842 protein-coding genes, 6 tRNA genes, 2 other RNA genes, 5 pseudogenes and 2 riboswitches (2 of these 857 cut by a window edge) are annotated in these 904,404 nt (G+C 57.5%); of the genes and pseudogenes, 474 read left to right on the top strand and 381 right to left on the bottom strand.

Annotated elements, in window-relative coordinates; translation table 11 throughout:
- From GJU83_RS06870 to GJU83_RS06845, 6 genes are all read right to left on the bottom strand, one after another.
- A protein-coding gene (locus GJU83_RS06870) for a 5-formyltetrahydrofolate cyclo-ligase (protein WP_153633968.1) crosses the window boundary here: on the bottom strand, nt 1–144 show its 5' portion. Its footprint begins 492 nt before the window's first position; the window shows 144 of its 636 coding nt (coding positions 1–144); it begins with the start codon at nt 142–144; the stop codon falls past the left edge of the window.
- 4 nt (nt 145–148) lie between these two features.
- Nucleotides 149–330: non-coding RNA, 6S RNA (gene ssrS, locus GJU83_RS06865), on the bottom strand.
- A 62-nt stretch (nt 331–392) separates the two neighbouring features.
- Nucleotides 393–689: a cell division protein ZapA gene (locus tag GJU83_RS06860; RefSeq protein WP_069182006.1), complete on the bottom strand. Its 297-nt coding sequence runs from the start codon at nt 687–689 to the stop codon at nt 393–395.
- A complete protein-coding gene (locus GJU83_RS06855) occupies nt 689–895 on the bottom strand; it encodes a TIGR02449 family protein (protein WP_008170964.1) in 207 nt (68 codons plus the stop codon). The genes GJU83_RS06860 and GJU83_RS06855 overlap by 1 nt, the downstream gene beginning before the upstream one ends.
- A gap of 103 nt (nt 896–998) precedes the next feature.
- On the bottom strand, nt 999–2,273 hold the full coding sequence (locus GJU83_RS06850; protein WP_069182005.1) for an ABC transporter permease: 1,275 nt from the start codon (nt 2,271–2,273) through the stop codon (nt 999–1,001).
- Nucleotides 2,270–2,986, bottom strand: a complete 717-nt coding sequence (locus tag GJU83_RS06845) for an ABC transporter ATP-binding protein (RefSeq protein WP_069182004.1) — start codon at nt 2,984–2,986, stop codon at nt 2,270–2,272. The genes GJU83_RS06850 and GJU83_RS06845 overlap by 4 nt, the downstream gene beginning before the upstream one ends.
- A gap of 67 nt (nt 2,987–3,053) precedes the next feature.
- Here GJU83_RS06845 and GJU83_RS06840 point away from each other — a divergent pair, with 67 nt between their 5' ends.
- Complete coding sequence (locus tag GJU83_RS06840) at nt 3,054–3,575, top strand: DUF3299 domain-containing protein (RefSeq protein WP_136629832.1); 522 nt, start codon at nt 3,054–3,056, stop codon at nt 3,573–3,575.
- A 14-nt stretch (nt 3,576–3,589) separates the two neighbouring features.
- Here GJU83_RS06840 and GJU83_RS06835 read toward each other — a convergent pair whose 3' ends face one another.
- Nucleotides 3,590–4,183: a ZrgA family zinc uptake protein gene (locus GJU83_RS06835; protein ID WP_153633967.1), complete on the bottom strand. Its 594-nt coding sequence runs from the start codon at nt 4,181–4,183 to the stop codon at nt 3,590–3,592.
- Between the two features lie 136 nt (nt 4,184–4,319).
- Between GJU83_RS06835 and GJU83_RS06830 the strand changes: the two genes are divergently transcribed.
- The 5 genes from GJU83_RS06830 to GJU83_RS06810 are packed head-to-tail and all read left to right on the top strand — an operon-like array spanning nt 4,320 to nt 9,723.
- Nucleotides 4,320–4,919 carry a UPF0149 family protein gene (locus GJU83_RS06830; protein WP_069182002.1) on the top strand — a complete coding sequence of 200 codons (600 nt, stop codon included), beginning with the start codon at nt 4,320–4,322 and terminating at the stop codon, nt 4,917–4,919.
- 26 nt (nt 4,920–4,945) lie between these two features.
- On the top strand, nt 4,946–6,265 hold the full coding sequence (gene pepP, locus GJU83_RS06825) for a Xaa-Pro aminopeptidase (RefSeq protein WP_069182001.1): 1,320 nt from the start codon (nt 4,946–4,948) through the stop codon (nt 6,263–6,265).
- A 6-nt stretch (nt 6,266–6,271) separates the two neighbouring features.
- Nucleotides 6,272–7,555, top strand: a complete 1,284-nt coding sequence (ubiH, locus tag GJU83_RS06820; protein WP_153633966.1) for a 2-octaprenyl-6-methoxyphenyl hydroxylase — start codon at nt 6,272–6,274, stop codon at nt 7,553–7,555.
- Entirely contained in the window at nt 7,548–8,771 is a 1,224-nt protein-coding gene (locus GJU83_RS06815; protein ID WP_153633965.1) for a UbiH/UbiF/VisC/COQ6 family ubiquinone biosynthesis hydroxylase, read from the top strand. Before ubiH ends, GJU83_RS06815 begins: the two co-directional genes overlap by 8 nt.
- A 19-nt stretch (nt 8,772–8,790) precedes the next feature.
- On the top strand, nt 8,791–9,723 hold the full coding sequence (locus tag GJU83_RS06810) for a DUF808 domain-containing protein (RefSeq protein ID WP_153633964.1): 933 nt from the start codon (nt 8,791–8,793) through the stop codon (nt 9,721–9,723).
- On the opposite strand, the gene GJU83_RS06805 is transcribed toward GJU83_RS06810, so the two are convergent.
- The 9 genes from GJU83_RS06805 to ubiE form a co-directional block, all read right to left on the bottom strand.
- A complete protein-coding gene (locus GJU83_RS06805) occupies nt 9,695–10,414 on the bottom strand; it encodes a 16S rRNA (uracil(1498)-N(3))-methyltransferase (RefSeq protein ID WP_153633963.1) in 720 nt (239 codons plus the stop codon). The two genes, GJU83_RS06810 and GJU83_RS06805, sit on opposite strands and share 29 nt — an antisense overlap.
- Complete coding sequence (tatC, locus tag GJU83_RS06800) at nt 10,411–11,196, bottom strand: twin-arginine translocase subunit TatC (protein ID WP_069181996.1); 786 nt, start codon at nt 11,194–11,196, stop codon at nt 10,411–10,413. Before tatC ends, GJU83_RS06805 begins: the two co-directional genes overlap by 4 nt.
- Nucleotides 11,193–11,666 carry a Sec-independent protein translocase protein TatB gene (tatB, locus tag GJU83_RS06795; protein ID WP_153633962.1) on the bottom strand — a complete coding sequence of 158 codons (474 nt, stop codon included), beginning with the start codon at nt 11,664–11,666 and terminating at the stop codon, nt 11,193–11,195. The genes tatC and tatB overlap by 4 nt, the downstream gene beginning before the upstream one ends.
- An 11-nt stretch (nt 11,667–11,677) precedes the next feature.
- Nucleotides 11,678–11,917: a Sec-independent protein translocase subunit TatA gene (tatA, locus tag GJU83_RS06790; RefSeq protein WP_069181994.1), complete on the bottom strand. Its 240-nt coding sequence runs from the start codon at nt 11,915–11,917 to the stop codon at nt 11,678–11,680.
- An 88-nt stretch (nt 11,918–12,005) separates the two neighbouring features.
- Nucleotides 12,006–12,335: a phosphoribosyl-ATP diphosphatase gene (locus tag GJU83_RS06785; protein WP_069181993.1), complete on the bottom strand. Its 330-nt coding sequence runs from the start codon at nt 12,333–12,335 to the stop codon at nt 12,006–12,008.
- A 12-nt stretch (nt 12,336–12,347) separates the two neighbouring features.
- The gene (gene hisI, locus GJU83_RS06780; RefSeq protein ID WP_069181992.1) at nt 12,348–12,764 is read right to left on the bottom strand and encodes a phosphoribosyl-AMP cyclohydrolase; all 417 of its coding nucleotides are present in this window, start codon (nt 12,762–12,764) and stop codon (nt 12,348–12,350) included.
- 27 nt (nt 12,765–12,791) lie between these two features.
- A complete protein-coding gene (gene ubiB, locus GJU83_RS06775) occupies nt 12,792–14,435 on the bottom strand; it encodes a ubiquinone biosynthesis regulatory protein kinase UbiB (RefSeq protein WP_153633961.1) in 1,644 nt (547 codons plus the stop codon).
- The gene (locus GJU83_RS06770) at nt 14,432–15,073 is read right to left on the bottom strand and encodes a ubiquinone biosynthesis accessory factor UbiJ (RefSeq protein ID WP_069181990.1); all 642 of its coding nucleotides are present in this window, start codon (nt 15,071–15,073) and stop codon (nt 14,432–14,434) included. The genes ubiB and GJU83_RS06770 overlap by 4 nt, the downstream gene beginning before the upstream one ends.
- Nucleotides 15,073–15,864 carry a bifunctional demethylmenaquinone methyltransferase/2-methoxy-6-polyprenyl-1,4-benzoquinol methylase UbiE gene (gene ubiE, locus GJU83_RS06765; protein WP_069181989.1) on the bottom strand — a complete coding sequence of 264 codons (792 nt, stop codon included), beginning with the start codon at nt 15,862–15,864 and terminating at the stop codon, nt 15,073–15,075. The genes GJU83_RS06770 and ubiE overlap by 1 nt, the downstream gene beginning before the upstream one ends.
- Nucleotides 15,865–15,989: 125 nt before the next feature.
- Here ubiE and GJU83_RS06760 point away from each other — a divergent pair, with 125 nt between their 5' ends.
- Nucleotides 15,990–16,268 carry a polyhydroxyalkanoic acid system family protein gene (locus GJU83_RS06760; protein ID WP_069181988.1) on the top strand — a complete coding sequence of 93 codons (279 nt, stop codon included), beginning with the start codon at nt 15,990–15,992 and terminating at the stop codon, nt 16,266–16,268.
- Between the two features lie 19 nt (nt 16,269–16,287).
- Here GJU83_RS06760 and GJU83_RS06755 read toward each other — a convergent pair whose 3' ends face one another.
- Complete coding sequence (locus tag GJU83_RS06755) at nt 16,288–17,037, bottom strand: DUF8198 family protein (protein ID WP_069181987.1); 750 nt, start codon at nt 17,035–17,037, stop codon at nt 16,288–16,290.
- Between the two features lie 81 nt (nt 17,038–17,118).
- Nucleotides 17,119–18,042 (bottom strand): alpha/beta hydrolase, encoded by a 924-nt coding sequence (locus tag GJU83_RS06750; RefSeq protein ID WP_069181986.1) that lies wholly within the window; start codon nt 18,040–18,042, stop codon nt 17,119–17,121.
- 324 nt (nt 18,043–18,366) lie between these two features.
- Between GJU83_RS06750 and GJU83_RS06745 the strand changes: the two genes are divergently transcribed.
- From GJU83_RS06745 to GJU83_RS06730, 4 genes are all read left to right on the top strand, one after another.
- Entirely contained in the window at nt 18,367–19,773 is a 1,407-nt protein-coding gene (locus tag GJU83_RS06745) for a WS/DGAT domain-containing protein (protein WP_153633960.1), read from the top strand.
- Between the two features lie 187 nt (nt 19,774–19,960).
- Nucleotides 19,961–21,073 carry a porin gene (locus GJU83_RS06740; RefSeq protein WP_153633959.1) on the top strand — a complete coding sequence of 371 codons (1,113 nt, stop codon included), beginning with the start codon at nt 19,961–19,963 and terminating at the stop codon, nt 21,071–21,073.
- A gap of 239 nt (nt 21,074–21,312) precedes the next feature.
- The gene (gene nosP / locus GJU83_RS06735; RefSeq protein WP_069182789.1) at nt 21,313–22,482 is read left to right on the top strand and encodes a nitric oxide-sensing protein NosP; all 1,170 of its coding nucleotides are present in this window, start codon (nt 21,313–21,315) and stop codon (nt 22,480–22,482) included.
- On the top strand, nt 22,460–24,721 hold the full coding sequence (locus tag GJU83_RS06730) for a hybrid sensor histidine kinase/response regulator (RefSeq protein WP_153634414.1): 2,262 nt from the start codon (nt 22,460–22,462) through the stop codon (nt 24,719–24,721). The genes nosP and GJU83_RS06730 overlap by 23 nt, the downstream gene beginning before the upstream one ends.
- A gap of 54 nt (nt 24,722–24,775) precedes the next feature.
- Here GJU83_RS06730 and GJU83_RS06725 read toward each other — a convergent pair whose 3' ends face one another.
- Nucleotides 24,776–25,453, bottom strand: coding sequence for a response regulator (locus GJU83_RS06725; RefSeq protein ID WP_136629888.1), 678 nt, complete (start codon nt 25,451–25,453; stop codon nt 24,776–24,778).
- 355 nt (nt 25,454–25,808) lie between these two features.
- Here GJU83_RS06725 and GJU83_RS06720 point away from each other — a divergent pair, with 355 nt between their 5' ends.
- From GJU83_RS06720 to GJU83_RS06710, 3 genes are read left to right on the top strand one after another with little or no spacing between them, the layout of a single operon-like run.
- Nucleotides 25,809–26,762, top strand: coding sequence for an ABC transporter substrate-binding protein (locus tag GJU83_RS06720; RefSeq protein WP_083231722.1), 954 nt, complete (start codon nt 25,809–25,811; stop codon nt 26,760–26,762).
- Entirely contained in the window at nt 26,759–27,535 is a 777-nt protein-coding gene (locus GJU83_RS06715) for an ABC transporter permease (RefSeq protein ID WP_069181983.1), read from the top strand. The genes GJU83_RS06720 and GJU83_RS06715 overlap by 4 nt, the downstream gene beginning before the upstream one ends.
- Entirely contained in the window at nt 27,528–28,199 is a 672-nt protein-coding gene (locus GJU83_RS06710; protein WP_069181982.1) for an ATP-binding cassette domain-containing protein, read from the top strand. Before GJU83_RS06715 ends, GJU83_RS06710 begins: the two co-directional genes overlap by 8 nt.
- Before the next feature lie 25 nt (nt 28,200–28,224).
- Here GJU83_RS06710 and GJU83_RS06705 read toward each other — a convergent pair whose 3' ends face one another.
- Genes GJU83_RS06705 through GJU83_RS06690 form a run of 4 tightly spaced genes read right to left on the bottom strand, consistent with a single transcriptional unit; the run spans nt 28,225 to nt 31,937 of the window.
- Nucleotides 28,225–29,028, bottom strand: coding sequence for a lanthanide ABC transporter permease protein PedC (locus tag GJU83_RS06705; RefSeq protein WP_136629843.1), 804 nt, complete (start codon nt 29,026–29,028; stop codon nt 28,225–28,227).
- Between the two features lies 1 nt (nt 29,029).
- Nucleotides 29,030–29,752, bottom strand: a complete 723-nt coding sequence (locus tag GJU83_RS06700; RefSeq protein WP_153633958.1) for a lanthanide ABC transporter ATP-binding protein PedB/LutE — start codon at nt 29,750–29,752, stop codon at nt 29,030–29,032.
- Entirely contained in the window at nt 29,749–30,723 is a 975-nt protein-coding gene (locus GJU83_RS06695; RefSeq protein ID WP_069181979.1) for a YVTN family beta-propeller repeat protein, read from the bottom strand. The genes GJU83_RS06700 and GJU83_RS06695 overlap by 4 nt, the downstream gene beginning before the upstream one ends.
- Nucleotides 30,724–30,764: 41 nt before the next feature.
- Entirely contained in the window at nt 30,765–31,937 is a 1,173-nt protein-coding gene (locus GJU83_RS06690) for a lanthanide ABC transporter ABC transporter substrate-binding protein PedA1 (protein WP_153633957.1), read from the bottom strand.
- Between the two features lie 163 nt (nt 31,938–32,100).
- Here GJU83_RS06690 and GJU83_RS06685 point away from each other — a divergent pair, with 163 nt between their 5' ends.
- Together GJU83_RS06685 and GJU83_RS06680 are read left to right on the top strand one after the other, a co-directional pair.
- On the top strand, nt 32,101–33,324 hold the full coding sequence (locus tag GJU83_RS06685; RefSeq protein WP_069181977.1) for a HAMP domain-containing sensor histidine kinase: 1,224 nt from the start codon (nt 32,101–32,103) through the stop codon (nt 33,322–33,324).
- Nucleotides 33,321–33,977, top strand: coding sequence for a response regulator (locus tag GJU83_RS06680; RefSeq protein WP_069181976.1), 657 nt, complete (start codon nt 33,321–33,323; stop codon nt 33,975–33,977). The genes GJU83_RS06685 and GJU83_RS06680 overlap by 4 nt, the downstream gene beginning before the upstream one ends.
- A gap of 12 nt (nt 33,978–33,989) precedes the next feature.
- Here the strand turns inward: GJU83_RS06680 and GJU83_RS06675 are convergent, their stop codons facing one another.
- Together GJU83_RS06675 and GJU83_RS06670 are read right to left on the bottom strand one after the other, a co-directional pair.
- Nucleotides 33,990–34,643: a pentapeptide repeat-containing protein gene (locus GJU83_RS06675; RefSeq protein ID WP_069181975.1), complete on the bottom strand. Its 654-nt coding sequence runs from the start codon at nt 34,641–34,643 to the stop codon at nt 33,990–33,992.
- Nucleotides 34,644–34,709: 66 nt separating this feature from the next.
- Complete coding sequence (locus GJU83_RS06670) at nt 34,710–36,563, bottom strand: methanol/ethanol family PQQ-dependent dehydrogenase (protein ID WP_083231721.1); 1,854 nt, start codon at nt 36,561–36,563, stop codon at nt 34,710–34,712.
- A 366-nt stretch (nt 36,564–36,929) separates the two neighbouring features.
- On the opposite strand from GJU83_RS06670, the gene pedF reads away from it, so the two are divergent.
- From pedF to GJU83_RS06655, 3 genes are all read left to right on the top strand, one after another.
- Nucleotides 36,930–37,358, top strand: a complete 429-nt coding sequence (gene pedF, locus GJU83_RS06665; protein WP_153633956.1) for a cytochrome c-550 PedF — start codon at nt 36,930–36,932, stop codon at nt 37,356–37,358.
- A 77-nt stretch (nt 37,359–37,435) separates the two neighbouring features.
- Nucleotides 37,436–38,392, top strand: coding sequence for a substrate-binding periplasmic protein (locus GJU83_RS06660; protein ID WP_153633955.1), 957 nt, complete (start codon nt 37,436–37,438; stop codon nt 38,390–38,392).
- Nucleotides 38,393–38,585: 193 nt separating this feature from the next.
- Entirely contained in the window at nt 38,586–40,361 is a 1,776-nt protein-coding gene (locus GJU83_RS06655) for a PQQ-dependent methanol/ethanol family dehydrogenase (protein WP_153633954.1), read from the top strand.
- A gap of 60 nt (nt 40,362–40,421) precedes the next feature.
- Here GJU83_RS06655 and GJU83_RS06650 read toward each other — a convergent pair whose 3' ends face one another.
- From GJU83_RS06650 to GJU83_RS06640, 3 genes are all read right to left on the bottom strand, one after another.
- The gene (locus GJU83_RS06650) at nt 40,422–41,207 is read right to left on the bottom strand and encodes an ABC transporter ATP-binding protein (protein WP_153633953.1); all 786 of its coding nucleotides are present in this window, start codon (nt 41,205–41,207) and stop codon (nt 40,422–40,424) included.
- A complete protein-coding gene (locus GJU83_RS06645) occupies nt 41,207–42,022 on the bottom strand; it encodes an ABC transporter permease (RefSeq protein ID WP_069181970.1) in 816 nt (271 codons plus the stop codon). The genes GJU83_RS06650 and GJU83_RS06645 overlap by 1 nt, the downstream gene beginning before the upstream one ends.
- A 66-nt stretch (nt 42,023–42,088) precedes the next feature.
- Nucleotides 42,089–42,197: riboswitch (guanidine-I (ykkC/yxkD leader) on the bottom strand.
- Between the two features lie 193 nt (nt 42,198–42,390).
- Complete coding sequence (locus GJU83_RS06640) at nt 42,391–43,422, bottom strand: alpha/beta fold hydrolase (RefSeq protein WP_153633952.1); 1,032 nt, start codon at nt 43,420–43,422, stop codon at nt 42,391–42,393.
- Nucleotides 43,423–43,577: 155 nt separating this feature from the next.
- On the opposite strand from GJU83_RS06640, the gene glnT reads away from it, so the two are divergent.
- On the top strand, nt 43,578–44,936 hold the full coding sequence (gene glnT, locus GJU83_RS06635; RefSeq protein WP_153633951.1) for a type III glutamate--ammonia ligase: 1,359 nt from the start codon (nt 43,578–43,580) through the stop codon (nt 44,934–44,936).
- 18 nt (nt 44,937–44,954) lie between these two features.
- On the opposite strand, the gene GJU83_RS06630 is transcribed toward glnT, so the two are convergent.
- Nucleotides 44,955–45,725: a class II aldolase/adducin family protein gene (locus tag GJU83_RS06630; protein ID WP_153633950.1), complete on the bottom strand. Its 771-nt coding sequence runs from the start codon at nt 45,723–45,725 to the stop codon at nt 44,955–44,957.
- Nucleotides 45,726–45,863: 138 nt separating this feature from the next.
- On the opposite strand from GJU83_RS06630, the gene GJU83_RS06625 reads away from it, so the two are divergent.
- Nucleotides 45,864–46,757 (top strand): bifunctional transcriptional activator/DNA repair enzyme AdaA, encoded by an 894-nt coding sequence (locus GJU83_RS06625; RefSeq protein WP_136629852.1) that lies wholly within the window; start codon nt 45,864–45,866, stop codon nt 46,755–46,757.
- A gap of 102 nt (nt 46,758–46,859) precedes the next feature.
- Here the strand turns inward: GJU83_RS06625 and GJU83_RS06620 are convergent, their stop codons facing one another.
- The 7 genes from GJU83_RS06620 to GJU83_RS06590 all read right to left on the bottom strand — a co-directional run bounded on the left by GJU83_RS06620 (nt 46,860) and on the right by GJU83_RS06590 (nt 57,053).
- Nucleotides 46,860–48,560 carry a hypothetical protein gene (locus GJU83_RS06620; protein ID WP_153633949.1) on the bottom strand — a complete coding sequence of 567 codons (1,701 nt, stop codon included), beginning with the start codon at nt 48,558–48,560 and terminating at the stop codon, nt 46,860–46,862.
- A 250-nt stretch (nt 48,561–48,810) separates the two neighbouring features.
- Nucleotides 48,811–49,929, bottom strand: coding sequence for a helix-turn-helix transcriptional regulator (locus GJU83_RS06615; RefSeq protein ID WP_153633948.1), 1,119 nt, complete (start codon nt 49,927–49,929; stop codon nt 48,811–48,813).
- A gap of 176 nt (nt 49,930–50,105) precedes the next feature.
- Nucleotides 50,106–50,720 carry a TetR family transcriptional regulator gene (locus GJU83_RS06610; RefSeq protein WP_153633947.1) on the bottom strand — a complete coding sequence of 205 codons (615 nt, stop codon included), beginning with the start codon at nt 50,718–50,720 and terminating at the stop codon, nt 50,106–50,108.
- Between the two features lie 176 nt (nt 50,721–50,896).
- Entirely contained in the window at nt 50,897–51,973 is a 1,077-nt protein-coding gene (locus tag GJU83_RS06605; RefSeq protein WP_153633946.1) for a putative urea ABC transporter substrate-binding protein, read from the bottom strand.
- Between the two features lie 70 nt (nt 51,974–52,043).
- The gene (gene uca / locus GJU83_RS06600) at nt 52,044–55,670 is read right to left on the bottom strand and encodes an urea carboxylase (protein WP_153633945.1); all 3,627 of its coding nucleotides are present in this window, start codon (nt 55,668–55,670) and stop codon (nt 52,044–52,046) included.
- A complete protein-coding gene (locus tag GJU83_RS06595) occupies nt 55,661–56,299 on the bottom strand; it encodes an urea amidolyase associated protein UAAP2 (protein ID WP_069181961.1) in 639 nt (212 codons plus the stop codon). Before GJU83_RS06595 ends, uca begins: the two co-directional genes overlap by 10 nt.
- Before the next feature lie 13 nt (nt 56,300–56,312).
- Nucleotides 56,313–57,053: an urea amidolyase associated protein UAAP1 gene (locus GJU83_RS06590; protein ID WP_069181960.1), complete on the bottom strand. Its 741-nt coding sequence runs from the start codon at nt 57,051–57,053 to the stop codon at nt 56,313–56,315.
- A gap of 58 nt (nt 57,054–57,111) precedes the next feature.
- Nucleotides 57,112–57,218: riboswitch (guanidine-I (ykkC/yxkD leader) on the bottom strand.
- 375 nt (nt 57,219–57,593) lie between these two features.
- On the opposite strand from GJU83_RS06590, the gene exaC reads away from it, so the two are divergent.
- The 13 genes from exaC to GJU83_RS06525 all read left to right on the top strand — a co-directional run bounded on the left by exaC (nt 57,594) and on the right by GJU83_RS06525 (nt 71,882).
- Nucleotides 57,594–59,114, top strand: a complete 1,521-nt coding sequence (exaC, locus tag GJU83_RS06585) for an acetaldehyde dehydrogenase ExaC (protein WP_069181959.1) — start codon at nt 57,594–57,596, stop codon at nt 59,112–59,114.
- Nucleotides 59,115–59,448: 334 nt separating this feature from the next.
- A complete protein-coding gene (pqqA, locus tag GJU83_RS06580; protein ID WP_007153157.1) occupies nt 59,449–59,520 on the top strand; it encodes a pyrroloquinoline quinone precursor peptide PqqA in 72 nt (23 codons plus the stop codon).
- A gap of 53 nt (nt 59,521–59,573) precedes the next feature.
- Nucleotides 59,574–60,503, top strand: a complete 930-nt coding sequence (gene pqqB, locus GJU83_RS06575; protein ID WP_069181958.1) for a pyrroloquinoline quinone biosynthesis protein PqqB — start codon at nt 59,574–59,576, stop codon at nt 60,501–60,503.
- A complete protein-coding gene (gene pqqC / locus GJU83_RS06570) occupies nt 60,500–61,255 on the top strand; it encodes a pyrroloquinoline-quinone synthase PqqC (RefSeq protein WP_069181957.1) in 756 nt (251 codons plus the stop codon). Before pqqB ends, pqqC begins: the two co-directional genes overlap by 4 nt.
- A complete protein-coding gene (gene pqqD, locus GJU83_RS06565) occupies nt 61,252–61,530 on the top strand; it encodes a pyrroloquinoline quinone biosynthesis peptide chaperone PqqD (RefSeq protein WP_174805016.1) in 279 nt (92 codons plus the stop codon). The genes pqqC and pqqD overlap by 4 nt, the downstream gene beginning before the upstream one ends.
- The gene (gene pqqE / locus GJU83_RS06560; RefSeq protein ID WP_069181955.1) at nt 61,527–62,684 is read left to right on the top strand and encodes a pyrroloquinoline quinone biosynthesis protein PqqE; all 1,158 of its coding nucleotides are present in this window, start codon (nt 61,527–61,529) and stop codon (nt 62,682–62,684) included. The genes pqqD and pqqE overlap by 4 nt, the downstream gene beginning before the upstream one ends.
- 97 nt (nt 62,685–62,781) lie before the next feature.
- Nucleotides 62,782–64,590, top strand: coding sequence for an alpha/beta hydrolase family protein (locus GJU83_RS06555; RefSeq protein ID WP_141697175.1), 1,809 nt, complete (start codon nt 62,782–62,784; stop codon nt 64,588–64,590).
- Nucleotides 64,591–64,634: 44 nt separating this feature from the next.
- On the top strand, nt 64,635–65,798 hold the full coding sequence (gene ercA, locus GJU83_RS06550) for an alcohol dehydrogenase-like regulatory protein ErcA (RefSeq protein ID WP_069181954.1): 1,164 nt from the start codon (nt 64,635–64,637) through the stop codon (nt 65,796–65,798).
- Nucleotides 65,782–67,548, top strand: a complete 1,767-nt coding sequence (locus tag GJU83_RS06545; RefSeq protein ID WP_069181953.1) for a PAS domain-containing hybrid sensor histidine kinase/response regulator — start codon at nt 65,782–65,784, stop codon at nt 67,546–67,548. Before ercA ends, GJU83_RS06545 begins: the two co-directional genes overlap by 17 nt.
- Before the next feature lie 106 nt (nt 67,549–67,654).
- Nucleotides 67,655–69,445, top strand: coding sequence for a CotH kinase family protein (locus GJU83_RS06540; RefSeq protein ID WP_153633944.1), 1,791 nt, complete (start codon nt 67,655–67,657; stop codon nt 69,443–69,445).
- Nucleotides 69,442–70,200: a polyphosphate polymerase domain-containing protein gene (locus tag GJU83_RS06535; protein WP_069181951.1), complete on the top strand. Its 759-nt coding sequence runs from the start codon at nt 69,442–69,444 to the stop codon at nt 70,198–70,200. Before GJU83_RS06540 ends, GJU83_RS06535 begins: the two co-directional genes overlap by 4 nt.
- A complete protein-coding gene (locus GJU83_RS06530) occupies nt 70,184–70,768 on the top strand; it encodes a DUF4956 domain-containing protein (RefSeq protein WP_069181950.1) in 585 nt (194 codons plus the stop codon). Before GJU83_RS06535 ends, GJU83_RS06530 begins: the two co-directional genes overlap by 17 nt.
- Entirely contained in the window at nt 70,758–71,882 is a 1,125-nt protein-coding gene (locus tag GJU83_RS06525) for an OprO/OprP family phosphate-selective porin (RefSeq protein WP_069181949.1), read from the top strand. The genes GJU83_RS06530 and GJU83_RS06525 overlap by 11 nt, the downstream gene beginning before the upstream one ends.
- Here GJU83_RS06525 and GJU83_RS06520 read toward each other — a convergent pair.
- The 3 genes from GJU83_RS06520 to GJU83_RS06510 are packed head-to-tail and all read right to left on the bottom strand — an operon-like array spanning nt 71,854 to nt 75,340.
- A complete protein-coding gene (locus tag GJU83_RS06520; RefSeq protein ID WP_069181948.1) occupies nt 71,854–73,224 on the bottom strand; it encodes a sensor histidine kinase in 1,371 nt (456 codons plus the stop codon). The genes GJU83_RS06525 and GJU83_RS06520 overlap by 29 nt on opposite strands.
- Entirely contained in the window at nt 73,221–73,862 is a 642-nt protein-coding gene (locus GJU83_RS06515; RefSeq protein WP_069181947.1) for a LuxR C-terminal-related transcriptional regulator, read from the bottom strand. Before GJU83_RS06515 ends, GJU83_RS06520 begins: the two co-directional genes overlap by 4 nt.
- Nucleotides 73,862–75,340 (bottom strand): response regulator, encoded by a 1,479-nt coding sequence (locus GJU83_RS06510; protein ID WP_069181946.1) that lies wholly within the window; start codon nt 75,338–75,340, stop codon nt 73,862–73,864. Before GJU83_RS06510 ends, GJU83_RS06515 begins: the two co-directional genes overlap by 1 nt.
- A 192-nt stretch (nt 75,341–75,532) precedes the next feature.
- On the opposite strand from GJU83_RS06510, the gene GJU83_RS06505 reads away from it, so the two are divergent.
- The 3 genes from GJU83_RS06505 (at nt 75,533) to GJU83_RS06495 (ending at nt 77,768) form a co-directional block, all read left to right on the top strand.
- Nucleotides 75,533–75,817, top strand: a complete 285-nt coding sequence (locus GJU83_RS06505; RefSeq protein WP_069182785.1) for a hypothetical protein — start codon at nt 75,533–75,535, stop codon at nt 75,815–75,817.
- A gap of 64 nt (nt 75,818–75,881) precedes the next feature.
- Nucleotides 75,882–77,258: a class II fumarate hydratase gene (locus GJU83_RS06500; protein WP_069181945.1), complete on the top strand. Its 1,377-nt coding sequence runs from the start codon at nt 75,882–75,884 to the stop codon at nt 77,256–77,258.
- 27 nt (nt 77,259–77,285) lie between these two features.
- Nucleotides 77,286–77,768 carry a CDP-archaeol synthase gene (locus GJU83_RS06495; protein WP_069181944.1) on the top strand — a complete coding sequence of 161 codons (483 nt, stop codon included), beginning with the start codon at nt 77,286–77,288 and terminating at the stop codon, nt 77,766–77,768.
- On the opposite strand, the gene GJU83_RS06490 is transcribed toward GJU83_RS06495, so the two are convergent.
- On the bottom strand, nt 77,765–78,739 hold the full coding sequence (locus tag GJU83_RS06490) for a metallophosphoesterase (RefSeq protein WP_069181943.1): 975 nt from the start codon (nt 78,737–78,739) through the stop codon (nt 77,765–77,767). The genes GJU83_RS06495 and GJU83_RS06490 overlap by 4 nt on opposite strands.
- Before the next feature lie 166 nt (nt 78,740–78,905).
- Here GJU83_RS06490 and chrA point away from each other — a divergent pair, with 166 nt between their 5' ends.
- The 3 genes from chrA to msrB all read left to right on the top strand — a co-directional run bounded on the left by chrA (nt 78,906) and on the right by msrB (nt 81,290).
- Nucleotides 78,906–80,087: a chromate efflux transporter gene (chrA, locus tag GJU83_RS06485; RefSeq protein WP_069181942.1), complete on the top strand. Its 1,182-nt coding sequence runs from the start codon at nt 78,906–78,908 to the stop codon at nt 80,085–80,087.
- A gap of 112 nt (nt 80,088–80,199) precedes the next feature.
- Complete coding sequence (gene msrA / locus GJU83_RS06480; protein ID WP_069182784.1) at nt 80,200–80,853, top strand: peptide-methionine (S)-S-oxide reductase MsrA; 654 nt, start codon at nt 80,200–80,202, stop codon at nt 80,851–80,853.
- A gap of 11 nt (nt 80,854–80,864) precedes the next feature.
- Nucleotides 80,865–81,290: a peptide-methionine (R)-S-oxide reductase MsrB gene (gene msrB, locus GJU83_RS06475; RefSeq protein ID WP_069181941.1), complete on the top strand. Its 426-nt coding sequence runs from the start codon at nt 80,865–80,867 to the stop codon at nt 81,288–81,290.
- A gap of 29 nt (nt 81,291–81,319) precedes the next feature.
- On the opposite strand, the gene sorU is transcribed toward msrB, so the two are convergent.
- Together sorU and sorT are read right to left on the bottom strand one after the other, a co-directional pair.
- A complete protein-coding gene (gene sorU, locus GJU83_RS06470; protein ID WP_069181940.1) occupies nt 81,320–81,640 on the bottom strand; it encodes a SorU family sulfite dehydrogenase c-type cytochrome subunit in 321 nt (106 codons plus the stop codon).
- Nucleotides 81,641–81,697: 57 nt separating this feature from the next.
- A complete protein-coding gene (gene sorT / locus GJU83_RS06465; RefSeq protein ID WP_069181939.1) occupies nt 81,698–82,924 on the bottom strand; it encodes a SorT family sulfite dehydrogenase catalytic subunit in 1,227 nt (408 codons plus the stop codon).
- Between the two features lie 211 nt (nt 82,925–83,135).
- On the opposite strand from sorT, the gene GJU83_RS06460 reads away from it, so the two are divergent.
- Nucleotides 83,136–83,900, top strand: a complete 765-nt coding sequence (locus tag GJU83_RS06460) for a lysophospholipid acyltransferase family protein (protein ID WP_069181938.1) — start codon at nt 83,136–83,138, stop codon at nt 83,898–83,900.
- Nucleotides 83,901–83,926: 26 nt separating this feature from the next.
- Here GJU83_RS06460 and GJU83_RS06455 read toward each other — a convergent pair whose 3' ends face one another.
- Nucleotides 83,927–84,910 (bottom strand): calcium/sodium antiporter, encoded by a 984-nt coding sequence (locus GJU83_RS06455; protein ID WP_174805015.1) that lies wholly within the window; start codon nt 84,908–84,910, stop codon nt 83,927–83,929.
- Nucleotides 84,911–84,919: 9 nt separating this feature from the next.
- Complete coding sequence (gene nhaD, locus GJU83_RS06450) at nt 84,920–86,170, bottom strand: sodium:proton antiporter NhaD (RefSeq protein ID WP_153633943.1); 1,251 nt, start codon at nt 86,168–86,170, stop codon at nt 84,920–84,922.
- A 324-nt stretch (nt 86,171–86,494) separates the two neighbouring features.
- Between nhaD and mqo the strand changes: the two genes are divergently transcribed.
- The 5 genes from mqo to GJU83_RS06425 all read left to right on the top strand — a co-directional run bounded on the left by mqo (nt 86,495) and on the right by GJU83_RS06425 (nt 94,074).
- Nucleotides 86,495–87,976 (top strand): malate dehydrogenase (quinone), encoded by a 1,482-nt coding sequence (gene mqo, locus GJU83_RS06445; RefSeq protein ID WP_069181936.1) that lies wholly within the window; start codon nt 86,495–86,497, stop codon nt 87,974–87,976.
- A 156-nt stretch (nt 87,977–88,132) separates the two neighbouring features.
- On the top strand, nt 88,133–89,365 hold the full coding sequence (locus tag GJU83_RS06440) for an ATP-grasp domain-containing protein (protein WP_069181935.1): 1,233 nt from the start codon (nt 88,133–88,135) through the stop codon (nt 89,363–89,365).
- Nucleotides 89,366–89,420: 55 nt separating this feature from the next.
- Complete coding sequence (locus GJU83_RS06435) at nt 89,421–91,445, top strand: hypothetical protein (RefSeq protein WP_069182782.1); 2,025 nt, start codon at nt 89,421–89,423, stop codon at nt 91,443–91,445.
- 48 nt (nt 91,446–91,493) lie between these two features.
- Nucleotides 91,494–93,164 (top strand): acetolactate synthase large subunit, encoded by a 1,671-nt coding sequence (locus tag GJU83_RS06430; protein ID WP_069181934.1) that lies wholly within the window; start codon nt 91,494–91,496, stop codon nt 93,162–93,164.
- Between the two features lie 46 nt (nt 93,165–93,210).
- Nucleotides 93,211–94,074, top strand: coding sequence for a hypothetical protein (locus tag GJU83_RS06425; protein ID WP_069181933.1), 864 nt, complete (start codon nt 93,211–93,213; stop codon nt 94,072–94,074).
- On the opposite strand, the gene GJU83_RS06420 is transcribed toward GJU83_RS06425, so the two are convergent.
- Together GJU83_RS06420 and GJU83_RS06415 are read right to left on the bottom strand one after the other, a co-directional pair.
- Nucleotides 94,071–94,958: a chemotaxis protein gene (locus tag GJU83_RS06420; protein WP_069181932.1), complete on the bottom strand. Its 888-nt coding sequence runs from the start codon at nt 94,956–94,958 to the stop codon at nt 94,071–94,073. The genes GJU83_RS06425 and GJU83_RS06420 overlap by 4 nt on opposite strands.
- Nucleotides 94,959–95,148: 190 nt before the next feature.
- Nucleotides 95,149–95,745, bottom strand: coding sequence for an exopolysaccharide biosynthesis protein (locus GJU83_RS06415; RefSeq protein ID WP_069181931.1), 597 nt, complete (start codon nt 95,743–95,745; stop codon nt 95,149–95,151).
- A 243-nt stretch (nt 95,746–95,988) separates the two neighbouring features.
- On the opposite strand from GJU83_RS06415, the gene GJU83_RS06410 reads away from it, so the two are divergent.
- Entirely contained in the window at nt 95,989–96,813 is an 825-nt protein-coding gene (locus tag GJU83_RS06410) for a substrate-binding periplasmic protein (RefSeq protein ID WP_069181930.1), read from the top strand.
- A gap of 70 nt (nt 96,814–96,883) precedes the next feature.
- On the opposite strand, the gene ssrA is transcribed toward GJU83_RS06410, so the two are convergent.
- From ssrA to smpB, 3 genes are all read right to left on the bottom strand, one after another.
- Nucleotides 96,884–97,248: a transfer-messenger RNA gene (ssrA, locus tag GJU83_RS06405) on the bottom strand.
- Between the two features lie 90 nt (nt 97,249–97,338).
- A complete protein-coding gene (locus tag GJU83_RS06400; protein WP_069181929.1) occupies nt 97,339–98,757 on the bottom strand; it encodes a WS/DGAT/MGAT family O-acyltransferase in 1,419 nt (472 codons plus the stop codon).
- 140 nt (nt 98,758–98,897) lie between these two features.
- Nucleotides 98,898–99,377, bottom strand: a complete 480-nt coding sequence (smpB, locus tag GJU83_RS06395) for an SsrA-binding protein SmpB (RefSeq protein ID WP_064229984.1) — start codon at nt 99,375–99,377, stop codon at nt 98,898–98,900.
- 200 nt (nt 99,378–99,577) lie between these two features.
- Here smpB and GJU83_RS06390 point away from each other — a divergent pair, with 200 nt between their 5' ends.
- The 3 genes from GJU83_RS06390 to GJU83_RS06380 all read left to right on the top strand — a co-directional run bounded on the left by GJU83_RS06390 (nt 99,578) and on the right by GJU83_RS06380 (nt 102,006).
- Complete coding sequence (locus tag GJU83_RS06390) at nt 99,578–101,200, top strand: sodium-dependent transporter (protein ID WP_069181928.1); 1,623 nt, start codon at nt 99,578–99,580, stop codon at nt 101,198–101,200.
- A gap of 72 nt (nt 101,201–101,272) precedes the next feature.
- Nucleotides 101,273–101,719, top strand: a complete 447-nt coding sequence (locus GJU83_RS06385) for a type II toxin-antitoxin system RatA family toxin (protein WP_069181927.1) — start codon at nt 101,273–101,275, stop codon at nt 101,717–101,719.
- Nucleotides 101,716–102,006, top strand: a complete 291-nt coding sequence (locus GJU83_RS06380; protein WP_069181926.1) for an RnfH family protein — start codon at nt 101,716–101,718, stop codon at nt 102,004–102,006. Before GJU83_RS06385 ends, GJU83_RS06380 begins: the two co-directional genes overlap by 4 nt.
- On the opposite strand, the gene GJU83_RS06375 is transcribed toward GJU83_RS06380, so the two are convergent.
- Nucleotides 102,000–102,326 (bottom strand): outer membrane protein assembly factor BamE, encoded by a 327-nt coding sequence (locus GJU83_RS06375; protein ID WP_069181925.1) that lies wholly within the window; start codon nt 102,324–102,326, stop codon nt 102,000–102,002. The two genes, GJU83_RS06380 and GJU83_RS06375, sit on opposite strands and share 7 nt — an antisense overlap.
- A gap of 122 nt (nt 102,327–102,448) precedes the next feature.
- Between GJU83_RS06375 and fur the strand changes: the two genes are divergently transcribed.
- Nucleotides 102,449–102,859, top strand: coding sequence for a ferric iron uptake transcriptional regulator (gene fur / locus GJU83_RS06370; protein WP_069181924.1), 411 nt, complete (start codon nt 102,449–102,451; stop codon nt 102,857–102,859).
- A gap of 94 nt (nt 102,860–102,953) precedes the next feature.
- On the opposite strand, the gene recN is transcribed toward fur, so the two are convergent.
- Nucleotides 102,954–104,633 carry a DNA repair protein RecN gene (recN, locus tag GJU83_RS06365; RefSeq protein ID WP_153633942.1) on the bottom strand — a complete coding sequence of 560 codons (1,680 nt, stop codon included), beginning with the start codon at nt 104,631–104,633 and terminating at the stop codon, nt 102,954–102,956.
- 255 nt (nt 104,634–104,888) lie between these two features.
- Between recN and grpE the strand changes: the two genes are divergently transcribed.
- The 7 genes from grpE (at nt 104,889) to greA (ending at nt 114,653) form a co-directional block, all read left to right on the top strand.
- A complete protein-coding gene (gene grpE / locus GJU83_RS06360; protein WP_069181923.1) occupies nt 104,889–105,491 on the top strand; it encodes a nucleotide exchange factor GrpE in 603 nt (200 codons plus the stop codon).
- Between the two features lie 92 nt (nt 105,492–105,583).
- The gene (gene dnaK, locus GJU83_RS06355; RefSeq protein ID WP_069181922.1) at nt 105,584–107,509 is read left to right on the top strand and encodes a molecular chaperone DnaK; all 1,926 of its coding nucleotides are present in this window, start codon (nt 105,584–105,586) and stop codon (nt 107,507–107,509) included.
- Between the two features lie 78 nt (nt 107,510–107,587).
- Complete coding sequence (gene dnaJ / locus GJU83_RS06350) at nt 107,588–108,718, top strand: molecular chaperone DnaJ (RefSeq protein WP_069181921.1); 1,131 nt, start codon at nt 107,588–107,590, stop codon at nt 108,716–108,718.
- A 26-nt stretch (nt 108,719–108,744) separates the two neighbouring features.
- Nucleotides 108,745–109,545: a 4-hydroxy-tetrahydrodipicolinate reductase gene (dapB, locus tag GJU83_RS06345; RefSeq protein ID WP_069181920.1), complete on the top strand. Its 801-nt coding sequence runs from the start codon at nt 108,745–108,747 to the stop codon at nt 109,543–109,545.
- A 194-nt stretch (nt 109,546–109,739) separates the two neighbouring features.
- Nucleotides 109,740–110,870: a glutamine-hydrolyzing carbamoyl-phosphate synthase small subunit gene (carA, locus tag GJU83_RS06340; RefSeq protein ID WP_174805014.1), complete on the top strand. Its 1,131-nt coding sequence runs from the start codon at nt 109,740–109,742 to the stop codon at nt 110,868–110,870.
- Between the two features lie 80 nt (nt 110,871–110,950).
- Nucleotides 110,951–114,169: a carbamoyl-phosphate synthase large subunit gene (gene carB, locus GJU83_RS06335; protein WP_153633941.1), complete on the top strand. Its 3,219-nt coding sequence runs from the start codon at nt 110,951–110,953 to the stop codon at nt 114,167–114,169.
- 4 nt (nt 114,170–114,173) lie between these two features.
- Nucleotides 114,174–114,653 (top strand): transcription elongation factor GreA, encoded by a 480-nt coding sequence (greA, locus tag GJU83_RS06330; RefSeq protein WP_082905172.1) that lies wholly within the window; start codon nt 114,174–114,176, stop codon nt 114,651–114,653.
- Nucleotides 114,654–114,730: 77 nt separating this feature from the next.
- Here the strand turns inward: greA and yhbY are convergent, their stop codons facing one another.
- Nucleotides 114,731–115,042, bottom strand: coding sequence for a ribosome assembly RNA-binding protein YhbY (yhbY, locus tag GJU83_RS06325; RefSeq protein WP_069181917.1), 312 nt, complete (start codon nt 115,040–115,042; stop codon nt 114,731–114,733).
- A gap of 389 nt (nt 115,043–115,431) precedes the next feature.
- Here yhbY and ftsH point away from each other — a divergent pair, with 389 nt between their 5' ends.
- The 13 genes from ftsH (at nt 115,432) to pnp (ending at nt 130,081) form a co-directional block, all read left to right on the top strand.
- Complete coding sequence (ftsH, locus tag GJU83_RS06320) at nt 115,432–117,375, top strand: ATP-dependent zinc metalloprotease FtsH (protein WP_069181916.1); 1,944 nt, start codon at nt 115,432–115,434, stop codon at nt 117,373–117,375.
- Between the two features lie 92 nt (nt 117,376–117,467).
- The gene (gene folP, locus GJU83_RS06315) at nt 117,468–118,298 is read left to right on the top strand and encodes a dihydropteroate synthase (RefSeq protein ID WP_069181915.1); all 831 of its coding nucleotides are present in this window, start codon (nt 117,468–117,470) and stop codon (nt 118,296–118,298) included.
- Nucleotides 118,298–119,641 (top strand): phosphoglucosamine mutase, encoded by a 1,344-nt coding sequence (gene glmM, locus GJU83_RS06310; RefSeq protein WP_153633940.1) that lies wholly within the window; start codon nt 118,298–118,300, stop codon nt 119,639–119,641. Before folP ends, glmM begins: the two co-directional genes overlap by 1 nt.
- Before the next feature lie 75 nt (nt 119,642–119,716).
- Nucleotides 119,717–120,475: a triose-phosphate isomerase gene (gene tpiA, locus GJU83_RS06305; RefSeq protein WP_083231717.1), complete on the top strand. Its 759-nt coding sequence runs from the start codon at nt 119,717–119,719 to the stop codon at nt 120,473–120,475.
- A gap of 24 nt (nt 120,476–120,499) precedes the next feature.
- The gene (gene secG, locus GJU83_RS06300) at nt 120,500–120,880 is read left to right on the top strand and encodes a preprotein translocase subunit SecG (RefSeq protein ID WP_153633939.1); all 381 of its coding nucleotides are present in this window, start codon (nt 120,500–120,502) and stop codon (nt 120,878–120,880) included.
- A 7-nt stretch (nt 120,881–120,887) separates the two neighbouring features.
- Nucleotides 120,888–120,972: transfer RNA gene (locus GJU83_RS06295), tRNA-Leu, on the top strand.
- A 320-nt stretch (nt 120,973–121,292) separates the two neighbouring features.
- The gene (gene rimP / locus GJU83_RS06290; RefSeq protein WP_069181911.1) at nt 121,293–121,754 is read left to right on the top strand and encodes a ribosome maturation factor RimP; all 462 of its coding nucleotides are present in this window, start codon (nt 121,293–121,295) and stop codon (nt 121,752–121,754) included.
- A gap of 55 nt (nt 121,755–121,809) precedes the next feature.
- Nucleotides 121,810–123,303, top strand: coding sequence for a transcription termination factor NusA (nusA, locus tag GJU83_RS06285; RefSeq protein ID WP_069181910.1), 1,494 nt, complete (start codon nt 121,810–121,812; stop codon nt 123,301–123,303).
- An 18-nt stretch (nt 123,304–123,321) separates the two neighbouring features.
- Complete coding sequence (gene infB, locus GJU83_RS06280) at nt 123,322–125,871, top strand: translation initiation factor IF-2 (RefSeq protein ID WP_069181909.1); 2,550 nt, start codon at nt 123,322–123,324, stop codon at nt 125,869–125,871.
- 25 nt (nt 125,872–125,896) lie between these two features.
- Entirely contained in the window at nt 125,897–126,322 is a 426-nt protein-coding gene (rbfA, locus tag GJU83_RS06275; protein ID WP_069181908.1) for a 30S ribosome-binding factor RbfA, read from the top strand.
- Nucleotides 126,319–127,260 carry a tRNA pseudouridine(55) synthase TruB gene (gene truB / locus GJU83_RS06270; RefSeq protein ID WP_069181907.1) on the top strand — a complete coding sequence of 314 codons (942 nt, stop codon included), beginning with the start codon at nt 126,319–126,321 and terminating at the stop codon, nt 127,258–127,260. Before rbfA ends, truB begins: the two co-directional genes overlap by 4 nt.
- Before the next feature lie 78 nt (nt 127,261–127,338).
- Nucleotides 127,339–127,608, top strand: coding sequence for a 30S ribosomal protein S15 (gene rpsO, locus GJU83_RS06265; RefSeq protein ID WP_008171539.1), 270 nt, complete (start codon nt 127,339–127,341; stop codon nt 127,606–127,608).
- 358 nt (nt 127,609–127,966) lie between these two features.
- Entirely contained in the window at nt 127,967–130,081 is a 2,115-nt protein-coding gene (gene pnp / locus GJU83_RS06260) for a polyribonucleotide nucleotidyltransferase (protein ID WP_227514458.1), read from the top strand.
- A gap of 288 nt (nt 130,082–130,369) precedes the next feature.
- Here pnp and GJU83_RS06255 read toward each other — a convergent pair whose 3' ends face one another.
- The 9 genes from GJU83_RS06255 to GJU83_RS06215 all read right to left on the bottom strand — a co-directional run bounded on the left by GJU83_RS06255 (nt 130,370) and on the right by GJU83_RS06215 (nt 139,877).
- The gene (locus GJU83_RS06255) at nt 130,370–131,248 is read right to left on the bottom strand and encodes an alpha/beta hydrolase (protein ID WP_069181905.1); all 879 of its coding nucleotides are present in this window, start codon (nt 131,246–131,248) and stop codon (nt 130,370–130,372) included.
- Nucleotides 131,218–133,083 carry an Lnb N-terminal periplasmic domain-containing protein gene (locus GJU83_RS06250; protein WP_069181904.1) on the bottom strand — a complete coding sequence of 622 codons (1,866 nt, stop codon included), beginning with the start codon at nt 133,081–133,083 and terminating at the stop codon, nt 131,218–131,220. The genes GJU83_RS06255 and GJU83_RS06250 overlap by 31 nt, the downstream gene beginning before the upstream one ends.
- An 88-nt stretch (nt 133,084–133,171) precedes the next feature.
- A complete protein-coding gene (locus tag GJU83_RS06245) occupies nt 133,172–133,636 on the bottom strand; it encodes a DUF3015 domain-containing protein (protein ID WP_069181903.1) in 465 nt (154 codons plus the stop codon).
- A gap of 238 nt (nt 133,637–133,874) precedes the next feature.
- Complete coding sequence (locus GJU83_RS06240; RefSeq protein ID WP_069181902.1) at nt 133,875–134,576, bottom strand: ABC transporter ATP-binding protein; 702 nt, start codon at nt 134,574–134,576, stop codon at nt 133,875–133,877.
- Between the two features lie 9 nt (nt 134,577–134,585).
- The gene (livG, locus tag GJU83_RS06235) at nt 134,586–135,341 is read right to left on the bottom strand and encodes a high-affinity branched-chain amino acid ABC transporter ATP-binding protein LivG (protein WP_069181901.1); all 756 of its coding nucleotides are present in this window, start codon (nt 135,339–135,341) and stop codon (nt 134,586–134,588) included.
- 6 nt (nt 135,342–135,347) lie between these two features.
- Nucleotides 135,348–136,619, bottom strand: a complete 1,272-nt coding sequence (locus GJU83_RS06230; RefSeq protein WP_069181900.1) for a high-affinity branched-chain amino acid ABC transporter permease LivM — start codon at nt 136,617–136,619, stop codon at nt 135,348–135,350.
- The gene (gene livH, locus GJU83_RS06225) at nt 136,619–137,542 is read right to left on the bottom strand and encodes a high-affinity branched-chain amino acid ABC transporter permease LivH (protein ID WP_069181899.1); all 924 of its coding nucleotides are present in this window, start codon (nt 137,540–137,542) and stop codon (nt 136,619–136,621) included. Before livH ends, GJU83_RS06230 begins: the two co-directional genes overlap by 1 nt.
- Nucleotides 137,543–137,703: 161 nt before the next feature.
- Nucleotides 137,704–138,816 carry a branched-chain amino acid ABC transporter substrate-binding protein gene (locus GJU83_RS06220; protein ID WP_064230016.1) on the bottom strand — a complete coding sequence of 371 codons (1,113 nt, stop codon included), beginning with the start codon at nt 138,814–138,816 and terminating at the stop codon, nt 137,704–137,706.
- Nucleotides 138,817–138,968: 152 nt separating this feature from the next.
- A complete protein-coding gene (locus GJU83_RS06215; RefSeq protein WP_136631386.1) occupies nt 138,969–139,877 on the bottom strand; it encodes a tetratricopeptide repeat protein in 909 nt (302 codons plus the stop codon).
- Nucleotides 139,878–140,042: 165 nt separating this feature from the next.
- Here GJU83_RS06215 and GJU83_RS06210 point away from each other — a divergent pair, with 165 nt between their 5' ends.
- On the top strand, nt 140,043–140,537 hold the full coding sequence (locus GJU83_RS06210; RefSeq protein ID WP_069181897.1) for a MarR family winged helix-turn-helix transcriptional regulator: 495 nt from the start codon (nt 140,043–140,045) through the stop codon (nt 140,535–140,537).
- Nucleotides 140,538–140,565: 28 nt separating this feature from the next.
- Here GJU83_RS06210 and lon read toward each other — a convergent pair whose 3' ends face one another.
- On the bottom strand, nt 140,566–143,016 hold the full coding sequence (lon, locus tag GJU83_RS06205; protein WP_069181896.1) for an endopeptidase La: 2,451 nt from the start codon (nt 143,014–143,016) through the stop codon (nt 140,566–140,568).
- 207 nt (nt 143,017–143,223) lie between these two features.
- On the opposite strand from lon, the gene trxA reads away from it, so the two are divergent.
- From trxA to GJU83_RS06190, 3 genes are all read left to right on the top strand, one after another.
- Nucleotides 143,224–144,087: a thioredoxin gene (gene trxA, locus GJU83_RS06200; RefSeq protein WP_008169221.1), complete on the top strand. Its 864-nt coding sequence runs from the start codon at nt 143,224–143,226 to the stop codon at nt 144,085–144,087.
- Between the two features lie 71 nt (nt 144,088–144,158).
- A complete protein-coding gene (locus GJU83_RS06195; RefSeq protein ID WP_069181895.1) occupies nt 144,159–144,485 on the top strand; it encodes a hypothetical protein in 327 nt (108 codons plus the stop codon).
- Nucleotides 144,486–144,548: 63 nt separating this feature from the next.
- Complete coding sequence (locus GJU83_RS06190) at nt 144,549–144,782, top strand: hypothetical protein (RefSeq protein ID WP_069181894.1); 234 nt, start codon at nt 144,549–144,551, stop codon at nt 144,780–144,782.
- Nucleotides 144,783–144,830: 48 nt separating this feature from the next.
- Here the strand turns inward: GJU83_RS06190 and GJU83_RS06185 are convergent, their stop codons facing one another.
- Entirely contained in the window at nt 144,831–146,195 is a 1,365-nt protein-coding gene (locus GJU83_RS06185) for a KamA family radical SAM protein (protein ID WP_008169234.1), read from the bottom strand.
- Between the two features lie 665 nt (nt 146,196–146,860).
- Between GJU83_RS06185 and aceE the strand changes: the two genes are divergently transcribed.
- Both aceE and aceF read left to right on the top strand, forming a co-directional pair.
- Nucleotides 146,861–149,524, top strand: coding sequence for a pyruvate dehydrogenase (acetyl-transferring), homodimeric type (gene aceE / locus GJU83_RS06180; protein ID WP_069181893.1), 2,664 nt, complete (start codon nt 146,861–146,863; stop codon nt 149,522–149,524).
- Between the two features lie 10 nt (nt 149,525–149,534).
- Nucleotides 149,535–151,196: a dihydrolipoyllysine-residue acetyltransferase gene (gene aceF / locus GJU83_RS06175; RefSeq protein ID WP_069181892.1), complete on the top strand. Its 1,662-nt coding sequence runs from the start codon at nt 149,535–149,537 to the stop codon at nt 151,194–151,196.
- Nucleotides 151,197–151,542: 346 nt separating this feature from the next.
- On the opposite strand, the gene GJU83_RS06170 is transcribed toward aceF, so the two are convergent.
- Nucleotides 151,543–152,679, bottom strand: a complete 1,137-nt coding sequence (locus tag GJU83_RS06170; RefSeq protein WP_069181891.1) for a DcaP family trimeric outer membrane transporter — start codon at nt 152,677–152,679, stop codon at nt 151,543–151,545.
- Nucleotides 152,680–152,841: 162 nt separating this feature from the next.
- On the opposite strand from GJU83_RS06170, the gene GJU83_RS06165 reads away from it, so the two are divergent.
- From GJU83_RS06165 to astB, 6 genes are all read left to right on the top strand, one after another.
- On the top strand, nt 152,842–154,302 hold the full coding sequence (locus GJU83_RS06165) for an exonuclease domain-containing protein (protein ID WP_069181890.1): 1,461 nt from the start codon (nt 152,842–152,844) through the stop codon (nt 154,300–154,302).
- Nucleotides 154,303–154,401: 99 nt separating this feature from the next.
- The gene (locus tag GJU83_RS06160) at nt 154,402–155,616 is read left to right on the top strand and encodes an aspartate aminotransferase family protein (protein ID WP_069181889.1); all 1,215 of its coding nucleotides are present in this window, start codon (nt 154,402–154,404) and stop codon (nt 155,614–155,616) included.
- Between the two features lie 9 nt (nt 155,617–155,625).
- Nucleotides 155,626–156,645, top strand: coding sequence for an arginine N-succinyltransferase (locus tag GJU83_RS06155; protein ID WP_069181888.1), 1,020 nt, complete (start codon nt 155,626–155,628; stop codon nt 156,643–156,645).
- Nucleotides 156,646–156,697: 52 nt separating this feature from the next.
- Complete coding sequence (gene astA / locus GJU83_RS06150) at nt 156,698–157,798, top strand: arginine N-succinyltransferase (protein WP_069181887.1); 1,101 nt, start codon at nt 156,698–156,700, stop codon at nt 157,796–157,798.
- On the top strand, nt 157,786–159,261 hold the full coding sequence (astD, locus tag GJU83_RS06145; RefSeq protein ID WP_069181886.1) for a succinylglutamate-semialdehyde dehydrogenase: 1,476 nt from the start codon (nt 157,786–157,788) through the stop codon (nt 159,259–159,261). The genes astA and astD overlap by 13 nt, the downstream gene beginning before the upstream one ends.
- Before the next feature lie 14 nt (nt 159,262–159,275).
- The gene (gene astB / locus GJU83_RS06140) at nt 159,276–160,616 is read left to right on the top strand and encodes an N-succinylarginine dihydrolase (RefSeq protein ID WP_069181885.1); all 1,341 of its coding nucleotides are present in this window, start codon (nt 159,276–159,278) and stop codon (nt 160,614–160,616) included.
- A gap of 22 nt (nt 160,617–160,638) precedes the next feature.
- Here astB and GJU83_RS06135 read toward each other — a convergent pair whose 3' ends face one another.
- Nucleotides 160,639–161,274 carry a TetR/AcrR family transcriptional regulator gene (locus GJU83_RS06135; RefSeq protein WP_069181884.1) on the bottom strand — a complete coding sequence of 212 codons (636 nt, stop codon included), beginning with the start codon at nt 161,272–161,274 and terminating at the stop codon, nt 160,639–160,641.
- Between the two features lie 166 nt (nt 161,275–161,440).
- On the opposite strand from GJU83_RS06135, the gene GJU83_RS06130 reads away from it, so the two are divergent.
- On the top strand, nt 161,441–162,520 hold the full coding sequence (locus tag GJU83_RS06130) for an efflux RND transporter periplasmic adaptor subunit (RefSeq protein ID WP_153633938.1): 1,080 nt from the start codon (nt 161,441–161,443) through the stop codon (nt 162,518–162,520).
- Nucleotides 162,520–165,546 carry an efflux RND transporter permease subunit gene (locus tag GJU83_RS06125; RefSeq protein ID WP_069181882.1) on the top strand — a complete coding sequence of 1,009 codons (3,027 nt, stop codon included), beginning with the start codon at nt 162,520–162,522 and terminating at the stop codon, nt 165,544–165,546. The genes GJU83_RS06130 and GJU83_RS06125 overlap by 1 nt, the downstream gene beginning before the upstream one ends.
- Nucleotides 165,547–165,562: 16 nt before the next feature.
- Here GJU83_RS06125 and astE read toward each other — a convergent pair whose 3' ends face one another.
- From astE to GJU83_RS06095, 6 genes are all read right to left on the bottom strand, one after another.
- Nucleotides 165,563–166,618 (bottom strand): succinylglutamate desuccinylase, encoded by a 1,056-nt coding sequence (astE, locus tag GJU83_RS06120; protein ID WP_153633937.1) that lies wholly within the window; start codon nt 166,616–166,618, stop codon nt 165,563–165,565.
- A gap of 241 nt (nt 166,619–166,859) precedes the next feature.
- Nucleotides 166,860–167,582 carry an ABC transporter permease gene (locus GJU83_RS06115; protein ID WP_069181880.1) on the bottom strand — a complete coding sequence of 241 codons (723 nt, stop codon included), beginning with the start codon at nt 167,580–167,582 and terminating at the stop codon, nt 166,860–166,862.
- Nucleotides 167,583–167,585: 3 nt separating this feature from the next.
- The gene (locus GJU83_RS06110) at nt 167,586–168,290 is read right to left on the bottom strand and encodes an ABC transporter permease (RefSeq protein WP_069181879.1); all 705 of its coding nucleotides are present in this window, start codon (nt 168,288–168,290) and stop codon (nt 167,586–167,588) included.
- A gap of 51 nt (nt 168,291–168,341) precedes the next feature.
- Entirely contained in the window at nt 168,342–169,094 is a 753-nt protein-coding gene (locus GJU83_RS06105; RefSeq protein WP_069181878.1) for a transporter substrate-binding domain-containing protein, read from the bottom strand.
- A 100-nt stretch (nt 169,095–169,194) separates the two neighbouring features.
- A complete protein-coding gene (locus GJU83_RS06100; RefSeq protein WP_064230039.1) occupies nt 169,195–169,965 on the bottom strand; it encodes an ABC transporter ATP-binding protein in 771 nt (256 codons plus the stop codon).
- A gap of 155 nt (nt 169,966–170,120) precedes the next feature.
- The gene (locus GJU83_RS06095; protein WP_153633936.1) at nt 170,121–170,879 is read right to left on the bottom strand and encodes an FCD domain-containing protein; all 759 of its coding nucleotides are present in this window, start codon (nt 170,877–170,879) and stop codon (nt 170,121–170,123) included.
- 343 nt (nt 170,880–171,222) lie between these two features.
- Between GJU83_RS06095 and dctP (GJU83_RS06090) the strand changes: the two genes are divergently transcribed.
- From dctP (GJU83_RS06090) to GJU83_RS06055, 8 genes are all read left to right on the top strand, one after another.
- Nucleotides 171,223–172,272, top strand: a complete 1,050-nt coding sequence (gene dctP, locus GJU83_RS06090) for a TRAP transporter substrate-binding protein DctP (RefSeq protein ID WP_205632635.1) — start codon at nt 171,223–171,225, stop codon at nt 172,270–172,272.
- Between the two features lie 99 nt (nt 172,273–172,371).
- Nucleotides 172,372–173,076, top strand: coding sequence for a TRAP transporter small permease subunit (locus tag GJU83_RS06085; protein ID WP_069181875.1), 705 nt, complete (start codon nt 172,372–172,374; stop codon nt 173,074–173,076).
- Complete coding sequence (locus tag GJU83_RS06080; RefSeq protein WP_153633935.1) at nt 173,073–174,605, top strand: TRAP transporter large permease; 1,533 nt, start codon at nt 173,073–173,075, stop codon at nt 174,603–174,605. Before GJU83_RS06085 ends, GJU83_RS06080 begins: the two co-directional genes overlap by 4 nt.
- A 22-nt stretch (nt 174,606–174,627) precedes the next feature.
- Nucleotides 174,628–175,053 carry a GlcG/HbpS family heme-binding protein gene (locus GJU83_RS06075; RefSeq protein ID WP_069181873.1) on the top strand — a complete coding sequence of 142 codons (426 nt, stop codon included), beginning with the start codon at nt 174,628–174,630 and terminating at the stop codon, nt 175,051–175,053.
- A gap of 39 nt (nt 175,054–175,092) precedes the next feature.
- A complete protein-coding gene (locus GJU83_RS06070) occupies nt 175,093–176,565 on the top strand; it encodes an FAD-linked oxidase C-terminal domain-containing protein (RefSeq protein ID WP_153633934.1) in 1,473 nt (490 codons plus the stop codon).
- Nucleotides 176,558–177,625, top strand: a complete 1,068-nt coding sequence (gene glcE, locus GJU83_RS06065; RefSeq protein ID WP_153633933.1) for a glycolate oxidase subunit GlcE — start codon at nt 176,558–176,560, stop codon at nt 177,623–177,625. The genes GJU83_RS06070 and glcE overlap by 8 nt, the downstream gene beginning before the upstream one ends.
- Nucleotides 177,626–177,627: 2 nt before the next feature.
- Nucleotides 177,628–178,836, top strand: a complete 1,209-nt coding sequence (glcF, locus tag GJU83_RS06060; RefSeq protein ID WP_153633932.1) for a glycolate oxidase subunit GlcF — start codon at nt 177,628–177,630, stop codon at nt 178,834–178,836.
- 118 nt (nt 178,837–178,954) lie between these two features.
- On the top strand, nt 178,955–179,395 hold the full coding sequence (locus tag GJU83_RS06055) for a DUF4124 domain-containing protein (RefSeq protein WP_069181869.1): 441 nt from the start codon (nt 178,955–178,957) through the stop codon (nt 179,393–179,395).
- Between the two features lie 12 nt (nt 179,396–179,407).
- Here the strand turns inward: GJU83_RS06055 and rhtB are convergent, their stop codons facing one another.
- Nucleotides 179,408–180,028 carry a homoserine/homoserine lactone efflux protein gene (gene rhtB / locus GJU83_RS06050; protein WP_069181868.1) on the bottom strand — a complete coding sequence of 207 codons (621 nt, stop codon included), beginning with the start codon at nt 180,026–180,028 and terminating at the stop codon, nt 179,408–179,410.
- 12 nt (nt 180,029–180,040) lie between these two features.
- Nucleotides 180,041–180,994, bottom strand: a complete 954-nt coding sequence (locus tag GJU83_RS06045; RefSeq protein ID WP_069181867.1) for a calcium/sodium antiporter — start codon at nt 180,992–180,994, stop codon at nt 180,041–180,043.
- A 189-nt stretch (nt 180,995–181,183) separates the two neighbouring features.
- Between GJU83_RS06045 and GJU83_RS06040 the strand changes: the two genes are divergently transcribed.
- Nucleotides 181,184–181,624, top strand: coding sequence for a universal stress protein (locus GJU83_RS06040; RefSeq protein WP_069181866.1), 441 nt, complete (start codon nt 181,184–181,186; stop codon nt 181,622–181,624).
- A gap of 164 nt (nt 181,625–181,788) precedes the next feature.
- The gene (locus GJU83_RS06035; RefSeq protein WP_069181865.1) at nt 181,789–181,974 is read left to right on the top strand and encodes a hypothetical protein; all 186 of its coding nucleotides are present in this window, start codon (nt 181,789–181,791) and stop codon (nt 181,972–181,974) included.
- Nucleotides 181,975–182,039: 65 nt separating this feature from the next.
- Here the strand turns inward: GJU83_RS06035 and GJU83_RS06030 are convergent.
- From GJU83_RS06030 to GJU83_RS06015, 4 genes are all read right to left on the bottom strand, one after another.
- Nucleotides 182,040–182,115 (bottom strand) — tRNA-Phe (locus tag GJU83_RS06030).
- Nucleotides 182,116–182,236: 121 nt separating this feature from the next.
- Nucleotides 182,237–182,509 carry an oxidative damage protection protein gene (locus GJU83_RS06025; protein ID WP_008169302.1) on the bottom strand — a complete coding sequence of 91 codons (273 nt, stop codon included), beginning with the start codon at nt 182,507–182,509 and terminating at the stop codon, nt 182,237–182,239.
- Nucleotides 182,510–182,584: 75 nt separating this feature from the next.
- Entirely contained in the window at nt 182,585–183,652 is a 1,068-nt protein-coding gene (gene mutY / locus GJU83_RS06020) for an A/G-specific adenine glycosylase (protein ID WP_069181864.1), read from the bottom strand.
- A complete protein-coding gene (locus GJU83_RS06015) occupies nt 183,652–185,817 on the bottom strand; it encodes an AsmA family protein (RefSeq protein ID WP_069181863.1) in 2,166 nt (721 codons plus the stop codon). The genes mutY and GJU83_RS06015 overlap by 1 nt, the downstream gene beginning before the upstream one ends.
- 193 nt (nt 185,818–186,010) lie before the next feature.
- Here GJU83_RS06015 and GJU83_RS06010 point away from each other — a divergent pair, with 193 nt between their 5' ends.
- The 5 genes from GJU83_RS06010 (at nt 186,011) to hisF (ending at nt 189,431) form a co-directional block, all read left to right on the top strand.
- Nucleotides 186,011–186,472: an SRPBCC family protein gene (locus tag GJU83_RS06010; RefSeq protein ID WP_069181862.1), complete on the top strand. Its 462-nt coding sequence runs from the start codon at nt 186,011–186,013 to the stop codon at nt 186,470–186,472.
- Nucleotides 186,473–186,610: 138 nt separating this feature from the next.
- Nucleotides 186,611–187,204, top strand: coding sequence for an imidazoleglycerol-phosphate dehydratase HisB (gene hisB / locus GJU83_RS06005; protein ID WP_014578250.1), 594 nt, complete (start codon nt 186,611–186,613; stop codon nt 187,202–187,204).
- 71 nt (nt 187,205–187,275) lie between these two features.
- Nucleotides 187,276–187,917 carry an imidazole glycerol phosphate synthase subunit HisH gene (gene hisH, locus GJU83_RS06000; RefSeq protein ID WP_069181861.1) on the top strand — a complete coding sequence of 214 codons (642 nt, stop codon included), beginning with the start codon at nt 187,276–187,278 and terminating at the stop codon, nt 187,915–187,917.
- A complete protein-coding gene (gene hisA, locus GJU83_RS05995; protein ID WP_014578248.1) occupies nt 187,911–188,648 on the top strand; it encodes a 1-(5-phosphoribosyl)-5-[(5-phosphoribosylamino)methylideneamino]imidazole-4-carboxamide isomerase in 738 nt (245 codons plus the stop codon). Before hisH ends, hisA begins: the two co-directional genes overlap by 7 nt.
- Nucleotides 188,649–188,657: 9 nt before the next feature.
- Nucleotides 188,658–189,431: an imidazole glycerol phosphate synthase subunit HisF gene (gene hisF, locus GJU83_RS05990; RefSeq protein ID WP_069181860.1), complete on the top strand. Its 774-nt coding sequence runs from the start codon at nt 188,658–188,660 to the stop codon at nt 189,429–189,431.
- Here hisF and GJU83_RS05985 read toward each other — a convergent pair.
- The 4 genes from GJU83_RS05985 to gpmM all read right to left on the bottom strand — a co-directional run bounded on the left by GJU83_RS05985 (nt 189,428) and on the right by gpmM (nt 194,445).
- Nucleotides 189,428–190,243, bottom strand: coding sequence for a divergent polysaccharide deacetylase family protein (locus GJU83_RS05985; protein ID WP_069181859.1), 816 nt, complete (start codon nt 190,241–190,243; stop codon nt 189,428–189,430). The two genes, hisF and GJU83_RS05985, sit on opposite strands and share 4 nt — an antisense overlap.
- Nucleotides 190,240–191,646 carry a carboxyl-terminal processing protease CtpA gene (locus GJU83_RS05980; protein WP_069181858.1) on the bottom strand — a complete coding sequence of 469 codons (1,407 nt, stop codon included), beginning with the start codon at nt 191,644–191,646 and terminating at the stop codon, nt 190,240–190,242. The genes GJU83_RS05985 and GJU83_RS05980 overlap by 4 nt, the downstream gene beginning before the upstream one ends.
- A gap of 97 nt (nt 191,647–191,743) precedes the next feature.
- The gene (locus tag GJU83_RS05975; RefSeq protein ID WP_069181857.1) at nt 191,744–192,877 is read right to left on the bottom strand and encodes a murein hydrolase activator EnvC family protein; all 1,134 of its coding nucleotides are present in this window, start codon (nt 192,875–192,877) and stop codon (nt 191,744–191,746) included.
- Nucleotides 192,878–192,897: 20 nt separating this feature from the next.
- Nucleotides 192,898–194,445, bottom strand: a complete 1,548-nt coding sequence (gene gpmM / locus GJU83_RS05970) for a 2,3-bisphosphoglycerate-independent phosphoglycerate mutase (protein WP_153634413.1) — start codon at nt 194,443–194,445, stop codon at nt 192,898–192,900.
- Nucleotides 194,446–194,592: 147 nt separating this feature from the next.
- Between gpmM and GJU83_RS05965 the strand changes: the two genes are divergently transcribed.
- The 8 genes from GJU83_RS05965 to GJU83_RS05930 all read left to right on the top strand — a co-directional run bounded on the left by GJU83_RS05965 (nt 194,593) and on the right by GJU83_RS05930 (nt 202,751).
- On the top strand, nt 194,593–195,009 hold the full coding sequence (locus GJU83_RS05965) for a rhodanese-like domain-containing protein (RefSeq protein ID WP_153633931.1): 417 nt from the start codon (nt 194,593–194,595) through the stop codon (nt 195,007–195,009).
- A gap of 144 nt (nt 195,010–195,153) precedes the next feature.
- On the top strand, nt 195,154–195,657 hold the full coding sequence (gene secB, locus GJU83_RS05960) for a protein-export chaperone SecB (protein ID WP_064227537.1): 504 nt from the start codon (nt 195,154–195,156) through the stop codon (nt 195,655–195,657).
- A 145-nt stretch (nt 195,658–195,802) separates the two neighbouring features.
- Nucleotides 195,803–197,812: a TonB-dependent receptor plug domain-containing protein gene (locus GJU83_RS05955; RefSeq protein ID WP_153633930.1), complete on the top strand. Its 2,010-nt coding sequence runs from the start codon at nt 195,803–195,805 to the stop codon at nt 197,810–197,812.
- A gap of 37 nt (nt 197,813–197,849) precedes the next feature.
- Complete coding sequence (locus GJU83_RS05950; protein ID WP_153633929.1) at nt 197,850–198,974, top strand: HmuY family protein; 1,125 nt, start codon at nt 197,850–197,852, stop codon at nt 198,972–198,974.
- Between the two features lie 4 nt (nt 198,975–198,978).
- Nucleotides 198,979–200,052, top strand: coding sequence for a hemin-degrading factor (locus GJU83_RS05945; protein WP_069181853.1), 1,074 nt, complete (start codon nt 198,979–198,981; stop codon nt 200,050–200,052).
- Nucleotides 200,049–200,903 carry a heme/hemin ABC transporter substrate-binding protein gene (locus GJU83_RS05940; protein ID WP_227514416.1) on the top strand — a complete coding sequence of 285 codons (855 nt, stop codon included), beginning with the start codon at nt 200,049–200,051 and terminating at the stop codon, nt 200,901–200,903. Before GJU83_RS05945 ends, GJU83_RS05940 begins: the two co-directional genes overlap by 4 nt.
- Entirely contained in the window at nt 200,893–201,930 is a 1,038-nt protein-coding gene (locus GJU83_RS05935) for a FecCD family ABC transporter permease (protein WP_069181852.1), read from the top strand. Before GJU83_RS05940 ends, GJU83_RS05935 begins: the two co-directional genes overlap by 11 nt.
- Nucleotides 201,930–202,751 (top strand): heme ABC transporter ATP-binding protein, encoded by an 822-nt coding sequence (locus GJU83_RS05930; RefSeq protein WP_069181851.1) that lies wholly within the window; start codon nt 201,930–201,932, stop codon nt 202,749–202,751. Before GJU83_RS05935 ends, GJU83_RS05930 begins: the two co-directional genes overlap by 1 nt.
- On the opposite strand, the gene trmL is transcribed toward GJU83_RS05930, so the two are convergent.
- The 5 genes from trmL to traF form a co-directional block, all read right to left on the bottom strand.
- Entirely contained in the window at nt 202,709–203,173 is a 465-nt protein-coding gene (trmL, locus tag GJU83_RS05925; RefSeq protein WP_069181850.1) for a tRNA (uridine(34)/cytosine(34)/5-carboxymethylaminomethyluridine(34)-2'-O)-methyltransferase TrmL, read from the bottom strand. The genes GJU83_RS05930 and trmL overlap by 43 nt on opposite strands.
- Nucleotides 203,174–203,178: 5 nt before the next feature.
- Nucleotides 203,179–204,357 (bottom strand): acetyl-CoA C-acetyltransferase, encoded by a 1,179-nt coding sequence (locus tag GJU83_RS05920; protein WP_069181849.1) that lies wholly within the window; start codon nt 204,355–204,357, stop codon nt 203,179–203,181.
- A 127-nt stretch (nt 204,358–204,484) separates the two neighbouring features.
- The gene (locus GJU83_RS05915) at nt 204,485–205,231 is read right to left on the bottom strand and encodes a pteridine reductase (protein ID WP_069181848.1); all 747 of its coding nucleotides are present in this window, start codon (nt 205,229–205,231) and stop codon (nt 204,485–204,487) included.
- Nucleotides 205,232–205,240: 9 nt separating this feature from the next.
- Nucleotides 205,241–206,362, bottom strand: a complete 1,122-nt coding sequence (locus tag GJU83_RS05910) for a tRNA nucleotidyltransferase/poly(A) polymerase-related protein (RefSeq protein ID WP_069181847.1) — start codon at nt 206,360–206,362, stop codon at nt 205,241–205,243.
- Between the two features lie 178 nt (nt 206,363–206,540).
- Nucleotides 206,541–207,842: a conjugal transfer protein TraF gene (traF, locus tag GJU83_RS05905; RefSeq protein WP_069181846.1), complete on the bottom strand. Its 1,302-nt coding sequence runs from the start codon at nt 207,840–207,842 to the stop codon at nt 206,541–206,543.
- Between the two features lie 248 nt (nt 207,843–208,090).
- Between traF and GJU83_RS05900 the strand changes: the two genes are divergently transcribed.
- Both GJU83_RS05900 and GJU83_RS05895 read left to right on the top strand, forming a co-directional pair.
- Complete coding sequence (locus GJU83_RS05900; protein ID WP_069181845.1) at nt 208,091–208,639, top strand: LPP20 family lipoprotein; 549 nt, start codon at nt 208,091–208,093, stop codon at nt 208,637–208,639.
- Nucleotides 208,640–208,657: 18 nt separating this feature from the next.
- On the top strand, nt 208,658–209,863 hold the full coding sequence (locus GJU83_RS05895; protein WP_153633928.1) for a flagellar assembly protein T N-terminal domain-containing protein: 1,206 nt from the start codon (nt 208,658–208,660) through the stop codon (nt 209,861–209,863).
- A gap of 12 nt (nt 209,864–209,875) precedes the next feature.
- On the opposite strand, the gene GJU83_RS05890 is transcribed toward GJU83_RS05895, so the two are convergent.
- From GJU83_RS05890 to trhP, 8 genes are all read right to left on the bottom strand, one after another.
- On the bottom strand, nt 209,876–210,346 hold the full coding sequence (locus GJU83_RS05890) for a SufE family protein (RefSeq protein ID WP_069181843.1): 471 nt from the start codon (nt 210,344–210,346) through the stop codon (nt 209,876–209,878).
- The gene (sufT, locus tag GJU83_RS05885) at nt 210,347–210,889 is read right to left on the bottom strand and encodes a putative Fe-S cluster assembly protein SufT (protein ID WP_069181842.1); all 543 of its coding nucleotides are present in this window, start codon (nt 210,887–210,889) and stop codon (nt 210,347–210,349) included.
- 80 nt (nt 210,890–210,969) lie between these two features.
- Nucleotides 210,970–211,323: a HesB/IscA family protein gene (locus GJU83_RS05880; RefSeq protein ID WP_069181841.1), complete on the bottom strand. Its 354-nt coding sequence runs from the start codon at nt 211,321–211,323 to the stop codon at nt 210,970–210,972.
- A 13-nt stretch (nt 211,324–211,336) separates the two neighbouring features.
- A complete protein-coding gene (locus tag GJU83_RS05875; protein WP_069181840.1) occupies nt 211,337–212,590 on the bottom strand; it encodes an aminotransferase class V-fold PLP-dependent enzyme in 1,254 nt (417 codons plus the stop codon).
- A gap of 6 nt (nt 212,591–212,596) precedes the next feature.
- The gene (sufD, locus tag GJU83_RS05870; RefSeq protein ID WP_069181839.1) at nt 212,597–213,883 is read right to left on the bottom strand and encodes a Fe-S cluster assembly protein SufD; all 1,287 of its coding nucleotides are present in this window, start codon (nt 213,881–213,883) and stop codon (nt 212,597–212,599) included.
- Between the two features lie 12 nt (nt 213,884–213,895).
- Entirely contained in the window at nt 213,896–214,669 is a 774-nt protein-coding gene (gene sufC / locus GJU83_RS05865) for a Fe-S cluster assembly ATPase SufC (protein WP_069181838.1), read from the bottom strand.
- A 206-nt stretch (nt 214,670–214,875) separates the two neighbouring features.
- Nucleotides 214,876–216,324: a Fe-S cluster assembly protein SufB gene (gene sufB / locus GJU83_RS05860; protein WP_069181837.1), complete on the bottom strand. Its 1,449-nt coding sequence runs from the start codon at nt 216,322–216,324 to the stop codon at nt 214,876–214,878.
- Between the two features lie 478 nt (nt 216,325–216,802).
- On the bottom strand, nt 216,803–218,128 hold the full coding sequence (gene trhP / locus GJU83_RS05855) for a prephenate-dependent tRNA uridine(34) hydroxylase TrhP (RefSeq protein ID WP_069181836.1): 1,326 nt from the start codon (nt 218,126–218,128) through the stop codon (nt 216,803–216,805).
- Nucleotides 218,129–218,286: 158 nt separating this feature from the next.
- Here trhP and GJU83_RS05850 point away from each other — a divergent pair, with 158 nt between their 5' ends.
- Nucleotides 218,287–218,643, top strand: a complete 357-nt coding sequence (locus GJU83_RS05850) for a helix-turn-helix transcriptional regulator (RefSeq protein WP_014578227.1) — start codon at nt 218,287–218,289, stop codon at nt 218,641–218,643.
- Between the two features lie 6 nt (nt 218,644–218,649).
- Here the strand turns inward: GJU83_RS05850 and fabB are convergent, their stop codons facing one another.
- On the bottom strand, nt 218,650–219,861 hold the full coding sequence (gene fabB / locus GJU83_RS05845; protein WP_069181835.1) for a beta-ketoacyl-ACP synthase I: 1,212 nt from the start codon (nt 219,859–219,861) through the stop codon (nt 218,650–218,652).
- A gap of 11 nt (nt 219,862–219,872) precedes the next feature.
- Complete coding sequence (fabA, locus tag GJU83_RS05840; protein ID WP_069181834.1) at nt 219,873–220,382, bottom strand: bifunctional 3-hydroxydecanoyl-ACP dehydratase/trans-2-decenoyl-ACP isomerase; 510 nt, start codon at nt 220,380–220,382, stop codon at nt 219,873–219,875.
- 220 nt (nt 220,383–220,602) lie between these two features.
- On the opposite strand from fabA, the gene GJU83_RS05835 reads away from it, so the two are divergent.
- Complete coding sequence (locus GJU83_RS05835) at nt 220,603–221,118, top strand: SRPBCC family protein (RefSeq protein WP_083231716.1); 516 nt, start codon at nt 220,603–220,605, stop codon at nt 221,116–221,118.
- Between the two features lie 13 nt (nt 221,119–221,131).
- On the opposite strand, the gene GJU83_RS05830 is transcribed toward GJU83_RS05835, so the two are convergent.
- Nucleotides 221,132–222,316, bottom strand: a complete 1,185-nt coding sequence (locus tag GJU83_RS05830; RefSeq protein WP_069181833.1) for an NnrS family protein — start codon at nt 222,314–222,316, stop codon at nt 221,132–221,134.
- Nucleotides 222,317–222,439: 123 nt separating this feature from the next.
- Between GJU83_RS05830 and GJU83_RS05825 the strand changes: the two genes are divergently transcribed.
- A complete protein-coding gene (locus tag GJU83_RS05825; RefSeq protein ID WP_069181832.1) occupies nt 222,440–222,811 on the top strand; it encodes a SirB2 family protein in 372 nt (123 codons plus the stop codon).
- Between the two features lies 1 nt (nt 222,812).
- Here the strand turns inward: GJU83_RS05825 and GJU83_RS05820 are convergent, their stop codons facing one another.
- The 3 genes from GJU83_RS05820 to GJU83_RS05810 form a co-directional block, all read right to left on the bottom strand.
- The gene (locus GJU83_RS05820) at nt 222,813–223,634 is read right to left on the bottom strand and encodes an ion transporter (protein ID WP_069181831.1); all 822 of its coding nucleotides are present in this window, start codon (nt 223,632–223,634) and stop codon (nt 222,813–222,815) included.
- Between the two features lie 69 nt (nt 223,635–223,703).
- The gene (locus GJU83_RS05815; RefSeq protein ID WP_069181830.1) at nt 223,704–224,168 is read right to left on the bottom strand and encodes an EVE domain-containing protein; all 465 of its coding nucleotides are present in this window, start codon (nt 224,166–224,168) and stop codon (nt 223,704–223,706) included.
- 87 nt (nt 224,169–224,255) lie between these two features.
- The gene (locus tag GJU83_RS05810) at nt 224,256–225,578 is read right to left on the bottom strand and encodes an MFS transporter (RefSeq protein ID WP_069181829.1); all 1,323 of its coding nucleotides are present in this window, start codon (nt 225,576–225,578) and stop codon (nt 224,256–224,258) included.
- Nucleotides 225,579–225,888: 310 nt separating this feature from the next.
- Between GJU83_RS05810 and GJU83_RS05805 the strand changes: the two genes are divergently transcribed.
- Together GJU83_RS05805 and GJU83_RS05800 are read left to right on the top strand one after the other, a co-directional pair.
- Complete coding sequence (locus tag GJU83_RS05805) at nt 225,889–226,350, top strand: universal stress protein (RefSeq protein WP_069181828.1); 462 nt, start codon at nt 225,889–225,891, stop codon at nt 226,348–226,350.
- A 47-nt stretch (nt 226,351–226,397) separates the two neighbouring features.
- Complete coding sequence (locus GJU83_RS05800) at nt 226,398–227,900, top strand: MFS transporter (RefSeq protein WP_069181827.1); 1,503 nt, start codon at nt 226,398–226,400, stop codon at nt 227,898–227,900.
- A gap of 69 nt (nt 227,901–227,969) precedes the next feature.
- Here GJU83_RS05800 and GJU83_RS05795 read toward each other — a convergent pair whose 3' ends face one another.
- The 3 genes from GJU83_RS05795 to GJU83_RS05785 all read right to left on the bottom strand — a co-directional run bounded on the left by GJU83_RS05795 (nt 227,970) and on the right by GJU83_RS05785 (nt 231,592).
- Entirely contained in the window at nt 227,970–228,386 is a 417-nt protein-coding gene (locus GJU83_RS05795; RefSeq protein WP_069181826.1) for a globin family protein, read from the bottom strand.
- A 162-nt stretch (nt 228,387–228,548) separates the two neighbouring features.
- Nucleotides 228,549–230,180 (bottom strand): MFS transporter, encoded by a 1,632-nt coding sequence (locus GJU83_RS05790; RefSeq protein WP_069181825.1) that lies wholly within the window; start codon nt 230,178–230,180, stop codon nt 228,549–228,551.
- A gap of 254 nt (nt 230,181–230,434) precedes the next feature.
- Nucleotides 230,435–231,592: an NnrS family protein gene (locus tag GJU83_RS05785; protein WP_141697174.1), complete on the bottom strand. Its 1,158-nt coding sequence runs from the start codon at nt 231,590–231,592 to the stop codon at nt 230,435–230,437.
- Between the two features lie 73 nt (nt 231,593–231,665).
- Here GJU83_RS05785 and GJU83_RS05780 point away from each other — a divergent pair, with 73 nt between their 5' ends.
- Nucleotides 231,666–232,229 (top strand): YIP1 family protein, encoded by a 564-nt coding sequence (locus GJU83_RS05780; protein ID WP_069181824.1) that lies wholly within the window; start codon nt 231,666–231,668, stop codon nt 232,227–232,229.
- On the opposite strand, the gene trhA is transcribed toward GJU83_RS05780, so the two are convergent.
- Entirely contained in the window at nt 232,230–232,919 is a 690-nt protein-coding gene (trhA, locus tag GJU83_RS05775; RefSeq protein ID WP_069181823.1) for a PAQR family membrane homeostasis protein TrhA, read from the bottom strand.
- Nucleotides 232,920–233,085: 166 nt separating this feature from the next.
- Here trhA and wrbA point away from each other — a divergent pair, with 166 nt between their 5' ends.
- A complete protein-coding gene (wrbA, locus tag GJU83_RS05770; protein WP_069181822.1) occupies nt 233,086–233,685 on the top strand; it encodes an NAD(P)H:quinone oxidoreductase in 600 nt (199 codons plus the stop codon).
- A 93-nt stretch (nt 233,686–233,778) separates the two neighbouring features.
- Here the strand turns inward: wrbA and GJU83_RS05765 are convergent, their stop codons facing one another.
- A complete protein-coding gene (locus GJU83_RS05765; RefSeq protein WP_069181821.1) occupies nt 233,779–234,486 on the bottom strand; it encodes a Crp/Fnr family transcriptional regulator in 708 nt (235 codons plus the stop codon).
- Nucleotides 234,487–234,660: 174 nt separating this feature from the next.
- On the opposite strand from GJU83_RS05765, the gene GJU83_RS05760 reads away from it, so the two are divergent.
- On the top strand, nt 234,661–235,578 hold the full coding sequence (locus tag GJU83_RS05760; RefSeq protein ID WP_069181820.1) for an AEC family transporter: 918 nt from the start codon (nt 234,661–234,663) through the stop codon (nt 235,576–235,578).
- On the opposite strand, the gene GJU83_RS05755 is transcribed toward GJU83_RS05760, so the two are convergent.
- The 4 genes from GJU83_RS05755 to GJU83_RS05740 form a co-directional block, all read right to left on the bottom strand.
- Nucleotides 235,575–236,228, bottom strand: coding sequence for a cation diffusion facilitator family transporter (locus GJU83_RS05755; RefSeq protein WP_069181819.1), 654 nt, complete (start codon nt 236,226–236,228; stop codon nt 235,575–235,577). The genes GJU83_RS05760 and GJU83_RS05755 overlap by 4 nt on opposite strands.
- Nucleotides 236,229–236,315: 87 nt before the next feature.
- The gene (cadR, locus tag GJU83_RS05750; RefSeq protein WP_069181818.1) at nt 236,316–236,774 is read right to left on the bottom strand and encodes a Cd(II)/Pb(II)-responsive transcriptional regulator; all 459 of its coding nucleotides are present in this window, start codon (nt 236,772–236,774) and stop codon (nt 236,316–236,318) included.
- A complete protein-coding gene (locus GJU83_RS05745; protein WP_069181817.1) occupies nt 236,771–238,126 on the bottom strand; it encodes an ATP-binding protein in 1,356 nt (451 codons plus the stop codon). Before GJU83_RS05745 ends, cadR begins: the two co-directional genes overlap by 4 nt.
- The gene (locus GJU83_RS05740) at nt 238,113–238,778 is read right to left on the bottom strand and encodes a response regulator transcription factor (protein WP_069181816.1); all 666 of its coding nucleotides are present in this window, start codon (nt 238,776–238,778) and stop codon (nt 238,113–238,115) included. Before GJU83_RS05740 ends, GJU83_RS05745 begins: the two co-directional genes overlap by 14 nt.
- Nucleotides 238,779–238,978: 200 nt before the next feature.
- On the opposite strand from GJU83_RS05740, the gene GJU83_RS05735 reads away from it, so the two are divergent.
- From GJU83_RS05735 to GJU83_RS05705, 7 genes are all read left to right on the top strand, one after another.
- Complete coding sequence (locus tag GJU83_RS05735; RefSeq protein WP_069181815.1) at nt 238,979–239,506, top strand: cupredoxin domain-containing protein; 528 nt, start codon at nt 238,979–238,981, stop codon at nt 239,504–239,506.
- A 37-nt stretch (nt 239,507–239,543) separates the two neighbouring features.
- Nucleotides 239,544–241,277 (top strand): copper resistance system multicopper oxidase, encoded by a 1,734-nt coding sequence (locus tag GJU83_RS05730; RefSeq protein WP_069181814.1) that lies wholly within the window; start codon nt 239,544–239,546, stop codon nt 241,275–241,277.
- Complete coding sequence (locus GJU83_RS05725; RefSeq protein ID WP_069181813.1) at nt 241,274–242,020, top strand: copper resistance protein B; 747 nt, start codon at nt 241,274–241,276, stop codon at nt 242,018–242,020. The genes GJU83_RS05730 and GJU83_RS05725 overlap by 4 nt, the downstream gene beginning before the upstream one ends.
- A gap of 156 nt (nt 242,021–242,176) precedes the next feature.
- Nucleotides 242,177–242,533 carry a hypothetical protein gene (locus tag GJU83_RS05720; protein ID WP_069181812.1) on the top strand — a complete coding sequence of 119 codons (357 nt, stop codon included), beginning with the start codon at nt 242,177–242,179 and terminating at the stop codon, nt 242,531–242,533.
- 100 nt (nt 242,534–242,633) lie between these two features.
- Nucleotides 242,634–242,861, top strand: a complete 228-nt coding sequence (locus GJU83_RS05715) for a DUF805 domain-containing protein (RefSeq protein WP_069181811.1) — start codon at nt 242,634–242,636, stop codon at nt 242,859–242,861.
- Nucleotides 242,854–245,220, top strand: a complete 2,367-nt coding sequence (locus GJU83_RS05710) for a heavy metal translocating P-type ATPase (RefSeq protein WP_069181810.1) — start codon at nt 242,854–242,856, stop codon at nt 245,218–245,220. The genes GJU83_RS05715 and GJU83_RS05710 overlap by 8 nt, the downstream gene beginning before the upstream one ends.
- A gap of 158 nt (nt 245,221–245,378) precedes the next feature.
- Entirely contained in the window at nt 245,379–245,891 is a 513-nt protein-coding gene (locus GJU83_RS05705) for a hypothetical protein (protein ID WP_069181809.1), read from the top strand.
- Nucleotides 245,892–245,905: 14 nt separating this feature from the next.
- Here the strand turns inward: GJU83_RS05705 and GJU83_RS05700 are convergent, their stop codons facing one another.
- The 5 genes from GJU83_RS05700 to GJU83_RS05680 all read right to left on the bottom strand — a co-directional run bounded on the left by GJU83_RS05700 (nt 245,906) and on the right by GJU83_RS05680 (nt 250,039).
- Nucleotides 245,906–247,423 carry an FAD-binding domain-containing protein gene (locus GJU83_RS05700; protein ID WP_153633927.1) on the bottom strand — a complete coding sequence of 506 codons (1,518 nt, stop codon included), beginning with the start codon at nt 247,421–247,423 and terminating at the stop codon, nt 245,906–245,908.
- Nucleotides 247,420–247,566, bottom strand: coding sequence for a DUF2256 domain-containing protein (locus tag GJU83_RS05695; protein WP_083231714.1), 147 nt, complete (start codon nt 247,564–247,566; stop codon nt 247,420–247,422). Before GJU83_RS05695 ends, GJU83_RS05700 begins: the two co-directional genes overlap by 4 nt.
- Before the next feature lie 54 nt (nt 247,567–247,620).
- Complete coding sequence (locus GJU83_RS05690; protein WP_069181807.1) at nt 247,621–248,535, bottom strand: cation diffusion facilitator family transporter; 915 nt, start codon at nt 248,533–248,535, stop codon at nt 247,621–247,623.
- Nucleotides 248,536–248,609: 74 nt separating this feature from the next.
- Nucleotides 248,610–249,203 (bottom strand): SCO family protein, encoded by a 594-nt coding sequence (locus GJU83_RS05685; RefSeq protein ID WP_069181806.1) that lies wholly within the window; start codon nt 249,201–249,203, stop codon nt 248,610–248,612.
- Nucleotides 249,200–250,039, bottom strand: a complete 840-nt coding sequence (locus GJU83_RS05680) for a cytochrome c oxidase assembly protein (protein ID WP_153633926.1) — start codon at nt 250,037–250,039, stop codon at nt 249,200–249,202. Before GJU83_RS05680 ends, GJU83_RS05685 begins: the two co-directional genes overlap by 4 nt.
- 126 nt (nt 250,040–250,165) lie before the next feature.
- On the opposite strand from GJU83_RS05680, the gene GJU83_RS05675 reads away from it, so the two are divergent.
- Complete coding sequence (locus tag GJU83_RS05675; protein ID WP_153633925.1) at nt 250,166–251,854, top strand: HAD family hydrolase; 1,689 nt, start codon at nt 250,166–250,168, stop codon at nt 251,852–251,854.
- A 34-nt stretch (nt 251,855–251,888) separates the two neighbouring features.
- Here GJU83_RS05675 and GJU83_RS05670 read toward each other — a convergent pair whose 3' ends face one another.
- On the bottom strand, nt 251,889–253,133 hold the full coding sequence (locus GJU83_RS05670) for a substrate-binding periplasmic protein (protein WP_153633924.1): 1,245 nt from the start codon (nt 253,131–253,133) through the stop codon (nt 251,889–251,891).
- A 126-nt stretch (nt 253,134–253,259) separates the two neighbouring features.
- On the bottom strand, nt 253,260–254,792 hold the full coding sequence (locus GJU83_RS05665) for a cryptochrome/photolyase family protein (RefSeq protein ID WP_153633923.1): 1,533 nt from the start codon (nt 254,790–254,792) through the stop codon (nt 253,260–253,262).
- 206 nt (nt 254,793–254,998) lie between these two features.
- On the opposite strand from GJU83_RS05665, the gene hemN reads away from it, so the two are divergent.
- Nucleotides 254,999–256,417: an oxygen-independent coproporphyrinogen III oxidase gene (hemN, locus tag GJU83_RS05660; protein ID WP_153633922.1), complete on the top strand. Its 1,419-nt coding sequence runs from the start codon at nt 254,999–255,001 to the stop codon at nt 256,415–256,417.
- Between the two features lie 70 nt (nt 256,418–256,487).
- Here the strand turns inward: hemN and GJU83_RS05655 are convergent, their stop codons facing one another.
- Nucleotides 256,488–258,503, bottom strand: a complete 2,016-nt coding sequence (locus GJU83_RS05655; RefSeq protein ID WP_153633921.1) for a methyl-accepting chemotaxis protein — start codon at nt 258,501–258,503, stop codon at nt 256,488–256,490.
- Between the two features lie 292 nt (nt 258,504–258,795).
- On the opposite strand from GJU83_RS05655, the gene ubiU reads away from it, so the two are divergent.
- Together ubiU and GJU83_RS05645 are read left to right on the top strand one after the other, a co-directional pair.
- On the top strand, nt 258,796–259,791 hold the full coding sequence (ubiU, locus tag GJU83_RS05650) for a ubiquinone anaerobic biosynthesis protein UbiU (RefSeq protein WP_136629284.1): 996 nt from the start codon (nt 258,796–258,798) through the stop codon (nt 259,789–259,791).
- Between the two features lie 13 nt (nt 259,792–259,804).
- A complete protein-coding gene (locus GJU83_RS05645; protein WP_153633920.1) occupies nt 259,805–260,698 on the top strand; it encodes a U32 family peptidase in 894 nt (297 codons plus the stop codon).
- Between the two features lie 15 nt (nt 260,699–260,713).
- Here GJU83_RS05645 and GJU83_RS05640 read toward each other — a convergent pair whose 3' ends face one another.
- The 4 genes from GJU83_RS05640 to GJU83_RS05625 all read right to left on the bottom strand — a co-directional run bounded on the left by GJU83_RS05640 (nt 260,714) and on the right by GJU83_RS05625 (nt 264,186).
- A complete protein-coding gene (locus tag GJU83_RS05640) occupies nt 260,714–261,040 on the bottom strand; it encodes a carboxymuconolactone decarboxylase family protein (protein WP_069184483.1) in 327 nt (108 codons plus the stop codon).
- Nucleotides 261,033–261,581: a ubiquinone anaerobic biosynthesis accessory factor UbiT gene (gene ubiT / locus GJU83_RS05635; RefSeq protein WP_227514583.1), complete on the bottom strand. Its 549-nt coding sequence runs from the start codon at nt 261,579–261,581 to the stop codon at nt 261,033–261,035. The genes GJU83_RS05640 and ubiT overlap by 8 nt, the downstream gene beginning before the upstream one ends.
- A 68-nt stretch (nt 261,582–261,649) precedes the next feature.
- Nucleotides 261,650–262,309 carry a two-component system response regulator NarL gene (gene narL, locus GJU83_RS05630; protein ID WP_069184482.1) on the bottom strand — a complete coding sequence of 220 codons (660 nt, stop codon included), beginning with the start codon at nt 262,307–262,309 and terminating at the stop codon, nt 261,650–261,652.
- Between the two features lie 17 nt (nt 262,310–262,326).
- On the bottom strand, nt 262,327–264,186 hold the full coding sequence (locus tag GJU83_RS05625; protein ID WP_069184481.1) for a histidine kinase: 1,860 nt from the start codon (nt 264,184–264,186) through the stop codon (nt 262,327–262,329).
- A 180-nt stretch (nt 264,187–264,366) separates the two neighbouring features.
- Between GJU83_RS05625 and GJU83_RS05620 the strand changes: the two genes are divergently transcribed.
- The 16 genes from GJU83_RS05620 (at nt 264,367) to GJU83_RS05545 (ending at nt 283,374) form a co-directional block, all read left to right on the top strand.
- Nucleotides 264,367–265,635, top strand: a complete 1,269-nt coding sequence (locus tag GJU83_RS05620) for an MFS transporter (protein ID WP_069184480.1) — start codon at nt 264,367–264,369, stop codon at nt 265,633–265,635.
- 122 nt (nt 265,636–265,757) lie between these two features.
- Nucleotides 265,758–269,501, top strand: a complete 3,744-nt coding sequence (locus GJU83_RS05615) for a nitrate reductase subunit alpha (RefSeq protein ID WP_069184479.1) — start codon at nt 265,758–265,760, stop codon at nt 269,499–269,501.
- Nucleotides 269,498–271,072 carry a nitrate reductase subunit beta gene (gene narH, locus GJU83_RS05610; protein WP_069184478.1) on the top strand — a complete coding sequence of 525 codons (1,575 nt, stop codon included), beginning with the start codon at nt 269,498–269,500 and terminating at the stop codon, nt 271,070–271,072. Before GJU83_RS05615 ends, narH begins: the two co-directional genes overlap by 4 nt.
- A gap of 10 nt (nt 271,073–271,082) precedes the next feature.
- Complete coding sequence (gene narJ / locus GJU83_RS05605) at nt 271,083–271,823, top strand: nitrate reductase molybdenum cofactor assembly chaperone (protein WP_069184477.1); 741 nt, start codon at nt 271,083–271,085, stop codon at nt 271,821–271,823.
- Between the two features lie 23 nt (nt 271,824–271,846).
- Nucleotides 271,847–272,524, top strand: coding sequence for a respiratory nitrate reductase subunit gamma (gene narI / locus GJU83_RS05600; protein WP_069184500.1), 678 nt, complete (start codon nt 271,847–271,849; stop codon nt 272,522–272,524).
- Nucleotides 272,525–272,588: 64 nt separating this feature from the next.
- Nucleotides 272,589–273,395 carry a peptidylprolyl isomerase gene (locus GJU83_RS05595; RefSeq protein ID WP_069184476.1) on the top strand — a complete coding sequence of 269 codons (807 nt, stop codon included), beginning with the start codon at nt 272,589–272,591 and terminating at the stop codon, nt 273,393–273,395.
- Nucleotides 273,396–273,460: 65 nt separating this feature from the next.
- Nucleotides 273,461–273,715 carry a hypothetical protein gene (locus tag GJU83_RS05590; RefSeq protein WP_153633919.1) on the top strand — a complete coding sequence of 85 codons (255 nt, stop codon included), beginning with the start codon at nt 273,461–273,463 and terminating at the stop codon, nt 273,713–273,715.
- 21 nt (nt 273,716–273,736) lie between these two features.
- Nucleotides 273,737–274,486 carry a Crp/Fnr family transcriptional regulator gene (locus GJU83_RS05585; RefSeq protein ID WP_069184474.1) on the top strand — a complete coding sequence of 250 codons (750 nt, stop codon included), beginning with the start codon at nt 273,737–273,739 and terminating at the stop codon, nt 274,484–274,486.
- A gap of 43 nt (nt 274,487–274,529) precedes the next feature.
- On the top strand, nt 274,530–274,916 hold the full coding sequence (locus GJU83_RS05580; protein ID WP_069184473.1) for a putative zinc-binding protein: 387 nt from the start codon (nt 274,530–274,532) through the stop codon (nt 274,914–274,916).
- A 36-nt stretch (nt 274,917–274,952) separates the two neighbouring features.
- Nucleotides 274,953–275,354, top strand: a complete 402-nt coding sequence (locus tag GJU83_RS05575) for a ribonucleotide reductase subunit alpha (RefSeq protein ID WP_069184472.1) — start codon at nt 274,953–274,955, stop codon at nt 275,352–275,354.
- A gap of 157 nt (nt 275,355–275,511) precedes the next feature.
- Nucleotides 275,512–277,611 carry a transcriptional regulator NosR gene (gene nosR, locus GJU83_RS05570; RefSeq protein WP_167516398.1) on the top strand — a complete coding sequence of 700 codons (2,100 nt, stop codon included), beginning with the start codon at nt 275,512–275,514 and terminating at the stop codon, nt 277,609–277,611.
- 63 nt (nt 277,612–277,674) lie between these two features.
- Complete coding sequence (gene nosZ, locus GJU83_RS05565) at nt 277,675–279,570, top strand: TAT-dependent nitrous-oxide reductase (RefSeq protein ID WP_069184470.1); 1,896 nt, start codon at nt 277,675–277,677, stop codon at nt 279,568–279,570.
- Between the two features lie 228 nt (nt 279,571–279,798).
- Nucleotides 279,799–281,067: a nitrous oxide reductase family maturation protein NosD gene (locus tag GJU83_RS05560; RefSeq protein ID WP_069184469.1), complete on the top strand. Its 1,269-nt coding sequence runs from the start codon at nt 279,799–279,801 to the stop codon at nt 281,065–281,067.
- Complete coding sequence (locus GJU83_RS05555; RefSeq protein ID WP_069184468.1) at nt 281,064–281,996, top strand: ABC transporter ATP-binding protein; 933 nt, start codon at nt 281,064–281,066, stop codon at nt 281,994–281,996. The genes GJU83_RS05560 and GJU83_RS05555 overlap by 4 nt, the downstream gene beginning before the upstream one ends.
- Nucleotides 281,993–282,823 carry an ABC transporter permease gene (locus tag GJU83_RS05550; RefSeq protein ID WP_069184467.1) on the top strand — a complete coding sequence of 277 codons (831 nt, stop codon included), beginning with the start codon at nt 281,993–281,995 and terminating at the stop codon, nt 282,821–282,823. Before GJU83_RS05555 ends, GJU83_RS05550 begins: the two co-directional genes overlap by 4 nt.
- A 14-nt stretch (nt 282,824–282,837) precedes the next feature.
- On the top strand, nt 282,838–283,374 hold the full coding sequence (locus GJU83_RS05545) for a nitrous oxide reductase accessory protein NosL (RefSeq protein ID WP_069184466.1): 537 nt from the start codon (nt 282,838–282,840) through the stop codon (nt 283,372–283,374).
- A 57-nt stretch (nt 283,375–283,431) separates the two neighbouring features.
- Here GJU83_RS05545 and moaA read toward each other — a convergent pair whose 3' ends face one another.
- Nucleotides 283,432–284,424 (bottom strand): GTP 3',8-cyclase MoaA, encoded by a 993-nt coding sequence (gene moaA, locus GJU83_RS05540; protein WP_069184465.1) that lies wholly within the window; start codon nt 284,422–284,424, stop codon nt 283,432–283,434.
- A gap of 145 nt (nt 284,425–284,569) precedes the next feature.
- A complete protein-coding gene (locus GJU83_RS05535) occupies nt 284,570–286,861 on the bottom strand; it encodes a nitric-oxide reductase large subunit (RefSeq protein ID WP_069184464.1) in 2,292 nt (763 codons plus the stop codon).
- A 262-nt stretch (nt 286,862–287,123) separates the two neighbouring features.
- Here GJU83_RS05535 and GJU83_RS05530 point away from each other — a divergent pair, with 262 nt between their 5' ends.
- From GJU83_RS05530 to GJU83_RS05520, 3 genes are read left to right on the top strand one after another with little or no spacing between them, the layout of a single operon-like run.
- On the top strand, nt 287,124–287,348 hold the full coding sequence (locus GJU83_RS05530; protein WP_069184463.1) for a hypothetical protein: 225 nt from the start codon (nt 287,124–287,126) through the stop codon (nt 287,346–287,348).
- 47 nt (nt 287,349–287,395) lie between these two features.
- On the top strand, nt 287,396–287,764 hold the full coding sequence (locus GJU83_RS05525) for a YbaN family protein (RefSeq protein WP_069184462.1): 369 nt from the start codon (nt 287,396–287,398) through the stop codon (nt 287,762–287,764).
- Between the two features lie 28 nt (nt 287,765–287,792).
- A complete protein-coding gene (locus GJU83_RS05520) occupies nt 287,793–288,230 on the top strand; it encodes an RrF2 family transcriptional regulator (protein ID WP_069184461.1) in 438 nt (145 codons plus the stop codon).
- A 41-nt stretch (nt 288,231–288,271) separates the two neighbouring features.
- Here GJU83_RS05520 and GJU83_RS05515 read toward each other — a convergent pair whose 3' ends face one another.
- Both GJU83_RS05515 and GJU83_RS05510 read right to left on the bottom strand, forming a co-directional pair.
- Nucleotides 288,272–289,345 (bottom strand): fatty acid desaturase family protein, encoded by a 1,074-nt coding sequence (locus GJU83_RS05515; protein WP_069184460.1) that lies wholly within the window; start codon nt 289,343–289,345, stop codon nt 288,272–288,274.
- A 53-nt stretch (nt 289,346–289,398) separates the two neighbouring features.
- The gene (locus GJU83_RS05510; protein ID WP_069184459.1) at nt 289,399–290,502 is read right to left on the bottom strand and encodes a ferredoxin reductase; all 1,104 of its coding nucleotides are present in this window, start codon (nt 290,500–290,502) and stop codon (nt 289,399–289,401) included.
- 196 nt (nt 290,503–290,698) lie between these two features.
- Between GJU83_RS05510 and GJU83_RS05505 the strand changes: the two genes are divergently transcribed.
- Nucleotides 290,699–291,325, top strand: a complete 627-nt coding sequence (locus GJU83_RS05505; RefSeq protein ID WP_069184458.1) for a TetR family transcriptional regulator — start codon at nt 290,699–290,701, stop codon at nt 291,323–291,325.
- Nucleotides 291,326–291,337: 12 nt separating this feature from the next.
- Here GJU83_RS05505 and GJU83_RS05500 read toward each other — a convergent pair whose 3' ends face one another.
- Nucleotides 291,338–292,807, bottom strand: coding sequence for a WS/DGAT/MGAT family O-acyltransferase (locus tag GJU83_RS05500; protein ID WP_069184457.1), 1,470 nt, complete (start codon nt 292,805–292,807; stop codon nt 291,338–291,340).
- Nucleotides 292,808–293,022: 215 nt separating this feature from the next.
- On the opposite strand from GJU83_RS05500, the gene GJU83_RS05495 reads away from it, so the two are divergent.
- From GJU83_RS05495 to GJU83_RS05475, 5 genes are all read left to right on the top strand, one after another.
- A complete protein-coding gene (locus tag GJU83_RS05495) occupies nt 293,023–293,907 on the top strand; it encodes a bile acid:sodium symporter family protein (RefSeq protein ID WP_069184456.1) in 885 nt (294 codons plus the stop codon).
- 15 nt (nt 293,908–293,922) lie between these two features.
- Nucleotides 293,923–294,303 (top strand): CidA/LrgA family protein, encoded by a 381-nt coding sequence (locus GJU83_RS05490; RefSeq protein WP_153633917.1) that lies wholly within the window; start codon nt 293,923–293,925, stop codon nt 294,301–294,303.
- Nucleotides 294,296–295,033 carry an LrgB family protein gene (locus GJU83_RS05485; protein ID WP_153634412.1) on the top strand — a complete coding sequence of 246 codons (738 nt, stop codon included), beginning with the start codon at nt 294,296–294,298 and terminating at the stop codon, nt 295,031–295,033. The genes GJU83_RS05490 and GJU83_RS05485 overlap by 8 nt, the downstream gene beginning before the upstream one ends.
- 161 nt (nt 295,034–295,194) lie before the next feature.
- Nucleotides 295,195–297,273, top strand: coding sequence for a TonB-dependent receptor family protein (locus GJU83_RS05480; protein ID WP_153633916.1), 2,079 nt, complete (start codon nt 295,195–295,197; stop codon nt 297,271–297,273).
- Nucleotides 297,274–297,311: 38 nt separating this feature from the next.
- Nucleotides 297,312–298,670, top strand: a complete 1,359-nt coding sequence (locus GJU83_RS05475) for a TrpB-like pyridoxal phosphate-dependent enzyme (RefSeq protein WP_153633915.1) — start codon at nt 297,312–297,314, stop codon at nt 298,668–298,670.
- On the opposite strand, the gene GJU83_RS05470 is transcribed toward GJU83_RS05475, so the two are convergent.
- The 5 genes from GJU83_RS05470 to tmpT form a co-directional block, all read right to left on the bottom strand.
- Entirely contained in the window at nt 298,671–300,602 is a 1,932-nt protein-coding gene (locus GJU83_RS05470; RefSeq protein ID WP_153633914.1) for an alkaline phosphatase D family protein, read from the bottom strand.
- The gene (locus GJU83_RS05465; protein WP_069184451.1) at nt 300,599–302,158 is read right to left on the bottom strand and encodes a SpoVR family protein; all 1,560 of its coding nucleotides are present in this window, start codon (nt 302,156–302,158) and stop codon (nt 300,599–300,601) included. Before GJU83_RS05465 ends, GJU83_RS05470 begins: the two co-directional genes overlap by 4 nt.
- Nucleotides 302,155–303,450, bottom strand: coding sequence for a YeaH/YhbH family protein (locus GJU83_RS05460; RefSeq protein WP_069184450.1), 1,296 nt, complete (start codon nt 303,448–303,450; stop codon nt 302,155–302,157). The genes GJU83_RS05465 and GJU83_RS05460 overlap by 4 nt, the downstream gene beginning before the upstream one ends.
- 33 nt (nt 303,451–303,483) lie before the next feature.
- Entirely contained in the window at nt 303,484–305,406 is a 1,923-nt protein-coding gene (locus GJU83_RS05455; RefSeq protein WP_069184449.1) for a PrkA family serine protein kinase, read from the bottom strand.
- Nucleotides 305,407–305,807: 401 nt separating this feature from the next.
- Nucleotides 305,808–306,461 carry a thiopurine S-methyltransferase gene (tmpT, locus tag GJU83_RS05450; protein WP_153633913.1) on the bottom strand — a complete coding sequence of 218 codons (654 nt, stop codon included), beginning with the start codon at nt 306,459–306,461 and terminating at the stop codon, nt 305,808–305,810.
- A gap of 93 nt (nt 306,462–306,554) precedes the next feature.
- Between tmpT and GJU83_RS05445 the strand changes: the two genes are divergently transcribed.
- Nucleotides 306,555–307,490, top strand: a complete 936-nt coding sequence (locus GJU83_RS05445; protein ID WP_153633912.1) for a D-2-hydroxyacid dehydrogenase — start codon at nt 306,555–306,557, stop codon at nt 307,488–307,490.
- Between the two features lie 49 nt (nt 307,491–307,539).
- On the opposite strand, the gene GJU83_RS05440 is transcribed toward GJU83_RS05445, so the two are convergent.
- Nucleotides 307,540–308,793 carry an OmpP1/FadL family transporter gene (locus GJU83_RS05440; protein WP_153633911.1) on the bottom strand — a complete coding sequence of 418 codons (1,254 nt, stop codon included), beginning with the start codon at nt 308,791–308,793 and terminating at the stop codon, nt 307,540–307,542.
- Nucleotides 308,794–309,029: 236 nt separating this feature from the next.
- Between GJU83_RS05440 and malE the strand changes: the two genes are divergently transcribed.
- The 3 genes from malE to GJU83_RS05425 all read left to right on the top strand — a co-directional run bounded on the left by malE (nt 309,030) and on the right by GJU83_RS05425 (nt 313,475).
- A complete protein-coding gene (gene malE / locus GJU83_RS05435) occupies nt 309,030–310,259 on the top strand; it encodes a maltose/maltodextrin ABC transporter substrate-binding protein MalE (RefSeq protein WP_069184445.1) in 1,230 nt (409 codons plus the stop codon).
- A 36-nt stretch (nt 310,260–310,295) separates the two neighbouring features.
- Nucleotides 310,296–312,032: a methyl-accepting chemotaxis protein gene (locus tag GJU83_RS05430; RefSeq protein WP_069184444.1), complete on the top strand. Its 1,737-nt coding sequence runs from the start codon at nt 310,296–310,298 to the stop codon at nt 312,030–312,032.
- 81 nt (nt 312,033–312,113) lie between these two features.
- Nucleotides 312,114–313,475, top strand: a complete 1,362-nt coding sequence (locus GJU83_RS05425) for a YihY/virulence factor BrkB family protein (protein WP_153633910.1) — start codon at nt 312,114–312,116, stop codon at nt 313,473–313,475.
- Here GJU83_RS05425 and GJU83_RS05420 read toward each other — a convergent pair.
- From GJU83_RS05420 to GJU83_RS05405, 4 genes are all read right to left on the bottom strand, one after another.
- Entirely contained in the window at nt 313,458–314,507 is a 1,050-nt protein-coding gene (locus GJU83_RS05420) for an HDOD domain-containing protein (RefSeq protein WP_069184442.1), read from the bottom strand. The two genes, GJU83_RS05425 and GJU83_RS05420, sit on opposite strands and share 18 nt — an antisense overlap.
- Before the next feature lie 110 nt (nt 314,508–314,617).
- Nucleotides 314,618–315,847 carry a DUF445 domain-containing protein gene (locus GJU83_RS05415; protein WP_153633909.1) on the bottom strand — a complete coding sequence of 410 codons (1,230 nt, stop codon included), beginning with the start codon at nt 315,845–315,847 and terminating at the stop codon, nt 314,618–314,620.
- A gap of 119 nt (nt 315,848–315,966) precedes the next feature.
- Nucleotides 315,967–316,701: a 16S rRNA (uracil(1498)-N(3))-methyltransferase gene (locus GJU83_RS05410; RefSeq protein WP_153633908.1), complete on the bottom strand. Its 735-nt coding sequence runs from the start codon at nt 316,699–316,701 to the stop codon at nt 315,967–315,969.
- Between the two features lie 28 nt (nt 316,702–316,729).
- Nucleotides 316,730–318,082: an adenosylmethionine--8-amino-7-oxononanoate transaminase gene (locus GJU83_RS05405; protein WP_153633907.1), complete on the bottom strand. Its 1,353-nt coding sequence runs from the start codon at nt 318,080–318,082 to the stop codon at nt 316,730–316,732.
- Nucleotides 318,083–318,330: 248 nt separating this feature from the next.
- Here GJU83_RS05405 and GJU83_RS05400 point away from each other — a divergent pair, with 248 nt between their 5' ends.
- From GJU83_RS05400 to GJU83_RS05385, 4 genes are all read left to right on the top strand, one after another.
- Nucleotides 318,331–318,621, top strand: coding sequence for a type VI secretion system PAAR protein (locus tag GJU83_RS05400; protein WP_153633906.1), 291 nt, complete (start codon nt 318,331–318,333; stop codon nt 318,619–318,621).
- Nucleotides 318,622–318,989: 368 nt separating this feature from the next.
- A complete protein-coding gene (locus GJU83_RS05395; RefSeq protein WP_069184438.1) occupies nt 318,990–319,709 on the top strand; it encodes a hypothetical protein in 720 nt (239 codons plus the stop codon).
- A gap of 62 nt (nt 319,710–319,771) precedes the next feature.
- Complete coding sequence (locus GJU83_RS05390; RefSeq protein ID WP_153633905.1) at nt 319,772–320,659, top strand: hypothetical protein; 888 nt, start codon at nt 319,772–319,774, stop codon at nt 320,657–320,659.
- 106 nt (nt 320,660–320,765) lie between these two features.
- Complete coding sequence (locus tag GJU83_RS05385) at nt 320,766–321,734, top strand: hypothetical protein (RefSeq protein WP_167516389.1); 969 nt, start codon at nt 320,766–320,768, stop codon at nt 321,732–321,734.
- On the opposite strand, the gene GJU83_RS05380 is transcribed toward GJU83_RS05385, so the two are convergent.
- The 8 genes from GJU83_RS05380 to GJU83_RS05345 all read right to left on the bottom strand — a co-directional run bounded on the left by GJU83_RS05380 (nt 321,735) and on the right by GJU83_RS05345 (nt 329,752).
- On the bottom strand, nt 321,735–322,346 hold the full coding sequence (locus tag GJU83_RS05380; RefSeq protein ID WP_069184435.1) for a hypothetical protein: 612 nt from the start codon (nt 322,344–322,346) through the stop codon (nt 321,735–321,737).
- 145 nt (nt 322,347–322,491) lie between these two features.
- A complete protein-coding gene (locus GJU83_RS05375; protein WP_069184434.1) occupies nt 322,492–323,238 on the bottom strand; it encodes an amino acid ABC transporter ATP-binding protein in 747 nt (248 codons plus the stop codon).
- 13 nt (nt 323,239–323,251) lie between these two features.
- Nucleotides 323,252–323,923 (bottom strand): amino acid ABC transporter permease, encoded by a 672-nt coding sequence (locus GJU83_RS05370; RefSeq protein ID WP_069184433.1) that lies wholly within the window; start codon nt 323,921–323,923, stop codon nt 323,252–323,254.
- Nucleotides 323,924–324,014: 91 nt separating this feature from the next.
- Complete coding sequence (locus tag GJU83_RS05365; RefSeq protein ID WP_136630158.1) at nt 324,015–324,773, bottom strand: transporter substrate-binding domain-containing protein; 759 nt, start codon at nt 324,771–324,773, stop codon at nt 324,015–324,017.
- Between the two features lie 297 nt (nt 324,774–325,070).
- A complete protein-coding gene (metF, locus tag GJU83_RS05360) occupies nt 325,071–325,940 on the bottom strand; it encodes a methylenetetrahydrofolate reductase [NAD(P)H] (protein WP_069184431.1) in 870 nt (289 codons plus the stop codon).
- A gap of 12 nt (nt 325,941–325,952) precedes the next feature.
- Nucleotides 325,953–327,347, bottom strand: coding sequence for an adenosylhomocysteinase (gene ahcY, locus GJU83_RS05355; RefSeq protein ID WP_153633903.1), 1,395 nt, complete (start codon nt 327,345–327,347; stop codon nt 325,953–325,955).
- Nucleotides 327,348–327,410: 63 nt separating this feature from the next.
- Entirely contained in the window at nt 327,411–328,601 is a 1,191-nt protein-coding gene (gene metK, locus GJU83_RS05350) for a methionine adenosyltransferase (protein WP_069184429.1), read from the bottom strand.
- 149 nt (nt 328,602–328,750) lie between these two features.
- On the bottom strand, nt 328,751–329,752 hold the full coding sequence (locus tag GJU83_RS05345) for a metalloregulator ArsR/SmtB family transcription factor (RefSeq protein ID WP_153633902.1): 1,002 nt from the start codon (nt 329,750–329,752) through the stop codon (nt 328,751–328,753).
- A gap of 236 nt (nt 329,753–329,988) precedes the next feature.
- Here GJU83_RS05345 and tkt point away from each other — a divergent pair, with 236 nt between their 5' ends.
- The 4 genes from tkt to fba all read left to right on the top strand — a co-directional run bounded on the left by tkt (nt 329,989) and on the right by fba (nt 335,499).
- Nucleotides 329,989–331,989 carry a transketolase gene (gene tkt, locus GJU83_RS05340; protein WP_153633901.1) on the top strand — a complete coding sequence of 667 codons (2,001 nt, stop codon included), beginning with the start codon at nt 329,989–329,991 and terminating at the stop codon, nt 331,987–331,989.
- Nucleotides 331,989–333,020: a type I glyceraldehyde-3-phosphate dehydrogenase gene (gap, locus tag GJU83_RS05335; RefSeq protein ID WP_153633900.1), complete on the top strand. Its 1,032-nt coding sequence runs from the start codon at nt 331,989–331,991 to the stop codon at nt 333,018–333,020. The genes tkt and gap overlap by 1 nt, the downstream gene beginning before the upstream one ends.
- Before the next feature lie 29 nt (nt 333,021–333,049).
- The gene (locus GJU83_RS05330) at nt 333,050–334,210 is read left to right on the top strand and encodes a phosphoglycerate kinase (protein WP_153633899.1); all 1,161 of its coding nucleotides are present in this window, start codon (nt 333,050–333,052) and stop codon (nt 334,208–334,210) included.
- A 224-nt stretch (nt 334,211–334,434) separates the two neighbouring features.
- Nucleotides 334,435–335,499, top strand: coding sequence for a class II fructose-bisphosphate aldolase (gene fba, locus GJU83_RS05325; protein WP_048496096.1), 1,065 nt, complete (start codon nt 334,435–334,437; stop codon nt 335,497–335,499).
- Between the two features lie 2 nt (nt 335,500–335,501).
- Here fba and GJU83_RS05320 read toward each other — a convergent pair whose 3' ends face one another.
- The gene (locus tag GJU83_RS05320) at nt 335,502–336,710 is read right to left on the bottom strand and encodes an MFS transporter (protein ID WP_228715154.1); all 1,209 of its coding nucleotides are present in this window, start codon (nt 336,708–336,710) and stop codon (nt 335,502–335,504) included.
- A gap of 224 nt (nt 336,711–336,934) precedes the next feature.
- Between GJU83_RS05320 and GJU83_RS05315 the strand changes: the two genes are divergently transcribed.
- Complete coding sequence (locus GJU83_RS05315; protein ID WP_153633898.1) at nt 336,935–337,906, top strand: DnaJ C-terminal domain-containing protein; 972 nt, start codon at nt 336,935–336,937, stop codon at nt 337,904–337,906.
- 13 nt (nt 337,907–337,919) lie between these two features.
- Nucleotides 337,920–338,264, top strand: a complete 345-nt coding sequence (locus tag GJU83_RS05310; protein WP_153633897.1) for a chaperone modulator CbpM — start codon at nt 337,920–337,922, stop codon at nt 338,262–338,264.
- 12 nt (nt 338,265–338,276) lie between these two features.
- On the opposite strand, the gene GJU83_RS05305 is transcribed toward GJU83_RS05310, so the two are convergent.
- Complete coding sequence (locus GJU83_RS05305) at nt 338,277–338,450, bottom strand: DUF6435 family protein (RefSeq protein WP_104321698.1); 174 nt, start codon at nt 338,448–338,450, stop codon at nt 338,277–338,279.
- A 205-nt stretch (nt 338,451–338,655) separates the two neighbouring features.
- Here GJU83_RS05305 and GJU83_RS05300 point away from each other — a divergent pair, with 205 nt between their 5' ends.
- The 5 genes from GJU83_RS05300 to GJU83_RS05280 all read left to right on the top strand — a co-directional run bounded on the left by GJU83_RS05300 (nt 338,656) and on the right by GJU83_RS05280 (nt 345,050).
- The gene (locus tag GJU83_RS05300; RefSeq protein WP_153633896.1) at nt 338,656–340,116 is read left to right on the top strand and encodes a DUF5666 domain-containing protein; all 1,461 of its coding nucleotides are present in this window, start codon (nt 338,656–338,658) and stop codon (nt 340,114–340,116) included.
- Nucleotides 340,117–340,198: 82 nt separating this feature from the next.
- Nucleotides 340,199–341,047, top strand: a complete 849-nt coding sequence (locus GJU83_RS05295; protein ID WP_153633895.1) for a DUF6502 family protein — start codon at nt 340,199–340,201, stop codon at nt 341,045–341,047.
- Between the two features lie 5 nt (nt 341,048–341,052).
- Nucleotides 341,053–341,454, top strand: a complete 402-nt coding sequence (locus tag GJU83_RS05290) for a hypothetical protein (RefSeq protein ID WP_153633894.1) — start codon at nt 341,053–341,055, stop codon at nt 341,452–341,454.
- A gap of 40 nt (nt 341,455–341,494) precedes the next feature.
- The gene (locus tag GJU83_RS05285) at nt 341,495–342,982 is read left to right on the top strand and encodes a DUF5666 domain-containing protein (protein WP_228715153.1); all 1,488 of its coding nucleotides are present in this window, start codon (nt 341,495–341,497) and stop codon (nt 342,980–342,982) included.
- Between the two features lie 127 nt (nt 342,983–343,109).
- Nucleotides 343,110–345,050 (top strand): methyl-accepting chemotaxis protein, encoded by a 1,941-nt coding sequence (locus tag GJU83_RS05280; protein WP_153633893.1) that lies wholly within the window; start codon nt 343,110–343,112, stop codon nt 345,048–345,050.
- On the opposite strand, the gene GJU83_RS05275 is transcribed toward GJU83_RS05280, so the two are convergent.
- Complete coding sequence (locus tag GJU83_RS05275; RefSeq protein ID WP_153633892.1) at nt 345,047–346,021, bottom strand: NAD(P)H-dependent flavin oxidoreductase; 975 nt, start codon at nt 346,019–346,021, stop codon at nt 345,047–345,049. The two genes, GJU83_RS05280 and GJU83_RS05275, sit on opposite strands and share 4 nt — an antisense overlap.
- A gap of 126 nt (nt 346,022–346,147) precedes the next feature.
- Here GJU83_RS05275 and GJU83_RS05270 point away from each other — a divergent pair, with 126 nt between their 5' ends.
- The 3 genes from GJU83_RS05270 (at nt 346,148) to GJU83_RS05260 (ending at nt 348,796) form a co-directional block, all read left to right on the top strand.
- The gene (locus GJU83_RS05270; protein ID WP_153633891.1) at nt 346,148–346,879 is read left to right on the top strand and encodes a DsbA family protein; all 732 of its coding nucleotides are present in this window, start codon (nt 346,148–346,150) and stop codon (nt 346,877–346,879) included.
- 144 nt (nt 346,880–347,023) lie between these two features.
- Nucleotides 347,024–348,043, top strand: a complete 1,020-nt coding sequence (gene trhO, locus GJU83_RS05265) for an oxygen-dependent tRNA uridine(34) hydroxylase TrhO (RefSeq protein WP_153633890.1) — start codon at nt 347,024–347,026, stop codon at nt 348,041–348,043.
- Nucleotides 348,044–348,064: 21 nt separating this feature from the next.
- On the top strand, nt 348,065–348,796 hold the full coding sequence (locus GJU83_RS05260; protein WP_153633889.1) for a DUF481 domain-containing protein: 732 nt from the start codon (nt 348,065–348,067) through the stop codon (nt 348,794–348,796).
- A 52-nt stretch (nt 348,797–348,848) separates the two neighbouring features.
- On the opposite strand, the gene GJU83_RS05255 is transcribed toward GJU83_RS05260, so the two are convergent.
- The 5 genes from GJU83_RS05255 to GJU83_RS05235 all read right to left on the bottom strand — a co-directional run bounded on the left by GJU83_RS05255 (nt 348,849) and on the right by GJU83_RS05235 (nt 355,270).
- Complete coding sequence (locus tag GJU83_RS05255) at nt 348,849–349,796, bottom strand: YbgA family protein (RefSeq protein WP_153633888.1); 948 nt, start codon at nt 349,794–349,796, stop codon at nt 348,849–348,851.
- Nucleotides 349,797–349,899: 103 nt separating this feature from the next.
- A complete protein-coding gene (locus GJU83_RS05250; RefSeq protein ID WP_153633887.1) occupies nt 349,900–352,143 on the bottom strand; it encodes a glycosyltransferase in 2,244 nt (747 codons plus the stop codon).
- On the bottom strand, nt 352,140–353,198 hold the full coding sequence (locus tag GJU83_RS05245) for a lysylphosphatidylglycerol synthase transmembrane domain-containing protein (protein ID WP_153633886.1): 1,059 nt from the start codon (nt 353,196–353,198) through the stop codon (nt 352,140–352,142). The genes GJU83_RS05250 and GJU83_RS05245 overlap by 4 nt, the downstream gene beginning before the upstream one ends.
- Nucleotides 353,199–353,263: 65 nt before the next feature.
- Nucleotides 353,264–354,286 carry a DUF6160 family protein gene (locus GJU83_RS05240; protein ID WP_153633885.1) on the bottom strand — a complete coding sequence of 341 codons (1,023 nt, stop codon included), beginning with the start codon at nt 354,284–354,286 and terminating at the stop codon, nt 353,264–353,266.
- A gap of 324 nt (nt 354,287–354,610) precedes the next feature.
- The gene (locus GJU83_RS05235) at nt 354,611–355,270 is read right to left on the bottom strand and encodes a GntR family transcriptional regulator (protein ID WP_153633884.1); all 660 of its coding nucleotides are present in this window, start codon (nt 355,268–355,270) and stop codon (nt 354,611–354,613) included.
- A 251-nt stretch (nt 355,271–355,521) separates the two neighbouring features.
- On the opposite strand from GJU83_RS05235, the gene GJU83_RS05230 reads away from it, so the two are divergent.
- Entirely contained in the window at nt 355,522–356,658 is a 1,137-nt protein-coding gene (locus GJU83_RS05230; protein ID WP_153633883.1) for an alkane 1-monooxygenase, read from the top strand.
- A gap of 137 nt (nt 356,659–356,795) precedes the next feature.
- Nucleotides 356,796–357,344 carry a lactoylglutathione lyase gene (gene gloA / locus GJU83_RS05225; protein WP_153633882.1) on the top strand — a complete coding sequence of 183 codons (549 nt, stop codon included), beginning with the start codon at nt 356,796–356,798 and terminating at the stop codon, nt 357,342–357,344.
- Between the two features lie 6 nt (nt 357,345–357,350).
- Here gloA and GJU83_RS05220 read toward each other — a convergent pair whose 3' ends face one another.
- The 7 genes from GJU83_RS05220 to atzF all read right to left on the bottom strand — a co-directional run bounded on the left by GJU83_RS05220 (nt 357,351) and on the right by atzF (nt 364,610).
- Complete coding sequence (locus GJU83_RS05220) at nt 357,351–358,304, bottom strand: DMT family transporter (protein ID WP_153633881.1); 954 nt, start codon at nt 358,302–358,304, stop codon at nt 357,351–357,353.
- Nucleotides 358,301–358,954, bottom strand: coding sequence for a LutC/YkgG family protein (locus GJU83_RS05215; RefSeq protein WP_153633880.1), 654 nt, complete (start codon nt 358,952–358,954; stop codon nt 358,301–358,303). The genes GJU83_RS05220 and GJU83_RS05215 overlap by 4 nt, the downstream gene beginning before the upstream one ends.
- Nucleotides 358,951–360,390 carry a LutB/LldF family L-lactate oxidation iron-sulfur protein gene (locus GJU83_RS05210; RefSeq protein ID WP_153633879.1) on the bottom strand — a complete coding sequence of 480 codons (1,440 nt, stop codon included), beginning with the start codon at nt 360,388–360,390 and terminating at the stop codon, nt 358,951–358,953. Before GJU83_RS05210 ends, GJU83_RS05215 begins: the two co-directional genes overlap by 4 nt.
- A complete protein-coding gene (locus GJU83_RS05205; RefSeq protein ID WP_153633878.1) occupies nt 360,387–361,166 on the bottom strand; it encodes a (Fe-S)-binding protein in 780 nt (259 codons plus the stop codon). The genes GJU83_RS05210 and GJU83_RS05205 overlap by 4 nt, the downstream gene beginning before the upstream one ends.
- Nucleotides 361,167–361,312: 146 nt before the next feature.
- Complete coding sequence (locus GJU83_RS05200; RefSeq protein ID WP_153633877.1) at nt 361,313–361,582, bottom strand: ComEA family DNA-binding protein; 270 nt, start codon at nt 361,580–361,582, stop codon at nt 361,313–361,315.
- 474 nt (nt 361,583–362,056) lie between these two features.
- Entirely contained in the window at nt 362,057–362,749 is a 693-nt protein-coding gene (locus tag GJU83_RS05195; RefSeq protein ID WP_153633876.1) for a GntR family transcriptional regulator, read from the bottom strand.
- Between the two features lie 46 nt (nt 362,750–362,795).
- A complete protein-coding gene (gene atzF / locus GJU83_RS05190; protein WP_153634409.1) occupies nt 362,796–364,610 on the bottom strand; it encodes an allophanate hydrolase in 1,815 nt (604 codons plus the stop codon).
- Nucleotides 364,611–364,962: 352 nt separating this feature from the next.
- Between atzF and urtA the strand changes: the two genes are divergently transcribed.
- From urtA to GJU83_RS05125, 13 genes are all read left to right on the top strand, one after another.
- On the top strand, nt 364,963–366,270 hold the full coding sequence (urtA, locus tag GJU83_RS05185; RefSeq protein WP_153633875.1) for an urea ABC transporter substrate-binding protein: 1,308 nt from the start codon (nt 364,963–364,965) through the stop codon (nt 366,268–366,270).
- A 94-nt stretch (nt 366,271–366,364) separates the two neighbouring features.
- The gene (gene urtB, locus GJU83_RS05180; protein WP_153633874.1) at nt 366,365–367,963 is read left to right on the top strand and encodes an urea ABC transporter permease subunit UrtB; all 1,599 of its coding nucleotides are present in this window, start codon (nt 366,365–366,367) and stop codon (nt 367,961–367,963) included.
- 3 nt (nt 367,964–367,966) lie between these two features.
- Entirely contained in the window at nt 367,967–369,091 is a 1,125-nt protein-coding gene (gene urtC, locus GJU83_RS05175; RefSeq protein WP_153633873.1) for an urea ABC transporter permease subunit UrtC, read from the top strand.
- Nucleotides 369,088–369,912, top strand: a complete 825-nt coding sequence (gene urtD / locus GJU83_RS05170) for an urea ABC transporter ATP-binding protein UrtD (protein WP_153633872.1) — start codon at nt 369,088–369,090, stop codon at nt 369,910–369,912. The genes urtC and urtD overlap by 4 nt, the downstream gene beginning before the upstream one ends.
- The gene (gene urtE, locus GJU83_RS05165) at nt 369,912–370,610 is read left to right on the top strand and encodes an urea ABC transporter ATP-binding subunit UrtE (RefSeq protein ID WP_153633871.1); all 699 of its coding nucleotides are present in this window, start codon (nt 369,912–369,914) and stop codon (nt 370,608–370,610) included. Before urtD ends, urtE begins: the two co-directional genes overlap by 1 nt.
- Nucleotides 370,607–371,503, top strand: a complete 897-nt coding sequence (locus GJU83_RS05160; RefSeq protein WP_153633870.1) for an urease accessory protein UreD — start codon at nt 370,607–370,609, stop codon at nt 371,501–371,503. Before urtE ends, GJU83_RS05160 begins: the two co-directional genes overlap by 4 nt.
- Nucleotides 371,504–371,539: 36 nt before the next feature.
- Nucleotides 371,540–371,842 (top strand): urease subunit gamma, encoded by a 303-nt coding sequence (ureA, locus tag GJU83_RS05155; RefSeq protein WP_069184394.1) that lies wholly within the window; start codon nt 371,540–371,542, stop codon nt 371,840–371,842.
- 10 nt (nt 371,843–371,852) lie between these two features.
- Complete coding sequence (locus GJU83_RS05150; RefSeq protein ID WP_136631679.1) at nt 371,853–372,170, top strand: urease subunit beta; 318 nt, start codon at nt 371,853–371,855, stop codon at nt 372,168–372,170.
- Complete coding sequence (gene ureC, locus GJU83_RS05145) at nt 372,167–373,870, top strand: urease subunit alpha (RefSeq protein ID WP_153633869.1); 1,704 nt, start codon at nt 372,167–372,169, stop codon at nt 373,868–373,870. The genes GJU83_RS05150 and ureC overlap by 4 nt, the downstream gene beginning before the upstream one ends.
- Nucleotides 373,871–373,907: 37 nt before the next feature.
- A complete protein-coding gene (gene ureE, locus GJU83_RS05140) occupies nt 373,908–374,438 on the top strand; it encodes an urease accessory protein UreE (protein ID WP_153633868.1) in 531 nt (176 codons plus the stop codon).
- The gene (locus tag GJU83_RS05135) at nt 374,410–375,123 is read left to right on the top strand and encodes an urease accessory protein UreF (protein WP_153633867.1); all 714 of its coding nucleotides are present in this window, start codon (nt 374,410–374,412) and stop codon (nt 375,121–375,123) included. The genes ureE and GJU83_RS05135 overlap by 29 nt, the downstream gene beginning before the upstream one ends.
- Nucleotides 375,124–375,145: 22 nt before the next feature.
- Nucleotides 375,146–375,784, top strand: a complete 639-nt coding sequence (gene ureG, locus GJU83_RS05130) for an urease accessory protein UreG (protein ID WP_153633866.1) — start codon at nt 375,146–375,148, stop codon at nt 375,782–375,784.
- A gap of 43 nt (nt 375,785–375,827) precedes the next feature.
- Nucleotides 375,828–376,403 carry a HupE/UreJ family protein gene (locus GJU83_RS05125; protein ID WP_153633865.1) on the top strand — a complete coding sequence of 192 codons (576 nt, stop codon included), beginning with the start codon at nt 375,828–375,830 and terminating at the stop codon, nt 376,401–376,403.
- A 366-nt stretch (nt 376,404–376,769) separates the two neighbouring features.
- On the opposite strand, the gene GJU83_RS05120 is transcribed toward GJU83_RS05125, so the two are convergent.
- The 4 genes from GJU83_RS05120 to GJU83_RS05105 form a co-directional block, all read right to left on the bottom strand.
- Entirely contained in the window at nt 376,770–377,930 is a 1,161-nt protein-coding gene (locus GJU83_RS05120; RefSeq protein ID WP_153633864.1) for a DGQHR domain-containing protein, read from the bottom strand.
- A gap of 570 nt (nt 377,931–378,500) precedes the next feature.
- Complete coding sequence (locus GJU83_RS05115) at nt 378,501–379,325, bottom strand: DNA adenine methylase (RefSeq protein ID WP_217352205.1); 825 nt, start codon at nt 379,323–379,325, stop codon at nt 378,501–378,503.
- A gap of 338 nt (nt 379,326–379,663) precedes the next feature.
- Nucleotides 379,664–380,410 carry an NYN domain-containing protein gene (locus tag GJU83_RS05110; RefSeq protein ID WP_153633863.1) on the bottom strand — a complete coding sequence of 249 codons (747 nt, stop codon included), beginning with the start codon at nt 380,408–380,410 and terminating at the stop codon, nt 379,664–379,666.
- A gap of 92 nt (nt 380,411–380,502) precedes the next feature.
- Nucleotides 380,503–380,934 carry a tautomerase family protein gene (locus GJU83_RS05105; protein WP_153633862.1) on the bottom strand — a complete coding sequence of 144 codons (432 nt, stop codon included), beginning with the start codon at nt 380,932–380,934 and terminating at the stop codon, nt 380,503–380,505.
- A 147-nt stretch (nt 380,935–381,081) separates the two neighbouring features.
- Between GJU83_RS05105 and GJU83_RS05100 the strand changes: the two genes are divergently transcribed.
- Nucleotides 381,082–381,537 carry a metallophosphoesterase family protein gene (locus GJU83_RS05100; protein WP_153633861.1) on the top strand — a complete coding sequence of 152 codons (456 nt, stop codon included), beginning with the start codon at nt 381,082–381,084 and terminating at the stop codon, nt 381,535–381,537.
- Between the two features lie 307 nt (nt 381,538–381,844).
- Here GJU83_RS05100 and GJU83_RS05095 read toward each other — a convergent pair whose 3' ends face one another.
- Nucleotides 381,845–382,018, bottom strand: a complete 174-nt coding sequence (locus GJU83_RS05095; RefSeq protein ID WP_153633860.1) for an RSP_7527 family protein — start codon at nt 382,016–382,018, stop codon at nt 381,845–381,847.
- Between the two features lie 126 nt (nt 382,019–382,144).
- Here GJU83_RS05095 and gcvA point away from each other — a divergent pair, with 126 nt between their 5' ends.
- The 3 genes from gcvA to GJU83_RS05080 are packed head-to-tail and all read left to right on the top strand — an operon-like array spanning nt 382,145 to nt 384,158.
- Nucleotides 382,145–383,023 carry a transcriptional regulator GcvA gene (gene gcvA / locus GJU83_RS05090; RefSeq protein WP_153633859.1) on the top strand — a complete coding sequence of 293 codons (879 nt, stop codon included), beginning with the start codon at nt 382,145–382,147 and terminating at the stop codon, nt 383,021–383,023.
- Nucleotides 383,024–383,068: 45 nt separating this feature from the next.
- Nucleotides 383,069–383,731, top strand: a complete 663-nt coding sequence (locus GJU83_RS05085) for a hypothetical protein (protein ID WP_153633858.1) — start codon at nt 383,069–383,071, stop codon at nt 383,729–383,731.
- Nucleotide 383,732: 1 nt separating this feature from the next.
- A complete protein-coding gene (locus GJU83_RS05080; RefSeq protein ID WP_228715152.1) occupies nt 383,733–384,158 on the top strand; it encodes a DUF4174 domain-containing protein in 426 nt (141 codons plus the stop codon).
- Between the two features lie 84 nt (nt 384,159–384,242).
- Here the strand turns inward: GJU83_RS05080 and GJU83_RS05075 are convergent, their stop codons facing one another.
- On the bottom strand, nt 384,243–384,857 hold the full coding sequence (locus tag GJU83_RS05075; RefSeq protein WP_228715151.1) for a PEGA domain-containing protein: 615 nt from the start codon (nt 384,855–384,857) through the stop codon (nt 384,243–384,245).
- Nucleotides 384,858–385,084: 227 nt separating this feature from the next.
- Between GJU83_RS05075 and GJU83_RS05070 the strand changes: the two genes are divergently transcribed.
- Both GJU83_RS05070 and GJU83_RS05065 read left to right on the top strand, forming a co-directional pair.
- The gene (locus GJU83_RS05070) at nt 385,085–385,720 is read left to right on the top strand and encodes a DUF1294 domain-containing protein (protein ID WP_069184372.1); all 636 of its coding nucleotides are present in this window, start codon (nt 385,085–385,087) and stop codon (nt 385,718–385,720) included.
- Entirely contained in the window at nt 385,720–386,055 is a 336-nt protein-coding gene (locus GJU83_RS05065; protein WP_153633857.1) for a thioredoxin family protein, read from the top strand. Before GJU83_RS05070 ends, GJU83_RS05065 begins: the two co-directional genes overlap by 1 nt.
- 87 nt (nt 386,056–386,142) lie before the next feature.
- Here GJU83_RS05065 and GJU83_RS05060 read toward each other — a convergent pair whose 3' ends face one another.
- The 4 genes from GJU83_RS05060 to GJU83_RS05040 all read right to left on the bottom strand — a co-directional run bounded on the left by GJU83_RS05060 (nt 386,143) and on the right by GJU83_RS05040 (nt 389,188).
- Nucleotides 386,143–386,634, bottom strand: coding sequence for an MOSC domain-containing protein (locus tag GJU83_RS05060; RefSeq protein ID WP_153633856.1), 492 nt, complete (start codon nt 386,632–386,634; stop codon nt 386,143–386,145).
- A 28-nt stretch (nt 386,635–386,662) separates the two neighbouring features.
- On the bottom strand, nt 386,663–387,571 hold the full coding sequence (locus GJU83_RS05055; protein ID WP_167516388.1) for a bestrophin family protein: 909 nt from the start codon (nt 387,569–387,571) through the stop codon (nt 386,663–386,665).
- Between the two features lie 338 nt (nt 387,572–387,909).
- Nucleotides 387,910–388,674: a hypothetical protein gene (locus tag GJU83_RS05050; RefSeq protein WP_153633854.1), complete on the bottom strand. Its 765-nt coding sequence runs from the start codon at nt 388,672–388,674 to the stop codon at nt 387,910–387,912.
- 301 nt (nt 388,675–388,975) lie between these two features.
- Nucleotides 388,976–389,188: a DUF1127 domain-containing protein gene (locus tag GJU83_RS05040; protein WP_069184368.1), complete on the bottom strand. Its 213-nt coding sequence runs from the start codon at nt 389,186–389,188 to the stop codon at nt 388,976–388,978.
- Nucleotides 389,189–389,300: 112 nt separating this feature from the next.
- Here GJU83_RS05040 and GJU83_RS05035 point away from each other — a divergent pair, with 112 nt between their 5' ends.
- Nucleotides 389,301–390,176: a LysR substrate-binding domain-containing protein gene (locus GJU83_RS05035; RefSeq protein ID WP_153633853.1), complete on the top strand. Its 876-nt coding sequence runs from the start codon at nt 389,301–389,303 to the stop codon at nt 390,174–390,176.
- 139 nt (nt 390,177–390,315) lie between these two features.
- On the top strand, nt 390,316–390,816 hold the full coding sequence (locus GJU83_RS19195; protein ID WP_370686071.1) for a helix-turn-helix domain-containing protein: 501 nt from the start codon (nt 390,316–390,318) through the stop codon (nt 390,814–390,816).
- 274 nt (nt 390,817–391,090) lie between these two features.
- Here GJU83_RS19195 and GJU83_RS05025 read toward each other — a convergent pair whose 3' ends face one another.
- Together GJU83_RS05025 and GJU83_RS05020 are read right to left on the bottom strand one after the other, a co-directional pair.
- A complete protein-coding gene (locus tag GJU83_RS05025; protein WP_153633852.1) occupies nt 391,091–391,843 on the bottom strand; it encodes an SDR family NAD(P)-dependent oxidoreductase in 753 nt (250 codons plus the stop codon).
- A gap of 101 nt (nt 391,844–391,944) precedes the next feature.
- On the bottom strand, nt 391,945–392,625 hold the full coding sequence (locus GJU83_RS05020; protein WP_153633851.1) for an arginine N-succinyltransferase: 681 nt from the start codon (nt 392,623–392,625) through the stop codon (nt 391,945–391,947).
- Nucleotides 392,626–392,858: 233 nt separating this feature from the next.
- Here GJU83_RS05020 and GJU83_RS05015 point away from each other — a divergent pair, with 233 nt between their 5' ends.
- Both GJU83_RS05015 and GJU83_RS05010 read left to right on the top strand, forming a co-directional pair.
- Nucleotides 392,859–394,130: a mechanosensitive ion channel family protein gene (locus GJU83_RS05015; protein WP_153633850.1), complete on the top strand. Its 1,272-nt coding sequence runs from the start codon at nt 392,859–392,861 to the stop codon at nt 394,128–394,130.
- Nucleotides 394,131–394,308: 178 nt separating this feature from the next.
- Entirely contained in the window at nt 394,309–395,616 is a 1,308-nt protein-coding gene (locus GJU83_RS05010; RefSeq protein ID WP_167352714.1) for an SEL1-like repeat protein, read from the top strand.
- Between the two features lie 32 nt (nt 395,617–395,648).
- Here GJU83_RS05010 and GJU83_RS05005 read toward each other — a convergent pair whose 3' ends face one another.
- Both GJU83_RS05005 and GJU83_RS05000 read right to left on the bottom strand, forming a co-directional pair.
- A complete protein-coding gene (locus GJU83_RS05005; protein WP_069184359.1) occupies nt 395,649–396,203 on the bottom strand; it encodes a hypothetical protein in 555 nt (184 codons plus the stop codon).
- A complete protein-coding gene (locus tag GJU83_RS05000; RefSeq protein WP_141697227.1) occupies nt 396,203–397,096 on the bottom strand; it encodes a protein nirG in 894 nt (297 codons plus the stop codon). Before GJU83_RS05000 ends, GJU83_RS05005 begins: the two co-directional genes overlap by 1 nt.
- Before the next feature lie 484 nt (nt 397,097–397,580).
- Between GJU83_RS05000 and GJU83_RS04995 the strand changes: the two genes are divergently transcribed.
- From GJU83_RS04995 to GJU83_RS04980, 5 genes and pseudogenes are all read left to right on the top strand, one after another.
- Nucleotides 397,581–398,972: an esterase gene (locus GJU83_RS04995; protein ID WP_069184357.1), complete on the top strand. Its 1,392-nt coding sequence runs from the start codon at nt 397,581–397,583 to the stop codon at nt 398,970–398,972.
- 404 nt (nt 398,973–399,376) lie between these two features.
- Nucleotides 399,377–399,580: pseudogene (locus tag GJU83_RS19125) on the top strand (hypothetical protein); the annotation flags it as partial.
- A gap of 43 nt (nt 399,581–399,623) precedes the next feature.
- Nucleotides 399,624–400,667 (top strand): dicarboxylate/amino acid:cation symporter, encoded by a 1,044-nt coding sequence (locus GJU83_RS04990; protein WP_267313035.1) that lies wholly within the window; start codon nt 399,624–399,626, stop codon nt 400,665–400,667.
- 39 nt (nt 400,668–400,706) lie between these two features.
- Nucleotides 400,707–401,141 carry an SRPBCC family protein gene (locus GJU83_RS04985; protein WP_069184356.1) on the top strand — a complete coding sequence of 145 codons (435 nt, stop codon included), beginning with the start codon at nt 400,707–400,709 and terminating at the stop codon, nt 401,139–401,141.
- 24 nt (nt 401,142–401,165) lie between these two features.
- A complete protein-coding gene (locus tag GJU83_RS04980; protein ID WP_167352713.1) occupies nt 401,166–401,960 on the top strand; it encodes a substrate-binding periplasmic protein in 795 nt (264 codons plus the stop codon).
- A gap of 26 nt (nt 401,961–401,986) precedes the next feature.
- Here the strand turns inward: GJU83_RS04980 and GJU83_RS18955 are convergent, their stop codons facing one another.
- Both GJU83_RS18955 and GJU83_RS04975 read right to left on the bottom strand, forming a co-directional pair.
- Nucleotides 401,987–402,154, bottom strand: a complete 168-nt coding sequence (locus GJU83_RS18955; protein WP_167352712.1) for a hypothetical protein — start codon at nt 402,152–402,154, stop codon at nt 401,987–401,989.
- Nucleotides 402,155–402,249: 95 nt separating this feature from the next.
- Nucleotides 402,250–402,693, bottom strand: coding sequence for a YHS domain-containing (seleno)protein (locus GJU83_RS04975; protein ID WP_069184354.1), 444 nt, complete (start codon nt 402,691–402,693; stop codon nt 402,250–402,252).
- Between the two features lie 210 nt (nt 402,694–402,903).
- Between GJU83_RS04975 and GJU83_RS04970 the strand changes: the two genes are divergently transcribed.
- The 7 genes and pseudogenes from GJU83_RS04970 to GJU83_RS04940 all read left to right on the top strand — a co-directional run bounded on the left by GJU83_RS04970 (nt 402,904) and on the right by GJU83_RS04940 (nt 409,377).
- Nucleotides 402,904–403,188, top strand: coding sequence for a hypothetical protein (locus tag GJU83_RS04970; protein WP_153633849.1), 285 nt, complete (start codon nt 402,904–402,906; stop codon nt 403,186–403,188).
- Between the two features lie 161 nt (nt 403,189–403,349).
- Nucleotides 403,350–403,919, top strand: a complete 570-nt coding sequence (locus tag GJU83_RS04965) for a DJ-1/PfpI family protein (RefSeq protein WP_153633848.1) — start codon at nt 403,350–403,352, stop codon at nt 403,917–403,919.
- Nucleotides 403,920–403,969: 50 nt separating this feature from the next.
- On the top strand, nt 403,970–404,350 hold the full coding sequence (locus GJU83_RS04960) for a ribbon-helix-helix domain-containing protein (RefSeq protein ID WP_153633847.1): 381 nt from the start codon (nt 403,970–403,972) through the stop codon (nt 404,348–404,350).
- Nucleotides 404,351–404,558: 208 nt separating this feature from the next.
- Nucleotides 404,559–405,555 (top strand): annotated as a pseudogene (locus GJU83_RS04955) (DUF1852 domain-containing protein).
- Between the two features lie 27 nt (nt 405,556–405,582).
- Nucleotides 405,583–406,626 carry a methionine synthase gene (locus GJU83_RS04950; RefSeq protein WP_174805012.1) on the top strand — a complete coding sequence of 348 codons (1,044 nt, stop codon included), beginning with the start codon at nt 405,583–405,585 and terminating at the stop codon, nt 406,624–406,626.
- A complete protein-coding gene (locus GJU83_RS04945; protein WP_217352204.1) occupies nt 406,623–407,216 on the top strand; it encodes a flavin reductase family protein in 594 nt (197 codons plus the stop codon). Before GJU83_RS04950 ends, GJU83_RS04945 begins: the two co-directional genes overlap by 4 nt.
- Before the next feature lie 19 nt (nt 407,217–407,235).
- Nucleotides 407,236–409,377, top strand: a complete 2,142-nt coding sequence (locus GJU83_RS04940) for a sensor histidine kinase (protein WP_153633844.1) — start codon at nt 407,236–407,238, stop codon at nt 409,375–409,377.
- Here the strand turns inward: GJU83_RS04940 and GJU83_RS04935 are convergent.
- Nucleotides 409,374–410,021: a response regulator transcription factor gene (locus tag GJU83_RS04935; protein ID WP_153633843.1), complete on the bottom strand. Its 648-nt coding sequence runs from the start codon at nt 410,019–410,021 to the stop codon at nt 409,374–409,376. The two genes, GJU83_RS04940 and GJU83_RS04935, sit on opposite strands and share 4 nt — an antisense overlap.
- Nucleotides 410,022–410,191: 170 nt before the next feature.
- Here GJU83_RS04935 and GJU83_RS04930 point away from each other — a divergent pair, with 170 nt between their 5' ends.
- Nucleotides 410,192–412,288, top strand: coding sequence for a hypothetical protein (locus GJU83_RS04930; RefSeq protein WP_153633842.1), 2,097 nt, complete (start codon nt 410,192–410,194; stop codon nt 412,286–412,288).
- 80 nt (nt 412,289–412,368) lie between these two features.
- Here GJU83_RS04930 and GJU83_RS04925 read toward each other — a convergent pair whose 3' ends face one another.
- The 3 genes from GJU83_RS04925 to GJU83_RS04915 are packed head-to-tail and all read right to left on the bottom strand — an operon-like array spanning nt 412,369 to nt 416,670.
- The gene (locus tag GJU83_RS04925; protein WP_153633841.1) at nt 412,369–412,932 is read right to left on the bottom strand and encodes a nucleoside 2-deoxyribosyltransferase; all 564 of its coding nucleotides are present in this window, start codon (nt 412,930–412,932) and stop codon (nt 412,369–412,371) included.
- Nucleotides 412,933–412,942: 10 nt separating this feature from the next.
- Complete coding sequence (gene ltaE / locus GJU83_RS04920) at nt 412,943–413,953, bottom strand: low-specificity L-threonine aldolase (protein ID WP_153633840.1); 1,011 nt, start codon at nt 413,951–413,953, stop codon at nt 412,943–412,945.
- Nucleotides 413,954–414,009: 56 nt separating this feature from the next.
- On the bottom strand, nt 414,010–416,670 hold the full coding sequence (locus GJU83_RS04915; RefSeq protein ID WP_153633839.1) for a cation-translocating P-type ATPase: 2,661 nt from the start codon (nt 416,668–416,670) through the stop codon (nt 414,010–414,012).
- Nucleotides 416,671–416,790: 120 nt separating this feature from the next.
- Between GJU83_RS04915 and radD the strand changes: the two genes are divergently transcribed.
- A complete protein-coding gene (gene radD, locus GJU83_RS04910; RefSeq protein WP_153633838.1) occupies nt 416,791–418,554 on the top strand; it encodes a DNA repair helicase RadD in 1,764 nt (587 codons plus the stop codon).
- 56 nt (nt 418,555–418,610) lie between these two features.
- Here the strand turns inward: radD and GJU83_RS04905 are convergent, their stop codons facing one another.
- Nucleotides 418,611–419,018 carry a hypothetical protein gene (locus GJU83_RS04905; protein WP_153633837.1) on the bottom strand — a complete coding sequence of 136 codons (408 nt, stop codon included), beginning with the start codon at nt 419,016–419,018 and terminating at the stop codon, nt 418,611–418,613.
- 138 nt (nt 419,019–419,156) lie between these two features.
- Between GJU83_RS04905 and GJU83_RS04900 the strand changes: the two genes are divergently transcribed.
- Both GJU83_RS04900 and GJU83_RS04895 read left to right on the top strand, forming a co-directional pair.
- On the top strand, nt 419,157–419,951 hold the full coding sequence (locus GJU83_RS04900; RefSeq protein ID WP_228715150.1) for a helix-turn-helix domain-containing protein: 795 nt from the start codon (nt 419,157–419,159) through the stop codon (nt 419,949–419,951).
- 73 nt (nt 419,952–420,024) lie between these two features.
- Nucleotides 420,025–420,507: an FKBP-type peptidyl-prolyl cis-trans isomerase gene (locus tag GJU83_RS04895; RefSeq protein WP_069184344.1), complete on the top strand. Its 483-nt coding sequence runs from the start codon at nt 420,025–420,027 to the stop codon at nt 420,505–420,507.
- A 73-nt stretch (nt 420,508–420,580) separates the two neighbouring features.
- Here GJU83_RS04895 and GJU83_RS04890 read toward each other — a convergent pair whose 3' ends face one another.
- The 4 genes from GJU83_RS04890 to GJU83_RS04875 all read right to left on the bottom strand — a co-directional run bounded on the left by GJU83_RS04890 (nt 420,581) and on the right by GJU83_RS04875 (nt 424,543).
- Nucleotides 420,581–421,990: a TRAP transporter large permease gene (locus GJU83_RS04890; protein WP_205632669.1), complete on the bottom strand. Its 1,410-nt coding sequence runs from the start codon at nt 421,988–421,990 to the stop codon at nt 420,581–420,583.
- The gene (locus GJU83_RS04885; protein ID WP_069184343.1) at nt 421,987–422,613 is read right to left on the bottom strand and encodes a TRAP transporter small permease subunit; all 627 of its coding nucleotides are present in this window, start codon (nt 422,611–422,613) and stop codon (nt 421,987–421,989) included. Before GJU83_RS04885 ends, GJU83_RS04890 begins: the two co-directional genes overlap by 4 nt.
- 90 nt (nt 422,614–422,703) lie before the next feature.
- Entirely contained in the window at nt 422,704–423,711 is a 1,008-nt protein-coding gene (gene dctP, locus GJU83_RS04880; RefSeq protein WP_069184342.1) for a TRAP transporter substrate-binding protein DctP, read from the bottom strand.
- Nucleotides 423,712–423,949: 238 nt separating this feature from the next.
- On the bottom strand, nt 423,950–424,543 hold the full coding sequence (locus GJU83_RS04875) for an NUDIX hydrolase (protein ID WP_069184341.1): 594 nt from the start codon (nt 424,541–424,543) through the stop codon (nt 423,950–423,952).
- A gap of 95 nt (nt 424,544–424,638) precedes the next feature.
- Here GJU83_RS04875 and GJU83_RS04870 point away from each other — a divergent pair, with 95 nt between their 5' ends.
- Nucleotides 424,639–425,943: a ferredoxin reductase family protein gene (locus GJU83_RS04870; RefSeq protein WP_069184340.1), complete on the top strand. Its 1,305-nt coding sequence runs from the start codon at nt 424,639–424,641 to the stop codon at nt 425,941–425,943.
- A 403-nt stretch (nt 425,944–426,346) separates the two neighbouring features.
- Here the strand turns inward: GJU83_RS04870 and GJU83_RS19070 are convergent, their stop codons facing one another.
- Complete coding sequence (locus tag GJU83_RS19070) at nt 426,347–427,843, bottom strand: fibronectin type III domain-containing protein (RefSeq protein WP_227514576.1); 1,497 nt, start codon at nt 427,841–427,843, stop codon at nt 426,347–426,349.
- Nucleotides 427,844–428,250: 407 nt separating this feature from the next.
- Between GJU83_RS19070 and GJU83_RS04860 the strand changes: the two genes are divergently transcribed.
- Nucleotides 428,251–428,628: a nuclear transport factor 2 family protein gene (locus GJU83_RS04860; protein ID WP_069184337.1), complete on the top strand. Its 378-nt coding sequence runs from the start codon at nt 428,251–428,253 to the stop codon at nt 428,626–428,628.
- 15 nt (nt 428,629–428,643) lie between these two features.
- Here the strand turns inward: GJU83_RS04860 and GJU83_RS04855 are convergent, their stop codons facing one another.
- Complete coding sequence (locus tag GJU83_RS04855) at nt 428,644–428,847, bottom strand: hypothetical protein (protein WP_069184336.1); 204 nt, start codon at nt 428,845–428,847, stop codon at nt 428,644–428,646.
- Between the two features lie 150 nt (nt 428,848–428,997).
- Here GJU83_RS04855 and GJU83_RS18950 point away from each other — a divergent pair, with 150 nt between their 5' ends.
- On the top strand, nt 428,998–429,156 hold the full coding sequence (locus tag GJU83_RS18950; RefSeq protein WP_167352711.1) for a PFL_1563 family small protein: 159 nt from the start codon (nt 428,998–429,000) through the stop codon (nt 429,154–429,156).
- Nucleotides 429,157–429,236: 80 nt separating this feature from the next.
- Here the strand turns inward: GJU83_RS18950 and GJU83_RS04850 are convergent, their stop codons facing one another.
- Entirely contained in the window at nt 429,237–429,905 is a 669-nt protein-coding gene (locus tag GJU83_RS04850) for a glutathione S-transferase family protein (RefSeq protein WP_069184335.1), read from the bottom strand.
- Nucleotides 429,906–429,995: 90 nt separating this feature from the next.
- Entirely contained in the window at nt 429,996–430,889 is an 894-nt protein-coding gene (locus GJU83_RS04845) for a patatin-like phospholipase family protein (protein ID WP_069184334.1), read from the bottom strand.
- A gap of 144 nt (nt 430,890–431,033) precedes the next feature.
- Between GJU83_RS04845 and GJU83_RS04840 the strand changes: the two genes are divergently transcribed.
- Nucleotides 431,034–431,489 carry a GatB/YqeY domain-containing protein gene (locus GJU83_RS04840; RefSeq protein ID WP_069184333.1) on the top strand — a complete coding sequence of 152 codons (456 nt, stop codon included), beginning with the start codon at nt 431,034–431,036 and terminating at the stop codon, nt 431,487–431,489.
- A gap of 39 nt (nt 431,490–431,528) precedes the next feature.
- On the opposite strand, the gene GJU83_RS04835 is transcribed toward GJU83_RS04840, so the two are convergent.
- Nucleotides 431,529–432,398 (bottom strand): hypothetical protein, encoded by an 870-nt coding sequence (locus GJU83_RS04835; RefSeq protein WP_069184332.1) that lies wholly within the window; start codon nt 432,396–432,398, stop codon nt 431,529–431,531.
- Between the two features lie 94 nt (nt 432,399–432,492).
- Here GJU83_RS04835 and GJU83_RS04830 point away from each other — a divergent pair, with 94 nt between their 5' ends.
- From GJU83_RS04830 to GJU83_RS04820, 3 genes are all read left to right on the top strand, one after another.
- Complete coding sequence (locus GJU83_RS04830) at nt 432,493–433,188, top strand: hypothetical protein (RefSeq protein ID WP_069184331.1); 696 nt, start codon at nt 432,493–432,495, stop codon at nt 433,186–433,188.
- 46 nt (nt 433,189–433,234) lie between these two features.
- A complete protein-coding gene (locus GJU83_RS04825; protein ID WP_069184330.1) occupies nt 433,235–433,954 on the top strand; it encodes a DnaJ domain-containing protein in 720 nt (239 codons plus the stop codon).
- A gap of 108 nt (nt 433,955–434,062) precedes the next feature.
- Nucleotides 434,063–434,857, top strand: coding sequence for a transporter substrate-binding domain-containing protein (locus GJU83_RS04820; protein ID WP_227514575.1), 795 nt, complete (start codon nt 434,063–434,065; stop codon nt 434,855–434,857).
- Between the two features lie 99 nt (nt 434,858–434,956).
- Here the strand turns inward: GJU83_RS04820 and GJU83_RS04815 are convergent, their stop codons facing one another.
- The 4 genes from GJU83_RS04815 to GJU83_RS04800 form a co-directional block, all read right to left on the bottom strand.
- Entirely contained in the window at nt 434,957–436,855 is a 1,899-nt protein-coding gene (locus GJU83_RS04815) for a PHA/PHB synthase family protein (RefSeq protein WP_069184329.1), read from the bottom strand.
- Between the two features lie 25 nt (nt 436,856–436,880).
- Nucleotides 436,881–437,624, bottom strand: a complete 744-nt coding sequence (gene fabG / locus GJU83_RS04810; RefSeq protein ID WP_069184328.1) for a 3-oxoacyl-[acyl-carrier-protein] reductase — start codon at nt 437,622–437,624, stop codon at nt 436,881–436,883.
- Between the two features lie 108 nt (nt 437,625–437,732).
- On the bottom strand, nt 437,733–438,950 hold the full coding sequence (locus GJU83_RS04805; protein ID WP_069184327.1) for a polyhydroxyalkanoate depolymerase: 1,218 nt from the start codon (nt 438,948–438,950) through the stop codon (nt 437,733–437,735).
- Nucleotides 438,947–439,276, bottom strand: coding sequence for a 2OG-Fe(II) oxygenase (locus tag GJU83_RS04800; RefSeq protein ID WP_153633835.1), 330 nt, complete (start codon nt 439,274–439,276; stop codon nt 438,947–438,949). The genes GJU83_RS04805 and GJU83_RS04800 overlap by 4 nt, the downstream gene beginning before the upstream one ends.
- A gap of 110 nt (nt 439,277–439,386) precedes the next feature.
- Here GJU83_RS04800 and mtgA point away from each other — a divergent pair, with 110 nt between their 5' ends.
- The 3 genes from mtgA (at nt 439,387) to GJU83_RS04785 (ending at nt 442,388) form a co-directional block, all read left to right on the top strand.
- Nucleotides 439,387–440,079, top strand: a complete 693-nt coding sequence (gene mtgA, locus GJU83_RS04795) for a monofunctional biosynthetic peptidoglycan transglycosylase (RefSeq protein WP_069184325.1) — start codon at nt 439,387–439,389, stop codon at nt 440,077–440,079.
- A 115-nt stretch (nt 440,080–440,194) separates the two neighbouring features.
- Nucleotides 440,195–440,674 carry a riboflavin biosynthesis intermediates N-glycosidase gene (locus GJU83_RS04790; protein ID WP_069184324.1) on the top strand — a complete coding sequence of 160 codons (480 nt, stop codon included), beginning with the start codon at nt 440,195–440,197 and terminating at the stop codon, nt 440,672–440,674.
- A 193-nt stretch (nt 440,675–440,867) separates the two neighbouring features.
- A complete protein-coding gene (locus GJU83_RS04785) occupies nt 440,868–442,388 on the top strand; it encodes a sensor domain-containing diguanylate cyclase (protein WP_167352710.1) in 1,521 nt (506 codons plus the stop codon).
- Between the two features lie 88 nt (nt 442,389–442,476).
- Here the strand turns inward: GJU83_RS04785 and tenA are convergent, their stop codons facing one another.
- Entirely contained in the window at nt 442,477–443,145 is a 669-nt protein-coding gene (gene tenA, locus GJU83_RS04780; protein WP_069184322.1) for a thiaminase II, read from the bottom strand.
- 24 nt (nt 443,146–443,169) lie between these two features.
- Entirely contained in the window at nt 443,170–443,382 is a 213-nt protein-coding gene (locus tag GJU83_RS04775; protein WP_069184321.1) for a penicillin-binding protein, read from the bottom strand.
- 176 nt (nt 443,383–443,558) lie between these two features.
- On the opposite strand from GJU83_RS04775, the gene GJU83_RS04770 reads away from it, so the two are divergent.
- Both GJU83_RS04770 and GJU83_RS04765 read left to right on the top strand, forming a co-directional pair.
- Nucleotides 443,559–444,206, top strand: coding sequence for a DsbA family oxidoreductase (locus GJU83_RS04770; protein WP_069184320.1), 648 nt, complete (start codon nt 443,559–443,561; stop codon nt 444,204–444,206).
- A 20-nt stretch (nt 444,207–444,226) separates the two neighbouring features.
- Nucleotides 444,227–444,682 (top strand): DUF4112 domain-containing protein, encoded by a 456-nt coding sequence (locus GJU83_RS04765; protein WP_069184319.1) that lies wholly within the window; start codon nt 444,227–444,229, stop codon nt 444,680–444,682.
- Between the two features lie 14 nt (nt 444,683–444,696).
- On the opposite strand, the gene codA is transcribed toward GJU83_RS04765, so the two are convergent.
- From codA to codB, 3 genes are read right to left on the bottom strand one after another with little or no spacing between them, the layout of a single operon-like run.
- Nucleotides 444,697–445,953 (bottom strand): cytosine deaminase, encoded by a 1,257-nt coding sequence (codA, locus tag GJU83_RS04760; protein WP_069184318.1) that lies wholly within the window; start codon nt 445,951–445,953, stop codon nt 444,697–444,699.
- 29 nt (nt 445,954–445,982) lie between these two features.
- Nucleotides 445,983–446,606: a PucR family transcriptional regulator gene (locus GJU83_RS04755; RefSeq protein WP_069184317.1), complete on the bottom strand. Its 624-nt coding sequence runs from the start codon at nt 446,604–446,606 to the stop codon at nt 445,983–445,985.
- Nucleotides 446,607–447,890, bottom strand: coding sequence for a cytosine permease (codB, locus tag GJU83_RS04750; protein WP_069184316.1), 1,284 nt, complete (start codon nt 447,888–447,890; stop codon nt 446,607–446,609).
- A gap of 351 nt (nt 447,891–448,241) precedes the next feature.
- Here codB and GJU83_RS04745 point away from each other — a divergent pair, with 351 nt between their 5' ends.
- Both GJU83_RS04745 and GJU83_RS04740 read left to right on the top strand, forming a co-directional pair.
- On the top strand, nt 448,242–449,321 hold the full coding sequence (locus tag GJU83_RS04745; protein WP_069184315.1) for a GGDEF domain-containing protein: 1,080 nt from the start codon (nt 448,242–448,244) through the stop codon (nt 449,319–449,321).
- Nucleotides 449,322–449,337: 16 nt separating this feature from the next.
- A complete protein-coding gene (locus GJU83_RS04740) occupies nt 449,338–449,730 on the top strand; it encodes a DUF2784 domain-containing protein (RefSeq protein WP_069184314.1) in 393 nt (130 codons plus the stop codon).
- Between the two features lie 13 nt (nt 449,731–449,743).
- On the opposite strand, the gene GJU83_RS04735 is transcribed toward GJU83_RS04740, so the two are convergent.
- Both GJU83_RS04735 and GJU83_RS04730 read right to left on the bottom strand, forming a co-directional pair.
- On the bottom strand, nt 449,744–449,947 hold the full coding sequence (locus tag GJU83_RS04735) for a DUF3185 family protein (protein ID WP_069184313.1): 204 nt from the start codon (nt 449,945–449,947) through the stop codon (nt 449,744–449,746).
- Between the two features lie 116 nt (nt 449,948–450,063).
- Complete coding sequence (locus GJU83_RS04730) at nt 450,064–450,690, bottom strand: class I SAM-dependent methyltransferase (protein WP_069184312.1); 627 nt, start codon at nt 450,688–450,690, stop codon at nt 450,064–450,066.
- 104 nt (nt 450,691–450,794) lie between these two features.
- On the opposite strand from GJU83_RS04730, the gene GJU83_RS04725 reads away from it, so the two are divergent.
- The gene (locus GJU83_RS04725; RefSeq protein ID WP_069184311.1) at nt 450,795–451,697 is read left to right on the top strand and encodes a LysR family transcriptional regulator; all 903 of its coding nucleotides are present in this window, start codon (nt 450,795–450,797) and stop codon (nt 451,695–451,697) included.
- On the opposite strand, the gene GJU83_RS04720 is transcribed toward GJU83_RS04725, so the two are convergent.
- Complete coding sequence (locus tag GJU83_RS04720) at nt 451,618–452,346, bottom strand: class I SAM-dependent methyltransferase (RefSeq protein ID WP_167516387.1); 729 nt, start codon at nt 452,344–452,346, stop codon at nt 451,618–451,620. The genes GJU83_RS04725 and GJU83_RS04720 overlap by 80 nt on opposite strands.
- Nucleotides 452,343–453,776: a MocR-like pyridoxine biosynthesis transcription factor PdxR gene (gene pdxR / locus GJU83_RS04715; protein WP_069184492.1), complete on the bottom strand. Its 1,434-nt coding sequence runs from the start codon at nt 453,774–453,776 to the stop codon at nt 452,343–452,345. Before pdxR ends, GJU83_RS04720 begins: the two co-directional genes overlap by 4 nt.
- A gap of 108 nt (nt 453,777–453,884) precedes the next feature.
- Between pdxR and GJU83_RS04710 the strand changes: the two genes are divergently transcribed.
- Nucleotides 453,885–454,487 carry a pyridoxamine 5'-phosphate oxidase family protein gene (locus tag GJU83_RS04710; protein WP_069184310.1) on the top strand — a complete coding sequence of 201 codons (603 nt, stop codon included), beginning with the start codon at nt 453,885–453,887 and terminating at the stop codon, nt 454,485–454,487.
- Here the strand turns inward: GJU83_RS04710 and GJU83_RS04705 are convergent.
- Nucleotides 454,482–454,958, bottom strand: coding sequence for a hypothetical protein (locus GJU83_RS04705; protein WP_069184309.1), 477 nt, complete (start codon nt 454,956–454,958; stop codon nt 454,482–454,484). The genes GJU83_RS04710 and GJU83_RS04705 overlap by 6 nt on opposite strands.
- A 212-nt stretch (nt 454,959–455,170) precedes the next feature.
- Here GJU83_RS04705 and GJU83_RS04700 point away from each other — a divergent pair, with 212 nt between their 5' ends.
- Entirely contained in the window at nt 455,171–455,494 is a 324-nt protein-coding gene (locus GJU83_RS04700) for a hypothetical protein (RefSeq protein WP_069184308.1), read from the top strand.
- A 36-nt stretch (nt 455,495–455,530) separates the two neighbouring features.
- The gene (locus GJU83_RS04695) at nt 455,531–456,436 is read left to right on the top strand and encodes a homocysteine S-methyltransferase family protein (protein ID WP_069184307.1); all 906 of its coding nucleotides are present in this window, start codon (nt 455,531–455,533) and stop codon (nt 456,434–456,436) included.
- On the opposite strand, the gene GJU83_RS04690 is transcribed toward GJU83_RS04695, so the two are convergent.
- The gene (locus GJU83_RS04690; RefSeq protein WP_227514574.1) at nt 456,433–456,696 is read right to left on the bottom strand and encodes a hypothetical protein; all 264 of its coding nucleotides are present in this window, start codon (nt 456,694–456,696) and stop codon (nt 456,433–456,435) included. The genes GJU83_RS04695 and GJU83_RS04690 overlap by 4 nt on opposite strands.
- Before the next feature lie 191 nt (nt 456,697–456,887).
- Between GJU83_RS04690 and GJU83_RS04685 the strand changes: the two genes are divergently transcribed.
- From GJU83_RS04685 to GJU83_RS04675, 3 genes are all read left to right on the top strand, one after another.
- Complete coding sequence (locus GJU83_RS04685) at nt 456,888–457,748, top strand: LysR family transcriptional regulator (RefSeq protein ID WP_069184306.1); 861 nt, start codon at nt 456,888–456,890, stop codon at nt 457,746–457,748.
- Between the two features lie 66 nt (nt 457,749–457,814).
- Nucleotides 457,815–459,698 (top strand): monovalent cation:proton antiporter-2 (CPA2) family protein, encoded by a 1,884-nt coding sequence (locus GJU83_RS04680; protein ID WP_069184305.1) that lies wholly within the window; start codon nt 457,815–457,817, stop codon nt 459,696–459,698.
- A 55-nt stretch (nt 459,699–459,753) separates the two neighbouring features.
- Nucleotides 459,754–461,451, top strand: a complete 1,698-nt coding sequence (locus tag GJU83_RS04675; protein ID WP_227514573.1) for a BamA/TamA family outer membrane protein — start codon at nt 459,754–459,756, stop codon at nt 461,449–461,451.
- Here the strand turns inward: GJU83_RS04675 and GJU83_RS04670 are convergent.
- Nucleotides 461,448–462,383 carry a DMT family transporter gene (locus GJU83_RS04670; RefSeq protein WP_069184304.1) on the bottom strand — a complete coding sequence of 312 codons (936 nt, stop codon included), beginning with the start codon at nt 462,381–462,383 and terminating at the stop codon, nt 461,448–461,450. The two genes, GJU83_RS04675 and GJU83_RS04670, sit on opposite strands and share 4 nt — an antisense overlap.
- A 122-nt stretch (nt 462,384–462,505) precedes the next feature.
- Here GJU83_RS04670 and GJU83_RS04665 point away from each other — a divergent pair, with 122 nt between their 5' ends.
- The 5 genes from GJU83_RS04665 (at nt 462,506) to GJU83_RS04645 (ending at nt 466,668) form a co-directional block, all read left to right on the top strand.
- Nucleotides 462,506–463,402, top strand: coding sequence for a LysR family transcriptional regulator (locus tag GJU83_RS04665; RefSeq protein ID WP_069184303.1), 897 nt, complete (start codon nt 462,506–462,508; stop codon nt 463,400–463,402).
- Nucleotides 463,403–463,526: 124 nt separating this feature from the next.
- A complete protein-coding gene (locus tag GJU83_RS04660; protein WP_069184302.1) occupies nt 463,527–464,153 on the top strand; it encodes an NAD(P)H-dependent oxidoreductase in 627 nt (208 codons plus the stop codon).
- 116 nt (nt 464,154–464,269) lie between these two features.
- Nucleotides 464,270–465,235: a zinc-binding metallopeptidase family protein gene (locus GJU83_RS04655; RefSeq protein ID WP_069184301.1), complete on the top strand. Its 966-nt coding sequence runs from the start codon at nt 464,270–464,272 to the stop codon at nt 465,233–465,235.
- A gap of 153 nt (nt 465,236–465,388) precedes the next feature.
- Nucleotides 465,389–465,829, top strand: a complete 441-nt coding sequence (locus tag GJU83_RS04650; RefSeq protein ID WP_227514572.1) for a hypothetical protein — start codon at nt 465,389–465,391, stop codon at nt 465,827–465,829.
- Nucleotides 465,802–466,668: a DMT family transporter gene (locus GJU83_RS04645; RefSeq protein WP_069184300.1), complete on the top strand. Its 867-nt coding sequence runs from the start codon at nt 465,802–465,804 to the stop codon at nt 466,666–466,668. The genes GJU83_RS04650 and GJU83_RS04645 overlap by 28 nt, the downstream gene beginning before the upstream one ends.
- Here GJU83_RS04645 and GJU83_RS04640 read toward each other — a convergent pair.
- Together GJU83_RS04640 and GJU83_RS04635 are read right to left on the bottom strand one after the other, a co-directional pair.
- The gene (locus GJU83_RS04640; protein ID WP_227514571.1) at nt 466,638–467,129 is read right to left on the bottom strand and encodes a nucleoside deaminase; all 492 of its coding nucleotides are present in this window, start codon (nt 467,127–467,129) and stop codon (nt 466,638–466,640) included. The two genes, GJU83_RS04645 and GJU83_RS04640, sit on opposite strands and share 31 nt — an antisense overlap.
- A 10-nt stretch (nt 467,130–467,139) precedes the next feature.
- Nucleotides 467,140–467,769 (bottom strand): DNA-3-methyladenine glycosylase family protein, encoded by a 630-nt coding sequence (locus GJU83_RS04635; protein WP_069184299.1) that lies wholly within the window; start codon nt 467,767–467,769, stop codon nt 467,140–467,142.
- A gap of 305 nt (nt 467,770–468,074) precedes the next feature.
- Here GJU83_RS04635 and GJU83_RS04630 point away from each other — a divergent pair, with 305 nt between their 5' ends.
- On the top strand, nt 468,075–468,524 hold the full coding sequence (locus GJU83_RS04630; protein ID WP_069184297.1) for a pseudoazurin: 450 nt from the start codon (nt 468,075–468,077) through the stop codon (nt 468,522–468,524).
- A 48-nt stretch (nt 468,525–468,572) separates the two neighbouring features.
- On the opposite strand, the gene GJU83_RS04625 is transcribed toward GJU83_RS04630, so the two are convergent.
- Nucleotides 468,573–469,511, bottom strand: a complete 939-nt coding sequence (locus tag GJU83_RS04625; protein WP_069184296.1) for a GGDEF domain-containing protein — start codon at nt 469,509–469,511, stop codon at nt 468,573–468,575.
- A 127-nt stretch (nt 469,512–469,638) separates the two neighbouring features.
- On the opposite strand from GJU83_RS04625, the gene GJU83_RS04620 reads away from it, so the two are divergent.
- Complete coding sequence (locus GJU83_RS04620) at nt 469,639–469,809, top strand: hypothetical protein (protein WP_174805011.1); 171 nt, start codon at nt 469,639–469,641, stop codon at nt 469,807–469,809.
- On the opposite strand, the gene ovoA is transcribed toward GJU83_RS04620, so the two are convergent.
- Both ovoA and GJU83_RS04610 read right to left on the bottom strand, forming a co-directional pair.
- Nucleotides 469,784–471,931, bottom strand: a complete 2,148-nt coding sequence (gene ovoA / locus GJU83_RS04615) for a 5-histidylcysteine sulfoxide synthase (protein WP_069184488.1) — start codon at nt 471,929–471,931, stop codon at nt 469,784–469,786. The two genes, GJU83_RS04620 and ovoA, sit on opposite strands and share 26 nt — an antisense overlap.
- Nucleotides 471,932–472,044: 113 nt before the next feature.
- Complete coding sequence (locus GJU83_RS04610) at nt 472,045–473,289, bottom strand: multidrug effflux MFS transporter (RefSeq protein WP_141697225.1); 1,245 nt, start codon at nt 473,287–473,289, stop codon at nt 472,045–472,047.
- An 88-nt stretch (nt 473,290–473,377) separates the two neighbouring features.
- On the opposite strand from GJU83_RS04610, the gene GJU83_RS04605 reads away from it, so the two are divergent.
- The 3 genes from GJU83_RS04605 to GJU83_RS04595 all read left to right on the top strand — a co-directional run bounded on the left by GJU83_RS04605 (nt 473,378) and on the right by GJU83_RS04595 (nt 476,481).
- Nucleotides 473,378–474,934, top strand: a complete 1,557-nt coding sequence (locus tag GJU83_RS04605) for a BCCT family transporter (RefSeq protein WP_069184294.1) — start codon at nt 473,378–473,380, stop codon at nt 474,932–474,934.
- Between the two features lie 73 nt (nt 474,935–475,007).
- Nucleotides 475,008–476,057, top strand: a complete 1,050-nt coding sequence (locus tag GJU83_RS04600; RefSeq protein WP_069184293.1) for a mechanosensitive ion channel family protein — start codon at nt 475,008–475,010, stop codon at nt 476,055–476,057.
- Between the two features lie 40 nt (nt 476,058–476,097).
- Nucleotides 476,098–476,481, top strand: coding sequence for a DUF2750 domain-containing protein (locus GJU83_RS04595; protein WP_069184292.1), 384 nt, complete (start codon nt 476,098–476,100; stop codon nt 476,479–476,481).
- A 9-nt stretch (nt 476,482–476,490) separates the two neighbouring features.
- Here GJU83_RS04595 and GJU83_RS04590 read toward each other — a convergent pair whose 3' ends face one another.
- Nucleotides 476,491–477,132 (bottom strand): SDR family NAD(P)-dependent oxidoreductase, encoded by a 642-nt coding sequence (locus tag GJU83_RS04590; RefSeq protein WP_069184291.1) that lies wholly within the window; start codon nt 477,130–477,132, stop codon nt 476,491–476,493.
- A 154-nt stretch (nt 477,133–477,286) separates the two neighbouring features.
- Between GJU83_RS04590 and trxC the strand changes: the two genes are divergently transcribed.
- A complete protein-coding gene (gene trxC, locus GJU83_RS04585) occupies nt 477,287–477,727 on the top strand; it encodes a thioredoxin TrxC (RefSeq protein ID WP_069184290.1) in 441 nt (146 codons plus the stop codon).
- Nucleotides 477,728–478,075: 348 nt separating this feature from the next.
- Nucleotides 478,076–478,702, top strand: a complete 627-nt coding sequence (locus GJU83_RS04580; RefSeq protein ID WP_227514570.1) for a transporter substrate-binding domain-containing protein — start codon at nt 478,076–478,078, stop codon at nt 478,700–478,702.
- Between the two features lie 247 nt (nt 478,703–478,949).
- Here the strand turns inward: GJU83_RS04580 and GJU83_RS04575 are convergent, their stop codons facing one another.
- Nucleotides 478,950–479,918: an integron integrase gene (locus tag GJU83_RS04575; protein ID WP_069184288.1), complete on the bottom strand. Its 969-nt coding sequence runs from the start codon at nt 479,916–479,918 to the stop codon at nt 478,950–478,952.
- Between the two features lie 363 nt (nt 479,919–480,281).
- On the opposite strand from GJU83_RS04575, the gene GJU83_RS04570 reads away from it, so the two are divergent.
- The 6 genes from GJU83_RS04570 (at nt 480,282) to GJU83_RS04545 (ending at nt 484,148) form a co-directional block, all read left to right on the top strand.
- Nucleotides 480,282–480,662, top strand: a complete 381-nt coding sequence (locus GJU83_RS04570; RefSeq protein WP_083231843.1) for a hypothetical protein — start codon at nt 480,282–480,284, stop codon at nt 480,660–480,662.
- Nucleotides 480,663–480,756: 94 nt separating this feature from the next.
- Nucleotides 480,757–481,374, top strand: a complete 618-nt coding sequence (locus GJU83_RS04565) for a hypothetical protein (RefSeq protein ID WP_069184287.1) — start codon at nt 480,757–480,759, stop codon at nt 481,372–481,374.
- A 103-nt stretch (nt 481,375–481,477) separates the two neighbouring features.
- Nucleotides 481,478–481,867, top strand: a complete 390-nt coding sequence (locus GJU83_RS04560) for a DUF6228 family protein (RefSeq protein ID WP_069184286.1) — start codon at nt 481,478–481,480, stop codon at nt 481,865–481,867.
- A gap of 110 nt (nt 481,868–481,977) precedes the next feature.
- A complete protein-coding gene (locus GJU83_RS04555) occupies nt 481,978–482,616 on the top strand; it encodes a hypothetical protein (RefSeq protein ID WP_044630829.1) in 639 nt (212 codons plus the stop codon).
- A 215-nt stretch (nt 482,617–482,831) separates the two neighbouring features.
- Nucleotides 482,832–483,317 (top strand): DUF3592 domain-containing protein, encoded by a 486-nt coding sequence (locus GJU83_RS04550; protein WP_069184285.1) that lies wholly within the window; start codon nt 482,832–482,834, stop codon nt 483,315–483,317.
- 132 nt (nt 483,318–483,449) lie between these two features.
- The gene (locus GJU83_RS04545; RefSeq protein ID WP_069184284.1) at nt 483,450–484,148 is read left to right on the top strand and encodes a crotonase/enoyl-CoA hydratase family protein; all 699 of its coding nucleotides are present in this window, start codon (nt 483,450–483,452) and stop codon (nt 484,146–484,148) included.
- Nucleotide 484,149: 1 nt separating this feature from the next.
- Here GJU83_RS04545 and GJU83_RS04540 read toward each other — a convergent pair whose 3' ends face one another.
- Entirely contained in the window at nt 484,150–486,351 is a 2,202-nt protein-coding gene (locus GJU83_RS04540) for a LemA family protein (protein ID WP_153633833.1), read from the bottom strand.
- A gap of 160 nt (nt 486,352–486,511) precedes the next feature.
- Here GJU83_RS04540 and GJU83_RS04535 point away from each other — a divergent pair, with 160 nt between their 5' ends.
- The 3 genes from GJU83_RS04535 to GJU83_RS04525 all read left to right on the top strand — a co-directional run bounded on the left by GJU83_RS04535 (nt 486,512) and on the right by GJU83_RS04525 (nt 489,399).
- Nucleotides 486,512–487,543 (top strand): threonine aldolase family protein, encoded by a 1,032-nt coding sequence (locus GJU83_RS04535; RefSeq protein ID WP_069182859.1) that lies wholly within the window; start codon nt 486,512–486,514, stop codon nt 487,541–487,543.
- 74 nt (nt 487,544–487,617) lie between these two features.
- On the top strand, nt 487,618–488,184 hold the full coding sequence (efpL, locus tag GJU83_RS04530) for an elongation factor P-like protein EfpL (RefSeq protein WP_069182860.1): 567 nt from the start codon (nt 487,618–487,620) through the stop codon (nt 488,182–488,184).
- A 30-nt stretch (nt 488,185–488,214) separates the two neighbouring features.
- On the top strand, nt 488,215–489,399 hold the full coding sequence (locus tag GJU83_RS04525) for a YbfB/YjiJ family MFS transporter (RefSeq protein ID WP_083231761.1): 1,185 nt from the start codon (nt 488,215–488,217) through the stop codon (nt 489,397–489,399).
- A 29-nt stretch (nt 489,400–489,428) separates the two neighbouring features.
- Here the strand turns inward: GJU83_RS04525 and GJU83_RS04520 are convergent, their stop codons facing one another.
- A complete protein-coding gene (locus GJU83_RS04520; RefSeq protein ID WP_069182861.1) occupies nt 489,429–490,583 on the bottom strand; it encodes a hypothetical protein in 1,155 nt (384 codons plus the stop codon).
- Nucleotides 490,584–490,795: 212 nt separating this feature from the next.
- Here GJU83_RS04520 and GJU83_RS04515 point away from each other — a divergent pair, with 212 nt between their 5' ends.
- Entirely contained in the window at nt 490,796–491,305 is a 510-nt protein-coding gene (locus GJU83_RS04515) for an acyl-CoA thioesterase (RefSeq protein ID WP_069182862.1), read from the top strand.
- A 7-nt stretch (nt 491,306–491,312) separates the two neighbouring features.
- On the opposite strand, the gene paaX is transcribed toward GJU83_RS04515, so the two are convergent.
- The gene (paaX, locus tag GJU83_RS04510) at nt 491,313–492,281 is read right to left on the bottom strand and encodes a phenylacetic acid degradation operon negative regulatory protein PaaX (protein ID WP_069182863.1); all 969 of its coding nucleotides are present in this window, start codon (nt 492,279–492,281) and stop codon (nt 491,313–491,315) included.
- Nucleotides 492,282–492,585: 304 nt separating this feature from the next.
- Between paaX and GJU83_RS04505 the strand changes: the two genes are divergently transcribed.
- The 6 genes and pseudogenes from GJU83_RS04505 (at nt 492,586) to GJU83_RS19060 (ending at nt 497,845) form a co-directional block, all read left to right on the top strand.
- Complete coding sequence (locus GJU83_RS04505; protein ID WP_069182864.1) at nt 492,586–493,743, top strand: ABC transporter substrate-binding protein; 1,158 nt, start codon at nt 492,586–492,588, stop codon at nt 493,741–493,743.
- A gap of 82 nt (nt 493,744–493,825) precedes the next feature.
- A complete protein-coding gene (locus tag GJU83_RS04500) occupies nt 493,826–494,701 on the top strand; it encodes a branched-chain amino acid ABC transporter permease (protein ID WP_069182865.1) in 876 nt (291 codons plus the stop codon).
- Nucleotides 494,701–495,708: a branched-chain amino acid ABC transporter permease gene (locus GJU83_RS04495; protein WP_069182866.1), complete on the top strand. Its 1,008-nt coding sequence runs from the start codon at nt 494,701–494,703 to the stop codon at nt 495,706–495,708. The genes GJU83_RS04500 and GJU83_RS04495 overlap by 1 nt, the downstream gene beginning before the upstream one ends.
- A complete protein-coding gene (locus GJU83_RS04490) occupies nt 495,705–496,463 on the top strand; it encodes an ABC transporter ATP-binding protein (protein ID WP_069182867.1) in 759 nt (252 codons plus the stop codon). The genes GJU83_RS04495 and GJU83_RS04490 overlap by 4 nt, the downstream gene beginning before the upstream one ends.
- 17 nt (nt 496,464–496,480) lie before the next feature.
- Nucleotides 496,481–496,930: pseudogene (locus GJU83_RS19065) on the top strand (hemerythrin domain-containing protein); the annotation flags it as partial.
- 210 nt (nt 496,931–497,140) lie between these two features.
- Nucleotides 497,141–497,845, top strand: a complete 705-nt coding sequence (locus tag GJU83_RS19060; protein ID WP_069183653.1) for an ABC transporter ATP-binding protein — start codon at nt 497,141–497,143, stop codon at nt 497,843–497,845.
- Between the two features lie 121 nt (nt 497,846–497,966).
- Here the strand turns inward: GJU83_RS19060 and paaZ are convergent, their stop codons facing one another.
- The 11 genes from paaZ to paaG all read right to left on the bottom strand — a co-directional run bounded on the left by paaZ (nt 497,967) and on the right by paaG (nt 509,516).
- Nucleotides 497,967–500,012 carry a phenylacetic acid degradation bifunctional protein PaaZ gene (paaZ, locus tag GJU83_RS04480; RefSeq protein ID WP_153633832.1) on the bottom strand — a complete coding sequence of 682 codons (2,046 nt, stop codon included), beginning with the start codon at nt 500,010–500,012 and terminating at the stop codon, nt 497,967–497,969.
- Between the two features lie 87 nt (nt 500,013–500,099).
- Nucleotides 500,100–501,179, bottom strand: coding sequence for a 1,2-phenylacetyl-CoA epoxidase subunit PaaE (gene paaE / locus GJU83_RS04475; protein WP_153633831.1), 1,080 nt, complete (start codon nt 501,177–501,179; stop codon nt 500,100–500,102).
- 13 nt (nt 501,180–501,192) lie between these two features.
- Complete coding sequence (gene paaD / locus GJU83_RS04470) at nt 501,193–501,762, bottom strand: 1,2-phenylacetyl-CoA epoxidase subunit PaaD (protein ID WP_069182870.1); 570 nt, start codon at nt 501,760–501,762, stop codon at nt 501,193–501,195.
- Entirely contained in the window at nt 501,746–502,510 is a 765-nt protein-coding gene (paaC, locus tag GJU83_RS04465) for a 1,2-phenylacetyl-CoA epoxidase subunit PaaC (protein WP_136632167.1), read from the bottom strand. Before paaC ends, paaD begins: the two co-directional genes overlap by 17 nt.
- 12 nt (nt 502,511–502,522) lie before the next feature.
- Nucleotides 502,523–502,804, bottom strand: coding sequence for a 1,2-phenylacetyl-CoA epoxidase subunit PaaB (gene paaB / locus GJU83_RS04460; RefSeq protein WP_069182872.1), 282 nt, complete (start codon nt 502,802–502,804; stop codon nt 502,523–502,525).
- 17 nt (nt 502,805–502,821) lie between these two features.
- The gene (gene paaA / locus GJU83_RS04455) at nt 502,822–503,814 is read right to left on the bottom strand and encodes a 1,2-phenylacetyl-CoA epoxidase subunit PaaA (RefSeq protein WP_069182873.1); all 993 of its coding nucleotides are present in this window, start codon (nt 503,812–503,814) and stop codon (nt 502,822–502,824) included.
- A 328-nt stretch (nt 503,815–504,142) separates the two neighbouring features.
- The gene (gene paaK, locus GJU83_RS04450) at nt 504,143–505,453 is read right to left on the bottom strand and encodes a phenylacetate--CoA ligase PaaK (RefSeq protein ID WP_153633830.1); all 1,311 of its coding nucleotides are present in this window, start codon (nt 505,451–505,453) and stop codon (nt 504,143–504,145) included.
- A gap of 60 nt (nt 505,454–505,513) precedes the next feature.
- Complete coding sequence (gene pcaF, locus GJU83_RS04445; RefSeq protein WP_174805010.1) at nt 505,514–506,761, bottom strand: 3-oxoadipyl-CoA thiolase; 1,248 nt, start codon at nt 506,759–506,761, stop codon at nt 505,514–505,516.
- The gene (gene paaI / locus GJU83_RS04440) at nt 506,758–507,204 is read right to left on the bottom strand and encodes a hydroxyphenylacetyl-CoA thioesterase PaaI (RefSeq protein WP_153633829.1); all 447 of its coding nucleotides are present in this window, start codon (nt 507,202–507,204) and stop codon (nt 506,758–506,760) included. The genes pcaF and paaI overlap by 4 nt, the downstream gene beginning before the upstream one ends.
- Nucleotides 507,201–508,721, bottom strand: a complete 1,521-nt coding sequence (paaH, locus tag GJU83_RS04435) for a 3-hydroxyacyl-CoA dehydrogenase PaaH (RefSeq protein ID WP_069182876.1) — start codon at nt 508,719–508,721, stop codon at nt 507,201–507,203. The genes paaI and paaH overlap by 4 nt, the downstream gene beginning before the upstream one ends.
- Before the next feature lie 3 nt (nt 508,722–508,724).
- Nucleotides 508,725–509,516 carry a 2-(1,2-epoxy-1,2-dihydrophenyl)acetyl-CoA isomerase PaaG gene (paaG, locus tag GJU83_RS04430; RefSeq protein ID WP_136632088.1) on the bottom strand — a complete coding sequence of 264 codons (792 nt, stop codon included), beginning with the start codon at nt 509,514–509,516 and terminating at the stop codon, nt 508,725–508,727.
- A 385-nt stretch (nt 509,517–509,901) separates the two neighbouring features.
- Here paaG and paaY point away from each other — a divergent pair, with 385 nt between their 5' ends.
- Nucleotides 509,902–510,501: a phenylacetic acid degradation protein PaaY gene (paaY, locus tag GJU83_RS04425; protein WP_069182878.1), complete on the top strand. Its 600-nt coding sequence runs from the start codon at nt 509,902–509,904 to the stop codon at nt 510,499–510,501.
- A 28-nt stretch (nt 510,502–510,529) separates the two neighbouring features.
- Here the strand turns inward: paaY and GJU83_RS04420 are convergent, their stop codons facing one another.
- Nucleotides 510,530–510,982 carry an Lrp/AsnC ligand binding domain-containing protein gene (locus GJU83_RS04420; protein WP_069182879.1) on the bottom strand — a complete coding sequence of 151 codons (453 nt, stop codon included), beginning with the start codon at nt 510,980–510,982 and terminating at the stop codon, nt 510,530–510,532.
- Between the two features lie 159 nt (nt 510,983–511,141).
- Between GJU83_RS04420 and GJU83_RS04415 the strand changes: the two genes are divergently transcribed.
- Nucleotides 511,142–514,636 (top strand): NAD-glutamate dehydrogenase, encoded by a 3,495-nt coding sequence (locus tag GJU83_RS04415; protein WP_153633828.1) that lies wholly within the window; start codon nt 511,142–511,144, stop codon nt 514,634–514,636.
- Nucleotides 514,637–514,805: 169 nt separating this feature from the next.
- Entirely contained in the window at nt 514,806–518,435 is a 3,630-nt protein-coding gene (gene putA, locus GJU83_RS04410; RefSeq protein ID WP_153633827.1) for a bifunctional proline dehydrogenase/L-glutamate gamma-semialdehyde dehydrogenase PutA, read from the top strand.
- 32 nt (nt 518,436–518,467) lie between these two features.
- Here the strand turns inward: putA and GJU83_RS04405 are convergent, their stop codons facing one another.
- From GJU83_RS04405 to GJU83_RS04365, 9 genes are all read right to left on the bottom strand, one after another.
- A complete protein-coding gene (locus GJU83_RS04405; protein WP_153633826.1) occupies nt 518,468–519,412 on the bottom strand; it encodes a 5-oxoprolinase subunit C family protein in 945 nt (314 codons plus the stop codon).
- Complete coding sequence (gene pxpB / locus GJU83_RS04400; RefSeq protein ID WP_153633825.1) at nt 519,402–520,094, bottom strand: 5-oxoprolinase subunit PxpB; 693 nt, start codon at nt 520,092–520,094, stop codon at nt 519,402–519,404. Before pxpB ends, GJU83_RS04405 begins: the two co-directional genes overlap by 11 nt.
- Entirely contained in the window at nt 520,091–520,825 is a 735-nt protein-coding gene (locus GJU83_RS04395; protein WP_069182884.1) for a 5-oxoprolinase subunit PxpA, read from the bottom strand. Before GJU83_RS04395 ends, pxpB begins: the two co-directional genes overlap by 4 nt.
- A gap of 31 nt (nt 520,826–520,856) precedes the next feature.
- Nucleotides 520,857–522,164, bottom strand: a complete 1,308-nt coding sequence (locus GJU83_RS04390; RefSeq protein WP_153633824.1) for a TRAP transporter large permease — start codon at nt 522,162–522,164, stop codon at nt 520,857–520,859.
- Entirely contained in the window at nt 522,164–522,682 is a 519-nt protein-coding gene (locus GJU83_RS04385; RefSeq protein WP_136631435.1) for a TRAP transporter small permease, read from the bottom strand. The genes GJU83_RS04390 and GJU83_RS04385 overlap by 1 nt, the downstream gene beginning before the upstream one ends.
- A gap of 60 nt (nt 522,683–522,742) precedes the next feature.
- A complete protein-coding gene (locus GJU83_RS04380; protein WP_069182887.1) occupies nt 522,743–523,708 on the bottom strand; it encodes a TRAP transporter substrate-binding protein in 966 nt (321 codons plus the stop codon).
- Nucleotides 523,709–523,759: 51 nt separating this feature from the next.
- Complete coding sequence (locus GJU83_RS04375; RefSeq protein ID WP_153633823.1) at nt 523,760–524,575, bottom strand: putative hydro-lyase; 816 nt, start codon at nt 524,573–524,575, stop codon at nt 523,760–523,762.
- A gap of 68 nt (nt 524,576–524,643) precedes the next feature.
- Nucleotides 524,644–525,576, bottom strand: coding sequence for a LysR family transcriptional regulator (locus GJU83_RS04370; protein WP_136631432.1), 933 nt, complete (start codon nt 525,574–525,576; stop codon nt 524,644–524,646).
- Nucleotides 525,577–525,599: 23 nt separating this feature from the next.
- Nucleotides 525,600–526,301 carry a lytic transglycosylase domain-containing protein gene (locus tag GJU83_RS04365; protein ID WP_153633822.1) on the bottom strand — a complete coding sequence of 234 codons (702 nt, stop codon included), beginning with the start codon at nt 526,299–526,301 and terminating at the stop codon, nt 525,600–525,602.
- A gap of 179 nt (nt 526,302–526,480) precedes the next feature.
- Between GJU83_RS04365 and GJU83_RS04360 the strand changes: the two genes are divergently transcribed.
- Both GJU83_RS04360 and GJU83_RS04355 read left to right on the top strand, forming a co-directional pair.
- Nucleotides 526,481–527,005 carry a shikimate kinase gene (locus GJU83_RS04360; protein WP_153633821.1) on the top strand — a complete coding sequence of 175 codons (525 nt, stop codon included), beginning with the start codon at nt 526,481–526,483 and terminating at the stop codon, nt 527,003–527,005.
- An 81-nt stretch (nt 527,006–527,086) separates the two neighbouring features.
- Nucleotides 527,087–527,563 carry a hypothetical protein gene (locus tag GJU83_RS04355; protein WP_153633820.1) on the top strand — a complete coding sequence of 159 codons (477 nt, stop codon included), beginning with the start codon at nt 527,087–527,089 and terminating at the stop codon, nt 527,561–527,563.
- Between the two features lie 35 nt (nt 527,564–527,598).
- Here GJU83_RS04355 and GJU83_RS04350 read toward each other — a convergent pair whose 3' ends face one another.
- Together GJU83_RS04350 and GJU83_RS04345 are read right to left on the bottom strand one after the other, a co-directional pair.
- Nucleotides 527,599–528,948, bottom strand: a complete 1,350-nt coding sequence (locus tag GJU83_RS04350; RefSeq protein ID WP_153633819.1) for a dicarboxylate/amino acid:cation symporter — start codon at nt 528,946–528,948, stop codon at nt 527,599–527,601.
- Between the two features lie 75 nt (nt 528,949–529,023).
- Nucleotides 529,024–529,722: a pseudouridine synthase gene (locus GJU83_RS04345; RefSeq protein ID WP_153633818.1), complete on the bottom strand. Its 699-nt coding sequence runs from the start codon at nt 529,720–529,722 to the stop codon at nt 529,024–529,026.
- A gap of 53 nt (nt 529,723–529,775) precedes the next feature.
- On the opposite strand from GJU83_RS04345, the gene GJU83_RS04340 reads away from it, so the two are divergent.
- From GJU83_RS04340 to rarD, 5 genes are all read left to right on the top strand, one after another.
- Nucleotides 529,776–530,015, top strand: a complete 240-nt coding sequence (locus tag GJU83_RS04340) for a TIGR02647 family protein (protein ID WP_069182895.1) — start codon at nt 529,776–529,778, stop codon at nt 530,013–530,015.
- Nucleotides 530,016–530,075: 60 nt separating this feature from the next.
- The gene (locus GJU83_RS04335) at nt 530,076–530,810 is read left to right on the top strand and encodes a TVP38/TMEM64 family protein (protein WP_153633817.1); all 735 of its coding nucleotides are present in this window, start codon (nt 530,076–530,078) and stop codon (nt 530,808–530,810) included.
- Nucleotides 530,807–533,002: a hypothetical protein gene (locus GJU83_RS04330; protein WP_153633816.1), complete on the top strand. Its 2,196-nt coding sequence runs from the start codon at nt 530,807–530,809 to the stop codon at nt 533,000–533,002. The genes GJU83_RS04335 and GJU83_RS04330 overlap by 4 nt, the downstream gene beginning before the upstream one ends.
- Before the next feature lie 102 nt (nt 533,003–533,104).
- The gene (locus GJU83_RS04325) at nt 533,105–533,992 is read left to right on the top strand and encodes a DMT family transporter (protein ID WP_069182898.1); all 888 of its coding nucleotides are present in this window, start codon (nt 533,105–533,107) and stop codon (nt 533,990–533,992) included.
- Between the two features lie 26 nt (nt 533,993–534,018).
- Entirely contained in the window at nt 534,019–534,909 is an 891-nt protein-coding gene (gene rarD, locus GJU83_RS04320; RefSeq protein ID WP_153633815.1) for an EamA family transporter RarD, read from the top strand.
- Nucleotides 534,910–534,935: 26 nt separating this feature from the next.
- Here rarD and GJU83_RS04315 read toward each other — a convergent pair whose 3' ends face one another.
- On the bottom strand, nt 534,936–535,826 hold the full coding sequence (locus GJU83_RS04315; RefSeq protein ID WP_153633814.1) for a haloalkane dehalogenase: 891 nt from the start codon (nt 535,824–535,826) through the stop codon (nt 534,936–534,938).
- 79 nt (nt 535,827–535,905) lie between these two features.
- Here GJU83_RS04315 and GJU83_RS04310 point away from each other — a divergent pair, with 79 nt between their 5' ends.
- Nucleotides 535,906–536,817 carry a diacylglycerol/lipid kinase family protein gene (locus GJU83_RS04310; RefSeq protein ID WP_153633813.1) on the top strand — a complete coding sequence of 304 codons (912 nt, stop codon included), beginning with the start codon at nt 535,906–535,908 and terminating at the stop codon, nt 536,815–536,817.
- A gap of 211 nt (nt 536,818–537,028) precedes the next feature.
- Entirely contained in the window at nt 537,029–537,811 is a 783-nt protein-coding gene (locus GJU83_RS04305) for a substrate-binding periplasmic protein (protein WP_153633812.1), read from the top strand.
- 23 nt (nt 537,812–537,834) lie between these two features.
- Here the strand turns inward: GJU83_RS04305 and GJU83_RS04300 are convergent, their stop codons facing one another.
- The 4 genes from GJU83_RS04300 to GJU83_RS04285 all read right to left on the bottom strand — a co-directional run bounded on the left by GJU83_RS04300 (nt 537,835) and on the right by GJU83_RS04285 (nt 541,538).
- Nucleotides 537,835–538,347: a DUF2244 domain-containing protein gene (locus tag GJU83_RS04300; protein ID WP_153633811.1), complete on the bottom strand. Its 513-nt coding sequence runs from the start codon at nt 538,345–538,347 to the stop codon at nt 537,835–537,837.
- Between the two features lie 69 nt (nt 538,348–538,416).
- Nucleotides 538,417–539,208, bottom strand: a complete 792-nt coding sequence (locus GJU83_RS04295) for a M48 family metallopeptidase (RefSeq protein ID WP_153633810.1) — start codon at nt 539,206–539,208, stop codon at nt 538,417–538,419.
- On the bottom strand, nt 539,209–539,922 hold the full coding sequence (locus tag GJU83_RS04290; protein WP_153633809.1) for a response regulator: 714 nt from the start codon (nt 539,920–539,922) through the stop codon (nt 539,209–539,211).
- Nucleotides 539,919–541,538 carry an ATP-binding protein gene (locus GJU83_RS04285; protein ID WP_475587840.1) on the bottom strand — a complete coding sequence of 540 codons (1,620 nt, stop codon included), beginning with the start codon at nt 541,536–541,538 and terminating at the stop codon, nt 539,919–539,921. Before GJU83_RS04285 ends, GJU83_RS04290 begins: the two co-directional genes overlap by 4 nt.
- A 247-nt stretch (nt 541,539–541,785) precedes the next feature.
- On the opposite strand from GJU83_RS04285, the gene GJU83_RS04280 reads away from it, so the two are divergent.
- The 4 genes from GJU83_RS04280 (at nt 541,786) to GJU83_RS04265 (ending at nt 545,575) form a co-directional block, all read left to right on the top strand.
- Nucleotides 541,786–542,763, top strand: coding sequence for a Bug family tripartite tricarboxylate transporter substrate binding protein (locus GJU83_RS04280; protein WP_153633807.1), 978 nt, complete (start codon nt 541,786–541,788; stop codon nt 542,761–542,763).
- Nucleotides 542,760–543,206, top strand: a complete 447-nt coding sequence (locus GJU83_RS04275; RefSeq protein WP_153633806.1) for a tripartite tricarboxylate transporter TctB family protein — start codon at nt 542,760–542,762, stop codon at nt 543,204–543,206. The genes GJU83_RS04280 and GJU83_RS04275 overlap by 4 nt, the downstream gene beginning before the upstream one ends.
- Complete coding sequence (locus tag GJU83_RS04270; RefSeq protein WP_069182907.1) at nt 543,206–544,732, top strand: tripartite tricarboxylate transporter permease; 1,527 nt, start codon at nt 543,206–543,208, stop codon at nt 544,730–544,732. The genes GJU83_RS04275 and GJU83_RS04270 overlap by 1 nt, the downstream gene beginning before the upstream one ends.
- A 171-nt stretch (nt 544,733–544,903) precedes the next feature.
- Nucleotides 544,904–545,575: an NAD(P)H-binding protein gene (locus GJU83_RS04265; protein ID WP_153633805.1), complete on the top strand. Its 672-nt coding sequence runs from the start codon at nt 544,904–544,906 to the stop codon at nt 545,573–545,575.
- Between the two features lie 5 nt (nt 545,576–545,580).
- On the opposite strand, the gene GJU83_RS04260 is transcribed toward GJU83_RS04265, so the two are convergent.
- From GJU83_RS04260 to GJU83_RS04250, 3 genes are all read right to left on the bottom strand, one after another.
- Complete coding sequence (locus GJU83_RS04260; RefSeq protein ID WP_153633804.1) at nt 545,581–546,201, bottom strand: LysE family translocator; 621 nt, start codon at nt 546,199–546,201, stop codon at nt 545,581–545,583.
- A gap of 90 nt (nt 546,202–546,291) precedes the next feature.
- Entirely contained in the window at nt 546,292–547,962 is a 1,671-nt protein-coding gene (locus tag GJU83_RS04255; RefSeq protein WP_153633803.1) for a GMC family oxidoreductase, read from the bottom strand.
- Between the two features lie 28 nt (nt 547,963–547,990).
- Nucleotides 547,991–549,502 (bottom strand): CoA-acylating methylmalonate-semialdehyde dehydrogenase, encoded by a 1,512-nt coding sequence (locus tag GJU83_RS04250; RefSeq protein WP_153633802.1) that lies wholly within the window; start codon nt 549,500–549,502, stop codon nt 547,991–547,993.
- A 186-nt stretch (nt 549,503–549,688) separates the two neighbouring features.
- Here GJU83_RS04250 and GJU83_RS04245 point away from each other — a divergent pair, with 186 nt between their 5' ends.
- Nucleotides 549,689–550,597, top strand: coding sequence for a LysR family transcriptional regulator (locus tag GJU83_RS04245; protein WP_153633801.1), 909 nt, complete (start codon nt 549,689–549,691; stop codon nt 550,595–550,597).
- On the opposite strand, the gene GJU83_RS04240 is transcribed toward GJU83_RS04245, so the two are convergent.
- The 7 genes from GJU83_RS04240 to GJU83_RS04210 all read right to left on the bottom strand — a co-directional run bounded on the left by GJU83_RS04240 (nt 550,584) and on the right by GJU83_RS04210 (nt 558,240).
- Nucleotides 550,584–551,369, bottom strand: a complete 786-nt coding sequence (locus GJU83_RS04240) for a ZIP family metal transporter (RefSeq protein ID WP_153633800.1) — start codon at nt 551,367–551,369, stop codon at nt 550,584–550,586. The two genes, GJU83_RS04245 and GJU83_RS04240, sit on opposite strands and share 14 nt — an antisense overlap.
- Before the next feature lie 105 nt (nt 551,370–551,474).
- Complete coding sequence (locus tag GJU83_RS04235) at nt 551,475–552,575, bottom strand: oxidoreductase (protein ID WP_153633799.1); 1,101 nt, start codon at nt 552,573–552,575, stop codon at nt 551,475–551,477.
- Between the two features lie 117 nt (nt 552,576–552,692).
- Entirely contained in the window at nt 552,693–552,971 is a 279-nt protein-coding gene (locus tag GJU83_RS04230) for an Rdx family protein (RefSeq protein WP_069182914.1), read from the bottom strand.
- Nucleotides 552,972–552,977: 6 nt separating this feature from the next.
- The gene (locus tag GJU83_RS04225) at nt 552,978–553,430 is read right to left on the bottom strand and encodes a hypothetical protein (RefSeq protein WP_153633798.1); all 453 of its coding nucleotides are present in this window, start codon (nt 553,428–553,430) and stop codon (nt 552,978–552,980) included.
- 32 nt (nt 553,431–553,462) lie between these two features.
- Entirely contained in the window at nt 553,463–555,151 is a 1,689-nt protein-coding gene (locus GJU83_RS04220; protein ID WP_153633797.1) for a L,D-transpeptidase family protein, read from the bottom strand.
- A gap of 66 nt (nt 555,152–555,217) precedes the next feature.
- Nucleotides 555,218–556,279 (bottom strand): PA0069 family radical SAM protein, encoded by a 1,062-nt coding sequence (locus tag GJU83_RS04215; protein ID WP_153633796.1) that lies wholly within the window; start codon nt 556,277–556,279, stop codon nt 555,218–555,220.
- A gap of 83 nt (nt 556,280–556,362) precedes the next feature.
- Complete coding sequence (locus GJU83_RS04210) at nt 556,363–558,240, bottom strand: methyl-accepting chemotaxis protein (protein ID WP_153633795.1); 1,878 nt, start codon at nt 558,238–558,240, stop codon at nt 556,363–556,365.
- A gap of 96 nt (nt 558,241–558,336) precedes the next feature.
- Here GJU83_RS04210 and GJU83_RS04205 point away from each other — a divergent pair, with 96 nt between their 5' ends.
- A complete protein-coding gene (locus GJU83_RS04205) occupies nt 558,337–559,113 on the top strand; it encodes a TSUP family transporter (RefSeq protein WP_153633794.1) in 777 nt (258 codons plus the stop codon).
- A gap of 15 nt (nt 559,114–559,128) precedes the next feature.
- Here GJU83_RS04205 and GJU83_RS04200 read toward each other — a convergent pair whose 3' ends face one another.
- Nucleotides 559,129–559,794 carry an AbiTii domain-containing protein gene (locus tag GJU83_RS04200; protein ID WP_069182920.1) on the bottom strand — a complete coding sequence of 222 codons (666 nt, stop codon included), beginning with the start codon at nt 559,792–559,794 and terminating at the stop codon, nt 559,129–559,131.
- A gap of 191 nt (nt 559,795–559,985) precedes the next feature.
- Here GJU83_RS04200 and GJU83_RS04195 point away from each other — a divergent pair, with 191 nt between their 5' ends.
- Complete coding sequence (locus GJU83_RS04195) at nt 559,986–560,642, top strand: protein-L-isoaspartate(D-aspartate) O-methyltransferase (protein ID WP_153633793.1); 657 nt, start codon at nt 559,986–559,988, stop codon at nt 560,640–560,642.
- Between the two features lie 22 nt (nt 560,643–560,664).
- On the opposite strand, the gene GJU83_RS04190 is transcribed toward GJU83_RS04195, so the two are convergent.
- Nucleotides 560,665–561,471 carry a DUF1338 domain-containing protein gene (locus GJU83_RS04190; RefSeq protein WP_153633792.1) on the bottom strand — a complete coding sequence of 269 codons (807 nt, stop codon included), beginning with the start codon at nt 561,469–561,471 and terminating at the stop codon, nt 560,665–560,667.
- Entirely contained in the window at nt 561,461–562,576 is a 1,116-nt protein-coding gene (locus GJU83_RS04185) for an arginine N-succinyltransferase (RefSeq protein WP_153633791.1), read from the bottom strand. The genes GJU83_RS04190 and GJU83_RS04185 overlap by 11 nt, the downstream gene beginning before the upstream one ends.
- Nucleotides 562,577–562,693: 117 nt before the next feature.
- Between GJU83_RS04185 and GJU83_RS04180 the strand changes: the two genes are divergently transcribed.
- Nucleotides 562,694–563,122, top strand: a complete 429-nt coding sequence (locus tag GJU83_RS04180; RefSeq protein ID WP_069182924.1) for an Lrp/AsnC family transcriptional regulator — start codon at nt 562,694–562,696, stop codon at nt 563,120–563,122.
- Nucleotides 563,123–563,461: 339 nt separating this feature from the next.
- On the top strand, nt 563,462–565,144 hold the full coding sequence (locus GJU83_RS04175; RefSeq protein WP_153633790.1) for an AMP-binding protein: 1,683 nt from the start codon (nt 563,462–563,464) through the stop codon (nt 565,142–565,144).
- Between the two features lie 116 nt (nt 565,145–565,260).
- Here the strand turns inward: GJU83_RS04175 and GJU83_RS04170 are convergent, their stop codons facing one another.
- Complete coding sequence (locus GJU83_RS04170; protein ID WP_069182926.1) at nt 565,261–565,455, bottom strand: hypothetical protein; 195 nt, start codon at nt 565,453–565,455, stop codon at nt 565,261–565,263.
- Between the two features lie 129 nt (nt 565,456–565,584).
- Here GJU83_RS04170 and GJU83_RS04165 point away from each other — a divergent pair, with 129 nt between their 5' ends.
- On the top strand, nt 565,585–566,484 hold the full coding sequence (locus GJU83_RS04165; RefSeq protein WP_153633789.1) for a LysR family transcriptional regulator: 900 nt from the start codon (nt 565,585–565,587) through the stop codon (nt 566,482–566,484).
- A gap of 6 nt (nt 566,485–566,490) precedes the next feature.
- Here the strand turns inward: GJU83_RS04165 and GJU83_RS04160 are convergent, their stop codons facing one another.
- A complete protein-coding gene (locus GJU83_RS04160; RefSeq protein WP_370686070.1) occupies nt 566,491–567,096 on the bottom strand; it encodes a transglycosylase SLT domain-containing protein in 606 nt (201 codons plus the stop codon).
- 201 nt (nt 567,097–567,297) lie between these two features.
- Here GJU83_RS04160 and GJU83_RS04155 point away from each other — a divergent pair, with 201 nt between their 5' ends.
- Nucleotides 567,298–568,128 carry a DUF2059 domain-containing protein gene (locus GJU83_RS04155; RefSeq protein ID WP_153633788.1) on the top strand — a complete coding sequence of 277 codons (831 nt, stop codon included), beginning with the start codon at nt 567,298–567,300 and terminating at the stop codon, nt 568,126–568,128.
- Here the strand turns inward: GJU83_RS04155 and GJU83_RS04150 are convergent.
- A complete protein-coding gene (locus GJU83_RS04150) occupies nt 568,100–569,179 on the bottom strand; it encodes an MBL fold metallo-hydrolase (RefSeq protein WP_153633787.1) in 1,080 nt (359 codons plus the stop codon). The genes GJU83_RS04155 and GJU83_RS04150 overlap by 29 nt on opposite strands.
- A 97-nt stretch (nt 569,180–569,276) precedes the next feature.
- Here GJU83_RS04150 and GJU83_RS04145 point away from each other — a divergent pair, with 97 nt between their 5' ends.
- Entirely contained in the window at nt 569,277–570,458 is a 1,182-nt protein-coding gene (locus GJU83_RS04145) for a M24 family metallopeptidase (RefSeq protein ID WP_153633786.1), read from the top strand.
- Here GJU83_RS04145 and GJU83_RS04140 read toward each other — a convergent pair.
- Nucleotides 570,455–571,405 carry a succinyl-CoA synthetase subunit beta gene (locus GJU83_RS04140; RefSeq protein ID WP_153633785.1) on the bottom strand — a complete coding sequence of 317 codons (951 nt, stop codon included), beginning with the start codon at nt 571,403–571,405 and terminating at the stop codon, nt 570,455–570,457. The two genes, GJU83_RS04145 and GJU83_RS04140, sit on opposite strands and share 4 nt — an antisense overlap.
- Nucleotides 571,405–571,683, bottom strand: a complete 279-nt coding sequence (locus tag GJU83_RS04135; protein WP_153633784.1) for a peptidylprolyl isomerase — start codon at nt 571,681–571,683, stop codon at nt 571,405–571,407. Before GJU83_RS04135 ends, GJU83_RS04140 begins: the two co-directional genes overlap by 1 nt.
- 182 nt (nt 571,684–571,865) lie before the next feature.
- Between GJU83_RS04135 and GJU83_RS04130 the strand changes: the two genes are divergently transcribed.
- The 4 genes from GJU83_RS04130 to GJU83_RS04115 all read left to right on the top strand — a co-directional run bounded on the left by GJU83_RS04130 (nt 571,866) and on the right by GJU83_RS04115 (nt 576,033).
- Nucleotides 571,866–573,452 carry an ABC-F family ATPase gene (locus GJU83_RS04130; RefSeq protein WP_153633783.1) on the top strand — a complete coding sequence of 529 codons (1,587 nt, stop codon included), beginning with the start codon at nt 571,866–571,868 and terminating at the stop codon, nt 573,450–573,452.
- Nucleotides 573,453–573,619: 167 nt separating this feature from the next.
- Nucleotides 573,620–574,183, top strand: coding sequence for a DUF1415 domain-containing protein (locus tag GJU83_RS04125; protein WP_153633782.1), 564 nt, complete (start codon nt 573,620–573,622; stop codon nt 574,181–574,183).
- Nucleotides 574,184–574,384: 201 nt separating this feature from the next.
- The gene (locus GJU83_RS04120; RefSeq protein WP_153633781.1) at nt 574,385–575,116 is read left to right on the top strand and encodes a polyamine aminopropyltransferase; all 732 of its coding nucleotides are present in this window, start codon (nt 574,385–574,387) and stop codon (nt 575,114–575,116) included.
- A 14-nt stretch (nt 575,117–575,130) separates the two neighbouring features.
- Nucleotides 575,131–576,033 carry an NAD-dependent protein deacetylase gene (locus GJU83_RS04115; protein ID WP_153633780.1) on the top strand — a complete coding sequence of 301 codons (903 nt, stop codon included), beginning with the start codon at nt 575,131–575,133 and terminating at the stop codon, nt 576,031–576,033.
- 6 nt (nt 576,034–576,039) lie between these two features.
- Here GJU83_RS04115 and GJU83_RS04110 read toward each other — a convergent pair.
- Nucleotides 576,040–577,452: pseudogene (locus GJU83_RS04110) on the bottom strand (sodium-dependent transporter).
- Between the two features lie 91 nt (nt 577,453–577,543).
- Nucleotides 577,544–578,641 (bottom strand): Glu/Leu/Phe/Val family dehydrogenase, encoded by a 1,098-nt coding sequence (locus GJU83_RS04105; RefSeq protein ID WP_153633779.1) that lies wholly within the window; start codon nt 578,639–578,641, stop codon nt 577,544–577,546.
- Between the two features lie 368 nt (nt 578,642–579,009).
- Here GJU83_RS04105 and GJU83_RS04100 point away from each other — a divergent pair, with 368 nt between their 5' ends.
- The 3 genes from GJU83_RS04100 (at nt 579,010) to GJU83_RS04090 (ending at nt 581,468) form a co-directional block, all read left to right on the top strand.
- The gene (locus GJU83_RS04100; RefSeq protein WP_069182937.1) at nt 579,010–579,765 is read left to right on the top strand and encodes an AzlC family ABC transporter permease; all 756 of its coding nucleotides are present in this window, start codon (nt 579,010–579,012) and stop codon (nt 579,763–579,765) included.
- Nucleotides 579,755–580,066: a branched-chain amino acid transport AzlD family protein gene (locus tag GJU83_RS04095; protein ID WP_069182938.1), complete on the top strand. Its 312-nt coding sequence runs from the start codon at nt 579,755–579,757 to the stop codon at nt 580,064–580,066. The genes GJU83_RS04100 and GJU83_RS04095 overlap by 11 nt, the downstream gene beginning before the upstream one ends.
- Before the next feature lie 88 nt (nt 580,067–580,154).
- Nucleotides 580,155–581,468 (top strand): SPM autocatalytic domain-containing protein, encoded by a 1,314-nt coding sequence (locus tag GJU83_RS04090; RefSeq protein ID WP_153633778.1) that lies wholly within the window; start codon nt 580,155–580,157, stop codon nt 581,466–581,468.
- Between the two features lie 133 nt (nt 581,469–581,601).
- Here the strand turns inward: GJU83_RS04090 and GJU83_RS04085 are convergent, their stop codons facing one another.
- The gene (locus GJU83_RS04085) at nt 581,602–582,372 is read right to left on the bottom strand and encodes a DUF3750 domain-containing protein (protein WP_153633777.1); all 771 of its coding nucleotides are present in this window, start codon (nt 582,370–582,372) and stop codon (nt 581,602–581,604) included.
- Nucleotides 582,373–582,565: 193 nt separating this feature from the next.
- Between GJU83_RS04085 and GJU83_RS04080 the strand changes: the two genes are divergently transcribed.
- On the top strand, nt 582,566–582,781 hold the full coding sequence (locus GJU83_RS04080) for a dodecin (RefSeq protein WP_069182941.1): 216 nt from the start codon (nt 582,566–582,568) through the stop codon (nt 582,779–582,781).
- Between the two features lie 13 nt (nt 582,782–582,794).
- Here GJU83_RS04080 and GJU83_RS04075 read toward each other — a convergent pair whose 3' ends face one another.
- Nucleotides 582,795–583,460, bottom strand: coding sequence for a hypothetical protein (locus GJU83_RS04075; RefSeq protein WP_069182942.1), 666 nt, complete (start codon nt 583,458–583,460; stop codon nt 582,795–582,797).
- Between the two features lie 48 nt (nt 583,461–583,508).
- Nucleotides 583,509–584,675 carry a GNAT family N-acetyltransferase gene (locus GJU83_RS04070; protein ID WP_069182943.1) on the bottom strand — a complete coding sequence of 389 codons (1,167 nt, stop codon included), beginning with the start codon at nt 584,673–584,675 and terminating at the stop codon, nt 583,509–583,511.
- 197 nt (nt 584,676–584,872) lie between these two features.
- On the opposite strand from GJU83_RS04070, the gene GJU83_RS04065 reads away from it, so the two are divergent.
- Entirely contained in the window at nt 584,873–585,559 is a 687-nt protein-coding gene (locus GJU83_RS04065; protein ID WP_069182944.1) for a response regulator transcription factor, read from the top strand.
- Entirely contained in the window at nt 585,556–586,878 is a 1,323-nt protein-coding gene (locus tag GJU83_RS04060) for a sensor histidine kinase (protein WP_153633776.1), read from the top strand. Before GJU83_RS04065 ends, GJU83_RS04060 begins: the two co-directional genes overlap by 4 nt.
- Here the strand turns inward: GJU83_RS04060 and GJU83_RS04055 are convergent.
- Nucleotides 586,834–587,034, bottom strand: coding sequence for a hypothetical protein (locus tag GJU83_RS04055; protein WP_083231763.1), 201 nt, complete (start codon nt 587,032–587,034; stop codon nt 586,834–586,836). The genes GJU83_RS04060 and GJU83_RS04055 overlap by 45 nt on opposite strands.
- A gap of 12 nt (nt 587,035–587,046) precedes the next feature.
- Here GJU83_RS04055 and GJU83_RS04050 point away from each other — a divergent pair, with 12 nt between their 5' ends.
- The 4 genes from GJU83_RS04050 to GJU83_RS04035 all read left to right on the top strand — a co-directional run bounded on the left by GJU83_RS04050 (nt 587,047) and on the right by GJU83_RS04035 (nt 590,051).
- A complete protein-coding gene (locus GJU83_RS04050; protein WP_153633775.1) occupies nt 587,047–587,652 on the top strand; it encodes a YigZ family protein in 606 nt (201 codons plus the stop codon).
- Nucleotides 587,653–587,733: 81 nt separating this feature from the next.
- Nucleotides 587,734–588,261 carry a DUF4136 domain-containing protein gene (locus GJU83_RS04045; RefSeq protein ID WP_174805033.1) on the top strand — a complete coding sequence of 176 codons (528 nt, stop codon included), beginning with the start codon at nt 587,734–587,736 and terminating at the stop codon, nt 588,259–588,261.
- Nucleotides 588,262–588,296: 35 nt separating this feature from the next.
- On the top strand, nt 588,297–588,653 hold the full coding sequence (locus GJU83_RS04040) for a translation initiation factor Sui1 (RefSeq protein WP_153633774.1): 357 nt from the start codon (nt 588,297–588,299) through the stop codon (nt 588,651–588,653).
- 144 nt (nt 588,654–588,797) lie between these two features.
- Nucleotides 588,798–590,051, top strand: a complete 1,254-nt coding sequence (locus GJU83_RS04035) for a D-amino acid dehydrogenase (protein WP_153633773.1) — start codon at nt 588,798–588,800, stop codon at nt 590,049–590,051.
- Between the two features lie 60 nt (nt 590,052–590,111).
- Here the strand turns inward: GJU83_RS04035 and GJU83_RS04030 are convergent, their stop codons facing one another.
- The 8 genes from GJU83_RS04030 to GJU83_RS03995 all read right to left on the bottom strand — a co-directional run bounded on the left by GJU83_RS04030 (nt 590,112) and on the right by GJU83_RS03995 (nt 598,147).
- Entirely contained in the window at nt 590,112–591,755 is a 1,644-nt protein-coding gene (locus GJU83_RS04030) for a fatty acid--CoA ligase (protein ID WP_153633772.1), read from the bottom strand.
- A 204-nt stretch (nt 591,756–591,959) separates the two neighbouring features.
- Nucleotides 591,960–592,241, bottom strand: a complete 282-nt coding sequence (ppnP, locus tag GJU83_RS04025) for a pyrimidine/purine nucleoside phosphorylase (RefSeq protein ID WP_069182951.1) — start codon at nt 592,239–592,241, stop codon at nt 591,960–591,962.
- A 96-nt stretch (nt 592,242–592,337) separates the two neighbouring features.
- Nucleotides 592,338–592,670 carry a Na+/H+ antiporter subunit G gene (locus GJU83_RS04020; protein WP_069182952.1) on the bottom strand — a complete coding sequence of 111 codons (333 nt, stop codon included), beginning with the start codon at nt 592,668–592,670 and terminating at the stop codon, nt 592,338–592,340.
- Between the two features lie 39 nt (nt 592,671–592,709).
- Nucleotides 592,710–592,979 carry a K+/H+ antiporter subunit F gene (locus tag GJU83_RS04015; protein WP_069182953.1) on the bottom strand — a complete coding sequence of 90 codons (270 nt, stop codon included), beginning with the start codon at nt 592,977–592,979 and terminating at the stop codon, nt 592,710–592,712.
- Nucleotides 592,976–593,464: a Na+/H+ antiporter subunit E gene (locus GJU83_RS04010; protein ID WP_069182954.1), complete on the bottom strand. Its 489-nt coding sequence runs from the start codon at nt 593,462–593,464 to the stop codon at nt 592,976–592,978. The genes GJU83_RS04015 and GJU83_RS04010 overlap by 4 nt, the downstream gene beginning before the upstream one ends.
- Nucleotides 593,464–594,981, bottom strand: coding sequence for a monovalent cation/H+ antiporter subunit D (locus GJU83_RS04005; RefSeq protein ID WP_153633771.1), 1,518 nt, complete (start codon nt 594,979–594,981; stop codon nt 593,464–593,466). The genes GJU83_RS04010 and GJU83_RS04005 overlap by 1 nt, the downstream gene beginning before the upstream one ends.
- Complete coding sequence (locus GJU83_RS04000; protein WP_069182956.1) at nt 594,978–595,346, bottom strand: Na+/H+ antiporter subunit C; 369 nt, start codon at nt 595,344–595,346, stop codon at nt 594,978–594,980. Before GJU83_RS04000 ends, GJU83_RS04005 begins: the two co-directional genes overlap by 4 nt.
- Entirely contained in the window at nt 595,346–598,147 is a 2,802-nt protein-coding gene (locus GJU83_RS03995) for a monovalent cation/H+ antiporter subunit A (protein WP_153633770.1), read from the bottom strand. The genes GJU83_RS04000 and GJU83_RS03995 overlap by 1 nt, the downstream gene beginning before the upstream one ends.
- A gap of 353 nt (nt 598,148–598,500) precedes the next feature.
- On the opposite strand from GJU83_RS03995, the gene GJU83_RS03990 reads away from it, so the two are divergent.
- Nucleotides 598,501–600,555, top strand: a complete 2,055-nt coding sequence (locus GJU83_RS03990; RefSeq protein WP_153633769.1) for an NADPH-dependent 2,4-dienoyl-CoA reductase — start codon at nt 598,501–598,503, stop codon at nt 600,553–600,555.
- Nucleotides 600,552–601,574, top strand: coding sequence for a CNNM domain-containing protein (locus tag GJU83_RS03985; RefSeq protein WP_153633768.1), 1,023 nt, complete (start codon nt 600,552–600,554; stop codon nt 601,572–601,574). The genes GJU83_RS03990 and GJU83_RS03985 overlap by 4 nt, the downstream gene beginning before the upstream one ends.
- Nucleotides 601,575–601,589: 15 nt before the next feature.
- Here GJU83_RS03985 and GJU83_RS18945 read toward each other — a convergent pair whose 3' ends face one another.
- Together GJU83_RS18945 and GJU83_RS03980 are read right to left on the bottom strand one after the other, a co-directional pair.
- Nucleotides 601,590–601,754, bottom strand: coding sequence for a hypothetical protein (locus GJU83_RS18945; RefSeq protein WP_167352690.1), 165 nt, complete (start codon nt 601,752–601,754; stop codon nt 601,590–601,592).
- Between the two features lie 109 nt (nt 601,755–601,863).
- Entirely contained in the window at nt 601,864–602,859 is a 996-nt protein-coding gene (locus GJU83_RS03980; protein WP_153633767.1) for a GlxA family transcriptional regulator, read from the bottom strand.
- Between the two features lie 337 nt (nt 602,860–603,196).
- Between GJU83_RS03980 and GJU83_RS03975 the strand changes: the two genes are divergently transcribed.
- Both GJU83_RS03975 and GJU83_RS03970 read left to right on the top strand, forming a co-directional pair.
- The gene (locus tag GJU83_RS03975; RefSeq protein ID WP_153633766.1) at nt 603,197–604,999 is read left to right on the top strand and encodes an acyl-CoA dehydrogenase; all 1,803 of its coding nucleotides are present in this window, start codon (nt 603,197–603,199) and stop codon (nt 604,997–604,999) included.
- Nucleotides 604,999–605,778 carry a crotonase/enoyl-CoA hydratase family protein gene (locus GJU83_RS03970; protein ID WP_153633765.1) on the top strand — a complete coding sequence of 260 codons (780 nt, stop codon included), beginning with the start codon at nt 604,999–605,001 and terminating at the stop codon, nt 605,776–605,778. The genes GJU83_RS03975 and GJU83_RS03970 overlap by 1 nt, the downstream gene beginning before the upstream one ends.
- Nucleotides 605,779–606,008: 230 nt before the next feature.
- Here the strand turns inward: GJU83_RS03970 and GJU83_RS03965 are convergent, their stop codons facing one another.
- On the bottom strand, nt 606,009–607,277 hold the full coding sequence (locus GJU83_RS03965) for an alkane 1-monooxygenase (protein WP_153633764.1): 1,269 nt from the start codon (nt 607,275–607,277) through the stop codon (nt 606,009–606,011).
- A gap of 183 nt (nt 607,278–607,460) precedes the next feature.
- On the opposite strand from GJU83_RS03965, the gene GJU83_RS03960 reads away from it, so the two are divergent.
- From GJU83_RS03960 to GJU83_RS03940, 5 genes are all read left to right on the top strand, one after another.
- Complete coding sequence (locus GJU83_RS03960) at nt 607,461–607,712, top strand: hypothetical protein (RefSeq protein WP_153633763.1); 252 nt, start codon at nt 607,461–607,463, stop codon at nt 607,710–607,712.
- Between the two features lie 91 nt (nt 607,713–607,803).
- The gene (locus GJU83_RS03955; protein WP_153633762.1) at nt 607,804–608,100 is read left to right on the top strand and encodes a hypothetical protein; all 297 of its coding nucleotides are present in this window, start codon (nt 607,804–607,806) and stop codon (nt 608,098–608,100) included.
- A gap of 179 nt (nt 608,101–608,279) precedes the next feature.
- Nucleotides 608,280–610,283 (top strand): PhoX family protein, encoded by a 2,004-nt coding sequence (locus GJU83_RS03950; RefSeq protein WP_153633761.1) that lies wholly within the window; start codon nt 608,280–608,282, stop codon nt 610,281–610,283.
- A 219-nt stretch (nt 610,284–610,502) separates the two neighbouring features.
- Complete coding sequence (locus GJU83_RS03945; protein ID WP_069182967.1) at nt 610,503–612,143, top strand: methyl-accepting chemotaxis protein; 1,641 nt, start codon at nt 610,503–610,505, stop codon at nt 612,141–612,143.
- Nucleotides 612,144–612,211: 68 nt separating this feature from the next.
- Complete coding sequence (locus GJU83_RS03940) at nt 612,212–612,577, top strand: DUF4870 family protein (RefSeq protein WP_069182968.1); 366 nt, start codon at nt 612,212–612,214, stop codon at nt 612,575–612,577.
- Between the two features lie 15 nt (nt 612,578–612,592).
- Here GJU83_RS03940 and GJU83_RS03935 read toward each other — a convergent pair whose 3' ends face one another.
- The 5 genes from GJU83_RS03935 to GJU83_RS03915 all read right to left on the bottom strand — a co-directional run bounded on the left by GJU83_RS03935 (nt 612,593) and on the right by GJU83_RS03915 (nt 618,849).
- Entirely contained in the window at nt 612,593–613,906 is a 1,314-nt protein-coding gene (locus tag GJU83_RS03935) for an MFS transporter (RefSeq protein ID WP_153633760.1), read from the bottom strand.
- An 83-nt stretch (nt 613,907–613,989) separates the two neighbouring features.
- Nucleotides 613,990–615,084 (bottom strand): DUF1513 domain-containing protein, encoded by a 1,095-nt coding sequence (locus GJU83_RS03930; RefSeq protein ID WP_153633759.1) that lies wholly within the window; start codon nt 615,082–615,084, stop codon nt 613,990–613,992.
- A 16-nt stretch (nt 615,085–615,100) separates the two neighbouring features.
- Nucleotides 615,101–616,135 carry an imelysin family protein gene (locus GJU83_RS03925; RefSeq protein ID WP_153633758.1) on the bottom strand — a complete coding sequence of 345 codons (1,035 nt, stop codon included), beginning with the start codon at nt 616,133–616,135 and terminating at the stop codon, nt 615,101–615,103.
- Between the two features lie 9 nt (nt 616,136–616,144).
- Nucleotides 616,145–617,551 carry a di-heme oxidoreductase family protein gene (locus tag GJU83_RS03920; protein ID WP_153633757.1) on the bottom strand — a complete coding sequence of 469 codons (1,407 nt, stop codon included), beginning with the start codon at nt 617,549–617,551 and terminating at the stop codon, nt 616,145–616,147.
- A gap of 2 nt (nt 617,552–617,553) precedes the next feature.
- The gene (locus GJU83_RS03915) at nt 617,554–618,849 is read right to left on the bottom strand and encodes an imelysin family protein (RefSeq protein ID WP_174805009.1); all 1,296 of its coding nucleotides are present in this window, start codon (nt 618,847–618,849) and stop codon (nt 617,554–617,556) included.
- A gap of 181 nt (nt 618,850–619,030) precedes the next feature.
- On the opposite strand from GJU83_RS03915, the gene GJU83_RS03910 reads away from it, so the two are divergent.
- Nucleotides 619,031–619,870, top strand: coding sequence for a 23S rRNA (adenine(2030)-N(6))-methyltransferase RlmJ (locus GJU83_RS03910; RefSeq protein ID WP_153633756.1), 840 nt, complete (start codon nt 619,031–619,033; stop codon nt 619,868–619,870).
- Between the two features lie 9 nt (nt 619,871–619,879).
- Here the strand turns inward: GJU83_RS03910 and GJU83_RS03905 are convergent, their stop codons facing one another.
- The gene (locus tag GJU83_RS03905) at nt 619,880–620,959 is read right to left on the bottom strand and encodes a TRAP transporter substrate-binding protein (protein WP_153633755.1); all 1,080 of its coding nucleotides are present in this window, start codon (nt 620,957–620,959) and stop codon (nt 619,880–619,882) included.
- Nucleotides 620,960–621,127: 168 nt separating this feature from the next.
- Between GJU83_RS03905 and GJU83_RS03900 the strand changes: the two genes are divergently transcribed.
- Nucleotides 621,128–622,033: a DMT family transporter gene (locus GJU83_RS03900; RefSeq protein WP_136631599.1), complete on the top strand. Its 906-nt coding sequence runs from the start codon at nt 621,128–621,130 to the stop codon at nt 622,031–622,033.
- Nucleotides 622,034–622,046: 13 nt separating this feature from the next.
- Nucleotides 622,047–622,301 carry a GIY-YIG nuclease family protein gene (locus GJU83_RS03895; protein WP_083231791.1) on the top strand — a complete coding sequence of 85 codons (255 nt, stop codon included), beginning with the start codon at nt 622,047–622,049 and terminating at the stop codon, nt 622,299–622,301.
- Here the strand turns inward: GJU83_RS03895 and GJU83_RS03890 are convergent.
- The gene (locus GJU83_RS03890; protein ID WP_153633754.1) at nt 622,279–623,172 is read right to left on the bottom strand and encodes an alpha/beta hydrolase; all 894 of its coding nucleotides are present in this window, start codon (nt 623,170–623,172) and stop codon (nt 622,279–622,281) included. The two genes, GJU83_RS03895 and GJU83_RS03890, sit on opposite strands and share 23 nt — an antisense overlap.
- Before the next feature lie 77 nt (nt 623,173–623,249).
- Between GJU83_RS03890 and GJU83_RS03885 the strand changes: the two genes are divergently transcribed.
- Nucleotides 623,250–624,257 (top strand): alpha/beta hydrolase, encoded by a 1,008-nt coding sequence (locus GJU83_RS03885; protein ID WP_069182978.1) that lies wholly within the window; start codon nt 623,250–623,252, stop codon nt 624,255–624,257.
- Between the two features lie 38 nt (nt 624,258–624,295).
- On the top strand, nt 624,296–624,952 hold the full coding sequence (locus GJU83_RS03880; RefSeq protein ID WP_153633753.1) for a YiaD family glycine zipper/OmpA-like lipoprotein: 657 nt from the start codon (nt 624,296–624,298) through the stop codon (nt 624,950–624,952).
- Between the two features lie 63 nt (nt 624,953–625,015).
- Here GJU83_RS03880 and serA read toward each other — a convergent pair whose 3' ends face one another.
- Entirely contained in the window at nt 625,016–626,245 is a 1,230-nt protein-coding gene (gene serA, locus GJU83_RS03875) for a phosphoglycerate dehydrogenase (protein WP_069182980.1), read from the bottom strand.
- Nucleotides 626,246–626,435: 190 nt separating this feature from the next.
- Here serA and GJU83_RS03870 point away from each other — a divergent pair, with 190 nt between their 5' ends.
- Nucleotides 626,436–627,839 carry a D-2-hydroxyglutarate dehydrogenase gene (locus tag GJU83_RS03870; protein WP_153633752.1) on the top strand — a complete coding sequence of 468 codons (1,404 nt, stop codon included), beginning with the start codon at nt 626,436–626,438 and terminating at the stop codon, nt 627,837–627,839.
- The gene (locus GJU83_RS03865) at nt 627,839–628,516 is read left to right on the top strand and encodes an SIR2 family NAD-dependent protein deacylase (RefSeq protein WP_136631593.1); all 678 of its coding nucleotides are present in this window, start codon (nt 627,839–627,841) and stop codon (nt 628,514–628,516) included. Before GJU83_RS03870 ends, GJU83_RS03865 begins: the two co-directional genes overlap by 1 nt.
- A gap of 18 nt (nt 628,517–628,534) precedes the next feature.
- Here the strand turns inward: GJU83_RS03865 and GJU83_RS03860 are convergent, their stop codons facing one another.
- The 5 genes from GJU83_RS03860 to GJU83_RS03840 form a co-directional block, all read right to left on the bottom strand.
- Nucleotides 628,535–629,863, bottom strand: a complete 1,329-nt coding sequence (locus GJU83_RS03860) for an ABC1 kinase family protein (protein ID WP_153633751.1) — start codon at nt 629,861–629,863, stop codon at nt 628,535–628,537.
- A 49-nt stretch (nt 629,864–629,912) separates the two neighbouring features.
- Nucleotides 629,913–630,575, bottom strand: a complete 663-nt coding sequence (locus tag GJU83_RS03855; RefSeq protein WP_153633750.1) for a fumarylacetoacetate hydrolase family protein — start codon at nt 630,573–630,575, stop codon at nt 629,913–629,915.
- Nucleotides 630,576–630,598: 23 nt separating this feature from the next.
- Nucleotides 630,599–631,141 (bottom strand): adenine phosphoribosyltransferase, encoded by a 543-nt coding sequence (locus tag GJU83_RS03850; RefSeq protein WP_069182984.1) that lies wholly within the window; start codon nt 631,139–631,141, stop codon nt 630,599–630,601.
- A gap of 30 nt (nt 631,142–631,171) precedes the next feature.
- The gene (locus GJU83_RS03845) at nt 631,172–632,470 is read right to left on the bottom strand and encodes an NCS2 family permease (protein ID WP_153633749.1); all 1,299 of its coding nucleotides are present in this window, start codon (nt 632,468–632,470) and stop codon (nt 631,172–631,174) included.
- A 151-nt stretch (nt 632,471–632,621) separates the two neighbouring features.
- Entirely contained in the window at nt 632,622–633,239 is a 618-nt protein-coding gene (locus tag GJU83_RS03840) for a trimeric intracellular cation channel family protein (protein WP_153633748.1), read from the bottom strand.
- Nucleotides 633,240–633,431: 192 nt separating this feature from the next.
- Between GJU83_RS03840 and GJU83_RS03835 the strand changes: the two genes are divergently transcribed.
- Together GJU83_RS03835 and GJU83_RS03830 are read left to right on the top strand one after the other, a co-directional pair.
- Entirely contained in the window at nt 633,432–633,998 is a 567-nt protein-coding gene (locus tag GJU83_RS03835; RefSeq protein ID WP_153633747.1) for a BLUF domain-containing protein, read from the top strand.
- Nucleotides 633,999–634,142: 144 nt separating this feature from the next.
- Nucleotides 634,143–635,123, top strand: a complete 981-nt coding sequence (locus GJU83_RS03830) for an NADPH:quinone oxidoreductase family protein (protein WP_153633746.1) — start codon at nt 634,143–634,145, stop codon at nt 635,121–635,123.
- A 347-nt stretch (nt 635,124–635,470) separates the two neighbouring features.
- On the opposite strand, the gene GJU83_RS03825 is transcribed toward GJU83_RS03830, so the two are convergent.
- From GJU83_RS03825 to GJU83_RS03790, 8 genes are all read right to left on the bottom strand, one after another.
- Nucleotides 635,471–637,297, bottom strand: a complete 1,827-nt coding sequence (locus GJU83_RS03825; RefSeq protein WP_153633745.1) for a long-chain-acyl-CoA synthetase — start codon at nt 637,295–637,297, stop codon at nt 635,471–635,473.
- Between the two features lie 63 nt (nt 637,298–637,360).
- Complete coding sequence (locus tag GJU83_RS03820; protein ID WP_153633744.1) at nt 637,361–638,188, bottom strand: SDR family oxidoreductase; 828 nt, start codon at nt 638,186–638,188, stop codon at nt 637,361–637,363.
- The gene (locus GJU83_RS03815) at nt 638,185–640,155 is read right to left on the bottom strand and encodes an acetyl/propionyl/methylcrotonyl-CoA carboxylase subunit alpha (protein ID WP_153633743.1); all 1,971 of its coding nucleotides are present in this window, start codon (nt 640,153–640,155) and stop codon (nt 638,185–638,187) included. Before GJU83_RS03815 ends, GJU83_RS03820 begins: the two co-directional genes overlap by 4 nt.
- Nucleotides 640,156–640,307: 152 nt before the next feature.
- Nucleotides 640,308–641,129, bottom strand: coding sequence for an enoyl-CoA hydratase/isomerase family protein (locus GJU83_RS03810; RefSeq protein ID WP_153633742.1), 822 nt, complete (start codon nt 641,127–641,129; stop codon nt 640,308–640,310).
- Nucleotides 641,130–641,288: 159 nt separating this feature from the next.
- On the bottom strand, nt 641,289–642,449 hold the full coding sequence (gene atuD, locus GJU83_RS03805) for a citronellyl-CoA dehydrogenase (RefSeq protein WP_153633741.1): 1,161 nt from the start codon (nt 642,447–642,449) through the stop codon (nt 641,289–641,291).
- A 163-nt stretch (nt 642,450–642,612) separates the two neighbouring features.
- Complete coding sequence (locus tag GJU83_RS03800; protein WP_153633740.1) at nt 642,613–644,229, bottom strand: acyl-CoA carboxylase subunit beta; 1,617 nt, start codon at nt 644,227–644,229, stop codon at nt 642,613–642,615.
- 10 nt (nt 644,230–644,239) lie between these two features.
- Nucleotides 644,240–645,106, bottom strand: a complete 867-nt coding sequence (locus GJU83_RS03795; protein WP_153633739.1) for an SDR family oxidoreductase — start codon at nt 645,104–645,106, stop codon at nt 644,240–644,242.
- Nucleotides 645,107–645,255: 149 nt separating this feature from the next.
- Nucleotides 645,256–647,052: an acyclic terpene utilization AtuA family protein gene (locus GJU83_RS03790; RefSeq protein WP_153633738.1), complete on the bottom strand. Its 1,797-nt coding sequence runs from the start codon at nt 647,050–647,052 to the stop codon at nt 645,256–645,258.
- Between the two features lie 165 nt (nt 647,053–647,217).
- Between GJU83_RS03790 and GJU83_RS03785 the strand changes: the two genes are divergently transcribed.
- The 8 genes from GJU83_RS03785 (at nt 647,218) to GJU83_RS03750 (ending at nt 659,324) form a co-directional block, all read left to right on the top strand.
- Nucleotides 647,218–647,829, top strand: coding sequence for a TetR/AcrR family transcriptional regulator (locus tag GJU83_RS03785; protein ID WP_174805008.1), 612 nt, complete (start codon nt 647,218–647,220; stop codon nt 647,827–647,829).
- Nucleotides 647,830–648,032: 203 nt separating this feature from the next.
- Entirely contained in the window at nt 648,033–649,097 is a 1,065-nt protein-coding gene (locus tag GJU83_RS03780) for a hypothetical protein (RefSeq protein ID WP_153633736.1), read from the top strand.
- 58 nt (nt 649,098–649,155) lie between these two features.
- Nucleotides 649,156–650,166, top strand: coding sequence for a putative solute-binding protein (locus GJU83_RS03775; protein ID WP_069182999.1), 1,011 nt, complete (start codon nt 649,156–649,158; stop codon nt 650,164–650,166).
- Between the two features lie 15 nt (nt 650,167–650,181).
- Nucleotides 650,182–652,233 carry a TRAP transporter large permease subunit gene (locus GJU83_RS03770; protein ID WP_153633735.1) on the top strand — a complete coding sequence of 684 codons (2,052 nt, stop codon included), beginning with the start codon at nt 650,182–650,184 and terminating at the stop codon, nt 652,231–652,233.
- Nucleotides 652,234–652,506: 273 nt separating this feature from the next.
- Nucleotides 652,507–655,014 (top strand): S8 family serine peptidase, encoded by a 2,508-nt coding sequence (locus tag GJU83_RS03765; protein WP_167516386.1) that lies wholly within the window; start codon nt 652,507–652,509, stop codon nt 655,012–655,014.
- On the top strand, nt 655,014–655,487 hold the full coding sequence (locus tag GJU83_RS03760) for a protease complex subunit PrcB family protein (protein WP_153633733.1): 474 nt from the start codon (nt 655,014–655,016) through the stop codon (nt 655,485–655,487). Before GJU83_RS03765 ends, GJU83_RS03760 begins: the two co-directional genes overlap by 1 nt.
- A gap of 67 nt (nt 655,488–655,554) precedes the next feature.
- Nucleotides 655,555–657,450, top strand: a complete 1,896-nt coding sequence (parE, locus tag GJU83_RS03755; RefSeq protein WP_153633732.1) for a DNA topoisomerase IV subunit B — start codon at nt 655,555–655,557, stop codon at nt 657,448–657,450.
- A 95-nt stretch (nt 657,451–657,545) separates the two neighbouring features.
- Complete coding sequence (locus GJU83_RS03750) at nt 657,546–659,324, top strand: SLC13 family permease (protein ID WP_069183004.1); 1,779 nt, start codon at nt 657,546–657,548, stop codon at nt 659,322–659,324.
- Here GJU83_RS03750 and GJU83_RS03745 read toward each other — a convergent pair.
- Nucleotides 659,319–660,605, bottom strand: coding sequence for an EAL domain-containing protein (locus tag GJU83_RS03745; protein WP_069183005.1), 1,287 nt, complete (start codon nt 660,603–660,605; stop codon nt 659,319–659,321). The genes GJU83_RS03750 and GJU83_RS03745 overlap by 6 nt on opposite strands.
- A 517-nt stretch (nt 660,606–661,122) precedes the next feature.
- Between GJU83_RS03745 and GJU83_RS03740 the strand changes: the two genes are divergently transcribed.
- Nucleotides 661,123–661,668 (top strand): cytochrome b, encoded by a 546-nt coding sequence (locus GJU83_RS03740; RefSeq protein ID WP_153633731.1) that lies wholly within the window; start codon nt 661,123–661,125, stop codon nt 661,666–661,668.
- 68 nt (nt 661,669–661,736) lie between these two features.
- Nucleotides 661,737–662,318, top strand: coding sequence for a YceI family protein (locus tag GJU83_RS03735; RefSeq protein ID WP_069183007.1), 582 nt, complete (start codon nt 661,737–661,739; stop codon nt 662,316–662,318).
- Between the two features lie 34 nt (nt 662,319–662,352).
- On the opposite strand, the gene GJU83_RS03730 is transcribed toward GJU83_RS03735, so the two are convergent.
- On the bottom strand, nt 662,353–663,990 hold the full coding sequence (locus tag GJU83_RS03730; RefSeq protein WP_069183008.1) for a methyl-accepting chemotaxis protein: 1,638 nt from the start codon (nt 663,988–663,990) through the stop codon (nt 662,353–662,355).
- A gap of 126 nt (nt 663,991–664,116) precedes the next feature.
- Nucleotides 664,117–664,359 (bottom strand): hypothetical protein, encoded by a 243-nt coding sequence (locus GJU83_RS03725; RefSeq protein ID WP_069183009.1) that lies wholly within the window; start codon nt 664,357–664,359, stop codon nt 664,117–664,119.
- A gap of 277 nt (nt 664,360–664,636) precedes the next feature.
- On the opposite strand from GJU83_RS03725, the gene parC reads away from it, so the two are divergent.
- Together parC and serB are read left to right on the top strand one after the other, a co-directional pair.
- Nucleotides 664,637–666,946: a DNA topoisomerase IV subunit A gene (parC, locus tag GJU83_RS03720; protein ID WP_136631658.1), complete on the top strand. Its 2,310-nt coding sequence runs from the start codon at nt 664,637–664,639 to the stop codon at nt 666,944–666,946.
- Complete coding sequence (gene serB / locus GJU83_RS03715; protein ID WP_153633730.1) at nt 666,939–668,171, top strand: phosphoserine phosphatase SerB; 1,233 nt, start codon at nt 666,939–666,941, stop codon at nt 668,169–668,171. Before parC ends, serB begins: the two co-directional genes overlap by 8 nt.
- 11 nt (nt 668,172–668,182) lie before the next feature.
- Here the strand turns inward: serB and GJU83_RS03710 are convergent, their stop codons facing one another.
- From GJU83_RS03710 to epmB, 3 genes are all read right to left on the bottom strand, one after another.
- Nucleotides 668,183–670,267 carry an EAL domain-containing response regulator gene (locus GJU83_RS03710; RefSeq protein WP_069183012.1) on the bottom strand — a complete coding sequence of 695 codons (2,085 nt, stop codon included), beginning with the start codon at nt 670,265–670,267 and terminating at the stop codon, nt 668,183–668,185.
- Between the two features lie 107 nt (nt 670,268–670,374).
- The gene (locus GJU83_RS03705) at nt 670,375–672,180 is read right to left on the bottom strand and encodes a cyclic-di-GMP receptor FimW-related protein (protein WP_153633729.1); all 1,806 of its coding nucleotides are present in this window, start codon (nt 672,178–672,180) and stop codon (nt 670,375–670,377) included.
- Between the two features lie 225 nt (nt 672,181–672,405).
- Nucleotides 672,406–673,446 (bottom strand): EF-P beta-lysylation protein EpmB, encoded by a 1,041-nt coding sequence (gene epmB, locus GJU83_RS03700; RefSeq protein WP_153633728.1) that lies wholly within the window; start codon nt 673,444–673,446, stop codon nt 672,406–672,408.
- Nucleotides 673,447–673,491: 45 nt separating this feature from the next.
- Between epmB and efp the strand changes: the two genes are divergently transcribed.
- Nucleotides 673,492–674,067 carry an elongation factor P gene (gene efp / locus GJU83_RS03695; RefSeq protein WP_069183015.1) on the top strand — a complete coding sequence of 192 codons (576 nt, stop codon included), beginning with the start codon at nt 673,492–673,494 and terminating at the stop codon, nt 674,065–674,067.
- A gap of 7 nt (nt 674,068–674,074) precedes the next feature.
- Complete coding sequence (gene epmA, locus GJU83_RS03690; protein WP_153633727.1) at nt 674,075–675,043, top strand: EF-P lysine aminoacylase EpmA; 969 nt, start codon at nt 674,075–674,077, stop codon at nt 675,041–675,043.
- Between the two features lie 15 nt (nt 675,044–675,058).
- Here epmA and asd read toward each other — a convergent pair whose 3' ends face one another.
- Complete coding sequence (gene asd, locus GJU83_RS03685) at nt 675,059–675,913, bottom strand: archaetidylserine decarboxylase (protein WP_153633726.1); 855 nt, start codon at nt 675,911–675,913, stop codon at nt 675,059–675,061.
- A gap of 174 nt (nt 675,914–676,087) precedes the next feature.
- On the opposite strand from asd, the gene motA reads away from it, so the two are divergent.
- On the top strand, nt 676,088–676,939 hold the full coding sequence (gene motA / locus GJU83_RS03680) for a flagellar motor stator protein MotA (protein ID WP_069183018.1): 852 nt from the start codon (nt 676,088–676,090) through the stop codon (nt 676,937–676,939).
- Nucleotides 676,940–676,970: 31 nt separating this feature from the next.
- Nucleotides 676,971–677,930, top strand: a complete 960-nt coding sequence (gene motB, locus GJU83_RS03675; RefSeq protein WP_136631652.1) for a flagellar motor protein MotB — start codon at nt 676,971–676,973, stop codon at nt 677,928–677,930.
- Between the two features lie 11 nt (nt 677,931–677,941).
- Here the strand turns inward: motB and rsgA are convergent, their stop codons facing one another.
- On the bottom strand, nt 677,942–678,997 hold the full coding sequence (rsgA, locus tag GJU83_RS03670) for a small ribosomal subunit biogenesis GTPase RsgA (protein WP_153633725.1): 1,056 nt from the start codon (nt 678,995–678,997) through the stop codon (nt 677,942–677,944).
- A gap of 284 nt (nt 678,998–679,281) precedes the next feature.
- Between rsgA and orn the strand changes: the two genes are divergently transcribed.
- A complete protein-coding gene (gene orn / locus GJU83_RS03665; RefSeq protein WP_153633724.1) occupies nt 679,282–679,824 on the top strand; it encodes an oligoribonuclease in 543 nt (180 codons plus the stop codon).
- On the opposite strand, the gene queG is transcribed toward orn, so the two are convergent.
- Nucleotides 679,819–680,898 (bottom strand): tRNA epoxyqueuosine(34) reductase QueG, encoded by a 1,080-nt coding sequence (gene queG, locus GJU83_RS03660; RefSeq protein WP_153633723.1) that lies wholly within the window; start codon nt 680,896–680,898, stop codon nt 679,819–679,821. The genes orn and queG overlap by 6 nt on opposite strands.
- Nucleotides 680,899–681,045: 147 nt before the next feature.
- On the opposite strand from queG, the gene GJU83_RS03655 reads away from it, so the two are divergent.
- The 11 genes from GJU83_RS03655 to GJU83_RS03605 all read left to right on the top strand — a co-directional run bounded on the left by GJU83_RS03655 (nt 681,046) and on the right by GJU83_RS03605 (nt 694,042).
- Nucleotides 681,046–682,599, top strand: coding sequence for an NAD(P)H-hydrate dehydratase (locus tag GJU83_RS03655; RefSeq protein ID WP_153633722.1), 1,554 nt, complete (start codon nt 681,046–681,048; stop codon nt 682,597–682,599).
- Nucleotides 682,596–683,093: a tRNA (adenosine(37)-N6)-threonylcarbamoyltransferase complex ATPase subunit type 1 TsaE gene (tsaE, locus tag GJU83_RS03650; protein WP_069183024.1), complete on the top strand. Its 498-nt coding sequence runs from the start codon at nt 682,596–682,598 to the stop codon at nt 683,091–683,093. Before GJU83_RS03655 ends, tsaE begins: the two co-directional genes overlap by 4 nt.
- A gap of 38 nt (nt 683,094–683,131) precedes the next feature.
- Nucleotides 683,132–684,490 carry an N-acetylmuramoyl-L-alanine amidase gene (locus tag GJU83_RS03645; protein ID WP_069183025.1) on the top strand — a complete coding sequence of 453 codons (1,359 nt, stop codon included), beginning with the start codon at nt 683,132–683,134 and terminating at the stop codon, nt 684,488–684,490.
- Between the two features lie 20 nt (nt 684,491–684,510).
- Nucleotides 684,511–686,421 carry a DNA mismatch repair endonuclease MutL gene (mutL, locus tag GJU83_RS03640; protein WP_153633721.1) on the top strand — a complete coding sequence of 637 codons (1,911 nt, stop codon included), beginning with the start codon at nt 684,511–684,513 and terminating at the stop codon, nt 686,419–686,421.
- A 28-nt stretch (nt 686,422–686,449) separates the two neighbouring features.
- On the top strand, nt 686,450–687,454 hold the full coding sequence (miaA, locus tag GJU83_RS03635) for a tRNA (adenosine(37)-N6)-dimethylallyltransferase MiaA (protein ID WP_217352222.1): 1,005 nt from the start codon (nt 686,450–686,452) through the stop codon (nt 687,452–687,454).
- 33 nt (nt 687,455–687,487) lie between these two features.
- Entirely contained in the window at nt 687,488–687,739 is a 252-nt protein-coding gene (gene hfq, locus GJU83_RS03630) for an RNA chaperone Hfq (protein ID WP_008170056.1), read from the top strand.
- 121 nt (nt 687,740–687,860) lie between these two features.
- Nucleotides 687,861–689,159 (top strand): ribosome rescue GTPase HflX, encoded by a 1,299-nt coding sequence (gene hflX / locus GJU83_RS03625; protein ID WP_153633719.1) that lies wholly within the window; start codon nt 687,861–687,863, stop codon nt 689,157–689,159.
- Nucleotides 689,160–689,242: 83 nt separating this feature from the next.
- Entirely contained in the window at nt 689,243–690,430 is a 1,188-nt protein-coding gene (gene hflK, locus GJU83_RS03620) for an FtsH protease activity modulator HflK (RefSeq protein WP_069183028.1), read from the top strand.
- Between the two features lie 2 nt (nt 690,431–690,432).
- Entirely contained in the window at nt 690,433–691,308 is an 876-nt protein-coding gene (hflC, locus tag GJU83_RS03615) for a protease modulator HflC (RefSeq protein WP_153633718.1), read from the top strand.
- Nucleotides 691,309–691,481: 173 nt separating this feature from the next.
- Complete coding sequence (locus GJU83_RS03610; RefSeq protein ID WP_153633717.1) at nt 691,482–692,663, top strand: ATP phosphoribosyltransferase regulatory subunit; 1,182 nt, start codon at nt 691,482–691,484, stop codon at nt 692,661–692,663.
- Nucleotides 692,664–692,746: 83 nt separating this feature from the next.
- Nucleotides 692,747–694,042, top strand: a complete 1,296-nt coding sequence (locus GJU83_RS03605) for an adenylosuccinate synthase (protein ID WP_069183031.1) — start codon at nt 692,747–692,749, stop codon at nt 694,040–694,042.
- Nucleotides 694,043–694,096: 54 nt separating this feature from the next.
- On the opposite strand, the gene cmoB is transcribed toward GJU83_RS03605, so the two are convergent.
- From cmoB to GJU83_RS03580, 5 genes are read right to left on the bottom strand one after another with little or no spacing between them, the layout of a single operon-like run.
- Entirely contained in the window at nt 694,097–695,089 is a 993-nt protein-coding gene (gene cmoB / locus GJU83_RS03600; protein ID WP_174805006.1) for a tRNA 5-methoxyuridine(34)/uridine 5-oxyacetic acid(34) synthase CmoB, read from the bottom strand.
- A gap of 2 nt (nt 695,090–695,091) precedes the next feature.
- A complete protein-coding gene (gene cmoA / locus GJU83_RS03595) occupies nt 695,092–695,868 on the bottom strand; it encodes a carboxy-S-adenosyl-L-methionine synthase CmoA (RefSeq protein WP_069183032.1) in 777 nt (258 codons plus the stop codon).
- Entirely contained in the window at nt 695,861–696,229 is a 369-nt protein-coding gene (locus GJU83_RS03590; RefSeq protein WP_069183033.1) for a PA3694 family proteiin, read from the bottom strand. The genes cmoA and GJU83_RS03590 overlap by 8 nt, the downstream gene beginning before the upstream one ends.
- A 34-nt stretch (nt 696,230–696,263) precedes the next feature.
- Entirely contained in the window at nt 696,264–697,280 is a 1,017-nt protein-coding gene (locus GJU83_RS03585) for a serine/threonine protein kinase (protein ID WP_153633715.1), read from the bottom strand.
- 11 nt (nt 697,281–697,291) lie between these two features.
- Nucleotides 697,292–697,444 carry a hypothetical protein gene (locus GJU83_RS03580; RefSeq protein WP_153633714.1) on the bottom strand — a complete coding sequence of 51 codons (153 nt, stop codon included), beginning with the start codon at nt 697,442–697,444 and terminating at the stop codon, nt 697,292–697,294.
- Nucleotides 697,445–697,517: 73 nt separating this feature from the next.
- Between GJU83_RS03580 and GJU83_RS03575 the strand changes: the two genes are divergently transcribed.
- A complete protein-coding gene (locus GJU83_RS03575; RefSeq protein ID WP_153633713.1) occupies nt 697,518–698,627 on the top strand; it encodes an NAD(P)/FAD-dependent oxidoreductase in 1,110 nt (369 codons plus the stop codon).
- A gap of 157 nt (nt 698,628–698,784) precedes the next feature.
- Here GJU83_RS03575 and GJU83_RS03570 read toward each other — a convergent pair whose 3' ends face one another.
- Entirely contained in the window at nt 698,785–699,519 is a 735-nt protein-coding gene (locus GJU83_RS03570; RefSeq protein ID WP_153633712.1) for a ComFC family protein, read from the bottom strand.
- 50 nt (nt 699,520–699,569) lie between these two features.
- On the opposite strand from GJU83_RS03570, the gene bioB reads away from it, so the two are divergent.
- From bioB to GJU83_RS03525, 9 genes are all read left to right on the top strand, one after another.
- Nucleotides 699,570–700,628 (top strand): biotin synthase BioB, encoded by a 1,059-nt coding sequence (gene bioB, locus GJU83_RS03565; RefSeq protein WP_069183036.1) that lies wholly within the window; start codon nt 699,570–699,572, stop codon nt 700,626–700,628.
- A gap of 120 nt (nt 700,629–700,748) precedes the next feature.
- The gene (gene bioF, locus GJU83_RS03560) at nt 700,749–701,924 is read left to right on the top strand and encodes an 8-amino-7-oxononanoate synthase (RefSeq protein ID WP_153633711.1); all 1,176 of its coding nucleotides are present in this window, start codon (nt 700,749–700,751) and stop codon (nt 701,922–701,924) included.
- Nucleotides 701,921–702,676 carry an alpha/beta fold hydrolase gene (locus GJU83_RS03555; RefSeq protein ID WP_069183037.1) on the top strand — a complete coding sequence of 252 codons (756 nt, stop codon included), beginning with the start codon at nt 701,921–701,923 and terminating at the stop codon, nt 702,674–702,676. Before bioF ends, GJU83_RS03555 begins: the two co-directional genes overlap by 4 nt.
- Entirely contained in the window at nt 702,664–703,515 is an 852-nt protein-coding gene (gene bioC, locus GJU83_RS03550; protein WP_153633710.1) for a malonyl-ACP O-methyltransferase BioC, read from the top strand. The genes GJU83_RS03555 and bioC overlap by 13 nt, the downstream gene beginning before the upstream one ends.
- Nucleotides 703,515–704,207, top strand: coding sequence for a dethiobiotin synthase (gene bioD, locus GJU83_RS03545; protein ID WP_153633709.1), 693 nt, complete (start codon nt 703,515–703,517; stop codon nt 704,205–704,207). Before bioC ends, bioD begins: the two co-directional genes overlap by 1 nt.
- Before the next feature lie 51 nt (nt 704,208–704,258).
- Nucleotides 704,259–704,504 (top strand): flagellar basal body rod C-terminal domain-containing protein, encoded by a 246-nt coding sequence (locus tag GJU83_RS03540; RefSeq protein ID WP_069183040.1) that lies wholly within the window; start codon nt 704,259–704,261, stop codon nt 704,502–704,504.
- Between the two features lie 22 nt (nt 704,505–704,526).
- Complete coding sequence (locus tag GJU83_RS03535; protein WP_153633708.1) at nt 704,527–705,195, top strand: putative metalloprotease CJM1_0395 family protein; 669 nt, start codon at nt 704,527–704,529, stop codon at nt 705,193–705,195.
- A 270-nt stretch (nt 705,196–705,465) separates the two neighbouring features.
- Nucleotides 705,466–707,265: an acyl-CoA dehydrogenase C-terminal domain-containing protein gene (locus GJU83_RS03530; RefSeq protein ID WP_069183042.1), complete on the top strand. Its 1,800-nt coding sequence runs from the start codon at nt 705,466–705,468 to the stop codon at nt 707,263–707,265.
- Between the two features lie 211 nt (nt 707,266–707,476).
- Nucleotides 707,477–709,267, top strand: coding sequence for an acyl-CoA dehydrogenase C-terminal domain-containing protein (locus tag GJU83_RS03525; protein WP_069183043.1), 1,791 nt, complete (start codon nt 707,477–707,479; stop codon nt 709,265–709,267).
- Between the two features lie 91 nt (nt 709,268–709,358).
- Here GJU83_RS03525 and GJU83_RS03520 read toward each other — a convergent pair whose 3' ends face one another.
- The 5 genes from GJU83_RS03520 to leuS form a co-directional block, all read right to left on the bottom strand.
- Nucleotides 709,359–709,994, bottom strand: coding sequence for an endonuclease (locus GJU83_RS03520; RefSeq protein WP_069183044.1), 636 nt, complete (start codon nt 709,992–709,994; stop codon nt 709,359–709,361).
- Between the two features lie 197 nt (nt 709,995–710,191).
- On the bottom strand, nt 710,192–710,455 hold the full coding sequence (locus tag GJU83_RS03515) for a hypothetical protein (protein ID WP_069183045.1): 264 nt from the start codon (nt 710,453–710,455) through the stop codon (nt 710,192–710,194).
- A 111-nt stretch (nt 710,456–710,566) separates the two neighbouring features.
- Nucleotides 710,567–711,574 (bottom strand): DNA polymerase III subunit delta, encoded by a 1,008-nt coding sequence (holA, locus tag GJU83_RS03510; RefSeq protein ID WP_069183046.1) that lies wholly within the window; start codon nt 711,572–711,574, stop codon nt 710,567–710,569.
- On the bottom strand, nt 711,571–712,158 hold the full coding sequence (locus GJU83_RS03505; RefSeq protein WP_069183047.1) for an LPS-assembly lipoprotein LptE: 588 nt from the start codon (nt 712,156–712,158) through the stop codon (nt 711,571–711,573). The genes holA and GJU83_RS03505 overlap by 4 nt, the downstream gene beginning before the upstream one ends.
- A 1-nt stretch (nt 712,159) precedes the next feature.
- Entirely contained in the window at nt 712,160–714,745 is a 2,586-nt protein-coding gene (leuS, locus tag GJU83_RS03500) for a leucine--tRNA ligase (protein ID WP_069183665.1), read from the bottom strand.
- 449 nt (nt 714,746–715,194) lie between these two features.
- Here leuS and GJU83_RS03495 point away from each other — a divergent pair, with 449 nt between their 5' ends.
- A complete protein-coding gene (locus GJU83_RS03495) occupies nt 715,195–715,743 on the top strand; it encodes a zinc ribbon-containing protein (RefSeq protein ID WP_069183048.1) in 549 nt (182 codons plus the stop codon).
- Here GJU83_RS03495 and lnt read toward each other — a convergent pair.
- The 5 genes from lnt to miaB form a co-directional block, all read right to left on the bottom strand.
- Nucleotides 715,712–717,274 carry an apolipoprotein N-acyltransferase gene (gene lnt, locus GJU83_RS03490; protein WP_153633707.1) on the bottom strand — a complete coding sequence of 521 codons (1,563 nt, stop codon included), beginning with the start codon at nt 717,272–717,274 and terminating at the stop codon, nt 715,712–715,714. The two genes, GJU83_RS03495 and lnt, sit on opposite strands and share 32 nt — an antisense overlap.
- A complete protein-coding gene (locus GJU83_RS03485; protein WP_153633706.1) occupies nt 717,264–718,109 on the bottom strand; it encodes a CorC family transporter in 846 nt (281 codons plus the stop codon). The genes lnt and GJU83_RS03485 overlap by 11 nt, the downstream gene beginning before the upstream one ends.
- Nucleotides 718,106–718,579, bottom strand: a complete 474-nt coding sequence (gene ybeY / locus GJU83_RS03480) for an rRNA maturation RNase YbeY (RefSeq protein WP_153633705.1) — start codon at nt 718,577–718,579, stop codon at nt 718,106–718,108. Before ybeY ends, GJU83_RS03485 begins: the two co-directional genes overlap by 4 nt.
- Nucleotides 718,576–719,559 carry a PhoH family protein gene (locus GJU83_RS03475; protein ID WP_153633704.1) on the bottom strand — a complete coding sequence of 328 codons (984 nt, stop codon included), beginning with the start codon at nt 719,557–719,559 and terminating at the stop codon, nt 718,576–718,578. Before GJU83_RS03475 ends, ybeY begins: the two co-directional genes overlap by 4 nt.
- A 490-nt stretch (nt 719,560–720,049) precedes the next feature.
- Nucleotides 720,050–721,396: a tRNA (N6-isopentenyl adenosine(37)-C2)-methylthiotransferase MiaB gene (gene miaB, locus GJU83_RS03470; protein WP_153633703.1), complete on the bottom strand. Its 1,347-nt coding sequence runs from the start codon at nt 721,394–721,396 to the stop codon at nt 720,050–720,052.
- A gap of 198 nt (nt 721,397–721,594) precedes the next feature.
- Here miaB and trmH point away from each other — a divergent pair, with 198 nt between their 5' ends.
- Complete coding sequence (trmH, locus tag GJU83_RS03465) at nt 721,595–722,374, top strand: tRNA (guanosine(18)-2'-O)-methyltransferase TrmH (protein WP_069183054.1); 780 nt, start codon at nt 721,595–721,597, stop codon at nt 722,372–722,374.
- Here trmH and GJU83_RS03460 read toward each other — a convergent pair.
- From GJU83_RS03460 to GJU83_RS03445, 4 genes are all read right to left on the bottom strand, one after another.
- Nucleotides 722,310–723,326, bottom strand: a complete 1,017-nt coding sequence (locus GJU83_RS03460) for a nucleoid-associated protein (protein ID WP_069183055.1) — start codon at nt 723,324–723,326, stop codon at nt 722,310–722,312. The genes trmH and GJU83_RS03460 overlap by 65 nt on opposite strands.
- Nucleotides 723,327–723,516: 190 nt before the next feature.
- Nucleotides 723,517–725,175 carry a sulfate adenylyltransferase subunit CysN gene (gene cysN, locus GJU83_RS03455; RefSeq protein WP_069183056.1) on the bottom strand — a complete coding sequence of 553 codons (1,659 nt, stop codon included), beginning with the start codon at nt 725,173–725,175 and terminating at the stop codon, nt 723,517–723,519.
- Nucleotide 725,176: 1 nt separating this feature from the next.
- The gene (cysD, locus tag GJU83_RS03450; protein ID WP_069183057.1) at nt 725,177–726,085 is read right to left on the bottom strand and encodes a sulfate adenylyltransferase subunit CysD; all 909 of its coding nucleotides are present in this window, start codon (nt 726,083–726,085) and stop codon (nt 725,177–725,179) included.
- Between the two features lie 159 nt (nt 726,086–726,244).
- A complete protein-coding gene (locus GJU83_RS03445) occupies nt 726,245–726,655 on the bottom strand; it encodes a PilZ domain-containing protein (RefSeq protein WP_069183666.1) in 411 nt (136 codons plus the stop codon).
- Nucleotides 726,656–726,961: 306 nt separating this feature from the next.
- Between GJU83_RS03445 and rimO the strand changes: the two genes are divergently transcribed.
- The gene (rimO, locus tag GJU83_RS03440; RefSeq protein WP_069183058.1) at nt 726,962–728,308 is read left to right on the top strand and encodes a 30S ribosomal protein S12 methylthiotransferase RimO; all 1,347 of its coding nucleotides are present in this window, start codon (nt 726,962–726,964) and stop codon (nt 728,306–728,308) included.
- Between the two features lie 196 nt (nt 728,309–728,504).
- Here the strand turns inward: rimO and gatB are convergent, their stop codons facing one another.
- The 3 genes from gatB to gatC are packed head-to-tail and all read right to left on the bottom strand — an operon-like array spanning nt 728,505 to nt 731,734.
- Nucleotides 728,505–729,956 carry an Asp-tRNA(Asn)/Glu-tRNA(Gln) amidotransferase subunit GatB gene (gatB, locus tag GJU83_RS03435; RefSeq protein WP_069183059.1) on the bottom strand — a complete coding sequence of 484 codons (1,452 nt, stop codon included), beginning with the start codon at nt 729,954–729,956 and terminating at the stop codon, nt 728,505–728,507.
- A 21-nt stretch (nt 729,957–729,977) separates the two neighbouring features.
- On the bottom strand, nt 729,978–731,435 hold the full coding sequence (gatA, locus tag GJU83_RS03430) for an Asp-tRNA(Asn)/Glu-tRNA(Gln) amidotransferase subunit GatA (protein ID WP_153633702.1): 1,458 nt from the start codon (nt 731,433–731,435) through the stop codon (nt 729,978–729,980).
- An 11-nt stretch (nt 731,436–731,446) separates the two neighbouring features.
- Nucleotides 731,447–731,734: an Asp-tRNA(Asn)/Glu-tRNA(Gln) amidotransferase subunit GatC gene (gatC, locus tag GJU83_RS03425; RefSeq protein WP_069183061.1), complete on the bottom strand. Its 288-nt coding sequence runs from the start codon at nt 731,732–731,734 to the stop codon at nt 731,447–731,449.
- Nucleotides 731,735–732,100: 366 nt separating this feature from the next.
- Between gatC and GJU83_RS03420 the strand changes: the two genes are divergently transcribed.
- From GJU83_RS03420 to GJU83_RS03390, 7 genes are read left to right on the top strand one after another with little or no spacing between them, the layout of a single operon-like run.
- Nucleotides 732,101–733,141, top strand: coding sequence for a rod shape-determining protein (locus GJU83_RS03420; protein WP_008170134.1), 1,041 nt, complete (start codon nt 732,101–732,103; stop codon nt 733,139–733,141).
- A 29-nt stretch (nt 733,142–733,170) separates the two neighbouring features.
- Nucleotides 733,171–734,067 carry a rod shape-determining protein MreC gene (gene mreC, locus GJU83_RS03415; protein ID WP_083231768.1) on the top strand — a complete coding sequence of 299 codons (897 nt, stop codon included), beginning with the start codon at nt 733,171–733,173 and terminating at the stop codon, nt 734,065–734,067.
- Nucleotides 734,067–734,543 carry a rod shape-determining protein MreD gene (gene mreD, locus GJU83_RS03410; protein ID WP_069183063.1) on the top strand — a complete coding sequence of 159 codons (477 nt, stop codon included), beginning with the start codon at nt 734,067–734,069 and terminating at the stop codon, nt 734,541–734,543. Before mreC ends, mreD begins: the two co-directional genes overlap by 1 nt.
- Nucleotides 734,544–734,545: 2 nt before the next feature.
- Nucleotides 734,546–735,151 (top strand): Maf family protein, encoded by a 606-nt coding sequence (locus GJU83_RS03405; RefSeq protein WP_069183064.1) that lies wholly within the window; start codon nt 734,546–734,548, stop codon nt 735,149–735,151.
- Entirely contained in the window at nt 735,148–736,629 is a 1,482-nt protein-coding gene (gene rng, locus GJU83_RS03400; RefSeq protein WP_069183065.1) for a ribonuclease G, read from the top strand. The genes GJU83_RS03405 and rng overlap by 4 nt, the downstream gene beginning before the upstream one ends.
- Before the next feature lie 40 nt (nt 736,630–736,669).
- Entirely contained in the window at nt 736,670–740,425 is a 3,756-nt protein-coding gene (locus tag GJU83_RS03395; RefSeq protein WP_069183066.1) for a YhdP family phospholipid transporter, read from the top strand.
- A 30-nt stretch (nt 740,426–740,455) separates the two neighbouring features.
- Entirely contained in the window at nt 740,456–741,301 is an 846-nt protein-coding gene (locus GJU83_RS03390) for a carbon-nitrogen hydrolase family protein (protein ID WP_153633701.1), read from the top strand.
- A gap of 43 nt (nt 741,302–741,344) precedes the next feature.
- Here the strand turns inward: GJU83_RS03390 and yjgA are convergent, their stop codons facing one another.
- From yjgA to GJU83_RS03330, 12 genes are all read right to left on the bottom strand, one after another.
- A complete protein-coding gene (gene yjgA, locus GJU83_RS03385; protein WP_069183068.1) occupies nt 741,345–741,872 on the bottom strand; it encodes a ribosome biogenesis factor YjgA in 528 nt (175 codons plus the stop codon).
- 15 nt (nt 741,873–741,887) lie between these two features.
- Complete coding sequence (gene mgtE / locus GJU83_RS03380) at nt 741,888–743,249, bottom strand: magnesium transporter (RefSeq protein WP_069183069.1); 1,362 nt, start codon at nt 743,247–743,249, stop codon at nt 741,888–741,890.
- A 9-nt stretch (nt 743,250–743,258) separates the two neighbouring features.
- Entirely contained in the window at nt 743,259–743,528 is a 270-nt protein-coding gene (locus GJU83_RS03375) for an HPr family phosphocarrier protein (RefSeq protein WP_069183070.1), read from the bottom strand.
- A gap of 7 nt (nt 743,529–743,535) precedes the next feature.
- Nucleotides 743,536–744,420, bottom strand: coding sequence for an RNase adapter RapZ (rapZ, locus tag GJU83_RS03370; protein WP_069183071.1), 885 nt, complete (start codon nt 744,418–744,420; stop codon nt 743,536–743,538).
- Between the two features lie 28 nt (nt 744,421–744,448).
- Nucleotides 744,449–744,919, bottom strand: coding sequence for a PTS IIA-like nitrogen regulatory protein PtsN (ptsN, locus tag GJU83_RS03365; protein ID WP_069183072.1), 471 nt, complete (start codon nt 744,917–744,919; stop codon nt 744,449–744,451).
- Between the two features lie 87 nt (nt 744,920–745,006).
- Nucleotides 745,007–745,315, bottom strand: coding sequence for a ribosome hibernation promoting factor (gene hpf, locus GJU83_RS03360; RefSeq protein WP_008170154.1), 309 nt, complete (start codon nt 745,313–745,315; stop codon nt 745,007–745,009).
- Nucleotides 745,316–745,415: 100 nt separating this feature from the next.
- Nucleotides 745,416–746,936, bottom strand: coding sequence for an RNA polymerase factor sigma-54 (locus GJU83_RS03355; protein ID WP_069183667.1), 1,521 nt, complete (start codon nt 746,934–746,936; stop codon nt 745,416–745,418).
- A 157-nt stretch (nt 746,937–747,093) separates the two neighbouring features.
- Nucleotides 747,094–747,819 carry an LPS export ABC transporter ATP-binding protein gene (gene lptB, locus GJU83_RS03350; RefSeq protein ID WP_069183073.1) on the bottom strand — a complete coding sequence of 242 codons (726 nt, stop codon included), beginning with the start codon at nt 747,817–747,819 and terminating at the stop codon, nt 747,094–747,096.
- Nucleotides 747,797–748,363, bottom strand: coding sequence for a lipopolysaccharide transport periplasmic protein LptA (gene lptA / locus GJU83_RS03345; protein WP_069183074.1), 567 nt, complete (start codon nt 748,361–748,363; stop codon nt 747,797–747,799). The genes lptB and lptA overlap by 23 nt, the downstream gene beginning before the upstream one ends.
- Nucleotides 748,347–748,931 (bottom strand): LPS export ABC transporter periplasmic protein LptC, encoded by a 585-nt coding sequence (gene lptC, locus GJU83_RS03340; protein ID WP_069183075.1) that lies wholly within the window; start codon nt 748,929–748,931, stop codon nt 748,347–748,349. Before lptC ends, lptA begins: the two co-directional genes overlap by 17 nt.
- The gene (locus GJU83_RS03335; RefSeq protein WP_069183076.1) at nt 748,928–749,476 is read right to left on the bottom strand and encodes a KdsC family phosphatase; all 549 of its coding nucleotides are present in this window, start codon (nt 749,474–749,476) and stop codon (nt 748,928–748,930) included. The genes lptC and GJU83_RS03335 overlap by 4 nt, the downstream gene beginning before the upstream one ends.
- Before the next feature lie 22 nt (nt 749,477–749,498).
- Nucleotides 749,499–750,479: a KpsF/GutQ family sugar-phosphate isomerase gene (locus GJU83_RS03330; protein ID WP_069183077.1), complete on the bottom strand. Its 981-nt coding sequence runs from the start codon at nt 750,477–750,479 to the stop codon at nt 749,499–749,501.
- 188 nt (nt 750,480–750,667) lie between these two features.
- Here GJU83_RS03330 and GJU83_RS03325 point away from each other — a divergent pair, with 188 nt between their 5' ends.
- The 11 genes from GJU83_RS03325 (at nt 750,668) to GJU83_RS03275 (ending at nt 759,401) form a co-directional block, all read left to right on the top strand.
- Nucleotides 750,668–751,480 carry an ABC transporter ATP-binding protein gene (locus tag GJU83_RS03325; RefSeq protein ID WP_069183078.1) on the top strand — a complete coding sequence of 271 codons (813 nt, stop codon included), beginning with the start codon at nt 750,668–750,670 and terminating at the stop codon, nt 751,478–751,480.
- Nucleotides 751,477–752,259 (top strand): lipid asymmetry maintenance ABC transporter permease subunit MlaE, encoded by a 783-nt coding sequence (mlaE, locus tag GJU83_RS03320; protein ID WP_069183079.1) that lies wholly within the window; start codon nt 751,477–751,479, stop codon nt 752,257–752,259. Before GJU83_RS03325 ends, mlaE begins: the two co-directional genes overlap by 4 nt.
- Before the next feature lie 34 nt (nt 752,260–752,293).
- Nucleotides 752,294–752,743: an outer membrane lipid asymmetry maintenance protein MlaD gene (gene mlaD, locus GJU83_RS03315; RefSeq protein WP_069183080.1), complete on the top strand. Its 450-nt coding sequence runs from the start codon at nt 752,294–752,296 to the stop codon at nt 752,741–752,743.
- A gap of 32 nt (nt 752,744–752,775) precedes the next feature.
- Nucleotides 752,776–753,429 carry an MlaC/ttg2D family ABC transporter substrate-binding protein gene (locus GJU83_RS03310; protein ID WP_069183081.1) on the top strand — a complete coding sequence of 218 codons (654 nt, stop codon included), beginning with the start codon at nt 752,776–752,778 and terminating at the stop codon, nt 753,427–753,429.
- Nucleotides 753,426–753,758, top strand: coding sequence for an STAS domain-containing protein (locus tag GJU83_RS03305; protein ID WP_069183082.1), 333 nt, complete (start codon nt 753,426–753,428; stop codon nt 753,756–753,758). The genes GJU83_RS03310 and GJU83_RS03305 overlap by 4 nt, the downstream gene beginning before the upstream one ends.
- A gap of 104 nt (nt 753,759–753,862) precedes the next feature.
- Nucleotides 753,863–754,105, top strand: a complete 243-nt coding sequence (locus GJU83_RS03300; RefSeq protein ID WP_064228698.1) for a BolA family protein — start codon at nt 753,863–753,865, stop codon at nt 754,103–754,105.
- A 28-nt stretch (nt 754,106–754,133) separates the two neighbouring features.
- Nucleotides 754,134–755,396: a UDP-N-acetylglucosamine 1-carboxyvinyltransferase gene (gene murA, locus GJU83_RS03295; protein ID WP_069183083.1), complete on the top strand. Its 1,263-nt coding sequence runs from the start codon at nt 754,134–754,136 to the stop codon at nt 755,394–755,396.
- A 40-nt stretch (nt 755,397–755,436) separates the two neighbouring features.
- Nucleotides 755,437–756,078, top strand: coding sequence for an ATP phosphoribosyltransferase (hisG, locus tag GJU83_RS03290; RefSeq protein ID WP_153633700.1), 642 nt, complete (start codon nt 755,437–755,439; stop codon nt 756,076–756,078).
- Between the two features lie 52 nt (nt 756,079–756,130).
- Nucleotides 756,131–757,435: a histidinol dehydrogenase gene (hisD, locus tag GJU83_RS03285; protein ID WP_153633699.1), complete on the top strand. Its 1,305-nt coding sequence runs from the start codon at nt 756,131–756,133 to the stop codon at nt 757,433–757,435.
- 3 nt (nt 757,436–757,438) lie between these two features.
- A complete protein-coding gene (hisC, locus tag GJU83_RS03280; protein WP_153633698.1) occupies nt 757,439–758,491 on the top strand; it encodes a histidinol-phosphate transaminase in 1,053 nt (350 codons plus the stop codon).
- Between the two features lie 166 nt (nt 758,492–758,657).
- The gene (locus GJU83_RS03275) at nt 758,658–759,401 is read left to right on the top strand and encodes a Nif3-like dinuclear metal center hexameric protein (RefSeq protein WP_153633697.1); all 744 of its coding nucleotides are present in this window, start codon (nt 758,658–758,660) and stop codon (nt 759,399–759,401) included.
- A 251-nt stretch (nt 759,402–759,652) separates the two neighbouring features.
- Here the strand turns inward: GJU83_RS03275 and GJU83_RS03270 are convergent, their stop codons facing one another.
- Nucleotides 759,653–760,093, bottom strand: coding sequence for a Z-ring associated ZapG family protein (locus GJU83_RS03270; RefSeq protein ID WP_069183088.1), 441 nt, complete (start codon nt 760,091–760,093; stop codon nt 759,653–759,655).
- 230 nt (nt 760,094–760,323) lie between these two features.
- On the opposite strand from GJU83_RS03270, the gene zapE reads away from it, so the two are divergent.
- The 5 genes from zapE (at nt 760,324) to GJU83_RS03245 (ending at nt 769,480) form a co-directional block, all read left to right on the top strand.
- Nucleotides 760,324–761,421, top strand: coding sequence for a cell division protein ZapE (gene zapE / locus GJU83_RS03265; protein WP_205632655.1), 1,098 nt, complete (start codon nt 760,324–760,326; stop codon nt 761,419–761,421).
- Nucleotides 761,422–761,504: 83 nt separating this feature from the next.
- Nucleotides 761,505–762,689, top strand: coding sequence for a thiolase family protein (locus tag GJU83_RS03260; protein ID WP_069183089.1), 1,185 nt, complete (start codon nt 761,505–761,507; stop codon nt 762,687–762,689).
- Between the two features lie 585 nt (nt 762,690–763,274).
- Complete coding sequence (locus tag GJU83_RS03255) at nt 763,275–765,167, top strand: DUF1302 domain-containing protein (RefSeq protein ID WP_069183090.1); 1,893 nt, start codon at nt 763,275–763,277, stop codon at nt 765,165–765,167.
- A 34-nt stretch (nt 765,168–765,201) separates the two neighbouring features.
- Entirely contained in the window at nt 765,202–766,563 is a 1,362-nt protein-coding gene (locus tag GJU83_RS03250) for a DUF1329 domain-containing protein (protein WP_153633696.1), read from the top strand.
- A 214-nt stretch (nt 766,564–766,777) separates the two neighbouring features.
- The gene (locus GJU83_RS03245) at nt 766,778–769,480 is read left to right on the top strand and encodes a helix-turn-helix transcriptional regulator (RefSeq protein ID WP_153633695.1); all 2,703 of its coding nucleotides are present in this window, start codon (nt 766,778–766,780) and stop codon (nt 769,478–769,480) included.
- Here GJU83_RS03245 and GJU83_RS03240 read toward each other — a convergent pair.
- The 12 genes from GJU83_RS03240 to pilB form a co-directional block, all read right to left on the bottom strand.
- Nucleotides 769,446–770,360, bottom strand: coding sequence for a 1-acylglycerol-3-phosphate O-acyltransferase, YihG family (locus GJU83_RS03240; protein WP_153633694.1), 915 nt, complete (start codon nt 770,358–770,360; stop codon nt 769,446–769,448). The two genes, GJU83_RS03245 and GJU83_RS03240, sit on opposite strands and share 35 nt — an antisense overlap.
- Nucleotides 770,361–770,372: 12 nt before the next feature.
- Nucleotides 770,373–771,308 carry a glucosaminidase domain-containing protein gene (locus GJU83_RS03235; protein WP_153633693.1) on the bottom strand — a complete coding sequence of 312 codons (936 nt, stop codon included), beginning with the start codon at nt 771,306–771,308 and terminating at the stop codon, nt 770,373–770,375.
- 89 nt (nt 771,309–771,397) lie between these two features.
- Nucleotides 771,398–773,569: a hypothetical protein gene (locus tag GJU83_RS03230; protein ID WP_153633692.1), complete on the bottom strand. Its 2,172-nt coding sequence runs from the start codon at nt 773,567–773,569 to the stop codon at nt 771,398–771,400.
- 156 nt (nt 773,570–773,725) lie between these two features.
- Nucleotides 773,726–774,283, bottom strand: a complete 558-nt coding sequence (locus GJU83_RS03225; RefSeq protein WP_153633691.1) for a YfaZ family outer membrane protein — start codon at nt 774,281–774,283, stop codon at nt 773,726–773,728.
- A gap of 112 nt (nt 774,284–774,395) precedes the next feature.
- Complete coding sequence (gene yacG / locus GJU83_RS03220; protein ID WP_153633690.1) at nt 774,396–774,584, bottom strand: DNA gyrase inhibitor YacG; 189 nt, start codon at nt 774,582–774,584, stop codon at nt 774,396–774,398.
- A gap of 62 nt (nt 774,585–774,646) precedes the next feature.
- Entirely contained in the window at nt 774,647–776,998 is a 2,352-nt protein-coding gene (locus GJU83_RS03215) for a response regulator (protein WP_153633689.1), read from the bottom strand.
- 43 nt (nt 776,999–777,041) lie between these two features.
- Nucleotides 777,042–777,785 carry a tRNA (N6-threonylcarbamoyladenosine(37)-N6)-methyltransferase TrmO gene (tsaA, locus tag GJU83_RS03210; RefSeq protein ID WP_153633688.1) on the bottom strand — a complete coding sequence of 248 codons (744 nt, stop codon included), beginning with the start codon at nt 777,783–777,785 and terminating at the stop codon, nt 777,042–777,044.
- Nucleotides 777,785–778,879 carry a hypothetical protein gene (locus tag GJU83_RS03205; RefSeq protein ID WP_153634401.1) on the bottom strand — a complete coding sequence of 365 codons (1,095 nt, stop codon included), beginning with the start codon at nt 778,877–778,879 and terminating at the stop codon, nt 777,785–777,787. Before GJU83_RS03205 ends, tsaA begins: the two co-directional genes overlap by 1 nt.
- Complete coding sequence (gene coaE / locus GJU83_RS03200; RefSeq protein ID WP_153633687.1) at nt 778,872–779,471, bottom strand: dephospho-CoA kinase; 600 nt, start codon at nt 779,469–779,471, stop codon at nt 778,872–778,874. Before coaE ends, GJU83_RS03205 begins: the two co-directional genes overlap by 8 nt.
- A 3-nt stretch (nt 779,472–779,474) precedes the next feature.
- On the bottom strand, nt 779,475–780,350 hold the full coding sequence (locus GJU83_RS03195; RefSeq protein WP_153633686.1) for a prepilin peptidase: 876 nt from the start codon (nt 780,348–780,350) through the stop codon (nt 779,475–779,477).
- A gap of 92 nt (nt 780,351–780,442) precedes the next feature.
- Nucleotides 780,443–781,663, bottom strand: coding sequence for a type II secretion system F family protein (locus GJU83_RS03190; protein ID WP_153633685.1), 1,221 nt, complete (start codon nt 781,661–781,663; stop codon nt 780,443–780,445).
- A gap of 2 nt (nt 781,664–781,665) precedes the next feature.
- Nucleotides 781,666–783,381 (bottom strand): type IV-A pilus assembly ATPase PilB, encoded by a 1,716-nt coding sequence (gene pilB / locus GJU83_RS03185; RefSeq protein WP_153633684.1) that lies wholly within the window; start codon nt 783,379–783,381, stop codon nt 781,666–781,668.
- A 312-nt stretch (nt 783,382–783,693) separates the two neighbouring features.
- Here pilB and GJU83_RS19160 point away from each other — a divergent pair, with 312 nt between their 5' ends.
- From GJU83_RS19160 to GJU83_RS19155, 3 genes are all read left to right on the top strand, one after another.
- Nucleotides 783,694–784,122, top strand: a complete 429-nt coding sequence (locus GJU83_RS19160; protein ID WP_153633683.1) for a pilin — start codon at nt 783,694–783,696, stop codon at nt 784,120–784,122.
- A 102-nt stretch (nt 784,123–784,224) separates the two neighbouring features.
- Nucleotides 784,225–785,667, top strand: a complete 1,443-nt coding sequence (locus GJU83_RS03175; RefSeq protein ID WP_153633682.1) for an O-antigen ligase family protein — start codon at nt 784,225–784,227, stop codon at nt 785,665–785,667.
- A gap of 108 nt (nt 785,668–785,775) precedes the next feature.
- Nucleotides 785,776–786,174, top strand: coding sequence for a pilin (locus GJU83_RS19155; RefSeq protein ID WP_153633681.1), 399 nt, complete (start codon nt 785,776–785,778; stop codon nt 786,172–786,174).
- 21 nt (nt 786,175–786,195) lie between these two features.
- On the opposite strand, the gene GJU83_RS03165 is transcribed toward GJU83_RS19155, so the two are convergent.
- The gene (locus tag GJU83_RS03165; protein ID WP_153633680.1) at nt 786,196–787,557 is read right to left on the bottom strand and encodes an MBL fold metallo-hydrolase; all 1,362 of its coding nucleotides are present in this window, start codon (nt 787,555–787,557) and stop codon (nt 786,196–786,198) included.
- A 90-nt stretch (nt 787,558–787,647) separates the two neighbouring features.
- Between GJU83_RS03165 and cysQ the strand changes: the two genes are divergently transcribed.
- The 29 genes and pseudogenes from cysQ to GJU83_RS03025 all read left to right on the top strand — a co-directional run bounded on the left by cysQ (nt 787,648) and on the right by GJU83_RS03025 (nt 818,750).
- Nucleotides 787,648–788,424: a 3'(2'),5'-bisphosphate nucleotidase CysQ gene (cysQ, locus tag GJU83_RS03160; protein ID WP_153633679.1), complete on the top strand. Its 777-nt coding sequence runs from the start codon at nt 787,648–787,650 to the stop codon at nt 788,422–788,424.
- Nucleotides 788,421–788,900: a transcription/translation regulatory transformer protein RfaH gene (gene rfaH, locus GJU83_RS03155; RefSeq protein WP_153633678.1), complete on the top strand. Its 480-nt coding sequence runs from the start codon at nt 788,421–788,423 to the stop codon at nt 788,898–788,900. Before cysQ ends, rfaH begins: the two co-directional genes overlap by 4 nt.
- 93 nt (nt 788,901–788,993) lie before the next feature.
- Nucleotides 788,994–789,752, top strand: coding sequence for a Wzz/FepE/Etk N-terminal domain-containing protein (locus GJU83_RS03150; protein ID WP_228715149.1), 759 nt, complete (start codon nt 788,994–788,996; stop codon nt 789,750–789,752).
- A gap of 265 nt (nt 789,753–790,017) precedes the next feature.
- A complete protein-coding gene (locus GJU83_RS03145; protein WP_306344399.1) occupies nt 790,018–791,454 on the top strand; it encodes a capsule assembly Wzi family protein in 1,437 nt (478 codons plus the stop codon).
- 33 nt (nt 791,455–791,487) lie between these two features.
- Nucleotides 791,488–793,989 carry an SLBB domain-containing protein gene (locus tag GJU83_RS03140; protein WP_153633676.1) on the top strand — a complete coding sequence of 834 codons (2,502 nt, stop codon included), beginning with the start codon at nt 791,488–791,490 and terminating at the stop codon, nt 793,987–793,989.
- Entirely contained in the window at nt 793,989–794,912 is a 924-nt protein-coding gene (locus GJU83_RS03135; RefSeq protein WP_153633675.1) for a Wzz/FepE/Etk N-terminal domain-containing protein, read from the top strand. The genes GJU83_RS03140 and GJU83_RS03135 overlap by 1 nt, the downstream gene beginning before the upstream one ends.
- Before the next feature lie 112 nt (nt 794,913–795,024).
- Nucleotides 795,025–796,341 (top strand): lipopolysaccharide biosynthesis protein, encoded by a 1,317-nt coding sequence (locus GJU83_RS03130; RefSeq protein WP_153633674.1) that lies wholly within the window; start codon nt 795,025–795,027, stop codon nt 796,339–796,341.
- A pseudogene (locus GJU83_RS19190) lies at nt 796,338–796,592 on the top strand (hypothetical protein); the annotation flags it as partial. The gene GJU83_RS03130 and the pseudogene GJU83_RS19190, both read left to right, overlap by 4 nt.
- 27 nt (nt 796,593–796,619) lie before the next feature.
- Entirely contained in the window at nt 796,620–796,823 is a 204-nt protein-coding gene (locus GJU83_RS19045; protein WP_267313034.1) for a hypothetical protein, read from the top strand.
- 7 nt (nt 796,824–796,830) lie between these two features.
- Nucleotides 796,831–798,087, top strand: a complete 1,257-nt coding sequence (locus tag GJU83_RS03120; RefSeq protein WP_153633672.1) for a UDP-N-acetylglucosamine 1-carboxyvinyltransferase — start codon at nt 796,831–796,833, stop codon at nt 798,085–798,087.
- Nucleotides 798,075–799,040, top strand: a complete 966-nt coding sequence (gene murB / locus GJU83_RS03115) for a UDP-N-acetylmuramate dehydrogenase (protein WP_153633671.1) — start codon at nt 798,075–798,077, stop codon at nt 799,038–799,040. The genes GJU83_RS03120 and murB overlap by 13 nt, the downstream gene beginning before the upstream one ends.
- 85 nt (nt 799,041–799,125) lie before the next feature.
- A complete protein-coding gene (locus GJU83_RS03110; protein WP_153633670.1) occupies nt 799,126–800,136 on the top strand; it encodes a glycosyltransferase in 1,011 nt (336 codons plus the stop codon).
- Nucleotides 800,137–800,360: 224 nt separating this feature from the next.
- Nucleotides 800,361–801,245 (top strand): hypothetical protein, encoded by an 885-nt coding sequence (locus tag GJU83_RS03105; RefSeq protein WP_153633669.1) that lies wholly within the window; start codon nt 800,361–800,363, stop codon nt 801,243–801,245.
- An 85-nt stretch (nt 801,246–801,330) separates the two neighbouring features.
- Complete coding sequence (locus GJU83_RS03100; RefSeq protein WP_153633668.1) at nt 801,331–802,659, top strand: hypothetical protein; 1,329 nt, start codon at nt 801,331–801,333, stop codon at nt 802,657–802,659.
- A gap of 104 nt (nt 802,660–802,763) precedes the next feature.
- A complete protein-coding gene (locus tag GJU83_RS03095; protein ID WP_228715148.1) occupies nt 802,764–803,930 on the top strand; it encodes a glycosyltransferase family 4 protein in 1,167 nt (388 codons plus the stop codon).
- A complete protein-coding gene (locus GJU83_RS03090) occupies nt 803,927–804,859 on the top strand; it encodes a UDP-glucose 4-epimerase family protein (protein ID WP_153633666.1) in 933 nt (310 codons plus the stop codon). The genes GJU83_RS03095 and GJU83_RS03090 overlap by 4 nt, the downstream gene beginning before the upstream one ends.
- A 9-nt stretch (nt 804,860–804,868) precedes the next feature.
- Nucleotides 804,869–805,426: a sugar transferase gene (locus tag GJU83_RS03085; protein WP_153633665.1), complete on the top strand. Its 558-nt coding sequence runs from the start codon at nt 804,869–804,871 to the stop codon at nt 805,424–805,426.
- Nucleotides 805,427–805,473: 47 nt separating this feature from the next.
- Entirely contained in the window at nt 805,474–806,640 is a 1,167-nt protein-coding gene (locus GJU83_RS03080; protein ID WP_153633664.1) for a nucleotide sugar dehydrogenase, read from the top strand.
- Nucleotides 806,641–806,698: 58 nt separating this feature from the next.
- Nucleotides 806,699–808,633, top strand: coding sequence for a polysaccharide biosynthesis protein (locus GJU83_RS03075; protein ID WP_153633663.1), 1,935 nt, complete (start codon nt 806,699–806,701; stop codon nt 808,631–808,633).
- A 74-nt stretch (nt 808,634–808,707) separates the two neighbouring features.
- On the top strand, nt 808,708–809,841 hold the full coding sequence (gene wecB, locus GJU83_RS03070) for a non-hydrolyzing UDP-N-acetylglucosamine 2-epimerase (RefSeq protein ID WP_153633662.1): 1,134 nt from the start codon (nt 808,708–808,710) through the stop codon (nt 809,839–809,841).
- A 13-nt stretch (nt 809,842–809,854) separates the two neighbouring features.
- On the top strand, nt 809,855–811,108 hold the full coding sequence (wecC, locus tag GJU83_RS03065) for a UDP-N-acetyl-D-mannosamine dehydrogenase (RefSeq protein WP_153633661.1): 1,254 nt from the start codon (nt 809,855–809,857) through the stop codon (nt 811,106–811,108).
- A 129-nt stretch (nt 811,109–811,237) separates the two neighbouring features.
- Entirely contained in the window at nt 811,238–812,236 is a 999-nt protein-coding gene (gene pseB, locus GJU83_RS03060; RefSeq protein ID WP_153633660.1) for a UDP-N-acetylglucosamine 4,6-dehydratase (inverting), read from the top strand.
- 3 nt (nt 812,237–812,239) lie between these two features.
- Nucleotides 812,240–813,400, top strand: a complete 1,161-nt coding sequence (gene pseC / locus GJU83_RS03055) for a UDP-4-amino-4,6-dideoxy-N-acetyl-beta-L-altrosamine transaminase (RefSeq protein ID WP_153634399.1) — start codon at nt 812,240–812,242, stop codon at nt 813,398–813,400.
- Complete coding sequence (pseF, locus tag GJU83_RS03050; RefSeq protein WP_153633659.1) at nt 813,397–814,098, top strand: pseudaminic acid cytidylyltransferase; 702 nt, start codon at nt 813,397–813,399, stop codon at nt 814,096–814,098. Before pseC ends, pseF begins: the two co-directional genes overlap by 4 nt.
- On the top strand, nt 814,091–815,206 hold the full coding sequence (pseG, locus tag GJU83_RS03045; protein ID WP_153633658.1) for a UDP-2,4-diacetamido-2,4,6-trideoxy-beta-L-altropyranose hydrolase: 1,116 nt from the start codon (nt 814,091–814,093) through the stop codon (nt 815,204–815,206). The genes pseF and pseG overlap by 8 nt, the downstream gene beginning before the upstream one ends.
- The gene (gene pseH / locus GJU83_RS03040; protein ID WP_153633657.1) at nt 815,199–815,705 is read left to right on the top strand and encodes a UDP-4-amino-4,6-dideoxy-N-acetyl-beta-L-altrosamine N-acetyltransferase; all 507 of its coding nucleotides are present in this window, start codon (nt 815,199–815,201) and stop codon (nt 815,703–815,705) included. The genes pseG and pseH overlap by 8 nt, the downstream gene beginning before the upstream one ends.
- Nucleotides 815,706–815,723: 18 nt before the next feature.
- Nucleotides 815,724–816,776, top strand: a complete 1,053-nt coding sequence (gene pseI / locus GJU83_RS03035) for a pseudaminic acid synthase (RefSeq protein WP_153633656.1) — start codon at nt 815,724–815,726, stop codon at nt 816,774–816,776.
- Nucleotides 816,777–816,846: 70 nt separating this feature from the next.
- Nucleotides 816,847–818,238 carry an MBL fold metallo-hydrolase RNA specificity domain-containing protein gene (locus GJU83_RS03030; protein WP_153633655.1) on the top strand — a complete coding sequence of 464 codons (1,392 nt, stop codon included), beginning with the start codon at nt 816,847–816,849 and terminating at the stop codon, nt 818,236–818,238.
- 143 nt (nt 818,239–818,381) lie between these two features.
- Nucleotides 818,382–818,750, top strand: a complete 369-nt coding sequence (locus tag GJU83_RS03025) for a histone-like nucleoid-structuring protein, MvaT/MvaU family (protein WP_069183136.1) — start codon at nt 818,382–818,384, stop codon at nt 818,748–818,750.
- 37 nt (nt 818,751–818,787) lie between these two features.
- Here GJU83_RS03025 and GJU83_RS03020 read toward each other — a convergent pair whose 3' ends face one another.
- Nucleotides 818,788–819,741 carry a sensor domain-containing diguanylate cyclase gene (locus tag GJU83_RS03020; RefSeq protein ID WP_153633654.1) on the bottom strand — a complete coding sequence of 318 codons (954 nt, stop codon included), beginning with the start codon at nt 819,739–819,741 and terminating at the stop codon, nt 818,788–818,790.
- A gap of 3 nt (nt 819,742–819,744) precedes the next feature.
- Nucleotides 819,745–820,773 (bottom strand): response regulator, encoded by a 1,029-nt coding sequence (locus GJU83_RS03015; RefSeq protein WP_153633653.1) that lies wholly within the window; start codon nt 820,771–820,773, stop codon nt 819,745–819,747.
- Between the two features lie 351 nt (nt 820,774–821,124).
- Between GJU83_RS03015 and GJU83_RS03010 the strand changes: the two genes are divergently transcribed.
- Nucleotides 821,125–822,000 (top strand): hypothetical protein, encoded by an 876-nt coding sequence (locus GJU83_RS03010; RefSeq protein WP_153633652.1) that lies wholly within the window; start codon nt 821,125–821,127, stop codon nt 821,998–822,000.
- A gap of 48 nt (nt 822,001–822,048) precedes the next feature.
- Nucleotides 822,049–823,494 (top strand): exodeoxyribonuclease I, encoded by a 1,446-nt coding sequence (gene sbcB / locus GJU83_RS03005; protein WP_153633651.1) that lies wholly within the window; start codon nt 822,049–822,051, stop codon nt 823,492–823,494.
- 57 nt (nt 823,495–823,551) lie between these two features.
- On the opposite strand, the gene GJU83_RS03000 is transcribed toward sbcB, so the two are convergent.
- Both GJU83_RS03000 and GJU83_RS02995 read right to left on the bottom strand, forming a co-directional pair.
- Complete coding sequence (locus GJU83_RS03000; protein WP_153633650.1) at nt 823,552–825,552, bottom strand: tetratricopeptide repeat protein; 2,001 nt, start codon at nt 825,550–825,552, stop codon at nt 823,552–823,554.
- A gap of 194 nt (nt 825,553–825,746) precedes the next feature.
- Complete coding sequence (locus GJU83_RS02995) at nt 825,747–827,573, bottom strand: flagellin N-terminal helical domain-containing protein (protein WP_153633649.1); 1,827 nt, start codon at nt 827,571–827,573, stop codon at nt 825,747–825,749.
- Nucleotides 827,574–827,960: 387 nt separating this feature from the next.
- Here GJU83_RS02995 and GJU83_RS02990 point away from each other — a divergent pair, with 387 nt between their 5' ends.
- The 5 genes from GJU83_RS02990 to GJU83_RS02970 all read left to right on the top strand — a co-directional run bounded on the left by GJU83_RS02990 (nt 827,961) and on the right by GJU83_RS02970 (nt 834,365).
- Complete coding sequence (locus GJU83_RS02990; protein ID WP_153633648.1) at nt 827,961–829,808, top strand: flagellin N-terminal helical domain-containing protein; 1,848 nt, start codon at nt 827,961–827,963, stop codon at nt 829,806–829,808.
- Between the two features lie 70 nt (nt 829,809–829,878).
- Nucleotides 829,879–830,313: a flagellar protein FlaG gene (locus GJU83_RS02985; RefSeq protein ID WP_153633647.1), complete on the top strand. Its 435-nt coding sequence runs from the start codon at nt 829,879–829,881 to the stop codon at nt 830,311–830,313.
- 247 nt (nt 830,314–830,560) lie between these two features.
- Nucleotides 830,561–832,549 (top strand): flagellar filament capping protein FliD, encoded by a 1,989-nt coding sequence (gene fliD, locus GJU83_RS02980; RefSeq protein ID WP_153633646.1) that lies wholly within the window; start codon nt 830,561–830,563, stop codon nt 832,547–832,549.
- A 36-nt stretch (nt 832,550–832,585) separates the two neighbouring features.
- Nucleotides 832,586–832,984, top strand: coding sequence for a flagellar export chaperone FliS (gene fliS, locus GJU83_RS02975; RefSeq protein ID WP_014577671.1), 399 nt, complete (start codon nt 832,586–832,588; stop codon nt 832,982–832,984).
- A gap of 169 nt (nt 832,985–833,153) precedes the next feature.
- Entirely contained in the window at nt 833,154–834,365 is a 1,212-nt protein-coding gene (locus GJU83_RS02970; protein WP_153633645.1) for an argininosuccinate synthase, read from the top strand.
- Here the strand turns inward: GJU83_RS02970 and GJU83_RS02965 are convergent.
- Together GJU83_RS02965 and GJU83_RS02960 are read right to left on the bottom strand one after the other, a co-directional pair.
- Nucleotides 834,362–835,387: an AraC family transcriptional regulator gene (locus GJU83_RS02965; protein WP_153633644.1), complete on the bottom strand. Its 1,026-nt coding sequence runs from the start codon at nt 835,385–835,387 to the stop codon at nt 834,362–834,364. The two genes, GJU83_RS02970 and GJU83_RS02965, sit on opposite strands and share 4 nt — an antisense overlap.
- Nucleotides 835,388–835,686: 299 nt before the next feature.
- Nucleotides 835,687–836,658 (bottom strand): response regulator, encoded by a 972-nt coding sequence (locus GJU83_RS02960; RefSeq protein ID WP_069183149.1) that lies wholly within the window; start codon nt 836,656–836,658, stop codon nt 835,687–835,689.
- Between the two features lie 111 nt (nt 836,659–836,769).
- Here GJU83_RS02960 and GJU83_RS02955 point away from each other — a divergent pair, with 111 nt between their 5' ends.
- From GJU83_RS02955 to GJU83_RS02945, 3 genes are all read left to right on the top strand, one after another.
- Nucleotides 836,770–837,252: a YajQ family cyclic di-GMP-binding protein gene (locus GJU83_RS02955; RefSeq protein WP_069183150.1), complete on the top strand. Its 483-nt coding sequence runs from the start codon at nt 836,770–836,772 to the stop codon at nt 837,250–837,252.
- A gap of 78 nt (nt 837,253–837,330) precedes the next feature.
- Entirely contained in the window at nt 837,331–838,668 is a 1,338-nt protein-coding gene (locus tag GJU83_RS02950; protein ID WP_174805004.1) for an AmpG family muropeptide MFS transporter, read from the top strand.
- Entirely contained in the window at nt 838,668–838,973 is a 306-nt protein-coding gene (locus GJU83_RS02945) for an MGMT family protein (RefSeq protein ID WP_069183151.1), read from the top strand. The genes GJU83_RS02950 and GJU83_RS02945 overlap by 1 nt, the downstream gene beginning before the upstream one ends.
- 41 nt (nt 838,974–839,014) lie before the next feature.
- On the opposite strand, the gene GJU83_RS02940 is transcribed toward GJU83_RS02945, so the two are convergent.
- Nucleotides 839,015–839,776 (bottom strand): SDR family oxidoreductase, encoded by a 762-nt coding sequence (locus GJU83_RS02940; protein ID WP_153633643.1) that lies wholly within the window; start codon nt 839,774–839,776, stop codon nt 839,015–839,017.
- Nucleotides 839,777–840,058: 282 nt separating this feature from the next.
- Here GJU83_RS02940 and GJU83_RS02935 point away from each other — a divergent pair, with 282 nt between their 5' ends.
- The 6 genes from GJU83_RS02935 (at nt 840,059) to gspD (ending at nt 846,617) form a co-directional block, all read left to right on the top strand.
- Nucleotides 840,059–840,607, top strand: a complete 549-nt coding sequence (locus GJU83_RS02935; RefSeq protein WP_153633642.1) for an FxsA family protein — start codon at nt 840,059–840,061, stop codon at nt 840,605–840,607.
- Between the two features lie 193 nt (nt 840,608–840,800).
- Nucleotides 840,801–841,088, top strand: a complete 288-nt coding sequence (groES, locus tag GJU83_RS02930; RefSeq protein ID WP_008171363.1) for a co-chaperone GroES — start codon at nt 840,801–840,803, stop codon at nt 841,086–841,088.
- Between the two features lie 78 nt (nt 841,089–841,166).
- Nucleotides 841,167–842,819, top strand: a complete 1,653-nt coding sequence (gene groL / locus GJU83_RS02925; RefSeq protein ID WP_153633641.1) for a chaperonin GroEL — start codon at nt 841,167–841,169, stop codon at nt 842,817–842,819.
- A gap of 165 nt (nt 842,820–842,984) precedes the next feature.
- Nucleotides 842,985–843,776, top strand: a complete 792-nt coding sequence (gene gspN, locus GJU83_RS02920) for a type II secretion system protein N (RefSeq protein ID WP_153633640.1) — start codon at nt 842,985–842,987, stop codon at nt 843,774–843,776.
- A 1-nt stretch (nt 843,777) separates the two neighbouring features.
- The gene (locus GJU83_RS02915) at nt 843,778–844,632 is read left to right on the top strand and encodes a type II secretion system protein N (RefSeq protein ID WP_153633639.1); all 855 of its coding nucleotides are present in this window, start codon (nt 843,778–843,780) and stop codon (nt 844,630–844,632) included.
- 32 nt (nt 844,633–844,664) lie between these two features.
- Nucleotides 844,665–846,617 carry a type II secretion system secretin GspD gene (gspD, locus tag GJU83_RS02910; protein ID WP_153633638.1) on the top strand — a complete coding sequence of 651 codons (1,953 nt, stop codon included), beginning with the start codon at nt 844,665–844,667 and terminating at the stop codon, nt 846,615–846,617.
- 4 nt (nt 846,618–846,621) lie between these two features.
- On the opposite strand, the gene GJU83_RS02905 is transcribed toward gspD, so the two are convergent.
- The 6 genes from GJU83_RS02905 to purE form a co-directional block, all read right to left on the bottom strand.
- On the bottom strand, nt 846,622–848,619 hold the full coding sequence (locus GJU83_RS02905; RefSeq protein ID WP_153633637.1) for a M48 family metallopeptidase: 1,998 nt from the start codon (nt 848,617–848,619) through the stop codon (nt 846,622–846,624).
- Nucleotides 848,620–848,630: 11 nt separating this feature from the next.
- A complete protein-coding gene (locus GJU83_RS02900) occupies nt 848,631–849,218 on the bottom strand; it encodes a LemA family protein (protein ID WP_069183158.1) in 588 nt (195 codons plus the stop codon).
- A 22-nt stretch (nt 849,219–849,240) separates the two neighbouring features.
- On the bottom strand, nt 849,241–851,301 hold the full coding sequence (locus GJU83_RS02895) for a putative bifunctional diguanylate cyclase/phosphodiesterase (protein ID WP_153633636.1): 2,061 nt from the start codon (nt 851,299–851,301) through the stop codon (nt 849,241–849,243).
- Between the two features lie 289 nt (nt 851,302–851,590).
- Nucleotides 851,591–852,169, bottom strand: coding sequence for a superoxide dismutase [Fe] (sodB, locus tag GJU83_RS02890; protein ID WP_136631545.1), 579 nt, complete (start codon nt 852,167–852,169; stop codon nt 851,591–851,593).
- Nucleotides 852,170–852,240: 71 nt separating this feature from the next.
- Nucleotides 852,241–853,359 carry a 5-(carboxyamino)imidazole ribonucleotide synthase gene (locus GJU83_RS02885; RefSeq protein WP_153633635.1) on the bottom strand — a complete coding sequence of 373 codons (1,119 nt, stop codon included), beginning with the start codon at nt 853,357–853,359 and terminating at the stop codon, nt 852,241–852,243.
- Nucleotides 853,360–853,527: 168 nt separating this feature from the next.
- The gene (gene purE, locus GJU83_RS02880; protein ID WP_153633634.1) at nt 853,528–854,019 is read right to left on the bottom strand and encodes a 5-(carboxyamino)imidazole ribonucleotide mutase; all 492 of its coding nucleotides are present in this window, start codon (nt 854,017–854,019) and stop codon (nt 853,528–853,530) included.
- A gap of 295 nt (nt 854,020–854,314) precedes the next feature.
- Between purE and GJU83_RS02875 the strand changes: the two genes are divergently transcribed.
- The 6 genes from GJU83_RS02875 (at nt 854,315) to GJU83_RS02850 (ending at nt 857,072) form a co-directional block, all read left to right on the top strand.
- Entirely contained in the window at nt 854,315–855,286 is a 972-nt protein-coding gene (locus tag GJU83_RS02875; RefSeq protein WP_153633633.1) for a hypothetical protein, read from the top strand.
- A gap of 139 nt (nt 855,287–855,425) precedes the next feature.
- Nucleotides 855,426–856,298, top strand: coding sequence for a DUF2846 domain-containing protein (locus tag GJU83_RS02870; RefSeq protein WP_153633632.1), 873 nt, complete (start codon nt 855,426–855,428; stop codon nt 856,296–856,298).
- 49 nt (nt 856,299–856,347) lie between these two features.
- Nucleotides 856,348–856,593 (top strand): hypothetical protein, encoded by a 246-nt coding sequence (locus tag GJU83_RS02865; RefSeq protein WP_136631541.1) that lies wholly within the window; start codon nt 856,348–856,350, stop codon nt 856,591–856,593.
- Between the two features lie 162 nt (nt 856,594–856,755).
- Nucleotides 856,756–856,831 (top strand) — tRNA-Val (locus GJU83_RS02860).
- Between the two features lie 66 nt (nt 856,832–856,897).
- Nucleotides 856,898–856,974, top strand: a tRNA-Asp gene (locus GJU83_RS02855).
- Between the two features lie 22 nt (nt 856,975–856,996).
- Nucleotides 856,997–857,072, top strand: a tRNA-Val gene (locus tag GJU83_RS02850).
- A gap of 41 nt (nt 857,073–857,113) precedes the next feature.
- On the opposite strand, the gene GJU83_RS02845 is transcribed toward GJU83_RS02850, so the two are convergent.
- The gene (locus GJU83_RS02845) at nt 857,114–858,520 is read right to left on the bottom strand and encodes a 3-oxoacyl-ACP reductase (protein ID WP_153633631.1); all 1,407 of its coding nucleotides are present in this window, start codon (nt 858,518–858,520) and stop codon (nt 857,114–857,116) included.
- A 321-nt stretch (nt 858,521–858,841) separates the two neighbouring features.
- On the opposite strand from GJU83_RS02845, the gene GJU83_RS02840 reads away from it, so the two are divergent.
- Together GJU83_RS02840 and GJU83_RS02835 are read left to right on the top strand one after the other, a co-directional pair.
- Entirely contained in the window at nt 858,842–860,179 is a 1,338-nt protein-coding gene (locus GJU83_RS02840) for an acetyl-CoA C-acetyltransferase (protein WP_153633630.1), read from the top strand.
- A 99-nt stretch (nt 860,180–860,278) separates the two neighbouring features.
- Nucleotides 860,279–860,355 (top strand) — tRNA-Met (locus GJU83_RS02835).
- A gap of 54 nt (nt 860,356–860,409) precedes the next feature.
- On the opposite strand, the gene GJU83_RS02830 is transcribed toward GJU83_RS02835, so the two are convergent.
- On the bottom strand, nt 860,410–861,897 hold the full coding sequence (locus GJU83_RS02830; protein WP_153633629.1) for an amidase family protein: 1,488 nt from the start codon (nt 861,895–861,897) through the stop codon (nt 860,410–860,412).
- Between the two features lie 45 nt (nt 861,898–861,942).
- Nucleotides 861,943–862,950: a hypothetical protein gene (locus GJU83_RS02825; protein ID WP_153633628.1), complete on the bottom strand. Its 1,008-nt coding sequence runs from the start codon at nt 862,948–862,950 to the stop codon at nt 861,943–861,945.
- A gap of 186 nt (nt 862,951–863,136) precedes the next feature.
- Between GJU83_RS02825 and GJU83_RS02820 the strand changes: the two genes are divergently transcribed.
- Both GJU83_RS02820 and GJU83_RS02815 read left to right on the top strand, forming a co-directional pair.
- Nucleotides 863,137–864,891, top strand: a complete 1,755-nt coding sequence (locus GJU83_RS02820) for an autotransporter assembly complex protein TamA (protein WP_174805003.1) — start codon at nt 863,137–863,139, stop codon at nt 864,889–864,891.
- Nucleotides 864,888–868,649, top strand: a complete 3,762-nt coding sequence (locus tag GJU83_RS02815) for a translocation/assembly module TamB domain-containing protein (RefSeq protein WP_228715147.1) — start codon at nt 864,888–864,890, stop codon at nt 868,647–868,649. The genes GJU83_RS02820 and GJU83_RS02815 overlap by 4 nt, the downstream gene beginning before the upstream one ends.
- A 2-nt stretch (nt 868,650–868,651) precedes the next feature.
- Here GJU83_RS02815 and GJU83_RS02810 read toward each other — a convergent pair whose 3' ends face one another.
- From GJU83_RS02810 to GJU83_RS02800, 3 genes are read right to left on the bottom strand one after another with little or no spacing between them, the layout of a single operon-like run.
- Nucleotides 868,652–869,356: an SIMPL domain-containing protein gene (locus GJU83_RS02810; RefSeq protein ID WP_153633627.1), complete on the bottom strand. Its 705-nt coding sequence runs from the start codon at nt 869,354–869,356 to the stop codon at nt 868,652–868,654.
- 31 nt (nt 869,357–869,387) lie between these two features.
- Nucleotides 869,388–870,122: a gamma-glutamyl-gamma-aminobutyrate hydrolase family protein gene (locus GJU83_RS02805; RefSeq protein ID WP_069183169.1), complete on the bottom strand. Its 735-nt coding sequence runs from the start codon at nt 870,120–870,122 to the stop codon at nt 869,388–869,390.
- A complete protein-coding gene (locus GJU83_RS02800; RefSeq protein ID WP_153633626.1) occupies nt 870,115–871,116 on the bottom strand; it encodes an amidoligase family protein in 1,002 nt (333 codons plus the stop codon). Before GJU83_RS02800 ends, GJU83_RS02805 begins: the two co-directional genes overlap by 8 nt.
- Nucleotides 871,117–871,341: 225 nt before the next feature.
- Here GJU83_RS02800 and lexA point away from each other — a divergent pair, with 225 nt between their 5' ends.
- Nucleotides 871,342–871,953 (top strand): transcriptional repressor LexA, encoded by a 612-nt coding sequence (gene lexA, locus GJU83_RS02795; RefSeq protein ID WP_174805002.1) that lies wholly within the window; start codon nt 871,342–871,344, stop codon nt 871,951–871,953.
- A gap of 42 nt (nt 871,954–871,995) precedes the next feature.
- Nucleotides 871,996–872,487, top strand: a complete 492-nt coding sequence (locus GJU83_RS02790) for a cell division inhibitor SulA (protein WP_153633625.1) — start codon at nt 871,996–871,998, stop codon at nt 872,485–872,487.
- Nucleotides 872,488–872,491: 4 nt separating this feature from the next.
- On the opposite strand, the gene GJU83_RS02785 is transcribed toward GJU83_RS02790, so the two are convergent.
- The gene (locus GJU83_RS02785) at nt 872,492–872,752 is read right to left on the bottom strand and encodes a hypothetical protein (protein WP_008177453.1); all 261 of its coding nucleotides are present in this window, start codon (nt 872,750–872,752) and stop codon (nt 872,492–872,494) included.
- 51 nt (nt 872,753–872,803) lie between these two features.
- Complete coding sequence (locus tag GJU83_RS02780) at nt 872,804–873,316, bottom strand: DUF6586 family protein (RefSeq protein WP_069183173.1); 513 nt, start codon at nt 873,314–873,316, stop codon at nt 872,804–872,806.
- Nucleotides 873,317–873,540: 224 nt separating this feature from the next.
- On the opposite strand from GJU83_RS02780, the gene GJU83_RS02775 reads away from it, so the two are divergent.
- From GJU83_RS02775 to flhB, 23 genes are all read left to right on the top strand, one after another.
- Nucleotides 873,541–874,899, top strand: a complete 1,359-nt coding sequence (locus tag GJU83_RS02775) for a DUF1329 domain-containing protein (RefSeq protein WP_136631534.1) — start codon at nt 873,541–873,543, stop codon at nt 874,897–874,899.
- A gap of 17 nt (nt 874,900–874,916) precedes the next feature.
- Nucleotides 874,917–875,246: an SOS cell division inhibitor gene (locus tag GJU83_RS02770; RefSeq protein ID WP_153633624.1), complete on the top strand. Its 330-nt coding sequence runs from the start codon at nt 874,917–874,919 to the stop codon at nt 875,244–875,246.
- Between the two features lie 70 nt (nt 875,247–875,316).
- Complete coding sequence (locus GJU83_RS02765) at nt 875,317–876,768, top strand: sigma-54 dependent transcriptional regulator (protein WP_153633623.1); 1,452 nt, start codon at nt 875,317–875,319, stop codon at nt 876,766–876,768.
- A 230-nt stretch (nt 876,769–876,998) separates the two neighbouring features.
- The gene (locus GJU83_RS02760) at nt 876,999–878,237 is read left to right on the top strand and encodes a sensor histidine kinase (RefSeq protein ID WP_153633622.1); all 1,239 of its coding nucleotides are present in this window, start codon (nt 876,999–877,001) and stop codon (nt 878,235–878,237) included.
- Between the two features lie 12 nt (nt 878,238–878,249).
- Nucleotides 878,250–879,713, top strand: a complete 1,464-nt coding sequence (locus GJU83_RS02755; RefSeq protein ID WP_153633621.1) for a sigma-54-dependent transcriptional regulator — start codon at nt 878,250–878,252, stop codon at nt 879,711–879,713.
- Nucleotides 879,714–879,931: 218 nt separating this feature from the next.
- The gene (fliE, locus tag GJU83_RS02750) at nt 879,932–880,300 is read left to right on the top strand and encodes a flagellar hook-basal body complex protein FliE (RefSeq protein WP_069183179.1); all 369 of its coding nucleotides are present in this window, start codon (nt 879,932–879,934) and stop codon (nt 880,298–880,300) included.
- 15 nt (nt 880,301–880,315) lie between these two features.
- A complete protein-coding gene (fliF, locus tag GJU83_RS02745; RefSeq protein WP_136631529.1) occupies nt 880,316–882,019 on the top strand; it encodes a flagellar basal-body MS-ring/collar protein FliF in 1,704 nt (567 codons plus the stop codon).
- Nucleotides 882,012–883,055: a flagellar motor switch protein FliG gene (gene fliG / locus GJU83_RS02740; protein ID WP_153633620.1), complete on the top strand. Its 1,044-nt coding sequence runs from the start codon at nt 882,012–882,014 to the stop codon at nt 883,053–883,055. The genes fliF and fliG overlap by 8 nt, the downstream gene beginning before the upstream one ends.
- Nucleotides 883,055–883,948 carry a flagellar assembly protein FliH gene (locus GJU83_RS02735; protein ID WP_136631527.1) on the top strand — a complete coding sequence of 298 codons (894 nt, stop codon included), beginning with the start codon at nt 883,055–883,057 and terminating at the stop codon, nt 883,946–883,948. The genes fliG and GJU83_RS02735 overlap by 1 nt, the downstream gene beginning before the upstream one ends.
- The gene (gene fliI, locus GJU83_RS02730; RefSeq protein WP_153633619.1) at nt 883,929–885,326 is read left to right on the top strand and encodes a flagellar protein export ATPase FliI; all 1,398 of its coding nucleotides are present in this window, start codon (nt 883,929–883,931) and stop codon (nt 885,324–885,326) included. The genes GJU83_RS02735 and fliI overlap by 20 nt, the downstream gene beginning before the upstream one ends.
- Nucleotides 885,326–885,769, top strand: coding sequence for a flagellar export protein FliJ (gene fliJ, locus GJU83_RS02725; protein ID WP_153633618.1), 444 nt, complete (start codon nt 885,326–885,328; stop codon nt 885,767–885,769). Before fliI ends, fliJ begins: the two co-directional genes overlap by 1 nt.
- A 122-nt stretch (nt 885,770–885,891) precedes the next feature.
- On the top strand, nt 885,892–886,197 hold the full coding sequence (locus tag GJU83_RS02720) for an STAS domain-containing protein (RefSeq protein ID WP_153633617.1): 306 nt from the start codon (nt 885,892–885,894) through the stop codon (nt 886,195–886,197).
- A gap of 24 nt (nt 886,198–886,221) precedes the next feature.
- Nucleotides 886,222–887,979 (top strand): PP2C family protein-serine/threonine phosphatase, encoded by a 1,758-nt coding sequence (locus tag GJU83_RS02715; RefSeq protein ID WP_153633616.1) that lies wholly within the window; start codon nt 886,222–886,224, stop codon nt 887,977–887,979.
- On the top strand, nt 887,972–888,319 hold the full coding sequence (locus GJU83_RS02710) for an Hpt domain-containing protein (RefSeq protein WP_069183187.1): 348 nt from the start codon (nt 887,972–887,974) through the stop codon (nt 888,317–888,319). Before GJU83_RS02715 ends, GJU83_RS02710 begins: the two co-directional genes overlap by 8 nt.
- A 154-nt stretch (nt 888,320–888,473) precedes the next feature.
- Entirely contained in the window at nt 888,474–889,661 is a 1,188-nt protein-coding gene (locus tag GJU83_RS02705) for a flagellar hook-length control protein FliK (protein ID WP_153633615.1), read from the top strand.
- 163 nt (nt 889,662–889,824) lie between these two features.
- On the top strand, nt 889,825–890,334 hold the full coding sequence (locus GJU83_RS02700; RefSeq protein WP_153633614.1) for a flagellar basal body-associated FliL family protein: 510 nt from the start codon (nt 889,825–889,827) through the stop codon (nt 890,332–890,334).
- Between the two features lie 36 nt (nt 890,335–890,370).
- Nucleotides 890,371–891,369, top strand: coding sequence for a flagellar motor switch protein FliM (fliM, locus tag GJU83_RS02695; protein ID WP_069183190.1), 999 nt, complete (start codon nt 890,371–890,373; stop codon nt 891,367–891,369).
- On the top strand, nt 891,362–891,853 hold the full coding sequence (gene fliN, locus GJU83_RS02690) for a flagellar motor switch protein FliN (protein ID WP_153633613.1): 492 nt from the start codon (nt 891,362–891,364) through the stop codon (nt 891,851–891,853). Before fliM ends, fliN begins: the two co-directional genes overlap by 8 nt.
- Before the next feature lies 1 nt (nt 891,854).
- Complete coding sequence (fliO, locus tag GJU83_RS02685) at nt 891,855–892,304, top strand: flagellar biosynthetic protein FliO (RefSeq protein ID WP_153633612.1); 450 nt, start codon at nt 891,855–891,857, stop codon at nt 892,302–892,304.
- A 4-nt stretch (nt 892,305–892,308) separates the two neighbouring features.
- The gene (gene fliP / locus GJU83_RS02680) at nt 892,309–893,085 is read left to right on the top strand and encodes a flagellar type III secretion system pore protein FliP (protein ID WP_136631518.1); all 777 of its coding nucleotides are present in this window, start codon (nt 892,309–892,311) and stop codon (nt 893,083–893,085) included.
- 8 nt (nt 893,086–893,093) lie between these two features.
- Nucleotides 893,094–893,363 carry a flagellar biosynthesis protein FliQ gene (fliQ, locus tag GJU83_RS02675; protein WP_008173075.1) on the top strand — a complete coding sequence of 90 codons (270 nt, stop codon included), beginning with the start codon at nt 893,094–893,096 and terminating at the stop codon, nt 893,361–893,363.
- Nucleotides 893,364–893,366: 3 nt separating this feature from the next.
- Complete coding sequence (gene fliR, locus GJU83_RS02670) at nt 893,367–894,152, top strand: flagellar biosynthetic protein FliR (RefSeq protein ID WP_153633611.1); 786 nt, start codon at nt 893,367–893,369, stop codon at nt 894,150–894,152.
- A 6-nt stretch (nt 894,153–894,158) separates the two neighbouring features.
- Complete coding sequence (gene flhB / locus GJU83_RS02665; protein ID WP_153633610.1) at nt 894,159–895,295, top strand: flagellar biosynthesis protein FlhB; 1,137 nt, start codon at nt 894,159–894,161, stop codon at nt 895,293–895,295.
- A gap of 466 nt (nt 895,296–895,761) precedes the next feature.
- Here flhB and GJU83_RS02660 read toward each other — a convergent pair whose 3' ends face one another.
- Genes GJU83_RS02660 through upp form a run of 3 tightly spaced genes read right to left on the bottom strand, consistent with a single transcriptional unit; the run spans nt 895,762 to nt 898,494 of the window.
- Nucleotides 895,762–896,616: a class I SAM-dependent methyltransferase gene (locus GJU83_RS02660; protein ID WP_153633609.1), complete on the bottom strand. Its 855-nt coding sequence runs from the start codon at nt 896,614–896,616 to the stop codon at nt 895,762–895,764.
- Nucleotides 896,597–897,853: a uracil-xanthine permease family protein gene (locus GJU83_RS02655; protein ID WP_069183197.1), complete on the bottom strand. Its 1,257-nt coding sequence runs from the start codon at nt 897,851–897,853 to the stop codon at nt 896,597–896,599. Before GJU83_RS02655 ends, GJU83_RS02660 begins: the two co-directional genes overlap by 20 nt.
- A gap of 2 nt (nt 897,854–897,855) precedes the next feature.
- Nucleotides 897,856–898,494: a uracil phosphoribosyltransferase gene (gene upp / locus GJU83_RS02650; RefSeq protein WP_069183198.1), complete on the bottom strand. Its 639-nt coding sequence runs from the start codon at nt 898,492–898,494 to the stop codon at nt 897,856–897,858.
- 218 nt (nt 898,495–898,712) lie between these two features.
- Here upp and flhA point away from each other — a divergent pair, with 218 nt between their 5' ends.
- The 5 genes from flhA to cheY all read left to right on the top strand — a co-directional run.
- The gene (gene flhA / locus GJU83_RS02645; protein ID WP_153633608.1) at nt 898,713–900,893 is read left to right on the top strand and encodes a flagellar biosynthesis protein FlhA; all 2,181 of its coding nucleotides are present in this window, start codon (nt 898,713–898,715) and stop codon (nt 900,891–900,893) included.
- A 60-nt stretch (nt 900,894–900,953) separates the two neighbouring features.
- Nucleotides 900,954–902,264 (top strand): flagellar biosynthesis GTPase FlhF, encoded by a 1,311-nt coding sequence (gene flhF / locus GJU83_RS02640; RefSeq protein ID WP_136631997.1) that lies wholly within the window; start codon nt 900,954–900,956, stop codon nt 902,262–902,264.
- Between the two features lie 67 nt (nt 902,265–902,331).
- Entirely contained in the window at nt 902,332–903,144 is an 813-nt protein-coding gene (locus GJU83_RS02635; RefSeq protein ID WP_069183201.1) for a MinD/ParA family protein, read from the top strand.
- A 31-nt stretch (nt 903,145–903,175) separates the two neighbouring features.
- On the top strand, nt 903,176–903,919 hold the full coding sequence (locus GJU83_RS02630; RefSeq protein WP_153633607.1) for an RNA polymerase sigma factor FliA: 744 nt from the start codon (nt 903,176–903,178) through the stop codon (nt 903,917–903,919).
- A 162-nt stretch (nt 903,920–904,081) separates the two neighbouring features.
- Nucleotides 904,082–904,404, top strand: the 5' portion of a protein-coding gene (gene cheY / locus GJU83_RS02625; protein WP_008173086.1) for a chemotaxis response regulator CheY. The gene runs 61 nt beyond the window's last position; only the first 323 of its 384 coding nucleotides appear in the window; the start codon lies at nt 904,082–904,084; its stop codon lies beyond the right edge, outside the window.

The following is a 904,404-nucleotide window of genomic DNA, read 5'->3' as shown; positions in this document are numbered from 1 at the left end:
GTTGAGTGCGAGATACTCGGCGGCCTGCTGCTGTTGCTCGAAGCTCAGCGCACGGCGATGATGTCGCAGGTGCTTGCGAAGTTCACTGCGTGAGAAGGTGTCAGGATGGGTCTGGAACGGTTGAGGCTCGATAAACTGGCTCAAAATAAAGCTTCCCGGGCTGCCGTTATCGGATGTGGCCCTTGAACCCAGAGTTCAAGGTCGGTGGCCGCTGTGACATATTAGGCTTTCCCCTGTCGGGGACGTGCTCACAATGCCCTGAAGTAGCCACCTGGGTAGTGCGCATCGGCTCGAGGACGTATCCGACTATCCCGAACAGCCCAGGAAGTTGATTCCATTATACGGGCAGTGACGGGGCCGATTGCAACACCTGTCTCCGATTCTTTGCCGATTCAACGGCCCGAGCCGTCACCCAGGGCACCGTCGAGTTTACTGTCCATGGCACGCAGCAGCGTGCTGGTGGCGTCCGACATGGTGTCCCGCTCGAGCAGTTCGTGGGTAATGTTCAGAGCCGCCATAACGGCAATGCGCTCGGTGCCGAATACCTTGCCGCTAGCACGGATTTCGCGCATTTTGCTGTCCAGGTGGCGGGCAGCCCGCAGCAGTGCTTCCTGCTCTTCTTCCGGGCACGCGACCAGGTATTCCTTGTCGAGGATCTTCACCTCAACCGTGGTGGATTGCTGTGCCATCAGTGATGCTCCAGGGCCCGAAGGCGGCTGATCATAGCTTCGATCTTGTGCTTTGCGTGATCGTTCTTCTGCACCAGCTGGGCCCGTTCCCGGTTCCAGTCATCTTGCAGCTCCCGCAATGTGGCGTTGTCCCGCTCAAGTTTCTGACAGCGCTCAATCAGCCTGTCCAGCTTGTCCGCTAATGCCTGTACTTCGGACTGTTCCATGACGTGCCCAGCAGTGGTTTGAGGTAATTGCAACTAACTATAAGTGTGGACGCTAAGTCGGTCAATTTACAGGCTTGTCATTGCGTTCCCTGCGTGATGCGCATCACTGATCCGCGGGTTCGCCAAAGCCCAGTCGGCGGCTCTGGCGCCAGGTGCTGAAGGCTGGTACGAGCGCTACGATGAAGGCTGCGATTGGCACCGAGACAAGCAATGCCCATTCCTCGGAAGTCAGCGGACGCAGCGCGACCTGAAGGCCATAGTTGGCCAGCAGCCATGGGCCTGCCAGTGAGACGCCTGCCATGCCAATGGCAAGGGCCAGCACGCAGGCCGCGACCGCAAGGGCGACACATTCAATGATGTACAGGGAGGCGATCAGCGCTGGAGAGGCACCGGTAGCTCTGAGTACTGCAATTTCGTGGGCCCGTTGCGCCTGTATGGTTAACAGAACAGCTATGAGTCCAATCAGGCTGGTAATCACGACAAACACGGTGATGCCCAGCAACGCCCGCTCGAACTGGCCCATCAGCCGCCAGAGCTCGCTCAGCGCAACGCCAGGGAGTATGGCTGACAGCGGCTCACCAGCGAACTGGTTGATTTCCCGTTGTATCCGGAAGGTCAGCACCTGTCTTTCGATGCCGATAAACGCGGCGGTAATGGCGTCGGGGGTGAAATCACGGCCTTCCGCCTGCTCCCGGGTAATTGTCCGGCCCGGAATGGCGACCCCGGATTCCCAGCCCACGTGCATGGCCTCCATGCCATCCAGACCAATGTACACCGCCTGGTCCACCGGCGTCCCGGTGGGTGCCAGTATGCCGGTAACGGTAAACGGTGTGTCTTCATGGTTGGAAAAGCTGGTTCGCCCCCCGCCATGGGACAGAATGATTTCTTCGCCCACCTGATGAGCCAGCGACCGTGCAACGCCTGCGCCCAACACAACATCAAAGACCTCTTCAAACCACTGGCCCTCTGCCAGTTCAAGCGGCAGGTCGCGGCCGTAACGGAAGTGCTTCAGAAAGTTCTCGTCGGTAGCGACCACTCGATTGCCGCGGTAGCTGTCTCCCAGGGAAATCGGAATCAGCCACTCGAGGCGAGAATCCTCTTTCAGGCTCTGGTAGGTAGACCATCGAATGTTGTTGGTGGCATCGCCGATGTGAAACACGGTGTACAGCAGCAGGTTCAGCTGGCCACTGCGGGCACCGACGATCAGGTCGGTGCCACTGATGGTGCTGGTGAAGGATTGCTTGACCTCCGTGCGCAGGTACTGGATGCCCAGCAATAGGGACACGCTCAGTGTCAGGGTCAGGCAGACCAGGGCCAGTACCTTTTTCCGGTGCCACAGGCTGGCCAGGGCCAGTGTCAAAGCAAGGCGTGCTTTCATGTCCGGTTACCCCGCAGTTCCAGCTGATTACCGAAATGGCGGGCCAGGGACTGGTCATGGCTGACAAACAGCACCGAGGTGTTATGCCGGTGGGCAAGATGCAGAAGCAGTTCCAGAAACCGGTCACGGTTGTCAGCATCCAGCGCGGAGGTGGGCTCGTCCGCGAGAATCAGCCCGGGTGCGCCAATCAGTGCCCGGGCGGCTGCGATCCGCTGTTGCTGGCCAATGCTCAGCCTGGTGACTTTTCGCTGCCAGTGATCTTCGGGGATCGACAGGGCGGCAAGCAATCTCTCAGCTTCCTCTGCGACCGTCGGTTCGGTGTGCTGTTTGCGCAGTTCAGACAATCCGCAGGGTAAGGTGACGTTGGCTCGGGTCGTCAGGTAAGGCACCAGATTGAACTGCTGGAAGATAACACCCAGATGGTCGGCGCGGAATTGGTCCCGGGCGCCGGCGCCGAGCCGGTGAATGTCGGTATCCAGAATTCGCACTGAGCCGGCGTGGGGCCGAAGCATGCCCGCCAGGAGGCTCAGGAGTGTGCTTTTGCCGCTGCCGCTGGGGCCGTGTAGAAACAAGTGCTCGCCGCGCTTGAGGTTGATATCCGGAAAACTGAGGGGTGCCTGTGCCGGGTCCCAGGAAAACACAAGCCCGCTGACGTCAATCGCGGTTGACGTACTTCGGGAACTGTTGCTGGTTGAGTCTGTCTTGCTGGTCATGTTGGTTGCTGTCTGCCCGGTGTATGATGGCGGTTTCCCAGTTTCCGTATCAGGAGTTTGTGGTCCAATGATGTTTGCCCCGGCGCGTTCGCGCTTTGCGCTGCCCTCTATCACTGCGCTTGTCCTGGCGCTCTTGCTCCCGGCAGCCAGCCAGGCCGAAACCAGGGAAATCGACTGGCTCGAGCTGATGCCTGCCGAGGACCTGGCGCTGCTGGAGAATATGCCAGAGATTGAACACGAGGGCGATGGCCCGCCGCTGCTGCCGGACGAGATCATGACCGGTCGGGTTGTGCCGGAAATGGGCGACGTGGAGGGGCGCATCCCCGGCTTTGTGGTGCCCCTGAAAACAACCGAGGACATGCGCATCCTGGAGTTCTTCCTGGTGCCTTACTACGGCGCCTGTATTCATGTGCCGCCACCACCGCCGAACCAGATCATTCACGTGAAGTACAAGGAAGGTTTCACCCTTGAGGCCCTGTACGATCCGGTCTGGATCGAAGGCAAGCTGGTGATCGACCGCACCGAAAATGACATTGGCACCTCGTCCTATTCGATGGTTGCAACGAATGTTGAGCCCTATACGGAGTAGGGCTGCAACATTGCTTACTGGCTTTTCAGGCTAAAGCTGCGCTCCTGGTGTTCAAGGCGGGCTGATCCCTGACCTCCTGACCACACCCACTGGACACCGAGATCTTCAATCTCGGGAAAGCGCTCGGTGAGGGGGATCAGCAGCGCTTCTGCGGATGCCAGTCCGGTGCAATTCAGAACCTGGGTCACTTCGAAATCCGAGTGGCCGTATCCTTCCGAATGCTCGTGTTCGTTATGCTCGTGGTGGTCGTGTCCATTACTGCCATGGTCGTGGTGGTCGCCAGACCCATCACCAGCCTCATGATAAACCTCAGCGCTCGCCACCTTGCAGCTGGCATCTGGCGTGTTGATCAGCGGTGTGCGCTCGAGCCATTCTTCGGTTTCCTTGACCAGGGCTTTCTGGTCGTCTGTCCGAGCGCGGTGTTCGAATCCGAGCAGGTTGTAGGCGGGCGACGTGAAAATCAGATCGATCTGATTGCCATCCACTGCTACCTGAAGTTCGGCATGCCCATGTTGGTGAGCTCCCGGATTGTCAATGGCGTTCGCGGAAAAGGCCATCAGAGCACCGCTGGTAGCCAGAAATATGGCGTTGAGTTTTGATCGCTTCATGGCAGGAAGTTCCACGTTGATTGATATGTTATAACATATTGTTCTCTCGCCGGTTAAAAATCAACAGGCAGTGCCTTGAGGGCGCCTGAATGCTAAAGTAGGCGTCTAATCCACCAACACAGGATTCGCCTGTTTCATGTCAGAAACCGACACTTCCGGTGCTGCCCGCGCCGCAGAATTCGAGCGCTGGGCCAACGTTTTTACCGCTCACAAGGCATTCAGCCACCCATCCGAATTGCACGGTGCGCTTTGTGGTCGCCTGGCGGCCGGATCCCGTATCAATGAGCCGGAGTGGCTGGCCATGGTATGTGAGCACATGGGCCTGGCTGAAGACGCAGTCGAGGAGTCTGACGATCTCGCTCCGTTCATGAACAGGGCCTACGAGCAGACCCTGGAGCTCTTGAAATCAGCAGATATGAGTTTCCATCCTTTGTTACCGGATGACGACTACGCCATTGAGCAGCGCCTTGAGGCCCTGGTTTCCTGGGTGCGTGGGTTTCTCGAAGGCATGGCATTGTCAGCGGGTGAATCGCTGGGCCAGGCACCGGATGAGATCCGGGAGCTGATCGAGGATATGGTCGCCATCAGTCAATTGTCCGACGAAGAAGAAGCGGACGACGAAAGCGAGCAGCAGTTGCTGGAGATTACCGAGTACATCCGGCTGGGGGCGCTTGCCGTCTTTACCGAATTCAACGCCCCCGAACCGCCGAAGTCTGATTCGCCGACCCTGCACTGAGCAGGGTCCTGATTGCAGGAGAGACTATGAACTCCATGATTCCCGTGAAGGAGTTTGCCGAGCGCCGTCGAAAGCTGATGGAGCGCATGGCGCCAGACAGCATTGCGATTATTCCGGCCGCCCCGGAGCGCGTTCGCAATCGCGATGTGCTGCACCCGTTCCGCCAGGACAGTGATTTTCATTACCTGTCCGGTTTTGGCGAGCCGGAGGCCGTGCTGGCCCTGATCCCTGGCCGTGAACACGGGGAATCGGTTCTGTTCTGCAAAGAGCGTGATCCTCAGAAGGAACTCTGGGACGGGTTCCTGGTGGGCCCGGAAGGCGCCATTGAACGCTACGGCCTGGACGATGCGTTCCCGATCGCCGACATCGACGACATACTCCCGGGCATGATCGAGGGGCGCAGCCGGGTCTATTATCCCCTGGGCAAGGACGATCATTTTGACGCCCGGGTGATGGACTGGGTAAAGATGATTCGCAGCAAGGTTCGCAGCGGCGCCCATCCGCCTGGCGAATTCGTGGCCCTGGAGCACCTGCTTCATGACCTGCGGCTCTACAAGAGCGCCAACGAGATCAAGATTATGGCCAAGGCGGGCCAGATCAGCGCCGAAGCCCACTGCCGCGCCATGAAGCGGGCCCGCAAGGGTGGCTTCGAGTACAATCTCGAGGCCGAGCTTATCCACACGTTTATGGAGCACGGCGCCCGGTCAACGGCCTACCCGTCGATTGTGGGCGGAGGCGCCAATGGCTGCATCCTGCATTACATCGAGAACAGCGCACCGCTGAAAGACGGCGATCTGGTGCTGATTGATGCCGGCTGTGAATACCAGTGCTACGCCTCCGACATTACCCGCACTTTCCCGGTCAGCGGAAAGTTCAGCAACGAGCAGCGGGCGTTGTATGAGGTGGTGTTGGCGGCCCAGTATCGGGCCATTGAGGCTGTGTCGCCGGAAAACCACTGGAACCGGCCCCATGAAGCGGCACTGGAAGTGCTGACCCAGGGCCTGATCGATCTCGGGTTGTTGTCTGGCACCCTCGAAGACGCCATTGCCAATGAAGCCTACAAACCCTTTTTCATGCACCGCACCGGCCACTGGTTGGGCCTGGATGTGCATGATGTCGGCGATTACAAGGTCGGTGATGCCTGGCGCCAGCTGGAGCCGGGCATGGCCCTGACGGTTGAACCCGGGCTGTATATTGCGCCGGATAACACCGATGTGGATGAGAAGTGGCGTGGCATTGGTATTCGTATCGAAGACGACGTTGTGGTGACCAAAGACGGCTGTCGGGTCCTGACCGAAGCGGTGCCGAAAACCATTGCCGAAATCGAAGCCCTGATGGCGGACTGACACCCTGTGACCAAGCCCGATACCGATCTGATCATTGCCGGTGGTGGCCTTGCCGGAGCAACCCTCGCCCTGGCGCTGGCCCGGATGGTGCCGTCGCTGCACGTGACCGTAGTCGAGGCCTTTCCGCTATCTCCCGATGCCCTGCCGGACAGTTACCAGCCCAGCTACGACGCACGTTCCACTGCTCTGGCGTGGGGCTCCCGGCTGATTTTTGAAGAGCTTGGGCTGTGGCATCGTCTCGCCGAGCATGCCACGCCCATTGAGCATATCCATGTGTCGGATCGGGGGCATTTCGGCGCCACCCGGTTGCATGCCGCCGAGCATGGTCAGCAGGCCCTTGGTTATGTAGCTGACAACCGCTGGATGGGGTTGTGCCTGATGCGTGAGTTGCTGGAGACCAACGTCCAGTGGCGCGCGCCGGCAGAGGTGACTGATATGACGCCCATTCCCGGCGGCGTTCGGGTCCGGCTGTCGGAGGATGGCGAAGATGCCCCGGAACTGACGGTTCGCTGCCTGGTGGTGGCGGATGGCGGTCGCTCCGGACTGCGTGAGAAGCTTGGCTTCAGGCCGGATCGTCACAGCTATGGCCAGAATGCCCTGATCGCCAATGTCTCCACAAGTGACAGCCACGGTTTCACTGCCTTTGAACGATTCACCGATGCCGGCCCCATGGCGCTTTTGCCCCATGGTTCTCCCACGCGTGCAGGGCACCAGTCGGCACTGGTCTGGACCCTGTCCGACGAGGCATTGCAGGAAGTTCTTGAACTTCCCGACCAGGAAAAATGCCGCTGGCTCCAGGACCGGTTTGGCTGGCGTCTTGGCCGGTTTACCCGCATTGGTACCTGTCACCATTACCCGCTGACCCTGACGACGGTAGACGAGCCGGTGCGCCCCGGGGTTGCCCTGGTGGGCAATGCGGCCCATGCCCTGCATCCGGTTGCCGGGCAGGGATTCAATCTGGCCCTGCGAGGGCTGATGACTCTGGTGGAGCAGTTCCGGCTGGCGGAAGAACAGGGCAGATCCATCGGGGATCTCGAGGTCCTCAAACGTTACCACGCTCTGCATCGCCAGGATTGGCAGCAGACGGTACGCTTCTCGGATTCTCTTGTACGCCTGTTCGGACACTCCATGTTGCCGGTAACTGCTGCCCGCGATGCCGGTCTGGTGGGTCTTGATCTGTTGCCCGGGGTCAAGCGCTGGTTTGCGCGCAAGGCGATGGGCCTGGGAGGGCGCCGGGCGGTGATTGACCGGCCTGGAAATCTGAGCCGGGAGGCGCCTGGCCATGAGTGAAGTGAAAACCTTCGATATTCTGGTGGCCGGCGGTGGCATGATCGGATCCGCCCTGGCTCTCGGGCTTTCGCGACAGGGCTGGCAGGTGGCGCTGGTGGAGGGCTCCGATCACGAAACCCTGGTCAGGGCGCCGGAGCCTGCTGCCACCGTTGCCGATTTCGAGCCTCGGGTCAGTGCCGTCTCGGTCGCCAGCCAGCGCTTGCTGGAGCAGCTCGGAGTCTGGTCCGAAGTGACCGCCGGTCGACACTGTCCTTATCAGACCATGACAGTCTGGGATGGTGATGGTACTGGGCGAATACAGTTTGAAGCTGCCGAGCTTCAGGCACGGGCCCTTGGGACGATCGTCGAAAACCGCAGTATTGTGCGGGCATTGTTCGGCGCCCTGGAGCAAAGCCCGGTTGAGCTGATCGAGGGCGCAAGGATTACCGGCTGCAGGAGGTCCTCCGGGAGTTACGCCCTTGAGCTGGAGGATGGCCAATCCCTGTCGGCCGGATTGGTCGTGGGGTGTGACGGTGCCAATTCCCGTTTGCGTCAGTGGGTAGGTTTGCCAACTCGCGAATGGGACTACGACCAACAGGCCATCGTGTGCACGGTGCAAACCAGTCAGAGCCATCGCTTTACCGCCTGGCAACGGTTTTCAATGACTGGGCCGCTGGCGTTCCTGCCTTTGCTGCCCGAATCGGGCAGTGAGCATTTCTGCTCCATTGTCTGGTCCCAGGATACCGACGAAGCCAGGCGCCTGATGACTCTGGAGGACACGGAATTTGTGGCCGAGCTTGAGCAGGCGATCGAGCGCGAGCTTGGAACGGTTCAGGCAGTCTCCAAAAGGTTTGCTTTTCCGCTTCGCCAGCGCCACGCGAAAGACTACATTGCGCCCGGTTTCGCACTGGTCGGCGACGCAGCTCATACCATTCACCCGCTGGCGGGGCAGGGCGCCAATCTGGGCTTTGGCGATGTACGCACTCTGTTGGACGAGCTTTCGCGGGCAAGGAAGGCAGGCCTGGGGCCAGCGGATGAACTGGTTCTGGCGCGCTATCAGCGCCGGAGGAAAGGTGAAAACCTGACCATGATGGCGGCTATGGAGGGGTTCAAACAGCTGTTTGGTCGTGATGAGTTGCCGGTACGCTGGCTGCGCAACACCGGTTTGCGCTGGCTCAATCAGCTGGGCCCGGTGAAAAACCGCATTGCGGCCGAGGCCATGGGTCTTAACGGTTGAACAGAAAAGGAATTTTGTAATGGCAGGAAGCAGTCTTCTGGTTCTGATCGATGACATCGCCACGGTGCTGGACGATGTCGCCCTGATGACCAAGACCGCCACCAAGAAAACGGCGGGTGTTCTGGGTGACGATCTGGCGCTCAACGCCCAACAGGTAACTGGCGTGAAACCTGCGCGGGAGTTACCCGTGGTCTGGGCTGTTGCCAGGGGGTCGATGATCAACAAGGCCATCCTGGTGCCGGCGGCCCTTGCGATCAGTTTTTTCATGCCCTGGCTGGTCACGCCGTTGCTGATGCTTGGCGGTGCCTTCCTGTGTTTCGAGGGTTTCGAGAAACTGGTGCACAAGTTTCTGCATCGGGAGGAAGATCAGAAGCGCAAAGGGCTGCTGCGTGAAGCCCTGAAGAATCCGGAAACCGACCTTCGGGCGATCGAGAAAGACAAGATCAAGGGCGCCATCCGTACCGATTTCATTCTGTCTGCGGAGATTATTGCGATCACGCTGGGCACCGTAACAACCCAGACGATCGGCATGCAGTTCATGGTGCTGGCGGTGGTTGCCATCATGATCACAGTCTTTGTGTACGGCCTGGTGGCAGGGATCGTCAAGCTGGACGACGGCGGTCTCTACCTCAGTCAGCAGGACAACCCCGTGCTCCAGAAGCTGGGCGCAAGCATTCTATGGCTGGCCCCCTATCTGATGAAGGCGCTCTCCATTCTCGGCACCCTGGCGATGTTCCTGGTGGGTGGTGGCATTCTCACCCACGGGTTCACGCCGGTCTACGACGCCATTCATCACTTTGCCGAGGGATTCAGTGGTGTGGTTGGTGCTCTCGTGCCGACGATAGCCAACGGCCTGTTCGGGGTGTTGGCCGGGGCGTTACTGGTGGCCATGATTACGCCACTGGCCCGGTGGTGGCAGGCTGCTAGAGACAGGCGTCGAACAGCCGGCTAACCAGCACTGGTACCGCAGTTTCCACCCTCAGGATGCGGGGGCCGAGGTGGACACCCTGGCAACCGGCGTCTTCGAGTTTGCCTACTTCGTAATCTGTAAAACCACCCTCGGGGCCAATGCAGAGTACCGTCGGCTGATTAAGATGCGTCGGGCAGGGTGTGCTCGCGCCGGGGTGTGCTACCAGGGCTTTTCTGCCTGCCACCAGCGACGGAAGCTCGTCTTCCACAAAGGGTTTGAACAGCTTGCGGATCTGCACCCGGGGCATCAGGGTGTCTTTGGACTGCTCAAGCCCCAGGGTGAGGTTTTCCCGCACTTGCTGGTCTGACAGCCAGGGTGTTTGCCAGAAGCTTTTTTCCACCTTGTAGCTGTTGATCAACCACAGGTCTTTCACGCCAAGTGCGGCGCAGGTCTGCAGTATCCGGCGGAACATCTTCGGTCGGGGCATCGCCAGAACCAGGGTGAGTGGCAGTGGTGCAGGGGGAGGCTGGTCCAGGGTTACCTGGAGTTCCGCCTCGGTATCGGTCAGTCGGACGACTACTCCGGTGCCCATTTGGCCACCCTCGCGGCCTACCGGCACTGTATCGCCAGCAACGACTTTGATCACCGAGTGCAGGTGAGCCAGGCGCCGGCCGCTTAATATGGCCCGGTCGGGTGCTATGAAATCCTCATCAAACAGTAACGCCAGATTCATTCGCCTGCAGGCTCATCGCTGTCCGCGTCTGCCACTTCCCGTTTTGCCAGTCGCCCGAACAGGATGCCGACCTCGAACAGGATCCACATGGGAACAGCCAACAGCGTCTGGGAGATGATGTCAGGCGGGGTCAGCAGCATGCCGATGATAAAGCAGCCAACCACCACATAGGGGCGCTTGGCCGCCAAATCCGCTGGCGTGGTGGCCCCGGTGAGGATTAACAGCACGGTGGCGATCGGAATCTCGAAGGCCACACCGAAGGCGAAGAACATCTTGAGCACGAAATTGAGATAGCTGGTGATGTCCGGCAATTCGACGATGCCTTCCGGACCGATCGCGGTAAAGAAGCCGAACACCAGGGGGAATACAACAAAATAGGCGAATGCCGCGCCGGCATAGAACAGGATTACCGAGGTAAACAGCAGAGGAAAGGCCAGCCGCTTCTCGTGGGCATAGAGGCCCGGTGCAATAAAACTCCAGAGCTGGTAAAGAATGATCGGGATGGCGGCGAACACCGCCAGTACCAGCGCCAGCTTCAACGGCGCGAAGAAGGGCGAGGTCACATCCGTTGCGATCATGGTCTGGCCAACCGGCAACAGGGAGCGGATCGGTTCAGACAGGAACAGGTAGAGCTCGTTGGCAAACGGATAGATGGCCGCGAAGCACACCAGCACCGCTAAAACCATCTTCAGGAGGCGGTTGCGCAGTTCGAGCAGGTGCTCGATCAGAGGCATTTCCTGGTGTTCCGGAGGCATCTGGTTGCCGTCGGGTTTTGCATTCATGAACGGTTATCCGGCGGACTTTGCGGGGTTTCGTTTTTGGGTTGGTCGTTCCCGGCAGAGCCTGTATCCGGCGTCTGCGGAGCGTCGCTGGTGCCAGCCTGATCCCGGTCAGAAGACTCGGAGGCTTTTGTCTGGCCAGACACACGTCGTGTCGCCGGCGCGGGCCTTGGCTTCTGGGTTTCGTTATCGGGCAGGATCATGTGCTCGTACTTTTTAGCCTCGTCGAGGGCGCCACGCACGGTTTTCTGCACATCATCCAGACCAACATCGCCTGCCTTGCGAAGCTCTTCGCGGAGCTCATCGGCTTTCAATTGCCGGTCCAGTTCCGAGGTGAACTGGCTGACCATACGTCGCGCGCCACCCACCCAGCGGCCCGCAGCACGGGCAGCCGTGGGCAGGCGCTCGGGGCCGAGTACCAACAGCGCTATGACGCCGCAGATCAGCAGCTCAAGAAAGCCGATATCGAACATTCAGCCTGGTCTCAGCTGTGGGACTTGTCCCGGGGCTTGTCTTCGGCCGCGGCCTGTTGTTGCGGCTGCTCGTTTTCCTTGCCTTCCAGGGATTCCTGGTTCTCGGCCTTGGAGTCCTCATCGTTCATGGACTTCTTGAAGCCGCGGATGGCGCCACCCAGATCGCTGCCGATGTTGCGCAGTTTCTTGGTTCCGAACAACAGAATGACAATGCCGAGTACGATAAGTAATTGCCAGATGCTGATACCCATTACGGGGTCCTCGTTTTAATGTTTCTGTTCAATGACATTGTACGTTACCAGAACGGTTACGCGGAAACCCCTTTAGAGGTATTACCGCTCACTTTTCCCGTGACGCTTTTTCTTCCAGGCCTGACAGGTCGAACCGGCTGGCCAGCTCATCCAGGATGTCCTTCGGGCCAAGGCCCAGTCGGGACAACATCACCAAGCTGTGGAACCACAGGTCGGCGGTTTCATAAACCACATCCCGGGTTTCACCGGAGTGTTCTGCGTCCTTGGCGGCCAGCAGGGTTTCGGTGCACTCTTCCCCGACTTTCTCCAGAATCTTGTTCAGACCCTTGGCGTGGAGACTGGCTACATAGGAGGTTTCCGGGTCTGCCTCTTTCCTGGCCTCCAGAACCCGCGCCAGGTTTTCCAGTACATCGCTCACTGTCCGTGCTCCTCAGTTGCTGCCGTAAATAGTGCCGGGGTCCTTGATCACCGGGTCAACGCTGACCCACTGACCATCTTCCAGGGTCCGGTAGAAGCAGCTGCGCCTGCCAGTATGGCAAGCGATGCCGCCCTTTTGTTCCACCTTCAGCAGGATGACGTCCTCGTCGCAGTCCAGTCGAATGTCCCGAATGACCTGCTGGTGTCCTGAGGTTTCCCCCTTGCGCCAGAGCTTGCCTCGAGAGCGGGACCAGTAAATGGCCTGGCCTTCTTCGGCGGTCAGCCTGAGCGATTCCCGGTTCATCCAGGCCATCATCAGGATATCGCCGGTTTCGGCATCCTGGGCGATGGCTGGCACCAGGCCGTCCTCTGTCCAGCGAATGGCATCCAGCCAGTCAGGGGTCTCGACGTTATCCGAGCTATTTTGCATTTTTGTGAATCCTGAAATCTTTGTCGGTTATCGGCTGCCGCGGAGCATGAGTCCACCGGCAATTGCAAACAGGGCCCAGCTCCAGGTGGGCACGCTTTCAAGCCATTGCTGGCCCTCAGGCTGGGTGCCCAGAATGCCTCCGGCAACCAGAAGTACCGCCAGTGTAACCCGCCGCCAGCGCCGCTCGGTGCGAACCTGCTGCTCACGGAGCAACTCCAGTGTAGCCTGGTTCTGCGGCTCGGTGGGCCCGGCCTGCCGCAGCTGGAGGAGGGCGTCGTGCACCAGTTGCGGCATTTCTGGCGACTGTTCCAGCCAGGACGGAAGGTGGGACTGCAGCGACTTGATCAACCCCGACGGCCCAATCCGTTTGCGCATCCATGTTTCAAGGTACGGTTGTGCGGTACTCCACAAATCCAGATCCGGATAGAGCTGTCGACCCAGCCCCTCCACGTTCAACAGGGTTTTCTGCAGCAGAACAAGCTGGGGTTGCACCTCCATGTTGAATCGCCTCGCTGTCTGGAACAGGCGCAAAAGGAAGTGACCAAAGGAGATGTCCTTCAACGGCTTCTCGAAAATCGGTTCACAGACAGTACGAATGGCCGCTTCAAACTGGTTCACCGGGGTATCCGGTGGTACCCAGCCAGACTGGATATGCAACTGCGCAACCTGCCGGTAGTCACGACGGAAAAATGCCAGAAGGTTGCGGGCGAGATAGCTCTGGTCGTCCGGTGCCAGGGTGCCAACGATGCCGAAATCGATGGCGATATATCGAGGATCCGAGGGGTTGGAGGTATCCACGAAGATGTTGCCCGGGTGCATGTCGGCGTGAAAGAAGCTGTCCCGGAACACCTGGGTAAAGAAGATCTCCACGCCTTTTTCGGCCAGCACCTTCATATCGACGCCGGCGGCTTTCAGGGCGGCGGTATCGGCAATGGGGATGCCGTGAATCCGCTCCATCACCAGCACGGATTTGCGGGTGTAGTCCCAGTCGATAAACGGGATATAGATCAGGGAGGAGTTCTCGAAATTCCGGCGCAGCTGGCTTGCGTTGGCGGCTTCACGCTGCAGGTCCAGTTCGTCGTGAATGGTGGAATCGTAGTCGGCAACCACTTCCACCGGGTGCAGGCGTTTGCCCTCGGACCAGTATTTTTCCAGCAGGCCGGCCATCAGGTACATCAGGGCAAGGTCCTGGCGAATCACCCTTTCGATACCCGGGCGCAGTACCTTTACCACGACTTTCTGGCCGTTGGGCAGGGTGGCTGCATGCACCTGGGCAACCGATGCGGAGGCCAGCGGGTCCGGGCTGAATTCGGCAAACAGGTCCGACACCGGGGCGCCCAGCGAGGTTTCGATAATGCCCCGGGCCTCATCGCTCGGAAACGGCGGCACACGGTCCTGAAGGTTTTTCAGGGATTCGGCCATGTCATCCGGCAACAGATCCCGTCGGGTCGAGAGTATCTGGCCGAACTTTACAAACACGGGGCCCAGCTCCTCGAGGGCCAGCCGCAGTCGATCACCCCTGTCCAGCTTGGGTTTGGGGAACAGATGCCACGGCGCAAGCAGGAAGAACACCTTCAGGGGCCCTGGCAGTTCCGCGATGGGCAGGAACGTGTCCAGCCGGTAGCGGCAGAATACCCAGGCAATTCGAAACAGGCGTTGCAGGCGGGTCACAGGTTCTCCGGTTCGTCAGTCTTGCCGCGGTTCTCAACCAGGTTCAGTCGGGCTTCCAGTCTTTCGGTGCGCAGATTCAGTTCGTCGATATCCTCGAACGTGGCTTCCAGTTCCCGTCGCCCGGGCAAGGCACGACTTTCCTCATGCACATATTCTTCGATGTTGGCGTTCAGCGACTGAAAGGCCTGCCGGCTCCACCGGATGGCGCTGCGAATGCGTTTGCCCAGAAAGTGCGCGGGGACATCACCGATGTGCTGGGCCATGGCGGCTTCCCAGTCCGGCTCAAGCTGGTTCAGTGCGCGCTGCAGCTGGTGAGCCAGCGCTGTATCGCCCGTCACTTCCAGGCGGCCGTCGGCAAAGACCCGATCATCACCGGTGGCCAGTGCCGCAAAGGCGATGGGTTTGCCGGTGATCTCAAGAGCCGGTTGGTCCACAGGTTGGCTGCCCACCCGGATACGTTCTCCGGCCCTATCCAGCGTGTAGGTCAGGGGAACCGGATCGGTGACATTAAACTGCACCGGGCCCGCCAATGCTTCCATCAGGGCACGATGCCCCGCTGGATCCAGTTCCAGGGCCCGGTTCAGGGCACTTTCCAGGATCGCTGAGACAGCCGAAAGCAGGGTGGGGCCGGGAAACATCAGGGCTTGATTCCCACGTGCAGGGCAACAATGCCGCCGGTCATGTTGTAGTACTTGCAGTTCACCAGGCCGGCATCTTCCATCATGCCTTTCAGGGTGTCCTGGTCGGGGTGCATGCGGATGGATTCGGCCAGGTACTTGTAGCTTTCGCTGTCGCCGGCGATCAGCTGACCCATCAGTGGCAGAGCGGAGAACGAGTAGGTGTCGTAGGCTTTGCTCAGCAACGGATTGGTGGGCTTGGAAAACTCCAGGATCATCAGCTTGCCACCGGGCTTGAGAACCCGGGTCATGTCACGCAGGGCCTGGTCCTTGTCGGTGACATTGCGCAGACCGAACGCGATGGAGACCGCATTGAAGTTGTTGTCCGGGAATGGCAGGTGCTCGGCATCCGCCTGTACGTACTCAATGTTGCCGGCGTAACCACGATCCGTCAGTCGGCTGCGGCCCACCTGGAGCATGGAAGCGTTAATGTCAGCCAGCACCACTTTGCCGGAGGGACCAACCAGGTCTGAAAACTTCATGGTGAGGTCGCCGGTGCCGCCGGCAATATCCAGTACCTGATGGCCGGGCCGTACCCCGGAAAGCTCAATGGTAAAGCGTTTCCAGAGCCGGTGGATCCCCATGGACATCAGGTCGTTCATGAGATCGTATTTGCCCGCCACGCTGTGGAATACTTCGGCCACCTGGCTCGCCTTCTGGCTTTTCGGTACATTGCGAAAGCCAAAGTGGGTGACGTCATCCTGGCCGTTATTGTTTGCGGCCTGGTTGGCTGGCGTTTGCTGCTCGCTCATGGGAGATGTCCTGTCAGAATCTGAACCCCGTATTCTAACCGCTGACGGGGTTGCTACAAGGGTGGCGGTGCGTTAAATAGCGCCCTAAACTGTAAATTCGTCCAAATCCGAGAGAAAACGTTTTCATGTCCGTCATTGATGTACACCGCCCGCATGCCCTGGATAAAGAACACGCCAGAGAGGCTGCCGAATCCCTGGCCAAAGACCTTTCCAGCCAGTTCGACGTGCATTACCAGTGGGAAGGCGATCACCTGAAATTCAAACGAAGCGGCGTCAAGGGGCACCTGAACATTACCCCGACGGATCTGCACATTCATCTGGAACTGGGCTTGATGTTGCGGCCCTTCAAATCCCGCATCGAGCAGGAAATCCACTCGCAGCTGGACCAGATCATCAAGGCCTGATTCGTTGCTGCATGTCGGCTTAAAGGTCGCCCGGCAGGCTGAACGGGTCCGGGTGATGGTTCAGAATGTTGCGCATTACCTGCTGTTCCCGGGACACCAGCCGGTCGATCAGTAGTTCCACATCGTCCATCTTGCGGAAGGCGGAGTAACCCCGGTGCAGGAAGCTGTGCAGATCGGTCAGATCGGCCATTTCCGCCGGGCTCCGGGTCATTGACAGCAGCCACCCCAGAGTGCGGTTGCGGACATAGCGATCAAGCTGCTGTCCTACCTCCGCTACCAGGGAGATCTGTCTTTCCCTCTGACTCAGCATCCGGCTCTGGCGGTAGACGGCACAATAGTCGTCAGTGTTAATTGAGTCGGCCCGGATGCCCTGTTGCTCTAACAGCTCGGCAAGCTCAAGGTCCAGCCGTTGGGTGATCAGGTTCAGCTCCACCAGCCCGGCAAACGTGTCCAGCAGATTATCCGGCAGCCACTTCACCATCTTCGGGAACACTCGATCAATATTGTCGTCCCGGCGGGTCATGCCGGCGGGGGCGTACAGATCGGTCAACAGGAACTCCAGGCCGTGATGGTAGCCGGGGTGGTGGTAAAGGTCTTCATGGGTTGCCTTCAGCCGTTCCGCCTGCCAGTCGGCGAGGTGGAACGCATTCTCCACCAGTGGGTGCTCGGCTTTCAGACGCCTGAAATCATGGTAGTCCAACAGCAGTGTTTGCAGCCGGCGAGCGCTTTCGGTGCGGGCTTCGGTAGCGACAAGGCGCTCACGGTACATGGGCGATGGCTCCACTAAACCTCAGGAAAAGAGCGTAGTCTAGCGGAGCTGCGGCGGTCTTGCAGCAGGGCAATGCCCGGGCTAGCCCTGTGCGGCTGCGGGCAGCGTTTCGAACCCCGGGACCCATTCCTTGCTGTCCAGGGTGATGAAGTGGCTCGGCGCCTCGGTTTCGACGATTCGCATGGTGGTCGGGCTCTGGCGGGCACTGGCGAGCATGGATGAGCGATCCAGGATGCGGTCTACCGCTGGAATCAGGAAGGTGCCGTGGCGCACGTGGCTGTAGACGCTGGTATCCGTTCGCGCCATCCAGTCCATGATGTTTTCGATGTTACGAACAATGGTCAGATGATCCTTGGTGGCAGAGAACAGTTTGCTGAGCAATTGCTTCTTGCGCGGGTTCATCTTGCCAAAGAAGGTCTGTCCGTAAGCAGACGAGGGCGCGCTGTTGATCAGACGAATCAGCCAGGGCCACATGCCATGGCTTACCGGCTCCAGAATGGTGGTCACCAGCGCCGAGAGTCGGCCGTCGGGAAGTACGGGCGCTTCAAGCACCACTTCAACGTCTTCATACAGGTCGGGCCATTGTTTGATGGCCTCGAGGATCACCGCCCCGCCCCGGGAGTGACCATGTACCCGGATGTTGTCAGTCGTGGGCAGGCTGGAAAGCGCCTGGTTGAGAATGCAGGCATCGTATTCGATGGTGCCTTCCAGGTGCTTGATCGGCACTTCCCAGTCCGGGGCCTCCGGCGTAACACCGTTCACCGGAATGTGGTAATTGCTGCAGGTGAGCAGAATTAGCTCAGTGGTGGGTGCTTCGTAGGCCTGGGTAAAGTAGCAGTGGTTTTCCAGAAAGCCGTGCACGCCGATCACGGTTTGTTCGGCCTTGCCACTGTGGTTGCGAACGGACACCGCGCCCTTGCCAACGCGATACACCCGCCCGGAGAACATTTCCGAGTAGGCGCTCTCAATCGGTTTTATCAGCTTGCGAACATGGCTCGCTTTCATAACTGCTCTCCCTTCCAGCACGGCAATGGCCTGTTATTGGAATTAGGGTGTGCTGGTAAGCCTTTTGTACCCCGATCAACTCGCTTTGTTACTGGCTCTGAGTGCAGAGTTTTTGATGTCTCAGGGCCAATCGATCACGGATCGGCAGCGTGTAATAACCATGGCACCAAGGCTTATAACCAGTATAGGACTGAACAGTTACTCACGTGTAATTTTTTGTAACAGCGTGCGCTGGTGCCGCATATGGAGCCGACGGGGCTTGTCTGGCACAATGCGGAGTTCGGTTTTTACTTACCTCCACCACTTTTCCAGGGACGTTCGGGTTTGAGTCACGAACAATCGCATCTCCTGCTACCTGCGGATTCGGCCTGGCTGGCCCTGGAACGCCCGGAAAACCCCATGACCATCACCGTGATGCTGCGGGTTGATGGTCTTACCGCACCCCGTTTCCGGGAGTTCCTCCGTGTGTACTGGATGGCCTGGGAGCGTTTCCGGTACATGCCGGTTAAGCGCTCGCCTGCCTGGTGGTGGGAGCCAGACCCCATGTTTGATGTCCGCCACCATCTTGACGTGGTGGTAGATCGTTTCACTCCAGAAAGCCTGCAGGAATGGGTGTCGGTGCGGTTGAACCAGCCTCTGCCCATGTATCGCCCACGCTGGAAATTCTGGCTGGCGCCCAATGCCGAGGGCGGGGCGGTGCTCCTGTTGCGTATTCATCACTGTTACGCCGATGGCCTGTCCTTGCTGGGGATTTTTGATCGCCTCTGTCCGCCTTCCCCCCAGCAGCATCCGGCCATCTACGGCGCACCCGAGACCGCGGAGCTGTCACGCTGGACCGCTGCGGCAAAGATCTGGCTCGGTCAACTGATGGCCTCCGGGGATTCCCGGGAAGAACTCCATGACGGTGCAGGAGCCGATGAATCCGGTGGTAACCAGTGGCAGGATGCTGGCCGGCTGGTGGAGCGGGTTGCCCAGAACAGTCTCAAGCTGGTCCATGAATTTTCGGAATTTCTGGTGGAGCCGGAGGATTCAGACACCGACCTCCGGCGCCCGTTGCTCGGGCGACGGCATTGTCGCTGGTCGGAACCTGTGCCTCTGGAACGTTTTCGGAGCATTGCCCGAATCACCAACGTGACCATCAACGATGTGTTGCTGAGTTGTGTAGCCGCGGCTGTGCGAACCCGCCTGGGCATTGAAGGCGAGGACCTCGATGAAGCCGTGCTGCATGCCGCCGTTCCGGTTGATATTCGCAGCCGCCTGCCGGAGGAGCTCAAGCCGGCTCCCGGTGCCCTGGGCAACTACTTCGGTACGGTGTTTGTGCCTCTGCCGGTGGATGGCGAAAGTCCCCTTGAGAGACTGTACCGGATCAAGCATGAAACCCGCCGCCTGAAGAAAAGCTGGCAGCCGGGCATTGCCTGGGGGCTGGCAGCAAGTGCGACTGTCGTACCGGAGCCCTGGCGGGAGCCCCTGGCCGAGGTGTTCTACCGCAAGGCCAGTGCCGTGGTGTCCAATGTGCCGGGCACCCCGGAGGCCCGTTACATTGCCGGTTGCCGGATTGCTGAGCAGATGTTCTGGGTGCCCCAGGCCGGCGACATCGGCCTGGGCATCAGCATTGTCAGCTACGCCGGCCAGGTACAGTTTGGTGTCGTTGCCGATGAGGCGGTGATGGCCGATCCCGAAGATTTTCTCAACGACTGCCTGCAGGAACTGGGCCGGTTCCCGGGTGTTTGACTCGGCGGGTCGTACTCCCAAAGTTTCATTTCCATGGCCTCCCAAATGAGCAGAAAACCTGCTCCCTGGAAGCATTTTCCCCCTCCCGTGCATCACCGACCATGGAATTCAGGCGACAGACCGCGCCTGGAGTGTCCGGATAGTCCGGACCTCCGATCCCAGATTTCCAAAAACAACCGGGGGAACCATGAAAAACAACAATCTCAGAAAGTCAGGTTTAGCGATTGCCATGGCCGCGGCCATAGGCGTCAGCACAGGCGCCAGCGCCGCTGTTGAGCTTTACAACCAGGACGGCACCAGCTTTTCCGTTGATGGCTATTTCAATGCGTTTTATGTGAACCGTGACGACAAGCAAAACGACGTTCGCGATACCCGAATCAAAATGGGCTTCCTGCCCAATACCATCGGCTTCAACTTCAGCAGGGAGATGGGTGATCTGACTCTGGGCGGTCGTTCCTCATTCTGGACCACCATCAATGATGCCCTCGGTGCAGACGCCGGAACCGCGACAGATACGCAAATCGACGTGCGCCAGTTCTACGCCACCGTGGATGGCGATTTTGGTCAGGTTCTGATTGGTAAGGACTTTGGCCTGTACGCCCGTTCCAACATCTTTCTTGATGAAATCCTGATGGGTTTCGGCTCGCCGGGACTCGCAGGGGGCGTCTCCTTTGGCAATATCCGGGCCGGATACTCCTACCCGACACCGTCCGCCCAGATTACCTACCGTTCACCCGACATGAGCGGTCTGAAGGTGGCTGCCGGCGTACTTGATCCCGCCGACACAGTCACCGGCGCAAACGATGAGAACTCAGCACCCCGGTTCGAATCCGAAGTGACCTACAACGCCAACCTGAACGATGTGGCGCTTACCGGTTGGGTGAATGGCCGCTACCAGTCGGCCGAGAACGGCACCGCGACCGTCGATAGCACCGGTATTGGTTACGGGATCAAGGCGTCGATGGCGGGACTGACCCTGGCGGCCTCCGGCTTTACCTCCAAGGGTGACAATCCGGTTCTTATCGGCAACGGTGCGGTTACAGAAGACGATGCCGATGGCTTCCTGGTCCAGGGCTCCTACGCCTTCGGAGCGAATCGCGTTGTGCTCTCCTACGGTGAGACGGATGCGGAAATTCTGAACCTGGAGACCGAGAGCACCACGATCGGGTTCTTCCATGATGTGAACAGCAACTTCAAGCTGGTTGCCGAATACAACATGTACGAAGACAACAACCGCACCACAGGGGCAACCACTACCGAGGCGGACACCATCGCCCTGGGCGCCATTGTGATGTTCTGAGCCTTGTCCGGCGTTGCGGGTGGCAGGAGGCCGCCCGCGGCACCGGTTTGTCTAAGACTAAAGTGCCGGTTTGCCTGAAGGGAAACCGGCAGCGCCATCAGACATTGATTCAGGAGGCAGTTTAATCAATGGCTTACGATCATTTTGGCGCGCCCATTAAAAGCACTGAAGTCGCATTGGCTGCGTTTACGGATGCCGTAGAATCGGTGAAAAGTCATCCGTTCTCGGGATCTGCGTTTATGAAGCCAGCGACGACCCTGCCCGCGGTCCGGGTAGCGAGCTCCAGTGTTCGCGATCCGATGTTGGCCGCCACCAATCTCGCCAGCCAGCTCAGCCACGAGCACCTTGGCTGTGTGCTGTTCTTCTGTTCAGCGGAGTACGACCTGGGTCGACTTGGTAGTGCCCTTGAACACAGCTTTCCGGGCGTGCGCGTCTGCGGCTGCACCTCCGCCGGGGAGATCACCCCGGAGGGCTATGGGCGTGGATGCATCACCGCCATCGGATTCGACCGCCGCTATTTCGCCATCGACTGTGAGCTGATCCGCGAACTGGACCGGTTCACCCTGCAGGATGCCCAGGGCGTGATCGACGGCCTGCTTTCGACTTGCCGGGATGCCAGGCTGGCACCGGTCAAGGGCAACACCTTTGCCATCACGCTGCTGGACGGCCTGTCCAGCCGTGAAGAGCTGGTGCTGGCAACGCTCAACTCGGCCCTTGGCAGCATTCCCCAGTTTGGCGGTTCCGCCGGCGACGATGAACGCCTGGCCAACACCCATGTGTTTTTTGATGGCGAGTTCCATACCGGAGCCGCCACGGTATTGCTGGTGAACACGCCATTGGATTTCCGGGTGTTTTCCACACACCACATGGTTGAGCGTCGTGAAAAGCTGGTAGTGACGGACGCCTGCGCGGAAAGCCGCACGGTGTACGAGCTCAATGCCGAGCCGGCGGCCGATGCCTATGCCCGGGCGGTAGGTGTAGATGTTGATGCCCTGGATCGCAAGGTGTTCGCGCTGCGGCCCATGGGGGTAAAAATCGGCGGCCACTATTTTGTCCGCTCGGTGCAGCGGGTGAACCCGGACAAGAGTCTGACCTTCTATTGCGCCGTGGAAACCGGAATTGTGATGACGGCCATGGAGCCGGAATCCCTGCTGGACAGCGTTCGCACGCAGATCGAGGCGGCGGAGAAGGTCGTCGGGCCGCCCCTGGTCACTATCGGCTGCGACTGCTTTCTGAGGCGCCTGGAGGCAGAGCTGACCGGCGAGGTGGAGGCGGTCTCGGAGTTCCTCCGCCACCACAATGTGATTGGCTTTAATACCTACGGCGAGCAATTTGACGGCATGCACATCAACCAGACGTTTACGGGGGTGGTCATTGGCCAGCCTGATGTCCGTTCCGGACAAGATTGAAACACCCGTCGAGGGCGAACGGGACCGGCGGATTGCGGAGCTTGAGGCGGAGAACGAGCGCCTGAAGCGGATTCGTGATGCCCTGATTGTCCGGGTGGAGTCCGGTTCGGCCCATAAGCCGGAACCCTACGCCGCCTTCGAGCACTCGGTGGTGCTTGCCGAGCAGGTTCGCGAGCGTACCGAGGCTTTGAATCAGGCCATGGAACAGCTCAAGGGCAGCAACAAGGCCCTGAATCGCGCCCGGGAAGAAGCCGAAACCACCCGTCAGAGACTGAGCGACGCCATCGAGAGTATTGCGGATGGCTTCGTGCTGTTCGATAACCAGCACTGCCTGATCCAGAGCAACAGCCGGTTCCGCAGTTACTGGCGTCACGCAGGTGTTGATGCGCCAGGCCAGGGTACCCGGATTTCAGACGTGAAGCGGCAGGCGGTGGCTTGCGGTCTGGTATTGGAGGAACACAGCCATCCCGATTCTGAGGGCGTGGTGTTCCTGCTTGCCAACGGCCGCTGGGTGCAGGTGACCGAGAGACCGACCCGGGAAGGCGGGTTGGTCGTACTTTATTCCGACATCACCGATGTGAAGAACAGCGAAATGGCCCGCCGGATAAAGGCGCTCGAAGAGAGCGAGCGCTGGATCCGGGTGGTGACCGACCATGTTCCGGCGCTGATTGCGTATATCGGGGCCGACATGACCATCCAGTTCTGCAACAAAGTCTATGCCTCCTGGTACGGGCGCAAAGGCGAGTCGCCTCTGGGTAAACGGCTCAACGAGGTCCATTCGCCGGAGTTCTATCAGCGCCTGCTTCCCCAGATTCTCGATGTCATGGACGGCCACAACGTGACATTCGAATTCGAGGAGACCGGTGAGCAGGGTGAGGTGCGCCATATGCTGCGCTCCTATGTGCCGAACTTCGATGAGCAGGGCGACATCATCGGTTTCTTTGTACTGATCCGGGACATCACCGACCGCCGGAAGACCGCACTGGCACTGGAGCAGGCCTATGACAACCTTGAAAGACGGGTGAAGGAGCGCACTGCAGCGCTCACGGGGCTGAACAGCCAGTTACGTCAGGAGATCACCGAGCGGGCAGCAGTGGAGGCCCGGCTTCGGGATGCCAAGCTTGAGGCCGAACGGGCCAATCTCTCGAAAACCAAGTTCCTGGCGGCGGTCAGCCACGATTTGTTGCAGCCTTTGAATGCCGCACGGTTATTCACCAGTGCACTGCTGGAACAGTCGTTCGGTCCCAAGGCCGAGGGTCTGGTTCGGTCGGTCAGCACCTCTCTGGACGATGTCGAAAACCTGCTGGGCACCCTGGTGGATATTTCCAAGCTGGATGCTGGCGTGATCAAGCCGGATGTCACCGCCTTTGATCTGCGGGACCTGCTCAACAACATCGCCCGGGAGTTCCGGCAGATGGCCATAGCGGAGGGCCTGCAATTGGACTTTGTTGCCAGCTCGGCGATCGTGGAGTCGGATTCCCAGTTGCTGGCGCGAATTCTCCGGAATTTCCTGACCAACGCCATCCGCTATACCGGCAATGGCCGGGTGCTGCTCGGCGTTCGACGGCAAAAGGATCATGTGCTTTTGCAGGTGTGGGATACCGGCCCCGGTATTCCGGAGGACAAACTCACCGAGATCTTCCAGGAATTCAAACGCATCCGACCGGCAGGCTCACAACCCGATAAGGGACTGGGCCTTGGCCTGGCCATCGTGGACAAAATCTCCCGAATGCTGGGGCATGAGGTGACGGTGAATTCCATCGAGGGCAGGGGGTCAGTCTTCAGTGTTCGGGTCCCGGTGGGCAAACTGAAGCCCCGGCAACCGACGGCCGACCAGAACCGGGCCGTGTCTTTCGATAGCGGTCTGGGTGGAGCCCGGATCTGGGTGATCGATAACGACCAGTCGATCTGCCAGGGCATGCAAACCCTGCTCGAGGGTTGGGACTGCCAGGTGGTGACGGCGGTGTCCCTGGAGGATCTCGAACGCCAGCTCGATCCGGCCAGCAGTGCGGTGGACCTGATCCTGGCTGACTATCACCTGGACAACGATGAAAACGGGGTGGATGTGGTGGCGGAGATCAATGGCCGCCGGAGATGCCCGGCGCCGGTGGTGATGATCACCGCCAACTACACCAACGAACTCAAGCAGCATATCCGGGAACTCGGGCACCTGTTGATGAACAAGCCGGTGAAGCCCCTGAAGTTACGCAGTGCGTTGAGTCATCTGCTGAGAAGTTGAGATTGGAGGTAGGTGTCGGGTTACGGCTGCGCCTAACCCGACAAACACGCCACCCTACCGCTTCAGATACTGACTGAAATCCACATCACTGGCAGACAGAATCGCCTGCACCCGGTTGTGAACCCCCAGCTTGCGCAGTATCGCCGACACATGGGCCTTCACCGTGGTCTCGGCAATGTTCAGGTTATAGGCGATCTGCTTATTGGATTCGCCCTTGGACATGCGCTCGAGCACCAGCAGCTGGCGGCGGGTCAGTGAGTTGAGCAGCTCCGGTGAAATCGGGTTGTCTTCATTGCGACTACGGCGAGTATTGCTTTCCTTGCCGGTTCGGATGATGTCCGAGGGCAGGTAAACGTTGCCGTTCAGAATCTGCTGGATGGCCTCGGTCATCTGGGCCCGGGGCGAGGATTTGGTAATGAAGCCGCAGGCTCCATAGGTAATGGCCTGCAGTACCACCTGCTTGTCTTCCTCGGCAGAAACAATCACCACGGGAATAGTCGGGGCTTCGTTGCGCAGGGTGATCAGGCCGTTCAAACCGTGCATGCCCGGCATGTTCAGATCCAGCAGGATCAGATCCAGATCGTCATTTTCACGGGTAAGATCCAGGGCGCTGTCCAGATCGTCGGTTTCAATGATCTCGCTGCCTTCGAAACCAGAAGCGATAACACTGCTGATGGCCTCACGAAACAGTGGGTGGTCGTCGGCAATCAGAATCTTGTAAGCCGGCTCCATGGATGGGTCTACCTGTTTGTTTTCAGTATCGGGTATCTTTTCCGAATCATGATAGCGGTTTTCGGAAGCATGATGGCAGTTTTCGGTAGAGAGTGCGGCATCGAGCTCGTTCAGCATGGCGGCCTCCTGTGCAGAGAATCGCCGGAATCGGTTCCGATCCTCTGTTTATTATTGTGATGGTTTCATTACACGCCATCTTGGTCTCGGGTTGAATGCGACCATCGCACCAAAAAACAGGCACCAAAGTACTATTCTTGCCGGGCTATGGGCTTCGTATCGTGAAGCCATGTGCCTACAACCAACAAAAACACCAGTCTCCCAACCCTCTTTTGCCGATCGCTGGATCAAAAAGGGAGTGGCCGCCCTGGTGTGCCTTATCTTCAGTCTCGCAGGTGGTGCTCAGGCGGGGGAGAGGGCCTCAGAGCTACCCGTTCTGTCCGTCAGCGTATTGCAGTTCGGCACGGCCCATTGGGAGCTTGACCACATACTGCATCGGGGATTGGATCGGGAGAATGGCTACCGGCTGGACCTGAAACCGGTAGCCAACCTGCCGGCCTCCCGGCTGGCGGTCACCAGCGGCTCGGTGAATGGCGCTGTGGCCGACCTGCTGTGGGCGCAGTCCCGGTTCCAGGCGGGCACGCCCTACCTTTATGTTCCGTTTTCATCCCAGATAGGCGATATCGTCGTTGATGAATCCTCTTTGATCCGCTCAGTGGAAGATCTGCAGGGTAAGCGCATCGGCGTCGCCGGTGGACCGGACAGCAAGGGCTGGATACTCCTCCAGAAAGTCGCGCAGCGGCAGGGCATCGACCTGGAGGAATCCGCAAAGATCCAGTTTGCTGCTCCGCCGCTGCTCAGCCAGGCTCTAAAGCGGGGACAGGTAGACGTAATCGTCACCTACTGGCATTTCGCGGCCCGGCTCCGGGGTGAGGGTGGCTGGCGGTCGGCTTTCAGCATGGCCGATCTGCTCACTGAGCTTGACCTGGATCGCAACCTGCCGGTGCTTGGATATGTGTTTTCAGAACGTTGGGCGCAAGAGCATGGCCCCCTGATTGATGGTTTCGCAGCCTCCCTGCAACAGGCCAAAGCCGAGCTGTCGAACAGTGAATCACCCTGGCAACGCTTGCGTCCCCTGATGGGTAATCCTGAAGATGGCATCTTCACGGCATTGCGCGAGGGCTTCGTCGCCGGGACTCCTGCGCCCCAAACAGACCAGCGAATCGCGGACCTGCAGCGTTTGATGACCCTCACCGGCGCCGACCCGAACAACCTTATGCCGGCTTCTCTGTTTTACCGGAGCCAGCCGTGAAAGGCCGAGTCGGCCGCCCGCCGCTATGGAGCTACTGGATAGTTCTGCCCTCTTTTGTTGTGCTCTGGGCGATAACCGCCTGGCTACTTCAGTCGCCTCTGCTACCAACGCCCCTGAGTGTACTGGACACCCTGGCTCGGGAATCGGCGACAGGCGAGCTCTGGAATCATCTGGGCGCGACCCTCGCCCGTGTGTTGGTCGCCTTTATTCTGGCCATGGTTATTGGCACCGCCATCGGCATCGTGATGGGCCGTTCACAAACCACCAATGCCCTGTTCGATCCCTTGCTGGTGTTGTTACTCAACCTGCCGGCGCTGGTCACCATCATCCTTATGTATGTCTGGTTCGGCCTGGTGGAAGTGGCGGCCGTGATGGCCGTCGTAATCAACAAGGTGCCCAACGTGGCAGTAACCGTTCGCGAAGGCGCCCGCAGCCTCGACTACCGGCTGGAAGAGATGGCTACCGTATATCGTTTCACCCGCTGGCAACGATTACGGGAAGTGTGGGTGCCGCAGCTGTTTCCCTACCTCATGGCCGCCACCCGGGGTGGTCTCGCCCTGATCTGGAAGATTGTTCTTGTAGTGGAACTGTTGGGCCGCTCCAGCGGCGTCGGCTTCCAGCTGCACATGGCGTTTCAGGTATTCGACGTGGCCGCCATTCTGGCCTATAGCCTGGCGTTCATAGCCGTTGTTCAGCTGATCGAACTGGCCATCCTGCAGCCCCTCGAGCGTCGATCCAGCCGCTGGCGTCAGCCGGAGGCGGCCCATGCTTGAACTCAGAATCGCCGGCCGTGATTTCGGCCAGCCGGTGCTTGGCGAGGTGTTTGCAACCATCGACCGAGGCGACCGCATCTGCCTGCTTGGACCTTCGGGTATCGGCAAGACCACACTGCTGAACGCCATTGCCGGTCTCGACAAATCGGTTCCACAGGAGGCGGTTATTGGGCGCGACAAACTTCGGGTGGGCTATCTGTTCCAGGAGCATCGTCTGCTGCCGTGGAGAAGTCTGGATGCGAATCTGAGGCTGGTTGGCGCCAGCGAAGAGGAGGCCAAGGGCTTGTTACAACAGGTGGGATTGTCGGGTTACGGCGATTACCTGCCGGATCAGCTCTCCCTGGGAATGGCCAGAAGGGCGGCACTGGCCCGTTGCCTGGCCGTGAAACCTGACTTGCTGCTGCTGGACGAGCCGTTTGCGTCACTGGATCCGGTCATGGCGGGTGAACTCAAGGCGCTGATAGCCGGGATTCTGGATTCGCATCCGGATATGGCGATGATCTGCGTTACCCATGATGGCGGGGATGCGGAGATCCTGGCGAACCGTCTGTGGTATCTCGACGGCAAGCCCGCTCAGTTACAGTGGGATAGTTCGGTAGGCGAACCCGGGTTGGTCGACGGGCTGCTTGGCAGGCTTCGTGGCCTGGATTTGGCCGGCTCCTGAATCCGTGTAAGTCAGCTTTCGGGCATTATGCGGGCTTCCCGCCCAGTATTTTCGTGCGTTGCGGACGAAAGCCGGCTGTGGCAAAAAACGCCAGGAAAACAGTCACACCTGCGGTAATCCCATAAGCCATCGGATTCCACTCCAGATACAGGGAAAACCGGATCGCCTCCACCGCGTGGGTAAACGGGTTGAACTGGCAGATCCAGTACAGCCAGGGGCTGGCCTCGTTCATGCGCCAGAGCGGATAGAGCGCCGAAGACATGAAGAACATCGGGAAGATGACAAAGTTCATCACCCCGGCAAAGTTCTCCAACTGCTTGATCCACGTGGCGATCAGCAGCCCCAGGGCGCCCAGCATCAGGCTGGTCAGAATCAGCGCCGGCAACACCGCCAGGTAGCCCCACAACGGCGGCTCCACATCTACCAGCAGAGCCAACAGCAAAAACACATACACCTGCCCGATGGACACCACACCCATGGCCAGCAGTTTGGTGACCAGCAGGAAAGGCCGGGGCAGGGGACTCATCAGCAGCACCCGCATGCTGCCCAGTTCCCGGTCGTAAACCATGGACAGGGCACCCTGCATGCTGTTGAACAGGATGATCATTCCGCACAGCCCGGGGGCGATGTAGGTCTCGTAGGTGATGTAGGTTTCATAGGGCGGGATGATGGAAATGCCCAGCACCGCCCGGAAACCGGCGGCAAAGACCACCAGCCAGAGGAGTGGCCGGACCAGAGCGCTGGCAAAGCGGGTGCGCTGCTGCCAGAACCGGAGCCATTCCCGTGTCTGGATACCTACAAAACAGTGCCAGTAGTGAGCTGCTTTCATATCAACCGGCTCCGGTCAGGGCGTGGAAGGTTTCGGCCAGATCGCGGGTGCCTTCGGCGTCGCAGATGGCCTGGCCATTTCCGTCAGCCAGCAGTTGGCCCTGGTGCAGGATCAGTACCCGGTCGTCCGCGCGAACTTCTTCAATCAGGTGGGTGGCCCAGAGTACGGTCAGGCCGTCTTCTTCACACAGCGTTCGAACGTGTTCGTTGAGCGCCTTGCGGCTTGCAACGTCCAGGCCCACCGAGGGTTCGTCGAGCAATAGAAGCGAGGGCTCATGCAGCAGAGCACGGGCAATTTCTACCCGTCGGCGGTGGCCGCCGTTGAGCTGGCGGACGGCATCGTTTGCGCGCTCCAGCAGGTTGAAGCGTTCCAGTTCCCGATCACCCCTGGCTCTGGCTTCTTTGCGGGACAGCCCGTGCAGAGCGGCGTGGTATTGCAGGTTCTGGCGAACGGTCAGGTCCAGGTCCAGCGCGTTCTGCTGGAACACCACGCCGATCTGGCGCATGGCCTCGGCCGGCTGCTTTTTCAGGGATTGGCCGCCCAGCCGAATGTCGCCCTGCTGCAGAGCCAGAAGCCGTGTGAGCAGACCAAACAGGGTAGACTTACCCGCGCCGTTGGGCCCGAGCAGGGCATGAAAACGGCCAGAGGTCAGCGCAAAGCTGACCTCGCGGAGCACCGGCTTGTCGCCGTAACGAAAGCTGAGGTTGCTCGCTTCAATGGTCATGAGGTTGGATCGATCACTACACCCCACGGGTAGCGGCCTACCTTGATGGATTTAATGACCTTCAGGTCTTCCACGTCGATCACAGACACATCGCCGGACACGCCGTTGGTGGTGTAGAGGTGCTTTTCGTCCTTGTCGAGATCCAGCTGCCACACCCGGGCGCCAACCAGCAGATAGTCCAGAACCTCGTAGGTCTGGGCATCCACGACGGCCACGTGGTTGGAGGGGCCGAGCGCCACGAACGCATACTTGCCATCGGAGGTCAGTTCAATGCCCACCGGCTGGACCCGATCCTGGTTTACGCCGGGCACCTTGAACGACATCTCATGGATCTGCTCCAGGTTGTCCACGTCGATGATGTGCACGGTGCCTCCGATTTCGGCAGACGCCCAGGCAATCTTGCTGTCCCTGGTGAACTCCACATGGCGAGGCCGCTGACCTACGACGATGTTCTTCTCGATCTCGAAGGTCTCCGTGTTGATCCAGTGCAGCATGCTGGTGGTCTCGGAGGTGTTCACCGCCCACTTGCCGTCGGGGCTTACGGCCATGCCTTCCGGCTCGATGCCCACGTCGATCTGGGCCAGCACATCCTTGGTGTCGACGTCCACTACGGTCACGATGGCATCGTCTTCATTGGCGATGTACAGGTGCTTGTTGTTCGGATGCAACGCAAACTGCTCCGGATCTTCGCCCGAGGGCAGGGTGTCCACAATCTTGCGGGTGGCCAGGTCCAGTACCTGCACCGTGTCGTCGTCACTGGCGCAGATATAGAGCTTGCTGTAGTCCTTGGAGAGCAGGATGCCCCGGGGGCGCTGGCCAACATCGATGGTTTCGATCACTTCCTGGGTCTCGGTATCAATCACCGAGAGGGTGTTGTCTTTCTCGTTGGAGACATAGGCCACGCTGGCCAGAGCCGGTGTCGACAGGCAGATCATCGCGGCCAGGGCAGTGCGCTTGAACAGGGTTTTCATGGGGTAACTCCTTCTTGTTTTGAAAATGGGCAACCCGCGGGTCAGCCGTTGATCCGACACTCGCTCTCGGGCCGGTCAAAGCCGAGGGTGTCCAGTTCGGTATTCGGGTGCAGAAAGCCTTCGAACGGCGCGGTGGCCACCAGCCCTCTGGGGTGAACCAGGGGAATGGGCTGGCGCATCTGGCCATTCCAGTCCCGGAACGTGACTTTGCGACCCTTGAACGCGGCCAGCTGGAACTTGTCGCTGAACAGGAAGTTCCGGATCTCGCCGGGCTTCGCGGAATTCAGGTCGGTCACGGCAGTACCGATGGCGCGAATGGCCGCCCAGGCGGCGTAGTCTTCGCTGTTCATGTTCCGATCGGCCAGTTCGCGGAACCGGTTCTGCAGTTGCGCTGCGCCCCAGCTCTCCACTACCCGGTGCCAGGTGACCGGCGACATGCCCTGGGTGCCCATCACCGGGCGTGGCAGCCAGGTGTTGAATGGCACGTACTCGCCAAAATCGCCCCGCACATCGGCCACCACCACCGCGTCGTAATCGCTGGCCTGAGTGAACAGCGGCAGCTCTTTGGAGGCCGTGCGGCGGAGATCAGCGTCAAAGGTCCAGGGCTTGTCCTCGACAATCTCGAGTCCGAAGCGCTTGGCAGAGCGGCGGAAGGCATCGGCCCAGCCCTTATCGGCGTCGGTCGGCCCGGTAATCAAAAACACCTCATCCCAGCGTCGCTGATTCAGCCACTGGCCGAGGGCGTCCGTGAGCATGGAATAGCTGGGCATGGTGTGCAGCAGATTGACGTGGCACTGGCCGGTGCGTAGGGCATCGTCTTTGGCCCCGGCGTTGAAGATCAGGGTGTTATCACCGGCTTTTTCGGTAAGGGTTTTCAGGGTTGACGCCGGCGCATTCACCACGAACAACTCCAGGCCGTTCTCGCGCATGGCATCAAAGGCCGCAATAGCTGCTTCTTCCGAGTCCGTCACGTTACTCTGCATCGAGTAAGTCTGGCCCAGAAACCTGCCGGTGGTGCTGTTGTCGTTGATGGCCAGTTCTGCGCCCCTCAGGCCGGCGTCCTCAGGTTCCGAGATCACATTGGACAGCACCGGTCCCTGATCCGGCACCCACTGCAGATAGCCGATCTGCACATCGAGGGATTCCGCCTTCAACGGTGTTGCTGCTACCAGTGCGATCAGTGAAGTGGCCGTTGTCCGGGAAAGAACAGACATGGGTTTCTCCGGTTTGTTGTTGTGCTTCCAGCTTAGAGAAGGGCAAAAGCAGCGAAAATATTCAGAAAGTAGGAAAGTGGCGGTACTAAAGAACTATTCCGGTGAATTCTCCCGCCCTTAGCATGGATGTAGAGACGCTGTTTACTCGCAACGGATAAAAACAATGACCGTATACCGGAAGATTTCCCTGTTGATGCTGGCGGTTTTCCTGCTCGTCTACTTGCTTGGAGCGCTGCTCTATACCCAGCAGGCCCGACATGATGTTCAGCGGGAACTTGATGGCGTTACCGTTCTGGCTCAGAGTCTCGATAGCCCCGAACGTCTTCCCGGATCCGTTGTCAGTGGTCTTCGTCATCTGAGGCCGTCTGATAACGAGGAATCCGGAAAAGGCGGGGACGTGCCGGCCTGGTTTTTCGAGCTGATTGCCGGCGATGCCTCGCGGCCGTTGATTAACGGCTGGCAGGTTGATCCCGCCGATGAGGTGGAGGAAATCTGGGAAGGGTTCCTCCTGATTTCGGGCGCCTATGCCATTGGTATGGGCCTTTGTTTTCTTGCCCTGTTTTTCATCATTCGGCGCGGCGTACGTACTCTTGCCAGTCTGTCAGAGGCCATGGGTGCGGTTTCGACAGGTCAACTGACATCCCGGCTTCCCCGTCAGGGCGAACAGGAACTGGACGCGCTGGTTTGCCGGTTCAATTCCATGGCCGGGGCCCTCGAGTCGGAACAGCAAACGGTGAGCCGACTGCTTAACGAACTCCTGCAATTACAGGATCGGGAGCGCGAACACATCGCCCGGGTGCTGCACGATGATCTCGGCCAGTACCTGACGGGCATTCGGGCCCAGGCCCGCAGTCTGCTCTACGATCCGGACCTCGGTGACCGCCAGAAGCAGCAGGCCAGGGATCTGGCGGAACACTGTGAGACTGTCCAGAAACACTTCCGGCACCTTTTGCAGGAGCTGCATCCCCTGGTGATGGAACAGCTGGGCCTCGGCAGTGCCATTCGCCATCTGACTGAACAATGGCAACAGCTCAGCGGGCTTGAATGTCGCCTGGCGATGGACGAGCGCCTGCCCGATTTCACCGGGGAGCAGCAGACCCACCTGTATCGTTTCCTTCAGGAAGCCCTGAATAATGTTTCCCGTCATGCAAAAGCTTCCTGCGCCACGCTGGCCGTTGCCCGCAATGATAACGAGCTGAGCATCGAGTTGCGCGATGATGGCGTGGGCAATGATCAACTGCCCGGCAATGCCGGCCTGGGCGTGCGTTCCATGTGCGAGCGAGCCCGCTGCCTGGGGGGCGAAGTGAAGTTTCTGAGCCGATTGGGCGAGGGAACCCGAATCCGGCTGGCCGTGCCGCTGACTCCAGGTACCGGAGGTGTTTCATGAAACTGATGATTGTGGATGACCACCAGGTCGTGCGACAGGGCATTGCCAATCTGCTGCGCTCCATGCTGCCGGCAGTGGCCATCACCGAGGTCGACAACGGTCAGGATGCCGTGGCCCGCTATGGCGAGCTGCGGCCCGATGTGGTGCTGCTGGATATGGGGTTGCCGGATATCTCCGGGCTGGAGGTTGGGCGACGATTGCGCCAGCGCTGGCGGGGGGCGGCGATCCTGTTCTTTACCATGCACGATGAATTGCCCATGGTGCGTCAGGCGCTGGATGTGGGAGGGCTCGGTTTTGTCTCCAAGAGCTGCGCGCCCGAGGAACTCGCGGAAGCTGTGAAGCGGGTGGCATCGGGCCAACCGTACATCGAGCATCCGATTGCCACACGTCTGGCGATGAATCAGGAGCGGCCGGTCGATCACCGCCTCCGGGATATGACCCAGCGGGAAATGGAAGTATTGCTGATGTACGCCAGAGGGGAGAGCCTGGGCGGAATCGCCGAACGCCTGTGTGTCAGCAGCAAGACCGTGTCCAACCACCTGGCGGGGCTGAAAAGCAAGCTGCAGGTTTCGTCCTCCGTGGAGTTGATTCACCTGGCGGTCGATGCCGGCCTGATTCGCTATGGCCAACTGGAGGAAGCGAGGCGGGTCTGAGCCCGCCCCGGATCACCAATCAAAGGGGCAGGCGGTACAGCCCTCCATGTAGGTGCCCTCGAAGGTGGCGTAGTGGATCCGGCTTCCGGTCAGGTCCGCGTCCGCCAGGTTCGCCAGCCCCAGCTTGGCTTCCTGAAGGTTTGCCCCCCTGAGGTTGGCCCCCTCCAGATTCGCCTTCGGCATCCAGGAAATCTCGAAACTGCTGAACGGCATGGTGGCGTTGACCAGCGTGGCACCTGAAAAGCGGGAGAAGTCGAAGTTTGCACCGGTCAGATCTGCGCCGCTGAAGTCCGCACCCTGGGCAAACAGGTATTCGCCCTGCATCCCCTGTAACCGGGCATTCCTCAGTGACGCGCCCCGCATGCTGGCCCGGTAGACCTGCAGGCGGTATCCGGTGACGTTGTCGAGGTTCGCCCCGTCGAGGTTGGCACCTCGCAGGCTGGTGTGGCTCAGGTTGGCGCCCGACAGGTTGGCACCGCGGAAGTTGGCGGAGCGCAGATCCATGTTCGACAGGTCCACGCCCTTAAGGTCAGCGCCGGGGCAACGGGTCTCCCTTTCCAGTTTGCAGCCGTTGATGACCGGCGCCTGATCAAGGTCGGCCATGTAATCGCCGGCCAGCGCTGGTGTAAACGCGAGTATCAGTGAGGCTGTTATGATGGGTCTCATGGGTTCACTCCCGAATCGATCTTAAAAAGGGGCCTGGCGAGACGCCAGGCCCGAACCGGAGGAAAATTAGCGGGAGGCCTGTGCCCAGGAGGGCATCTTGAAGACCCAGAAAGACCCGCCCTGAGAAATGGGCTTGGTCAGCTCGGCCATGTCGCCACCCCACAGAGGAACCGCGCCGCCGTAGCCGGAAGCAACCCCGATGTACTGCTCACCGTCCATCTCCCAGGTAATCGGCGAGGAGATGATTCCGGAGCCGGTCTGGAACTTCCAGAGCTCCTCCCCGGTTTCCGCATCGAAGGCTTTCAGGAAACCGTCGCCGGTCCCGGTGAACACCAGGCCACCCTTGGTGGTCAGGACGCCGGCCCAGAGCGGCAGCCGCTCCTTGTGCTCCCACTCGATCTCACCGGTGAGCGGATTCATGGCGCGAAGGATGCCCACATGGTCGTCATACATGCGCTTGATCCGGAAACCCTGGCCCAGGTAGGCGGCGCCTTTCTTGTAGGTGACTTCCTCGGTCCAGTAATCCTCTTTCCAGTGGTTGGCGGGTACATAGAACAGCCCGGTATCCTGGCTGTACGCCATGGGATTCCAGTTCTTACCACCCAGGAATGGAGGAGACACCTCGATGGATTCGCCGCGGGTTTCGCCTTCAGCAACCGGTGGCGGGCGTTGCCCCTTCCGCTCTACAGGACGACCATCCTCTCCAATGCGTTCAGCCCAGGTAATGTTGTCCACAAACGGAAAACCTTTCTTGAATTCACCGTTCTCACGGTCGACCACGTAGAAGAAGCCGTTGCGGTCGGCATGGGCCGTAGCTTTGACTGTTTCGCCGTTCTCGTCGTACTCAAACAGCACCAGCTCGTTGTTGCCGGAAAAGTCCCAGGCATCGTTTGGCGTGTGCTGGTAGAACCACTTCACTTCGCCGGTAGTGGGGTCTACACCCACCTGGCCGGAGGTGTACAAATTGTCGTAGTCGGCAGGGTCACCGCCGGGGGATGTGCGTTTCCAGGTATTCCAGGGCGCTGGGTTGCCGGCACCAATGATGATGGTGTTGGTTTCCGCGTCAAAGCTGGCGCTTTGCCAGGGGGCGCCGCCGCCATGGCTCCAGGCCTCCACCTTGCCGGTTTCGGTGTTGGGATCATCTGGCCAGCTGGGCGCACGAGGGTCGCCGGTCGGCGTGCTCTTTTCGCCATTGAGGCGGCCGTAGTGGCCTTCAACGAATGGTCGCATCCAGACTTCCTTGCCGGTATCCGGGTCCCTGGCAAACAATTTGCCAACAACGCCGAACTCATCCCCCGAGGAGCCGTGAATCAGCAGGACCTTCCCGGTTTTTTGATCTTTTACCAGGGTGGGGGCGCCGGTCATGGTGTAGCCGGCTTCATGATCGGCAAACTTCTCACGCCAGACCACTTTGCCGGTGTCTTTGTTCAGGGCAACGATGCCGGCATCGAGGGTTCCGAAGAACACCTTGTCGCCAAAAATCGCCGCTCCGCGATTCACCACGTCGCAACAGGGGCGGATGCCTTCAGGCAGGCGGTGGGTGTATTCCCAGAGGCGTTCACCGGTTTTCGCGTCCAGCGCGAAGAGACGCGAGTAAGAGCCGGTAATATAGACCACACCATCATGAACCAGGGCCTGGGATTCCTGGCCCCGTTGTTTCTCATCGCCAAACGAAAACGACCAGGCCGGTACCAGGCGCTCGACGTTATCCCGGTTAATGGTGGTCATGGGGCTGTAACGCTGTGCCTTCGGACCAATGCCATAGCCCAGGACGTTTTCCGGCGTCTGCGCGTCATTGGCAATGTCGTCCCAGGTCACGTCTTTGGCGTGAACCTGGCTGGCGAGGCCGGCCGCTGAGCTCAGGGCCAGGGCCATTCCAATCCCGCGAAGCAGCGGATGTTTGCGTGTTTTGATGTTCATAATCTTTCCCCTTGGTTTTTGTTGTAACCATCGTCTTGCTCATGGCATCGACGCTCCGAGTATTGGCGCGTACCTGTGCTGGTGGCGACGGAAAAAGCCACCCGGGTTGCGGGAAAATAGCCTTAAAAATCGGGAAAAGTTCCCGAAACGCAGCCTTCATCATGAAAAGTGGTCAGTTTCCGGATTTTTGGCGGATGCCTCGTGCTTTGGCCTTCGCTCCGACCGTCTACTACCAAGGAACTAAGGCAAAACCCCCAAAGTGGCATTCGGATTGGGTTCCTGGATTCCTAGACTGGGGATCAGCAAGTTGGCATCAGACAAATCCAATAGCCAACCACGGGGAATCCAATAACAGAGGTAAGACCAATGGGAATGTCCTTTTCACTTAAAGCGATCATGGCAGCGGCCATGGCTGGCTTGGCCGGTTTCGCGATTGCGCACGGCAATGTCACACCACAGGAAGTGGATACGGGCAATCTGCCGGAGCTGGGCGACGAAGTGCGCATCGAAAACCCGTTCCGTGAAGGTAATGAGTTCGGCGAATTCAACGCCCAGGCGGCCAAAATCGGCGAAAGCGCTTATGCCGGTAACTGTGCAGCCTGTCATGGCATCCGGGCGATGTCTGGCGGTCTGACGCCGGATCTTCGGGAGCTGACCGAGTGGGACGACGAGTACTACATCGGTCGGGTGATGAATGGCACCGACCGTGGCATGCCGTCCTGGAAGAAAAGCATGGATCAGAATGCCATGTGGGCCATCCGCACCTATGTGGAATCCCTCCCCAAGCCGGAGTGATGAGCGCGGCCCCTGTCAAAATGAATGCCTGAATTCGGGTCGGCCCTGTGCCGGCCCTTCGTCGTTGGGAGAAAACAATGAAAATACTGTCTCGAATTCTTGCCTTGTTGCTGCTTGCCCAGATGGTAGTCGCCCAGGAGGTTGACGACGGCAACGAGCTGCTGAACCGACCGGCGGAGCGCACCTACGACATTATTCTGGATTCCGGGTACCTGAAAGTTGGCGTTTACGAGAATTTTCCGCCTTATTCCTACCAGGTTGATGGTGAACCCCGAGGCATCGACATCGAACTTGGTCGCCGGATTGCCGAGGAAATGGGCGTGGAGTTCAAAGTCCACTGGATCACCCCGGATGAAAACCTCGGAGACGACCTGCGCAACAACGTCTGGAAAGGGCATTACCTGGCCAAGCAACGACTCGCCGATGTGATGCTGCGGGTGCCCTACGATAAGACCTACGCCTATATGCAGGATTCCACCGGTGAGTACATCAACGAACAGGTGGTGCTGTTCGGACCTTATCAGCAGGAAACCTGGCAGATCGCCTACAACCCCGAAAAGCTCGAGAGCGTCGAAACCGTGGCGGTCTTTCAATACAACCCCATCGGCGTCGAGATCGACACCCTTCCCGATTTTTACCTGACTTCCGCGTTTGGCGGTCGCATGCGAGAGAACGTGCGCCATTTCCACAAAGTCGCCGAAGCGTTCGAGGCCATGCGTAGGGGCGAGGTGAGTGCCGTCATGGGTATGCGCTCGGAAATTGACCATGAACTGGCCAAACCCGAGAACGACGGCTTCAAGTCGGCCGGTAACGGCTTCCCTGGTATTGGCAAACAGGTATGGGATGTGGGCATGGCGATCAAACACACCCATCGCCAGCTGGGCTACGCCCTGGAAGCCATCGTCGACAGGTTGGTGAAAACCGGTGAAATGAATGAGCTCATGGTTGAGCAGAATCTCAGGTACAGCGTGCCGGGCTACTATCGGGCGTTTCTGGATGAACAGGCTATAGCAAGGGCGGAAGGGGAGCTCTGATGGTTCGATCGGTGTGCGCCGGCCTCAAGTTCCGGGGTAGTCGTACTACCAAGTGATTAGAAAACCTGTTCGGGCGAGCAATTGTTGGTTTTTTCCACAAAGCCAAGAATCGTATCAGAGGCGGGAAAAGTTCCCGGTTCGGCCTGAAACGAACTCAAGAGAACTGAAAACAAGAGACTTGGAGAGCGCAACCATGAGAACCAACAAGTTCGGGATTCGCATCGCGGCCAGCGCCCTGGCCATGGCAGTATCCTACGGGGCCCATGCGGTAACCGACGAAGACATCATCAACGATCACAAGACCCCTGAGGACATTGTCAGCTACGGCATGGGTACCCAGGGACAGCGCTACAGCATCCTGGAAGATCTGAACACCAAAAACGTCCAGTATCTGCAACCGGCCTGGGCTTTCTCCTTCGGCAGCGAAAAAATGCGCGGCCAGGAATCCCAGCCGCTGGTCAAGGACGGCGTAATGTACGTGACCGCTTCCTACTCCCGCATCTACGCCATCGATGCCAAAACCGGCGAAGAGATCTGGCAGTACGATGCCCGTCTGCCGGACGGCATCATGCCTTGCTGCGACGTTGTTAACCGTGGTGCCGCCATCTACGGCGACAAAATCATTTTCGGAACCCTGGACGCGAAACTGGTGGCCCTGAACAAGGACACCGGCAAGCCGATGTGGATCAAGAAGGTGGCTGACTACCAGGCCGGCTACGCGATCACCGCGGCGCCCCTGGTCGTCAAGGGCAAGGTGATTACCGGCGTTTCCGGTGGTGAATTCGGGATTGTCGGCAAGGTTGAAGCCTACGACGCCAATACCGGCGATCTGGTCTGGACCCGTCCTACCGTTGAAGGTCACATGGGCTACGTCTACAAGGACGGCAAGAAGATCGAAAACGGTATTTCCGGTGGCAAAGCCGGCGTAACTTGGCCCGGCGAAATGTGGAAGAACGGTGGCGCGGCAACCTGGCTGGGTGGCACCTACGATCCGGACACGGATTCCCTGTTCTTCGGTACCGGTAACCCGGCTCCCTGGAACTCACACCTGCGCCCGGGTGACAACCTGTTCTCCTCAAGCCGCCTGGCGATTGATCCGGACGATGGCAGCATCAAGTGGCACTTCCAGACCACGCCGAACGATGGCTGGGATTATGACGGTGTCAACGAGCTGATCTCCTTCGACTACGAAGAAAACGGCAAAACCGTCAAAGCGGCGGCCACGGCGGACCGTAACGGCTTCTTCTATGTTCTGAACCGTGAGAACGGCGACTTTATTCGCGGCTTCCCGTTCGTGGACAAGATCACCTGGGCGAAAGGCCTGGATCCCGAGACCGGTCGTCCCATATACACCGAAGGCGGTCGTCCGGGTAACCCGGCTGATATGGACGGCAAAAAAGGTGAAACCGTTGTAGCGCAGCCCGCGTTCCTGGGCGGAAAGAACTGGATGCCCATGGCCTTCAGTCAGCAGACCGGCCTGTTCTACGTGCCCTCCAATGAGTGGTCCATGGATATCTGGAATGAGCCGGTATCCTACAAGAAAGGCGCTGCGTTCCTCGGTGCAGGCTTTACCATCAAGCCGGCCAACGATGAATACATTGGTGTACTTCGGGCCATGGATCCGAAAACCGGTGAGGAAGTGTGGCGTTACGAGAACACCGCTCCGCTGTGGGGTGGCGTGATGACCACGGCCGGTGGTCTGGTATTCACCGGTACTCCTGAGGGCCATCTGAAGGCATTCGACGCCAAGACGGGCGAAGAACTTTACCGCTTCAACACCGGTTCCGGTGTGGTAGGCACGCCTGTCACCTGGACCATGGACGGCGAACAGTACGTCTCTGTAGCTTCCGGCTGGGGCGGTGCGGTTCCGCTCTGGGGTGGCGAAGTCGCCAAGGTGGTGAAGGACTTCAACCAGGGCGGTATGGTCTGGACTTTCAAACTGCCGAAGGATCGGGTTGCCAGCAACTGATCCGGACAGAAGTAAAAAGGTCGCCTTCGGGCGACCTTTTTTATTTGGCTGGCATCATCATCAGGCCGCCTGATTCCGGGCTGTCTCACTGACCGACTCGTGAATGTCCTCGAACAGTTTTCGGTCTGTCTGGCCGATCGGCAAGTCGTAGGTGATGGTGGCCCCGAACGCCTGTGGGTCGTGAGGGTCGTTTCGCACCTTGTCGAACACCAGCAGCCGGGTACCCAGGTAAAAACCTTCCTTCAGATCGTGGGTCACCATGAAGATGGTGGTGCCGGTTTCCTGCCACAGCTTCAGCAGCAGGTCGTGCATGTCGCCCCGGATGCCGGGATCCAGCGCACCAAAGGGTTCGTCCAGCAGGAGTACCCGTGGCCGCATGATCAGGGACTGGGCGATTGCCAGGCGCTGCTGCATGCCGCCGGAGAGTTCGTGGGGCCACTTATGGGCAGACGGGCTCAGGCCTACGGACTCCAGCATCGCATCTACCTTTTCAAGCGCCTCCTTGCGGGCGCCTCCGAACAGTTTGCCCAGCCAGGGTTTCTGTTCCAGTTCCAGGCCCATCAGCACGTTCTGGCGCACGGTCAGGTGGGGGAATACTGAGTAGCGCTGGAATACGATGCCCCGGTTGCGGTCGGGTTCCCCGGGAAAGGCCTCCCCTTCCAGCAGCAGTTCGCCACGGGTCTGGGTTTCCTGGCCCAGCAGCATTTTCAGAAAGGTGGATTTGCCGCAACCGGAGGCGCCCACCAGGGTGCAGAACTCCCCCTGTTTCACGCTCAGGCTGAGGTTTTCTAGAACCACCTGGTCGCCGTATTCTTTCCAGAGTTTGTTGACGGTAATAAAGCTCATCAGTGGCCTCCTGCGTTGTACCAGGGGAACAGTCTGCGATTGGCAAGGCGCAGACACTGGTCGATGACGATGGCGAGAATGGTGATCCAGATGACATAGGGCAGGATTACGTCCATGGCCAGGTAGCGCCGAACCAGGAAAATCCGGTAACCCAGGCCTTCGGTGGAGGCAATAGCTTCGGCGGCAATCAGGAACAGCCAGGCCGGCCCAAGACTCAGGCGCACGGCGTCAATCAGGCGTGGCAGCACCTGAGGCAAGGCCATCCGGGTGATCACCTGCCAGGAGTTGGCGCCCAGGGTCTGGATCTTGATCAGTTGCTCTCCGGGAAGCTCGCGCACGCGCTGGGCAACATCCCGCATCATGATGGGCGCGGTACCAATCACGATCAGCATGACTTTGGAAAGCTCGCCCAGCCCGAACACAATGAAAAGGATGGGTAATATCGCCAGCGGCGGCACCATGGACAGTGCCGAAACCAGAGGCGCCAGGTTGGCCCTGACCAGTGGCAGTACGCCATTGAGAATGCCGACCACCAACGCCAGCAAGGCGGCGATGCCGACGCCCATCCCGAGGCGTGCCAGGCTGGCAGTGGTGTCCTGTACCATCAGGTAATCACCGCTACGGCGGTCTTCCTGGAACGCCATGCGTTCCACGGCGGCAGTCATCTGCTCAAGGCCGGGAAGGAGTTTGTCGTTGGGGTTCTCCGCCAGGCGCTCCTGGGAGGCGAGGCTGTAGATGAGCATGATCAACAGGAAGGGAAGCAAGCCCAGCAGCGTGGCGGACACTCGCCCGGGGTGATGGTTGATCATTCGCATGAATCGTCTCCTCTGGTTACACAACACGGCAAGGTCATCGCGGGTAACAGCGTCCCTTGCGATTCAGTCTCCCGGGCTTTTGTCCCGCCGTGTAACCTCCCCAGAGGTCGGTAACTCTCGGACCAGCCATCCGGGAATCTTGACTGCCCGGACCGGAACCCTAGTCACCCATTGTTTCCGTCGTGTTCGCCGCTTGGTCTGCGGTGTTGTGAACAGTGCTGTAAACGGATCGGGGTTTTGAAAACCGTTAGTCCGATACAGTGCAGATGGCATGCCATATTCTGGAAGAGGGCGGAAACGGGTCATTCCTGCAAATGCCTCGGCAAAAATGTGCACCGGGTTGGTGCATTGCAGGTTCGGGTGTTCAATCATGATGCCTCTCCCGAAAGTAGGGCACGGGCAGCCGCGAGGACGCGATCATGGCTGGCGGACTCCCGGCCGGCGCCACCTGCGATGTGGCCCCAGTTCGACTTCAACGGCTCCACGGTTGCGCCGGGCATCCGGCTGCCATCCTCGCGGGCGTCGTCTTCGGTAAAGTAGAGATCGGTCGTGCTGGGCATCATCCGGGTGTGCATGACGATGGCAGAAAGGGCCGCTTCGTAATCTCTGCCAAATATGGGGTTGTCGCTGATATCGCCCTTTTGCCAGGTGTCCAGCACGGTGAGCAGATCATTGGCGTCCTGGCCCAGATGATCCTTTTCCCAGAAATCCAGCAGCTCTTCAATCGAGTTGAACCCCTGGTTGCGCCAGAGCTCGTGTCGGAAGAACGTCTGGGAATAGGCCCAGCCGGCGTATACCCGGCCGAAGGCTCGTAGTCCGCGCTCAGGTGGTGTGCGGTAGCGGCCACCCTCATAGGTTTGGTCGCAGGTCAGGGCCGCTTTTACACCCTCCAGAAATACCCGGTTATGGGGATAGCACCTTGCGGTGCAGCAGGTGGCCAGCACCGCGCGGACCTGACCAGGGAACAGGCAGCCCCATTGCAGCGCCTGCATCCCGCTCATGGACCAGCCCATCACCAGTGCAATGCCGGCGTCGTCAAAGGCCTCCTCCACCAATCGCTTTTGTAGCATCACGTTGTCGTATAAGGACACCGCGGGAAAGTCGGGGCCGCCCTGTTCACCGGAAGTATTCGAGGGAGAGGATGATTCACCGGCGCCCAACAGGGAGGGAATGACGATGCAGTAATGCTCCGGATCCAGTGGGCTGTTATTCCCGACCCACGGGTAATTACCCGCCGCTGCACCACCGTAGTACGTCGGCAGTAGAATCAGGTTGTCTTTTGGTGCATTCAGCTCGCCGATCCGGTGGTACCGCAATCTTGCTGAGTAAAGCGTTTCGCCGGAGGTCAGGGGCAGGTCTCCCGCCTCAAAATCCTCTATAAGCCATTGCTTCGACGTCATTTTGTCCTCGCTTTCAGGCTGGCTGGTGGCCTGAAGTTTCTCGCTTTCGCTCTTATATATACACGCTGGCATGTATGTTGAATGGCAAAAACCAAGAAAGAAATGTGCCAGAACCCCAACTGATTGCCCGCATGCCGGGCCGGAGAGAAAGCAGGATGACGGAATTGACCAATACCCAGGCCCTGAAAGAGAAACTCAGCGAGGCGGGCGTGAAATACGCCATTGCCAGCTATGTGGATATCCACGGTGTGACCAAGGGCAAGTTCGTGCCGTTGGCCCATCTGGGGCAAATGATGGAAGGCTCGGAGCTCTACACCGGCGCTGCCCTGGATGGCGTGCCCCAGGATATCTCTGACGACGAGGTTGCCTCCATGCCGGATCCAGAAGGGCTGGCGATTTGCCCCTGGAATCGGCAACTGGCATGGTTCCCCTGCAATTTGTTCCTGAACGGAGAGCCATTTGAGGCCTGTTCCCGGAATATTCTCCGGCGCCAGCTGAGCGCTGCGGCTGATATGGGGTATCGCTTCAACCTGGGCATCGAGACCGAGTTCTTCCTGTTCCGGGATACCGAAGATGGCGGGTTTGCCCCGCTGAGTGACCGTGACAACCTCGGCAAGCCCTGTTACGACCCAAGAACCCTCATGGACAATCTGCCCATTATGGATGAACTGGTGGATGCCATGAACGAGCTGGGCTGGGACGTGTACTCGTTTGATCACGAAGACGCCAACGGCCAGTTCGAGACCGACTTCAAATACGCCGACGCCCTGACCATGTCCGATCGCCTGGTGTTCTTCCGGATGATGGCGAACGAGATTGCCCGCAAACACGGCGCTTTCGCCAGCTTCATGCCCAAGCCCTTTGCCGACCGCACGGGCAGTGGTGCCCACTACAACATGTCGCTGGCGGATCTGAAAACTGGCGAGAACCTGTTTGAGCCAAAAGGCGACGACCTGCACAACTGCGGCATCAGCAAGATCGCCTATCACTTTACCGCAGGTGTGCTGAAACATGGCGCTGCCATCAGTGCCGTGATCGCGCCGACCGTAAACAGTTACAAACGGCTGGTGCGCCAGGGCAGCATGTCCGGTTCCACCTGGGCGCCCGTGTTCATGTGCTATGGCTCCAACAACCGCACCAACATGATCCGCATCCCCGGCATGGGTGGGCGCATCGAGTGCCGTGCGGCCGACATTGCCTGCAACCCTTACCTTGGCAGTGCCCTGATACTGGCCGCAGGCCTGGAAGGCATCCGTGAGGGCCTGGATGCGGGCGCACCCCACCACGAGAATATGTACAACTACAGCGATGCCGAGATCGCCGGGCAGGGCATTGAGTATCTGCCCCGGAACCTGGGCGAGGCGGTGGAGGCATTCGAGGCCGATCCGCTGGCCAAAGAAGTCTTCGGTGACGCCATGTTCGAAAGCTTCGTGGACTTCAAGAAAGCCGAGTGGGAGAGCTATCAGAACCACGTATCTTCCTGGGAGGTGGATCGTTACCTGAAAATGTTCTGATAGCTGTCCGGGAGGGTGTCAGCTCCGGAAGCCAGGATCGATGCGGTCAAGCTTCCGGAGAAGTCCGGGCCAGGCAAGGTTGCCGCCCATGCCCCTGGTGACCTTTTTTGCCTGTTCACGAATGGAACTGAGAATGGTGTCGGGAATACGGACCAGTGGCTGGCCCCCTGACATGGCCTGGATCTGAACTTCGCAGGCGCGCTGCAGGATATACATGTTCAAGAACGCTTCTGCCACGCTGGGCCCTGTGGTAAGCAGCCCGTGGTTGCGCAGGATCATGAACCGGGCATGGCCCAGATCTGCTTGCAGGCGCGCTTTCTCGTCTTCGCGCAGCGCCACGCCTTCGTAATCATGGTACGCAAGCCCCGACAGCGGAAACAGGCTCTGCTGTGACAGTGGCAAGAGTCCCTCTTTCTGTGCTGACACGGCTACACCGGCAGTGGTGTGGGTATGCATCACGCAGGCAGCATCCTCACGAACCGCATGGATAGCGCTGTGAATGGTGAACCCGGCAGGATTGATGTCGAAATCTTCCGGATTGATCTTGTTGCCGTCCTGGTCGATGCGCACCAGGCTGGAAGCCGTAATTTCCTCGAACATCATGCCGTAGGGGTTGATCAGGAAATGATGCTCCTCACCGGGAATCCGCGCGGAGAGGTGGGTGAAGATGAGGTCGTCCCAGCCGTAGAGAGCAATCAGGCGATAGGCGGCGGCCAGGTCAATGCGAAGCTGCCACTCCTCCTCACTTACTTCATCCTTCTTGGATGGAATTGCCAATTGCTCGGACATAATGCTGACTCCTCGAAAACGTCTGGTTTTGTTGTTGATTGACCGTCAATTTAGCGCCCGCAAGAATCGGATGGAAGGGGGCGAGGCAAACGCGCATCATAGGGATGCTGGGTTGTGTGCACATGAAGGAGTCAAAGCATGGCAAGTTCCCGAATCCCGATGCGTGACGAGAGAGATAGCGAGGCGGAATCATCCATCCCTGTTGCCGATCGAATGGTTGCTCTGGCCAGATACATCGAGAGCCGGCCAGATGAATCGTTGAGCCTTGCCGACCTCGGCGCTGTCGCTGGGTTGTCGCCATCGCGGGTGCAGCGGGTGTTCAAGGAAGCCTTCGGTGTCTCGCCAAAGGCCTATCAGGACGCGCTGCGCCTGAACCTCTACAAGCAGGGCCTGAAGCGTGGTCAAACGGTGACTGAGGCAATCTACGATGCCGGTTTTGGTTCGATCAGCCGCGTCTATGGCAAGGCTGACCGACAGGTCGGCATGCCGCCGTCCCGTTACGGCAAGGGGGGAGAGGGTGAAACCATTACCTATGCCTGCCGGCAATCCTCACTTGGTTTGTTGATGATGGCCGCCACTGATCAAGGTGTATGTTTTGCCGAATTCGGGGACGACGAGGTGGCCCTGCGAGAGCAGCTAAAACAGGAATTCCCGAAGGCACGACTCTCCCCCTCCGAGGCAAAGATGTCACCAGAACTGGATGCCTGGATTGTCGCCCTGGACGACCACCTCAGCCAGAACACGCCTCGCCCGGAGGTTCCTCTGGATATCCGTGGCACTGCTTTCCAGACACGGGTCTGGAAGCTTCTTTTGAGCGTTCGCGAGGGCGAGGTCGTGAGTTATACGGAACTGGCAAGGCGACTGGGTGAGCCCAAAGCCGTTCGGGCTGTGGCCTCGGCTTGCGGTCGCAATCGCATCGCCGTGCTGATTCCCTGCCATCGTGTGTTGCGCAGTGACGGCTCCCTGGGCGGTTACCGCTGGGGGCTGGATCGCAAACGGAAATTACTTGAAAGAGAGTGCCAAGGTTCGTAATCGTGAGCGTAACGCCAAACAAAGCGAACCCCGGAAAACCGGGGTTCCTCAGTCATTCGAGAGCCCACGTTACGGGCTCTGATTGGGCAGAAGATTCCTGCTTTACTGGGGGGCCTCGGTCACTTCCGTGATGAACATGAGATCCATGTCGCCCTGGTACACCAGCGTGGTGTAGGGGCTGTCACCTTCAATCGGCAGGTAGGTCCATTCCGCGCCGCCCTCCACGTAGGTGAGGGAGCCGGAAGTCAGGACGGACCAACCGTTGCTGTCGATCTGGTTTTGGTCGCCAGTGACATCAAAGTCCATGTAACCGCTGCCATCCTGGTTCAGCACCAGATCAATGGTCGCGCTATCCGGAGCATCCATGTTGTAGATGCCGGCCTCGGCTGGCGTTCGGCCATCGATATCGGCAAAGCTGAGGGTCTGGGTAACGCCACCGATGAAGTCGTTGCCGCTGGCCTCGACGTAGACCTGCTTGGTGTCGCCGTCGAAGTCCTTCAGCGTGACCGCATAACGGCCCAGGCGACGGAGGGTGAATGGCTCGCCTCCTTCGGCAACAGGAAGGTTGTCGGAAAGGGTCAGTTGTCCTGTCGGGTGGAGTTCTGCCGGACCATCGACGAAACCATTTCCGCCGTCGTCTTTCGCCGGGTCGTCAAACAGGCCTCCCGGGCCGTCCAGTTCCGCCGACACGGAGGTTACCGCAAACGTGGAACCGTCGAAGCTGTAGGTGCCCCACTCTGAGGAAACCGGCTCGACGACGTCGCCGTCGTAGACCTCGCTATTGTCATTGTGGACAACAACATAGTTGCTGTCATCAAGAATGGTGAGCACGTTGTGACGATCGATTTGCTTCTGTTCGTTAAAACCTTCGCCCAGGTACCAGCTACCGATCAGGCTTTGCTGGGCATTACGCACTGCTTCAAACCTGACTTCTTCGCTTTCTCCGACAGACGTCAGCATGAGTGCGCCGTCGCTCAGTTGCATTGTCCAGGCTGCGGGGGAATTGTTGTCGATCAGACCGCCACTGAGGTCTGACTCGTCAATCAGTGTCAGCTCGAGTTGACCGGAGGCACTGTCCCACGTGTAGGTGCCGTACTCCGCACTTGCGGCCCGCTGGTCACCGTCATCAGCCTTGGAATGGGCAATCAGGTATTCGCTGTCATTCAGGAAAGTCAGGACGTTGACGTTGCCATTAGCTTCCTCAAAGACCCAGCTGCCAACCAGGTCGCCGGATTGGGAGCTTTTGAAGTGTTCAACCGCATCTGCTGTTGCAATCAGCGTCTTGCCGGTGGCGTTGATGGCCGTGTTGGCCTGGGTTTCGAAGTCCGCCTCGCTGAGCGAGGGGTCGAGATCCATATCCTGCAAAGCGGTATGCACAGCGTCGGAAATGGTAATGCCATTGCTGGCATCGCCATCGGAATCCAGGGTCTGCAGTAGGCGCAGGATGTTCACGACGGTCTGGTCAGAGCTCCAGTCTGTAGAACCGCTACCCATGTCGGCCGGGGTGATGCGGCCGGTGGCTTCGACGGCCGGCAGGTCGATGCCGCCGATGCTGAAGACCACGGTATCGCCGGTTTCGTAATTGTACTCGCCCAGTGCGTTGGTTTGGCCGGATGTGCCGCTTGGTGAGGTGGTGTAATTGATGCCGGCAACTGCGGCGTCAACGAAGATGCCCGTTTCAGTGGCGGTGGTGCCGCCCGTGTTGCTGTCATTGGAAGAACCGCCGCTGCTACCACCACAACCGGTAAGAACGAACGCAGAGGAAATGGCCGTCGCCAGAGTCAACTTCTTGAACTTTCCCATAACCACACCTTTTTGATGAATATCAGATTGATTGGGTAATCGGGAAACTAGCATCGGGTTTATATCAATACATACCCCATTTGGGTGATACGTCTGGCGCGGCGACGTTCGCAGGAGATTTCATTGCATCAGGAGGCTGGTAACTGCTTTAAGCGAATAGCTTTTTCGGATTTGTAATTGTTTGTTTCGAAGTCGTAAAAACGAAAAAAAACCTGGGAGCTTCTGAAAAATTTGTCGCAAGGATCAGGGATCAGCGTAACAAGGCCGCCAGTAACCGGCTGATCAGCTCCCCCTGCCGCGAACAGCCGGTCTTCTGAAATATCTGTTTTAGCTGCGAACGTACGGTAGCGACGCTGCGTCCAAGCTGGTCCGCACACCCCTGGGGGTCAATCCCTGCAACCAGGTGTTCGCAGACCTGGGCCTCGGCGGGAGTCAGATTGAAATAGGCAGCGATGTGCTCTGCACTCGGTAGGACTCGATTCTCGGGGTCGTACACGGTGACCAGAGCGCCCCCGGCGAGCAATTCACTGCTTTCAATCGGACGTAGCACAAAAAGCAGTGGAGTCCGGCCCTCTCGTTTGAGAAAGAGCGTCTCAGAGGAATAGTTTTCCTTGCCCATGCTTGAGCGAACCACTTGGGCAGACGCCCGGAAGAACGCCGAGTGCAAGTCTTTCTCTGCGAAGCTGAATCGATCATGACGGATGCCCAGGCAGCGTTCCCGTTGAATCAGGTTGCGGGCTGCTTTGTTGGAGTACAGAACGGTAGCAAGACTGTCGAGTACAAAAGTGGCATCGGGCAATACTTCAATCACGGAAGCCAGTGAGGAGGCCGCTTTGCTGTGTGATTCCAGTTGCCGATACAGCAATACGGCCTGTCGGATGTGCGGGACCAAACGGTTGAGGGATTGTAGCTCTGATTCCTGATATGGCCCCTGAGCGACTGTACGCTGGATAGTTAACAGGAAGGTATGTGTCGGGGTGCTATCCACGACCAGCCAGGCTGAGTCCAGCATATCCTGATCATTTTCCCACTTGGAATAGTCTTCGCCAGGCTGGAAATCCGGGAGCAATGGCAGGGCGGACTGAAACAGACCGGGGGGCTGTTTAATGGCCTGATTGGTGACCACATCCTGGGCAATCATGTTGTTTTCAAGGTACCAGCCCAGGAACTCATCGGAGAGGCCGTGGTACCACAGGTGATCCATCTGCAAGGGATGCTTGCGCACAACGAGCAGTTGAGCAGCGCAGCCATTGATCAGGTTTACCAGCTTTTCCAGAAACCCGTGAAAACCTTCCTGGTCGGTCAGGGCGCCGTAAAGCGATTGGATCAGCGAATGCTCACTTTGCAGTTCAAGTGTTGTTGTTTTCATTACCCCAGGGTCCTGACCAGAATGGGCGCTATCTGAGGCCGCAGCTTTTTATCAAAAATAAAAGATGCAGCTCGGCTGGCTTGATCTTAGCCGACCCAGAAACCTTAAAACGTGAAAAAAGGTAAAATTTCCCGATTTCCAAGCCCTTGCACAGCCAAAGCGTCAGGGCTGGTCATCTAACTCGACTTGCCCAGTAGTCGCCAGAACTGGCGTTGAAAAAAGGGTGTTTGCTGTTTCAGCGAAAACAGCTTTGGTGCAAACAGCCAGGTCTGGGTAATGCCCATTAGATAGGTGTAACTCAGCAACCCAAGATCCTCCGGGTTTTCCTGAGTGGAAAGCATACCCCGTTCAGCAGCCTGGCCCACCAGATCCCGGAACATCGCAATAATCGACCTGGTCAACGCGCGCTCCCGCTTCAGAGTCCGGCTCATGGCATCGGTCAGTTCGGTCTTGTTCAGCAGAATCTCGAACGACTGGCGATATTTACGATCATTGGCCAGCAGGCCCAGCCAGCGCTCGATGAAATGGTCCATGGCCTCAATGGGCGTTTCCCGCATCCCAGAACACTCCGCAACCAGTGCTTCCAGAGGTTCCTGGGAGTAGGCAAGTACGGCCTCGTACAGATCGTCCTTGTTCTCGAAATGCCAGTAGATCGGCCCACGGCTGCAGCCGGCCTCTGTGGCAATACGGCTCAAGGTGGTAAGGGAATATCCATCTCGACTGAACAGCTTTAAAGCTGCTTCCAGGACAGTTTGACGAGTTTTCTCAGCATCTTCCTTGGTACGACGCATAAATCTCTTTCTCGAGGCTTTTTTTAGGGTAAGGGGGCGGAGCCCAAGCGCCACATGGATGTGCCGCAAGGAGCGTGTTTTGGATAAGTCATTAGCCCCCAACCATGCTCCCAAGCCCACAAAAAAGGGCACGACTAATCGTGCCCGATCCTAGCAGAGTTTTAGCGGATGATCGTTCAGATCTCCCCGTCTGCCGCCATCTGCATGTAGCTGTCGTTAAACCGAAGCTTCACATTTCCGGTGTCACCCATGATAGAGCCATCGGGAAACTCGATGCCGACGAAGTCCGGACTCATCGCACCCTGCCCAAGCAGTCCCTTCTCGAAAGAGAACTGACGAACGCTGTCCATCGCGTCCAGGGCTTCATTGCTGTTAATAAAGTCCACCGACATCTGTGGTTCCCAGAACATTTTCATGCCCGCGAGCTGTGCTTCGTAGCCGGCCTGGTCGGTACCGGAGAGCTCGCCGAGAAATGCTCGCGCTTCCTGACCTTCTTCACTATCGGAGGCGAGGATGCTCATGGTTTCGTACCAGGCACCCACAAGCGCCTTGCCCAGCTTCGGGTTGTCGGCCAGGGTTTCCGTGTTCACCAAGGTCAGATCCTTGATGTGGCCGGGAATCTGGCTGGAATCGAACAGTTTGGTCGCACCCGGGTAGGCTTCCACTTCGGCCAGCAGCGGGTTCCAGGTAGCCACATGGCGGACATCGTCGGTCTGGAACGCGGAAACCAAGTCGGCATCGGAAATGTTCACCACGCTCAGATCACGCTCTTCGAGACCAACGCTCGCCAGTGCTCGTGCCAGAAGGTAGTGCGATACGGACAGCTCAACCAGGTGAACGGTTTCACCCTCCAGCTCTTCGATGGTCTTCGCATCTTTGGATACGAGGCCGTCGTTGCCGTTGGAGTAGTCGCCCACGATAAGTGCAGTCGTGTCCACGCCGGAAGCGGCCGGTATTGACAGGCCGTCCATGCTGGTGGCGACTACGCCGTCAAACTGGCCGGCGGTGTACTGGTTGATAGACTCGATGTAGTCGTTCACCTGCACGATATCCACTTCGATATCATACTTGTCCGCCCACTTCTTCATGATTCCGTAGTCCTCGGCATACTGCCAGGGCACCCACCCGGCGTAGATGGTCCAGGCGATGCTGAAGGAATCCTTTTCCTGGGCCATTGCTCCCATGGATCCCAGTCCCAGGGAGGCCGTGAACAGACCGGCCGCCAGGCGTTTGGTGATGTCGCGTGTAGTCATGGTGTCTCTCCTCGGGCTTTGCCCGTGTTTGCAGGTTTGGTCTTTCTTCAGTTTTTTTGGGTTGCTGGCATTACTCGGTAATCTCTTCGACGATCACGACCGGGGTTCCGGGCGAGACCGCCTGTCCCGCTTCCCGACGCACGTCCACTACGCGTCCGGTTACGGGGCTCAGTAACTCGATTTCCATCTTCATGGATTCGATAACCGCTACCGGCCGCTGGGCATCGATGGTATCGCCGGGTTGCACCAGGCACTCCCAGAGGTTGCCGGCTACGTGGCTTTCCACCGCGTGCTGGCCTGCTGGCAGGTTGGCAATGTCGTCTTCGCCGGTGTCCTCGATCGGTGCTTCGGAACTGAAATTGATCTGGCCCGACTCAATCCAGCGCTGCAGCTCTTCATCGAAGGCCTGTTTGCGCCTGGCGGTGAAGCTCTGGATTTCGTTGTTGTTGTTCGCCAGAAACTGCTCGTAGTCCTTCAGGTTGAAACGGGTTTCCTCGACTTTTATCGGGTAATCGCCGTTGGGAAAGTCCCGCCGGATCTGCTGCAGTTCTTCGGCACTGACTTCGTAGAAGCGCACCTGATCGAAGAACCGGAGCAGCCAGGGCTTGCCAGCTTCGAACAGCTCGGTGGTGCGGTACCGGTTCCACATCTGCAGGGTGCGGCCAACGAACTGGTAGCCGCCCGGCCCTTCCATGCCGTAGATGCACAGGTAGGCGCCGCCAATGCCCACGGAGTTTTCCGCGGTCCAGGTCCGGGCGGGATTGTATTTGGTGGTCACCAGCCGGTGCCGGGGGTCCAGCGGGGTGGCGACCGGTGCGCCCAGGTAGACGTCGCCCAAACCCATCACCAGGTAGCTCGCCTCGAAAAGCGTCTTTTTCACCTCGTCGATGCTGTCCAGCCCGTTGATGCGTCGGATGAACTCCAGGTTGCTCGGGCACCAGGGAGCATCCTTGCGCACCGACTGCATGTATTTCGCAATGGCGGTCTGGCAGGCCTCGTCGTCCCAGGACAGGGGCAAGTGCACGATGCGTGCGGGCACATCCCACTCGGGCTGTTTTTCCAGTTCCTTTTCGGCGCTGATCAGAAGATCGAGAAGACGGCTCTGGCCGAGTTTCTGGCTGTCGTAGTGCACCTGCAGAGAGCGAATACCGGGTGTCAGCTCCAGAATGGCATCGTGATTCCGCTCGCGCAGCCAGAGCATCAGGGCATGGGCGCGGAAACGCAGACGGATATCCAGCTCCATAGGGCCGTATTCCACCAGCACATAATTGTCGCCGGCGGCCCGGTAGACTACACCGGTCTCGTGTTCGTCGGTGCCGAGCGACGCCAGGATCGGCGTGGTTGGCTTGATGGGTGTGATGTGAGCTGTCGCCGGGGTCAGTGTTGCCACGGATTCGTCCAGCGCTTCGCGCAGGGCCACGGCCTGATCCTGGCTTACGGGAACGAATTGAACTTTGTCCCCGGCCTTCAGTTGGCCCAGCTTCCAGAGATCCGCGCTGATGACGGTTACCGGGCAGACAAAACCGCCCAGACTGGGGCCATCGGGCCCCAGAATAACCGGCATATCGCCGGTGAAGTCCACGCTGCCCACAGCGTAGGCGTTATCGTGGATGTTGGACGGGTGCATGCCGGCTTCGCCACCGTCACTGCGGGCCCACTGGGGTTTCGGGCCAATCAACCGCACGCCGGTGCGGCTGGAGTTGTAGTGGATCTCCCAGTCGCTGGCGAAGAAGGTATTGATGTCTTCGTCGGTAAAGTAATCCGGCGCGCCATGGGGCCCATAGGTGACGTGAAGCTTCCAGGTCTTGCCGATGGTTGGTTTCAGTTCGGCAGGCAGGGCGGTCAGGCCGGTTCGCTCGCAATCCGCCAGGGCCAGCACATCGCCCGCTCGCAGGGCGCGGCCGCAATGGCCGCCGAACTGGCCAAGCGTAAAGGTGCTGCAGGAGGTCAGGTATTCAGGGCAGTCCAGTCCACCGCGGAACAATACGTAGGCCCGGGCGCCGTCCGCCGTGGTGGCGCCCAGCTTCAGGGTAGCGCCGGCGGGCACGTTGATCACCTGCCAGAACGCCACCGGTTCATCGTTCAGGGTCGCGTCCAGTTGGGCGCCCGTCAGCGCAATCTGGGTGGCGCGGTTGAACGTGAGCACGGGTCCCTTAAGGGTGATTTCCAGGCCCGGAGCCCCTTCGGGATTGCCCAGCAGTCGGTTACCCAGACGGAAGGAATAGCTGTCGAAAGGACCCGACGGAGGCACGCCGACTTCCCAGTAGCCGATGCGACCGGGGTAGTCCTGAACGGTGGTCAGAGTGCCGCCGCTGACCACATCCACCGTGGCTGGCTGATAATGGAATTCGTTCAGGGTACGGGTGAACAGTCGCCCCTCGGCGAAGAGTGGGTCGTCTAGAACCTGGCGCACATACTTGAGATTGGTCTCGATACCATAGAGCTGGCTGTTATCCAGGGCTTGCATCAGCCGCTGGCGGGCCGATTCGCGATCGGCCTCATGCACGATCACCTTGGCGAGCATGGGATCGTAGAGCGGCGAGACGTCCGTACCCGGTTGGATCCAGGTGTCTATTCGCAGGCCACCCTCGTTGGGCCAGGCCACATTGGTGAGCAAACCGGCCCCGGGCTGGAAATCCTTGTTGGGGTCTTCCGCATAGATCCGGGCCTGGATAGCGTGGCCGGAAGGCACAAGCTTGCTGCCCAGTTCGGAAAGGTCGGGCAGAGTGCCGGCGCCCAGTTCCACCATCCAGCGAACCAGGTCCACGCCATACACCTGCTCGGTCACACCATGCTCCACCTGTAAGCGGGTGTTTACTTCCAGGAAATAGAATTCGGTGGTGTCCGGGTCATAGATGAATTCAACGGTGCCAGCGCTGCGGTAGGCAATGCTCTCGCCCAGCTGACGGGCAGTTGCGTGCATGCGGGAGCGGACGTCCTCGGTGAGTCCGGGTGCCGGAGCTTCTTCAATCACCTTCTGATTGCGACGTTGGGCGGAGCAATCCCGCTCGCCCAGGGCCAGGACCTGACCTTCGCCATTGCCGAAGAGCTGCACTTCCACATGGCGGGCATGTTCCACGAACTTTTCCAGGAACACGCCGCTGTTGCTGAAGTTGTTCTGGCTCAGGCGCTGGACCGACTCAAAGCTCTTGCTCAGATCGTCCGGTCCGTAGCAGCGGGACATGCCGATACCGCCGCCGCCGGCGGTGCTTTTCAGCATCACCGGGTAGCCGATGGTGTCAGCGGCTTTAAGCGCTTCCTCCAGATTGGTCAGCAACTCGGTGCCTGGTAACAGCGGTACGCCGGCGCTTTGGGCCAGCGACCGGGCCGTATGCTTGAGACCGAACTGCTCCATCTGCTCGGGTGTCGGGCCCAGGAAAACCACGCCCTCGGCGTCGCAGCGCCGGGCAAAATCGGCATTCTCGCTGAGGAAGCCGTAGCCAGGGTGAATGGCGCCGGCACCACTTTTACGGATGACTTCAAACAGCTTGTCCTGATCCAGGTAGGTGGTCGCTGCTGGCCCCTCGCCCAGGGAATAGGCCTCGTCCGCCTGGCGCACGTGAAGCGAATCGGAATCCGCTTCGGCGTAGACGGCAACCGAGGTCAGCCCCATGTCACGCAGCGTGCGAATAACCCGGCAGGCGATGGCGCCGCGGTTGGCGATCAGAACCTTTGAGAATCTGCCGCTCAGCTCCATACCAGCACCTCGATCGGTGTCGGGTTCCAGCCGTTGCACGGATTGTTGAGCTGCGGGCAGTTGGAGATCATCACCAGAACGTCCATCTTTGCTTCCAGTTCCACGTATTTGCCGGCATCGGAAATCCCGTCGGCGAAGGTGAGTCCGCCGTCTGCCGTGACCGGCACATTCATGAAGAAGTTGATGTTGTGGGTAATGTCCCGCTTGGTCATGCCCAGTTCTTCGTGTTCGGTGACGGCCACCAGCCAGCTGTCCCGGCAGGCATGCATGCACTTTTTCTCGAGGGCATAACGCGTGGTGTTGCTCTCGGCAGCACAGGCGCCACCCAGGGTGTCGTGACGGCCGCAGGTGTCGGCGGTGATTTCCAGCATCACGTTGTTTTCCGAGGACATCAGCTTCGAACCGGCGGTCAGGTACACGTTGCCCTGCTCGCGGATGGTGTCGACGGCGCTATAGCGTTCGGTTGGGTTGTGGGCGTTGTAGAACAGGGTGTCGGCGGCCTGGTTGCCTTCCAGGTCCAGAATGCGGACGGTTTCGCCGGTTTTTACCACTTTCAGGAAATACTCGCCCGCCGGGACGGTTTCGCGGAAGGCAGCGTTCTCAGGCTTCAAAGTGCTTTGCTTGATCATATCGGGCCTCCCATTACTGCATCAGGTGATAAAGCGCGGTGTTGGCAAAGGCCCGGGTGGCCTCCGGTGACGAGATCTTGCACGGATCGGCATCGGTCACCGGGGCTGCCTTGAACAACTGGTAGCGCAGCGGATGGCTGGGGTATTCGCTGGCCGGGTTCATCGGGTGCGGGCAGGTGTGCAGTACCACGATGGTGTCCATCTCGAAGCGCAGGTCGACGGTGGCGCCGGCGTGGGAGTGCCCCTCGGCGAAGGTCATATTGCCGTCGTCATCGGTCTTCACCTTGCTGAACCAGTTCAGGTTGGCGGTCAGGTCTTTCTTGCCCAGGCCGTACTTGGCAAGCTCGTTCAGGAAGCTGTTGAACCCGTTTCGGTGGTAGTGGTTGTGGGCTTCCTGGTAGGTCTTTTTGCCCCAGCGCTGTTCCACCAGGTCGGCATTGCAGGTGCCGGCGACCGTATCGTGCCAGCCGAGGTCATCGTGGATGATAGAGGCAAACACCCGACCCATGTCGGATAACAAGACATGGCCTTTGGTGAGCAGAAAGGTGTGCTGGTTCTTCAGGGTATCCGGCATGTTGTACCGTTCGAGCGGGTTCTCGGGGTTGTACATCAACATGCCGACGTTGGCGCCACCGGTTTCGTCAATCAGGCGCAGCACATGGCCGCGGCGCATGATAAAGGACCAGTGGGATCCGCCGGGAATCAGATCGTCGTAGAGGGGTGTTGCATACGGGGAGGCTGCGGTTTGCAACATGGCCTTTTCCTCCTGGTTAGGGCATCCAAAAAAGCGAGAGGCGTCAGTAACTGAACGATCCTCCCGGGCTTTTGTCCCGCCGTGTAACCTTGGAAAAGGTCGTCAACTCTCGGACCAGTCGTCTGCTTTCACTGTTGGCAGACCGGAACCCTAGTTGACCATTGGTCAGATTGTGGCGCTTTGATTGTGGTTTCAGTAACCGACGTCTCGCTGCGTACTCTGTCCATAGCAGAGTCCATGCCAATCGCCAACTGTTTGATTTCATTGAGGTCGTGGTCCGAGCGTGGAGTATAGGTGCTTCCTGCCTGGGCGGGTGCACTTTTTTGGTGCATCAATCAGTGCGCTTTTCGTGCGTTTATTTTCGGAGTTTGATTTCGGAGCCAGGTCACTGGTGGCGTGGCTTTCGAGCCATCTACTACCAAGGGAGGAGTTTTTCGCCTCCATCGCATCATTCAAACCTCGAAGATTGAGGTCTACATTGAATGAGTAAACGCGAAAGGCCGCGTTGCCCTGCGACAAACACAACAAGAGGTCGAGATCATGATCTACGCACAACCAGGAAAGGATGGCTCCGTCGTTTCTTTCAAATCCCGTTACGAGAACTACATCGGTGGCGAGTGGGTTGCCCCGGTAAAAGGCCAGTATTTCGAGAACATCACCCCTGTGACTGGCGAAGTGATATGCGAAATTCCGCGTTCCGGCGCTGAGGACATCGAACTCGCACTCGATGCCGCGCACAAGGCAGCGCCGGCATGGGGCAAGACCTCACCAACCGAGCGTTCCAACATCCTGCTGAAGATTGCCGATCGCATCGAGGCCAACCTCGAGAAGCTCGCGGTTGCCGAAACCTGGGATAACGGCAAAGCGGTTCGTGAAACCCTGAACGCCGACATTCCCCTGGCCGCCGACCACTTCCGGTACTTCGCCGGTTGTATCCGTGCCCAGGAAGGCCATATGGGCGAGATCGACCACAACACCGTGGCGTACCATTTCCACGAGCCCCTGGGCGTTGTTGGTCAGATCATTCCCTGGAACTTCCCGCTGCTGATGGCGGCCTGGAAACTGGGCCCTTGCCTGGCGGCTGGTAACTGCACCGTGCTGAAGCCGGCCGAGCAGACCCCGGCCAGCATCCTGGTACTGATGGAAATTATTGGCGACCTGCTGCCGCCGGGCGTGCTGAACATCGTCAACGGTTACGGCATCGAGGCCGGCCAGGCCCTGGCCACCAGCAAGCGTATTGCCAAAATTGCCTTCACTGGCTCCACGCCGGTTGGCTCCCACATCCTCAAATGCGCGGCAGAAAACATCATCCCGTCCACGGTTGAGCTGGGTGGCAAATCCCCGAACATCTACTTCTCTGATGTGATGAAGGCCGAGCCGGAATTCATCGACAAGTGCGTGGAAGGTCTGGTGTTGGCGTTCTTCAACCAGGGCGAAGTGTGCACCTGTCCGTCACGTGCGCTGGTTCAGGAAGACATGTTCGAAGAGTTCATGCAGAAGGTGGTACAGCGCACCAAGTCGATCAAGCGCGGCAACCCGCTGGACACCGATGTTCAGGTTGGCGCCCAGGCGTCCAAGGAACAGTTCGACAAGATCATGTCCTACCTGGCCATTGGTAAGGAAGAGGGCGCTGTAGTACTGACCGGTGGCGACCGCGAGCATCTGGATGAAGAGTTCAACAATGGCTTCTACATCCAGCCCACACTGTTCAAGGGCGACAACAAGATGCGTGTGTTCCAGGAAGAGATCTTCGGACCGGTGGTGGGTGTGACCACCTTCAAGACCGAGGAAGAAGCCCTGGCCATCGCCAACGACACCGAGTTTGGTCTGGGTGCCGGCGTCTGGACCCGCGACACCAACCTGGCGTATCGGATGGGCCGCAACATCCAGGCCGGTCGTGTATGGATGAACTGCTACCACGCCTACCCGGCCCACGCCGCCTTCGGTGGTTACAAGAAGTCCGGTGTTGGCCGTGAAACCCACAAGATGGCACTCGAGCACTACCAGCAGACCAAGAACATGCTGGTCAGCTACGACACCAACCCGCTGGGTTTCTTCTGAATCTGTGAGCGGTAAGCGGGCCTCCCACACGGGCCCGCCTGTGAGTCAGCACATTGGACGTGCACCTTCATTCCCCGGCGCTTGGCCGGGGCGGCTCTCTGACGAGAGTTCGGGTTTTTCTGTCACTCTCTTTTGGCCCTTCCCAGGGCCTTTTTTCGTTTCAGGCCGGAGTCACTTCCGTCGCCCGGATTTTGCGACCTAGGGAGGCACCAAAACAGTTCCAAAGTACCATATTGGCCCCTTGCCCCGGCCGATAGGATGGGAACTGGGTTATCGGCAATGTCGTTGATTCACCCGCAATGCGCTAACAATCATGACAATAGAGGTGAGCATTATGTGGACCAAACCAGCCTACGAAGATCTCCGCATCGGTTTCGAAGTCACCATGTACTTCGCCAACCGCTGAGTGCTGAAGCGGCCAGCCTTGCGCTGGCCGTTTTGCTTGTGGAGTGACCCACCATGTTTATTCACGTTCTGGGCTCCGCCGCAGGCGGTGGCTTTCCCCAGTGGAACTGTAACTGCGCCAACTGCGACGGCTTCCGCAAGGGCACCCTGAACGCCCGGGCCCGTACCCAGTCCTCCATTGCTGTCAGTGAAGACGGCGAGCACTGGATTCTGTTTAACGCGTCCCCCGACATTCGCGCTCAGTTGGCATCCTTCGAAGCGATGCAGCCGGCCCGTGCTCTGCGGGATACCGGTATTGATGCCATTGTGCTGATGGACAGCCAGGTGGACCACACCACCGGCCTGCTGTCTCTGCGCGAGGGACTGCCGATGGACGTCTGGTGTACCGAACAGGTGCATGAAGACCTCAGCGGCGGTTTTCCGCTGTTCACCATGCTCAGGCACTGGAACGGAGGCCTGAACTGGCAGCGCATAGAGGCGTCCGAGCAGACGCGCTTTACCATTCCCTGCGCACCATCCATCGAGCTGACCGCCATTCCGCTGCTGAGCAACGCACCCCCGTATTCACCGCGCCGGGACAACCCACACCCGGGCGATAACATTGGTCTGTTCCTGAAAGACACCCGTACCGGCCAGACTGTGCTCTACGCCCCCGGACTGGGCGAGCCGGATGACTGTATTCTCGGCTGGATGCGCCAGGCCGACGTGCTGCTGGTAGACGGGACCGTCTGGCACGACGACGAGATGATCCGCCAGGAAGTGGGCACGAAGACCGGCCAGGCCATGGGCCATCTGGCCCAGAGCGGCCCGGGCGGCATGATCGAGGTGCTCGATGCCATGCCGGCCAGCCGCAAGATCCTGATACACATTAACAACACCAACCCGATCCTGGATGAGGATTCCCCGGAACGGGCGGAGCTGACCCGCCATGGTATCGAGGTGTCCTGGGACGGAATGCACATCGACCTGTCGGGGCAGCCATGAACGCCAAAGCCAACACCGCCATGAACCGGACGGATTTCGAGCAGGCCCTGCGCGCCAAGGGCCAGTACTACCACATCCACCACCCGTACCATAAAGCCATGTACGGCGGGCAGTGCACGCCCGAACAGATCCGCGGCTGGGTGGCCAATCGGTACTACTACCAGATCAAGATTCCCCAGAAAGACTCCGCCATCATGGCCAACTGCCCGGACGCTGGTGTGCGCCGGCTCTGGCTGCAGCGGATTCTGGACCACGATGGCCACGACGGCGACGTCGGCGGCATTGAGGCATGGCTATCCCTGGCCGAAGCGGTGGGCCTGAGCCGGGAGGAAGTGATTGACCAGCGCCACGTGTTGCCCGGTGTCCGCTTTGCGGTGGACGCCTACCTGAACTTCGCCCGCCGGGCGACCTGGCAGGAGGCGGCCTGTTCGTCCCTGACCGAACTGTTTGCCCCGGAAATCCACCAGTCCCGACTGGACAGCTGGCCTGCCCACTATCCCTGGATTGAGGAGAGCGGCTACAGCTACTTCCGCAAGCGCCTGTCGGAAGCCAGACGAGACGTGGAGCATGGTCTGACCATCACCCTGGACCACTTCACCACCGAGGCCCAGCAGACCCGGGCCCTGGAGATCCTGCAGTTCAAACTGGACATTCTCTGGACCATGCTGGATGCCATGACCATGGCCTACGGCCACCGTACCCCGCCATACCACACCGTGACCGACGACCAGGTCTGGCACCGGGGTCTGTGATGGAGGTGGGTATGCAGGAGATACCAAGATTTCGCCGGGGATTCCGGTTCCAGTGGGAGCCGGCCCAGGAAAGTTATGTGTTGCTGTACCCCGAGGGCATGGTAAAGCTCAACGGCAGTGCAGGCGCCATTCTCAACGAGGTGGACGGTCAGCGTACCGTGGCCGACATCGTCGCCAGCCTCGAACAGCAGTTCCCGGACGCGGGCCCCCTTGGCCAAGACGTGAGTGAGTTCTTGAAGGACGCCCGGCAACAACACTGGATTGAACTGTCATGAGCTGCTCCCACGCGCACAATCAACCCAATAACCCGCATGATGCCGGGCCGCCTCTGTGGCTGCTGGCAGAACTGACCTACCGCTGCCCGCTGCAATGCCCCTATTGCTCCAACCCGCTGGATTTTGCCCAGACTGAACGGGAACTGACCACCGAGGAGTGGGTAAGTGTGCTTCGACAGGGACGGAAAATGGGCGCGGCGCAGCTGGGCTTCTCCGGGGGCGAACCCCTGGTAAGGCAGGATCTGGTGGAGCTGATCGCCGAAGCGCGGAACCTGGGGTATTACACCAACCTCATTACCTCAGGGTTGGGCCTGACGGAGGCCAAGGTGGATGCTTTTGCCGAGGCCGGATTGGACCATATCCAGGTCAGTTTCCAGGCTTCGGATCCGGAGCTGAACAATGCCGTGGCTGGCTCCCGTAAGGCCTTTGACCAGAAGCTGGCCATGGCCCGGGCAGTGAAGGAAGCGGGCTACCCGATGGTGCTCAACTTCGTGATCCACCGGCACAACATCCACCAGATGAACGACATCATGTCCCTCTGCGAGCGTCTGGGTGCGGACTACGTGGAGCTGGCCACCTGCCAGTATTACGGCTGGGCGTTTGAAAACCGGGAAGGGTTGATGCCCTCGAAAGCCCGGCTGGTGCAGGCGGAACTGGAAGTGAACCAGTACCGGCAGCGGCTTCAGGAATCTGGCTCCGCCATGAAGCTGATCTTTGTGACTCCCGACTATTACGAGGAGCGGCCGAAAGCCTGCATGAACGGCTGGGGCAACCTGTTCCTGACCGTGGCGCCGGATGGCACAGCATTGCCATGCCACAGCGCACGGCTTCTGCCCATCGATTTCCCCAATGTCCGGGACATGGATCTTCAGGGCATCTGGTACGACAGCCCGGGATTCAACCATTACCGCGGCGACAGCTGGATGCCGGAGCCCTGTCGTTCCTGCGATGAGAAGGAAAAAGACTTCGGCGGCTGTCGCTGCCAGGCCTATCTTTTGACCGGTAATGCGGATAATGCAGATCCAGTATGCAACAAATCGTCGTATCATGATCGAATACTGGCAGCCAGGAAAGCTGCGGATCACGCCACGGCCGGCCTGACTGGACTGGTTTACCGAAATGCGGACAATTCACGGTTATTCTTCCGGGGCTGAAGGTTCCCTGGCCGGGCTGGAAAGCTCTATTTCAGCTTCTACTTTTGCAGGCCTTGCTCATAACAAATCAGTGATGAGTGCCTACGAGGCCTGCGCAATGCATATCCAGCGTGGGGAATTGACCGTGTCTTCGGCCGGTCTGTTCTGGTTGCAGACCGACCCGTCGAGGGGCTGCAACACGCTCTGGCATCTCTCTGATCATGGCCCGGTCCGTCTTGGGCCCGATCATCTTGCAATTCGCAGCCGTGTAAATGGCTACGGCGGCGGCGCCGTCGCAGCGTCAGACAAAGGTGTTTTCGTTGTGGGTGAGGACCAGCAGATACGGTTCATCAACCACACCGGAGACCAATGCATCAGCCTGACCGATGACCCGGACGCGGCCTATGGCGGTCTGGTGGCCGACGAATCCCGGGAACGGGTTCTCGCCGTGCGGGAGGCCGATGGCCAGCAGCAACTGGTGGCTGTTTCCATGGCCGGTGAACGAACGGTGCTTCACTCGGGTCAGGACTTTTATAGCGCACCGGCGGTTTCTGCCGATGGGCGAGAGATAGCCTGGACGAGCTGGCAGCTCCCCGATATGCCCTGGGTGCGCACCCGGCTCTGGACAGCAAAAATTGGCAGTGACGGTCTTCTGCACCAGTGCCGGGACTGGCCGACGCCCACCGAAGGTTCTGTTCAGCAGCCAATATTCGATGATGAGCTGTGGGCCCTGTCTGATCATGAAGGCTGGTGGCAACCCTGGCGTATCGAGACCTCGGGCGAGGGCGGTTGGAAGACTATCGCTGCGCCGGCGCGGGATCACGCCAACGCACCCTGGCAACTGGGCGAATCCCACCATTGCCCGATAGGCGAGGGTGGTTGGGCGAGAGTCCGCTACTGCAATGGCACCGGCGAGCTCTGGTTGAGCTCCGGCGATACCGGTGAAGAAATCCGGGTTGCCCGGGACTTTGGTGACTTTCGCTGCCTGCAGTCGGCTGGCGGACAACTCTATTGCATCGGACGAGCTGCCAGCCGTCTGGATGCGGTTCTGATGATTGATGCAAAGACCGGGCAGGTTCGAACCATTGCCGGAGGCGAAGAGGCCATGGCAGGTGCCCGTGCTGCTCTGCCTTTGGATATCGAGGTTCCGGCACTGAAGCCGGGTGAAAGCTCCATCCACGGGTTTTTCTACACCCCGAGACTCGCTTCCGCGGACCTCCCGCCACTGATTCTGATCGCCCATGGCGGCCCGACGTCGGCGGCCTACCCGGTGTTCAATCCCCAGGTTCAATACTGGTGCCAGCGGGGTTTCGCAGTGGCCGAAATCAACTACCGTGGCAGCAGCGGGTTCGGTCGGGCTTTCCGCATGGCTCTGGAAGGCCGATGGGGCGAAGTGGACGTCGAGGACATGGAGCGCGCAGCGGATCACCTGGCCTCTTTTGGCCTGGCGGTCGGCCAGAGGGTGTTTATCCAGGGGCGCAGCTCCGGCGGTTACACGGCCCTGATGGCGATGATACGGAGCCGGCGTTTCACCGCCGGCGCCAGCATGTTCGGTGTCACGGATCCCATGCGTTTACGGGCCATGACCCATCGCTTCGAGTCCGGTTACCTGGATTGGCTACTGGGCTCGCCAGACGAATACCCTGAACGTTGGCGGGATAGAACGCCCTTGTTTCACGCCGAGCGTATCACCGCGCCCATGATCTTTTTCCAGGGCGGGCAGGACAAGGTGGTGGTGCCGGAACAGACCCGGGCCATGTTAGAAGCCATGAAAGCCGCGGGCCGGCAGCCGGAGCTGCACTGGTTCGAAGATGAAGGGCACGGTTTCCGGCGCCAGGGCAACCAGGCCGGTATGCTCGAATGGATGTTCAGCTTCTACCGAAAGCATAGCCAAAAGGCCAATGATCAGGCGGAAAACTTGAGTTAAACTCTCGGCTATTCCTATAAAAATAAGCGGTCGGGTGCAGTCTGATGAGTCACGATATCTCTTCCTTGCGAAAGTTTGTGTCACCGGAAATTGTGTTCGGTGCCGGCTCCCGAAAGTCCGTGGCAAATTTCGCCAGTAATTTCGGTGCCAGACACGTATTCCTGGTGTCCGATCCTGGTGTGGCTGCCGCCGGGTGGGTTGACGAGATAGTGACTCTGCTGACGGATGCAAATATCCGCTCGACCGTTTACACCGGTGTTTCACCCAATCCCAAGGTGGAGGAGGTGATGACCGGGGCCGAACTCTACAGATCCAGTGAATGTGATGTCATTGTCGCCATCGGTGGCGGCAGCCCCATGGACTGCGCCAAGGGGATCGGTATCGTGGCCACCCATGGCCGCAGTATCCTGGAATTCGAGGGCGTCGACACCATAACCAATCCGTCGCCGCCGCTGATCCTGATTCCCACCACGGCGGGCACCTCGGCGGATGTGTCCCAGTTCGCGATCATTTCGGACCCCAACCGCCGGTTCAAATTCTCGATCATCAGCAAGGCCGTGGTGCCGGATGTTTCCCTGATCGACCCGGAAGTCACCGAGACCATGGATGCCTACCTCACCGCCTGCACCGGCGTTGATGCGCTGGTGCATGCCATTGAGGCCTATGTGTCCACAGGCAGTGGCCCGCTGACCGATACCCATGCTCTGGAGGCCATTCGCCTGATCAATCGGAATCTGGAACTGCTGGTGGAGAACACCGCAGATCCTTACCTCCGGGAACAGATCATGCTGGCTTCGATGCAGGCGGGGCTGGCGTTTTCCAATGCCATTCTAGGGGCGGTACACGCCATGTCCCACAGCCTGGGCGGGTTCCTGGATTTGCCCCATGGCCTGTGTAACGCGCTGCTCCTGGAGCACGTGGTGGCTTACAACTTCCAGTCTGCCGAGGACCGTTTCCGGCGGGTCGCAGAGGCTATGGATATTGATACCCGTGGTATGGCCAAACCGGAAATCAAGAAGCGACTAATGAACCGCATTGTGGAACTCAAACGTCGGGTTGGACTTGAAGCACGGCTGGCCCAGCTTGGTGTTTCGGTATCCGACATACCGCATTTGTCCGGATTTGCCCTGCAGGACCCCTGTATTCTCACCAACCCCCGTAAGTCATCGCTGCGGGATGTCCAGGTTGTCTATGAAGAAGCCCTCTGACATCAAGGACGGCGAAAACGACAGCGGCTACGGAATTGGCGATCTTCTGGGGCTGGGCAGCCAGTCTGTCCGTAAGAACTATTACCCCGCTCTGCAGGAACGCATTGACGAGCTGGAGCAGGAACGTAACCGCTACAAGTGGTTGTTCGAGAATGCCCTGCACGGAATCTTCCAGGCCAACCTGCGAGGCGGATTTCTGGCCTGTAATCCAGCCATGGCCAGAATCTGCGGTTATGACAGCCCCGAGGCGTTAACTGAGAAAGTCATCCGGCTTCGTGAACAGTTGTTCTGCAGTTCCAGTGAGTTCGATGCGATACGTCAGGAGCTCCTCGATGAGGGCAGCCTGAGTGCCCGGGAAACCCGCTTCCAGCGTGCTGATCGCACACCGGTCCACGTTGCGGTCACCCTGTTGAGGCGCCCGGATCTTGGTCCGGAAGTGGTGGAAGCTTTCGTCGCGGACATCACGGAGCGAGTGTTGGCCCGGCAGAAACTGGAGCAATTGAACGCCACCCTGGAGCGGCGCGTCGAAGAGCGGACTGAAGAGCTGCAGAATGCCAACGTGGGTCTTCGTTACCAGATTGAGGAGCGCGAGAAGGTTGAGCGCGAGCTCTTTGTTGCCATGGAGGCGGCAAAAGAGGCCAACCGCAGCAAGGACAAGTACCTTGCCGCGGCCAGCCATGACCTGCTCCAGCCCCTGAACGCCGCCCGGCTGATGATCTCCGCGCTGCAGGAGAGTGCGCTTCCGGACCAGGAAACCCGAATGGTTCACCAGGTGCATCGGGCTCTGGAGGGCGCGGAAGACCTGCTTGCAGACCTGCTCGATATTTCCAAGCTTGACCAACAGGCGATGAAGCCGGACCTGGTGTACACCGATGTCGCCGCCCTGGCCAGATCCCTCGGGGAGGAGTTCGAGGCTGTTGCCGCCAATTCCGGCCTCGGCTTCCGGGTGCGCACGATCCCTGCGACGGTACGAACGGATCAGCGCATGCTGACCCGTATCCTCCGTAACCTGCTCAGCAATGCCTTCCGCTACACCCGCAAGGGTGGGGTTGTCATGGCTTTGAGATCCCGGGGCGACCGTCTTCGGATTGAAGTTTGGGACACCGGTGTTGGAATCGAGGAAGACAAGCTTCGGGATATTTTCACCGAGTTTCACCAGCTGTTGCCACAGGGCACCGGCGGCCGTCAGGGTGTCGGTCTTGGTCTGGCCATCGTGGAACGGATGGTCCGAGTACTGGGGTACGATATCGATGTGGCCTCACGGCCCGGTCGTGGTTCCCGGTTCGTACTGACCCTGCCACTGGAACCCGCCCAGGCCAGCCCGGATCTGGCTCGCGCCGATTCGCTGATCAATTTCGCCGATGGATTTGACGGCGTGCCGGTGCTGGTCATCGATAACGAGCCGGCGGTGCTGGAAAGCATGCAGTTGCTGCTTGAGCGGTGGGGCTGTGAGGTACTGACGGCCGCCAGCAAGGCCGAAGCTTTAGAGACTCTCGAGCAAACCGAGCGGATTCCCGCGATCATTCTCGCGGATTACCACCTGAACAATGAGCGAACCGGCTACGATGCCGTGCACGGTGTTCGTCGCCTCCTTGGCAAGGATATTCCTGCCGCCATCATCACCGCAGATCGCAGCGACGACACCCGCAAGATACTGCGCGCCCAGTACCTGCCGATCCTGAACAAGCCGGTGAAGCCGAACCGGCTCAGGGCACTGATGACCAGCCTGCTGACGTCTGCCCCGGCCTGACAGCTCCTGTAAGACGTTCTTACATACAGCCCAAACCCCTTCGCGAAATACTCCCTCAACCGGTTTTCGACACCGGCAGGTTTCAGAACATCTGAGGGAGTAACAGATGAAAATAACAACGTTTGGCCGGAAAACCGGCTATGGACACGGGCTTTGGTCACTGGCGTTTGTCGGCATGGCGCTGCTGGCCGGCTGTGGTGGCGGAGGTGGAGACACCGAGGTTTCGAGCCCTTCCGATTTCGAACCACCTGCGGAGCCCGTGAATATCGGCGGCGATGCCGAACTTTACGATCCTGATCGGCTGATAAACGTGTCGGTCACCATGAGCCCTGCCGATTTCAGCCAACTGAAATCGGAAGCCCGCACCCTGGCCAGCACCGACCGGGAATGTGTCCCCGAGTTCGACTACACGGAATTTACCGCCAGTGTCACCATCGACGGTGACCGCATGGACCGGGTGATTGTGCGCAAGAAAGGCTACATGGGCTCCCTGAGTCCCAGCATTCCCTCTCTGAAGCTGGATTTTGACGATCTCTGGCCAGGTCGCACCTATCAGAACATGACCCGGATGACCCTGAACAATAACCGTCAGGACCCATCCAATGCCCGCCAGTGCCTGGCCTATGACCAGTTCCGCCAGGCCGGGATCGCCGCGCCGAAATGCAACTACGCCAGGGTGTCGGTGAATGGGCAGGATCTGGGTGTGTTTACCAATGTCGAACCCATCAAGAAGCCGTTTCTGGCTCGTGCATTCGGCGACGACGATGGCAACCAGTACGAGGCCCAGACGGCAGATTTCGGAACCTGGCTGAGCCGGCGTTTCGAGAAGAAAACCAACGAAAAAGAGAACGACCGTACTGACCTGCAGGCGGTTACCGATGCTCTGGCTTTGCCCGACGAGCAGATGGTGAATGTATTGCCGCAGCTGGTGGATGTGGATGAATTTATCCGGTTCTGGGCGGTGGAAACCCTGTTGGGCGCCTGGGATTCCGCCACGGGCAACGCCAACAACTTCCACATCTACCGGGACCCCGGAGACGGCCTGTTCCATTTTATTCCTTGGGGTGCCGATACGGCATTCCGTGGCGCGCACCCCCTCAAGCCCCTGACGGGGGTGCTCTATCGCAATTTCTCGCTGGCGGACCGGCTGTTCAATATCCCCGAGTACCGGGCGCGCTATGAGGCCGAGCTCCAAGACCTGCTGGCCACCCAGTGGGACGAAACCGCGTTATTGGCGGAAGTGGCGCGGATTCGCGAACTTACGGGAACCACCGCGGACGCGGCAGCCAGCCTGAAAACCTTCATCAGCGGCCGCGGTGAGGCCGGCGATGGCGACTACCGGCCAGCGCGCAGGGCCGTCATTGAACAGGCCATCGCCGAAGAAACGCCCACCGGGGAAGTCTACCGGCTTTCGGATACAAAGCCTGACTGCGGTGCCCCGGCGACAACCAGCCTGACCGGCAGCATCAAGTCCGAGGGCGGTGCCGACACGGGAGCCTTCCGCTTTACGCTGCCGGGTGGTCAGTCGGTGAATGCGAGCCTGACTTTTGCTGCCTTTGAGGTGGACAGCCTGGTGTACTCGGTCGATCGAGAGTCGAAGCCGGCCGTCATAAGCCTTCTGCTGATTGGCGCGGATGTTAACGACAATTTCACGCCCTATGTCCTGCAACTGTTTATCGAGGCATCCGATTACGTGCCCGGTACCCATCAGTTCCACGGCTTTGCCACCAACGCTCTGCTGTTCGAGGTGGACGAAAGCCAGCTTGGCGATGTGCGCACCCTGGCCCTGGGCGCAGAGGGCGCGATGACCATCACCCGCGCAGGCACCGGCGCCAGTGAGGGAGACGTGGAACTGACCCTGGATGCCACCCTGGAATACGATTCGGGCATCCAATGAACATGGCCGTCACCGGCCCGCGGGAAGGATTCCGCGGGCACAGCCTGGCTGATCAGATGCAGGCCCGTTTGATGAACCGGGTCGACACCAAGTTCCTGGTGCCGGCCCACCGGCTGGATGCTTGCCTGCGTGGATTGGAGCACCACTACTCCATGTTGGAGATCGACGGCAACCGGCGATTCACCTACGACACCCTGTATTTCGACACTCCCGGACGTCAGCTGTACCTCGATCACCATAACGGCAAACTGAACCGGTTCAAGCTCCGCGTCCGCCACTACCGCGAAACCGGGGACAGCTTCCTGGAGGTGAAGAAAAAGAGCAATCGGGAGAGAACCATCAAGAACCGTTTACCGCTCACCTCGCAAACCGTTGCGAGCGGAGAGGTGAACCACTTTCTGGAAGAGCAATTGGGCCTTCCGGTGGCAGGGATGCTGCCGGCTCTTTTTGTCAGCTATCGTCGGATGACCCTGATGAGCCCATTGGGGACTGAGCGCATCACCCTAGATACCGGACTGGCGTTTCATTCGGCCGACCGCCAGAGCGGTATTCGCTTGCCCGACGTTGCGGTTTTCGAGGTCAAGTATGATCGGAAAATCCCCTGCTCCCCCTTGCTTGACCGCCTTGGTCAGCTTGGCTGCCGACCCGTGCAGTTCAGCAAGTACTGCGTTGGCACCAGCCTGTTGTTCGGCCACGAATGCAAAACCAATCGCTTCAAACCGCTGTTGAGGAGACTCCATGGAATCGGCAGTTGATTTCCATTTTGTGATCCGGCTTTTGATCAATACGGCCTCGGTGTTCGTGCTGATCCGTTGCTACTACGCCTTTTCCCGCCATCGGGAGAACGCCGCCTCGTTCATTCTGTTCGGCGTCGGTGTTTTTCTGGTGACTGCCTTGTTGCATTCGGTCACCGTCACCATGGGTTTTGCCTTCGGACTCTTCGCTGTCTTCTCTATGCTTCGGTACCGAACCGAGGCGCTGGGCATCAAGGAAATGACCTATCTGTTTCTGGTGATTGCCATGGCCCTGCTGGCGGCGGTTGGCACGATGCACCACCTGGAGCTGGTGTGTCTCAATCTGCTGGTTATTGTGCTTGCATTGGTACTCGAAACCCGGGTGCTGCTGCCCAGGCATAGCGAGCGAGAGGTGGAGTACGAAAAGATCGAGAACGTCCATCGGGACCGTCGGGAACTGCTCATTGCCGACCTTCGTGATCGCACCGGTCTGGATGTGTTCCGGGTGGATGTGGTGTCGGTCAGTTACCTGCGGGACACCGCCCTGTTGAGAATGCACTTTCGACAGGAGCCCGATCATGTTCGCTGAGCTGAAATGGGCATTGCTGATTATCGGTCTGACCCTGGCGTTTAGCCTGCAGCCCCTGCTTGTTATGGCGTCACCGCTGGAAGCCGAACTGGGTGGTTATGTTGCCGCCGGTGTCGACCATTACGGTGCGTTTTATGACGAGGATGGCGAGCCCAGCACCACCCGGGGCGTACTGCGAAATGCGAAGCTTGAACTGGAACTGAGTTGGGGAAAGCGCTGGGAGGCAGAGCTGGACGGCAGCTACAAGATCGAAGGCGACAAGAAAGAGCTGGATCTTGGTGATGCCTACCTTGTTTACGATGGCCCGAGCCGGTTCGAAGCCCAGGTGGGGCGCTTCAAAGAACCTTTCGGCCTGGAGCGCCTCGCAAGCTACACCAACCTGAACACCAGCGAGCGTTCGCTGGTGAGTTCGGCGTTCGCACCTGGGCGATCCACCGGTATTATGGCGGGGCAGTATCGCAATCGAGGCACCTGGTCACTGGGTCTGTTTACCGATGAACCCGATGGCGGCTCCACTCACGCCGTAACCGCGAGACTGACCCGTGCCCCTGTTCGTTCAGAGACCCAGACCGTGCATCTTGGCACGGCGGTCTCCTACCGTGACCTCGGCGAAAGCCGTTTCCAGATCAAGGATGAGGGGGAGGTGTTCAGCGCCGATAATGTCATCCGCAGCCCGAGATTCGAAGCCCGTGATGCCTGGCTGGCGGGCCTTGAAGCCGCCTGGCTTTATAATCGCCTGACCCTCGTGGCGGAAGCCATGGCCCAGAACGTGCGGCGAACCGACGGGTCACGCTGGCAGTTCGCTGGCGCTTACCTTCAGGCCGGTGTGTTCCTGACTGACGATCAACGCTATTACAGCCGCGGAGAGTTTGACCGGATCGAGCCCCGGCATCGGGCGGGCGCCCTGGAACTGGTCGCCCGGCACAGTGCGGTAGACCTGCGAGACAGGAACCTGGGGGCCGAGGCGAGTGTAACGCTACTGGGTTTTGCCTGGTACCTGGGCGAGGTGTTCCAGCTGCGCCTCAACTACCTGATACCGGATATTAGCGGCAACACCTTGATGGCCGCGCCGGACGGAGACGCCGTTACCCTCCGCGTCGTGCTGCGGTTTTAGGTAGCGTGAGGGTTACCTCTGTCCATTGCCCGGGCTCGCTGGTAATCCACATGCTGCCCTTGTGATGTCGCATGATGGTCTGGCAGATGCTCAGGCCCAGCCCCAGGTTGTCCGGTGTATCGCTGGTGGAATAGAACGGATCAGCGAGGCGCTTGATATCCTCCGGCGCGATGCCCTGGCCATTGTCCCGGATCCAGATGCGATGCGCGGTGTCGGTGCTTTCGGCGGTTATCTCGATTTTGCCGTGCCCGTGGCTGTTGCTGACGGCTGAGGCACCGTTGAGCAGCAGGTTCACGAACACCTGGGTCAGCGCCGATGGATAGCAGGGAAGCAGGGTTCCGTCCGGAATGTTTATGTGAAGTTCCACGCCTCTCAGTTGATGCCGGCAAAACCCGGTTGCGGTGGCCACCAGTTTGCGCAGATCGGCTGTTTCCAGATTGTGTTCCGGCACGGGACGAGAAAATTCGATCAGGTCAGAGACAATATCGGCGATGCGTTTCTGGTGCGTGCTGGCGTCCGTCAGGGCACCTGCCACTTCGGAATCCCGGTTTACCGAACTTGCAAAATCCACCGCCTGGCTGGCGCAGTTCAGCGGGTTCATGATTTCGTGCAAAAGTCCTTTCGCCATATGGCTCAGAGCCTGTTGTTTCTGCTCCTGGGCCAGTCTCTCTTCCGTGATTTTCAGGGTCTCCAGGGTGCGGGACAGCTGGCGGTTCCGGTCGCGCAGCAGGAACTGGAGAGCCAGCAGATTGCGCAGAAACTGCGACAGGAACCACGCCGACAGGGGCGCGACGACAAGGCACATCAGAATCAGCCAGTTGGTCAGAATGCCGATCAGGGTTTCGGCCACCTCGTGGCTGTCTACCGCCAAAAACGTGCAAAGTACCAGCAGGGATAGGTTAATCAGGATAATCAGGCTGGTGTGCAGCAGAGACAGGGTAATGATGCCCACGGAGCTGATAAAAAAGAACAGTCCCACGATGGGAGCGAGAGTCGCACCTGTTGTGATGTACCCCAGGTAACTGAACACGGCCATGTTGAAAAATACCAGGTAGACGATCATCGGCGCGGACCGGCGTAGGCGCGTGAACCGGTGAGCGGCAATCAGGCCGGTCAGGATCGCTGTGTAGATCAGGTAGGTGCCGAAAATATCCGGTGCGTCCGGGTTCAGCGCCAGCCCGCCCAGGAACAGCAGGGTGCCGATGAAGGCAATGACCAGGTAAACGTCAGCGAACAGCGGCAGCACCCGGTAGCGATACTGGGTGTGGTAGAAGCGCTCGAAGCGCCGCTGGCGCCAGGCGGGCAGTTGGCGGATCTGATCGATGCCGGAAAGCAGTTTCACTCGGCGGCTCCGTGTTGGTGTCGTTGCATGAACAGTATCAGCTCGGGCAGGCGTTCGAAGCCGAGCTTCACGAATATCCGATCCTTGTAGGAGTGCACTGTTTTGCAGGACACGCCAAGCCGACCGGCAATGTCCCGTACCGGAAGCCGGCTGGCCATTAGCTGTGCCACTTCCCGTTCCCGTCCGGACAGGGCCTGGTATGCGAGCATGGCCGCCGGTTCGGGCTGCTGCCTCCAATTGCCGATATAAACCTGCCCGTTTCGAATGTAGAACAGGGTCTTGATCAACTCCTGAATTGGCTGGTCCTTGGACACTACGGCCTTGATGCCCGCTTCCAGGTAGATCGCCATTCGCCCGTTGCTGACCGGTGTGTCCGAAATCAACAATACCGAGAGAGAAGGGTTCATCGTCAGTGCATGCTCGGCGATAGTCAGCCCGTCGTTGTCCTGAAGGTTTTCTTCAATCAACAGTACCGTCGGCCTGGCCGCCTGCAGGTGATTGAGGGTTGCAACGCCGGTCTCGGATTCGCCGACCAGTTCGACCTCGCTGTCCAGCAGGATCTGGAACAGCAGGCTGTCACGGAGCAGGCGTTGCCCGATGGTGACGTACAGCCTGAGTCTGCGCTGGCCCGCCACCATCAGTCGGCCCTGGCCGGCAGTCGCAGGCTGACCCAGAGACTCTGGTCGCCCCCGTCGGTATCGATGTCGCCTGCCAGCAGCCGGCTACTTACGAACAGCATCAGCAGGGCGGTTTGCTGTTCCAATAATGGGCGTGAAAGCCGGGTAATGGGCGCCAGCAGGTGGCTGTACATATGAAACGCATTTGGGTTGGTTACAGTTAGGTGGTCCCCGGCCTGAGTGATCTCCAAAGCAGTGGCCTTCAGGCCCGACGCATTCAGAAGCGTTGCCAGTGAATGGCAGAGCATCATAAGTGGTGTTTGTGTTTCGCTCGCGGCGGCGGGGTTGTCCAATGCGTCGGTCAGGGCCCTTGCAAAGGCTCGTCTGGTCAGGGGGTTGGGTGGTGCGTCTGGTTCCAGGTTGTCCAACTGCCGGCCCACCAACCCGACAAAGTCTCTCATCAGATCATGCTCCAGGGCGGTTTCCCGGCTCGCCCGCAGGTGAGGCGGCTGGGCCGGAAGCGTGCGGATGCTTGTCAGGGCGTCCAGAAAATCGGCGGTTGTCGGTTCGCCGGTAACACTGTCCACTCTGTCAGACAGGTGTTCGAGCAGCCGGGCATGTCGTTGTTGGCGCAGTTCCGCAAACTGTTGCTCGGCCATTGAGCGGGAGCTGTCCCGTGTTGCAACCAGGGCACGATGATGGGCCAGTGCCTTGCGGAAAAGGTTCAACAGTTCATCGGCGCGCCAGGGTTTTCTCTGGTACCTGAAAATCCGGCCTTCGTTCACCGCATCCATCGCCACATCCACTTCGCCCCAGGCCGACGTGAGAATACGGACAATGGTCGGATGCGACTGTCGGAGTTCGTCCAGCAGTTCTTTGCCGTGCATCCCGGGCATTCTCTGGTCGGTCATCACCACGGCAACACTGCCGTCACCCCGGAGGGTAAGAAGGGCTTCTTCGGCACTGATGGCGCTCAGCACCCGGAACTCGGTCTGCATGTGCGCCAGCTGCCTCGACAGGTAACGGGTGGCAGTCGGTTCGTCATCGACAATCAGAATCGCCGGGCTAGGGCCCTCCGGGGCCTCTCCGGTATCCGGAGCGAATGATTGCGCTTCCCGGGTTAGGGCGGCGGCCAACACGTGAGACCGGATGACATCCAGATCGACTGGTTGTTCGAAACAGCGATCGATCAACTGATCATCAAGCAGCGTCACCAGGAGGTTCAGGGCAATGGCATCCCCGATCAGTATCTTCAGGATCGAGGGGTAGCGGTCACGGACCTCTGATAGCAGCGACGATTCGAGGTGACCATCAGGCTGGTCAGGCATCAGTACGATGGCGGCCGGTAGTGTGGAAGCGGAGGCGAGGTGATCGAGGGCAGTCTGATCAGAGGCGAATGCCTGAATCGCGAAATCGTCGCCAAACAGGGTTTCGAAATGCTGCCGTTCCTGGTCATCGTCATATCGGAGAAGGATCTCCGCCACTGCGCTGGTAGCCATTGTTGTGCGGGGGCCTGCTGATGGGTTTTGGAAGAGACTAGCAACGGCAGAGAATTAGTGGTGTAGGAAATTCCTACAAATGGGGCCTGTCCAATGTTGGAAGCGTTGTTCTGTGACGGCCTTGGCACTATGGCCTGTTTCAAAGTCAGGAGCGACTACACTTATCACAGGTTTATCGAAAGGGAGATAACCATGACAGTTCCGGAAAATGGTCTGACGAACCACGAAGTGACAGTCTGTCTGGCTGGCGGTGCCGTTCTGGGGCCGTTCAATGCCACCTGGAGCAAGGATTCCGGGGGCGATGTGCGTGAACTGGTCCGCGAATACGACGCCTTCCTGCAGGGTGAAAAGCAGCACCGCTACAAGTTCCATCTGCATGATACCTACACAAACACGGTTCATACCCTGATCCTGAATTTTGAACAGGTTACGGGCATCTGCGACCATGTTCGGCTCAGGTCCCAGGGCGGCGGTTGAGCCAGGGCCGGCCCTGGAGCGTACACGCACAAAGCCACGAGCAAATGGACGGACAGGAGGGAATATGAGCGAATTCAGAACGGAAACGGACAGCCTCGGAGACGTCCAGGTACCTGCAGATGCGCTCTGGGGCGCGCAAACCCAGCGTGCCGTGGAGAATTTCCCGGTCAGTGGTCAGCCAATGCCCCAGGCGTTCATTGCCGCTGTTGCGCAGATCAAGCGGGCAGCCGCAGAAGCCAACACCAGCCTGGGTCTGCTCGATAACGATCTCAGGGATGCCATTGCCCAGGCCTGTGAGGATATTGTGAAAGGCGAGTACGCCGATCAGTTTCCCGTGGACCGCTACCAGACCGGCTCCGGCACCAGCACCAACATGAATGTGAATGAGGTGATCGCCAGCATTGCCCGCAATGCAGGTTTCGAGGTGCACCCGAACGATCATGTGAACATGAGCCAGAGCTCGAACGATGTGATTCCGACGGCCATCCACGTGAGTGCAGTGATTGCGGCCAAGGAGAAGCTGCTGCCGGCGCTGTCGCATCTGTGCGGTGTGATCTACGAACAGGAGGCGGCATTCTCCAGCCAGGTGAAGACTGGTCGAACCCACCTGATGGATGCCATGCCGGTGACGCTGGGCCAGGAGCTGAAGACCTGGCGCGAACAGCTTCTGGCCGTTGAAAAGCGGGTAGAGGCCGCCGCTGATGAACTGTTGGCGGTACCCCAGGGCGGTACGGCAGTGGGTACCGGAATCAATGCGCTGCCGGAATTTTCCGGTCAGTTCGTCAAGTTCCTGCGGGCCAATACCGGTTATCCGTTTACGTCGCTCGATCACAAGTTTATCGGCCAGAGCGCGGTGGACGCCCCGGTGGCGCTGTCGGCGCAGCTGCGCGGTGCAGCCATTGTGCTCACCAAGATCGCCAATGATCTGCGCTGGATGAACAGTGGTCCGATTCACGGTCTGGCTGAAATCAGTCTTCCGGCATTGCAGCCGGGGAGCAGCATCATGCCCGGCAAGGTCAATCCGGTGATCCCGGAATCCGTTGCCATGGTGGGCGCCCAGGTGATGGGGCTGGATAGCGCTGTGGCCATCGCCGGCCAGTCCGGTAATTTCCAGCTCAACGTGATGCTGCCCCTGGTGGGTGGGAACCTGCTGGATATGACCGATTTGCTCTCCAACGCGGCCATCATGCTGGCAGACAAAGCGATCAGGGACTTTACGGTCAATGCCGACAACCTCAATGCAGGGGTGGGCAAGAACCCGGTGCTGGTAACCGCGCTGAACCCGGAAATCGGTTACAGCCTGGCGGCAGACATCGCCAAAGAGGCCTACAAGACGGGGCGTCCGGTCATTGATGTGGCGGAGGAGCGCAGCGGCCTCAGCCGGGAACGGCTTGAGGAGTTGATGGACCCGCTCAAGCTGACCCGGGGCGGGATTGCCTGATCGGCCGTTTCAGAGAGGCGCAAACGCTTGCTGATCGTTCTGGAGCTGTTTTTGATGCTGGTGCTGGCCAACGGTACACCGGTGGTCGCTGCCGGATTGTTGAAAAACTGCTGGTCAGCGCCGGTTGATGGCGGAAGACTCTGGTCCGATGGCCGGCCTGTCTTCGGTGAAAGCAAAACCTGGCGGGGAGTGGTTTCCGGCGCACTCGCCTGTGCGGTGTTTGCGCTGTTTACCGGTCTGGGGTTCCTTTTCGGGCTTCTGTTCGGCCTGCTCGGGCTGGCCGGAGATATGCTGAGCAGTTTTATCAAGCGCCGGCGGGGGCTGGCCTCCAGTGCCCGGGCCATCGGTCTGGATCAGATTCCTGAAGCACTCCTGCCCATGTTGCTGGCCATGGCCTGGCTGCCAGTGAGTTTCTGGGTGGTGTTGATTGTGGTGGTGCTTTTTACCCTGTCCAACATTTTCGGTTCACCGCTGCTGTACCGCCTCGGGATCCGTCGGCAGCCTCATTAATCCGGCCCACGGGTCAGAGTGTGAAGGGTGACTTCCGGTGGGCAGTTGAGCCGAACATTGACAACAGACGTGCCCGAACCGGGTGAGGTATAGCCCTGCATACCGTTCATTCGCCAGTAGCCTCGTCCGAGTGTTCGCGGGCAGTCAGAATCCAGGGTCACCGGTATGCCACCGGGCAGGCAGATCTGCCCGCCGTGGGTGTGACCACAAAGAAAGACGTCATAGCCCGCGTGGGCGGCCTCGCGCCAGATCTCCGGCGTGTGGCTGAGTAGAATGCTGGTGCCCCCTGCCGGGATCTTGTCACCGGCCTGGTGCAGGTTGTGGACTTTGAAGAAGTGGGCATCGTCGACGCCCGCCAGGTACAGGGTCTGGCCGTCGCGCTCAATGGGTGCCATTTCGTTCATTAACAGCTGGTAGCCCATGTCTTCCAGCGCCGGTACCATGCGAACGCTGTCGTGGTTACCCAGCACGGCGTAGGGTTTCCCCTTTATTCCATCCCGCAACCTTGCCATGCCGTCCAGGGCCCCCTCGATCGGGCCCCAGGTCAGTTTCCGGTAATCGCCGGTCAACACGCACAGGTCATAGTCCAGTGGTTCGATCTGGCGCAGCACTGCCTGCAGGTTGGCTTCGTCCATGTCCACGTGAAGATCGGTCAGGTGCAGAATGCGAAAGCCTTCAAAGGCCTCTGGCAGGCCGGGGAGGTGGAAGCGGTTATGCACGGTGTTCAGACGTCGGCTATTGCTCTGGCCGCGGCCCCAGAGACCAACCATGCGCAGACAGGTGCGTATAAACCCGGGCGCCGTGGCCCAGTTTTCCAGATGGAAGGAGCTGTGATCCTGCCCGAATACCTTCGCTTCAGCCTCCCGTTCAATGCCAAGCCTCTGGCGGGCGTGAACAGGGCCGAGCCGCAGGCTCAGGCGGTACTCCAGGAGTTCATCCTGGTTTTCCGGTGTGCGAGCCCTTGCCGTCATTTTTCTTCCTTTGTATGCCGAGCGGAGCATGGCCGATATGCAATGTGGCAAACCCTGACTCTCATTATGGATGGCCCTCGAAGGTATGCAACCAAAACGACATAATGTTCATGTTTGATGACATATTGGCAGGCCGAACCGGCCAACGATCAGAGTCAGGGTATTTATGACTGCATCACCAGGCGAAGAAGAGCTGTCCTCGTGGCAGATTTTTCTGTTGTTCCTCCGGCTCGGGCTGACCTCGTTTGGCGGGCCGGCAGCGCACCTTGGGTTCTTCCATGATGAGTTCGTGAAACGTCGGCGATGGCTCTCGGACAGTGCCTACGGAGAAGTCGTGGCCCTGTGCCAGCTGTTGCCTGGTCCGGCGTCCAGCCAGGTGGGTCTGACCATCGGATTCCTGCGCGGCCATTACCGCGGTGCCTTCGCAGCATGGCTGGGATTTACCCTGCCATCGGCGCTGATCATGATCAGCTTCGCGCTGGGGTTGAGCGCGTGGCCCGAGGCCGGTAGTGGCGGTTGGATACACGGCCTCAAACTGTTTGTTGTGGCGGTGGTGGCCCAGGCTGTCTGGCAGATGGGGCAAAGCCTGTGCCCTGACCGGCCCCGAACCGCGATGGCGCTGCTGGTTGCCGTGAGTTTGCTGGTGATGGGCGAAACCTGGATGCAGATACTGGCCCTGGCCATCGCCGGAGCTGTCGGTTCTGTTATGCAGTTGAGGAGCAGTGCGGCATCCGAACTGCTGTATGTGCCTTTGCAATCCCGGAAGCCCGCGCTTTTTGCCGTGGCTTTTGCGGTCCTGTTGCTGGTTTCTTTCCTGCCACAGGCGACAGGTAGCCTCGGCTGGATCGCTACGGAAATGTACCGGGCCGGCGCGTTGGTGTTTGGTGGCGGGCATGTTGTGCTGCCCTGGTTGCAGGAAGGCTTCGTGGCCTCCGGTGCCATGGCCGCGGACACCTTTCTGGCGGGGTACGGCGTTGCTCAGGCTATGCCGGGGCCGCTGTTTTCTTTCTCTGGATTTCTGGGTTGTTCACAGGCGGGTGCTATCGGTGGTGTTGTCGCCGTTATCGCAGTTTTTCTGCCCGGAACCCTGTTGGTCTTTGCCGGTCTTCCATTGTGGAGCTGGCTTCGCGAGCACCGTCGTGCAAGGTCTGCACTGGCCGGCGTTAACGCTGGCGTGGTCGGCCTGTTGCTGGCAGCGCTTTATGATCCGGTATGGACCTCGGCAGTCCATAGTGCCATGGACCTGGGGTTGGTGCTGGTTCTCTGGTTGTGTCTGGCCGTATGGCGGGTGCCGGTCTGGCTGCTGGCGCCGCTGAGTGCGCTGGGCGGGGTGATCCTGCTGCCTTGAACAGCGTACATATAAGCCGGCTCACGCCGGCGGGTACAAGGGTTGGCAAATCCGCAGGTTTCCAGCCACAATCGGGCCGTTACAGGCAGAAAACGTGAACGCAGAGGTCATCATGACTACATCGTGCAGTATTCCGGGTCTCAACGTTCCGCGCAGCCGCTTTCCCGACCCCGAGCAGGATCTGCCAGCGGCAGAAGGTGAGCAGCGGGTTGTGCTGGCGGGCGGCTGCTTCTGGTGTGTGGAGGCGGTTTTCCTGGCAATGGATGGCGTCACCAGCGTCCAATCCGGTTACGCTGGCGGTCATGCCAGTTCCGCCAATTACGAGGCCGTATGCTCGGGTACTACCGGCCACGCCGAAGTGGTGGATGTCCACTATGATCCTGCCAAGGTCAGTTTTGGCGAGCTGCTCAAGGTATTCTTCTCGGTTGCCCATGATCCCACCCAGTTGAATCGCCAGGGTAATGACCGGGGCACCCAGTACCGCTCGGCGGTATTTTATGAAACGGCGGAACAGCGGCGAGTGGCCGAGGCCTACATCCATCAGCTCAATCAGGCCGGGGTATATCCGGATCCGATAGTAACCACTCTGGAACCGCTCGAAGCGTTTTATCCCGCCGAGGAATATCACCAGAATTTTGCGGCCCGGAACCCCTATCAGCCATACATCATGGCCGTGGCCGCGCCGAAAATGGAAAAGCTCGTAGACAGCTATCCTGACCGCCTGAAGCCGGAATTTACAGACAACGACACAGGCAGTACAGCCTGAGGAGGCAGACCATGGGAGTGTCAAAGGCAGGCTATGACCTGACGCCATTGACTGAGGCGCAGGTTGAGGAAAAGGCCGCAGATCTGACATCGGAAGAGCGACGTGTATTGCTGGACCATGGTACCGAGCACCCGTTCTGCGGGACCTTGCTGGATAACAAGAAAGCCGGAGTTTACCACTGCCGGCTCTGCGATCTGCCTCTGTTCAGTTCGGACTCGAAATTTGACTCGGGAACCGGCTGGCCTAGCTTCTTCCAGCCCTTTGACCCGGAACACATCCGGTACATCGAGGACACCAGTCTGGGCATGACCCGCACCGAAATCCGCTGTCCCAGATGTGACAGTCATCTTGGCCATGTTTTTCCCGACGGCCCGCCGCCAACCGGGCAGCGTTACTGCCTGAACTCGGTTGCCATGGTGTTTGAGGAAAACGCCTGAGAAGTGAGGGGGGCCGCCAGGCCCCCATTCTATTTACTGCCGCCTGTCACAGTGGCTACATAGTGTGCCACCGCCCGGATCTGTTCCTCAGACAGCGACTCGTTAAACGCGGGCATAATACCAACCCCGCCGGTGACGGCATTGGCCACCTGTTCCAGGGTTGGCTTGAGTTCATCCAGGTTCGGGCCGACGGCACCGGCTGAACCTGCGTCGGCGAGTGTGTGGCATATCGTGCAGGAGGGTTGTGCCTCCTGGGTGTAGACCTGCTTTCCTTTCTCCAGCTCACTGGCGACAACCAGTGAAGGTAGCCCGATCAGGGCTACCGCGAAAAATAATGCAGTTTTTCTCATGTTGTTGCTTTCCGCAAAGATCGGGGTCGACCTACTCCCGGCCGACCCGACCAGTCATCAACTGATGGCAACCGTAACTCCGTGGTCGCTCCAGCCATTGTGGCCGTAACCACGTTCATTCTCGACCCGGCCCTCAGGCTGGGTATTGCCCTCCACGTCTGTGGCCCGGCTGACAATCCGATGCTCTCCAGCGGTTAGATCGGCTGCCAGTACAAACGGCCGCCAGGCATAGGGACCCAGATCCGGGCCCAGGAAGCGAGCCTGTTTCCAGGTTTTGCCGCCATCCACGGAAACGTCGACTTTTTCCAGGGCAACGGTGCCACCAAAGGCCACACCGTAAATCATGTTTCGGCCGGCCCGACCGCTTTCCAGGGGAGCAGTCACCCAGGATTTAACATTCATTTCCCACATGGAGGGCTGATCCGGGGCGCCTTTTACACCAACATCACGGATCCGGTAACCGGAGGCCTGGATCTTGGCGTCAGTCTGGTTTTCGGTGAAGGCGACGTTCTTGACGTACTTCACGTTGTTCACGCCGTAGTAACCCGGCACCACCATGCGCAGCGGGCCACCGTGGGTATGGGTCAGAGGCTCGTCGTTCATTTCCCAGGCCAGCAGGGCGCTTTCCATGGCTCGGGTGGGAACGGAGCGCTCAACGATCACGGTTTTCGGGTCCAGACCGTCAGGCAGTGTCTCGCCGCCGGTACTGGTGATGTAGCGTGCCCCTTCGACAGGACCGCCCAGAGCCTCTACAACGTCCTTCAATGGCACCCCGGTCCACATGATGCAACCAGCGGCGCCAACAGACCACTGGGTGCCACCTGCCCCGTGAGGGAAAAACGCCCGGCCGTTACCGGAACACTGCAGTACAGACGCAACGGTGGTTACGCCCATCTGCTTCAGGTCACCGACTGTCAGGGTTCGGGGGTTTTTGACGCCCTCGATCCGCACCTCCCAGACATCCGGGTTGTCGGTCACCGAGGCCGGTGGTGCCGGCAGGTTGTTGCGTACGAACAAACGGTCACTGGCGGTGATGACGCCGTTGCCGATGGCCCCCCGTTGGGTTTCCATGGTGTTGGTGCTGTGAACGATCAGGGCGTTGCGTTCTTTCCAGGCCGCGTAATCCGGCAGTGATTTTGGCTCATCGGCCTTGGCCAGGGGCGTAAATCCCAGCACGGAAACCGCCGCCATGGCGCCGGCGCTGCCAAGCAGCAGGGTGCGCCGGGTAGGGTTCTGGAGGCCCGGGTCATTCGGGCCACGCATCAGAGCTGTTTCCTGCTTCATGATCCGTCTCCTTTTTAGGGTTGTCGTCGGACGGTGGGACTGCTCTTTCGATTCTTTGGAGTTATATCCTTATATCTTATAGATAATGATCAAAAATTAATCAATGCTTTTGTGCGTTATCCAACGGGTTTTTCAGTCGCTATAATTCGCCGCTATTGAAATTCCCGGCAAGGCCGGGAGCGAAACCGGGAAACAGAGAAGGGGCGCTGTGATGATTCGATTGAAGATGAATCCGCTAACGGAGTCGGCAACGCTTCTTCGGCGGGCGGGCGTGGTTCTTGGCAGTGTCGGACTAACCGCACTCTTCTCCCTGTTGGTGTTGCTCCGGGCGCTGTTCGGAAGGCTGAACCGACCCATCGTTGATCAATACTGTCGGGAGTGGTCGGCGTCGCTGTTACGACTGGTTCGTGCCAATCTGACGGTGCGAGGGCAGGTGCCGGATTTCGGTGATGGCCGGCGCTACATCATCATGTGCACCCATGCCAGCCACTACGACATCCCGGTCACCTTCGTGTCGTTGCCGGGCTCGATTCGAATGCTGGCGAAGAAGGAACTGTTCAGTATTCCACTGCTGGGGCAGGCCATGCGTGCAGCTGAATTCCCCTCGGTGGACCGTTCCAACCGACAACGTGCCGTGCGAGACCTGGAAAAGGCCCGTGCCATGATGGAGAGCGGAATCGTGCTCTGGGCCGCACCTGAGGGGACCCGTTCACCGGATGGCAAGCTTCTGCCCTTCAAGAAAGGCTGCTTTCATCTGGCGCTGGATACCGAGGCGGTGATTGTGCCTGTGGCCGTGCGTGGCATTCATCGGGTGTTGCCGGCCCGCACGTGGCAAATCAACCTTGGCCAACCGGTGGACGTCCGGGTGGGTGAGCCTCTGGAGACGGCCGGCAAGACCAAGGCCGACCTGGATGAGGTGATGACCGAGGTGCGCGCAAGGCTGACTGAGTTGCTGGGGGATGGTGAAGCCGGTTAGCACCGGCCTCACACAGTTACGCTAAATCAGGCGGTGCCTGCAGCCACCACCGTGGACAACAGATAACCGGTATAGGCAACGTAGACCAGTACCAGGATGCCGCCATCCACTCGGCTCACCAGTTTGCGCCAGCCAGTCAGGCCGTAGCCCATCAGGAACAGGCCCACCGTAAGTGCCAGCATCAGCGTCCAGTCCCGGTAAAGCACTTCCGGATCCACCGCCAGGGGTTCGATAGCCGCGGCAAGCCCCACCACGGCCAGAGTGTTGAAGATGCCGGATCCCAGAATGTTACCCAGGATGAGGTCGTGCTCGTTCTTCTTGACCGCCGCCAGGGCCGAGGCAAGCTCGGGAAGGGAGGTGCCGATGGCAACAATGGTCAGGCCGATAACCAGGTCGCTGACACCCAGGCTCTGTGCAATCGTGACTGCACCCCACACCAGCAGGCGGGAACTGACAATCAGCAGTACCAGGCCGATCACCAGCCAGATAACAGCGGTTTTGAGGGGCATGGGATGGGCGATGATCTCTGCATCGGCGTCACCGGCCAGGGGGTCGGCCTTGCCTCTCAGGCCCTGGTAGATGGACCAGCCCATGACTGCCGCGAAGACCGCCAGAAGCACCCAGCCATCCAGGCGCGAGAGTTGGCCGTCCAACAATTGGACCCCGGCAATCAGAGTGAGTCCGATGAGTAGCGGCAACTCTTTTCGGATGACCTGTGAGTGCACCGCGATCGGGGCGATAACCGCCGTGAGGCCGACAATCAGGGCAATGTTGGTGATGTTGGAGCCATAGCCGTTACCCAGCGCCAGGCCGGGGTTGCCGTCGGAGGCGGCCATGGCGGAGACCGCCAGTTCCGGTGCCGAGGTGCCGAAACCGATAATCACCATGCCGATCAGAAGGGTGGGCATGCCCAGATGTTTGGCGGTCGCCGCAGCGCCCTCGACAAATTTGTCGGCACTCCAGACCAGCAGTACCAGGCCGGCGATGATTGCGCCAAATGCCATTAGCATAGATAGACCTCAGTTAATGAAACGTCCGAGCATGAAAACCCCGGCATAGCCAAGGGTGTAGGCTGCCAGAAGGTGTGCAAGATACCGCATATAGGCCGCAAAGGTCAGCCCCGGGACCTTGCTCATTGCCACGATGCCGGCGGCTGAACCGATCACCAGCAGCGAGCCGCCCACGCCCACGGCGTAAGTCAGTCCCATCCATTCGCCGGGACTCATGTCGATGCCGGACTTCAGCAGTGCTGCCGTCAACGGCACGTTATCGATCACCGCCGAGAAGATACCCATCAGGTAGTTTGCGTAAAGCGGTGGCAGGACATCGTAGATGGCCACCAGCGAGTCCAGTGCATGAATCTCCTTGAGCATGCCCACCAGCAGCAGGATGCCGAGGAAGAACAGCAGGGTTTCAAACTCGATGATACGGATGTATTCGAGAATGGGGTCCAGGTCCGAGTCGTCACTCATGAATCGCGACACCAGGAACATGATGGACAGGCCGAACAGAAAGGTCAGAACCGGTGGAATTCCGAACAGGGCATTGCCGGCGATGGTGCTCAGGATTGTTAACAAAAACAGCCCGCTGATGACCGCATCGACCCGTCGCACCGGGGTAGTGTTGGAACGAAGTGTCACGGTACCTGTCAGGCCCCTTGAGAGGAAGACAGCAAGGATGAAAACCGTAATCGAGGCCGGGATCGCCAGGGTCAGCAGAGTCAGTATTTCCACCTTTTCCGCGAGGAAAATCATCAGAGTGGTAACGTCGCCGGTGATCAGGGAAACGCCGCCTGAGTTGACCGCAAAAACCACCAGCGTGACGAACTGGATGCGCTTTTTCAGCTCCAGATCCAGCGACAGAATCAGGGAGCATGAGACTAAAGTGGCGGTGATATTGTCTGCCAAAGAGGAGAAAATGAAACAAAAAAGACCGGTCAGGAAAAGTAGCCGCCTCTCGCTTACCTGTCTCGGCATGATCAGGTAAATCACGTTTTCGATCATACCCTTCTTATTCAGGTAGGCGACGAATGTCATGGCTGCGACGAGAAACAGCCACAATCCGGCGATTTCGGCAATGCTCTCGGACAGGCCGGCGGAAATGGTAGACGTTTCATCCGGGCTATCACTGAACAGGAAGAGCAGCATCCAGCTCATGGTGCCAAAGAACAGCGTTACCTTGGCTTTGTTGATGTGGATGACTTCTTCAAATATGACGCCCAACAGCGCCAGAACCGCGAGAACAATCAGAAACGCATCAAGGGCAGACATTGGGGAAATCCCGTCCTGGTTTGTCAGAGTAAAGGCCGAAGCCGGCCAGACAGATCATGCGGGCGGATTTTAGACCTTTGGCCCGAAGCAAACCACTGTTCGCAAGTGCACGTATCGGCAGGTGGAACCAGTAAAAGCCTGATAAGGGCGCAACGATTGACAATCGCAATTTATTATCCCGGCGAAAATCGGGATAATTGCGCGCACATTCAGACCGGAAGCAGACGGCGGCGCCGTTTACCTCGCGCCCGACCGGCTTTCGACAGGCCTTCTTGCTGATCGTGAGGGGGCAAAAAGGCTCAACACTAGCTAGGGTGAAAACCAATGGCCGTTAGACAGGCAGACGTAGTGCTGGTCGGTGGTGGCGTCATGAGCGCCACTCTCGGCATGATGCTCAGGCAGCTTGATCCGTCCCTGGACATCGTCATGGTGGAGCGTCTCGACCACGTTGCCCATGAGAGCACAGACGGATGGAATAACGCAGGTACCGGACACGCCGGATACTGTGAGCTTAACTACACCCCTGAAACCGACGATGGCGACGTGACCATCGATCGTGCCCTGCAGATCAACGCCCAGTTCGAGGTGTCGCTGCAGCTCTGGTCCTATCTGGTGGAGCAGGGCATCCTGCCCGAGCCATCCACCTTTATTAACCGCACGCCACACCAGAGCTTTGTCTGGGGTGAAAAGGACGTGGCCTTCCTCAAGCGCCGCTACGAGCGCCTGAGCGCCCATCATCTGTTCCGTGATATGGAATACACCGAGTCCCCGAAGGATCTCGAAGAATGGATGCCCCTGATCGTCAATAACCGGGACCCGATGCAGCGTGTTGCCGCGACCCGGATCAAGCACGGCTCGGATGTGGATTTCGGTTCTCTCACCCGCAGCATGGTGAGCTGGCTGGAGACCCAGCCGAACTTCGAGCTGATGCTCAGCTCGCCGGTGCACTACATTGACCAGCGGGACAACGGCCGCTGGAAGCTTCGCGTCAAGAACCAGAAGACCGGCGAGCTGACCAAGCTGGAGACCGGCTTCGTGTTCCTCGGGGCCGGTGGTGGTGCGTTGCCGCTGCTGCAGAAGTCCGGTATCGAGGAAGCCCGGGGCTATGGCGGCTTCCCGGTCAGTGGTCAGTGGCTGGTGTGTGGCAAGCCCGACATCGTCCAGCAGCACGATTCCAAGGTGTACGGCAAGGCGCCGATCGGCGCGCCACCCATGTCGGTGCCGCACCTGGACACGCGTATCATCAACGGCGAGCCGGCCCTGTTGTTTGGCCCCTTTGCCGGTTTCACCACCCGCTTCCTCAAGCAGGGCTCCATCTTTGACCTGATCGGCTCGGTGAAATCCACCAACCTCAAGCCGATGCTCTCGGTGAGCAAGAGCAACATGGACCTGACCCGCTACCTGATCGGGGAAGTGTTCCAGTCCCACAGTGACCGGGTGGCCTCGCTGCGCAACTTCTTCCCGGACGCCATGGAAGAAGACTGGCAGCTGCGTATGGCCGGCCAGCGGGTGCAGATCATCAAGCAGGTTGATGGCGGCGGTGGCAAGCTCGAGTTCGGCACCGAAATCGTGGCGGCCAAGGACGGGACCCTGGCAGCACTGCTTGGCGCTTCCCCCGGGGCCTCTACCGCAGCCAACGCCATGATCAATGTGATCGAGCGCTGCTTCCCGGAAAAGATCAAGACGCCGGAGTGGCAGGAGCGCATGAAAGAGCTGGTGCCGTCCTACGGCCACTCCCTGGTTGAAGACGAAGCACTGCTGACTGAAGTCCGCGCGAGGACCCTGTCGACCCTGAAACTGGGCTGATATTCCCAAACGGTCTAAGAAACCGAAAGGCACTGCGAACACTGGGTTTTATCCCGCTGATCGCGGTGCTTTTCGCGTTTTAGAAGGGGGCGAAATTTGCGATTTCACAGCTACCGCGTAGGGTTATAAGGCAACCCTTAGGAAAGGAGAGAGCCTGTGAGTGAGCAAAAGTACAATCCTGAGAAAGGGTACATTGCGCTGTTGGGCTGGAGCCTGAATGCGGTAGAAGCGGCCGACAAATTTGACCGTCGGTATGTTGTCGTGGCACCGGATTGGGCGGAAGCCTACTGCGAAGAGCACGACATCCCCTACGTGCCCTGGAATTTTGAGCGTCTGAACGACCGCTCTGTGGAGATTGCACAGACCCTCAAGGAGATGGGCGTTGACGTTGCCATCCCGTTGTTTGAGGAAACCGTGGAGTGGGCCGGTGCCATCAACTCGGTGTTGATGGACAAGCCGCGTCTGTTCGGTCAGGCCATGTTGTTGCGTGACAAAGCCCTGATGAAGCGCCGGGCCCAGCTCGGTGGCATCCGGGTGGGTATCTTCGAAGAGGCCCACGACAAGGGTGACGTTATCCGGTTCCTCAAGCGGGTAAATCAGACTCTGCTGAAACTGGATGGCGACCCCAACGACCCGATCCACCTCAAGGCGTTCGACAAGGCCGGCTGTCTTGGCCACCGGGTGATCCGCACGCCTGACGAAGTGGACACCATCCCGGAAGAAGAATTTCCGGTTCTGATGGAGTCGCACCTGGATGGCTGGGAATTTGCGGTCGAGGCCTGGATCCACAACGGCAAGATCGCCTTCCTGAATATCTCCGAGTATGTAACGCTGGGCTACTCCGTGTTCGTGCCGGCAACACCCGACCTCGAGAAATACCGGGACCAGATCCGGGGCGAAATCGAGAAGCTGATCAAGACCTTCGACATCGACTTCGGTTTCGTGCATCCGGAATACTTCGTCACCAGTGACAGTACCATGTACTTTGGCGAGGTGGCTTATCGTCCGCCGGGCTTCAAGGTGTTCGAGTTGCTGGAGAAGGCCTATGGCTTCAACGCCTATCAGGGTCTGATCCTGGCCTTCGATCCGAAAACCACCGAAGAAGAAATCAAAGCCTTTTTCCCGAAGGAAGTGGTGGATGCCAAGGGTTATGCCGGCTGCTTCGGGGTCTATCCGCGTCGCCGGGTGGTCAGCAGGCTGGAGATCCCGGAAGAGACCGAAAATCACGAGTATTTCGAGTCTCACGAGCTGACGCCGCCGCTGGAAGAAACCGTTACCAAGCGTACTGCGTTCGGTACCCACTGGGGGCTGGTGTATTTCTTCGGTGAAGATCCTTACGTCATGCGGGACCTCCTGAAACATCAGGAAGACCTCGATTTCTATGTATAATCAGGAGAAGCATTAACAACAAACGGGTTTGGTGCCAGGCCCTGAGGATTATCGTTTGAACGATCACCAACCGGGCAGCGCAACGCCAGCTGTGAATTTCGACAAGCTGGTGCAACGGCTGGATGACGCGATCCAGGCCATGGAAGAGAGCCGGCCCTTCGCAAGGGCCGGCAAGCTTCCGCGCGTACTGGATACTGCCCGACGGGTCCTGCTGCAGCCTGGTGGCTGCCAGGTTATCGAGGAGCGCGCCGAACGCCTCGAACTGGCCGGCGTGTTCGCCGGTACGGACTGGGCCGAACCCGGTATTCTTCTCCCCACACTGACAACCCATTCGCTGCAAAGCCAGAGTGCCGACACCGTGGTCATTGAGGCTTTCAGCGAACTGCGGTTGCTTGCCGTGGCCCGAGGCCACTATCTGCATCCCTCGGTATCGGCCGAACAGGCGCACCACTACCTGACTCAGGTCCTGGCCATCAACCTGGGCCTGTTGTTCGGCATGACCGGTGAAGCCGAGCGGGAGCAGGGCAAGCTCGCGCTGATCAGTCAGGCTGTGGTCCAGTACGTTGCTGATCACATCGGCTACGAGCATGTGATCGACAGTCTGATCGAAGAAATCTGGCGGATTCTTGAGCAACGCCCGATCCAGGTGACCGACGTGCGCCGCATGATCACCCAGATTGCTTTGTGCCGGGCGGATCCGCAGGCCGATCTTGGTGGTGCTGGCCGGGGTGCGGACCGGCTGATTTCCAGCCTCTACGGGCCCACCCGGGCCTGCAGCGAAGATCCCGGAACCGTGGTTTACCAGCAGCGGCTGGAAACCATGGATGCCCAGGCCCTGCAGAACGAAGCCACCGGGTTCGCACGTTCCATGCACGACACCGGATTGGTGTCGCCCTACCACGCCGCGTTCATCCGATTCATTCTTGCAGATCAGGACACCTTGCTGAGCGAGGCGCTGGGTCTGTCCAGTACCGGCCGAGATTGCCTGATGTGTTACCGGGAGCTAGTTCACACCCTGATTAACGAAGGCATCTATCCGGAAACGGCCCAGGGCATTTATGGCCTGGCGCTGCTGCTGGAGCGGGGCATTCTCTATCAACCTCCGGTAGCGCCTGGTCTTTGGCGTCAGGCACGGCTGTCTCTGTGTCCTCATGCCCGGGAGCGACTTGAACTGGCCTATGGCTATCAGCCGCAACCGAATGCCTGGCTGATTCAGGGCGTACTGAATATGTTGGGCCAACCGTTGGGCGTAGGGCAGGGCAACAACCCGACCTGTCAGTCGGCTCGTGCTCTGTCGATGTGGGCCTACAACGATCCGGACTATCTCTTGCAGATGGTGGCCTGGGCTGCCCGGGATAATGAAATAGTCATTCATTTTGAAGGCCAGCCCGTGTCCTCGGCGCAAAGTGCCGGCGGTGTCGCTTCTGAGGTTACCCTGGACCTGGACCCTGTCTCTCTGGTGGTGGTGCCACACCTGGATCGCATTTATGTGGAGATGGGCCGATTGTGTGTCGGGCGCGAGGGTGATCCCCATAAATGGGTAAACCCGGAATTTCACGGCTGGTCCGCCGGGCGTGGGTTTGCCATCAACGTCGATGTGGCTACTGGCAAACTGCACGATCTGGAAGGCTTTATCCGCCATTTCTACGCCAGCTATCACCCCTACTACAACGGCAATCAGCCACTGATTCACCCGCAGCCTGCGGGCATCGCCGTTACCGACAGTGCCGCGAGGTTTATCGGCTGGCACGCCATTACCATTCTCCGGGCCGCGCTGGACCCGGATGGCGAGATGCGGATTTACTTTTTCAATCCCAACAACGACAGTGGCCAGAACTGGGGCGACGGCGTCAAGGTAAGTACCTCCGGCAACGGCGAGCGTTTTGGCGAGTCGTCGCTGCCTTTCGAGCAGTTCACATCGCGGCTGTATATCTTCCATTATGATCCCCTGGAGCGGGGCGAGCCTGCGGAAGTGAACGAAGACGCCCTCCGGCGCGTAACAGAGGGTGTGTATCGCAGCTGGGGTCAGGATCGCGTACCGGCAGAGGCCCTTCAGGCGGAGCCGCCAAGAACCGATTGATCCCGATACCTGTCGATCACCCGGAATCCACCGATCAAGAGGAAGGCCATGGCCAACGAACACTCGCCGGCCCGTAACGGAGCCGAGTTGTTTATCCGGGCGCTGGAAAATGAAGGCGTTGAATACATTTTCGCGGTGCCCGGTGAGGAGAATCTCGCCTTCCTTGAGGCCCTGAGAACCTCCAGTATCAAGCTGGTGCTCAATCGTCATGAACAGGCCGCCGGCTTCATGGCCGCCACCTATGGACGCCTGACGGGCCGGGTAGGTGTCTGCTTGTCCACACTCGGGCCTGGTGCCACCAACTTCGTCACCGCAGCTGCTTATGCCCAGCTTGGCGGTATGCCCATGATGATGATTTCGGGCCAGAAGCCCATCAAATCCTCCAAGCAGGGGCTGTTCCAGATTCTGGATGTGGTGGACCTGATGCGTCCGCTCACCAAGTACACCCGGCAGATCACCAATGCCAACACCATTCCCGCCAAGGTGCGGGAAGCTTTTCGTCTTGCTTCGGAAGAACGTCCCGGTGCGGTACACCTGGAGTTGCCGGAAGACATCGCAGATGAAGTCCCTGAATCCGACACCCATATCTTCAAGCCCAGTGATGCCCGCCGCCCCTCAGCCAGCCCGAAAAGTCTGGAGATGGCCTGCGAAATGCTGCGCGAGGCCCGGCACCCGCTTATCATGATCGGCGCCGGCGCCAACCGGAAACGGGTCTCACAGGCGCTGCTGCATCTGGTGAACGTCACCGGCATCCCTTTCTTCACCACCCAGATGGGCAAGGGCGTGGTGGATGAACGGCACCCCCGTTACCTGGGTAACGCGGCCCTCTCGGCCGGCGACTTTGTGCACTGCGCAATCGACCGCGCCGATCTGGTGATCAACGTCGGGCACGATGTCGTGGAAAAACCGCCCTTCTTCATGACCCCTGGCGGCAAGAAGGTCATCCATGTGAACTTCAGTGCTGCCGATGTCGACCCGGTTTATTTCCCCCAGCACGAAGTGGTGGGAGATATCGCCAACAGCGTGGAATACATGGCCGAAAACTGTGGCCAATGCGCCAACCACGACTTCACTCGCCTGATGGAAGTGAAGGAAGCGGTGGACGCCCACCTGCAGGAACGGGCCGAGGACGACCGCTTCCCGGTGATTCCCCAGCGCATTGTCCACGATGTCCGGCAGGTAATGCCCGAGGACGGGATCATCACGCTGGATAACGGCATGTACAAACTCTGGTTTGCCCGCAATTACCCGGCCTACGACAACAACACCGTGCTGCTCGACAACGCTCTGGCTTCCATGGGGGCTGGCCTGCCAAGCGGGATGATGGCCTCCATGCTGTATCCGAATCTGAAAGTGATGGCGGTGTGTGGCGACGGCGGGTTCATGATGAACAGCCAGGAGCTGGAAACGGCGGTACGCCTGAACCTCAACCTGGTGGTGTTGATTATCAACGACAGCGCCTACGGCATGATCAAGTGGAAGCAGGGGCAGGAGGGGTATACCGATTTCGGGCTGGACTATCGCAATCCGGATTTCGTCACCTATGCCGAGTCCTATGGTGCTAAAGGCCATCGCATAACCCGCACGCAGGATTTGCAGCCAACCCTGGAAAAGGCCCTGGCAGAAGGCGGTGTCCATCTGGTGGAGGTGCCTGTGGATTACAGTGAAAACCGCCGGGTGTTTGATGAGGAACTGGCGGAACTGACCTGCAGGTTGTAAGGGGTGTATCATGCTCTGCGGATGTTGAACCCGAGGTAACGCAGCAATGATCCGTCTCCTTATTCGTGGCCTGATTGCCGCTTTTGCACTTACTATTCTCGCCGGTTGCAGTAGACCTGAGACGCCCCAGGAAGTGGCGGCGGCGTTCTGGCAGGCCATGGCCGAGAATGACGCTGGCGACGTAATGGAATACTCCACCCTGTCGGACACTGCTGCGTTTGACGGTTATAAGCGGAGCTGGACCGATGCCGTGCCCTCGTTCGGGCGGGTCATCATCGAAGATCGGGAAGCCACCATCGTAACCCGCCTGCCCGCCGAGGCGGGTACTGAGGGCGAACGGCTGGAGTTGGTGACCTACCTCGTGCGCCTCCAGGAGCAATGGCTGGTGGATTACGATCGCACCGGAGAGGCCATCCTCAATCCCTCACCGTTCAACAGCATCATGGGTGAGCTCAGCCGGCTTGGCGAGGAGCTCAGTGCCCGTTTCTCCTCATCTTCTGATGAGTTTGAGCAGCAAATGGAGCAGTTGGCTCGCGACCTGGAAGCCTATTCTGACGAAATGGGCCGGCAGGCAGAAAGCGCCATGGATGAATTCGGTCAGAAACTGCAGGAAGCCATGCGGGAACTTGAGCGGTCGGTGGAGGAAGCCCTGAAAGACAGCGAGCCGACACCGGAGGATGACCGGATGATCCTGGAGCAGGCTGCCCGGGACCTGGATCGCCAGGCCGATGAATTGGGCGACCCGACCATAGAATCCCTCGCCAACGCCAGTCGCACCGTGGCGGAAACCGGCGAACGCTTCACCCGCCTGAGTGAGGATACCCAGGAACGTTATCAGGATGAGTGGCAGAGAAAGTTGGCTGAGATGCGCGCCGATGCTGAGGAATTCATCCAGCAGCTCAGGCCCTAGCGGGCCTGTTCGGCGCCTCTGAGCATGGCCTGAAGCAGCTCTTCCGCATCGAACTTCGTCAGGGCTTCGTTGGCACCAACCTGATTGGCGTAGCTCAGGCTCATTTCGCTGTTCAATGATGTATGCAGAATGATGTAGGGCTGCTTCAGTGCTGAATTGTCCCGCACATTGAACGCCAGCTCGTACCCGTCCAGCCCTGGCATCTCGATATCGCTGACCAGAATATCCGTGGGCCGGCCCAGTTCGTGATCGCGCAGCAGGATCTGCAGGGCGTCATCGCCATTGGACGTTACCTGGTAGGGAATGTCCTTGCTGTCCAGCACATCTGAGAGCTGTTTCCGGGCCACCTGGGAATCGTCCACCATGAGTATGTTCAGCGCTTTGAGGGTCTCACTCTGCACATCTGTGAGAACCACCTCCTGGGTATCCAGGGATTCCGGGTAAACCTTGGCCAGCAGCAATTCCACGTCCAGCAGCTGGATGATATCGCCATCCACGTCCAGCAGGCCGGTGATAAAGGCCTTGTTGCCCAGGGCTTTGGGCGGCGGCATCACTTGCTTCCAGTCGGTTTCGATAATCTGCTGAACGCTGCGCACCAGAAAGCCAATTTCCTGGCGCTGGATGTCCGTGATAATAATCGAGGCCTTTTCCTGTTCCTCCCTGCCGAGCGGTGGGTAGCCCACGGCCGCAGCCATATCAATCACCGGAACGGCGGATCCCCGGAAGGTGGCCGTACCGATGACCGCATGATGGCTATGGGGCAGTTTGGTCAGCCGCATGAAGGGCAGGATTTCCCGGATCTTCAGGGTACCGATCCCGAACAGACGTTCGCCGGAAAGCCGGAATAGCAGAAGTTTCTGGGTCTGCTTCGCTTTGCTGGACATAAAACCGGATCCTTTCAACTGCAAAAGCCCCTGAGGCAGGAGCTTTTCAAGAAATGGGTTCAGCAGGCTGAATAACGGGCATTTTGAAGCCCGCAAGCCAAGGGTATGTAGCAATAGTAGCAGCTTTACCGTAAATCGGGATTCAGAAGGATTGTTTCAAATGGTGACAGACCCTCTCATTGCAGGAGTGTCACCAGGGAAGGTTGTTCCAAACGAACCAGGCAGTGCCACCGGTCGCCAGGATCGCCACCAGGGCGAGCAGGCCATCCCGCGCCACAATAGCCAGGCCAAAGGCCATCAGGGCAATGCCGGCACCGTTGGCGCTAAATGGAATTACCTCCATCAGTGGCATGGCAGCGGCAACGGCCATACAAATGATGGCGATAACGTACTGGCCCGGCCCTCGAACCAGCCAGAGCAGCCGCTGTTTCGTCCAGCGATCCATAAAGCGGGCTGGCCTGGCCATCCAGTCCAGGCCCCTGGCAAGCTTTTCTCTTTCAATGTTCCGGCGGGCCAGCTTCGACGGAATCCAGATTGAATGTCGCTGGAACACCAGTTGTCCCAGCGTGAGCAGCACCATCAGCCCTAGCAGGGTGGGTACCCCGGGGATGTCACCGATCAGCGGCGCCAGGGTGATCACGCCAGCAATCAGAACCAGCGGGCCGAATGAGCGCTCACCGACGGCTTCCAGTATATCGGCCACAGACACCTGAACCTGTCCGGCGGTATTCGAGCGGAGGCGTTCCAGAAGCTCTGTGAGGCTGGCTGGGTCGTCTGGCTGGTTCATGGGGTTGGTGAGGGCTCCGTTACCGTGTGCTCCAGACACTACCCTGATTTGATGCTGATTGCATGACCACAGGATGACGGAAGCGTTAGTCCTGGACCAGTCTTGTCGACGGTTTTGAGAGAGGGCCTCATTGGTCTATAGTGAAGCTGACTTTCTTTGTTGGCGGCACCAAAGATGTATCAAGGCAAGAGTAACGGAGTTCCGTTCTCACGGTTTTTGCCCTCGCCCTCGTTCGGACCGTTCATGCGTCAATTTGCTTTGGTCCTGGTGTCTGTTCTCGGTTTTTCAGCCTCAAGCTATGCCGACTGCGACATTTCCTTGCGCTGGGATGATGATCCTCCCTATTTCATGGTCCAGGAGGGTGAGGTGGTTGGCATTGATGTCGATCTGGTTCGTGAAGCCATGGAGCGGCTTGGGTGCGGTCTTTCACTGAAAAAACTGCCATGGGCGAGGGCGCTTCTGGAACTGCGTGACGGGCGTGTGGATATGCTCTCCGGTGCCTATCGGACGCCAGAAAGAGAGCAATATGCCTATTACTCCAACGTGGTGGGCCTGGTATCCCCCAATATCCTGTTTATCCGGCGGTCGGATGAGGCCAGGTTCGACCCGGTCGGATTGAGAGAATTGCTGAAATCGGACTTCCGGCTCGGCGCCCAGATCAACGTGTCCTACAGCGACGAATACAATGCCCTTATCCAGAATCCGGACTACGAAAAAAACATACAGTATGTTTCCCGCCGGGAGTCGCTCTGGAAAATGCTGGCCCGCAATAGGGTGGATGGTGTGGTCGCCAGCAGGCTAACGGGCCTGTACGAAATTCAGGCGTTGGGACTCTCGGGCATTATTACGCCCAGCTCGATGGTCGTGTCCAATAAACCCGCGTTCTTCGTTTCCTCCAAAGCATCGGTCAGTTCCGAGTTTGTGGCGGATTTTGATCGTGTGCTGCAGGCAATGCTGAACGACGGGACCTATGCGGCCATTGTGAATCGGTATATTTGCGGTACCGGCGATTCTTGGCTGGCTGAGGTGCAGATGGGTTCGGGCACATGCCCCTTGGCGTTTCGTTGATGTTCGGCCAGGTTTTGGAGGGCGTATAACGAGAAAAGCCCCTGAAATCAGGGGCTTTCTCTTGGTTGTTTGGTGGAGACGGCGGGAATTGAACCCGCGTCCGCCAGTACTCAGCCTTGAGGTCTACATGTTTAGCGTCTCTCTATTGATTTAAGTTCAAGCGACCCGAGAGCCAGGGTGCAAGAACCGAGTTCTTTAAATCTTAGCCGTTAACCAGTGAACTCTGGGTAACGGAGCATCCCGTAAGCGATGACGTCCTGAGATGTTGCTTCCGGGCTACGGGCGACCCGGTCAGGACGACTAGCAGCTTACGCTGCTAGTGCGTAGTTTTCGTCGTTTGCGACTATTGCGTTGCAGCTTTGGATTAACGAGATTGGCTGCCATCTCGACATGCACTCAAGGGTTCGCCACCGGCGTCGAAGCCATGTCGTCCCCTTATGTTCAGTATATGTGTCCGGTTTGCCGGACTTCAAGGTTTGTTTGTTGCAGTTTTGTGCTCTCAGGGCTGTAGATGTACCTACAGTCCTAGCTTGCCTTGCGTTCAATGGCATCGTGTCGGCCAGCCAGGGCGGCGTGGCTCAGGGCCTCGAAGCTTTCCCGGAAGTAGCTCATCACGGCATCGGGGTCGGCATGAATGGCTTTGTCCACGGTAATGCCGAACTGCACGGTGCCTGCATAACTGAGAATACTCATGCCGATACCAATACTGCCGCTCTGCGGCACCCAGAACATGGGCTGGGTCACCTTGCTGCCTGCCAGGTACAGAGGCTCTCTGGGGCCGGGCACGTTGGTCAGCACGGCGGACGCCTTGTTGCTGAGCAGATCCAGTGCCCGCCGCTCAATAACATCGGGGCCTCGCCCGAAAATATCAAGCAGGCTGTAGGTAACCTGTGCCTGATAGGAACGCTTGAGCCGGTTCATGTTCTCCTGCACCTGGCGGAAGCACATGAGTGGGTCCCGTATTTCCACCGGCAGCGTGACCAGTACCAGGCCAAACCTGTTGCCGAGGGTTTCTATGGGTTGATCCAGAGGCCTCAGGTTGAAGGGCACGGCCACGCGGATTCCGCATTCGGGGATGGTTTCCCTGTGGGCCTTGAAATGTCGCTGAAGAGCCAAGGTGACGGTGCAGAGCAGGGCATCGTTGATGGTGCCGCCCAGGGCCTTGGCGCAGGCTTTCACTTCGGCAAGATCGAGAGGTTCTGCCCAGGCGACCTGCTTGCGTCCGGATAATCGTTCCTTCAAACCGGTTTTGGGCTCTACCGGAGCCAGGCCGAGTTTGAGAAGGTCCAGAGCCACGCCACTGGCGGTCGTCGCCAGTTTCAGCGGGTAGTTGGGCTCTTCCCGAACGGACTGGATAAACAGTTTTGCCTGATTGGTGGCGGCTTCCGCGCTGTCTACAGCACGGTGCAGAAAGTTCTGGACGGTCAATCTCTGGCGGTGTTTCGAGCGACGCTTGCGAGCCACTTTCCCCAGCCTGGGTTCCGGCGTTTTGTCGGTGAGTGACAGCATCACCCGCACCAGCGAAATGCCATCGGCAATGCAATGGTGGATACGGATCAGAAGGGCGCCACCGTCGCCGTAATTGTCAATGTAGTGCATTTGCCAGAGCGGTTGCCGGAAGTCCAGCGAGGTGCTGTTCATGTCACTGACCAGCTTCTGGAGTTCGGCTTTGTCGGCCTTGCCTGGCAGGGCGATGCGGTGCAGGTGGTTGTCCAGATCAAACAGCGGGTCGTCCTGCCAGTAGGCCCGGTCGCCCGTATCTATCACCCGCTGCCTGAACCGGTCGAAGCAGAGAAATCGCTCCTCCAGCGTATGCCGGAAGCGGCTCATTGAAAGCGGGCGCTCCAGAGTCCACACCCCACAGATCATCATGGGGTTCTGGGGTGAGTCCATGCGCAGCCACGCGCGGTCCACGGCAGACATTGGTATCTGTTTGGGTGACATAAGCGGCTCCCTTTGCCCTGCACCAGAGTTCCCGAGTATAGGCCTGTAGGAATTCTGAACAAAGAGAGTGAGTATGCGACATACCCGCCAACGCCGGCCATGACCGGCGTCAGGTATTTGCTAATTCGTGGGGGATGGAATCAAACGTTGGCTTCGCGCAGGATACGCTGCTTCTGGCGGTTCCAGTCGCGCTCTTTCTCGGTGGCGCGCTTATCGAACAGCTTCTTGCCTTTCACCAGGGCAATTTCGCACTTCACCTTGTTGTTTTTCCAGTACAACGCCAGCGGAATGCAGGTGTAACCGGCCTGGTTCACCTTGCCGACGATCTTGGCAATTTCCTTGGCGTGCAGCAGGAGTTTGCGGGTACGCGTCGGGTCCGCGATTACGTGGGTGGATGCTGCGATCAGCGGGGTAATGTGGGAGCCAAGCAGCCAGGCTTCGCCGTCCTTGAGCAGCACATAGGCGTCCACCAGTTGGGCCTTGCCCGCGCGGAGGGATTTCACTTCCCAGCCCAGGAGGGCGAGGCCTGCTTCAAAGCGTTCCTCGATGTGATACTCGTGCTTCGCCTTCTTGTTCAGCGCAATCGTGTTGCTCGGCGTTCCGGGTTTTTTCTTGCTCATGAATCAATGAATCCGGGGTCGGACGAATGAACGGGCCGGCCTTGCTGCAGCCGGCAAAGGGCGCATTGTAGCCCAACACTGCCAGACCGGTCACGAATTCAGCGTTGTGGCGGTTTCTGGCTCGTGCGCGATGGGATCCTTCAGCTACAATACTGGCCCAGACCTTCTCCCCGACCTGTTCAGTGGCCTCAGGGAAGCGAATGCCTACGCCGTATCAGACACATATCGGGTCCTTTACCCGAAAATCAACCTTCTTCTGGGCCGCGGTGGGCGCTACCGTGGGGCTTGCCAATCTGTGGCAGTTCCCCTACCTGGCCAGCCTGCATGGTGGCGGCCTGTTCATCCTGCTTTACCTTGCCTGTCTGCTGCTGGTTACCTTGCCGCTGATGGTGACCGAGGCTGCCATTGGCCGCTATGCCCGTCACGGCATTGTCCTCGCCATGGACGGGCTGATCCGCAGTGCCAAGCAGTCCCGAGCCTGGATGGCGGTGGGCCGGCTCAGCATACTGGCGGCGTTCCTGGTGCTTTCGTTCACCGCTGTGTTCGGCGCCATTGCCTTGGCTTACGTGTTTTTCGGGGCGCTCGGCCGATTTTCCGGTGCCGGCGAGCCGGAGGCAACCGGCATTCTGGCCGGCCTGGTGTCCGACCCCAAGGCATACCGGGTTTTCATGGGTTGGCATGTCTTTTTTCTGTTGCTGGTGTTGTGGGTCTCGGCCCAGGGGGTGGTGAAAGGGTTGGAGCGGGCCCTGCGAGTGGTGGTGCCGGGCGCCCTGATGCTGATGCTTGTGCTCTTTTCCCTGGCAGCCTGGCACGGGCGGGTCGACGGCGCCATTGATTACATCCTGGCAATGCATCCTGAGGATCTGTCCTGGGAGAGCCTCAAGGCGGCGCTGTTCCACGCCTTTTTCACCCTCGGTCTCGGCATGGGCGTCTGGGCCATACTGGGTTCCTACACCACCTCCCACACCCGTCTGAAGCGCTCGATTCTGGCGGTGGTGCTGATGGATACCCTGGTGGCCATCCTGGCAGGCCTGATGATCTTCGCGATTGCGACCGACGGCAACAGCTTTGACGGTGAGCGAGGCTTCAGCCTGTTGTTCGTCTCCATGCCGGTCACTCTGGCCCATTTGCCGGCAAGCCAGTTCGTGATTGCGGCCGTATTTTTGCTGGTAGTGCTGATTGTCTGGACCACATCCCTGAATCTGCTTGAGCCGATTGTTGGCTGGTTCCGGGAGTGGACCGGCGCGCCGAGAAAACTGTCGGTGTTGCTCATTGGCCTGGCAGTGTGGCTGGCGGGGCTTGCCTCTCTGCTCTCATTCAATGTCTGGGCCGAACAGCGCGTTGGCGGCGCTACCCTGTTCCGCTGGCTGGAATTGGTCACCGGTGGTTTGCTGATTCCCCTTGTAGCCATCCTGGTAGCGCTGTTTACAGGCTGGTGCCTGACCAGGCATCTTTCCGGTACCATGCTGGGCGCTGCACCGAAGCTGTTTACCGGCATCTGGTTCTGGGTGATGCGCCTTGTACTGCCTCTGGTCGTCGCCTGGATAGGGGTGCAGTACACGGCCTTTTCACTGGCCAATCTTTGCAGCAATGGCAATGCGGCGGCCTGGTGCGAACGGCCCGCAAGCTTGCTCTCAGAGGTTGAGGAGGCGCCATCGACCGATCGTTCGCCTGCTGGCACATCAGCAGAATCCGATGAGCAGGCGGAAGGAGACAGGGCGACGCCTGCGGCCGACCAGAAGTCGTCCGAAAAGGACGAAGGCGGTGGTAAGCCAGGCGAAAAAGCCCCAAAACAGGACGATATCCTTTATCATAGCGTGTGATTAAGGCTGTCTTCCTTTCCAGAAGTCTGCAACCTTTTCACAGCGTGTTTGCAAGCAGGACAACCGGTTCCAATGCCCCATCAGATTGATAAAACAGCTTTGGTTATGCACTCCGCCGAGCGCATGTTTCACCTGGTCAACGATATTGCCCGTTACCCGGAGTTTCTGCCCTGGTGTGCGGGAGCGGAAATTCACGAGCAGGAGCCAGAGCAGATAACTGCGTCCCTGGAGATCGCCAAGGGTGGAGTTCGCCACAAGTTGACGACCCGAAATCAGCTGCTGATGCCAGAGGCAATCGAGATGAATCTGGTGGACGGCCCTTTTCGCAACCTGACGGGCCGTTGGCACTTCAAATCCCTGGATGAGAACGCCTGCAAAGTGGTCCTTACGCTGGAGTTCGAGTTTTCCGGATCGCTCTCAAGGATGACCTTCGGGCCGGTATTCAGTCAGGCGGCGAATACCATGGTGGATGCATTCTGTCGTCGTGCCGATGAGTTGTACCGGAAGGAGGGTGCATGATTCAGGTGGAAGTGGCCTATGCAAGGCCTGACCGGCAGGAAATTGTTCCGGTGAATGTGCCAGAGGGAACGACTGCTCTTGAGGCCGCCAAGCTGTCCGGAATCACCGATATTTTTCCGGAAATTGATCCTGACACCATCGATATGGGTGTGTTCGGAAAGGTGATCAAAGATCCGGCCGCCCACGAATTGCGTGAAGGCGACCGGGTGGAGCTGTATCGCCCGCTGAAGATCGATCCCAAGCAGGCGCGATTGAACCGGGCGAAAAAGAAAGACCAGGCTCAGTAAGCCGGTGTTTCTTCCAGCAGTTGGGCCTCGTAGTAGGCGTACTGGTCGTCTTCGTAGTACACGATAATTCTTTGTTCCTGGATGTCTCCACCCTCTCTCTGGAACGTATACACGTAGTACTCGCGGGACGGATCCACCGGATTAAGCATAAGGGGCGTTCCCATCACGGCGTGCACCTGGCTGCGGGGCATGCCTTCGGTCAGCTGCGTCAGCTCCTCATCGGTAACGATGTTTCCCTGCTGGACGTTGATCTTGTAAACGCCGGGGAAAACGCAACCGGATAGAACGAGAGTGAGAATCAGAGCTGTGAGCTTTTGCATCGCCGGGGGAAATCCTCTATCTTGAAATCGCCTGCCAGAGGCAGGTGTGACACGGGTTGACCGTTCAATGGCGGCTTCATCATACCGGAAGCCGTGAGGCACACCAAAGAGTGAATAGTAACATGTCATCTGAAAACGCCGAATTACGAAAAGTCGGTCTGAAAGTGACGCTACCACGCGTAAAGATCTTCAACATCCTGGAGACTGCGGAAGAGCATCATCTCAGTGCCGAAGATGTGTACAAGAAGCTTCTGGATCAAGGCGATGACGTGGGGCTGGCAACAGTCTACCGGGTGCTGACCCAGTTTGAGGCGGCGGGTCTGGTTCTCCGCCACAACTTCGAAGGCGGCCACGCCGTGTTCGAGATGGCTGGCGACGATCACCACGACCATATGGTTTGCACCCAGACTGGTGAAGTCGTCGAGTTCGTCGACGAGATCATTGAAGAGCGCCAGAAGAAGATTGCCGAAGAGCACGGTTACGAAATCGTCGATCACAGCCTGATTTTGTACGTAAAGCCCATCAAGTCCTGAACCTGATCCAGTCAGCCTGACGAAAAAAGGGGCGGGTTTTGCCCGCCCCAACAGCTCTCAGGATCGAGAGGGGTAGTGGAAAGTAGCTCGCGGCTCAGTGATGGGTTGCCTGCCCCTTCGAAAACATTTCCCGGGCATGAGCGATCGTGTGTTCGGTCATGTCCACGCCTCCCAGCATTCTCGCCACTTCACTGATTCTGCCGTGATCGTCCAGCGTCTCGATTTTCGAGAAGGTTGCATCCTGCTCGGTAAACTTGCTGACAAACAGGTGCTGATGGCACTGGGCTGCTACCTGCGGCAGGTGGGTAACGCACAATACCTGGCCATTGCTGCCAAGCGTCCGGAGCAGTCGGCCAACCACTTCGGCCGTGCCACCGCCAATGCCTACGTCCACCTCATCAAAGACCAGCGTCGGCGTGGTTGAGGTCTGGGCTACCACCACCTGGATGGCAAGGCTGATTCGCGACAGTTCACCGCCGGAGGCCACTTTGGCCAGTGGCCGCGCCGGTTGCCCCGGGTTGGCACTAACCAGGAATTCAATCTCTTCCAGGCCGTGGGGCATTGGTTCTTCGCCGTTGCTGCGATTCAGGTGGGTAATGAACTGCATGTTGGGCATACTCAGCTGGGCAAGTTCGGCTGCGACCCGCTGATCGAGTTCGGCTGCTGCTTTGGCGCGGGCTTCTGACAGCTTGCAGGCCAGATCGTCGAAACGTGCTCGTTGGCTTTCCAGCTCTGCTTCCAGCTGTTCCAGGCTGCCTTCGCCGCCGTCCAACTCCGCCAGCTCGGCGCTCAGCCGCTGGTGCAATTCCGGTAATTCCTCCGGTGTGATCCGGTGTTTGCGGGCCATCTGGTAAATAGCGCTAAGCCGCTCTTCCACTTCCGCCAGGCGAGCCGGATCGGCCTCATAATCTTCGACAAAATGACGCAGATTGTCGCCGGCTTCGCTGATCTGAATCTGGGCTTCGTTCAACATCTGGATGGTGTCGGCCAGCGCGGGCACGTCCACGGGAAGCTGTTCCAGTTGTTGCAGTGCCTGGCGAACCAGGTCGGCTGCGCTGGTCTCATCTTCGGTGCAAAGCAGCGCAGCCTGGTGGCTGCTGTGCAGAACCGCGTCGGCCTGGCTCAGTTGCGCCTGCTCTTGTTCCAGTTGTTCCTGTTCGCCGTCTTCCAGAGCCAGGCGGTCCAGTTCTTCCACCTGGTAACGCAGCAGTTGCAGCTTGGCCTCCGCTTCGTCGGCGTTCTGCCGACGCTCGGTCAGCCGTTGGCGGATCTGGTTCCAGGTTTTCCAGGCCTCGCGGGTGTCGGCGGCCAGGGCTTCAACGCCGGCAAACTCGTCCACCAGTTTGCGGTGGGTGTCCTTGCGTAACAGCGACTGATGTTGATGCTGGCTGTGAATGTCCATCAACAGCCCGCCAAGTTCCTTCAAATGGTTCAGTGGGCAGGGCTGGCCATTGATGTAGGCCCGGGAGCGGCCATCCTTGCTGATCACCCGGCGCAGGATGCAGTCGTTGTCGTCATCCAGTTCGTGCTGGGCGAGCCAGTCTCCCGCTTCGGGAATGCCGGACACGTCGAAGGTGGCGGTAATATCAGCGCGCTTGGCGCCATGGCGGACTGCTCCGGCATCTGCGCGCCCGCCCATGGCCAGGCCCAGGGCGTCCAGTACGATAGATTTGCCAGCGCCGGTCTCGCCGGTGAACGCCGTCATGCCCTTGTTGAACTGGAGTTCCACCCGTTCGGCGATGGCGTAATTGGAAACCGTAAGTTGAGTCAGCATGCAGATAACCTCCGCGTTTTTCCTGAGACCGGCAAAACACTGTGAATGTATACAGTTGCTGTGAATATATACAGGGTTTTTGTTGTTTGCAAATCGGCGGATGGGATTTTCTTCAGGAATGCAGGCATTGGTGGTTGAAACCTGAAGAGCGGGCCCCATATCCGTTCGCAACGACATTTTCCGGCTCGCTGCGGCCGGAGCCCATGTTTAACCGGCCACTGATAGTGGGCCGCATTCGAACAAGCAGGAGTAGCCATGAGCACTGACGAGAACCGGAACGAGCACGAGGAACTGAACGAAGCCCTCGAGGCTGCCAAAGAGGAAGCCCAATCAGCCGAAGGCGAGGCTGGAGAAAACGGCGAAGTCTCCGAAGTGGAAGCGCTCAAGGCTCAGGTTCAGGAGTTTCAGGAGCAGATGCTGCGCTCCCAGGCGGAGATGCAGAACGTTCGGCGTCGCGCCGAAATTGATGTGGAGAAAGCTCACAAGTTTGCCCTTGAAAAGTTCGTCAAGGAGTTGCTGCCGGTTGCGGACAGTCTTGAGAAGGCGGTCGAGAGCACTGAAGGGCACGAGGAATCGGGCGAGTTGGTTGCGTCCATCCGTGAAGGTGTGGAAATGACACTGAATCTGTTCATGTCCAGTCTGAAGAAGTTCAACGTTGAGCAGCTTAACCCTGTGGGCGAACCGTTCGATCCCCAGCAGCACGAAGCCATGTCCATGGTGCCCGCGCCTGATGCAGAGCCAAACAGTGTGGTTGCCGTGGTTCAGAAAGGCTATCTGCTGAATGGTCGGGTTGTGCGGCCGGCCATGGTGATGGTCGCCAAGGCGGAAGACGCACCAAAAATTGATGAGCAGGCTTGAAAAGCCGATTAAAGCGCCAATATAGCCAGTAAATAGCGAAAGCGGAGGCTAATCCCCTCCGGGAAAGCATTCAGAAGAATTGGAGTGACTCAATGAGCAAAATTATCGGTATCGATCTGGGAACGACCAACTCCTGTGTTGCCATCATGGATGGCGATAAGGTGAAGGTAATTGAAAACGCCGAGGGTGATCGCACCACCCCGTCCATCATCGCCTACACCGATGATGGTGAAACCCTGGTGGGCCAGTCAGCCAAGCGTCAGGCGGTAACCAACCCGAACAATACCCTGTACGCCATCAAGCGTCTGATCGGTCGTCGTTTCGAAGACGATGTTGTTCAGAAAGACATCAAGATGGTGCCTTATAAAATTACCAAGGCGGACAACGGTGACGCCTGGGTAGAAGTGAAAGGCGAAAAGATGGCGCCGCCGCAGGTGTCTGCAGAAGTTCTCAAGAAAATGAAGAAGACTGCAGAAGACTACCTGGGTGAGAAAGTGACCGAAGCGGTTATCACCGTTCCGGCCTACTTCAACGATAGCCAGCGTCAGGCCACCAAGGATGCAGGCAAGATCGCCGGTCTGGAAGTAAAGCGGATCATCAACGAGCCGACCGCGGCTGCCCTGGCCTATGGCCTGGACAAAAAGAGCGGTGACCGCACCGTGGCTGTATACGACCTGGGCGGTGGTACTTTCGACCTGTCCATCATCGAAATCGCCGACGTGGACGGTGAGCACCAGTTCGAGGTTCTGGCCACCAACGGTGATACCTTCCTCGGCGGTGAAGACTTCGACCTGAAAATCATCGAGTACCTGGCAGACCAGTTCAAGAAAGACAGCGGCATCGACCTGCGTGGCGACTCCCTGGCGATGCAGCGTCTGAAAGAAGCTGGCGAGAAAGCGAAAATCGAGCTTTCCAGCAGCCAGCAGACCGACGTGAACCTGCCGTACATCACGGCCGATGCGTCCGGGCCCAAGCACATGAACGTGAAGTTGACCCGTGCCAAGCTGGAATCCCTGGTGGAAGACCTGGTCCAGCGCAGCCTTGAGCCCTGTAAGGTGGCTCTGGAAGACGCAGGCATGAAGGCCGGTGAAATCGACGAGGTTATCCTGGTCGGCGGTCAGACCCGTATGCCGCTGGTTCAGGAGAAGGTTAAAGAGTTCTTCGGCAAAGAAGCCCGTAAGGACGTTAACCCGGACGAAGCCGTGGCCATGGGTGCTGCGATCCAGGCAGCCGTTCTGTCTGGCGACGTGAAAGACGTGCTGCTGCTGGACGTAACCCCGCTGACCCTGGGTATCGAAACCATGGGTGGCGTGGCCACTCCGCTGATCGAGAAGAACACCACGATTCCGACCAAGAAGTCGCAGACCTTCTCCACAGCGGACGACAACCAGACTGCCGTGACCATTCACGTGGTTCAGGGTGAGCGCAAGCAGGCGAACCAGAACAAGTCTCTGGGCCGCTTCGACCTGGCAGACATTCCGCCGGCACCCCGTGGCGTACCGCAGATCGAAGTTACCTTCGACATCGACGCCAACGGTATTCTGAACGTGTCCGCCAAGGACAAGGCTACTGGCAAGGAACAGTCCATCGTGATCAAGGCCTCTTCCGGTCTGAACGATGATGAAATCGAGAAGATGGTTCGCGATGCCGAAGCCAACGCCGAGGAAGATCGCAAGTTCGAAGAGCTTGTTCAGGTGCGCAACCAGGGTGATGCAATGGTTCACGCCGTTCGCAAGACCCTGAAAGATGCCGGTGACAAGGTCAGCGACAGCGAGAAAGAGTCTATCGAGGCTTCCATCAAAGAGCTGGAAGAAGCTCTGGAAGGTTCCGACAAGGAAGACATCGAAGCCAAGACTCAGAAGCTGACTGAAGTCTCTTCCGAGCTGGCCCAGAAGATGTATGCAGATCAGGCTGATCAGGCGCAGCAGGCCGGTGGGCAGGAGCAGGCCCAGGGCCAGCAGTCTGACGACGCCGTCGACGCTGAGTTCGAAGAAGTCAAAGACGACGACAAGCGGTAAATCTGATGTACATCAGGCAGTTGGAAAACGCGGGGAGCTCCCCGCGTTTTCCGCGTTTAAAAACAGGGTTTTAAAAGCATGGCCAAACGCGATTATTACGAGATTCTCGGGATTTCCCGGGACGCGGACGAGAAGGAAATCAAGCGAGCCTACCGAAAGCTCGCCATGAAGTACCACCCCGACCGTAACCCGGACGACACCGAAGCCGAGAACAAGTTCAAAGAGGCCAGCGAAGCCTACGAAGTACTGGCAGAGCCGTCCAAGCGGGCTGCCTATGACCAGTTCGGCCATGCCGGCGTGGACGGCCAGGCCGGCGGTGGCGGATTCGGAGGCGGCGGTGCCAGCTTCTCGGATATTTTCGGCGATGTGTTCGGTGATATCTTCGGTGGTGGCGGTGGTCGTGGCCGCAACACCCGTGGCGCCGACCTGCGCTACACCCTGGAGTTGGATCTGGAGGAAGCTGTAAAAGGCAAGACGGTCCAGATCAAGATTCCGGGGCATCGTGAATGTGAAGTGTGCGACGGCAGCGGTGCCGAGAAAGGCTCCCAGCCGGAAACCTGCGGTACCTGTAAGGGTATGGGTCAGGTGCGCATGCAACAGGGTTTCTTCACGGTGCAGCAGGCATGTCCGACCTGTCGAGGCTCGGGCCAGATCATCAAGAACCCGTGCAAAGCCTGTCATGGCCAGGGTCGGGTTCAGGAAGAGAAAACACTGTCGGTTAAAGTGCCCCCCGGCGTGGACACCGGCGACCGCATTCGCCTTTCTGGCGAAGGCGAGATGGGCGTCGATGGTGGGCCGCCGGGCGACCTGTATGTACAGATCGCAGTGCGCGAACACTCCATCTTTACGCGCGATGGCCGGAACCTGTACTGCGAAGTGCCCATCAGCATCGTTGATGCATCACTGGGTGGGGAGCTCGAAGTGCCGACACTGGATGGCCGGGTGAAGCTGAAGATTCCGGCGGAAACCCAGACCGGCAAACTGTTCCGTCTGCGTAACAAGGGCGTCAGCCCGGTTCGGGGTGGTCCGGCCGGTGATTTGCTGTGTCGCGTGATCGTGGAAACGCCGGTGAACCTCACCAAACGCCAGAAAGAACTGCTGGAAGAGTTCCAGAAAACCCTGGATGGCAGCAACGGCACCGAGCATGGCCCGAAGAAGAGCTCCTGGTTTGAAGGCGTTAAAAGCTTCTTCGACGAAATGAAATTCTGATCGGCCCGACAAAAAGGAACGCGAGCATGAGGGTAGCAATCATCGGCGCCGCCGGGCGCATGGGAAAAGTCCTGATCGAAGCCGTTGACGGCACCGAAGGCCTTGAGTTGGGCGCTGCGGTCGTCGAGCCGGGCAGCAGCCTGATCGGCGCCGATGCGGGCGAGATGACCGGTATTGGCAAAACCGGCGTGAAAATGGCCGGAAGCCTGGCCGATGTGAAGGACGATTTCGATGTTCTCATCGACTTCACCTTTCCGGATCTGACCCTGGAGAATGCTGAATTCTGCAAGGCCAACGGCAAGATGCTCGTCATTGGTACCACCGGCATGTCTGACGCCGAAAAACAGCAGCTGGCTCTGGCCGCCGAAGCAACGCCAGTGGTGTTCGCCCCGAACATGAGTGTGGGTGTCAACGTAGTCCTCAACCTGCTGCGCACCGCCGCGGCAACCCTGGGTGACGACTACGATGTGGAAATCATCGAAGCACATCACCGTCACAAGAAAGACGCGCCCTCCGGAACGGCCCTGCGCATGGGCGAAGTTGTCGCCGACGCACTGGGTCGCGACCTGAAAGAATGCGCCGTCTATGGCCGTGAAGGCTTTACCGGTGAGCGCACCCGCAAGGAAATCGGTTTCGAGACCATTCGTGCCGGTGACGTGGTGGGCGATCACACCGTTCTGTTCGCCACCGAGGGTGAGCGCATCGAAGTGACTCACAAGGCCAGCAGCCGGATGACTTTTGCCAAGGGCGCCATGCGGGCGGCATTGTGGCTGAAGGACAAGTCGGCGGGGCTTTATGATATGCAGGATGTGCTTGATCTGAAGTGAGTCCATTTCTCATGGACACAAACCGCCATATTTTTTACAATAAGGCGGTTTGACTGCACCAAGCGTACCTTTGCACAAAGTTTCTGAAAAAGCGGGACCGAGTTAAGACTCCGTCTCGCTTTTTTGCAACCTGAATTTGCGCTTGCGTTCCTGTTCGTGACGAACCGATACGCCACTCGATGAGGATACAAGCCTTGAGCACACCCGCAATCCTTGCACTCGCAGACGGAAGCCTGTTCTACGGCAGCGCCATTGGCGCCGACGGAGAAACCAGCGGTGAAGTGGTGTTCAACACCGCCATGACCGGCTACCAGGAAATCCTGACCGACCCGTCCTACTCCCGCCAGATCGTAACCCTGACTTACCCGCACATTGGTAACACCGGTGTGAACGAAGAAGACATCGAGTCAGACCGCATCCAGGCCGCCGGCCTGATTATTCGCGATCTGCCGCTGCTGGCCAGCAACTGGCGCAGCAAGGGAAGCCTGGACGACTACCTGCGAAGCAACAACATTGTTGGTATCGCTGACATTGATACCCGTCGCCTTACTCGCATCCTCCGGGACAAAGGTTCCCAGAACGGTGCCATCGTGGCCGGAGAAAACGCCACCGCCGAGCGCGCGCTGGAGCTGGCCAAAGCCTTCCCCGGCCTGAAAGGCATGGATCTGGCGAAAGAAGTTACCTCCGACAAGATCTGGTCCTGGAGCGAGACCGAGTGGACTCTGGGCGAGGGCTACGGTGAACGTAAGGAATCCCGGTTCAAAGTGGTTGCCTGGGATTATGGTGTAAAGCTCAACATCCTGCGCATGCTCGCCTCCCGCGGCTGTGACATTACCGTGGTTCCGGCCCAGACCCCGGCCTCCGAAGTGCTGGCGATGAATCCGGACGGGATCTTCCTTTCCAACGGCCCCGGTGACCCCGAGCCCTGCGATTACGCCATCACCGCCATCAAGGAAGTCCTGGAAACCGAGATCCCGGTGTTTGGCATTTGCCTGGGGCACCAGCTGCTGGCCCTGGCTAGCGGTGCGAAAACCATGAAGATGGGCCATGGCCACCACGGCGCCAACCATCCGGTGCAGGATATCGCCAAGGGAACCGTGATGATCACCAGCCAGAACCACGGGTTTGCCGTGGATGAGGCAACACTGCCGGCCAACGTCGAGGCGACTCACAAGTCCCTGTTTGACGGTACCCTGCAGGGCATCCGCCGGACCGACAAGCCAGCTTACAGCTTCCAGGGGCACCCGGAAGCCAGCCCCGGTCCTCATGATGTGGCCCCGCTGTTTGACGAGTTTATCCGCCTGATGGAAGCGCGATCGGCCTGAGGTCGATCGCCACGGAAAGCTCACGGGCGCCATATGTAGCGCTGCAAGAATTCAAAAGTTGCTGACAGGTTTACCAAGACATGCCAAAACGTACCGACATCCAAAGCATCCTGATCCTGGGCGCCGGCCCCATCGTGATCGGGCAGGCGTGCGAGTTTGATTACTCCGGAGCCCAGGCCTGCAAGGCGCTGCGCGAAGAGGGCTACCGGGTCATCCTGGTGAACTCCAACCCGGCCACCATCATGACCGACCCGGTCATGGCCGATGCCACTTACATCGAGCCGATCACCTGGAAGACTGTCGAGAAGATCATCGAGAAAGAGCAGCCGGATGCGCTGCTGCCGACCATGGGCGGCCAGACCGCACTGAACTGCGCCCTGGATCTTGAGCGCCACGGCATCCTGGAAAAACACGGCGTGGAAATGATCGGCGCCAACGCGGACACCATCGACAAAGCCGAAGACCGGGACCGCTTCGACAAGGCCATGAAGAAGATCGGCCTGGAATGCCCCCGCGCCACCATCGCCCACTCCATGGAAGAAGCCTGGAAAGTGGCCGACGACATCGGCTTCCCGTGCATCATCCGCCCCTCCTTCACCATGGGTGGCTCCGGCGGTGGTATCGCGTACAACCGCGACGAATTCGAAGAAATCTGTACCCGTGGCCTGGACCTGTCGCCCACCAACGAACTGCTGATCGACGAATCCCTGATCGGCTGGAAAGAGTACGAGATGGAAGTTGTCCGCGACAAGAACGACAACTGCATCATCGTCTGCGCCATCGAGAACTTCGACGCCATGGGCGTGCACACCGGGGATTCCATCACCGTGGCCCCGGCCCAGACCCTCACCGACAAGGAATACCAGATCATGCGGAACGCCTCCCTGGCGGTCCTGCGTGAGATCGGTGTGGAAACCGGCGGTTCCAACGTCCAGTTCGGCATCAACCCGGACACCGGCCGTATGGTCGTGATCGAGATGAACCCGCGAGTGTCCCGTTCCTCGGCCCTGGCCTCCAAGGCCACCGGCTTCCCGATCGCCAAGGTCGCCGCCAAACTGGCCGTGGGCTACACCCTGGACGAACTGCGCAACGAAATCACCGGCGGCGTCACCCCGGCCTCGTTCGAGCCGTCCATCGACTACGTGGTCACCAAGATCCCGCGGTTCACCTTCGAGAAGTTCCCCCAGGCTGACGCCCGCCTGACCACCCAGATGAAATCGGTGGGTGAGGTCATGGCCATCGGTCGGACCTTCCAGGAGTCCCTGCAGAAAGCCCTGCGCGGCCTGGAAGTAGGCTCCGAAGGCTTTGATGAAAAGCTGGAAGAACTGACCTCGGAAAACGCCCGGGAAACCCTGACCCGGGAACTGAACGTTCCTGGAGCCGATCGCGTCTGGTACATCGGTGACGCCTTCCGGGCCGGCATGAGTGTCGAGGACGTATTCGCTCACACCAAGGTGGACCCCTGGTACCTGGTGCAGATTGAAGACTTGATCAAAGAAGAGCAGGCCCTGAAGAGTGCCGGCAAGGCCGACATTGACCAAGCCACCCTGTTCCGCCTCAAGCGCAAGGGCTTCTCCGACGCCCGCCTGGCCAAACTGCTGGGCATCTCCGAGGTAAGCCTGCGCAAACTGCGCCACGACCTGGGCATCCGCCCGGTTTACAAGCGCGTGGATACCTGTGCCGCCGAGTTTGCCTCCGACACCGCCTACATGTACTCCACCTATGAGGAAGAGTGCGAGGCCGACGCCAGCGATCGAGAGAAGATCGTAGTGATTGGTGGTGGCCCCAACCGGATCGGGCAGGGCATCGAGTTTGACTACTGTTGTGTTCACGCGGCCCTGGCCATGCGTGAAGACGGCTACGAAACCATCATGATCAACTGCAACCCGGAGACCGTGTCCACTGACTACGACACCTCCGACCGGTTGTACTTCGAGCCGATCACCCTGGAAGACGTGCTGGAAATCATCCACGTCGAGAAGCCCAAGGGCGTGATTGTCCAGTACGGCGGCCAGACCCCGCTGAAACTGGCCCGTGGCCTGGAAGCGGCCGGCGTACCCATCATCGGCACCAGCCCGGACGCCATCGACCGCGCCGAGGACCGGGAACGGTTCCAGCAGATGATCCAGCGCCTGGGGCTGAAACAGCCGGAGAACGCCACCGTGCGCAGCCACGAGGAAGGCATCCTGGCGGCCCGGGAAATCGGTTACCCGCTGGTGGTTCGCCCGTCCTACGTGCTGGGCGGCCGGGCCATGGAAATCGTCTATGACGAGGAAGAGCTGGTGCGCTACATGCGCAACGCGGTGCTGGTCTCCAACGACAGCCCCGTGCTGCTCGACCACTTCCTCAATGCCGCTATCGAGGTGGACATTGACGCCATCTCCGACGGTAAAGATGTGGTGATTGGCGGCATCATGCAGCACATCGAGCAGGCCGGGGTGCACTCCGGCGATTCCGCCTGTTCACTGCCGCCGTACACCCTGTCCCAGCAGGTTCAGGACGAGATGCGCGATGCGGTCAAGAAGATGGCCATCGAGCTGGACGTGATCGGCCTGATGAACGTGCAGCTGGCCTGGCAGGATGGTGAGATCTACGTGATCGAGGTAAACCCGCGGGCCTCCCGGACCGTGCCGTTCGTCTCCAAGGCCATCGGTGTGTCCCTGGCCAAAGTCGCCGCCCGGGTCATGGCCGGCAAGACCCTGGCCGGACTGGGCTTCACCCAGGAAATCATCCCGCGTTACTACGCGGTGAAAGAATCGGTATTCCCGTTCAACAAGTTCCCGGCGGTGGATCCGATCCTGGGGCCGGAAATGAAGTCGACCGGTGAGGTCATGGGCCTGGGTGACAGCTTTGATGAGGCCTTTGCCAAGGCCGCCCTGGCGGTGGGCGAGCGTCTGCCTGCCAAAGGCACCGCCTTCATGTCCGTACGGGATGTGGACAAGCCGGGCGCCGCCAAGGTGGCGCGGGACCTGGTGGAAGCCGGATTCAAGCTGATTGCCACCACCGGCACCGCCAAGGCCCTGAAAGAGGCCGGAATCGAGGTGGATCGGGTGAACAAGGTCCGTGAGGGGCGTCCGCATATTGTGGATGCCATCAAGAACGGTCAGGTTCAGCTGATCATCAATACCACTGAAGGTCGTAAGGCTATTTCCGACTCAGCGCAGATCCGCCAGTCGGCCTTGCAGACCAAGGTGACCTACACAACAACACTGGCGGGCGGCGAAGCCTTCTGCCGGGCCATCAAGTTTGGCCCGGAGCGCACTGTACGCCGCCTCCAGGATCTTCACGCAGGAAAGTGAGACTATGGCTGACAGAGTACCGATGACAAAGGCGGGCGAAACCCGCCTCCGCGAGGAGCTTCAGAAGCTGAAGTCCGAGGACCGTCCGCGGGTTATTGCGGCGATTGCCGATGCCCGTGAACACGGCGACCTGAAAGAGAACGCCGAATACCACGCTGCCCGAGAGCAACAGAGCTTTATTGAAGGCCGGATTCAGGAAATCGAAGGCAAGCTCTCAGCTGCTCAGGTTATCGACGTGACCACCATGGAGAACACCGGCAAGGTGATCTTCGGTACCACGGTGCATCTGCTGAACATGGACACCGACGAGCAGGTAACCTACAAGATCGTTGGTGAGGATGAGGCGGATATCAAGGCGGGTAAGCTGTCGATCTCTTCTCCCATTGCCCGGGCGCTGGTGGGCAAGAGCGAAGGCGATGTGGTTGCCATTCGCGTGCCTTCCGGTACCGTGGAATACGAGATCGAGCAGGTCGAATACGTCTGATCCGATCTGCAGGTAACAAAAAGCCGGCTCGGGTTTCCCCAGCCGGCTTTTTTGTTCCTGCTTCCCCTGGCGTCAGGTCAGTGCTTGTGGCGCAACAGGTTGGAAAGCTTGGGGTTGGGCTGCTTGGCCCGACGCAAAATAACGGCGATCTTTCCGATGGTCTGGACCAACTCGGCGCCGGAGGACTCGCACAGGGCCGTAATAGCTTCCTGCCTCGCTTCACGATCCTGGCTGGCCACCTTGATCTTGATCAGCTCGTGATCGTTCAGTGCGCGCTCCAGTTCTTCCTGGAGTCCTTCGGACAGGCCTTTGTCGCCTACGATGATGACGGGCTTGAGGTTGTGGGCAATGGCCCGGTATTCCCGGCGCTGTTCCGGTGACAGACTCATGATGTAATCTCTTTATCGGTGCAATTAACAAAAGGTCAGCGGCGAAAGTGCTGACTCAAACGTATAATCGCAGAATTGTACCAGATCGCCCTGCTGTAAAAATGGCCGTTAACACGTACCAACGTGGTTGCTGCAGGCTGAAGGAACCAATCCGGGGGCGACGGGTCAAAATGCTCGAACGAACGGAGCCATATTCTGGGTTGCTGTTGTAATTTCAGATATGGCACCCACTATGAGGGTTAAAGGGTACTTTTCATCGAAGTTAGTTGTGCGTGGTTTGTGGCCGATACGGATGGGCCGTTTCTGGTGGACGGGCGTACAATTGGTGTAAGGTGTCGGAAAAGGGTGCTTTGCGAAAGGCATTCCCTTCAATTCACAGGTGATGATCCTTGAACGATATGGCAAAAAATCTGGTTCTCTGGCTAATCATAGCCGCCGTGCTGCTGATGGTGTTTCAGAATTTCTCTCCCACCACCACCGGCCAACAAGTCAACTATTCCCAGTTTGTGGAGATGGTCCAGCAAGGCCAGGTCCGTCAGGTCACAATTGATGGGTTGCAGGTTCAGGGTACCCGTGGTGACGGCTCCCAGTTCCAGACAATCCGTCCTCAGGTGTCTGACAACAAGCTGATGGACGATCTGCTCGCAAACAACGTCGAGGTCATTGGTAAGGAGCCTGAGCGCCAGAGCCTGTGGACTCAGCTGCTGGTGGCTGCGTTCCCGATACTGATCATCATCGCACTGTTTGTGTTCTTCATGCGCCAGATGCAGGGCGGCGGTGGCGGCAAAGGCCCCATGTCGTTCGGCAAGAGCAAGGCGCGCCTGATGAGCGAAGACCAGATCAAGACCACCTTCGCGGACGTGGCCGGTGTTGATGAGGCCAAGGAAGACGTGAAAGAGCTGGTGGACTTCCTCCGGGATCCGAGCAAGTTTCAGCGCCTCGGTGGCAGTATTCCGAAGGGCGTTCTGATGGTCGGCCAGCCTGGTACGGGTAAGACCCTGCTTGCCAAGGCCATTGCCGGCGAGGCGAAGGTGCCGTTCTTCTCCATCTCTGGTTCTGACTTTGTCGAGATGTTCGTGGGTGTGGGCGCGTCCCGGGTTCGCGACATGTTCGAGCAGGCCAAGAAGCAGAGCCCCTGCATTATCTTTATTGACGAGATCGACGCTGTCGGCCGCCATCGTGGTGCCGGCATGGGCGGTGGTCACGACGAGCGTGAGCAGACCCTGAACCAGTTGCTGGTTGAGATGGACGGTTTTGAGGGTAACGAAGGCGTTATCGTCATTGCTGCAACCAACCGTCCGGACGTTCTTGACCCGGCACTGTTGCGTCCGGGCCGTTTTGACCGTCAGGTTGTTGTTGGCCTGCCAGACATCATTGGTCGTGAGCAGATCCTCAAGGTGCACATGAAGAAAGTGCCCCTGGCTGACGGCGTGGAGCCGGTTCTGATTGCTCGCGGCACGCCCGGGTTCTCCGGTGCGGACCTCGCTAACCTGGTCAATGAGGCAGCTCTGTTTGCGGCCCGTCGCAACCAGCGTCTGGTGTCCATGGAAGAATTCGAACTCGCCAAAGACAAAATCATGATGGGTGCCGAGCGTAAGTCCATGGTGATGAGCGAGAAGGAAAAGCGCAACACGGCGTATCACGAGTCCGGGCACGCGATTGTCGGCCGGCTGATGCCGGAACACGATCCGGTCTACAAAGTGAGTATTATCCCTCGCGGTCGTGCTCTGGGTGTCACCATGTTCCTCCCCGAAGAGGACAAGTACAGCCACAGCAAGCGCTTCCTGATCAGCTCCATCTGCAGCTTGTTCGGTGGTCGTATCGCAGAAGAGCTGACACTCGGCTTTGACGGCGTTACCACTGGTGCGTCCAACGACATTGAGCGGGCGACCAGCCTGGCGCGGAACATGGTGACTCGCTGGGGTCTGTCCGAGAAACTTGGGCCTTTGCAGTACGATACCGACAGTGAAGAGCCTTTCCTCGGACGCTCTGCGGGCCAGTCCCAGACGGTGTATTCGCCGGAGACGGCCCAGCGCATTGATGAGGAAGTCCGGAATATCATCGACAGCTGCTACGAGAAAGCCAAGCAGATCCTGATAGACAACCGGGAAAAGCTCGACCTGATGGCCGAAGCCTTGATGAAATACGAGACTATCGACCGTTACCAGATCGACGACATCATGGAAGGTCGCGAACCGCGTCCGCCCAAAGGTTGGGATGGTAGTGGCCCCACTGGAGGCGTGAAGGCCGATGAGCCTGAAGCGGCGCCGGAGCCGAAGTCCACGGATGACGGCCGTCATCCCGGTGTTGGTCGACCGGCTGGAGAGCACTGACAGTCAGTGGCTTCCGGTTAGAAATAGTGTAATTCCCTGCGCCGCCCGGATTCCGGGCGGCGTTTGTTTTTGTCATTGAAAAAAGGTTTGCCATGAAAATGAATTTTGCCGGCCGGGAACTGGATATGTCCCGCTGCCATGTGATGGGCATCTTGAATGTAACACCGGATTCGTTTTCCGATGGCGGGCAATTCAACCGGCCTGATGCGGCCCTCGCCAGAGCAAGGCAGATGGTTGCTGATGGCGCCACTTTCATCGATATCGGCGGCGAATCCACGAGGCCGGGAGCGACGCCGGTCTCCGTCCAGGAGGAGCTGGATCGGGTATGCCCGGTGGTGGAAGCCGCTGCCCGGGAGCTGGATGCGGTGATTTCGGTAGACACCAGTGCACCGGAAGTCATGGCCGAGACAGCAAAACTCGGCGCCGGGCTTATTAATGATGTTCGCGCGCTTCAGCGTGACGGTGCTCCGGAAGTTGCTGCACAGGCGAGTATCCCCGTTTGCATCATGCATATCCAGGGGGAGCCGGATACCATGCAGGATCGCCCCGAATACCGTAACGTGCGGCGCGAGGTGAGTGCCTTTCTCACGGAGCGTATGCGTGTTGCAGAGCTTGCCGGTATTCGCCCCGAAAATATCCTTCTCGATCCCGGCTTCGGTTTCGGCAAGAGCCTTGAGCACAATCTGCAGCTGCTGGCCTGTCTCGAGCAGATGCATATCCTTGGGCATCCGTTACTGGTTGGCGTTTCCAGGAAGTCCATGCTGGGGCATATCACCGGCCGGGACGTGAACGAAAGGTTGCCTGCAAGCGTTGCGGCCGCGACAATAGCGGCCATGAAGGGTGCGAGCATTATTCGCGTGCACGATGTAAGGGAAACAGTAGACGCCGTCCGTGTGGTGGCGGCAGTGAAGGAGGCAGGTTGATGTCCGAGAGAAAGTACTTTGGTACGGACGGTATTCGCGGACGCGTGGGTGAGTTTCCGATAACGCCGGAATTCATGCTCAAACTGGGTTGGGCCGCCGGCCAGGCCTTCAAGCGGGATGGTCAGCGCAACAGCGTGCTGATCGGCAAGGATACCCGGCTTTCCGGTTACATGTTCGAGTCCGCCCTGGAAGCCGGCCTTGCGGCTGCAGGCGTCGATGTAAAGCTTCTCGGCCCGATGCCGACGCCCGCTATTGCCTACCTGACCCGCACTTTTCGTGCCTCGGCGGGTATTGTGATCAGTGCCTCCCACAACCCTCATCATGATAACGGTATCAAGTTCTTCTCGGCGGCCGGTACCAAGCTTGATGACGCCCTGGAGGCAGAGATTGAGCGCTGGCTGGATAAGCCCATTGAAGTCTGCGGGCCAACCGAGCTGGGCAAGGCCTCCCGAGTGGATGATGCCCCCGGCCGTTATGTGGAATTCTGCAAGAGCACCGTGCCCAACGAATTTACCCTCGACGGCATGAACATCGTGTTGGATTGTGCCCATGGTGCCACCTACCACGTGGCGCCAAAGGTGTTTCGTGAGCTTGGCGCCAAAGTGTCGGTGATTGGCGCTGATCCGGATGGCCTTAACATCAATCTGAACGTCGGCTCCACGCATCTGGACGCACTCAAGGCCGCAGTGGTCGAAAAACGCGCTGACCTGGGCATTGCGTTCGATGGTGATGGCGACCGGGTTTTGATGGTGGACCGTGACGGCTCTGAAGTGGACGGCGATGAGCTGCTCTACGTGATCGCCTCCCAGCGGTTTGCGGAAGATCGCCTTAAAGGCGGCGTCGTGGGTACGCTGATGACCAACCTGGGCGTTGAGCTCGCGCTGAATGAAATCGGAATCGAATTCGAGCGTGCGAAAGTTGGCGATCGTTACGTGATGGAGCGGCTGCTAGCAAACAACTGGGTTTTGGGTGGAGAGGGCTCTGGCCACATGGTTATCCGCGACTGCACCAGCACCGGCGACGGTATTGTTTCCGCGCTGCAGGTTCTGCTCTCTGTCTGGAAGTCCGGGAAAACGCTTTCCGAGCTGCGCCAGGGTATGAGCAAGCTGCCCCAGAAAATGATCAATGTCCGGGTAGAGCAGCGCTTCGATCCGTTCAGTCGTGACGATATCGTAGCTGCGGTTCGTAAATTCGAAACAGAGTTGGGCGGCTCCGGCCGAATTCTGCTCAGGGCCTCTGGAACCGAACCGCTGATCAGGGTGATGGCGGAAGGCCAGGATGCCAACGAAATTGTGCGAGTGGTCGAGGAGTTGGCAAAAGTCGTGGAAAAATCCACTGCTTAATTTTGTGTTTTCAGGCGGTTGTCTGCCGGGAGGGAGTGCTGTATAGTTCGCCCTCCCTCACGTTCGGGAACTGTTATGCGTCGAAAGATCGTAGCCGGAAACTGGAAAATGAACGGGTCGAAAGCCCTGGCGCAGACGCTGGTAAGCGATGTGCAATCCCAGACGGCCTCTCTTGATAATGGCGTCGAGGTTGTTATTATTCCTCCCGCAATTTATGTCGGAGACGTAGTCGCGAACGCAGGTGGTAGTCTGTCGGTTGGCGTTCAGAACGTGGGGCAGTGGAGTTCCGGTGCCTACACCGGCGAGATTGCTGCGGAAATGGCGGTGGATCAAGGGTGTCAGTATGCCCTGGTCGGACACTCCGAGCGTCGTCAGCTCTTTGGTGAGTCAGACGATGTGGTTGCGCAAAAGGTTGGCCGCGTCATCGGCGCCGGGCTTCATGCAGTGCTCTGTGTCGGTGAGACTCTGGAAGAGCGCGAGGCGGGAAGAGCCGAGTCTGTGGTCGCTTCCCAGGTGAAGGCCGGGCTGGCAGGCGTTGCAAAAGATCAGTGGCAACGCGTGATTGTTGCTTACGAGCCGGTCTGGGCAATTGGCACAGGCAAAACCGCGACGGCGCAAGATGCCCAGGCAATGCATGCGTCGCTCCGGCAGGTGCTTTCAGAGATGGGCGCGCCGGCGAATGAGATATCCCTGCTTTACGGGGGCAGCGTAAAAGCGGATAATGCAGCCGCTCTTTTTGCCGAGCCGGATATTGACGGCGGTTTAATCGGCGGAGCGTCGCTTGTAGCAGAAGATTTTGTGAGTATTTGCCGGAGTGTTCCGGCGGGTACCTGAATTTAAAGGTTCGCGAGAGTCGTTATGGATTGGGTAGAAACACTGGTAGTCGTTGTGCACGTGGTTATCGCGGTGGCGCTGGTGGGTCTGGTGCTGATCCAGCAGGGCAAAGGCGCCGACGCTGGTGCTGCCTTTGGTGGTGGTGCTTCCCAGACGGTTTTTGGTAGCCAGGGCAGCGGCAGCTTTCTGACCCGCTTTACGACCCTGCTCGCAGTGGTATTTTTTGTAACAAGTTTCTCGCTGGCGATTTTTGCCAAGCAGCGTGCCGAAGTGGCAGGGGAAGCGGGTATTCCTGTTGTTCAGGAGTCCAGCAGTGCCGCCCCGGCTGACACCGCTGCCGATAACGGCGAAGCCGCAGCCAGCGGAGCCGAGGGTGGGGGGTCTGATCTCCCTGAGCTCGAGTAAGAATGTTGCCCGGGTGGTGAAACTGGTAGACACGCTATCTTGAGGGGGTAGTGGCGAAAGCCGTGCCGGTTCGAGTCCGGCCCCGGGCACCATATTAGAAGAAAAACGGCTTGGAGTTTCCAGGCCGTTTTTTTTGGTCAGTCCTTGACCAGTCTGTCCGGCGTCTCTATACTCCGGCGGATATTGGGACCTGCCGCGTGGTGCTGGCGGGTTTCTGGCAGGCCAGGTGTCTGTCAGCAGGAAACGGTACACCGGTTTGTTTCCTGCGAGTTCTTGCAACAAAAGGCCCCATTGTTCGGGGCTTTTTGATTAAGGGGCCTGGCGCAACGGGCCCTGGTGCATAAAAAGGGCTGATAAAACAGCCCTTTTTTTGTTTTTGGGGCCGGTAAATTGATAACGGAGAAGGCAAAACTTGTCAGCCAAGCTTAAGCAACTGGAAGACATTCTTCAGCCCGTCGTGGAAGGTCTGGGGTATGAGTTCTGGGGCATTGAATTCCGCTCTCAGGGCCATCATTCCCTGTTACGGGTGTTTATTGACGATGCCGAGAACGGCATCGGCATCGACGACTGCGAAAAGGTCAGTCGTCAGATCAGCGGTGTGATGGATGTGGAAGATCCCATCCAGACCGAATACACACTGGAGGTCTCATCCCCGGGGATGGATCGCCCGCTGTTTCGTCTTGAGCAATACGAGGCCTTTATTGGTCACCAGGTTCAGATTCGTCTCCGGATGGCGTTTGAGGGTCGCCGGAAGTTTCAGGGGCTGATCAAAGGCGTGGAAGGTGATGATGTGGTTGTGGTCGTTGATGATCACGAGTATCTGCTGCCGTTCGACAGCATTGAAAAAGCCCACATCGTGCCGGTATTTGAATGAACGATCTGAATGAAGTCCGTGGACGCACAGTTGATTTTAAGGGCAGGGCAATCCAATGAGTAAAGAGATCTTGCTGGTGGTTGAATCCGTCTCGAACGAGAAAGGTGTCGAGAAGGATGTGATTTTTGAAGCGATCGAGCTGGCACTGGCCACCGCGGCCAAAAAGCGCTTTGAAGACGAAGAGGCGGATATCCGCGTATCAATCGACCGGAAAACCGGCGAATACGAAACCTTCCGCCGCTGGCTGGTGGTGGATAACGATGCCGTTCCTGCGCTGGGCACCGAGCTCACCCTGCAGGAAGCCGAGGAAATCGACCCGGCCCTGAAGCCTGGCGATATCCACGAGGAGAAAATTGAGTCCGAAGCCTTTGGCCGTATCGGTGCTCAGGCCGCCAAGCAGATTATCTTCCAGAAGGTTCGTGAGGCAGAGCGGACCAAGATCGTGGACAGCTACCGCGACCGGGTTGGTGAGCTGGTCTCTGGTACTGTAAAGAAGGTGACCCGGGACAATGTCATTGTCGATCTGGGTGCCAACGCCGAGGCGCTGTTGCCCCGTGAATACCTGATCCCGCGCGAGACGTTCCGCATGGGCGACCGTGTGCGCTCCCTGCTGCTGGAAATTCGCACCGATCATCGCGGCCCTCAGCTGATTCTGAGCCGCACCTCTCCGCAGATGCTGATCGAACTGTTCCGCATTGAAGTGCCGGAGATTGCTGAAGAGCTGATCGAGATCCGTGGTGCGGCCCGTGACCCCGGTTCCCGGGCCAAGATTGCGGTGAAGACCAACGATCGGCGTATCGATCCCGTTGGTGCCTGCGTTGGTATGCGAGGCTCCCGGGTTCAGGCGGTGTCCAATGAGCTGGGCGGTGAGCGTGTTGATATCGTGCTGTGGGACGACAACCCGGCCCAACTGGTAATCAATGCCATGGCGCCGGCAGAAGTTGCGTCCATCGTTATGGATGAAGACCGGCACACCATGGAAGTGGCTGTGGCGGAGGACAACCTGGCACAGGCAATCGGCCGGAACGGACAGAACGTTCGCCTGGCCACGGACCTGACAGGCTGGACCCTGAACGTGATGACCGAGGAAGAAGCCGGTGAGCGTCAGGAGCAGGAATACAGCCGGCTTGTCGAGCATTTCACTGGCAATCTGGACGTTGATGAAGAATTTGCCGGTGTGCTGATCGAGGAAGGGTTTACCTCCATTGAAGAGGTGGCCTATGTGCCAATGGAAGAGATGCTGGCGATCGAAGGCTTTGACGAAGAGACCGTCACCGAGCTGCGCCGTCGTGCCAAGGACGTTCTGCTGAACCAGGCCCTGGCAAGCGAGGAAGCGCTCGAGGGTGCCGAGCCGGCAGAAGATCTTCTGGGAATGGACGGCATGGACCGTAGCCTGGCCTTTAAACTGGCCGGCATGGGTGTGCGCACCATGGAGGATCTGGCAGAGCAGTCGGTAGACGACTTGCTCGAGATTGAAGGTATGGATGAAGAGCGTGCTGGTCAGCTTATCATGACCGCGCGTGCCCCCTGGTTTGAAGACCAGGCCTAATTCGGGAGGAGGACCAGTATGGCTGAAGTAACGGTAAAACAACTGGCCGAAGATGTAGGCGCTCCCGTGGATCGTTTGCTGAAGCAGATTGTGGAGGCTGGCCTGAAAGCTCGCTCCGAGAATGATTCTGTCTCCAGCGATGAGAAGCAGCAGTTGCTGGCCTATTTGAGAAAAACTCACGGTGAGGCAGACGCCGAGCCGCGCAAGATTACCCTGAAGCGTAAGACCACCACCACGCTCAAGGCCGGCAAGGCAAAGACCGTCAATGTTGAGGTTCGCAAGCGCCGTACCTACATCAAACGGGCTGAATTGCAGCCTGAGGCTGAAGCACCGAAACCGGAAGAGCCGGTAACAGAGCAGCAGCCGGAGCAACCACCGGTTGAAGAAGCGCCAAAGGTAGCAGCCGAGCAGGCGTCGCAGCCTGAGGCAGAGAAGCCGGCCGAGGCAGCAACATCCGAGCAGCCGGAACAGGCAGAAAAACCAGAGCCGAAGAAAGAGCCCGAGCCTGAGCCCGAGCCGGTTCCCGCTCCGGAAGACATGCCGATGCCGCCGCCCGAGGGCGAAGGCAAGGATCGCAAGCCGAAGAAAAAGAAAGAGAAAGTTCGCGAGCGCGGCGACGAGATTGAAGAGGGCAAGCCTAAGAAGAAGCAGGCTGGCCATCGTGGTCCTCGCAGCCGCCCGGTGGAAGAGCCGCTGGTTATCTCCGAGGACGAGGAAGAGACCACGCTGCGTAAGCCGCTGCGTGCGAAAAAGAAACCCAAAGAGAAGCGTCATGGCTTCGAGAGGCCGACCAAACCAATGGTCAGAGAAGTAGAGATTCCAGAAACGATTTCTGTCGGTGACCTTGCCCAGCGTATGGCGGTCAAGTCGGCGGATGTCATCAAGACCCTGATGGGCTTGGGCGTCATGGCCACCATCAACCAGGCATTGGACCAGGAAACTGCGGTTCTGGTGACCGAGGAGCTGGGCCATAAAGCCAAGACGGTCAGTGAAGACGCGTTCGAGGAAGAGGTTCTGAGCGAGTTCTCCTTCGAAGGTGGCGAAAAAACCAAGCGTGCTCCGGTTGTGAGCGTGATGGGTCACGTTGACCACGGTAAGACCTCCCTGCTGGATTACATCCGCCGTACCAAGGTGGCCTCTGGGGAGTCCGGTGGCATTACTCAGCACATCGGTGCCTATCACGTGGAAACCGATCACGGCATGGTGTCCTTCCTGGATACCCCGGGCCACGCGGCCTTTACTGCCATGCGTGCCCGCGGTGCGCAGTGTACTGACATCGTGGTTCTGGTGGTTGCCGCCGATGATGGCGTCATGCCCCAGACCAAGGAAGCGGTTGATCACGCGCGCTCTGCCGGCGTTCCGATCGTCGTCGCCATCAACAAGATGGACAAGGAAGAAGCCGATCCCGATCGCGTCAAGACTGAGCTGGCCGGTATGGAAGTGATTCCGGAAGACTGGGGCGGTGATGTCCAGTTCGTGCCAGTTTCCGCGCACACCGGTGAGGGTATCGAAGACCTGCTTGAAGCACTGTTGCTCCAGGCGGAAGTACTGGAACTTGAGGCAGCCACTGATGCGCCTGCCAAGGGTGTGGTTGTTGAATCCAGTCTCGAGCGTGGACGTGGTTCCGTGGCAACCGTACTGGTTCAGAACGGTACCCTGCGTCAGGGCGACATGGTTGTGGCCGGCTCCTACTTCGGTAAGGTCCGGGCGATGACCGATGAAGCTGGCAAGCAGGTCAAGGAAGCAGGCCCGTCGATTCCGGTCGAGATCCTTGGTTTGAACGGTACACCGGATGCCGGTGACGAGTTCTTCGCCGTTGCCGACGAGAAGAAGGCCAAAGAGCTGGCTGAATTCCGCCAGAGCCGCGAGCGGGAGCAGCGTCTGCAGCGTCAGCAGGCGGCCAAACTCGAGAACCTGTTCGAGAACATGGGCAAAGACGAGGTCAAAACCCTCAATGTGGTGCTCAAGACCGACGTTCGTGGTTCTCTGGAAGCCATCACCAAGGCCCTGCAGGATCTCGGTAACGACGAGGTCCAGGTGAAGATCGTATCGTCCGGTGTGGGTGGCATTGCCGAGACCGACGTCAGCCTGGCCATGGCAACCAACGCGGTTATCTTCGGCTTCAACGTGCGTGCCGACAGTGCTTCCAAGCGCCTGGTGGAGCAGGAAGGTCTGGATCTGCGCTACTACAGCATCATCTACAACCTGATTGATGATGTGAAAGCAGCTCTGACCGGTATGCTGGCTCCGGAATTCCGCGAAGACATCGTTGGTATTGCCGATGTCCGTGACGTGTTCCGTTCGCCGAAGTTCGGTCAGGTGGCCGGTTGTATGGTTACTGAAGGTACCGTTTACCGTAACAAGCCGATCCGGGTTCTGCGGGACAACGTGGTTATCTTTGAAGGCGAGCTGGAATCCCTGCGCCGCTTCAAGGACGACGTGCCTGAAGTCCGTAACGGCATGGAATGCGGTATTGGCGTTAAGGGTTACGACGTAAAAGTCGGCGACCAGATCGAGGTCTTCGATCGCGTCCGGGTCGAGCGCAAGCTTGAGTCCACCGGCGCCTGATGCGCCCGATTTTGAAGGAAACCTGATGCCAAGAGAGTTCAGTCGTATTGATCGCATCGGCGATCAGATGCAACGGGAACTGGCCCAGCTCATCCAGCGGGAGGTCAAAGACCCGCGGGTGGGCATGGTCACGGTAAACGCGGTCAAGGTCAGTCGTGACCTTGGCTACGCCGATATTTATGTGTCCCTGCTTTCCACCGAGGAACTGACGGAGGAGTCTCCGGAGGTCAAGGAATCGATTGCGGTGCTGAACAAGGCCTCGGGCTTTTTGCGGGGCCAGGTAGGTCGCGCGATGAAGCTGAGGGTCGTACCCCAGCTGCGGTTCCACTTCGACACGCTGCAGGGTTACAGCCGCAAGATGGACAGCCTCATTCGCGAAGCAGTTGGCGACAAGCCGGCCGTGCAACGGAATGAAGAGGACGACCAGGATGATCCGGAGCGTAACGCTTGAGCCGCAGACGCAAAGGCCGTGACGTCAACGGTATTCTGGTTATCGACAAGCCGCAGGGTGTGACCTCCAACGGCATTCTGCAGCAGGTCAAGCGCCTGTTCGGGGCGGCCAAGGCCGGCCATACCGGCGCCCTTGACCCCCTGGCGACCGGCGTTCTGCCGCTATGCTTCGGTGAGGCCACCAAGTTCTCCCAGATGATGCTCGACAGCGACAAGGCCTACATTGCCACCGCCCGGCTCGGAATCCGAACCGAAACCGGTGACAGCGCGGGCGCGGTCGTTGCCGAAAAGCCTGTACCAGACGGTCTGACCGCAGACTTGCTTGAGCCGGTACTGGATGGCTTCCGGGGTGATATCCAGCAAGTTCCCTCCATGTATTCGGCGCTCAAGCACAAGGGGCGTCCCCTCTACGAATATGCCCGCGAGGGTATCGAGGTTGAGCGTCCGGCAAGGCCGGTGACCATCTACGAACTGACGCTGCTGGACATTCGTGAGAACGAACTGGATATCGCGGTCAGCTGCACCAAGGGTACGTACATTCGCTCACTGGTTGAGGATATCGGTGAAGCTCTCGGTTGCGGTGCCCATGTGACTGCATTGCGCCGCACCATGGCGTCAGGGTTTACCCTGGCCAATGCCCATGCCGTCAGTGATCTCGAGGCGATGCGTGAACGGGGTGAGAGCCTCGATGGTCTCCTGGTGGCACCGGATGCCGCTCTGTCGATGTTCCCCGAGCACCGTCTGGCGGGGCAGGCGCTGGTATCGATCTTGAACGGACAACCGGTTAGAATACCGGGTCAGGCTTACGAAGGCTTCGTGCGTCTCTATGCAAGCGAGAGCGCAAACGAAGGCTTTGTGGGACTGGCAGAAGCATTCCCGGAAGGCGAGCAGACCAATCTGGTCCCGCGCCGACTGGTGAAGAACAGCGGAAAGCGTTAGGCGCATCGCTGTTTAGCCGGGCTGTAGAGATGCGCGGTTCGGCCGTATTCGAAAGCATCGCAAACAATGAGGTGAGTTATGGCACTTTCTGCCAACGAGAAAGCACAGATCGTTAAGGATTTTCAGCAAGGTGATGGCGATACCGGTTCCCCTGAGGTTCAGGTAGCTCTGCTGAGCGCCAACATCAACAAGCTGCAGGATCACTTCAAGGCCAACAAGCAGGATCACCATTCCCGCCGTGGCCTGATCCGGATGGTTAACCAGCGTCGTAAGCTGCTGGACTACCTCAAGCGCAAGAACGCCGACCGTTACCTGGAGCTCATCCAGCGTCTGGGTCTGCGTCGCTAATCCGGGTCTCTACGACCTGAGGGCTGCGCCGGCTTGTCCGGTGGTAGCCGTCAACCAGCAGGCCCATTGTGGGGTCTGCTGGTTGTGTTTTTCTCCCGCTGCAGTTGGATTGTCTGTGTGTTCGAAGGATTCCCTGTCGTAATGGAAAGCCGAAATTGATAGCAGGTTGTTGAAAAGCCCGGGCCCGGCGGCCTCTGGAACTGCCGCCTCCCAGACCGGGGTTTTGCAACAGCCTGTTAGCTTTCAGACGGGTTGCTCTTCAGACCACAGCACATCATCTGCAGGACTATGGTTTCGAGCGCAGGGGCGCCCGGAACGAATCAATCTGGACCAGATAGACCAGGAGTTTTTTGTGGATCTGAAACCTTTCAAGAAATCATTTGAGCTGGGCGGCAAGACCGTCACTCTGGAAACCGGCCGTATTGCTCGTCAGGCAACCGGTTCCGTACTGGTAACCGTCGATGACATTTCCGTTCTCGGTACCGTTGTCGGCGCGAAAGAAGCCAAGCCAGGCCAGCCGTTCTTCCCGCTGACCGTTAACTACTTCGAGAAGACCTACGCCGTGGGCAAAATCCCGGGTGGTTTCTTCAAGCGCGAAGGTCGTCCTTCCGAGAAGGAAACCCTGACTTCCCGCCTGATCGACCGTCCGATTCGTCCGCTGTTCCCGAACGGCTTCATGAACGAAGTCCAGGTCATCACCACGGTCATGTCCTCCAGCAAGAACCAGGATCCGGATATTGCCGCGATGCTGGCTGCGTCTGCGGCCCTGGCCATTTCAGGTATTCCCTTCGATGGTCCCATCGGCGCATCCCGCGTGGGTTACACCAACGAGCGCGGTTACTTCCTGAACCCGACCTTCGAAGAGTTGGAAACCTCCCTGCTGGACATGGTCGTAGCCGGTACGGAAGACGCGGTGCTGATGGTTGAGTCCGAAGCCAAGGGCCTGACCGAAGACCAGATGCTGGGCGGTGTGCTCTATGGCCACCAGGAAATGCAGACAGCGGTTGCCGCTATCAAGGAATTCGCTGCTGAGATTGGCAAGCCCCGTTGGGACTGGCAGCCGGAGCCGGAAAACACCGAACTGCTGAATGCCATCAAGGCCGAGTTCGCCGGTGCCATTGAGGAAGCCTACGGTATCCGTGACAAGATGGCCCGCTATGAGCGTCTGGGCGAGGTGAAAGCCGCTGCAGTTGAAAAACTGGCCGGTGAAGAGGAAGGTCAGCCTTCCGAAGACGAAGTCAAAAAGTACTTCGGCAAGATCGAGAAGAGCGTGGTTCGCCAGCAGGTTATCGATGGCAAGCCCCGGATCGACGGTCGTGACAACAAGACTGTCCGTCCGATCGAAATCGAAGTGGGCGTTCTGCCCAGCGTTCACGGCTCCGCCCTGTTTACCCGTGGCGAGACCCAGGCCATCGTGACCACCACACTGGGTACGTCCCGCGATGTGCAGATCATCGATGCCCTGGAAGGTGAACGCAAGGATCCGTTCCTGTTCCACTACAACTTCCCTCCGTACTCCGTGGGTGAAGCTGGTCGTGTTGGCTCACCGGGCCGCCGCGAAGTGGGCCACGGTCGTCTGGCCAAGCGTGGTGTTCTGGCGGTCATGCCGACCCTGGAAGAATTCCCGTACGCCATCCGTGCGGTTTCCGAGATCACCGAGTCCAACGGTTCCAGCTCCATGGCCTCGGTCTGTGGTTCCAGCCTGGCACTGATGGACGCGGGCGTACCTATCAAGGCACCGGTTGCCGGTATCGCCATGGGTCTGGTCAAGGAAGGCGACAAGTTTGCGGTTCTGACCGACATCCTGGGTGACGAGGATCACCTGGGTGACATGGACTTCAAGGTTGCCGGTACCCAGGAGGGCGTCACTGCCCTGCAGATGGATATCAAGATCAACGGCATCACTGATGAGATCATGGAGATCGCGCTTGAGCAGGCTCACGCAGCGCGTCTGCACATCCTTGGCGAGATGAACAAGGTTATCGCTACCCCGCGTGCCGAGCTGTCTGCCCGCGCTCCGAGCATCACCACCATCAAGATCAACCCGGAGAAGATCCGCGACGTTATCGGTAAGGGCGGCTCTACTATCCGTGCGATCTGTGACGAGACCGGTGCTTCCATCGATCTGGATGATGACGGCAACGTGAAGATCTACGCCGACAACCAGGAAGCTGCCCAGGCGGCGGTGAACCGGGTCAAGGAAATCACGGCCGAGATCGAAGTGGGTGCTATCTATAAGGGCCGCGTTGAGCGCATTGTGGACTTCGGTGCCTTTGTTAACATCCTTCCTGGCAAGGATGGTCTGGTGCACATTTCCCAGATCTCTGATCGCCGCATCGAGAACGTGACTGACGAGCTGAGCGAAGGTCAGGAAGTTCTGGTGAAGGTGCTGGATGTGGACAACCGTGGTCGCGTGAAGCTGTCCATGAAGGAAATCAAGGAAGGCGATCAGCCGACCGATTTCTCTGCCTAAGGGAACTTTCCCTGAACGGTAGGTCGGATTAGCCGAAGGCGTAATCCGACAAAGAAAAACCCGCCTGTCCTCTGGATTGGCGGGTTTTTTTATCTTCTTGGCTTGGGTGCAAGCGGCTGTTGGGTTTCCCTTTTCAAAAGACGCTACGAGCACATCCATGTGCGCTTGTTTCGGGCCGTCCTTGGCCCTCAACACTTTTGCAAAGGGAAACCCACCACCCGCCCGTGCATTACAGGTAAACGCCGTAGGTCGGATTAGCCGAAGGCGTAATCCGACAAAGCCAGGATCTTATTTGCCGCCCTCCATAAACCGAATCATCTCTTTTCGATACCTGGGAATCACAAACGTCGCCCCATGTGGCGTATCCGTCTGCAAAAACTCCCTGGGCTGCTCCGCAGCTTCATACAGTGCTTCGCCATGATGGAACGGAATAATTCCGTCCCGCACGCTGTGGATTACCATAACCGGAACCGGGCTGATCCTGGGAATATGATCCACACCCTCATAGTCGTCAGGAATAGTCCAGCTCAGCGGAATCTGGAGTGGCCAGGTAAGCCAGAATCCACCCAATTTCTCCCGGGCGATCTTGCGAAAGCCGGAGAAGGTACCGTCCAGGATGACACCGTCCAGCCGGGGCTGTTCCTCCCTCTGGGTCCACTCACTGGCCAGAGCAATACCCAGGCCCCCGCCGAGGCTCTGGCCCAGAATGTACAGTGGCCGTTCACTGACTTGCGGTTGTGCAACCAGCCAGCGCAGGCCGGTTTCCACGTCGTGCAGGGCACCTTCGATATCGGGGTCGCCGGTGGATTGGCCGTAGCCCCGATAGTCGATGGTAAAGACGTTGTAGCCTCTCTCGGGCAACCACGCCACGTTCAGGATATGGCTGCTGATGTTCTGGGCGTTGCCGTGGAGGAAGTAAACGGTGCCCCTGGCGTCATTCTCAGGCGTTTCTGCAGGGAGCCACCAGCCGTGGAGAGTTTCACCGTCGGCGGTGTCCAGGTAGATGTCCTCGTACTCGAGGTTTAACCGGTCCGGGGTGATGTAGGTGACCCGGTCCGGGTAGAAGAAGACGCTGCTGCAGCCGGAAAGCAGAAGAAGTGCAGCCAGGAGCCCAGGCATCCGGGCGTTGGCGACGATCAGAAGTAGGCGTGTAGTCCGGCTTGCCATGTGCTCTGGTACCTGTCGTAGTGGCCTTCCCGGGTGAATTCGGCAAACAGGCTGAATTCCCGGCCAATGTGCCAGTTGGCTTTCGCGTAGAGCTTGTCCTGGCGATGCTGGCTGCTGACGATCCAGGCCTTGGTATTGGCACCGGCTAGCAGGCTGAACTGGTTGTTCTGATGGAGCAGGCCGATGTCAGCGCCCGGGGCAGCATCGTAGCCGCGGCGCAGGTCGTCGTCGATTTCCAGGTCGGCGGTAGCGATGGCAAACGCCTGGGTCTGATGCCCAAGGCTCCAGCTGCCGCCTGCACCGCCTTCGAGATAGGGGGTAAGAACCCGGTCGTTGCCAGTGTCAGTGCGGCGGCCACCAAACCCGACCTGCCATGACAGTGGCGAGAAAAAGGCGTTCCGCGGGCTCAACGAGCGGATTTCCACGCCGGTGAGCTGTTCCAGTTGCAGCTCGTTGTTGTCGGTATACAGGCGTGCGTCGAGTCGCAAGAACTGGAGCTGGGCACCGCTTCGGTAACCGTCAGGCGGGTCGAGCACGTCGTGGTAGGCCGGGCGCAGGGTCAATTGAGTGAATTCCCTGTGTGCCAGTTGGCCTGCCCCGAGGCTCATTCGGAAGGTGTCGTGGCCCTGGTCGTCCCTCACAATCGGCTTGGGCGGTTCTTCCGGCGGCGCGACGTTGTTGATCTGGCTGCGCTCTCGCAAAAGGTCATGGGAGAGTGGCGCCGCGATTTCCCGGGGCCAGCCGTCGGCCTCGCTTTTATAGCGAACATAATCGTAGGTGGCGTCCAGTATATGGGCTCGCTGTTCGGCTGGCAGCGAGCTCACCTCATTGGCTTCGGCGTCTACATAACCGTTGGCAATGGCCGCCGCGAGGGTCTGGTGGTCGTCGGGCAGGGTGGAGAGGCTGTAGGCCACGGAGGTGGCGGCTGACGGCCGGTAATACACATCGCTGACCAGGTCCTTGTCCACTACCCAGCGGACGGTGTCCGAGGGAATGGCGTGAGTGCTTACTTCGCCCAGAAGGTCTGTGCCGGGGCGCGCGATGTCTATCAGTGCCAGCAGGCGGTAGGCACAGTTCTCGTCGAAGAAATAGTAGTCAAAGTTACGATCCCTGATTTCCCAGGCGTGGGCGATCATCAGGTCCACTTCTTCCTGGGTGAGGTTCAGTTTGTACTCCCACAGGTCCCGATGCTCGATGTCCGAGTACAGCCGTATTTTTTCGTAGTAGGGCTGGACGGTGGTTATTCCGGGATAGCCGCCAAAAATACCCTTGTAGGCAAACAGTAGTTCACTGTCGTGAGCGGCAGCATCCGCTGCGTAGGAAATCGTGTTGGCCAGCAGCAGATTGGTTTCCTCGTCGTCCTGGGGCGGGTCCAGGCGCAGGAACGTGTGACCGAACATAGAAGACGGGCTGTTCAGGTAGGAGGCGGCGAACACCAGGGTCACGGTTTCGGTGTTGAGCGTCTCAGACCATTCCTGATACCCGGGACAGCTGACTTCGGGCAGCGCCAGATTCAGCTCTTGCTGCAGCCAGGTGGTTCTTGCCGGAAACTGGCAGCGTGCGTGGTCATCACCCTCGCCGGGTTTCTGTATTGCCTCCAGAGTGGCCTGCAGCTCTGACTTTGGCGAGTGCTTGCCGTCTTCGCTGAGAAAAAAGGCCGGGTCGTCTGCCTGGCTGGTGTAGCCATCGCCGAAGGTGTCGGGCTGGTAATGGATCAGTGTGAGCCAGGCAGGGTCAAGATGGAGCTCGGATGTATCTGCAGGAGTATCGGCCTGGGTTGGCAGGCTGACTGCGAGCCAGATCAGGACTGGCCCAATGCGAAGCATGTTGCCCATGGAATGTGCTGCATCCGGGGTTGAACGGTAGAGAGTGGAGCGATGCGCCGTCCCTGGCGCAAGAGCGCGTCCCTTCAGCGAGCCTGGATCAGGCTGCTACGTATTTGCTGAGTGACTCGTTTTTCTCCAGCAGCGCGACGATGGCATCGACCGCTTCGCCGGAGGTGGTGTCAGAGCTCGGGAAGATGGTGGCAAAGTTGTCCTGCAGCACCTTGCGGAAGGTGTCACGGTCAGCTTCGTCCACGCCCAGCAATACCGCAAGGGTATCGAGGTTTTCACCGGAACCGCGGGACATGTCACGGGCAACCTTGTCGATGTTGCTGTCCATGTACATGGCCATGGATTGAACAGACTGGTTGGTCTGGCAGCCAAGGGTGCCTGTGGTCATACCGAAGGTCTGGTTACCAAAGGTTCCGTTGGTGGTTGCAGCCAGTACGTGGGGGGCAATACCGGACTGTCCTTTCCAGATCATGGCGCCTACACCACAACCCGGTTGGGCAAAGGCCATGGAGGAAGCACCAAGAAGAATTGCACCTGCGATCAGTTTTTTCATTATCCACTCCTTTCTGTGGTTTAAAGCTGTCGTCGCAATACACAATGCTGCCCCAAGCGTGGAGCAGCATTGCGAAAACGGCCCTGACTGGTCTTGTGGAGACAGGTTGACCGTTGGTCTGAGTATAGTTGATATCCAGCCAACGCAAGTTTAAAGATTGGTGAGTATTTGATTTGGCCCAAAAAAACCGGTGCATGTTGCCACGCACCGGTTCCACGCAGCTTGTGGACAGTTTGAATCAACCGCCCAGATAGGCGTTCTGGACATCCGGGTTTTCCAGCAGATTCTTGCCTGTGTCGTGCAGGCGAATCTTGCCGGTTTCCAACACGTAGCCCCGGTCAGCCAGATTCAGCGCCTGGTGGGCATTCTGCTCGACCAGGAAGACGGTGATGCCTTCCTCGCGAAGCTGGCCGATGATCTCGAAAATCTGCTTGATCACCAGCGGTGCCAGGCCCAGGGAGGGCTCGTCGAGGATGATCATGCGCGGCTTGCTCATCAGGGCCCGCCCGATGGCGAGCATTTGCTGCTCACCGCCGGACATGGTGCCGGCACGCTGATGTTCCCGCTCCTGAAGACGCGGAAAGAGCTCATAGACGTGATCGATACTCTTGCGGATTTCCGTCTTGGTGTTGAAAAAACCACCCATATGGAGGTTTTCCTCAACGGTGAGGCCTGAGAATATCCGCCGTCCTTCGGGAACGATGGCAATGCCGGAGCGCATGATCTGGGCGGTGGGTTCGCGGGTGATCTCACGGCCCTCCAGGAAAATGCGACCTGAGCTGGCCTGGGGATTCCCGCAAACGGTCATCAGCAGGGTAGTCTTGCCCGCGCCGTTGGCGCCGATCAGCGAGACGATCTCACCCTTTTTGACCTCGACAGACACGCCGTGCAAGGCCTCGATCTTGCCGTAATGGGTATGGACATCTTCTAGTACTAGCATGTGTTTACCTCAGGCCTCGCCCAGATAGGCTTTGATCACGTCGTCGTTCTGGCGGATTTCTTCCGGAGTGCCACTGGCCAGGGGGCGGCCCTGGTTGATGACGTTGATGCGATCGGAAATATCCATTACCAGGCTCATGTCGTGCTCAATCAGCACCACGGAAACGTTGTAGTCCTCTTTCAGGCTGACGATCAGCTGATTGAGTTCCTTGGTTTCCGCCGGGTTGAGACCGGCTGCCGGCTCGTCGAGCATCAACAGCTTGGGCTCCGTTACCATGCAGCGGGCGATCTCCAGGCGCCGTTGCTGGCCATAGGCCAGGTTTCCGGCTTCCCGGTTGGCCAGATCCAGCAGGCCTACCCGATCCAGCCAGTAGGCGGCCCGATCCAGGGATTTCTGCTCTTTTGCCCGATAACTGGGGGTTTTGATCAAACCGGAAATCAGGTTGGTGTTGAGGTGGCGGTGTTGCGCCACCAGCAGGTTTTCCACCACCGTCATTTGGCTAAACAGCCGAACATGCTGGAAGGTGCGCACCATCCCAAGTCGGGAGATCTTGTAGTCAGGCTTGCCCTGTACCTCCTTCCCCTCGAACAGGATCTTGCCGCCAGTCGGCTTGTAAAAGCCGCTCATGCAGTTGAAAACGGTGGTTTTTCCGGCCCCGTTGGGGCCGATGATGGACACAATCTCGTGTTCCTGGACGTCCAGAGACACTTCGTCTACCGCCAGCAGGCCGCCGAAGCGCATGGACAGATTCTGTACTTCAAGCATCGTCTGTCACTCCTGCTTTTTCAGTTCAATGTGAATGCGGCGCATGGGCATCAGGCCCTGCGGACGCCAGACCATCATCAGCACCATGGCGGCACCGAAGATCAGCATCCGGTACTCGGAGAACTCACGGGCCAGTTCCGGCAGGATGGTGACAGCGATTGCCGCCAGCACCACACCAATCTGGGAGCCCATGCCGCCGAGTACAACGATGGCAAGGATGATGGCCGATTCCAGGAAGACAAACGATTCGGGGCTGATAAAGCCCTGCTTGGAGGCAAACACGGTACCGGCGAAACCGGCGAAGAAGGCGCCGATGGTAAAGGCCGACAGTTTGACCGCGGTGCGGCTGAGGCCCAGGGAGCGGGCAGCGATTTCATCTTCCCGGAGTGCCTCCCAGGCACGACCAACGGGCATGCGCATGAAGCGACGGATGACCAGAGCTGTGAACACTGCCAGTACCAGGGCGATCAGGTACAGGAAGATCACCTTGTGCTCACCGCTGTAGGCGATGCCAAAGGTTTCGTGGAACGAGGTATTGCCTTCCTCCTTCACCCGGCGACCAAACTCCATGCCGAACAGGGTCGGATCGGGAATGCCGCCAATACCGTTGGGGCCACCGGTAAGCGTTGTCCAGTTATTCAGCAGAATCCTGATGATCTCACCGAACCCTAGAGTCACGATCGCCAGATAGTCGCCCCGTAGCCGCAGCACCGGGAAGCCGAGCACAAGACCGAACAGTGCGGCAAGCAGGGCACCGATAGGCAGCGCCAGCCAGAAGGAAATACCAATGTACTGGGAGAGCAGCGCAAAGGTATACGCGCCCACGGCATAGAACGCCACGTAACCCAGATCCAGCAGGCCGGCCAGGCCAACCACCACGTTCAGGCCCAGGGCCAGCATGATGTAGATCAGCACGAGGGTGGCCAGATCCACCGCACCCCGTGACACGAAGAACGGCCAGAACAGGGCAAGAACCACGATGCCTGTCAGCACCCAGGATTCAATCTTGGCCCGGCGGTTCTCTGCCATGGGCTCCTTGCTGGCCTGGGGAAGGGGATGCGGGAGGCTTTTCAGGCCACCCATGATCTGTTCCCGGAACAGCTGGAACAGGAATACGATCACGGCAGCGAGCAACACCATGACAACGGTGCTGGCATCGGCTCCGGTCAGGGTTACATTGATGCCCTGGGCCTCAAGGTTAAAGCCGATGATCGGGTAGGAAATGATCAGTGTAATGATCGCGCAAAACAGCGCGTGTCTGAAGTTATTAGCAGCCATCAGATCTTCTCAACCTCCGGTTTGCCGAGCAGGCCGGTGGGTTTGAACAGCAGAATCAGGATCAGCAGGCTGAACGAGATAACATCCTTGTATTCACCGCTGAGGTAGCCGGAAGTCATACTCTCTGCCACGCCCAGTATCAATCCGCCCAGCATCGCGCCGGGAATGCTGCCAATGCCGCCAAGTACCGCCGCGGTAAAGGCCTTCAAGCCGGCAATGAAGCCAAACAGAGGGTCAACCGAACCGTAGTACATGCCCAGAAGCAGGCCCGCAACCGCTGCCAGAGCCGCACCAATTACAAAGGTTGCGGAAATGATCCGGTTGGTGTCGATGCCAAGCAGGTTGGCCATACCCAGGTCCTGTGATACCGCACGGCAGGCTCGGCCCGTCCGTGAGCGGGATATGAACAGAGACAGGGCGGTCATACAGATCAGCGTGGTGATGAAAATCGTGATCTGCATGTAGGACAGGGACATCTGGAAGCCGTCACCGGAACCGAAGTTGAAACCGCCGTCGATCAGAGCCGGGAAACCGACGTTCCGCGAACCCTGCGCCAGGTGGACGTAGTTCTGGAGGAAGATGGACATGCCGATGGCGGAGATCAGCGGGATCAGGCGATGGCGCCCCCGCACAGGCCGGTAGGCCACCCGTTCCACGGCCCAGCCCATGGAGCTGGAGACGATCATGGCGCAAATCAGCGCAACAATCAGAATCAGTGGTAGCCAGGCAATGCCCAGGGCAGCCAGACCGGTAATGGCAATCAGCGCCGTGTAGGCACCGATCATATAGATTTCACCATGGGCAAAGTTGATCATGCCAATGATGCCGTAAACCATCGTGTAGCCGATGGCGATCAGGGCATAGGTGCTCCCGATCGTCAGCCCGTTGATGAGCTGTTGAAAGAAATACAGGAGGTCTTGCATTGTTATGGGACTCCGAAAGCCTGCTCCCTCCGCTACCACACCCCATGCCCGGGATAACCGTGCAGGAAGTGGGGGAGGATCAACAGGAGCCTAGAAAAACACCTTCTCCCGGATCGCGGTGAGAAGGTGCTCTCATGATTACCGTTTGTTAACGATTTGGCTTAGTTTACCGGAGTTTTGCTTCCATCTGAATGCCATTCGTACACAACAAACTCGAATGACTTCATGTCGCCGGCCTTGTCGTATTCAACGGTGCCGATCGGAGTCTGGAAGGTGCCCTCGCGAAGAGCAGCGGCAACATCGAACGGATCGGTGGAGCCAGCGGCTTCAATGCCTTCTGCAACAAGCTGAACGGCGGTGTAGGAGGTCAGAACGAACGGACCGGAAGGATCCTCGCCCTTGTCTTCAAATGCCTTCACCAGCGCCTGGTTTTCAGCTTTCTGGTCGAATGCAGGTGGCAGGGTTACCAGCAGGCCTTCGGCGGCTTCGCCGGCGATGGTGTTGATGTCCTTGTTACCCACGCCCTCGGGGCCCATGAAGCGGGCATCCAGGCCAGCGGAGTCAGCCTGGCGCAGAATCAGACCCAGCTCCGGGTGGTAACCGCCGTAGTAGACGTAATCCACATCGGCCTGCTTGAGCTTGGTTACCAGCGAGGAGAAGTCCTTGTCGCCGGCAGTGATGCCTTCAAACATGGCGATTTCAACGCCAGCGTCCTTCAGGGTGTCACGAACGGCGGTGGCAATACCTTCACCGTACTGCTGCTTGTCGTGGACGATAGCAACGCGCTCCGGGCTCTGGGAGGCGATGTAGCGGGCCGCAACCGGTCCCTGCATGCTGTCCAGACCGATGGTACGGAATACCAGCTCATAGCCACGCTCGGTGATCTCCGGGCTGGTGGAAGCCGGGGTTACCATCAGGATGCCTTCATCCTCGTAGATGTCAGAGGCGGGCTGGGTGGAGCTGGAGCACAGGTGGCCGATCACGAAGCGCACTCCGTCGTTGACCAGGCTGTTGGCAACGGTCACGGCCTGCTTCGGGTCACACACGTCGTCGTATTCCACGGCAACCAGCTCTTCACCCATCACGCCGCCATTGGCGTTGATCTGCTCAATCGCCATGCGGGCGCCGGAGAATTGCATGTCACCATACTGGGCAACGGGGCCGGTCATGGGGCCGGCAATACCGATCTGGATCTCGGCAGCGGCGTGGCCAGCGCCCATCAGGGCTACGGAAGTGCTAACAGCGGTTACGAGTTTTTTTACTGAAGTTCTCATTGAGTCTGTCCTGTTTTATTTCAGGGTTATTCTTGTGTTCTCAGAGAGTTAAACAAACACCACACCTCGCTGCTTGTCAAGCCGACGGGTGGCGCTTGCTCCGGAACACGGGCCTGTCTGCAAAGGCAAATCCCGTGCCGCTCTGAGCGGTGTCACGCATCCGTGCCGTCTTCTTCATCCTGGGAAACCAGCGCGCGGAAGCTCTCGTGTTCGCGGAGCTGGTCAAAACTGACGTCTACGGATGCATCGTCGCGGTATGCCTCCGAAATTTCAATAGCTTTCTTCAAAGTGCTGACGGCGTCTTCCCAACGGCCGATCTCTGCATAGGCGCATGCTAACTGATAGTGCGCGTGGCCATTATCCGGTGCAAGCTTCAGTGCCCGTTGGCAAAGACTGATGGCCCAGAGCGGTTCCTGCATTTCCAGAACAGCGTCTGCCTTGTAACTCAGCGCTTCCACATCGTCGGGGCGAAGGTCCAGAATCTGATCGTAGGCGGCAATCTTGTTCTGCTGGGAGGTTTCCTGGCTGGCTTTGAGCCACAGCGAGTGCACTTCGTTGGTGCGCTCGATCTCTGCCTGGTTCTGGTGGATGATGTCTGATTTCTGCTTCAGCTGTTCTTCGATGGATTCGAGGCGCTTCTCGTATTCAACCACCAGCTCGTTGACCCGTTTTTCCGCCAGACTGGTAAGCTGGTTGCGCATATCCCGGATGGAGTTCCAGCCGATAACCACGAGAATGGATGTGGCGCCCGCGATCAAGTAAAAGAAGTAGGTAACCGTATCGGTCGCGTAAGACATGGTTTTGTCGGCAACGGACAGTTCCTTGTCGACCACCTTTTCAATGAGTTCTGCGCGGGTGTTCTGCATCTCCTTGCGAAGCGCCTTACTCTCTTCCAGCAGATAAAGTTCCACGAAGGGCGTGTACATGGGCTCTTCCAGCGTCTTGATGCTCTCTTCCAGGTCTTCTGCAGTGAGCTCTTTCTCGGGGCCCAGCTCATCCTGACCGTAGAGGGTGCCGGCGAATGTCATCATGAAAAGAAAAGGCAGGAAAAACTTGATCATCGGGCGTATTCCGTCCGTCTGTCGTAAATGGAATAAAGGCGAAACCTTAGCATAGTGGATGGCCGAAAAAATGCCGGGAAACTCGCCGACTTGCAATTCTCGGTGCAAAGACCTCTAATACTTAGGGGTGTAAATAAATTGCGAGAACCGAATCGGAGCATTGCTGTGAACAGTTATGAAGATGTGCTGGTGGCTTTACGACGTGTCATCCGGGCAACTGACCTTCATTCAAAGCGCCTGAGCAAACATGCCGGGCTGACCGGGCCTCAGCTGCTGATCATGAGAACGATTCGGGATCTTGGTGAAGTGACCATCGGCACGATTGCAGAAAAGGTCAGTCTCAGCCAGGCAACGGTAACCACGATTCTGGACCGTCTGGAGCACCGGAATCTGGTTTATCGCGTGCGCAGCACACAGGACAAGCGAAAAGTGCATGCCCACCTGACCGATGAGGGGGCGGATTTGCTGGCCCGGGCACCGAATCCGTTGCAGGAGGATTTCATCCAGAAATTCCAGAGTCTGGCCGAGTGGGAGCAAACCATGATTCTGGCCTCGCTCCAGCGTGTGGCCAACATGATGGATGCCGACGATATTGATGCGTCGCCGGTGCTGACCGTTGGGTCGGTCTTGAAGGACGACGGTTGGAAAGAGAAAGCCTGACTTCAATGAGCCAGGCTTTCTCCTGATATTAATGCACCGAAGACCCGCTCTTGGGCTTATTGCCAAAACACACCTGAAATACATCGTTATAGTGTTTGGCAAAGTTCACCGACAGCCCTTCCTTGAGATACTCCGGCAGCTCCTCGTAGTCGCCCCGGTTCGCTTCCGGCAGGATCAGGTTACTGATTTTCTGCCGCCGCGCGGCAATAACCTTCTCGCGAATACCGCCCACTGGCAGCACCTGTCCGGTCAGCGTGAGCTCACCGGTCATGGCGATGTTCTGCTGCGGCGCTTCCTTGCGAGCAATGGACAGCAGTGCGGTGGCCATGGTGACGCCGGCGCTGGGGCCGTCCTTGGGCGTGGCACCCTCGGGTACGTGCAGGTGCACGAAGGATTTGTCGAAGAAAGTCGGGTCGCCCTTGAAGCGTCTGAGGTTGGATGACACATAACTGTAGGCGATCTCGGCGGACTCCTTCATCACATCCCCCAGCTGACCGGTCAGTTTGAAGCCGCGCTGAGAGCTGTGGATTCTGGATGCTTCGATGCTCAGTGTGGCCCCGCCCATGGCGGTCCAGGCCAGTCCGGTGACAACGCCGATGCCTTTGAGAGACTTCTCCTTCTTGAACGATGGCTGTCCCAGGTAGCTCTGCAGATCCGATACACCCACCTTCACAGGTTGGTCCGGGCTCTCCAGCAGCTTCACGATGCCCTTGCGAATCACCTTGTGCAGCAGCTTCTCCAGGCTTCGCACACCGGCTTCGCGGGCATAGCCCTCAATAATCTGCTTGATAGCGGCGTCGGTAATGTTGAGCTGTTTCTTCAGCAGCCCGGCCCGTTTAAGCAGCCTCGGCAGCAGGAAGTGCTTGGCGATGGCCAGCTTTTCTTCCGCGATGTATCCGGACAGCCGAATCACGTCCATCCGGTCAAGCAGTGGTCGTGGAATCGTGTCGAGCTGGTTGGCGGTGCAGATGAACAGAACCTTGGACAGGTCCATGCGGACATCCAGGTAGTGGTCCAGGAAGTCGCGGTTCTGTTCCGGATCCAGTGTCTCCAACAGGGCTGACGCGGGGTCGCCCTGGAAGGATGCACCGATCTTGTCGATTTCATCCAGCATGATCACCGGATTGGCCACCTTGGAATCCTTGAGCGCCTGGACAAACTTGCCCGGCATGGCGCCGATGTAGGTGCGGCGGTGGCCTTTGATTTCAGCTTCATCGCGCATGCCGCCCACACTGAAACGGTAGAATTTCCGCCCCAGTGCGTCTGCCACGGAATGACCGATGGAGGTCTTGCCAACACCTGGCGGGCCCACCAAAAGCAGAATGGAACCGCTCACCTCGCCCTTGAAGGTCCCTTCAGCCAGAAACTCGATGATGCGGTCTTTGACATCGTCCAGGCCGTCGTGGTCCCGGTCGAGAATCTGCCGGGCTTTCGCCAGGTCGAAGTGGTCCTCGGAATGGATGCCCCAGGGCACCTGCGTCAGCCAGTCCAGATAATTACGGGTGACACCGTATTCCGGCGAGCCCTGCTCCAGCACCTGCAATTTTTCGACTTCATCGTTGAAGCGCTCTTGCACGGCCTCGGGCGGGTTGAGTTCCGCCATCCGCTGTTGGAAGCGCTCGACATCGGCGGTCTTGTCGTCCTTGGCCATGCCCAGCTCGCGCTGGATCACCTTGAGTTGTTCCTTCAGGAAGAATTCGCGTTGGTGCTTCTGGACTTTCGCGTTCACCTCTTCGCTGATTTCCGACTGCAGCCGGGCAACTTCCTGCTCTTTACGCATCAGCAGAAGAACCTTCTCCATGCGGCGGAGCAGGGGGACGGTGTCGAGCACATCCTGCAACTCATTGCCTGGAGCGCTGGTCATTGAGGCGCCGAAATCGGCCAGAGGTGAGCTATCGTCCGGCCCGAATCGGGACAGGTATTGTTTTACCTCCTCGCCATAGAGTGGGTTGGTACGTAGCAACTCCTTGATGGCGCTGATAATGGCCAGCGTGTAGGCCTTGAGTTCGTCGGCGTCTTCTTCCGGTTCTGCCGGATACTCAACTTCCACCAGATACGGAGGCTTACGACGCAGCCACTGGACGATCCGGAAGCGTTGAAGCCCCTGGGCGATAAACTGGACCTTACCACTGTCATTCTGGGCATGATGCACACGCACCGCGCAGCCAATGGTCTCCAGCTGCTCACTGGCCGGGACGCCTTCTTCAGCGTCCGGTTCTTCCACAAAGCAGATGCCCATGACCTTGTGGTCAGTCTCACCGACCCTTTTCAGGGTTTCCTGCCACGGGTTCTGGTTTACCACTATCGGCTGTACCTGGGCCGGAAAGAAAGGCCGATTCGAAACCGGCAGCACATACATGCGCCGGGGCATCATCTGCTGGGGCAGGGCAAGGCTTTTGCTATGCTCGTCCTTGCCAATGTACTCGGTCACGTCCTCTTCGAATTCCTCAAAAGAATCGTTTTGCGTCTCGTCATTCATGCCGCGAGTGTCCATCCGGAAAGGTTGTGAATCGGCCCGGGACAGGCTGCGTAGTGATTGTCCCGGCGTGGTGCTTACTAGCTATGTAACGGCAGATACGGTGATTTCAAGGACTTGGGTTAGCGCGTTTGGCGCTTGAATTTCGGGTAGTTGGCCCCATGTTTTTGGCAACTCAAAACGAATCATTCGACTTTTCAGGTGCCTTGCATGAGCAACTCTCCCTACATCTTTGATGCCACCATGGAAAACTTTCAGCAGAAGGTGATGGAAGCCTCTGCAAGCACGCCCATCCTGGTGGATGTGTGGGCTGAGTGGTGTGCCCCCTGCAAACAGTTGATGCCCCTGCTGGAAAAACTGGCGGAGGACTACCAGGGTGCTTTCATGCTGGCCAAGGTGAACGCCGACGAGCAGGAACAGCTCACCTCCAGCCTTGGGGTGCGCAGTCTGCCGACCGTAATCCTGGTCAAGAATGGCCAGGCCGTGGATGGCTTCAACGGTGCCCTGCCGGAAAGCGAAATCCGCAAGGTTCTGGACAAACACGTGGAAGCCCCCAAGGAAGATCCCTATGAAAAGGCGCATCGGATCTGGGAAGAAGGCGATGTGGAGGGAGCATTGGCTATCCTGTCCCAGATGAACCAGGAGGACCCGGAAAATCTCAAAGTCCTGATCGACCTGGCCCAGTTGAAGGCGGAAATGGGTGATCTGGAAACGGCCGAGCAGGTCCTTGAAAGTCTGCCTCCAGAAGAAAAAATGCAGCACCAGGCCAAACAGCTGGCAGCACGAATCAAGTTTCTGAAGCAGTCGGCCGAACTGCCTCCGATCAAGGATCTGGAAATGGCGCTGGAGCAGGACCCGAAGGATCCGAACGCACTGCACCAGTTGGCACTTCATCACGTATTACAGGAAAACAACGCCGAGGCCATGGACCTGCTGATCCGCCTGATGCAGGTGGACAGCAAGTACAAAGACGAAGTGGCCAAGACAACGCTGATCGAACTGTTCGACAAGCTGGGTAACAACAACCCGGACGTAAGGACCTATCGCCGGAAGCTCTATACCCTGATGCACTGATTGTTTGGCGCTGGCCAAATACAACATAGGTCGGGTGGAGCCATGGGCGAAACCCGACTGGTATTTCCGCAATGCTCAAGCTCCCACCCCAACCCGACAACTGCGAACTCTGTGAACGCGCGGTTGCCAAGCTCACTCGGCACCACCTTATACCCAAGCACCTGCACCGAAAGAAGCGGTTCCAGAAACTGTTCACCAAGGAAGATTTGATCACCCGAACGCTGTGGGTGTGCCGTCCCTGCCATAACGCCATTCATAAGGCTCGCTCGGAATACGAGCTGGGGCTGTACTTCAATACCCGGGAAAAGCTGCTGGAACTGGAAGAATTGCGGACGTTTGTTGAGTGGTTGAGCGATAAGCCGGAGGGGTTCATGCCCAAGTTTGTCCGGCAGAAATAACGTACCTGATCCAATGGCCGTCTCCGTCGGTAATTATGAGCTCATTCTTTTGGAGAGGGTCCTATGCCTAAGCAAAAAGACAATCATCGAATCAAACGTTTCCTGTCATTGAGCGCGCTGATTCTTCTGACGCCATGGCTCCTGATCGGAGGACTGGTAACAGCAGAAACCCTGAATGAGGGTGCGATGGACAATGGAAGCCTTCAGGTCGCGTTGATCGTAATCATCGGAGTGGTGTTTGGCGCGCTGGTGTTCCGGGTCATCCCCAGCTGGAAGGCGCGTAGATCCAATCGCTGAAGAGGCAAGCGGCCCCAATCCACGGGGCCGCTTCAGAGAGGCTGGCGATTATCCATTCCCTTTCTTCATTTCTTCATACTCATCTTCAAAGAAGAATTTCTCTTCTCCAAAGGCCGGTTCCAGCTCATGCAACCAGGTGGCCGTCTCGCTGTACTTGGCGAAGAATGGGCGCTGAACCCAGTCCGGGTTGCGGCCCTGCAGGAAGCGCAGTACAAACACCTTCTCGCCGTTGATTTCGGTAATCCCCTGGATCTCCACCTTGCCGGGGCCGGCGCTCATGGACGGTCCGCGGGCGGTTCGGGCCAGGCCACTGACTTTCTTCATGGCTTCCCTGTAGATGTGGAAAGCTTCGACCAGAGGCACTTCAAAGTAGTTCTTCGCGCCGGTGTCCCGTTCTACAAACATGTAGTAGGGGATGATGCCCAGCTGCACTTCTTTCTTCCACAGCTTTGCCCAGGCGTCGGCATCGTCGTTGACGTGCTTGATCAGCGGGCCCTGGGCACGGATCTCGGCACCGGTGGCGCGAATACGGCGGATGGCCTCTTCGGCAATCTCGGTGGTGATTTCCTGCCAGTGGTTGTAGTGGGCCATGATGGCGACGTGCTTGCCGGCGTCGACCAGTTTCGCGAAAAGGTCGATCAGTTCATCGGCATCCTTGTCGGTCACGAAGCGGTAGGGCCAGAAAGTGAGGGCCTTGGTGCCGATGCGAATGGTCTGGATATGATCGAACTCCGGCTGTAGCAGCGGTTCCAGATACTGCACCAGGTTCTTGGTTTTCATCACCATGGGGTCGCCACCGGTGACCAGCAGGTCAGTGACCTCGGTGTGCTCCTGCAGGTAGCCATGAAGCTTTTCTGCTTCGGTGCTGGCCATTTTCAGGTCTTTGTCACCCACGAACTGCGCCCAGCGGAAACAGAAGGTGCAGTAGGAGTGGCAGGTCTGGCCCTGGGCCGGGAAGAACAGCACTGTCTCGCGGTACTTGTGCTGAACGCCGTCCAGAACTTCACCGTCGAGCTCAGGCATGTTCATTTCCATCTGGCCGGCCGGGTGCGGGTTGAGTTCGTCCCGGATTTCCTTGGCGACGGCCTGGATCTCTTTCTTGTCGGCACCTTCCCGGTGCAGTTTCGCCATGCGCTCGTAATGCTCGTCCTTCAACATCCCTTTCTGCGGAAAAACAAGCTGATAGATCGGGTCGTTGGGTACCTTGTCCCAGTTGATCAGTTCATTGATCACATACTCGTTGACCCGGAACGGCAGCACGCTGGCTACCACTTTCATTTCAAACAGGGTCTCTTCAGGGAGATTCTGAATGACTTCGATCTTGTCGAGCTGGCGGTCTGTGTAGACCTTGAAACGCCGTTCCTCGAACTCCGTGGTGGGAATCCGGTTCGGAAAGGTGACGATGGAGTTCATAGATCGCCCTCTGTTGATGCCAATGACAAAAAAGTGGTCCGACCACTTTTTCCTGGGTGGTTAAAAATCAGGCAGGCGAGTATACATAAATCCGGAAATATTTTCAGGTCTAATAAAAAAGCTGAAATAGATCAGTGGGGCGCTTCTGAGGAAAGAGTCGAAAATTCAATAAAAAGCGCTAAATATCCTGAATGATCGGCGAATAGCGGCCAGAAGATCGTTTAGCGTGGTAATCAATTTTCGGCCTGATACGAATGCTACGACATTGGTCGCAATCTGGTTGTCTGTTGGTCCAAAAACGGTCATTCTTCCGTAAGTAACCGAAAGAAGCCCGTTACAAAAGGATGTTTGGAGGGCTTTGATTGAACTTGATGGTCAAAATGTAGTAAAAATACTACGAAACCGGGTGTTCTAATTCACGCACTTCGCCGGCACGCCGGTCATCCCCGGGGCCAAAAGCCCGTGAAACCGAGGTGATCAGGCAGGAAAAGTGTGAAAGCTGTTCTATGCTTTGTACAGGTTCTGTGTACTGGTAGCCGGTACACCTGTCAGGCTGAAAATACCCATAACAAAACACTGCATTCCATCGCAGCTTATCGACACCGCAACGCGCCCGGCTGCTGATCGTGGCGGCGCTGCACTTTTGATGCCAAGGGGAGGGTTTGATGTACCAGGACGATGATCCCATTGAAACCAGTGAATGGCTGGATGCGCTGGAATCTCTGATCGAGAACGAAGGCGTAGACCGGGCCAAGTATATTCTTGAGAGGCTTTCCGAGCGGGCGAGCCGCGATGGAACCGAACTGCCATATTCCATAACCACGCCGTTCCGGAACAGTATTCCGGTTTCCCAGCAGGCGCCGATGCCTGGCGATCTTTTTATGGAGCGCCGAATCCGCTCCCTGATCCGCTGGAATGCCATGGCCATGGTTATGCGTGCCAACCAGCGTCCCGGTGATCTCGGCGGACATGTTTCCTCGTTTTCTTCGGCAGCGACCCTCTACGATGTTGGCTTCAACTATTTCTTCCACGGCGGCGACGAAAAGCGCGAGTCCGACCTTGTGTACTTCCAGGGCCACTCTTCCCCGGGCATTTATGCGCGCTCCTTCCTTGAGGGCCGTTTCGACGAGAAAGATCTCGACAAATACCGTGAGGAAGTAGACGGCACTGGCCTCTCTTCCTATCCGCACCCCTGGCTAATGCCGGATTACTGGCAGTTCCCAACAGTTTCTATGGGGCTTGGTCCGATTCAGGCGATTTACCAGGCCCACGTAATGAAGTACCTGGACAGCCGAGAGCTCATCGAGATGGGCGATCGCAAGGTCTGGTGCTTTGTTGGTGACGGCGAGTGCGACGAGCCGGAAACCCTGGGTTCCATCTCCATGGCCGGCCGGGAAAACCTCAGTAACCTGATTTTCGTTGTTAACTGCAACCTCCAGCGTCTGGACGGGCCGGTGCGTGGCAACGGCAAGATCATTCAGGAGCTTGAAGGTGTCTTCCGGGGCGCTGGCTGGAATGTCCTGAAAGTTGTCTGGGGTCGCCACTGGGATCCCCTGTTCGAGCAGGACAAGGACGGCAAGATGCAGCGGGTCATGGACGAGGTCTGTGATGGCGACCTTCAGAACTTCAAGAGCAACGGCCCGGCTTATACCCGGAAGCACTTCTTCGGCAAGTACCCGGAAACGGCCAAACTCGTCGAGGGGCTTTCCGACGAGGAGATCAACAAGCTCAACCGGGGCGGTCACGATCCGTACAAGATCTACGCGGCCTTCCACCATGCCATTCACAAGAATGGCGGCCGGCCGACGGTTATCCTCGCCCACACCATCAAGGGCTACGGCTTTGGTGAGGCCGGTGAAGCGCAGAACACCGCTCACTCCCTGAAAAAGCTTGATATCGAGCAGTTGAAGTCGTTCCGCGACCGTTTTGCGGTGCCGTTGAAAGACGAAGAGCTCGAGGATGTGCCCTACTACCGGCCAGCGCCGGATAGTCCGGAAATCGTCTACATGAAGAAGCGCCGGCAGGAGCTGGGTGGTTTCTATCCCAAGCGTCGGAAGGATTGCCAGCCACTGCAGATTCCCGACCTGGACATCTTCAAGGCGGTCCTGGACGGTTCCGGTGACCGGAAGATCTCTACTACCATGGCCTTCGTCCGTATCCTGACGGCACTGACCAAGGACAAGCGTATTGGTAAGCGCGTGGTGCCGATCGTGCCTGACGAAGCCCGTACCTTCGGGATGGAAGGCATGTTCCGTCAGCTCGGTATCTACACGGCAGAAGGGCAGAAGTACGTTCCTGAAGACCGTGACCAGATCATGTATTACCGGGAAGACAAGAAGGGCCAGATCCTTGAAGAAGGTATCAACGAGGATGGCTCAATGGCCGCCTGGATGGCAGCGGCCACGTCATACAGCACCAACAACTTCCCGTTGATCCCGTTCTACATTTTCTACTCCATGTTCGGCTTCCAGCGGGTTGGCGACCTGGCGTGGGCCTCCGGCGATATTCAGGCCCGTGGCTTCCTGATTGGCGGCACTGCCGGCCGGACCACACTGAACGGCGAGGGTCTGCAGCACCAGGACGGTCACAGCCATGTGCTGGCCAACACCATTCCGAACTGTAAGGCCTATGATCCGGCCTACGGCTACGAAATGGCGGTTGTGCTGCGCAAGGGTATGCAGGAGATGTTCGAAGACAACCAGAACGTCTTCTACTACCTGACCATCGAGAACGAGAACTACGAACAGCCTGCAATGCCCAAGGGATGCGAAGACGGCATCATCAAGGGCATGTACCTGTTCGAGTCTGTTGAAACCAAGGGCCGCAAGAAGACTCCGCGGGTTCAGCTGCTGGGTGCCGGCGCAATCCTTAACGAGGTGCGTGCAGCGGCCCAGATGCTGAAAGACGACTGGGGTGTTGCCTCCGACGTGTGGAGTGTTACCAGCTTCAACGAGCTTGCCCGCGAGGGCCAGCATATTGAGCGCTGGAACCGCCTGCACCCGGACGACAAGCCCAAGAAGGCCTACGTAACCCAGATGCTTGAGAAGCATCAGGGTCCGGTGGTGTCTTCTACCGATTACATCAAGCTGCACTCCGAGCAGCTCCGGGCGTTCATCCCCAAAACCTACCTGACCCTGGGTACCGACGGCTTTGGTCGTAGCGACACCCGGGAAAAGCTGCGCAGCTTCTTTGAGGTGGATCGTTACTACGTAACAGTCACCGCGCTGTCAGCCCTGGCTCAGGATGGCGAGGTGAAGAACGATGTGGTTCTCGAAGCCATGCGCAAGTACGGAATCGATCGCAACAAAACGAACCCGGTGCTGAGCTAAGGAGTCCGCCATGAGTGAACAGGAAATCAAGGTTCCGGATCTCGGCGGTGCGGATGAGGTCGAGGTTATCGAAATCATTGTCAGCGCAGGGGATTCGGTTGAGGAAGAAGATCCGATTCTGACGGTTGAGTCAGACAAAGCCTCGGTGGAACTGCCGTCTCCCGGTGCCGGCAAGATCACCAAGATCACCGTAAAGGTGGGTGACAAGGTAAAAGAAGGTGATGTTGTTGGCATGATGGAAGCCAGCGCCGGTGGCTCTGACGACGCCGGCAGCGACGAGCCCGAGGAGAAGGCCGAGGAAAAGGAAGAAGCAAAGCAGGAAGAGAAGTCCGAAGAGAGCAAGCCAGCGCCGAAGAAGGCTTCTGGTGGCTCCCGCAAGGAGACCGTCAAGGTTCCTGCGCTGGATGGTTTCGACAATGTTCCGGTGATAGAAATCAACGTTGCTGAAGGCGACACCATTGAGGCCGACGATCCATTGGTTACAGTGGAATCGGACAAGGCCACCATGGAGATTCCTTCGCCCTATGCGGGCAAGGTGGGCAAGATCCTGGTATCCGAGGGCGACAAGCTCTCCGAGGGCGATGAACTGCTGGAGATGACGGTTCAGGAAGGTGGTGGCGAAGAGGAAGAAGCCTCGGCGCCCGCGTCTGAGGAACCGGCGAAGGAAGAGAAGCCTGAGCCCAGGTCCGAAGAGAAGCCGAAACAGGAAGCAGAGTCTGCGCCTGAGCCACAGGGTGCCACTTATGAGCCTCCGTCGCCTGGCGCCAAGGTCCACGCTGGCCCGGCCGTGCGCAAGCTGGCCCGGGAACTGGGTGCCGATCTGGCCCGCATCAAGGGCTCTGGCCCCAAGAGCCGGATTATCAAGGACGATGTCCATGCCTACGTGAAGAGCCAGCTCAAGCAGGCTCAGCAGGGTACTGGCGTTGCTACCGGTTCTGGTATTCCGGGTGTCAAGCTGCCGGACTTCAGTCAGTTTGGTGAAGTGAAGCGTGAGGCCATGTCGCGGATGATGTTCGCCACGGCCAATAACATGCAGCGCAGCTGGCTGAACGTGCCTCACGTAACCCAGTTCGAGGATGCGGATATCACCGATATGGAGGATTTCCGCAAGGCCCAGAAAGCGGCCGGCGAGAAGAAGGGCGTGAAGATGACGCCGCTGCCGTTCCTGCTGAAGGCCTGTGCCACGGCACTGGCGGAACTGCCCCAGTTCAATGTGTCTCTGGACATGGAGCGCAAGGAGGTGGTTCGCAAGAGCTACATTCACATCGGAATCGCGGTGGATACGCCTCACGGACTGATGGTGCCGGTGATCAGGGATGTGGACAAGAAGGGCTTGTGGGAGCTGGCGGCGGAAAGCGCCGAGCTTGCCCAGAAGGCCCGGGACAAGCAGCTGAAACCCGCAGAGATGCAGGGTGCCTGTTTTACCATCACCAGTCTGGGTGGTATTGGCGGCACGGCATTCACGCCGATTGTGAATACGCCGGAGGTGGCGATTCTTGGGGTTTCCAAGGCGGCGATGAAACCGGTTTGGGATGGCAAGGAGTTCCAGCCCCGCCTGATGCTGCCGTTGTCGCTGTCTTACGATCACCGTGCGGTGAATGGGGCTGATGCGGCCCGGTTTACTTCGGTGCTCAGTCAGCTTCTTGGGGACATTCGTACCCTCCTGTTGTGATGTTAAGCTAGTTGCCACCTAGCCTGAGGGTTGGGTGGCGCGACAAAGGCCGGTGCGGCTTTTCAGAACACGCTACAAGCACATCCATGTGCGCTTGTTTCGGGCCATCCATGGCCCTCTACAGTTCTGAAAAGCCGCACCGGCCTTTGTCGTTCTGGCTCCTTCCTGATCGCTTTTCCACCCACGCCTATCTCGACGCAAGGTAACAAGTTATTTTCTGGACATTCCTCGTTGCTGGTTCTGGCGGCCGGCAATATGTGTAGCGTTCTGCTCTTAATTCCGCCCAAACAAAAACCCCGGCCGGAGCCGGGGTTTCTGCTGAGTTAACTAACTTCTAACGGAAGGATTAGAAGCTGTACTGCGCTGCGAACAGAACACGGTTTGCGTCGGTAGAATCACCGGCAACAGTTTCCTGATCGAAGTATCCGTACTCAACGCCGAACATGACGTTGGATACCGGAGACCACATGTAGTTCAGGAACGCGTTCTGGTTGGATTCGGCGTCAGCATTGGTGGTTGCACCTGCAGCAATCGCGTCGTCCAGGTCCAGCATAGTAGTGCCGTAGCCCAGGTTGATGCTGCGACCACCGCCGAGAGCTACACTTGTACCGATTGAGAAGCCGTAGCCCTCAATGGTCTCAACGCTGTTGCCGTCGACATAGGCGCTTGGGCCGAAATAGTTGCTGCCAGAGCGCCACAGATAACCGTTGGCACCGTCAGTGTAGTTTGCAGCGCCTTGGATCGAGATCATGTCGCTCAGGGCGAATTTGGCCGCGCCAAATACTGCGAAGCCCATCGCGCTGTCATCATTGGTGCCATCGTCAGCAGTGACTTGGCTAACCAGCGCTGCAGCAGCGTAGGACAGTGAATCGGCAGAATCCTGAATGCGAGCGGTCAGAGCTGGTGCGGAAGTGCGGGTGTTGCCGCCTGCGCCCAGAACACCCTGTGAGCTCGGGTCTTCGAGTGAGAAAGACAGAGCGCCAGTGGTGTAACGAACCTGCTCGGCACGGTCTTGGCTGCCGGCTGTACCAGCCAGGCTGTCAAAGTCCAGAGTCGGGGTGTTACCTACGAAGCTGGTGTAGTTGGACCAGTTACGGCCGGCCATGAATCCGTTGTATTCGCCGTAGGCGTGACGCATACGCAGACTGCCTGCGCCGTTGCCTGAACCACGGAAGTCACCTTCCACGGTAATCGCTACGCCAGAAGCGTGCTTGACTTTGACGCCCAAACGGCTCTGCTGAACGTCGGCGCCGAAGTGACCTTCAACGTCTTCGTTAGCGGATGAAGCGAAAGTACCGGCGCGGGTAGAAACAGCGCGGTTGCCGTCCAGGTCGTAGCTCATATTCAGACGAGCGTAGCCGTACAGGCTCGCTTCGGTGTCGTCACCTACGTTCAGCGTAAGTGCGCTCGCTTGAGAGGCAACCCCCATTACTACTGTTGCTGCCGTCGCACGAATTGCCAATCTCAGTTTGTTGCTTTGCATCGTTGTTGTCTCCACACATTTTTGTTGTTGGACCCAAAAACAAGGTAGTTACCAATTCGTGACAATTCAAATAAATTCATGCAGAAATTAGACGAATGTCTATAACCGCTTTTCGTTCATATACAGACATCTGCAGTTGCCAACAAGGCGTAATGTTGTTCTATGGCATCCGAAAGTACAGTTCTTGAGTCAGCCACGTTCGCGTTTCTTGATATTGAAACCACCGGCGGCAATTCAGCCCGGGACCGGATTACCGAGATTGGTATCCGGTTCTGGAGGGCCGGTGAGGTAGTGGGCGAGTGGCAGACGTTGCTGAATCCGGAGACGCGGATTTCCCCGTTTATCGAGAACTTTACCGGCATCTCCAATGACATGGTGGCGGATGCGCCGCTGTTTGCGGATGTAGCGGACGAGCTGGAGGAACAGCTTAAGGACAAGGTGTTTGTCGCTCACAATGCCCGTTTTGATTACGGTTTTATTAAATCCGAGTTTCGCAGATTGGAGCGTCTTTTCTCGGCGAAGGTGCTCTGTACGGTGAAGCTTTCCCGAAGGCTCTACCCGGAATTCCGGCGTCACAACATGGATGCTCTGATAGCCCGTCATGGTCTTGCCCAGGTTCAGCGGCATCGGGCCATGGGGGATGTCTCGGCCATGCTGTCGTTCTTCGAGCATGCCCGTGCAGAGAAGGGGGATGAGAGATTCGAAAGTGCCCTGCGGGAGCTGCTGCAACGGCCGAGTATTCCCTCCCATCTACCAACGGATATCCTTCAGGGTCTGCCTCGGGGGCCGGGGGTGTATCGCTTCTACGGTGAGAACGATGTGCTTTTATATGTGGGCAAGAGCACGAACATTGCCCAGCGGGTGGCATCGCACTTTTCCGGCGATCATAACTCGTCCCGGGGTGTGCGGATGTCCGAGAGCCTCCGTCGCGTCGAATGCACAGAAACGGCCGGGGAGCTTGGAGCGCTTCTTCTCGAACTCAAACAGATCAAGACGCTGAAGCCCCTGTTCAATCGTCGGTCCCGGGCCGCCAAGAATCTGGTGAGCATCGAGCTTTCGAAAAACGAGGCGGGGTACCTGCAGGCGCGGCTGGTTCGTGAGATCGAGCCGCATCGGTTGGGGGATTATTTCGGTTTGTTCCGCAGCAAACGGGATGCCGAGCGCGCCTTGAGCGGCATCGCGGCCAAGAACGAGCTGTGCAATCGACTGCTCGGGCTGGAGCCTGAAAACGAAGGGCCATGTTTTCAGCGTTCGCTGGGGCGCTGCAAGGGCGCCTGCGAAGAGCTCGAGAATGTCGAGCGCTACAATCTCAGGGTACAGATTGCCTTTCACAGCCTGCGGCTGAAAACCTGGCCCCGGAAAGGCCCGGTTGGGATTGTTGAGCGCAATGCCCGAACCGGCCGCACGGATATCCTGGTGGTTTATAACTGGATGCACGTGGCTACCCTGCATGACGAAAACGAGCTGCAGGATCTTTCTCTCCGCGGCCAGGCGGTCACCTTTGATCTGGACTCCTACAAGCTTTTGATCGGCACGCTGTTGGATAGGACCAAGGCTGGGAGCATGCCGCACAGGGTGATTGAATTGCCGGCCATCGGGGAACCGGATGTTCTTATGCCGTGAGTGGCGTATTATGGTGCAAGAGTCCGCACACCTACTTACTTGTCTGGTGTGGTCACTCAACTAATTTTATGTGCTTAGCCGCTTTCCCGAGAGAGATTTATGAATAAAGACCCCGTCAGCCGCGAACTGTTCGATGAAGTCATGGTGCCCAACTACGCTCCCGGTTCCATTATTCCGGTGCGAGGAGAGGGCTCCCGGATCTGGGATCAGGAAGGCCGCGAGTTCATTGATCTCCAGGGCGGCATTGCAGTGACCTGCCTGGGCCATTCCCATCCGGGACTGGTGGGTGCGTTGCACGATCAGGCCGAGAAAATCTGGCACCTGTCCAACGTGATGACCAACGAGCCGGCCCTGCGCCTGGCAAAGACTTTGTGTGACCTCACCTTCGCCGAGCGCGTGTTTTTCGCCAATTCCGGTGCTGAGGCCAACGAAGCAGCCTTCAAACTGGCCCGGCGCTACGCCTGGGAGCATTTTGGCAAAGACAAGAACGAGATCATCTCGTTCAAGAACTCATTCCACGGGCGAACCCTGTTCACCGTGAGCGTAGGTGGCCAGCCAAAATACCTGGAAGGCTTCGAGCCTGCGCCTGGCGGTATTCATCACGCCGAGTTCAACGATCTGGAATCGGTGAAGAAGCTGATCTCCAAAGAGAAAACCTGCGCCGTGGTGGTGGAGCCGATTCAGGGTGAGGGCGGCGTTATGCCCGGCGACCAGGCGTTCCTCCAGGGGCTTCGCGAGCTTTGTGATGAAAATGACGCGTTGCTGGTGTTTGATGAGGTGCAGTCTGGTGTGGGCAGAAGTGGCCACTTCTACGCTTATCAGATGTACGACGTGGTGCCGGACATTCTCTCCAGTGCCAAGGGGCTTGGTGGTGGCTTCCCGGTAGCGGCCATGCTGACGACGGCCAAGGTTGCCGCCAGTCTGGGTGTTGGGACCCATGGCAGCACCTACGGTGGTAACGCGCTGGCCTGCGCCGTGGCCCAGAGGGTGGTGGACACCGTCAGCCAGCCGGAGATTCTCAAGGGCGTGAAAGCCCGTTCCGACAAACTCCGCAAGGGTATGATGAATATTGGTGAGCGCTACGGTGTGTTCAGTGAGGTTCGTGGCGCCGGTCTGCTGCTCGGTTGTGTGCTGACCGAAAAATGGCAGGGCAAGGCCAAGGATTTTCTGAATGCCGGCCTGGAAGAGGGCGTGATGGTACTTGTGGCCGGTGCGAATGTGATTCGTCTGGCGCCGTCCCTGATTATCCCCGAATCGGACATTGACGAAGCCCTCGAACGTTTCGAAGCGGCGGTGAAAAAACTGGCGGCCTAAGGAGATTTTATGTGGCTGGTACGTCCGGCTCGGCCGGATGATCTGGACCAGATTCTGGCCATGGCGGGCACCCAGTGTGCCCGTCTTTCTTCCACTCTGCCCAAGCAGGGCGACGCCCTGGCTTACAAGATCGAGCAATCCCTGGCGTCTTTTGCCGGCAGGATCAGCGCCGAAGACGATCCGCCCAGGTTTCTGTTCGTGCTGGAAAACACCCAGACCGGAGACATTGCTGGCACCGCCGGCATTGATGCCCGCGCCGGCAATGGCCAGCCCTTCTACAGTTACCGTCGGGATGCCCTGATCCATGCCTCTCATGAGCTGGGGGTGTCGCGCCGGGTAGAAGTGCTCTACCCCTCTCACTCGCTGACGGATGTCTCGCTATTGTGTTCGTTCTCCATACGGCCCGAACTCCAGAATACCGACGCGTTCGAATTACTATCCCGTGCCCGGATTCTGTTTATTGCCGATCATCGGGAATGGTTTACCCCGCGGATGGCGGTGGAAATCCAGGGGGTGCAGTTGGAGGATGGCAGCGTCCCCTTCTGGGACAGTCTTGGCCGGCATTTCTTTGATATGGATTTCGAGACGGCAGACCAGTACTCCGGTCAGTTGAGCAAGACTTTCATTGCCGAGCTCATGCCCCCGAATCCCATTTATGTCACGCTGCTGAGTGAGGCTGCCCAGAAGGCGATGGGGCAGCCGCATCAGATAACCGTCCCTAATTTTGAGCTACTTCAGCGGGAGGGATTCCAGCCGGGCAGTTTTCTGGACATTTTTGATGCCGGCCCGGTTCTGGAGGGGCGCACCGATAGCCTGAAAACCCTGGTGACCAGCCACCCCAAGGAGCTTCATGGCAGTAATGAGGCTGTGGGTGAAACCTGTCTGATCGCTGCTGGCGAGCGGGAGCAGTTTCGCTGCACCCTCACACCGGTCGCTGAAACGCTGGACGACAAACTCAAGGTTCCGGTTTCGACCTGGAAGGCGCTGAACAGTACCGCGGGCGACCGGGTAAGGATTGCGCCGCTATGACAAGCTTGGGAATGGCAAAGTTTGTAGCTGTCGATCTCGGGGAGGCGACCTTATGCTGGTAATTCGCCCGTTACAGGAAAACGATCTGGATGACCTGTACGCCATGGCCCAGGGTGCCGGTAAAGGGCTGACCACCTTGCCGGCGGACCGAGAGCTCCTCCAGAAAAAAATCAATCACGCCCGTGAGACGTTCAATCAGCGCATTGCGCCGGAAGCAGGTTTGTATCTGTTTGCTCTTGAGGATATCGAGCGCAAAAAAACCGTTGGGATCAGTGGCATTCAGGCCCGGGTTGGTCTGGACGAGGTGTTCTACAATTACCGCCTGAGCGTTACGGTGAATGCCTCTAAAGAGCTGGGTGTGCATGTACGGACACCCACGTTGCACCTGTCCAACGACATGACCGACACCAGCGAAATCTGCTCGCTGCTGCTGTCGGATGAATACAAAGGCGGGGGCAGCGGGCTGCTGCTCTCCCGGTGCCGGTTCATGTATCTGGATGAGTTTCGCAAGCATTTTTCGGAAAAAGTGTTCGCGGAAATGCGCGGCGTGTCCGATGCCCAGGGTCGAAGCCCGTTGTGGGACGCGCTGGGGACCAAGTTCTTTGACATGGAATTCAGCGAGGCGGACATGCTGTCTGGCCTGGGCAACAAATCCTTTATTGCCGAGCTGATGCCCAAGTACCCGATCTACCTGCCCATGCTGCCGGATTCGGCCCGGGCGGTCATTGGCCGGGTTCATGACAACACCGCGCCAGCGCTTCGCATGCTTCAATCAGAGGGGTTCAACTTTAACGGGCTGGTGGACATTTTTGACGGTGGCCCCGTGGTTGAAGCCTTCGTGCACAACATCCGCACGGTGAGGGAAGGCATGAACCGGCACGCCATGGTGACTCGCAAGCCAGTGAACCTTAACGTGCCTGCCGATGAGCGGGTGATGGTGTCGAACCGCTCGTTCCGGGACTTCCGGGTGACCACCCTGCCGATAGATTGCATAGGGCCGGATACCGTCAGCCTTCCGCCGGAAGTGGCCGAGGCGTTGCAGATTGAATCGGGTGATCCGGTTCGTCTGGCCCCCTTGAAAGACTCGGGGATGCTGACCAAACATACTTATAGAAGTTCAGTACCGGGAGGTGCATCAAAATGGCAAAGCTGACAGGTGAACTGTTTATCGACGGGCTCTGGCTGCAGGGCCATGGGCCGATATTCGAATCTGTCCAGCCGGTGACCGGTGAGACAATCTGGGATGGTGAAAGCGCCAACCTTGAAGATGTGGATGCGGCCGTTCGCGAGGCCCGGAATGCCTTTGTGAAGTGGCAGCGCAAAAGCTTTGCCGAACGTCAGGCCGTGGTTGAAGCCTTTGGTGAGTTGCTGGAAGCTCACAAGGAAGAGCTGGCTCATCAGATCGGGCTGGAAACCGGCAAACCCCTGTGGGAGTCACGCACCGAAGTGGCGGCAATGATCGGCAAGATCGGCATTTCGGTGAGAGCCTACAACGACCGCACTGGCACATCCGAATCCGATGTTGCGGGTGGGCACGCGGTGCTCAGACACCGGCCCCATGGTGTTGTTGCGGTATTTGGCCCCTATAACTTTCCGGGGCACCTGCCGAACGGCCACATTGTGCCCGCTCTGCTGGCCGGTAACACGGTGGTGTTCAAACCGAGCGAGCTGACCCCCGGTGTCGCCGAACTAACGGTGAAACTCTGGGAGAAGGCTGGCATTCCGGATGGAGTGGTCAACCTCGTGCAGGGTGACTCGTCGACTGGCAAGTCCCTGGCCAATCATCCCGGAATCGATGGCCTGTTTTTTACCGGCAGTTCAACCGTTGGCCATCTTCTGCACAAGCAATTCGGTGGCCAGCCGGAGAAAATCCTGGCCCTGGAAATGGGCGGCAACAACCCGCTGATCGTGCAGGACGTGGCCGATGTGGATGGCGCCGTGCATCACGCCCTGCAGTCGGCATTCCTGTCGGCCGGCCAGCGTTGCACCTGTGCACGGCGACTGCTGGTGCCCAAGGGCAAGAAAGGCGACGCGTTCCTCGACCGGCTGGTGGAAGTCTCCGCACGGATCAAGGTTGGTGAATTCGATGCCGATCCGCAGCCATTCATGGGATCGGTCATTTCCGCGGAAGCCGCTGACAAGCTCCTGGCGGCCCAGGCCAGCCTGCTTGAAAAGGGGGGCAAATCCCTGCTGGAAATGAAATCCCTGAAATCGGGAACCGGCCTGTTGTCCCCGGGTATCATTGATGCCACCGGGCTCGACGTCACCGATGAGGAATTCTTCGGGCCGTTGCTGATGGTGTATCGCTACAAAAGCTTTGACGACGCCCTGGAGCTGGCCAATGACACGAGCTACGGGCTCTCCGCAGGTATCCTGACAGATGACCGGAAACTCTATGAACGGCTGGTGGAGGAAGTGCGTGCCGGCATTGTGAACTGGAACCGGCCACTGACCGGCGCCAGCAGTGCCGCGCCCTTTGGTGGTGTCGGCGCTAGCGGTAACCATCGCCCGAGCGCCTACTATGCCGCCGACTACTGCGCCTGGCCCATGGCGTCTCTGGAGGCCGGCAAGAGTGAGTTGCCAGAGTCTCTGGCACCCGGCCTCAATTTCGATTAACGGGACCCAGTGCCATGGTGAAACACGCGGTTGAAGCAAACTTCGATGGCCTGGTTGGCCCCACCCACAATTACGCAGGACTGTCCTGGGGAAATGTGGCCTCCAAGTCCAATGTCAGTTCCGTCTCCAATCCCAGGGAAGCGGCATTGCAGGGCCTGGCCAAGATGAAGCGCCTGGCGGACCGGGGCTATGTGCAGGGGATTTTGCCGCCCCATGAACGCCCGCACATTCCCACCCTTCGTGCCCTGGGGTTTGAAGGGACGGATGCCCAGGTGCTGGAACAGGCGTCCAAATCCAGTCCATCGATACTGGCGGCGGTCTCGTCGGCGTCACCGATGTGGACGGCCAATGCGGCCACCGTGTCGCCGAGTGCCGACACGTCAGATCACCGCGTGCATTTCACCCCGGCCAACCTGAGCGCCAAGTTTCACCGGTCCATCGAACATACGGTGACTGGGCGTTCCCTGAAGGCCATCTTTGCTGACGAGAGCTACTTTGCCCACCATCCGGCACTGCCATCCGTGAGCCACTTCGGGGATGAGGGCGCCGCCAACCACACCCGCTTGTGCGCCGGTTACGGCGAACCCGGTGTGGAACTCTTCGTGTACGGCCAGATTGCATTCAACGAACAGGCGCCGGCACCGAAGAAATACCCGGCGCGGCAGACGCTGGAAGCCTCCCAGGCGGTGGCGCGACTGCATGGGCTCAAGGATCGTAATGTGGTCTTTGCCCAGCAGAACCCGGAGGCCATTGATGGCGGTGTTTTTCATAACGATGTGATTGCCGTCGGTAACGGCAATACCCTTTTCTACCATGACATGGCGTTCCTCGACGAAGAACAGGTGCTGGCGGATATCCGTGAGCGCCTGACTGGCGCCGAGCTGGAAGCGGTGCGGGTCAGCAGTGCCGATGTGCCACTGGACGATGCGGTGGCGTCCTACCTCTTCAACAGCCAGTTACTGAACACGCCGGATGGCATGCTGCTGGCGGTGCCCGGCGAGTGTCGGGAAGTGGCTTCTGTCAGCCGTTATCTGGATAACCTGGTGAAGTCCGGTGGGCCGATTACCTCGGTCGAAGTTTTTGACGTTAAACAGTCCATGCGCAATGGCGGTGGGCCTGCCTGTCTGCGTTTGCGAGTGGTATTGAATGACGAGGAGCTCAGGGCTATCAACCGGGGCGTGCTGCTCACTGACGAACTTTACGAGCGTCTGATCACCTGGGTTGAAGCCCACTATCGGGATGAGCTCAGCCAGGATGAGCTTGGCGATCCGATGTTGCTGGAAGAGGTTCGCAAAGCCCTGGATGAGTTAACCGGGATCATGGGCCTGGGTTCCATCTATGATTTCCAGCTCTAAAGGTTGTTGAGCCCCGGGGCCGTCAGGCTGAGATCGACGACGTCAGCATATCCATCGTGTGTCGGATCAACTGCTCGGCCGGAAATTCCGGGTTGCCTTCGCCCATTTCCGACTGACATAGCAATATTACCCCGTGCAGGGCACCGCGCAGATACAAAGCGGTTTGAACGGGGTCGGTAATCCGGTCCCGGTTCATGGTGCCGTCCTGAAGCCCCAGCTCTATCGCCCCCACCATCAGTTCCATCAGGTCTGATTTCGAGCACAGCATTTCCTCAGCCTGGCTTTCATCGGCCTCGGCCATGGCTGTGGATGCCTTGGTCAGCGCCGAGAAGTAATCCGGTTCCTCCAGATAGAAGCGATAATAGGATTCCCCCATTGCCCGTATCTGGGCCAGACCATTGTCGGCGGTCTGTCTTGCCTCTTCGAACCGCCGGAACAGGCTGTGTCCCGCCCTTAGCATGATGCCCCGCTGTATCGCTGCCTTGTCCTTGAAGTACACGTACAGCAAGGCCCGGCTGAGACTGGCGGTTCGGGCGATGTCGTCCATGGACGTGCGCTCGTAGCCCTTCTCGGAGAACACCAGTTCGGCAGCATCCAGAATGGTGTCGTAACGGGCCTGTTTCTCTCGCTCACGGCGGGTTTTCAGCGGTTCGCTCATTCAATCATCCGGTTGGTTGGCAACAGCAGGCATAGGATACCTGAAAACGAATCAAACCCGATTATTGACAAAATGTCAAAGAATGACATGATGTCTAAATCAACCATCGGGTTTCTCCAGGGACTGGACCCCGCCAACTACACGAGCATGGATGAAAGGAAGAGTCATGACACCACTTCGAATCCCCGTCGCCATCGTTTCGCTTGCGGTTTTTTCACTGTTTCTGTCGGGCTGCAAAGCCAGTGACGTAACCCCGGAATCCGGGGAGCAGAAGGTTTCAGTGCGTGTGTCAGAGGTTACCGGCGGTGAACGCCAGGATATGCCTCTGCGGTTTTCAGGTATTGTTCGCGCCACCCAGCGCGCGACGCTGACATTCCAGGTCAGTGGCACCCTCAGGGAGCGGGTGGTGGAGCTGGGCCAGAAAGTGCAGGCCGGTGATCTTCTCGCCCGGGTCTACAACCCCGGCCTGGAGCCGGCCCGGGATTCTGCCCGGGCCCGGCTGGAAGAATTGCGGACGCAGTATCAGCAGGCCCAGCGGGAGTGGGAGCGCTCCAGACGGTTGCATGAGCGTGGCGTTGTATCCGAACAGACACTCGAGCAGCTTGCAGCGCGGCGGGATTCCCTGGAAGCCAGCGTGGCAACGGCACGAGCGTCCCTCGCCGAGGCAACCCAACTGCTCGAAGAGAGCACTCTGCGGGCTCCCTTCTCCGGGCGGGTAGAGGCCCTGCTGGTTGAACAGGATGAATTTGTTGCCGCCGGTCAGCCGGTGATGCGGCTGTCCTCTCCAGAAGGGCGCGAAGTGGAGGTGCGGGTACCCGCCTACCTGCTGGATCACGTGGAACTGGAGCAGACGTTGCCCGTCTGGTCGGTGCAGGATCGCAGTCAGCCGCCGCAAACCGGTTCGGTGGTTGAAATCGCCCAGGCAAGCGCCATTCGCGGTGAGTTGCATCCGGTTCTGGTGAGCCTTCCGATTGACACGCTTGAGCCTGGAGCGCCCGTGGAGGTTGGGATTACCCCGGTGCGGGAATCCGCGCTCACGGTTCCGCTGCTTTCGGTGATTCGCAACGCCGAGGGCGTCAGCGTATTCCGGGTTCGGGATAGTGTTGCCAACAGGGTCTCGGTAGAAGTCGACCGGGTTGTCGGGGAACGAGTGGTTGTTACCTCCGATGATCTGTCTCCCGGTGATCAGGTGGTTTATGCCGGAATGACACGGCTGGCGGACGGTGATGCCGTGGAGGTGCGCTGATGACCCGCCGGCTTCTGAATTGCCAGCGCCTGCTGGGCATGGTTGTGACCATGCTCTGCCTGCTTGGTATAGCTGCGTACAGCACCATGCCGCGACAGGAGGATCCGTCTTTTCCATACCGTGCCGGCCTGATCAGCATTAATTATCCGGGAGCCAGTGCCGAGGCTGTCGAACGTCTGGTACTCCGACCCCTGGTGGATGAGCTGCGTCAGGTGGAGGAGGTGGATTATACGCAATCCACAGCCCGTACCGGTGTAGCCATCGTTCGTCTGCGCCTCAATGACGATATCTACGACACCGACCCCGCGTGGGACCGGGTGCGCCAGGCTATGGAGCGTGCAAAGCAGGACTTTCCGGATGATGTGGGGCGGATGGTGCTCGACGATCGACTGATCGATATTCCCGCCATTGTCATGGCCGTGGGTGGTTCACCCTCGGTCACCGAATTGTCCGATGTTGCCGAGCGGCTGAAGCAGAATCTCTCGGATCTACCCGGTGTGTCGCGGATTGAGCTGGAAGGCGATGCCGACGAACAGATTACCCTGGCCCTGGACGATGCCGCGCTCTACCGCCTTGGCATATCCCCGGCGCGGGTGCTGGACACGCTGGCACGCCGAAACCAGACCATTCCCGGTGGCTTCGTCGTGGTGAACGGCCGCCGCCTGTCGGTGCTTCCCAACAGCGAGTTTGCCGATATCGATGCCATCCGGGCTACACCCATCGAACTTCCGGATGGCTCCCAGGTACCGTTGGCTGCGGCGGCGGATGTGTGGCGCGGGCCCGTGGAACCGAGACAGCCGGAAACCTGGTATGACGGCGAGCGGGTTGTTCTGGTCTCCATCATCATGGAAGAGGGCACCACCGATGCGATCCGTTTCGGTGAGCGGGTGCGTGAACGCATGGAGCAGATTCGCGGAGATTTCGAACCCTACGAGATCCGCGAGATGTTCTTCCAGCCAGACAAAGTACAGGAACGACTCGACAACCTGGCCTGGAGCCTGGTGCTCTCGGTGCTGATTATCGTGGCGGTGGTCTTCACCGGCATGGGCATCCGGATGGGGCTGCTGGTGGCCTCGATTCTGCCCATGGTGGCCCTGATCAGTGTCGGGCTCTACGATCTTGGCGGCGGCGTGCTGCACCAGATAGCTGTGATCGGCATGGTAATCTCCCTGGGCATCCTCATCGACAACGCCATCGTGATTGTCGAAAACATCCAGGGGCATCTGGATGAGGGCATGCGCCGGCTGGATGCCCTGCGCAAAGCCGTCAGTGAACTGGCTGGCCCGCTGGGAGCCTCGACGGGCACCACGCTGGCGGCCTTCGCACCCCTGCTTCTGGCCAAGGGCGGTGCCGCTGACTTCACCCGCGGCGTGCCGGTGATGATCATGCTGACACTGTCCGTCAGCTATCTGCTCGCTATTTCCGCCGTTCCGCTGCTGGCGGCCCGATTCCTGAAACCCCGGCGCAAGGCCGGCCAGGACCGATTGATTGGCGTCGCCCGCTTCCTGGGGAGTCTGGTTTCCCGTTATCCCGGGCGACTGATTGCCGCCGGTGCCATCCTGGTGGCTATCAGTGTTGCGATGACCCCCTTTATGGCCCAGCAGTTCTTCCCGAATGCCGATCGTCCCCGGGTGATTGTTGAAGTCTATATGCCCGAGGGCACCGACCAGGCTCGCACGGCAGAGGCAACCGAAGGTCTGGAGCGAATGATCCGCTCACAGCCGGATGCGCTTGAGATTCATCGGTTCGTGGGCTTCACCGGACCGTCTTTTTACTACAACCTGCAGCGCGCGCCCCAGGCACCGAACCGGGCCCGGTTGGTCGTCACCACGCCGACGCTGGAAGACACCACCGGCATGATTCGCTGGATCCGCGCCCACGTGAAAGCCGAGATGCCGGAGCTGGATGTCACCGTGGGTATCCTCGGGCAGGGGCCCCCCAGAGCTGCCCCGGTGGAAATCCGCGTCTACCACGCTGACGACGGCTCGCGAATAGAAGCGGTGGAACAGATTTTCGGCATCCTGCGAGGTGTTGAGGGTACGGTTGACGTCCGCCACGACCTGGACATCGGCGTACCCAGCATTGCCATCAACGTGGACGACGCCACCGCGGCCCGATATGGCCTTACCCGAGCGGATGTGGCCCAGAGCCTGTACGGCCAGAGCTTTGGTGTGGTTGCCGAGCGCTATCGCCAGGAAGATGACCCCATTCCCCTGGTGCTGCGTTCCCGTGAGGGCACGGCCCTGTCACTATCGCGATTGCTGTCTGTGAATATCTACAACGACCGCGGCGACGCCGTACCCCTGTCAGCCGTGGCCACCGTGGACACTACGTGGGAACCGGCGGCCCGATACCTTCGGGATGGCGTGCGTATGAACACCGTCACCGCGAACCTCGAAACCGGCTACAGCTTCAGCCAGGCCCTGGATGGCCTGTACGCCGGCCTTGAGAAAAATCCGTTACCGCCCGGCACCCGCATGGCCATGGGCGGCGATGCCGAAGGCTCCGGTGAAGCCAACACAGCTCTGCTCACCGCAGCCCCTATTGGCATGTTGCTGCTGCTGTTTTTCCTGCTGCTGCAGTTCAACTCCTTCCGCCGGGTCGGCATCATCCTGCTGACGGTGCCACTGGCCACCGTCGGTATCTTCCCGGGGCTTGTGCTGTCCGGCTCACCCTTCGGCTTCCAGTCTCTGCTGGGCGTGATTGCCCTGGTGGGGATCGTGGTGAACAACGCCATCGTTCTGCTGGATGTGATGGACCGGGAACTGGAGAAAGGACGTGACATTCGCGACGCCATGCGCAACGCGGTAGAGCAGCGCACCCGACCGATCCTGCTGACCACCGCAACCACGGTAGCTGGCCTGCTGCCGCTGGCGTTCTCCAGTTCGACACTCTGGCCACCCATGGCCTGGGCCATCATCTCCGGCCTGCTGGCCTCAACAGTGCTTACATTGCTGGTTATACCGGCTGTGTGTACCCAGCTAATCAAAGTCAGCGTGCCGGAACCCGAAAACGCCCCGGCCTGAGTCGCTGAAACTGGGGTCAGCTGAAGCTCTCACCTGACCCCGTTTTTGGCCGGATCAACAGCCCGACTCGATGGCCGACCGGCACCTCCGGATTTGGAAACACAATCGCCTCCGGCGAATGCCCAACCCGATAGCTGGTCTCGTCATCCTCCCAGACCACCGTGCCCGGCGGGTAGTCGGTGAAATTGGCCACATCGTCCGGAATATGAAACCGGAAATTCTTCCCGGTATTCAGAATCTCATGCACCACCTCGAATACCGTCAGGTGATCAAACGGCGGCTGTGGGGCAGATGAGGGTAGCCCCCGGAACCGCCGTCGCAAGGCATCCCGGATACCTGAAAAACGCCCCAGATCATTCTGCCCGAACGGCCGAACCTTACCCAGCTCCACGGTAAAACTCTCGGCCTTCAGCAGCGACGACGAAAACGACGAAAACGTCGTACCCGCTTTGTGCTGCAGCAAAAGCGTCTCCACCTCCGCCTCCAACAGAAATTCGCACTGCTCTGACGGAACGGTCCGCCCCTCAACATACGGATACAAGGCAAACCGCTCACGGTGAGAAGGTCGAATCGCCGTGTGCAGATCATAGTGATAAAGCGCCTGTGGATTCGCCATCGCAAACTGCCGGCACGCCTCCTCAAGCTCCTGCGCCCGCGCAGCCTCGGCCAGCCCCTGATACTCGCTCCGCCCGTGGGCACCATCAAACAGCCGGTTAAGGTTCACCTCCAGAAACCGCTTCCCAGCGACCATCGCGGGTGGGTTCCCAAGAATCAGCAATACCGGACAGGCAAGTTCCCACTCGCCCTCGACCAGCTCGGAAACCAGCCCGTTCAGAACCTCAATCGGCGCCGTTTCATTGCCATGAACACCGGCTGAAACAATGATCGCTTCGGCATTCGGGTTGTTGCGGTCAGCGGGTGGTGCAATGTCCAGAACGCCAACAGCCTTGCGGCTGATACGGGTGCCATCGGGGAGGAAAGTCTTTGTTTCCGGGAGTGAGGCATTGGCGTTGTCGAGCGTCTGGGAGAGCCAGTCTGAATGCGTTCCAAACAGATCGTGTTTTGCTGACATAGGATCCCCGAACCAGGTCTGGGGGCGGGCAGGGTATTGCCTCCCGGGAATGTCTGAAGCCATGGATGGCTTCAGTCAAGCGCACATGGGTGAGGCCGAGCGCTTATGAAGCAAAGCTTCATGCGACAGCCGAACGGCAGCAATCTGTGATTGCTGACTGGACCCGCGTGCGGGTGCTCGTAGCGGTTCCCGGGAGGCAATACCCTGCCTGCCCGGACACTGAAGTATGATTTTTGCAGACTTAGCCGCTAACCGGCCGCTGATGCTTCAGCAGATGGTTTTCCAGTTTGCGGAAAGCGAACACCAGAATAAACGTAAGCGCCATATAGCAAAGCGCCACAAAGATAAACGCATCAAACGGCGCATAGAACCGGGAGTAAATGTTACGGGCCGCCCCGGTCAGATCCACGATGGTTACCACACTGGCAATCGCACTGGCATGCAGCATGAAGATCACCTCGTTGGAATAGGCCTGCACCGCCCGTCGCGCTGCACTCGGCAACACAATCCGCCGCATCCGCATAAACCAGTTCATGCCATAGGCCTTGGCCGCTTCAATCTCGCCATTGGGCGTGGACACAATCGCGCCCCGGATGATCTCCGTGGTATAAGCCGCCGTGTTCAGGGTGAACGCCAGAAGGGCCGGGTAGAAAGGCTCCCGGAAAATCTCCCACCAGAAGGTCTCCTGGATGCCGGGAATCTGCGCAATGCCGTAATAGATGATGTAAAGCTGGATCAGCAACGGCGTACCGCGGAACAGATAGGTGTAAAGCCAGACCGGACCGGACACGAACGGATTGCGAACCGTCCGCAGGATGGCCAGCGGAACCGCCACCAACAAACCGATGACCAGGGACAGGAACACCAGATGCACGGTCGTGACCATGCCATCCCAGTACTCCATGAGGGTCATGGCGGTAAAGATTTCGTTCTGGTTCAGCCACTCGGCAATGAAATCAGGCATCTGTTAACTCCCCTGAACCACGCCGACATTGGCCCGCTTGTCGAGCCACTTGATGAACAATTCCGATCCCGCCGTCAGGGCCAGATACACTGCCGCTACTGGAATAAAGAAGTGGAACGGCATGCGCTCCGCCTTGGCAGCTTCCTCGGCCACACGAACCATATCAGTGAGTCCGATAATTGAAACCAGGGCGGTCGTCTTCAGCAGAACCTGCCAGTTGTTACCCAGGCCGGGCAGGGCATGGCGCAGCATTTGCGGCAGCATGATTCTGCGAAAGGTATGAAGCCGGGTAAAGCCGTAGGCCCGTGCCGCTTCAATCTGGCCCTTTTCAACCGCCAGGAAGGCACCCCGGAAGGTTTCGGTCATGTAGGCGCCAAAGATCAGCCCGATCGTTACAACGCCGGAGATGAACGGGTCGAACTGAAAGAAAAAGTCGATTTCGTAAACTGCCCAGAGGTAATCCGAGAGCATATTCACTGCAACCTGGCCGCCATAATAGAACAGCAGCATCATCACAAGGTCTGGCACGCCACGAATCAGGGTGGTGTAGGTGGTTGCGATACCTTTGGCTACCCGGCTTTGCGACAATTTGGCAGACGCGCCAATGAGTCCCAGGGCAACCGAGAGAGCAAGAGACAGGAAGGCCAGTTCAATGGTGACTACTGCCCCTTCCAACAGGGCCGGGCCATAGCCTTTCAGATCGAGCATGGGAGTGTCCGGTAAGCAGGGGCGGCCCTGATGGGCCACCCCTCGGCAGATTTACATCTTGATGTCGTAAGCGAAGTACTTCTGCATGATGGTGTCGTAGGTGCCATCTTCCTTCAGGGTGCGAAGGGCAGCGTTTACTTCGTCTGCAAGATCGGTGTCGCGCTGGCGCATGGCAACACCCACGCCTTGACCCAGCTTGACCGGCTCACCGACTTCCTTGAAGCCGTCTTTGGAGAGCACGGTTTCTTCACCCACCGGGTAGTCTACGAACACGACATCCAGACGCTGACCTTCCAGGTCCAGAACCATGTCATCAGCAGTGGTGTAGCGTTTGATGGTAACAACGCCGCCCATGTTTTCTGTGACGTAGGTGTCCATGGTGGTGCCACGCTGAACACCAACGGTCTTGCCTTCCATCGCGCTCATGTCAGTGACGTCAGTGTTGAAGCTCTCAGGTCCGAACCAGCCGCCCGGGGTGTTGTAGTACGGCTCGGAGAACAGAACCCGCTCTGCGCGCTCCGGCGTAATGGACATGGAAGACATGATCAGATCGAATTTACGTGCCAGCAGGCCCGGAATCATTCCGTCCCACGCCTGAATTACGAATTCGCAGTTGGCATTCATTTCCTCGCACATGGCTTCAGCCAGCTCTACTTCAAAGCCGGTCAGGTTTCCGTTCTCATCTTTGTATTCAAACGGTGCGTAGGGCACGTCGAATGCGATGCGGAGATCCCGCTCCTGGGCTTGTGCGCTACCAGCAATCAGGGCGAGGGCGCAGCTTGCTGCAAAAATCATTTTCTTCATGTGTCACTTCTCCAGTGGTTTGCCTTTTGGGCTTTATTTTTGATGGAAGTTTTTGGTTCCAACATTTTATTTCTTCACCGGTTCAAGATAGCACCGAGTGTCAGAAGTTGGGAGTCAGGAACTGTTTCATGCGTTCCGAATCCGGGTGATCAAACACTTTCTCGGGGGTACCCTGTTCCTCGATCACGCCCTGATGCAAAAACAGGACCTGACTCGACACATCCCTTGCGAATGCCATCTCGTGGGTGACCACGATCATGGTTCGGCCTTCCTCGGCCAGGCTTTGCATAACCTTCAGTACCTCACCGACCAGCTCCGGGTCCAGAGCCGAGGTGGGTTCGTCAAACAGCATGACTTCCGGTTCCATGGCCAGGGCGCGGGCAATGGCTGCACGTTGCTGCTGGCCACCGGACATCTGGGCCGGGTAGTAGTCCTTGCGTTCGTAGATGCCCACCTTGTTCAGGTAGGCTTCGGCACGCTCTATGGCTTCTTTCTTGGGAACCTTGAGCACGTGAATCGGCGCTTCAATAATGTTCTCCAGCACGGTCATGTGGGACCAGAGATTGAAGCTCTGAAACACCATGGAGAGCTTGGCACGGATCAGTTCAACCTGTTTATTATCCGCCGGGATACGTTCGCCCTTACGGTTGGTTGTGAACCTTATTGGGTCGCCGTGCACGATAATGTCGCCGGAGGTGGGTGTTTCCAGCAGGTTGATGCAACGCAGGAAGGTACTCTTGCCGGAGCCGGAGCTGCCGATCAGGGAAACCACATCGCCTTTGCGGGTCTCCAGTGAAATACCTTTGAGCACTTCAAGCTGGTCAAAGGTCTTGTGAATGTCCCTGCAGATCAAAGGCGCTTGGTCCGCCATGGGTGACTCCTGGGGCTGTAATTCAAAGGCGCATGTTTTACGGACTGTGGATGCGGAAATCAATCCCTTAAAGGGAGCGTTTTACCGAATTTCACTACCGTTCGCTGCATGACATTGTGGTCGAATGATTGTTCAATGCAAGCTTTTTGCCATGCTCAGGTGCCGGCCCGGGAATATTCATTAGCCGCTTCCTGGTTGACTGGTAGGCGGATGAGGGTGCCGCCATCCTTTTCCATGTCGCGCATAGCTTCGCTCACGAAGCGGACATGAGCTGTGGCCGCCTTCTGAGCTGTGGCCGCTTTTCCGGCAATGACGGCTTCATAGAGCTGCCGGTGCTGGCGGACGATTTTCTTGCGCATTTCTTCTCTTGGATTCAGGTTGGCAACCGATGCCTGGACGGTCAACAGCATCATGTTTTTCAGGCTATTGAGTACATGCACCAGAACCGGATTGTGGGAGGCCTCAACAATCGCCAGGTGAAACCCGTGGTCGAGCCGGGCATTGCTGAGGGGGTCCGTGTCTTCCAGGGCGCGGAAGGCCTTGGTGATGCGATGGCGATCAAGCCGGGTCGCCCGTTGTGCGGCGAGGTAAGCGGCCTGACCTTCCAACTGCTCCCGTACTTCCAGGAGATCGAACAGTGTTCGAGGGTGCCCCTCGAAAAGATGCATCAGCGGGCTTTGTTCCCCCAGCTCGTCTGCTCCGGGAACCATGCTCGCAACAAACGAGCCCTTGCCGTGGCGGGTTTCGATCACACCGCGACCCTGAAGCTCGTGCAAGGCCTCCCGAATGACCGCGCGAGACACACCCAGACGCGTTGCCAATTGTCGTTCGGACGGTATCTTCTGCTCGGGAGCCAGCCCACCATCGAGTATGAGGCGCTCAAGCCGGTATGAGATTTCCTGGGAGATTGCCATGTGAGTGCCTGTGTGCGCTCTCTGGTCTGACCAGTGATTGCTTCTGATTAATCATTTTTCCTTTACTGACTACTATGCGTCCGAGCCCGTTAAATATGGCTGATTCAGCGTATTTCGTCCATTTTTAATGCCTCAAAAACTGGTCAGACCAGTGCTGCCCGAACTGGACTAAACACGGATTGCCTACGAATATTCTTCTAATGTCGGCTCGAGCCGGCGTTGCTTCAACGTTGATAACAACAAAGCCAACGGAGACGTTTCGATGAATTCGAAGAATAACATCCGAACCAAATGTGACACCGGCGAGACCCCACCTCGCAGAAGTTTTCTCAAAACCGCCGCCATGGGCGCTGCTTTGGCGGGCGCAATGCTGATGGGCGCAGGCCAGGCCCAGGCTGCAACCACATGGAAGATTCAGTCCGTTTGGGACGCCGGTACTGTGGGCTACTCGTTGTTCGACGAGTGGTGCAAAAGTATTGAGGCCAAGTCTGGCGGCGAGCTGAAGTTCCAGTGCTTCCCAGCCAAGGCTGTCGCCGCCGACAACAACGCACTCTTTGACGCGGTGCGTAACGGTGTTCTTCAGGGCATGAACCCGTTCACGCTGTACTGGTCAGGAAAGATTCCTGCTTCCGTGTTCCTGTCCTCCTACCCTGCAGGTCCCGACCAGCCTCACCATTGGGACACCATGTTCTACTCCATGGGCATGCTCGAAAAGACCCGGGAAATCTACAAGAAGTTCGGCCTGTTCTACGTTGGTCCTATCCAGCACGACGCCAACATCATCCACTCCAAGAAGCCGGTTAACAGCCTTGAAGATCTCAAGGGCATGAAGATCCGTGTGCCGGGTGGCATGGTGGCCGAGGTGTTCCAGCAGTTCGGCGTTTCTACCGTCAGCCTTCCGGGCTCGGATATCTTCCCGGCACTGGAGAAGGGCACCATTGACGCCGCGGACTACGTAGGCCCCGCGGTTAACTACGAACTGGGCTTCTCCCAGGTGACCGACTACATCATCTTCGGACCTCCCGGGGTCATGTCCATCTACCAGCCGGTAGACCTGATGGACCTGACTGTCAGCATGCGTGCCTGGAACTCGATTTCCCCGGAGCTTCAGCAGCTAGTTGAGGACGAAGTGCGCATCTATTCCCAGAAGCACTATCTGGCTATCCAGGAGCGCAACATTGAGGCCATGGAGAAGTTCAAGGCAGAGGGTGACACGGTTACCCGCCTGAGCCAGGAAGATCTGGAAACCTGGCGGAAGGCTGCGATTCCCATCTGGTTTAACTGGGCGAACAAGAACGAGGACGCACGTGCCATCCTCGATATCCAGCTTGACTACATGATGAACGAGACGGTGGGTTACATCACGGAAGAAGACGTTGCGGACTATCAATAAAGTCTGACCATTCAACAATAACGATAAACGGGGAAGGCAGGGTTAGCCGATTCTGGATTAACTCTCCCTTCCCCGCTCTTTGATCTAGGTGGTAACAACATGTCTGATCTGAGTGCATTTGGCTTTGTCATGCCGCACTGGTTCTACTGGGGCTGGCTTGCCGTAATGCCACTGCTCATGATGGCTTGGGACAAGTGGAGCAGCAAGCATGGCGGGGATGAGGCCGAGCCCGAGAAAACGGTTTCCGAGTTACAGTCTGAAGAAGATGATCCGCTTGCTAAGTTTGAATATGAGGGTAACTGGTTTACGAAAATCGTTGACTGGATGTGCGAGAAGTCAGGCCTTTTCGTTGCGTTCTGGACCATCAACGCAGTGCTGTTCTATTTCTTCGAAGTGGTAATGCGTTACCTCTTCAACATGCCAACGATCTGGGTGCACGAGGCCAGCTTCCTGATTTTCGGTATGCAGTACATTCTTGCCGGCGCTTTCGCGCTGTTGCATGGCGCTCACGTGCGGGTGGATGTTGTCTACAACTTCCTGCCGGTTCGCGGGCGAGTGGGCATGGATATTTTCACTTCCATGTTCTTCTTTATTTTCGCGGCGGTTCTGGCCATCACCTCCTGGACCTTCTTCCAGGACTCTCTGATGATGCAGGAGACCACTGTCGAGACCTGGGGCATTCAGTACTACCCCGTGAAAGGTGTGATGTTTGTGGGCGCAATCCTGTTGCTGCTCGCCGGTTTTTCCAAACTGCTTAAAGACATCGTTCTGTTCATTCGTCTCGGTCAGGAGCGCACATCATGAGTTCTACTACTGCAGCGCCCAACAACGGCATGGCCGGGAAGCTGGGCACTTGGTTAATGATCATCGCCACCGTTGTGCTGGCGTTTGTCATCTGTGTTGAGTTGATCAACATTCTGTTTTACGACCCGTGGAGTGACGAGAAATTTCTCTTCAAGCTCTCGGGTAGCCTTTCCGGCGTAGAAATCGGTCCGTTGACCTACCTGATGTTCGGCTCCCTTGCCGTCGCGCTGATGATGGGTTTGCCCCTGGCTTTCGTGACCGGTGGCCTGGGTGTCATGTTCATCTATCTGGTGGGTGACGCCATGATGCTGAATATCGTCCCCGGCCGGATCTTCCCGCTGATGGCCAACCCGGACATCGCGGCGATTCCCCTGTTCATCTTCATGGCATCCATGCTTGAGCGCGCGGGCCTGATCGAAGAGATGTTCAGCGTGGTATACAAGTGGATGGGTGGCATCAGTGGCGGTCTTGCCGCTGCAACGATTGTCGCGTCAACGATTCTGGCGGCGATGGTGGGTGTTATCGGCGCCGCCGTTGTCACCATGGGCATCATCGCGCTGCCGGCCATGCTGAAGCGGCATTACGATCACAAGATTGCCATCGGCTCCATCATGGCAGGCGGCACCCTGGGTATCCTCATTCCGCCTTCGATTCTCGCTATCCTGTACGCAGTAGTGGCGCAGCAGTCTGTGGGCGAGCTTTACCTGGGCTCGCTGTTGCCAGGCTTGCTGCTCTCAGGCCTGTACCTGACCTACGTGCTGGTTCGCAGCTGGATAAACCCGAAGCTTGGGCCGCCGATTCCGCCGGAAGACCGGATCAGTCTGAAAGAGAAGGTTAAGCTTCTCGGCAACCTGATCGCGCCTCTCGCGCTGGTTGGTCTGGTTCTTGGTTTGTTGTTCGGAGGTATTGCCACGCCGGTTGAAGCCGCAGGTATCGGCTCGTTCGGTGCCATCATCGTTGCGATGATGCACAAGAAATTCTCGATCGCGGGTCTGCGTGAAGCATCTGTGACCACCGCAAAAGCATCCGCCATGGTTCTCTGGATCATGTTCGGTGCCTCGGTGTTCGTGGGCTTCTACATCCTCCAGGGTGGTCAGCAGTTCGTAACGGACGCGATTCTTGGCACCGGTATGTCTGCCTACGGCATCCTGTTCCTGTTGATGGTGCTGCTGGTTGTACTGGGTATGTTCCTTGACTGGGTTGGTATCCTGTTGCTCGCGGTACCCATCTTTATTCCGATCGTGAAAGCGCTGGAGTTCCCCGGCCTGTTCGGCTTCCCACCGGTTGCCGGTGACGACGTGGTGCTCTGGTTCGGTGTGTTGTACCTGGTGAACATGCAGATGTCTTTCCTGAGTCCGCCGTTTGGTTACGCACTGTTCTACATCCGTGGCGTTTGTCCCCCGGAAATCTCCATGGGTACCATCTTCAAGTCATCCCTGGTGTTCCTGGCGATTCAGGCGTTCGGACTGTTCATGTGTGTTCTGATTCCCGGCATCGTGACCTGGCTGCCAGGGCTGGTTTACGGCTAATCAAATCAAGGAGTAATGCTTTATGTTGACGATCAAACGACTGGACCTTGCCGACGCGCGCATCCTCATTGAGGGCGCTGCCGAAAAAGCCCGCGAGATCGGTGTGCCCATGTGCATCGCTGTGGTGGACGAGTCCGGCAATCTGGTGGCCTTCGAGCGTATGGACGGCGGCAAGATCACCAGTGTGACCATTGCCCAGGACAAGGCCTTTACCGCGGCTGCGGCCAAGAAGGCCACCCATGACTACAACAAGGTGAACGTGCCCGGCAGTCTGGCCTTCGGTATCCATACCGAAGTGGGCGGGCGTATCAGTTCTGTCGGCGGTGGCCTGCCGGTGATCGTCGACGGCGATGTGGTGGGTGGTATCGGCATCAGTTCCGGTACTCCCCAGCAGGATATGGACTGTGCCCAGGCCGGTCTCGACCACTTTGAAACAAAACGTGGTTGATGACTGTCACACAGACGTAATTCATACCCAGAGAATGCTATGACTACCAAGCCAAAAGTCAGCAAAGCAGAGCTGGCGGAGCAGTTCCGGGCGTTTATCGACCCGGACTACGTCATCACCGATGACGAGACCATGAAGCCCTACGAATGCGATGGCATGTCGATGTATTGCGAGATGCCGTTGCTGGTGGTGCTGCCGGAGACCGTAGAGCAGGTGCAGCGAGTGATGCGCATCTGTAACGAAAACGCAGTGCCGGTCGTGGCCCGCGGTGCGGGAACCGGGCTCAGTGCCGGTGCCATGCCCAACAAGGAGGGCGTGGTGCTGTCGCTGGCCAAGTTCAATCGCATCGTGGAGATCGATCCGCTGGCACGAACGGCAAGGCTGCAGCCGGGGGTTCGGAACCTCGCGATCAGCGAGGAGGCGGCCCAGTATGGCTTGTACTATGGCCCGGATCCTTCGTCGCAGATCGCCTGCACCATTGGCGGCAATGTGGCGGAGAACTCCGGCGGCGTGCATTGCCTCAAGTACGGTTTGACCGTGCACAACATCCTCAGTGTGGAAATGGTCACTGCCGAGGGTGATGTGGTGACTGTGGGCAGTGATGGCCTGGACAGCTGCGGCATGGACCTGCTGGCTTTGATGACCGGCTCGGAAGGTCTTCTGGGCGTTGTTACCGAAGTGAAGGTTAAGCTGCTGCCGAAGCCGGAAGTGGCTCAGGTTGTCATGGCCGGGTTTGATGACGTACAGAAAGGCGGTGACGCCGTGGGTGGGATCATCGCCCACGGTATCATCCCCGGTGGTCTGGAAATGATGGATGGCCACGCCATTATCGCGGCGGACGACTTTGCCCAGGCGGGCTACCCGAGGGATGCCAAGGCGCTGCTGCTGTGTGAAGTGGACGGTACCGAGGAAGAGGTCCACGAGCATATTGCCGAAGCCGAGGAAGTGTTCCGCAAACTGGGTGCCACGTCGGTACGAACCTCGCAGAGTGAGGAAGAACGTGCCCTGTTGTGGAAAGGCCGTAAGTCGGCGTTCCCGGCGGTGGGCCGGATCTCTCCGGACTACTACTGCATGGACGGTACCATTCCCCGCCGCGAGATCGCCTACGTGCTCACGGAAATGGAGAAGATGTCCGAAGAGTTTGGTTTGCGTGTCGCCAACGTGTTCCACGCCGGTGATGGCAACTTGCACCCCCTGATCCTTTTTGATGCCAACGTACCCGGCGAATTCGAGCGCACCGAAGCCTTTGGCTCCCGCATCTTGGAAATGTGTGTGGAAGTGGGGGGCTGCATAACCGGCGAGCACGGTGTGGGCGTGGAGAAAATCCGCCAGATGGCGGTGCAGTTCAACGACGAGGAGCTGCAACAGTTCCACGACGTGAAGGCTGCGTTTGACCCTGCCGGTATCCTGAACCCGGGCAAGGGCGTACCGGCCCTTCGTTTCTGTCAGGAATATCGCTCCCTTGAGCACAAACAACACACGCACGAGCAGACGGAAGCCGCCCATGGCTGATATTTCCCAACAACTGAAGGAGCAGGTGCTCCAGGCCCGGGATAGCGGGCACAAACTCAACATTGTCGGCGGTGGCACCAAGGCCTTCATGGGCCGGAAAGCCGACGCCGATGCCGGCACCCTCAACGTGGGCGAGCATACCGGCATCGTGGATTACCACCCGGTAGAGCTGGTGTTGACGGTTCGCGCCGGCACGCCGCTGAGCGAGATCGAAGCCACTCTGGCCGAAGAAGGCCAGTGCCTGCACTTCGAGCCGCCGCATTTCGGCGAGGCCTCCACCATCGGCGGCACCCTGGCCTGTAACCTCTCTGGCCCGGGACGCCCCTGGGCGGGCTCGGTGAGGGACCAGGTGCTAGGTATCCGGCTGCTGAATGGCAAGGGCGAGCCCCTTCGCTTTGGTGGCCAGGTGATGAAAAACGTGGCGGGTTATGACGTATCCAGGCTCCAGGCCGGCGCCCTTGGCACTCTGGGTGTGATCACCGAAATCAGCATGAAAGTGATGCCGAAACCGGCGGCCTCTCTGACCCTGGTTCAGGAGATGGGCATGGACGAGGTGATTCACTATATGAATAGCCGTGCCGCCGAGCCCAAGCCTATCACGGCCGCCTGCTGGGTAGACGGGAAGGTATATCTGCGCCTGGCCGGTGCCAAATCCGGAGTGGAAGCCACGGCTGAAAAATGGACCGGCGAGGTGATGGAGCAGGGCGACCAGTTCTGGCGCCAGGTGCAGGACATGCACCATGAGTTTTTTGCCGGTAATGACGTGCCGCTCTGGCGTTTTTCGGTGGGTTCGACTGCCGAAACACCGAAGCTAGAAGGTAACTGGTTTATCGACTGGGCTGGTTCCCAGCGCTGGTTCCGGGGCGCCGGGGAACTGAAAGACCTGGAACCTGCCGCCCGTGCTGCCGGTGGCCAGGTGAGCCTGTTCCGTGGTGGCGACCGCAGCGGTGAGGTGATGCACCATCAGCCGGAGGCCCTGAAGGGGATTCAGCGCCGTATCAAGAATGCCTTCGATCCGGACAATATCTTCAATCCCGGACGTTTATATAGCTGGTTGTAATTATGCAGACGAATCTGGTTCAACAATTTGCCAACACCAAGGAAGGCCTGGAAGCCGAGTCCATCCTGCGGGCCTGCGTGCATTGTGGCTTCTGCACCGCTACCTGCCCGACCTATCAGGAGCTGAACGACGAGCGGGATGGCCCTCGGGGCCGGATCTACCTGATGAAAATGTTCCTGGAAGGAGCGGAAGTCACCGAAAAAACCCAGGAGCATCTGGATCGTTGCCTGACCTGTCGGAGCTGCGAGACTACGTGCCCCTCCGGCGTTCAGTATGGCCGCCTGGTGGATATCAGCCGTGGCCTTATGGAAAAGGAACTGCCCCGGAAACCGAAAGACAAATGGCTACGCTGGGCCCTGGCCCGGGTGATTCCGAATCGTCAGTTGTTCGGCGTGCTGCTTCGGATGGGGCAGATCTTCCGGCCTGTGTTGCCGGAGAAGCTTCGCACCAAGGTGCCGCCGAGAAAGCAGGCCAGCCCATGGCCCGCAGCCAGTCACAGCCGGATCGTGCTGGCACTGGCAGGCTGCGTGCAGCCTTCTGCGACGCCCAACACTAATGCGGCAGCAGCACGGGTTCTCGATCGCCTTGGTATTACTATGGTGGAAGCGCCCGAGGCCGGCTGCTGTGGCGCCGTAAACTACCATCTATCCGAGCACGAGAAAGGCCTGGAAAGAATGCGCCAGAATATTGATGCCTGGTGGCCTGCTATTGAAGCGGGTGCAGAAGCCATCATCATGACGGCGTCCGGCTGTGGTGCCATGGTTCAGGATTATGGGCATCTGCTGAAAGACGACCCGGTATATGCCGCCAAGGCGCAAAAGGTCAGCGAGCTGTGCACCGATCTTGGCGCCTTCCTGTTGAAGCAGGATCTGGAAAAGCTGAAGGTTCGCCAGGACCCAGGCAAGGTGGCATTCCATTGCCCCTGCACCCTGCAGCATGCCATGAAGCAGAATGGTGTGGTTGAACAGGTTCTGACCCGGGCCGGTGTCAACCTGGCGGCCACCAAAGACAAACATCTCTGCTGTGGCTCCGCTGGCACCTATTCGGTTACCCAGCCGGAGATGAGCCAGAAGCTGCTGGGCAACAAGCTGAAGGCGCTGACCGTCGACAATCCCGATCGAATTGTAACCGCCAACATCGGCTGCCAGATGCACCTGGAGACCAAATCGCCGGTGCCAGTACAGCACTGGATTGAGCTTCTGGATCAGTAGCCTGAATCCGGGGTCAGATGAGCTTTTCATCTGACCCCGTTTTCGTTTGCCCCCAGGTTAGCGGCTTTTTTCGTTATACTGCCCCACCAAATTACCGAACCACAGGGAGTGGAACCGTATGCCAAGGATGATGGCTGGTCTCGTTTTGTCTTTTTTTCTCACTTCAGCAGTCAGTGCCGAAGTCTACACCTGGATAGACAGCCGGGGCGTCGCGCACTTTTCCGATTACCCGCCTGGAGAAATTCCCCATAAGCAGCTTGACGTGCAGGCGCCTGTCACGGTGCCGATGTCCGAGAATCTCGGGCAAGGCAAGCGCGTTTCAGGAATCCGCAAAGAGGTTGAAGGGCTGCTTGCCTCCGGTCGCCCGACGGGCTCCGGAGCAACGGCAAAAGAAAAGGCCGATGCCGAGCTGGAGAAGACCTGCGCAACCTACAGAAGCAAACTGGAGCGGATCCAGTCCAAGCTGCGGGCAGGCTATAGCAACGACAGGGGGAACAGTCTCCGGCAGCAGCGCAGGACGCTCAGCCAGAAGCTGAGCCGTGAGTGCATCCTGCGTTGATTCAGGCCGATATCAGGCGCGTTTGAAGCTGGCCAGGGCAACCGCGGCGGTAACGAACAGCCCACCAAACACCCGGTTCATCTGCCGCTGGCGGCGGGCGGTGGTCATGAACCGGAACAGTTGGCTGGCGAGCAGGGCATAGCCCAGCATCACCAGGCAATCCACCAGGATCAGGGTAACACCCATGGTGATCAGCTGCGGGCCATGGGGTGCATCTGCAACCAGAAACTGCGGGAACAGGGCCACCAGAAAGACCGTAGCCTTGGGGTTGGTCAGGTTCACGAACACTGCATTCCAGAAACGTTTGTGGCCGCTCACGGGCTGGCGGTCGTCATCCATGGATTCCATAACCGGTTCGCGCCATTTCGAGATGCCCAACCAGATCAGGTAGGCAACACCCAGCCACTTGATGACCGACAAAGCGATGTTCGAGGAGGCAATGATGGCCCCCAGCCCTGCACCCACCAGCAGAATCTGGATCCCGAAACCCAGCTGCAGCCCCATGATGGCTGGCAGCGAACGGCGGACACCGTAACGCATACCATTGCTCATGGTATTGATCGCCCCGGCGCCCGGGGAAACACTGATCAGTACGGCCGCAACAAGGAAGGTCAGCCAGGCTGCAAGTGACATGCTTTACGCTCCTTAAAAAGCCAAGAGATACACCGTATAGGCCACGAAGGCAAGCAACAGGGCGGCGCCCTCAAAGCGGTTGATGCGTCCGGCTCCACGAAAGCCATAGCACATTGCAAACAGAACCAGGGTGAGGGCACCCATGACCGGGAAGTCCCGGGCAAGCACCTCAGGTGCCACCGACATGGGCGCAATCAGCCCTGCAATGCCCACAACGGCCAGGGTGTTGAACAGGTTGGAACCCAGAATATTGCCCAGTGCCAGGTCGTGTTCACCCTTGCGAGCAGCAATAATGGATGACGCCAACTCCGGAAGTGAGGTGCCAACGGCCACGATGGTGAGGCCAATAACCAGATCGCTGATGCCAAACATGGTGGCCAGGTCAACGGCGCCCCATACCAGAATGCGGGAGCTGACAATCAACAGCAGCAGTCCGACCACGAGCCATAAAAGCGCTTTTCGCAACGGCATGGCGTGAACTTCTTCGGTCATCTCTTTCGCCAGGGCATCGTCCGGTTGCCGGAAGCTTTGGTAAATGCTCCATCCAATCAGTGCCACGAAAACCAGCATGAGGCCGATTGCATCCATTCGGCTCAGATTGCCGTCCCAAAGCTGCCAGCCGGCAAAGGCGGTTACCAGAATCAGGATGGGCAGTTCCTTGCGCATGACCTGGGAATGCACCGCGATTGGCGCCAGTAGCGCCGTGATGCCGAGAATCAGGGCTATGTTGGTGATATTCGAACCATAAGCATTGCCCAGCGCCAACCCAGGGTTGCCCTGGGACGCGGCCAGCGCAGAGACGGCCATTTCCGGCGCCGATGTGCCAAAGCCCACCACAACCATACCAATCAGCAGTGGTGGCATCCCGAAGTGGCTGGCTGTGGTAGCCGAGCCTTCCACAAATTTGTCTGCACTCCACACCAGCAGAATCAGACCTGCAATGATCGCCCCAATGGCCATCAGCATTTCAGTCACTCCTTGTCATCAATTGCCTTCTCGGCAGCGCAAGAATCGATGGTGCCACAGGTTCCTGCAATAGGTATAAATGCCCTGCCTTCCATCACTTGATCTCAAGGTAATTGATTTCAGTCAACCCCCGGACGTGCCCAGGAATGTTACGTTGGTCAAGCATTGATCAGAAAAGGAGGGGGAAACATGGCACAAGGAACTGAGAACATCGTAGTCGCATGCGACGGTTCAGAGCATTCGTCACACGCCGCCAAAATGGCAGCGGAGCTTGCCAAAGCGACCAGCCAGCCACTCAAACTGCTTGCCGTCTTCCCCGGCACCAAGGTCGAAAGAATGATCGTAAGTGGTATTCCACAGAGCGACATAGACGAAGAAGCCAGCGAATACGGACGCAAGGCATTTGATGCCGCGAAGCAGGCGGTAAGCGGGATTGTTGAGCCGGCTGAGGAGGTTCTGCTCAAAGGGGACCCAGCGAAGGAAATCGTCGAGTATCTCGATGAAAATCCCGGCTCCCACATGTTTCTCGGTCGGCGCGGCGACTCAATGCTGAGAAGTCTCACTCTTGGTAGTGTCAGTGAAAAAGTCGTGAGGCATGCTCATAGACCAGTGACAGTTGTTAGTGAATAAACGGCAAAGCTCGGTAAACACTCCAAAGCCCGCATCATGCGGGCTTTTTCGTTCCTGATCCCCGCGCCCTCCACGATTCGCCACAATTCATGCGAAAAACAACCGAGATAGGGCGCAGCCAGATCTTTATGCTGACCGAGTGAATTCAACGAAACGAGGTGGCTATGAAGACGACAGAGCTGATTGAGAAATGGCTCGATAAATGTGACCTGGCGAGACTGGCCCAGGAGCGTTACGAAGAGGATCCGAGCCCCACCAATTACACGGAACTGAAAAGAGCCATGAGTGAACGACGGCTGATGGAAGAGCGCATTGATCCCAGGGCGAGTCATGCCCAAAGAGTCGCGTGAGTCGTCTTTCTCAGGCGTCAAAAACGACAAAACCCGCACGAGGCGGGTTTTGTCTGAATTCTTAATGGTGCCCGGAGGCGGAATCGAACCACCGACACGGGGATTTTCAATCCCCTGCTCTACCAACTGAGCTATCCGGGCATGTTGCGCTACTGCTGTGCAACGGGGCGCTATTAAACCGGTTTCGATGTATTGAGTCAAGGCTGAGCCGGAAAAATTTCCGAATCTTTTCAGGCATGCTCAGGCTTTGATCAATCCGGGGTTATTGTTCCGGTGGAACGTAGCCCTCGGCCTTGTCGAACGGTTCGTTATTGAAGAAATGTTCCATCTGCGCCTGCAGGTACTTGCGGGTGTTCGGGTCCATCAGGCTCAGATGTTTCTCATTGATCAGCATGGTCTGCTGGGCCTGCCATTCTTCCCAGGCCTGCTTGGAAATATTCTCGAAGATATCCTGGCCCTTGGCGCCGGGCATGGGCGGGAAGTCCAGGCCTTCCAGTTCTTTCTGGTATTTGCGGCAGAAAACGGTACGGCTCATGGTGGCTCCTGTTGGCAAATGTTGCTGGCGGTGATGATAACAGATCGTTGCGGGTGAGGGCGTTGGCCGGCCAGATCAAAGCAAGGCAGCTTGCTCCGGTTCGGTAAGTAGCGACCTGATCGGCGCCGGCAGACCGAGGTTGAGGGCTTCATGGCGGTGCAGCCATTTCAGATGATCGCTGTCTGCAACGGTGTTGGCTCGGCCAGTGACGTTCAGGCGGGCCGGCTGAATGTGCAGGTGGTAATGGGAGAAGGTATGGCGAAAGCCGCTGATCAGCTCCGGCTCTCCGCAATCCAGCCCCAGGCTCTGCTCGCAGGCCTCCTGAAGTTCGTCGGCCCCGTAAGCCGGGTCCAGTTCCGGCAGGCTCCAGAGGCCGCCCCAGATGCCACTGGGAGGGCGACGCTCCAGCAGGATGCGCCCCTCGCCGTCCTCGATGATAACCATCCAGGTGGTTTTCTCCGGTTTGGCCTTTTTCGGTTTGGAGCCGGGATAGAGTGAGGTTTCATTCTGAGCGTAGGCCGTACAGCCTTCTTGCAGCGGGCAGCTCTCGCAGGCCGGTCGGCTGCGGGTACAAACCATGGCGCCCAGGTCCATGATGCCCTGGGTGTAGTCACGCACCCGCTGTTCAGGAGTATGCTCTTCCGCCCGATGCCAGAGTTGATTGAGGACGGCGGTCTGTCCGGGCCAGCCGGGGATCGCATGGTAGCGCGCCAACACCCGTTTGACGTTGCCATCCAAGATGGCGGCGCGAATGCCGAAGGCCTGGGCCAGGATGGCGGCGGCTGTGGAGCGGCCGATGCCGGTCAGGGATTCGAGCTCTTCCTGGGTTTGTGGAAACTCACCAGCAAAGTCCTGAACAACAGTCTGCGCGGCTTTTTGCAGGTTACGGGCCCGGGCGTAGTATCCCAGGCCGGACCAGTGGCTGAGCACATCATCTACGGGGGCTTCGGCCAGGGCATGGACGTCCGGGAAGCGTTCCATGAACGCCTCGAAGTAGGGGATAACGGTGGTTACCTGGGTTTGCTGCAACATGATTTCCGAGACCCACACCCGGTAGGCGTTCCGGTTGTGATGCCACGGCAGGTCATGCCGGCCGTGGCTGTCGTACCATTGCAGCAGCTTGTCGGCGAAACGGTCGTGCATCAGTTGAACAGACCTTTCAGTTTATCGCCGAGTTGCTCCTGAACCTTTTCTTTCACCTTTTCCTCCGCCTTGGCTTTTGCCTTGTCGACTTCCTCTCGGGCTTTTGCCTTGGCAGCGTTTTCCGCAATGGTTTTCAGAGTGTCCCGGAAGCGGGATCCGTCGAAAGAACACAGGCCGGCCGGGTCCTCGGCGAAGTTGCCCCGGCACTCTACAGGAATAACCGCGTTTTCCACGTATTCGGTGACACGGCAGGCCTCGTCCCTGTGGATCTCACCGACGATTCTCAGGCCCACTTCGTAATCCAGCTGGCTCTGGGCCATATCCACGGTACCGTTGCCCTCAAGGCGCATGCCGGCCAGTGCGGCGACCAGATCGGTGTTATTCAGAGTGTTGCCGTTAATGTCCAGGGTGCCACGCATGTCGTTGAACGGCGTGCTGGTGCCCCAGTCTGTGGTTGTCAGATCTTCCTGGTTGACCAGTGCGATGCCCTGGCAGGCCATGCGGGTCAGGTTCATGCGACGGAACTCGCCCTCTGCCAGGTTGAAGCTGATCTGGCCGTCAGCATTGCTGCGCAGTGACGAGATTCGGTTACCGGTGGTGGTGGCGTTCACTTTGAGGTTCGCACCGCCGCCGAGCATGTCTACCTCCGCAAGATCGGTGAGCAGGGGCAGGGTCTGAACGTTGGTAACGTCTGAAGCCACGGTCCATTTCGGGTTGTCGCTGCGGGCGTCGATGGTCACATTGGCGCCAAAGCTGCCTTCGTAAAGTTTGCCGCTGAACTCATCAATTTTGAGCAGGCCGTTTTTCGCGGTAGTGCTCGCCTTGATTTCGTTGATGGTCAGGTTACTGACGATCAGCTGTCCGAGACCCAGATCAATATCCAGCAACAGGCTGCGAAGGGTCTCCAGGGGCAGCAGGTCGCCCTCCGGTCCAGTTGCCGCGGTTTCCTGGTTAGTAGGTGCTTCCTCGGCTTCCCCCTCTGCCTTGGGTGGCAGGTAGCGGTCGGCATTCAACTGGTCACCCTGAAGGTTGAAGACGATGCCCGAATCGGCCAGGTTGTAACTGCCAGAGCCATTGAACGTAGTGTCATCCAGTTTGATGGTCAGATTGGTGAGTTCCACCTTGCCCGCCGGACCGCCAATTCCGGTGGAGAATGCGATGGCTTCAAGCACGTCCGCATCGCTGGTTTCCACTGCAGGCTGGCCGAGGTTGTTCAGAAGGTCTTTCAGCGAGAACTCAGCGATGGAGATCTTGCCGCTCAGGGTTGGCTTGTTGCCGAATCCGGAGACATCCAGATCGGTAGACAGGTTCAGGTTGGCCAGGCTGGCGGTAAAGCCGCTCAGAGTGGCGGTTTCGTTTTCCAGATTCGCCCGGGCAGAGCCGCCAAGTTCAGCAGTGACCTCTTTGCCGCCGAACGGCTCGCCGGTCATGTCAAACACAGCATTCAGGCTGGATACGGCGAATTCGTTGAGCGCTTCGTTGGCAGCGAGGCGGGCGCTGATGCTGCCATTCACTTCAAACGTGGGCTGGGTAGTGGCAACCCGGAATCCGATTTCCAGCGGGAACTCGGAACCCAGGGTGATATTGCTGGCGTTAACGGTGAAGTTCTCCAGAGTGACCGATTGTCCGGTGCTCTTGTCCGTGTAGTGCACCTGGGCATTACTGATCTGAACGTTCTCAACGTTGAAGTTCAAGGGCTCGCCGCCGGCTCCTTCACCTTCCTGAGCCTGCTCATCCTGGGTGCCGGCTGATTCTTCCGTTGCCGCTCCGGCTGTATCCTCGGGCATGATTCTGGTCCAGTTGCCGTTGCCCTGTTCGTCCACTTCCAGCCGGGCGTCCAACCCGTCCAGCACGAAGGTGTTTACCCGTGGCGACATGGCAATAAGCGACCAGAAATCGATCTGGGCAACCAACTGCTCCAGGGCCACAAAGCGATCACCCTCCAGTGTGGCTTCTACGGAATTCAGCTCCAGACCGAGTGGAATAAAAGACCAGCCAATGTCGCCCTCAAGGATGAGGTCCAGGTTCGTTGCATCTTCAACGGCTTGTTCAATCTGAGGCTTATAGTCGTTGGGGTTGATCACGGCCATGGCGATGGCAACGGCAGCCACAGCAAGAACGATGAGTGCAACGATACCAATCAGCACATAACGGACGGCTTTCATGATTCAGGCTTCCTTCCTAATGTTGGGAGCTTGCAGTATTCGCGGCGAATACCGACGCCAATGACCCAAAGGATAACGCAGGGTTAACAAATTAACAGCGCAGGAGTATGACAATGCGGTAGTGTTGGGCCAAAATACACGTCCTTGATTTTCCGACTACATTGATACCTATAAACACAAGAAGGAGTTGGCCGTGGCTATTACCGTCTCTATTGAGCTGAACCGGGAGCTTGAGATTCCCGGAGGCTATGATGAAGTATTTGATCTGCTGGCCGATGTGCCACGTTCAGCCAGTCACTTTCCCAAGGTTCACAAACTGACCGACCTCGGCGACAACACCTACCGCTGGGAAATGGAAAAAGTTGGTGTCGACAAGCACGCCATCCAGTCCGTTTACGCCTGCAAATACCATTCGGACAAAGACGCCGGAAGGATTACCTGGGAGCCGGTAAAAGGCGAAGGCAACGGCGTTGTAAGCGGTTCCTGGACCATTAAACCCAAGGGCGACAATGCCACGGCCGTGAAATTCCAGACCAGTGCAGAGCTGACGGTGCCCCTGCCAAGCCTGCTCAAACTGGCAATCAGCCCGGTTATCAAACACGAGTTCAACAGTCTCGTGGACACCTACATGAACAACCTCAAAAAGGCTTTCTGACAAGACCCGGTCTGCTGAATAACCGCGTTTCGCTATTGCAGCGATTAAACCGGTTGTGGGACTCCGGCGGACATAAAAGGTATAATCGTCGGATAGAATTTTTCCGGCGTTATGCCGCTCAATTGTCACGGAGTCCCCATGGCCGAACGCAAGGCTCGGGTAGAAAGAAATACCCTTGAAACCCAGATCACCGTTGAGATTGATCTCGACGGTACCGGTAAATCCAGTTTCGACACCGGCGTGCCCTTTCTGGAGCACATGATGGACCAGATTGCCCGTCATGGCCTGGTTGATCTGAATATCGTTTCCAGGGGCGATCTGCACATCGATGACCACCACACCGTTGAAGACATCGGTATCACCCTTGGCCAGGCCTTCAAGCAGGCCGTTGGCGACAAAAAGGGTATCCGCCGTTATGGCCACGCCTATGTGCCGTTGGACGAGGCTCTTTCCCGTGTGGTTATCGATCTTTCCGGCCGCCCGGGCCTGATGATGGATGTGCCCTATACCCGTGGCGCCGTGGGCGGTTTTGACGTTGACCTGTTCGAGGAATTCTTCCACGGCTTTGTGAACCACTCCATGGTGACCCTGCACATCGACAATCTGAAGGGCAAAAACACCCACCACCAGATTGAAACCGTGTTCAAGGCCTTCGGTCGTGCCCTGCGTATGGCGATTGAAATGGACGAGCGCATGGCTGGCATTACGCCGTCCACCAAAGGCTCGTTGTAAAAGGCTCGTCACCAGAAGGCTCGCTTTAACCGGTCAGTTGTGGCCGGTCAATCAAGGACACCGCAACAATCATGAAAACCGTTGCCATAATCGACTACGGCATGGGTAACCTTCACTCTGCCAAAAAAGCGGTAGAGCACGTTGCCCCAGATACCACCGTACTGGTCACTGACAACGCCCAGAAAATCCGTGAAGCCGACCGTGTCATCCTCCCCGGCGTTGGTGCCATTCGCGACTGCATGGCGGAAATGCATCGCCTTGGGGTGGTGGATCTGGTTCGTGAAGTCTCTCAGGATCGCCCGTTTCTTGGCATCTGCGTTGGCATGCAGGCCCTGATGTCCCGCAGCGAGGAAAATGGTGGCGTTGACTGTATCGGCCTGTTCCCCTCGGAAGTGCGTTATTTCGGTGACCATCTGACGGAGAATGGTGAGCGCCTGAAGGTCCCTCATATGGGCTGGAACCAGGTGCAGCAGGCCATGGATCACCCCCTGTGGCACAACATTCCCGACGGGGACCGTTTCTACTTCGTGCACAGCTTCTACGCGGAGGCCGAGGGTAACGCCGATATGGCGGGCCGCACCCACTATGGTGTCGACCTGGCAGCAGCGGTAGCGCGAGACAATATTTTTGCGGTGCAATTCCACCCGGAGAAAAGTGCCCGGGCGGGACTGCAGCTGCTTGAGAATTTTACAAACTGGACTGGAAAATGCTGATAATTCCCGCGATCGATCTTAAAGACGGCAAATGCGTGCGCCTTCGCCAGGGCCGGATGGATGACTCCACGGTGTTTGGTGACGACCCTGTCGATATGGCCACCCGCTGGGTGGAAGCCGGTGCCCGCCGCCTGCACCTGGTTGACCTTAACGGCGCCTTCGCCGGCGAGCCGGTCAACGGTGAAATCGTCCAGGCCATTGCCCGCAAATATCCGGATCTGCCGATACAGATCGGTGGCGGCATCCGCTCGGCTGAAACCATCGAGGCCTATCTGAAGGCAGGCGTGCAGTGGGTCATCATCGGAACCAAGGCCGTTAAAGAGCCGGAATTTGTCACCGAGATGTGCAAGAAATTCCCCGGCCACATCATCGTGGGTCTGGACGCCAAAGACGGCCGTGTGGCCACCGATGGCTGGGCGGAAGTTTCGGAAGTGATGGCCACCGATCTGGCCAAGCGTTTTGCCAACGACGGCGTGGACGCCATCGTGTATACCGACATCAGCCGCGACGGCATGATGCAGGGCGTCAATGTTGAAGCCACTGCTGCATTGGCCGAAGAGGGTGGCATCCCCGTTATCGCTTCTGGCGGCGTGACCAACATGGATGATCTCAAACGCCTCGCTACCGTTGCAGACAAGGGCATCCTCGGCGCCATCACCGGCCGTGCCATCTACGAGGGCACCTTGGATGTCGCAGAAGCCCAGGCTTTCTGTGACGGGTTGAAGGGGTAAGGACGACTTATGGCTCTGGCGAAACGCATCATTCCCTGCCTCGATGTCGACAAAGGCCGCGTGGTGAAAGGCGTCAACTTCGTTGATATTCGTGACGCCGGCGACCCGGTGGAAGTGGCCCGTCGCTACAACGAGCAGGGCGCCGACGAGATTACCTTCCTCGACATCACGGCCAGTCACGAAAGTCGTGACACCACCTATGAAACTGTTGAGCGGATGGCTGCGGAAGTCTTCATTCCGCTGACGGTTGGCGGCGGTGTGCGTACCGTGGATGACATACGCAAACTGCTGAATGCCGGTGCAGACAAGGTGTCGATCAACACTGCTGCTGTGTTCAACCCCGAGTTTGTGCGGGAAGCGGCTGAACGCTTTGGCAGCCAGTGCATTGTGGTGGCCATTGATGCCAAGCGCGTCAGTGAAGAGGGTGAGGAGCCCCGCTGGGAGATCTTTACCCACGGTGGTCGCAAGCCCACGGGGCTGGATGCCGTTGAATGGGCGCGCAAGATGGTAGATATGGGCGCTGGTGAGTTACTGCTGACCAGCATGGACCGGGACGGCACCAAGATCGGCTTTGATCTTGGCCTGACCAAGGCCATCAGCGATGCGGTAATTGTGCCGGTGATTGCCTCAGGCGGCGTCGGAGAGCTCCAGCACCTTGCTGATGGCGTTACCCAGGGTGGGGCCGATGCGGTACTGGCGGCCTCTATCTTCCACTTTGGGCAGCACACCATTCCGGAAGCGAAGGCCTTTATGAAGGCCCAGGGTATAGAAGTCCGCGATTAATCCTTCTTTGCGAAAGCAGGTCGAATGGCCTGCTTTTCTCCCTCCGCAAACATCTCACGATTACCGTTACGCATTGCCCAAAGCCCACTGACGGTGGCTATGGCGATACCCTGCTCATCCAGTGTTGGCAGGTGCTTCTCCAGATAATCCACAGTGACCTTGTGAGGATGGCCAATGCCGATGGCACTGCCGTTTTCCCGGGCGCGCTTGATCAGCAGTTTGAACTGGCGGTCTATAAACTCTTCGGTTTGCTCATGGTCGAGAAACACGTCCCGGGTCATGGTTGGAATCCGGTAGGCGGCAGCAACATCACCAGCAACGGATGAGGCGATGGTGCGGCTATCGATAAAGTACACCGGGTAGCGGAACAACTCCTTCATCACCCAGTCCATGGGCTGCAGCTGCTGGGTCAGCAGGCTGCCCATGTGGTTGTTGACACCCTGCACATGGGGAATCGACTGCAACGCACGGCGAAGCGTGGTTACCATGCTTTGTTCATCCATATCCGGGGTCAGGCCGCCCGGGCCGAGGCCGTAATTGCGGGTGTTGGCCATGGGCGCGTGCAGCATGATTTCCTTGTGCTGCTTGTGGGCGAGCCGGGCAAGGCTGTCGGTGTGGCGCCGGTAGGGCAGGAAGGCCAGCGTAAGCGGCTGATCCAGGTTTGCCAGTCGCTTACCTTCAGCAAGGCTGTGGCCCATGTCATCGATGATGATGGCAATGGTTGGCGGCAGGGCCGTTCGTGTCGGCTCTGCCGACACCGCGCCGGCCGTAATGCAGAATGCCAATGCCAGCAGGGTACGCGCTACTGTCACTGATCGCTTCCTTCTGCCTTGTCCTTCTTGTTCGGGTTCAGAATCCGGATGCCTTTAAGAAGGTTCAGTGCCGAACGCAGCTGGTAATCCCGGTCTGCGAGGGAGCCTGAATCGGCGTTTGCTTCGCTTTCGCCGTCCTTCTCCTGGCCTTCGTTCTGGCCTTCAAGGTGACCGCTCAGGTCCGCTTCGGTAAAGAAGGGGTTGCTGTCGAGTTCCTTCAGCTCCGCCGGGCGTACTACGATGTCCGGCTTGATTCCCGTCGCCTGGATGGAACGGCCATCGGGCGTGTAATAGCGGGCGGTGGTCATCTTGATGGCATGGGTCTCATCCAGTGGAATCACCGTCTGGACACTGCCTTTGCCGAAGGATTGGGTGCCCATCACCACGGCCCGTTCATGGTCCTGGAGTGCACCGGCCAGGATTTCCGATGCCGAGGCAGAGCCACCGTTGATCAGCACCACAATGGGCGTGCCTGCCATGATGTCGCCTGCCCTTGCGCTGAAACGCAGGCGCGAGCTCTGGATACGGCCTTCGGTGTAGACGATAAGCCCTTCATCGAGCAAGGCATCCGCAGACTCTACAGCCGCCTGCAACACGCCACCCGGATTGTTGCGCAAGTCTATGATAAGCCCGTCAAGGTCACGGCCCAGCTCGTCTTCAAGGCCGTTGAGGGCATCCCTGAACTGTGAACCGGTATCCGCCTGGAACTGCGTAATGCGAACATAGCCATAGCCATTCTCCAGCATGCGGGATTTCACGCTGGTGACCTTGATGATGTCGCGCTCCACTTCGATTTCAATGGGGCCTGTCTCGCCTTCCCTCATGATCGTCAGTGTCAGCACAGAGCCGGGTTTGCCCCTCATCAGTTTGACGGCTTCTTCCAGGCTCATGCCTTTGACCGGCTTTTCATCAAGCTTGATGATCAGGTCCCCGGCCTGAACGCCCGCTTTCTGGGCCGGTGTGTCGTCGATGGGCGCAATCACTTTTACGAAGCCGTTCTCCATGCCCACTTCAATGCCCAGCCCGCCGAACTCGCCGGAGGTGCTTTCTTCCAGCTCTTCGTAGTCCTTCGGTGCCAGGTAGGTGGAGTGTGGGTCAAGGTCCGACAGCATGCCTTTGATGGCGCTTTCGAGGAGTTTGCGATCGCTTACTTCCTCGACATAGGCGTCTTTGATGCGGCTGAATACTTCGGTGAACTTTCGAAGATCTTCCAGGGGTAGCTGCTTCTCGGGATCCGGCAGGCTGATTTCCACCCGTTCACCATTCTGGATGCCTTCGAGAAGCTGTTCGGTGGCGGTGTCTTCATCCTGGGCCCAAGCCAGTCCGGAGGCGGTTGCGAAACAGGTAGCGAGCGCAATGCTGCGCAATGGAAAGGCGTTAAGTGTACTTCTGACCCGTTTCATTCACATATCCTGTTTTTATTCCGATAGTTGGACTGGATTCCCTGACTCCGGACAGTATGGCGTTACCCGCGGCGTTTGTCAGCCCTCGACGAGTGCCTCAGTTCGCCAGCCACCGGCCCGGATTGTCAGGCTTGCCATTGTGGCGAACCTCAAAATACAGGGCCGGGGAATCGGTGCCACCGGTACGGCCTGCCTGGGCGATGGGCTCACCTGCAACCACCCAGTCCCCGGGACTGGTGAACAGGCTGCTGCTGTGGCCGTACAGTGTCATGTAGCCTTCACCATGATCAATGATGGTAATCAGGCCAAAACCCCGAAGCCAGTTGGCGAACACCACCCGACCGTAGTGTATTGCACGAATTTCCGCTTCATCCCCGGTGCCGATAAGCAGGCCGTTGCGTCGGAGTTTGCCATCGGCATAGCGTTCACCGTAGCGGCTCAATACCTTACCCTCTACTGGCCATGGCAGCTTGTTGCGCAGTGAAGCGAAGGGCTGGGATTCATTGGGTGAGGGGATGTTGTTGATTGCCTGCTGGACTTCTTCAAGCAGGTTTTCCAGCCGTTTGCGATCTGACTCCAGCTCTTCCCGTTCGCTCAGGCGGTTCTGGATGTCGGCTTTGAGTGCTGCCAGGGTCTGCTGGCGTTTCTGTCTGGATTCGGTCAGTTCCTGCTGGCGTTTGGCGACGTTTTCCTCGGTTCTGGCCAGTTCGACCCGTGTCGATTGCACGGCAGCCTGAGTGTTTCTGAGCTCTTGCAGGCTTTTCCTGAACGCTTCCAGGCGGTTGACGGTGTCCTTGCTGAGGTATTCGTAATAGGTCATGGTCCGGGCGATCTTGTCCGGATCTATCTCATTGAGCAGGACTTTTACCGCCGGCGCGTCTCCTTCCATCCAGGCTGCGCGGATCTGCTTCTTGAGGCTCTCCCGCTGGCGGTCGAGGGTTCGTGTGAGCTCCTGCGCCTCATTCTCCAGTTCCCGGAGTCTTTGCTGCTGCTGTTCGGCCTGCTGGCGCAGGGATCGCCGCTCGCGGGTCAGGCGGCTGATGTTCTTTTCGGTCGCGGCAAGCTGCCGCTCCAGGGAGGAGCGGTCTTCTTCGGCGTCCTCCAGCCAATCGTCGATGTCCTCAATGCGTTCCTTGAGTTCCTCGATCTGGGCCGGGGTAACATCCTGTTGGGCGAGTGCCGGCGCTGCACCCAGAAAAAGGGTGAGCGCCAGAGTTGCGGTCAGTCGCAAAGGTTGGTTCCGTTCCCGGATCAGCCGATCTCAACCAGGCTGTGCCCGGTCATCTCCTCTGGTTGCTCCAGCCCCATCAGGGTGAGCAGCGAAGGTGCCACATCGCTCAGGCTTCCGTCGTTCTTCAGCTCAACCTTTCGATGGCCGGTGTATACCAGTGGCACAGGCCCGATCGTATGGGCGGTGTGAACCTGACCGGAGTTGGGGTCGGTCATCTGCTCGCAGTTGCCGTGGTCGGCGGTAATCAGTGCTTCGCCGCCAACTTCATCCAGAGCTTCGACAACACGCTTCACGCACTCGTCCAGGCATTCGGCTGCCTTGATGGCCGCATCCAGCTTGCCGGTGTGGCCAACCATGTCGCCATTGGCGTAGTTGCAGACCACCAGATCGTATTTGCCGCTTTTGATGGCCTCTACCAGCTTGTCCGTAACTTCCGGCGCGCTCATTTCCGGCTGCAGGTCGTAGGTGGCCACTTTGGGGGACGGCACCAGGATCCGGTCCTCGCCTTCGAACGGCGTTTCCAGGCCGCCATTGAAGAAGAAGGTTACGTGGGCGTATTTTTCGGTTTCGGCAATTCGCAGCTGGGTCTTTCCCTGCTTCGCCATATACTCGCCAAGGCCATTGGTAAGCTGCTCCGGCGGGTAGGCGCAGGACGTTTTGATGTCGGCCGCGTACTCGGTCAACATGACAAAATCGGCCAGTTCCGGGTGCTTCTTGCGTTCGAAACCGTCAAAGTCCTTTTCCACGAAGGTGCGGGTCATCTCCCGGGCACGGTCGGCACGGAAGTTCATGAACAGCACCGTGTCGCCATCGTTTATGGTGCCTTCCGGCTCGCCCGCGGCGTGGATGCGGGTTGGTGCCACGAATTCGTCGTTCTCCCCGCGCTCGTAGGCCTGTTCCAGCCCGGATACCGGATCAGCTGCGACGAACTCGGCGGTTCCCTGGGTCATCAAGTTATAGGCGGCTTCCACCCGGTCCCAGCGGTTATCGCGGTCCATGGCATAGTAACGACCGACAATCGACGCAACCCGGCCAACACCCAGGCTCTTGAGTTTCGCGGCCGCTTTCTCCAGTGACGGTTTGGCGCTGCGAGGTGGCATATCGCGGCCATCGAGGAAGGCATGGATGTAGACTTCCTTCGCGCCGCGGGCAGCAGCCAGTTCCGCGGCCGCAATAATGTGGTCCTCGTGGCTGTGCACACCACCGGGAGACATCAGCCCCATGAGATGGACGGCGCGGCCGCTCTGAACGGCCTTGTCGATGGCGGAGCAGAGAACCTCATTCTTCTGGAAAGTGCCTTCCTCCAGGTCCTTGTCGATACGAGTCAGGCTTTGATAGACCACGCGCCCTGCGCCCAGGTTCATATGGCCAACTTCCGAGTTACCCATTTGCCCCTGCGGCAGCCCGACAAACATCCCTGACGTGTTGATGAGGGTTTTGGGCTGGCTCTGCCAGAGTTGATCCCAGAACGGGGTGCTGGCGTTGCTGATGGCATTGTCTTCAGCCGGGTCTCGGTGGCCCCAGCCGTCCAGGATAATCAGTGCAGTCGGCTTGCGCATTGCAGTCATCATTCGGTCCGGAAATAAAATGTTAGTAAATTTACTAAAACAAAAATCGAGTCTATCTATTTTCGCATTTACTGGCCAGTTTCGTCACCTTCTGTCCGGGGAGCAGGCTGTGTATAATCGCGCCAAACTCATCATCAGGGTAAATTCATGGACCGGTTGTTTGAATTTGTCGTTAACCACTACGTTCTTGTGTCGCTGTTCGTGGCATTTCTGGTCGCCATTCTTATTTTGGAGTCCCGTCGTGGCGGTGCCAAGATCTCGGCCCAGGGCGCGGTCAATCTGATCAACAAGGATGAAGCCGTTGTAGTGGACATCCGGGACCGTAAGGAGTTTGGTGAGGGGCGTATTACCGGCTCTATCAACATTCCCCTGAACAGTCTCAAGAGTCGCGTTGGCGAGCTGAGCAAGTTCAAGGACAAGCAGATTATCGTTGCCGACAAAATGGGCCAGCATTCCGCCATGGCGGTCAAGCAGCTGAACGCGGAAGGCTTCAGCAATGTGGTTCGCCTGAACGGTGGTGTGGCGGACTGGAAGGCAAGCAACCTTCCGCTCGTGAAGAAATAGGTTGGCCCTTGATCTGAAGATCATTCTGCCGCACTGTTTCACATTAGCCGGCCCGGCCTGAACGTAAAATGTCCCGGCAGCAAGCTCTAGAGCATCCCATAACAACGGGCCCCGAGCCCACGATTGAGAACGAAAGGACCGAAAATGGCTGAGAATCAGCAAGCCGCAGCAGGCAGTGACAACCAGAACCAACCCCAGTTTGCCCTTCAGCGCATCTATGTGAAGGACCTGTCTTTCGAATCGCCCAACTCTCCAACTGTGTTTCAGGAGCAGTGGAAGCCGCAGGTTAACCTGGATCTGAATACCTCCCACAACAAAGTCAGCGACAACCAGTACGAGGTTGTGCTTTCCCTGACCGTTACCGCGAAAGTGGGTGAGAAGGTGGCTTACATCGTCGAGATCCAGCAGGGCGGTGTGTTCCTGGTTCAGGGCATCGAAGGCCAGCAGCTGGGCCAGATGCTGGGCGCCTACTGCCCGACTATCCTGTTCCCCTACGCTCGCGAAGCGATCGACGGCATTGTGAACAAGGGCAGCTTCCCCGCCCTGATGTTGGCGCCGGTGAATTTCGATGCCATCTATGCCCAGGCGCTCAAGCGCAAGCAGGAAGAAGCTGCGGGCGAGGCAAACGAAGAGCAGCAGACTCACTGATCTGCGGCAGATGAAGCAGAAATAGAAAAACCGGCTCCGGCCGGTTTTTTTTGTGCCTATACAAAAATTCCAGCCCAGGCATTGATATAAATCTAAAATCAAACGATAATCGTTCGCATTAAATTGTGAGCCGTTTGGTTGATCTATGCATTTTCGAAAATCATATCTCTCTCTGTCCTGCCTTTCCCTGGTTGCCATGGTCTCTACGGCAACGCTTGCCGACAACCGGTCGGCCGGTTACCTGAATGAGCTTGTTGTTACCGGAACCCGCACGGAGCGTCAGTTGCTGGATACTCCGGTTCGAACCGAAGTGGTTACGGCCGAAGAGATTGAGAAAACCCACGCTCGCAATCTGAAAGAGGCTCTGGAGAACGTTCCGGGGTTGCAGCTCCGGGAAATCCACGGCAAGCCCGGTTACGAGGTCTGGCTCCAGGGCGTTGAATCCGACCGGGTGCTGGTTCTGATTGACGGTTTGCCGATGACGGCCACAACCGGGTCGACTGTCGATGTCAGCCAGTTGTCCGTGCTCGATATCGAGCGGGTGGAAGTGGTCAAGGGCGCCGTCTCTGCCCAGTATGGCAGTTCTGGTATCGGTGGCGTGGTGAATGTTATCTCTCGGCCGCCAGCGCCGGGGCTCTCCGGTCAGTTCACCACCGATGCAGGTACCTATGGTGACCAGAATCCCTCGGGCGATGAGGCGGACCCCGCCCGATATTCGGCTCGAGCCACGGTCCAGGGTGGGAGTGAGGAATTCGCCCTGCGGTTATCGGCGTCACACCAGCATTCCGATGGCATCGACCCGGAGCCGGATACCTGGGCAAGGCCGGGCGATGAATACGATCGCACCGATCTCAGTTTCCGCACCGACTGGTCCCCGAACGAAGACCATCGCCTCAGCGCCGCGGTGGCACGATTCGAGGAGGAGTCAGGGTCCCGTTTCACCGAACAGAACCCGCCTTTTGTTATCAATCAGGGCAAGGATGAAACGGTTACTCGTACCCGCTATACCCTCTCTGGAGATCATGGCCGCAACTCTGATCTTCGTGCGGGCTGGTCCGCCGTCCAGGAGATCCTCAACGACGATACCTTGAAGTACACCGGCAGCGGAGTCTTTGATGACCGTCGTGCCGAATCTACGTTATCCCGTTTTTCGGCCCATCTGGGCAAGCCAGTGGGGCTCAGTCATCACCTGCAGGGTGGCGTCGATTTCAACCGTGAAACGCTCGATCAGACCAAGGACGGTGCTTCCGAGCTCGGTGCAGAACCTCGCCGACAGCGTGAAAGCCAGGAAGCCTGGGCGCAGGATACCTGGATGCCCACTGAACATCTTGAGCTGGTGCCTGGCGTCCGGTTCCAGAATGACTCCGATTTCGGAACTTACACAGCACCCAAGATTAATGCACGCTACGACTTGGTCCGAACCGATTCACTGACGGGCTTCCTGCGCGGCGGCGTTGGCGCCGGATACCGGGTGCCGAATCTGAAGGAAAGGTACTTCACCTTTGACCACAGCCAGCTTGGCTACGTCGTGCAGGGGACTCCAGGGCTGCAACCGGAGGAATCCATCAGCTATCAGTTTGGGGGAGGGCTGTCCTGGAACCGGTCTGCATGGCTGGAAGCGAACGCCTTCTTGAACGACATCGAGCAACTGATCCAGACCTCACCGGATACTGAGGCCACCCAGGCGCGGAACGACGGCGTTCAGGTTTTCTCCTATGAAAACCTTGCCGAGGCAAGGACCTGGGGGTTCGAGACCACTGCCGGCTGGGAGCCTTCCGAGCACTGGCGGCTCACCGCTGGCTACACCCTGACCCGAACCGAGGATTTGGCGACAGGCAATGAGCTTAATCGCCGGCCAAGGCATCAGGCGCGTCTCGGACTGGATGGTCCGCTCGGGGTAACCGGCCTGTCCTGGAGTGCGCGGCTTAAGTACCAGAGCGAGGAGTTTGTGGATGCTGCTGCGGGAACCGAATCCCCGGGCTATACCACAGCCGACCTGAAACTGAATTACCAGATTTCCAACCAGTTTCGGCTGTTTGCCGGTGCCGACAACATCACCGACGAGCAGCGCGACTTTTCCAATGCCAGTGAAGATTTCAGACCGGTTGCGGGGCGGTTCCTCTACGCCGGGCTAACGGTTTCTTTTGGGGAATAATGCCTGACCACCAAAAAACGATAGGAAGGAGATATCCATGGATCTTTTCGATACCAGACCCCCGGCCATTGTGCTGGCCGCCCTGGCTTTGACGGCCTGTGGCGGAGGCAGTGACAACTCCATTGCACAGGACGACGCGGATGATGTCAGCAGCTTTTCCGAGCAGTTGATGCCCGCGGCTACGGAGACGGTCTATCTGAATCTGGAAACCGGAGCGATGGTGGAAGAAGGCGATAACTGGCACATCGCTGCCAGCCGGTTGAGCTTCAAAGTAAACAGCGGTGCGTCGGGAACCGGCCGTGTTGGTGGTGCCCTGGCCATCGCCCAGGACGATTTCTACGACGGTAACGGGGATCCCGACCCGAACGTATTTACCAACGCCACCGCCAACTCCGAGCAGGAGCATTTGCTGGGCATCCTCGAGGAACCGGCAAACTGGCAAGAGGATGCCTTTGCCAGCGCGTTCGGGGCGTCCGACGCCTGGTCCCAGTACGATTTCACTACCGGGGTCATCTCCGAACAGGCGGACGTTGGCTATCTGGTGCGATCCGCCGAGGGCGACAGCTTCGCCCGGATGCGGGTTGTCGACTTCAACTTCCCGACCCGCGAGGGGCAGGGCATTGACGATTTCACGCTGGAGTTTGATGTGCAGGCCTCCGGTGCGTCGCAATTCAGTGCCACACCCGTCACATTCACGCCGCCCGCAGGCTACGACGGCGGCGATGCGTGCTTCGATTTTGATTCGGCCACTGTTGTTGATTGCGCGACCAGCGACCTCTGGGATGTCCGGGTCGGTTTCTCCGGACGCGACTGGTACCTGAAATCCAACAGCGGCGTGTCCGGCAACGGCAGTGGCGGCGCCTCTGATCCGATGACCTGGACCGAGCTTGCAGCCAATGACAGCGATCCAGGGGTTCCCCAGCTTTACAACACGGACTCAACCGGCGGGGTATTCACTGATAACACCTGGTACGCCTACAACCTGACCGATCAGCACAAGATCTGGCCAAACTTCCGGACCTTCCTGATCAAGGCGGATATCGATGATTCGGAGTCCATGGTCTGGGCGCTACAGATTGTCGGTTACTACGACCAGAACGGAACCAGCGGCCAGCCGACCGTGCGCTGGCTGCCGGTTGAACTTCAGCAGGCGCAGGAGTAACCCCATGCAACAGACAGCGATGGCAACAGGCACGGCAACCGGATCGCTCGCAGCGCGCTGGCGGACACTGCAAAAAGCAGAGCCAAACATGAGGATCCGCCAGATGGCCGATAAGCTGGGCGTCAGCGAGATGGAGCTGGTTCGGCTGCGTGGCGGCGACGCCCTGATTCCTCTCAAGAACAGTTTCGGGGATCTTCTCAAGGCCATTGAAAGCGTCGGGCCGGTCATGATTCTGAGCCGCAACAACGAGGTGGTTCATGAGGTTACCGGCACCTTCAAGGATTTCACCAGCGGCAGGTCCGGGGCCATGGGGCTGGCCGTCGGCGAGATCGATATCCGGGTCTTTTTCAAACACTGGGCCTATGGCTACCAGGTGCAGGAACAGGTTCGTTCCGGGTCAAGGGAGAGTCTGCAGTTCTTTGATCAGTACGGCGCTGCGGTCCACAAGATCTACCGGGTTGCCGATACGGATGGCGAGGCATGGGAGCGTCTGGTCCATTCCTTCGCCGATCAAGAGCTGAGGCCGTTCAAGTCTCAGGGCACGCGCCCGGTTCCTCAACGGGTAGCACCAGAAGCCGTCAACACAGAGGTTCTCCGAGAGGGCTGGCGGGAACTCAAGGATGTCCATCATTTTGGTGCGCTTTTGAAACGGGCGGGTACCGATCGTTTGACGGCGCTGGAACTCCTGAGAGGCGAATGGGCGACCGAGCTTGAGCGTAACGATGGCAACGTGCTGGACCGGCTACTGGAGCTGCTTCGGGATAATCAGTGCCCGGCGATGTTCTTCGTCGGCAATCCCGGCATCGTGCAGATATTCACGGGCAAGGTGGCCAATCTGCGCCGCACTGGTCCCTGGATGAACGTTCTGGACAGCGGCTTCAACCTCCATGCCAACACCGAAGCAATCCGGCGCTGGTGGCTGGTCCGCCGCCCCTCTGCAGACGGGATTATCACCTCAGTAGAGGCCTTTAACGCCGACGGTGAGCTGGTATTGACCGTGTTTGGTGAGCGCAAGCCCGGCACTCCGGAATCCGAACTCTGGCGGGAGCAGGCGGCGACCCTGGAGGCTTTGTCATGATATCGAGGGTTCTTGGGTGGTTCCTGTTGGCTACTGCGTTCGCGTCGTCCGCCCAGGCGGGGGATTCGCCGCGGGTTGTGACGGCTGACGGAGCAATTACCGAGATTGTGTACCGACTGGGCCTGGAGTCGTTGCTGGTAGGCGTGGACACCACCAGCGGTTATCCGGAACAGACCGACTCGTTGCCCAAAATTGGCTACCTGCGGGCGTTACCTTTTGAAGGGGTGCTCGCACTCAAGCCCGATCTGCTGATTACCTCCGAGCAGGCCGCTCCGGAAGAAAACCTGGAGCGACTGGCCAGGGCGGGTGTTCAGGTCGAGAAACTGTCGTCGGCAAGAACACCGGATGCTGCGTTGGAGCGCATTGTTACCGTGGGTGAATTGCTGGGCCAACAGGAGCGGGCACAGACCCTGGCCTCCGAGCTCCGGTTGCAGATCAACCGTATCCAGCAGGCATCGCAATCCCGGGGAAGCCGGCCGAAGGTGCTGTTCATTCTTGCGGCTGGCAATCACTCGGTGATGCTGGCGGGCGAAGAAACCGCTGCTTCAGCACTGCTGGATACCGTTGGCGCGGACAATGCGGTGTCCGGCCTGAAGGGCTATAAGCCGGTCAATCGGGAGGCCGTCCTGGCTTCCCAACCGGATGCCATTGTGATTGCCGAGTCTACGCCGGGCCAGTTTGCCATCGGTTCCTGGCCGGAGGTAGAGCGTCTCGACGCCTGGCAGAGCGGGCACCGGCTGGTAGCAGACGGAATGCTGTTGCTGGGGTTTGGCCCGAGGCTGCCCGATGCCATGGCTGCGGTAAACGAAGTATTGCCGGCATCCTCGAACGTGTCAGCCAATGATTCGTGACGCCGCGGGCCGGTTCGGTTTTACGCCGTCACTGGTGGTCGGGTTACTGGCCGCCGTGCTCGTTGCTCTGGTGTCCGTTACCAGTGGCGCCTATCCACTGGCATTCACCGATATCTTGAGCGTGATCACCGGTCGGGAAGCGAGCGATCCGGTGGCTTCGATGGTGCTGCTGGAAGTACGGATGCCGAGATTTTTGCTCGGCTTTCTGGTTGGAGCGGTGCTGGCAGTCTCTGGGGCCCTGCTGCAGGGACTGTTTCGCAACCCTCTGGCCGACCCGGGGCTGATCGGGGTCTCCGCCGGCGCTTCCCTGGCGGCCATTGCGGTGATCGTGCTGGGTAATACCTGGCTTGGCGGTTGGCTGGCCATGACCGGTGAATGGGCCTTACCCATCGCCGCGTTTCTTGGGGGCAGCGGTACGGTGTTGCTGGCCTGGCGCATTGCCAACCGCTCGGGCCAGACCTCCGTGGCAACTCTGCTACTGGCGGGGATCGCAATTAACGCCGTAGCAGGCGCCGCCACCGGATTGCTGGCTTTCTATGCCAATGACGAGGAGCTGCGTTCGCTGACGTTCTGGACCATGGGCAGTCTCGGTCATGCCGGCTGGGATGACTTGCTGGTTGGGGCTCCGTTCATGCTGTTGGCGTTATTGGCTGCTCCGCTTCTGGCCCGTCCATTGGATGCGTTTTTGCTCGGCGAATCCGTGGTCGGGCACCTGGGCTATCGCACCGATACCGTCAAGAAAGTCGCCATTCTGGTTGTAGGTCTGGGTGTTGGAGCGGCCGTTGCGGTCAGTGGGCTGATCGGGTTTGTCGGGCTGGTGGTGCCCCACCTGGTTCGCCAGTTACTTGGTGCCAGTCATCGGGTGGTGTTACCCCTCAGTGCCCTTGTGGGCGGCACACTTCTGGTGGCGGCGGATTCCCTGGCAAGGGTGGTTGTAGCGCCGGCGGAACTTCCCATTGGCCTGATGATGGCGCTGATCGGCGGCCCCTTCTTCCTGGCGCTTCTGTTGAGAACAAAGGTTATCTGATGGTTCTCTGCGTAAACAATGTCCAAATATCCGTTGAGCGATCACGGATTGTCCACGGCATGGATTGTCAGTTGGCTGCAGGGGAGCTGTTGATGCTCCTGGGCCCGAACGGCGCCGGCAAGTCGACCTTGCTCAAGGCCATCAGCGGCGATCTGCCCTACATCGGCAAGGTGATGCTTTCCGGGCGGGAACTCGGGTATTGGCGCCCGGAGCGGTTGGCCCGTCAACGCGCCGTCATGCCCCAGCGGGTGGAGGTGAATTTCCCGCTAACGGTCGAGGAGGTGGTGCAGCTGGGGCGCCCCGGAGCGGCCCGGCGTGGCAGTGATCCGGCGGTGGATCGGTTGCTGAACGAACTGGATATTGCTCACCTGAGGCATCGGCTCGTCCCGGGCCTGTCCGGAGGTGAGCAGCAGCGGTTGCAGCTGGCACGGGTGCTGGCCCAGATCATCGACAGCCCGGGCGACCGGTTGTTGTTGCTGGACGAATGCACCTCCGCCCTGGACCCGGCCCATCAGCAATTGGTGCTGGATCTGGTCCGACGTCTGGCCAAAGAAGAGGGTGTGGCGGTTCTGGCGGTTGTCCACGATCTGAATCTGGCGGCCCAGTTTGCAGATCGGCTGCTGTTGATGAAGGCGGGCCATCTTGTTCAGGAGGGCTCTGCGTGGGAAGTGCTCACGCCTGACCTGCTTGAAACGGTTTACGGCTTTGCCGCACGGGTTGTGGAGCTTGAGGAGGGCTACCCGATGGTGGTGCCACGGCGCAGCGGGCTCTCGGGCACCTACACCGCGCCCTGGAATCCCAGTTGCCGCCAGGCCTCGTAAACCACCAGGGCCGCGGTGTTGGAAAGGTTCAGGCTGCGGCTCTCCGGCTGCATGGGAACCCGCAGGCGATGCTCGGGCTGCAGGCCTTCGCGAACCTCAGCAGGGAGGCCACGGGTTTCCGGGCCGAACATCAGGTAGTCGCCTTCCTGATACTGCACCTGATGGTAGTGAGTGCTGCCTTTGGTGGTCAGGCCGAACAGGCGTTGCGGTCGCTCGCTGGCGAGAAAGTCCCGGTAATTCCGGTGAATCCTTACCGACGCGTATTCGCTGTAATCCAGCCCGGCCCGCCGCATCTGCTTGTCTTCCAGGTTAAAACCCAGCGGTTCAATCAGATGCAGCTGACAACCGGTGTTGGCGCACAGCCGGATAATATTGCCGGTATTCGGCGGTATCTCCGGCTCGTACAGCACCACGTGGAGCATGAAGCTTAGCGCTCGACAGCCAGGGCAACGCCCATGCCGCCACCGATGCACAGTGTGGCCAGACCTTTGTGAGCGTCGCGGCGAACCATTTCATGCAGCAGGGAGACCAGGATACGACAGCCGGAGGCGCCGATGGGATGGCCCAGGGCAATGGCGCCGCCATTCACGTTTACCTTGCTGGTATCCCAGCCCATGTCGCGATTGACGGAAATGGCCTGGGCGGCAAAGGCTTCGTTGGCTTCCACCAGGTCCAGGTCATCCACGCTCCAGCCTGCGAGTTTCAGGCAGCGCTGGCTGGCAGGGATCGGGCCGGTGCCCATGATTGTCGGGTCCACGCCGGCGTTGGCATGGGCCTTGATGGTGGCAATCGGAGTCAGTCCCAGCTCTTTTGCCTTTTCGGCACTGCAGACCATCACGGCGGCGGCGCCATCGTTCAGGGAGGAGGCGTTGCCGGCGGTCACCGTGCCGTCCTTCTTGAACGCTGCACGCAGGTTACCCAGGCTCTCGGCGGTCACGCCATCGCGCGGCCCTTCATCGCGGTCTACCACGATCGGGTCACCTTTGCGCTGGGGGATGGAGACCGGAACAATCTGGCCATCGAAGTAGCCGGCATTGCGGGCTGCTGCGGCTTTCTGCTGGGACGCTGCAGCAAACTCGTCCTGTTCGTCACGGCTGATACCGTATTTCTCGACGATGTTCTCGGCGGTAATGCCCATATGGTAATCGTTGAAGGCATCCCAAAGGCCGTCCTTGATCATGGTATCCACCATGGACCAGTTGCCCATACGCTGGCCGTTGCGGCTGTTAGGCAACACGTGCGGCGCCTGGCTCATGCTTTCCTGGCCGCCGGCAATCATCAGTTCGGCGTCGCCGCAGCGAATCGCCTGTACCGCCATATGCACGGCCTTCAGGCCGGAACCGCAGACCTTGTTGATGGTCATTGCGGGTACGGAGGCAGGAATGCCGGCGTTGATGGCAGACTGGCGAGCCGGGTTCTGGCCGCAACCGGCGGTCAGCACCTGGCCGAGCACCACTTCGTTGATCTGGTCGCCGGCGACGCCGGTTTCTTCAAGGATTGCCTTGATCACAGCGGTTCCCAGCTGGTCTGCGCTCAGGCTGGAGAGACCTCCGCCAAAGGTTCCGATAGCAGTACGGCGGGCGGCAACAATAACGACATCACGCATGGGAAATCTCCGGATCAGAGGCACGCGGGGAATTAGGTCCGGCGCGTGCAGGATTGAAATCTGCCGGCATTGTATCCGGAAAGCTTCGCCCGGCCAAAGTGGGCAGCCTTGGAGGCCACTGTCTGGATTACATGTTCAGGCTTCGGCCACCATCCACGGCGATAACCTGACCGGTGATGAAAGGCGCATCGCAGACCAGGAATGCGATGGTATGGGCAATATCATCAGGATTCCCTGTGCGGGCCAGTGGGGTCTTCTGGAGAATCGCCTGCTGCGCGGTCTCGTCCATTTCGGCCTCGCCCTCGGGCCAGAGGATTGCGCCCGGTGATACACCGTTCACCCGCACGTCCGGTGCCAGGTCTTTCGCCCAGGAGCGTGTCAGGGCGGCGAGGCCGGCTTTGCTGGCGCAGTACAACGGGTGGTCGTCGATAGGTCTTTCGCTGTAGATATCGATCATGTTCACCACACAGCCTCGATTTTGACGCAGTTCAGCAAGACACGCCTGCACCAGAAAGAAAGGGGCTCTGAGATTGGTATTCAGGATGGTGTCCCAGTCGTCTTCGGTGGCGTCCCCGGTCGGGGTGGGGTAGAACACCGATGCATTGTTCACCAACGCGTCCAGTCGGCCCAAGTGTTCGACGGCATCACGGGCCAACCGGGCTATCTCGGCTGTCTGGCTCAGATCCGCCTGAAGAGCACAGGCGGAGTCTGGCCTCTGGCGGTTCATCTGCGCAATCAGTGAGTTCGCCTGCTCTTCACGGCTCCGATAGTGAATCACCAGGTTCCAGCCTCTTTCGTGAAGTGTCCGGGCCGTCTGTGCGCCAAGACGGTGGGCTGCGCCGGTGACCAGGGCAACGGGTGTTGTGGACGGCATGGTGACTCCTCAGTGGTTGGTCGGGGCGATGGCATCGCCGATACGTTTCAGGCGCTCAGTCCGGATTGCGCTGCCCAGCTCCTTGCCTTTGTAGCCCCGGGCGAGGAGAGTTTTTGGGTCAACACCGGTAGCGGCCCCAGAGGCGGTTCGAAGCAGGTTCAGTGGGCCCGACTCGCCGGGAAGGGCGCATTCGAGCACGTTCATCAGTTGCGAAAAACGTTCCGGGCGGCGCCAGAAGTCCGCCTGGTCCAGCAGGTCCAGCAAGGCTTCGGCTTCAGGGTGCTGAGCATCGATGTTCCTGATTTGTGGCTTGAAGGCTGTAACCAGTCGCGCCAGGTTCTGGCAATCATTTGGGGCTTTCAGTGCCTTGGCTCGTGCCACGGCTGCAGAGTCATCCAGGGGGGAAAGCAGGGCGGCAAAGCGTTCTTCCGTCTGGGCGTCAGATTGGTTCTGGACACAGCCAAGCGCCGCGATCGCAAGTTGAAACACCTTTTCGGGTGCCAGTTCCGGAATGAGTACCTCCAGGGCCCCGCAGTCCCGGAGAACGTCGAAAAAGGCCCGGGGCGCCTTTTCATGCAGTGCCCGCTGAAATTCCTGCCAGACCCGTTCCGGAACCAGGTGATCCACTTCTCCGCTAGCCACCATTTGCTTCATCAGGCCCATGGTCTGATCGCACACGCTGAATCCAAGTGGCTGAAAGCGGGCTGCGAACCGGGCGGTGCGAAGAATTCTCAGGGGGTCTTCGGCGAAGGCTTCCGAGACATGGCGGAGCTTGCGATCTTTTATATCGCTTCGGCCCTTGAAGGGGTCCACCAAGGCGCCGTCTTCGGTTTTGGCTATCGCATTGATGGTCAGATCCCGTCGCCGCAAGTCCTGCTCGAGGGTGACATCCGGTGCGCTATAAACAGTAAAACCGTGGTAGCCGCGCCCCTCTTTGCGTTCGGTGCGAGCCAGGGCATATTCTTCCCGGGTGCGGGGGTGCAGAAAGACCGGAAAGTCCGCGCCCACCTGTTTGAACCCCTTGGCAAGCATTTCCTTTGGTGTCGCGCCGACCACCACCCAGTCCCGGTCCTTGACCTCAAGGCCGAGTAATTCGTCACGAACGGCACCGCCAACCAGATAGGCCTGCATGGAATGTCTGATTCCTTTCGGGGGAGTGTGTCGGTGGATTATCCGGTTCCAGGGCAGGGCAGGCAAACCTGTAACACGACAGGCCATAAAAAAGCCCGCCCGTGATAGCCATGGGCGGGCTTTAATCGGAAGTTGGAGGCAGATCAAACCTTCATCTGCTTCCTCTTTCAGTTTTTGATCAGAACGCGGTGCCAAGCTCCAGGGCTGCGCCCACATCCGCATCGCTGTAGAGGGCGCCGAGATCAAGGCGGACGCCAACAATGTTCAGGCCAAGACCGGCGGTGAACTGGGTTTTCTCTTCAATGCCGTCGTTGTCATCGTTGCTGGCCATGTTGTGGCGAACGCCAAACCGAAGCTGCGCGTAACGGAAGGCATCGAATTCGGCGCCGAGGGCTGCCCACTGGGTGTCGTCCTCGAAGCCAAAGGCTTCCTTCTTGGTCAGGTCAATTTCTGCAGTAACTACATGGTATTCGCTCTTGTGAGCAATGCCAGCTGTAACCATCGGGTCGAGCTTCAGTGTACGAACTTCCTCTCCCAGCAGCGGCCGGCTGGCGGCGGAGTCCAGTTCCATGGGGATCAGGTTTTTAACAAAAATACCTGTGTTCCACTGATTGGAGTCACCGAAGCTGTAGGCTGCACCAACGTCCACGTTGAACCCACTCTTTTCGGTCTGATACTGGTCGTCATCGAATTCGTCATCTTCGAAACCGGAAACCGACTCGGTGTACTGGAACGTGCGCAGTTCAACGTATTTCGGTGAAAGGCCCAGCTGGAAGCTGTTGCCATTCTGCAGCTCAAAGGAGCGGGCAAAGCTGATGCCCACTTCCCCGACGGCGGATGCAAGTATCTGTCCCTGCGATGTCAGATCCAGGTTGCCATTCGTGCTGATCTGGTCGACGGCAATTTGCACGTCCTGGGCCGATGCGGCATTGGCAATGTTGTCGAGGGCGGTAATATCCTGGTCAGAGACATCACCACGAACCGTCGCCGTCAGATTACCATTGGTGAATACGCCAACAGAAAGGGATTGTCCGGGCACAGCCAGAGCCAATCCAAGACCTGCGTTCACTCTCATGGTGTCCCTGTCGAATTCGGTCAGGCGATTGCTGAGGTCCGCCGCTCCAGCCTGTATAGCGTCCGGGTTGTCGTTATTCGGATCAAAGCCGGAAACGAGCGATTCCAGATCCGTGATCACATCCTGAATATCGTCTACCTGATCAACTGTTTCTTCTTCATCGGCTGCCCGGGCGTTCACCGAGGGCAGCATCAGCCCGAAATCATCCTGCCAGCTGTGGTGATCCGCAGCCATCATTGCGGGGTTGTCCGAGGGCGCTGTAGAAGGTGTTGCAACCGCCACCCCTGTGCCGCCCATGGCGAAAGAGCGCGCAGACATAAAAGACTGGGGGCTGGCCAGTGTTGATGAGGTGGCAATGGATAGGCCGATGGCCACAGAAAGTTTGGTCAGACGATGTCCGGTCATGAAGAATCCTGTCGTGTAAAAAAGCAAAATAGATATGACGTACTAGAAAGGTTAATGCAGAACGTTTTCCAGCGCATGACGCATGGGGTAACGGTTTGTTTTTGATGTGTAAACGGAGGCAGTTTTTTGCCGCTTGGGGATTGCAGAATGAGAGGAATGGACGTTGTTAATCGAAATATCAGTGGTTTAGAAAAACTGGCGTAATTCTTTCATGGGCAAGCGGAAATGATGTTTTCTGGAGACACGCAATGAATCTTCGCTGGATACTCATGCTTCTGTTGGCGACAACGGTTGCAGCCTGTGCGCCGATTGGCAGCCACCAGGGGGATAACGGCAGCCAGCCCCGCCAGGATACGATGCTTGAGCCGATAACGGTGCGGGTGAGCGGTCTGGGGACCTATGAGGATGTTGCGGCCGACCGTTCGGATACCCGCAAACGCCTGATGGCCCGGCGAGCGTCCCAGCTGGATGCATACCGCAATCTCGTGGAACGCGTATACGGTACCGTCGTATACGGCAGTTCCACCGTGAACGATTTTGTCTTGCGCAATGATATGTTCAGAACCTACGTCGACAGTTACATTCGGGGAGCGAAGCTGGTCGCCGTGAACGAGCACAGCGACGGCGTGTTCGAGACCGTGATGGAACTGAAACTTGAGCCCCGTTTCCGGGCCTGTGTCGCCGAGGTGGCTGATGATCAGGTGCAGGATCTCTGCCCGATCCCCATGCCGCAGGAGAATGACAGCGTGGGCGATGTGCAGAGCAAGGGCGTGGATTCCCTGTATTACCTTGATTGATCGAGAGTACTGAAAGCTATGAAACGCTTGCTGTCACTGGCTGTATTCGGGATTCTCGCCCTTGTTCTGGTCTCGGGTGCCCACGCTGTTGTCCTTGAAGGTGTTGGTCACGCCAATATCCACAACGGAAATCTGGAAGCCGCCCGGGCCGAAGCCCGCAAGGCGGCGATCCGGGACCTCTCGCTCCAGTATGAGGCCCGGGTAAGCACGCACGACACCATGAAAAATGGCGTTATCACCGAATCCCGGATGGATCTGGCCTCAAGCGCCAGAGCCCGGAACGTGCGGATAATTGATGAGTACCAGAGTGGTAACCTGTTACGGGTGATTGTTCGTGGAGATATCAGCGAGAGTCGCAGTCAGTGCGGCGCGGGCAATGCCGGCCGGCTGAAAAAGCGGGTCGCGGTGACCGGCTTCCCGATGCTGTATCCGGACCAGGCCAGGGTAGGGCGAATTGACGATGCCGGCGAGATCTTGCCGCAACAGCTGCAACAGCGTTTGGTGGCCCAGGGCGGTCTGCAGGTTTTCGGCGCGACCACTTCAAGAATGTTTACCGACCTGCTGAACGCACCGACGGTTCAGCAGAACGACAATCGATTAAGCAACGTACTCGAGCTGGCCCGTGAAATGGGTGTGCAGTTCGTGGTGACCGGGGTTATTCGGGATCTGGGTGTGGCAGACCCGTCGGCCTGGGGCACTTCTGTGCTGGACAGGATGCAACGGGGCATTGGCGTGGTGGATCAACGCCGTCGGTTCGCGGCTGATCTGATTATATTTGACGGATTCAGCGGTGCGCCTGTCTACCGGCAGAGGTTTGCAACAGCAGCCCAGTGGGATGCCGGTCCGGGAAGTTCTGCCGGATTTGGTTCAGCGGGCTTCCAGAAGACCGCCTATGGACAGGCAGTGAACGGTTTAATCGGGGAAATGGCGGCCGCCGTGACTGAGGCGTTGGCGTGTCAGCCCTTTATTACCCGGATTGCGCGGGTGGACGGCCACGGGGTGACGCTGGAATCGGGGGCTACCGCCGGGCTCAGGCCGGGCGACGAGTTGAAGCTTTACCGGAGCAAGCGCTATCTGGATGCTCCTGAAGATTCTCCGGAGCTACATGACGCCGAGGTCACCGTCACTCTTGATAGCGTTCAGCCCCATTTCAGTCGGGGCACGATGCCGCAGCTCGGCGGCATCTTGAACATCCAGAGAGATGATATCGCGATTATCTGGTAAGGCGGGTAGGTATCAGTTGCTGGCGCCGGCCGCCTCTGCAGCCGCAATATCCCGGATTTTCCCGACCATGGCCCGAAGGCCGTTGCCCCGGGTCGGCGAAATATGGCGGAACAGGTCCAGTTGCTCGAACAACTCATCGATGTCGGTTGCCAGCAGGTCCCTAGGGGTTTTGCCGTTCAGGGCAACCAGAATGATGGCGGCCAGCCCGCGTACAATCATGGCGTCTGAATCAATCAAGAGGTAAAGCCGGCCGCTGTCTTCGTCGAAGTGGTGGATCAGCCAGACCTGGCTCTGGCAGCCGTGAACATAGTTTTCCTCTACCCGGGATTCCTCCGGGAAGGCAGGAAGCTGTTTGCCCAGATCGATGATGAAAGCGTAGCGCTCTTCCCAGTCGTCCAGAAGCTCGAAGCCATCCAGAACGTCTTCCAGGGTGGTGTCTTTGCCAAGGGGGTTGTTCAGAAAGTCCTGTTCACTGGCAGTCATTTACAGCATTCCCAGTTCGAGTTTGGCTTCGTCGGTGAGCATGTCGTTGCTCCAGGGCGGATCGAAAGTCAGCTCAACGGTGACTTTGTCCACGTTGGGCACGTGCTCGAGCTTGGTTTTCACATCCTCGGTAATCACCGGGCCCATGCCGCAACCGGCGGCCGTCAGAGTCATCAGGACGTAGACGTGGTTGCCGTCTTCGGTGCCATTTTCAATCTTGCACTCGTAAATCAAGCCAAGATCCACCACGTTTACCGGAATTTCCGGATCGTAGCAGTTTCGCATGGCTTCCCAGACCTGGTTTTCGTTGACGGTGCCGTCTTCGGGAGTTTCGAAGCTGCTTTCCAGGGGCTTTTTGCCGAGGGCATCGGCATTGTGGCCTTCAATGCGGGCGAGATTGCCATTCACGGCAACGGTAAAGGTACCGCCCAGTGACTGTGTGATGGTCACAAAGGTGTCCGACGGAATCATGATTTCGGTTCCGGAAGGAACAAGGCGGGCTTCCACCTCGCGTTTGGTCAGGACCACTTCCCTTTCTTGCATGCCTGTTCTGGCCTCGCTTTTCTTAAATCTCTGGTGTCGGATTACGCTAGGCTAATCCGACCTACACGTTCAGTGAGGGATTACGCTACGGTAAAGCTCTCGCCGCAGCCGCATTCCGCGGTGGCGTTCGGATTGCGGAACTGGAACATGGAGTTCACGCCCTCGGTGACAAAATCAATTTCGATGCCGTTCACCAGAGGCAGGTGCTCCTCTTTCACGAAGACATCGACACCATCGATGTGGAACACCTTGTCGTCAGCGGAGGCCTCTTCCACCCACTGGGTTTCGTATTTGAAGCCGGAACAGCCACTCTTCTTGATGGCCAGCCGGATGCCCCTGGCTTCCGGCTTTTTCTCAAGCTGTTTGCGCACGTGTTTTACGGCGCTCGGCGTCATGGTGACGGCAACGGTCGGGGTGAAGACTTCGGCTGTCATGATTCCACCTCCATCAGGCAAACAGACGCTGGACTTTCTGCAGGGCGGTAAACAATGTATCCACCTCGTCCAGTGTATTGTAGAACGCGAATGAGGCCCGGGCTGTACCGGGAACTCCATAGAAATCCATCAGCGGCATGGCGCAATGGTGGCCGGTGCGGATCGCAATGCCCTGCTGATCCAGCAGCGTGCCTATATCACTGGGGTGCAAACCGGCAATTTTAAAGGACATGACCGGCACTTTTTGTTTGGCGGTGCCGATGATCTCCATGCCGGGCACGGTTTCCACCAGCTGGTTGGCGCGCTCTAGCAGGGCGGCCTCGGCCGCTTCCATGCCAGCACGGTCCAGACCGTTCAGGTAGTCGATGGCTGCGCCCAAGCCCACCGCCTCGGCAATGGCCGGCGTGCCGGCCTCGAATTTGTAGGGCAGGGTGTTCCAGGTGGTCCGCTCGAAGGACACCCGCTCGATCATCTCGCCGCCGCCCTGGTAGGGAGGTATTTCCTCCAGCAACTGGGCCTTGCCGTAAAGCACGCCAATACCGGTGGGGCCAAACAGCTTGTGCGATGAGAACACGTAAAAGTCGCAGCCCAGTGCCTGCACATCCGGCTGGTAATGGGGTACTGCCTGGGCGCCGTCCACCAGGGTAATAATGCCGTGCGCTTTTGCCTGTTCAATCAGCGCTGCCACGGGGTTTACGGTGCCAAGCACGTTGGAAACATGGGTGATTGCCAGTACCCGGGTTTTTTCATTGAGAAGGCTGGAGAAGGATTCGAGATCCAGCTCGCCGTCCGGGGTTACCTGAACAGGAACCACTTTTGCACCCGTGCGTTCGGCAATCATCTGCCAGGGCACAATGTTGGCGTGGTGCTCCATGTGGCTCACCAGAATCTCGTCTCCGGCCTTCAGGCGAGGAGCCAGGCCGTTGGCAACGAGGTTGATGGCCTCGGTGGTACCACGGGTCCAGATGATCTCCCGGGTGCTTTCAGCATTCAAAAAACTGCGAACCGTCTCACGGGCACCTTCGAAAGCAGCTGTCGCCCGGTCTCCGAGGGTATGGGCGCCACGATGGACGTTGGAGTGCATCTCACGGTAATACCGATCCATGGCGTTCAGCACGGCCTCAGGCTTCTGGGCCGAGGCACCATTATCCAGATACACCAGGGGCTTGCCGTTCACCTGCTGAGACAGGATCGGGAAATCCCGGCGAACGGCTTCCACATCAAAGGTGGTGCGCTTGGCTGTGCTTGCCACGGACAGATCGGTCATAACCGCTTACGCCTCCTGGAATGTCTGTTCGAAGAAGTGGTTCAGCCGGCCCTGGACCGTTTCCCGCACTGCTTCAACCGGAATCTGCTCCACCAGCTCATTAATAAAGGCCATGGTGAGCAGAACGTTCGCCTCACGCCGTCCGATGCCTCGTGAAACCAGGTAGAACAGCGAGGTCTCATCCAGCTGGCCGATGGTTGCGCCATGGGCACACTTTACGTCGTCGGCGTAGATTTCGAGTTCCGGCTTGGTATCGATTTCCGCCCCGTTGGACAGCAGCAGGTTCTTGTTGTTCATATCCGCATTGGACTTCTGGGCGTCCTGATGGATATGAATCCGGCCATTGAACACGGCATGGGACTGATCTGCTGCAATATTGCGATAGGTTTCCTCGCTGTTGCAGTGCGCAGCCACATGCTCAATGGTGGTGTGGTTGTCGTAATGCTGTTTGCCCTGGGTAACAACCACGCCGTTAAGCTTGCACTCGGCGCCTTCGCCTTCCAGCCGAACCTGCAGATCGTGCCGGCGCAGCGGGCCGCCAAAACCGACCGTGTGGCTCTCGAACCGGGAGCTGCGTTGCTGCACGACACCGGTAGAGCCAATGTGCTGGACATTCTCGCCTTCCATGTTGAGGCGAATGCTGGTGATGTTGGCGCCCTCTGCGACGTTGAACTCGGTAACGGTGTTAACCATGACTGGGGCCGAGCCGCTGGAGATATATTCCTCTACGAGCGTAATCTGGCTGTGACGGCCGGCGTCTACGAAAATACGCGGGAAGGCCGAACCGCTGGCCTCAGCTGTGACTTCGTGAACGATGAACAGCGGCTGGTCGAGCACAGCGTCCGGCTTCAGGCGAATCAGCAGACCGTCTTCAAAACGGGCGGAGTTCAGCCGCGCCATCTGGACGGCTCTGTTGTCCAGGGTGCTGTCCAGACGGTCCGCCAGATCACTGGCCTCCTCGTCGCTCAGATCACCGAAACTCTGGATGCTGATGCCGTCCAGGTCCGGGTATTCACAGGCCTCAGGCATCATCACGCCATTGAGAAACGCGACCTTGTAACCGGGCACTGCCAGACTGCTGCCGGTCTTGCCTTCCGCCGGCAGCGAAATAGCCATCTCGTCGGTCAGCTTCAGGTACTTGCTGGAGTACTTCCAGTTTTCGGTTTTCCGGGTTGGCAACGGCATGTCGACCAACGCGGTACCCCGTTGCTTGCGCAGGGCGAGCAGCGGCTCCGGCAGTGACTGACCGGCCGGATGCAGGAACGCGGTGGAAAGCGTGGGTGCTGGTTTCATTCCGCGACCTCCTTAATTGGCTGAACTGTCGGCAGTTTCTTCATCCTTGATGCCCAGCCAGCCGTAGCCGCGTTCTTCCAGCTCCAGGGCCAGCTCGCGGCCACCGGATTTGATGATCTTGCCGCCGGCCAGCACGTGCACGTAATCCGGCACGATGTGGTTCAGCAGACGCTGGTAGTGGGTCACCATCAGGATGGCGCGGTCTTCAGCGCGCAGAGCGTTTACGCCGTCAGAAACAACCTTCAGGGCGTCGATATCAAGGCCAGAATCGGTCTCGTCGAGAATTGCCAGCTTCGGCTGCAGCAGCAGAGCCTGAAGGATCTCGTTACGCTTCTTCTCGCCACCGGAGAAGCCTTCGTTGACACCCCGCTTGAGGAATGAGGGATCCAGATCCACCTGTTTGGAAATCTCTTTGGCGAGCTTCATGAACTCGGCCGCGTTCATCTCGTCCTGGCCCTTGTGCTGACGCATGGCGTTCACGGCGGTACGCAGGAACTGCAGGTTGCTTACCCCGGGGATTTCCACCGGGTACTGGAATGCCAGAAAGATGCCTTCACGGGCGCGCTCTTCGGTTTCAAGTTCAAGCAGGTTTTCACCGTTCAGGCTGATCTCACCCTCGGTGACTTCAAATGCCTCGTTGCCTGCAAGCACCTGCGACAGGGTACTCTTGCCAGAACCGTTCGGGCCCATGATGGCGTGAACTTCCCCGGCCTTGATTTCCAGGTTGATGCCCTTGAGGATTTCTTTGCCCTCAACGGATGCGTGCAGGTTCTTGATGCTCAGCATTTGTGGCTTCTCTCTATTCTGAAATTCTGTCTGTAAATTTAGACCCTTTCGGTGCCCGTAAAATGTTCGGGGCAGTGGGCGGGGGAGCTTTCCGGGATCGTCAAAATCATGGATGATTTTGTCGAGCGTACAGGGACGTATTCACAGCGTATCCCGGAAAGCTCCCCCGCTTGCTGACCTCCCCGAGGCCAGCGGGGCATAGACGTTTAACCAACGGACCCTTCGAGGCTGACCTCGAGCAGCTTGCCGGCCTCGACCGCGAACTCCATGGGCAGCTCCTTGAAGACTTCCTTACAGAAGCCGTTCACGATCATGGAGACTGCCTGTTCCGGGTCGATGCCGCGCTGGCGGCAAAGGAACATCTGCTCGTCGCTCACCTTCGAAGTGGTCGCCTCGTGCTCGACGATGGCCGACTTGTTCTTGCTCTCGATGTACGGGAAGGTGTGCGCGCCGCAGCGGTCGCCGATCAGCAGCGAATCGCACTGGGTGAAGTTGCGCGCGCCTTCCGCGCCGGGACCGAATTTAACCAGTCCACGGTAGGCGTTAGAGCTCTTCCCGGCGGAGATACCCTTGGAGATGATCGTGCTGGAGGTGTTCTTGCCCAGGTGAATCATCTTGGTGCCGGTGTCGGCCTGCTGGAAGTTGTTGGTCAGGGCCACGGAGTAGAACTCGCCAACACTGTTCTCGCCACGCAGGACGCAGCTGGGGTACTTCCAGGTAACCGCGGAGCCGGTTTCGACCTGGGTCCAGGAAATCTTGGAATTCTTGCCGATGGCAGCGCCACGCTTGGTAACGAAGTTGAAGATGCCGCCTTTGCCTTCCTCGTCGCCCGGGTACCAGTTCTGTACGGTTGAGTACTTGATCTGGGCGTCGTCCAGGGCCACCAGCTCGACAACTGCCGCGTGCAGCTGGTTTTCATCCCGCATGGGTGCGGTGCAGCCTTCAAGGTAGCTCACGTAGCTGCCTTCGTCGGCGATGATCAGGGTGCGCTCGAACTGACCGGTGTTGGCCGCGTTGATGCGGAAATAGGTGGACAGCTCCATAGGGCAGCGAACGCCTTTGGGCACGTAAACGAAGGTGCCGTCAGAGAAGACCGCTGAGTTGAGCCCGGCGAAGAAGTTGTCGCCATGGGGGACAACCGAGCCGAGGTATTTCTGTACCAGTTCCGGGTAATCGCGAATCGCTTCGGAAATGGAGCAGAAAATCACACCGGCCTTGGCAAGCGGTTCCTTGAAGGTGGTTGCCACGGAGACGGAATCGAACACCGCGTCTACCGCCACGCCCGCGAGCTTTTCGCGCTCGTGCAGGGGAATGCCCAGCTTCTCGTAGGTTTTCAGCAGTTCCGGATCCACTTCATCCAGACTCTGGGGCATGTCTTCCTTGCGCTTGGGCGCGGAATAGTAGGAAATCGAGTTGTAGTCGATTTTCGGGTAGCCCACGTGGGCCCAGTCCGGCTCTTCCATCTCGAGCCAGCGACGGTAGGCTTTCAGACGCCACTCCAGCATCCACTCCGGCTCTTTCTTGATGCCGGACAGGCGGGCGATAACGTCTTCATTCAGGCCGGGCTCGAACGTGTCGGATTCGATGTCTGTCACGAATCCGTGCTCGTATTCCCGTTTGATCAGCTCGTTCACCTCTTGGTCGGTGGTCGCCATGATCGTCGCTCCGTATTCTCTCATCGCGGGCTTTCGCCCTTGGTGTCGCCGGCAGCCTCAAGGATGGGTTGCCGATCGGATATCATCAGTTTGTGTGTTGCAGTGGTCGCTCGTCCTGTGAGTACGCCCTGCAATCGCTTTTTGGATGACGGATTGCCCATGCTGTCGCCGGTAACTGAGCAAAAAAGCAGCCTGGATCCATCGCTTCTGGCGAGCGATTATACAATACCAGAGTAAAATAGTCAGGTATTAATTTGTGCGTGGGGTGATTATACCTTAATCGGCCTATGGGGCACTAAGGGGGTGGTAATGAGGCTGATAGCCTGGTTCTTGTAGGACTGAGGTTTTTGAGGTGAGTGCAGGGCGGGGTGAGCGGGAAGCCTCCCCAGACACGCCGTGAACCCATCCATGGGGGCTTGGTGTTGCCATCCCTGGCAACACACAGTCTGGGGAGGCTTCCCGCTCACCCCTCCTCAGACTAATTGCTATGCGCCGAGGGCAAGATTCTGGTTAGGTAGCTGTGCTCCAGAGTTTCTGGAAGATCAGCCGGTTTCGGAATACGAACGATATGCCCGCTGCCTGGGGCGTAGTCCATGGCCTGGCCGTTTCGGTTTTCCATGATGCTGGCGGAAAACTGGATGTTGCCGGCCGGGCTGATCAGTTCGAGGTGATCGCCCGGGGCGAATTTGTTTTTCACATCAATGGTCAGCCATTGGTCGTCGGTATCGGTGATGGTTCCAACCACCTGCTGGGTGCCGAGGAATGAGGAGCCCTGTTCGTAGGTCTGGTACTCGCGGGGCATGTGGCGGCGGAGGAAGCCTTCGGTGTAGCCGCGGTTGGAGAGGGCTTCCAGTTCGTCCATCAGGTTCATGTCGAAGGGCTTGCCCTGCATCGCCTCGTCGATGGCGCGGCGGTAGACCTGGGTGGTGCGGGCCACGTAGTAGGTACTTTTTGTGCGGCCCTCGATTTTCAGGGAGTGGACGCCCATCTTTGCCAGTTCGGCGACGTGCTGAACGGCTCTCAAATCCTTTGAGTTCATGATGTAGGTGCCGTGCTCATCCTCGTAGGCGGGAATGAAGCTGCCCGGGCGGTTGGGTTCTTCCAGCAGGATTTCTTTCGGCGTCATTTCCTGTACGTCGCTGCTGCCACAGGTGGCAATCAGGTCGCCGGTCTGGTCGTGGCCGTGCTGTACCTGTTTGTAATTCCAGCGGCAGGCGTTGGTGCAGGCGCCCTGGTTGGCGTCCCGGTGATTCATGTAACCCGAGAGCAAGCAGCGGCCCGAATAGGCCATGCACAGGGCGCCGTGCACGAAGACTTCCAGTTCCATTTCCGGCACCCGATCGCGGATCTCGCGAATCTCATTCAGTGCCAGTTCCCGGGAGAGGATGACCCGGCTGATGCCCTGTCGGCGCCAGAATTCTACGGTAGCCCAGTTCACCGCGTTGGCCTGTACCGAGAGATGGATAGGCTGGTCTGGCCATTTTTCCCGCACCAGCATGATCAGGCCGGGATCCGACATGATCAGGGCATCGGGTTTTTGCTCCAGTACCGGTTCCAGATCCCTGAGGTAGGAGCGCACCTTGTCGTTGTGAGGTGCTATGTTGGAGACAAGGTAGAACTGTTTGCCCAGTTCGTGGGCCCGTTCAATGCCGGCGCCCAGGGCTGCAACGTCTTTGAAACTGTTGTTTCTTACTCTCAGCGAGTAGCGTGGCTGGCCTGCGTAGACCGCGTCGGCGCCGTAGGCAAAGGCCGTTTCCAGGTGTTCGGGGGTGCCCGCGGGGGCGAGCAGTTCCGGGGTGTTCATAGTGGCTCCGGGGGATTCTGAAAGCGGGGCATTATTCCGTATGCGGTCGGATGTTCCCTTGATCCTGCTCAAAGGTCGTATTGATTGTTTTCGGCTAACATGTGTACGCTCACGGTTCCGGTATTTCGAGCCGATGCGTTGCAAAGGAGGAGTTCCAGATGGCATCAAAGCCTCTGACGCCAGAGGTGGCGCGGGCTTCGCTGAGTGTCAGGGTCAGTTCCCTGATCAGTGTTCAGCTTGCCCGTGGCAAGGTTGGTGTGGAAGTCGTGGCGTCGCAGCTGCATATGAGCCGTTACACGCTGCACAAGAAACTGAAGCGTGAAGGGCTGACATTCGCACGTCTGCTTGAAGATGTTCGGCGTCGGCAGGCGCTGACTTATATGCAGGATAGGACCAAGCCGCTGGTGGAAATTGCCGAGCAGCTCGGGTTTTCGGAGTTGAGCGCATTCAGCCGGGCTTTCAAGCGCTGGATGGGGACATCCCCGGCTGAATACCGCTCTGTAAGGCTTTCCTGATCAGGCTCAGACTTTCTTGAACACCAGCGTGGCGTTGGTACCGCCAAAGCCAAAGCTGTTGCTCATCACCAGGTCGAGGTTCTGGTTGTCCATGCGCTCACGGACAATTGGATAACCTTCTGCGCCTTCGTCGAGTGTCTGGATGTTGGCAGACGGCGCAATGAAACCTTCACGCTGCATGATCAGGCTGTAAATGGCTTCGTGCACGCCGGCGGCACCCAGGGCGTGACCACACAGGGGCTTCGTAGAGCTCAGCGGCGGAATCTTGTCGCCAAATGTTTCCTTCAGCGCTTTCAGCTCGGTTACATCACCGGCCGGTGTGCTGGTGCCGTGGGTATTGATGTAGCTGATTTCGCCATCCAGGTTTTTCATGGCCTGCTTCATGCACCGCACTGCGCCTTCGCCACTCGGGGCGACCATATCCGCGCCGTCTGAGGTGGCACCAAAGCCGACCAGTTCCGCCAGGATATTTGCGCCACGGGCCTCGGCGTGTTCCAGGGCCTCAAGTGCCAGCACGCCGCCGCCTCCAGAGATGACAAAGCCATCCCGGTTTGCGTCATAGGTGCGTGAAGCCAGCTCGGGCGTGTCGTTGTATTTCGTCGACAGAGCACCCATGGCATCAAACAGCAGGCTCAGGGTCCAATGGATATCCTCACCGCCGCCGGCAAACATCACATCCTGGCGTCCGAGCGCAATCAGGTCGGCGGCATGGCCGATGGAATGCGCGCTGGTGGCGCAGGCAGAGGTAATGCCGTAGTTAATGCCGCGAATACCAAACCCGGTTGCCAGTGACGCGTTGATCGCGCTGCCCATGGTGCGCGGCACGCGATAAGGGCCAACACGGCGGATGCCGCGGTCGCGATGTGTGTCGATGGAATCCAGCAGCTCAACCGTCGACGCGCCACCCTGACCGAAGATAATGCCGGTGGTATCGGCCTTGATGTGTTCGTCGGTCAGCCCGGCCTGTTCGATAGCCTCGCGCATGGCCAGGTAGGTATAGCCGGAAGCCGGGCACATGAAGCGCCACAGTTTACGGTCAATCAATTCCGGTAGGTTCAGGTTGATCTGGCCGCAGATGTGGCTGCGCAGACCGTTATCCCGGGCTTCTTCGCTGAAGCCTATGCCGGAACGGGATTCCTTGAGGGACTGGGCGACTTCCTTCTGGTTGGTACCAAGGCTGGAAACGATGCCCATACCGGTGATTACAACACGACGCATCCTGTTAACTCCTAAAAATCATCGGTCGAAGTGAACATGCCAACCCGCAGGTCTTTGGCTGTGTAGATTTCCCGGCCGTCTACTTCCATCCGGCCGTCAGCGATTGCCATGGTCAGCTTGCGCCTGATCACACGCTTCAGATCCAGGTGGTAAGTGACCTTCTTGGCTGTGGGCAGCACCTGGCCGGTAAACTTCACTTCGCCGGCGCCCAGTGCGCGCCCCTTGCCTTCACCGCCACCCCAGGCCAGGAAGAAGCCAACCAGCTGCCACATGGCATCCAGGCCAAGACAACCGGGCATTACGGGATCATCAACGAAGTGTACCTTGAAAAACCACAGGTCCGGATTGATGTCGAGCTCCGCTACCAGGCTGCCCTTGCCGTAGAGGCCGTCGTCGTCTGCGATATGCGTGACGCGGTCGAACATCAGCATCTCGTTGATGGGCAGACGCATGGAGCCAGGGAAGAGCTCGCCATGGCCGCATTTGATCAGGTCTTCTTTATCAAAATGATCCGGGTTCATAGTGCCAGTGTCTCTGTTACAAAATGATTTCCTCATACTTTAGCTCGAATTTCACGAGGAGCTATTGACCTTTAGTGGATGATTGCCCGTTTGAAGTTCCCGCCTTACTTCTGTTCCCACCCGTTTGATGGTCATCAAGGTGGATGCACGTGCCCGCGAATACAATCATCCAGAGTCCGTTTTGCGAAATCCGGAGAGTCGAAACTGAGGAGGACATCGTATGTCCGGGTATGAGGAAACCATCGAAGGCAAGATCCGGCGCAAGGGTGACCGGGTCATGGTATGTCTGGAAAGAGAGACCGGGCATTTGCCGGAACGCGTCTGGGAAATGCTCACCGACTCGGTGTGTCTGGCAGAGTGGTTGGCTCCTGGCACACTCGACGCCCGGCCGGGCGGTCGGGTTCAGCTTGATTTCGGTCACAGCGGTATGCCGATCGATTGCCGCGTGACGGATTGCCAGCCCAATCGTCGCCTGGCCTATTCCTGGAGTTCCGGCGATTCCGCCGAGCGGCCGTTGGTATGGGAGCTTGAGCCCATCGACGAGGGAACCCGTCTGTCGCTGACATTACTGCTGCCCGATGATGAACTGGTGCCCATTGCGTGCGCGGGCTGGGATGCGCACCTTGAAATGCTACTGGCGGCCCTGGAAGGGATCAGTATCCACTTCCCGGCGAGCCGGTTTCGCCAGGCGAGGGCAAGGTTCGAGTTGCTGGTCAGGCAGGAGTTAGCCGCCTGACCAGCCAGCGGTTTCAGCCTTCGCGGCCATCCGGTCTGGGGCTGGCCAGGATACCGGTGTAGCGGTAAAGGAACATACCGAAAGCAAACAGCCAGAGCAGGGTGCTGCTGCCAATGCCGGGGTGCCATGGGATAATTTCGAAGGCCGTGAGCACCCGTACCAGCGCGGCCAGATGAATCGCGACGAACGCAAGCACCATCCCCCTTGGTAACACCAACGGTCTGCCGCTGTGGCCGAGTGCCACCCGTGCAATAACCCCCAGAATCAGGCATGCGACCGCCCCGGTTCCGGCAGCGTGACTCCACGCGTTGGACGGCCAGCCGGCGAACAATGTGCCTGCCAGCAGAAACAGGGCGACGGGCACCCACAATATGGACAGGTGCAGAATCCAGAGCAGGGGTTCCCGACGCACAAGCCAGCCTTTCCAGCCTGCCAGCCGCACCAGCATAAGCGTACCGGACAGCAGGGCCAGCGCACCGGTAACGGTTTCCCAGCCGGTGACAAGGGAAGCCATCAGCAGAATCAGGCTGAAAATTGTTGCCATATCGAGGGCAGGAACCGTTTTCACCACGTTGCCGTCGAAGCCGCGCTGGCGCAACCAACCGCTGGAAAATGCCGGCGAGATGCGCCCTCCGATGATGCTGATCAGTGCCATGGCCATGATCAGGGCGCCGTAACTGAAGGTCATGTCCAGGCGTGTAACAAAGCCGATCTGCATCAGCCAGAGCAGGCCGAGCACCACCATGATCATCAGCTGTCTTTTTTGCCGGGCATGCCAGATTCGCCAGCCGGCATCCACCATTACCAGAGGCAGGAAAGCGAGGTTCACGCCCTGTACCAGCCAGTATGGAAGGTCTGCTCCGGTTGCCAACAACAGACGGCCGGCGAGCCAGACGCCCCATAGCAGCACCAGTCTGAATCCGTGGGTACGCTCGGTCTGGGTCCACACGCAGACGGCGGTCAGCAGGAACCCCGCGATAGCTGCCGAGAGGAACCCGAACAGCATTTCGTGTTGGTGCCAGAATAATCCTGGCATCGCCAGAGGCAGGCTGATAACTCCGTTTACCTGCATTACCCAGAGGGGGATGGCGGCGAGAGCCAGAACGGTCATGGACAGAAAGAAGATCCGGAATGGATAGGAAAATAACTGACCGACGCTGGCAGACGCCCGATCAGGGGAAGTCGGAATGGCCCGCATAGATGTCTCCCATATACATGTATTTTGTGTATATGTTAAACCCTGCCGACTTTGTTAACCATACCTGCTTGGAGGTAGATTGCGTACAATAGGCGCAACCCATTCAATTACAAGGGAACTTCCATGACGTCGTACATGATCCTGAAGCACCTGCACATGACCACTGCGTACCTTACTATCACGCTGTTTGCCCTGCGGCTGCTGCTGGACGCGGTCGGTCGGCCTGGCTGGCGCCAGACCCCGCTGCGGTTTATTCCCCACATCAACGACACGATTCTGTTGGTGGCGGCCATTTCCCTGGTTTTTGTCGCCGGCTACGCCTCGGCCATGCCCGGGTGGCTGATTGCCAAGATCGTGTTGCTGTTCGGCTACATCATTACCGGCGTATTCGCTCTGAAGACCACCCTGGGCAAGCCCGTTCGAATTTCAGCCGCCGTACTTGCCCTGGTACAGGTGAGCGCCATTCTGCATCTGGCGATGACTAAGCCATTCTGAGTCAGCGTTTTTCGCTGACCTGCTTTGTCAGTTCCGCCAGCTGAACCTGCACTGCCTGGAGCTGGCGGGCAATCTCGTCCCGCTCATCGTGAGCCTTCTGGGCCTGCTTGGCGTTCTGCTCCTCGCCCATAACCTCCAGGATCGCCCCGATCATCATGTTCAGGAACACAAACGCTGTGAGGAAAATGAAGGTGAGGTAGAAAATCCAGCTAAGCGGGTATTGCTCCATGGTGGCGTACATCACGTCCGTCCAGTCCTCGAAGGTGGCCACCCGGAACAGCGTCAGCATGGCTATGGCCACGTCGCCCCACAGTTCCTCGTCCACGCTGGCGAAGAACATGGAACCCATGGCCGCGTATATGTAGAAGATGATGAACATCAGCAGGGCGATATAGCCCATGCGCGGGATCGCTTTTAACAGCGAGTTGATCAGGAACCTGAGTTCGGGCACCACCGACACCAGGCGCAACACCCGGAACACTCTCAGCAGTCGCCCCAGCAACACCGCTTCGGAATTATCCAGAGGAATCAGACTGCCGATCACCACCAGGGTATCGAACAGGTTCCAGCCGTCGAACAGAAAGCGTTTTTTGTTGGCACACACACCGAAACGGAACAGGATTTCCACCAGGAAGAAGAGGGTGATGGCGTTGTCCATCACGATGAGCGACTTCTCCACCAGGGGGGGCAGATCATAGGTTTTGGCGCCAATGGTCAGCGCCGACAAAATGATGATGGTAATGACGGCGCCCTGAAAAACCTTGCTGGATTCAATACGGCGGAGTCTCTCGAAACCGGAGGCGGGACTTAATTGGGACGACATGGCAGACGGCGGCTCCAGATAGTTCGGGGAAGGGCCGAATTCTAAAGGGCCTTGAATAAATTGGATAGACTAGGCCTGATTAACCTGCTGCAAGATGATCTGCCATTCCCGTTCGCTCACCGGCATGACGGAAAGCCGGTTACCTTTGCGCACCAGAGGCAGGTTTTCGAGCCCGGCCATGGATTTCAGCTCATCCAGCGGGATCAGCTTTGGCAGCGTGCGGACGTACTTCATGTCTACAGCCTGCCAGCGAGGCTTTTCCTTCGTGCTCTTGGCATCGTGGTAGGGCGATTCCGGGTCAAACTGGGTGGGGTCGGGATAGGCGCTGCGAACAACCATGACGATACCGGCAATTCCGATGTGTTTGCAGCTGGAGTGGTACAGGAAGACTTCGTCGCCTTCTGCCATGCGGGCCAGAAAGTTGCGGGCCTGGTAGTTGCGCACGCCGTCCCACGGGATAATCCCGTCTGGCGCCTTGGCGAAATCCTCGATGCCGCATTCCGCGGGCTCTGATTTAACCAGCCACTTGGCCATTGAGTCCTCCCATCACTGAATTCGCCTGAATTATAAGCCAAAAAAAGCCCCCGGAGAGGGGGCACAGAGGCGCAGGGTAATGCCCGGTCAGGGCTTTTTGCGGTTAAGCGGATAAAACAGCTGTGGCGAGGCCAGTTCCGGGAGGTCGGTTCTTTCCTCGTTTGCGGCCCACTCCACTCGCTCGGCAGAGCGGATTGCGTAGTGCATCCAAGCCAGGGCAGCTGCCACGATCACGAACATCAGCATAAAGCAGCTCTGCCAGATGCCTGTGAGGTCGTTCAGTACGCCGAAGGTCAGTGGCAGGATAAAACCTCCAAGCCCGCCAATCATGCCAACCACGCCGCCTACAGCGCCGACGTGCATGGGGTAGTAGACCGGAATGTGCTTGTACACGGCTGCCTTGCCGAGGGACATGAAGAATCCGAGGATAAAGATCAGAGCAACGAACATGGGTAGGTTCATGGCCAGCGTAAAGCGGATATCGCCATCAATGCCCTGGACCACGTAATCGGTGGGCGGATAGCTCAGCAGAAACGTGCACAGAACCGAGGCGCCGAAGGTCCAGTACATGACCCGGCGGGCGCCGAAACGGTCTGACATCCAGCCGCCCAGAATCCGGAACAGGGAAGCCGGGATGGTGTAAAGCGCGGCAATGATGCCCGCGGTCTTGATGTCCAGGCCGTATACGCCAATCAGGAAGTGCGGCAGCCAAAGTGCCAAAGCCACAAAGGCGCCGAACACGAAGAAATAATACAGGGCAAAACGCCAGACTCTCAGTTCCCGCAGGGGTTCCATCTGCTCAAGGAAGGTCTTGGACTTGCTGCCGGCCCGCTCTGCGGCCAGGGGATCTTCCTTGGCCAACAGGATGAAGGCAACGCCCATGATTGCCAGTACAGTGGCATAGATCTGTGCCGTGCTTTCCCAGCCGAATGCCACCAGCAGGAAGGGCGCGCCAAAGTTGGTTACTGCCGCCCCCACGTTGCCCGCTCCGAAAATGCCCAGCGCTGTGCCCTGGTGCTCCGGTTCAAACCAGGCCGCCGTGTAGGCCACCCCCACGATAAAAGCCCCGCCTGCCAGGCCCACACCCAGGGCACCGATCAACAGCATGAGGTAGGTCGTAGCGAAGGTGAGCAGATACACGCAGGCGGCAGTGGTCAGCATCAGAATGCCGAATACCCAGCGACCGCCATACCGGTCTGTCCATATGCCGAGGAATAGCCGGCTTACCGAGCCGGTCAGAATTGGCGTCGCCATCAGCAGACCCAACTGGGTATCCGAGAGCCCGAGATCTTCGCTGATGCGAATCCCGATGATGGAAAAAATGGTCCAGACCGCAAAGCAAAGAGTGAAAGCGAACGTGGATAAACCCAGCGCGCGGTATTGCTCGGGTTTTGATGGGCTAGTGGCCATGTTCCCCCTCCTTTCTCATCTCCATCGAGAGCTGTCTGAAAGCGTCTCTGAAACCATACCAAAAACAGGGTTTTTTCATGCGGGGCATTGGAGGTACCTCCTGCTGGGTGCAGTGGTGGTAGGCAATTTGAGGGTTTTGGCGCGCAGGGGATAGGCCCTTGATTTCTCTCGTGGGGTACGCGTTGAAAGGGTTGATATACGTCAATTATGAGCGCCACCAGAGTGTGGGCTAATGCTGACAGATATCAATGGATGCCTTTTGAAATCGCCTTTGAGAGGGGGCCGGAAACGCCCTCGGGAGAACCCAGAAATGAAGATCATGATTGCCTACGACGGCTCGCGAAATGCCAGGCTGGCACTGGCTCAGACCATCACCATGTTCCGTGATCTCAAGCCTGTAATCACCCTGGTTGCAGTGGCCGAGAATCCGCGGGACATCACCTCCGGAAACGAAGACCTGTTCCAGGAAGAGGTTTCAGAGCTCAAAAAGCACCTGGCCGAGGCCATGGAGTTATGTGACCAGGAACAGATTTCAGCCGAGAACATGCTTCTGGAGGGCGACCCCAGAAAAATGCTGCTGTTCGCCGCGGAAAAGAAGGTCCACCCGGACATGCTGGTTATCGCGCGCCACAGCCATGAGCCCGACGGTGGCTTCATCGCCCGCTCACTGACCTATTTCGTGGACGAACTGGATTACATGACCTTCGGCAGCGTGAGCTCATTCCTTGCCCGCCGCATCCAGTGCCCGCTTCTTATTCTGCCCAGCCGTTGAGTCTGGCCAGCAACCGTTTCTGAATCTGAAAGCCCAGGGAGGCTGACATGAAAGTCGCAGACGTTTTCCACGTCAAGAATCCGGAAGTCAGGGCACTGCACCTGACCTGGATTGCATTCTTTATTACCTTCTACGTGTGGTTCAACATGGCGCCGCTGGCATCGAGCATGCTCAAAAGCGTCAATTGGCTGACCGCCGATGACCTTCGCCTGTTTGCCATCTGTAACGTGGCATTGACCATTCCTGCCCGGATCATCGTGGGCATGGCCCTGGACCGTTTTGGTCCCCGTCGGGTGTTTTCCGTTCTGATGGTCCTGATGTCCATCCCGGCTCTGGTGTTTGCCTTTGGTAATACCATGACGCAACTGCTGGTCAGCCGTCTGGTGCTCAGCTCTATCGGTGCCAGCTTCGTGGTCGGTATCCACATGACCGCCATGTGGTTCAAGCCCAAAGACATCGGTTTTGCCGAGGGCTTCTATGCCGGTTGGGGCAACTTCGGTTCTGCCGCTGCGGCCATTACCCTGCCAACCATCGCGCTGCACATGTATGGCGGTGAGGACGGCTGGCGCTGGGCCATCGCCCAGAGTGCAATCGTTATGGCGGCCTATGGCGTGTATTACTGGTTTGCGATTACCGACGGCCCGGCCGGCACAGTCCACCGTAAGCCCCGCAAGGCCGTAGCGCTGGAAGTCAGCAGCTGGGGCGACATGATCAAGCTGATCCTCTGGACCATTCCCCTGGTGGGTGTCCTGGCCATCCTGGTATGGCGCATCGAGAACATGGGCTACCTGAGCGCCACTGGAGCGGCCATCTGCTACGCGGTTATTGTGGCCATCGTGACCTACCAGATTATCCAGATCCTGCGGGTGAACGTGCCGATCCTGAAAAAGGGCGTGCCCGAAGATGACAAGTACCCGTTCAACAGCGTTGCCGCCCTGAACAGCACCTACTTTGCCAACTTTGGTGCCGAGCTGGCAGTAGTCTCCATGCTGCCGATGTTCTTCGAGGAAACCTGGAGCCTGAGCGCGACCGCTGCCGGCCTTATCGCTGCCTCCTTTGCCTTCGTGAATCTGGTGGCGCGCCCCATGGGTGGCCTGGTATCAGATCGAATGGGTAACCGCCGGTTCGTGATGCTCAGCTACATGTTCGGCATCTCCGTCGGCTTCGCACTCATGGGCCTGATGAACTCCAACTGGCCGCTGATCATTGCCGTGGGCATTACTGTATTCACGTCCTTCTTCGTGCAGGGGGCAGAAGGCGCCACCTTCGGCATTATCCCCTCCATCAAGCGGCGCCTGACCGGCCAGATTTCCGGGATGGCGGGCGCCTATGGCAACGTCGGCGCGGTGGTTTACCTGACTATCTTCACCTTCGTAACCCCGACCCAGTTCTTCTACATCATTGCCGGCGGTGCGTTTATAAGCTGGTTGTTGTGCATGATGTGGCTTAAAGAGCCGGAATCAGGGTTTGCTGACGAATACCAGGTATCTTCTGTAGATCTGCAGATCGAAGAAGAAGAGCGTCGCCGGCAGGCTGCTGCTACCACCTAAGCTGGCACTGTTGGAGAAAAGGCCGCCGAGGCATTGCCCGGCGGCCTTTTTTTGTTCATGTGCCTCGGATCAGAAATGGTCGTATCCGAATTTCATGTAGGTGATGCCGGGGCTCAGAACCAAGCGCCAGGAAAGCTCTATATCGTCGCTGCACTCCCAGTCATAGGCTCTTACCGTGTCCGTCAGGCAGTCTAGCCAGAGGTCGTAGAGGTGCGGCTTGATACTCAGATGGCGGGCACTGTGCAGGCAGGCGATTCGATGGAGGACATCGTCAACGTTGCCGCTGGCGTAAAACGCCACGAGGCTGAAGAAGGACTTCTTCAGCATGCGCCGCTGTACCGCCATGTCTGTATTGCGAAACAGTGCCCGGACCTCCGGAGAAGACATCAGGAACCGGCGATAGAAGGCTTCAAAGAAGTCAGGAGCCTCGGGTGGGGTCTGAAGGACACGTTCGTAGCTTGCGTCGAAGAGCTCTTCGAAGGACATGGCAGGCTCCCTGGTTCAGTCGGGATTAAATCCAATATCCTGAATCTAGCATTTGACAGCGGATGCGTCATTTGTCGCAGGCAAGGAGAGAGGCTTCGATCGATAGCAGGCATAAAAAAACCGGCGCCCCTGAGGGACGCCGGTTTTTACATCACCCCGGTATCAGGGGTTTTTGATGTACGCATTCTTGCGCAGGTAGAACCACCAGTTAACGACCAGGCATAGGGCATAGAACACCGCAAACCCGTACATCGCCACTTCCGGAGTACCGGCCTGGATTTCCTGGCCCATCACTCGCGGTGCGATGAATGCGCCGTAGGCGGCAACTGCGGAGGTCCAGCCGAGAACCGGTCCTTTTTGTTGCTGGTTGAAGATGAAACCGATGCTGCGGAAGGTGGAGCCGTTACCGATACCACTGGCCGCAAACATGATGATGAAAAGGATCAGGAACGGCGCAAAGTAGGCGTTCGGATCGGTGGAGTTGTAGGCCAGCATCATCACATAACCGGTTGCTACAGAGGCTGCAACCATCACAACCGAGATGATCTGGGTAACAATGGAGCCGCCTACCTTGTCAGAAATCCAGCCGCCCACCGGACGGATCAGCGCGCCTACAAACGGTCCCATCCAGGCCCAGGTGAGTGCGCTGGGCGCATCCGGGTTCACCACGCGGGTGACCGTGCCATCGGCCGCTACTTCCATCATGTTGCCGAAGATAACGCTGATAGACAGCGGCAGGGCAGCGGAGAAGCCGATGAATGATCCAAAGGTAAGGATGTAGAGGACAGTCATGGACCAGGTGTGCTTGTTGCTGAAGATCGCGAACTGGGCCTGGATGTTGGGCTTGATGTCGCCCGGTATCAGCCGCAGAAGAATCAGCGTGAGTACAATCGTCAGAGGCAGGGCCAGCCACATGTTCAATACACCCAGGGCCCAGACGCCTGCGATAGAGGCGAGAATGCCTACGCCGTAGAGCCCCAGAATCTTGCCAAAGGCCGAAAGCGGTTTACCGGGATTTGGGGTAACCACTTTCAGGTTGTTCATGCCAAACCAGCCGGCAAACGCGAGCGGAATCAGAAAAACGAGCCAGATAAACCCGGCGTTCTGGATCCAGGTATCGGTACCCGCTTCGATTCGGCCAATCAGCGTGCCGCTGGGGCTCTGCAGTTGCATCGGGTCACCGGCCAGGGCGCCGAAGATACCGACAGTCATCACCAGCGGAATGAGCACCTGCATGGTGGTCACGCCGAAGTTACCGAGACCGGCATTCATGCCCAGGCCATAGCCCTGCTTGCTTTTCGGGTAGAAGGTGCTGATGTTGCTCATGGAGCATGCAAAGTTACCGCCACCGATGCCGGAGAGCAGTGCCAGGGCCTGGAAGACAAGAAACGGAGTATCCGGATTCATCAGGGCAATGCCGGTACCGGCAGCAGGAATCATCAGCAGGGCGGTGGTCAGGAACACCGTGTTTCGTCCGCCGGCAATCTTGATCATGAACGAGGCCGGGATCCGCAGAGTTGCCCCAGACAGGCCGGCAATCGCAGACAGGGTAAACAGCTGCTCGATACTGAATGGAAAGCCCAGGTTCTTCATCTGGGTGGTGATCATTCCCCACATCAGCCAGACGGCAAAGCCCATCAGAAGGCTGGGTATGGAAATCCAGAGGTTGCGCGAAGCAATGCGCTTGCCTTCCCGCTGCCAGAATTCGTCGCTTTCGACATCCCAGTTTTCGATGTCAGCGTTTGTCCTGTTCTTCGCGCCTATCTGTCCGGCGCTCGCTGTACTGTTGGCCATGATGTGTGCTCCTCGGTTTGCTTTACCCATGGCCTCGGGTCAGAGGCTTCAGGGCTTTGAGCCATTGTGCAAAGCAGTGCGGGGAGTAATTCTTGATATTGCTCAAGGACAAGAATGCGGCGCGAGTGGTCGATTTTCAGGCGCCATTTTTATGCCGTTTTGGCCCGTTAAAATCTATAAAAATCAGTAAGATGCAGCGGTGATATTCCGAAGGGGGTAGGCAAACCGGTTGTCGGCGCAGTAGAGGTAGCCAATCATTTCCGCCGGTTTTGGGCGCGTCTGAACAGCAAAGCCACCTGCAGCGCCACAAGGCCATAGATGCAGGACCAGCTCGCCGCTGAGAGCCAGAGAGCAGTCGGTTCGAGAAACGGCGTGTTTCCTGCGAAGAGGCGAGCGATTGCAGCAACGGCCATGCCTGAAGCTAGGCCAGCAACCTGCCAGGCGGGTGGCACCGTTCGTCTGGCTCGCTGCCAGGCCAGGCGAAGCATGACGCTGGTGGAAAGCGTACCCAGGCCCCCGATGGTAATCAGGTGCATGGAAGCAAGAGGATCGTTCCTTGTCAGTAGGCTTATGCCGCTCAAAACCGCACCGGCAGCCAGCCAGAGGTAGCCAAGTGCCAACACCAGAAGGTCTGGGCGGTTTCGGCAATGCCAGAGTTTCCAGCGAACCGTGCGAATCACAATCAGAAAACCCGCAGCGAGCAATAAAAGTCCAACGGCCGGGGCCGCGACTGGCAGAAAACTGAGCAGCAGTGCCAGCAGCAACGTGGCCAGAAGCGTTCCCTCAACGCGTGGCTGAACCCGGGCCTCAAGGGGAATGCCCCGCTTTTCCAACGTGCCCGCTACGGCCGGGGCGATGATGCGTCCACCGATAAACGTCATCAGAAGCAGCAAACCAACAATGGCGGTTGTCAGTACCTGGCGGCTATCGGGAAATGCCGGTGTGCTTGCGGCCGGTGTGTTGCTGGCGAGCCAGAAAACGACTGACAACAGGCAAAGGAGCAGAATCAGCGGGCCGGCAACCCGGTTGCGCCACTTTTTGGCTGCCTGAAATCTCGGGACGGTGTGGCGCGCCAGCAAGAGGGCGAAAGCCGGGCTCAAAAGTTGGGCAGGAAGACTTTCCGGGGCCAGGATCCAGCTCACCCTCGCGAGTAACCAGAGTACGAAGAGTACGGTAAGCACCCGGTACGGTTGAGGACCAAGCGTGTAGCCGGCGACAAGAGCCAGGGCGAAGCCGAATATCAGTTCGTGGCCGTGTCCCGCCCCCAGCAAACCAGGTGGCCAACCTGTCCCGGACAGCACACTGAAAACCGACAGGGGAACAGTCAAGGCGGCGAACAGCGATGCGGCAGGGAAGAATAGCCAGAACGCATGAATGTTCTTTCGTGGCATGCCTGAGTTGTCCGAAGTCATCTCGTATCCTTGACCGTTCGGCGCACCGAAACTATCAGTAACAATAACGCGGGAAACATTTTAAAGGTGCATCATGAATATTACACAACTTGCCCGTCTACCATTCTCTGGCAATGGCGCCTGGTCAGAGCTTCGGCGCCTTGACCTGTCCATTCCGTTCCTGGCATGGGTGGTGGTCGTGCCCATGTCGTTTCTGCCGCCGGTGCTGCTTTACTTCGCCGGCACGCAGTACGGAGACGCCTTCATGCAAGGGTTCGGAGACAAAGAGTGGCGGTTTATCACCACTATTCTTTTCCTGGCAGAGTTACTCACGTTCTTCGTGATGGGCTGGCTCATCCACGCCGTCATGGGCAGTCATCAACTGAAAATCAGTTATCAGGATGCCTATTTGCTGGCTGCAATTGCGCCGCTGCCGCTCTGGCTGTCATCACTGACACTTCTGGTGCCTGCGCTGGCAGTAAGCGTTGTGGCGGTGTTTGCCGCCTTATTCCTGTCCTGTGCGCTGGTGTACCAGGGCGTTCGCTCATTCTGCGAGCGAAGCGATAATGATGTGGTCGTTATGTCCGCCACCTACACCGTTATGTCGGCGTCGTTGCTGGCATGGGGGGTGCTGATGGCCATGGTTTGGGCGTTCTGATCAGACCGTATGGGGCAGGACGCCAAAATAGATGGCACTGAAGTGGCAGGCGCTGCCGCCGATCACGAACAGATGCCAGATCGCGTGCATATAAGGTATGCGGTCGGCCAGATAGAAAGCGACACCGGCGGTGTAGACAATGCCGCCGGCAATCGTCAGGTTCAGGGCTGTTTCACTCAGGTTCGCCACCAGATCGGATGAGGCGAAGGTGATCAGCCAGCCCATGGCCACATAGATGCCAACCCTTGCGAGCTTGAAGCGGTTTTTGAAAATCACCTTCAGCACCACCCCGGTGATCGCCAGTGACCAGATCACCGCAAACAGTGTCCAGCCCACCGTGCCACGCATGTTCACAAGCAGAAACGGGGTATAGGTGCCGGCGATCAGGAGAAAAATGGCGCAATGATCAAGGGTTTTGAACGCCCTTTTCAGTTCTGGCCGGCGGGCTCCGTGGTACAGGGCGGAAGCTAGATAAAGAAGAATCAGGGACGCGCCGAAAATACTGAAACTCACGATCTTCCAGGCATCCCCGGATTGACTGGCGCCAACGATCAACGCAGCGGTGCCGATAACGCTCAATATCGCGCCCAGCCCGTGCGTGGCACTGTTCAGCCACTCTTCGATGCGGTGATGAATAGTCTGGGCCGGGGCTGAAGTTACTGTCACTGGGCGGCGTTCCGTATTAATCATGACGATAAAATACTTGAGCGTACACGTGTACGCAATGGCTGATGGTGACCATCTTGTGAAGCTGTTCAGAAAAACTGAACAACCTGTCGGAAAAGTTCCGATTTCTCTCGAGTCCACCGCTGGTTAGCATGCGTATAACAGATTTCGGACAAAGGAGGTTTTTCAGATGGCAAAAGTACTTGTTCTTTATTACTCCATGTACGGCCACATCGAGACGATGGCAAATACCATTGCCGAAGGTGCCAAAGAGGTTGATGGCGCCGAAGTTACGATTAAGCGGGTGCCGGAAACCATGTCTGATCAGGCGTTCCTGGGCGCTGGCGGTAAGGCTGACCAGCAAGCTCCCGTAGCCGACCCGAAAGAACTGGCCGAATACGACGCGGTGATTTTTGGCACACCGACCCGGTTCGGCAACATGGCCGGTCAAATGCGGACGTTCCTCGATCAGACCGGTGGGCTGTGGGCTGAGGGCAAACTCCACGGCAAGGTGGCGAGCGTGTTTACCTCTACAGGCACCGGTGGTGGGCAGGAGCACACCATCAGCTCATTCTGGACCACCCTGGCCCATCACGGCATGGTGATCGTCCCCTTGGGCTATGGTATCCCTGAGTTTTTCGACATCTCGGAAGTGAATGGCGGAACGCCTTACGGGGCGTCAACCATCGCCGGGGGCGACGGCTCACGGCAGCCGAGTGAGAAAGAATTGGCCATCGCCCGCTTCCAGGGCAAGCATGTGGCCGAGCTGGCGGTAAAACTGCACGGCTGAATCTGAAGCATTACCAAAGCGTTGAGCGTTTTCCAGGGCAGCAGGCGAGAGCATGCTGCCCTTTTTTATGTTGTGCCTGGTTGGCCTCTCGCCTCAGGGCCTGCTTTTTGCACTCGCGGTTTTCAGCCGGGAAAAGGTCGCTGGCACGACGCCGAGCCATGATGCCAGTTGATTATCCGGTACCCGTTTAACCAGCTCCGGGTATTCCTCAAGCAGTAACTTGTATCGTTCTCTTGCCGGCATGGTGTGCTTGCGGAACTCTCTCATGCTGGTCAGCTCGGCAATTTCTTCCGTCAGGGCAAGGGCGAACTGGGGCCAGAGTCCCTCACCGTGAGACTGGATTGCAGACCGGAAGGCAGCGAAGTCGGCAACCCAGGCTGTTACCGGCGTTACTGAAGTCAGGCAGAGGGTATTTCTGACGGTTCGGCTACGGCCAAAAACCGGCCAGACCATATCGCCTTCAGAAAAGAAATGGTGCACGGACACCTTGCCACTGGGTGCTTCCCGGAACAGCCGTAGTATGCCGTACTGAACCAGATACACGTTTGCCCAGGGTTTATCGTGTTTTTCCAGAGCGGTCTCAGAATCAACCCGACAAAGATGGAAAAGTCGCGCGAGGTCTGCCAGAAACCGTGCGTCCGGATCATTCTCGTGACCCGCCAGGCGAATACCAAAGACCCGGCTTAGACCATTCAGCAAGGCGGCCGACTCAGGTGCGGCATCCTGCTGGATAATATCGGGGTTGTTTTCTCCCAACATGCAGGGGGCGGAGGAAACGTCTGGCCTGAAGATGCTGTTCATGGCGTTGACCCTGTTACGAGTGTTCGATGAATTATGGTATCAGAGAAGCATCTTTTGAAATGACTTAAATCATTAAGGCTTTTTCACTGAGTCGATATCGCGATCTGACGAACATTCAGTGATAGACTCCGGCACCTGTTGCTGGAAGTTACCCCCTTTCCTCACGGAGTCCCGATGGCCGCAGCCTTTGCCCTTTTCTTCAAGCTTATTCCGCTCTATGTGACGGTCGCCCTGGGCTGGGTCGCCGGTCGTTACCTTGAGGCCAGTGGTCGTCATATTGCCGGCATAATGCTCTATATCGTGACACCATCTGTGGTGTTTTCAGGGGTTATGGCCGCTCCGCTTTCTCCCGAGGTCATCCTGCTGCCGTTTCTGGTATTCGGGATTTCTTCTGTTCTGGGCGTTGTGCAATTAAAGCTGGCCAGGCGGGTGCTTGATGATGGCAGTGCCAACATCATTCCCCTGTGTGTGGGGTCCGGCAACACCGGGTACTTCGGCGTGCCGGTGGCCTTGTTGCTGTTTGGCGAAGAGGGGCTCGGGCTCTATATCGTGTGCATGCTGGGCACCACGCTGTTCGAGAACTCGGTGGGCTTCTATCTGGCGGCGAGAGGACGCTACAGCATCAAGGATGCGCTCTGGCGGGTGTTGAAACTGCCGTCGGTATACGCCTTCCTGGCGGCCGTCGCCCTGAACCTGGCCGGTGTTGGTATTCCGGATATCTTCGTGCCGCTGTTCGATAACCTGCGCGGCGCCTACAGCATTCTGGGCATGATGATCATCGGCATGAGCATCACCAGCTTTCGCGGCCTGGCGGGCAATGTCCGTTTCACGGCACTGGCGTTCTTCGGCAAGTTTGTGATCTGGCCCCTGGTGGCTATCGTGTTCTGGTGGGTGGATTCCGCGGTTCTGGGCATTTACGAGCCGGCCGTTCACAAGGCCATGTTCCTGATATCGATCACCCCGATTGCCGCCAACACCGTGGTTATTGCCACGTTGCTGGATACCTCGCCAAGGCAGGCAGCGGGTACCGTCCTGCTTACCACGCTGTTTGCCCTGGCGTTCATTCCGGTGATGATTTCGCTGGCGTTCTAACGGTTGCTAGAGCCTGCCGCTGCCGGCTCAACAGAGCAGGCCTTGGCTTCCGCGATGTCGCTACGGGCGTGGCGCACCACACTGATGCCGGCTGTTATCGCCAGCGTACCCATGATCGCGGCAACGACCAGGTCGGGCCAGGCGGTTCCGGTACCGAACACACCCAGGGCGGCTACCATAACGGCGATGTTGCTGATGGCATCGTTCCGGCTGCACAGCCAGACCGAGCGCATGTCGGAGTCGCCTTCACGGAATTTGAACAGTATTGCTGCCACGCTCACGTTTGCGGCAAGTGCCAGCAGACCTACCGCCCCCATGGTCAACGGCTCTGGCGTTATGCCAGCCTGCACCACCCAGACTGCCCTGGCCCAGACCACAAGGCCGAACACGGCCATGGTAATCCCCTTCACCATGGCTGCTCGTCCGCGCCAGAGCATACCCATGGACAGTACGGTGAGGGAAAGAATATAGTTGGCGCTGTCTCCAAAGAAATCGATGGCATCCGCCATTAGCGAAACAGAGCCCGAGGAAAGACTGGCCATGCCCTCCACGGCGAACATGGCCAGGTTCACCCACAAGGCAATCCATAACGCTTTGCGAAAGCCCGGGGCCGGGGATTTGGGTTCTGGGGCAGAACAACTGCACGCCATAAAGACCTCCTTCGTCCAGATCCCCCCTATTGAAAACCCTGTAGTTGCTACAGGGTCAACAGTTGTCGCCGAAATTTTTCACACCGGTCATTTTTGGCCGGGGCCATGGGTGCCGGGCACGTGGTTGTGGCGATCTTCTGGCTCCAATGCACCGAGTTCGGAATTCAGTTCTCCAAGAATGCCGCACTCCCGGACTGTTCTGCCATCCGTACAGGCCTTCTGAAGCCGCACGAGGGTCTCTTCAAGGCTCGCCAGTTCTCTCAAGCGTTCACGCACGTGAGTCAAATGGCGCGCAAGCAGGGCGTCTACATCGCTGCAGTCTGCCTCCGGTTGCTCGGCCAACCCGATCAGCTCACGAATCTCGTCCTGCGCCATATCGAGATTGCGACAGCGTTTGATAAAGAGGAGGCGGTCCAGGTGGGCATTGCGGTAGGAGCGGTAGCCGCTGCTGTCCCTGTCCGGTTCCGGCAGCAGGCCGATCTTTTCGTAGTAGCGGATGGTCTCAACAGGAATGGCTGTTGTCTTTGCGAGTTCGCCAATTTTCACTGAGGGGTCCCCCCGGTTGTACCCGGAAAATGCACCGTGGCCTTGAGGCCTCCGATCGAGTCGGCGCTGAAATTCAGGGTACCACCATAGCGCTCTGTAATCTCCCGCACGATGGCAAGCCCCAGTCCGTGCCCCGGCGTTTGTTCGTCCAGACGCAGACCGCGGGTGCCCAGGGTGTCCAGCGCGTCCGGAGGAATTCCGGGGCCGTCGTCTTCGACGGTGATGGTAAATTCCTGCCGGTCCTCGTACAGGCCAAGCTCCACGAATCTGGTGGACCACTTCCCGGCGTTGTCCAGAAGGTTGCCCAGCACCTCGTTCAGGTCGTGTTCCTCAATGGGCCAGCGTCTTTCTTCCGTCAGGACGGTCGACATTTCGAAGGATTTTGAGGGGTAAAGCCGGCCGAGCATCCACAGAAGGTCCCGGGCCTGCTTCAGGGGATAGGCGCTTTTGCCCACCTGTGGACCGGCGAAGCGGCTGCGTCGCATTTCTGCTTCCAGTTGTCTGTCGATATCGTCGAGCCGACCCGCCATCTGTTGTCTGAGATCGTTGGCCAGAGGTCGGTCCGTATCTTCCAGAATCTGGCGAACGGCAGCGATGGGCGTTTTTACGCTGTGGGATAGGTTGGCCAGTGCGTCCCGGGAGCGCTCCAGCCGCTGATCCAATGAGTCGAGCAATTGGTTTAGCTGCAGTACCAGGGGCTGGAACTCCTCGGGCGCTTTCACATCAATCCGTGATATCTCGCCATCCTGCAGCCGCCTCAACGCCGCCTTGAGGCTCACGACGGGCCGCATGGACAGGTTGATGCCCAGCCAGAGTGCGCCAACCAGCAGCAGGATCAGGAGCAGGGAAACAACGGCTGTCCATGCATGAAGCTCGGCCTGGCTGCGGCTCAAGGCACCAAGGTCTTCAGAAACGATCACCACGATGGGCTGGTCGTTCACGCGAAAGGACTTCCGGTAAGCAAGGATATCCGAGGGCGCCTCCTCAATCTGGGCGCCACTGACCCGCAGCGTACCCTCCTGACTGGACTCTACAAGCGGCATTAAAAGTGGGGCCCAGGTTTCCGGGGAGATAATGGTTCGGGTATCGGAATGGATCGCAAATGCGTGGTGAAAAACTTCCTGGAAATAATCACCGGTCTGTAAAGTGTCCAGCCGACCACTGGAATCGCGAATCTGATGTTCGAGAAAAGCGACTTCGTCTTTCAGGCGGGTTTCAACGAATTGGCGGGACATGCGGTCAAGCAGCAGCCCGTGCACCAACCATGCGAGAGCCATCAGAAGAATGCCGGCCGGCAGCAGCAGTGCCAGCAGGGTTCCCTTGACGGATGCCGGTTTTTTAAACCAGGTCATTGAACAGGTACCCCTGGCCACGCCGTGTTGAGATGGTGTCCGTGCCTACCAGTTTCCGGAGCCTGCGAATGTAGGCTTCAATAACGTTCTCGCTGGGGTTGTCGTTCAGGTTGTAGAGCTGTTCCATAAGTTGCTCTTTCGAGAACACGTGCCCGGGCCGGCTCATCAGGCACCGCAACAAGCGGAACTCGGTTCCGGTGAGACTGTGTTCTGTGCCATCGGCCAGTTTCAGGCTCTGGCGATTCTCATCCAGCTCGAGATTGCCGGCCTTCACCAGAGAGTGCACCCGACCTTCGCTCCGGCGAATGATGGCGTTCAGTCGTGCAATCAGCTCTTCGGTCTGGAAGGGTTTGGCCAGGTAGTCATCGGCGCCGGCTTTTAGTCCGTTGACCTTGTCCTGCCAGTCGCCTCGGGCAGTCAGAATCAGGACAGGGAAGCTGGCCCTGTTCATTCGCCACTTGCGCAGAACGTCCAGCCCGTTGCCGTCAGGCAGGCCCAGATCCAGGACAACGGCCCGATAATCCTCCTGCTCTGCCAGCACCAAGGCTTCTTTGGCAGTAAACGTTGAATCCACACTGAAACCCGCCTTTTCAAGTTGGCTGGCCAGACCGTCGGCCAGCAGTCGGTCATCTTCGACGAGCAGTAAACGCATAAGTCTGTCCTTCAGAATGTGAATCTCAGCGACTCAGTATCCCTGTGTTAACTGAACCCAGCCTGAACGCTAAATAATTCGTCATTTTCAGAAAGGATTCAGGTTTGTGCGCGATGGTATTCATCGTTTCTGGATATTGCTCAATTTTCGAATCAAACCATGGTTCATTCGAGTCTCACCAATTCACAGGAGTATACAAGATGAACGCATCCGCATTTCTGGTTGCCGCCACAGCCATGACCATTTCAGCAACGGCTTTTGCCGCCGGCGCCCACAGCGGTGGCCACGGGGGAGGAAGCGGAGAGCCGGGCAAGGCCTCCGAGGTCAGCCGAACGATCAACGTTGAGATGCACGACAACTATTACGAGCCCGAGTCCATCGAGGTTACTCCCGGTGAAACGGTTCGTTTTGTTATTGAAAACAAAGGCAACCTTGTTCACGAGTTCAACATTGGCACGCCCGATATGCATGAGGCCCATCAGGAAGAAATGATGATGATGGTTGAACATGGCGTGATCCAGGGCGGAACTCTCAATCACGACATGATGGAAATGGACATGGGTGACGGCCACTCCATGAAGCACGATGATCCCAACAGCGTTCTTCTCGAGCCGGGCGAAAGCAAAGAGATCGTCTGGAAATTCTCCGAGGAGGGCAATATCGAGTTTGCCTGCAACGTGCCCGGGCATTATCAGGCCGGCATGTACGGAGATGTGAATTTCAACTGATCCCTCCAAACAACGACGTAGTTGAGAGTAGTCAACCATGAAGAAATCCTTTCTGGCAGGCCTTGCGGCCTTGCTGATGCCGGCGTTTGGCCTGGCTGGTGAATACAACCTGACAGTGGACCGGGTCCAGATTGATACCGGCGATTTTGTCAAAGAGGGCATTGGCTATAACGGCGAATCCCCGGGACCCGTTCTGCGCTTCAAGCAGGGCGAAGAGGTGACCATCAATGTCACCAACAATCTTGATGAAATGACCTCCATCCATTGGCACGGGCTTATCCTGCCCTATCAACAGGATGGCGTGCCCGGCATCAGTTTCCCGGGTATCAAGCCGGGTGAAACCTTTACCTACCGGTTCCCCATCCAACAGGCAGGCACCTACTGGTTTCACAGCCACTCCGGTTTTCAGGAACCGGATGGTGCCTACGGTGCCATTGTTATCGAACCGGAAGGCCGCGAGCCGTTCCGTTATGACCGCGAATATGTGGTTCAGCTGACTGACAAACACCCGCACTCCGGGGATCGCATCATGCGCAACCTGAAGATGATGCCGGACTACTACAACCGCCAGCAGCAGACCGTTGGCGAGTTCTTCTCCGATGCCGCCGAGCATGGCTTCATGAATACCCTGAAGGATCGGATGGCCTGGGGCGATATGCGGATGATGAAGGCGGATGTCGAGGACCTGCAGGGGTTTACCGCGTTGATCAACGGCAAGGGTCCTGACCAGAACTGGACGGGCATTTTTGAACCAGGCGAGAGAATCCGGTTGCGCTTTATCAACTCGTCGGCAATGACCTACTTCGATATTCGTATCCCGGGTCTGAACATGACGGTGGTTCAGGCTGACGGTAACAATGTCCAACCCGTAAATGTGGACGAGTTCCGCATCGGCGTGGCTGAGACCTATGACGTCATCGTTCGTCCCCGCGATGAGCAGGCGTACACCATCTTTGCTGAATCCATGGGGCGTTCGGGTTATGCAAGGGCAACGCTGGCACCAGAAGAAGGCATGGAAGGTGTGGTCCCCGAATTGCGCGAGCCGGCTCGGCTGACCATGGCCGATATGGCCGGCATGCACGGTATGGATCACGGAAGCATGGATATGAGCGGTTCCGGTGATATGGCAGGTATGGACCATTCTGCCATGGGAAGTATGAATGAGTCTGAGATGTCGGGGATGGATCATTCAAACATGGCGGGCATGGATCACAGCGGCATGATGATGTCCAGCAAAGGTGCCAGCGATCCTTTCTACGCCGAAGGCAGTGGGATTGTCCCCGTCGCCGCCAATGGCGGAAAGTTTCTGTCCTACGCCGATCTCAGGGCACAGAACCCCCTTTATGAGGACCGTGAACCCACCCGCGAGATCGAGCTGAAGCTCACCGGCAACATGGAGCGTTACACCTGGAGCATCAACGGCGTGAAATACGAGGACGCTGACCCGATCCGCCTGCAATATGGCGAACGTGTCCGCTTTAAGTTTGTGAACGAAACCATGATGACGCATCCCATGCACCTGCATGGCATGTGGTCCATTCTGGATGTCGGCGCCGATCAGTGGAACCCCATCAAGCACACCATCAGTGTTCAGCCTGGCACCACTGTCTATATGGAAACCGAGGTGGACGAGCCGGGACAGTGGGCCTTCCATTGCCATCTTTCCTACCACGCCGCCGCGGGTATGTTCCGCAAGGTGATTGTTGAGGGTGGTCCCGACACGACTCAGGCGAAAACTGACGCTGTTGCCGACAATGGAGGTGAAGCATGAGCCGTGTGCAATTCCTGACTCTGGGGCTCTTGAGCTCGTTGGTAGTGTCAACGCCGGTGACGGCCCAGACCATGATCCAGGACACCACTGCCCGCAAGCAGCCCCTGGCGACCTGGGGTGTTCAATTCGAGGAGCTGGAGTACCGTTACAGCGATTCGGATGAGGAGCTTGGTGTCTGGAAATCTGACGTGTTCTATGGCACCGACGAGTTCAAGTTCCGTTGGTTGGGCAAGGGAGAGTATGCCATTCAGGAGCAGGCCTACGAGGGCCTCGAAAACCAGCTGGTTGCGCAGACGCCCATCTCCAAGTTTTTCGATGCCAAGGCGGGCGTTCGGTTCGATACGCCGGAAGGACCCGATCGAACCTATGCGGTTCTTGGGGTAACCGGCCTGGCGCCCCAGTGGTTCGAAGTGGACGCAAGCCTGTACGTCAGTGATGAGGGCGACACATCGGCGGAGGTAGATGCCGAATACGAGTTGTTGCTCACCAACCATTGGATTCTCTCCGCTGCTCTGGATGCAACGGTGGCATTCAGTGAGGATCGGGAGATTGGCCTGGGTAAGGGGCTTAGCTCAACAGAGGCCGGCCTCAGGTTGAGCTATGACCTGATCGACCGGGCCGTGTCTCCCTACATTGGTGTGGTGCACGAACGCAAATACGGCGACACCGCCGACCTGGCTGAGGCCGAGGGCGGCAGTACCGAAGACTGGTTTGCCGTTGTTGGTGCGCGAATCGCATTCTGAACGCCACTTCAAAAAGCCCGGGCGCTCGCACCCGGGCTTTTTTTCTTAATTTTGATGCACCTCAAATCAATCTGAATTGAACGCCGGTTTTCAGCGGCAATTCAGTTAACGGTGCTGTAATGGTCTTGAAGTCACCGACACCCGAGGTGAAATCCCATGGCCAAGGCACACAAAATGGGCACTCAGGAGGCCTTCCTTCAGCGCCGCACACTCCCCATAAGGGGCCTGGCGGAAAGCCAGTGGGACGACCTGCTTGAGGATCTCAATCACCATCCCTGCGTTGATCTTGCCGAACGAAAACCGACCAACGTTCTGCGGATTGCCTACGATGCAAGCCACTGGTCCGTCGACGATCTGCTGGAAATGGTCACTGCCCGGGGCGGCCAGCTGAAAGGCGGTTGGTGGGCTCAGCGAAAGCTGGCCTGGTACCGATTCACCGATGACAACGTTCGGGCTAACGCGCAACATCAGCCCCACTGCTGCTCCAAAATGCCACCAATTAAACGAAAATGATCGGAGGTTGAACGGCCGAAACGAAGGACGGGAAGACACGCTATCAGGAAGGGAGTCACTTACATCACCATTAACTGTAATTGGGCGGGAGGCCAAGGCCATGATGGACGACAACATGTTTGGGAACACGATGTGGGCAGGCCACTGGCTCTGGATGCTGGTGATTGCCATTGTGGTGGTTATACCCGCCTGGCGAATTTGCCAGCGCACGGGGTATCCGGGTTGGATGGGCATTCTGATCCTCATTCCAGTCGCCAATCTGTTTTTGCTGTATTTCATTGCGTTTGCGGACTGGCCGACAGAAACCAAGGGAGACCAAAATGGCTGAGCACCAACACGCCCACCACCATGATACCGCCGGTCACGATCACGCTGAGGCAGGGGAACATCAGGTCAAAGATCCGGTTTGTGGCATGAATGTGGATCCGCATAAGGCGGAACATCGAAGTCAGCACTTTGGAAAAACCTGGTATTTCTGCTCGTCCCGCTGTCAATCAAAGTTCGAGGCGGATCCTCAGCAATATCTCGGCCAGAAGGACAAGCCGCAAGAGCCGGTAGCGCCGGGCACCATGTATACCTGCCCCATGCATCCGGAGATCCGTCAGCAAGGGCCGGGGGACTGCCCCATCTGTGGAATGGCCTTGGAGCCCGAGCAGGTGAGCCTGGATGACGGGCCGTCGGAAGAACTCAGGGATATGACCCGCCGGTTCTGGATTGGCCTGGTGCTCACATTGCCGGTCCTGGTGCTGGAAATGGGCGGACACCTGACCGGGCTTGATCACATTATTGCTCCTCAGATGTCTAACTGGATTCAGTTGGTGCTGGCGACGCCGGTGGTGCTCTGGTGCGGCTGGCCCTTCTTCGTCCGGGGCTGGAAATCCGTGGTTAGCCGTAACCTGAACATGTTTACTCTTATCGCCATTGGTACTGGCGTGGCGCTGATATACAGCCTGGTGGCCACGTTAGTGCCACAGATATTCCCGGGTGCCTTTCGGCAGGAAGACGGCTCGGTGGCGGTGTATTTCGAGGCGGCGGCCGTCATCGTCGTGCTGGTATTGCTTGGTCAGGTGCTGGAACTGCGGGCCAGGGAGAAAACCTCCGGCGCCATCAAGGCTTTGTTGGATTTGGCGCCTGCCACAGCCAGGAAGTTGGATGACGATGGCGGCGAATCCGATGTGTCGCTGGATCAGGTCAAGGTTGGTGACCGTCTGCGGGTGCGCCCAGGTGACAAGGTGCCGTTGGACGGTGAAGTGCTCGAAGGCAGTTCCAACGTGGATGAGTCCATGGTGACCGGTGAGCCGTTGGCCGTCAGCAAGAAATCCGGCGACCAGGTGATCGGCGGCAGTATTAACCAGCAGGGCAGTTTCATCATGCGTGCCGACAAGGTTGGCCGCGATACCATGCTGTCGCAGATCGTTCAGATGGTGGCCAGCGCGCAACGCAGCCGGGCGCCGATTCAGGGGCTCGCAGACAAGGTTGCCGCTTACTTTGTACCGGCAGTCATCGTGATTGCGATCATCGCCTTTATCGCATGGTCTGTTTTTGGGCCCACGCCGCCTATGGCCTTCGGCTTGATTGCTGCCGTTAGCGTTCTGATCATTGCCTGTCCCTGCGCACTGGGCCTGGCAACACCCATGTCAATCATGGTTGGCGTTGGGCGCGGTGCCCAGAGTGGAGTACTGATACGGGATGCCGAAGCGCTGGAGCGCATGGAAAAGGTAGACACCGTGGTGGTGGATAAAACCGGCACGCTGACAGAAGGCAAGCCGCAAGTCACCCGACTTGTCGCGGCAAACGGGTTCAGTGACAACGATCTGATGCGCTATGCCGGCGGTCTGGAAAAGGGCAGCGAGCATCCATTGGCCCACGCCATTCTCGATAAAGCCAAGAGCATGGATCTGGAGCTCCCGGATGCAGAGGACTTTGATTCGCCTAACGGAAAAGGGGTCACCGGTCGAATCGATGGCAAGCGGGTACTCCTCGGCAATCGACTCCTGATGGAGTCCGAGAATGTCGACACCGGAAAATATGACGGCGAAGCCGACCAGCTCCGGAAAGACGGCGCTACTGTGATTTTTACCGCCGTCGACGGCGACGTTGCAGGCTTGCTGGCGATCGCCGATCCGGTGAAGGAAACCACTGAAGCCGCCATTTCCGCCCTGCAGAAAGACGGGATTCGCGTCGTCATGCTGACCGGCGATAACCGTACGTCAGCCGAGGCTGTTGCCCGCAAGCTGCATATCGACGAAGTGGAAGCGGAAGTGCTGCCGGAAGACAAGGGCAAGATTGTTCAACGGCTGAAGGACGAAGGTCGGGTTGTCGTGATGGCGGGCGACGGCGTGAACGACGCGCCTGCACTGGCCACGGCGGATGTGGGTGTCGCTATGGGCACTGGCACCGATGTAGCAATTGAGAGTGCTGGTATTACTCTGCTGCGCGGCGACCTGATGGGCATTGTTGAGGCGCGTCAGTTGTCGCTGGCAACCATGCGTAACATCCAGCAGAACCTGTTCTTTGCGTTTGTCTACAATTCTGCAGGCGTGCCTATTGCAGCGGGTGTTCTGTATCCATTTTTCGGCATACTGCTGTCGCCGATTTTTGCTGCCGCAGCAATGTCGCTTTCTTCGGTGAGCGTGATCATAAATGCTCTTCGCCTTCGGGTTATCAAACTTGAACCAAAGCAATAGAAGGACTGATCCCTGGTAATAGTCTGCGACATATCTGGATGACTCAGGTCAAGATGCAAGCTGTTAATGCTTCTCCAGAGTCTTTTTTCAGCCTCAATTCAGTTTCATGGTCTTTACTGAGAAGGATGCACAGAGTTGCAGCCGATAAGGAGGATCTCATGAACAGATTAACCCGTTTTGTAGCGTGTTCCGTGCTCGTTGCTTTGCCTGCCTTTGCTTTTGCACAGGGAAACTCGGGGCAAATGCCTCGCGGCGGCATGATGACCGAGGAACAAGTGCAGCAGATGAATGAAAACATGGCACGGATGCAGGCCATGATGCAGGAAATGCGGAATGCCAATTCCAACGCTGAACGCCAGAGACTGCGCGAGCAACACATGGAATACATGCAGGAGCACATGCAGATGATGCGTGGCGGCATGATGGGCCCCGGCATGATGGGCAGTGGCCAAGGAATGATGGGTAATGGCCAGGGCATGATGAACAACCAGGGCATGATGAATAATCAGGGCCAGGGTAAAAAGCAGTCCGGTAATGCCCAGGGGAATCGCTCTGGTGGTCCGGGGATGGACAACGAGCAGCGTCTTCAGATGATGGAGAACCGGATGAACCAGATGCAGATGATGATGGAGCAAATGCTGGAGCATCAGCGGCAAATGAACCGCAACTGATGTGTTCCTTCCTTCTAGTCGAACAGTGACAGTTGATCGGGCTGCTGCTTCGCTGGCACGCCGGGGCGTTTCTGGACAGGTCCCTTGCGACTGCCGTGGCGGACCAGCACCCGGTCTGTTTCTGCCTTGCTGACGTGCTGCTTGCGAAAGTCGCCAACCGCCTTGCGGGCAACCCGGGCCGCCTGCTCATGGTCACACACCGGTGAGATGTAGGTATTGCCGCCATAACGCTCTTTCTGGGCCGGAGTCATCAGCCAGGGCGTGTGGATCATTTCACTGGGCACGCCCGACAGCTCCGGGATCCAGCGCCGGATGAATTCGCCTTCTGGATCCAGTTTCTGGCTCTGCAACACCGGATTGTAGATGCGCAGGGCGTTGATGCCGGTGAGGCCAGACTGCATCTGGGTCTGTGAGTAGTGAATGCCCGGCTCGAAATCGGTAAACAGGCGGGCCAGATGAAGGGCCGGGTCCCGCCAGTGCAGCCAGAGCTGATAGCTGGCGATTGCCATCAACATGGCGCGCATCCGGAAATTGATCCAGCCCGAATGGGCCAGGGCCCGCATGCTGGCGTCCACGAGGGGCCAGCCGGTCTGGCCTTCCTGCCAGCGCTGCAGGCGCTCGGAATCGTTAGGCCCCGATTTGAGCGCCTCCATTTCCCGGTGCATGGCCCGAAATTCCAGTTCGGGCTCATCTTCCAGTTTCTGGATAAAATGGCAGTGCCAGTGCAGCCGGGAGCGGAAGCTGGTCAGGCTTTTCTTTTTCCGGGGCAGGGTGTTGCGGTGATTGCCGGTGGCCTTTGCCTCCTGATACACCTCCCGAAGGCTGACAGTGCCATAAGCGATGTGCGGACTCAGGCGCGAGCAGGCTCTTACGGCGGTGTTCGGGCTGGAGATATTGTACTGGTAGCCGACGCAACGGCGATCCAGGAACGAGGTCAGAAGCTTTTCGCCTCTCGCGCTACCACCTATCTGGCGGTCCGGACACTCGTCAGGTACTTCAAAAGCCTTGTCATTGTTGCCAGCGCAAAGGGTCTTCAACGTATCCGATGTCGGAATTACAGTCGGAGCCTCAAGTACGGGTTGCCGCATCAGATCGGTCCAGGCTTTGTCCCACACATCCCGGTCGCTCAGGCGACGAACCACACCAAACTGGTTCCACTCCCGGAACTCCACATGGTTCTCCGAGCACCATCCAATCACCGACCTGTCACGCTCGTAGGTCCACTGCCCGCCGGTTTCCTGATGGCAGAAGATGCGGTTAATTGGCTGGTGGGCCTGAATCTGCTTGAGGGCATCAATCATCGACCCTCGCAGCACCAGCAGCTGACTGCCGGCCTTGCGCAACTGCCGGTCCAGGTCGTCCAGAGAATCCCGGATAAACGCCCATTGGCGGCCGCTGGTGTCCGGCAGTTGCCAGTACTCATCTTCGATGACGTACAAGGGTATGACCGGCTCTCCCAGGGCGGCTGCCGCCACCAGCGGGGCATGATCACGGGTGCGAAGGTCGCGCTTGAACCACACCACGGTGGTCATGACGATGCGCTCCTTTCACGCCGGCAACGTTCGCTGCAGTAGCGCACGTTGTCCCAGTCTTTGGCCCATTTTTTCCGCCACTTAAAGGGCCGCTGGCAGACCGGGCAGGTCTTTTCGGGCAGGTTGAGCTTTTTGTGGGGCACTAGCGGGCTCCGTTCAGGTTTCTGGCCATAGTACGTCCGGCTCACACGCGGGGATCAGCAGTAGGCAAGTGTTGGGCAACTACCGGCCTCGCGCTCCCATTGGATGGTCACGTGATGGATGTTGAAGTCGCTTGCCAGCATGCGGGTGGCCTGCTCGATGACCTTATCGTCACTGGCCGGGTCAGGCTTTACCAGATGCACCGTGAGGGCGTTTTCCGTTGTGCTTAGCCCCCAGATATGAAGATGATGAACCGATTCAACGCCGGGCAGTTCCTTGAGGCTATCGAGAACTTGCTCCGGGTTGATCTCTCTCGGTACCGCGTCCACTGCCAGATTGAGGGAATCTTTCAGCAACCGCCAGGTTCCCAGAAAGATCACGGCTGCGATCACGAGACTTACCAGAGGATCGATCCAGTTGAGGCCTGTAAACATGATCACAAGTCCGGCAACCACAACGCCAACGGACACCGCCGTGTCTGCAGCCATGTGCAGGAACGCGCCGCGGATGTTGAGGTCACCCTCCTGGCCTTTCATGAACAGTAGCATCGTGAGGCCGTTGATAACGACCCCGATGCCGGCGACCACGATGACGGTCAAACCGGTGACCTCCGCCGGTTCGCTGAAACGGCCAATGGCTTCCCAGGCAATGCCGCCAACGGCTGCGATCAGAAAAAGCGCATTGAACAGGGCTGCCAGGATCGTGGACTTTTTCAGTCCGTAGGTGTTCCGGTCGGTCGCTTTCTTTGTGGCCATCCAGCTCGCAACCCAGGCCATGATGAGGCCCAGCACATCGCTCAGGTTATGGCCGGCATCAGCCAGCAGGGCCAGGGATCCGGACAGGACACCGTAGACCGCCTCGATGGCTACAAAGACCACGTTGAGCACGACGGCCAGCGCAAACGAGCGGTTGTGGGTGTCGAAATGCTGCGCATGGCCGTGCCCGTGACCGTGATCGTGGTGGCTGTGCATTGTCTGCTCTCCATTTTCTGATGCGTCTGGTGAGCATTCAAAACCCTGTAGTAGCTATAGGGTCAAGAATCAGATTAACCCGACTCCTTCGCCAGCTGGGCCAGATCTTCACTGATCTGCTCGGGTGATAGGCCGGGGCGTAGCAGCAGCCGGGCGCTGCCACTGCGATCGAACACATAAACGGCGCTGCTGTGGGAGACGTTGTAGTTGCCGTTGGCGTCGGGCTGGTCATAACCGAAGGTGGTCCGGTAGCGTTTGGCGAGCTTTCGAAGCGTGGGTTCTTCGGCGGTGAGGCCAACGATTCCTTCCCCGAAGAAGCTTACGTAACTGGCCAGGCGTTCGGGGGTATCCCGGCGCGGGTCAACGCTGACGAACAGGGTGGTGACATCGTCCTGATACTCTGCGGGCAGTTGCTGAACCGAGCGGCGCAGATCGGTCAGCGTGGTTGGGCAGACATCGGGGCAGGAGGTAAAGCCGAAATACACCAGCCGGATGTTGCCTTGTGAGTCATCAGGAGTCACGGTTTTCCCATCGGTGCCCTCCAGCTGGAACTGGAGCTCGGGCATCAGGCCCGATATGTCCTTGCCATGCCAGCTTTTCTCATCGCCAGCGCAGCCAGCGAGTGCCAGGGCAATGAAGACGAACCACAGTGGCAGCGTTCGGTTCATGCGTTTCCTCCTGCTAGAGAGCGGCGCCTGGGAAATTTGCCATCTTCATGCATGGCCCGGCGGAGCACGATCAGAATGCCGATAATGCTCATCATGGCCGGGGGGATCCAGGTCAGCAGACCGCCTAATAACTGGTCGGTTTCCGGAGGCATGGGCCATGCCCGGCCGCATACTTCGTACACGTCGTACACCATGCCCCGGGAAAAGACGATCCAGGCCCCGAGTACCATCTGGGGAATGGCCACCAGCGCCAGCAGCAGAATACGCTTTCCGTAACCCAATGCGTTGGTAATGGCCGGCGACCGGGGGTCGAAGATCAGCCACCAGAACAGCAGACCATCCAGCAACATGCTCCAGTTCATGATCCAGTAGAGCTGCCGGCTCAGCATGGCGTCAAAATGGATGGGCGGCCAGAGCCAGAAATAGATCAGCCCCACGAACAGGAACGAGGCTATAAGGGGCTGCTGCAATACACGGTAAATCCAGCCTACTGGTTGTAGCCAATAGCGCAAAGACCGTGACATCTTCTGGTGCCAGAAGCGCATCACTGGCAGCGGATTGGACAGCGCGATCAGTATTGGCCCCAGGTGGTGCAGAATCAGATGCTGCCCCCGGTGAACGAAAAACATGTACTGGGAGTAGTAGTCGAATCGGGTCTGCATCACCCCGTAACAGAGCATGACCCCGAGTGTGAAAGTGATAATCCGGCCCGATCCCGGCCGGTCTTTCTCCGGCATCTTCAGTAGCGCGACACCATAAAACCCGAGCACCAGCATGTAGCTGAGCAGGGTCAGAGGCGAAAAATCGTAAGGCAGCAGGTAGCTCGATATTGGCATGGATCGGACTCGATGCGTGCACGCACTGGAAACCGGGTTTATCTTTCTTGTCAGTACCGCCGAGTTTTGCCGGCCCGGCGGCGGATTTCAAGGCCGGCTTCAGGAAACTTCTGACGGAGACGGGGCATGGCCCGATTTTGCGATTCCATTTCAGCGCCGTCGGTGTTGATCTTCGACTGGCACGGCACGCTGGTAGACACTCACGATGCCATGTTCAGTGCCATGGAAGACATGCTGCCGCAGCTAGAGGATCTGGGGCTGGTGGAACGGCTGCTGCCCGAGGACAAGTGCCGAACATCGGACGATGCGCGCCTGGTGCGCTATATCCGGATTTTCCGGCGGCTGCATCCACGTATCCTGGCGGAGCGCCGGGTGTCGAGGACCGACATCTTCAACGCCATCTTTGGTGATGACAAAGACGCCAAACTGATCGCCCACAAGGCCTATAACGAGGCTTATCGGCGATACTTCGGTCAGGTAAAGCCGTTCCAGCCTGGCGCCTACGAGTACCTCTCCGCCCTGAAAGCCATGGGGATTCGACTGGCGGTCTCCACCAACCGGAACCGGGAGTTTCTGGACCGGGAATTACAGACGGTGGACGAGGGCCGATGGCGCAACCTGTTTGATGCCACGGTCTGCGCCGATGATGTCACCGAGTACAAACCCGACCCCGAGGTGATCCTGAAGGCGCTTGAGAAGCTCAATCTTCCTGCCGATGAAAAGGCCTGGTACGTGGGTGACAGCTACGTTGACATGCTCACCGCCAACAAAGCGGGCGTGTCGGGCGTTTTCTACAACGGGGCCCGTTGGGAATCCGGCCGGATCGACAGCTGGTTTTCCCACCGGGACGCCCCCGCGGCCATTCTGGACAGCTTTGAAGACCTGATGGACCTGCTGGCCCTGATTGAACGGAGCCAGCCGGAAGCTTTTGAACAGACGCCTGCCGAGGTTCGCCCACGACCCTTCCCGCCGCCACAGCGCCCGGAGCCCCGCATCGAGCCGGACTGGCACCCAGCGGTGGTCAAGCTCATTCGCCCGGCGGTCATCCTGTTCGACTGGCACGCCACCCTGGTGGATACCCTCGACGCCATGTACCACGCGGTGGATGACATGCTGCCGGATTTCCACAAACTCAAACTGATGGACCGCATGGTGGCGCCGGAAGACAGCAAGACCCCGGAAGACGTGAAGCTGGTTGCCTACGTGCGGGAGTTTGCGAAGTTGCACCCGAAGGTAAAGGCGGACCGTAAGATTTCGAGAACCGATATCTTTGAGGTGTTGTTCGGGGACGATCAGGAAGCCAAACAGGTCGCTCACAAGGCGTTCAATCATCACTATCGAAAGCATTACGGTACCGTGAAGGCCTTTGAACCGAAGGTTCGGGAGGTTCTTGAAGGTTTAAGGCGGCTCGGTATCCAGGTGGGTGTTATTACCAATCGGGATCGCGAGTTTTTCGAGCATGAGCTGGCGGCTGTGGAAGACACCGGATGGACTCATCTGTTTGATGTCGATGTCTGCGGCGACGACACGCCCCTGCGAAAGCCGCACCCCGATCAACTGCTGCTGGCGGTCCAGAAACTGGACTATCCGCCGGATCCGAGCGTCTGGTATGTGGGCGACAGCACCACTGACGTGATTGCCGCCAAGCGTGCCGGCCTCACCTCGGTTTTTTTCAACGGCGCCCAGTGGGACCTGCCCTGGCTGAACAAGATTTTCCCGGGCACCCACAAACACCCAGACAAGCCGGATGTGGTGGTTAATGACTTCTCGGAGTTCTGGGCGCTAGTGCTGGCCTGCGAGGTAGGGCCACCTTGAATTAGGGCGGAACCTGGGAAGGCGACCAGAATGGTCAGTACTGTTCAACCTGGCTGAGTGCTTCCTCGATGCTGAGACCGATTACAGCCACGCCGATGGCTGACTTCCCGTGGCCGGGTACCACTGGCGTGCTGGCGGTGATCTGAAATCGGGCCGAGGAGGTGTCATAGCGAATCGGGGATATGTACAGCCGCCTTTCGGCTTCGGTGCCGGTGACCCGGTTTTCCATTACCCTCTGGAACTTGGGTTCGTCACCCTGCCAGTAGTCAGATGTTAGCTGGCTCATCGCGGCTAGAGTTCCCATGTCGTTGATCAGCATCACCTCGGTAACAAGGCCTCGGTGAGACTCTTGCCAGGCGAGAAGTGCCCTGGAGCCCGGCAGAGCGAGGATCCTTTCGGCGAGATCCGGCGTTGTGACCGGCACCAGCGCTTGCCACTGACTGTCGATGGTCATCACATCGGTAAAGCTTTCCTGCCTGGGGCCTGCCTCAATGATCTGGTTTATGTCCAGAACGCTGATCATTTCTTTGAACAGGCGCCCCGATAGTTCCGTGATGCGGCGTGTTTCCTCTTCGGATAGTGCGAGCTGACCGGCCATGCAACTGTTCAGAGTACGGTTGAAAGTGCCAAGAAAATCAGGATATTCGGAAACGAAGGCTTCGCTCAGGTACAGGTAAAGCGGTGCGTAACGGACAAAGTTTGCAGTGAGCTGCGTGGATTCGGAATCGTTTTCGTAACGCAAACGGTTCATGACTCGCTCATCCATCAGTGCCGTATCGATTCGGCCGCGTTTGAGCAGCGCAAGCAACTGCGACGGCGAAGACACGCTCAGGAAAATGGCATAGCCGTTGGCTTCCAGCCAGGCTTCTTCGTTGCTGCCGGCCACAACTCCGATTCGCAGGTTATTGGTAAACGCTTTGTTGCCCCCGGTGAAAAAGTACCACTTCTCCAGAGCCACCGGATCGCTGCGCCTGGCTATGTTGTCGAGTTCTGCGGAGGGATCAATGGCAAAATAGCCATCGATCATATTGCGTTCCAGCGAGTGTATGGCGCGATTCTGGGGCGTAATCCGAATACGCGTTGCCCAGCCAGCGCGGTTTGCGGCACAAACCACCGTGTCTGCGGTTTCGCCGGAAATTCGATTGCCTCCACCCTTTTCCTGGCTTGCCACCTGATAGGGTGGGCTTTCGAAAGTGTAGAGGTTCAGTGTCGGAGGCTGGGCCTGACACACGGTTGAATACAGTATTGTTGTCAGACTCAGAGCGAGTCGAAGGTTCATCGTGAAGGCAGCATCCGTGATGTTAACAATCCTAACGTCAGGCTAGCACCAATGTGGGGCTTTTGCTGCACAAATTCAGAACACTTGCTGGTGGCACTTTTACAGGGCTAATCCAGGATGAATGACCTAAAGTTGCTCCACGTTCGCTAGCAGGTATTCGGCGCGCTGGAGCAACGCTTCCCGTTTCTCGGGTTTCTGCTTGTCCCAGTTCCGGTACATCATGCCCATTCGCGGGTTGTTGGCGAAGTCGTCCCGATGGCGATCTATGAAATGCCAGTACAGGGCGTTGAACGGGCAGGCGTCCTCTTCGGTGGCCTTGTTCACCTTGTAATGGCAGTTCGAGCAGTGGTCCGACATGCGCTGGATGTACTTCCCGCTGGCGGCGTAGGGCTTGGAGCCCAGGTAACCGCCATCGGCGTGCATCACCATGCCCAGCACGTTGGGCAGTTCCACCCAGTCGTAGGCATCGGCGTAGACCGCCAGGTACCAGTCGCAGATTTCCTCCGGTTTGATGCCCGCCAGCAGTGCGAAGTTGCCGGTGACCATCAGCCGCTGGATATGATGGGCGTAGGCGTTGCGTCGAGTGGCATCAATGGCTTTGTGCATGCAACGCATTTTCGTATCGCCGGTCCAGTAGAACCAGGGCAGGGCGCGGGTGTTACCCAGGCTATTCTCCTGCGCATACTCCGGCATGTTCATCCAGTAAATACCCCGAACAAACTCCCGCCACCCCAGGATCTGCCGGATAAAGCCCTCCACCGCGTTGATCGGTGCCTGTCCCGAATACCAGGCCTGGGCCGCCGCTTCGCAAACCGCCACCGGATCCAGCAGCCCGGAGTTGATATAGGGCGACAGGATGGAATGGAACAGCCAGTCTTCGGTGTCGGAAATCGCATCCTGGTAATCGCCAAAGCAGGGCAGGGCATAGTCAATGAAGTGCTCAAGCGCCGCCTGTGCGTCTTCCGCCGTTACGGCAAAGTGGAAGTCGTCGGTGGTGCCGAAATGATCGGCAAGATGCTCGTCCACCAGCGCGATCACCTCCCGGGTAATGGCATCCGGTTCCACCCGAAAGGTCGCCGGGGCCGGCGGCTTGCCGGTCCACTTCTTGCGGTTATCGGCGTCGAAATTCCATTGCCCGCCCTCCGGTTCGCCTTCGGAGGTCATCAGCAAACCGGTCTTGCGCCGCATCTCCCGGTAGAAGAATTCCATCCGCAACTGTTTCCGGCCCTCGGCCCAGTCCGTAAATTCCTGCTTGGTGGCAATGAACCGTGTATCCGGGCGGATCTCCACCGGCACACCGAGGCGTTCATGCCAGCCACTGATCTGTTCGTGCAGCCGCCATTCCCCGCACTCGGTGGTGATGACTTTTTCCGCGTTCATACGCTCCACCTGCTCGCCAACCACCGCTTCGAGGCTCTGGTGCTTGTTGTCCCGGTGATACGGCTGGTAGTGCACCTGCCAGCCATCGCTCTCCAGTTGCCGGGCAAAATGGCGCATGGCGCTGAACAGCAGCACAATCTTCTTCTTGTGGTGATTGGTGTAGCTGGCTTCGTCATGAACTTCGGCCATCACCACCAGATCCCGATCCTTGTCGGCGTTGTCGAGAGCGCTGATGTTTCTCGTTAACTGGTCGCCGAGAATCAGAATCAGGTTGGCCATGGTGGGGGAATCCTCCAGTCAGTAAGCTGCGGGCTATGCCCACAAAGGGGTAAACCAAGTACGCCAAGAGCCCAAGGGTGGTTCAGTCTCCGGGCTGGTAAACTCAAACCATCAGTCACCTGACCCGAATCAAGAAGCCAGCCAAAGGATTGCCCTAGAATGCCGGCAAATCCTCGATGCCCCCGTTATACCCCAGAGCGCTTATTATGACCTCCACATCCGCACTCAAAGCCCATGACTCAACCCTGCCGGAATTCATCTGGGATGATGCCCTGATCCGACGCTACGACCTCAGCGGCCCGAGGTACACCTCCTATCCCACGGCCGTCGAGTTCAACCAGAACTACCCGGTGGAAGAGATGGTCAAGGCTGCGGCCCGCAGCAAGGCCAGCAATCGTCCGCTGTCGCTCTATACCCACCTGCCGTTCTGCGCGCACCTCTGTTACTACTGCGCCTGCAACAAGGTGATCACCAAGAAGCGCGACAAAGCCATGCCCTACGTGGAGCGGGTGCTGAAAGAGGCGGCCATCCAGTCAAAACTGTTCGGGGCCGACCGGCCGGTCACCCAGCTGCATTGGGGTGGCGGTACCCCCACGTTTTTGCCAAAAGATGTGATGGAACACCTGATGGCGGGATACGGGGAGTTGTTCAACCTGCAAACCGGCGATGAGCGGGATTACAGTGTGGAGATTGACCCGCGGGAAGTGGACCAGGATACCCTGCCAACCCTGTGGAACCTGGGCTTCAACCGGATCAGTCTCGGCGTTCAGGACGTCAACGCTGAGGTTCAGAAAGCCGTGAACCGTATCCAGCCGCGGGAAATGACCGAAGCCGTGCTCAATGAGGCGCGGCGCATCGGCTTCCGTTCTATTAACCTGGACCTGATCTACGGCCTGCCGTACCAGACGCCGGAAAGTTTTGCCGAGACACTGGAAGCGGTAATCGAGATGTCTCCGGACCGGCTGTCGGTGTTCAGCTATGCCCACCTGCCGGACCGCTTTTATCCGCAGACCCGGATTCAGGGCGACACCTTACCCAATCCGCAGCAGAAGCTGACCATTCTGCACAACACCATCAATCGCCTGCTGGACGCAGGTTATGAATACATCGGCATGGACCATTTCGCCAAGCCGGACGACAGCCTTTCTGTGGCACAACGCGAAGGCCGCCTGCACCGGAATTTCCAGGGCTACACCACCCACTCTGAGTGCGATCTGCTGTCGCTCGGCGTTTCCGCCATCGGCCAGACCGACGATGCGTATTTCCAGAACAATCACGACCTGCCTTCCTGGGAAGCCGCCATCGATGCCGGCCAACTGGCCATCACCAAAGGCGTGAACCTGACCCGGGACGACCGGATCCGCCGCTGGGTGATCGGCCAGCTGATCTGCCAGTTCCGGCTGGACCGCCACCAGTTTGCAGAGGCCTGGAGCGAAGATCTGGACCGCTATTTTGCCGATGAGCTCCGCCGTCTGAAGCCCATGATTCAGGATGAGTTGATTGCTGATGATGGCAATACCCTTCAGGTGCAGCCCGCCGGTCGGCTGCTGATCCGGGCCATCTGCCAGATCTTTGATCTCTATCGCAAGGAAGGCGCCAGCCAGCGGTTCTCCAGGATCATCTGACCCCTTTTCATTTTCCCAATTAAAAAGGGGCTGCCCGTTACCGGACAGCCCCGTTTTGCATCTACTGGCGTCAGCTATAAGCCGGCACCTTGAACTCATTGGCCAGGTCCTGCAGCACCCGCGCCAGCCGTGCCTGCTCGCCGGTTACCTGGGTGATTTCCTGGGAGCCGGTCAGGGTCAGGATGGCGGCTTCGCTGACCGATTCCATGCTGCCTGCCAGTTCCCTTGTAACGGCTACCTGTTCTTCGGAGGCGGTGGCAATCTGGCTGGCCATATCGGAAATGCTGTTCACATCGGTCAGGATATCCGCGAAGGTCTGCTCCAGCTCGGATGCCTGCTCGCTGGTGGCATTCGCCAGTTTGTGGCTTTCCACAATCGAGCGGCTGGCGTTGTCAGTTATGCTCTGGAAGCCATTGATAATGTCTTCGATCTGGGTGGTGGACTCGTGGGTCTGTTGCGCCAGGGTCCGAACTTCGTCGGCAACCACCGCAAATCCTCGGCCGTGCTCGCCCGCGCGGGCGGCTTCAATGGCTGCGTTCAGGGCCAGCAGGTTGGTCTGGTCGGCAACCTTCCGGATCACGTCCACCACATCGGCGATGGTTGAACTGCGGTTTTCCAGTTCTTCGATCACCTCGTTCACCTTCTGAACCGATTTGGCCAGGGAACGAATACTTTTTACGCTGCCGTGCAACACCTGCTCGCCACTCCGACTTTTTTCCATGGCGCTGCGTGCAGCATCGGCCACCTGCTGGGTGTTCCGGGAGATCTCCTCGGAAGTGGCAGACATCTCTTCGGTGGCCGCTGCCACCTGTTCGATCTGTTGCTGCTGGTTTTTCACCTGGCTGGCATTCTGGCCGGCGGTGGAGCTGGTCTCCTCGGTAGCGGTGGCCAGCTGGACGCTGGATTTGTCGATGTGCAGTATGGCGTTGCCGAAGCGTCCGAACAGCTCGTTAATGGCCTTACCGATGGTGCCCACCTCATCCCGGCTGGAGATTTCAATCTCGCGGGTCAGGTCCTTGTTGTCCATGGCAAACCGAACGCCATCGAGCAGTCGGCCGACCTGCAGATTGATGGCACGGATGATCACCAGCATCAGCACCAGTACAGCCAGAACGGCACCTGCGGAAATGCCGGAGGCCAGCATCAGGTCGTTCCGGGCGTCGGCAACGCCATCTGATGCCAGACTCACCACGTCGGATAACATATCCTTTCTCGCCTGATTGAGGTTGCCGATTCGCTGGGTGGTGGTTGTAAACCAGTCAGAGGCGTCCAGTGCATACATGCCTGACGGGCTGCTGAAAAGTGTTTCACGGCGCTGGGCCAGAGCCTGGCTTGCAACACTGCGGTTATGATTTTCCAGGGTTGCACGGATCTCATTGTCAGACGCCAGCATTGTGATGGCTTCGTTGAGGAAGGCTTCCTGCTGGCCGCCGAGACCCGCAATTCGGGCCACGGTGGGCAGGTCGAAGTCACCGCTGCGAATCATGGAGGCGCCCGCGGCTCTCTCACGGCCGGCCATCTCCGCAACCTTGGCGAGGGCGTAGTAGCCGTTAACCTCGCGGGTCAATTCCGGATCGGTTGAGCGCCGGACAATAAGGCCAATCCGGTCGATTAATCCCATGATCATCGCGGTGTAGCGCGGAGCGACGTCGCTACGGTTGTCGACCGACCGACGCAGAGCGTCTATGTTGTCGAGTTCCTGGCGAACGGACTGAATGCTTGTTTCAACCATCCTGTCAAACGATGCATCTGTCATCAGGGCAGTGATGTGGCGCTGATACTCTGAAATCCGCGTGTCGGTTTGTCGCCGCTGTTCCGCAAGATCTCTTTCGGCCTGCCGGGCGGCATCGCTTCCCGGGCTGCTGGCAAGGAAAACCGCGGAGCGACCACGCTCTTTCTGCAGGGCTTCGGTGAGAGGATCACCGGCTTCAGCCAGTTCGATCTTCGAGAGCAGTTGTCGCATGTCATCCAGTTTGCCCTGATTCAGAACGACGCTTTCTGCCGCGAAAAATAGGATAACAAGCAGGGCCGGTACCACCAGAGTGATCAGTTTGCCCCGCATGGAGAGATTGTTGATAAATTTCATAGCGTTCTGCCTTGGCTGTCCGTGTCGGATATGCCGCTATTATCCCGGCATAGCAAGGTCGCTCTCTATCAGCGTGAAGGAGTAGCAGTGGAGGTAGTTACGGGCAGGTAAGCTTATGTTTCTGCTTGTTAAGTTTCTGATGATTATCAATTAACTGTGGCATCCGTAATACCGCGTAGAGTACCACCACAGAGGTATACAGCAGACCGGGGCTATCCTGCTGACAAAGGTCAAGGTACTCGGGCCATGCGTCCGATATGGTCGATGCCGTTAATCCAAGGCGGAGAAAACCATGGAACTTGTGTGTCCGGCCGGCAGCCTCCCGGCCCTGAAAACCGCCGTTGATAACGGCGCCAACGCCGTATATTTCGGTTTTAAAGACAGCACCAACGCACGTCAGTTTGCCGGCCTGAACTTCAATGATAAACGCGCCGCTGAAGGCATTGAATACGCCCATCTCCGGGGCGCAAGAGTGTTCTGTGCCATCAACACCTACCCGCAGCCAGACGGCTGGGAGCAATGGAAGGGGGCAGTAGACCGCGCCGCAGGTCTTGGTGTGGATGCCATTATCCTGGCCGATATGGGCCTGCTGGATTATGCCGCCAACCGATATCCGCACATCCCCCGTCATCTGTCGGTTCAGGGGTCTGCCACCAGCCACAAAGCCCTCTCCTTCTACAAAGACAACTTCGATATTCGCCGGGCCGTGCTGCCCCGGGTTCTGTCACTGGACCAGGTTCGTGGTGTGGCCAGACAGAGTCCGGTGGAACTGGAAGTCTTTGCCTTCGGTAGCCTGTGCATCATGGCCGAGGGCCGTTGCTACTTGTCTTCCTACCTGACCGACGAATCCCCGAACACCCGCGGAGCCTGTTCCCCCGCCAAGGCCGTGCGCTGGCAGGAAACAGCGAACGGGCTCGAATCCCGCCTCAACAATGTCCTGATTGACCGTTATGGCCAGGGTGAACCCGCGGGCTACCCGACTCTGTGTAAAGGCCGTTTTGAAGTTGAGGGTCATGTCTATCACGCCATTGAGGAGCCGGTTAGCCTGAACACTCTGGACCTTTTGCCGGAGCTTCAGGCGCTGGGTATCAGTGCCGTGAAGATTGAGGGGCGCCAACGGAGCCCGGCCTACATCGCGGACGTAGCCAGAACCTGGCGTCATGCTCTGGACGACCTTCAAGCCGGCACCGAAGGCTTTACGGTTGAGCCTCAATGGCAGCAGACGCTGGCGGGTCTTTCCGAGGGCGGCCTGACCACACTGGGCGCCTACCATCGCAAATGGAAATAAGGTTTCACCACCCATGCTGAAGTTATCCCTGGGGCCGATCCTGTGGTTCTGGTCCAGGCAGACCGTTTTCGAGTTTTATGCCAATGCCGCCGAGTGGCCGGTGGATACCATTTATCTGGGGGAAGTGGTGTGCTCCCGCCGGCGGGAACTGAAACCGGATGACTGGCTGGATCTGGCTCGTGATCTGAAAGCCTGCGGCAAGAATGTGGTGCTCTCCACGCTCACACTGATTGAGTCGGAGGCCGATTTGCGCCGCCTGCGACGGTTCTGTGAGCAGGATGAATTCCTGGTAGAGGCCAACGATCAGAGCGCCTTGCAAGTGGCCATCCGGAACCGAATTCCGTTTATTACCGGCCCCTCGATGAACATCTACAACACAGCCACCCTGAAGATCCTTGCCAAACAGGGCCTGAAAGAATGGAACCTGCCGGTAGAACTGGGCAGGGAAATCCTCGAGCAGCTGATCAAGGAGCTGCAGCAGGAAGGACTGGATCTCCCCGCCGAGGTATTTTCCTGGGGCTTCCTGCCCCTGGCCTGGTCCTCCCGTTGTTTTACCGCCCGCCATTACAATCTGCCCAAAGACAACTGCGAGTTCCGCTGCCTGCAGCATCCGGACGGCATGGAGTTGCGCTCCCGGGAAAGCCAGGAGCTGTTTCGCATCAACGGCATTTCCACCTTGTCCGGCTCCCGTTACGACCTGATGCGGGAGCTACCGGACATGGAGCGTATGGGCGTCAGTACTGTGCGACTCAGTCCGGAGCATCAGGGCATGGAGGCAGTGGTCAGGCGTTTTGATAGAGTACGCCGGGGGGAAATGCCGGGCACCGACCCGCTGCAGCTGGTAGAGGCGCCACCCTGCAACGGGTACTGGTATGGCAAGCCGGGGATGGACCGTGTCGGGAGTTGATCTTTCAGACTTATCCTATTTCTGACTAAGCGCTTCCTGTGCCCACTGCCAGGCCGCAACCGTCGCCGGAAAGCCTATTGAATTCATGCCCAGCACCAGTGCGTGCTCAATTTCCTCACGCGTGAGGCCCAGTTCCAGACTGCGGCGAACGTGGGATTTCAGCGCGGATTCACGGCCCGCACCTACGCAAACGCCTAGTTTGACCAAAGCGCGTGACTTTTCATCCAGAGGACCGGCATCGGCGAGGGCTTTGCCAAGCTGCTGGTGCGCCTCTTGAAGCTCTGGAAATCGGTCGCTGAAGGCAACGAAGGTTTTGGGAAGTTCACTGTCATGCTTATCCATCGGATTTCCTCAAATTTTTTGGTTTGCTTTGCCGCCACGGGCGGCTCTTGAACCTTGTGGAAAGATAGTCAATCTTCACCCTCCACTCCACGCTGTCGAGCAGGTTTTTCAGGTGCAGTCCCAGCTCTGTGTCGCCCTCGATGACCAGCCGACGCTGGAAAAACAACTGGTCGGGGTCCTGTTGCCGTTCCGCGAGTGATCTGAAAGCGGACAACGAGCCGCGGATGGTCGCCTCGCCGGGGCCGTCGATCACCCTGAGGCGACCGGACCAGAAGCCAATGGTGATACCGGGTTGTCCCCCGTTCACCTCCAGGCGAATACGTCTGCCTTCAAACTCATCGAATTCCCCGTCATCAATTGCCTGGGCGAAAATGCGGTTGAGCGGTGCTTCTGCGACCAGCTGCTTGAGCGGTACCGGTATGCTGCGATCAATAGTGCCCAGCATGGGCACGGGGGAGGGCAGGTATTCCCGAAATACCGAGAGCGTTTGGGCAAAAATAGGAGAGTTCAGGGAGGCGATGGAAGGTAATGGAAGAGCCATGCTTTACTCCGGGCGGTCAGTAACCGGCACAGAGTAAAGCAAACTTTTCTGAAACGATTTGATATAACTCAGCCTTTGTGAAGGCCTTCTTCCACCGCCCAAACAGCAACTTCCACCCGTGAGCGCAGGTTCAGTTTCTTCAGCAGGTGCTTCACGTGAACCTTGACGGTGCCGTCACTGATGTCGAGTTTGCGGCCGATCATCTTGTTGGAAAGGCCCTCGGCAATCAGGCGCAGAATGTCCTTCTCCCGGGGTGTCAGGCTGTCGAAATCCGGGCGCGATGCCTGCTGGGGCTTGTTGGAGCGCAGAGCTTCGGCCAGCAGTGTGGTTAATCGATCGCTGATCACCATTTTGCCGACTGCTGCCTGATGGAGCTGGGAGATCATGTCTTCCGGTTCCATGTCCTTCAGCAGGTAGCCGTCTGCCCCGGCGCGAAGTGCGGCCACAACGTCATCTTCCTGGTCAGACACGGTGAACATCACAATGCGGGAGCTGATGTTCTGTTCCCGCAGCTTCTTGAGTGCCTCGATGCCGTCCATCTCCGGCATGTTCAGATCCATCAGGATCAGGTCGGGCTCCAGTTCAGTGGCCAGACGAATGCCGTCGGCGGCGTTGCTGGCCTCCCCGGCCACGACCATGTCGTCTTCCAAGTCGATCAACTGTTTGATGCCCTGGCGAAGAAGCGGGTGATCGTCGATCAACAGAATACTTGCGGGTGACTCAGACATGGGGCTCTCTCTTGTTGTCAGGCTTTTGATGCTTCTGTGGGAATCAGATTCCGGCTTTTGGGAACAAAGCCCAGGGTAACTTCCACGCCCCCTTCATCCCGGTTCCTTACCTCGACCTTGCCGCCCAGGGTTCGGGCACGGTCCTGCATGATGATCAGGCCGTAATGGTTAATGGGTTGATCACTGCCGGGCAGGCCCTTGCCATTATCCCGGATCCGTACCCGCACTTGTGGTGATTCGAACAGAACATCCACGGTTATGTTTGTGGCATCTGCGTGCTTCACTGCGTTGGCAAGGCCCTCCCTGACGATCTGCAGGGTGTGAATCTCCTCATTTGCAGACAGGGTCTGTGGCGGCAGATTGTACTTCAGCTCAACCGGCTTACCCAACCGCTCGGAAAATTCCTCAATGGTTTTTTCCAGGGCGCTTGCAAGGTCGGGAGTATCCAGCTTTAACCGGAAGGTGGCCAGCAGCTCTCTCAGCTGCCGGTAGGCACTGTTCAGGCCGGTGCTCAGTTCATCGAGAATGGCTTCGTGAATCTGCTGCTGATCGCCCTCTATGTTGAGGCGCCTTAACCGGGCTACCTGCATTTTCAGGTACGACAGTGATTGGGCAAGAGAATCGTGCAGTTCCCGGGCGATCACTGTGCGTTCCTCGGCCAGTGTCTGCTGCTGCTCCTCGGTAATCTGCCGCTCCAGGAAAATGGCGGTGGCCAGCTGGTCGCTGAGGGTTTCCAGAAGCCGGCGGGAGGTTTTCGACAGGCCCTCCTCGGCCGGGTACCAGACCTCCAGGGTGCCCAGCAGTTGCCCGGGTGTTCGGATGGGAAGCAGGAGCCGGCGACCGTCGTTGGATTCCACGGGAAGTTCGTCGTACGCCTCTGGTGTCACCAGGCACGCATTGCAGTGGTGGTCGCGGCAATAGAATGGCCTTTCACGAGTGGCTGTTGTGATGGCCTCCACGGGTTCCGCGGATTGTTTGTCATGGAGGAACAGGCGAATCGGGCCGATGCCCAGGAGCTGCTCCAGCTCCTGAAGCATGGGAATCGCCCCGTTACACAGGTCGTGTTTGGCGAAAAGGTCCCGACTGGCGGAGTGCAGGAGCTGCAGGGCCGCATGGCTCTTTTCGAGCTCCTCGGTTTTCAGGCGGGCCCTTTCTTCCAGCTCGTAGTAGGTCAGGGCCAGTTCGCTGGTCATCTGGTCGAAGGCTTGGCCCAGCTTGGCCAGTTCGTCGGAGCCGCCCAGGTTGGCTTTACGGGTAAAGTCCTGTTCGCCAACAGCAATGGCGATACTGACCAGCTTTCGCAGTGGTCGAAGGATGCGGTTTTTCAGATCAATGAACAGCGCCACAATGATCAGGATAGAGAAGGCCAGGCTGATGATCTGAATAAGGTGCAGGAGGTCAATGCGGGCTTCGGTGCGCTGTTCCAGCATGGTAACCAGCTGGTCCACATCGTCCACGTAGTTCTGTGTTGCGTCCAGCATGGCATCATCGACCGGTGTGCCCTGCAGGTGATTCTGAAGCGCCGGGCGAAGCATGGCTTCCCAGGAGTCGAGGATAGCCTGGTACTGGCGGGCCAGAGGATGCTCCGGGTTCTCCGGAATAGCGTCCGTGATCCCGGTGTTGGCCAACTTTGTTTCGTACCGATCCAGTAATTCCCGGATTGATCCCTGGCCGGATTCTACGGCAAAGGGGCCTGCACTGCGGGCGAGTAGCTGGAAGGCTCCCATGCGCAGGGCGCCGGCCAGATTGATCGCGGTGGCATTGCCTTCGATGCTTTTGGACACCGCAAGGGTGGTTGCCATGCTGACGAGGGCGGTCAGCACCACGGCGCCAACAACGATGGCAATTCGGGTTACAAGCGGGCTTCTGGATTTCATTCAGTCTCTTACGCATCAATGCGTTTGGAGGGGCAGGAGGATTATGCCCCACACCCGGATTCCGTGATACCTCCTTGAGGATAGTCAATTACCCCAATGGTTGGTAACCCATCATAATCTTTGACCCTTTTACGATCAAAAGATGACACTTAAAAGCAGGTTTCCATAAGAGCGACGGTAATGAAGTCCGAAACGGATCGCGCAGATGACCGGCTGGCGTCATTGGCAGTGGTATTGCCGTTGGCACTGGCGGGCTTTGTTGTAGCTGCCGGTTGCTGGACCCTTTTCGCGGTGGCCGGGCTTCATCTTCGCGCCGAACTCGATCTAAGCAACTTCCAGTTTGGCTTCCTGCTGGCAATGCCGATGGCTGTGGGTGCGGCGCTGGCGGTTCCCGCCGGGCTGGCGGCGCAAAAATTTGGTGCCCGCCGGATCATGCTTGTTTGTCTGGCCGGGCTCGCAGCCTGCATGGTAATACTCCTGACTACCGATACGTTCCCCGGCTACCTGGTTGCCGCCGGAGGCCTGGGGCTGGCCGGTGGTTTTTACAGTGCCGGTTTGCAGTTCGTGACCGGGCACTGCGAAACCTCACGCCTGGGCCTGGTGCTGGGGGTGTTCGGTGCGGGTGTCACCGGTGCGGGATTCAACTACTACCTGGTGCCACTGTTTCACGAAGCCTTTTCCTGGCACGGAGTGCCACTGGCCTATCTTATCGTGCTGGTGCTGATCATTGCGCTACTGATCATGCTGACGGATCCGAAAGATGCGGAGGCGGATCCAACCGCCGAAACATCGGTCAGGGTATTGTTGCACCGTATGCAGACCAGGCGGGCCGGTCAGCTTTGTGGCTACTTTGGGGTTGTCGCCGGCAGTTTCTTCGCGTTGGCCCTGTGGCTGCCCGATTACCTGTCTTCCCAGTTTGATCTGCCAGTAGACTCCGGCGCGCGTCTGGCGCAATGGTTTGTCATTCCAGGTGCTCTTGCGCAGGTGGTTGGAGGCGCGCTTTCCGATCGCTTCGGCAGTGCTCGGGTGATTGGCCGTGCCCTTGTTGTCTGTCTGATTGCCCTGTTTGTTTTGTCCTACCCACCGATGACGCTCTTTATCCAGGGCGTGGATGCCACCATCCGCGTTGAGTTCGCCTTGCCCATGCCCGTGGAGGGCGTGTTCGTGGTCACGCTCGGGCTTGCCATGGGCTGCACCATGGGGAGCCTCCAGCGCTTGGTGATCATCGAAAATCGCCCGGTGGCGGCTTTTGTCGCCGGTCTGCTTCTGGTGAGTGCCTGCTCGGTTGCGTTTGCCCTGCCGGTGGTGTTCAGCAGTGTTAACCACTGGCTAGGCATACGCAGTGCGGTGTTCATGATTCTTTTCCTGCTGCTTGTGGGCTGCCTGTTTCTGTTTGCCCGGGAGAATCGTCGGCACGAGCGCGAACATCTTCTCCACCCGGGGATATAAGCCGTCTACCCCCTGGGTGGTAGAAGCGGGTTATGAGGTAGTAACCACGCAGATTTCGCGGTTTTTCTCACACACAATGGTCTCAAATCGGAGCAACGATCCGGCAGACGGAGAGAGAGACCATGAGTCATTTGATCGATAAACTGAATTACTTCAGGAAGAAGCGCGAACCGTTCGCGGGCGGCCACGGCGAAACCCACGAAGTCAGTCGCGAGTGGGAAGACAGCTACCGCCAGCGCTGGCAGCACGACAAGATCGTGCGTTCCACCCACGGCGTAAACTGCACCGGCTCCTGCAGCTGGAAGATTTATGTCAAGAACGGCCTGGTAACCTGGGAAACCCAGCAAACCGATTACCCCCGTACCCGTCCGGACCTGCCCAACCATGAGCCTCGCGGCTGCCCCCGTGGTGCCAGCTATTCCTGGTACATGTACAGCGCCAACCGCCTGAAATACCCGCTGATGCGCAAGCACCTGATGAAGCTCTGGCGCGCGGCAAAAGTCGAGCACAAGGATCCCGTCGATGCGTGGGCGTCCATTGTTGAAGATCCCAAGAAAACGGCGGAATACAAGCCTCGTCGCGGCATGGGCGGTTTCGTTCGCTCCAGCTGGGATGAAGTCAACGAGCTGATCGCGGCTTCCAACGTCTACACCGCCAAGAAGTATGGCCCGGACCGCATTATCGGCTTCTCGCCGATTCCCGCCATGTCCATGGTTTCCTACGCGGCCGGCAGCCGTTACCTGTCCATGATCGGTGGCGTCTGCATGAGTTTCTACGACTGGTACTGCGACCTGCCGCCGGCCTCCCCTCAGACCTGGGGTGAACAGACCGACGTGCCCGAGTCCGCGGACTGGTACAACTCCGGCTACATCATTGCCTGGGGCTCTAACGTACCCCAGACCCGTACCCCGGATGCCCACTTCTTTACCGAAGTGCGCTACAAGGGCACCAAAACTGTCGCCATTACTCCGGATTACGCAGAAGTCTCCAAGCTGTCCGACGAGTGGATGAACCCCAAGCAGGGTACCGACGCGGCTCTGGGCATGGCCATGGGCCACGTGATCCTGAAAGAGTTCCACGTCGAGAAGCCCAGTGAGTACTTCACCGATTACGTACGCCGTTACACCGACATGCCGTACCTGGTCATGTTGGAAGAAAAGGACGACGGCAGCTATGTGCCGGGCCGTTTCCTGCGCGCCAGCGATCTGGTGGACGGACTGGGTGAAGAGAACAACCCGGAATGGAAAACCATTGCCATCGACGAGGCGTCTGGGGAACTGACCGCGCCCAACGGCTCCATCGGCTACCGTTGGGGCGAGAAGGGCAAGTGGAACCTCAAGCAGACCGCCAAGGAAAAAGACGTCAACCTGCAGCTCTCTATGGTCGAGAAGCACGACGAGGTTGTGGACGTTGCCTTCCCGTACTTCGGTGGTATCGAGCATGACCACTTCAAGCACGTTGAAATCAAGGATGTGCTCAAGCACAAGCTGGGTACCCGCAAGGTCAAGCTGGCCGATGGCTCTGAAGGCCGCGTTGTCACCGTTTACGATCTGATGGTGGCTAACTACGGCATCAGTCGTGGCCTGGGCGACGACGACGGCGCCACTTCCTATGACGAAGTGAAGCCTTACACCCCGGCCTGGCAGGAAAAGATCACCGGCGTGCCCGCCGAGAAAGTGATCCGCATCGCCCGTGAATTCGCCGACAACGCCGACAAGACCAAGGGTCGTTCCATGGTTATCGTGGGTGCCGGTATGAACCACTGGTACCACATGGACATGAACTACCGCGGCCTGATCAACATGCTGATCATGTGTGGCTGTATCGGCCAGAGCGGCGGTGGCTGGGCGCACTATGTTGGCCAGGAGAAACTGCGCCCGCAGACCGGCTGGCAGCCGCTGGCGTTTGGTCTGGACTGGCAGCGTCCGCCCCGGCACATGAACTCCACCTCCTTCTTCTATGCCCACTCTGGCCAGTGGCGCTACGAGAAGCTGGGCGTGGACGAGATCCTGTCACCTTTGGCCGACAAGTCGAAGTTTGGTGGCAGCCTGATCGACTACAACGTGCGCGCCGAGCGCATGGGCTGGTTGCCGTCGGCACCACAGCTGAACCGCAATCCGCTGACCATTGCCGCTGAAGCCGAGAAGGCCGGCATGGAAGTGCCCGACTATGTGGCCAAATCCATGAAGGATGGCTCCCTGGCGTTTGCCAGCGAGGACCCGGAAGCGCCGGAGAACTGCCCGCGCAATCTGTTCATCTGGCGCTCCAACCTGCTGGGCTCCTCCGGCAAGGGCCACGAGTACATGCTCAAGTACCTGCTGGGCACCAAGAACGGCCTGCAGGGCAAGGACCTGGGCCACGAAGGTGGTGCCAAGCCCCAGGAAGTGAAATGGCGTGACGAAGCGCCCGAAGGCAAGCTGGACCTGCTGGTCACCCTGGACTTCCGCATGTCTACCACCTGCCTGTATTCGGACATCGTTCTGCCGACCGCAACCTGGTACGAAAAGAATGATCTGAATACCTCGGATATGCACCCGTTCATTCACCCGCTGACCGCGGCCACCGATCCGGCCTGGGAAGCACGCAGTGACTGGGAGATCTACAAGGGCATCGCCAAGGCGTTCTCCAAAGCCACCGAAGGCCATCTGGGTGTCGAGAAAGACGTGGTCACACTGCCGCTGTTGCACGATGCGCCAGCGGAACTGGGCCAGCCGTTTGATGTGAAAGACTGGAAGAAAGGCGAGTGCGACCTGATCCCGGGCAAGACCGCGCCCAACTTCATGACCGTTGAGCGGGATTACCCGAACACCTTCGCGCGCTTTACCTCCCTCGGTCCCCTGATGGACAAGCTGGGTAACGGTGGCAAGGGCATCAACTGGAACACCGAGAAAGAAGTGAAGTTCCTGGGTGACCTGAACTACAAGCACATCGACGGCGCCAATGCTGGTCGCCCGAAAATTGAAAGCGCTATTGATGCGGCGGAAGTGATCCTGACCCTGGCTCCGGAAACCAACGGCCAGGTTGCGGTGAAGGCCTGGCAGGCGCTGTCTGACATTACCGGTCTGGACCACACCCATCTGGCGACCAACAAGGAAGAGGAAAAGATCCGCTTCAGGGACATCGTGGCGCAGCCGCGCAAGATCATCTCCAGCCCCACCTGGTCTGGCCTGGAGGACGAGCATGTGTCCTACAACGCCGGCTACACCAACGTGCATGAGCTGATCCCCTGGCGCACCCTGACCGGTCGTCAGCAGTTCTACCAGGACCATGAGTGGATGCGTGCCTTCGGTGAAAGCCTTCTGGTGTACCGCCCGCCCATCAACACCAAGGCGGTGGGCAGCATGCTCAACCAGCGCAGCAACGGCAACGCCGAGAAAGCGCTGAACTGGATCACGCCGCACCAGAAGTGGGGTATCCATAGCACCTACAGCGACAACCTGCTGATGCTGACCCTGTCCCGCGGTGGCCCCATCGTATGGCTGAGTGAGGACGACGCCAAAGAACTGGCGATTGAAGACAACGACTGGATCGAACTGTTCAACGCCAATGGCGCCATCGCGGCCCGGGCTGTGGTCAGCCAGCGTGTTATGCCCGGCATGGTGATGATGTACCACGCCCAGGAGCGGATCGTGAACGTGCCTGGTTCCGAAATCACCGGCACCCGGGGCGGTATCCACAACTCGGTTACCCGGGTATGCCCGAAACCGACCCACATGATTGGCGGTTACGCCCAGTATTCGTACGGGTTCAACTACTACGGCACTGTCGGCTCCAACCGCGACGAATTCGTGGTGGTCCGCAAGATGCACAACGTCGACTGGCTCGACGGTGAAGGCAATGACACTGTTCAGGAGGCTGTAAAATGAAAATCCGTTCCCAAGTCGGCATGGTGCTGAACCTGGACAAGTGCATTGGTTGCCACACCTGTTCAGTCACCTGCAAAAACGTCTGGACCAGCCGTGAAGGCATGGAGTACGCCTGGTTCAACAACGTCGAGACCAAGCCCGGTATCGGTTACCCGAAAGAGTGGGAGAACCAGGACAAGTGGAAGGGCGGCTGGATGCGCGACAGCTCCGGCAAGATCCGCCCGAAGATCGGTGGCCGTTTCCGGGTGTTGGCGAACATCTTCGCCAACCCTGATCTGCCCCAGATCGACGACTACTACGAGCCGTTCGATTTCGATTACCAGCATCTGCACACCGCTGGCGATACCAAGCATCAACCGGTTGCCCGGCCGCGCTCGCTGATTTCCGGCCAGCGCATGCAGAAAATCGAATGGGGTCCGAACTGGGAAGAGATTCTCGGTACCGAATTCGCCAAGCGCCGCAAGGACAAGAACTTTGACCAGGTGCAGGCAGATATCTACGGCCAGTTCGAGAACACCTTCATGATGTACCTGCCGCGCCTGTGCGAGCACTGCCTGAACCCGGCGTGTGTTGCCAGCTGCCCGAGCGGTGCCATCTACAAGCGTGAGGAAGACGGCATCGTCCTGATCGACCAGGACAAGTGCCGTGGCTGGCGGATGTGTGTCTCCGGCTGCCCGTACAAGAAGATCTACTTCAACTGGAAAACCGGCAAATCCGAGAAGTGCATTTTCTGCTACCCGCGGATCGAAGCCGGTATGCCCACCGTGTGCTCCGAGACCTGTGTTGGCCGGATTCGCTACCTGGGCGTGCTGCTGTACGACGCAGACCGCATTGAGGAAGTGGCCAGCGCCCCGGGCGAGCACGAGCTGTACGAGAAGCAGCTGGAAATCTTCCTCGACCCGTTCGATCCGAAAGTGATCGAGCAGGCGAAGAAGGACGGCATTCCGATGAACGTGATCGAAGCGGCCCAGCAAAGCCCGGTTTACAAGATGGCGGTGGACTGGAAACTGGCCCTGCCCCTGCACCCGGAATACCGCACCCTGCCCATGGTCTGGTACGTGCCGCCCCTGAGCCCGATCCAGTCTGCGGCGGAGGCCGGCAAAGTCGAGTTCGACGGCGTACTGCCGAAGATCGAAAGCCTGCGGATCCCGGTGAAGTACCTGGCCAACCTGCTCACTGCGGGCGATGAGAAGCCGATTGTGCTGGCTCTCAAGCGGATCATGGCCATGCGTCTGTACAAGCGCGCTGAAACCGTTGAAGCCAAGGAAGACCTGCGCGCCCTGGAGGAAGCCGGTCTGACCAAGGCCCAGGCGGACGAAATGTATCGTTACCTGGCCATCGCCAACTACGAGGATCGCTTCGTGATTCCCACCAGCCATCGCGAGCTGGCGAAGGAAGCCTTCCCCGATGCCACCGCCCACGGCGAGCGCAACGGTTGTGGTTTCAGCTTCGGTGAAGGTTGCAACGGCGACAGCAAGTTCAACATGTTCGGTGGCCGAAAGCAGACCACCAGCATGGTTCAGAAGCTGTCGACCGTGAAACAGGTTGACCCTAAACAGCTGCAGGAATAAGGAGGCCGAGATGCAACTCTTGAAAGTACTGGCACGGGTGCTTGAGTACCCGACCGAAGAACTCCAGGCCTCCAAAGACGCCCTGGTAGCCGCCGTCCTTGAGGACAGCCGGCTGCCGAGGCAGAACAAGGAGCAACTGCTGCGCTGCGTGGAAATGATCTGCGATGGCGACCTGCTGGACATGCAGGAGAACTACGTGGGCATGTTCGACAAGGGCCGGGCGACATCCCTGCTGCTGTTCGAACACGTGCACGGGGAATCCCGCGACCGGGGCCAGGCCATGGTAGACCTGATGGAGGAGTACCGGACCAACGGTCTGGAGATCGACGCCCGGGAGCTGCCGGATTACCTGCCGCTGTTCCTGGAATACCTCTCCACCCGCCCCTGGGACGAGATCCGGAACTGGCTGGAGGACATCCACCACATCCTGGGCTTGCTGGGCGAGCGACTGTATCAACGGGAAAGCTTCTATCACGTGGTGATGGATTCCCTGCTGACCCTGTCCGGTCGAAGCGCGAACCGCCAGGAGCTTGCGGAGATTGTCGCCGCGGAAGAACGCGACGATACCCCGGAGGCTCTGGACAAGGTCTGGGAAGAGGAAATGGTGAAATTTGTTGATGATCAGGGCAGCTCCTGCAGTACCGGCAGCGTTGTAGGCCAACGCCGCCGCGAACTGGAACAGACCCAGACCATTCACCTGAGTGATCAGCTGATGACGGATGCAACACCCCGTCAGGCAGGGCGCGCCTGAGGGCGCAGGAGGAAACGGAAATGATGTCCTATCTGAATACACTACTGTTCGGGGTTTATCCCTACATTGCTCTCGCGATTCTGGTGATTGGTACCTGGGCACGCTATGACCAGGGCCAGTTCACCTGGAAAGCCCATTCCAGCCAGATGCTGCGCAAGAAAAACATGGTGATGGCCAGCGTGCTGTTCCATGTGGGCGTACTGGTGATCTTCTTCGGCCACCTGGTGGGCCTGCTGACTCCACACGCCTTCTACGAGCCGTTCATGACGCCTGGCACCAAGCAGGTCATGGCCATCGTCGTCGGCGGTATTGCTGGCGTGATGGCGATCATCGGCGGCGGCATGCTCGCCTGGCGCCGCCTGACCGACCCACGCGTGAAGGCCAGCAGCACCTTTGCGGACAACATGATCATCGTCATTCTGGTGGTTCAGCTGGCACTCGGCCTTCTGACCATCCTGCCCACCATGGGCCATCTGGATGGCAGCACCATGTTGAAGTTCTCGGCCTGGGCTCAGGGCATTGTCACCCTCCAGGGCGGCGTGGCCGGCTACATCGCCGATGTGCACTGGATCTACAAGACCCACATCTTCCTGGGCCTGACCATCTTCGTACTCTTCCCGTTCACCCGCCTGGTGCACATGCTCAGCGTGCCGGTGGAGTATTTCGGTCGGAAGTATCAGGTGGTTCGCAAGCGCGCTTGATGTAAATGAAAACGGGGTCAGATGAAAGCCTTCATCTGACCCCATGTTCCCTGAGGTTATTGCTATGCAACTCATCCCCGTCGGCGACGCCGAAAAACCCAGAAACCAGTTCCCGCCGGTCTATGTGGGTGAAACCCTCATCGGCGAAGACGACATCGCCCGGGAAATGCAGCATCACCCGGCCGAAGAAGTCGCCGAAGCCTGGCACGAAGCTGCCAAAAGCCTCGTCATCCGAGAGTTGCTCCTGCAGCAGGCCAACCGTCTCAAGCTCGACGACATCGACGACGAAGAAGACCGCATTGCCCGGGCTCTGGAACTTGAGCTCAACGTTCCGGAGCCCACCGAACAGGACTGCGAACGCTTCTACAACGCCAACCCGGCCCGCTTCCGCAGCCCCACACTGATGGCTGTTAGCCACATCCTCCTCGCCGCTGCCCCGGACGACGTCCAGGAACGCATCCGCCAGGAAGAAGCCGGCCAACAGTTACTGTCGTCCCTCATCGACGGCCGCTCCCAGTTCGCCGAACTGGCCAAACAATACTCCGCCTGCGAATCCCGTCACCAGGGCGGCAGCCTCGGCCAGATCAGCAAAGGCCAGACCGTCGACGAATTCGAACGCCCGGTTCTCTCGTTGCAGGAAGGCCTCAACCCGGAACTGATCGAAACCCGCTACGGCTGGCACATCGTCCGCGTCGACCAGCGAATCGACGGCCAGGAGCTTCCGTACGAGCACGTCAAACCCCAGATCCGACAGTATCTGAGCGAGAGCGTAACCCGAAGGGCATTCCGTCAGTACCTGCAGGTTCTGGCAGCGGAAACGGGTGTGGAAGGTGTCGATCTGGAACTCCCGGACTCGCCCCTTATGCAGTAAAAGTGCGCGACCAAAGATCGGGAGACTGGCAGGAATACCCTTCCCAAAACTGTCTGCAGCCATGGATGGCTGCAGCCAAGCGCCACATGGATGTGCCGCAAGGAGCGTGTTTTGGGATGGGTATTCCTGTCAGGCTGTGCTCGATGTCCGATGCGCTACGGGCAGCGCTCAGCGATAGTCTTTTCGGTTCAAATCAGTTAGCAACAGAACACTTTGAGTTAGATCAATTACTCCCGAATAACCCCCAAATTACCCCCATGGGGGGAGCGATTTTCCCCCAGTATCCTTCTACTATTTTAATCATGATTTTGAATGCATGAATATGCAGAGAGGATACACCCATGGCAATGACACAAACGGCCGAAACCCGCTACACCAAACCCGTGCTCATCGCCGTCAACAAACCCTTTGACGACGAAGACGGCCTTCAGGCCCTGCGCAGCCATCCACTGTTCTCGGAACTCAATGGCAAAGGCCTGCAGCACCTGATCCAGCAGTCCCGAAGAATCCGCCTTGGCCATCACCAGCTGCTCTACCGCCAGGACATGCCGGCGCACCACTTCTTCTTCGTGATCTCCGGCCGCCTGCGTCTTTACCGCCTGGACTCCTCCGGCATCGACCGAACCCTCGATAGCATTGCCCCCGGTGACTGCTTCGCCGAAGTCATGATCTACGCCGATCCGCCCCGGTATGCCTGCTACGCTGAGGCCCTCAAATCCAGCGAAGTGCTGATGATTCCGGTCAAAGCCTATCAGGACATGCTGGAAAGCAACCCCGAATACGCCCAGGCAGCGCTGCGGCATTACGCCAAACGCGCCGTTTCCCGGTTCCACGACCTGGAAATCATGACCGTCCAGAACGCCCGTGACCGTCTGATCCGCTACCTGATCGACCTGCTGCCGAACGGTGCAGAGGAAGGCGGGGAAGTGGAACTGCCGCTCCCCAAGTGTCTGGTGGCCTCCAGGCTGGCGATGCAACCGGAAACCTTCTCCCGGATTCTGGCGGACCTCAAGTCCAACGGCCTGGTTCGGGTTAACCGAAGCCGACTGTTCATTTCAGACCCCCAGCGCCTGATTGAAATCAGCCAGTAACTGATCACGCTCAAGCCTCCAGGCTTCCTGGAAAGGAGGACAAGTGACCGCGAGAAAGCAGCGCCCACTGATCTACTCATGTTCCGGCTGCTCTGACGTGGCGCAGCTGGCCAACAATGTGGCGGTCCGGCTCGACCATGCCGGCGAATTCGAGATGTCCTGCATCTCGGGGGTCGGCGGGAAAGTGTCGTCCCTGGTGAAAACCGCCAGATCCGGTCGCCCGATCACCGTGATTGACGGCTGTCCGTTGCATTGCGCCCGGGCCTGTCTCGAGAACATTGGTGTTGAACCGGACGAGCATGTCCGGCTCTACGACTTCGGCTTCAAGAAACGTTATGGACAGAGTTACGGCGAAGACGCCGTGGAAGAAGTGTGCGACGAAGTTCGCAGGCTCACCTCAAACCGCCAGCTCATTGCCCGCCAGGCGTAAATCGCAGCGGCCCGGTACCAGTAAGGATTCACCAAAATGATCAGCAGTTACAGTGACCTGATTCAGGCCTCTTATAGCCAGCAGGAACCCCAGCGCCTGCTATTCGTGTTCTGCCGGGCAGAGTTGCCGGATGAGGCGTCCCCGGAAGAAAAAGCCGCCTTCGAGCGCGGCGAGGGTGGCGCCCTGACGCCGGTAGTCTGCGTCGACAAGACCCCCGATGAAGCCCCGGATTTCGCGACGCTGCATGAAGAGTCCCGGGCCACGGGCCAGTCCTGGGACGTGGTGTTTGTTGCCGCCATGTCTGGCCGGGGCGGCACGCCTCCATCCACTGACGAAGCGCAACAACCATTGACCATGATGGTGGAGTCCATCCGCCTTGGTCATATAAATAATTACCTCCCTCTCGATACGCAGGGAAACGCTGTCAGCCTGGGCTGACAGCGAGAATCCGATCAGTTTACCTGCGAGGTGTATTCAATAAGAGGTATTTGATTTTCCTCTAATTTGCCTAGGCTGAAGCAATAAGGCGCTTTTTCTCAGGGAGTCTTCTGTGTCCGTTTTTTCCCGCTTCGCTGTTCTCTTTTTCGCGTCGATCATGGCCATGGCCCTGAATGCAGCGCCTTTGGCCAAGTATGAGCCTGTTGCCGGTCGTCAGGTCATCGGGCAGGCTTTCCCGGAAGTCACCAGGGTTGTCCCCCGGAAAGGCAACCGAGCCATTCAGGAGCTCTATGCCCGCGATGAACTGGTGGGCTACGCCTATCAGTCCCTGGACTTTGTCCAGACACCCGCCTACTCGGGCAAGCCCGTCAACGCCCTGGTGGTACTGGATATCGAAGGCACCATCAAGGCCGCCAAGGTCATCCACCACGATGAACCCATACTTCTGGTGGGTATTCCGGAGAGCAAGCTTCACACCTTTACCGATCAGTACACGGGCCTGAAAGCCGACCAGCGGGTAACCGTGGGCGGAACCTCCTCGGAGCGCAAGGTAGCCGTTGACGGACTGTCCGGCGCCACGGTAACCGTAATGGTTATCAACGAAGTGATCATGCGTACTGCCCATCGGGTGGGCGTGGAACTGGGTATGGTCGAGGGCGAGGACGGCTCCCGTCCGCCGCTGGCTACCGTGGACAAGCAGGCCTTCGAGCAGAAAACATGGGAGGAACTGACCGGAGACGGCTCGGTGCGCCGGCTGCTGCTCACCAAGGGGCAGGTGGATGATTCCTTCAAGGGGACGGAAGCCGAGGGTGTTGATACCGCAGGGCCCGAAGAGCGAAATGAGCCACTGATCGATCTGTATACCGCTTACCTGGATGCTCCCACTATTGGCCGTAACCTGCTGGGAGAGAGCCAGTACCAGTGGCTGACATCCGAGCTGGAGGAGGGCGAGCACGCCATTGCCGTCATGGCCAACGGCGAATACTCCTTCAAGGGCTCGGGTTATGTTCGCGGTGGCATTTTCGACCGCATCCAGATCCGTCAGTTCGGCGATACCTTCAACTTCCGCGACCTGGATTTCTACCGGCTGAGCGATGTCTACGCCGAGGGTATGCCGGAATTCACCGAGATGGCGATCTTCATTATTCGCCAGCAGTACAACTTCGATCCCGGCACCCTCTGGACACTCGAGCTCACTGTGAAACGCCAGACCGGCCCCCTGGACAGCGAGTTCCAGGTGTTTCCGCTGGAGTATCAGCTGCCGGAGCAGTATTACACCCGTCCGGAGCCTGTCGTCTCCGAGGAAGAATGGCTGGAGAGCCAGCCCATGTGGGTACAGGTGTGGTACCAGCGGGAGTTCCAGATTGTGGTGCTCGGTATCGGTATCGGCGTGCTGATGTTCATCCTGTTTTTCCAGGACTGGCTGGTGAAAAAGCCGAAGATGATGCGCTGGATTCGCCACGCCTTCCTGACCTACACGCTCTTTTTCATCGGCTGGTACGCCATGGGGCAGTTGTCCATCGTCAACGTGCTCACATTTGCCAATAGCCTGATCAGCGGGTTCAGTTGGAGCACGTTCCTGATCGACCCCATGTTGTTCATCCTCTGGGCCGTGGTGGCCGCCATCGTCCTGCTCTGGGGGCGGGCGGTTTACTGCGGCTGGTTGTGCCCATTCGGTGCACTCCAGGAATTGCTGAATGAAATTGCCCGGAAGCTGAAGGTGCCTCAATACACCGTGCCCTTTGCAGTGCACGAACGGCTCTGGGCCATCAAGTACATCATCCTGCTGGTGCTGTTCGGGGTGTCCCTCGATTCCATGGCAACCGCCGAGCGCCTGGCCGAGGTGGAGCCGTTCAAGACCGCGATCACCCTCAAGTTTGATCGTAGCTGGCCTTTCGTGACTTACGCCGTCCTGTTGCTGGTTGTCAACCTCTTCACCCGAAAGGTGTTCTGCCGCTACATGTGTCCGCTGGGTGCAGCCCTGGCGCTGCCCAGCAAATTGAGAGTGTTCGACTGGCTCAAGCGGCGCAAGGAGTGTGGCAACCCCTGCCGGCTGTGCGATCACGAGTGCGAAGTCCAGGCGATCCATCCGGACGGGCACATCAACTACATGGAATGCCATTACTGCCTGGATTGCCAGATGACCTATTTCGATGACCACAAGTGCCCGCCGCTGATCGTCAAGCGACGCGGTAAGCGCCGTGGTCATAATGCACCGGGCCACCCGGAGGAAATACCCGTGGTTCAGGTGTCCTGAGTAGTCCCAAAAAAAGAAAGCATGAGAAGTAAACCGCCATTACCAATAACGGAGTTGGATGTTATGAAAAGAAGAGATGATCTGACCAAAGACCTGAATGAGCTTCCGGAAAGCGGCCAGAGTCGCCGTCGGTTCATGGGGGCTGCTGCTCTGGCGGGTGTCGCCGGTGCAACCGGGCTTGGCACCGCGGTAATGTCCCGTGAGGCATTCGCGGCCGCAGCCGAGGAGGCCCGCAACAAATATGTGATCCATCCGGGAGAGCTTGATGAGTATTACGGCTTCTGGAGCGGTGGTCACTCCGGTGAGGTTCGGGTTCTGGGCGTACCCTCCATGCGGGAGCTAATGCGTATCCCCGTATTCAACGTGGATTCCGCGACGGGCTGGGGTATCAGCAACGAGAGCAAGGACGTTCTGGGCCATGACAATACCCACCTGAACGGCGATTCCCACCACCCCCACATTTCCATGACGGACGGTCGTTACGACGGCAAATACCTGTTCATCAACGACAAGGCCAACACCCGCGTTGCCCGTATCCGCCTGGATATCATGAAGTGTGACAAGATCACCACGATTCCGAACGTTCAGGCCATTCACGGCCTGCGGCTTCAGAAGGTGCCCAAGACCAAGTATGTGTTCTGCAACGCCGAGTATGTCATTCCCCATCCGAACGATGGCAGCGACACCAGCCTTGAAAGCAGCTTCACCATGTTCAACGCGATAGACGCGGAAACCATGGAGGTAGCGTTCCAGGTGATCGTGGACGGCAACCTGGATAACACCGATGCCGACTACACCGGCAAGTACGCCTGCTCCACCTGCTACAACTCGGAGAAGGCGCTGGATCTGGCCGGTACCATGCGCAACGATCGCGACTGGGCGGTGGTGTTCAACATCGAGCGTATTGAGCAGGCGGTCAAGAATGGCAACTACAAGACCCTGGGTGATTCCAAGGTGCCTGTGGTAGACGGTCGTGCCGGCTCGGAGCTGACCCGTTACATTCCGGTTCCGAAGAACCCGCACGGTCTGAATACCTCTCCGGACGGCAAATACTTCATTGCCAACGGCAAGCTGTCTCCGACCGTATCCATCATTGCGATCGACAAGCTGGATGATCTGTTTGATGGCAAGATCGAGCCGCGGGATACCGTGGTGGGCGAGCCGGAACTGGGTCTTGGGCCCCTGCACACAACCTTTGACGGCCGTGGCAATGCCTACACCACTCTGTTTATCGACAGCCAGGTGGCCAAGTGGAACATTGCCGATGCCATCAGGCACTACAACGGCGAGGATGTGAACTACATCCGTCAGAAGCTGGACGTCCATTATCAGCCGGGCCACAACCACGCGTCCCTGACCGAATCCCGGGATGCTGATGGCAAGTGGCTGGTGGTACTGTCGAAGTTCTCCAAGGACCGGTTCCTCCCGGTTGGACCTCTGCACGCGGAGAACGACCAGTTGATCGATATCTCCGGCGAGGAGATGAAGCTGGTTCACGACGGCCCGACCTTCGCTGAGCCCCACGACTGCATCCTTGTACGTCGTGATCAGATCAAGACACGGAAGATCTATGAGCGCGACGATCCGTTCTTTGCCTCTGCTGTTGAGCAGGCCAAGAAGGATGGTGTGACTCTGGAAGCCGACAACAAGGTTATCCGGGATGGCAACAAGGTTCGTGTTTACATGACCTCGATTGCGCCGCAGTACGGGATGACCGAGTTCAAGGTGAAGCAGGGTGATGAGGTTACGGTGTATGTGACCAACCTGGACACCATTGAGGATGTGACCCACGGTTTCTGCATGGTGAACCATGGCGTGAGCATGGAGATCAGTCCGCAGCAGACGTCTTCAGTGACCTTCAAGGCGGATCGCCCTGGGGTGCACTGGTACTACTGCAACTGGTTCTGTCATGCGCTGCATATGGAGATGCGGGGTCGCATGATTGTTGAGAAGGCCTGATAGGTCTCTCTTTCGCCGGGACTCCTTTTGGGAGTCCTGGTGATTTCCAACTTTGGAGAAGCAACCCAAGAGGAGAAGCCTTTCCAAAACACGCTCCTTGCGGCACATCCATGTGGCGCTTGGGCTCCGCCATCCATGGCTCCGCACAGTTTTGGAAAGGGTTCTCCTCTTGGCTTGCCGTACCAAGGGCGGTGGCTTCGGACCTGCTTCACTTATAGAGAATCATAGATGTATCTACTATTGCGTTATGGAGTGGCCCTGACAGTCGCTCTGTTTTCGCTGACCGCGCAAGCGGACCTGCAAGAACAGCTTGATGCCCTGGAACCGGGTGCGAGCTTTGAGCTTCCACCTGAGCAGATTTCGTCTCTGGCAATCCGGGTGCCCGGGGTGTCTGTGTCTTGTCATGAAGAAACAGTGATTGATCCGGGCGGGCAGGGCAATGCGGTGGATATCGTCGCCGAGGGGGTGACGTTTTCCAGCTGTGCCGTTCGCAACTGGGGCAGCAATCTGAACGAGTTGGATTCGGGGATTTTTGTCGCCCGGGAGGCGCGTGGTGCCGTGGTGGAGAACAACCGGTTGGAGGGGCCGGGTTTTGGGGTGTGGCTGGATGCAACGCCGGATGTGACGGTTCGCAATAATACGATTCGAGGTGATGACTCGCTGCGTCCGAATGATCGGGGTAACGGGATTCATCTGTTCAACACGACGGGGGCACTGATTGAGGGTAATGACATTCGTCAGACCCGGGATGCGATCTATATCGAGACGGCGAATAACAATACGATCCGCGGCAATGAGATGGCGGATCTGCGTTATGGCATTCATTACATGTACTCGATGAACAATCTGCTTGAGAACAACGTTACCCGGAACACGCGAACGGGTTATGCGCTGATGCAGAGCAAGCGTCTGACGGTGATCAACAACCGGTCGGTGAATGATGAGAACTACGGGATTCTGATGAATTTCATTACCCAGTCGGAGCTGCGGGGGAATGTGGTGACGGGGGTGTCCCAGGGGCAGACAGCTGGTGTTGCGATTGAGGGCGCCGAAGGCAAGGCGGTGTTTATCTATAACTCCCTGTACAACACGTTTGAGGGCAATGTTTTCGCTGACAGTAATATCGGTATTCATCTGACGGCGGGTTCGGAAGACAACGAGGTTTTTGGCAACGCGTTCGTGAACAATCAGCGGCAGGTCAAGTATGTGGCCACCCGCACCCAGGAGTGGTCGAAAGGGAATGGCGGCAATTTCTGGAGTGATTACCTGGGCTGGGACCGGAATCAGGATGGCGTTGGCGATGTGCCCTATGAGCCCAATGACAACGTGGACCGGCTGCTGTGGAAATACCCGGAAGCCAAGGTTCTGATGTTCAGCCCGGCGGTGGATACCCTGCGCTGGGTGCAGGATGCGTTTCCAGTGGTCAAGGCCGCCGGTGTCACCGATTCCCACCCCTTGATGCGGATGCCCGCAGAGCTTCAAACGGAGATCCGATGAGCTGTTTTCACCTTGAAAATGTGAGTTACCGGTACGACAAGAGCCCGGTGCTGCACGGAATTGATCTGCGCCTGGAGCCGGGCGAGATCCTGGGACTGTTTGGTCACAACGGGGCCGGAAAGACAACCTGCATCAAGCTGATCCTGGGTTTGATGACGCCCAATCAGGGCTCTGTTTCCGTGCTGGGTGGTCACGCCGGGGATCCGCAGGTGAGCCAGCACATCGGTTACCTGCCTGAGAATGTGATGTTTTATCCGCAACTGACCGGGCGGGAGATTCTTACCCATTTTGCCCGGCTGAAAGGTGCGTCATTGCAGCAAGTGCCCCGACTGCTTGAGCAGGTGGGCCTGGGCGATGCCATGAATGCCCGCACCAAGACCTACTCGAAAGGCATGCGCCAGCGTCTTGGTCTGGCCCAGGCGCTGCTGGGCGAGCCCAAGCTGCTGATGCTGGATGAGCCTACCGTTGGACTGGATCCGGTCGCCACGGCAGACCTGTACCGGCTGCTACGGGATTTGCGTGATGGGGGCACGGGCATCGTGCTGTGCTCCCATGTCCTGCCCGGCGTCGAGCCCTATATTGATCGTGCCGCCATTCTTACCAATGGTGCGCTGAAGGCCGCCGGGGATCTGGCCGCGTTGAGGCGGCAGGCCAATATGCCGGTAACCCTGTCTCTGGATCCCGCGAACAGTATCTCGGCGCTGGAAAAGGTAATTGACAGGGCATCGAGTAACAGTGGCCTGATCCTCAGGACTGACAGCGGGCGCCTGCAGGTAGATGTGCAGCCGAGGGAAAAGATGACGCTGCTGAATGCCGTAATGGCCTCGGGTGAAGTGGCCGATATCAGCATTCATCAGCCCAGCCTGGAAGACATCTACGTGCACTTTATCGGTTCGGGTGGCCTGGCCCACCGGGGAGGCAGCAAATGAACAGTATCTGGACCATTGCCCGAAAAGAACTCAGCGATAGCCTGCGCAATCGTTGGTTGATGGCCATTTCCCTGGTGTTTGCGACCCTGGCTTTGGGCATCGCCTGGTTTGGTGCCGCAGCGTCGGGGCAGGTGGGGTATGCCTCCACGCCGGCCACCATTGCCAGCCTCGCGAGCCTTGGGATTTTCCTCATTCCACTGATCGCATTGTTGTTGGCGTACGACGCCATCGTGGGCGAAGAAGAGGGCGGAACCCTTTTGTTGCTGCTGACCTACCCACTGAGTCGGAGCCAACTGCTGCTCGGCAAGTTTCTGGGCCATGGTCTGACCCTCGCGCTGGCCACCGTAATTGGTTTCGGCGTAGCGGGCGTGGCCATTGCCGTATTGGTCGAAGACGTGGCCATCGCCAGTCTCGCGGCAGCCATGCTGCGCTTCATCGGCTCTACCGTGCTATTGGGGTGGGGCTTTATTGCCCTTGCCTATGTGATCAGTGTCCGGGTCAGCGAAAAGCCCATCGCCGCCGGCCTGGCCCTGGCGATCTGGTTCTTCTTCGTGCTGATCTTCGACCTGATGCTGCTGGGTACCCTGGTGGCCAGCGAAGGCCAGTTCAGCGCGGAACTGCTGCCCTGGCTCTTGATGCTCAATCCCACGGATATCTACCGCCTGCTCAATATCGTTGCCTTTGGCGACAGCGCCCAGCTCAGTGGGGTGCTCAGCCTTGGCGCCGATCTGCCCGTCGGCGTAGCGGGCCTGTGGATTGGTCTGGTGTTGTGGATTGCCATCCCGCTGGCAGGCGCTCTGTTACTTTTCCGAAACCGCCGTATCTGAACGGAGTTATCCCGATGAACAGAAGTAAACCCAACTGGCTCCTGGTCGCCCTGGCAGCCTTCGCATTGACCGCTTGCTCAGGTAGCGAAGAACAAACAACTGCCAAAGCCGCCCCGGTCAATTTCGCAACCGGCGACGAGTGCCACGTCTGCGGCATGGTCATTACCAACTTCCCCGGTCCCAAGGGCCAGGCGATCACCGAAAAGGACCAGCACGTGCGCAAATTCTGCTCCACCCGGGACATGTTCGCGTGGGCGCTCCAGCCAGAGAACGTTAACCGCAATCATACCCTGTACGTACACGACATGGCCGAAACCGAGTGGGCAAGCCCGGACGCTACCGCCCTGATCGACGCCCGAGACGCCTTCTATGTTGTTGGTTCCAGCCGAAAGGGTGCCATGGGTCCAACACTGGCATCGTTTGCCAGTCAGGCTGATGCAGATCATTTTGCCAATTCACATGGTGGTGAGGTGCTCGCGTTCAGCGAGGTAACGATGAAGAACCTGAATGCTGGAATGAATATGAACAGCATGGATGGAATGGACCACTAGAAACGAAAAAGGGGCCAGATGAAAACCTTCATCTGGCCCCTTTTTTATGCTGGCTTTTCAACCGCCAGTCATGTTCATGAACCGAAGAATCTGCACATCCCCGTTACTGGAGAAGTGATGCCGCTCAGGCTTCAGATCCATGGCATTGATGATGGTCTCCCGCAGCTTGTCATCGGTCACCGGATTGCCCCGCAGAACCCTGCGCAGATCCACCGAGTGCTCGTTGCCCAGACACAGTAGCAGCCGCCCTTCGACGGTTACCCGCACCCGGTTGCAGGTGGAGCAGAAGTTGTGGGAATGGGGTGAAATGAAACCGACCCGGGTCTTGCTATCTTCCATGCGGTAATAACGGGCAGGACCGCCGGTATCCTCTGTGGCGGGCACCAACGCGTGGTGTTTGCGGATGATGTCCCGCACTTCCTCACTGGTGCACAGGGCCAGACCACGATCATGCTCGGAAATCTCACCCAGGGGCATTTCTTCGATAAAGGTGATGTCCACGTTCTTCTTCCGGGCGAACTCGACCAGCTCGGGGACCTCTTCATCGTTGCGGCCTTTCATCACCACGGTATTAATCTTGATGCCGCGGAAGCCGGCCTCCCGGGCAGCATCAATGCCGTCCAGCACCTGGGAGAGTTTGCCGGTGCGGGTAATGTTGTGGAATTTCTCCGCATCCAGAGAATCCAGGCTGATGTTCAGGCGATGCATACCGGCCTTGCGCAGGGGCTCGGCCATGGTGGGTAGCTGGCTGCCATTGGTGGTCATGGCGAAATCGCGCAGCCCGTAGGTGCCGATTTCCTTGACCAGTTCCAGAATATCCTTGCGTACCAGGGGCTCGCCGCCGGTCAGGCGTATTTTCTCGGTACCCAGATCAACAAAGTTGCGGGCAACGCGGGCGATTTCCTCAAGCGTCAGAACCTGCTGGCGGGGCAGGAAAGTCATGTCCTCGGCCATGCAGTACACGCAGCGGAAGTCACACCGGTCGGTGACGGACAGACGCACGTAGTTGACGGTGCGGCCAAAACGGTCTGTCAGCTTGTTCTGGGGCATCGGGTTGGTCCTGTTGCCGATTGTTTTTTAACCTGATTATAGACCAAGTATTACAGATCAGATCACCAATTCCGATACCCCTCGGGAGGTAAGCCTCCCATCAGGTATTCCAGAGTGGGCCGTCCCTGGCCCATGCTCTGTTTGATCAGGCGCTTAGCTCGCTGGCAGCGCCCTTTTCATCGGTTTCCAGGGCAACCGGCTCGAGATCCGGGAAGAAGACCCCTTTCACCACCTGCCAGGTGACGGCCAGGGCGCCGACGATGAAGACCACGTCGCCAATGGTTCTTACCCAGCGCAGGGTCTGCAGGATATCGCTCTGCATGAAGGCTTCGCTGCGTGCGTACCAGAGACCTTCGCTGGCGCTGGCAATGAACTGGATGAACCCGACCGGCAACAGGCTGGTCAACAGCATCAGAACCAGGCCAATGTTCAGCCACCAGAAGCCCACTTTCATCAGTCGCTCGTCAAAAACGATGCGCGGGCGGATATATCGGAGGATCATCAGCGCGAAGCCCAGGGCCAGGAAGCCGTAGACACCGAACAGGGCTGCGTGGGCATGGGTGGGCGTGGTGTTCAGGCCCTGGATGAAATACAGCGCGATGGGCGGGTTGATCATGAACCCGAGCACGCCGGCTCCCAGCATGTTCCAGAAGGCAACTGCCACAAAGAAGGTCAGCGGCCAGCGGATATTTTCCATCCACGGGGCACGGGATTTCAGGCGCCAGTTTTCCCAGGCTTCGTAGCCGAGTACCACCAGCGGTACTACTTCCAGTGCACTGAAGGTGGCGCCCACTGCCATGACCGGTGTGGTGGTGCCGGAGAAGTACAGGTGGTGGAAGGTGCCGGGTACACCCCCGAGCATGAACAGGCTGGCGGAAGCCAGGCTTGCAGCTGTCGCCACCGTGCGGGATACCAGGCCCATGCTGCAGAAAATGAACGCCAGGGCCGCCGTTGCGAACACTTCAAAGAAGCCTTCGACCCACAGGTGGACAATCCACCAGCGCCAGTACTCCATGATCGAGATATGGGTACGCTCGCCGTAGAAGAATCCGGCGCCATAGAACAGGCCGATGGCTACGACCGACGCAGTCAACAGGGCAAGCAGATTTTTGTCACCAGGTTGGCGCAGGGCGGGCACAATACCGCGCAGCATCAGCACCAGCCAGAACACGATGCCCAGGAACTTGCCGATCTGCCAGAGGCGGCCGAGGTCGACATACTCGTACCCCTGGTGGCCCAGCATGAAGCTGAGGTTGGCCGGCATGATCTGGTTGATGGCGAGGAAGTTGCCAATAAATGAACCGGCAACCACAGCCACCAGTGCCCAGAACAACACATCGACACCCAGTTTCTGGAATTTGGGATCCTTGCCGCCGTTGATAATGGGGGCGAGGAACAGGCCGGCAGCGAGGAAGCCGGTGGCAATCCAGAACATGGCCGACTGAATGTGCCAGGTGCGCATCAGGGAGTAGGGGAACCACTCGGACGTTTCAATGCCGTAGAAGCCCTGACCTTCCACCGTGTAGTGGGCGGTAAAGCCACCCAGCATTACCTGGAAGGTGAACAGGCCAACCACCAGCAACAGATACTTGCCCAGTGCCTTCTGGGAGGGCGTGAGGCCAACGGCAGTCAGCGGGTCCTGGACTGGCGCCTCAGGCTCCTCGTCCTCTTTGCGAAGGAAGGCCCAGGCCCAGATCAGGCCACCGACACCGGCAATAAGAAGAACCACGCTGATCAACGACCAGACAACGTTCTCACCGCTTGGCCGGTTGTCGATCAGCGGCTCGTGGGGCCAGTTGTTGGTATAGGTAACGTCACTCTCCGGGCGCTCGGTAGCGGCGGCCCAGGCGGTCCAGAAGAAAAACTCGGTCATCCGCTCCCGACGCTCGGCGCTGGGCAGGGTGTTTTCCTTCATGGCGTAGTTTTCGCGGGTAGACTGCAGTTCCGGCGCATCGCTGAACAGTCGGCTGTAGTAGTCGGCGGTTTCGGCAATGGCCTCGACCCTGCGCTCGGAAAGGTGCAGGGCGCTGGTTGCGGCGTCGTAGGTGTTGGTGCGGTACTCGGTTTTCAGGGCGTACTGCAGGGCGTTTTGCTGTTGCCCGCTGAGGCTGTGCCAGTCCTGTCCGTACTCTTCCCGGGCGGCGATTTCCAGCCATGTCTCCAGTTCCCGGTGCAGCCAGTCGGCCGTCCAGTCCGGTGCCTGGTAGGCGCCGTGACCCCAGATTGAGCCAAGCTGCATACCCCCGACGGACTGCCAGGCTGTCTGGCCATCAAGAATACTTTCCCCGGTCATCAGGGTGTCGCCATCGGCGGATACAACCCGCTCTGGAATTGGCGGTGCCTCGCGATACACCTCTGCACCGAAATACCCCAGTAGCGTGAAAGTTACTGCCAGGATTCCGATCAGCAAAAACCACAGGCGGCGATATTTAGCCATGGTGCGCTCCCTCCAGTCGACTTGAGTAGGCTTCTTTGAGCTTCATGAAACTTCTCCTCTTTAACATTCATACAGAATAAATCTTTATGGCGGGATTTTGATTAGGTGCATTTCAGGTGTCAAATTTAATTTATGGGTATATCCGATGAGGTATTGCCCGTAGAGCTCATGAGAAGAGCAGGTGAACCTCTCCGGTTTGATTTTCTGAGGAAGTGGTCATATCATTAACATGTATTTATAGTAAATGTTAAAGAGGTTTGTCATGGCTGACTACGAAAAATGGCTGTTCGCAGCAAACGGTGCTCTCGGACTGTCCGTCTTCGGTTTGCTGGCTACGATTCTGCTTGCCTACCCGCTTGCGGACGCGCTGTTGCTCTCTGTGCAAATTGCCGCGCACATCGGAACCCTGGTTTTTGCAGTTGGTGTCAAGGTGGCCTATGTGGCGCGTCTGGTTTTTCTGAGCCGTTTGGGCAGACCTGTTCATTGAATCCCGGTAGAATAGATGCAGTTATCAACCTTGGTGAGAACCCCGCAATGGGCGACCGTTTTGGGAAAACCGGATTCCGAATTCTTGCGTATATGTCCGTTGCGCTTGCTGCCGCTGGTGTCGTGCTTCCACTGTTGCCCACGACGCCTTTTGTTCTGTTGGCTGCATTTTTTGCCAGCAAGGGGTCTCCGGCTTTTGCCAAGTGGCTTGAAGACCACCCCAGGTTTGGTCCGGCCATTGATCAGTGGCGCACACGCAGAGCCGTGCCGGCACGGGCGAAGGTGCTGGCCTGCAGCATGATGGCGCTGAGTTGGGGAATGCTGTTTGCGCTTGGGGCGTCCGGAGTGGTGTTGGGTATCTCTGGCGTATTTCTGTGTGGCACAGCCTGCTATCTGTTAACCCGACCTTCTTACTGAACGATTGTGACAATAACTGGAGTATTGAATGCACATCACCCGCTACACGGATTATTCACTTCGAGTACTGATATATCTGGCAGTTCAGGGTGATCGTCTGGCCACCATTCAGGAAATCGCCGACAGCTACGACATTTCCAAGAACCACCTTATGAAGGTGGTGCATCAGTTGAACAAGAAGGGATACATTGAAACCATCCGGGGCAAGAAAGGAGGCATGCGCCTGCACCGTTCCCCTTCTGACATCAGTATCGGTATTCTGGTTCGGGAAACCGAACAGGATCTGAGCATCGTGGAGTGCTTTTCCTCCAAGAATGCCTGCAAGATAACGCCGGTTTGTGGTCTGAAATCGATGTTTGGTGAAGCTCTGAAGGCTTTTCTGGAAGTGCTCGACAAATACACTCTGGCCGACGTTATCCAGGATCAGCACAGACCCCAGCTTTTGAGATTGCTTCAGATAGCCTGATCCGGCCAGCCGCATCTAAGCGACTGGCCGGTCGGGCCTGCTCAAGCCGCTCTGGCCATTCCGGTCACCTTTTCAGGCAGTGAGTGCCGGAGTATCCGCTTCAACACCGTGCCGTACTGCTTCGCAAAGCGACCCGTGTTGTAGTGAATGCCGTACTTTTGACACACAGCCTGAACCTTCCCGGAAATTTCCGGATACCGGTGGGCGGGCAGGTCCGGGAATACGTGGTGCTCCACCTGGTAGCTCAGGTGCCCGCTCAGAACGTGCAGCCAGCGGCCCCCGGTAAAGTTTGAGGACCCTGTTAGCTGGCGCAGGTACCAGTGGCCCTTGCTTTCACCCTCGCACTCCTCTTCCGTGAAAGTTTCCGCATCCTGGGTAAAGTGGCCGCAGAAAATTACCGTGGACGACCAGAGATTACGGATCAGATTTGCGCCCACGTTCCCCGCCAGAACAATCGGGGCCACCGGAAACGTGAGCAGCGGGAAGAAGACGTAGTCCTTGAACGCCTGCCGGCCACCCTTACGAGCAAACTCTTTGAGAAACGGAAGCTTTTCACGCCAGCTGATTTCCCGGCTGCGAAGTTTCTCGGTTTCGAGTTCGTGCAGCCCCACGCCCCACTGAAAAAACACACTCAGCAGGATGTAATTAATGAACTGAAGTGCGTGCCAGGGTTTCCAGGGCTCCTCATCCGTGAGTCGCAGCACGGCGTAGCCGTAGTCACGGTCCTTGCCGATGATGTTGGTGTAGGTGTGATGCTCGTAGTTGTGGGTGCGACGCCAGGAATCTGATGTACACACCGTGTCCCACTCGTAGGTCTGGGAGTGGAGGCTCGGGTCATTCATCCAGTCATACTGGCCGTGCATGACGTTGTGGCCGATTTCCATGTTCTCCAGGATCTTGGCAACGCCCAGGGTCACCGTCGCGGCAACGAATACAGGCGGTATAAAGCCAAACGGCATCATGAGCCGGCCGCCGGCTTCGAGACTTCGGTGCAGGCGGACCATCCGCCGGATATAGCTCGCGTCCCGGTCGCCGAGGTCTGCGAGAACCTCGTCCCGGATCGCGTTCAGATCGGTTTCAAGCTCTGCGAGTTGCGCTTCGGTCATCTTTTTCATGGTGATACTCCCTGCGGTGCATCAAGGCTTCGCGATAAAATCGGGTGATAGGCTTAAAGGTCGAGTGACACCGGGCCCCGGGGTACGGAGATGCAAAGCTGAACGTTTTCCTCGCCGGGGCCGGAGGCCTGGCCGGTCAGGCGGTTGATGACGGTGCCCGTGGTTTTCCGGCAACTGCATTGGTGGCATATGCCCATACGGCAGCCGTGGCGCGGAGTCAGGCCTGCGGCCTCGGCGATCTCCAGCAAGGTGGCATCGCCCTCGGATCCGACTTCCAGTTGACTGGTTTCAAACTGAACCTCGCCACCAAGCGTTGCTCTGTCCAGATCCGCCGTTGGCACCGAGAAAAAGGTGCTGTGGATATCCGAGTCAGCAATACCCCTCCGGTACAGAAGGTCCCGGGCCAGATCCATGAGCCCCTTCGGTCCGCACAGATAGACCTGCCGTGCCTTGATGCCCGGCACCGCTTCCAGATCCCGGTCACGCAGGTAGCGGGGTTCTTCTGACTCGTTGGTGGCAATGATATTCAGCGTCAGTGCGCTATAGCGTGCCTCCAGTGCCCGCAGTTTTTCCCGGGCGATGACGTCTTCACGGGTTCGAACGAAATAAAGCAATGTCACCGGTGCCCGATAATCCTGTGCCGCCATGGTCTCAAGCTGGCTCAGGACTGGCGTAATGCCGCTGCCGCCGGCAATGAACAGGACCGGTCGGGCAGGTTCTGGTATCAGGAAGTCGCCAAAGGCCTCGCCCATACCGATTACCGCACCAGTTTGCAGATGATCGTGAAGCCAGTTGGTCACCAGGCCGCCCGGAAGGCGTTTGAAGGTCAGGGTGACCAGCCCCTGGTCCCGCCAGAGCAGGGGGGAACTTGAGAGGCTGAACGTGCGGTTGCGGCGGACTCCATCCACTTCAACACAGATGTTCACATGTTGGCCGGCGCTGAAGCCGGACCAGCGTCGGGCCGGTTTCAGCACCAGGGTTTTGGTGTCATGGGTTTCAGAGAGAACCTGCTCTACTCGGGCCGGTGTGTACTCTTGTACCCACATCGGATTGATGCGCTCAAGCAGAGGGTCGAAAAATACCTCTGGATCGTTTCGGTTGAACAGCTGTCTGCCAAGCCATTGTAGAGCTTTGTGCTGGGTGTTTCTCGCTAACATGCTGAGTGCCTCCCTGAGGCTTTCCGTTATCCATGTGTACAAGTGTTCACTAATGTGTACGACTGTACACACGGAGCGTTAAAGTCACAATGGATCAGCTGGTAATGGCTCGAAATGACAAGCATTCTGTACTTTTATTTTTTCGGATGTGTACACTTGTGAACCATTCGTAGACGGCAGGCGGTACTGACAAAAGATGGCGGAAAAACAACGCAGAAAGCCCGGCGAAACCCGCGAAAAACTGATGAGCGCGGCGTTAACGCTGGTCGGCAAGGGGCGGCATTTCACCAGTCTTGGTATCCGGGAAGTAACCCGTCAGGCGGGTGTGGTTCCAACCTCGTTTTACCGGCATTTCCGCAATATGGACGATCTGGGGCTTCAGCTCGTGGATGAGCTGGGACTGGTGTTGCGCAGGATGATGCGAGAGGCCCGGGCCAACGTTTCGCAGGCGGATAAACTGATTGAGGAATCGGTGGCCATTTTCATCAGTCACGCCCAGGCGAACCGGAGCTTTTTCCTGTTTATGGCTCAAGGGCTGGCCGGTGAAAGCAGGGCGGTGCAGGAAGGTATCCGGAGCGAGATGCGTTTCTTTGCCAGTGAGCTTGCCAACGACCTGCGCAGGCTGAGGCTGGTAGATCACCTTACCGACCAGGATCTGGACATGACCTGTGATCTGGTAGTCCGGAGTGTGGCCTTCAGCCTGACGGATCTGCTCGGCGTCTCGGCCGATGACGACTACCAGATCGAGCAGATCCGGAAGCGGACCACCCGCTTCCTTCAGCTGATTTTCGTGGGCGCTGCCCACTGGCAAAGCGCGGGCTGATCTTACGCTCGATCAGTCTGCTTTACTCTTTTTTGTCGCCGGCTTTCGTGGTGCCCTGGGCTTGGCCGCCGCTTCTGATTTGGCCTTTGGCGGCAGAATCAGGCTTTCCAGTTCGTCCAGCGCCTCACCGGTGTAAACCGCCAGTCTCTGCATGCTTGGCAGTGTGTCCCTGCAGCCGGTGTAGCCGAAGTTCAGTGATCCGTCATAACTAAGGCAGGTGATGTTCAACGCACCGCCGTGTGCGATCAGGGACACCGGGTACATGGCTTCCAGTTTCGCGCCCTCGTAGTAGAGGGTCCTCTGGGGGCCCGGCACATTGGAAATCGTGACATTGAACACCGGTCGCATCCGCCCGCCGAGGCCCGACATCAATTGCAGGATGTAGGGTGACATCAACAGCATGGTGTATTGGGTCAGGGCGCTTTTGGGCAGTTTTTGCAGGTGCTCTTTGGCCCTGCGGGTGGATGTCTTGATGTTCTGCAGCCGCGTTAATGGATCCGCCTCGTCGGTCGCCAGGGATGCGATCATGAAACTGATCTGCGTGCCTGTGCCCTGGTCATCGGAGGGGCGAATGTTCACCGGGATACCGGCGGTCAGCGGAATGTCTGGCAGCTCGTCCTGCTCCACCAGAAAACGTCGGAGGGCGGTACCGCAGAGGTACAGAACAATGTCGTTCAGGGAGCCGCCGGAGATGTGGGCAAGCTCCTTGATGCGGTCAAGCTGGTAATGCTGGGTGGCGAACCGGCGCTGCCCGGTGACCCGGTGATTGATCTTGGAAACGGGCCCGGTAAATGGCGCGGTGAGGCCGTCTTCGGGATGACGCACCGAATGCACCAGCCGGTTGCCCGCCTGCCACAGGCGTGGCGCCATATCCGCCTGCAGCTTCAGGGCTTCCATGGCCTGTGAAACCGCGCCGGGCACGCTGGCCTCGGAGTCGGATTTGCTGCCGCGGCGACGCTCCGGACGTACCGACCAGGGGGGCGGCATATCCCGCTTGTCTGGATCGGTAGTCAGCACCCGTTGCATCAGGCGCATACCACTTATGCCATCGATCATCGAATGATGCATCTTGGTGTATAGCGCAAACCGGTTGTTCTCAAGACCCTCGATAACGTGGCATTCCCAAAGCGGGCGGGAGAAATCCAGGGGATTGGAATGCAGGCGCGATACCAGGATACCCAGTTCCCGCTCACCACCAGGGCGCGGCAGGGCCGAATGGCGCACGTGGTAATCCAGATCGATTTTCTTGTCGACTTTCCATGCCGGCGCCAGTACACGACCCAGCAGTCCGGACCACGCCAGTTTGTAACCCCAGGGCGGTGCTACATCGCCGGTTTCCTTCATGCGGGTCACCATGTCCCGAAGGAAGGTTTCAGGGGCGCCCTCCGGTAGCGAAAAGATCTGCAGGTTGCCCACGTGCATGGGAGTGTCTTCAGATTCTACGGCCAGCCAAGAGGCATCCAGGGTTCCCAGGCGTTTCATTCCTTGTGTGTCTCCACCAGTGTCCAGGTATTTTAATTGTCCGTTGCAAGTATACGTGCAACTGCTCCGTGACACGATGCTTCAAGTCATAAAGTTCCCCGCGTTTGCTATTTCCTGCCGGTTCAATCGATTGTTGTTTGGCCTCCCGAAAGGGAGCGGTCTGTGCTACTTTTCATCGGTTGGTTGTAGTAAAAACAAAAACATCCGGAGGCGTTGTGGAATCCAGCCCGCTTATCTCGGCAGGACTGCCGATTGCTCTGTTCATTATCATGATCGGTATCGGCATGACCCTGACGATACGTGACTTCCGCCAGGTAGCGGTGTATCCGAAAGGGATGATCGTCGGCACCGTTGCCCAGATTCTGGTCATGCCCCTCATTGCTTTCATGCTGGCCACATTGCTGGCGGTTCCACCGGCCATCGCCGTTGGGTTGGTGATTATTGCCGCCTGCCCCGGGGGCACCACCTCGAATCTGTTTGTGCTGCTCTCACGGGGTAATATTGCACTGTCTATTGTGCTGACGGTCAGTGCCAGCCTGATCACCATCCTTACCCTGCCGCTGTTCACCAACATTGCCCTTCAGCATTACATGGGAACCGAGGAAGACATTGTGCTGCCGGTGTGGAAAACCATCGGCATGCTGGTTGGTATTGTGCTCTTCCCGGTAGCCATTGGAATGGTGGTTCGTACCCGCAACCCTGAAGTTGCCCGCAAGGCAGAAAGCATCGTTAGCATCTTCGGCGGTATTGTGCTGGCCGTCCTGATTGTGGCCCTGGTGTACGGAGTTCGTGACCAGATCTGGGAGCTTTTGAAGCAGGCAGGGCCGGCTACTATTCTGTTGAATGTGGCCGGTATCGGGCTGGGCCTTGCTGCCGGTCGCCTGGCGGGTCTGACCCAAAGGGAGTCGCTGGCGGTGGCGGTGGAACTGGGGGTAAAGAACGGTACCATTGCCCTGATGGTTACCCTGACCCTGCTGGAGTCCAGCGCCATGTCCATCCCGGCAGCGGTATATGGAGTGCTGATGTTCCCGATCGGTTTTGTCCTGGCCATGTATGGCCGGAGTATCATTCCCATTTCGACCTTACAAAGCAAACCCTGACTGGAGTCCTGCGTCATGCAGTTCCTGAACGGCATTACCCTGCTACTGGTGTATCAGCTGGTGGGTGAGATCACGGTTCGATTGCTGGGGCTGCCCATTCCCGGGCCGGTACTGGGCATGGTGATGCTATTCATTACCCTGATGATCCGGGGCAAAGCCCCGGAGTCCGTTGACCAGGCGTCTACAGCCTTGCTCAGCCATCTTTCGCTGCTTTTTGTTCCGGCCGGTGTGGGCATGATGGCGCATTTCGGCCGCATCGCCGACGAGTGGATTCCAATAACCCTCGCGCTGCTGCTGAGTACGGTCATAACCATGGTTGCCACGGCCCTGATCATGCAGGTAACCACGCGCTGGTTTGCGTCGCCCGTTTCGGAAAAGGAGGCTGATGATGACTGAGCCGGGGCTGAAAGACATCTGGGTCTATCTTTCCACGTCGCCGCTGCTTGGGCTGACCATCACCCTGGTGGCCTATGGTCTGGCCTACCGGCTGTACCTGAAAACCAATTCCAATCCCCTGGCCAATCCGGTCGTCACGTCCGTCGCCATGCTCATCATGCTGTTGCTGGCCACCGGCACGTCTTACAGTGATTATTTTGAAGGCGGGCAGTTTGTTCACTTTCTGCTGGGTCCGGCCACGGTGGCCCTGGCCGTGCCGCTGTATCAGCAGTTTTCCCGGTTGCGACAGCTCTGGCTGCCCGTGACGATTTCGCTCCTCTGCGGCGTTGTCATCGCCGCCGGCAGTTCCATTGGTCTGGCCCGCGTTCTCGGAGGGTCTACGGAGATCCAGATGTCCCTGGCCCCGAAATCGGCAACGGCACCGGTAGCCATGGGTATCTCTGAAAAAATTGGCGGGCTCCCGTCTCTGACGGCCGTCCTGGTCGTGATAACGGGCATCACCGGCGCCGTTCTGGGCACAAAACTCTTCGAGTGGATCCGGGTTCGCGATGATACCGCCAAAGGCATCGCCATGGGTGTTGCAGCCCACGGTATCGGAACCGCCCGGGCGTTTCAGGTAAGCTCGCAGATGGGGGCTTTCTCAGGTCTGGCGATGGCACTTTCGGCGTTCGCAACGGCTTTGCTGGTTCCCTGGCTGGTTGATCTGCTTGCGGCCTGGATCCCCGCCTGATTTCGCCGCCTTGTACCTGCAACCAAAGTCCTATAAAAAACAGATGAAATGATTATTTAAAACTGGCTTTCCGCCGGATTGAATGGGATGACACCATTTTCCGATTGCTGGCGTACCCGTTGTCAGGAGAAGTTCTTGATAACGAGTCCCCTGGAGGCCCTTTGAACAAGAATAATTACCTTGCAACTCTGGCACTGGTTCCCATCTGCTTTTCAGTCTCCCCTGTAGTGACGGCCCAAGCAACGGCAGGCCAGGAAGAGGAAGAGTTGGTTCTGGAGGTTACGTCTCCGAGGCTGGTGCGGGACCTGTATGAAACGCCCGCAGCGGTCTCCGTGGTCAATGCTCCGGACATCCGTGAGGGACAGCAGCGCCTGCAGCTGGACGAATCCCTCGATACCGTCCCCGGCCTGTTCTTCCAGAACCGCTACAACTTTGCCCAGAACCTTCGGCTGTCCACTCGCGGGTTCGGGGCCAGGGCGCCTTTCGGTATTCGGGGTATCCGGATCCAGGTGGACGGCATCCCCTACACGCTGCCGGACGGCCAGTCGCAGATTGATGCCATTGATCTGGATTCGGCCCAGCGCATCGAGGTTATTCGGGGGCCGGCTTCGGTACAGTACGGAAACGCTGCCGGCGGTGTCATCGATATTTCGACCGCGCCAGGCGACGAACTCCCGGCGGGCGGCCGTCTGCGGCTGGATGGCGGCAGTGACGACTATCGCAAGGCTGCCATACAGGGCAACGGCGTGGATGGCGATACCAGCGGCATAGCAACGCTTTCGTGGCTGACATTCGATGGCCACCGGGAGCAGAGCGAGGCGGAAAAGGCGCTGTTCAACGCCCGTGTCGCGCGGGATCTGGAGTCCGGAAGGCGTCTGACCGCAACGTTCAACGCGCTACATAACCCGAAATCCGAAGACCCCGGCGGGCTCACCCTGGCCCAGGCCGAAGAGGATCCGGAGCAGGCCACCGCGCTCGCCAAGCGACTGGACAGCAGCCAGACCGTAAACCAGCAGACCCTGGGTGTAAGATGGGAGGATTCCGTCGTGCTGCCCGGTCAGCTCACCCTCGATACCTTCTACACCCAACGGGATTTCGCGCAGCAACTGCCGTTTCCCGGAAGCAGCCGGATAGCCTACGACCGGCACTTTTACGGCATCAGTTCCCAGTACCAGCAGGAATCGATGCTGGCCGGATTGCCTCTGGTTTGGGTCACTGGCCTGGATGCACATCATCAGTCCGACGACCGGCGCCGCTATTCGGTATCGATTGACGGCGATATTACCGGCCAGACCCAGGCCGAAAACCAGAGTGCCACCAATGTAGCGGTGTTTGGTCAGGGCGATCTGGCGCTGAGCGACGTACTCAACATCTCCCTGGGCGTGCGGTTCGACCGGCTGCATATGGCGATAGACGACGAATGGCTGCAGGACGGTAGCGATGATTCGGGCAACCGGACCTTCCGGGAGTACAGTGGTGTTGCCGGAATCAGCTACAAACTGGCACCGAGGCACCAGGTATACGCCACCCTGGGTACCGCTTTCGAGTCCCCCACCTTCACCGAGTTTGCCAACCCCAACGGCGGTGGTTTCAATCCCGAACTGGAACCCCAGCAGGCATTGAATCGCGAGCTGGGTATGCGCGGCATGCTGGGTGCAGGGTTGAGCTATGATATGGCGCTGTTTTCCATTCAGGTGGAGGACGAGATCCTGCCCTTCAACGTGGGCGATCAGACCTTCTATGAAAACGCCGGTGAAACCCGTCGCAATGGCTTCGAACTGGGACTGGCCTGGGAGCTTTCCTACGCATGGCGGGTAACCAGCGCGCTGACCCTGGCGGATTACGAATTACGGGACTTTGCCGATGAGCAGGGCAACGATGCCAGCGGCAATGCCATTCCAGGTCTGCCCGAGCAGCTCTGGGTGAACGAGCTGGAGTGGCGCGGAACAGGCGGCCGTTTTGCGGCCCTCGAGTGGCAGTATGTGGGCGAGTTCTACGCCGAGAACAGTAACCAGACCCTGGTCAGTGATTACTGGCTGGCTGGTCTGCGTGCCGGCGATTCAATTCGCATGGCGTATCAGACCCTGAACCTGTATGCCGGCATTCGCAACCTGCTGGATCAGGATTATTTCAGTAATGTACGCATAAACGCCAATGCGAACCGCCCGGTGGAAGACCGGGGCTATTTCGAACCAGGTCCCGGAAGAACTTTTTATGCGGGCCTGGAATGGGTATTCTGAATACCTATAACAACACAAACAGTAGGGATTTTTTATTCATGCAAACCAAGTTCCTTCTCGAAGAAAGCCAGATGCCCAAATACTGGTACAACCTGCAGGCGGACCTGCCTGAGCCGTTGCCGGCCGTACTGCACCCGGGCACCCAGAAACCGGTGGAACCGTCGGATCTGGAACCTTTGTTCCCGATGGCGCTGATCGAACAGGAGGTAACCACCGAGCGGGAAATCGAGATTCCGGAGCCGGTGCGTGACGTCTACAATCTCTGGCGACCAGCGCCTCTTTATCGCGCGCATCGCCTGGAGAAGGCACTCGGAACCCCGGCTAAAATCTTCTACAAGTACGAGGGCGTGAGCCCGGCGGGCAGCCACAAGCCGAACACGGCGATTCCGCAAGCCTTCTACAACCGCGAAGCGGGCATTCGTACCCTGACCACTGAAACCGGTGCAGGGCAGTGGGGCACGTCGCTATCTTTTGCCGGCTCCCTGTTTGATATCGACGTTACCGTCTTCCAGGTGCGGGTTTCCTACAACCAGAAACCCTATCGCCGGGCCGTCATGGAAACCTATGGCGCTAAATGTGTGGCCTCACCCTCGGAGCTGACTGAATTCGGTCGCAAGGTGTTGGCCGAGAACCCCGACCACACCGGCAGTCTCGGTATTGCCATCTCCGAAGCGGTGGAACTGGCTGTGCAGGATCCGAACACCAAATACGCCCTGGGTTCGGTACTCAATCACGTGCTGCTCCATCAAAGCATCATTGGGCTGGAAGCCATGCAGCAGATGGAAATGGCAGACTGCTGGCCGGATGTGATCGTGGGTTGCACTGGCGGTGGTTCCAACTTTGCCGGTATTGCCTTCCCGTTCATGGGCCACGCTCTTAGAGGCGGTGAGAAATCCCGGATCGTCGCGGTGGAACCCTCGGCGTGCCCGACCCTGACCCGGGGCAAATACGCCTACGATTACGGCGATACCGCCCACATGACCCCGCTCACGAAGATGCATACCCTGGGCTCCGGATTCACACCGCCCGGCTTCCACGCCGGTGGCCTGCGCTACCACGGTATGGCCCCACTTGTTTCCCACGCCAAGGAACTGGGGCTGTTTGATGCAGTGTCCTATACCCAGCGGGAGTGCTTCGAGGCCGGTGTGCTGTTCGCCAAGAATGAGGGTATCGTGCCGGCTCCGGAAGCCAACCATGCGGTCAAGGGCGCCATTGATGAAGCCCTGCGCTGCAAGCGGGAAGGCAAGGAAGAGGTGATTCTGTTCAACCTCTGCGGTCACGGCCATTTCGATATGGCGGCCTATACCTCCTACTTCGCCGGTGAACTGAGCGACCACGAATACGACGAACAGGAACTGGCGATGGCGCTGTCCGGACTGCCTTCGGTCAACGCCTGATTAGTCGTCTTTAGCGCGCCGCTGAAAAATCGTACCCCCGCCGCCGGCATCCAGTTGCCGGATGGCGGTGGGTGCGCCTTCTTCATCCAGCCGCACATCTCCGATGCCGGCTCCGTTCCACAGCCGCTCACCGGCCTCCCGGCCCTCCGGTAGCCTGGGAGAGATCCACATTCGCCGTCTCTTGGTGAACCAGTTCAGGGGCGACCAGGGCGCAAACAGCCAGCGATTGAGCCGGTCCAGCCATTCCAGCAGGGTGTTGGGGAATTCATTTTTGATGCCGCTACTGGTGATCTGCCAGACATGTGGACCGTTCTGTTTGTGGCGCAGCCTAACGTCATAGGCAAACGAATAGTGGACATCCCCGGAAAGAATCACGAAGTGTCTGGGCGTTCGGGGGTGGCCGAAAATATTGAGCAGTACACTGGCGGCGCCTCGATGCGCCATCCAGTTTTCAGCGTCTACCAGCAGGGGTTTGCCGAAAAAGGTAAACACCCGCTGGATCATCTCGATGAGCTTCACCCCGAACATGGGCGCCGGGGAGACCACCACGACCGCGTCCTCGCCCATGATCTCATGCTGGAAATCGGTCAGCGATTCCCAGTCCATCAGGCCGGACGGGTGGCTGCGCCGGATCTCACTGCGCCAGCGGTGCGTGCGGGTGTCCAGAACCACCAGTCTGGGCGAGGTGGGCAGGCTGTAATGCCAGTGCTGGAAGTGAAACAGTTGGTCGATCAATTCATCCTGGATGGCCTTGTCCAGCTCGTGTTGTCCGTCACTGGAATCGAACAGCTTCTGACACTGTTCGATCAGGTCCCCGAAATTACCCGGTTGGTTACCCCAGCCCTGGCACAAGAGATAGCCCAGCAGGGCATTGCCGATGATGCGCCGGGAAAAGGGGTGTTCATAAGCGGTGGTTTCCCAGAGGGCCGAGAGATTCCAGTCGTCGGTAACGTCATGATCATCAAAGATCATATAGACGGGCACGTTAGCCATGGCCCGCGCTGCCCGCGGAAGGGTTCTGCGAAACTCGTCGATAGCGGCCTGTTCTTTCCGATAACGCGCCAGTTCGTCCGGATCTTCGACTGGCTCCGCGCTGGTAACAAGGTGCCAGGGCTCCGGCGACCACACCAGCAGGTACATGGCCATCACCTCGGCGAACGAGATCAGGTGATTGCCGGCGTTGGCGGTTGTGAACACTGGCTTGCGGACGCCACCAAAGAAACGCTCGGTGAGGTCCTCGTTAAATTCGGATTCCGGCAGCAGTTCATCCCGGTGGTAATAGGCATTTGCTACCGAAGTCAGTTCCTTGCTGTGTGAAAGCGAGGCGCCTTCCAGCACTTCCTGGTAAAGACCCAGCTGGTGAATAACGCACTGGATGGCGTGCAACATCGGACCGGCCACATCATCGGCGTAGACCTGGTCGCCGGTCATCAGCAGCAGAGACGGAACGTCCTCTAGTCTCTGTGCCTTCTGCAGTTCCTCATCCACCCGAACCAAACCGTCTCGCGAGGGATGGTGAGGTCTCCGGCAGGAGCCATGGAGTATGCGATCCAGTTTCGACTTCAGGGTAAAGCCAGGGCGATCGCGGCTCTCCGGGCAAAGATGCGTAGCCCAGCTGCGGATCCATCGGGGTGGGGCGGATCCGTCACCAGTGAGCCCCAGGTCGTACTCAAGCGGGGTGTCCCGGGGCAGAGCGGAGTCCGGTGTGATTGTCAGAAGGTTCAGCCAGGCACGGGTACCAATTCGAAGCCGTGAAACCTCTGATTCTGCTAGCGGACGATCCAGCAGGAGCTCTCTGCCTTTGAATACCTGAACGGCGAGCGCTGTCCGTTCGCTGGTTACCAGCCACAGAACAAGTGAGTCCGGCGCGGAATGACGTAGAATCGGGCCGGCCAGTACCGGCCCGAATTTGCCATCAGGCTCCAGATTCAGTCCTCCTCAAGTTCCCTTGGCGGGCAGTGGTGGTCTTCCACCACGGTGCCATCGTCCACGCTTTCCAAATGCACATCAAAGCCCCAGAGCCTGTGCACATGGCGCAGAACCTCGTCGGTTTCCTTGCCCAGTGGCACACGGTCTACCGGTATGTGGCGCAGGGTCAGGGAGCGGTCGCCGCGCACATCCACATTCCATACCTGGATGTTGGGTTCGCGATAACTGAGATTGTACTGTCGCGCCAGTTTCTCGCGCAGGTCCCGGTAACCGGGTTCATCGTGGATGGCGGTTACCCGATAGACGTCCTCCTGATCGTCGTTCTGGATCGCAAAGAGCTTAAGGTCCCGCATCACCTTGGGTGAGAGGAACTGCTGGATGAAGCTCTCGTCCTTGAAGTTCTTCATCGCGAAATGCAGGGTTTCCAGCCAGTCGCCGCCGGCGATGTCCGGGAACCACTCCCGGTCTTCGTCTGTGGGGTTCTCGCAGATTCTGCGCAGATCCGTGAAGATCGAGAATCCCAGGGTGTAAGGGTTCAGGCCGGAGTACCAGGGGCTATTGAACGGTGGCTGATACACCACCGCCGAGTGGCTCTGGAGAAACTCCAGCATGAAACCGTCTGTCACCAGGCCCTTGTCGTACATACGGTGTAGAAGGGTGTAGTGCCAGAAGCTGGCCCAGCCTTCGTTCATGACCTGGGTCTGGCGCTGGGGATAGAAGTACTGGCCCAGCTTCCGCACGATGCGGATGATTTCCCGCTGCCAGGTCTCCAGCAGTGGCGCGTTCTTCTCGATGAAATAGAGAATGTTCTCCTGTGGCTCTTCCGGGTAGCGCTTGCCGCGTCTAACCGGGTCATCCTCGTCGTCCATTTTCGGAATGGTGCGCCAGAGATCGTTGATGCGCCGCTGCTGGTACTCCTCACGCTCCTTCTGGCGCCGCACTTCTTCTGAAGCCGATATCGGTGCAGGGCGCTTGTAGCGATCTACGCCGTAGTTCATCAGGGCATGGCAGGAATCCAGGATTTCCTCGACGGCATCCACGCCATAGCGCTCCTCGCACTCCGCCACGTAATGGCGGGCAAACACCAGGTAATCGATGATCGCGCTGGCGTCGGTCCAGGTGCGGAACAGGTAGTTACCCTTGAAGAACGAGTTGTGGCCGTAGGAAGCGTGGGCGATAACCAGCGCCTGCATCGGGAGGGTGTTCTCTTCCATCAGGTAAGCGATGCAGGGGTTGGAGTTGATCACGATCTCGTAGGCCAGGCCCATCTGACCGCGCTGATAGCCCTTGGAGGTACTGAGGAACTGCTTGCCGAAGGACCAGTGATGGTAGCCAACCGGCATGCCCACGGAGCTGTAGGCGTCCATCATCTGTTCGGCGCTGATCACCTCAATCTGGTTGGGGTAGGTGTCCAGGCCGAACTCGGCGGCGCACTTGGCAATCTCGTCGTCGTATTTCTGGATCAGCTCGAACGTCCATTCAGAACCGGTCGAGATCGGCTCCCGGGCTCTGGGCTGATCGCTTTCGGGCGAGTTTGGACGGTCCATGAGGTTAGTCATGCGGCTTTCCTCTCGAACAACTGCCGGAATACCGGGTAAATTTCGCCGGGGTCGGCGATCTGCTGCAGAGCAAAGCTCTGTGGGAATTGCTCCTGGATCTTCTCGTACTCGTACCAGAGCATCTGGTGGTCCTGGGGTGTGATCTCCACGTAGGCAAAATACTGCACCAAGGGCAGGATATTGTCGGCCAGGATCTTCCCGCACACCGGCGAGTCATCGTTCCAGTTATCACCGTCCGATGCCTGGGCAGCGTATATGTTCCACTCGGCCGGGGAATACCGGGATTCGATAATCTTGTGCATCAGCTTGAGGGCGCTGGAGACAATAGTGCCGCCGGTTTCCCGGGAATAGAAGAACTCCTCCTCGTCCACTTCCTTGGCGCTGGTGTGATGCCGGATGAAGACCACTTCAATCTTCTTGTAGTTCTTCTTCAGAAACAGGTACAGCAGGATGAAGAAGCGCTTGGCAATGTCCTTGTGCATCTGGGTCATGGACCCGGACACGTCCATCAGGCAGAACATCACGGCACTGGTGGCCGGCTGTGGCTTTTTCACGTGCTGGCGATAGCGCAGGTCGATCTCATCAATGAAGGGAATGCGGCGAACATTCGCCTTCAGTCGCGCGATTTCCTCCTCCAGAACCTGAATCTGGTCTTCGTGGCTGAACGCGGGATCCAGGTCTTCCGGCGCTGATTTCAGTGCTTCCAGCTGTTTTTCCAGATCCCGGATCTTCTTCTTGCGCGCGCCTCCCAGGCCCAGGCGTCGGGCGTGGGCACCGCGCAACGAGCGTACGACATCCAGCTTGGCCGGCACCCCCTCGGTGCTGAAGCCGGAGCGGATATACTTGAAGGCCTCGGTGTCCTTGAGTTTCTTGCGGGCCAGGTTGGGGAGTTCGAGATCGTCGAACAGAAAATCGAGGAATTCTTCCTGAGTGATCTGGAAGGCGAACTCATCCATACCTTCGCCGTCCGGGCTGGCCTGGCCCTGTCCGGAGCCCTGGCCTCCGCCGCCCTCTGGCTTGGGGATGGTGTCGCCGGCCACAAATTCCTGATTGCCGGGGTGCACCACCTCCCGTTTGCCGCCCTGGCCGTGGTGGAAGATGGGTTCTTCAATGTCCCGGGACGGAATACTGACCTTCTCGCCCCGTTCTATATCGGTGATTGAGCGCTTCTGAACCGCATCCGACACCGCTCGCTTGATGTGGTGGCGGTAGCGGCGCAGGAACCGTTCCCGGTTCACCGCGCTCTTGTTTTTACCGTTCAGTCGCCGGTCGACTATGTGGGTCATTCCCATGGCGTTACTCCAGCTCAGTGAATGGTCACTGACTTAGTGAGACTTGCGAACCCGCAGGTACCATTCGGCCAACAGCCGGACCTGCTTCTCCGTGTAGCCTCGATCGACCATACGCTCGACGAACTGCTTGTGCTTGTTCTGGTCTTCCTGACTTGCTTTCGGGTTGAACGAAATCACCGGCAACAGATCCTCGGTGTTCGAGAACATCTTCTTCTCGATCACGCTGCGCAGCTTTTCGTAGCTGAGCCAGGACGGGTTCTTGCCACCGTTGTTGGCCCGGGCCCGCAGCACGAAGTTGACCACCTCGTTCCGGAAATCCTTCGGGTTGGAAATGCCCGCGGGCTTCTCGATTTTTTCCAGCTCTTCGTTGATGGAGGAGCGATCGAGGATTTCGCCGGTGTCCGGATCCCGGTATTCCTGATCCTGGATCCAGAAGTCGGCATAGGTGACATAGCGGTCGAACAGGTTCTGGCCGTATTCGCTGTAGCTTTCCAGGTACGCAGTCTGGATTTCCTTGCCGATAAACTGCACATAGTGCGGCGCCAGGAATTCCTTGATGAACCTCAGGTATTTCTCATGGGTTTCCGGCGGGAACTGCTCCTGCTCGATCTGTTTCTCCAGCACATACAGCAGATGTACCGGGTTCGCCGCCACTTCGGTGGTGTCGAAGTTGAAGACCTTGGACAGGATTTTGAAGGCGAAGCGGGTAGAGAGCCCGTCCATGCCTTCCATCACGCCAGCGGCGTCACGGTACTCCTGGATGGATTTGGCTTTCGGGTCGGTATCCTTGATGTTCTGGCCGTCATAAACCCGCATCTTGGAGAAGATGCTGGAGTTTTCCGGCTCCTTGATGCGCGAGAGCACCGAGAACTGGGCCAGCATGTCCAGGGTGTCTGGCGCGCAGGGAGCACCTTCGAGCGAACTGTTGCTGAGCAGTTTCTTGTAGATCTCGATTTCTTCGGTCACCCGCACACAGTAGGGCACCTTGACGATATAGACCCGGTCAAGGAACGCCTCGTTGTGCTTGTTATTGCGGAAGGTCTGCCACTCCGATTCGTTGGAGTGGGCCAGGATCACACCGTCGAACGGGACAGAGCCCATGCCTTCGGTGGTGTTGTAGTTGCCTTCCTGGGTCGCGGTCAGCAATGGGTGCAGCACTTTGATGGGTGCCTTGAACATCTCTACGAATTCCATCAGCCCCTGGTTGGCCTTGCACAGGCCACCGCTGAAGCTGTAGGCATCCGGATCGTCCTGGGAGAAATCCTCCAGCATGCGGATGTTGACCTTCCCGACGAGGGCGGAAATGTCCTGGTTGTTGTCGTCACCGGGCTCGGTCTTGGAAACAGCAACCTGGTCGAGTACCGAGGGGTACATTTTTACAACCCGGAACTGGCTGATGTCGCCGCCGTACTCATGCAGGCGTTTCACGGCCCAGGGCGACATGATGTTTTTCAGGTAACGGGCAGGAATCCCATATTCCTCTTCGAGGATCTGGGCGTCTTCGGCCGGGTCGAACAGACCCAGGGGAGATTCGTTTACTGGCGAGCCCTTGATGGCGTAGAAGGGCACTTTCTGCATCAGTGACTTGAGTTTTTCCGCCAGAGACGATTTACCACCGCCCACTGGGCCCAGCAGGTAGAGGATCTGTTTCTTTTCTTCCAGGCCCTGGGCGGCGTGGCGGAAGAAGGAAACGATGTTTTCCACGGCGTCTTCCATGCCATAGAACTCGGAAAACTCGGGGTACCGCTTGATGACCTTGTTGGAAAATATCCTTGAAAGCCTCGGATCTTTGGAAGTATCGACGAGCTCTGGTTCGCCAATGGCAATTAACATTCTCTCAGCGGCCGTGGCATAGGCCGTTGGGTCCTTTTTGCAGATCTCCAGGTATTCCTCCAGGCTGTATTCTTCTTCCTGGGTACTCTCATACCGGTCTTTGAAGTGCTGCAGTATGCTCATAGATTGCCCTCGCTCGCTGTATCTTCAGCTTTCAATTCACGCAATTTCCCCGTTGCAGTCGGCTCCGCCCATCCGGGCGGTTCGTTTAGTTATGGGTGGAAGGAATGGATACTTACAAGCCTGTGAACGATCAACTCGTGGCCGGCTTGGTTATTTTGAGCTTAGTTCACGGTTCGGGAGTTGGACAGTGTGTGAGTGGTTAAGGTTCATTAAATTATGTTAGAGCGGTGTGGGGTTTTTGTAGCTCTGGTGGGCTGGCATGTCGCTATGGGGGCTGGAGCGCACCAGGGGTCTTCCTGAAAGCGAATTGGCAACTCGCTGCGCTCAGACATCAAATTCGCTTTCAGGAAGACCCCCGGTACACTCCGATCAGACTAAAGATGCGACCGCTTGAAGGCATCTTAGATTTTGGTTAGACGGAACACGCTTTCCGAGGCGTTTTCCAGGCCTTTCCGTTTTGTAAACGGGTGATCCTTGGCCAGGGTGTTGGTCAGGATGTGTTCGATTTTGTAGTCGTCCTGGTAGAGCTCCTGCACTTCCTCGTCGCTGACGTTAAACGGAGGACCCTTGATTTCGGTGTCGTAGTCCAGGGTGATCAGCAGGATTTTCGTGCCGTCGGGGATGATGGCGGTGAGATGGTTTACGTAGTCTTTGCGCATTTGGGGCGGCAACGCGATAAGGGCGGCCCGGTCGTAGACCAGTCGAACGTGCTTCAGATCGTCGGGGACCAGTTGGAAGAAGTCGCCGCACCAGAGTTGCAGGTTGTCGTGTTTGAAGGTTATGAAGGGCTCGCCCGGGTGTACCTTGGCTTTTTCGCCGGCTTCTTCGAAGAAGTCCTTGCAGGCCAGCTCGCTGAGTTCCACGCCGATGATGGGGTGGCCGCGGTCGTGGAGCCACCACATGTCGTGGGCTTTGCCGCACAGGGGTACGAAAACGGCCTCAGTGCCTTTGCCGGCCAGTTCCGGCCAGTGGTCGTGAAGGTACTGGTTGACCGTGCCCTCGTGGAATCCGATTTCCTTTTTGGCCCAGCGTTCGTGCCAGAATTCATGTTCCATGGTTCACACCCTGTTCTTGCTTGGACATTTTGAGTCTTGGACGTTTACCTCAGTCTACCCTAATCTGTGGCCATCTGGATTCAGGAGAAAAGTATGAAAGCGGTGTTCCTTGATGCCAAAACGCTTGGCGATGATGTGGATCTCTCGCCCATCGAGTCGGTGACCGGCGGGCTTGAAAAGTATGAGCGAACTGCGCCGGATGACGTGCTGGAGCGCATCCGGGGGTTCGACACCGTGCTGGTCAACAAAGTGGTGCTGGGCAGAGAGCATTTCGAGGCGTGCCCGGAGCTCAAAACCATCGCGGTGGTTGCGACCGGTTTGAACAATATTGATCAGGCGGCAGCCAGGGATCATGGCATCAAGGTGATGAACGTGACGAACTACGGCCGCTCGACGGTGGCCCAGCACACGATGGCTCTGATGCTGGCGCTGGCCACCCGGCTGCTGGATTATGACCGGGATGTGCGGTCCGGGCTTTGGGGCAAGAGTGATATGTTCTGCCTGATGGATCATCCGATTATGGAGCTGGAGGGGCGCACGCTTGGTATTGTCGGCTACGGCGATCTGGGTGAAGGCGTGGCGGAGCGGGCTGCGGCCTTTGGCATGCGGGTCTTGTTGGGGGCCCGACCGGGTCAGGAAGCCGGAGAGGTGGACGGGTATTCCCGGATCCCCCTGGATGAACTCTTGCCTCAAGTGGATGTGCTCTCACTGCATTGCCTGCTCACGGATGAAACCCGGGATCTGATCGGTGCCCGTGAACTGAAAATGATGAAGCCGGACGCGTTGCTGATCAACACCAGCCGCGGCGGCCTGGTGAATGAGCAGGCGCTGGCAGACGCGCTGCGTGCCGGCGAGATCAGCGGTGCCGGGTTCGATGTGCTGACCGAGGAGCCGCCCCGCAACGGCAATCCCCTGCTGGCGGACGATATTCCGAACCTGATTATTACCCCGCACTCTGCCTGGGCCAGCCGTGAGGCGAGGCAGCGGATTGTTGGTATTACTGCGGCGAATCTCAATTCGGTGCTGTAAAAGAAAAGCCCTGGGCGAACCGGGGCTTTTGGGACTGGCTAGGGTTGGCTCAGTACTTCCAACCGACGCTGACAGAGGCACCCAACTGGTACATTTCCAGATCGATGGTCTGGTTCGGTGCCAGCGGGTTGGGTCCGGTCACGGTCTTGGCCGGTGAGTAAAACGCCATACCCGACACATCCAGGTTTTCGCTGAAGTTGTGGGTAAAGCCGCCGGTAAAGTGCCATTCCTGGACTCCCGGTGCCAGGATGTTGAACAGCACATCTTCATCGGAGATGGGATTCTCACCGTAGCTTACGCCGGCCCGCCATGCGTGGGAGGTTGTTTGCTGCCACTGCCAGCCCAGTTTGACGATGGTCATGTCGTCCCAGCCAAAGCCTGCGCCGTCATCGTCGCCGAGTTGAGCCGTCTGCAGATTGGGCAGGAGCGGCTTGCCCACGCTGTTGATCTCGCTGTAGCGGATATGCTGGATATCCAGCAGGAACCAGTGGTCTTCGAGTCCAGACCAGGCAATGCCTGCGTTGAACATCTGTGGAATGTCGAAGTCGCCTTGCTCGGCGAACAGGCCACGGTATTTGTCGAACTCGTTCATCGTCAGAATGTTGCGCCAGCTTACGCCGCCGCGGAGGGTGTCGGTGATCTCGCCCTGCCAGCCGATCTGGTAGCCGTAACCCCAGGCGTCATCAGTGCCATTGTTGGAAAGGGCACTGGCGTCTGAGGAAAAGGGTGCGAAGCTTTGCAGGCCTTCTGCCTCAAAACGCTGATAGGCAATAACGGGCGAAATGCCGATGGCCTGGTTATCTGAGAACTCCCAGGACCAGGTAGGCGCAATAAATAGCTGCTCCAGGTTGACCCCGGTGCGGCCAGCGTAAAACGGACCACCGCTTTCACCGGAGTAGTCGGTGTTCATGCCACCATTGGCAAACACCGAAACGCCGAAGCTTGTGGTGTCGGACAGTTCCCGATTAAAGCCCAGGTGGGGGATAACGAAACCGTTGCGGCTGCTTTTGTAAGTGCCCGGCTGCAGGGAGAACGCGGGAGGAGGAGAGACCGGACCCTCTACTGTGTATTCCCGCCTGGGAGAAAACACTTCGAGACCGCCATCAATGCGATTGCCAACAAACGCCATGCCCGCCGGATTGGTCGCCGCTGCAATGCTGTCCTGGGACAGAGCAGTGCCAGCACCGGCCATCCCTTTGCTGATGGTGCCATAACCATGACTGAAGTAGCCGTTGGTGGCCTGGGCGGTCAAAGGAGAGAGGGCCGTGAGTGCGGCCACTCCCAGAGCAAGCTTGATTCGCATGAGAAAATATCCGTTCAGGTAATCGACATATCATGAATAGCCGTCTTTTTACATGCTTTTCGTTATAAGAGAAAGAAGCAAATATTGATATGGTTATATCGTGATCTGAGTTTTTGGTCCGGATATTCGTACGCCCCCCGCTTCATCCCCGAAAAGATGACAGCTGTATGACGTAGTTGTTGTCGCTTCCTGCCTAAACTGCCCACGCTCAAACAAAAACAAAAGGGCGATACATCATGATCGGGAAAACACTGGCAGCACTGTGTTGTGCTCTGCTTTGCTCCCAGACAGCACTGGCGTTCGAGCGGGGCGAGTTGCTTATCTGGATCAATTCTGACAAAGGCTTCAACGGCCTGGCCGAGGTCGGCACGCGCTTCGAGCAGGAGACGGGGGTTCCCGTCACGGTTGAAACTCCAGACGATCTGACCTCCCAGTACGACCACTACGGATATACTGCCAAGGCTCCAGACATCGTTATATGGCCCCACGACCGCTTCGGCAGTTGGATCAACGAGGGCCACCTGACACCAATCAAACCCTCAGACACCTTCCGTGAATCGATTGCACCCTTCGCCTGGCAGGCAGTGTCGGTGGGTGATCGCGTTTATGGGTATCCCATCGCTATGGAAGTTGTGAGCCTTCTCTATAACAAGGATCTGGTCAAGCAACCGCCGCGGACTCTGGACCAGGTGGCCGAACTGGACCGGAAGCTGGCCAGTAAAGGTGTCAGTGCAATTTCCTGGGACTACCGAAACGTATACTTTTCCTGGCCAATCTTTGCCGGTTCCGGCGGATACAGTTTTGGGGCGGAGGGTTTTGTCTACGACCTTTCCGACGTAGGCGTTGCCACTGACGGTGCCGTGAATGCGGTGATCGGCATCCGCAACCTGCTCAAGCAGGGCGTGCTGGCCGCCGGCGCCGACTACGGCTCCATGATGGAAGGCTTCAAGGCCGGGGAAGTGGCCATGATCATCAACGGGCCCTGGGCCTGGAGCGAGCTGCGTGGAGCCGGCATTGATGTCGGCATTGCGGATGTGCCGACAACAACCGGGGATCCTGGACGACCCTTCGTGGGGGTCCTGGCGGCCGGCATCAGTGCGGTGTCCACCAATCAGGAGGTAGCCCGGGAATTCCTGGAGGAGTATTTGCTTACCGAGCAGGGGCTTCATTCGGTCAACGATGATAAACCCCTTGGTGCCGTAGCCCATCTGGATGTTGTGAACACGCTCCGAGAAGACCCGTTCATTGACCATACCTTCCGATCCGCCAGTCGGGGCGAGATCATGCCCAATATTCCAGAGATGAAGCGCTTCTGGGACCTGATGACAATTCGGTTCACCAGCATGCTGGAAGGTGAGGAGCCTATTCGCGCCACCCTGACCGAGGCCTCAACCCGGTTGCAACGCCTGGACGAAATGCGCGGCTGGACCCGCCGCCATTATGTGACGACCGAAGCCTCCAACTAACCCCTCATCAATTGACGCCCGGCAGGTGCCCAGACAATGACGCTACGCTTCTCCAGTTTCAGTATTCGTGCCCGGATCGTGGCTCTGTTCTCGGTACTGATCGGGCTTTCGGTCCTGTCATCCTGGCTGATGCAGTCCCGCATTGATGTTATCGGGGCAAGAGTGGACGACCAGGCAACCATCATTGCCGGCCAGCGCGCCGCGACCGAGCAGCAGTCGGAACTGATTGACCGTCAGCAGGCAATCGGTGTGTTGGCCGGCCGGGTGACCACTGCGCAGCAGCACCTGGATGCGATGCAGTACTGGTATTTCCACGCAGCGCTGAACGCAGATCTGGAATCTCTTGAGAAGGCCGAGGCGGCTCTGGCGCTGTTGCTGGCAGAGCTGGATTCCATGGCCATAGCCGATGCGGCTCTAGGTGATAGGGTTGCCGACATGAAGGAATCTGTGGATACCTATCGGACTGTTGGTGCACGGATGTTCGAATTCTTCGAAAAGTCCATGATGCTCATGGGGCGCTCAATGGCGGAGGTTGCCCGAGAAGAGGCGGTAAAGCTGACCAACCATCTGGGTGCCATTCGCGTGGACTACCAACAACAGGCGAGCGCTCTTTCAGAAGGTGTGCTGGCCGCCGGTGCCGACCTGCTGACCGCCTCGGATGAGGTCGTGGGCAGCGCCGAAGCTGTCCAGCAGGATATTAATGGCGCCCGGCAGACCGGTCTGGTCATGGCGGTTACCCTGGTGGTTGCGGCCCTGGTGCTTGGCGGCCTGTTCCTGATGTCACTGACGCGGCCCATAAATCGTCTCGGGCGGCAAATTTCCGACATCCAGGAAACCAATAATCTCGCTGGCACCCTGCATTATCAACGAAAGGACGAGCTTCGGGTTATTGCCAGTGCCTTTGACCAGATGCTTGAACGGTTTGCCAGACTGATTGGCCAGGTGGCTGGCACCACCGGAGATCTGGGGGATGTGGCGGCGCGGGGCCGGGCCAGCTCCCAGAGCCTGAATGAGTATGTGGGGCGTCAGAAACACGAAACCAGCCTCGTTGCGACCGCCGCCAACCAGGTGACGGTCACAGCTGAAGGTGTATTAGATAATGCCCGGAACGCCGAACGCCTGTCCCGCGAGGTCAGTGAGCTGACGTCCTCCGGAGGCGCCGCCGCTCAGGCGTCGGTCACAGCAATGAGCCAACTTGAAGAGCGCATTGAAGAAGTGGCTGTGTCTATTCGCTCGCTGGCTGGACAGAGTGAATCCATCGGGCGTGCGGTGGAGGTTATCCGGGTTATTTCCGAGAAAACCAATCTGCTGGCGCTCAATGCGGCCATTGAAGCAGCCCGGGCGGGTGACGCGGGGCGGGGATTTTCCATTGTTGCCGACGAAGTTCGTGGCCTGGCCCAGCAGACCGCCGGATCTACCGAGGAGATTGACGAGCTGGTAACGGCCCTGCAGAAGGGGGCCCGGAGTGCGGTAGATTCTGCCGAGACCAGTCGAGAGGAAAGCCGACGCACGGTGGCGCTGATCCAGGAGTGCAGCCAGAGCCTCCAGGCCATTGACGACAAGGCCCTGGCAATGCGTTCACTTAATCAGGAGGTCGCCCAGGCGGCCGCAGAACAGAGGGACGCTGTGAGCAGTATTGACGAAAACCTGATCAATCTGACCGAGCAGATAGAGGAGATATCAGACAACGCCCGAAATGCCGAATCCATGACTGACCGTGTGGCCTCGCTGAGTGAGATCCTGACCAGCAACATTCGTCAGTTCCGGTACTGAATACGCAAATAAGCGCCAGCCGGGTTGTCTACTGACAGTTGCCTGATAAGCTTAGGAAAACACTTGCATGCAGGACTTTGCGTGGCTTCCATTCAGATGAGAGAAAGACTCCAGGCTGCTGAAAGCTGGATTCTGTCCAACTCGAACCCTCCCCAGAGTTGGCCCTGGACCTGGTTGTACAAGGTCGGACGCACGGCGTACGCCATGGCCCGGGACGTAGTCAGCGGGCAGCTCACACTTCATGCCATGAGCCTGGTCTACACCACGCTGCTGAGTATCGTGCCGCTTCTTGCCTTGAGCTTTTCGGTTCTCAAGGCGCTGGGTGTGCATCAGCGGATGGAACCATTCCTGTTCCAGTTCTTTGAGCCGCTGGGGCCCCAGGGGATACAACTCGCCGAGCAGATCCTCGGGTTCGTGGATAACATGAAGGTTGGGGTGCTCGGCTCTGTCGGCCTGGCGTTGCTGGTCTACACGGTGGTGTCCCTGCTTCAGAAAATCGAACGCTCCTTCAACATGATCTGGCGCGTGCCGGACATGCGCTCCATGGCACAGCGCTTCAGCAACTACCTGAGCGTCATCATGGTGGGACCGTTGCTGATGGTTTCAGCTATTGGTGTGAGCGCGACCATTTTCTCCTCAACCATTGTCCAGAAGCTGATTGAAATCGAGCCGTTCGGTTCGGTGATTCTGGTTGCCAGCCGCTTTACGCCGTTTTTTCTGGTGGTTGGCGCGTTCACCTTTGTTTACGTGTTCATGCCCAACACCCGGGTCAAGTTGCGGTATGCCGCCATCGGCGGTCTCGTGGCCGGGGTTTCCTGGCAAGCTGGCGGTATGCTGTTTGCCTCCTTTGTGGCGGGTTCGGCCAAGTACGCCGCAATCTATTCCAGTTTCGCCATCGGCATCATCCTGCTGATCTGGATCTACTTGAACTGGATGATCCTGCTACTCGGTGCCAGCCTGGCGTTTTATCTGCAGAATCCCGGGTCAGTGGCCAAGCGGCGCCAGGTACAATTGGCACCGGAGCTCCAGGAGAATGTGGCGCTCGCGACTATGTGGCTGGTGGCCAAACCGTTCAGTGAGGGGGAGCCGGCGCCTCAGCAGGAAGTATTGGAGCACCAGTTGAGAGTGCCGGGTGAGGTGACCCGTGCGCTCAGTGACAAGTTGATCCGGGCGGGTTTGCTCAGCCTGGCCGGAAGCCAGGGCGATAGACTTGTGCCCGGACGGGCACTGGATCTTATTACCGTGGGTGAGGTACTCAGGGCTGTTCGCCACGACGAGGACCGGATAGTTGACCGGCTGCCAAAGGTCATTCCGGCTGAATTGCTGGGTTCGCGAAAGGTGGAGGAGACGCGAACATTCGCCGAGTTGTTGCGAGCTGATGATCATCAGGAGAGGGCCGGATCATTGGCCGAACCTGTGCCTGTGTCAGCTCCTGACCGTTGATCGACCGCCTTCCCGGAGCATCTTCTGCACCGCGTTGCGGACGTTGCTGATTTGGTCCGGGGTTAAACGTACCAGTTTTGGCAACTGCTCTTCGGCAAGATTCCGCTGGTGCGCGTGCCTGAGTACCTCCCTGGTACCAATGACCATGCCATCGGTCAGGGGCGTATGCTTCTGTCTTGGCGCCGGTCGTTCGGCCGCCAGAAGGTAGGCGTGATACTTGGGGGGAAGGTTCCATTCGTTCGCCAGTAACTGGCAGGTGGCCCACTGGTACCTCGCCAGTGCGTGGCGGATAAGTGCAGGCTCCGGTTCTCCGGATGCAGAAAGTGACCGGCAGATGCGTTGCAGTTCCCGGCGGATGGTGATGTAGCCAAGTGAAGGCAGCAAACCCACCATGAAGTGTGCGCTAGTGTCTTCTCCCTGAGTCCTCGCAATCAATTCCGCCGATCGTGCGCAGGTCAGGCCCCAGCGCCAGACGCGTTGCCCGAAAAGCGCTTCTCGGCTGTTCCTCGCGGCCATCATGGGGCGCATTACCGCGGCGGAAATAACGTTCCTGATGCCATCCACCCCGAGTATGAACACCGCCTGGTCCACCGACTCAATGGCATGGTCGCTGGTGCGGAAGTAGGGACTGTTGGCAATCTGCAACAATTGATCGGTCAGCGACGGATCTCCAAGAATGATCTCTGTCAGCCGGTGGCGGTCGGTCGATTCATCAGAGAGAGCCCGCATGAGCATGGGCAGACTCATGGGTTGCCGTGGAAGTTCTTCCATTTTGTTCTTGGACAGGCGCTGATCGAGTTCCGCCAGCACCTCGTCGTAAGACGAAAGATCAGCCCGCAAAGCCGCGGGTTCGGCGTCCAGTAGCCAGCAGAACAGGTGCTCCTCCAACTGTTGGGCCAGTTCAGGGCCTGTGTCCGGGGTTTCGTTGGGCGGGATCTGCGGGGATGGATTGAACAGCCTCGCCTCTGAAGCTGGCGGTGCAGGTTGTTTAGTGGTGAATAATCCTGAAATCCAGGAGAGAAAACCTGGCATCCGTTGCCTCCGGGTCGAACCTGTTCGAAGTAATGAACCTCCGTTTCTGAGAGTATAGATGTACGACGCATCCTTGCACAGGTTTCAAGCCCGTGAATTACTGCGGGAATTTACAGGAACGATTCCCCGAACACGAACACCAGTTGGCAGATGCCAGCGCCAAAGCCCAGGAAAGCGCCCACAAGTATCAGTTTGATTTCGTCCTCCTGGAAACAGGGCCGGAGAAGGTCCTGGAATTCTTCAGAAGACAGGGCGATCATCCGCTCGACCATGATCGATTCCACCGCCCGGGCCCGGTCCTTCTCGAACACCGGGTTGTTGAACGATGTCTGCGATATTTCGATGGCTTTTTCGCCCACCTTGTTCTTGAGGGTGGCAAAGCCGGTGGGGCCGAAGGCCATCTGGGTCAGCGCCTTGCCCATGCCGGCGGTTTCATCCACCAGCGGTTTGATGTGCTTCTTGACCATGTTGCGGGCGCGATCACCCTTGGGCCCATCGAGAATGGCGTTAATGATGTTGCCGACGGTAAGAATCTCGTGGGTCACGATGTGGCAGAAGGATTCTGCCACGGCCGGCTGGCGCTTCAGGAACAGGCCCTGAATGCGGAATGGCCCGACTTTTTTGGCGTGCAGCGGCCGGAAAATAACGTTCAGGGCAATCCAGTTGGTCGCCCAGCCCACCAGCAGGCCGAAGAAGGGCAGTACCCACCAGCTCGGGTAGACATACCAGACCGCCATCTGGATCAGGCCGAACAGGAAGCCGAAGTAGAGCCCCGAGTTGATGATGAACCGGAATTCCACCTCACCACATTCAATAAAGATCCGGTTCAGCAATTCCTTGTCGCTGGCCAGGCGGTCAATGACCATGCCTTTGATATCCAGCAGGTCTTCGATGTTATCGGAGACGTCCTCAACCAGGTTGTCCACCAGCTGAGGCGTTGATTTGCGGACGCGGTCGTAAACCATCTTCCGGGCAGAGGCGGGCAGGTTTTCCCAGAAGGTGGGGTATTCCTTGAGCATCATTTCGTCCACGTACTCCTCGATGCGGGGTTCGACATAGTGAACGATATGGGTGGCCAGAACCTTGGGGTCAATCTGCTGGAAGATTTCCCGAACGGTGCCGATCTTCGAGATGGTGGCGTCGACACTGATAGCGGCCATTTTCCGGGCCTTCGAGGGGATGATGCCCTGCCAGCCGAGCAGCGGTGGTTTGCCAATGAATTCCAGGGGATAGAAAGTCATTTTGATGGCCAGCCAGTTGGTGGTCCAGCCGATCAGGGCGGCAATAACCGGGATACTGAGGTATTGCCAGAATTCTTGGGTGCTTAGCAGGCTTGTCATCCCGTTACTCGCGTGTGATCGTTTTTTTGCTTTCGGAGTCGACAGGGATAATGTTGTTGGCACCCCTCCATGTCAATGACTTGCGTGCCGACATGAGACGGCGGCACGGTCGGAATCGATCAGCTGCCGATATCACCCCACAGCCATTGGCAAAGCGCCATGGCCGCAACCGGTGCGGTTTCGGTGCGCAGCACCCGGGGGCCAAGGGCTACCGGCAGAAAGCCCTCTTTTTCCGCCCGGGCAATTTCCTCGGGCGAAAGGCCGCCTTCCGGGCCGATCATCAGCGCAACTCGCCCCGGGGGAATAATGGACTTCAGAGCGTGCTCGGTGCGGTGATGCAATACAAGGCGGACTTCGCAATCGCGGCTGTGTTCCAGCCACTCGGAAACCGTCATCACCGGCAGTATCTCCGGTACCCGGGCGCGCCCGCACTGTTCGGCGGCGCTGATGGCAACGGATTGCCAGTGGCGCAGGCGTTTGTCTTCCCGGTCGCCCTTCAGTTTTACGTCGCATCGTTCGGTGGTCAGCGGCACGATACGGGTAACACCCATTTCCACGGCTTTCTGCACCGCGTAGTCCATGCGGTCGCCCTTGGAGAGAGTCTGGCCGAGGACGATTTCGAGGGGGGATTCTGTGGCGTTGGCCTGTGGAGTGCCCACCTGGACTTCCACGTTCTTCTTGCTGGCGCTGGTGATGGTAGCGGGGTAGTCGTTGCCATCGCCGTTGAAAAGCAGCAGATCCTGCCCCGGTTGCATGCGCAATACCCGCCCGACGTGTTGCGCCGCGTTGTCATCAAGTGCTGCGGTGCCGCCCTCCGTGAGGGCGGAATCGGTGTAGATGCGGGGTATACGCATGGGCTGGTCTCTCAGGTCCGGGCGGCTGTCAGTCGCGAACTGCGATCTCAATGCCTTCCGTTGCAACCTGGCCCAGATGGCGGATCTGTTCTTCGGTGATCACGTAAGGCGGCATGAAGTAAACCACATTACCCAGGGGGCGAAGCAAGGCCTGGCGAGTCAATGCATGCTGGTAAACACGAATGCCACGGCGTTCCTGCCAGGGGAAGGGCGTTTTCGAGGCTTTATCTTTCACCATTTCCACCGCTAGGGTCATGCCATGCTGGCGGATGTCGCCGACATTGGGGTGGTCCACAAGATGGGCGACGGATTCGGCCATGCAGGCAGATAGCCGGTGGTTGCTCTCGATGACATTGTCATCACGGAAGATGTCCAGGGTCGCCAACGCCACGGCGCAACCAATGGGGTTGCCGGTATAGCTGTGGCTGTGGAGGAAGGCCTTCAGGGTTTCGTAGTCGTCGTAGAAGGCGTTATAGACATCATCGGTGGTCAATACCACGGACAGTGGCAGGTAGCCGGCGGTAAGTCCTTTGGACAGGCACATGAAATCCGGAGTGATGCCGGACTGTTCACAGGCAAACAGGGTGCCGGTACGGCCAAAACCAACGGCGATCTCATCCGCAATCAGGTGCACGCCATAGCGGTCGCAGGCTTCCCGAAGTTTGGTGTGGTAGATGGGGTGATGCATTCGCATGCCGCCGGCACACTGGATCAGCGGCTCCACCACCACGGCGCAGATTTCGTCGTGCTTTTCGGCGAGGAGCTTGTCCATGGCTTCAAACTGGCGCAGTGCGTAGGCCTCATCGGTCTCACCCGGCTCTTTGTTGAAGGCGTCTGGGGAAGGGGCTGTCAGTACCTCCATCAGCAATGGCTGGTAGGTGTCCTTGTAGAGCGACACATCGCCGAGGGCCAGAGCGCCAAGGGTTTCACCGTGGTAGCTGTTGCTCAGGTTCACAAAGTTTTTCTTGCCCGGTTTGCCATGGTTCTTCCAGTAGTGGAAGCTCATCTTCAGGGCGGCTTCGATGGCCGAGGAGCCGTTGTCGGCGTAAAAGACCTTATTCAGGCCCGGTGGAGTAACTTCGATAAGACGCTCGGACAGATTGACGACCGGCTCGTGGGTAAAACCGGCAAGGATAACGTGCTCAAGTTCGCCAATCTGCTTCTGGATCGCCGCGTTGATTCTCGGATTGGCGTGGCCAAACAGATTGACCCACCACGAGCTGACGGCATCGATAAAGCGATTGCCTTCAAAATCTTCCAGCCAGACACCTTCACCCCGCTTGATGGGCACCAGGGGCACGGCGCCTTCGTGGTCTTTCATCTGGGTGCAGGGGTGCCACACGGACTTGAGGCCACGGGTGACGAGGTCAGCATTGCGCATGATAATTCTCCGTCAGACGGTCTGATTCTGGGTTGTCGCTGTTAACCTGTGCGGATATTACAGTTAACAGCGGATATCGGCCACCCGGATTTCGGGTCGACCTGGCCCGGAATTGCCTGACGTTTCCTACCCCTTGATTCCATCACACTGTGAGATCGAAGGGTTTGGCTGGCAGAGTGCTTCAGTATAAACTGCCGGTTTACTGCTAAAGAGCCAGGATGGCTCTGCAAAAACGCAAAGGACGCGACATGAGTAAAGCGATTGTTCTGCTCGGAGACCTCGGCTCCGATCACGAAGGTTTCCCGCCCACCCCGGTGATTGCCGGTTCCCCAGATGTACTGATTGATGGCAAGCCCGTTGCCCGGGTGGGCGATCCGCTGGCAGCCCACTCCAAACCCAAGCATCCGCCCCATCCGCGGACCATCACAGGAGGTTCGTCGACTGTCCTGATCAATGGCAGGCCGGCAGCGGTGACAGGCGGTTCGATTTCATGTGGTGGGGTGACTATTGGGTCGGGAACTGTGGTGATTGGTGATTGAGACACTCACAGTTATTTCAGCGTTCTTGGGGGTGCCTTCACGATAGGCGGCTTACTGGGAGTCCTTTTTACAGTGACAGTGGCGTTTTAAAGGAAGCGCATGGTGGAGGCCAAGATTGCCGCACCCGGCGCCTACTGTGAACATCTCCTTTTCAGTTGCACGGTTGATTTACGAGTTTTGGAATGATGAGTAACGAGGTACTTCTTGCACTGGCCTGTCGCACTCTGAATTGCAAGTCAACCGGCCAGGGCGGAGAGTCCGTTCCTGGTGGATTTCCCTGCTATAGTTAACAGTACACATCCGGATTGGGTCCTGATTTTTGCTGTGCAGGCCATCCGCTTTCATGATTTTGGCTAGGGAAGCGGAACATGGACTATCGCGCGGTTGTTCTGGCAATCAGTACATTGTGCGCTATTTGCTCCCAGGTTGCGTCAGCTCAGGATTCCGTTGCAGAGCTGACGCTGAAGGGCGATAGATTTCTGGAATCTCTGACCGAAGAGGCGTCCGTCAGTGGCCGGGTTGTGGCGGGTGTTCTGGCCTCGAATGCTAGGCCCGCTCAGACCCTGTCACTTTTTTCATCACCGGTAAGGGAAGGTGAGGATGTCTGTGTCCGGGTAGTCTCCCGTGATGGACTGTACTGGTCTGAAAACACTTTCCGATGGCCGACTGGTACGAAGGCCGACAGGGTTCGACTGCCCAACCACTCCGAATATGATCTCAGCCGCTACGCGGCGAAGGATCTCTCTGTCCTCGGATACGAGGGGGATTGCAATGAGGTAGAGCGTGGCCCCGTTCTGATAGCTGTCCGTGGGGATAGTAATCATTTACCGGACTCTCTGGATATCCTGGTTAATTCCGGCCGCTCGGATACCTTTGCGGTGGTCACTTCGCCGGATGTCGAGGCCGGAACAATTGCATGCGGTCTTATCCGGGAGGGCCGCCGAACCGGATACGACACGATCTGCACAGTGCCCATTACCGATGCCGGTACTGGAAGCCTGGCCCTTCGCATCATGCGCCGAAGGTTTGATCGGATGATGCCGCCGACGGAGCTGGTCGTGCGTTTGCCGGATCGAGCTGGTAGGTGAAGTGTATGAGACTTGCCTGTTCAGCAAGGAGGCGCCTTCGCAGAATCCGATTCCTGTCTGCAATGAGCCTGAATAGGCAGCCCCGAAAGGTGGCTTTGTGCTTCTCGGCGGGCCTTATCCTGGTTTTTCTGGGCCTTTATCTGGATGGTCGTGATCGCATCTTCACACTGAATGCCGTAACGGAAGCCGCGTCTCTGGTCACTACGGATGGTGCTTTCTCAGAGTGGCGTGTGGGCGGGGCCGCTCTGTACACGGAACCTTTCACGACGGAGGGTGCCGCAATATCACTTTCAGAGAACGCTTACCTTTTGATTCGCCGGGGTACCCGGGTGGATATACAGCGTCATGGTATCCAAGATGTCCGGCTCACGCTTCGTTCCAGCGAAGGGTCGGTTGGCGGTATCGTCAGCCCCGGCAACGACGATAGGCGGCTCGGAAAGTGGGCTTCGCTTAAGGTGGCGTCGGAAGAAAGGCCACTTGTTTGGCCCTTTCGGGGCAATCTTGTTGTCGGAGATGATGTGAGCAGTGGCGTGGACAGTATTCTGCTGCAGGGAACCGTCAACGTGCTTGAAGAGCAGCTTTTCCGGGATACCCGCTACAATGCAGGGACCAGTGAGTTGGATCGGGGCGACAAGGTCGGTTTCTGGAGAGAGCCCGACGAGCATGAGGAAGCGGTCGTTGAGGGCTTTTTGAGAATCGAGCCCTCCAATCAGGAAAGGTTTACCGAGGCTCTGAACGCGATCCAGCTTGTTGCCCACGGAAGTGCGGACCACGTCAAAGTTGAGAGGCTGGGCAGTTCCGGCTATCAAATAAGGGCTACGAGCTGGGCCCGGTTCCTCTACGATCCCCTGCTTTCGTTTTTCGCGGGTCTCGGAGCACTGTTGTTCGCAGCAATAGAAATCTATTCCAATGTTCGTGAAATTTTGAGGGATGTGGCCACCCGTGATTAGAACGAGAGCTCTGCTCCTCTTAATTCTGTTACAGATGTTTCGCACGGCAGAGGCGATACCTCCTCAGGCCTTTTTAAGTGCCGGTGAGCACGGTCAGGCTGTGCTGATGAGCCGTCTGAATGAGTGCTATGCCGTCACCCCGGCACACGTGATCGGTGATGGTTTTTTCGCCACCTTGGTCGGTGGGAGCAGTTCCCGGCCCAGAGGAGAAGCAGATCTTTTACAACGCTTTGGCTACGATCTTGCTGTATTGCGTGTGACCGGAGCCATCTCGGATGGCTGTGACTTCGATCTGGGCGCTCCCTCTTCATTGGATCGGGTCTTATCGACGGCGGGAAGCGGCCTGATCGTATCAGTCAATTCGGACGGCAGCCTGAGTCGCAGAAACGTAAGGGTATCGGATGTGGGGCTTCTGTATCTGAGAGTCAGCCCTGTCGGGCCTGAAAGCCAGTTGTTTAAAGGCCTCAGTGGGAGTTTGCTCGTGCTGAATGATGCACCGGCGGGAATTCTTATGTCCGTTGATCCGCAGAGTGGGGAAGGCAAAGTGCTGCGGTTCGATCGTGCAGTAGAAACCGTCCGGCCATTTTTCGGCATGAAAACTGGTAGTCCGATAACAACAACAGTCTTGCCCGAGGTCGCTGATGCCAGCGAGGACAACCTGGCAGCGACCGTTGAGAGGTGGTCAAGTCCCGCGTTGTCCGCAGAATACCGGGTGTCCAACCTTATTGATGAGATAGGAGCTGGTACGGTCTGGCTGGCAGCAGCTCAGGGATTTCCAATCGAAGTGGTTGTCGACCTACGAGGAGACGGGGTGCAAGTTGTTGATCGGGTGGTCCTGATCGGGGATGGAGTTGTGCCCCCAGAAAGTCTGCCCAGGGATTTTGAGCTTCTGGTCAGCTCCAGGGAAAACGGCGGCTGGATGCCGGTAGTGACGGGAACCTACTTCACCTCTGACAGTTCGAGGGAGGTGGCTTTTGCGCCAGTCCGAGCCCGGAAGATAATGCTAAGGATCTATTCTCACTGGGGCGATGAGGCCGGAGTCGGGCTTGCCGGCCTTGTCATCCCTGTCAGATAACTACTGTAGCCGCGCTGTGGCAGAGTAGGTTCCTTCGTAGGCGCCGCTGCAACGCAGTTCTCCATTCAGATTTGCGCTGTCTCCCAGCGTGAAGTAGCCCTGACAATAACGAGACTGGAACTCAAGCCCCGTTCCACTTATCTGTCCGTTGTATTTCGCGGGGGGATAATCGCCACCAGAGAAAGTGAATTGGCCCGTGTCCTCGTGAAACTCGCCTAGTTTGAAGCTGTAGGAGTTCGCCAACTTTTGCAAAGTACTTTTTTCAGCTTCTGTTTCCTTTTCGCCGGCTGTCAGTTTAAAGGGCAGAACGGTGACGTCTCTGAACTTTCCCTTTAAGGCAAGCGCTCGCATCGCATCATCGGCGCTATTGAAACCAATGCCATAGGCCACTTCCTTCATGGCAAGGTCGTCGGATTTCAACATGACATCCAGTGCTGCAAGTCGGGTGCTCTGGTCGGGATCATTCAGCAGTGCCCGGAACTGATTGATGCGTTCCTTGCGCTCGTTGATTTCCTTTAATAACTCTTCTGCCGACTGCGCAAGAGCAGAACCTGACAAGGATAGAAGTAACACTGATGGCAGCAGGTAGTGACGGATCCCAGGCATGCCCATAGACACCTCCCTTTGACTATTGACCGCTCAGATAAGGATAGCCGCTGGATTTGCAGTGTCTAATTTATAACCAGATTGGCCTGCGAGGTTTGATATCAGGCAGGATGAGAAAGCCCCCGAAGCGGGGGCTGATGGCGCGGCTACTTCAGTGCGCAAGAACCCGAGAAAGAAACGCCTGCGTGCGCTCATTCTGCGGGTTGTCGAACACATCGTCTGGTTTGCCCTGTTCCACAATCTGGCCTTCGTGAATGTAGATCACACGGTCGGCTACTTCACGGGCGAAGCCCATCTCGTGAGTCACGACCATCATGGTCATGCCTTCCTTGGCCAGCTCGCGCATAACGTCCAGCACTTCGCCGATCATTTCCGGGTCCAGTGCTGAGGTTGGCTCGTCGAACAGCATCAGGCGCGGTTCCATGGCCAGGGCCCGGGCGATCGCGACCCGCTGCTGCTGGCCGCCGGACAGCTGGCTTGGGTATTTGTCGGCCTGGTTGCCAATGCCCACCCTGTTCAGCAGTCGTTCGGCGGTCGCGTTGGCTACGGTTTGAGACGTGCTCTTCACCTTCTGGGGTGCCAGCATGATGTTCTTCTTGACCGTGAGGTGCGGGAACAGGTTGAACTGCTGGAATACCATGCCCACTTCCTTGCGGATTTCCGCGAGGGATTTCGGGTTGCCGCTCTTGGGCGCCAGCGGGTGGCCATCCACCTCCAGGGTGCCGGACTCGAACTCTTCAAGACCGTTTACACAGCGGATCAGGGTGGATTTACCGGAGCCACTGGCACCGATGATTACCACCACTTCGCCTTTTTCGACAGTAAGATCAATATCTTTCAGGACATGCAGTTTGCCGAAGTACTTGTTCATGCCCTTCATTTTTACAATCTGAGTCATGGGTAACGTTCCTTCAGACAGAAGCCAGACCGCGCCGCTCAACGAAGCGGAGAATCAGTGACAATGAGAGGGTAATGGCCAGGTAGAGGATCGCGACCACAAAGTACACCTCAAACGCGGTAAAGGTGTTGGCAATATAGATCTGACCCTGGCGAACCAGCTCACCCACGCCAATCACCGAGAACAGTGACGTGTCCTTGATGCTGACGATGGCCTGGTTGCCCAGCGGCGGAATCATCCGGCGGAACGCCTGCGGCCAGACCACAGACCAGAAGGTCTGGGTGCGGGACAGGCCCAGGGAAAGCCCGGCTTCGGTCTGGCCCTTGTCGATGGACTGAACGCCACCACGGACCACCTCGGATATATAGGCGCCGGAGTTCAGGGCGATGGCCGCGATGCCGGCCGTCAGGGGATCAATCGGGCCGCCGATAAGGTCGGGCAGACCGTAGAAGATGAACAGCACCTGAACCAGAATCGGCGTGCCGCGAAAGATTTCAATGTAGGCGGTTGCCGGCCACCGCAGGAACCACTTCTTGTTGATGCTCAGCAGGCCAAAGACAATGCCCAGAGCAAAACCGATCAGAAGACCGCCAAAAGAAATCAGCAGGGTGTAGGGGATCCCTTTGATCAGAAAAGGGATGGAGTCGATGGCTGCCTGCCAGTCGAACTGAAACTGGAATTCCACAGTGAGAGTCTCCGCAGAGTTTTGGAGTCACGGATTGCCGGGGCAGTGATGCCCCGGCACAGGGAATCAGACCAATAGGGTCCGGGAGGCCTTACATGTCTTCGGGCATGGGGCCAAACCACTTCTCGTAGATGGTCTTGTAGGTACCATCTTCTTTCATGGCGGCCAGGGCCTCGTTAACGTCATCAACCCACTCACTGCCACTCTTCAGGGCGATACCATACTGCTGGCCTTCATACAGCGGGCCAACGGTTTTCACCTTGCCTTCACCTTTGGTGCGGGCGAAGTAGCCAACGTTCGGCGCATCGTAGAAGACAGCATCAATGGAGCGGGACATCAGCGCCATGTACATGTCCGAGCTGCCCGGGTAGGGGGTTACGCCGTCATCGGCTTCCAGATTCTTGACCAGGTAGTCGTAACTGGTGCTGCCGATCTTGGTGCCGATTTTCTTGCCTTCGAGGTCGTCGAATTCGCTGACATCGCCGTTGCTCTCGCGAACAAGAATGCGCAGGCCGGAATCGTAGTACGGGTCTGAGAAGTCGACGATTTCTTCACGTTCTTCGGTAATGGTGATGCCGGCAATGGCAATGTCGACGTTACCGGTTTGCAGGGCCGGGATGATGCCGTTGAAATCCATGGTGTTCAGATCAATCTCGAAACCGGCACGGTCGGCCACCTCGCGGATGATTTCCATGTCAAAACCGATCATCTCGCCGGTTTCCTGATCCATCATTTCAAACGGAACGAAACTGGGGTCAGTGACGACGCGCAGGGTCTCTGCGCTGACGGTTCCTGCGGCAACGGTGAGTGCCAGGCTGGCGCTTACGGTCTTTAGCCACTTCGTGCTCATACATTCTCCTTTTCTTTCTTATGAGGCTCCATTTGCCCGGTAAGGCAAGCCGGACCAATCACTGCTGTTGACTGCGATCTCCGGGGAGCGTTGATGGAACTGCATCACATACACTCTAGACTATTACGCAGATGGACACAGGAAATCAAATGCTTGGCGGGGAGGTGCGGCTGGTGGAGCTTGTTGGATTACGTTCCTTTGGACCGAATCCAACCCACGATGAGTGGCTTAAATTTTCGGGAGAAAGGTAGGTCGGATTAGGCCCAACGGGCCGTAATCCGACACCGGTTACGCGCATCAGAAAGCAATCTTCTCCCGCTCACTGATGCCCAGGTTCTTCCAGATGCTGATGCTGGGTTCCACCTGGTTCAGGGTATAGAAATGCAAGCCCGGCGCGCCGGCCTTCAACAGCTTTTCGCACATCTCGGTGACCACTTCCTCACCGAATTTGCGGATGGAATCGCTGTCGTCGCCGTAGGCCTCAAGCTGCTTGCGAATCCAGCGGGGAATTTCCGCGCCGCACATGTCGGAGAAGCGAACCAGGTTGGAGAAATTGACGATGGGCATGATGCCCGGCACCACCGGAATGGTAACGCCCATCTTCTCCAGACGGTCGATAAAATAGAAGTAACTGTCTGCGTTGAAGAAGTACTGGGTGATAGCGCTGTTCGCACCGGCCTGAACCTTGCGGGCAAAGTTCTTCAGATCTTCTTCGGCGTTGCGTGCCTGGGGATGAAACTCAGGGTACGCCGCCACTTCCAGGTTGAAGGTGTCACCGCTGTGCTCGCGGATGAATTCCACCAGCTCGTTGGCGTAGCGAAGCTCACCGGCGGCCCCCATACCGGATGGCATGTCGCCCCGCAGGGCGACAATCCGGTTGATTCCATGCTCCTTGTAAAGATCCAGCAGCTCGCCGATTTCCTGGCGGGTGCCCCCGACGCAGGAAAGGTGCGGAGCCGTGGAAATGCCCTGGCTATGCAGGTTGAGCACGGTCTCGATGGTGCGGTCCCGGGTGGAACCACCGGCGCCGAAGGTGACCGAGAAAAAGTCGGGATTCACCTCGGCCAGCTGGTTGCGCACGTTCTGCAGCTTTTCCTTGCCCTGGTCGGTCTTGGGCGGGAAAAACTCAAAGCTGAAACGGCGCTTGAACTGTTTCTGGGATTGCATCTGTTTACCCGATCAGTACTTGTAGCTTTCTGGCTTGTACGGGCCTTCGACCGGTACACCGATGTATTTGGCCTGCTCCGGCGTCATCTTGGTGATCACTCCACCAAAGCCTTCCACCATGGCCCGGGCCACTTCCTCGTCCAGGTGCTTGGGCAGAACCTGAACATATACGCCTTTCTCACGGGCATCTTCCGGCAGGTCGGCGAACTTGCGCTCGAACAGGTACATTTGGGCCAGAACCTGGTTGGCGAAGGAGCCATCCATGATTCGTGACGGGTGACCAGTGGCGTTACCCAGGTTTACCAGGCGGCCTTCGGAGAGCAGGATCAGGTGGTCGTTGGTGGCCTTGTCGCGGTACACAACGTGCACCTGCGGCTTCACCTCGTCCCATTCCCAGTTCTTGCGCATGTAGGCGGTATCGATCTCGTTATCGAAGTGGCCGATGTTGCACACTACGGCTCCGCTCTTCAGCGCCTTGAGCATGTGTGCATCGCACACATTCATGTTGCCGGTGGTGGTGACCAGCAGATCGGTGTTCTGCAGCAGATCACGGTCCACGCCCGCTTCGGTGCCGGTGTTAACGCCGTCGATGTAAGGGGACACCACTTCAAAACCGTCCATGCACGCCTGCATGGCGCAGATCGGATCGGCTTCGGTGACTTTCACGATCATGCCTTCCTGACGAAGAGAGGCGGCAGAGCCCTTGCCCACGTCGCCGTAACCGATGACAAGGGCTTTCTTGCCGGAAAGCAGGTGATCGGTCGCGCGCTTGATGGCGTCGTTCAGGCTGTGGCGACAACCGTACTTGTTGTCGTTCTTGGACTTGGTGACCGCGTCGTTCACGTTGATGGCCGGAACCTTCAGGGTGCCTTCGCGCAGCATTTCCTGCAGGCGATGCACGCCGGTGGTGGTCTCTTCGGTCACGCCGTGGCACTTGGCCAGAATCTCCGGGTATTTTTCGTGGAGCAGGGCAGTCAGGTCGCCGCCGTCGTCCAGGATCATATTCGGCTCCCAGCCCTCGACGTCGGCACCCACGGTGCGCTCGAGGCACCAGTCGTACTCTTCGTCGGTCTCGCCTTTCCAGGCAAATACAGGAATGCCCTGCGCCGCGATGGCCGCAGCAGCTTGATCCTGGGTTGAGAAGATGTTGCATGAAGACCAGCGCACGTTGGCGCCCAGTTCCACCAGGGTCTCGATCAGCACGGCGGTCTGTATGGTCATGTGGATACAGCCCATGATGTTGGCGCCTTTCAGCGGCTGCTCGGCTTTGTACTTCTCACGGAGCTTGATCAGGGCCGGCATTTCGCCTTCGGCGATGTTGATTTCCTTCCGGCCCCAGCCGGCCAGGGAAATATCGCGAACCTTGTAGTCGTCAAAGCTGTTCAGTTTTTCTGCGGGAGTGCTCATGGTGTTCTCCTGTCAGTCAGTTTGGCTTGGGCATATGTCTGGTGACATACGCCCCAAATCGGTTTAGATACCAGCAGCATCCTTGAGAGCCGCGGCGCGATCGGTCTTCTCCCATGGGAAGGCAGTAAAGGTCTTGCCACCCACGGTCATCTCGTACGGATCGCGGCCAAAGTGGCCGTAGGCTGCCGTGGCCCGGTACATCGGATGCAGCAGATCGAGCATGTTGGTGATCGCATACGGGCGCAGGTCGAAGTTTTCGCGAACCAGCTGGATGATCTTGTCGTCGCTGATCTTGCCGGTGCCGAAGGTGTTCAGGGAAATCGACGTTGGCTGGGCAACGCCGATGGCGTAGGACACCTGGATCTCGCACTTGTCAGCGAGGCCGGCGGCAACAATGTTCTTGGCTACGTAGCGGCCGGCGTAAGCGGCGGAACGGTCGACCTTGGACGGATCCTTGCCGGAGAAGGCTCCACCACCGTGGCGAGCCATACCGCCATAGGTGTCGACGATGATCTTCCGGCCAGTCAGGCCGCAGTCGCCCACCGGGCCGCCGATCACAAACTTGCCGGTCGGGTTGATGTGGAACTGGGTGTCCTTGTGGAGCAGTTCAGCGGGCAGCGCGTGCTTCACGATCAGTTCCATCACCGCTTCTTTCAGGTCTTCCTGGGTCACGTCTTCATCGTGCTGGGTGGACAGAACCACCGCGTCGATACCGGCGACACGGCCATTCTCGTAGCGGCAGGTTACCTGGCTCTTGGCGTCCGGGCGCAGCCACGGCAGCAGGCCGCTCTTGCGGGCCTCGGCCTGGCGCTGCACCAGACGGTGGGAGAAGGTGATCGGTGCCGGCATCAGCACGTCGGTTTCGTTGCTGGCGTAGCCGAACATCAGGCCCTGGTCGCCTGCACCCTGGTCTTCCGGCTTCTGGCGGTCAACGCCCTGGGCGATATCCACCGACTGCTTGCCGATGATGTTGATGATGCCGCAGGTGTCACCGTCGTAGCCCACTTTCGAGGAGGTGTAGCCGATGTCCTTGATCACACCGCGCACCAGGTCTTCCAGGTCGACCCAGGCACTGGTGGTGATTTCACCGCCAACGATGGCCACACCGGTTTTCACCATGGTTTCGCAGGCAACACGGGCGTGGGGATCGTCGGTCAGAATGGCATCCAGCACGGCATCAGAGATCTGGTCTGCCAGTTTGTCCGGGTGGCCTTCAGAGACCGATTCGGAAGTGAAGATATTGTAGTCAGCCATAACGCATGCTCCTCTGTGAGCGATTCAAATTCAGGCCGGTAAGTGGCTTTCTTAAAGCGCTTTCCGGTATCCGGTTTGGTGGTCTGTGTAAGGATACGTAAAACTACGTATCCGTATATCAAAATTTGTTGATATTGCGATTCAGGTCGTCAAATCTGGCCGCTGTGTTTCCAGAATTCGCGAACCTGGATCTGGAAACCGTTTCGCAAGCCGATGAACAGCTGTTCCCCGGCTAGCAGGCCAGCGTCCGCTGCCCAGCTTGTCAGCTCTTCCGGCTCGAAACCGAGCCAGAGATCACCGCAGTTTTCTTTGGCCCAGTCCTGGTCGTGACTGCACAGGTCGCTGATCACAAAGCAGCCGCCGTTGTTCATCAGTGCCGCGGCATCCAGGAAGATGTCAGCGGGGCTGGGCACGTGGTGCAGCACCATGTTGGCAACCACCAGGTCGAAGGCGTCGCCCCGGGCCAGCAGGGTGTCGGTTACGCCCTCAATCAGATCGATGTTGTTCAACCGTTCTTCAATACACGTGCGGGTTGCCTTGGCCAGCATGTCCCGGCTGTTATCAAGGGCAATCACGTGTCCGCAAAGCTCAGCCAGAACAGGCAGAAAGGCGCCTTCACCGGGGCCGATTTCCAGGGCCGACTGCCACTGGTGCTTGCGGGACCGCTTGCGGATCATCTCCGCTACCGGCTCCGCATAAAGGTCAAAGGCGGCGATCAGTTCCTGTTGTTCCCGGAACTGTTCTGCATGGCGGGCAAAGAAGGCCTGGGACTGATCGGCGCGCTGGGTACGAATGGCTTCAATCCGTTCCTGCAGGTGAGGGGGCAGCGGCACCCGGTCCACCACCTCAAATATCTGGCGAATGGTCTGGTCAGTTGGCTTGTCGCTGTCCAGGTGCAGCGGGCGGCGATAGAAGATCGCATTGCCTTCGCGCTGAGGCTCCAGCAGACCGGCCTTGTTCATCACTTTCAGGTGGTGGCTCATGCCGGACTGGCGCATATCGAACAGCTGGCTGAGTTCCAGTACCCCGAAGGTATCCCTTCTCAACACACGCAAAATCTCCAGGCGCAACGGATCCCCGCTCGCTTTGAAGATCGGGGCCAGTGCGTCCACGGAGGACAGGTTATCGGCGTGTGCGTTCATGGATGTCATGGCAACGAAGTGTAGGGTGCTTCGGGTGGTCAATCAATAGGCATATCAAAAAATTTTGATATAGGTTTATCGTTCTTTGAAATCAGACCCTTTCGGAAATCCACAGGCAAACAATGGTGAAACAGGCGTATGCCGATTTGCCCCGGCACACACTAATCGGCGAAAATACGCGCCTCATTTTGATCGCCCTTTAATCACTACGAATTCTTTTCCTGCAAAATACTGGAGAAACGTCAATGCCGTCTCGTAAAGATCTCGCCAACGCCATTCGCGCGCTGAGCATGGATGCGGTTCAGAAAGCCAAGTCCGGCCACCCGGGTGCGCCCATGGGTATGGCGGATATCGCCGAGGTTCTGTGGAACGATTACCTGAGCCACAACCCGGCCAACCCTCAGTGGGCCAACCGGGACCGCTTCGTGCTGTCCAACGGTCACGGCTCCATGCTGCAGTATTCCTTGCTGCACCTGAGCGGTTACGACGTTTCTATCGACGACATCAAGAACTTCCGTCAACTGCACTCCAAGACCCCGGGGCATCCCGAGTACGGCTACACCCCGGGCATTGAAACCACCACCGGCCCTCTCGGCCAGGGCATCGCTAACGCCGTTGGCTTTGCCATTGCCGAAAAGTCCCTGGCGGCTCAGTTCAACCGCCCGGGTCACGAGATTGTTGACCACTACACCTACGCGTTCCTCGGCGACGGCTGCCTCATGGAAGGCATCTCCCACGAAGTGGCGTCCCTGGCCGGCACCCTCGGCCTCGGTAAACTGGTGTTCTTCTACGACGACAACGGCATCTCCATCGATGGCGAGGTTGAGGGCTGGTTCACCGATAACACCCCGCAGCGTTTCGAGTCCTACGGCTGGCAGGTGATTCCCGCCGTCGATGGCCACGACGCCGACGCCATCCGCGCCGCTATCGAAGCGGCCCGGGCCAACACCGATCAGCCCACCCTGATTTGCTGCAAGACCATCATCGGCTTTGGTTCCCCGAACAAGCAGGGCAAGGAAAGCTGTCACGGTGCTCCTCTGGGTGACGACGAAATCACCCTGACCCGCGAGCAGCTGGGCTGGCAGCACGGCCCGTTTGAAATCCCGGCCGACATTGCCAGCGCCTGGAATGCCCGTGAAAAGGGTGCCGCAGCCCAGACTGAATGGGAGCAGAAGTTCGCCGCCTACGAGAAGGCCGAGCCGGAACTGGCAGCTGAGTTCAAGCGTCGAATGGCCGGCGACCTGCCTGCCGATTTCGCCGAAAAGGCCCAGGCTTATATCCAGGAATGCCAGGACAAGGCCGAAACCGTGGCTTCCCGAAAGGCTTCCCAGAACACCCTGAACGCCTACGGTCCGTTGCTGCCGGAACTGATGGGCGGCTCTGCCGACCTGGCCGGATCCAACCTGACCATCTGGTCCGACACCAAGGGTCTGACCAAAGAAGACGCGAGCGGAAACTACATCTACTACGGTGTTCGTGAGTTCGGCATGGCCGCCATTATGAACGGCATCGCGCTGCACGGTGGTTTCGTGCCCTACGGCGCGACCTTCCTGATCTTCATGGAATACTGCCGTAACGCCGTGCGCATGGCCGCGCTCATGAAGCAGCGTTCCATCTTCGTGTTCACCCACGATTCCATCGGCCTCGGCGAAGACGGCCCGACACACCAGCCGATCGAGCAGATGGCCAGCCTGCGCACCACGCCCAATATGAGCATGTGGCGCCCGGCCGACACCGTTGAATCTGCAGTGGCCTGGAAAGCCGCTCTGGAGCGCAAAGATGGCCCGACGGCCATGGTGTTCTCCCGTCAGGGCCTGCCGGCTCAGGATCGCGACGCCCAGCAACTGGCTGACGTGGCTAAGGGCGCCTACATCCTCTCCGACAGCGAGGGCACTCCGGATCTGATCCTGATTGCCACCGGTTCCGAAGTGGCCCTGGCCCAGGACGCCGCTGCCAAGCTGCGGGAGCAGGGCAAGAAGGTGCGCGTTGTTTCCATGCCGTCCACCGATGTGTTCGACGCCCAGAGCGCTGAGTACAAGCAGCAGGTTCTGCCGTTGGACGTGACCAACCGCATCGCCATCGAAGCCGGTATTGCCGACTACTGGTACAAGTACGTTGGCCTGGACGGTCGCATCATCGGCATGACCACCTTTGGTGAGTCTGCCCCTGCTGGCGAACTGTTCAAGGAATTCGGCTTTACCGTGGACAATGTCCTGGAAGTGGCGGCTGAGCTGCTGGACGCCTGATGACAGACTCTGCGCCTTTTCGTGTCGCCATCAACGGGTACGGCCGAATCGGCCAGTGCGTGTTGCGCGCGCTTTATGAAAATGGCTTTCGCGACCACCTGCAGGTGGTCGCGATTAATGAGCTGTCGGATATCGACACCATTGCACACCTGACCCGATACGATTCCACCCATGGCCGGTTCCAGGGTGATATTTCGGTATCGGGCCAGGATCTCATGGTCAATGGCGATGCGATCCGCGTGTTGAGTCATGCTGACCCGGCAGAACTGCCCTGGCGGCTGCTTGATGTCGATCTGGTACTGGAATGTTCCGGCGCCTTCTCAGATCGCGCCACGGCCCAGAAACATATCGATTCTGGCGCCAAACAGCTGCTGTTCTCGCAGCCGGCCGAGTCAGATGTAGACCGCACCGTGGTCTACGGTGTGAACCACGCCGATCTCACAGCTGATGATGTGATCGTGGCCGCCGCCTCATGCACCACCAACTGCCTCGTTCCGGTGATCAAAGTGCTGGACGACGCGTTTGGTGTGGAGCAGGGCAGCACCACCACGATCCATGCCGCCATGAACGACCAGCCGGTCATCGATGCCTACCACCATCAGGATCTGCGGCGCACTCGAAGTGCCCTGCACAACATCGTCCCGGTGGAAACTGGTCTCGCCAAGGGTATCGAGCGGCTGCTGCCCAACATGGAAGGCAAGTTCAGCTCGGTGGCCATGAGGGTACCGACCATGAACGTGTCCGCCATCGACATGGTGGTGAATGTGCGCAAGAGCACCGATGTGGCAGCGGTGAACAGCCTGCTAAAAGAGGCCGCCAATGGCCCATTGAAGAGCATACTCGGCTACACCGACGAACTGCTGGCAAGCTCCGATTTCAACCACGACGCCCATTCCGGCGTGGTGGACGGCGGCCAGACCCGGGTAACCGGGGGCATCATGGTGAAAGTACTGTGCTGGTTCGACAATGAGTGGGGGTTCGCGAACCGGATGCTCGATGTCAGCAAAAGCTGGTTAACCAAACATTCTTAATCTGAAATTTTGTTGAAGGGACGAACGTTATGGCCATCAAAAGAATGACCGACCTCAACCTCGCCGGCAAGCGAGTGCTGATCCGTGAAGACCTGAACGTGCCGGTCAAGGACGGCAAAGTCTCCAGCGACGCCCGCATCCGCGCGTCATTGCCCACCATCAAGGCCGCCAAAGACGCCGGCGCCAAAGTCATGCTGATGTCCCACCTCGGCCGCCCGGAAGAAGGCGTGTACGACGAAGCCTCCTCCATGAAGCCTGTGGCCGATCACCTGACCAAACTCCTCGGCCAGGAAGTCCGCCTGATCAAGGACTACCTCGGGGGCGTTGAAGTCGCCGACGGCGAAGTCGTCCTGTTCGAAAACGTCCGCTTCAACAAAGGCGAAAAGAAAGACAACGAAGAACTGTCCAAAAAGTACGCCGCTCTGTGCGACGTCTACGTCATGGACGCCTTCGGCACAGCCCACCGCGCCCAGGCCTCCACCCACGGCGTTGCCAAATACGCCCCCGAAGCTTGCGCCGGCCCCCTGCTGGCGGCGGAACTGGAAGCCCTGGGCAAAGCCCTGGATAACCCGGCCAAACCGGTGGTTGCCATTGTTGGCGGCTCCAAGGTTTCTACCAAACTGGACGTGCTCAACGCCCTGGAGAAAGTTTGCGACTCGATCATCGTCGGCGGCGGCATTGCCAACACCTTCCTGGCGGCCGCTGGTCATCCGGTGGGCAAATCCCTGTGCGAGCACGACCTGATTGACACCGCCAAAGACATCGCCAGCCGCGTTGAAATCCCACTGCCGGTAGACGTGGTTGTTGCCAGCGAATTCGCCGAAACGGCTACGGCAACCGTCAAGAACATCTCCGACGTCAGCGACGACGACATGATCCTCGACGTCGGCCCGGAAACCGCTGGCGAATTCGCCCAGTTGCTGAAAAACGCCAAAACCATCCTGTGGAATGGCCCGGTTGGCGTCTTCGAATTCGACCAGTTCGGCAACGGAACTAAAGCCCTGGCCGAAGCCATCGCCGAAAGTGACGCCTTCTCCCTCGCCGGCGGTGGTGACACCGTCGCCGCCGTTGACAAGTACGGCGTTGCTGACAAAATCTCGTATATCTCCACCGGTGGTGGCGCTTTCCTGGAATTCGTAGAAGGCAAGACACTCCCGGCAGTAGCGGTATTGGAAGAACGCGGCGAGTAAACAAACAGAAGCGGTTCTGATCGGGCCCTACAACAAGACCAGAATCGCAAGGCAGGTGGAGGATCGCTTCCCGGGACTGTCTGCAGCATGGATGCTGCAGTCAAGCGTACATGGATGTATTCACAGCGTGTCCCGGGAAGCGATCCTCCACCTGCCGCAGCAGACTCCCAAGCAAGAAACGAACAGAATTCAAACATCCAAAGTCCAAATGAAGGAGACGACCCATGGCCCTGATTTCGATGCGGCAAATGCTGGATCACGCCGCCGAGCATGGTTACGGTGTGCCAGCCTTTAACGTCAACAACCTGGAACAGATGCGCGCCATCATGGAAGCCGCCGACAAAACCGATTCCCCGGTGATTGTCCAAGCCTCCGCCGGTGCTCGTAAGTACGCTGGCGCCCCCTTCCTGCGCCACCTGATCCTGGCGGCCATCGAAGAATTCCCGCATATCCCGGTGGTCATGCACCAGGACCATGGCACCAGCCCCTCCGTGTGCCAGCGCTCCATCCAGCTGGGCTTCAGCTCCGTTATGATGGACGGTTCCCTCGGTGAAGACGGTAAAACCCCCACCGACTACGAATACAACGTCGACGTTACCCGTCGTACGGTTGAAATGGCCCACGCCTGCGGCGTGTCCGTAGAAGGCGAACTGGGTTGCCTGGGTTCCCTGGAAACCGGCCAGGCCGGTGAAGAAGACGGCATCGGTGCCGAAGGCACCCTGGACCACAGCCAGATGCTGACCGACCCGGAAGAAGCCGCCGACTTCGTCAAGAAAACCCACGTTGATGCCCTGGCCATCGCCATCGGCACCAGCCACGGCGCTTACAAGTTTACTCGTCCGCCCACTGGTGACATCCTGGCCATCGACCAGATCAAGGCCATCCATGCTCGCATCCCGGATACCCATCTGGTTATGCACGGCTCCAGCTCCGTGCCCCAGGAGTGGCTGAAGATCATCAACGAATACGGTGGTGAGATTCCGGAAACTTACGGCGTACCGGTTGAAGAAATCGTGGAAGGCATCAAACACGGCGTGCGCAAGGTCAACATCGACACCGACCTGCGCCTGGCCAGCACCGGTGCCGTCCGTCGCTTCCTGGCTGAGAACCCGGCCGAGTTCGACCCGCGCAAATTCCTCAAGGAAACCATGAAGGCCATGACCGAAGTGTGCATCGCACGCTACGAAGCCTTCGGTTGTGCCGGCAACGCCAGCAAGATCAAGCCGGTTAACCTCGAGCGTATGTTCGAGCGTTACGCCTCTGGCGAGCTGGACCCCAAGGTAAAGTAAGCCTAAGAGACCGGAACCGAATCGGCCTCCGCATTGCGGGGGCCTTTTTGTTTGTGGCGCCAGGCCGCCAGGAAAATAAGCAGACCGATGGTTGCCGTCGTGGCCCCGACATAGCCTGTCGAAGACCAGCCGAAACCAGCGGTGATAGCCATGCCCGCCAGCCAGGGCCCAAGGGCGTTGGCAACATTGAAGGCAGCATGGTGAGAGGCGGCTGCCAGGTTCTGGGCGCCGTGCGCCACATCCATCAGATGGGTCTGCAGCGCCGGGCCCAGGGCGCCCATCATGGCGATCAGGAAACAGGCAACCAGCAGTATCGGAAGCGTGCCGGTGGTGGAGGGGAATACCACCAGGATGCAGGCGCTCAACAACAGGATGACGCCGACCGCCCGGAACCCCAGGCGATCGAACAACCAGCCGCCCAGCAGGTTGCCGGTGAAGCCGCCGAGCCCGAACACGGCCAATGCCAGGGGAATCCAGTACTCTTCAACCTGTGTGACTTCCAGCAGTGTCGGTGCCAGGTAGCTGAACACGGCAAACATACCTGAGAAACCAATGGCGCCGATGGCCAGGGCGAACCAGATGCCGGCCCGGTTGAACGCGCGAATCTCGCTGAATGCTCCCTTCCGTTGTTCCTGCGGATCAGTTGGCAACACCGAAATCACCATGGTCAGCGTGAGTACGGAAATGAGCCCCACGAACATGTACACGTAACGCCAGTCCAGAGACTGCCCCATCCAGGCTGCCATGGGGTTGCCCAGCAGCAGCGCCAGGGTCAGCCCCATCATGACGCGGCTGACCGCTTTTGCCCGTTGATGGACTGGCACCAGGGACGCTGCTACAAGGCAGGCAACGCCGAAATACGCCCCGTGAGGGAGGCCGGCTACAAATCGGGCAATCATGACCCCCGTGTAGTCCGCCGCCAGGGCGCTCGCCAGATTCCCTGCCGCATAAAAGGCCATCAGCCAGATCAGCAACTGGCGCCGAAAAAAGCGGGCTCCGATCACGGCCAGCAGCGGCGCGCCCACGACAACCCCCAACGCATAGGCGCTGATCAGATGTCCTACCTGTGGTTCCGTGACGCCGAGATCCTGCGACACATTGGGCATCAGACCCATGATGGCGAATTCACCCGTACCGATGGCAAATCCACCCAGTGCCAATGCGAATTCGATCAGGAAAATCCGGAGTCGTGTGGCTGGTTCGCTACTCAAAAAGCTCTCCCTGGCGCTGGTTTAAAGAGTAAAACCGGTAATACTCACCTCTACCGGAACGAGATGCCATACGAATTATCACAGTGGGGTGGGTCACAAGCTCTCACGTGTTTGATCTACCGCAACTGCGCAGCACCGGGTGCTTGTAATTTCGCTGCCAGCGTCAACTATAGGTAACAGAGATCAATTGTTGATCACCATGATGATCAGTAACGAGGAGTGCCATGGACTTCAAAGACTATTACGCCGTGCTCGGTGTGAGTGAGTCTGCCTCCGCCGAGGAGATTAAAAAGGCCTACCGGAAGCTGGCGCGGAAGTACCATCCGGATGTCAGCAAGGAGGAAGATGCGGACACCAAGTTCAAGGATGTTGGTGAAGCTTACGAAGTACTGAAAGATCCCGAGAAACGGGCGGAATACGACCAGCTGCGCAAATACGGCGCCCGGGCGGATGGCTCCTTCGAGCCACCACCGGGCTGGCAGAGTGCATCCGGCTTCGGTGGCGGTGGTTACACCGAGGCCGACGCCCGCCAGTTCAGCGACTTCTTTGAGGAAATCTTTGGTGGTGGCCGTCGCGGCGGCTTTTCCGGTGGCTTCGGTGGTGGCGGTTTCCGCCAGAACATGAGAATGCGTGGTGAGGACGTGCACGCCAGGATTGCTCTGTTCCTGGAAGAGGCGTTTCATGGCTGTGAAAAACAGGTGTCTTTCGCGGTCCATGAGACTGATGAGCATGGCCGGGTGATTCCCCGGCAAAAGACCCTGAAAGTGAAGATTCCCGCCGGTATGCGCGAGGGCCAGAACATCCGCCTTAAGGGCCAGGGCTCGCCGGGTATTGGCGGCGGAGAGCCGGGTGATCTGTTCATCGAAGTCGAGTTTGCGCCGCATCCCCATTTTTCCATGGAGGGCCGGGATGTCATGGTGACTGTGCCGATAGCGCCGTGGGAAGCGGCTCTGGGGGCAACGGTGACGGTGCCGACTGTTGGCTCGAAGGTGAATGTGAAAGTGCCCAAAGGTTCCACAAGTGGCCGGAAGCTTCGGCTCAAAGGCAAGGGCTTTCCGGGCAAACATCCGGGCGATCAGATTGTTATCCTGCAGATCGCCATGCCCGAGAAACACAGCGCCGAAGCGGAGAAGCTCTACGAGCAACTTGCGGAGGCCGAGAAGAACTTCAATCCACGCAGCAAGCTTCACGTGTGAGCGGGAGTAAGGTATGAGCAAGCAAGATCATATTCTGACGGTCGAGGTGCTCGATCAGGATGGCAGCACCTTCACCCTGCGTGAAATCTGCGAGCGCGGTGAGTGCCATGCAGAGTTTGTCATCAAGCTGGTGGACTACGGCATCATTGCCCCGGTGGAAGAATCACCAGAAGCACGGCATTGGGAGTTCGATGTCGTCGCCCTGAGCCGGTTGCGCAAGGCCCAGAGGCTGCAGCGGGACCTGAAAATGAATCTGCCCGGTCTGGCCATGTCACTGGAGTTGCTCGACGAGGTGGAGGAGATGCGTCGGGAAGTGGGCCGTCTCAATCATCGCATCCGGCAATTGATGGGGGAGTAAACGCTCCCCCGCTTACTTCTTTTCTTCCAGCGCCTGAATCTCGGCGTAGATTTTTTCCGCCTCTTCCATAAGCGTACCGTGAGTTCTCAAATCGCCGTTGCGCTGGGCATCCAGTGCTTTGGCGAGTTTGGCCTCGTATTCCTTCTGCAGTTTTTTCTTCGGATCGCCTTTCAAAAATCCCAGCATGGTGATGACCCTGTTTTGGCTGACTGTTCAGAGCTTTACGCTCTCTGCCCCATAAAGTTCACAAAATTTTCATGATCAAAAACTGGACAGCTCTAAAAAATGGGATTAAATTCCCAAATAATGTTTTGGGAATTTAATCCCAATCAGGGTTTGGGTGGTTCTCGGTGACTGCCCGCGGACGCAATAACAAGCCTGGAGAAGAACGATGAATCGCAAACCTTTAGCAATCGCAGTGAAGTTGGCCATGACAGGGGCTCTGGCCGGTGCCCTCGCCGCTTGTGGTGGCGGTGGCTCGGGAGACACCTCTACCAGTGGCACTTCATCGGGCACCAGTGTCGGGGCGGTTTCCGGCTTCGGCAGTGTTTACGTTAACGGTACTCGCTTTGAAACCACTGGCAGCGTTAGCAGCGACGACGGTCTCGAACGTGAGGATCAGCTTGAAAAGGGGATGATCCTTAAAGTTGAGGGCGACTGGGATGACCGTGGCGAAGGCCGGGCCGACAGGGTCAGCTATGACGATACCCTGCGCGGCCCGATTTCCGGAATGAGCTGGGACGATGTAACCCGCACCGGAAGCCTGACGATGCTGGGCCAGACTATCTCATTGGATGGCAAAACGGTCTTTCGTGGCGCCACCCCGACGGCTCTCGCCGGCAATCCCCAGGGATATCGGGTAAGGGTCAGCGCCTGGCGCCTGGAGGATGGCAGCTTCCGGGCCAGCTTTGTTGGCGCTCGTGCCATCGGCCTTGATTTCGATGACGACAACGAAGTGGAAATTGAAGGCGTTGTCGCGAACCTGGATACAAGCGCCGAAACTTTCACCATCAACGGTTTCCTGATCGATTACACCAGCGCTGTCGGCGATGACGACTTCTCCCTGGATGATCTGGCAGATGGAATCGTGGTGGAAGTGGAAGGCTACCTGGACGGCAATACCATCATGGCCGAGGAAATCGACGATGAGGATGACCTCTTCGACGATGACGATGATGTCGAAATCTCCGGAAGCATTTACGACTATGACTCTGCCAGCCGTCAGTTCTCGATAAATGGGGTACGAGTTCAGATTAACGGCGGCACAGAGTTCGACGATCTCCGCGAAAGCAGCCTGGCCGATGGCCTGTTTGTGAAAGTGGAAGGGGATTTCCGCGATGGCATCCTGGTCGCTGAAGAAATCGAAGGTCGTGAGTCCGATGCTGAACTGGATGGTCGCATCGAGTCCATTGATCTGGCCGATGAATCCATGCTCGTCAGTGGCGTTCGGGTTCAGCTCACCAGCAATACCCTGATCGATGACGACGATGATGATGACGATGACCGTCGCAGTCGAGTTCAGGACGTCCAGAGCCTGCAAGTGGGTGACTATCTCGAAATTGAAGGCCGCCAGCGCAGCAGTGAGGGCGGATTCCTCGAAGCCGTCAGCATCGAGCGCGAAGATGACGACGACGATGACGATTTTGAACTCGAAGCACGGGTGACCGCAATCGGAGCCGAGTCGATCACCATCATGAATCTTGAGGTGCTCCGCAACGGCTACAGCTTTTCAGGCGCTCAGGTTGGTGATGAAGTGGAAATCGAGTACCGCCAGACCAGCGGTGGTCAGTACGAACTGACCGACAATGTCGAAGTCGAGGACGACAGTGACGACGACAGTGATGATGATTGACCAGTGAGCCGAGGGTGCGGGCCAGACAGTTGTCGGCCCGACTCCTGGCTTTCGAAGTCGCTATGGGAATACAATCCCAAACATGAAAAAGACCAACCCCCTGCATCAAGCGCTGTTCCGCATTCTGCGCCCTCTGGCGAGGTTGCTCTTGCGGAACGGCATCCCCTTCGGCGAGTTCTCGGAGCTGGTGAAACGTGCCTACGTGGAAGCCGCCCTGGAGGACTTTGCCGACGGCCGCCGAAAGCCCACGGATTCGCGGGCTGCGGTTATGACCGGGCTGACACGTAAGGAAGTAAAACGCCAACGGGAAATCCTGGCAGGGGAAGATACCGGGAGCCGCGATGTCATTCATGCCAACCGGGCGTCCCGGGTGGTTTCAGGTTGGGTCCACGATGCTGGTTTCCAGACCGAAGACGGAGAGCCAGCCATGCTGTCTTTCGACGGATCGGGCAGTTTCAGTGAACTGGTCAAACGCTACAGCGGTGATATGCCGCCCCGCGCCGTGCTGGATGAACTGCTTCGGGTCGGCGTGGTGTCGATAGACGGCGAATCGGGCCGGCTGATCCTGCAGCAAAGGGCCTATGTACCGGCTGGAGACAGTGAGGAAATGCTCCAGATATTCGGTGAAGACGTATCAGATCTCATAGCGACGATTGATCATAATCTGGTCAGTAACGAATCCGGGCAGCCACCGCTGTTCCAGAGAACCCTGACCTACAACAACATCCCTCCGGAAGTGATGGAGCGCTGGCGCAAGCATGCCGCTGCCCAGTCCCAGGCACTGCTGGAACAGCTGGACAAATGGCTTGGTCCCCATGATCGCGATATTTCCGGGCAAAAATCTGGCAGTGAATCCGGGGATCCGGTCCGCACCGGCGTCAGCATCTTCTTCTTTGAAGAGCCTGCCGGTAAAGAGCCGAAAGGAGATTGAGTGCTATGAGTCTCACGAGGCAGCCGAACATTGTTTGTCGCTGGGAGCCCACGGAGCTTGCAAGCACAATACTTTCTGCATCTTCCCGACAGGTGATTCGTTCCTGGATCAGCTCCAGCGAGTTTCTCGATGAGCATCACGACCCTGTCATGCTGTTGATGGACAATCACGCAACGAATTCTTTCCGCAATCTGGTGCAAGCGACCAATCCTGATTTCGCCCCCACGGTGGTTCTCAATGAACTGCTTCGCAAGGGTGTGGTCGAGCCCCTGGATAGTGGTTACCTCATGCTGAGGCGAAGTGTCTATGCGCCAGCGCAGCCGTGGCTTACGGGGGCATCCCGAGTTGGCCAGGTTCATGAATCCGAGGATGACATTCCCCGCAGGCGCTTCAATGATGCTATTTAATAAAGACCGGCCAGGAATGCCGGGTATGGAGAGATCAATTATGAAACGGCACATCCGCAATCGTGTTATCGGGCTGGCCGCCGGAACCGTGGCCTTCGGGGTGATTTCCGCCTGTGGTGGCGCGGGTGGGGGAGGCCTGGATGTTGCCGATGGCGGTATTAGGGGCACCGGGTCGAGTGTCGGGCCGGTTTCCGGATTCGGGAGTGTGTTTGTTAATGGTGTGGAGTTCAGTACAGATCGCACCGTCGTCGGTGATGATGGAATCAATCAGGAATCCAGGCTTGTCGTCGGTATGATCCTTCGGGTTGATGGCGAATGGCGAGAGACAGGGCTCGGCGACGCGGAGACTGTTGAATACGACGATACCTTGCGTGGCACGATGCAGGTCCTGAGTCCCTGGGACGTTGTCAGTAAAACGGCAACGGTTCAGATCCTCGGCCAAACCGTAAGAATTGACTCCCAGACGGTCGTGAAAGGCATGACCGTTGAGACTCTCGATAACTTCAATGATGAGTTCGTCCGTATGTCCGGATGGCGCCTGCCGAATGGGGAATTTCGGGCAAGCTATCTGGGTCTTCGGACGCAGAACAATAGCGATGATTTTGATTCCCTTAATGCAGTGGAGTTGGAAGGAAATATCTCCGGCCTGACAGGTACAGAGTTCATGATCGGATCTCAGTTGGTGAATTACTCCGGCGCAACGCCTGATGGTCTAACTCTGGCCGACCTTTCAGATGGTAATGCCGTGGAAGTCGAGGGTTCGCTCTCTGGTACTACCCTGATGGCGCAGGAAATCAGGCCAGACGATTCTCGGCGTTACGTGCAGGGTACGGATGACGATATCGAGTTCGTCGGCCCTGTTTCCTCGGCCTACAGTCAGTCAACAGGCACCTTTACGGTCAATGGCATTACGGTACGTGTGACAGGTGACACCGAGTTCGATGGACTCTCTGGACCCGCTGATCTGGTTCAGAGAATTCTCGTGCAGGTCGAAGGCGATTTCGAGTCCGATGGTTCGGTAACTGCCGAAGAGATCGAATTGCGGGAAGCGGATTCGGAGCTCGAGGGTGGTCCCGCTCAGGAAATCGATTTATCGGCTGGTCAGTTCAGAGTGGGTGGTGCTCTTGTGCAGGTAACACCGTTGACGATCATTACCGATGATGACGAGGCCCGTCTTTCTTTGAGCGATCTGGCATTGCCGCGTGAGCTGGAAATCGAAGGGATAGAGCGCGTAGGGAGTGACGGCAGCATTTATCTGGAGGCTCTAAAAATCGAGCGTGATGATGAGTCGCCTGATGGAGAATTTGAGCTAACCGGTCGAATCTCGGAAATGGTGAACGACCGGATTCAGGTGTTGGGAGTAGATCTACATATTTCTCAGGACACAGATTTTGACCAGATTTCCCGTAACGAATTACAGGGTCTCGTTGATGCTGGCCAAAGGCCAAAAGTGGAGGTCGAGTACGAGTTTGTCGGCACACGATATGTGATCGACGAAATCGAACTCGAAGAAGACGATGACGATTAACTACAAAACCCGTACATAAAAGCGCGCTATTCAGGCCCGGGTTTTGCTATACATACGGACAAGCCAGGCAGGGACGCTGTTGCCGACTGTGCAGGATGCATGAAGCAAACATGCTAGCGGAGTCCGTATGTCACTCAGTTTTATCAGGCGGCTGATCTCAAGCCGCCTTCTGCGGCCGGTATTTATAGTTCTGGTCGTTGCCGGTCTTGTCCAGGTTCTGGTCAGCCAGTGGCTGATTTCCAGCCAGGTGGAGCGCCTGGTCGACACCGCAGGGTCAGCCCTTGAGGCGAGCAGTAAGCAGGTCAGCGCCTCGTTTGGGGATACCCGCGAGGATGTCCGGACCCGCCTGGAGACCATGCGGCAGAAGACCACCGAAGAACTCTCCGCCGAGCTCACCCGCCAGCAAACTGCCCAACAGGAACGCGTTGCCGGCAACGTTCGAACCGCTGTTATGGCTGAAGCCCAGGGCCTGGCCGATGTGCTGGCTGCGGTCGCCGCTCCGCTGATCTGGGATCGGGATGTCCCCCGCCTGACTGATCTGGTGGAACTGGCCGACGCCCGAGAGTCGGTTCTTTTCGCGGTTTACTACGACCAGTACGGTGAGCGACTGACCCGCTATGTGGATCGCACCGATGATCGGGTACGCACCTTAATGGAGCAGGGGGAAGGTCGTGGTGCGGCAAATCGGGTCCTCGATGCGGCAAGCCGTGACCCCAACGTCGTCATCATTACCGCTGATATTGCTCCCCAGGGGTCGGCCATTGGTCAGCTTAAACTGGGTTTGTCCCTGGAAGGCATCAACCGGGATCTGGCCGCCCTGGAAGAAGAATTCAGTGCCACGATTACCGGTAGCATAGACGCCCTTCGCGACACCCTGGAGGCGGAAACCGAACAGGTGAACCAGCGCCTTCAGCAGCAGCTGGCGGGCATGGACTCCGATACCCGCTCCAGAATCCAGAGCACTGTGGAAGCGCTGAATGCCGAAGCCTCAAGCCTCTCTGCCAACCTGAGCATGCTCGCAATCGGCTCCGTGGTGGTTCTGATCCTGCTCGTGGCACTGGTCCTGGGTGGCGGATTGCTGCCCCGGGTCTTCCGTTTAAGCTCGGCGATCTGGGGAATCGCCGATGGTGAGGCAGATCTTACCCGCCGGGTATCCATGAAAGGCAAGGATGAGCTCACCGAAATGGCCCAGGGTGTAAACCGGTTCATTGCCCGTATCCAGGAGCTGGTTTCCGACGTCAAGGAGTCGGCCGAATCGGCCGCTGGCCAGGCCCAGGCTCAGGGGGATATCAGTCGCAGTGCGGTCTCCGCCGTGAATCGTCAGGAGCAGGAGGTGGCCGAGGTGTCCGGCACCATGGATGCAATGTCCCGGAGTATTTCCGAGGTGGCTGAAAACATCCAGGATATCGCCGGTTCGGTCAGCAACGTCAGTGCCGAGAGTGAGGCCACCGCGGGCATTTCCCGGGAAGTTCGGAACCGGCTGGATCAGGTGGTTCGTAACGTTGAGCAGGCCGTGGAAGCGGTCAATCAGCTGGACCACCAGAGCAAGGAAATCGGATCGGTGCTGTCAGTGATCGGTGCCATCGCGGAGCAAACCAACTTGCTGGCTCTGAACGCCGCTATTGAGGCCGCGCGCGCCGGTGAATCCGGCCGGGGCTTTGCCGTGGTGGCCGATGAGGTCCGCACCCTGGCGAGCCGCACCCAGGAATCCACAACCGAGATCCAGTCCATCATCGAGCGCCTTCAGCAGGGCAGCCGGCAGGCGGTGAGCGCCATTGGCGAGGTGTCGGGGCAGGTTGCGGAGTCTTCGTCAGAGTTCCGTCGGGCGGATGAGCATTTTGATCGCATCAACCAGTTGCTCAGCAGCCTTCAGGATCGGGCCATGGCCATTTCATCCGTGGCGGAAGAGCAGGGCCGGCACGCCAGTGAAGTCAGTGTGAGCGTGAGCGATATTGCCGGCTCTTCCCGTCAGACGGTCGAAGCCATTGAGCGCTCCGACGAGGCCAGCGGCCAGATTGCCCGGACACTGACCTCGCTGAAGGACAAAGCCTCGCAGTTCCAGGTTTAGGTGCCTGAAGATAGCAGGCGTTCCCGGGCGCTTCTGTATTCGTCGGCCAGGCGGCTCACCAGGTCCGGGACGGTGAGCACATCGTGGATCTGGCTGACCCCCTGGCCTGCGGACCAGACGGTTTTCCAGGCCTTGGCTTCATCATCGATGGGCTTCAGCTTTTCCCCGTAGTTGATCTCGCCGGCCTGGTTCAGCTTGTCCATGGGGAAGCCAGCCGCCTCCAGACTCTGGCGCATGAAGCTGGCGGGTACACCGGATACTGCCGGTGTATGAATGATGTCGCCAGACACCGCCTCAATGATCATGTTCCGGTAGGCCTCGTCGGCCTGAGATTCGAAGGTGTTGATAAAGCGGGTGCCCAGATAGGCCAGGTCCGCCCCCAGGGCCTGGGCCGCCAGCAGGTCCTCACCATGGGTTAGCCCCCCAGCCAGCAGAATCGTGCCATCAAAGACTTCCCGGATTTCATGCACCAGCACGAACGGGTTGATGGTGCCCGCATGGCCACCGGCACCCGCTGCCACGGCGATGATGCCGTCGACGCCCGCTTCTGCAGCCTTGCGGGCATGCTTCTGGTTGGTCACGTCGTGGAACACCACGCCGCCGTAACTGTGCACCGCCTCCACCACCTGGCTGGCGGCACCCAGTGAGGTGATGATGATGGGTACCTTGTGTTTTACGCACAGCTCAAGGTCTGCCTGCCAACGGGGGTTGGTCCGGTGCACGATCAGGTTCACGGCATAGGGGGCAGTTGTTACATCCGGATTCGTGCTTCGAAAAGCATCCAGCTCCTCATTCATCTGGATGAGCCAGTCTTCAAAGCCTTCGCTGGTGCGTTGGTTCAATGCCGGAAAACTGCCAACAATGCCCTTCTTGCAGCAGGCAAGCGCCAGTTCCGGGCCAGAGATCAGAAACATGGGGGCGGCCACAAGGGGCAGTGAGAGAGAGTCTTTCAGGGACGCGGGCAACGGCATGAGGATTCCTTAATTTTTGTTGGAACTTTTGTAGGATATAAAGGATCTTAGCGTGCCTGGCCCGATCTGAAAACGGTCGCGAGCTAATTAATTCCGGAAACCATAAACAGAATAAGGAGTCCTTCCATGGGTGAAGCAAAACGTCGCAAGGAAACCGGCGCACCGCCTCCCCGAAAAGCAAAATCCAATAAGCCGCTGTATGCCGGTATTGGTCTGCTGGTTCTGGCCGCCGTGCTCCTCGGTGTCTTTTTCCTGACCGCCGCACCCGAGCCGACCTCTGACGAACTGCCCGTCGCCGCCCCCAATGCCGATGATTTCCCGGCCCAACTGGACCAGTACGGCGTCTCTGTTGGCCCCGAGGATGCCCCCGTAGTGGTGCGTGAATTTGCCGACTACCAGTGCCCCGCCTGCGGAAACTTTTCCTCTGCCAGCAAGCAGCTGAAAGAGGAATACGTGGACGCTGGCAAGGTTCGCTTCGTTTACTTTGATCTACCGCTGCAACAGCACCAGAACGCCATGCCCGCTGCCCAGGCAGCACGCTGTGCCGGCGATCAGGACGCCTACTGGGCCATGCACGATCGCCTGTACGATTCCCAGACCGAATGGAGCGGCTCGAACGATCCGGTTGCCACCTTCACCCGTTACGCCGGTGATCTGGGCCTGGAAGAGCGGCGCTTCCGCCGGTGCATGACTACCGAGTTGCACCGTGAAGCTGTCGAGCAGAGCCGCCAGGTGGCCATGCAACTAGGAGTCACCAGCACACCAACGGTTCTGGTGGATAACATCCGCCTGACTCGTCCCGGCTGGGGTCAACTTTCTGCCGTGGTTGAGCGTGAACTGGCCAATGAGGCGGACTGACGCTTTGCTCCAAGGGTAACCCCGCACTTGATCGTGAGCCTGACTTGGTTAAAATTTGCGCCCTCCCAGGCTCCGGCCTCTGAGACGTTTTAACAGTCCCGAAACCATGCTCCGGATTTACGATCCGGCCCGCAGGAGAAAATGATGAGCAACAACGTTGTTGTCTGCGCACTGTACAAGTTCGCAGTTCTGAATGATTTCAAATCCCTCCGCCAGCCCCTGCTGGACCTGATGCTTGAGAAAGACGTGCATGGCACTTTGCTGCTGGCGCGCGAAGGCATCAATGGCACCATTGCTGGCAGCCGAGAGGGCATTGATGCCGTGAAAGCCTGGATCGCCAGCGACGAGCGGTTCGACGGCATTGATTACAAAGAGTCCTTTGTGGACATCCAGCCGTTCAAACGCACCAAAGTGAAGCTCAAGAAAGAGATTGTCACCATGGGTGTGGAGGGTATCGATCCGAAGCGGATTGTTGGCACGTATGTTGATCCGAAGGAATGGAATGATCTGATTTCCGATCCTGAGGTTGTGCTGGTGGATACCCGCAACCAGTACGAAGTGGAAATCGGCACCTTCAAAAATGCCGTCAATCCGGCCACCGATACCTTCCGGGAGTTCCCGGAATACGTGAAGCAGAACCTGGATCCTTCGAAACACAAAAAGGTCGCCATGTTCTGTACTGGGGGTATCCGTTGCGAGAAATCCACCGCGTATCTGAAGGAACAGGGTTTCGAGGAGGTGTATCACCTCAAGGGCGGCATCCTGAAATATCTGGAAGAGGTACCGGAAGAGCAGAGCCTGTGGCACGGAGAGTGCTTTGTTTTTGATGATCGGGTAACGGTTAACCATCGACTGGAGCGTGGCGATTACGACCAGTGCCATGCCTGCCGCCGGCCGATCACCGAGGAAGACAAGCAGCGTCCCGAGTATGAGCAGGGTGTGAGCTGCCACCAGTGCATCGATTCGCTGACCGAAGAGCAGAAGGCCCGGTTTGCCGAGCGTGAACGCCAGATGCGTCTGGCGGAGGAGCGAGGTGAGGCCCACGTTGGCGGCGAAGCGGCGCGCATCATCGCCGAGCGCAAGGCCCGGAAAAAGGCTGAAAGAGAACGTCAGGCCCGCAAAAGCCTGGAGGGCGAAAGGGCGAGCAGCACCGAGAGGGCCTGACCAACCCGGAAAGGAGACTTCATGGATTTACGACAGGCAGTAGCTATTACCGCAGTTGTTATCGCGCCCTTTGCCAGTGCGCAGGAGGCAGACAACTGGAAGGGTGAAACGGAGCTGGGTGTGTTGATCACCTCGGGCAATACCGAAGAGACCAACATCAAGGGGCGCCTGGGGCTGATCCATGAAGTCGAAACCTGGCGCAACACGGGCGAGTTTCGGACCAATTATTCCGAGACCGACGACGAAACCACAGCCGAGAAGTATCTGGCCGCCCTCGAAACTGACTACAAGTTCGCAGAGAACCAGTACTGGTTCCTCCGGGGCTCCTACGAGGACGACCGGTTCTCCGGCTACGATTTCGAATCTTCAGTGACGACGGGTTATGGGAACCGTGTGTGGACATCCGGCGAGCGCTCCTTCCTGGATCTCTCTGTCGGTGGCGGTTATCGCTACAACAAACTGGAAACGGTGAATGCCCAGGGCGAGGATGCCGAAGAAGAGGCGATCGCCCGCCTGGCAGGCCAGTTTGATTATGCGCTGTCGGAGAACTCACTGTTCCGTCAGAAGCTGAGTACTGAAATCGGACTGGATGAGAACAACACGGTCACCGAGTCGGAAACGTCACTGCAGGCGAATGTGGTGGGAAACCTCTCCATGAAGGCTGCGTTCCGGGTCAAGCATCTGTCGGATCCGCCCGCAGGCTCTGAAAACACCGACACGGAAACGTCGCTTTCGCTTATCTATGGTTTCTGAGGACGTGGAAGCCTGGGTCAGATGAAGTGTTCATCTGACCCAGGCTAAGGATTCAAACGTTGTTTCTGAGGCCCAGCTCATCCGGGTATGGCGTCAGATACTGCTGGGCATGCAGGTAGTCCACCGGCTCTCTCCGTTGAGCCATGCGCAGCAGGGTCATCGGCACCACCAGCGGCACTTCCCCACGGCGGTATGCCTCCATCTGCTCCATCAGTACCTTGCGATCTTCATCACCCATGGAGTCCCTCAGGTAGCCCATCAGGTGCTGCATGGCGTTCATGTGTGAACCCCGGCTCACCTTCTTGCTCATAGCCTCCATAAACTGGTGGATGTAGCGCTCCGCAATAGCTTCCAAAGGTTCGGATTTCAGGTCTCCCAGCATGGGGCCGAGCTGGCGGTAGATTCGCTCCGAGTGGGCAAGAAGCTGAAACTTGTGGCGGGTATGAAACTCGATCAGCGCCTGAGCGGAAAGCTTGTCGCCGGCCACGTTCTGCATCCAGTCGTCGTAGGCAAATACACGCTCAATGAAGTTTTCCCGGATCATGTCGTCATTGAGACGTCCTTCTTCCTCCACCGGCATCAGCGGATAAGCCTTCAGCAGCGCCTCGGCAAACATGCCCCGGCCATCGCGGCGGATGACGTTGCCATCCTCATTGTGGACCTTGATCCGCTCCAAGCCGCAGCTGGGAGACTTGGCCATCAGGATGTAGCCGCGCAGGTCAGCCAGGGTGGGCATGACCTGGTCGATAAAGCCCTGCATGGCATCGGTATGGTCCGCAGCCCCCTTGGTTTCGATCAGGCGCAGGCCCTCACTGTACTCGCGCAGGTGGATGGCAGGGCGTGGAACGCCCAGGCCCGCTTCCAGCTCAGGGCAGATGGAGCGGAAATCAAAATGCTTTGAAAGCACCTGGGTGCAGTAACGGGAATGTTTATGGCCGCCGTCATGGCGAACTTCCTTTCCCAGCAGGCAGGTGCTGATTCCGACAGGGATACCGCTCACGTTACTCTCCATTCATCAGGTCGATCCGAGGGTGAAAACTGTCTTTGTAATACGTGAATTGAGTCTAGCCCGATCAGCTCCGCCAGGAAAACCGTAACCCTACTTATTCGGGTCGAAGCACCGATCCTTTTCGCTTCTTGTCGTACATGGCCAGGGTGGTGGCGTAGATGGTGCGAACGTCACTGGCAAACTGCTCTACCGAATAATCCCCGGCAAACTCCAGGGCCTGGGAGGAAAGCTTCTCGCGCAGTTCGTCGTCTTCCAGCAGTTTTTTCACCTGCGCCCGCCACTGGTCCTGTTTCTCCGGCGTTTTGAATCCGTTGAACCCGTGCCGAACCACGTCCTCAATACCGCTGGATCGCACCGCGACTACCGGCAAGCCGGCGGCCATGGCCTCAAGAATGACCATGCCCTGGGTTTCGGATATCGAGGCAAACAGGAAGGCATCGCCAAGCCGATACCAGGTGGCCATCTCGTCCGGCGGAACGGCGCCGACCAGGGTGAAGTGTTGTTGGAGCCCGAGATCTTCAATCTTCTTTTGCAGCCGGTCTTTCTGGTGGCCATCGCCGATCATCAGGAACCGGAAGGGCACATCGGTTTCCCGCCTGAGAGCATCAATGGCCTCGATCATGAAGTCGATATTCTTCTCATTGGAAAGCCGGGAGACGCTGACGAACACTTTTTCGTCTTTCAGTTCCAGTCTGTCACGGAGCTTCTTGATGTCTTCCTGCTGAACGTCCTGGAATTTGTGGTATTCGATGCCGGTTGGCTGCACGAACGTCGGCGTCTTCACCCCAATCATCCGCAGGTATTCCTCGGTCGAGTAGGTTGGCACGATCACGCCGTCGCACTTGTTGGCAAACCGCTTGATCAGGGCGTGGGAGATCAGGTTCCGGAACAGCATGCCCGGAAGTGGCACAAAGTGGGCATAGTGCTCCAGCCGGGTATGGTAGGTATAGATGGCCGGTATACTCAGGGTACGCGCCACGAACAGACCTAGCGACCCCAGCCAGAACGGATGATGCAGATGGATAATATCCGGCTTGAAAGCCCGCACTCGCTTGCGGATCCGCGCGAGGAAAATGTTGGCCAACCTGAATTCCCGCTTTTCTCCCATGGCCAGAAGTGAGGGCACCCGAAGTACGTGGGGTTCGGCCTCAGGCTGTCCTTTGTAACGGGGCGCCACTATAAGAAGTTTATCGCCAAGGGCTTCCAGACCCCGACGCAGGCGTTCGATGGAAATCGGCACGCCGCCAATAAAGGGCAGGTAGTTGTTGGTAAACATCGCCACCCGCATCGGTTTTTCGAGCCAGGGGGCCGGGTCCAGATCGTAGTCCGGGTAATAATCCTTGCCGATAAAAATGGCGCCGTAGAGTTTGATGGCAATGGCCGCAAACACGGCGACAATCAGAATGAAATTGAGGTAGCCGGTGTAGAACAGGGAGTAAATGAAGAACCAGAGACTCTCCAGCCGCTTCAGAATCGGATGCTGGCCTACTTCGAGGCGCTCCAGGTTGTGGCTTACCTCGCCATCGGAGCCCACATCGACCCGCACATAGTGATAGAAACTGGTGTCGTTGTTCATGACCAGGCCACCGGCACCGCCGGTGGTAACAAACGTGGTGTCTCCGACCGTCTTTTCGGAATAGAGCGACAGGTTGGCGGAAAACACCCGGTCAACATCATGCTCTTCGATTGTCTGAAGCAGTGCGTCCCGGAACTCGGGCGGCGCCAGGTAATCATCCTTCTGATCGAACGGAGCGTTTTCGTCCGGGTGCAGGGGAGGATGCCCTATGAACAGAATTCGGGCCTTTGAGCTGTCCTGGGCCAGCAGATCCTTCAGCCAGCGGATCTGCCAGCGCCAGGGGGTTTTCCCGGTGCTGTCGAGGAAAATCAACCGGGCGGCACCTGCCTCTATGCTGAAGAAGTGCGGGCCGAAGTGATCGTAGAAACGGAAACTGCCAAAATCCTCAAACTCGTGGGCGCCGAAGGTCAGCAGGTAGGGAATCTCCAGATGGCTCAGAGTGCCGTAGAGGGCCCGGTACTTGTCTTCGCCACCGCCGCTGACTGCATTACCCGCCGAGACCAGAAAATCGAGCCCGGACCGGTTCAGTTCCGGAATGATGCGGTCCTCGAAAACCCCCACCGAGTTGTTGATGTTACCCACCACCGCAAAGCTGAATGATTCACCGGGGTCAAGCTCACGATAGATCTGCTCCACCTGCTCGGTATGGATCCCCTCGAAATCCTCTGTGAACAGGTTCAGATAGGTCTTGTAGCCCACCAGCAGAAACACCACCAGCAGGCAGAGGTAGAACAGAAGCTTGAGGGGGTTGCGGAAAATCATCCGGCTCTCCTGCGATTGGCGACAAGTTCCTTCTGCAGCACCACCAGCCCGATGATCATGCCCAGGTAGATGGTGAGCAGGCGCCAGCAGACGATAACTTGTATCAAGTGGTTACCAGAGAGGATATCCCGGAAAAAGCTCCCGAAAACACCTTCCGAGATACCGGAGGCACCAGGCGTGGGTGAAAAATACATAACGAAGGTCGTCACCACCAGCAGGCCCACTGACATCACATAATCAACACTGTAGTCCAGACTGTGCATCAAAAGCGCCGGGAAACTGAACAGACTGAGTAAGAAGATGGCCGTGAACAGGATGGACAGCCAGACGAACACCGGAGCGCCGCGCAGATAATCGCCAAAGCTCCGTGACAGCCGCAGCATCTCCCTGCGTGCCTTGAACTGCCATTGCCGGTGGCGGCGCTCACTGATCAGGTGCAGTCGACGTGCAGCCCGCAGCAGACGGGTCAATGGGCCAATCAGCCAGCGCGTCCGGAACAACAGCACCAGGAAAAAGCCAAGGTATAGAACGATCAGAAGCGCCAGCGCGGTGCCGATATCACCGACAATTGAGTTGCCGTCCAGGGGCTTGAGCGTGAGCAGAAATACCGGCGTGAGCGAGAAAATGAACAATACCGCCAGTACCGTTCGGATCGTTGTGGCTGCCGTGGCCCTGCCAACCGGAACGCCATGTTGGCTAAGGAACCAGATCTGTGCGAAACCGCCGCCGGTGGCCATCGGTGTGATGTTGGAGAAAAACAGATTGATAAATACCAGCCGGAACATCGCCGGCAGCGGCAGCCGATGCCCCAGAGCACGAAGGGTAAAATAAAGCCGAAGGCCATCGGAGATGAAATAAACCAGCAACAGGCCAGCCACCGATAAAAGGGTCCCCGGAGCGATCAGCCTGGCATCAAAAGTAAGGGTGCGTTCGGCAAACAGGTCGTAAACGGCATACAGCCCGGCAGCGGTAAGCGCCACAAACAACAGGCTGAACATCGCCAGCCTTTTTCCAGAGGCGCGTTTCGAATAGTCGATGTCCGTGGAGTGAGTCATGGGCTGCCCGTCAGAGTGAGACGGGCAGTTTACAGGGTAGGGTGTGGTGGGTGTCCAGTGTCCGGCTAGTGGCCATACACCATCATGGTGGTGTTGGTGATGGCAAAGTCCGTGAACTGAACGCTACCAATACTGGTGCCGCCCATCTTGAAGACCGGCATATCAATATCCGCCCGGAACTCAACGTCATGTACCGAAAGCCCTTCCTTGCCCGAGGCGGCGCTGGTGCCCCGGGACAGCTTGGCAGTCGCACTGGCCATGCCGAAATGCCCCAGCGTGTCATCGCCCCGCCGGTTATGAATCTGCAAACCCTCAATACCGACCGCGGCGAAGTTGAACAGCAGAATCACATCCGCCGCATCCCAGTTGAGGCTACCGTTGGTAATCTCGAAATGGGTATCCAGCTGCAGTTCAGAGCCGGACACCTCGTTGCCGTTCGCCAGTGTGCGAGTAGCGGTTCCGTCGTTGGTAATCACCAGATCTGTTGGCCCGATGTGCCCCTGCAGCAGGATGTCCGAGAACAGTGTGGCTGAACCCTCGCTACCCGAAGTAGTCACACTGTCCACTGCCAGCTCAAAATCCACCGCCTGCAGGTATTCATCCACACTGGTCGGATCGCCATAATCGGTTGCACCGAGGTGCATCACCAGATCACCGCTATTGAACTGCTTCCCAAAAGAGCCCGCGACGGAATACTTCGCCAGAGCATCGGCCACATCCGGATCGGTTGGGTCCAACAACCCCGCATCGGCACGCCGCGCGATCTCCGAAAACCCGTGCTCCAGCACTTCCCCATCGCCAGCAATATCGATCGTCAGCTTCATGTTATCCAGCACCGTATCGTTCTGCCCGGACAACCTCAGCCCGTTCACATTCAACGAACCCTCATCAATCCAGCTGAACCGATCAATGCTGAGCCTGGTCTCCAGCTCAATCGTCACACCCGCCTGACCGGTTACACCAGACAGCGCCCCATCATCCAGCGGCCTGAACTCCGCCATGGCGGGCAATGGAAGGGAGAGCGCAAGCACCCAGAGCGAGAGCGTGGACGACGTGGTGTTTCGACGACAGGCAAGTGACTGAGTCATGGTGGCCCCAAAAGTCCGGTTTATTGTTTTTAGGGGAGAGCGTTCAAACACTCCCCGGGCCGCAGGGGGACAGCACAACCTATGCAGCAGAACTTTGGTTTGTTACAGACTGTTACGATAAGCGGGGGAGGGACAAAGATCTGTGAGCCCTGTCACATGTATATGTAACCACAGAGGATGGGGCGAAGCGGGCAGGCAGGCCTCCCAAAACTGTGCGGAGCCATGGATGGCGGAGCCAAGCGTACACGGATGTATTCACAGCGTGTTTTGGGAGGCCTGCCTGCTCGCTTTGCATGCGTCTCAAGCCGGCAGGCAAAACCTGGACTAAGAAGCGAGAGCCTGCTGAATGAGAGACTTCTGGTGCTCCGCAAACTCCCGAATCAACGCCTGCGCCTTATCCGAATCCCGCGCCAGCACCGCCTGTGGCAGATTGGCAAAAAACTCACTGGTCTGCGCCAGATCCCGCCGATATCGATTCGCGCTCAGATAATAGGCCCGACTGACCGCCGGCTTGAAATTCGACAAAGCCTCCGTGAGATAAGGATTCCCTACCACCTCACAACAGGCATCCATCACATCAAAACTCGCCTCAACCACCCCGGAGATGTCAGCAGAGCCCTCGTTGATCTTTTCAACAGCCTTGCTCACTGCCCCAAGCACCTGAGGCTTATCGTTCTCCTGCCAGCGCTCGCACAAACGCACCGCCATCATCATCAGCAAATGCATGTATACATCGTAAAGCTCGGACGCATGGGCCGCGTCCAGTCGGGTTGCCGAAGCACCCTTGCGGGGCGTGATCTCCACCAGATGCCAGCGCTCCAGTGTGTACAAGGCTTCCTTCACCGAGGCACGACTGACCTTCAATTCACCGGCCAGGGTCGCCTCCTGAATCCGCTCACCGGGGCGAATCTGCCCGCTCATGATCCGCTCGGCCAGGTAATTGGCAATCTGCTCGGCCAGAGTGTTGGGCACCTGAAAATCCATAAAGGCTCTCTGAACAGGTCTTAAAAACCGGTCGGCTGCTGCGGTAAGCCGGCCTGCGTGGGAATGCGTGCGCATGAGTTTATCACAGCCTCTGAGTCTGACAGCCACAACACCTTGATCCGCCGAGGGTTCCTGATGATTGTCAAAAAACTCCCGCCCATTGGTTGACGACTGATGTATTGTAGGACAATAATGCATAAAACAACAGGTGATCAGAGTTTCACCAACAAGCATTTGATGGAGAGAACCCAATGAGCACGACGCAGTTATCGGTAAATCGCGAGGCCACCCGCCGGCGAATATTGCTGACCCTCAAGAAGTACAGCTACCTGATCGCCATGGTGCCGCTGGTGCTGCCCCCTCTGCTGCTGGCCGCCGGCCACGCCACTGATCTGGTAAACCTGTTTTCCTGGGGCGTCCCCGTCGTTGTCTTCGGGATCATTCCGGTGCTGGACATGCTGCTGGGCAAGGATTCCCTGAACCCGGATGAAGAAACCGACGTGCCAAGAATGGTCGGCGAGCGTTTCTACAAGGCCATCACACTGGGCTGGGTTGCTGGCTTCGCAGCCTTGCTGGTCTGGAGCATGCTGGAACTGGCTTCCGGTACATTCAGCCTGATAGGAAGCATTGGCTGGATTGTCTCCATCGGCATCGTCGGCGGCCTCGGCATCAACGTCGCCCACGAACTCATCCACAAAGACGAAAAACTCGAAACCCGGTCTGGCGGCTTCCTGCTGTCACTGGTCTGCTACGCCGGCTTCAAAGTCGAACACCTACGCGGCCACCATGTCCACGTCTCAACCCCGGAAGACGCCTCCTCATCCAGATACAACCAGTCCCTCTACAACTTCCTGCCCCAGGCCTACGTACGCAACTTCATTAACGCCTGGAAACTGGAAGCCGAACGCCTCCAACGCAAAGGCCACAAGACTGTTAGCTGGCACAACGAACTGATCTGGTGGTACAGCCTCAGCGCCCTGGTACTGGCCGCCTTCACCATCGCCTTCGGCTGGCTCGGCGCCGTCTTCTTCCTCGGGCAGAGTTTTATCGCCTTCACCCTGCTGGAAATCGTCAACTACCTCGAACACTACGGTTTGCACCGCAGAAAACTCGAAAACGGCCGCTACGAACGCACCGGCCCCGAACACAGCTGGAACAGCAACTACTTCCTGACCAACGTCTTCCTGTTCCACCTCCAACGCCACAGCGACCACCACGCCTGGGCCAAGAGACGCTACCAGATCCTCCGCCACCACGACGTAGCCCCCCAACTACCAGCCGGCTACTCGGCAATGATCGTCCTGGCAATGTTCCCCCCACTCTGGCGGCGAGTAATGAACCCAAGAGTGGAGGCTTATTACCAAGGCGAGGAACACCAGCTGGCATAAAAACCGGCCCTCAAGACCCCGCAGGCTAGTCTCTGACCCCGGGGTCTTTTTTCGCACTCTTTTTCACACCCTTGAAATCCCTCTGAAACGCACACAGGTATATGGTTTAAACTCCACGCAAAAAAGGGAAAACCAAAATGCCCAAGCATTTCGAACAGGCCCCCGGCCTATACGAAGAACCCGTTCCCGAAACCGAAGGCTACGTATTCAACCAGACCATGATGCGCATCAAGGAACCCGAGCGCTCCATGGACTTTTACACCCGAGTGATGGGCATGCGCCTGGTTCGCAAACTGGACTTCCCCGAAATGAAGTTCACCCTGTATTTCCTGGGTTACCTGGATGATCGTCAGGCTGGTCTGGTTCCTCATGACGATGCCCACCGGACCACCTACACCTTCGGCCGCGAAGCCATGCTTGAGCTGACCCACAACTGGGGCACCGAAGACGACAACGACTTTGGCTACCACAATGGCAACGACGAGCCCCAGGGCTTTGGCCACATTGGTGTTGCCGTGCCAGACGTCTATGCCGCCTGCGACCGGTTTGAAAAGCTCGGTGTGGAATTCGTGAAAAAGCCGGACGACGGCAAGATGAAAGGCCTGGCCTTCATCAAAGACCCGGACGGCTACTGGATCGAAATCCTGCAGCCGGACATGCTCGAGAAACAGCGTAAGGAGGACTGATCTTCCTTACTCCGCACCGGCCTCCTGGCCGGCTGCGGGTTTACGACCGTAGCGGGAGGCCACCACCACCGCTGCAGTCAGGATCAGCGCCCCCGCAATACCGATTGGCCCCAGAATCTCTTCCAGAAATACCCAGGCCAGCAGCGCCACAAACAGCGGCTCAAGCGTCACGATAATGCTCGACAGCGTTGCCGGTGTCGTTTTCATGCCAGTGAAAAAGCACACATAGCCGATGCAGGTTGGCACCACGCCCACATAGACCACCATCAGCCAGTGGCCAAAATTCAGGGTTTCCAGCCCCTCAAACCCGCCAGTCAGCGCCACTACCGGCAACAGAATCAGCGCCGCCGTAAAGAAACAGATAAACGCCGTGGTAAACACCGGTGTACCGGCAGAGCTGTAGCGGCTGGTGAGCGTGAAACCGGTGTACACACAGGCTGCCAGTAACGCCACCAGAATTCCTGCGAGTCGGAGTGTACCGGTGGTGTCCATATCGCTCAGGACCAGCATGGCCGTGCCTGCAATGGCCGCGAACAACGAAAGTACGGTTAAAAGGCTGGGCTTCTCTCCAAGCAGGGGTGCAGCCAGAATGGCCACCAGCACCGGGGGCAGGCAGAGCGCGATCAGGGTGGCGATGCCGGCACCGGTCAGGTCCACGGCCAGGAGGTAACTGCCCTGGTAAAACGCCTGGAACAGACCAAGCGCCGCCAACGGAATCAGGGTCTTGCGCGTAAGGCTTCTTAGCGAACTACCGGGCACGCTGGCGCCCGGATGGGCGCGTTCAAGGCGTGCCTGCTCCCGCCGCATCAGCAGCCAGAAAAAGGGCAAGGCCACCGCCAGTCTCAGAAAGCCTAGCGTAATGGCCTGCAGCTCGGTACCGGTAAACAGAAATTTCGCAACAATGCCCGTGGTCGCCCATAGCAGGGCAGCCAGGGCGATCAACAGGGCGCCTTGGATCATTCAATAATCAACACAATCAGCTCTTTGGGACCGTGAACACCGTAGGCAAGGGTTTGCTCGATGTCGGCGGTTTTGGAAGGGCCAGAGATTAGCAGGGCATTGGTCGGCATGCCAGCGGCCCAGTTCTGGGCCTGCATGGCTTCGTGGAAGGTGGTATAGAGTTCCGAGGCCTTCAGCACGGCAATGTGCACCGGCGGCACCAGGCTCATAAGCCGGGGTTCGTCGTCGTTTGGCCACAGGATCAGCGAGCCGGTCTCTGCAATACCGCCGCGGGTGGAGGTGATGCTGGCGTCCACCTCGTTGAACAGATGGGCCTGCCAGCTTTCGATCGGCTCATCGTAGATCAGCAGTTCCGGCAAGTCGTCACGGTCGGCAGCGCGTAGGGTCTGGCCAATCTCGTGCTGCTTTGGTACCAGCAGGTTTCGCGCACCGCGGGTATTCAGCACCTCAGCGAGGCGGTCCACCCAGCTGTCCTCGCTAACGTGATGCACCTCGCCATGTACGGACTCGATCAGCTTCTCGAATCGTTCGATGCGCTCGTTGGTGGGCCAGTCCGGCCGTGCAAGCACCGAAAAATCACACTCAGGTACCGTCAGTTCGCCACCCGTCCGATTGCGCAGACGCTGAAGAATCGTTTCCCGGGAACTCATTGGCCACGCTCCTTCATCCGCTGGTGCAGGGTTTTGGCCGCCAGTTTGGGGGCCGTTCGGTAGTCGGTCCAGGCGCCCGCTTTCGAGGGCTGCAATGCCCTGAATTTTGTCGCGGCGCTGGTGCCAAACCTGTAAATGCCCGGGCTTGCGTGCATCCAGGCCCAGCCTTTCCAGATCAGTGCCTCTTTTGAGCTTCGCTTGGCACCATGGCCACGGACCTTGGCTGGGTGCAGGTTGTCACCATCCACCGATTCCTGACGCAGGCGCACCAGCAGATCCGGTATGGGAATCTTGACCGGGCAGACTTCGCCACAGGCGCCGCACAGGCTGGAGGCGCTCGGCAGATGCCGGCCTTCGTCCAGGCCAATCAGATGCGGCATCAGGATTTTGCCGATGGGGCCCGGGTAGGTGGTGCCATAGGCGTGGCCGCCCACTCGTGTGTACACCGGGCAATGGTTCATGCAGGCGCCGCAGCGGATGCAGCGCAGGGTATCCAGCAACTCATCGTCCTGGTAGATCGACGAGCGGCCGTTATCCACCAGCACCAGATGAACTTCCTCCGGCCCGTCCAGCTCTTCGGCCTTGCGCGGGCCGGAAATCATATTGAAGTAAGTGGTGATGTGCTGGCCGGTGGCAGACCTTGTCAGCAGGGCGAGCAGGGCAGAGACGTCCTCCATGCTCGGCACCACCTTCTCGATGCCGGTTACGGCGATGTGGCACTTTGGCACCGTCGTGGTCATCCGGCCGTTACCCTCGTTTTCCACCAGACACAGCGTGCCGGTCTCCGCCACCGCAAAGTTGACGCCGGAAACGCCGACATCCGCGTTCATGAACTTTTCCCGCAGCTGCTGGCGGGCGCTGGCGGTGAGGTATTCCACATCGTTGGAGAGATCCGTGCCGGTTTTCTCGTGCATAAGCTCGGAGATCTCACCGGTATTCTTGTGAATCGCCGGCATGATGATGTGCGAAGGCGTTTCATCCGCTAACTGCACGATGTATTCGCCAAGGTCCGATTCCAGGGCTTCAATGCCCTCTGCTTTCAGGTAATGGTTCAGCTCCATTTCCTCGGAGACCATGGACTTGCCCTTGATCACCGTCTTCGCATCCCGGGCCTTGCAGATATCCCGCACAATCCGGCAGGCTTCGTCGCCGTCCACCGCCCAGTGCACTTTAATGCCGTTTTCAGTCAGCTTTTTCTCAAGCTGCTCCAGCAAGTCGGGCAGGTTGGCCAGGGCACGCAGCCGAACATTGGCGCCCAGCTCCCGGAGGGTTTCCAGATCCCAACCCTCGAACGCCGCCTTGCGCTTGGACATCAATCCGTCCATGGCACTGCGGAAGTTCTTGCGGATCTTGGGGTTATGAATGGCCGCCTGAGCCCGCGGGTGGAACTCTTTTACGTCGATATGATGACCAGTGTGCTCGGCTGTCTCGCTCATGACTGCTGCTCCCCTTTGCCCCGGGTGCGCGACCACAGGAAACTGAGAATGTGCTGGCCTTCAACAGGCTTCTGATTCTTCTCGGCGTACCCGGCAATGTTCATCAGGCAGCCACAATCGGTGGTGACAAACTGTCTGGTGCCGGTCTCCACCAGTGCATCTACTTTCTCGCTTACCATGGCGCCGGAAATCTCCGGGTGGCGAACCGCAAAGGTACCGCCAAAACCACAGCACTCCTCCGGCCGAACCTGCTCCACGAGATTCACGTTCTTCAACTGGCCCAGGAGCTTTGGCCCTACCTCGGCCACGCCCATTTCACGGCGGGCGGAGCAGGAGGTGTGCATGGCAACCGTGGTGGGCTCACCCAGGTCTTCCAGTTTGATATGGCAAACGTTCAGCAGAAAATCCGTCAGCTCCCAGACCCGGCCAGCAACCTCGGCGGCTTTGACTTCATCCGGGGTGTCCTTGAACAGATCCGGGTAGTGCTTGCGCATCATCCCGCCACAGGAGCCGGACGGCACCACAATTGGCCAGTCGCCGGGAAACAGGTCGAGCTGGGCTCTGGCTACCGATCGGGCCTGGTCATGGTAACCGGAGGTGTAGGCGGGTTGGCCGCAGCAGGTCTGGTCCTGCGGGAAGAGCACCTCAATGCCTTCACGCTCCAGCAGCTCCACACCGGCAATGCCCGCATCCGGGTAGAACATGTCCACCAGACAGGTGCCGTAGAAATACACTTTTGAAGGTTTGGATGGATAAACCTTGATGGGATCAACCATGGGCCGACGCTCGTCATTTTTGAAGTGTTATCCAGCAATAATAGGGTGGCGAGCGCGGTGTTGCCAGACGACTTTATGGGCAGCCGGAAAGAGGTGGGGGAGGGGTGTGGGAAAAGGGCAGTGGCGGCTAGCCACTGCCCCCTGTGTTACTTCACGGTCAGGCGCGTGGCATTTTTCTCGATGGTGCGCTCGCCGATCCCCTTCACATTTGCCAGGTCTGCGGTGACCGCAAACGGACCATTGGCTTCACGGTAAGCAACGATGGCTTCAGCCTTGCTCTGGCCGATGCCGTTCAGGCTGGCGAGCGTGGCCACGTCGGCGGTGTTGATATTGATAGCGGCGTCCTGGGCGTAGGCAAAACCGGTAACCAGGCTGAACAGCAGAACAAGGGTGGCAAAGATAGGTGTACGTTTCATGGATTTCAGCTCCTGAGGCTAATTTGCGTTTTTGGTTGTGTGCCAGGGCGCAAAGCAGCAGAAGCGAAATGTAAGAGGAGAGCAGAAATGTCTGTGGGGATGGGGAGTGCACGGACGGGACCACATTCCTTGTGATCCCCGATTCCGTGGCTGACCCCTGCCTGTTCCTTCAGGCGTGCGACTCATCCTGAGCGCGTCTTCCCTGTGGTCATCCCTGTAAGTCCTGATCCTTTGGGCAACTCCAAATCCATGGAGTTTCCATCCTTGCGGCTTCGATCCTTGAAGCTCTCGTCCTTTGGCCAACATTCCTTGCTGGCTTGTCATCCCTGACACTGACCATTCTACTGTGGTTAGAATTCCTACCTATCGGAGAATCGCTCCGGGGGTTGTGCGATATGTCTTACAGATTTGTAAGCATTTCGGAGGCGAGCAAAATGAACCGGAATTCAGTATTTGCAGGGCCTGCAGGGCAATTTATTGCCCGCCGCGGTGGGCCTCAGCGGCTTCGCGGATTCGCTCTATCGTAATCTCCCGAACCGCCTTCTGGCTGGCACGGATATGGCGGGTCAGCCGATCGGCGGCCTCGCTGGCCATGCCGCTCCTCAAGGCTTCCAGAATGGCCGCGTGCTCAACGTAGGTGGCGTCCACCCGTTCTTCCCGGCTGAAGTCCAGGCGCCTCACAATCCGGAGCCGGTCGGTGATCTCCCGATGAATCCGCGTCATTTCCCGATTCCCTGCGGCGGCGACCAGATCGCAGTGAAAGCTTTCGTCCAGCATTCGGACCGTGCTGCCCACCGCGCGCTCCGAAGGGTGATCCGGATTCCAGAGGGCGGTGAGTGTGCGCAATGCTTCCGGTTCCTCAGCCAGGCCACAGATCTTGTGCACGGCCGCCCGCTCGAGGGTAATGCGCAGGTCATAGAGCTCTTCCACCTGCCGGAAATCAAACGGATTTACCTGCCAGCCACTGCGGAACAGCACCTCCACATGGCCCTCCCGCTGCAAGCGGTAAAGCGCCTCCCTGACGGGTGTCCGGCTCACATTCAGGCGGTTTCCGATATCTCCCTCGCTGAATCGGTCGCCCGGAAGCAGCCGGAACTCGAAGATGTCCTCTTTCAGAGCTTCATACACCCTGTCTGCCACGGACTCTTTTCTTCTTTGGTTTGCCATTGGCTCCGATTTGTCCCCCGTCAGGCGCCAGATTTACCCGCCATGCTCAGGATCTGGAGGCGATATAGGCGCGCCAGCCACCGAATTCCGTGACATCCTCTGCACCCTCAAAACCATAGCCTTCGCAGATAAAACCGTTTACCCATCGGCCATCCGCCAGTTCAACGTTGCCAATACCAAGGGGCGCTGGAATCAGATCCACAAAGGAGCCGAAGGCGGAGGCGGGCATCTCCCAGACTTCCACAATGATCGCCTCCCCCTCGCCCGGGGCCGCGCGCTTCAGCCCGGGCTTCGGCGGTGTGGTGTTTGGCAGGGCGAACAGCCGGTAGTTGGCCGAGGTTGTGGTTTGCTCAAGCAGCACCGCATGGCGTTCACCCAACTGCGTGTTCAGGGGCATGCCACTCAGGTGGGCGCCAACAACCGCCACCTTGATGGTGGGCGTGGAAATGGCCGCCCCGGGCGTCTCCTCGGGGCGGGCCCTGGTGGTAGCGCCCAACGGTGTGGGGTGTGAATTCAGCCACTGGCAGGCCAGATGCTGCAGCTCCGCGTCTTTCCACGCGCCGCTGATCAGGGTAACGCCAAAAGGCAGACCGTCATCCCGGAATCCCGCCGGCACAGCCAGGGCGCTCATGTCGGCCAGGTTGACGAAATTGGTGTAGGTGCCCAGTTGGCTGTTCAGGGTCACCGGGTCTGCATTCACCGCTTCGATGGTGGGCGCGGTCGGAGCCGTGGGTACCAGAAGGGCATCCACGTCTGCCAGCAGCTCATCGATCTGGCGAAGCAGTTCTTCTTTGCGGTACTGGGCCTTGAACGTATCGGTGGCGCTGAAGTTTGCGGCCTTGCTGATAATGCCTTTGACTACCGGATTCATCTCATCGGCGTGGCTGGCCATGAACGATTCCACGGCCGCATGTCGCTCTGCCACCCAGGGGCCTTCGTAGAGCAATGCGGCAAGTTCCAGCAGGGGGCTGAAGTCCAGTGAAATCAGTTCCACGTTCTGCTGACGCCACTGGCTGATGGCCGTGTTCCAGGCCGCTTCCGACTGCTGATCGCCAAACCATTGGGGATGCTCGGGAATGGCGAGTCGTTTGATAGGCCCCGGCCGTCGGAGTGCTGCGCCATCCAGGGGTAACGCATCCGGCGCCCTGCGGGAAAAGGCATCGTCGGCATCGAAGCCAGCCATGACATCCGACACCAGGCCGGCATCGTTTACGGTGAGCGCAAAAATGGATACGCAGTCCAGCGAACGACAGGCCGGCACCACGCCACGAATGCTGAACAGCCCTTTGGTTGGCTTGAGGCCCACCAGATTGTTCAGCCCGGCAGGCACCCGGCCGGAACCGGCCGTGTCGGTTCCCAGGGCAAAAGGCACCAGCCCTCTCGCGACGACCGATGCTGAGCCGGAGCTGGAGCCGCCGCTGATAACTTCCGGTTTGAACGTGTTCGGGACTGCACCATAAGGGGAGCGTGTGCCTACCAGGCCGGTAGCAAACTGATCCAGATTGGTTTTGCCAATCACCACGGCACCTGCGGCCTTGAGTCTGGCCACGGTGTGGGCATCTTCCGCCGGCGTGTAGGCGAAGGCCGGGCAGGCTGCAGTTGTGTCAAACCCTGCCGCATCAATATTGTCTTTCGCCGCAAACGGAATGCCATACAGAGGCAGCTTGCTGATGTCGCCACCGGCCTCGTGCAGCTTCTGATCCAACTCAGCCAGTGCTCTAGCCAGCCCCTCCTGGTCCAGAATCGAGATCCAGGCAGCGTCGTTTACATCCAGGCCGGTCAGCAACTCATCCAACAGTAACTTGGGCTTAGCGCCCTCTTTGTAAGCGTTTTGCCAGTCCTTGATGGTCCATCCGAGCATTGAAGGCATTCGTTTTCCCCATGTGCGCAATCAACTTGTATACATGAGGAATGGCAATGCCTGTGCCATTTGCTGATTTTTATCGATAGTGACTGAAAAACATAAGGTTATGAGTTTTTTTGAGGCACGGGGGCATCCAGATCTGCCCGTATCAGGTGCGGGCGCACCAAAAATGCTCAGAAATGTTGTGGTCTGAAGGCGTGTTTTTTCGAGCTGGCTTCCAGTATCCGCCTTGTATACTAGATAACTAAATGTTTTTTATAGAATTATTAGGGGTGTGGAACAGCAGATGCAGAGGCCCTGCTGCGTTTGAAGACGAACTGCATACCTAACTAAGAAAAGGACGCCTGAAATGAACCTCAAAAAACACGTGAAACTTGGCCTCTCTGCACTCGCCCTTTCCATCTCTTTTAATTCTGTCGCCGCGGAAGATCCCATCAAGGTGGGCATCCTGCACTCACTGTCCGGCACCATGGCCATCAGTGAAACCGTTCTGAAAGACACCGTAGAAATGCTGATCGAACAACAGAACGCCAAGGGTGGTGTGCTGGGTCGTCAGATGGAAGCGGTTGTTGTGGACCCGGCCTCCAACTGGCCGCTGTTCGCTGAAAAAGCCCGCGAGCTGCTGGCCCAGGAAGAAGTTGACGTGATCTTCGGTAACTGGACCTCGGTTTCCCGTAAGTCCGTACTGCCGGTGGTGGAAGAGCTGAATGGCCTTCTGTTCTACCCGGTACAGTACGAGGGTGAGGAATCCTCCGAAAACGTCTTCTACACCGGCGCTGCGCCCAACCAGCAGGCGATTCCTGCGGTGAACTACCTGATGAACGAAATCGGCGTGGAGCGCTGGGTTCTGGCAGGCACCGACTATGTATACCCGCGTACCACCAACAAGATCCTTGAGACCTACCTGATGGATATGGGTGTGGCCAAGGAAGACATCATGATCAACTACACGCCGTTTGGTCACTCCGACTGGCAGAACATTGTCTCTGACATCAAGCGCTTTGGTTCGGCCGGCAAGAAGACGGCCGTGGTTTCCACCATCAACGGTGACGCCAACGTACCTTTCTACCGTGAGCTGGGTAACCAGGGTATCGCGGCCTCCGACATTCCGGTAGTTGCCTTCTCCGTGGGTGAGCAGGAGCTCTCCGGTATCGACACCGGCCCGCTGGTTGGCCACCTGGCTGCCTGGAACTACTTCATGAGCGTGGACAACGACGCCAACTACGACTTCATCGACCAGTGGATCGAGCACACCGGCAACGAGCAAGCCGTAACCAACGACCCGATGGAAGCGCACTACATCGGCTTCAACATGTACGTGGAAGCGGTCAAGAAGGCCGGCACCACCGACGTTGACGCGGTGAAAGACGCCATCATCGGTGTGACCGTGCCCAACCTCACCGGTGGCTACGCCGCCATGATGCCCAACCACCACATCACCAAGCCGGTATTGATTGGTGAGATCCAGGACAACGGCCAGTTCTCCGTCGTCTGGGAAACCCCGTCGCTTGTAGCTGGCGACGCCTGGTCTGACTACCTGCCGGGTTCCCGCGACATGATCGCTGACTGGCGCAAGCCGATGTTCTGCGGAACCTTCAACACCGCAACCGGCACCTGTGGCGCCTCTGCGGGTGAAATGGCCGCTGAAGCCGAGTAAGGCTCAGTTGGCATAGCACCATGGACAACCGGGGGTGGCAAGCGCCGCTCCCGGCTGTTCCCCGCAACACGCTTGAAACAGACAGGACATTCTCATGAGCATCTTCCGATCGCTCACACTGCTGCTTATCGCCCTGTTTTCCCTGCTGTCGCTGCCCGCAACGGCGCAGGAAGAAGACCCTGGCAAGGCCCTGCTGATCAACCTGGCAGAAGCGCCGGCCAGCAAAGTGGAAGAGGCGGTAAACGCCATTGTCAGCAGTGGTGATGAAAGGGCCAGGGGCTGGCTCGAAGCCTACGGAAACAACCGCCTGAGCCGTGTGAAAGACACCGGGCAGGTGGTACTGGTACTGAATAACCGGGGCAGGGACTGGGAAATTGCAGATCCGCTGACCGGAGAGAACATGGGTGAAATGTCCCGCCGCGAGCTGGACAGAGTCGCCATCAACAACCGCATACGGGGCCAGCTTGAAGGCATATTGGCCATGTTGGACCTGAATGCCAAAGACCCCGATGTGCGCGAAGCCTCCGCACAGGACATGATGGGCAAAGTGGACGCCTCCCTGGTGGCGCCGCTGGAAGCGCAGCTGGCAAAAGAAGAAAACACAGCCGTGCGCAACCGCATTGAAGAAGCCCTGGCCATCTACCGGGTGGGCGAGGGCAACCTCGAGGCCGTGGACGTGCTGGCTGGAAGCCTGCACCCTCGCGCCCGCGCCGCTCTCAACGAAGCGGCCCGCAGCGATAACCAGGCACTGGCCGCAAGCGCCACCCGGGCACTGGACAGCATCGAACAGAAACTCAAGCTGAACCGTGCCGCCGAGACCCTGTATTTCGGCCTGTCGCTCGGTTCGGTTCTGGTCCTCGCCGCCATTGGCCTGGCCATCACCTTCGGCGTGATGGGTGTAATCAACATGGCCCACGGCGAACTGATCATGCTCGGTGCCTACACGACCTGGGGCATGCAGCAGCTCTTCCCGGGCCAACCCGGCCTGGCACTGATTCTCTCGATACCCGCCGGCTTCCTGGTGGCCGCCACCGCCGGCATCATTATTGAGCGTAGCGTTATCCAGTACCTCAAAGGCCGACCGCTGGAAACCCTGCTGGCCACCTTCGGTATCAGCCTGATCCTGCAGCAACTGGTGCGCACGGTGATCTCACCCCAGAACCGCACCGTGGTAACGCCGGACTGGATGAGCGGCTCCCTGGTGATCAACGACGCCCTGTCACTCACGCTCAACCGTCTTTACGTGCTGGCCTTCGCGCTGATTGTCTTCGCCGGCCTGATGCTGATCATGCGCAAGACCCGCCTGGGCCTGGAAGTGCGTGCCGTTACCCAGAATCGCGCCATGGCTCGCTCCATGGGTATCCGTGCCACCCGGGTAGACATCATGACCTTTGCCCTGGGCTCCGGCGTGGCCGGTCTGGCCGGGGTGGCACTTTCCCAGCTCACTAACGTGGGCCCGAACCTGGGCCAGAACTACATCATCGACTCGTTCATGGTGGTGGTGTTCGGCGGCGTCGGTAACCTCTGGGGCACCCTCATTGCCGGGCTTTCCCTGGGCACTATCAACCAGCTTCTAGAACCCTGGGCAGGTGCCGTACTCGCCAAGATCATCGTGCTGGTGTTCATCATCCTGTTTATCCAGAAACGGCCGAAGGGGCTCTTCCCCCAGAAAGGCCGGGCTGCGGAGGGTTAAGGTATGTGGTTAACAAGACCCTTGCAGGAACGTTCAACCCAGATCTTCCTTGGTGTACTGTTCGCCGCCCTGGTGGTGGTCACTTTCCTCCACCTGTTCATGCCCCAGGACAGTGCCCTGCACGTGAGCGCCTACACCGTGACGCTGCTGGGCAAGTACCTGTGCTATGCACTGCTGGCGGTGGCGGTGGACCTGGTGTGGGGTTACCTCGGTATTCTCAGCCTGGGTCACGGTGCCTTCTTTGCCCTGGGCGGCTACGCCATGGGCATGTACCTGATGCGCCAGATTGGTGATCGCGGTGTGTATGGCGATCCCATCCTGCCGGACTTCATGGTGTTCCTGAACTGGCAGGAGCTGCCCTGGTTCTGGCACGGGTTCGACATGGCCTGGTTCGCCTTCATCATGGTGCTGCTGGCGCCGGGTCTGCTCGCCCTGGTGTTCGGCTTCCTGGCTTTCCGTTCACGGGTGACCGGGGTGTACCTCTCCATCATTACACAGGCGCTGACCTTCGCCCTGATGCTGGCCTTCTTCCGCAACGAGATGGGCTTTGGCGGCAACAACGGCCTCACTGACTTCAAGGACATCCTTGGCTTTAACCTGCGCACCGATGCGACCCGCCTCGGGCTGTTCATCGCCACCGGCATCGCGTTGGCCATTGGCTACGTGATCTGCCGTGGCATCGTGACCAGCAAACTGGGCCGGGTGAGCGTGGCCTGCCGCGATGCCGAGGCCCGCACCCGCTTCCTGGGTTACCGGGTGGAACGGGTTCAGCTGTTCGTGTTCGTGGTGTCCGCCATGCTGGCGGGCGTGGCCGGGGCCTTGTACGTGCCTCAGGTAGGCATCATCAACCCCAGCGAATTCTCGCCACTGTTCTCCATCGAGATCGTGGTGTGGGTGGCCCTGGGTGGCCGCGCAACCCTCTACGGCGCGGTGATCGGCGCCATCCTGGTGAACTACGCCAAAACCGTGTTCACCGGCATCATGCCAGACGCCTGGCTGTTCGCCCTCGGTGGCCTGTTTGTGCTGGTAACCGTGTTCCTGCCCAAGGGCATTGCCGGGCTGCTGCAGAAACGCCGCAAAGCCAAAACCGATGACGACACCCCCGCCGGGCAGGAGGCCACCGCATGAGCATTTTTACGGAACTGACCGACCGGGAGCACGTGTTCGAGTTTCTCACTCAGGTGGAGTCGCCAGTGGACGTGCGCCACGGCCCCATCCTGTACCTGGAAGACGTGAACGTGAGTTTTGACGGCTTCAAGGCCATCAACAACCTCAACCTCACCATCGACGACGGCGAGCTGCGCTGCATTATCGGCCCCAACGGTGCGGGTAAAACCACCATGATGGACATCATCACCGGTAAAACCCGCCCGGACACCGGCTCGGTGTGGTTCGGCAGTCGCCATAACCTGCTCACCATGAACGAGCCGGACATCGCCTCCCTAGGCATCGGCCGCAAGTTCCAGAAACCTACGGTGTTTGAAGCCCTCACCGTGTTCGAAAACCTGGAGCTGGCCATGGCGACGGACAAGCGGGTGTTTCCCACCCTCACCGCCGTCATGAAAGCCGAGTACCGGGACCGCATCGACGAAGTGCTGGAGATGATCGGCCTGGAATTCCTCCGTGACCGGCTGGCGGGCATCCTCTCCCACGGCCAGAAACAGTGGCTGGAAATCGGCATGTTGCTGATGCAGAAGCCGCGCCTGCTGCTGGTGGACGAGCCGGTCGCCGGCATGACCGAACAGGAGATGGAACGTACCGCCGAACTGCTCACCAGCCTGGCCGGCAAACAGTCGGTTGTGGTGGTGGAACACGACATGGGCTTTGTTCGCTCCATCGCCCGCAAGGTCACCGTGCTGCACCAGGGCAGCGTGCTGGCGGAGGGCAGCATGGACCAGGTCTCCAACGATCCGGAAGTGATCAAGGTGTATCTCGGGGAGGAGGCGTAATGCTGAAGATTGAAAAGCTCAACCAGTTCTACGGTGAAAGCCACACCCTCTGGGATCTGGACCTGGACGTGCCACAGGGCCAGTGCACCTGCGTGATGGGCCGTAACGGCGTGGGTAAGACCACCCTGATGAAATGCATCATGGGTGAGGAAACCACCAAGAGCGGCCGCATTGAATTTGCCGGCGACGTGGAGCTCACCAAAAAGAAAGTGGAAGACCGCTCGCGCCTGGGCATCGGCTACGTGCCCCAGGGCCGGCAGATTTTTCCGCTGCTTACAGTGGAAGAAAACCTCCGCACCGGGCTGGCGGTGCGCAAGGACGGCAGCAAGAAAATTCCCGAGCGGGTGTACGAGCTGTTCCCGGTGCTGAAGGAAATGAAGCATCGCCGCGGTGGTGACCTCTCAGGCGGTCAGCAACAGCAGCTGGCCATTGGCCGGGCCCTGGTGATCGAACCGCGCCTGTTGATCCTGGACGAGCCGGGGGAGGGCATCCAGCCCAACATCGTGGCCCAGATTGGGGAGGTGATCCGCAAGCTGATCGAGGAAGACGGCCTGACTGTGCTGCTGGTAGAGCAGAAATTACCCTTCGCCCGCAAGTACGCCGACCGCTTCGCCATCCTCGACCGGGGCCGCCGCGTGGCAGACGGCGAGATCGCCGAGCTGACCGATGAACTGATCAAGAAGCACCTGACCGTATGACCGCCTATCAGCCCATCACCGCCCACGCCTCTGGCCATCGTTTTGATGGGGAACGGCGCTGGGCCGCGGCGATCGACCTGGGGTTTGAGGCGCGCAACGAGGGTGATCCCGTGCCGGTGACCCGTCTGGTACGCCGCCGGCATATTGGCCCGTTACGGGTGCAGCGCCCCTTCTACCCGGAGGGCAAAACCGGCTGCTGCCATGTGTACCTGCTGCATCCGCCGGGCGGCCTCGTGAGCGGCGATGAGCTGCGCATCGAGGCATCGGTGGCGGAAGGTGGCCACGCACTGCTCACCACCCCGGCCGCCGCCAAACTCTACAAGGCCGACGGCCACGGCGTGGCCTGGGGCCAGCACACCCGGTTGCAGGTGGCGAAAGACGCCATCCTCGAATACCTACCCCAGGAAACCATCGCCTTCGACGGCTCCCGTGGCGAACAGACCACCACCATCGAACTGGCAAGCGGCGCCCGGACCCTGGGCTGGGAAGTCCTGGCCCTGGGCCGCCCGGCCAGCAATCTGCCGTTTGCCACCGGCGCCCTCGAACAACGCTTCCACCTGAGCCTGGACGGCAAGCCCCTGTGGCTGGAACGCCAGCTTCTGGATCCCAAACACCGGCGCTTTACCGGCCACTGGGGGCAGGGCGGGGCCACCGTGCAGGCCACCCTCTGGGCGGTTGGTCTGGACGATGAGGTCGCCGCCATTGAATTGCTGAGAGAACAACTGCCGGACAACAACCGCTGGGCCGTCACCCGGCGCCGTGGCGTGTTGCTGTTTCGCTACCTGGGCAGCGAACGCAACGAAGCCTGGGCCCTGTGCGAAAAGGCGTGGCACCTGTTGCGACCCACGCTCGCGAATGTGCCGGCGCACACACCCAGAATCTGGCTTACCTGACGGCAATAGCCGCAACAGAGAGAGAACGGAGTCACCATGGAACTCACCCCGAGAGACAAAGACAAGCTGCTGCTGTTCACCGCGGCCCTGCTGGCGGAACGCCGCAAGGCCAAGGGCCTGAAGCTGAACTACCCGGAAGCCGTGGCGCTGATCAGCGCTGAAATCATGGAAGGCGCCCGGGAAGGCCGCACGGTGGCTGAACTTATGAGTGCCGGCACGGAAATCCTCACCCGTGACGACGTGATGGACGGCGTGGCCGACATGGTGCACGAGGTGCAGGTGGAAGCCACCTTCCCCGACGGCACCAAGCTCGTCACCGTTCACAACCCGATTGTGTAAGGAGACCGACATGACCCCCGGTGAATACCAGATCCAGGACGGCGACATCGAACTTTGCGCCGGCCGCGAACGCATCGAGCTCGACGTGTCCAACACCGGCGACCGCCCGGTGCAGATCGGCTCCCACTACCACTTCGCCGAAGCCAATCCGGCGCTGGATTTCGACCGCGCCAAAGCCCGGGGCTACCGGCTCGATGTGGCCGCTGGCACCGCGATCCGCTTCGAGCCAGGCCAGACCCGCTCGGTCACCCTGATTCCGTTTGCAGGCAACCGGGAAATCTACGGCTTCCGCCAGGAAGTGATGGGCAAACTGGAGGGCAAGGCATGAAAATTTCCAGACAGGCGTATGCCGACATGTACGGCCCCACCGTGGGTGACCGGGTTCGCCTGGGCGATACCGAGCTGTGGATCCAGGTGGAGAAGGACCACACCCACTACGGCGACGAAGTGAAATTCGGCGGCGGCAAGGTCATCCGTGATGGCATGGGCCAGAGCCAGCGTTGCGACGACGCCGTGATGGACACCGTAATCACCAACGCCCTCATCCTCGACTGGTGGGGCATCGTGAAAGCCGACGTGGGCATCCAGAAAGGCCGCATCGCTGCCATCGGCAAGGCCGGCAACCCGGATACCCAGCCAGACGTGACCATCGTCATCGGCCCCGGCACCGAAATCATCGCAGGGGAAGGCAAGATCCTCACCGCCGGCGGCATCGACCCCCACATTCACTTCATCTGCCCCCAACAGGTGGAAGAAGCCCTGATGAGCGGCATCACCACCATGCTCGGCGGCGGCACCGGCCCGGCCACCGGCACCAACGCCACCACCTGCACCCCGGGCCCCTGGCACATCGGCAAGATGCTCCAGGCCGTGGACAGTCTGCCCATGAACATCGGCTTCCTGGGCAAGGGCAACGCCAGCCTGCCGGAAGCGCTGGAACTGCAGGTAAAAGCTGGCGTGATCGGCCTCAAGCTGCACGAAGACTGGGGCACCACCCCGGCCAGCATCGACAATTGCCTGACCGTGGCGGACCAGTTCGATGTGCAGGTGGCCATCCACACCGACACCCTGAACGAATCCGGCTTCGTGGAAGACACCCTGGCCGCCTTCAAGGGCCGCTGTATCCACACCTTCCACACCGAAGGCGCGGGCGGCGGACACGCCCCGGACATCATCACCGCGTGCTCGAAGGATTACGTGCTGCCGTCGTCCACGAACCCCACACGGCCCTACACCGTGAATACCATCGACGAACACCTGGACATGCTGATGGTGTGCCACCACCTGGATCCGAACATTCCGGAAGACGTGGCCTTCGCCGATTCCCGCATCCGCCGGGAAACCATCGCGGCGGAAGACATCCTGCACGACATGGGCGTGATCTCCATGATCTCCTCCGACTCCCAGGCCATGGGACGGGTGGGCGAGGTGATCTGCCGCACCTGGCAAACCGCCCACAAGATGAAAGTGCAGCGCGGCCTGCTGCCGGAAGACCAAGAACTGGGCGCCGACAACTTCCGCGCCAAACGCTACATCGCCAAGTACACCATCAACTCCGCCATCACCCACGGGCTGGCCCATGAAGTGGGTTCCGTGGAAGTGGGCAAGCTGGCGGACCTGGTGCTCTGGAGCCCGGCGTTCTTTGGTGTGAAACCCGCCTGCATCATCAAGGGCGGCATGATTGCGGCGGCGCCCATGGGCGACCCGAACGCCTCCATCCCCACGCCCCAGCCTGTGCACTACCGCCCCATGTTCGGCGCCTTCGGCAAGGCCACCAGTGCCACACGCCTGACCTTTGTCAGCCAGGCCGCGCTGGATGCGGATATTGGCAAGGAGCTGGGCCTGGACAGCCCGCTGTCCGCCTGCAAAGGCGTGCGGGAAGTGCGCAAGGGCGACATGAAACTGAATGACGCGTGCCCACACCTCACCGTGGACCCGCAAACCTACGAAGTACAGGCAGACGGCGAGCTGCTCACCTGTGAGCCAGCCACCGAACTGCCCCTGGCCCAACGCTATCATCTTTTTTAATCAAGACAGCTCAGGGCTGCTCTGAGAGGAACGCACTATGTTGGAACTGACAAAACGACTGAGTGAACAGGAAGCGGCCGGGATCGACAGCTCCGAGATACTCGACAACCTGATCCTGCCCTACGAACTGCGCATTCGTGGTCGCCTGCGAGCCACCACCGAAACCAGGGTGGACGTGGGCCTGTTCCTCGACCGCGGCCCGGTGCTGCGTGACGGCGACCTGCTGCAGGCCAAAACCGGGGAGATCGTTCGCATTCGCGCGGCGGAAGAACAGGTAGTGACCGCCCGCATCGAAAACGGCCAGCCACTGGCGCGACTGTGCTACCACCTGGGCAACCGCCACGTGACCCTAGCCATCGGCATGGACGACAAGGGCGCCTATGTGCGCATTACCCCGGACCACGTGCTGGAAGAACTGGCGGAGCGCCTCGGTGCCACGCTGATTCACCACACCGCCCCGTTCGATCCGGAACCCGGCGCCTACACCCAGGCCGGGTACTCTCACGGGCACACCCATTCCCACGACCACGGGCACAGCCATGGCCACAGCCACAAGCACACTCACTGAGGCCGGTGCGGGCCCGGCTGGCGACCTGGCCCTGTTGGGCCTGATGCAGCTGGTGAGCCCGGCACTGCCCATCGGCGCCTTCGCCTGGTCCCAGGGCCTGGAAAGCGCCTTTGAACTGGGCTGGGTGAACAACGAAGCCGAACTGGCCGAGTGGGTTGAAGGCGTGCTGGAAGATGGCCTGAGCCGCTGCGAGCTGCCCCTGCTGGTGCGCCTGCAAACCGCCTGGGCCAAAGGCGACGCCATCACCCTGGCAAAGTGGAACGACTGGCTGCACGCCACCCGGGAAACCGCCGAGCTGAGCGACGAAGACACCCGCCTCGGCGGCGCCCTCGTGACCCTGCTGCGCAACCTGGACCTGTTGCCAGAGCCACATCTGATTCCGGAAGAGCCGGGTTACATCACCATGTTCGCCTGGGCCGCTCATAAACGCTTTGTGCCCGTACGCCAGACGCTGCTCGGCTTCGCCTGGGCCTGGCTGGAAAACCAGCTCGCCGTCGCCTGCAAGGCCCTGCCTCTGGGGCACACCGCGGCGCAGCGCATCATTGAGAGGCTGCGGCCCCAGCTTGCGGAGGCCGTCGACATGGCTCTGGCACGCAATGATCATGAACTCGGGCCCATCCTGCCGGGACTGGCGCTTGGAAGTGCCTTACATGAAACACAGTATTCACGGCTTTTCAGAAGCTGAATAACAATTGAGGAGATCTGCCATGACACATTGTCTGAGAGTTGGGGTTGGTGGGCCGGTTGGTTCCGGCAAAACCGCGCTGCTGCGCCAGTTGTGCAAAGCCCTGCGGGACCACTACGACATTGCCGTAGTGACCAACGACATCTACACCCGGGAAGACGCCGACTTCCTCCTGCGCCACGAAGCCCTGGCCGCAGATCGCATCCTCGGCGTGGAAACCGGCGGCTGCCCGCACACCGCCATCCGCGAAGACGCCTCCATGAACCTGGCGGCCATCGACGACCTCCAGCGCCGCCACCCGGATCTGGAACTGGTACTGGTGGAGTCCGGCGGTGACAACCTCTCCGCCACCTTCAGCCCGGAACTGAGCGACCTCACCCTGTACGTGATCGACGTCTCCGCCGGCGACAAGATCCCCCGCAAGGGCGGCCCCGGCATCACCAAATCCGACCTGCTGATCATCAACAAGATCGACATCGCCGAACAGGTGCATGCCTCCCTGGACGTGATGGAACGAGACAGCAAGAAAATGCGTGGCGAGCGGCCCTTCGTGTTTACCAACCTGTACGACGGGGTAGGGCTGGAGACCATCATCAGCTTCATTCTGGAGCGGGGCATGCTGCCGGAACGCCGCCCTGAAAAACTGGCGGAACCCGCCTGAGCCAACCGACTTCGAACGACTTGAGAACCATCAGGAGATAACCATGAAATTCACAGCCAAACTCCTCACCGCCGCCGCACTACTCACGGCTTCCGCCACCGCCACGGCCCACTCCGGCCACGCCGAAGGCGGTTTCACCAGCGGCCTGCTGCACCCCATGCTGGGCCTGGACCACCTGCTGGCCATGGCCGCCATCGGCTTCTGGAGTGTGCGCCAGAGCAAGCACATGAAAAACGCCACTCCGGCCTTCGTGATCGGCGGCATGAATCTCGGCGCCACCCTCGCCTGGGGCGGCCTGAGCCTGCCGGGCGTGGAAACCGGGATTACCTTCTCCGTACTGGTCGCCGGTATCTTGATTGCCACACTGGCGAAACTGCCGACGGCTGTGGGCGGCACTCTGGTTGGTGCGTTTATGCTGTTTCACGGCTTCGCGCATGGCGCTGAAATGCCTGCAGGCGCCACTCTCGCCGCTTACCTGGCTGGTTTCTCCATCGCTACGCTTGCAATCACTTTGGTTGGCCGTGGGCTGGGTAGCGTGATGCTGAAAGCTGATAGCCGGTTCAGTCGTGGTATTGGCGGTGTTCTCGCGGTTGCGGGGGCATACTTAACGGCTGCCTGATACGCACGTCAGAACGAGCAAAAGCAAACAGGAAAGCCGCCCCGGGAAACCGGGCGGGTCTTTCATGATCCTTTTCGAAAAAAACTGTGATCATTCTCGGGTATCGGCTATGTGTAGGTGCCAACCGATCTTTCTTCTGCTGACCATCAAACTAAACCTGCTTACTGGACTGGCGGTGCGGAAAGGAATGCAGAAAAACAGCCCTAATCTAGTGAATAGTCTGTTGCCGGTGCTGGACGAAATACGGCACCCTGTGCGCTGGGACTTCTCCGCAGGGCAGCAACAAAGGCTGGCGAGAAGGGGGAGAGGTAGAACCGATAGAGGTGAGCCCGTGGCACACCTCTCCAAGCTTCTTGAGCGTAGTAATCAGAATTTTATAGCATACTGAGGTTCTGGTATTGACTCTATCAGTATTTTGTAAAGCTTTGATTCCCCACTGGTTCCTGGGGGGAATGTTTCAATATTGAAATCAGCATCATCCATTTTTACTTGAGATAAGTGTTTTAAGAATTCTTCCGTGGTTGGTACGTTGACCTCATTAGAGAAGTTTGGGTTAATGGTTTTGTAAAGAGGTCTTAAGAATCTCATTAAGGCCTTAAATCCGTTCGATTTGGGTAATACGTTCCCTTTTGTTTCGAAGTCATTCCATGCTTTTGGCCACCTTTCTGCTACTGCCCTGAAAAAGTTCATTACTATGCCAGCTATTTCATGGTCTTTTTCGTCGATCCATAAGGGGCGAAAAATAAATTTATCAATAAGCTTAGTATCCGAATAATTGCTTGCAAATATTCTTTTTAGAAACTTATTTCTATCTTCCCAGGGGTCCTTCGCGATGAAGTCCAGCAAAGACTCAACAATTACAGCTTGGGTTAGTAGTTCGTTCTTTCTACCGGGTGTGGCAGTGCCTAACCGCTTTATACGTTTGTAAAAAGGGCTGGTTTCATATGAGTCAAGAGCTACCGCAATTTCATGGCAGGACTTTTGAGGGCTACGGGATGTTTCGTACTCGAATAGATCATATACCAAGCTCCTATTCACTTTTGTTTGTGCCAAGTTTACGGTCGCGAAGATGTTGGCCTGTGTTGGCATGTCTGCTCCGACAAAGATCGTGACCGGTAAGTCAAAAACTTCACCACTAAAGTTATGAATACCCTCTACTCGGTGTTGACCGTCTAAAATTTTAGCTACTTCTTCTAAACCATTGCCATTTCCATCGAATATTTTAAGGATATTTTTCTCTTCGTCCCAGTCAATATTTTCCTCTTCTATTGCCAAGACAATGGAAGTTGGAAACGTTGCATCAACATTTTCTACATACTTTTCAATATCTTTTATTCTTTTTGGATCTATTTTTCGTTGTATTCCCATATAGCGATCAAGTTCTCTTTCCTTGCCGCCTTCGATCGCTCTGACATCAGCAACCGATATTTTCGTGAGTAGGTTCCACGGAACAACAGCTTGATAAAAGTCACCCACTGGCTGCCTAACCTTGATCGCAGGAATATAAATTTCTTCCAAATTTTCCATTTTAATATCCTTCCTGCTGCATTCTAGTTAAAATCTTGTTTTTTCCCTTGTGAGAAAAGTTCTTTTCATTGAGAGCTCGATAGTAGACAATTGAAAAAAACCATAGCGTTAGAGAGCATAAGTATAAGAATAGGGATACTTGGTCAATTTTGGTATTTTCAAAGAAATCGAGGTTTCTATATTTTACAAAAAGATAGAGGCTTAGCATTAAACAAGCGAGGATAAGCAGGAAGTGTGTAGTATGCCATGTAGGATTGGCACTCTTGTACCATGAGAGAAATGTAAAAATTACTGGTGCTAGAAAGGCTGAGACATAGATGAGTATTTCTCCAGGCCTTCCTTCCTCTGCCAAAAATTCTCTAAGCGTAATAGACTTTGCTGAGAGTGAGCCATCTATCAAAATAAATAGAAATGGTATATTGCCAACTAAGTATACTAAGGAGAATTCGCCAAGCGAGCGACCATAAGTAATCCATGTTGGATTATAGGATCGGAGCATGGAGGCTAGGACTATTATTAGTAACAGGTAAAGTATCAATCCTAGAGTGAACATTGGAACGTCCTTTTATTTTATCTGATGACTAGCTCTGAAGTTGCGCATCTGTGATCACTGCTTCCAGACAGTGTGCTGTGTCTATACGCCTCGAAAACCTGGAAATCATCAGAATATAATTCGCGTATTGATTCATGATTAGCGTTAGTTAGTATGACATGGGCTCCCCTAGATTTCGCTTCCTTCAGTGAGCGATGAAGCCGCTCTTGATCACTCCATGAGAATATTTTTTCGTTATATTTAACGAACCCGTTATAGTTGTGTTTAACAGAATAAGGTGGGTCAGCAAATATAAGGTCGCCTTCGTTGGCCTGACTAATCGTGTCTTCAAAGTCCGAGACCGATAATTTTGCTCTTTTTAGTATTCGTGATATCGACTGAAAGTCGTCATCCAGTATCACGCGTGTTTTTGTGCCTATCGGGACATTGAATCTACCAGACAGATTCACACGAAATAATCCATTCCAGCAGGTTCTGTTTAAATATAAAAATTGAGCTGCTCGATCCATAATGTTTTCAAACCTAATGGATCTGATGTCGTAATAGTAATCTTTACAGTGGTAATCTTGGTGTTCCTGTAGTTTTTTGACCACGGTTTTCCAATCGTCACGGATCGCTTGGTAGGTTTCAATGAGCCACTGATTCGAGTCTGATAGAACAGATTCGTTAGGTTGGAGAGCGAAGAAAATAGCCGCGCCGCCTAAAAAAGGCTCAAAATAACGACCAGTGAAATCGGGAAATAATGTTTGGTGTTTCTGGTAAAGCCACCTCTTGCCCCCTGCCCACTTGATAAAAGGCATTAGCGGGGGTTTTTCGGTGATCGGGTTCTGTGCCACTGTCACTTTTGAGTATTGCCTTTTTTAGGTGATGTGCTTGGGGCGGACTACCCATTAGTAGTTGTCGATTGCCAAAGTCTCTGCGCCGTCGTTGCTGAGCCAGATGGTACTATTTCCAGCGACTCTAAAACAATCGAAGGTAGACACAGTCTGTTACCGGCATAGGCCTAGCTTTGACCCATTTGGCTGTGGAAAGTGGACAGACTTATCTCTGAGATTCTTTGCCGGCCTCCGCGTGGTGGTCCAGCCGCAATTTGGTTCGCTACTAACCCGCTCGACACTTCGGTTAAGTATAGGTCTGCATAAATTGGATGGGGTCTGAAAACGCGAATACCTGGACAGATTTATTTTTCCGGGCTCTTAATGTAGAAAACATTCTTATCCCGCACACTCATCTCGAAGAGCTCACTGGCTCGGATAAGATCGCTCAGCTTCTTGTACCCGTAGTTCACGGGGGAGAAGGAACTGTTATTCGAAATGTACTGGCCAACCTTGCCGAGATGGGCCCAGCCATCGTCGTCAGCAGTCTGTTCCACCGCAGTTCGTAGAGTACGCACCAGCACGGTGTCGCCCCGCAGCTTGTTCCGTTCCCACTTGGTTTCCACAGTTGGTTTTGGCATGCCGCCGTTGTTGACGTGATCCGGTTCCTCTGTCTCTTCGCGCAGATTCTCTGTGTAGATGAATTGCGAGCAGGCGTTTACGAAGGGCATTGGAGTTTTGCGCTCGCCGAAGCCAAAGACGGGCAGACCTGCTTCGAGAATTCGCATCACCAGCGGCGTGAAGTCAGAGTCGCTGGTCATTAGGGCGAAGGCATCGACGTTCCCGCTGTAGAGCAGGTCCATGGCGTCAATGATCATTGAGGCATCGGTAGCGTTCTTGCCGGTTGTGTAGGCAAACTGCTGAACTGGGCGGATGGCGTTGGCGTGCAGCTTTTCGATCCAGCCACCCAACTGGGGACCGTTCCAGTTTCCGTGGGCATGGCGCACGTTTACGGCGCCGTACTTTGCGAGCTCCTGGAGTACCCCCTCGATGGACTGGTGACTGACGTTGTCGCAGTCGATGAGTAGAGCGATTTTGTAGTTGCTGTTCATCGTGCTTGAGCTGTCCTTGTCTCAGATGGTGGTTCCGAATACTAGCAGCAAAGCCGGAACCGCGGAAAACCGGGAAAGATCTATTAATGCGGTTATTTGGGCAAGCTAGCCCGCTTCTCCGGAGATATTCCCTTTTCCCACTCAGCTTCCTCTCCCGGCGCCGGCAAAAACCGCCCAAACTCGATCATCTGGGTGGCTGGAATGTCCTGCAGATAAATCCAGACATCTTCCGCTGTGATCTCTACGATGTGGGCAATTTCTTCCAGCATCTGGCTCATCAGGCCCTGTTTGATCTCGATGCTTCTGCCCTCCCGCACCAGGCCGTGCACATACACCTGAGGCGCGGTATTCGCTCTGCCACCCACAAAGTGATCGCCCTGATTGGCAGCAGAAAACAGAACCTGGGCAAAGAACCGCGGAGCGCCGGTTTGGGCGTTATGGGCCGCTGTGATGGCCTCGGCGATCTGTGATTTCTGCTGCGGCGACAGAGACAGATTCGCGACCGTGACGGTGTAAGTGGGCATGGGAAACTCCTGCCATGGGTTGTACGTTGGCACTGTATCTCGCCACTATGGGAGCGAGGCGGGCTTGTTTCACTATAGCAATGCCTATCTGCCTGGCCACGTGCACGGGCCAGGCAGGTCGGCTGAGAGACTGAACGAGGCGTAACCATGCAAATCGGGGTAATCGCAGACACCCACAGCAAAATGCGTCCCGAAGCCCTGGAGGCTCTGGAGGACTCGGATCTGATCCTTCATGCCGGTGACGTGGGGCGGGATGAGGTTCTGGAAGCACTGGAGGCCATCGCTCCCTTGGTTGCTATCCGCGGCAATATCGATACAGCAGGCCGTGCAGCGACGCTCCCTGATGTTCAGGATCTGGAATTCCTCGGCCACGCCTTTTACATGCTTCACGACGTCAAAACCCTCGACTTCGATCCGCAAGGCCGTTACCGCGTGGTGATCGCCGGCCATTCCCACAAACCCCGTAATGAATGGATCGGCGATGTTCTTTATTTCAATCCCGGTGGCGCCGGGCCCCGGCGTTTTACGCTGCCGATCACGGTAGGGCGGTTGCAGGTGAGTGAAGACTGTGTGGTTGGTGAGATTATTGAACTGCCGGTTTGAACCTGAAGCAAAGAGCTATCCTGAGACTCTCTTTCCTGGCTCGGTTTTTTTCGGGGACAGCGAAAACCGGGGAAGACGAATCCATTCAATCCACACTTCTCAAAATCATTGAACGGGCGGATTCAAAAACGGTTACTGAGATCGACGGCGTTTCTATTCTCCGTTCTTGAACTTCGCTATTACGTCAACCTTCACGCTATGTCGCGCCTGTATGTCGGAAAAGCCTTAAAAAGCAGGCTGGTTCGCCAGCGCTGACGAAACCAGCCAATTCACACTTAAGATCATTGAGCGCTGAAGGGGGCACAGGTCAATGGCTGGTAGACAGCTTTGGCAGCTTTACGTGGAAAAAGGATTTAATGTTGGCTTTCAATGAAGTCGCCATCTGCGCAATGTGCTCACTACGCTGTTGCTTTGCAAGCTGGGTGTAGTAATCAATGTCGATAGAGCCGTCTTCGTTCAGTTTCGGAGCTTGGTAACTCATGATGCTGTGTCCTCGTTTGACAAGTGAGTCATTTCGATAGGGAGCATATTAATGAGTATGAGGCTGTTGAAAAAGCGATCCTTTCTCATCAGAATGATGAATTAATCTCACCATTCGAGCGAAGTTATGCGCCACCTGCCACCCCTGAATGCGCTTCGGGTATTTGAATCAGCCGCGAGACATCGCAGCTTTGCCGCAGCTGGCAAGGAACTTTTTGTGACCTCATCCGCGGTCAGTCATCAGGTGAAGACACTTGAAGAATATTTGGGGCTTTCACTATTTGACCGAAGCAGGCGAACGGTGACGTTGACCAGTGAAGGCGAGCAATACCTCACATCTGTCAGGCACGCGTTCGACGAGATTGAGATGGCCACTCAGCGTCTGACTGAGAACCAGGAATCCAACGTGGTCAAGATCAGCGTTGCCCCCAACTTCCTCACCCGCTGGCTGATGCCGCGCATGGCCCGATTCCAGGCCTTGTACCCCGATATTGAACTGGAAATTAACGCGTCCATGGGGCTGCTGGATTTTGATCGCACAAGTACCGACATGGCGGTCTATTTTGGTAGTGGTGAATGGGACGACATCGAAGTGCATTTTCTGCGCAGAGTAATGCTGGTGCCGGTGTGTAGCCCGCAGCTATTGGAGGGAGGGTTACCGCTGGAAAAACCTGAAGACCTGGCCAAACACACGTTGATCTATGTCAGCAAACGGAAGTGGGAGTGGGAGAACTGGCTGCAACAATCGGGCGTTGATTTTATATCCACCAGGGGCGGCCTGCAGATGTCCAGTGGGCAACTGGCCACGGCGGCGGCCCAGGAGGGCCTGGGAGTTGCGCTGGCTGATAGCACCCTGACGTCTCGTGAGATTAAATCGGGTAAATTGGTGGTGCCGTTCGACATCCAGCTCGATACGAATCGGGCCTTCTATCTGGTCTACCGTAAACAACGTCCGCTGACCGTCGGGATGAAAGCATTCAAGGAGTGGCTGATGAGCGAAATGTAGCGAAAACCGGGACAAGTCCATTTCCTGAAAGAGATCGACATAATTATGCACAGCAGCAGCCTTCGAGGCACCGATTTCAAGATCACCCAGAATGGTGAGGCCATTCCGCACGCAGACCGGTTTTCGTCGTTTCAGGATACGGATCGCCTTGGCATCGTTGTCCCTGGTCGGTTTGAGGGCATCGGTGCAATGACGCTCATCATGGCCTATGTAACCGCGTTCTATGACCGCTATCGCGAGAGTGGGCCGGAGTTTTATGCCTACCCGGATTTCTTCACGTTTCAGCGAGAGGCCCCCTGTGCCGACTATTGCATGTTCGACATTTGGCCTTACCACAAGAATATTCACGTTCCCGAGGTTGGGCAGCAAACCTCCGAGGCGATTGCCGGGCGGGGCTTGAACGTTCTGCTGGTCCCTGACTCCGACGCGCGGGAGGTTGAGCTCTCACCGGTTGAACGGGAAAGCCTAAGGCGCAATGTCGAGCAGTGCTTTGCGTACTCCGCCTCCGGTACGGCGGCGTCGTCCGATCTTGTGGTTGAGTGCCGGAGTGAACTGCTTCGGAGCTATGCCTTGTCCGTTCTCGATTCCGTGCCTGCCGACGATTCGGTGCTGGAACAGCGCAGGCAATGGGAAGCACGACTGGCCGTAGAGACGTTGCGCCAGACGTTTCGTAAATTGGACCTTGAGGATGCCTTAGGGAGGATCTGATTTGCGCAATGGCAACCGGTTTTGGGCAATGCTGCTGGTGCTTTTTTCGCTAACGGCTTACGGAGCGGAAATGAACAATCTGGGCGACTATCAATGGAAAAACCGGCTGATCCTGGTTCAGGCAGCATCGGAAACGGAGGGCGCTGTTCAAACCCTCAAGGATGCCCATGCCGAAATTGATGATCGCGACATTATCTGGTTCGTGAACACCGGGGAGGGGATTGTTTCAAATCAGGCCAAGGTGTCCGGAGGTGTTGAGCAAGACATCAACGAACTGTTTGCAAAGGTCCGTCCTGAAGATAGGGTTTTGCTGATTGGAAAAGACGGTGGAATGAAAAGCCGAGAGCCTAGCCTCGATCTTGATGCTATTTTCGGCCGTATCGATGCCATGCCGATGCGCATGCGTGAGATGCGCTCGGGTGATTAGATCCGCATAACTACCGTAAGATGCCTCGCGCTGTTGGACGGGGAAACCGGAGCCTGATCAAAGCGCCCCGGCTTCAAAGGTGCATCACTGAACCTCGTACACTTCAATAATCGTCTTGGCCAGTTCCAGGTCGTTCTCATTCGCCAGCGCAAGCTGGTTCAGTGCCCGGATGGTTGTTGCTTTCTCTGAGGCATCGACACCCAGCAGTTGCACGATGGTGTCCACCTTTTCGCCGCCGCCACTCGCCAGCTGGTGCCGAAACTCTCCACTGAACGCGATGATGATTTCCTTGATCTGTCGCGGTTTGGAGGTCGAGATTCCAGAAGGGGTTTCAGGCTTCAGGGTGACGAAGTACTGGTCGGGAGAAAATTCGTGGATGGCGCCGGATACGCCATCGGTAGTGGAACCCAGTAGCCCCCCAATCACGATGTTACCGAAGAACCACGGGTTGGTTGTGGTGGAAAGCTGAGCTGTGTAAGTCTCGTAGCCTTCCTTCTCAAAGGTAATGGATTGGTTGGAGCCGCGGTCCACCGGCACAGTGATTGGCGTTTTACCGAGCACACGGCCGGAAACCATAACGGTGGCTTCTTCAGGCTCGCTGTTGAAGGTGAGTTTCTGGTCGGTTCCGGAGACCACCGAGGCGCAGCCGGTGAGGTACAGCAGAGCAGCCAGCACTGCCAGGATCCTTGCGTTTCGCACAGTAGATTCCTTCTTACTTAATTGATTATTTTGGGTTATTTCCTGCCGACAAGCCGGAGCTTATAGCGGCGCGCCATGGTAGCTAAGGGTTGGTGAGCTTGCTATGAACTGGGCAGGTAATCGGAGTAAAATCTCGTGAAATCTCACGCAGAGGCCGGTCTGGATTTCGTTTCAGGTCTGGTGGCTTTTTCTGCCAGGCGCAAAGTGACTACTCAAGGAAGCAGCAAGTGAATCTAAAAGGCTCACTCACCTCATGGAACGACGCCAAGGGCTTCGGCTTTATCACCCCGGACAACGGGGGCGAGCGTCTGTTTGCCCATATCAGCGCCTATCAGGGACGGGGCAGGCCTTCGGCCAGCCGCAAGGTGGTTTACTCACAGACCAAAGACGAGAAAGGGCGATTAAGGGCGTCCAGTTTCCAGTACGCCGGCGTCGCACGGCATCGCGCAGCGGTTGCTTCCGGAGTCTGGGTTGCTCTTTTGATTGCAGCTGCAGTCGGTGGAACAGTGTCGACGTTGTATCTTCAAGGTTATGTGCCGGTTCTTTTGCCGGTGGCTTATGGGGTGATGAGCCTGGTTACCTTCTTGATGTATGCGATCGACAAAGGGGCCGCCGAAAGTGGTAGCCGGCGCGTGCCGGAGGGGCGGCTGCACCTTTTTGAACTTCTGTGTGGCTGGCCGGGTGCACTGGTGGGCCAGCAATTTTTTCGTCACAAAACCCGCAAAACCTCGTTTCAGGTGGTCTTCTGGTTCTATGTGATCCTCAATCTCGCAGTGCTCGGCTGGCTGTTGTTCTGGCCGGATGCGGAGTTTGCGCGGCAGGCGCTGGAGATTAAACCGGTCATGCTTATCGGGAGTCAGTGATGCAAAACGTCTGCTCAGAAGAGGCTTTATCGGAATTGCTTCGGTCCTGCCCTGCGGTGTTGCTTCTATATGGTGGAGCAACCTGTGGCGTCTGTCAGGCCATAAAGCCTCGGTTGGAGACGCTAGCTAAGGAGGAGTTTCCGAAGCTGGTGACCGCTTACATTGATTGCCAGGAAGCCGCCAGCCCGCTGTGTGCGGCTCAGGGTATTTTTTCTCTGCCTGTTGTTCAGTTGTGGTTTGAAGGGCAGCGATTCGCCGAATTTGCCAGGGTGTTTTCTGTTGGCGATGTTCGTTCTGCGCTGGAGCGGCCTTATGGGCTCATGACACAGAAGTGAGTGTTGGAAGGCATCCGGCCGTTTTTCCGGGGCCGAAGAACTCCGGGGCGCGGCAGATCACCGCATTGACTCGCCCGAATCGCGATTTTATAGACAGGCCTGGACATCGTCCCCAAGAGCAATGGTACCCGCTTCAACCACCCGCGTTGTGATTCCTCCGTGTCCGCGCATGGCGTTGTAACCGCCGGGCCCGAGCACCGTCTCCATCTTGCTGCAGGGATGGCAAAGGCCTGTGTATTGCAGCACCGCATCGCCGATTCGGAATGTTTTGCCCTTCAGGGCCAGAAGGTTCAGGCCAGATACCACAATGTTGCGCCGGAAAACCTCGGGTGCGATGGCGTCGCGTTGAAGGCAGGAGGCAATGGCATGCAGGTGTTCTTGCTGGATCAGGGTTACCTGCCGTTTGCTGGTTTCGCGACCTTTGAATCGGTCACCTTCCAGGCCCTTGCCAGGAGTTATCGCCACGCTGTTGAGCGTCTGCATGGGCTTACCTCGGGCGGGGCGAATGCCAATCCATTCCACGCGACCGCGTTGGGGGAGGGTGTCCAGCAAGGTTTGAAGTGGGGTTGGTTCAGACATTGTCGCTCTCCTTCGATCCGCAGGGGCCTCACTGCAACTGGTATTCAACTGGCTGCAGCGGTTCGGGTGCCTGGTCGCCCAGGGCTTCGGCAACACTGATTTCATGAATCCGGCAGATTGCATCCAGCGGCAGGTCGTTGGTGTGTCGGCCAAAGGGAAACTCAAGCTGTTCAGACAGGCGATCCAGCCCAAAAAAGGTATAGGCCACGATGGCAGTGAACACCGGCGTAAACCAGCCCGCGACGCCTACCAGCCCGAACGGGAGCAGGTAGCAGAATACATACGCGGTGCGGTGAGCCAGCAGGGTGTAGGCAAAGGGCAACGGGGTGAGGACAATGCGTTCTGAGGCCGCCTGAATGCCCGCCAGGCCGTGAAGGTGCTGGTCTACGGCCGCGGTTGCTACAGAATCCAGATCGCCCGCTTTGTGAGCTTCTGCCAGAATGTCTCCAGCCCGGTGCAGCATAAAGGCGGCTGGGTTGCGGGTGGTCAGGGCCTGGTCAATGAGTTCTGGCGCCAGTGATTCGGGCAGATCACACCGTACATCTTCTCCCCGCAGCTGGCCTCGCAGCAGGTGAGCGTGAGCGAGGCATCGGGTCAGAAGCTCCCGGCGTCGCTCCGGGCTCAGGTAAATGGTGCCAGTCCGCGCCAGGCTGCGGAATTCATAGACCATGTGCCCCCAGTGTTTTCTGGCTTCCCACCAGCGGTCGTAGGTGGCGGTGTTTCGCACGCTTAAAAAGATGGACAGGGCGATGCCCATAATCGTGAACGGCAGGAGTGTGTATTCGACAATGCCGTCGAGGTAGTGGTGGCGCGAAACCCAGGTAACGGCGGCTGCAAACATGCCGGTAAGCAGAATGTGCGGCAGAATGTGGGGGACAACAGACCCTTTCCAGGCCAGCAAAAGCCGGAGTGGGCCGGGGCGCTCGCGAACAATCACGGTTAACACTCCTGGGGTTGATGATGGCCTTGTCTGAGGGTTGGCCGCTGTGATTCCTATGCCTTTTTACGGAGAACCCACCCGTTGCACAAGGGGGGGCTGATCTTTTACGCGAGGAGGGCAGCATTCTGGCCGTTGCTCGGCAGTACCCTTTGGTTTTCAGAGCAACCAGATCAGGCGGCGGGTTTGTGGCAGCAGTCACTGTCGCAAGCTGGTTTCGGGAGCGCAAGCTCCGACATCCGGAAACCGGGACAGACCTATTTTCATCCGGAAACCGGGACAGACCTATTTTGGAGGGGGGTATGGATGGCGAGGAGCATAGTCCTCGCCGCCACTGATCAAAGGATCGGTACAAAGCCAACGGTGTTGCAGTCGGCATGGCTCTCAACAATCTGGCCATCTATCCATACAGCTACGGCGCCTGCTGTGCCAGCCGCACTGCTGCCATATCGAATTTCCGCAGAACCATCACTGGCAACACGGATGATTCCCTCCGTTGGACAGGCTTCATTGACAGAGAGGCTCACCGGAGTGGGGGTCGATACCTGAACATGTCCCTGAATTGCAGAGCCGATAAGCTTGCCAGTCATTGAGTATTCAAGGTCAGACTCCGTGCTTTCCAGGCGCGTCTCGGTATTGGTGAGAGCGATGTAATGGGTGCCGACCTTCAGCTCGAAGGCTTCGATGGTGTCAACAAAACGGCCGCTTGCCGAGTCGTTTTCCCAGCGGAATAGTTGATCCCAGTCGCTGCGACCTTTTACGGTCAACGGCTCGCCGCTGTTTCTAAGCTCACCGGTGATGTTATAGCTTTCATACCCCTTCCAGCTTTCGCTGGTCGCTGTTTCGCCGGTGAGAGTATCAACGTACCGGAAAGTGCCATTGAGCAGGACGTTGCCGTGGCTAAAGGTGGAAACGACGCAGTTATTGAACGACCAGCGTTCATCTATATTCCAGTCTTTGCCCGCGTAGCCGCTTGAGTCAAGCGAGAGAGTTGGCTCTGCGCGTACGCCGCCCCCTGGTCCTGGGCTTCGGTTAGCCGCAGCAATTTTTGAATTTGAGTCAACTACCCGCTTGGAATAACGCCCTGACCATAATCGCCGCATTGAGATTGCACCGCGATAATCAATTCTGAGGCTACAGGCCGATGTCTCTTCGTATGTGGTCTGAGAGAGAGCGAAGCTCCTCTGTGGCTTTTCGTCTGCTTCGAAATGTCTTCCAAAGAACCACAAGGCGTGTTTTGAGTCGATCGGCACGGTTTATTGAACGTGTTGGATTCTGTCCTTCCGACGATCGCGCGGATGAGTCCTTCTCATCATGATTCCTGTGTTTGCCCATGACCCTCGCCCCTTTTTCTGAGTAACGTCCTTTAAAATTTCAGTGCCCACATCGGCAGCGATGTTGGTGTTACTCAGTCCAGAAAGGCTTCCGGGCTTCCTGTTCGGCATCGATTCTGGAGATGCCGATGTCTTGCAGCATGAAGTCAGGCAGGCGGGCAAGTTGTCGACGAGTTCTCCAGTTCACATGCCATCGGCTGATTTTATGAATCAGGCTGCTCTTAACTGTATTACTGCTGTGCACGTAATTGGCTGCGTGAGCAGAGGAGGAAGCGGCTGACATTGTGGTTCTCCTGTACTGTAAAGTTCAGGCTTATTGTTTCGTTTGGACTGCCGCCGGACAAACGGGTTAAACTGACATACGATTAAGTTAGGCTTAACCATAGGTTGTGAGTATGCAGGCGCTCCCTCCCCTCCGGGCTCTACAGGCTTTCCGGTATGCGGCCAGAGACCTCAGCTTCAAAGCTGCGGCTGAAGCAATGAACATTTCCAATGCGGCGGTCAGCTCACACATTCGCGGGCTTGAAGAGTTCCTCGGAATTAAGCTGTTTGTGAGGCTGACTCGGGAGGTGAAGCTGACCCCTGAAGGAAGTCGTTTGTCGGGATTCATCGAAACGGGCTTTCAGGAGATTGAACGGGGTATTGCCACTTTTGCTCCGAACTCTGATCCGACAAATCTGAAAGTGTCGACGTTGCCCTCGTTTGCGAACCGCTGGTTGATGCCCAGAATCAGTCGGTTTCAGGAAAAATACCCTCAGATAAAGCTCAGTATTATGCCCAGCTTCAGCCTGGTGGATTTTCAAGGCGACGGTGTTGATTTGGCGGTTCGTTTCGGGAAGGGAAATTATCCCGGGCTGGAGTCCCGATTATTAATGGAAGAATCGCTCGTTGTGGTTTGCCACGAGGCACTTGTTGGGGACCGCAAAATCGAGATTTCTGACCTTGCAGGCTTGCCCTGGCTCGTTGATGAATCCATTGATATGCAGGGCTCCTGGACCGAGTTTCAGAAGGCCTTGGGCATTGATATTCCCGACACCGCTATCAAACTCGTTGTAAATGAGGCGACTGCCCAGGTGGAAGCGGTACTTGCAGGGCGTGGCATTTCATTGGTCCGCTACACTCTGGTCGCCGATATGCTGGAGGCCGGGCTCTTGATCCGGCCGATCAATTTCTCTATGCCTGCGGAGTATCACTATTACCTTGTTGCCCCGGAGGCCAAGTTCAGAACCGAAAAGGTCAGAGCCTTTGTGTCCTGGATTTCCTCCGGTTAATGGTACTGGACCTGGTTAGCACCTGAGTAGTTGATCAGAGAAGCAAGTGTATTGCCGCCATTAGATTCAGAAGTGTCATTATCAGATCGACCAGGAAGATGAACAGCATCTTGCCGGTAACCTTCCAGGCACCACCCCCGTGGCGATTCTGGAGCGCTATGGGCACGTTAAACGCGAATTGAGTTCCATGGGCCACTGCTATGACCAACAAAAGCAGGCCGCGCTGGGCATCCTCCGGGAAAAGGTTAAGGTTCCAGACCAGAAGAAAGCACAGAAGTGCAAAGGCGAGAGATCGAAAGAAAAATCTTGTCTGAATGGGAGCAAGAAAATGACACAGCACAAACACGTTGGCAGCGCTCTCGATGATCTGCTTGAAGCTGACGGTTCACTTGAGCAAGTAGAGGCTGAGGCGCTCAAGCGGGTAATTGTCTGGCAGATCAAACAGGCTATGGGGCACACCGGTGTGAACAAGTCTCAGCTTGCCCAGAAAATGCATACCAGCCGAACAGTGGTTAACCGCCTTCTTGATGAGAAGGACACTGGTGTAACCATCACAACGCTTGTCAAAGCCGGGCGCGCTCTGGGTATGACCTGGACTTTGCAGGCTGGTGAAGATAATGGATCTGGGCGCGCGGCTTGATCTGGGCATAAACATGCAAATAGGGGTAACGCAGACACCCACAGCAAGATGCGTCCCGCTCTGGAGGGCTCGGACCTGATCCTGCATGCCGGTGACGTGGGGCGGGATGAGGTTCTGAAGGCACTGGAGGCCATCGCTCCGAAGGGACGTTATCGCGTGGTGATCGCCGGCCATTCCCAAAAACCACGCAATGAGTGGGTTGGCGATGTGCTTTACTTCAATCCGGGTGGTGCCGGCCCCCGGCGTTTTACGCTGCCGATCACGGTAGGGCGGCTCAGGACAGAACCTGGCCGCCGTCCACCACCAACGTCTGGCCTGTTATCCACCGGGCCAGATCGGAGGCCAGGAATAACGCCACGTCGGCGACTTCCTCTGGCGTGCCCAGGCGCCCGAAGGGAATCCCTCCGCGAATACGCTGGTAGAGCTCTGGATTGTTCTGCCGGGCCTCATCCCACACGCCGCCCGGAAATTCGATCGAGCCAGGGGCAATGCCATTAACGCGCACTTTATACGGCGCCATGGTCGCAGCAAGGCTGCCGGTGTAGTGGGCGACCGCGGCCTTGATGGCGGCGTAGGGGGCGGTGCGTGTCGAGGCGTGCAGGGCGGCGATGGAGGCAATATTGATGATCGTGCCCCTGGTTTGCTTAAGCGCTGGCAGGCAGATATGGCTGGCGCGAACCGTGCCCATCAGATCCACTTCAACACTGCTCAGCCAGCCTTCTTCGTTGTCCTCCCGCCCGAACGCCGAGGCGCAATTGACCAGCACGTCCAGGCCGCCCAATTCGCCTATGGCTGTCTGCAGGTAGGTTTCCAGCGCGGCCTTGTCGCCGATGTCGCAGGGTGCCACATGCAGAGCCGAGAGCCCCTCGTCTGCCACTTCTACTGCCAGTGCGTCCAGGGACGCCTGCCCGCGGGAGCACACAGACACGCTGGCCCCGGCTCGGGCAAACCCCAACGCGATTGCCCGACCAATTCCCTTGCTGCCGCCAGCGACGATGACGCGCCGGTCGTGGAAATCAAACGTCATTGGAGGCTCCTGTTTTCCCATAAGGTTATGTCTCGACCTTTATGCTGTTTTCGGCCGTATCGAAGGCATGCCGATGCGCAACAGCGATTAAACCTGCTCAACTATTCCTTGAGCCGAACAAGCAACTGCCCATCTTCGACCTGGATATAGTCCACCCCTGCCGCAAAGGACTGCCAGAACCCCGGATTAGCGCCAAACTCGTTAACCAGGTCCACATTCTTGAGGTTGCCCAGCCAGGCATTCGGGATGGGGACGCCCATCAGGCTGACACCCTTTAACTTCACGAGGGGGCGACCGTTGGCAAAGGAGAGCTCTACGCCGGCATTCACTCGCAGGGTTCGGCCACCGAGTACAGGGAAGTCCTCCTCAAGAGGTACGAGAAGCAGGGCGCTCAGGAGATTGTCTGAAAGATCCACGGCCAGTCTTTGCGCCAGATCGGTGTTATTGGCCAGCATACCGTTGAGTTCCCGCTCGCTGAAGCGAACTTCACGGCTAGCGCCTTCCTCACTGTAGGGCTCCGGCTTTAACCGGCCTCCAGATCCACCGCCTTGGGTATCAATGCCCAGGGTATTCAGCTTGCTGTTGAGTGAATTCTGTTCACTGGCATTCAGGGTTACCGGCTCGAAGTTGTCAGGAAAGACATAGTGGCTGAGCCACCAGTAACCCACGCCGACGGTGGCAACGATGGTGACCAGCACAATGCCAAAGACGTGCATGCCACTGAAGCCTTCCTTTTGAGGTGGCGGCGCTGACGCTGTTTTATCTTCGGTAGTCTCATTCATTGCCAATGTCACCTGATGGCCCTTTGAATTCCCCGTAGGGCCGGTGGAGCAGTCGCCTCCTTGCCGGCTTTCAGGTTACCTAAGGAGAGTTTATACGCGGTGGGGTGATTATCCCAATGATGGAAGGCGTTCGAAGACCGGAACAGATTTATTGTTGGGGGCCTATACTGAGGAGAGGCTGAACGCTGCCAAAGGCGGCTGGTCTCTGAGTTCTCGTTACCAGGGAGTTGGCGATGGTGGAAAGCTGGCACGATTTGCTGGTTGCCATACAGGAAATAAGTTTGCTGGATGTTCTTCCGCAGGCAGCAGTTCTGGTGCTTGCGGCGACGGCTGCGTTCTATCTGCATCGCCTTGTTGCCCGGCGCACCGCTGCGGACTCCCAGGGCGTGCGCCACCTGACGCAACGTGCCCTCCAGCGCCTTGCCTTTCCCGTCTCGATGCTGGTGCTGGTTCTGCTGGCGCGCGTGTTGCTTGCCGCGCTTAACCAGGCCTACTGGGCCCTGGATCTGGCGGTCCCGCTGCTGATCTCGTTCGCCCTGATCCGCACCCTGGTGTATATGTTGCGCAAGGGCATGCGAAGCGGCCCCCTGGTCAAGGCTTCGGAGAATGTCATCAGTACCCTCATCTGGCTGGTGGTGGGCCTGCATCTCGTGGGCTTGCTCCCCGGGTTGCTTGAGGCCATGGATAGCCTGGCCTTCTCCGTGGGTGAGCTGCGCATATCCCTGTTGGCGATCGTCAAGCTAATCCTGCTGATGGGCCTGGTGCTGGTTGTTGCCATTTGGCTCTCGGGCATTATCGATCGGCGACTGACCCAGTTGCCGTATCTGAGCGCCGGTGCGGCCGTGGGGTTCTCTAAAGTCGCCAAGCTGGTGCTGATCACTGTCGCGGCTCTGTCTGTTCTGAATCTCGTCGGCATAGATCTTACGGCGCTCGCAGTGTTTGGCGGTGCTCTGGGTGTTGGGCTTGGCTTCGGCCTGCAGCGTATCGCCAGCAATTTCATCAGCGGTTTTATTCTTGTGTTCGACCGCTCGATTCGCCCCGGTGATGTGATCAGCATTGGTGAGAAGTTCGGCTGGGTGGTCGCACTGCATGCCCGCTACGTGGTGGTACGCAACCGCGATGGTGTGGATACGCTCATTCCCAACGAAAACCTGATTACCACTGAGGTGATCAACTGGTCCTATTCGGATCCCAATGTACGCCTGAAGATCCCGGTGTCGGTGAGCTACAGTGATGACGTGGAGCGTGCGATGGCCATTATTCTTGATATCGCCCGCGAGCACCCGCGAGTGATCGCGGATCCGGAGCCGGTATGCCGGTTAACAATGTTCGGCGACCACGGCATTCATCTGGAGGCCCGGGTCTGGGTCGCCGACCCGCAAGCAGGTTTTGGAAGCGTAAGTTCGGACATCAACCTGGCGATCTGGCGCCGATTCAAGCAAGAAGGCATCACCATTCCGTTTCCACAGCAAGACGTTTACATCAAGGAATTGCCGGCGAAATAGTGATAGCGCAATATCGGGACAGATTCATTTTCTACGAATCGGCGTGATCGCAGATGCCCAAGCTCCGAGGTGAATGTTTCTCAGAATCCAGCCAGGATAGCCTGGCATAGAACCAGCCTCGACAATGATTTTAGAACGCAACATCAACCGGACTGATGTCTTATTCAGGGAAAAGATCATGAAATTTGACCTTCTTGGTACTCGACAACCTACTCACAGAATATACAAAGTCATTTGTCTCATCGTTTTTATTCTTTCCTACGCATGCAGCAGTTCCTCATATGCTGGTATGGATGAAGCAGAAAAAGCGATAGGTGAGAAAAACTATTCTGAAGCCTTCCGCCTACTTTCCTTAGAGGACGAACCAGGGCCCAAAGCAAATTACTATCTCGGGTTGCTGAATTATTACGGCCTGGGTGTTGAAAAAAACACCCGGCGTGGCCTGGAGTTGTTAAAAAAATCAGGTGAAAAGGCGTTCAAGCCTGCGATGGTTAAGCTCGTTGAGATCTACAAGGAGTCTTATCAAACAGATGTTGTCAGCAGAGTTGGCATGGCCTTTTGGATTTCAAACCTGGCTGAGACTGAAGATCCCTTCTGGCAGCGTGAACTCGGTGCGTTGTATCGACTCGGAATAGGAGTACAAAAAAGTGATAAGGCGTCATTTCTGATGATTGCCCAGTCAGCACTCAATGGCTATGGGCCAGCTATGTTAGATCTGTATTACGCATTCAACCGTGGGCTGGGCACTGATAAAGATAAAGAGCAAGCATTGAGGTGGTTGAAAGGCGCAGCCAGTAAAGGGGTAGAAGGCGCGCAAGCGTTATGGGAGAAAGAAAACGGCGTTATAAATTATCAGACACTGGTCTCCAAAAATCCTTCTGCTCCGAAGGTCGTCATTAACTACTCTCTGGCATGCAATCATTGCCTGGACTTCTTGCATGATGAATTAAGCTATTATTTGGATCAGGCCGAACAAGGTCATTTGTCTATCGTTCTGCGTGAAATGCCATTTCGATTGCGCACGGAAAGCCCGAACCGATTCGGCCCTCCTACACAGGACATAATTACTCCATCCTTTTACGTCCATTGCATACGCTCCAAAAAGGGTCCTGCAACCGCAGCGAATGCGTTGGTTAAGCTTGCCACTACCGCTGAAGAGAATATTCTGCCAACACAGGATGGTTCTGATGTGATGGATTGGCGTATTTTAGGGCACCCGATAGATGGCTCGGCGATACGAAATTTTCAATCAAAAAATGAAATGTATGAATCATTGCTTCATGCCTATTCGGTTGATGTTTCCGAATGTAGCCCCCAGCAGTATTCAGAATATGTCGAAAATATTGCCAATGTGAACGAGGGGGGAGAAGCCAATACATTTGAGTTTAATGATAAAAAATATGCGCCAAGCATATTTGACCGTAATCCGGAACCGGAACCGGAGAAACTCCGCCGGGATGTGGAGCGGTATTTGTCTAAAAACTGAGTACTCTGTCGACCGGTAAGCCCTCCGCTGCTTTAGAGTATTTCCTCAATCGGGTAGACGTACTGCAGGTACAGGTAGAAAAACAGCAGAGAGATCACAAGGATGATCACACCCAGTACTGGTGAGCTGACCTTGATGCCGGAGGTCGACGCTTCCAACGTGGAGAGGCCCCGGTTCCCCTCCTTGTCGGTCGCTTTCAGGTCCGCCCGAAACTGCAGCCACGAAAAATAGATGCCAGCTCCTACCAGGACAATGACGACGACAAAGATGATCCGCGACGACAACAATTGCCACTCGAATACGCGTTGTCGGTGGTCGTATCCTTCCGTACGGTAGTCGTAATAGGCCTTGAGGGCGGACTTCATGGCGGCTTGACCTTCCGCGTCCATCAAATTGCCAGAGATGATCATCGGGGCCTGCAGCGGTTGGAGACCGCCCTCATTGTCCTCGGCTTCAAGGGCAGACTTCATGGCATCGATCCGTGAAGTGTCCGCCCGTTCAGAACTGTTTTCCTGTTCCTCGCTCCAGGACAGCGAAATCGGCCCCATCAACAAGGCACTTACGAATAACGCATGCCAACATCGCATTATATGTTGTCCTCCAGGGCTGTCAGGAACTGAATGCTGCGCAGGCGCCAGTTGATACGCTCGTAATAGCCTTTGTCGGCCTCGGTTTGCTGGTAGGCCTCGAACTCAGCGTCGGTCAGGATGTTTCTGAGGATGGCCAGCAGGTCGTTTGCGAGGCCGCTGCCCCAGTCATCCAACGCCTCGGGCAGCTCCGGCAGACTGGCGCCCTGAACCTGGATAGCTATGGGAGACATGATGGTGCCATCCGGACTAACGTATTCAACCAGCCCGTCCGGTCTCAGGCGCCGCTTTGACCCGTCCTGCCATGTCAAGACGATTGAGCCATCTTCAAGAATGGTTCGTGTAGCGTCAGATGTGCCGACTGGGGTCTCCGGGGTGACAGAAGGCGGGCCGAGATTGACCTCTTCACGCTCCAGGATGCGAAGTTCCTGGTCCCGATGCTCGGGCAGGAGCACCTCGAATCTCGGCAGGGCTTGAATGAGCATGAGGGACAAGTTAATGGAAAGTGTCTGGCAATGAGTGTTGTTGTCTTCGATGACCTCTCGGACTTTGTCTCCCGGGTCTATACGGGCGCAAAGCTGGTACCGGCCCGGTGGGATGTCAGTTGGCAGTATTGCCGAGGTGCGATAACGCGCGCGTTGCCGCGGAGGCAAGTTATCGGTATTGCTGACGCGACCACCCTTGAGCAGGACGCCATCGAAGTAGTGTTCGTTGTAGCGGGCATAGCCAGTGGGCATGATTTGACGGGTTATGAAAATGTCGATCATGTACCCGTTGTCGGATGATCGGGTCCCCTTTGCCACATGATCCCCGCGGTTTATGGCAGTCAAGGTGAGGGAAGTGCCGATGTCTTCTCCGGCGTTGGCGTTATCCGGCGCCTCTAGCCCGATCATGAGATCGGGCTGAGCCCAAGTCAGTCCCGGGAAGAGAGATAAGCCGAAAATCACCATGAGGTAAAAAGAGCAGGGCGCATTTATGCTCTGGGGGAGCTGCCTCTGCAAAGTGCTTTTGTTGCTAGTCCCGTTTTCAGTCTGGTCTTTGAGTGACCTAATCCCGGATGAAATTTTTTCTTTGAGTCTGTTCATTTCGCCACATCCTTTTAGCGTGTCGATGGCGGCACAGATCGATAACTCCGGAAATATCTCGATCTGGGGATGTTCAAAAAATATACACCCTTATTGTTGGGTTGTCGTCGGAAAGCAAGAACGAACCCCGCACCGCGGATTGCGGGATGCTGGCTTTCGCAGCCTGCTGGACTATGCTTGCCTTATCTTAAGGCGGCCGGGAGGCGGCTTGCAGGGTTTAGCTAGTCGAATAAGTGCAGAGTAGTGGCTGTAACAGGAGGTTCTGCCCAAGCAAATCGAAAAGGAATTTGTCATGAAAGATCGCTTCAAAGGCACCCGTTTCGCCCTCGTTATAGCAATAGTTATTTCACTGTCGGCCTGTATTTCCCATCAGCGCTACCGTACCGAATCTGGTTTGTGTATTTCCGCCAATCCTATGGAAGAGTGCGCTCTGCATTCGCTTCAGGTATTCCAGTCGCCCAACGCCATTGATGAGAAGTACCATTTGGGCTTTGTCGAGTTCGACGATCAGGGGCAGCTCTGGGATCGCGAGCAATTGAGGGAGGTGATCGGCCAGGTTAATACCTTGGCCGCCGATCGCGATCTATTGATGGTGGTGTTCGTGCATGGCTGGAAGCACAGTGCCCAGGCTGGAGATAGTAATATATCCAGTTTTCGAGAGTCTCTGCGTCGATTGAGTGCGCTGGAGTCAGCCATGAGCGCGAGGACCGATGTGCCGTCGAGGGAAGTGGTGGGCATCTATCTGGGTTGGCGTGGCGGCTCCGTGAGTCTGCCCGGGTTAAAGGAGCTGACATTCTGGGAACGCAAGAATACCGCCCATAAAGTAGGGCGCGGCGGCGCTACTGAATTACTCAGCCGCCTTGAGCTTGTGCAGAAAACAAAGCGGGCTCAGGCGCTTGCCGATGGTAAATCCCACCGTACCCGTTTCGTCGTGGTAGGGCACAGCTTTGGTGGAGCGCTGGTCTTTTCTGCGATGAGCGAGATTTTAGAAAACGGATTTGTACAGACTCATGGCCCGGACGCGGTGGTGAGCGATACCATCGGCTTCGCGGATCTTGTTGTCCTGATTAACCCGGCTTTCGAGGCTGCACGCTATGCAACGCTTAGTGATATGGCAAATGAGCGGCGGCGGTACTTTGAGAGCCAATTGCCAGTATTGGCGGTACTCACCTCTGAGGATGACGATGCCACTGGCATGGCATTCCCCCTCGGCCGCTGGTTTTCTACGCTGTTTGAAACCGAGCGGGACGCCCAGCGTCTCAATCCCGTTACCGGGAAGAGCGAAGTTATCGATCAGGGCTCTGCCAATGTGACGGCATTGGGCCACTTCGATCCCTATCTGACCCATTACCTTCGCGCGGAGGAGACCTTTGCGGACGACGAACAGGCCGGTTTCAGCGCATCCACAGCAGTACAGACGTTCGTTTCAGCCAGCAAGGGCTGGGAAGCAGACAGGCCAGGTAGCCGCATCCCGTTTGAAGGCGCAGTGCTCGAGCGCACGGATTCCTCGGCCGGGCGAAATCCTTATTTGAATATACGGGTGGATGGCGAACTGATTCGGGATCACAACGATATTTATGATCCAAGAATTGCGAGCTTCATTCGGCAACTGATCCTGATCTCTTCCCAGAGCCAGGATGAGGAAGATCGGGTAGATGCGCGAATAAAGATGGCTACTCCGTAGGGTCTTGGCAGCTATCACTGGTGCAGGTGGATAGTAGGTAGGTGCTCGAAACTTCAAGAAACTGTTCGATAATCGGTGTCATCAAGATTCCCTCTGATTGTTTATTTGGTTTGCAACCTAACAGGTTGGGGCGATTCCCGATAAAAAAACTGCGGAAAACCGAAACACATCAAGGCTTGCCGCCACCCCATGCTGAGACGAATCCCTCATATCCATATACCAGCCCTGTCTAGCCCATTTTTACAGCAAGTTCCCCTAGCCCCTGCGGCACGGGACTTTCAGCTGTTTTACCAGAGGTTCCCAACAAGGTTATCCACAGCTTTTGTTAATAACGTACGTGGCAATACCGGTTTACCCATGCGTTGTTGCTGAGCAGAATCCCGGCCTTAAATGTATTTGAGCGTATGCTCATAATTAGCAGTCAAAGAATGGGAGCCTCCATGAAAGCTTTGCTGAATGCCTATCTGGATACTTCGTTGGTGCTTCGCATTGGTATCGCGCTTGTGCTCGGCCTAGTTGTCGGACTGGTGGGTGGGTCTGCGGTGGCCGAATGGCTGGACCCTTTAGGGGAGCTGCTGCTTCGCTTGCTGAAGTTTTTGATTGTACCGATTGTATTGTTCACGTTGGTGGTGGGCATCAACCAGGCTAACCATGGGCAGCATGGGGCGTGTAGGCCGCAAACTGCTTGGTTTCTATGTGCTTACCTCAGCCCTGGCCATCACGGTGGGATTGGTGGTGGCTTCGGTGTTGACCCCTGGCAGTGGGCTGGAGCTGACGTCGTCCGAGACTGTCAACGTTCCGAATAACCCGGGTTTTGTTCAGGTGCTGCTGAACATCGTGCCAACCAATATTGTGGGTGCCTTCGCCGAGCCGAACCTGCTGGGAATTATTTTCACGGCGGTGGTGTTTGGCATCGCGTTGCTCAAGCTGCGGGAATCTAGGGCGCAGGGGCAAGCCGCCGAACGTGTGTATGCCGTGGTCTCGGGCCTGAATGAGGTCACCATGAAAGTGATGGCCGGAGTAATACAATATGTGCCAATTGGGGTGTTCGCTATTGTGGCCAGTACCGCGGGCAAGCAGGGTATAAACCCCATCCTGGCCCTGGGGGATATGGTGATGGTGTTGTACATCGCCCTGGCAGTGCAGCTGCTGGTGTACGGGGTGCTGATGCGCCTCAATGGCGTAAGTCTGGCGGAGTTTGTTCGCGAGGCCCGCGTTCCGGTTGCCACGGCTTTTGCCACCCAGAGCAGTTCGGGCACGCTGCCCCTGACCCTGAACGCCGCACGCCGTCTTGGCGTTCCGCGCAGTATTTACGGTTTCAGTTTGCCACTGGGCGCCACCATCAACATGGATGGGGTGGGTATTCGGATTGCCATTTCAGCCGCATTTGCTGCTAACGTGGTCGGAGTGCCCCTGGATCTCATTACCATGCTGGAAATCGCTCTGATCGGTACCCTCGCGTCCATTGGTACCGCAGGCGTGCCGGGCGCGGGGATCGTGATGATTGCTACGGTGTTCGCACAGGTGGGCCTGCCCATCGAGACTGTGGCGTTGCTGGTGTCTATTGATGCCCTCGTTGGGATGGGTGCAACTGCCATGAACGTCACCGGGGATCTGGTAGGCACTTCCGTGATTGCCCGTTCCGAGGAAAAATATCAGCCGGAAGAGGGGGCGTTGGCACGCGAATCGGCGTAAATGTTTCTTGATGGTCAGTCCGTCTTGTGAGGAGTAGCTATGTTTCGTATTCACGTCGAGCGGGTACTTGGAAAGGGTATCGACACGGTTTTCGAGGCCATCGCCGACCATGCTCGCTATGATCGGTTCCCAGGGGTTAGCAAGTCTGTGCTGGTTGAAGAGGGAAAAGACGAGAAAAATGGCACTGGTGCGCTCCGGGTGATCGGCGCCGGCCGGCTTGAACTGACTGAACGAATTACGCGTTTTGAGAGGCCAAACCGTATGGACTATCGCATTGAGAAATCCAGCCCGTTTCGCGTGCAGCACACAAAGGGAGAGATTGTTTTGAAGTCCGAGGGTGAACAGACGCGTGTGATCTGGATTTCCGAAGGTTCCGTGAAGGTGCCCTTGGTTGGAAGGATGATGGATCGGATGGCCGAGCGTAGCTTTTCGGGAGCCTTCAGTTCGCTGCTGAAGGCCATTGAGCGGCTTTAGGGGCAGATGTCCCCAGAGGTAACCTTGGTGAAAAAACATCGTTTGGAAAGATTGTCGGTAGAGCTTTGCGGCGTGGTTATGATTGTTTTCCTTGCGTTGCCTGGTGTCTCGTTAGCAAGTAGCAATCTGACATTCGCGTACAGCGACAAATCACCGCCTTACAGTTTCTCACTCAACGGGAAGACTCTCGGGCTGCTTCCGGATTTAGTACAGCTGACCTTCAGTTTTATCCCCGGCTATGCCACGGAACATGTGGTGGTGCCCTGGGCCAGGGCGCAGTATAACGTGAGACTGGGCCTTGCCGATGGCCTTCTTACCTATCCGTCGGAGGAGCGAAAGGAATACGCCGTCTTTTCAGACCAGCCACTCTTTACGCAGGACTTCGGCCATCTGGTTTACTCGGCAGACAACCCCAACAGTGACCTGATCGAATCGGCTACCAGCTTTGCTGATTTGTCCAGTCTGACGGTGATCGTCGAGAGGGGCTCCCGGTGGGAAGAGGACAATATTCCCGGCTATCTGGAACGCGAGCCGGGCCGGGATATGAAAGCGATGATGCATCTTCTTATGCTGCGGGAGGCGGGCGATTTCATGGTGCAGCCCGCCGAAGACGCCCGATACATCGCTCAACAACTTGGCTATTCGGAGAAGCTGAGAGTTCGCCAGGTTGATTTTATTCCGAACTCCCGGATCCCTTTCCACATTGGTGTTTCGCGGCAGCACCCCTCCGCGATGGATGTGATCAATGAAGTTGACGCGGTCACGCAGAACCCTGAATTTCAGTCAGAGCTGAACACGTTGATCAGAAGATATCGATAACGCGGCCAAGGCCGGAACAATTTCGTCTAGTCATCCGTTTTAAATCTTGCTTTGCAGTTACCGCTCATACACATGGTGCAGTAATGCTCGCGGTCCTCGTGGCTGGTGCCTTCTGCGATCTTGATGCCACAGCCGCTGCAGAGCAGGATGGCAATCTCGCCTTCAGTTCTCACTATGGCGTGTTCATAATTCATAAGACAGTCCATTCCCGTTCTGAAATGCTTGCTGGGTACTACGAAATTCGTGAAGGGTCAGACCGCTGGCAGAAATCCGCGACGAAGCTCTCCCATTATTCCAGAACCTTAGGCCAGTTTGCGTCTGCCTGCCGAATGAACCCCTCGGTATTCTTCAGCCACCGATACTGAACAGACTGGTTGTAGTTCAAATACAAACGGCCATCCCGTATGGCCCAGTGCTCTGGATCTCCCTTGGCAAGATAGCCCTGCGCGACCGCCCAGGCACAGTACCCACCATAAACCGGTAAGTAGCGTTCAGGGTTGGCCTCAAAGCGTGCCAGGTTTTCTGCGCTCGAAAATCGCCAGGTTACGCCCAGATGCTCAGTAGTGTATTCGCGCGAGCCTTTGGTTGGCTTTCCCGTTTGGAAATAGCTGACGGTGTCGTAGCCGCCCGCTCCTGTGTTGCTAAGCAGGCCCGTGTATACAGCAGGTTCGGAAGCCCATGCGCTTGCAGAAACGAATAATGCAAAGGTGATCAGTAGCAGCTGTCTTTTCATATTGGTTTCTCCTCGGTCTATAGACACGAGCGAGGTGAATTGGTTCTCCCCGTGAAGGTTTTGTGATCTCTTCTTTACCGACTTTTGACCGGGCCGTGACGGCCGCGTAAGCGTTCCTTTTTATTCTGCATCCTGGCGCTGCAGGCTCCGACTCAGGAGCCGGGCAGTGTCGAACACAAATTAAATTGTTTCCAGCAAGGAGAATGCACAATGAAAAAGCTGACAGCCACTCTTTTGGCATTTGGTACCACCCTGGCCTTGATGGCACCGGCCCACGCAGACGACATGGCTAAGGACAGCAAGGGTATGGACGAGACCATGATGCATGACGACATGAAAGATGACGGCATGGCCAAGGACTCAATGAAGACCGATACCATGCATGACGGGATGAAAACCGACGGCATGATGGATGAGGGAATGAAGAAGGACCATATGGACAAAGACACCATGAAGAAAGATGAAATGTCCGACGGGGATAAAACCTCGATGTGATGTCAGTGATTGGGAAAAGGCTCAGGTTTCGTCGCCCGGATACATTCCGCATTCGGCGACGGGCACAAACGGCGAAACCTGTAGTAACCCCTTAATACCCGCTCCATTAGCCCCACTGCTACTGTTTCCGGACCTGGCAAAACAAACACAAGGAGACAGCCGTGAGCGGGAAGAAGATTCTGATGATCACCGGTGATTTCACCGAAGACTACGAAACCATGGTGCCATTCCAGGCGCTGCAGGCCGTTGGTCACACGGTGCATGCCGTTTGCCCGGATAAGAAGGCGGGCGATACCGTGGCCACTGCCATCCACGACTTCGAGGGTGACCAGACCTATTCTGAAAAACCGGGTCATCGGTTTGCCTTGAATGCGGACTTTGAAGGGATCAACCCAGCTGATTACGACGCCCTGGTGGTGCCCGGCGGGCGTGCCCCCGAGTATCTGCGCCTGAACAAGGATGTGCAGAAGCTGGTTCGCCATTTCTTTGAAACCAACAAGCCAGTTGCGGCGATCTGCCACGGTGCCCAGTTGTTGGCAGCGGCAGGGGTTCTGGAGGGGCGAAAATGCTCGGCTTACCCGGCTTGCCAGCCGGAGGTGGAACTGGCTGGCGGAACCTTCGCTGGTATCGAGGTTGATCAGGCCGTCACCGATGCTAATCTGGTAACAGCGCCCGCGTGGCCCGCCCATCCGGCCTGGCTGGCGCAGTTCTTCAAGTTACTGGAGCAGTAACAGGGCAGGGGCCGGCCTACCGGCCCCACAACGTGTCCAGGGAGGCTGTTATGTGCAAGCTCTTCATCAACGCCGATCCGGAGCTTTGGGTCAGCCGAACCCACTCCCTGCGCATTGATGGCATGGTCACCAGCGTGCGGATGGAGAATGCCTTCTGGCAGGTACTGTCGGAGTTGGCCGAGCGCGATGGCATGAACCTTCCCCAGATGATCACCCGCCTCTACCACGAGTCTATTGATGCCGGCCACGACCTCGGCAATTTCACGTCCTTCCTGCGGGTTTGCGCGCTGCGCTATCTTGAATTGCAGCTGAGTGGCGACGTGCCCAGGGATACCCGGGTGCCCATTGCCTCACTGAATGCCGACCGGATTCTTGCCGGTAAAACCGGTGAGCCGGTAGCGCAGGAAGTGGTGAGCAAGGCGAAGCATTAAATTCTCTGGAAGGTCAAAAATACAGGCCAGCCTGATTCGCACCAACCCATGATTCAGATTAATGGTTGGATGAGATTAAATCATTTTTATTCATTGATTCATGCGCCTAGCATAGATTTCAGTCTCAACCGGAGCCGACTGAACGGCGACGGCGAGAGGCAGCCAATGAATTCAGGTTTTATCTCAGGAATCAGGATACCGGGTCGTCATGAACAACGAGTTCACATTCGCCATCAAGCGTCTTCGTTTCGATGAAAACTACCGTCCATCGCAGAACACGCGCATTACCACCAACTTTGCCAATCTGGCCAGGGGAGAGAAGCGCCGGGAGAATTTGCACAACGCGTTGACGATGATTGATGATCGTTTCAACGCTCTGGCGCACTGGGATAACCCCGAAGGCAACCGCTATTCAGTCCAGCTTGATATCGTTTCCGTTGACATGATCGTGGGTGTTGAACACCAGAGCGACACCTTCCCGGCGATAGAAGTGCTGCAAACGAGCATCGTTGATCGCAAAACCGGCAAGCGCATTGAAGGCGTCGTCGGCAATAATTTCTCCTCCTACCTGCGCGATTATGACTTCAGTGTACGGCTGCTGGAGCACAACCGGCATCAATCCGGATTCAGCGTGCCCGAGGATTTTGGCGATCTGCATGGAAAGCTCTTTCAGCATTTCGTGAATTCAAAAGCTTACACGCAGAATTTCGGCAAGCCGCCGGTGATCTGCCTCAGCGTTTCAGACAGCAAAACCTATCATCGCACGGGCAATCAGCACCCTGTGCTGGGTGTTGAATACCAGCCCAACGACTCCTCCTTAACCGAGTTGTATTTCCGGAAGATGGGGCTGGAGGTTCGGTATTTCATGCCCGCCGGCAGCGTCGCGCCTCTGGCGTTTTATTTCTTCGGTGATCTGCTGAACGACTACAGCAATCTTGAGCTGGCCAGCACCATCGCCACCATGGAAACCTTTCAGCGAATCTATCGACCAGAGATCTACAACGCCCACTCTGCAGCAGGCGAGCGTTATCAACCGGATCTGAAAAACCGTGATCACTCCCCCACAGACGTTGTTTACGATCGCGAGGAGCGCAGCGAGCTGGCGGTTGAGCAGGGAAGATTTGCTGAGGAGCGCCTCATCAAACCTTACCGAACCCTCCTTGAGCAAGTGGTCCGCGAACTACGTGCCTGACTACGCGCTTTGATCATCAAGAATCCATAGGTTACCCATCGTGAAAAAACTGTTACCTACTTCAACCGCCGGCAGTCTGCCAAAGCCGGCCTGGCTTGCTCAGCCCGAGACACTCTGGTCACCCTGGAAGTTGCAGGGTGAAGAACTCAAAGAAGGCAAGCAGGACGCCTTGCGGGTGTCATTGCAGGACCAGCAACTGGCTGGCGTTGATATCGTCAGTGATGGCGAGCAAACGCGCCAGCACTTCGTGACCACCTTCATCGAACACCTCGACGGCGTTGATTTCGAGAGGCGTGAGACCGTTCGAATTCGTGATCGATACGATGCCAGCGTGCCCACGGTCGTTGGGGCTGTGAGCCGACAAAAGCCGGTGTTTGTTGACGACGCCCGGTTTTTGCGAGAGCAGACCGATCAACCGATCAAGTGGGCACTGCCTGGCCCCATGACGATGATCGACACGCTGTACGATGCCCATTACAAAAGCCGCGAAAAGCTGGCCTGGGAGTTCGCCAAGATACTCAACCAGGAAGCCAGGGAGCTGCAAGCGGCCGGTGTGGATATCATCCAGTTCGATGAACCCGCCTTTAACGTGTTCTTCGATGAGGTGAATGACTGGGGCATCGCTGCTCTGGAAAAGGCCATTGAAGGGCTTAACTGTGAGACCGCCGTGCACATCTGTTATGGCTACGGCATCAAGGCCAACACCGACTGGAAGAAAACGCTTGGGTCCGAGTGGCGACAGTACGAAGAGATTTTTCCCAGGCTGCAAACCTCCAATATCGATCTGATTTCACTGGAATGCCAGAATTCGCACGTGCCGATGGAGCTGATTGAGCTGATCCGGGGCAAGAAAGTGATGGTGGGTGCGATTGATGTCGCCACTAATACCATTGAAACGCCGGAAGAGGTGGCCGAGACGCTCCGAAAGGCCCTCCGGTTTGTCGATGCCGACAAGCTCTATCCCTGCACCAACTGTGGCATGACTCCTCTGTCCCGCCGTGTGGCCAGCGGCAAGCTGCGAGCGCTGAGTGCCGGCGCTGATATTGTCAGGCGCGAGCTTTCGGTGACGGGAAGTCTCCAATGAGTGCGGATTTGATGACCCTATCGTCTTCCAGCAGCGTTATCGAACCCGCGCGCTTTCGCGAAGCGCTCGGGCACTACGCCTCGGGTATCACGGTGATTTCATCTATCGATGAGGGCGAACCGGTTGGTTTTACGTGCCAGTCGTTCTACAGCGTGTCGATGAACCCACCGCTGGTGTCATTCAGCGTGAAGTCCAGCTCCTTCAGCTATCCGCGGATTCGCCGGGCCGGTCGATTCGCCGTCAATATCCTGTCTGCCGAGCAGGAAGCAATCTCCAATCTGTTTGCCCGCCAGGGCGCCGACAAATGGAAGGACGTCCACTGGCAGGCATCGCCGCTGGGCAACCCGATCATCCCCGGCAGCCTGGGCTGGCTGGATTGCGAAATCCACGCTGAACACGCGGCAGGGGATCACCTTATCGTGATTGGTGAGGTAAAGGCGTTGAATGTAAAGGAAATCACCGCCTCGCGGCCACTGTTGTATTACCGGGGGCAGTATTGCGATATTGCCGAGCCTGGCGCAGCGGGCTCCCCCTCATTCAAGATGTCGCAAATCCTCTGGCGGATGGCTAATCTGAAAAGCAATCTATAGGGATTGTGGGGGATTTCAGATGGCACCGAGGCAGAGGTTTCTGCTGATTGCCGTTCTGGCCTTGGCGGCAATTGCCATCTCAGCGCAGGTTGCGCTGTCGGCGCCCTGGCTGGGCCTGGGGCTTTCGCCTCATGGTGGGCCGGTAGGGCTCCGGGTTGATCGGGTGCACCCGCAATCGCCGAACGCCGGAGTTATCCGGGTGGGCAGCGTAGTTGTGGGGTTGCAAGCGGCGGATGGTCGCCAAATCCCCCTGCATGGAAATCTGGTTATGGAAGAACCAGACCTGCTAAGCCACGACGATCTTAATCTGTTTATGCAGCGCCAGACCGAGTTGGATCAGGCGCTGCGCTCAGGCGGGGCACGGTTTGTTCTCGCATCCGGTGACCAGGTGCCGGTTGTTGCCATCGATACCCCGTGGCATCAGCTCTCGGGTGGCTTTTCGATTCACACTTTTTACGGGTTGATCGCTTTGATGGTGGCGGTTGGAATCTGGGCCTTCCGTCCGAAAAGCGCAGCGACCCGGCTTTACGCGCTTTCCGGCGTAGCAACCATGGTGAACACCCTGACTCTTGCCATCTACGGCGATCGGGAGTTTGTGCTGAGTGGCGATGTGTTCGCGGTGGTTTCTGCGGTTAACCACCTGGCAACGCTAATGGTGAACGCTTCGCTGGTCTCCCTGTTCTGGGTGTATCCGCGCCCGCTTGCCCGTTTTCCGGTTCCGGCACTAATGATTTGCATCGCGTTGATCATGTGGGTTCTGAGCGAAATCCAGGTTGGCGAAAGCGCCCAGGTGACGGTCTACCTGCCCATTGTCGTCGGTTATGTGCTTGGCTTGTGCTTTGCGGCTGCCCAATGGGTGGCCTCGAAAGGTCGCCCCCTCGAACGCGCTGCCCTGAAGTGGTGTGTATTGGCAATTTTCCTGGGCAGTGTTTTGCTGATGGGGCTGGTGATCATACCGCCAGCCTTTGGCTACCCCCCGCTCGTGCCGCTGCTGGTGGGGTTCGGCGCCTACCTGATTCTGTACCTCGGCATCGCGGCGGGGCTGGTTCGCTATCGCCTGTTCGATATTGAGCGGTGGTGGTTCAAGACCTGGCTCTGGTTTGCTGGGGGGCTGATGGTGCTGGTGTTGGATGCGATCCTGATTATGGGCGTAGGTTTGACCAGCACCTATGCGCTGACTCTTTCGCTTGCCATTGCGGGCTGGCTTTACTTTCCATTGCGGCAATGGCTTTGGGATCGATTCGGGCAGCGTTCCAGCATTTCTCTGGACGAGGCTCTCAGGGAGCTGGTGGATAAGCTGTTTTCCGCTTCTACGGAAGCGGAAGTTCGCCGGGCCTGGCCGGATCTGCTCCGCCTGACGTTCCAGCCTCTCAGTTTGGAGATGCCCGATGCGAAATATCAAAAGGTGGCGGTGGCAGTGTCGGCAGACGGTGTATTGATGGAGTTGCGGGCACTACCGGGCGATTCCCGGCACGCGAGACTGGAATTTGCGAACAATGGGGCTCGCTTGTTTTCCAAGGAAGATATACGGGTGGCGACCTTGTTGTACGACCTGACTGGTAAAGCGCTGCAGGCGTTGCAGGCCCGTGATGCAGGGGCACAAAGGGAGCGCAGCCGGATCATGCGGGATTTGCATGACGATCTGGGCGCCCGGTTGCTGAGCCTGGTGTATGCAAATGACACAGGAACGGTAAGAGAAGTGGCCCGGTCGGCTCTCATAGACCTGCATGGACTTGTCGATGCCACGGCGGGGCAGCCTGCCAGCCTGTTGGAGGTAGCCAATGGCTGCGAGGGCGAAATACGCCAGCGTTTGACGGACTCGGGCATTGATCTCGATTGGCAGGCGAATCCTCTGAAACTGGATAATCAACAGCTCTCGGCCCGCGCGGCCACCAATATCGCGCGTATTCTGAGAGAAGCGATTTCCAATATTATCAAGCACGCCGATGCTGATCGGGTGCAGGTAACCTGGAGTCGCGATAGCGATCAGCTCTCGGTGCGGGTTTCCGATAACGGCAGAGCGAACACCCCCGATGGGCCGGGGGAGGGGCATGGGCTCAGGACCATGAAGGTTCGTGCCGAGGATCTGGGCGGTCGAGTCGATTGTCGGGCGCTGAATGAAGGTGGTTTTGTTGTGGAGCTGACGCTGCCGGCAACCTAGCTGTCGATCATGCCCATACGCATTGCTTCCCGGGTGGCTTCCGCCCGGGAAGATACTTCCAGCTTCCGATACACGGTTTTTACGTAACCGGCGGTTGTGTGGCGGGTAATTCCCAGGGCCTGGCCAACCTGTGCCAGAGTGAAGCCTCGGGCAATCAGTTCAAGCACTTCCTGTTCCCGTGTGGTCAGGTCCGGCTGTGACGTGGTGTCCGGCGGCGCGAAGGTTGCCAGAACCCTACGCGCGACCGATGGCGACAGTGGTGGCTCGTCGTCAATGATGCCTGCCAGCTTGCGTGCCAGTTCCGCCTGGGATTGCTGTTTCAGCAGGTAGCCCCTGGCTCCGGCTCGCAAGGCCGGGAACACATGGCGGTCGTCGTCGTGGATGGTGATTACAATACAGAGGCAGTCTGGCACCGACTCGCGCAGATCGCGGATAAAGTCGATGCCGCTCCCGTCTGGCAGGCTCAAATCAATCAGAGCAATGTCTGGTGCTAGGTCTGCCTGTTGGAGGTGGGAAAGCTTGTCCCTGGCCTCGGCAAGTCGGTTGGCAGAAGTCACCGAAATGCCCGGAAACACTTCCTTGAGTACGTCGCGCAGCCATTCCTGAGCGCCTGCGTGGTCTTCCAGAATAAACCCCAACTTCATTTGCTCGTCCTGACGCCCTGGGTTGCCGCCTTTTCAAGATAGCCCCCTCGAATGGGGGAGTCAAAGCCTACTTTGATCCCCTCAGGTGCGGTCTGCTGCCGCTGATTGATGTTCGATAGCGTAGTGTCAGAAGGCGAATGGAATGGCTCTATTAACAAGGAGTGAGTCTGATGAAAATGTTTAATCTTTTATTTCTCAGAGTGTTAGCCGTCGCAATCGTGAGTTTGGCCCTGGCGGGCTGCCTGCGTAGCAGCGACGAAACCGACGATAATCTCGTGGGCGACGATTCCACCGATGAAGTCGATGGCGGTGATGTAGCTGACAGCGGGGGTACAGGTGACACTGGCGGAGATGAAGGCGATGATCCGACCTCTGGGGCACCCGCTGCGCCGGTGGTCACGGCCGCCTACGATGACTGGACGCTGACCTTTACCTGGCCGGCAGTAGCCGGAGCGGACTACTACCAGATGTTTGAAGATCCGGATGGCCTGAGTGGTTTCACCCAGATAGGCTCGGACCTGACTGCCAATGAGTACGTAAACAACATCAGCCTGACTGAGCGCAACGGAGCCCGCTATGTCGTTGCTGCCTGTAATAGTGAAGGCTGCACTGATTCAAGTGAAGTGACGGTCGATAGCCTCGACAGCGGGATTACCCCCATCGTAGTGAGTGGCGATCCGGCGCCCGGTATAGGCAGTGGCGCAGTGTTCAGCGGTGAGGTGGGCACCCGGCTGAGGTTTGATGTTAATCAGTCAGGTACTGTTGCAATTCTCGGTGCGACCGATCAAACCGACAGCAGTGGCACGTTGCGGGACGGTATTTTCAGCGACAGCCCGGTCGCTGGCCTGAGCCTCATTCAGGCCGATGACACCACGCTCCCCGCGAGCGATGCCACCTACAGCGGTTTTTTCAACGTACTTATTGATGATGCCGGACAAATCACCTTTGGCGGTATTCTGAACCAGCAATCTGGCTCGGTGACGGATGAGGTCGACGGTCTGAACAACGAGGTGTTGTTACGCAGTACTGCTGGTACAACGTCTGTAATCGCGCGGGAAGGGGATCCTGCTCGCAATGGCACCGATTTCCCGACACTGGATGCGGGAGATATTTATTTCACTGAAAACGTCCAGGGCAACCGGGTATTCTCCTCGATCAGTTCGGATGGTAACGGAGCGATTACCTTCGAGCCGGGTCCGAACACGGATGCTTTCCAGGTTTCGGATGACTCGACGTATCCCGCGGGCGGCGCTCTGTGGACGATCACCGGCCTGGGACAGAAGGCCCAGTCTCTCAAGGCTGGCGAGACGTTGCTGCCGGGTAACCTGGAGCCTAAGAGCTTTGGCTTTCTGGATTTTGACAGCAACCAGGCCGAGCAACTGGTGTTTGGTGTGGCGCTTCAGAACGCCGATGGCAGCGCGTTGCCCACCTCAGAGGATACCGGCATTTACGTTCGCAATGCCGATGGTAGCTATCGGGAAGTCGTGCGGGAGGCCGGCGGCTCCGCCCGTGACTTCATTTACAACCTGAACTCCGCGAGGCCTCTTCTGACTGACAACGGAGAGGTGTTTTACTATGCCCTCAGAGGCGTTTCCGGGCCGGCTAACCGGGGCATCTACACTGACTCCCTGGACGGCAGTGACTTCACCCGGGTGAGCCGTAGCGAGCAGACGCTCCTTATGGATGATGGCTCGTTATTTGAGGTAACAGGTTTCATTGGTGGCGCTGAATCGTTCGATGTGGGTGCCGACGATTCGATGGCCTTCCTGGTCAACTCCGGCACCCTGGATCAGGAGGACGCTCTGCTGGTCTGGACTAACGATGGCACCAGCGCTACCACAACACTCTATTTTCAGGAAGGGGATCCGGTTCGGGGTATGCCCGATGCATCCGGCATAGAGCTTGATCCCGGCAGCCTGGATTCAGCGCCGAGGCTGGCGTTCAGCCGGCAATCCTGGGCGGCATTCCAGGCCAGCGATGAGGCAGATATCAACAATCGCAAAAGCCTGCTCCTGGCATCCAGCCCCAATGGCTATACTCGTGTTATCGCCCGGGAAGGGCAGCAGTTCGCGATCGATGGCGTCGATTATGGAGTAGTCACCGAAATCCTGGATTTCAAAATGGCCTCGGCCGCCGAGATGATTGTTTCGTTGCGGTTTGATGCAGACGGTATTTTCGGTTTACAACCAGACGGCAGCTTCGTTGGGCCAGACGGCAAGAATGGACTCTTCCGTGTTGAACTCTGTAGCCCCTCGGAACCCTGTTAAAAAAGAGCTGGTGGTGAAAATGCTCATCGGCAAGGCAAGCGGTATATCCTGAGTAGAGAGGTAGGGCGCCCTTGGTGACCCTACCCGTTTTCACCCATCGCTTCTGCAGCCAGCGACTGCACACATCGACGGAACAGTTCCGCAGAAAAAAAGTGATGCTCTCCTGTCTGGTCTGCCACGAAGAGCTGGCCACCGGACCCGTAGATGCCGCCCTCGATCATCAGGTTGTCGCTCATCTCGAAGTCTTCGATGCTGAGGCCCAGACCGTCCAGGTCGGTGCCGCCTGCTCGTTCCCGGTAGTACCGGTTATCCAGGGTAAACCCGAAGGCGGGCTTGCCCTGTCCGATCATATAGCCGACTTCGAAGACCGTACCGGGGTCGGCACTGATGCCACGGAACGGGGTGAGGTTGGCGATGATGGCATCGCAGCTGTCCATCAGTTCGCGGTTGGCCCGGTAGATCCGATGGCCAAGCCTGAATTTCGCCTCGCTGTCGGAGCCGGCCAGTTCGGCGTCCAGCGGGTCTACGCCCTCCAAACCGTATTCCAGCAGCAGGCGTTTTTTCTCGGCCACGATGGCCTGGTGTTCTTCGGCGGGGAAGAAGACCTCCGGTCCGGCGAGGTAGATGCGTTTTGGTGTTGCCATGGAGCCCCCTTCAACCCTGGTAGAACCGGCGAATAGCGTCCAACAACCGGTCAACATCCTGGCGGTTGACGTCGAGGTGCGTCACGAAGCGAATGGGGTCTCCCGCCGTGATCAGGATACCCTGGTCAGCCAGGTAGTCTCGCAGCCGCGCGGCTCTGCCGGACGTGCAGCGGGCATAGACGATGTTGGTCTGGGTGCTGGCGGGGTTTATCTCCAGCTGCGGGATGTCGGCCAGGCCGGCGCTCAGGTACTCGGCGTTCTCGTGATCTTCAATCAGCCGAAGCGGCCCTTTCTCCAGGGCGATGCGCCCGGCCGCTGCCAGTATGCCGGCTTGGCGCATGCCGCCACCCACCATTTTACGCAGCCGTGTTGCCCGCTCGATAAAAGCTTTCGAACCCAGTAGCAGCGAACCAACAGGTGCACCCAGTCCTTTTGAAAGGCAAACGCTCACCGAATCGTAGTGCCTGGTGATGTCGGTAACGTCGCAGTTGGATTTCACGGCTGCGTTGAACACCCGGGCGCCATCAAGGTGCAGCAGCAAGCCGTGTTCGTCGCAAAAGGCGCGGGCCGCGCGCTGATAGTCCAACGACAACACTTTGCCACCGATGGTGTTTTCCAGCGAGAGCAGGCGGGTAGGGGCAAAATGGAAATCGTCGGGCTTGATGGCGGCTTTGGCTTTGCCAAGGTCGATGCTGCCATCCGGCTCGTTCTCGATCGGCTGTGGTTGCACGCTGCCCAGCACAGCAGCGCCACCGCCTTCGTAGCGGTAGTTGTGAGCCGACTGACCACAGAGGTACTCGTCGCCCCGGCCACAGTGGCTCATGATGGCCAGCAGGTTGGCCTGGGTGCCGGTGGCGGTAAACAGGGCCGACTCGAAGCCCAGCCGTTCGGCGGCGTAGGCCTGAAGGCTGTTCACGGTGGGGTCGTCGCCATAAACGTCGTCGCCCACCTCTGCGCTGGCCATGGCCTCGCGCATTTCAGGGGTAGGGCGGGTGACCGTGTCGCTGCGAAAATCGATCATGTGTTCAGTGTCCTGAAGAAAACCTGTTCCAAGCTTATCGGGATCTCACCACAGATTCACTGTCGCCGCGTCCTGATCAATACCTTGTGCAGTTCCTCGACAATGACAAGACTCATGGCAAGTGCGAGCAACTGCAGCCATTCCGCTAGGGATATGGGTTGAATCTGCAGGACATCGGAGAGCCCCGGCACATACATGGCACCAATGTGCGCCAGTTGGGCCAGGGGAACCGCCAGCATCAGGAACGGGTTGCGGAACAGAGGAATGCGGAACAGCGAGCGGAATTCCGAGCGGCTGCTGAGCGCGTGAATGTTGCCGAACAGCACCATCAGCATCAGCGTGAGGTTGCGGGCTTCCTCAATGGTGTGGCCCTGGTCGAGCGTCCACTGGAAATTGAGGAAGGCAACAAGGCCCATCCATGAGCCCACCACCAGAACGTGCTCAATAATGTGTTTATCGAACACGGGCTCGTGGGGAGAGCGCGGTTTCACGGACAGTTCGCCGCCTTCCTTCGGCTCGAAGGCGAGGGCCACGTCCTGGAACCCGTTGGCAACCAGATTCAGCCACAGGAGCTGTACCGCGATCATCGGCATTGGCAGACCGGCCATGACACAGAGGAAAAAGAGCAGGATTGCGGAGAAACCGGTAGCCACCAAAAGCCCGATGACCTTGCGGATGTTGTTGTATACCACCCGGCCCTGCTCGATTCCGGCGACAATCGATGAAAAATTATCGTCGGTGACGATCAGGTCGGCCGTTTCCTTGGCCACATCGGTGCCTCGCTTACCCATGGCGATTCCGGCATGGGCCTGCCGCATGGCTGGTGCATCGTTTACACCATCCCCGGTAACCGCCACAAAATGGCCATCCCGCATAAAGCTGTCCACGATCTGGGCTTTTCGGGTGGGTTCTATGCGGGCGAATACCCGGGCGGGGCGAATGAGCTGATCGACGGCCTCCTGGCCTCGAGCGCTGGCTTCATCCAGCATCGGACCTGTTACGACGGTTGCGTCTGCGTCACACAGGCCCAGTTCCTGGGCGATTGATTTCGCGGTCGCAGGGTGGTCTCCGGTGACCATGGCGACCTCAATACCGCCGGTACGACACTTTTCGATGGCGTCGAAGGCTTCATGGCGTAGCGGGTCGATCATGGCAACCATGCCGAGAAAGACCATTCCGGCCATTTCATGGTCGCCGTGTGCGGCGGTTCTCTTCGCAAGGGCAATAATCCTGTAGCCCCGGGAGGCGAGTTCGGTGAATTGACGCTCGAGGGCCGGCTTGTCGATGGCTATGGAGCCGTCCGCCGTGGTCATCCGGTCGCACATGGCCAGCATCTTCTCAGGGCTGCCTTTGGCGTAAATGACGGTTTGATCGCCAACCCGGTTGACCACGCCGCTGTAGGCCTTTTCCGACTCATAGGGGATCAGGGCCACCTGTTCCTGCCGGGTTCGCAGGTCCGTGATGGACATACCCAGTTTCTTGGCCATCACCAGAAAGGCGATGTCGACGATATCTCCCTGGGAAACCCACTCGCCGCCGCTGTAGTCCAGGTGGCTTTCATTGGCGAGGACGCCAGCGACACAGAGTTCCCTGAGTGTTTCCTGGCCTGTCGCATCCATGTCGGTGCCGGAATGCCCAGTGATTTCCCCTCCCGGTGCCACGCCCTCGCCAGTAACCTCGAACTGTCGTCCATCAGGCAGCATAACCCTGCGAATGGTGAGCTCGTTAACGGTCAGTGTGCCGGTCTTGTCGGAGCAGATGAGAGTGCAGGATCCGAGGGCCTCCACGGCGACAAGCTTGCGAATGATGACATTGCGTTTTGCCATTCGGGACATGCCAATGGCCAGGGCAACGGTGAGTGCGGCAGGCAGGCCCTCGGGGATCACCGAAACCGCCAGGCCGATGGTCATGAGGATCATCTCCTCGATGGAATAACCGCCATCCAGGATCATCAGGCCTGCCAGGGCGGCAATAGCCGCCAGAATGCCGAAGGCGACCTGATAGGTGAATTTGCGGATCCGGATCATCAGCGGCGGCTCGGCCGAGGTTTTGCCGGTAACGCCCTGGGCAATCTTGCCAAGCTGGGTCGCCGAGGCGGTAGCGATCACCCGGCCGCGCCCGCGCCCATGGGTGATGATGCTGCCGGCAAAGCACTGGTCAGCGCGGTCAGTCAGCGGGGTACTGTCATCGCTTGTGGTATCGACATTCTTGGCAACCGCCAGGGATTCCCCCGTCAACATGGACTCATCCACTGCCAGGCTGCTGGCGCTGAGTAACTGAAGATCAGCGGGTACCTTGTCGCCCGAGGAAAGCAAAACAATATCGCCCGGAACGATCTCCTCGACGTCAACGGTGACAATCTGGCTGTCCCGAAGCACGTGGGCTGTCCCTTTTATCATTTGCTTCAGCGCAGCCGCCGCCTTCTGAGCCGAAAACTCCTGCACGGTGCCGATGATCGCGTTTATCAGCAGAACAATCAGAATAAAAACCCCGCTCGGGGTCTGGCCGAGGGCAAATGAAACCCCGGAAGCGATCAGGAGGATGTAAATGAAAGGGCTGAGGAACTGCCTGACAAACAACTCCAGAACACCTGGCATTGGAGGGGCAGGCAGCCGGTTGTAACCGAACTCCTCCAGCCGTGCACTGGCCTGCTGGCTGGAAAGCCCGCTCTCAGCAGGATTGGGCGTGATGGGTAGCTCTGGCGCTGCGTCGTTCATGGCGGTCCAAGTTGGCCATTCAGGAAAACGGGACGGATCTCGTCTCGGCCCAAGAGTAAAGGTAATGGCATCTGCTAGTATGGCCAAATTTTCGTTTAGAAGACGGCCAGATACTGCAACATGAATGCTCCTTTCAAATTACGCCCATACCAGCAGGACGCGGTCGATGCCACGCTGAATCATTTCAGAAAGTCCGATGAGTCCGCCGTTATCGTGCTGCCCACTGGCGCCGGCAAAAGTCTGGTGATTGCCGAGCTGGCTCGTCTCGCCCGACGGAAGATTCTGGTGCTGACCCATGTGAAGGAGCTGGTCGAGCAGAATCACGCCAAATATGAAAGTTATGGGCTGGAGGGCGGCGTGTTCTCGGCGGGTCTGAAGCGGAAGGAACGCCACCATCAGGTGACTTTTGCCAGCGTGCAGTCAGTGTCGGCGAATCTCGATCAGTTTCGGGATGAATACTCTCTCTTGATCATTGATGAGTGCCATCGGGTCAGCGGTGAGGAAACCAGTCAGTATCAACGAATCATTGAACTTTTGCGCGAGCAGAATGATTCCCTGAAAGTGCTCGGGCTGACTGCCACACCTTATCGCCTGGCGATGGGCTGGATCTATCGCTACCACTATCGGGGCTTTGTTCGGGGTGAGGATGACAAGCCCTTTCAGCACTGCATTTATGAGCTGCCGTTGAGCTACATGATCAATCGCGGCTATCTCACCCAACCTGAACTCGTGAACGCTGCGGTGGCGCAATACGATTTCTCGGCACTGCCGCAGGATCGCTTTGGCGAGTACGCCGAGAAAGACGTGAACCAGCTGCTGAGCAAGCACAAGCGAGTAACCCGCGCGATTACAGAGCAGGTGATGGAGCTGGCCGCAGACCGGCAGGGCGTTATGATCTTTGCGGCCACGGTGGAGCATGCGCGGGAGATTACCGGGTATCTGCCGGAGCACGAAACCGCATTGGTGACGGGCGCGACCGATCTGAAGGACCGGGACTTGCTGATTCGGCGCTTCAAACAGCGGGAGCTCAAGTATCTGGTCAATGTGTCCGTGCTGACCACGGGCTTTGATGCGCCCCACGTGGACTTCATAGCCATACTGAGGCCTACACAGTCAGCAAGTCTTTACCAGCAGATTGTGGGCCGTGGTCTTCGTCTGGACGAAGGCAAGCGTGATTGCCTGGTGATTGATTACGCCGGCAACCATGTGAACCTGCATCACCCGGAAGTGGGTGAGCCGAAACCGAACCCCGACAGCGAGCCGGTGCAGGTGTTCTGCCCGGGCTGCGGGTTTGCCAACATCTTCTGGGGTAAGGCCGACGATGACGGCCGGGTGATCGAGCATTACGGCCGCCGGTGTCAGGGGCTTCTGGAGACTCTGGTAGGAGATGAATCTGTCGGCGGTAACGGGCGCCCGCAACAGTGCGATTACCGCTTTCGTTTCAAGGAGTGCCCGCACTGCGGCGCCGAGAATGATATTGCAGCGCGCAACTGCCATCTTTGCCAGAAAGCCATTATCGACCCGGACGACCAGCTCCGGGATGCGTTGAAGCTCAAGGATGCTATGGTGATTCGATGTGCCGGCATATCGCTGGGCGCTGACGGCAGCAAGTTGAGGATCACCTATCACGGCGAGGATGGGGAGGAACTCAACGAATCGTTTGATTTCAGCAAATCGGGCCAGCGCACCGTCTTCAACAGGATATTCGGGCGTCGTTTTGCCGATGGACAGGCCCCGAAAGTGTTCAGCTCAGCGGATACGGTGCTTGAATGTCAGGCTCTGTTGCCGGCACCGGATTTCGTGATTGCTCGCAAGCAGAAGCACTATTGGCAGGTGCAGGAGCGGGTTTTTGATTATCGGGGTAGTTTTCGGAAGGCGTATTGAAAACCCAGATTGGGTAAGAAATTACCCAATCTGGGTAGCGTTTTGGGGCTGATCCATCATCCGAACGCAGGCTGGGGTGGCTTACTGCCAGCAATCCGCTTCATCCAAGCCATGTCCAGTGGAACCAGCACGTTCAGGACGAACAGCACCCAGCCCAACGGTTGGAGGCTCGGGGCAAACCAGATCATCAGGCCAAGGGCCAACAGGCTCCAGGTGACATCCACCACTACCATCAGGTTGAGAAACTTTTCCTGCCATTGTTCCTTGCTGGCGATAGCGGCCATCTCCACGCACCACAGCAGCATGACGACGCCGACCACCAGATAGAAAGTTGCGCCAGGGCCACCCGCCCACTGGGCAATCGGCTCAGCAGCCAGGATTAGCGCCAATGCCAGGGGCGTGGAGAGGAAGACATCGCTCAGGATAATTTGCTTGACGCTGAATCGACGGACTAGGTTTTTCATGGGATCACCTCAATCGGGTTTCGCAATGGGTTGGACTACACTGCAAAGCTTCTACCCGGGCGGTGATCTTCTCAATTACCTGTGAGGTAATGGTTTCGCCTACCCTCGGCAAGGATAATGGCCGAATACAAGGAATTTATGGGAAACCCAATGAGCGCCTTCGGTACTCTGTTTAGAGAAATGCGGCAGGGCAAGCGCCTGAGCCAGATGGATTTCGCCCTTGCCTGTGAGGTATCACCCAAACACATCAGCTTTCTGGAAACCGGCCGCAGCAAGCCCAGCAAAGGCATGGTGTTGCATCTGGCGCAGATGCTGCAGACGGATCTGGCCGGAACCAACCGGCTTTTGTCGGCGGCCGGTTACAGCCAGGTTTACTCCGACCAGAATTTGAACGCGCCCGGCATGGCCATGATCCGGGAGGCGCTAGGGCACCTGTTGCAGGGACACCTGCCGTACCCGGCTGTGGTGTTCGACCACGAGTATTATCTGGTGATGGCCAACCAGGCTATGCAGGCGATGATGGCAAGGATGATCGAATTGGGGGCGAAGTTCCCCGCCCGGCCAAACTTTCTGTTGTCGCTACTGGATGAACACGGCATGAAGCCATTCGTGGGGGATTGGGAAAACATCGCCTGCCACATGCTGCAAAGGGTCTATCATGAGCATCTTGCCGGTCCCTTCCGGGATCAGCCCAATCGGTTGCTGGAGCAGGCTCTGACCGTCCCCGACGTCCCCCGGAACTGGAAAAGCCATGTGGTGGAACACCTGGACTATCCTGCGATTCCTTTCACACTGAATCTTGGGGACCAGCAGCTCAGGATCTTTTCCACCATCGCGACCATCGGCACGCCTCTGGATGTCACCGCTCAGAATTTGCGGATTGAGCATTTCTTTCCAATGGATGAGGTGAGTAAGGCATATTGGCAGGGATGAAGCCAATTTCCACTCTGAAGTCAAAGCCGCAGCCGGTTACAATGGTGCATCTTTAAACGTCGAAGAGAATCCTATGCCAATCGAAAAGAACCAGGTCGTCCTGTTCCATTACAGTGTCCGCGATGAACAAGATAGCGTTGTTGAAGACTCCCACGGCGGTGAGCCGAACGCTTACCTCCATGGCCACGGCGGCATCATCAAGGGCCTGGAGGAGGCCCTGGAAGGTCGCGATGCGGGTGATACGTTCAGCGTCACCGTTGCTCCGGATAAAGCCTACGGGCCGCGCAAGCCTGATGCCATCCAGCGCGTTCCGATCAAGCATTTGATGGGCGCCAAACGCTGGAAGGCAGGCATGATTGCGCAGGTTCGGACCGAGCAGGGCCCGCGCCATGTGGTTGTTGCCAAGGTTGGCCATAAGTTTGCCGATGTCGATACCAATCATCCGATGGCGGGCAGGACCCTGACCTTTGATATCGAAGTGATTGACGTGCGCGCCGCGACCTCGGAAGAAATAGCCCACGGTCACGCCCATGGCCCGGGTGGGCACCATCATTGAGAATGTATAGTGGTGTGAGCATGCCGATGGTTGTCATCTCAGACACCCATGGCAAAGCTGGCCCGGCGCATCTTCAGCCGTAGCCCATCATGCCTGGTAACCACAACACGATACCGGGCAGCGCGATCAGGGCGGCGATGGTTAAAACATCCGCCACAAAGAAGGGGGTGCAGCCCCGGAACACGTCCTGCACCGAACACTCTGGACGCACGCCAGCAACAACAAAGCAGTTCAGCCCTATGGGAGGCGTAATCAGGCAGAGCTCTGCCATTTTCACCACAATAATGCCAAACCAGATGGCGCAGCCGGTTCCAGAAACCCCAAAGGCCGATTCGGCGGCAGTCACATCGATGCCCCCATTCAGGGCAATCACTGCGGGGTACACCACTGGCAGAGTCAGCAGTAGCATGCCGATGGCGTCCATAAACATCCCCAGAACGGCGTAAGCGCAGAGAATGAGAAGGAGTGTCAGAAGCGGACTCTGCTCCAGGCTGACGATCCAGTCAGAAAATGCCGTGGGCAGATCGGCGAATCCAAGAAAGCGAACGTAGATGAGAACACCCCAAATGATGGCAAAGATCATGGCAGACAGCTTTGCCGTTTCCATCAGTGAAGCTTTCAGCTCTGGCCACCGACTTCCGTTATAGAGCGCCATGCAGAGAATAACAAATGCGCCAAGGGCACCGGCTTCGGTTGGTGTACCCACGCCCCCATAAATGCAGACCATGATGATTCCAACCACCACGAAGATGGGCATTGCGCCGGGTACTGACTCAAAGCGCTGTTTCCAAGTGTAGCCACGAACAGGCGGGCCAAAGTTCTTGCGGGTGACCGCCATGATTATGACGAGTGCCCCGTAAACAAGGGCTGAAAAGGCACCGGGCAGGAACCCGGCCATCAGCAGCGCACCAACGTCCTGTTCAACGATGATGGCGTAGATGACCAGGATGGCAGAGGGGGGGATAAGCGAAGCCAGTGTGCCGCCGGCAGCGACAACACCCGCGGCGAAGCGCTTGTCATATCCCAGTTTCAGCATTTCCGGCACCGCGATCCGGGCGAAAACGGCAGACGTCGCCACCGATGCACCGGACACTGCTGCGAAGCCTGCGGTGGAGAATACGGTGGCCACCCCCATGCCGCCGGGAAGCCAGCCGACCCAGCGTTTTGCCGCTTCGAAAAGAGATTTAGTGAGACCTGCGTGATAGGCAAGAAAGCCGATCAATATAAAAGCCGGGATCAATGACAGGGCAAGCGAGGAAACCTTTGAATGGGGGATGGTGCCCGCCATTTTCACAGCGACCAGAAAACCCCGGTCGAAACCGAGCTTGGCGGAGAAAATCCATACCAGACCGAGAAAGCCGGCTGTGGCAGCTGCGAAAGCGACTCGAACGCCCAGCAGAACAAAAACCAGCATGGCTCCGGTGACCCAGAGGCCGATGTCGATGGAATCCATGTTGCCCATGGTTTGGAACAGTTCAGTCATGCTGTTTTTTCTTCGTCGTGGCCACTGACGGCACTGGCTTCACGGGCGGCAACGTCGGCCGCTGATTCAACTAGCGGGACCGCTACAGGCTTGTCTCCGCCCTGCTTGAGCGCCCGCATGTAGCCCCAGAGCTGAAGTAACAGGCGCATTGCCAGGATGGTGAGAGCAATTGGAACCACCAGTTTGGCGGGCCAGGTGGGCAAATTGATGTCTAGCGATGAATCACCAATGGTGTAGGCTCGCCAGAAATGCATGTAGCTGCCGTAAATAAGTACAGAGGTGACTGCCAGCATTAACAGTGTTGTAACCAATTCGGTAAACCACAGATAGCGGCCGCGGAATTTTCCAACCAGTATGTCCATACGGATGTGGCCACCCATTCGCTGGGTGTAGGCAATGCCAAGAAAAGCGATGAATGCCATGGCCTGTTCGACCCAATCAACGTAACCACTGATTGGAGATGAAAAAATCCAACGTCCGAGTATGTTGACCGTTGCCAACAAAACCAACAGAAAAATCGCAAAACCGCCGGCCAGGGTGAGTAAGGATTCCAGCCGGAAAAACAGACGGTCCAGACGGCTCAGCGTTGAGTTATCAGCAAGCACAGATGCTGCTGCAGACATGTCAGCCTCCAGTCGGGGAAGGGGTGGTTCCCAAAAAAGATAAACCGGTGCCCGTTCAGTTAGAATCGGGCTCCGGTTTTACGAGTCAGGTTATTGTTCGGCGAAGAGCTTGGCTGTGAAATCGAAAACAGCCTTTGCGTCAAAATCGCCCTTATGGGTTTCGATCCACTCCTGACGGACAGACTCTGCAAGTTCGTTCAGCCGGGCAGTTTGCTCTGCCGTAAAGGTAACTTCCGTAATGTTGGTCTCGTCCTTGGCAGCCTCGAACCTAGCCGTGGTGTTCTGCTCGTAGTTTTCTACGTAATAGTCGAGAGCTTCCTCAACAGAGCCCAGCAGCGCTTCACGATGGGCCGGTTCAAGCATGTCCAAGGCGTCGGTATTGACGACTACCGGGCAATTGGCAGAACCGAGATTGAGGTTAGTTGTAGCCCACTGACCTACCTTGTAAGTTGTGGTGGCCAGGTGTGCATGGGGTGCGAAGGAGGCTGCGTCAATAACTCCGGAATCCATGGCCTGACGTACTTCAGAGAAAGGCACCCCTGTCTTGACAGCACCAAGTTTGCCCAACACGCCCATGATTCCGCCCGGGCCACGGATGCGCATGCCTTCAAAATCGTCCAGAGTCCCGATCGGCTCTCCTTTACCGACGAGGTTGTACTGAGGCAGCGGGGTGGGCATCAACAGAGTGGCATTCCATCGAGCCAGATCTTTCTTGACCTCGGGGTGCTTGAACACTTCCGTGTAGATGTCGCTGATCCGGGACAGAGACACATCTTGTGAAAAAGGCAGCTCGGTTACTGTGATGGTCGGATTCTTGTCGGTGTGGTAAAAGGAGCAGAACTGCGCCATTTCGAAAGCGCCAAATGAAATGCCATCAAGGTTTTCCCTTGCCTTGGATAACCCGCCGTAAGAGATGTTGAGGGTAAACTCCCCATCGGTTTTGGCTTCAACCAATTCGGCGAGTTTCTCGACGTTTTCGGTAAAAGCTCGGCGCTTGCCCCACAAAGATACGTTCCATTCGGTCGCCGCGTGAACATCGGCTGCGATAAAACTGGCTGCGGCCACCGATGCGACCAATGCTGTTTTTATGTTTTTCATGATGCTTCCTTCTGGTCAGTAAGTTGTTGTTATCGGCCATTATGGTGAAGGCGATTGCACTGATGATCAAAACCAGTGCTACTGATTTCGTCTGGAAAGCTTAGGTCACGTTGGCCATCTTGTGCAGTAGTATATTGGTCGGGTAGAACTGAGAATCAGAATGCCGGGCATATTCTGGGGGTTTCGTTGCAGTTAGGCGGCATCGTGCCGCTGGATCAGCGTACTGATTCTCGGCAGGTTACTGCGGTATTTTTGACTTTGCGTTGATGCCTGCTGTCAGCAATTCCTGCAGCATGCTGTAGCTTAATCCCCAGATGCAGGCATCCTGATAGCGGCAGCAGGGCATGTTCAGCGTACCAAGAGGTGTGCGCCAGGGAAGCTGGCTCTGGTTCTCCCCGGCTGCAAGGTAGTCCAGGGGTACCCAGACCGCCCGTTCGACTTCGTGGTTCGGCAAGATCGTCTTCGGCCCGTGCCACTCGAACACGTAGGGAGTGACGACCATAGGGCGCAGGCGGCTGTGGTGTCGGGTGATCAGATCTGACAGTCGGGTTATGTATCGGCCATGGCGGCCAAGATCCATGCCGGTTTCTTCCAGCGTTTCCCGCTCGGCGGCGGCCCGGGCGGATTCATCTTCTGGTTGCAGTCGGCCTCCGGGGAAGGCCATATCGCCGGACCAGGGATCGCCTTCCCGACGCGCCCGCTGGATAAACAGCAGTTCCTCGTGGGCGTTTTCCATTCGCCGAAAGATCAGCGCGACTGACGCTCGGGCAAATCGACGCCGGAAAGGAATTTTTTTGGGGCGCAAATGGTTTACCCAGGACTTCGATTGCACGTAAAGCTGTCCTTTGATGTTTGATGACTATAGTTAAACATATCCTGGACGAGCAGGGTGTTTGCGTTGCGATTTAGTTGGCATAGGTTCTGGAAATGAAGGCGTTTTTTCTGATTGCTGTATATCTTGGTGCTGTCACGTTGCCGTTGATCCTGTCCGCTGCGGTTGGGGGACCTCCGCGCGAATGGCACCAGGAACTCGCCTCGGGTCTGGGCATCCTCGCCTTCTCGATGATCCTTATGGAATTCATTCTCTCCGGGCGTTTCAAGGCCATTTCGAATGGCGTCGGAATGGATGTGACGATGCGGTTTCACCAGATCATGGCCCGTACGGCCCTGGTTTTTGCGCTTGTGCACCCATTTCTCTACCAGGAAACGCCCTCGGGAGGTCCCCGTCCGTGGGATCCCACCCGTGAATTGACGCTCACAACCGATTTTCCCGCGATTTTAAGCGGAATTGGCGCTTTTTTGCTTCTTCCCAGCCTTGTTCTCCTCGCCATCGGCCGGACCCAGCTGGACTATAAATACGAGACATGGCGCCTGATGCACGGGGTCGGCGCGCTTTTGATTGCACTTCTTCTGCTGCACCACACGGTCTATGGGGGACGTTACGGATCAGAGTCAGTGATGACCTGGGTTTGGCTGGCAATGACAGGAGTTGCGGTCGGGTCATTGCTCATGGTTTACCTGTGGGTTCCCCTTCAGCAAAAGGCACGCGCTTGGCGCGTGGTCTCTGTGAACCAGCTGACAACTAAGCAATGGGAATTGACCGTGGAGCCTGAAGGGCATGCGGGGCTGGATTATAAAGCTGGTCAGTTTCTGTGGCTGAATGTGGGGCACAGCTCCTTCTCGCTGAAAGAAAATCCCTTCTCTATTTGTTCGGCACCTGCCGAGGGACCACGGGTATCTTTCATGATCAAAGAGCTCGGCGACTTTACCCGCTCCATTGGCCAGATAGAACCTGGAACCCTTGCCTTCCTTGACGGCCCCTACGGCAATCTTTCTGTTGATGGTCGAGCGGAACCAGGGGTTGCCCTCATTGCCGGGGGAGTAGGACTAGCGCCACTGCTGGGTATGCTCAGGCAAATGCGGGCCACCAACGATCCCCGCAAGGTGAGGTTGATCTACGGTAATCGCGTGATTGATCAGATCGCTCACCGGGAGGAGCTCGGGACCGAGGATGTGGCCTATGTGTTGTCTGAACCACCAGATAACTGGGAGGGCGAGACCGGCTTCATTGATGGCGCGCTGATCGACAGGGTTTTCTCCGAGGAAGAATTCAACGAATGGGTCTTTGTGATGTGCGGGCCTGCACCCATGATGGATGTTGTTGAGGATCACCTGATCAAGCGAGGCGCGCCTTCCCATCACATCCTTTCGGAGCGTTTCAGTTATGACTAATCCCATCAAGCGGGCAAGTCTACGGCGCCGGGTTTCCTGGATCGTCTGGGCAGTAAACATCACGCTGTTCGCGACTCTCCTCGTTTTTGTGTTCCGTTCGGGTCTCTGAAACGCGGGTTCCGTAAACGCGAAAGGGCTGGCAAAGTGTTATGTATTACACCTGACAGGAGACTAGATGACGTTCGAGCACATTGTTCAGATTAACGACCTGACGAAGCCAGAGCTACCGGTCCTGACCCGATGCCCTGTGATCAGTATCTTCATGAAGCGTATGTGGCCACAGACTCGGAAACCATTCAGATCATACGGCAATTGGCGGAGACGGGTGTTTTCTAGTCCCGTCCCCCTCTATCAAACGCGGGTTACTGCCCCTATGTTCCCGGATAGCTATCGTGGTTGAACGCTATATTTCCTTTGACACGACGGCCGACCAATCACTGAACATGCCCTCCACATCTACTGTACGAATCGTGAAATACCATACACCGTTTTCAAGACCTTCAACGGTGAACTTCATGGTCGATGCTGAACTGATCTCAACTTTGCCGGTCATTGCTGTAATGTTATTGGTTTGGCCATATCGGATTTCGTAGCCATCCAACTCGCCCATTGAAATGCTCTCTCCATTCTCTCTGGTCAACGGCGCATTCCATGACAGTGTTGCAGTGCCGAGAGCAGGTTCTGGCTCAGGAGCAGGTCCTGGCTCAGGAGCAGGCTCTGGTTCCGGGGCAGGCTCTGGCTCGGGTGCAGGCTCTGGTTCCGGGGCGGGCTCTGGCTCAGGGGTAGGCGTTGGCTCAGGGGCAGGCTCTGGTTCCGGGGCAGGCTCTGGTTCAGGAGCAGGCTCCGGCTCCGGAGTAGGTTCTGGCTTCGGGGTAGGCTCTGGCTCAGGAGTGGGCTCCGCAAGCTCCATTGACCGTCGCGCCAGGGAATCAGCCGCGTTCGCCAACGTTGCTGCATCAATCCCCCCACCTTTTTGATCAGCCAGAGCACTCGCCTGCGCACTGGCGGCCAGCAACAGTAGCTCGCGGCTGAGTCCCATGCCATTCTCGCCGCCGCTAGCTGGAAGCTCGCCAGACGACCGAATGGACTCAAGTGCAGCATTGATCACGTCGCCAACGTTGCTCCAACGGCTATCCGCAGCAAGTGAAAGAAAAGCAGCGTTTACCAGTGCAAGTTCAAGCTCTGGCTGGCTGGCATCCAGCGACGCCGGATGAGTAAGGCTCAAAGGTTGCTTTGCCATCGTTCCCTCAGGGATACCGAACCAGGACTCTACGGTCGTGGTTGCCCGATCAAAACCCTCTGCTGTTAGTGCAACGTCTTGCCGTTTTGCCAGTTCCACTGCCAACGTGCTTAACGGTGTGAGATAGGCGCGTTGAACACCATCTACTGCGCTGAGACTTGAAAGCTTCAGGTTGTTGCCCGGAGAGAATGGTTCGCCAAATGCGGCCATACTACTGGTGCCCGCATGCCGGCAACCCTCGCTTACATCGCAAACCATTTCCGTCGCGGTATCCGAAGAGAGTTCAAGCACTACGATTTCGCCGCCGCCCGCGTGCGATGGCGCATTGAATGAGAGCGTAAATTCTCCGTTTTCTTCGGTACGAATGGGGTGGGTTAGTATTGTGAGTTCCCTATCTGTTACGGCTTGTTTCATTGACGCCGAGATCAATCCGTTACTGATCGCTCCTTTCATGGCAACGCCGCTGATTTCTATTAATTCGCTACTTTGTGAGTCTGAATTGCCGGTGTTGCCAACTGCGCTGTCGCTGTCACTGGAGCAGCCGGTGAGGGTGAATAAGCACGTGATAAAAAACGCGCCCAACCTCATAACATTTGGAGAACCCATGAAAGCTCCGTTGAATAAAAAATGAGCGAAGAGTCTATCCGGGAGCTTTGTCAAATTGTGTTAAATGATGTCTAACAAAGGTATGAGAAAAAGCGGCGAATACGCGTGATTTTTGCCGGCTGAACGGGTCTGTTTTGGCGCACTATCTCTGCGAAAGCTCGCTCAGAATTTTCTGAAGAAATGTTGAAACAAACATTTAGATTTCCGAGCTAAAGTGAATTAGATAGTGCTATGCCGCGGGCAAGGTCTTCGAAAAACGATGAACAAATATCAATGTGGATATCGAAAGCTTATTAAACCTTATTAATGGTTGATGGTTTTGCTGCTAATCCAGGCAACTGATCAGCACCTGCACTGATTTCCATTACTGAGTGACTCTGTTGCTGCAGGCCCTGATAGGCTAATGTCCAAGTTAAGTGGGGCCAGTTTAGATTATGAGTTCCTGATTCTGGAGAATGGTCATGCAGCCAAAGGACATTGTGGCTCAGTTCATTGAAAACATTCGTGCCCAGCGGTTAGATGAGGCCAAGGATCTGCTTGCTGAAGAGGGCTTTGAGTACGTGGGGCCCAACATGCGATTCTTGAACCGGGACGACATGTTGGCCTACCAGTTCGGTATGTTTGCCATTCAGAAAGACCTGGTTCTACGGCAACTGAGTGCCGACGGTGAGCACGTGTTTGCGATCCTGGATTACCGCACTTACTTCGAGCCGATTGGTGATGTGCGCCTGGCAATCTGGTGTCGCGTAAGGGAGCAAAAGATCCAGTGCGTTGAAACTTTCTATAACGCAGCGGTGATTGAAAATATGCTGGGTGGGAGTCTGCCTGCAGCGGAGTGACCGAACCCTCGAACTTCAGAGCTCTACAAACCGGGGCACGACCATGAGTACGACACCTACGGCCAGCATTTCCCATGCACTACTGGCCAGATAAGGATAGATGATCATGGCAATGCCGCAGTATCGGGTGACGATGTTTTTCGTTCGCCGGCCATACATGAAATACCCGAAGCCGATGCAGCCGAACAGCAGCGCCAGCAAGATGTCAGCGGTTTCCATGCAATGAATTCCTCCGTTCTGTTTCACCGTAAAGATTGTTGCTGAGGCGCGCCAGGAACGCGGCCTTTAGGAAGCGAACAATTTTTAGCCACATCGGGTATAATGAACGGATTATGCTGTAAAACAAGCCACCTTGACCTGGATACCAACATGAGCAAGAAAAACGAGAAAGCTACCCTGACCTCCGCCGAAATTGAGGAGCAGACTGCCGCCTTTTTGAAAGCGGGTGGATCTGTCGAATATGTCGGCAAGGGCCAGAGCGGACAAGTTTCCTCCACAGGTTCAAAGCAGATCAGCCTAAAAAAGTAACGCGCGGCTCAAACCCATTGACGAGCTCACTCCGATGGGTACCAGTGTGTGAATAGTTTCGACATGACTGTACCGCCTCTTCAGGCAAAGTCGTAGTCACCGCCTTTCTCAAGTGCTTTCTGATAAGCCGGCCTGGCGTGAACCCGTTTCACCCAGCCGGTGATGTGAGGCCGGTTCTTACCGACAATGCCCCTGGCTACCGAGGCTTCAAGCGGGAAGCTCATCTGGATATCTGCAGCGCTCAGTTTGTCACCCAGGAACCACGTGTTCTTCGCGAGGTGGCCTTCCACAAAGTCCAGATGGGTCTTGATCATCGGGCCGATGAAGATTTCATTGGTTTTGTCTGAAATGCCCTTGGCGACCGGTTTAATAAAGAACGGCATCGGGCTGGTTTTGACCTTTTCAAACACCAGGCGCATGACCAGAGGGGGCATCAGTGAGCCCTCGGCATAGTGCAGCCAGTAGGTGTAGTCGAGCCAGGCTTGGCCGCCGCTCTCGGGCAGCATGGTGTCTTTGCCGTAGGTGTGGGCCAGGTATTCAATGATGGCGCCGGATTCGGCTACCACCAGATCGCCGTCGGTAATCACCGGGGATTTGCCCAGCGGGTGAACCTTCTTCAGGCTTTCAGGCGCCAGCATGGTTTTGGGATCACGCTGATAATGCTTGATCTCATAGGGCACACCCAGCTCTTCCAGCATCCAGAGAACGCGTTGTGAGCGGGAATTGTTCAGGTGGTGGACGGTAATCATGCGCAAGCTCCGTTCGCATCGAAAAATGATCAGGTGTGAAGAGTAGGCTTCAAAAAGCGTTTTGGTTCACCGCTGGCGATGATTAAGTCGCTAATGTCGATTGCGCACCGCAAAGCCGTTGCGTTTGAGCTCCTTGAGAATCTCGGGCACCTTGAATGGCATCAACGTACGGGTTGTTTTCAGAAGGCTGATCGCAACGTGCATTCGCTTGTACCAGAGCACCCGGCGGATCTTTTTCTTCATGGGGTGATAGCCTTCCAGGTACAGTTCCTCAACACGGTCTGCATTGTTGGTTAGGCTGTAGCCGCTCAGGTCCAGAGGCACGGCTATGTCGGCGTTCTTGAGTTGCTTGCGGGTGTTGAAATCGATGCCAATGTTGATGGCGTTGGTGATCACATCGAAGGTGTTATCAGGCTTCGGGTATCGGCTGACATGGCTGAGATCAACTGCCACAGTGATGCCGGCCCCCATTTGCGCCAGTGGTGAAATCGGCACATTTTCTACCAGCCCGCCGTCCACCAGTGTTCTCCCATCGATCTCTACCGGTACAAACAGGCCGGGCACCGCCATGGACGCGCAAACAACGTCCGCCAGGTTGCCCTCCCGAAAGATCAACTGTTCGCCGGTTTCTATATCCGTTGCGCAGATGGCCAGTGGAATCTTGGCGTCTTCGATCCGGACATCCCCGAGATCCCGATGGATCATCTCGCGAACGGTATTGGTGCTGAAAAGCCCGCCGCGCTCGAAGGTAAAGTTGATGATTTTCGAGAGGTTCAGGGTTGAGCAGATGGAAAGGATGGACTCCGCCGGGCGGCCAAAGGCGTAGTAGCTCGCTATGAGGGCGCCGGCGCTTGTGCCCGAAATACAGTGAATCCTGATTTGCTCTTCCTCGAAGGCTTTGAGCACACCTATGTGCGCAATGCCCTTGGCAGCGCCACCTCCCAGAGCCAGACCGATGCGGGTATTAAACGGGTTGAGTTTCATAGCTTAATGATCACGGTGCGTAGATTCGGAAACGAAAGGTTATCTGCATTCTACAGTGCAGCGGACTTCATGGAATGCATACCCTTTGTATTATTCCGGAATCGTCCCCATAAACGTTAAGTCCCAAACAATAGGAGATCGGAAATGACGGCACCAACTCTGAAGGAACAACTGAACAACGCGGTAAAGGAGGCAATGCGCAACAAGGATAAAACCCGTCTGGTTACCTTGCGCATGGCCCAGTCTGCCGTAAAGCAGATCGAGATTGATGAACGCCGCGAGCTCAACGATGAAGATGTTCTGAAGGTGCTCGACAAGATGCTCAAACAGCGCCGCGATGCCGCGAGCCAGTATGATGATGCCGGCCGCGAGGAACTGGGTGACAAAGAGCGCGCCGAAATGGTGATCATTGAAGAGTTCATGCCCGCGGCCCTGAGCGAGGATGATCTGGATGGTTTGATCCGAATGGCCATCAGTTCAACCGATGCCCAGGGGATGCAGGACATGGGCAAAGTGATGAACGAGCTTAAGCCCCAAGTGCTTGGTCGGGTTGAAATGGGGCATTTGAGCAAGAAGGTGAGGTCTGCGCTGGCGGGTTGAGCGCCGGCGTTTGCCTACTCGCGGGCATTAATGCCCCGGTTACCAGTCCAGCCTGAGGCTGGCGAGCAGGGCATCGCCCAGTTTAAGATCCTCCGTGCCCGTGTTCAGGTCTTTGTACCGGACACGGGTATTGACGCTGGCGCCGACGCCAAGAATCACCGCCGGCCAAGCCCTGCGCCCGTCGTAGGCCCGGTATTCAAGTTCCGTTCTCCACTCCCGCAAATACAGAGCGCTTTCCACTTCCCTGGTTTGGTCAAGCGTCGCCCAACGGTCCCCGTTTCGTTCCACTCGAAACTCCCAGCGGTGCCCGGGGCTTTGCCATTTCAGTAAAACCGGCAGGTCGAGCAGCCAATGCCCGCTTTCATTGCTTTGTTTCCAGCGAATTCGGGGAAGCCAGCGGAAGGACCCGAACCGATGGTCGCCGCCGATCCCGATGCTCAATGGGCTTGTTTCATCCATTGCCCGGAATAGTGCGATGCGGCCGTTAAACACGTCACTGTGAAAGTCCCGGTACTTGAACATGTTGGAGGTTCCGGCAACGCCGGCCCGTGCTTCCACGCGGTAAAGCCGATGTTGCCAATCGCCACCGAAGGTCAACCGATGGAGGTGCCCGTTGTGGGCCGGTTCGCCTGTGCGGATTCTCAGTGGCTGGTAATCGTAATCGATGCCGAAGGTGCTCGCAGAGTTCTGCTGTTGCCAGCCCAGGCCGCGCTGCGAGCGGGTCACCTCGCTGGCAGATGGCAGATCCTCTGGCCAATCGTAAGCTTGCCACTGGCGATAGAGCAGATAAAAAGAGTTTGAGGCCTGCGCCTTGCAGGGTATTGCGAGGATGGCAACAAGGAACGGCGCCAGAAGGCAAAAACGGAGTCTGGCCAGGTTCCTGATTCGGTACCAACGCTCTGCATCCACGATGCCCCGCCTCTTGCCAAACCTGTGAATTGAGCAATCTATGCCCTACTATTTTAGCGTCAGATTCTGCAATCGCTGCGATTTTCAGGAGCCCATGGCCGATAAAGATTTAAGAATCCGATCCGACAAACAGGCGATCGATCAGTTTATTAACGAGGTTCGCTCGCTGCCTAAACAGGGTGGCGGCCAGGGGCGTCTGATTTTCGCGCTGGACGCAACCGCAAGCCGGGAGGCAACCTGGGACCAGGCCTGTCATCTGCAGAGCGAACTGTTTATGGCAACCCGGGATCTGGGCGGTCTGGCCATTCAGCTTTGCTACTATCGTGGCTTCGGTGAGTTCAAGGCTACGGGGTTTGTGACCGAGACGGGGCAACTGCTGAACCTGATGAACGGCGTGTCCTGCCTCGGTGGCCGAACCCAGATCAGCCGGGTGCTGGCCCACGCGGTGAAAGAGACTCGCACAAACCCCGTCAAGGCGGTAGTGTTTATCGGCGATTGCTGCGAGGAACCGGTAGACGAGCTCTGCCATACCGCCGGGGAATTGGGCATGCTGCGCACGCCGGTATTTATGTTTCATGAAGGCAGTGACGCCCATGCCAGGGCGGTCTTCCAGCAGGTGAGCAAGCTCTCCGGTGGCGCGTACGCGCCCTTTGATCGGAACAGCCCAGAGGTTCTGAAGGATCTTATGGCGGCGGTTGCGGTCTATGCTTCCGGGGGAGCCAAGGCCCTGCAGGACTTTTCAAGCCGCAGTTCCCCGGAAGTGAAGCGCCTGACGAAACAGATCCGATAGTGCTTCTGGAAATCCATTCAAGGGCCGGTGTGCCCGGGGTATCTGAGTGCCGTTAACGCTTGTTGCTATCGTTGTCGCGGTTGTTGCCTGGGTGTGGTTGCGCAATCAGCCAGCCAGCCAACGTAATGCAGCCATTCTCAAACTCGCTTTGTTGGTCGGTATCGGGATCGTGGTCGTTCTCGCCGTAACCGGACGCCTGCATTTTGTGTTCGCCGGGTTGGCGTTTCTTTATCCGCTGTTGCGTCGATTGCTGCCCTCACTGTTGCGCGGTGGACTGGGTGGTATGGCTGGCGGAGCTCAAGCCAAATCCGGCAATCAATCTCACGTGGCCAGTGACATCCTGGAAATGACCCTGGACCACGATTCCGGAACCATGAGTGGCAGAATCATAAAGGGGCCCATGGAGGGCCGTGAGTTGTCAGATTTGAGCGAGAGCGAGTTCCTGGAACTGCTGCGCTATTGCCGGGTGCAGGACGAAGACTCCGCCCGGCTCCTGGAAAGCTATCTGGATCGCCGGTTCGGTGATTCCTGGCGACAGGATGATGAGGGCGCCTCCGAAGGCGCGGAGTCAAGCGGAAATGGCAACGCCGGAGGTCCTCTGACCGAGAGCGAAGCGCTGGATATCCTGGGGCTGGAGCCCGGCGCGAGCCGCGACGAGATTATCAAGGCCCATCGCCGGATGATGCAGAAGCTACACCCGGATCATGGCGGCAGCAATTATCTGGCGGCGCGCATCAATGAAGCCAAGGAGTGTTTGCTGGGCTGAAGGACGGCCCGGTTTGCAGGCGTTTTTCCAGAGTCGGTTGCCTGTGGTGACGGTAAGCGATATTGTTCAAAAATTGGACTTCTCTGGGCCTGGGGGAGAGCGCCTCGGTTGAAGACATCGACGCTGATCTCGTGGATCTTGCTTTTTATACTCGGCTTGCCCCAGTTCGGGCTCGCCGAGTCTTTAAAGCGGCTGAAAGTACTCGCGCCCGAAATCCCGGGCGCAGCCGAGCCAAATCTCGAAGGGCGTGATATAGAGCTGGTTCTGGCGACGTTCGAGGAGTGCGGCTTCAGTGCCCAATTCGTTATGCAGCCCTACGAGCGGCATGCGCGTACTTACCGGGAACGTCAGGACTTCGATGCCATTATGACTGTGCCTCTGCACTGGCGTCTTCCCGGGTACTCCACATCTGCCTACATCTGGTATCAGAACGGAGCCTTCTATAAACATTCGCGTGTCGGGCCGATTGAGCGTATCAAGGATCTGGCCGGGCTTAACGTGGTGACTTTCCGTCAGGGTGTTGATGTTCTGGGGATCAGCAACAATGTCCCGGAATTCGCCTCTCTTACAGAGATTGCCGATCAGACTATTCACTCACGGCTACTCTTCATGGGGCGGGTCGATGCGATTCTGGCTGATGGATTTGTGGTGGCTGAGGTCAATCGAAGAATATTTCGTGAGAAGCGTCGTGGTGAGAACTGGCCCTCGCAGTCGGATACCTTTCGATTTGCACCTATATTTAACCCTGCTCCGCACAAAATGGTGTTTCGGGACCCTGAACTTGCCGCTGCATTCGACCAATGCTTCGATGATTTGCGGAAATCAGAGGTGATCGCTGACATCAATCAGAAATACATCGACAAATACCAGCATGTATTGCGTTTCAGGTATCTGGCACGGTAACTGCGGACCGGTTTGGCTTTCCCGAGAAGCCCCTGGGGGGCCTCATCGCAAACTTTCTCCGCAAACTTGTTATCTCATGTTCTAGATTGCTCCGCCATTTCACTGGCTGACTTTTTCGGCTACCCGGGATTTTTGCTTGCCGGATGCCGTTTTTTTGCGCGGTGATGGTTGTCGCTTCCTGACTGCTGGCGTGGGAGGTGCCGGCTCATTCCGCAAATAGGAACCTGGAGCCGGCTCGATGACTGGCAGATTTCTCTCTCCCGGAGTGCGGGCTTGCACTTCGCCGCCACCGAATTGTTCCGCCCACGCCACCCAATCGGGCCACCAGGAACCTTCAAACTGCTCGGCACCTTCCAACCATTCATCCGGGTTTGCTGGGTTGTCTTCGTTCAGGCGATAACCGTACTTTTTCTTCTCGGGTGGATTGATGATTCCGGCAATATGTCCCGAACCGCCGAGTACAAAACGCAGTGGCCCGCCCAGGTTGCGCGCGCCTTTGTAGCAGGAAACCCACGGCGCGATGTGGTCTTCAATGGCGGATGCGAAATAGCTTGGAATCTTCACCTTTCTCAAGTCGATTGGCGTGCCCGCCAGGGCAATGCCGCCGGGCTCACGCAGCCGATTGTTCAGATACATATTACGCAGGTAAAAACTGTGCATGGCCGCAGGCATGCGCGTGGCATCCGAGTTCCAGTAAAGGAGATCAAAGGGCGCGGCGTCACGACCCAGGAGGTAGTTGTTGACGAAGAACGACCATATCAGACTGTTGGCCCGAAGCATGTTGAAGGCCGTTGCCATGGAGGCGCCTTCAAGATAGCCCTGTTTGTTCATAGCCCTTTCTATTTTCGCAATAGAATCCTCGTCGATGAAGACTTCGAGATCGCCAACATCTGAGAAATCCATCATGCTGTTGAGAAACGTCGCGCTTTTGACCCGGTCGTCGCCACGAGCGGCCAGCCAACCGAGCGTGCAACCCAGCAGGGTGCCGCCGATGCAGTAACCCACGGTGTTGACTTCGCGCTCACCCGTTGCCTGCTCAATAGCATCCATGGCGGCGACCGGACCTTCGAGCATGTAGTCTTCAAAGGTCTTGTGCGCCAGCTCTGGGCCGGGATTGACCCAGGAGACCACAAACACAGTGTGTCCCTTCTCTACCCAATAGCGGATGAAGGATTTTTTCTCGCCAAGATCGAGGATGTAGTACTTGTTGATCCAGGGCGGAATCACCAACAGAGGCCGACGATGTACAGTTTCGGTGGTAGGCCGGTATTGGATGAGTTGCATCAGATCGTTCTGTAACACCACGTCGCCGGGTGTGTTGGCCAGATTGTCGCCCACCTCAAAGGCGTCCGGGTCGGACATGCGAAACGGCATCGGGCCCTTTCCCTCGTCCAGATCACGTAACAGGTTCGCCAGTCCACGCAGCAGGTTTTTACCGCGTGTCTTGACAGTAGTTCGCAACACTTCCGGATTGCTCAGAACGAAGTTGCTGGGGGCGAGGGCGTCGGTCATCTGGCTGGTGAAAAAGCGGACTTTCCGTCTCTCGTGATCGTCCATGTCCCGGACATCATCAATGGTGTCCATTACCCAGCGTGTTGTTAATAGATAGGCCTGCTTGAGGGCGTTGAAGGCGATGACGTCGTTCCAGGCCTGGTCACGGAACCGACCGTCGCCAGGCTCTGGTTCTGCTACGGTCAAAGGTTTCTTGCCAATACCGCTGGCGAGAAGGCCGGACCAGAACAGACTGGTGTCCTTGAACAGTCGCATCTGCGCGAACAGAAGTGTGTCGGGTTGGGTTGCAAGCTTGCCAGTCAGGGTAACGAAGGGCCTGGCCATGCTACTCACGCTGGCGGGGTTCGGCGGGCCACCGCGTAATCGGCGCATGACAGAGCGCTTGAGCAGACGGCCACCATGAATACCTACTCGTGCCAGAGAGCGGCTTACCACATTGGGTTCGAAGTCAGGCGTTGTTTGCTTTTTTATTGGTTTATCAGCCATTTTTTCGCCTTCTGCTTTGTTCGTGTCACATGTAGACGCCGCCGTTCACATTGATCTGCTGGCCAGTGATGTAATCCCCCTCTGCGGCCAGGAAAACCACGGCGCGGGCAATTTCCTCCGGTTTGCCGAAACGCCCCATCGGAACCCGGGCAATGATCTGCTCCCGGATATTCTCCGGAACCTGGGCGAGCATTTCGGTTTCGGTGAAGCCCGGGGCAATGGCATTGACGGTGATGTTGTATTTGGCCATTTCGAGCGCGAGGGTCTTGGTAAAGGCGATAATGCCGCCCTTGCTGGCTGCGTAATTGGCCTGCCCGAAGTTGCCGGCCTGCCCGACGAACGATGTGATGTTGATGATACGGCCGTACTTCTGGTCCATCATTATTTTCAACACTTCCGAGCAGGTGGCGTAGACGCTGCCCAAGTTGGTATCCAGGACGTCGTTCCAGTCATCATCAGTAAGCTTCTTCATGGACTTGTCTTTGGTGATGCCGGCGTTGTTCACCAGAATGTCTATGCGGCCCCACTGATCATGAACCTGACGGACCAGGCTGCGCGCTTCCGGCATCTTGGAAAGGTCTGCTTTGAAGGACAGTGCCCGGACGCCAGTTGCCTCGATTTCCCTGGCAACTTCGTCGCCTTCGGACTGGCGGGAGCGGTAGTTGATGGCGACGTCAGCGCCGCGTTGAGCAAGTTGCAGTGCGATGTGACGACCGATGCCTCGTGAGGCTCCGGTTACCAGGGCGACCTTGCCCTTGAGGTCCTGCATGACATCCTCCCTGGAGCGGTGGCCCGCTCTGATTGTTATTCCTTATTATTCATCACCTCATTTAAGCTAGCAGAGCACCTGAGTGGCGACAAGAAAATGTGACGCCTGTCACGCTTGGCCAATGAATGTCTTGAGGCGAGGCGCAATGGATTCGCGCCATTGACTGCCGTTGAAGACGCCGTAGTGGCCAACCCCTTCCTGGAGGTGGTGCAGGCGCCTGGCATCGGGAATACTCACGCAAAGGTCGTGAGCGGCCCGCGTTTGTCCGGGGCTGGAAATGTCGTCCTTCTCGCCTTCGATCGTCATCAGCGCCGTCTTCTCGATAGCGGCGGGGTTCACCTTCCTGCCCCGGTGCGTGAAGCAACCGCGGGCAAGGTGGAATTCCTGAAAGACGCGCTTGATCGTGTCCAGGTAAAAGGTGGCCGGTAGATCCATAACTGCGAGGTACTCGTCGTAGAACTCACGATGACGTCTGATCTTGTCGACTTCCCTGTCTCGCATGGACTTGAACAGGCCCCGGTAGGCGTCAACGTGCCGGTCGAAGTTCATGCTCACGAATCCGGACAGTTGCAGAAATCCTGGATAAACCTTACGCATGGCGCCCGGATAGGGAGCGGGTACCGGATGGACCAGATTGCGTCGGAACCAGGCAAGATTATGTTTGGTGGCCAGTTCGCAGGGTGCGGTGGGATCAATACGTCCGTCGATGGGGCCGCTCATGAGGGCAAGTGAGCGGGGTGTTGCCGGGTTTTTATCTTCGGCCATGAGGGCGGTGGCCGCAAGCACCGGCACAACGGGTTGGCAAACCGCCAATACATGGGTGTCTGGCCCAAGCTGTTCAATAAAATCGATAACGTAGTCGATATAGTCGTCCAGCCCAAAATCTCCAGCGGACAATGGGACCCGGCAGGCATCGCGCCAGTCGGTAATGTAGACGTCGTGGTCTGGGAGCATTTCCTTGACGGTACCCCGCAGCAGCGAGGCAAAGTGTCCGGACAAGGGCGCAACGATCAGGAGTTTCGGATCATTTGACCGCGATACGCTGCGCTGGAAGTGCTTTAGCTGGGCAAAGGGTTTTCGCTGGACAATGACTTCACTGACGTCTACTTCCTCGCCATCGCACACGGTTGAATGCAGGTTGAACGCCGGTTTCGGGTAGCGTCGGGTCAAATCGCCAAATACACCGTAGGCTGAGGCAATACTGCGAGCGCCCGGCAAGCGGGACAGGGGGCTGAGAGGATGCCTGAGCAATTTGCTCTGTGTGTCTGTCATCATGCGCAAGGGCATCAGCGCTGCGCGGCTCATTTCATGGGCAAAATACATCATGGCATTGTCCTGCTGGAGTTATGGAGGCCGGAAGTCAACGCAAAACTCAGTAGCCATCGATTTCCGCGCTCGATCTTCGATACCCGATGCTGATACAGGTCCGGGCGGAAGAGGTACACTCTTCCAAGAAGGTTGAAGATGTTTTTCTCGCAAATGAATTCGCCGCCCGCCTTGGGCTTGGCCAGAACGCAATTGAGTTTGTAAAGCCGGCCCTCGGAAACCATGTCCACGTGCGGCCCTACCTTGTGCCCTTCTGGATATCGGACCAGGTATATATTCAGGCGTCTGGAATGAAAGAGAATCCGGGTTTTTACTTTTTCAGGCATGGTAGTGGCATACGCTCTCGCAGAATCACTATGGGCAGTTTGCGCGCTGTGCGGTCCATTGGTCAATTACGGCCGGGAACTGGCTCGTAGAGAGATGAGGATTTGAACGTATGACCAGAGCATCAGGTGGTAGCAAGCTTTTGCGATGGTTTTTGCTGCTAAGCGCTGGCGCTATCGTGCTGGTCCTGTTGGTGGTGCTGATGTTCCGGTTCGTAAACCCACCCACCTCGGCCTTCATGCTGGGGTATCAGGTTCAAAGCGCGAACAGATCCCTCGCTCACGAATGGGTGCCCATAAATGAGATCTCTGCCTGGATGCCGCTGGCGGTGGTTGCCAGCGAGGATCAACGCTTCCCGCATCACGCGGGCGTGGATTTTGAGGCTATACGCCAAGCCCTCTCGGAGTACAGGGCGGGCGAGGGGCTTCGAGGGGCCAGCACCATCACTCAGCAAACGGCTAAAAACCTGTTCCTGTGGAACGGGCGCAGTTTCGTCCGCAAGGCTCTTGAGGCAGGGCTGGCCCTTGTCATAGAGGGCCTCTGGCCCAAGCAGCGCATACTGGAAGTTTACCTGAACGTTGCTGAGTTCGGTCCCGGTATCTATGGGGTCGAAGCGGCAAGTCAGGCCTACTTCGATAAGCCAGCCCTTCACCTCACTGAGTACCAGGCAGCGCTGCTCGCGGCCGTGCTTCCAAATCCGAAGGTTTTGCATGTCAACGCACCGTCCACTTATGTGCGGGAGCGAGTGGTCTGGATTCAGGGGCAGATCGCACAGCTTGGTGTTGGATATCTGCAGGATCTCTAGTCTTGCAAGAGGAGCAGGTTTATTGGCGTGACCCCTGGCGCAGACTCGTTGATACTGCAGATACTGCAGATACTGCAGATATTGCAGGACCACTTATTGTTAAAGGATTGTACCAATGTCTCTCTTCCCCGATGACAACGGCGAGAACGACCTGTTCATGTCGCGAACCGACCCTGACAACCCGCTGGGCACCCATGCCCCCTACAGTTTCGAGTTGGAAGGCAAGATCTGGCCAACCGTGGAACACTATTTCCAAGGCATGAAATTCACTGATGACAACCGCCAGGAAAAGGTGCGCAACGCCGATACGCCGGCCAAGGCAGGTAAGCTTGGGCGCAAACGCCACAAGAGCCTGCGGCGGGACTGGAAGCAGGTGCGCGAAACCGTTATGACGCGGGGAATCTACGTGCGTTGCCGAACTTATCCAGAACTGGCGGAGGCTCTGCTGGATACCGGTGACACGAAAATCGTTGAGAACAGCAACTTCGATTATTTTTGGGGTTGTGGCCGGGATCGGCGGGGTGAAAACCGGTACGGGAAGGTGTTGATGAAAGTGCGGGCGAAGCTGCGTGAAGAGCAAGACTCTGCGAGCTGATCCCTGTAGATCGGTTCGCCTTTTGCAATTCTGCATGTAGCTAATTTAGACGTATTTTCTTGCGAAGAGGGTCAGTTGGGATAAAGTATAGGTGTGGGGGCTCGACCTTTCGCACCAATCCAACAAAGAGCCTTGCAGGGACGATTTGGCTTTTCTAACCCATCAAGCACGGACGGTAACAGAGACTCAGGCCTTGAACGTTTCTCGTCAACCAGTCTTATTTCCGCTTGTTGTGGGCCTGCTTTACTATCTGGGTGCCTGGATTGGAGTTCACTACGTTGCTCTGGATAGCGGCATAGTAGTGCTCTGGCCACCGAACTCTGTATTGCTCGCGGCGCTGCTGGTTCAGCCGAGGAGCCGTTGGTGGTCACTGTTTCTCGTTGTTTTGGCCGCAGAAATTGCAGCCGATATCTCGGTATTTTCTCTGTTCCACGCGTTGCTGTTCGGCGCCATCAACATCGCCGAGTGCGTGCTGGCGGCCAGCCTGATTCGGTGGTTTCTCGATCGAAGTCTCGATTGGAGTGAGCCCAAGGACCTGAGTCTCTTCCTGGTTACCGTCTTTCTCATAGCGTCGCCGCTCGCCGCACTGGGTGGCGCATCGATCTATTCTTTCCTGCTTGAAAGAGACACTCCATTTCTCACGTTGTGGCGGCTTTGGTGGGTAGGGGATGCTACAGGGTTGATCATCTTGACGCCTTTTCTGCACATGATTTTGAGTTCGGGCCTTTTGAAGCAAGTGGTTAACAGCAACTGGCATGTACGTATGGAACTTGTCGCCGCCTGGATAGCCGGCCTCTTAGTCTGTTACCTGATCTTCGTGTTTGACTTGTCCTCAGAAAATTACCTGGCACTGTCCCCATTGGCAGTGGCTGTAGTTCCGGCATGGGTTGCTGTCCGTTTTGGACCGCTCGCGGGTTTCCCCCTGGCTACAGCTGTGGCGCTTTTCGTAGCTCTCGCCACTGCTTCGGGAGTTGGCCCTTTTGTTAGTGAGAAACAGGATCTCAGCGCTTTATTCGCTCAAGAGTTCATTATCGTTTTCACCGTGTTGCTGCTATACGTGGCCGCGTTCGTGGACCAGAACCGCCGAAAGTCTGGCGAGCTCAAAAAAGCTCTGGTAAGGGTCCAGCACCTGAACCAGGCCCTGGAGGAGAGAGTCCGGCAACGCACGCAGGAATTATTTGATGCTAATCAACAACTACAGACACTTGCACTGACTGATGAACTCACTGGTATCCCTAATCGAAGGCGAATGAGAGTGCTGGGAGAGGAAGAGGCGAGGCGTAGCGAACGATCTGGCCGTCCCTTTAGCGTCATGCTGATGGATATCGATCATTTTAAACGGGTCAACGACCAGTATGGACATGCCGTTGGTGACGAATGCTTAAAGGCATTTGTCAGGGCGATTGCACCTTCCCTTCGGTCGATTGATCGTTTTGGACGGTGGGGTGGGGAAGAATTCATGATCATCGTGCCGGATTCCGATCATGTAGATCTTTTGATGCTCAGTGAAAAGGTGTTGGAATGTGTTCGAGAGGTAATTATCGCTTTCGATGATCAACGTGTGGGAATGACAGTATCGATCGGTGTTGCAGAGTGGCACCACGCCACCTTTGACAAGCTGGTTTCGGAAGCCGACGACGCTCTCTATCGGGCCAAGTCCAAAGGCAGAGATCGCGTAGAAATCAACTTGCGCGGACTGCGGGTGACCGAGTAGAGATGCGAACTAGTGTTCCTGGCGACGGGGTTGTCAGCCAGGCCTGATTTATTGCGCCGAGTCTTTATTCCTGAGCCTGGCCGACGAATCAGTCGCTTTGGTCCAGGCCCATCTTCCAGAAATCGATCTCGAGACGTGTGGCATCGCTGAAAATCCGGGTCAATTCTCTGAAACGGGCAGGGGAGACGTCGGCCAAACGCTCATTGAGCCAGCCAATCTCAGCCTGCATGGCCTCCTGAAACTCGTCGCTTTCATACATCTTGATCCAGGCATCATAGGGATTGCTATCGCCCCGAATAGTCTCCGCCCGGCTGTTCAGCCAGTTGGCAATTTCACCGTAGCCAACCATGCACGGTGACAGGGCAACGTGCAGATCCAGCAGGTCGCCACGGTTGCCGGTATCCAGAACGTAGCGAGTGTAGGCCAGTGTGGCGCGGGCCTCTGGCAGATCGGCAAGCTCTTGTTCAGAAATTCCCCATTCCTTGCAGTAGCTGATGTGCAGATCCAACTCCACATCCACGATGGCCTGTAAACCCTCCTTGGCCTGGCGGAGGTCTGACAGTGTCGGGCTTTTGTAGGCAGCCAGGGCAAAGGCACGGGCAAACTGGATCAGGAACAGGTAGTCCTGCTTCAGGTAGTGTTGGAACGCCTCGGGCGCGAGCGACCCATTACCGAGTTGCTGCACGAAGCTGTGCTGGATGTAGGCCTGCCATTCATCTTGGCAGCTCTTTTTCAGGTCTTCGAACTGATAAGACATGCTTTCTCCTGAAGTGCGGTGGGCTCAGTAACAGGAATTGGGGGATGAGTCAGGGTTGATCTCGCCGGCGACTTCTTCCGGGTCAATGCCGTGACTGGTCAGCACTTCCCGTACGAAGTTCACCTGGGCGAGGATTCTGTCCGCGTCATCCCCGTATTCAAACCGATTGATCTCGACCGGCTGGGGCATGAAGGTAAAGGCGGTTTTCAGAGCGGTGAGTGTATCTTCATCGGCCATTGGCAGACTCCTCATGCGGTTTGCTTGATAGATGAAGAGTATACGCAAGTCATTGGGGAAAGGCCGACAGGCAGCCATGGAAAAGCAATTGATTCCGGGCATCTTGCGGGAGATTGCTGATCGGTGTCCGTGTTAGTCTGAGGGATGATGTATTCCACCAGCTGACAGGATTCCCCATGCAAAAGATTCACATCGACATCGTTTCCGACATCGCCTGCCCCTGGTGTGCCATTGGGTATGCGCGTCTGGAACAGGCCATTAAGCAGTTGGCGCCTGAGTATGAATTCGGCGTTCAGTGGCATGCCTTTGAACTGAACCCGGACCACAGCGGAGAGGGCGAGCCTATCCTCCCGGCGCTGGCCAGAAAGTACGGTCGCAGCGAAGAGGAAATGCGTGCAACCCAGAATCAGATGATGAGCATCGCAAAGGATTTGGGCGTCAACTTCGAGAAGCTGCAGGAACGCTTGACCACCAATACGTTTGACGCTCACCGGCTCGTAAAATGGGCAGGAGAGCAGGGACTGCAGACTGAGATGAAACTGGCGCTCTTTGAGGCCTACTTCGGAAGGGCAGAGGATGTCTCCGATCCGAGTGTCTTGTTGAGCTGCGTCGAGAATCTGGGGCTTGATCGCTCCAGGGCGGAGCAAATTCTGAAGTCCGACGAATATGCCGACGTGGTGCGCGCGGACGAGGCAACGTATCAACAGGCCGGTGTTTCGGCAGTGCCTGCATTCATCGTGAACGGGAAATACCTGATCTCCGGCGCCCAGGAACCGGATACGCTGGTGCAGGCGTTCGAGGAAATAGGCGGAAAGCCCGAATGAAATCCTGAGCTGGAGTAGAAATGCCGAAACCTTCCCAAGCCCGGCAGCGGGCCATTCTTGAGCGGCTGGATAAATTCAGCCGCTTCACCGATAGCAACATTGCTATTCCGTTCACCAATGTAAAAATTGGTGCGGAGGCAGTGATTGGCCTGTTGCCCGTGGTGGGGGACATGGCCGGCCTGGTGCTGGCAAGCTACGTGCTGGTGGAGGCGCAGCGGGCGGGCGCCAGTAAGACGGTTAAGCTTCGCATGCTGCGCAACATGGGCATTGATTTTCTGGGCGGGCTCTTGCCGGTGGTCGGTGATGCGTTCGATGCGGTCTACAAAGCCAACACGCGGAACACCCGCCTGCTCCGAAATTACCTGGAGAAGGAACTGGCCATTGAGCCACCTCCACCGCCCTTCCCCTGGATGACTGTCATCGGGTTGTCGGTTCTGTTTGCCGTAGTGACCGGTGGCCTCACGCTTTTGTTCTGAACCGGGCAACTCTCTTAAAGCATCAGGCCGGTTTCCGGGTGGGATGCCTCCCGCCGGACCAGCAATTGCCCGTCTCGTACAGAAGCCAGCACCGGTCGTTGTCCGAGCAGCACTTCATAGGGTGTGGTTCCCTGAAGCACCACGCACCGCGCGGGCATCCCTTCGACAAGGCCATATTCATCGAGGTCAAGCGCAGCCGCACCATTGTCGGTAATCAGTTCCAGTGAGCGGTCAATCCGGCTCATTCCCAGCATATGGCAGGCGTGCAGACCGACATCGAGGGTGCGGAGCATGTTGCCATTGCCCATCGGATACCAGGGGTCGCGAATCGAATCCTGGCCGAAGGCAACCTTCAGTCCGGCATCAAGCAGCTCGGGGACCCGGGTGATGCCGCGGCGTTTGGGGTAGCTGTCGAACCGACCCTGCAAATGCAGGCTTTCCGTAGGCATGGAGAGAAAGCGCAGCCCGGACTTTTTCAGTAATCGGAACAGGCGGCTGCAGTAGGCATCGTTATAGGAGCCCATGGCGCAGGTGTGGCTGGCGGATACCCGGGAACCGTAATCCAGTCTGAGGGCCTCGGCGGCCAGAACCTCCAGGAACCGGGATTCCGGATCATCAATTTCGTCGCAATGGACATCCACCAGCCGGTCGTTTTTGTGGGCCAGCTCCATCAGCCAGCGAACGGATTCCGCGCCGTAGTCCCGGGTAAACTCGAAGTGGGGGATGCCACCAACCACATCAGCTCCGAGTCGCACGGCTTCCTCCATGAGCTCACGCCCGTTTTTGAAAGACCAGATGCCCTCCTGGGGAAACGCGACGATCTGCAGGTCTACAAAGGCTGCGGTGTTTTCGCGAACCTCAAGCATGGCCTTGAGGGCCGTCAGGTTCGGATCCGTTACGTCCACATGGGTACGGACGTACTGGATGCCGTGGGCGGCAAACAGCTTCAGCGTCTGGGTGGCGCGGTTGATGACGTCCTGGTGGCTCAGGGTTGTCTTGCGCTCGGACCAGCATTCAATGCCTTCAAACAGGGTGCCGCTCTTGTTCCATCGGGGCGCGCCGGCCGTCATAGCAGCGTCCAGGTGAATATGCGGTTCCACGAAAGGAGCTGTGACCAGATTGCCTCCGGCATCCAGTTCGCCGTCTCTGGTGGTGGCGTTGTCGGGCTGGGCAGTGATACCTGAAAAGCGTCCGTTGGTGATCTCGAGCCTGTACAGCCCATCCTGGCCCTGTAAACGTGCGTTGGCTATGGCATTCAATGGTGTGGTCATATTGTCTCCGGTAAGTCGCTCACCAACCCTTATGGTTTCAATAGCAGGTGGGCCTTCAAGAGTGTTCTGAATTTTTCAGTGGTGTTGCCCGGACCTGGTAACGATTCACTGAGTTGGTTCATTCGGTTGCGTATCGTGTTTCTGTGACAATCCAATGCTTCTGCCATGGCGCTCTGGTTTCCACGGCAGGCGATCCAGGCGTCGAGCAATTCGGTAGAATCGGCCAGAATGGGCTGGTCCACCTGCTCAATCGATGCGTGTTCGGACCAAACGATGGCCCTGCCGATGGCCTCCGTGACTTCCACCATGGGCAGCGAATAGGGCTGTTCGAACAGAGGTATCGCGAGCTCGTCGGCCAGCCGACAGAGCGTGTTGGGCAGTTGGCCAATATAGGCGTCTCCGGTCAGGACGACGAGTCCGGAGACATTGCATTCTTTACCTTCATACAGGCATTCCGCCAGATTCTGGGGGCTGCGATGCCGGCTGATGCCGGTAACGAACACCAGCTCGCCACCTTTGACCCAGTTCTTGAACGAGCGGTTCTCCGCCACATAGGGCCAGCGTACCGGGTTATCCCCGGCGGACTCCCCGCCCCGGAGCCGAATGGCGTCCAGGCCGGGCAGAAGTGGCACCTCCCGGCATCGCAGTGTCACTCAGATTGCTCCCATTACCTGTGCTTTGCGCTCACGGACAGCTTCGCTGACCACCAGAATGAGGCTGTAGCTCAAGGCCGCGACCAGGACACCCACAATGGGTGCAATCCAGGGGGAAGTATAGGCGGCTGCTGAGCCGATGGCGTAGGCCGCGAGTCCCGGGACGTTGAAAGCTGGCAATGTGACCGTGGTCAGATCGGGATACTGGCGTTTATAGCCGACAAAGTAGCTGGCCATGATGACGCCACCGATCGGCGGGATAAAGGTACCAAGCAGAACAAGGAACGGGATCAGCCATTCGTACATACCCAGCACCGCCAGTACGGTTCCGATCGCGGCACCAGCAATGGTCACTGACTTGCGGCGGCGGGTGCGGATCAGGTTGCAGCCTGCCACCGCAAAGTTGTAAACCGTGTTGTCCTGGGTGGTCCAGAGATTCAGGAACAGCATCAGGATACCGAGTGTGGCCAGACCCTGGGCGACCATGATGTCGACGATGTCGGCCTGCTGATAGACGAGGGCACCAAAGGCGCCGATCAGTGTCATCAGTCCGTTACCGAGGAAGAAAGCAAGCAATGTGGCGATCACCGCGGTTTTGCCGGATTTCGCAAAGCGGGTCCAGTTGGTGGCCTGGGTGCCGCCGCTGACAAAGGTGCCGAACACCAGCGTGATTGCCGCAGCAATGGTCATTTCATTGGTCGGGGTAATGGCCAGCAGCCCGGAAAGGCCGCCGGCATCAGACGTGGCGATAGACATGCTGACGGCCACCAGAATGATCATGGCAGGTACGGCAACTCGGGACAGCCACTCGAGGCCCTGATAACCGATAAACGCGGTAACACAGAAGGCGAAACCGAACAGTACCATCAGCGGCGTTGTCATTCCCTCCGGCATCCCCGTGAGTTTAACCAGCAGAATGGCCATGGTGGCGGTGCCCCAGGCGTACCAGCCAATCTGGGTGAAGCCCAGAATAAAGTCGGAAAGTTTGCTGCCCAGCTCGCCGAAGGTGAACCGGCTCATCAATGCAGTGTTCAGGCCTGTTTTCGCGGCGATATAGCCGAGCCCTGCTGCGTAGAGGCCAAGCAGCAGATTGCCGACCGCCAGCACCATGAGCATGGTGGAAAAGTCGAAGGCAACACCAACGCTGCCACCGGCCCACATGGTGGCGGTAAAGAAAGTAAAGCCAAGGAGGACCAGCCCCATGGACCAGACGCTTTTACGCTGATCCATGGGGACGGGGCTTAAGGGGTAATCCTGTTCTTTAGGTGTTGGTTCAGTGGTCATGGCGATCTCTCCGAGTCGTAGTTAACACAAGGAGAGTTGGCAACGTTTGTGCCATAGGGGGTTTTCGGGGCGAATCTTGTGGCCTGTTCGATCAGTCATTGTGCATGCTGCACAATAGCTCTGTTGAAGAGCCGTTGCCAGGAATCCCTTTGCTTCAACATGGTGCGATTTGGTGGCTAAGTTGCTCCTTTGGTGCGTCGAATGGTGAAAATGCTGATGGTTGAGTGAGGCCTGCGCTAAAAACCTAACAGTGGTACGTCTTTTGAACCTTCTATTTACTGGTGGTCAGGGCGAGAATTTGTTTAGACTCGGCATGTACAGGGAATCAAGTGCGTTGTGGATTTTACTTTTATGCCGACTCCTTCGGTTGAACTGAATACCGTGTCCTCCCGAGATCTGCTTATGCTGCGACTCTCAATCGTGGTTGGCGGGATTCTGATCTCCCTGTTCATGATTGGTGACCTTCAACTGGTTCCTCCAGAATTGTCTGGCGCCTACATTACCAACAGGGCTCTCATCCAGCTTCCGATCCTTGCAGGCCTGCTGGCTTTCACCTTCGTTCCGCAGTTTCTTCGCTTTGCCCAGACCGCGTTTTTGGCGACTGTTCTGAGCCTCACCTATGCCAATTACTACCTGATCCACGTTGCCTGGGAGCAGGCATCATTCAGTTTTCCTTATGAAGGCACGCTGCTGTATGCCTTTTTCGGTTTCTTTGTTTTCGGAATGAAATTCTATTACGCGCTGACCGCGATGCTGATAAGTTCAGTCGGCTTTGTCGGTTTGATGCTCCTTGATTCCGTTTATGGTGATCGAACCTGGATGAATGCGGGGTTCGTGGTTGGCTCATTGTTTGTCGGTGTTATTGGCAGGCACAGGATTGATCGATTGCTGGGTCAGCTCGAGGGTGCCAACGAGCAGTTGGTTGGCCTGAGCACCGTGGATGGTCTCACGGAGTTATTCAACCGGCGTGCTCTGATGAGCGAATCCGAACGCCTGTTTGCATTGAAGCGGCGAGCCAATCATCGACTCGCCGTGTTCATGATGGATCTGGATCATTTCAAGCAGTTCAACGATCGCTATGGCCACCAAGAGGGCGACCGAGCCATCCGCATCCAGGCCGACATCATGAGACAGGTATTAAAGCGGCAGACGGATATCCTCGGGCGCTACGGCGGCGAAGAATTCATGGCGGTGATCGAAGGCGACCATGCTGACCGTTTCGAACGACTTGCGACGGAAATACTCCGTCAATGGCAGGAACGGGCGGTGCCAAATGAGGACAGCCCCAATAGCAAGATACTCAGCTGTTCCATAGGGATCTGTCAGGGCCTGGCCAGCGAATTCGATTCAATCGACGACATGATCAGAAAAGCCGACGAAGCCTTGTATTGCGCTAAAAAACAGGGCAGAGCCCGCTACGTGATGGGTTAGCGGTCGGAGATGAGCGATGGATACCTCCTGGTTCCTGGTCTTTGCTGATGCGCTCCTGATCCTGCACACGATGCTGGTGGCCTTCGTGATCCTCGGGCTGGTGGCAACTTTCACTGGTCATTTCCTTCAGTGGCGGTGGGTCCGCAATTTCTGGTTTCGCCTGAGCCACCTGGCGGTTATTGCCGTTGTGGTTCTTCAATCCTGGCTGGGCGTGTTATGCCCGCTCACAAGCTGGGAAATGGCGCTCCGGGCCAAGGCCGGGGAGGCGGGCTATGAAGACTCATTTATCCAGCACTGGCTGCAGTCAATCCTCTACTACAGCGCTCCGGATTGGGTGTTTATCGTGGCTTACACGGTGTTCGGAGCGCTCGTCCTGGCCAGCTGGTTTGTGGTCAGGCCCGAGCGGTGAAAAACAGGCTGGGCTATTTCTTGAAGAATGTCAGGAAAGCGCCGGCTGCAGCAGCGGCCGCCCCGCCGATCAGGTACCACATGGTGTCGTCGGTAAATCGGCCTGTGACCGTCTCGGTTAGCTGGTTTCCGAGGGACTGGGTTGATTGATAGCCGAAATAAAGCAATCCGATGCCAACAACCAGTAAAACGATACCGACCAGCTTTGAACTTCCCATTCTGTACTCCTTTTTGATTGGCGCTGAAATACAGCGTGCCGTGGGTCAGGGAAGCTTGCCATCCGATTCCGGTTTTTCCAACCGTTCTTATTACTCTGCTGCGGATAAACCCCGTCCTATTCTGGTTTTCTGGCAATCAGGAAGTAAACGTCTTTCGAGGTTTCAGGCACCCAGCGGTAATCAATCTGGAATCCGGCATGCTCCAGATGCCGCTCCAGCTGAGCACGGGACAAGAAATTAACATAGGGCGCGAGTCGCAGAACTCGAGCCAGGGCAGCGACTGGTTTCAAATAGGGGCAGGTATCCTGAAGGCAGGCGGTGTTGCTAATGAATACTCCGCCAGGTTTCAGCATGCTTGAAACCTGTTGTATCGCACGCTCGGGATCTCGGAGCAGGTGCAGAATGTTCAACCCCAGAATTACGTCGAACGCCTGTTGCCGATGTTGCATGTCGTCAAGTGTGGCAACCACAAAGCGGAGGTTGTCAGCGGATTTTTCTGTCTTCCGCTTTCGGGCGATGTCTATCATCCGGGGCGAGGCATCGGTTGCCAGGTAGCTGCGCACCCTGGGAGCATGAATAAGTGCCGTCGATCCGGTACCGCAGCCGAACTCCAGAACATCCATTTCCGGATTGAGATATTTCTGGGTGAGGGCGATTTTTCGCAGATAGGCATTCTGGTCCGCGATTGGCCGTTGGGCGTAGCGTGCAGCGCTGCGGTTCCAGAAACTGATGGAAGAATTCATGGTTTCGGCTCTCAGGGCAGTTGATTCAATACCTGGAACGGATTCTATATCTTCACTTTTGTTGGTAATATCGACAAAAAATTAATTCAGGTATGCATTTCTGAATGGATTGGCGAACCGTTAAATTTGACTGGAACCGAGCACGCGCATTCCTGGTGACTGCGGAGGAGGGATCTCTCTCGGCTGCCGCAAAGGCGTTGGGCGTTTCGCAACCAACCCTGGGAAGACAGGTTGCGGCACTGGAAGAAGAGCTTTCTACAGCGCTTTTCGAGCGGGGTGGTCGAGGGCTGGAACTGACTCGGAATGGCCTGGATCTGCTTGCCTACGTTCGAGCGATGGGAGAGGCTGCCAGCAGCCTATCACTTGCCGCAACCGGTCAGGCAACGTCCATTGAAGGCGAGATCGCCATTTCGGCGTCAGAAATCACGGCCGCTTACGTTCTGCCCTCCATTCTGCACAAGCTTCGGAACCAGTATCCCGGAATTCGCGTCAACCTTGTTGCCTCCAACGAAGCCAGCGATCTTCGCCGCCGAGCAGCAGACATTGCCATACGCAATTTTCGGCCTACCGAACCTGATCTTATCGCCCGAAAGGTGGGTGAATTCTCTGCGACTCTTTTCGCCACACCGAAAATCCTGGCTGATCTGCCATCGCCGATGACCGAGGATCGTTGTAAGGCCCCATTCATCGGCTTTCTCTCAAACAATGAGAGATATATGGAAGCCTTGGCGCAACGTGGCTTCAAGCTGCAGGAGGAGCAATTTGTTGCCAGGACGGACAGCCATCTGGTTCATTGGCAATTGACTCGCGCGGGTATCGGTATTGGCATGATGCCCGTTGAGTTGGGTGATGCAGAGCCTCAAGTTGAGAGGGTCTTGGAGGATAAGGTGTTCGGCGGCGATGTCTGGCTTGTCTCCCATCGGGAACTCAGGATGAACCTGCGGGTTCGGACGGTCTTTGATTTTCTCGCGGCTGAGCTTTCCGAGTATTTTGAACCACAAAAATAATCGACTGCGGCGCCTGGCCCTCCGTTGAGGGTTCCCTGGTCTCTCGCACCGTCAATCCGGTTTTTGTGAACAGGTTTAGCCAATCAGAGAGTGTTCGGAAATACCAGGGAGCCGGATCGCCGAAATCGCCGGGTAGGCCAGCCCAGGTGCCGGGCTTCCAGCCAGTGATGTATTCGCCTTCCCGGAAAAAAGCGACCGGATGGAGCGTCTGGATAACACACACGCCATTTGGATTGAGGAGGTCAGGCAAGGCCTTGAGGAACGCGCTGGTTGAGGAATCTCCCAGCAAGGCAAAGTTGCTGACGACAAGATCGAACCTGCCTAAATCCGCTGTTTGTAGTTGTTCATAGGCGACTAACCTGAACGTTTCACTTCCCTGTTGCCGGGCGTATTCGATCAATTCTGGTACGGCGTCTGTTCCGGTGCCACGGTAACCGAGGCGGGTCAGCTCTCTGATCAGCCAGCCCTCGCCACATCCTGCGTCGAGAATTGAGCCGCCCGCAGGGCAGTAATCTTCAATGACACTAAGAACAGTGCTACTCGAGAGCATGCCGGGTGCACGTATGCCTGCCTCTTCCACTGCCTTGATCCAGGGCCGGGCATTTGAGTGCCAGGCGGCGAGAATCTGTTTTTCGTACTTCGATGTCATGGCTTGGCGAGCCCCGATCGTAGGGTGTTGACGCATTCTTTGATTTCGCGCTCATTGGCACTGGCAAATCCCATTACCAGGCCGGTTCTGGAGGATTCTCCCAGGAAGTGTGCGCTGAGCGGCGTGCTGCCAAAACTTCTGGTTTTCAACCATTGGCTGAGGGCCACATCATCAAATTCCCCTTCCAGCACCAGATGCATTCCCGCGCTTTCCGCCACTGGTTGGGCAAGTCCACCGAGCTTTTCGATCACCTCATGCTGGAAGAGTTGCCATTTGTCCCGGTAGAGCTGGCGCATACGCCTGAGATGACGCGTGAACTGACCACTCTCAATAAATTCGGCGATGGTGGCCTGGGTAAGGAGCTGCGTCTCGCCACCGCTGATCTGCTTTGCCCAGAGCAAGGGTTCGACCACCGCTTCCGGGACCACCAGATAGCCGATGCGCAACGCGGGTAGCAGGGTCTTGCTGAAACTGCCCATGTAGAGCACGGGCGCGTTCTCGAACAGGCCCTGAATGGCAGCGAAGGGCTTGTTGTAGAAGTGGAACTCGCTGTCGTAGTCGTCCTCGATGATCCAGCAGCCGGTTCGTTGGGCCCACTGAACAAGTGCCATTCTCTGGGACAGGTCCAGGATGCCGCCCATGGGGTATTGGTGCGTGGGTGTGCAAAACAGGAGTCTGGCCCTGGCCGACTCGAGGCCAGGCAGCGCCTCCACATCCAGGACCTGGTTTTTGAGAGGGATTGGAATCAGTGGATTGCCAAAGCGGCCCAGCGCGTTCCGGGCGCCACGGTATCCGGGGTTTTCACACAGGATGCTGTCACCTGGTTGCAGAAAAACATCCGCTAACAGCGAGAGCGCCTGCTGGGCGCCGTTGGTTATGATCACCTGATGCTCTTGGCAACGAACACCGCGGGAGGTTCGCAGGTAAGCGGCGATGGCGCGTCTCAGGGGTTGATAGCCCTGGATGCTGTCGTATCCCCGCAGTGATCGGCGGCTTTCCTGATGATGCATGATGCGATTCCAGGCCCGAATCGGAAACGCGTCCAGGTCCGGCAGGCCCGGCTGGAACGGCAAGCTGGCGTCTTCCACGGGTTTTGATTTTCCAGAGGGCCGCGCAGGAAGCGGCGGCAGCTCCATGCCAACCCCGACAGCTTTGTCCACGCCTGGTCCGGATGGTTTGACGACTGATTTGATGTCTTCGTGGACAAAGATACCCTTGCCGGCACGACTTTGAAGAAAGCCCTCGGCCTTGAGCTGTTCGTATACGGCGTTCACCGTGTTGCGGCTGATGCCCAGGTCCTGGGCCATCTGACGGCTGGGCGGCATTTGGCGCCCGGCCGGATATCGTTGGTCGAGTATCCGTTCGGCCAGTTGCTGATACAGCTGGTGTTGCAGTGGATGCTCACCATCCAGCCGGAGATCGTCAATCACGTCAACTGGTCCCATTTAAATTCATAATCTGGATCTTTTGATGGTATCAGAACTGCCTTTCAATAGAAGTACGTTTTTTTGAAGTGCAAGACCAGAAAGGAGCTTTTGATGACAACGACTGATGTGGCCCGCATTGGTGCGTCCCCGCTGACTTCCTGTCCGCGCAGTAGTGTGCAGAGGGCAGCCAAGAGAGCCAGTTATGATCGGGAAACAGCCTACAAACTGATTGATCGACTAAAAACGGCCCACCTGGGATTTGTTGAAGAAGGTGAGCCCCGGATCATTCCGATCACCGCCTGGCGGCTTGGTGATGATCTCTTCGTGCATACGCTGAATGGCGGACGGTTGTCCCGACGTCTGGAATCTGGCGCATTGCTCTGCATTTCCTTCGCCGTGACAAATGAATGGGTGATGACCAAATCGGCGTTCAATCACAGTGCCAACTATGAATCACTGGTGTTGTTTGGCCATGCGGTTCCGGTAACTGATGATGCTGACTTTGATGCCGCGTTCCGCGCGATTATCAACCAGATTGAGCCAGGACGGTGGGAACAGGTCAGGTCACCAAATGACAAGGAGCGAAAAGCAACGGCGTTATTCCGGATACCGATTGAAGAGGGGGCGTTCAAAAGCCGCACCGGCGGACCGAATGACGATCCGGAAGATCTCGGGTTGCCGGTGTGGCATGGGACTTTGCCAGCCGGATTATGAAGGCTCTCCGGGGGAGGTCTGGTCTTTTGGAGCCATTCGGAGGAATACACCCAACGATGCCAGGAGTAGGGCGGTGCTTGCGATGATAGCGACCGGATAGTAGAGATTTCCAGCCAGCTCCAGTTGGCTGTACTTGATGATCATGATCAGGCCCTCAAGCGACATGGCAACGCACACTGTTCCAATAAAACGCGGCAGTGTCCGCCGCATCATAGTGATGACATCGTGCGATTCTGAGCGTCCGCTGTATTCGGAGCGGATAACCATAGCGAGCTCGTAGACGGCAAGAGCAATGATGCTCCCGTTGACGCCTTTGATCAGGGCCTGCATGAGTTGCTGGCCAGATTGAAGGTCACTGATCACATCCATGACTGTTGCGCTGACGAGAGTAAAAGCCAACACAAAGAAAACCAGCGAAAACAGCCTGGCGAAAAGGGCACGCACTGGAATCGCGGCCAGCATGTTGATCATAGTGTTTAATCCCCGCGTTGATCGATTCAGGCGCAGGCTACGCCCGATAGAGCCTGATTTCACTTAAGGATTGCTCATTCTCTGTTAATGAGTTTCTTACGCTGTCCGGCCTGGTGCCTGTTTTGGGGCGTGAGGTTCCGCCGTCGTCGAGTATTGGGCTACCATGGTTGCTGCTGAGCGAATACGTCAAAATCTGGAGTCCACCGCAGCCAATGTCTGAAGATCCCCTCAAAACCCTGTCCGACCTTGCCAGCGATGCCCATGCCCGCATCCAGGCAGCCCATCAGCACATCAATCCGGTGGTGGAAGTTCGCCGGGGTATGCGCGGCGCCGGTATACCCGCGGATGTGATGACCATTGACTGTTTGCGCACCCGGCGAAGAATTACGCTGATTCTTCACGATGAACAGCCTGGCGTTCTGCTATATCAGTTTGTGACCATCGAGGATGAGGTGGGCAATGACTTTCAACAGATGGCACTTGGCGACATGACAACCACCAAACTGTTCGAGTGGATTCAGGACTATTTTGGCTGACTGGCGCTAATTAAAACGCACCCTGACGAGGACTTTATGAAACCTGTTGCACTTCTCGACGGCGGCCTGGGCCAGGAAATCTATCGCAGGGCCATGAATGTTACGTCACTGCTGTGGTCGGTGGCGGTCATGCGGGAGCAACCGGAGGTTGTCACCGATGTCCACGCTGACTTCATCAGGGCGGGCGCCCGGACCCTTACACTGAACACCTATGCCGCGACGCCAACGCGACTGGCCAGAGAGGGCCTCGGCGACGAGATTGGTGCAATCCATCAGCGCGCTTTCGAGGTGTTGGAGCGAGCCATCGCGTTAGCCGGCGCCGAGGTTGATATCGCCGGTTGTCTGCCACCGCTGGTTGGTAGCTACCGTGAACAACCTGCCCGGACGTTCGAGGACTTGAAGTCAGAGTTCGATGTGCTCGTGAAATTGCAGGGTGGCGCGGACGTTTTCCTTATCGAAACCATGACCAACTCGCTGGAGGCGAGCGCCGCTTGTGCTGCCGCCAGTGAATCAGGTAAGCCTTTCGGCGTGGCATTCAGGCTGGAGGCCGATGGCAAGCTCCGGTCAGGAGAAACCCTCGCAGAGGCCGTCGAAGCGGTGAAGGCGTCAGGACCAACGGCCATTATGCTCAATTGCTGCGACCCGGAAGTCATTTCGCTGGCAATGCCAGAGCTGGCCGGTTTGTTCCCATGCACCGGCGGCTACGCCAACGCGTTCAAAACGGTTGAGCCGATGGCCGGCGGAGCGCTGGTGGATGAACTGGAAGCCAGACCGGACGTTTCTCCCGGGCTATATGCGCTTCAGGTGAAGCAGTGGCTGGAGGACGGCGCAGCCGTCGTTGGCGGCTGTTGTGAAATCACGCCGGAGCACATCAGCCATCTGGCCGATGTGCTGACAGACGAGTATCGCCTTATAAAGTTCTCGGAACTGGCCCGCCGTTAACCGGCGAGTCGAGGGCTTTTCGTCCTGCGCGCTTCCTTGGCACGTTTGGAGCGGCGTGCCTCGATGTATTGCATTGCATCATTCCGGATAGGAAGGTGCAGTGCCCCTTCCAGATCAAGGCGTTCGTAACCAAGATCGGAAAGCGTATCGTCTTTTTCTTTAAGCAGTGACTGCGCCATACGCCGGAATTTCTGACGCCTTGCGTACCCTTCAATCCACTGCATTGCGGCGTTTGCGTGATGCTCTGTGTGCTTCAACATGTCTACGGCCCCGAGTGTTGGTGAATGGCTTGCCGCAGCTCGTTTAGAGGTGTTGTGTTACTCGCTAACGGGTGCCTGTAACCAATATTCTGGTGTTGTTTTTGCCTTCAATCAAACGAAAAGAATTTAAGATCTCGTTCAGTTATGCTTAAGGGAGTTGCCGGTCATCAATCCAACCGAAAGGTCCGCACATGAATATGCCTCTGCTTGATAACGACGTGCTCAGGAGTTTCATTGCCATTGCGGAACACGGCACGTTCACCAGTGCCGCCAAAGCTGTGCACCGAACGCCGTCAGCCCTTAGCATGCAGATCAAACAGCTTGAACAGAACCTCGGCAAAACTCTCTTTATCCGGGAGCCCAGGAGAGTCTCTCTGACGGCGGAAGGTGAGGTTCTCCTGGATTACGGGCGCCGGCTGTTACGCCTTAATGAAGAGGCCGTGCAGCATTTCCTTGCGCCAACCCTCGAGGGGAAAGTGGGTATTGGCACTTCCGACGATGTTGGCACCCGGATTCTGCCGGACGTTCTGGCGGAATTTGCCAGATCCTACCCTGCCGTGCTGGTTGACGTTGTGGTTGGCTCTAGCAAACAGAATCTGGCGCGTCTGGATGCCGGTGAACTCGATATGACCCTGGTGACCGTGGCCGATGAGGGACGAATCCCCCGTGGCGAGGTGGTTCACGAAGAACCGCTGGTTTGGGCCGGGAGAGAGGGCTCATCGGCCTATCAACGTTCTCCGCTGCCGATTGCCATGGCCCACGAAGGATGTGCCTGGCGGCGCATGACACTCAGGGCACTGGACAGGGCGGGCATACCCTACAGGATTGCCTACACCTGTGAGCATTGTTCCGGCCAGGAGGCGGCAATGCTGGCGGACTTGGCCGTGGCCCCGTTTCCGCAAAGCCTGATCCGCCCGCCTCTGAAAGAGGTAGCCGGTGATACCCTCCCGCAAATCGGACTCTATCAGCTGGCTTTGGTACGGCGGGGTTCAAACCCCCTGAATGATGCGCTCGCGTCTCATGTGAAAGAAGCGTTCCAGGGTCTACGCTAAACGAAGGCGCCACGAATGGACCGTTGCGCACCCCTGGCCCCCGATTTTCAATCAAGGAAACCTTAGATGACAGTATATTTCGTCCAGGCGTTTATCTACCTGGTCGCAGCGGTAATTGCTGTGCCCCTGGCAAAACGACTGGGGCTCGGCTCGGTCCTCGGCTACCTGGTGGCGGGTGTGGTGATTGGTCCTGTCACCGGGCTGGTAGGGCAGGAAGCCAACACCATCCAGCATTTTGCCGAGTTTGGCGTCGTTATGATGCTGTTTCTGGTAGGCATGGAGCTCGACCCCAAGGCGCTGTGGGCCATGCGGGTCCGTCTGGTGGGTTTGGGCGGGCTACAGGTGGTGCTGACGGCGGCAGCCGGTATGGGGGTGGCCGTGTGGTTGGGACTCCAGTGGCAGACGGCGCTTGCGGTCGGTTTGATCTTCGCCTTGTCTTCCACGGCGATTGTCCTGCAGACACTCAACGAAAAGGGATTGGTTAAAACCGAAGGCGGTCGCAGTGCCTTCTCGGTGTTGTTGTTCCAGGATATTGCGGTCATTCCCATGCTCGCACTGATCCCGCTGCTGGCGTTGCCGGAATTGATGGCGGCCGGCGGCGCTACCGACGACCATGGCAGCCACTTGAGCCTGGTAGACAGCCTGCCAGGCTGGGCCCATGGGCTGGTTGTGGTGGCGGCCATCGCCGCCGTGGTTGTGGGTGGCCATTACCTGAGCAGGCCCCTGTTTCGGTATGTGGTGCAGTCGGGCTTGCGTGAAGTATTTACCGCCACGGCTCTGATGCTGGTCATCGGGATTGCGGCCCTGATGAGCCTGGTGAATCTGTCTCCGGCGCTTGGGGCCTTCCTGGCCGGTGTCGTGTTGGCTAACAGTGAATTCCGGCATGAACTGGAAGCGAATATTGAGCCGTTCAAGGGACTGCTTCTGGGCCTGTTCTTTATTACCGTGGGCGCGGGCATCAATTTTGACGTTCTGGCGGAGCAATGGGGCACGGTGGTGTCCCTGGCGGTGTCCGTGATTGTCGTCAAGGCCGCGATTCTGCTGGGCCTGGCGTTGCTGTTCAGGGTTCATGGCAGTAATGGCTGGCTGTTCACGCTATCTCTGGCTCAGGCTGGTGAATTTGGCTTTGTGCTTCTGACCTACAGCGTCCAGAACAACGTGATTCCTGTGGAAACCTCCCAGATTCTGTCCCTGGTAGTCGCGCTGTCCATGTTCCTGACACCGTTGCTGTTTATTGTCTATGACCGGCTGGTGTTGCCGCGCTACCGGCGATCCCAGAACGATGAGCGGGAGGCGGATACCATCGACGAGCAGGCGCCGGTTATCGTCGCCGGAGTTGGTCGTTTCGGCCAGATAGTCTGCCGGTTGTTGCGGGCCAACAATGTCCCGATTGTTGCGCTGGACCATGAGATTGAACAGATCGAGAACCTCCGGCAAATCAATATCAAGAGTTTCTTCGGTGACGCCAGCCGGCCGGATTTGCTGGAGACCGCCGGCATCGAACAGGCCCGCTTGCTTGTGGTGGCTATCGACGATCGGGACCGTTCGGTCCAGATGGTGGAGCACGTAAAGCAGTTTTTCCCCGGTGTCTGGGTGTTGGCACGGGCTTTCGACCGGGGGCACGGCTACCGGTTGAGGGAAGCAGGTGCCGATGATGTCGTGAGTGAAACCTATCATTCGGCACTTGAGCTCGGCGGTCATGCATTGACCGCCATGGGGGTGCATCCGATGCGTGCCCGCCAGATGACCTGGGCATTTCTCGACAACGAAAAAGCCCACGAGGATGAGTTGTTCGAAGCCTGGAAAGAAATCGAGGAAGGTATCCGGTTCAGCCCCCGTTATGGTGAACTGTTCATGAAGCTGGAAGAAGCGCTCAGTAGCGCCATGCACCGTGACTGGGAAGAGCCGAAACAGGAGGATGTTCCTGTATGGCGACCGCCCGACCGCTGACAGTGAAACAACGCTGGGCTAGATTAGTGTCGGTACGGCTGTTGAGGTGAGTGTGGTGTTCAGGAAAGCGCTTGTTGTTTCAGGCCTGGTTTTCGCAGGATCCTGCGCTGCTGCCGAATCGGACAGATACAACTGCATTGCCAGCAGCATTCAGCCGGAAGCCATTGATCTGGACAAACCGAGGGACCAACTCGCCCGGCAGAACGATCTGGTCATTCCGGAGGGCGCGCGCATTGGTAGCATCCGCATTCTTCGCCGTCCGATCTTTGATACCACTGATCCGGAGCAGAACAACGCGCTGTATCGAACCCTGAACGCCCTCAACACGCCTACCTGGGAATCTGCGCTGCGGGCCCAGTTGGTGTTCGAGCAAGGCGACGTCTACGAGCCCGAGCTTATTTCCGAATCCGAGCGGGTGCTGCGCCAGCGGGAGTATCTCACCGCAGCCTGGGTGGGCGTTACCCGGGTTTGTGGGGACGAACTTGAGGTAAGTGTTCTGACGCGGGATACCTGGACGCTTTTCCCCAGTGTTGGTGTGTCGCGATCCGGTGGTGAGAACACCACCAACTTCGGGCTTTCTGATCCCAACTTTGCCGGGTCAGGGAAGAGCCTTGGTATCGGCTATGCAAAGGACCCCGATCGTACTGAAACAAGTCTCTACTTTGATGATCCGAACGTGCTGGGCTCGCACTGGCAGGCCGGGTTCTCGTTCGATGAACGGAGCGACGGCCGGGGCCGAGGCGCTTACCTGGAAAGGCCTTTCTTCAGCGAAACCACCAACTGGCGATTTGGCCTGAGTGGTATCGACGATGTCCGGGAGGAATCCCGCTACGTAGGGGCGGAGGCCATTGCCGATTATCGGCGCAGCCACGAATTTTTCAGCATTGATGGAGGCTGGCGCCTGGCTGAGAAGGACGACCGGCAACTGAGATTGCTTGCCGGCTACCGCTACGATGCACTGGTATTCGACCGTTTACCCGACGAACTCAATCTCGACATCCTGCCGGAAGACAGAACCCTGAGTTATCCCTGGATTGGCTTCGATTACCGCCAGAATCGCTTTCGGGAAATGACCAACCTGACACGGCTTCAGAGGGTCGAAGATGTGCGGGATGGCTTCGTGTGGCGTACCGAGCTGGGTTATTCCGGCAGCGGGCTGGGTGCCACTGAGGACCGTGTGGTTCTCAATATGGATTTCCGGGATGTGCTGCACGTAACCCAGACCAATTATGCCAGCTATACCCTCAGCCAGAGCGGCACCTACCGCCTCGACGAGGACCGGGTGGAAAACCTGCTGGGCACAGCAAGCGTGCAATACTTTCATGGCGGCTCGGAACGCTGGAACAGCTGGTACACCAAGCTGGCGTTCACCGCAGCACACAATCTGACGGCTGATCAGCAGCTGCTCATCGGGGGCGAGAACGGGCTGCGCGGTTACCCAAGTGAGTACCAGCAGGGCAATCGCCGGGTGCTCTGGACCCTGGAGCGACGTTACTTCCCGGATTGGCATCCGTTCCAGTTGTTCCGGGTGGGCGGCGTGGTGTTTACTGACGTCGGCCGGGCCTGGTTCACCGACGACCGGAATAGTGGTCCTGACGAAGGGGTGCTGAAAGATGTCGGCTTTGGCATGAGGCTGGCGTCCAGCCGCATCGAGGTGCAACGGATGCTGCTCCTCGACTTTGCCTTCCCGCTGGACGGCGACGATAGTATTGATGATTTTCAGATACTGTTGCGGGGTCGAAGCCAGTTCTAGCGCACAGGTTCTGCCTGAGCCACACTGGGTTGCGCTTTCGTCCTGTTGCTTATCCTGAGCCCGAGGATCACCAGGAAAGCACCCAGCCAGATGGTTACAGAGTAGTGCTCCTCGAACCAGATAACACCTATGAGCAATCCGAAGACGGCCGCCACGGCTCCGAGCTGACTGTAAAAAACCGGGTCAGAGCGACCCTGAAGTTCAAAGGCGCAAAGGTAGGTCAGCGCGGTTAGTAGTCCCTGCAGAACGACAATGCCAATAAGATCCGATCCCGTACCCTTCGGAAAAATAGGGGTTTCCGTCAGGCTGGCGATCAGGGCAAGCGTGAAGGCCGACGCCAGCAGCGTACCCGATGCAAGGACCATGGGTTTTACATCATCAGGCCAGGCGACTGAGCGATAGACGTTACCGATGGATAGCATCGCCGGGATAATCAGGCCCATGGCGAACCAGGCTATGTTCGGGCTGCTGATCTCGGAATGACGTTGCAGCACAATCCAGGCGCAGGCGACGACCGCAATAGACAACCCAGCCAGTTTGATCCAGCTTCGTTTTTCCAGGCCGATGCTGGTGGCGAGCAGGAACGTAAAGATTGGGGGAAGGGCATACATGATTCCCGTGAAACCGGCTCCGAGTTTGGTCACCAGATAAAATCCGATCACATTCGGGATCGCGATACCGGTCAAGCCGCTGATGAGGAAATAGCGGGTCAGGCGACGTTCCAGCAGAGAACGGCGTTTTTGGGAGCACAACAGTAGAACGGCTCCTGCAATGAGCGTTTGCCAGAAGGCATAGGTGACGGCAGGCATACCCTGGGATGTTGCCGCTTTCGCCAGCGCCAGCATCAGTGCAATCAGAAATCCGTTGGCCAGCAGTAGGCCCCAGATCAGGGCTTGGGGAGGGATAAAGGAACGCTGCGCTGTCGCTATCATCACTGAATGCTCCGGTTGGTGAGGCGGGTTGTTGATAGTCAGTTTGCAGCAATTAATTGGGTTGATAATTGGGTCTGGGCGAACAATACTCCTTCCAAATCAGAAATAATCAGGAGTTTTAAGTGGCTACGGACAAGCTGGTGGCAATGAAAATTTTCAGGCGCGTTGCAGAGCTGGGTAGTTTCACCCGGGCTGCGGATGACCTGGATATAACCGCTGCAACGGTGAGTAAGCATATTGCCTTTCTGGAACGGGATCTGGATACCAGGCTGATCAACCGCACCACCCGCCGCATGAACCTGACTGGTGCCGGGCTCGCTTTTCTGCAACGTACTCAGGCGTTGTTGGATGATCTGGACGAGGCAGAGCTTGAGGCAAGAGGGTTGCAGGCAGAGCCTCGAGGCACGATCAGGCTGAACGTTCCCATGTCGTTCGGCTTGACCCACATAACAGAGGCCATCGACAGTTTTCTGCGCGACTATCCCGAAATCGATATCGACCTTCAGCTCAGTGATCGAATGGTTGATCTGGTGGAGCAGGGCGTAGACATCGCTATCAGGGTTCGAAGCTCCCTGGCTGATTCAACCCTCATGGCCAGGCCACTGAGAACGTCCAGAAATATTGTATGCGCATCACCAGACTATCTGAAAAATGCCCCGGAAATTCTTGGTCCGGAAGACTTGACACGGCACAACTGCCTGACGTTTTCACTGCATGACAGACCGGGAGTCTGGGAGCTGGGTGATGGGGAGGTGAGAGTCAGTGGCAACTACCGAACGGACAGCAGCCTGGCGATTCGCCAGAGCCTTTTGAGGGGAGCCGGCGTTGGTTTATTGCCGCGCTTTCTGGTGCAGGGCGATATTGAAAAGGGCGTCCTGGTTCCCTTGCTGACCAATTTCCCGCCCAAGCCCTATACCGTATTCGCCCTGTTTCCGCCGGGGCGCAAGCAACCCACCAAGGTTCGCCTGCTGCTTGACCATCTGGACCAGCATCTGGGCGAGAAGCCTTATTGGGAATAGCGCTGATTCCTTGGCTCAACTTCTGGCTATTTCCATTTTGGAAAATATGTAGTTCTATTTCATCCGTTTTTTAGGGTTCGCCGGTTCCATAGAGTGGTTACCTCAAACTGAAGGAGGCAACCCTATGAACATACACGAAGCCCTGGACTGGCGTTACGCCGTCCGCGAGTTTTCACCAGAAAAGCTTGATGGCCAAACGGTGGAAACACTGGTGGATGCAGCCCGCAAGAGCGCATCTTCCTATGGACTGCAGCCATACAAAATTCTGATTGTTGAGAGCAAGTCGGTCCGGAAGGATTTGCTGCCTTATTCGTATGGCCAGCAGAAGGTCTTGGACTGCTCGCATTTGATTGTTTTTGCCGCGCAGACAGACATTGGTGATCACACCGTCGACAGGTATGTCACGCAGTTTGAGAAAACCCGGAGCGTACCCGCGGCGGAGATCTCGGGCTATGTGACTCACATGAAAGAGGCACTCGCATCCAAGTCGCAAGCAGAGAAGCAGGCATGGGCGCACCAGCAAGCCTATATTGCCCTGGGCACGCTGCTCACCGCGGCCGCCTCCATGCGGATCGACAGCTGCCCGATGACCGGTTTTGACCACAACGCCTATGATGACGTGCTGGGGTTGGCAGAGTTGGGGCTGGAGAGCTCGGCCATTGTTGCCCTGGGTTACCGCAGTGCCCGTGACCGGAGTTCTGGCTTGCCGAAAGTGCGTTTTGATTACGACGATCTGGTCATCACGATGTAAGGTTTGGCTGGGCCGATTGGCCTCTCTGGCTGGTGTTCCTTGGCTATAGGGTATAGGTTCGGGAGAACGGCGACACATTCTCGAGCAAACTGCCGTATAAAAGGAGCACCAGCTCTATGAAGGTTTTCTCCAACCCGGTTGGTTCCGGAAATCTGTGGTTTGACAATCTCACCACTGCCGAGGGCACGCCGGTCGCTTACGATCCACAGGCCAGGGCATTCGTCCCCATGCCGCCTTTCTGCGTGAATCGGGACATTATCGGCTGCAACTGGATTGCGCCTGAGAAAGGGGCTTTCTGCAGGTCGTGCGCGATGACGGCGCTGGCGCCGGACCCGAACATTCCCAATGCCATGCCGAACTGGGCCGAGACTGAGGCTGCGAAGCGGTGGGTGCTGGATAACCTCGGGCGCTGGCACTGGTTTCGCCCGGAAGATCCGGGCACCCGCCCGGTTTTTCATATGTTGGCGGAAGGACTGACTCCTGTTGCCATGGGGCACGCCAATGGTGTGGTTACCATCAGTGTTGCAGAGGCGGATCCGGTGGTTCGTACCACCCGACGACAAGCCCTCGATGAACCCTACCGCACCATGGTTGGCCATATGCGCCATGAGATCGCTCATATGCTCTGGTGGCGTCTGAGTTTGCGGGAAGATTTTCTGGATGCGTTCCGGGAAATGTTTGGTGATGAGCGCGCCGATTATCCGGCGGCCCTTGAGCATCACTATCATAACGGTCCGCCAGAGGACTGGAGGCTGTTCTACCTGACCAGTTACGCCTCGGCACATCCTCATGAGGACTGGGCAGAGACTGCCGCGCACCTGCTCCACCTGACAGACATCACCGACAGCCTGGTGTCATCGGGGCTGACATCGCCGGAAGTGCCCAGACAGGGCTGGGATCCTTACGCCGAGCCCGACACAGCCATGCTGATTAACGTCGCGGCGTCGCTGGCCATTCGGGTCAACCATGTGAACCGCTCCATGGGCCTTTCTGACCTGTATCCGTTTGTGTTGTCAGAAACGGCGCAACGCAAACTCGCGTTCGTGCACGACTGGTTGCGCCGGGGCGCCCAGGGCCTCTAGTGAGAGTTTGCGCCGGCCAATCAGGCCGGCGCCATTGGGATGGCCTGCTGGGTTCTTGGCCTCATTGAGTCCCCGGCAGGATCGGAAACCAGGACAGAACATGCCTGAGCGTTTATGATCGGCGATCTGATTCACCGGATTAAAAAGGCCCCTATGAAGTTTCCAAAGGTGACTGTTGTACTGGTATCTGCCGCCCTGCTGTTTGTTCTCTGGGACCAGACCCGCGAACAGCCCGACCCCATCGACGCAAGCCGCCTTTCCAACTTGCAGGTCAATCCCGTTGAACTCAGTGCTGCAGTCGACTGGATTTTCGGGCAGATTCCGGACTTCTGCTCGGATGTTACGGGCGAGGGTAGTGGCGCGACGGCCCAGTCTGATTGCGTCGAAAAAGCCGAAGCTCGAACCTCTACGTGTCGGCGGATGCTTTACGATAGATTCCCGAGTGTTGTTGCCTCGGAGGCGGTATTCCGGGATGTTTCGCTCACGGCCATGGCGTGTCTGGTGCCCCGATCAGGAATCGTGAACCAGCCAACGGTTCTTCCCGATAGTTACAGGATCCCAATTGCATGCCCATCTCTGCTCACTATGGTTTGACGGTACTGATCTGGGGGCTGACCTGGACAGCGATTCGGCTGCAGGTTGAAGCAGCCCCTGTCGATATCTCCGTGTTTTACCGGTTCGTTATGGCCTCTGTGGTGACACTGGTGGTTCTTGCCATCGCGCGCAGATTGGAGAGGCTTACCCTGACACAGCACGGCTGGCTGGTACTGCAGGGAGCGACCCTGTACAGCATCAACTTCCTTCTGATCTATCGTGCGGCAGAATCGATGACAAGCGGTCTGCTGGCGGTGGTATTTTCCCTGGCCGCGCTGTTTAATGCCCTGAATGGCTGGCTCTGGTTGCGATTGAGGCCCACCGCTCGGCTGTATCCGGCAATCTCTCTGGGGATCACCGGTGTGGCCCTGCTGTTCTGGCACGATTTGCAGCTGGGTAACGCCACCGCCACCAGCATTTTGTTCGCCATTGCAGGAACTTTCTGGTTCTCCATGGGTAACCTGGTCAGCATCAAGGTGCGGATGTCACAGGTGCCGCTGTTCCTGGCCAACGCATGGGCCATGGTTTACGGCGCGGTGATTCTTGGCATCTGGTGCCTGTTGCAGGGTGTTGAGTGGGTAGTCCCCACCTCGGCGACTTTCTGGGGCGCAACCGTCTTTCTGGCCGTTCCCGGCTCAATCATCGCGTTTTATTGCTACATCACGGTGATTCAGACGCTCGGTGCCGACAAGGCCGGCTACGCGACGGTGCTTTTCCCCGTGGTTGCCCTGAGCGTTTCGACCTGGCTCGAGGGCTTTGAGTGGACAACAACGGCGGTACTGGGTGCCACGCTGGCACTGCTGGGAAATTACGTTTTGTTCCGATCGGCCAAAGCGTAGCGCTCGTGAAGCTCTCGCAGAGCGTCAGCAAGGGTGGGGAAGGGACCCTCGGTGGGAACACCTGGAACCACCTGATTAATCGGAAGGGTTGCCACGGGCGGTGGCGCCACGTGCAGTTCGTCCAGCCAGGCTGAAAGCTGCTCCGACGAGCTTGCATAAACGATTCGCCCAAGGCCAACCCAACCGTGTGCAGCCGCGCACATCGGGCAGTGCTCTCCAGAGGTATACACTGTGGAGGCGGCTCGCTCATCCGGGGTCATGTTGGCAGCCGCCCAGCGGGCTATCTCGAATTCGGGGTGTCTGGTCTCGTCCCCACCTGCAGTTTCGTTATGTCCCTCGTACCTGACGGCACCGGTTTCATCCACCAGCACGGAGCCAAAAGGCGGGTTTCCGCTGTCCACTGCCATTGAGGCTAACTCCACACAGCGGGCCAGGTGTTTCATTTCGGTTTCGTAGATCACGCTGCCTCCTTCATTGACCTCGTGCGTCCAGGTAATGCATCCAAAGCATACGAGCGGCTACGGCTCGCCACGGCTTCCATTGTTCCGCAAAAACAAGTTGTTCATCTCTGGTTGGCCGGGCCTCCAGCTGTTTGATGTCCTGTAGCGCGGATGCCAGAGCCAGGTCTCCCTGAGGCCAGACATTCGCTCGCCGGAGCGCCATCATGTAATAGACGTCGACGGTCCAGGGCCCGAGACCCGGTATATCCAAAAGGTGGCTTCGGCCCTGCGCATCGTCAAGGCTGTCAAGCTTTGAGAGTTCCAGCGCACCGCTGGCAACCCGATTGGCGAGCTCGACGCAGTACCGGGCTTTTTGCCGTGTAAGCCCGACTTGCCTCAGCTCAGACTCGCCAGCCTTTTGGACCAATTCCGGGGTTACCGATCCTAGATGCGACGCGAGCCGCTGAAACATGGTGGCTGCGGCTTTGATCGAGACCTGTTGTTCCAGAATGATATGCACCAGTGAGGCAAACCCCGGCTCTCGAGCCCAGAGTGGCGGGTACCCAAGCCGGTCCCGGATCCTGTATAAATCGGAATCTCTCTCGGCCAGAACGTCAACGCCCATTCTCAAGGTTTCGTCAGTAATTGTCTTTTGTTGCATAAACCCCTTTTAGCTTAATGGCTCGCCGATTCCCGATCTCCGTTCAGGATCTGCTGTTGCACAAAGGAGCGAGCTTGCTCTTGCAGTGTATGCCGTCGATCTTTGGTTCCGCCATCATTCAATATCCGAAGACATGATGCCAATTTGTACGAAACAGGCCCTCATTGGTTCTCAGGGCCGAGCCTTGGCGAACCAGGGGGGGCATTCCCATAAGGATATGCCCTTAGAGTCGAAAGGGATCCTGATGTGGATGGGCCGCGTAGTTTTTATTGCTTTAAATGACCAACCAATGAGGTGAAGTCACTATGAAATTAACGCTGAAACACACCTTTGCTGCAGTTGCACTCTCTTTTATTTCTGGCGTTGCAATGGCGGCCGAACACGTCGTTGAAATGAAGAACTCCGGCGCTGACGGTGCCATGGTCTTTGAACCGGGATTTGTTAAGGCCGAGCCTGGCGATACCGTCAAATTTGTCCTTGTCGATCCAGCCCACAACTCAGTGTCCGTAGAGGTGCCTGAGGGTGCTGTAGGTTGGCAGGGAGCCATGAATGAGGGCATCACGGTGACCCTGAACGAAGAGGGCGTATACGTTTATAAATGCACGCCCCACGCCGCGTTGAACATGGCCGGTGTGATTCAGGTAGGCGAAGCGGTCAATTACGACTCTGCGAAAGCCGCCGTGGATAAGCTCACTGCAGCCGCTGCAACGAATAAGGACCGCCTGACCGGTTACTTTGAGCAAGTCCAGAAGTAAACTAATCGGGATAGAGGCCGCTCAGATTACTGCGCGGCCTTTTCTATTCTAATCGAAGACAATTCGATTACGGCCGTCCCGCTTCGCTTTATAAAGTCGCTGGTCGACCAGATCCAGGAAATCGGCGATGCGGTCGTCGCGTGAGGGAATCACAGTGCCTATTCCCATGCTCATCGTAACCTTTTTACTCTGCGGGCTGTCTCCCCGGGGAAGTTGTTCCTCACGAAGCAACTGACGGCAACGTTCAGCCACTCTGGTGGCAGCTGGCGTGTCCGTTTCGGGCAAGACGATCACGAATTCCTCACCGCCGAACCTTGCCACGAAGTCGCGGGGACGTTGGGCCGCGTTCTCCAGTATCGTGGCGATTCGTTTGAGACACTCATCACCCTGCAAATGGCCGTTAAGATCGTTGTACGCTTTGAAATTGTCGATATCCAGCAGTATGACTGACAGAGAAGACTGGTGTCGGATGGCGTCGTTCCAGTTCTCGTTCATGACGGTATCAAACATTCGGCGGTTTGCGACGCCGGTGAGTCCATCCTTGTAAGAGTACTCTTCCAGTTTCTTCTGCAGAGCGACCAATTCGTCTTCGGTTTTCTTGCGCTCGCTGATGTCGAACATAAAGCCGATAAGAGCCTCGACATCACCGTTATCGTCACGCAGTACATGCACCACATCCCGCAACCAGACGTATTCTCCTCGTTCGGTGAGGGCCCGATAGTCCGCCTCATGATCGACTCCGGCCTCGGATTGCGATACGCAGAAATTGACGACCCGCTCCCGATCCTCGGGGTGCATGCGGGTGGCCCAGTCGTCTACGGTCAGCCAGCTGTCCTGGGGCCAGCCGAGCAGGGCTTCAATCTGGGGCCCTATGTACTCGAATCGCATGGTTCGCCAGTTGATTTTCCAGGGAATCGCTTTGGTTGACTCCAATAAGGTTCTGTAAACGGAGCTATCTTCAACCAGTCCAGCGGGGTTGTCACTCAATGCATTGTTCTCCGATTACCGAGCCAGAGCAGCTCTGTTTCTGCGTGATGAACGTAATAGGAACGTTGTTTCCTATGATTAAGATAAACCAGTCCCCGCGACAAAAATACCGCTTTTGGCGCTTCGCATGAACACCAACCTGGATGGCGATAACGTTTACAGAGACATCGTGCTGGGGAGGCTGTTGTGCCTGGCGAGCGGTCAAGTAGCCACCAACTGGTTCGATCAGTTGGTGGACCACAAGGCGATCAGTGAGGGGATCACCGCGCTGATCAGCGCGGCAACCGCTCCCAAATAGTTACTTCCGACAGGGTATGCTGGAACTTGTGCTGGGTTTCGCGAATCACGAACGGAACTTTTCTCGGCTCATTGACTAACCGGAAGTGCTTGGAGAGGTGATCTTTCAAGCCATCCAGGGTGGTGTGATTCTCACCGTCCTTTTTGAAACCGCCGATCCACTCTTCCTTTGGGGTGTGCTCTTCCAGCCAAGTGTAGGGCGAGGCGATAACCAGCAAACCACCGTCGTTGATCCGTTCGTGAATGCTGTCCAGAAAACGTCTGGGCTTATAAAGCCTGTCGATCAGGTTGGCCGCCAGAACAAGATCGTAGTCCGAGTACTGCGGTTTGAGATTGCAGGCATCACCCTGATAAAAACTGACTTTCGCCGCGTGCTTGTCAAGTGCCAACTCTTTGAGGGTTCTTGTGTGGTAACTGACCAGTTCGCCTTCCTCTGCAAGCGCGTAGCGGATGGAGCCTTGCTCGGCCATCTCCACACCCAGACGGATAAAGTTGGCGGAGAAGTCGACACCTTCAACCTGGTCGAACTCTCTCGCCAATTCAAAACTGGAGCGACCACAGGCGCAGCCGAGGTCCAGCGCTTTACCGGTCGACTTGCCCCTCATGGCTTCCAGAGCAATGTCCGCCATGGCTCTCGGGAAATTCTCGACACCAAACCAGGAGTCGCCGTAATGGAATTCCGCGTACTCAGTCAGCAACCGGTCGCTTTCGTAGTAGGCGTTGGGTTGCACCGCCTCGCTTTCAGAGGCGATGTAGCGGAACCCCGCGTGCTGGAAGAAGTGTCTGCGGAAGGCGTAGCGGGCCGATAGCCGGGCTTCGTTGCCGCAGGAGATCCACGAACCGCCCTTGATAAGGTTATGCTGCCCGTCGAACGTCGGTGTCGTGAAGTCATCGTAGAGCGGATGAACTTTGAAGTTATCGAACGGATAGGTGGGCGTTTCTGTCCACTGCCAGACGTTGCCAACAACGTCGAACCAGTTACCGTGCCTGAACCGGGTCACCGGGCACGATGATGCCCCGTGATCCAGGTGGAGATTTGCGTTGGCAGGGTCGTGACCCACTTCCTCGATCCCAGCCTCCGCACAAAGTCGGTACCACTCATCCTCCGTTGGCAGGCGGATAGGCTGGCCGGTTTGTTCCCTTTTCCACTCGCAAAAGGCTTTGGCCTCGTGGTAATTGACTTCTACGGGCCAGTCCCAGGGCATCTCGACTTCTTCTGTCATCAGGCGGAGATGCCAACCATTCTGCCAGCGCCAGAAGGTTGGGTGCCGGGCCTCGGCGAATTGCCGCCAGGCACAGCCTTCCTCGCTCCAGAACCGGTCCTCCTGATAGCCGCCGGCCTCGACGAACTGAAGGAATTCCTGGTTACTGACCAGATATTGGCTGGCCCTGAATTCTTCTACCTCGGCGTCATGCTCGCCGTATTCGTTGTCCCAGCCGTAGCAGGCGTCATCGTAGGATTTCCCGATGGAGACTGTGCCGGCGGGCACGGTAATCAGCTCATTTTCCGGCGCTTCACCGGTTTCGCGAATGGGAGCCCATTCTGGCTGGGGGCGGACCCGTGCCAGATCGTGTTGGCGGATCAGCACGGACGAGGTCTCCAGGTGTATCCGCTCGTGCTCGACCCCCATGACGATGGGCCACCAGGGGCTCTCCCAGTTAATCGGCAGGCTGAGCGGCAGTGTTTCCACTAAATCGAGAACCGTGGCACGGACTTTGGCCCGGTAATCCATCACTTCGGCCACGGTTGGCCAGTCATAATGGTCCTCGTCCAGATCGTCCCAGCTCATCTCATCGACACCCACGGCAAAAATAGACTCCATGTGTGGATCAATGCGCTCGGGTAGCAGCTTTGCCAGTACCAGTTTGTTAACAAAGAAAGTGGCTGTGTGGCCCAGGTAGAAAATCAACGGGTGTCTGAGGGGGATCGACTTCTGGAAATATCCGGAATCATCGGCCAGGCATTCGAACAGGCGGGTATAGGTGTCAAAGGTATTCGTGAAATAGGAAGCGATTTCGTCTCGCTTGTCCTCAGCGTCCCCGGCTGTGAGATTCGGTGTTCTCAGTAGGCCTGCGTGTGATTCAAGTGTTCTGGTAGGAGATTCTGCTTCCGGTATTGGCATTATCATTTCTGGCCACGTCCTTTGTTGTGTTCGCTTATAGCAGTACGTCTTGTGTGGAGGAGATGGTTCATTCCTCCCCGAAAACTGTTTAGACGATCCTTGTGCTGAAAGTGTTACACGCCGGATTCTTTCGCCAAAGCCACCGCCCTTGGTGCGCCCAGTGCCAAAAGAACAGCACCCGTTGAACAGGCAAGCATAGCAAATGCGATGCTGGGCAATGTCTGATCCCCCGTGATTGAGGACAGGGTGCTGATGGCGCCGGCAATCGTAAATTGCGAGGCGCCCAGCAATGCCGCGGCGGTGCCGCTGAGGTTCGGAAAGAATTCCATGGCGTTGGCCATGTTGTTGGGCACGATGCCGCCCTGGCAACCAATGGCAACAATGATGCAACCTGCGACCAACCAGAGCGGTCCCTGGAGTTGGACGCTGGCAACCAGAGCGACAAGGGCCAGCCATTGGGCGATGACCTGCGCGCGCACCAACTGGACTGAGGAAAATCGTCTCAGCAGGGGGCGGTTGAGCAAATTGAGGCCAGCCATGAAGCCAATGTTGGCGGCGAACAGGATGGCGAAGGTGCTGTTGGAGAGACCGTACCACTCCTGGTAGATGAACGAGGAATGGGTAATAAATAACAACATGGTGCTGAAACAGAGGACCTGTATCCCGATGAACCGCATGGTGGTTGTGTGCCGGAGCACGAGCAGATAGTTGGTCACCAGGGATCGAACCGGTGTCTTGATGGGGGCTCTTGGTTTCAGCTTCGGGAAAAGCGCCACCTGCAGAACCACCACAAGAAACGCCGCGTAGCCGGCCAGCATGAGAAAGATCCACTGCCACTCGCCAAGCGCCAGCATGAGTGACCCCAGCGAGGGAGCCGCTGCCGGGGCTATGAACATGATCAGGCCAATCAGGCCAAAAAGCCTTGCGGCGTCTTGCCCGCTGACTTCGTCGCGAACAATGGCAGGAACCGATACCGCACAGAAGGCGCCACCAATACCCTGGGCTATCCGCCAGAACACCATGTCGGACAGACTGTCGGCCATAGACACCATCACGGCTCCGGCCATGAAGATCAGCAGTCCTCCGAAAAGGATTGGCTTGCGACCGTATCGGTCAGACAGGGGGCCGCCAACCAGTTGGGCCAGACCCAGCGTGGTGACATAAGCGCTGAGGGTCAGCCCCACATGCCCGTGGTCAATGCCTAAACCATCGGCGATGTCCGGAAACGCAGGCAAGTAGGCATCAAGTGCCAGGGGCCCGAGTGCCACGGTCATGCCAAGCAATATCGCCAGGTACAGGTGGGACAAAAGAATCCTCCTAAAAAGATAGAATCCTAACAATACGGTGATGTTTTTCATCGGACCATGCGTATTTTCAGAAATCCCCCGTGCATGAGGCTTTCACTTCCTGTAGCCTGCGCGGCTTTTTCTCCCGGAGGCAGACCCGATGACCGTTCAATCCCAATCTCTCCCGCGAGCCAGAAGCGGGCCGTTTTCTGAAAGTGATCCTGTCGTTCTGGTGCTCACTATCGGCTTCATTCTTCTGTTCGTGGGTGCCTCAATCATCGACAGCAGCCACGTGGCCGACCTGATCGGCGCCGGGTTTGCGTGGACCGCCACCTACCTGGGATCCTTTTTCCAGTTGCTGCTACTTCTGACGTTTTTCATTGCGATTGGCACAGCCCTGAGCCGCGCTGGCGCCGCGCGGATAGGCGGGCTGGAAAAACCGGAAATAGGGCGTTTCCGGTGGTTGTCGATGATCATGTGTACCTTGTTGGCCGGTGGCGGCGTGTTCTTTGCCGCCGGTGAACCGGTTTACCACTTCGTCGTGACGCCCCCGGCGTTTGACACCGAAGCCGGCTCCGCCGCAGCGGTCGCCCCGGCTATGGCCCAGTCGTTTACTCACTGGGGATTCCTGGCCTGGGCCGTGCTCGGCTCCCTTACCGCGCTGGTACTGACCCGGGCCCATTACGGCCAGGGCAAACCGCTGCAACCGAGAACGCTGCTGTACCCGGTTTTCGGTGAGAAGGTGATTCAGGGCCGCCTCGGCGGGGTTATTGATGCTTTCTGTGTGATCGCTGTGGTGGCCGGAACCGTCGGCCCCATCGGTTTTCTCGCCACCCAGATGAGCTTCGGGTTGCACGAGTTGTTTGGCGTGGAGGACGGGTATGGCACCCAGTTGACCGTGTTAGTGGTATTAGCCGGCGTTTACATGACCTCAGCCATGACCGGTCTGCACAAGGGGATCCAGTTGCTGAGCCGTTTTAACGTCATTCTGGCGCTGGTGATTGCCGGTGTCATTTTTGTCTTCGGGCCAACTCTGTTCCTGGCCAATACCTATACTCAGTCCATGGGTGAATACGTCACCTCCTTCTTTGTCATGGCAACCATGACTGCCGAAACGGCGCCAGCCTGGTGGATGAAATGGTGGACGGTTTTCTTCTTTGCCTGGTTCATTGGCTACACGCCGCTGATGGCGGTCTTCGTCGCCAGAATCTCCCGGGGCCGGACAGTGCGCGAAATGGTCCTGGCGGTAGCCGTGCTGGCGCCGATCGCCACCACTATCTGGTTCACCCTCCTGGGGGGCTCCGGTATCTACCACCAGCTTGCCGGTACCTTCGACCTCACCGAAGCGCTTAATAACTTCCGCTTTGATGTCGCCACTCTGACGGTGGCACAGGCCCTGCCCGGTGGTACCTGGATGGCGGCTGCGATTCTGCTACTGACAACCATTTTCGTCGCCACCACCGGCGACTCCATGAGCTATTCCATTGCCATGGTCGGCGCAGGCCATGACGAACCAAACCCGTGGATTCGTGTGTTCTGGGGTGGTGCCATGGCGCTGATGGCGGCAATTCTCCTGTACATGGGCGCCGGCCAGATTGATGTGCTGCAGCAGTTCATTGTGCTGACGGCGATTCCGGTTTCGCTGATTATCCTTCCCTCGCTCTGGACCGGCCCGAAAGCGGCCATGGCAATGGCGCGAGAGCAGGGCCTGGTCTAGGCTTTTATGGAACGCGGCGAGCCAGGAACATGCTCGCCGCGGACTCTTCTGATCGAAAGCTCCTGGAGGGCTGATGCTGGAATCGTTTGAAGCCGGTTTCACGGCGTGGTTGTGGCCGGGGTTTACGGCGATTCTGGCGGTTGCGGTCACCTATATCGTCTACCGGCTTGCCCTCGCTGTGTTCCGGCATTTTTCCGAGTCCAGAACGGTTATCCGGTTGTTCCTGGATGCGGCGGCGCGGGCGCTCGGTGTGGTTTTTTGCCTGCTTGCGCTGGCTGGCTCTCTACAGACTGCACCACCTGATCTGCCCCTGATGGCGGCGGTCCAGCAGGTGACAACCCTGTTGCTTGTGCTCGCCATTACCTGGGCGGCGGTTCGACTGACCTCAGCCATCGGCGAGGTCATTGTGGCGCTCAATCCGGTGCTGGAAGGGCAGTGGAAACGGGCGCGCAAGGTCGAAACCCAGACCCGCTTTCTCGTTCGGGCACTGAACATCCTGATCGTTATTATCGGCCTGGGCGCGGCCCTGATGACCTTCGAATCGGTTCAGCATATGGGCGCAAGCCTGCTGGCTTCTGCCGGCGTTGGCGGCCTGATTCTTGGCTTCGCGGCCCGTCCGGTATTGAGTAATCTGCTGGCAGGTATGCAGATCGCCCTCACTCAGCCCTTCCGCATAGACGATGTCCTGCACGTGCAGGGCGAGTGGTGCTGGGTGGAAGAAGTAACAGCCACCTATGTGGTGTTGCGGGTCTGGGATCTGCGCCGCCTTGTAGTGCCACTGCAATGGTTTATCGAGAATCCCTTCCAGAACTGGTCCAGGAATACCTCTGAGCTGCTGGGAACGGTCTTTGTCTGGGTCGACTACACCATGCCGGTTGAACCGCTCAGACAAGAGTTTGCCCGCCTGCTGAACGAGTCGGGACTCTGGGATGGCGAATTTTCATCAGTACAGGTAACCGATTCCAGCGATCAGGCGATCCAGGTGCGGTTTCTGATGAGCGCTGCGGATTCCAGCAAGAACTGGGACCTGAGATGCGCGGTTCGGGAGGGCATAGTAACCTTCATCCAGGAACACTACCCGGCCCAGCTACCGAGGCTCCGGGCCCGTGTGGTCGAATCCTGAGCCCCGGTTGGAAATATTTAATAGGAGTGGCGTACCCGACATGAGCAGTAACGAACAGAATCAGGTAATGGAAATGGATGGTGAAGAGCGGTACGACTACTTCCTGAGCCAGGTGGCCGAGGACCGGGAAATCTGGATTCTGGTCAACAACGACAGCCGCTTCCTGAAGATTGCCTCGGACGACGGCGATGTGGAATACCTGCCGGTTTGGCCCACTGCGGCCTTTGCCTCCGAGTATGCCAGCGGCGGCGAAGAGCTGACGCCTCGAAGCATTTCATTGCCCGATTTCTTCCGGAAGTGGGTTCCCGGCTTAACAAAGGATGGCCTTGATGTGGGCGTGTTTCCCGGCCTCGATAAAACGGTGTGGATCACCGAACCTGCAGAGCTCAAGCAGGATCTGCAGGATGTGATGTCCGAATTCTGAATTCGGGCCTTAACGTCTGGCCGGAGCTGAGGCGCTTCCGGCCAGTATGCCGCCGTCGATGTTCAGCTCGATGCCTGTCACATAGTTTGATTCGTCTGAGGCAAGATAAAGAGCCGCATAGGCGACATCCTCGGGCCTTCCCATTCTGCCAATCGGAACGCCGGCCTTACTGGACGCGTAAGCAGCCGCCCCGGGAATACCAACAATCCCCGATCTTGAGGAAATGTTGACGATGCTGGCGGCCCGGGAAGTCTTCATCAGCTTGATCCCATACTTGCAGCCCAGTGCAACACCGTTAAGGTTCGTTGCATGAACGGTCTGCCAGGAATCAAGATCGAGGTTTTCCGGATCGTGAGGCCCGCTACTCTCCAGAAATCCGGTAATGCCGGCGTTATTCACCAGGATGTCCAGGCCCCCGAACTGCTCTTCGATAAAGCTGGCGCAATCGATCCACTGGGTTTCATCGCTCACGTCCAGATGGAGATAGTGCATGTCGAATTCTGAGCTACCAACGAGTGCCTGACCCTGCTGATCGTCAATATCTGACACGATGACCTTCGCTCCATGCTTGGCGAACTGAACGGCGATCGCCTCACCAATGCCTCTGGCCGCTCCGGTAACCAGAGCCGTTTTGCCATCGAGTCTTCTCATGCTGAACCCCTGTATGCCTTATGCTTTCCCACTCTTGCTGATCATTATGGTCGCAAACGGCCGGTCTGGCGATGCGAGCGTGAGCGCTGCAGCTTGATTTCCTGCCGTCTGCCCTGATCATCTTTACCAGTAAACACTCTGAGGGTAATGAATCATGACTGACATCCGACACCTGGTTTGTCCCCACTGCCATAAGGTCAATCGAGTACCGGAGGAGAAATTGTCAGCCGGCGGAAATTGTGGCGCCTGCAAACAGCCGTTGTGGCCGGATCAGGTTCTGGAACTCACAGACCAGAGCTTCGCAGCCCATACCGGGCGCAGTGATTTGCCGGTGCTGGTGGACTTCTGGGCGAGCTGGTGTGGCCCCTGCAAAATGATGGCACCGCAGTTTGAACAGGCCGCGAAGGACTGGCGGGGCAAGGTACGGTTTGCCAAGCTCAATACCGAACAGGCCCAGGGCCCCGCCAGCCAGTTTGGCATTCGTAGCATCCCCACCATGATCCTGTTCCAGAATGGCAGGGAAGTGGCCCGCCAGAGTGGCGCTATGAATCAGGCGCAAATCAGTCAGTGGCTGCAGTCCAAGGGTATTCGATAGCCCTGGCGAGACTGTTTGTTCTTTGGCCGGTCATTAAAACGCAACAATTGCTGAGGCCCTGCCATTGCAGGTCTGAAGGCACCTATCCGAACGCTTCCCACAAAGTTATCCACAGTTTTTGTGGGTAAAGCTGACTTCGCAGCGATATCGACTTTGTCATGGCATCTGGCCGGAATTCGAGCCAAACTGTCTTTAACCAGTAAGGCAGCGTTGGGCAAACGACGGCCTTACCCGATTGATCACTTCAATGGGGACCGAATGAGAGTAGTTCTGTTTTTTGTAATGGCAGTCTGGCTCCATCCAGTTTCTTCCCAAACGCTTCAGATTATGGGATCGGATGAGGGCTTTATGCCGTTTTATTACGGCAGCGAACTCAAAGAGGGCATTCTGGTCGAGGTGATCAATGACTTCACGATGGAGACTGGTATCTCGGCCGATTTCCTCCCGATGGCTCGTAAACGCCAGGCCTGGGCGTTGGAAAGAGGACTGGCCAACGCGGTTTTTGCCAACCCGCTATGGATGCCTCTGCCGGACAGAATGCACGTCGTTGGGCCGCTGTTGACCTGGCGCGATCGTGTGTTCGCGCAACCAAGCCTTAAAACGGACTCCTTCGATGACCTTGAGGGAGGCATCTGCCTTCGCAGATGGTTTGTCTACAGTGATCGACTCGAGGAGCGGATCGGGAGCCAGCTGGTGCGCCATGACGCATACAACACCCAGCAAATGCTGCAAATGTTTCTGCGCAACCGCTGCGATTACATCGTCATGAACGAAATGGAGTTCCGGTTCTTGGCGCAGCTGGGGTCCATCGACCCGGACCGTTACAGAACCGAACTGATAGACGCCGAATGGCCGGTCTATCTCGGGATACTCAAAACCGAGACGGCACTGATTGAAGCGGCGGAAGCTTTCTTTACCACCTACAAGATTGATGTGGAGGCCATGCTACCCGGACTGCAACGGCCAAGCCTTTAATGGTGCAAGATCTGGCCGCTGTGGGTCCAGCACAGAGGTGAAGAGAGTGGTGTTTTTATCTTTCATACTCAGACTGGCTCTAATGAGTCCCTCCCCCATATGGCACAAATCAGCCGCATAGCATTATTCCAACAATGAACGGTCATTCTGTGACCGGTCGAGAGCCTCAGCTTCTAAACAAAAGCGAACATTCACAGTGCCTCAGATCTTCGGCTCTTTCTGCCCTGGTTGGGCGCTTGGTCATTTCTCAAGAACCCGGCAAACGATCAAATGGACTCACAGTTCCTGCTCTTCGATCACCAATAATATGGGTGTAGATTTCAGTCGTCCGAATATCGCTGTGGCCGAGGATTTCCTGGACTGTTCGGATATCACTTCCCGATCTCAGTAGCTCAGTGGCAAAAGCGTGGCGAAAAGTATGCGCCGTCACCCGTTTGGTAATTCCGCTCGCTTGTACGGCCTGCCTTAATTGCCGCGCGTATGTCGAATGATGAAGGTGATGTCGGCAAACATAGCCTGCAATGGGGTGAACGCATCGTGTTGAAGATGGGAATAGATACTGCCAACCAAAGTCTTTCATGACTGGTCCGTACTTCTTATGCAAAGAAGCCGGGACCGACGTGAGCCCGAATCCCTCGGCCAGATCGGACTCATGGATCGCACGCGAATGGGCAATCTGCCGCTCTATGTTCTCTCTCAAATTGCCGGGAAGAAGGGTATATCGATCTTTTCGGCCCTTTCCGTTGAACACCAGCAAGTTCCGGCTTTTCAGGTCTATGTCTTTTATACGAAGCGAGAGAGCTTCGCTGATCCTCAGGCCACAGCCGTAAAGAAGCGCAGTGATTAGCCAATACTCCGCTTCCATATTCCCCAGAATAGAAGCGACTTCCTCTGCGTTGAGAACCGTGGGCATGCGCCGGGGCGTTTTCGACATTTTGTATTGCAGGTTTTCGATCTCCCTTTTCAGCACATTTTTGTAGAGGAAGATTATGGCGCAGAGTGCTTGGTTTTGGGTGGCGGGGCTGACCCCTCGATTTACGGCGAGATGATTCAGGAAACGCTCAATTTCGTGATTGCCCATCACTTCGGGGTGCTTCTTGTCATTGAACAGAATGAACTGACGGACCCAGTAGAGATAGGTTTTCTCGGTTCGATAACTGTACTGCTTCGTCCTGATTTCTGTGCGAACCGATTGCAGAAACGGTGATTTTGACACAGTCGCCCCTCCGTGGCTTAGAGCTGTATATTTATACAGTCATAATGAAAAAGCCCCGAAAATGCCAAAATTCTGCGGTTTAATTTGCATGAGGCTGCACATTTTTCACAGAGCACTCTAGTAGCTCATTGATTTAGATTCGAAAATTTTTGGCCTTTTGGATTTAACTTGCAGAAACGTGCAACAATAACTCGCGTGCAAACTTTCCACAGAGTCAGGAGAGTAAAAGCTCCTGAGAGCCGGAGGGTAAGGGTCTGAAAAGTCAAGATTATCCGGGGCGTGACTCAGTTTTGGACGGGGTGGTGGCATTGCGGTTTAATAAGAATTCAGACTAATAAGCTGTTATGCAAGGAAGACATAGTTTTGAGAAAGCTGTTTGAGGAAAAGCTCTACGTTAAGGTTTCACGGAATCGATTCGAAATAGCGAGAGTGACAGGTGATCCGTCGGTCGAAATTGTTTCATCCCCGGAGCCTTTCAGTACCTCTCGTCTGCTAGTTGGAGAGTTTTCGCGAGCCGAGCACGAGCTGAGGAAGGGCATTCAAAAGGTGCTACCCAAGACTCTAATCAAACGAAGCCCCGCGGTTTTGATTCACCCTTTGGAAATGACTGAAAACGGACTTTGCCAAGTGGAAGTCAAGATATTGCGTGAGCTAGCCCTTGGGGCTGGCGCCCACAAAGTAGATGTATGGGAGGGGAAAGAGCTAACCCCCTCGCAAGTCATCGAAAAACTGCAAAATGCATAACAATCCGCATCAGTACGCGGCCGATGGCCGCCGGACGCCACTGTCGTGGCGCCGCTGTGCTCAGCGTTAGCACCAATAGGGAAAGGAGGCATCTGTGGCAGAGAAGAAAATCCAGGAGCAGTTTGGCCAGGTTTTTATCGACGCGATGGCCGAGTTTGCGAAAAAGGACATCAAAACTACATCAGAGCTAGAGAATGATGAATTCACGCATGTCCAAGATCAAAATATACGCACAGCTCTAGCAGAAACGCTTTATGGCGCAAGATGGCTGTATAAGCTTGGGCTGGCTCTGCTCGCAACCGACGAAGAACAGTATGCCCATGTGAGAGCTCAAATTATTGATTACGCATCTATCTGCGAAGCGCTTCTTGCGGATGTGATCTGCCAAGCCTACCAAGCTAATTCGCTGCAAGGCACCCAGTATCAGTATTTTGATATACGCCAAAATAACGCTATGCGTTGGAATCGAAGAAGGCCTCTAAATTCCATCAACAACACTACCTTTGAATGGAGAATCAAAGTTGCAGAGGAATCTGGAATTATTGATTCTCAACTGACTCGAAGCCTCAATGGAATGCGCGATAAACGGAACACTGTCCATCTCACCAGAAAAATTACTTCAGGAGTAACTTACTGGGCAGGTTTTGCAAAACGCAGTCATACCACTATGTATGAGCTGATCAATCAAACTAAGAGTTGGGCCGGAGTATGATTTTCGCCTCGGGCAGTGCTAACCAAGGGCTGCAGCGGACCGCTTTTCCGGCGCGGGGCGCCTCCAAATCGGCCGCTGAGCCCAGGCGTTAGAAGTAGGAAGGATGGATGCAGCAGTCATAAAATCAGGGAGCACATCAGCCTCGCTTACTTTCTGCGAAAGAGATGCTGATTACTTTTCTGTGCGCTACGACAGTCCTGCCGTAAAGCTGGAGAAAAGAGTTTGGGGTTATACCGACTGTGATTTGTTGGTCAATTTTTTCGAGTTCATCGCAAAAGAATGGAAAGGTTGGCAAGGCCCCCAAGTGTGGACTTCCATCGAGGGCGAGCTGGAGTTAACCGCAACCTCCGATAAGCTTGGCCACGTAATGCTCAACATAAAAGTAAGTGAGTTTGATGGTCCTGAGTTATGGAGTTCAAGCGTCAGTCTTGTGCTGGAAGCAAGCCAAACGGAAAGGGTGGCCAAATCGGTAAAGGCGTTCTTCGCAAACTAGAACTTCTAACAAGTTGTTGTAGTTTGTTCCGGCCCGTGGCCTCCACCGGACGCCCCTGTCGGGGCGCCGCTAAACAAAAGCGTTAAGGCGAGTCATGGAACTGATCGATTGTGCTTGAAATTCTGAAGACAAAATTACAAGCGATTGATAGCGAGTCTGAGTCTACGGCCCGCACGGAGATAGATGCTTATTATCAGTCTGCTAAATATGATGGAAATCGGTTTGTTGTTCCTTCATTTCAAAAGGTCAGCGCTGTTTGGTTAAAGCTGATCGCGGATAAGGAAAAATTGTCAAAGGATGAGCTTGCGAAGGTTCTGAGCCACCAGAATTCTGAAATTAGTTCCAAGGAAATAGCTGAGCTTAATGGTCTGATCTCAGAGCTCTTTGATGATTCGAGATATCTTGATCGGCTCAGCGGTTTTTCGGAGGGCATCGGTAGAAAGGCTGCGTCCTACGGAATTCAGTTCGATCCAAGTGTGTATCGGTTTGATTTACATGAGAGTGCTTATCGAGTGGGGGTCAAGAACTCACTACGGAAAGCCCGTCGTGTACTTACCGCTGAAGTCTCTTTGCATAGCCTGCCGAGTACTCCTGAGTCGGTAAAAAGGATAAAGGTATGGCTTTCATTCATGCGGGCCAGGCCATGGCAGTTCTTAATTTTCGCATTCGCTTTGCTGGGTTTTGCCTTACTGTCCAGTATAGGGCTGCCAGATATCTTAGGATGGCTCAGCGAATCGCCAAAGCCTTAACAATCGGCTGCACGGCGACCGATTTTCCGCCGCTTCGCGGCTCCAAACCGGCGTGTGAGCCGGGCGTTATTCCCAAATCTGAATGTTCGCTTTGCGACCGTTGCGTGAGTTTAGTCATGGCGAAATAATCACGCTCAGCATCAAAAAATCTATTCTTCCCCCTCAAAAAGATAAAGAGAATAGGCAGGCCATCCTCAACCAAAAGAGCAAACCGCGTGGAATACCTGATTACGATGTGGGAGCTGGCTAGAGCCGGTGAAAAGCAAGGTGTCATGTTTTTCATTGCGCTCTACTGCTTTTTGATCATGAGCATTTCGCTCTTCGGCCAGTTGCGTATGAGGCAGTGGCCTTCAGTCACAGGCAAATTACTGGACGGAGGCACCCGCACCTTTGGTGGAAGTGATCGATATGATGCTGATACGCGTTATGTTGTCAGCGCCCTCTATGAATATGAGGTCCACGGCAAAAGGTATCAGGGCAAGCGTGTTTCACCTTGGATCTTCGTCACCAATCGAAACGCCAGGGGTATTCTCGAGCATCAGTTCAAAAGCGTGGATCGGCAGGGGGACTTGGTTAAGATTTTCTATAACCCGAACAATCCCAAGAAAAGCACGCTGTTGAAACCCGGTAAATTCGGACTCTGCGTATCTTTCGCGATTTGGATCGGCCCGCTGCTTACCTACTTTGCCTCCTATCATTGAACCCTGAGAATAGATCTGACAGTTGCAACTAAGAAGACTAATTGATGTTGAATCTTGGGCTCGCGTGTCACACAATCAAGTTCAGTGAAGTAAACAAACACTCACTTTAATTCCGGTAGAGAGGTAGTACAGGTGACTGAGCTGGTAAGTTATGACTTGAAAGACGGTGTCGCTACGATTGCCATCAGCAATGGCAAGGCCAACGCCCTGAGCCATGAGGTGTTCGAGGGGCTCAATGCCGCGCTGGATCGGGCAGAGCAGGACAAGGCCGTTGTGATCCTGACTGGCCAGCCTGGCGTTTTCTCTGCCGGCTATGATCTGAAAGAAATGCAGAAAGGCCCCAAAGAGGCCGCCACGCTGGTCAAGACTGGCTCCACCTTTACCCGTCGTCTGGCGGCGTTCCCCTTGCCCATTATTGGTGCCTGTAGCGGCCATGCCATTGCCAAGGGTGCCTTCATTCTGCTGTCAGTGGATCACCGCATTGGTATTGAGGGGCCTTTCAAACTCGGCCTGAACGAGGTTGCAATCGGCATGACCATGCATCATGCCGGAATCGAAATTGCCCGCCATCGACTGGCGCCTGCGCACTTCTATCGCTCGGTCGTGAACGCGGAGATCTACAACCCCCAAGGAGCTGTAGAGGCGGGCTTCCTGGATGAGGTGGTCGCCCAGGACAAGCTGGTTGAGCGGGCCACCGAGCTGGCGCTCCACTTCAAGACCCTGAACATGCGCGCTCATCGTGAAACCAAGGTAAAGGCCAAGGCGGACTATCTGGCGCTGCTGGATCGTTGCATCGAGCAGGACGCCGAGCACCTCGGCCTGAACGGCTAGTTCAGGCTTCGGAACCAAACTGGGCTGCTTCGCGAAAACGGAACAGTTTGGCGAGGATTACGTCGGGGAACGACTGAATCCGCGTGTTGTAGATCATGGCGCTCTCGGTGTAGCTGTTTCGCAGTAGCGAAAGATAGTTTTCCGTCTCTGCCATGATCGACATGAATGTCTGAATCACCTCATTGTTCTTCAGGTCCGGATAGCCTTCGATCCGGGCCTGAAGTGCGTTGGTTACCTTCTTTTCGAACTGCATCAGCTTGTCTGCCTGCCCGCTCGAATTCATCTCGGCAGGGTCAGCGTTGCGCAGCTGGGCAATGGCTTTCAGCAGCTGTTTTTCATGGGCCAGAGACGCCTTGACGACGTTCTCCAGGTTGGGCCACAGGTCATGGCGTTGCTGGAGAATGGTATCGATATTGGCGGCTGACCGATCAACGCGGTTTTTCAGAAAAACAATGTCGTTGTAGTGCAGGATGCCGGTGTAAATGAGCAGTACAAACGGTACCGTCAGTGCCGACAGAATCAGGTTGTCCGGGCTGAAACCGCCGTCTGCCGCAAACAGGGCGGTGGTTGCAAACAGGAACAGGCCGAGGGTCAGGGCAATGCCCGCAAAACCCCGTGCTCCGCGGTCCAGCACTATGTCCTCTTCTTCGTTGCCACTGATCAGGAAGGGTGAAGCTTCGTCCTTCTGGATTGTGAGTCGGTCCGGCCTGTCACGGTCCAGGCCGGCAAAGCCCAGGCAGTAGACGTTCACGAAGGTGTCGAGGAAGCGCACAGTGTAACGCCTCTCACCTTCGCGCTCTGAATGGTATTGCGGGTATTCGATCTTCGCACCGTCTGGCTGTACGAGAACCTTCCCCTCGTTGTCCTCAAGCCAGAAAGGTACGCTTTCCTGGCGATGCTCTATCACACGCCATTTTTCGTTTTTTCCGGAGCCACGCTTCTCTTCCACCTTGTAATCGAAGGCCACGCATTTTTCGTTTTTCAGTGGGTCACGAAGAGGCGGGTGGTCATCATCAACATCCACCATGGCCTTGAGTTCAGAGAGACCAAAACTGAGCCCGCGGGTGCTGCTGGTGGGAACCGCCTCAATCAGGCGCTTGAATTTGACGGTCCGGATCGACAACCACAGGAGCAACAGGGCAGCAATAATGCTGGCTGCTGCCAGCCCCCTGCTGGTCCAGGCGTGCTGATATCGGCCTTCGGGCTGGCTGGCCACGATGGATTGGGCCATGCTGGCTGTCCTTTCATCCAGCTCGGGAACGGGCAGGCGATTCTGGACCACGCTCCGGAACATCCATCGGTCCAGCCAGCCACTGGTGCTCTGGCGGATCAGTTGCTGCAGTGCGGCCACGTCGGCAAGCACCAGTGGCTCGGAGCTGGCTGCATCCAGCTGTTGATAGCGGGTTTCATACAAATCGGCGATGGCCGACCATTCCTGCCGGAGCTTGTTGATGCCAAGCACTGATAGAGTTCCTGACACCGCAAACGTCATCACCAGGACGTAGACCCAGAATCGGTGAATCTTTACGAGGGGCAGCAGTAGCGCAACGCCCAGCGCCAGCAGGCCGGTTGCGATGGAAATGCGGATGGCAGCTTCGAAGAACCTGTCGCCACTGTCTGCGGCCAGGGTATTCCTGGAGACCATAGCGGGCAGACTGAAATCATCCAGGCCTGCAAAGCTGATGGACGAAGTATTGCTATCGTACTGGCCTATTACTCTCGCTGTGTGGCCCGGAACGAGGGCCCACTCCGAATAGATTCGTCGGCCCGATTGTTGGCGATAGGTTCGGTCCAGGGCCCACTCGGCACTTTGGAGGTTGCCGCCTGCGGCCACGGTGACGGAGCCGGTCTGGTCGCGCAGCAGGAAATCCCGGCCGCGGGAGCCGGAATCCAGGGTGCGGATGCGCAGATCACCGTCGGAGTCGCGATACTCCTCCTCAAGCTTGTAGCGATAGTAGACCGCTCCGGTCTTGGAGTAGGGCGTTTCCAGGGTTCCCAACTGATCGGTGACTTCGCCGGCGATGACATAAGGGCCCGTGGTCAATGCTCCAACGGGGGTCTCGGGAAGTCGTTCCAGCTGCCGCGCCTCGGTGAGCTGGCTCAGACCGGTGGTCATGGCGTAGTAGCTGCCGGCCAGGCAGCCGATTGCGAGAATGGCGGTAATGATCCGGCCGGGAATGCTGGCGATGTTGAAGCGCCTCATGGCGGGAGTGCCCCTGTGCTACTGGCTTTAAGGGGCAAGAGTATAAAGTATCCGGCTTCGTCATACTGCCAATCCAGTGGCAACGGGGTATCGGCAAGTTGGCAACTGCTGGCGGTTGCTATAACGTAAAAGGCTTTCCTTTCAGATTTCAGGAGCGGTTGTGTCCCAGTCCGAGCAGTTTGCCAGCGACAACTACAGCGGTGTTTGCCCACAGGCCTGGAAGGCCATGGAAGCGGCCAACCGCATGGATGAACCCGCCTACGGGGAGGACAGCTGGACGCAAAAAGCGGCGGATGGTCTGAGAAAGCTGTTCGATACCGACTGTGACGTTTACTTTGTGTTCAACGGCACCGCCGCCAACTCTCTGGCCCTGGCGTCGATTGGCCAGTCATTCCACAGCGTGATCTGTCATGAGCTTGCGCACATCGAGACCGACGAATGCGGCGGCCCGGAGTATGCCTCCAACGGCGCCAAACTTCTTCTGGGGCAGGGGGAAAACGGCAAGCTTACGCCGGAGAGTATCGAACACCTGGTCACCAAACGGACCGACATTCACTACCCCAAGCCCAAGGCGCTCAGTCTCACTCAAGCCACGGAAGTGGGCACGGTGTATACGCCCGAGGAACTCAGGGTTATTCGAGAGGTTGCTGATCGCCACAGGCTTAATATCCATATGGACGGTGCCCGCTTCGCGAATGCGGTGGCAGCGCTGGATGTACATCCGTCCGAGATTACCTGGAAGGCCGGTGTCGACGTTCTTTGTTTTTCGGGCACCAAGAATGGTCTGGCGCTTGGCGAGGCAGTGGTGTTTTTCAACCGTTCTCTGGCGGAGGATTTCGAATGGCGCTGCAAGCAGGCCGGCCAGCTGGCCTCGAAGATGCGCTACATTTCGGCACCCTGGTGCGGGCTTCTCGAAGGGGATGTGTGGTTGGAGAATGCGCGCCATGCCAATGCCTGTGCACAGCGTCTTGCCGAAGGCTTGGAAGGGCTTCCCGGTATTCGGTTACGCTATCCGAGGCAGGTGAACGGTGTTTTTGTGGAAATGCCGGACTCTGTGCAGGCAGCTCTGCGGGCCAGGGGGTGGCGCTTTTACAACTTTATCGGTGGCAGTGCCCGCCTGATGTGTTCCTGGGCTACGAGCACTGAACAGGTCGACCGTTTCCTGTCGGATGTACGAGCCTTCGTGAGCTAAGAGCTATCGATTCCGGGGCGAAGTCGTGGTATATCAGCAGCCCCAAAACCCCAAATTTTACGGAACCATAAGACATGCCCAGAGCCAGTGAAATCAAAAAGAATTCCGCCGTTGAATACGATGGTCGGGTGTATTTTGTGAAGGATATTGAGCGTTCAGTGCCTCAGGGTCGTGCCGGCGGCAGTCTCTACCGCATGCGCATGTATGACGTGGTCACCGGCCAGAAGCTGGACGAGACGTTCAAGGATTCCGACATGCTCAACCTGGCCGATCTCACTCGTCGGGAGGTCACCTTCTCCTACGCGGATGGCGATGAGTATGTGTTCATGGATACCGAAGACTTCACCCAGTACAGCCTGAATCGTGAAGCCATCGCCGACGAGTTGTTGTTCATCTCAGAGGACACTCAGGGCGTGATGGTCATCCTGTTGAAGGATGCTCCGGTTGCACTGGCACTGCCGCCGACGGTGGAGCTGGTGATTGACGAAACAGATCCGTCTGTCAAAGGCGGCTCGGCGACAGCAAGAACCAAGCCCGCCCGCTTTGCCACGGGCCTGGTTGTTCAGGTTCCCGAGCACATTTCCACAGGAGATCGCATTCGCATTAACGTGGAGGAGCGCAAGTTCCTGGGCCGCGCCTGATCTGAAGACGTTTCGCAGTAAGGAATCTCCGTGAAGCCGATAGAAACAATCAAGGTGCTGGTCGCCAGCGTGATTTCGGTGGTAGTGATGGTCGGTATTGCCCGATTCTCCTACACGCCGATGATCCCGGAAATGGTGGCTGCGCTCGGGCTGAGCAAGTCCGTGGTGGGCCTGCTGGCTACTGTGAATTACGCGGGCTACCTGACCGGGGCAGTGCTCATTACCCGGATCAGCGATCTTGATCTCAAGGTCAGGCTTTACCAGCTTGGCCTGGTGGTTGCCGTGGTCTCCACTGTGCTGATGGGCTACACCACCAATGTGTGGCTCTGGTACCTGCTGCGCTTCATTTCCGGTCTGAGCACCTCAGCGGGGATGCTGTTGGGCGCCGGGCTGTTGATGAGCTGGCTGATCAAGCACAACCAGAAGTCCGAGCTTGGGGTGTTCTTTTCCGGTATCGGCCTCGGGATTGTCCTGACCGCCGTTACCGCGGAGCTGATCAAGGATCCGTTTACCTGGGATCAGCAATGGGTAATCTACGGCCTCGTGGCCCTTGCGCTTCTGGTGCCTGCCTGGCGCTGGATGCCGGACTACAGGGCCTGTGCCTTGCCGAAAACAGGTGCGGCCAAAACAGGTGATGAACGCAGCCGGTTCATACGGATCCTCCAGTTGGCGTATTTCTGCGCCGGCGTGGGCTATGTGGTCACGGCCACCTTCCTGGTAGCAATTGCAGAATCCATGCCCGAGCTCCAGGGGCAGGGCTGGCTGGTCTGGCTGATTGCAGGCCTTGCGGCAACGCCGGCCTGCTGGTTGTGGGATGTGTTCTCCCGCCGCTGGGGGCAGTGGCTGGCCTTGTATCTGGCTTACACCCTGAACTCCGTCAGCATCCTGATGCTGATCGTGAACACCAGTCTGGCCAGTGTGATGCTCAGTTCGGTTATTTACGGCGCGAGCTTTATCGGTATTGTCAGCATGATGCTGGCAATGGTGGGGCGGGTGTTCCCGGAAAATCCATCACGCCCCATGAGCCGGCTCACGTTCAGCTATGGCATCGCACAGATGGTAGCGCCTGCAGTGGTTGGCTATCTCGCCGATGTGGAGGGCAACTACACCAACGGTCTGTGGCTGACGCTGGTGGTGATGGCGTTGGGGGTGTTGATGCTCCACCTGGCAAGGCGGGCGAAGGAAAGAGAGGCCGAACCTGCTCTTTCCCCGTGAGTATCGCCGCAGTGCCTGTGGGAATCCAGTTACTCCCTGGCCCGGTAAAAAGCCCGGCTCTTTTCGTAAACAGGGGACATATCAACCAGACTAAAGCCCAGCACCGGTTTATGAATCAGGAAATCGACGTTCGTTCCTGTCTCGAGGCTTTCCCAGTATTCGGTAATATTACTGCTCCGTTGGTCAATCGCAGGATAGTCTGAATGCTCAAAGTGGGCCGCCCCGGTCATTTCATAGGCAACGGACATTGGCTCAGGCGAAGCGATCAGGGTGTAACGCTGTATTCCGGGATAAGTTGCAGCGATCGCCACCATACAGAGCATAGCTGCAACTCCCACCCGCTCAGCACCAGGGGCACCTCTGCCGAGCCGTATTCCCAGTGCGCCCGCGAGTAGGCCTGCAGAGACAAATGGCCACAGGGGGAGGTCTCCAAGAATCAGATAGTTGGTGAGCAATAGGTAATCGATCAGCGCGTAGGCGCCCAGGCCGGTCAGCAGTACAAGTTCGATCACCATGCCCCGGTGCCTGAGGAGGTTGAACTGTTTGGCCAGGGGTCCGGAACGGTCAACAGGTTTCGAGGCAACACTTGCTTCACCGGCTGCTTCAGACAGGGCCCTCACGAGAGGCGCTTCGTTGATTATGGCTTCCACTCGTGCCTTGGGTTTCCCGAAGGCTCCCGTAAGCCCCAGTCGGTGATCCGGCGCGCCAACCTGCAAAAAGTTGTAGGGTTGGAGCAGGTAGGTTTTACTGTCGGTGATCAGGCGGAGCCGCGATTGCTGAATAGCCTGGGCCATATTCCGGAACCCCGTGACCGGGGTCAGCTCGATCTTCCGAATGGTGTGCAGCGGGATCCGATGCTCGCCAGTGGTCAATCCCATCAACCCGAGCCCGGTCAGTTTGGGAATTTTGATGCTGACGGTTTCACTGTCCAGGGTCACTTTCACTTTTCGGTTGGCTGCTGCAACCAACGCGCCGATCAGCGAAACGATAACCAGAATCTGTAACTCGAAGTGGATGTTTCCATAGTCGTCTCTGAATATCTCGGCGAAGTCCATTTCACTGAGGTTTGGCAGTTCCAGCAGGAGGAGGCTTCCCAGCATGAAGGCGAATAGCGCAATGAGTGCGCCCAGTAGCTGGCCGGTTTTTAAAATACTGGCGGAATAACGGAAATTTTGCTTCACCATGCTTTGATCATCCCTGAGTCAACAAATGTGGGGCCATAGTAATACATCATTTGGGCTAAACCAGTATTTCAGGTTCTATCTTTGCGCAGTGACACAGAGTGAGAATGCCGTATGTGGAAGTTTCACTTAGAGGCATCGGGGATGTCGGGTAGACGCTGACTTCCTTGCTGATGTTCAAATTATGATTAACAGAACCGGAAAGAGGATCGTTCATGGCTGACAAGCCTTCAAAGCCCGTATCAGCATCCGCTATTGAGAAGCACGTTTACAAGGTGTTTCCGAACGACATGAATTCCCACAACACGGTGTTCGGCGGCATGATCATGGCGAAGTGCGACCGGCTGGCTCTGGTGGTTGCGGAGCGCCATTCCGCCCATGTTTGTGTGACGGCTGCCGTGGATTCAATCCATTTCAGGGCGCCGGCAAAGGGAAACGATACCCTGCTTTTCAGCCTGTCGCTGAACCGGAGCTGGGGCTCTTCCATGGAAATCGGTGCGAGGGTGGAGGCCGAAAACAGCTACACCGGCGATACCCGGCATATTCTTTCGGCCTTTTTCACGTTTGTTGCACTGGACGACAATGACAGGCCGGTGGACGTGCCAGAAGTGATTCCCGAGACGGCCGAACAGAAACGCCGCTTCAAGAATGCGGAAATCCGTCGCGAGGGGCGTTTGGCAACCAGAGAACAGCTCTCGTCCGCTGACGGGCAATCCTCTGATTAGCCCTGGTTTATAGCACTTCCGGTTCTGTTCTGGGTTCTGTCGTGGGCGCGGTGTCTCTCAATCCGCCGAAACGCTTGTAGAACTTTTCGCCAGGACCGGGAAGGGGGCCAGAGGCGTTTTCGAGGTTTTCGTCGAGCCACTGCTCGGCGCGTACGTAGATCTGCCGGTACAGGTTGCGACACAGCTGTTTGGCACTGCGTCCTTCCCAGTCGCCGGGCAGCAGTTCATCCGGCAACAGCGGATCCCTCAGAAGGATCTTGCGGTATTCGTGGATCAGAAGGATACGGAGAATAAGGCACTCTTCAGGGCTGAGGGTGTCTTCCGACTGAAGCTCCCGCCATAGTGGGCGGAACTGGCTCAGAAACCGTCGGTACCGGCCGCCGAGTTCCTCAAGGTTCCAGCTCTCCCGGACCTGCAGCCTCAGGGCCCTTGGGCTCTTCTGCTCCATGGGCATGGTCTGCATGACAATGGTGTCTTCCAGGGCGCCCCATTCCTGCAGCATCGGAATCAGCTCGCTGCGGGTAAATCGTGGGTGTTCCATCAGCCCTGGGGCCATGCTGCCGAAACTCAGCCATTTCAGCTCTTCCCGAACCTTCTGCCTGAGCTCTGGTGACAACTGGTTCAGATACACCAGGCACCAGCTCCCGCTCCACTCCTCGGTGTCCAGGTTATAGACGTGCTGGAAAGCCTGCTCGAACCGGCGCAGGCCAGGTCCCGTGAGGCTGTAGTAACTGCAGCGCCCCACCTTTTCTGTCTGCAACCAGGATTCCTGAACCAGGCGATACACCGACGTGCGTACCAGTCGTTGACTGATGCCCATGGGTTCAACCAGCTTCATCAGGCTTCCCAGCCAGACATTGCCACCCCGGGGAACAATGGCATCGCCATAGATGGTAATGATGAGGGAGCCTGCGCGCAGCGGCCGCTTCTTCTGGAAATTCTTGACGAGCAATTCTAGCTGGCTTTTTGCAGTCATGGCCTGAGTTCGCAAATAAGAATCAATGAAACACGTTACACGTATTATGCGGTTCTTACGTGTCAGGTAAAGGCTTGTCTTTCTATTTACCGCGCTGGCACGTTGCGCCAGTGTCGGCTTTACTGAAAGAGCTGTGGCCGAGTGCCGTGAAATCGGTTGACACGAGAGTTATGATACAATAACTTCGTTTGATATTCGTCAATGGTATCGAATTTACCGGTAGCGAACATCAGGAGTGCTGTAATCAGGGACGACCGGAAAACCATAAATTCAAGCCCCTGCACAATTCGGGAGAACAAAAACAATGTTTAAAACAGTGATTCGTCGCGCAGGAAAATGCGCAGCCGTTGCAGCAGCCAGTCTCATGATGATGAGCGCCCAGGCTGCGGATCCCATCAAGATCGGGTCGTTCCTGTCGGTGACAGGCCCGGCATCCTTTCTCGGTGATCCCGAGCTGAAAACGCTCGAGATGTACGTTGAAAAAATCAATGAAGAAGGTGGTGTCCTTGGTCGCCAGCTGGAACTGATTCACTATGACGACGTTGGCAACGCTTCCTCTGCCCGTAACTTTGCCAGTCGCCTGATCCGTTCAGACCAGGTCGACATCATCGTCGGCGGCAGTACTACCGGCGCCACCATGGCGGCGGTTCCTCTGGTTGAGCAGGCTCAGGTTCCGTTCATCTCTCTGGCCGGTGCGGTGGTTATCACCAATCCTGTCAAAAAATGGGTCTTCAAGACGCCGCAGACCGACCGGATGGCGGCTGAGCGGATTCTCGCCGACATGAAAGACCGCGGTATCACCAAGTTTGGTCTGATCTCCGGCACCGGCGGATTCGGCAGCTCCGGCCGCACCCAGACTCTGGAAGTCGCCGAGCAGATGGGCATGGAAGTAGTGGCCGATGAGACCTACAGCGGATCTGATACAGACATGACCGCCCAGCTGACCAATATCCGTAACACAAGTGGTGTGCAAGCGGTCCTGAACTTCGGTTTCGGTCAGGGTCCGGCCATCGTGACCCGTAACTATGCTCAGCTCGGCATGGAGCTTCCGTTCTATCAGTCCCACGGTGTAGCTTCTGACAGCTTCCTGGAGCTGGCTGGCTCTTCTGCCGAAGGCCTGCGTTTGCCCGCCTCTCCGCTGCTGGTGCCGGACGCCCTGCCGGACAACGATCCCCAGAAAGAAGTGGTTCAGAACTACAAGGCTGAATACGAAGCCCGTTGGGATTCCAAAGTGTCTACTTTCGGTGCCTATGCCTACGACGGCCTGATGCTGGCAGTTCGCGCGATGGAAGAAGCCGGTTCTACCGATCCGGAAGCCGTTCGTAATGCGCTGGAAGGCATCAATGGCTATGTTGGCGTAACCGGTGTGTTCAACATGTCACCGGAAGACCACAACGGCCTTGATCCGGAATCCTTCCGCATTCTGGAAGTCCAGAACGGCGAATGGAAGCTGATTAACTGATACTCCTTTAACCTGTCTCGCGGCTGGCGATGCTCCTCCCCCTGGGGCAATCGCCAGCCGATGTTCGACCGGAACCACCGCTATGCTCGCAGAATTCTTACAGTACCTGTTCACCGGGATTACTATCGGTGCGACCTACGCCCTGATAGCCCTCGGCTTTACGCTGATCTATAACGCCAGTCACGTCATCAACTTCGCCCAGGGCGAGTTCCTGATGATTGGAGGCATGGCCACGGTTTCCCTGACGGCCATGGGTGTGCCCATGATTCTCGCAGTCGTGTTGGCTGTGATTCTGGCCGGCATCCTCGGCATTGCCCTGCAACGTTTCGCGATTGCGCCGGCCAAGCAGGCCGATGTTGTAACCCTTATTATTATCACCATCGGTGCGTCGATCTTCATTCGTGGTATTGCCCAGATTGTCTGGGGCAAGGAATACCATGTGATGCAGAATTTCAGCACCGACCAGCCCATCGAGGTGTTTGGAGCGGTGTTGAACAGCCAGAGCCTTTGGGTACTCGGAATAGGTGCGATCCTGGTGGTAGGCCTGGTGCTGTTCTTTACCAAGACATTGATTGGTAAAGCTATTCTGGCTACTTCCATGAACAAGGAAGCTGCACGACTCGTTGGTATCCGGACCCAGATGGTTCTGATGCTGGCCTTCATGGTGTCTGCACTGCTTGGTTCGGTGGCGGGTATTGTCGTTGCTCCCATTACCTTCACTTCCTACGACATCGGTATCATTCTCGGGCTGAAAGGGTTCGTGGCGGCTGCGATTGGCGGCCTCGGTAGCGGTGTGGGCGCGGTTGTCGGCGGTTTGTCGCTGGGCATCGTTGAAGCCATGGCAGCGGGTTATATCTCGTCTGACTACAAAGACGCCGTGGCCTTCTCCATGATCCTGCTGGTGCTGTTCTTCCTGCCCCGCGGCTTGTTTGGTGCCAAGGTAGTGGAGCGCGTCTGATGTTGAATACCTTTATGCAGTCGCGTCTTCGAGGGCTGATTATTCTCGCCCTGATCCTTATCATTCTTCCTGCTTTTCTGGGCAACCCGTTCCATTATGAGCTGGTCACACAGATAGCGATTATTGCCGCCACGGTGGTCGGCCTGAATCTTCTGGTTGGTTACGCCGGGCAGATCAGCCTGGGGCATGCCGGGTTCTTTGGTCTTGGTGCCTATTTCACCGGTATCGCAACCGGCACCTATGGCTGGTCTTCTGTGCCGGCTCTGGTGGTGGGCGCAATCGTTGTCGGCTTCATTGCCTGGATTGTTGGTCGTCCGATCTTGCGCCTGAAAGGCCACTATCTTTCCATGGCAACCCTTGCCGTGGGCTTCATTATCGCCATCATCCTGAACAACGAGCGGGCGCTGACGGGCGGGCCGGATGGCATGCCGGTGCCGGCGTTCGAAGTGTTTGGCTGGGAGCTGAGTGCGTTTGGAAGTTATTCACTGTTTGGCATCGAGATTGAAGGCTTCCAGGCCTGGTATATCTTTGCCAGTGTGGTGCTTCTGGTGGCGGTCTGGTTTGCCCTGAACCTTATCGAGTCGCCTATTGGCCGGGCGCTGCGGTCGGTTCACGGCTCGGAAGTGGCTGCCAGTGTTGTTGGTGTAAACACCGCGAAGTACAAAAGCCTGGTGTTCGTGATCTCTGCCATCTACGCCAGCCTCATGGGCAGTCTTTATGCCCATTTCCAGGGCTTTATTACGCCCGCAGTAGCAAGTTTCGAATTTTCCATCCTGTTCATCACCATGGTTGTGCTCGGTGGCATGGGGTCCACTTTCGGTGTAATTCTTGGTGCCGTGGTGTTGAAGCTGTTGCCCCAGGTTCTGGCCGATTTCCAGGAGCTGGAGCACGTCATGTTCGGCCTGATACTGATGCTTACCATGATCTTTATGCCCAAGGGGCTGTTGCCCACTCTCACCGCGTTTGTTTCCAAGAGAATGCGCAAGAAAGCGGGAGGTGAGGCATGACAGCGCTGGTAGAAGTCAAAGGGCTGGATAAAGCCTTCGGTGGCGTCCATGCGGTGGAAGGTGTGAGCTTCGCCGTAGAGGCAGGGCAGGTCTATTCGGTTATCGGTCCCAATGGTGCCGGCAAGACAACGCTGTTCAACCTGATCACGGGGCTTTACACGCCAACCAAGGGCGAGATCCTGCTGAACGGCGAGAGTACCGCCAAGCTGGAGCCGAATGACCTCGCTGAACGGGGCATGTGCCGTACCTTCCAGCAGATGCAGATCTGTATGAACATGACGGCCATAGAGAACGTTATGTTGGGGCGTCATCTCAAGCTGAAAAGCACGCTGCTGACGACTCTGTTCCGGTTGCCGTCCCTGCGCCGTGATGAAGCTGCAGCCCGTAAGCGTGCCGCTGAGCTGATGGAGTATGTCGGCTGCGGTGAATACCTTGATACGGAAGCCTCCGCCATGTCCTATGGCGCCCTCAAGCGCCTTGAAATCGCCCGGGCACTGGCGGCTGAACCGAAGGTAATCCTCCTGGACGAGCCGGCGGCCGGTTTGAACGCGGTTGAAACCGCTGCCCTGGAGGAACTGATCCGGAAGATTGCGGATCAGGGCACCACGGTAATGCTGGTTGAGCACGATATGAAGCTGGTGATGGGTATTTCGGACCGGTTGCTGGTGCTTAACTATGGCCGTGTTCTGGCTGAAGGAACCCCCGAGGAAATCCGACAGAACCCGGATGTTATTGCCGCCTATCTGGGTGGCTGAGCAAGGAGACATTTCACATGAGCGAGCAAACTACTGAAATGGCGCCTGCCCAGTCACGCAGTGAGCAGGCCGTACGGATTATTGTTCATGAGCACCAGGCGCTGTGGCGGATTCTGGATCTGCTGGATCAGTTGCTGAGTGATATGAACGTCAACGATCAGCGGCCCGATGAGCGGCTGCTGACGACCATTTTCGATTACATCCAGCACTTCTCCCAGCGTGTCCATAGTACGCCGACTGATATCGAGCTCTACAAGCGGCTCAGCGAGAAGTCTCCGGAGACGGCGCCCCTTCTGGAAAAGCTGGCAAAGGGCTATGTCATTGGTCATGAAAAGCTTTTGGAGCTGCGCCGGTTGCTGGCCGAGTGCGAAGAAAGCTGGCCGGAAGGTCGCGAAGAATTCAGTCATGCCCTGGCCCGTTTCACGGAAGCCCTGCGCAAGCACATCCGCAAGGAAGAGGGCGTAGTTATCCCACGGGCCCGTAAACTGCTGACCGAGGAAGACTGGCAGCAGATCATCGAAGCCAGGGACGTGGAAAATGATCCCCTGTTCGGTGAGCGCGTCCGGGAAGAGTTCCGGGAGTTGCGGCACCAGATTGTCAGCTACACCCCGGAGAAATTCGGTGGGCTGGGTCTGAAACATGCGGATCGGGTTACCGCGCCCCATGCCAAACAGGAAATGCTGTCGATCAAGGGACTGGTTACCTCCTACGGCCAGATTGAAGTCCTGCACGATGTGGACATCCACATCAACAGCGGCGAGATCGTGTCACTGGTGGGTGCCAACGGTGCGGGTAAATCCACGCTCCTGATGACCATCTCCGGCCTGCAGCCTACGGATCGCGGTGCCATTACTTTTGAAGGCAAGGATCTGGCGAAGATCAGTGCCGATCAGCGGGTGGCTAACGGTATCGTTCAGGTGCCCGAAGGCCGGCAGGTGTTCAAGGACCTGAGCGTCCACGACAACCTGCTGTTGGGGGCCTACACTCGAGGCAAAACGCCCGAGGTGATGGACGATCTGGAGCGGATGTATACCAAGTTCCCTATTCTGCGTCAGAAGCGTCATAACCTGGCGGGTGAGCTGTCCGGTGGTCAACAGCAGATGCTGGCGATGGGACGGGCCCTGATGGCCAAGCCAAGACTCCTGCTACTGGATGAACCAAGCATGGGCCTGGCGCCGCTGATCGTTGAAGAAATCTTCAACATCGTCAAGGAGCTCAAGGAAGAGGGCATTACGATCTTCCTGGTGGAGCAGAATGCCTCCCAGGCCCTGGCGCTGGCGGATCGCGGCTATGTGCTTGAGACCGGTAAGGTGGTGATTGAAGGCACCGGCCGTGAGCTGCTCAGCAATGAGAAAGTGCGGGAGGCTTACCTGGGCATGTAATCGCCTGGGATTTTCCTTGCACCAATAAAAGGGGGACAGGTCTTGCGACCTGTCCCCCTTTTATTTGCCTGAGGCTTTCTCCCTGGGGCCCAGGACAGGGAGAAAGCTGGGAAGCCCGGTGTTACTCGGGCTTCTTGGCAACCAGTGTCAGGATGTCGTAGCTCGCAACCAGCTCGTCGTTCTGGTTGGTCACCTGGACGTCCCATACCACCACACCCTGGGGGTGGCCGTCGGGGGATGTCCGACCCTGATCGATCTTGCGCTTGCAGGTCAGCCTCGCCCGGATGGTATCTCCCGGCGCAACCGGCTCAATGAACCGCAGTGTATCCAGGCCGTAGTTCGCCAGGACCGGACCTTCGCCCGGGGAAACGAACAGGCCGGCCGCGGCCGACAGTACGAAGTAACCGTGGGCGATGCGTTTGCCGAACTGGGATTCCCGGGCGGCAAGTTCATCGAAATGCATGTAGAAATGGTCACCGGAGAGGCAGCCGAAGTTCACGATGTCTGCTTCGGTCACCGTACGACGATGGGTCAGCAGAGACTCGTTGATCTGCAGGTCCTCGAAATGGCGACGGAACGGGTGTACTTCGGTTTCGATAACGTCTGCGCCACGCACATACTCACGGGTAACCGCTGCGAGCATGGTCGGGGAGCCCTGGATCGCGGTGCGCTGCAGGTAATGGTGTACCGCACGGATACCGCCCAGTTCCTCACCGCCGCCGGCACGACCGGGCCCACCATGCTTGAGCATCGGCAGGGGAGAGCCGTGGCCGGTGGACTCTTTCGCCGCTTCGGCATCCAGCAGGTGCAGACGGCCGTGGAACGCAGCCAGTAGAGGCGCAACCTTGCCGGCAATGGCGGGATCGCGGGTGGTCAGGGTGGTAACCAGTGAGCCGCGACCCTTGGAGCACAGCTCAACGGCATCCTCGATGGTGTCGTAGGGAATCACCGTGGCCACGGGGCCGAACGCCTCAATGTCGTGAGCACCACAGCCGTTTTCCGGGTTACGGCACAGCAGCAGGTGCGGCTCGATGAAGGCGCCTTTCTCGGTGCCCTCGCCGGTGGCCTTGAAGTTTCCGTCACCACCGATAACCAGTTCGCTGGTCTTGAGCAGTTCCTGGATATTGGCTTTGACATCTTCCAGCTGGTCGATGGAGGCCAGTGCGCCCATGCGGACGCCTTCGACAGAGGGATCACCCACGGTGATCTTGGAGAGTTGCTCTTTCAGCTTGTCGCAGACCGCGTTTACCTGGTCTTTCGGTACGAAGATACGACGAATGGCGGTACATTTCTGACCGGCCTTGGCAGTCATCTCGCGGCGGATTTCCTTTACGAAGACATCGAACTCTTCGTGCTCGGGGGTCACGTCCGGGGCGAGGATTGCACTGTTCAGGGAATCCGCTTCGGCGTTGAACGGAATCGACCGGTTGATGATGTTCGGGTGGTTACGAAGCTTGCGTGCAGTGGCGGCGGAACCGGTAAAGGTCACTACGTCCTGCTCTTCCAGATGGTCAAACAGGTCGCCGGTGCTGCCGATGATCAGCTGCAGGCTTCCTTCCGGAAGTGCGCCGGATTCGTGCATCAGGCGCACGGCAAGCTCGGTCACGTAGGAGGTAGAGGTGGCCGGCTTCACGATGGATGGCATGCCCGCCAGGAAGGTGGGCGCGAACTTCTCCAGCATGCCCCACACCGGGAAGTTGTAGGCGTCAATGTGAACCGCCACGCCACCACGGGGAACCAGAATGTGGGTACCGGCAAAGTGGTTGTTCTTGCCCAGCGGAGTTACTGGCCCCTCGTGAACCACGTTGCCTGACGGCAGTTCGCGCCGGCCCATGCTGGCGTAGGAGAACAGGGTGCCGAAACCGCCATCAATATCGATACCGTTATCACCCTTGGTGGAACCGGTATGCATCGACAAGGCGTAGAGTTCTTTCTTGTGCTCCTGGAGGTACAGGGCCATGGCCTTCAGGGCCAGGGCGCGCTCCTGGAAATCCATCGCCATCAGGTTTTTACCGCCAACTTTGCGGCCATACTCAACGGCGTTTTTGAAATCGAGGGTGTCGTCGTGGGTGTGAGCGACGATCTCGCCATTCACCGCGCTGGGCAAAGCCTTGGCAGGCTTTTCACCGACCCACTGGCCGGCAATGAAACTTTTCAGGACTGACATGGGAAACTCCATTCGTTTCTGAAACGCGAAGGCAAGCTCCGCTGCTGCGGAACTTGCCTTGCTCGTGTCTTGTTTTGAGGGCGGAAACTACATCTCGTCGTAGTCCAGAACCACCTTGTCGCTGATCGGGTAGCACTGGCAGGAAAGCACGTAACCGGCTTCCACCTCGTAGTCTTCCAGAGCAAAGTTCTGGTCCATCTCCACTTCGCCTTCCACGACCTTGGCGCGGCACGTGGAGCAGACGCCAGCCTTGCACGAGTACGGCAGATCCGCGCCTTCTTCGTTCCCGGCATCAAGAATACTCTTGGTATCGCGCACCAGTGGGAAGGTCAGGGAGCGGCCATCGGCAATCACGGTCACTTCGCTGATTGACTGGGGATCGACGTGGGCCGGATCCCGGTCTTTCCGGGACTGTGGTACGCCGCCGGCGGGGGTGAACAGTTCAAAGTGGATCTTGCTCTTTTCCATGCCGTGCTTGAGCAGTGAGTCACGCACGGTTTCGGTCATCATCTGCGGGCCACAGATAAACGCTGCGGTCAGTTCCTTGGCGTCAATCCAGTGGTCGAACAGCTTGTCGCATTTCTCGTGATCAATGCGGCCGTTGTAGAGGTCAATGTCCTGCTCTTCACGGGTGAAGATGTACACCAGGTTCAGGCGGGACATGTACTCGTTCTTCAGGTCCTGGAGTTCGTCACGGAACATGGTGCTGCTGGTAGCCTTGTTGCCGTAGAACAGGGTGACCTCGCTCTTGGGCTCGGTCTCCAGAGTGGTCTTCACGATCGACAGGATCGGGGTAATGCCACTGCCAGCAGCAACGGCCAGGTAATTACCTTCGCGTTCCGGGTCCAGATCGATGGAGAAATGGCCCTGGGGAGGCATGACTTCGAGAGTCTGGCCGGGCTTGAGCTGCTCGTTGGCGAACGTGGAGAAGCGACCGCCGGGAACCTGTTTGACCGCAATGCGCAGTTCCTGATCGTTGACGCTGCGGCAGATCGAGTAGGAGCGGCGCACTTCCTCGCCATCCAGCTTGGTGCGCACGATCAGGTGCTGGCCCTGCTGGTAATGAAATTTGTCTGCCAGATCTTCCGGCACGTCAAAAGCTAGTGATACGGCGTTTCTTGTTTCAGGTCTGACCTCTTTGAGGGTCAGTGAGTAAAATTTGTTCATGATCGTATCGGCTCTAGATGCATTTGAAATAGTCGAAGGGCTCGAGGCATTCCTTGCAACGGTAAAGGGCTTTACAGGCGGTGGATCCGAACTCGCTGACCCGTTCGGTGTCCTTACTGCCGCAGTGTGGGCAGGCAATCACCTCCGGTTCCCCGAGCAGGCTCATCTTGCTGGAGCTGCCCTCGGGTGGCGCGATGCCAAAGGCCCGAAGCTTCTCTTTGCCTTCGTCTGTGATCCAGTCGGTGGTCCAGGCAGGGGTCAGCACCTGATTGATTTTCGGATCCCGGAAGCCTGCAGCGCGCAGGGCTTCAGCGATCAGTTCTTCAATCAGTTCAGTGGCCGGGCACCCGGAGTAGGTCGGGGTCACGTCGATGGACAGCTCTTTGCCATCCCAGTGAACCGCCCGGACAATGCCGAGCTCCACGACACTGACTGCCGGCACTTCGGGGTCTTTGACCTCCTCAAGAAGTGCCCAGATGTCATCTTCTGTCAGCAGATCGGGGCGGGCGTTGGCCGGCACCCGATCGCTGGCAATCAGAATGTCGACAGCTGACCGGCTGTCTGAATCACCATGTTGTGGCATCGGGATAGGCCCTCTGCAGGAACTGCATTTCTGCCAGGATGAAGCCAAGGTGCTCGGTGTGCTCGCCGTGCTTGCCGCCCATGTACATCCAGGCGTCTTCTGCGCCCGGTGTCAGGGTTGCCTGGGTAAGCACCTCATTGACCATGCCGCGCCAGTCTTTGGCCAGCTGGTCAGGATCCGGGCCAATGCCCGCCTCGGCCATCAAACGATCGGTGTCATCCGGAGTGATCAGCTCACCGGTGAAGCGCCAGAGGATATCAACGGCATCCTGCATGCGGCGGTGGCTTTCTTCGGTGCCGTCGCCCAGACGCTTCACCCACTCCGAGGAGCGACGCAGGTGATAGGTGACCTCTTTGAGCGACTTGGCAGCGATGCCGGCAATGCGCTCATCACTCGACTCGGTCAGGCTCTTGAGCGTGAAGTAGTGGTACACGTCGAAGAAGAACTGACGGCCCATGGTGACAGCGTAATCCTCGTTGGGCTGCTCGGTGAGCAGCAGGTTACGGTAGTCGTGGGCATCGCGACGGAAGCACAGCTTGTCGGCATCGCGGCCATCATTGATCAGCTCAGCGGCGTACTCGTACCAGTTGCGGGCCTGGCCGACGAGGTCGAGGGCAACGTTCATCAATGCCATCTCTTCCTCAAGTGCCGGGGCCTTGCCGCAAAGTTCGCACAGGCGCTGGCCCAGGATCATGTCGGAATCTGCCAGGCGCAGCAGGTATTCCTGTAATGCTTCTGCTTGTGTCATGGGTACCGCTCCTTACATGTGTCCGACTTCATCGGGCAGCTTGTAGAAGGAAGCGTGCCGGTAAACCTTGTCTTCCGACGGATCGAAGAGCACTTCCTTCTCGTCGGACGCGGACGCCGTGATGGTGTCGGAGGGCACAACCCAGATGCTCACGCCTTCGTTGCGGCGTGTGTACAGGTCACGGGCGTTCTCCATGGCCATCTCGGCGTCAGCAGCGTGAACGCTGCCAACGTGTTTGTGGTTCAGACCGTGCTTGGATCTCACGAAAACTTCGTAAAGGCGCCATTCAGCCATGTTCTATTCCTCCGGTATCAAGCGGCTTGCGCGCGCTGTTTTTGTTTTTCGGCGTAGGCGACGGCCGCTTCGCGGACCCATGCGCCTCCATCAATCGCGTTCTTGCGAGTCTTGATGCGCTCGCGGTTGCAGGGACCATTGCCCTTGAGAACGTCGTAGAATTCCTGCCAGTTGATTTCACCGAAATCGTAGTGGCCGGTTTCTTCGTTCCACTTCAGGTCTGGATCCGGTGCGGTGCAACCGAGGAACTCGAGCTGCGGTACGGTCTGGTCGATGAACATCTGACGCAGTTCGTCGTTGCTCTTGCGCTTGATTTTCCAGGCCATGGACTGCTGCGAGTTCGGGGATTCGTCATCGTGTGGTCCGAACATCATCAGGGCCGGCCACCACAGACGGTTGATGGCGTCCTGAACCATGGCTTTCTGCTCTTCGGTGCCTTCGCGCATCATGTCCAGCAGGATCTGGTAACCCTGGCGCTGGTGGAAGCTCTCTTCCTTACAGATGCGGATCATGGCGCGGGAGTACGGGCCATAGGAAGTACGCTGCAGAACCACCTGGTTAACGATGGCAGCGCCATCCACCAGCCAGCCAACGGCACCCATATCCGCCCAGTTCAGGGTCGGGTAGTTAAAGATGCTGGAGTACTTGGCTTTGCCCTGATGCAGCTTCTCGATCTCTTCGTCACGGTCAGCGCCCAGGGTTTCCATGGCGCTGTACAGGTACAGGCCGTGGCCCGCTTCGTCCTGGATCTTGGCCATCAGCTGGAGCTTGCGCTTGAGGGTCGGCGCACGGGTTACCCAGTTGCCTTCCGGCAGCATGCCAACCACTTCCGAGTGGGCGTGCTGGGAAATCTGGCGAATGAGGGTTTTCCGGTAACCTTCCGGCATCCAGTTTTTGGGTTCGATTTTGGTTTCGGCGTCGACCTTTTCCTGAAACTCGCGCTCTTCAGGCGACATCTCTTCTTTGGTCTTCAGGCGCTTGGCGCCGGTTTCAACGAGCTGGGCGTACATAAACAAATACCTCCGGATCGGGCTTGTTGTTCTGTTGTCCGTGAACAAGAGAGACCTCAGTGACGGCTGAGAGTCAATGTCTCCATATTATATGATACTGAATAAATATCAAGAACTGCCTTTGTGTGTCATGTTATATCTAAAAGCTTCCTTAAAGAATCCTATAGTGCTGATTTGCATAATAAAAAATATGATACGTGTGAAAATGCTATTGAGATCAGCGAACGGAAAGTGAAATTAAATCGGCGATTATGTGCAGGAGAAGGCAGGAAAGGGCGAGAGAGCCAGCCGCAATGGCTGCGGTCTGGCTCCCTGTCTGGCTGGGGACTTACTTGTTCCGGCGGTCGAAGACCCGCTTGGCCTTGCCTTCTGAGCGGGCCAGACGATTGGTTTCCACCACTTCAACACGGGTGCTGATGCCGATGTAGGACTTGATGTGGTGTGACAGTTCCTTGGCGGCCGCGGCACGACTTTCGGGGGTGTCCGTCGCGCCCGGTTGCAGCTCGGCCCGGATATCCACACAGTCCAGGTTGCCTTCCTTGTAAACCTCGATCTCGTAGTGGGGCGCCAGCGCGTCGCACTTCAGTACCTGCTCCTCGATCTGGCTCGGGAACACGTTCACGCCACGAATAATCAGCATGTCGTCGCTGCGACCGGTGATCTTGTCGATCCGGCGCATCGGGCGGGCGGTGCCCGGCAACAAGCGTGTGAGATCCCGGGTGCGGTACCGCAGAATCGGCAGGGCCACCTTGGTCAGTGAGGTAAAGACCAGCTCGCCGTATTCACCGTCAGGAAGCACTTCGCCGGTTTCCGGGTTGATGATTTCCGGGTAGAAGTGGTCTTCCCAGATGGTCGGGCCATCTTTCGTTTCAATGCACTCCATGCCCACACCGGGACCCATGACTTCCGAGAGGCCATAGATATCCAGTGCCTCGATGCCAAGGCGCTCTTCGATCTCGGTGCGCATGGCGTTGGTCCAGGGCTCTGCGCCGAAAATACCAAGGCGCAGAGGCAGCTTGTGGGGATCGATGCCCTGCCGTTCCATCTCGTCGGCGATGTTCAGCATGTAGGACGGTGTGACCATGATGATGTCCGGCTCAAAATCCTTGATCAGCTGGACCTGCTTCTCGGTCTGTCCGCCAGACATCGGAATAACGGTGCAGCCCAGACGCTCGGCGCCATAGTGGGCACCAAGGCCACCGGTGAACAGGCCATAGCCGTAAGCCACATGTACCTTGTCGCCCCGGGAGCCGCCACCAGCCCGGATGGAGCGCGCCACAATGTCGGCCCAGGTGTTGATGTCGCTCTGGGTGTAACCAACCACGGTTGGCTTGCCGGTGGTACCACTGGACGCGTGCACGCGAACCACGTCGGACATGGGTGTGGCAAACATGCCAAACGGGTAGTTGTCGCGCAGATCCGCCTTGGTGGTAAATGGCACCTTGGCCAAATCGTCCAGGGAGCTGATGTCCATGGGTTTCAGGCCGATGTCATCAAATGCTTTGCGATAGAACGGCACGTTAGTGTAGGCATGGACCACGCTCCAGCGCAGGCGTTGCAGCTGTTCGTGGCGCAGCTCATCGATGCTGGCGGTTTCCATGCGGTCAAGTTTGCCAAGTTTTTGCAGTGGTAAGGTCATGAGTCTGTCCTGCGTTGTTCTTGTCGAGTAATGGTCTTTGTTCAGTTCCGCACGGTGGCCTCAGGCCACCGCATCCGTCCGCTCAATGATCAGGGCGATTCCCTGGCCAACACCGATGCACATGGTGCACAGGGCATACCGGGCTTTCTGGCCCGCGGCGTGGCGGCGTTCCAGTTCGTTCAGGGCGGTAGTGACCAGCCGGGCGCCGCTCATGCCCAGAGGATGGCCCAGGGCAATGGCGCCACCGTTCGGGTTAACGTGCTCGGCGTCATCCGGCAGACCGAGATCCCGGGTTACCGCCAGGGCCTGGGCTGCAAACGCCTCGTTCAGCTCGATCACATCCATATCGGCCAGTTCCAGGCCGGCCGTGGCCAGGACCTTGCGGGTGGCCGGTGCCGGGCCAAAGCCCATGATCCGTGGCTCCACACCGGCCGTTGACATGGCAACGATCCGGGCACGGGGCTTGAGGTTGTACTTTTTGAGAGCGTCGGCTCCGGCCAGCAGCAGGGCACAGGCGCCATCGTTGACACCGGAGGCATTGCCGGCGGTGACCGTACCGCCTTCACGGAACGGAGTTGGCAGTGAGGCCAGTTTTTCCAGGCTGGTTTCACGGGGATGCTCGTCGGTATCCACCACGAGCGGGTCCTGCTTGCGACGGGGAATCGTGACCGGTGTGATCTCCGTAGCGAATCGGCCATCCTTTTGGGCGGCCGCTGTGCGCTGCTGGCTGCGCAGGGCGAAGGCATCCTGGTCTTCCCGGGAAATGCCGAAATCGGCGGCAACGTTTTCCGCTGTCTCGGGCATGGAATCAATGCCGTACTGCTTTTTCAGGACCGGGTTCACAAAGCGCCAGCCGATGGTGGTATCGAAGATTTCCGCCTTGCGGCTGAAGGCTGACTCGGCCTTCCCCATAACGAAGGGAGCCCGCGACATGGATTCGACGCCGCCGGCAATCATCAGCTGGGTCTCGCCGGTGCGAATGGCCCGGGCCGCACTGCCCACTGCATCCATACCGGAACCGCACAGGCGGTTGATGGTGCTGCCCGGCACGTCTACCGGCAGGCCTGCCAGCAGAAGGGACATGCGGGCAACGTCGCGGTTGTCTTCGCCGGCCTGGTTGGCACAGCCGTAGAGAACGTCGTCAACTTTCGACCAATCCAGGTCCGGATGACGCTCGGTCAGCGCCTTGATGGGGATGGCGCCCAGGTCGTCTGCACGCACTGCGGAGAGAGCGCCGCCATAACGACCGATGGGGGTGCGGATGGCATCGACGATGTAAGCGTCTTTCAGGGTGTTGTCGGTGCTCATGCAGTTTCCTCCGAGTTGCGAACGGTGCCACGAACCTCGTAGGAGCGGCCCCGGAACAGGGCAACCTTGCGGCCGTCCTGGTTAGTGAGTGTGATGTCGTAAACGCCGGTGCGGCCGCCGCGGGCCTGTTCTTCGGCGGTGGCGGTCAACTGGTCGCCCTCTTTGGCGCCGTACATGTAATCAATGCTGCAACCGGAAGCCACGGTGGCCCGGTCGTAACTGTTACAGGCAAAGGCAAATGCTGAATCAGCCAGGGTAAACAGATAGCCGCCGTGGCAGGAGCCGTGGCCCTGGATCATGTCACCGGTCACGGTCATGGTGAGAACCGCTTTGCCGGGGCCGACAGATTCAATGTTCATGCCCAGCTTCTGGCTGGCGCGGTCCCGCGCGAACATGGCTTTCGCGCATTCTTCGGCGAGTACTTGCGGGTCCATCTCGCTCATGAATAAAACCCCTTTTGTGCAAATGCGTTCTTACGGAGCAGCAGGGCAGGGCGATAGCGGTCCTCTGCGTAGCTGTTCTGGATGTTGTTGAGCACCTTGAACACGTGCCCGGCGCCGAGGCGGTCACTCCAGCTCAGGGGACCATCGGGATAGTTCAGGCCCGCTTTCATGGCCAGGTCGATATCGGCGACCGTTGCGACACCGTGAAGAGCTGCGTCGGCCGCTTCATTGGCCAGCATGGCCACGGTACGCATGATCACCAATCCGGGACGGTCCGCGATCAGGCTGACGTCGATACCCGCTTTCTGCAGTAAAGCACAGGCACAGGAAACCGCTGCCTCGGACGTCTGGTCGGCGGGCGCCAGGGCAAGCCTGGTTGCTTTGCTGTAGTCAAAAGCCAGGTCGAACAGCACCAGATTGGCGATACCATCGGTGGCCGCGCGCTCGGTTGCCATCCTGCCGTCGGTGAGCGCCAGCACGGCATCTCCGAATCGAATCTGGCCAGGGCCGTCGCGCTCGATAATGGTCAGGCCGGCAGCCTTCAGTCGCTCAAGCAGCGGTGCGGCGGCACCGGGATTTCCTTCGGCGATAACCACGGATTCATCGGATTGATGTGCCGGCTCGGTCTTTGGCTGCGGCTTTTCCGCATTCTCGCCATAGGGATAGAACCCGTGGCCGCTCTTGCGTCCCAGGCGACCGGCTTCCACCAGTTCTTTCTGGATCAGTGAAGGCAGAAAGCGCGGGTCCTGGTAATAGGAATTGAAGACAGAGTTGGTCACCGCGTAATTGACGTCGTGTCCGATCAGGTCGGTCAGCTCAAACGCACCCATGCGGAACTGGCCCGCTTCGCGGATGATGGCATCCAGCGTGGCGGCATCGGTGGCCTGCTCCTGAAGCAGGCGAAGGCTCTCTGCGTAAAACGGACGGGCTACGCGGTTGACGATAAAGCCGGGAGTGGACGTCGCATAAACCGGCTTCTTGCCCCATGCAGTTGCCGTGGCATGGATGGTGTCGGCAACGGCTTTGCTGGTGGCCAGACCCATCACGACCTCAACCAATGCCATAAGTGGCGCCGGATTAAAGAAGTGCATACCAACAAGGCGTTCGGGTTTGTTCATTTCAGCGCCTAGGGCGGTCACTGAAATGGAGGAGGTGTTGGTGGCCAGGATCGCATCGCCGGCACACAGGTCTTCAAGATTGGCCAGCAACTGACGTTTGATCTGAAGGTCTTCGATGATGGCCTCGATCACCAGTCCGGCATCGGCTACTTGGTCCAGCTTCGCGACTGGTTGAATACGGCCGATCACATCATCCAGCTCCTGCTGCTGCATCTTGCCCTTGTCGACGCGACGCTGGAGCTGTTTGGCGATACCGTCACGTCCGGCTTCGGCTGCGCCTTCTCTCTGATCGTGCAGGTAAACCTGATGGCCAGCCTGTGCGGCCACCTGGGCAATGCCAGAGCCCATGGCTCCGGCCCCAACGACGGCAACTTTGGTTTGGGTGTCCAGTGCCGGCATGGCTTATTTCCCCTTGAAGTTCGGAGTGCGTTTTTCCATGAAGGCGGCAACGCCTTCACGGTAGTCTTCGGTCTGTCCAGCCATGCGCTGCAGATCGCGCTCCAGGTTGATCTGCTCTTCGAACGTGTTGCTGGCGCTGGCATGCAGTGCCCGCTTTATAAGTGCGAGGCCCTTGGTCGGTTGGGTCGCAAAATGACGGGCCAGTTTCATGGTTTCGTCCATGAGCTGCTCGTTGTCGACACAGCGCCAGATCATGCCCCAGTTTTCGGCCTGTTCTGCACTGATCTTGTCGCCCAGAAGCGCCATGCCTTTGGCACGGGCCATGCCCGCCACGCGGGGCAGCGTCCAGGTGCCGCCGGAATCAGGTACCAGCCCCAGTTTGCAGAAGGCCTGAACAAAATTGGCTGAGCGGGCGGCGAGGGTGATGTCGCAGGCCAGGGCAATGTTGGCACCGGCACCAGCCGCCACGCCGTTCACGGCACACAGAACGGGCATTGGCAGATCCCGCAGGCTGCGCATCAGCGGGTTGTAGTAGTTCTCAAGGGAAGCGCCGAGGTCCGGCATTTCCTGATCCGGAGAGACGCTGCGGTCGGAGAGGTCCTGACCCGCGCAAAAGCCCCGGCCGGAGCCGGTGATGACCAGTACCCGAACAGACTCATCCTTGCGCACGGTGCTGATGGCATCGCGCATGCGTTCGTGCATTTCGACATTGAAACTGTTCAGGTTGTCCGGACGGTTCAGGGTAAGCAGAGCCACGCCCTGATCGATTTCAAGAAGAATGCTCGGCTGAGTCATGGCGGTGTTGTCCTGTTGTTTGTTGTAGGGGGATAGCGTGAAAGGTGTCCTTGATCGGCACGGTGCTATCGATCGTGGAAAATGAGTATATCTTAGAATTGATACTCGTCAAGGATTGTGCCGGCCATGTTTTGTATCACTTTAGTCCAGTGTGGCAGCGTGGGATTTCTATGTTGCTGAAAAGTCGGTGAAAATTCTATCGATCTTTTGTGTTGGCCGGAGAATAGCGTTGGATCGTGCCCTGAAAATAGCTTGCAGGCTATGAAAAAACTCCAGGAAAAGGATAATGTGATACAGAAAATGAATCACAATGACTTTTCGGGTCCCACGTTTTGCTCCGATGTATCCCGGAACGCTGCAGGGCCCTGCCAACCAGGAGATCGCTATGCCCAGCTACAGTATAGAAGGCGTTGTTCCCGTCGTTCACCCGTCTGCCTATGTGCATCCCACAGCCGTTCTGATTGGCGATGTGTGGATTGGCCCGGATTGTTACGTGGGCCCGGCGGCATCACTGCGTGCGGATTTCGGTCGGATCGTTCTCAAGCAGGGATCCAATGTCCAGGATACCTGCGTGATGCATGCCTTCCCGGGCATGGACACGGTGGTCGAGAAGAATGGCCATGTCGGGCACGGGGCGATTCTCCACGGCTGCATTGTCGGCGAGGATGCCATGGTAGGAATGAATGCGGTGATAATGGACGAGGCCCATATTGCTCCGCGCTCTATCGTAGGCGCCTGCGCTTTCGTAAAGGCAAAGTTTACCTGCGAGCCAGGCTCACTGATCGTTGGTTCTCCAGCCAAAGTGATGCGGATGCTCAGCGACAAGGAGATTGCCTGGAAGAAGAAGGGAACCGAAGAATATCAGCGACTGACGCTTCGCTCCCTCGCCAGTCTGCAGGAAGTCCAGCCACTGGAGGAAGCCGAGCCCGACCGGGCCCGTGTGGACGCCAGCGGGTACAAGCCCAAATACGAGCAGTCTGAGTGACTCCCGGCGCCGGCGTCTGAGGAATCCTCTACAGGCCGGCGTCTTTCACGTTCTCCATCACCACAAAGGTACTGGTCTGCAGCACATGGGGCAGGGCAGAAATTTCCTCCCCCAGAACCTGCCGGTACTCCTGCATGTTGCGGGTCCTGACTTTCAACAGGTAGTCGAAGTTGCCGGCAATCATGTGGCATTGCTCGACCGCCGAGACGTTTTGAACGGCCTTGTTGAACGCGGTAAGAGCACCGCTGCTGGTGTCGTTCAGGGTTACCTGGGCAAAGGCGATGTGGCTGAGGCCGAGTTTGGTCTGATTCACCAGGGCTGTGTAACCGGTGATGTATCCGTGTTCTTCAAGCCGGCGCATCCGCACCTGGCACGGCGTTTTGGAGAGCCCCACCCGAGAGGCAAGCTCGGTTACCGTGATTCGGGAGTTCTTCTGCAGCTCTCGAATAATGGATTGGTCTATTCGATCCAAATCGGCCATGTTGTCTGTCCCAGGTTGAATTAACGGCTAAATCATGTGGCAAATATAATCGAAACTCCTCTATTCCGAAACTATATGGTCTAAGTGACTTTCTGGGCTTGCGTATACTGGTAGTTCCATCAGTCCAGTAAGAACGTTGACCAAGTCCGGAGAGTTTCGATGACCGATTCCCGCGCATTACAAAAACAAACCCTGCTGGAACAGCTTGCCGATGTCCTCCAGAATCAGGCCGCCGACAACGACGACTCCCTCGAACTCCGGGAGCTTGTGGCCAGAATGGTCGAAGAGTCCCGATCCTGGGACGATGACTTGCATGGTGAACTGGTTCGGAGTTTCGGCGACTCGATTGGCGGGCGCTATGCCCGGGTTTTCAGCGGCGGTTTCCCTTCGGCTTACCGGGCAAGATTTCCGGTATCGGAAGCACTCGCTGATATCGAGCAGATCCAGTCCATCGCCGTGAGCACCGATGTCCCCATGCGCTTCTACCAGCCGCGGGACCCGGCCGAAACCGGATTCCACTTCAAACTCTACAGCGAAGGCCAGCCCGTTGTTCTTTCAGACGTGATCCCTATTCTGGAAAACTTGGGAATGCGTGTTCTGGGTGAGCACCCCTATCGGGTCCGTCGACGGGATGGCGAAACCTTTGGGGTCAGTGATTTTACCGTCGAGCTCCATGATCGGTGCCGTGCCGCCGATCTCGACACCGCCAGGCCATTGATCCAGTCGGCATTCCGGGAGATATGGAACGGCTTTGCCGAAAACGATGATTTCAACCAGTTGATCATGCTGTGCGGTCTCAGCTGGCGTGAAGTCGCGTTGATCAGGGCTTATGCCCGCTATATCAAGCAGATTCGGTTCGGTTTCAGTCAGCCCTTTATTGCAGAGACACTGGCCCGCAATCCGGAGATCACCTCGCGGCTTGTTGCATTCTTCTTCAGCCGTTTCGAGCCGGATATAAAAGGACGCAAGGGGAAGGTGGAGCGAATCGAGACGGAGCTTCGCGACGCCCTCGAGGCGGTGGCAAGTCTGGACGACGACCGAATTCTACGGCGCTTTTTTACCCTGATCCGGGCAACCCTTCGGACCAACTATTTTCAGGCCCGGGAGGACGGTGGGTTTCCGTCCTACCTGTCGCTCAAGCTGGATCCGTCCGCCATCCCGGATATCCCGCGCCCCACGCCGAAATTCGAGATTTTTGTCTATTCGCCCCGTATTGAAGGCGTGCACCTGCGCTCCGGGCCGGTGGCAAGGGGCGGCCTCCGGTGGTCTGATCGCATAGAGGATTACCGCACGGAGATCCTTGGTCTGGTAAAAGCCCAGCAGGTGAAGAACTCGGTGATTGTGCCCGCCGGTGCCAAAGGTGGCTTTGTGGTGAAGCAGCCGCCACGGGAAGGCTCACGGGAGGCTCTGCGGGAAGAAGGCGTTGCCTGCTATCAGACCTTCATCAGGGGGCTGCTCGACATCACGGACAACCTCGATAACGGCCAGGTGGTGCCGCCGAGAAATGTGGTTCGATACGACGGCGATGATACCTATCTGGTGGTCGCCGCCGACAAAGGTACGGCCACCTTTTCCGATATAGCCAACACATTGGCAGCCGAGTACCGCTTTTGGCTGGGCGATGCCTTTGCCTCCGGCGGCAGTGAGGGCTATGACCACAAGAAAATGGGCATCACCGCCCGGGGCGCCTGGGAGTCCGTTAAACGGCATTTCCTGGAAAAAGGCACCGATACCCAGAGCGATGAATTCACCGTGGTCGGCATCGGCGATATGGGCGGCGATGTGTTCGGCAACGGTATGCTGTTGTCGGACCGCATTCGGCTGATTGGCGCATTCAATCACCAGCACATTTTCATCGATCCGGATCCGGACGCCTTGGCCTCGTATCGCGAGCGGGAGCGGCTGTTCAAATTGCTCGGATCCTCCTGGGCCGACTACGACACCGGGGTGATCAGCGAAGGGGGCGGGGTGTTCCCGCGCTCCATGAAATCCATTCCGGTGTCCGCGCAAATGCGCAAGGTACTGGGGATCAAGGCCCGGACGCTGTCGCCAGCGGACCTGATCAGCGCTCTTCTGAAAGCGCCCGTGGACATGCTCTGGAATGGTGGCATTGGCACCTACGTGAAATCGCCCTCGGAGTCCCATGAGGATGTGGGTGACAAGACCAATGATGCTTTGCGCATCGACAGTACCGAACTGCGCTGTAAAGCCCTCGGGGAGGGCGGCAACCTGGGTGTTACCCAGAAGGCCCGGATCGACTTTGCCCGCCGCGGTGGCTCGGTCAACAGCGATTTTATCGATAATGCCGGTGGTGTTGACTGCTCGGACCACGAGGTAAATATCAAGATCCTGCTCAACGATCTGGTGCATCGGCAGTTGATGTCGCTTCCAGAGCGCAACCGGATGCTCAGGGCGATGACGCCGGAAGTGGCCGAGCTTGTTCTGCGTAACAATTACCGGCAGGCCATGGCGCTCAGTCTGGCGCAGAATCCGGCGGTTGCCACCGCTGACCAGTATGATCGCCTGATGCGCAGGCTTGAAGCCGAGGGCAAGCTGGACCGTGATCTTGAGTTTCTGCCCTCTGACGAGGAACTTCAGGCCCGCCGCGATCAGGGTGGTGGCCTGACCCGGCCGGAGCTGGCGGTGCTGGTTTCCTACGCGAAGATTGAACTGAAGCAGGCGCTGGTCGCGTCGCCTATCGTGCAAGACAAGCGTTTTAATTCGGCGCTGCATTCCGCCTTCCCCGCCTCCCTGCTGGCCGCCTTCCCGGAAGCGGTCGAGTCTCATCCTCTGCGGGCCGAGATCTCGGCCACCCAAATTGCCAACGATATGGTGAACCGGATGGGCATTACCTGGTTCGACCGTATTCGCAGTGCCACGGGGGCAGATGCCGGCCGGATCGCCGCGGCCTACCTGATCTCCCTGCGAATCCATGACGTAGACGCCCATTGGGAGGCCATGGAATCACTGGATGGAAATGTCAGTGCAGCCGTTCAGGCAGATCTTTTCGCCGACGCGGTTCGCCTGGTCACCCGCAGTACCAGCTGGCTGTTGCAGAACCGTCGGCAGGCGTTGGACCCGGTGTCCTGCATTGATCATTACCGGGCGCCGATGGCCGATGTTTTGGCTTCCAGAAGCCGTCTTGAATCGGTGATCCCTGCAAGTCGGTGGTTTGACCGCTATGCTGAATACTGTGAGCGGAAGGTTCCCGAGGATCTGGCGGCGTGGTGCGCATCCGCAGAAAGCCGCTATTGGCTGATGGACATGATCGAGATTGCCCGTCAGCTGGGGGAGGATCTGGAATCGGTGGCCTGGGTCTATTTCACGCTCGGCGAGAGTCTGAATCTGACCTGGCTTGACCGGCAGATGCGGGCCTTCCGGGCGAATGGCCACTGGCAGGTTCTGGCAACCATCCATTTCCGGGATGAGCTGGACCACCAGCTGCGGAACCTGACGTTCAGCGTGTTCTCCGAGCCTGTCGAAGGCGAAGGAACGCCGGAACAACGCCTCGAGGCCTGGCGCAGGGACAAGCAGATGTTACTTGGCCGGTGGGAGCGGATGCTGAACGACATGCAGGCCGCTAATGACGTGGATTGCGCCGTTTTCTCGGTGGCGCATGGTGTCCTCAGAGAGCTGGCGATGAAAGCAGCTTAGGGAGCCAAGAGAGGCAAAATGCCCTAATTTTGAGGTTTTGGAAGAAAATTATTAAATTTTTATTATCTAAAAAAGCCGTAATGGGGTGCTTGTCCGAATTTTATAGAGAAATTGTCTTTGTTGATCTCGGTAGAATGCGGGAGAGACAAACAACTAAGAGGGTACAACTATGAGACCGCAGCAATCACAGACGCCCGAGCTTGTCGATAGCCGGCAGGCGATTCGTGATTATTATCTCGCTGACGAGCACAAGGTTATCCACGAGATGATTGCAGGTGCCCAGTTGTCCCAGGCCGAGCGCGATGCTATTTCCGCCCGTGCCGCTGAACTGGTACGCAGCGTTCGCAAGAATGCCAAGTCCACGATCATGGAAAAGTTTCTGGCAGAGTACGGCCTGACCACCAAGGAAGGCGTTGCCCTGATGTGTCTGGCCGAGGCGCTGCTGCGCGTGCCTGACAACACCACCATCCACGAACTGATCGAAGACAAGATCACCTCCGGTGCCTGGGGCACCCACGTGGGCAAGGCGTCCTCTGGGCTGATCAACACCGCCACCGTTGCCTTGTTGATGACCAGCAACCTCTTGAAAGATTCCGAGCGCAACACCGTTGGTGAAACCCTGCGCAAACTGCTAAAGCGCTTCGGTGAGCCCGTCATCCGTACTGTGGCCAATCAGGCGATGAAGGAAATGGGCCGCCAGTTCGTTCTGGGTCGCGATATCGATGAAGCTCAGGATGAGGCGAAGGAATACATGGAGAAGGGTTACACCTACTCCTACGACATGCTGGGCGAAGCTGCCCGCACCGATGATGATGCCAAGCGCTATTACGACGCGTATTCCACAGCCATCGACAGCATTGCCAAGGCAAGCAAAGGCGATGTCCGCAAGAATCCGGGTATCTCGGTCAAGCTCTCTGCGCTGCTCGCCCGCTATGAGTACGGGAATAAAGAGCGCGTCATGAACGAATTGCTCCCGCGGGCACGCACCCTCGTGAAGAAGGCCGCGGCCGCGAACATGGGCTTCAACATCGATGCCGAGGAGCAGGACCGGCTGGATCTGTCACTGGATGTCATCGAGGAACTGGTCGCCGATCCGGAGCTTGCCGGCTGGGATGGCTTTGGTGTGGTTGTCCAGGCTTACGGCAAGCGCTCATCGTTCGTGCTTGACTGGCTGTATGGGCTGGCCGAAAAGTACGATCGCAAGTTCATGGTGCGCCTGGTGAAAGGTGCCTACTGGGATGCCGAGATCAAGCGCGCCCAGGTCATGGGCCTCAACGGCTTCCCGGTGTTTACCCGCAAGGCCTGCAGTGACGTTTCGTACCTGTCCTGCGCCACCAAACTGCTGAATATGACGAACCGCATCTACCCGCAGTTCGCGACCCACAACGCCCACTCGGTATCGGCCATTCTGGAAATGGCCAAGATCAAGGGAGTCGACAACTACGAGTTCCAGCGCCTCCACGGTATGGGTGAGTCCCTGCACAACGAGGTTCTGAGGGTCAGTGGTGTGCCCTGTCGGATTTACGCGCCGGTTGGTCCCCACAAGGATCTGCTGGCGTACCTGGTGCGCCGTCTGCTGGAAAATGGTGCCAACAGTTCCTTCGTCAACCAGATTGTCGACAAGCGCATCACTCCGGAAGAGATTGCCAAGGATCCGATCGTCAGCGTTGAGGAAATGGGCAACAACATTTCCAGCAAGGCGATCGTGCATCCGTTCAAGTTGTTTGGCGATCAGCGTCGTAACTCCAAGGGCTGGGACATCACCGATCCGGTTACGGTCAACGAGATCGAGAAGGGCCGTGGTGCCTACAAGGACTATCGCTGGAAGGGCGGACCGGTAATCGCCGGTGAAGTAGCCGGCACCGAGGTGCAGGTGGTGCGCAACCCGGCCGATCCGGACGATCTGGTGGGCCACGTCACCCAGGCTTCCGATGCCGATGTGGATACCGCGATTACCTCAGCGGCTGCTGCGTTCGAGAGCTGGTCCGCCAAATCGGCTGAAGAGCGAGCGGCCTGCGTGCGTAAGGTGGGCGACCTTTACGAAGAGAATTACGCCGAGCTGTTTGCCCTCACTACCCGTGAAGCGGGCAAATCCCTGCTGGATGCGGTTGCTGAGATCCGTGAGGCGGTCGATTTCTCCCAGTACTACGCTAACGAAGCTATTCGCTATAAAGACAGCGGCGATGCCCGCGGCGTGATGTGTTGTATCTCGCCCTGGAACTTCCCGCTGGCGATCTTCACCGGCCAGATCCTGGCCAACCTCGCGGCGGGTAACACCGTGGTGGCGAAGCCGGCTGAGCAGACTTCCTTGCTGGCCATTCGCGCGGTGGAGCTGATGCATCAGGCGGGTATTCCAAAGGATGCTATCCAGCTGGTGCCGGGTACTGGCGCAACCGTAGGTGCGGCCCTGACCTCCGATTCGCGGGTGAGCGGCGTGTGCTTCACCGGTTCTACGGCTACCGCCCAGCGCATCAACAAAGTGATGACCGAGAATATGGCGCCTGACGCGCCTCTGGTGGCAGAGACTGGCGGCCTGAATGCGATGATCGTGGATTCCACGGCATTACCTGAGCAGGTTGTCCGTGACGTGCTGGCGTCTTCGTTCCAGAGTGCCGGTCAGCGGTGTTCGGCCCTGCGCATGCTCTACGTGCAGAAAGACATTGCCGATGGTCTTCTGGAAATGCTCTACGGTGCCATGGAAGAGCTTGGCATCGGCGATCCCTGGTTGCTGTCCACGGACGTGGGTCCGGTGATCGACGAGAACGCCCGCAAGAAGATCGTCGACCATTGCGAGAAGTTCGAGCGCAACGGCAAGCTGTTGAAAAAGATGAAGGTACCCGAGAAAGGCCTGTTTGTTTCGCCGGCGGTTCTCAGCGTAAGCGGGATTGAAGAGCTGGAAGAAGAGATCTTCGGGCCGGTATTGCACGTGGCCACGTTCGAGGCGAAAAACATCGATAAGGTGGTGGATGACATCAACGCGAAGGGCTACGGCCTGACGTTTGGCATTCACAGCCGTGTTGATCGCCGCGTAGAGCGTATTACGAGCCGGATCAAGGTGGGCAACACCTACGTAAACCGCAACCAGATCGGTGCCATCGTAGGCTCCCAGCCATTCGGCGGTGAGGGTCTTTCAGGTACGGGTCCCAAGGCCGGTGGACCGCAGTACGTCCGCCGTTTCCTGAAAGGTAAAACGGTTGAGCGCGAAGCGGATTCCAGCGCGAAGAAGGTGGATGCCAAGCAGTTGCAGAAACTGATTGGCCAGCTCGACAAACTGAAGGCGTCCAGGCCGGAAGCTCGTATGGACGCTATCCGGCCCATCTTCGGCAATGTTCCAGAGCCGCTGGACGCTCATGTTGAGGCCCTGCCCGGGCCAACGGGTGAGACCAACCGGCTGTCCAACCATGCGCGTGGTGTCGTGCTGTGTCTGGGACCGGACAAGGAAACCGCGCTGGAGCAAGCCGGCACCGCGTTGTCACAGGGCAACAAGGTGGTGGTGATCGCACCGGGCACTCAGGATCTGGTCGATCAGGCGAACAAGGCCGGGCTGCCGATTGTGGGCGCCGAGGGGCTGTTGGAGCCGGACGCACTGGCATCCGTCGATGGCTTCGAGGCTGTGGTCAGCTGCGGCGATCAGGCCCTGCTGAAAGCCTATCGTGAGGCACTGGCTAAGCGCGATGGCGCCTTGCTGCCGCTGATCACAGAGCACACCCTGGATCAGCGTTTCGTGATCGAACGCCACCTGTGTGTCGACACAACCGCAGCGGGCGGTAACGCCAGCCTGATTGCCGCCTCCGAATAAGCGGCGACAATCGGTGCCAATCGCGCCCGGCGTCAGGTAGTGCTGACGCCGGGCGCGCCTGTTTTGAGCCGCTGGTTAAACAGCATTCGGCGGCCTTCGGCCTCGGCAACGTCCGAGAGGTAAAAGCTGACCGATGATCCCGGGCCCCTCTGGGACAGAAGCCCCGCATCCAGTGCGCTCAGGCAGCCGATTTTCGGATAGCCGCCGATGGTTTGCCGATCTTTCATCAGAACAATTGGCTGGCCATCTTTCGGCACCTGGATGGCGCCATAGGCTATTCCCTCAGACACAATCCCGTCCAGATCCGAATGGATGGCATCGCCTTTCAGACGATAGCCCATGCGGTCGATGTTCTGGCTGATTTCGTATTCACACGAGAAAAATTTCATCCGTTGAACGGCGGGAAAGCTCCGATACTGATAGCCGGGAATCAGACCCAGGCGCAGGTGCTGGTGATAATCGGGAATTTCCGGCTCGGGAAGAAACGCCTCAACAAAGGGGGCATTTTGGTCGAACTCCAGCTTATCGCCCTTGGCCAGTTTCGCGCCTTTGCCATTGAGACCTCCCAGGCCTTCCCGGGCCACGGTGGCGCAACTGCCCAGCTTCATCGCGGGCCTGAACCCACCACTGACCGCCAGGTAGGCCCGCAGGCCGCTAACCGGCGCGCTAAAATCCAACCGATCGCCTTTACTGATGTGATGGGTGCGCCAGGGTGCAATGGCCCGATCATTGATCCTGGCGCCCAGGTCGCCGCCGGTAATGGCAATGCAGGCATCATGGTTTGCCTTCAGGCTGAACCGGCCAAAAGTGATTTCGATCTGGGGGGCATTGAGATCGTTGTTCAGCAGGCGGTTTGCCCAGAAAAACGCGTACTCGTCCATGGGGCCACCGGTGGTCACGCCCATATGCTGGTAGCCGTAGCGGCCAGCGTCCTGAACGAGGGCCAGCATTCCGGGTTCGAGGACGTCAAAGCTCATCGACCTTCCCTCCCAGCTCGAGAAATTCGTCCCGGCTGATGGCGCGAAAGCGCACCTGATCGCCGACCTGTACCAGCGCCAGGGAGTCGCTGTCCCAATCAACCATCTTCTGCGGTGTGCGGCCAATGATCTGCCAGCCACCGGGCGTGCAGCTCGGATAAATCGCGGTTTGGGTGCCCGCGATGCCAACGCTGCCGGTAGGGACTTTCAACCGGGGCGTGGATTTCCGGGGAATGGCAATCCGTTCGTCGGTGCTTCCCAGATAGGCAAAGCCCGGAGCGAAGCCGATGGCGTAAACCTGGTAGAGCTGTTCACTGTGAATGCGAACGACTTCGTCTCGTGACAGGCCGGCATGCTCGCAGACATCCTCCAGATCCAGACCCACTTCCGGATCATAGTAGACGGGAAGCTCGACAATACGGGCAGCACCCTCCCCGGTGGAGCCATGGTCGTCGGAGTCGATCGCTGAGCGCACCCTGCGGGCCATGGCAAACCGGTCTGCCTGCTCCAGATCCCAGGTCAGCAGGATCGACGTGTAAGACGGCACCAGGTCGACGATCAGGTCGGACATATCGCGCCGGAGCCGGTCGGTGGCCTGTTTCACCAGGCCGGCAGACTCCGCACCAATCTGGTCGCCAAAATAAACCATGCAGGTGTTTTCGTTGACCGACTCGATCCTCATAGCGCTTCCACAACCTGTCGCATGTGCCGTGCAGCGTCGACGGCATGGTAGCTGTCGCCGTGAATGCAGATGGTATCCGCTTTGATCGGAATGCGTTTGCCCGAAATCGAGGTGACCGTTCCGTCCTGGATAATCTGGGTAACCTGCGCCTCGATGGCTTCCGTGGTTTCGTGAACGGCACCGCGCACTGACCGTTTTACCAGTCGGCCCTCGTCGCTGTAGGCGCGATCAGAGAAAGCCTCGAACCAGACCTCGATACCGTACTCGTCTGCCCGGTCCTTGACCTGCTGCCAGTCCGGCGTCGCCATGACCACCAGGGGGCATTGTGGGGCATAGGAACGAACCGCCGACATCACCACGGACAGGGTGGTGTTATCGACCATCATCCGGTTATACAGCGCGCCATGGGGCTTCACATAGGAGATGGAGGTGCCGTGCACCTGGCAGATCCCGTTCAGCGCCGCCATCTGGTAAACCAGAATGGCCTTGAGCTCGTCCGGCCGGCAATCCATGTCCCGGCGACCGAACCCTAGCAGATCCGGGTAGCCGGGGTGGGCGCCAATGGTCACGTTCTGGGCCAGCGCCAGCTTGACCGTGTGGTCCATGGTCAGCGGGTCGGATGCATGAAACCCGCAGGCAATACTGGCCATGTCAATGTAGGGCATGACTTCGGCATCCATACCCTTGGTCCAGGTGCCAAAGCTCTCGCCCATATCGCAGTTGAGTTTCATTGTGTACCTCCAAAAAACGTTGTTGCCCGCGTCATCCCTGGCTCATGGTCTGGGGCAGGTAAGTGACAATCTCCGGGAACCAGCCGATCAAAAACAGCGCGGCCATGATCAGCAGGAAGAACGGCAGGGCTGCCCGGGCCACATAGAGAATGTCCTTGCCGGTCAGGGCCTGGATGACGAACAGGTTGAAGCCCACTGGCGGCGTGATCTGTGCCATCTCTACCACCAGTACAATAAAGATCCCGAACCAGAGCAAATCAATGCCGGCTTGCTGAACCATCGGCATGACCACCGCGACAGTCAGGACCACGACTGAGATCCCATCAAGGAAGCAGCCGAGAAGAACGAACAGCACAGTCAGGCCTATCAGAAGTTCAAACGGTGAAAGGGACATGCTGCCGATCCAGGAGGCCAGTTCCCGTGGAATGCCCAGGAAGCCCATGGCCAGGGTCAGGAAGTGTGCACCGACGAGAATCAGACCGATCATGCAGGAGCTTTTCACCGCGCCCAGCAGGCTGTCGCGGAAACTCTGAACGCTCAGAGAGCCCGTTGCGGCCGCGATGATAAGGGCGCCAAAAACGCCCAGGGCGGCTGCCTCAGTCGGGGTAGCAAAGCCGGTATAGATGGAACCCAGCACGAAAATGATCAGGCCAACGATCGGCAGCAACATCTTCAGCGCTTTGATCTTGACCGAGAACGCCAGGTTTTCTTTCTTGGTGGTCGGCAGTTGATCCTTGTTGAGCTTGGCCCAGATCATGGTGTAACCCATGAACATGGCAACCAGCATCAGGCCGGGCAGGGCGCCGGCGATAAACAGGCGGCCAATGGAAACCTCTGCGGCCACACCGTAAACGATCAGGATAATGGACGGTGGAATCAACAGGCCAAGGGTACCGGAACCGGCCAGGGTGCCCACCGCCATCTTGTCACTGTAACCCTGTGCTTTCAGTTCCGGCAGGGTCATTCGTCCTATGGTTGCGGCAGTGGCCGCGGATGAACCGGAAACCGCCGCGAAGATGCCACAACTCAGAATGTTCACATGAAGAAGTTTGCCCGGAAGCCCGCCCATCCAGGGGGCCAGCCCCTTGAACAGATCCTCGGACAGTCGGGTACGGAACAGGACTTCGCCCATCCAGATAAACATGGGCAGAGCCGTCAGGGACCAACTGGTACTGGCGCCCCAGCTCGACGTTGCGAACAGCAGCCCGATCTGATCGTTGCCAGACAGCAACAGGCCCAGAACGCCGATGCCAACGAGTGTCAGGGACACCCAGACACCGACAGCGAGCATCAGAATCATCGACACCGCCAGGACAATGGAGAGAAACGCAATATCCATTACACTTCCTCCAGATTGAGTTCGTCTTCATGCTGCTGGTAAGAGGGCGTTCGCTTGCGGAGGATACCCACCAGATCATCCAGGACGGCAATGTTGAGTGCCGTCATTCCGAGTGCCACCGGAACCTGCGGTATCCAGATGGGGATGGGGATATAGCCGTGGGAGACCTCTTCAAAAACGTAGGATTCCCAGACCATGTGCCAGCAGTAGAAGGTCATGTAGCAGGCGAGCCCGAAACCGAAAATCAGCACGATCAGCTCTTGAAAGAAGCGTGGCCGCCCGGACCATTTCTGGATCACCAGGGTTACCCGAATATGACCGCCGTTATGAAAGGTGTAGGCCAGACCGAAAAACGTGGATGCGGCGAGCGCCCAGCCGGACACGTCTTCCGCTGAGGGGATGATAAAACCGAACAGCCGACCGACGATCTGGGCCAGAATAATGACCATGATCAGAGCTATGCAGAAGCCAGCGGCGTAGCCGGATGCCAGATAAAATTTCTTTCGAAGAGAGTTCATAACGGATGCCTCCCGGAACAGCCTCCCGAGCACTCGGGAGGCTTCCGTTGAGTGAACTTTTTAGCGGTAGTTGGACAGAATAGCGCCGACTTCCTCCGGTGCTTCCTGTTCCCATTCTTTCACCATGATGTCGCCGATTTTCTCCAGTTCGGCCATCAGTTCAGCAGAAGGCTCGGAAACGGTGATGCCATTTTCAGCCAGCGTGGCTGTGTCTTCAGCGGCGGTCTTGCGAACGCCTTCCCAGCCTTTCGCCTCGGCAGCGGCGGCTGCATCCAGGATTACCTGGCGCTGTTCATCGCTCAGGCGACGGAAAGCGCGCTTGTTAACAACGACTACGTTTTTGGGAATCCACGCCTTGATGTCGGTGTAATGGGAGAGGTAATCCCAGGCCTGGCCGTTGGCACCGGTTGACGGTGAGGTGATCATGGCGTCGATAATGCCGGTGCTGAACGCTTGCGGAATCTCCGGAACCTGAACCGTGGTCGGGGTGGTGTTCATCAGGTCGGCAAGGCGCGAGGTCGATGGGCTGTAAGCCCGCATCTTCAGCCCTTCGAGGTCTGCAAGTGTATTAATCGGCTTTTTGGTGTACAGGCTCTGGGCCGGCCAGGGCACGGTATACAGGAGAGTCATACCTTCCTTGTCCAGCTGCTTTTCGATCTGCGGCTTGGCGGCCTCCCAGAGTTTCTTGGCGTCTTCGAAGCTGGTTGCCAGGAACGGAATGTTATCGTGTTTGAACACCGGGTGGGTGTTGCCCATGATGCCGATGAAGATTTCACCCAACTGCACCTGGCCGGTTCTCACGGCACGTGGAATTTCCGGGTGCTTTACCAGGGAAGCACCAGAATGAACGGTGATGGTGATGTCGCCATCGGTGCCGTTTTTGATGTCCTCGGCAAAACCGTAGGCGATCTGGGTAGGCAGGTTGGCATCGCCATAGGGCGTTGGCATGTGCCATTGCTGGGCCTGAACGGATGAGGTCAGCAGCGCCCCGGTAACCAGGGTGGCTGTAGCGAGTTTTTTGAACATAACGAATCTCCCGTGTTTCTGCTTTTTTATCGTTTCAATTGAACAGCGGCTTCAGAGTACCGCCAGTTCTTCATTCAGCCGCTCGGTAAGCAGCATCTTTCCCGGTACATGGGTTATGGCGAACGGCAGGCGTGCATTCTCCAGAGCCAGTTGCGGAGTTACCCCGCAGGCCCAGAACAGCGGAAGCTCGCCCGGCCTGATCGTTACCGGATCTCCAAAATCGGGTGTGTTAACGTCCTGGATGCCAATAAGTGACGGATCACCGATGTGAACCGGTGCACCGTGGGCCTTGGGCAGGCGTGTGGTAATCTGTATCGCGCGAATCGCATCAGTACCGTTGAACGGACGCATGGAGACCACCATGTTGCCACTGAACGGGCCTGCAGGCCGGGTAGCGATATTCGAACGGAACATGGAAACGTTCCGTGCCTCGTCCACGTTCCGCACCGAGAGACCGGCTCTGATCAGGGCATCTTCAAATGAGAACGAGCAACCCAGAACAAAGGTCACCAGGTCGTCCCTCCAGAGGCTTTTGAGGTCGGTGGCAGTCTCTGCTCGCTCGCCATTCCGGAATACCTGGTATTCGGGTACATCGGTTCTGATATCCAGATCATGCCCCAGATCAGGGAGGCTGGGATCACCGGGTTGAGACATGCCGATCAGGGGGCAGGCAACCGGGTTATTCTGACAGTATAGGAGAAAATCGCCGGCCCATTCGGACGGCAGGATAACGACATTACCCTGGAGCAGGCTGCTGGCCGTGCCGCTTGTGGTGCCGGTATGGGCTCCGGACCGGATACGGGCGCGCAACTCGGACGCCTGATCAAGCACGCTGTTTTTGAATTCGGAATACGCACCGGTGTGCATGTCGGTTACCCCTGATTGACATTGATTATTACAACTAAATTTCAGGGTATACCGGTTGGTGAAAAAGTCTAATTATCGTTTTTTACATCTTCCGATAACTTTTTGTGATGTGTGGTCCGGTCATACTCATCGGACACCATCACGCCAAGGTTGGCTGCAAGCTCCGCAATCGGGTTAAAAGGAGTGCCGGAATAAGACGCAGTGAAGGCAAGTTCTGAGGGCGTCCACGAGGTATTGAGCTGGATCAGGCGGCCGCTTTCCAGTTCATGTTTGATTACGCTCAGTGGAAGCGTGGAGATACCAATGCCGTCCAGAGTCAGCTGCCGACAGGCTGCGAGCGAGCTTGACGAGTAGAAACGTGCGGGCAGTTCATCCAGCTCGCTGAATTTCTGGCTGATTTCCGCGAAGGGTTTGGTGTTTCGGGCGTAGGTAATGATGGGCCACTCTGCCAGCTCTTTGAGGTCCAGGAGCCTGTTCGGCAGATTCAACTCGGGGCTTGCCACCCAGATCAGCGGGAAGCTACAGAGTGCCCGGTTTTCGACTTTTGGTTCTGATACGGGGCCCATCAGAAATGCAAGGTCGAGGCTCCGGTCCAGCAAACCGGACCGGAGGTTGCCGGAGACATCCACGGTGATTTCCACATCCAGGTTGGGTGCCGTTTCGTGCAGTTCCCGGAAAAAACGCGGTAGCCAGGAGTGCACAATGGTTTCCGAAACCCCGAGCCTGAGAATACCCGATAAAGAGGCTCCACGGTCTGCGCGCTTGCGCAGCTGCTGGGCCATAAAAACAATCTTTTCGGCATAGGGCAGGAGTTCCTGCCCCTTGCTCGTAAGTTTGCTGTGCCCGGATTCGCGCTCGAACAGCCGTACGCCAAGCTCGTCCTCAAGCGCTGCAATACGGTTGGAAATGGCCGGCTGGGTGGTGTGCTGGTGCTCGGCCGCCTTGCGAAAGCTGCCCAGCGTCGCAACCCAGATAAAGGTCTCCAGACGCTTGAAGTTCATTGATTAACGGACCTCTGAGGGGCCTACAGCGCGGCGTAGCGCTCGTGAAGGATGCCAACCCTTTCTACGTAGGCCTTTGTTTCGGCATAGGGTGGTACGCCTTTGTATCGGCTCACAGCGCCGGGCCCCGCGTTGTAGGCGGCGGTGGCCAGCCGGATGTCGCCATTGAATCGGTCGAGCATCTTGGCCAGGTAATGGACGCCGCCACGGATATTCTCGCCAGCCGCCAACGCGTTCCGAACACCCAGCTCTTCGGCCGTGCCCGGCATCAACTGCATCAGGCCCTGGGCACCGACCGGGGACAGGGCTTTTTCATTGAATGCAGATTCGGCATGGATCACAGCGCGGACAAGAGCCGGATCAACTCCGTATTCCTGGGCTGCGGTCTGAATTTCTGAGCGGTACGGTTTGGTGAACAGTGGCGTTTTGCGCCAGTCGACGCTGGACTCCGGGTCGCAGGCGTAACAGTGAAAACGGATAACGTCGAACTCAGCCGCGGTTGGCTGGACGCTGCTGTAAGCAATCACGCCATTGTCATCGGTGTAGCGGTAGACGGTATCGTTACCGCTGGAGGCTCTGGGCTGGCCGGCATTTTTTACGTTGGTGAATTCGACAGTGCCATCGGGATGCACAATACGCTTGATGCCATCTGCCAGAGCGGATGCTGACAGAGCAAGCACCAAAGCTGCTATTGATGGGATCAGAAGTGATCTGCCGGTGGTCATTACTCACTCGCGAAAGATGCCGTCGGTGGCCGGCTTCAGGTATTCTCTGAAAACCGCCGTTGCCTGAATTATACGGGCTTGCGGGCCGGAATAAAGCGCGCGCTCTGTCGTAAAAATGTTACGTTCTGCCTTTATTGCCAGCCAGTTCTCATTCTCCGGAGAGGTCACACACAAGCATCATGGTTAACCCGACCGATACAGGAAACCTCGTTCTCATCGGTATGCCCGGTAGCGGCAAGAGCACAGTGGGTGTTCTGCTGGCCAAGCGTCTGGGTCTCGGGTTTGTCGATACCGATCTGCTGATCCAGGAAGAAGCTGGCCGCACCCTCCAGGCTATTGTAGACCAGGACGGCTACGAAGCCCTCCGACGGATTGAAGAGCAGGTGCTTCTGAAGCTGGATTTGGAACACAAGGTTATCAGCACCGGAGGCAGTGCGGTCTACAGTGCCCCTGCCATGGAACACCTCAAGACCAATGGCATCGTCGTGTTTCTCGATATTCCGCTTGAACTGGTTATCGAGCGAATCGGTGATCACAGCATGCGGGGTATTTCCCGTAGACCGGATCAATCGCTGGAAGCCTTGTTCGAAGAGCGGTTCGAATTGTATTCCCAATATGCGGATCTTACCGTGCAAGGCGAAGGCCTGAACCAGGATCAGGTCTGTGATGCGGTCGTCGAGGGCCTGCTTTCAGGCAAGCGGTGAGCCTCAGTATTAGGTTTAGTTAAGGTGCAATTGGCTTTACCTCGCTGCTACAGTCCTGAGATGAATTTGGAGGACTGAAAGATGAAAAACTGGATTTACGCGCTTGCGATTGCTTTTTCCGGCATGTTTTCGGCGGCGACTCTCGCCGAAACTTCATCGGGGGATTCTTCCGTGGAATCGCTTGAACAGGAAACCCGGGAGTTAGGCGAGGCGCTCCAGGAGTATGGTTCTGACCAGAAGGAGCAGGCCGAGGACTCGATCAATAGAACACTGTCTGCCCTGGACAAACGTATCCAGGAACTGGAACAACAGCTTTCCGAAAACTGGGACGATATGAGCGACACCGCTCGGGAACGGTCCCAGAAGAGTCTGGAGTCTCTGCGCGAACAGAGAGCGCGTGTGCAAAACTGGTACCAGGAACTGAAAGAGAGTTCTGCATCTGCCTGGGAGCGGGCTCGCAAGGGTTTCTCCGAGGCCTATGAGGCACTCTCAGAGCAATGGAACAGCACCGAAAAGGAGCTGGATGAGGACACCGGAAAGCGCTCTGAAAGTATCTGATCCAGTCGTGCCCCGATCAATTTACTTCCGTCCGGTCATGAAGTTTCCTCGGGAACTGGTTCGGGCGGAAGTCGCTTTCCCGCCAGATTTTCCATTAGCCGGCAGGTCACCAGGTCTCCCGTCACGTTGATCGCGGTACGGCACATATCGAGAATCCGGTCCACACCCATGATCAGCGCAATGCCGCTGGGCGGAATGCCTACGGTCTGGAGTACCATTGCAAGGATCACAATGCCTACCCCGGGCGTGGCTGGTGAACCGATTGAGGCGCCCACGGCCATGGCAACCACGAGCGCCATGCTTCCCATGCTCAGATCAATACCATAGACCTGTGCCAGAAAGATGGTAGCCACGGCCTGATAGAGTGCCGTGCCATTCATGTTGATGGTGGCACCCAGGGGAATCACGAACTGGGAAACTGAGGGCCGCACCCCCAGCTTGTCTTCGGCCGTTCTGATGGACAGGGGCATGACGGCCGCCGAGCTGGATGTGGAGAAGGCCAGCAAAAGCACATCCCGGGTGTCTTTCAGGAAGCGAACGGGGGATTGGCCGGCGAGGAGCTTCAGGATCAGCATGTAAACGCCCAACAACACCAGCAAACCCACAATAACGGTTGCGACATAGGAAGCCATGCCCAGCATTGCCCGGAATCCGAGCGTGGTAGTCAGTTGGGCCATGAGGCCGAACACTGCAACCGGAGCCAGGCGCATCGCCCAGCGGACAACGGTCATGCAGATTTGCTGGAGGGAGTCGAGCAGGTCCAGCATGGGCCTGGATTTTTCCGGGGCCATGCTGACCAGGGCGATGCCGACAATGATGGAAAAGATCACCACCTGGAGCATCTGACCCTCAACCATCGCGTCCAGGGGGTTGCCCGGTAACAGGCCGATCAGGGTCTTGGGCAGCTCGTCGACACCGGGCATGCTGGCAACCGGCGCGCTGTCCTGGGGTGTTGCCGCCGGGGTGCCAAGGCCCGTCATCATCCTGCCCGGGTTGATCAGGTCGCCGATCCAGAGACCTATCGATGCCGCCATAGCTGTGGTGACTACGAAGAAACCGGTCACCCTCAGGCCGAGCTTTCGTAGCTGCTCAAGATCTTCGCTGGCGGCGAGCCCGCGAACCACCGAGGCAATCACCAGGGGGATCACAATCATCTGGATCGTGGCGAGGAACAATTGGCCGGGGAAAGCCAGCCAGTTGCCAATCAAGGTGCCGGTGTCCGGTTCCACCAGTCCCACGGAGGGGCCGAGGAGCGTGCCCGTGATCAAACCCAGGAACATGCCGATCAAAACCTTCAGCCATAGCTTTCCCTGCACCAGCCCCGAGAGGTAGCTGCTGAGGTGACGAAGTGGCCGCGGATAAAAATCGTTCGTCTGGTTTGGCATTACTCTGAACCATCCCTGTTTCTCTGGAACGCCATACAAGGATAGTTGATGCGTGCGAAAGTCTCGTGAGACAGATCAAGCCTGCATCAAGTCGATTTCTTCAGGAGTAAGAGGGCGGTATTTGCCGGGTGCCAGGGAATCGTCCAACCGGATCTTCCCCATTCGCTCCCGATGCAGCGCAGTTACGCGGTTACCGGCGGCATGAAACATCCGCTTTACCTGGTGGTAACGGCCTTCGTAGATGGTCACCCTGGCTTCGCGGGGGCCCAACAGGTCGAGTTGAGCGGGTGAGGTGGTGAGTTGCTCATACTCGAACCATATCCCTTCCGCGAATCGTTGAGACGTGTCCGGAGAAATCGGGTACGCGGTGCAGACCCGATAGACTTTCGGGATCTTGATGCGCGGTTCGGTAAGTTGGCGAGACCAGCGGCCATCATTGGTGAGAATCAACAGCCCGGTACTGGCCCGGTCGAGCCGTCCGGCAATGTGTAAATCTTCGCGCAGTTCCGGCGCTATCAGTTCCATCACGGTTGTGTGCGTGTGATCGAGGGTGGCGCTCAGGAAGCCCGCCGGCTTGTTCAGCATGAGGTAATGGCCGGGTTCCGCCTTTTGAACGATCTCACCGTCGACCTTCACACTGGAAAAGCGGTCCACTTCGACAGCAGGATCCCCGCAGGAAAGGTCATTCACGGCAACCCGACCCGATGCGATCAGGAGCCTGGCCTGACGACGACTGACGCCATTCTGGTTGCTGAGAATTCTCGAAAGCTTCATGGTGTGAATCGGCTATGCTGAAGGTAACCCCGACAATAATACGAGGAAATGCCATGCCATTCTCTGTTGATCATCTTGCCGAACTCAATCTGCTGGGCCAGTTTCCCTCTACTTCCACCCAGGAAGGCCTCAAGGTACATGCTCATTCGGCGGCCCCGGAGACGGTGAGGGCGGCCGAAAGCCTGCACGCCAAGGGGCTGATCAGCCAGAAAGACGGCGGCTACCTCACCCCACTGGGCGCAGAGGCAGTAGACCTGACTCAGAAGCTTCAGTCGATTCTCAGCAGCGCCTGAACCGGAGATGAGCCTGCCCGCACTTTGAGCCCGGGCGTCTTCACAGGGTAGGGTGTGGGCATGAGGAGCTGGAAGAAATCGCCCTTCCTGTGGATGGGCGGCAGCATAGCCGGTGTCGGACTGATAGTCGGTCTGCTCTATGCGTTCGGGGTTCATCAGCAGGTGGTTGACCTGTTGCGCTGGTTCGATACCCAGGGCGCGTGGGCGGCTTTCCTGTTTATTGGCATCATGGTACTTGCCATGGTGCTGCTATTGCCGGGAGTGCTGCTGACCACCGGTGCAGGTTTCGTGTTCGGTGTGCTGGAAGGCACCGCGTATGTGGTGGTGGGCACCACCCTGGGCTCGGCCATCGCCTTCCTGATTGCCCGGCATTTTCTGGGCGAGCATGCCCGGGTCTATATCCACAGTCGCGCCCGGTTGTCTGTGGTGAGCAATGAAATGGCGCCCCATGGATGGAAAATAGTGCTGCTCACCCGTCTGATTCCCTTCTTTCCGGGCAAGCTGTCCAATTTTCTGTTCGGTCTTACCAACTTCTCCTTCGGCGGGTTTGTTGCCGGCACTTTTCTGGGCGTGATTCCCTTTTCCTTGCACAACGTGTACCTGGGTTCGCTGGCCGCCGACCTTTCTACGCTGGGGGTTCGGGAAACCGGCCGTACGCCCCTGGAGTGGGCCATCTACGGTGCCGGTTTCGTAGGCACGGTATTGGCCGTGGTGTTTCTCAATCGTCTCGCGCGCCGGGCCCTGGCCCGTTACAAAGTTGAAACCGAACCAAAGGAACAGGAGGCAAACGAATGAGCTGGATGAAGTGGCTGCCCTGGCGTTATGTGGTTAAGCGTGTGGCCCACCGTCATGGTTTTCTGGATCCGATTGCGCTGCTCGGTAAGCTGCACAGTTTTGCCCAGCCATCGGAAGTCGGAGAGCCCATAGAGCTGCTTCGAGCCGGCGTGGTGTTCCACGCTCGGGGGCTGATCAACAGCCGTGTTATCCAGCACAACCTGGACTGGGTCTGGCCCTACTGGGTAGAGCGTCAGTTTGACCCTATGGATCCGGCCTTCATTCCCCGCGCATTTTCGATCACTCATATCAACCTCAGTAACCGCAACTGGACGGCGATTGGCCAGCCGGATGTGGATGAATTGCCGGTTGTGGATCCCGGTGGGTTGCTGACGCCGTTCCACGACGGCTGGTCACTGGATGCCTGGGTCCTGGCGGACGACGGCCGATGTCTTTTACCTTCACGTAGCAAGACGGCCCGGCAGCGCCAGGAATTCGAGGATGGCCCCTGTGTCGTGACCGAATCCGAATTGAACGGTCTGAGCCTGACCAGTCGTTCCCGGGTGGTGGTGGAAAAGGGCCGGCCGGTGTGTGAGATGGTCCTGAAGGCGCGGTCAGAGACATCCGGGTCACTGGTGCTTTCGCTGCGTCCGGCCAACCCCGAGGGGATCAGTTTCATCAATCGGGTTGGCCTGTCAGAGCAACGTGATGCATGGAGCGTGGATGGCAGGCAGGCGGTGTTTTTCAGTCGACCCGCGGAAAGCCATCACGTGTCAGACTATCGGCAGGGCGATGTTCGCATTCACCTGCAGGATAAGGAAGACCAGAGCCGGGGCGAATGCGCTGTCGGAATGGTGACAGCGGCGGCTCTGTTCGCGCTTCAGGCAGGGGAAGAGTCGGAACTGACGGTAAGGATTCCGCTGAAGGATGAGTCGGCGCCGACCATCCGTTCGGATGGCTGGGACAGCGCCATTGGGGAGTATGCCCGGCTGGAGTGTCCGGACGAGAACTGGCAGTTTCTCTATCAGGCGGCTATTCACTCACTGGTGCTTCATTCTCCCGAAGATGTTTACCCCGGGCCCTACACCTACAAACGGTTCTGGTTTCGCGATGCCGCCTTCATCATCCATGCCTTGCTATGCGCAGGTCTGACCGACCGGGCCGAGCGAGCTCTTTACCAGTTTCCGGCACGACAACTCAAAAGCGGCTATTTCCGCTCTCAGGAAGGGGAGTGGGACGCCAACGGTGAGGTGCTCTGGATTCTCAGACGGTTCCATGAACTGACCGGTCGGCCGCTGCACCATGAATGGCAGGAGCCCGTGCGCAAGGGCGCCCGCTGGATCGAGAACAAACGTCTCAGCGACACTATTGATGAGCCCCATGCCGGTCTGCTGCCCGCCGGATTCAGTGCCGAGCACCTGGGGCCCAATGATTATTACTACTGGGACGATTTCTGGGGCATTGCCGGCCTCAAGGCGGCGGAAGCAATGCTTGCCCCGGTTGACCGGGAAACCAGTGAGCATTTCGGTGCCGGTGCCCGTGAGTTCAGCCAGACCGTTGACCGCAGCCTGGCAACCTGCGAGCAGCGACTGAAGCGACCGGGAATGCCAGCTTCGCCCTATCGCCGTCTGGATGCCGGCGCCATCGGCTCTCTGGCGATGGGATATCCCACGCAATTGTGTGAACCGGATGATCCCAGATTGCTCGACTGCGTCGAGTTTCTGCTCGAAAAATGCTTTGTGAAAGGCGCCTTCTATCAGGACATGATTCATTCGGGCCTGAACGCCTACCTGACCCTGCACGTGGCGCAGGTGCTGCTGCGCGCGGGTGATCCGCGGTTCCTGGAGTTGGTGGATGCGGTGGCCGGGCTGGCCTCACCAACGGGACAGTGGCCGGAAGCGATCCATCCTGCGACCGGCGGCGGCTGCATGGGCGATGGCCATCATGTCTGGGCGTCCGCAGAGTGGGTGTTAATGGTGCGTAACTGCTTTGTCCGGGAGGAAGGTGATCGCCTCATTCTCGGGGCCGGTATTCCTCCGCGCTGGCTGGCTCAGGAAAAGCCAATCCGGTTTGGTCCCGCACCAACCAGTTTCGGAACCATATCCATCACCATTACGCCAAGGCCCGGTGCCTCGCCCGATGTGTCCTGGGAGGGCCGCTGGCATGACTCGGAACCTGATATCGAGGTAAGGCTGCCGGACACGAAAGACTGACAAACTGTACTGGTCACGAAACCGGATTTCTGTATCTGTTTTGTTTGCCTGCTAACTTATAAAGTAGAAGGCTTATAAATACATCGAATCCGGTTGAGGTTCATGCGCTCACTGTTCTTCTCGTTTTTCGTGCCCGCACTGTTTGTCTGGTTGTGGAGTACCGGTTTTATCGGCGCCAAGTACGGCCTGCCGTTTGCGGAGCCGTTTACGCTTCTGTTGATCCGCATGTTGCTGACGCTGGTGGTACTCGGGGCGCTGGCGTGGGTTATGAAAACCCGTTGGCCGGGCTGGCGGGGAGCCGGGCATCTTGCGGTCACCGGGATGCTGGTGCATGGCTGCTACCTCGGCGGGGTCTTTTACGCGATCCAGGATGGTATGGCGTCCGGGATTGTATCGTTGATCGTTGGTTTGCAACCGCTGGTGACGGCGGCGGCTGCCGTCGTGATTCTCAAGGAGTCCGTGAGTGTCCGGCAGTGGGTCGGCCTGACTCTGGGGCTGGTCGGTGTTGCCCTTGTGCTGTTGGAAAAATTTGGCGTCAACGGTTCAGACTCGTTGTATTCCCCCTGGAGTCTGCTTTGGGCCGTTTTTGCACTTGCCGGTATATCCATGGGGACCGTCTATCAGAAGCGGTATGGCACCAATGCGGATCTGGTGGCGGGCACCCTGATCCAGTTTGCGGCAGCGGCCGTCCTGTTTGCCATTGGAGCCTTTGCCCTCGAAACCCGGGAAGTCGAGTGGAGCCTGCAGCTGCAGCTTTCCATGGCCTGGCTTGTCATCGGTTTGTCCACCGGTGCCGTTCTTCTGTTGATGTGGCTGATCCGCCAGGGCGCAGCTTCCCAGGTCGCCAGCCTTTTCTATCTGGTGCCACCGGTTACCGCGCTTGAGGCCTATCTGCTGTTCGATGAGCGTCTGGGCGGGCTAGCCATGACGGGCGGCCTGATCGCCATCGTTGGCGTGGCATTGGTTGTCACCCAGAAAAAAACGGCTTAGCCAATGTTCCCAGGGGTGATTGACACATGACGGAAGTGACCAAAGGCGTCTGGTATGGATTGGGCGCCTACACCATCTGGGGCTGCTTTCCTCTGTTTTTTGCCCTGTTCGAGGGCGTGCCCGCCTTCGAGATTCTGATTCACCGGATCATCTGGTCCTGCGTTTTTCTGGCCGTGGTTATCAGTGGCCTGCGTCGCTGGCCGGCGGTTAAAGCCGCATTGGCGAATCCCACCCAGCTCTGGCGAGTGCTGGCCTGTGCCGTGCTCATTGCCGCCAACTGGGGTATCTACATTTATTCCGTAGAAACCCGCCATGTTCTCCAGGCCAGTCTGGGTTATTTCCTGACGCCGCTGGTGAATGTGGCGCTCGGTATGCTGGTGCTTCGTGAGCGTATGGGGCCATGGCAGATGACGGCCGTTGTGCTTGCCGGCGTCGGAATTCTGATCCAGTTGGTGATCCTTGGTGAGCTGCCCTGGATTTCCCTGGCTCTGGCGATCAGTTTTGGCACCTATGGCCTGGTTCGAAAGCAGGTGATGCTGGATGGATTATCCGGATTGTTTGTCGAAACCATGTTGCTGCTGCCGGTTGGCCTGCTGACCTTTGGCTGGCTTGCCAGGGAGGGCATGTCCCACTTCGGAGATAGCGCTTATATAGGCGCGCTGTTGATGGCCAGCGGTATTGTGACTGCCATCCCGTTGCTGCTGTTTGCTGGTGCTGCCCGACGTCTGCGGCTGGCGACCGTCGGTTTTCTGATGTACATAAACCCGACCCTGCAGTTCTTCATTGCCCTGCTGGTTTTCGGCGAGCCACTGAGTGACGTTCAGTTGATCAGTTTCGTAGCGATCTGGATCGCACTGGGCCTGTACAGCTGGTCGTCCTGGCATTACCGGCCGCGGGTGCCGGTTGGCCAGGACTGACATCGTCACCTTCAGGACTGTATTTATCAGGACAGAGTAGCGAGCAGACCATTGATCGCCCGGGCGAAGGCCACGGGTGAATCCTCCTGGAGAAAATGGCCGCCTTTGAGGGTCACGTGGGGTTGGTCCTTGGCGCCCGGGATCCGCTTCTGCATATACGCATCGCCGCCCCGGGTTATTGGATCGCCGTTGCTGAAGGTGGTCAGAAAGGGCTTTTCCCAGCGCTCAAGCACCTTCCAGGCGTTGCGGTTGGCCTCGCTGGCGGGGTCGTTGGGGTGCATCGGTACCAGTCGGGGAAAGGCCCGAGCGCCGGCTTTGTATTTCTTGTCAGGAAAGGGCGCATCATAGGCGCGCATTTCATCGGGGCCCAGCTTGCGGAAGGATCCGGTGTTTATGATCCGTGCTATGGGGAACCACGGGCTGTGCAGGGCGAAGTTTTTCCATATTTTGAACGCTGGCGGCGCTTTCTGGTCGCCGGTGGGCAGCATGCCGTTGCCGACCACGATGGCCCGGAACCGGTCGGGATTCTCTGCGGCCAGCCGCAGCCCTAACAGAGACCCCCAATCCTGGCAGACCAGAGTGATGTTGTTCAGGTCCAGTTGATCCAAAAACGACTGCATCCAGTCCATGTGTTGCTGGTAGGAATAGTCGTCGATCGCCGTGGGTTTGTCGGATTTGCCGAAACCGATCAGGTCCGGTGCGATAACCCGATGTCCGGCCGCCGCGCAGATCGGAATCATGTGACGGTAGAGGTAGGACCAGGAAGGTTCCCCGTGCATCATCAGAATCGGGCTTGCGTCTGAGGGACCTTCATCCAGGTAGTGAATTCGCAGACCGCCCACCTCCAGGTAGTGGGGCTCAAAGGGATAGTCCAGCAGTCTTTCAAAGCGTTTCTCCGGGGTTCTGACAAAATCCATCGCGCTTGCCTTGTTGTTCATTATTGTGAGGGAATGGTCGCAAGGATTTTGCTGGAGCAGGGGAGCAGAGACAAGCGCCATGGCTTATTGGCTGATTTGCAATTCCAGAGCGGGTGATGGTGAGCGAGGCCGGGACTTCTGGCTGGAGCACCTGGCATCCGCGGGTATCCGGGATCTTCACTGCCATGACTTTGAAGAGGCTGACTGGACCGACAATCTGGGTGCCCGGGATACTGTTATCGTTGCAGGGGGGGATGGCTCAGTGAACCGTGCGGCTGCCGTCTGCCGGGCGACAGGTGCCACGCTGGCCATTCTGCCCTCTGGAACCGCCAACGACTTTGCGCGGAATCTCGGCCTTCCTGACCAGCCGCAAGCCCTGTGCGAGCTGATTGCCAGCGGCATCACGCAAACGGTCGACGTTGCAGACTATGGCGATGGCATCTTCCTGAATGTAGCCCATATCGGCATGGGGACCTTGCCTGCGAGGGAGTCCCGTGGTGCTGAGAAAAAAATCCTCGGGCGTTTCAGCTACGGTGTGGAATTGCTGCGTCGGTTGAACGCAAAAAGAGGTTTCCGGGCAACCATCCGATGCGACCGGGGTGTGGTCAAGGGACGGTGGCTTTCCATTGCAGTGGCCAGTGGCGCTTTTTTCGGGGGCGGCAACGAGATTCCCGAGGCGTCGGCCAGCGATGGTCAGCTGGATATCATCGCCATCCGGCCACGACCAATTCTTCAGCTTCTGTTCACGTTTCTGATGGTCCGCCTGAACAGGCAGGCTCCGCAACGCACCAGCACCCTGGTCCATATCAAAAGCCAGCGCTGTCTGGTGCATACCGACAAACCGAAAACGGTGACGGCCGATGGTGATGTGGTCTCCCGGACTCCTCTCAACGTAGTGTGTAAGCAGAGCAGCCTGCGTGTGATCGGGTCGAAGGTCGTCAGCACCGCCGCCAACACTGAAGACCGATTAGGTATGCCCGGCACTGCATGAAGGGTTGATAAAAGGTGGCAGGCTTTCAGATACGTTTTGTCACTGACTTTTCCCGCAGGAAACGCAATCATGGGCTTTGCTGGCATAATCAACCACAATGGCTGACATTAAATGCCAGAGTGTCGCTTTTGCAACCATATTTCTGATTTCTGGCCTCCCGTTGCGGCCGCCTGACTCCCGTTCCAGCTGAATCGTCGAAAAGGACTAGAGAATGCCCACAGAAACTGCATCGCTCTCCTCGAAGGTAATCAAAGGCATAAAAACCGGCATCATCGCCCTAACGCTGTCTGCCGTCGGTCAACCGCTTCTTGCAGCCGAGCGTCTGTACATCTTTACCGAAAACTACCCTCCCTACAACGCTTCTGAAACCGGAAAAGGTTTTGCCCATAACGAAGAGGACATTACCGGTATCTGCACGGATATGGTGAAAGCCATGCTTTCCCGGGTCGACTACGACTATGTCATGAAGATGCGGGACTGGAGCTACGCCTATAACTGGGTTCAGGACAGGGAAAATCATGGACTTTTCTGCACCGCACGAACCGACGAGCGGGAAGACCAGTTTCAATGGGTGGGGCCCCTGGCATCCATCAAGTGGACACTCTTTGCCGCACCGGATTCCGACATCACACTGGATTCCCTGGAAGATGCCAAAGACCTGAGAATCGCAGGCTACAAGGGCGATGTGATGTCCGAGTACCTGGTCGATCAGGGTTTCAACGTAATCATGGGTATTTCCGGGGACGTGAATACCCGTCGTCTCACCCTGGGCCAGGCGGATCTCTGGGTAACCGATGGTCTGGTTGGTCCCCTGGTGGCGGAAGAGGAGCACGGGATTACCGGGCTGAAGCCCGTGCTGGTGTTCCGGGAAACACCCATGTATCTGGCATTAAGCAACAATACCGATCCGGCGGTGATCGAAGACCTTCAGCGGGCTCTGGATCAGGCCCGTGAAGCCGGAGAGATCGCCCGCATTGCGTCCAGCTACGAGTAAACATCCAGCGTTGCGCGGAAATATCAGAACCAGAGCCCGATCTGCGGATCGGGCTCTTTGTGTTCGATCATCAGGCCGTTCTGTTCGAGCAGGCCAATGAGCTTCTCGGTGTCTTCAATGTTCAGGAAGCCGCCAATTGATACTTCTGTATCCCGATGGGTGAGTGACAGTTTGGCTGGCGTGAACGGATGCGGCGGTGATTGGATCCGAAGCCGTGCATAGCGGGTGGGGAGCGTCCATTCTGCCTGCTTGCGTTTTCTGCCCTTCTCCAGATGAATGTCGTCACGACTAAAGGAGAGAACCTCCTGCCGCTGGCATGCCCGGGATGTGAGGTAGATGCCGCAGGCAAGCGCGACAAGTTCCAGCCCGGCAAACGGGATGATTACCCAGGCGCCTATGAGTGTGAATCCCGTGGCTATGAGGGCTGAAAGCACGAACAGGGCGGCCCAGATTCTGACATTGCCATGCCAGCTCAGGGAGCGGTTGGGGGTGAGAATTAGCCGGAAGCCGTCCGGATGTGGCAAGCGTTCCACCATGGAATCTGCCTCAGTATTAACGCGCCGCTTGACTTGATGATAGTCAATTATACGGTGAGCGCGACCTGATCAGATCTGGCAGTTGGCCGGCGGAACGGTCTCGAAAACAGAGCGGGCAGCCGCCAATTGATTCTGCAGCGAGGCAATGCGGGTATCGTGATTCGGGTGGGTGGAAAGAAATTCCAGCGGTTGTGCGCCTGAAGCCCGCGCCATATTCTGCCAGAGGCGAACACTCTGGTCCGGTTCGAAGCCGGCTCGGGCCATGATTCCCAGACCCATCAAATCCGCCTCCTCCTCATGGGCACGGCTGAACGGCAGGGTGATGCCCAGTTGGGCACCGATGCCGAGGGCCTGCTGAATCTGGTCCTCTGCAATTTCGCTCTCGGTGAACAGGCCGATCAGCAGCATGCCGGCTTGCAGACCCAGTTCCTGGGTCAGCCGTTCATTGCCATGATCGGCAAGAACGTGGGCAATTTCGTGGCCAACGACCGTGGCCAGTTGCGCCTGATTCTCCGCGATCTCCAGAAGGCCTGAATGCACGCCGATTTTCCCTCCGGGCAGGGCGAAAGCATTTGGCGTGGGGTTATCGAAGACGGCTACCTTCCAGGATTGGGGCATAGGAGCTTCCGGATACTCCGTCTGGGCGGCGACCACCAGGGCTTCCGTGATGCATTGGACGAGCCGGTTGACATCAGGCCGTGTGATCAAGGCGTTCTGCTGTTTCATCTGCTCGAAATTCTGCTGCCCCATGTCAGCCAGAACAGCGTCGGGAACCAGGGCCAGCCGGTTCCGACCCGTGGGGGATTCCTGACAGCCGGTCAGGAATATGAGTGCTGCAAGACTGAGAATCAGCGCCTTCAATCAGAACTCCGTTGTTACTCGTGAAGAAGGGGGCGGGGCACAGTATCGCCGCTCCGGGCGGCCGACAGTACCATAGGTCACTTCGGCGGACAGCTCTTCGGTACCCACCAGATATTCCAGGTAACGACGCGCAGTTGTTCGGGAGGCGCCGATGGCTGCTCCGACTTCCTCGGCACTCAGGTGGTGACCGCTCGCCATCACCGCCCGGATCTTGTCCAGGGTCAGTCCATCAATCCCCTTGGGCAATCGCTGATCCATACTCTGGATAGTTTCGTTGGACGTTCTTGGCAGCAGGGCGTCTACCTCCTTCTGCGCGACATGATGCAGTGAAGACAAGCGCGCCATGTGCTCACGGTAGCGGTTCACGGCCTCCTGCAAGCGCTCGAATACCAGCGGCTTCAGGATGTAGTCGAAAACGCCACCTCGCAAAGCGCTGCGCAGGGTTTCGACCTCCTTGGCGGCGGTAATCAGGATGACATCGCTACCGCTGTCTTCAGCCCTCAGTTCCCGAAGCAGTTCAAGACCATTGCCATCGGGAAAGTAAACGTCAAGCAAAATCAGGTCGGGTGCCAGTATTTCAATCTGGTCCCGGGCATCGGCAAGCGTATGGGCGATGCCGCAGAGCTCAACGTCTTCCAGCCGCTCAACAAAGCGTCGCTGTATTTCGGCTATTTTCCGGTCATCCTCAACAATCAGCAGACGAATGGTGGTCAATGTTCGAACCTCCGCTTGGGCTTCTTCGGTAAGTATAGGGTAAAGCGACTGCCGCCTTCCGGGATGTTATCGACGGTTACCGAGCCGCCCCAATAAACAAGAAACTGTTGCACCAGATGCAGGCCATAGCCGCGGGCTTCCCCTTCCTTGCTGCTGACCCCTTTCTCGAAAATCCGCTGTCGTTCAGACTCCGGGATGCCGGGTCCCTGATCCTGGACTTCGAAAATCAGCTCCTGGCCGAGATCAGTCATCGAGAGTTGCACTCGCCCACCGGCACCTGCCTCCAGACGTGTAGCGTCCAGGGCATTTTCGATGAGGTTACCAAGTACGCTGACGAGCTGATCCCGGGGCAGGGCGGCGGGCAAATCTGCCATCTGACTGTCGGGATCGATATCCAGCCGTAAGCCCATTTCCCGGGCGCGATTGTATTTTCCGAGCAGGCAACCGGCGATGACCGGGTCAGGCACGGCCTCCAGCAGCAGGTGAATAAGCGCCTGATGGTCACTCACTTCACTGCCAATCAGATTCAAGGCTTCTTCGGTAGCCCCGATCTGGATAAGCCCGGCAATGGTGTGGAGTTTGTTCGAATATTCGTGGGTCTGGCTGCGCAGGGTATCCGCATATTGCTGAATCCGCGTCAGTTGTCGGCTTACCTGATCCAGTTCATTGCGCAGCCGGAAGCTGGCAACGACGCCAATGATTTCGTCGCCCTGGCGCACGGGCAATCGGTTAACTACCATCTGGCGTCCACGCAGCCAGATCTCCCGGTCGAAATCTGGGTGGCCGGATTCCAGTACCGACATCAGGCTGCTTTCCGGCAGAACCTCCAGAATCGGGCGGCCGGCAAGAGGATTGTTGGTTGGCAAATCCAGTGTTTCATAGGCTGCACGGTTTGCTGTGGTGATAATCCCGTCCCGATTAACGGCAATGATTCCTTCCCGCACGGACTGGAGGGTTGCCTCCCGTTCCCGGAACAGCCGGGCGATTTCCTCTGGCTCCAGCCCGAAGATGGCCTGCTTGAATCGGCCGGCGATGACAATGGCTGACAGGATGGTGACCAACAGCATCAGCCCTACCACGCCATAGAGGACAAAGTTGTATCGCTGAATCGTGGTTTCGACCTGCTCAAGGCTGTATCCGACCGAGACGATACCTACGATCTCACCGGTTTCCGGAACGGTGATGGGGGCTTTGCCCCGCATGGATTCGCCGAGGCTGCCCCTGGCAAGGGCGACATAGGCATTGCCCTCCACAAGGGCCTTGCGGCCAAAATCGCCATCATCATCACCCATTGAGTGGCCAATGCGGGTGGGGTCGGGGTGGGCCAGACGTACAGCGTTGTGATCGCCAATCACGATGAACAAAGCCTCGTTGGTATCGGTCAATCGTTTGGCAAGTCGGTTCAGGCCCTCTACGTCACGGGCGCGAACGCCATCAATCACGGCGGGAGTGGCGGCTACGGTTTTTGCCACCATCAGCGCCCGCTGGCCGATCTCGTCGTACAGGGAATCGCTCAGGTAATAGCCGGCAAAGCCACCGATGAGCATGGTCTGAAGCGCGCCCAGCAGACCCAGCGTGAGGATCATTCGGGTTTTGAGTTTGGTTTTTCGTAGCACGGATCGTTCATGGCTTGTTGTCGTTTGGTTCTCAGGGTACTGCATGATCGCCCGGGTTGCCCGTGATCAATATGAACAAAATGCCCGTTAAGCCCTTTAAAGGCGTTACTTACAGAAGCTTCCGGATCTCGGGTTTCACCTATTAACCTGCCTGCAATCGCTCCTCTGGCCTGCCATAGCCAGGGACCCGGCCAACACGGTCCTGCCTCAGGAGTGATCACAAAAACAAGTCGATGAGGTGACAATCATGTTTATCAAACGAACCCTGTCTTTCGTGGCGGCTGCGGCCGTCTCCATGTCTGCCATGGCCTGGCAGCCCTCCGGGAAAGTGGAATGTCTCGCACCTGCCGATCCCGGCGGCGGTTGGGATTTCACCTGCCGCAGTGTCGGTAACGTGTTGCAGGATCTTGCCCTTGTGGATGGCAGTGTGCAGACCGTCAACATGGCGGGCGCCGGTGGCGGCGTCGCCTATGCGCACACGGTGAGCAAGCGGGCCGACGACAACAAGCTGCTCGTCGCCGCGTCTACTGCCACCACCACCCGCCTCGCCCAGGGGCAGTTCCCCGGCATGAACGCCGATATGGTGACCTGGGTCGGTGCGCTCGGTGCCGATTACGGCATCATTGCCGTTGGCAAGGACTCCGAGTACCAGTCCCTCAATGCCCTGATGGATGCCGTAAAGGCCAACCCGAAGTCTGTGAAGTTCGCCGGTGGCAGCGCACGTGGCGGCTGGGACCATCTCAAGGTGCTGATTGCTGCCAAGGCAGCGGGTGCCGACAAGCTCCCCTCGATACCCTACCTCTCCTACAACAATGGCGGCGAGGCTATGAGTCAGGTTGTTGGTGGACAGGTGGACGCGTTCACCGGAGATATTTCGGAAGCCACCGGCTTTCTTGAGTCTGGTGACCTGAGGGTGGTAGCAGTGCTCTCCGAGGAACGTCTGCCTGGAAAATTCAGCGACCTTCCAACAGCTAAGGAGCAGGGCATTGATGCGGTTGGTCCGAACTGGCGTGGCTTCTACATGCCAAAAGGCGCCAGCGAGGAAGCCAAGTCCTACTGGGTTGAGGCTGTCGATACTCTCTACGCCAGTGAGGAGTGGAAAAAGGTTATGAAGAGCAATGGCCTGATTCCGTTCCACCCGCCGGCTAGCAAGTTCGACGAGTTTGTTCGCAACCAGGTGCAGGACATTGAGAACCTCTCACGTGAAATAGGGCTCCTCAAATGACCAGTCTCGGTGATCGTATTCTCGGTCTGGGTCTGCTCGTTCTCGCCGTTGCCTATGGCTGGGCCGCCCAGCAGTGGCCCGAGCCATTCGGTGGTGCCGAGACCGTGGGCCCGGAAACCTTTCCCACCATGCTCGCGGTTGTTCTGGTGGCAGGTAGCCTCTACCTCATGATCAAGCCAGATCCGGATGCCCAGTGGCCGATCGGCAAATCCGCCTTTGAACTTATGGTTTCGCTGGTGGTTCTTGTGGTCTACACGCTGCTGCTGGAGCCTCTCGGCTTTGTCATCGCCACCACCCTCGCTGTGGGCACCCTCAGTTGGCGCATGGGTGCAGCGCCAAAACCGGCGTTCCTCACGGGGCTGCTGAGCGCTGTGGTGGTCTTCGTGCTGTTCAATTACGGATTGTCCCTGAGTCTCCCGGCCGGCTTGCTGGAGGTGCAGTGATGGAAACGCTTGGCTTCTTGATGGAGGGGTTTGCCGTTGCGTTGACCCCTTACAACCTGATGTTTGCGCTATTCGGTGCGTTCGTGGGCACATTGATTGGATGTCTGCCCGGTCTGGGGCCTGCGAATGGTGTCGCCATTCTTATTCCCCTGGCTTTCACCCTTGGCCTGCCGCCGGAAACCGCGATGATCCTGCTGACAGCAGTGTACGCCGGTGCCATGTACGGTGGCCGGATTTCCTCGATTCTGCTGAACATTCCGGGTGATGAACCGGCGATGATGACCTGTCTGGATGGGTATCCCATGGCTCAGAAGGGCCGGGCAGCCGACGCTCTCGCAGTTTCTGCAATTGCCTCCTTCGCTGGGGGTCTGATTGGCACTATCGGTCTGATCATGCTGGCGCCGGTATTGGCAAAGTTTGCCCTTACCTTTGGGCCGGCCGAGTATTTTGCCCTGTTCCTTCTGGCCTTTGCCACGCTGGGCGGAATCACCGGCAAGAACCCGGTGAAAACCGTGGTCGCCGCCACCCTGGGGATCATGATCTCCACAGTGGGCATCGACATCTCGACCGGGACCCAGCGCTACACCTTTGGTGTGCTGGAGTTGTATGAGGGTATCGATTTCATTCTGGCCATTGTCGGGCTGTTCGCCATCTCCGAGCTTCTGTTCTTTGTGGAATCCCGCATGGGCCGGGGGCGAGACAAGATGAACGTGGGCAAACTGACACTGACCATGAAAGAGTTGGTGATGACGATCCCGACCCAGCTGCGTGGTGGTGTGCTTGGCTTTATCTCCGGCGTTTTGCCCGGGGCCGGTGCCTCATTGGGCAGCTTTATCAGTTACACCCTGGAGAAACAGGTTGTTGGCAGGAAGGGCAAATTCGGAGAGGGCGACATCCGGGGTGTTGTTGCGCCGGAAGCCGGTAACAACGGCGCATCTTCTGGTGCCCTTGTTCCGATGCTCACCCTGGGGGTTCCCGGAAGCGGTACTACGGCGGTTCTCCTGGCCATGCTGATTTCCCTGAATATCACGCCGGGACCGCTGATGTTTACCCAGAACGCGGACATCGTCTGGGGCGTGATCGCCGCCCTGTTGATCGGTAACGTCCTGCTTCTGGTGCTGAACATTCCGCTGGTGGGCTTTTTCGTGAAGCTGCTGTCGGTGCCGCCGATGTATCTGCTGCCAATCGTTACCATGGTGGCGTTCGTTGGCATCTATTCGATCAGCCACAGCACTTTCGATCTGTACTTCATGGTGGCTTTCGGCGTCGCCGGCTACTTTCTGCGCAAGCTGGAAATACCGCTGGTGCCGATCATCCTTGGCCTGCTCTTGGGGCCGGAGATGGAAAAGAACCTTGGCCATGCCCTGGTGCTCTCGGATGGCGACTGGAGTGTGCTCTGGGCAAGCCCGCTGGCAATGGGGCTCTGGATCGTTGCAGGCCTGGGACTGATTCTGCCTTACCTGATTGGTCCACTGCTGCGTCGGCGAATGAACGCTGCCATGAAAGAAAACCCGGTCAGCGATTAGGTTTGCCGCGACTGAGTCAACCTGACGTTCTGTTGTCAGTCTTTGCACCGGGCCAAGCCCGGTGCTTTTTTATTGGTCATCGGAAAAGTAGTCAATCATCCACAAGGTGACAGACCTCCTGCAACTGTCTTTGGTAGGATGACAACAGAGAAATTCGGGGAAGGTTTTTTTATGAGGGTAATGTTGCTGGGTGCCACCGGTTTGACTGGTGGCAAGGTGCTGCAGGGTTTGCTGGGCAGGGATGAAGTTTCGCAGGTGGTGGCGCTGGTGCGGCACAAACTGCCAACTCTGCATGACAAGCTGGCCCAGCATGAGGTCGATTTCGACAAACTGGAGGGTCACTCCGAGCTTTTTGATGTCGATGTGATTATCTGCTGCCTGGGCACCACCATCAAAAAAGCGGGCTCACAGGAGCAGTTCCGGAAGGTGGATCTGGGGTACCCTCTGAAAGCGGGAGAACTCGGCCGCTCCCAGGGTGTACGGGCGTTTATCCTGATGTCCGCCATTGGTGCCTCATCCTCGTCGACCATTTTCTATAACCGGGTAAAGGGCGAGCTGGAGGACGCGCTGAGAGATCTCGACTATCCCTATCTGTCCATTTATCACCCCAGTCTGTTGCTGGGCGATCGGAAGGAACAGCGAACCGCCGAGGCTTTGGGGATAAAAGCGATGCCGCTGGTCAACCGCCTGTTGATTGGTCCCCTGGATAAGTACAGGGGCATTGAGGCGCAAACGGTGGCTGATGCCATGGTCAATGAGGCCTGCAGCCTGGCCTCAGAACCGGCCGCCGAGCAGGTGGTCCAGACTCGCGAGTACGATGAGATTGTCCAGCTGGCCGGTTGAGCCGGTTATTTGCCGTTCAGGATGCCGACAACCAGGCGGCCGGCCAGGCCGATGAGAATGGCGCCGAAGATGCGCTCGAACCACACGGCTTTCTGCCGGAGCAGGGTAAGCCATTTCGGGTTGGAGAACAGCCAGGCAACAATCAGGTACCAGCTGGTATCAATGACAAGGGCGGTTGCGGCGTAGCCGAACTTGGCCATCAGGCTGGTGTCGGTGCCCACGACCTGGCTGAAAAGCGCCAGAAAGAAGACGGCGATTTTCGGGTTGAAGAAGGCAATCAGAAAGCCGTCGCGGGCGGCACTCTTGGTGGTAGGCGGCTCGGGCAGTTCGTCATCCGGCTGCCGTTTTGCCATCAGCCCTTTCATTCCCAGCCAGGCGAGATACAGGGCGCCGCCCCACTGCAGGATTGAAAACGCCGTTGGCGAGGCGGTGATGATGGCGGCCAGCCCGAGGATGCTCAGGAAGGCATAGATACCGACACCGATGCCGTGGGAAAGGGCGGTAATGACGCCGTTGCGTCGACCGCCGGTAAGCGTCTGTTTGAGGACCAGGGCCAATGAGGGGCCCGGCGACATGGCGCCCAGAACGCAGATGGTGACAACGGCGAACCAGGTGGCAAGCGTCATGATGAGTCAGTCCTTTGCAAATGAAACAGGCTGCCAAGTCTAGCAGCCTGATCACCGTCAAAAACCTGGAAACTGCAACCAGTTCAATTCTCACTCACCGGCCAGAATCCAGCGGGCGGCCTTTTCGGCAATCATCAGGGTTGGGGAGTTGGTATTCCCGCTGGTGATAGTCGGCATCACGCCCGCGTCTACCACGCGCAGTCCGGCCACGCCCCGGACCCGAAGGTGCGGGTCAACTACTGCCTGGTCATCATCGGCCCGCCCCATGCGGGTTGTTCCCACCGGGTGAAAGATCGTAGTGCCAATATCTCCGGCGAGCTTGGCCAGTTCGTCGTCGGTCTGGTACTCAAGGCCTGGTTTGAATTCCTCGGGCTGGTACTGCTGGAAGGCCGGTTGTTCGGCAATACGTCGCGTCACCCTCAGAGAGTCTGCAGCCACTTTGCGGTCTTCCGGCGTACTCAGGTAATTGGGCGAGATGGCCGGCGCCTGCTTTGGATCGTTACTCCGGATGCGCACGGTGCCCCGGCTGGTGGGGTTCAGGTTGCAAACGCTGGCGGTGATGGCCGGGAAATTGTGAAGTGGTTGACCGAATGCGTCCAGGCTCAGGGGCTGAACGTGGTATTCGATGTTGGCGTGTTTGTACTCCTCGGAGCTGCGGGTGAACAGGCACAGCTGTGACGGCGCCATGCTCATGGGGCCGGAACGGGTGAGGAGATACTCCAGGCCGATACGGGCTTTTCCGATCAGGGAATTGGCCATGGTGTTCAGGGTTGTGGCGCCTTTTACCTTGTACACGGACCGGATCTGCAAGTGATCCTGGAGGTTTTCCCCAACGCCAGGAAGGTCGGCAACCACATCGATTCCGTGCTCGTTCAGAAGGTCGGCAGGGCCAATGCCGGAAAGCTGGAGCAGCTGAGGTGAGCCAATGGCGCCCGCGGACAGGATGACTTCTCGTTTTGCCCGGGCGATTACGTCATCGCCGCCAGAGCGCTCGACCCGGACGCCGACACAGCGGGGCCCTGAGCCGGAGTTCTCTGTTTCCAGGCCCAGCACCTGGGTAGAGTGCCACAGGGTCAGGTTGGGTCGCTTTTCGGCGTCCCTGAGGAATGCTTTGGATGTGTTCCAGCGCCAGCCGGAGCGCTGGTTTACTTCGAAGTAGTCCACGCCCTCGTTGTCGCCGCGGTTGAAATCCCGCGTACGCGGTATGCCAGCCTCAACGCAGGCGGTAGCGAAGTCCTCCAGCACTTTCCACTTCAGGCGCTGGTGCTCCACACGCCATTCGCCGCCGTGGCCGTGGTACTTGTGATGCTCCGGGTCAGCATCGCCGCCATCATCAAGACGATAATGGTCCTCGTGACGCATGAAATCGGGAAGGCAGTTGTCCCAGTTCCAGGCGTCCTCGCCGGTCATCTCGGCCCATTGGTTGTAATCCCGTGCCTGACCGCGAATGTAAAGCATCCCGTTTATGCTGGAACAGCCCCCGAGGGTCTTGCCCCGCGGGTAAATCAGGGAACGGCCATTCAGGCCGGGGTCCGGCTCGGTGCGGAAGCGCCAATCCGTACGTGGGTTGTCGATGCAGTACAGATAGCCGACCGGGATGTGAATCCAGTGATAGTTATCCCGCCCGCCTGCCTCAATGAGCAATACCCGATTATTCGGGTCTGCGCTCAGGCGATTGGCGAGCAGGCAGCCGGCTGAGCCGGCGCCTACCACGATATAGTCGAACTCCTGCTGTCCCGTTGCGTTATTGTTGTCGGGCATGGCGCTCTCTCCGCAGCTGCGTCTGTCGTTATTTGGCTGTTGGCATCACAAATTCGGCGCCGGCATCAATGGAATCGGACCAGCGCTGCATGATGGATTTCTGGCGCGTGTAGAACTTTACGCCCTCTTCGCCGTAGGCGTGGGTATCGCCAAACATGGAGCGCTTCCAGCCACCAAAGCCATGCCATGCCATGGGAACGGGGATGGGTACGTTAATTCCGACCATGCCGACCTGGATCCTGCGGCCAAATTCCCGAGCGACGCTGCCGCTCTCGGTAAAGCAGCTTACGCCGTTACCAAATTCATGATCATTGATCAGGCGGATGGCGGTGGCGATATCCGGTACCCGGACACAGGCCAGAACCGGGCCAAAAATTTCTTCCTTGTAAATCGTCATGTCGGGCGTGACATGATCAAACAGTGAACCGCCCATCCAGAAGCCATCGGCACAGCCCTCGCCCGTGTTCGACGCATCGAACTCACGGCCATCAACCACCAGTTCAGCGCCTTCGGCCACACCCTTGTCAATGTAGCCGGTAATGCGCTGGTGTGCGGCGGCAGTCACAATCGGGCCCATCTCGGCATCAAGCTGTTCGCCGTTTTTCACTTTCAGGGCGCGGGCTCTTTCGGCAAGCCGGGGCATAATCTTGTCGGCAACATCGTCAACAAGCACGGCCACACTGATGGCCATGCAGCGTTCGCCGGCACTGCCGTAGGCGGCGCCGATCAGCGCGTCAACGGCTTTGTCCAGATCGGCATCCGGCATGACGACCATGTGGTTCTTGGCGCCGCCAAGGGCCTGAATGCGCTTCCCGTGTTTTGCGCCTTTCTCGTAGAGCAGGTTGGCAATGGGTGTAGAGCCGACAAAACTCAGGGCCTGAACATCGGGATGTTCAATGAGGGCGTTCACCGCCTCTTTGTCACCCTGGACCACATTGAATACGCCATCGGGCAGGCCAGCCTGTTTCAGCAGGTCGGCAATCATCAGGGACGCGCTTGGGTCCAGCGGGCTGGGCTTCAAAACGAAGGTGTTCCCTGCGGCGATCGCTACCGGAAACATCCACATGGGCACCATGGCCGGGAAGTTGAAGGGGGTTATGCCGGCGACCACGCCCAGGGGCTGGCGGGTGGTCCAGTTGTCGATTCCGGTGCTGACCTGCTCGGTGTAATCGCCTTTCAGAAGCTGGGGAATACCACAGGCAAACTCGACAATGTCGATGCCCCGGGCCACTTCGCCCTGGGCGTCTGTGAACACCTTGCCGTGTTCTGCGGTGATGGCGCGGGCCAGATCATCCTTGTGTGTGTTCAACAGCTCCAGAAACTTGAACATGACCCGTGCCCGGCGGATGGGCGGTGTGTCGGCCCAGGCGGGGAAGGCTGCATCGGCGGCAGCAACAGCAGCGTTCACATCCTCGCGGTTGGCCAGGGCCACCCGTCCGGTTACCTGGCCGGTAGCCGGGTTGAATACCTCCTGGGAGTGGCTGGATGTGCCGGGAGATATTTGGCCATTAATATAATGCTGGATGGTTGCTTCAGTCATGGATGCCTCTGTCTGTTCGTGCTCAGCCTCTAAAATGGGACAGAATGTTTGATTCTGCGGGCTAAAATGAGCGTTGATTAATATCTGACCATATAGGTTAGGGGTGGCTATTGGGTAAAGCAATTGAGATTTTTAAAAGCACAATATAAATTAATCTTATATCGTGTCCTGTAAGCGAGGTCTTCTATGCATCCCCTTCAGAGCCTTCGGGCATTCGTTACCGTGGCGCGGGAGGGTAGCGTTTCCCGTGCAGCAATTCGCCTTCACCTGACCCAGCCCGCCGTTAGCCTGAAGCTTAAGCAATTGCAGGATGAGTTAGGGCTGAAACTGTTTCTACGCAAACCCCAGGGGCTGGTCCTGACACCGGATGGCCAGGCTCTGCTCCCGCCGGCGGAGAAAGCGCTGGCAGCCGTGGCCGCCTTTGAGCAGAGCGCCCGGGCAATGCACAGCACGCTGCGAGGGCGATTGCGCATCGGTACCATTGTGGATCCAGAATTCATCCGTCTCGGTGCGTTTCTGCGCCGGTTGGTCGAACGGGCGCCTCAACTGGAGACCGAACTAAGGCAGGGCATGAGCGGCAGCGTATTGGAGCAGGTACGGGATGGCCGGCTCGACGTCGGCTTTTTTCTGGCTCCGCCGGGTGTTGGGCCGGGGTCACTGGCACCCGATGTGACTCATCGTGAGCTGACCCGGTTCAACTATTATGTTGTTGCCCCCGCGGGCTGGGGGCCGAGAATTCGGTCTGTGCAATGGTCTGATCTGGCCACCATGCCCTGGATTGTGACGCCCGAGGACTCCGTTCATCACCGGCTACTCAAAGGCACTCTGGATCCCATGGGCTTAATGCCCCGTGGCGTGGCTCAGGTCGATCAGGAGGCCTGCATGCTGGACCTGGTTCGGGCCGGAGTGGGCCTCAGCCTCGCCAGGGATGCGCTGGCCATGGCTGAGCGCCAGGAAACCGGTCTGGAAATTGTCGATGGGGTACAGTTGCCTTGCGCACTCAGTTTTATATGGCACCGGGACCGGCAGGACGAGCCGCTGATAGCCGAGGCGCTGGAAGCCCTTGCGGGCGTCTGGGCTGTTAGCCCAGCGTAGCATCCAGGAACATCATCACGGCGAACCCGCCCATCAGGCAGAAGGTGGACATGATCTTCCACTGGCGATGGTGAGTTTCCGGGATGATCTCATTGCTGATGATGAACAGCATGGCGCCCGCTGCGAAGCCCAGGGTCCAGGGCATCAGGGGCTCGGCCAGCCACACGAGGGTAGCACCGAACAGGCCACCCAGGGGTTCGGCAAGGCCGGTCATGAGGGCGATGGCGAATGCCTTGATGCGGGAATAATCGATGGCAAGCAGGGAAAATGCCACTGCCAGCCCTTCCGGGATGTTTTGAAGCCCGATGCCGGTGGCCAGCACGTACCCGTTATTGACGTCGCCGCCAGCAAAACCGACACCCACGGCCATACCCTCGGGAAAGTTGTGAAGGGTGATGGCGACAATGAAAAGCCAGATGCCGCGAATATAGGAGGCATCCGGTCCTTCCCGGCCCAGCTCGAAGTGCTGGTGTGGCAGTCTCTGGTGAACGAAATAGAGCGCGGCAGCTCCAGATAGCAGACCGAAAATGACGATCAGGGCGGAAGTCCAGGTTTCGCCGGTAATCTGCTCCCCATACTCCAGTCCCGGCAACAACAATGAAAAAAATGAAGCTGCGAGCATGACACCCGCGGCCGACGCGAGCATTCCGTCCTGCAGTTTATGGGTCAGGGTGCGAACAAGGAACACGCCCAGAGCGCCGACGCCGCTGGCGAGGCCTGCCAACAGACTGGCCATGGTTCCCAGCCAGACAATACTGATGTCAGAGGTCATTCAGTCTCCCTTTCGCTTGTGATGTCAGCATAGCAGTTCGAAGTAGCTACGCAGGAGAAACCCAGCTGGGTTCCTCCTGCAACATCGATAGGGAGGGAGAGACGATCAGGCGGCGTTTTGCTTGCGCCAGGCCAGTTCGTTGGTAATCGTGGCCTTCGGTTGCAGCATCGCGAAATCGATGTCTGCTATCTCTTTGCCGTCTTTGAGTCGCTGCACGAAGTCGGGGTTTGCGAGCGCTTTCTTGCCGACCGCAAGCAGGGTGTGGGGGAACTGGTTGGCAACGTCCTGGCAATTGGTTTCATCAATGCTGCCATTGAGGATCAGGTTGATGCCTTCAACGCTGGCCGCCACGCTAGCCAGACTTTCATCTCCTTCCACAAAGTGCTTCCGGTTCACGTCACCGTCGGTGGTGTGAACGAAGTCGGCACCGGCATCACGCACGGCCTCCACAATTTGGCGGAACCCTGCTGCACCTTCGGGCAACTGGTAGTCGGGGTCGGTTACGGTGCCTTGGGACAGTCGAATGCCGACGGTAAAGTTCTCGCCAACAGCCTCCCTTACTGCGCGGACGACTTCCACCACCAGGCGAAGCCGGTTTTCCAGTGCTCCGCCGTACTCATCCTCGCGGCGATTGAAATACGTGCTCAGGAACTGATTCAACAGGTAGCCATTGGCACCGTGAATCTCGATGCCGTCAAACCCGGCGGCCTTCGCATTGGCGGCGGATTTTGCGAAACCATCAACAGCCGCCTGAATGTCGGCCTTGGTCATGGCCGCAGGGGTTTGCCATTCAGTCTGGTCACCGTAAAACCCAAGCGGTGCGCCTTTGGGTGTGACTTCACTGGGGCCCTGGGGCTGTTCCGTGAAACGGTTTGCCTGGAACTGCGCGCCGGCGTGCATAAGCTGAACAAGCATTTTGCTGCCTGCGGCGTGAACCCGATCGACAATGGCTTTCCAGCCATCGATCTGTTCCTGGTTTATGATGCCGGGTTGGTTGGCATAGCCCTGACTTGCCTTGTCGTCGGTGTAGGTGCCTTCAGTGATCACCAGCCCGAAGCCGCCTTTTGCATAGCCTTCGTAGTGATCGGCCATCAGGGCATTCGGAGTGCCGTCTGGCTCTGCGCTGGTCCGCGTCATCGGTGCCAGGGCGAATCGGTTAGGTACCTCAATGGTGTTGAACTTTATGGATTGCATCACGTCGCTCATAGATACCCTCACATATAAGTGAATTGATGGGCAACTACTATCGGGCCGCGCCTCGGACTCTTAAAGCGAAGAATATCGACGCAGCCTGTCAATATTTTTGAATGATTGTTCTGTAGCTCAGGTTTTTGAGTCGGAGTGCCCAAGCGAGCGTCCCGGTGCGATCTGGTCCCGAACCAGCTGCTTGAGCTTTGTGATTTCCGGAAAGCCGCCGTCGTCTTTGCGGGACCAGATGCGATGGTCGTTCACCCATACCTCAAAAATTCCGCCGGTACCCGGGTGTAGGCTCAGTTCACTGATTTCGCCTTCGAAAGTCGTCAGCAGTTCCTGTGCCATCCAGGCCGAGCGCAAAAGCCAGCGGCAACCCGTGCAGTAATGGATATCAATTTTGTTGGTCATCAGGAATCAATCCGTGTCATGGGTTGGATAGACCGAACGCGACAGGGTAGGGGCACAGCCGACGACGCCTCGGGCCTGTTTGTGGGCGTGAAGATACCAACGCTGGCCGGGTTCTGCGAATGTGGTTTCGCTCACGGAGAAGTCCGAATTTTCCATGGTTGCCGGAATTGGCGAGCCGTCGGCGTGGCGATATACACAGCTCACGCCGATGGTCAGCGCTGTGGCTACCGGTAGTTCAACAAAGCCATCCTCTCTTACATCCGGCTCTTCGCCATTGATAGCAATGATCTTGAGACAGGGGCCGTAATGCACCTTCTCGAGATCATCCAGGTATTCGTTGAGACAATGACTGGCGCTGACGAAGACAGTGTCGGCCTCAATCCCGTCCTGGCCGGCGGGCAGCGACAGACAGCCCTGGAGTATCAGTATCCCGAAAACCACGAGCAGAATCTGTTTCATGATTTCTCCTCAACTGATGGGTGTATCCTGTTTCAGAGCTTCGCCCGTTCCGGATTCGCGACGGATACCGGAGTAGTGTAGCGCGTATCCCCCTCGGCGGTTTTCCGGAGCTGGTCGATCAGGCGGGCGTCGCGGTTGTACAAATCATTGCGGAACTGCAGTTGTCCCCCGTTGTCCACCCACGACGTCCAGTACTGGATATGCACAGGCACGGGTTTCGGAAGCACGACCGTCTCCGGTTCTGCCCCGGAAACCACCCGGTCAATCTTTTCCCTGGACCAGCCGGGCGTCGATGCCAGAAGCCGCTCTGCCAGATCGAACGGTTGCTCCACCCGGATACAGCCAGAACTGAACGATCGCTCGGCCCGGGAAAACAGCCCGCGACCCGGCGTATCGTGAAGGTAAACATCGTACTGGTTCGGAAACATGAACTTAACCTGCCCCAGGGCATTCTGGGGGCCGGGTTCCTGCACCAATTGGTAGGGGAAGTTATTCCGGTTCAGTGATGACCAGTCAACGTCCAGCGGATCCAGCTTTTGCCGGTCAGCGCCCCAGCCACGGTAAACGCTGATATTGAGTCGGGGGAGATAGTCCGGATCCCGGACTATCTGTGGCAGCTGATCCTGAATCATCACTGTGCGCGGTACGGTCCAGGTGGGATTGAATACCAGATACCGGATGCGGTCGCTGAACACCGGGGTTTGACGGAAGGGCTGGCCCACGATGACCCGTTTGCGCAGCACTTCTTCCCCGTTTTCGACCATCTTCATCTCAAATCCGGCGATATTGACCAGTACATAAGTGTCGCCCAGGGTTTCCGGCAGCCAGCGCCAACGTTCGAGCGTGGCGTCAATCTGGCGCAGTCGTTCCACCGGCATCAGGTTAAGGGCCGCTACGGTGTCGCGCCCGATAAGACCATCGGATTCAAGACCATGTCGGGCCTGGAAACCCATCATTGCGGCTTCAAGTTCCGCATCGTAGACAAGCGGATCCGTACCGGTTTCAGTTCCCTGCGCAAGCTCTCCCAACAGAGAGAGTCTGCGGCGAATTTCACTCAGCCGCTCATCGCTGTCGCCGGGGCGAATGGTCGGGCGAGAGGCCAGAGGTAACCAGGGCTGGCCCAGCAATCTGGTCAGTTCCTGTCGTGCAGTCATCAACTTTCGGTAGGCGGGATCGGATGGCCGCAACGAATACAGTGTGCCGGTGATGTCCGAGCGCTCCAACGCATCCCGCAGAACGGATTCCATCTGGCGTTGGCGCCGATTGGCCGTCCACTCGGCGTGGACCGTTTGTGGGTTGACCTTGCCGACCAGCATATGTGAGCTGAGCATCAGAAAGGCGTCAGAGAAAAGCAGATCCAGATCGGCCCTCAGGTCCTCAGAGAAATCGCTCATGGGTCTGAGCGTCAGCCCGGAAAGAATATCCGCGTGATAGTCAGCCGGGTTCAGGCCGTCATCGCTGGCTTGTTCAACCGAATCAATCAATTGCCGGCGAAGCTCGGCTGATTGCCATACTCGCTGGTATCCGTTGGCGCCATAAAAGGCAGACAGTGCCTGATGGGCCATTAACCTGTTTCCGAGCACCTGCACCGGGAAACCGGCCTCCATGGCTTCAATCCTGGAGACAATGGCTTCGTCTGCGGCCAGGCAGCTGGGTTGCCAGAGGGTGGCAAACAGGGCAAACAAGGTCGGGGCGAGGTAACAACGTCTGATTCCATGCATGGATGTTCTCCACCTCATCCTTGAGAGGCATTAAATTGCGGTGGTCGGAGGGACGATACTTTGATGCTACCACAGTGGCATTTGTTCCCCACCTGGTCGCCGGAAAAGATCCTTCCGCAGCGGTTCCTCTTCATGGAGGTTGAGCCCAAGCCGTCGTGCCTTTTTGGTGAAGCGTTGGCGAATCAGATCCGAGTAGGGGCCCGTGCCGGTCATCCTGCGGCCAAAGGTGGCGTCGTAACTCTTGCCGCCTCGCAGGTCGCGCATCCGGTTCATCACATGCTCTGCCCTTTGCGGAAAATGCCGGTGCAGCCAGTCCTGGAACAGTTCGTCCAGTTCGTGGGGCAATCGGAGCATAATCCAGCTGGCGCGGGTAGCGCCCGCGTCCGCAGAGGCTTCGAGAATGGACTCGATTTCGTGATCGTTGATGAAGGGGATCACCGGTCCAAGGATAATCCCGGTTGGAATGCCGGCCGCCGAGAGCTGCCTGATCATCTTCAGGCGAGTGGCCGGAGCGGCTGTCCTTGGCTCCATGCGTCGTTTCAGATCGTTGCTGAGACTGGTGAGGCTGATACGCACAGAACAGAGCCCCTCGGAGGCCATCTCGGCGAGGAGATCAAGGTCCCTGAGAATGAGAGCACCCTTGGTAATGATCGATACCGGGTGGCGGTACTCGGCAAGAACCTCCAGCACCTGGCGGGTGATTTTCTGATCCCGTTCAAGGGGCTGGTAGGCATCGGTATTGACACCCAAGGCAATCGGCGAAACCCGGTAGCCGGGCTTGTCCAATTCTTCTCGCAGCTGCGCTGCAGCGTTCGGCTTGGCGATCAGCCGGGTCTCGAAATCCAGCCCTGGTGACATGTCCCAGTACGCATGGGTAGGGCGGGCAAAGCAGTAAATACACGCGTGCTCGCAGCCGCGATAGGGGTTTATGGACTGATCAAATGGCACATCCGGAGAGGTATTGCGGCTGATGATGGATCTTGCGGTTTCCTCAATGACTTCAGTGGCCAGGGTATCGGGATTGAGGTCGTCCTCGGGATCGTTATACCAGTCGGGGTCGACCTCTCGGTCAGTAACAATGGGCTGGAAACGGTTGTGGGGATTCAGGGCGGTGGCGCGAGTTTTCATGGGCATACCCGATACTGTTTAAATGTACAGTATCGGGTATGCTAACCTCTGTAAACCGCCCGCGCAACCGCTGTTTCAGCGAGTCAGAGCCGAAAGCCCTGGGAGGCCTGGGTCAAGGCTGTTACCTGGGACGACAGTCGCTCGATGTGGGCGTTGAGCTTTTGGCGGATATCCGCGGTTTCTCGCGTGTGGCCGTGAATCTGCTCAACCTTCTGGGCGATTTCCTCGGTGGTGGTTGATATCCCCTCAACCGACGACACCACCTGGTTCATATCCCCCGCCAGTTGTTGGATGGAGCTGGTGATCTGCTCGATCGAGTGAGCCGCCTCTTTTGAACTTTCCTCACCCTCGCCGGCGGACTTGAGGCCCTCTTTCATTAGTCCGGATATCGCCTGGGTTTCACAGTTCAGTGACTCCACGATGTCGGCGATGCCATTAGTGGCAGATACGGTTTTTTCTGCCAGGGATCGAACTTCGTCTGCCACAACAGAAAAGCCTCGCCCGGCCTCGCCGGCTCTTGCGGCCTCGATAGCGGCATTGAGAGCCAGCAGGTTGGTCTGCTCAGCGAGACCGTTAATGACGCCGACGATAGAGTTGACCTTCTCTCCGGTTTTGCTCAGCTGGCTTACCTGATCGTGGGTTTTCTGAATCCGCTCGGCAAGTTCGGTCATGGTTTTGGCGCTGCGCCTGACCACCTCGGCACCGGAATGGGCGGCCCCGTTGGCGCTCTGAACGGCGTCATTGACGGATTGGGTGTACTGGGCAATATCCACTGCGGTGTGGGAAATCTCCTGAACCGCCGTCGCCGTTTGCTCGGTTTCATCTTCGACCTGTTCGCCGTTTTTTCCCATCTGATCGATCAGTGCGTTCAGTTCGGTCTGAAGCACTGACAGCGTCCGATTACCCTCGACGACCTGGCCGATAACATCCGAGACATCGTCCAGCATTTTGTTCGCCGCCTGGCCAAGGCGGTTGAATTCATCATTCGGATTGCGGCCCGGCTCGAGGCGTTGGCTGAGGTCCCCGCCAGCAACCCGGGTCAGCAGGTTTACGGTTTCATTGAGCCGCCTGACCAGGGTGCTGGAGGCCGTCGTGAGTGTGAGTACGAGGATGATGACGACCGCTGCGGCGGTTGCAACGATGAGCCATGTTGAAGCTGTCCTGGCTGTGTCAGCCTGTTCGCTCGTTGCCACAATGATCTCCCGGCGGAGCAGGGTGTTCTGTTCCGAGATCAGATCCCTGATTTGAGTGCCGGCGCCCGCGAGCTGGTTCTCGATCGCGGACAGATCCGCGATCAGCGTCTCGGCGTCGGAAAAAGCATCGTCGAAGGCCTGTACCGCCTTGCCAATGTCGATTTCCTGCCAATCCATTTCTGTGACCGTGGCCTGCATCCGCTCCAATGCTTCCCGTGTGGTCTGGGCGTAGGTCGCGTCGAAGGTTGCCAGGTAATCGCGGTAGGTAGAGGCGATGGTGTTGATGTCGTCGTTGAAGATCGAGATGCTGATTTGCCGGAGCCTCTCATCAATCGCATTGGACATCGTTGCTCTCAGGCCATCCGACGGGGTGAGCCCGAGTTGTTGGCTCAGGGCCAGCCATTGCGTGCGAAGTCGGGTATACTCCGCAACCTGTTTGTGGATTTGTTGTGCCGTGGTCTTTACGGCGTCGCCCGGGAGGGTTTGCGCTGATTCATTGAGTGCCGATGACTGGGTGGCCAGTGACGCCAGCCGCTCCTGATAGGTTTCAACCTGGTTTGGCTCCAGGCTTTCGCTCATTCTCTCGAGACCCAGCCAGTCGTTCAGCAGGGTGAGGGATGCTGATTCGTAGGCTCTCGCTTCGCTTTGGGCCTCGTACGCGTCCGATACCCTGCCAAGCCCGCTCAGTGATGCCAGTGTGGCAATGGCCAGGCCAATCAGTGTGGCAACAATCAACAACAGGAACTTCTGTTTCCATGACAGGGCCATTCTCATCCTCCGGACAATGTTATTTTTCTTCGCAAATAGCTGAGTTTAGACCAGTTCCGGACAAATGACGGCCCTTTTGACGACAACCGGGAATCCATGTCTGATCTCGCAATTTACCAATATCTGCTGATTGCACTGATTTTCGTCTGGAGTGGTTTTGTCCGTTCTGGGCTGGGATTTGGTGGTGCCGTTCTGTCCCTGCCATTCTTGCTGCTGGTTCTGGATCAACCATTGGTCTTCTTGCCGATCATTGCGGTTCATCTCCTTGTGTTTTCTTCCCTGACCATCTGGATGAACAACCGCAGAGGGTCGGGTGAGCAACGTCAGGCGGGAACGGGAACCGTCGACTGGCAATACCTCTGGCGAATTCTCGGCATCATGATCGTGCCCAAGCTGATTGGCGTGTTTGGCCTGATTACTATGCCGTCCGACATTCTCAGCGCCATCATATTCGTGATCGTGGCGCTTTATTCGATCTCCTACATCGTTAACCGGCCGTTCCGCAGTGGCAGCAAAACGGTGGATGCGATCTTCCTGATGGTGGGGGGCTACATCAGCGGTACATCCCTGATCGGCGCCCCCCTGATCATAGCCGTGGCAGCCCAGCATTTGCCGAAAGAGAAACTCAGGGATACCTTGTTTGCCCTGTGGTTTATTCTGGTGCTGATCAAAATGGCCGCTTTCGTGTGGGCCGGCGTCGATCTTCAGATTATCCACCACCTCTGGCTATTGCCCTGTGCCGCGGTGGGCCATGTCATCGGGCTTTACGCTCACGACCGGATTCTCCGGGCAGAGACTCCGGTCTTCTTCCGGTTGTTGGGTACGGTGCTGCTGCTGGTGAGCAGCATCGGGATTGTCAGCGTCTTGTGGTAAGCGGAGTGGCGGGCTTCAGCCCGCGCGTCCGAACACCCTCTCGAAGAACCCAACCTCTCGCACGTCCGGTATCGGGAGGTTGTCGACTTCTTCCATGGCCCGTCGCCAGAACTTCTCGGGTTCATCCAGGTGGGCCACTTTAGCCCGCTCATCCGGGCTGTAGTGATTGTGTTCTCCGGCAATACCCTCGGCCATAAGGTCCTGGGTCCAGAGGTAGATCGCGGCGCGAACGGTTCTCAGCAGCCGGCAATAGGCGTCGCGGCTCAGATTGATGGCCAGTTCGGCCGTCAGATTGATCTGCTTCTGCAGCACCGCCATCTCGTCTTTTTCCAGCAGCACCCGGTTGCCGTTGCCCTTTTTGCAGTTCACACAGATTTTCTCGAGGGCTTTTACCCCCTCGGGCAGGTCCATGTAACCGAATTCCTCTTTTTGCTGATCATCTACCGGTGCAGGAATCCAGCCGTATTGGGGAGATTTGGCAACGATGTGTCCATGCAAACCACGCCGGTAGGGCGGTGCGGCTGCAACATCCTGGTAGCCATCAAATTCGGTACGCAGCCAGGCAGCCATTTTCCGGTGGCGAAGCATCATGGCAAGGGTGATGGCTGAGGGCATGATCTCTTCGAGCAAATCGGAGGAATCCCGCGTGCGCTCGTCAAGATGGTTCACGGATGTTGACATTTCTCCTCCTCGACAACGGGGTTCCCGGTGTTCCTTCCCGTTGCACGTTTGTTGTTTTTGGCGTTCGGTAGTTGTATCTGTCATTGCCGGTGACTAAAAAGTAGTCAGATAATGTTGGGTGCGCCGTTGTAAAAAAGTTACTGCTTTGTAACTTCCGGTAATCAGCCAGACCACGGGAAGGGATCAAGACAATGAATCGGGATAATGGCTTCGAATCGCGCAGAGCTTCCATGGTGGAATATCAGCTTCGTGCCCGGGGAATCGAATCGCCGCTGGTGCTCGAGGCCATGGGCCGGGTGGCGCGTGAACGCTTCGTTCCCGAGCGCATGCGGGACTGCGCCTACGATGACAGCCCCCTGCCTATAGGGGCCGGGCAGACAATTTCTCAGCCTTATATCGTGGCGTTAATGACAGAAGCCCTGGACCTGGAGGGCGGGGAAAGGGTTCTCGACATAGGTACCGGCTCCGGGTATGCCGCCGCGGTTCTCGGGTGCATTGCCGGTGAGGTGTTCAGTATTGAACGGGTAGAGGAACTGGCCGATCGCGCTGCCCGTACGCTTGCCGCCGAGGGGTTTGACAATGTCGAGGTTTGCTGCGGCGACGGCACCATGGGGTGGCCGGAGCACCAGCCTTACGACGGTATCGTCGTGGCTGCGGGCGCGCCAGCTGTGCCCGATTCGTTAACGCATCAGCTTGCAGTTGGCGGGCACCTGGTCATTCCGGTGGGCTCGGAGCATTCCGTGCAGACACTAATGCGCGTTACCCGCCTGGCAGAGGATGGATTCCGGACCGATAACCTGGGCGCGGTGCGGTTTGTCCCCCTGCTCGGCGAGCAGGGGTGGTCTTGACGGTCAGATCTGACGCGCTGGATCAGCTGCCAGCGTTTGTGCTTTCGAAGATCTTGTCGGCGGATGCCGCCACGAAACCCGAGTAGAGCTGGCCATCGGGTTTCGGATAACGCAGGGCAAACTCGTAGAAACAGCTGGGTATGGTCACTGTCTGGTCGGCAAACGCCACAGGTACACGGTCAGCCATGGTTGATGATTGCTCCAGCAGGTCTTCCGGCGAGCCCTTCACCTCCCCGCCAGATGCATTTACCTTGTAGCCATGAGCTTTCAGCAACTGGTTGATTTCCGGCACCGAGCGGAACTGGTCCAGATGGTTGATGCTGACCGTGAAATGGTTGGCGCGATAGCCCCAGGCGGCCATCCAGGCCGCGTATTCGCTTTCCTTCATCAACTCGCGGTAGGTGCCGTAATCGACTTGCCAGTGGCGCCCCGAATACAGGAAATCATCGGCGGCAACCGCTTCCGGCCTTACCTGTTCAACAAGCCGCTTCACCACAGACTGTAACTCCGGCGAACATTGCTCCACCAGCAGCTCGGAGATGAAAACCTTGGGAAGCTCCAGGGAGGGGTGCTCATAATGCCTGGCATAGAGTTTCTTAGCCTCGAAATGGTATTCACCGCCCTGACGGTAGCCGAGGCTGAGAAAGTGCTCGGCCAGGGCGTCCAGGCGCACCGGATCCAGATTGAAGGTGCGAAGCGCAATATGATCGTTGACGATGGCCTGCCCCTCTTCGGCGCCCAGGATTTTATGTATACGTTCGGCAGAGGGGGTCACCTGCCGATAGGACTCCCATAGCCTCTCGAACAGGGTGTCCGGATCAGTATGCATAGCGAATCTCCTCATTAGCCTGTTTGTGACGGGGCGGTTGGCGCTTCTGTGACTGCTTGCTGGTCTGGCCCAGGGGCAGGCAGCACACCAGACTGCCGTCGCCAAGGTCCAGTTGATTTGCGATTTGCGGTTCCACCACAAGGTCATTGCTGTATGCGGTCGGCCAGACCTGATCGGTCACCGTAGCCCTGAATTCTGAACAACTGGCATTGGCAACTATAGCGGATTTACCGGTTCCTCCCGAATTGTCCGCCGGATCCTGTTGCCCGGTCACGGTGTTTGCCATGTAGGTTTCCCGGACGCTGGCAATGTCTGACCTGCGGCACTCCAGGGTCGGTCCACCGTCCAGAAGATCCACGAACCCCCGGTGGCGAAAGCCTTCGCGTTCCAGCATATGCCGCGCCGCACGGGTATCCTCGTGCACCTGGCCGATAGCCGCGATGGCTTCACTGGTCATTTGCCGGAGATACAAGGGTGTGGCGGGGATGAAGCGGTCAATGAAGCCGCTCTGGCCGCAGCAGGCCAGCTGTGTTGCAGACATGAAATCCAGATCAGCCACCTGGTGCCTGAGCCAGTCCCAGAATGGGGATTGGCCAGAAGCATCTGAAACACCTCGCATTTCTGCGATCACGGTGTCTGCGAACCGCTCCGGGTGCAGGGCCATGAAGAGAAAACGCACCCTGGAGAGCAGTTTGCCGGCATTGGCCCGTCGAAATTCAGGCCGAAGGTACAGCGAACAGACCTCGGTGCAACCGGTGTAGTGCTGGCAACGGGTCAGGCTTTCCTCAATCTGACGTTTCTGTCGATCTTCTGCGTGATGAATAACGGCATTGCGACGGAAATGGACGAGAGGGCGGTTGACGCCAGCGGCGGCTTCAATTCCGGTGGTGCCCATAATATCGCCGGTCGTGCTGTCCTCCAGCACGAAAAGATAATGTTCATCGCCTGGCTTCGTTACCGTTCGGGCGAAGCTTTCCCCCGAGTGATCGATCTTTCGACTCAGGGCATCGCGATCCGGCATCAGGGAGGTGAAGCCAGGGCCGGATTCAGTGGCGATCTGTTCCAGGGCATCGAGATCCCTGGGGGCGATTGGTCGAATTATCATGGCGAGGATCCTGAGCATTGTTTCGGCTCAGTATGAAAGGCGAGGCTGCCTGATTGCAGCTGCATAACGGTCGAAATGGTCTACAATAACGGCAAATTGATAAGGAGTTTTGGCAGAATGATCAGTTCGCAGGATCAGAAGCTATTGATGCTGCTGAGGCAGAATGCCCGGGCCAGTATTACCGAGCTGGCGAAGGCCATGCATGTGTCACGGTCAACGGTACAGAATCGCATCGCGCGGTTGGAGGCCAGCGGGGTGATCCGCGGCTACTCGGTGCAGTTGGGTGGGGAGTTTTCTGCCAGCCAGGTGGAGGCGCACGTATCGATCAAGGTTTTCCAGAAACTGACCAGCCGGACCAATGCCGCACTGGAGGGGATCAGCCAGGTTTCGCAGCTGTTCTCGGTGAGCGGAGAGTACGACCTGATTGCCATCGTGCAGGCCCAGTCCCTGGAGGAGCTGAGCGCTGTGCTGGATGACATCGGCAATCTGGAAGGAGTTGAGAGGACCAACTCTGCCGTGGTCCTCGAAACCCGGTTCCGACGCTAGAAAATCCTGCTCCGATCAGGACCCCAGCATTCCGGCGTAGGCACTGTAGAAGAAGGCACCCGAACCCAGAAGAATGATGCCCCAGGCGGGAAAGATCAAAAACGAACGTTTTGCTTTGCTCATGGCCATATCCAATTTGCTCGGAAAGTGGAGTCACACTATTCACAGTAGCTCAAACTTGACAAATGTTACGAAAAATTTTGAGGAACAGCTCTCAGACGAGGATTAATTTGCCAATCGTGCGGGCACTAAATGCTATTGAGCGGGTCTGAAATGACGCTAGTATGAACAGGAATTGCAAACCAAAACATAAAGTAAAATAACAAAAAGGAGCCGTTTATGGCGGTAGATCCCTGGAAGCAGACCTCACTCCATTGCCTGTACTACTGGGCAGAGGAAACCCCCGATAACGTTTATCTTACCCAGCCGTACCCGGATGGCCGTGTCGAGGATATTACCTGGAAACAGGCTGCCGACCAGGTGTCCAGGATGGCCGCTTACCTGAACAGCCTGGAACTGCCCGAGCCCAGCAATATCAGTATCCTCGGCAAGAACAGTGCGCACTGGATCCTGGCCGACCTGGCGATCTGGGCGGCGGGCCACGTTTCCGTGCCGCTCTATCCCACGCTCAACGGTGACACGGCCGCTTACGTGCTTGAGCACAGTGAGGCAAAGTTATTGTTCCTCGGCAAACTGGATGGCACTGCGGACGGCTGGAACGACATCAAGAACCACATTCCGGACGACCTACCGATCATTTCGCTGCCCATGTCGCCACGGGACGACACCCCGAAATGGCTGGATATCATCGCCGACCAGCAACCGGCAGAGCCCAAATTGCCGGATCCGGACAACCTGGCCACCATTGTGTATACCTCGGGCAGCACCGGCCGTCCGAAAGGCGTCATGCACAGTTTCCGCACCATGATTTCGGTGGCCGATGGCCTGCAGCAGCTGTTCCCGGTTTCCTCTGAAGAACGCATGCTGTCCTATCTGCCCCTGGCTCATGTGGCTGAGCGCGCAGCGGTTGAAACGCAGTCCCTCTATTACGGATTCCATCTCTACTTTGCGAATTCCCTGGATACCTTCCAGGAAGACCTGCAGCGGGCAAGGCCGACGCTGTTTTTCTCCGTACCTCGCCTGTGGATGAAGTTCTATCTGGGTGTTAACGCCAAATTGCCACCGAAGAAGCAGAAGCTGCTCTTCAACCTGCCCATTATCAGCGGTCTGGTCAAAAAGAAGGTTCTGAAACAGCTGGGACTGGACTATTGCCGGGCAGCCCTTACCGGCGCGGCGCCGCTGTCAGCGGATATCGTCAACTGGTATCGCAATCTCGGGCTGGAGCTGTTGGAAGTGTACGGAATGTCGGAAAACTTCGGGTATTCCCATGCCAACCGGCCCGGGCAGGCCCGTGCTGGCTCTGTGGGGATGGCTAACCCTGGAGTGGAACACCGTATCGGCGAGGGTGGCGAGGTGCAGGTGAAAAGCCCGGGGCAGATGCTGGGATATTACAAGAATGAAGAGAAAACCAAAGAGGACCTTACTGATGACGGCTTCCTGAAAACCGGCGATATGGGCGAAATTGACCGGGACGGTACCCTCCGGATCACTGGCCGGGTAAAGGATCTGTTCAAAACGTCCAAGGGCAAGTACGTGGTTCCGGTGCCCATCGAGAACCGCTTCAATCATCCCAAGGCCGAGGTGGTCTGTGTCGCTGGCGCGAACCAGCCTCAGCCTTGCCTGATGGTCCTGCTTTCCGAGGAAGCCCGGGATGAACTGGAAACCGGCGCTGATCGCGGTGAGCTGGAGCAGGAACTCGCGGCCGAGCTGGACGCGGTGAACGCGGAGTGCGAGTCCCACGAGAAGGTCGCCTTTGTGGTTGTGGTCCGGGAGCCCTGGACCATGGAAAATGGCATGCTAACGCCGACCATGAAGATCAAGCGGAACGTGATTGAAGACTTCTACAACCAGAAGATGGACGACTGGTTCAGCCAGAAGAGGAAAGTCGTCTGGGAATTCTGATCCGCTAACGCAAAACGCCGGTGGCCCCAAGGGTACCACCGGCGTTTTCAAATCCTTATGTTCTTTCTGTTCTCAGCCTGAGCGATCTCCCCGCTCATGCCAGACCCGACTGCCGTTTAGTGGCCGCCCTGCATCTGGCTCATGTCCGGAGCAACGTTTGCTGCTTTCCGGTTGAAGTTCCGCATCTTACGACTGACAAACTGTACCGCCTGCTTTGCTGCAGCACGGGTATACTGGCGCCTGACCTCAGCACTGTTGTGGAGGATACTGGACGGCAGCGGGTTTACGGTTGCGATATGGTTCTGAGTCATAGCGCCTTCCTCCTTATTTCTGGTGAATTGATTAGCGATCTACCTTTAATTTACAGACGATTCTAAGGGTTCTTATTTGCAGCTCAAATACGTTAAAATCCCTACTCACGTTGCAAATATGCAGTAGCTATGGACTGGGATTATCTTCGATACATAAGGGCTCTGGCAATAGGTGGAACACTTGCCAAAGCCGGAGAATTGCTGGGTGTGCACCAAACCACAGTTTTGCGTCGACTCGATCAGATGGAAGAGTCGATGGGGGTGCAGTTTTTTGAACGTAGCCGGGATGGATTGCATCTGACGCCGGTGGGCGAAACCGCGTTTCGGGAGGCCGAGCGGCTGGCCATCGAGATGGAAAATCTCGAGCGAAAACTGGTTGGGCAGGATTCAGCGCCGGTCGGCAAAGTGAGGCTGGCGGCCGAAGACCCAATGATGAATGCATTGCTCAGCCCAATCCTCGCCGAGCTGGTGCGCGAGTTTCCGGACATAGAACTGGAAACCCTGACCGACAACGATGTGGCCAATCTGAGTCATCGCGAAGCCGATCTCACCCTGCGATCTGAAAACAAGCCCCAGGCAACGCTCGAAGGCGAGCGGATTGCCGCCATCGAGTCTGCCGTTTACGGGGCTGCGCGTTATTGCCGGCGTCACCGCAATATGGACATCGAGAATCACCCGGAAGGTTGCCTCTGGATCCTGCCGGATGAAACCTTCAGCCATCTGGCCACTGGCCGGTGGTACAGGAAGCACCTGAAGAATGTCACTTCTTTCATTCGCTGCAACAGCTTGCAATCCATGCATGCTCTGGCGAAAGCTGGTGCCGGGCTGGCGGTTTTGCCCTGCTATCTGGGGGAGAGCACCCGCGAACTGCGCCGCTTGTCGGACCCGCTGGAAGGTGAAAGTGTTGATCTGTGGCTGCATGTCAATCAGGACACCCAGCAAATGGCCCGGGTTCGCATTGTCATGGAATACCTGGTTGAACGACTTCAGGCTCTGGAGTCCCAACTGGAGATTTCTTCGACTTTTTAGCGCGCATCAGCCGCAAAACGGCCAGAACTGGTACCAGCGCCAGCACTGGAACTCCTGTTCGCAGGTTTTGAGCTGATTGTCATATCGTAAGGCCCGGTTCTGCACCCGTCCCGCCAGGTTCATGACGGCCGGCTTTTGCTCAAAACTCCTGCGAGCGTACCCTCCACGGCCCTCATGGTAGGCAAGATACAGCTTCCTGGGTGCTGAATAGGGAATACCCAGCTGTTGGTGGCTCAGCTGGTTGTACCAGCCTACGAAATCCAGCGCATATTCCATGTCGGTTCGCACGGTAAACCAGCCCTCGCCGTTGGCTACGAGATATTCCTGCCAGGCAGGGTCCAGTGCCTGGGCATACCCGTAGGCTGTTGTCGGCCTGGTCCAGGGGATAAATCCCCACAGCAGGGTTCGTGGCGGCCGGGCATGACTGCGGAATGAGGATTCGTAGTAGACGAACGCCATCTGGGTGGCGATGGGGGTGCCCCAGCGTTGCTCGGATTCGCTGGCGTAGTCGTACCAGACGGGGTGCTCCCGGAAAATTTCGCAGACATCTTCGGGGTTTGCCGGGGGATCCGGTGCCAGAAGGCTGAAGCGAAGGGTTGCCCAGGTGCCCATCAACAGACCGAGTATCGGGAGCCCATACCATCTGGCCCGGCTTTTCCAGATCTCCAGAGTTGTGCGCCGGCCTCTGTTTCGCCGGCGAGGTGTTTTCCGTATTCCTACCAAACCGTCATCTCCGGCCCCCCGGGATTGCTTGCCGCACGCATCACACCCATGGCATAAGGGAATCAACGACACGTTCTGGATGATAGGTAAATGATGCGATTTCCCCTAATTAAACCTCTTTTAGTCACAGCCCTGCTGATGACCGGCACTGCCCAGGCGGCGCCGGATGCCCGGGAGGTGCTGGCAGTATCGCCTGTTGACGACATTGTGGCCCGCTACCCGGCGATGATGAGCCAGGGCATCCGTGAGGGGCTGAAGCAGAATGGTCAGCTCCCTCCGATGATGGCCAATACCATCGGCAACATTGTCAGCAGCGGCTTCAACTCGGTGGACATCGAGAAGCAGATCGTTAACGATCTGCAAACCAGCCTCACCGACTCGCAGCTTCAGGCCGTTCATGACTGGTACGAAACCCCCGTGGCCAAAAAGATCTCCGCCGCCGAGATTGCGGCTTCCGAGCCCTCTGCCTGGCAGGAAATCCAGGCCAGCGCAGCGGAACTGAACAGCCAGTACAAAGGCACCCGCAGAGCGGACATGTTCGATCGGTTTGATCGGGCGGCCCGGGCAACAGAGAGCGCGGTAGATACCACCATCGCAGTCCAGCTCGGTCTGGCAACTGCGATGGCGGCGTTCAGCAGTGACTCGGCCAATTATGAACAGCTACGCCAGCGCATTGAAAGCCAGCGCAGCATGCTCAGGGGCGTTGTTGGTCAGCAGGTTTACGACAGCTATCTGTACACCTACCAGAACATCGGTGCACAGGAGATGGGCCTGTACCTGGAGTTTCTGGAGAGCCCGGCCGGTTCAGCCTTCTCGAAGGTTGTGACCAACAGCATTCAGCAGGCAATTACCGAACCGGTGGAGAGTATCGGCAAGCAGATGTCGCGGTTTCTCAGTCCGGAATCACCAGGCAGTCAGTGAATCCTGCAAGCTCCCTGTAGACGTCGTCCCGTTTGCGCTCATAGCGATGGGAAAAGTGGAATGCAATCAGTTGCCGAACGTTCGCCGCGTTGGCGATGTCGGCACACGCCCTGGTGGTAAGGTGATGCGTTCGCCGGGCCTGATCCTCGTCCACCGCCATGAAGGAGGCCTCACAGAACAGCGTGTGGGCCCCCTGGGCCAGATTCGTCATTTTCCCGATGTTATCAGGGGTGTCGGCGAAATCCGTGCCGTAGGCGATTTTTTCCCCCGGCGCCTGAATCAGGAGGTTGCGGGCCAGATCCTCAGCGCGATAGGTGCATCTGGCGTCGGGTGAGATCAGTTTATCCGGCCGCTGGCGCAGCACGGCCATTTTCAGGTCGTGTAGCCAGGGGCCGGGTTTCAGGCCTTCAGCCCGCAACCGGTCATTGCGCACCTGCAGTTTGCCGAAGGGTTCCAGGGCGAAAGCCAGAACAGGCGTGCCGTGGTCCAGCATGGCAGCACGAACCTGGAATTCCGGTTCCCGGAGCAGCACATCGCCAGAGGTGGGCTGGTCTTCCAGCACCGTGGGCGTGCTGTCGCCGGCGGTTATTCTCCAGCGCTTCAGGTGGTCGCCGTGCCATTCGTGAACCACGAATCTCGGGCCCCGATCCTCCACGCGATCCCACAGAATACCGCTGATCAATCCGGTGATGTGCCGCACCAACCCTGGTGGTCCGAACAGCCGGCAGGGCGGGAAGTGACCGATCCGGCTGCGAAGAAACCACATGAACCCCCCGATATGGTCGGCGTGGCAATGACTGATGAAAACGTCACTCACCTGGTGCGCAGACCGGAGTGGCATGCGCCCGGTATCGCCCAGATCAAACAGAAGACTGCGGGCTTGATGCAGAAGCCTGAGCTGCAACAAAGGGTCACCGCAAACACCGTTCACGAGGGACGCGACTACGGGCCCTGCACGCACTGCCACTTGCGGATCGCTGGTAACGCTGGTCAGGGCGCCCAACTCGACGCTGACCTGGACAGCACCATCGCTCTGTTGCTTGCGGCCCATGGGGTCTCCCGATTGATGAATTATTCGGTGAGTGGGATTTGTGCAAAGCTGGAATAGGGTCCAATCTCCCTAGTATATGCCAGTGAGGAGTGCCGTTATGGATTTCAACGCCTATCAGAAAGCCTTGTCCTCACAATTGAGGGGGGTGGAATGTCCGTTTCCAGAGCAGGAACTTGCGGAGCGTCTGGCCCGTGTCCGGGACAGGATGGCCCGGGAGGATTTTGGTGCGCTGCTGCTGACTGATCCTTCCGACATTTTTTACCTGACCGGTTACAGCACCTTTGAGGTGTCTGTGCATGTGGCCCTGGTGGTTACCCAGGAGGACCTTCTGTTGCAGGTGCCTTCCATTGAAATGGGGCCAGCCATGGTGACCACCCGGGTTGCCCGGGTCAGCGGCTACCGCTGGGAAGGCATCGGTGAAGTGCTCGAACCGCTGGTCCAGGCTCTTAACGACGGCGTGGAAACGGTGGGCATTGATGCCTGGCACGGGTCCCTGCGCCATGGCGTGCTGGAAAGCCTGAAGGCACGAATGGCAAGCGTTCGATTTCTGAACAACGGCGGTCTGTTGAAACAGATCCGGATCGTGAAGTCGGATGCCGAAATCCGTTCTTTGCGGGAAAGCGCGCGGATCACCGCCGAAGGTCTCAGGGCGGCCGTGGCCGCGGTCCAGCCGGGTGTCACTGACAATGACATCGCCGCCGAAGGTGCCCGGGCATTGTTGGAGGCTGGCAGTGAGTTTATGAGTATGCAGCCGATTGTCGTGACCGGGCGTCGAAGCAGCGTAATCCACTGCAATCACAAGCGTACGGTGGTGCAGGAAGGCGATCCGGTGTTTCTGGAATTCGGATCAGCCTGGCACCGCTACACCGCCCCGATGATGCAGACTGTCGTGGCCGGGGCAGAACCCTCTTCTGAAATGAGAAAGGTACATGACGGCTGTCGGCGGGTTGTCGACACCCTGCTGGCGTCGGTTCGCCCGGGGGTCACCTTCGATCAGGCCGCCCAGGACGCAGAGAGAGCACTCCAGCCACTGGCCGGCAAGGTGTTCTTCTCCGGAGTCTTCGGCTACACGGTGGGTGCACAATTCCCACCCTCCTGGGTAGAGGGCTCGGGCTTTATAGCCAGGGGCGGCAACATGGAGTTCCGACCCGGCATGGTCTTCCATCTTCCCATCTGCTTGCGCATCCCGGGGCAGTGGGGCATTGGGTGTAGTGAAACCATTCTGGTTACCGAAGATGGTGCGGAACCGATCACGGATAACCCCTGGACGCTTGGTTAATCCAGCCGCAGGTCTGACAGATAAACAGTGCGCGGCTCGGGCAGGCGAACGGCAAAGAGTCCCATACGCCTGATCTGCGACATATCCATGGTTCGGTCGGCTGGTGCGTTTTCAATATCAGCCAGATTCCGGGTAAACGTGTTGAAGCCAGGCTCAAGGATCAGGCGAGTGTTGTAGCGGTCATTGTAGGCATGTTCACTACGGTCGTGGGCGACGTCATTGATTCGGAGCGTCAGTGCTAGTGGTTCCGTCGAGGGGTTGAACATCGTTACGACCAGCCTCTCGAAACCCCGCCAGTCGGACGGCAGGTTATCGAGCGAGATACCCGAGTAGGTTTCCGTGCCCAGAGAAAGCTTCAGGCTGTGAGGGTGATTGACCGAATGGCTGCCAGAGACTGCCGGATTGCCAGACCAGAAGGGCTCCGGGTTCTGATGACTGAAGTCGTAAAGCTGGGGAAGCTGATGATGGATCTGCCATTGTCTGGCAGCCACGATGCCGGTGCCTACCAATTCAAAACACAATAGCAGGGTGGCTGTTGCCGCGAGTAGACACTGGCGGGCAGAAGCCCGTGTTCCCGGCAGAAACACTGGACGCCAGGCGATAATCAACCAACCGCCAATGAGGTTGCGCAGCAGATCCCGCCCGTCCAGGTCGCGGTTATACTCGCCCTGTATCAGCTCGATTCCAGTTCCGACAGCCAGCAATACGGTAGTCACAACCAGCCACAGACGCCAACCGCCCAGCCATTGCCAGGGTCGGACCGCCAGAGTGAGAAGAGCAAACAGAAGGATGTGGCCCAGGTTCCAGACCGATTTTAGAAGTGGCCCCGAAGCCCAGTCAGGCCCGCCAACAAAAAGGAAAGGTGCTATCAGCAGAGAAGCAGCACCGGCCAGCAACGGCAGTTGCCGGCCGATGGTTGGTATTCCCGGTATGAAACCAGGAATCATCAGCTACGGCTGGTTACTTCCAGCAGGTGATAGCCAAACTGGGTCTTGACCGGACCGATAACCGTGTTCAGTTCGCTGTTGAACACCGCCTTGTCGAACTCCGGCACCATCTGGCCCGGGCCGAAGGAGCCCAGGTCGCCGCCATTGCGGCCGGAGGGGCATGAGGAGTGCTGCTTTGCCACTTCGGCAAAGTCCTGACCGCCTTCAATCGCCTTCTTCAGTTCTTCACATTTTGCTTCGCTTTCTACCAGAATGTGGCGCGCTGTTGCCTGTGCCATGATCAATGTCCTTGTGTCGGATGAATGGGTACATCAGAACGGGAATGCTGCCCGCACAGCTCGCCGGAGGCAAGCCTTTTTATCCGTGTTTCTGCGGCCTCACAGTCCAACGGGCAAACCTGTACAATGCCGGCTTTCTTTTCGCCGGCGTTCGCCCGGCCCCACATCGACAGGTTTTTTTCTTGATCTCCACTGCCAATATCACCATGCAATTCGGGGCTAAGCCCCTGTTTGAAAACGTCTCCGCCAAATTCGGTAACGGCAACCGCTATGGCCTGATCGGGGCCAACGGCTGTGGCAAGTCCACACTGATGAAAATCCTGGGTGGCGACCTGGAGCCATCCGCCGGGCAGGTCATGCTGGAGCCCAACACCCGTCTTGGTAAACTGCGACAGGACCAGTTTGCCTACGAGGATTGCTCGGTCATTGATACCGTGATCATGGGGCACGAGGAACTCTGGAACGTCAAGAAGGAACGGGACCGCATCTATTCCCTGGCGGAAATGAGCGAGGAAGACGGCATGGCCGTGGCGGACCTGGAAGTGCAGTTCGCCGAAATGGACGGCTATACCGCCGATGCCCGGGCCGGGGAACTGCTGCTGGGTCTGGATATCCCGCTGGAGCAGCACGACGGCCCCATGAGTGCCCTCGCGCCGGGCTGGAAGTTACGTGTACTGCTGGCTCAGGCCCTGTTTTCCGATCCGGACGTGCTGCTGCTGGACGAGCCCACCAACCACCTGGACATCAACACCATCCGCTGGCTGGAAAACATCCTGGTGGCCCGTAACAGCACCATGATCATCATTTCCCACGACCGCCACTTCCTGAATAGCGTGTGCACCCACATGGCGGACCTGGACTATGGCGAGCTGCGCCTGTTCCCGGGCAACTACGACGAGTACATGACCGCCGCCACCCAGGCCCGCGAGCGCATGCTGGCGGACAACGCCAAGAAGAAGGCCCAGATTGCCGAGCTGCAGCAGTTCGTCAGCCGCTTCTCCGCCAACGCCTCCAAGGCCAAACAGGCCACCTCCCGCGCTCGCCAGATCGACAAGATCCAGCTGGAAGAGGTGAAGCCCTCAAGCCGGGTGAGCCCGTTTATCCGGTTCGAGCAGGGCAAGAAGCTGCACCGCCAGGCTGTGACTTTGAAAAACATGACCAAAGGCTTCGACGACAAGCCGTTGTTCAAGAACCTGAACCTGCAGGTGGAGGCCGGCGAACGCATCGCTATCATCGGTCCCAACGGCATCGGAAAAACCACATTGCTGCAATGTCTGGCAGGCGCCTATACCCCGGACAGCGGCGAGGTGAAATGGACGGACAGTGCGGAAGTGGGCTACTTCGCCCAGGACCACACTGCAGACTTTGCCGAGGATGAAACCCTGACCGACTGGATGGCCCAATGGACCAAGGGTGGCGAACAGCTGGTGCGCGGCACCCTGGGGCGCATGCTGTTTTCCGGGGACGATATCGGCAAATCGGTGCGGGTGATCTCGGGCGGCGAGCAGGGGCGGATGCTGTTCGGCAAGCTGATTCTGCAGAAACCGAATGTGATGCTGATGGATGAGCCCACGAACCACCTGGATATGGAGTCCATTGAGGCGCTGAACCTGGCGCTGGAGAACTATCCGGGTACACTGATTTTCGTTAGCCATGATCGGGAGTTTGTGTCTTCCCTTGCGACCCGGATTATTGAGCTCAAGGCTGATGGGGTGACTGACTTCAGTGGCTCTTATGATGATTATCTTCGGAGCCAGGGGTACCTCTAAGCTTATTGATTCGGGCTTTGGGAGTTTGCGTACGGGTGGGTAGGCCTTTCCAAAACACGCTCCTTGCGGCCCATCCCTGGGGCGCTTGGGCTCCGCACAGTTTTGGAAAGGCCTACCCACCCGCCCGCGCGTGCCTCTGAGCGGCCTTCACTAACAAAGGAAAAAATATGGGCGAGACCGAAATTATCGCTTCAAGCCGTAAATGGGTCGAAGACGTTGTCGTCGGCTACAACCTGTGCCCGTTCGCCAAGCGGGAACTGGTCCGGAACCGGGTTCGGTTTGTAGTGTCGGAAGCCGAAACGGAAGACGAGCTGTTACAGGCCCTGCACTCGGAGCTTCAGCGCTTGGAAGAGGAGCCTGAGATTGAAACCACACTGTTGATTCACCCGGGTGTATTGCAGGACTTCGGGCCCTACAATGAGTTTCTCGATGCCGCCGATGGTTTGTTGTCGTACCTGGATATGGAAGGCGTGTACCAGATTGCCAGTTTCCATCCAGACTACCAGTTTGAGGGCACAGAGCCCGATGCGGCGGAGAACTACACCAATCGTTCACCGTTTCCGATGTTGCATCTGCTAAGGGAAGCCAGCCTGGAAGCGGCGATTAATAGTTATCCTGATGTGGATGCTATACCCCAAAGAAACATCGAGTTGATGGAGAAACTGGGAGCGGAGAGGATGCGGAAAATCCTCGTTAGCTGCGTGGAGAACTCGCCGGAAACAGGGGAGTAGGATCAGGAGCCGGTGGGCAGGGCTTTCCAAAACTGTGCGGAGCCATGGATGGCGGAGCCCAAGCGTCACATGGATGTGCCGCAAGGAGCGTGTTTTGGAAAGCCCTGCCCACCGGCGAATGCACGGATCCTAAGGCCCGGGCGGTTAACTCGGATATAACGGCATAGTTGCAAACCAGATCAACCAGAAGAGTCAGAGCAAATGGGACTGCTTTTCGAGCAAATTGACAGCCAGCCTTCGGTGATCGGTGAGATCACGCTTCGCCGGCGCCGGATTCCTGCTATTGGTGACCGGGATATCTACGAGGTGAAGCTGGGCGAGGAATTCCTGATGTCCAGCATGTTCGTGGATGCTGAAGTAGCCCTCTCGGATATCGGACTTGGCGAAACCGAGGGTGACGACCTGAATGTGGTGGTCGGTGGCCTGGGCCTGGGTTACACCGCCGTGGCCGCGCTCAGGCATGAGCGGGTTGCCGAGTTGCTCGTAGTTGAGTACCTGGAGCCAGTCATCGGCTGGCATCAGCAGGAACTGGTCCCCCTGGGTAAAAACCTGAATGCCGATCCGAGGAACCGCTACGTTCATGGCAGCTTCTTCGACCTTGCGGTTACCGATCCAGAGGTTGGTGGTTTCGATCCTGAGAACCCCGGCAAACAATTTGATGCCATCCTCCTGGACATCGACCATTCACCCCGGGCGCTGCTTCACGATTCAAGCGCCAGCTTTTACACCGCCAACAATTTGCGCCTGATGGCCCGGCAACTGAAGCCCCGGGGCGTGTTTGCCATGTGGTCGAACGAGGGTGAGGATGACGAGTTCATGGCCGTTCTCAACGAAGTGTTCACCGATGTGGCTTGCCATGTCGTATCCTTTTTCAATCCATTTCAGAACAGGGAATCGTTTAACACCGTGTATGTGGCTCGCAAGCCGGGCTGAAAACCGGAGTCTGTATGTCTTTGACCACGCACCGTAGCCGACCTTTCAGTTCCAGCCAGCGTCTGCCCGAGCCGGAGCAGCCGCCGGTTTTGCATAAGCCGGAGGAGGCCGGGGCATTGCTGGCGGAGTTTATCCATCGCTACCCCCGCTTGCTGATTCTGACCGGTGCCGGGGTCAGTACCGATTCGGGCATCCCGGATTACCGGGATGGCGATGGCGCCTGGAAGCGCAAGCAGCCGGTTCAGCACAAGGCGTTCATGGAAGACTTTTACACGCGCCAGCGCTACTGGGGCCGAAGTCTGATTGGCTGGCCGGTGATGCGCAACGCCAGGCCCAATCCCTCTCATCATTACATCTCCGATCTCGAACTGCTGAACCACAGCAGCCTGGTGGTTACCCAGAATGTCGACCGGCTTCACCAGAAGGCGGGTACCCGGGCGGTAACGGATTTGCACGGGCGGGCCGATGAGGTTGTGTGCATGAGTTGCGGCTACCGTTGCCCGCGGGATGAGGTGCACGATCGCTGCGCCGATCTGAACCCGGGCTTCCAGAAATACACGGCCGAGACAGCGCCGGACGGTGATGCCGATCTGGATGTCGATTTCGAGGATTTCCGGCTGGCGGACTGTCCGAAATGCGAGGGGATTCTTAAGCCGGATGTGGTGTTCTTCGGTGACTTCGTTCCGAAAGACCGGGTGTACTCGGCCCTGGATACGCTGAAAGCCAGTGATGGCCTTCTGGTGATCGGTTCGTCGTTGATGGTGTATTCCGGCTTCCGTTTCTGCCGGTACGCCAATGAGTGGAACAAGCCCATTGCCACACTGAATCTTGGGCGGACACGGGCCGAGGATCTGGTGCATCTGAAGTTGAATGCAAGGATCGGGGAGACCCTGAAGGCCTCCCTCGATCAGTTGTAGCGGTTATTACATCAGGTTGTAGATAAATACCACGGCCACCGCTACCGGCGTCACAAAGCGTACGGTGATCAGCCAGAGATTGAACATGCCTGGAGACAGTGCCAGTTCCTTCTCCATGGCCTGGCGCGACATCACCCAGCCTGCGAACAGGGCCACAAGCAAACCACCCAGCGGCAGCATGATGTTGGCGGTGAAGAAGTCCAGCAGGTCGAAAATGGTCTTGCCTTCCAGCATGGGCACAAAGCCAAGCGGAGCGAAGTCAGACCAGAGGTTCAGGGACAGAATCGAGGCAATGCCCAGTCCCCAGCAGACAAAACCGGCGCCCAGCGTGCTGACGGTGCGGTTCATGCCTTTACGCTCCTCCAGCCACTCCACGATAGGCTACAGCAGCGAGATCCCGGATGTCCAGGCGGCGAAGATCAGCAGGACAAAGAACAGGGTGCCGAACAGGGAGCCCATGGGCATCTGGCCGAAAGCCAGCGGCAGGGTCTGGAAGATCAGGCCCGGGCCGGCACCCGGCTCAAGGCCGTTGGCAAACACGATCGGGAAGATGGCCAGACCGGCCAACAGTGCCACACCGGTGTCGATGACCGACACGGTCATGGAGGTCTTGGCGATGGAAATATTCTTGGGCAGGTAGGAGCCGTAGGCCATCATTACTGCCATACCCAGGCTCAGGGTGAAGAACGCATGGCCCAGAGCTACCAGGATCCCGGACGTTGTGAGCTTGGAGAAATCCGGCTGAAACAGAAACGCCGCGGCCTGGCCAAAGTGCCCGGTGGTCATTGCATACCCCACCACAATGAGCAGGAGCACGAACAGGGCTGGCATCAGGATGCTGACCGCCCGCTCAAGACCCGAGCGAACGCCCCTCACAACCACAACCATGACCAGAGCCATGAACAATGTATGCCAGGCGAGCAGGGTGGTGGGATCACTCAGCAGACCCGAGAAGATAGCGCCGACGGCGTCAGCAGTCTGGCCGGTAAGCTGGCCGCTGGCGGTTGTGCCCACGTAGGAAATGGCCCAGCCGCCAATCACCGAATAGAATGAGAGAATAAGGAAACCCGCCAGAATACCGATGGCACCGACCAGCTTCCAGGCCGGGTTGAGGCCGTCCCGTTCGGCAATCAGGCTCAGGCTCTTGACGGGGCTTCGACCGCCGTGACGACCGATCATGACTTCCGCCATCATGATGGGAATACCCACAACTGCGATGCACAGTAGGTAAACCAGCACGAAGGCGCCGCCCCCGTTTTCGCCGGTCACGTAGGGAAATTTCCAGATATTGCCCAGGCCCACGGCGGAGCCGGTAGCGGCAAGAATAAAGGCCAGACGTGATGACCAGAGCCCGCGTTGGGCGTTTGAACCTTCAAGCGCCCCCGAATAGGCGGCGGAATCTGAAGAAGTGACGGACATAACTATCTCCCGGAGTATTTGTTTTTGTATCAGGGTTTAAGAGGGAAGCTGCAGCTGCCTGCAGCTTCCTGAGGGGTGCGCCGGTGTCAGCTCAGCCGGTGCGAGCCAACCGCTCGGGTGCCAGGCTGGCTCCGGCGGTGTGCTTTTTGAACCGTTCCTCCGCCAGTTCGTTGGCGATCTCCCCGGTGGGGCGCCCTGAGCGGTCGGAACGGTTGAAGATTTCGGTCAGGGTGTCGCCGATGGTCTCGACGTGGGCCCGAACGGTTTCCGGAGTGGCGCCAGTGCGCTCGTAGAACACATCGATGATGCCACCGGCGTTGATGGCAAAATCCGGCGCATAGAGGATGCCCCGGTCCCGCAGCATGGCATCATGCTCCGGGTGTTCCAGCAGGTTATTGGCGGCGCCGGCGACAATGCGGGCCTGCAGCTGGGGAATGCTGTGATCGTTCAGTACCGCGCCCATGGCGCAGGGCGCAACCACGTCTACCGGCAGGGAGAGAATGTCCTGGGCGGCGGCCGGTCTGGCTCCCAGCTGATCCACTGCCCGCTGCATGTTGTCCTCGTGGATGTCATACACCCAGAGATCAGCGCCAGCGTCCTTGAGGTGTCTGGCCAGCCGGAAACCAACATTGCCGATGCCCTGAATGGCCACCTTCAAGCCGTTGAGATTATCCCGTCCGAGTTTGTGTTTCACCGCTGCCTTCAGGCCAATAAACGTCCCGTAAGCAGTTGCCGGTGATGGGTCGCCGTTACTGGGATTGCCGTCGAAGCCGGTCCGCGAGGCGATGCCGGCAATGTGGCCGGTGTGTCGGCCCATGATCTTGAGGTCCGGTACGCTGGTGCCGGAATCCTCTGCCGCAATGTACTGCCCGCCCAGACTTTCCAGATGACGGCCCATGGCCTCCATCAGCGCTTCGGTTTTCTGTTTGCGCGGGTCACCAATAATCACCGACTTGCCGCCACCCAGATCCAGGTTGGCGAGCGCCGATTTGTAGGTCATGCCCCGTGAAAGCCGCAATACGTCGCGCACCGCCTCTTCATCGGAGGCATAGGGAAACATTCGGCAGCCACCCAGTGCGGGGCCGCGGGAAGTGTTATGGATAGCAACGATGGCCTTCAGGCCGCTTTCGGGATCGCAGAAAAAGGACAGATGTTCGTGGTTATCGAACTCGGGATGGCTGAATAGCATTGTGAAATCCTCTCCCACCGGCCGGATCTCGGCATGAGCGGGTATCTTGTTCTTGTCGACCGGCTTGTGGCCGGCGTTTCGATTTCAGGTGTCCGCTTTTCGCTTGGGGGGTACCCATTGAAACTGCCCTTTTGGGGCTGGACGAAAAACAAACTAGCCGCATTTAACGTTAACGTCAACATGCAAAAGTGAACTATTCGGTGCGGTGGTTGTTCTTCGGTTTACAGGCTTTCCTGGAAAGTTTCGGCGTAATCACGGGTTTATCTATTCGTGCTTTCTGCTCGGATCTGGTCCATTAGTCGCAGATCTGGTGGTTTCTGCGGGAACTACCTATACGCGTTTCGGGGAAACTGGCCTAGTTTCCCCTGATGTCTGTCGCTTCCTATTCTTATCAGCTTCAGCCGGCCCGGGTACGGGTGGAGTTTTTCCGGCTACTTCCCATCTCCTTGTTTGTGGTGGCGTTCGGCGCTGCCTTTGGGTTGGCCGCTACCCAGAAAGGTCTTGAACCACTCCAGGCCGTGCTGATGAGTGCCACGGTCTTTGCCGGGGCCTCCCAGTTTGCCGCCGTCGATATGTGGGGCGCTGAAGTCTCTGTCCTCCCAATGATTGCCGTGGTCTTCGCCATTAACTCCCGCCACCTGCTGATGGGCGCTTCCCTGTACCCGATGCTCCGAGATGTATCGCCTGGCAAGCGCTACGGCCTTTTGCTGCTGCTGACAGACGCCAACTGGGCGGTTTCTGCCCAGGAGTATCAGAGCGGTCGGCGTAATCTGGAAGTCATTCTGGGAGGCGGCCTGGCTTTGTGGCTGGCCTGGATCATCGGAACGGGCCTTGGCGTTTATTTCGGCGGCCTGTTGCAGAATCCCAAATCCCTTGGGCTGGATATGGTGCTGGGCTGCTTCCTGCTGGCCATGGCCCTGGGCGGCAAGAAATCACCCAGGGTGCTCGTGGCCTGGACAGTGGCCGCGCTGGCATCACTGGCTGCCTGGAAGTGGCTGCCGCCCAATACCCATGTGGTGGTGGGTGCGCTTGCAGGGGGCGCGATCGGGTTTTTCTGGTTGGAGCAAAAACCTGCAGACACCCAGCGACAGCCGGATATTGAGGAGGCGAGTGATGGCCATTGAAACCACCACGGCCGGTATACTCCTGCTGATCGCGATCATGACAGTGGTCACGCTGGCGACCCGTTTCGGCGGCGTATTTATCATGTCCTTTGTAAAGATCAACCCTCGCATCGAGAGCTTCATCAACACCATGGCCAGCTCCGTGCTGATCGCCATTATCGTTCCCATGGCGTTCAGTGGTGACCTCGGGGCAGTCGCTGCTCTGGTGGTCACAGCGGTGATCATGCTGGCTCTTCGCAAACCCCTGCCAGCCATTGCAGCGGGGATTGCGGCTGCTGGACTCGTCCGCTATCTGGCGTAACTTCCCGAATCTGAAGTGATTAAAAACTGCTCAAGTATCGACGCTCGCGGCCGATACACCTGTGTAGTGAATACAGGTACCCGAAGCCATGATTTCCTCCAGTCAGATTTCGCTTTTCCAGGACAGTTCCCGCCAGGTATCGGCTTTCGACAGCACCCAGCTGCGCATCAACCGGCAAGCGCCAGCGCCCCGGGCTAATGAAAATGCGGTGGGCTCTGAACTGACGCTCATGCGCCAGGCTGCCTACCGTTACAGCAGCCAGGAGCAGCTCGCGTTCAGTGGAAGCAGCACCGTGACGGGTGACGGTCAGCAGAGCGTTTTCACCAGTGCAAAGCTGGCCGAGAAAACCTCAGAGCTGTTCCTGATGGGCCAGCAGGCGCTGAGCGTAAGCCGTGCGGCTCTGGGCGGTGATGCTGGCGTCGAGGGTCGTGGCAGCCTTTCGGTTTCCGCCGGGCGCTACATGTTCTACTCGGAGAGCGAATCCAGAAGCTTTGCCTCTACCGGCACCATCAGCCTGGAGAATGGCGAAACCATTGATTTCACGCTCTCCCTGCGGCAGTCGCAGTCTCGCACTTACGAGTATTCCGAGCTGGTCCAGATCCAGGAACGGCCGCTCACCGATCCTCTGGTGATTAACTTTGGCAATGCCACCGCGCGCCTGACCGACACGCTGTTCGAATTCGATCTGAACGGCGACGGAGAAACCGGCCAGTTCGCCACCCTGGGCAGTGGCAGCGGCTATCTGGTGCTGGATCGCAACGGCAACGGCAAGGTGGACGATGGCACTGAATTGTTTGGCCCCCAGAGCGGCTCCGGCTTCAGTGAGCTGGCTCGATTCGATGACGATGGCAACCGCTGGATTGATGCCAATGATGAGATCTTCAAATCGCTGTCCGTTTGGGTTCAGACCGCCGATGGTTCAGAGGCTCTGAGGTCCCTGGAGGAGGTAGGCGTTCAGGCCCTCTACGTGGATAGCGTGGACGACCGATTCACTCTGGCGAACAGTCAGGGCGTGCCCCTGGGCCAGATCAAGGGTTCCGGTATTTACCTGACGACCGACGGCGAAGTCCGCACCCTGGAAGAAATCGATCTTGCAGAGCAGAATACCGCCGACGCGCCGGCCGCGGAGACCGTACTGAGCTCTGACCGCGGCTCACCAGATCGCGGCGGTAACGGCCTGGTTGAGGCTCGGGTGGAGGCTATCCGCTCGGCACTGGAGAAGCTGAACGAAATCCGCGAAAAGCAAAAAGCGTTTATCGAAGAGTCCAAAGACGCGGGCAAGCCCGAATCACCGCTTGATGACTACCTGAAGCTCATCGATAAAATGCGGCTGGAAATGCTGAACAGCCAGGATGAGAAGAAGCAGGCTGCGAGTCGGTATCTGGAGTTTGCCAGCCTATGACTTCCGGATCTGGAGTATGAAACAGGCGGGCAGGGGTTCCCAAAAAACGCTGTAAATACTTCCCTGTACGCTTGGCTCCGCCATCCCTGGCTCCGCACATTTTTGGGAACCCCTGCCCGCCTGTTTCCCGTGCCTAGGGACTGACTTCTGGCATTGGGTTGGTATTTCTGAGTGCTAGTTCCCCAATGCCGGGTAGCTTGACTCCGAGTGCCATCGGGTTAATCCCGAAAGAAAGACCCAAAAGGTTCAGTTCCAGCCCTTCGCGGACACCTGCCAACACGCCAAAATACCCGCCCAGCGAAACCTGGTAACCAGCGCCACCCGGAACCTCTGCGAACACCCGATCGCCCAGGTAGTCCTTGCCAATAGCGTGGTTGGGCAAAGCGACATCAAGTCCAGGAACCTCCCGTATCACCCAGGCCACGAAGGTATTGCTGTTGGGGCCCGGCCAGGCTTCGTATTCGGTCGGGTAGGGGTAGGATTCCACTGCCCGGTAGATGTCGGGAATAAGCTTTTCTGCCTCTTCTCCGCGGATATCAGCATAGAGTTCCGGTTTCGCACCATACCAGTGCCTGTCCGGTTCACCCGGCCGGGAATCGACCACGTAGCTGCGCCAACCTGTAACTTCATGAACCCGGTAGTGGCTGGCGCCTTTTTCCTTGGTGGCTATCCAGGTATGGACTGCAAAGTAGCCTCGCCAGCTCCAGGCCCGAGCCCCGTAGACCTGGACGATGGCCTCGTCGGCCTGTTCGGGCAGGGGCGCAATGCGGGCGCTTTCCCGGGTGGCTGTCTGCCAGCTCTCCGCTCCCTGCAAGCTGCCGCTGGTGGCCAGCAGGATTGGGCCGGAAAGCAGCAGGAGCACCGCACCGACAAACCAGCTGGTGTATTTCAGAAATCGTTTCATGAATCCAATCCAGAACGTGAGGGTATCCGGGACTCGTCGGGGCTCAGAAAGTTCCGGATGGCGTTATTCATTGTAGTGAACAAATACGTCCTTCGTCTTGTTGCGGATGAGGACTGTGCCGGGCTGTAGTTTGCTGGCATCAGGCTTGTCTTCTAGGCTGAAAACTACAAGCTGAAATTTTAAGGAGGGTTCCATGTCTGACCATCATGTCTACAAAAAAGTGGAAATTGTCGGGTCTTCCAAGAAGAGCATTGAAGACGCCATCGAGAACGCACTGGAGGAGTGCGGCAAAAGTGTTCGCAACATGGAGTGGTTTGAGGTAACCGAAACCCGCGGCCATATCGTGGATGGCAAGGTCGGCCATTATCAGGTGGTTATGAAAGTAGGGTTTCGTATCGCTGACAGCTAAGGCTGGCGGGTCCTCAGCTGCTTCGAATGGTCCGGTGCCGGATAGACGAAACCAACTGGTTCATCAGTTCCCGGGCTTCGCCCTCATGCAGGCTGTGACATTTTTCCTGCAATACCCGGCGGTCGTGGTTGGATGAGGCGCTGGTGACGTCCTTGAGCAGATCCAGATACTGGCAGGCAGCCAGGTGGGCCTTTATTTCCGCATCGATCAGCCGGGTAACCAGTTCATCAACGGATTCGGTGCAGAACGGACGGTTCCGGTTCAACAGGTTGCGTGCCTCCAGGGCAGCATTGCGGGCTTCCAGTCTGAGTTCGCCGGCGGCCTCGCCCGCTTCAACCGCCCTCAGGAACATGCCTAGGCGTTCATGAAGATGCCATACCTGGGGCCATATCTTGCTGTAGGCTTCCACTTCTGTGTGATAACGGGCTTCTTCAACCGGCGAGCCTGACGCTCCGTTGCTGGCCTCCCCGGGACGATTGAACTGCGCGACTCTTATATCGTCCACTTCCCGCCATAGGGTGTCCGAGCGCTCACGCAGCGCTGTCAGTTGCTCCTGGTATCGGCGTCGTGCCCCTGAGCCCAAAAACAGGGCAATGAGCGCCAGGCCCAGCGCTCCGGCGGCAAGAAGGAGCGGCAGGCCACCTGCCGATACCGTGCTCCAAAATGGGTCTGCATCCATAATATCTGACCCCTGCACAAATCCTGTCTGGGTCTTTCAGTATAGAAGTTAATCCTGCGTCTGCTGTCGAAAGGGTAGGACAGATTGTGCCTCTTTGAAGTACCCGAGGACGTGTTCGGTTTCTTCGTGGGTGAAGTTTTCTATCGCCTCTCGGAAGCCGGGGTGAAGGATTCCGTGCCAGGAATGGGTAATCACCGGCTCAAAACCGCGCACCAGTTTATGCTCGCCCTGGGCGCCGGCGTCAATGTGGCTGAGGCCCAGCTCCATGGCCAGCTCGATGCCCTGGTAATAGCAGGTTTCGAAGTGCAGCTGGTTGTATTCGTCCAGGCACCCCCAGTAACGCCCGTACAGGGTGGTTTTGCCTGCCAGGAACAGCGCTCCGGCAATCATTTCACCTTCGCGCTGGGCGATCACGAGGTGCACATGTTCGGGTAACTGTTCCCGAAGCAGCTCAAAGAAGCGCTTGTTGAGGTACGGCCGCTGGCCCCGTTTCAGGTAGGTAGCCTGGTAAAACACATAGAAGGCAGACAGCACATGCTCGGGAATATCCCGGCCGTGGAAACGGGCAAAGGAAATGCCCTGTTCAGCAACCTGGCGACGCTCCTTGCGTATGGATTTTCGCTTGCGGGACGTCAGAGCTGCCAGGAAATCCTCGAAGTTCCCGTAACCGTGGTTGTGCCAGTGGAACTGGCATCCAATGCGGTGTAGCTCCTGGTCGTGCTGGAGCAGTTTCTGGTCCTCGCTGTCCGGAAAGAGAAGGTGCCAGGAGTGGGCGCCCAGTTTGTCGGTCAGCGTGTCCAGCAGATCATGAATCTGCTCGGGTGTCAGTTGTTCCCGCAGGTCCGGGGCCAGCAACAGTCGGGGCCCGGCAGAAGGCGTAAACGGGATGGCGATCAGCAATTTCGGATAGTACGCAAGGCCATGTCGCTGATAGGCATCGGCCCAGGCCCAATCGAAAACATATTCCCCCATGGAGTGGCTTTTCAGGAAAGCCGGTGCCAGGCCCACGATTTTGTCGTCCGACTTGAACACAAGGTGGCTGGGAGACCAACCGGTGGCTTCGGACGTGCAGCCGGAGGCTTCGAGAGCCTGGAAAAACTCGTAGCGAAGAAAAGGGTTGGTGCAGCCCGCCAGTCGTTCCCACTCTCGTGCGGGAATGTCGTTGATGCTGGCGCAGGTTTCCAGGGTAAGAGTCGCTTGTCCGGATTCTGGCATGGTGCGGGAAAACTCCTGTGTGTACCCGTTACCATACGTCAGAACATGGCTTTTGATCACCCTCGGCGGCCCTCCGGAACGTCGTCTGTGACTGTGTAAAGGTTCTGCAAAGCGGGCAGGGCCAGTCCGGCACCAGATCCCGAGCGTGTTAGACTTCATCCAGCTATGGTGGCCGGCACGACAGTTGGAGAGGCAAGATGCAGAACAGGGTGTTACTGGTCGAAGACGATGATGAATTACGGCAACTGCTCGCACGTTACCTGACCAATCAGGGGTTCACCGTTCGCGAGGCGGCAAACGGGCGGGACGGACTGGCCCTGGCGCTTGGCCAGGACTGCGATATTGTCGTGCTCGACATAATGTTGCCCGACATCAGTGGTCTTGAGGTGCTGCGGGAATTGAGGGCAGAGACGCATCTGCCGGTTGTGCTGCTGACTGCCCGAGGCGATGAAACCGATCGGATTGTGGGTTTTGAAGTCGGTGCTGATGATTACATTCCCAAGCCCTGCAACCCTCGCGAGCTGGTGGCCCGGCTGCAGGCGCTGTTGCGGCGGATTGCCTGGGACCAGAAAACCGAAGTCAATGCGGCGCGGACCTATGGCGATCTGAGAGTCGAGCCCGGCCATCGCCGGATTTATCAGAACGATGTAGCCATGGAACTGACCGCCACCGAATACGAGGTTCTCCAGGTCCTGCTGGCCCATGCCGGCAGCGTCGTACGCAAAACGGACCTGATGCAATGGGCCCTGGGACGCCGGCTCGAGGCATACGACCGAACCCTGGATATGCACATCAGTAACCTTCGCAAAAAGCTGGGCAACGACGATCCGCCCCGGATTGAGACCGTTCGGGGGCTGGGTTACAGCTATCGGGTGCCGGAATGAAGCAGCGGCCCATGTTCCCGCTGTTCTGGCGGATCTTCCTCTCCATCTGGCTGGCCATGGCGGTCACCGTGGTGGCCAGTAACCTGGCAACCAGAATGCTCCTGGATCGCGAACGGGAAGCGATCGAGCGGCAGGCAGGGCTCAGGGATCTGGCCGAGGAGGCAATCGCTATCCGTGAGGCTGGTGATCGAAGCGCTGCCTGGCGTTTTCTGAGGGACGAGGGCGAGCGTCTTGAACTGTTTCTGGTGCTGCTGGAGCAGGATGAAAATGATGGCAAGCTGCCTTCGTTCATTCGCGACCGAATGAAATCCGGCTGGTACCCGCAGAAACCGGCGGTTCTGGATGTGGGCGGTGATTACCGCCTGGTGGCCTGGCCGCGGGTGCAGGGCGCCGGCTGGCTCAACCCCAGGTTCTTCCGGGCTATCGAGCTGGGCCTGGCTCTATTGATGATTTCCCTGGCGTGCTGGTGGATTGCCCGCATGGTATCAAGACCGCTGCGGCATATGGAAACCACCGCCCGCGCGATTGCGGGAGGGGACAATTCACTCAGGGTCAGCGACAAGATCGCGCAACGCAGGGATGAGGTAGGGCAACTGGCAACAGCCTTCAATGCCATGACAGAGCAGCTTTGCAGTCTTCTGGATCGCCAGAAACACTTGCTTCGGGATATTTCCCACGATCTGCGAACGCCGCTCACCCGCCAGCGTATTGCCATTGAACTGGCGAACGAAGCCGGCGCAGACGAAGAGCTTATGGCGAGTATTCTGCGCCAGAACGAGCGGCTCGAAACCATGACCGGGCAGATACTGACGCTGTACCGGGTTACGGAGGCCGGCGGCAATATTGAGCGCGAGCCCCTCCGGCTGGTACATGTAGTCAATCAGGTGCTCACGGATGCGGCCGATTATGCCGAACACCAGGGGGTGGACTGCAAGCTCGTGGTGTCGCCTGAAAGCTCGCGGGCATCGGTATTGGGTGATGAGGGGCTTCTGCAGCGAGCAATCGACAACATCCTTCAAAACGCCCTGGATCACACACCACCAGGCAGAGCTGTTCACCTGGCCGTCACGGTGGCCGATGACTTGTTGAGTCTGACGGTTGATGATGAAGGGCCAGGCGTTGCGGATGAGATGATTGGTCAGCTTTTTGAGCCGTTCTTCCGGGCGGACAAGTCCCGCGGCGGCAAGGGATGGGGCCTGGGCCTGGCCATCGCCAGAGACATTGTTGCTGCCCACGATGGAGTGATCGCGGCAGCGGCGGGCGAGCATGGAGGGTTAAGGGTGACGCTTCGCCTTCCTGTGTTTTTCGGCGGTGGCTGATTCTGGCTCCGGATCGGAGGGCTTGAGTTTCTCCGCGCCGGAAAAGTCGATACCCTCCTGCAACTCGTCCTCGTCAAAGCGAATTCCGCACGCTGCTTTGCGTATTCTTGCGGGTTTGGCAGTGCCAGGGTTGTTGTATTCGTCTTCAGAGGCCATTGGTCGGTGTCCATGAAAAAAGATTACCCCGTTCCAGCAGGATACCTTGAGCGTGAAACGGAAGTGAAGAAAAGCCGGTTCATTGCCCGGGTAGCGCCCGTGAGTTCCCGGGAGGAGGTGAAAGACTGGCTGGAACAGGCACACCAGGACCACCCGGACGCCCGTCATATCTGCTGGGCCTACCAGATCGGCCGCCCTGGTTCTGCCGCTGAGGCCGCCATGAACGACGATGGCGAGCCCTCCGGAACCGCCGGGAAGCCGATTCTCAACGTGATTCAGCACAAGGATATGGGCGATGTCCTGGTGATGGTTATCCGGTACTTCGGCGGGATCAAGCTGGGTGCCGGCGGACTGGTGCGGGCCTATGCCGGGGCGGCAGAGAGCGTGCTGTCAGCGGTTGACCGGGTGGTGCAAACACCCATGACGGACGCGCTGGTTTCCCTGTCCTTCGCCGATGAGCAGCCCCTGCGACACTGGTGCGACGTTAACGGTGCATCGGTGGAGTCTGTTGATTATGGCGCGTCCGTTCGCGCCCGGGTGCTGGTTCCGGAGGACCAACTGGCAGCGTTCGGGGCTTTCTGCGATGCCCAGAAGCTGGATTACAGTTTTGAAAGGTGATGGATCCCGGGGGCATCGTACCGCGTCCGCTAAGCGTATACTGTTGAAAAAGCGAATTCTCAACCGAGGGCAGAAATCATGATGCGTTTTCTGATGTTGGCGCTTGTCACACTGGCCATGACCGGTTGCGCCAGCAATGTGGTGACCGACTACAACTCGTCTGTGGTTTTTGGGAATTATTCATCCTGGGCGTTTGCCAGTGGTACGAACGAGTCGTCATTCACCTCACTCGACGGCACACGGGTACGCAGTGCCGTTGAGAGGGAGCTGAATCGCAAAGCGTTGCGACAGGTGCCTGAGGCGGAAGCGGATTTGCTTGTAAGCTGGCAGATTGTGCCGGAAGAGAGGCTCGAACAGACTGGCCTGGGCCTCGGGTTTGGCTTTGGTAGCGGAAATTTCGGCTGGGCCTTGTCCGCGCCGCCACCGGTGCGTGAAATTGAAGAGGGCAAGCTGGTGGTCGAACTGGCGGACAGCAAGTCGAAGGAAGTTGTCTGGCGTGCAGCCAGTCGCCGCTACCTCAATGAAAACCAGTCACCCGAGACCCGCAGGGAGCTGATCGACGAGGTCGTGGCTGAAATGTTTACCAAGTATCCCCCCGGTCTTGATTAAAAGACCGGGCAAGACCGGAATGGCACGGAGACGGAATGAAGAAGCGATCTGAGGGCGGCCTGGTTTTCTCGACAGAACAGGGGCGCATGTGCCCCGATTGCCGTAACCCGGTGAACGAGTGCACCTGCGCTGCAGCGTCGCGGCCGGCCGGCGACGGCATTGTCCGGGTGAGCCGGGAAACCAAGGGCCGCAAAGGCAAGGGTGTCACCCTGATTACCGGCATTCCACTGGATGACAAGGAACTGAAGGCTTACGCCAAGGTGTTGAAAGCCAAATGCGGCACCGGTGGTACGGTAAAAGACGGCGTAGTCGAGATTCAGGGCGACCAGCGGGACCTCCTGGTTCCACTTCTCGAACAGAAAGGGTGGATCGTCAAGCGCGCCGGTGGCTGATGGTATAACACGCAATTCCCTTATGCTCACGTTACAATAGACCCTGCGAAGAACGAATCCCGAGTTTCACATCAACCGGAATCTGGCCGAAAATCCCCGGGAATATCCTGTGGGATGGCGGTTTCCGTTCGACCGGAGGCGAGCATGCATATACTGGTTTTGGGCGCAGGCGTTGTGGGCATTACCACAGCCTGGTATCTGCAGAAGCAGGGGCACCAGGTAACCGTGGTTGATCGCCAGAACCAGCCCGGCGTGGAGACCAGTTATGCCAACGGGGGGCAGATCTCGGTCTCCCATGCCGAACCCTGGGCCAATCCATCAGCGCCCCTGAAGGTGTTGAAATGGCTCACCAAGCCGGATGCGCCTCTGCTGTTCCGGCCAACGCTGGATCCCAGCCAGTGGCGCTGGGCGCTTTCCTTCCTGGGGCAATGCACGTCGGCCAGGGCCGCTCACAATATCCGCCAGATGGTGAACCTTGGCACCTACAGCCGTAGCCAGTTGCAGGCTCTTCGCAAGGAGGCCGGTATAGAGTACAACCACCTCGAGAAGGGTATCCTGCATTTCTACACCAATCCGGCCGAATTTGACGGTGCCATCGAGCCTACCCGAATCATGCAGGATCTTGGCTGTGACCGGCAGATCATCGACGCTGACCGCGCAGTTGAACTGGAGCCGGCACTCAAACCGATCCAGGACCGGATCGCGGGTGCAACCTACACCTCTGAAGATGAGTCCGGTGATGCCCGGATGTTTACCCAGAACCTGGCAAAACGCTGCGCCGAGGCGGGAGTAGAGTTCCGGTACGGCACTGAAATTCTTGCGTTCGAGCGTGCCGGTGAACGGGTGCTTGGCGTCCAGACCCTTCACGACGGCCACCATGAGACGCTCCGTGCAGACGCCTACGTGCTGAGCATGGGGAGTTTCAGTGCGGCACTCGCCCGGCAGCTGGGCATTTTCCTGAACATCTATCCGGCCAAGGGTTATTCGATTACCGTGCCGGTGAAAAACGAAGAGGCGGCGTTCCAGGTCAGCCTGACCGACGATGAGTACAAGCTGGTATTCTCACGCCTGGGCGATCGCATGCGTGTGGCAGGCACGGCAGAACTCAGTGGCTACAGCCGGAAACTGAATTACACCCGTTGTCGCGCCATCGTCCGGCGCACTGCGGAAGTTATGCCAGAGGCGGGCTACTGGGACCAGGCCGAATTCTGGACCGGTCTGCGGCCGGCAACTCCCTCCAATGTGCCCTACATCGGAAAGAGCCACTTTGCCAACCTCTACCTGAACACCGGGCACGGCACCCTGGGGTGGACCCATTCCTGTGGCTCCGCCGCCGCGCTTGCGGACATTATTGACGGCCGTAAGCCTGAGGTGGATTTTACGTTTTCCGGGCTATAGAAATGAAAAGGGGCCAGATGAAAGCCTTCATCTGGCCCCAGTCTTCAGCGTTCGGCCGGTTTACTGCAACTGATCCCGAATCAGCTTCTTGTTGATCTTGCCAACACTGGTCTTCGGAATATCCTCGACAAAATCAATATGCTCGGGGATTGCCCATTTATTGATCTCGCCACTCTCCACAAACTGCTTCAGGTGGTTCTGGATATCCTCGACACTGGCTTGTTCACCTTGCTTGAGGGTAACCAGAGCGTGAGGACGCTCGCCCCATTTTTCATCGGGCACACCCACCACGGCAGCGCCGGCGACGGCCGGATGCTGGCTGATCAGGTTTTCAAGGTCCAGTGACGACAGCCACTCACCACCGGTCTTGATCACATCCTTGATGCGATCCTTGATGGTGATGGTGTTGTCGGGCTCCATGGAAGCAACGTCGCCGGTGTGTAGCCAGCCGCCTTCCCAGAGCTGTTCGCCTTTCTCGGGCTCTTTGAAGTAGCCCTGGGTCAACCAGGGGGCGCGTGCCACGATTTCACCCTTCGCCTCGCCGTCGTGGTGTACCGGGTTGCCCTCAGGATCCACGATTTCCAGTTCAACCATGGGCGTTGCAATACCGGTCTTCACGCGTTTTGCGGTTTGCTCCTCAAGAGGCAACTCCAGGTCTTCCGGCTTCAGGTGGGAAGCGCACAGCAGCGGGCAGGTCTCGGACATGCCGTAGGCGGTGAACATCTTGATGCCAAGCTTGGCCCCGGCATCGCACAGACCTTTAGTCAGCGCGCTGCCGCCGATCAGCACGTGCCAGTTACTCAAATCGGCGGTCTTGATGGACTCTGTGCCCATCATCATCTGCATGATGGTGGGCACGCAGTGGGAGAAGGTGACTTTATGCTCTTTGATAAGGTCGACGAGCAACTCCGGCTCGTAGCGACCGGGGTAAACCTGCTTGATGCCCATCATGGTGGCGGCATAGGGAACACCCCAGGCGTGCACGTGGAACATCGGGGTGACCGGCATGTAAACCGACGAGGAGCGCATCAGCGGCATCTCATCGAACGACGCTACGGTGCCTGTCATTGCGAGCGTATGTAGTACCAGCTGTCGGTGGCTGAAGTAGACACCCTTGGGATTGCCGGTAGTGCCCGTGGTGTAGAAGGTGGTTGCGACACTGTTTTCGTCGAAATCGGGGAAGTCGAATTTGTTATCCGCCTTGGCCAGCAGACTCTCATACTCGCCGATGGTTTCAACCGGTGCCTGTTTCGCTGCATCGTCGTCGGTGAGCTGAATCCAGGTCTTGACCGTTTTGATCTCGCCCTTGACCGCGTCAATGATCGGGAGGAAGTCGTCGTGTACCAGTACCACGTCGTCTTCGGCGTGGTTCATGGTGTAGACAATCTGATCCGGAGACAGCCGGATGTTGACCGTGTGCAGAATCGCCCCAATCATCGGAATGGCAAAGAAACACTCGAGGTACCGGGGCGTATCCCAGTCCATCACTGCAACGGTATCACCCGGCTTCACGCCGGCATCGGTCAGTGCGTTGGCCAGGCGGTGGATGCGCTCAACCAGATCTGTGTAGGTGTACTTGCTGCGGTTGGAGTAGACAATTTCCTGGTCCGGGTTATACCTGGGGCCGGACAGCAGGAGTCGTTTGATCAGCAGCGGGTACTCGTAGGCGTTTTCAGCCGGGGGCAGAATGCGGGTCTGTGCCATTACCTGTTTCCTCTTTCCCAGTTGTTGGTGTTATCGCGAGAAACAGGAATAAATCTGACACAGTTTGGCTGAAACAGGAACCGGTAACAGTGAAAAAATGCAGAGCGAACGGTGGCTTAGATGCAAATCCCGTTTCGCTCTGCGGACACGTCTGTCAGCGTTGGCGTGATAATCAGAGGTGTCGAATCACGCGCAGGTGCGCACTTACTCGTAGGTGCAAAGATAGGCGGTATCGATATCGGTCTTGGCCTTGAAACTGGCCTGGCCCGCGACATCGAAACTTTCGCCCGCACCATAGGTCATCCACTCGTCCATGCCCGGCAGCAAGACGGTCAGAGCGCCACTGATGACGGTCATGGTTTCTTTCTTGCTGGTGCCGAACTCATACTCGCCGGGGCTGATGACGCCGACCGTGGCAGGTAGGGTAGAGGTCTGGAAGGCGATGGATTTTGCCTTGCCATCGAAATATTCATTTACTTTCAGCATGTGCTGGGCTCCTCGAATAAGTTTGGGAGCCTACTATACGGCAATTTTCTTGAACTCCAATGACAAAATGCTGATCAGGATGCTCGATCAGGGTTTTCACTGGTCCCAGGGGTTACCCTCGGTATTTTCCATGGTTTTGACGCCGATATGCATCGCTGCCTTGGCCAGAATGTTTGCACTTACCGGGGCGGTCATCAGCAGAAACACAGTGATAAGGATTTCTGAGATACCGATTCCTGCGCCATTGGCACTGAAATAAAACACGGAGCTCAGCATGATCGCGCCAACGCCCACTGTTGTGGCTTTTGTTGGGCCATGCAGGCGGGTGAAGAAATCCGGAAGTCTGGCAAGACCTATGGCGCCTATCAGCGTAAAAGCGCCACCCAGTAGCAGCAGCGCTGATATGAGGTATTCCGCAACCAGGCTCATCGTGACATTTCTCCTGCAGGTGAAGGATAGAAAACGGGACTATTCAATGACACTGCCTCGCTTGAGATACTTGGCCATGGCAACGGTCCCGACAAAGCCCATTACCGCGATCAGCAGAGCTGCTTCCAGGTACATGCGGGTACCCAGGGTGATGCCGAGGAGGATGATCAGAGCGATGGCGTTGATGTAAAGCGTGTCCAGTGCCAGAACACGATCTGGAGCATCGGGTCCCTTGATCAGCCGGTAGACGTTGAGCAATGCGGCCAGAGTCACCATGGCGATCGTGATGTAGAGAGCGGCTGTCATCATTGGAACATCTCCATCAGTGGCTTCTCATAGCGCTTGTGAATGGCGTCAATGACCTCCTGATCGCTGCCAGCATCCAGAGTATGGATCAGCAATGTTTTCTGGTCATCACTGACATCGGCAGATACGGTGCCCGGCGTCAGGGAAATCGTGCTGGCGAGAATTGAAATGGCCAGCGGATGCTCAAGCTGAAGCGGGTAACAGACGAAGATTGGCCTTGGCTGGCGCGGGCTCAGAATCAGACGTGCCACAGAGAAACTGGCCACCACAATGTCTTTCAACACGATGGCCAGATAGGCAGGCATCTTCCAGGATTTAATAAATGCCGGTCGCTCAGGCCAGAATCCCTGGGTGATTTGGGGGATCAGCCAGGCGAGAATGATCCCCATCACAACGCTGGCTCCGGACACGCCATCACTCAGCAACTGCCAGGTCGTAAAAAGGATCAGGCTCAACCACGGTTGCGGAAAACTCAATCGATCAAGCATCAGTCATCCTCCCCGACCACGGGGGTCTGCAAGATGTTGATATAGGCATCGTTGTTAAAGAGTTGGGCCGCCGTCTCATCGGTGTAGCGTGTTATTGGCCCTGCCAGGACCACTATCGCAACCGCCAGGGCAGTCAGGGCGCCGGCTGCGACGGAAATCCGGCCGTTGAGGGGGTCAGGCTTTTCCAGATGGCCATCCACAGTCCGCCAGAAAACAATACTGCCCGCACGACTGTACGCGATAACGGTCAGGAAGCTGCCAATAAGCAGTACAGACCATAGCCAGGCCATTTCAGTTCCCGACTGAACGGATTGCAGAATCAGCAACTTGCCAAAGAATCCACTCAGTGGTGGTAGCCCTGCTGCGGCAACGGCTCCGACCAGGAACAGCACGCTCAGGAAGGTACGATTCTGCATTTTGGGGGCCGTAACGATGCGATCCTGAGCAGAGCCTCGTTGGTTGGCCACCAGTTCCGAGACGAGGAACAGGCCACCAACCGTCCAGGTTGTGCTCAGCAGATAGAAGAGGGCAGCGGACAGCCCGGCTTCGGAGCCGAGCGATATCGGAGCCAGTAATGTGCCCACGGAAATGATGACCTGCCATGCGATCAGGGTTTTCAGGCTGCCAGAACCCAGTGCTCCAACAACGCCCATGGCTAGGGTGGCCAGGGCAATCGGGAACAGCCAGTCCATACCAAGGTTTGCCAATTCGCCAGCATCGTCGCCGAAAATCAGCAAATACACGCGCAAAATCGCATAAATTCCAACCTTGGTCATGACTGCAAACAATGCGGCGACCGGAGCCGTGGCTTTTGAGTAGGCCCTGGGTAGCCAGAAGCACAGGGGCAGAATGGCTGCTTTCAGGCCGAAGACGACGAGAAGCATCATCCCTCCAGCCTTGACGATATTCACGTCCTCGCCCGAGACCTGGGGAATTTTTACTGCCAGATCGGCCATGTTCAGGGTGCCGGTGACACTGTAGATCATCCCGACACTGATGAGGAAAATGGCGGAACCGGCGAGATTCAGTACCACGTAGTGCAGGCCGGGGACGGTTCTGACGGTTCCCCCGCCGTGCATCAGCAAGCCGTAAGAGGCAATGAGTAACACCTCGAAGGCAACGAAAAGGTTAAATAGGTCACCGGTGAGGAAGGCAATGTTCAGGCCCATGATCTGGAACAGGAACAAGGCGTGGAACTGGCGGTTTCCTTCATCGGCCCCGCCAATGGCATAGATATGGCAAAACAGGGCCAGCACGGCTGTCATCACCAGCATCAGCGCAGCGAGGCGATCCAGTACCAGAACAATCCCGAAGGGCGGCTGCCAGTTGCCAAACGCATAGATCCGATAGCTGCCATCGTCTGCCAAAACCAAAAGCACGATCGCTGAGACCAGGATCAACACAGTTGTCGCCAGCGCCAGGGTGCGGCGCAGACTGATAGGCGCATAACCCATGAAAGCCTGAAGAATGCCACCAAGCAGCGGAATAAGAACAGGAGCGGTAAGCCAATGGTTCATTTACCGGTTACCTCCTCTTCTTCTTCCGGAGCAGGCGATTTGTAGGGCTGCTTGCCATCAACATGATCGTCATCGTTGTCTGCCAGGTTTCGCAGCGACAACACCACAACGAATGCCGTCATGGCGAAGCCAATCACGATAGCCGTCAGTACCAGCGCCTGTGGCAGTGGGTCTGAGTGGGTAGCTGCAGTGCCGAGCACTGGCTGCTGGCCCGTCGCCAGGCGACCGCTGGAAAACAGGAACAGGTTCACGCCGTAGGAAAGCATGGTCAGACCGACCACCACGGGGAAGGTGCGTGACCGCAGAATCAGATAAACGCCGGATGCCGTCAGGGCGCCAATAACCAGTGCGAAAACGAGCTCCATTACGCACCCTCCTTTTTACTCTTGATAGCCGAGTGGGGCGACAGCCGTCCAATACTCACCAGCGCAAGCAGAGTGGCTCCGATAACCGTCAGATAGACGCCGAGGTCAAAAACCAGGGCGGAAGCAACTTCGAATTTTCCTACTACCGGCCAGGTTATGTAGCCGAACGTGGACGTCAGGAATGGGTAACCGAAGGCAAAACTTCCGACGCCAGCAATCGTTGCGAACAGAAGGCCCAGACCAATTACATTGTGATAACGGAATGGAATCCGGTCCTGGGTCCAGATCATGCCACTGGCAATGTACTGGAGAATGAGCGCCACCGAGGTGATCAGGCCGGCGATGAACCCGCCGCCAGGCAGGTTGTGGCCTCGCAGGAAAATGAACACCGATACCATCAGAGCCAGTGGTAACATCGGGCGCGCAATCTGGCGAAGCATCAGCGGATAGGCATCCCGGGTCCATGCGTGTCCCTCGCCATCACTTGGGGGTGGTGTCAGGGCCGTGTTTTTGAGCATGGCGTAAATGCCGAGGGCGGCAATAGCCAACACGGCGATTTCCCCGAGGGTATCGAAGCCACGGAAGTCCACCAGAATTACGTTGACCACGTTGGTGCCACCGCCGCCGATTTTGCTGTTCTCCAGGAAAAACTCAGAAATTGAACTGAATGGCTGGGTCAGCATGGCGAGCGTGACCAGCGTCATACCGATACCTGCAGCTCCTGCGATAACCATGTCCCGCAAACGCCGTTTCATTGGGGTTTCTATTGGAGTCCAGGACGGCATGTAGAAAAGTGCGAGCATCAGAAGAACGATAGTCACAACCTCTACAGACAGCTGGGTCATGGCAAGATCCGGCGCCGAGAATCGGGCGAAGGCCAGGGCCACAATCAGGCCCACCACGCTAAGCAGAACCAGTGCATAAAAACGCTGCCGGTGCAGAGTAGCGGTTGCCAGGGCGCAAAGAATAAGGATGCCAGCCGCAATCGTCGTAGGTGCATCAATCGGACTCAATCCGTTCTGCCCGACGAAAATCCCCAAATCAAGAAGTGGCGCTGCGGCAACGGCAATAACACTGACGAAAAGCAGCAATGCGTATCGTTGAAGCGAACCGTTCTCGATACGCGTGGTAAACCTGTTGGCCAGGTCGACGACCCTCAGGACCACCGCTTCGAAGACAGCTTTTTCGTCAATTTCCTTGAATCGGGCGTGGAAATCGAAGAAACGCTGACGCTGACTGTACATGAGCAGGCCACCAAAGAAGGCGACGAAACTCATGAGCAATGGAAGGTTGAATCCATGGTAGACAGACAGGGTGTAATCCGGCACATCACCGCCAAGCGTGGCCGAGGCGGCAATATAGAGTAGCGGACCGACAGACACCGCCGGGAACACGCCTACCATGATGCACGCAAACACCAGGATCTCCACCGGGAATTTCATATAGCGCGGTGGTTCATGGGGTGGGTAGATCGGAAGATCCACCGGTTTGCCATTGAAGAACACATCGTGGACAAAACGCGCTGAATACGCCACTGCGAAAATCCCGGCCAGGGTCGCAACAATCGGGGGTAGCCAGGCTATAAGTCCCGGGAGATTCAGCTCCAGGGATTCGGCAAAGAACATTTCCTTGCTCAGGAAGCCGTTCAGCAGTGGTACACCGGCCATGGATGACGCCGCGACCATGGCCAGGGTGGCGGTGTGTGGCATGTAACGCCACAGCCCGTTGATGCGGCGCATATCCCGGGTACCGGTTTCATGGTCGATGATACCGGCAGCCATAAACAGGGAGGCTTTAAAGGTGGCGTGGTTGATGACATGGAAAACCGCCGCCACTGCAGCCAGCTGCGTACCCATCCCGAACAGCAGCGTGATCAAGCCCAGGTGGCTGACCGTTGAATGGGCCAGCAGGCCTTTGAGGTCATGCTTGAACATGGCGACATAGGCGCCAATGAGCAGGGTGGCCATGCCGGTAAAGCTGACCATGTAGAACCATTGCTCGGTGCCTGCCAGAGCCGGATAGAGCCGGGCCATCAGGAAGATGCCGGCTTTCACCATTGTGGCAGAGTGCAGGTAGGCCGATACCGGGGTAGGCGCCTGCATGGCATGGGGTAACCAGAAATGGAACGGAAATTGGGCCGATTTGGTGAACGCGCCCAGCAGAACCAGTGTCAGGGCGACCGGGTACATGGAATGGGCCTTGATCTGGTCACCGGCTGCCAGCACGTCATCGAGTTCGAAGCTGCCGACGATATTGCCAATGATCAGTATGCCGGCCAGTAGCGCTAGGCCACCGCCACCAGTGACCGCAAGGGCCATCCGGGCGCCGCGACGGGCGTCCTGCTTGTGTGTCCAGAAACTGATCAACAGGAACGAGGTCAGACTGGTCAGTTCCCAGAAGATCATCATCAGCAACAGGTTGCTGGAAAGCACGATGCCCAACATCGAGCCCTTGAAACAGAGCAGAAGGGCGTAGAACTTGCCGACGTTCTCGTGAGCTTTCAGGTAATAACGAGAGTAAAGAATGATCAGCAGCCCGATAATCAGGATCAGCAGGGCGAACAGCAGCGACAATCCATCCAGCCGGAAACTGAATGAGAGGCCCAGGGCAGGGAGCCATTCGTAGCTGTGCAGAACCACGCCGCCGTCAGCAAGGGTTTCCCAATGAGGGAATAGGGCTGCCAGAGCGATCAGTGCGGGTACTGAAGATGCAACGGCTATCGCCGTTCTGCCGCCCTGGGCGAACAGGGGTGCGGCTATGGCACCCAGAAAAGGCAGTAAAACAACCAGCGGTAGCGACATCGCAACCTCGTTATTGGTTTTCTTTTACGTGAGTATTGAAGGCATGTTTGCCAGAGTCTAGTCTCAGGCCGGCCACCCTGCACATTGGGCAAAGATGCCATTACGGCACAGGGGATGGCGTGGATCAGCTGAGACGAGGCGGATCCGGGAAGTACGGTAGACGTCCCCGGTGCCGCGCGATGTCAGCGGTAACAGGTGGGCGGGTAACTCTTGTGCAGCCGAAGGACCTTGCGGTCATGGTTGCTCCGTCAGTCAAACTTGTTTGCCGATGATACGTGGCCCGTCTGGAAGGTCAAGTCAACTTGCCATTGATCAAGTGTATACTCCCGATAAATATTTTATGAGAGAGTCCCATGACCGATAGCTATCCCAGCCTTCTGAAACCGCTGGACCTCGGCTTCACCGAACTGAAGAACCGGGTGCTGATGGGGTCCATGCATACGGGCCTTGAAGACCGGTTCTGGAACATTCACAAGCTTTCCCGTTATTTCGCTGAGCGAGCTGAAGGTGGCGTCGGGCTCATGGTAACGGGCGGCTTTTCGCCCAATCTGGTCGGGCAGTTGGCTCCGCTTGCTTCAACCATGAACAACCGTGCCACGGCCTTGCTGCATCGCCACGTGACCGGCGCGGTTCATGAGGCGGGCGGAAAGATCTGCATGCAAATCCTGCACGCGGGACGCTACGGTTACCAGCCACTTATTGTTTCTGCGTCGGCCACCAAAGCGCCGATCAGCCCATTCAAGGCACGCGCTCTATCCACGAAGGGCGTTGAGCGACAGATCAACGACTTTGTCAGTGCCGCGAAACTTGCCAAGTTCGCCGGCTATGACGGCGTTGAGGTGATGGGCTCCGAAGGCTATTTCATCAACCAGTTTTTGTGTGAACGGACGAACAAGCGGACAGACAAGTGGGGCGGCCCTTACGAAAACCGCATGCGCCTGCCCGTGGAAATTGTTCGCCGGATGCGCGAAGCCGTGGGGCCGGACTTCATCATTATCTATCGGTTGTCCATGCTGGACCTCGTTGAGGGCGGCCAGACCTGGGATCAGATCGTAACCCTGGGCAAAGCCATCGAGCAGGCAGGTGCCACTATTATTAACACCGGTATTGGCTGGCACGAAGCGAGGGTGCCCACCATCGTTACTTCGGTGCCCCGTGGCGGCTTCGCTGATGTCACCGCCAAGTTCTATGGCGAAGTGGATATCCCGGTGTGCACCACCAACCGAATCAACACCCCGGAGAAAGGGGAGGAGATTCTGGCGGCCGGCAAGGCGGATATGGTGTCCATGGCCCGGCCTCTGTTGGCGGACAGCGAGTTTGTGCGTAAGGCCGAGCAGGGGCGCAGTGATGAAATCAACACCTGCATTGCCTGTAACCAGGCCTGTCTGGACCATGCCTTCCAGGCCAAGCGAGCTTCTTGCCTGGTAAACCCCCGAGCCTGTCACGAAACCGAGCTGGTATTGACGGTAGCGCCTGTTGTGCGCCGGGTCGCCGTGGTAGGTGCCGGACCTGCCGGTTTGGCAGCAGCAACAACAGCCGCGAAACGCGGCCACAAAGTGACGCTGTTCGAAGCGGATGACCAGATTGGTGGCCAGTTCAACTACGCCAAGCGCATCCCGGGCAAGGAAGAATTTTATGAAACCCTTCGCTATTTCCAGCGCCAGATCGAGCTGCTTGAGGTTGACCTCAAACTCGGCACTCGCGTGGATGCCGAGTCACTTAAGGCGCAGGGTTTCGACGATGTCGTGATCGCCACCGGCGTGAAGCCGAGAACTCCGTCCATTGAGGGCATTGACCATCCCAAGGTGCTCGGCTACCTCGATGTACTTCGCCATAACAAACCCGTTGGCAAGAATGTGGCGGTTATCGGCGCCGGCGGCATCGGTTTCGATGTCAGCGAATTCCTGACCCATGACTTCAGCCATCATCCCGAAGGCGAGCAGGTCAGCGTTGCCGACTGGCAGGCGGAGTGGGGCGTTAATCCGGATTTTGATGGCCCCGGCGGCCTGGCGGAACGACAACCGACCCCGTCACCCCGTAAAATTTATCTGATGCAGCGAAAAACCGGCAAGGTCGGTGGAGGCCTGGGCAAGACCTCGGGCTGGGTGCACCGCAACAGCCTGAAGCATCGTGAAGTGGAAATGCTTCGGGGGTGTCGCTATGAGCGCATCGACGACCAGGGACTGCATATTTCAGTCACCGACAAAGAGGGCAAGGTGACGGAAAGCCGGGTGCTGCCGGTGGATAATGTGATAATTTGCGCCGGTCAGGAACCCTTCCGGGAACTTTTCGACCAGTTGTCGGACTCTGGGGTGAACGCACACTTGATCGGCGGCGCAGACGTTGCCGAAGAACTCGACGCAAAACGGGCCATCCGGCAGGGAACGGAAGTCGCAGCCAAACTATGACATTACTTATTGCCTTCGCAGTTCTTTCGATTGGCTTCTCCTTCTTGTGTTCCATTCTCGAAGCGGCGTTGCTGTCGGTGACGCCGAGCTACATCGCCTCGTTGAAGAAAGAGAAACCGCAGCTGTTTTCCAGGTTGCGCAAACTCAAAGACGATGTGGACGACCCCCTGTCTGCAATCCTTACACTGAACACCGTCGCCCACACCGTCGGCGCCACCGGTGTCGGCGCCCAGGTCACCGTGGTCTTTGGTGAGGCCTGGCTCGGTATCGCCTCGGCCGTTATGACCCTCGCCATCCTGATTTTCTCTGAAATCATTCCCAAAACCATCGGGGCCAAGTATTGGCGCGGCATCGCTCCCCGGTTGCCTGCCATTCTGGGCTTCATGATCAAGGCACTTTTGCCGTTCATCTGGATGTCCAAACAGGTCACTCGGCGCATTGCCTCGGGTGAGGCAGATACGGACATCCGCGCCGAGATCAGCGCCCTGGCAGAAATAGGAAAAGACCAACAGGCGCTGGACGAAGATGAGCGGCGGATGATTCACAACGTTCTGCGCTTCCACGAGATAAAGGTCAGTTCGGTCATGACACCGCGGACGGTGTGCAAATACGTTGATCCGGACATTACCTATGAACAATTCCGCGACCAGGTCAGAAAATCACCCTTCTCCCGTTATCCGGTGATAGATGAAGACGGAGAGGCACTTGGCTACCTGCACCGGGCCGATCTGATCAACCTCGATGCCGACGTCGACCTCCTGGAGCACATGCGCAAGATCAAGCGCGTGAAAGGCAATACCAACATCGAGTTCCTGTTCTCGGACATGCTGAGAGAACGGCAACACCTGGCCGTGGTCTATGACGAGCTGGGCACCTGGTTGGGGATAGTGACGCTGGAGGACATATTGGAGACACTTTTGGGCACGGAAATCATGGATGAAACCGACAATGTCTCTAACCTCCGCCGGTATGCGAAGCAGCGCTGGAGCCGTCGTCTGAAGAAGTATGGCTCCGGATAAACAGGGATGTGAGGTTTAACGGGCGGCTTTCAGTGCATTGGAAATTGCTTCGGCTTCTGCTTCAAGTACCTGACACCGAAGGCTGTTTCCCTGCTGCATCGCCTGCTCGATTTGCTTTCGTTTCATGTCGTACAGCTTGCTCAAGATATCTGCCTGGCTTTGTCTGATCGGTGCGTTCATGGCGGGCCTCCCCAAAGTGACACCTGTCGGTATTCTTTACGTTCAAGACCGGATGTTGGCCTTCGCTGAAAACCGATGCATAACCCGGGCCAGTCGGGGGGTGGCAACATTACCTGACAAAGCGGGACCGGTAAGCACCCGGGGATAGCCCGGTGTGTTTGCGGAACAGACGAGTGAACGAGCTCACGTCCTCATAGCCTACCAATTGCGTGATTTCATCAATCGGTGACCGCGATTTCTCCAAATGCTGACGTGCAACCTCGATCCGTAGAAGCTGCAGGTACCCTGTGGGTGTATCGCCGGTGGCTGCCTTGAACCGGCGAATCAGGGAACGCTCGGTGAGTCCGCCCAAAGAAGCCATGCGGTGGAGGGTGACGGGTTCACTGTAATGGCTATCCAGCCAGTCCTGAAGCTTCAGAATGGCAGCATCGGAATGGTAGCGCCGGGCCTGTAGTGCACTGTAGGGCGCCTGACTGGTCCGCCCTGCATCAATCACAAACGCCTTCGCCAGCTCCCTTGCGACTTGTGCCCCCGCGTACCTTTCCACCAGATAGATCCCCAGATCCCACCAGGCCATCCCGCCCCCGGCACAGGCAACGTCGCCGTCCACCGTAACGAGCTTGTCCGGCTGCATGTTCACCGCCGGGAAACGCTGCCGAAACTGATGGCTGAACCCCCAGTGTGTCGTCGCTTGCCGACCATCCAACAGCCCCGCCTCGGCCAGCATGAACGCCCCGGTACAGTTACTGGCCACCCGGACCTGCCCGGCGTCTGACGACCGAAAGGCGCCAAGCCACTCTATGAGCTCCGAATTCCCTGTCAGCACAACATCGATCGGACCACCAATTGTCGGGATTACCACCAGATCACTGTCGTCGCCCCCTGGCAGCAGATCATTCCAGGCTCCGTCTGGCTGAATGGTCAGCCCGTTAATGCAACGGCAAGGCGTGCCATCTTTAGTAAGAAGCCGAGTTGTGAATTGGGGTGCTGGCGTTTCATCGTTGATCCGCGCCCAGGTAACGCCCGCAAGTCGGAAAAGATCAATAATCCCGGTAATGGCACTGGCAAGTGCCCCGTCAAAACCAATGACAGAAACGGTCCGCATACAAACTCCAAAGTAGGGCGCCAGCGGGGTATTGCCTCCCGGGACTGTCTGCAGCATGGATGCTGCAGTCAAGCGTACAGGGGTGAGGCCGAGCGTTTATGAAGCGAAGTTTCATGCCACAGCCGAACGACTGCAATCTGTGATTGCAGGCTGGACCCCGCAGGGGTATTCACAGCGTGTCCCGGGAGGCAATACCCCGTTGGCGGCCGGTCGCCAAACGTCTGTTAAATGTTGCGAGGCAATGGGATGGCAATATTGACCATAATTATGTCATAAACGCCGGTTCCCAGAAAAAACCAGTTGTGAGAGGCTGTCGACAACAAACAGGAGACCAAGCATGACCGACACCCTGATCGACCGCCGCGACCTGGCGTTCCAGCTATACGAAGTACTCGATACCGAAAACCTCACCACCCGCGAGCGCTTCAGCGAACACAACCGCGACACCTTCGATGCCGTCATCGAAACCGCCGACAAAATGGCCCGGGAGAAATTCGCCACCCACAACAGCGCCGCAGACAAAGACGAGCCGAAATTCGTCAACGGCCAGGTCGAGATGCTTCCGCAGGTAAAAGAAGCCTTCGACGCCTACGCTCAGGCTGGCTTCATCGCCGGACGTTACGATTATGAACTGGGCGGCATGCAGCTGCCTGAATCCGTCATGGCCGCCTGCAACGGCTTCTTCACCGCCGCCAACCCCGGCACCGCTGGCTATCCATTCCTGACCACGGCTGCCGCCAACCTCATCCGAGTTTTCGGCAACGAAAAGCAGAAAAATACCTTCTTGCCGAACATGCTCAGTGGCCGGTTCAGCGGAACCATGGCCCTGACCGAGCCCCACGCCGGCTCTTCCCTGGCAGATATCCGGACATCCGCGTCGCCCACCGACGAAGGGCACTATCTGATCAAGGGTGCCAAGATCTACATCTCAGGGGGAGAGCAGTCCATCACCGACAACATCGTTCACATGGTGCTGGCCAAAATCAAAGGTGCGCCTGCGGGCGTGAAGGGCATCTCCCTGTTCATCGTGCCCAAGTTCCTGGTGGATGACGAAGGTAACCCCACCGAGCGCAACGGTGTAAGCCTGGCCGGTTTGATCCACAAACTGGGCTACCGCGGTACCACCTCAACGGCACTGAGCTTCGGTGACGACGCCCCGTGTCACGGTTACCTGGTTGGCGAACCCCATCAGGGTCTGAAATACATGTTCCAGATGATGAACGAAGCGCGGGTTGGTGTTGGTTTTGGTGCTGCCGTAATCGGTTATCGCGGTTACATGCACAGCCTGGAATACGCCAAAGATCGTCTTCAGGGCCGCAAGGCCAGTGAAAAGAATCCGGAAAGCCCGCAGGTTCCGATCATTGATCACGCCGATGTAAGGCGCATGCTGCTTGCCCAGAAAGCCTACAGTGAGGGTGGTCTGGCCCTGTGTCTCTATGGCGCCCGGTTGATGGATGACCAGCACACCCACCCGGACGAACAGAAACGCCACGAAGCCGGTAAGCTGCTGGACCTGCTCACCCCGGTGATCAAAGCCTGGCCGTCTGAATACGGCCCCAAGGCCAACGATCTGGCCATCCAGGTCTACGGTGGTGCGGGCTATACCCGCGAATATCCGGTGGAGCAATGCTGGCGCGATAACCGACTGAACCCGATTCATGAGGGCACCAACGGCATCCAGGCCCTGGATCTGCTGGGCCGGAAGATCTGGCAGGATCAGAGTCATGGTCTGCAATTACTGATGCAGGAAATGCAGGTGGACCTGCAGGCGGCTACCACCGATCGGTGCCAGCAGTGGGCCTTGTCCCTGAGTGAAACCCTGCAGCAGGCGGTGAAGGTTACCCAAAGCCTGGGTAAGTCACTGATGGAAGGCGACCCCGATAAAACTCTGGCCAACGCGTCCTGCTACCTGCACCTGTTCGGGCATATTATCGTTGCCTGGATGTGGCTACGTCAGGCCAACGCAGCAGCCCACGCCCTGGGCTCCGCCAACACAGATGACGAGCGCAACTTCTACCAGGGCAAGCTGCAGGCGGCCCAGTATTTCTTCCACTGGGAGTTGCCAACCGTGGCTCAGGATCTGGTCTTGCTTCGCAATCAGGACGACACCTGTCTTAATATGAAGCCGGAGTGGTTCTGATGGCTTTGGTAAACGTTGAAAAGAAGAATCACATCTTGCTGATCGGGCTGAATCGCCCTGAAAAAATGAACGCCATGAACCGCGAGATGTACCACCAGATCGCGGCGGCCTATTACCAGCTGGAACACGACCCGGAGTTAAGGGTAGGTCTGATGTATGCGGAGGGAGACCACTTCACCAGCGGCTTGCAACTGGACGACTGGGCCGGTGTCTTTGCCAACGGCAAAGGTATTGAGCCGGGCGAAGGTGAACTTGATCCGTTCCACATCACCGGTGAGGCACTCAGCAAACCTGTCGTCTTTGCTGCCCAGGGTATTTGCTTTACTTGCGGCGTTGAGATGATGTTGAACACGGACGTGCGCGTTGCCGCTAAAGGCACCCGCTTTGCCCAGCTGGAAGTAAAACGCGGCATCTTCGCCTGCGGCGGCGCCACCATCCGCCTGCAGCGGGAAATCGGCTGGGGGAATGCCCAGCGATACCTGCTGACTGGCGACGAGTGGACTGCCGATCAGGCCTATCAATGGGGGTTGATCCAGGAATTGGTGGAACCGGGCGAGCAGTTCGACGTTGCGTTGGAAATCGCTGAAAAGATTGCCAAGGCCGCCCCTCTCGGTGTTCAGGGCAGTCTGAAATCGTCAAAAATTGCCGTCAGCGAAGGGCAGGAGGCTGCGAAGCAGCGTTTGTTCCCGGATCTGCAGCCGGTGATGGCCAGTGAGGACGTCAAAGAGGGAATCCAGTCTTTCCTGGAACGGCGCGAAGCTGTTTTTAAAGGCAAGTAAATTCTAAATTTCTTCGGGAAACACCTGCTCTCGGGAACTAAAAGAAGCTGGCGAATTCATCAGAAATCTGGGCAGCCGACCGGGGGATTCCTCCCGGGAGTGTGAGCAGCAGGGATGCTGCGATCAAGCCCCCATGGATGGGTTCACGGCGTCTCCCGGAAGGAATCCCCCGGTTGGCTGCATGCACCAGACCCCGAAGGCTGGGGCCTGGCCTAAAGCGCAAGAAGAATTCAGGCGGCCTCGGATTTCCTGGATTCGCGACGGGCCTTGGCTTCCGCCGCTACCTCCGCAGCGTAGTCCGCATACTTGGCCATCAGTTCCTCTTTCCGATCCGGATCCCAGTTGATTTTGCTCAGATCCCCCTCGTAGTGATCAATTACCCGCTTATCCATGGTTTCATACCACCACTGAGGCAGGTAGGCCGGCAAAAGCATTGAAGCATAACCCCCGGGCAACTGGGGCGCTTTCTCAAAATGCCTCAGGGCCTGGAAGCTGCGCTGGGGGTGGGCGTGATGGTCTGAATGCCGCTGCAACTGATACAGGAACAGGTTGGTCACGATGTGATTGCTGTTCCAGCTGTGCTCCGGTTGGGTCCGCTCGTACTTCCCGTTCTTGTCCTTCTGGCGCAGCAAGCCGTAGTGCTCAATGTAGTTTACGCTTTCCAGCAGGCTGGCCCCGTACACCGCCTGGGCCGCCAGGAAAGGCACTGCTCTTGGTCCGCAAACCAGCGTTGTCGCGCCAAAGAAGCCAGCGCTCATGGCCCAGCCCTGCAGTAGCTCGTTATCCAGGCTCCAAAAGGTTTTACCCTTGCGGGCAAGTCTCGCCTTCTCGATCTTGATGGAGGATTTGATGCCTCCCAGCACAGTGCGCGGCAGGAATTTCCAGAAACTCTCGCCCATGCGGCTGCTGGCGGGGTCCTCTGGCGTTGCCACCCGTTTGTGATGACCGAAATTGTGTTCGACAACAAAGTGGGTGTAGCCGGTGGGGGCCAGCGCCGCCATCGCCAGCAACTTGTTCAGTTTGTTGGATTTGTGGCCAAGTTCATGGGCGGTGTTGATGCCTACACCATTGATGGCACCGACCGTCAGCGTCAGTCCTATCTTGTCATCCAGGGGTGTGCTTTTGCGGCTGGCAAGCCAGGCGCCCATGAAGGTCATGGCGTACTGGGTGGGAATAAACGCCTTCACAATCCGGTCGTAGTACTTGTCCTGCTCCAGTGTCTTCACCGCCGATTCCGGAGGGTTGCTCTGATCTTCACCAATAGCGCGGTCGAGGGCGGGAATGATTCCGTGCACCAGCGCCGGGCCGGTCCAGGCAAGGGCTTTCAGCTTTTTCGGAGCCAGAGCATAGCCGGTCAGGGCGGCCAGTCCGATTCCCGGCAGGGCAGGGCCGAGCAGCCACATGTAGCGTTTCGGGTCTTTCCAGTTGCCAGAGGCATCCTTTTCGACAGGCGATGAGACCTGATGTGATTGCAGATTGTCTGGGGTTTTGGCGTTCATTGTTTTCTCCCGTTCGTTGCGCGTACCTGCAATTTATGTCGGACAATCTAACAATGCAACGGGCGTCCAGATCCAGACCAAACCTTGGCTCGAAATGACAAATGGCTTTTCTTTGGCACAAACCCCGTTTCTGGGCCAGACTGACATAGACAACAAGAGCTGGATCACAAGGAAGAATCAGCCATGCCAAACTCTTCGTCTGCCACTGCTTCATACTCTGTCCAGGGGATGCTTCGCGAATACCTGTCTACCGGCAGGCTTACCGAAGTGGTCTACCGTGATAGTGCCGGCCAGGTATGTCTTGTCCACGATGTCATTCGCGATCTTTTCAATCGTGCCGGGCAGGATTTTCTTATGCTCGGGCGGGGAATCATGCTGCCGTTTGATCATGTGATTACCATTAATGGCCAGGTGCTCTCCGATAGCGCCGGTTAACGAAAGGGTAATCGGCCGGTAATTGTGTTTGTCAGAGTTCACGCCGTACCCTGTGCTCCGTTGTAAATACTTACCAACAGAGGGATATGGTATGAACAAGCTCACACTGAGTGCGCTTTTGATGGTGCTGACACTTGGCCTGGCTGCCTGCAGCTCGGATGACAACGAAGGCGTGGATGTCGAGCAGGCAGCAGATAACGCCGGAGAAATGATGGAAGACGCTGCGGATTCCACAGAGGAAACCCTGGAAGAAGCCACCGGCCAGGATGAAAGTGCCATGGGCGAGTTGCAGGAAGGTGCAGAGGAAGCCGGCGAAGCCATGGGCGACGCAGCCGAAGAAGCTGGCGACGCTATGGAAGAAGGCTATGAAGAAGCTACCCAGCAGTAACTGAACAGACTGACCGCTCCGCCGCAACAGATTGCACGGAGCGGTCGGTCCCCCGGTTCGAGCGCTTGTAAACTAATGTTAACGAATTTGTCTTTTTAACTTCCGCTTACTGTCATATTTCCCGCCGAAACTGGCCTCTCAACAACATTGACCCGCTGTTCTTTGAGAGAGGCAATAACATGGCTAAGCACGACCTTGATCCCAATTACCTGGATCCCAACTACGAGCCGGTAGTCAACCACACTGAAAACACCCCCTTCCACCAGGTCCTGTCCGCGCGCATGCAGCGCCGCACCCTGATGAAAGGCAGCGTTGGAGCTGCCCTTGCCAGTGTGATGGGCCTGGGCCTGGCAGGTTGTGGCAGCGACAGCAACGACGGCACCACCAGTAGCAATGTTTCAAGTACCGATATCGGCTTCAAGGCGGTACCGACATCTACAGCCAACGAGGTAGTTGTTCCCGAAGGATACTCTACTGAGGCGTTCCTGCCGTGGGGCACGCCCATCACAGGGTCTTACCCTGCCTACAAGCCGGATGGCACCAATACCGGCGCCGAGCAGGAACAGCAGATGGGTATGCACCATGACGGTGTGCATTTCTTCCCCATCGATCTGAAAGCGGGCGGCAACAGCTCCAGTGAAGGTCTGCTCGTGATGAACCACGAGTACATCAACCAGGGCGCTCTGCATGCCAACGGCGCAACCTATGTAAACGATATGCGCCCTGCGGACGAAGTGCGCAAGGAAATCGCAGCACACGGTGTTTCTGTCGTTCACATTAAACGCGACACCAATGGCAAGTGGGACATCGTGTTTGGCAGCCCGTTCAACCGTCGTATTACGGGTAACACCGAAATGGATATCCGTGGCCCGGTTCGTGGCTACAGCAAGCTGATCACCAAGTACAGCCCGGATGCCACCGAGACCCGCGGCACTCTCAACAACTGTGCGATGGGTCCGACGCCCTGGGGAACTTACCTCGCTGCAGAAGAAAACTGGCACGGCTACTTCGCCAATGGCGATGCCACGCAGCCACGTGAGCAGACCCGCCATGGTGTAGGCAGTTCCAGCCGATATGATTGGGAACTGGCGGATAGCGCCGCGGACCAGTACGTTCGATTCAACGTGAGCACGATCGGCGCAACCGCTGCGGATGACTATCGCAACGAGGCCAACACGTACGGCTATATGGTCGAGATCGATCCGTTTAGCCCTGAAAGCAAGCCGCAAAAACGCACTGCGTTGGGCCGTTTCGGTCACGAGGGCGTCATCTTCGCACCGGCCAAGGAAGGCGAGCCGGTGGTTTGCTATTCCGGCGATGACTCCCGTTTTGAGTACATCTACAAGTTCGTATCGTCGAAGCCCTACTACGCCGCCACCGCCGGTGGATATCTGTTGGATGAAGGTACTCTGTACGTAGCCCGGTTCAATGACGACGGCTCCGGCGACTGGTTGCCACTGGATCTCGACGACGCGGACTTTGCAGCCAAGGTTGCTGCAGCCGAGGGCACTCAGGTGGGTGATGTCCAGTTTGACGGTTTCGAAAACCAGGCAGACGTTCTTCTGAACACCCGTCTGGCCGCCGATATCGCCGGTGCAACCCCGATGGACCGCCCGGAGTGGGGGGCTGTCGACCCGAATTCGGGCCAGGTATATTTCACGCTGACCAACAACTCCCGCCGGACGGAAGAGCAGGTTAACGCGGCTAACCCGAACGCCAACAACCGCACCGGTCATATCATCCGCTGGAGTGAAGAAGGCAATGACCATACTGCCACCAGCTTCGATTGGGACATCTTCGTCTTTGCCGGTGAGCAGGGTACGGAAACCGTGGTGGATGACGAGGTGATCGTATCCCTGACTGACGACAACATCTTCAACAGCCCGGATGGCCTGTGGTTCGACTATAACGGTCGCCTCTGGATCCAGACCGATGGCTCCGATGCAGCGCCCTACCAGAACAACATGATGCTGGCTGCCAACCCCGAGACCCGCGAAATCAAGCGCTTCTTCGTCGGTCCCGAAGGTTGTGAGGTTACCGGCGTTGTCTCCACTCCTGATGTGAAGACCATGTTCGTCAACATCCAGCACCCCGATGGCAACTGGCCAGATTCCAGTGATCCGCGCCCGCGTGACGCAACCGTCATCGTCACCAAGGACGATGGAGGCGTGATTGGCGCCTGAGCCAACATTGAAGTAATAATCTGAACACCGCAAACCCGGCCTGCTCGGTAACAGAGTGAGTCGGGTTTGCGGTTTTTTGTTTCAGAAATGCTATTCCCCGCCGATATGTATATTAAATACACTAAAGTATGAGTTATAAACTCATGTCAATTCTTTAGTCTCCACAATGGCCTTTAATAACAAAATGTTTGCAGAAGCAACGAAAAAGAAGAGGTTTCTATGGGCTTACTGGATCGGGCTTCAATTCTATGGGGGTTGGCGGTTGCCGTTGTTCTTGCGGTCGTCTGCGCAGTGGTGGCGCCTTTGTTAGGTCTGGAACCTGCGTCCACTTTGATCGGGCTCGTCGTCGGCCTCGCGGCCGCTGGCGGTTTCCTCATTGTCCGGGTGTTGGAGCCAACTGAACGGGGCCTCAAGGCTCTGAATGACGGCACCCTGTCTGACAATCATCCGCTGCATGCCCAGTGTCACCAATTGCTTGCCGATGCCAGGGCCGGACGCGCGTTGGTAGAAACCCTGTCTGGAAGCGCCGACAGGAACGCAATATCGGCGGCCCAGGTGTCTTTTGCCGCTGATCAACTGAAGCTCCGGCTCGATCGTCAGGTTGAAGAAACCGCTCAAATGGCCGACTACGCAGGCCAGATTACCGAGACTGTCCGGGAGTCCTCGGAACAGGCCACGGATGCGGCCACCATGGCTTTGCAGAACAAACAGGTCAGCACCGAGGGACGTGAGGCCCTTGTCTCCGCCATCGACAGCGTCAGGGCAGTGCATCAGCAGTCCGGGGAAAATCTGCGGCTGATCCAGGAGCTGAACGAGAAATCCAACAAGATCCAGGGTGTAACCACCACAATCCAGGGAATCGCTGAACAGACCAACCTGCTTGCTCTCAATGCGGCCATCGAGGCCGCCAGGGCAGGTGATCAGGGGCGCGGTTTCGCAGTGGTTGCCGACGAAGTGCGCCAACTGGCGGGCCGAACAGCCCAGGCGACGGGGGAAGTGGCTGAAACGCTGGAAGAAATACGGTCCGATACCACGTTGATCGTGTCTCGCATTGAAGACCTTGCCCGCAGCATCGAGGAAGGACTCGCCTCAGTTGAGAGCGTGGGCGAGCGATTGGACCAGATCAGTTCCCAGTCGGACCGGGTTCAGCAGCAAGTAGCCCGAATTGCCGAGATCGACCAGAACAACGAGCAGAGTCTGGCCCAGGTGTTCTCCGCCATTGAAACGGTGCGTGACCAGATCTCGGAGAGTGATACCAGCGTTTCTTCACTGGCAGAGCAGGCTGCGACGCTGATGGAACTGGCAGAAAAAGCCAATGCTTCATTCGCCTTGAACAGCGAAGCAAGTTATCACCGGCCCTTTTTCGATCAGGCAAAAGCCGGCGCTGACCAGATTGGCCAGATGTTCGAGCAGGCCATACGGGATGGCAAGCTTTCGGAAAGCGCTCTGTTCGACAAGACGCGGACTCCCATCCCGAACACGCATCCGCCGAAATACTCCAGCAGCTTTGACAAGTTTACTGATCAGTACCTGCCGGCCATTCAGGAACAGGTGAAGAACGCCCATGAGGCCATTGTCTTTGCCATAGCGGCTGCGCCCGACGGGTATGTACCGACCCACAACCGGGATTTTGCACACGCACCAACCGGAGATCCGAAGGTGGATCTGGTTAAAAGCCGAAGCAAGCGGCTGTTCAACGATCGCACGGGTATCCGCTGTGGTCAGCACACCGAGAACATGCTTTTGCAGACCTATCGACGGGATACCGGCGAAATCATGCATGATCTCTCGGTGCCGATCTATGTGAATGGCAAGCATTGGGGCGGTTTCCGCCTGGGCTACCGTCCGGATAATCACTGACCGGGTCGGGATTATCGACTCTAGAGGCTGTGCTAGACTCCAATTGTCCAATCAATAGGAGAGTTGTCTTGGCTGAACCGGAGTTTATACCTGCCGACACGGATCCCGCTTCCCGCCGCAGTGACCCGGCGCGTAACCTGGCGGTGGTGGTCTATATCCTTCAGGCACTGTCTTTTTTCGTAGGAGGCATTACCGGTCTGGTGGGTGTAATTATCAATTACGTGAAGCTGGACGATGTTCGTAATACCTGGGTGGAGCAGCACTTCCGCTGGCAGATCCGCACCTTCTGGATTGGCCTGCTCTGGACGGTGATTGGCATTGTGACCACGCCGATTATTATCGGCTGGTTCATCCTCCTTGGTATTTCTATCTGGATCATCTACCGGATCGTCAAAGGCGCTCTGGCTCTGAACGATGGCAAGGCACCCTCCTGAGGAGGGTGCCCCTGATCAGTCCTCGGTGACTTCCTTCAGGCGGATTGCGCTGAACATCCCTGCCAGCCCCATCAGACCCAGAACAATAATCACTGCTACCTCTGAGATCATCGATACGAGGGCGGTCAGGCCGCCGGTAACCAGCAGAAGAACACCAATGACCGTGTTGCTCACCGCTGTGTAATCGGTGCGTTTGTTGCCGCCTGCCATATCCACCAAGTAGGTTTTGCGCCCCAGCCTGACGCCGGCGTGGGCTATGCTCAGAACGAAAAAGGCGACCGGGTAAAACCATACACTGCCGATTTCCGTCCCGATAAACAGCGCGGTAAAACCGACGAGCAGACACACTCCGCTGGCCATGGCAGCACCACGTATCATGACTCTACGGCTTGAGGTGTCCGCGGCCCAGCCCCAGAAGCTGGCACTGAGGGAACTGGCCAGACTGCTGGCCAATAGGAAGATACCCAGCATCCAGCCAATGTCGGACTCCTTCTGTGCAAGCACCACGAAGTAGGGCGACGCCAGGGCCGAGCAAAGTAAAAGCGCCCGGGTGATCACGAAGTGTCTGAACGGTGCATCATCGCGGAGCAGGGAAAGGCTTTGGAACGCTTCGGTGATGGCGTTACCGCCACCTCCGGTTTCACCTTCATACTCTTCCACTCCGGCAAACAGGAACCCGGCAATGACCCAGAGAACACCGGCCAGAAGTAGTAGCACGGTATAGAAGGCAATGGTCGGGTCGCCGCGTTCCCAGAACAGGAGGGCGGTCAGCACAACGGTGGCCGTGCCGCCAATGGTAGAGGCCAGTCCGCCAAGTCTCCCCCTGCGGGTTTTCGGAATGCATTTGCCCTGAACATCTTTCATGGATACTGAGCAGAATCCTCGGGCCAGGGAAAACACAATGAGGGCGGCTATGATCCCGGAACCTGCGACATAGCCCTCGAAAAACCAGATGCTCGCCGCCATGGCCACAACACTTGCAGCCTGGCCGAAACTTCCGAGGGTCCAGAACCACTTGCGAACGGGTTTGCGGCGCACCCAGGCTGCGATGACCATTTGTGGAACGAGAGAGCCGGATTCGCGGATCGGAACCAGCCAGGCCACCAGCGCAGGAGCACCTATGGCACTCATCAACCAGGCCAGGACGGTTTTGGGGCTGATGAGGAGATCGCCCAGCTTGGTCAGTACGTTGCTGGCGAGAATCAGGAAGAAATTTCGGGGCACCTCGCGACAGGCTTCCTCCGGAATGTCTTTGCAGACCCGTGCGTCTTCTTCGTTGGCAATCAGGCTGTAAAGCTGGTCGATGGTGTCCTTTCTGCTCTCGGGCAAACCGCTGTCCTCCGGAAAATGAGTCAGAAGGATACCAGTATGGACCGGTATCCTTAAGTCCGGAGTACGGTGGTTGCCACTAATCAGACCAGATGGTGATCCCAGTAAACAGGAAGATCTGCCAGTTCCCTGGCCGGTGTGGTAGCGCCCATCCGAACCAGCTTGCCCTGGCCGGAGGAGATCAGGAAGTCGCCCCCGGCAAGGGCCTGGACACCGGCGCAATCGGCGATGGAGGCGCGGTTCACCAGTTCACCGGTACTGCCCCTGAAGATAATGGCTGTGCCACCAACAGGTGAGGCAGCAGCAACAAGGTCGTTCTCTGGATGGGCAACGACACTGGCTATGTAGTTGGCCATAGCTTTCTGGGTGTCCGCATCGAATCGGTATTCCCGCAGTTTTCCCTGTTCAAGGCGCGCCAGTAGGGGCGGCGTTTCGTACTGCGGTCCCTGATATTGAAAGGCCACGTACACTCGGCCACTCCCGCTGACGCTTACATGGCGGGCACTTTGCTGATGATGGGGCGGCTTGAAACGGCCAACGATTTTGCCGGAATGACGATTCATCAGAAGCAGGGCAGGATCCATGGTATCCAGATTCAGCTTTATACGGTCGTAGTCTGGGTGGGTCAGGATACCCCCGAGTCCGATCACCAGGGTTTCGCCGTCCGGGTGCATGGTCAGCTCGTGGGGACCAATGCCGTTAAGATCGAAGGTATCGGTTCGCTGGTACTCCTTTTCCGCGTCGTATACCGCAATAATGCCTTCGCCCTGTTCGTACCGGCTGGCGGTTACGTATAGCCAGCGGCCATCCAGGGAAAAAACACCGTGGCCCACGAAGTGCTCGCCGGCTGCCGCGTCTATGCGGTGTTTGAAAGCTCCGGTCGTTGTATCGAACACATAAAACGACCATCCGGGGCGACGATCAAAGAAAAGGGTTTCGCCCCTGGCAGGCCGGTTGCACCCGCTGTGGCAGCGTGTTTGAACCGGCGTTTGCCAGAGGACGTTACCGGTGCGATCGAACGCGCTGACGCCAAAGCTGCCATCCGGCAAGCCGATGGCGCCGGCATAGTGGTCTGGTTCGCCCGAGGCTTTTCGCGGAAGCATTGAACAGCCGGTCAGGGCCAGTGCAATACCACCGCCAACGGATGCTTTGAGAAGGGTCCGCCGGTGCAAACGCATAGGAACAGTCGCCTCCTCAGTCGCCATCGCTCGAGTTGAAGCCTCTTACTACGTTGAGAGCAACCGCCGCCTGGTCATTCACCAGAATGGTCAACTGCGAAACGTCCACGTAGAGGCCCTGAAGGACCCGGAATTGGACTTCTTCGTCGAGCGCCGTTGCCATGGGAAAATAGGCACCAGGAAAGTTTTGCTGAACTTCGTTGAACTGATTACGAATGCGCTCCGCAAGGTGCTTCTCTTCGTTGCTTTCAAGCGCTGTCGTGAGCCCTGGCAAAAAGAACTGGTTCAGGCCATCGACTGTGGCCTCGATGGTCTTCAGCGTTTCGCCGCTGCGCCAGGCGTCCGCGATGTAGGGATTGCGCTTTCCATTCCCGCGCAGACCCATTGGTTGGGCCAGTCGGCGCTCCTCCAGGATCTCCAGTGCGGCCATCCCTGCGCGGACGGTAGTGTCAAAGTACTGGTCGGTCTTCAAGTAGTGAGGCCTGAAGGCCTGCCATCGGGTCATTAATTCGTCGCCGTTGCTCTCTACGTGGGCAGCCACGCCGGTCAGCAGTTCGCAGGTCCGGGGGGCGGGCAGTTTGTTATCCCCGGTATTAAATGTCTGATCGAACAGCAGGTATTCAATCATCGGGAAGCCCTGAACGGCCACGCCGGATTGGCTGATCACCTGCGGAGTGATCGGTTCCTCGTCGCCGGTCAGGTAAGCTGCTTTCCGCGCGACCAGATTCTTCGGGTCGGGCCAGAACTGGAACTGCCAGGAAAGATTGTTGTTTTCGACCGGTCCGAAATCGACAAAGCGCACCCGCTGCCAGGCCAGGAAGGCATCCAGCCAGGCGGCTTCCAGTTGTTCCCGGCTTTGCGGGGCAGGATTCCGGCAGTAGTCCCGGGCGCGTTCAGCCAAAGCGCCCGTTTCTTTTTTCAGCGACTGATAGCCAGTGACAATGCCCTCATACCATTGCTGGCGGGCCTGGCTGGTGGCATCGCTTGCCCACACCAGGGGCGACGTTGCTGCGAGGATAAATGTGCACAGCAGTCTGGTGATCGGTTGCATGGCTGATCCTCAGAGTGAATTCAGGAAATCAATCAGGGCCGCACGATCCCCGGACGACATCTGGCGGTAGCGTTCGGCGGCGGTCGCTGCCTCACCACCATGCCAGAGCACGGCTTCTTCCAGTGTGCGGGCGCGACCATCGTGCAGGAACCCGGCCTGAGGATTCACTACTTGCGCCAGTCCAATGCCCCACAGCGGGGGTGTTCGCCATTCGTTGCCATTGGCCAGGAATTCATCACGTCCATCCGCCAGAGCTGGGCCCATGTCATGGAGCAGCAGATCTGTGTAGGGCCAGATAGTCTGATTGCTGAGATCCGGGCGTTCGGCTACCTCACCCGTCTGGTGTCGGGGAGTATGACAACCAGCGCAGCCAATTTCGTTGAACAGTTTTGCTCCTTGTTGAACCGAACCGGACTCAAGATTTCGGCGTGCCGGAACGGCGAGGCTCCTGGCATAGAAGGTCACAAAGTTGGCAACCTTATCGCTGACTTCCGGTTCGCCGCCATGGGCGAACCGCTCACAGTTCTGCTCGGGCATGCAGTCGGTCGTGGGTTTCAGGGTCGAGGTCAGGCCCATATCGCCGGCGAAGGCACCCATGCTTTGCTGGTGGACATCCGGCTCCGCTGCCTTCCAGCCAAATCGGCCGGGCCGCGTCTGTTCCGTTGCCAGATCCCAGACCTGGTTGAGTTTTCCGGAAATGCCATTGCCGTCGGCATCGTCAGGGTCATGAAGGGCTTGCAGTTTTTCGATGGGGATGGCTTCCAGCAGGCCCATTCCGATCATCTGCGGTGCTACCCGGGGTGAAACCAGCAGGTCGTCGGGCAACGGACCGTAGTTTGGGTTTTCGATGCGATACACAGGTTTGCGCAATTCCACAACAGTGCCGTCCGCCAGGGTCTTTTTCACCGGCGTCCATTCAATGACGAGGTCGGCCTCCGGTTTCGCTGCGGGAAGTGCAGCGGTCTGCAACTGGCTGCCGTAGACCGGTGCCGGTTTAAAACCTTGCTTGCGCAGAATTTCGGCGTCCCGTACCGGATCAGCAGGCACTGCCAGCCTCAGAAACAGGGAAACTGTCGGTTCATCAACACCGGGGGGATGTCCGCGACCATCCTTGATGTGGCATCCCTGGCAGGAGTTGGTGTTGAACAGCGGACCAAGGCCATCACGGGCATCGGTGCTCGCCGGTGCCTCGACCCAGGGGTTCCGGAAGAAGCTGTTGCCCACGCTGAAATCCAGACGCTTGGTCATGGACAGATTGCCCTGGGGCAGCGAATAGGCGTTGGTATCTGACTGCTGAACCGTCCCCTCGCCACCGGTGGCGGGAGTGGTCTGAATAGGGTAACCCGCGTGGGTTTGGGCGGAGACGGGTGCGCTGGCAATTGCCAGCGCACCGATCAAGGCGAACGGTCTCATCATGCTCAGAACGCGTGACCGGCGTCATCCGGAGACAGGGCTTCGATGCCAAGGTCCCGCGCAGCCTGCTCAATGGATCCGGTCTGGGCGACCAGCGCCATGATCGCGCCGTTGACGATCCGGGTACCTTCGGCGTTCCCCGGTGCGATCATGGTATCGAATACCATGGGGTTCTCGCTGCTCTCTGCACGAGCCTTCATCAGGGCGAGGGCTTCCATGGACGCATCCAACTGGTTGTTCAGGCGCGCATCCAGTTCAGGGTTGCTCTGCTGAACAAGGTCAGACAGAGAGGGTCCAGTCACCAGGCTGCCGTCGACACGACGGTAGGTGCCGGTATAGACATTCTGGATGCCCTGGCCGTTGTAGTAATGGGAATTGTGGGTATTGTCGCTGAAGCAGTCGTGCTCATCTTCGTAGGAGTTGGCCTCCAGGGCAACCTTCATCCGTTCACCGGCCAGTTCACCCAGGGACAGGGAGCCCATTCCGAACAGCATTTTCTGAACACCTTCATTGGCGTCGGCGGCAGTCAGCTGGGCGCGATAATTGTCGTTGGCACCGGGTGCCCACTGGGCCACCATCCACTCCAGATCTGAGACCAGAAGGTCGGTTACCGCGTCCAGGTATTCCCCGCGACGTTCACAATTGCCATTGGTGCAATCAGCGCCCTCGGCGTAATCCGTAACCGGGCGCTCACCGGCGCCGCTTTCGAAACCATGCAGATCCTGGCCCCAGAGCAAAAATTCAACTGCATGGTAGCCGGTAGCCACGTTGGCTTCAGATCCGCCTACTTCGTTCAGATCGGCCAGGAGTGCAGGGGAAAGAGAGGCCACATTCAATGTTTCACCGCCCACATTGATGCTTTTGCTCGCGATGATATTGGCGGTGGCCCCGGAGTTGCCCAACTCGTGCTGGTAGCCGTCAGCCTTGACGTAATCGATCAGGCCCTCATCCAGCGGCCAGGCGTTCAGTTGTCCTTCCCAGTCATCGACAATAGCGTTGCCAAACCGGAATACTTCAGTTTGCTGGTAGGGGATTCGCGCGGCGAGCCAGGCTTCTTTTGCGGCTGCAAGGTTCTCTTCGGTCGGGTTGGCAATCAGCCGATCGGTAGCGTCGTCCAGCGCGCGGGCGGTAATCAGGGCATCTTCATAGTTGGCGTGAGCAAGGTCGGCATAGTGTTCAACTACGGAAGCCTTGGTAGCGGGTTCTGGCTTCTCTGAGGCCCAGGGAGTATAAGCGCATCCCGCAGTTAGCATGGCGGCCACTGTCAGCGCCAGTGGGGCCGGACGAAACATGGATTTCATTCCTTTCTCCAGTTTTGGTAATCGTGGTGAAAATGAGAAAAATTAGCGTTCACGATTATGGTTGCCGACTGATGAAAAGGCAAGCGGGAATAGGGGGTGTGACCATGATGCGTGTCGGGTCTCTTGCTCTTGGCAACTGTGATCGGGCTTAATGGCTCCGTTACCAGGGAGCTATTTTTGTATGTTGAGCTATCTACACGCCTTCCACGCCGGCAACTTTGCCGATGTCCAGAAACACAGTTCACTGGCGCTTGCCCTTGCGATGATGCAGTCGAAAACATCCGGCATTGCCTGTTTCGACACCCACGCCGGCAGCGCCATATACGATTTGCGCAGTGAGCGAGCCCGAAAGACAGGAGAGGCTGATTACGGCGTTCAAAAGGTATGGAGCGGAAGAGATAGGCTAAGGTCCGGGGATTGGAAGCCGTTTCTGGACGTGCTGGCAGGATTCAATGCCGGTGATGGAGAGCTCTCTGTTTACCCGGGGTCTCCGGTGTGGTACCGGCATTTTCTACGGCCCGCGGATGCGCTGACGTTGTTCGAACTCCATCCATCCGAGAGCGAACAGCTGGCGGGATGGGCCGCCGAAGCCCCCGTCCGCGTGCTCAAACAGGATGGCCTGGCCGGCCTTCTGAAGCAGCTGCCACCGAAACAGCCACGGTTGCTCACGCTCATTGATCCTTCTTACGAGATCAAATCGGATTACATTGAGGTTGCTGAAACTCTTGGCAAAGCATGGCAGAAATGCCGTCACGGGGTTTATCTTATCTGGTATCCGATACTGACGAGCGGATTGCAGCAGCAGCTGAAAGACGCTGTCGGGCGTACCGGCGTGCGCAAGGTGCTGTGCAGCGAGGTGCATCTCAGAAAGCCGCCGGAGCGGGGTATGGTCGGATCGGGCATGCTGGTGGTGAATCCGCCCTGGGGCTTTGATTCCCGTTTATCGGCGATGATGAGTGATGTAGCCGGGCCAGATGTTCTGAATCTGACCCATGATATTGGATGGCTGGTGCCGGAATAGTCCGGCAGTCTACTCCGGCTTATTGGCGTCCAGCTCTTCGATCAGTTGTTGCAAACGCTCGAAAATACGCTGGCCGCTCTCGCCGGTGCGTTCCAGATAGAGGTCACGCACAGGCATGCTGGCTTGCCGAAATGCCTCCCGCTCTGCATCTGTCAGGCGGACAACTTTCAGGTGTCCTTCTTCCAACATTTTTTCCAGCCGGGTCTGATTCAGTTCCTCCTGGGTCTCCCAGGCAATCTGCGCAACATCGTTGAGACCGTTATCAAGCCATTGTTGCTGGTTTTCCGGCAACGCGTTGTACCAATCAAGATTCGAGACCACGGAGGCAACGAACTGTGCCGGCCGGGCAAGCGTCATGGTGCTCTGCACTTCATAGAAATCCATTTCCTCGATGGCAAAAACGGGATTGCTCTGGCCATCGATCTTACGTAGCTGAAGGTTGCTGTAGACCTGTGAATAGGGGATCTGACTCGGTTCGGCGCCATAGGCTCGAAAGGCTTCCTCGGCCATGTCGGATGTCATGGTGCGTATCCGCTGGCCATTGAAATCGTCCGGTGTGCGCAGCGCCTTGTTGGCCGTCCAGGCCATCCAGCCCTCTGGCACGAAGCCAAGCAGTTTCATGTTCTGGTCGGCATAGGGCTGTTCAAACAGATTAAGGAGTTCCGGACTCGCCAGAAGCTGTCGGGTCACCTCAGCGTCGTCCGGCAGAACATAGTGCAGAGTGAAAAGGCCCACTTCCGGGATGGTGTTGGCCAGGTGCCCGGGAGAGGCGAAGGCAAGACTGACCGAACCGTTCTTGACGAGTTCGGTGAGCTGCGCCGAGGTGCCGAGAGAGCCGTAGGGAAAGATATCGACTTCAATCTTGCCTTCAGAACGTTCTTCTATGCGTTCTTTCAGGGCTTCGGCATAGGCGTGTTGAACGCTACCCTCGATTTCTTCCAGGGCGAAGCGCCAGGTGACGGGGTATTCGGGCGCTTCCGGTGCCTTGGCGGCCTCCGGCCCATGGTCGGTTTGGCTGTCTGAGCAGCCGGCCAGCGCAATGACCAAGGCGATGCTTAATGGCCAGAACCTGATACGGGCAGCGGGCATAACGGGGCTCCAGTTTTCTCAATCCTTTTCGACATTGGTAGACAAGGTAACACAAGAATGCGCCCCGCCGTGGGTAACAGGGTTCGATTGCATTACACTGTCGGCCAGACGATCCCGCGGGTAGAGGAGAAAATCGATGGAGTTCCAGTGGCTGGCAGGAGGCCGTGAATGAAAAACCAGAAGCAGGCGATGCTTTATGGCCTGGGCACGGTGCTATTGTGGTCAACAGTGGCAACCGCTTTCAAGCTGTCGCTCAGGGAGCTGGCGCCCGTTCAGATGCTGTTGATTGCCTGCAGTGCGTCTGTGGTCGTCATGGCCGTCATTCTGATGCTGCAGGGGCGCTGGCATCTGGTGTTTTCTCTCAGTCGCAAACAGTACGCCCAGTCGTTCGGCATGGGGCTGATCAATCCCTGCCTGTACTATTTTTTGTTGTTCGGGGCGTTTGACAGGTTGCCGGCCCAGGAAGCGCAACCGCTGAATTACACCTGGGCGCTGGTATTGGCCTACATGTCGGTGCCTTTTCTTGGGCACCGGCTGCGCAAGCTCGATATTGTGGCGGGCCTGATCTGTTACGCCGGCGTAGTGGTCATTGCCACCCGTGGAGCGGTGACTTCGCTGAGTTTCGAGGATCCTCTGGGTGTATCTCTCGCCCTCGGCAGTACCGTGGTCTGGGCGTCCTACTGGATTATTGCCACCCGGGATACCCGCGATCCGGTGGTTGGCCTGTTCCTGAATTTTCTGTGTGGGCTCCCGGTGATTCTGCTGATTTGCTGGTGGACGGAAGGTCTGGACTTTGCCTCGGGAACGTCGCTCGCCGCTGCGGTTTACGTTGGTGTGTTTGAGATGGGTATTGCCTTTGTGCTCTGGTCCTACGCCATGAAAAAGGCAGAGAACACGTCGAAAGTCAGCAATCTGATTTTCATCTCTCCTTTCCTGTCACTGGTGTTCATCTATTTCATTCTGGGGGAGCATATTCTGCCCTCCACCTACATTGGCCTGGTTCTTATCATGATGGGGCTCTGGATCCAGCAGAAAAAAGTCAAAGACAGGGAAGAGGCGTTAAATCTTGGCTAGCTGGTTTGTCTACATGGTTCGAACCGCCAGTGGAGCGCTCTACACCGGAATCACGACCGACGTTGAACGACGTTTCCGGGAGCATCAGGCGGGCGCGCCCAGGGGCGCCCGTAGTCTGAGGGGAAAGGGACCATTGGAACTGGTCTTCAGCGCCGCCGCTGGCGACAGAAGCCAGGCTTCCCGTCTGGAGTGGCACATCAAGCAGTGGCCCCGGCTAAGGAAAGAGGCCCTTGCCCGGGGTGAACTCAGCCTGCCAGATGACGTTTGATGTGTTCGCCAGCGGTTTCCATCGCCTTTGTGGCCCTGTCGAGCTGACCGCTGTGCACCTGAAAAACGTGCCAGAGGCTGTTGTATATCTCCAGGCGGGTTTCCACATCCTGACGGTTCGCCGCTTCAGCCAGCCGCTCGGCATCATTCAACAGAATCTCCTGGCTACCCACCTGGATCAGCAGGGGCGGCAGGCCGCTCAGGTCGCCGAATACCGGTGAGATAAGCGGATTGCTCAGGGACTCCTTTCCGGCATAGAGCTTTGCTGCCTTACTGGTCCAGCTTGGCTGGAGTACCGGCTCACATTCGGGTTCATAGAGCTGCTCCTGAGTGAGGTCTACCCAGGGTGAAAATACGGTTAGCGATGCCGGGAGGGGCTGCTGCTTGTCGCGTAGCCGCATGGCCAGGGTAACGGCGAGGCCGCCGCCGGCGGAATCCCCGGCGACAGCGATCTGCTCCGGCTTTAGGCCCTGCTCCAGCAGGCCGTTCCAGCAAGCTTCCGCATCGTCCAGAGCTGCGGGGAAGGGGAATTCGGGTGCCAGCCGGTAATCAGGCGTAACAATGCTGCAATTGCTGGTTTTGGCCAGGTGCCCGGTTATGCCGCGGTGGGTACTCGAAGAACCGATGATATAGCCACCGCCGTGCAGATAGAGAACAGCGCCGGGCGGCTTGATGCTGAAACTGGTTCGGGTAACGGGAATACCGCCAACCGTGGTGGCTTCGAATTTTGCACCCTTGGGCGGTATCGAACTCCTGTAAGCCTGGCGCACAATGCGTCGCTGAAGCGGAACCGGCACCGTCGGGTTGAGAACCGGTCTTACCAGCCGGTTCATGGTCTGGCGCAACGCACTCTCCAGAAGGTGTTGCAACATCTGTGTCTTTCCCCTGCTATGGGTTAGGATTGGAGGCCAAAATTTATAATCTATTCATGACAGGCGTTTAACTCTACGTGTACTGGAAAACAGATACCATAGAAATACCGGATTGGGACAGGCACTCGCTTCTGGACAGGCTCGAACCCTTCGATCCGGCCTGCGCGCGGGATCTCAGCGACGAAATGGTCGCCTACTGCCGCTTTTACGGTCTGGATCTCTGGGTGGAGCACCCGGACGTTGCCTACCATCAGGGTTACGTAAACGCATGTGATCACGAGGTCATGGTGCATTATTTCCGGTTGCCGGAGCAGGCAGGTGAACGCGGTACAGTGTTTATTATGCATGGCTACTTCGATCATGTTGGACTGTACAGCCAGTTGATTGACCGCTGTCTGGGCGCCGGCTTTGATGTGCTGGCTTATGATCAACCGGGACATGGTCTTTCCAGCGGCACGCCGGCGGCGATTGGAAGTTTTCTCGAATACCAGGGTGTCTTGACAGATGTGATGGCCAAGGTCAGAGACAAGGTACGCCAGCCCTGGTTTGCGGTGGGCCAGAGCACCGGTGGCGCGATCCTGATCGACTATCTGTTGTCCAATCAGCACAATCAGCAGACCTCGGATTTTCGGAAAGTAGTGCTGCTGGCGCCACTGGTAAGGCCGGCGGGCTGGTTAGGAGCCAAGGTACTCCATAGCATCGCCAAACCGTTCATTTCCCGCTGGCGCCGGGTGTTTGCGGAGAACAGCGGTAATAGCCGTTTTCTGAGGTTTCTGCGTGAACACGATCCGCTCCAGGCCAGGGCGGTACACGTAGATTGGGTGAGTGCGTTGCGAAAGTGGGTGCCCCATATCGAATCGGCCCGGCCTGTCGACTTTCCCGTGACCGTCGTGCAAGGTGAAAAGGACCTGACAGTCGATTGGCAACATAATTTGCGCATTATCCGGAATAAATTTTCGGCGGTGGAGGAACTGAAAATCCCTGACGGACGTCATCATCTTGTGAACGAAGCTCAGGATTTACAGGCAACCGTATTCAATACCATCATTGATACATTCACGAATTCGGCAGAAAGGACCCGTTGAATCGGGTTTGCTGAAGAAACCAGGCACAGGAGAAAGCTGTGAAGAAGACGATTCTTGCATTTACAGTGGCAACGTTTGGTCTTGGTGGTTGTATGACCTATGACCCGTACACCGGCGAAGAGAAAACGTCGAATGCGACCAAGGGCAGCATTATTGGCGCGATTGGCGGTGCGGCCATCGGTGCCGCAACTTCAAGTAAGAGTGATCGGGGAAAAGGCGCCCTGATTGGCGCGGCCAGTGGCGCTGCTATCGGCGGTGGCGTTGGTTACTACATGGATAAGCAGGAAGCCGAGCTGCGTCGCAAGCTGGAGGGTTCCGGTGTTCGCGTAGTGCGTAACGGCGACGAGATCGAACTGATCATGCCGGGCAACATCACCTTTGATCTGAATGAATCGACGATCAAGCCTTCATTCAGCGGCACTCTCGAGTCAGTTGCCCTGGTGCTGAAGGAATTCGACAAAACGATTATTCAGATTGAAGGCCATACCGACAGCTCTGGTTCGGACAGCTACAACCAGCTGCTCAGTGAGCGTCGCGCCTCCTCAGTACGTGACTTCCTGCTGAATCAGGGCATTGAGCCCAAGCGTACCCGTGCTGTGGGGTATGGTGAGCGCTACCCTGTGGCCTCCAACGATACCCCGGCCGGTCGTGAGCAGAACCGTCGCGTTGAGCTGACGCTGGTGCCCATGCAGTAAGTCGCTGTTCTAAGGCCATAAAAAACCGGAGCAAATGCTCCGGTTTTTGTCTCAGGCCATGAATCAGAACAGGACGCGGCAGCGAATCGTTCCCTTCACTTTGAGCAGCTTTTCCAGCGCCAGCTCGCCGTATTCTTTGTTCACATCCACAACCACGTAACCAATGTCTTCCTTGGTTTGCAGGTACTGACCGCAGACGTTGATGCCGTTCTCCGAGAATACCTGGTTGATTTCGGACATCACGCCCGGCACGTTCTCGTGGATGTGCAGCAGGCGGTGCTGGTTGGGGTGTGACGGCAGCGCCACTTCCGGGAAGTTCACGGACGAAACAGACGTGCCGTTGTCGCTGTACATGGCCAGTTTTTCCGCCACTTCCCGACCGATGTTCTCCTGGGCTTCGATGGTGGAGCCGCCCACGTGCGGGGTCAGGATCACGTTATCGAATTCCCGTAGCGGAGACACAAACTCCTCATCGTTGGATTTGGGTTCCACCGGGAATACGTCGATGGCGGCGCCCAGCAGTTTGCCACTGCGCAGAGCGTCGGCCAGGGCATCAATGTCGACAACCGTGCCACGGGAGGCATTCATCAGAATGCTGCCGGGCTTCATCTGGGCAAACTGCTCGGCCTTGAACATGTACTTGGTGGCCGGTGTTTCCGGCACGTGCAGGCTGACCACGTCGGCAATGTTGAGCAGCTCCTGGAGCGTGCCCACCTGAGTGGCGTTACCGATCGACAGCTTTGACACTACATCGTAGAAATACACATCCATGCCCAGGCCCTCGGCCAGGACACTGAACTGGGTGCCGATGTTGCCGTAGCCGATGATGCCCAGCTTCTTGCCGCGGATTTCGTAGCTGTCCTTGGCGGACTTCAGCCATTCGCCGCGATGGGCTTTGGCGTTTTTCTCTGGAACACCACGCAGGAGCAGAATGGCCTGGGCCAGAACCAGTTCGGCAACGCTCCGGGTGTTGGAGAAGGGCGCGTTGAATACGGCAATGCCGCGCCGGGTGGCTGCCTGGAGATCCACCTGGTTGGTACCGATACAGAAACAACCCACGGCCACCAGCTTGTTGGCGGCTTCAAATACTTTCTCTGTCAGCTGGGTGCGCGAGCGGATACCGATGAAGTGCGCATCGGCAATTTTCTCAATCAGCTCTTCCTCGGCCAGCGAGTGAGACAGGTACTCGATGTTGGTATAGCCCGCAGCGTTCAGGGTATCAATGGCAGATTGATGGACGCCTTCCAGCAGCAGGATACGGATTTTGCTCTTCTCAAGAGACGTATTTGACATGGGCTTGCTTCCGAACCTTTCGTCACGTGAAATGACCTGTGGCCAGTGATCGTCGGGGCTGGCTCACAGAACAGGGCCGGTATGATACCATAAACGCAGATTTTCACAGCGCGCCGGTTTGCCTGAATCAACTGTCTGTGACTCCTGTTGCAGGATGCTCCGGCCGAAACCTGACGAGACCGAATAGCCCATGAATTCTGAACAGATCATTGCTTCCCTCAAAGACCTGATGGCTACTGGCGATGCACCCGGCAAGGTGCTGACCGACCCGGCAGATCTGGATACCTATGGCAAGGACTGGACCAAGATCTACCCACCCAAACCTTTGGCGATTGCCTTGCCCAAGACCACAGAGCAGGTGCAGGCGCTGGTGAAGTTCGCAAACGAGAATCAGGTGGCGTTGGTGCCTTCCGGCGGCCGGACAGGTCTGAGTGCCGGTGCCGTGGCCGCCAATGGTGAAGTGGTTGTGGCGTTCGACAACATGAACCAGATCCTGGATTTCAACGCCAGTGATCGAGTGGTTCGCTGTCAGGCGGGCGTTGTGACCGAGCAGCTCCAGAATTTTGCTGAAGAAAATGACCTTTATTACCCGGTAGATTTTGCCTCTGCCGGTTCCAGCCAACTGGGGGGCAACCTCTCGACGAACGCGGGCGGCATAAAGGTGATCCGTTATGGCATGAGCCGGGACTGGGTGGCCGGGCTCAAGGTAGTCACTGGCAAGGGCGATATCCTGGATCTGAACAAGGACCTGGAAAAAAACAATACCGGCTACGATTTGCGTCATCTGTTTATTGGTGCTGAGGGGACACTGGGCGTTATCACGGAAGCGACCATGAAGCTGTCCCGCAAGCCGGATAACCTGACCGTACTGGTGTTGGGGTTGAACGACCTGACCAACACCATGGACGTGCTGCAGACTTTCCAGAAAAAGATCGACCTCACCGCCTATGAGTTTTTCTCTCATCAGGCCATGGGGCACGTGCTGGCCCATGGCCAGGTGCAGGCGCCGTTCGAAACCGAGGCGCCTTACTACGCTTTGCTGGAGTTCGAGTCTGTCTCCGACCAGGTGATGGACGACGCCATGACCCTGTTTGAGCAATGTGTGGAGAACGGCTGGGTGCTCGATGGTGTGGTCAGCCAGAGCGAAACTCAGGCCCAGAATCTGTGGCAGTTGCGCGAGCGCATCTCCGAATCCATCGCGCCCCGCACGCCCTACAAGAATGACATCTCCGTGGTGGTCTCCAAGGTGCCGGGTTTCCTGCAGGAAATCGACGCCGTGGTTACCGAGCACTATCCGGATTTCGAGATTATCTGGTTCGGGCACATCGGCGATGGCAACCTGCACCTCAATATCCTCAAGCCGGAAGATATGGCCAACGAGGACTTTTTCGAAAAGTGCCAGCAGGTTAACAAATGGGTGTTCGAGATTGTCGAGCGCTACCAGGGCAGTGTGTCAGCCGAGCACGGTGTGGGTATGACCAAGAAGCCCTATCTTCAATACACACGCAGTGAGGCGGAGATTGCTTACCTGAGAGGTATTAAAAAGGTATTCGATCCCAACGGCATCATGAACCCCGGCAAGATTTTCGACTGATGCAGGACCACATCGTTGTACTGACAGGCGCAGGTATCAGCGCCGAGAGCGGCCTCTCCACATTCCGTGACAACGGCGGGCTGTGGGAGCAGCACAGTGTGTACGATGTGGCCACGCCCGAGGCGTTTGCCCGGAATCAGGAGCTGGTGCTGAGGTTCTACAACGACCGCCGGCGCCAGCTGGAATCCGCCCAGCCCAACCAGGCCCATCGCCTGCTGGCAGAGCTGGAAAAGCGGTACCGGGTAACGGTGATCACCCAGAACGTGGACGATCTCCACGAACGGGGTGGCGCCAGCAACGTCATTCATCTTCACGGCGAGCTCACCAAGGCCCGTAGTTCAAGGTATCCGGAGCTGGTTTACGACATTGGTTATCGTGATATCAATCCGGGCGACACCTGTGACCGCGGCGCCCAGCTTCGCCCCCACATCGTCTGGTTCGGTGAGGAAGTTCCCATGTTGGAAAAGGCCGCCGACATTGTGCGCACCGCCGATCATCTGTTGATCGTAGGGACGTCGCTCCAGGTCTATCCGGCCGCGGGGCTGGTGTATGAGGTGGACATGGACGTGCCCATCACGGTCGTCGACCCGGGAGAGCCCGCTTCGGTGTCCCGTGCCCGGGTCATTCGCAAGGGGGCTGCCGAGGGTGTGGCCGAGTGGGTTGATAGCCTGAAGTGACCCTCCGTTTCTCGCGCCTCATCCTCGGGCAGAGGTCTCTGAGGCTTTAAGGTATTTCTCGAGCTCTGACCGAAATGCCGCCTGAACCCCCAGCCTTTTCAGCATCCAGTAATGACCGGCAATCATTCGGTCAATGAAAATGCTCTCTACGGGTGGTTTGAAATAGTCCAGGTATTTAAACACTGTGCTGGTTTTTTCAGCGACGCGTTTGTGAATGTCGGCTTCCGCGAAATCGTAGGGCTGGTCGCGCTGCTCGAAAGGCACCACGAGTATGTCCCGCCACATGGCGTAGTAGGCTTCATCCACGGCTGGCTGGCTTCCCACCCGCGCGCCGAGGTCGATCAGGTAGCGGTCCAGGGCCTCATAGTCTTCATCAAGCGCGGCCACGAGGGCGTTGCGGTAGGCTTCGACGATCTCCGGCTTGAGTTTTTTCACGCAGCCGAAGTCGTACATGATGATGGAGCCGTCCGGTCGGTAGGCGAAGTTGCCGGCGTGGGGATCGCCGTGGATGCACTGGAACCGGAATAGCTGGTCCGCCATGAGGGTGAAGATGCGATGGCCGATCAGGTTGACGGTGTCCTGATCGTATTGCTCCCGGGTGACCTTGCTGACGTGATCGCCCTCGACCAGTTCCATGGTCAGCACCCGCCGGGTGGAATGGCCGGGAATGACCGCCGGGATCAGGACCCAGGGCTGTTGGTCGTGGAACTTGCGGAACAGCTCGATGTTCCGGGCCTCGTTTTCGTAATCCAGCTCTTCTTTCAGGCGTTCCCGGATTTCTGCGAACAGCTTGTCCACGGATTCCTTTGGCATTTTCAGCAGGCCGCCGAGTTTGAGCGTCATTCTCAGCTGTTTCAGGTCCGAGTCGCAGGATTCGTCTACGCCGGGATACTGGACCTTGACGATCACATCGGTGCCATCGTGCAGGCGGGCACGGTGCACCTGACCGATGGATGCGGCCGCGTAAGGCTTTTCCTGGAGGTACTCGAACAATTCGGAGACCGGCTTCCCGAGCTCGGATTCGATCTGCTCCACGATCACCTCGAACGGCATTGGTGGCGCTTCTTTCTGCAGCTTTTCCAGGGCTTCCGAGAATTCCCGGGGCAGAAAATCCTGCGTCTGGGAGGCAATCTGACCGACTTTCATCACGGCACCCTTGAGCTCCCCGAGGGTGTCGGCTATCTGCCCGGCCATGCGGGTATAGCTTTCACTCTGGGCGCCTTCGTCGTTCTCCGAGCGAAAAAGCCTGCGAGCGCGCTGACCCGCATACTGGCCTGCCACGGAAGCAGTCATGCCAGCGAGCTTGAAGAAGCGACCACGTCGGGAGGTAACCGGTTTCTTTGCCATAAATACCATTACGCCTTTGACCGGATTTGGGTTTAGCCGGTCCTGCACGTTAAACCACTTTGGTCTCCACGAACAGCAGGTCTTCCAGTTCAAGTGACAGGGTCTGGCCCGAGACCAACGGGCCAACGCCCTTTGGCGTACCCGTAAGCACGACATCGCCGGGAAGCAGGGTGAACTGGCCGCTGATGTGGGCAATTAACGGCACAATGGGATTCAGCATATCCCGGGTGTCACCGGTTTGCTGGCGGTGCCCGTCGATATCCAGGGTAAAGTGAATGTTGTCCACGGCGAGTTTGTCAGCCGAGATGAACGGTGACAGGGGACAGGCTCCATCGAACCCCTTGGCGCGCTCCCATGGCTGCCCTTTCTCTTTGAGCCGGGTTTGCAGATCACGGAGGGTCAGGTCCAGCGCCAGGCCATACCCGAGTATTGCGGCTTCGGCCTGGCTGGCGGATGCGTTGGTCAGAGGGCGGCCAATGAGAACGGCCAGTTCGGTTTCATAGTGGACCTCCCCCTGGTCTGCCGGAATTCTCAGGGGGCGGGTGATATGGACGGCCGAGGTGGAGGGTTTGATGAACAGCAGGGGCTCGTCGGGCACCGGATTGTTCAGTTCCTTTGCATGCTCCGCGTAGTTGCGGCCAACACAGACGATCTTGCCTAACGGCAGGTGAATCGAAGTGCCGTCTTTCCAGTGATGTTGGTAATCCGGCATGGCTGCCCCCTGTCCACGTTCGGTTAATCCCCTTCAAACGAGCAGACAGTATAAACCTGAAGACCCTCTTCCTGAAGCTTGCGGGAGCCGCCGAGATCCGGGAGATCAATCATGGCGGCCACTTCCACAATTTCGGCGCCGATCCTGCGGATCAGCCGGGCCGCGGCCAGCATGGTGCCGCCGGTGGCAATCAGGTCGTCCACTAATACCACATTATCGCCCGGCTTGAAGGCATCTTTGTGCAGTTCGACGGAGGCGGTGCCGTACTCAAGCTCGTAGTCTTCCACCAGGGTATCGAAGGGAAGCTTGCCCTTCTTTCGCACCAGTACCAGGGACGCGTTGAGCTCGTAGGCCAGTGCTGAGCCGATGATGAAACCGCGCGCGTCCACAGCTGCCACCGCATCAATCTTGTGGCCGTGATAGCGGTGTACGAAGGCATCAATCAGCTTCCGGAATGCAGTCTTGTCCTGCAGTACCGTGGTGATATCACGAAAGGCTACGCCGGGCTTTGGCCAGTCCGGCACCGTACGAATCGCCTTTTTGATGCTCTCAGAAAAATAATCCATAAACGTTCCGGTAAATGCTCTGGATGCGGATCAGGCCGCATCCAGGAAAATGAATTTCAGAACAAAGACGACAGCAATAATAACAACGCTGGCGTTCAAATCCGCCCAGCGGCCGCTCAGAGCCTTCAGGATGGCGTAGGTAATGAACCCGAGGGCAATGCCGTTTGCGATGGAGAACGTCAGCGGCATCATCAGGGCTGTGACCACAGCCGGAGCCGCGTCGGTAACGTCATCCCAGTCAACCAGTTTGAGGCCGCTGGCCATCAGAACCGCAACGTAGAGTAGTGCCGGAGCGGTTGCGTAGGCGGGAATGATGCTGGCAATGGGCGACAGCAGCAAACACGCCAGGAACAGTGCGGCAACAACCGCAGCGGTCAGGCCGGTACGCCCGCCAGCGGAAATACCCGCCGTTGATTCGATGTAGCTGGTGGTGGTCGAGGTGCCGAGGGCAGCACCGGACATGGTGGCGACCGAATCGGACATCAGGGCCCGGCCCAGGCGCGGCAGCTTGCCGTCCTTGTCCAGCAGTCCGCCACGCTGGGCAGCGCCTATGAGCGTGCCGGAGGTGTCGAACAGGTCAACGAACAGGAACGCAAAAATAACGCTGATCATGCCCACGTTCAGGGCACCGGCCAGATCCAGCTGCATGAAAGTGGGAGCCAGGCTGGGCGGCGCGGAAACAAAGCCTTTGTATTCCACCATCCCCAGCGCCATGGCAACGCCGGTAACCGCGATGATACCAATCATGACAGCGCCGGTTACCTGACGGAACGACAGTGCGCAGATGAGCACGAAGCCGCCAAAGAACAGCAGGCTTTCGGCAACCTTCACTTCACCAAGGCCAACCAGAGTTGCAGGGTGATCCACCACAATACCGGCGTTCTTGAGCGCAATCAGGGCCAAAAAGAAACCAATGCCGGCAGAAATGCCGAACCGCAAGGACATCGGGATGCTGTTAATGATCCATTCACGGACCTTGAAAATGCTCAGCAGGAAAAACAGGAAGCCGGAAATGAACACCGCCCCCAGCGCCACCTGCCAGCTGTAGCCCATGCTGCCAACGACCGTAAAGGAGAAGAAGGCATTCAGTCCCATACCCGGCGCCAGGGCGATGGGGTAGTTGGCCCACAATCCCATGATCAGGGTGCCGATAACGGCTGCAAGGCAGGTAGCAACGAAGACAGCCCCGAAATCCATGCCGGTAGACGACAGGATGCTCGGGTTGACCACAATGATGTACGCCATGGTCAGGAAGGTGGTAATGCCCGCAACCACTTCTTTACGAACGGTGGTGCCGTGGGCCTGGAGTTGGAACAGTCGTTCAAGCATGACGGGTGTCTGCCTCACAGGATGCTAAAAGTTAGTATTTGGGATTCTGGTCTGAGCGGAATTCGTGGATTGCGTGAAAAAACGGCAATATTACCGACTCATGCGCCTCAGGCCAAGGGATGATTGACAGTTCGTCAAGCAGCCGATGGGGCTAGCTGTTGTTAGGATCCCGCTGGAGCCGGATATCAAACCGCACGGCCAGCATGCGCACGATCACGATGAAAAGCAGTCCGATGGTCAGAGGCAGGGCCTCGTTGTCCAGGAACCACTGGCAGACGAAATACAGCCAGCAACCGGCAAACGAAATGGATGCGTAGATCTGGTCTTTGCGGAAAATGTAGGGCACTTCGTTGCACAGAGTGTCTCGCAGTGCGCCGCCAAAGGTACCGGTCATGACGCCGAGAAGAGACGCTACAAACCACGAGTGTCCCAGGTCGAGGGCCAGTTGGGCGCCCAGAATGGAAAAAACTCCCAGTCCGATGGCGTCCGGAAAGACGATTCTGGACTCCCGAAGCCGCTCCGCCCGTTTCCAGTAACTGAAGACAATTGCCATCGCCAGAATCAGCATGGGCTGTTCCTCATGCTTGATCCAGTAGAGCGGGTGGTTGTCCATGATCAGGTCCCGAAGGGTACCGCCACCTAGCGCCGTGATAAATCCGATGGTAAACACGCCCACAGGATCCATATTCTTGGAGCGCGCCACGATCATGCCGGAAATCGCGAAGGCGACGATTCCTATCATTTCAAGTACGTAGATGATGTCGAGCATGGCGAAACCCGGGAGAGGCGGAGAATGGCCTGATGGCCTGGTTTTGAGCGCCGAGGATAGCGGAAAAAGCGCCTCCTTTCATCTACGGATCGGGCCTGTCAGGTTTGTGGCCACCCGGAACTGTGATCCATAACGACACGTTCAGACGTATCTTGGATTCATCTTACGTCTATCCTGTTGTACGGAGTTGCTATGTCCTTGATGCGTCTGGCCTATGCCAGTGAAGCCACGTTCGAAGCCAAGCCGGTGGAAAAAGGTGTAGAGCCACACGTTGCGCGAATCCTGATGACCTCCCGAAAAAACAACGCCAGAGACCAACTGGTGGGTGGTCTTTATTACGGCAATGACCGCTTTTTCCAGTATCTGGAAGGAGATGAAGATGCGGTGCGCAGGACCTTCGATCGCATTCTGAAGGATGAGCGGCATAAGAATGTCGTGACCCTCATCGAAGAGCCGCTCACAAGCCGGACCTTTAGCAACTGGTCTATGAAGTATGTGCCTCTCTCCCGGGATGTCCGGAACTTCCTCGATGAGCAGGGTCTGGAATCCTTCGAGCCGTCCTCTTTCACATCGGATCAGTGCGAGAAAATGATCGAGCTAATACGCAATTCCAGCCAGAATCAGAATCTGGTCAACCGGGACAACAATCAATCCGTTGGCGACGCCCCCCAAGTGTTGTCGTCCGGAATGAAAATGGGCCTGATCGTGGCTGGTCTGGTGCTGGTGGGGGCTCTGGTGATTGGCGGGACCATGCTCTGATGGAAATGCTGTAAAAATAAGCCTTGCTTATGCGGTTGGATAAAAGAACTTTATTTGCTTCATGATAAGACTCTGTTTAGCTTGACGGATAACAATCACAGGCGTGCACTGCCTGGAGCCCGATCAAACAAAAATGGAGAGTTCATGAAAGCCATCCTCTGCAAGGAATATGGACCGGCTGAGACGCTGGTCATCGAAGATGTTCCCAGTCCTGAGGTGAAAGGCCGAGGCGTAAAAGTCCGCGTAAAAGCCGCCGGCCTGAATTTCCCCGACACCCTCATTATTGAAAACAAATACCAGTTGAAGCCGAGCCTTCCGTTTTCGCCCGGTGGTGAAATGGCTGGTGAGGTTATCGAAGTTGGTGACAAAGTCACGCGCTTCAAGGTAGGGGACCGTGTCGCGGGCCTGACCGGTTATGGCGCTTTTGCAGAAGAAGTCATCGTGCCGGAGCAGAACCTGCTGCCCGTTCCCGATGGCATGTCAGACGAGAAGGCCGCCGCCTTCACTATGGTCTACGGCACTTCCTATTACGCCCTGAAACAGCGAGGCAACCTCCAGCCTGGCGAAACGCTGCTCGTTCTTGGCGCCAGTGGTGGCGTTGGCCTCGCCACGGTCGAACTGGGCAAGGCCATGGGCGCCAAGGTCATCGCAGCGGCCAGTTCTGCCGAGAAGCTGGCTGTGGCCAAAGAGGCCGGCGCCGACGAGCTGATAAACTACACCGAAGAGCCTCTCAAAGATGCGGTAAAGAAGCTCACCCACAGCAAGGGCGTGGACGTGATCTACGACCCGGTCGGCGGTGACTTTACCGAACAGGCCCTTCGCGCCATGGGGTGGAACGGCCGCCACCTGATCATCGGCTTTGCTGCCGGTGATATACCGAAAATCCCCGCCAATCTGACGCTCCTGAAAGGCTGCTCCGTGGTTGGCGTGTTCTGGGGCAGCTTCACCCAGCGCGAGCCGGAGGCGAGCGCGCAGAACATGATGGAGCTGATGAAGCTCTATGCCGAAGGCAAGATCGATCCGAAGATCAGCGCCGTCTACGACTTCGAGGATTACGCCTCTGCACTTGGGGCCCTTACTGAACGCAAGGCGACTGGCAAGGTTGTACTTAAAGTCGGCTCCTGAGTTTTATCGTAGCCTGAAAGCTTTGGGAGGTTGCCGGTTGGAGGCACTTCCCAAAAACCGCTACGAGCACATCCATGTGCGCTTGGCGTCGGCCATCCATGGCCGCCGACATTTTTGGGAAGTGCCTCCAACCAGCAACTTCTGACACCAGTTATATCTCAGGTTGTGGAGACTATATCGCTGTAGCCCGTTGGTGAGGGTGGGTGCCTCCTCCCAAAAATGTAGAGGGCCAAGGACGGCCCGAAACAAGCGCACACGGACGTGCTTGTAGCGGTTTTTGGGAGGAGGCACCCACGCTCACCATTCCGCTAACACACAAGGCTAGGGCCCAGACAAAAGGCCAATCATCAAAACCGGACCGAAGCCGAGTCAATCTCCGAAACCAGCTTTGGCGTCAGCAAGGTATACTCGTCACTCCCGGTCAACCAGGCATAAACCTCCTCGTCGTCCCGGAGGGAATAGCCCAGCTTCTGGATATCCACTTTCCGGTACTTGAACGTACCGGTTTTCTCTATGGCACGGGTGACGCGCACGAACACCGGTACCGCATAGGCTGGCAAATTGTCCTGTAGATAGCGGAACAACCGATTTATATCGAAGGCCCGGCCGTTGCTCTGGGGCACGAGCGTCACCATCCCGGCCTTGCCGTTGGTGCCGGGGATCTCGACGCCGTAGACAATGGCTTCCTCTGCCATGCCGGAGCCGTCGATGATGTTCTCGACTTCCGTCGTGGAGACATTTTCGCCTTTCCAACGGAAGGTATCACCCATGCGGTCAACGAACTGCAGATGGCCGCAGCCGATTTCCTTCAGTACATCACCGGTGTTAAACCAGGCATCGCCTTTTTTGAATGCGTTGCGGAGGATGGATTTTTCCGTGGCCTCCTTCTGGGTGTAGCCTTCGAATGACCATTTCTTGGTGATCTCCCCGATCAACAGGCCGGGCGCACCTTTTGCCACTTCCTGCATCAAGCCTTTTTCGTTACGCACCGGGTCCCGCGTGCCTTCGTGGAACTTCACCAGCTTGTAAGGCGCCGTGGAGAAACCGACAGTGTTGTCCATGTTGAAGAAGTTGCTGAAGCCGATGTTGCCTTCGCTTGAGGCATAGAGTTCCGCCACGGTTTCTATGCCGAAGCGTTCCTTGAACTCTTTCCAGATGGATGGGCGCAGGCCGTTGCCGATCATTTTGGTGAGGCTGTGGTTGCGGTCCTGCTCGCCAGGCGGCTGGTTCAGCAGATAGCGGCAGAGTTCGCCGACATAACCGAAGGTGGTGGCATGGTAACGGCGCACATCGTCCCAGAAGGCGCTGGCAGAGAATTTACGGCGCAGGGCAATGGCCGAGCCGCCGGCCAACACTGAGCCCCAGCACACCAGCAGGGCGGTGCCATGGTAAAGGGGCAGGGTGCAGTAGAGAACGTCCTCTGGCTCCATGGCCAGCGACATCAGGCCGAATCCGCCGTAGGCCTTGATAAACTTCCTGTGCGAGCCCGGGGCCGCCTTGGGCAGTCCGGTGGTGCCGGAAGTAAACAGGTAAATGGCGTTGTCCCCCATTTTCGGGGGAGTGTTCACCACCGGACTATCGCTGTTGAAGGTGCTGACCTGCTCGGCCATGTTGGCGTAACCGGACGGGGCATCGCCAAAGGCGTTCAGGGTATTGGTGTCTGCCAGAAACTGGAAGGGCTGCGGGTGGTCAGTCTTGAGTTCTGCCTTGATACCGTCAAAGGCCTCCACCAGCTCTTCGCCCACAATTGTCATCTTCGGCTCAATCAGGTTAATGCTGTGTTCCAGCACCTTGCCTTTCTGGGAGGTATTGAGCATCGCGCACGCGACACCGAGCTTGGCTGCGCCGGCCACCACGGCCAGCAGTTCCGGCCGGTTTTCGAGGAATACCGCAATGGCATCGCCTTTGGTGAGTCCCTGTTCTTGCAGATAGCGCGCGATTCGATTGGCCCACGAATTCAGCTCGCCCCAGGTGATCGTTCGATCCTCGAACAGGATGGCCGGTCGATTGCCGAAGGATCGGGCGTTGTTTTCGATCAGCGTGCCCAGAGTGAGCTCTCGCTTCTCGTTCTTCAGGGAATAGTAATAAAGCCCCCGTGTGATCGACGGCAGGCGCCGAAGCACGCCGGGCAGGCTGCGGGCAATGTCCAGTGCGGATACGTTGTCTTGGCTCATGGTTTTTCCGTTGGTCCCTTTTATTGTGCGAGCTGAGAGCTTGTAACAACGCATGTCGCGGCCTCAGTCCAGAAACAGATCCGGCATCAGCGGCTTGTCGCCTGGCTCGTACCGGTAGTGCTCGAAGTCGGTCATACCGTCCTGCCTCAGCAGGTCTTCATCGATCAGGTTCTGGCCGGTCATGGTGTCAGGCGACCGGCCCAGGATGCTGACGGCGGCATCGGCCATAATGTCCGGCTTTCTGCCCTGGGCCATCAGTTGCGGACCGCCCACTTCGAACTCGATGGCCGCCGTGGCGATCAGGGTTTTCGGCCACAGGGTATTTACCGCTATGCCATATCGCTTGAATTCCTCGGCCATGCCCAGGCTCAGCATGGTCATGGCGTACTTCGTCGTGGTGTAGGGCCCATACTGGGCGAACCACCGGGTATTCAGGTTCAGAGGCGGCGACAGGCTCAGTATGTGGGCCTGGTCCGACTCTTTGAGCCAGGGCAGGGCCGCCTGGCTGCAGGCCATGACCGCCCGGGCATTGACCTGATGCATCAGGTCGTACCGGCTGACCTTGAGTTTCTCAACGCCGGTAAGTCGAATCGCGCCGGCGTTGTTCACCAGGGCGTCGATGCCACCAAAATGTTCGCCCGCTTCGTCGATGCGCTGGCGAATCTGTTTTTCGTCCCGCACATCCAAAACCAGTGGCAGTGCTTGGCCGCCGGCTTCGCGCACTTCCTCGGCCACCGTGTGAATGGTGCCAGGCAGCTTCGGGTGTGGAGTGTCCGATTTGGCGGCGATCACCACGTTGGCGCCCTGGCGGGCACAGGCGAGGGCAATCGCGCGGCCAATGCCCCGGCTGGCGCCCGTAATAAAAACGGTGCGGTTACGCAATTTACTCATGCGTTACTCTCCTGTTCGGCTGTCTCGCTGGCGCTGATTTCAACCAACAACTGACGGCGTTTGACCTGGTCGCCCTTGCCGGCATGAACCTCGCCCACAATGCCGTCTCGATCGGCTTTCACCGGATGCTCCATTTTCATGGCCTCCAGTATCACCAGCGTATCGCCCTGGCGAACGCTCTGGCCAGCCTCTACCAACACATCAATAATGGCGCCATCCATGGTTGCCTGGATTCTTCCACTGCCAGCGCCACCTGCGCCCTGCGCAGGCTGATGGGTAACATCCCGAACCGACCAGGATTGCCCGAACGCCTGCAAATATAAGGAATCGCCCTGGCGGTGATATTGGCAAGTCTGACGAACACCATTGTCGATAATGCACAACAGGCCATCCCGCTGGCTTTCAAGCACCAGAGTGTGTCGGGTTTCGCCCATGTTGAACGTCAACCGGTTACCGCTGCGGGTCACCAGTAACTCCACAGTGGCGTCGCCACTTTCGAGCTTGATTGGCGTCATGGTGGCCGGTGCATTGCTCCAGGCGCTCTGTCCGGCAATGCCATGGTCAAGCACGCAGGCGGCCAGCGCCAGTTGGCGTATATCCAGAGTCTGGGGCTGCAGGGATGGATCTTCGCTGAACGCCTGCTGCAGGAAGGCGGTGGTAGCCTCACCAGCCCCGAAGGTGTCGTCCGCGATAATCCGGCTCAGGAAATGTCGGTTGGTGGTCACGCCGAATACGGTGGTGTCCTCCAGGGCCCGGATCAGGCGGCGACGGGCTTCGTCCCGGTTCTGGCCCCAGGCAATGACTTTGGCCAGCATGGGGTCGTAGTGGGGTGTGATGCTGTCTCCGGAGCGAACGCCCGTATCGTATCGAAGGCCTTCTCCCTCTGCTGGTTCAAAGGCATACAGTGGTCCGGTCTCGGGGGTGAATCCGTGAGCGGGATCCTCCGCATAGAGCCGCACTTCAATGGCGTGGCCATTGAGCTGGATTTCGTCCTGGGTGAGTGGCAGCTCACGGCCTTCAGCAACGGTGAGCTGCCAGGCAACCAGGTCCTGGCCGGTAATCAGCTCGGTGACCGGGTGCTCTACCTGCAGGCGGGTGTTCATTTCCAGGAAGTAGAAGTTCCGATGTTTATCGACCAGGAACTCGACGGTGCCGGCGCCTTCGTAGTTACAGGCCAGCGCCGCTTTCACTGCGGCCTCGCCCATGGCCTGTCGCAGTTCGGGTGTGACAAAGGGAGAGGGCGCTTCTTCGACCACTTTCTGGTGCCGGCGCTGGACCGAGCAGTCCCGTTCGCCCAGGTAGACGGCGTTGCCGTGTCGGTCGGCGAACACCTGGATTTCCACGTGCCTGGGCTCAATCACGGCTTTTTCGAGGATCAATTCGTCGTCGCCGAAGGCTTGCTTGGATTCAGACCGGGCCCTTTTGATGTTGTCGGCCAGTTCGGATTCGCTCTCAACCAGGCGCATGCCGCGGCCACCGCCGCCGGCGGAAGCCTTGATCATCAGCGGATAGCCGATGTCTTTGGCGGCGGCGATCAGTTCGTCGTCGCTGGCATTGTTACCCTCGTAACCGGGCACAACGGGTACGCCGGCTTCCTGCATGGCGATTTTGGAGCGCCGTTTGCTGCCCATCAGTTCGATGGCCGAGGCGGGCGGACCAACGAACACCAGGCCGGCGTCTTTGCAGGCGTTGGCGAAGGTGGAGTTCTCGGAAAGGAAGCCGTAGCCGGGGTGGATGCAGTCAGCGCCGGTTTTGCGGGCGGCCTCGAGTATGGAATCGCTGTTCAGGTAGGAGGCGGACACCTGAGCCGGGCCAATGCAAACGGCTTCGTCAGCCAGTTCCACGTGCATGGCTTTGGCGTCGGCCTCGGAGTAGACGGCCACGGTGCGGTAACCCAGGGCTTTGGCAGTTTTGATGACACGAACTGCGATTTCGCCTCGGTTGGCTATTAACAGTTTCTTAAGCATGTTCTTGTTTTCCCCTGTGGAGTTCGCCGCGAGGCTGTGAGCCGTCTGGCTTCCAGAAAACCGCTACGAGCACATCCATGTGCGCTTGGCGTCGGCCATCCATGGCCGCCGACATTTTCTGGAAGCCAGACGTCTCCCAACCTCGCTCCGCATCATTCGGAGTCGCTTGCCCAGGCTGGTGGGCGTTTCTGCATGAAGGCCATGGTGCCTTCTGTTCCTTCGCTTCCCCGGATGGCTTCTGCAAATTTTTCAGCCGCGCTGTCGAGCAGACCGCTCATGGGTTCATGGCCAACCCTGTGTAGCAACGCTTTGGTTTCTGCCGTCGCGACCGGCGCGCAATGGCGAACACGATCCAGGGCGCTGGCCAGCATCTCTTCAAGTTCATCATCCGAAGATGCTGCCTGGTGAACGATTCCAAGACGGCTAGCCTCACTCGCATCGATTCTCAAACCTAGCAGTGCCAATCGGCGGGCCTGAGTCAGGCCGATTCGTTCAACCACAAAGGGTGCAATCTGAGCGGGAATCACGCCGAGTGAGGTTTCCGGCATGCCGAATTTCGCGCTTGGCCCGGCGATGGCGACGTCCGAAACGCACGCGAGGCCGAACCCACCGCCCATGACGGCGCCCTCGGTGACTGCAACAACGACTTTCGACGATTCGTTGACCTGCTGGATCATCTGACCAAAGGCCCGGTTCAGGCGATAGAACGGATCGGCCTCGCCTTCTGCAGCCTTTTGGCCCCGGGCGCTAGCCATATCCTTGATGTCGCCCCCGGCACAGAAATGACCACCGGCGCCCCGTATAACGACGGCACGTATGTGCAGGTCGTTTTCGATCTGGGTGAACACTGCCGACAGTTCCGCCACCATCTCGAGGCTCATGGCGTTGCGGACGTCCGGGCGGTTAATGGTGATGAACAGGGTAGGGCCCTGTTTCTCCAATAAAAGTGTTTCGCAATGTGGTAGCTGATCCATAACTGACTCCACGAAATTTGTCTGGGGCTATCGGGCCGGGTCAGGCGTCCGGGACTGTGAGCAGCATGGATGCTGCGATCAAGCCTACATGGACGTATTCACGGCGCGTCCCGGACGCCTGGCCCGGCCTGATAGCCCTGCCACCGAAGCCCTGTACGTTTAGTCGCGCTTCTTACCCGGAAGCGTCCCCATCATCTTGCAGATAATCCCGAGCATGATTTCATCGGCGCCACCGCCGATAGACACCAGCCGCACATCCCGATGCGCCCGGGAAATCGGGTTATCCCACATGTATCCGTTCCCGCCCCAGTACTGCAGGCAGCTGTCTGTAACCTCACGGCCCAGGCGTCCGGCCTTGAGTTTGGCCATGGAGGCCAGTCGGGTCACATCCTTGCCTTCAATGTGCAGTTCGCAGGCCTGGTAGGTGAGCGCGCGCAGGGCCTCGACCTCGGTTTGCAGTTCTGCCAGTCGGAAGTGAATGACCTGGTTATCGATCAGCGGTTGGCCGAAGGTCTTGCGCTCGCGGCAGTATTCGATGGTCTTGTTGATGCAGTTTTCCAAGGCCTTGATAACGTTGGCGGCACCCCACAGGCGTTCTTCCTGGAACTGCAGCATCTGCATCATGAAACCGGTGCCCTCGGCGCCAATGCGGTAGCGCTGGGGAACGCGGACATCGTCAAAAAAGATCTGGGCCGTTTCTGAAGAGCGCATGCCCAGTTTGTTCAGATGCGGGCTGAAGGAGATGCCCGGAGTTTTGGTAGGCACCACGATCAGGGATTTGTTCTTGTGGGGCTTGTCGTCCGAGGTGTTCGCCAGCAGGCAGATGAAGTCGGATTTGGGGCTGTTGGTGATCCACATCTTGGAGCCGTTGATGATGTAGTCGTCACCGTCTTTTTTTGCGGTGGTCTTCATCCCCGCCACATCCGAACCTGCGCCCACTTCACTGACACCGATGCACCCGACCATGTCACCGGCAATGGCCGGCGCCAGGAAGCTGCGCTTCAGCTCATCGGAACCAAACCGGGATATCGCCGGGGTACACATGTCAGTCTGAACCCCAATGGCCAGCGGCACGCCGCCACAATGGGCCATGCCCAATTCCTCGGCAGCCACCAGGTTGTAACTGTAATCCAGCCCCATGCCGCCATATTCTTCCGGCTTTTGAATGCCCAGGATCCCGAGGTTGCCGAGCTTTTTGAACAGCTCATGAATCGGGAATTCCCCGGCCGCTTCCCATTCGTCGCAGTGAGGATTGATTTCCTTCTCCACGAAATCGCGGACGGTTTTTCGAAGGGCTTCGTGTTCGGCTGTGAATTTCACGTTCTTGTTCTCCTGATTGTTAGTTCGTGCCTTCTGTTTGCTAGTGCACGTTCTTTAACTTGGGTGGCGGCTGTGTGGGATCGGTTTTTGGACAGGGTGCCCCAACCGGTTCATCCCGCAAAACAAGCAATCCCATAGGCGGGCCCCACCAAACCCAAAAAGCCTACAGGCGGGCCACACCAAAGGTATTGGGCCGCAACTGCCTCGCCTCGGCTTCCCGGCAAACGTCCAGAACCAGGGCCAGAACGCGCCGCGTATCCCGCGGATCGATCAGCCCGTCATCCCACAATCTGGCCGTTCCGAACAACGCCGTTGAGCCTTCCTCCAGTTTTTTGGCCGTCGCCTGCTCCAGAAAATCCAGTGTCTTCGGATCCGGCTCCATGCCCCCGCGACGCTGCTTGTCTTCGGCCACAATACGCATCACCTTGCCCGCCTGAGCCGGGCCCATAACCGCCGTTCGGCTGTTGGGCCAGGCGAAGATGAACCTCGGGTCCAGACCGCGACCGCACATGGCGTAGTTACCTGCACCATAGGAACCGCCGATGACAATTGCGACCTTTGGCACCCGACAATTGGCCACGGCCTGGATCATTTTTGATCCGTGTTTGATGATGCCGTTCTGCTCTGAGTGGGTGCCCACCATGAAACCGGTTGTGTTATGCAGGAACAGCAGCGGCGTTCCGGCCTGGTCGCAGAGCTGGATGAACTGGGCCGCTTTGGCGGATCCGGCCGGGGTGATCGGGCCGTTGTTGCCGATGATGCCAACCGAGTGACCTTCGATACGGATGGTGCCGCAGACGGTCTGGTCGTCGAACTCGTTCTTGAAGTCCATGAACTTCGAACCGTCGGCGATTCGGGCAAGAATCTCGCGAACGTCGTAGGGTTTTTTAGAATCTGCCGGGATCACGCCCAGGAGTTCCTCGGCCGGGTAGAGTGGTTCCTCCCATTTCAGTTCTCGCTTCGGCGGCAGTTGCTCGTTCCAGGGCAAGGCCTCGAGGATATTTCTGGCCTGGCGGATGCCGTCGGCGTCGTCTTCGGCCAGGTATTCGGCGGTTCCTGCCACAGTGGCGTGCATTTCGGCACCGCCGAGTTCCTCGTCAGTGGCAACTTCGCCGGTGGCGGCTTTCAGAAGCGGGGGGCCGGCCAGGAACATCTTGGCCTGCTCACGCACCACGATCACGTAGTCGGACAGCCCCGGCTGATAGGCGCCGCCGGCGGTGGCGTTGCCATGGACGACGGTAACCTGGGGAATGCCGGCGGCCGACATGCGCGCCTGGTTGGCAAAGCCCCGGGCGCCGAGCACGAAAATATCGGTGGCGTAGTTCAGGTTGGCGCCGCCGCTTTCGGACAGGGAAACCACGGGGAGCTTGTTCTCCATAGCAATCTGCTGAAGCCGCAGGGTCTTGTCCAGGCCGGCCGGGGTAATGGTGCCGCCCTTGATGGCGCTGTTGCTGGCAACGACGAGGCAGCGAATGCCGCTGACATAACCAATACCAGCGATGATCCCGCCGCCGGCCATGCTGCCGTCCTTGTCATCGTGCATCTTGTAGCCGGCGAGCGAACACAGCTCCAGGAAGGGTGTTCCCCGGTCCAGCAACCGGTTGATACGGTCCCTCGGAAGCAGCTTGCCCCGCTTGGTGAACTTCTCCCGGGCCGCTTCCGCCAGATCCAGCACCTTCTGTTCCACATCCCGGAACGTGGTGATGTGGGCGTCCATGGCCTCGGCATTGGTGCGGAAATCCTCGGACTGGGAGCTTACAGTGGATTCAAGTACCTGCATGGTAGGCTCCTCAGTCGTCGCTCAGAACTTTCGGGGTAACAGCCCGGTGAAAGCCGTTGTAGGGCGCGTTATTCTTGGCCTTCGGCAACGGCCACACCCGGCCACCCTGGGAGGCGCCGCCATCAATCCGCAGGCAGTCGCCGCTGATAAACGCTGCGCCAGGGCTGAGAAGGAAACAGATCGCCGAGCTGACTTCGGATTCGGTACCCATCCGCTTGATAGGCACGTTATCGCCCAGGCTGCGAATCCACTGCCTCATGTGTTCGGGGTAGTTGTCCATGCCGCTGGAGGCAATCCAGCCCGGAGCAACGGCATTCACCCGAACGCCCGATGCACCCCACTCAACAGCGGCCGTTTGAGTAAAGTTCACCATCCCGGCCCGGGCAGCACCGGAGTGCCCCATGCCGGGCATGCCGCCCCACATATCGGCCACGATATTGACGATGGCACCCCCGGTTTTCGAAAGCGCCTGGGTATAGGCTTCCCGGGCCATCAGAAAACCGCCGGTCAGATTGGTTCGCACGACGGTTTCCCAGCCCTTCTGGTTAATCCCGGTCAGCGGCGCCTGGAACTGTCCGCCGGCATTGTTCACCAGCCCGTTCAGACCGCCGTGTTCGGCAATGATCGCTTTCACCGTGGCTTTGACTGATTCCTCCTCACGGATATCGCAGACATGGGCGGACGCAATGCCGCCGTCCTCAGTGATCTCAGCTTTCACAGATTCCACTTTCTCGGACTTGCGACCGACCAGGGCAACCCGCGCGCCCAGGGCAGCGAGTTCATGGGCCGTGCACCGGCCGATGCCAGAACCGCCGCCGGTAACAATAAACACCTGGCCCTTGAACAAGTCGGGATGAAAAACAGACTGATAGCTCATAGTAATGAAGACCCTTTAATAGTTCGGGCGCTCTGGTTGGTAGCGCGTTTCGGGACTGTGAGCAGCAAGGATGCTGCGATCAAGCCTACATGGACGTATTCACGGCGTGTCCCGGAACGCGCTACCAACCAGAGTGCATGCACAAAAAATCAATCTTTAACCAGGCCAGAAGGAACAGGCACCGGGAACTCAAGCAATTGCTGCGCAAACGCCTTCCCCTGGGGATCAATCCGCAAGCTGGCGACACCCCCGCCACCAAGACTGTGCTCCAGCAGAAAATTGATGGCCTGCAAACCGGGCATGGCCCAGCGGGTGACCCGACCGTTTTCCGGATTCAGGGTATGGGCCATCCATTCCGCAACGGCCGCTTCCGTCAGTGCGGTTTCGATAAACGGCAAAAATTCCGGCTTGCGGGCAATCACGCCAATGTTGGTGTGGTCACCCTTATCGCCACTCCGGGCCCAGGCAAGTTTGACCAGAGGAACAGTGGTATCGGTGGCGCCAGTGTCATGAGTGAACGACTGCGGCGGAAGGTCGGCACTATCGAAGCCGCCGCTGGTCTCAACTTCAACGGCCTGCCGCTCGCCACCCAGATCCACGGATACCTCGACTTCTGTTTTCGGCACCAGGCAGGAATACAGCCGGATTTTCGGCCACACGGTCGGACGCCCTCCGACAATTCCGGTAATTCCCGGTGCCATGCCCGTTGCCGCCTGGGCAATTTCCCGGGAAAACAGCACAAGCGCTTCTTTCTTGGGATGGGCCGTGCTGATCTTGACCACGACTTCCCGGCAATCCTCACCCCGGCCGTGAGCGCCATAAGTGGTTTCGGTACCCAGAAGCTCGATGCTGGTTTCACTGTAATCGGGCAAACCACGCTCACTGAACATGCGAGAGGTCTTGGCGAGGATGGCCTGGGCCACGGTCCGGGCTTTGGCCCTGGCGTTCATGCCAGCCAGAAGGAAAGTAACCGTACACTTGAAGCCATCCGGCCAGGTGCCCGACACCTTGTAGCTATCCGTAGGCGCAAGGCCCCGGGCACCTCGAACCTGAACCTGGTCCTTGCCCGTTTCCTCCAATTCAACGCCCGTGAAATCGCAGGTAACGTCCGGCAGCAGATAGGCCCTGGGGTCGCCAATCTCATAGACCAACTGTTCGGCCACAGTACCCCGGCTCACCAGGCCGCCGGTGTCCTCGGGCTTGGTGATAAAAAAGCTGCCGTCGGCACTCACTTCGGCAATCGGGAAGCCCATGTTGGCGTAGCCACCGGCCACCTCTTCCCAATCGGTAAAGTTGCCACCTGTAGCCTGGGCGCCGCATTCCAGCAGATGCCCGGCCAGGCTACCCTGGGCCAGCTTGTCGTAGTCCTGCCAGCTCCACCCGAATTCGTGCACCAGAGGGGCCAGCGCCAGAGCGCTGTCAGCAACCCGGCCGGTAATCACAATGTCGGCGCCCTGTTCCAGGGCGGCAACCAGGCCCGGCGCGCCGAGGTAGGCGTTCAGGCTGACCATCATGGGTGGCATCGGCTGGCCGGAGGTCATTTCCGTGATGCCCATATCGGCCAGCTTTTTCTTTTTCGTCAGCAGGTCGTCGCCCAGAACCAGGGCGATCTTCATGTCTACGCCTGCCTTCTCGCAGAGGGCCTGAAGGGCGTCGCGACAGGCTACCGGGTTCACGCCGCCAGCGTTGGCCAGTACGCGGATGCCTTTTTCCTTGATGTCCCCGAGCAGGGGAGCCATGACGGTCTGGACGAAATCCCGTGCATAGCCCTGGGACGGATCTTTCATCTTCTGCCCGGCCATGATCGACATGGTGATTTCGGCCAGGTAATCGGCCACCAGGTAGTCAATGTTGCCCTGATGAACCAGTTGCGCGGCGGCGGTCTCAGTATCGCCCCAGAAAGCGGCGGAGCATCCGATGCGAACAGTTTTTTGAGATTCAGCCATGTTCCTGTGCCCTGTTTAAGCCCTGTCTATGGTTACCGATTCGATGCCTGGGGCAATCGCGGTTTTGTCTAACATGGAATTGACAATACCAAGCAAGCGCTTGGTTTGTAAATAGGCAAGTTTCAGGTAGAATTAAAGGCCTCTCTTGCCAACCGGAAAACCTCAGTGAGCCAGAACAAGATCCTCCAGTCCCTGATCGCCGAGAACCTCGTGTCTGACCCCAATGGTGCCCGCGGCCGCCTGCTCACAGAGGCCGCCCGCCTGTTCCGGGAAAAAGGCTATGAGCGCACCACGGTTCGCGATCTGGCCGCCGCCGTCGGTATTCAGTCTGGCAGCCTGTTCCATCACTTCCGGACCAAGGAAGAGATCCTCAAAGCAGTGATGGTTGAAACCATCCGTTTGAACACCGCACTCATGCAGGCGGCGCTGGAGGCTGCAGATACCAACAGAGAAAAGCTGCGGGGTCTTGTCCGTGCCGAGCTGGAGTCAATCAACGGTCAGACCGGCGAGGCCATGGCGGTATTGGTCTTCGAATGGCGGAGTCTGTCGGCCGCCTCCCAGGTGGAAGTGCTGGAACTTCGGGATATCTACGAGAAGCTCTGGCTCGATGTCCTGGAATCGCTGAAACGCGAAGGCGCTCTGAAGGCGGATCCCTTCGTTGTTCGAAGGATGTTGACCGGTGCTCTCAGCTGGACCGTAACCTGGTACAAGCCGGAGCGGGGAGGCCTGACGCTGGATGGTTTGACCGATCAGGTCATGGCCATGATGTCTCTCTGAATCGGTGTCATTTTCGAAAGTCTTTGTTTTAAATCAATAAAACCCAGAGCAATTCCATTCCCTGGAGGCCATTGGCCCGATCGGCATAACAAAATCGGCATTCGAGCCATTTTTGTAGGACAGTTTTCACCGCATTCTTGCACCCGTTGACAAAAACCGAGTTCAGATCGGGCAAACAAAAACAACGTGATGCAGGGTGAAATATGATCTCCTCTCTGGCAAGGCTCGGACCGCGCCTTTTCGCGGCTCGCCTCAAGGCTCTCTCGCTGGCGGCGGTTGCCGCACTCGCAGGTTGCTCGGCAAATCCCATCTACACCACCACTGGCTTTGTGCTCTCCAACTACTCCGAGGGCGAGGCCACACCCTACGTATTGCAGATGTCCGATGCCCAGATGGCCTGTGCGTTGGGTGAGGGCGTTGATCCGTTGCTCTATTCCTTTTCACGGGTGACCGATGCCCCTGACAGCACCGGCTCCTTGCTGATGCTCCTGGCAGGCAATTGCGCCGAGTATGAAGCCTGGGAGGCTGAGCTCGCCTATCTCAGGGCAGACTATGAGGGTGATGTGGCAGCGGCTAAGGACGCCAGAGAAGTGGCCAAGCGCTTGAATGCGCTGACCGCGAAACGCAGGTACGCCTCCTTTCAGAGAGCGATGGCAGCCTATGAGTTTGATCCCGCCGCCGAACCCCTTGAATGCCCGTTCCTGTTCACCGAGCAGGACGAAATCACCTTCTTGCTGGGCCTGCTGACCGGCATGCAGGCTATCGTAAACGATGCCAATTCCGGCGCTATGGCTGGCGTACCCAGGAACATTGCGCCTCAGGCCGAGCGTGCCGCTACCTGTCTGGACAATGAAAAGTGGGGCGGAATGCCCAATGCCATCCGGGCGCTGGTCTGGCTGCTGCTGCCGGATACCCGGCCGGCACTGGCGCCGGATCCCTGGCAGGTGCTGGAGCACAGCAGGAAGCTGGGCGTCGAGAAAGGCATGCGGGTTCCGCACGCGCTCCAGGCTGTTGCCGCCGAAACCTTTGGCCGGCCCGAAAAACTTGAAGAAGCCATCGCCACTTTCGCCGAAGCCGATGCAACGATTGAGGTCTGGGACGACTACCGTCTCGTGGATGAAGTTGCGGCCGGAGTGGTTCGCTTTTCTTCGGACAAGTACTGGACCGCCAACTACGGCTATCGGACGCCGCAATCCTTCTTCGGCAGGATGAGCCCTGAGCGGCAAACCGAAAACGTCGAAACCATGAATCTGGACGACCTGCTGTAAGGCAGGTGGCCGACATCCTCTGAAAACTGACAAACACAAGAATGACCCGGAGGTCGTTATGATCCGCAAATCCCTGACTGCCATGGCTCTTGTCGCTGCCGCTCCTCTGGCATCGGCGCAGTCTGTCTCCATGTGTGTATTCGATGTCATCGGCGCCAATGGAGACTTCTACAACTTTGTCAAAGACTATGCCCTGGAGATGAAAGGTCACGGCGTGGATTTCCAGCTGAAACCTTACACCGACGAGGGTGTAGCCATAGGTGATTTCAATGCCGGGCAGTGCGATGCGGTTGCCGCCACCGACATCCGGATTCGTCCATTCAACAAGTTCACGGGCAGCATCAGTGCCGTGGGAGCCCTTCCCACCTACGACAATCTTAAGACCCTGCTGGCCACGCTGGCCCAGCCCAAAGCAGCGCCGTTGATGAAGGATAATGGCTACGAAGTGCTCGGAATCATTCCGGTCGGTGCCGGTTATCTGTTTGTGAACGATCGCAGCATCGATACCGCCGGCGAGCTGGCGGGCAAGCGGATGGCGACTCTCGATTACCAGAAAGACGCCATTCACATGGTGAATTTCGTCAAGGCCACGGTGGTGCCTTCCGACATCACCAATTTCGCCGGCAAATTTAACAACGGTTCTGTGGATACCGCCTATGCGCCGGCCTTCGCTTACGAGGCCCTGGAACTTTATAAAGGCATCGGCGAGAGCGGGGGTGTGGTGGACTATCCGCTGGCCCAGCTGACGCTTCAGATGGTCGCCCGGGATGACGTGCTCGACGATGAAACCGCCCAGAAAGCCCGGGAAGTAGCCTGGAATATGTTCCCGCAGGCCATGGGTCTGATCGAAGGCCAGGAAGCGGCGATTCCTGAAGAAAAATGGGTGCGCATCCCTGAAAAAGATATCCGTGGTTATCAGGAAATGTTCCGGGAGAACCGGATCGAGATGCGTGATGGATTGAACGGTGCCCCGGATGTGTATCACCCGAAGATGATGGGGCTGCTCAGCAAGATTCGTTGTGCCAGTAACCCCGCTGCTGCCGAATGCACCGCGGCCAACCGCGAATAACGGGGCAAAACCATCATGAACTGGCGAGCCATTACCGCCCCGGCCGCACGAACCCTATACCCCGTACATCGCGTGTACGGGGCCGTTCTGCTGCTCCTGCTGCTGTTCACCCTGCTGCTGGGCATGGGCAATTCTCTCCATTCCCGTCTGCTCTGGGTTGGTGAGCAGACCTGGCCAAATTATTACCTGCTCAACCCGGATGCCACGGAGCCATCGTGTCAGTTGGCGATGGACATTGATGCTGAGGTGGCCCGACGGGTAGCCAACTATAAGCCGGATCCGGACGACCTGTTCAGTTCACCGCCCAATCCGGAAGCCATTCGTAAATCGCTGCAGAGCAATCTGGAACTCTGCCAGCAGCAATACGATGTCTACGAGCAGAACCTTGCCCATGCCACGCCGGCTCTCGGCGCTTTCAAGGCGGTAGAGCAGGGGCTGGCGGATTTCCTTCTGGACAACATTGAGCTTACCAAGTACCTGTTCATCGCAATGTTCGCGATGGCCGCCGCCATTGCGGCACTGGACACGGACCACATAGCCTTGCGCCTTCCCCGCAATCGTGCCGAATGGCGGTTGAGCCAGGGTGTGCAGTTTGTGGTTAACGGTCTGATGGTGGTGTCCCTGAACGCTTACCTGAGCAAGCTGGCGACATCGCCCGGATCGGAAGACACCATGAGCCTCCAATACGCTTGGGGCGGGGTCTTCGGGCTGTTCATGGTGATCAATGCGGTCCGGTTCCTGAACGTCCCGGAACGGATTCGTCCCGGCGGACTTTCCGCCTCCTCGGGCCTGGTAATTCCGCTGTATTGCGCCATGGGCCTGATCGCCATGAGTTACTTCTTCCTGGTAGACGGGTATGCCTCGGGCCTGGCCATCTATTTCGGGATGATGTCCAATCTGTCGTCCATGTTTATAAACATTGGCCTTTACGTGCTGGTGGGCATGATGCTCAAGCAGACCCGGATTCCCGAACTTCTGCTTAACCTCATTAAGCCTTTCAATCTGCCTGCACCGCTGCTGGCTTCGGTCATCATCTTCGCCACGGCCTTTCCGACCGCATTTACCGGCGCATCCGGTATATTCATCCTGGCCGTGGGCGGGGTTGTTTATGACGAACTGCGCCGCGCCGGTGCAGGGCGCCAGCTGTCTCTGGCAACGACCGCCATGTCCGGCAGTCTCGGGGTGGTTCTCAATCCATGCCTGCTGATTGTCGTTGTCGCAGCCCTCAATAAAGAGGTCACGACCACCGAAATGTACAGTTGGGGCTTCTGGGTTTTCATCATGTCAGCAACGCTGTTTTCGCTGATTGTCTGCAAGACCCAGGGCAACTGGAAGCCCCGTCCGGCGCCGGGGGCCTTTCGCGCCGCCCTCGCTGAAAGCCGGGCTTTGCTGCCTTATGTGGCAGTGGCGGCCCTGGTCATCGTGTCTATCTGGGTGGTTCTCGGATTGAAGTTTAACGAGTACAGCGCACCGTTGATTCTGCCGCTGGTCATGCTCGCCTTGGTGTTGCTGGATTCCGGTCGCAGTAATGAGGAGCAGGGCCAGACCCTCTCTCAGGTATTCTGGAGCCGTAGCTCCGCCGCGGCCAGCGATTCAGCGGTGCATATTGGAGCACTGCTTGCGCTGATCGGGTTTTCCATTTGTCTGGGGGGGATCCTCGAGCGCTCGGATATTGTCCATTCGCTCTTCCCGGAGGATTTGACCAGTCCCTGGGTCGCCATGCTGGTGATTGTGGTGATGCTCACGGTAATTGGTATGGTCATGGACCCATTCGGTGCGGTGATCCTGGTCTCAGCCACCATTGCCCAGCCGGCGATCCAGCTGGGTATTGATCCGCTTCACTTCTGGATTGTGTGCCTGGTGGCATTCGAGCTCGGCTATCTGAGCCCGCCAGTGGCGCTGAACCACCTGCTGACCCGGCAGGTGGTGGGCGAGACCGAAGTGCTGGCGGCAGAGCGCACCGGTTCCTTTTGGCATCGCTATGAGCGGCTGCTGCTGCCTTTGGCCGTGATGGGGCCGACACTGCTGTTTGTGGCGTTCGTGCCGATGCTGTTCTATGCGCTGTAATGTTGCAGTGAGATAAATAGAACCGCCTGAGGGAAACTTCAGGCGGTTTTTTGCATCTGGAATACAAGGGGAAACGTAGTTTGAACGAAACCAAACACTTGAGAGAAGCGTGTTTGGTATAACCTAGGAATCAACATTGACCTGCTGCCAGTGGCCTGACCTATGAACTCGCTTGCACTTTCAAAATCAGTCCCGCTTTTCCTCGCTGCGCTTTCCCTTGTGGGTTGTGGGGGAGGAGGTAGCGGTGACAGCCTGGATTCTCAGGAACCCGGGTTGAGTGGCACCATTACGATCGAAAGTGGAACACGGGTGGACTCGGACACGGCTGATGACAGCCGTCTGAACGAAGCAGTTTCCAATGATTCGTCGAGCACCGCGCAGTTAATCCCTTCAACCGGTATTCTGGGAGGCTATCTGAGTGCCACCTCTGGTATCTACCCGGATTCTGACGGGTTTATATTTGAGTATGTCATCGACGGCCAGGATACATTTCGCACAGATCTGGCAGCGGGCAGCACGATTGCCTTACAGGTTTTCAAAGATGCAGGTTTTGCCGAGCCTACGATTACGCTTTCCGTTGAGCAGGGCGGTGCCTCAGATTCAGATTCGGGGGCAGGCGATACGCCTCTGATGGTAAGTGCGCCTGCTGAAGGGCCTGCAGAAATCAGCGTCAGAACGGCAGGTGGCGGCCCATTCCGATACGTGCTGTCTGTTTCGACTGCCGGTGTGACCAATTTTCAGAGTTCTCATTACAGCCAGCCGGAGTTTGTGCCAGACGAGGCCGTTGTGCTGATGTCGGCGGCAAAGCAAAGTCGTTTGGGGCCGCAGGGCATTGCCGGAGCCTTGTCCGCCTCCTCCGCGAAATCATTGGGGCAGGGCGCCTGGTTGGTCAGGCGTGATCCTGTTGGTTTAGTCGCTGCACTATCCACCGGCTCTACCAGTAGCCTGCGAGGAGAGACGCTTCGTTGGATCGCTGAACTGAAAGCGGAGCCCGGAGTTCAGGTTGCAGAACCGAATTATATCTATCGGGCCCAGGCCGACCGGGACCTCTCTTCTCTACAGTGGAATCTGCCCCTCATCAGTCTTCCGCTTGCCTGGCAGGCCGCACCGGGCCAAGGCAACTCTATCGGGGTCGCTGTGATGGATACAGGCCTGTTTACGTCCACTCCGCAAACCTATGGCAATTGGCATCTCGATTTAGATGCGAACGTTATTCCGTTCAATTCCGGACGAATACTGGACTATGTATCTGCTGATCTGGACATAGATCCACAGTTTAGCGACCCCCTGGGTTATGACAACAACCCGGCTGACCCAGGCGACGGCAAACCTCAGAGCAGCAACTTCCATGGAACCCATGTCGCCGGCATTGTAGCTGCGTTGAGGGATTCTGCCGGCGTGGATGGCGTTGCGCCGGAGGCCACACTTTGGCCCGTCAGAGTGCTTGGGCGCGATGGGGCGGGGACTCTCGATGATCTGGTTGCAGCGGTTAACTGGGCTGCCGACAACCCGGATATCGATGTCATTAACCTGAGTCTAGGGGGCGTTGGCCCAAGCACCGTGTTGGAGGCAGCCGTAAACCGGGCTGATGACAATGGAAAGCTTGTTGTCGCTGCGGCAGGCAATCAGGGCACCGATGAGTTGACCTATCCAGCCGCCTTTGAGCGGGTGATCGGGGTTGGTGCAGTTGACGGGGGCAAGCTGCGCGCTTCTTACTCCAATTTTGGCGGTTCTGTAGATCTGGTTGCCCCTGGCGGCGATGCGACCAGGGACGCGAATCTGGATGGCAACGCCGACCTGATCATCAGCACCTGGGGAGTTGATGATGGTGGCGACTTTATCCGTTCTTACGCAGGGTTGCAGGGCACTTCAATGGCGGCTCCGCACGTTGCAGGCGTTTACGCCTTAATGAAAGGCGCAAACCCTGAGGTAGTCACTCCCGGCCAGTTTCGAGCCTGGCTCGCCGGCGGTGTGCTGACAGAAAATGTCGGCAACAGCACTGAATACGGGGCAGGCCTGATAAATGCACTCAAGTCAGTCGATGCGGCTCTCGACGGGGCAGTGAGCACGATCGTCCTGTCTTCCCCTTCCGCCATCGAGTTTGATCGGGCGCGCTTCAATAGAGAGCTTGATTTTACAGTTTACCCCGAAGGCGAGTCGGTAGTGGTCAATGGTATTGCCTTCGATTCTGACCTGATCTCTATCGATCCGGAGCTTTCAGCTGGTAGCCCTCTGCCGGACTCGGTGGCAGTCGCCGTGGTGGAGGAAAACGTTGTCGATGGGCAGACCTATTCCACCACCATCGAAATTGATTACAGTGCCGGCGGTGATTCGGGAAATCTTGAGATCCCGGTCTCTATAGACCTCAGGGCATTGGCTGATGAGCGAGACGCGGGTCGCCATTACGTATTGTTGGTAAGTCCTGATGAAAGTCGTGAAACCATCGAGCAGCGCGTAGTGACTGCCCGTGACGGAAGCTATAGCTTCTCGTTCGATGACATAGAGCCCGGGGAGTACTTTCTGGTAGCTGGAACGGACATGGATAACAACGGCTTTATCTGTGAAAGTGGCGAGGCTTGCGCCGAATACCCGGTAAATGGCCTGCCAGAGAAGATCGTTATCGGTGAAGGGCGGGTTTCTGGAGTCAGTCTCAGCACAAGCTTCCGTCGCCCGACCATTGCATCCATGGGATTGCCCCGCATCGGTTTCGAGGGCTATCGTCTGAAAAACCATGGAAACGCCAGTGCTGAGCCAATGAGAAACCTGGAGACCAATCGTTGATGTCCATTTACTTTCGCGCCGGATTTCTACTGGTTGCAACGCTGCTGGCATCCGGGTGTGCGAGCAGTCGTTCTGAAACTGCAGCGGGCGGGCCGCTGGCACGCCAGATTACCCAGTCGGCACACTGCGGTCTGACCGCTCCGGGTCATGTTCATCTGACAAGCCGTGAGGAGGTTCGGCGCCTGGAAGCCCTGCCTGGTCGGAACCTCTCCCTCGAGTCTTTGAAAAACATTGACTTTGAGCGAGAGCACATCGTTCTGGCGGCTATTGGCCAGAAGCCAACCGGCGGCTACAGCGTTACCCTGGACGCCTCCGAAATTCGGAGTGGGGCCCTGGAACTCAAGGTCAGAGTGACCGAACCCGCCCCCGGCATGATCGTCACTCAAGCCCTGACCACCCCATGCGCGGTGATCGCGGTGACGGCTGAAGGCTGGGACGATATCCAGATCACCCGAGCAGAAAACAACCGTTGATCTTTCGTCACGAATCCCTAAGCTATGGCTCAGCTTTTTATATCAACCGCGGAGTCAGTTCCTGCCCATGAGCCAGCAACAATATAACGCCGATGCTATTGAAGTACTGAGCGGCCTGGATCCGGTGCGAAAGCGGCCGGGGATGTATACCGACACCAGTCGGCCCAATCACCTGGCGCAGGAAGTTATCGATAACAGTGTGGATGAGGCGCTGGCAGGGCACGCAAAGCGTATCGATGTGGTGTTGTACAGTGATGGCTCACTGAGCGTTGAAGATGACGGCCGGGGCATGCCGGTGGACCTCCACAAGGAAGAGGGCCTGCCTGGCGTCGAACTGATCCTGACCCGCCTCCACGCCGGCGGCAAATTCTCCCAGGGCAACTACAACTTTTCCGGTGGCCTCCATGGTGTCGGTGTTTCCGTTGTAAACGCGTTGTCCACCCACCTGGAAGTGACCATCAAGCGGGATGGCCAACTCCACAGGATGACATTCGCTAACGGTGAGAAGGCCTCCGAGCTCGAGGTGATCGATACCGTCGGCAAGCGCAACACAGGTACCCGTCTGAAGTTCACGCCGGACGTAACTTACTTCGACAGCCCCAACTTTTCGATCAGCCGGCTTCGCCACAACCTGAGAGCGAAAGCGGTTCTTTGTCCCGGCCTTACGGTGACTTTCCTGCAGGAAAAAACCGGCGAGAAAGATGAGTGGTTCTATGAAGACGGGCTGCGGGACTATCTGCGCACTGCCCTGGCAGATATTGAAGTGGTGCCGTTGGAGCCTTTCACTGGCAGCTTTTCCGGCAACAAGGAAGCGGTGGACTGGGCCATTCAGTGGCTTCCCGAGGGCGGCGATGCCATCATGGAGAGCTACGTCAACCTGATCCCTACAGCCCAGGGTGGCACTCATGTAAACGGATTGCGTACGGGGCTGCTTGAAGCCATGCGCGAGTTCTGTGAGTTCCGCAATCTGTTGCCCCGTGGCGTAAAGCTTTCCCCGGAAGATATCTGGGAGCGGGCGGCCTATGTGCTTTCCTTCAAGATGCAGGAGCCACAGTTCTCAGGGCAGACCAAAGAGCGCCTTTCTTCCCGTGAGGCTGCCGCCTTCATCTCCGGTGTGGTCAAGGATGCCTTCAGTCTCTGGCTCAACCAGCATACCGATGTCGCTGAGGCGCTGGCGGAACTCTTTATCAGCAATGCTCAGCGCCGTCTGCGGGCCAGTAAAAAAGTGGCCCGGAAGAAAGTTACCTCGGGCCCTGCGCTGCCCGGTAAGCTGGCGGACTGTTCCGGCGGTGATACCGCCCGTTCGGAGTTGTTCTTGGTAGAGGGCGACTCCGCTGGTGGTTCCGCGAAACAGGCCCGGGATCGGGAATTCCAGGCAGTGATGCCGCTGCGCGGCAAGATCCTCAACACCTGGGAGGTGGACTCCGGCGAGATTCTGGCATCCCAGGAGGTCCATGATATTGCCGTTGCCATTGGTGTAGATCCGGGTTCTGACCAGCTTGAGGGCCTCCGGTACAACAAGATCTGCATCCTCGCCGATGCGGACTCGGATGGTCTTCATATTGCCACGCTGCTGTGCGCGCTGTTTGTAAAACACTTCCGCCCTGTGGTGGCCGCTGGCCATGTGTTCGTCGCCATGCCGCCGCTGTATCGGGTGGATCTGGGCAAGGAAACCTTCTACGCCCTCGATGAGCACGAAAAGCAGGGCATCATCGACCGCATTGCTGCCGAGAAACGCAAGGGCAAGATTTCGGTGACCCGCTTCAAGGGGCTGGGTGAAATGAACCCGCTCCAGCTGCGGGAAACAACCATGGCTCCGGACACCCGTCGACTGGTTATGCTGACCATAGAGGACGGTGACGACACTGATAGCCGTATGGATATGCTGTTAGGCAAGAAGCGCGCATCCGATCGGAGAGCCTGGCTGGAGACCTACGGCAACATGGCCGACATTGAAGTTTGATATGTCATAAGGTGCTATAAAAAGCATCCTTTATTCTTTCTCTGCATTCTTTAAACTCGTTATCCTGCCAGTTTTCTGATCGGGAAGAACCGTTGATGGACTGGCAGGGCTGGTTTGCGCTGGGCCTCGCAGGCACCGCGCTGATACTGATGAGTGCAGGGCGATTTGCGCCCCATCTGATCATGATGGGTGTGCTCGTGGTGCTCAGTGCCAGCGGAATTGTTTCTGCGGATCAAGCCCTTGCCGGATTCAGCAACAGCGGCCTGATTACCGTTGTAGCCATGTTTGTGGTGGCCGCGGGCATTCACCATTCCGGCGGCGTCGATCTGCTGGTGCATCATCTGCTTCGCAATCCCCGGACCGTCCGCTCGGCACAGGCGCGGATCGCTCTCCCGGTCTCCCTTCTGAGTGGCTTTCTCAATAATACTCCGGTCGTCGCCACCATGATTCCGGCGGTACACGCCTGGTCCCGGAAAATCGGTATCTCACCGTCGAAACTGATGATTCCCCTGAGCTATTCCGCCATTTTGGGGGGTACCCTCACGTTGATAGGAACCAGCACCAACCTGGTCGTGAATGGCCAGTACCAGCAACTGACCGGCGAACAGGGCTTTTCGATCTTCTCCATTACGGCCGTGGGACTGCCGGTAGCCATCATCGGTGTCGCGGCGCTGTTGCTGGTTATGCCCAGAGTGCTGCCGGACCGCAAGGACCAGCAGAAATTCGGTTCCATGAGGGAATTCACTCTGGAAGTGGCGGTGTCATTCGACGGGCCGCTGGTCGGGAAGACCGTCGGTGAGGCAGGGCTCCGGGAGCTGGAACGTCTATACCTGGTCGAGATTGAGCGGGATGGTAGCGTGGTTACCGCAGTGCCTTCGGAGGAGCGGCTCAGGGGTGGCGATCGGCTGGTGTTCGCCGGTGATACCCAGGCCATTTCAGACCTCTTGCGCATCAACGGTATCGTTCCGTCGGTTCATGAAGATGAGCCCAGCCTGAGTAAGGATCGGGCCGAACGGCGTCTCGTGGAAGCGGCCTTATCGCCGCAGTCTGATGTTCTGGGCTCGACCATTCGCGATGCGCGGTTCCGTGACCGATACGGTGCTGTCGTCCTGGCTGTTGCTAGAGGTGGTGAGCGTGTGTCCGGCAACCTCGGTAACATTCGACTCAAGCCGGGCGATGTGCTGCTTCTGGAAGCACGCCCCGCGTTTGTCAGTCGCCAGCGCTATAACAAGGACTTCCTGCTGATCAATGACCTGGAAACCGAGACACCCCGGCACGACCGCGCCTGGCTGTCCTGGGGAATCCTGTTGGTGTTGGTGGGCCTAGCTGCCTGCGGCACGCTGAGCATGCTGAATGCGGCCTTGTTAGGTGCCGCGGCGATGATTCTGTCGGGCTGCTGCTCGGTTGGCCAGGCCCAGAAATCGGTCGATGTGCCGGTTATTCTTACGATAGCGGCGTCATTTGCCATGGGTGCAGCGCTGGAGCAAACCGGCGCTGCGGGCTTTGTCGCTGAGGGCATTCTTGGCTTCAGTCAGGGCAATGTCCTTCTAACCATCCTTCTGGTCTATCTTGTTGTGTCGGTGCTAACTGAGGTTATTACTAACAACGCTGCCGCTGTGCTGGTCATTCCCATTGTTCTGTCGATGACGACCAGTATGGGAGTCGCTGCCGAGCCTTTCGTGATCGCCGTCATGATGGCCGCCTCGGCCAGCTTTGCCACGCCACTGGGGTATCAGACCAACATGATGGTGTTCGGGCCGGGCGGTTACCGATTCAGTGATTTTGTGCGGGTGGGGTTGCCGATGAATCTGTTCATTGGTGCGGTCACGGTTGTGGTCATTGCACTGGTTTACGACATAAATCCCGGATTATGAGGTTTGCTCGGTCGGGTTGGCGAGAATGTCGCAGCAGAGCACCTGGAGTTTTCCGTCCTGAAAATACCCCAATGACAGAGTGACACACATATAAGCACCGGTAACGCAGAGATACGGTGCGGTGACGTGCAGGCTTTCCGGGTGGGCCAAAGCCTGGCGGAGGTACTGTTGGCGGAACCAGTCGGCACTGCTGGTACTCTCCAGAGGTTTAAAACGCGGGTCCATGCTGCGGGTACCGGTGTCGGAAACCAGCGTGTCATCGATCTGAACGCCTTTATCATCGACCAGGTAGCAGCGTGAGACGGCGGGGTGGTTCAGCAGCTCCAGACAGGATTGTTGCATGCTCATACCGCTGCGGAGCTTGCTGATGGCATGGTCGAAAAAGCCACTAAAGAAGTCCACCAATTGCCGTGTCGGGTCCAGGGTAACCTGGTTGCGGTTCTTGTATTCCTGCAACAGATTGTCGAAATCGGCAGGCCCGTGGGCCAGTTGGTCCAGTTCGGTACTAGGTCTGCGGAAATAGAAGCCTTGCACGAAGTCCACGCCGGCATCAATGGCGATCATCGCCTGATCGCGGGTTTCAACACCTTCCAGAAGCACCAGGCAGCCGGACTGGTGCAGCAGTGACACGATGCCATTCAGAATCTGTCGGGCTTTGTGATCGTCTGTTGCCCGGGTCAGCAGCTTCCGGTCCAGCTTGACGATGTCCGGGGACAGGTTCCAGATTCGCTCGAAATTGGAGTGGCCGGCGCCGAAATCATCAATCGCCGTCAGGCAGCCCAGTTTTTTGTAGTAGGCAACGGTTTCCCGCAGCCTTTCTGCATCGTCTGTTGGCTGCTCGACGATTTCCATGACAATACGGTGCGGCGGAAGCCCGGTCTTGGTGAGCAATTGACCGAAAAACGAATCGGCTTGGCTGCCGCTGGTGACCACTTGCGGAGAGACGTTAAGGAAAAGCCAGTTCAGTTGATCGCGGATGCCACTGTAATTACGTATGTGAAGGTATCGGCACAGGCGGTCGAGGAGCAGGTTTTCCGCGTCTGAAGTCGGTAGCTGAAAAAGATGGAGCGGCAGGACGGCGGAGTTATCGTTATCAAACGCTCTGATCAAAGCCTCGTAACCGACGATGCGCTTGTGCGAAATGCTGTAGATGGGCTGGAGTGCTGTTCTGAGGGTCAGTCCGCGAAAATCGGCAGTCCATGTATCACCTTCCCTGTTCAGCATAGGGGATAACAGTTCCACTTCGGGATCTGTCAGCTTTTCAGGGAGGCGTTTCGACATAGCTGATTCTGGTCAATTAAACGAACGCATCAGCCGCCCCACTCTGGCGCCTGAACTGTCTTTTATCAGTACAGATGACGCAGTAAAACTTGCGAAGTTACTGATAGTTGGAGGGAAGATTGCCAAAAAAACGCGTTTATTACCACTGTTTCATATGGAAAGTGGAAACGGTTTGTATCTTTCGCTGTCTTGAGATGGGGAGAGGAGCCCAGCGGCCCGGGCGGACCGCCAGAGAATCAATTGTTGCTGGGTACAACAACGCTTTCGTCGAATTCGAGTTCCATGTCCTGTCCTCTCGGTCACTGAGGCCCCAGACGGGGCGTTCAAATATGCAATAAGTCTATCGTTGCTATAATTTTGAGCAATCCGTAAAACCCGTATGCGACCAAAGGCAAAAGGTGGGGGAATGGTCAGAAATTCTGATGTAGCGCTGCAAAAGATTTCGATTTTTTTCGTCGTTCCGAGTTTCTAAACTCGCCGAATCACCTTTAACCAGGGAATAGGGTCATTTTTCATCATGCAATTCAGAAACACTCCGGCCAGCTACGGTTTAGTGGCGATCATTATCCACTGGCTTGTCGCTGTGGTTGTTCTTGGACTTTTCGGGCTCGGTTTCTGGATGGTGGATCTGTCGTATTACGACGACTGGTATCGCAGAGCACCCGACATCCACCGCAGCATCGGAATTCTTTTGCTGATGGTGATGCTTTTTCGGGTGGCCTGGCGAATGTTGAACGAGGCGCCGGAGCCGTTGCCCGGTCACAAGCGCTGGGAGATCCGAAGCGCTCACATGGCCCACCTCCTGCTGTATGTGCTGATTTTCGTTGCCATGGTGAGCGGTTACCTGATTTCAACAGCGGACGGTTCTTCAATCAGCGTTTTCGGCTGGTTTGAGGTGCCATCAGTTACCGGCCAGATCAAGGGAATGGAAGACACCGCCGGGACCGTTCACTACTGGTCAACATGGGCAATAGTTGCCCTTGTAGCGGTCCATGCGGCCGGGGCTCTGAAACACCATCTGTTTGATCGTGATCGGACCTTGTGGCGTATGTTCGGGAAGTGATCCGTCTGCCGTTTTTCTCATCGTGTAACGCCCGGGAGTCGGGCACCTATGAAATAAGGGAGTTAATCATGAAAAAAGTTCTGCTTGCTTCTGCCGTGTCGATGGCGCTTGTTGGTGCGGTTCATGCCGACGAGCACAGTGGCACCTATGCCTTTGATACCAAAGGCGCCCACCAGTTCGTCACTTTCAAGATTTCCCACCTGGGCTATAGCTGGCTCTACGGGCGTTTTAACGATTTTGACGGCGAATTTGTTTATGACGCCGAGAATCCCGAAAACAGCACCGTGAACGTGACGATCGATACCAGCAGTGTGGATTCCAATCATGCAGAGCGTGATAAGCACCTGCGTAGCGAAGACTTCCTGTATGTGGACGAGTTTCCGCAGGCAACTTTCAAGAGCAAGCGCGTGGTGCTGGATGAAGAAGGCGAGGCCGATATCATCGGTGACCTGACTCTCCGTGGTGTTACCAAGGAAGTCACCCTGGATGCCGAAATGCTGGGTCATGGTGAGGACCCCTGGGGAGGCTATCGCATGGGTTTTGAAGCTGAAACCGAGCTTCGCCTGAAAGACTTCGGTATCCCGATGGATCTCGGAAAGGCCTCCGAGACCGTTGAGATCATCATTTCTGTCGAGGGTATCCGGCAGTAATCCTGGCTGACCCTGCCACTGACAGATTCCGGGCCTAGACCCGGAATCTGCCTGTCTGACTTTCCAGTTCCCTCGCATAGCCCTCTAGGGATTCACTGATTCCATCAATATCCCGTGAGCGATTTGCGCTCTCTGTTGCCAGATCGTTGATTTCAGTGATGCTGCGGTTGATCTCGTCCACTACCTGAGTTTGCTCTTCAGTGGCTGACGCAACACTGGTGTTTACATCTGCAATGTTTGCCATAGCCTCCAGAATGGCTTTGAGTTCAGATTCTGCATCGGTGGCCAGTTTTTCGGTTTCGCTTGCCTCCTTGCTGCCCGTCTCCATCACCGAGACAATGTCCGCAACGCCGGTCTGCAGCGTGGTGATCATCGTCTGAATATCTTCCGTCGATTGCCCTGTACGTTGCGCCAGGGTCCTGACTTCATCGGCAACAACGGCAAAGCCCCGTCCCTGCTCGCCGGCACGTGCTGCCTCGATAGCGGCGTTCAATGCCAGCAGGTTGGTTTGCTCGGCAATGCCCCTGATTACGTCCAGAACGGACGTGATGTTGTCGGAATCGTCAGACAGCTTGCGGATGACTTCCACGGCTTTTGAAATCTGGGCGGCCAGCCGGTGCACCTGCTCTGAAGAGCTGCGGATAATTCGTGCGCCGTTCTTGCCCTTTTCTTCCGCCTCCCGTGTAATCTCCGCGGCCCTGGAGGCGTTGCCAGCAACCTCTTCGATGGCACTCTGCATTTCGTTGATGGCAGTGGCGACCATGGAAATGGAGTCCGTCTGTCGCGTCACGCCATCGTTGTTATCCTTCGCCGCCCGGGCAAGATCTGAAGCACCAGTGCCAAGCTCCCGGGTCAACTGCTGGATGGAGCCAATCATCGATTGCAGGTTTTCCAGGACCAGGTTGAAGCTTTTTGCGAGTTTGCCCAGATCATCATCCATCTCGACCGGAATTCGCTGGGTCAGATCGCCTTCTCCCTGGGCGATATTGTCCAGTTGATCCCGGAGGGCACTAATCGATGCGATAATCATTTTCAGGAATACAGCGAAGAGCCCAATACTGATCAGTATGGCGACGACTGTGATCAAAAGGATGGTCACCGAGCTGCTCTGGCCTTCAGACGAGGCTTCACCGGCTCGAATCTGGGCTTGCGCATCGGCGTGAGCGCCAACCTCATCAAAGTAATTGCGGAGATTATCGAAAAGCTCGTTGGTCTCACTGGCTGCCAACGATCGTGCCTGCTCGGCATCTCCCGTCTCTGCCAGCTGAAGAACTCGCTGGGCGGAACTCAGCCAACGCTCGTAGGCCGTATCAAACCCTCTGGCAACATCGGATACACCAGTGCCTTCAAGCCTGGCCACCGCCTGGTTAAAGCGTTCGAGAGCCTGTCCAGCATTTTCATCGAAACTGGCGAGGTAGTTCTCACCCTCCTCATTGTTGAACTGGGCGTCCACAAAGGCCATCTGGGCCACCATTGCCTGGTAGAGATCCCGGTCACCGTTGAGGATTTCGCTGACGGATGGCAGGTAGGTTTCGGCAATGTTGTCGGTGTCGGAGACCAGATTCCGGACGGTACTGACAGCGAATAATCCGATAACAATCAGGGCTACTGCAGTAATAGCGAAAGGCAGAGCAACTTTTACCCGAAGCCCCAAACGCTTACCAAAATCCATAGATCTCTCCCGTACTGTCGGTTTGGCTTATTGCCAATATAGCATCGGGGAAGAGAATGATTTGAAAAACAACTGGGTAATTGCTCCCGGTCAAGGAGGCAGCATTCTGGCCGGGAGCAGATCGGGTTATCGGGAGGGGTCGGGTGATTCCGATGGTGTGTCGCAGGATCTGCAGAGATGTCGTTGTCGCCAGAACTGTCCCGCGAAAATGACCACCCAGATCAGTAATCCTGCCCAGAGATAGGTCTCGGGAATCTGGAAGCTACCACTGATTGCAAACTCCACAAGGAGCATCAGTGCTACCGCCAGAACTGCATTTACCATGGCTGTCACCATGGCTTGCCCGCAGGCTTTGATGTTGGGTTTCATAGTGTTCCGCTTGTCAGAGAAGTAAAACGGTCTTCTATTCACTGAATGCGAGAATACGGCCCACCTTACAGACTCTCCATGCGGGAATTCCGCTATTGGAATCAGGCGTCTGTACAACAGAGGTCCGTTTTTGGCCAATAAATCCGCAGGTTGTTGGTGTATCGGCGCCTTGCTCCATATAATGTGCGCTCCTGCTGTCCGGTGATTATTACGGGGCAGGGCACAGCATCACCGATGGTTTTCAAATCAGGCAACACAGGCAATCAAAGAGGCATCCATGCCAGAGTTTCAGACTACGGATGAAGGCTTCGAGAGGGTTTCGCTCCGGGATTACACGGAGAAGGCCTATCTCGATTATTCCATGTACGTCATTCTTGACCGGGCACTTCCCAATGTCGGCGATGGCCTGAAACCGGTTCAGAGGCGAATTGTCTATGCCATGTCCGAGCTGGGACTGAAATCCACCTCGAAATACAAGAAGTCCGCGCGCACCGTGGGCGATGTGCTGGGTAAATTTCACCCCCATGGTGACAGCGCGTGTTACGAAGCCATGGTGCTGATGGCCCAGCCTTTTTCTTACCGTTACCCGCTGGTGGACGGGCAGGGCAACTGGGGCTCGCCGGATGACCCAAAATCTTTTGCTGCCATGCGTTACACCGAATCCCGCCTGGCGCCTTTCGCGGAAGTGCTCCTGGGCGAGCTTGGGCAGGGTACGGTGGACTGGGTGCCCAATTTTGATGGCACCATGGAAGAGCCGTCGGTACTGCCTGCCCGGTTGCCCCATGTACTTCTGAATGGCACCACCGGTATTGCGGTTGGTATGGCCACCGATATCCCGCCGCACAACGTGCGGGAAGTGACCGCCGCCTGTATACGCCTGCTGGATCAGCCCGGGGCGACGGTGGAAGAGCTTTGTGAACACATCAAAGGCCCGGATTTTCCGACCCAGGCGGAAATCATTACTCCCCGGAAGGACATCCGGCAGATGTATGAAACCGGCCGCGGATCCTTACGGATGCGCGCCCGCTGGATTCGGGAAAGCGGCGAAATCGTGGTTACGGACCTCCCACACCAGGTCTCCGGTAACCGTGTGCTGGAGCAGATTGCCCACCAGATGCAGACCAAGAAGCTTCCCATGGTGGCCGACCTTCGTGACGAATCCGATCATGAAAATCCGACCCGCCTGGTGATTGTGCCCCGCTCCAATCGGGTCGATCTTGATGGCTTGATGGCGCACCTGTTCGCCAGCACCGATCTCGAGAAAACCTATCGGGTCAACATCAATGTGATCGGTAATGACGGCCGGCCGGGCGTGAAGGGATTGCAGCAGATTCTGACCGAGTGGCTGGCCTTCCGTCGCACTACTGTAATCCGTCGTCTCCAGCATCGCCTGGACAAGGTTCTTGCTCGCCTGCATATCCTGGAAGGCTTGCTGATTGCTTATCTCAACATTGATGAAGTGATCGAAATCATCCGTACTGAAGACAAGCCCAAGGCCGAGCTGATGGCCCGTTTCGGTTTGTCTGCCGATCAGGCCGAGGCCATCCTCGAATTGAAGCTGCGCCATCTGGCCAAGCTCGAGGAAATGAAAATCCGGGGCGAGCAGGATGAGCTCTCAGCCGAACGGGATGAGCTCCAGTCCATCCTCGGTTCTGAAGACCGCCTCCGCGAGCTGATCAAGAGCGAGCTGCAGGCAGATGCCGAAACCTTTGGTGATGACCGTCGCTCACCTATTGTCGAGCGTGAAGAGGCTCGTGCCTTCAGTGAAGTGGATCTGGTCTCGAATGATCCTGTCACCGTTGTGTTGTCCGAGAAAGGCTGGGTTCGCGCCGCCAAAGGGCACGACATTGAGCCGGAAGGTCTGAGCTATAAAGCCGGTGACCGTTTCTCACTGGCAGCCCGGGGGCGCAATAACCAGCAGGCGATTTTCCTGGATTCCACCGGGCGGGCCTATTCGCTGATGGCTCACAGCCTGCCGTCTGCCAGGGGGCAGGGCGAGCCGCTAACCGGGCGGATCAACCCTCCTTCCGGGGCAAGCTTTTCAGGGCTGTTGATGGGGGATCCGTCCCGCAAGGCACTGCTGGTCACCGATGGCGGCTATGGTTTTGTGACATCACTGAATGACATGATCAGCAAAAACCGCAATGGCAAGGCGGTAGTGAGTGTCCCCAAAGGGGCCAGGATCATGGCTCCGGTGGTAATACCGAGCACTGAAAAAACATTGTACCTTGGGGCGGTGTCCAACGAGGGTCGTATGCTGGTGTTCCCGCTGAGCGAGCTGCCGGAACTCGCCAAGGGTAAGGGTAACAAGATCATCAGCATTCCTTCTGCCAGGGTCCAGAACCGTGAGGAATATGTGGTAGCAGTGGCCGTATTTGCCGAGGACGACCAGTTGGAGGTCCGGGCGGGCAAGCGCAAGATGGGGCTCCAGTTCAGTGACCTTGAACACTACCTCGGAGAGCGGGGCCGGCGCGGCCACAAGCTGCCCAGGGGACTGCAACGGGTTGATGGCATCGATGTGATTCCTTCCGCTGCTCGGGCGCAGGAAGAGGCCGGCTCAGACAGTGAGGGTGTCGACAGTGAGTGAACTGGTACTGATTAATGTCTCCGGACGTGACAAGCCGGGCCTGACGTCGGAAATCACCGGCATCATGGGGCGTTACGATGTGCGGATTCTGGATATTGGCCAGGCGGTCATCCACGATCACCTGACCTGGGGCATCCTGATCGAAATTCCGGACGAGTCCAAATCCTCTCCGGTCATCAGGGATCTGTTGTTCCGGCTCCATGCCCTGGATCTGCAGGTGCGGTTTGCGCCCATCACGGTGGAGGAATACCAATCCTGGGCCGCCGCCCGGAACCGGGCCTGCTACATCGTGACGCTGCTGGCCCGAGATATCAAAGCCGAGCAGATTGCCCGTGTTTCGGCCATTACCGCCCGCCACGGCCTGAATATCGACAATATTTCCCGGCTGTCTGCCCGGCCTTCTCTGAACGCCGCCGATAACCGGATTGCCTGTGTCGAGTTTTCGGTTCGGGGTACACCATCGGATCTCGAGCAGTTGCGCGCTGACTTCCTGCACATCGCCGGCGAAATGAATGTGGATATTGCGTTCCAGGAGGATTCCATTTTCCGGCGTAATCGTCGTCTCGTGGTCTTTGATATGGACTCTACGCTGATCGAAGCCGAAGTGATCGACGAACTCGCGGCGGAAGCCGGCGTGGGCGAGCAGGTGGCGGAGATTACCGAGAGGGCCATGCAGGGCGAACTGGATTTCAGCCAGAGTTTCGCCGAGCGCCTTGCGCTTTTGAAGGGGCTGGACGAGTCGGTACTTGAGGGCATCGCCTCACGGCTGCGAATGACCGAGGGGGCTGAGCACCTGATTCGAAGTCTCAAGGCACTGGGTTATCGCACGGCCATCCTGTCGGGCGGATTCACCTACTTTGCCCGCCATCTGCAGCGCAAACTTGGCATCGATTACATCTACGCGAACGAGCTTGAGATCGAGGCTGGCAAGGTCACCGGACGGGTGTCAGGGCAGATTGTGGACGGCAAGCGGAAGGCAGAACTGTTGCTGGAGATCGCCGAGAAGGAGCATATTTCCCGGGAACAGGTGATTGCCGTGGGTGACGGTGCCAATGACCTCCCCATGCTCAGTCAGGCTGGCCTGGGTGTGGCGTTCCGTGCCAAGCCGATGGTCAAGGAGTCGGCTCGCCATGCGATTTCCACGCTGGGTCTGGACGCAATCCTTTATCTGATTGGTTTCCGGGAGAGCGAAACCAACCAGAGTCTGGAAAACGCCGACTTCTGAGCCGATCAGGCTCAGTTGTCGCCGAAGTCGTAGTTCATTTCCGGTACCGGCGCCTGCAGATAGTAGCCCTGAATGTAATTCACGCCGGCCTGCCATAGTGTGGCGAGAACGCCGGCGTTCTCCACCAGCGGAATGATGGTGAGCTTGCCGCTGGACTGCAGGCTCTTGACCATTTCCTTGACCTGCTCCTTGGCCTCCTCGCTCTTCTGGATTTCTTCCGTGAAGGAACCATCGATTTTCACGTAGTCGGTATCGATGTGCTTCAGGGTATTGAACGGATTGAGGGCGCAGCCGAACTGGGCGATGGACACCTTGCAGTGAAGCTCGTGGACTGCCTTGGTGAACTCTTTCGCCTGCTTCATGAAGTTGTTGGCATCGCCTTCACGGATCTGGAAGATCAGGGAGTCTCCGGGCAGACGAGCGGCCTTCAGGGCGACACTCAGCCAGGGAGTGAAGGTCTTATCCTGCAGGGTTTCAGCCGTCACATTGAGAAACAGGCGGGTATCGTGACCCCGTGACCGGTGGCTGGAGAGCTGCTTGATGGTCTGCAGGATAACCCAGCGGTCGATCTTGATAGCGGTGTCGCTCGGGCCCGTCGGCGGCAGGAAGTCATAGGGTGAGACTTCCTCGTCGTCCTTGTCGAGCATACGCACGAAGGCTTCGTAATGCTCTTCGCCTTCACCGCGCAGGTTGATGATCGGTTGGAACAGAAGGCGGAATCGGTTGTCTTCCAGGGCTTTCTGAATCGCTTCCACCGAATTGCTTTGATCCAGTGTTTCGAAGTCGGCCGGGTTGTACACCACCACACCGTTGCCTTCGGCATGACCCTCGAGCTTGCGCACTTCCGCAGACGCCGTATGCGCCCGGGCCATGAGCTCCTCGGCCTTCGGAGAGTTCTCGGTAATTGACGCAACACCGATGCTCACAGTCAGCTGTACCGTGCGATCATTGATGTCGAAAAGATGGTCTTCTACGGCCTTACGGATACGCTCGGCGTGTTCGACCATCGTGCCTTCGTCGCATGGCTGGCACAGCAGGCTGAAGGCATCGTCGCTCAGTCGTGCCAGGGTGAGCTCCTCTCCGGCCTGTTCCTTGAGCAGGTTGGCCAGATCCCCCAAGAGCAAGTCTGCGCCGGAAATGCCTACCTGCCCCTTCATGCTCATGAAGTTGTCCAGGGCGATGTAAGCCAGCGCACCTGTCTCATTCTTCTTGCCGGCAGTGGCAATGGCTTCGGCGAGTGCATCCATCAGGTACTGACGGTTGTAGAGGCCAGTCAAAAGATCCTGACTGCTGATCTGGCGAAGCTTTTCTTCCAGTTCCGCATCGCTGTGCTCTGGCTGCAACACAATCTGTGTGCAGGCCTCGCCGTCATAGGTCGCAGCCGACACCGACATCGTGACGTTCAATTCGTGATCGTCGCTACGCCGTGCCGTGCAGTTCATGGTCATGCCGTCTTCGCCCTTTTCGGCAAACGACTTCATGAACTCCTTGTACTTTTCCTGGCTTTCCGGAGTAAGGGTGTCCAGCACCGGAACGCAGATAAGGTCGTCAATATCGTCGTATCCGAGGAATTCCATGTACGACTGGTTGGCATAGATATGCATGCCGTCGTTGATGTAGGCAATGGCATCCTTGGAGCTCTCGAGGAGCAACTGACAGCGCTGTTCTGCCTCTCGCAGGTGGGATTCCAGAACACGACGTCTTCGGCGCTCATCAAGGGCTGCCAGCTCTCGGTTTACCTTCAGAACAATCAGGTCGGTATGCTCAAAAGCCACAGTATCCTGGGCGCCTGCCTTCATCATGCCAACCGTGCGTTCGCGGCTTTCCTCTTCCGTTAGGAGGATAAACGGAATGTCCTTGTCCATCCTGCGGATCATGGCAAGGGCATCATCGGCCGAGAATTCCTGGTCCAGATCACGGGCCAGAAGGAGATCCCAGTTTCCCGCTTTCAGCGTCTCCTCAAGATCTTCTTCCGAGGTGATTCTGTGGGCTCGGGTGGCCTTGCCGGAGTTGCGGAGCAGGCTGACCAGCGATTCGGCATCGTTTTGCGATGGATCAAGAATCAGCAGGTGTACGGTCGCGTTCTTTTTCTGCATTCGAAGGGCGTCTCGTGATACACGGTTCATTCACTAACGCTGAATGATGCAGGGGTTGTGGTTCAATAACAACCCTCTGCCGGGGCCGGTGTCTCAGTTTGGTGACCTTACAGCGATGGCCAGAGCGAGTCGAACTCATCCTCGCTGGCACCGGACGATGCTGGTGGGGCGCCAGCATTCAGCGTTGCGGCATTCTGCAATTTGAGTTCGAACTGGCTGATGCTGCCGGTGGAGGAGACCTTGCGAGACAGTTGTCCTTGGTCCTCCCGGCCGTCGTGGAGCAGGGAAATTCGGCTCCCGGACTGGAACGGCAGGCGAGGTGTGATCAGCGTAGCGGATTGGTTGACCACGCTGATTTCCGGCAGCAGCAAGCCACGTAGATATTCGCTGCTATTTCCCACCTTCTGAACAAGGCGAACCCCACAGGGTGAGGCGCTGGGGGCCAGGAGCTCAATTCCGACCTGCGTACCCTGGTTCTTGATCTGACGAATCCAGCGCACAACGGCTACGCTCCAGGGGTGGCTGCTTTGCTCTCGAACTCCCAGAATTTCACCGGCCTGCAGTGAGGGTGGCACATGGCTTTCCCAGGCAACGCAGTAGCCGCCCGGACTTGTATTGATCAACAGGGAATGGTGAGACCTTGGCCGATTCCTGTCCGTCGATGGCGCCTGCGAGTTGCCGAAGGAACCTTTGAAATTGATGGGCGTATCGGCGGCGTGGAGTCGTTCATCGCTGGGCCCTGCATCGTGGGCGCCCGACCAGGCATCCTGTTTCTGGCGTGAAGACCGTACGAACAGGTTTTCATCCTCATGATGGCCGTTGTCATTGCCATTCACGAATTCGGTAAACGTTTTCTCGCCGGCGATGAAGTAATGGGCGGCGGTCAGACCCACGCACACTTCGAGAGATCCCTGGCTGGCGATTCGGTTGAAATTTCGCTTGGCGAGAATGCCCAGGGCCTGGCTGAGATGGGTGAGCAGGGTGTCGCTGACCTTTGCCGGTACTCTCAGTTCGTGATCTGTCTCCTTATGCTCACGCCGGGCGTGAAGCGTTTCAGAGAGCATCGCCGAGAGATCCCGGGTATCGAAGCCAAAGCTCTCATCACCGGGCTTTTGTTCCAGAAGGCTGCGGTAAAACGGTGGGTTGTCCCTTTCCATGTTGATTACGAAGAGACTGTCGTCACCGATATCAGGCCCGCAACGGGTGTGGTCAGTCCATGATTCACAAAGCTCATAGACATGCAGAAGTTCCGACTGTCGCAGCTGATTCGGACGAGCACAGCCAAGAAGGAGAATTCTCTTGTAGGCATCGGCTACTGAGCTGGTGCGACGATGCAGGAGCGTGTCGTCTTCCACCTGAACCACGGAGAGCTTGTTGCGATGGGCAAACCGGTACAGCCGATGACACTCGAGCCAGCTCTGGGCAGGGCTGGGGCAATAGAGTTGATGTGATCTCAGAATCGTTGCCGAAAGTTCGGAAATGGCGCGATGCGCTGCGGTGGCAATCTGGCGGCGGTTTTTGTCCAGGCCTCCGTTGTCGATGAACTCCAGCAGACACAGTTTGTAACCGCCGGCCAGGTGTAATTGAAGCGCCTGGGACAGGTTGGCGATTTTCCTCTGCTTTTCAGGAAGCGCCACGGCCAGACCGAGGTAGTGCCGGGAAAGCTCGTTGCACACGAAATGAATCTTTTCCCGGATAAGCTCCAGGAACTGCATGCGTTGCTGGGGTGTCAGAAACAGGTGGTTCAGCTCGATAATGGCATGGTAGAGCTGCCGTGATACCTCGCCGATATTGGCCATAGGCAATTGGTCGATCCAGACCCGGAACGCCTTGGGCGTCGTGTCACAGAACGACAGACTGGCCGTTTTCTGTTCGGGAACGCGGAGATCAGGTTTCAGGGTCTTACCTTCCATGAATGCATGCCAATGTCTGGACCACAGGTGGTATTCCGGGGTTGGCCCTGTCCGGCCACTGGTGGCTACTGAGTGTCCACCGGCCTGTCAGGAAAACGCCGTAAATACATGTTTTTATCTTCAACGTTACTGGACTTTAAAGTAGCAAACCAGTCGTAAAAAGCGAGAAGATCATGAGTTGACAATCTTTGACAAGTGAAATCGGGCCCTTTTTTGCGATGCCGGTCACGGGAACAGGTTGATCGGGGTCTTGCTTTCCTTGCCGGGCTCCTCTCTTACCAGCTTTGGCACCAGGAATCCTGGCAATCTCGACAGCAGTTCACGCACCAGATGTCGTGCTTCTTCATCCGGCACATCGTAGTGGTGGGCGCCTGCCACCGGGTCAAATGCGTGCAGGTAATAGGGCAGGACGCCTGCTTCAAACAGGGTCTCGCTCAGCTCCTCAAGCACCGAAGCCTGATCATTTACTCCCCTCAGGATAACGCTCTGGTTAAGCAGTGTTACGCCTGCAGCCCGGAGATAAGAGAGGGCCCGGCGCGTGGCGGTGTCTATTTCCGCTGGATGATTTACGTGCAACACGATCACGATCTGAAGGGGCGTTGTGGAGAGCCATTTCAAAAGCTCGTCACAGACCCTTTGCGGGATGACCACTGGCAGGCGTGTATGCAAGCGCAGGCGACGAATGTGCGGGATGCCACTGATAGCGGTTGCCCATTGAGCCAGCAGTCTGTCGTTAACAGCCAGGGGGTCGCCGCCGCTGAAAATGACTTCATTGATTTCCGGGCTGGCCGCCAGGGTGTCAATGACCTGCTTTCTGTCATCCGGGTTCAGTCGTTGTTTATCATAGGGGAAGTGCCTGCGAAAACAGTAGCGGCAGTTGATCGCGCATTGTCCGGTCACCATTAATAGCGCCCGGCTGCGGTATTTGCGAATCAGCCCGGTGGTGGCAATAGCGCCCGACTCTTCCAGTGGGTCGCTGACAAAACCCGGCGCGTGACCGGTTTCTTCAGCAAGAGGAAGCACCTGTCTGAGCAGGGGGTCAGCGGGATTACCCTTTTCCATGCGAGCGAGAAACGGTTCGGGCACCCGCACCGAAAACAGGCCATGGCCTTGCCGTGCCGCCGACAGCCACGGTTCCTCGGGTAACTCCAGGCGTCGGAGCAGCTCTTCCGGCGACGTTACGGAGTCCGACAGCAATTGCTGCCAGCTGCGATGTTCGTGGTCGGAAAGGTGGGCTTCTATACGGGCGGGGGTTCGCTGTATCATAACGCCCTTCGAATTCTAAACAGCATTTTGTCAGGTGGACATTTCATGGCTTCATATTCTACCAACGAATTTCGCGGCGGTCTTAAGGTTTTGCTGGATGGCGACCCCTGCATCATTCTCGAGAACGAGTTTGTAAAACCCGGTAAGGGGCAGGCCTTCAACCGCGTAAAGCTGCGTAACCTCATGACCAACCGGGTCTGGGAGCGCACGTTCAAGTCCGGCGAAACTCTGGAAGCCGCAGATGTCATTGATCAGGACATGGAATACCTCTATACCGATGGTGAGTTCTGGCACTTCATGCTCACTGACGGCTCTTTTGAACAGTACCCGGCTGATGCCAAGGCGGTCGGCGATGCCCTGAAGTGGCTGAAAGAGCAGGACGTGTACACCGTGACGCTCTACAACGGCTCGCCACTTTCGGTAACGCCCCCCAATTTCGTCGAGCTGGAAGTGGTCGATACCGACCCGGGCATGAAGGGCGACACCGCCCAGGGCGGCTCCAAGCCCGCGACGCTCTCCACCGGTGCCGTGGTCAACGTACCTCTGTTCATTACCATCGGTGAAGTACTCAAGGTTGATACCCGCTCCGGCGAATACGTCAGCCGGGTGAAGAGCAGTTAATCCAGCCATGACCCGCAAACCTGTCTGGCAGCCTTCTGCCTCGCAGGCTGCCCTGGAAAGCCGTGCACAGCAACTGGCGTTTGTGCGCGGCTTTTTTGCGAGAAGAGGGGTGCTTGAGGTCGAGACGCCGATTCTGGGGCGGTGCGGCGTCACCGACGTCAACCTCGATGGCATTCACGCCCAGGTCACCGCCGGTTCCAGGACCGGGGGTTGGCTCCAGACCTCTCCCGAATACCACATGAAGCGTCTGCTTGCAGCTGGCTCAGGTTCGATCTATCAGATCTCCAGGGTGTTCCGCAACGGCGAGCAGGGGCGTCGCCATAACCCGGAATTCTCGATGCTGGAATGGTATCGGACGGGTTTTGATGACGTGGCGCTTATGGAAGAAGTGTCGGATCTCGTTTGCGGCTGGCTGCAATGTCAGCGACCAGTCACTATCCAGTATCGGGACGCACTGGAGCGCTGGGCGGGCCTTGATCCTTTTGCGGCAACTGATCGGGAACTGATGCGTCGCTGCGAACAATGGATGGAGCCGGAACAGTTGGCGGATCTCGGGCGCGATGGCTGCCTGGATCTGCTGATGAGTTTTGCAGTAGAGCCGCATCTTGGCCGGGACAGACCCGTGTTCATAACCGGCTATCCGGCGTCGCAGGCCTCTCTGGCCAGGGTCTCACTTTCGCAGGGTTACGAAACGGCGCACCGTTTCGAGCTCTACATAGATGGCCTTGAACTGTGTAACGGCTACTGGGAGTTGACCGATCCGCAGGAACAGAGGCTGAGATTTGAAGCCGATAATCAGCTTCGAAGGCACTCCGGAAAGCCCGAAATGGCGCTGGATGAGGCGTTTCTTGCCGGTCTTGAGCAGGGATTGCCCGAGTGCGCTGGTGTCGCGCTCGGACTGGATCGCCTGTTGATGCTCAAACTCGGGGTTCAGGATATCAGTGAGGTTCTCGCCTTTCCGTTCGAGCGGGCGTGAGCCTAAAAGAACCGATCAGGCCAGGGCTCCAAAGGCCTCACCCATGCGGACGGTTTTACCTGCCACCTGATCGCTGTTCCAGGTGACGGCTCCCTTGGGCATAACCATAATCACCGTTGAACCGAGGCGGAACCGGCCCATCTCTTCACCTTTCTCGAAGCTGATGGCTTGCTCACCTTCATACCGCGTTGAGGTAACCTGCCTGCTGCCGGGCACAACCACGCCTGCCCAGCGGGTTTCCACGCTGCCGACGATCATGGCGCCAACTAGTACCATTGCCATGGGGCCGGAATCGGTATCGAAGATACAGACAACCCGTTCGTTGCGGGCAAACAGGTTCGGAACGTTCTCGGCAGTAACCGGATTCACCGAGAATAGCTTGCCGGGTACATGGATCATTTGCCTGAGTGTGCCTGCCATCGGCATATGGATGCGGTGATAGTCTTTTGGAGAGAGATAGATTGTCGAGAACTCGCCGCTGGTAAACGGTGCGGTGGTTGCTTCTTCGCCGCCCAGCAATTCACCCAGGCTGAAAGACCGGCCTTTGGCCTGGAATACCCGGTCTCCGGTTACCTGTCCCAACTGGCTGATGGCACCGTCAACAGGGCTGACCAGGGTTTTTTCGCCGTCCGCCAGAGGGCGGATGCCCGGCTTCAGCGCTCGGGTGAAAAACGCATTGAAGGTAGGGTAGGCTTCCGGATCCGTTTCGGCCGCTTCGCTCATGTCAACGCCGTAGCGGCCGATAAACCACTTGATGACCCGGTTCTTGAGCGCAGGGGAGCTGTCACTGTCGGCCAGACGACCGGCAAGGTTGGAAACCCCCAGTTGCGGCGTGATGTACTGGCTCAGAACAAAAAGCTTGTCGAACATTAAATGTGATCCTTTGCGCTCAAAGGCGCGAAGTTTACCAAAGACTGCCACCTGTATAGAAATTGTTTCACGGCTTCGCGGTTGTGGCATGGCCTTGCTATTATCGGGTCAACTTGTGCGTGACAGCTTCCGGCTTCGGCCAATAACCAAGAAAATAGGGCGTGCGTAGATTCTATGTTACTGATCGTCGGTTCGATTATTGTTCTGGCCAGCGTGTTGACTGGCTATGTTCTCCACGGCGGCAATCTGATGGTGCTCTGGCAGCCGACCGAAGTGTTGATCATTTTCGGGGCGGCTCTGGGGTCGTTCATTATTGCCAATCCCATGCACACCCTGAAAGAGGTGTTTGGCAGGGGTATTCAGCTGCTCACAGGCTCGCCCTACAAAAAAGCGTTCTACATGGACCTCCTGAGCCTGCTTTATGAGATTTTCGATAAGTCCCGTAAACAGGGTGTGATGGCAATCGAGGAAGATATCGACAACCCCGAGTCCAGTCAGATTTTCAGTCGCTACCCGGCCATTATGAAATCCAAGGAATTGCTGGCCTTTATCACCGATTATCTGCGCATTATCAGCTCCGGCAATATGGCAACCCATGAGCTGGAAGGCATGATGGAGAACGAAATCGACAGTCGCCAACATGAGCTTGAGGAGCCTGCTCACGCGGTCAACAAGATTGCCGATGCGCTGCCCGGGCTCGGCATCGTCGCCGCTGTGCTTGGTATCGTGATTACCATGAACTTCCTCACCGAGGGGCCGGAAAAAATCGGTCTCAGTGTGGCTGCGGCCCTGGTGGGTACCTTCCTGGGCATCTTTATGGGGTATGGCTTCGTTGGTCCTGCGTCCATTGCCATGGAACACGCGGCAAAATACGAGCTGAAGGCCTACGAGTGCGTAAAATCGTCAATTGTCGCAACCGTATCCGGACAGGCACCCCAGATGGCCATCGAGTTTGGCCGGAAGGCATTGCCCACGGACAAACGCCCTGGATTCCAGGAGCTGAACGACCACGTTCGCTCCAAGTAAAAACGTCCTCATCTGAGCCCGGAGCCGATTCGTGGAAGAGCAACCGATCATCATCAAGCGGAAAAAGGTTGTTGCCGGTGGCCACCATGGTGGTTCCTGGAAAGTTGCGTTTGCCGATTTCGCAACCGCCATGATGGCGTTCTTCCTGGTACTCTGGTTAACGGCTACAGCGTCGCCTGAGCAGAAAAAAGCCGTAGAGGGCTATTTCCGGGATCCCGTTGGTTTCACAGAAGGGGGCTCGCCGAACCCCGTCGATCTTGAGGGCAGTGCATCGGTGGTCAACGAGGCAAGTCCGGATATCGAGTCCAGCCAGATCCAGATCGAAGACCAGGTGGTGGATGAGCTCTCCGAAACCCTCGAGCAGCGGCGTATGGAGGAGCTGTTTCAGGAATTGAAAGATCGCATCGAACAGAATGAAACCCTTCAGGAGTTCAAGGATCAACTACTGATCGATATCACCGACGAGGGCTTGCGAATCCAGATCGTCGACCGGTCGGGGCGTCCCATGTTCGACAGCGGCCGGGCAGAGCTGAAGTATTACTCCCAGGATATCCTGTTTGAGCTGGCCAAAACACTGGGCTCCGTGAACAACAAGCTCAGCATTACCGGGCACACCGACTCTACACCGTTCAATGGCCGGCCAGGCTACACCAACTGGGAGCTGTCAGCAGACCGGGCCAATACTGCCAGGAGAGCCCTCGTGGCCGGCGGTGTTCGCCAGCAGCAGATTGCCCGCGTTGTGGGCCTGAGCGATTCAGTGCTGTTCGACAAGGAAGATCCGAATGCGCCGGTCAATCGCCGCATCTCCATCATCGTCCTTAACAAGAAAACCGTCGACAACATCCAGAGCAGCGCCGGCCAGTCCGACGAGCCGCTGATCGATCTCACCCAGCCAACCGAAGAAGAGCAGGAGGCTGCCCGTGAACGCCTGGAGAGTGGGGAATGGCTGCAGGAGAAGGAAGAGCCTGCACCGGGTGAATTGAACTGGTAAAGCCGGATACCTCAGTCCAGCTTGAGCCCCCGGGCCTGTTGTTCCGCCATATCCTGAAGAATCCGGTGGAAGCTTTTCAGACGCTCTGGGCTGATTTTCCCTTCCTCTGCGGCCCTGTCGATGGCGCAACCCGGATCACCCATGTGCCGGCAGTTGCGGAACTTGCAGGTGCCAATCACCTCCCGGATTTCCCGGAAACCATATTCGATCTCCTGCGCCGTCATATGCCAGAGCCCGAATTCGCGAATGCCCGGCGAGTCAATCAGTTCGCCGCCCAGAGGCAGGTGGAACAGTTTCGCCGTGGTCGTAGTGTGGATTCCCTTGCCGGTACTTTCTGATACGGCCCCAACGCGAATGGCTTCATCTGGCATCAGGGTCTGGATAATCGAGGACTTGCCCACGCCGGATTGGCCAACAAACACACTGGTCTGATCCTTCACCAGCGCTTCAACCTCCGGCGACGGCTTATCTCCAGACTCCGCGGCAGACGTTCGCACCACCTCATAGCCCAGAGCCTCATACCGGCCCAAAAGCGCATTGATACTATCCCGGTTACTGTCGGTGATCAGATCTGTCTTGTTCAACAAAATCACCGCGGGAATATCCGTGATCTCCGACGCCACCAGGTACCGGTCAATCAGGTTATCGTGGGGTTCCGGCTCCGGAGCGATCACAAGAATAATGTGATCAATATTGGCTGCCACCGGCTTCAGCGCGCCAAAATTATCCGGCCGCTGCAGCAGATTGCGACGCTCACCCCGGGCAACAATAACCCCGGTCTCGTTCTTCCCCGGCCGCCAGACAACCTTGTCACCGGTCACCAGGCTATCGATGTTGGCCCGAACAAAACACCGAACCACGTTGCCGGCCAACTCGCCTTCAAGCGCTTCGACATCCAGCTGTTGCCCGTAGTGAGCAATGACCAACCCTTCCTGCTCCGGACCAAGCTCCCCGGCATCAGCCTGCTCCTGAACCTTCTTCTCCTTGCGCGCCGCCCGGGCCGCCCGCTCTTCCTGGACTTTCTTGATGCGGAATTGCTGCTGTTTGTTCAGTCGCCGTTTTGCCATGTAGATAGCTGATGCCAGTTTAGGTGTGCGTGAGGTGTTACATGATACGTTAATCGTCCACAATACACAGACAATTCAAGCCGGTGAAATCCCTGTATCGTTTCACCGAAGAAGGTTGTTTGAGGTAACTCCAATTTCGCAAGCGGGAGCGGGGACGTGGTTCCGGAAATGTCTGAGGCCAGGGATGGCCGAAGCCAAGCGCACAGGGATGTGCTTGTAGCGTTTTCCGGAACCACGTCCCCGCTCCCGCACACCCCAAATCTCGAAAGCTGGGAATGAAGAAAATGACAGAAGGCAATCGCCTGGTATGGATCGATCTGGAAATGACAGGCCTGGATCCGGAAAAAGAACGGATCATCGAAATGGCCACAATCATCACCGATTCAGAACTCAATATTGTGGCAGAAGGACCAGTTATCGCCGTCCATCAGCCACAATCCTTTCTGGACTCCATGGACGAATGGTGCACCCGAACCCACGGTGAAAGCGGCCTCACCAAGCGCGTTCAGGAAAGCGACATCTCCGAGTCTGAAGCCGAACAGCAGACCATCGAATTCCTGAAGAAGCACGTCGAAAAGGGCCAGTCACCCCTGTGCGGCAACAGTATTGGTCAGGATCGCCGATTCCTGGTCAAGTACATGCCCGAACTGGAAGACTTCTTCCACTACCGGAATCTCGACGTATCCACGGTCAAAGAACTTGCCCGCCGCTGGCGCCCGGATGTCCTGGCCGGGGTTAAAAAGAAAGGCAGCCACCTCGCCCTGGATGACATCCGGGACTCCATCAACGAGCTGCGCCATTACCGGGAACAGTTCTTCAAACTATAAACCGTGGCGTTTCAGTGCCCATTGGACATGCTCGCGGACCATCTCGGAAGGGTGGTCCGCGCGCTTTTTCAGGGCTTCAATCACCGGAATGGTGGAGGGCGCGTTACCCAGCCCCACAGCCAGGTTACGCAGCCAGCCCTCGTAGCCTGTTCGCCGAATCGCCGATCCCTCGGTGCGCTTCAGGAACTGCTCCTCCGTCCAGAGAAACAGCTCTGCCAGAGAACTGTTGTCCAACCCGTGTCTGGGCTGAAAATCCTTTTCCCCGGTTGGCTTGCTGAACTTCTGCCAGGGGCAGACCAACTGGCAATCGTCGCAGCCGAAAACCCGGTTACCCATCAGCGGGCGTAGCTCCTCGGGAATGCTCCCCTTGAGTTCAATGGTCAGATAGCTGATGCAGCGCCGGGCATCGAGCTTGTGGGGGCCGACAAAGGCGTCTGTCGGGCATAGATCGAGACAGGCCGAACAGCTGCCACAATGATCGGACTCAAAGGGCTCGTCGACGGGTAGGGGCGCGCTGGTAAAAATTTCTCCAAGGAAAAAGAAGGAACCGGCCTTCGGGTGGATCAGCATGTTGTTCTTGCCGATCCAGCCCAGGCCCGCCCTCTGCGCAAGGGCGCGCTCCAGCACCGGCGCGCTGTCCACGAACGCCCGGTAGTCGTATCCGCTGACGGCGTCATCAATCCTGGCTGCCAGCTGCGCGAGACGCTTGCGGATCAGTTTGTGGTAATCGCGCCCCAGTGCGTAACGAGTAACATAGGCGCCCTCCCGGTTAGTAAGCGCTTCTTTCGGGCTGTCCGGCGAAGGCAGATAGTCCATTCTCACAGAAATCACCCGAGTAGTACCCGGCACCAGGGAGGTGGGCGTGTAGCGCTTGTCACCATGATGGGCCATATAGTCCATTTCGCCCTGGTAACCCGCTGCCAGCCAGTCCTGCAAATGGGTTGCGTGCTCACCGGTATCCGCGGTGGTGATACCCACATCAGAGAACCCGAGCTCAGCCGCCCACTGGCGGATAAGCGCTGGCAGATCAGCGAGTTCCGGATATGTTCTGGTGCTCAATGATGTGGCGCTCATAGTCACGGCCGGTGCCAGAGTTCGTTCTCGAACCGGGGTACGCATAATTAATCTGATTAAGTTATGACCTTTTCCACTGTTTTGCTATGCTTTACAGGTATCTGGCCAATTTTCTTAAACCGGTTTCTGTAACGGGAGCAAAGGTTCATGCCGCCGTCCGTTGGGCACAGTCTACCAGACGCACTGTTTTCCGCCGACGCGGTGAGGCAGATTGATCGCTATGTGATTGATCAGCAGGGCGTTGATGGTTTTGAGCTGATGCAGTCTGCCGCCCATGCGGCTTTTCGCTGCCTGGTTCGCTACTGGCCCAAGTGTGGCTCGGTTCTGGTGCTGTGTGGTGCGGGTAACAACGGCGGTGACGGCTACCTGGTTGCAGCCAGCGCGAGGAGGCATGGCCTGGATGTCCGGTGTGTCGCCGTTGCGCCCACAGGCAAACTGTCCGGTGACGCACGAAAAGCCTGGCAAAAGGCACTGGCAGACGGCGTTGACGTGCTCGATCTGGAGGCACTCAGCGATTCATCACTGGATGATCTGTTTTCCGACGCAGGGCTCATTGTCGATGCGATGCTTGGTACTGGCGTTTCCGGTGCACCCCGGGAACCGTTTGCGTCGCTGATAGGCCGGTGCAACCAGGCGCCCGCGCCTGTGCTCGCAGTGGATCTGCCCTCCGGGCTTAATGCCTCTACCGGGGCAGCCGAAGGAGATGTTGTTAACGCAGCCATGACGGTCACCTTTATCGGGCTCAAGGCCGGCCTTTTTACCGGGCAGGGAGCGGCGGTCTGCGGCGAGGTAGTCTTTGAATCCCTGGATACTGCCGATGGTGTAGCTGGCAGCGGCCAGAAGCCGGTGGCCGCTCGTCGTGATTGGGACTCTGTGATGTCCTGGTTGCCGCCACGGCCTGCCAACGCCCACAAGGGGCGTTTCGGACATGTACTGGTGGTGGCTGGCGATCGGGGCTTCGGCGGCGCCGGACTGCTGGCGGCAGAGGCGGCTGCGCGTTCGGGGGCAGGGCTTGTCTCGCTGGCGACGCGCCCCGAGCATGTGACGGCAGCCCTGGCCCGATGTCCATCGGTAATGGTTCATGGATTGATTCATGGTTCTGAGCTACCGTCGCTGCTTGACGCAGCTTCGGTGGTCGTCTGCGGCCCCGGTATCGGGCGAAGCGCATGGGGGCAGCAGATGCTGGAGCAGGTCATTGCCAGTGGCAAGCCCAGGGTGCTGGACGCGGATGCCCTGAACCTGTTGTCCGGTCGGGTTGCCGTACCGGCGGACAACCATGTTTTGACGCCGCACCCGGGCGAGGCAGCCAGGCTGCTGAATTGCCTAGTGCCCGAGGTAGAAGCGGATAGAATGGCCGCCGCCAGAAAACTGCAGGCACTGTATGGCGGCACGATTCTCCTGAAAGGCGCAGGTACGGTTGTCGCTTCTGAAGGCGGCGCCCTTGATATTGTCAGTGGCAGCAACCCCGGCATGGCCACTGGCGGTATGGGAGATGTGCTCTCGGGGATTATCGGTGCCGTTCTGGGACAGATTGGCGATGGGCAAAAAGCCGCCGTGCTCGGAGCATCGGCCCACCTGGCAGCAGCGGACCGGGCCTCGCAAACCCATGGGTATATGGGTTTAATCCCTAACGATGTAATAGATGCACTGCCGTTGGTTTTTCGGGAGTCTGAAACTCACCCGGGGGCAAGAGATCTATGAGCATAATGGGCAATGAACGCCGGCTTTTCCTTGAGGGTGAGGCGGAAACCGAGCATCTTGGCCGTGAGCTGGCGAGAACCGTCGCAGAATCTGGCCACGGTGTGGTTATCTACCTGGATGGTGATCTTGGTATGGGTAAAACCACAATCAGCCGGGGTGTCATGCGCGGGCTTGGCCACCAGGGGGCCGTAAAAAGCCCGACCTACACGCTGGTGGAGCCCTATGAAACCCTGCAACCACCGACTTACCATTTTGATCTTTATCGCCTGGGCGATGCGGAAGAGCTGGAATATATGGGCATCCGGGATTATTTCTCCGGTGAAAATCTTTGTCTGATTGAGTGGCCGGAGCGTGGTAAAGGTATATTGCCCGAGCCGGATCTAGAGATTCATCTCGAGACCCGGGGCGAAGGGCGTTCTGTAGTGATCAGGGCCCGTTCAGAGTTGGGCGGCCAATTGCTGAACGAATTGGATGTGTTGGGTCCGGCGCGTTAGCGGCTCCGAAACCGGGAACAGACTGGCAGGTAAGCTGTATGAATTGTACAAAGCTGATTAAACAACTGATCTGGCCAATAGCGCTATTGCTTGCGACATTGGCGTTTCACGGTTCGGCTGCAACGCAGGTCGAGAGCGCCCGTATCTGGCCCGCGCCCGATCACACTCGCCTGGTTCTGGATACCGGCGGTCAGGTCGAGCACAACATCTTCTCCCTAAGCAGTCCGGCCCGGCTGGTTATCGATCTGAAAAATGCCAATCTGAAAACCGATTTCTCCGGCCTGGACCTTTCCGGCAGCCCGATCAAACGGATCCGGAGCGCGCCAAGGAACGGGACTGACTTGCGTGTAGTCCTGGATCTCAAGGCCGACATCAAGCCGCGGAGCTTTCAGCTGGAACCGAATCAGCAGTATGGCCACAGGCTGGTGGTCGATCTGATTGATGAAAGTGGCAGTCGGCTGGAAAAGGCGGCTACGCCGACCGTGACCCAGGATTCTTCCGGGAAGCGTGACATCATCGTGGTCATTGACGCCGGGCATGGCGGAGAGGACCCCGGCGCCATTGGTCCGAGAGGAACCCATGAAAAAGACGTGGTTCTGAAAATGGCGAAAACCCTGGCCAGCCTGATCAATGATCGGCCGGGATATACCGCCAAACTGACCAGGACAGGGGACTATTATATTGGTCTTCGCAATCGCACGATTCTGGCCAGAAAATACAATGCCGACCTTTTTGTATCGGTACACGCCGATGCGTTCCGGACGCCCCAGCCGAGGGGAGCTTCCGTGTTCGCTCTTTCCCAGCGTGGAGCTACCAGTGAGACTGCCCGATGGCTGGCTAACAGTGAGAACCGCTCCGATCTGATCGGTGGCGCCGGTGGATTGTCTCTGGATGGTCGGGACGACATGCTTGCCGGTGTTCTGTTGGACCTCTCGATGACGGCCAGCATCAACGCCAGTCTTGGCGTAGGCAGTTCCGTTCTTGGCAAACTGGGTGGCGTAGCGAAATTGCATAAGCCAGGCGTCGAGCAGGCTGCTTTTGCGGTGCTGAAGTCGCCGGATATCCCCTCCATTCTCGTGGAAGCCGGATTCATCTCGAACCCCCAGGAAGAGAAAAACCTGTCGACAGAGTGGTACCGCAACAAGCTGGCCGGCGCCATCATGAAGGGCATTGACGATTACTTCCAGAAAACGCCACCGCCGGGCACCCTTCTGGCGTGGCAGAAACAGAATCGCCAGGGCGGGAACAGCATCAGCCACTATCGCATACAGCGCGGCGATACGCTTTCCGGCGTGGCTCGGAAAAACCAGACGACCGTCAGCGAGCTGATGCAGTTTAACGACCTTCGGGACGACCGTGTTATGGTAGGGCAAACCATTCGTATTCCCGCGTCCTGATCAAGAGGTTTTTCCGTAACATGCCCCCCATTCGATTGCTGTCACCACGGCTCGCGAACCAGATTGCCGCGGGTGAAGTGGTGGAGCGACCCGCGTCTGTCGTCAAGGAACTGGTCGAAAATGCCCTGGATGCTGGTGCCAACCGGGTCGACGTTGAAGTTGAGCAGGGCGGCGTCAAGTTGATTCGCGTTCGGGATGACGGCAGCGGTATTGAGGAAGATGATCTGCCCCTTGCCCTCAGCCGCCATGCCACCAGTAAGATTGCCAGCCTGGATGATCTGGAGGCAGTCGCATCGCTTGGCTTTCGCGGAGAAGCGCTCGCCAGTATCAGTTCCGTCTCTCGGCTTACCCTGACTTCAAGAACCGAGTCCCAGGAAGCGGCCTCCCGGGTGGAAGTCGAAGGCCGGGAAATGGACGCGAGGATTTCGCCTGCAGCCCATCCCGTTGGAACGACGGTGGAAGTGCGGGATCTGTTTTTCAACACCCCGGCCCGTCGAAAATTCCTGCGTACCGAGAAGACCGAATTCAACCACGTTGAGGAGTGCGTGCGCCGCCAAGCGCTGAGCCGTTTCGATGCAGGCTTTACCCTGCGCCACAATCAGCGGGTTGTGCAAAGCCTCAGGCCAGCGGAATCGGCTCTGGATCGTGAGCGGCGTATTGGTGCCCTGTGCGGCCAGCAATTCATCGACAATGCCGTGGTAATTGATGCCGAAGCAACCGGTTTGCGGCTCTGGGGTTGGGTGGCTCTACCGACCTTTTCGCGTAGTCAGGCCGATCTACAGTACTTCTTTGTTAACGGTCGCGTTATCCGCGATCGCCTGGTGGCCCATGCCGTGCGCCAAGCCTACCGCGACGTGCTCTACAATAACCGGCATCCGGCGTTTGTGCTCTATCTTGAGGTGGATCCCGCCACTGTCGACGTGAACGTCCATCCGACCAAGCATGAGGTCCGGTTCCGTGATGGTCGCCTGGTCCACGATTTCATCTTCAGAACCCTGCATAAGGCGCTGGCCGATGTGCGGCCGGACGATCATTTTCGCGGTGCGGTGGCGCAGTCCTTTGGTCGCGAGGCATCGGCCCAAACCCAAGAGGGAGTTGCGGCAACCGGTGCTCCTGTAGAGGGGGGGTGGAACGGCCAGCCATCGGTACCGAATTACGGTTATCCGGGCGGCTCAGGTGCCGGATTTGGCGGGCAGCCCCAGCCGCAGCAGGAGTGGCGGGCCAGTGATCAGATGGCCTTTTACCAGTCCCTGAATGCCGGCGGGGGCAGCGAAGGGCAGCAGCCTGTATCCACCAGTGATAGCGTCGCCACGCCAATGCCCACACCGCCTGTTGACAGCGATCAGGAACCACCGCTTGGCTACGCCATTGCACAGTTGCATGGAATCTACATTCTTGCCCAGGGGCGCGCGGGGCTGATCGTGGTAGATATGCACGCCGCCCACGAGCGAATTACCTACGAGCGCATGAAGCGAGCACTCGCCGAGCAGGATCTGAAAAGCCAGCCATTGCTGGTGCCACTATCGCTGGCGGTCAGTCAGAAAGAGGCGGCCCTGACCGAGACCCACGGTGAAGAATTGCAGAAGCTTGGTTTGCAGATCGAGCGCATTGGCCCGGAGACTCTGGCGGTGAGGCAGGTACCCGCGCTGCTGCGTGGTGCGGATACCGAACAGTTGGTGCGTGATGTACTGGCGGATCTGATCGAGCATGGTCAGAGTGACCGGGTTGAAGCGGTGACTCACGAACTGCTTGGAACCATGGCGTGTCATGGATCCGTTCGTGCCAATCGGCAGCTCACCATTCCTGAAATGAATTCGCTGTTGAGGGATATGGAGGCGACCGAACGCAGCGGCCAGTGCAATCACGGTCGGCCGACATGGACGCTAGTGACCATGTCCGAACTGGACAAGCTATTTCTCCGGGGCCGCTGAGGTGTCGCTGCCCCCTGCCATTTTCCTGATGGGCCCCACGGCCTCGGGTAAGACCGATCTGGCCATGGCGCTTTGTGATCACCTGCCTTGTGAGATCATCAGCGTGGACTCTGCGATGATCTACCGGGGTATGGATATCGGGACGGCGAAACCGACCGCAGAAGAGCTTGCGCGGGCGCCCCACAGACTGGTCGATATCTGCGATCCGGCGGAAACATACTCAGCTGCGGATTTCCGCCGGGACGCGCTAGCTGCGATGGCAGAAATTACAGCAGCGGGACGGGTGCCGCTGCTTGTAGGCGGCACCATGATGTATTTCAAGGCGCTTCTCCATGGTATGTCGGGCCTGCCATCGGCAAGTCCCACCGTTCGACTTGCCCTGGAACAAGAGGCCGAAGAGCGTGGCTGGGAGGCCCTGCACGAGGAACTTCGGCGCAGCGATCCTGTCGCAGCTGAGCGCATTCACCCCAATAACCGGCAGCGCCTGATGCGGGCCCTGGAGGTACTGCGTCTTACCGGCAAGCCGATTTCCGAATTCTGGAAGGCCGAAACCGGTGCTGGCGAACAACCAACGGCCGCGGCGCAAGGCGGTGATATTGAGGATTACACCTATTTCACTCGCTGGCAGGCAGACGAAACATCTTTGCTTCCGTATACTGTTGTTCAGCTTGCCATGATGCCGCCGGAGCGGCGCGTGCTTCATGAGCGAATTCGCCTGCGTTTCCTGAAAATGCTGGATGCAGGCTTTCTTGACGAAGTGCGGGCACTGATGCTCAGGGAAGACTTGCACCCTGATCTCCCTTCCATGCGTTGTGTCGGATATCGTCAGGCCTGGAGTTATTTGTCCGGAGAAGACGATTACGAGACATTTGTCGGCAAGGGAGTGGCAGCAACACGCCAGCTCGCCAAGAGGCAGTTGACCTGGTTGCGCAAGTGGTCCGATGTGGAGTGGCTGGATAGCGACGACAAACTTATCGCTGAGTCAGCCTTGAAAAAAATCCGACTTCGCACCACATTTAAATTTTATAAATGACGATCTGCACTTACTAAAAACAGGAGAAAACACATGTCAAAAGGGCATTCGTTACAAGACCCTTACCTTAATGCACTGCGCAAGGAACGCATTCCGGTTTCCATCTTTCTGGTCAACGGTATCAAGCTACAGGGCCAGATCGAATCTTTCGACCAGTTCGTGATTTTGCTGAAAAATACTGTCAGCCAGATGGTCTACAAGCACGCTATTTCCACTGTGGTACCTGCACGTAATGTTCGCATTCCGCAGCAGGCTCCGGGAGGAGAGGGCGAGTCTGAAGACTGATACGCCCAATTCCCGATCTTGTCACCCGCGTTCCAGAAGATCCCGCCAGTCAAGGGATCTTGTGGCCGCGGGTGTTTGTTTTTATGTCACCCATAGTCTGATTGCCCGGAGTTGACGCCAATTGTTTGAACGTCCTGATGTCGGTGAGCGCGCAGTACTCGTCCACATCGATTTTACTGCCCACGATGGCACCGAAGACCCCGGTGAATTTCGGGAGCTTGTAACCTCCGCCGGTGTTGAGCCTGTTTGTACCGTCACGGGGTCCCGGAAGCAGCCCAGTCCCAGATTTTTCGTCGGTGAGGGCAAGCTGGAAGAAATTCGTGACGCGGTGGCGGCCAATGAGGCTGATGTTGTGTTGTTCAATCACGCCCTGAGTCCTCGCCAGGAACGCAACATTGAGCACGAGCTCAAGTGCCGTGTGCTGGACCGTACCGGTGTGATTCTCGATATCTTTGCCCAGCGGGCGCGGACACACGAGGGCAAGCTCCAGGTAGAACTTGCCCAGCTCGAACATATGTCCACGCGTCTGGTTCGGGGCTGGACCCACCTTGAGCGTCAGAAAGGGGGTATTGGTCTTCGCGGCCCCGGTGAGACCCAGCTGGAAACCGACCGCCGACTCTTGCGGGAGCGGATCAAGTCCATCCACAAGCGTCTGGAAAAGGTGCGTCGCCAGCGGAATCAGGGGCGAAGAGCCCGTGAGCGGGCTGACATTCCCACGGTGTCTCTGGTCGGTTATACCAACGCCGGCAAATCCACGCTATTCAACCGGATTACCACTTCGTCCGTATATGCTGCAGACCAGCTGTTTGCCACGCTCGATCCGACGTTGCGGCGGCTGGAACTTCCGGATATCGGGCCGGTCGTAATGGCGGACACCGTAGGCTTCATAAGGCATCTGCCGCACAAGCTGGTTGAGGCGTTCCGGGCGACGCTTGAAGAAACCACGCAGGCGACTTTGCTGTTACATATCATCGACTGCCACGATCCGCGCCGCGACGAGAATATTGAGCAGGTTGAAGAGGTTCTGGCGGAGATTGGTGCAGACGAGATTCCCATGCTGCAGGTGTTCAACAAGATTGATCTGCTGGAAAACTTCACACCGCGTGTCGAGCGAAATGAAGAGGGGATTCCAGTTCGGGCCTGGGTGTCCGCAGTAACCGGTGAGGGCCTGGACGGTCTGTTCGATGCGATCGTTGAGCGGGTAGCGGAAGATGTGGTCCATCACTTCGTCCTGCTTGGTCCTGCGGATGGCAAGTTGCGCGCACTGCTGCATGAAGCGGGTTCGGTGCTGAGTGAGGATTACCGTGATTCCGGCGACACCGTGGTTGAGGTGCGATTGCAGAATCGGGACTGGCAACAACTGCTCAGCCGGGCCGGCGTCAACGAAAAGTCAATCCGACTGGACGGTGGACACGCATGAAACCGCCCCGGCTATTGCCGGGGCGGAGATAAATCCCTAGTATTTGCAGCCATTCTATCTATAAGTCAGTAACGGAGAGCACTATGGCCTGGAACGAACCGGGTGGAAACCGTAACGACAATGACCCCTGGGGTACCGGTGGTGGTCGACGCGGCAATGATCAGGGGCCGCCAGACCTCGATGAGGCGCTGAAAAAAGGTCTCGACAAGCTCAACAAAATGCTGGGCGGCAAGGGTGGCAAGTCCGGCGGAAGCGGTGGCAGCGGCGGCGGAAGTGCCGGCGGCTTCGGGGCCATCCTCGCGCTGGCAGGAATCCTGGTAGTCGGCTACGTGATTTTCCAGTCGTTTTACACCGTGGACGAACAGGAAAGGGCGGTTGTGCTTCGTTTCGGTGAGTACCATCAGACCGCTAACCCTGGTCTGAGGTTCAAGGTTCCATTGATCGACAGTGTAACCAAGGTGCGTGTCACCAGTGTTCGAACTGCCGAGTCCAGTGGCCAGATGCTCACTCAGGACGAAAACCTGGTCACTGTGGATCTGCAAGTGCAGTATCGCGTAGGCGACGCAGAAGCCTATGTCCTGAACGTTCGAGATTCCAACCAGGCGCTGGCATTCGCGACCGATAGTGCCATCCGTCATGAGGTGGGCAGCTCCACCCTGGATGACGTGCTGACCGAAGGCCGTGCCGAATTGGCTGTTCGAGTAGAGCAAAGGCTTCAGACCTTTCTGAGAGAATATGGCACCGGTCTGGAGTTGGTGCGGGTGAACGTTGAAAGCACCCAGCCCCCCGCCCCGGTTCAGGATGCGTTCCGTGAAGTTCAGCGCGCCCGGGAAGACGAGCAGCGGGTCAAGGAAGAAGCTGAAACCTATCGCAACCGAGTCGTACCTGAGGCCCGTGGTGAGGCTCAGCGCATGATCGAAGAGGCTAATGCCTACAAGGAAGAAGTGATCGAGCGGGCTCGTGGTGAAACCGCCCGTTTCCTCGAGCTCCTGGCTGTGTATGAGATGGCTCCGACCGTGACTCGTGAACGTCTGTATCTGCAAACCGTTGAAGAAGTGTTGGCCAATAGCAGCAAGATCCTGGTCGACACAGAGAGCAGCGGCAACATGATGTACCTGCCGCTTGATCGTCTGACTCAAGGTTCTCTGCCGCGCACCGGTGGATCTTCTTCCGGTAGCAATCAAGGCAATGTGGATATCCAGACCCTGACTGATCAGGTTCTGCAGGAACTGCGAAGCAGGCAGGATACTACCGTTCGGAGGAGCAGATAATTATGGGACCTAAAGGTGTAGTGGGCCTTGCAGGCGCCCTTATTGTTGTCCTGCTGGTCTTGTCCAGTGTGTACATTATTCCGGAAACCCACCGGGGCGTTCTACTCCGGTTCGGTGAGCTGGTAGAGACTGACATTCAGGCAGGTATCCATTTCAAGGTTCCTGTCATCGATCAGGTTCGTGAATTCGATATCCGGGTTTTGACCATGGACCTGCCGTCCAGGCAGTACCTGACCGTGGAAAAGAAGCCATTGGATGTGGATTCCTACATCGCCTGGAAAATCCGGGATGTGGACCAGTTCTACCGAGCGACCGGCGGCGACGAGTTCCGTGCTCAGTCTCTGCTCGCATCCCGTGTGGACAATGGTCTGCGGGACGAATTTGGTATTCGCACCATGGTGGAAGTGGTGTCCGGCCAGCGCGATGAGCTGATGCATACCCTCCGGGATCGTGTAAACCAGACCGCGCAGAGCGAATTTGGCATCGAAGTCCTGGACATCCGGGTCAAGGCAATTGAATTCCCGGGGCAGGTGAGCGAAAACGTCTATCGTCGGATGGCGACTGAACGTGAAAAGCTGGCTCAGGAATTCCGTTCCCGGGGTCGCGAGCTGGCCGAGGGTATTCGGGCCGACGCGGATCGTCAGAGAACCGTTATTCTGGCGGAGGCCTTTGCCCAGTCGGAAGAAACCCGTGGTGAAGGCGATGGTGAGGCGGCCAGGATTTACGCCGATGCCTATGGCTCGAACGCGGACTTCTACAGCTTCTACCGGAGTCTTCAGGCTTATCGCAATACCTTCATGAGCAAGGATGACATCATGGTGATCGATTCCAACAGCGCGTTCATGAAGTTCCTTAACGACCCCCAGGGCGCCCAGTAAACCGGAGCCTGGCAGCAAAAACCGGAATACCTCCGTATTCCGGTTTTTTTGTGCCCGCCAACCGTGTAAAATTCTGCCGGTTTTGTGTCGGGCTTTTTAACGAGTGCCGCCTTAAATCCTGTGTGATCCCCCGCCGACTGCGCCGGAGCGGATATAACGGACAACGGAATCTCATGACAGTATCTGATCGCTGGTTACTGCCAGACGGGGTAGAGGATATTTTGCCCCCGCTGGCCGGACGGATCGAATCCCTGCGCCGGGATGTAATGGATACCTGCCAGCGCTGGGGTTATCAGTTGGTAATCCCACCGCTCATTGAATATCTCGAATCCCTGTTTACCGGAACCGGAAACGACCTGGAGCTTCAGACGTTCAAGCTCACCGACCAGTTGACCGGGCGCATGATGGGTGTTCGCGCTGATATGACGCCCCAGGCAGCGCGGATTGATGCCCACACCCTCGGCCAGGAAGGGATCACCCGTCTGTGCTATGCCGGGCACGTACTCCATACCCGTCCCCGGCATATGCTGACAGGTCGTACTCCTATCCAGGCCGGTTGCGAGCTATTCGGCAGTGCCTCGGAATCTGCGGACATGGAAGTGATCAGCCTGATGCTGGAGACTCTCCGGGTGGCGGGTTTGCCGCGAATTCACCTTGATCTGGCCCACGTGGCCATTTATGAGAGTCTGATCGGCGAAGCGGATTTTGACAGGGATACCGAGCGCGCCATTTTCGATGCCATGGCCCGCAAATCGGTCCCCGAGCTTGACGAACTGCTGGGGCAGTGTGCTGCAGGTTCAGCCGGGGCCCGCCTGCGCGAGCTTGCGCGCGTCAGTGGCGGCCCGGAGGCCTTGAATGAAGCCCGCCGGATCCTGCAGGGCGCCTCTGACAGCCTGGATGCCGCACTTGACCAGCTCGGGCGGGTGTCCGATATGTTGAGTCGGGATTATCCGGAGATCAGCTTCGGATTCGATTTCTGCGAGCTGCGTGGCTACAACTACCACACAGGGCTGGTGTTTGCGGCCTATGTGCCTGGCCATGGTGATTCCGTTGCCAAAGGCGGTCGCTACGATGCCATTGGCAGCGATTTTGGTCGGGCCCGCCCGGCAACCGGGTTCAGTCTCGATATACGGGCTCTCGTCGCTCTCGGAGAGCGGGTGGCACGAAAGGCGGGTGCTGTCTGGGCGCCGGCGGACGATGACCCCGCTCTTGAAGGCGTGATTTCCGGTCTGAGAATGACGGAGACCGTTGTCCGGGCTCTGCCCGAAGACGAGGGTGTTAATCCGACGACCAAAGGCTGTGATCGGGAGCTGGTGAAACAGAACGGCCAGTGGGTCGTGCAGAAGCTGGGCTGATGGCCCCGGGGCCTCGGTGAATTCATTTACAGGTAAACTTGCGAAACGCGTGTCCTTCGGGGCAGCCGCATTGAGAGAGAATCATGGGTAAAAACGTTGTTGTGCTGGGCACCCAATGGGGTGATGAAGGCAAGGGTAAGATTGTTGACCTGCTGACTGACAAGGTCGCAGCGGTTGTTCGCTTCCAGGGCGGGCACAACGCCGGACACACCCTGGTAATAGACGGCAAGAAAACAGCGCTTCACCTGATTCCTTCCGGTATTCTGCGGCAGCATGTTTACTGTCTTATCGGCAACGGTGTTGTCCTCTCCCCGGAAGCTCTGCTCAAAGAAGTACGAGAGCTTGAAGCCAACGATGTGGCGGTTCGCGATCGCCTGCGTATCAGCCTGGCGTGCCCGATCATACTGCGCACCCATGTCCGCATTGATCAGGCCCGGGAAAGGGCTCGTGGCGTCGACAAGATCGGTACCACGGGTCGCGGTATCGGCCCCGCTTATGAAGACAAGGTCTCCCGCCGCGGCCTGCGCCTGGGTGACCTGTGCAATCCCGCCGACTTCGAAACGAAGCTGCGCGAGATCATGTCTTACCACAACTTCATCCTGACCGAGTACTTCAAGGAAGAAGCCGAAGATATTGATGCGGCCCTGGAAGAACTGAAGCAGATGGGTGAGGAAATTCTGCCCATGGCGGCGGACGTGACCGACATGCTGCACGATTTCCGCAAGCGTGGAGAGAATATCCTCTTCGAGGGGGCCCAGGGCTCGCTGCTTGATATCGACCTGGGTACCTATCCGTACGTGACCTCGTCCAATACCACCGCCGGCGGCACCGCCACTGGCTCCGGTTTCGGTCCGCTGTTCCTCGACTATGTGCTGGGGATCACCAAGGCCTATACCACCCGTGTCGGTTCCGGCCCGTTCCCCACGGAGCTGTTTGACGACATGGGCAAACATCTGGCGGTGAAAGGCAACGAAGTGGGCACCACAACCGGTCGTGCCCGTCGCTGCGGTTGGTTCGATGCGGTGGCGATTCGCCACGCGATCCAGATCAACAGCGTCTCCGGCATCTGCCTGACCAAGCTCGACGTGCTGGACGGGCTGGAAACCGTGAAGGTCTGTGTTGGTTACAAGACTCCGAATGGCGAGATTTTCCGGCCGCCCATCGGCTGTGACAGTTACAAGGACATCGAGCCGGTTTACGAAGAGCTGCCCGGCTGGAGTGAGAGTACCGTTGGGCTGACCAGCGTCGACCAGTTGCCGGAGAATGCGAAGGCCTACATTCGGTTCCTGGAAGAGCAGATCGAAGCTCCGATCGACGTGATCTCCACGGGGCCGGACCGCATTGAAACCATCACGCTCCGTCATCCGTTTGGCGAGTAATCGCCGATGGATGAAGAAACCGCCCTGCCGAAAGGCACGGCGGTTTTTTTGTGCTCAGGGCTTCTCGGCAATCACGGTGGCACGAAGCGGCCCAGGGTAACCCTCCACGGTTTTTGACGGGTCGTTCGGATCCAGAAAGTCCTGCAGGGAATTAAAGCGCATCCAGTCGGTGCTGCGCTGTTCCTCGGTAGTGGTCTCGGTCACATCCACCACCCGGGCATTGCGGAAGCCGGTGCGGTCGAGCCAGCGCAGCAGTGTTTCGCAGCTGGGCAGGAACCAGACATTGCGCATCTGTCCGTAGCGATCCTTGGGCATCAGGCTGAAACCTTCAGGGCCCTCCACCACAAGTGTTTCCAGAACCAGCTCTCCACCCCGGCGCAGTGTTCCCTTGAGCTCCAGCAGATGATCCAGCGGCGAGCGACGATGATAAAGGACACCCATGGAAAAGGTGGTATCGAAGGTTTCAAGATCGGCTGGCAGATCCTCCATCCGGATCGGCAACAGATCGACGGCGACATCGCCCAGGTAGTCCTTGACGCTGAAGAACTGGAACATGAACAGCAGCCCCGGGTCTATGCCGATCACCCGGCCCGCGCCTTCGCCCAGCATGCGCCAGCAGTGGTACCCGGAGCCGCAGCCCACATCCAGTATGCGGCGACCGGAGAGGTCTGAAAGGTAGGGTGCGACCCGTTCCCACTTCCAGTCGGAGCGCCACTCGGTATCAATGTAGGTGCCGAAAAAATCGAAGGGGCCCTTGCGCCAGGGCATCAGGCCGCGCAGTCCCTGCTCCAGCTGTTCCTGCTGTGCCAGGGGCAGGGGCTCGGGGGCATTCAGGGTAATGGCAGTGCGGTTCAGCTGCGCCTCCACCTGCTCAATGTTGGGCAGGCGGTTCAGGGCGGCCTGCCAACGATCCAGATCGCCATGGGGGCGGTCCTCGAAACCGTGAACCAGCTGCTGTTGAAGCAAATTGGCCCAATGCTCCAGGCCGTCTTGTGCAAGTTCATTGATGATTGGCCCGAATCGGGCTTTCCAGTCAAAATCTGCCATGGTCATTCGATGGTTTTGTCAGCCTTGATGGCGAGCATGGATACAAAGTTGAAGCACTGGTACCAGACCACCACATCATTGAAGCCCGCTGCCAGAAGTCGTTCCTTATGGGCCGCCAGTGTCTCCGGAATCAGGACCTGTTCGATGGCCGTTCGCTTCTGGCTGATTTCGAGATCCGAATAGCCGTTGGCACGCTTGAATTCGTGGTGCAGTCGGGTCTGAATGGCCTGCTCGTCCTTCGACTCAAAGCGGATTTTTTCTGACAGAATCAAAACGCCGCCGGGGAGGGTAGCATCCGCAATTCGTTTGAGCAGGCTGGACCGCCTTTCCGGATCCACAAACTGCAAGGTGAAATTCAGCGTGGTCACCGAGGCGTTGCTGAGTTCGGTGTCCAGAATATCCTCGCACCTGAGGGTGACAGGGAGGGCGCTGTCGTCCAAAGCAATGTAATGCTCGCAGCGTTCGATCATGGCGCTGGAGTTATCCACGCCGACAAGGGTGCAATCCCCATATGAGATGCCGTGCCGCATCGCCAGGGTCGATGCGCCCAGGGAGCAGCCCAGGTCATAGCAGTGGGAGGCTGGCTGGGCGTATTGTTCGGTGATCACCTCGATCATCGGAATGATGGTGGTGTAGCCCGGCACGGACCGGCGAATCATGTCCGGGAAAACCCTTGCCACCGACGCGTCGAACCGGAAATCCTCGGGTCGGCGTTCTGTGGCAAACAATCGGTCTGTCACCTGCTCGGGTGGCTCCGAAGGCTTGCGGGGCTTAACCATTGGAGTCTGTTGCCTCCGGAGAGGGTGGAACCGCAGGGCCTGTCGGTGACGGTCGGGAGCAGCGCACGCCCCGGTTCTTGTAGTCCACCAGAATGCCCCGGAACGAGGGGTCTACATCGGCGGCAATTGCCAGATAGCCATTCTCGCAGACCGCATGCAGTTCCGATGCCTTGGGTGACATGCGGAACGGATCGTCCTCGGTTACATGTATGGCCTGGAAATCGCCAACCGGCATGTGATCCTTGTTGTCGCTGTGACTGATCTTGCCGCTCATTTCCAGCGCAAGAACGGTTCCGATTACCGCAACCAGTGCGGTCACGATCAGGCTGCGGACGGTGTAACGGGCCTCACTCTGGCTCATGCCTACCTCGAATCAAACGAATTTAAAGTGTTACTCAGTATTGCCCCGGCACCGTGATGGCCGGAGACTGCAGGGCGGATAGTTGCTCCCGCAGCGAGAGAATCTGGTCTGACCAGAAGCGTGGCTGGGCAAACCACGGAAAGAAACGCGGAAACGCAGGATCATCCCAGCGCTTTGCCAGCCAGGCGCAGTGCGCGATCTGCCGGTAGCACCGCAGCGGCTCAATCAAGTGGCGTTCTCGACGATTGAAATCACGGAACATCTCATAACCTTCGAGGAGTTCTCCGAGCTGGGCCCCCCGGTCGACATCGTCTCCGTTAAGGAGCAGCCACATGTCCTGGATAGCAGGCCCCGTGCGGCAGTCGTCCAGATCTACGAACAGCATCTGCTCGTCCCGGCACAGGATGTTGCCGGAATGACAGTCGCCATGAAGTCGCAGAGTTTCTACCGGGCCGGCTTCATCAACCCGTACCGCACAGAGCCTTTGCAGGTCGGGGATCAGGCTGTCCCAGGCGGGCCTGAGATCCGCTGGAATCCAGTCGCCTTCAACCAGAAGCCGGTTGCTGACTTCAATGCCCTCAAGCAGATCCATGCCAGGGCGATGGGCAAATGGTTTCTTGGCGCCAATGTTGTGAATCTGACCCAGCCACTGGCCCAGGCGGTAGAGAGTGTCTGTCACGCTGGTATCGGGCGCCTGTCCGCCACGCTGTGGAAAAACCGTGAACAGGAACTCACCATGGCGACCGAGCGTATCGCCCGAAGTGAGCTTCATTGGTGCAACAACCGGAATGTCTGCCTGCAGAAGTTCCAGGGTGAAACCATGCTCCTCCTGGATTGCCTCTTCGCTCCACCGACCCGGCCGATAAAATTTGGCGATGACCGGCGCGCTATCGTCCAGACCCACCTGATAAACCCGGTTTTCATAGCTGTTCAGGGCGAACAGCCGCCCACTTACCGCGAACCCGGCCTCTTCCATGGCGTCCAGGATAGTATCGGGCGTCAGGGAATCGTAAGGGTGGGTGGATGCAGCGAGTGAGGAGTCATGGGTCATAAAGGGATGTTTCAGAGCCTTGTGTCGTATTTGGATTTCATGGATTGCAGATGGTACCAGTTTTCATCCAGCTCCGAGTCCATGAAGGCCTCGCGGAAAAAGACATCCACGTAAATTTGGAGCCAAGTATAACCGGTATCCGCAATCGAGTAATGGTTCATCATGAAGTCACTTTTCTGAGAGCGCTGAGAATGGGGTATGCTCTTTCGCTGGGCAGTTGAGTGAGGGCGAGTGAGGGTGCAGAAAGAAATTCTTGAAACACAAACCGTGGTAATCGGTGCCGGTGTGGTTGGCCTTGCTATCGCCCGCGCCCTTGCGAGTGCCGGCCATGACGTGATTGTTCTGGAAAGCGCTGGCCGGTTTGGTGAGGGCATATCCTCTCGCAACAGTGAGGTCATTCATGCCGGCATCTATTACCCGGAAGGATCACTGAAGGCGGAACTTTGCGTTGCAGGCCGACAGCGGCTTTACGAGTACTGCCAAACCCGCAAAGTCGACCACCGGAAGTGTGGCAAATGGATTGTGGCAGCCGATGAATCGCAGAATGGAAAACTCAAGGATATTCAGGCGGCCGCGGCCCGCAATGGCGTTGAGCTGACCTTGCATGACGCAAGCCGGATCACATGGGAAATGCCGGAAATTCGCGCCAGCTCCGGTCTCTGGTCGCCGGAAACCGGCATCATAGACAGCCATGGACTGATGCTCTCACTGCTCGGCGAGCTCGAGGATGCCGGCGGCCAGCTCGTTCTCCGGTCACCGGTTGAGGCCGCTGAATCGGACAACCGCTGGCATCGTCTCCACGTGGGAGGCGACCATCCGCTGACTCTGAAAGCGAAAAACGTCATCAACGCCGCCGGACTGGCTGCTGTGCCGCTTGCAAAAAACTGGGCCGGCTTGCCTGATGAACACAAACCACGGCAATGGTTCGCCAGAGGTGTTTATTTTAGTTATAGCGGCCAAGCACCCTTCGAAACCCTTATCTATCCGATTCCGGAACCGGGCGGCCTGGGAGTCCATCTCACCCTCGACCTCGCCGGCCAGGCACGCTTCGGTCCGGACGTGGAATGGATCGAAACGGAAGACTACACCGTCGACCCAATTCGCCAGGAAACCTTCGTCAGAAGCATCCGCCAATGGTGGCCAGGGCTCGACCCGGCCCGACTTCAACCCGCTTATGCCGGCATCCGCCCCAAGCTGGCGGGACCTGACGGCGGCTTTGCGGATTTCCGAATCGATGGACCTGAAGATCACGGTTTGCCGGGGTTGGTTAACCTCTTTGGAATCGAGTCGCCAGGACTAACGTCCTGTCTAGCAATTGCGGATTTTGTTCAGACAAAGCTGGATTGATCAACTGAATCTGAAGTGTGGGCGTTGGGCGGGGTAGCCTTCCCGGGATTGTAGAGGGCCAAGGATGGCCCGAAACAAGCGCACATGGATGTGCTCGTAGCGTATCCCGGGAAGGCTGCCCCGCCCAACGCATGCTCCAAAGCAGAATTCTTAAGAACTAACCGGGCGTCCGAGCCAAAGCCCAAACCTGAATCTCCCGAGCCCCAGCCTCCCGAAGAACCGAAGCCAACATCCGAACCGTCGCCCCCGTCGTCACCACATCATCCACAATGGCTACCCGCTCAGGCACCACCGACGTCACCTCGAATACCCCGCGAAGATTGGCCAGCCGCGCCTCCCGGTTCAGCTCTCGCTGTGCCCGAACCCGCCGGACGCGCCGCACCAGCCCGGTAGCTACAGGAATGTTCAACTGACCCCCGATGGTCTCTGCAATGTCCTGGGCCTGATTGAATCCCCTTTGGCGCCGTCGTCGCGCATCCATGGGTGCCGGTATCAGCGCCAACGGCTTCGGCATGCTGCCATCCTGTAATGCTTCTTCAAGAGAGTCCGCAAAATCGGACATCAGGGGCCGACCGAACTTACGTTGGCCATTGTATTTGTAGCGGCCAATCATGCCGTCCAGCGGATACTGGTAACGCCAGGGAACAAAAGACATATCGAAAGGTGGCGGGTGCTTCAGGCAGTCGCCACACAGCAGCTCCGAGGACGGAAAAGCCAGGGGCAGGGCGCAGCAGCGACAGTGCCAGCGGTTAACCGGCAAATCGTCCCGACAAGGCTGGCATAACCCATTGAAAGCGTTGGAGGAGAGGCACGCGACACATAGCCCACCGTGCCTGACGCTGTTAACCTTTTTCTCCATGAAGGTTGACAGCCAGTTCAGTCTCTTTATCATCTGATTCATCCGTAAACCCAGAGACCGGGAAAGGTTAACAGGACTTTTACATGACCGCTACAGAACTCCGCCACGACTGGACACTGCAGGAAGCCCGCGAGCTGTTCGAACTGCCCTTTAACGACCTTCTGTTTCGCGCCCAGAGTGTGCACCGGCAGCATTTTGACCCGAATGAAGTGCAGGTCAGTACTCTGCTGTCGATCAAGACCGGCGCCTGCCCGGAGGATTGCAAATACTGTCCCCAGAGTGGTCATTACAACACCGGTCTCGAGAAAGAGAAGCTGCTGGAAATCGAAAAAGTGGTGGCTGAGGCCCGTGCCGCGAAAGAGAAGGGCGCATCCCGGTTCTGCATGGGCGCCGCCTGGCGCAGTCCCTCCAAAAAAGATATGCCCTACGTGCTGGATATGGTGAAGCAGGTCAAATCCCTCGGGCTTGAGACCTGTATGACGCTGGGTATGCTGAAAGAAGAGCAGGCGGTCGAGTTGGCTGACGCCGGGCTGGATTACTACAACCACAACCTGGACACGTCCGAAAAATACTATAGCCACATCATCACCACGCGGACCTATCAGGACCGCCTGGATACGCTCGATAACGTTCGCAAGGCCGGCATGAAAGTTTGCTGCGGTGGCATTATGGGCATGGGTGAGGATGAGGATGACCGGGTAGGTCTCCTGGTCCAGTTGGCAAATCTGCCTCATCATCCCGAGAGTGTGCCGGTTAATATGCTGGTAAAAGTGAAGGGCACGCCCATGGAGAACGTCGAGGATCTGGACCCGTTCGAGTTCGTCCGGATTATTGCGGTGGCGCGGATCATGATGCCGGCATCTCATGTTCGTCTGTCAGCTGGCCGTGAGAACATGAATGAGCAGATGCAGGCCCTGTGTTTCATGGCTGGCGCCAACTCGATTTTCTACGGCGAGAAACTGCTGACCACCGCCAATCCGGAGGCGGATGCCGATATGCTGCTGTTCAAGCGTTTGGGTATTCGTCCTGAGCAGCGGGAGCAGTGCGCTTCTGAGGAACAGGAAGAGGAGGCGATTGCCGAAGCCGTGGAGTATGAGGCGACGCGTCACATGTTCTATGATGCTACGCGGGAATCTGCCTGAGCTTAAGGAGAGTCGCTGAGCTCGGGGGAGCAGCCCTGCACGCAGCCTGCCCAAGCCTTCGGGTATCCTCAAGGCACTCACTCTGATTCGAAGCGTAACGGTTAACCTGGAGCGATGCTCGTGCGGGACTTTGCCCTAGAACTTGAAGAGCGGAAACAGGCCGGTCTGTACCGGACACGTCGGCATGTGACGGGTCCCCAGCGACCCTCGCTGATTGCGGACGGCAAACCTTTGCTGTCGTTCTGCAGCAATGATTACCTTGGTCTTGCCAATCACCCCGCCAATATCGAGGCCCTTCGTAATGCGCTTCCTGAAACAGGGCTCGGGGGCGCGGCTTCTCATCTGATCTGTGGTCATCACGATGCCCACCACCGGTTGGAGCTTCGTCTGGCGGAGTTTACCGGGCGCAGTTCAGCACTGTTTTTCTCCACGGGTTACATGGCCAATATGGGGGTTATTTCGGCGCTGGCCGGGCGGGGCGATACGATTTTTTCGGATCGGTTGAATCACGCATCCATCATTGACGGCTGTATCCTGAGCCGGGCCCGGGTTCGGCGTTATGCCCATGGTGATGTGCCAGCGCTGGAGGCGATGCTGGCGGAGACGTCGGGGCACAAGCTGGTAGTGACCGATGGTGTATTCAGCATGGACGGTGATGTTGCGCCGCTGGCGGAATTGGCCAAGGTCTGCCGGGCCCACGATGCGTTACTGGTTGTTGATGATGCCCACGGGATTGGAGTTCTGGGGCCCGAGGGTCGGGGCAGTGTTGCGGAGTTGGGGTTGTCGGAGGAAGACGTACCGGTGCTGATCGGCACCCTGGGCAAGGCGGTCGGCACCAGCGGTGCATTCGTGGCCGGTCCGTCGATGCTGATGGATTATCTGGTTCAGAAGGCCAGGACCTATATCTATACCACGGCGATGCCGCCGGCAATTGCCATGGCAACGATTTCGAGTCTGGATCTTATTGAACGGGATCAGGGGCGTCGTGACCATGTAATGGGGCTGGTGTCCCGTTTCCGTCGCGAGGCCTCTGCCATGGGGTATGAATTGATGCCGTCGCGTACGCCGATCCAGCCGATCATGATTGGCGACAATTACGGCGCGCTGGCGCTCAGCCAGGCCCTGGAGAAGCGGGGGTTGCTGGTTTCGGCGATTCGCCCGCCCACGGTTCCGGTAGGCGAGGCGCGGTTGCGGGTTACGTTCAGTGCCGCGCATTCCCAGGAGGATCTGGACTGCCTGCTGGGGGGGCTTTCAGAGTGCCGTCACCTGCTTCAAAAGACGGACGTTGCGATATGAGTTCCGCCATCGTCTGTCAGCGCCTGATAGTGGTTGCCGGGTGGGGTGTCCGCGCAGAGATGCTGTCGAAGCTGTACGGCTACTGGCCCGGGGACGTTGTGCCGGTGTCGCTGGACGATGAATTACTCGCCCGTTGCGATTCTCTCTCGCAAGTCACGGATGAACTTTTGTCGCTGTACCCGGAGCCGTCCGTCTGGATGGGGTGGTCTCTGGGTAGTCAGGTCGTGATGGAGGCCGCAGCGCGACAAACCGGCTCGGTATCCTGCGCCGTAACGCTGGGTGGGTTTCCGAAGTTTGTTGCCGATGACGGCCGGCCCCATGGCATGCCGGCAGCGGACTTCCGGGCTTTCGCCCTGGGCATTCGCCGTGACCCTCAGCGGTACTGGCTGCATTTCCTGTTGTTGATGATCAACGGTGCGTCGAACGAAAAAGACGAGCGACAAAGTCTCAGGCCCTGGCTCGAAAAAGGCACCCTGGTTTCGCACGAGCACCTTAGCAAGAGTCTCGCGTGGCTGGAAGCCGGGGATCAGCGGGCACTATGGCGTTCACTCGTCACCCCGGCTCTGCATGTGATGGGTGAGAACGATATTGTGGTCAGATCCAGAGCTCAAGATCTTTCACTTCCCGCCTCAAGTGGCCATGCGGTTGTCCCTGGCATGGCACATTGGCCCGGTGGATGCTCTGCCTCGGATTGCTGGGCTGCGATTCAGTCTTTCTTTGCCTCGCAAAAGGCACTGTCATGGGCGTTATGAACTCGCCGGTCGGCGCATCGGCCGGTGTTTCTGAAACCCTCAAATCGGATATTGCCCGGGGCTTCGGCATTGCCAGTGGCACCTATGAAAGCGCCTCCCGGCTGCAGCGTTTCATGGGCAACACCATGCTGCAAAAATTCCAGGCCGTCGAGCGCGAGCAACTTCATTCGACCACCCTGGACCTGGGTTGCGGCACCGGTTGGTTTACCCGCAAGTTCGCTGGGCTTGAGGGCATTGGGGTGCTGGCCGGGCTTGATCTCTCACCGGGTATGCTGGCGCAGGCCCGTGAGAACTCGCCTGCGGGAATCGGCTGGATTGTGGGCGATGCCGAGCACCTCCCTTTGCTTGATGACAGCGTGGACCTGATCTTCAGTAACCTCATGATTCAATGGTGTGATGACCCCCGTGCAGTGCTCCGGGAATGCCAGCGTATTCTGCGTCCCGGTGGATTCCTGATGGTCTCGACGCTTCTGGATGGCACACTGCGAGAACTGAAAGCGGCCTGGCACGCCGCGGACCCCGATCATCAGCACGTCAATCGCTTTGAGACCCACCTTGCCCTGCAGGCCAAGGTGGGGGCCGAGTTGCCGGATGCCGTTATCGAGAACCGTACAATAAGGCTGCCCTACGAGTCGCCGATGGCCCTGGCCGGTGAGCTCCGCCACCTTGGCGCGGGCTTCCGGGGCGCTGGTCGTCGCAGAGCTGTCACGGCGCCCGGAAGGTTGCGGGAAATGTGCAGGCATTACCCGAAAGAGCCGGACGGCACTATTATGGCAAGTTATGAGGCTGCCTGGATTTACTGGCAGAGACCACAGGAAGCGTTAACCGGGAAACAATAATGGCCAAGCACTCCTTCTTTGTAACGGGCACCGACACAGGGGTTGGGAAAACCCTGGTTTCCGCCGCCATTCTTCACGCGGCCCGGATCATGGGCAAGCACACCCTGGCGATGAAACCCATTGCGTCTGGTTGTGATCGGACGCCCGAAGGTCTCCGCAACGAAGATGCCCTGATTCTGCAGAACGCTATTACCGAGCCGCTGGCTTATGAGCTCATCAATCCGGTGGCGCTGGAACCGGCGATTGCCCCCCACGTTGCCGCCGAGCAGGCCGGACGTCACATAACTTCGGATCGCCTCGTCGGGTTCTGCCGTGGTTTGCAGATCCGTCCGGCAGACCTGCTGCTGGTGGAGGGCGCTGGCGGCTGGCGAGTGCCTCTCAACGATCGGGAAACCTACTCGGAATTTCCGCGCCAACTGGCCATGCCGGTTATTCTGGTGGTCTCACTCCGCCTTGGCTGCATCAACCATGCTCTGCTGACGGCGGAAGCCATCAGAAGTGATGGTCTGCGGTTGGCTGGGTGGGTTGCCAATCGGACAGAATCCGAGCCAATGAGCTGCGAGCAGGACACTCTCAATTACCTGGTGAACCACATGAGCGCCCCCTGCCTGGGTATCCTTCCCTGGCTGGAGCAGTCGCGGCCGGAACTGCTGGCCGGCTATCTAAATATCGATGGATTGTTTGAAAATTGACCATATGTGTGGCTTAATTAAGTCAATAAATGGTCACCAGGCAGCTTGGTCATGATCAATAACACTCTCGCAGTTGGAATTCAGGGCATTCAGGATGGCATGGTCGGCATGGAAAATGCCGCCCGTAAGATTGCCCGTGCTGGTGCTGATGGTCCCCAAGGAACCGCGGAAGGTGCGGGTAGCCTCGTCGAGCCCATTATTGATCTCAAGATTTATGAGCGCAGTGTTGAAGCGTCCGCGCAGGTGGTTAAAACAGCAGACGAAACGCTGGGAACGCTGCTGGATATCATGGCCTGATTTCTGAAAGAGCGCAGAGTTCGTGCTTTCCTCTCTCCCTCCTGTTCCTCCGCCTATACCAGCGGCTTCGTTTCAGGGCCCGGTTTCTCCGCGAGTCCAGGCCACGGGCCCAGTATCGGCAAAGCCGGAGGCGCCGACCGCTGGAGCCAGATCTGTTGAGGCTGCGGGCAAAGCCGAGTCCGCGCGGGAAAATCCGGACCCCGGGCCCCGCAGCGGGGAAGCCGACAATCCTCAGGGGCTCACAGACCAAGAGCTGAAACAACTGACTGAGCTGAAAGCGCGGGACCGTGAAGTTCGTGCCCACGAAGCCGCTCACCAGGCAGTTGGCGGCCAGTATGCCGGCGCCATGTCGTTTACCTATCAGCGGGGGCCGGACGGCGCCCAGTATGCGGTGGGTGGCGAAGTCTCCATCGATATCTCCCCCGTGCAGGGGAATCCCCAGGCAACCATTGAAAAGATGCGAATCGTCCGCGCGGCAGCCATGGCGCCGGCGGAGCCTTCCGGGCAGGATCGGGCCGTTGCCGCTCAGGCCATGCAGATTATGCTTCAGGCCCAATCCGAGCTGGCTGCCGAATCCGGATCCTCTCCAAGGGAGGCAAGCGATGCCTATCGCAAAGTCTCCGCCATGGGCGAAGGTGAACAAAAAGGCGACGAAAACCGCGCGTCATCCTTCGAGCCAGTGTCCGCCTGACCCCCGCCTTGCCAGGCACTGATTCCTGTAAATATATCCCATAGTTAAAGGTTACTTCTGCCCGGCATGCACTGTCGTGGCGCATGATCCGGTGACAGTTCGCAACACGAATTTTGCATCCGGCTATTGACAATTCTGTGCCTGTAAACGTATGTTTCAAACAAGTGTTTAATTAAGGCTGCAGCGCATTGCGTTGCGGTGTCTGAGCAAACCCAAGGCCAGAAGCTGTTAAACCCGATTCAGCTGAGACCGAGAACTGAGGTGGATTCCATGCCTGATTACAAAGCGCCCCTGCGTGACATCAAATTCGTTATGACCGAGCTGCTGAACAGCGAGCAGCATTACGCCAATCTAGAAGGTGCTGAAGACGCTACTCCGGATATGGTGGATGCCATTATCGGGGAAGGTGCCAAGTTCTGTGAGCAGGTTCTGTCTCCGCTGAACCAGGTGGGCGACAAGGAAGGCTGTACCTGGAGCGAAGATGGCGTCAAGACGCCGACTGGCTTCAAAGAAGCCTACCAGCAGTACGTTGAGGGCGGCTGGCCTTCCATGACCGCCGATCCCAACTACGGCGGCCAGGGTCTTCCGCATTCCCTCGGCCTGGTGATGAGTGAAATGGTCGGTACCGCCAACTGGTCCTTTGGGATGTACCCTGGCCTGAGCCACGGTGCCACCAACACCATCGAAGAGCACGGCACCGAAGAGCAGAAGCAGACCTACCTGACCAAGCTGATCAGCGGTGAGTGGACTGGCACCATGTGCCTGACCGAGCCGCACTGCGGTTCCGATCTCGGCACCCTGCGTACCAAGGCAGAGCCGAATGCCGATGGCACCTACGCCATTACCGGTACCAAGATCTTTATCTCTGCCGGTGAGCACGACATGGCCGAGAATATCGTCCACATCGTTCTGGCACGTCTGCCGGGCGCACCGGAAGGCACCAAGGGCATCTCCCTGTTTATCGTGCCCAAGTGCCTGCCGAACGAAGACGGCTCTGCCGGTGAGCGCAACGCCGTATCCTGCGGTTCCATCGAGCACAAGATGGGTATCCACGGAAATGCCACCTGTGTGATGAACTTCGACGGCGCCAAGGGCTGGCTGATCGGGCCTGAGAACAAGGGCCTGAACTGCATGTTCACCTTCATGAACACTGCTCGTATCGGTACCGCCATCCAGGGGCTGGGTGCCGCCGAGCTGGGCTTCCAGGGGTCACTGGCTTACGCCAAAGAGCGTCTGGCCATGCGTTCACTGAGCGGCCCCAAGAATCCGGAAGGCATTGCCGATCCGATCATCGTTCACCCGGACGTACGTCGCATGCTGCTGACCCAGAAGGCCGTCGCTGAAGGCGCTCGCGCCCTGATTTACCTGACTGCGCAGCAGGCTGATATCGTGCACAGCGGCAAGACCGACGAAGAGCGCAAGGCGGCCGATGAGGCGTTGGGCTTCCTGACGCCAATCGCCAAGGCGTTCCTGACCGAGATTGGTTACGAGGCGGCCAACCTGGGCATGCAGGTGTTCGGTGGCCACGGCTTTATCTCAGAGTGGGGTATGGAGCAGAACGTTCGTGACGCCCGTATCGGCATGATCTACGAGGGCACTACTGGTATTCAGGCGCTGGATCTTTTGGGCCGCAAGGTTCTGATGACCCAGGGCGAATCCCTGCGAGGCTTCACCAAGCAGGTTCATCTGTTCTGCAAGGAAAACGCCGACAACGAGCAGCTGCAGGAATTCATCGAGCCGCTGGCCGCCATGAACAAGGAATGGGGTGAGCTGACCACCAAGATCGGTATGTCCGCCATGAAGAACCGCGAAGAAGTGGGTGCGGCTTCCGTGGATTACCTGATGTATTCCGGTTACGCGGTCTTCGCCTACCTGTGGGCGCGGATGGCCAAGGTTGCACTGGACAAGATGGTTGAAGGCACTACCGAAGAAATGTTCTACAACGCCAAGGTTCAGACTGCGCGCTTCTACTTCAAGCGCATGCTGCCCCGGGCCAAGAGCCACGCAGAAAGCATGCTGGCCGGCGCCGACAGCCTGATGGACATGCCGGAGGAAGCCTTCGCCATCTAAGGCGCGGGCACCGAAGGACGGTTCGACAGGACAGGAAGCCCGCACTCCCCGGAGGCGGGCTTTTTTCGTGAGTTGCGGTCCGCTTTTAGGGTAGAATAGGCGCCCATAAAAATAATCTTCAGCGGACACATAGCCCGAGCAGGTGTGACCGGCCCGAACTGAGGCCCTATTGCCACCTGAACAGACTGACAGAATTTTTGGAGAGTTTTAGATGGCTGATTATCAGGCACCCTTACGTGACATGCGCTTCGTTCTGAATGAGGTTTTCGATGCCCCCGCCCTATGGGCCTCGCTGCCCAAGGTTGCCGAGCATGTGGACCCGGAAACGGCGGACGCGATTCTTGAAGAGGCTGGCAAGATTAGCAGCGGTGTACTGGCGCCCCTGAATCGCGAGGGCGACGAGCAGGGCTGCAAATGGAACGACGGGGAGGTGACCTCACCGGACGGATTCAAGGAAGCCTACCAGACCATCGTAGAAGGCGGTTGGAACGGCCTCGGCGGTAACCCGGATTTTGGCGGCATGGGCATGCCCAAGACTCTGGTGGCCCAGTTCGAGGAAATGATGCAGGGTGCCAACATGGCATTCGGCCTGGCTCCTATGCTGACGGCCGGCGCCTGCCTCGCGCTGGACGCCCACGGCAGTGATGATCTGAAAGAAAAGTACCTGCCGAACATGTATTCCGGTGTCTGGTCCGGCGCTATGGATCTGACAGAGCCCCACGCCGGCACCGACCTGGGAATTATCCGCACCAAGGCCGAGCCCAACGAAGACGGCTCTTTCAACGTCACAGGCACCAAGATCTTCATTACCTGGGGCGAGCACGACATGGCGGAGAACATCATTCACCTGGTTCTCGCCAAGCTGCCTGACGCGCCGAAGGGTCCCAAGGGGATTTCCCTGTTCCTCGTGCCCAAGTTCCTCGTGAATGACGACGGTTCATTGGGTGAGCGCAACAGCTTCAGTTGCGGTTCCATCGAGAAGAAGATGGGCATCAAGGGATCTGCTACCTGTGTTATGAACTTTGATGGCGCCAAAGGCTGGTTGGTCGGTGAAGAGAACAAAGGCCTGGCGGCCATGTTCACCATGATGAACTACGAGCGCCTGGGCGTGGGCATCCAGGGAATCGGCGCTGCCGAGGCCTCTCTCCAGAGTGCCCGGGAATACGCCCTTGATCGTATTCAGAGCCGCGCGCCAACCGGCGCCCAGCAGCCTGAAAAGGCAGCAGATCCGATTCTTGTTCATCCGGATGTGCGCCGCATGCTGCTGACCATGAAAGGCTATGTGGAAGGCGGCAGGGCCTTCTCGACCTACGTTGCCCAGTGGCTGGATATCTCCAAGTACGCCGAGGACGACGGGCGTCGCAAACATGCCGAGGGCATGGTGGCCTTGCTGACCCCGGTAGCCAAGGCATTCCTGACCGATCGCGGTCTGGATGCCTGTATCATGGGCCAGCAGGTTTTCGGTGGCCACGGGTTCATCCGCGAGTGGGGCCAAGAGCAACTGGTTCGTGACTGCCGTATTACCCAGATCTACGAAGGCACCAACGGTATCCAGGCGCTGGATCTGATGGGCCGGAAAGTGGTTGGTACGCAGGGTAAACTCTATGAGCTGTTTGCCCAGGACGTGGCAAACTTCCTCGAGGAGAATAGCGGTGATGAGCACCTGCGCCCGTTCCTTGAGCCGCTAGCGGCTGCGGTTGAGCGTCTTGATGATGTTACCGAGCACGTGATCAAGCAGGCTGGGGACAATCCGAACGCCATTGGCGCGGCTTCCGTGGACTATCTGGACCTGTTTGGTCTGACGGCGCTTGGCTACATGTGGGCGAAGATTGCCAAAGCAGCGGCACCCCAGGCCGAAGCGGACACCTCCGGCTTCTACAGCGGTAAAATGAAGACAGCGCGATTCTACTATGACCGTCTGTTGCCAAAGACGGTTTCGCTGGCCGAGGGTATTCGCAGCGGCAGTGATTCCATGATGGCGCTGACTGCAGAGGAATTCTGATTCCGTCAGCAATAGCAACGCGCAAAAAAAAACAGGCCCGAGGGCCTGTTTTTTTATGGATGCTGACCTATTGGCCTGATCCTTTTGGAGCTTACAGGCGCTCCATCCGGTTCGGATCGGTGACGAAGGGGTTGTCGTTGCCCTGGATTTCAGCGATGCGCCGATGACGGGTGATCTCGCCATCATCCGGCGGATCCAGACGGTTCCATCCCTTGAAGACCGCGGAGGAGCCCAGCCACGGCAGGTCATAGGTATCCACCATGTAGGCAACGGTGCGCGCGACATCGCCTTTCACCCGGACCGGTGGCTCGAAGAACTGGGCGCTTTGGCGAATGCCACACTCATCTTCGCTGACGGACGCCCCGAGATCTTCGTAACGGGCATTGCGGCGCCCCATCTCGGTCCGGCTGCGTACCGGTATCATATTGTGCATGTCAGAGGCGATCTGGCGGTAGCGATTGTCCTGTTCACATTCACGGGATGTGCCGCAATCAAGTGCGCTACGGACATCCGCCAATGGGTACACGTAGCCGTCTGTCAGCACGAATCCTTTGCTTGTAAAAGCCGTATTGCAAAAGAAGGAGTTGCCGCCGTTGGCGTAGAGGTCACCCCAGAAGTGATCGGAAACAACGGTTTTAGGGTCGCTGAACCGGGTATTCTGGCCAATCACGAGGGTAGTGGTGAGCAACAGGCAGAGCGCTGTGGGTATCAGTAAGAATTGTTTCATACGCCTTTTATACCTCGCAGTGTTCCCACACGTCCTGGCAATTCGGGCCCTGATGATAAGGGGTGATCAGAAAATGACCAGGCGGGTCAAAACTATGACGCTTTGTTCACTGATACTGTGAAGTATGACACAGAGGCTCTAATGCACAGAGCCTCTGAGGTAGAAATTTGTGGCGTAATGTTAACGGGTTAACAGTTTTACTTCAGTTTGTTGCGGATGTTCTGATAACCGTTTTTCAGATCTTCGCCCAGTTTTTGCGCGGTTTGGCGGGCTTCCTGGGACGCGTTTTCTGCATCGTGCAGAACCTGGTCGATTTTGTTTTTGAATCGATCCCAGTCCTGTTCGAGGTCCTCCCACTCGTCCTTAACGTCTTCCCGGGCCAGATGCATCTGAACGCGCGCCTCATCCCGGTACTGTTTTACCTTTTCCGACAGCTTCTTGAGCTCTTCTTGAAGACTCATATCAAGCACCTCCTTGGATTGTTGGTGTGCTTACAATGCGCCCGATTGTAAAAATCTGTCAAGGGGCTGGCTGGGCCAGACGGTCACAAGAAAGGCAGAGTTTGATTCAGGTCAGGAACGACCGGCAAGCAGGGCGGACATATCCCGCAAATAGTGCCACGGAGTGAGGGTATCGAAGCCTTTGGCGGCGCGATCGATCTGACTGCAAAGGCTGATGGCCTCATTCAGTTGGGAGCGGTTCAGCCTGCGTGCGGCCTGCTCGAGCGCCCGGGCCCGCTGGGGCTGGAACACCCCTCGCTTTTTCAGGAAGGCTGCGGGATTCTCCGACTGACCGGCTGAGGACTTCAGCTCAAGCAAGAGATTCAGATCCCGGCTGAGAACCGACAGCAGGCCCAGCGGGTTTTCTCCCTCTTGCTGAAGCACAGTGATCATCTTGCCGGCGTGAGGGGCCCGGCCACTGATTAATTCCGTAACCAGTTCGAAGCCATTGAATCGGGAACTGTCCTGGACTGCCTGTTCAACAGTTTCCTCGTCGATGGTATTGCCGTTTGCCAGCAGAGACAGCCTGTCCAGCTCCTGGCTGGCGGCGAGCAGATTGCCTTCCAGGCGTTCGCTCATGATGGCCAGGGCGCCCCGGGTCAGGCTCAGGCCCCGGTTGCTGGCCCTCTGCTGGAGCCACCCCTGGAACTTATCGGCATCTACCGGCCACACCGGCACGTGAACACCTTTGCCCTGGAGCTCTTTGTACCATTTCCTCCGTGTCTCCGCGGCGTCCAGGCGGGCGCTGATCAGCAGTAGGATGATATCTTCGGGAGGATCTGCCAGTACCCGTTCCAGCAGCGCGCGACCGTCACCAAGCTTGCCCGTGGGCAAATGAATCTCGATGCGCCGTTTCTCGGCAAACAGGGACATGGCACTGAATTCTTCGCCAACGGCATTCCAGTCCAGTTGGTGATCGGCGTGGAAGGTCAGGCGGTCATGATAGCCGGCGTCTTTTGCGGCCTTTCGAACCTGATCACAGCATTCCTGAACCAGCAGGGGTTCATCACCGGAAACAAGATAGACCGGCGAGAGGCCCTTTTTCAGAAGCTGGGATAACTGGCCCGGGTTGGTCTTCATGGCTGGCCTGTGGCTGGGGCGTCGTCTTCCTGTTTGCGCTGGTATTCTGCCCGGATGGCTTCGATGCGCTGCGGGGTCAGAGGGGCCAGCCGGAATATCACCTGCTGTGCAAGGCGATCGTCCATTTGCTGGCGGAGGGCCTCTTCTTCACGCTGTCTTGCCAGCACGTTGGTCTCGTCGTAGCGGTAACTCTCGCTGGTCGTCAGGCGGGTCGTACCTACCATGGGAACCCGATCCGAGCTGACCACTTCAAGATCAACAGAGTGACGGAGCGTGTATTCGGCGGCCGCGGCCTGGGCTGTGATGGCGCTTGCGCGGCGATCCCGCTCGAAATTCCTCAGTCGTAGAATGTAATCGGCCTCCGCCACTGGCGCCAGACGGACATTGCCCAGATTCAGCTGTTCGCGCAAGGAACGGCACAGGGTGTCGGGTACCTGGGATGAGCAATCCACCGCTAGAGGTTCAAGGGCCGAAGAAACCGGAGGCGCACCCCGCAACTGGAATCCACAACCAGCAATCAGCGCCGCCATTACAGCGGTCAGCATCAGGCGTGCTGAAGATTTCAGAGCGGAGTGCCGTGACATATCAGTTGGCCACCACGTTCACCAGTTTGCCCGGGACCACGATGACCTTGCGTACCGTCGCACCCTCCGTAAAGCGCATAACGTTCTCGTTCTCGAGGGCCAGCTTTTCCAGATCGGCCTTGCTGATATCGGCCGGCACATCTTCCTTGGCCCGAACCTTGCCGTTGACCTGCAGTACCACCTGGATCTGGCTGCGAACCATGGCGGACTCATCAGCTTTGGGCCAGGAGGCATCGACAACGGGCTCTTCGTGACCTAACGCCTGCCAAAGTGTATGGCAGATGTGCGGAACGATCGGCGACAGCACAAGCACCGCGGTGTCCAGGGCTTCCTGGCGGACGGCACGTGTCTGGGGCTCGTCACCCTGGAGTTTGCCAACATCGTTGAGCAGCTCCATCACGGCGGCAATGGCCGTATTGAACGTCAGCCGCCGGCTGATATCGTCACTGACCTTGGCAATAGTCTCGTGAGTCTTGCGCCGCAGGTTTTTCTGGCCATCGTTCAGTTCGGCCGCGGCCACAGCCGGCGCAGGGCCGCCTGCCGCATGCTCGTTCACCAGGCGCCAGATGCGCTTGAGGAAACGGTGTGCACCCTCAACACCACTGTCCGACCACTCCAGGGACTGTTCCGGGGGTGCCGCAAACATCATGAACAGGCGAACGGTATCGGCACCGTGCTCGTCGATGATGGCCTGGGGATCAATGCCGTTGTTCTTGGACTTGGACATCTTGGTGACGCCGCCGGATACCACCGGCTCGCCATCTTCCTTGTGCACGGCCCGAACAGGCTGGCCTTTCTCGTCTCGCTCGACGGTTACATCGGCGGGCGAAATCCATACCTTGCCACCCTTGCCATCTTCGCGGTAGTAGGTCTCCGCCAGGACCATGCCCTGGCACAGCAGTCGGTTGAAGGGCTCGGAACTGGTCACCAGGCCCACATCGCGCAGCAGCTTGTGGAAGAAGCGGGCATACAGCAGGTGCAGGATAGCGTGCTCAATGCCACCGATGTACTGATCTACCGGCAGCCAATAGTTGGCAGCGGACGGGTCCAGCATGCCCTGATCGTAATTGGGGCTGCAGAACCGGGCATAGTACCAGGAAGACTCCATGAAGGTGTCGAAAGTGTCGGTTTCCAGGGTCGCCGGCTGGCCGTTGAATTCAGTCTTGCACCACTCAGGATCTGCCTTGATGGGAGACTGCACACCGTCCATTTCCACGTCTTCGGGCAGGCGTACCGGCAGCTTGTCGTCGGGCACCGGCATCTCAGTGCCGTCTTCCAGTGTCATCATCGGAATCGGCGCGCCCCAGTAACGCTGGCGGGATACACCCCAGTCGCGCAGGCGGTAATTCACGGTGCGCTTGCCAATGCTGTGTTCTTCCAGGAATTTTGCAATCTCATCGAAGGCTTCGTCGCTGCTCAGACCGCTGTACTTGCCCGAGGAAACGAGGATGCCCTTCTCGGTGAAGGCCTGCTCCTGGACATCGATCTCCCGGCCGTCACTGGCGGCAATCACCTGTTTGATGGGCAGTTTATACTTGCGGGCAAACTCATGGTCGCGCTCGTCGTGACCGGGCACCGCCATCAGCGCACCAGTGCCGTAATCCATCAGCACAAAGTTGGCGACCCAGATCGGAATCTCTTCCTGGGTCAGTGGGTGCACCGCCTTGAAACCGGTATCGATACCGCGCTTCTCCATAGTGGCCAGCTCGGCCTCCGCGGTCTTGCTGTTGCGGCACTCCTCGACAAACTCAGCCACGTCGCGATGGCGCTCTGCCGCCTCTTTGGCCAGGGAATGCTCTGCGGCCACGGCCATGTAGCTCACGCCCATCAGGGTGTCGGGGCGGGTGGTATAAACGGTCAGACCGCTATCACGGTCTTTAAGCGGGAAGGTCAGCTCGGTGCCTTCAGACTTGCCGATCCAGTTGCGCTGCATGGTCTTGACCTGCTCTGGCCAGTCTTCCAGCTCGTCCAGATCGTTCAGCAGTTCTTCGGCGTAATCGGTAATGCGGATGAACCACTGGGGAATCTTCTTTTGTTCCACCAGCGCCCCGGAACGCCAGCCCCGGCCGTCCACGACCTGCTCGTTGGCCAGAACCGTCTGGTCCACCGGGTCCCAGTTCACCGTGGACATCTTCTTGTACACCAGGCCCTTCTCATACAGACGCGCGAAGAACCACTGTTCCCAGCGATAGTAATCCGGCTTGCAGGTAGCCAGTTCCCGATCCCAGTCGTACCCGAACCCCAGCTGCTTGAGCTGGTTCTTCATGTACTCGATGTTGGCGTAGGTCCACTTGGCCGGTGCAGTCTTGTTGGCAATGGCGGCGTTCTCGGCAGGCAGGCCAAATGCATCCCAGCCCATGGGCTGCATCACGTTCTTGCCCTGCATGCGCTGGTAGCGGGAAATCACATCGCCGATGGTGTAATTGCGGACGTGCCCCATGTGCAGCTTGCCACTGGGGTAGGGGAACATGGACAGGCAGTAGTACTTGGGCTTGCCCGGTTCTTCCTTAACCGTGAAGGTCTTGTTCTCTTCCCAGAAATTACGGGCATTCTGTTCTACGTCACGGGGATTGTATTGCTCGTCCATTCCTGCCATTACCGAAATTACCTTGTGTGGAAAAAATAAAAGCCTGTATCAAAATCACGTCCGGAGCGGGCCGGACATTCTAACGCACACTAGCCTTTACAGGTAGTCTGCCAATTTTCTGTTCTTGTGCCAGACTTACTGATATGGAGGAAGCGCCGGCGTCGATGACTCCCCGGGACACGCCGTGAATACGTCCGTGTAGGCTTGATCGCAGCATCCATGCTGCTCACAGTTCCGGGGAGTCTTCGCCGCCAGCGCCCCAGGCATAAGCAGTGGAGTCGGCAGGTGTTTTTCCAAGGTTTGGGAGACGGGCTTCGACCTCTCTTTCCGGGACTGTCTGCAGCATGGATGCTGCAGTCAAGCGTACAGGGACGTATTCACAGCGTGTCCCGGAAAGAGAGGTCGCAGTCCGGCTCTTGCACCCAGATTTGCGGTATCAAGGAGTCAACATGACACAACCAGAAAGAAGCCATCTCTCAGGCAAGGCACTGGAAGTTTACGACCGTATGCTGGAGCGGGTAAAAACGCGTCTCCATGACCTGGAAGAAACATCGCTCCAGAACCTCGAAGAAGAGGTCCAGAAAGCGGTGGAATTTGAGTACGAGCTCGAGGAGATGACCAGGGATGAAGCGGCCCTGCTCGGCGAATATCTCCAGAGGGATCTCGAGCACCTTCTGCACTTCGTGGAGGAAACTGGAGAAGGTCTGAGTGAATGGTTGCAGCTTGATATGGCGTTGCTGGAACACCAGTTGGCGGACAGTCTGCTGTCAGTCGCTGACAAAACGGTTGTGGACTTCCTGGAGCTGAAACAGAAGCTGGAAAATAAGGAAGTGGGCCAGTACATCTCAGGGGAAGTGGCTACCGCCGGGATGTTCCAGTGCCTGAACTGTGGACACATGCGGTGTCTGACAGCCACCAGCCACCTGGAACCCTGTGAAGCCTGCGGCTCCCACTACTACGAGCGGGTCACGAGCCGCTGGCCGAAACAGGAGGAATAATCCGCTCCCGGACAAAAACGATCAGAATGACCGCAAGGGTCAGCACTGGCCAGGAGCCGGTTTGCATGTAGGGCGTGCTACCCGTGGCAGTGAACACCTCGCCGGTCAGGGTGGCGCGCTCGAACTGGGGAATGGTTTCGGTCAGTTCACCACGGTTATTGATGATTGCCGTTACGCCATTGTTGGTGCCTCGAAGCATGTAGCGGCCGGTTTCCAATGCCCTCATCCTGGCGATTTGTAAATGCTGTAACGGGCCGATAGAGTCGCCGAACCAACCGTCGTTGCTGATGGTGAGCAGAAGGCCTGCATCCCGGGCGTTAAAGGCCACAAAATCCGGGTAGGCGACCTCGTAGCAGATAAAGGGCATCACGTTGATGCCATTGGCCTCGAGCGGATCCTGCCACTCAGGTCCCCGGCTGAAATCGCTCATGGGCAAATCGAAGAAACCGATCAGACCCCGCAACACACTTTGTAGAGGCACATACTCCCCGAATGGCACCAGCTTCTGCTTGTGGTACATGCCCTCGCCGTTGCCGATGGCCATGATGCTGTTGTGGAAGGTGAAATCCTCAATTCGTTCACTGAATCCATACCAGGGTATACCGGTAATCAGGGTGCTGTTCTCCCCCAATTCTGCACTGATGTGGTCAATGATTTTGCCAGCCTGATCCTGGGGGATGGGAATGGCCGTTTCCGGCCATAGAATCAGGTCTGTGTCCCAGTGGTCTTCCGTCATTTCCAGATAGGTGACGATCTGGTCCTTCAAAAACTCCGGGTCCCATTTTATCTGCTGGGGGATATTGCCCTGCATGGCAGCAAAGGAAGTAGGGTTCTCGCTCAGTTCCGTCCAGTCGAGGCGATTCATCGCCGGACCAACCAACCAGGGAATCAGGGCAACAACGAGTGTGATGCCAGCAGCAACTGGTCTCAGATGCTTCACGAGCCACCAGCTGCCGTAAAGTGCGGCACCGGTAGCAGCAATCCAGAGGGTGATGCCATGCACGCCGGTCAAGGGAGCCAGCCCGGCCAGGGGGCCGTCCGTATGCGCCGTGCCCAGATACAGCCATGGAAAGCCGGTAAGCAGCCAGCCACGGAGCCAGTCGCCAAGAATCCAGATGGCGGGGAACAGGATCAGGCGTCGGACCGGGCTGTCCTTGGCAAGCTTACCCCAGAACCAGAAGGCGAGGCCGTGGAACAGTGCCAGACCCGCTACGAACAGAATAGTGAGCAGGATGGCTATGGGAATCGCTGTGTTGCCGTGTTCGCTGATGCTGATGTACACCCAGCTGGCCCCGCTGCCGAACAGCCCCAGGCCAGTCAGCCATCCGGCCCGGAAAAGCTTCTCCGGGGCCAGGGGTACGGTAACCAGAAGGATCAATAGGACCGAAACCGGGCCCAGCCACCAGAGGTTGAATGGAGAAAAAGTCAGGGTTTGCAAAGCGCCGGCCACCACAAGGGCGGCGGCGCCCAGCCAGGCGTTGGAAGAGAACGGGGTTTTCAGCGCTCTGGTGTTGGTGGCATCACTGGTCACTTCGGGTTACCTGCAGCAGACGGATTACTCGGTTATCGGCGTTGGCAATGTTAAAGCGCAAGCCGCCGAATTCAACCGATTCGCCCCGTCTGGGCAGGTGTCCGAATTCCTTGAGAACCACGCCACCAATGGTATCGAATTCTTCTTCGTCCATTTCAGTTTCGAAGAACTCATTGAAATCATCAATGGGCGTTACTGCTTTTACGGCGTAGCTGCCATCGCCCCGGGCCTTGATGTTCGTCTCTTCATCGAAGTCGTGCTCGTCCTCAATCTCGCCAACGATCTGCTCGAGAACGTCTTCGATGGTGATGAGGCCGGCGGTGCCGCCGTATTCATCCACCACGATGGCCATATGGTTGCGGTTTTCCTTGAACTCCTTGAGCAACTGGTTGAGGCGCTTGCTCTCGGGGACAAAATTGGGTGGCCGCAGAATTTCCCGGATACGATTCCAGTTCAGGTCGTTGTTCAGGGCCAGGGGAAGCAGATCCTTGGCCAGCAGCACGCCGATGACATCGTCCTGGCTGTCGCCAATAACCGGGAAACGGCTGTGTGCAGAATCCATGATTTCGCCCAGAAACTCTTTGGGCTCCTGGGATGCCTTGACGGTGACCATCTGTGAGCGGGGAATCATGATCTCATCCACCCGCATGTCGATCACCTGCATGGCACCTTCGATGATGCTCATGGCATCGACATCGATGATGTTCTGGGACTCGGCGTCCCGCAGGATTTCCAGCACGTCCTCAACGGACTCAGGCCCGCTGGAGAAGGCCTGTGATATACGTTCCAGCCAGGACTTGCCGCCCTGGCTGCGACTCGACTGATCGTCGCTCATGAGTCTTGTTCCGTTTCCTCTGCTTCGTAAGGATTGCCATATCCAAGCTGCGTCAGCAGCCGGATTTCGAGGGCTTCCATGACCTCGGCATCATCGTCTTCAATATGATCAAAACCCTGGAGGTGCAACATGCCATGCACCACCATATGCGCCCAATGGGCGTCGAGGGTTTTGTCCTGCTCCCTGGCCTCTTTCTCGACAACCGGCGCACAAATCACCAGATCTCCGGCCAATGGCACCGTTATACCGGCTGGCGCCTCAAATGGGAAGGACAACACGTTGGTCGGATAGTCCCGCCCCCGGTACTGGTGATTGAGTGCCTGACTTTCTTCGGTTCCGACAATACGGACAGTCACCTCGGACGGATCCTCGCCCTGCCAGGCAAGTTGCGCCCATTTCTGAACCTGCGCCTCCGAAGGTATTCCCGGAGCCTCAAAAACCTGCTGAAAATCTACTGTCAGCTCGTTCACTGGCCGGTCGCACTCCCATCATCAAAGGAATCGTAGGCCTCGACAATCCGTTGTACCAGCGGATGGCGTACCACATCCTTCGCCTCGAACCGGGTAAACCCAATGCCCGGCACCTTGCTGAGAACACCGGCGGCATGAATAAGCCCGGAGTTCTGGCCGCGGGGCAGGTCCACCTGGGTGGTGTCACCGGTAATAACCGCGGTAGACCCAAAGCCGATACGGGTCAGAAACATCTTCATCTGCTCACGGGTGGTGTTCTGGCTCTCGTCCAGGATGATGAACGAATTATTGAGCGTGCGGCCGCGCATGAACGCCAGTGGCGCAATCTCGATCACGCTTTTCTCGATCAGCCGCGTAACCTGGTCAAACCCGAGCATCTCGTAAAGGGCGTCGTAAAGCGGACGCAGATACGGATCCACCTTCTGGGCCAGGTCGCCAGGGAGAAAACCAAGCTTCTCACCAGCCTCCACCGCCGGCCGCACCAGCAGAATTCGCTTCACCTGCTCGTCTTTCAGAGCCTCAACAGCACAAGCCACCGCCAACCAGGTCTTGCCGGTACCCGCCGGCCCGATCCCGAAGTTGATATCGTGGGTGCGGATGTTGTGAACATACTTCTGCTGATTCGCGCCCCGGGGCTTGGCTGTCAGTTTGGGCGTTTTGATAACCGTAACGGCGCCATCGTAGGGCACGTCCTCCGGTAGGCGTTCAAAGCCGGTTTCCCGGATAAACAGATGCACGGTATCCGGTGGAATATCATCCGTGGCCTCGGTTTCCCGATACAGATGCCGGATAACCTCAATGGCCGCCGCCACATGTTCGGTTTCCCCTTCCACCCGGAAATGATGACCCCGCCTGCCGACTTTCACATGCAGGCGTTTTTCAATCATCTTCAGGTTTTCATCAAACTGGCCACAAAGCGTCGCCAGCCGACGCTGGTCCACCGGGTGCAGGTCAAATTGTCTGTGATCGTTGGCGTTCAAAAGTGCTCCGTTTCGTTTACTCCCCATGGTTTATTGATTGGGAGTACGTGTTTCTGCTGTTCGGTTAACGGGCAAGGGCCGGGCGGACTTTCCAAAAAGCGCCCGCAAGTACGTCCATGTAGGGCTCGGTCGCGCCATCCCTGGCGCTCCACGTTTTTGGAAAGTCCGCCCGGCCCTTGCCCTGATCTTTCTATGTGCAGGCCCGAAAGTTAAAAAACAAGTAGGTCGGATTAGCCGGAGGCGTGATCCGACGGTTTTCATCGTTCCGGAAAAAATTGTTGGATTACGACTTCGTCTAATCCAACCTACGAATGCTTTCTGTGGCCTGCAAGGGAGTATTCGGCGGAGATTGGTGCGTATGGCTTCCCAAAAATGTCGGCGGCCAAGGATGGCCGACGCCAAGCGCACATGGATGTGCTCGTAGCGGTTTTTGGGAAGCCATACGCACCAATCGTCCTACTCCAAATCCCAGACGGATGGGAAACCGGGCCTAGTAAAACTCCGAATCCACTGGCACCCCGCGAAGTGAATTGGGATAGGCCTCCACAATATCGACATCAATAAAGTGCCCAACAACCTCCGGATTCTCATGCCGGAAATTCACAATCCGGTTATTCTCGGTACGCCCTGCGTATTCGCCAGGGTCCTTCTTGGACAACCCGGTTACCAGAATACGCTGAGTAGAACCCACCATCTTGCGGCTGATGTCCATCACATTCTGGTTCAGTCGATCCTGCAGAATGCTTAGCCGCTGCTTCTTGACGTCCATCGGCGTATCGTCGGGCAGGTCCGACGCCGGCGTGCCCGGGCGGGCGCTATAGACAAAACTGAAGGACATGTCGAAACCGATGTCGTTGATCAGCTTCATGGTGTCCTCGAAGTCCTTCTCGGTTTCACCCGGGAAGCCGATGATGAAGTCGGACGAGAAACTGATATCCGGGCGGATCTTGCGCAGGCGGCGGAGTTTGGATTTGTATTCCAGAGCCGTATGGCCCCGCTTCATGGCCGCCAGGATACGGTCGGAGCCGCTCTGCACCGGCAGATGCAGATGGCTGACGAGCTCCGGAACGCGCTCATAGACATCAATGAGAGCATCCGAGAACTCCACCGGATGGGAGGTGGTGTAACGGATGCGATCAATCCCGTCGATGGTGGCAATCAGCTCGATCAGCTCCGCCAGATCCATGGTGTCTCCGTCGTGGGTTTCGCCACGGTAGGCATTCACGTTCTGCCCCAGCAGGTTCACTTCCCGAACCCCTTGGCTGGCCAGGTGGGCGACTTCAGCGATGACGTCATCAGCCGGGCGACTGACTTCTTCCCCGCGGGTATACGGAACCACGCAGAAGGTGCAGTATTTGCTGCAGCCTTCCATGATGGAAACGAATGCTGAAGGGCCGTCTGCGCCCGGCTCGGGCAGGTTGTCGAATTTCTCGATTTCCGGGAAGCTGACGTCCACAACGCCCACGCCGTTACCCTTGGCGCGCACTTCGGTAATCATGTCCGGCAGGCGATGCAGGGTTTGCGGGCCAAAGACCATGTCCACGTAGGGCGCGCGGTCAATGATCGCCTGGCCTTCCTGGGACGCCACACAGCCGCCCACGCCGATGATCATTTCCGGCTTTTTGCTTTTCAGCTTTTTCCAGCGGCCAAGCTGGTGAAACACCTTCTCCTGGGCTTTTTCCCGGATGGAGCAGGTGTTCAGCAAAAGGATGTCGGCGTCATCGGGTGAATCAGTCATTTCGATGGTTTCACCGGTTTTGAGCAGGTCTGCCATCCGGGCAGAGTCGTACTCGTTCATCTGACAGCCGTGGGTTTTGATGTACAGCTTCTTGGCCATGGGTCTCACGTAATCTGGTGCGTATTCTGGTGGATGGTGCGCCGGGAACTGGATGGTTTAAACGGGGCGCCAGCAAAAAGGAACTGCGTATTATAACGGGGTGCTTAAACTTCAACCACCTTTGTCTCGGCTAGTTGCTAGTCCGCTTGTGGTATTATTTTTGGTTCTATAAATCGACAATCAAGCCCGAACACGATCATGACCCCCGAACGCCTAGCCCGAATCAAACAAACCCTGAACACCCGGCAACCGGACCTGAGCGTCCTCACCGATCAGGTTCACAAACCCCGGAACCTCTCCGCCATTATCCGCTCCTGCGACGCGTTTGGCCTTGCCAACATGCATGTGGTCTGGCCGAAGGAAGGCTTCCGGGCGTTTCGTAAAACTGCCGGTGGCAGCTACAACTGGGTAACCACCCACACCCATCGGAGCATGGACGAGGCGATTGCCGCCCTGAAGGGGCAGGGCCACAAGCTATACGCGGCTCAACTGTCTGACCGGGCCATCGACTTCCGGGAAGCGGACTACACAGTGCCCTGTACGGTTGTCATGGGTAACGAAGTTGATGGTGTGAGCGCCGATGCAGCTGCCAAGGCCGACGAGCACATCGTGATTCCGATGATGGGCATGGTGGAGTCGCTTAACGTGTCGTCTGCCTGTGCGATTATACTGTCCGAAGCTCAGCGGCAGAGAAAACTGGCTGGCATGTTCGACCAGCGCCGGTTGCCGGATGACGAGTACAATCGTCTGTTGTTCTGCTGGTGCCAGCCAACCGTCAAACGCTACTGCGACGACCGCAACCTGCCGTACCCGCCAATCGATCCGGACACCGGCGAGTTAATCGATGGCGTAGGCTGGATGCAGGAAGTAAGAAAACTGCGAGCTAACCGCTCCAGGTGGAACGGGGAGCCCGTTACTCCTCCCGAGCCTCGAGATACCGCTGAAGCTGTTCCCGCAAAGCCTTGGGAAGCCGGGTAATCGTCAAGGCGTCTTTGTCGCGGTCATAGTAAACCGCCTGATTCACCAGGTCGGATGAAAAGGACACGCTCATGCCACCCCCGGAGCCTGCAATACGCACCAGCTTTTTCACCTTACGGTGGTCCGGGTGCAATACGCCGCTCTCCGGCAGTTCGGCGGTTTTCGAGGCGAATTCCTTGAAGCGTTGTGGCTCGCTCTCGTCCAGATAGCCGGACAGCGCCTCGATTTCCACAGGTTCGCCCAGGGCATGCTGTTCTTTACAGAACTCGTAGGCCTTGTTGCGAACCTCGCCCGCTTTCTCTGGCTCCGAGGATTTTGCGAAGGCCTCGACCGCGTCCAAGAAAGTCATGGTTTCCTTTTCCACGTCTACCTGATTGGTAAACCCGCACAAACGGATAAACAGCTCGCCCGGCTCACCGGTTCCACGGCCATGCACCAGGGTGAGGTAGTTCTCCGCCGGGTTGTTGCCGCGCCAGTCGTCCAGCTCGATGCGAACGGCCAGGTTCAGGCGGGACAGACTGAGGACGTCGGTCGCATCCAGTGACTGGTTGCCACCGAAGCGCATGGCGCTGTCGGTTTCCAGAATAAACAGGTAAACCACCTCGGCGTCGGCCAGGGCATCGTGGACAATCATCAGATGGCCATCGAATTCTTCCTGGCTGCCAGTGAGCAGTTCCTGCCACTGTCCGAACAGGCGGTCGGTCATGGCGCCAAAGGTTTGTTTGTCTTCCAGATAGTCTTTTAGCCAGGCGCTGAACGGGCACTCGCCCAGATCTTCGGAAAACCGGCCGTATTTCTTGCCGGGCTTGCTGTTGAACAGCCGCTTCATCTGTTTGTGCAGCCCCTCGTAATCGCCACCGGGCTCCTGCAGGGCCTCGCCGGTCACGAGGCGGGCAGGCTGGCCCGGCTGGTACTGGCTGGCGAAGGCAGTGCGGAGGTGTTTGATGGCCATTTTTGGCTCCTGTTCGTTGTTTCGATTAACTCAGAGAGGCGGGATTCTGCCACGATTTGGTGGCGGATTCATTCGTAGCCTGAAGGATTGCGGGAGGGCCGCAGGGCAGGTCATTCTTTTTCCAAAGAAAAAGATACCCCCACTTCGGCGCCAGCCACCGTAGTAAGGGTATCTCCAGTCAATTCAAAATTTAAACCCGCTTGCTGCGAATCAACTCCTGAACAAGTTTGCTAACAGCCTCAAGAATCTCCTGTTCGCTGTCCGCGGTCGCAGCCGCATTGGCGATGTCAGTGCCCAGGTTCACGGCAATGGCAACCAGTCCGTGGGAAGTCAGAAGCTGGGCAACACGGCGGCGCTCGTCGGCATCGCCGGCGTTCTCTTCGTTGACCACAACCGCGGTTTTGCCCTGGTCGAACAGGGCACGCTCTACGGCGAGGGCCAGTGCTGGCGCCTGTCGACCGTTGCAGGCAATGATTGCGGGCTTCTGGGCCAGTCGGCGTTCGCGTTCTTCTGCCGACACCGGATCGAGGGATTCCCCGGAATCGGCCAGGCCAGCCACCATGCCCGCACCAATGGTGACGTTGGACAGGCGGTCGATCACGATAAAGCTGCCGGTGACGTGGTTGCGCTGGTATGCGTCAAAGGCAATCGGCTGGTTAAGGGTCAGTTCACACAGACCAATTTCGTTCAGCTGCAGCTGGCTGGGGTTGGCCTGCTGTTCCAGGGTGTTTACGTCGGTCTGATGGTGGATCTTTTTCACCGTCCCGGAGGTAAAGGTCGGGCCCAGCTTGATGTCGTACAGGCGACCGGTTTCCAGTGGTGCATCGGTCATCCATACGATGTTGGCATTGAAGCGGTTGCCCACCTCCGGCTCGTCTTCCACCTTGACCAGCATATCGCCGCGACTGATGTCGATTTCATCAGTCAGGGTGAGGGTGACCGCTTGATCGATATACGCCTCTTCCAGGTTGCCATCGAAGGTGACAACTTCCTTGACCGTGCTGGTGCGGCGTGAGGGCAAGGCCATGACCTTTTCGCCGGGGCGGATCACGCCGGAGGCGATGGTGCCGCAGAAACCCCGGAAATTGAGGTTGGGGCGGGTAACGTACTGAACCGGGAAGCGGAAATGCTCCAGGTTTTTGTCCCGGCCGACTTCTACCGTTTCAAGGATTTCCATCAGCGGCTGGCCAGTGAACCAGGGCGTGTTCTCGCTCTTGTTCACAACGTTGTCGCCTTCCAGGGCGGACAGCGGCACGAAGCGGATATCCTTCAGGCCCAGCTTGGCGGCGAACGCCAGGTAATCGTCTTTGATTTCGTTGAAGCGTTCTTCGCTGAAATCCACCAGATCCATCTTGTTCACTGCCACGACAATATGGCGAATGCCCAGAAGAGAAGCGATGTAAGAGTGGCGCCGGGTCTGGGTCAGCACGCCGTGGCGAGCATCGATCATCAGGATGGCGACCTGGGCCGTGGACGCGCCGGTTGCCATGTTACGGGTGTACTGTTCGTGGCCCGGGGTGTCGGCAATGATGAACTTGCGTTTGTCGGTGGAGAAGTACCGATAGGCGACATCAATCGTGATGCCCTGTTCCCGCTCTGCCTGAAGGCCGTCCACCAGAAGGGCGAGGTCAAGTTTCTCGCCAGTGGTGCCCATCTTGGCGCTGTCGGTTTTCAGGCTGGCCATGTGATCTTCGTAGATCATCTTGGTGTCGTGGAGCAGCCGGCCGATCAGGGTGCTCTTGCCGTCGTCCACGCTGCCGCAGGTGAGCAGGCGCAGGAGTTCCTTGTTCTCGTGCTGCTTCAGGTAGGCCTGAATATCTTCTGCAATCAGATCAGACTGGTGTGACATCTTAGAAATACCCTTCCCGCTTTTTCTGTTCCATGGAGCCGGCTGAATCGTGGTCGATCACCCGACCCTGGCGCTCGGAGCTCTTGGCCAGCAACATTTCCTGGATAATGTCCGGAAGCGTGTTGGCTTCGGACTCGATGGCACCCGTCAGCGGGTAGCAGCCCAGTGTCCGGAAGCGGACCGATTTCATCATCGGTTTTTCGCCTTCCTTCAATGGCATGCGGTCGTCGTCCACCATGATCAGGGTGCCATCACGCTCAACAACCGGACGCTCGGCGGCGAAATAAAGCGGAACGATGTCGATGTTCTCGAGGTAGATGTACTGCCAGATATCCAGTTCTGTCCAGTTGGACAGCGGAAAAACCCGGATACTCTCGCCCTTGTTGATCTTGCCGTTGTAGATGTTCCACAGCTCCGGCCGCTGGTTCTTGGGGTCCCAGCGGTGGTATTCATCCCGGAACGAATACACGCGTTCCTTGGCCCGGGATTTTTCCTCATCGCGACGGGCACCGCCAAACGCTGCATCGAACTTGTACTTGTCCAGTGCCTGTTTCAGGGCCTGGGTCTTCATGACATCTGTATGTTTCGCGCTACCGTGGGTAAAGGGGCCGATTCCCTGGTCCACGCCTTCCTGGTTTGTATGGACGATCAGATCGAGGCCAAACTTATCAGCCACGTTGTCCCTGAACTTGATCATGTCCCGGAATTTCCAGGTGGTATCAATGTGCATCAGGGGAAAGGGTGGTTTGCCCGGATAGAAGGCCTTCAGGGCCAGGTGGAGCATTACCGCGGAATCCTTGCCGATGGAGTACAGCATTACCGGATTGTCGAACTCGGCTGCCACTTCCCGGATGATGTGGATGCTTTCCGCTTCCAGCTGTTTCAGGTGCGTGAGGTTGTATGTGGTCATGATAATCCGTTGCCGCCGTGCGGGCCGTGTTGGCTGTGCGAATGAATACGGCAACTATACCAGAGGGGGTAAGGGCATAAGAAGACGCCCAACTAGACATTGGCGTTATAACAATATAGCAGTGGCAGGCTCTGAATGGAGGTGGGCCAGAGGTGACGTTCAGGCCGGATTGCGGGAGTCGGCCAACAGTTTGGAGACGTAGCGGTCAACGTAGTCGAAGCCGTTGCCTTCAAACTCTGCGAACTGGATGCCCAGCTGGAACTCATCCCGGGCGATGCGTCTCATGTGAACGATGTTGCCGTCGGCAATAATAGAAACCGGTTGTGTGGCGACGACGGGCACGGCGAAGCGCGTTTTTACCGCAATCCAGTTGCCGGGGGCGGGCGCCTTCTGCTCGGGTATAAGCTGTTTCACCGTCTCCTGATTACAGGAGATCATCACCCCGGTGCGGGAAAGATTGGACACCGAACAGGTCAGGCAGCAGCCGTCCGGTTTCTCAATCGTAATGTCGGTGGCTACATCCACCCGTTGTTGGTTGCGCAAATTCAATTTGGCGGCGACAGGTTTCATGTTGACTCTTCTGGCGTGTCTGGTTGCAAATGAGGCTGCCTTTCCCATAAATCTCTTCCAGAAAAAAACACTTAAGCGCATGAAAGTGTAGTTGTTTACTTTGTGATCAGCAAGAAGCCTGCCGTCTATAGTGGCAGATTTGTTAAATCTTTCTGAACAGGGCGTCACAAATTTTGACGTCTGTCAGATTATTCTGCTGCTTTTCCCGGTTCGACTCTTGGTGCAGCCGATCCCGCAGCTGGTGTAAAATACTGGCCTTCATTCATTTGTGGGCTCGTGCCGAGCTCCGGGATTTCCAAGCCTTTTATGACAGATAACACCCAGACCCCTGCCTCCTCCGGTAACGGCAAAGTCGGTTTCATCAGCCTTGGCTGCCCCAAGGCTCTCGTAGACTCCGAGCGAATCCTCACCCAGCTGAGGCTGGACGGCTACGATGTCGTGCCCACCTACAACGACGCAGATATCGTTGTCGTAAATACTTGTGGTTTTATTGATGCCGCCAAGCAGGAATCCCTGGACGCCATCGGCGAGGCTATCAGCGAAAACGGCAAGGTGATTGTTACCGGGTGCATGGGCGTGGAGGCCGACAAGATTCGCGCCACTCATCCCGGTGTACTGGCGGTTTCCGGTCCCCACGCCTATGAAGAGGTGGTCGGCGCGGTTCGCCAGTTCGTGCCCCAGCAAAAGCAACACGACCCGTTCACCGATCTGGTCCCGCCTCAGGGCATCAAACTGACCCCGCGTCACTATGCCTATTTGAAGATCTCAGAGGGCTGTAACCACCGCTGCACCTTCTGCATCATCCCGTCCATGCGCGGCGACCTGGTGAGCCGCCCCATCGGCGATGTGATGGACGAAGCCCAGCGCCTGGTGGATGCCGGTGTGAAGGAGCTCCTCGTCATCTCCCAAGACACCTCGGCCTACGGCGTCGACACCAAATACCGCACCGGCTTCTGGCAGGGCAGGCCGCTCAAGACCAAAATGCAGTCCCTGTGCGAAGCGCTGGGCGAGTTGGGTGTCTGGGTTCGCCTGCATTACGTTTATCCGTATCCCCATGTGGACGACATCATTCCCCTGATGGCCGAAGGCAAGATCCTGCCGTACCTGGACATCCCGTTCCAGCACGCCAGCCCGAAAGTGCTAAAGGCCATGAAACGCCCGGCCCACGACAGCAAGACCCTGGAGCGCATCCGCAAATGGCGTGAGATCTGCCCCGAGCTCACCATTCGCTCCACCTTCATTGTCGGCTTCCCCGGTGAAACCGAGGAAGACTTCCAGTATCTGTTGGACTGGCTCGACGAAGCGCAGTTGGATCGTGTTGGCGCGTTCAAATACAGCCCGGTGGAAGGTGCCAAGGCCAACGAGCTGGAAGGCGCGGTTCCTGAGGAAGTAAAAGAAGAGCGTCTGGCCCGTTTCATGGAAAAACAGGCCGAGATTTCAGCAGCCCGCTTGCAGGCCAAAATTGGGCAGACGATTGACGTGCTGATTGATGAGGTCGACGAGGAAGGCGCCATTGGCCGCTCCAAGGCGGATGCGCCGGAGATTGACGGTATGGTTTACCTCAACGACGAGACTGACCTTGTTCCAGGCGAAATTGTTCAGGCCGTTGTTGAGCATGCCGATGAGCATGATCTTTGGGCTCGTTTGGTCTGAACTATCGCGAGTTATCGAAGGGATCCATGGCCTTGGCGGGCAGCTTCTCCCAAAAATGTCGGCGGCCAAGGATGGCCGACGCCAAGCGCACATGGACGTGCTCGTAGCGGTTTTTGGGAGAAGCTGCCCGCCGAGGCCTTCCCCCAAGTGAGAAGGCTAGGGCCGCAACTAAAAGCTACGGCCCTAAGCCAGCAGTCTACCCCCCAAGCTTGCGAACAAGAATCTCGTTAAACAGCTTGGGATTCCCCTGACCCTTGGAGGCCTTCATCAGCGGCCCCATAAAGCCACCAAGCATCTTCTTGCGCTTCTTCGGGTCTTCCTCGTTCTGATACTGCGCCACCTGATCCGGCATACCGGCTAGAACCTCATCCACCATGGCTTCCAGGGCACCAGTGTCAGAGACCTGCTTTAGCCCCTTGGCATCGATGATGGCATCGACGCTGTCGTTCTCGCCGGTCCACAGCGCCTCAAAGACCTTCTTCGCGCCAGCGGATGAGATGGTGTTGTCGGCAATCCGCACAACCAGGTCACCCAACTGGGCGCCGGTGATGGGGGAGTCGGCAACGGATTTCTCTTCCGCATTGAGGCGGGCAGAGAATTCGCCTTGGATCCAGTTGGCGACCAGCTTCGCATCTTTGCCCTGGCTGGCGGCTTCTTCGAAGAATGCGGCCAGTTTCGAGTCGCCGCTGAGCAGGCCAGCGTCGTAGTCGTTCAGGCCGTATTGATCCTTGAAGCGGGCCTTGCGAGCGTCCGGCAGTTCCGGAAGGCTGTTGCGGGCTTCTTCGATGAACGAGTCATCGATCTCCACCGGCAACAGGTCCGGGCAGGGGAAGTAGCGGTAGTCGTTGGCTTCTTCCTTGGTGCGCATGGAACGGGACTCATCACGATCGCCATTGTACAGACGAGTTTCCTGCACAATTTTGCCGCCGTCTTCCAGAATGTCCATCTGCCGCTCGACTTCGTGGGCAATGGCCTGTTCCATGAACCGGAACGAGTTCAGGTTCTTGGTTTCGGTACGCGTACCCAATGTGTCGGAGCCCTTGGGTTTCAGCGAAATGTTGACGTCAAACCGCATGGAGCCCTGGGACATATCGCCGTCGCAGATGCCCAGCGAGGTCACGATGCTGTGCAGCTTCTTGGCAAAGGCGACCGCTTCGTCAGCGTTGTTCATGTCCGGTTCGGTGACCACTTCGATCAGTGGGGTGCCCGCCCGGTTGAGATCAACACCGGTCATGCCGTGGAAATCCTCGTGCAGGGACTTGCCCGCATCCTCTTCCAGGTGGGCGTGGTGAATGCGCACCCGCTTGGACTCACCGTTGGGCAGGTCAATGTCCACGTAGCCGGGGCCGACAATCGGGCGCTCAAGCTGGGTGGTCTGGTAGCCCTTGGGCAGGTCCGGGTAGAAATAGTTCTTCCGCTCGAAGACCGAACGGCGCTCAATCTCGGCATTCACTGCCAGGCCGAACATGACTGCATACCGGAAAGCCTGCTCATTCGGCACCGGCAGGGTGCCGGGCATGGCGAGGTCAACGGCATTGGCCTGAGTGTTGGGCTCGGCGCCGTAAGCGGTGCTGGAGCCGGAAAAAATCTTGGTTTTGGTGGCGAGCTGAACGTGAATTTCCAGCCCGATCACAATGTCCCACTGCATACTCGTTCTCCTGTCCCGGGCTTATTGCGGTTCGCGCTGGTGCCAGTCGGTCACCTGCTGGAATTGATGGGCGGCGTTCAGCAAACGGGCCTCTGAGAAATAATCCCCAATGATCTGCAGGCCCACCGGCAGACCGTCCACGAAACCGGCCGGCACAGACATGGCCGGAACACCCGCCAGGTTAATGGCGATGGTGAAGACGTCCTCCAGATACATGGTCACAGGATCACTGGTCTTCTCGCCCTGGATAAAGGCCGGCGAGGGCGTGGTCGGGCTCATCAGCACGTCCACTTCCTTGAAGGCATTGATGAAATCCTGCTGGATCAGCCGGCGAACCTTCTGGGCCTTGAGGTAATAGGCATCAAAATAGCCGGCGGACAGGGCGTAGGTGCCCACGAGAATCCGACGTTTCACCTCTTCTCCGAAACCCTCCGCCCGGGAGCGGGTGTACAGATCCATCAGATCCTTCGGGTCCTCGCAACGGTAGCCATAGCGCACACCGTCAAACCGTGACAGGTTGGCAGAAGCCTCGGCCGGCGCGATCACGTAATAGGCGGCAATCGCTAACTTTGCGTTTGGCAGCGACACTTCTTTAACCGTGGCGCCCAGCTTCTCGTATTCCTTGATCGCGTTGCGAACCTGCTGCTCCATCGCCGGACTGAGCTGGTCGCTGAAATATTCCTTAGGCAGGCCGATCTTCAGGCCTTTTAAAGGCTCGTTCAGCGTGGCGGTGTAATCCGGCACCTCGCGGTCAATGGACGTTGAGTCTTTCGGATCGAAGCCCGCCACTACGTTCAGCATAAGCGCATTGTCTTCTGCTGTGCGGGCCATGGTGCCACCTTGGTCCAGACTGGAGGCAAAGGCAATCATCCCGTACCGGGATACCCGGCCATAAGTCGGCTTCAGCCCGGTAACACCACACAGCGCCGCCGGCTGACGGATCGAACCACCGGTGTCCGTGGCCGTCGCCGCCGGAGTCAGTCGAGCCGCAACCGCCGCAGCCGACCCGCCAGACGACCCGCCCGGCACACGTTTGTTGCCTTCGCTCAATCCCCATGGGTTGGTCACGGCGCCAAAATAACTGTTCTCATTGGACGACCCCATGGCGAACTCGTCCATGTTGGTCTTGCCCAGGCATACCGCGCCCGCCTGGCGGAAATTCGCCGTAACGGTCGCGTCGTAGGGCGGAACAAAATTCTCCAGCATCTTCGAACCACAGGTGGTGCGAACGCCGTTGGTACAGAAAATATCCTTGTGCGCGAAAGGAACTCCGGTCCAGGCCGTGGCATTCCCCGCTGCCCGCTGCTCATCCGCCATCCGGGCATCAGCCAGCGCCTGCTCCTCGGTCACGGTAATAAAGCTGTTGTACTTCGAATCTTCCCGCTTAATGCGGTCGAGGAACTCCTGCGTCAGCTCAACGCTGGACACCTTGCCGCTCTCCAGATCCCGGGAAAGCTCTGCTACAGATTTGCTATGCATGACGTTTCCTTTCACTCAATCACTCGGGGAACCAGATAAAGCCCGTTCTCGGTAGCCGGCGCAATCGCCTGGAACGCCTCCCGCTGATTGGTCTCGGTTACCTCGTCCGCGCGCAGGCGCTGGACCGCATCCAGCGGATGGGCCATGGGCGCAACCGAATCGGTGTCGGCCGCACCCAACTGATCAACCAGATCCAGGATGTTGCCCAGATCCTTCTCCAGAGCCGAAACCTGCTCGTCATCCACACGAATGCGGGCGAGCACAGCGACTTTCTCAATGTCCTCACGGGAAATGGTCACGCATTGCCTCCCAGGTAAATGAAATGTCGGTAATAAAAGAAGCCGGAATTTTGCACGGGGTCCGGGGGTGGTTGGAAAAGGCTGTCCAAAACTGTTGAGGGCCATGGATGGCCCGAATCAAGCGCACACGGATGTGCTTGTAGCGTGTTTTGGACAGCCTTTTCCAACCGCCCCTGCACCCAAATAAAGATTAAGGGCAGTATGGTAACAGATTCGAACAATGGCGGGAGGCCCCAGCCCATAAGGTAAATGTGTGAACCGTAAGGCGTGAGGCCCGCTAGCGCCTTGCCTGCAGGGGTGCTCACTGCTAAAGTTGCCGCATCTTTTCTTTGCGACTGCAACTCTCAGGTTGAAACTACACGAATGTTGATAAAAAGACTCCGAGGCATCTTCTCCAGCGATCTGTCCATCGACCTGGGCACCGCCAACACCCTCATTTACGTGCGTGAGCGCGGAATCGTGCTGAACGAGCCCTCGGTAGTGGCCATTCGCACCAACAACTCCCAAAAAATGGTCGCCGCGGTAGGCGCCGAAGCCAAACGCATGCTCGGCCGTACACCGGGCAACATTACCGCCATTCGCCCAATGAAAGACGGCGTAATTGCAGATTTCGTGGTAACCGAGAAAATGCTCCAGCACTTTATTCACAAAGTGCATGAGAACAGCTTCATTACCCCGAGCCCGAGAGTACTGGTGTGTGTTCCCAGCAAGTCTACCCAGGTAGAGCGCAAGGCCATCCGCGAATCCGCCCTCGGTGCTGGTGCCCGGGAAGTCTTCTTGATTGAAGAGCCCATGGCTGCTGCTATCGGTGCCGGCCTTCCGGTTGAGGAAGCCAGCGGTTCCATGATCGTCGACATCGGTGGTGGTACCACCGAAATCGCCATTATTTCCCTGAACGGCATCGTCTATGCCGAATCCGTGCGGGTTGGTGGTGACAAGTTCGACGAAGCCATCGTTACCTACGTGCGCCGCAACTACGGCAGCCTGATTGGCGATTCGACCGCCGAGCGCATCAAGCACGAAATCGGCTGCGCCTACGAAGGCCTCGAAATTCGTGAGATCGACGTGCGCGGTCGCAACCTTGCAGAAGGTGTGCCCCGGGCATTCACCCTAAACAGCGAAGAAATTCTCGACGCGCTGCAGGAATCCCTGGCGCAGATCGTTCAGACCGTCAAAAGTGCTCTTGAGCAGTCTCCGCCCGAGCTGGCCTCCGACATTGCCGAGCGCGGTATCGTACTGACTGGTGGCGGTGCTCTGCTGCGCGGGCTGGATAAATTGATCAGCGAAGAAACCGGCCTGCCGGTGATCATCGCTGAAGATCCGCTGACCTGTGTTGCCCGTGGTGGCGGCAAGGCGCTGGAAGTGATTGATCGGGGTGGCATCGGAATGTTCTCCCAGGAGGGATAATCCTGTGGGGAGGGCTCGCCATTAAAACCATCTTTGTCCAGGGGCCTGTTCCCGGTTTCAGACTCCTCATTGTTCTTCTCGTATCGGCAGCCCTGGTGGTTGCCGATGCGCGTTTCGACAAGCTCTCAACCGTGCGAAGCACCATCGCCACCGGCCTGGCCCCTGTGTACTGGCTGGGCAATGCGCCTTACGAATTCACCGACTGGGTCGCCGGGCTGTTCGAAAACAAACAGGATCTGCAGGAAGAAAACGAAGATCTCCGCGCCCGTTTGCTGATCCTTGAACGTCGCGCCCTCAAATACGCCGCCCTTGCGTCGGAGAACAACGAGCTGCGCCGCCTGATGAATTCCTCCGAAGTTCTGGATGATCGGGTGATTGTCGGTGAGGTTGTCGGCGTTTCCCCGGATCCCTTCTCCCACGAAATCATCATCAACAAGGGCCGTAGCGACGGCTTGTCGCCGGGCCAGGCAATCCTGGATGCCCATGGTCTGATGGGGCAGGTGGTGCAGAGTAGTCAGATCACCTCTCGCGTTCTGCTGGTTTCTGACAGCAGCCACGCGGTGCCCGTGGAGGTAGTGCGCAACGGCCTGCGCGCAATCCTGCTGGGCACCGGTGATACCGATACCCTGGATCTCGTTCATGTGCCGGACACGGCCGATATCCGTGAGGGCGATCTGCTGGTCAGTTCCGGGCTTGGCGGACGTTTTCCGAGGGGGTACCCGGTTGCGGAAGTCAGCCGTATTTCCAAGGAACCGGGCGAACCGTTTGTTTCCATCGAAGCGTCGCCCAAAGCGCAGCTGAACCAGAGCCGTCTTGTACTGGTGGTATTCCCGCCGGAGAATGCCTCTCCGATCGAAGTCGAGGTGGTCGAGGGTGAGACTGCCGCTAACGCCGAGAATGACGGCAACCAGGGAGGGGAGGACTGATGTTATCCGTAATCAGCTATCCGGTTTTCGCGCTCTCCGTGGTTGTTGCACTGGTGTTCAGTATTTCCCTGTTTCCTGTGGGTTGGTTCGAGTTCCGCCCGGAGTGGCTGGGGCTGGTGGTGTTCTATTGGACATTCCGGGCTCCGGCCCAGTTCGGAATCCTCCTGGCCTGGTGTCTGGGCTTGTTGCTGGATGTGCTCGAAGCCACTCCCCTTGGCGTCAATGCCATGGCCATGGCGCTGATCGCCTTTCTGGTGCTTACCATCCATCAACGTCTGCGCATGTATCCGATGCCCCAGCAGTGCCTGATGGTGTTCCTGTTGCTGGGCATCAATCAGATGCTGGTGCATTTCGTGAAGCAGCTGCTGGGGGCCGATGACGCCGGGTTCAGCTACCTTTGGCCGGCCCTGACCAGTGCCCTGGTGTGGCCGGTATTCTGTATCCTGCTGGACAACATTAACCGCAAACTGGGTTAGCCATGCCATCCATCATTCTTGCTTCGGCTTCGCCGCGCCGGGCGGAGCTGTTGCAGCAAATCGGCCTGAAATTTTCGGTTCGTCCGGCGGACATCGACGAAACAGCGGAAGTCGATGAAACGCCGCAACATTATGTGGAACGTTTAGCCCGGGAGAAGGCGCTGGCTGTGGCCGAATCCGCGCCGCAATGCCTGGTTCTGGGGTCGGACACTTCAGTGGTGCTCGATGGAAGAATCCTTGGTAAGCCCACAGACGCGGCGGATGCCCGGGAAACCCTGGCCCGTCTTTCGGGCGCGACGCACCAGGTGATGACTGCCGTGGCGCTGGCCAACGATGGGCAATGCCAATCCGTTCTGGTCACAACGGAAGTCTGTTTCCGGGATCTCTCCTCCGAAGAGATTGATGCTTACGTGGCCAGCGGCGAACCCATGGACAAGGCCGGAAGTTATGGAATTCAGGGCCTTGGTGGTATTTTTGTTAATGAGCTCCGGGGTAGCTACAGTGCCGTGGTTGGCCTGCCGCTGCAGGAAACCGCCGCGTTGTTGGCTGGTGCCGGTTACCCGGTCTGGAAAAACTGGCCGCGCAGTCTGGAGAGCCAAACATTATGAGTGAAGAGATTCTTATCAACGTCACCCCGGTGGAAACGCGGGTGGCTCTGGTTGAAAACGGCATGCTGCAGGAAGCCTACATAGAGCGCACCAGCAGGAAAGGCATTGTCGGTAACATTTACAAGGGCAAAGTGGTGCGTGTTTTGCCGGGCATGGAAGCCGCGTTCGTCGATATTGGTCTGGAACGGGCTGCATTTATCCATGCCTCCGATGTGGTTCCGAGTCAGTCCAATGGCGATGAGCCTGCCGACACCCCGAAGACCGTCCCGGATATCCGCAGCCTGCTCCGGGAGGGCCAGTCCCTGGTGGTTCAGGTTACCAAGGACCCGATTGGTACCAAGGGCGCCCGTCTAACCACCCAGCTTTCAATCCCTTCAAGGTATCTGGTGTTCATGCCCGGCGTCAGTCACGTTGGCATTTCGCAGCGCATTGAGGATGATGCCGAGCGAGCGCGCCTGAAAACCCTCGTCGAGGAGGCGGCAGCGGCAGATCAGGATGTTCAGGGTGGTTACATCATCCGGACGGCTGCAGAAGCGGCCTCGCCTGAGGACCTGATTGGCGATATGGCCTATCTGCACCGGTTGAGCCAGTCCATACAAGAGCGAATTGCCCGGGTTCAGGCCCCGGCCGTTGTATACCAGGATTTGCCGCTGTTTATCCGCACCATCCGTGACCTGATCCGACCGCAGACTGAAAAGGTACGCATCGACAGCCGCGAGAGCCACCAGAGGGTGATGGAGTTTGTTGAAGAGTTCGTTACGGAATTCGCCGACAAGGTAGAGTACTACCCCGGCGAGCGGCCCATCTTTGACCTCTACTCGGTGGAAGATGAAATCCAGAAAGCCCTGAGCCGAAAGGTCCAGCTCAAGTCCGGCGGTTATGTGATCATCGACCAGACCGAGGCCATGACCACTATCGATATCAACACCGGCGCGTTTGTTGGTCACCGTAACCTGGAAGAGACCATTTTCAAGACCAATCTGGAAGCAGCCCGGGCGATCAGCCGCCAGCTTCGGTTGCGGAACCTGGGCGGTATCATAATCATCGATTTCATCGACATGGAAGATCCCGAGCACCAGCGCCAGGTGCACCGGATGCTGGAAAAGATGCTGGAACGGGATCACGCCAAGACCAAGATTACCGGGGTGTCCGAGCTGGGCCTGGTGGAAATGACCCGCAAGCGCACCACCGAGAGCCTGGGCCAGGTGCTTTGCGAACCCTGCCCGATCTGTGACGGACGCGGTTTCCTGAAAACCACCGAAACCGTGTGTTATGAAGTTTTCCGGGAAATTCTTCGGGTCAATCGTGCCTACGATGCCGAAAGCTATCTGGTGATGGCCTCCCAGAGCGTGGTGGACCGCCTGCTGGATGAGGAGTCTGACAACGTCGCCGATCTTGAGACTTTCATCAGCAAGACCATTCGGTTCCAAGTGGAGCCGTTCTACAGCCAGGAGCAGTATGATGTGGTTCTGCTCTGAACCCGGGAAACCGCGCCGGTTACCGGGTTAAGGGGCCTGGATGTCCTCCGCTGATCACGAACCGCCGCTTCCGGAGAACCTGCCCGAGAGTCCTCCAGTTCGGCTATTGGCGCGGCTAGCCAGTCTGATCTGGTGGATGCTGTTGGCTCTGCTTGTGCTCCTGGCACTGTACGCCGGGCTTGGGCGCCAGCTAACCCAGAATGTGGACAGCTTTCGCGATGATCTGGCACAGGAGTTGTCCAATCGACTGGGCCATGATGTCAGCATCGGCGGTCTTTCCTCCCAGTGGTACTGGCTGGATCCTGCATTCACCGCTCGGGACATTCAGATCAGTCACCCTGATACCGGCGTCGTTGTAGCGAATCTCCAGCATCTGAACATCCGTTTTGATGCGCTCGCCTCGCTGACCCGCCTGAGGATCGTCTTTGAGGACTTCCAGGCAGACGGTCTTGAGCTGACCGTCAACCAGGAACGGGGTGGTGACGTCGCTGTGAGGGGGGCGGACATACCGGAACCAGTGAGCAACCAGTTGCAGGAGTGGCTGGAGCTTGCCGGCAACTGGCTGTCCGATCCCTATGTGAAAATCACCCGGGTCAATTTGGGCATCCGGGATAATCAGGGCAATCTTCGTCACCTGGACATTCCCCAACTGGACCTTGATTATCGCCGTGGCTTGTTTCATGCGTCTGGCCGCGCCATGCAGTCCGGTACCACCCAGCAGTTGGCCAGCTTTGCTTTGGTAGGTCGTCACTTTTTTCGGGGCGATTTTACCGGTCAGCTGTACCTTGATGTGGATTCCGGTCGGCTGTTCGATGGGCTGATCGACGAATACCAGTGGCGGACGCTTCGGGTGGAAGGGTTCGATCTTGGCGGCGAGGCCTGGCTCACGTTCCGCAACGGCCTGCTGCAACAGGTGACCGGAACCGTTCGAACACCCTACCTGCAACTGGGTGTCGGGTACGAATCCCTGGCGCCCCTGGAGGATATCCAGGCCAGATTCGGCTGGCGTCGCCACGATAGCGTGATGACCGATGAAACCCTGGTCGAAACCGGCGCCTTCGCACTCGGGGAGTGGCACCTGAAGCAGCTCCAGTGGACCTGGGATGGTGACGTGGTTTCCCCCTTCAGCCTGAGGCTGGCGCCGTCGGATGGCGGCATGTCCGTGATCGCCGATGCCCTGCCACTCGCGCCCACCCGCCGCCTTGCGGCCAGGCTTCCGATACTCCCGGAGCGCGCGCTCCGTGCTCTGGGAAACTATCGCCCGGGCGGTTTCCTTGATCAACTGAAGATCTTCTTCCCCGATGGCGCACCGGAGGATTTCGAGCTCTCGGGACGTTTGCGCGAGGTCAGCGTGAGGGCCCACGGCGGCGCACCCGGCATCACCTCCGCCAACGGTGAGATCTTTCTCGACAGGCAAAAGGGCTATGTCCGAATTGCGGCGGGGCAGTCTCCTGTCTCTCTCGAGTTTCCCCAGCTTTTCGGTGGCGCCTGGTCCTTCCCGGAAATTGAGGGGGACGTGGCCTGGCAGCTGGATGGTGCCATTACCCGGGTCTTTTCAGACGGCGTTCGAATGCGTTATGGCGAAGCCACAGAACTCGACGGTGCTTTTGACCTGAGGATGGATCGCGAAGGCGAGGACAACCTTGGTCTCAAGGTTTCGGTGAAAAACGGCAATGCCGGGATGCTGGCAGACTTTGTTCCGGTCAAAGCGGTCAATCAGGGACTGTATGACTGGCTTACCACGGCGATCCTTGAGGCCGATATCACCTCGGGAACCTTCTTCGGCCATGGCCAGATAGGCTCGGATGCTCCGAAAGGGTCCTTTGTGACGTCCATGATCTATGAGTTTGACCAGGCGTCCGTTCGTTACGATGACGCCTGGCCAGTAGTCACAGGCGCCCGGGGCAATGTCAGGGTTCATAATGGTGATACCTTGGTCCGTCTGGAGGAAGGGCGAACCGGAGGCCTGGATCTGGCTTCCGGAACAGTCCGGGTTATTCCCTCTGATCAAGGTACCCGAATAAGGGTGGATGCCTCGGCTCGGGTGCCGGGCGAGTCGGTTGGTTACTGGATGGAAAACAGTCCGTTGGGTGATATGGCAGGGACGGAGGCTCAAAAGCTTCAGTACCGCGGTCAGTATCAGCTGGATCTGGGCATTGATCTGCCGCTGGGCTCGGACCAGCTGCCCGTGGTTGAAGCGAGTATTGCCGTCGAGGAGGGCGCGGTGTCCTATCCGGCCGCCGGGCTGGAATGGCAATCGGTTCGTGGCGCGCTGACCTATCACAGTGAAGATGGATTCTCGGGTGGCCCCCTGGCTGCAGAGTTTTTCGGCGAGCCGGTAACCATCGCCTTCAGCAAGGCCCGCGCCGGCAATGCACTCAGCATTCGCCAGTCCGGCTCTCTCCGGGTACCGGAAGTGTTCGCCAAAGCCGGGCTGTCAACGGACTCCGGGTTTGGTCTGCAGGGTAAAGTTGCCTACAGCGCCGAACTGGATGTAGGAGCCCAGTCAACATCCGGAATTCGCGTTCGCTCCAGTCTAGAGGGACTGTCAGTGGACTGGCCGGAGCCGCTGTCAAAAACAGCGAGTGAGGCCGCTCCGCTGCGGGCCACGATCAATCCATCCGCTTCCGGCGGTCTCGGCATTACCGGTGATTGGGAAAACCGGGCTACGTTCGATCTGTTGTGGAAAGAAACCGGGTTTGATCTGCGCCTGGGGCGGCTCTATCTTGGCCCAGAGGTCCTGAGCGACATCGAGATCAATGCGCTCGACCTTGATGACCGCTGGGTGGTCAACACCAGTTCCCGACGCGCCGAAGGCCGGTTGGTGATTCCGACGAGCGGCGAGACAGTGAAGGCTGATTTTCAGGTGCTACGGCTCGTCCGTAGCGAGACCCCCCGTGAGGAGTCCGAAGAATTATTAACGCTGGAAGAACAGCTGGAAGCCTTCCGGGCGCTGGACATGGGCAGTTGGCCAGATATCGATGTGTCGATCGCTGAACTTCGGCTGAATGAAGAATCCCTAGGGCAGTGGGCCTTCCGGCTTCGCCCTGAGCCTTTCCGGCTGCAGGTGAACGACATCGAGGGTCGCCTCAACTCCCTGACCCTGCTGGGAGATATGACCTGGAGCATCGTCGGAGACCGTGAAACCAGCCGGTTCAAAGGCTCGATAAGCGGTGGTGCCCTGTCGGACTTGAATGAATTGTTGAATGCCGAAATGCCGGTTACCAACGAGGGCACGAACATCGAGCTGGACCTGGACTGGCCCGGCCGCCCGGATGAGTTCTCCATACCCGAACTCAGCGGTTCCGTAAGCCTGCGACTGGATGAGGGGGTCATCCTTGAACGAAACAACACAGCTCAACTGTTCCGTGTCTTCAATCTGCTGAACTCCGACACACTCTGGCGCCGGCTGAAGCTCGACTTCTCTGATCTGTATGAGCGGGGCGTGGCCTTTGACGCGATCTCGGGGAAGGCGCAAATTATCAACGGATTGCTGACCATGGATCCGGAACTTCAGATTGTGGGCCCATCGGGCGCTTTCAAGCTCAGTGGTACCACCAATATGGCCAGCGAAGATCTGGATATGCGACTTGTGGTTGTGTTACCTCTGACCCAGAACTTACCCCTGGCCGCTTTGCTTATGGGGGCAGGAGCGCCGATTGGCGGCGCTCTGTTTGTACTGGACAAGATTCTGGGCGATCCTCTGAGCAGGCTGACCAGCGCAACCTACAGTGTGACCGGTACATGGGATGAGCCGGAGGTGGATCTGCAGCGGGTCTTCGATACCGGTGAGTGAGTTTTCTGTTCGGCAATAGCGGAGGCAGTTATGAGCAAGCGTGTTTCCAACCGGGTTGCGGCCATACAGATGGTCAGCGGCCATGATATCGAGGCCAACCTGGCTGAAGCGCAAAAGCTGTTGAAGGAGGCCGCCGCAGAGGGGGCTTCTGTCGCGGTGCTGCCAGAGAATTTTGCAGTTCTGGCCACGTCTCAGATGATCGATTGTGGCCGTCAGGAAGCCGGCCCTGAGCCCGTAATCAGAGCATTTCTGGCGGAGCAGGCCCGAAAGCACGGAATCTGGATCGTGGGCGGATCAATGCCTGTGGCCAAGCGACCGGATGGTTCTGAGATCGAAGATCGGGTTCGGGCGACCTGCCTGGTGTTTGGCGATCAGGGCCGGGAAGTTGCCCGCTACGACAAGATCCACCTGTTCGACGCCATGGTCGAAGACGCCCATGGCCAGTATCGGGAATCCGACACCTTCGAGCCCGGCGAGCAGGTGGTGACCGTGGACACGCCCGCTGGGAAGCTGGGGCTGGCGATCTGTTACGACCTGCGCTTCCCGGAGCTGTTCCGGCTGTTGCGGGAGCAGAATGTGGACTGGATTTGCCTGCCGAGCGCTTTTACCTGGCAGACGGGTGATGCTCACTGGTATCCGTTGATCCGGGCGCGGGCTATCGAAAACCAGGTATGGGTAGTGGCGCCGGGCCAGGGTGGTCAGAACAGCGAGCGCCGGCGCACCTATGGCCACAGCCTGATCTGTGATCCCTGGGGGCGGGTGGTGACGGAAATGGGTGAAGGCCCGGGACTGGTTGCCGCCGAGCTGGACCTGGATCAGGTGGCCAACCTGCGCACCCGGATGCCAGTGTGGGAGCACCGTCGGCTCAAAGGCTGAAAGCAGGGCAGATGAACCGTCATCTGCCCCTGACTTCACAGGTTCACATCGCCTCAGCGTCGTCGATGCATTCCCGAAGGTACCGGAAGAGTTTTCGGGCCTGGCCGGTGTTCTTTTGCTTCTCTACATCCTTGCGGGCGTTGCGGGCAAGGTTGCGCAGATGCTGCATGTCGGCGCTGGGGCAATAGCTGAAGAATTCCCCAACAACCGAGTCCCCTTCCGAAATCATTCGATCCCGCCAGCGCTCCGCCAGGTGATGCCGGCGGGTGTGCTCTTCGCTACCGGCGTCGAAGGCATCAATGGCTTTTGCCAGGGCCTCGGGATCATCTTCTTGGCGAATCACCTTGCCGATGTATTGCAGATGCCGCCGTTTCGCCTCGTTCTGGCGGATGCGCCGGGATTCTTCGATGGCGGCACGAAGTGTGTCGCTGATCGGCAGCGTTTCCAGCTGATCATTGCTCAGATCGAGCATCCGCTTGCCAAGATCCTGCAGGGCATGCATCTCCCGTTTCAACTGGGATTTGCTGGGACCGTCGTATTCTGGCGCGTCGTTGTCTTGGTGATCTTTCATAAATCCGACATCCGTTTAAGCATAGAAAATCGTCGCAAGGCCGAGAAACGCCATAAAACCGACCACGTCCGTAACGGTCGTGAGAATCACGCTGCCTGCCAGGGCCGGGTCGATGTTGCGGGATTTGAGAAACAGTGGCAGGACCGTGCCGACGAGGGCAGCTGCAACCAGATTGATCACCAGCGCGGCAGCGATAATGGCTCCTATCAGCAAATCCTGGAACCAGAGCATGGCGGCGCCGGCAACAACGGCGGCCCACAGCATTCCATTCAGGATGCCCGACAGGAACTCCCGGTTCAGCAACCATTTTACATTGGCACCACTGATTTGCCCGACCGCCATCCCTCGGATGACGAGGGTGAGGGTCTGGCTGCCGGCAATGCCGCCCATGCTCGCGACGATAGGCATCAGCACCGCCAGAGCGACTACCTTGGCGATGGTTTCCTCGAATAAACCGATCACCGCCGATGCAATCAGGGCGGTGATCAGGTTGATTCCCAGCCAGACGGCGCGGCGGCGCGATGTCTTCCACACCGGCGCGAAGGTGTCCTCGTCCTCGTCCAGACCGGCCATGCTCATCAGGGAGTGGTCAGCATCCTCCCGGATAACGTCTACCACGTCGTCGATGGTGATGCGGCCCAGAAGCCGGCCTTCCTCGTTCACCACCGGCGCCGAGATCAGATCGTAGCGTTCAAACAATGTCGCTACCTTGGTGTCGGAGAGGCTTACGGGAATCGGCTCGATGTCGGTATCCATCACTTCCCGCACGGTGGAGGCGGGGTTGGATACCAGCATCTTGGTAATCGGCAGCATGCCAATGAAATCATCCCTCCGGCTCACCACGATCAGACTGTCGGTCATGGGGGGAAGGTTGCGGTGTCGGCGCAGGTAGCGGAGTACAACGTCAATACTGATGTCCGGACGCACCGTGATGGTGTCCGTATTCATCAAGCCGCCGGCGGTGTCCTCCGGGTAGGAGAGCACTTCCTCTACCCGTTGCCGGTCCTGCTCGTCCATGGTCTCCAGGACTTCCTGGATAACCGTATCCGGCAGCTGCTGCAGCAGGTCCGCCAGGTCGTCGGATTCGAAATCCTCGATGATGTCGGCCAGTTCCTGGGCGTTCAACTGGCTCAGGAAGTAACCCCGGATATCATCGCTGAGATACTGGAGAACCTCGCCCTCCAGCTCTTTGTCTACCAGGTTCCAGAGCAGGGCACGCTGGCGGGGCGGAGAGGATTCGAGCAGATGGGCAATATCACTGGGGCTCAGGCCACCGTTCAGGATGCGGGCAACCTGTTTCAGTGCGCCACTGTCCAGGGCCTCGCTCAGTGAGCGAAGGCGCTGGCGGGCCTGGCTTTTTTCCAGAATATCGGTCATGTGTTTATTTTACTCACCTTCGCCGAAGTAATCGTTGATCAGTTCGGCCAGGGCCTCTATGGCCTGCTCCTCATCCGGACCATCGGCAATAAGCTCCACATCGGTCCCTTTGCTGGCGGCCAGCATCATCACCTGCATGATGTTTTTTGCGTCTACATCCCGGCCCTTGCCACTAATCCGCACACTGCTGTCGAATCTGGATGCCGTGTTAACGAGTTTGGCCGTGGCGCGCGCGTGCAAACCCAGCTTGTTGATAATGGTAATCGGGCGGCGAATCATGGTTCGATCAGATCTCTTCCCGGGTCTGAAGGTGTGGCAGTTCGGTATGGCGTACCTGCACATTGCTGTAACGCTGCCGGAAGTAGTCGCCCAATTGCTCGCAAACATACACTGAACGGTGCTGGCCGCCGGTACAGCCAATGGAAATCGTCATATAGCTGCGGTTGCTGTCTGCGAAAGAAGGCAGCCAGGTATCCAGGAAGGCCTTCAGGTCGTCGATCATCTTCCGGCTCGCCGGTTCTTTTTCCAGAAATTCGATAACCGGCTGATCCGTGCCCACGTACTTCCGCAGACTGGTATCCCAATAAGGGTTGGGCAAACAGCGAACATCGAAAACATAGTCGGAATCCAGCGGTACTCCGTGCTTGAAGCCAAACGACTGGAACAGCAGTGCCAGCTCCTGATCCTTCCGGCCCACAACTCTCTGCTTCACCATATCCCGAAGTTCGTACATCGACATACCGGTGGTGTTCACATACAGGTCGGAAAGCTTGGACAGTGGTTCAAGCAGCTTCTTCTCGCTGGTAATGGCTTCCCTGAGGGAGGTCTTGTCGTCACTCAGCGGGTGTTTTCTGCGGGTGGCGTGGAAACGCTGGAGAAGTGACTGCTCGTCGGCATCAAGGAAGATAATTTCAACGGTAACCCCGGTCTCCTGGAGGCGCCGGTAAATTTCCTCGAAATTGGCGAGCTCGCCGGAAAGGTTGCGCGCATCAATGCTGACCGCCATCTTGCCGAGCCGGCCGGGCTTGGTCTGGCTCGCTGCTTCCCGGGTGAGAGGAAAGAGCAAGCCAATGGGAAGATTGTCGATGCAGTAGAACCCGAGGTCCTCCAGCACATGAAGCGCGGTACTTTTACCCGAACCGGACCTGCCACTGACGATAATCAGCTTCATGACCAAATCACCTCCACTGCAATGAAAATCAGCCGCCTGAGGCGGTCATGCGCTGGTACAGCGTGCCGGCGTCCTCACATTGCCGGAGGCGATCACAGAACGACCGCTCATTGAACTTCTCCGCCAGTTGGCTGAGCAGCTCCAGGTGTTCGCTGGTTGCCTCTTTCGGGACGATCAGGGCAAAAATCAGATCCACCGGCTGATTGTCGATGGCATCGAACTCAACGCTTTCTTCGAGCGTCATCAGCACGCCCACCACGTGATCAAGGCCCTCCAGGCGACAATGGGGAATGGCGATCCCCTGGCCAATGCCGGTACTGCCCAGGCGCTCACGGGAAATGAGGTTGTTGAAGAGTTGGGTCTCGCTGAGCGTATTGTCCTGGTGGTTTATTTGCTCGGCAATAAACTCCAGGGCCCGTTTCTTGCTGGACGCAGGTACCCTGCAGAGGGTGAGCTCCGGAACAAGGATAGTGTCTATGGTCAGGGATGTGTCGCTCATGGATCGACTGCGTTTCCGTTAAAAAAAAGGCTGCGACACGTTGTTCATGTCGCAGCTCGATTAGATGACTTGCATGAAAACAGCCAGTTAGCGAGAGCCGTTTCCGTGCATCCGGTCTACATTCTTTTCCTTGTGCTTGAGGATCTGGCGGTCCAGTTTATCGATCAGGGCATCGATGGCTGCGTACATGTCCTCGTTTTCTGCCTTTGCGTGAATCTCACCACCAACCACGTGCAACGTGGCTTCCGCAATCTGGCGCACCTTTTCCACTTCCAGGGTCACCTGGCAGTTACTGATGTGGTCGAAGTGACGCTCGAGCTTTTCGAACTTCTCTGAAACGTAATCTTTCAGTGCGGGAGTCAGTTCTACGTGATGGCCTGAAATATTGAGTTGCATAGGCGTCTCCTGTTGTCATCGTGCCGGCTCCCGGGAGCCGGTCTGGGTGCTGGCGCATTGTGCGCCGGCGAATACGGTGTTGCGTCCCGCACCAGGGTATTCAGACCAGCCGCTTGCGCTCGTTGGACGGCGGAATGTGCATGGCCTCCCGGTACTTGGCAACGGTGCGTCGCGCAACCTTGATTCCCTGTTCTCCTAGCATGGCTGCAATTTTACTGTCGCTCAACGGCTTTTTGGGCGTTTCCGCAGCAATCAGCTTCTTGATCATCGCCCGGATGGCCGTGGAGGAGCATTCACCGCCCTCGTCAGTGCTGACGTGGCTGGAGAAGAAATATTTCAATTCGAAAATGCCCCTGGGGGTATGCATGTATTTTTGGGTGGTTACCCGTGAAATCGTCGATTCATGCATTTCTACCGCCTGGGCGATGTCTGAAAGAATCAGCGGCTTCATGGCTTCTTCGCCGTGATCCAGGAATCCCTGCTGGTGTTCGACAATACGGGTCGCCACTTTCAACAGGGTCTCATTGCGGCTCTGCAGGCTCTTGATAAACCACTTGGCCTCCTGCAACTGATCACGCAGGTAGGTGTTGTCGGCACTGCTGTCCGCACGCCTTATAAGTGAAGCATAGCTGGCATTCACCCGAATGCGCGGGGCAATTTCCGGATTCAGCTCAACACGCCAGCGGCCATTGTGCTTGCGAACGATAACGTCCGGAATGACATAGTCGGGTTCGGCGCGATCAATCACGTCGCCCGGCCGCGGGTTAAGGCCGGTGATCAGAGCCAGAACCTCTCGCAACTGGTCTTCTTTCAGACGGCTGCGCCGCAGCAACTGGGCGTAGTCACGGTTGCCCAGCAGATTGATGTAGTGGGTAATCACCAGTCGCGCCTGGGCCAGCCAGGGCGTCTCGGGTGGTAGCTGGTTGAGCTGGATCAGCAGGCATTCCTGCAGATCCCGGGCAAACACCCCTGGCGGATCAAAGTGCTGGAGGCGGTGCAAGACGGCTTCCACTTCATCCAGTTCCAGAGGGTCTTCCTCGTTCTCATCCAGCAGTCCGGCGTGGATTTCTTCCAGAGGGCTGGTGAGATAGCCGCGCTCATCCACAGCGTCCATCAGGGCATGGGCAATGGCCTGGTCCCGTTCACTCAGCGGGGTCAGATTGAGCTGCCATTCCAAGTGATCCTGAAGTGTTTCGGTGGGCGAGTTGCGGGTCTCGAAATCGTGATCGTTCTCGTCGTCGTTGCGGGCGGCCGGCGCGGGCGCGGACTGGTAGATGTCGTCCCAAGCGGTGTCTACCGGCAGGTCGTCCGGAATGTTGTCCGGAATGTCGTTCTCGGAGGACCAGTCCGGGCCGTTCTCTGATTCGTCCCAGTCGCTCGAAGGTTCCGGCGCTGACTCGGCCGCGGATTCTTTCTCGCTAGTCTCGCGCTCGTCGTTCTCGGAGGTTGCGTCAGCCTGATCATCGTCCTCGGATGTCTCCAGCATGGGGTTGGATTCCAGTGCCTGCTGGATTTCCTGTTGGAGGTCGAGGGTGGAGAGCTGGAGAAGCCGGATCGCCTGTTGCAGCTGGGGCGTCATGGTCAGGCTCTGACCCAGCTTTAACTGTAAGGAGGCTTTCATAACCATGGTTCAGGATCCGTCACTCATCAGCGCTTTGTGTCATAAGTCGTGAAAAATTCTATATATGCCGGTTACTTGCCGTCGTTTTATTTTACCCTAGCAAGTTCTTTGCCGAGTTTACTTGCTACAGGTCATCAAAACAATGAGCCTTTCGGTGTCACAGCCTGAATTCATCGCCCAGGTAGACTTCCTTGACTTGCTGGTTGGCCAGGATCGCATCGGCATTGCCGGAGGCGATGATGTGGCCTCCGGAGACAATGTAGGCGTTCTCGCAGATGTCCAGGGTCTCTCGCACGTTATGATCGGTAATCAGTACGCCAATACCCTTGTCACGCAGATGCCGGATGATGTGCTTGATATCGCTTACGGATATCGGATCGACACCGGCGAAGGGCTCATCCAGAAGTATGAAGGCCGGTTCCATGGCCAGCGCCCGGGCAATTTCCACCCGTCGCCGTTCACCGCCCGATAGGGCCATCCCAACGCTGTCCCGGATATGGGTTATGTGGAATTCTTCCAACAACTCCTCGAGTTTTTTCTCTCGATCCGCTTTGCCCAGCCCCCGACGGGTTTCGAGGATCGCCATGATGTTGTCGCGTACCGACAATTTACGGAACACCGAGGCTTCCTGGGGCAGGTATCCGATGCCTTGCTGGGCGCGTCCGTGCATCGGCAGTGGCGTAATATCCCGGCTGTCGATGGTGATACGGCCACGATCGGCAGGGACCAGCCCGACGATCATGTAGAAGCAGGTGGTTTTCCCGGCGCCGTTGGGGCCAAGCAGCCCCACTATCTCCCCACTGCGAATTTCCAGGGAAACATCGATCACCACTTTTTTCTGCTTGTAACTCTTTGCCAGGTTACTGGCTCTCAGAACTGCCATCGGTTTCCTGTCTGTCAGTGCGTCTGTCGGCGCTGCGTGGCTGAATCACCATCTCTACCCGGCCGCTGCCTTCGCCCGTGTCTCCGCCGCCTTCAGCGGTCACTACCCGGCCGGCGGTATCATAATGAATGACGTCGCCACGGAACAGGTTGCCATTCTGCTCGATGACTGCTTCCCGTTCAAAGGTCAGCCGACTGTCGGTGGCTGACCAGGTAATGTTCAGGGCGCGTGCATCGGTTTCTCCTTCGCCCTCTCGCGCCGGCTGCCGGTATCTGGCCGGGGTGCCGGAGGCTTCGATCCGGCTCAGCCCGTCCTCGGAGCGATAGAGGACCACCCGGTCCGCGTTCAGCCGAGTGGTGCCCTGCTCAAGTTCTACATCCCCGGTGTAGGTGGCAATGCCCTGACCGTCATCGAGGCGTGCATTGTCTGCGGTAACCTTGATGGGGGTGTCGGAATCAAGGTCGAAAGCCGCCGCCGGGCCGATCATCGCGGCTGTCAGCAGGGCAACCAGCAAGCGCCGGTATCGGTTAGTTTCCGGTTTCATAGCGTCCTTCCACCTGGGAGTTCAGTTCCAGAATCCGCTCGTCTATCCACGCTTTCATGCCCGTGGCCCGGGTAATACCGGTAACGTCGCGTATTTCTACGGGTGCATCTGTATATACCATGCCCCGGTCGTTATCCAGGGTCAGGGTTGATGTTGTCAGGGTGGCGTCCCGTTCTCCAATCGTGCGCTGAATCCGGACATTGTCCGTCAGGTACACCAGGTTCTGGTTCTGTAGCAGGCTGCCATTCTCGGCTTCAACAATCCAGGGTAGGGCGCCGTCGCCGCCATAGAGTTCGGCACGGGGAGAGTCCATGGTAGCCAGGTTGCCTTCCTCGAACTGTTCGATGCGAGGGCTGGAGAACCGGATCTTCAGGTTCCCTGATTCGTCGAAGGAAGTGTACCGACCATTCACCACAAAGCCGTCCGGCTCGGCATCGCCCCTCAGCGCCGCTGCCTCATCATCGATGACCGGCGGCTCATCGCTTTGCCAGAGCAAAAAGACGGCTGCCACAACGGTGCCAGCCAGCGCCAGGGTTCGCAGCCAGGGCCGGTCCGGTAGCCAGTTCACGCCTCGGGCTCCAGATAGGGTGCCAGTGTAGAATCAAGCTTGCCGTGGGCGGTAAGCAGCAGATCGCAGGCTTCCCGCACCGCACCTTCTCCGCCTCGAGCGTGGGTGCAGTAGTCGGCATGTTGCTGCACCAGCCAGTAACCGTTGGGTACGGTGATGCCGAGCCCGGCGAACCTTAGTGCCGGCAGGTCAGGCAAATCGTCGCCCATATAGGCGATGGCTTCCGGTCCAATGTCCATGGTGCTGACAAGCTCCTGCAGGGCCACTTTCTTATCTTCGCGCCCCTGCATAAGGTGAGGTATGCCAAGATCCCGCATCCGTTTCTCAGTCAGCGGCGACTGCCGGCCGGTAATAACGGCGACGGTAATGCCGGCTGCCATAAGCTGTTTCAACCCCAGGCCGTCGAGGATGTTGAATGCCTTCAGTTCATCGCCGTTGGCGCTGAAGTAAAGCTTGCCATCGCTCATAATGCCGTCGACATCGAGGGCAATCAGTCGGATTCTGGCAGCCTTTGTAAGCAAGGAGTTCGGCCATTGGTGCGTCATATCACATAGCTCCCCATAGCCCTTAGATTACGCCGGCCCGCAGCAGGTCATGCATGTTGATGGCGCCAACCAGAGCACCTGCGTCGTCCGTCACCGGCAGGGCATTGATCTTCATTTCCTCCATGATATTGAGCGCTTCCGCCGCAAGATGATCGGCCTGAATGGTTTTGCCATTCCGGGTCATCACCTCGCTGATGGGGGTACTATGAATGTCCACTGACCGATCCAGGGTCCGGCGCAGGTCACCGTCCGTAAATATTCCGGTGAGGGTGCCCTCCTGATTGACGACGGTGGTCATGCCAAGCCCCTTGCGGGAGATTTCCAGGAGTGCGCCACTGAGAAGTGTGCTCTCGTTGACGACCGGAATCTGGTCACCTGTGTGCATGATGTCGGATACCCGGAGCAGAAGCCGGCGCCCCAAGCTGCCGCCGGGGTGCGAGAAGGCAAAATCCTCGGCACTGAAGCCGCGAGCTTCGAGCAGGGCAACTGCAAGAGCGTCGCCCATGACCAGGGTGGCCGTTGTCGAGGAGGTGGGGGCAAGGCCCAGGGGGCAGGCTTCCACCATCACGCTGACGTCCAGGTTGGCGACGGCTTCCCGGGCCAGGATGGAGCTGGCATTGCCTGTCATGCTGATCAGGGGGGCACCCATGCGTTTGATCAGCGGCAGAATGGTGACCACCTCGCTGGTGCTGCCACTGTTGGAGATCGCAATCACCACATCCTGAGGCGTGATCATGCCCATGTCACCGTGGCTTGCCTCGCCGGGATGCACGAAAAAAGAGGGCGTGCCGGTACTTGCCAGGGTGGCCGCAATCTTGTTGCCGATGTGGCCGGATTTTCCCATGCCGGTCACCACCACGCGGCCCTTGCAGTTCATGATGACTTCGCAGGCCCGGGTGAACTGGTCGTCGATCCGGTTCTCAAGGGCATCAATGGCGTCGCGCTCGATGCGGATGGCGCGTATGGCAGAGGATCGGAAATCGTTAGGTGTCGGTTCGGTCATCGGGCTTTGGGCCTGGCTGTCGGGACATTGAAAATGTTGGGCAGAGTATACCATTTCCACCCGGCAACGATGCCCGCTTACCGAAAGTTCAGTCAAACTGATCATTGCTATCAGTACATTTTGGGCTGTTTGGATTGAGCTTGAACGCTCCTTGGCATAATGTAGCCCCTCTTTGAAAGGTAAGGACTATGAATTCGCCGGCTTACATATCGCTCAAGGATGTCGTGTTCTCCCGCTCCGGGCGCCGTATCTTCGACGGTGTCAGCCTGGACATTCCGCGCGGAAAGATTACCGCGATCATGGGGCCCAGCGGAACCGGTAAAACCACACTACTGCGCCTCATTGGTGGTCAGCTCAAGCCGGATTCCGGCAGTATCGTGGTGGATGGTCATGAGGTCCCGAAGCTCAAGCGTAAGGCCCTCTACAGCCTCCGCGAAAAGATGGGCATGCTGTTCCAGAGTGGGGCACTGTTTACGGATCTGAGCGTGTTCGAGAACGTCGCCTTCCCGCTTCGGGTTCATACAAAACTTCCGGAAGACATGATTCGCGACATCGTCCTGATGAAGCTGGAAGCCGTTGGGTTGCGTGGTGCCCGACAGTTGATGCCCTCGGAATTGTCCGGAGGCATGACCCGCCGCGTGGCTCTGGCCCGAAGCATTGCCCTCGATCCGGAGCTGATCATGTACGACGAGCCATTTGCGGGCCAGGACCCGATTGCCATGGGCGTTCTGGTCAAGCTGATCCGTGATCTGAACGGTTCCATGGGGCTGACCAGCGTGCTGGTCTCCCACGACGTGCCCGAGTCCCTGAGCATCTGCCATCACGCCTGCATCATCTCGGACGGCAAGGTGATCGGTGAAGGCACGCCGGAAGAGTTGCGGGCCCATCCCTCCGGGCAGGTGCAGCAGTTCCTCCAGGGGCAGCCAGACGGCCCGGTGCCGTTCCATTACCCCGCGGATGGCGCCGCTCAGGACTTCGGGTTGTCCGGGGGTGCCTCTTGATCGAAAGAATTGCGTCCTTCGGTCGTCTCGGGCTTGATATAGTCTCCTCATTCGGCCGATCCGGTCGTTTCCTGGCGGGCGTTCTGGGAGGGGTGCCCAGGCCGGCCACCGGTTTCCCGCTCCTGCTGAAACAGCTTTACGCTGTTGGTGTGCTGTCCCTGGCCATCATCGTGGTGTCCGGTCTGTTTATTGGCATGGTCCTCGGGTTGCAGGGGTATACGATCCTGAGTGATTACGGTTCTGAAGCGGCCATCGGTCAGATGATAGCCCTGACTCTGGTGCGTGAACTCGGGCCTGTTGTGACTGCGCTATTGTTTGCGGGCCGGGCGGGCTCGGCGCTGACAGCTGAGATCGGTCTGATGAAAGCCACCGAGCAACTGTCCAGCATGGAGATGATGGGCGTGGACCCGCTGCGGCGGGTTATTGCGCCCCGGCTCTGGGCCGGGTTTATCGCCATGCCGGTGCTTGCCGTGATTTTCTCGGTGGTCGGTATCTGGGGCGGAATGCTGGTGGGTGTAGACTGGCTAGGCGTGTTTGAAGGTTCCTTCTGGGGCAACATGCAGTCGTCGGTGGATTTTGTGGATGACGTCCTGAACGGCGTCATTAAAAGCGTTGTTTTCGGCTTTGTCTGCGCCTGGATCGCGGTTTATCAGGGTTATGACTGTGTGCCGACCTCGGCAGGTATCAGTTCGGCGACCACCAAAACCGTGGTGTACTCCTCGCTGGCCGTGCTGGGGCTGGATTTTGTGCTGACCGCTGTGATGTTTGGCGATTTCTGAATCATCGATTAACGAGAGAATACCGGAGCCGGAAATGGCACAGAGAACCACTGAAATCATCGTTGGGCTGTTCATGATCGCAGGCTGCGCGGCGCTGCTTTTCCTCGCATTGCAGGTGAGCGGGCTGTCGCCGAAGTCGGCCGACAGCACCTACACGATCTACGCCAATTTCAACGATACCGGTGGGCTTACGCCACGGGGGCGAGTCTCCATGGCAGGGGTGACCGTGGGCACCATTGAATCCATTAGCCTGAACAAAGAGACATTTCAGGCGCGGGTGGAAATGTCGATTCACTCGGACGTCGACAATATCCCCTCGGACAGTTCCGCAGTTATACGTACATCCGGCCTGCTCGGTGAACAGTACATTGATATATCGATCGGGGCCGAGATGGATTCGCTGAAGGAAGGCGATACCTTCTATTCAACGCAGTCGGCCATGAACCTGGAGCGATTGATCAGCAACTTTGCATCGGGCCGCTGACTCGGGCCGGGAAGATTTAACAGGAGATCCTGATGTTTGCACTAAAACACCACATTCTGCTTGGCCTTCTGATGGCTCTGGTTCTCGTTATGCCGGCTCACGCTGGTGAAGCGGAGGATCTCCGGAACTATGTGGATGAAAACACCCAGCGGCTCGTTGAAAAGCTCAATGAAGAGCGCGGGCTGTACGAGCGAGATCCGGAAGCATTCTACGAGAGCATGGACAAGGCGTTGACGGATTTCGTGGACTTCCGTCGCATTGCTGCGCGAGTGATGGGGCGTTACGCCCGGCAGACCACGCCCGAGCAGCGGGACGAATTCGTGGTCAAGTTCAAGCGCAGCCTGTTTGACAGCTACGCGCAGGCGCTGGTCAATGCCGAAGATTTCGAGATCCAGGTCAAAGAAGCGACCATCAACCCTCAGAGTGACGACCGCGCCTCCGTTCAGATGGAGGTTATCAGCGCATCCGGAAACCGTTACCCGGTGACCTACTCGATGTACAAGAACTCCGAAGGCAAATGGTTGATGGAAAACGTGATTGTTGAGGGCGTGAACATCGGTCTGGCCTTCAGGGATCGGTTCAGCCAGGAAATGGAGGAAAACCGCGGCCAGATTCAGGTGGTGATTGACGGCTGGAGCGATGCCGTTGAATCGCTGAACCTGGAGCGGGAAGTGGACAACTCATGACGGCAGGTGTGCCTCGGGTTCAGCTTTCCGATGAAGCGCTGATTGTGTCTGGAGAGGTTACTCCGGACACGGTGGTGAGCTTGCGGATAGAGGGCGAGAAACTGATCCGCTCGGTATCCGGGAACCTGGTTATCGACCTCGATGGTCTGGTCACCGCCCACAGTGTGGTGCTCTCTATGCTGCTCTGCTGGCAGCGCCTGGCGCATCAAACCGGTATTACCCTGTCATTCCGGGGTGTCAGTAGTCGACTGGCTTCTCTGGCGGCCCTGAGCAACCTGGATGACCAGCTTACGGGTTTTCGCCCGGAAACTTCCCAGGCACCCCACTGAATTTTCAGGTCTCGGGCCCTCTGTTTACAAGACAGTAAAGCTGACCCGAGCGCCGGAATTGGTTACAATCTCGCCCCTGATTTTAAAACACCCGAGGATTTTCTATGGATGCCACCCAAGTCACCGAGCTGGTCAAGGAAGCATTGCCCGGCTGCGAAGTTCAGGTACAGGTTGATGGTACCCATTATCTGGTCGTCGTGGTGGGTGATGTCTTCGAAGGCCTGCCGACCATCAAACGCCAGCAGCTGATCAACAAGGCGCTGTTCCAGCAAATCATGGATGGTTCGATTCACGCACTTCATCCGAAAGCCTTTACTCCGGCCGAATGGGCCGAGCGCCAGGGCTGAGCGGCCCGGACAAAACAGGATAATTATTGTGGATAAACTTCTGATCAGGGGCCGAAAGCCTCTTGATGGTGAGATCCGGATTTCCGGTGCAAAGAACGCCGCACTGCCCATACTGGCAGCAACCCTGCTGGCGGACGAGCCGGTGACCGTCGGCAACCTGCCACACCTGCATGACGTGACCACCATGATCGAGCTTCTCGGCCGCATGGGCGTTGAAGTGATCATTGATGAGAAAATGAGCGTGGAAATTCACGCCAACACCATCAAACACTTCCATGCGCCTTACGAGCTGGTGAAAACCATGCGCGCCTCCATCCTGGTGCTGGGTCCCCTTGTTGCCCACTTCGGCGAGGCGGAAGTATCCCTGCCAGGCGGCTGTGCAATCGGTAGCCGTCCGGTGAACCTGCACATCCACGGCCTTGAAATGATGGGCGCAGAGATCAAGGTCGAGAATGGCTACATCAAGGCCAAGACCAACGGTCGCCTGAAGGGCGCCCACATTTTCCTGGATACCGTCACCGTAACTGGCACAGAGAACCTGATGATGGCCGCTGCCCTGGCAGACGGAAAAACCATCCTGGAAAACGCGGCCCGCGAGCCGGAGGTTGTCGACCTTGCCGAGTGTCTGATTGCCATGGGCGCAGACATCAAAGGTCACGGTACTGCCACCATTGAAATCAACGGTGTCGAGCGTTTGCACGGTTGTCATTACAACGTGCTGCCAGACCGGGTTGAAACCGGTACCTACCTGGTGGCTGCCGCCGCAACCGGCGGTCGTGTGAAGTTGAAGGATACCCGGGAAGACCTGCTGGAAGCAGTGGTGCTCAAGCTGGAAGAGGCCGGCGCCCACATCAACACCGGTCCGGACTGGATCGAGCTGGACATGAAAGGCAATCGCCCGAAAGCGGTGAGCCTGCGTACAGCGCCTTATCCGGCCTTTCCCACGGACATGCAGGCTCAGTTTGCTGCAATGAACGCGGTGGCCGAAGGTACCGGCACCATCGTGGAAACCGTATTCGAAAACCGGTTCATGCACCTGCAGGAGCTGATCCGGATGGGCGCGGACATCACGCTGGAAGGCAACGCGGCCATCATCAAGGGCGTGGATCACCTTACCGGCGCGCCGGTCATGGCGACGGATCTGAGGGCCTCGGCCAGCCTGGTTATCGCTGGGCTGATGGCTGACGGCGATACCATTGTTGACCGCATTTACCACATCGACCGCGGTTACGAGTGTATCGAAGAGAAACTTCAGTTGCTGGGCGCCACCATCCGACGCTTGCCAGCCTAAAAGATATCCATCCAGACAATACGGGAAACCGGAAGAATCCATGACAGATTCCATCACCATCGCCTTGTCGAAGGGACGAATCCTGGAAGAAACCCTGCCTCTGCTCGCAGATGCGGGCATCGAGCTGATCGACGACGTCAAAAAGTCCCGCAAACTGGTTTTCCCGACAACGGACCCGAATGTCCGGGTGTTGATCATCCGCGCTACGGATGTGCCGACCTATGTTCAGTATGGCGGTGCCGACCTCGGCGTGACCGGCAAGGACGTTTTGATGGAGCATGGTGGCGAAGGGCTATATGAGCCACTGGACCTGAACATTTCCCGTTGCCGCCTGATGACCGCCGGCCCGAAAGATCAGACGCCGCCAGCCGGTCGTATCAAGGTGGCCACGAAATTCGTCAACCTGGCTCGCCGGTACTACTCGGCCCAGGGTCGCCAGGCAGACATCATCAAGCTTTATGGCGCCATGGAGCTGGCTCCGATTCTGGGCCTGGCTGACGAGATCGTCGATATTGTGGATACCGGCAACACGCTTAAGGCAAACGGCCTCGAGGCCCGAGAGCTGATTGAGCATATCAGCAGCCGACTGGTGGTTAATCGCGCGTCCATGAAGATGAAACACGAGCGCATCAACCCCATAATTGAAAAGATGTCTGAAGCCGTTGAGAAACGCCGGCTCTGAATTCGAGCCGGTCAGCAGTAGTTAGTTGTTAATCCCATACAGGATTTGAGATATGACCGCCAAGATCACCCGATTGAACGCTTCCCAAAGTGACTTTAACGATGCGTTGGCCAAACTGCTGGCCTGGGACGACAGCGTTGATCATCAGGTGAACGAGTCGGTGCGTCATATCTTGCATGAGGTGAAAACCCGTGGCGACCAGGCGGTTCTGGAATTTACCGAAAAGTTCGATCGCCTGAAGATTGGGTCCGTTGCCGAGCTGGAAATGGACCAGAGTCGATTGCAGCAGGCCCTCGAAGCGATTCCTGAGGACCAGCGCGCGGCACTGGAAAAAGCCGCTGAGCGGATCCGTGATTATCACGAGCGCCAGAACCAGAAGTCCTGGCAGTATGAAGACGAGGACGGAACCGTGCTCGGCCAGAAGGTAACGCCGCTGGATCGGGCGGGCCTGTACGTGCCCGGTGGCAAAGCCGCCTATCCGTCCTCGGTGCTGATGAATGCTATTCCTGCCAAGGTTGCTGGCGTCAGTGAAGTGGTGATGGTTGTTCCGACACCGGATGGCGTGGTGAATGACATGGTACTGGCTTCCGCAGCGATTGCCGGTGTTGACCGCGTGTTTACCGTTGGTGGCGCCCAGGCCGTCGGCGCGCTGGCCTATGGCACGGAAACCATCCCGGCAGTGGATAAAATCGTCGGCCCCGGCAACATTTTCGTCGCCACCGCCAAGCGCGAAGTTTTCGGCGTCGTCGGCATCGACATGATCGCCGGCCCCTCGGAAATCCTCGTGATCAGCGACGGCAAAACCGATCCCGACTGGATTGCCATGGACCTCTTCTCCCAGGCGGAGCACGACGAACAGGCCCAATCCATCCTGATCAGCCCGGATGCGGAATTCCTGGACGCCGTTGAAACCAGCATCAACAAACTGCTGCCAACCATGGAGCGTGCTGACATCATTCGCACCTCCATGACCGACCGCGCTGCGCTGATCCAGGTCGCCGACCTGAAACAAGCCGCCGAAGTGTCCAACCGGATCGCCCCGGAGCACCTGGAGCTGTCGGTTGAAGACCCCGAAGCCATGCTGCAAGACATCCGTCACGCAGGCGCTATCTTCATGGGCCGTTACACCGCAGAAGCCCTTGGCGACTACTGCGCAGGCCCGAACCACGTGCTGCCTACCAGCGGCACAGCTCGGTTCTCCTCGCCGCTGGGTGTCTACGACTTCCAGAAACGGTCCTCCATTATCGGCTTCAGCGCTGCCGGTGCAGATCGTATGGGGCGTGTGGCGTCGGTTCTGGCACGTGGCGAGGGCTTAACCGCTCACGCACGGTCGGCGGAATATCGGATTAAGGACTGATTTATGAGTAAATTCTGGAGTCCTTTGGTCAATGATCTGGTTCCCTATGTTCCTGGGGAACAGCCAAAAATGGCTAACCTGGTGAAGCTGAACACCAACGAAAACCCTTTTGGCCCCTCACCAAAAGTTGTCGAAGCCATTCAGGCTGAACTGAACGACAGCCTGCGCCTATATCCGGACCCGGAAGGGGAAAGCCTGCGCCAGACCATTGCGGCGTACCACAAGGTAAAGCCGGAGCAGGTCTTCCTGGGCAATGGCTCGGATGAAGTCCTGGCCCACATCTTCTTTGGCCTGTTCCAGCATGGCGAACCGATCCTGTTTCCGGACATCACCTACAGCTTTTACCCGGTGTACTGTGGCCTCTATAACATCGAGAGCAAAAGAGTACCGCTGACAGAAAGCTTCGAAATCAACCCGGACGACTTCAAGCAGCCCAACGGTGGCGTGATCTTCCCGAACCCCAATGCGCCAACCGGAATGTATCTTGGGTTGCAGCATGTGGAAGAAATCCTGGCTGCCAACCCGGATCGCGTTGTCGTTGTGGATGAGGCCTACATTGATTTCGGTGGCGAGTCTGCCATCACCCTTGTCGACAAGTACCCGAACCTGCTGGTGTCACAGACCCTTTCCAAGGCACGGTCTCTTGCCGGTTTGCGGGTGGGTTTCGCCGTTGGCCATCCCGACCTCATCGAGGCATTGAACCGGGTCAAGAACAGCTTCAACAGCTACCCCCTGGACCGCCTGGCCCTGGCTGGCGCTAAAGCGGCCTACGAAGATGAAGCCTGGTTCCGGAAGTGCTGTGATGGCGTGATCTCCGAGCGCGAGCGCGTAACTGCCGCCCTCGAAGATCTTGGATTCGAGGTGTTACCCTCCAAGGCAAACTTCATCTTTGCCCGTCACAAAGAGCAGTCTGGTGGGGTTTTGGCCAAAGGCCTGAGAGAGCAGGGTATTATCGTCCGGCACTTCAATAAGCCTCGAATCAGCGAATTCCTGCGCATTACCATTGGCACTGTTGAGCAGAACGATGCCTTGATCGGGGGGCTCCGGTCCCTCTAGCCTGCTAAGTTGGCGGGTAGAGGGAGGCAGATGCCCCTTCCCAGGAACCGCTACGAGCACATCCATGTGCGCTTGACCCCGGCCATCCATGGCCGGCGACATTCCCGGGAAGGTGCATCTGCCTCCCTCGTCGAACCTTCCGGAAATAGTCCTAAATGGAGTTTTTATGGCCAGTCGAAATGAGATTCTGAATAAAATCAACGAATGGCTCCAGCCCGATGATTTCCAGGATTACTGTCCCAATGGCTTACAGGTTGAAGGCACGTCCGAAATTAAAACCGTCATTTCTGGCGTAACTGCCTCAAAAGCGCTCATCGAAGCCGCCATCGAAGCAAACGCCGATATGATCCTCGTCCACCACGGTTACTTCTGGAAAGGCGAGGATCAACGTATTCAGGGGATGAAACGAGAACGCTTGAAACAGCTTCTCGACAACGACATCAATCTCGTTGCCTACCACCTCCCACTGGATGACCACCCCGAATACGGCAATAACCGTCAGCTGGCGGATATCCTCAACATCAAGAACCCGCGCCCGCTCGGCGGTCTGGTCTGGGAAGGCGAGCTGGCAGAAGCAATGTCTCCCGAGAAATTCGGTCTCCATATTGCAAGACAGCTCCACCGTGAACCGCTCTGGGTTGGCGAAGGTCCGACTTCGATCAAGAGGGTAGGTTGGTGTACCGGTGCTGCGCAGGGGTTTATTAATACAGCTCAGGAGGCGGGGCTCGACGCTTATATAAGCGGTGAAATCTCCGAGCCGACGACGCACACGGCAAGGGAGTGTGGAATTCATTACTACGCTGCCGGACACCACGCGACCGAGCGTTATGGTGTGCAGGCTCTCGGAAAGGCGCTAGCCCAAGAGTTTGGGGTAACCCACAAGTTTATTGATTGCGACAACCCGGTTTAAAAGCTAGTACGAACTGAGTTTGAAGCCTTAATCTGAGCGATGTTTCATTCTCAAGGCGAATTGCACAGAATCTGGCTGGGCGGGTCGGACACCCCTGTCCGGGAATGTCGGCGGCCAAGGATGGCCGACGTCAAGCGCACATGGATGTGCTCGTAGCGGTTCCCGGACAGGGGTGTCCGACCCGCCCACTCACCGAAATTAGAAGTCTTACGATGGCCCGACCGCCGAATTAAGGTCAGGCCTTGAACGAATCAGGCCTGCTGAGCCTTATCACCCTTCTTGAGCCCAAAGTCCTCGGCAAGCGTCCCGGAATCCTTCGGATCCGTCTTCGGCGCATAATCCCGTGGTGGCTCGGAAGCGTCCTCGCGGACTTCCTCCAGGCGCTTCTTGGAAGTCTCATGAGCCAACTCTTCCATCCAGTCCTCATCATTGCAAAGACGGTTGGCGCCCCGGGCCATGTGCTGGTTTACATCGCGATAGGCATCGTTGAAACGGCGCAGCAGATGGGCCGACTCCATGAAATGTTCATTCACCTGGGCCTGGTAGCGGGTATATTCGCTTCTCAGTTCCTCAATCTGCTGTTCCGCCCGGCGCTGCCGAAGCGTCGTTCCCTGCCCGGAACGGCCAACAAATACCCCGATGACAATGCCAACAACCAATGCGGCAATCGCTGCCAGAATCAGGTTTGTCATATGCTGTGTCGTCCTTTTACTTAGAAGTGAGCCAAGCCCCTGCAAGCCGAGTATAACGCCCCAGGCTCCATCATCCCATGATTGCGGCCTGCGCCTATCGTCGTATTGCCGCAAAGGTGGCCAACGTGGCGAAAAATCGCTAAATGCGAGACAATACGGCGCCCAAATTTACGTTCAACTTCCGGGAATACCTGATGACAGCTGCGATGTCCTCCGAAACCAGTGCGAACATGACCCCTTGGCAACGCTACCAGAAGGATCTTGAACGCCCCGATTTCCAGAAGGACTCGGCCCAGGAAGATGCCGTCAAGCGCCTTCAATCACTGTACGACAAACTGGTGGAAGCCGAAAGGGATCGCAGCAAGCCCAAGGCCAAACTTTTGCGCAAGCTCAAAAAAGGCAAGGAAGAGCCGGTCAAGGGGCTGTATTTCTGGGGTGGAGTAGGCCGCGGCAAAACCTACCTGATGGATACTTTCTACGAGTCGCTGCCCTTCGATCGCAAGATGCGGGTTCATTTCCACCGCTTCATGCAGCGGGTACACAACGAACTCAAATCCCTCAAAGGCGAAAAGAACCCGCTGGAGCTGGTCTCCAAAAAATTCGCCGATGAAACCCGGGTTATCTGCTTCGATGAGTTTTTTGTGTCAGACATTGGTGACGCCATGATCTTGGCCACCCTGATGGACGGGCTGTTCAGCCGCGGAGTTACCCTGGTTTGCACCTCTAATATCGTACCAGACGGCCTATACAAGGACGGGCTTCAGCGTGCGAGATTCCTGCCCGCGATCGATCTGGTCAAGAAACACACCGATGTGGTCAACGTGGATGGCGGAGTTGATTACCGACTGAGGACTCTCGAGCAGGCGGAGCTGTTCCACTCCCCCCTTGACGAGGAAGCGGACGTCAGCCTTCGGAAGAGCTTCGATGCCCTGGCGGTCGAAGCCGGTAAACACAGCAAAACCATGGAAATCAATGGTCGAAAAATCCCGGCCCAGGCCCATGCGGACGACGTGGTGTGGTTTGATTTCAAAGACGTGTGCGACGGCCCCCGAAGCCAGAATGATTACATCGAAATGGCACGGCAGTTCCACGCCATCATCGTCAGCAATGTGCCCATCCTGGGCAAAGAAAAAGATGACCAGGCTCGCCGTTTCATCAACATGATCGATGAGTTCTACGACCGCAACGTCAAAGTCATCATCTCTGCCGCTGCACCGATCACCGAACTCTATGCTGGCGGCCGCCTTGGCTTTGAATTCGAGCGCACCGAATCCCGCCTGCTGGAAATGCAGTCCCGGGAATACCTCGAAGCGCCCCATAAACCATAAAAAGAAAACAGCCCTGAGTAGGTCGGATTAGCGAAGCGTAGTCCGACAAAAACCTACCATACAATCAACAGAGAGATTCAGAAATGAGCACAGACAACGTCGTCATCGTCAGCGGTGTCCGCACCCCCATGGGCGGATTCCAGGGTAGCCTGGCCAGCGTCAGCGCAACCGACCTGGGTGCCATCACCATCGCCGAGGCCGTCAAGCGCGCTGGCCTTCAGCCTACGGATGTGCAGGAAGTTATCATGGGCAACGTCCTGCCCGCCGGCCTCAAGCAGGGCCCGGCACGCCAGGCCATGCGCAAGGCCGGTCTTCCGGACCACACCGGCGCCACCACCATCAACAAACTCTGCGGTTCCGGCATGAAGGCCGCTATGTTCGCCCACGACCTGATCAAAGCCGGCACCAACGACATCATGGTTGCCGGCGGCATGGAGAGCATGTCCAACGCCCCTTACATTCTGCAGGGCGTCCGCAGCGGCTACCGCATGGGCCCTGGCCAGGCACCCCAGGATCACATGTTCCTGGATGGCCTGGAAGACGCTGAAACCGGTCGCCTGATGGGGGCGTTCGCCCAGGAAATGGCCGATAAGAAAGGCTACACCCGTGAAGAAATGGACGAGTACGCCATCACCTCCCTCACGCGGGCGAAGAAAGCCATCGAAGAAGGGCTGCTTAAAGAGGAGATCATCCCGGTTACCGTCAAGAGTCGCAAAGGCGAGGTCGTTGTCGAGGATGATGAGCAGCCTCACAACGCCAATATCGAGAAAATCCCGAGCCTGCGTCCGGCCTTCGCGAAAGACGGCACCGTAACAGCCGCCAACGCCTCATCAATTTCCGACGGCGCCTCGGCGCTGCTCCTGATGCGTGAATCCGAAGCCGAAAAGCGAGGCCTCAAGCCACTGGCCCGCATCGTTGGCCACAGCACCCAATCCCAGCACCCGTCCGAGTTCACCTGCGCCCCGGTTGGCGCCATCGAAACCCTGTTCGGCAAAACCGGTTGGAGCAAAGACGACGTCGACCTCTTCGAAATCAACGAAGCCTTCGCCATGGTCGCAATGATGCCCATCCGCGAACTCGGCCTGGATCCCGAGAAAGTCAACATCCACGGCGGCGCCTGCGCCCAGGGCCACCCCGTCGGCTCAACCGGCTCCCGCCTGCTGGTAACCCTCATGTACGCCCTTCAACGCTATGGCAAAAAGAAAGGCGTTGCGGCCCTGTGCATCGGTGGTGGTGAAGCAACCGCTATGGCTATCGAGATGCTCTAAGCTTCGGAGTCTGGCCGAGGCGGGAGCCCTTCCCGAAACACGCTGTAAATACGTCCCTGTAAGCTTGACGGCAGCATCCATGCTGCCGACAGTTTCGGGAAGGGCTCCCGCCCCGGCCGACCATATCTCCGGGTATACGTTCCTAAAAATCCTTTTTCGCGTGCTCAGTTGAAAGCCAACTCAATGGCCTGGCGTTGAGGGGATGAATGTTTCTCCGGGAATGTCGGCGGCCAAGGATGGCCGACGTCAAGCGCACACGGATGTGCTCGTAGCGGTTCCTGGAGAAACATTCCTCCCCTCGGCGCTTCGCCCAACTCGCGGCGCCAATAGAAACCGCGAAAAAACCACCAAAACCAAAGTGGTTGCATCCAAATTTGTTGTCTATAGTGATTCTGTGCGAAGAAACCCGGCGGCAAACGGCGTTAACAGAGGGATGAGAGCAAAATCATACTTTTGACTGATCAAAGCGCCTGAAGGCGTTAGCTATAGTGCCAACATCACGAGCACTGTGCATGAAGCCTCCAATACATCGTGAACACCAATAATCAGAGCAGCGACTCAGAACAACAATGGAGTAGCCTTCCAATGACAAGAAAAACACATCAATGGCAGCGTTGGACCAAATTACCGCTGGCCGTGGCCGTTGCAGCCGGTATGTCTGGCAACGCAGCAGCCTTATCGTTTTACATGGGAGACGTGGAAGCCCAGTTCAACACCACGCTCTCTGCGGGTGCAGGTTGGCGAGTTGAGGATCGGGACAAGCGTCTGATCGCCCAGGGTAACCTTGGCCCTGAGTATGCCCCCGGTGGCTCGCTCGCGAATATTGGTGCCTCCACGAACAACTATGATGACGGTAACCTCAACTTCGAGAGTGGCGATACCTATTCCAAGATCGTCAAAGGCAACAGCGAACTTTACCTGAACTACTACGTCGACAACCCCTACCTGACCAGGGTTGGTGGTTTACTTCGTGGCAGGTACTGGTACGACTTTGAGTTGAAAGATGAAAGCCGCGCAGTAGATTACGTGGGTCAGCAGCGCGAGCTGAACCCGGAAGCCAAAGACAATGCCTCCGGTGGTGAAATCCTCGACGCCTACATTTTCTCTGACTGGTATTTCGGTAATGTTCCGGTCAGCCTTCGCTACGGCAAGCAGGTTGTGAGCTGGGGCGAGAGCACCTTTATCCCGGGCGGCATCAACGTCATCAACCCGGTGGATGTTCCCGCCTTCCGGGCGCCGGGCTCTGAACTGAAAGACGCGCTTCTCCCGGTCGAGATGTTCTACATGTCTGCGGGTATCACAGAGAACGTCACCGTTGAGACCTTCGTACAGGCAGACTGGGAGCCGGTTCGTCCGGACGACTGTGGTACCTTCTTCTCCACCAACGATTTCGCAGCTGATGGTTGCGGCCCGGTACTTCTCGCTGGCCAGCTACCGGATTCCCAGGCCTTTGCACAGGGCTTCATCGCGCCTCGGATTGGAGACCAGGAAGCGGATTCCAAAGACCAGTTTGGTGTGGCCGTGCGCTGGTATGTACCTGAGCTGAATGACTCAGAGCTGGGTTTCTACTACATCAAGTACAACAGTCGTCTGCCATACGTCAGTGGTCTGGTGAACAACCCATCCAGCCCGACTTCGACGCAGCAGAACGATCCGAGCCTGCCGTTCTCCAGCTTCCCGAGCTACTTCATCGAGTACCCGGAGAACATCAACCTGTACGGCATCAGCATCAACACCACCACACCCGGTGGCTGGTCGCTGGGCGCTGAATACAGCTTCCGCGACAACGTGCCTTTGCAGTGGAACGCTTTTGAATTGATCTTTGGTGGCTTGCAGCAGCGTGATCCAGCAGGTGACCCACTTAGTAAGCTGGAAGCGCAGCGTCTTGCAGAAAATCCGGGTGCAAACCTGGCTGGCAAGCCGGTCGCCGGATACGATCGTTTCAATGTGTCCCAGGCTCAGTTTACGCTGATCAAGTTCTTCGATCAGGTAATGGGCGCCAGTCGGCTGTCTTTGATCACGGAGTTCGGTGCAACTTATGTGCATGACCTGCCGGATTACGACGAAGCTCGTTACGGTCGTTCAGGCACCTTCGGTATTGGTACTCTCCCGTTCGGCCCAATCGACATCTGTTCCGACGGTGGTGCCAACATCAACACCAACTACTGTAACAACGAAGGCTTCACAACGGACTTCTCCTGGGGTTACCGTACCCGCCTGGTTTGGGATTACCCGAACGCGCTGGCCGGTGTTAACCTTTCACCGCAGCTGGCCTGGAGCCACGATGTTGAGGGTTACAGCCCACAGCCGGGCGGCGCCTTCAATGAAGGTAGCAAGGCCATTGGCCTGTCTCTGCAGGCGGTCTACCAGAACAAAATCACCGGTAATATCGGTTACACAAACTTTTTCGGCGGCAAGCCGTATAACGAGTTGACTGACCGCGATTTCGTGAGTGCTAGCGTTTCATACTCATTCTGAACCCGGAAAGAATTCGTTGAACGAGGGAATTTAAATGAAACTGAACAAGAAACTACTGGCCACAGGCGTATTGGCAGCAAGCATGTTTGCTGGCCAGGCCTGGGGTGCGGTTTCTGCTGAAGAAGCGGCCAAGCTGGGTAACTCGCTGACACCGATGGGTGCAGAAAAATCCGGTAATGGCGGTGCGATTCCCGCCTGGACTGGAGGCCTTACAACTCCACCGGCCGGTTACAAGAATGACGGAATCTATGTGAATCCGTTCCCGAATGAGCAGCCGAAGTTCACCATCGATCAGAGCAATGTCGAGCAATACAAGGACAACCTGTCCCCGGGTCAGGTCGCGATGATTGAGCGTTACGACGATTACTTCATGCCTGTGTACGAAACCCATCGTACCGCCGCTTACCCACAGGAGGTAATGGAGCAGACAGTCGAGAACGCGACAGAGGTGGAGCTCATTAAAGACGGTAATGGTCTGGGCAACTATCAGTCCGCCACACCGTTCCCGATTCCCCAGAACGGTCTGGAAGCGATCTGGAACCATATTACCCGCTACCGTGGTGGTTCTGTTCAGCGTAACGTTGGCCAGGTAACCCCGACAGAAGGTGGTGACTTCTCGGTGGTCAAATTCCAGGACGAGCTGACCTGGCGGACCTACCTGGCAGACTACGAGCCAGGCATGGATCCGAACGTACTGTTCTACTTCAAGCAGGCCATCACCGCGCCGGCGCGTCTGGCGGGTAACGTTCTGCTGGTACACGAAACCATTGACCAGGTTGCAGAGCCTCGCCGTGCCTGGGTATACAACGCCGGTCAGCGCCGTGTTCGTCGTGCACCCCAGGTAGCCTATGACGGACCGGGTACAGCAGCTGACGGTATGCGTACGTCTGACAACTTCGACATGTTCAACGGTGCTCCGGATCGATACAACTGGGAGTTGATCGGCAAAAAGGAAATGTACATTCCGTACAACTCCTACAAGCTGGTTGACCCGAGTCTTACGTATGACCAGATCATCAAGGCTGGCCACATCAATCAGGAATACACCCGCTACGAGCTGCACCGCGTGTGGCACGTAAGGGCAACCCTGAAGGATGGCGCCCGTCACATCTACGCCCAGCGTGACTTCTACATTGACGAAGACTCCTGGCAGGCATCGGTTATTGATCATTACGACGGTCGTGGCGAGCTGTGGCGCGTTGCCGAAGCCCACAACATGCAGTTCTATGATCAGAACGTGCCTTGGTACGCCATCGAGACTCTGTACGACCTGCTCTCTGGCCGCTACCTTGCACTGGGCCTGACCAACGAAGAAGAGAATCCGTACGAGTTCGGCGTTGAGCGTCGCTCACGGGATTACACGCCGGCCGCACTGCGCCGCGCAGGTACCCGGTAACGGATCATCTGAAGATCTGAAAAACGGCGGGCCCCATGGCCCGCCGTTTTTTTTACACCTGAGAAAATCCTTTCACGTCAAAATTTTGCAGCCTACCCCTCAATTGGTTTAACCTTCCTATCATACTAAAGGCGTACCCGATGCCGGTCGCCACTCAAAAGTCAGTGCAAGATCCACTTTTCCGGCGGTGCGAGGCAGTTCAGGCCGGAGTTAAATGGGGCAGTGCGTGAAACCATTCAATGATGGCTGTGCAGCCAACGATGAATTTCAGTCGGCGAATAGTGGTCTACAGCGAGGTGAACTGGTCAGAGACTTGCTAAGACAGCGGGTTCAGCTTCCGCCGATTCCGTCTGATTCACTGGCCCGGCCCAGGCTTGATGGCAAGATCTCCGAAGCGCTGAGTCCCAGAAGTGTTCTGTTTATAGAGGCGCCCTGTGGCTACGGAAAATCCCATGCCGTGGTGAATGCGCTTCGCAGTGCAGAAATGACTGCTGAACAGGTTCGGTGGGTTGCCCTTAACTCTCAGGACAATGCGCCCTCCCGTTTTCTGACCTTGCTCGCCACCGCCCTCGATCTCCCCGAAACGCCGGAGCAGGGCTTGCAGAGTGGCGCGACCTTCTCGGATATCCTGTCAATGATGCAGGTGGCGCTGGCCCGCAAGGGTTCAGATCAGCCAAGAGTGCTGGTGTTGGACAACCTCCAGAATCTCAGCAACCCCGCCGTTGTGGACCTGCTTCAGCAATTGGTGATCGATTTTCCGGCAGGCTCCTCCATCGTGCTGATTTCGCGCAAGGCTTTGCCGTTTGAAACACACAGTCTCGAGCTGGAAAACCGCTTTATCCGGATTGGACCAGAAGCGCTGGAACTCTCCCGTTCAGAAACCTTCGAGTTTTTCCGTTCGGCCACGGCAAACAGCGGACTGACCAGCGTGGCTGTCGACAACCTCTATGACATGACCGAGGGTTGGGCAACGCCATTAGCGCTTTATCGTCGAGAAGTTTTCCAGAATGTTGAAAGGAAACCGATTCAGGAAACGCCCAGTGTTGAGCGGTTTCTCAAGGAATCGGTCCTTGGCACTCTGACACCGGGCCAGATGCGCTCCATGCGCGGCATTGCCGAGCTTGAGCTGTGTTCCGATGAGCTCTTCCTGGCACTTGAGCCCCTCCTGCCTGAAGCGGGTTTCGTTCCTTCCCAGGCCGTTGAGCGGGGGCTGCCGCTTAAGTCCATGCCGGGTCGTGGGCGCTGGTACCGCATCAATCCGTTGTTGCAGGAATGGCTGAAATTGCCGGCGATGGCCGGGTATTCGGAGCGTATGCTTCAGGCAAGTCGGTGGTTTGGTGTGCGTGACCAGTTCCCGGAAGCGCTCAAGTATGCCCTTTTGGCTGGCGATGCCGACGAGGTGATCCGCATTGCTTCCGAGGGGTCAGAAGCCCTGTTGCTGGGGCAGGATACGGCTTCACTGCTTCGCCTCCGCAAGAGCCTTCCCGCACAGCTGCTGGAACGGAGCGTGCGGCTCAGGATCGTCTATAGCTGGGTTCATGCGATTGGTGGGCAGTTCCGTCAGGCGCGAGCCCTGATTGACGGCCTGGCTGAGCCTGACCTGAAAGAACAGGCTCCGCGCATTTGCGCACTCAAAGCCTTTATTCTGCGCGGAGAGGGAAGTGTTGGCCCGGCCCTGGAAATGGCGGATAGGGCCCTGGCAGAGGGTGAGCTCAGTACCCAGGGCCAACTGGTTACCCAGATGGTCCGCTCCAGTGCCCTTTGTGCAGCAGGTAGATTCCAGGAAGCGCGGGAAGCGAATCGCGCTGCCTCGAGACTGGCCAGGGAAGCGGGCGATTCCGGTTCTGAAGCCCTGGCGGTTTATGCCCATGCCCGGATTGAACTGGGCAAAGGCGCACTGAAACACGCCGAGCAGTTACTGCGCACTGGCCTTGATACCGCCATGCAGGAACTGTCTCGCCCCGCCCGTATTGGGGAAACCCGGCTACAGTTGAACCTCGTACTGGTGCTCTGGCATCAGGGGCGGGAAGCCGAAGCAGACCGTTTGCTGGTTACCTGCGGGCGTCATGCCGAACAGACCCGCGATCTGGGCCTGCTGCTGGCAATGACGATCCGCGTGCTGATGTGCAAGGCCCAGGGCAGGCTTGAAGACGCTTTTGTATGGATTGGCAGGGCCGAGAGAACCATGCATTCCTGGCAAGTCGACGAATCGCTGTTTGTGCCGGTGCTTGAAGCACTGAAGGCAAATTGCTGGCTGGCCCAGAACCAGATCGACAGCGCCGATCAGGCAGTTCGTAAGCTGGCCCCATATCGGGAAGCTGGCTGTGTGCCTGAGCTGTTCCCAATGATGCCAGGGCTTCTGGACTGCCTGCAGGTGCGGGTTGATCTCGCCCGTGGTGACCTGATCCGCGCCCGGGAGACTCTTCAGGGAATCCGTGAGCGTTATCAGGGCGCGATTCCCTGGGGCGTGGAGATTCACATGCGTCTGCTGGAGGCGGTGATTGTTCTGGATGAAAAGGGGCCCGTGGTTGCCGTTAAGATTCTGTCCAACGTTGTTACCGAGGCGGAGGCAGAGCACTTCATCAGTCCGTTCAGGGAGCTGCGGAATGAGCTTCAGGAGTTGATGGCAAAGGGCTTTGGTCAGTTGCCGGACAGTGCGTTCAAAGAGGCGCTGGGTGAGCTTTTCGAGTTGCGTGCCGGCTCAGCCGGTGCTGACGCTTTGGCGGAACCGATCAGCGAGAGGGAACAGGGCGTGCTTGAGTTGATTGCCAAAGGGCTGTCAAACCAAGAAATTGCCGACAAACTGCACATTTCCCTCCACACGGTGAAAACCCATGCCCGCCGAATCAATGCCAAACTGGAAGTGAAATCCCGGACTCAGGCTATCGTCCGGGCCCGGGAGTTGGGGCTGCTTTAAGCGCCTCGATTCGCGCATCCTTCTCGGCCCAGATCTCACTGACCCAGCGCTGGAATGCGACTCGGGTTTCCCGGTTGTTTTCGTAATCCATTCCCAGAAACTCGCCGGGTATTTCGCGCGTCCGCACATCAATAATAATCCTGCGGATCCGCCCACACAGATAATCCCAAAAGCCGGCGCGGCCGTCCGGATACACGATGGTGACATCAAGCATGGTGTGGATCATTTCGCCCATAGCACCCAGTACAAAAGCCGTTCCGCCTGCTCTTGGTTTCAATAGGTGCTTGTAGGGTGAATTCTGGCGATCATGTTTCTCGGGTGTAAACCGCGTGCCTTCCATAAAGTTGAAGATGGTCACCGGTGTGTAGCGAAACTTTTCGCAGGCGGCCTGGGTGGCTGCCACATCCTTGCCTTTCAGTTCCGGGCGTTTTGCTAACTGCTCCTTGGTATGACGGTGCATAAACGGGAAATCCAGTGCCCACCAGGCAACGCCGAGCAACGGCACCCAGATCAGCTGTTTTTTCAGGAAGAACTTCAGCAGCGGGATCCGGCTGTTGAGCACGTACTGAATGGCAGGAATATCGGCCCAGCTCTGGTGGTTGCAGGTAACAAAATACCAGTGCTCCCGGCTCAGATTCTCAACGCCCCGCACATCCCATTCGACCTTGTGTAACAGATCCATCAGCAGATTGTTGAAACCGATCCAGACCCACGCAATGTTGCTGAGTACCACCGTGCAGCCCTTGCGAACGGACGTGATCGGTAGCACGAGTTTCAGCAGGGCGAATACCAGAAGAACCGGAAACAGCACCAATGTGTTACACAAGATCAGCAGGGCCGCCAAAGTCCCCTTCAGCGGCGCGGGGAGAAAATCGAGCATGGGGTAGGGTCTCTAGCCTTCAGCCGGGTCCGTGTTCAGTGAGGATTGGCGGGGCAACAACCCGTTTGGTGCGTCCGTCGAGGCCAGCTGCTCCAGGCTGCCGGGATCGAGGTTACTGACGACGCTGCGGAAATTGTCATCATAGAACTCAAGGTTGTTGTAATGAATCATTGCCCGGATCTCTTCTATATACTCTTCGCCCCGTTCGGAATAGCCGAGCAGGCCTTCCGCCAGTTCCAGGCCGGACAGAGGCGTATCGTTTCGGCGATCCTTGAGGCGAACGTCCCGCAGCAATTGGTACGTGGGATGGCGGTTCAGGTTCTGAATATAGGCGCGAACCGACCGGTACGGCGAAGAGAACTTCGCCACCTCATGGCTGGCGCCCTCAGCACGCCCAAGCGGCACCAGGCCACAGCCCTTGGAAAAACACCACTGGCCGAACAGATTGTTGCCCTCGGTCGCAAAGCGGGAGGTGCCCCAGGCAGATTCGTTGGCAGCCTGGGCCAGGATCAGTGACGGTGGAATTACATCCAGACGCTTGCGTAACAGGGAAAATTGCTCCTCGCTGCCCGGCTTGGCGTCCACTCTCAGCCTCTCGGATTGCTGCGCCAGCCAGTTGTATTCCTTGCTGGTCAGGGTTGCCTTGTCGGAAAGACTGTCGAGGTAGTCGCGTTCAATCAGAATCCGGGAGTTGGCCAGGACAATCCTTGGATATAGAAACGAAAAGAAGGCGGCTTTCTTCTCAGTTGTGTCGACGTATTGAGAGAAATCCGGAAGGTCGTCGTTGGCCCAGTGCGGCAGTGGTGGCAGGGAGGAAAGGGCAGGTTCGGAACCCGAGTTATCAGAATTGCCCCGGTCAACGCTCGCCTGTGGCGTATAGAACCCTCCCCCGATCGCAAACGCAATCAAGGGAACCATCAACATGGCCGCACGTTTACCTGCAGACATAAAACCTCTCGTAAAAGTCGATATGGCAACAATTATAACAGGTTATACGTAAGCGTCTGCCTGTTGGGTTTTGTCGGATGCTGCCGGGCTCAGGGCAATCTCGTGGCAATCACGAGGCCTATCTGTTCCTCGCTGGCCTCGGTAGTTCGGAAGCGCAGGTAAAACTGGTCCTGACTTGCTGTGTGAAAGCCATCGAGAACAAGGCTTCCGCTGGTGAACTGCACCTGCCCACCGCCGGATTGGGTGTAGGTCAGGGCGATGTCCGGCAGGGTCTCAAGGGCCGGTTTTGTCACTGCCTCGTTATCGACAGAATGGGTGCTGGTAATTGCTACCGGTGACAGTGTTGCGGCACTGGAGGAGTCGATGGTCAGTACGGCATTGTCGAAATGGCGGAGCCGGTTTGTATCCGTTGTCAGGGCCAGGGCCACGCCCTGAAGCCTGAACTGGCCCGTGGCCGGTGCACTGTTGGTGGTTTGCTCGCCAGCCACGAGGAGCCCGTCACCCAGTGGGCTGTCGTCCAGGTTGAATGCCATGAGGGAGCCGTCCGGTGTGCTGGCGCCTACACCAATATCCGGTTGTTCGAAATTTCCGGAGGCGGTGGTGATGTCCAGGTTCAATCGACCAATATCCGCATCGCCATTGCTGAGCCGAGCAGTGCGGGAGCTCAGGGTCCAGGAGTCTGTTCGGGAGCCGGTGGGGTCCGTAGTGACAGTGCCCGAGTTACCGCGCTGTACCGTTGTATAGCTCTGGGATTGGCTGACCGTGCCGCCATTGATTTGCCACTGACCAATACCGGCTTCGATGGTCAAAGGTGCAGTCCCATCGCTGAACCGATTTGCCAGGTAAACAACGTTGTAGTCCCGGCCGTTCAAAGTGCCAGCGTCAAAGCCTTCCTGTCGCAGCAGGTTTATCTCGAGAACAGACAGATACTGGTCTTCCAGCGTAGTGAGCCGCTGCAACTGGTCGCCCTCAGCTTCCAGTTCAATGGCCTTGCCGGCACTGAAATAGCCGCTGATCACCCGGTCAGGCCCGGTGGTTTCATCCACCGGAGTGCTGGTGAAGGCATCCAGGTAGTAGGGATTACGGGTCCAGCCAATGATCTTGGAGCTGCCACGACCGGTAATACTCTGGTAAAGCGCCCGGCCAGCCAGTAACCGAGTGTCTTCCAGCAAGGTGGCAGCCCCGGGAGAGGAGGAGTGGGTGTTACGTTCCCAGTTCTCGGAGCCGCGCACAAAGAAATTGTTGCCATCCTGATGAATCAGGGTTTCCCGATCGTAGGGGATATCGTTAGCCAGGGACGTAACGCGAATATTGAAGGCATCGAAGCTGGTAAGTGTCAGGGCCGGGTAGACATAGCCGGTGCCGTTATTGTCCGTCAGCACCTCTTCTTGAGCAGTACGAACACCCCATTGCCCCGATCCGCTGAGGGAGGATTCCAGAAACGTTTGCCCCAGTTCCATGCCCAGAAATACCGCGTTATAGTCAGCCGAACTGGCGCTGATCTTGCCCGAAGAAGTTTCGTCCAGCACGGCGTAGTCGGCCATGGCGCTTACGTACCGGGCAAAGTCTCCCCGATTTTCCAGTACATCCAGGGCGCCGCCCAGGCCTATATTCGAGGGAATATCAATTTCAAAGTCGTGCACCTGATCGGCCAGGGTGGACCACACATATTTGTTCAGGCACAGCTCGCCACCGGCATCGGCAACGCAATCCATTATGATCTGGAACTCACCGGCCGTGTAGCTGCTGAGCGTGTTGCGTATCAGATACTCGGAGAAAGGATTCACCTTCACATCCCGGTCGGCATCGGCGGCCAGGGCGCGCATGCGGGTATTGCCGTAAGTGGCATCGATAATCACATCCGGCCCCAGGGGCAGGCCATCGGTAAACTCGATAATGGTGAAGCCTTCGCTGTCGGTGCGCGTGGAAATCGAGGGTTCATCCAGCACAGACAGGGTCTGATTGGTGTAGTAAACGCTCACCCTTTCCGGCTGAACGATTCTCAGGTTTCGGCGGGTAAGCTCGCCCTCGCTGGTGACTCCATCCGGTATCTCCATGGTCACCCGGACTTCGTTGCTGGCAAGGCCGCCTGCGTTGTTGGAGTCGCCGGTACTGCCGGTACTGAAATCATCCACTGGATTCTTGTTTCCAGCGAAATCGTTGGGCTGGCTGGCCGCGCCTTCAATGGCGTCTTCGCCGCTGCCGCAGCCGGCGGTGAGCAACAGAGTTGAGGAGAGCAATAAACCGAGTGTGAAACGCATGCCTGGCTATCCGTGCAGAAAATACAGGCAAACAGTCTAACAGTCAGATTATCGGGAAAGCGTGAGGAAAAGCACGAAAGGGTTATGGCGCGGCCGTGTTGCGAAGAGAACAGAAAACGGGCCCGAGAAGCCGGGCCCGTTTCGGAGGGGCTGGAATCAGAAGAAAATCTTCATGCCCGCCATAACGCCCTCATCGAGATTGACGTCTCGTGACGAGTTCTCAATATCGGTGTTCAGATAACGGTAGCCGGCAAAGAGCTCGGCGTTGCGGATAACGCGATAGCTGCCACGGAGTTCCAGACTGGTCATATCGTCTGAATCGCCGAACGAAAGAATGCTCGGCGCGTAGTGAAGGCCGCCGGTGAATGACAAACCAGGAACATTCGGGATGTTCACGGTGGCGAAACCGCCGAGCCCAAGCGCTCCGCCATCTGCACGGCTCTGATCCCAGAAGATACCACGCATCCCGATGCCCGCGGTGGTGGGCAGGTTACCGATAGCGGTGCGGCCCTGAGCGTGGAAATCGGCATTGAAAATGTCGCGGCCGCCTTCGTGGTAGGTGTAACCGGCGCCAAGCTGGACATCATTGTTGGTGTTGAAGAAGTTAACCTGGCCTTTCACCGAGTCGTTGGTAAGGCTGAGATCGGCATCCGCCGCAAATGCCGGCGCGGCCGCCAGTGAGAGAACCAAGAGAGAAATCCGGGACGCTTTCATATGTGTGCACCTTCGTTACGTTTTTAGCAGAATTGCCGGTATGTTAACGGGGTGTACCAGGCCACTCAACTTAAATGCCAGTAAGTCCCCGTTAACTTTCATTTTTCGGCGTTCAGTGCCGGGTGGTTTCGCCGTCCTGGTCCAGGTCCTCCGGTGATGCATTTTCTGCGGGTACCCGGTATTCCTCGTTGGCCCAGGCCCCCAGGTCGATCAATTTGCAGCGCTCGGAACAGAATGGGCGCCAGGGGTTGGTCTCGGTCCATTCCACGGACTTTTTGCAGGTTGGGCATTCAACGTTCATGGTTGCCTTCGGGGTTTGGAAAGGTGTCTGGATGTCTGTGCCCGTATGTCAGGAAGTTGCTCTCAGGAGGCAGCAGACGCCTGACAATATTGTTCCAGTACTGCCCGCAGCATTTCAATATTGACAGGCTTGGCAACGAAAGAATCCATACCGCTCCGGCGGCAGCGCTCTTCGTCTTCTTCCATGGCGCTGGCTGTTAGTGCGACCACCGGGATTCGCGCGCGGTTATGGGCGGTCTCCCACTCCCGCAGGCGGCGGGTGGCTTCAAAACCGTCCACTCGGGGCATCACGCAGTCCATGAAGACCAGGTCGAAGGGATGCCACTGCCACAGGCTGGCTGCCGCCTCGCCGTCGTTGGCGGTCATCACGTCACAGCCCAGTTTCTCAAGCAGCCTGCGGGTAAGGGTACGGTTGACCGGATTATCTTCCACCAGCAAAACCTTCATGCGACCACAGGGGAGTTCCCGGCGCCGCGCCGTGTCGGTAACCGCCTGCAGTGAGAACCGGGTCAGGAAACGCCGTTCGTCCCTGGCGGCATCAACAAACAACTGGTTGAGAATCGGAGTCAGGCAGGATTCACGCAGAGATTTGCTCAGGAAGGCATCGGCACCGGCCTGGCGGAAATGTTCGGCGTCGCCCCGTTGCGGGTTGGACGACAGAATCAGCAGACGCATGTCTGCCCAGAGCGGATTGCTCCTGATTTGACGGCACAGCAGATCGCTGTCCATATCTGGCACGAATCCATCCAGGATGATCGCGTCGAACGGCTGCTGGCCATCGAACGCCGTACGCAGGGATGTCAGGGCCTCGCCAGCGGACTTTACCGCCTCAATGTGGACGTCGTGCCGGGACAGCATTTCCAGGGTGATTTTGCGGGATAACTCGTAGGAATCCACCACCAGAATCCGGCGATTCTTCACCATTCTGGTATCCGGGCGAACCCGGGCGGCATTCTCCGGGGCAATGGGCAACGTGAGTTCCATCCAGAATGTTGAGCCCTCGCCAGGGCGGCTCTCCAGATCCATAGAGCCGTCCATCAGGCCAACCAGTTGGCGGCAAATGGTGAGGCCCAGGCCTGCACCGGGGAGCTGGCGCTGGAACTGCTGGCCCAGTTGCACGTAGGGCTCATAAACCAGCGGAACGTCTTCCGGATTGATTCCTACACCCGTGTCTTCCACCGCAATGCGAATGCGCGCCCTGTCGTCGCGGCGCCCCAGCACCTCGATACTGATCAGCACATGGCCGGAATCGGTAAACTTGATGGCGTTGGATGTCAGGTTGAGCAGGATTTGGCGAATTCGCACCGGGTCGCCTTTCAGGGCCCAGGGCAGGTTCTCGTCGATCCGAAGCTCCAGTGCCAGACCCTTCTCCCGGGCCCGGGAGCCCAGCATGTGCACCAGATCATTGAGGGTTTCCCTCAGATCAAAAGGAATGTCATCCAGTACCAGCTTGCCAGCTTCCATGCTGGAGATGTCCAGCAAGTCATTGATAATGGCCGAAAGGCTCTCTGAGGCACTCAAGAGTGTTTGAACGTATTCCCGCTGCTCCTGGTCCAGGGGCGTGTCGGTCAAAAGGTTGGCGTAGCCCAGCACGGATTGCAGAGGAATGCGCAGTTCGTGGCTTACATTGGCCAGGAACTGGTTCTTGGCGTGGTTGGCGCGTACGGCTTCGTCACGCTCACCCTGGGACTGGATCGTGGTCTGGCGCAGGGAGCGGGTGTCCTCGAGGATTTGCAGGCGCATCTTGTTCAGGGCCTGCTCCAGTTCCGAGAGCTCGTCTGGCGTTTTCCGGGTTTTGCGTCTGAGTTTCAGCGGGTCGACCAGCGCGTCCAGATTCAGCCGGGCTGCGTAATCTGCCATGGCTTCCAGGTGCCGGGACAGCGTTAGACGAACGATCACCAGCAGCCCCAGGGTTCCCAGCATCACCACGATTGATTGGAACAGCAGGTTCAGCAGGGCGCGGTTGCGCAGGTCCGTGTATATCTGGTCGATGGAGGAGGTAACCGTCAGTGTGCCCACATTTTCCGGGCTGCGGGTGCTGGAGCGGTCGAACACCAGGGGGAACGTCTGGGAGAGCACCCGGCCTTCGGGGTAGGTGCCGGTTGTGAAGGTTTCGCCGGTGCTGGTCACCACCCGACCATACTGGACCGCGGGCACCGCCTTCATATCATCCAGGGCGTTGGCCACCTCGCTGAAATTCATCAGCCAGATGTTGTTGCTCATGCTCCCGGAAACCAGCTCGGCCGCCCGGGTCTGGTCGTTCAGAAGGTCATTCTTCCGCCGCTCGAACTCACCAATCAGCTGAACGCCGGTGGCCACCAGAGAGAGAAACACGCTGAACAGTAATACGTAGGCGAGCAACCTTGCTGCCAATGGCCGTATTCCCAATCGTTTGAACAAACGTGTTGAAGGCAAGGCACATATTCCCTGTGTCGACTACAAAATCACCAGAAGGAGTTTAACAGACCGTCAGCACTTCGACACGTTTTCGTGAATGATCATTCACGAATCGGAATCGCACGTTCAGGTCGTATAGATGCGCGCCGTAGATGCGTTCTTCTTCCCGTCCTCTGCGAAAAGAGGGCCTTGGATCGTAAGCGACCACATCCTCTATGAGGGGGCGGAGTTCCGGATAGTCTCCCGGTGAAAGTTGACGAATCTGGGCTTCCGCTTCCGGCAGAAAAACCACCTCCAGCCGTTCCGTGGGCGGAGAGTCTGCCCAGCCAAGGGTGGCTTCGGGCACGGAATCGGCGAAGGGCAGGTAGGGCTTGATGTCGAGAATTGGCGTGCCTTCGATCAGGTCATGATCGCTGATGCGCAGGATAAGCTCACCGTCTTTGCGAATCAGCCCTTCATTACGGACCACGGACAAACCGAGACTGTTTGGGCGAAACGGTGAGCGACTGGCAAATACACCCATCTTGCGGTTACCGCCTAGCCGGGGAGGGCGCACCACGGGCCGCCATTCTGCCCGCACCGCCTCGTGAAACTGAAAGGTCAGCCACAGGTGGCTGGCGGTTTCCAGCCCCCGAAACGCATCTTCCCGGTCAAACGGTGGCTGTATGATCAGGTCGGCCCGGGCATGACGGGTCAGCCCAGGTTGGCGTGGCACCCCGAACTTGTCCCGGAAGCAGGAGCGGGTAATAGCAATTGGCGTGAGGGTAAGGGCCTCGGCCGCCGGCTTTGAGAGGTGTCTCGGCATTACAAACGATCATCCTCGATAGTACCGGAGAAAAACATCTCTACCCGGAACACCACAGACGCCCGGTCTTTAAAGCTGTCTTCTCGGGGGAATTCCAGCGCAGGAATCAGCTCCGCGTAAAGCCAGTTGCTGTGGAGCCGATAGCGAAATGTGATATCGGTGAATGCAGAAGTTGTGCGCCAGGAGGGTTTGCTTTCCCCTAGCAGGCCTAGTCTCGGCGTCACGACCAACCGATTATTCATGCGCTTGCGCATACTGAAGATCTGGCCCGCCACAAATTCCTTATCGTTGTGCACCCATTCCAGTTCTGAAGAGGAGCGGAAATACCAGTCATTCCCAACCGGGCGACCAACGCCAACCCAGGTTCGCTCGCCCCAGCCGTCCTGATGAAAATAATAAAAGCGCTGTTGGGCGTTCAGAACCCATTTATCGTCAAGCCGCCAGCGCTTTTCAGCCGTTGCCCGCCAGAAAGCATCCGGAGGAAGCCGAAGACGCACACCCACGTCATTGGAGAAGTTGATGGCATCGCCAATTTGGGTCAGGTAGCGCAAAGCGCCCGTGGCTTCTGTATCAGATCGCTCCGGCTCCGTAAGCTGGCGGTCCCGCTGGCGCTCTCCGAGAGGAATCAGGTCCTCGCTTTCGCTTTCGATAACCAGGCGCAGTTTGCGTCGGGTGGTGGGAATGTCCAGCCGAAATCGGGCCTCCGGCTCAAACTGTGCCGGGTCGCCATATTCGGATTCTGTAGCAAAGCCAATTCGAAGATAGCTCTCGTTGTTGGGCAGATTGTGCTCGCTGCCGGATAGTGTCCGGTCCGCCCACTGGCCAACCGTCTGGACCTTCTGCCCGTGGAGGCGCTCCTGTCGCAACACCCAGTTGCTGAACTTCAGCCAGTAGGAATCACGCGGTTCGGCCCAGTATTCTTCCGGTTCAAAGGTGTAGAATCCGATTGGTAGTTCAGCCGGGGACAGAATCTCCGCCACCGAACGCTCCCGAACCTCAAACACCGGCTCAATGGTGTGGCCCGGGGAAGAGAATGTCAGAGACAGTGCCGCGGCAAAACCTGCAAAACGAGAGCGGAAAAACCAGTCAGCCAAAGTCCACCAACAATCTTTCATGCAGCTCCCGCACCTGACGCGTTACATCATCCAGAGGGCGGTCATTATCAATCACTTCATCCGCCCGCGCCAGCCGATCCTCGCGTGATATCTGCGCCGCAATAATGCGCTCCACCTGCTCCCGGGAGTTGGTGTCCCGGGCCATGGTGCGTTCGAGTTGGACGTCTTTGGGCACATCGATCACGAAAATTTTATCAACTAACTCGTGCTGGTCGGTCTCGAGGAGGAGAGGGGAAACCAGAAGCACATAGGGAAGCTGGTAGTTTTCCGGGTTCAACTGCCGAATCAACTCGTCACGAATGATTGGGTGTAGCAGAGACTCCAGCCATGCTCGCTCTTCTGGTTGCTGGAAGACGATTCCGCGTAGTTGAGCCCGATCCAGGGCACCCTCGGATGTGAGAATATGCTTACCAAAATGCTTCGCAATCCGTTCGAGCGCCGGAGTTCCCGGCTCAACCACTTCTCGGGCAACATCATCGGCATCCACCCAGTGCACGCCAAGCTCACCGAACAGGCGAGCCACAGTGGATTTCCCGGAACCAATGCCGCCGGTCAGGCCAGCAATTTTCATGAATCAGACTCCCAGGAATCCGTACCAGAACGCCTGAATTTCAGTCCCGAACCACAAACAGAGCAGGCCGGCAGTCGCCAGGTAAGGCCCGAATGGAATCGGTACCTCGCGCCCATGCTGCTTGAACACCATCAGGCTGATACCGACAACCGCTCCAACCACCGAGGAAAGCAAGATAACCGCGGGCAACAACTGCCACCCCAGCCAGGCGCCGAGTGCGGCAAGCAGTTTGAAGTCTCCGTGCCCCATGCCTTCCTTGCCCGTAACCAGCTTGAACAGCCAGTAGACGGACCATAAAGCCAGATAACCGACCACTGCCCCCCAGAACGCGCTGTTGAAATCGGTCATGACTGCAAAATAATTCAGCACCAATCCGAGCCACATCAGGGGCAGGGTAATGCTGTCTGGCAGTAGTTGAGTGTCGAAATCAATAACTGTCAAAGCCACCAGAGCCCAAACCAACAGCAGGGCCCAGAGCGCCGACTCATTTGGTCCGATGACGGCAATGGTCACCACCGAGAAAACCGCTGTGACTGCCTCAATAATCGGATAGCGCGGTGAGATGGGTGCTTTGCACGAAGCGCATTTACCCCGAAGCATCAACCAACTGACCACCGGAATATTTTCCCAAGCTCGAATGCCGTGGCCGCAGGACGGGCAGTTGGAAGCCGGCTTGGCGAGCGTAATCCGCTCTTCCTGCTTGCGCTGCTTTTCCGGAACCTCAAGGAATTCCTCGCACTGGCAGCGCCAGTCTTGGTGCATCATTTTCGGCAGCCTCAGAATCACAACATTCAGAAAGCTGCCGACGCAGAGAGACACGAGGGTAACAGAGAGAAAAAGAAGCCAGGGAGTATTGAGAAAGGCGTCCAGAGTAATCATCAATTATCCGAGAATCAGGCGAGCGAATTCGGGGTCAGGAGAAACTTCCTTCTAACCCCGCCTTGATGCAGAGGAACGTTCGGTAGAGCCTTTTAGCCAACGACCTGGCCCATCTGGAATATCGGCAGGTACATGGCAATGATCAAGCCGCCAACCAGCACACCCAGAACCGACATAATCAAAGGTTCCATGAGGGCCGAGAGATTATCAACCAGATCGTCAACGACGGCTTCGTAATGATCGGCAACTTTGGAGAGCATTTCATCCAGGTTACCGGATTCCTCACCGATGGCAGTCAACTGAACAGCCATTACCGGGAAGATGTCAGCATTCCGCATAGCTGCCTGTAATTGGGTACCGCTTGCAACCTCGTCTTTGATGCTGTTGATGCCATCACGGTATACGGCGTTGCCGGTCGCATTTGCTACCGACTCCAGAGCGTCTACCAATGGTACACCGGCGGCAAAGGTGGTAGATAGGACCCGCCCAAATCTGGCAACCGCGGATTTGTCGAGAACTTCGCCAATAACCGGGAGCTTAAGAGTGTACTTGTCTATAGCGTCTGAGAACTTCTTAGATCTGTACTTGGCTTCCCTGAAAAGAAAAATAAAGCCAACAATTCCTATCAAACAGATGAACCACCATTTCTGCATCCACTCCGAAAGGTTTACCACCATCTGGGTGAAAACTGGTAGATCGGCACCGAAGCCGGTGAACAACGCTTCAAACTGAGGGACGACCTTAACAAGCAAGATCGCTGTTACGATAATAGCGACAACAACAACGGCCGCTGGGTAGGTCATCGCTTTCTTGACCTTCTTCTTCAGCAACTCACTCTTTTCCAGATAAGTGGCAATCCGGTCCAGCATCTGCTCAAGAGCACCTGCTTTTTCGCCAGAGTCCACAAGGCTGCAGTACAGATCGTTGAAATGCCGGGGGTGCTTGCGCAAGGCACCTGCGAAACTAGTGCCTGACGCAATATCATTCCTGATATTAAGAATGAGTTCCTGTAGCCCCTTGTTCTCCAGGCCATCGGCAACAATGTCAAAGCTCTGAACCAGGGGAACGCCAGCCTTCATCATCGTGGCAAGCTGGCGCGTGAGCATCGCTATGTCGAAGGGGGTGATCTTCTTACTGCCACCGAAAAGCGGTTTCGACTTTTTCTTTACCTTGCTTGGCACAATGCCCTGTTTGCGAAGCTGCGCTTTTACAAGTGCAAGGTTGGTTCCTGAAACCTCACCGGTTGCCTTATTCCCTTTTTTGTCTTTGCCTTCCCAAACGAACGCCTGGAGCTTTTCTGCTTTCTCTGCCATGTCTAATCCTTCGTCACGCGGTTGGCTTCCTCAAGACTGGTCACACCCTGAATCACTTTCAGAAGCGCTGCCTGCCGCAGATTACGGAAACCGTCTGCCTGAGCCTGTTTAGCAATTTTGATAGAGCTGGCCTCTTCCATAATCATGTTTGCCAGCTCGTCGGTAATCTTGACCACTTCGTAAATACCAACGCGGCCTTTATATCCTCCATTGCATTTATCACAGCCTTTGGGGCGGTACAACGTGAAGCCTGTATCAATTTGTTCCTGTGTGAACCCCTCCGCCAAAAGCACGTCTTTGGGGATGTCTGCAGCCTGCTTGCAGCTGTTGCAAAGCCGTCGGCCCAGTCGCTGCGCGATAATCACACTCACGGATGTAGCGATGTTGAATGAGGGAACGCCCATGTTCATCATGCGGGTAAGCGTTTCAGCGGCGCTGTTGGTGTGAAGGGTAGAAAGTACAAGGTGACCGGTTTGTGCCGCCTTGATCGCTATATTGGCGGTCTCCAGGTCCCGAATCTCGCCCACCATGATTACGTCGGGGTCCTGACGGAGGAAAGCTCTCAACGCTTCCGCAAAGCCAAGCCCCACCTTGGTATTCACGTTAACCTGGTTAATACCTTCAAGGTTGATCTCGGCTGGATCCTCGGCAGTAGAGATATTCCTTTCGGCGGTGTTCAGGATGTTCAGGCCTGTATAGAGCGAAACCGTTTTACCGGAGCCAGTTGGTCCGGTTACCAGGATCATGCCTTGAGGTTGTTCAAGCGCTTCAAGGTAGATCTGCTTCTGGTCTTCCTCATAACCGAGAACATCAATGCCCAGCTTGGCCTGGCTAGGATCGAGAATCCGCAGCACGATCTTCTCGCCCCAAAGGGTGGGGAGGGTGTTCACCCGGAAATCGATGGCCTTGGTCTTGGACAGTTTCATCTTAATCCGGCCATCCTGAGGCACACGCCGCTCGGAAATATCGAGCTGCGCCATGATTTTTACCCGGGCAGAAATTTTTGGCGCCAACTTGATGGAAGGCCGCGACACTTCCTTCAAAATACCGTCCGTGCGGTACCGAACCCGATATATTTTTTCATAGGGTTCAAAGTGAACATCCGATGCGCCACCGCGAATCGCATCCAGAAGCATCTTGTTCACATACTTAACGATGGGGGCGTCGTCCACGTCACTGGCAGTAACGGCGTTGTCGTCCTCTTGTTCGCCGCCCTCTGTCTCTACGCCCTCGAGGTCTGCATCCTCGAGATCCCCCATGGAGGTATCCTGAGACTCCAGATATTTCTCGATAGAATCACGGAGTTTCGCATCGTCTACCAATACCGCATCGGTGCTCAGGCCTGTGTTGAATTTGAACTCATCAAGCGCCTGGATATTGGTTGGGTCAGAAACCGCAATAAACAGCCGGTTTCCGCGCTTGTAAATAGGCAGAGCGTTGTGCTTCCGGATCAGCTTTTCGTCGACAACCTTCTCCGGAATCATTTCCGTCGCAAACGCCGAGAGATCCAATACAGAAACACCGAATTCCATGGCAGCCGAGAATGCCAGCCCGCTGCTATCTGCCAGGTTGTTCTGAACCAGGTAGGTGATCAACGGTATTCGATTTTGTGAGGCTTGAATGAATGCGTCTTTCGCAGTCGCTTCGTCTAGAAGCCCGTCCTCAACGAAACGTCGTGCCAAGCCGGTGAGAGTTACTTTGCTGCTGTCAGTTGCCATAGAATCGTTCAAGAGAGTCTTATAAGTGGCTGAAACTGCGTTCAGAGTGAATAGGAGAGAGTTTAGATGGACACGGTGAGTTTGGAAAGCAAGGTCATTAACTGAAGTTTTCGTGACAAAAATTGTCACTCCCTGACGAAGCGCGACCTACTGAACCTTTAGTCGGCAGAGTGGCTTGATTGTCATTTCGGTCTAAGTTTCTGATTTTAAATAGCTATTTTTTAACTTTAGGTTTTGGCACGCTTGATGCTTTCTATGAGTCAGGCCGCTCTGGCTTGAGCGAGACTGACCAAAAATCGGAGAGATTGACTCATGAAGACAATGCAAAAGGGTTTTACCTTGATCGAACTGATGATCGTTGTAGCGATTATCGGTATTCTGGCGGCAGTTGCGATTCCTGCTTATCAGGAGTACGTCGCAACTTCCCAAGGTAGTGCGGTAATGAAGGGCATCAACCCTTACGTCGGTAAGGCTCAGGTTTGTACCCAGACTGGTATCGACTGCGATGGTGCAAACGGTACTTCCCTGACTGAAGCTGTTGCTGCTGTCGATCAGCTGAGTTTTGCAAACGGCACCGCCGCTGCTCAAGGCGCTGATATCGATCTGACTTGGGACAACGGTCAGTGTGTTCTCACTGCTGAGGTTGCACCGAGCGGAATCGTGGACTACACCATGGCCGTCGCGGCTGACGCGACTGTGGACGTTCAGCAGTGTTTGGACGGCGCAGGACTTGACAGCTAATCGTCGAGTCATAGGCAAGACATAACAAATCTTCTTGCCAAAGTCGATCGGAAAGCCCTCGTGCGAAGCATGGGGGTTTTTTTTTGAGGGTGAGCCAACGAAATGCCATTGTTGTTGGGTTTGACGCTGCTGCTTACTGGAGTTGGGCTGTTCGCCGTGCTGCTGCCCGGCACCTCGTGGGCGTATTCCGATCAGCGCTTCGTTCTTTGCATTGCGATCTGGTTAACAACTTGCTTTCTCTTGTTCCAAAAGTTGGCCTTTCGTCGAACGGACTCTTCGGGCGATTGGCTTTTTTGGATATTACCCTTTCTAACTGTGTTCGTGCTCGGCGAGCTATGCATCTCGACTTATCGAGTAGAGCCTCTGATGTTCGGGTTCTTTTTCCTTTCAGTTTTCCTGTTTGGTGCTTATCTTTCCAGAATAGAAGAATTGGACATCGCCATAGGCAGAGCGAGCATTCTTATTGGCATCCTTGCATTGCTGTATGGTTGCGTTTCCCTTATGAACTATGGCCTTGCGCTATCAGACAAGAATCCAGACATTGATGAAGTAATCACGTGGGGGGTTCCCAATATTCGCTACTGGAGTCATCTTGCGACTTGGCTAATTCCGCTGCTCGCAGTGGCTCAGCGTTGTGAATCGCTGTCGGCTTTGCCCTTGGTTCGTTTTCTTATTTTCTCTTCGGGTGCCATTTGGTGGTGGATGCTGATAACAACTTCTGCCAGAGGTTCCATTCTCGGGCTTATCGTCGGTGCAGCCCTGGTAGGTCTGCTCCTGAGAAAAGCTGCTCTCGTGTGGTTGAGGGCCGCGGTCGGACAGATGGCTGGAGGGATTATTCTGTGGTTGGTTTTAACTCTGATTGTGCCTTGGATGCTCTTCGGGTTTGCAGAGCCGCGGAGTGTGGATCTGAATTCCTCGGGTCGGCTACCGCTGTGGCGAGAAGCCTGGGAAATGAGTTTGGTGAACTTCCCCTTTGGTATGGGGCCTCAATCTTGGTTGACTCATAGTATAATCACGGACACCCTTGATAATTCAAGCCATCTCGGACACCCCCACAACATGTACTTGCTGTGGGCTGCTGAATATGGGTGGATCAGCATCGCTGCCTTCGGATTTGCAGTCGCGGGAGTTGGAAAATCGGTGTTGGCTCGGACCATTGAGCATCGGTCTTCGAGAAAGGCAGAAACAATCATGGCGGGCCTTATGGCTTCTACGGTTGGGGCATTTGTGCACGCCGGTGTGTCTGCTGTGTTTATGGCTCCTGCTTCAATGCTGGTCGGTTTCCTCGTATTGTCTATGTTTCTTGGTAAATTTCAGTCTCCCGTAGTTGCTACCCGAGAGCGCACGAGCCGGCCTTTAGTGTTCTTCGCAAAGAACGTTTCAGTTGGTGTTGTGCTTGTAGTGTGCCTCGTTTCTGGATTTTTTTGGATGGGCGAGGTTGTGCGTTATTACAAAGACAATATCGAAGACCGGCAGACCTATAAGGGCCAGGGATCAATCTATTCACCACGTTTTTGGTCACATGGTGACTTTCCGCGACAGTAGTTGTCCTCAATTCCCCAATTAGAGTGTTGAAATCCAATAGAATTTTCTTTGGCACATGTATTGCTTGGGTACGTGTAGAGTGAATTCAAGGCGGAGTGTCAGAAGTAAATGCGTACTCAAAAAGGCTTTACATTGATCGAGTTGATGATTGTCGTGGCGATCATCGGCATTCTTGCGGCCGTCGCTATCCCGGCATATCAAACCTACGTAGCCAGCGCCCAGGGCGGCGCTGCAATGAAGTCGACTACACCTTTTGTGGTGAAACTGCAGGTGTGTACTCAAACGGGTAACGGCTGCGACGAACTGAACACAGCCATAGCGGCGGATTCTGCGCTATCTATAGCTCCAGCGGCAGACCTTGGCGTGACAGCAGACATCACGTACACCAATGAAGCCTGTAGTTTGGTAGCGACCGTTAATGACCGCGGCAGCGTGACATACGCAATAACGGGCGTGGCACCGATCTCTGATGAGCAATGTGCCGAGGGTGCAGGTCTCAATTCTTGATGAGTATAGTCAGGTGGAGGCCTAGATTTCGACCTCCTCAAACAACTCGGGCACCTCAACATCCCAGCCAAACTTATCCCGAATCCGTTTGCGCATAACGTCACTCGAGACCATCTCCCCGTGAGTGACGTAAACCTTTTTGGGGTTCAAAGAGCTTTGCTCCAGCCACGCCAGAATCTCATTGTAGTCACCATGTGCAGAGAGAGAATCCAGGTTATGAATCTCCGCCTTCACAGGCCAGTACTCACCGTGGATCTTCACTGATTCCGCACCGTTCACCAGTGCATCACCGCGGGTGCCAGGCGCCTGGAAACCAGCGAACACCACGCTGTTGCGGGGATTTGGGAGTAGCGTTTTCAGGTGGTGTAGGACCCGTCCACCGCTAGCCATTCCACTGGCGGAAATAATCACGCAGGGGTAGCGCACCGCATCCAGTTCAATGGATTCCTCCACCTTGCGGACAAATTCGGTTTTTTCGTCAATCAGTTCGCATTGAGCGGCGTTCAGTTTGTGCTCTTTATGATGCTTGCAGAAAATCTCAGTAGCCTTGATGGCCATGGGGCTGTTCAGGAAAACCGGCAGTTTGGGTATCTTCCCGTCCCCCATAATTTTGTGAATCACATACAACAGCATCTGCGCCCGCCCAACGGCAAAGGCCGGTAGAAGCACGATGCCGCCACGCCCCGCCGTGCGGGTAATGATTTCAGCCAGTTCCGCCTCCGGATCCGTTTCTCCGTGGGCCCGATCCCCGTAGGTTGATTCGCAGATCAGCACATCGGCCTTCTGAAGCGGCTCCGGCGGGCGCATGATGATGTCGTTCTGACGCCCAACGTCACCGCTGAACACCACGGTTCTGTCTGCGCCCTTGTGATGAACATGCACACAGGACGAGCCCAGAATATGACCCGCCGGGGTAAAGGTTACCTGGAACCCTTTTACCGGCTCGAACGTCTCGTGGTAGTGCAGAGACTCGAAGTGCTTGAGGGCTTCCCAGGCGTCTTTCTCGGTGAACAGCGGTTCCGGTTTTTCGTGCTTGGAGAATTTCTTGCGAAACGCGTACTTCGCATCTTCCTCCTGCAGAAAGCCGGCATCTGGCAGCAGAACCTTGCACAGTTCATGGGTGGCTTTGGTGCAGTAAACCTTGCCCTTGAATCCATTCTTCACCAGGGCGGGAAGGTACCCAGAGTGGTCTATGTGCGCATGGGTGAGAACCACCGCATCAATGGAGGAAGGATCCACAGGAAACTTCGCCCAGTTGCGCCGGCGCAAGGTTTTGACGCCCTGGTACATGCCACAATCCACCAATACCCGATGTTTCTCATCTGATAGAAGGTAGCGGGAGCCAGTGACTGTGCCTGTGCCGCCGAGGAAGCGAAGTTTCATAGAGCCATCCTTCTCGTTCTTTATTGAGGGAGTGTTACTATTGCCTATGATAGTTCATAACGTTTTGATCTGAAGCAGGAAGCGAATCACATGCATTACAGCTCCATCCTCCCGGACGTGATAAAAGTGGCTGATGCGGCCAGTGAGAAAGTGCTGCACATTTACCAGTCTGACTTCAAGGTGAGCTACAAGGCAGATGATTCGCCCATTACCGCTGCAGACACCGCTGCCCACGACATCATCACCCATGGACTTAGAAGCATCAGCCGGGATATCCCGATCCTCTCGGAGGAGGGCAGTGATATCCCCTGGGAAGAGCGCAAACACTGGCGGCGCTTCTGGCTGGTGGATCCCGTCGACGGTACAAAGGACTTCACCCAGCGCACCGGCGAGTTCACGGTAAATATCGCCATGATCGAAGATGGTCAGCCGGTGATGGGGGTTGTCATCGCGCCTGCCCTGAAAGAGGCGTTCTGGGGCATTGTGGGAGAGGGCGCTCATATGCGGGACCGCACGGGCAGGGTCCATCACATCTGTGTGGCAGAACCTAAACCCCTGAAACGGGTTGTTGCCAGCAAAAACCACCTGAACGAGGAAACCCGGGCATTCATCGAGGCATTGGGTGAGCATGAGCTGGTGCAGGCGGGCAGTTCCCTCAAATTATGCCGAATCGCCGAGGGGCATGCAGATATCTATCCACGGCTGGGCCCTACCTCTGAGTGGGATACCGGTGCTGCGCAAGCCGTGCTGATGGCTGCCGGCGGCAAAGTGCAGACACTGGATGGGGAACCCCTCAAATATGGTAAGCAGAATGTGTTAAATCCGTATTTCGTTGCATCGGGAAGCTGGTACAGTCCCCGGCCATGACCTGGTACGCACTTCAACACAAGCCCGCTCAGGGCGACCGCGCTCTTCAGCACCTTCAGAACCAAGACATCGCCTGCTTTTACCCAAAAATCAGTGTGGAGAGGATCAAGGGCGGAAAGCGCTCGAAGAAACTGGAACCCTTGTTCCCTGGCTATCTGTTCGTAAACCTTGAGCAGACTGACCCCAGGTGGTCCAAGCTTCGTTCCACCCGCGGTGTGTTGAGGATTGTCGGCTTCGCCAACAAACCCGCGCCTATAAACGATGCCGTGATCCGGCATATCAAAGAGAGCCTCGACTCAGTGGCAGAACAGGGCGGTATCAAGCCGGGGCAGGCCGTACAGCTGAGCGAGGGGCCCTTCGAGGGCATCAATGCTATTTTTCAGGCCTATGACGGCGAAGAGCGGGCAATCGTGCTTGTCAACTTTATGCAAAAGCAGCAGAGCATAAGAGTCCCGGTATCTGCTATAAAGAAGTAACTGTTGTGGCCTTTGCCCAGAAAAATAATGGGTATTCGGTTCCCGCGCCGAGTAGAGGCATCCTTGGCTTAAAGCATCACCAGAGGGGCGCAAATGGAAGAGATGCCGCGAGAGCGTCGATCAGAGGCAGATGATGAAGTTAGTCTTGTGGATCTGGCCTTTATTTTTCTGAAGCATCGGAGAACCTTCTATCTAGTATTTTTCTCTGCACTGGTTTTGGGGGTCATTTACGCTTTTTTCGTGCCTCACAAGTACGAATACGTCACTCTCGTTGGGCTTGCAGAGAAGGAGCCGGGTACCTTTATTGAAAAGCCGGGTACTGTTATTGCAACTCTGGAGAATCGTTGGCTTCCTGAATATCAGGCAATATATCAAGCAAGCCATAATCAACCCTTGCCGTTCGATATCAACTTCGTCAACCCCGAGAGTACCGCTTTGATTCGAATGTCTTCAGAAGCCTCAGTTGAGCAGAGTGAAGAGGTGAGGCGGGCGCACGCTCATTTGGTCAATGAGTTAGAGAAAAGTCAGTCGGCCGCAGTGTCGGTTGTAAAGGGGACTCTTGAGAGCCAGATAGAGTCTCTGTCTCAGACGGTCGGCATGTTGGAGAGTTACAACGACGCCGGCGAGGCAATAGCAGGAACCGTAGGAAAGCGCTTGTCGCTGGAAGCGACCCTGGAGTCAATTCAACCAATGGAAGTTCTGGCTAAAAGCCGAAAAAGCTCGGAGCCTATTGGTCCGGCGCGAACCCTGATCGTTGTTTTGGCAGGTATGCTCGGATTGATGGGAGGTGTTTTTTCCGCGTTCTTTATGGAGTTTGCCAGCGTTATGAGGGCCAGGGTGAGCGAAAGTTAGTCGATTTCCCTGCATTTGTGATCCTTTAACAATTCTTTACTGCGGTAAGCCTCTGAAACCGCACCTGTCAGACTTTTTGTCACTTGCTTGTCACGGGCGATGCCGTAAAATCGTCACGCTTCTGAAACAGAACATTCATCTACCGACAAGGAAATAGTTGGGATTCAGTTGTTCCCTTCCTTTTGTCTGTTTCCTGTCGATTTTCAGATTATTCATATTTATGACCTTAAAACACTGGGCCCTGGTCGGTGGGGCGGTAGCGTGCTTGAGCAGCCCCCCCCTTTGGGCGGCGCCCTGGCTTGAGCCGGGGGATTCACGGGCCAGGTTCGCGGCTCAGAAGTTGGCAGACCGTGGCCATATGGACCGTACTGTAAGCACCTGGCCGCTGATGTGGAGTGCCGTTCACAGTGGTTTGCAGCCCAGTGTGAGTGCGGATCATTCGTCCGTAGGCTCTGCCGCGGCTTACTTGCGTTTCGAGCAGGAACAGCAGGCGCAGCCTGGTGTTCGCGGTGAGTACAGTCTGTATGGCAGCAGCGAGATTCCCGGTATCCGTGGGTTCGATCGGAATGCTCTTGCGAAGGTTGGAACGGCAATCGATCTTCAGTGGCAGGGCGAAGTCTGGGCCCTTGGGCTCAACCCCGCCTACGCCCATAAACCCGATGATGATAAAGAGCTGCGCATCGATGGCTCCTATCTTGCGGCAGCAGCCGGCAACTGGGTACTCGGTGTGGGTGCAATTGACCGATGGTGGGGGCCAGGCTGGCAGTCCAGCCTTATCCTCTCCAACAACGCCCGCCCGATGCCGGCGCTTTGGATTAATCGGAACAATACCCACGCTTTCGAAACCCCATGGTTAAGCTGGGTCGGCCCCTGGCAGTTTACAGCGCTGGCCGGACAGTACGAGAGCGATCGCGCGGTACCGGATGCCAAACTCATTGGCATGCGCTTTACCTTCCGCCCCGTCGATGGCCTGGATATTGGCCTCTCCCGTGCGATTATGTTCGGTGGAGAGGGGCGGCCGGAAGGGGCGTCCACTATCTGGAATGCCCTGATCGGCCGGGATAATGGACAGCTTGAGGAGAACGATCCGGGCAACCAACTTGCCAGCGTTGATGCTCGATACGGTTTCTCTGTTGGCCAGCAAACAATGGGCATTTACGGCCAAATGATGGGGGAAGACGAAGCTGGTGCCTTTCCGGCCAGGAAATCCTGGCTTTTCGGGGCAGATTGGACCACCCAGCTATTTGCGGCCGATCAGCAATGGTTTGTTGAGTACACGAATACATTGGCTGATGACTTCCTGGGCGATGCGATGCCTAATCTGACATACGAGCATGCACGCTATCGTTCCGGCTACCGCTATTTCGGTCGCAGCATGGGCGCCAGTTTTGATGGTGATGCCGAGGCTGTCACCCTGGGAGCTTTCAACTTCTTGAAGAATGGCACAAACCTGAGCGCCAAGGTCAGTTTCGCAAGGCTTAACAAAGAGGGTGCTATTAGGACGGTCGTGCCGAACGACGAAATATTTTATACCGTGCCCGATGTTGATCAGAACGTAACCATTCTTGATGTAGGGTACGGAGCCAGATTGTTTGAAGGATGGCTGGACCTGAAGCTCCAAGCCACCGATAAGAAAATTAAGTACTTGGGTGGCGAAAAAGACCAGTGGTCTTTGGGTGCCGCCTGGACATACCGTTTTTAAATTGATCGAACCAAAAACGTCGGATCTCTAATTGTGAAGCTTAAGAATCTCTTGCTCCCCCTGGCCATGCTGCTCCCCGTGGCAGCCATCGCCCAGTCCATCAGTCAATCCCAGATCGAGCAATTCCAGAGCCTGCCCAGAGCCCAGCAGGAAGCCCTGGCCAGCCAGTATGGTGTTGACCTGGAAGACTTCCAATCCTCTCGGCAACGCAATCAGCGACCACGAGACGTTCAGGTAGTCGAGCGGACTGAAAGTACTTCGGATGAGGAATTGGCGCAGACGCCCAGAGATAAGGAGAAAGAGAAGAAAGGACAGCAAGCTGCTGAAAAAAACGGTGGTCTGAAGCCTTTTGGTTACGAGCTGTTTCGGGGCAGCCCAACCACCTTCGCTCCAGTAACCGAAATCCCCATCCCCTCCGAGTACACCCTTGGCCCGGGAGATGTATTGCGCATCCAGCTCTGGGGCAAGGAAAACCAGAATCTGGAACTGCCCATCGGCCGCGATGGCACCATCAGTTTTCCTCAATCTGGACCCATGAGCATCGCGGGCTTGAGCTTTGATGAGGCCAGGGAGCAGATCCGCAAGCAGGTATCTGAACAATACATTGGGGTTCAGGCCAGCGTATCGTTGGGCGAGCTTCGCAGCATGCGGGTATTCGTGCTCGGCGAAGCGCGTAACCCCGGTTCCTATTCAGTCAGTTCGCTCTCCACCATCACCAACGCCTTGTACGTCTCCGGTGGCATCAAACAAACTGGATCGCTGAGAAACCTCCAGCACAAACGCGACGGAAAGCTGGTAGGCACCCTGGATCTATACGATCTTCTGCTCAAGGGAGACAGCTCAAACGATAACCGTCTCCAGCCGGGCGACGTGATTTTTATTCCATCCGTAGGCAGGCGTGCGGGCATTGAGGGCGAGGTCCAACGCCCAGCGCTCTATGAGCTGGAAAGTGAGAACACCCTCGAGGACCTGGTCAGTATGGCCGGTGGCCTCACCCCTCAGGCGTACCCGCAGCGCATCAATATTGAACGCACCAACGAGGACTTCCTTAGAATCATTGCCGAGGCGGATTACACCGCAGCAAAAGGAAAGAGTGCGCGAATCCAGGCGGGTGACATAGTAACTATTCCTTCTATTTCAGATATTACTGGCCAGTACATTGAAATCCGTGGCGCAGCCACCCGTGCCGGCCGCTTCGCCTGGATGCCGGGCATGCGTGTGAGTTCGATAATCAATAACCTGGACGCAGACCTAACACCGGTTGCGGACAAGCGCTACGCGGCAATCGTTCGCACCGATGACAAGACCGACACCATCTCGGTTTTGAACCTGCGGCTGCGCAAGGCTATACAAAATTCGGGCAGTGCATTTGATCTTCTACTTGAGGAGAAGGACCAACTGCTGATTTTTTCCGATGCCGGAAAAGTGGAGGGCGGTGAAGAGGGACGGGAGTTCACTCGCGAAAGCCTTTTCGAGCCAGTGCTACGCCGCCTGAAGAGCCAAGCCACTCCCTCTTCGCCGCAAAAGACTATTCGCATTACCGGTCCCGTTCGATACCCGGGTGAGTATCCCATGCCGGCGTCCAGGCAGCTCTCAGATGCGATTTTTGTGGCAGGTGGTTTGAAGGACTCTGCCTCTCTCTATCACGCTGAAGTCGCTCGCTATACAACTGATGAAAACGGTATTGGTAAGACAAATATCCTCAATGTAAATCTGGCTGACGCCATGGCCGGTAACGGCAACTTGGCGTTGCAAAGTAGGGACAGGATTCTGATCAAATCCATCCCGGAATTTGCGAAGACAAGTACCATCGAGCTGCAGGGCGAAGTACGTTACCCGGGCGTGTACACCTTCCGGGACGGCGAAACGCTCAAAGAAGTTATTGAGCGCGCCGGTGGACTAACTGATAACGCGTTTCCGAGAGGCGCGGTATTCACCAGGGAAAAGTTACGCCGCCTTGAAGCTCAACGCCTTCGCGAAGCGGAAGAGCGCCTTCAGGGAGACCTGCTCGGGGTCCGGCTTGAAGGCGATGGACTGGCAGGAGAGAGTGCGGATCGAGCGCAACAGGTTGAGGATCTGCTTGAGGATGTCCAAAGCAGTCGTCCGGTCGGTCGAATGGTGGTGAATCTCGAAGCGGTTGTGAATAACGAAGACTACCAAGCGATCCGCCTTCAGGATGGCGATACGCTGACTGTTCCAACCATTCCCCAGTCCGTCACCGTATTCGGCGAAGTTCAATTCCCCACCAGCCACCTACACCAGGCCGGCTTAACTGTGGATGACTACCTCGAACGCTCTGGTGGGCCGACGCGCCAGGCCGACGAAAGCAGGGTTTATGTGGTAAAAGCCGATGGTTCCGTAATGCTGCCCGAGAAAAGCCGCTGGTTTGGCAGTCGCAGCCAACAGCTTGAACCTGGTGACACGATCATTATGCCAATCGACGTGGACCGCCTGAATCAGTTGGAACTGTGGACAAACGTCAGCCAGATTGTTTACCAGATTGCACTTGGTGCCGCTGCGGTGGGGAATCTGTGATGACCCAGATACCTGACAAACAGAGTTTCGCGGATGATCAAATAGATATAAGGGAGCTGGTATTAGCGCTGTGGCAAGGAAAATGGTTAATAGTCATTTGCGTCATCGTTTTTGGAATAATCGGTGCGGCCTATGCTTTTAGTCAGCCAAATATCTACAAAGCAACAGCGCTTTTAGCCCCCGCCCAGAATGAAGGAGGGAGTAGACTCGGAGGACAACTTAGCGGCTTGGCCAGCTTGGCAGGCGTTGACTTGGGAGGCGGAGAAACAAATACCACCGCAATCGCTAAGGAAGTACTACAATCCCGGGCATTCCTAACTCGGTTTATTCGAAAGCACGGTCTGGAGGCACCGCTTTTAGCTACAAAAGGCTGGGATCCGAAGACTCAAGAGTGGGAATACGATCCAGAATTATATGATTATGAAAGCGCAGAATGGCTTCAGTACGAGAATGTAAAGGGAGCAATGCCCTCTGCTTGGGATCTCGTGTTGGCTTTCAGAGAAAAGCTCAATATGGTGGATAACAAGGACAATGGAATGATCACGCTCAGTTTGTCCAGTTTATCCCCAAAGGCTGCGAAAGAGTGGGTGGATTTGTTAATCCGGGATATAAACGAGCATATGCGAGAGCAGGATGTCGAAGAGGCTGAAGCTAGGGTTGAATATTTGGAAGACAAGCTATCGGAGACGAGCATCGCCGGCATGCAGCAGGTTTTCTATCAGCTCATTGAAAGTGAAACGCGAACAATAATGCTGGCCAGTGCTCAACGTGAATATGTTTTCAGGATTATAGACCCTGCGGTGATTCCGCAGGAGCCAAGCAAACCGAAGCGAATTACAATTGTAGTAATAGCAGTAATGCTCGGTCTGTTTCTTGGTTTTTTGATTGTTTCATTGAAACAGTTAATGTTCCGTCCATCTTAGTGGCTCATCGACTATTTTTAGGTAACTTATCGAAAAATTACGAATAGATTGTGAATAAAAAACCTCTCATATCTGCCGTCACCCGGAAAACATCAGTGAGCGAGACCAGTAATTGAAAAATTCTAAAGGCTTAAAACGGCTGTTTAGCGAAGACGCTGCCAGAGCCTTTAAAGGAATGGCGACTATGGCTGTCGGAAGTGGACTCGGTCGCCTGATAAGTCTTTTGGCTATACCATTCGCAACTCGAATATACACTCCCGAAGGCTTTGGTGTGCTGGCAGTATTTACCTCATTGGTCACTATCCTTGCTCCAATTGTGTCTTTGCGCTACGTGTTAACTCTTCCATTGCCACGCCAAACAGGCACTGCTTTAAACCTCTTACTTCTCTCCTTTGGCCTTATATTAGCTGGCACAGCATTTATTATGCTTGCTTTGGCTATTTTCTCCGAGCCAATGCTAAACTTTTTTTCAATGGCTGCGATTGTTCCCTGGTGGTGGTTAATTGGGATCGGTGTGCTAGTTACGGCAACTTATGAATTAATGACTTTCTGGGCGACACGTAGACGCGCATACGGGATAATCGCTAAAACAAATATTATTCAAAACAGCGCGGGTGCTCTTGCAACCATTGGATTAGGTGTTGTTGGGCTTAATCCACTTGGTCTTCTACTGGGCGCGATCATAGCCAAGGGCGGAGGGCTCTTTTGGCTACTTCGAGATTTCAAGACCGATCTCTTTCGTATTCCTCAGGCAATTACGGCAAACCGATTGGCCACTGCTGCAGGTTTCTACAGGGATTTTCCATTTTATCGCGTGCCTTCCCAGTTTCTTATGGTGTTCTCTCAGCAGGCTCCCTTGCTCTTCGCTGCCGCCGTATATGGTGCCGAATTAACAGGTCAACTAAGTTTGGCGTTGATGGCATTAGCGATACCGGTAACGCTTGTTGGAGAAGCAATGGGAAAAGCACTGTATGCAGAAGCTGCCGCTATTGGCAAAAGCGGTTCTGATCGGATCTATCAAATGACGAAAGACACCCAGAAAAAATTATTTTTGGTGTCTATTCCTTCGGGGCTTGTACTGTTCTTTTTCGGCGAACAGATTTTTTATCTCGTATTTGGCCAAGAGTGGGAAGCTTCTGGAAAGTTTGCCTCTTTGTTGAGCATTTACATCGTATTTCATTTCACCTCTGCACCACTGGTCCAGCTCTTAAATATCATGGCCAATCAGTCAACCTTTCTTAGGATAAATGTGGTGAGAGTCCTCTCTATCTTGGCTCTCTTCAGTTTCGTGTTTTTTACTAAAATTGCAGCCGCGAGATTTATTTTTCTGTACTCAATTTTAATGGCTTTTTTTTATATCTATGTTTCTGTTTTAGTGATGCATATTCTTAAGAAAAAATCCGATCAGGTTCGAGCCGATTGCTTATGAAAGCTAATATAAATTTGCTCAGGTTGTTTTTTGGGTCGCATTCGGCACGTTGTGACGAATTGGTTCGGGTAATGAACAGACTTAGCAAATCAGGATATGAAAAGATCTCGCGATTTTTATCCCGTAGGCTTCAGGCTCGTGGCCTCTATATTTCGCCTCTTGCTAGAATTTCTGAGTCAGTTTCTTTCCCCCACCCAGTTGCGATTGTGATTGGCGATGGATGCGTTGTCGAGGCAAATGTTCGGATATATCAGAATGTGACTCTTGGCGGAGCCAGAATGGGCGATTGGCAGGCCGGAAATTATCCAACTATAGGCGCCGGCACGGTTATTTTTGCCGGCGCAGTTGTTGTTGGAAACATAAGTATTGGTAAAAATTGCATTATCGGTGCCAATTCCGTTGTTTTACGTGATGTTCCCGATAATTCGGTTTGCGTAGGTGCCCCTGCAAGGGTTGTTTCTCAGAATATTGAAGAGAGTTAGGAGAATAATGAGTTTTTTAAAAGTTAGGCCCTCACGGCTACAGGGCGTTGTGGATATTTCAGGTGCGAAAAATTCAGCTTTGAGGCTTTTGGCTGCAAGTCTTCTTACGGAAGAGAAAGTGACGTTAACCAATTATCCAGCGCCCTTGCTAGATGCGCAGATTCACGTTGGGATGGTCGAAGCTCTGGGTAAATCAACGATTTGCGAAAACGACAAGCATATCGAGATAACTGAGGGGAAAAGGCTATCCACTACGTTGAACTGGGAGGGGCGCTCAATCAGGAATACCCTTTTGGTGCTTGGTGCGCTTACTACCCGTCTTGGAGAGGGTAAAGTTCCGCTTCCAGGCGGGTGTAAACTAGGTGAACGTAAGTTCGATCTACATGTAATGTTGCTTGAGAGGCTTGGAGCGACAGTCTGGGAGGAGGGTGAGTACCTCTGCTGTTCGGCACCTTCAGGGGGGCTGGTTGGCTCGGATATCCACCTCCCTTTACGATCCACGGGCGCAACTGAAAACGCAATTATTTGTGGAACGCTTGCAAAAGGAATTACCCGCGTCTGGAATCCGCACATACGGCCGGAAATAATGGATCTTATTTCAATGCTGCGGAAAATGGGAGCGAAGATATCTGTTTTCGGACAAGAGCATATTGAGATCCAAGGGGTTGAGGGACTCCAAGGAACAGAGCATGAGGTGATTGCAGACAATATGGAGGCGATTACCTGGTTGGTTGGCTCAGTTATGACAGGTGGCGATGTGGAGATTTCTGGTTTCCCATACGCGGACTTGGAGGTCGTGCTTGCCCATCTCCGATCTGCCGGCGCTAAAATTTTTCGAAATGAAGACTCTCTCATCGTTCGCGGAGGGACCTGCTACCCGATAGAAATCAGCACTGGTCCTCACCCGGGGATTAATTCAGATGTGCAGCCAATTTTAGCGGCGTGGGGAGCGTGTGCAAAAGGAGAGTCTCGTATCGTGGATTTACGCTTCCCCGGGCGGTATGGATACGCTGAAGAAATGGCTCGAATGGGAGTTAAGCATGAAATCCGGGGGGACATGTTGGTTCTACATGGTAACGGGGGAGATCTGAATGGAGCTCTAGTTCGTGCACTCGATTTAAGAGCTGGAGCTGCTTTAGCTCTCTGTGGTCTTGTAGCAAAAGATGAAACGCTGATTTCAGATGCTTGGCAGATTGGAAGAGGTTACGTCAATTTCGATAGAAAGTTGCGTGAGCTCGGAGCGGCTGCTGAATGGATCGACTAAGTCAAAGCGCAATCGAAGAATTGAAGAGTCTTTGTCCCGAAGGGTTGCAGGAACAGGTTCCGTTATCCCGGATTAGCGCATGGGGGATTGGTGGCTCTGCAGACGTTGTAATACGGCCCTCGTCGGCGTCACAGCTTTCTGAGATACGAAAGTGGATGCTGTTTCGGCAAATACGTCCTGTGGTTATTGGGCTAACCAGCAATTTATTATTTGCTGATGAAGGTTGCCGAGCACCCATCATTCAGATAGCGAACAATATGGCGTCGATGTATGTCAGAGGTACTGAGGTGGTTGCGGAAGCTGGGATTTGGGTTCCAGGTTTTTCACGTACCATGATGCAAAACTGTTTGGCAGGTGCCGAACACATTTGCGGAATTCCTGGAACCCTCGGCGGGTTAATCTGCATGAATGGCGGCAGCCAACGCAAGGGTGTTGGAAGCAATGTGCTCAAGGTTCAGAGCGTCGCTTCAGACGGTAAAGTGATTGAGCGATCTGCAGACGAATGTGAGTTTGCGTACAGGAAATCAGTCTTCCAAAGTAATGGAGAGATCATAACGGCAGCCACTCTTAGGTTCGATAGCAGAAGTGACAATCGTGAAATACGCAGAGAAATGCTATCGATACTTCGGGGGCGGCGCAAAAAATTCCCCCGAAAGTTGCCCAACTGCGGATCTGTTTTCAAGAGCAACCCTGCAATGTATGCAGAGATTGGCCCTCCCGGAGCAGCAATTGAGAAAATTGGATTCAAAGGGTTCAAGCGTGGTGGTGCACAAGTGTCGCCGATGCATGCAAACTTCATTGTGAACACTGGGAATGCGAAAGCGAAGGATGTACTAGAGATTATTGTGGAAATACAATCCGCTGTTGAGCGAAATACTGGATACAAGATGGAGGTAGAAGCCTGTTATGTATCTCATGAAGGAAAAGTAATGCCGGCGGATTGTGTATTTTAGTCCTTTTTCGAAGCCAAAAGCGTGATCATTTCATATTAATGTATCTGTACAAAAGAATTCTCAAAGCACCTGAGTATCTTCAATAATGAGTTCTGAGAGTCAAGCTAGCGTTACTATTATATCTGTTTTTTACAATAGAGAGGGATACGTCGATAGATCAATTAAGAGTATAGTTGATCAAACATATCCGAACGTAAATATACTCCTGGTCGACGATGGGTCCAAAGATAAAACCTATGATGAATTAAAAAAATTTGAATCATCAAAAGTAACGGTCGTTACTCACGAGAATAAAGGATTTACCAAATCTATTGCAGATGCTCTTAAGGGCATAAAAACTGACTATATAGCAGTACACGGAAGTGGGGATATAAGTTACCCACATCGAATAGAGAAGCAGGTTCAAGCTCTTGAAGCTGACCCTGACGCGATAATGTGTGGTGTGGCCAGCCAGAACATTCACCATGAGTCACTTATGCCGATTGACTCACAAACTTTTCCTAGAGCGAAAGTGTATGTTTCGGATTTTTTCAAGGGCACGCCGTTTACCCATGGATCAGTAGTATACCGAGCAAGTGAATACCATCGTTTTGGTGGGTACGACCCACGGCTTACCTATACGCAAGATTGGGATTTATGGCTAAGAATGTTAAAGGCCGGAGGGTATGCCCTATTTCTTGAGGAAATGTTATATGCGCGGATAAACTTTCCTAATGGAGCGAGCAATTCAGCAGAAAAGGCGGTAAATCAGTTTTTACATGGTCGAGCAGTCCATTATCTATTCAATAATGAAGATGTTGACCGCAACGAATTTCTGAAAAACGGTGTAACTACTGAGCTATTTCGAAGTGACCCTTATTTGAGAGCGGAAATGCGGGCGGGGTTATCGAGGAGAGCACTTCGACTGAGAATAAATGGCATGAAAGAAGAGTCGGATCAATTGATAAAATTTATGGCTATGGAAGAAATGCCTGTTACTAAATTTGATAGATCGGTATTTTTGGTGGTCTCTGTATTCGAGTTAATGGGCGCAGATTTGCGGAATCTGTCCGCTTTTCTCAGACGCTTGGTAAATGCCGTGAGGTATTATCGGTAGATTTTTCGATATCATCATTTCTGAATTACTTATGCGTGGGTTGTCGAGCCTAATGAAATAAAAACGGTTTAGATTTCTCGATGGAATACTGGTGTGACGAAGGTGTATTAATTATCTCTTTCCCATAAGCATCGACCCTTACAGGACTGATGCTTTAATTTTTCAAAAACCAGAATTGAAATTAAAGTTAACCGAGATATGAAATACTCTCCGTATTCTTAACTATGAACTATGTTGGTGCTCGTATTAAAAATACTGTTCCTCGACCTTCTTGCATAAGTTACGTACAAGGTGTTGTGAGTGGACGTTTTGCTCTATGCATTATTTTTTTGTTTCTTGGTTGCGGTGCCGTGCTTTCCTTAATGAATCACGTCCCTGTTTATAAGGCCTCCGTCGTAATTGAAATAATCAACGCGCGATCAAACTTGGAGCTTAGTGAAGAAATAAATTATAATGAGAAGCCCTTAATTACGGCGTACTCAGAAAGTATTTCCCAAGATGTGGCTATTCTAGAAATGGTTCTACGGTCAGATGGCTTCGTAGAGTATTTCAAAGAGCAGGTAATCAAAGAAAAGTGCGAACCTAGATTAAATAATCTACTAGGCTCATCGCCAAAATGCATTAGTGAAAATGGCAGAGAAGTTTCGGATGTTAGTGTTTTAGAGACTGAAATGTCCTTAGAAAAGTTTAAGCAATCGGTCGATTTATGGAAAAGGCAAGGAAGCCCGACTGCAGTCTTGAGTTTGAAAAATCAAAGCCCTGCCGAATCGAAGAGATTAGCGAATTTGTTAGCCAGCGAGCTCGACAACTATCTTAGAGGATTAGATTTGGACTTTAGGAAAGGCCGTCTATCAAATTTGCTAAAGCATTCGAATTCTCGGATTACTTCGGCAACATCTAATTTAATGCATGATAAGATTGAGCAAGAAGTAAATAAGATTTTAATTATCGAAGCAAGAGAGCATTATGTATTGAGGATACTAGATCCCGCAACGCTTCCTAAGACCCCGCTGTTTCCTAGGAAGTCAGATGTTTTTCTGTTCGTTCTAGGATGTGCCGCCGTGTTTCTCAGCTTGTATCTCGCCTTTATTAGAGAGTCGCGACGTTAGCTTTGTCATTTTTGTTAGTTTCTGATTAATCTTAAAAAGTCGTTCCCTCCTATATTTTTTAGCAATGCTTGTTGTAGGGCTCACCATGTCGGATTTTTATTACCAAGCATTATCAATCTCCTTTACGATATCCTTGCTTCTTGTTTTTGTTTCCATTGTGAGGTACAGAGCGATTGGCTTGGTGGAATTCTATGTATTATTTGCTTGGTTTTGGGCTTATTTTAGGCCGGTACTGATTGAGTACTGTTCAGGTTCTATAAATTTGGACTTGTATTTTTGGGATGCTGATTACTACGCATATGGCGCATATTTTACTTTCATTGCGCTACCGTTATTTCAACTTGGCGCTTTGCTCTACTATGGGAAAATAGCTCAAGGCGAACTTTCTGTTCATAAAAGACTCGAGAGTAGACTGGAAATCAAGAAATCCTTACAGGATTTGGCTAAGTTTTCAGCTTTTGTGTTCTTTGGTATTTCTATCTTGATTGTTCTCGCCTACGGGGCAAAGATACTTCCATGGAATCGCTCTGGAGCGTTATCAGTAGAGCTGCCTGGTTTTACTGTAGTTTACCAAATCGTTTCAATTTTGGGATTTCTTGGAATTGTGTCGAGCGTTTTTCTGCTCTTCATAGAAGGCAAGATCAAGTATCTTTGGTATCTATTGTTGTTCGTTGCATTTTTTCTTTTGATAGGCCGTCGCGGCAGAATTGTTATGCCGATCATTTTCTCGTGTTTTATCATTACATATTGCCTTTTTAATGATAGAGTTTTCGGTAATATCAGGAAGGTTAAGTTTAGTTATATTTTAATTTTTGCGGTTGTCGTATTTGTTGTTTTCTACGGGAAGAGCTTTGTCTACTCTTATTTTACTGAAGGTTTATCGAGTAGAGGAGGTGATGCTGCCAGTCTTTGTTCGGTGGTAAAGAAAGGGCATCAAGAATATGACTTATTGTGGCCGGCAGTAATAGAGACCGAAGACAGTTTCTCGGTGTTGACATTGCCACTTTCAACGCTAGCGTCCTTTATACCGCATAAGACCCGGTTGCTTGAGTATCAAGAATTCTATAGCTCGACTGATAGATTGATGACTAAATACAATTGGGATGGTTACTTTCATATGAAATTTGGCGTTTCGCCAAATATGGTACAGTTCTACTTTCTTTACTTTGGTACGGCCGGTATTATCATATTTGTTTTTTTGGGTTATCTTTCAAGGTTGCTTGAACGCAAAATCTTGAGAAAATTTCTTATGGGAAAAGTTTTTTTCGCTCTTTTTCTATATCTTGTTGTTGCGTTAATGCAATCGGCCTTTGATTTTTTTGGTAAGTATCTCCTTGTTCAGATGGTCTTTTTGTGGATAACCTATATTTTATTTTGTTTGTTTTTGAAGACAAGAAGTGTTCGTTTAAGATAATTCGATAGAGAATCTTTCATCGGGCTGATCTCTTGACGTTTTTTAATGTCTCCACGATAAATTAAGTCATTTATTTAGCGTTTTTGGTTGGGACTATACAATTTATGTGTTGGTATCGAAAGTTGCGTATTGTTTATGTGATTACTAGGTCTGATGTTATGGGCGGCGCAAGTGTTCATTTGCTTGATCTCGCGCAAGGAATGCAAGAGCTTGGTCACGATGTAACAATTTTGGTAGGTGGGAACGGCTTGGTGGTCCAACGAGCGAAAGCGCGAGGCTTGAGCTGCGTACCTGTTGAACACCTAGTTAGAGAGATAAGAATTTTCGAAGATTTTCGAGGTTATTTGGAGATTCGTTCCAGGTTGGCTGAACTAACACCAGATATTGTTCATTTACATTCAGCAAAGGCCGGAATACTGGGTAGGTTTGCCGCCAAGTCTCTCAATATTCCCTGCGTTTATACGGCCCATGGTTGGCCATTCACGGAAGGTGTATCGGAGGGAAAACGTCGGATTTATAAGCTTATAGAGCGTGTGATGGCGGGTTTATGTTCGAAGATTATAACTGTCTCTAATTATGATCGAGCCATCGCCTTGGACTCTAATGTTGGTTCAGAAGAAAAGTTGGTTACGGTTCATAATGGAGTTCCTGATCTTGATTCGCGATCTCTATCCGAGGATGAGGGCGAAGCAAAGGAATTGGTACGTCTGATTATGGTGGCCAGGTTCGAAGAGCCTAAAGACCAAAAGCTGTTGCTGGAGGCTCTCTCTGAGCTCTCGCATTTGCCTTGGGTGATGGAGTTTGTTGGAGATGGTCCCAAGTTGGAGTCCATGAAAGAACTGACAGTTGAGTTGGGGTTGGGGGATAAAGTTTATTTTCTCGGATCTCAGGGGAATGTCGCCGCAAACTTGAGGAGGGCCGATTTGTTCGTTTTGATTTCACGTTGGGAAGGTCTTCCATTAACTATTCTTGAAGCGATGAGGGCTGGACTGCCCGTTGTTGCCTCCAATGTTGGCGGGGTCAGTGAGGCTGTCATAGATGGTGAGACTGGTCTCCTTGTCCCGAGGGATGGAAAAGGGGACCTCGAAAGGACTCTTTGTAGGCTCGTAACAAATCCTCAGGAGCGCCTGGAAATGGGGCTAGCAGGAAGGTCGCGATATGATTCGGAATTCACCTTCGAAGCAATGAGGCAGAAGACTTTGATGGTGTATCGAGATGTCCTCTCGGTAGAGAGTTCCAATGAGCTACCGCCAGAGGTGGGTATAAGGTGAGGCTATTAATTACCGGAGCAAACGGATTCTTGGGTCGCCATTTGTGTGAGCATTTTCTTGAGTGCTCAGGTATCGAGGTAACCGGGTTGGTTCGGCGTTCGATCGCGGATCAAGCAATGAGGTATATGGTTGTCTCAGGTTTGGATAGGGCGTCCGACCTTTCCAAGGCTGTTTCAGGGCAGGATGTTGTAATTCATGCGGCGGCTAGAGCGCACGTGGCCAAGGAGTCTGTGCCTAATGCACTGGAAGAGTATCGAAAAGTAAATGTTGAAGGTACTTTGAACTTGGGCCGTGTGGCTATTAAAGCGGGGGTGAAGCGGTTCATTTTTATAAGCTCAATTGGTGTGAACGGAAGCCTTAACTCTAAACCATTTACTGAATCTGACGCCCCTGCTCCAACCGATCTCTATGCCAAGTCAAAGCTAGAGGCGGAGGTTGCGCTTTGGGATCTCACTCGAGATTCAAATATGGAGCTAGTGGTTATACGTCCCCCGCTTGTCTATGGCCCTAATGCTCCAGGCAACTTTGGCTCACTGATGCGGTGGATCGAGAATGGCGTTCCGCTTCCCTTGGGCGCGGTCAAGAATAAACGCTCATTGGTCAGTGTGGATAATCTTGTGGACCTTGTGGCTACATGTGTTGAACATCCTGCCGCCGGCAACGAACTGTTCCTGGCGGGTGATGGTGAAGATCTGTCAACCACTGAGCTTCTGCAGCAAGTGGCTAAAGGCATGGGTAAGTCTGCATACTTGGTGCCGGTTCCTGCCAGCATACTGATCTTGGTGGCTACGGCATTAGGGAGAAAGACTATGGCTCAACGGCTGCTAGGGTCTTTGCAGGTTGATATATCTAAAGCCCGAAACGTTCTTGGCTGGCAACCGCCGCTGAGTTTGGAAGAAGGGTTTAAGCGTTGCGTATCCGGTCAATGAGGATTACTTGTGATTCGTCTGTTCGATTTTATGTTTGCCCTTTTGGGCTTGATACTCGGTTTTCCAGTGTTGCTGGTGTTGGTTCTGATTGGCCTGTTCGACACAGGCTCTCCTGTTTTTTGCCAGGAGCGGGTAGGGCGCTACAAAAGACCGTTCACACTGATTAAATTCCGCACGATGAAGAAAGACACTGCTTCCGTTGCAAGCCACTTGGCGAACGCGAGCGCCATCACGCCCTTTGGTCGTTTTCTGCGCAGAACCAAACTGGATGAGCTCCCGCAGCTTTGGAATGTTCTGAAAGGCGAAATGAGCTTGGTCGGCCCTAGGCCTTGTTTGTTTAATCAGGAAGAATTGATAACCGAACGTGAAATTCTTGGTGTTTTGAGGGCCCGGCCGGGGATCACCGGCTTGGCTCAGATAAATGACATAGATATGTCCACTCCCCGCCTTCTCGCGGAAACTGATCATAAAATGCTTGAAAATCTTAGTCTTGTAGCTTATTTCAAGTACATATTTTTGACCGTTGCCGGCAAAGGCGCTGGTGATCGGGTTCCCGGAAAGCACTGAATCTGACTCGCCCAGTTCTCGGCTGGCTCGCACCTTTGGAGTTTTAAATGAAAATTGCCATCGCCGGCACAGGATACGTCGGTCTATCCAACGCAATGCTGCTTGCCCAACATAATGAAGTGGTTGCTCTGGATATCGACAAGGAGAAAGTAGCGCTGCTCAACAGCGGGAAAAGCCCTATTGTTGATCCAGATATTGCTGACTTCCTGGTAAACCGTAACCTGAAATTTATGGCAACCCTGGATAAACGTTCGGCCTATGTCGGGGCTGACTATGTCGTAATTGCCACGCCAACGGACTACGACCCGGAGACGAACTACTTCAACACCAGAACGGTGGAATCTGTTATCCAAGATGTACTAAGCATTAACCCTACCGCCGTGATGGTAATCAAATCTACGGTCCCGGTGGGGTATACAAAGGAGGTTTGCGCACGGTTCAACACAGAGAATATTATTTTCTCACCGGAATTTTTGCGTGAAGGGAAAGCCCTGCACGACAATCTGTATCCATCTCGTATTATTGTAGGTGAGCGCTCTGAGCGGGCGGAGGTTTTTGCTGGGCTGCTGAGGCAGGGGGCCATTAAGCAGAATGCGCCGACTCTCTTCACGGATAGCACGGAAGCCGAGGCGATCAAATTGTTCTCAAATACTTACCTTGCCATGCGAGTGGCTTATTTCAACGAGCTGGATACCTACGCGGCAACCCACGGGCTGGATACTCGTCAGATTATCGATGGTGTGGGGTTGGATCCGCGCATAGGCAACCATTACAACAACCCATCCTTCGGTTATGGTGGTTACTGTCTCCCTAAAGATACCAAACAGTTGTTGGCCAATTACGAGGATGTGCCCAATAATCTAATAAGGGCGATTGTGGATGCCAACCGAACACGAAAGGATTATATCGCCGATGATATTCTCCGGAAGAATCCAAAAGTCGTCGGAGTTTATCGACTGGTGATGAAATCGGGGTCTGATAATTTCCGGGCCTCTGCCATTCAGGGCATCATGAAGCGTATCAAGGCAAAAGGCATTGAAGTCGTTATCTACGAACCTGAGCTGGACGAGGAGGAGTTTTTCCACTCGAGAGTGGTCCGTGATCTCGCTGAATTCAAGTCCATCTCTGACGTTGTACTGGCAAACCGGCGTAGTGAGAATCTGCTGGACATTGAAGACAAAGTCTACACTCGTGACTTGTTCGGCAGCGACTGATGTGTGGTGATGAAGCACGGTTTTCACGCTTGGAAGAATGGTCTGAGGAAGGGATGCTATGTTTGAACGATTTTTAAATCTTTCCCGGTTCCACAAACGGTTAGTTTCCGTTTTTGTGGATGTTTTAGCACTTTTTTTTGCGCTTTGGGCTGCTTTCTCGCTCCGCCTTGACCAGCAGGTTTGGATTCCCAATCAGGGGCAACTAGTTGTCTGTGGGCTAACCGTTGTCTGCACTATTGGTGTTTTTATAAAACTGGGGCTTTATCGGGCTGTTGTCCGCTATCTGAGTGACCGTGCGTTTTTGACGGTTATCTCTGGTGTCGTTATCTCCGCAATTACTCTAATTCTTTTGGGATATTGGCTTGAGATACAGGTGCCGCGGTCCGTACCGATCATCTATGGTGCCTTAGCGTTTATTTTCGTAAGTGGCACCCGCATGACCGTTCGGATGCTCGTACATCGGCCGAAGAATCGGAACAAGCAGTTTGTCGCGATTGTAGGTGCAGGTGAAACCGGCCTGCAGCTTGCGAATGCTCTTGAACAGGGCACGGAGTACCACCCCTGTGCTTTTATTACTCTCCGTAAGGGCAATCATCGGGCACTGGTGAACGGAATTCCTGTTTATGACATCAGTCACATCGAGCGTGCTGTCAAGGAACACCGCATCAAACGGCTACTTTTGGCGCTAGATGCAAATTCTGGGATTGATCGCAAGCGCTTGCTTAAGAAGCTCGAGCCGTTGGCCATTCCGGTTCAGACTGTTCCCACAATGTCCGAGCTTGTAGCAGGCCAGGCGCGAATTAATGATGTTCGGGATTTGGAGATTGAGGATTTGCTGGGGCGAGACCCTGTTCAGCCAGATAATGCTCAAGTGGCTAGGAGCTTGTATAACGGAGCAGTGATGGTGACAGGAGCTGGGGGATCGATTGGGTCGGAGCTTTGTCGCCAGATCATCCAGCATCGCCCGTCCAAGCTGGTTCTGTTTGAGCAGTCGGAATATTCCCTTTATGCAATTGAACGTGAGCTTCAAGCTATTAACCGAATTGAGGGCCTTTCAGTAGAGATTCACGCATTGCTTGGTAGCGTTACTCATCGACGCCGATGCGAAATTGCTATGAGAAGCTTTGGTATTGAGACGGTTTATCATGCCGCTGCCTACAAGCACGTGCCTCTTGTGGAGCACAACGTTATCGAGGGTGTTCAGAATAACGTTTTTGGTACTTTTCATGTTGCAGAGGCCGCTATCGCCGCTGGGGTTAAACGCTTTGTTTTGATTTCGACAGATAAGGCGGTGCGCCCTACCAATGTAATGGGGGCCAGTAAGCGAATGGCCGAGCTCGTGCTTCAGGGGTTGGCCCAACGGCAGTCGGACACGATCTTCTCCATGGTTCGGTTCGGTAATGTGCTGGGGTCTTCCGGGTCTGTGGTACCGCTGTTTCGAGATCAGATTCGCGATGGCGGACCGGTAACAGTAACCCATCCGGACATCATTCGTTATTTCATGACCATCCCTGAGGCGAGCCAGTTGGTTTTGCAGGCTGGCAGTATGGGCCAGGGTGGAGAGGTGTTTGTACTCGATATGGGCGAGCCCGTGAAGATTGCGGATCTGGCTCGCAAAATGATTCATCTTATGGGGCTCCTGGAAAAGACGGATGACCGACCGGATGGAGATATTGAGATTGTGTTCTCCGGACTGCGGCCTGGAGAGAAGTTGTATGAGGAGTTGTTGATTGGCGATAATCCTCAAGGCACTGCCCATCCCCGAATCATGATGGCCCGAGAAGCTTCTATGCCGTGGGAAGAAGTGGAACAGACGCTCAACGGATTGATTCGAGCCAGTCATGAGTTCGATTGCCAGGGCATTGTCGACATCCTGAAAAGTGCGCCGACTGGTTTTTCGCCAAATGGAAGCGTTGCGGATCTTGTGTGGTGCAATGGCGCCAAAGATGTCATACCCTTTCAAGTAGAAAAGGTGAGACAGCTTCATCAGTGAGTTCGTTAGCTAATTGAACAGGGACTGGCAGTCGTCGCTGGCAGATGTTCGCTTTTGGAACGTATTTCTTGATTATGGACAAGATCAAAACGCTTTGTGTTTTTGGCACCCGCCCTGAAGCCATCAAAATGGCTCCGCTTGTACTTAGATTAGCTTCTGACGCCCGCTTTGATGCGGGCGTTTGTGTAACTGGCCAACACCGGGAGATGCTGGACCAGGTGCTGGAACTCTTTGGCATTCGTCCGGATTTTGATTTGAATATCATGAAGCCCGGGCAGGACCTTACCGATGTGCTGACGGGTATTCTGGTAGGTATGCGAGACGTTCTCTCCAGGGCGCGTCCGGACATTGTGCTGGTTCACGGTGACACGGCCACTACTTTCGCGGCTTCCCTTGCTGCCTATTATCAACAGATTCCGGTAGCACATGTGGAGGCGGGATTGCGCACGGGCAACCTCTATTCGCCATGGCCGGAGGAGGCGAACCGTAAGCTGACAGGCGTACTCACACGCCTTCATTTCGCGCCCACGCCTAAATCGGCTGAAAACCTCGCACGGGAAGGTGTTCCACCATCCCATATAGAGGTTACCGGAAACACGGTCATCGATGCGCTCCTGACAGTGGTTGCGCGCGTGGATGCTGATCACCAGTTGCGTTCGGGGTTTGAAGAGCGCTTCGATTTTCTGGACAGCAATAAGAAGCTGATTCTGGTTACTGGCCATCGACGAGAAAGCTTCGGCGGAGGGTTCGAGCGAATTTGCCAGGCACTTGCGAAAGTGGCGAAACGGTACCCGGACTGCCAGATCCTGTATCCGGTTCATTTGAATCCCAATGTTCAGGAGCCTGTGCGGCGGTTGCTTGGGGGCATTGATAACATTCGGCTGATAGAGCCCCTGGACTATTTACCGTTTGTTTATTTAATGAATAGGTCTCACATAATTCTGACCGATTCAGGCGGTATACAGGAAGAGGCGCCCTCTCTTGGCAAGCCGGTTCTGGTGATGCGTGAAACCACAGAGCGCCCTGAGGCGGTAGATGCCGGCACGGTTCGCCTGGTGGGGACTGATGTCGATTTGATCGTGAGTGAGGTTGAGCGCCTGCTAACTGACGAGGCGGCTTACAAGGAAATGGCGTTTGCCCATAACCCGTACGGGGATGGCAAGGCCTGTGATCGCATTGTTGAAGTCCTGTCACACAGGGAATGGTAGAGAGGTTAAGGATATGGCTGTTGGTACGATTTGCGTTGTAGGGCTTGGGTATATAGGCCTGCCTACGGCGGCCGTGTTTGCGTCCCGAAAGTTCAAGGTTTTTGGTCTGGATGTGAACAAGGAGGTGGTGGACTCAATAAACCGGGGCGAGGTTCACATTGTTGAGCCCGACCTTGACATGGTCGTCAATGCGGCAGTAATGCAGGGATACCTGCGAGCTACTTCTAAGGCGGAGCCGGCGGATGCGTTCCTGATTGCAGTGCCGACGCCCTTCAAGGGCGATCGTCACGACCCGGATCTCACCTATGTCGAAGCCGCGAGCAGAAAGATTGCGCCAGCTCTCAAGAAAGGAGATTTGGTCATTCTTGAGTCGACCTCTCCTGTTGGAACCACTGAACAGGTTGCCGCCTGGCTTGCAGAGGAAAGGCCAGACCTGACGTTCCCCCAGCAAGTCGGCGAGAGCTCCGACATTCGCGTGGCCCATTGCCCTGAGCGCGTCTTGCCTGGCCAGATTTTGCGTGAGCTGGTGCAGAATGACCGGGTGATTGGTGGCATGACAACCCGGTGTGCCGCAGCAGCTGCCGATCTTTATAAAGTGTTTCTTAAAGGCGAGTGCGTGCTCACCACTGCGCGCACCGCTGAGTTGTGCAAGCTCACTGAAAACAGCTTCCGCGATGTCAATATTGCTTTCGCAAATGAGCTATCCGTCATTTGTGGTGCTTTGGACATTAACGTGTGGGAACTGATTCGGCTGGCGAATCGACATCCCCGGGTCAATATTCTGCAGCCCGGTCCGGGTGTTGGCGGGCACTGCATTGCCGTGGATCCATGGTTTATCGTCAGTAGCGCGCCTGAAGAGAGCCGCCTGATTACGACAGCCCGTCACGTCAATGATGACAAGCCGCGATGGGTGATCGACCAGGTCAAAGCTTCGGTTGCTGATTATCTGCGTGACAATCCGGACAAGAGCATCCGTGATGTAACCGTGGCTTGTTACGGCCTGGCTTTTAAAGCTGATATTGATGATCTGCGTGAAAGCCCTGCCTTGAACATTGCCCGGGCCTTGCTCGCTGAGCATGGCGGCCCTGTTCAATTGGTGGAGCCAAATATTCGGAGGCTTCCTGATTGGCTGGCCAGGGAAAAGCTGGTCACTGTCGATCACGCCCTGAAAGAGGCGGACATACACGTTCTGTTGGTTGATCACGCAGAGTTCAAACGGGTGAGGCCGCAACGAGGTGCTATTGTCGATACCAGGGGCACTTGGTAGGTACTAACTTTGCTGTATTGAAAATTGGATGGGGGTGGATCTGGAAGATCTGACCCCTTTTTTCTTTTATCATAATAAAAACTCATACGATCACGCGCGCTCGACCAAAATTGAGGTTTACAGTTCTTAATGTTTGAAAACAGCTCCATACTCATCACCGGCGGTACAGGCTCCTTTGGCCATACCTTTGTCCCCATGCTTCTTGAGCGCTTCAATCCGAGAAAAGTGATTATTTTCTCCCGGGATGAAATGAAGCAGTGGGAGATGTCCAAGAAGTTTGCCGGGGATCACCGCGTTCGCTTTTTTATCGGGGATGTGCGCGATAAAGACCGGCTATACCGGGCCTTGGATGGCGTGGACTATGTGGTACACGCAGCGGCCACAAAGATTGTTCCCACGGCGGAATACAATCCCTTCGAGTGCATCAAGACCAACATCAATGGAGCCATGAACCTGATCGATGCCTGTATCGATAAAGGCGTGAAGCGTGTTGTGGCTCTCTCGACGGATAAGGCTAGCAGCCCAATCAACCTGTATGGCGCCACTAAACTGGCCTCAGACAAATTGTTTGTGTCTGGTAACTCCTACGCGGGTGGCCATGATACCCGCTTTGCAGTGGTGCGTTATGGCAATGTGATGGGGTCCCGTGGGTCGGTCATTCCATTCTTCATGTCGGTTAAGGATCAAGGCGTGTTGCCCATTACCGACGAGCGGATGACCCGCTTTATGATTTCGTTGGAAGAAGGTGTGGAGTTGGTGTGGCACGCCTTTGAGGATATGGAAGGAGGGGAAATCTACGTAAAGAAGATTCCTTCCATGAAAGTGACTGATCTTGCCCGTGTGGTCGCGCCAGATGCCAAACACGAGATCGTTGGTATCCGCCCCGGCGAAAAGCTGCACGAGCAGATGATCGGTGCTGAGGATTCCTATTACACCTATGAGTATCCGGAACACTTCAAGATCCTGCCGGCCATTCATGACTGGAGCGCCGACGCAGCTCGGATCAAGGATGGTAAGAAAGTGCCTGAGGGGTTTGTATACTCCAGTGACAACAATACGGAATGGATGTCTGAAGCTGAGTTGCAGGCCTGGATTAATGCCAACCGGGAAAAAATCGGGAGTATCTGATTGATGATTCCTTACGGGCGCCAGGAAATTACGCAAGAAGATATCGATGCCGTTGTGAGGGTTCTCGAATCGGACTTCCTGACCCAAGGGCCGAAGGCCCCGGAATTTGAGAACACGGTTGCCAGCCATGTTGGTGCTGAGTTTGGGGTGGCTGTTAACAGCGCAACCTCCGCCCTGCACATTGCCTGCGCGGCTCTTGGCCTGGGCGAAGGGGACTGGCTGTGGACGTCGCCCGTCACGTTTGTGGCCTCGGCAAATTGTGGCCTTTACTGCAGTGCAAAAGTGGATTTCGTCGATATTGACCCTCGCACCTACAACCTTTGCCCGGATGCGCTTGAGCGGAAGCTTGAACAGGCCAGGGAGCAGGATCGTCTGCCCAAAGTGGTTGTGCCGGTACATCTGTGCGGCCAGCCTTGCGATATGAAACGGATCAAGGCGTTGTCTGAGCGTTATGGGTTTCGAATCATCGAGGACGCTTCCCACGCCATTGGTGGCAAGTATCAGGGCGAATTCGTTGGCAATGGCCGCTATAGCGATATCACGGTGTTTAGCTTCCATCCGGTAAAAATTGTGACAACTGCCGAAGGTGGCATGGCTGTTACCAATGATGCTGAGTTGGCGCAGCGCATGGAGATGCTCCGCAGCCATGGCATAACCCGCGACCCTGGCCGTATGACCCACGAGCCGGACGGCCCCTGGTACTATCAGCAGGTAGAGCTGGGTTTTAACTACCGAATGACGGAGTTGCAGGCGGCCCTGGGTGTTAGCCAGATGGCAAGGCTCGACGACTTCGTGAAGCGCCGGCATGAGTTGGCCCGGCGATACGATGAGCTGCTGGCGGATTTGCCGGTGGTGACGCCATGGCAGCATCCGGACAGCTATTCAGGCCTTCACCTCTACGTAATCCGACTGAAATTGGCAGAGATTCGCGACAGCCACCGGGAGGTATTCGAATCGTTGAGGGAGCAGGGAATTGGTGTAAACCTGCATTACATCCCTGTCCACACCCAGCCCTACTACTCAGCAATGGGATTCGCGCCGGAGGATTACCCGGAAGCCATGCGTTATTACAACGAGGCGATCAGCATTCCCATGTACCACGGCCTGACGTTCGAGCAGCAGGATGTGGTAGTTGCCGCGCTGAAGCAGGCCCTCGCAGCATGAAGATTGCGGTAATTCCGGCCCGGGGAGGAAGCAAGCGGATTCCGGGCAAGAATATCCGGGATTTCTGCGGTAAACCGATGATTGCCTGGTCCATTGAGGCGGCCCGAGCGAGTGGTTGTTTCGACCAGGTGATAGTTTCAACCGATGACGAAAAGATCGCCGAAGTTGCCAGGCATTTCGGCGCTACAGTTCCTTTCATGCGTCCTGAGCATCTTTCAGACGATTACACCGGCACGCTGCCGGTTATCCACCACGCGGTAGAGTGGTTCTTAGGTGCGGGACATGCCGTCGATCTGGCTTGCTGTATCTACGCCACCGCTCCTTTGATCACGCCCGCGGACATTCAGGAGGGCGAAGGACGGCTTCAATCTGCGGGCTGCAGCTTCGCGTTTTCTGTGACCAGCTTTGCTTTTCCAATTCAGCGTGCACTGCGCCTTGCCGATGGCGGCCGGGTGGAAATGATGCATCCGGAGCAGTTTTCGACACGTTCCCAGGATCTGGAAGAAGCCTGGCACGATGCCGGTCAGTTCTATTGGGGAACCGCGGAGGCCTGGCTTGAGGAGCGGATGATCTTTGGACGGGACTCGATCGGAGTACCTATTCCCCGATATCGTGTTCAGGACGTTGATACCCATGAGGATTGGGAGACCGCCGAGTATATGTTCGAAGCGTTAAGAGCCCGGGCGCGCAATGACTGAATCGCTTGCAGTGGCTTTCCGGGTTGATGCCTCCACGCTTGCAGGTTCAGGCCATGTGATGCGTTGCCTCACTCTGGCAGACGCACTGGCAGAGAAAGGTGCCCGATGTTATTTCGTAATGCGGCAGAAGCCAGGAAGTCTGGAGAGTGCAGTGCGCAGCAGGGGGCATCATTTTTTGATGCTTTCATCTGGAGGGACGGAGAAAAGCGCTCGTCGTTCTGAAAGTGAGCCACCCCACGCCGGCTGGCTGGGAGTGGGTTGGGAAGCCGATGCCTCTGACACTCTGCAGGCATTGAAAGGAATAGAGTTGGAATGGCTGGTGGTAGACCACTACGCACTCGATTATCGCTGGGAGTCTAAGGTGTTTGTTTGTTGCCGGCGCCTGATGGCCATCGATGACCTTGCGGACCGAAGGCACCAGTGTGATTTGCTTCTGGACCAGAATCTTGGGCGTAAACCGGATGATTACGATGGCCTGGTACCGGGCCACGCCAAGCAGCTGATTGGCTCTGATTACGCTTTGCTTCGGCCCGAGTTCTCACGGATACGTGTCATGTCCCTTGAAGCACGGCAAACTCGGGAGCCCGGGAACATTCTCGTTAGTATGGGTGGCGTGGATGCGACGAATGTTACCGGCGATGTTCTGCGGGTATTGGATACCATCGAGGCTATTTCCGCTTATCGGGTTACCGTCGTTCTCGGGGCAGCCTGTCCTCATATTGACGAGGTGAGAGAGCAAGCGGAATCAATGCGTCTGGATGCACGGGTAGTAGTAAATGCCAATAACATGGCGGAGCTGATGAGTCAGGCAGATTTTGCCATCGGGGCCGCTGGAGGCTCTGCCTGGGAACGCTGCTGCCTTGGTTTGCCCAGTTTGCTCGTGGTAATGGCTGACAACCAGCGGCCGGGCGCTGAGGCACTGAAACGAGCGGGCGCATCACTTAGTTTGGGTTGGCCGGACGCTATTGAAGAGACATTGCCCCGGGCGATAAGTGACGTATTCGCGCCCGGAAGGTTGCTTGAAATGAGCCAGAATGCTGCTGCAATCTGCGATGGCTTGGGTGTGCGGCGTGTGGCTGATGCCCTCCAGGAGGTTTCGGATGAGTAGGCGGCTGCTGAGACCTATGCGCTCCGGGGATCTGGCGCGGGTTCTCAATTGGCGAAATCATCCCAATGTGCGCCAGTTTATGTACACCAGCCATGAAATCTCCCCCGAAGAGCATGAGCAGTGGTTTGCTCGGAACAGTGAAGCCTCCGGCGTGTGGCTGCTGATCTACGAAGTGGATTCGGCCCCGTTAGGCTTCGTAAATATCTCTTCGACCCGCTGCGCCCAGGTTGCAGACTGGGGCTTCTATCTAGCGCCGGACTCAGAGCCAGGAACCGGGCGGTCGCTTGGTGAGGCTGCCTTGAAGTACGCCTTTGAAGAGCTGGAAATGCATAAACTCTGCGGGCAGGCGCTTGGTTTTAACGAACGGTCAATCCGCTTCCATGAGCGCCTAGGATTCACCCGGGAAGGTGTCCTTAGAGAGCAGCACTACGATGGCGAGCGTTATCAAGACGTTATCTGTTTCGGCCTTCTGGCTGACGAGTGGACAAACGCGAAATAAAGATTTAAGGGCGTGTTTATGAGTGAAGCAAAAATTGTCATTGATGGTCGCGAAATTTCATCATCTCAGACGCCTTACATAATTGCAGAGCTGTCTGCTAATCATAACGGTAAGCTTGAAACGGCTCTTAAGATCATTGATGAAGCGGCCGAAGCCGGGGCAGACGCGGTAAAGTTGCAGACTTACCGGCCCGATACCATCACCCTGGACTCCGATGCTGATGAATTCAAAATCAAAGGTGGGCTCTGGGACGGTCGAACCCTCTATGAGTTGTATGAAGAGGCTCACATGCCCTGGGAGTGGCACAAGCCGCTATTTGAGCGAGCCAGGGAGCGGGGGATTACGATTTTCAGTTCGCCGTTCGATACCACTGCTGTAGATCTGCTAGAGGAACTCGGGGCACCAGCCTACAAGATCGCCTCGTTCGAGGCGGTGGATCTGCCGTTGATTGAGTACGTGGCTCACACCGGCAAACCGATGATTATTTCCACCGGAATGGCGGACGCAGAAGAAATTCAGGAGGCCATTAATGCCGCACGGGGGGCGGGGTGTAAACAGCTAGCGGTTCTTCACTGCGTGAGTGGCTATCCGGCGCCAGCGGAAGACTACAACCTGCGAACCATTGTGGACATGCAGCAGCGTTTTGGTCTGGTTACGGGGTTGTCGGATCACACCCTGGACAACACAACGGCGATTGCCAGTGTTGTGCTGGGCGCCTCAATCATTGAAAAGCACTTCACGCTCGACCGTTCTGGTGGCGGTCCCGATGACAGTTTTTCCCTCGAGCCTGAGGATCTCAAAGCACTTTGCCGGGACAGCAAGACAGCGTGGAAAGCTTTAGGAAAGGTTGATTACGGTAGGAAATCCAGCGAGCAAGGAAACGCGCTGTTTCGCCGTTCCCTGTACTTTGTGAATGATATCAAGGCGGGGGACGTCATATCCGGGAAAGATGTTCGCAGTGTTCGCCCGGGTTTCGGGCTGGCGCCAAAGCATCTGCAAGCCGTTGTTGGCAAGGTCGCAAGGCATGACATCAGCAGGAACTCTCCGGTCAGAGAACAGGATTTTCGGTAACCTGTAAGCGAATAGAAAACTTGGCCCGGGACTGGGCCGGGTTCAGAATTATCAACAAGGACGTTCAAGAATGATTTCAATAGCTCACCACGGCGCCACTTCTGGCGTAACCGGCTCCTGCCACGAACTTACCGTTGGTCGAGGAGCCCAGAGGAGCGGAATCCTCATCGACTGCGGCCTGTTCCAGGGCCAGGACGAAAGCCGCGGCGCTTCCGCCTCCGATCTCTCCATTGATTTTCCAATCGAACACATCCGGGCTTTAGTGGTCACCCATGTGCATATCGACCACGTCGGCCGCATTCCTTATTTGCTGGCGGCGGGGTTCGACGGCCCCATCATCTGTTCCGAACCCTCGGCGATTATGCTGCCGGAGATTCTGGAAGATGCCCTTAAGATCGGGTTTACCCGTGACCGGCAATTGATTGAGCGGGTTCTGGGGCTGATTCGTTCCCGCTTGGTGCCGGTGTCTTTTGGCCAGTGGCATTCGGTGTTTGCTGAGGGTGGTTGCTCGCTGTCAGTTCGGCTTCAGAGAGCTGGGCATATTCTTGGCTCTGCGTATGTTGAGTGCGATGCCCATGAAGGGGGGATTGAAGAGCGGGTTGTGTTCAGCGGCGATCTCGGGGCGCCTCACGCGCCATTGTTACCAGCCCCGCAATCGCCGGAACGGGCGGATCGGCTGGTGATTGAGAGTACTTATGGGGATAAGGATCACGAGGGCCGGGAAACGCGCCGTTACCGGTTGAAGGGAGTATTGGAGCATGCCCTTGAAGATGGTGGGACGGTTTTGGTGCCTGCGTTCAGTATTGGCCGGACGCAGGAGCTGCTTTACGAGATTGAAAGTCTGATTCATGAGTTTGGCGGAGAGCTTTGGAATAATCTGGAAATAGTCGTGGATTCACCGTTGGCCGCAGAGTTCACGCGGATATATCGGGATTTGAAACCCTATTGGGATGCCGAGGCCACTGAGTTGGTTAAGCAAGGGCGGCACCCGTTGTCGTTTGAACAACTGACGGTGATTAGTTCCCATGAAGAACATCTGAATGCTGTGGATTATTTGGCGCGGTCTCATCGCCCCTGTGTGGTTTTGGCCGGTTCCGGGATGTGTGCTGGCGGCCGCATCGTCAATTATCTCAAAGCAATGTTGGGTGATAAGCGAAATGATGTATTGTTTGTGGGATATCAGGCCGCGGGCACTCCCGGGCGTGATATCTTGAACTATGGCCCCAAAGGGGGCTGGGTTCAGTTTGATGGAAACCAATATGATATTCGGGCCCGGATTCATCAGGTAAGTGGGTATTCCGCCCATGCGGGGCAATCGGATTTACTTCGATTTATTCAGGGTATTTCCCAAGCCCCGCAAGAAATTCGTATTGTTCACGGGGACGAAGGCGCTAAACAGGCATTTAAAAAAGAGCTGGGTAGACTTTTATCCTCCGAGGTTTTGATTCCACTTGGCAGTTGAACCAATTTAAGAATTCCCGGAATCAATAACTCTTAAATAAATAAACTTTGCGGCACCCGATTGATTGATTTATTATTCCCGAGACTTTTAGTCAACTCCATTTAAGTTTTTTAAAACCCCTATTTGAATAAGGTTTTAATTCCATGGCAAAGATTAACGACTATTACCAGAAAAAACAGCTTATGGAAAAGCTTGCTGCAGAGCTGGAACAGCTTGAAAAAGACCAGGCTCTGAAAGGTGAACTGGAGTTTGAAAACAAGGTTCGCGCCTTGATGAAGGAGTATGACAAGTCACCGAAGGATGTACTTCAGATTCTTTCTGCAATCGATCCTTCCGTGTCGGGCGGCAAATCTGATTCAACTTCTGGCAGCCGCCCGAAGCGCCCGATGAAGACCTACAAGAACCCGCACACCGGTGAAGTGGTCAAAACCCGCGGTGGCAACCACAAGACGCTGAATGAATGGCGTCAGAAGCATGGTAAGGAAGCTGTGCAGAGCTGGCAGCAGGACTGATGTCAGTTGGCCCTTCTCCTCGAATGGAGAGGGGCTATCAACCCACCACTACCCGGTTTCGACCACCTTCCTTTGCCGCGTATAACGCCTCGTCTGCCTTCTGCATCCACTGCATATAGTTCTCAGGCTCGTCCGTTAACTGGGCAATGCCGATGCTGATGGTGTAGCGGATGGCTGCCGCGCTGGTTTCCACCACGCTCTGTTCAATGCTTTCCCGTATCCGCTCGCAGATGATTCTTGCGCCTTCGGCATCGGTTTCCGGCAGTATGATGCCGAATTCCTCGCCACCGTAGCGGCCGGCGCTGTCGGACTGGCGGATGGCATTGCGGGTGACCCTGGCCGTATGCTTGATTACTTCGTCCCCGGCCAGGTGCCCATGGGTGTCGTTCACTGGCTTGAAATGGTCGATATCAAACATCACCAGGCTGGTGGTGTGGCCATAGCGGCGGAAGCGTTCGAACTCTGCGTCCACCAGGTTTTCCCACGTTCCCCGATTGAGCAGGCCGGTGAGACGATCTGTCATGCTCAGTTTGGCCAGCTGCTCGTTGGCCCGTTCGAGGGCCATTTTGCTGCTGGCGATGTCAGTAACGTCGTACACCATCAGGCACACTTTCTCGACCTCCCCGTTGGTGCCGGAGAGCGGGCTGATGGTGAGGTTCTGGAACATATACTTTTCCGTGCCTGTGATGGGCCGGGTATTGCGGAACTGGAACAGGTAAGGGCGCTGCTCCCATGAGGTGAACGCTTTGGTATTAAGCAAGGCGACGGCGTCCACTTTACGGGTCAACCAGGCCTTTGGGATATCTAGGAATACGTCGAACAATACCTGGCCCTGGATCTTGCTCGCTGTGATGCCGCTGTGGTTCTCCATGAAGCCGTTCCAGACTTCCACCCTGAAATCAAGGTCGAGCACCACAAGGCCCACCTCCACGGATTCCAGCATGTCCATCAGCCAGTGAAAGGAGTTGGCTTCAGATTCATCTATGGCCATTAGTCAGTCCACCAGATATTGCAGGCGATCTTCGAGAAAAGGCACTGAATCCTCGGTGAGGAGGATCAGCATGTCGCATTCGATGTCCCTGTCTTCCAGGGCATAGCAGATTTCGATGCACAGCAGCTGTTCTTCACGGGCGCTGTGGTGTTCGAGCAATTCGGTGATCTGCCGATGCTGGCCAAGCACGGTGGGGTGGCCAAGGCCGAGTTTCAGGTCCAGCTGGTCGCCGATGCCCTTGAGGAAGGCGCCGAAGAGTATGCTGGACATGTCCATCAGCACCTCCACGTTTACCGCCTCGCCTTCGAGGGTGTCGTAGTGAAGCATCTCTGCCATTTCCCGGAAGCTGGCATCTGCAAACAGCAGAAGAGCCTCTCCGGCGATGCCGGCCCCGGTGAATCCCTGGCACACCGCAGAATAGGTGTCGCTGTCGCTGACCGAGGAAATGGCCATGTGCAGTTCGGAGTTGGCCAGGAACGCGACCTTGGGTATCGGTTGTTTCACGAAAACCCGTAGCAGGCGGGCCAGCAGATCCGAAGACCGACCCATGGCGACGTTGGAGATTTCCTGCAGGTAGTCGTTCAGGGAAACGGAGATCTCCGGAGTGGCGCTGCCTGAATTCTTGAGGCTGGTATCCTGCAGCGCTGTGTCTTCGAGTTCTCCGGGGCGGTACACCCCGTATTCCACCAACAGGTCGAGCACGATGTGCGTTTCGGTTGGCTTCTTGATGAAGTCGAGGGCGCCGAGTTTTTTGACCCGTTCCCGGGCTTCAGGCTGAATATCGCCGGAAACCACGATGGTCATCACCGGCAGATCTTCCTTGCGAACCTGTTCCAGCACCTGGTAGCCGTCCATCTCCGGCATGTTTAGGTCCAGGAACATCAGCTCAGCCTCGTGCCGCCGCAGCTTCTCCAGTGCTTCCACACCGTCTTTCGCAAAACTGACGTCCCCGCGCAATCCTTCTGGCAGGGCTCGGGCCATTTGCTTTCTGGCCAGGGCAGAGTCGTCGCAGATCAGAATGCGGGTGGTCATCGATGGGGCCGTAGGGGGTTGCTCATAAGGTGCGAAAGTATACCAGTAGTCTTTGTTATGTACACGTTTGCTACAGCATGCGTAACAATTGGTAAGGTGTTGTAAGTATTTTAAGGCAAAGGTTTTGTGACTGTATTCAAAGTTGGTTGAGTATTACTGAATTGTAAATGGTGATTGTGACTCTGCTCACTCTATTGGCCGATCTGCCTTGGTTATAGTGTGTTTGCGGCAAATAAAAAATAATGTAAATCCCTGCCGCCTGTGAGCACCGAAAAACCAAAAATAAACCGGGCTGCAGAAGAGTCGGGCGTCGGAAACTGACTCTAAATAACTAATTCAGAGACGCAAAATATGAGACAGCGAGCGTATGGATACGCTGCCGTCACCCTGTTCTGCCTGGGTATTGCGCCCGTTGCCCAGGCCGAACTGAAGCCCATTTCAGAGGAAACAATGGGTGAGGTGACCGGGCAGGCTTTTATGCAGATCGAGAACATTCCTGGGGATACCCATGCGTTCACGCGTATGACGCTGACCATGGATGTGGAAACCCGGATGAATGTGGATGACGTGCAAGCCGGCGACATTGATGGCGGGGTGGACTTTGCTGCCCAGCATGTGGCGCTCGGGCATATTGCCCGTAATGACGGTGAGCAGTTCAACGGCCGCACCTACAGTGCCGGAGACACCGTTCATTTCGAGGCGTTCAAGCCTTATATCGAGCTTGCGGAAGACCCTGCCGAGGGGAAGCTTTCCGGCTTCCGTATGGGGTTTGAGCAGGCGAGGGGATCGGTTTCCTCGCTTACCAGCAGTTTCAGTGGCGATATCGGCCTTAAACTGGTGGATGGCTCCGGGCAGGAATTCGACGCGACCCTGTTTGATGGGAACACTCAGGCCACCCGATACCGGGCCAGTCATATCGGCATTGACGATGGAACGGCAGACTGTGCCTCTGGCACTAACTGCGCACCATTAACCCACCTGCAGTCGCTGTATGTTGGGGAAGAGGGTGTCGATGGGGTGACTGATTTCACCAGCGACTTCTTCATTGGTTTCCAGCGTGAAGGGGTGGACTGGCAGAGCCCGGATGGCGCCACGGTGATCAATGCTGGAAAGGGCGTGTTTATTAATCTGCCCACAAGCATGAAAGTGGATATGAGCCAACTGATCACCCAGGGTGTGGACCGGCTGCAGACCCATCGGGACGATATGGGTACCCGATTGTTTTAAATGCTAAACTCCTGCCAGTGCAAATTCATTCGGCAGGAGCCTAATCCCTTGATCCGCTCGTTTTACTGGCACGATTACGAAACTTTCGGGGTAGACCCGGTTCACGACAGGCCTTCCCAGTTTGCCGGCGTGCGAACGGATGCGGATCTCAACATCATCGAAGACCCGCTGGTGATTTACTGTAAGCCAGCGGACGACTACCTGCCATCGCCGGAAGCCTGCCTGATTACCGGCATTACGCCCCAGAAAGCTCTGGAAGACGGGTTTCCTGAGGCTGAGTTTATCGAGCAGATCAACGAGGCCTTCAGCCAGCCAGGCACCTGTGTGGTGGGCTACAACAGCCTGCGCTTTGATGATGAAGTGACCCGCCACACCCTCTACCGCAACCTTCGGGATCCCTATGCCCGCGAGTGGCAGAATGGCAATTCCCGCTGGGACATTATTGACATGGTGCGCCTGACGTACGCCCTGCGACCGGAGGGTATCAACTGGCCCCGCAAGGAAGATGGGAGCCCCAGTTTCAAACTGGAGGAGCTAACGGTTGCCAACGGAATCGCACACGAGGCGGCCCACGATGCCATGTCGGATGTTGAGGCAACTATTGCAGTGGCCAAACTGATCAAGGAGAAGCAGCCAAAGCTCTTTGATTTTGTGTTGCAGAACAAGGATAAACACTCTGCCCGCGCCATGCTGGATACCGCCACCATGAAGCCGGTGTTCCATATATCCGCCAAGTACCCGGCTAGCCGGGGATGCTGCGCCTTGGTGGCTCCGGTGGCCGAACATCCCACCAATAAGAACCTGGTGATTGTTTACGACCTTAGGGAAGACCCCACCGAGTTGATCAACGCCAGCGCTGATCAGATTCGTGAGCGGGTGTTTACTTCCCAGTCAGAATTGGGGGAGGGCGTGAGCCGCTTTCCGCTGAAAGGGGTGCAGTTGAATAAATGCCCGGTGCTGGCGCCAGCGAACATGTTATCCACCCTTTCTCCGGAGCGCCTCGAAGAGTTGGCCCTGGATGGGGATACCCTGCGGGCCAATCTCGCCATGCTGCGCAAGGCCCCGGATCTGCCAGCCAGAATTGCCGAGGCCTTCGACCAGCCCCACGAGAGCGATCTGACAGACCCGGATGAGCAGCTCTATGCAGGTGGCTTCATCAGCAAAGCCGACCGAGAGAAGCTGAACTGGGTGCTGGAACAGCCGATCGAGACGCTCGGCGAGCTGGATGTGACGTTCGAAGACAATCGCCTGCAGGAGCTGCTGTTTCGCTATCGGGCTCGGAACTATCCGGGCAGCCTGATGGGTGAGGAGCTGGAGCGATGGGAGGAGTTCCGTAGCCAGAGATTGATGCACCCGAAGAAAGGGTGGCGGTCTCTAGAGGCGTACGCCCAGGAATTACAGCGCCTGGCGGCGGACCCTGAATTGACGCCGCAACGGCGACATATTCTGGAAGATTTGCATTTGTATGGGGAGTCTTTGATTCCTTATATTTGAGCACGGGCATTCGGTGGCGAGGTCAGATGACAATCTCATCTGACCTCGGGTTAACGCTCACCGCCGCTTTACAAAATAGACGCTCAAATTCTGCCCCATCAGGCTTTGCACCTCACTGCCCAGTGCCTCCGCCTGAATCTGTTGCTGAACCGGCCCGGTTGCCAGGCTGTGGCCATCCACATCCCGTGCTTTCACAAGTTTCCATTCCACCTCGTTGCTCGCCATAGCCATCAGCTCTTTAAGCTGTGCTGTGTCCTGTGGCCGGAACCATCGGTCCCGACAGCCGCCGAGGCTGAAGAAATCGGCGTCAGCGGTCAGTTCCTGCCAGGCGGCATCGTTCCTATTGGAAAGCACCATCCGGCGGAGCTGGCGCAGTGTCTGACGGCTGGGTTGAAGCTTATGTTCGGCAACCAGTTTGCGGATCTGTTTGTCACCCGATGTTTGCTCGGCAATGGCGGTATGCATGTGCACCACCGCGCCGGAGCCGGTGGCTTCGTTGACCAGGGCCGCCAGAGACAGGCTGGTCATGGCCGGTGAGGGCAGGCGACCGATTTCGATCCAGTGCACCTGATGGCCATCGGCCACGAAACGCTGGGCGATGGACCAGGGCCAGAACACGATGTTTTCCATGCCCATCTCGTTCGCCATACGCGTGGCCTTGGCGATATTGGCTAACGATTCGTCCACGGCGATCACTTCTACATCGTCCAGATAGCCCGCCAGTTCCATCGCCCGCTGACCGGACTGCGCACCGCAAACCATGATCCGAAGGGTGGCCGGGAGATTTTCCGTGTCCAGCCCCAATTCGGTGGCCATCAGTGTTTTCAGACTACTTTCGGTGCGGTAGGCCAGCTGAGACCAGGAGGGCCAGGCCTGGGGAACATCTGTCTTATCCAGGCAGAGCTCTTCAGCCTTCTCATCGAAATTCTGCTTGATGGCTTCTTCCTCGGCCCGGTCGTAATAGCTGGCGGCCAGGACCGGCTGTAATGCCAGGGGCCAGTCCATCAGGTTCCACTGGCCAAGTTGCACGGCGAACGGCTGGTGAAAGAGGGCGCCGTACATCGCGCTGATCATCAGCGAGCCGATGAGTCCGTCCTGCTCCTCGCCAAGGGCAAACTGGGCCTGGATGCTGTCGTTGATGGCAGAGACCAGTCGTTCTTCATCGTCTTCGGCGGCCAGGGCATAGCCGGTTCTGTCGGCGTACTGAGCGATGGCCAGAGTCAGGCGCTGGAGCTCGTCCCGAAGTTCAACAGTTTTTGCAACTTCGGCAATGATCGCCCGACGCAGCATAGTTACCAGTTCTTCCACCGCCGGATTTGGCATCAGGGTTTTCTGTAGAGCCAGGATCAGCAGCTCATCGTCGCTGGCAGCATCCAGGAAAATCTGTGCATCGGGGTTATCCAAATCATACTGTTGATGGATAATCGCGCCGACGAAACGACCCAGTTCCTGATGCGGCAAACCATCCCGCTGAAGCAGGGCGATCGCATCATGAGCGAGGGCAGCATCGGCTTTATTCACTTCCAGGTGTTGGGCGCAAGTGAGCATCCCGCTGTATACGGAATCCCATTCAGCGCCGGTTTCAAGAAGCTTGCGATAATGCAGGTAGGCCACATCGAACTGCCCCTGCAGCCGCTTGGCATGGGCAACACCACAGAAAGCGGCGGCAGATTGCCGGTCGCAGTCCAGGGCCTGCAGGAAATATTGCTCTGCAAGAGCCGGCCGTTCCGTTTTCAGGGCCCAGTAACCCAGGTTGCAATACTGCTGCACTTGCCCCGGCTGATGATTCAGGCTCGCGTTGAACAGGTTGTGTGCCTTCTCAAGCTGCCCGTCGTCCATCTCCACACGGCCAAGCAGGCCCAGCCCACCTGCATGCTCCGGCTTCAGAGCCAGCGCCTCGTTCAGATAGCCCCGACATTCCTGCCGGGCCTTCAGCCGCTGGATATGGCTGAGGCCTTTGCTGTTGGACTCCCCGTAGGCAAGATTGGCCTGCAGAAGCAGGCGGGCAACGTGGGCCTGTTGGGACTGGGATATCTGTACTTGATGCTTGGCTCGCATGGGACACCTCGTGAATACAGCCGCAGTTGGGAGCGGCAAAGGTCTGCAGTTTTGGGCGGTTTGCCGTGCTTTACAGGAGGTGTTGCGAAAGGTGTGCCAGTTTGCGCAATGGATAGCTTTAAGGTGAGGGGGAGTGTTGCTTAAAAAAAGAGGGCCCGGTTTGCACCGAGCCCTCTTGGGTTTGCTCTTTAGGTTTAACCCTGCAGCAGCTGTAGAACCTGCTGCGGTCTCGCATTGGCCTGGGCCAGAACAGAGAGGCCGGCCTGCTGGAGAACCTGGGTTCGCGCGAGTTCGGCGGATTCTGCGGCGAAGTCGGCATCACGGATGCGACTGTTGGAGGCCGACAAGTTCTCGGACGTAGTGGCAAGGTTCGCAATGGTTGACTCGAATCGGTTCTGAACGGCACCAAGCTCGGCTCGATATCCATTGATCGTGTCGATTGCGTAGTCAACGGAAATCATTGCCAAATCTGCGCCGTCTCTAGTAGAGATGTCCACGCCGGTTACTGCGTATGTGTCAGCAGCAATGGTCGCATTCACGGGTTGGTTGTAATCATCGACACCGCCGAATATGCCGTCGCCATCTATGTCGGCGTCGATAGTGATGTCGAAGGCCTCACCGAACTGTGATGAAAATATAATCTCATCGTTATCTGAATTTAGGTTTGCGCGGATGCCTGTTTGGGTGCTTTGGGCATTGATCTGACTAACGATATCGCTCAATGATCCCATGCCTTCGAAAGTAAACACATCTCCGTTGATATCGACTTCGAAGTTATAGGTGTCGCCATTCGCGAACGATTGACCAAGGGTTAGATCTTCAGCGCCATCGATACTGGCCAGTGCTCCACCGATGGAATTATTGGGAGTTCCAGTTCCATCCTCAATGGTAATCGTGCCGGGATCGACGTCATCTGCAGGAGTTGCTGCACCTCCGTTTGTGATGGTGAGTGTCCCGCCCGCGTTTGCTACCGTCAGATCTGGGTCTTCATTTGCTTGAAGCTGAGCTTGCAGTTCCGCAGCGACATCATCGAAGTCGGAGCCTGCAGTGATCGGATAATCAACGCCGCCGAAGGTAATAGTACCTCCGTTCGTAAAGTCCAGGCCCGATACGTCGATCGTATCCGTTCCGCCCGCACCGGCAATGTTGGTCCCACCGCCAGTGTTGTCAGCAGTGTTGCCTGCAACGCCGCTTGCATCTGAAATGCTAAACGATGTCACCGGGAAATCCGTCGACGTTGGATTAGTAATGGTGAGGGTGTTGCCATCGACGGTGACTGTGACCTCCGCCAGGTCTCCGCCGCCGTTCTGAATCTCCGTTTGCAGGGCGGTGGCGAGGGCATCGGCGTCAGCATAAGAAGCGGCTGCTATGCTCACATCTTCACCACCAATTGTGCCGGTGATTGTGAGATCGGTTGTGAAATCCAGGGTCGACACATTCAGGTCAGTTGTTGCAGCTTCTCCCGGCCCAATGACATCGCTCGACAGCCCAGCGGTTTCTTTCAGCACCGAGCCAATCTGGCTGCCGCGAGAATCAAGACCGCTAATTGCAATGGTTTCGCCCGTATTGGCGCCCACCTGGAAAGTCTGAGTGTCGAAGGTGCCGTCGAGAACCTTCAGGCCGTTGAAAGAGGTTTGGGCAGCAATCCGATTGATTTCCTCGATTCGCTGCTGAACTTCCTGGTTTAGCGCCTGACGATCCGAAGGACTGTTGGTGGCGTTGGCAGACTGAACCGCCAGCTCACGGATACGCTGCAGGTTGTTGGTAATTTCATCCATGGCTCCCTCGGCAGTCTGAGCCAGAGAGATGCCGTCGTTGGCATTTCGCTGGGCCTGGTTGAGGCCTGCGATCTGTGACTGGAAACGCTCAGAGATTGCCAAACCGGCAGCATCGTCTTTTGCAGAGTTGATGCGCAGGCCGGAAGACAAACGCTCAAGAGCCACATTTGCCTGGCCCTGCGAAGCATTGAGGTTTCTTTGCGCGTTCAGCGAAGCGATGTTGGTGTTAATGACCTGAGGCATATCAATTCTCCCTGCTCAGAGGTGCCGAAAGCCAGGTGCCCGATCACAAAAGAGGGGAACCGTTCCCGGCGAAATTCGTTTAATTGCCGTTTTGCAGGGTTGAAAGCGAATCGCGTGCCAATATCGAAATATGAACCCTATCTTTCTGTTTATTATGATAAAAAATGTTCAGGTTGGCTGAGATGTTCTGGCTGTGCGCCAATCCGCTGCCGCTAACGAAGGCACTAAATTGCCGGTTTTACATTTGTTAACAAAAACAGTGGATTTTTTTCTAAAGCAACGGGTTTTGGCGCCGTTAAGAGGGGTAACAGGGCGGCGCTCCCAAACTGAAAAACGGGCGCCAGACCTTTTCCATGAAATAACGACATCTGTCGAAGGAGAAGCATAATGGCTCTCGGTATCAACACTAACGTTGCATCGCTTTCAGCCCAGAACCAGTTGGGTCAGTCTCAGAATCTCTCCAATCAGGCTTTGGAGCGCCTTTCTTCCGGTCTGCGCATCAACTCTGCAAAAGACGATGCAGCAGGTCTTGCGATTTCCACACGGTTCCAGTCCCAGATTTCTGGCCTGAACGTGGCCACTCGTAACGCCAACGATGGTATCTCTCTGGCCCAGACCGCTGAAGGCGCACTGGACGAGATTACCAACAACCTGCAGCGTATCCGTGAGCTGGCTGTTCAATCCGCGAACGCTACCAACAGCGACTCGGACCGTGAGGCGCTGAACCAGGAAGTCGATCAGCGTATTGCCGAAGTAAACCGTATCGCTAGCCAGACCTCGTTCAACGGCCTGAAGGTTCTTGACGGCACCTTCGGTACCCAGGCGTTCCAGGTGGGCGCAAACGCTGGTGAGACCATCTCGGTAGCTGGTCTGGATTCACGTGGCAGCCAGTTAGGCGCAACTATTTCTCAGACTTCCGGCCTCGCAGCTACCTCTCTAGGTGCCGGTGACGCTGGGGAAACTTCTCTGGATGTTTCTGGCCTTGATTTCTCTGGCGACATCACTGTTTCTTCAACAATCGGTGGCGAGACTATTGATGTTGCTGCTGCGACCTATGCTGATGCCGATGCACTTGCGGCAGCGATCCAGGGTGAGATCGATTCCAACGGCAACCTTGCTGATGTTACTGTAGCTGCCTCAGATGATGGCAACTCCATCGTATTCAGTAATGCCAGCACTACTGACATCGCTGCAACGATCGATATTTCTGACGCATCTGGTACCCAAGTTAGTGTTACTGGGGCTGACGTTTCTACAACTGACGGCTCCGGCGCTACCACCACAGTAACCCTCTTTGATCCGAGCACTTTGGATCTCGATTCTGGAGTTACCGGTTCTTTTGATGTTACCGACGACTCATCAAACACTGTCACCGTGAACTTTTCACTGGCCGCTGGAACTGGCAACACGGTTGCCGATCTGACTGCTGCAGTGCAGGCTGGACTGGACGCTGCTGGGCTGGATAATGCAAGTTCAGATTTGACGGCTGCAGATGATGGTTCTGTGATTGAACTTGATAGTGACTCGGCCATTACCTACGACATTGCAAACATTACAGCCAGTGATGGCGGAACACCCAATGCGTCAACAGGTGGCACTATTTCCGCTCTGACCGCAGCTGAAGAGCAGACTGTAGCTTCTCGTTTCGAAGCCGGTGAAACAACTTCCTTCTCGCTGAACGTTGCAGGCGAAGCAATCGAAGTGACCGACGCGAGCAACCTGCAGGATGTTGTGGCTCAGATCAATGGCGCAACCAAGGACACCGGTGTGTCTGCCTTCCTGAGCTCTTCCGGTGACGACATCGTATTCGCGTCTGCGAAGGGTGAGAACTTTACAGCATCTATTACTACAGACGTAGATGGTGACGGCACTAACGAAGTGGACCTGACTGTCGATTCTTCAGCGGATCCCAACTCCAACGTTTCGGTTAATGGACTGGATATCAGCACTCGCGCTGGCTCCGACCAGGCTCTGGTAGCCGTTGATTTCGCCATCGACCAGGTCAACCAGTTCCGGTCAGACCTCGGTGCGGTTCAGAACCGTTTCGAGTCAACCATCGCCAACCTGAGCACCTCTGTTGAGAACCTGAGTGCCTCCAACAGCCGTATCCTGGACGCGGACTTCGCAGCAGAAACCGCGAAGCTGTCCAAGGCCCAGGTGCTGCAGCAGGCCGGTATCTCCGTCCTGGCTCAGGCAAACGCCCGTCCGCAGCAGGTTCTGTCCCTCCTGCAGTAAGGGGCAAGCGGTAAAAACCGGAACCTTCGGGTTCCGGTTTTACTCCGTCTAAGGATAGCGAGGTAAAGCTATGAATGACGTTAACCTGAACAGCCCGGATCTGAAGCTGGTTCGCACCAGTGAACAAGCACCGGCTCGGGCAATTTCGTCATCTCAGGCCGAAGGCAGGAATGCCTCCGACCTTGCTGGTTCGTCTGCCGCTGCCACCCAGGCTCAGAATCCTCAGGCAACCTCCGCAGTGTCCAAAGCTGAAAAGCTTGAGGCTCGGAGTGAAGCTCAGCGGGAGGAGCTGGATGATGCGGTTAGCCAGCTGAACGATTTTGTTCAGAATGTGCAAAGGGATCTACAGTTTGAAGTGGATAGCGACTTGGGTCAGACGATCGTGAAGGTTGTTGATCAGTCGACGAAAGAAGTTATCCGCCAGATTCCGGATGAGCTAGCATTGAGGTTGGCAGAGAACTTGCAGCAGGATGAGCCGCTGACGTTGTTTAATATTAAGGTTTAAGCAGTCAAAGCTGTTGCACTTAGTTAAACGACGGTATTTCAGCACCGCCGCACCTGAGAGGGTCCGGCGGTGTTCTGCGTTTTGGTCGTAGCTTTGAGTATTGATCGGGCAGAGCGCTTTCAGGCTCAGAGGTAGTAGTCTTTGTTACAGCCTGTTACAAATCGGCGTGAAGAAAAGGCAAAGTTTTGCCGCTTTTTGCCGATAAACTGAACAATGAAGAGATTCGCCCCCTTGAGGAGGCACTTTAATGGCAAGCATATCATCGTTGGGTATTGGCTCCGGGGTTTTGACCTCTGATCTGGTTGATCAGTTGGTTGCGGCGGAGCGCGCGCCCACTGAAGAGCGATTAACGCAGAAAACCGAGCAGACGCAGTCGCTGATCTCGGCTTACGGCAAGCTCAGGAGTGCGATTACCGAACTTCGACTCCCGATGCGCCAGCTCAGTGCCCCTGACAACCTCAAGGCGTTTTCGGCCAGCTCGTCGAACGAAGAGATTTCCGTGTCCGTCGACAGTACCAAGGCTAGCCGAGGCACTTATAGTGTTGAAGTTACCAGTCTTGCGGGAGCTCAGGCGCTGGCGTCCCGTGATGTTTTTGCTGATCGCGACGCAACCAGCGTTGGCCAGGGCAGGCTTACCCTGAATGTCGGCGACAAGACAACAAGCATCACGATTGATAGTAGTAACGACACTCTCCAAGGGTTGGCTAACGCAATCAACGACTCCGACGCCGGTGTTTCCGCTGGCGTTATTGATACCGGTGACGGCTTTCAGTTAGTACTTTCGGCCGATGAAACCGGCACTGCGAATGCTGTCAGTATTTCTGTCGCTAACGACAGTGTGGGTACTGGGACTGATAATCAGGGTTTGTCCAGGTTTGCCTTTAATTCCGGAATGGATGCGGATTCGGGACTTCGTGAAACCATTGCAGCAACCGACGCCGTAATGGAGATAAACGGGGTCGAGATAACCCGCGCTACAAACAGTTTCGAGAACGTCATCGACGGGTTGACATTTGACCTCACCGCCACAGGATCCTCCGTGATCAAGGTGCAGCAGGATCTGGGGGCCGTGGCAGATCGGGTTCAGGGGTTCGTAGACAAATTCAACGCACTTCAGTCGACAATTGACAGCCTGGCCGGCTTCAATGCGGAGGCAGGCGTTGGCAGTCTGCTGACGGGCGATAGTACGGTTCGTTCCATTCAGAACCAGCTACGCCAAGTTCTTACCCGTGTTGTTCCCGGCTTGGAAAACTCTGCCGTTCGGAGTTTGGCTGATGTAGGAGTAACCACCAACTTCGAAACAGGTGGTCTGGAGTTTGATAGAGCCAAGTTTGAAGAACAGCTCAAGGCCAATCCGGATGACGTGACCGCCTTGTTTGCAGAGCAAGGACGGACAACCGACAGTCAGGTTGAGTTCGTACGCAGCGGGCTTAACACAGAGCCCGGTAGATACGATATCAACATCACCCAGGCCGCTACGCAGGGCAGGTTGGTTGCCGGGAGTGCGTTGGCAGATGGAATTGTTATCGACGATTCCAACGACGAACTGACATTCAAGGTAAACGGGGAGACCTCGGTAAGTGTTCAACTTACCCAACAGACTTATGCGTCTGCTCAAGAGCTTGTTGATGAAATCCAATCCCAGCTAAACAGTAATAACGCACTTAATGCAGCTGGCACGTCGGTGCAGGTCGAGCTGGACGGCAGCGGCAATTTAAGCTTTATCTCTGCTGACTATGGCGACGAGTCGGTTGTTTCCCTGGAGTCTGCAGAGAATTCAGCTGTTTTCGGCCTTGATTCAGCAACCGAAACTGCCGGCGTTGATGTCGCCGGCACAATAGGCGGGCGCGCTGCAGAAGGAGACGGTCAGGTTCTGTTTCTCGGAAATGGGAACGGTGGTGCCTCTGGCCTCCAGGTGAGAATTTTAGGTGATGAAACTGGTGCCCGAGGCTCGATCACTTTTGTTGAGGGCGTGGCTGAACGCACAGTCGATCTGGTCTCCAGTTTCGTTGGCGCGGATGGTGCTATTGAGTCACGGACTGAAAGTCTTAATCGGGACCTGGAACAGATCCAGGCGAGTCAAGCACGACTCGAAGAGCGCATAGCGGCCTATAGGGAGAGGTTGGTGAGCCAGTTCACCGCAGCTGATTCCCTGATTTCGCAGCTCAACAGTACTCAGGATTATGTGAGTCAGCAGCTTGCTGCGCTGGCTCCTCAAAACAACCGGGACAACTGATTAGTTTAGATCGGTTAGGAACTCAAGAGGTCTTATATGAACGGCTTGCAGGCATACCAGCGTGTTAATAATCAAACAAGCACAATTGATGCGGATCCTCATCGATTGATTCAGCTGCTATACAATGGTGCTATTGAACGCATCAATATGGCAAAGGCCCGTATGCAGGCTAAAGACGCGGCCGGCAAGGGGCAGTTGATCGGGAAAGCCATTGATATCATCGGCGGCCTTCGCAGCTTCCTGGATTTTGAGAAAGGCGGTGAGTTGGCGCCGAGACTGGAAGCCCTTTATGACTACATGGAGCGGACGTTGCTTCAGGCTAGCGCAAAAAATGATGTAGAAAAGCTTGATGAGGTTTTATCTCTCCTTCACTCCATCAAAGAAGGCTGGGATGGAATTCGTGAAGAAGCTGTTGGGCAACAGCGCGCCGGCTGAGTTCGCGAATCCCTCGCTGGAAGTGAGGATCAGATGAGCTTAATCATCTGGTCCTTACGCCGACCTGGGCCCTCCTAATACCCCGGCGCAATAGCCATTCCCCCCGCTCTCCCGTACAATACGGCCCTTATTTTCAACACATCCATTCTGTTCAGTCTGGAGCAAGGGCATGTCTGATATCAAAAAGGTGGTGCTGGCCTATTCTGGTGGCCTGGATACTTCCGTTATCGTTCGGTGGTTGCAGGATACCTACAACTGTGAGGTGGTGACCTTCACCGCCGACATCGGCCAGGGCGAGGAAGTTGAACCGGCGCGGGCGAAAGCCGAGGCGTTGGGCGTTAAGGAAATCTACATCGAGGACCTGCGCGAGGAGTTTGTGCGCGATTACGTGTTCCCGATGTTCCGCGCAAACACCATCTACGAGGGTGAGTACCTGCTGGGTACGTCCATTGCCCGTCCTCTGATTGCCAAGCGTCTGATCGATATCGCCAATGAGACCGGCGCCGATGCGATTTCTCACGGTGCGACCGGCAAGGGCAACGACCAGGTTCGTTTCGAGCTGGGTGCCTACGCGTTGAAGCCGGGTGTGAAGGTGATTGCGCCCTGGCGTGAGTGGGATCTGAACTCCCGTGAGAAGCTCCTGAAGTACTGCGAAGAGCGCAATATTCCGGTGGAAATGAAGAAGGGCAAGAGCCCGTACTCCATGGATGCCAACCTGCTGCACATCTCTTACGAAGGCATCAACCTGGAAGATCCCTGGGCGGAAGCCGAGGAAGATATGTGGCGCTGGAGTGTGTCTCCGGAGAACGCGCCGGATGAGCCGACCTACGTTGAACTGACCTACAAGAAGGGCGACATTGTTGCCATCGACGGTCAGGATATGAAGCCCCACGTGGTTCTGGAAACCCTAAACAAGCTGGCGGGTGCCAACGGCATTGGCCGTCTCGATATTGTCGAGAACCGCTACGTGGGCATGAAGTCCCGCGGCTGTTACGAAACCCCGGGCGGTACCATCATGCTGCGTGCCCACCGTGCCATCGAATCAATCACCCTGGATCGCGAAGTGGCACACCTGAAAGACAGCATCATGCCGCGCTACGCCGAGGTGATCTACAACGGTTACTGGTGGTCGCCGGAGCGTGAGGCGCTGCAGGCGCTGATCGATCAGACTCAGAACTATGTAAACGGTACTGTTCGTCTGAAGCTCTATAAGGGCAATGTGGATGTGGTTGGCCGCAAGTCTGAGGATTCTCTGTTCGATGAGAAGATTGCCACCTTTGAGGAAGATCAGGGTGCGTACGATCAGAAGGATGCGGAGGGCTTCATCAAGCTGAACGCCCTGCGTCTGCGAATCGCTGCTGGCAAAGGCCGCAAGCTTTAAGTCTGCTCGACGGACGCCCGGAATTCTCCGGGCGTCTTCCCCGTCACTGCTTTGAACTTCCTGTGAAACGACGTGGTTTCACTATATCCCAGCCTTAGCGCAATATCTGGAATGGCCAACTCGCTGTTTCGTAGATAATCCTCTGCCATTTTTTGCCGCACTTCGTCCAGCAGTTTCTGGTAAGAGACCCCTTCCTGGCCGAGTTTTCTTTGAAGGGTCCGGCTGGTCATCCCCAGGTCTTCGGCCACCATGTCTTGCCGGGTTATGCCGTGCATGAGCTGTTGTTGGATGCTGTGACGGACCTTCGAAGTCAGGTCGCTGTCGGTATCCAGGGACGCCAGCTGACTCAGGGCATGGGCTTCCAGCGTTTTGCGGAGCAGGGGGTCTGGTTGCCGCAGGCGGGTCTCCAGCAGGGTTTTCTTTAAGGTAATGCTGTCTTCATCGGCGGAAAAGGTGACCGGGCAGTGCCAGCGCTCCCGGTAGGCCGTTTCAAATTCGGAACCCGGCGAGGATCGGCGAAGTTTTACCGAGCTTGGTGATGCTTCCTGATTGTCTGCAAGCCAGCGGGCGTAGTTCACCCAGGAGGCGAACACGTTATCCACCAGTTGCGGCCGAACCACAGGGTCGGTGTAGTTGCAGTTCCAGGTCAGTTTGATGTCGTCGCCTTTCATGGCGAGGCTGGTGGTTCCCATATCTCCGACGAGTTTTTCAAACGGTGCAATGCGTGCTACGGCTTCGCCGAGGGTGGCGCAGCTCATGGTGATGTAGCCAAGTACGCTGTAGGAGCCGGGTTGGACAAAATCGCCGGTTTCCAGGCCCAGGATCGGGTTGCCGGTTTGTTCGCACAGTAAATGAATAAAGTACTGGAACTGCTCACCGTTGATGCGGCCGTCGTCGGTGTCGAGGATGTTCTGGTCCAGTCCGGCCTGGTCGAAAAGGCGGTTGATATTCACGCCGGCGGATTCGGCGGCACGAACGTATTGGCGCAGGGCGGCGACAGAGGCGGTTCCGAGGGTTTTCATGGTTACAGCACTGTTTTTGGAATCGTTATAGCGGGAGTATAACGGAACTGGTGCGGAAACGTCTGGGGCAGAAAATAAAAAGGCCAGCTAAAAAGCTGGCCTAAAAAACAAGGAAAGAACGAAAGTGCCTGAAAAATTCGTTAATCCGGTGGATTCGATTCCCCATATGGCGGCGGAGGTACTACTCGGCTCCTCCGCCATGGGGGATACTGCTTAAATCCACAATTGCAGAATAAGTCTTCCGAGCCTTCCTGTCTGTTTGTGAAGTGTGTATCAGTGTTACCGAGTGTGTCGCCCCTTCAGGCGGTCGCTCCAATCTCCGGCGCAGTCTCGGTAAACCGTCGGGTATCGTACGCATCCACCAGCCCTTGCACCGCGGCCCGTTCCATATCCTGGATTGAGGGCGTGCCGTTCTGGGCGTCGGCTTTGCACAGCACCATGCCGGCTTCCACGGAAATATAACCTGCTGTGGTTTTCAGGGCCTTGTGGTTGATGCCGTCGAACACGCGCCGGAAGGCGGTGGTGGTGCAGTGGTCGCTGTTCGGGAAGTAGGCAATGATGGCGAACTGGTTGTCGCCCACTCGGCACAAGGCGTCGATGGGACGAATCAGGGTGCTCAGCCGGCGGGCGATGCCGATGGCCAGTTCACTCATGACCGTGGGCGGGTGCTTGCGTTTGAGCTCCTGCCAGTTGCGAATACCGCACAGTACATAGGCAGAGGCACCGCCCCGGGATTCAGCATGGCGTAGCGTCTTGGTCAGTCGCTCGCGACCGTATTTGGTGTTGCAGAGGCCGGTTTCCAGATCAATGATGTTGGTGGATTCCAGTTCCCGGTTGTTCTCGATCAGCAGAGAGTTGGCCCGTAGCAGGGTGTTCTGGCGGTCAGCCATTCGGTCTGCTGCGAAGATGCGGGGGATCAGCTGCTTGGTCATGTCGGACTTGTAGATGAAATCATCCACGCCCCGGTCGAAGGCTTCAGAGAGGGCTTCGACGCTCTCCCGGGCGGTGAGCAGGATCACGTAGGTGTAGTGATTGTTCTGCTCGTCCTGTTGTCGCACCTGGTCGGTGAGCTCAAGGCCATCCATCTCGGGCATCAGCCAGTCCGCAATCAACACACTAACCGGGCGCTGCTCGATCAGCTTGAGGGCTTCCGGTGCGTTGTTCACGATGCGCACGTCGCGATATCCGGCATTTCGCAGCGTGCGGCCAACCACCATACTGCTGAATTTCGCGTCGTCTACTACGAGGATGGGAAGGTCCAGATTGGGCATTGTTATCTACTTTTACCAGTCCGTTGTCAGGTGCGGGAGATGCCGGGGGTTGGTATCATCCCCAGCAAATTGAAGAAGTATACCTTCTTACTCTGTTGGAGAATAACGACCATGCCTTCTTTTGACATTGTTTCAGAAATCGATATGCACGAAGTGACCAATGCGGTCGACCAGGCCAAGCGGGAACTGGGCAATCGCTGGGACTTCAAAAACGTTGAAGCCGACATTGAGCTGGACGACAAGGGTATAACCATCAGTGCCGAGCAGGAGTTCCAGCTGGAGCAGTTGCTGGATATGCTGCGGATGGCGTTTGCCAAGCGGAATATCGATGCCCGCGCCCTGGCAGAGGACGGAGACAGCAAGTCTGGCAAGCTGGTCAAGCAGCACCTGCTATTGAAGCAGGGCATTGAGACCGATATGGCCAAGAAGATTGTGAAGATGATCAAGGATCAGAAGATGAAGGTCCAGGCCAGTATCCAGGGCGATAAAGTGCGGGTGACCGGCAAGAAGCGTGATGATCTTCAGGGAGCCATCGCCATGTTGCGCGAGGCTGAGCTGGATATCCCGCTTCAGTTCAATAATTTCCGCGACTGATCCGGAGGCTTTACCATCTTAACCGGCACCCGCCTGACCCTGATTCGGGATACGCTCTACACCTACACCCGGTGGCAGGTGATCGCCCTGTTGTTCCTGGGGTTTTCGGCGGGTCTGCCGTTCCTGCTGGTGTTTTCCACGCTTAATGCGCGGCTGGCAGATGTCGGGGTGGAAACGGCTACCATCGGTTTCTTCAGCTGGCTAGGCATAACTTATTCCATCAAGGTGTTCTGGGCGCCGGTAGTGGACCGTCTGAAACTGCCTCTGCTGGACCGGCTGCTGGGCAAGCGGCGAAGCTGGATTATCTTTGCGCAGGCGGGTATTGCCACGGGGCTTTACCTGATGGCTCAAGTGGATGCCACGGCAGCGCCGGAAATGATGGCTCTGTGTGGCCTGCTGGTGGCTTTCTCCTCAGCTACCCAGGATGTGGCCATTGATGCTTACCGTATCGAGATTGCCGAGGAACGGTTGCAAGCCGCCTTGGCTGCAACCTATATCTTTGGCTACCGGCTGGCGCTTCTGGTGGCCGGCGCCGGTGCCCTTTACCTGGCGGAATTCTGGTCCTGGCAGGTGTCCTATGAGGTAATGGCCGCCCTGGTAGGCGTTGGCGCGCTGACGGTGTTGATTGTTCGCGAGCCCAGCGTAAACCACTTTGCCGCCGCCCAGGACATTGCTCACAAGATTGAGAATGAAGCCGCCAAGCTAACCCATCTGAATCCCCGCGTAGCGAGACTGGTTGGATGGTTCTACGCCGCCGTCGCCGGCCCTTTCCTGGACTTCTTCCGCCGGTACAAAGAACTGGCCTTCATTATTCTGCTTATGGTTGCCGTCTATCGGATCTCCGACATCGCCATGGGCGTGATGGCCAATCCGTTCTACCTGGATTTTATGGGGTTCAGCAAAACCCAGGTGGCGGACGTGACCAAGATCTTCGGTTTCTTCATGACCATCGCCGGCTCGCTGGTGGGTGGGGTTATGGTGGTTCGCTACGGCGTTCGCCGGATTCTTCTGCTGGGGGCGATCATGACCGCCGCCACCAACCTTCTGTTTGTCGTTCTGGCCCAGTACCCGCCCAACATCGTCACCCTGGCCGCAGTGGTTAGCGCCGATAACCTCAGTGGCGGCATTGCCAACGTGGCTCTCATTGCCTGGCTCTCCAGCATGACCAGTGCCTCATTTACCGCTACCCAGTATGCTCTGTTCAGTTCGCTGATGACCCTGCCAGGCAAGTTCATCGGTGGTTTCTCAGGCATAGTTGTGGCTGGTTTCGGTTACGCAGAGTTCTTCCTGGTGGCCGGCATCATGGGTGTGCCGGCCATCCTGTTGGCCATTTTTATGATTCGACATGGTGATCGATTGGATGCGTTAGCGCCTCGACATGAATCAAAGCCTGACGCAGAAGCGGTGAGTTCCTGATGTCCGAACCAACCAAAGACCAGAAAATCTGGCAAGTGGTACTGGCCGTCCCGAAGGGTCGGGTGGTCAGTTACGGGCAAGTTGCAGAGATGGCTGGATTGGGTCGTCAGGCCCGGTATATCGGAAAGGCCTTGGGTAAGCTGCCAGAAGGCCATGTCGTGCCGTGGTATCGAGTTATTCGTAGTAACGGCCAGATTGCCTTTCCCGTTGGGTCCGAGAAATTTGAAGAGCAGGTTAGCCGTCTTGAGGCCGAGGGTGTTGAGGTCGTTGATGGACGAGTATCGATGTCTCGATTCCGTTGGTAATGGGGCGCTCCGGGCGCCCCATTCAGTGGTTGTTCAACCGGTTAGAGCCTGAGGGCTCCATCCACTTCAATCATCCGCCCTGACACATAGTCGTTCTCAAAGATGAACGCGGCCGCCGAGGCAATTTCTTCCGGCTTGCCCATGCGCTTGAGCGGAATGCCTGCGGTCATTTTCTCCAGGGCTTCAGGCTTCATGGAAGCTGTCATTTCGGTCTCGATGAAGCCCGGGGCGATGCCGGCACAGCGAATGCCGTAACGGGCGAGCTCTTTGGCCCACACGGGAACCAGGGCGGAGACCCCAGCTTTGGCGGCGGAGTAGTTGCTCTGGCCCATGTTGCCGGCACGTGAAATGGAGGCGATGTTGATGATCGCGCCCTGGTCGCCGTTTTTAATCATCTGGGTCGCAGCTTCCCGGCCGCAGAGAAACACGCCGGTGAGGTTGACGTCGATTACGGCCTGCCACTGGGACAGCTCCATACGGCGCTCGACTTCGCCATCCTTCACTTTGACCATCAGACCGTCCCGGAGGATACCGGCGTTGTTGACCAGGCCATTGAGGTGGCCGAAATCTTTTACGATGGCTTCAAAGGTTTTTTCAACATCTTCTTCTTTGGCGACGTTGCAAACGTAGCTTCTTGCTTCGGAGCCGGCGGCTTTGCACGCGGCAACCGCTTCGTCCAGTTTTTCCGGCATCAGGTCGATCAGCGCGACTTTGGCACCTTTGGCGGCAAGGTATTCGCCCATGGCACGGCCAAGGCCCTGGCCGCCGCCGGTAATTGCAATCACGGAATCTTGAAGTTTCATGTTTTGCCCTAACTACTGTTATCAGGTGGTTTTACGGTTGCTGTGCGTCTTTTTGCCCTCGGCCTTCCGGCTTGGGTGCTGGCACCAGTGACACCGGGCCTCCGTGGAACCGCTACAAGCACGTCCATGTGCGCTTGTTTCCGGCCATCCTTGGCCTCCAACATTCCACGGAGGCCCGGTGTCACTGATGCGTTGAGCCATGTGCATGGCTTCTTGTTAGAAACTGAAGGGCTGCGAGTATACCAGACCTTCTGAAATTCCTGCTCAGACCCTGAGGTCCCGATGTCCGTGTTTCTTTTTCTCTTTATCATCATGCCAATCGCCGAGATGGCGGTTCTGATCCAGGTCGGCGGCATGATTGGTGTGCTTAATACCATCGGGCTGGTTCTGCTGACTGCCGTGATCGGTGCGTGGCTGCTTCGCCAGCAGGGCCTTGCCACGCTATTGAAGGCCAATCAGCGGCTGAACAGTGGGGAATTGCCGGCCAGGGAGGTTGCCGAGGGGCTGATTCTGGCCATTGGCGGCGCCTTGCTGCTGACGCCGGGTTTTATCACCGATACGGTCGGTTTTCTGTGCCTGATTCCCGGGTCCCGTCACTGGCTGGCAGCCCAGGCGCTCAAGCGTATGGTTGTAGCTGGGCAAAGCCGGAGCAGCAGCTTCTATTTCCGTGCCGGCGGCGGGTCGAACCCTTTCGGGCAGGATCCGTTCGGTGGCCGCGAAAATCCCTTCGGTCGGCAACGCCCGTTTGACAGGGACAGCAACGGCGACATCATAGAAGGCGAGTATCAGGACGAGACGGAATCCGATCGGGACCGGATCGAAAAAAAGTGAAAAAATTTCTCTCCGGGGTGTTGAAAACACCTACCCCCTACCCCAAATAGGAACCACAAGTTCGCTGCAGGCTGATTTCCACTGAAAACAGTTGGTTATCCAGCCGGGCAATTTGTCGGGTCCGGTTTTGCCGATCCGACCAACATCAACAATGTCATTGCCACATTAATCTGACTATTGGAGAAACCGAGCAATGAAAATTCGTCCGCTACACGATCGTGTTGTCGTGCGCCGTAAGGAAGAAGAAGAGAAAACTGCGGGTGGCATCGTGCTGCCGGGTAACGCCAAAGAGAAGCCTTCCCAGGGTGAGGTGATTGCCGTTGGTAACGGTCGCATTCTGGAAAACGGCGAAACCCGCTCACTGGCGGTCAAGGTGGGTGACACCGTGGTCTTCGGCCAGTACGCCGGTAACACCGTCAAGATCGACGGCGAAGAGCTCCTCATCATGAGCGAGAGCGACATTTACGGCGTGCTTGAGTGATCGCTGAGGCGAATCGCACGAACTCTCATTAATCCGATTAATTCAGTTACTTCGGTTTAACGAACAGGAATAGAAGACATGGCAGCAAAAGACGTTAAATTCGGTGATAGCGCGCGGAAGCGCATGGTCGCGGGCGTCAACGTTCTGGCAGACGCGGTTAAAGTGACCCTCGGCCCGAAAGGCCGTAACGTGGTTCTGGAAAAGTCCTTCGGCGCGCCGACCATCACCAAAGATGGTGTTTCCGTGGCCAAGGAAATCGAGCTGGCTGACAAGTTCGAGAACATGGGCGCCCAGATGGTGAAAGAAGTGGCTTCCCAGGCCAACGACACGGCTGGTGACGGTACCACTACTGCAACTGTTCTGGCCCAGTCCATCGTTAACGAGGGCGTGAAGGCCGTTACTGCCGGCATGAACCCGATGGATCTGAAACGCGGCATCGACAAGGCCACGACCGAAGCGGTCAAAGCGATCCGCGAGATGGCCAAGCCCTGCGACGACAGCAAGATGATTGCCCAGGTAGGCACCATCTCTGCCAACGGCGACGAGACCATCGGCAAGATCATCGCCGACGCGATGGAAAAGGTTGGCAAGGAAGGCGTCATTACCGTCGAAGAAGGCCGTGGCCTGGAAGACGAGCTGGACGTGGTTGAAGGTATGCAGTTCGACCGTGGCTTCCTGTCTCCGTACTTCATCAACAACCAGGACAACATGTCTGCCGAGCTGGAAGACCCTTACATCCTGCTGGTCGACAAGAAAATTTCCAACATCCGCGAGCTGTTGCCGGTGCTGGAAGCTGTAGCCAAGGCTGGCAAGCCGCTGCAGATCATCGCTGAGGACATCGAAGGCGAAGCGCTTGCAACTCTGGTCGTGAACAACATGCGTGGCATCGTGAAAGTCAACGCTGTTAAGGCGCCTGGCTTTGGTGATCGTCGCAAGGAAATGCTGCAGGACATCGCGATCCTCTCCGGTGGTACCGTGATTTCTGAAGAAGTCGGCCTGACGCTCGAGAACACCACCCTGGATGATCTTGGCACAGCCAAGCGTGTCAATGTCACCAAGGAAAACACCACCATCATCGGCGGTGCGGGTGCACAGGCGGACATCGAAGCTCGCGTTGAGCAGATCCGGAAGCAGATCGAAGACAGCTCTTCCGATTACGACAAGGAGAAGCTGCAGGAGCGTGTTGCCAAGCTGGCTGGAGGTGTTGCCGTCATCAAGGTTGGTGCCGGTTCCGAAGTGGAAATGAAAGAGAAGAAGGCCCGCGTTGAAGATGCGCTGCACTCCACCCGCGCTGCGGTTGAAGAGGGCATTGTGCCGGGCGGCGGCGTTACCTTGATCCGCGCTATTGCGGCTCTGGACAAGGTAGATGCCATCAACGAAGAGCAGAAAGCCGGTGTGAACATCCTGCGCCGTGCCATGGAAGCTCCGCTGCGCCAGATCGTGTACAACGCAGGCGGTGAGTCTTCTGTGGTGGTTGCCAAGGTTCGTGAAGGCGAAGGCTCTTTCGGCTTCAACGCCTCTACTGAGCAGTATGGCGACATGCTGGAAATGGGTATTCTGGATCCTGCCAAGGTTACCCGTTCCGCGCTGCAGGCGGCTGCTTCCGTTGCTTCCCTGATCATCACCACCGAGGCGATGGTTGCGGATGAGCCGGAAGACGAAAAGGCCGGCGGCGGTATGCCGGACATGGGTGGCATGGGCGGCATGGGAGGCATGGGTGGCATGATGTAATGCCGGCCTGATCCCAGGCGCTCCGAAGTTTTGGGGCGCTGCCCGATCACCACTGAAAACCCCGCGTTGGTTCACGCCAACGCGGGGTTTTTGTTTTTTTTGTCATGAACTTGGGCAATGCCTTTGCTAGACTCGGCTTCCGGTCCATTATCTGTGCAACGCCGAATGAGTGACGCTGAACCCAAAACTTTTCTTCGCCCCGGCAAGGTGTTTCTGCTCCTGCTGCTGGGCGCTCTGGTTTATCTGCTGTCACTGGTCTTTCTGGTACCTGCTGGGTGGGTCTGGCAGCAGGCTTCTGCTCACGTTTCTTTGCCGCCCCAGGTTCAGGTGCGACAGGTTGCCGGAAAAGTATGGGACGGTGAGGCCGGGGTTGTGGTTGCCGGCTTCCCGCTGCGTGTTGACTGGCGTCTTCACATGCCAAAGGTCTCCGGCCTGAAATGGCCAATGACAATTTCTGTCGAGTCGTCACAATCCTCGCTTAATGGCGATGTTACGATTGGCTGGCCTGCCAGTGCGCAGCTGGATGCGAGTGGGCGGGTCATGGTAGCCGAGTTTGAAGACCTGATTCGCCAGAGTGGCGGTGCAATGATCGAAGGCGAGGTGATGATCGACCGGCTGACTATGGCCTGGGCCGATAACCGGATTACCCGCGCTGAAGGCCTGGGGCGCTGGGATGGCGGTCTGGTGACCTGGCCCATGGGCGACCAGCGGGGCCGGGCGGAGTTTCCGCCCATGCAGGCCACTATGGATACCACCCAGGGGGGTGTTGCCCTGAGCGTTTCCGAACAGGGTGGGCAGGGGCCGGCGGCAGATGCCACGGTGTTCTGGAACGGAATGCTGGAACTGCGTGTCTACAAGCGAATGGTGGACTTGGCAGGTCAGCCCTGGCCGGATTCTGCCAGCCCCGGCGATGTGGTGTTCCGGGTGCGCCAGCCTCTTGTCCCGGGGGCGCGATAGTATGGCCATGTTAAGTACCCCGGCCCAGCGCCGGATTTCGCGGACTCTGGCGAACCTGTTGTTGCTGGTATTGGTGGTGTATCTGGCTGTCGCGCTCGCCCGGATGACCTGGCTGTTCGCCTGGGAGGACAGGCCGGTCCCAAGTGCGCCAGCGTCGAACCGTGCGGGTAACATGGCCGGGAGCAGCGGTCTGACGACTTCCATGGCCGTTTACGATTTCTTCGGGCGTTCGGAGCAGCCGGTTCAGGTGGCGGAAGCCGTTCGCCGCTCGGCTCCGGAAACCCGCCTTCGACTTCGGCTCGAAGGGGTGCTGGTAGCGCAGCGCCCGGAGGACTCCGGTGCTATAGTTGCTGGAAGCAATGGTGAAACGGCGTATTACCGGGTCGGGGAAATGTTGCCCGGGAACGCCGAGCTTGCCGAAGTCGAACCCGGTCGAATTCTGATTCGTCGGGGCGGACGGTACGAGACCCTGACATTTGAGGAACAGGTGTCTTCAGATCTGGTTGCAGAAGTAACTGCCGAGCCGGCAGAATCAGGACCGGATGAGTTTCTGGCCAGCGCCCGCGAACAGATTGATAGCCAGGGCATTGCTGCTCTCGCGCCTTTCGGGTTGAGTCCGGTGGATGACAGCGGCATGTCTGGGTACGTATACGACGGCTCCAATGCCATGCTGAATGCTGTCAACCTGCAGGCCGGTGACGTGATAACGGCGATCAACGGCCAGCGACTGGGTGATATCAATCAGGACAAGGCCCTGCTTGAGAACTGGCGCGGTCAGGCACAGTTGGAGATCGAAATCGAGCGTGACGGATCCATCCTCACCATAAGTTATGCCATACCCGAACAGTGGCGCTGATCGGGTTCATTGAAACAGGACGAAATCGCCAGATGTATAACCACAAGATCAATCTTTTGCGGGCTATTGTCCTGCTTGTTCTCCTGCCCTTTATGTCCATGGCGCACGGGCAGGAAGCCGAGACATGGCGGCTGAATCTCAAGGACGCCGATATCCGCGCCTTCGTGACCCAGGTGGCCGATATTACCGGGTACAGTTTTGTGGTGGATCCCAGGGTGAAGGGCAAGGTAACCGTGCTCTCCAGCGCGCCCATGAACAAGGATGAGATTTACGACCTGTTCCTGGCGGTCCTGAACGTCCACGGATTTACGGCCATTCCTGGCGAAGAAGTGATCAAAGTGGTGCAGCAGGTTGACGCCAAGCAGTCGGCGGAGATTCTGGAGCGGTTTCCGGAAACGCCCTCGGAACAGCTGATCACCCGGGTCATACAGATTGATAACGCAAATGCCCTGGAGCTGGTCCCGATTCTTCGCCCACTGGTGGCCAAGTATGGCCACCTGGCCGGGGTAGCCGCCGCCAACGCTCTGATCATCAGCGATCATTCTTCCAACATCCAGCGAATCGAGCAGATTGTTCGGGAACTGGATAGCCCCTCCAAGTACGAAGTGGAAGTTATCCAGCTCCAGGAAGCCTGGGTCGGTGATATGGTGACGCTGCTGCAGGAACTGGCTCCGGATGAGCTCGGTCGGACCGGCGCTGACAGTGCCGCGAGAAAATACAGCGTAACCGCCGATGAGCGCAGTAACCGACTTATTCTTCGGGGCGATGAAACCTTCCGGGACAAGATGCGCGGCCTTATCCGGCAACTGGATCAGCCTTCGGCAACCGGCGGTACCACCAAGGTGCTGCGACTGAAGCACGCCGATGCCAAGAATCTCACTGAAATTCTCAAAGGTGTGATGGGCGAGCTGGTCAAAGAAGGTTCAGGATCAGGGGGCTCCGCTGGTGGCTCACGGCCGCAGAGCAATTTCGCGGTTTTCGCCGATGAAGGGCTGAACGCCCTGGTGGTGCGTGGCGAGCCGTCCCTGATGCAGGAAGCCGAACAGATTGTGGCCGCTCTGGATGTGCGTCGTGCCCAGGTGATGATTGAGGCGGCCATTGTCGAGATCAGTGACGAGCTGGGCCAGGATCTGGGCGTTCAGGTTGCCGTGGGTGACGAGTCCGGCGAATCCACACCGGTTGCCGGTACCAACTTCGGCAACGTGGGTCGCAGTCTGGGCGAGGTACTCAGCGCGATTCTGACCGAGTCCGCCATCACCCCCGCAGTAGGTGGAATCACCGTCGGCGCCGGCCAGCGGAACGAGGATGGTGTGAGTTGGGGAATTCTCCTGCAGGCTCTGTCCACTTCCGCAGCAGCCAACCTGCTGTCCACGCCCAGCATCATTACCCTGGACAATCAGGAATCGGAAATCATTGTGGGGCAGAACGTGCCGTTCCGAACTGGCCAGTCAACAGTCACCGGCGATGGCACCACCAACCCGTTTACCACCATCGAGCGTCGTGATATTGGCCTGACCCTCAAGGTTACCCCGACCATCAGCGCCGATGGCCTGGTACGTCTGGTGGTAGAGCAGACCACGGAGAACGTGGCGGACAGTATCGAGGACGCCTCGGATATCGTTACCAACAAGCGGGAAATCAAGACTACGGTACTCGCAGATGACGGCGAGACCATCGTCCTGGGCGGTTTGACCCGGGATGATTACCAGGTCAACAAGAGCAAGGTGCCCCTGCTGGGTGATATTCCGTTCATCGGGCGCCTGTTCTCATCGGAATCGGAGCGTCGGGTCAAGCGTAACCTGCTGGTGTTCCTGCGCCCGAAAATTATGTTGGGCAAAGAGGAGGCCGTTGCAGCAACCTCCGACAAATTCGATCAGCTATGGGACGTGAATTTGAACATCCGGGAAAAACTGGGTGTCCCGACGGAAGAACAGCGCCCGACGGTGGACGCGCTGTTCGAAGGCGGGAGCTCCCGAGTCCAGTAATCCCTCAGACAGCCAGTGGCGGCATCGGACAGTCCATCTGATCCGCCACCAGGCGCATCAACTCATACTCCCGCGTTTCCACCTTGCCGTCGCGGGTGATGCAGTACCCGCAGGCATCAATGATCGCCGGTTTCAGCAAAGGCGAGAGGCCGTTTAGGGCCGTTAAGGCCTCTCTTAGCTGGCGCATGGTGACTTTCTCCAGAACCGGCTCATTGCCATCCTTCGCATTCATGAAGCCTGCCATGGCTTCCCGATAAAGCTTCTCGGCGTCAGCCTGGGACGCAGACCCCGCCCTTGCCATCAGGCTCAGAAGTCGCTGGAGGGCCGGCATGACCGGTTTGTAGCTCTTGTAGCGAACCGGAACCACTCTGGCTGCCTCATCGCCCAGATGGCGGGACAGGAAACTGGTCAAGGCGAGTTCGAACAGGGTGACCCGATTATCCGCCGCAACCAGCTTCTGGACATTGGTAATCAGCATCTCCCGTTCTTCCGGATCCAGCTTGCGCAGCGCCGGCATAGCAAGTTCCAGGGCAGGAAAACGGACGCCCTCCCCGATGGTTTTCAGTGCGGGTAAGAGCTTTTCCAGCAGGTCCGGCTGGCTGCCCAATACCGGGTGAGCCGGCAGCAGGTTCAGTCGTTCCTCCTGCTGCGGTCGCGGCAATTCACAGATCAGCATGGCGTAACAAAGTTGTGAGGCTCCGGCCCGGGTGTACAGCAGGTTCCGGAAAGTGGCTGGCAGTCGCTCCAGAAAGCGCAGCGCGAAGTCTTCGCTGTGCCGGTTGATGGTTCCAACCTGGTCTGAGAATTTCCGCCCCGGCTTGATCGGCGCCTCCGGGCTCGACGCCAGGGGCGAGGTTCTCCCACTCTTGCCGGTGACCGGTCCAAGGATGTCGGATGCCGCTCCGGTGAATCTCGATGCGCCGGTTTCAGGCGCTGGTGCGGAGCTGCGGTAGAGGTCGGCGCCGGGCTCGGTGTCCCTCAGCCGGCTGCGCAATCTGGCTAGCATGCCGGGCTGGATGGCATTGATGCGCTCGTCGATGGGCGGATGGGAGGCCAGCAGGGAGGTAAACTTCATCCGGGCACTTTCGCCGAAACACATGTGGTTCATGTCGCTTGCGTGGCTGGTGGTGTCCAGGTAGCCGCCCTTCATGCCGATCTTGAACAGTGCGCCGGCGATGCCTTCGGGGTTGCGGGTAAACTGCACGGACGAGGCATCGGCCAGCATCTCTCGCTGCCTGGAGACGGCCGCCTGTATGAGCCGGCCAAAGAAAACCCCCACATAGCCGATCACGAACAGCGCCAGGCCGATAATGCCCATGGCCGCCTGAGCCCTTCCGTCTCGGGATCGACCCATCCTGTGGCCACGATAAAAGGAAGCTCGAAGCAGGAACCCGCCAATCTGACCGATCATCAGGATGCCTGCGAGCAAAGCAATGAGCCGAACGTTGAGCCGCATGTCCCCGTTGAAAATATGGCTGAACTCGTGGGCGACCACGCCTTGCAGTTCGTCCCGGGATAGCTGGGTGATGGCTCCGTGAGTGACGACCATGACGGCTTCGCCGGGAGTGTAGCCTGCCACGAAGGCATTGATACCGGTTTCCTGGTCCATCACGTAAAGTTCCGGTACAGACACACCGCTGGCAATGGCCATTTCCTCGACAATATTGCGCAGTTTACGTTCGTCACTGTCCCGGGTATCCGGATCAATCGGTCGTGCGCCAACCATTTTGGCAACCCGGTCGCCGCCGCCGGCAAGGTCGACCCAGCGGAGCAGAGAGCCAAGAACAATCAGCCCGACAACGGTAACGGCCGTTAAAAGGCCATGGTTGGAGAGCAGCCAGTGGTGGAAGGCGAGGCCTGAGGATTCACTGCGGGTTACAAAATACCCTACGAGGCAGACGGCGAGCGTAATAAACGCAACCGCCGTCAGGAAAAGGAAGACCAGCAGACTGGTGTTGCGCCGGGCATGGGCCTGGCGCTGAAAGAAACCGGGATGAGCCATGCCTCAGGGCCTCAGAAGGCCACTTTCGGTGCCTGACGGGCTTCCGGTGATTCCAGTTCCAGTTGCGACGTTTCCTTGAACGCGAACATGCCGGCAACGATGTTGTTGGGGAACTGCTCCCGGAAGATGTTGTAGCTCATCACGCCGTCATTGTAGGCCTGGCGAGCAAAGGCGACACGGTTCTCGGTGCTGGAGAGTTCTTCCATCAGTTGCTGGATGGTTTCGTTGGCCTTCAGCTCCGGGTAGTTCTCGGCCACGGCGTAAAAGTTGGCAAGTGCCTTGGTCAGCAGGTTTTCCGCGCTGCCAAGTCGCTGGATCTTGGTGCCATCGCCAGGATCCTTGGCGGCATCTTTTTGGGCGCTGACCGCATTGTTGCGGGCTTCCATCACCTGGGTGAGGGTGGTTTTCTCATGGGTAAGATAGGCCTTTGCCGCTTCCACCAGGTTCGGGATCAGGTCGTGCCGGCGCTGCAGCTGAACGTCAATCTGGGCAAACCCGTTCTTGAACTGGTTACGGAGGGAAACCAGACGGTTGTAGATAAAGACCAGGTAGAAAACAACGACGGCAATGACAATCAGGCCGATAACGGTGGTTCCCATGGCAACTCCTCAGGGTAATGGGTCAGGCGTTATTTTCCACGATTTGCTCGTGGAAACCTTTTACGAAGGTCTCAAATTCATGCGGCGGCAGCGGCTTGCTGAAAAAATAACCCTGAGCCAGCTGACAACCGCGCTGGCTCAGATAGTATTCCTGTTCTGCCGTTTCCACACCCTCTGCAACCACCGACAGGTTCAGGCTCTTGCCGAGATCGATAATGGTGTTGGCGATTCGGGTGTCTTCTTCGTTGACAAGTAGATCCTGGATAAACTGTTTGTCGATCTTCAGGTGTTGAACCGGCATCTGCTTCAGGTAGGTGAGAGAAGAGTAGCCGGTGCCGAAGTCGTCCACTGCGATGCTTATCCCGGCTCTGTTCAGCCTGTGGAGTTTGGCCACGGCATCAGAGAGGTTGGTCATGAAGCTGGTTTCGGTCACCTCAAGCTCCAGCCGCCCGGCAGGAATCTTGTGTCTTCGCAGGGTATCGAGAATGTCATCGACGATGGTTTCCTGGCGCAGCTGTACTGCCGAAAGGTTAACGGCAATACGCAGTGGCGTTCCATCGGATGCCCATCGAGCCGCCTGCCAGCAGGCCTGGTCCAGGACCCATTGGCCGATTTCAACGATAGACCCATTCGCTTCGGCGACAGGTATGAATGTGTCGGGAGGCACCATACCCCGAGTCGGGTGTTCCCAACGGAGTAGCGCCTCAGCCCCGATCACCCGTTTGCTCTCCAGGTTGATCTGAGGCTGGTAAACCAGATGCAGCTGATGGTTGGCGAGTGCCTGGGACAGGTCCTTTTCCAGCTGCTTCCTGTCGCGGATTTCCTGGTCAATGCTGGCGACGTAGAACTGGAAGTGGTTATGGCCGTTCTGCTTGGCCAGGGTCATGGTCTGTTCGGCACTCTGGAGCAGACGGTCTGCCTGGTTGGTGTCAGACGGGTACAGTGCAACCCCCATGGTGGCCGTCATGGAAATGCTCTGATCTTCCACAAGCATGGGTGCGCTGATGCAGGCAAGAATTCGCTCGGCCGTGTCTGCTGCCTGGAAGCCGTCCCGGAGTCCTTTCTGCACAATTACGAACTGATCGCTGCCAAGACGCGCAATGGTAAAGCGGGCGTTGTCCAGTTTGTTGGTCAGCCGGTCTGCGACCGTCTGCAGGATTAGATCGCCAGAGCGGAACCCGCACTGCTCATTCACCGATTTGAAGTCGTCGATGCCGCAGACAATCAGAGACAGTTGTGAGTGGCGTTTGTTGGCCTCCTCAATGTCCCGTATCAGCAATTCCATAAAGGTATCCCGACTGGGCAGGCCGGTAAGCTGATCGTAGCGGGAGAGACGGCTAACCCGATCCTCCGCCTCGCGATGACGTTTCTGGCTGTCACCAATGGCGACCAAAAGATTATTCGTGGCGTTTACCCACAGACCCAGTTCGTCGCTCTGATGGCCGGGTGGCGTTGTGACCAGGCGGTCGTCCGGGTGGGCTGGGTCTACCTGTTTCACGGAACTGACAATCCGCAGCAGAGGGCGCGTCAGGAGCAGATGGAAGACATAAAACAGCACCATCCCGAGGATGAGGGCCGTCGCTATGCCAGAAGCGAAGGTGACCGCCGCCCTGTCCAGCCAGGTGCGCGCTGCCGGTGCTGTATCGTAGTGAACATCCAGATAACCATAGACGTCTTCTGGATTACCTTCCCGGAATAGGGGTTCGCGGAAGAGGCGTTCATCATCGAAGAAGGGGTCAGTAACCGGGCGAAACGCGGTTTGCTGCAACGGGCGGTCGCGATTGCCCAGTGGCTCGCCGTCTGGATGAACGATTCGGGCCGTGTGCACCGCTTCCTTGGCGAAGAGACCGTCAACGACCTGTTGGGCGAGCTCGGCATCGATGCTGAATACTGCCTGGGTGGCGGCGTCTTTTACCATCGCGATGGTCTGCTCAGCGTCGCTGTCCAGCCCCGTGGACACGCGCTGGGCATCCAGGATGACCTGTATGGTGCTGACAATAACGCCACTGACAAGGGCTACGGCAAGAATCCACCGTAAGATTCGATAGCCCAGGCGATGTTCAACCTCGAAGGAGTTTTGCATTCAAGCCTGTCTTGTTCCGGTTATGCAAGGCGAGCGTTCCGCACTGTTTCAGGGCGAAAATGTCGCACTTCGGGTGATGTGCTTGGGGCCTCACCCTGATTGTTGGTGCTAAGTATGGTTCAGAGTTCCGATATCTTCATGGAGTATCGGCGATTTTTTCAAAGATTTCAGGGTGTGCTTGTATCAAATTGTAATTGCTCAGGTATGACAGACACAAAAACGCCCGCCAGGGGCGGGCGTTTTAACACAGTGCAGTGTTTGCAGTCTGTGTCTGGAGGCAGGGCTTCGATCAAGCCAGGTTTTCGTTCACGAAATCCCAGTTGACCAGGTTCCAGAAAGCTTCCAGATAGTTCGGACGGGAGTTGCGGTAGTCAATGTAGTAAGCGTGCTCCCAAACGTCGACGGTCAGCACCGGCTTGTCGGCGCCGGTCAGCGGCGTTTCCGCATTGCTGGTGTTAACGATGGCAACGCTGCCGTCGGCTTTCTTCACCAGCCAGGTCCAGCCAGAACCAAAGTTGTTGGCGGCCTTGTCGTTAAATTCTTTTTTGAAGTCTTCGAAAGAACCGAACGCCTTCTCGATGGCTTCCTTGGCTGCGCCGGTCGGCTCACCGCCGCCGTTCGGGCTCAGGCAGTGCCAGTAGAAGGTGTGGTTCCAAACCTGTGCGGCGTTGTTGAACAGCGGGCCGCTGGCGCTCTTGATAATGTCTTCAAGAGACTTGTTGGCGTTATCAGTACCTTCGATCAGGCCATTGAGCTTGGTGACGTAGGTGTTGTGGTGCTTGCCGTAATGGTACTCAAGAGTTTCCTGAGAGATGTGCGGTTCCAGTGCGTTCTTTTCATAAGGCAGTGCGGGAAGTTCAAATGCCATGAGGTCGTTCTCCCTGTCTCTCTGTTTATGTGGATGTTCACTCGCCCAATATAAGGGCGCTTTGAGCTATATCAACCCTTTGCTGTCAAAGAACTTTTAAACTCGGGGCTGCCGGGCAGGAACTGCGCACAGTTCTTAACCCGCCAAACCAGTTCCTCGTAGCTGTCGGCCAGTATGTTCACATGGCCCAGCTTCCGGCCCGGTCGTTCCCCCTTATTGTAGAGGTGAACGTGCGCGTAGGGCAGTTCAAGGATGCGCTCGATCTCGCCATGCTCGCCAATAATATTGATCATACAACTGAGGCCACGGGGTGCCACGTTGCCCAGCGGGTGGCCACTGACCGCTCGAATGTGGTTCTCGAACTGGCTCGTCATCGCGCCCTCGATGGTCCAGTGCCCGGAGTTATGAACCCGTGGGGCCATTTCATTGGCCACCAGACCGTCGGCTGTTTCGAAAAGCTCGAGGGTTAATACGCCGACATAGTTCAATTCGTTCAGTAGTGCCTTTATGTAGCGCTCCGCATCTTCCTGCACATGCTTTTCGAGTTTTGGCGCCGGTGCAATCGAGTACCGCAGAATCCCCTCGTGGTGAGTGTTCTCAGCCATCGGGTAGAACGCCAGTTCGCCGTCCTCAGCGCGCACTGCAATAATCGATACTTCCCGGCGGAAGTCGACAAACTTTTCCACGATCAGGCGGGGGTGGCCAATGGACGCCCATGCAGCCTCTGCTTCCTCGGGCGTTCGTAGCACAGCCTGGCCCTTGCCGTCATAACCTTCGGTGTTGGACTTCGCCACCACCGGGCAGCCAAGCTCCTCGGCAGCGGCTTTCAGTGAGGCTGCGCTGTCGGCAATCTTCCACTTTGGTGTAGGAATGCCCAACTGACCGAAAAGGGTCTTCTCTGCTTCCCGGTTCTGGCACACCTGTAATGCCCGGGGGCAGGGATGCACTGGTTTGTGGGCGGCAATCTTCTCCGCCACCTCGACCGGCAGGTGTTCAAACTCGTAGGTAACGCGATCGACGCGAGAGAGGAAGTCATCCAGGTATTCGCCGTCCCGGTCGATGATGACCTCACCAAGGCCGGCACTGGGGCTGCCAGACATGTCATAGAAAACAAAGGTCTTGGCCAGTGGGTATCCGGCCAGTGCCAGCATTCTTCCGAGTTGGCCGGCGCCCAGTACACCAATTCTCATTTATGTTCTCCTGCCTCTGTCGGCATTTTGCAAAAGTATGGGAAGCGGGCGGGACCTTGTGTCCAAAACTGTTGAGGGCCAGGGACGGCACGAAACAAGCGCACATGGATGTGCTCGTAGCGTGTTTTGGACACAAGGTCCCGCCTGCTTCTTTCTCCCAATGTTGCGTTACTGGTCCCGAGGGTCGGGATTCTCCAGAATCGTTTCGGTCTGTGTGGCCCGGAACTGTTCCACAGCCTTGCGGACATTATCGTCTGAGGTGCCGATAATCTGTGCCGCCAGCAGACCCGCGTTGGTGGCCCCGGCTTTGCCAATGGCCAGGGTGCCGACGGCAATGCCACCCGGCATCTGGACGATGGACAGTAGCGAATCCAGGCCGTTCAGGGCTTTGGACTGAACAGGTACACCCAGGACCGGCAGGGCGGTTTGTGAAGCAACCATGCCCGGCAGATGCGCGGCGCCGCCAGCGCCGGCGATAATAACCTTCAGGCCACGGTCTGCGGCGGTTTTGGCGTACTCAAACAACAGATCCGGGGTGCGGTGGGCCGAGACGACTTTGGTTTCATAGGGCACGCCGAGTTTTTCGAGCATGTTGGCGGCGTGTTCCATGGTGGGCCAGTCGGATTTGGAGCCCATGATGAGTCCTACAAGCGGCTGCATATGCAACAGTCCTGTGATAATTGGAAAGCCGGCCATTGTATGTTTTGCCTACCTACCATGCAACAAAGCCTGGTGCAGGTCGTGGTTGGCATTTCTTTTCCAGAAACCGCTACGAGCACTTCCATGTGCGCTTGACTGAAGCCATCCCTGGCTTCAGACATTTCTGGAAAAGAAATCCCAACCACGCCCCATAGCTCAGTGTGGTCCGCCAATAACACGCCTTTATTTCACCCTGCTTATAAGTACAGGTATTATCGGACCTTATTGTTTTAACCGTCCATAGTCAGGAGCTGTAATGGAACCCATTCGTCCAGATGATGATGAGCTGAGGGCTGAACGACCGATTGGTAGTGCCGAGCCGAAAAAGCCTGCCGAGAAAAAGTCCAGGCCATCGTCCGGTGGGAAAGGCGAAACGTCGGCGCCAGCGAAGCCTCCCAAAGGGCGCAAAGGCGGTAACGGCGGCAGTGGTCGTGGCAGCTCGGCCATGCTTTGGGTGCTCTTGATCGTGCTGGCCGTGGCGGGCGGTGCCGGTTGGTATTCCCAGGAGCAGCGGGTTCAGGCATTGGAAGGGCAGCTTGAGGAGGCAGATTACTGGGCTCGTCAGAGCAAGCTGGCGCTGGCCCGGTTTGAGGGGGAACTTTCGGAAACGGGGGAGAACCTGCAGGAGCGGGGAGCGACTCTGGAGGAGCAGATCGCGGCGCACACCAAGCGCCTGGATACGGCAGACAGTGAGATCCGGAAGCTTTGGGCCATTGCAAATGAGCGCAACAAGAAGCGTCTGGATGATCAGCAGGAGCGGATTGCTGCGTTGGAATCCGGTCTTGCGGAAGGGAAACAGGCCATTGGTGCACTTGAGGCATCGGTAGAGAAGGCCCGGTCGTCGCTTTCTGCCGATATTGCCGCTTTGAAACAACAGACGGAGACGTCGATAACGGCACTACAGGAGGCCAGCCGGCAGGCAACGGATCAGTTGACGAAACTGAGTCAGCAACTGGCGGATGTGGATCAGGTGATCGAGAGCCGTATCCGGCGATTCGAGCAGGAGCAGAAGCTTGGAATCAGTGGTATGGAGGGGCGGATTTCGGCTCTGGAGCGGGAGACGGATGAGCTGGCCGGCGATGGCCGGGTTCAGGCACTCCGGAACGAGGTGGCCAGTCTGAAGCGAACAGTCGAGTCGATCGATGCTTCCCGTTCACAGCTGACTTCCCGCCTGGTTCGGCTGTCTGAAGAAGTGAACCAGCTGCGGAGCCAGGTCAGCGGGCAGTAATTGTCCCGCAAGGCGTTTCGGTCATTGCATTTCGGGTTTTGTAACGGTTTGTAGCCATCCCTTGCGGTAGCTCTCATTTCTGGCGATTTGCAGTTGTTATGATCAGGCAACTCGCAATCAGGATGAAGAGTTAACAACAATGAAAACCCGAGTGCCTTCCGTTTTTCCCTTGCTCCGGCCGTTGGTCGCGTTACTTCTGTTGCTGGCGGTGTCCGGGTGTACGGTTTATCAGTCCATTGGTAAAAGCGTCGGTTCGTTCCTGCACCCGGTTTCCGGCCATGATTTCGTCCACATTGATAACGACAGCTGGGACCGGCGCAACGCCGTGCTGTACTTCTATCGGACCCATTCCCAGTGGGCTGCAGATGAGATCGAAGCCCCAAGTGTCTACATAGACGATACCCACTATTTCAACATCCGTAACGACAGCTTCACCTGGCTGGAGGTGAGCCCCGGGGAGCGCCATATCGCCATGCGCCGACCGCTGCTGGGGCTGGAGGGAATGAACTCCTTCAGTCTGAGCCTGATCGCCGATGCCACGCTGGAAGTCGAGCCCGGAAAGATTTATTACCTGCGTTATAACGAGCTCTCCGAGCCGGGCCAGCGACACCCTGATCTGGATCCGGACCACCCGCTGACACAGGGTGACCTGCAGCTGGTGACCCGGGAATACGCCATGCAGGCAGATGAGATCGTTTCCACTCGATTCCTCAACAGTGATCTATTGGCGCCGAACCACGCTGCAACTTCGATTGTGGAAGTGAATGAAGACATGGATTACGAGCGGCAACTGGTGTTGCTGGAAGAGGAGCGGGAGCTTGAGATCGAGCGGATGAAGGAAGAAGGCAAGTACGAATCCGCTTCCTGGTTCTGGCCATTCGGTGGTGGCCCCACCGTTCCCCTGGAGACAGATCAAAAGATTGAGCAACTGGAGCGGGAGTACGCGGAACTGGAGCAGGAGCGTGAGCGAAGGGAAGAGGCGGAATCCGGAGGTGGCTGGTGGATTTTCTGAGTGCTGACTACACTGACGTCAGGTGAAAAACGCGGGAAATTCAAAAACAATGGCTCTCAAGGATTCTCTTAAGCTCAGATTTGAAAAGCTGGCAGACGATGTTGTTCCCCAACTTCTCGATAGCTGGGGCGATCTGCAAAAAAGGCTGGATGACCTGAATTGTTCCCTGGCCAATCGGGCCGTGCCCGAAGACAGGCGCAGCCGTGTCAGCGAGTTGTCCCTTCAGGAGAAAGCCCAGCAGGCTGGGCAGGATCGTCCGGTTGTGCGAGCCGCCAAAACCTCTCGGCGGAAGTGAATTTGCTTAAAAACTGTACGCTTTTGAATGGCTTGCAGGTTTTTAAAGAAAATTCCGGGAAAATATTTGACACCGCCAGCCAAATGCTTAAAATGCGCCTCTCACTTGGTTGAGACAGCACTGCTGCCAAGCAAGTGAATGCCTTTTGAAAGGCTTGAAAGTGGGTGGTTAGCTCAGCTGGGAGAGCATCGCCCTTACAAGGCGAGGGTCACTGGTTCGATCCCAGTACCACCCACCACTTTCAAATGCATCACCGGATCACCCCATCCGGTTTCAGGTTCGAGCCCGAGGGCCGAATTGATGCGGAGCGGTAGTTCAGTTGGTTAGAATACCGGCCTGTCACGCCGGGGGTCGCGGGTTCGAGTCCCGTCCGCTCCGCCATTTTTATTTAGAAAGTATTCCCGGGTGGTTAGCTCAGCTGGGAGAGCATCGCCCTTACAAGGCGAGGGTCACTGGTTCGATCCCAGTACCACCCACCAAATTTCGAAAAAGGGCCGATCCGCAAGGATCGGCCCTTTTTTTATTTGCCAATCAACGATTGCCCGCAAACCCGCACAACATTGCCGTTCACTCCATTGGATGCCGGGCTGCAATACCAGGCGATGGCTTCTGCCACATCCACCGGCTGTCCGCCTTGGGAAAGGCTGTTCATCCGGCGACCCGCCTCGCGGATAGTGACCGGCATTGCTGCTGTCATCTGGGTTTCGATAAACCCGGGAGCAATCGCGTTGATGGTCACCCCGTTTTTCAGTTGCCGGGCCATGGCTTCCACGTATCCGATGACTCCGCATTTGGCGGTTGAGTAGTTGGTCTGCCCGAAGTTGCCAGCAATCCCGCTGATGGAGGAGATGCAGACAATGCGCCCGTTGTCTTTCATAAGCTCACGCTTGGCCAGTTCCTCGTCGATCAACTCTTCGGCGGTCAGGTTTACGGCGATGGTCATATCCCAGAAGTGTTCAGGCATGTTGCCCAGGGTCTTGTCGCGGGTAATTCCCGCATTGTGAATCACCAGGTCCACCCCGCCGAAATGCTCGTCGATAAAGTCGGCGATCAGTTTTGGTGCTTTGTCGTCGGTAATGTCGCAGGCCAGGGCCTTGCCCTTGATAGCGGATGTGACCTTTTGTAGATCTTCCATGGCTGGCGGAATATCCAGACCAATGACGGTCGCGCCGTCCCGTGCCAAGGTTTCTGCGATGGCGGCGCCTATGCCACGGGAGGCGCCCGTGACCAATGCTACCTTGCCGGTCAGCGGGGCGACGGGGTTGGTTGCCGGCGCCGCATCGCGTTTGCCGATCTTGACGACCTGGCCGGACACGTAGGCAGAGCGGGCAGACAGGAAGAATCGAACGCTGGAATCCAGTTGTTTCTCTGCCCCGGGCGCCATCCACAGCAGGTTTGCCGTTGAGCCTTTCTTGCCAATTTCCTTGCCCACGCTGCGAACAAATCCTTCCAGTGCCTGCTGAGCCGCGGCCTGGGGCGCTTTCCTGCAGGTGGCGGGGTTCTGGCCAACGACCAGAACGCGAGCGTTGCTGCCGAGCTTTTTGATGGTGGGGTGGAAAAAGTCGTAGAGCGCTCGAAGGTCGTCGGGGCCTTTCAGGCCAGAGGCGTCGAATACCAGGGCCGAGAATTTGTGGTCGATGTCCGACCCCAGGTCCAATGGTCGGGCTTTGTTGCCGGCTTTGGATGAATCGTTCAGGCGCTCGTTGCCGCTGGCATGGTGCAGTGTGGCGGCACTGGCGCTGAGGGTGCTGCCAATGGTTGCGATGGCTTTGCCACCGGCTGCGGCACCAATCAGCACGTCGCCCTCAATAAAGGGCTGGTCGGTGCGTTTGAGGCGTTTCAGGGGTACTGGCGCTGGCAGACCGAGGGATTGTGCGGCGGTTTTACCTACCGGGGTGTTTACTATTCTAAGATAGAGGTCAGACATGGTGGCTTCCTTGTTTTGCATTCGGGTTGCTGGATGCGAATCGTCCTACAGGGTAAAGAATCGGATAGTTTTTGGATTGACTCAATGCCTGTAGGGTGTTGTCAGGGGTGCCAATGAGGCAGTTCGGGTTGTCGCTAAACTGTCGACATTAACAACTCAGCCTGGGTGCAGGGAACATTGGGGGAAGGCTTCCCAGAACACGCCCGTGAATACGTCCCTGTAGGGCTCGGTCGCGCCATCCTTGGCGCTCCACGGTTCTGGGAAGCCTTCCCCCAATGTTCCCCCTGACATCACGGTTACTTCAAAACGGATGAATTGATCATGGCAGAAGCATCGAAAACTCCACGTAAGAAAACCGCTACTTCGAAAAAGACCAGCTCCGCGCCTTCGGGTATTCGCCGCGTGGCGGTGCTGGGTGGCAACCGGATTCCGTTCGCGCGGTCCAATACAGCCTACAGCAAGATCAGTAACCAGGAGTTGCTGACGTCGGCTCTGCGGGGGCTGGTGGACAGGTATGGTCTTGAGGGGCAGCGGCTGGGTGAGGTGGCTGCCGGGGCGGTTATCAAGCACTCGCGGGATTTTAATCTTACCCGTGAGGCGGTGATGAGCTGTGGATTGGCTCCGGAGACTCCGGCTTATGATATCCAGCAGGCCTGTGGCACGGGGCTGGAGGCGGCGATTCTGGTGGCCAACAAGATTGCCCTGCGGCAAATCGAGTGTGGCATCGCCGGTGGAACCGACACCACATCCGATGCGCCGATTGGCGTGGGTGAGGGGCTCCGGGAGATTTTGCTGGATTTGAACCGGGCCAAGACTGCGGGCGAGCGGCTGAAGATTCTGGGGCGGTTCCGGCCGGGGCATCTCAAGCCGGAGGTTCCTGAAAATGGCGAGCCCCGCACTGGCATGTCGATGGGCGAGCATGCCCAGGTGACGGCGAAGGAGTGGGACATTGCCCGGGAGGATCAAGATAAGCTGGCCTTCGAGAGCCATCAGAAGCTGGCCAAGGCCTATGAGGAAGGTTTCTTCAACGACTTGATGACGCCGATGGCAGGTTTGGAAAAGGACAACATTCTGCGGCCGGATACCTCGTTGGAGAAGCTGGCGACGCTCAAGCCGGTTTTTGATCGGGAAAACGGTACCATGACTGCGGCCAACAGCACGGCGCTGACGGATGGCGCGTCTTGCGTGCTGCTGGCCAGTGAGGAATGGGCCAAGGCCAACAACTATGAGGTCAAGGCCTGGTTGACGTTCTCGGAGGTTGCGGCGGTAGATTTCGTGGACAAGAAGGAAGGCCTGCTGATGGCGCCTGCCTATGCGGTACCCCGGATGCTGGAGAAGGCTGGGCTGACACTGCAGGATTTCGATTTCTATGAAATCCATGAAGCCTTTGCCGCCCAGGTCCTTTGCACTCTGAAAGCCTGGGAGGATCCGGCTTTCTGCAAGGAGCGCCTGGGTCTGGACAAGCCCATGGGTAGCATTGACCGTGACAAACTCAATGTGAAAGGCAGTAGCCTGGCGACCGGCCATCCCTTTGCGGCCACCGGTGCCCGCATTGTTGCGACTCTGGCCAAGTTGCTGGAGGAGAAGGGCAGCGGTCGGGGCCTTATTTCCATCTGCGCTGCGGGTGGCCAGGGGGTTACTGCGATTCTGGAGAGGTAGGTTTGGTTAAACCCGGAACTTTCCTTTGACAGTGTCGATCACACCCCTTATCATGCGCGCCACGTTGATCAGGGGTTCCCTGAGAAACAACCAGTTTGATGCGGGGTAGAGCAGTCTGGTAGCTCGTCGGGCTCATAACCCGGAGGTCGTTGGTTCGAATCCAGCCCCCGCTACCACTATTGAAGTCAAGCCCGCTTTTGCGGGCTTTTCTCGTTTTTACTTCCGCGTTTTCAAAATCCCTCTGGCTGGACAAATCCCGCCAGTCCCGCGTCTTCCAGCAGTCCCGCAAACCCGATCGTAGTCAGATCCATCCCCGGTGCACCGATTACCTGAACATTGAAAGGCAGGCCTTCTTGCGTTCGTCCGATGGGCACGGAGGTGGCGGGCAGCCCCAGCAGGGTGGCGAAGGCGATCCAGCAGAACTGGTCCATGTAGGCCCTTGGCTGGCCGGCGACGGTGATTCGGCGTTTGAAGACTGGGTGGGTGTGGTCATGTCGGATGGCGGTGGTTGGTGTGACCGGCGTCAGCAGAACGTCCACTTCCTGAAACAGGGATTCGATTTCGGCGCGCATTTTCTCCCGCATTTCGCTCCAGGCCATCCACTGGTACACAGGCTGGTTCACGCCCCTACCGTATTCACCAATAAATGGTGTCATCGGGCCCAGGAATTTGAGCCAGGGTTCGAGTCGCGCGATCCATTTCATTTGCCGGCGCTGCACAGGTTTCAGGGAGGTACTGAGCAGAGTGCCGAGCAGGTTGAAGTAAGCGGGCAGGATATGCTCAAGGCTCAGTAATGGATGCTTCACTTCGGTGACGAGTGCGCCCCGCTCTGCCAGTGATTTTCCCAGGGCCTGATAGCCTTCGGTGAGTTCCTGCTCTACCGGGCACAGGGGATCTACCAGCCACAAACCAACCCTAGCCTGGTCGAGGCTTTGAAGCGCTGACGGCGCCATTTGAAGCGTCCAGCTGCGTTCTTCGGCTGGCCGTGGCCCGGCAATGACTTTTAGCAAAAGCTCCAGATCCCGGGCGCTGCGCGCCATTGGGCCGCCCTCGGCCAGGTCGGGCCGGGATTGGGTGCCGGGCGGTCCGGGAATGTGGCCCCGAAACGAGACCAGGGAGCGGGTTGGCTTGTGGCCGAACACACCACAAAAATGGGCCGGTGTGCGAATGGAGCCGGCCAGGTCGCTGCCCACTTCGAGGGGCGTCATGCCAGCGGCCAGAGCAGCCGCTGCGCCGCCCGAGGAGCCCCCCGGAGTGTGAGCCGGGTTGTGGGGGTTGTTGGTGACCCCGAACAGCTTGTTGTAGCTCTGGAGGTCCGTGGCGTAGATGGGGACATTGGTCTTGCCCAGAATAATGGCGCCGGCGTCTTCCAGCTTCTGCACAACATCAGCGTGGTATTCCGGGTTGTGGTTTCTAAGGGCCGGCGCGCCTGCGGTGCAAGTCATACCAGCCACTTCCCAGGTGTCCTTGAGGGTAAGCGGCAGTCCATGGAGAGGGCCTTTCACCGCGTTAGCTGCCCGTTGTTCATCGGCCTGACGGGCGTTGGCGAGTGCCCGCTGTTCATCCAGGGTCACAACGGCATTGATAGCGGGATTGTGCTTCCGGATCTGGTCCAGAATTGCTGTGGTAAGGGCTTCGCTGGTCAGACTGCCCGCCTCCAGCTGCGCCAAAAGGTCATGGGCGGATTGGTAGTGCAGTGGCAAGTGCGATGCATCCATGGATGTTCTCTTTGTTGTTGGTTTCTGGAAAATCTCGCCGGTTCGTCAAGGCAGCTCGGACCGCCAGTGTTTCACTTTAACCTGCCCCTTGATCGCATCAATGATCTCGATAATCAGATTGATCAGTGCTTCGTTCTGGGTTTCGTCGGCTCTCACTTCGCCGGGTGTCGGCAGGAACACGTTCACGATGTCTTCAATAAAGGCGTGATTGGAGGCCGAGGCCAGGTCTTCCAGAATCTGGTGGATAACGTTGGCAACGATGTCTCCCACGGCCTCTTCCAGGGTCTCTTGAATGGTGGGGCCGACCACCGGCAGGTATTTCAGCCGCGACAGTTCAAGATTCTGCTTGAGGGCATTATCGACCCGGTCCTCCAGATAGCTGCGCAGAGCGCCGCGATTGGGTACGTAGCCCTCCTGGGCTGCCTCAGCAACGCGCTTGGAAATCCAGTCTGAGAGCATGTCCCTCCGGGGGTAGAGAATGTCCTCCTGGATCTTGTCGAATAGCGGTGAGCCGCGTCTGACCTCCTGCTGCACGCCGCTCAGAACCTTGAGCACAATGCGGTCCGAGAGCTCTTCCATAAAGGCTTCATAATAAAAATTTACGAACCGGTAGATCTTGGTGTTGGTGATATCGATGATCTTGTACTGGTGCAGGCGATAGATGATCGAGATCACCCGCAGAATACGCAGGAAACGCAGGCTTCCTACGGGAATACAGCCCACCAGGTCATACCAGTGGATGAAGGGGTAGAAGTACCAGCGGTCATACACCTTGGCCTTTATGGCATAACCCCACCGAACAAAGAACTCGGTCAGGAAGATGCTGACAAAGATCAGATCGTAAAAGATGAAGCGTTCATGAATGGGGTGGTAGGCGGACTGAATAGCGGGGGCGTGTTCTTTCAGGAGATTCTGAACCGCGACAAAGTTGTAGATCGAGTCCCAGATAATGAAGGCAAGGTTGATGATCAGCAGTCCCAGCATCAGGAAATCAATGATGAACCAGATAAGCTGGTGACTGGATTTCAGGTTTTCTCGATTTATTTTCAGCATTCGCCTGGGTCCGGTCTGTTGCTAAGTATCTGACAGGTTAGCTTATTTCGAAGCCACAAACGACTTGCCCTGGCGCCGCCTGAAGTGTGCCTGAGGGTCAACCATGGATTAACTTGACCGTCTGCCATTAAACTCCCACGCTTTGACGTAAATCCTTCTTGTTACCACCAACACTGAAATAGCCGGATGCTATCAATCTACCAAGTCGTGAATTCGGGCCGGGTCCGGCTTCTGATCCTGCTGCTCTGCTGGCTGCCGTCGTGGGTTTCTGCTCAACAGGTGGTTGTTAACGTGGAAGGTGACTATCCAGAGCTCAAATCCAACGCTGAGGCTTTCATTGGAGAGGTTGAAGGCCGAAGCGCCGGCAATCTGAGGCGATATGCCCCAACGGCTGTCAATCAGGCCCGGGAAGCCCTGCGTGCCTTGGGTTATTACAGGCCCCTGATTGACTGGCGGATAGAAGAGGGCGACTCGGACACAACGGCGACGCTCACCCTGTCCATTACCCCCGGTGAGCCGGTGAGAGTCAGCTCCCGGATCGTGGAGATACGGGGCGAGGCTGCGGCTGATGCAAGGCTTACCTCTGATCTGCCGCCACATCCGGCAGAGGGCGATATTCTCAATCACGGCGACTACGCCAACCTGAGAGACACCATCCAGACCCGTGCCCGGCGCAGGGGGTATTTCGACGGCAGGTTTGTCACTCGCACCCTGGAGGTGGATCCGGCGAGGCGCAGCGCCGAAATCACGCTCATTTATGAGAGTGGTCAGCGATATCAGCTGGGAGAGGTCACTTTCGAGGAGGGACATTGGTTCGAGATCGAGCTTCTGCGGGATTTCGTCACCTTTGAACCGGGGACCCCCTATCATGCCGACGAAATTGCGCAGCTGAACAAGGATCTGCTTAACAGCGGCTATTTCAGCAATGTCGACATCAATATTTCACCGCAAGAAGCCGAAAATGGTGTCATTCCCGTTAGCGTAGGACTGACTCGGCGCGAAGCACGCTCGGTATCGGCCGGCGTCGGTTTCTCGACCGACGTGGGTCCGCGGTTCCGCGGCACATGGCGGGAGCACTGGATCAATCCCATGGGGCACAAGCGGGGTGCGGAGACAGAGCTTTCGGTGCCACGTCAGAATCTGAGTACCTGGTACGAACTGCCTCTGGACCCGCCCATGACGGATCTGATCCGTCTGACGGCCGGATATCAGCGGGAGGATATCGAGAATGTTGAATCGGAACTTCTGACCTTAGGCCAGCAGTGGCAGCATCAGCTGGATAATGGCTGGCTCCAGGTACTCTCACTGCGTTGGGAGGGCGAACGGTTCAATATCGGCAACGACGAGAAGGGCACGAGCACGCTTCTGCTCCCGGGCGCAGGCTACTCCAAGATTCACGCGGATTCGCCCCTGGACCCTTCCCGCGGCTATCGTTTGCAGTTTGATGTTACCGGCTCGCATCGGGCTGTGCTCTCGGATGTGGATATCCTGCACGTGAATGCGCTGGTTAAGGGCTTGTTTACCTTAGCTGGTAAGCACCGATTTGTCGGCCGGTTTCAGGCAGGAGCCGTTGCCACAAACCGGTTCTCGGATGTGCCGCCGTCCCTCCGTTTTTTTGCCGGTGGCGATCAAAGCGTCCGGGGCTATGGTTATGAAACACTCTCGCCTGAAAACGAAAATGGTGTGCCGGTGGGCGGCCGTTTTTTGATGGTGGGTAGCGGTGAGTATCAGTACCAGTTTGCCGACCAATGGCGGGCTGCGGTGTTCGTCGATCATGGCAATGCCATCAATGATCTGAATGATCCTCTGGCAACCGGCGTTGGCATTGGCATTCGCTGGATCAGCCCGGTGGGCCCGTTGCGGTTCGACGTTGCCAAAGGGCTGGATCGCGAATTTGGCGGGGAGTGGCGGATTCACTTTTCCATGGGGCCCGAGCTTTGACGCAGACACCGGACAGACACGAAGACAACCAACAGGACCAGCCGGCCCGCTCACACCGGCTTCGCTTCTGGCTGATTGTATGTCTCGGGGTGTTGATCCTCGCTCCCATCTTGTTGCTGACAGCGGTTCTGCTGGCCTTGCGTTCCGAGACCGGGACCGCGTGGGTCATTGAACAGGTCCCGGGGCTGCAGGTCGAAAACGACCGTGGCTCATTGTTTGGCCAGTGGCAGGCTGATCGTCTGCAATGGCGAGGTTATGGGGTAGAGGTTATTGTTGAATCGCCTTTCGTGGACTGGTCGCCCTCCTGCCTGTTCAGGAAACAGCTTTGTGTTGACGGTCTGAAAGCAGAGACGCTTGCGGTTACCCAGTTGCCCCCGGCGGATAAATCGGGGGATGGCGGTGCAATAACGCTGCCAGGGCTCGACTTGCCTCTGGCGCTGAATGTCAGCGGCGTCCGGATGGGCCCTTTCACCTTCAATGGCAACAGGGTCTGGGACCGGCTTGAGCTGGACGCGGGCGGATCGGGTGCTGACTGGACCATCGAGCGCGCCTGGTATCGGTTGGGGGATTACACGGTTTCTGCCAACGGCCGGATAGAAACCCGACGGGACTGGCCCGTCAATCTTGAGGTCAGGGCAGAGGTTCCACCTCCCTACGGTGACCAGTGGACGCTGGATGCAACACTCTCTGGCAGCGTGCGGGATCTGATGGTGGCAGTCACGAGTCGCGGCTATCTGAATGCCAAACTCTCGGGGCAGGTCGCGCCGCTCGATCCCAGCCTGCCAGCAAGACTCAGGATAACCTCGGACCAGTTCCGGGCAACTGAGGCGCTGCCAGAGACCCTGGTGCTCAACGACTGGTCTGTGGAGGCCCGTGGCAGTCTGCAGAAGGGGTTCCGTGCACAGGGGCGAGCACGACTGCCCGGCACAACCGGCCCGGTGCAGCTGGCGCTTGAGGGCCTTGTGACCACACAGGCGGCTCAGGGCATCCGTATTGAACTGGCCACGGATAGCTCAAATGGCAGTGAACGGAATACTGTGGTGGCCAACGGACGTGTGGCCTGGAGTGAGGTCTTGGAGGCCAGTGCCGATGTCCGCTTGCGCGGGTTTCCCTGGTACACCCTGGTCCCGGGCCTTGAAGAGCCGGCGGTTACGCTCCAGTCGCTCGATGGTACGGTGTCCTGGCGAGAGGGTAGCTACCATGCGGAGCTTGAAGCAGGCGTTGACGGCCCTCAGGGCCGTGCTGATCTGTCTACCACGGTGGATGGTGACAACGAGCAAACCACGCTGACCGATCTGAGAATCAGCACTGGCGCCGGGTCGCTGACCGGAAACGGATCGGTCAACTTTGCCGGCCCGCTGTCCTGGCAGGCAGCCCTGGCCCTTCAGAATTTCAATCCGGGATACTGGGTGCCGGTTCTTGAAGCCAGCCTGAGTGGCGATGTCACCACCGAAGGGCAGCTCGGGGACGGTCCCATTCCTGCCATGAACGCCACCTGGAACCTCGAGGGTGACTGGCGTTCCAATCCTGCATCCCTCGAAGGGCGCCTTGATACCTCATCCGGTAGCTGGGAGTTGTCTGGGCTGAGTCTGGCGATCGGTGCCAACCGGGTAGAAGGACGTGGTACCTGGGGCGAGCTGTTGCGGGGCGATCTGGCCCTGAACCTGCCTGAGCCCGAGATCGTACTCCCCGGCCTGACCGGCAATCTGGAAGCGACCCTGATGGCTGAAGGAACGCCGGAGCGTCCGGTGGGAGAGTTGAGAGCGGGCGGCCAAAACCTTGCCTGGCGCGACCAGCTGACCATTGAAAACCTGAGCCTTGAGGCCGACCTGGACGACGGGCTGAGGCTCACAAGCCAGTTGCAAGCGGAGAATATAGGTGGGGGCGGTCAGGAGCTTGAAACGCTCACGCTCCAGGCGAATGGCACTCAGGGGCAGCACACCGTGAGCCTGAGGGCTGAGCATTCCGAAGCCGACCTGGAACTGGCTTTCGAGGGTGGTGCTGGTTCCGAATGGAAAACCTGGCAGGGGCAGCTATCAACCGGGGTGATAAATGTTCCGGAACAGTCGCAGCGATGGCAGTTGGAGTCACCAGCGACCCTCGCCTATGGTGCCAACGGTGAACTGACCTTTGGCAGCCATTGTTGGCGTTGGCAACAAAGCACCGTTTGCGCCGACGATCAGACATTGCTTCCGGTTCCCGATATCGCCTATCGAATCAGCCGGTTCCCAACGCTCGCTTTGGCGCCCTTGTTTCCGGAAACCGTGCGCTGGAATGCGCGGTTAAATGGCGAGATCGATTTTACCACCACGGCGGAAGGGCCGGATGGTCGCGTGTATCTTGATGCCGGTGATGGCGAATTCCAGCTGTTGGTCGATGGTGAGTGGGAAGACCTCGACTATGATGCCTTTACCACCGAGGTCACCCTCAAACCTCGGCGGGCCGATGTCGCCGTTCGTCTGGCTGGCCCCCAATTGGGCAGGTTTGAGCTGGACATGGGGCTGGACCCGAACTCCGAAAATCGCAACGTCGAGGGTTCGTTCAATTTGGAAGGGCTTGATATCGCCCTTGCAGGATTGCTGTCCGGGCTTGATGAGGTGGCGGGGAAAGTGAATGGCCAGGGTCAGCTTTCGGGCCCGTTGATGAAGCCGGCTGTGACCGGCGAATTGCATCTGGTGGATGGACGGGTTTCAGATCCCCGGTTGCCGCTGCCCATTGAGGAGATGATTGCCACTATTGAATTCTCGGGCTATTCGGCACAGATCAGCGGCAGGATCCAGAGCAATGCCCGGAGTCAGACCATCCTGGATGGCGAGGTCGACTGGCAACAGGCGCCGCGGGGGAAAATCACGATTTCCGGGGAGCGCGTACCGTTCAGTGTGGAGCCCTATGCCCAGGTTGAGGTGGAGCCGGACCTGACCCTGGTTTTCCGTGAAGGCACCCTGGAAATCACCGGGCAGGTTGCAGTGCCAAGAGGGGACATCGAGATAAAGGGGCTACCTGAGCAGGCCGTGTCGGTTTCTGAAGACGAAGTCATCGTAGGTGTTGAGAAGGAGGAACCCGTAGTTCGCTCACTGAACATGGATGTGAATGTCCTGGTGGGTGAGGATCAGGTGACGTTTTCGGCCTTCGGCGTGACAGGCGATCTCGAAGGTTCCCTCAGGATCACCAACGATATGGATACACGGGGAACACTCCAGCTGGTTAATGGCCAGTATGAGGCCTACGGTCAGGAACTCGAACTCAGGCGTGCCAGGCTCCTGTTCGTTGGCAATCTTGCTCAGCCCTATCTGGATATCGAAGCCGTGCGGCGGGTTGATACCGTGGTTGCCGGTATCCGTCTGACGGGGCCGGTGCAATCTCCGGAGACCGAGGTGTTTTCTAATCCTGATATGCCACAGACTGACGCACTGTCGTACGTAATCCTTGGTAGAGCTCCTCGAAGCCAGGGCGATGAGGGTCAGATGACGCGGGCGGCGCTTTCTTTGGGTCTGACTCAGGCCAACAAGGTGACTGGCCAGATTGGCGAGGAATTCGGCATTCGTCAGCTCACCCTCGAAGCAGAGGGCTCCGGAGAGCAGACGTCCGTAGTGGCGAGCGGCTATCTGACGGACGAGCTGAGTGTTCGCTATGGTGTCGGCATTTTCGAGCCGATCACGACCGTTGCCCTGCGATACGACTTGGGCCGATACTTCTACCTGGAGGCGGCCAGTGGTCTGGCGGCCTCCCTGGATATTTTCTACACGCGGGATTTCTGAACTCAGTCGAGTTCGAAGGTCGCGCTCACCGAAGCGCGGATTTCCCGCTCCCCCACGCTTGCGACTGTATCCGACATGGATTTGGCCTCGGCCATCATCATCGGAACCGGGCGGTGCCCGCCATTGATGTTGATGGTGACAACATCGCCGCAGGTCTGGTCGAGCTGATTGGCCACGAATTGGCACCGGGCCTTCGCGTCTGCGATTGCCCTGGCAAGCGCCTCCTGCTCCATCCCGGTCTCATCCGAGTGGAAGAACTGGTGTGGGCCCAGATGGTAATCCAGGCCCAGAGACTGGGCTTGCTGGAGGAGGGGGTTGAGCAGGTTAAGGTCGTTGATGCTGAAACTGATGGTTTGTGAAGCCACGGCCTGTTTACGAGGCTCCTCTTCCCGCTCCGGTGCAGGCAAGGTTCGGGTGTACAGGTTCACGGTGGCGTCTGAATAGTCGTTGAGTTGGTCACGGTATTTGCCAATCCCCTCCCGCCATTGCTCCATCAGCGCAGCTACACGTTCAGTAGCCTTCTGCGGCAATTCGTGCTCGGCACTGGCAGTAAACTGAAGCCTGGCGCTGTCCGGCTCGTATCGGACACTGCCTTCACCGGTGAGCGTCACCTCGCCCGCCATCGCCAGGGTTGGCACTGTGAGAGCCAGGGCAATAAGGAAACGGGATTTCAGGTTAAAACGGAGCTTGGGGTTCCTTCCGTTCATGACATTGCCTCCTTTGGCAACCGTTGATGGATCAGGCTTCGCCGGAATCCGGTTCCAGGCGCGCCAGTTTGAATCGGCGGGCGGCATCCACGAACTGGCCAAAAATGCGCCGGTGCCCACCGTGGTAAAGCAGATATTCAGGATGCCACTGGATGCCCGTCAGCCACTGACCTTGCGTGCTTTCAATGGCCTGTACAAAAAGATCATTATCCACGGCGGTTACACGCAGATTTTGGCCCAGGCGTTTGATCGCCTGGCTGTGAATGCGGTTGGCGCCGATCACAGGCGAGCGCATGGCTTGTTCAAGCCGGCTTTGCGTTACCAGTCGCACCGTTTGCAGGGGCAATAGCAGAGGCCGATGCCGGGTGTTGACCCTCAGCGGGGTCACGTTCTGGCACAACGATCCGCCATGAAAAACGTTAATGAATTGCGCGCCGCGGCAAATCCCCAACACGGGAATGCCAATGGCCTCGGCCTGCTCCAGCAGCGACTGATCGGTCGCATCCCGTTTGCGATCATAGTTTGCGGTAACCTGGGGTTCCTGGCCATATCGCTCAGGATGGACATGGGTGCCGCCGGAGAGCACCAGACCATCAAGCATGGCTACGGCCACCCGCGACCCGGGACGAATGTAGTGGGTACGAGCGCCGTGAAGACGCAATCCAAGGCTGATCAGGCGATGGGCCAGGCTTTTGCGAGCAGGACCACTGATGCCAATGGTCAGGCCGGGAACCTCAAGTTCCTGTTCGGGAAACGGCTCAGACATACCCGTTCTTGGCCAACCAGTCGTCGGTGGTTTCCTGCCAGCTGTGGGTCAGGTTATGCAGGTTGAGCTTCCGTCGCTCCCGGAACAGCCGCCGCATGTCCGCCAGGTCGTCCGGGTTGTTGGCCAATTGCTCCAGTACCACCCAATCGTTCCACACGGTAGAAAAATGCCAATCCGGATTATCGATGTCGCAATCCGGCAGCCGGTAGTGCAGAGTTGGCCGGCTCTTGATCCGCGGATCGTGAACATGGCGCTCAAGACGCTCACTGTCCAGGTGAGCAAACAGAGGCAGCAGGTCAAGCGCCCGGTTCCTGGTTGGGTTGAACTCCAGGTAGTCCTCCATCAGCTCACCAAGGTTGGGCCGGTAGTTGTCTTCCATCAAAAGCTCGGTATAGCGCCCATGCCAGGGTTCGATATAGGTGGTGAATTTGCGGCTGACATCCAGTTGATGCCGGTCTTTGAGCCAGTCGTAAAGCGCCGCGAACGCCTGGAAGTATCGAACCATTGTTTCCGGGCTGAGATCGGGCAGTTCCGGGTTCAACTGGAGGCCGAAGGCATAATAGATGGCATCCCGGCTGCCCAGAGCGCCTGCTTTCCTGAGGTCTTCAACGAGATATTCGATAGTCTCCAGGCTGGAGAAAGGCAGGGGTGGGCTGATGATTTCCAGGGGCACAACCCGTTCTGCGGCAGCATCAATCACATCCATCGCCTGGCCGCCCAGTTCCCGGATCGACTGAGGCAGGCGTTCATCGGCCAGATCAAGGTCCTTGATCGGGTCGGAATCCAGTTCCACCGTGAATTCGCCGAGTGCGGTCTCCAGCTTGGTCACGTAGCGTGACTGGAGCACCGCCGTCCCTTCAAGAAGCCTTGCGGCCAGGGTGACCAGTTCATCGTAGCCCAGACCAGACAATTCGATCTCGACACCCACGCGGCGTTCCCGGCCTTCGTTTGTCTCTCGGATATCAGGCATCCTGCAACTACTGGCTTGCGTCATGCTACTTCCTGACTTGTGAGGGCTTGAACACTAACCATATCACACCGCTGCTGATCATCATGGTTAACCCAATGCAAGAAAATCACGGGCCTGACTTTACACTGGATAAAACACTGTATATAGTCAGTTTACTGTATAAAAAAACAGGGCGCCTGAAGCAGGCTATCCGGAGCAGGCATTCCCGGACTGCGGATACTGGCACCGACCCCGATACAACGGAGTAGCTTGATGAAACTCACAGCAAGGCAGTCACAGGTACTGGATATCATACGCCGCTACGTCGATGAGACCGGCTATCCGCCAACTCGTGCTGAAATCGCAGCTGAACTGGGTTTTCGTTCGGCCAATGCTGCAGAGGAGCATCTTCGTGCGCTGGCTCGGAAGGGGGCCATTGAGATGGTGCCAGGGGCCAGCCGCGGTATCCGGCTGCCAGAGGCAGAGGAGGATCTTGGGCTGCCGGTGATCGGGCAGGTTGCCGCTGGTAGTCCGATCCTGGCCCAGGAGCACGTTGAGGATCACTGCACGCTCCAGCCTGAGTTCTTCTCGCCCTCGGCAGATTATCTACTGCGGGTCCGGGGCATGAGTATGAAAGATATCGGCATTCTTGATGGCGATTTGCTGGCAGTGCACAGCACCCAGGATGTTCACAACGGCCAGGTGGTCGTTGCCCGGGTCGGCGATGAGGTTACGGTAAAGCGTTTCCGCAAGGAAGGCTCGAAAGTCTACCTGATTGCCGAGAACGAAGAATTCGCACCCATTGAAGTAGACCTTACCGAGCAGGAATTGTTCATCGAAGGCCTGGGTGTGGGTGTTATCCGACGCTCTGATCTGCACTGATCAGTACGGATAACCTCTGATAGATTGGAAAACGGGTGAATTATGGAACAAATGAGCTTTAATCAGAATCTGGCTTACAATCCCAATGCTCTGTCCTGTTCAGTGCCGGCAACCGCCGCCCGCGAGCGACGCTCTGTCATTCGTGCCCGACGTTCTCCGGAATCCACCGAGACCAAGGTCTCTGGAAATGTGACGGAAATCATCTTGCCGGAAGGCCAGGTGGAAAACTTTCAGTTGCTGTTGCCCATGCTGACGCAGCTGAACCAGGAAAAGCGCTGGCTGGCCTGGATTGATCCGCCTCAGGCATTGGTCAGCAAGTGGCAGAAAATGCATGGGATCGTGGCTGGTGAGTTGCTAGTGCTTCGTTCAACGTCGGATTATTCCGCGCAGGAACTGGCCGAGCGAGCCCTCAGTGCAGGCACCTGCCATGCTGTGGTCATGTGGACCCGTAAACTGGGCCGCGCTGCCTTTGAGTCCCTGCAAAAAGCCTCTGCCGAAGGCAACAGCCATGGGGTCGTTCTCAGGCAGCGTTAATGACTCAGTGGAGAGTGTAGGAGGGCTGGGCGTCTGAAGCGTCCAGTTCGTCGTCTTCCCAGTCGATATCGTGGGCAACATTTCCGACCGCCTCGATACCTGCGGCGATCATTGCTTTAGCAACAGACATATCACGGTCTTCCATCATTTCCCGGGCTTCCTCCGAGAATGAGATCTTCACCAGTGGCGCACTGTCATCGTCAATGCGGCGCAGGGCGTAATCGCCGTTGGTCAGTTGCACAATTTCAAAAAACGATGGTGACATTCAGTAAACCTTCAAGTTAATCAGATCAGTGTAACCGGCAATTGGAGTGGTTCACCACTCGCTGTGCTGGTCTTCCAGATCGTCGGCAAAGTGTTTGACGGCATTCAGTGTTTTCAGCAAGGCCGCCGCGGAGCGATCCGGGCCGGTGTCGGCGGCTACCGCAATAATGTTCTCCGCGCTCACGGTTTTTTTGGTTGCTGGCGGTCGGCTCTGAGAGCGTTCCAGTTGTTCCAGATGGTTCCACCAGCTGCCTGAGCGCTGTTCCAGGTCTCTGAGCCGACTTATTTCATTCGGTTCCGGTCCGATCAGCGAGGCCAGTTCATCCAGAGTGGCAGGCTCTTCTGATTTTTTCTGGTACAACCTGGCAATCATCACCAGCAATAATTTCCGGGATCTGAGAAGTAACTCGATCGCCCCCTGGATCGCGGCTTCCCGGCGCAAAGCCTGTTCAGCTTCATTGGGGGGATGGCCTACGCCCTCGACTGTTGGTCGATCCAGTTGCCCCAGCAGAGTGCGGGCGAGAAAGAGTTTTTGCGAAACCTGCGAGTGCCATTGCGAGGCCATGGAATACCTTCAATCCCCCAGCGCGGGTGCAACCCCGGAAAATTAATGCGACAGCATACCATTTTTGGCGGCAAATTTCTTCAACTGTCTGCCAGGGGAGGTTTCACAATAAAATACAAACATTCACTTGAAACGACCGTTTGAATTTGGCAAAAAGGCGCCCGGCTGTGCGAGTTCTGATCGTTGCGGCTGCCCAACAGCATGAACTTCTGGAGGTGTAAGGGATGCGAAGCCACATCGTTGCAGGTGTCGCCCTGGTTTTTCTCGGTTTTTCCGGACAGGCTCTGTCCAAAGTCACGACCGCCGAAGCGCAGCGGCTGGGTGATGATCTCACTCCGGTTGGAGCCGAACGGGCCGGCAACAGGTCAGGCAGCATACCCGAGTGGACCGGTGGTCTTGCAACGCCCCCGGACGGCTGGCGCGAGGGGCAGGTTGAAATTGATCCCTTTCCCGAAGACGAGGCCCTCTTCGTCATAACCGCCGATAATGTCCATCTCTACCGCGACAAGCTTTCCGATGGCCATATCGCCATGCTGGAAAAGTACGGGCCGGACTTTTTCATGCCGGTCTATCAGACTCGCCGAACGGCAGCGTTTCCCGAGCACGTTTACGACAAGTTTCGTGAAAATGCGCTGACAGCTCAGTTGCTGGACAACGGTAACGGTGTTCGTGACACCATTATGACCAGCCCATTCCCGATCCCCAAAGACGGTCTGGAGGTAATCTGGAACCACATTCTTCGCTACCGCGGCGAAGAGATTTCCCTGCGTAGTGCGTCCGCAACGCCCCAAAGGGACGGTTCGTACAATCCGGTGGTAAACGATTACGACTATTTCTTTGCCTATAGTCAGAAAGGGGCGGAACTGGCGGAAATCGATAACAAGATTTTCTACCTGAAGACTGACACCATTGCACCCTCTTCGCTGGCCGGCACCATCACACTGGTCCACGAAACCCTGGATCAGGTGCGCTCGCCGAGGCTGGCCTGGCGGTATGATTCCGGCTCGCGCCGGCTTCGCAGGTCCCCAAACCTGGCCTATGAGACGGACTTGCCGAACTCATCGTCACTGCGTTCGGTTGACCAGAAAGATATGTACAACGGCGCACCCAATCAGTACGACTGGGAATTGAAAGGCAAGCGGGAGCTGTTCGTACCCTACAATGCCTACAAGCTACACGGGCCGCAGGTGGAGGCCGATGATGTGATTCGTCCGGGCCACATTAATCAGGCACTGACCCGCTATGAGCTGCACCGGGTCTGGGTGGTTGAGGCGAAACGCAGGACCGGGATCAGTCACATCTACGATCGCCGCGTGTTCTACGTGGACGAAGACAGCTGGCAGATTCTGGCATCCGAGGAGTACGATGCGGAAGGGAACCTGTGGCGTGTGTCGGAGGCCCATAATATCAGCTATTACAGTGAGCCCGTATTCTGGACTACCATGGAGATGACCTACGACCTGAAGGCGGAGCGTTACTACATTGATGGGCTGGATGATGGCTTCCCGGCGTACGATTTCAGCCCGGGGTTCCGGGGTAATGAATTTACTGCTTCCGCTGCCCGTAGAGCCGCTCGCCGTTGATCACCAAGGAGGCCGATATGGCAGACCCGCAAGCGCACCTTGATCATCTCGACCAGTTGATGGCCAGGCTTGGTCGCGCTTTGGCAGATAAAGACTGGGAAGCGATGGCCAGTCTCAACGAGAAGGTGAAGCCGGCAGTCGAGCCGCTGATGGCTGCCCTGGAAGCGGGTGAGATCGAGGCGGAGCCGGTGCGGCTCCGCTTGCAGGAATTGCAGCAGTTTATTGACGCCGCGGACGAATCCGCGCGTATTGCCCGCAAGGAAGCGGAGGACGGCCTCAAAGGTGTTAACCGTAATCGCAGCGCAGCGAAGGCCTATCAGAACGTTTCTTCAAATCGACCGAAATAGCGTCATAAAATTGACTCTGCCGCCCTTACAGTCTTAAATACCGCACAAATCCCCCAAGAGATTCGGTTGAATGTCTAAAAATAACAAAGTGCTGGTGCTGAGCGAGGATGATTCAAGACTGCGGGACATGGTCACCATTCTTGAGTTCATCGGCGAGGAACAGATCCTTGCAGGCGATGAAGCCAGGGCACTTTTGAGTAGTGGCGACGAGGAAAGCCTTTCGGACATCGCGGTCGCGGTGGTAAATGGCGAAGCTGCCGGAGTCACCGAGACCATCACCACAGTCTGCAATGCGGTTAAGGGCGTTCCTTTACTGCTGGTCGGACACCCCGAACTCTCAGGGCTTTCCGAAGATGCCGGCGCTCGCATTATTGCCCGCATGGAGTGGCCGCTGAATTACACCAAGTTTGTTGATTCGCTCTACCGCGCCCAGGTCTTCCGCGATCAGTTCAGTCGATCCCGGGAGCGAGGCCAACAGCGCGGTCTTCAACTCTTCCGTAGCCTCGTGGGAACCAGCCGCAAGGTCCAGCAGGTCCGTCAGTTAATGGAACAGGTGGCCGATAAGGACGTCAGCGTTCTGATCACCGGCGAATCCGGTACTGGCAAGGAAGTGGTTGCCCGAAACCTGCACTATCACTCTTCCCGACGGGATAAGCCGTTTGTGCCTGTAAATTGTGGCGCCATCCCCGCCGAACTGCTGGAAAGCGAACTTTTTGGCCATGAGAAGGGCGCCTTTACCGGTGCTATCACAGCCCGGGTAGGGCGCTTCGAAATGGCTGAGGGCGGTACCCTGTTTCTGGATGAAATCGGCGACATGCCTCTCAATATGCAGGTAAAGATTCTTCGGGTTCTGCAGGAGCGTACCTTCGAACGGGTGGGTAGTAACCGGACCCAATCGGCTGATGTCCGTGTGATTGCTGCAACCCACAAGCATCTGGAAGACATGATTGAGTCCGGGGATTTCAGGGAAGATCTCTATTACCGCCTGAATGTATTCCCCATCGAGATGCCTGCTTTGCGTGATCGGGTGGAAGACATTCCCCTGCTGATCAATGAGCTTATTTCCCGGATGGAAAAAGAGAAGCGCGGCTCGCTGAGGATGAATTCGGCCGCAATCATGAGTCTTTGCCGCCACGACTGGCCTGGCAACGTGCGTGAACTGGCCAATCTCGTCGAACGCCTCTCGATCATGCACCCGTACGGTGTGATCGGCGTACAGGAGTTGCCCAAGAAGTTCCGCTACGTGGATGACTACGATGAGAACCGTCCGGTCGAGGACACCGGCATGCCGTCCGGTATTCCGGGACTGGTCGGGCTGGATGCCCCTGCGTTGCTGCCGGTAAACGGCATCGATCTGAAGGATTACCTCTCGAACCTCGAGAAGCAGTTGATCCAGCAGGCGCTCGACGAGGCTGGCGGTGTCGTGGCCAGGGCTGCAGAAAAGCTGCGTATTCGTCGAACCACACTGGTAGAGAAGGTGCGTAAGTACGGGCTGAGAGAAGAGGAATCCGAGGATTCGTGAACTGGATAGTTCGCATTTTCGAGTTTTTGAGACGGCGTCAAAGGTTCGTAACCTGAGGCGCCGTTTCTGTTTTTGACCGACGTAAAATTGTCATTCGCCTCTTTCTGGATTCTCTTTCCTGCTGATATATAAAGGAAAAATTAAGTTGGCACGGTGCTGGCTTAGTGACCTGTAAACGAAGTATCCGAATCAGGAGGTCCGATCCGACGGACCGATCGGGGAGTCAGGTTATGAGTCAGGCACAGTTTGTTCTTCAGTCCGGCGCAGGCAGCGCGAAAGCCAACGCGGCGGCGGATGTAAACGACAAGGTTACGGCCCTGTTCCCGGAGCAGGACGACGCGGCGGTGGATTCCGCCCTCGAGCTGTTCAACCGTATGTCGCGACAGATTACCGACTCCTACCGAACCCTTGAGTCCCGGGTGAACCAGCTTTCCGGCGAGTTGAACCAGGAATCGCTCCAGCGTCAGCAGGAGTTGGAGGAGAAAGAGCGATTGGCAGACCGTCTGTCGACCTTGTTGAACGCACTGCCTGCGGGCGTGGTGGTGCTGGACAGCCAGGGCGTGGTGACGCAGACCAATCCCGCCGCCATTGCGCTTCTCGGGGAACCCCTGGACGGCACCCGGTGGGTGGATGTCATCCATCGCTGTTTTGCCCCCCGGCGGGACGATGGCCACGAAGTCTCCCTGAAAGATGGTCGCAGGGTCAGCATTGAGATCCGGACCATGGAAAACCAGCCCGGCCAGCTGATCCTTCTGACCGACCTCACTGAAACCCGACATCTCCAGGCGCAGCTGGCACACGCCCAGCGGCTGTCTGCCATGGGCAAGATGGTGGCATCCCTTGCACACCAGATCCGTACGCCTCTGTCTGCGGCAATTCTCTATGGTGGCCACCTGAGCCAGGACGACCTCGATGAAGAAATGCGTCAACGCTGCGCTTCGCGTCTGATGTCTCGACTGACTCACCTGGAGCAGCAGGTGCGGGATATGCTCATATTCGCCCGGGGCGAAACCCGGCTGGCAGAGGAGCTGTCTGCCGGCAAGCTGGTCTCGGCTCTGGCGTCCGCAATGGAGGGGCTCAAGCCGGCTCCCGGCGCAGAGGTGACTCTCGAGAACGAAATTTCCGGCGACTGCCGTCTCATGTGTAACCGGGACGCCCTTGTCGGCGCCTGCACCAATCTTGTGAATAACAGTCTTGAGGCCGGAGCGACCCAGGTTGCAGTTCGGGTAACCGAGGAGAACAGCGAGCTGGTTATTCGCGTTGTGGACAACGGGCCGGGGTTCGAGCACTCGGACGCGGCCCGGTTAACCGAAGCCTTTTACACAACCAAGTCCCATGGTACGGGGCTCGGCCTTGCGGTGGTGCAAGCCGTCATCAAGGCGCATCAGGGGCGGTTTTCCATTGAATCGCCAGAGCAGGGTGGCGCCATCGCTACCTTGCGCCTGCCGCAATTACGTAACAGAAACTGATCGGAGGCAACCATGGCAAAGGCCCAGATTCTGATTGTTGAGGACGACCATGACCTGCGGGAAGCGCTGGTAACCACCCTTGAACTGGCAAAATTCCGGGTGCGGGAAGCGTCAAATGCCAACGAGGCACTTCAGCGACTGGCAGAGTCCCCGGTTGATATGGTGGTCAGCGATGTCAATATGCCGGGCCTGTCTGGGCATGAGTTGCTGTCCGAGGTCCAGCGGCTGTATCCGGGCTTGCCAATGATGCTGATCACGGCCTATGGCCAGATCAGCGATGCGGTCTCGGCCATGCAAGCCGGCGCTATCGATTACCTTGTGAAGCCCTTCGAGCCACGGTTCCTGGTCGACGCTGTCAGTAAAATTGTGGGTGGCGGCCGCGAAAAAGCCAGCGATGAGCCGGTGGCCGAGGATCCGATCAGCAAGCGCATGTTCCAGCTGGCGACCAAAGTGGCCGGCAGCGACTCGACCGTCATGATCTCCGGGGAAAGTGGAACTGGCAAGGAAGTGCTCGCCCGGTATATCCATCAGCAGTCCCCACGGGCGGATCAGCCCTTCGTGGCCATAAACTGTGCCGCCATCCCCGAGAACATGCTGGAAGCCATTCTGTTTGGTCACGAGAAAGGTGCCTTTACCGGGGCTGTTGCCTCGTCGCCCGGTAAATTCGAGCAGGCCAACGGTGGCACTATCCTTCTGGACGAAATTTCTGAGATGGATCTTGGGCTTCAGTCCAAGCTGTTGCGGGTTCTGCAGGAGCGCGAAGTGGAGCGGGTTGGAGGTCGCAAGACCATCAGTCTCGATGTCCGGGTGGTGGCGACCACCAACCGCGATCTCGCAGATTACGTGCGCGAAGGCAAGTTCCGGGAGGATCTCTATTACCGCCTGACGGTTTTCCCGATGCACTGGCAGCCGCTCAGGGAGCGTCCGCTGGACATCATGCCGCTCGCCACGTCACTGCTTAAAAAGCACTGCCGAAAAATGAAGCTGACAGGAATTGCCTTCGCCCAGGACGCAAAGAGCGCGCTTATGAATCATCAGTGGCCTGGGAATGTCCGGGAGCTGGACAACGCAATCCAGCGAGCCCTGGTGCTGCACCAGGGCAATGTTATTCACGCCGGGGACCTGTGTCTGGAGCTGGGCATTACCGGGCGACCGGACCTTCGCAGCCTGGAGCCGGTTTCGTATCCTGAACCTGTTGCCAACCCGGCGGTTGACGCGGAGATGTCAGAGCCCGCCGTTTCTGCCATCAATCAGCCGCCTCATGGGCAGGCTGGAGAGCCGGAAGGCGCGGTTTCGCTCGGAGATGATCTGAGGCAGCAGGAATTCCGTATTATTATCCAGACACTTCGGAAAGAGCGTGGACGTCGCAACCGGGCCGCCGAGCAGCTGGGCATCAGTCCCAGGACGCTGAGGTACAAATTGGCCCAGATGCGCGACGCCGGTATCGATCTGGACGCCGAAATGGCCTTGGTCTGACCCCCTGCAAAACGAACTCCTTCATTGGCACCCGTCAGGGTGCCATTTTTTTATCTGTCGTCAAAAGTCCGTCAGTGATTTCTCCTGTACGACGGATGTTCTTCGTAAGTGTCTGATAATAAATATAGAAAGTTACTTGGCCTGCCAATTGCTTAATTGGGGATAACAGCACCCCAAGAGCAAGTCCGTCCCGGGGAGGGCGGAGCCAGGAGAGAGTTATGGTTCAGCGTGCCGACATCAACAGTGTTTTGTCCGATATCCGGTCCCTGCGTTCCCAGATGATGCAGAACCAGCGAATCGAACAGGATCAATCTGTTCGTGGCCGGATAGACGGTCCCCGCCAGGTTCAGGAAACCCAGGAAACGCCCAGTTTTAATGACATGCTGAGCAATGCCGTGAACACCGTGAACGACCTCCAGAAAACCGCGGGGGATCTAAGAACCGCGTACGACATGGGCGATCCGAATGTCGACATCACCCGCGTGATGATCGCCGCCCAGAAATCCTCTGTCTCCTTCGAAGCGCTGACCCAGGTACGTAACCGGGTGGTTCGGGCCTACGAAGACATTATGAACATGCCGATCTGATAACGGAGCAGAGTCATGGCCAGCGTACCTGCAGAATCCAACCCCTCCAACATGCCGGCAGCTCGCGAGGGCGACGCACCAGAGAGCCGTAGCGACCTGTTCATGGGTTTCAACCGGCTCAATCTGCTGCGTCAGATCGGTTTGATGGTGGGGCTTGCCGCCAGCGTAGCGCTGGGATTGGCGGTCGTGCTCTGGGCCCAGGAACCGAACTATCAGCCGGTAGTTGGCGACCTTTCCTCCTACAACCCTCAGGACGTGACCAGCATCCTCGACAACAGCGGCATCGACTACAAGATGGATCCGCGTACCGGCGCATTGCTGGTGCCGTCCGAGCAGGTTTACGACGCTCGTCTGAAACTGGCGGCGGAGGGTGTTACCGATCGTCAAACCATGGGCTACGAGTTGCTGGATCAGGAACGCGGTCTTGGCACCTCCCAGTTCATGGAAACCATTTCATACCGCCGCGGGCTTGAGGGGGAGCTTGCCCGAACAGTCGCCAGTATGCGCGGCGTGCGGAATGCCCGGGTGCACCTGGCAATTCCGGAGCGCTCGGTCTTTGTCCGTGATGCACGCGATCCGTCGGCTTCGGTATTCCTCGAAGTGTTTGCCGGCCGCCGGCCGGAGCAGGAGCAGATCAACGCCATTGTGAATCTTGTTGCCGGCAGCGTACCCATGATGAGCAAGGAACATGTCACCGTCGTCGACCAGAACGGCAATCTGCTGACCGGCAAGGAGAGTCAGAGCACCGCCGACCAGATGGCGGATCAATATGAATACACCGCGAAGGTCGAGGAGCGTCTGACCCGCCGGGTGGCGTCATTGATTGCACCGATTGTGGGTGATGGCCGTTATCGCGCGGAAGTTTCGGCAGATCTGGACTTTTCCTCGGTGGAGCAGGCGGAAGAGCTGTTCAACCCCGAACAGCAGGCGGTGCGCAGCGAGCGGGAACTCACCGAACAGCGTGCAGCTGGCGCCCAGGGCGGCATCCCCGGAGCGCTGGCGAATCAGCCCCCGGCCGATGCCACTGTTCCGGAACAGGCCGCCGGTGCTGATGGCGAAGAGGCTGCGCCCCAGCCGGTGAACGTGCGTCGTGAGTCAACGCGGAACTACGAGATGGATCGTACTGTCAGCTACAGACGCCAGGAACTGGGACGAGTGAAGCGCGTCACTGTTGCTCTGGCGGTGGATGATATGAAAGTGGTTGATCCCCAGACCGGCGAAGTCAGCTACGAACCCTGGCCGGAGCAGGAACTGCAGCGTCTGAGCATGCTGGTGCGGGATGCGGTGGGGTACTCCGCCGCCCGGGGAGACAGCGTTACGGTAATGAATACCGCGTTTGCACCGGAAGAAGCGGTCGAATTTGAGGCCCCGGCCTTCTGGGAGCAGCCCTGGTTCTGGGACCTGATGAAGCAGGTGCTGGCAGGTCTGGTCATTCTGGTGCTGGTGCTTGGCTTGTTGCGTCCCACGCTCAAGAGCCTGTCGGGTGGTGGCCAGCGCGAGCGCGGTCTGGATTCTGGCAGCGGTGGCGGTTACGGTGGTCTTGACGATATCGAGGGCGGAGATGAGTTACGCAAGGCCATGTCTGCTCAGGATGATCTGCTTTTGCCGGGTGCCACAGACGGCTATGATAGGCAGCTGAACGCATTGAAAGGTCTGATTGCCGAGGATCCTGCGAGGGTCGCACAGGTAATGCGCCAGTGGGTGAATGTCGATGACTGAGCAAACCAATCAACAGGGTGGCGGTGAGGCGAAGAAGCCACAGCGGAAGATTCCGCGTGTGGAACAGGCTGCGATTCTGCTGATGTCACTGGGCGAAGCGGACGCCGCTGAGATCCTCAAGCATATGGGGCCAAAGGAAGTTCAGCGTGTGGGCGTGGCCATGGCCCAGATGAAGGACGTCAGCAAGGACGAAGTTACCTATGTGATGAATCAGTTCGTTGACGCCGTGGGCGGCCAGACCGGTCTGGGTGTTGGTAATGATGAGTACATCCGCACGATGCTGACCCAGGCGCTGGGAGATGACAAGGCATCGAGCCTGATCGATCGCATCCTCATTGGTGGCAACACCACGGGCCTTGATACCCTCAAATGGATGGAGCCCCGTGCAGTGGGCGACATCATCCGCTACGAGCACCCGCAGATTCAGGCCATTGTCATTTCCTACCTGGATCCGGATCAGGCAGCCGAAATTCTTGGTACCCTCGACGAAAAAGTGCGCCTTGACGTCATGATGCGGGTGGCGTCTCTTGAGAGTATCCAGCCCCAGGCGTTACAGGAGCTCAACGATATTCTGGAGAAGCAGTTCTCTGGCGGTGCCGCCTCCCAGACCAGCCGTATCGGTGGTGTCAAACGCGCAGCCGACATTATGAACTTCATGGATCGCAGCATTGAAGGCAATCTGATGGATTCCATCAAGGATATGGATCCGGATCTTGCCAGCACCATTGAGGATCTGATGTTCGTGTTCGACAACCTCAAGGAAGTGGACGATCGCGGTATTCAGGCGTTGTTGCGGGAAGTATCCTCGGAAGTGCTGGTGGTGGCCCTCAAGGGTGCTGACGAGGAGGTCCAGGAGAAGATCTTCAAGAACATGTCCAAACGTGCTGCGGAGTTGCTGCAGGATGATCTTGAGGCCAAGGGGCCGGTCAAGGTCAGCGAAGTCGAGTCGGCCCAGAAGGACATTATTACCATTGCCCGCCGTATGGCCGAGGCCGGTGAAATCTCCCTCGGCGGGGCCGGCGAAGAAATGATGTAATGAAAGATTCCAGCCGAGACGTCAATCGTATTCCCAAGGAGCAGCTGACCGCCTATGAGCGCTGGGAGTTGCCCTTGCTCGATGCCCGTGGCAATGAAGTGCCCCGGGAGGAGGAGCGCGAGGTCAAACCCCTGACGGCAGCGGACATCGATGAGATTCGTCAGGCCGCCCGTGAAGACGGTTTTAAAGAGGGGCGGGATCAGGGTTACGAGGACGGTCTGAGGGCCGGGAAGGAAGAAGGGCACCGGGAAGGACTGGAAACCGGCCTGGCAGAGGGCAGGGAACAGGGCCAGACCCAGGGGTACGATGACACCCGCAAGGAGATCGACGCCAAGCTCGACCGGCTTGAGCATTTGCTGGGTGAGCTGCTGCAGCCAATCAAGCGGCACGAAGACGAGCTGGAAACCTCTCTGGTGAACCTGACTACGGTTCTGGCGAGGGCCGTGGTCTACCGCGAACTGACCATCGACTCCTCCCAGATCCGGCATGTCGTTCGCCGTGCCATGGAAGCCTTGCCCTCCACTGCCGACAATATCCGGATCCATATAAATCCCGAAGACTGTGAGATGGTCCGCGAGGTGACCGCGCGTCTGGATGCCTCTGCTTCAGTCATTGAAGACGCCAGCATTCTACCTGGTGGTTGCAAGGTAGAGACCCGTCACAGCCTTGTGGACTTCACCGTCGAAAAACGCTTCCAGCGGTCGGTTCAGAGCATGCTGGACCAGCAGATGAACGACAGCGAGGGCGGAGAAACCGAAGAGCTGGATTCGATGATGGAAGACCTGACCGGTTTCCACCGGGACGTCCTGGATTCTCAGGATGCCGGGGATTCCTCGGGTGATTCGAAGCCGGCGCAAGATGAAGGTGACGGTGATGACCTCGAACCTCGCTGACCGTCTGAACCGCTTTCAGGGCTTTCTGGGCAACGAACCGGAGCCGGAACTCTCGGGCCGATTGACCCGAATGGTCGGTCTGACACTGGAATGTGTCGGCTGCCCCATGGTTGTCGGTGACCGCTGCGTGATCTTCGGCCAGAACACCGGCAATGTTGAAGCAGAGGTGGTGGGTTTCGAGGATGACCGGGTTTACCTGATGCCGCTCACTGCCATTGAAGGGCTCAAGCCCGGTGCCAGGGTCGTGCCGCTCTCCGCCGCCAGCCGAGTTCCGGTCGGGCCCCAGTTGCTCGGTCGGGTTGTGGATGGCAGCGGTGAGCCTCTGGACGGAAAAGGGCCCTTGCAGGCCGAAGCCCGCGTAGCGCTCACAGGCGATATCATCAACCCCCTGAATCGTGCGCCGGTGCGCCAATCGATGGATGTAGGTATTCGGGCAATTAACACGTTGATGACCGTCGGCCAGGGTCAGCGCCTGGGTCTGTTCGCCGGCAGCGGCGTGGGCAAGAGTATGCTCCTCGGCATGATGACCCGCTTTACCGATGCCGACATTACGGTCGTGGGCCTGATTGGTGAACGGGGCCGCGAGGTAAAGGAATTTATCGAGGATATCCTGGGCGAGGAGGGGCTTTCACGCTCGGTGGTGGTGGCCGCGCCCGCCGATGACTCCCCCCTGATGCGGCTGCGCGCCGCCATGCTGACCACCCGGATTGCCGAATATTACCGGGACCAGGGCAAGCGAGTGCTCCTGCTCATGGATTCCCTGACCCGTTACGCCCAGGCCCAGCGGGAGATCGCGCTTGCTGTGGGCGAGCCTCCGGCGACCAAAGGCTACCCACCCTCGGTGTTTGCCAAGCTGCCCCAGTTGGTGGAACGAACCGGCAACGGTCGCCCCGGGGGCGGCTCGATTACCGCCTTCTACACCGTGCTTACCGAGGGTGACGACCAGCAGGATCCGATCGCCGATGCCGCCCGTGCGATTCTGGACGGCCACATTGTATTGTCCCGTCGGCTCGCCGAAGAGGGCCATTACCCGGCCATTGATGTGGAAGCGTCCATCAGTCGGGTGATGCCCCAGGTTACCGAGACCGAGCATTTTTCCAGAGCCCAGCGTTTCAAACAGGTGTACTCCCGGTATCAGCAGGCCCGGGACCTGATTTCCGTGGGCGCCTACGTGAAGGGCTCCGACCCGGAGACCGATTTTGCCATCACCCACATCGGCAATATGCGCCAGTTTTTGCAGCAGGGGCTTAACGAGAGCGCCCCGCTGAAAGAGAGCATTGAACAGTTGCTGGCTGTTGTGCCGGAACGTCGTTCCCCCGAGCGGCGCAAGTCGGCAGTTCCCAATCCGGCTGCCGGCGCGACCGGCGGTGATGCCTGATGCTGCGATCCCGGCGACTGGAGGTGGTTCTTTCCCTGGAAGAACGCAAGGAGCAGGAAGCACTGGAGCGAATGGGGGAGGCCCGAAAGCTGGCCGAACAGCAGCGCGAACAGGTGCAGAACCTGAACCGTTACCAGCAGGAGTACCGGGACCAGATCCGCAATAGCCAGCAGGGCGTGGTGCAGGTGTCCCGTCTACAGGCCTGGCAGGCCTTTATTGCGCAGCTGGACCAGGTGATACGGCAGCAGCAGAAGCAACTGGAGCAGGCCGAACAGGTCTTTGAGGCACGCAAACATGAGTGGCAGCAGGCTTGGGAGCGGCGTCGCGGCATGGAAAAGTACATAGAAACCTGTCGGCAACAGGAGCAAAAAGAGCAGGATCTTCGCGAACAAAAGCTCTCGGATGAGGCGGCCGGGCGGGCCTTTACTCGCCGTCAACGCTGAATCTTGCTCCACATCAAGCAAAAACGGATGCAAAGTCAGTCCACTCAGCTATCCTTACCCGAGGAAGGACCGGTGAAAACCGCCGGTTAAACGCTGCTCTTGATATCTTGGGAGGTTGAGGAATGCCGATTCAGACCCGCCGTGATGATGACGGTCAGACCCTTGTTATCAGGATCAAGGGTCGGTTTGATTTCAGCACCCACCAGGCGTTCCGGGATGCCTATGAGCACGGTGACCCGACTGTCCGCAACTACATTGTGGACCTGTCGGACACCACCTATCTGGACAGCTCGGCCCTTGGTATGTTGTTGCTGCTCAGGGATTACGCCGGGGGCGACAGTGCCCGCATCGTCATTGAAAACTGTAATAACGATGTGCGGCGGATTCTCTCCATCTCCAATTTCGAGCAATTGTTCAACATCCGCTGATGCTCGCGGACTGCCGGAGTAGTCATGGATGATTCCGCTGCAGAACATAGCAGTCCTCTGAGAATACTCATCGCTGACGATTCGGACAGCGACCGCCTCATCCTGAAAACACTCCTGAAGCGCCTCGGGCACGAGGTTCTGGACGTCGCCAATGGGCTGGATGCCGTCTCGGTATTTCAGCGCGAGGCACCGGATCTGGTTCTGCTTGATGCCCTTATGCCGATCATGGATGGCATGGAAGCTGCCCGTCAGATCAAGGTTCTGGCTGGTGAGCGGCTGGTCCCCCTGATCTTTCTGACTTCCCTGTCTGAAGCGGGCGCCCTGGCCCGGTGCCTGGAGGCCGGTGGTGATGACTTTCTGGGCAAGCCCTACAACAGGATTATCATCGAAGCCAAGATCAAGGCGTTCAATCGAATGCGGCTGATGCACCAGACCCTGTCAGACCAGCGCGATCTGATCCGTGAGCGCAATCGCCAGCTCACGGAAGAACAGGAGATCGCCAAGCGGGTGTTCGATAATGTGGCCCATTCGGGTTGCCTCGACGCCGCCAGCATTCGCTATCACGCCTCCCCTCAGTCCATTTTCAACGGCGATGTGCTGTTTGCTTCGCCCCGGCCCGCGGGCGGAATGTTGATTTTTATGGGGGATTTCACCGGCCACGGTCTGCCGGCGGCGATTGGGGCCATGCCGGTTGCCGAGATCTTCTACGGCATGAGCAACAAGGGCTTTAATGGTGAGGACGTACTGCGCGAGATTAACCAGAAGCTCAAACGAATTCTGCCCACCGGGATGTTCTGTTGTGGCGCCATGATAGAGGCGGACTTCAAGCTTAATCAGATTCAGATCTGGAACGGTGGGCTTCCGGATGGCTGGCTGATCCGGCCCTCAGGCGAGCATCTGGCATTACCATCACGGCATTTGCCCCTCGGTATCCTGTCGCCGGATCAGTTCAATGCCGATTTCGAGAGGGTCGGAGCTGCACCGGGTGACCGGGTGTTGATGATGACCGACGGCTTTCTGGAGTCCGCCGACAGCGAGGGCAACGTTTTTGGCGAGCAGGGTGTGACTGGAACCCTTGATCAGTTGGAAGCGGATGACCACCCTTTTGACGCCATGATGGCCGCGGTTCACCGGTTTACCGGCAACTTTGAGGATGGCGACGACCTGACGCTGTGCTGTCTGGAAATGATGGACGAGGCAGGGCTGGCGCCGCTGCCAGATCGTGCCTCACCGTCTGCGCTTGCAGGGCCGGCGGAGTGGCGCTGCACCTATGAAATCCGGGAAAGGACCCTCGGAGAATTCAGCCCCTTGCCTTTGTTGCTTCATATCTGCATGGAAGTGCCGGGTCTTCGACGGAAAAGCGGCGAAATCTACACCTTGTTGGCGGAACTCTACAACAATGCACTGGAACACGGCGTTCTGGAGCTGCCCTCAGACTGGAAGCATTCGCCCGAGGGGTTTGGCCGTTACTATGCCGAGCGCAACCGGAGGTTGGCCAACGTAGAGGGTCACTACATCCGGTTTACGCTGCATCATTCCCTGAAACCGGATGGCGGCAGGCTTCGTGTTGTTTGCGAGGACAGTGGTCAGGGGTTCGATTTCCGGAATCATCCCAGTGTGGCTTCCGGTATCTCCCCGCCAAAAGGGGGGCGTTATGCAGGGCGGGGCCTGCTGCTGTTGAAACGCCTGGCTGAAACCATCAGGTTTCATGAACAGGGCAATCATGTTGAAATTGTTTATGATTGGCAGTTCGCCCGTACAGCGGAGGATCGAGATGACTGATAAACCACACCTGGACGAGGAGGCGCTGGCTGAACTTCGGGACGTCATGGAGGATGAATTCGAAGTCCTGATACAGACCTATCTGGCAGATTCCCGGGACAGAATCCGGGCGCTGCGGGAAGCGCTCGAGGCAGAGGATAGCGACGCCTTCGCGAAGACAGCCCACAGTTTCAAGGGCAGTTGCATCAATATCGGTGCACCCAGGCTTGGCGAAATTTGTCTCAAGGCCGAGATGGCTGGAAAAGAATCCAGGCTGGGCGATGCGCCGGATCTATTGAATGATATCGATCAGGAATTCGCGCAGGTGATTCATGGCCTTGATGGATTGATGGCCCGGTAATTTTCGTCAACAGGAGGTCTTCCCCCAGAAAGCGCCCATGTGCTCTGGCATCACAATTGCTAAGTCTTTCGCATAGAGTTGATTAACCGCCCAAACACCGGCGAAGTCCGGCAAGGTGAGGGCGACAATGCGATAAAAGCGGCAAGAGGTTGCCATGGCCCAGATGGTTCTCCCCCAAACTCCCTCGCCCGGGACTCAAAAGGATTCCGGCCCGTCGAAATCCGGAGCCAGCCGGGATCCGGCTGACAGAAAAAACGATTTTGAATCTGTCTCCCAGGCAGAGCAGAAGCGTTTGGACCGCCAGAGAGCGGATCGCAACGCCGATGCAAAGTCTGCTGATGAAACCCGGTCTGCCCGTGACGATGCGTCGGATACAAAACCCGATGCCAATGCCAGCGCAAAGTCTGGCGAGAAGCCTGATGCGGCCTCCGGTAGCGACTCCCGGGAATCCAGTGACGTGCCCGTTGCCAGCGATGAAGCCGGAGCAGGGCCCACCGCACTGCCACTGACCTTTGCCGAGTTACAGTCATTACTGGGGCCGCAGGCTGGCCGTTCCGGTGAGGCCGTCGTTTCGGTGAGCGGCGCTGGAACCGGCGCCAGTGTGTCAGCTGGCGGGACGGGGCAGGCAACTGCGGTTGCCGGCATGTTTAATGGCGTTCTCTCGTCCGTGTCCGGTCAGAAGGGGCAGACCTCGGCCGGTGCCGTCACTGGCGATGCCACATTGACAGATGTTATGAAAGCGTCGGTACTCACCGATTCAGGTCGGAATCCGGATTCGGGCTCGCTGATGGGGTCTGGCCGATTCCAGTCAGCCATGGATCTTGTCTCCCAGCAGGTGGCCAATAACGCGAATGGCGCCGCCAAGCTGGCAGGCGAGAATGCTGCGCCCCTGCGAGGTTATGCCACGTCGATCGACGTGCCGGTCGGCCACGCTGAATGGGGCGACAAACTGGTCGGCAAGCTCAGCTGGCTGACCGCCCGCAATATGTCGGTTGCTGAAATCCACCTGACTCCGCCGGACATGGGGCCCATGGAGGTCAAGGTTAGGGTGCAGAACGAGCAGGCGAACATTACTGTCCATTCTGCGAATCCGGTGGTCCGGGATCAGTTGGAACTTCACTCCCATCGGCTCCGGGACATGCTGGGTGAGCAGGGGTTGTCACTGGCAGGCTTTGATGTGTCTGACTCGCCCAGGCAGCAGACCGGCGAACAGGGAACCGGAGGCGGTGACGGCTCCGAGGCAGATTCGACGTCCCTCGTCGCTGGCGATCATGAAGATGACAATGCCAATACCGGTAGCCTTGATCTGAGCTGGAAAGGCGAAGTGGACATCTTCGCCTGACACTCCTGAAAATTCCCCCCAATCTCTTTTGCCCATCCTTCCCGGCAACGCTAAACTGCTGTTCTGAACGGGAAGGTTGGGTGTTCTGGCCCGTCCTTTGCATCTTATCCTGAAAAGTCACGGAAAACGCTCCGTCTGACGGATTTCTGGCAAATCGAAGACTATGGCTGAAAATAACGAATCTGAAGCGGCGCCCGCCAAGAAAGGAAAACTGAAGCTGATCATCATGCTGGTTGTGGTGGTCATTCTGGCGATTGTACTGTCCGTGGTGGGCACCCTCTGGTTTCTCGGTGATGGCTTGCCGGGTATGGGTGGCGACGACGGTGAGGCAGAAGAGGTTGCAGAGGAAACCTTCATTCCCAGTAGCTATCACCAGATCGACAAAGCCATCGTTACCACGGTTCAGGCGGAGGGTCGCCAGCGCTACGCCCAGGTTTATCTGGCGCTCGAGTCAACAGATCAGCAGGCGCTGGAAGCTGCCAAATTGCATATGCCCTTGATTCGAAGCCAGTTGGTCACGGTTCTTGGAAGCAGCGACTTCAATGAATTGCAGACGCCCGAGGGGCGGAGCGGCCTGGCCGACCGGATGCTGACTACGGTGAATCAGGTGCTGGAGCAGGAAGGCGAGCCCGCGATCAAACGGGTGTTATTCAGAAATTTCGTCGTGCAATAGCGCACGTGCCAAGGTACTTCAGGGGCAGGACTACGTATGCAGGACTTGTTGTCACAGGATGAAATCGATGCCCTCCTCCACGGGGTGGACGACGGTGACATAGACACCTATGAAGAGACTGACGATACCGGCATAAAGTCCTACGACCTTGCCAGTCAGGACCGCATTGTCCGGGGCCGGATGCCGACCCTGGAAATGATCAACGAGCGCTTTGCCCGCTACACCCGGATCAGCCTCTTCAACCTGATGCGACGTAACGCCGATGTCTCGACTGGCGGCGTTCAGATCATGAAGTTTGGCGAATACATCCACACCCTCTACGTGCCCACCAGTCTCAACCTGTGCAAGGTTCGCCCATTGCGCGGCACGTCGCTCTTCGTGCTGGATGCCAAACTGGTCTTCAAACTGGTGGACAACTTTTTCGGTGGGGAAGGGCGCCACGCCAAGATCGAGGGCCGCGAGTTCACCCCGACCGAGACCCGCATTGTCCAGATGGTTCTGGATCAGGTGTTTCATGACATGAAGGAAGCCTGGCATGCGGTCCTCAAGGTGGACTTCGAGTACCTTAGCTCCGAGGTCAACCCGGCCATGGCCAACATCGTCAGCCCCAGTGAGGTGGTCGTCGTCAGCACCTTCCATATTGAGCTCGACGGCGGCGGTGGTGAGCTGCACTTTGCCTTGCCCTATTCCATGATCGAGCCCATTCGTGACGTGCTGGATGCTGGTGTCCAGAGTGATATCGACGATGTGGATGAGCGCTGGGTGAATGCGCTTCAGGAAGATATCAAAGAGGTAAACGTTCCGATCAACACCACGGTCTGTCGCCGTCGGATCTCGTTGCGGGACATTGCCAAGATGAAAGCCGGCGACATCATCCCGGTTGAGATTCCCGAGCATTTGACGGTCACTGCCAACGGAATCCCGGTCTACAAGGCGACTCTGGGAACCCGTGACGGGAAACTGGCGCTTCGAATTCACGAACGGGCATCTGTGCCCAAGGTAAAGAAACAACTGAAGGTGGGACGCAATGGCTGACGACGACAAGAAAGACGAGCAGGAACTCAGCGAAGACGAAAAGCTGGCTGCCGAGTGGGAAGCCGCCATGGAAGAGTCCGGTGACGAAGGCGAACGTGAGGACGAGTGGGCCGCTGCCATGGCCGAGGCCGGCGAGACCGGTGGCAACGAAGACGACGTTCAGGCTGCCCCCATGGAAGAGTTTGATGCCGGAAGTGAGCCCGCCCAGGGTGGCGGCCCGGCTCCGGATATCGATGTTATCCTCGACATACCGGTCACTATCTCCATGGAAGTCGGCAACACCCAGATCCCGATTCGGAACCTGCTACAGCTGAACCAGGGATCGGTTATCGAGCTGGACCGGCTGGCGGGCGAGCCCCTGGATGTGCTGGTCAACGGTACGCTGATTGCCCATGGCGAGGTGGTCATGGTGAATGAAAAGTTCGGCATCCGTCTCACCGATGTGATCAGCCCGGGCGAACGCATCAAGCGGTTGCAGAAGTAACATGTGGGCCAGACTGACTGCGGCACTGGCGCTGCTGGTAATCCATCCGGTTGTTGCCCAGGAAACGGCAAAGACGGCCGCGCCCGACTCTCCGGTGCGAGCCCCGGATACGCTCGGTACCATCCTCAGCCTCGGGCTGGGTCTGGTGGCCGTGGTGGCAGTCATCTATGGCTGCGCCTGGATCATCCGGCGGATGAACGGCATGACCGGCATGAACAACAACGCCATCAAGGTGGTTTCGGTGATGGCTATAGGAGCCCGGGAGCGTATTGCCCTGATTGAAGTGGGCGGCCAGCAGATCCTGTTGGGCATTACGCCATCGGCGATCCGAACCCTCCATGTGTTTGATGAGCCGGTTGTCGAGGCCGGCAGCGCCGGTTCCAGCGATTTTGCCCGCCGCCTGCAGGGCATGATCGGCAAATCCTGGACCTCCCCGACAAGGAACGATTAGCCCCATGCTTGCCGCAACCATCAAGCGACTGCTGCCTTCCCTGATTTTATTGGCAGGCTTTTTCTGGGCACCTCTGGCGTTCGCCCAGGAACCCTCCGGCATCCCCGGTATACCGGCGTTTACCGTGACCCCGGGAGAAGGCGAGGGCGCGCAGGAATACTCGGTCACCCTTCAGATCCTGGCGCTGATGACCGCGCTGACCTTCCTGCCGGCCATGCTCATGATGATGACTTCGTTTACCCGAATCATCGTCGTGTTTGCCATCCTGCGCCAGGCCATCGGCCTGCAGTCCACGCCCTCGAACCAGATTCTCCTGGGCCTGGCCCTGTTCCTCAGCATCTTCATCATGAAACCGGTGCTGGAGGAGGCCAATCGGGTGGCATTGCAACCCTACATGCAGGAAGAAGTGACCTCCCTGGAGGCGGTCGAACTGGCCAGCCAGCCGTTCCGGAAATTCATGCTGGAGCAGACCCGGGAGAGTGACCTGGCCCTGTTCATGCGAATCTCGGACGTACAGTACGACACGCCCGAGGACGTGTCCTTCTGGATACTGATGCCGGCATTCGTGACCAGTGAGCTCAAGACCGCATTCCAGATCGGGTTTATCCTGTTCATTCCGTTCCTGATTATCGACATGGTGGTGGCCAGTGTTCTCATGGCCATGGGTATGATGATGCTGTCGCCGATCATCATCTCCCTGCCGTTCAAGATCATGCTGTTTGTGCTGGTGGACGGTTGGGCCCTGATCATGGGCACCCTGGCCGCCAGCTACGGAATATAGGAGGCGTCATGACTCCGGAAACCGTTATCGACATCCTGCGCGAAGCCCTCTGGATGATTGTTCTCCTTGCCTCGATAATCATCGGACCGGGTCTGGTGATTGGCCTTGTGGTCAGTACCTTTCAGGCGGCAACGCAGATCAACGAACAGACCCTGAGCTTCCTGCCCCGCCTGCTGGTTACGCTGATCGTTATCATCGTGTGGGGCCCCTGGATGCTGACGCAGCTGCTGGACCACGCCAACCGGCTGTTCGGTAACATTCCCTACCTGATCGGCTGACGGATGATACCGGCGGAAATCAGCGCGGACGTTATCGGCCAATGGGTCGGCCAGCACATCTGGCCATTGTTCCGCCTGGCCAGCTTCCTGATGGTGATCCCCATCTTCGGTACCCAGCTGGTACCCGCGCGGATCCGTCTGGGGCTGGCTCTGCTAATGACCATCCTGATTGCACCCATGATCCCGCCTGTACCTCAGGTGGAGGCCCTGAGCGCCGATGCGGTGGTGATCACCCTGCAGCAGATCCTCATTGGTGTCGGCATGGGCTTCGCACTCACGGCGCTCTGGCAACTCTTCGTCATCGCCGGCCAGATGATCGCCATGCAGATGGGCCTGGGCTTCGCTTCCATGGTAGATCCGGCCAACGGCGTTAACGTGCCCGTACTGTCCCAGATCTATACCATCACCATCACTCTGCTGTTCCTGGCCATGAACGGTCACCTGGTGGCCTTCGAAGTCTTCATAGAAAGCTTCCGGACCCTGCCCATCGGCATGGAGGGACTGGGCCAGACCGGCGTCTGGGAACTGGCCCATCGGATCAGCTGGATGTTCGCCTCCGCCATGCTCCTGGCGCTGCCGGCGGTTACCGCCGTTCTGATCGTCAACATCTCCTTCGGCGTCATGACCCGCGCTGCTCCCCAGATGAACATCTTTGCTCTCGGTTTTCCGATTGGCCTGATTTTTGGATTGTTTGCCATATGGGTGCTGCACGCCAATTTTCTGCCGCACTTTGATCAGTACACCCGGGAGACCTTTGAATTCATGCGGGGACTGCAAGGGCAGCCATAGAGACTCATGGCCGAAGAAGACGATAACAGTCAGGAAAAAACGGAAGAGGCCACCCCCCGAAGGCTCGAAAAGGCCAGGGAGGAGGGCCAGACTGCCCGTTCCAAAGAGCTGGCCACCATGGCGGTGCTTCTGGCTGGCGCGGGAGGCATGCTCGTGTTCGGCGCCAGCCTCGGAGCGTCGCTGGAAGCCATCATGCGCGACAGCTTCGTGATCGAACGGTCCGCCATCTTTGACATGCGGCACATGAGCGTCCAGCTCATCGAATCTTCCAAGGAAGCCGCCTGGGCCCTCTCGCCGATTCTGGTACTACTTCTTATTGCCGCCATCTTCGGCTCAATCGGAATTGGCGGTCTGCTGATCAGCGGCAAGGCCGTGGCCCCGAAACTCAATCGTATGGACCCCATCAAGGGCCTGGGGCGCATGTTCTCAATGCGCTCGCTGATCGAGCTGGTCAAGGCCATTGCAAAAGTCGGCCTTGTCATGGCTTTGGCCATCCTTATCCTGGACCTGCGCACCGAAGACCTGTTGTCCATCGCCGAGGAACCTGTGGTGCCGGCCATGGAACACGTACTCTGGACCATCGCCTGGAGCTTTTTCCTCCTCGCTTGCGCCACCATCATCATCGCGGCCATCGACGTACCCTTCCAGATCTACGATCACCAGAAAAAACTGCGCATGACCAAGCAGGAGGTGAAAGACGAATACAAGGACACCGAGGGTAAACCCGAGGTCAAAGGCAAGATCCGACAGCTCCAACGCGAAATGGCCCAGCGCCGGATGATGCAGGATGTGCCGACCGCAGACGTGGTAATCACCAACCCGACCCACTATGCCGTCGCGTTGAAGTACGATCAGAAGGAGATGGCTGCGCCGATTGTAGTGGCCAAGGGGGCCGATGAGGTGGCGTTCAAGATCATGGAAATTGCCCGCGAGAACAAAGTCGAGATTCTGAGAACACCGCCGCTGACCCGAGCGGTTTACCACAACACGGATATCGGCGAGGAAATTCCCGATGGCCTCTACATGGCGATCGCCCAGGTGCTCGCCTATGTGTTCCAGCTTCGCCAGTTCCGCAAGGGGCGTGGGCCTAAACCTGGTATGCCTGACTTCCCCATTCCCTCTGATTTGCGGCGCGACGTTTAGTTCTGAGTGGGGTTCCTGTAAGTAGCCTGCGGGTTTAGGAGTTAGCGCGGTTGTGGGTGGCCTTTTCAGGACACGCTACGAGCACATCCATGTGCGCTTGACTGTGGCCATCCATGGCCACAGACAGTCCTGAAAAGGCCACCCACAACCGCTTTTCAAACCCATCGATATCGCTGAAAAATACTAGTGCTGACCGTAGGTCGGATTAGGCGAAGCCGTAATCCGACAATCCCGTTGTGGTTTTAATAACATTTGTTGGATTTGGGCCTCGCCTAATCCAATCTACGCGGTTTTGGCGGATTCCCGTCAGGTTTGCGAGGTTTGTGGGTCTGCTTCCCAAAAATGTCTGTGGCCATGGATGGCCACAGCCAAGCGCACATGGATGTGCTCGTAGCGGTTTTTGGGAAGCAGACCCACAAACCTCTTACCCCGAAACAGCAGGCTAGGGCAGGACTCGAAGGCAAGGTCAGCAACCAGCCTCAATAACCCGAACCATCGGCTCACCGCGGCTTTCGGGAATCGGCAAGATTCCATACCAGGACCGCGGGTCATGCACGGTGGCAGAGGCGAACCCACAGGACAGGAAATGCTCCCTTGCCTGAGCGTCAGTCCGGAAGTGGAAGGATACCTCGCTGCGGGTGATGGCCCCGAGGACGCCTCCTAATGCTTTCAGGGTGGTGTTCAGTACAGGCTGGCTTGGCTGGTAGTAGCTTTCGGACAGGTAAACCGAACCCGGGCGCTTGCCCATGGCGGAGGAGAGTCTGCGCCAGAACACGGTGATGGTTTCCAGGGAAAAATAGCTGGTCAGGCCTTCGGTAACGATGATTACCGGCTCGTTGTTCTCGAATACCCGGTCGATTACTTTTTCCAGTTGGTACTCGCCGTGATCCGCGAGGATATCGATGGGCGTGACCTGGTGATGGTCGCCGAGGCGGCCAGTGGCCATCAGGCGGAGCGCCTTGCGGGCGGCCATGTCGGGCAGGTCGGCTTCGACCATATGGAGCAGGGGATGTTTCTGGCGTAACCGGATGCCCCGGGGAGACATGCCGCAGGCGATTTCCAGGACCTGAGTGATGCCCTTTTCTTTGATGGCCTGGTCGATCAGATGCTCGATGATCAGATGGCGTTGCAGGAGGAAGGTGCGGATGTTGCCACCGATGGCCGCCTTGCTGGCGGCCTCGAAGGGTGTCATCAGGCGGTATAGCCAGCGACCTTTTTCCGTGGCCAGAATGTCGTCGGAAAGCCCGTACCGGTGCCAGACGGCACCGGTGTAGAGGGCAGTGAAGCTGATGCCGGAGCTGTCAGTCGGCTTTCTGCTCATAGACGGCTTTGCCCCATGCCTCGCGGCTGCCGGGGAGGATCAGGTTCAGGATAATGGCGGCCACCGCGCACAGCGCGATGCCTTCCAGATGACCCAGCACCATCCCGCCGATACCGAATACCAGGGTGACCCCGACGATCACCAGATTGCGAGACTGTGACAGGTCCACCTGGTGACGGATCAGCGTGTTAAGGCCAACCACGGCAATGGAGCCGAACAGCAGGCACAGAATGCCGCCCATAACGGGGACCGGGATGGTCTGCAGTGCCGCGCCGAACTTGCCAACAAAGGCCAGAACGATGGCTACGCCGGCCGCCCACCACATGACTTTCGGGTTGAAGTTCTTGGTCAGCATGACCGCGCCGGTGACTTCAGAGTAGGTGGTGTTGGGTGGTCCACCGAGCATGGAAGCAGCACTGGTGGCCAGGCCGTCACCCAGGAGGGTGCGGTGGAGGCCCGGCTTTTCCAGATAGTTCTTGCGGGTCACGTTGCCGATGGCCAGCACGTCGCCAATGTGTTCGATGGCCGGGGCGATGGCTACCGGAATCATGAACAGCACGGCGCCCCAGCTGAACTCGGGCGCAACGAAGTTGGGAACGGCAAACCAGGCGGCTTCTTTGATGGGCGTGGTATCCACGATGCCTGCAAACGCGGAGAGGATGTAGCCGGTGATCACGCCAAACATGATGGGAATCAGGCGGAAGATGCCCTTGGCCCAGACCGACATGATGATGGTTACGGCCAGAGAGATCATCGCGATCCAGATGGCGGTGTCGTAGGGGATCAGCTGGTTGGCGCCGTCACCCGTACGGCCGGAGGCCATGTGAACTGCAACCGGTGCCAGGCCGAGACCGATGGTCATGATCACGGGGCCGATGACCACTGGCGGCAGCAGGCGGCGGACAAAGCCGGTGCCCCGCATCCGAACCAGGCCACTCAGGAAGATGTAGAGAATACCTGCGGCCATCAGGCCGCCCAGGGTTTCTTCCATGCCAAACCGGCCCTTGGAAGCGATTACGGGGGCAATAAAGGCGAAGGAGGACGCCAGGAAGATCGGGATCTGCCCGCCGGTCACCACGTGAAAGATCAGGGTGCCCAGGCCGGCGGTGAAGAGGGCCACGTTGGGATCCAGGCCGGTGATCAATGGCATCAGCACCAGGGCACCGAAGGCCACCAGCAGCATTTGTGAGCCGGCAATGGCCTGTTTCCAGACCGGGTCGTTGGTATGATCCTGCATGCTTAAACGTCCTTCTGCTTGGTGCCGAAGATCTTGTCGCCGGCATCGCCGAGACCCGGAAGGATATAACCTTTCTCGTTCAGGCGTTCATCAACGGAGGCTGTGTAGATCGACACGTCCGGATGGGCCTCGAGGACTTTCTTGACGCCCTCGGGCGCGGCTACCAGAACCAGGGCCCTGATCTCGGTGCTGCCGGCTTTCTTGAGCAGGTCGATGGTGGAAATCATGGAGCCGCCGGTAGCGAGCATGGGATCGACGATCATGGCCATTCGCTGATCCAGCTCACCCACCAGTTTTTCCAGGTAGGTGCTGGCCTCGAGTGTTTCCTCGTTGCGGATCTGGCCGACAACACTGACCCGGGCAACAGGAATGAGGCTCAGAACACCGTCGAGCATGCCAAGCCCGGCCCGGAGGATCGGAACGATGGTGACTTTCTTGCCGTGAATCTGTTCCACATTCACTGGGCCGGCCCAGCCTTCGATGGTTTTTTCCTGCAGGTTGAAGTCCTTGGTGGCCTCGTAGGTCAGAAGTGCACCAACTTCCTGTGCCAGCTCCCGGAAATTCTTGGTGCTGATATCCGCACGGCGCATGATGCCGAGCTTGTGGCGGATCAGAGGGTGTTTTACCTCGTGGATTGGCATGGGGTCACCTGTGTGTCTGGTTGGGGTTTTAGCGTCGCAATTAAATGGCGCAAGGATACCGCATCTGGCAAGGCGAGTCAGGCCGCAAATGGCCGGTTCGCGGAAATCCACTAAGGGCTGGTACGGATCTTGCGATAACTCTTCCAAACGACGCCGCCGCGTCAGATTTTCGACCTTTGAAACGCCTGCAGGCACGGCCAATCGGAGAAGTATCCGGCATGGACAGAGCTTTAGTCCTCAATAACGTCAAAACCCTGACGCGGGGAAATCTGGGCATTCCCATCATGCTGATGGGCTTGCTCGGTATGATGATTCTGCCCATGCCGGCGTTTTTGCTGGACGTGTTCTTCACGTTCAACATCACCCTGTCGATTGTCATTCTGCTGGTCTGTGTCTACGCCCTGCGGCCCATGGAGTTTGCCTCTTTCCCCACGGTACTGCTGGTGGCCACGCTGCTGCGTCTGGCCCTGAACGTGGCGTCTACCCGGATCGTTCTGTTGAACGGCCACGAGGGCGGCGACGCGGCCGGTAAGGTGATCGAGTCCTTCGGTGCGGTACTCATCGGAGGCAACTACGCCGTGGGTCTGGTGGTCTTCGCGATTCTTATGATCATCAACTTCCTGGTGGTCACAAAGGGCGCCGGCCGGGTCTCCGAAGTAAGTGCCCGTTTCACCCTGGATGCCATGCCCGGCAAACAGATGGCCATTGATGCGGATCTCAACGCCGGCCTGATCAATCAGGACGAAGCCAAGCATCGCCGGGCCGAGATTGCCCAGGAGGCGGATTTCTATGGTTCCATGGACGGTGCGTCCAAGTTCGTTAAAGGCGATGCCATTGCCGGCTTGCTCATTCTTGCCATTAACATCGTCGGCGGGATCGCCATCGGTATGCTCCAGCATGGCCTGGATTTCGGGCTGGCCATGGAGCGCTATGCGCTATTGACCATTGGTGACGGCCTGGTGGCACAGATTCCCTCGCTGCTGCTGTCCACGTCTGCGGCGATCATGGTAACGCGGGTCACTTCCAGCCAGGACATGGGCGGCCAGATCCTGCAGCAGATGTTCAGTGCGCCGAAGGCACTGTCCATTGCCGCTGGAATCCTGATTATCCTCGGCCTGATTCCCGGCATGCCTCACGTGGCCTTCCTGGGTCTGGGTGCGCTGGCTGGCGGCGCTGCCTGGTATATCTGGAAACACCAGAGGCAGACTGTCGAGGAGGAGGGCGCCTTCCCGGCCAGGGGCGCTGGCGGCGCGGCACCGCGACCGGCGGGTCGTGATCTGCCGCCGGGCGGAGACGCGGGTGGCGATCAGGGTCGTCAGCTGCCGGCACCCGGAGAGACCAAAGAGCTGGGCTGGGACGATGTGTCCACCGTCGATATCGTCGGTCTGGAAGTGGGGTACCGGCTGATTCCGCTGGTCGATAAATCCCAGGGCGGTCAGTTGCTCAGTCGCATCAAGGGCGTTCGCAAAAAACTGTCCCAGGATCTGGGTTTCCTGATGCCTTCGGTTCATATTCGCGACAATCTGGACCTGATGCCCAACGTCTATCGCATCACCCTGATGGGCGTAACCATCGCCGAGGCAGAGATTCACCCGGACCGGGAGCTGGCCATCGACCCCGGCCAGGTATTTGGAAAGGTCGAAGGGATTGAAGGAAAGGATCCGGCGTTCGGTCTGGATGCCTGCTGGATCGAGCCCGATAAGAAAGACCAGGCACAGACCCTTGGCTATACCGTAGTCGATGCCAGTACCGTGGTTGCCACCCATCTGAACCAGGTGTTGCAGAAACACGCCCACGAACTGCTGGGCCACGAAGAGGTCCAGAAGTGGCTGGATCAGCTTGAGAAGATTTCTCCGAAGCTGGCCGAAGAGCTGGTGCCCACCACCGTTTCCATCAGTCTGCTCCTGAAGGTCTTGCAGAACCTGCTGAAGGAGGAAGTGCCGATCCGGGATATGCGGTCCATTGCCGAGGCCATCGTGAATGTTCATCCGAAGAGTCAGGATCCCAAGCTGCTGACCACCGTAGCCCGGCAGTCCCTGCGCCGGATGATTGTCCAGAGCATCTGCGGCAACGAATCGGAGATACCGGTGATCACCCTGGATCCGGACTTGGAACAGTTATTGCTGAAGTCTGTTCAGCAGAGTCAACAATCCGGCGGTCAGGAAGACATTGGCCTGGTTCTGGAGCCGAATATGGTGGAGAAGCTCCAGCGATCGCTTCAGGAGAGCGTCCAGCGCCAGGAGATGCTTGGCAAACCGGCCATTCTGCTGGTGTCCGGGCCACTGCGGCCGGTCCTGGCGAAGTTTGCCAGCTATGGGGTAGAGCGACTGCACGTGCTCTCGTACCAGGAAATTCCGGATAACAAACAGATTACGATCGTGGCGTCCGTTGGCCAGTAACGGCGCGGATGACAGAGCGGACAGGGCCGGCACGGTGTTGCCGGTGGAGGAAGAGGCATCATGAAAGTAAAACGGTTTTTTGCTCAGACCATGGCAGAGGCGCTGAAACAGGTCAGTGAACAGATGGGGCCGGATGCCGTTATTCTTTCCAACCGTCGGGTCGACGGTGGTGTCGAAATCGTGACGGCGCTGGACTATGACGAAAACATGGCGCGCCAGCGCCTGGGCAACCAGGCCGAAGAAGCCACCAACGGATCCCGCCTGGCAGAAATGCAGGCTGACCAGCATCGTCGTCTCGAGGATGAATTGAGCCGATCCCGTGACCGCATCCGTGAAGTCAGGGAAAAGCGTGCCTCCCAGGGAGCCGGCTACTCAGGTCCGTCGTTTGCTGCTGTTCAGGAAACGGTCGGCGGCGATTTCGGTGATAGTGTGGCTGAGCCCCAGGCGCCGAAGGATGTCTATTCTGATGAACTCGCACAGATGCGTGCCGAGATCAGCTCCCTCAGGGATATGATGCAGGGTGGTCGCCCGCAGCCGGACTCTGTGGTTTCGACAAACACGGCTGTTCAGCAAAGGCTGGCCGAGCGCCTGCAGGAATTCGGCCTGGGCAGCGAGCTGGCAGGGTCAATTTCCCGTCGCCATAAGGCAGGGCGACTGGAAGATGGTTGGAAGCAGTCCCTGAAAATGCTGTGCACCGGCGTCCGGACCTCTCGCATGGAGTGGCTTGATGAGGGGGGCGCCTATGCGCTGGTGGGTCCTACCGGTTCCGGCAAGACCACCACGATTGGAAAGCTGGCGGCGCGGTATGTGCTCAAGCATGGCTCCGACTCCCTGGCTCTGGTCACCACCGATCGATACCGGGTGGCGGCGCACGAGCAGTTGTTCGTGTTCGGTCGTATCCTGAATGTGCCGGTTCGGGTGGTGGATGAGACTCACAGCCTGGACGATATTCTGGACGAGCTGTCAGACCGTCACCTGGTTCTGATTGATACTGCCGGGCTGACAAGTTCGGATAAAGGTTATCAGGAACAGCTGGCCGAACTGGCTCGCAGCCATCACAATGTCAAAACGCATCTGGTCGTCTCGGCAACCAGTCAGCCGCGCATCATGAAATCCGTCTGGCATTGCTATAAGATGGCAAATCTTGCGGGCTGTGTGATGACCAAGATCGATGAGGCCCTCACATTGGGTGAGTCCCTCGGTTTTGTCATGGAAACCGGTCTGCCGGTAGCCTACTACACAGACGGGCAGAAGATTCCTGAAGATCTGCACCACGCAGAAGCTGTTCCGCTGGTGCGGCTGGCCGTGGATCGGCTTAAAACACTCCAGCAACAGCAGGCGGTCGCAGAGGGCCTGAAAGAGCACGCCTGAGACCGGACAGATTGACAGCAGGCGTCGGAAACGCACCGGCGAAACGTGGCAAGAGACAAAAAACAGTATGAGCAGAGCACATCCGGTACAGGTGATTGCAGTTTCCGGCGGTAAAGGTGGAGTCGGCAAGAGTAACGTGTCGGTCAACCTCGGAATTGCCCTGGCGCAGAAAGGCCGGAGAGTGGTGCTGCTCGACGCCGATCTTGGGCTCGCCAACATCGACGTATTGCTGGGCATCACCGCCAACCGTAACCTTCAGGATGTTCTGGCAGGCGACTGTGACCTCAAGGACGTTCTGGTAAATGGTCCCGGCGGCATAAAGATCGTTCCTGCCTCCTCAGGTACCCAGCGGATGACCCAGCTCAGTCCCATGGAGCATGCCGGGCTCATTAATGCGTTCAGCGAGCTGGGGGATCAGATCGATGTACTGATCGTCGACACCGCCGCCGGTATCTCCGAATCGGTGGTCAGCTTTCTCAGGGCGTCCCAGGAATTACTGTTGGTGGTGTGTGACGAACCCACGTCCATCACCGATGCCTACGCCCTGATCAAGCTGATGAACCGGGATTATGGAACCAATCGTTTCCGCATTCTTGCCAACCAGGTGCGGAATGAGCAGGAAGGCCGGCATCTGTTCGAAAAACTGACTCGGGTCACCGAGCGCTTCCTCGATGTGGCACTACAATATGTCGGTATAGTCCCCTACGATGAGGCAGTGAAGAAAGCAGTCCAGAGACAGAGGGCAGTGCTGGATGCCTATCCCAGAGCGAAAGCCTCCCTGGCCATCAAGTCTCTGGCCGACAAGGTAGACAGCTGGCCGTTGCCGTCCTCACCCCGTGGACATCTGGAATTCTTTGTGGAGCGGCTCGTCGAAGTCTGAATCGGATCCAGTCAAACAAGAAACCGGATACATGACATTGGCGAAAAACCTCGGAATTTATAACCAGTCAGGTGCGCAGAAGGCATCTCAGCTTGTTGAGCAACACGCGCCGCTGGTCAAGAAAATCGCCCTCCATTTGATGGCCCGCCTGCCGGCTTCCGTTCAGCTTGAAGATCTTATGCAGGCCGGCATGATTGGCCTGCTTGAGGCTGCCCAGCGATACAGTTCCACCAAAGGAGCCACCTTCGAGACCTACGCCGGTATCCGGATTCGTGGGGCGATGGTCGATGAAATCCGCAAGGGCGACTGGGTTCCCCGCTCCGTGCATCGAAACGCCCGTCGCATTTCCCGGGCCATCAAGGCTGTGGAAGACCGGCTTGGCCGGGAAGCCCAGGATCAGGAAGTGGCCGAGGAGCTGGGTATGGAGCTGGCGGAGTATCATTCCTATCTTTCCGATTCCAACAGTGGCCGACTTTTTAGCCTCGATGAGCTCAATGAATCCGGAGAGCTGCCGATAGAACAGACAGAGACGCAGGATAACCCTCTGGAGGGGTTGTCCTCCGATGCCTTCCGGCGGAGCCTGGCTGAGGCCATTGAAGACCTGCCGGAGCGGGAAAAACTGGTTCTGAGCCTTTATTACCAGGAAGAGCTGAACCTCAAGGAAATAGGCGCCGTGCTGGGCGTCAGCGAGAGCAGGGTCAGCCAGATTCACAGCCAGGCTGCCTTGCGCCTTCGGGGGCGGTTGTCGGATTGGCGCCAGGAACCGGACAGCTGATTGCGTTCAGTCTGTGTCTGCGAAGGTGCAGTCTGTAGTTTTTGGTAACCGATGCTTTACAACGGAAGCAAAGGTCTGACAATAAGCGGTTTAAACAGCGGCCTGCTAGACTTTGAACGCGAAGGTCAAACGAATTCCGGGTGTTACTAACTGGAGGTCCCATTGGACAAAAACATGAAAATCCTCATTGTGGATGATTTCTCCACAATGCGACGGATCATCAAAAACCTGCTGCGTGATCTGGGCTTCACCAACACCGATGAAGCAGACGATGGCAACACAGCCTTGCCGATGCTGAAGAGCGGCAAATACGACTTTCTGGTCACCGACTGGAACATGCCGGGCATGTCCGGGTTCGATCTTCTGAAGGCTGTCCGGGCTGACGAGAATCTGAAAACCCTGCCGGTATTGATGGTAACGGCTGAGGCGAAGCGCGACCAGATTGTTGCCGCGGCTCAGGCGGGTGTGAACGGCTACGTTGTCAA

Source organism: Marinobacter salsuginis, assembly GCF_009617755.1.
Lineage (GTDB): Bacteria > Pseudomonadota > Gammaproteobacteria > Pseudomonadales > Oleiphilaceae > Marinobacter > Marinobacter salsuginis.
Note: the sequence above shows the minus strand (reverse complement) of the source record. Positions and strands in the feature narration are given on the sequence as shown.

What these genes read in the sequence shown, in the direction of transcription:
- GJU83_RS06860 (WP_069182006.1), bottom strand. Translation starts at nt 689, where the DNA reads ATGGCACAGCAATCCACCACGGTTGAGGTGAAGATCCTCGACAAGGAA.
- GJU83_RS06855 (WP_008170964.1), bottom strand. Translation starts at nt 895, where the DNA reads ATGGAACAGTCCGAAGTACAGGCATTAGCGGACAAGCTGGACAGGCTG.
- GJU83_RS06850 (WP_069182005.1), bottom strand. Translation starts at nt 2,273, where the DNA reads ATGAAAGCACGCCTTGCTTTGACACTGGCCCTGGCCAGCCTGTGGCAC.
- GJU83_RS06845 (WP_069182004.1), bottom strand. Translation starts at nt 2,986, where the DNA reads ATGACCAGCAAGACAGACTCAACCAGCAACAGTTCCCGAAGTACGTCA.
- GJU83_RS06840 (WP_136629832.1), top strand. Translation starts at nt 3,054, where the DNA reads ATGATGTTTGCCCCGGCGCGTTCGCGCTTTGCGCTGCCCTCTATCACT.
- GJU83_RS06835 (WP_153633967.1), bottom strand. Translation starts at nt 4,183, where the DNA reads ATGAAGCGATCAAAACTCAACGCCATATTTCTGGCTACCAGCGGTGCT.
- GJU83_RS06830 (WP_069182002.1), top strand. Translation starts at nt 4,320, where the DNA reads ATGTCAGAAACCGACACTTCCGGTGCTGCCCGCGCCGCAGAATTCGAG.
- pepP (WP_069182001.1), top strand. Translation starts at nt 4,946, where the DNA reads ATGAACTCCATGATTCCCGTGAAGGAGTTTGCCGAGCGCCGTCGAAAG.
- GJU83_RS06815 (WP_153633965.1), top strand. Translation starts at nt 7,548, where the DNA reads ATGAGTGAAGTGAAAACCTTCGATATTCTGGTGGCCGGCGGTGGCATG.
- GJU83_RS06810 (WP_153633964.1), top strand. Translation starts at nt 8,791, where the DNA reads ATGGCAGGAAGCAGTCTTCTGGTTCTGATCGATGACATCGCCACGGTG.
- GJU83_RS06805 (WP_153633963.1), bottom strand. Translation starts at nt 10,414, where the DNA reads ATGAATCTGGCGTTACTGTTTGATGAGGATTTCATAGCACCCGACCGG.
- tatC (WP_069181996.1), bottom strand. Translation starts at nt 11,196, where the DNA reads ATGAATGCAAAACCCGACGGCAACCAGATGCCTCCGGAACACCAGGAA.
- tatB (WP_153633962.1), bottom strand. Translation starts at nt 11,666, where the DNA reads ATGTTCGATATCGGCTTTCTTGAGCTGCTGATCTGCGGCGTCATAGCG.
- tatA (WP_069181994.1), bottom strand. Translation starts at nt 11,917, where the DNA reads ATGGGTATCAGCATCTGGCAATTACTTATCGTACTCGGCATTGTCATT.
- hisI (WP_069181992.1), bottom strand. Translation starts at nt 12,764, where the DNA reads ATGCAAAATAGCTCGGATAACGTCGAGACCCCTGACTGGCTGGATGCC.
- GJU83_RS06770 (WP_069181990.1), bottom strand. Translation starts at nt 15,073, where the DNA reads ATGTTTCCCGGCCCCACCCTGCTTTCGGCTGTCTCAGCGATCCTGGAA.
- ubiE (WP_069181989.1), bottom strand. Translation starts at nt 15,864, where the DNA reads ATGAGCGAGCAGCAAACGCCAGCCAACCAGGCCGCAAACAATAACGGC.
- GJU83_RS06760 (WP_069181988.1), top strand. Translation starts at nt 15,990, where the DNA reads ATGTCCGTCATTGATGTACACCGCCCGCATGCCCTGGATAAAGAACAC.
- GJU83_RS06755 (WP_069181987.1), bottom strand. Translation starts at nt 17,037, where the DNA reads ATGTACCGTGAGCGCCTTGTCGCTACCGAAGCCCGCACCGAAAGCGCT.
- GJU83_RS06750 (WP_069181986.1), bottom strand. Translation starts at nt 18,042, where the DNA reads ATGAAAGCGAGCCATGTTCGCAAGCTGATAAAACCGATTGAGAGCGCC.
- GJU83_RS06740 (WP_153633959.1), top strand. Translation starts at nt 19,961, where the DNA reads ATGAAAAACAACAATCTCAGAAAGTCAGGTTTAGCGATTGCCATGGCC.
- nosP (WP_069182789.1), top strand. Translation starts at nt 21,313, where the DNA reads ATGAAGCCAGCGACGACCCTGCCCGCGGTCCGGGTAGCGAGCTCCAGT.
- GJU83_RS06730 (WP_153634414.1), top strand. Translation starts at nt 22,460, where the DNA reads ATGTCCGTTCCGGACAAGATTGAAACACCCGTCGAGGGCGAACGGGAC.
- GJU83_RS06725 (WP_136629888.1), bottom strand. Translation starts at nt 25,453, where the DNA reads ATGGAGCCGGCTTACAAGATTCTGATTGCCGACGACCACCCACTGTTT.
- GJU83_RS06710 (WP_069181982.1), top strand. Translation starts at nt 27,528, where the DNA reads ATGCTTGAACTCAGAATCGCCGGCCGTGATTTCGGCCAGCCGGTGCTT.
- GJU83_RS06705 (WP_136629843.1), bottom strand. Translation starts at nt 29,028, where the DNA reads ATGAAAGCAGCTCACTACTGGCACTGTTTTGTAGGTATCCAGACACGG.
- GJU83_RS06700 (WP_153633958.1), bottom strand. Translation starts at nt 29,752, where the DNA reads ATGACCATTGAAGCGAGCAACCTCAGCTTTCGTTACGGCGACAAGCCG.
- GJU83_RS06695 (WP_069181979.1), bottom strand. Translation starts at nt 30,723, where the DNA reads ATGAAAACCCTGTTCAAGCGCACTGCCCTGGCCGCGATGATCTGCCTG.
- GJU83_RS06690 (WP_153633957.1), bottom strand. Translation starts at nt 31,937, where the DNA reads ATGTCTGTTCTTTCCCGGACAACGGCCACTTCACTGATCGCACTGGTA.
- GJU83_RS06685 (WP_069181977.1), top strand. Translation starts at nt 32,101, where the DNA reads ATGACCGTATACCGGAAGATTTCCCTGTTGATGCTGGCGGTTTTCCTG.
- GJU83_RS06680 (WP_069181976.1), top strand. Translation starts at nt 33,321, where the DNA reads ATGAAACTGATGATTGTGGATGACCACCAGGTCGTGCGACAGGGCATT.
- GJU83_RS06675 (WP_069181975.1), bottom strand. Translation starts at nt 34,643, where the DNA reads ATGAGACCCATCATAACAGCCTCACTGATACTCGCGTTTACACCAGCG.
- GJU83_RS06670 (WP_083231721.1), bottom strand. Translation starts at nt 36,563, where the DNA reads ATGAACATCAAAACACGCAAACATCCGCTGCTTCGCGGGATTGGAATG.
- pedF (WP_153633956.1), top strand. Translation starts at nt 36,930, where the DNA reads ATGGGAATGTCCTTTTCACTTAAAGCGATCATGGCAGCGGCCATGGCT.
- GJU83_RS06660 (WP_153633955.1), top strand. Translation starts at nt 37,436, where the DNA reads ATGAAAATACTGTCTCGAATTCTTGCCTTGTTGCTGCTTGCCCAGATG.
- GJU83_RS06655 (WP_153633954.1), top strand. Translation starts at nt 38,586, where the DNA reads ATGAGAACCAACAAGTTCGGGATTCGCATCGCGGCCAGCGCCCTGGCC.
- GJU83_RS06650 (WP_153633953.1), bottom strand. Translation starts at nt 41,207, where the DNA reads ATGAGCTTTATTACCGTCAACAAACTCTGGAAAGAATACGGCGACCAG.
- GJU83_RS06645 (WP_069181970.1), bottom strand. Translation starts at nt 42,022, where the DNA reads ATGCGAATGATCAACCATCACCCCGGGCGAGTGTCCGCCACGCTGCTG.
- GJU83_RS06640 (WP_153633952.1), bottom strand. Translation starts at nt 43,422, where the DNA reads ATGACGTCGAAGCAATGGCTTATAGAGGATTTTGAGGCGGGAGACCTG.
- glnT (WP_153633951.1), top strand. Translation starts at nt 43,578, where the DNA reads ATGACGGAATTGACCAATACCCAGGCCCTGAAAGAGAAACTCAGCGAG.
- GJU83_RS06630 (WP_153633950.1), bottom strand. Translation starts at nt 45,725, where the DNA reads ATGTCCGAGCAATTGGCAATTCCATCCAAGAAGGATGAAGTAAGTGAG.
- GJU83_RS06625 (WP_136629852.1), top strand. Translation starts at nt 45,864, where the DNA reads ATGGCAAGTTCCCGAATCCCGATGCGTGACGAGAGAGATAGCGAGGCG.
- GJU83_RS06620 (WP_153633949.1), bottom strand. Translation starts at nt 48,560, where the DNA reads ATGGGAAAGTTCAAGAAGTTGACTCTGGCGACGGCCATTTCCTCTGCG.
- GJU83_RS06615 (WP_153633948.1), bottom strand. Translation starts at nt 49,929, where the DNA reads ATGAAAACAACAACACTTGAACTGCAAAGTGAGCATTCGCTGATCCAA.
- GJU83_RS06610 (WP_153633947.1), bottom strand. Translation starts at nt 50,720, where the DNA reads ATGCGTCGTACCAAGGAAGATGCTGAGAAAACTCGTCAAACTGTCCTG.
- GJU83_RS06605 (WP_153633946.1), bottom strand. Translation starts at nt 51,973, where the DNA reads ATGACTACACGCGACATCACCAAACGCCTGGCGGCCGGTCTGTTCACG.
- uca (WP_153633945.1), bottom strand. Translation starts at nt 55,670, where the DNA reads ATGGAGCTGAGCGGCAGATTCTCAAAGGTTCTGATCGCCAACCGCGGC.
- GJU83_RS06595 (WP_069181961.1), bottom strand. Translation starts at nt 56,299, where the DNA reads ATGATCAAGCAAAGCACTTTGAAGCCTGAGAACGCTGCCTTCCGCGAA.
- GJU83_RS06590 (WP_069181960.1), bottom strand. Translation starts at nt 57,053, where the DNA reads ATGTTGCAAACCGCAGCCTCCCCGTATGCAACACCCCTCTACGACGAT.
- exaC (WP_069181959.1), top strand. Translation starts at nt 57,594, where the DNA reads ATGATCTACGCACAACCAGGAAAGGATGGCTCCGTCGTTTCTTTCAAA.
- pqqB (WP_069181958.1), top strand. Translation starts at nt 59,574, where the DNA reads ATGTTTATTCACGTTCTGGGCTCCGCCGCAGGCGGTGGCTTTCCCCAG.
- pqqC (WP_069181957.1), top strand. Translation starts at nt 60,500, where the DNA reads ATGAACGCCAAAGCCAACACCGCCATGAACCGGACGGATTTCGAGCAG.
- pqqE (WP_069181955.1), top strand. Translation starts at nt 61,527, where the DNA reads ATGAGCTGCTCCCACGCGCACAATCAACCCAATAACCCGCATGATGCC.
- GJU83_RS06555 (WP_141697175.1), top strand. Translation starts at nt 62,782, where the DNA reads ATGCATATCCAGCGTGGGGAATTGACCGTGTCTTCGGCCGGTCTGTTC.
- ercA (WP_069181954.1), top strand. Translation starts at nt 64,635, where the DNA reads ATGAGTCACGATATCTCTTCCTTGCGAAAGTTTGTGTCACCGGAAATT.
- GJU83_RS06545 (WP_069181953.1), top strand. Translation starts at nt 65,782, where the DNA reads ATGAAGAAGCCCTCTGACATCAAGGACGGCGAAAACGACAGCGGCTAC.
- GJU83_RS06540 (WP_153633944.1), top strand. Translation starts at nt 67,655, where the DNA reads ATGAAAATAACAACGTTTGGCCGGAAAACCGGCTATGGACACGGGCTT.
- GJU83_RS06535 (WP_069181951.1), top strand. Translation starts at nt 69,442, where the DNA reads ATGAACATGGCCGTCACCGGCCCGCGGGAAGGATTCCGCGGGCACAGC.
- GJU83_RS06530 (WP_069181950.1), top strand. Translation starts at nt 70,184, where the DNA reads ATGGAATCGGCAGTTGATTTCCATTTTGTGATCCGGCTTTTGATCAAT.
- GJU83_RS06525 (WP_069181949.1), top strand. Translation starts at nt 70,758, where the DNA reads ATGTTCGCTGAGCTGAAATGGGCATTGCTGATTATCGGTCTGACCCTG.
- GJU83_RS06515 (WP_069181947.1), bottom strand. Translation starts at nt 73,862, where the DNA reads ATGGTGGCGGGCCAGCGCAGACTCAGGCTGTACGTCACCATCGGGCAA.
- GJU83_RS06510 (WP_069181946.1), bottom strand. Translation starts at nt 75,340, where the DNA reads ATGGCTACCAGCGCAGTGGCGGAGATCCTTCTCCGATATGACGATGAC.
- GJU83_RS06505 (WP_069182785.1), top strand. Translation starts at nt 75,533, where the DNA reads ATGACAGTTCCGGAAAATGGTCTGACGAACCACGAAGTGACAGTCTGT.
- GJU83_RS06500 (WP_069181945.1), top strand. Translation starts at nt 75,882, where the DNA reads ATGAGCGAATTCAGAACGGAAACGGACAGCCTCGGAGACGTCCAGGTA.
- GJU83_RS06490 (WP_069181943.1), bottom strand. Translation starts at nt 78,739, where the DNA reads ATGACGGCAAGGGCTCGCACACCGGAAAACCAGGATGAACTCCTGGAG.
- chrA (WP_069181942.1), top strand. Translation starts at nt 78,906, where the DNA reads ATGACTGCATCACCAGGCGAAGAAGAGCTGTCCTCGTGGCAGATTTTT.
- msrA (WP_069182784.1), top strand. Translation starts at nt 80,200, where the DNA reads ATGACTACATCGTGCAGTATTCCGGGTCTCAACGTTCCGCGCAGCCGC.
- msrB (WP_069181941.1), top strand. Translation starts at nt 80,865, where the DNA reads ATGGGAGTGTCAAAGGCAGGCTATGACCTGACGCCATTGACTGAGGCG.
- sorU (WP_069181940.1), bottom strand. Translation starts at nt 81,640, where the DNA reads ATGAGAAAAACTGCATTATTTTTCGCGGTAGCCCTGATCGGGCTACCT.
- sorT (WP_069181939.1), bottom strand. Translation starts at nt 82,924, where the DNA reads ATGAAGCAGGAAACAGCTCTGATGCGTGGCCCGAATGACCCGGGCCTC.
- GJU83_RS06460 (WP_069181938.1), top strand. Translation starts at nt 83,136, where the DNA reads ATGATTCGATTGAAGATGAATCCGCTAACGGAGTCGGCAACGCTTCTT.
- GJU83_RS06455 (WP_174805015.1), bottom strand. Translation starts at nt 84,910, where the DNA reads ATGCTAATGGCATTTGGCGCAATCATCGCCGGCCTGGTACTGCTGGTC.
- nhaD (WP_153633943.1), bottom strand. Translation starts at nt 86,170, where the DNA reads ATGTCTGCCCTTGATGCGTTTCTGATTGTTCTCGCGGTTCTGGCGCTG.
- mqo (WP_069181936.1), top strand. Translation starts at nt 86,495, where the DNA reads ATGGCCGTTAGACAGGCAGACGTAGTGCTGGTCGGTGGTGGCGTCATG.
- GJU83_RS06430 (WP_069181934.1), top strand. Translation starts at nt 91,494, where the DNA reads ATGGCCAACGAACACTCGCCGGCCCGTAACGGAGCCGAGTTGTTTATC.
- GJU83_RS06425 (WP_069181933.1), top strand. Translation starts at nt 93,211, where the DNA reads ATGATCCGTCTCCTTATTCGTGGCCTGATTGCCGCTTTTGCACTTACT.
- GJU83_RS06420 (WP_069181932.1), bottom strand. Translation starts at nt 94,958, where the DNA reads ATGTCCAGCAAAGCGAAGCAGACCCAGAAACTTCTGCTATTCCGGCTT.
- GJU83_RS06415 (WP_069181931.1), bottom strand. Translation starts at nt 95,745, where the DNA reads ATGAACCAGCCAGACGACCCAGCCAGCCTCACAGAGCTTCTGGAACGC.
- GJU83_RS06410 (WP_069181930.1), top strand. Translation starts at nt 95,989, where the DNA reads ATGCGTCAATTTGCTTTGGTCCTGGTGTCTGTTCTCGGTTTTTCAGCC.
- GJU83_RS06400 (WP_069181929.1), bottom strand. Translation starts at nt 98,757, where the DNA reads ATGTCACCCAAACAGATACCAATGTCTGCCGTGGACCGCGCGTGGCTG.
- smpB (WP_064229984.1), bottom strand. Translation starts at nt 99,377, where the DNA reads ATGAGCAAGAAAAAACCCGGAACGCCGAGCAACACGATTGCGCTGAAC.
- GJU83_RS06390 (WP_069181928.1), top strand. Translation starts at nt 99,578, where the DNA reads ATGCCTACGCCGTATCAGACACATATCGGGTCCTTTACCCGAAAATCA.
- GJU83_RS06385 (WP_069181927.1), top strand. Translation starts at nt 101,273, where the DNA reads ATGCCCCATCAGATTGATAAAACAGCTTTGGTTATGCACTCCGCCGAG.
- GJU83_RS06380 (WP_069181926.1), top strand. Translation starts at nt 101,716, where the DNA reads ATGATTCAGGTGGAAGTGGCCTATGCAAGGCCTGACCGGCAGGAAATT.
- GJU83_RS06375 (WP_069181925.1), bottom strand. Translation starts at nt 102,326, where the DNA reads ATGCAAAAGCTCACAGCTCTGATTCTCACTCTCGTTCTATCCGGTTGC.
- fur (WP_069181924.1), top strand. Translation starts at nt 102,449, where the DNA reads ATGTCATCTGAAAACGCCGAATTACGAAAAGTCGGTCTGAAAGTGACG.
- recN (WP_153633942.1), bottom strand. Translation starts at nt 104,633, where the DNA reads ATGCTGACTCAACTTACGGTTTCCAATTACGCCATCGCCGAACGGGTG.
- grpE (WP_069181923.1), top strand. Translation starts at nt 104,889, where the DNA reads ATGAGCACTGACGAGAACCGGAACGAGCACGAGGAACTGAACGAAGCC.
- dnaK (WP_069181922.1), top strand. Translation starts at nt 105,584, where the DNA reads ATGAGCAAAATTATCGGTATCGATCTGGGAACGACCAACTCCTGTGTT.
- dnaJ (WP_069181921.1), top strand. Translation starts at nt 107,588, where the DNA reads ATGGCCAAACGCGATTATTACGAGATTCTCGGGATTTCCCGGGACGCG.
- dapB (WP_069181920.1), top strand. Translation starts at nt 108,745, where the DNA reads ATGAGGGTAGCAATCATCGGCGCCGCCGGGCGCATGGGAAAAGTCCTG.
- carB (WP_153633941.1), top strand. Translation starts at nt 110,951, where the DNA reads ATGCCAAAACGTACCGACATCCAAAGCATCCTGATCCTGGGCGCCGGC.
- greA (WP_082905172.1), top strand. Translation starts at nt 114,174, where the DNA reads ATGGCTGACAGAGTACCGATGACAAAGGCGGGCGAAACCCGCCTCCGC.
- yhbY (WP_069181917.1), bottom strand. Translation starts at nt 115,042, where the DNA reads ATGAGTCTGTCACCGGAACAGCGCCGGGAATACCGGGCCATTGCCCAC.
- folP (WP_069181915.1), top strand. Translation starts at nt 117,468, where the DNA reads ATGAAAATGAATTTTGCCGGCCGGGAACTGGATATGTCCCGCTGCCAT.
- glmM (WP_153633940.1), top strand. Translation starts at nt 118,298, where the DNA reads ATGTCCGAGAGAAAGTACTTTGGTACGGACGGTATTCGCGGACGCGTG.
- tpiA (WP_083231717.1), top strand. Translation starts at nt 119,717, where the DNA reads ATGCGTCGAAAGATCGTAGCCGGAAACTGGAAAATGAACGGGTCGAAA.
- secG (WP_153633939.1), top strand. Translation starts at nt 120,500, where the DNA reads ATGGATTGGGTAGAAACACTGGTAGTCGTTGTGCACGTGGTTATCGCG.
- nusA (WP_069181910.1), top strand. Translation starts at nt 121,810, where the DNA reads ATGAGTAAAGAGATCTTGCTGGTGGTTGAATCCGTCTCGAACGAGAAA.
- infB (WP_069181909.1), top strand. Translation starts at nt 123,322, where the DNA reads ATGGCTGAAGTAACGGTAAAACAACTGGCCGAAGATGTAGGCGCTCCC.
- rbfA (WP_069181908.1), top strand. Translation starts at nt 125,897, where the DNA reads ATGCCAAGAGAGTTCAGTCGTATTGATCGCATCGGCGATCAGATGCAA.
- rpsO (WP_008171539.1), top strand. Translation starts at nt 127,339, where the DNA reads ATGGCACTTTCTGCCAACGAGAAAGCACAGATCGTTAAGGATTTTCAG.
- GJU83_RS06255 (WP_069181905.1), bottom strand. Translation starts at nt 131,248, where the DNA reads ATGGCAAGCCGGACTACACGCCTACTTCTGATCGTCGCCAACGCCCGG.
- GJU83_RS06250 (WP_069181904.1), bottom strand. Translation starts at nt 133,083, where the DNA reads ATGGGCAACATGCTTCGCATTGGGCCAGTCCTGATCTGGCTCGCAGTC.
- GJU83_RS06245 (WP_069181903.1), bottom strand. Translation starts at nt 133,636, where the DNA reads ATGAAAAAACTGATCGCAGGTGCAATTCTTCTTGGTGCTTCCTCCATG.
- GJU83_RS06240 (WP_069181902.1), bottom strand. Translation starts at nt 134,576, where the DNA reads ATGCTAGTACTAGAAGATGTCCATACCCATTACGGCAAGATCGAGGCC.
- livG (WP_069181901.1), bottom strand. Translation starts at nt 135,341, where the DNA reads ATGCTTGAAGTACAGAATCTGTCCATGCGCTTCGGCGGCCTGCTGGCG.
- GJU83_RS06230 (WP_069181900.1), bottom strand. Translation starts at nt 136,619, where the DNA reads ATGGCTGCTAATAACTTCAGACACGCGCTGTTTTGCGCGATCATTACA.
- livH (WP_069181899.1), bottom strand. Translation starts at nt 137,542, where the DNA reads ATGCAAGACCTCCTGTATTTCTTTCAACAGCTCATCAACGGGCTGACG.
- GJU83_RS06220 (WP_064230016.1), bottom strand. Translation starts at nt 138,816, where the DNA reads ATGAGAACTTCAGTAAAAAAACTCGTAACCGCTGTTAGCACTTCCGTA.
- GJU83_RS06215 (WP_136631386.1), bottom strand. Translation starts at nt 139,877, where the DNA reads ATGATCAAGTTTTTCCTGCCTTTTCTTTTCATGATGACATTCGCCGGC.
- lon (WP_069181896.1), bottom strand. Translation starts at nt 143,016, where the DNA reads ATGAATGACGAGACGCAAAACGATTCTTTTGAGGAATTCGAAGAGGAC.
- trxA (WP_008169221.1), top strand. Translation starts at nt 143,224, where the DNA reads ATGAGCAACTCTCCCTACATCTTTGATGCCACCATGGAAAACTTTCAG.
- GJU83_RS06195 (WP_069181895.1), top strand. Translation starts at nt 144,159, where the DNA reads ATGCTCAAGCTCCCACCCCAACCCGACAACTGCGAACTCTGTGAACGC.
- GJU83_RS06190 (WP_069181894.1), top strand. Translation starts at nt 144,549, where the DNA reads ATGCCTAAGCAAAAAGACAATCATCGAATCAAACGTTTCCTGTCATTG.
- GJU83_RS06185 (WP_008169234.1), bottom strand. Translation starts at nt 146,195, where the DNA reads ATGAACTCCATCGTCACCTTTCCGAACCGGATTCCCACCACGGAGTTC.
- aceE (WP_069181893.1), top strand. Translation starts at nt 146,861, where the DNA reads ATGTACCAGGACGATGATCCCATTGAAACCAGTGAATGGCTGGATGCG.
- aceF (WP_069181892.1), top strand. Translation starts at nt 149,535, where the DNA reads ATGAGTGAACAGGAAATCAAGGTTCCGGATCTCGGCGGTGCGGATGAG.
- GJU83_RS06170 (WP_069181891.1), bottom strand. Translation starts at nt 152,679, where the DNA reads ATGCAAAGCAACAAACTGAGATTGGCAATTCGTGCGACGGCAGCAACA.
- GJU83_RS06165 (WP_069181890.1), top strand. Translation starts at nt 152,842, where the DNA reads ATGGCATCCGAAAGTACAGTTCTTGAGTCAGCCACGTTCGCGTTTCTT.
- GJU83_RS06160 (WP_069181889.1), top strand. Translation starts at nt 154,402, where the DNA reads ATGAATAAAGACCCCGTCAGCCGCGAACTGTTCGATGAAGTCATGGTG.
- GJU83_RS06155 (WP_069181888.1), top strand. Translation starts at nt 155,626, where the DNA reads ATGTGGCTGGTACGTCCGGCTCGGCCGGATGATCTGGACCAGATTCTG.
- astA (WP_069181887.1), top strand. Translation starts at nt 156,698, where the DNA reads ATGCTGGTAATTCGCCCGTTACAGGAAAACGATCTGGATGACCTGTAC.
- astD (WP_069181886.1), top strand. Translation starts at nt 157,786, where the DNA reads ATGGCAAAGCTGACAGGTGAACTGTTTATCGACGGGCTCTGGCTGCAG.
- astB (WP_069181885.1), top strand. Translation starts at nt 159,276, where the DNA reads ATGGTGAAACACGCGGTTGAAGCAAACTTCGATGGCCTGGTTGGCCCC.
- GJU83_RS06135 (WP_069181884.1), bottom strand. Translation starts at nt 161,274, where the DNA reads ATGAGCGAACCGCTGAAAACCCGCCGTGAGCGAGAGAAACAGGCCCGT.
- GJU83_RS06130 (WP_153633938.1), top strand. Translation starts at nt 161,441, where the DNA reads ATGACACCACTTCGAATCCCCGTCGCCATCGTTTCGCTTGCGGTTTTT.
- GJU83_RS06125 (WP_069181882.1), top strand. Translation starts at nt 162,520, where the DNA reads ATGACCCGCCGGCTTCTGAATTGCCAGCGCCTGCTGGGCATGGTTGTG.
- astE (WP_153633937.1), bottom strand. Translation starts at nt 166,618, where the DNA reads ATGTCAGCAAAACACGATCTGTTTGGAACGCATTCAGACTGGCTCTCC.
- GJU83_RS06115 (WP_069181880.1), bottom strand. Translation starts at nt 167,582, where the DNA reads ATGCCTGATTTCATTGCCGAGTGGCTGAACCAGAACGAAATCTTTACC.
- GJU83_RS06110 (WP_069181879.1), bottom strand. Translation starts at nt 168,290, where the DNA reads ATGCTCGATCTGAAAGGCTATGGCCCGGCCCTGTTGGAAGGGGCAGTA.
- GJU83_RS06105 (WP_069181878.1), bottom strand. Translation starts at nt 169,094, where the DNA reads ATGAAGAAAATGATTTTTGCAGCAAGCTGCGCCCTCGCCCTGATTGCT.
- GJU83_RS06100 (WP_064230039.1), bottom strand. Translation starts at nt 169,965, where the DNA reads ATGGCGGACCAAGCGCCTTTGATCTGCAGGGACATTCACAAGACCTTT.
- GJU83_RS06095 (WP_153633936.1), bottom strand. Translation starts at nt 170,879, where the DNA reads ATGGCAATCTCCCAGGAAATCTCATACCGGCTTGAGCGCCTCATACTC.
- dctP (WP_205632635.1), top strand. Translation starts at nt 171,223, where the DNA reads ATGGGCGCTGCTTTGGCGGGCGCAATGCTGATGGGCGCAGGCCAGGCC.
- GJU83_RS06085 (WP_069181875.1), top strand. Translation starts at nt 172,372, where the DNA reads ATGTCTGATCTGAGTGCATTTGGCTTTGTCATGCCGCACTGGTTCTAC.
- GJU83_RS06080 (WP_153633935.1), top strand. Translation starts at nt 173,073, where the DNA reads ATGAGTTCTACTACTGCAGCGCCCAACAACGGCATGGCCGGGAAGCTG.
- GJU83_RS06075 (WP_069181873.1), top strand. Translation starts at nt 174,628, where the DNA reads ATGTTGACGATCAAACGACTGGACCTTGCCGACGCGCGCATCCTCATT.
- GJU83_RS06070 (WP_153633934.1), top strand. Translation starts at nt 175,093, where the DNA reads ATGACTACCAAGCCAAAAGTCAGCAAAGCAGAGCTGGCGGAGCAGTTC.
- glcE (WP_153633933.1), top strand. Translation starts at nt 176,558, where the DNA reads ATGGCTGATATTTCCCAACAACTGAAGGAGCAGGTGCTCCAGGCCCGG.
- glcF (WP_153633932.1), top strand. Translation starts at nt 177,628, where the DNA reads ATGCAGACGAATCTGGTTCAACAATTTGCCAACACCAAGGAAGGCCTG.
- GJU83_RS06055 (WP_069181869.1), top strand. Translation starts at nt 178,955, where the DNA reads ATGCCAAGGATGATGGCTGGTCTCGTTTTGTCTTTTTTTCTCACTTCA.
- rhtB (WP_069181868.1), bottom strand. Translation starts at nt 180,028, where the DNA reads ATGTCACTTGCAGCCTGGCTGACCTTCCTTGTTGCGGCCGTACTGATC.
- GJU83_RS06045 (WP_069181867.1), bottom strand. Translation starts at nt 180,994, where the DNA reads ATGCTGATGGCCATTGGGGCGATCATTGCAGGTCTGATTCTGCTGGTG.
- GJU83_RS06040 (WP_069181866.1), top strand. Translation starts at nt 181,184, where the DNA reads ATGGCACAAGGAACTGAGAACATCGTAGTCGCATGCGACGGTTCAGAG.
- GJU83_RS06035 (WP_069181865.1), top strand. Translation starts at nt 181,789, where the DNA reads ATGAAGACGACAGAGCTGATTGAGAAATGGCTCGATAAATGTGACCTG.
- GJU83_RS06025 (WP_008169302.1), bottom strand. Translation starts at nt 182,509, where the DNA reads ATGAGCCGTACCGTTTTCTGCCGCAAATACCAGAAAGAACTGGAAGGC.
- mutY (WP_069181864.1), bottom strand. Translation starts at nt 183,652, where the DNA reads ATGCACGACCGTTTCGCCGACAAGCTGCTGCAATGGTACGACAGCCAC.
- GJU83_RS06015 (WP_069181863.1), bottom strand. Translation starts at nt 185,817, where the DNA reads ATGAAAGCCGTCCGTTATGTGCTGATTGGTATCGTTGCACTCATCGTT.
- hisB (WP_014578250.1), top strand. Translation starts at nt 186,611, where the DNA reads ATGGCCGAACGCAAGGCTCGGGTAGAAAGAAATACCCTTGAAACCCAG.
- hisH (WP_069181861.1), top strand. Translation starts at nt 187,276, where the DNA reads ATGAAAACCGTTGCCATAATCGACTACGGCATGGGTAACCTTCACTCT.
- hisA (WP_014578248.1), top strand. Translation starts at nt 187,911, where the DNA reads ATGCTGATAATTCCCGCGATCGATCTTAAAGACGGCAAATGCGTGCGC.
- hisF (WP_069181860.1), top strand. Translation starts at nt 188,658, where the DNA reads ATGGCTCTGGCGAAACGCATCATTCCCTGCCTCGATGTCGACAAAGGC.
- GJU83_RS05980 (WP_069181858.1), bottom strand. Translation starts at nt 191,646, where the DNA reads ATGAAACGGGTCAGAAGTACACTTAACGCCTTTCCATTGCGCAGCATT.
- gpmM (WP_153634413.1), bottom strand. Translation starts at nt 194,445, where the DNA reads ATGACTGCAATGCGCAAGCCGACTGCACTGATTATCCTGGACGGCTGG.
- GJU83_RS05965 (WP_153633931.1), top strand. Translation starts at nt 194,593, where the DNA reads ATGGACCGGTTGTTTGAATTTGTCGTTAACCACTACGTTCTTGTGTCG.
- secB (WP_064227537.1), top strand. Translation starts at nt 195,154, where the DNA reads ATGGCTGAGAATCAGCAAGCCGCAGCAGGCAGTGACAACCAGAACCAA.
- GJU83_RS05955 (WP_153633930.1), top strand. Translation starts at nt 195,803, where the DNA reads ATGCATTTTCGAAAATCATATCTCTCTCTGTCCTGCCTTTCCCTGGTT.
- GJU83_RS05950 (WP_153633929.1), top strand. Translation starts at nt 197,850, where the DNA reads ATGGATCTTTTCGATACCAGACCCCCGGCCATTGTGCTGGCCGCCCTG.
- GJU83_RS05945 (WP_069181853.1), top strand. Translation starts at nt 198,979, where the DNA reads ATGCAACAGACAGCGATGGCAACAGGCACGGCAACCGGATCGCTCGCA.
- GJU83_RS05940 (WP_227514416.1), top strand. Translation starts at nt 200,049, where the DNA reads ATGATATCGAGGGTTCTTGGGTGGTTCCTGTTGGCTACTGCGTTCGCG.
- GJU83_RS05935 (WP_069181852.1), top strand. Translation starts at nt 200,893, where the DNA reads ATGATTCGTGACGCCGCGGGCCGGTTCGGTTTTACGCCGTCACTGGTG.
- GJU83_RS05930 (WP_069181851.1), top strand. Translation starts at nt 201,930, where the DNA reads ATGGTTCTCTGCGTAAACAATGTCCAAATATCCGTTGAGCGATCACGG.
- trmL (WP_069181850.1), bottom strand. Translation starts at nt 203,173, where the DNA reads ATGCTCCACGTGGTGCTGTACGAGCCGGAGATACCGCCGAATACCGGC.
- GJU83_RS05920 (WP_069181849.1), bottom strand. Translation starts at nt 204,357, where the DNA reads ATGCGTGATGTCGTTATTGTTGCCGCCCGCCGTACTGCTATCGGAACC.
- GJU83_RS05915 (WP_069181848.1), bottom strand. Translation starts at nt 205,231, where the DNA reads ATGCCGTCCACAACACCCGTTGCCCTGGTCACCGGCGCAGCCCACCGT.
- GJU83_RS05910 (WP_069181847.1), bottom strand. Translation starts at nt 206,362, where the DNA reads ATGCAGGCCTATCTGGTTGGCGGTGCCGTTCGTGACGAATTACTCGGC.
- traF (WP_069181846.1), bottom strand. Translation starts at nt 207,842, where the DNA reads ATGACCGGACATCGTCTGACCAAACTTTCTGTGGCCATCGGCCTATCC.
- GJU83_RS05900 (WP_069181845.1), top strand. Translation starts at nt 208,091, where the DNA reads ATGAATCTTCGCTGGATACTCATGCTTCTGTTGGCGACAACGGTTGCA.
- GJU83_RS05895 (WP_153633928.1), top strand. Translation starts at nt 208,658, where the DNA reads ATGAAACGCTTGCTGTCACTGGCTGTATTCGGGATTCTCGCCCTTGTT.
- GJU83_RS05890 (WP_069181843.1), bottom strand. Translation starts at nt 210,346, where the DNA reads ATGACTGCCAGTGAACAGGACTTTCTGAACAACCCCCTTGGCAAAGAC.
- sufT (WP_069181842.1), bottom strand. Translation starts at nt 210,889, where the DNA reads ATGCAAGAAAGGGAAGTGGTCCTGACCAAACGCGAGGTGGAAGCCCGC.
- GJU83_RS05880 (WP_069181841.1), bottom strand. Translation starts at nt 211,323, where the DNA reads ATGACAGCCGAAGTCTTCACCCCGACCGTTGCCGTCACCATGACGCCG.
- GJU83_RS05875 (WP_069181840.1), bottom strand. Translation starts at nt 212,590, where the DNA reads ATGACCGATCTGTCCGTGGCAAGCACAGCCAAGCGCACCACCTTTGAT.
- sufD (WP_069181839.1), bottom strand. Translation starts at nt 213,883, where the DNA reads ATGAAACCAGCACCCACGCTTTCCACCGCGTTCCTGCATCCGGCCGGT.
- sufC (WP_069181838.1), bottom strand. Translation starts at nt 214,669, where the DNA reads ATGCTGAGCATCAAGAACCTGCACGCATCCGTTGAGGGCAAAGAAATC.
- sufB (WP_069181837.1), bottom strand. Translation starts at nt 216,324, where the DNA reads ATGGCGACCACCGACCAAGAGGTGAACGAGCTGATCAAACGGGAATAC.
- trhP (WP_069181836.1), bottom strand. Translation starts at nt 218,128, where the DNA reads ATGAACACCCCGGAACTGCTCGCCCCCGCGGGCACCCCCGAACACCTG.
- GJU83_RS05850 (WP_014578227.1), top strand. Translation starts at nt 218,287, where the DNA reads ATGGCATCAAAGCCTCTGACGCCAGAGGTGGCGCGGGCTTCGCTGAGT.
- fabB (WP_069181835.1), bottom strand. Translation starts at nt 219,861, where the DNA reads ATGCGTCGTGTTGTAATCACCGGTATGGGCATCGTTTCCAGCCTTGGT.
- fabA (WP_069181834.1), bottom strand. Translation starts at nt 220,382, where the DNA reads ATGAACCCGGATCATTTTGATAAAGAAGACCTGATCAAATGCGGCCAT.
- GJU83_RS05835 (WP_083231716.1), top strand. Translation starts at nt 220,603, where the DNA reads ATGTCCGGGTATGAGGAAACCATCGAAGGCAAGATCCGGCGCAAGGGT.
- GJU83_RS05830 (WP_069181833.1), bottom strand. Translation starts at nt 222,316, where the DNA reads ATGCGGGCCATTCCGACTTCCCCTGATCGGGCGTCTGCCAGCGTCGGT.
- GJU83_RS05825 (WP_069181832.1), top strand. Translation starts at nt 222,440, where the DNA reads ATGACGTCGTACATGATCCTGAAGCACCTGCACATGACCACTGCGTAC.
- GJU83_RS05820 (WP_069181831.1), bottom strand. Translation starts at nt 223,634, where the DNA reads ATGTCGTCCCAATTAAGTCCCGCCTCCGGTTTCGAGAGACTCCGCCGT.
- GJU83_RS05815 (WP_069181830.1), bottom strand. Translation starts at nt 224,168, where the DNA reads ATGGCCAAGTGGCTGGTTAAATCAGAGCCCGCGGAATGCGGCATCGAG.
- GJU83_RS05810 (WP_069181829.1), bottom strand. Translation starts at nt 225,578, where the DNA reads ATGGCCACTAGCCCATCAAAACCCGAGCAATACCGCGCGCTGGGTTTA.
- GJU83_RS05805 (WP_069181828.1), top strand. Translation starts at nt 225,889, where the DNA reads ATGAAGATCATGATTGCCTACGACGGCTCGCGAAATGCCAGGCTGGCA.
- GJU83_RS05800 (WP_069181827.1), top strand. Translation starts at nt 226,398, where the DNA reads ATGAAAGTCGCAGACGTTTTCCACGTCAAGAATCCGGAAGTCAGGGCA.
- GJU83_RS05795 (WP_069181826.1), bottom strand. Translation starts at nt 228,386, where the DNA reads ATGTCCTTCGAAGAGCTCTTCGACGCAAGCTACGAACGTGTCCTTCAG.
- GJU83_RS05790 (WP_069181825.1), bottom strand. Translation starts at nt 230,180, where the DNA reads ATGGCCAACAGTACAGCGAGCGCCGGACAGATAGGCGCGAAGAACAGG.
- GJU83_RS05785 (WP_141697174.1), bottom strand. Translation starts at nt 231,592, where the DNA reads ATGACTTCGGACAACTCAGGCATGCCACGAAAGAACATTCATGCGTTC.
- GJU83_RS05780 (WP_069181824.1), top strand. Translation starts at nt 231,666, where the DNA reads ATGAATATTACACAACTTGCCCGTCTACCATTCTCTGGCAATGGCGCC.
- trhA (WP_069181823.1), bottom strand. Translation starts at nt 232,919, where the DNA reads ATGATTAATACGGAACGCCGCCCAGTGACAGTAACTTCAGCCCCGGCC.
- wrbA (WP_069181822.1), top strand. Translation starts at nt 233,086, where the DNA reads ATGGCAAAAGTACTTGTTCTTTATTACTCCATGTACGGCCACATCGAG.
- GJU83_RS05765 (WP_069181821.1), bottom strand. Translation starts at nt 234,486, where the DNA reads ATGAACAGCATCTTCAGGCCAGACGTTTCCTCCGCCCCCTGCATGTTG.
- GJU83_RS05760 (WP_069181820.1), top strand. Translation starts at nt 234,661, where the DNA reads ATGGCCGCAGCCTTTGCCCTTTTCTTCAAGCTTATTCCGCTCTATGTG.
- GJU83_RS05755 (WP_069181819.1), bottom strand. Translation starts at nt 236,228, where the DNA reads ATGGCGTGCAGTTGTTCTGCCCCAGAACCCAAATCCCCGGCCCCGGGC.
- GJU83_RS05745 (WP_069181817.1), bottom strand. Translation starts at nt 238,126, where the DNA reads ATGACCTGGTTTAAAAAACCGGCATCCGTCAAGGGAACCCTGCTGGCA.
- GJU83_RS05740 (WP_069181816.1), bottom strand. Translation starts at nt 238,778, where the DNA reads ATGCGTTTACTGCTCGTCGAAGATGACCGACTGCTGGCCGACGGTCTG.
- GJU83_RS05735 (WP_069181815.1), top strand. Translation starts at nt 238,979, where the DNA reads ATGAACGCATCCGCATTTCTGGTTGCCGCCACAGCCATGACCATTTCA.
- GJU83_RS05730 (WP_069181814.1), top strand. Translation starts at nt 239,544, where the DNA reads ATGAAGAAATCCTTTCTGGCAGGCCTTGCGGCCTTGCTGATGCCGGCG.
- GJU83_RS05725 (WP_069181813.1), top strand. Translation starts at nt 241,274, where the DNA reads ATGAGCCGTGTGCAATTCCTGACTCTGGGGCTCTTGAGCTCGTTGGTA.
- GJU83_RS05720 (WP_069181812.1), top strand. Translation starts at nt 242,177, where the DNA reads ATGGCCAAGGCACACAAAATGGGCACTCAGGAGGCCTTCCTTCAGCGC.
- GJU83_RS05715 (WP_069181811.1), top strand. Translation starts at nt 242,634, where the DNA reads ATGATGGACGACAACATGTTTGGGAACACGATGTGGGCAGGCCACTGG.
- GJU83_RS05710 (WP_069181810.1), top strand. Translation starts at nt 242,854, where the DNA reads ATGGCTGAGCACCAACACGCCCACCACCATGATACCGCCGGTCACGAT.
- GJU83_RS05705 (WP_069181809.1), top strand. Translation starts at nt 245,379, where the DNA reads ATGAACAGATTAACCCGTTTTGTAGCGTGTTCCGTGCTCGTTGCTTTG.
- GJU83_RS05700 (WP_153633927.1), bottom strand. Translation starts at nt 247,423, where the DNA reads ATGACCACCGTGGTGTGGTTCAAGCGCGACCTTCGCACCCGTGATCAT.
- GJU83_RS05690 (WP_069181807.1), bottom strand. Translation starts at nt 248,535, where the DNA reads ATGCACAGCCACCACGATCACGGTCACGGGCACGGCCATGCGCAGCAT.
- GJU83_RS05685 (WP_069181806.1), bottom strand. Translation starts at nt 249,203, where the DNA reads ATGAACCGAACGCTGCCACTGTGGTTCGTCTTCATTGCCCTGGCACTC.
- GJU83_RS05680 (WP_153633926.1), bottom strand. Translation starts at nt 250,039, where the DNA reads ATGCCAATATCGAGCTACCTGCTGCCTTACGATTTTTCGCCTCTGACC.
- GJU83_RS05675 (WP_153633925.1), top strand. Translation starts at nt 250,166, where the DNA reads ATGGCCCGATTTTGCGATTCCATTTCAGCGCCGTCGGTGTTGATCTTC.
- GJU83_RS05670 (WP_153633924.1), bottom strand. Translation starts at nt 253,133, where the DNA reads ATGAACCTTCGACTCGCTCTGAGTCTGACAACAATACTGTATTCAACC.
- GJU83_RS05665 (WP_153633923.1), bottom strand. Translation starts at nt 254,792, where the DNA reads ATGGCCAACCTGATTCTGATTCTCGGCGACCAGTTAACGAGAAACATC.
- hemN (WP_153633922.1), top strand. Translation starts at nt 254,999, where the DNA reads ATGACCTCCACATCCGCACTCAAAGCCCATGACTCAACCCTGCCGGAA.
- GJU83_RS05655 (WP_153633921.1), bottom strand. Translation starts at nt 258,503, where the DNA reads ATGAAATTTATCAACAATCTCTCCATGCGGGGCAAACTGATCACTCTG.
- ubiU (WP_136629284.1), top strand. Translation starts at nt 258,796, where the DNA reads ATGGAACTTGTGTGTCCGGCCGGCAGCCTCCCGGCCCTGAAAACCGCC.
- GJU83_RS05645 (WP_153633920.1), top strand. Translation starts at nt 259,805, where the DNA reads ATGCTGAAGTTATCCCTGGGGCCGATCCTGTGGTTCTGGTCCAGGCAG.
- GJU83_RS05640 (WP_069184483.1), bottom strand. Translation starts at nt 261,040, where the DNA reads ATGGATAAGCATGACAGTGAACTTCCCAAAACCTTCGTTGCCTTCAGC.
- ubiT (WP_227514583.1), bottom strand. Translation starts at nt 261,581, where the DNA reads ATGGCTCTTCCATTACCTTCCATCGCCTCCCTGAACTCTCCTATTTTT.
- narL (WP_069184482.1), bottom strand. Translation starts at nt 262,309, where the DNA reads ATGTCTGAGTCACCCGCAAGTATTCTGTTGATCGACGATCACCCGCTT.
- GJU83_RS05625 (WP_069184481.1), bottom strand. Translation starts at nt 264,186, where the DNA reads ATGAAATCCAGAAGCCCGCTTGTAACCCGAATTGCCATCGTTGTTGGC.
- GJU83_RS05620 (WP_069184480.1), top strand. Translation starts at nt 264,367, where the DNA reads ATGAAGTCCGAAACGGATCGCGCAGATGACCGGCTGGCGTCATTGGCA.
- GJU83_RS05615 (WP_069184479.1), top strand. Translation starts at nt 265,758, where the DNA reads ATGAGTCATTTGATCGATAAACTGAATTACTTCAGGAAGAAGCGCGAA.
- narH (WP_069184478.1), top strand. Translation starts at nt 269,498, where the DNA reads ATGAAAATCCGTTCCCAAGTCGGCATGGTGCTGAACCTGGACAAGTGC.
- narJ (WP_069184477.1), top strand. Translation starts at nt 271,083, where the DNA reads ATGCAACTCTTGAAAGTACTGGCACGGGTGCTTGAGTACCCGACCGAA.
- narI (WP_069184500.1), top strand. Translation starts at nt 271,847, where the DNA reads ATGTCCTATCTGAATACACTACTGTTCGGGGTTTATCCCTACATTGCT.
- GJU83_RS05595 (WP_069184476.1), top strand. Translation starts at nt 272,589, where the DNA reads ATGCAACTCATCCCCGTCGGCGACGCCGAAAAACCCAGAAACCAGTTC.
- GJU83_RS05590 (WP_153633919.1), top strand. Translation starts at nt 273,461, where the DNA reads ATGGCTGCAGCCAAGCGCCACATGGATGTGCCGCAAGGAGCGTGTTTT.
- GJU83_RS05585 (WP_069184474.1), top strand. Translation starts at nt 273,737, where the DNA reads ATGGCAATGACACAAACGGCCGAAACCCGCTACACCAAACCCGTGCTC.
- GJU83_RS05575 (WP_069184472.1), top strand. Translation starts at nt 274,953, where the DNA reads ATGATCAGCAGTTACAGTGACCTGATTCAGGCCTCTTATAGCCAGCAG.
- nosR (WP_167516398.1), top strand. Translation starts at nt 275,512, where the DNA reads ATGGCCATGGCCCTGAATGCAGCGCCTTTGGCCAAGTATGAGCCTGTT.
- nosZ (WP_069184470.1), top strand. Translation starts at nt 277,675, where the DNA reads ATGAAAAGAAGAGATGATCTGACCAAAGACCTGAATGAGCTTCCGGAA.
- GJU83_RS05560 (WP_069184469.1), top strand. Translation starts at nt 279,799, where the DNA reads ATGTATCTACTATTGCGTTATGGAGTGGCCCTGACAGTCGCTCTGTTT.
- GJU83_RS05555 (WP_069184468.1), top strand. Translation starts at nt 281,064, where the DNA reads ATGAGCTGTTTTCACCTTGAAAATGTGAGTTACCGGTACGACAAGAGC.
- GJU83_RS05550 (WP_069184467.1), top strand. Translation starts at nt 281,993, where the DNA reads ATGAACAGTATCTGGACCATTGCCCGAAAAGAACTCAGCGATAGCCTG.
- GJU83_RS05545 (WP_069184466.1), top strand. Translation starts at nt 282,838, where the DNA reads ATGAACAGAAGTAAACCCAACTGGCTCCTGGTCGCCCTGGCAGCCTTC.
- moaA (WP_069184465.1), bottom strand. Translation starts at nt 284,424, where the DNA reads ATGCCCCAGAACAAGCTGACAGACCGTTTTGGCCGCACCGTCAACTAC.
- GJU83_RS05535 (WP_069184464.1), bottom strand. Translation starts at nt 286,861, where the DNA reads ATGGCTAAATATCGCCGCCTGTGGTTTTTGCTGATCGGAATCCTGGCA.
- GJU83_RS05530 (WP_069184463.1), top strand. Translation starts at nt 287,124, where the DNA reads ATGGCTGACTACGAAAAATGGCTGTTCGCAGCAAACGGTGCTCTCGGA.
- GJU83_RS05525 (WP_069184462.1), top strand. Translation starts at nt 287,396, where the DNA reads ATGGGCGACCGTTTTGGGAAAACCGGATTCCGAATTCTTGCGTATATG.
- GJU83_RS05520 (WP_069184461.1), top strand. Translation starts at nt 287,793, where the DNA reads ATGCACATCACCCGCTACACGGATTATTCACTTCGAGTACTGATATAT.
- GJU83_RS05515 (WP_069184460.1), bottom strand. Translation starts at nt 289,345, where the DNA reads ATGAAAAAGATGACCGAAGCGCAACTCGCAGAGCTTGAAACCGATCTG.
- GJU83_RS05510 (WP_069184459.1), bottom strand. Translation starts at nt 290,502, where the DNA reads ATGTTAGCGAGAAACACCCAGCACAAAGCTCTACAATGGCTTGGCAGA.
- GJU83_RS05505 (WP_069184458.1), top strand. Translation starts at nt 290,699, where the DNA reads ATGGCGGAAAAACAACGCAGAAAGCCCGGCGAAACCCGCGAAAAACTG.
- GJU83_RS05500 (WP_069184457.1), bottom strand. Translation starts at nt 292,807, where the DNA reads ATGAAACGCCTGGGAACCCTGGATGCCTCTTGGCTGGCCGTAGAATCT.
- GJU83_RS05490 (WP_153633917.1), top strand. Translation starts at nt 293,923, where the DNA reads ATGCAGTTCCTGAACGGCATTACCCTGCTACTGGTGTATCAGCTGGTG.
- GJU83_RS05485 (WP_153634412.1), top strand. Translation starts at nt 294,296, where the DNA reads ATGACTGAGCCGGGGCTGAAAGACATCTGGGTCTATCTTTCCACGTCG.
- GJU83_RS05475 (WP_153633915.1), top strand. Translation starts at nt 297,312, where the DNA reads ATGCAAACCAAGTTCCTTCTCGAAGAAAGCCAGATGCCCAAATACTGG.
- GJU83_RS05465 (WP_069184451.1), bottom strand. Translation starts at nt 302,158, where the DNA reads ATGACTAACCTCATGGACCGTCCAAACTCGCCCGAAAGCGATCAGCCC.
- GJU83_RS05460 (WP_069184450.1), bottom strand. Translation starts at nt 303,450, where the DNA reads ATGGGAATGACCCACATAGTCGACCGGCGACTGAACGGTAAAAACAAG.
- GJU83_RS05455 (WP_069184449.1), bottom strand. Translation starts at nt 305,406, where the DNA reads ATGAGCATACTGCAGCACTTCAAAGACCGGTATGAGAGTACCCAGGAA.
- tmpT (WP_153633913.1), bottom strand. Translation starts at nt 306,461, where the DNA reads ATGGAACATGAATTCTGGCACGAACGCTGGGCCAAAAAGGAAATCGGA.
- GJU83_RS05445 (WP_153633912.1), top strand. Translation starts at nt 306,555, where the DNA reads ATGAAAGCGGTGTTCCTTGATGCCAAAACGCTTGGCGATGATGTGGAT.
- GJU83_RS05440 (WP_153633911.1), bottom strand. Translation starts at nt 308,793, where the DNA reads ATGCGAATCAAGCTTGCTCTGGGAGTGGCCGCACTCACGGCCCTCTCT.
- malE (WP_069184445.1), top strand. Translation starts at nt 309,030, where the DNA reads ATGATCGGGAAAACACTGGCAGCACTGTGTTGTGCTCTGCTTTGCTCC.
- GJU83_RS05430 (WP_069184444.1), top strand. Translation starts at nt 310,296, where the DNA reads ATGACGCTACGCTTCTCCAGTTTCAGTATTCGTGCCCGGATCGTGGCT.
- GJU83_RS05420 (WP_069184442.1), bottom strand. Translation starts at nt 314,507, where the DNA reads ATGCCAGGTTTTCTCTCCTGGATTTCAGGATTATTCACCACTAAACAA.
- GJU83_RS05415 (WP_153633909.1), bottom strand. Translation starts at nt 315,847, where the DNA reads ATGACAAGCCTGCTAAGCACCCAAGAATTCTGGCAATACCTCAGTATC.
- GJU83_RS05410 (WP_153633908.1), bottom strand. Translation starts at nt 316,701, where the DNA reads ATGCGTATACCCCGCATCTACACCGATTCCGCCCTCACGGAGGGCGGC.
- GJU83_RS05405 (WP_153633907.1), bottom strand. Translation starts at nt 318,082, where the DNA reads ATGCGCAATGCTGACCTCGTCACCCGTGGCCTCAAGTCCGTGTGGCAC.
- GJU83_RS05400 (WP_153633906.1), top strand. Translation starts at nt 318,331, where the DNA reads ATGAGTAAAGCGATTGTTCTGCTCGGAGACCTCGGCTCCGATCACGAA.
- GJU83_RS05395 (WP_069184438.1), top strand. Translation starts at nt 318,990, where the DNA reads ATGGACTATCGCGCGGTTGTTCTGGCAATCAGTACATTGTGCGCTATT.
- GJU83_RS05390 (WP_153633905.1), top strand. Translation starts at nt 319,772, where the DNA reads ATGAGCCTGAATAGGCAGCCCCGAAAGGTGGCTTTGTGCTTCTCGGCG.
- GJU83_RS05385 (WP_167516389.1), top strand. Translation starts at nt 320,766, where the DNA reads ATGAGCCGTCTGAATGAGTGCTATGCCGTCACCCCGGCACACGTGATC.
- GJU83_RS05380 (WP_069184435.1), bottom strand. Translation starts at nt 322,346, where the DNA reads ATGGGCATGCCTGGGATCCGTCACTACCTGCTGCCATCAGTGTTACTT.
- GJU83_RS05375 (WP_069184434.1), bottom strand. Translation starts at nt 323,238, where the DNA reads ATGACTCAGATTGTAAAAATGAAGGGCATGAACAAGTACTTCGGCAAA.
- GJU83_RS05365 (WP_136630158.1), bottom strand. Translation starts at nt 324,773, where the DNA reads ATGAGCACGAAGTGGCTAAAGACCGTAAGCGCCAGCCTGGCACTCACC.
- metF (WP_069184431.1), bottom strand. Translation starts at nt 325,940, where the DNA reads ATGCAATCCCAGAAACAGTTCAAGCGCCGTTTCAGCTTTGAGTTTTTC.
- ahcY (WP_153633903.1), bottom strand. Translation starts at nt 327,347, where the DNA reads ATGAGCACTCCCGCAGAAAAACTGAACAGCTTTGACGACTACAAGGTT.
- metK (WP_069184429.1), bottom strand. Translation starts at nt 328,601, where the DNA reads ATGGCTGACTACAATATCTTCACTTCCGAATCGGTCTCTGAAGGCCAC.
- GJU83_RS05345 (WP_153633902.1), bottom strand. Translation starts at nt 329,752, where the DNA reads ATGACATCCATGAACGCACACGCCGATAACCTGTCCTCCGTGGACGCA.
- tkt (WP_153633901.1), top strand. Translation starts at nt 329,989, where the DNA reads ATGCCGTCTCGTAAAGATCTCGCCAACGCCATTCGCGCGCTGAGCATG.
- gap (WP_153633900.1), top strand. Translation starts at nt 331,989, where the DNA reads ATGACAGACTCTGCGCCTTTTCGTGTCGCCATCAACGGGTACGGCCGA.
- GJU83_RS05330 (WP_153633899.1), top strand. Translation starts at nt 333,050, where the DNA reads ATGGCCATCAAAAGAATGACCGACCTCAACCTCGCCGGCAAGCGAGTG.
- fba (WP_048496096.1), top strand. Translation starts at nt 334,435, where the DNA reads ATGGCCCTGATTTCGATGCGGCAAATGCTGGATCACGCCGCCGAGCAT.
- GJU83_RS05315 (WP_153633898.1), top strand. Translation starts at nt 336,935, where the DNA reads ATGGACTTCAAAGACTATTACGCCGTGCTCGGTGTGAGTGAGTCTGCC.
- GJU83_RS05310 (WP_153633897.1), top strand. Translation starts at nt 337,920, where the DNA reads ATGAGCAAGCAAGATCATATTCTGACGGTCGAGGTGCTCGATCAGGAT.
- GJU83_RS05305 (WP_104321698.1), bottom strand. Translation starts at nt 338,450, where the DNA reads ATGCTGGGATTTTTGAAAGGCGATCCGAAGAAAAAACTGCAGAAGGAA.
- GJU83_RS05300 (WP_153633896.1), top strand. Translation starts at nt 338,656, where the DNA reads ATGAATCGCAAACCTTTAGCAATCGCAGTGAAGTTGGCCATGACAGGG.
- GJU83_RS05295 (WP_153633895.1), top strand. Translation starts at nt 340,199, where the DNA reads ATGAAAAAGACCAACCCCCTGCATCAAGCGCTGTTCCGCATTCTGCGC.
- GJU83_RS05290 (WP_153633894.1), top strand. Translation starts at nt 341,053, where the DNA reads ATGAGTCTCACGAGGCAGCCGAACATTGTTTGTCGCTGGGAGCCCACG.
- GJU83_RS05285 (WP_228715153.1), top strand. Translation starts at nt 341,495, where the DNA reads ATGAAACGGCACATCCGCAATCGTGTTATCGGGCTGGCCGCCGGAACC.
- GJU83_RS05280 (WP_153633893.1), top strand. Translation starts at nt 343,110, where the DNA reads ATGTCACTCAGTTTTATCAGGCGGCTGATCTCAAGCCGCCTTCTGCGG.
- GJU83_RS05275 (WP_153633892.1), bottom strand. Translation starts at nt 346,021, where the DNA reads ATGCCGTTGCCCGCGTCCCTGAAAGACTCTCTCTCACTGCCCCTTGTG.
- GJU83_RS05270 (WP_153633891.1), top strand. Translation starts at nt 346,148, where the DNA reads ATGGGTGAAGCAAAACGTCGCAAGGAAACCGGCGCACCGCCTCCCCGA.
- trhO (WP_153633890.1), top strand. Translation starts at nt 347,024, where the DNA reads ATGAGCAACAACGTTGTTGTCTGCGCACTGTACAAGTTCGCAGTTCTG.
- GJU83_RS05260 (WP_153633889.1), top strand. Translation starts at nt 348,065, where the DNA reads ATGGATTTACGACAGGCAGTAGCTATTACCGCAGTTGTTATCGCGCCC.
- GJU83_RS05250 (WP_153633887.1), bottom strand. Translation starts at nt 352,143, where the DNA reads ATGATTTTCCGCAACCCCCTCAAGCTTCTGTTCTACCTCTGCCTGCTG.
- GJU83_RS05245 (WP_153633886.1), bottom strand. Translation starts at nt 353,198, where the DNA reads ATGACTCACTCCACGGACATCGACTATTCGAAACGCGCCTCTGGAAAA.
- GJU83_RS05240 (WP_153633885.1), bottom strand. Translation starts at nt 354,286, where the DNA reads ATGACTCAGTCACTTGCCTGTCGTCGAAACACCACGTCGTCCACGCTC.
- GJU83_RS05235 (WP_153633884.1), bottom strand. Translation starts at nt 355,270, where the DNA reads ATGGATTTTCAGGTGCCCAACACTCTGGCCGAGCAGATTGCCAATTAC.
- GJU83_RS05230 (WP_153633883.1), top strand. Translation starts at nt 355,522, where the DNA reads ATGAGCACGACGCAGTTATCGGTAAATCGCGAGGCCACCCGCCGGCGA.
- gloA (WP_153633882.1), top strand. Translation starts at nt 356,796, where the DNA reads ATGCCCAAGCATTTCGAACAGGCCCCCGGCCTATACGAAGAACCCGTT.
- GJU83_RS05220 (WP_153633881.1), bottom strand. Translation starts at nt 358,304, where the DNA reads ATGATCCAAGGCGCCCTGTTGATCGCCCTGGCTGCCCTGCTATGGGCG.
- GJU83_RS05215 (WP_153633880.1), bottom strand. Translation starts at nt 358,954, where the DNA reads ATGAGTTCCCGGGAAACGATTCTTCAGCGTCTGCGCAATCGGACGGGT.
- GJU83_RS05210 (WP_153633879.1), bottom strand. Translation starts at nt 360,390, where the DNA reads ATGAGCGAGACAGCCGAGCACACTGGTCATCATATCGACGTAAAAGAG.
- GJU83_RS05205 (WP_153633878.1), bottom strand. Translation starts at nt 361,166, where the DNA reads ATGGTTGATCCCATCAAGGTTTATCCATCCAAACCTTCAAAAGTGTAT.
- GJU83_RS05200 (WP_153633877.1), bottom strand. Translation starts at nt 361,582, where the DNA reads ATGAAACGTACACCTATCTTTGCCACCCTTGTTCTGCTGTTCAGCCTG.
- GJU83_RS05195 (WP_153633876.1), bottom strand. Translation starts at nt 362,749, where the DNA reads ATGGCAAACCAAAGAAGAAAAGAGTCCGTGGCAGACAGGGTGTATGAA.
- atzF (WP_153634409.1), bottom strand. Translation starts at nt 364,610, where the DNA reads ATGCTCGGATGGACCATCAAGGACTGGCAAAACGCTTACAAAGAGGGC.
- urtA (WP_153633875.1), top strand. Translation starts at nt 364,963, where the DNA reads ATGAACCTCAAAAAACACGTGAAACTTGGCCTCTCTGCACTCGCCCTT.
- urtB (WP_153633874.1), top strand. Translation starts at nt 366,365, where the DNA reads ATGAGCATCTTCCGATCGCTCACACTGCTGCTTATCGCCCTGTTTTCC.
- urtC (WP_153633873.1), top strand. Translation starts at nt 367,967, where the DNA reads ATGTGGTTAACAAGACCCTTGCAGGAACGTTCAACCCAGATCTTCCTT.
- urtD (WP_153633872.1), top strand. Translation starts at nt 369,088, where the DNA reads ATGAGCATTTTTACGGAACTGACCGACCGGGAGCACGTGTTCGAGTTT.
- urtE (WP_153633871.1), top strand. Translation starts at nt 369,912, where the DNA reads ATGCTGAAGATTGAAAAGCTCAACCAGTTCTACGGTGAAAGCCACACC.
- GJU83_RS05160 (WP_153633870.1), top strand. Translation starts at nt 370,607, where the DNA reads ATGACCGCCTATCAGCCCATCACCGCCCACGCCTCTGGCCATCGTTTT.
- ureA (WP_069184394.1), top strand. Translation starts at nt 371,540, where the DNA reads ATGGAACTCACCCCGAGAGACAAAGACAAGCTGCTGCTGTTCACCGCG.
- GJU83_RS05150 (WP_136631679.1), top strand. Translation starts at nt 371,853, where the DNA reads ATGACCCCCGGTGAATACCAGATCCAGGACGGCGACATCGAACTTTGC.
- ureC (WP_153633869.1), top strand. Translation starts at nt 372,167, where the DNA reads ATGAAAATTTCCAGACAGGCGTATGCCGACATGTACGGCCCCACCGTG.
- ureE (WP_153633868.1), top strand. Translation starts at nt 373,908, where the DNA reads ATGTTGGAACTGACAAAACGACTGAGTGAACAGGAAGCGGCCGGGATC.
- GJU83_RS05135 (WP_153633867.1), top strand. Translation starts at nt 374,410, where the DNA reads ATGGCCACAGCCACAAGCACACTCACTGAGGCCGGTGCGGGCCCGGCT.
- ureG (WP_153633866.1), top strand. Translation starts at nt 375,146, where the DNA reads ATGACACATTGTCTGAGAGTTGGGGTTGGTGGGCCGGTTGGTTCCGGC.
- GJU83_RS05125 (WP_153633865.1), top strand. Translation starts at nt 375,828, where the DNA reads ATGAAATTCACAGCCAAACTCCTCACCGCCGCCGCACTACTCACGGCT.
- GJU83_RS05120 (WP_153633864.1), bottom strand. Translation starts at nt 377,930, where the DNA reads ATGGAAAATTTGGAAGAAATTTATATTCCTGCGATCAAGGTTAGGCAG.
- GJU83_RS05110 (WP_153633863.1), bottom strand. Translation starts at nt 380,410, where the DNA reads ATGAACAGCAACTACAAAATCGCTCTACTCATCGACTGCGACAACGTC.
- GJU83_RS05105 (WP_153633862.1), bottom strand. Translation starts at nt 380,934, where the DNA reads ATGCCCACTTACACCGTCACGGTCGCGAATCTGTCTCTGTCGCCGCAG.
- GJU83_RS05100 (WP_153633861.1), top strand. Translation starts at nt 381,082, where the DNA reads ATGCAAATCGGGGTAATCGCAGACACCCACAGCAAAATGCGTCCCGAA.
- GJU83_RS05095 (WP_153633860.1), bottom strand. Translation starts at nt 382,018, where the DNA reads ATGAGTTACCAAGCTCCGAAACTGAACGAAGACGGCTCTATCGACATT.
- gcvA (WP_153633859.1), top strand. Translation starts at nt 382,145, where the DNA reads ATGCGCCACCTGCCACCCCTGAATGCGCTTCGGGTATTTGAATCAGCC.
- GJU83_RS05085 (WP_153633858.1), top strand. Translation starts at nt 383,069, where the DNA reads ATGCACAGCAGCAGCCTTCGAGGCACCGATTTCAAGATCACCCAGAAT.
- GJU83_RS05065 (WP_153633857.1), top strand. Translation starts at nt 385,720, where the DNA reads ATGCAAAACGTCTGCTCAGAAGAGGCTTTATCGGAATTGCTTCGGTCC.
- GJU83_RS05060 (WP_153633856.1), bottom strand. Translation starts at nt 386,634, where the DNA reads ATGTCTGAACCAACCCCACTTCAAACCTTGCTGGACACCCTCCCCCAA.
- GJU83_RS05050 (WP_153633854.1), bottom strand. Translation starts at nt 388,674, where the DNA reads ATGCGGCGATTATGGTCAGGGCGTTATTCCAAGCGGGTAGTTGACTCA.
- GJU83_RS05040 (WP_069184368.1), bottom strand. Translation starts at nt 389,188, where the DNA reads ATGTCAGCCGCTTCCTCCTCTGCTCACGCAGCCAATTACGTGCACAGC.
- GJU83_RS05035 (WP_153633853.1), top strand. Translation starts at nt 389,301, where the DNA reads ATGCAGGCGCTCCCTCCCCTCCGGGCTCTACAGGCTTTCCGGTATGCG.
- GJU83_RS05025 (WP_153633852.1), bottom strand. Translation starts at nt 391,843, where the DNA reads ATGACGTTTGATTTCCACGACCGGCGCGTCATCGTCGCTGGCGGCAGC.
- GJU83_RS05020 (WP_153633851.1), bottom strand. Translation starts at nt 392,625, where the DNA reads ATGAATGAGACTACCGAAGATAAAACAGCGTCAGCGCCGCCACCTCAA.
- GJU83_RS05015 (WP_153633850.1), top strand. Translation starts at nt 392,859, where the DNA reads ATGGTGGAAAGCTGGCACGATTTGCTGGTTGCCATACAGGAAATAAGT.
- GJU83_RS05010 (WP_167352714.1), top strand. Translation starts at nt 394,309, where the DNA reads ATGAAATTTGACCTTCTTGGTACTCGACAACCTACTCACAGAATATAC.
- GJU83_RS05005 (WP_069184359.1), bottom strand. Translation starts at nt 396,203, where the DNA reads ATGCGATGTTGGCATGCGTTATTCGTAAGTGCCTTGTTGATGGGGCCG.
- GJU83_RS05000 (WP_141697227.1), bottom strand. Translation starts at nt 397,096, where the DNA reads ATGATCGGGCTAGAGGCGCCGGATAACGCCAACGCCGGAGAAGACATC.
- GJU83_RS04995 (WP_069184357.1), top strand. Translation starts at nt 397,581, where the DNA reads ATGAAAGATCGCTTCAAAGGCACCCGTTTCGCCCTCGTTATAGCAATA.
- GJU83_RS04990 (WP_267313035.1), top strand. Translation starts at nt 399,624, where the DNA reads ATGGGCAGCATGGGGCGTGTAGGCCGCAAACTGCTTGGTTTCTATGTG.
- GJU83_RS04985 (WP_069184356.1), top strand. Translation starts at nt 400,707, where the DNA reads ATGTTTCGTATTCACGTCGAGCGGGTACTTGGAAAGGGTATCGACACG.
- GJU83_RS18955 (WP_167352712.1), bottom strand. Translation starts at nt 402,154, where the DNA reads ATGAATTATGAACACGCCATAGTGAGAACTGAAGGCGAGATTGCCATC.
- GJU83_RS04975 (WP_069184354.1), bottom strand. Translation starts at nt 402,693, where the DNA reads ATGAAAAGACAGCTGCTACTGATCACCTTTGCATTATTCGTTTCTGCA.
- GJU83_RS04970 (WP_153633849.1), top strand. Translation starts at nt 402,904, where the DNA reads ATGAAAAAGCTGACAGCCACTCTTTTGGCATTTGGTACCACCCTGGCC.
- GJU83_RS04960 (WP_153633847.1), top strand. Translation starts at nt 403,970, where the DNA reads ATGTGCAAGCTCTTCATCAACGCCGATCCGGAGCTTTGGGTCAGCCGA.
- GJU83_RS04945 (WP_217352204.1), top strand. Translation starts at nt 406,623, where the DNA reads ATGAGTGCGGATTTGATGACCCTATCGTCTTCCAGCAGCGTTATCGAA.
- GJU83_RS04940 (WP_153633844.1), top strand. Translation starts at nt 407,236, where the DNA reads ATGGCACCGAGGCAGAGGTTTCTGCTGATTGCCGTTCTGGCCTTGGCG.
- GJU83_RS04935 (WP_153633843.1), bottom strand. Translation starts at nt 410,021, where the DNA reads ATGAAGTTGGGGTTTATTCTGGAAGACCACGCAGGCGCTCAGGAATGG.
- GJU83_RS04930 (WP_153633842.1), top strand. Translation starts at nt 410,192, where the DNA reads ATGAAAATGTTTAATCTTTTATTTCTCAGAGTGTTAGCCGTCGCAATC.
- GJU83_RS04925 (WP_153633841.1), bottom strand. Translation starts at nt 412,932, where the DNA reads ATGGCAACACCAAAACGCATCTACCTCGCCGGACCGGAGGTCTTCTTC.
- ltaE (WP_153633840.1), bottom strand. Translation starts at nt 413,953, where the DNA reads ATGATCGATTTTCGCAGCGACACGGTCACCCGCCCTACCCCTGAAATG.
- GJU83_RS04915 (WP_153633839.1), bottom strand. Translation starts at nt 416,670, where the DNA reads ATGAACGACGCAGCGCCAGAGCTACCCATCACGCCCAATCCTGCTGAG.
- radD (WP_153633838.1), top strand. Translation starts at nt 416,791, where the DNA reads ATGAATGCTCCTTTCAAATTACGCCCATACCAGCAGGACGCGGTCGAT.
- GJU83_RS04905 (WP_153633837.1), bottom strand. Translation starts at nt 419,018, where the DNA reads ATGAAAAACCTAGTCCGTCGATTCAGCGTCAAGCAAATTATCCTGAGC.
- GJU83_RS04900 (WP_228715150.1), top strand. Translation starts at nt 419,157, where the DNA reads ATGGGAAACCCAATGAGCGCCTTCGGTACTCTGTTTAGAGAAATGCGG.
- GJU83_RS04895 (WP_069184344.1), top strand. Translation starts at nt 420,025, where the DNA reads ATGCCAATCGAAAAGAACCAGGTCGTCCTGTTCCATTACAGTGTCCGC.
- GJU83_RS04890 (WP_205632669.1), bottom strand. Translation starts at nt 421,990, where the DNA reads ATGACTGAACTGTTCCAAACCATGGGCAACATGGATTCCATCGACATC.
- GJU83_RS04885 (WP_069184343.1), bottom strand. Translation starts at nt 422,613, where the DNA reads ATGTCTGCAGCAGCATCTGTGCTTGCTGATAACTCAACGCTGAGCCGT.
- dctP (WP_069184342.1), bottom strand. Translation starts at nt 423,711, where the DNA reads ATGAAAAACATAAAAACAGCATTGGTCGCATCGGTGGCCGCAGCCAGT.
- GJU83_RS04870 (WP_069184340.1), top strand. Translation starts at nt 424,639, where the DNA reads ATGAAGGCGTTTTTTCTGATTGCTGTATATCTTGGTGCTGTCACGTTG.
- GJU83_RS04860 (WP_069184337.1), top strand. Translation starts at nt 428,251, where the DNA reads ATGCAGCCAAAGGACATTGTGGCTCAGTTCATTGAAAACATTCGTGCC.
- GJU83_RS04855 (WP_069184336.1), bottom strand. Translation starts at nt 428,847, where the DNA reads ATGGAAACCGCTGACATCTTGCTGGCGCTGCTGTTCGGCTGCATCGGC.
- GJU83_RS18950 (WP_167352711.1), top strand. Translation starts at nt 428,998, where the DNA reads ATGAGCAAGAAAAACGAGAAAGCTACCCTGACCTCCGCCGAAATTGAG.
- GJU83_RS04850 (WP_069184335.1), bottom strand. Translation starts at nt 429,905, where the DNA reads ATGATTACCGTCCACCACCTGAACAATTCCCGCTCACAACGCGTTCTC.
- GJU83_RS04845 (WP_069184334.1), bottom strand. Translation starts at nt 430,889, where the DNA reads ATGAAACTCAACCCGTTTAATACCCGCATCGGTCTGGCTCTGGGAGGT.
- GJU83_RS04840 (WP_069184333.1), top strand. Translation starts at nt 431,034, where the DNA reads ATGACGGCACCAACTCTGAAGGAACAACTGAACAACGCGGTAAAGGAG.
- GJU83_RS04830 (WP_069184331.1), top strand. Translation starts at nt 432,493, where the DNA reads ATGGCCGATAAAGATTTAAGAATCCGATCCGACAAACAGGCGATCGAT.
- GJU83_RS04815 (WP_069184329.1), bottom strand. Translation starts at nt 436,855, where the DNA reads ATGGCTGATAAACCAATAAAAAAGCAAACAACGCCTGACTTCGAACCC.
- fabG (WP_069184328.1), bottom strand. Translation starts at nt 437,624, where the DNA reads ATGCAGGACCTCAAGGGCAAGGTCGCCCTGGTAACCGGAGCCTCACGA.
- GJU83_RS04805 (WP_069184327.1), bottom strand. Translation starts at nt 438,950, where the DNA reads ATGATGTATTTTGCCCATGAAATGAGCCGCGCAGCGCTGATGCCCTTG.
- GJU83_RS04800 (WP_153633835.1), bottom strand. Translation starts at nt 439,276, where the DNA reads ATGCCTGAAAAAGTAAAAACCCGGATTCTCTTTCATTCCAGACGCCTG.
- mtgA (WP_069184325.1), top strand. Translation starts at nt 439,387, where the DNA reads ATGACCAGAGCATCAGGTGGTAGCAAGCTTTTGCGATGGTTTTTGCTG.
- GJU83_RS04790 (WP_069184324.1), top strand. Translation starts at nt 440,195, where the DNA reads ATGTCTCTCTTCCCCGATGACAACGGCGAGAACGACCTGTTCATGTCG.
- tenA (WP_069184322.1), bottom strand. Translation starts at nt 443,145, where the DNA reads ATGTCTTATCAGTTCGAAGACCTGAAAAAGAGCTGCCAAGATGAATGG.
- GJU83_RS04775 (WP_069184321.1), bottom strand. Translation starts at nt 443,382, where the DNA reads ATGGCCGATGAAGATACACTCACCGCTCTGAAAACCGCCTTTACCTTC.
- GJU83_RS04770 (WP_069184320.1), top strand. Translation starts at nt 443,559, where the DNA reads ATGCAAAAGATTCACATCGACATCGTTTCCGACATCGCCTGCCCCTGG.
- GJU83_RS04765 (WP_069184319.1), top strand. Translation starts at nt 444,227, where the DNA reads ATGCCGAAACCTTCCCAAGCCCGGCAGCGGGCCATTCTTGAGCGGCTG.
- codA (WP_069184318.1), bottom strand. Translation starts at nt 445,953, where the DNA reads ATGACCACACCATTGAATGCCATAGCCAACGCACGTTTACAGGGCCAG.
- codB (WP_069184316.1), bottom strand. Translation starts at nt 447,890, where the DNA reads ATGACCACTGAACCAACACCTAAAGAACAGGATTACCCCTTAAGCCCC.
- GJU83_RS04745 (WP_069184315.1), top strand. Translation starts at nt 448,242, where the DNA reads ATGCCGACTCCTTCGGTTGAACTGAATACCGTGTCCTCCCGAGATCTG.
- GJU83_RS04740 (WP_069184314.1), top strand. Translation starts at nt 449,338, where the DNA reads ATGGATACCTCCTGGTTCCTGGTCTTTGCTGATGCGCTCCTGATCCTG.
- GJU83_RS04735 (WP_069184313.1), bottom strand. Translation starts at nt 449,947, where the DNA reads ATGGGAAGTTCAAAGCTGGTCGGTATCGTTTTACTGGTTGTTGGCATC.
- GJU83_RS04730 (WP_069184312.1), bottom strand. Translation starts at nt 450,690, where the DNA reads ATGAATTCTTCCATCAGTTTCTGGAACCGCAGCGCTGCACGCTACGCC.
- GJU83_RS04725 (WP_069184311.1), top strand. Translation starts at nt 450,795, where the DNA reads ATGGATTGGCGAACCGTTAAATTTGACTGGAACCGAGCACGCGCATTC.
- GJU83_RS04720 (WP_167516387.1), bottom strand. Translation starts at nt 452,346, where the DNA reads ATGACATCGAAGTACGAAAAACAGATTCTCGCCGCCTGGCACTCAAAT.
- GJU83_RS04710 (WP_069184310.1), top strand. Translation starts at nt 453,885, where the DNA reads ATGACAACGACTGATGTGGCCCGCATTGGTGCGTCCCCGCTGACTTCC.
- GJU83_RS04705 (WP_069184309.1), bottom strand. Translation starts at nt 454,958, where the DNA reads ATGATCAACATGCTGGCCGCGATTCCAGTGCGTGCCCTTTTCGCCAGG.
- GJU83_RS04700 (WP_069184308.1), top strand. Translation starts at nt 455,171, where the DNA reads ATGTCTGAAGATCCCCTCAAAACCCTGTCCGACCTTGCCAGCGATGCC.
- GJU83_RS04695 (WP_069184307.1), top strand. Translation starts at nt 455,531, where the DNA reads ATGAAACCTGTTGCACTTCTCGACGGCGGCCTGGGCCAGGAAATCTAT.
- GJU83_RS04690 (WP_227514574.1), bottom strand. Translation starts at nt 456,696, where the DNA reads ATGTTGAAGCACACAGAGCATCACGCAAACGCCGCAATGCAGTGGATT.
- GJU83_RS04685 (WP_069184306.1), top strand. Translation starts at nt 456,888, where the DNA reads ATGAATATGCCTCTGCTTGATAACGACGTGCTCAGGAGTTTCATTGCC.
- GJU83_RS04680 (WP_069184305.1), top strand. Translation starts at nt 457,815, where the DNA reads ATGACAGTATATTTCGTCCAGGCGTTTATCTACCTGGTCGCAGCGGTA.
- GJU83_RS04670 (WP_069184304.1), bottom strand. Translation starts at nt 462,383, where the DNA reads ATGATAGCGACAGCGCAGCGTTCCTTTATCCCTCCCCAAGCCCTGATC.
- GJU83_RS04660 (WP_069184302.1), top strand. Translation starts at nt 463,527, where the DNA reads ATGAACATACACGAAGCCCTGGACTGGCGTTACGCCGTCCGCGAGTTT.
- GJU83_RS04655 (WP_069184301.1), top strand. Translation starts at nt 464,270, where the DNA reads ATGAAGGTTTTCTCCAACCCGGTTGGTTCCGGAAATCTGTGGTTTGAC.
- GJU83_RS04650 (WP_227514572.1), top strand. Translation starts at nt 465,389, where the DNA reads ATGAAGTTTCCAAAGGTGACTGTTGTACTGGTATCTGCCGCCCTGCTG.
- GJU83_RS04645 (WP_069184300.1), top strand. Translation starts at nt 465,802, where the DNA reads ATGCCCATCTCTGCTCACTATGGTTTGACGGTACTGATCTGGGGGCTG.
- GJU83_RS04635 (WP_069184299.1), bottom strand. Translation starts at nt 467,769, where the DNA reads ATGCAACAAAAGACAATTACTGACGAAACCTTGAGAATGGGCGTTGAC.
- GJU83_RS04630 (WP_069184297.1), top strand. Translation starts at nt 468,075, where the DNA reads ATGAAATTAACGCTGAAACACACCTTTGCTGCAGTTGCACTCTCTTTT.
- GJU83_RS04620 (WP_174805011.1), top strand. Translation starts at nt 469,639, where the DNA reads ATGAACACCAACCTGGATGGCGATAACGTTTACAGAGACATCGTGCTG.
- ovoA (WP_069184488.1), bottom strand. Translation starts at nt 471,931, where the DNA reads ATGCCAATACCGGAAGCAGAATCTCCTACCAGAACACTTGAATCACAC.
- GJU83_RS04610 (WP_141697225.1), bottom strand. Translation starts at nt 473,289, where the DNA reads ATGAAAAACATCACCGTATTGTTAGGATTCTATCTTTTTAGGAGGATT.
- GJU83_RS04605 (WP_069184294.1), top strand. Translation starts at nt 473,378, where the DNA reads ATGACCGTTCAATCCCAATCTCTCCCGCGAGCCAGAAGCGGGCCGTTT.
- GJU83_RS04600 (WP_069184293.1), top strand. Translation starts at nt 475,008, where the DNA reads ATGCTGGAATCGTTTGAAGCCGGTTTCACGGCGTGGTTGTGGCCGGGG.
- GJU83_RS04595 (WP_069184292.1), top strand. Translation starts at nt 476,098, where the DNA reads ATGAGCAGTAACGAACAGAATCAGGTAATGGAAATGGATGGTGAAGAG.
- GJU83_RS04590 (WP_069184291.1), bottom strand. Translation starts at nt 477,132, where the DNA reads ATGAGAAGACTCGATGGCAAAACGGCTCTGGTTACCGGAGCGGCCAGA.
- trxC (WP_069184290.1), top strand. Translation starts at nt 477,287, where the DNA reads ATGACTGACATCCGACACCTGGTTTGTCCCCACTGCCATAAGGTCAAT.
- GJU83_RS04580 (WP_227514570.1), top strand. Translation starts at nt 478,076, where the DNA reads ATGCCGTTTTATTACGGCAGCGAACTCAAAGAGGGCATTCTGGTCGAG.
- GJU83_RS04560 (WP_069184286.1), top strand. Translation starts at nt 481,478, where the DNA reads ATGGATGCAGCAGTCATAAAATCAGGGAGCACATCAGCCTCGCTTACT.
- GJU83_RS04540 (WP_153633833.1), bottom strand. Translation starts at nt 486,351, where the DNA reads ATGAGGCGCTTCAACATCGCCAGCATTCCCGGCCGGATCATTACCGCC.
- efpL (WP_069182860.1), top strand. Translation starts at nt 487,618, where the DNA reads ATGCCCAGAGCCAGTGAAATCAAAAAGAATTCCGCCGTTGAATACGAT.
- GJU83_RS04520 (WP_069182861.1), bottom strand. Translation starts at nt 490,583, where the DNA reads ATGGTGAAGCAAAATTTCCGTTATTCCGCCAGTATTTTAAAAACCGGC.
- GJU83_RS04515 (WP_069182862.1), top strand. Translation starts at nt 490,796, where the DNA reads ATGGCTGACAAGCCTTCAAAGCCCGTATCAGCATCCGCTATTGAGAAG.
- paaX (WP_069182863.1), bottom strand. Translation starts at nt 492,281, where the DNA reads ATGACTGCAAAAAGCCAGCTAGAATTGCTCGTCAAGAATTTCCAGAAG.
- GJU83_RS04505 (WP_069182864.1), top strand. Translation starts at nt 492,586, where the DNA reads ATGTTTAAAACAGTGATTCGTCGCGCAGGAAAATGCGCAGCCGTTGCA.
- GJU83_RS04500 (WP_069182865.1), top strand. Translation starts at nt 493,826, where the DNA reads ATGCTCGCAGAATTCTTACAGTACCTGTTCACCGGGATTACTATCGGT.
- GJU83_RS04495 (WP_069182866.1), top strand. Translation starts at nt 494,701, where the DNA reads ATGTTGAATACCTTTATGCAGTCGCGTCTTCGAGGGCTGATTATTCTC.
- GJU83_RS04490 (WP_069182867.1), top strand. Translation starts at nt 495,705, where the DNA reads ATGACAGCGCTGGTAGAAGTCAAAGGGCTGGATAAAGCCTTCGGTGGC.
- GJU83_RS19060 (WP_069183653.1), top strand. Translation starts at nt 497,141, where the DNA reads ATGCTGTCGATCAAGGGACTGGTTACCTCCTACGGCCAGATTGAAGTC.
- paaZ (WP_153633832.1), bottom strand. Translation starts at nt 500,012, where the DNA reads ATGTCAGTCCTGAAAAGTTTCATTGCCGGCCAGTGGGTCGGTGAAAAG.
- paaE (WP_153633831.1), bottom strand. Translation starts at nt 501,179, where the DNA reads ATGAACAAATTTTACTCACTGACCCTCAAAGAGGTCAGACCTGAAACA.
- paaD (WP_069182870.1), bottom strand. Translation starts at nt 501,762, where the DNA reads ATGCCACAACATGGTGATTCAGACAGCCGGTCAGCTGTCGACATTCTG.
- paaC (WP_136632167.1), bottom strand. Translation starts at nt 502,510, where the DNA reads ATGACACAAGCAGAAGCATTACAGGAATACCTGCTGCGCCTGGCAGAT.
- paaB (WP_069182872.1), bottom strand. Translation starts at nt 502,804, where the DNA reads ATGGCTGAATGGCGCCTTTACGAAGTTTTCGTGAGATCCAAGCACGGT.
- paaA (WP_069182873.1), bottom strand. Translation starts at nt 503,814, where the DNA reads ATGTACGCCCAGCTCGTTGAAACCGGCGCCAAGCGCCTGAAGACCAAA.
- paaK (WP_153633830.1), bottom strand. Translation starts at nt 505,453, where the DNA reads ATGACCTTACCACTGCAAAAACTTGGCAAACTTGACCGCATGGAAACC.
- pcaF (WP_174805010.1), bottom strand. Translation starts at nt 506,761, where the DNA reads ATGAGCACCGACAACACCCTGAAAGACGCTTACATCGTCGATGCCATC.
- paaI (WP_153633829.1), bottom strand. Translation starts at nt 507,204, where the DNA reads ATGAGCGAGATGGACCCGCAAGTACTCGCCGAAGAATGCGCGAAAGCC.
- paaH (WP_069182876.1), bottom strand. Translation starts at nt 508,721, where the DNA reads ATGCCGGCACTGGACACCCAAACCAAAGTTGCCGTCGTTGGGGCCGGA.
- paaG (WP_136632088.1), bottom strand. Translation starts at nt 509,516, where the DNA reads ATGACTCAGCCGAGCATTCTTCTTGAAATCGATCAGGGCGTGGCTCTG.
- paaY (WP_069182878.1), top strand. Translation starts at nt 509,902, where the DNA reads ATGCCCAGCTACAGTATAGAAGGCGTTGTTCCCGTCGTTCACCCGTCT.
- GJU83_RS04420 (WP_069182879.1), bottom strand. Translation starts at nt 510,982, where the DNA reads ATGGCCGATTTGGATCGAATAGACCAATCCATTATTCGAGAGCTGCAG.
- GJU83_RS04415 (WP_153633828.1), top strand. Translation starts at nt 511,142, where the DNA reads ATGACCGATTCCCGCGCATTACAAAAACAAACCCTGCTGGAACAGCTT.
- putA (WP_153633827.1), top strand. Translation starts at nt 514,806, where the DNA reads ATGAGACCGCAGCAATCACAGACGCCCGAGCTTGTCGATAGCCGGCAG.
- GJU83_RS04405 (WP_153633826.1), bottom strand. Translation starts at nt 519,412, where the DNA reads ATGAGCTTTGACGTCCTCGAACCCGGAATGCTGGCCCTCGTTCAGGAC.
- pxpB (WP_153633825.1), bottom strand. Translation starts at nt 520,094, where the DNA reads ATGAGGATCGAGTCGGTCAACGAAAACACCTGCATGGTTTATTTTGGC.
- GJU83_RS04395 (WP_069182884.1), bottom strand. Translation starts at nt 520,825, where the DNA reads ATGAAACTCAACTGCGATATGGGCGAGAGCTTTGGCACCTGGACCAAG.
- GJU83_RS04390 (WP_153633824.1), bottom strand. Translation starts at nt 522,164, where the DNA reads ATGGATATTGCGTTTCTCTCCATTGTCCTGGCGGTGTCGATGATTCTG.
- GJU83_RS04385 (WP_136631435.1), bottom strand. Translation starts at nt 522,682, where the DNA reads ATGAACTCTCTTCGAAAGAAATTTTATCTGGCATCCGGCTACGCCGCT.
- GJU83_RS04380 (WP_069182887.1), bottom strand. Translation starts at nt 523,708, where the DNA reads ATGTTCAAAAAACTCGCTACAGCCACCCTGGTTACCGGGGCGCTGCTG.
- GJU83_RS04375 (WP_153633823.1), bottom strand. Translation starts at nt 524,575, where the DNA reads ATGCACACCGGTGCGTATTCCGAATTCAAAAACAGCGTGCTTGATCAG.
- GJU83_RS04370 (WP_136631432.1), bottom strand. Translation starts at nt 525,576, where the DNA reads ATGAACTTCAAGCGTCTGGAGACCTTTATCTGGGTTGCGACGCTGGGC.
- GJU83_RS04365 (WP_153633822.1), bottom strand. Translation starts at nt 526,301, where the DNA reads ATGACCACCGGCAGATCACTTCTGATCCCATCAATAGCAGCTTTGGTG.
- GJU83_RS04360 (WP_153633821.1), top strand. Translation starts at nt 526,481, where the DNA reads ATGGTTAACCCGACCGATACAGGAAACCTCGTTCTCATCGGTATGCCC.
- GJU83_RS04355 (WP_153633820.1), top strand. Translation starts at nt 527,087, where the DNA reads ATGAAAAACTGGATTTACGCGCTTGCGATTGCTTTTTCCGGCATGTTT.
- GJU83_RS04350 (WP_153633819.1), bottom strand. Translation starts at nt 528,948, where the DNA reads ATGCCAAACCAGACGAACGATTTTTATCCGCGGCCACTTCGTCACCTC.
- GJU83_RS04345 (WP_153633818.1), bottom strand. Translation starts at nt 529,722, where the DNA reads ATGAAGCTTTCGAGAATTCTCAGCAACCAGAATGGCGTCAGTCGTCGT.
- GJU83_RS04340 (WP_069182895.1), top strand. Translation starts at nt 529,776, where the DNA reads ATGCCATTCTCTGTTGATCATCTTGCCGAACTCAATCTGCTGGGCCAG.
- GJU83_RS04335 (WP_153633817.1), top strand. Translation starts at nt 530,076, where the DNA reads ATGAGGAGCTGGAAGAAATCGCCCTTCCTGTGGATGGGCGGCAGCATA.
- GJU83_RS04330 (WP_153633816.1), top strand. Translation starts at nt 530,807, where the DNA reads ATGAGCTGGATGAAGTGGCTGCCCTGGCGTTATGTGGTTAAGCGTGTG.
- GJU83_RS04325 (WP_069182898.1), top strand. Translation starts at nt 533,105, where the DNA reads ATGCGCTCACTGTTCTTCTCGTTTTTCGTGCCCGCACTGTTTGTCTGG.
- rarD (WP_153633815.1), top strand. Translation starts at nt 534,019, where the DNA reads ATGACGGAAGTGACCAAAGGCGTCTGGTATGGATTGGGCGCCTACACC.
- GJU83_RS04315 (WP_153633814.1), bottom strand. Translation starts at nt 535,826, where the DNA reads ATGGATTTTGTCAGAACCCCGGAGAAACGCTTTGAAAGACTGCTGGAC.
- GJU83_RS04310 (WP_153633813.1), top strand. Translation starts at nt 535,906, where the DNA reads ATGGCTTATTGGCTGATTTGCAATTCCAGAGCGGGTGATGGTGAGCGA.
- GJU83_RS04305 (WP_153633812.1), top strand. Translation starts at nt 537,029, where the DNA reads ATGCCCACAGAAACTGCATCGCTCTCCTCGAAGGTAATCAAAGGCATA.
- GJU83_RS04300 (WP_153633811.1), bottom strand. Translation starts at nt 538,347, where the DNA reads ATGGTGGAACGCTTGCCACATCCGGACGGCTTCCGGCTAATTCTCACC.
- GJU83_RS04280 (WP_153633807.1), top strand. Translation starts at nt 541,786, where the DNA reads ATGTTTATCAAACGAACCCTGTCTTTCGTGGCGGCTGCGGCCGTCTCC.
- GJU83_RS04275 (WP_153633806.1), top strand. Translation starts at nt 542,760, where the DNA reads ATGACCAGTCTCGGTGATCGTATTCTCGGTCTGGGTCTGCTCGTTCTC.
- GJU83_RS04270 (WP_069182907.1), top strand. Translation starts at nt 543,206, where the DNA reads ATGGAAACGCTTGGCTTCTTGATGGAGGGGTTTGCCGTTGCGTTGACC.
- GJU83_RS04265 (WP_153633805.1), top strand. Translation starts at nt 544,904, where the DNA reads ATGAGGGTAATGTTGCTGGGTGCCACCGGTTTGACTGGTGGCAAGGTG.
- GJU83_RS04260 (WP_153633804.1), bottom strand. Translation starts at nt 546,201, where the DNA reads ATGACGCTTGCCACCTGGTTCGCCGTTGTCACCATCTGCGTTCTGGGC.
- GJU83_RS04255 (WP_153633803.1), bottom strand. Translation starts at nt 547,962, where the DNA reads ATGCCCGACAACAATAACGCAACGGGACAGCAGGAGTTCGACTATATC.
- GJU83_RS04250 (WP_153633802.1), bottom strand. Translation starts at nt 549,502, where the DNA reads ATGACTGAAGCAACCATCCAGCATTATATTAATGGCCAAATATCTCCC.
- GJU83_RS04245 (WP_153633801.1), top strand. Translation starts at nt 549,689, where the DNA reads ATGCATCCCCTTCAGAGCCTTCGGGCATTCGTTACCGTGGCGCGGGAG.
- GJU83_RS04240 (WP_153633800.1), bottom strand. Translation starts at nt 551,369, where the DNA reads ATGACCTCTGACATCAGTATTGTCTGGCTGGGAACCATGGCCAGTCTG.
- GJU83_RS04235 (WP_153633799.1), bottom strand. Translation starts at nt 552,575, where the DNA reads ATGAGCGACGTGATGCAATCCATAAAGTTCAACACCATTGAGGTACCT.
- GJU83_RS04230 (WP_069182914.1), bottom strand. Translation starts at nt 552,971, where the DNA reads ATGACCAACAAAATTGATATCCATTACTGCACGGGTTGCCGCTGGCTT.
- GJU83_RS04225 (WP_153633798.1), bottom strand. Translation starts at nt 553,430, where the DNA reads ATGAAACAGATTCTGCTCGTGGTTTTCGGGATACTGATACTCCAGGGC.
- GJU83_RS04220 (WP_153633797.1), bottom strand. Translation starts at nt 555,151, where the DNA reads ATGCATGGAATCAGACGTTGTTACCTCGCCCCGACCTTGTTTGCCCTG.
- GJU83_RS04215 (WP_153633796.1), bottom strand. Translation starts at nt 556,279, where the DNA reads ATGAAAACTCGCGCCACCGCCCTGAATCCCCACAACCGTTTCCAGCCC.
- GJU83_RS04210 (WP_153633795.1), bottom strand. Translation starts at nt 558,240, where the DNA reads ATGGCCCTGTCATGGAAACAGAAGTTCCTGTTGTTGATTGTTGCCACA.
- GJU83_RS04205 (WP_153633794.1), top strand. Translation starts at nt 558,337, where the DNA reads ATGTCTGATCTCGCAATTTACCAATATCTGCTGATTGCACTGATTTTC.
- GJU83_RS04200 (WP_069182920.1), bottom strand. Translation starts at nt 559,794, where the DNA reads ATGTCAACATCCGTGAACCATCTTGACGAGCGCACGCGGGATTCCTCC.
- GJU83_RS04195 (WP_153633793.1), top strand. Translation starts at nt 559,986, where the DNA reads ATGAATCGGGATAATGGCTTCGAATCGCGCAGAGCTTCCATGGTGGAA.
- GJU83_RS04190 (WP_153633792.1), bottom strand. Translation starts at nt 561,471, where the DNA reads ATGCATACTGATCCGGACACCCTGTTCGAGAGGCTATGGGAGTCCTAT.
- GJU83_RS04185 (WP_153633791.1), bottom strand. Translation starts at nt 562,576, where the DNA reads ATGATAATTCGACCAATCGCCCCCAGGGATCTCGATGCCCTGGAACAG.
- GJU83_RS04180 (WP_069182924.1), top strand. Translation starts at nt 562,694, where the DNA reads ATGATCAGTTCGCAGGATCAGAAGCTATTGATGCTGCTGAGGCAGAAT.
- GJU83_RS04175 (WP_153633790.1), top strand. Translation starts at nt 563,462, where the DNA reads ATGGCGGTAGATCCCTGGAAGCAGACCTCACTCCATTGCCTGTACTAC.
- GJU83_RS04170 (WP_069182926.1), bottom strand. Translation starts at nt 565,455, where the DNA reads ATGACTCAGAACCATATCGCAACCGTAAACCCGCTGCCGTCCAGTATC.
- GJU83_RS04165 (WP_153633789.1), top strand. Translation starts at nt 565,585, where the DNA reads ATGGACTGGGATTATCTTCGATACATAAGGGCTCTGGCAATAGGTGGA.
- GJU83_RS04160 (WP_370686070.1), bottom strand. Translation starts at nt 567,096, where the DNA reads ATGGGCACCTGGGCAACCCTTCGCTTCAGCCTTCTGGCACCGGATCCC.
- GJU83_RS04155 (WP_153633788.1), top strand. Translation starts at nt 567,298, where the DNA reads ATGATGCGATTTCCCCTAATTAAACCTCTTTTAGTCACAGCCCTGCTG.
- GJU83_RS04150 (WP_153633787.1), bottom strand. Translation starts at nt 569,179, where the DNA reads ATGGGCCGCAAGCAACAGAGCGATGGTGCTGTCCAGGTCAGCGTCGAG.
- GJU83_RS04145 (WP_153633786.1), top strand. Translation starts at nt 569,277, where the DNA reads ATGGATTTCAACGCCTATCAGAAAGCCTTGTCCTCACAATTGAGGGGG.
- GJU83_RS04140 (WP_153633785.1), bottom strand. Translation starts at nt 571,405, where the DNA reads ATGATTCCTGGTTTCATACCGGGAATACCAACCATCGGCCGGCAACTG.
- GJU83_RS04135 (WP_153633784.1), bottom strand. Translation starts at nt 571,683, where the DNA reads ATGGCACAGGCAACAGCGCGCCACATTCTGGTAGAAAGCGAAGCAAAA.
- GJU83_RS04125 (WP_153633782.1), top strand. Translation starts at nt 573,620, where the DNA reads ATGGGCGAGACCGAAATTATCGCTTCAAGCCGTAAATGGGTCGAAGAC.
- GJU83_RS04120 (WP_153633781.1), top strand. Translation starts at nt 574,385, where the DNA reads ATGGGACTGCTTTTCGAGCAAATTGACAGCCAGCCTTCGGTGATCGGT.
- GJU83_RS04115 (WP_153633780.1), top strand. Translation starts at nt 575,131, where the DNA reads ATGTCTTTGACCACGCACCGTAGCCGACCTTTCAGTTCCAGCCAGCGT.
- GJU83_RS04105 (WP_153633779.1), bottom strand. Translation starts at nt 578,641, where the DNA reads ATGCTATTCAGCCATCCCGAGTTCGATAACCACGAACATCTGTCCTTT.
- GJU83_RS04100 (WP_069182937.1), top strand. Translation starts at nt 579,010, where the DNA reads ATGTCTGTCGCTTCCTATTCTTATCAGCTTCAGCCGGCCCGGGTACGG.
- GJU83_RS04095 (WP_069182938.1), top strand. Translation starts at nt 579,755, where the DNA reads ATGGCCATTGAAACCACCACGGCCGGTATACTCCTGCTGATCGCGATC.
- GJU83_RS04090 (WP_153633778.1), top strand. Translation starts at nt 580,155, where the DNA reads ATGATTTCCTCCAGTCAGATTTCGCTTTTCCAGGACAGTTCCCGCCAG.
- GJU83_RS04085 (WP_153633777.1), bottom strand. Translation starts at nt 582,372, where the DNA reads ATGAAACGATTTCTGAAATACACCAGCTGGTTTGTCGGTGCGGTGCTC.
- GJU83_RS04080 (WP_069182941.1), top strand. Translation starts at nt 582,566, where the DNA reads ATGTCTGACCATCATGTCTACAAAAAAGTGGAAATTGTCGGGTCTTCC.
- GJU83_RS04075 (WP_069182942.1), bottom strand. Translation starts at nt 583,460, where the DNA reads ATGGATGCAGACCCATTTTGGAGCACGGTATCGGCAGGTGGCCTGCCG.
- GJU83_RS04070 (WP_069182943.1), bottom strand. Translation starts at nt 584,675, where the DNA reads ATGCCAGAATCCGGACAAGCGACTCTTACCCTGGAAACCTGCGCCAGC.
- GJU83_RS04065 (WP_069182944.1), top strand. Translation starts at nt 584,873, where the DNA reads ATGCAGAACAGGGTGTTACTGGTCGAAGACGATGATGAATTACGGCAA.
- GJU83_RS04060 (WP_153633776.1), top strand. Translation starts at nt 585,556, where the DNA reads ATGAAGCAGCGGCCCATGTTCCCGCTGTTCTGGCGGATCTTCCTCTCC.
- GJU83_RS04055 (WP_083231763.1), bottom strand. Translation starts at nt 587,034, where the DNA reads ATGGCCTCTGAAGACGAATACAACAACCCTGGCACTGCCAAACCCGCA.
- GJU83_RS04050 (WP_153633775.1), top strand. Translation starts at nt 587,047, where the DNA reads ATGAAAAAAGATTACCCCGTTCCAGCAGGATACCTTGAGCGTGAAACG.
- GJU83_RS04045 (WP_174805033.1), top strand. Translation starts at nt 587,734, where the DNA reads ATGCGTTTTCTGATGTTGGCGCTTGTCACACTGGCCATGACCGGTTGC.
- GJU83_RS04040 (WP_153633774.1), top strand. Translation starts at nt 588,297, where the DNA reads ATGAAGAAGCGATCTGAGGGCGGCCTGGTTTTCTCGACAGAACAGGGG.
- GJU83_RS04035 (WP_153633773.1), top strand. Translation starts at nt 588,798, where the DNA reads ATGCATATACTGGTTTTGGGCGCAGGCGTTGTGGGCATTACCACAGCC.
- GJU83_RS04030 (WP_153633772.1), bottom strand. Translation starts at nt 591,755, where the DNA reads ATGGCACAGACCCGCATTCTGCCCCCGGCTGAAAACGCCTACGAGTAC.
- ppnP (WP_069182951.1), bottom strand. Translation starts at nt 592,241, where the DNA reads ATGCTGAAAGTAAATGAATATTTCGATGGCAAGGCAAAATCCATCGCC.
- GJU83_RS04020 (WP_069182952.1), bottom strand. Translation starts at nt 592,670, where the DNA reads ATGAGCCTGGTTGCGGAATACCTCATATCAGCGCTGCTGCTACTGGGT.
- GJU83_RS04015 (WP_069182953.1), bottom strand. Translation starts at nt 592,979, where the DNA reads ATGATGACAGCCGCTCTCTACATCACGATCGCCATGGTGACTCTGGCC.
- GJU83_RS04010 (WP_069182954.1), bottom strand. Translation starts at nt 593,464, where the DNA reads ATGCTTGATCGATTGAGTTTTCCGCAACCGTGGTTGAGCCTGATCCTT.
- GJU83_RS04005 (WP_153633771.1), bottom strand. Translation starts at nt 594,981, where the DNA reads ATGAACCATTGGCTTACCGCTCCTGTTCTTATTCCGCTGCTTGGTGGC.
- GJU83_RS04000 (WP_069182956.1), bottom strand. Translation starts at nt 595,346, where the DNA reads ATGGAGCTCGTTTTCGCACTGGTTATTGGCGCCCTGACGGCATCCGGC.
- GJU83_RS03995 (WP_153633770.1), bottom strand. Translation starts at nt 598,147, where the DNA reads ATGTCGCTACCGCTGGTTGTTTTACTGCCTTTTCTGGGTGCCATAGCC.
- GJU83_RS03990 (WP_153633769.1), top strand. Translation starts at nt 598,501, where the DNA reads ATGACCGATAGCTATCCCAGCCTTCTGAAACCGCTGGACCTCGGCTTC.
- GJU83_RS03985 (WP_153633768.1), top strand. Translation starts at nt 600,552, where the DNA reads ATGACATTACTTATTGCCTTCGCAGTTCTTTCGATTGGCTTCTCCTTC.
- GJU83_RS18945 (WP_167352690.1), bottom strand. Translation starts at nt 601,754, where the DNA reads ATGAACGCACCGATCAGACAAAGCCAGGCAGATATCTTGAGCAAGCTG.
- GJU83_RS03980 (WP_153633767.1), bottom strand. Translation starts at nt 602,859, where the DNA reads ATGCGGACCGTTTCTGTCATTGGTTTTGACGGGGCACTTGCCAGTGCC.
- GJU83_RS03975 (WP_153633766.1), top strand. Translation starts at nt 603,197, where the DNA reads ATGACCGACACCCTGATCGACCGCCGCGACCTGGCGTTCCAGCTATAC.
- GJU83_RS03970 (WP_153633765.1), top strand. Translation starts at nt 604,999, where the DNA reads ATGGCTTTGGTAAACGTTGAAAAGAAGAATCACATCTTGCTGATCGGG.
- GJU83_RS03965 (WP_153633764.1), bottom strand. Translation starts at nt 607,277, where the DNA reads ATGAACGCCAAAACCCCAGACAATCTGCAATCACATCAGGTCTCATCG.
- GJU83_RS03960 (WP_153633763.1), top strand. Translation starts at nt 607,461, where the DNA reads ATGCCAAACTCTTCGTCTGCCACTGCTTCATACTCTGTCCAGGGGATG.
- GJU83_RS03955 (WP_153633762.1), top strand. Translation starts at nt 607,804, where the DNA reads ATGAACAAGCTCACACTGAGTGCGCTTTTGATGGTGCTGACACTTGGC.
- GJU83_RS03950 (WP_153633761.1), top strand. Translation starts at nt 608,280, where the DNA reads ATGGCTAAGCACGACCTTGATCCCAATTACCTGGATCCCAACTACGAG.
- GJU83_RS03945 (WP_069182967.1), top strand. Translation starts at nt 610,503, where the DNA reads ATGGGCTTACTGGATCGGGCTTCAATTCTATGGGGGTTGGCGGTTGCC.
- GJU83_RS03930 (WP_153633759.1), bottom strand. Translation starts at nt 615,084, where the DNA reads ATGCGTTTGCACCGGCGGACCCTTCTCAAAGCATCCGTTGGCGGTGGT.
- GJU83_RS03925 (WP_153633758.1), bottom strand. Translation starts at nt 616,135, where the DNA reads ATGCAACCGATCACCAGACTGCTGTGCACATTTATCCTCGCAGCAACG.
- GJU83_RS03920 (WP_153633757.1), bottom strand. Translation starts at nt 617,551, where the DNA reads ATGATGAGACCGTTCGCCTTGATCGGTGCGCTGGCAATTGCCAGCGCA.
- GJU83_RS03915 (WP_174805009.1), bottom strand. Translation starts at nt 618,849, where the DNA reads ATGAAATCCATGTTTCGTCCGGCCCCACTGGCGCTGACAGTGGCCGCC.
- GJU83_RS03910 (WP_153633756.1), top strand. Translation starts at nt 619,031, where the DNA reads ATGTTGAGCTATCTACACGCCTTCCACGCCGGCAACTTTGCCGATGTC.
- GJU83_RS03905 (WP_153633755.1), bottom strand. Translation starts at nt 620,959, where the DNA reads ATGCCCGCTGCCCGTATCAGGTTCTGGCCATTAAGCATCGCCTTGGTC.
- GJU83_RS03900 (WP_136631599.1), top strand. Translation starts at nt 621,128, where the DNA reads ATGAAAAACCAGAAGCAGGCGATGCTTTATGGCCTGGGCACGGTGCTA.
- GJU83_RS03895 (WP_083231791.1), top strand. Translation starts at nt 622,047, where the DNA reads ATGGTTCGAACCGCCAGTGGAGCGCTCTACACCGGAATCACGACCGAC.
- GJU83_RS03890 (WP_153633754.1), bottom strand. Translation starts at nt 623,172, where the DNA reads ATGTTGCAACACCTTCTGGAGAGTGCGTTGCGCCAGACCATGAACCGG.
- serA (WP_069182980.1), bottom strand. Translation starts at nt 626,245, where the DNA reads ATGTCAAATACGTCTCTTGAGAAGAGCAAAATCCGTATCCTGCTGCTG.
- GJU83_RS03870 (WP_153633752.1), top strand. Translation starts at nt 626,436, where the DNA reads ATGAATTCTGAACAGATCATTGCTTCCCTCAAAGACCTGATGGCTACT.
- GJU83_RS03865 (WP_136631593.1), top strand. Translation starts at nt 627,839, where the DNA reads ATGCAGGACCACATCGTTGTACTGACAGGCGCAGGTATCAGCGCCGAG.
- GJU83_RS03860 (WP_153633751.1), bottom strand. Translation starts at nt 629,863, where the DNA reads ATGGCAAAGAAACCGGTTACCTCCCGACGTGGTCGCTTCTTCAAGCTC.
- GJU83_RS03855 (WP_153633750.1), bottom strand. Translation starts at nt 630,575, where the DNA reads ATGCCGGATTACCAACATCACTGGAAAGACGGCACTTCGATTCACCTG.
- GJU83_RS03850 (WP_069182984.1), bottom strand. Translation starts at nt 631,141, where the DNA reads ATGGATTATTTTTCTGAGAGCATCAAAAAGGCGATTCGTACGGTGCCG.
- GJU83_RS03845 (WP_153633749.1), bottom strand. Translation starts at nt 632,470, where the DNA reads ATGCTTGAACGACTGTTCCAACTCCAGGCCCACGGCACCACCGTTCGT.
- GJU83_RS03840 (WP_153633748.1), bottom strand. Translation starts at nt 633,239, where the DNA reads ATGCTCGACATCATCTACGTACTTGAAATGATAGGAATCGTCGCCTTC.
- GJU83_RS03835 (WP_153633747.1), top strand. Translation starts at nt 633,432, where the DNA reads ATGTCCTTGATGCGTCTGGCCTATGCCAGTGAAGCCACGTTCGAAGCC.
- GJU83_RS03830 (WP_153633746.1), top strand. Translation starts at nt 634,143, where the DNA reads ATGAAAGCCATCCTCTGCAAGGAATATGGACCGGCTGAGACGCTGGTC.
- GJU83_RS03825 (WP_153633745.1), bottom strand. Translation starts at nt 637,297, where the DNA reads ATGAGCCAAGACAACGTATCCGCACTGGACATTGCCCGCAGCCTGCCC.
- GJU83_RS03820 (WP_153633744.1), bottom strand. Translation starts at nt 638,188, where the DNA reads ATGAGTAAATTGCGTAACCGCACCGTTTTTATTACGGGCGCCAGCCGG.
- GJU83_RS03815 (WP_153633743.1), bottom strand. Translation starts at nt 640,155, where the DNA reads ATGCTTAAGAAACTGTTAATAGCCAACCGAGGCGAAATCGCAGTTCGT.
- GJU83_RS03810 (WP_153633742.1), bottom strand. Translation starts at nt 641,129, where the DNA reads ATGGATCAGCTACCACATTGCGAAACACTTTTATTGGAGAAACAGGGC.
- GJU83_RS03800 (WP_153633740.1), bottom strand. Translation starts at nt 644,229, where the DNA reads ATGCAGGTACTTGAATCCACTGTAAGCTCCCAGTCCGAGGATTTCCGC.
- GJU83_RS03795 (WP_153633739.1), bottom strand. Translation starts at nt 645,106, where the DNA reads ATGAGCTATCAGTCTGTTTTTCATCCCGACTTGTTCAAGGGCCAGGTG.
- GJU83_RS03790 (WP_153633738.1), bottom strand. Translation starts at nt 647,052, where the DNA reads ATGGCTGAATCTCAAAAAACTGTTCGCATCGGATGCTCCGCCGCTTTC.
- GJU83_RS03780 (WP_153633736.1), top strand. Translation starts at nt 648,033, where the DNA reads ATGATCTCCTCTCTGGCAAGGCTCGGACCGCGCCTTTTCGCGGCTCGC.
- GJU83_RS03775 (WP_069182999.1), top strand. Translation starts at nt 649,156, where the DNA reads ATGATCCGCAAATCCCTGACTGCCATGGCTCTTGTCGCTGCCGCTCCT.
- GJU83_RS03770 (WP_153633735.1), top strand. Translation starts at nt 650,182, where the DNA reads ATGAACTGGCGAGCCATTACCGCCCCGGCCGCACGAACCCTATACCCC.
- GJU83_RS03760 (WP_153633733.1), top strand. Translation starts at nt 655,014, where the DNA reads ATGTCCATTTACTTTCGCGCCGGATTTCTACTGGTTGCAACGCTGCTG.
- parE (WP_153633732.1), top strand. Translation starts at nt 655,555, where the DNA reads ATGAGCCAGCAACAATATAACGCCGATGCTATTGAAGTACTGAGCGGC.
- GJU83_RS03750 (WP_069183004.1), top strand. Translation starts at nt 657,546, where the DNA reads ATGGACTGGCAGGGCTGGTTTGCGCTGGGCCTCGCAGGCACCGCGCTG.
- GJU83_RS03745 (WP_069183005.1), bottom strand. Translation starts at nt 660,605, where the DNA reads ATGTCGAAACGCCTCCCTGAAAAGCTGACAGATCCCGAAGTGGAACTG.
- GJU83_RS03740 (WP_153633731.1), top strand. Translation starts at nt 661,123, where the DNA reads ATGCAATTCAGAAACACTCCGGCCAGCTACGGTTTAGTGGCGATCATT.
- GJU83_RS03735 (WP_069183007.1), top strand. Translation starts at nt 661,737, where the DNA reads ATGAAAAAAGTTCTGCTTGCTTCTGCCGTGTCGATGGCGCTTGTTGGT.
- GJU83_RS03730 (WP_069183008.1), bottom strand. Translation starts at nt 663,990, where the DNA reads ATGGATTTTGGTAAGCGTTTGGGGCTTCGGGTAAAAGTTGCTCTGCCT.
- GJU83_RS03725 (WP_069183009.1), bottom strand. Translation starts at nt 664,359, where the DNA reads ATGAAACCCAACATCAAAGCCTGCGGGCAAGCCATGGTGACAGCCATG.
- parC (WP_136631658.1), top strand. Translation starts at nt 664,637, where the DNA reads ATGCCAGAGTTTCAGACTACGGATGAAGGCTTCGAGAGGGTTTCGCTC.
- GJU83_RS03710 (WP_069183012.1), bottom strand. Translation starts at nt 670,267, where the DNA reads ATGCAGAAAAAGAACGCGACCGTACACCTGCTGATTCTTGATCCATCG.
- GJU83_RS03705 (WP_153633729.1), bottom strand. Translation starts at nt 672,180, where the DNA reads ATGGAAGGTAAGACCCTGAAACCTGATCTCCGCGTTCCCGAACAGAAA.
- epmB (WP_153633728.1), bottom strand. Translation starts at nt 673,446, where the DNA reads ATGATACAGCGAACCCCCGCCCGTATAGAAGCCCACCTTTCCGACCAC.
- efp (WP_069183015.1), top strand. Translation starts at nt 673,492, where the DNA reads ATGGCTTCATATTCTACCAACGAATTTCGCGGCGGTCTTAAGGTTTTG.
- epmA (WP_153633727.1), top strand. Translation starts at nt 674,075, where the DNA reads ATGACCCGCAAACCTGTCTGGCAGCCTTCTGCCTCGCAGGCTGCCCTG.
- asd (WP_153633726.1), bottom strand. Translation starts at nt 675,913, where the DNA reads ATGTTCGACAAGCTTTTTGTTCTGAGCCAGTACATCACGCCGCAACTG.
- motA (WP_069183018.1), top strand. Translation starts at nt 676,088, where the DNA reads ATGTTACTGATCGTCGGTTCGATTATTGTTCTGGCCAGCGTGTTGACT.
- rsgA (WP_153633725.1), bottom strand. Translation starts at nt 678,997, where the DNA reads ATGGCAAAACGGCGACTGAACAAACAGCAGCAATTCCGCATCAAGAAA.
- orn (WP_153633724.1), top strand. Translation starts at nt 679,282, where the DNA reads ATGACAGAAGGCAATCGCCTGGTATGGATCGATCTGGAAATGACAGGC.
- queG (WP_153633723.1), bottom strand. Translation starts at nt 680,898, where the DNA reads ATGAGCGCCACATCATTGAGCACCAGAACATATCCGGAACTCGCTGAT.
- GJU83_RS03655 (WP_153633722.1), top strand. Translation starts at nt 681,046, where the DNA reads ATGCCGCCGTCCGTTGGGCACAGTCTACCAGACGCACTGTTTTCCGCC.
- tsaE (WP_069183024.1), top strand. Translation starts at nt 682,596, where the DNA reads ATGAGCATAATGGGCAATGAACGCCGGCTTTTCCTTGAGGGTGAGGCG.
- GJU83_RS03645 (WP_069183025.1), top strand. Translation starts at nt 683,132, where the DNA reads ATGAATTGTACAAAGCTGATTAAACAACTGATCTGGCCAATAGCGCTA.
- mutL (WP_153633721.1), top strand. Translation starts at nt 684,511, where the DNA reads ATGCCCCCCATTCGATTGCTGTCACCACGGCTCGCGAACCAGATTGCC.
- miaA (WP_217352222.1), top strand. Translation starts at nt 686,450, where the DNA reads ATGGGCCCCACGGCCTCGGGTAAGACCGATCTGGCCATGGCGCTTTGT.
- hfq (WP_008170056.1), top strand. Translation starts at nt 687,488, where the DNA reads ATGTCAAAAGGGCATTCGTTACAAGACCCTTACCTTAATGCACTGCGC.
- hflK (WP_069183028.1), top strand. Translation starts at nt 689,243, where the DNA reads ATGGCCTGGAACGAACCGGGTGGAAACCGTAACGACAATGACCCCTGG.
- hflC (WP_153633718.1), top strand. Translation starts at nt 690,433, where the DNA reads ATGGGACCTAAAGGTGTAGTGGGCCTTGCAGGCGCCCTTATTGTTGTC.
- GJU83_RS03610 (WP_153633717.1), top strand. Translation starts at nt 691,482, where the DNA reads ATGACAGTATCTGATCGCTGGTTACTGCCAGACGGGGTAGAGGATATT.
- GJU83_RS03605 (WP_069183031.1), top strand. Translation starts at nt 692,747, where the DNA reads ATGGGTAAAAACGTTGTTGTGCTGGGCACCCAATGGGGTGATGAAGGC.
- cmoB (WP_174805006.1), bottom strand. Translation starts at nt 695,089, where the DNA reads ATGGCAGATTTTGACTGGAAAGCCCGATTCGGGCCAATCATCAATGAA.
- cmoA (WP_069183032.1), bottom strand. Translation starts at nt 695,868, where the DNA reads ATGGTTAAGCCCCGCAAGCCTTCGGAGCCACCCGAGCAGGTGACAGAC.
- GJU83_RS03590 (WP_069183033.1), bottom strand. Translation starts at nt 696,229, where the DNA reads ATGAGCCAGAGTGAGGCCCGTTACACCGTCCGCAGCCTGATCGTGACC.
- GJU83_RS03585 (WP_153633715.1), bottom strand. Translation starts at nt 697,280, where the DNA reads ATGACCCATGACTCCTCACTCGCTGCATCCACCCACCCTTACGATTCC.
- GJU83_RS03580 (WP_153633714.1), bottom strand. Translation starts at nt 697,444, where the DNA reads ATGATGAACCATTACTCGATTGCGGATACCGGTTATACTTGGCTCCAA.
- GJU83_RS03570 (WP_153633712.1), bottom strand. Translation starts at nt 699,519, where the DNA reads ATGATAAAGAGACTGAACTGGCTGTCAACCTTCATGGAGAAAAAGGTT.
- bioB (WP_069183036.1), top strand. Translation starts at nt 699,570, where the DNA reads ATGACCGCTACAGAACTCCGCCACGACTGGACACTGCAGGAAGCCCGC.
- GJU83_RS03555 (WP_069183037.1), top strand. Translation starts at nt 701,921, where the DNA reads ATGAGTTCCGCCATCGTCTGTCAGCGCCTGATAGTGGTTGCCGGGTGG.
- bioC (WP_153633710.1), top strand. Translation starts at nt 702,664, where the DNA reads ATGGGCGTTATGAACTCGCCGGTCGGCGCATCGGCCGGTGTTTCTGAA.
- bioD (WP_153633709.1), top strand. Translation starts at nt 703,515, where the DNA reads ATGGCCAAGCACTCCTTCTTTGTAACGGGCACCGACACAGGGGTTGGG.
- GJU83_RS03540 (WP_069183040.1), top strand. Translation starts at nt 704,259, where the DNA reads ATGATCAATAACACTCTCGCAGTTGGAATTCAGGGCATTCAGGATGGC.
- GJU83_RS03530 (WP_069183042.1), top strand. Translation starts at nt 705,466, where the DNA reads ATGCCTGATTACAAAGCGCCCCTGCGTGACATCAAATTCGTTATGACC.
- GJU83_RS03525 (WP_069183043.1), top strand. Translation starts at nt 707,477, where the DNA reads ATGGCTGATTATCAGGCACCCTTACGTGACATGCGCTTCGTTCTGAAT.
- GJU83_RS03520 (WP_069183044.1), bottom strand. Translation starts at nt 709,994, where the DNA reads ATGAAACAATTCTTACTGATACCCACAGCGCTCTGCCTGTTGCTCACC.
- GJU83_RS03515 (WP_069183045.1), bottom strand. Translation starts at nt 710,455, where the DNA reads ATGAGTCTTCAAGAAGAGCTCAAGAAGCTGTCGGAAAAGGTAAAACAG.
- holA (WP_069183046.1), bottom strand. Translation starts at nt 711,574, where the DNA reads ATGAAGACCAACCCGGGCCAGTTATCCCAGCTTCTGAAAAAGGGCCTC.
- GJU83_RS03505 (WP_069183047.1), bottom strand. Translation starts at nt 712,158, where the DNA reads ATGTCACGGCACTCCGCTCTGAAATCTTCAGCACGCCTGATGCTGACC.
- leuS (WP_069183665.1), bottom strand. Translation starts at nt 714,745, where the DNA reads ATGGACGAGCAATACAATCCCCGTGACGTAGAACAGAATGCCCGTAAT.
- GJU83_RS03495 (WP_069183048.1), top strand. Translation starts at nt 715,195, where the DNA reads ATGACACAACCAGAAAGAAGCCATCTCTCAGGCAAGGCACTGGAAGTT.
- GJU83_RS03485 (WP_153633706.1), bottom strand. Translation starts at nt 718,109, where the DNA reads ATGAGCGACGATCAGTCGAGTCGCAGCCAGGGCGGCAAGTCCTGGCTG.
- miaB (WP_153633703.1), bottom strand. Translation starts at nt 721,396, where the DNA reads ATGGCCAAGAAGCTGTACATCAAAACCCACGGCTGTCAGATGAACGAG.
- trmH (WP_069183054.1), top strand. Translation starts at nt 721,595, where the DNA reads ATGACCCCCGAACGCCTAGCCCGAATCAAACAAACCCTGAACACCCGG.
- GJU83_RS03460 (WP_069183055.1), bottom strand. Translation starts at nt 723,326, where the DNA reads ATGGCCATCAAACACCTCCGCACTGCCTTCGCCAGCCAGTACCAGCCG.
- cysN (WP_069183056.1), bottom strand. Translation starts at nt 725,175, where the DNA reads ATGTCACACCAGTCTGATCTGATTGCAGAAGATATTCAGGCCTACCTG.
- cysD (WP_069183057.1), bottom strand. Translation starts at nt 726,085, where the DNA reads ATGACCACATACAACCTCACGCACCTGAAACAGCTGGAAGCGGAAAGC.
- GJU83_RS03445 (WP_069183666.1), bottom strand. Translation starts at nt 726,655, where the DNA reads ATGAAACCTGTCGCCGCCAAATTGAATTTGCGCAACCAACAACGGGTG.
- rimO (WP_069183058.1), top strand. Translation starts at nt 726,962, where the DNA reads ATGACAGATAACACCCAGACCCCTGCCTCCTCCGGTAACGGCAAAGTC.
- gatB (WP_069183059.1), bottom strand. Translation starts at nt 729,956, where the DNA reads ATGCAGTGGGACATTGTGATCGGGCTGGAAATTCACGTTCAGCTCGCC.
- gatA (WP_153633702.1), bottom strand. Translation starts at nt 731,435, where the DNA reads ATGCATAGCAAATCTGTAGCAGAGCTTTCCCGGGATCTGGAGAGCGGC.
- mreD (WP_069183063.1), top strand. Translation starts at nt 734,067, where the DNA reads ATGTTATCCGTAATCAGCTATCCGGTTTTCGCGCTCTCCGTGGTTGTT.
- GJU83_RS03405 (WP_069183064.1), top strand. Translation starts at nt 734,546, where the DNA reads ATGCCATCCATCATTCTTGCTTCGGCTTCGCCGCGCCGGGCGGAGCTG.
- rng (WP_069183065.1), top strand. Translation starts at nt 735,148, where the DNA reads ATGAGTGAAGAGATTCTTATCAACGTCACCCCGGTGGAAACGCGGGTG.
- GJU83_RS03395 (WP_069183066.1), top strand. Translation starts at nt 736,670, where the DNA reads ATGTCCTCCGCTGATCACGAACCGCCGCTTCCGGAGAACCTGCCCGAG.
- GJU83_RS03390 (WP_153633701.1), top strand. Translation starts at nt 740,456, where the DNA reads ATGAGCAAGCGTGTTTCCAACCGGGTTGCGGCCATACAGATGGTCAGC.
- yjgA (WP_069183068.1), bottom strand. Translation starts at nt 741,872, where the DNA reads ATGAAAGATCACCAAGACAACGACGCGCCAGAATACGACGGTCCCAGC.
- mgtE (WP_069183069.1), bottom strand. Translation starts at nt 743,249, where the DNA reads ATGACCGATATTCTGGAAAAAAGCCAGGCCCGCCAGCGCCTTCGCTCA.
- GJU83_RS03375 (WP_069183070.1), bottom strand. Translation starts at nt 743,528, where the DNA reads ATGATTCGCCGCCCGATTACCATTATCAACAAGCTGGGTTTGCACGCG.
- rapZ (WP_069183071.1), bottom strand. Translation starts at nt 744,420, where the DNA reads ATGAAGCTGATTATCGTCAGTGGCAGGTCCGGTTCGGGTAAAAGTACC.
- ptsN (WP_069183072.1), bottom strand. Translation starts at nt 744,919, where the DNA reads ATGAGCGACACATCCCTGACCATAGACACTATCCTTGTTCCGGAGCTC.
- hpf (WP_008170154.1), bottom strand. Translation starts at nt 745,315, where the DNA reads ATGCAACTCAATATTTCAGGCCATCACGTAGAACTGACTCCCGCACTG.
- GJU83_RS03355 (WP_069183667.1), bottom strand. Translation starts at nt 746,936, where the DNA reads ATGAAAGCCTCCTTACAGTTAAAGCTGGGTCAGAGCCTGACCATGACG.
- lptB (WP_069183073.1), bottom strand. Translation starts at nt 747,819, where the DNA reads ATGGCAGTTCTGAGAGCCAGTAACCTGGCAAAGAGTTACAAGCAGAAA.
- lptA (WP_069183074.1), bottom strand. Translation starts at nt 748,363, where the DNA reads ATGAAACCGGAAACTAACCGATACCGGCGCTTGCTGGTTGCCCTGCTG.
- GJU83_RS03335 (WP_069183076.1), bottom strand. Translation starts at nt 749,476, where the DNA reads ATGACGCACCAATGGCCGAACTCCTTGCTTACAAAGGCTGCCAGAATC.
- GJU83_RS03330 (WP_069183077.1), bottom strand. Translation starts at nt 750,479, where the DNA reads ATGACCGAACCGACACCTAACGATTTCCGATCCTCTGCCATACGCGCC.
- GJU83_RS03325 (WP_069183078.1), top strand. Translation starts at nt 750,668, where the DNA reads ATGAATTCGCCGGCTTACATATCGCTCAAGGATGTCGTGTTCTCCCGC.
- mlaD (WP_069183080.1), top strand. Translation starts at nt 752,294, where the DNA reads ATGGCACAGAGAACCACTGAAATCATCGTTGGGCTGTTCATGATCGCA.
- GJU83_RS03310 (WP_069183081.1), top strand. Translation starts at nt 752,776, where the DNA reads ATGTTTGCACTAAAACACCACATTCTGCTTGGCCTTCTGATGGCTCTG.
- GJU83_RS03305 (WP_069183082.1), top strand. Translation starts at nt 753,426, where the DNA reads ATGACGGCAGGTGTGCCTCGGGTTCAGCTTTCCGATGAAGCGCTGATT.
- GJU83_RS03300 (WP_064228698.1), top strand. Translation starts at nt 753,863, where the DNA reads ATGGATGCCACCCAAGTCACCGAGCTGGTCAAGGAAGCATTGCCCGGC.
- hisG (WP_153633700.1), top strand. Translation starts at nt 755,437, where the DNA reads ATGACAGATTCCATCACCATCGCCTTGTCGAAGGGACGAATCCTGGAA.
- hisD (WP_153633699.1), top strand. Translation starts at nt 756,131, where the DNA reads ATGACCGCCAAGATCACCCGATTGAACGCTTCCCAAAGTGACTTTAAC.
- hisC (WP_153633698.1), top strand. Translation starts at nt 757,439, where the DNA reads ATGAGTAAATTCTGGAGTCCTTTGGTCAATGATCTGGTTCCCTATGTT.
- GJU83_RS03275 (WP_153633697.1), top strand. Translation starts at nt 758,658, where the DNA reads ATGGCCAGTCGAAATGAGATTCTGAATAAAATCAACGAATGGCTCCAG.
- GJU83_RS03270 (WP_069183088.1), bottom strand. Translation starts at nt 760,093, where the DNA reads ATGACAAACCTGATTCTGGCAGCGATTGCCGCATTGGTTGTTGGCATT.
- zapE (WP_205632655.1), top strand. Translation starts at nt 760,324, where the DNA reads ATGACCCCTTGGCAACGCTACCAGAAGGATCTTGAACGCCCCGATTTC.
- GJU83_RS03260 (WP_069183089.1), top strand. Translation starts at nt 761,505, where the DNA reads ATGAGCACAGACAACGTCGTCATCGTCAGCGGTGTCCGCACCCCCATG.
- GJU83_RS03255 (WP_069183090.1), top strand. Translation starts at nt 763,275, where the DNA reads ATGACAAGAAAAACACATCAATGGCAGCGTTGGACCAAATTACCGCTG.
- GJU83_RS03250 (WP_153633696.1), top strand. Translation starts at nt 765,202, where the DNA reads ATGAAACTGAACAAGAAACTACTGGCCACAGGCGTATTGGCAGCAAGC.
- GJU83_RS03245 (WP_153633695.1), top strand. Translation starts at nt 766,778, where the DNA reads ATGGGGCAGTGCGTGAAACCATTCAATGATGGCTGTGCAGCCAACGAT.
- GJU83_RS03240 (WP_153633694.1), bottom strand. Translation starts at nt 770,360, where the DNA reads ATGCTCGATTTTCTCCCCGCGCCGCTGAAGGGGACTTTGGCGGCCCTG.
- GJU83_RS03235 (WP_153633693.1), bottom strand. Translation starts at nt 771,308, where the DNA reads ATGTCTGCAGGTAAACGTGCGGCCATGTTGATGGTTCCCTTGATTGCG.
- GJU83_RS03230 (WP_153633692.1), bottom strand. Translation starts at nt 773,569, where the DNA reads ATGCGTTTCACACTCGGTTTATTGCTCTCCTCAACTCTGTTGCTCACC.
- GJU83_RS03225 (WP_153633691.1), bottom strand. Translation starts at nt 774,283, where the DNA reads ATGAAAGCGTCCCGGATTTCTCTCTTGGTTCTCTCACTGGCGGCCGCG.
- yacG (WP_153633690.1), bottom strand. Translation starts at nt 774,584, where the DNA reads ATGAACGTTGAATGCCCAACCTGCAAAAAGTCCGTGGAATGGACCGAG.
- tsaA (WP_153633688.1), bottom strand. Translation starts at nt 777,785, where the DNA reads ATGCCGAGACACCTCTCAAAGCCGGCGGCCGAGGCCCTTACCCTCACG.
- coaE (WP_153633687.1), bottom strand. Translation starts at nt 779,471, where the DNA reads ATGAAAATTGCTGGCCTGACCGGCGGCATTGGTTCCGGGAAATCCACT.
- GJU83_RS03195 (WP_153633686.1), bottom strand. Translation starts at nt 780,350, where the DNA reads ATGATTACTCTGGACGCCTTTCTCAATACTCCCTGGCTTCTTTTTCTC.
- GJU83_RS03190 (WP_153633685.1), bottom strand. Translation starts at nt 781,663, where the DNA reads ATGGCAGAGAAAGCAGAAAAGCTCCAGGCGTTCGTTTGGGAAGGCAAA.
- pilB (WP_153633684.1), bottom strand. Translation starts at nt 783,381, where the DNA reads ATGGCAACTGACAGCAGCAAAGTAACTCTCACCGGCTTGGCACGACGT.
- GJU83_RS19160 (WP_153633683.1), top strand. Translation starts at nt 783,694, where the DNA reads ATGAAGACAATGCAAAAGGGTTTTACCTTGATCGAACTGATGATCGTT.
- GJU83_RS03175 (WP_153633682.1), top strand. Translation starts at nt 784,225, where the DNA reads ATGCCATTGTTGTTGGGTTTGACGCTGCTGCTTACTGGAGTTGGGCTG.
- GJU83_RS19155 (WP_153633681.1), top strand. Translation starts at nt 785,776, where the DNA reads ATGCGTACTCAAAAAGGCTTTACATTGATCGAGTTGATGATTGTCGTG.
- GJU83_RS03165 (WP_153633680.1), bottom strand. Translation starts at nt 787,557, where the DNA reads ATGAAACTTCGCTTCCTCGGCGGCACAGGCACAGTCACTGGCTCCCGC.
- cysQ (WP_153633679.1), top strand. Translation starts at nt 787,648, where the DNA reads ATGCATTACAGCTCCATCCTCCCGGACGTGATAAAAGTGGCTGATGCG.
- rfaH (WP_153633678.1), top strand. Translation starts at nt 788,421, where the DNA reads ATGACCTGGTACGCACTTCAACACAAGCCCGCTCAGGGCGACCGCGCT.
- GJU83_RS03150 (WP_228715149.1), top strand. Translation starts at nt 788,994, where the DNA reads ATGGAAGAGATGCCGCGAGAGCGTCGATCAGAGGCAGATGATGAAGTT.
- GJU83_RS03135 (WP_153633675.1), top strand. Translation starts at nt 793,989, where the DNA reads ATGACCCAGATACCTGACAAACAGAGTTTCGCGGATGATCAAATAGAT.
- GJU83_RS19045 (WP_267313034.1), top strand. Translation starts at nt 796,620, where the DNA reads ATGGGCGATTGGCAGGCCGGAAATTATCCAACTATAGGCGCCGGCACG.
- GJU83_RS03120 (WP_153633672.1), top strand. Translation starts at nt 796,831, where the DNA reads ATGAGTTTTTTAAAAGTTAGGCCCTCACGGCTACAGGGCGTTGTGGAT.
- murB (WP_153633671.1), top strand. Translation starts at nt 798,075, where the DNA reads ATGGATCGACTAAGTCAAAGCGCAATCGAAGAATTGAAGAGTCTTTGT.
- GJU83_RS03110 (WP_153633670.1), top strand. Translation starts at nt 799,126, where the DNA reads ATGAGTTCTGAGAGTCAAGCTAGCGTTACTATTATATCTGTTTTTTAC.
- GJU83_RS03105 (WP_153633669.1), top strand. Translation starts at nt 800,361, where the DNA reads ATGAACTATGTTGGTGCTCGTATTAAAAATACTGTTCCTCGACCTTCT.
- GJU83_RS03100 (WP_153633668.1), top strand. Translation starts at nt 801,331, where the DNA reads ATGTCGGATTTTTATTACCAAGCATTATCAATCTCCTTTACGATATCC.
- GJU83_RS03095 (WP_228715148.1), top strand. Translation starts at nt 802,764, where the DNA reads ATGTGTTGGTATCGAAAGTTGCGTATTGTTTATGTGATTACTAGGTCT.
- GJU83_RS03080 (WP_153633664.1), top strand. Translation starts at nt 805,474, where the DNA reads ATGAAAATTGCCATCGCCGGCACAGGATACGTCGGTCTATCCAACGCA.
- GJU83_RS03075 (WP_153633663.1), top strand. Translation starts at nt 806,699, where the DNA reads ATGTTTGAACGATTTTTAAATCTTTCCCGGTTCCACAAACGGTTAGTT.
- wecB (WP_153633662.1), top strand. Translation starts at nt 808,708, where the DNA reads ATGGACAAGATCAAAACGCTTTGTGTTTTTGGCACCCGCCCTGAAGCC.
- wecC (WP_153633661.1), top strand. Translation starts at nt 809,855, where the DNA reads ATGGCTGTTGGTACGATTTGCGTTGTAGGGCTTGGGTATATAGGCCTG.
- pseB (WP_153633660.1), top strand. Translation starts at nt 811,238, where the DNA reads ATGTTTGAAAACAGCTCCATACTCATCACCGGCGGTACAGGCTCCTTT.
- pseC (WP_153634399.1), top strand. Translation starts at nt 812,240, where the DNA reads ATGATTCCTTACGGGCGCCAGGAAATTACGCAAGAAGATATCGATGCC.
- pseF (WP_153633659.1), top strand. Translation starts at nt 813,397, where the DNA reads ATGAAGATTGCGGTAATTCCGGCCCGGGGAGGAAGCAAGCGGATTCCG.
- pseG (WP_153633658.1), top strand. Translation starts at nt 814,091, where the DNA reads ATGACTGAATCGCTTGCAGTGGCTTTCCGGGTTGATGCCTCCACGCTT.
- pseH (WP_153633657.1), top strand. Translation starts at nt 815,199, where the DNA reads ATGAGTAGGCGGCTGCTGAGACCTATGCGCTCCGGGGATCTGGCGCGG.
- pseI (WP_153633656.1), top strand. Translation starts at nt 815,724, where the DNA reads ATGAGTGAAGCAAAAATTGTCATTGATGGTCGCGAAATTTCATCATCT.
- GJU83_RS03030 (WP_153633655.1), top strand. Translation starts at nt 816,847, where the DNA reads ATGATTTCAATAGCTCACCACGGCGCCACTTCTGGCGTAACCGGCTCC.
- GJU83_RS03025 (WP_069183136.1), top strand. Translation starts at nt 818,382, where the DNA reads ATGGCAAAGATTAACGACTATTACCAGAAAAAACAGCTTATGGAAAAG.
- GJU83_RS03020 (WP_153633654.1), bottom strand. Translation starts at nt 819,741, where the DNA reads ATGGCCATAGATGAATCTGAAGCCAACTCCTTTCACTGGCTGATGGAC.
- GJU83_RS03015 (WP_153633653.1), bottom strand. Translation starts at nt 820,773, where the DNA reads ATGACCACCCGCATTCTGATCTGCGACGACTCTGCCCTGGCCAGAAAG.
- GJU83_RS03010 (WP_153633652.1), top strand. Translation starts at nt 821,125, where the DNA reads ATGAGACAGCGAGCGTATGGATACGCTGCCGTCACCCTGTTCTGCCTG.
- GJU83_RS03000 (WP_153633650.1), bottom strand. Translation starts at nt 825,552, where the DNA reads ATGCGAGCCAAGCATCAAGTACAGATATCCCAGTCCCAACAGGCCCAC.
- GJU83_RS02995 (WP_153633649.1), bottom strand. Translation starts at nt 827,573, where the DNA reads ATGCCTCAGGTCATTAACACCAACATCGCTTCGCTGAACGCGCAAAGA.
- GJU83_RS02990 (WP_153633648.1), top strand. Translation starts at nt 827,961, where the DNA reads ATGGCTCTCGGTATCAACACTAACGTTGCATCGCTTTCAGCCCAGAAC.
- GJU83_RS02985 (WP_153633647.1), top strand. Translation starts at nt 829,879, where the DNA reads ATGAATGACGTTAACCTGAACAGCCCGGATCTGAAGCTGGTTCGCACC.
- fliD (WP_153633646.1), top strand. Translation starts at nt 830,561, where the DNA reads ATGGCAAGCATATCATCGTTGGGTATTGGCTCCGGGGTTTTGACCTCT.
- fliS (WP_014577671.1), top strand. Translation starts at nt 832,586, where the DNA reads ATGAACGGCTTGCAGGCATACCAGCGTGTTAATAATCAAACAAGCACA.
- GJU83_RS02970 (WP_153633645.1), top strand. Translation starts at nt 833,154, where the DNA reads ATGTCTGATATCAAAAAGGTGGTGCTGGCCTATTCTGGTGGCCTGGAT.
- GJU83_RS02965 (WP_153633644.1), bottom strand. Translation starts at nt 835,387, where the DNA reads ATGAAAACCCTCGGAACCGCCTCTGTCGCCGCCCTGCGCCAATACGTT.
- GJU83_RS02960 (WP_069183149.1), bottom strand. Translation starts at nt 836,658, where the DNA reads ATGCCCAATCTGGACCTTCCCATCCTCGTAGTAGACGACGCGAAATTC.
- GJU83_RS02955 (WP_069183150.1), top strand. Translation starts at nt 836,770, where the DNA reads ATGCCTTCTTTTGACATTGTTTCAGAAATCGATATGCACGAAGTGACC.
- GJU83_RS02945 (WP_069183151.1), top strand. Translation starts at nt 838,668, where the DNA reads ATGTCCGAACCAACCAAAGACCAGAAAATCTGGCAAGTGGTACTGGCC.
- GJU83_RS02940 (WP_153633643.1), bottom strand. Translation starts at nt 839,776, where the DNA reads ATGAAACTTCAAGATTCCGTGATTGCAATTACCGGCGGCGGCCAGGGC.
- GJU83_RS02935 (WP_153633642.1), top strand. Translation starts at nt 840,059, where the DNA reads ATGTCCGTGTTTCTTTTTCTCTTTATCATCATGCCAATCGCCGAGATG.
- groES (WP_008171363.1), top strand. Translation starts at nt 840,801, where the DNA reads ATGAAAATTCGTCCGCTACACGATCGTGTTGTCGTGCGCCGTAAGGAA.
- groL (WP_153633641.1), top strand. Translation starts at nt 841,167, where the DNA reads ATGGCAGCAAAAGACGTTAAATTCGGTGATAGCGCGCGGAAGCGCATG.
- gspN (WP_153633640.1), top strand. Translation starts at nt 842,985, where the DNA reads ATGAGTGACGCTGAACCCAAAACTTTTCTTCGCCCCGGCAAGGTGTTT.
- GJU83_RS02915 (WP_153633639.1), top strand. Translation starts at nt 843,778, where the DNA reads ATGGCCATGTTAAGTACCCCGGCCCAGCGCCGGATTTCGCGGACTCTG.
- gspD (WP_153633638.1), top strand. Translation starts at nt 844,665, where the DNA reads ATGTATAACCACAAGATCAATCTTTTGCGGGCTATTGTCCTGCTTGTT.
- GJU83_RS02905 (WP_153633637.1), bottom strand. Translation starts at nt 848,619, where the DNA reads ATGGCTCATCCCGGTTTCTTTCAGCGCCAGGCCCATGCCCGGCGCAAC.
- GJU83_RS02900 (WP_069183158.1), bottom strand. Translation starts at nt 849,218, where the DNA reads ATGGGAACCACCGTTATCGGCCTGATTGTCATTGCCGTCGTTGTTTTC.
- GJU83_RS02895 (WP_153633636.1), bottom strand. Translation starts at nt 851,301, where the DNA reads ATGCAAAACTCCTTCGAGGTTGAACATCGCCTGGGCTATCGAATCTTA.
- sodB (WP_136631545.1), bottom strand. Translation starts at nt 852,169, where the DNA reads ATGGCATTTGAACTTCCCGCACTGCCTTATGAAAAGAACGCACTGGAA.
- GJU83_RS02885 (WP_153633635.1), bottom strand. Translation starts at nt 853,359, where the DNA reads ATGAGAATTGGTGTACTGGGCGCCGGCCAACTCGGAAGAATGCTGGCA.
- purE (WP_153633634.1), bottom strand. Translation starts at nt 854,019, where the DNA reads ATGCAGCCGCTTGTAGGACTCATCATGGGCTCCAAATCCGACTGGCCC.
- GJU83_RS02875 (WP_153633633.1), top strand. Translation starts at nt 854,315, where the DNA reads ATGGAACCCATTCGTCCAGATGATGATGAGCTGAGGGCTGAACGACCG.
- GJU83_RS02870 (WP_153633632.1), top strand. Translation starts at nt 855,426, where the DNA reads ATGAAAACCCGAGTGCCTTCCGTTTTTCCCTTGCTCCGGCCGTTGGTC.
- GJU83_RS02865 (WP_136631541.1), top strand. Translation starts at nt 856,348, where the DNA reads ATGGCTCTCAAGGATTCTCTTAAGCTCAGATTTGAAAAGCTGGCAGAC.
- GJU83_RS02845 (WP_153633631.1), bottom strand. Translation starts at nt 858,520, where the DNA reads ATGTCTGACCTCTATCTTAGAATAGTAAACACCCCGGTAGGTAAAACC.
- GJU83_RS02840 (WP_153633630.1), top strand. Translation starts at nt 858,842, where the DNA reads ATGGCAGAAGCATCGAAAACTCCACGTAAGAAAACCGCTACTTCGAAA.
- GJU83_RS02830 (WP_153633629.1), bottom strand. Translation starts at nt 861,897, where the DNA reads ATGGATGCATCGCACTTGCCACTGCACTACCAATCCGCCCATGACCTT.
- GJU83_RS02825 (WP_153633628.1), bottom strand. Translation starts at nt 862,950, where the DNA reads ATGCTGAAAATAAATCGAGAAAACCTGAAATCCAGTCACCAGCTTATC.
- GJU83_RS02820 (WP_174805003.1), top strand. Translation starts at nt 863,137, where the DNA reads ATGCTATCAATCTACCAAGTCGTGAATTCGGGCCGGGTCCGGCTTCTG.
- GJU83_RS02810 (WP_153633627.1), bottom strand. Translation starts at nt 869,356, where the DNA reads ATGAACGGAAGGAACCCCAAGCTCCGTTTTAACCTGAAATCCCGTTTC.
- GJU83_RS02805 (WP_069183169.1), bottom strand. Translation starts at nt 870,122, where the DNA reads ATGTCTGAGCCGTTTCCCGAACAGGAACTTGAGGTTCCCGGCCTGACC.
- GJU83_RS02800 (WP_153633626.1), bottom strand. Translation starts at nt 871,116, where the DNA reads ATGACGCAAGCCAGTAGTTGCAGGATGCCTGATATCCGAGAGACAAAC.
- GJU83_RS02790 (WP_153633625.1), top strand. Translation starts at nt 871,996, where the DNA reads ATGGAACAAATGAGCTTTAATCAGAATCTGGCTTACAATCCCAATGCT.
- GJU83_RS02785 (WP_008177453.1), bottom strand. Translation starts at nt 872,752, where the DNA reads ATGTCACCATCGTTTTTTGAAATTGTGCAACTGACCAACGGCGATTAC.
- GJU83_RS02780 (WP_069183173.1), bottom strand. Translation starts at nt 873,316, where the DNA reads ATGGCCTCGCAATGGCACTCGCAGGTTTCGCAAAAACTCTTTCTCGCC.
- GJU83_RS02775 (WP_136631534.1), top strand. Translation starts at nt 873,541, where the DNA reads ATGCGAAGCCACATCGTTGCAGGTGTCGCCCTGGTTTTTCTCGGTTTT.
- GJU83_RS02770 (WP_153633624.1), top strand. Translation starts at nt 874,917, where the DNA reads ATGGCAGACCCGCAAGCGCACCTTGATCATCTCGACCAGTTGATGGCC.
- GJU83_RS02765 (WP_153633623.1), top strand. Translation starts at nt 875,317, where the DNA reads ATGTCTAAAAATAACAAAGTGCTGGTGCTGAGCGAGGATGATTCAAGA.
- GJU83_RS02760 (WP_153633622.1), top strand. Translation starts at nt 876,999, where the DNA reads ATGAGTCAGGCACAGTTTGTTCTTCAGTCCGGCGCAGGCAGCGCGAAA.
- GJU83_RS02755 (WP_153633621.1), top strand. Translation starts at nt 878,250, where the DNA reads ATGGCAAAGGCCCAGATTCTGATTGTTGAGGACGACCATGACCTGCGG.
- fliE (WP_069183179.1), top strand. Translation starts at nt 879,932, where the DNA reads ATGGTTCAGCGTGCCGACATCAACAGTGTTTTGTCCGATATCCGGTCC.
- fliF (WP_136631529.1), top strand. Translation starts at nt 880,316, where the DNA reads ATGGCCAGCGTACCTGCAGAATCCAACCCCTCCAACATGCCGGCAGCT.
- fliG (WP_153633620.1), top strand. Translation starts at nt 882,012, where the DNA reads ATGACTGAGCAAACCAATCAACAGGGTGGCGGTGAGGCGAAGAAGCCA.
- GJU83_RS02735 (WP_136631527.1), top strand. Translation starts at nt 883,055, where the DNA reads ATGAAAGATTCCAGCCGAGACGTCAATCGTATTCCCAAGGAGCAGCTG.
- fliI (WP_153633619.1), top strand. Translation starts at nt 883,929, where the DNA reads ATGACCTCGAACCTCGCTGACCGTCTGAACCGCTTTCAGGGCTTTCTG.
- fliJ (WP_153633618.1), top strand. Translation starts at nt 885,326, where the DNA reads ATGCTGCGATCCCGGCGACTGGAGGTGGTTCTTTCCCTGGAAGAACGC.
- GJU83_RS02720 (WP_153633617.1), top strand. Translation starts at nt 885,892, where the DNA reads ATGCCGATTCAGACCCGCCGTGATGATGACGGTCAGACCCTTGTTATC.
- GJU83_RS02715 (WP_153633616.1), top strand. Translation starts at nt 886,222, where the DNA reads ATGGATGATTCCGCTGCAGAACATAGCAGTCCTCTGAGAATACTCATC.
- GJU83_RS02710 (WP_069183187.1), top strand. Translation starts at nt 887,972, where the DNA reads ATGACTGATAAACCACACCTGGACGAGGAGGCGCTGGCTGAACTTCGG.
- GJU83_RS02705 (WP_153633615.1), top strand. Translation starts at nt 888,474, where the DNA reads ATGGCCCAGATGGTTCTCCCCCAAACTCCCTCGCCCGGGACTCAAAAG.
- GJU83_RS02700 (WP_153633614.1), top strand. Translation starts at nt 889,825, where the DNA reads ATGGCTGAAAATAACGAATCTGAAGCGGCGCCCGCCAAGAAAGGAAAA.
- fliM (WP_069183190.1), top strand. Translation starts at nt 890,371, where the DNA reads ATGCAGGACTTGTTGTCACAGGATGAAATCGATGCCCTCCTCCACGGG.
- fliN (WP_153633613.1), top strand. Translation starts at nt 891,362, where the DNA reads ATGGCTGACGACGACAAGAAAGACGAGCAGGAACTCAGCGAAGACGAA.
- fliO (WP_153633612.1), top strand. Translation starts at nt 891,855, where the DNA reads ATGTGGGCCAGACTGACTGCGGCACTGGCGCTGCTGGTAATCCATCCG.
- fliP (WP_136631518.1), top strand. Translation starts at nt 892,309, where the DNA reads ATGCTTGCCGCAACCATCAAGCGACTGCTGCCTTCCCTGATTTTATTG.
- fliQ (WP_008173075.1), top strand. Translation starts at nt 893,094, where the DNA reads ATGACTCCGGAAACCGTTATCGACATCCTGCGCGAAGCCCTCTGGATG.
- fliR (WP_153633611.1), top strand. Translation starts at nt 893,367, where the DNA reads ATGATACCGGCGGAAATCAGCGCGGACGTTATCGGCCAATGGGTCGGC.
- flhB (WP_153633610.1), top strand. Translation starts at nt 894,159, where the DNA reads ATGGCCGAAGAAGACGATAACAGTCAGGAAAAAACGGAAGAGGCCACC.
- GJU83_RS02660 (WP_153633609.1), bottom strand. Translation starts at nt 896,616, where the DNA reads ATGAGCAGAAAGCCGACTGACAGCTCCGGCATCAGCTTCACTGCCCTC.
- GJU83_RS02655 (WP_069183197.1), bottom strand. Translation starts at nt 897,853, where the DNA reads ATGCAGGATCATACCAACGACCCGGTCTGGAAACAGGCCATTGCCGGC.
- upp (WP_069183198.1), bottom strand. Translation starts at nt 898,494, where the DNA reads ATGCCAATCCACGAGGTAAAACACCCTCTGATCCGCCACAAGCTCGGC.
- flhA (WP_153633608.1), top strand. Translation starts at nt 898,713, where the DNA reads ATGGACAGAGCTTTAGTCCTCAATAACGTCAAAACCCTGACGCGGGGA.
- flhF (WP_136631997.1), top strand. Translation starts at nt 900,954, where the DNA reads ATGAAAGTAAAACGGTTTTTTGCTCAGACCATGGCAGAGGCGCTGAAA.
- GJU83_RS02635 (WP_069183201.1), top strand. Translation starts at nt 902,332, where the DNA reads ATGAGCAGAGCACATCCGGTACAGGTGATTGCAGTTTCCGGCGGTAAA.
- GJU83_RS02630 (WP_153633607.1), top strand. Translation starts at nt 903,176, where the DNA reads ATGACATTGGCGAAAAACCTCGGAATTTATAACCAGTCAGGTGCGCAG.